General features: G+C 39.0%; 714 protein-coding genes, 27 tRNA genes, 3 rRNA genes, 1 other RNA gene and 9 pseudogenes (1 of these 754 cut by a window edge). 479 read left to right on the forward strand and 275 right to left on the reverse strand.

Features of this window, described 5'->3' with window-relative positions:
- Positions 1–15: 15 nt before the first annotated feature.
- From LOS73_RS06865 to LOS73_RS06885, 5 genes are all read right to left on the reverse strand, one after another.
- Positions 16–1,704, reverse strand: a complete 1,689-nt coding sequence (locus LOS73_RS06865) for a hypothetical protein (protein WP_457934720.1) — start codon at positions 1,702–1,704, stop codon at positions 16–18.
- A 17-nt stretch (positions 1,705–1,721) separates the two neighbouring features.
- The gene (locus LOS73_RS06870; protein ID WP_007376313.1) at positions 1,722–2,099 is read right to left on the reverse strand and encodes a DUF3192 domain-containing protein; all 378 of its coding nucleotides are present in this window, start codon (positions 2,097–2,099) and stop codon (positions 1,722–1,724) included.
- A gap of 69 nt (positions 2,100–2,168) precedes the next feature.
- Positions 2,169–2,942: a flap endonuclease Xni gene (gene xni, locus LOS73_RS06875; RefSeq protein WP_457934721.1), complete on the reverse strand. Its 774-nt coding sequence runs from the start codon at positions 2,940–2,942 to the stop codon at positions 2,169–2,171.
- Positions 2,943–2,952: 10 nt separating this feature from the next.
- Complete coding sequence (gene ppnN / locus LOS73_RS06880; RefSeq protein ID WP_457934722.1) at positions 2,953–4,296, reverse strand: nucleotide 5'-monophosphate nucleosidase PpnN; 1,344 nt, start codon at positions 4,294–4,296, stop codon at positions 2,953–2,955.
- 75 nt (positions 4,297–4,371) lie between these two features.
- The gene (locus LOS73_RS06885) at positions 4,372–5,907 is read right to left on the reverse strand and encodes a GGDEF domain-containing protein (RefSeq protein WP_033030212.1); all 1,536 of its coding nucleotides are present in this window, start codon (positions 5,905–5,907) and stop codon (positions 4,372–4,374) included.
- A gap of 204 nt (positions 5,908–6,111) precedes the next feature.
- Here LOS73_RS06885 and LOS73_RS06890 point away from each other — a divergent pair, with 204 nt between their 5' ends.
- A complete protein-coding gene (locus tag LOS73_RS06890; protein WP_457934723.1) occupies positions 6,112–7,899 on the forward strand; it encodes a M61 family metallopeptidase in 1,788 nt (595 codons plus the stop codon).
- 310 nt (positions 7,900–8,209) lie between these two features.
- Positions 8,210–10,381, forward strand: a complete 2,172-nt coding sequence (locus LOS73_RS06895) for a S46 family peptidase (protein ID WP_008136452.1) — start codon at positions 8,210–8,212, stop codon at positions 10,379–10,381.
- Positions 10,382–10,527: 146 nt separating this feature from the next.
- On the opposite strand, the gene LOS73_RS06900 is transcribed toward LOS73_RS06895, so the two are convergent.
- Entirely contained in the window at positions 10,528–11,481 is a 954-nt protein-coding gene (locus LOS73_RS06900; protein WP_457934724.1) for a restriction endonuclease, read from the reverse strand.
- 137 nt (positions 11,482–11,618) lie between these two features.
- Between LOS73_RS06900 and LOS73_RS06905 the strand changes: the two are divergent.
- Together LOS73_RS06905 and LOS73_RS06910 are read left to right on the forward strand one after the other, a co-directional pair.
- Positions 11,619–12,769, forward strand: a pseudogene (locus tag LOS73_RS06905) (IS110 family RNA-guided transposase).
- A 644-nt stretch (positions 12,770–13,413) separates the two neighbouring features.
- Positions 13,414–13,992: pseudogene (locus LOS73_RS06910) on the forward strand (IS110 family transposase); the annotation flags it as partial.
- A 10-nt stretch (positions 13,993–14,002) separates the two neighbouring features.
- Here LOS73_RS06910 and LOS73_RS06915 read toward each other — a convergent pair.
- Positions 14,003–15,183 (reverse strand): IS3 family transposase gene (locus LOS73_RS06915; RefSeq protein ID WP_096794087.1). Its coding sequence is split into 2 segments (ribosomal slippage): positions 14,003–14,925 and positions 14,925–15,183, totalling 1,182 coding nucleotides; the frame shifts between segments, so codons are not numbered across the junction.
- Between the two features lie 426 nt (positions 15,184–15,609).
- On the opposite strand from LOS73_RS06915, the pseudogene LOS73_RS06920 reads away from it, so the two are divergent.
- From LOS73_RS06920 to LOS73_RS06970, 11 genes and pseudogenes are all read left to right on the forward strand, one after another.
- Positions 15,610–16,649: pseudogene (locus tag LOS73_RS06920) on the forward strand (transposase).
- 173 nt (positions 16,650–16,822) lie between these two features.
- A protein-coding gene (locus LOS73_RS06925) for an IS3 family transposase (protein ID WP_457934725.1) occupies positions 16,823–17,937 on the forward strand; the annotation gives its coding sequence in 2 pieces (ribosomal slippage) (positions 16,823–17,084 and positions 17,084–17,937; 1,116 coding nt in all).
- Between the two features lie 210 nt (positions 17,938–18,147).
- Positions 18,148–18,987, forward strand: a complete 840-nt coding sequence (locus LOS73_RS06930; protein ID WP_008138103.1) for an alpha/beta fold hydrolase — start codon at positions 18,148–18,150, stop codon at positions 18,985–18,987.
- Positions 18,977–20,506: an amino acid adenylation domain-containing protein gene (locus LOS73_RS06935; RefSeq protein WP_457934726.1), complete on the forward strand. Its 1,530-nt coding sequence runs from the start codon at positions 18,977–18,979 to the stop codon at positions 20,504–20,506. The genes LOS73_RS06930 and LOS73_RS06935 overlap by 11 nt, the downstream gene beginning before the upstream one ends.
- Before the next feature lie 27 nt (positions 20,507–20,533).
- Positions 20,534–20,773 (forward strand): acyl carrier protein, encoded by a 240-nt coding sequence (locus tag LOS73_RS06940; RefSeq protein WP_008138106.1) that lies wholly within the window; start codon positions 20,534–20,536, stop codon positions 20,771–20,773.
- Positions 20,774–20,832: 59 nt separating this feature from the next.
- Positions 20,833–21,747, forward strand: a complete 915-nt coding sequence (locus LOS73_RS06945) for a chlorinating enzyme (protein WP_008138108.1) — start codon at positions 20,833–20,835, stop codon at positions 21,745–21,747.
- A 170-nt stretch (positions 21,748–21,917) separates the two neighbouring features.
- Positions 21,918–24,386: a penicillin acylase family protein gene (locus LOS73_RS06950; RefSeq protein WP_457934727.1), complete on the forward strand. Its 2,469-nt coding sequence runs from the start codon at positions 21,918–21,920 to the stop codon at positions 24,384–24,386.
- Positions 24,387–24,398: 12 nt separating this feature from the next.
- A complete protein-coding gene (locus tag LOS73_RS06955) occupies positions 24,399–26,090 on the forward strand; it encodes a cyclic peptide export ABC transporter (RefSeq protein ID WP_008138112.1) in 1,692 nt (563 codons plus the stop codon).
- A gap of 92 nt (positions 26,091–26,182) precedes the next feature.
- Positions 26,183–53,860, forward strand: coding sequence for a non-ribosomal peptide synthase/polyketide synthase (locus tag LOS73_RS06960; RefSeq protein WP_457934728.1), 27,678 nt, complete (start codon positions 26,183–26,185; stop codon positions 53,858–53,860).
- 2 nt (positions 53,861–53,862) lie between these two features.
- Positions 53,863–66,042, forward strand: a complete 12,180-nt coding sequence (locus tag LOS73_RS06965) for an amino acid adenylation domain-containing protein (protein WP_457934729.1) — start codon at positions 53,863–53,865, stop codon at positions 66,040–66,042.
- Between the two features lie 119 nt (positions 66,043–66,161).
- Entirely contained in the window at positions 66,162–67,745 is a 1,584-nt protein-coding gene (locus LOS73_RS06970) for an MBL fold metallo-hydrolase (protein ID WP_457934730.1), read from the forward strand.
- Between the two features lie 482 nt (positions 67,746–68,227).
- Here LOS73_RS06970 and LOS73_RS06975 read toward each other — a convergent pair.
- Positions 68,228–68,400 (reverse strand): annotated as a pseudogene (locus LOS73_RS06975) (transposase); the annotation flags it as partial.
- Between the two features lie 246 nt (positions 68,401–68,646).
- On the opposite strand from LOS73_RS06975, the gene LOS73_RS06980 reads away from it, so the two are divergent.
- A protein-coding gene (locus LOS73_RS06980) for an IS3 family transposase (protein WP_457934731.1) occupies positions 68,647–69,827 on the forward strand; the annotation gives its coding sequence in 2 pieces (ribosomal slippage) (positions 68,647–68,905 and positions 68,905–69,827; 1,182 coding nt in all).
- 453 nt (positions 69,828–70,280) lie between these two features.
- Complete coding sequence (locus LOS73_RS06985) at positions 70,281–71,552, forward strand: O-acetylhomoserine aminocarboxypropyltransferase/cysteine synthase family protein (protein WP_457934732.1); 1,272 nt, start codon at positions 70,281–70,283, stop codon at positions 71,550–71,552.
- 41 nt (positions 71,553–71,593) lie between these two features.
- Here the strand turns inward: LOS73_RS06985 and LOS73_RS06990 are convergent, their stop codons facing one another.
- The 10 genes from LOS73_RS06990 to hisG all read right to left on the reverse strand — a co-directional run bounded on the left by LOS73_RS06990 (position 71,594) and on the right by hisG (position 79,545).
- The gene (locus LOS73_RS06990) at positions 71,594–71,785 is read right to left on the reverse strand and encodes a DUF1289 domain-containing protein (RefSeq protein ID WP_149592920.1); all 192 of its coding nucleotides are present in this window, start codon (positions 71,783–71,785) and stop codon (positions 71,594–71,596) included.
- Position 71,786: 1 nt separating this feature from the next.
- The gene (locus LOS73_RS06995; protein ID WP_457934733.1) at positions 71,787–72,341 is read right to left on the reverse strand and encodes a hypothetical protein; all 555 of its coding nucleotides are present in this window, start codon (positions 72,339–72,341) and stop codon (positions 71,787–71,789) included.
- 119 nt (positions 72,342–72,460) lie between these two features.
- Complete coding sequence (gene hisIE, locus LOS73_RS07000) at positions 72,461–73,075, reverse strand: bifunctional phosphoribosyl-AMP cyclohydrolase/phosphoribosyl-ATP diphosphatase HisIE (RefSeq protein WP_457934734.1); 615 nt, start codon at positions 73,073–73,075, stop codon at positions 72,461–72,463.
- A complete protein-coding gene (hisF, locus tag LOS73_RS07005) occupies positions 73,066–73,845 on the reverse strand; it encodes an imidazole glycerol phosphate synthase subunit HisF (protein WP_007376298.1) in 780 nt (259 codons plus the stop codon). Before hisF ends, hisIE begins: the two co-directional genes overlap by 10 nt.
- Complete coding sequence (locus LOS73_RS07010; protein WP_010552951.1) at positions 73,827–74,561, reverse strand: 1-(5-phosphoribosyl)-5-[(5-phosphoribosylamino)methylideneamino] imidazole-4-carboxamide isomerase; 735 nt, start codon at positions 74,559–74,561, stop codon at positions 73,827–73,829. The genes hisF and LOS73_RS07010 overlap by 19 nt, the downstream gene beginning before the upstream one ends.
- 33 nt (positions 74,562–74,594) lie before the next feature.
- Positions 74,595–75,185, reverse strand: coding sequence for an imidazole glycerol phosphate synthase subunit HisH (hisH, locus tag LOS73_RS07015; protein WP_002960265.1), 591 nt, complete (start codon positions 75,183–75,185; stop codon positions 74,595–74,597).
- On the reverse strand, positions 75,182–76,243 hold the full coding sequence (hisB, locus tag LOS73_RS07020) for a bifunctional histidinol-phosphatase/imidazoleglycerol-phosphate dehydratase HisB (protein ID WP_008138596.1): 1,062 nt from the start codon (positions 76,241–76,243) through the stop codon (positions 75,182–75,184). Before hisB ends, hisH begins: the two co-directional genes overlap by 4 nt.
- A complete protein-coding gene (hisC, locus tag LOS73_RS07025; RefSeq protein ID WP_457934735.1) occupies positions 76,240–77,349 on the reverse strand; it encodes a histidinol-phosphate transaminase in 1,110 nt (369 codons plus the stop codon). The genes hisB and hisC overlap by 4 nt, the downstream gene beginning before the upstream one ends.
- Positions 77,339–78,640: a histidinol dehydrogenase gene (gene hisD / locus LOS73_RS07030; protein ID WP_007376295.1), complete on the reverse strand. Its 1,302-nt coding sequence runs from the start codon at positions 78,638–78,640 to the stop codon at positions 77,339–77,341. The genes hisC and hisD overlap by 11 nt, the downstream gene beginning before the upstream one ends.
- Before the next feature lie 5 nt (positions 78,641–78,645).
- A complete protein-coding gene (gene hisG, locus LOS73_RS07035) occupies positions 78,646–79,545 on the reverse strand; it encodes an ATP phosphoribosyltransferase (protein ID WP_007376294.1) in 900 nt (299 codons plus the stop codon).
- A gap of 419 nt (positions 79,546–79,964) precedes the next feature.
- On the opposite strand from hisG, the gene LOS73_RS07040 reads away from it, so the two are divergent.
- A complete protein-coding gene (locus LOS73_RS07040) occupies positions 79,965–80,201 on the forward strand; it encodes a hypothetical protein (RefSeq protein WP_033029694.1) in 237 nt (78 codons plus the stop codon).
- A 100-nt stretch (positions 80,202–80,301) separates the two neighbouring features.
- Here the strand turns inward: LOS73_RS07040 and LOS73_RS07045 are convergent, their stop codons facing one another.
- Complete coding sequence (locus LOS73_RS07045; RefSeq protein ID WP_081824561.1) at positions 80,302–82,158, reverse strand: cytochrome c/FTR1 family iron permease; 1,857 nt, start codon at positions 82,156–82,158, stop codon at positions 80,302–80,304.
- Positions 82,159–82,441: 283 nt separating this feature from the next.
- Positions 82,442–83,725: a cation:proton antiporter gene (locus LOS73_RS07050; protein WP_008138586.1), complete on the reverse strand. Its 1,284-nt coding sequence runs from the start codon at positions 83,723–83,725 to the stop codon at positions 82,442–82,444.
- A 521-nt stretch (positions 83,726–84,246) separates the two neighbouring features.
- Between LOS73_RS07050 and LOS73_RS07055 the strand changes: the two genes are divergently transcribed.
- From LOS73_RS07055 to LOS73_RS07075, 5 genes are all read left to right on the forward strand, one after another.
- Positions 84,247–86,439, forward strand: a complete 2,193-nt coding sequence (locus LOS73_RS07055; RefSeq protein WP_457934736.1) for a M4 family metallopeptidase — start codon at positions 84,247–84,249, stop codon at positions 86,437–86,439.
- 89 nt (positions 86,440–86,528) lie between these two features.
- Complete coding sequence (locus LOS73_RS07060; RefSeq protein ID WP_457934737.1) at positions 86,529–88,385, forward strand: M28 family metallopeptidase; 1,857 nt, start codon at positions 86,529–86,531, stop codon at positions 88,383–88,385.
- Positions 88,386–88,491: 106 nt separating this feature from the next.
- Positions 88,492–90,408, forward strand: a complete 1,917-nt coding sequence (locus LOS73_RS07065; RefSeq protein ID WP_008138579.1) for an ATP-dependent DNA helicase — start codon at positions 88,492–88,494, stop codon at positions 90,406–90,408.
- A 9-nt stretch (positions 90,409–90,417) separates the two neighbouring features.
- On the forward strand, positions 90,418–91,119 hold the full coding sequence (gene tsaB / locus LOS73_RS07070; RefSeq protein ID WP_008138578.1) for a tRNA (adenosine(37)-N6)-threonylcarbamoyltransferase complex dimerization subunit type 1 TsaB: 702 nt from the start codon (positions 90,418–90,420) through the stop codon (positions 91,117–91,119).
- Between the two features lie 68 nt (positions 91,120–91,187).
- Entirely contained in the window at positions 91,188–91,517 is a 330-nt protein-coding gene (locus tag LOS73_RS07075; protein WP_033029686.1) for a hypothetical protein, read from the forward strand.
- Positions 91,518–91,615: 98 nt separating this feature from the next.
- On the opposite strand, the gene LOS73_RS07080 is transcribed toward LOS73_RS07075, so the two are convergent.
- Positions 91,616–92,905, reverse strand: a complete 1,290-nt coding sequence (locus LOS73_RS07080) for an alkaline phosphatase (protein ID WP_008138575.1) — start codon at positions 92,903–92,905, stop codon at positions 91,616–91,618.
- A gap of 391 nt (positions 92,906–93,296) precedes the next feature.
- Here LOS73_RS07080 and LOS73_RS07085 point away from each other — a divergent pair, with 391 nt between their 5' ends.
- From LOS73_RS07085 to rnd, 3 genes are all read left to right on the forward strand, one after another.
- Positions 93,297–94,148, forward strand: a complete 852-nt coding sequence (locus LOS73_RS07085) for an alpha/beta hydrolase (protein ID WP_457934738.1) — start codon at positions 93,297–93,299, stop codon at positions 94,146–94,148.
- Between the two features lie 115 nt (positions 94,149–94,263).
- Positions 94,264–95,916 carry a long-chain-fatty-acid--CoA ligase FadD gene (gene fadD / locus LOS73_RS07090; RefSeq protein ID WP_457934739.1) on the forward strand — a complete coding sequence of 551 codons (1,653 nt, stop codon included), beginning with the start codon at positions 94,264–94,266 and terminating at the stop codon, positions 95,914–95,916.
- A 51-nt stretch (positions 95,917–95,967) separates the two neighbouring features.
- Positions 95,968–97,098 (forward strand): ribonuclease D, encoded by a 1,131-nt coding sequence (rnd, locus tag LOS73_RS07095; RefSeq protein ID WP_457934740.1) that lies wholly within the window; start codon positions 95,968–95,970, stop codon positions 97,096–97,098.
- A 155-nt stretch (positions 97,099–97,253) separates the two neighbouring features.
- On the opposite strand, the gene minE is transcribed toward rnd, so the two are convergent.
- From minE to minC, 3 genes are read right to left on the reverse strand one after another with little or no spacing between them, the layout of a single operon-like run.
- Positions 97,254–97,517 (reverse strand): cell division topological specificity factor MinE, encoded by a 264-nt coding sequence (gene minE, locus LOS73_RS07100; RefSeq protein WP_007377619.1) that lies wholly within the window; start codon positions 97,515–97,517, stop codon positions 97,254–97,256.
- A 1-nt stretch (position 97,518) separates the two neighbouring features.
- On the reverse strand, positions 97,519–98,328 hold the full coding sequence (minD, locus tag LOS73_RS07105) for a septum site-determining protein MinD (protein ID WP_007377618.1): 810 nt from the start codon (positions 98,326–98,328) through the stop codon (positions 97,519–97,521).
- A 5-nt stretch (positions 98,329–98,333) separates the two neighbouring features.
- Positions 98,334–99,038: a septum site-determining protein MinC gene (minC, locus tag LOS73_RS07110; protein WP_457934741.1), complete on the reverse strand. Its 705-nt coding sequence runs from the start codon at positions 99,036–99,038 to the stop codon at positions 98,334–98,336.
- 155 nt (positions 99,039–99,193) lie between these two features.
- Here minC and LOS73_RS07115 point away from each other — a divergent pair, with 155 nt between their 5' ends.
- Entirely contained in the window at positions 99,194–99,481 is a 288-nt protein-coding gene (locus LOS73_RS07115; protein WP_008134235.1) for a YcgL domain-containing protein, read from the forward strand.
- Positions 99,474–100,490: a lytic murein transglycosylase gene (locus LOS73_RS07120; protein ID WP_007377615.1), complete on the forward strand. Its 1,017-nt coding sequence runs from the start codon at positions 99,474–99,476 to the stop codon at positions 100,488–100,490. The genes LOS73_RS07115 and LOS73_RS07120 overlap by 8 nt, the downstream gene beginning before the upstream one ends.
- A gap of 40 nt (positions 100,491–100,530) precedes the next feature.
- On the opposite strand, the gene LOS73_RS07125 is transcribed toward LOS73_RS07120, so the two are convergent.
- On the reverse strand, positions 100,531–101,076 hold the full coding sequence (locus LOS73_RS07125) for a GbsR/MarR family transcriptional regulator (RefSeq protein WP_033015088.1): 546 nt from the start codon (positions 101,074–101,076) through the stop codon (positions 100,531–100,533).
- 207 nt (positions 101,077–101,283) lie between these two features.
- On the opposite strand from LOS73_RS07125, the gene adhP reads away from it, so the two are divergent.
- Positions 101,284–102,294, forward strand: coding sequence for an alcohol dehydrogenase AdhP (gene adhP, locus LOS73_RS07130; RefSeq protein WP_096794615.1), 1,011 nt, complete (start codon positions 101,284–101,286; stop codon positions 102,292–102,294).
- 130 nt (positions 102,295–102,424) lie between these two features.
- Here the strand turns inward: adhP and LOS73_RS07135 are convergent, their stop codons facing one another.
- Positions 102,425–104,845 carry a TonB-dependent receptor gene (locus LOS73_RS07135; protein ID WP_457934742.1) on the reverse strand — a complete coding sequence of 807 codons (2,421 nt, stop codon included), beginning with the start codon at positions 104,843–104,845 and terminating at the stop codon, positions 102,425–102,427.
- A 319-nt stretch (positions 104,846–105,164) separates the two neighbouring features.
- A complete protein-coding gene (locus LOS73_RS07140) occupies positions 105,165–106,442 on the reverse strand; it encodes a Xaa-Pro dipeptidase (protein ID WP_457934743.1) in 1,278 nt (425 codons plus the stop codon).
- A gap of 154 nt (positions 106,443–106,596) precedes the next feature.
- Between LOS73_RS07140 and LOS73_RS07145 the strand changes: the two genes are divergently transcribed.
- The 15 genes from LOS73_RS07145 (at position 106,597) to LOS73_RS07215 (ending at position 126,178) form a co-directional block, all read left to right on the forward strand.
- Positions 106,597–108,438, forward strand: coding sequence for a DUF885 domain-containing protein (locus LOS73_RS07145; RefSeq protein ID WP_457934744.1), 1,842 nt, complete (start codon positions 106,597–106,599; stop codon positions 108,436–108,438).
- 97 nt (positions 108,439–108,535) lie between these two features.
- A complete protein-coding gene (locus LOS73_RS07150) occupies positions 108,536–109,048 on the forward strand; it encodes a YcgN family cysteine cluster protein (protein ID WP_007377608.1) in 513 nt (170 codons plus the stop codon).
- The gene (locus LOS73_RS07155; RefSeq protein ID WP_457934745.1) at positions 109,048–109,560 is read left to right on the forward strand and encodes an RNA methyltransferase; all 513 of its coding nucleotides are present in this window, start codon (positions 109,048–109,050) and stop codon (positions 109,558–109,560) included. The genes LOS73_RS07150 and LOS73_RS07155 overlap by 1 nt, the downstream gene beginning before the upstream one ends.
- A 364-nt stretch (positions 109,561–109,924) precedes the next feature.
- A complete protein-coding gene (locus LOS73_RS07160) occupies positions 109,925–110,818 on the forward strand; it encodes a substrate-binding periplasmic protein (protein ID WP_007377606.1) in 894 nt (297 codons plus the stop codon).
- A 291-nt stretch (positions 110,819–111,109) separates the two neighbouring features.
- Entirely contained in the window at positions 111,110–112,363 is a 1,254-nt protein-coding gene (locus LOS73_RS07165) for a sugar MFS transporter (RefSeq protein WP_033029662.1), read from the forward strand.
- Positions 112,364–113,295: 932 nt separating this feature from the next.
- Positions 113,296–114,378 carry a GGDEF domain-containing protein gene (locus LOS73_RS07170; RefSeq protein WP_457934746.1) on the forward strand — a complete coding sequence of 361 codons (1,083 nt, stop codon included), beginning with the start codon at positions 113,296–113,298 and terminating at the stop codon, positions 114,376–114,378.
- A gap of 14 nt (positions 114,379–114,392) precedes the next feature.
- The gene (locus LOS73_RS07175; RefSeq protein WP_457934747.1) at positions 114,393–115,007 is read left to right on the forward strand and encodes a DsbA family protein; all 615 of its coding nucleotides are present in this window, start codon (positions 114,393–114,395) and stop codon (positions 115,005–115,007) included.
- A gap of 231 nt (positions 115,008–115,238) precedes the next feature.
- The gene (locus LOS73_RS07180) at positions 115,239–115,991 is read left to right on the forward strand and encodes a DUF3450 domain-containing protein (protein WP_007377602.1); all 753 of its coding nucleotides are present in this window, start codon (positions 115,239–115,241) and stop codon (positions 115,989–115,991) included.
- Positions 115,992–116,001: 10 nt separating this feature from the next.
- The gene (locus LOS73_RS07185) at positions 116,002–117,369 is read left to right on the forward strand and encodes a MotA/TolQ/ExbB proton channel family protein (RefSeq protein ID WP_008139039.1); all 1,368 of its coding nucleotides are present in this window, start codon (positions 116,002–116,004) and stop codon (positions 117,367–117,369) included.
- Between the two features lie 3 nt (positions 117,370–117,372).
- The gene (locus LOS73_RS07190; RefSeq protein ID WP_007377600.1) at positions 117,373–117,900 is read left to right on the forward strand and encodes a MotA/TolQ/ExbB proton channel family protein; all 528 of its coding nucleotides are present in this window, start codon (positions 117,373–117,375) and stop codon (positions 117,898–117,900) included.
- A gap of 51 nt (positions 117,901–117,951) precedes the next feature.
- The gene (locus tag LOS73_RS07195) at positions 117,952–118,362 is read left to right on the forward strand and encodes an ExbD/TolR family protein (RefSeq protein WP_007377599.1); all 411 of its coding nucleotides are present in this window, start codon (positions 117,952–117,954) and stop codon (positions 118,360–118,362) included.
- 9 nt (positions 118,363–118,371) lie between these two features.
- Entirely contained in the window at positions 118,372–118,977 is a 606-nt protein-coding gene (locus tag LOS73_RS07200) for an energy transducer TonB (RefSeq protein WP_457934748.1), read from the forward strand.
- 51 nt (positions 118,978–119,028) lie between these two features.
- Positions 119,029–120,369: a tetratricopeptide repeat protein gene (locus LOS73_RS07205; protein WP_457934749.1), complete on the forward strand. Its 1,341-nt coding sequence runs from the start codon at positions 119,029–119,031 to the stop codon at positions 120,367–120,369.
- 305 nt (positions 120,370–120,674) lie between these two features.
- Positions 120,675–123,470 (forward strand): hypothetical protein, encoded by a 2,796-nt coding sequence (locus tag LOS73_RS07210; protein ID WP_033029654.1) that lies wholly within the window; start codon positions 120,675–120,677, stop codon positions 123,468–123,470.
- 74 nt (positions 123,471–123,544) lie between these two features.
- A complete protein-coding gene (locus LOS73_RS07215; RefSeq protein WP_007377595.1) occupies positions 123,545–126,178 on the forward strand; it encodes a TonB-dependent receptor domain-containing protein in 2,634 nt (877 codons plus the stop codon).
- 92 nt (positions 126,179–126,270) lie between these two features.
- Here the strand turns inward: LOS73_RS07215 and LOS73_RS07220 are convergent, their stop codons facing one another.
- Positions 126,271–126,690 carry a hypothetical protein gene (locus LOS73_RS07220; RefSeq protein WP_415636963.1) on the reverse strand — a complete coding sequence of 140 codons (420 nt, stop codon included), beginning with the start codon at positions 126,688–126,690 and terminating at the stop codon, positions 126,271–126,273.
- Between the two features lie 268 nt (positions 126,691–126,958).
- Between LOS73_RS07220 and asd the strand changes: the two genes are divergently transcribed.
- Positions 126,959–128,098: an aspartate-semialdehyde dehydrogenase gene (asd, locus tag LOS73_RS07225; protein ID WP_457934750.1), complete on the forward strand. Its 1,140-nt coding sequence runs from the start codon at positions 126,959–126,961 to the stop codon at positions 128,096–128,098.
- Between the two features lie 252 nt (positions 128,099–128,350).
- Complete coding sequence (locus LOS73_RS07230; protein ID WP_457934751.1) at positions 128,351–129,475, forward strand: DUF748 domain-containing protein; 1,125 nt, start codon at positions 128,351–128,353, stop codon at positions 129,473–129,475.
- Positions 129,476–129,563: 88 nt separating this feature from the next.
- Here LOS73_RS07230 and LOS73_RS07235 read toward each other — a convergent pair whose 3' ends face one another.
- Positions 129,564–130,373, reverse strand: coding sequence for an ion transporter (locus LOS73_RS07235; RefSeq protein ID WP_007377591.1), 810 nt, complete (start codon positions 130,371–130,373; stop codon positions 129,564–129,566).
- Positions 130,374–130,473: 100 nt separating this feature from the next.
- Here LOS73_RS07235 and LOS73_RS07240 point away from each other — a divergent pair, with 100 nt between their 5' ends.
- The 5 genes from LOS73_RS07240 to LOS73_RS07260 all read left to right on the forward strand — a co-directional run bounded on the left by LOS73_RS07240 (position 130,474) and on the right by LOS73_RS07260 (position 132,669).
- Positions 130,474–130,686 carry a hypothetical protein gene (locus LOS73_RS07240; RefSeq protein ID WP_007377590.1) on the forward strand — a complete coding sequence of 71 codons (213 nt, stop codon included), beginning with the start codon at positions 130,474–130,476 and terminating at the stop codon, positions 130,684–130,686.
- A 17-nt stretch (positions 130,687–130,703) separates the two neighbouring features.
- On the forward strand, positions 130,704–130,985 hold the full coding sequence (locus tag LOS73_RS07245) for a hypothetical protein (protein WP_007377589.1): 282 nt from the start codon (positions 130,704–130,706) through the stop codon (positions 130,983–130,985).
- Between the two features lie 69 nt (positions 130,986–131,054).
- Positions 131,055–131,246, forward strand: coding sequence for a YwbE family protein (locus LOS73_RS07250; RefSeq protein WP_007377588.1), 192 nt, complete (start codon positions 131,055–131,057; stop codon positions 131,244–131,246).
- Positions 131,246–131,764 (forward strand): DUF4240 domain-containing protein, encoded by a 519-nt coding sequence (locus LOS73_RS07255; protein WP_007377587.1) that lies wholly within the window; start codon positions 131,246–131,248, stop codon positions 131,762–131,764. Before LOS73_RS07250 ends, LOS73_RS07255 begins: the two co-directional genes overlap by 1 nt.
- 443 nt (positions 131,765–132,207) lie before the next feature.
- Positions 132,208–132,669 carry a hypothetical protein gene (locus tag LOS73_RS07260; protein WP_457934752.1) on the forward strand — a complete coding sequence of 154 codons (462 nt, stop codon included), beginning with the start codon at positions 132,208–132,210 and terminating at the stop codon, positions 132,667–132,669.
- A gap of 27 nt (positions 132,670–132,696) precedes the next feature.
- Here the strand turns inward: LOS73_RS07260 and LOS73_RS07265 are convergent, their stop codons facing one another.
- The 3 genes from LOS73_RS07265 to LOS73_RS07275 form a co-directional block, all read right to left on the reverse strand.
- Positions 132,697–133,956 carry a Y-family DNA polymerase gene (locus LOS73_RS07265; protein WP_457934753.1) on the reverse strand — a complete coding sequence of 420 codons (1,260 nt, stop codon included), beginning with the start codon at positions 133,954–133,956 and terminating at the stop codon, positions 132,697–132,699.
- Positions 133,944–134,357 carry a S24 family peptidase gene (locus tag LOS73_RS07270; protein WP_007377584.1) on the reverse strand — a complete coding sequence of 138 codons (414 nt, stop codon included), beginning with the start codon at positions 134,355–134,357 and terminating at the stop codon, positions 133,944–133,946. Before LOS73_RS07270 ends, LOS73_RS07265 begins: the two co-directional genes overlap by 13 nt.
- An 80-nt stretch (positions 134,358–134,437) precedes the next feature.
- A complete protein-coding gene (locus LOS73_RS07275; RefSeq protein WP_007377583.1) occupies positions 134,438–134,857 on the reverse strand; it encodes a MarR family winged helix-turn-helix transcriptional regulator in 420 nt (139 codons plus the stop codon).
- Positions 134,858–134,991: 134 nt separating this feature from the next.
- Here LOS73_RS07275 and LOS73_RS07280 point away from each other — a divergent pair, with 134 nt between their 5' ends.
- From LOS73_RS07280 to LOS73_RS07290, 3 genes are all read left to right on the forward strand, one after another.
- A complete protein-coding gene (locus LOS73_RS07280) occupies positions 134,992–135,735 on the forward strand; it encodes a siderophore-interacting protein (protein WP_007377582.1) in 744 nt (247 codons plus the stop codon).
- Positions 135,736–135,876: 141 nt separating this feature from the next.
- Positions 135,877–136,866 carry an LLM class flavin-dependent oxidoreductase gene (locus LOS73_RS07285; protein WP_033030862.1) on the forward strand — a complete coding sequence of 330 codons (990 nt, stop codon included), beginning with the start codon at positions 135,877–135,879 and terminating at the stop codon, positions 136,864–136,866.
- 282 nt (positions 136,867–137,148) lie between these two features.
- Entirely contained in the window at positions 137,149–138,162 is a 1,014-nt protein-coding gene (locus tag LOS73_RS07290; RefSeq protein ID WP_457934754.1) for a patatin-like phospholipase family protein, read from the forward strand.
- Between the two features lie 93 nt (positions 138,163–138,255).
- Here the strand turns inward: LOS73_RS07290 and LOS73_RS07295 are convergent, their stop codons facing one another.
- Positions 138,256–138,687, reverse strand: coding sequence for an Lrp/AsnC family transcriptional regulator (locus LOS73_RS07295; protein ID WP_033030858.1), 432 nt, complete (start codon positions 138,685–138,687; stop codon positions 138,256–138,258).
- Between the two features lie 172 nt (positions 138,688–138,859).
- Here LOS73_RS07295 and LOS73_RS07300 point away from each other — a divergent pair, with 172 nt between their 5' ends.
- From LOS73_RS07300 to LOS73_RS07320, 5 genes are all read left to right on the forward strand, one after another.
- Positions 138,860–139,930, forward strand: coding sequence for an ornithine cyclodeaminase (locus LOS73_RS07300; RefSeq protein ID WP_007377578.1), 1,071 nt, complete (start codon positions 138,860–138,862; stop codon positions 139,928–139,930).
- Entirely contained in the window at positions 139,927–140,838 is a 912-nt protein-coding gene (gene ctlX / locus LOS73_RS07305; protein ID WP_007377577.1) for a citrulline utilization hydrolase CtlX, read from the forward strand. The genes LOS73_RS07300 and ctlX overlap by 4 nt, the downstream gene beginning before the upstream one ends.
- A 121-nt stretch (positions 140,839–140,959) precedes the next feature.
- Positions 140,960–142,366: an alanine/glycine:cation symporter family protein gene (locus LOS73_RS07310; protein WP_007377576.1), complete on the forward strand. Its 1,407-nt coding sequence runs from the start codon at positions 140,960–140,962 to the stop codon at positions 142,364–142,366.
- Positions 142,367–142,504: 138 nt separating this feature from the next.
- Positions 142,505–143,542 carry a patatin-like phospholipase family protein gene (locus LOS73_RS07315; RefSeq protein WP_457934755.1) on the forward strand — a complete coding sequence of 346 codons (1,038 nt, stop codon included), beginning with the start codon at positions 142,505–142,507 and terminating at the stop codon, positions 143,540–143,542.
- Positions 143,543–143,733: 191 nt separating this feature from the next.
- Positions 143,734–144,774: an IS481 family transposase gene (locus LOS73_RS07320; protein WP_337149778.1), complete on the forward strand. Its 1,041-nt coding sequence runs from the start codon at positions 143,734–143,736 to the stop codon at positions 144,772–144,774.
- Positions 144,775–144,966: 192 nt separating this feature from the next.
- Here the strand turns inward: LOS73_RS07320 and LOS73_RS07325 are convergent, their stop codons facing one another.
- From LOS73_RS07325 to LOS73_RS07335, 3 genes are read right to left on the reverse strand one after another with little or no spacing between them, the layout of a single operon-like run.
- Positions 144,967–145,128, reverse strand: coding sequence for a hypothetical protein (locus LOS73_RS07325; RefSeq protein WP_457934756.1), 162 nt, complete (start codon positions 145,126–145,128; stop codon positions 144,967–144,969).
- A 2-nt stretch (positions 145,129–145,130) separates the two neighbouring features.
- Positions 145,131–145,313 (reverse strand): hypothetical protein, encoded by a 183-nt coding sequence (locus tag LOS73_RS07330; RefSeq protein WP_008138997.1) that lies wholly within the window; start codon positions 145,311–145,313, stop codon positions 145,131–145,133.
- 4 nt (positions 145,314–145,317) lie between these two features.
- Positions 145,318–145,602, reverse strand: a complete 285-nt coding sequence (locus tag LOS73_RS07335) for a BrnT family toxin (protein ID WP_342863533.1) — start codon at positions 145,600–145,602, stop codon at positions 145,318–145,320.
- 504 nt (positions 145,603–146,106) lie between these two features.
- Here LOS73_RS07335 and LOS73_RS07340 point away from each other — a divergent pair.
- Positions 146,107–146,370 carry a hypothetical protein gene (locus tag LOS73_RS07340; RefSeq protein WP_457934757.1) on the forward strand — a complete coding sequence of 88 codons (264 nt, stop codon included), beginning with the start codon at positions 146,107–146,109 and terminating at the stop codon, positions 146,368–146,370.
- Positions 146,371–146,598: 228 nt separating this feature from the next.
- Here LOS73_RS07340 and LOS73_RS07345 read toward each other — a convergent pair whose 3' ends face one another.
- Positions 146,599–146,790, reverse strand: a complete 192-nt coding sequence (locus tag LOS73_RS07345) for a hypothetical protein (RefSeq protein WP_457934758.1) — start codon at positions 146,788–146,790, stop codon at positions 146,599–146,601.
- A 144-nt stretch (positions 146,791–146,934) separates the two neighbouring features.
- Here LOS73_RS07345 and LOS73_RS07350 point away from each other — a divergent pair, with 144 nt between their 5' ends.
- The 8 genes from LOS73_RS07350 to LOS73_RS07385 all read left to right on the forward strand — a co-directional run bounded on the left by LOS73_RS07350 (position 146,935) and on the right by LOS73_RS07385 (position 153,183).
- The gene (locus LOS73_RS07350) at positions 146,935–148,245 is read left to right on the forward strand and encodes a phage/plasmid replication protein, II/X family (RefSeq protein ID WP_457934759.1); all 1,311 of its coding nucleotides are present in this window, start codon (positions 146,935–146,937) and stop codon (positions 148,243–148,245) included.
- 205 nt (positions 148,246–148,450) lie between these two features.
- Positions 148,451–148,741: a single-stranded DNA-binding protein gene (locus LOS73_RS07355; protein WP_457934760.1), complete on the forward strand. Its 291-nt coding sequence runs from the start codon at positions 148,451–148,453 to the stop codon at positions 148,739–148,741.
- 2 nt (positions 148,742–148,743) lie between these two features.
- The gene (locus LOS73_RS07360; protein WP_007377565.1) at positions 148,744–148,986 is read left to right on the forward strand and encodes a hypothetical protein; all 243 of its coding nucleotides are present in this window, start codon (positions 148,744–148,746) and stop codon (positions 148,984–148,986) included.
- Between the two features lie 18 nt (positions 148,987–149,004).
- On the forward strand, positions 149,005–149,229 hold the full coding sequence (locus LOS73_RS07365; protein WP_457934761.1) for a hypothetical protein: 225 nt from the start codon (positions 149,005–149,007) through the stop codon (positions 149,227–149,229).
- Between the two features lie 120 nt (positions 149,230–149,349).
- Positions 149,350–150,825, forward strand: a complete 1,476-nt coding sequence (locus tag LOS73_RS07370; RefSeq protein ID WP_457934762.1) for a hypothetical protein — start codon at positions 149,350–149,352, stop codon at positions 150,823–150,825.
- On the forward strand, positions 150,822–151,238 hold the full coding sequence (locus tag LOS73_RS07375) for a DUF2523 family protein (RefSeq protein ID WP_007377568.1): 417 nt from the start codon (positions 150,822–150,824) through the stop codon (positions 151,236–151,238). Before LOS73_RS07370 ends, LOS73_RS07375 begins: the two co-directional genes overlap by 4 nt.
- Positions 151,238–152,536, forward strand: coding sequence for a zonular occludens toxin domain-containing protein (locus tag LOS73_RS07380; protein WP_457934763.1), 1,299 nt, complete (start codon positions 151,238–151,240; stop codon positions 152,534–152,536). Before LOS73_RS07375 ends, LOS73_RS07380 begins: the two co-directional genes overlap by 1 nt.
- A 383-nt stretch (positions 152,537–152,919) precedes the next feature.
- Positions 152,920–153,183, forward strand: coding sequence for a hypothetical protein (locus LOS73_RS07385; RefSeq protein ID WP_457934757.1), 264 nt, complete (start codon positions 152,920–152,922; stop codon positions 153,181–153,183).
- 228 nt (positions 153,184–153,411) lie between these two features.
- Here LOS73_RS07385 and LOS73_RS07390 read toward each other — a convergent pair whose 3' ends face one another.
- Positions 153,412–153,603 carry a hypothetical protein gene (locus LOS73_RS07390; protein ID WP_457934758.1) on the reverse strand — a complete coding sequence of 64 codons (192 nt, stop codon included), beginning with the start codon at positions 153,601–153,603 and terminating at the stop codon, positions 153,412–153,414.
- A 144-nt stretch (positions 153,604–153,747) separates the two neighbouring features.
- On the opposite strand from LOS73_RS07390, the gene LOS73_RS07395 reads away from it, so the two are divergent.
- The 7 genes from LOS73_RS07395 (at position 153,748) to LOS73_RS07425 (ending at position 159,349) form a co-directional block, all read left to right on the forward strand.
- Positions 153,748–155,058 (forward strand): phage/plasmid replication protein, II/X family, encoded by a 1,311-nt coding sequence (locus LOS73_RS07395; protein ID WP_457934759.1) that lies wholly within the window; start codon positions 153,748–153,750, stop codon positions 155,056–155,058.
- A 205-nt stretch (positions 155,059–155,263) separates the two neighbouring features.
- Complete coding sequence (locus tag LOS73_RS07400) at positions 155,264–155,554, forward strand: single-stranded DNA-binding protein (protein ID WP_457934760.1); 291 nt, start codon at positions 155,264–155,266, stop codon at positions 155,552–155,554.
- Positions 155,555–155,556: 2 nt separating this feature from the next.
- Complete coding sequence (locus LOS73_RS07405) at positions 155,557–155,799, forward strand: hypothetical protein (RefSeq protein WP_007377565.1); 243 nt, start codon at positions 155,557–155,559, stop codon at positions 155,797–155,799.
- A gap of 18 nt (positions 155,800–155,817) precedes the next feature.
- Entirely contained in the window at positions 155,818–156,042 is a 225-nt protein-coding gene (locus tag LOS73_RS07410; RefSeq protein ID WP_457934761.1) for a hypothetical protein, read from the forward strand.
- 120 nt (positions 156,043–156,162) lie between these two features.
- Positions 156,163–157,638 carry a hypothetical protein gene (locus LOS73_RS07415; protein ID WP_457934762.1) on the forward strand — a complete coding sequence of 492 codons (1,476 nt, stop codon included), beginning with the start codon at positions 156,163–156,165 and terminating at the stop codon, positions 157,636–157,638.
- Positions 157,635–158,051, forward strand: a complete 417-nt coding sequence (locus tag LOS73_RS07420) for a DUF2523 family protein (RefSeq protein WP_007377568.1) — start codon at positions 157,635–157,637, stop codon at positions 158,049–158,051. Before LOS73_RS07415 ends, LOS73_RS07420 begins: the two co-directional genes overlap by 4 nt.
- Positions 158,051–159,349, forward strand: coding sequence for a zonular occludens toxin domain-containing protein (locus tag LOS73_RS07425; protein WP_457934763.1), 1,299 nt, complete (start codon positions 158,051–158,053; stop codon positions 159,347–159,349). The genes LOS73_RS07420 and LOS73_RS07425 overlap by 1 nt, the downstream gene beginning before the upstream one ends.
- A gap of 171 nt (positions 159,350–159,520) precedes the next feature.
- Here LOS73_RS07425 and LOS73_RS07430 read toward each other — a convergent pair whose 3' ends face one another.
- Entirely contained in the window at positions 159,521–160,084 is a 564-nt protein-coding gene (locus tag LOS73_RS07430; protein WP_033030849.1) for a lipid-binding SYLF domain-containing protein, read from the reverse strand.
- Between the two features lie 150 nt (positions 160,085–160,234).
- Between LOS73_RS07430 and LOS73_RS07435 the strand changes: the two genes are divergently transcribed.
- The gene (locus tag LOS73_RS07435) at positions 160,235–161,446 is read left to right on the forward strand and encodes a tyrosine-type recombinase/integrase (protein WP_457934764.1); all 1,212 of its coding nucleotides are present in this window, start codon (positions 160,235–160,237) and stop codon (positions 161,444–161,446) included.
- Positions 161,446–162,645: a cation:proton antiporter gene (locus tag LOS73_RS07440; protein WP_149614961.1), complete on the forward strand. Its 1,200-nt coding sequence runs from the start codon at positions 161,446–161,448 to the stop codon at positions 162,643–162,645. The genes LOS73_RS07435 and LOS73_RS07440 overlap by 1 nt, the downstream gene beginning before the upstream one ends.
- 141 nt (positions 162,646–162,786) lie before the next feature.
- Here LOS73_RS07440 and ydiJ read toward each other — a convergent pair whose 3' ends face one another.
- Positions 162,787–165,834 carry a D-2-hydroxyglutarate dehydrogenase YdiJ gene (gene ydiJ / locus LOS73_RS07445; protein WP_457934765.1) on the reverse strand — a complete coding sequence of 1,016 codons (3,048 nt, stop codon included), beginning with the start codon at positions 165,832–165,834 and terminating at the stop codon, positions 162,787–162,789.
- A gap of 691 nt (positions 165,835–166,525) precedes the next feature.
- Positions 166,526–168,901 (reverse strand): phosphoenolpyruvate synthase, encoded by a 2,376-nt coding sequence (ppsA, locus tag LOS73_RS07450; RefSeq protein ID WP_033039204.1) that lies wholly within the window; start codon positions 168,899–168,901, stop codon positions 166,526–166,528.
- Between the two features lie 157 nt (positions 168,902–169,058).
- On the opposite strand from ppsA, the gene ppsR reads away from it, so the two are divergent.
- The gene (ppsR, locus tag LOS73_RS07455; RefSeq protein WP_007583184.1) at positions 169,059–169,868 is read left to right on the forward strand and encodes a posphoenolpyruvate synthetase regulatory kinase/phosphorylase PpsR; all 810 of its coding nucleotides are present in this window, start codon (positions 169,059–169,061) and stop codon (positions 169,866–169,868) included.
- A gap of 63 nt (positions 169,869–169,931) precedes the next feature.
- Here the strand turns inward: ppsR and LOS73_RS07460 are convergent, their stop codons facing one another.
- Positions 169,932–171,281 carry a class II 3-deoxy-7-phosphoheptulonate synthase gene (locus LOS73_RS07460; RefSeq protein WP_008134407.1) on the reverse strand — a complete coding sequence of 450 codons (1,350 nt, stop codon included), beginning with the start codon at positions 171,279–171,281 and terminating at the stop codon, positions 169,932–169,934.
- Between the two features lie 860 nt (positions 171,282–172,141).
- Between LOS73_RS07460 and LOS73_RS07465 the strand changes: the two genes are divergently transcribed.
- A complete protein-coding gene (locus LOS73_RS07465; RefSeq protein WP_007378806.1) occupies positions 172,142–173,017 on the forward strand; it encodes a DNA replication terminus site-binding protein in 876 nt (291 codons plus the stop codon).
- A 75-nt stretch (positions 173,018–173,092) separates the two neighbouring features.
- Here the strand turns inward: LOS73_RS07465 and LOS73_RS07470 are convergent, their stop codons facing one another.
- Positions 173,093–174,307, reverse strand: a complete 1,215-nt coding sequence (locus LOS73_RS07470) for a hypothetical protein (protein WP_008134405.1) — start codon at positions 174,305–174,307, stop codon at positions 173,093–173,095.
- 774 nt (positions 174,308–175,081) lie between these two features.
- Here LOS73_RS07470 and LOS73_RS07475 point away from each other — a divergent pair.
- The 5 genes from LOS73_RS07475 to LOS73_RS07495 all read left to right on the forward strand — a co-directional run bounded on the left by LOS73_RS07475 (position 175,082) and on the right by LOS73_RS07495 (position 183,569).
- The gene (locus LOS73_RS07475) at positions 175,082–176,320 is read left to right on the forward strand and encodes an AAA family ATPase (RefSeq protein WP_007378808.1); all 1,239 of its coding nucleotides are present in this window, start codon (positions 175,082–175,084) and stop codon (positions 176,318–176,320) included.
- Between the two features lie 15 nt (positions 176,321–176,335).
- Positions 176,336–177,298, forward strand: a complete 963-nt coding sequence (locus LOS73_RS07480; RefSeq protein ID WP_007378809.1) for a transcriptional regulator — start codon at positions 176,336–176,338, stop codon at positions 177,296–177,298.
- A gap of 423 nt (positions 177,299–177,721) precedes the next feature.
- Positions 177,722–180,868: a DEAD/DEAH box helicase gene (locus LOS73_RS07485; RefSeq protein WP_457934766.1), complete on the forward strand. Its 3,147-nt coding sequence runs from the start codon at positions 177,722–177,724 to the stop codon at positions 180,866–180,868.
- A 939-nt stretch (positions 180,869–181,807) separates the two neighbouring features.
- Positions 181,808–183,274 (forward strand): DNA recombination protein RmuC, encoded by a 1,467-nt coding sequence (gene rmuC, locus LOS73_RS07490; RefSeq protein ID WP_007378811.1) that lies wholly within the window; start codon positions 181,808–181,810, stop codon positions 183,272–183,274.
- A 103-nt stretch (positions 183,275–183,377) separates the two neighbouring features.
- Positions 183,378–183,569 (forward strand): DUF3185 family protein, encoded by a 192-nt coding sequence (locus LOS73_RS07495; protein WP_007378812.1) that lies wholly within the window; start codon positions 183,378–183,380, stop codon positions 183,567–183,569.
- Between the two features lie 36 nt (positions 183,570–183,605).
- Here LOS73_RS07495 and LOS73_RS07500 read toward each other — a convergent pair whose 3' ends face one another.
- Complete coding sequence (locus tag LOS73_RS07500; protein WP_007379075.1) at positions 183,606–184,013, reverse strand: MerR family transcriptional regulator; 408 nt, start codon at positions 184,011–184,013, stop codon at positions 183,606–183,608.
- Between the two features lie 100 nt (positions 184,014–184,113).
- Here LOS73_RS07500 and LOS73_RS07505 point away from each other — a divergent pair, with 100 nt between their 5' ends.
- Positions 184,114–185,364 (forward strand): NADH:flavin oxidoreductase/NADH oxidase family protein, encoded by a 1,251-nt coding sequence (locus LOS73_RS07505; RefSeq protein ID WP_457934767.1) that lies wholly within the window; start codon positions 184,114–184,116, stop codon positions 185,362–185,364.
- Positions 185,365–185,450: 86 nt separating this feature from the next.
- Positions 185,451–186,026: a DJ-1/PfpI family protein gene (locus LOS73_RS07510; RefSeq protein WP_033030093.1), complete on the forward strand. Its 576-nt coding sequence runs from the start codon at positions 185,451–185,453 to the stop codon at positions 186,024–186,026.
- A 45-nt stretch (positions 186,027–186,071) separates the two neighbouring features.
- Here the strand turns inward: LOS73_RS07510 and LOS73_RS07515 are convergent, their stop codons facing one another.
- Positions 186,072–186,977 carry a LysR family transcriptional regulator gene (locus LOS73_RS07515; protein WP_457934768.1) on the reverse strand — a complete coding sequence of 302 codons (906 nt, stop codon included), beginning with the start codon at positions 186,975–186,977 and terminating at the stop codon, positions 186,072–186,074.
- Between the two features lie 106 nt (positions 186,978–187,083).
- Here LOS73_RS07515 and LOS73_RS07520 point away from each other — a divergent pair, with 106 nt between their 5' ends.
- The 10 genes from LOS73_RS07520 to LOS73_RS07565 all read left to right on the forward strand — a co-directional run bounded on the left by LOS73_RS07520 (position 187,084) and on the right by LOS73_RS07565 (position 197,767).
- Positions 187,084–187,860, forward strand: coding sequence for a DODA-type extradiol aromatic ring-opening family dioxygenase (locus tag LOS73_RS07520; RefSeq protein ID WP_457934769.1), 777 nt, complete (start codon positions 187,084–187,086; stop codon positions 187,858–187,860).
- An 80-nt stretch (positions 187,861–187,940) separates the two neighbouring features.
- Positions 187,941–188,618, forward strand: coding sequence for a haloacid dehalogenase type II (locus LOS73_RS07525; RefSeq protein WP_008134396.1), 678 nt, complete (start codon positions 187,941–187,943; stop codon positions 188,616–188,618).
- 526 nt (positions 188,619–189,144) lie between these two features.
- On the forward strand, positions 189,145–190,002 hold the full coding sequence (locus tag LOS73_RS07530) for a hypothetical protein (RefSeq protein WP_007378776.1): 858 nt from the start codon (positions 189,145–189,147) through the stop codon (positions 190,000–190,002).
- 3 nt (positions 190,003–190,005) lie between these two features.
- On the forward strand, positions 190,006–191,514 hold the full coding sequence (locus LOS73_RS07535) for a glycosyltransferase (RefSeq protein WP_007378777.1): 1,509 nt from the start codon (positions 190,006–190,008) through the stop codon (positions 191,512–191,514).
- Between the two features lies 1 nt (position 191,515).
- Positions 191,516–192,910 (forward strand): hypothetical protein, encoded by a 1,395-nt coding sequence (locus tag LOS73_RS07540; RefSeq protein WP_457934770.1) that lies wholly within the window; start codon positions 191,516–191,518, stop codon positions 192,908–192,910.
- 29 nt (positions 192,911–192,939) lie between these two features.
- The gene (locus LOS73_RS07545) at positions 192,940–195,294 is read left to right on the forward strand and encodes an NAD(P)-binding domain-containing protein (RefSeq protein WP_457934771.1); all 2,355 of its coding nucleotides are present in this window, start codon (positions 192,940–192,942) and stop codon (positions 195,292–195,294) included.
- On the forward strand, positions 195,287–196,039 hold the full coding sequence (locus LOS73_RS07550) for a glycosyltransferase family 2 protein (RefSeq protein WP_007378780.1): 753 nt from the start codon (positions 195,287–195,289) through the stop codon (positions 196,037–196,039). Before LOS73_RS07545 ends, LOS73_RS07550 begins: the two co-directional genes overlap by 8 nt.
- A gap of 241 nt (positions 196,040–196,280) precedes the next feature.
- Positions 196,281–197,027 carry a TIGR04282 family arsenosugar biosynthesis glycosyltransferase gene (locus LOS73_RS07555; protein WP_457934772.1) on the forward strand — a complete coding sequence of 249 codons (747 nt, stop codon included), beginning with the start codon at positions 196,281–196,283 and terminating at the stop codon, positions 197,025–197,027.
- Positions 197,028–197,054: 27 nt separating this feature from the next.
- Positions 197,055–197,468 (forward strand): glycosyltransferase, encoded by a 414-nt coding sequence (locus LOS73_RS07560; protein ID WP_457934773.1) that lies wholly within the window; start codon positions 197,055–197,057, stop codon positions 197,466–197,468.
- Positions 197,456–197,767, forward strand: a complete 312-nt coding sequence (locus LOS73_RS07565) for a hypothetical protein (RefSeq protein ID WP_457934774.1) — start codon at positions 197,456–197,458, stop codon at positions 197,765–197,767. Before LOS73_RS07560 ends, LOS73_RS07565 begins: the two co-directional genes overlap by 13 nt.
- Before the next feature lie 10 nt (positions 197,768–197,777).
- Here the strand turns inward: LOS73_RS07565 and LOS73_RS07570 are convergent, their stop codons facing one another.
- Positions 197,778–198,644 (reverse strand): LysR family transcriptional regulator, encoded by an 867-nt coding sequence (locus LOS73_RS07570; RefSeq protein WP_007378783.1) that lies wholly within the window; start codon positions 198,642–198,644, stop codon positions 197,778–197,780.
- 114 nt (positions 198,645–198,758) lie between these two features.
- Here LOS73_RS07570 and LOS73_RS07575 point away from each other — a divergent pair, with 114 nt between their 5' ends.
- Positions 198,759–199,259 carry a lactoylglutathione lyase family protein gene (locus tag LOS73_RS07575; RefSeq protein ID WP_007583656.1) on the forward strand — a complete coding sequence of 167 codons (501 nt, stop codon included), beginning with the start codon at positions 198,759–198,761 and terminating at the stop codon, positions 199,257–199,259.
- Between the two features lie 78 nt (positions 199,260–199,337).
- On the opposite strand, the gene LOS73_RS07580 is transcribed toward LOS73_RS07575, so the two are convergent.
- Both LOS73_RS07580 and LOS73_RS07585 read right to left on the reverse strand, forming a co-directional pair.
- Positions 199,338–200,309: a hypothetical protein gene (locus tag LOS73_RS07580; protein WP_457934775.1), complete on the reverse strand. Its 972-nt coding sequence runs from the start codon at positions 200,307–200,309 to the stop codon at positions 199,338–199,340.
- Positions 200,310–200,495: 186 nt separating this feature from the next.
- Complete coding sequence (locus LOS73_RS07585) at positions 200,496–201,101, reverse strand: RES family NAD+ phosphorylase (RefSeq protein ID WP_204247259.1); 606 nt, start codon at positions 201,099–201,101, stop codon at positions 200,496–200,498.
- 767 nt (positions 201,102–201,868) lie between these two features.
- Between LOS73_RS07585 and LOS73_RS07590 the strand changes: the two genes are divergently transcribed.
- From LOS73_RS07590 to LOS73_RS07610, 5 genes are all read left to right on the forward strand, one after another.
- Positions 201,869–202,492, forward strand: coding sequence for a fused MFS/spermidine synthase (locus tag LOS73_RS07590; RefSeq protein WP_033015969.1), 624 nt, complete (start codon positions 201,869–201,871; stop codon positions 202,490–202,492).
- Positions 202,485–203,369 carry a spermidine synthase gene (locus tag LOS73_RS07595; RefSeq protein WP_008136882.1) on the forward strand — a complete coding sequence of 295 codons (885 nt, stop codon included), beginning with the start codon at positions 202,485–202,487 and terminating at the stop codon, positions 203,367–203,369. The genes LOS73_RS07590 and LOS73_RS07595 overlap by 8 nt, the downstream gene beginning before the upstream one ends.
- A gap of 460 nt (positions 203,370–203,829) precedes the next feature.
- The gene (locus LOS73_RS07600; protein ID WP_149606743.1) at positions 203,830–204,315 is read left to right on the forward strand and encodes a MarR family transcriptional regulator; all 486 of its coding nucleotides are present in this window, start codon (positions 203,830–203,832) and stop codon (positions 204,313–204,315) included.
- Positions 204,305–205,369, forward strand: coding sequence for an HlyD family secretion protein (locus LOS73_RS07605; protein WP_008139130.1), 1,065 nt, complete (start codon positions 204,305–204,307; stop codon positions 205,367–205,369). The genes LOS73_RS07600 and LOS73_RS07605 overlap by 11 nt, the downstream gene beginning before the upstream one ends.
- 10 nt (positions 205,370–205,379) lie before the next feature.
- Positions 205,380–206,429, forward strand: a complete 1,050-nt coding sequence (locus LOS73_RS07610; protein ID WP_457934776.1) for a DUF2955 domain-containing protein — start codon at positions 205,380–205,382, stop codon at positions 206,427–206,429.
- A gap of 784 nt (positions 206,430–207,213) precedes the next feature.
- On the opposite strand, the gene arfB is transcribed toward LOS73_RS07610, so the two are convergent.
- A complete protein-coding gene (gene arfB, locus LOS73_RS07615) occupies positions 207,214–207,627 on the reverse strand; it encodes an alternative ribosome rescue aminoacyl-tRNA hydrolase ArfB (RefSeq protein ID WP_007376712.1) in 414 nt (137 codons plus the stop codon).
- 227 nt (positions 207,628–207,854) lie between these two features.
- On the opposite strand from arfB, the gene LOS73_RS07620 reads away from it, so the two are divergent.
- Together LOS73_RS07620 and LOS73_RS07625 are read left to right on the forward strand one after the other, a co-directional pair.
- Positions 207,855–208,424 carry a hypothetical protein gene (locus LOS73_RS07620; RefSeq protein WP_033040837.1) on the forward strand — a complete coding sequence of 190 codons (570 nt, stop codon included), beginning with the start codon at positions 207,855–207,857 and terminating at the stop codon, positions 208,422–208,424.
- 121 nt (positions 208,425–208,545) lie between these two features.
- The gene (locus LOS73_RS07625) at positions 208,546–208,878 is read left to right on the forward strand and encodes a hypothetical protein (protein WP_033040836.1); all 333 of its coding nucleotides are present in this window, start codon (positions 208,546–208,548) and stop codon (positions 208,876–208,878) included.
- A gap of 58 nt (positions 208,879–208,936) precedes the next feature.
- Here the strand turns inward: LOS73_RS07625 and LOS73_RS07630 are convergent, their stop codons facing one another.
- The 8 genes from LOS73_RS07630 to LOS73_RS07665 all read right to left on the reverse strand — a co-directional run bounded on the left by LOS73_RS07630 (position 208,937) and on the right by LOS73_RS07665 (position 218,433).
- On the reverse strand, positions 208,937–212,125 hold the full coding sequence (locus LOS73_RS07630; protein WP_457934777.1) for an SdrD B-like domain-containing protein: 3,189 nt from the start codon (positions 212,123–212,125) through the stop codon (positions 208,937–208,939).
- A gap of 3 nt (positions 212,126–212,128) precedes the next feature.
- Positions 212,129–212,896: a fimbrial biogenesis chaperone gene (locus tag LOS73_RS07635; RefSeq protein WP_008139447.1), complete on the reverse strand. Its 768-nt coding sequence runs from the start codon at positions 212,894–212,896 to the stop codon at positions 212,129–212,131.
- Between the two features lie 101 nt (positions 212,897–212,997).
- Positions 212,998–213,507, reverse strand: a complete 510-nt coding sequence (locus tag LOS73_RS07640; RefSeq protein WP_008139445.1) for a hypothetical protein — start codon at positions 213,505–213,507, stop codon at positions 212,998–213,000.
- A 324-nt stretch (positions 213,508–213,831) separates the two neighbouring features.
- The gene (locus LOS73_RS07645; protein ID WP_457934778.1) at positions 213,832–214,578 is read right to left on the reverse strand and encodes an SDR family oxidoreductase; all 747 of its coding nucleotides are present in this window, start codon (positions 214,576–214,578) and stop codon (positions 213,832–213,834) included.
- A 12-nt stretch (positions 214,579–214,590) separates the two neighbouring features.
- Entirely contained in the window at positions 214,591–215,295 is a 705-nt protein-coding gene (locus LOS73_RS07650) for a histidine phosphatase family protein (protein WP_306723980.1), read from the reverse strand.
- The gene (locus LOS73_RS07655; RefSeq protein WP_306723981.1) at positions 215,295–216,368 is read right to left on the reverse strand and encodes a phosphotransferase family protein; all 1,074 of its coding nucleotides are present in this window, start codon (positions 216,366–216,368) and stop codon (positions 215,295–215,297) included. Before LOS73_RS07655 ends, LOS73_RS07650 begins: the two co-directional genes overlap by 1 nt.
- Before the next feature lie 13 nt (positions 216,369–216,381).
- Positions 216,382–217,203: an SDR family oxidoreductase gene (locus LOS73_RS07660; RefSeq protein WP_007376702.1), complete on the reverse strand. Its 822-nt coding sequence runs from the start codon at positions 217,201–217,203 to the stop codon at positions 216,382–216,384.
- Between the two features lie 9 nt (positions 217,204–217,212).
- The gene (locus LOS73_RS07665) at positions 217,213–218,433 is read right to left on the reverse strand and encodes an acyl-CoA dehydrogenase family protein (RefSeq protein WP_008139433.1); all 1,221 of its coding nucleotides are present in this window, start codon (positions 218,431–218,433) and stop codon (positions 217,213–217,215) included.
- Between the two features lie 121 nt (positions 218,434–218,554).
- Between LOS73_RS07665 and LOS73_RS07670 the strand changes: the two genes are divergently transcribed.
- Positions 218,555–219,463 carry a LysR family transcriptional regulator gene (locus LOS73_RS07670; RefSeq protein ID WP_337150101.1) on the forward strand — a complete coding sequence of 303 codons (909 nt, stop codon included), beginning with the start codon at positions 218,555–218,557 and terminating at the stop codon, positions 219,461–219,463.
- 401 nt (positions 219,464–219,864) lie between these two features.
- Here the strand turns inward: LOS73_RS07670 and LOS73_RS07675 are convergent, their stop codons facing one another.
- The 3 genes from LOS73_RS07675 to LOS73_RS07685 all read right to left on the reverse strand — a co-directional run bounded on the left by LOS73_RS07675 (position 219,865) and on the right by LOS73_RS07685 (position 222,124).
- The gene (locus LOS73_RS07675; protein WP_457934779.1) at positions 219,865–220,731 is read right to left on the reverse strand and encodes a bile acid:sodium symporter family protein; all 867 of its coding nucleotides are present in this window, start codon (positions 220,729–220,731) and stop codon (positions 219,865–219,867) included.
- A 304-nt stretch (positions 220,732–221,035) separates the two neighbouring features.
- Entirely contained in the window at positions 221,036–221,617 is a 582-nt protein-coding gene (locus LOS73_RS07680) for a uracil-DNA glycosylase family protein (protein ID WP_457934780.1), read from the reverse strand.
- A gap of 150 nt (positions 221,618–221,767) precedes the next feature.
- The gene (locus LOS73_RS07685; RefSeq protein WP_033028633.1) at positions 221,768–222,124 is read right to left on the reverse strand and encodes a VOC family protein; all 357 of its coding nucleotides are present in this window, start codon (positions 222,122–222,124) and stop codon (positions 221,768–221,770) included.
- A gap of 345 nt (positions 222,125–222,469) precedes the next feature.
- On the opposite strand from LOS73_RS07685, the gene LOS73_RS07690 reads away from it, so the two are divergent.
- Genes LOS73_RS07690 through LOS73_RS07700 form a run of 3 tightly spaced genes read left to right on the forward strand, consistent with a single transcriptional unit; the run spans position 222,470 to position 224,756 of the window.
- A complete protein-coding gene (locus LOS73_RS07690; RefSeq protein ID WP_033028634.1) occupies positions 222,470–222,826 on the forward strand; it encodes a hypothetical protein in 357 nt (118 codons plus the stop codon).
- The gene (locus tag LOS73_RS07695; protein WP_007376695.1) at positions 222,823–224,424 is read left to right on the forward strand and encodes a PepSY-associated TM helix domain-containing protein; all 1,602 of its coding nucleotides are present in this window, start codon (positions 222,823–222,825) and stop codon (positions 224,422–224,424) included. Before LOS73_RS07690 ends, LOS73_RS07695 begins: the two co-directional genes overlap by 4 nt.
- Positions 224,421–224,756, forward strand: coding sequence for a DUF3325 domain-containing protein (locus LOS73_RS07700; RefSeq protein WP_007376694.1), 336 nt, complete (start codon positions 224,421–224,423; stop codon positions 224,754–224,756). Before LOS73_RS07695 ends, LOS73_RS07700 begins: the two co-directional genes overlap by 4 nt.
- A gap of 475 nt (positions 224,757–225,231) precedes the next feature.
- Here the strand turns inward: LOS73_RS07700 and LOS73_RS07705 are convergent, their stop codons facing one another.
- On the reverse strand, positions 225,232–225,753 hold the full coding sequence (locus LOS73_RS07705; protein WP_007376693.1) for a lipocalin family protein: 522 nt from the start codon (positions 225,751–225,753) through the stop codon (positions 225,232–225,234).
- A 130-nt stretch (positions 225,754–225,883) separates the two neighbouring features.
- Between LOS73_RS07705 and LOS73_RS07710 the strand changes: the two genes are divergently transcribed.
- Genes LOS73_RS07710 through LOS73_RS07720 form a run of 3 tightly spaced genes read left to right on the forward strand, consistent with a single transcriptional unit; the run spans position 225,884 to position 227,310 of the window.
- Entirely contained in the window at positions 225,884–226,339 is a 456-nt protein-coding gene (locus tag LOS73_RS07710) for a YaiI/YqxD family protein (protein ID WP_002959175.1), read from the forward strand.
- Position 226,340: 1 nt separating this feature from the next.
- Entirely contained in the window at positions 226,341–226,898 is a 558-nt protein-coding gene (locus LOS73_RS07715) for a DUF6942 family protein (protein WP_033041168.1), read from the forward strand.
- A gap of 19 nt (positions 226,899–226,917) precedes the next feature.
- The gene (locus LOS73_RS07720; RefSeq protein WP_033041167.1) at positions 226,918–227,310 is read left to right on the forward strand and encodes an ACT domain-containing protein; all 393 of its coding nucleotides are present in this window, start codon (positions 226,918–226,920) and stop codon (positions 227,308–227,310) included.
- 96 nt (positions 227,311–227,406) lie between these two features.
- Here LOS73_RS07720 and LOS73_RS07725 read toward each other — a convergent pair whose 3' ends face one another.
- The 6 genes from LOS73_RS07725 to LOS73_RS07750 form a co-directional block, all read right to left on the reverse strand.
- The gene (locus tag LOS73_RS07725; protein ID WP_033028639.1) at positions 227,407–227,871 is read right to left on the reverse strand and encodes a hypothetical protein; all 465 of its coding nucleotides are present in this window, start codon (positions 227,869–227,871) and stop codon (positions 227,407–227,409) included.
- 167 nt (positions 227,872–228,038) lie between these two features.
- Positions 228,039–228,698, reverse strand: coding sequence for a class I SAM-dependent methyltransferase (locus tag LOS73_RS07730; protein WP_033041165.1), 660 nt, complete (start codon positions 228,696–228,698; stop codon positions 228,039–228,041).
- 28 nt (positions 228,699–228,726) lie between these two features.
- Positions 228,727–232,377 (reverse strand): SbcC/MukB-like Walker B domain-containing protein, encoded by a 3,651-nt coding sequence (locus LOS73_RS07735; protein ID WP_457934781.1) that lies wholly within the window; start codon positions 232,375–232,377, stop codon positions 228,727–228,729.
- Positions 232,374–233,621, reverse strand: coding sequence for an exonuclease SbcCD subunit D C-terminal domain-containing protein (locus tag LOS73_RS07740; RefSeq protein WP_457934782.1), 1,248 nt, complete (start codon positions 233,619–233,621; stop codon positions 232,374–232,376). The genes LOS73_RS07735 and LOS73_RS07740 overlap by 4 nt, the downstream gene beginning before the upstream one ends.
- 79 nt (positions 233,622–233,700) lie before the next feature.
- Positions 233,701–233,937, reverse strand: a complete 237-nt coding sequence (locus tag LOS73_RS07745; RefSeq protein ID WP_007376681.1) for a hypothetical protein — start codon at positions 233,935–233,937, stop codon at positions 233,701–233,703.
- A 134-nt stretch (positions 233,938–234,071) separates the two neighbouring features.
- Positions 234,072–234,308: a hypothetical protein gene (locus LOS73_RS07750; RefSeq protein WP_008139309.1), complete on the reverse strand. Its 237-nt coding sequence runs from the start codon at positions 234,306–234,308 to the stop codon at positions 234,072–234,074.
- Between the two features lie 322 nt (positions 234,309–234,630).
- Between LOS73_RS07750 and LOS73_RS07755 the strand changes: the two genes are divergently transcribed.
- The 4 genes from LOS73_RS07755 (at position 234,631) to LOS73_RS07770 (ending at position 239,367) form a co-directional block, all read left to right on the forward strand.
- Positions 234,631–237,078 carry a M1 family metallopeptidase gene (locus LOS73_RS07755; RefSeq protein ID WP_457934783.1) on the forward strand — a complete coding sequence of 816 codons (2,448 nt, stop codon included), beginning with the start codon at positions 234,631–234,633 and terminating at the stop codon, positions 237,076–237,078.
- Complete coding sequence (locus LOS73_RS07760) at positions 237,078–237,572, forward strand: DUF6702 family protein (RefSeq protein WP_007376678.1); 495 nt, start codon at positions 237,078–237,080, stop codon at positions 237,570–237,572. Before LOS73_RS07755 ends, LOS73_RS07760 begins: the two co-directional genes overlap by 1 nt.
- A gap of 331 nt (positions 237,573–237,903) precedes the next feature.
- Complete coding sequence (locus LOS73_RS07765) at positions 237,904–238,509, forward strand: HAD family hydrolase (RefSeq protein WP_007376677.1); 606 nt, start codon at positions 237,904–237,906, stop codon at positions 238,507–238,509.
- A 132-nt stretch (positions 238,510–238,641) separates the two neighbouring features.
- The gene (locus LOS73_RS07770; RefSeq protein WP_007376676.1) at positions 238,642–239,367 is read left to right on the forward strand and encodes a YebC/PmpR family DNA-binding transcriptional regulator; all 726 of its coding nucleotides are present in this window, start codon (positions 238,642–238,644) and stop codon (positions 239,365–239,367) included.
- Positions 239,368–239,593: 226 nt separating this feature from the next.
- On the opposite strand, the gene LOS73_RS07775 is transcribed toward LOS73_RS07770, so the two are convergent.
- Positions 239,594–241,774: a malate synthase G gene (locus LOS73_RS07775; RefSeq protein WP_457934784.1), complete on the reverse strand. Its 2,181-nt coding sequence runs from the start codon at positions 241,772–241,774 to the stop codon at positions 239,594–239,596.
- Positions 241,775–242,016: 242 nt separating this feature from the next.
- On the opposite strand from LOS73_RS07775, the gene LOS73_RS07780 reads away from it, so the two are divergent.
- Together LOS73_RS07780 and LOS73_RS07785 are read left to right on the forward strand one after the other, a co-directional pair.
- On the forward strand, positions 242,017–243,618 hold the full coding sequence (locus LOS73_RS07780) for an isocitrate lyase (protein ID WP_007376673.1): 1,602 nt from the start codon (positions 242,017–242,019) through the stop codon (positions 243,616–243,618).
- Between the two features lie 314 nt (positions 243,619–243,932).
- Complete coding sequence (locus tag LOS73_RS07785) at positions 243,933–245,348, forward strand: IS4 family transposase (RefSeq protein ID WP_457934785.1); 1,416 nt, start codon at positions 243,933–243,935, stop codon at positions 245,346–245,348.
- 635 nt (positions 245,349–245,983) lie between these two features.
- On the opposite strand, the gene LOS73_RS07790 is transcribed toward LOS73_RS07785, so the two are convergent.
- The 3 genes from LOS73_RS07790 to LOS73_RS07800 all read right to left on the reverse strand — a co-directional run bounded on the left by LOS73_RS07790 (position 245,984) and on the right by LOS73_RS07800 (position 250,914).
- The gene (locus tag LOS73_RS07790; protein ID WP_457934786.1) at positions 245,984–248,008 is read right to left on the reverse strand and encodes a S9 family peptidase; all 2,025 of its coding nucleotides are present in this window, start codon (positions 248,006–248,008) and stop codon (positions 245,984–245,986) included.
- Positions 248,009–248,135: 127 nt separating this feature from the next.
- Positions 248,136–249,446: a lysine N(6)-hydroxylase/L-ornithine N(5)-oxygenase family protein gene (locus LOS73_RS07795; protein ID WP_007376671.1), complete on the reverse strand. Its 1,311-nt coding sequence runs from the start codon at positions 249,444–249,446 to the stop codon at positions 248,136–248,138.
- Between the two features lie 130 nt (positions 249,447–249,576).
- The gene (locus LOS73_RS07800) at positions 249,577–250,914 is read right to left on the reverse strand and encodes a salicylate synthase (RefSeq protein WP_007376670.1); all 1,338 of its coding nucleotides are present in this window, start codon (positions 250,912–250,914) and stop codon (positions 249,577–249,579) included.
- Positions 250,915–251,044: 130 nt separating this feature from the next.
- Here LOS73_RS07800 and LOS73_RS07805 point away from each other — a divergent pair, with 130 nt between their 5' ends.
- From LOS73_RS07805 to LOS73_RS07845, 9 genes are all read left to right on the forward strand, one after another.
- Positions 251,045–257,251, forward strand: coding sequence for a non-ribosomal peptide synthetase (locus LOS73_RS07805; protein WP_033028647.1), 6,207 nt, complete (start codon positions 251,045–251,047; stop codon positions 257,249–257,251).
- On the forward strand, positions 257,244–257,456 hold the full coding sequence (locus tag LOS73_RS07810) for an MbtH family protein (RefSeq protein WP_008139329.1): 213 nt from the start codon (positions 257,244–257,246) through the stop codon (positions 257,454–257,456). The genes LOS73_RS07805 and LOS73_RS07810 overlap by 8 nt, the downstream gene beginning before the upstream one ends.
- A gap of 1 nt (position 257,457) precedes the next feature.
- Entirely contained in the window at positions 257,458–259,128 is a 1,671-nt protein-coding gene (locus LOS73_RS07815; RefSeq protein WP_157847578.1) for an amino acid adenylation domain-containing protein, read from the forward strand.
- 38 nt (positions 259,129–259,166) lie between these two features.
- The gene (locus tag LOS73_RS07820; protein ID WP_457934787.1) at positions 259,167–261,203 is read left to right on the forward strand and encodes a condensation domain-containing protein; all 2,037 of its coding nucleotides are present in this window, start codon (positions 259,167–259,169) and stop codon (positions 261,201–261,203) included.
- A complete protein-coding gene (locus LOS73_RS07825; RefSeq protein WP_033038226.1) occupies positions 261,200–262,912 on the forward strand; it encodes a (2,3-dihydroxybenzoyl)adenylate synthase in 1,713 nt (570 codons plus the stop codon). Before LOS73_RS07820 ends, LOS73_RS07825 begins: the two co-directional genes overlap by 4 nt.
- Before the next feature lie 195 nt (positions 262,913–263,107).
- Positions 263,108–264,322 (forward strand): succinyl-diaminopimelate desuccinylase, encoded by a 1,215-nt coding sequence (gene dapE / locus LOS73_RS07830; protein WP_033028651.1) that lies wholly within the window; start codon positions 263,108–263,110, stop codon positions 264,320–264,322.
- Between the two features lie 570 nt (positions 264,323–264,892).
- Complete coding sequence (locus LOS73_RS07835; RefSeq protein ID WP_045984468.1) at positions 264,893–265,858, forward strand: heme/hemin ABC transporter substrate-binding protein; 966 nt, start codon at positions 264,893–264,895, stop codon at positions 265,856–265,858.
- Between the two features lie 2 nt (positions 265,859–265,860).
- Positions 265,861–266,913 (forward strand): FecCD family ABC transporter permease, encoded by a 1,053-nt coding sequence (locus LOS73_RS07840; protein ID WP_033023434.1) that lies wholly within the window; start codon positions 265,861–265,863, stop codon positions 266,911–266,913.
- Between the two features lie 3 nt (positions 266,914–266,916).
- On the forward strand, positions 266,917–267,720 hold the full coding sequence (locus LOS73_RS07845; RefSeq protein WP_033028652.1) for a heme ABC transporter ATP-binding protein: 804 nt from the start codon (positions 266,917–266,919) through the stop codon (positions 267,718–267,720).
- Positions 267,721–267,980: 260 nt separating this feature from the next.
- Here LOS73_RS07845 and LOS73_RS07850 read toward each other — a convergent pair whose 3' ends face one another.
- The 5 genes from LOS73_RS07850 to LOS73_RS07870 all read right to left on the reverse strand — a co-directional run bounded on the left by LOS73_RS07850 (position 267,981) and on the right by LOS73_RS07870 (position 274,571).
- Positions 267,981–268,442: a hypothetical protein gene (locus LOS73_RS07850; protein WP_008139338.1), complete on the reverse strand. Its 462-nt coding sequence runs from the start codon at positions 268,440–268,442 to the stop codon at positions 267,981–267,983.
- Positions 268,443–268,520: 78 nt separating this feature from the next.
- Positions 268,521–270,587, reverse strand: a complete 2,067-nt coding sequence (locus LOS73_RS07855) for a TonB-dependent receptor (protein WP_033028653.1) — start codon at positions 270,585–270,587, stop codon at positions 268,521–268,523.
- Between the two features lie 447 nt (positions 270,588–271,034).
- The gene (locus LOS73_RS07860; protein ID WP_149606720.1) at positions 271,035–271,727 is read right to left on the reverse strand and encodes a 4'-phosphopantetheinyl transferase family protein; all 693 of its coding nucleotides are present in this window, start codon (positions 271,725–271,727) and stop codon (positions 271,035–271,037) included.
- Between the two features lie 299 nt (positions 271,728–272,026).
- Entirely contained in the window at positions 272,027–272,758 is a 732-nt protein-coding gene (locus tag LOS73_RS07865; protein WP_007376657.1) for a 5-oxoprolinase subunit PxpA, read from the reverse strand.
- A 1-nt stretch (position 272,759) separates the two neighbouring features.
- On the reverse strand, positions 272,760–274,571 hold the full coding sequence (locus LOS73_RS07870) for a glycoside hydrolase family 3 protein (protein WP_033028654.1): 1,812 nt from the start codon (positions 274,569–274,571) through the stop codon (positions 272,760–272,762).
- A gap of 454 nt (positions 274,572–275,025) precedes the next feature.
- Here LOS73_RS07870 and LOS73_RS07875 point away from each other — a divergent pair, with 454 nt between their 5' ends.
- On the forward strand, positions 275,026–276,468 hold the full coding sequence (locus tag LOS73_RS07875) for a sensor domain-containing diguanylate cyclase (RefSeq protein ID WP_081824537.1): 1,443 nt from the start codon (positions 275,026–275,028) through the stop codon (positions 276,466–276,468).
- 22 nt (positions 276,469–276,490) lie between these two features.
- Here the strand turns inward: LOS73_RS07875 and LOS73_RS07880 are convergent, their stop codons facing one another.
- Complete coding sequence (locus tag LOS73_RS07880; protein WP_007376654.1) at positions 276,491–276,991, reverse strand: hypothetical protein; 501 nt, start codon at positions 276,989–276,991, stop codon at positions 276,491–276,493.
- Between the two features lie 133 nt (positions 276,992–277,124).
- On the opposite strand from LOS73_RS07880, the gene LOS73_RS07885 reads away from it, so the two are divergent.
- The 12 genes from LOS73_RS07885 to LOS73_RS07940 all read left to right on the forward strand — a co-directional run bounded on the left by LOS73_RS07885 (position 277,125) and on the right by LOS73_RS07940 (position 289,925).
- Positions 277,125–281,144 (forward strand): rhombosortase-dependent M36 family metallopeptidase, encoded by a 4,020-nt coding sequence (locus tag LOS73_RS07885; RefSeq protein WP_457934789.1) that lies wholly within the window; start codon positions 277,125–277,127, stop codon positions 281,142–281,144.
- Between the two features lie 293 nt (positions 281,145–281,437).
- Positions 281,438–282,091: a thermostable hemolysin gene (locus LOS73_RS07890; protein ID WP_033028656.1), complete on the forward strand. Its 654-nt coding sequence runs from the start codon at positions 281,438–281,440 to the stop codon at positions 282,089–282,091.
- Positions 282,088–283,557 (forward strand): AMP-binding protein, encoded by a 1,470-nt coding sequence (locus LOS73_RS07895; protein ID WP_457934790.1) that lies wholly within the window; start codon positions 282,088–282,090, stop codon positions 283,555–283,557. The genes LOS73_RS07890 and LOS73_RS07895 overlap by 4 nt, the downstream gene beginning before the upstream one ends.
- The gene (locus LOS73_RS07900; protein WP_457934791.1) at positions 283,550–284,239 is read left to right on the forward strand and encodes a TenA family transcriptional regulator; all 690 of its coding nucleotides are present in this window, start codon (positions 283,550–283,552) and stop codon (positions 284,237–284,239) included. Before LOS73_RS07895 ends, LOS73_RS07900 begins: the two co-directional genes overlap by 8 nt.
- A complete protein-coding gene (locus tag LOS73_RS07905) occupies positions 284,236–285,006 on the forward strand; it encodes an SDR family oxidoreductase (protein WP_007376649.1) in 771 nt (256 codons plus the stop codon). The genes LOS73_RS07900 and LOS73_RS07905 overlap by 4 nt, the downstream gene beginning before the upstream one ends.
- 27 nt (positions 285,007–285,033) lie before the next feature.
- Positions 285,034–285,681, forward strand: a complete 648-nt coding sequence (locus LOS73_RS07910) for a tetratricopeptide repeat protein (protein WP_007376648.1) — start codon at positions 285,034–285,036, stop codon at positions 285,679–285,681.
- A gap of 8 nt (positions 285,682–285,689) precedes the next feature.
- Complete coding sequence (locus LOS73_RS07915; protein WP_033028661.1) at positions 285,690–286,349, forward strand: response regulator; 660 nt, start codon at positions 285,690–285,692, stop codon at positions 286,347–286,349.
- 26 nt (positions 286,350–286,375) lie between these two features.
- Complete coding sequence (locus tag LOS73_RS07920) at positions 286,376–287,689, forward strand: ATP-binding protein (protein WP_033028662.1); 1,314 nt, start codon at positions 286,376–286,378, stop codon at positions 287,687–287,689.
- On the forward strand, positions 287,682–288,035 hold the full coding sequence (locus LOS73_RS07925) for a cupredoxin domain-containing protein (RefSeq protein WP_033028663.1): 354 nt from the start codon (positions 287,682–287,684) through the stop codon (positions 288,033–288,035). The genes LOS73_RS07920 and LOS73_RS07925 overlap by 8 nt, the downstream gene beginning before the upstream one ends.
- Complete coding sequence (locus tag LOS73_RS07930) at positions 288,022–288,762, forward strand: hypothetical protein (protein ID WP_033037956.1); 741 nt, start codon at positions 288,022–288,024, stop codon at positions 288,760–288,762. Before LOS73_RS07925 ends, LOS73_RS07930 begins: the two co-directional genes overlap by 14 nt.
- Complete coding sequence (locus LOS73_RS07935) at positions 288,759–289,475, forward strand: hypothetical protein (protein WP_033028665.1); 717 nt, start codon at positions 288,759–288,761, stop codon at positions 289,473–289,475. Before LOS73_RS07930 ends, LOS73_RS07935 begins: the two co-directional genes overlap by 4 nt.
- 240 nt (positions 289,476–289,715) lie before the next feature.
- Positions 289,716–289,925, forward strand: a complete 210-nt coding sequence (locus LOS73_RS07940; protein WP_002959120.1) for a cold-shock protein — start codon at positions 289,716–289,718, stop codon at positions 289,923–289,925.
- 262 nt (positions 289,926–290,187) lie between these two features.
- On the opposite strand, the gene LOS73_RS07945 is transcribed toward LOS73_RS07940, so the two are convergent.
- From LOS73_RS07945 to udk, 3 genes are all read right to left on the reverse strand, one after another.
- Entirely contained in the window at positions 290,188–290,907 is a 720-nt protein-coding gene (locus LOS73_RS07945; RefSeq protein WP_239462863.1) for a substrate-binding periplasmic protein, read from the reverse strand.
- 396 nt (positions 290,908–291,303) lie between these two features.
- A complete protein-coding gene (locus LOS73_RS07950; protein ID WP_007376641.1) occupies positions 291,304–292,530 on the reverse strand; it encodes a NupC/NupG family nucleoside CNT transporter in 1,227 nt (408 codons plus the stop codon).
- 17 nt (positions 292,531–292,547) lie between these two features.
- Entirely contained in the window at positions 292,548–293,180 is a 633-nt protein-coding gene (gene udk, locus LOS73_RS07955) for a uridine kinase (protein ID WP_007376640.1), read from the reverse strand.
- A gap of 192 nt (positions 293,181–293,372) precedes the next feature.
- Between udk and LOS73_RS07960 the strand changes: the two genes are divergently transcribed.
- The 5 genes from LOS73_RS07960 (at position 293,373) to LOS73_RS07980 (ending at position 298,502) form a co-directional block, all read left to right on the forward strand.
- The gene (locus tag LOS73_RS07960; RefSeq protein WP_033028666.1) at positions 293,373–294,605 is read left to right on the forward strand and encodes a phosphopentomutase; all 1,233 of its coding nucleotides are present in this window, start codon (positions 293,373–293,375) and stop codon (positions 294,603–294,605) included.
- The gene (deoD, locus tag LOS73_RS07965; protein WP_007376638.1) at positions 294,605–295,309 is read left to right on the forward strand and encodes a purine-nucleoside phosphorylase; all 705 of its coding nucleotides are present in this window, start codon (positions 294,605–294,607) and stop codon (positions 295,307–295,309) included. The genes LOS73_RS07960 and deoD overlap by 1 nt, the downstream gene beginning before the upstream one ends.
- Before the next feature lie 1,276 nt (positions 295,310–296,585).
- Positions 296,586–297,329, forward strand: coding sequence for a ferredoxin--NADP reductase (locus LOS73_RS07970; protein WP_007379034.1), 744 nt, complete (start codon positions 296,586–296,588; stop codon positions 297,327–297,329).
- Positions 297,330–297,410: 81 nt separating this feature from the next.
- A complete protein-coding gene (locus tag LOS73_RS07975; RefSeq protein WP_007379035.1) occupies positions 297,411–298,172 on the forward strand; it encodes a nuclear transport factor 2 family protein in 762 nt (253 codons plus the stop codon).
- Positions 298,173–298,181: 9 nt separating this feature from the next.
- The gene (locus tag LOS73_RS07980) at positions 298,182–298,502 is read left to right on the forward strand and encodes a hypothetical protein (protein WP_007379036.1); all 321 of its coding nucleotides are present in this window, start codon (positions 298,182–298,184) and stop codon (positions 298,500–298,502) included.
- A 20-nt stretch (positions 298,503–298,522) separates the two neighbouring features.
- On the opposite strand, the gene LOS73_RS07985 is transcribed toward LOS73_RS07980, so the two are convergent.
- Positions 298,523–299,431 (reverse strand): tetratricopeptide repeat protein, encoded by a 909-nt coding sequence (locus LOS73_RS07985; RefSeq protein WP_033016400.1) that lies wholly within the window; start codon positions 299,429–299,431, stop codon positions 298,523–298,525.
- 657 nt (positions 299,432–300,088) lie between these two features.
- On the opposite strand from LOS73_RS07985, the gene katG reads away from it, so the two are divergent.
- Positions 300,089–302,269, forward strand: coding sequence for a catalase/peroxidase HPI (gene katG / locus LOS73_RS07990; protein WP_457934792.1), 2,181 nt, complete (start codon positions 300,089–300,091; stop codon positions 302,267–302,269).
- Between the two features lie 470 nt (positions 302,270–302,739).
- On the opposite strand, the gene LOS73_RS07995 is transcribed toward katG, so the two are convergent.
- From LOS73_RS07995 to LOS73_RS08010, 4 genes are all read right to left on the reverse strand, one after another.
- The gene (locus LOS73_RS07995) at positions 302,740–303,183 is read right to left on the reverse strand and encodes an REP-associated tyrosine transposase (protein ID WP_083503362.1); all 444 of its coding nucleotides are present in this window, start codon (positions 303,181–303,183) and stop codon (positions 302,740–302,742) included.
- A 603-nt stretch (positions 303,184–303,786) separates the two neighbouring features.
- Positions 303,787–305,385: an ABC-F family ATPase gene (locus LOS73_RS08000; protein ID WP_081824564.1), complete on the reverse strand. Its 1,599-nt coding sequence runs from the start codon at positions 305,383–305,385 to the stop codon at positions 303,787–303,789.
- 184 nt (positions 305,386–305,569) lie between these two features.
- Positions 305,570–306,307: a substrate-binding periplasmic protein gene (locus tag LOS73_RS08005; protein ID WP_008136841.1), complete on the reverse strand. Its 738-nt coding sequence runs from the start codon at positions 306,305–306,307 to the stop codon at positions 305,570–305,572.
- A 46-nt stretch (positions 306,308–306,353) separates the two neighbouring features.
- Positions 306,354–307,091: a substrate-binding periplasmic protein gene (locus LOS73_RS08010; RefSeq protein ID WP_033030064.1), complete on the reverse strand. Its 738-nt coding sequence runs from the start codon at positions 307,089–307,091 to the stop codon at positions 306,354–306,356.
- Between the two features lie 229 nt (positions 307,092–307,320).
- Here LOS73_RS08010 and LOS73_RS08015 point away from each other — a divergent pair, with 229 nt between their 5' ends.
- The 8 genes from LOS73_RS08015 to LOS73_RS08050 all read left to right on the forward strand — a co-directional run bounded on the left by LOS73_RS08015 (position 307,321) and on the right by LOS73_RS08050 (position 317,656).
- Positions 307,321–308,565: a UPF0149 family protein gene (locus tag LOS73_RS08015; RefSeq protein ID WP_033030061.1), complete on the forward strand. Its 1,245-nt coding sequence runs from the start codon at positions 307,321–307,323 to the stop codon at positions 308,563–308,565.
- A 207-nt stretch (positions 308,566–308,772) separates the two neighbouring features.
- A complete protein-coding gene (locus LOS73_RS08020; RefSeq protein ID WP_033030057.1) occupies positions 308,773–309,369 on the forward strand; it encodes a class I SAM-dependent methyltransferase in 597 nt (198 codons plus the stop codon).
- Positions 309,366–310,466 carry an HNH endonuclease gene (locus LOS73_RS08025; RefSeq protein WP_457934793.1) on the forward strand — a complete coding sequence of 367 codons (1,101 nt, stop codon included), beginning with the start codon at positions 309,366–309,368 and terminating at the stop codon, positions 310,464–310,466. Before LOS73_RS08020 ends, LOS73_RS08025 begins: the two co-directional genes overlap by 4 nt.
- A gap of 652 nt (positions 310,467–311,118) precedes the next feature.
- Positions 311,119–313,428, forward strand: a complete 2,310-nt coding sequence (locus tag LOS73_RS08030) for an ATP-binding protein (protein ID WP_457934794.1) — start codon at positions 311,119–311,121, stop codon at positions 313,426–313,428.
- Positions 313,415–313,729, forward strand: coding sequence for a hypothetical protein (locus tag LOS73_RS08035; RefSeq protein ID WP_457934795.1), 315 nt, complete (start codon positions 313,415–313,417; stop codon positions 313,727–313,729). Before LOS73_RS08030 ends, LOS73_RS08035 begins: the two co-directional genes overlap by 14 nt.
- Before the next feature lie 61 nt (positions 313,730–313,790).
- Positions 313,791–314,971, forward strand: a protein-coding gene (locus LOS73_RS08040) for an IS3 family transposase (RefSeq protein WP_096794087.1) whose coding sequence is annotated in 2 segments (ribosomal slippage) — positions 313,791–314,049 and positions 314,049–314,971 — 1,182 coding nt in all. Because the reading frame shifts where the segments join, the coding sequence is not laid out codon by codon here.
- Positions 314,919–315,305, forward strand: coding sequence for an SLATT domain-containing protein (locus LOS73_RS08045; RefSeq protein ID WP_457934796.1), 387 nt, complete (start codon positions 314,919–314,921; stop codon positions 315,303–315,305). The genes LOS73_RS08040 and LOS73_RS08045 overlap by 53 nt, the downstream gene beginning before the upstream one ends.
- Positions 315,306–315,991: 686 nt before the next feature.
- Entirely contained in the window at positions 315,992–317,656 is a 1,665-nt protein-coding gene (locus LOS73_RS08050; protein WP_457934797.1) for an SUMF1/EgtB/PvdO family nonheme iron enzyme, read from the forward strand.
- 73 nt (positions 317,657–317,729) lie between these two features.
- Here the strand turns inward: LOS73_RS08050 and LOS73_RS08055 are convergent, their stop codons facing one another.
- The gene (locus tag LOS73_RS08055) at positions 317,730–319,550 is read right to left on the reverse strand and encodes a winged helix-turn-helix domain-containing protein (protein WP_457934798.1); all 1,821 of its coding nucleotides are present in this window, start codon (positions 319,548–319,550) and stop codon (positions 317,730–317,732) included.
- A gap of 212 nt (positions 319,551–319,762) precedes the next feature.
- Positions 319,763–321,829: a winged helix-turn-helix domain-containing protein gene (locus LOS73_RS08060; protein WP_457934799.1), complete on the reverse strand. Its 2,067-nt coding sequence runs from the start codon at positions 321,827–321,829 to the stop codon at positions 319,763–319,765.
- A gap of 159 nt (positions 321,830–321,988) precedes the next feature.
- Between LOS73_RS08060 and LOS73_RS08065 the strand changes: the two genes are divergently transcribed.
- The 4 genes from LOS73_RS08065 (at position 321,989) to LOS73_RS08080 (ending at position 326,937) form a co-directional block, all read left to right on the forward strand.
- Positions 321,989–323,419, forward strand: coding sequence for a serine hydrolase domain-containing protein (locus LOS73_RS08065; protein ID WP_033038043.1), 1,431 nt, complete (start codon positions 321,989–321,991; stop codon positions 323,417–323,419).
- A gap of 350 nt (positions 323,420–323,769) precedes the next feature.
- A complete protein-coding gene (locus LOS73_RS08070; RefSeq protein ID WP_033038045.1) occupies positions 323,770–324,471 on the forward strand; it encodes a DUF3581 domain-containing protein in 702 nt (233 codons plus the stop codon).
- A 176-nt stretch (positions 324,472–324,647) separates the two neighbouring features.
- Positions 324,648–325,895, forward strand: coding sequence for a DEAD/DEAH box helicase (locus LOS73_RS08075; protein WP_033038047.1), 1,248 nt, complete (start codon positions 324,648–324,650; stop codon positions 325,893–325,895).
- A 58-nt stretch (positions 325,896–325,953) separates the two neighbouring features.
- The gene (locus LOS73_RS08080; RefSeq protein WP_007377824.1) at positions 325,954–326,937 is read left to right on the forward strand and encodes a sensor domain-containing diguanylate cyclase; all 984 of its coding nucleotides are present in this window, start codon (positions 325,954–325,956) and stop codon (positions 326,935–326,937) included.
- 318 nt (positions 326,938–327,255) lie between these two features.
- Here the strand turns inward: LOS73_RS08080 and LOS73_RS08085 are convergent, their stop codons facing one another.
- Positions 327,256–328,212, reverse strand: a complete 957-nt coding sequence (locus LOS73_RS08085) for a methylenetetrahydrofolate reductase (protein WP_033038048.1) — start codon at positions 328,210–328,212, stop codon at positions 327,256–327,258.
- Positions 328,213–328,471: 259 nt separating this feature from the next.
- Between LOS73_RS08085 and LOS73_RS08090 the strand changes: the two genes are divergently transcribed.
- The 3 genes from LOS73_RS08090 (at position 328,472) to LOS73_RS08100 (ending at position 333,184) form a co-directional block, all read left to right on the forward strand.
- Positions 328,472–331,354, forward strand: a complete 2,883-nt coding sequence (locus tag LOS73_RS08090; protein WP_457934800.1) for a M16 family metallopeptidase — start codon at positions 328,472–328,474, stop codon at positions 331,352–331,354.
- A 350-nt stretch (positions 331,355–331,704) separates the two neighbouring features.
- Entirely contained in the window at positions 331,705–332,523 is an 819-nt protein-coding gene (gene cysE / locus LOS73_RS08095; RefSeq protein ID WP_033038052.1) for a serine O-acetyltransferase, read from the forward strand.
- A gap of 16 nt (positions 332,524–332,539) precedes the next feature.
- Positions 332,540–333,184, forward strand: a complete 645-nt coding sequence (locus LOS73_RS08100) for a hypothetical protein (RefSeq protein WP_033038054.1) — start codon at positions 332,540–332,542, stop codon at positions 333,182–333,184.
- Positions 333,185–333,199: 15 nt separating this feature from the next.
- On the opposite strand, the gene xseA is transcribed toward LOS73_RS08100, so the two are convergent.
- Positions 333,200–334,543 carry an exodeoxyribonuclease VII large subunit gene (gene xseA, locus LOS73_RS08105; RefSeq protein WP_033038056.1) on the reverse strand — a complete coding sequence of 448 codons (1,344 nt, stop codon included), beginning with the start codon at positions 334,541–334,543 and terminating at the stop codon, positions 333,200–333,202.
- A 147-nt stretch (positions 334,544–334,690) separates the two neighbouring features.
- On the opposite strand from xseA, the gene guaB reads away from it, so the two are divergent.
- From guaB to rimI, 5 genes are all read left to right on the forward strand, one after another.
- Positions 334,691–336,160 carry an IMP dehydrogenase gene (gene guaB / locus LOS73_RS08110; protein ID WP_007377818.1) on the forward strand — a complete coding sequence of 490 codons (1,470 nt, stop codon included), beginning with the start codon at positions 334,691–334,693 and terminating at the stop codon, positions 336,158–336,160.
- 270 nt (positions 336,161–336,430) lie between these two features.
- Positions 336,431–338,008, forward strand: coding sequence for a glutamine-hydrolyzing GMP synthase (gene guaA / locus LOS73_RS08115; protein WP_008137457.1), 1,578 nt, complete (start codon positions 336,431–336,433; stop codon positions 338,006–338,008).
- Between the two features lie 154 nt (positions 338,009–338,162).
- Positions 338,163–338,239: transfer RNA gene (locus tag LOS73_RS08120), tRNA-Trp, on the forward strand.
- A gap of 65 nt (positions 338,240–338,304) precedes the next feature.
- Positions 338,305–338,670 (forward strand): hypothetical protein, encoded by a 366-nt coding sequence (locus tag LOS73_RS08125; RefSeq protein ID WP_033028924.1) that lies wholly within the window; start codon positions 338,305–338,307, stop codon positions 338,668–338,670.
- Positions 338,657–339,124 (forward strand): ribosomal protein S18-alanine N-acetyltransferase, encoded by a 468-nt coding sequence (rimI, locus tag LOS73_RS08130; protein WP_007377815.1) that lies wholly within the window; start codon positions 338,657–338,659, stop codon positions 339,122–339,124. The genes LOS73_RS08125 and rimI overlap by 14 nt, the downstream gene beginning before the upstream one ends.
- Positions 339,125–339,141: 17 nt before the next feature.
- Here rimI and LOS73_RS08135 read toward each other — a convergent pair whose 3' ends face one another.
- Positions 339,142–341,808: a hybrid sensor histidine kinase/response regulator gene (locus tag LOS73_RS08135; RefSeq protein WP_007377814.1), complete on the reverse strand. Its 2,667-nt coding sequence runs from the start codon at positions 341,806–341,808 to the stop codon at positions 339,142–339,144.
- A gap of 559 nt (positions 341,809–342,367) precedes the next feature.
- On the opposite strand from LOS73_RS08135, the gene prfC reads away from it, so the two are divergent.
- The 4 genes from prfC (at position 342,368) to LOS73_RS08155 (ending at position 347,462) form a co-directional block, all read left to right on the forward strand.
- Positions 342,368–343,957 (forward strand): peptide chain release factor 3, encoded by a 1,590-nt coding sequence (prfC, locus tag LOS73_RS08140; RefSeq protein ID WP_007377813.1) that lies wholly within the window; start codon positions 342,368–342,370, stop codon positions 343,955–343,957.
- Positions 343,958–344,016: 59 nt separating this feature from the next.
- The gene (gene argS / locus LOS73_RS08145; protein ID WP_033028925.1) at positions 344,017–345,759 is read left to right on the forward strand and encodes an arginine--tRNA ligase; all 1,743 of its coding nucleotides are present in this window, start codon (positions 344,017–344,019) and stop codon (positions 345,757–345,759) included.
- A gap of 275 nt (positions 345,760–346,034) precedes the next feature.
- A complete protein-coding gene (pdxH, locus tag LOS73_RS08150; RefSeq protein ID WP_033028926.1) occupies positions 346,035–346,673 on the forward strand; it encodes a pyridoxamine 5'-phosphate oxidase in 639 nt (212 codons plus the stop codon).
- Positions 346,674–346,694: 21 nt separating this feature from the next.
- On the forward strand, positions 346,695–347,462 hold the full coding sequence (locus LOS73_RS08155) for a TatD family hydrolase (RefSeq protein WP_033028927.1): 768 nt from the start codon (positions 346,695–346,697) through the stop codon (positions 347,460–347,462).
- Here LOS73_RS08155 and LOS73_RS08160 read toward each other — a convergent pair.
- Positions 347,429–348,049: an AhpA/YtjB family protein gene (locus LOS73_RS08160; protein WP_008137440.1), complete on the reverse strand. Its 621-nt coding sequence runs from the start codon at positions 348,047–348,049 to the stop codon at positions 347,429–347,431. The genes LOS73_RS08155 and LOS73_RS08160 overlap by 34 nt on opposite strands.
- A 148-nt stretch (positions 348,050–348,197) precedes the next feature.
- On the opposite strand from LOS73_RS08160, the gene serB reads away from it, so the two are divergent.
- Entirely contained in the window at positions 348,198–349,226 is a 1,029-nt protein-coding gene (gene serB, locus LOS73_RS08165) for a phosphoserine phosphatase SerB (protein WP_457934801.1), read from the forward strand.
- Between the two features lie 19 nt (positions 349,227–349,245).
- On the opposite strand, the gene LOS73_RS08170 is transcribed toward serB, so the two are convergent.
- Positions 349,246–351,723: a PilZ domain-containing protein gene (locus LOS73_RS08170; protein ID WP_457934802.1), complete on the reverse strand. Its 2,478-nt coding sequence runs from the start codon at positions 351,721–351,723 to the stop codon at positions 349,246–349,248.
- A gap of 357 nt (positions 351,724–352,080) precedes the next feature.
- On the opposite strand from LOS73_RS08170, the gene radA reads away from it, so the two are divergent.
- Positions 352,081–353,466 (forward strand): DNA repair protein RadA, encoded by a 1,386-nt coding sequence (radA, locus tag LOS73_RS08175; protein WP_457934803.1) that lies wholly within the window; start codon positions 352,081–352,083, stop codon positions 353,464–353,466.
- Positions 353,467–353,553: 87 nt separating this feature from the next.
- Positions 353,554–354,486, forward strand: coding sequence for a YbhB/YbcL family Raf kinase inhibitor-like protein (locus tag LOS73_RS08180; RefSeq protein WP_008137433.1), 933 nt, complete (start codon positions 353,554–353,556; stop codon positions 354,484–354,486).
- A gap of 891 nt (positions 354,487–355,377) precedes the next feature.
- On the opposite strand, the gene serA is transcribed toward LOS73_RS08180, so the two are convergent.
- From serA to metK, 5 genes are all read right to left on the reverse strand, one after another.
- On the reverse strand, positions 355,378–356,607 hold the full coding sequence (serA, locus tag LOS73_RS08185) for a phosphoglycerate dehydrogenase (protein ID WP_457934804.1): 1,230 nt from the start codon (positions 356,605–356,607) through the stop codon (positions 355,378–355,380).
- 9 nt (positions 356,608–356,616) lie between these two features.
- A complete protein-coding gene (gene rpiA, locus LOS73_RS08190) occupies positions 356,617–357,270 on the reverse strand; it encodes a ribose-5-phosphate isomerase RpiA (RefSeq protein ID WP_457934805.1) in 654 nt (217 codons plus the stop codon).
- Positions 357,271–357,323: 53 nt separating this feature from the next.
- Positions 357,324–357,920 carry a 5-formyltetrahydrofolate cyclo-ligase gene (locus LOS73_RS08195; protein WP_457934806.1) on the reverse strand — a complete coding sequence of 199 codons (597 nt, stop codon included), beginning with the start codon at positions 357,918–357,920 and terminating at the stop codon, positions 357,324–357,326.
- 20 nt (positions 357,921–357,940) lie between these two features.
- A complete protein-coding gene (locus tag LOS73_RS08200) occupies positions 357,941–358,492 on the reverse strand; it encodes a hypothetical protein (protein ID WP_007377801.1) in 552 nt (183 codons plus the stop codon).
- Positions 358,493–358,909: 417 nt separating this feature from the next.
- On the reverse strand, positions 358,910–360,061 hold the full coding sequence (gene metK, locus LOS73_RS08205; RefSeq protein WP_007377800.1) for a methionine adenosyltransferase: 1,152 nt from the start codon (positions 360,059–360,061) through the stop codon (positions 358,910–358,912).
- A 304-nt stretch (positions 360,062–360,365) separates the two neighbouring features.
- On the opposite strand from metK, the gene tkt reads away from it, so the two are divergent.
- From tkt to LOS73_RS08260, 11 genes are all read left to right on the forward strand, one after another.
- Entirely contained in the window at positions 360,366–362,357 is a 1,992-nt protein-coding gene (gene tkt / locus LOS73_RS08210) for a transketolase (protein WP_457934807.1), read from the forward strand.
- Between the two features lie 396 nt (positions 362,358–362,753).
- Positions 362,754–363,944 carry a hypothetical protein gene (locus tag LOS73_RS08215; protein ID WP_457934808.1) on the forward strand — a complete coding sequence of 397 codons (1,191 nt, stop codon included), beginning with the start codon at positions 362,754–362,756 and terminating at the stop codon, positions 363,942–363,944.
- On the forward strand, positions 363,941–364,747 hold the full coding sequence (locus LOS73_RS08220) for a hypothetical protein (RefSeq protein WP_058230535.1): 807 nt from the start codon (positions 363,941–363,943) through the stop codon (positions 364,745–364,747). The genes LOS73_RS08215 and LOS73_RS08220 overlap by 4 nt, the downstream gene beginning before the upstream one ends.
- On the forward strand, positions 364,740–365,546 hold the full coding sequence (locus LOS73_RS08225) for a hypothetical protein (protein ID WP_457934809.1): 807 nt from the start codon (positions 364,740–364,742) through the stop codon (positions 365,544–365,546). The genes LOS73_RS08220 and LOS73_RS08225 overlap by 8 nt, the downstream gene beginning before the upstream one ends.
- A gap of 379 nt (positions 365,547–365,925) precedes the next feature.
- The gene (gene ppnP, locus LOS73_RS08230; protein WP_002958974.1) at positions 365,926–366,240 is read left to right on the forward strand and encodes a pyrimidine/purine nucleoside phosphorylase; all 315 of its coding nucleotides are present in this window, start codon (positions 365,926–365,928) and stop codon (positions 366,238–366,240) included.
- A 188-nt stretch (positions 366,241–366,428) separates the two neighbouring features.
- The gene (hpf, locus tag LOS73_RS08235) at positions 366,429–366,785 is read left to right on the forward strand and encodes a ribosome hibernation-promoting factor, HPF/YfiA family (RefSeq protein WP_007376058.1); all 357 of its coding nucleotides are present in this window, start codon (positions 366,429–366,431) and stop codon (positions 366,783–366,785) included.
- Positions 366,786–366,987: 202 nt separating this feature from the next.
- Positions 366,988–368,163, forward strand: coding sequence for an NRAMP family divalent metal transporter (locus tag LOS73_RS08240; RefSeq protein ID WP_342865783.1), 1,176 nt, complete (start codon positions 366,988–366,990; stop codon positions 368,161–368,163).
- Between the two features lie 71 nt (positions 368,164–368,234).
- The gene (locus LOS73_RS08245; protein ID WP_342865771.1) at positions 368,235–368,690 is read left to right on the forward strand and encodes a GNAT family N-acetyltransferase; all 456 of its coding nucleotides are present in this window, start codon (positions 368,235–368,237) and stop codon (positions 368,688–368,690) included.
- A gap of 18 nt (positions 368,691–368,708) precedes the next feature.
- Positions 368,709–369,125: a GNAT family N-acetyltransferase gene (locus LOS73_RS08250; protein WP_457934810.1), complete on the forward strand. Its 417-nt coding sequence runs from the start codon at positions 368,709–368,711 to the stop codon at positions 369,123–369,125.
- A 59-nt stretch (positions 369,126–369,184) separates the two neighbouring features.
- On the forward strand, positions 369,185–369,499 hold the full coding sequence (locus tag LOS73_RS08255) for a helix-turn-helix domain-containing protein (protein ID WP_457934811.1): 315 nt from the start codon (positions 369,185–369,187) through the stop codon (positions 369,497–369,499).
- A gap of 340 nt (positions 369,500–369,839) precedes the next feature.
- On the forward strand, positions 369,840–370,787 hold the full coding sequence (locus LOS73_RS08260; RefSeq protein ID WP_457934812.1) for a hypothetical protein: 948 nt from the start codon (positions 369,840–369,842) through the stop codon (positions 370,785–370,787).
- Between the two features lie 59 nt (positions 370,788–370,846).
- On the opposite strand, the gene LOS73_RS08265 is transcribed toward LOS73_RS08260, so the two are convergent.
- From LOS73_RS08265 to LOS73_RS08275, 3 genes are read right to left on the reverse strand one after another with little or no spacing between them, the layout of a single operon-like run.
- The gene (locus LOS73_RS08265) at positions 370,847–372,034 is read right to left on the reverse strand and encodes a vWA domain-containing protein (protein WP_457934813.1); all 1,188 of its coding nucleotides are present in this window, start codon (positions 372,032–372,034) and stop codon (positions 370,847–370,849) included.
- 1 nt (position 372,035) lies between these two features.
- Positions 372,036–372,884: an AAA family ATPase gene (locus LOS73_RS08270; protein ID WP_457934814.1), complete on the reverse strand. Its 849-nt coding sequence runs from the start codon at positions 372,882–372,884 to the stop codon at positions 372,036–372,038.
- Positions 372,885–372,936: 52 nt separating this feature from the next.
- Entirely contained in the window at positions 372,937–373,176 is a 240-nt protein-coding gene (locus tag LOS73_RS08275; RefSeq protein WP_008135296.1) for a DUF1653 domain-containing protein, read from the reverse strand.
- Between the two features lie 60 nt (positions 373,177–373,236).
- Here LOS73_RS08275 and LOS73_RS08280 point away from each other — a divergent pair, with 60 nt between their 5' ends.
- The 11 genes from LOS73_RS08280 (at position 373,237) to rpoS (ending at position 380,822) form a co-directional block, all read left to right on the forward strand.
- Positions 373,237–373,716: a DUF2947 domain-containing protein gene (locus LOS73_RS08280; RefSeq protein WP_002958965.1), complete on the forward strand. Its 480-nt coding sequence runs from the start codon at positions 373,237–373,239 to the stop codon at positions 373,714–373,716.
- A gap of 75 nt (positions 373,717–373,791) precedes the next feature.
- A complete protein-coding gene (locus tag LOS73_RS08285) occupies positions 373,792–374,424 on the forward strand; it encodes a hypothetical protein (RefSeq protein WP_457934815.1) in 633 nt (210 codons plus the stop codon).
- Positions 374,425–374,464: 40 nt separating this feature from the next.
- Entirely contained in the window at positions 374,465–374,752 is a 288-nt protein-coding gene (gene ftsB, locus LOS73_RS08290; protein WP_007376067.1) for a cell division protein FtsB, read from the forward strand.
- The gene (gene ispD, locus LOS73_RS08295; RefSeq protein WP_457934816.1) at positions 374,742–375,443 is read left to right on the forward strand and encodes a 2-C-methyl-D-erythritol 4-phosphate cytidylyltransferase; all 702 of its coding nucleotides are present in this window, start codon (positions 374,742–374,744) and stop codon (positions 375,441–375,443) included. The genes ftsB and ispD overlap by 11 nt, the downstream gene beginning before the upstream one ends.
- Positions 375,440–375,937, forward strand: a complete 498-nt coding sequence (gene ispF / locus LOS73_RS08300; RefSeq protein WP_007376069.1) for a 2-C-methyl-D-erythritol 2,4-cyclodiphosphate synthase — start codon at positions 375,440–375,442, stop codon at positions 375,935–375,937. Before ispD ends, ispF begins: the two co-directional genes overlap by 4 nt.
- Positions 375,934–376,986 carry a tRNA pseudouridine(13) synthase TruD gene (truD, locus tag LOS73_RS08305; protein ID WP_007376070.1) on the forward strand — a complete coding sequence of 351 codons (1,053 nt, stop codon included), beginning with the start codon at positions 375,934–375,936 and terminating at the stop codon, positions 376,984–376,986. The genes ispF and truD overlap by 4 nt, the downstream gene beginning before the upstream one ends.
- A complete protein-coding gene (gene surE, locus LOS73_RS08310; RefSeq protein ID WP_457934817.1) occupies positions 376,967–377,731 on the forward strand; it encodes a 5'/3'-nucleotidase SurE in 765 nt (254 codons plus the stop codon). Before truD ends, surE begins: the two co-directional genes overlap by 20 nt.
- Positions 377,721–378,359 (forward strand): protein-L-isoaspartate(D-aspartate) O-methyltransferase, encoded by a 639-nt coding sequence (locus LOS73_RS08315; RefSeq protein ID WP_033028946.1) that lies wholly within the window; start codon positions 377,721–377,723, stop codon positions 378,357–378,359. The genes surE and LOS73_RS08315 overlap by 11 nt, the downstream gene beginning before the upstream one ends.
- Before the next feature lie 9 nt (positions 378,360–378,368).
- The gene (locus LOS73_RS08320) at positions 378,369–378,947 is read left to right on the forward strand and encodes a YqaA family protein (RefSeq protein WP_457934818.1); all 579 of its coding nucleotides are present in this window, start codon (positions 378,369–378,371) and stop codon (positions 378,945–378,947) included.
- Between the two features lie 40 nt (positions 378,948–378,987).
- Complete coding sequence (locus LOS73_RS08325) at positions 378,988–379,812, forward strand: peptidoglycan DD-metalloendopeptidase family protein (protein WP_457934819.1); 825 nt, start codon at positions 378,988–378,990, stop codon at positions 379,810–379,812.
- A gap of 35 nt (positions 379,813–379,847) precedes the next feature.
- The gene (rpoS, locus tag LOS73_RS08330; RefSeq protein ID WP_007376075.1) at positions 379,848–380,822 is read left to right on the forward strand and encodes an RNA polymerase sigma factor RpoS; all 975 of its coding nucleotides are present in this window, start codon (positions 379,848–379,850) and stop codon (positions 380,820–380,822) included.
- A 290-nt stretch (positions 380,823–381,112) separates the two neighbouring features.
- On the opposite strand, the gene mutS is transcribed toward rpoS, so the two are convergent.
- Entirely contained in the window at positions 381,113–383,698 is a 2,586-nt protein-coding gene (gene mutS / locus LOS73_RS08335) for a DNA mismatch repair protein MutS (protein ID WP_457934820.1), read from the reverse strand.
- 21 nt (positions 383,699–383,719) lie between these two features.
- Between mutS and LOS73_RS08340 the strand changes: the two genes are divergently transcribed.
- Complete coding sequence (locus tag LOS73_RS08340) at positions 383,720–384,208, forward strand: CinA family protein (RefSeq protein WP_457934821.1); 489 nt, start codon at positions 383,720–383,722, stop codon at positions 384,206–384,208.
- Positions 384,209–384,276: 68 nt separating this feature from the next.
- Positions 384,277–385,320 carry a recombinase RecA gene (recA, locus tag LOS73_RS08345; RefSeq protein ID WP_007376078.1) on the forward strand — a complete coding sequence of 348 codons (1,044 nt, stop codon included), beginning with the start codon at positions 384,277–384,279 and terminating at the stop codon, positions 385,318–385,320.
- Positions 385,321–385,735: 415 nt separating this feature from the next.
- Here recA and LOS73_RS08350 read toward each other — a convergent pair whose 3' ends face one another.
- Positions 385,736–387,844, reverse strand: coding sequence for a TonB-dependent siderophore receptor (locus LOS73_RS08350; protein ID WP_457934822.1), 2,109 nt, complete (start codon positions 387,842–387,844; stop codon positions 385,736–385,738).
- A gap of 574 nt (positions 387,845–388,418) precedes the next feature.
- Positions 388,419–389,588 (reverse strand): DcaP family trimeric outer membrane transporter, encoded by a 1,170-nt coding sequence (locus tag LOS73_RS08355; RefSeq protein WP_457934823.1) that lies wholly within the window; start codon positions 389,586–389,588, stop codon positions 388,419–388,421.
- Positions 389,589–390,031: 443 nt separating this feature from the next.
- Here LOS73_RS08355 and acs point away from each other — a divergent pair, with 443 nt between their 5' ends.
- Entirely contained in the window at positions 390,032–391,972 is a 1,941-nt protein-coding gene (acs, locus tag LOS73_RS08360) for an acetate--CoA ligase (protein ID WP_457934824.1), read from the forward strand.
- A 104-nt stretch (positions 391,973–392,076) separates the two neighbouring features.
- The gene (locus LOS73_RS08365; protein WP_007376082.1) at positions 392,077–392,727 is read left to right on the forward strand and encodes a response regulator transcription factor; all 651 of its coding nucleotides are present in this window, start codon (positions 392,077–392,079) and stop codon (positions 392,725–392,727) included.
- A 100-nt stretch (positions 392,728–392,827) separates the two neighbouring features.
- On the opposite strand, the gene purU is transcribed toward LOS73_RS08365, so the two are convergent.
- On the reverse strand, positions 392,828–393,658 hold the full coding sequence (purU, locus tag LOS73_RS08370; RefSeq protein ID WP_007376083.1) for a formyltetrahydrofolate deformylase: 831 nt from the start codon (positions 393,656–393,658) through the stop codon (positions 392,828–392,830).
- A gap of 206 nt (positions 393,659–393,864) precedes the next feature.
- A complete protein-coding gene (locus tag LOS73_RS08375) occupies positions 393,865–395,751 on the reverse strand; it encodes a hypothetical protein (RefSeq protein ID WP_033028953.1) in 1,887 nt (628 codons plus the stop codon).
- A gap of 311 nt (positions 395,752–396,062) precedes the next feature.
- Here LOS73_RS08375 and LOS73_RS08380 point away from each other — a divergent pair, with 311 nt between their 5' ends.
- The 3 genes from LOS73_RS08380 to LOS73_RS08390 all read left to right on the forward strand — a co-directional run bounded on the left by LOS73_RS08380 (position 396,063) and on the right by LOS73_RS08390 (position 399,589).
- Entirely contained in the window at positions 396,063–397,040 is a 978-nt protein-coding gene (locus LOS73_RS08380; protein ID WP_033028954.1) for a DNA topoisomerase IB, read from the forward strand.
- Positions 397,041–397,250: 210 nt separating this feature from the next.
- Positions 397,251–398,576 carry a L,D-transpeptidase family protein gene (locus tag LOS73_RS08385; protein ID WP_033028955.1) on the forward strand — a complete coding sequence of 442 codons (1,326 nt, stop codon included), beginning with the start codon at positions 397,251–397,253 and terminating at the stop codon, positions 398,574–398,576.
- 11 nt (positions 398,577–398,587) lie between these two features.
- Entirely contained in the window at positions 398,588–399,589 is a 1,002-nt protein-coding gene (locus LOS73_RS08390) for a D-Ala-D-Ala carboxypeptidase family metallohydrolase (RefSeq protein ID WP_033028971.1), read from the forward strand.
- Positions 399,590–399,699: 110 nt separating this feature from the next.
- Here LOS73_RS08390 and LOS73_RS08395 read toward each other — a convergent pair whose 3' ends face one another.
- From LOS73_RS08395 to LOS73_RS08430, 8 genes are all read right to left on the reverse strand, one after another.
- A complete protein-coding gene (locus tag LOS73_RS08395) occupies positions 399,700–400,017 on the reverse strand; it encodes a hypothetical protein (protein WP_033028956.1) in 318 nt (105 codons plus the stop codon).
- Positions 400,018–400,105: 88 nt separating this feature from the next.
- Entirely contained in the window at positions 400,106–401,470 is a 1,365-nt protein-coding gene (gene pelG / locus LOS73_RS08400; RefSeq protein ID WP_033028957.1) for an exopolysaccharide Pel transporter PelG, read from the reverse strand.
- Positions 401,458–402,975, reverse strand: a complete 1,518-nt coding sequence (gene pelF, locus LOS73_RS08405; RefSeq protein WP_007376090.1) for a GT4 family glycosyltransferase PelF — start codon at positions 402,973–402,975, stop codon at positions 401,458–401,460. The genes pelG and pelF overlap by 13 nt, the downstream gene beginning before the upstream one ends.
- On the reverse strand, positions 402,968–403,951 hold the full coding sequence (locus tag LOS73_RS08410; RefSeq protein ID WP_457934825.1) for a protein PelE: 984 nt from the start codon (positions 403,949–403,951) through the stop codon (positions 402,968–402,970). Before LOS73_RS08410 ends, pelF begins: the two co-directional genes overlap by 8 nt.
- Positions 403,944–405,245 (reverse strand): PelD GGDEF domain-containing protein, encoded by a 1,302-nt coding sequence (locus LOS73_RS08415; protein WP_008134576.1) that lies wholly within the window; start codon positions 405,243–405,245, stop codon positions 403,944–403,946. Before LOS73_RS08415 ends, LOS73_RS08410 begins: the two co-directional genes overlap by 8 nt.
- Positions 405,242–405,757 carry a hypothetical protein gene (locus LOS73_RS08420; protein ID WP_008134575.1) on the reverse strand — a complete coding sequence of 172 codons (516 nt, stop codon included), beginning with the start codon at positions 405,755–405,757 and terminating at the stop codon, positions 405,242–405,244. The genes LOS73_RS08415 and LOS73_RS08420 overlap by 4 nt, the downstream gene beginning before the upstream one ends.
- A 14-nt stretch (positions 405,758–405,771) precedes the next feature.
- Entirely contained in the window at positions 405,772–409,056 is a 3,285-nt protein-coding gene (locus LOS73_RS08425) for a tetratricopeptide repeat protein (protein ID WP_457934826.1), read from the reverse strand.
- Positions 409,056–411,764: an endo alpha-1,4 polygalactosaminidase gene (locus tag LOS73_RS08430; protein WP_008134572.1), complete on the reverse strand. Its 2,709-nt coding sequence runs from the start codon at positions 411,762–411,764 to the stop codon at positions 409,056–409,058. The genes LOS73_RS08425 and LOS73_RS08430 overlap by 1 nt, the downstream gene beginning before the upstream one ends.
- 448 nt (positions 411,765–412,212) lie before the next feature.
- Here LOS73_RS08430 and LOS73_RS08435 point away from each other — a divergent pair, with 448 nt between their 5' ends.
- The 5 genes from LOS73_RS08435 to LOS73_RS08455 all read left to right on the forward strand — a co-directional run bounded on the left by LOS73_RS08435 (position 412,213) and on the right by LOS73_RS08455 (position 418,090).
- Positions 412,213–413,880 (forward strand): methyl-accepting chemotaxis protein, encoded by a 1,668-nt coding sequence (locus tag LOS73_RS08435; protein ID WP_457934827.1) that lies wholly within the window; start codon positions 412,213–412,215, stop codon positions 413,878–413,880.
- Positions 413,881–413,989: 109 nt separating this feature from the next.
- Positions 413,990–414,478: a MarR family winged helix-turn-helix transcriptional regulator gene (locus LOS73_RS08440; RefSeq protein ID WP_045984473.1), complete on the forward strand. Its 489-nt coding sequence runs from the start codon at positions 413,990–413,992 to the stop codon at positions 414,476–414,478.
- 133 nt (positions 414,479–414,611) lie between these two features.
- Positions 414,612–415,361, forward strand: a complete 750-nt coding sequence (locus LOS73_RS08445; RefSeq protein WP_033028959.1) for an RIO1 family regulatory kinase/ATPase domain-containing protein — start codon at positions 414,612–414,614, stop codon at positions 415,359–415,361.
- 292 nt (positions 415,362–415,653) lie between these two features.
- The gene (locus LOS73_RS08450; protein ID WP_008134566.1) at positions 415,654–417,006 is read left to right on the forward strand and encodes a magnesium transporter; all 1,353 of its coding nucleotides are present in this window, start codon (positions 415,654–415,656) and stop codon (positions 417,004–417,006) included.
- 22 nt (positions 417,007–417,028) lie between these two features.
- Positions 417,029–418,090 carry a DUF21 domain-containing protein gene (locus tag LOS73_RS08455; RefSeq protein WP_007376101.1) on the forward strand — a complete coding sequence of 354 codons (1,062 nt, stop codon included), beginning with the start codon at positions 417,029–417,031 and terminating at the stop codon, positions 418,088–418,090.
- 32 nt (positions 418,091–418,122) lie between these two features.
- Here the strand turns inward: LOS73_RS08455 and LOS73_RS08460 are convergent, their stop codons facing one another.
- Positions 418,123–418,728 (reverse strand): TIGR04211 family SH3 domain-containing protein, encoded by a 606-nt coding sequence (locus tag LOS73_RS08460; RefSeq protein WP_008134564.1) that lies wholly within the window; start codon positions 418,726–418,728, stop codon positions 418,123–418,125.
- Between the two features lie 213 nt (positions 418,729–418,941).
- On the opposite strand from LOS73_RS08460, the gene LOS73_RS08465 reads away from it, so the two are divergent.
- The 4 genes from LOS73_RS08465 (at position 418,942) to LOS73_RS08480 (ending at position 424,236) form a co-directional block, all read left to right on the forward strand.
- Complete coding sequence (locus LOS73_RS08465; protein ID WP_008134563.1) at positions 418,942–420,465, forward strand: CYTH and CHAD domain-containing protein; 1,524 nt, start codon at positions 418,942–418,944, stop codon at positions 420,463–420,465.
- The gene (locus LOS73_RS08470; RefSeq protein ID WP_081824550.1) at positions 420,462–421,133 is read left to right on the forward strand and encodes an START domain-containing protein; all 672 of its coding nucleotides are present in this window, start codon (positions 420,462–420,464) and stop codon (positions 421,131–421,133) included. The genes LOS73_RS08465 and LOS73_RS08470 overlap by 4 nt, the downstream gene beginning before the upstream one ends.
- A gap of 78 nt (positions 421,134–421,211) precedes the next feature.
- Complete coding sequence (locus LOS73_RS08475; RefSeq protein WP_457934828.1) at positions 421,212–422,021, forward strand: phosphate/phosphite/phosphonate ABC transporter substrate-binding protein; 810 nt, start codon at positions 421,212–421,214, stop codon at positions 422,019–422,021.
- On the forward strand, positions 422,008–424,236 hold the full coding sequence (locus LOS73_RS08480) for an ATP-binding protein (RefSeq protein WP_457934829.1): 2,229 nt from the start codon (positions 422,008–422,010) through the stop codon (positions 424,234–424,236). Before LOS73_RS08475 ends, LOS73_RS08480 begins: the two co-directional genes overlap by 14 nt.
- A 37-nt stretch (positions 424,237–424,273) precedes the next feature.
- Here the strand turns inward: LOS73_RS08480 and LOS73_RS08485 are convergent, their stop codons facing one another.
- Positions 424,274–425,791: a S10 family peptidase gene (locus LOS73_RS08485; RefSeq protein ID WP_008134559.1), complete on the reverse strand. Its 1,518-nt coding sequence runs from the start codon at positions 425,789–425,791 to the stop codon at positions 424,274–424,276.
- Between the two features lie 279 nt (positions 425,792–426,070).
- On the opposite strand from LOS73_RS08485, the gene LOS73_RS08490 reads away from it, so the two are divergent.
- The 4 genes from LOS73_RS08490 to mrcB all read left to right on the forward strand — a co-directional run bounded on the left by LOS73_RS08490 (position 426,071) and on the right by mrcB (position 431,573).
- Positions 426,071–427,294: a response regulator gene (locus LOS73_RS08490; protein ID WP_007376108.1), complete on the forward strand. Its 1,224-nt coding sequence runs from the start codon at positions 426,071–426,073 to the stop codon at positions 427,292–427,294.
- A 208-nt stretch (positions 427,295–427,502) separates the two neighbouring features.
- Positions 427,503–427,841: a P-II family nitrogen regulator gene (locus LOS73_RS08495; RefSeq protein WP_004587162.1), complete on the forward strand. Its 339-nt coding sequence runs from the start codon at positions 427,503–427,505 to the stop codon at positions 427,839–427,841.
- 9 nt (positions 427,842–427,850) lie between these two features.
- Entirely contained in the window at positions 427,851–429,080 is a 1,230-nt protein-coding gene (locus LOS73_RS08500) for an ammonium transporter (RefSeq protein ID WP_033015526.1), read from the forward strand.
- Positions 429,081–429,230: 150 nt separating this feature from the next.
- Positions 429,231–431,573, forward strand: a complete 2,343-nt coding sequence (gene mrcB, locus LOS73_RS08505) for a penicillin-binding protein 1B (protein ID WP_096793565.1) — start codon at positions 429,231–429,233, stop codon at positions 431,571–431,573.
- Between the two features lie 66 nt (positions 431,574–431,639).
- On the opposite strand, the gene LOS73_RS08510 is transcribed toward mrcB, so the two are convergent.
- The 5 genes from LOS73_RS08510 to LOS73_RS08530 form a co-directional block, all read right to left on the reverse strand.
- On the reverse strand, positions 431,640–433,481 hold the full coding sequence (locus LOS73_RS08510; RefSeq protein ID WP_457934830.1) for a methyl-accepting chemotaxis protein: 1,842 nt from the start codon (positions 433,479–433,481) through the stop codon (positions 431,640–431,642).
- Positions 433,482–433,660: 179 nt separating this feature from the next.
- Positions 433,661–434,941, reverse strand: coding sequence for a glutamate-1-semialdehyde 2,1-aminomutase (gene hemL / locus LOS73_RS08515; protein ID WP_008133947.1), 1,281 nt, complete (start codon positions 434,939–434,941; stop codon positions 433,661–433,663).
- Positions 434,942–434,974: 33 nt separating this feature from the next.
- On the reverse strand, positions 434,975–435,991 hold the full coding sequence (locus LOS73_RS08520) for an aspartate carbamoyltransferase (protein ID WP_007376115.1): 1,017 nt from the start codon (positions 435,989–435,991) through the stop codon (positions 434,975–434,977).
- A gap of 171 nt (positions 435,992–436,162) precedes the next feature.
- Complete coding sequence (locus LOS73_RS08525; RefSeq protein ID WP_007376116.1) at positions 436,163–436,597, reverse strand: CopD family protein; 435 nt, start codon at positions 436,595–436,597, stop codon at positions 436,163–436,165.
- Positions 436,598–436,612: 15 nt separating this feature from the next.
- Positions 436,613–438,295, reverse strand: a complete 1,683-nt coding sequence (locus LOS73_RS08530) for a chloride channel protein (protein WP_007376117.1) — start codon at positions 438,293–438,295, stop codon at positions 436,613–436,615.
- Positions 438,296–438,768: 473 nt separating this feature from the next.
- Between LOS73_RS08530 and LOS73_RS08535 the strand changes: the two genes are divergently transcribed.
- Complete coding sequence (locus LOS73_RS08535) at positions 438,769–445,047, forward strand: M4 family metallopeptidase (protein ID WP_457934831.1); 6,279 nt, start codon at positions 438,769–438,771, stop codon at positions 445,045–445,047.
- Between the two features lie 447 nt (positions 445,048–445,494).
- Entirely contained in the window at positions 445,495–445,833 is a 339-nt protein-coding gene (gene erpA, locus LOS73_RS08540) for an iron-sulfur cluster insertion protein ErpA (protein ID WP_007376119.1), read from the forward strand.
- Positions 445,834–445,882: 49 nt separating this feature from the next.
- Here the strand turns inward: erpA and LOS73_RS08545 are convergent, their stop codons facing one another.
- Entirely contained in the window at positions 445,883–446,071 is a 189-nt protein-coding gene (locus LOS73_RS08545) for a hypothetical protein (protein ID WP_033014996.1), read from the reverse strand.
- A 411-nt stretch (positions 446,072–446,482) separates the two neighbouring features.
- Between LOS73_RS08545 and LOS73_RS08550 the strand changes: the two genes are divergently transcribed.
- On the forward strand, positions 446,483–446,722 hold the full coding sequence (locus tag LOS73_RS08550) for a helix-turn-helix domain-containing protein (protein ID WP_007376121.1): 240 nt from the start codon (positions 446,483–446,485) through the stop codon (positions 446,720–446,722).
- 78 nt (positions 446,723–446,800) lie between these two features.
- On the opposite strand, the gene LOS73_RS08555 is transcribed toward LOS73_RS08550, so the two are convergent.
- The 4 genes from LOS73_RS08555 to LOS73_RS08570 are packed head-to-tail and all read right to left on the reverse strand — an operon-like array spanning position 446,801 to position 450,544.
- Complete coding sequence (locus tag LOS73_RS08555; RefSeq protein ID WP_007376122.1) at positions 446,801–448,180, reverse strand: AmpG family muropeptide MFS transporter; 1,380 nt, start codon at positions 448,178–448,180, stop codon at positions 446,801–446,803.
- A gap of 45 nt (positions 448,181–448,225) precedes the next feature.
- Positions 448,226–448,846 (reverse strand): peptidylprolyl isomerase, encoded by a 621-nt coding sequence (locus LOS73_RS08560; protein ID WP_007376123.1) that lies wholly within the window; start codon positions 448,844–448,846, stop codon positions 448,226–448,228.
- A 2-nt stretch (positions 448,847–448,848) separates the two neighbouring features.
- The gene (locus LOS73_RS08565; protein ID WP_457934832.1) at positions 448,849–449,403 is read right to left on the reverse strand and encodes a YajG family lipoprotein; all 555 of its coding nucleotides are present in this window, start codon (positions 449,401–449,403) and stop codon (positions 448,849–448,851) included.
- 7 nt (positions 449,404–449,410) lie between these two features.
- Positions 449,411–450,544 (reverse strand): methyltransferase, encoded by a 1,134-nt coding sequence (locus tag LOS73_RS08570; protein ID WP_007376125.1) that lies wholly within the window; start codon positions 450,542–450,544, stop codon positions 449,411–449,413.
- 41 nt (positions 450,545–450,585) lie between these two features.
- Here LOS73_RS08570 and LOS73_RS08575 point away from each other — a divergent pair, with 41 nt between their 5' ends.
- The 18 genes from LOS73_RS08575 (at position 450,586) to LOS73_RS08660 (ending at position 469,113) form a co-directional block, all read left to right on the forward strand.
- Positions 450,586–451,194: an alpha-ketoglutarate-dependent dioxygenase AlkB family protein gene (locus LOS73_RS08575; protein WP_008133956.1), complete on the forward strand. Its 609-nt coding sequence runs from the start codon at positions 450,586–450,588 to the stop codon at positions 451,192–451,194.
- A 63-nt stretch (positions 451,195–451,257) separates the two neighbouring features.
- Positions 451,258–451,569, forward strand: a complete 312-nt coding sequence (locus LOS73_RS08580; RefSeq protein ID WP_033015006.1) for a BolA family protein — start codon at positions 451,258–451,260, stop codon at positions 451,567–451,569.
- A 107-nt stretch (positions 451,570–451,676) separates the two neighbouring features.
- Positions 451,677–452,870: an enoyl-ACP reductase FabV gene (gene fabV, locus LOS73_RS08585; protein WP_007376129.1), complete on the forward strand. Its 1,194-nt coding sequence runs from the start codon at positions 451,677–451,679 to the stop codon at positions 452,868–452,870.
- A 374-nt stretch (positions 452,871–453,244) separates the two neighbouring features.
- Positions 453,245–454,588 carry a Na(+)-translocating NADH-quinone reductase subunit A gene (locus tag LOS73_RS08590; RefSeq protein ID WP_149606597.1) on the forward strand — a complete coding sequence of 448 codons (1,344 nt, stop codon included), beginning with the start codon at positions 453,245–453,247 and terminating at the stop codon, positions 454,586–454,588.
- 4 nt (positions 454,589–454,592) lie between these two features.
- Positions 454,593–455,795 (forward strand): NADH:ubiquinone reductase (Na(+)-transporting) subunit B, encoded by a 1,203-nt coding sequence (locus LOS73_RS08595; protein ID WP_007376131.1) that lies wholly within the window; start codon positions 454,593–454,595, stop codon positions 455,793–455,795.
- Positions 455,788–456,540 carry a Na(+)-translocating NADH-quinone reductase subunit C gene (locus tag LOS73_RS08600; protein ID WP_007376132.1) on the forward strand — a complete coding sequence of 251 codons (753 nt, stop codon included), beginning with the start codon at positions 455,788–455,790 and terminating at the stop codon, positions 456,538–456,540. The genes LOS73_RS08595 and LOS73_RS08600 overlap by 8 nt, the downstream gene beginning before the upstream one ends.
- Entirely contained in the window at positions 456,540–457,172 is a 633-nt protein-coding gene (locus tag LOS73_RS08605) for an NADH:ubiquinone reductase (Na(+)-transporting) subunit D (protein ID WP_007376133.1), read from the forward strand. The genes LOS73_RS08600 and LOS73_RS08605 overlap by 1 nt, the downstream gene beginning before the upstream one ends.
- Before the next feature lie 10 nt (positions 457,173–457,182).
- Positions 457,183–457,791: an NADH:ubiquinone reductase (Na(+)-transporting) subunit E gene (gene nqrE, locus LOS73_RS08610; protein WP_007376134.1), complete on the forward strand. Its 609-nt coding sequence runs from the start codon at positions 457,183–457,185 to the stop codon at positions 457,789–457,791.
- Positions 457,792–457,809: 18 nt separating this feature from the next.
- On the forward strand, positions 457,810–459,039 hold the full coding sequence (gene nqrF, locus LOS73_RS08615; protein WP_457934833.1) for an NADH:ubiquinone reductase (Na(+)-transporting) subunit F: 1,230 nt from the start codon (positions 457,810–457,812) through the stop codon (positions 459,037–459,039).
- Between the two features lie 108 nt (positions 459,040–459,147).
- Complete coding sequence (locus LOS73_RS08620) at positions 459,148–460,179, forward strand: FAD:protein FMN transferase (protein WP_457934834.1); 1,032 nt, start codon at positions 459,148–459,150, stop codon at positions 460,177–460,179.
- Positions 460,180–460,281: 102 nt separating this feature from the next.
- On the forward strand, positions 460,282–460,494 hold the full coding sequence (nqrM, locus tag LOS73_RS08625) for a (Na+)-NQR maturation NqrM (RefSeq protein ID WP_007376137.1): 213 nt from the start codon (positions 460,282–460,284) through the stop codon (positions 460,492–460,494).
- 1,052 nt (positions 460,495–461,546) lie between these two features.
- The gene (locus LOS73_RS08630) at positions 461,547–461,966 is read left to right on the forward strand and encodes a hypothetical protein (protein ID WP_457934952.1); all 420 of its coding nucleotides are present in this window, start codon (positions 461,547–461,549) and stop codon (positions 461,964–461,966) included.
- 318 nt (positions 461,967–462,284) lie between these two features.
- Entirely contained in the window at positions 462,285–463,244 is a 960-nt protein-coding gene (gene cyoA / locus LOS73_RS08635; RefSeq protein ID WP_033032197.1) for a ubiquinol oxidase subunit II, read from the forward strand.
- A 2-nt stretch (positions 463,245–463,246) separates the two neighbouring features.
- Entirely contained in the window at positions 463,247–465,235 is a 1,989-nt protein-coding gene (gene cyoB / locus LOS73_RS08640; RefSeq protein ID WP_457934835.1) for a cytochrome o ubiquinol oxidase subunit I, read from the forward strand.
- A complete protein-coding gene (gene cyoC / locus LOS73_RS08645; protein WP_457934836.1) occupies positions 465,232–465,858 on the forward strand; it encodes a cytochrome o ubiquinol oxidase subunit III in 627 nt (208 codons plus the stop codon). The genes cyoB and cyoC overlap by 4 nt, the downstream gene beginning before the upstream one ends.
- Positions 465,858–466,214, forward strand: coding sequence for a cytochrome o ubiquinol oxidase subunit IV (gene cyoD, locus LOS73_RS08650; protein ID WP_033032190.1), 357 nt, complete (start codon positions 465,858–465,860; stop codon positions 466,212–466,214). Before cyoC ends, cyoD begins: the two co-directional genes overlap by 1 nt.
- A gap of 9 nt (positions 466,215–466,223) precedes the next feature.
- Complete coding sequence (gene cyoE, locus LOS73_RS08655; RefSeq protein WP_007376142.1) at positions 466,224–467,108, forward strand: heme o synthase; 885 nt, start codon at positions 466,224–466,226, stop codon at positions 467,106–467,108.
- A 421-nt stretch (positions 467,109–467,529) separates the two neighbouring features.
- Positions 467,530–469,113 carry an RICIN domain-containing protein gene (locus LOS73_RS08660; RefSeq protein WP_033032188.1) on the forward strand — a complete coding sequence of 528 codons (1,584 nt, stop codon included), beginning with the start codon at positions 467,530–467,532 and terminating at the stop codon, positions 469,111–469,113.
- Between the two features lie 206 nt (positions 469,114–469,319).
- On the opposite strand, the gene LOS73_RS08665 is transcribed toward LOS73_RS08660, so the two are convergent.
- Both LOS73_RS08665 and LOS73_RS08670 read right to left on the reverse strand, forming a co-directional pair.
- The gene (locus LOS73_RS08665; protein WP_033032186.1) at positions 469,320–469,910 is read right to left on the reverse strand and encodes an FMN-binding negative transcriptional regulator; all 591 of its coding nucleotides are present in this window, start codon (positions 469,908–469,910) and stop codon (positions 469,320–469,322) included.
- Positions 469,910–470,485, reverse strand: a complete 576-nt coding sequence (locus LOS73_RS08670) for a GNAT family N-acetyltransferase (protein ID WP_033032183.1) — start codon at positions 470,483–470,485, stop codon at positions 469,910–469,912. The genes LOS73_RS08665 and LOS73_RS08670 overlap by 1 nt, the downstream gene beginning before the upstream one ends.
- Before the next feature lie 106 nt (positions 470,486–470,591).
- On the opposite strand from LOS73_RS08670, the gene pdxR reads away from it, so the two are divergent.
- A complete protein-coding gene (gene pdxR / locus LOS73_RS08675) occupies positions 470,592–472,049 on the forward strand; it encodes a MocR-like pyridoxine biosynthesis transcription factor PdxR (RefSeq protein ID WP_457934837.1) in 1,458 nt (485 codons plus the stop codon).
- Here pdxR and LOS73_RS08680 read toward each other — a convergent pair whose 3' ends face one another.
- Together LOS73_RS08680 and LOS73_RS08685 are read right to left on the reverse strand one after the other, a co-directional pair.
- Positions 472,050–472,718: a hypothetical protein gene (locus LOS73_RS08680; protein ID WP_007376147.1), complete on the reverse strand. Its 669-nt coding sequence runs from the start codon at positions 472,716–472,718 to the stop codon at positions 472,050–472,052.
- Between the two features lie 121 nt (positions 472,719–472,839).
- Positions 472,840–474,804 (reverse strand): phytase, encoded by a 1,965-nt coding sequence (locus LOS73_RS08685; protein ID WP_457934838.1) that lies wholly within the window; start codon positions 474,802–474,804, stop codon positions 472,840–472,842.
- A 579-nt stretch (positions 474,805–475,383) separates the two neighbouring features.
- Between LOS73_RS08685 and LOS73_RS08690 the strand changes: the two genes are divergently transcribed.
- Entirely contained in the window at positions 475,384–476,304 is a 921-nt protein-coding gene (locus LOS73_RS08690; RefSeq protein WP_033032179.1) for a GGDEF domain-containing protein, read from the forward strand.
- Entirely contained in the window at positions 476,288–477,289 is a 1,002-nt protein-coding gene (locus tag LOS73_RS08695) for a helix-turn-helix transcriptional regulator (protein WP_007376151.1), read from the forward strand. Before LOS73_RS08690 ends, LOS73_RS08695 begins: the two co-directional genes overlap by 17 nt.
- 1 nt (position 477,290) lies before the next feature.
- Here the strand turns inward: LOS73_RS08695 and LOS73_RS08700 are convergent, their stop codons facing one another.
- The 4 genes and pseudogenes from LOS73_RS08700 to ettA form a co-directional block, all read right to left on the reverse strand.
- Positions 477,291–477,794, reverse strand: coding sequence for a TlpA family protein disulfide reductase (locus LOS73_RS08700; protein ID WP_008133972.1), 504 nt, complete (start codon positions 477,792–477,794; stop codon positions 477,291–477,293).
- A 62-nt stretch (positions 477,795–477,856) separates the two neighbouring features.
- Positions 477,857–478,765 (reverse strand): annotated as a pseudogene (locus tag LOS73_RS08705) (histone deacetylase family protein).
- Positions 478,766–478,821: 56 nt separating this feature from the next.
- The gene (locus LOS73_RS08710) at positions 478,822–479,187 is read right to left on the reverse strand and encodes a PilZ domain-containing protein (RefSeq protein ID WP_008133974.1); all 366 of its coding nucleotides are present in this window, start codon (positions 479,185–479,187) and stop codon (positions 478,822–478,824) included.
- Between the two features lie 155 nt (positions 479,188–479,342).
- Positions 479,343–481,016 (reverse strand): energy-dependent translational throttle protein EttA, encoded by a 1,674-nt coding sequence (gene ettA, locus LOS73_RS08715; RefSeq protein ID WP_007376155.1) that lies wholly within the window; start codon positions 481,014–481,016, stop codon positions 479,343–479,345.
- Between the two features lie 377 nt (positions 481,017–481,393).
- Between ettA and LOS73_RS08720 the strand changes: the two genes are divergently transcribed.
- The 6 genes and pseudogenes from LOS73_RS08720 (at position 481,394) to LOS73_RS08745 (ending at position 488,941) form a co-directional block, all read left to right on the forward strand.
- A complete protein-coding gene (locus LOS73_RS08720; protein ID WP_008133978.1) occupies positions 481,394–482,050 on the forward strand; it encodes an outer membrane beta-barrel protein in 657 nt (218 codons plus the stop codon).
- Between the two features lie 193 nt (positions 482,051–482,243).
- The gene (locus LOS73_RS08725; RefSeq protein WP_007376156.1) at positions 482,244–483,191 is read left to right on the forward strand and encodes a homoserine O-succinyltransferase; all 948 of its coding nucleotides are present in this window, start codon (positions 482,244–482,246) and stop codon (positions 483,189–483,191) included.
- Positions 483,181–484,254: a homocysteine S-methyltransferase family protein gene (locus tag LOS73_RS08730; RefSeq protein WP_033032177.1), complete on the forward strand. Its 1,074-nt coding sequence runs from the start codon at positions 483,181–483,183 to the stop codon at positions 484,252–484,254. The genes LOS73_RS08725 and LOS73_RS08730 overlap by 11 nt, the downstream gene beginning before the upstream one ends.
- 9 nt (positions 484,255–484,263) lie before the next feature.
- Complete coding sequence (gene metH, locus LOS73_RS08735; protein WP_457934839.1) at positions 484,264–486,894, forward strand: methionine synthase; 2,631 nt, start codon at positions 484,264–484,266, stop codon at positions 486,892–486,894.
- 160 nt (positions 486,895–487,054) lie between these two features.
- Positions 487,055–488,191 (forward strand): DUF4238 domain-containing protein, encoded by a 1,137-nt coding sequence (locus tag LOS73_RS08740; RefSeq protein WP_457934840.1) that lies wholly within the window; start codon positions 487,055–487,057, stop codon positions 488,189–488,191.
- Positions 488,192–488,240: 49 nt separating this feature from the next.
- Positions 488,241–488,941: pseudogene (locus tag LOS73_RS08745) on the forward strand (hypothetical protein).
- 157 nt (positions 488,942–489,098) lie between these two features.
- On the opposite strand, the gene LOS73_RS08750 reads toward LOS73_RS08745, so the two are convergent.
- The gene (locus LOS73_RS08750) at positions 489,099–489,731 is read right to left on the reverse strand and encodes an RpiB/LacA/LacB family sugar-phosphate isomerase (RefSeq protein WP_457934841.1); all 633 of its coding nucleotides are present in this window, start codon (positions 489,729–489,731) and stop codon (positions 489,099–489,101) included.
- Positions 489,732–490,145: 414 nt separating this feature from the next.
- Between LOS73_RS08750 and LOS73_RS08755 the strand changes: the two genes are divergently transcribed.
- Entirely contained in the window at positions 490,146–490,643 is a 498-nt protein-coding gene (locus LOS73_RS08755) for a (2Fe-2S)-binding protein (RefSeq protein ID WP_007376163.1), read from the forward strand.
- Positions 490,640–492,901 (forward strand): molybdopterin cofactor-binding domain-containing protein, encoded by a 2,262-nt coding sequence (locus LOS73_RS08760; protein ID WP_457934842.1) that lies wholly within the window; start codon positions 490,640–490,642, stop codon positions 492,899–492,901. Before LOS73_RS08755 ends, LOS73_RS08760 begins: the two co-directional genes overlap by 4 nt.
- A gap of 63 nt (positions 492,902–492,964) precedes the next feature.
- On the opposite strand, the gene LOS73_RS08765 is transcribed toward LOS73_RS08760, so the two are convergent.
- The gene (locus LOS73_RS08765) at positions 492,965–493,162 is read right to left on the reverse strand and encodes a CsbD family protein (RefSeq protein WP_002958133.1); all 198 of its coding nucleotides are present in this window, start codon (positions 493,160–493,162) and stop codon (positions 492,965–492,967) included.
- 285 nt (positions 493,163–493,447) lie between these two features.
- Here LOS73_RS08765 and hrpB point away from each other — a divergent pair, with 285 nt between their 5' ends.
- Positions 493,448–495,874, forward strand: coding sequence for an ATP-dependent helicase HrpB (gene hrpB, locus LOS73_RS08770; protein WP_033030799.1), 2,427 nt, complete (start codon positions 493,448–493,450; stop codon positions 495,872–495,874).
- A 91-nt stretch (positions 495,875–495,965) separates the two neighbouring features.
- On the forward strand, positions 495,966–496,430 hold the full coding sequence (locus LOS73_RS08775; protein ID WP_033030797.1) for a nuclear transport factor 2-like protein: 465 nt from the start codon (positions 495,966–495,968) through the stop codon (positions 496,428–496,430).
- Between the two features lie 54 nt (positions 496,431–496,484).
- On the opposite strand, the gene LOS73_RS08780 is transcribed toward LOS73_RS08775, so the two are convergent.
- A complete protein-coding gene (locus LOS73_RS08780; protein ID WP_050484150.1) occupies positions 496,485–496,916 on the reverse strand; it encodes an alpha/beta hydrolase-fold protein in 432 nt (143 codons plus the stop codon).
- Positions 496,917–497,100: 184 nt separating this feature from the next.
- Between LOS73_RS08780 and LOS73_RS08785 the strand changes: the two genes are divergently transcribed.
- The 3 genes from LOS73_RS08785 to LOS73_RS08795 are packed head-to-tail and all read left to right on the forward strand — an operon-like array spanning position 497,101 to position 499,750.
- Positions 497,101–498,216 carry an HDOD domain-containing protein gene (locus LOS73_RS08785; protein WP_033030795.1) on the forward strand — a complete coding sequence of 372 codons (1,116 nt, stop codon included), beginning with the start codon at positions 497,101–497,103 and terminating at the stop codon, positions 498,214–498,216.
- Positions 498,217–498,231: 15 nt separating this feature from the next.
- The gene (locus LOS73_RS08790) at positions 498,232–498,783 is read left to right on the forward strand and encodes a heme NO-binding domain-containing protein (RefSeq protein ID WP_033030793.1); all 552 of its coding nucleotides are present in this window, start codon (positions 498,232–498,234) and stop codon (positions 498,781–498,783) included.
- Positions 498,776–499,750 carry a sensor histidine kinase gene (locus tag LOS73_RS08795; protein ID WP_033023292.1) on the forward strand — a complete coding sequence of 325 codons (975 nt, stop codon included), beginning with the start codon at positions 498,776–498,778 and terminating at the stop codon, positions 499,748–499,750. Before LOS73_RS08790 ends, LOS73_RS08795 begins: the two co-directional genes overlap by 8 nt.
- A gap of 55 nt (positions 499,751–499,805) precedes the next feature.
- Here LOS73_RS08795 and LOS73_RS08800 read toward each other — a convergent pair whose 3' ends face one another.
- Positions 499,806–500,021, reverse strand: a complete 216-nt coding sequence (locus LOS73_RS08800; RefSeq protein ID WP_007376172.1) for a hypothetical protein — start codon at positions 500,019–500,021, stop codon at positions 499,806–499,808.
- 171 nt (positions 500,022–500,192) lie between these two features.
- Here LOS73_RS08800 and LOS73_RS08805 point away from each other — a divergent pair, with 171 nt between their 5' ends.
- The 3 genes from LOS73_RS08805 to LOS73_RS08815 all read left to right on the forward strand — a co-directional run bounded on the left by LOS73_RS08805 (position 500,193) and on the right by LOS73_RS08815 (position 504,272).
- Positions 500,193–502,100, forward strand: a complete 1,908-nt coding sequence (locus tag LOS73_RS08805) for a DUF1800 family protein (protein ID WP_457934843.1) — start codon at positions 500,193–500,195, stop codon at positions 502,098–502,100.
- A gap of 10 nt (positions 502,101–502,110) precedes the next feature.
- Positions 502,111–503,451: a DUF1501 domain-containing protein gene (locus LOS73_RS08810; protein WP_033030791.1), complete on the forward strand. Its 1,341-nt coding sequence runs from the start codon at positions 502,111–502,113 to the stop codon at positions 503,449–503,451.
- Positions 503,452–503,558: 107 nt separating this feature from the next.
- Entirely contained in the window at positions 503,559–504,272 is a 714-nt protein-coding gene (locus tag LOS73_RS08815; protein WP_008136981.1) for a DUF1499 domain-containing protein, read from the forward strand.
- 118 nt (positions 504,273–504,390) lie between these two features.
- Here the strand turns inward: LOS73_RS08815 and LOS73_RS08820 are convergent, their stop codons facing one another.
- A complete protein-coding gene (locus tag LOS73_RS08820; protein WP_081824575.1) occupies positions 504,391–505,674 on the reverse strand; it encodes an MFS transporter in 1,284 nt (427 codons plus the stop codon).
- 931 nt (positions 505,675–506,605) lie between these two features.
- Here LOS73_RS08820 and LOS73_RS08825 point away from each other — a divergent pair.
- The 3 genes from LOS73_RS08825 (at position 506,606) to LOS73_RS08835 (ending at position 511,573) form a co-directional block, all read left to right on the forward strand.
- The gene (locus tag LOS73_RS08825; protein ID WP_033030786.1) at positions 506,606–507,904 is read left to right on the forward strand and encodes a methyl-accepting chemotaxis protein; all 1,299 of its coding nucleotides are present in this window, start codon (positions 506,606–506,608) and stop codon (positions 507,902–507,904) included.
- Between the two features lie 334 nt (positions 507,905–508,238).
- Positions 508,239–510,395 carry a TonB-dependent receptor gene (locus tag LOS73_RS08830; RefSeq protein ID WP_457934844.1) on the forward strand — a complete coding sequence of 719 codons (2,157 nt, stop codon included), beginning with the start codon at positions 508,239–508,241 and terminating at the stop codon, positions 510,393–510,395.
- Positions 510,396–510,610: 215 nt separating this feature from the next.
- Positions 510,611–511,573: a TDT family transporter gene (locus LOS73_RS08835; RefSeq protein WP_457934845.1), complete on the forward strand. Its 963-nt coding sequence runs from the start codon at positions 510,611–510,613 to the stop codon at positions 511,571–511,573.
- A gap of 2 nt (positions 511,574–511,575) precedes the next feature.
- Here the strand turns inward: LOS73_RS08835 and LOS73_RS08840 are convergent, their stop codons facing one another.
- The gene (locus LOS73_RS08840; protein ID WP_033030776.1) at positions 511,576–511,767 is read right to left on the reverse strand and encodes a DUF2986 domain-containing protein; all 192 of its coding nucleotides are present in this window, start codon (positions 511,765–511,767) and stop codon (positions 511,576–511,578) included.
- Between the two features lie 137 nt (positions 511,768–511,904).
- Between LOS73_RS08840 and LOS73_RS08845 the strand changes: the two genes are divergently transcribed.
- Positions 511,905–513,392, forward strand: a complete 1,488-nt coding sequence (locus LOS73_RS08845) for a dipeptidase (protein WP_457934846.1) — start codon at positions 511,905–511,907, stop codon at positions 513,390–513,392.
- Positions 513,393–513,698: 306 nt separating this feature from the next.
- Here LOS73_RS08845 and LOS73_RS08850 read toward each other — a convergent pair whose 3' ends face one another.
- Both LOS73_RS08850 and LOS73_RS08855 read right to left on the reverse strand, forming a co-directional pair.
- Complete coding sequence (locus LOS73_RS08850; RefSeq protein ID WP_342862931.1) at positions 513,699–513,833, reverse strand: DUF2256 domain-containing protein; 135 nt, start codon at positions 513,831–513,833, stop codon at positions 513,699–513,701.
- Between the two features lie 2 nt (positions 513,834–513,835).
- Positions 513,836–515,359 carry an FAD-binding domain-containing protein gene (locus LOS73_RS08855; protein ID WP_457934847.1) on the reverse strand — a complete coding sequence of 508 codons (1,524 nt, stop codon included), beginning with the start codon at positions 515,357–515,359 and terminating at the stop codon, positions 513,836–513,838.
- Positions 515,360–515,479: 120 nt separating this feature from the next.
- Between LOS73_RS08855 and LOS73_RS08860 the strand changes: the two genes are divergently transcribed.
- Genes LOS73_RS08860 through LOS73_RS08880 form a run of 5 tightly spaced genes read left to right on the forward strand, consistent with a single transcriptional unit; the run spans position 515,480 to position 520,472 of the window.
- Complete coding sequence (locus tag LOS73_RS08860; RefSeq protein ID WP_457934848.1) at positions 515,480–516,088, forward strand: flavin reductase family protein; 609 nt, start codon at positions 515,480–515,482, stop codon at positions 516,086–516,088.
- 32 nt (positions 516,089–516,120) lie between these two features.
- Positions 516,121–517,773 (forward strand): YHYH protein, encoded by a 1,653-nt coding sequence (locus LOS73_RS08865; protein WP_457934849.1) that lies wholly within the window; start codon positions 516,121–516,123, stop codon positions 517,771–517,773.
- A gap of 9 nt (positions 517,774–517,782) precedes the next feature.
- Positions 517,783–518,313, forward strand: a complete 531-nt coding sequence (locus tag LOS73_RS08870) for a hypothetical protein (RefSeq protein WP_457934850.1) — start codon at positions 517,783–517,785, stop codon at positions 518,311–518,313.
- Positions 518,313–519,758, forward strand: a complete 1,446-nt coding sequence (locus LOS73_RS08875; RefSeq protein ID WP_457934851.1) for an ATP-binding protein — start codon at positions 518,313–518,315, stop codon at positions 519,756–519,758. Before LOS73_RS08870 ends, LOS73_RS08875 begins: the two co-directional genes overlap by 1 nt.
- 39 nt (positions 519,759–519,797) lie before the next feature.
- Entirely contained in the window at positions 519,798–520,472 is a 675-nt protein-coding gene (locus LOS73_RS08880) for a response regulator (RefSeq protein ID WP_033023590.1), read from the forward strand.
- 28 nt (positions 520,473–520,500) lie between these two features.
- Here the strand turns inward: LOS73_RS08880 and LOS73_RS08885 are convergent, their stop codons facing one another.
- The gene (locus LOS73_RS08885) at positions 520,501–521,358 is read right to left on the reverse strand and encodes a PA4780 family RIO1-like protein kinase (RefSeq protein ID WP_007376869.1); all 858 of its coding nucleotides are present in this window, start codon (positions 521,356–521,358) and stop codon (positions 520,501–520,503) included.
- A 298-nt stretch (positions 521,359–521,656) separates the two neighbouring features.
- Here LOS73_RS08885 and LOS73_RS08890 point away from each other — a divergent pair, with 298 nt between their 5' ends.
- Together LOS73_RS08890 and LOS73_RS08895 are read left to right on the forward strand one after the other, a co-directional pair.
- Complete coding sequence (locus LOS73_RS08890; protein ID WP_007376870.1) at positions 521,657–521,932, forward strand: EF-hand domain-containing protein; 276 nt, start codon at positions 521,657–521,659, stop codon at positions 521,930–521,932.
- Positions 521,933–521,944: 12 nt separating this feature from the next.
- Positions 521,945–522,442: a hypothetical protein gene (locus LOS73_RS08895; RefSeq protein ID WP_457934852.1), complete on the forward strand. Its 498-nt coding sequence runs from the start codon at positions 521,945–521,947 to the stop codon at positions 522,440–522,442.
- A gap of 43 nt (positions 522,443–522,485) precedes the next feature.
- Here the strand turns inward: LOS73_RS08895 and LOS73_RS08900 are convergent, their stop codons facing one another.
- From LOS73_RS08900 to LOS73_RS08925, 6 genes are all read right to left on the reverse strand, one after another.
- Positions 522,486–523,859: an FG-GAP repeat domain-containing protein gene (locus tag LOS73_RS08900; protein ID WP_337150873.1), complete on the reverse strand. Its 1,374-nt coding sequence runs from the start codon at positions 523,857–523,859 to the stop codon at positions 522,486–522,488.
- A gap of 111 nt (positions 523,860–523,970) precedes the next feature.
- Positions 523,971–527,267: a PAS domain S-box protein gene (locus tag LOS73_RS08905; protein ID WP_457934853.1), complete on the reverse strand. Its 3,297-nt coding sequence runs from the start codon at positions 527,265–527,267 to the stop codon at positions 523,971–523,973.
- The gene (locus LOS73_RS08910) at positions 527,267–528,505 is read right to left on the reverse strand and encodes an ABC transporter substrate-binding protein (RefSeq protein ID WP_457934854.1); all 1,239 of its coding nucleotides are present in this window, start codon (positions 528,503–528,505) and stop codon (positions 527,267–527,269) included. Before LOS73_RS08910 ends, LOS73_RS08905 begins: the two co-directional genes overlap by 1 nt.
- Before the next feature lie 213 nt (positions 528,506–528,718).
- The gene (gene yghU, locus LOS73_RS08915) at positions 528,719–529,561 is read right to left on the reverse strand and encodes a glutathione-dependent disulfide-bond oxidoreductase (protein WP_007376875.1); all 843 of its coding nucleotides are present in this window, start codon (positions 529,559–529,561) and stop codon (positions 528,719–528,721) included.
- 90 nt (positions 529,562–529,651) lie between these two features.
- The gene (locus LOS73_RS08920) at positions 529,652–530,233 is read right to left on the reverse strand and encodes a rhomboid family intramembrane serine protease (RefSeq protein ID WP_033031816.1); all 582 of its coding nucleotides are present in this window, start codon (positions 530,231–530,233) and stop codon (positions 529,652–529,654) included.
- Between the two features lie 116 nt (positions 530,234–530,349).
- Entirely contained in the window at positions 530,350–531,033 is a 684-nt protein-coding gene (locus LOS73_RS08925) for a type 1 glutamine amidotransferase domain-containing protein (protein ID WP_457934855.1), read from the reverse strand.
- Between the two features lie 156 nt (positions 531,034–531,189).
- Here LOS73_RS08925 and LOS73_RS08930 point away from each other — a divergent pair, with 156 nt between their 5' ends.
- Positions 531,190–532,113 (forward strand): LysR family transcriptional regulator, encoded by a 924-nt coding sequence (locus LOS73_RS08930; RefSeq protein WP_007376878.1) that lies wholly within the window; start codon positions 531,190–531,192, stop codon positions 532,111–532,113.
- 32 nt (positions 532,114–532,145) lie between these two features.
- Here LOS73_RS08930 and LOS73_RS08935 read toward each other — a convergent pair whose 3' ends face one another.
- From LOS73_RS08935 to LOS73_RS08945, 3 genes are all read right to left on the reverse strand, one after another.
- The gene (locus LOS73_RS08935; protein ID WP_306723763.1) at positions 532,146–532,880 is read right to left on the reverse strand and encodes a dienelactone hydrolase family protein; all 735 of its coding nucleotides are present in this window, start codon (positions 532,878–532,880) and stop codon (positions 532,146–532,148) included.
- A 506-nt stretch (positions 532,881–533,386) separates the two neighbouring features.
- Positions 533,387–534,709: a glycerophosphodiester phosphodiesterase family protein gene (locus LOS73_RS08940; protein ID WP_457934856.1), complete on the reverse strand. Its 1,323-nt coding sequence runs from the start codon at positions 534,707–534,709 to the stop codon at positions 533,387–533,389.
- 441 nt (positions 534,710–535,150) lie between these two features.
- Positions 535,151–535,375, reverse strand: a complete 225-nt coding sequence (locus LOS73_RS08945; RefSeq protein WP_033032352.1) for a hypothetical protein — start codon at positions 535,373–535,375, stop codon at positions 535,151–535,153.
- 94 nt (positions 535,376–535,469) lie between these two features.
- On the opposite strand from LOS73_RS08945, the gene tnpA reads away from it, so the two are divergent.
- Positions 535,470–535,775, forward strand: a complete 306-nt coding sequence (tnpA, locus tag LOS73_RS08950; protein WP_457934953.1) for an IS200/IS605 family transposase — start codon at positions 535,470–535,472, stop codon at positions 535,773–535,775.
- A 122-nt stretch (positions 535,776–535,897) separates the two neighbouring features.
- Here the strand turns inward: tnpA and LOS73_RS08955 are convergent, their stop codons facing one another.
- On the reverse strand, positions 535,898–536,704 hold the full coding sequence (locus tag LOS73_RS08955; RefSeq protein ID WP_457934954.1) for an IS110 family RNA-guided transposase: 807 nt from the start codon (positions 536,702–536,704) through the stop codon (positions 535,898–535,900).
- A gap of 365 nt (positions 536,705–537,069) precedes the next feature.
- On the opposite strand from LOS73_RS08955, the gene LOS73_RS08960 reads away from it, so the two are divergent.
- Both LOS73_RS08960 and LOS73_RS08965 read left to right on the forward strand, forming a co-directional pair.
- The gene (locus tag LOS73_RS08960) at positions 537,070–538,485 is read left to right on the forward strand and encodes an IS4 family transposase (RefSeq protein WP_457934857.1); all 1,416 of its coding nucleotides are present in this window, start codon (positions 537,070–537,072) and stop codon (positions 538,483–538,485) included.
- Between the two features lie 168 nt (positions 538,486–538,653).
- On the forward strand, positions 538,654–539,694 hold the full coding sequence (locus LOS73_RS08965; protein ID WP_337149778.1) for an IS481 family transposase: 1,041 nt from the start codon (positions 538,654–538,656) through the stop codon (positions 539,692–539,694).
- A 58-nt stretch (positions 539,695–539,752) separates the two neighbouring features.
- Here LOS73_RS08965 and LOS73_RS08970 read toward each other — a convergent pair whose 3' ends face one another.
- The 6 genes from LOS73_RS08970 to exbB all read right to left on the reverse strand — a co-directional run bounded on the left by LOS73_RS08970 (position 539,753) and on the right by exbB (position 544,084).
- A complete protein-coding gene (locus LOS73_RS08970; RefSeq protein ID WP_457934858.1) occupies positions 539,753–540,649 on the reverse strand; it encodes an IS4 family transposase in 897 nt (298 codons plus the stop codon).
- Between the two features lie 54 nt (positions 540,650–540,703).
- Positions 540,704–541,111 carry a YbaN family protein gene (locus tag LOS73_RS08975; RefSeq protein ID WP_457934859.1) on the reverse strand — a complete coding sequence of 136 codons (408 nt, stop codon included), beginning with the start codon at positions 541,109–541,111 and terminating at the stop codon, positions 540,704–540,706.
- A gap of 50 nt (positions 541,112–541,161) precedes the next feature.
- Positions 541,162–541,764: a biliverdin-producing heme oxygenase gene (locus tag LOS73_RS08980; RefSeq protein WP_045984463.1), complete on the reverse strand. Its 603-nt coding sequence runs from the start codon at positions 541,762–541,764 to the stop codon at positions 541,162–541,164.
- A 74-nt stretch (positions 541,765–541,838) separates the two neighbouring features.
- The gene (locus LOS73_RS08985) at positions 541,839–542,672 is read right to left on the reverse strand and encodes a TonB family protein (protein WP_050484164.1); all 834 of its coding nucleotides are present in this window, start codon (positions 542,670–542,672) and stop codon (positions 541,839–541,841) included.
- A gap of 2 nt (positions 542,673–542,674) precedes the next feature.
- Positions 542,675–543,109, reverse strand: coding sequence for a biopolymer transporter ExbD (locus LOS73_RS08990; RefSeq protein WP_033031504.1), 435 nt, complete (start codon positions 543,107–543,109; stop codon positions 542,675–542,677).
- A 3-nt stretch (positions 543,110–543,112) separates the two neighbouring features.
- Positions 543,113–544,084, reverse strand: coding sequence for a tonB-system energizer ExbB (gene exbB, locus LOS73_RS08995; protein ID WP_457934860.1), 972 nt, complete (start codon positions 544,082–544,084; stop codon positions 543,113–543,115).
- A 245-nt stretch (positions 544,085–544,329) separates the two neighbouring features.
- Between exbB and LOS73_RS09000 the strand changes: the two genes are divergently transcribed.
- The 4 genes from LOS73_RS09000 (at position 544,330) to LOS73_RS09015 (ending at position 551,121) form a co-directional block, all read left to right on the forward strand.
- Positions 544,330–544,842, forward strand: coding sequence for a sigma-70 family RNA polymerase sigma factor (locus tag LOS73_RS09000; protein WP_033031506.1), 513 nt, complete (start codon positions 544,330–544,332; stop codon positions 544,840–544,842).
- A gap of 9 nt (positions 544,843–544,851) precedes the next feature.
- Positions 544,852–545,841: a FecR domain-containing protein gene (locus LOS73_RS09005; RefSeq protein ID WP_033031508.1), complete on the forward strand. Its 990-nt coding sequence runs from the start codon at positions 544,852–544,854 to the stop codon at positions 545,839–545,841.
- Between the two features lie 117 nt (positions 545,842–545,958).
- Positions 545,959–548,655 carry a TonB-dependent receptor domain-containing protein gene (locus LOS73_RS09010; RefSeq protein WP_457934861.1) on the forward strand — a complete coding sequence of 899 codons (2,697 nt, stop codon included), beginning with the start codon at positions 545,959–545,961 and terminating at the stop codon, positions 548,653–548,655.
- Between the two features lie 33 nt (positions 548,656–548,688).
- Positions 548,689–551,121, forward strand: coding sequence for a hypothetical protein (locus LOS73_RS09015; RefSeq protein WP_457934862.1), 2,433 nt, complete (start codon positions 548,689–548,691; stop codon positions 551,119–551,121).
- Between the two features lie 269 nt (positions 551,122–551,390).
- On the opposite strand, the gene LOS73_RS09020 is transcribed toward LOS73_RS09015, so the two are convergent.
- Together LOS73_RS09020 and LOS73_RS09025 are read right to left on the reverse strand one after the other, a co-directional pair.
- Positions 551,391–552,254 carry a carboxylate/amino acid/amine transporter gene (locus LOS73_RS09020; RefSeq protein WP_204247241.1) on the reverse strand — a complete coding sequence of 288 codons (864 nt, stop codon included), beginning with the start codon at positions 552,252–552,254 and terminating at the stop codon, positions 551,391–551,393.
- A 114-nt stretch (positions 552,255–552,368) separates the two neighbouring features.
- Positions 552,369–554,504 carry a M3 family metallopeptidase gene (locus tag LOS73_RS09025; RefSeq protein WP_457934863.1) on the reverse strand — a complete coding sequence of 712 codons (2,136 nt, stop codon included), beginning with the start codon at positions 554,502–554,504 and terminating at the stop codon, positions 552,369–552,371.
- 698 nt (positions 554,505–555,202) lie between these two features.
- Here LOS73_RS09025 and LOS73_RS09030 point away from each other — a divergent pair.
- The 6 genes from LOS73_RS09030 to yegD all read left to right on the forward strand — a co-directional run bounded on the left by LOS73_RS09030 (position 555,203) and on the right by yegD (position 562,391).
- Entirely contained in the window at positions 555,203–556,066 is an 864-nt protein-coding gene (locus LOS73_RS09030; protein ID WP_008137029.1) for a mechanosensitive ion channel family protein, read from the forward strand.
- A gap of 439 nt (positions 556,067–556,505) precedes the next feature.
- Positions 556,506–558,788 (forward strand): TonB-dependent receptor, encoded by a 2,283-nt coding sequence (locus tag LOS73_RS09035; RefSeq protein WP_457934864.1) that lies wholly within the window; start codon positions 556,506–556,508, stop codon positions 558,786–558,788.
- Positions 558,789–558,893: 105 nt separating this feature from the next.
- Positions 558,894–559,193 carry a hypothetical protein gene (locus tag LOS73_RS09040; RefSeq protein ID WP_007376885.1) on the forward strand — a complete coding sequence of 100 codons (300 nt, stop codon included), beginning with the start codon at positions 558,894–558,896 and terminating at the stop codon, positions 559,191–559,193.
- Positions 559,194–559,431: 238 nt separating this feature from the next.
- Entirely contained in the window at positions 559,432–560,088 is a 657-nt protein-coding gene (locus LOS73_RS09045; RefSeq protein WP_033031522.1) for an HAD family hydrolase, read from the forward strand.
- 33 nt (positions 560,089–560,121) lie between these two features.
- Positions 560,122–560,964 (forward strand): DNA ligase, encoded by an 843-nt coding sequence (locus LOS73_RS09050; protein WP_457934865.1) that lies wholly within the window; start codon positions 560,122–560,124, stop codon positions 560,962–560,964.
- A 62-nt stretch (positions 560,965–561,026) separates the two neighbouring features.
- Positions 561,027–562,391 carry a molecular chaperone gene (gene yegD / locus LOS73_RS09055; RefSeq protein ID WP_007376888.1) on the forward strand — a complete coding sequence of 455 codons (1,365 nt, stop codon included), beginning with the start codon at positions 561,027–561,029 and terminating at the stop codon, positions 562,389–562,391.
- 19 nt (positions 562,392–562,410) lie between these two features.
- Here yegD and LOS73_RS09060 read toward each other — a convergent pair whose 3' ends face one another.
- The 3 genes from LOS73_RS09060 to LOS73_RS09070 form a co-directional block, all read right to left on the reverse strand.
- Entirely contained in the window at positions 562,411–562,875 is a 465-nt protein-coding gene (locus tag LOS73_RS09060; protein ID WP_457934866.1) for a methylglyoxal synthase, read from the reverse strand.
- 66 nt (positions 562,876–562,941) lie between these two features.
- Complete coding sequence (locus LOS73_RS09065; RefSeq protein ID WP_007376889.1) at positions 562,942–563,586, reverse strand: LysE family translocator; 645 nt, start codon at positions 563,584–563,586, stop codon at positions 562,942–562,944.
- Positions 563,583–564,782 (reverse strand): multidrug effflux MFS transporter, encoded by a 1,200-nt coding sequence (locus LOS73_RS09070; protein ID WP_007376890.1) that lies wholly within the window; start codon positions 564,780–564,782, stop codon positions 563,583–563,585. The genes LOS73_RS09065 and LOS73_RS09070 overlap by 4 nt, the downstream gene beginning before the upstream one ends.
- 183 nt (positions 564,783–564,965) lie before the next feature.
- Between LOS73_RS09070 and LOS73_RS09075 the strand changes: the two genes are divergently transcribed.
- On the forward strand, positions 564,966–565,439 hold the full coding sequence (locus LOS73_RS09075; protein WP_007376891.1) for a hotdog fold domain-containing protein: 474 nt from the start codon (positions 564,966–564,968) through the stop codon (positions 565,437–565,439).
- Positions 565,440–565,460: 21 nt separating this feature from the next.
- On the opposite strand, the gene LOS73_RS09080 is transcribed toward LOS73_RS09075, so the two are convergent.
- The 12 genes from LOS73_RS09080 to bcsR all read right to left on the reverse strand — a co-directional run bounded on the left by LOS73_RS09080 (position 565,461) and on the right by bcsR (position 585,432).
- Positions 565,461–565,943, reverse strand: coding sequence for a bactofilin family protein (locus tag LOS73_RS09080; RefSeq protein ID WP_033031527.1), 483 nt, complete (start codon positions 565,941–565,943; stop codon positions 565,461–565,463).
- Positions 565,933–567,096 (reverse strand): M23 family metallopeptidase, encoded by a 1,164-nt coding sequence (locus LOS73_RS09085; RefSeq protein WP_457934867.1) that lies wholly within the window; start codon positions 567,094–567,096, stop codon positions 565,933–565,935. The genes LOS73_RS09080 and LOS73_RS09085 overlap by 11 nt, the downstream gene beginning before the upstream one ends.
- Positions 567,097–567,231: 135 nt before the next feature.
- A complete protein-coding gene (gene fahA, locus LOS73_RS09090) occupies positions 567,232–568,545 on the reverse strand; it encodes a fumarylacetoacetase (RefSeq protein WP_457934868.1) in 1,314 nt (437 codons plus the stop codon).
- 136 nt (positions 568,546–568,681) lie between these two features.
- Entirely contained in the window at positions 568,682–569,728 is a 1,047-nt protein-coding gene (hppD, locus tag LOS73_RS09095) for a 4-hydroxyphenylpyruvate dioxygenase (protein ID WP_149594251.1), read from the reverse strand.
- A 303-nt stretch (positions 569,729–570,031) separates the two neighbouring features.
- Positions 570,032–572,779, reverse strand: coding sequence for a metallophosphoesterase (locus LOS73_RS09100; protein WP_457934869.1), 2,748 nt, complete (start codon positions 572,777–572,779; stop codon positions 570,032–570,034).
- A gap of 138 nt (positions 572,780–572,917) precedes the next feature.
- The gene (locus tag LOS73_RS09105) at positions 572,918–574,411 is read right to left on the reverse strand and encodes a peptide MFS transporter (protein ID WP_033031529.1); all 1,494 of its coding nucleotides are present in this window, start codon (positions 574,409–574,411) and stop codon (positions 572,918–572,920) included.
- A 247-nt stretch (positions 574,412–574,658) separates the two neighbouring features.
- The gene (locus LOS73_RS09110) at positions 574,659–578,477 is read right to left on the reverse strand and encodes a cellulose synthase subunit BcsC-related outer membrane protein (RefSeq protein WP_033031532.1); all 3,819 of its coding nucleotides are present in this window, start codon (positions 578,475–578,477) and stop codon (positions 574,659–574,661) included.
- Complete coding sequence (gene bcsZ / locus LOS73_RS09115) at positions 578,468–579,598, reverse strand: cellulose synthase complex periplasmic endoglucanase BcsZ (protein WP_033031534.1); 1,131 nt, start codon at positions 579,596–579,598, stop codon at positions 578,468–578,470. The genes LOS73_RS09110 and bcsZ overlap by 10 nt, the downstream gene beginning before the upstream one ends.
- Positions 579,598–581,844 carry a cellulose biosynthesis cyclic di-GMP-binding regulatory protein BcsB gene (gene bcsB, locus LOS73_RS09120; protein WP_033031536.1) on the reverse strand — a complete coding sequence of 749 codons (2,247 nt, stop codon included), beginning with the start codon at positions 581,842–581,844 and terminating at the stop codon, positions 579,598–579,600. The genes bcsZ and bcsB overlap by 1 nt, the downstream gene beginning before the upstream one ends.
- Positions 581,837–584,509 carry a UDP-forming cellulose synthase catalytic subunit gene (gene bcsA, locus LOS73_RS09125; protein WP_033031539.1) on the reverse strand — a complete coding sequence of 891 codons (2,673 nt, stop codon included), beginning with the start codon at positions 584,507–584,509 and terminating at the stop codon, positions 581,837–581,839. The genes bcsB and bcsA overlap by 8 nt, the downstream gene beginning before the upstream one ends.
- Positions 584,506–585,219, reverse strand: a complete 714-nt coding sequence (bcsQ, locus tag LOS73_RS09130; RefSeq protein ID WP_033031541.1) for a cellulose biosynthesis protein BcsQ — start codon at positions 585,217–585,219, stop codon at positions 584,506–584,508. Before bcsQ ends, bcsA begins: the two co-directional genes overlap by 4 nt.
- A gap of 21 nt (positions 585,220–585,240) precedes the next feature.
- On the reverse strand, positions 585,241–585,432 hold the full coding sequence (gene bcsR, locus LOS73_RS09135) for a BcsR/BcsP family cellulose biosynthesis protein (protein ID WP_007376902.1): 192 nt from the start codon (positions 585,430–585,432) through the stop codon (positions 585,241–585,243).
- Positions 585,433–585,544: 112 nt separating this feature from the next.
- Here bcsR and bcsE point away from each other — a divergent pair, with 112 nt between their 5' ends.
- The 3 genes from bcsE to tyrR all read left to right on the forward strand — a co-directional run bounded on the left by bcsE (position 585,545) and on the right by tyrR (position 590,671).
- Complete coding sequence (gene bcsE / locus LOS73_RS09140) at positions 585,545–587,164, forward strand: cellulose biosynthesis protein BcsE (RefSeq protein ID WP_033031542.1); 1,620 nt, start codon at positions 585,545–585,547, stop codon at positions 587,162–587,164.
- A 168-nt stretch (positions 587,165–587,332) separates the two neighbouring features.
- Complete coding sequence (gene bcsG, locus LOS73_RS09145; protein ID WP_007376905.1) at positions 587,333–588,913, forward strand: cellulose biosynthesis protein BcsG; 1,581 nt, start codon at positions 587,333–587,335, stop codon at positions 588,911–588,913.
- 201 nt (positions 588,914–589,114) lie between these two features.
- Positions 589,115–590,671 carry a transcriptional regulator TyrR gene (gene tyrR, locus LOS73_RS09150; RefSeq protein WP_007376906.1) on the forward strand — a complete coding sequence of 519 codons (1,557 nt, stop codon included), beginning with the start codon at positions 589,115–589,117 and terminating at the stop codon, positions 590,669–590,671.
- Positions 590,672–590,701: 30 nt separating this feature from the next.
- Here tyrR and LOS73_RS09155 read toward each other — a convergent pair whose 3' ends face one another.
- Positions 590,702–591,196 carry a hypothetical protein gene (locus LOS73_RS09155; protein ID WP_008134718.1) on the reverse strand — a complete coding sequence of 165 codons (495 nt, stop codon included), beginning with the start codon at positions 591,194–591,196 and terminating at the stop codon, positions 590,702–590,704.
- A gap of 105 nt (positions 591,197–591,301) precedes the next feature.
- Here LOS73_RS09155 and LOS73_RS09160 point away from each other — a divergent pair, with 105 nt between their 5' ends.
- Entirely contained in the window at positions 591,302–591,838 is a 537-nt protein-coding gene (locus LOS73_RS09160; protein WP_007376908.1) for a thioesterase family protein, read from the forward strand.
- 61 nt (positions 591,839–591,899) lie between these two features.
- Here the strand turns inward: LOS73_RS09160 and LOS73_RS09165 are convergent, their stop codons facing one another.
- Positions 591,900–592,553: an OmpW/AlkL family protein gene (locus tag LOS73_RS09165; protein ID WP_007376909.1), complete on the reverse strand. Its 654-nt coding sequence runs from the start codon at positions 592,551–592,553 to the stop codon at positions 591,900–591,902.
- Between the two features lie 500 nt (positions 592,554–593,053).
- On the opposite strand from LOS73_RS09165, the gene dapE (LOS73_RS09170) reads away from it, so the two are divergent.
- Positions 593,054–594,238 carry a succinyl-diaminopimelate desuccinylase gene (gene dapE, locus LOS73_RS09170; protein ID WP_457934870.1) on the forward strand — a complete coding sequence of 395 codons (1,185 nt, stop codon included), beginning with the start codon at positions 593,054–593,056 and terminating at the stop codon, positions 594,236–594,238.
- 326 nt (positions 594,239–594,564) lie between these two features.
- On the opposite strand, the gene LOS73_RS09175 is transcribed toward dapE (LOS73_RS09170), so the two are convergent.
- Positions 594,565–596,280, reverse strand: a complete 1,716-nt coding sequence (locus LOS73_RS09175) for a GNAT family N-acyltransferase (RefSeq protein ID WP_457934871.1) — start codon at positions 596,278–596,280, stop codon at positions 594,565–594,567.
- Positions 596,281–596,617: 337 nt separating this feature from the next.
- Entirely contained in the window at positions 596,618–597,586 is a 969-nt protein-coding gene (locus LOS73_RS09180) for an IS30 family transposase (RefSeq protein ID WP_457934872.1), read from the reverse strand.
- A gap of 335 nt (positions 597,587–597,921) precedes the next feature.
- Between LOS73_RS09180 and LOS73_RS09185 the strand changes: the two genes are divergently transcribed.
- Positions 597,922–598,842 (forward strand): 2-hydroxyacid dehydrogenase, encoded by a 921-nt coding sequence (locus LOS73_RS09185; protein ID WP_033032068.1) that lies wholly within the window; start codon positions 597,922–597,924, stop codon positions 598,840–598,842.
- An 872-nt stretch (positions 598,843–599,714) separates the two neighbouring features.
- Here LOS73_RS09185 and LOS73_RS09190 read toward each other — a convergent pair.
- Positions 599,715–599,960 (reverse strand): hypothetical protein, encoded by a 246-nt coding sequence (locus LOS73_RS09190; RefSeq protein ID WP_457934873.1) that lies wholly within the window; start codon positions 599,958–599,960, stop codon positions 599,715–599,717.
- Positions 599,961–600,060: 100 nt separating this feature from the next.
- The gene (locus tag LOS73_RS09195; RefSeq protein WP_007376915.1) at positions 600,061–600,510 is read right to left on the reverse strand and encodes a hypothetical protein; all 450 of its coding nucleotides are present in this window, start codon (positions 600,508–600,510) and stop codon (positions 600,061–600,063) included.
- Positions 600,511–600,614: 104 nt separating this feature from the next.
- On the opposite strand from LOS73_RS09195, the gene LOS73_RS09200 reads away from it, so the two are divergent.
- Positions 600,615–600,998: a response regulator gene (locus LOS73_RS09200; protein WP_007376916.1), complete on the forward strand. Its 384-nt coding sequence runs from the start codon at positions 600,615–600,617 to the stop codon at positions 600,996–600,998.
- Positions 600,999–601,067: 69 nt separating this feature from the next.
- Here LOS73_RS09200 and rpsT read toward each other — a convergent pair whose 3' ends face one another.
- Entirely contained in the window at positions 601,068–601,328 is a 261-nt protein-coding gene (rpsT, locus tag LOS73_RS09205; protein WP_002958225.1) for a 30S ribosomal protein S20, read from the reverse strand.
- Between the two features lie 295 nt (positions 601,329–601,623).
- On the opposite strand from rpsT, the gene murJ reads away from it, so the two are divergent.
- The 13 genes from murJ to LOS73_RS09270 all read left to right on the forward strand — a co-directional run bounded on the left by murJ (position 601,624) and on the right by LOS73_RS09270 (position 616,553).
- Positions 601,624–603,162, forward strand: a complete 1,539-nt coding sequence (murJ, locus tag LOS73_RS09210) for a murein biosynthesis integral membrane protein MurJ (RefSeq protein ID WP_457934874.1) — start codon at positions 601,624–601,626, stop codon at positions 603,160–603,162.
- An 84-nt stretch (positions 603,163–603,246) separates the two neighbouring features.
- A complete protein-coding gene (gene ribF, locus LOS73_RS09215) occupies positions 603,247–604,197 on the forward strand; it encodes a bifunctional riboflavin kinase/FAD synthetase (RefSeq protein ID WP_457934875.1) in 951 nt (316 codons plus the stop codon).
- 5 nt (positions 604,198–604,202) lie between these two features.
- Positions 604,203–607,031 carry an isoleucine--tRNA ligase gene (ileS, locus tag LOS73_RS09220; RefSeq protein WP_033040248.1) on the forward strand — a complete coding sequence of 943 codons (2,829 nt, stop codon included), beginning with the start codon at positions 604,203–604,205 and terminating at the stop codon, positions 607,029–607,031.
- Positions 607,032–607,043: 12 nt separating this feature from the next.
- Complete coding sequence (lspA, locus tag LOS73_RS09225; protein ID WP_007376920.1) at positions 607,044–607,544, forward strand: signal peptidase II; 501 nt, start codon at positions 607,044–607,046, stop codon at positions 607,542–607,544.
- Positions 607,541–607,981 carry an FKBP-type peptidyl-prolyl cis-trans isomerase gene (fkpB, locus tag LOS73_RS09230; protein ID WP_002958231.1) on the forward strand — a complete coding sequence of 147 codons (441 nt, stop codon included), beginning with the start codon at positions 607,541–607,543 and terminating at the stop codon, positions 607,979–607,981. Before lspA ends, fkpB begins: the two co-directional genes overlap by 4 nt.
- Positions 607,981–608,910: a 4-hydroxy-3-methylbut-2-enyl diphosphate reductase gene (ispH, locus tag LOS73_RS09235; protein WP_033040252.1), complete on the forward strand. Its 930-nt coding sequence runs from the start codon at positions 607,981–607,983 to the stop codon at positions 608,908–608,910. Before fkpB ends, ispH begins: the two co-directional genes overlap by 1 nt.
- Positions 608,911–608,939: 29 nt before the next feature.
- Complete coding sequence (locus LOS73_RS09240) at positions 608,940–609,974, forward strand: sensor histidine kinase (protein WP_457934876.1); 1,035 nt, start codon at positions 608,940–608,942, stop codon at positions 609,972–609,974.
- Complete coding sequence (locus LOS73_RS09245; protein WP_033032062.1) at positions 609,971–610,672, forward strand: LytR/AlgR family response regulator transcription factor; 702 nt, start codon at positions 609,971–609,973, stop codon at positions 610,670–610,672. Before LOS73_RS09240 ends, LOS73_RS09245 begins: the two co-directional genes overlap by 4 nt.
- A 127-nt stretch (positions 610,673–610,799) precedes the next feature.
- Positions 610,800–611,360, forward strand: coding sequence for a type IV pilus modification protein PilV (pilV, locus tag LOS73_RS09250; RefSeq protein ID WP_096793488.1), 561 nt, complete (start codon positions 610,800–610,802; stop codon positions 611,358–611,360).
- A 2-nt stretch (positions 611,361–611,362) separates the two neighbouring features.
- On the forward strand, positions 611,363–612,364 hold the full coding sequence (locus tag LOS73_RS09255; RefSeq protein WP_007378374.1) for a PilW family protein: 1,002 nt from the start codon (positions 611,363–611,365) through the stop codon (positions 612,362–612,364).
- Positions 612,352–612,855, forward strand: a complete 504-nt coding sequence (locus tag LOS73_RS09260; protein ID WP_007378373.1) for a hypothetical protein — start codon at positions 612,352–612,354, stop codon at positions 612,853–612,855. Before LOS73_RS09255 ends, LOS73_RS09260 begins: the two co-directional genes overlap by 13 nt.
- A 1-nt stretch (position 612,856) precedes the next feature.
- Entirely contained in the window at positions 612,857–616,123 is a 3,267-nt protein-coding gene (locus tag LOS73_RS09265) for a pilus assembly protein (RefSeq protein WP_007378372.1), read from the forward strand.
- Positions 616,124–616,133: 10 nt separating this feature from the next.
- A complete protein-coding gene (locus tag LOS73_RS09270) occupies positions 616,134–616,553 on the forward strand; it encodes a type IV pilin protein (RefSeq protein ID WP_007378371.1) in 420 nt (139 codons plus the stop codon).
- Between the two features lie 201 nt (positions 616,554–616,754).
- Here the strand turns inward: LOS73_RS09270 and LOS73_RS09275 are convergent, their stop codons facing one another.
- Complete coding sequence (locus tag LOS73_RS09275) at positions 616,755–617,294, reverse strand: GspH/FimT family pseudopilin (RefSeq protein WP_007378370.1); 540 nt, start codon at positions 617,292–617,294, stop codon at positions 616,755–616,757.
- An 81-nt stretch (positions 617,295–617,375) separates the two neighbouring features.
- Positions 617,376–617,924: a GspH/FimT family pseudopilin gene (locus LOS73_RS09280; protein ID WP_007378369.1), complete on the reverse strand. Its 549-nt coding sequence runs from the start codon at positions 617,922–617,924 to the stop codon at positions 617,376–617,378.
- A gap of 160 nt (positions 617,925–618,084) precedes the next feature.
- Here LOS73_RS09280 and LOS73_RS09285 point away from each other — a divergent pair, with 160 nt between their 5' ends.
- Positions 618,085–618,423 carry a P-II family nitrogen regulator gene (locus tag LOS73_RS09285; RefSeq protein ID WP_008135742.1) on the forward strand — a complete coding sequence of 113 codons (339 nt, stop codon included), beginning with the start codon at positions 618,085–618,087 and terminating at the stop codon, positions 618,421–618,423.
- Between the two features lie 464 nt (positions 618,424–618,887).
- Here the strand turns inward: LOS73_RS09285 and LOS73_RS09290 are convergent, their stop codons facing one another.
- Positions 618,888–619,652 carry an outer membrane protein assembly factor BamD gene (locus tag LOS73_RS09290; RefSeq protein WP_007378367.1) on the reverse strand — a complete coding sequence of 255 codons (765 nt, stop codon included), beginning with the start codon at positions 619,650–619,652 and terminating at the stop codon, positions 618,888–618,890.
- A gap of 141 nt (positions 619,653–619,793) precedes the next feature.
- Here LOS73_RS09290 and rluD point away from each other — a divergent pair, with 141 nt between their 5' ends.
- The 3 genes from rluD (at position 619,794) to clpB (ending at position 624,177) form a co-directional block, all read left to right on the forward strand.
- Positions 619,794–620,771, forward strand: coding sequence for a 23S rRNA pseudouridine(1911/1915/1917) synthase RluD (gene rluD, locus LOS73_RS09295; RefSeq protein WP_007378366.1), 978 nt, complete (start codon positions 619,794–619,796; stop codon positions 620,769–620,771).
- On the forward strand, positions 620,771–621,502 hold the full coding sequence (pgeF, locus tag LOS73_RS09300; RefSeq protein ID WP_149615342.1) for a peptidoglycan editing factor PgeF: 732 nt from the start codon (positions 620,771–620,773) through the stop codon (positions 621,500–621,502). Before rluD ends, pgeF begins: the two co-directional genes overlap by 1 nt.
- A gap of 98 nt (positions 621,503–621,600) precedes the next feature.
- Positions 621,601–624,177, forward strand: a complete 2,577-nt coding sequence (gene clpB, locus LOS73_RS09305) for an ATP-dependent chaperone ClpB (protein ID WP_457934878.1) — start codon at positions 621,601–621,603, stop codon at positions 624,175–624,177.
- Between the two features lie 108 nt (positions 624,178–624,285).
- Here clpB and LOS73_RS09310 read toward each other — a convergent pair whose 3' ends face one another.
- The gene (locus tag LOS73_RS09310; RefSeq protein ID WP_033040261.1) at positions 624,286–625,833 is read right to left on the reverse strand and encodes a methyl-accepting chemotaxis protein; all 1,548 of its coding nucleotides are present in this window, start codon (positions 625,831–625,833) and stop codon (positions 624,286–624,288) included.
- A gap of 522 nt (positions 625,834–626,355) precedes the next feature.
- Here LOS73_RS09310 and gshA point away from each other — a divergent pair.
- Both gshA and LOS73_RS09320 read left to right on the forward strand, forming a co-directional pair.
- Positions 626,356–627,933: a glutamate--cysteine ligase gene (gshA, locus tag LOS73_RS09315; RefSeq protein WP_457934879.1), complete on the forward strand. Its 1,578-nt coding sequence runs from the start codon at positions 626,356–626,358 to the stop codon at positions 627,931–627,933.
- A 143-nt stretch (positions 627,934–628,076) separates the two neighbouring features.
- Positions 628,077–628,685, forward strand: a complete 609-nt coding sequence (locus tag LOS73_RS09320; protein WP_007378361.1) for a transglycosylase SLT domain-containing protein — start codon at positions 628,077–628,079, stop codon at positions 628,683–628,685.
- 144 nt (positions 628,686–628,829) lie between these two features.
- On the opposite strand, the gene LOS73_RS09325 is transcribed toward LOS73_RS09320, so the two are convergent.
- Together LOS73_RS09325 and LOS73_RS09330 are read right to left on the reverse strand one after the other, a co-directional pair.
- Positions 628,830–630,098: an HlyC/CorC family transporter gene (locus LOS73_RS09325; protein ID WP_008135726.1), complete on the reverse strand. Its 1,269-nt coding sequence runs from the start codon at positions 630,096–630,098 to the stop codon at positions 628,830–628,832.
- A gap of 61 nt (positions 630,099–630,159) precedes the next feature.
- Complete coding sequence (locus LOS73_RS09330; protein ID WP_007378359.1) at positions 630,160–630,966, reverse strand: cytochrome C assembly family protein; 807 nt, start codon at positions 630,964–630,966, stop codon at positions 630,160–630,162.
- A 250-nt stretch (positions 630,967–631,216) separates the two neighbouring features.
- Between LOS73_RS09330 and ffh the strand changes: the two genes are divergently transcribed.
- The 6 genes from ffh (at position 631,217) to tyrA (ending at position 636,190) form a co-directional block, all read left to right on the forward strand.
- Entirely contained in the window at positions 631,217–632,593 is a 1,377-nt protein-coding gene (gene ffh, locus LOS73_RS09335) for a signal recognition particle protein (protein WP_007378358.1), read from the forward strand.
- A gap of 259 nt (positions 632,594–632,852) precedes the next feature.
- Positions 632,853–633,101, forward strand: a complete 249-nt coding sequence (rpsP, locus tag LOS73_RS09340) for a 30S ribosomal protein S16 (protein WP_002962192.1) — start codon at positions 632,853–632,855, stop codon at positions 633,099–633,101.
- A 17-nt stretch (positions 633,102–633,118) separates the two neighbouring features.
- Positions 633,119–633,655: a ribosome maturation factor RimM gene (gene rimM, locus LOS73_RS09345; RefSeq protein ID WP_008135722.1), complete on the forward strand. Its 537-nt coding sequence runs from the start codon at positions 633,119–633,121 to the stop codon at positions 633,653–633,655.
- Entirely contained in the window at positions 633,655–634,422 is a 768-nt protein-coding gene (gene trmD, locus LOS73_RS09350; RefSeq protein ID WP_008135721.1) for a tRNA (guanosine(37)-N1)-methyltransferase TrmD, read from the forward strand. The genes rimM and trmD overlap by 1 nt, the downstream gene beginning before the upstream one ends.
- A gap of 33 nt (positions 634,423–634,455) precedes the next feature.
- Positions 634,456–634,815: a 50S ribosomal protein L19 gene (gene rplS, locus LOS73_RS09355; protein WP_007581406.1), complete on the forward strand. Its 360-nt coding sequence runs from the start codon at positions 634,456–634,458 to the stop codon at positions 634,813–634,815.
- A gap of 241 nt (positions 634,816–635,056) precedes the next feature.
- On the forward strand, positions 635,057–636,190 hold the full coding sequence (tyrA, locus tag LOS73_RS09360; protein WP_008135719.1) for a bifunctional chorismate mutase/prephenate dehydrogenase: 1,134 nt from the start codon (positions 635,057–635,059) through the stop codon (positions 636,188–636,190).
- 137 nt (positions 636,191–636,327) lie between these two features.
- Here the strand turns inward: tyrA and LOS73_RS09365 are convergent, their stop codons facing one another.
- A complete protein-coding gene (locus LOS73_RS09365) occupies positions 636,328–637,488 on the reverse strand; it encodes a chorismate mutase (protein WP_007378353.1) in 1,161 nt (386 codons plus the stop codon).
- A gap of 361 nt (positions 637,489–637,849) precedes the next feature.
- Here LOS73_RS09365 and LOS73_RS09370 point away from each other — a divergent pair, with 361 nt between their 5' ends.
- A complete protein-coding gene (locus tag LOS73_RS09370; protein WP_007378352.1) occupies positions 637,850–640,870 on the forward strand; it encodes a bifunctional diguanylate cyclase/phosphodiesterase in 3,021 nt (1,006 codons plus the stop codon).
- A gap of 12 nt (positions 640,871–640,882) precedes the next feature.
- Here LOS73_RS09370 and LOS73_RS09375 read toward each other — a convergent pair whose 3' ends face one another.
- Positions 640,883–641,212: a stress response translation initiation inhibitor YciH gene (locus LOS73_RS09375; protein ID WP_457934880.1), complete on the reverse strand. Its 330-nt coding sequence runs from the start codon at positions 641,210–641,212 to the stop codon at positions 640,883–640,885.
- 135 nt (positions 641,213–641,347) lie between these two features.
- Here LOS73_RS09375 and LOS73_RS09380 point away from each other — a divergent pair, with 135 nt between their 5' ends.
- The 4 genes from LOS73_RS09380 (at position 641,348) to LOS73_RS09395 (ending at position 645,289) form a co-directional block, all read left to right on the forward strand.
- Positions 641,348–641,653: an STAS domain-containing protein gene (locus tag LOS73_RS09380; RefSeq protein ID WP_007378350.1), complete on the forward strand. Its 306-nt coding sequence runs from the start codon at positions 641,348–641,350 to the stop codon at positions 641,651–641,653.
- A complete protein-coding gene (locus LOS73_RS09385) occupies positions 641,653–643,302 on the forward strand; it encodes a fused response regulator/phosphatase (RefSeq protein ID WP_007378349.1) in 1,650 nt (549 codons plus the stop codon). Before LOS73_RS09380 ends, LOS73_RS09385 begins: the two co-directional genes overlap by 1 nt.
- Before the next feature lie 56 nt (positions 643,303–643,358).
- Positions 643,359–644,018 (forward strand): GAF domain-containing protein, encoded by a 660-nt coding sequence (locus LOS73_RS09390; RefSeq protein WP_008135709.1) that lies wholly within the window; start codon positions 643,359–643,361, stop codon positions 644,016–644,018.
- Between the two features lie 80 nt (positions 644,019–644,098).
- Entirely contained in the window at positions 644,099–645,289 is a 1,191-nt protein-coding gene (locus LOS73_RS09395) for an amino acid aminotransferase (protein ID WP_033040268.1), read from the forward strand.
- 80 nt (positions 645,290–645,369) lie between these two features.
- Here LOS73_RS09395 and LOS73_RS09400 read toward each other — a convergent pair whose 3' ends face one another.
- The gene (locus LOS73_RS09400; RefSeq protein WP_457934881.1) at positions 645,370–646,575 is read right to left on the reverse strand and encodes an aromatic amino acid transport family protein; all 1,206 of its coding nucleotides are present in this window, start codon (positions 646,573–646,575) and stop codon (positions 645,370–645,372) included.
- A gap of 215 nt (positions 646,576–646,790) precedes the next feature.
- Between LOS73_RS09400 and LOS73_RS09405 the strand changes: the two genes are divergently transcribed.
- Positions 646,791–647,672 (forward strand): DMT family transporter, encoded by an 882-nt coding sequence (locus LOS73_RS09405; RefSeq protein WP_033016020.1) that lies wholly within the window; start codon positions 646,791–646,793, stop codon positions 647,670–647,672.
- Positions 647,673–647,703: 31 nt separating this feature from the next.
- On the opposite strand, the gene LOS73_RS09410 is transcribed toward LOS73_RS09405, so the two are convergent.
- Positions 647,704–648,582 (reverse strand): flagellar protein MotY, encoded by an 879-nt coding sequence (locus tag LOS73_RS09410; protein WP_007379022.1) that lies wholly within the window; start codon positions 648,580–648,582, stop codon positions 647,704–647,706.
- Positions 648,583–648,789: 207 nt separating this feature from the next.
- Here LOS73_RS09410 and rnt point away from each other — a divergent pair, with 207 nt between their 5' ends.
- Positions 648,790–649,482, forward strand: a complete 693-nt coding sequence (rnt, locus tag LOS73_RS09415; RefSeq protein ID WP_008137071.1) for a ribonuclease T — start codon at positions 648,790–648,792, stop codon at positions 649,480–649,482.
- Here rnt and LOS73_RS09420 read toward each other — a convergent pair.
- Positions 649,466–651,091, reverse strand: a complete 1,626-nt coding sequence (locus LOS73_RS09420) for a DUF342 domain-containing protein (protein ID WP_007379024.1) — start codon at positions 651,089–651,091, stop codon at positions 649,466–649,468. The genes rnt and LOS73_RS09420 overlap by 17 nt on opposite strands.
- 555 nt (positions 651,092–651,646) lie before the next feature.
- Between LOS73_RS09420 and ssrA the strand changes: the two genes are divergently transcribed.
- Together ssrA and LOS73_RS09430 are read left to right on the forward strand one after the other, a co-directional pair.
- Positions 651,647–652,003, forward strand: a transfer-messenger RNA (tmRNA) gene (gene ssrA / locus LOS73_RS09425).
- A 324-nt stretch (positions 652,004–652,327) separates the two neighbouring features.
- A pseudogene (locus LOS73_RS09430) lies at positions 652,328–652,573 on the forward strand (tyrosine-type recombinase/integrase); the annotation flags it as partial.
- Here the strand turns inward: LOS73_RS09430 and LOS73_RS09435 are convergent.
- A protein-coding gene (locus tag LOS73_RS09435; RefSeq protein WP_096794087.1) for an IS3 family transposase occupies positions 652,540–653,720 on the reverse strand; the annotation gives its coding sequence in 2 pieces (ribosomal slippage) (positions 652,540–653,462 and positions 653,462–653,720; 1,182 coding nt in all). The pseudogene LOS73_RS09430 and the gene LOS73_RS09435 overlap by 34 nt on opposite strands.
- A gap of 47 nt (positions 653,721–653,767) precedes the next feature.
- Here LOS73_RS09435 and LOS73_RS09440 point away from each other — a divergent pair.
- The 4 genes and pseudogenes from LOS73_RS09440 (at position 653,768) to LOS73_RS09455 (ending at position 658,247) form a co-directional block, all read left to right on the forward strand.
- The gene (locus LOS73_RS09440) at positions 653,768–654,226 is read left to right on the forward strand and encodes a hypothetical protein (protein ID WP_457934882.1); all 459 of its coding nucleotides are present in this window, start codon (positions 653,768–653,770) and stop codon (positions 654,224–654,226) included.
- Between the two features lie 322 nt (positions 654,227–654,548).
- A pseudogene (locus tag LOS73_RS09445) lies at positions 654,549–654,752 on the forward strand (tyrosine-type recombinase/integrase); the annotation flags it as partial.
- 228 nt (positions 654,753–654,980) lie between these two features.
- Positions 654,981–656,021, forward strand: a complete 1,041-nt coding sequence (locus LOS73_RS09450; protein WP_457934883.1) for a hypothetical protein — start codon at positions 654,981–654,983, stop codon at positions 656,019–656,021.
- Positions 656,022–656,709: 688 nt separating this feature from the next.
- A pseudogene (locus LOS73_RS09455) lies at positions 656,710–658,247 on the forward strand (DUF2235 domain-containing protein).
- Positions 658,248–658,258: 11 nt separating this feature from the next.
- Here LOS73_RS09455 and LOS73_RS09460 read toward each other — a convergent pair.
- Together LOS73_RS09460 and LOS73_RS09465 are read right to left on the reverse strand one after the other, a co-directional pair.
- Positions 658,259–658,573 carry a hypothetical protein gene (locus tag LOS73_RS09460; protein ID WP_457934884.1) on the reverse strand — a complete coding sequence of 105 codons (315 nt, stop codon included), beginning with the start codon at positions 658,571–658,573 and terminating at the stop codon, positions 658,259–658,261.
- 13 nt (positions 658,574–658,586) lie between these two features.
- The gene (locus tag LOS73_RS09465) at positions 658,587–659,564 is read right to left on the reverse strand and encodes a YHYH protein (RefSeq protein WP_457934955.1); all 978 of its coding nucleotides are present in this window, start codon (positions 659,562–659,564) and stop codon (positions 658,587–658,589) included.
- Between the two features lie 218 nt (positions 659,565–659,782).
- Between LOS73_RS09465 and LOS73_RS09470 the strand changes: the two genes are divergently transcribed.
- The gene (locus LOS73_RS09470) at positions 659,783–660,544 is read left to right on the forward strand and encodes a sulfite exporter TauE/SafE family protein (protein ID WP_457934885.1); all 762 of its coding nucleotides are present in this window, start codon (positions 659,783–659,785) and stop codon (positions 660,542–660,544) included.
- 205 nt (positions 660,545–660,749) lie between these two features.
- Here LOS73_RS09470 and LOS73_RS09475 read toward each other — a convergent pair whose 3' ends face one another.
- Positions 660,750–661,385, reverse strand: a complete 636-nt coding sequence (locus LOS73_RS09475; protein WP_033028238.1) for an SDR family oxidoreductase — start codon at positions 661,383–661,385, stop codon at positions 660,750–660,752.
- A gap of 534 nt (positions 661,386–661,919) precedes the next feature.
- Positions 661,920–663,929: a bifunctional tRNA (5-methylaminomethyl-2-thiouridine)(34)-methyltransferase MnmD/FAD-dependent 5-carboxymethylaminomethyl-2-thiouridine(34) oxidoreductase MnmC gene (gene mnmC, locus LOS73_RS09480; protein ID WP_457934886.1), complete on the reverse strand. Its 2,010-nt coding sequence runs from the start codon at positions 663,927–663,929 to the stop codon at positions 661,920–661,922.
- A gap of 180 nt (positions 663,930–664,109) precedes the next feature.
- On the opposite strand from mnmC, the gene fabB reads away from it, so the two are divergent.
- Positions 664,110–665,321 carry a beta-ketoacyl-ACP synthase I gene (gene fabB / locus LOS73_RS09485; protein WP_007377718.1) on the forward strand — a complete coding sequence of 404 codons (1,212 nt, stop codon included), beginning with the start codon at positions 664,110–664,112 and terminating at the stop codon, positions 665,319–665,321.
- A 130-nt stretch (positions 665,322–665,451) separates the two neighbouring features.
- Positions 665,452–665,961, forward strand: coding sequence for a GNAT family N-acetyltransferase (locus tag LOS73_RS09490; RefSeq protein WP_457934887.1), 510 nt, complete (start codon positions 665,452–665,454; stop codon positions 665,959–665,961).
- A 189-nt stretch (positions 665,962–666,150) separates the two neighbouring features.
- Here the strand turns inward: LOS73_RS09490 and LOS73_RS09495 are convergent, their stop codons facing one another.
- The 4 genes from LOS73_RS09495 to LOS73_RS09510 all read right to left on the reverse strand — a co-directional run bounded on the left by LOS73_RS09495 (position 666,151) and on the right by LOS73_RS09510 (position 669,493).
- Entirely contained in the window at positions 666,151–666,537 is a 387-nt protein-coding gene (locus tag LOS73_RS09495) for an MmcQ/YjbR family DNA-binding protein (protein WP_007377720.1), read from the reverse strand.
- A gap of 326 nt (positions 666,538–666,863) precedes the next feature.
- Positions 666,864–667,661 carry a hypothetical protein gene (locus LOS73_RS09500; protein WP_457934888.1) on the reverse strand — a complete coding sequence of 266 codons (798 nt, stop codon included), beginning with the start codon at positions 667,659–667,661 and terminating at the stop codon, positions 666,864–666,866.
- 27 nt (positions 667,662–667,688) lie between these two features.
- On the reverse strand, positions 667,689–668,225 hold the full coding sequence (locus LOS73_RS09505; RefSeq protein ID WP_007377722.1) for a hypothetical protein: 537 nt from the start codon (positions 668,223–668,225) through the stop codon (positions 667,689–667,691).
- Positions 668,222–669,493 (reverse strand): class I SAM-dependent methyltransferase, encoded by a 1,272-nt coding sequence (locus LOS73_RS09510; RefSeq protein WP_457934889.1) that lies wholly within the window; start codon positions 669,491–669,493, stop codon positions 668,222–668,224. The genes LOS73_RS09505 and LOS73_RS09510 overlap by 4 nt, the downstream gene beginning before the upstream one ends.
- A 550-nt stretch (positions 669,494–670,043) precedes the next feature.
- On the opposite strand from LOS73_RS09510, the gene LOS73_RS09515 reads away from it, so the two are divergent.
- From LOS73_RS09515 to LOS73_RS09570, 12 genes are all read left to right on the forward strand, one after another.
- A complete protein-coding gene (locus LOS73_RS09515; RefSeq protein WP_457934890.1) occupies positions 670,044–670,697 on the forward strand; it encodes a phytanoyl-CoA dioxygenase family protein in 654 nt (217 codons plus the stop codon).
- A 497-nt stretch (positions 670,698–671,194) separates the two neighbouring features.
- A complete protein-coding gene (locus LOS73_RS09520) occupies positions 671,195–671,875 on the forward strand; it encodes an aspartyl/asparaginyl beta-hydroxylase domain-containing protein (protein WP_007377725.1) in 681 nt (226 codons plus the stop codon).
- Positions 671,872–672,384: a GNAT family N-acetyltransferase gene (locus LOS73_RS09525; protein ID WP_149605909.1), complete on the forward strand. Its 513-nt coding sequence runs from the start codon at positions 671,872–671,874 to the stop codon at positions 672,382–672,384. The genes LOS73_RS09520 and LOS73_RS09525 overlap by 4 nt, the downstream gene beginning before the upstream one ends.
- A 29-nt stretch (positions 672,385–672,413) precedes the next feature.
- Complete coding sequence (locus tag LOS73_RS09530; protein ID WP_007377727.1) at positions 672,414–672,695, forward strand: DUF6916 family protein; 282 nt, start codon at positions 672,414–672,416, stop codon at positions 672,693–672,695.
- 64 nt (positions 672,696–672,759) lie between these two features.
- Positions 672,760–673,308, forward strand: coding sequence for a phage tail protein (locus LOS73_RS09535; protein ID WP_007377728.1), 549 nt, complete (start codon positions 672,760–672,762; stop codon positions 673,306–673,308).
- Positions 673,309–673,320: 12 nt separating this feature from the next.
- Positions 673,321–673,851: a phage tail protein gene (locus tag LOS73_RS09540; RefSeq protein ID WP_457934891.1), complete on the forward strand. Its 531-nt coding sequence runs from the start codon at positions 673,321–673,323 to the stop codon at positions 673,849–673,851.
- A gap of 13 nt (positions 673,852–673,864) precedes the next feature.
- Positions 673,865–674,401, forward strand: a complete 537-nt coding sequence (locus tag LOS73_RS09545; protein ID WP_457934892.1) for a phage tail protein — start codon at positions 673,865–673,867, stop codon at positions 674,399–674,401.
- Between the two features lie 121 nt (positions 674,402–674,522).
- Positions 674,523–675,716, forward strand: coding sequence for a S8 family peptidase (locus LOS73_RS09550; protein WP_457934893.1), 1,194 nt, complete (start codon positions 674,523–674,525; stop codon positions 675,714–675,716).
- Between the two features lie 44 nt (positions 675,717–675,760).
- A complete protein-coding gene (locus LOS73_RS09555; protein WP_081824529.1) occupies positions 675,761–676,909 on the forward strand; it encodes a TIGR03032 family protein in 1,149 nt (382 codons plus the stop codon).
- Between the two features lie 5 nt (positions 676,910–676,914).
- A complete protein-coding gene (locus tag LOS73_RS09560; protein ID WP_457934894.1) occupies positions 676,915–688,122 on the forward strand; it encodes a tandem-95 repeat protein in 11,208 nt (3,735 codons plus the stop codon).
- A 147-nt stretch (positions 688,123–688,269) separates the two neighbouring features.
- Positions 688,270–688,842 (forward strand): elongation factor P-like protein EfpL, encoded by a 573-nt coding sequence (efpL, locus tag LOS73_RS09565; protein WP_007377734.1) that lies wholly within the window; start codon positions 688,270–688,272, stop codon positions 688,840–688,842.
- Between the two features lie 329 nt (positions 688,843–689,171).
- Positions 689,172–689,366, forward strand: a complete 195-nt coding sequence (locus tag LOS73_RS09570) for a hypothetical protein (protein ID WP_033016303.1) — start codon at positions 689,172–689,174, stop codon at positions 689,364–689,366.
- Positions 689,367–689,453: 87 nt separating this feature from the next.
- Here LOS73_RS09570 and LOS73_RS09575 read toward each other — a convergent pair whose 3' ends face one another.
- Both LOS73_RS09575 and LOS73_RS09580 read right to left on the reverse strand, forming a co-directional pair.
- Positions 689,454–691,715 (reverse strand): sensor domain-containing protein, encoded by a 2,262-nt coding sequence (locus tag LOS73_RS09575; RefSeq protein ID WP_007377736.1) that lies wholly within the window; start codon positions 691,713–691,715, stop codon positions 689,454–689,456.
- Between the two features lie 54 nt (positions 691,716–691,769).
- On the reverse strand, positions 691,770–694,493 hold the full coding sequence (locus LOS73_RS09580; RefSeq protein ID WP_033040657.1) for an insulinase family protein: 2,724 nt from the start codon (positions 694,491–694,493) through the stop codon (positions 691,770–691,772).
- Between the two features lie 192 nt (positions 694,494–694,685).
- On the opposite strand from LOS73_RS09580, the gene sixA reads away from it, so the two are divergent.
- The 3 genes from sixA to LOS73_RS09595 are packed head-to-tail and all read left to right on the forward strand — an operon-like array spanning position 694,686 to position 696,282.
- Positions 694,686–695,156, forward strand: a complete 471-nt coding sequence (gene sixA / locus LOS73_RS09585; RefSeq protein WP_007377738.1) for a phosphohistidine phosphatase SixA — start codon at positions 694,686–694,688, stop codon at positions 695,154–695,156.
- 26 nt (positions 695,157–695,182) lie between these two features.
- Positions 695,183–695,539: a RidA family protein gene (locus LOS73_RS09590; protein WP_033040656.1), complete on the forward strand. Its 357-nt coding sequence runs from the start codon at positions 695,183–695,185 to the stop codon at positions 695,537–695,539.
- Positions 695,540–695,544: 5 nt separating this feature from the next.
- The gene (locus LOS73_RS09595; protein WP_457934895.1) at positions 695,545–696,282 is read left to right on the forward strand and encodes an SDR family oxidoreductase; all 738 of its coding nucleotides are present in this window, start codon (positions 695,545–695,547) and stop codon (positions 696,280–696,282) included.
- Position 696,283: 1 nt separating this feature from the next.
- On the opposite strand, the gene LOS73_RS09600 is transcribed toward LOS73_RS09595, so the two are convergent.
- Both LOS73_RS09600 and smrB read right to left on the reverse strand, forming a co-directional pair.
- Complete coding sequence (locus LOS73_RS09600; protein ID WP_457934896.1) at positions 696,284–697,213, reverse strand: AEC family transporter; 930 nt, start codon at positions 697,211–697,213, stop codon at positions 696,284–696,286.
- 27 nt (positions 697,214–697,240) lie between these two features.
- On the reverse strand, positions 697,241–697,798 hold the full coding sequence (gene smrB, locus LOS73_RS09605; RefSeq protein WP_024598396.1) for an endonuclease SmrB: 558 nt from the start codon (positions 697,796–697,798) through the stop codon (positions 697,241–697,243).
- Positions 697,799–697,951: 153 nt separating this feature from the next.
- On the opposite strand from smrB, the gene prmB reads away from it, so the two are divergent.
- Complete coding sequence (gene prmB / locus LOS73_RS09610) at positions 697,952–698,887, forward strand: 50S ribosomal protein L3 N(5)-glutamine methyltransferase (protein WP_033028247.1); 936 nt, start codon at positions 697,952–697,954, stop codon at positions 698,885–698,887.
- A 227-nt stretch (positions 698,888–699,114) separates the two neighbouring features.
- Positions 699,115–700,212: a chorismate synthase gene (gene aroC, locus LOS73_RS09615; RefSeq protein ID WP_008138551.1), complete on the forward strand. Its 1,098-nt coding sequence runs from the start codon at positions 699,115–699,117 to the stop codon at positions 700,210–700,212.
- Between the two features lie 53 nt (positions 700,213–700,265).
- Here the strand turns inward: aroC and LOS73_RS09620 are convergent, their stop codons facing one another.
- The 4 genes from LOS73_RS09620 to LOS73_RS09635 are packed head-to-tail and all read right to left on the reverse strand — an operon-like array spanning position 700,266 to position 703,227.
- On the reverse strand, positions 700,266–700,664 hold the full coding sequence (locus LOS73_RS09620) for a hypothetical protein (RefSeq protein WP_457934897.1): 399 nt from the start codon (positions 700,662–700,664) through the stop codon (positions 700,266–700,268).
- Entirely contained in the window at positions 700,649–701,410 is a 762-nt protein-coding gene (locus LOS73_RS09625) for a lipase family protein (protein WP_457934898.1), read from the reverse strand. The genes LOS73_RS09620 and LOS73_RS09625 overlap by 16 nt, the downstream gene beginning before the upstream one ends.
- A complete protein-coding gene (locus tag LOS73_RS09630) occupies positions 701,407–702,051 on the reverse strand; it encodes a DUF6795 domain-containing protein (protein ID WP_033028249.1) in 645 nt (214 codons plus the stop codon). The genes LOS73_RS09625 and LOS73_RS09630 overlap by 4 nt, the downstream gene beginning before the upstream one ends.
- Positions 702,052–702,108: 57 nt before the next feature.
- Positions 702,109–703,227, reverse strand: a complete 1,119-nt coding sequence (locus LOS73_RS09635; RefSeq protein ID WP_457934899.1) for an ISAs1 family transposase — start codon at positions 703,225–703,227, stop codon at positions 702,109–702,111.
- A gap of 375 nt (positions 703,228–703,602) precedes the next feature.
- Between LOS73_RS09635 and LOS73_RS09640 the strand changes: the two genes are divergently transcribed.
- The 11 genes from LOS73_RS09640 (at position 703,603) to LOS73_RS09690 (ending at position 713,490) form a co-directional block, all read left to right on the forward strand.
- A complete protein-coding gene (locus tag LOS73_RS09640; RefSeq protein ID WP_033028250.1) occupies positions 703,603–703,974 on the forward strand; it encodes a DUF4112 domain-containing protein in 372 nt (123 codons plus the stop codon).
- Between the two features lie 365 nt (positions 703,975–704,339).
- Positions 704,340–705,017 carry a TetR/AcrR family transcriptional regulator gene (locus tag LOS73_RS09645; protein WP_033028251.1) on the forward strand — a complete coding sequence of 226 codons (678 nt, stop codon included), beginning with the start codon at positions 704,340–704,342 and terminating at the stop codon, positions 705,015–705,017.
- The gene (locus LOS73_RS09650; protein WP_045984430.1) at positions 705,014–705,958 is read left to right on the forward strand and encodes an HlyD family secretion protein; all 945 of its coding nucleotides are present in this window, start codon (positions 705,014–705,016) and stop codon (positions 705,956–705,958) included. Before LOS73_RS09645 ends, LOS73_RS09650 begins: the two co-directional genes overlap by 4 nt.
- Entirely contained in the window at positions 705,955–706,905 is a 951-nt protein-coding gene (locus LOS73_RS09655; RefSeq protein ID WP_045984431.1) for an ABC transporter ATP-binding protein, read from the forward strand. Before LOS73_RS09650 ends, LOS73_RS09655 begins: the two co-directional genes overlap by 4 nt.
- Positions 706,895–708,025 (forward strand): ABC transporter permease, encoded by a 1,131-nt coding sequence (locus LOS73_RS09660; RefSeq protein ID WP_033028252.1) that lies wholly within the window; start codon positions 706,895–706,897, stop codon positions 708,023–708,025. The genes LOS73_RS09655 and LOS73_RS09660 overlap by 11 nt, the downstream gene beginning before the upstream one ends.
- 500 nt (positions 708,026–708,525) lie before the next feature.
- Positions 708,526–709,173, forward strand: coding sequence for a glutathione S-transferase family protein (locus LOS73_RS09665; protein WP_033028253.1), 648 nt, complete (start codon positions 708,526–708,528; stop codon positions 709,171–709,173).
- Between the two features lie 62 nt (positions 709,174–709,235).
- Positions 709,236–709,697 carry a zinc-ribbon domain containing protein gene (locus tag LOS73_RS09670; protein WP_033028254.1) on the forward strand — a complete coding sequence of 154 codons (462 nt, stop codon included), beginning with the start codon at positions 709,236–709,238 and terminating at the stop codon, positions 709,695–709,697.
- 118 nt (positions 709,698–709,815) lie between these two features.
- A complete protein-coding gene (locus LOS73_RS09675) occupies positions 709,816–710,370 on the forward strand; it encodes an elongation factor P hydroxylase (RefSeq protein WP_033028255.1) in 555 nt (184 codons plus the stop codon).
- Positions 710,360–711,508 carry an ATP-NAD kinase family protein gene (locus tag LOS73_RS09680; protein WP_033028256.1) on the forward strand — a complete coding sequence of 383 codons (1,149 nt, stop codon included), beginning with the start codon at positions 710,360–710,362 and terminating at the stop codon, positions 711,506–711,508. Before LOS73_RS09675 ends, LOS73_RS09680 begins: the two co-directional genes overlap by 11 nt.
- An 11-nt stretch (positions 711,509–711,519) precedes the next feature.
- On the forward strand, positions 711,520–711,795 hold the full coding sequence (locus LOS73_RS09685; protein ID WP_008138544.1) for a YfcL family protein: 276 nt from the start codon (positions 711,520–711,522) through the stop codon (positions 711,793–711,795).
- 141 nt (positions 711,796–711,936) lie between these two features.
- Entirely contained in the window at positions 711,937–713,490 is a 1,554-nt protein-coding gene (locus LOS73_RS09690; RefSeq protein WP_033028257.1) for an AbgT family transporter, read from the forward strand.
- Positions 713,491–713,566: 76 nt separating this feature from the next.
- Here LOS73_RS09690 and LOS73_RS09695 read toward each other — a convergent pair whose 3' ends face one another.
- The 3 genes from LOS73_RS09695 to LOS73_RS09705 all read right to left on the reverse strand — a co-directional run bounded on the left by LOS73_RS09695 (position 713,567) and on the right by LOS73_RS09705 (position 716,659).
- Positions 713,567–713,902 carry a hypothetical protein gene (locus LOS73_RS09695; RefSeq protein ID WP_239462845.1) on the reverse strand — a complete coding sequence of 112 codons (336 nt, stop codon included), beginning with the start codon at positions 713,900–713,902 and terminating at the stop codon, positions 713,567–713,569.
- A gap of 488 nt (positions 713,903–714,390) precedes the next feature.
- Positions 714,391–716,235 (reverse strand): DEAD/DEAH box helicase, encoded by a 1,845-nt coding sequence (locus LOS73_RS09700; protein ID WP_007378970.1) that lies wholly within the window; start codon positions 716,233–716,235, stop codon positions 714,391–714,393.
- 160 nt (positions 716,236–716,395) lie between these two features.
- Entirely contained in the window at positions 716,396–716,659 is a 264-nt protein-coding gene (locus tag LOS73_RS09705) for a GrxA family glutaredoxin (protein WP_007378969.1), read from the reverse strand.
- Between the two features lie 339 nt (positions 716,660–716,998).
- On the opposite strand from LOS73_RS09705, the gene LOS73_RS09710 reads away from it, so the two are divergent.
- The gene (locus tag LOS73_RS09710) at positions 716,999–717,958 is read left to right on the forward strand and encodes a response regulator (protein ID WP_457934900.1); all 960 of its coding nucleotides are present in this window, start codon (positions 716,999–717,001) and stop codon (positions 717,956–717,958) included.
- Positions 717,959–718,054: 96 nt separating this feature from the next.
- On the opposite strand, the gene LOS73_RS09715 is transcribed toward LOS73_RS09710, so the two are convergent.
- Positions 718,055–719,290 carry a helix-turn-helix domain-containing protein gene (locus tag LOS73_RS09715; protein WP_008138531.1) on the reverse strand — a complete coding sequence of 412 codons (1,236 nt, stop codon included), beginning with the start codon at positions 719,288–719,290 and terminating at the stop codon, positions 718,055–718,057.
- 199 nt (positions 719,291–719,489) lie between these two features.
- On the opposite strand from LOS73_RS09715, the gene LOS73_RS09720 reads away from it, so the two are divergent.
- Positions 719,490–720,050, forward strand: a complete 561-nt coding sequence (locus tag LOS73_RS09720; RefSeq protein WP_237113693.1) for an outer membrane beta-barrel protein — start codon at positions 719,490–719,492, stop codon at positions 720,048–720,050.
- A gap of 54 nt (positions 720,051–720,104) precedes the next feature.
- Here the strand turns inward: LOS73_RS09720 and LOS73_RS09725 are convergent, their stop codons facing one another.
- Positions 720,105–721,529, reverse strand: a complete 1,425-nt coding sequence (locus LOS73_RS09725) for a sugar porter family MFS transporter (RefSeq protein WP_457934901.1) — start codon at positions 721,527–721,529, stop codon at positions 720,105–720,107.
- Positions 721,530–721,899: 370 nt separating this feature from the next.
- Here LOS73_RS09725 and LOS73_RS09730 point away from each other — a divergent pair, with 370 nt between their 5' ends.
- Together LOS73_RS09730 and LOS73_RS09735 are read left to right on the forward strand one after the other, a co-directional pair.
- Positions 721,900–722,355, forward strand: a complete 456-nt coding sequence (locus LOS73_RS09730; RefSeq protein ID WP_182696031.1) for a hypothetical protein — start codon at positions 721,900–721,902, stop codon at positions 722,353–722,355.
- Positions 722,356–722,417: 62 nt separating this feature from the next.
- On the forward strand, positions 722,418–723,161 hold the full coding sequence (locus LOS73_RS09735) for a competence protein CoiA (RefSeq protein WP_076924434.1): 744 nt from the start codon (positions 722,418–722,420) through the stop codon (positions 723,159–723,161).
- Positions 723,162–723,263: 102 nt separating this feature from the next.
- On the opposite strand, the gene LOS73_RS09740 is transcribed toward LOS73_RS09735, so the two are convergent.
- Positions 723,264–723,758, reverse strand: a complete 495-nt coding sequence (locus LOS73_RS09740; RefSeq protein ID WP_457934902.1) for a phosphatase domain-containing protein — start codon at positions 723,756–723,758, stop codon at positions 723,264–723,266.
- Between the two features lie 89 nt (positions 723,759–723,847).
- On the opposite strand from LOS73_RS09740, the gene LOS73_RS09745 reads away from it, so the two are divergent.
- Positions 723,848–726,046, forward strand: a complete 2,199-nt coding sequence (locus LOS73_RS09745) for an exonuclease domain-containing protein (protein WP_457934903.1) — start codon at positions 723,848–723,850, stop codon at positions 726,044–726,046.
- Between the two features lie 53 nt (positions 726,047–726,099).
- Here the strand turns inward: LOS73_RS09745 and LOS73_RS09750 are convergent, their stop codons facing one another.
- The 7 genes from LOS73_RS09750 to dinG all read right to left on the reverse strand — a co-directional run bounded on the left by LOS73_RS09750 (position 726,100) and on the right by dinG (position 731,973).
- A complete protein-coding gene (locus LOS73_RS09750) occupies positions 726,100–726,975 on the reverse strand; it encodes a DMT family transporter (RefSeq protein ID WP_457934904.1) in 876 nt (291 codons plus the stop codon).
- A 174-nt stretch (positions 726,976–727,149) separates the two neighbouring features.
- Positions 727,150–727,302 carry a DUF2496 domain-containing protein gene (locus LOS73_RS09755; RefSeq protein ID WP_007378179.1) on the reverse strand — a complete coding sequence of 51 codons (153 nt, stop codon included), beginning with the start codon at positions 727,300–727,302 and terminating at the stop codon, positions 727,150–727,152.
- Positions 727,286–727,567 (reverse strand): late competence development ComFB family protein, encoded by a 282-nt coding sequence (locus LOS73_RS09760; protein ID WP_007378180.1) that lies wholly within the window; start codon positions 727,565–727,567, stop codon positions 727,286–727,288. Before LOS73_RS09760 ends, LOS73_RS09755 begins: the two co-directional genes overlap by 17 nt.
- 51 nt (positions 727,568–727,618) lie before the next feature.
- Complete coding sequence (locus tag LOS73_RS09765; protein WP_457934905.1) at positions 727,619–728,512, reverse strand: histone deacetylase family protein; 894 nt, start codon at positions 728,510–728,512, stop codon at positions 727,619–727,621.
- A complete protein-coding gene (locus LOS73_RS09770) occupies positions 728,512–729,120 on the reverse strand; it encodes a primosomal replication protein (RefSeq protein WP_007378182.1) in 609 nt (202 codons plus the stop codon). Before LOS73_RS09770 ends, LOS73_RS09765 begins: the two co-directional genes overlap by 1 nt.
- A 1-nt stretch (position 729,121) precedes the next feature.
- Positions 729,122–729,898, reverse strand: a complete 777-nt coding sequence (locus LOS73_RS09775; protein WP_007378183.1) for a sulfite exporter TauE/SafE family protein — start codon at positions 729,896–729,898, stop codon at positions 729,122–729,124.
- The gene (gene dinG, locus LOS73_RS09780; RefSeq protein WP_457934906.1) at positions 729,898–731,973 is read right to left on the reverse strand and encodes an ATP-dependent DNA helicase DinG; all 2,076 of its coding nucleotides are present in this window, start codon (positions 731,971–731,973) and stop codon (positions 729,898–729,900) included. The genes LOS73_RS09775 and dinG overlap by 1 nt, the downstream gene beginning before the upstream one ends.
- 60 nt (positions 731,974–732,033) lie before the next feature.
- Between dinG and LOS73_RS09785 the strand changes: the two genes are divergently transcribed.
- The 4 genes from LOS73_RS09785 (at position 732,034) to LOS73_RS09800 (ending at position 739,968) form a co-directional block, all read left to right on the forward strand.
- Complete coding sequence (locus LOS73_RS09785; protein WP_457934907.1) at positions 732,034–734,388, forward strand: DNA polymerase II; 2,355 nt, start codon at positions 732,034–732,036, stop codon at positions 734,386–734,388.
- Between the two features lie 405 nt (positions 734,389–734,793).
- Positions 734,794–737,619 (forward strand): TonB-dependent receptor domain-containing protein, encoded by a 2,826-nt coding sequence (locus tag LOS73_RS09790; RefSeq protein WP_033028266.1) that lies wholly within the window; start codon positions 734,794–734,796, stop codon positions 737,617–737,619.
- Positions 737,620–737,789: 170 nt separating this feature from the next.
- A complete protein-coding gene (locus LOS73_RS09795) occupies positions 737,790–738,092 on the forward strand; it encodes an H-NS histone family protein (protein ID WP_033028267.1) in 303 nt (100 codons plus the stop codon).
- Between the two features lie 124 nt (positions 738,093–738,216).
- The gene (locus LOS73_RS09800) at positions 738,217–739,968 is read left to right on the forward strand and encodes a DEAD/DEAH box helicase (protein ID WP_033028268.1); all 1,752 of its coding nucleotides are present in this window, start codon (positions 738,217–738,219) and stop codon (positions 739,966–739,968) included.
- Between the two features lie 35 nt (positions 739,969–740,003).
- Here the strand turns inward: LOS73_RS09800 and LOS73_RS09805 are convergent, their stop codons facing one another.
- Entirely contained in the window at positions 740,004–740,339 is a 336-nt protein-coding gene (locus tag LOS73_RS09805; protein ID WP_033028294.1) for a ribonuclease E inhibitor RraB, read from the reverse strand.
- Positions 740,340–740,553: 214 nt separating this feature from the next.
- Between LOS73_RS09805 and LOS73_RS09810 the strand changes: the two genes are divergently transcribed.
- The 3 genes from LOS73_RS09810 to LOS73_RS09820 are packed head-to-tail and all read left to right on the forward strand — an operon-like array spanning position 740,554 to position 746,908.
- On the forward strand, positions 740,554–742,281 hold the full coding sequence (locus LOS73_RS09810; RefSeq protein ID WP_457934908.1) for an autotransporter assembly complex protein TamA: 1,728 nt from the start codon (positions 740,554–740,556) through the stop codon (positions 742,279–742,281).
- Positions 742,281–745,970: an autotransporter assembly complex protein TamB gene (gene tamB, locus LOS73_RS09815; protein WP_457934909.1), complete on the forward strand. Its 3,690-nt coding sequence runs from the start codon at positions 742,281–742,283 to the stop codon at positions 745,968–745,970. The genes LOS73_RS09810 and tamB overlap by 1 nt, the downstream gene beginning before the upstream one ends.
- Positions 745,971–746,002: 32 nt before the next feature.
- Positions 746,003–746,908 carry a peptidylprolyl isomerase gene (locus tag LOS73_RS09820; RefSeq protein WP_457934910.1) on the forward strand — a complete coding sequence of 302 codons (906 nt, stop codon included), beginning with the start codon at positions 746,003–746,005 and terminating at the stop codon, positions 746,906–746,908.
- Positions 746,909–747,112: 204 nt separating this feature from the next.
- On the opposite strand, the gene queF is transcribed toward LOS73_RS09820, so the two are convergent.
- Positions 747,113–747,958 (reverse strand): NADPH-dependent 7-cyano-7-deazaguanine reductase QueF, encoded by an 846-nt coding sequence (gene queF / locus LOS73_RS09825; RefSeq protein WP_024593670.1) that lies wholly within the window; start codon positions 747,956–747,958, stop codon positions 747,113–747,115.
- A gap of 59 nt (positions 747,959–748,017) precedes the next feature.
- Here queF and syd point away from each other — a divergent pair, with 59 nt between their 5' ends.
- Positions 748,018–748,557, forward strand: coding sequence for a SecY-interacting protein (gene syd, locus LOS73_RS09830; RefSeq protein WP_342866285.1), 540 nt, complete (start codon positions 748,018–748,020; stop codon positions 748,555–748,557).
- 65 nt (positions 748,558–748,622) lie between these two features.
- Here the strand turns inward: syd and LOS73_RS09835 are convergent, their stop codons facing one another.
- The 3 genes from LOS73_RS09835 to LOS73_RS09845 all read right to left on the reverse strand — a co-directional run bounded on the left by LOS73_RS09835 (position 748,623) and on the right by LOS73_RS09845 (position 750,009).
- Positions 748,623–749,396, reverse strand: coding sequence for a Zn-ribbon-containing protein (locus tag LOS73_RS09835; RefSeq protein ID WP_457934911.1), 774 nt, complete (start codon positions 749,394–749,396; stop codon positions 748,623–748,625).
- A gap of 13 nt (positions 749,397–749,409) precedes the next feature.
- A complete protein-coding gene (locus LOS73_RS09840; RefSeq protein WP_007378199.1) occupies positions 749,410–749,676 on the reverse strand; it encodes a hypothetical protein in 267 nt (88 codons plus the stop codon).
- A gap of 96 nt (positions 749,677–749,772) precedes the next feature.
- The gene (locus LOS73_RS09845; protein ID WP_033028272.1) at positions 749,773–750,009 is read right to left on the reverse strand and encodes a DUF2789 domain-containing protein; all 237 of its coding nucleotides are present in this window, start codon (positions 750,007–750,009) and stop codon (positions 749,773–749,775) included.
- A 153-nt stretch (positions 750,010–750,162) separates the two neighbouring features.
- Here LOS73_RS09845 and LOS73_RS09850 point away from each other — a divergent pair, with 153 nt between their 5' ends.
- Positions 750,163–750,816: a GNAT family N-acetyltransferase gene (locus LOS73_RS09850; RefSeq protein ID WP_033028273.1), complete on the forward strand. Its 654-nt coding sequence runs from the start codon at positions 750,163–750,165 to the stop codon at positions 750,814–750,816.
- Positions 750,817–751,542: 726 nt separating this feature from the next.
- Here LOS73_RS09850 and LOS73_RS09855 read toward each other — a convergent pair.
- Together LOS73_RS09855 and LOS73_RS09860 are read right to left on the reverse strand one after the other, a co-directional pair.
- The gene (locus LOS73_RS09855; protein ID WP_007378202.1) at positions 751,543–751,842 is read right to left on the reverse strand and encodes a DUF3301 domain-containing protein; all 300 of its coding nucleotides are present in this window, start codon (positions 751,840–751,842) and stop codon (positions 751,543–751,545) included.
- Complete coding sequence (locus tag LOS73_RS09860) at positions 751,843–752,871, reverse strand: DUF3549 family protein (RefSeq protein ID WP_033028274.1); 1,029 nt, start codon at positions 752,869–752,871, stop codon at positions 751,843–751,845.
- 104 nt (positions 752,872–752,975) lie between these two features.
- On the opposite strand from LOS73_RS09860, the gene LOS73_RS09865 reads away from it, so the two are divergent.
- Genes LOS73_RS09865 through LOS73_RS09875 form a run of 3 tightly spaced genes read left to right on the forward strand, consistent with a single transcriptional unit; the run spans position 752,976 to position 754,502 of the window.
- Entirely contained in the window at positions 752,976–753,296 is a 321-nt protein-coding gene (locus LOS73_RS09865) for a YqcC family protein (protein ID WP_007378204.1), read from the forward strand.
- On the forward strand, positions 753,289–754,053 hold the full coding sequence (truC, locus tag LOS73_RS09870; protein WP_007378205.1) for a tRNA pseudouridine(65) synthase TruC: 765 nt from the start codon (positions 753,289–753,291) through the stop codon (positions 754,051–754,053). Before LOS73_RS09865 ends, truC begins: the two co-directional genes overlap by 8 nt.
- The gene (locus LOS73_RS09875) at positions 754,053–754,502 is read left to right on the forward strand and encodes a flavodoxin (protein ID WP_010553680.1); all 450 of its coding nucleotides are present in this window, start codon (positions 754,053–754,055) and stop codon (positions 754,500–754,502) included. Before truC ends, LOS73_RS09875 begins: the two co-directional genes overlap by 1 nt.
- A gap of 65 nt (positions 754,503–754,567) precedes the next feature.
- Here LOS73_RS09875 and LOS73_RS09880 read toward each other — a convergent pair whose 3' ends face one another.
- Positions 754,568–756,148, reverse strand: coding sequence for a LysM peptidoglycan-binding domain-containing protein (locus LOS73_RS09880; protein WP_007378207.1), 1,581 nt, complete (start codon positions 756,146–756,148; stop codon positions 754,568–754,570).
- A gap of 155 nt (positions 756,149–756,303) precedes the next feature.
- A complete protein-coding gene (gene gloB, locus LOS73_RS09885; protein WP_457934912.1) occupies positions 756,304–757,077 on the reverse strand; it encodes a hydroxyacylglutathione hydrolase in 774 nt (257 codons plus the stop codon).
- Between the two features lie 53 nt (positions 757,078–757,130).
- On the opposite strand from gloB, the gene LOS73_RS09890 reads away from it, so the two are divergent.
- A complete protein-coding gene (locus LOS73_RS09890; protein WP_354629247.1) occupies positions 757,131–757,916 on the forward strand; it encodes a methyltransferase domain-containing protein in 786 nt (261 codons plus the stop codon).
- 429 nt (positions 757,917–758,345) lie between these two features.
- Here the strand turns inward: LOS73_RS09890 and rnhA are convergent, their stop codons facing one another.
- Entirely contained in the window at positions 758,346–758,810 is a 465-nt protein-coding gene (gene rnhA / locus LOS73_RS09895; RefSeq protein ID WP_007378210.1) for a ribonuclease HI, read from the reverse strand.
- Between the two features lie 68 nt (positions 758,811–758,878).
- Between rnhA and dnaQ the strand changes: the two genes are divergently transcribed.
- From dnaQ to LOS73_RS09965, 14 genes are all read left to right on the forward strand, one after another.
- On the forward strand, positions 758,879–759,592 hold the full coding sequence (dnaQ, locus tag LOS73_RS09900) for a DNA polymerase III subunit epsilon (RefSeq protein WP_007378211.1): 714 nt from the start codon (positions 758,879–758,881) through the stop codon (positions 759,590–759,592).
- A gap of 9 nt (positions 759,593–759,601) precedes the next feature.
- On the forward strand, positions 759,602–760,972 hold the full coding sequence (locus LOS73_RS09905) for a TIGR03503 family protein (RefSeq protein WP_007378212.1): 1,371 nt from the start codon (positions 759,602–759,604) through the stop codon (positions 760,970–760,972).
- Positions 760,973–761,069: 97 nt separating this feature from the next.
- Positions 761,070–761,146 (forward strand) — tRNA-Asp (locus tag LOS73_RS09910).
- Positions 761,147–761,172: 26 nt separating this feature from the next.
- Positions 761,173–761,249: transfer RNA gene (locus LOS73_RS09915), tRNA-Asp, on the forward strand.
- Positions 761,250–761,290: 41 nt separating this feature from the next.
- A tRNA-Asp gene (locus LOS73_RS09920) sits at positions 761,291–761,367 on the forward strand.
- A 31-nt stretch (positions 761,368–761,398) separates the two neighbouring features.
- A tRNA-Asp gene (locus LOS73_RS09925) sits at positions 761,399–761,475 on the forward strand.
- Between the two features lie 38 nt (positions 761,476–761,513).
- Positions 761,514–761,590: transfer RNA gene (locus tag LOS73_RS09930), tRNA-Asp, on the forward strand.
- A 38-nt stretch (positions 761,591–761,628) separates the two neighbouring features.
- A tRNA-Asp gene (locus tag LOS73_RS09935) sits at positions 761,629–761,705 on the forward strand.
- Positions 761,706–761,742: 37 nt separating this feature from the next.
- Positions 761,743–761,819 (forward strand) — tRNA-Asp (locus LOS73_RS09940).
- A gap of 54 nt (positions 761,820–761,873) precedes the next feature.
- Positions 761,874–761,950, forward strand: a tRNA-Asp gene (locus LOS73_RS09945).
- 210 nt (positions 761,951–762,160) lie between these two features.
- Entirely contained in the window at positions 762,161–762,874 is a 714-nt protein-coding gene (locus tag LOS73_RS09950; protein ID WP_007378009.1) for a response regulator transcription factor, read from the forward strand.
- Positions 762,871–764,229, forward strand: coding sequence for a histidine kinase sensor domain-containing protein (locus tag LOS73_RS09955; protein ID WP_033038131.1), 1,359 nt, complete (start codon positions 762,871–762,873; stop codon positions 764,227–764,229). The genes LOS73_RS09950 and LOS73_RS09955 overlap by 4 nt, the downstream gene beginning before the upstream one ends.
- 192 nt (positions 764,230–764,421) lie before the next feature.
- On the forward strand, positions 764,422–766,458 hold the full coding sequence (locus LOS73_RS09960) for a TonB-dependent receptor domain-containing protein (RefSeq protein ID WP_008139114.1): 2,037 nt from the start codon (positions 764,422–764,424) through the stop codon (positions 766,456–766,458).
- A gap of 18 nt (positions 766,459–766,476) precedes the next feature.
- Positions 766,477–767,598, forward strand: coding sequence for a PepSY-associated TM helix domain-containing protein (locus tag LOS73_RS09965; protein WP_008139112.1), 1,122 nt, complete (start codon positions 766,477–766,479; stop codon positions 767,596–767,598).
- Between the two features lie 121 nt (positions 767,599–767,719).
- Here LOS73_RS09965 and fadE read toward each other — a convergent pair whose 3' ends face one another.
- Positions 767,720–770,176: an acyl-CoA dehydrogenase FadE gene (fadE, locus tag LOS73_RS09970; protein WP_096793414.1), complete on the reverse strand. Its 2,457-nt coding sequence runs from the start codon at positions 770,174–770,176 to the stop codon at positions 767,720–767,722.
- 324 nt (positions 770,177–770,500) lie between these two features.
- On the opposite strand from fadE, the gene LOS73_RS09975 reads away from it, so the two are divergent.
- Entirely contained in the window at positions 770,501–771,265 is a 765-nt protein-coding gene (locus tag LOS73_RS09975) for a class II glutamine amidotransferase (RefSeq protein ID WP_008139108.1), read from the forward strand.
- A gap of 43 nt (positions 771,266–771,308) precedes the next feature.
- Here LOS73_RS09975 and LOS73_RS09980 read toward each other — a convergent pair whose 3' ends face one another.
- The 5 genes from LOS73_RS09980 to cmoA all read right to left on the reverse strand — a co-directional run bounded on the left by LOS73_RS09980 (position 771,309) and on the right by cmoA (position 775,656).
- On the reverse strand, positions 771,309–772,106 hold the full coding sequence (locus tag LOS73_RS09980) for a DUF3108 domain-containing protein (protein WP_457934956.1): 798 nt from the start codon (positions 772,104–772,106) through the stop codon (positions 771,309–771,311).
- On the reverse strand, positions 772,060–772,707 hold the full coding sequence (purN, locus tag LOS73_RS09985) for a phosphoribosylglycinamide formyltransferase (protein ID WP_149615403.1): 648 nt from the start codon (positions 772,705–772,707) through the stop codon (positions 772,060–772,062). The genes LOS73_RS09980 and purN overlap by 47 nt, the downstream gene beginning before the upstream one ends.
- Positions 772,707–773,759: a phosphoribosylformylglycinamidine cyclo-ligase gene (gene purM / locus LOS73_RS09990; protein WP_007378002.1), complete on the reverse strand. Its 1,053-nt coding sequence runs from the start codon at positions 773,757–773,759 to the stop codon at positions 772,707–772,709. Before purM ends, purN begins: the two co-directional genes overlap by 1 nt.
- A gap of 190 nt (positions 773,760–773,949) precedes the next feature.
- Positions 773,950–774,918 carry a tRNA 5-methoxyuridine(34)/uridine 5-oxyacetic acid(34) synthase CmoB gene (gene cmoB / locus LOS73_RS09995; protein ID WP_457934913.1) on the reverse strand — a complete coding sequence of 323 codons (969 nt, stop codon included), beginning with the start codon at positions 774,916–774,918 and terminating at the stop codon, positions 773,950–773,952.
- 12 nt (positions 774,919–774,930) lie between these two features.
- The gene (gene cmoA, locus LOS73_RS10000; RefSeq protein ID WP_007378000.1) at positions 774,931–775,656 is read right to left on the reverse strand and encodes a carboxy-S-adenosyl-L-methionine synthase CmoA; all 726 of its coding nucleotides are present in this window, start codon (positions 775,654–775,656) and stop codon (positions 774,931–774,933) included.
- Positions 775,657–775,773: 117 nt separating this feature from the next.
- Here cmoA and LOS73_RS10005 point away from each other — a divergent pair, with 117 nt between their 5' ends.
- Together LOS73_RS10005 and LOS73_RS10010 are read left to right on the forward strand one after the other, a co-directional pair.
- The gene (locus tag LOS73_RS10005; RefSeq protein ID WP_008139103.1) at positions 775,774–776,460 is read left to right on the forward strand and encodes a DUF3334 family protein; all 687 of its coding nucleotides are present in this window, start codon (positions 775,774–775,776) and stop codon (positions 776,458–776,460) included.
- A gap of 169 nt (positions 776,461–776,629) precedes the next feature.
- On the forward strand, positions 776,630–777,454 hold the full coding sequence (locus tag LOS73_RS10010) for a hypothetical protein (protein WP_165744146.1): 825 nt from the start codon (positions 776,630–776,632) through the stop codon (positions 777,452–777,454).
- On the opposite strand, the gene LOS73_RS10015 is transcribed toward LOS73_RS10010, so the two are convergent.
- Both LOS73_RS10015 and LOS73_RS10020 read right to left on the reverse strand, forming a co-directional pair.
- Positions 777,445–777,942, reverse strand: coding sequence for a M48 metallopeptidase family protein (locus LOS73_RS10015; RefSeq protein ID WP_033040716.1), 498 nt, complete (start codon positions 777,940–777,942; stop codon positions 777,445–777,447). The genes LOS73_RS10010 and LOS73_RS10015 overlap by 10 nt on opposite strands.
- A 24-nt stretch (positions 777,943–777,966) precedes the next feature.
- Positions 777,967–778,815, reverse strand: coding sequence for a DUF72 domain-containing protein (locus tag LOS73_RS10020; RefSeq protein WP_002959975.1), 849 nt, complete (start codon positions 778,813–778,815; stop codon positions 777,967–777,969).
- A gap of 247 nt (positions 778,816–779,062) precedes the next feature.
- Here LOS73_RS10020 and aspS point away from each other — a divergent pair, with 247 nt between their 5' ends.
- From aspS to LOS73_RS10035, 3 genes are all read left to right on the forward strand, one after another.
- On the forward strand, positions 779,063–780,841 hold the full coding sequence (aspS, locus tag LOS73_RS10025; RefSeq protein WP_182675658.1) for an aspartate--tRNA ligase: 1,779 nt from the start codon (positions 779,063–779,065) through the stop codon (positions 780,839–780,841).
- Between the two features lie 119 nt (positions 780,842–780,960).
- Positions 780,961–781,191: a hypothetical protein gene (locus tag LOS73_RS10030; RefSeq protein WP_002959972.1), complete on the forward strand. Its 231-nt coding sequence runs from the start codon at positions 780,961–780,963 to the stop codon at positions 781,189–781,191.
- Positions 781,192–781,205: 14 nt separating this feature from the next.
- A complete protein-coding gene (locus tag LOS73_RS10035) occupies positions 781,206–781,802 on the forward strand; it encodes a pentapeptide repeat-containing protein (RefSeq protein ID WP_138488811.1) in 597 nt (198 codons plus the stop codon).
- A 72-nt stretch (positions 781,803–781,874) separates the two neighbouring features.
- On the opposite strand, the gene LOS73_RS10040 is transcribed toward LOS73_RS10035, so the two are convergent.
- Positions 781,875–782,198: a hypothetical protein gene (locus LOS73_RS10040; RefSeq protein WP_007377991.1), complete on the reverse strand. Its 324-nt coding sequence runs from the start codon at positions 782,196–782,198 to the stop codon at positions 781,875–781,877.
- 129 nt (positions 782,199–782,327) lie between these two features.
- Here LOS73_RS10040 and LOS73_RS10045 point away from each other — a divergent pair, with 129 nt between their 5' ends.
- Positions 782,328–783,083 carry an alpha/beta hydrolase gene (locus LOS73_RS10045; RefSeq protein ID WP_457934914.1) on the forward strand — a complete coding sequence of 252 codons (756 nt, stop codon included), beginning with the start codon at positions 782,328–782,330 and terminating at the stop codon, positions 783,081–783,083.
- A 12-nt stretch (positions 783,084–783,095) separates the two neighbouring features.
- Complete coding sequence (locus LOS73_RS10050; RefSeq protein ID WP_197184202.1) at positions 783,096–783,614, forward strand: hypothetical protein; 519 nt, start codon at positions 783,096–783,098, stop codon at positions 783,612–783,614.
- Between the two features lie 60 nt (positions 783,615–783,674).
- Here the strand turns inward: LOS73_RS10050 and LOS73_RS10055 are convergent, their stop codons facing one another.
- A complete protein-coding gene (locus tag LOS73_RS10055; RefSeq protein WP_457934915.1) occupies positions 783,675–784,877 on the reverse strand; it encodes a bifunctional alpha/beta hydrolase/OsmC family protein in 1,203 nt (400 codons plus the stop codon).
- A gap of 533 nt (positions 784,878–785,410) precedes the next feature.
- Between LOS73_RS10055 and LOS73_RS10060 the strand changes: the two genes are divergently transcribed.
- Together LOS73_RS10060 and LOS73_RS10065 are read left to right on the forward strand one after the other, a co-directional pair.
- Positions 785,411–786,250 carry an isopenicillin N synthase family dioxygenase gene (locus LOS73_RS10060; RefSeq protein WP_008172584.1) on the forward strand — a complete coding sequence of 280 codons (840 nt, stop codon included), beginning with the start codon at positions 785,411–785,413 and terminating at the stop codon, positions 786,248–786,250.
- A gap of 201 nt (positions 786,251–786,451) precedes the next feature.
- Positions 786,452–787,846: a DEAD/DEAH box helicase gene (locus LOS73_RS10065; RefSeq protein ID WP_024595752.1), complete on the forward strand. Its 1,395-nt coding sequence runs from the start codon at positions 786,452–786,454 to the stop codon at positions 787,844–787,846.
- Positions 787,847–788,116: 270 nt separating this feature from the next.
- On the opposite strand, the gene LOS73_RS10070 is transcribed toward LOS73_RS10065, so the two are convergent.
- Together LOS73_RS10070 and LOS73_RS10075 are read right to left on the reverse strand one after the other, a co-directional pair.
- The gene (locus LOS73_RS10070; RefSeq protein ID WP_457934916.1) at positions 788,117–788,884 is read right to left on the reverse strand and encodes a DUF3307 domain-containing protein; all 768 of its coding nucleotides are present in this window, start codon (positions 788,882–788,884) and stop codon (positions 788,117–788,119) included.
- Complete coding sequence (locus tag LOS73_RS10075; protein WP_002962846.1) at positions 788,884–789,507, reverse strand: hypothetical protein; 624 nt, start codon at positions 789,505–789,507, stop codon at positions 788,884–788,886. Before LOS73_RS10075 ends, LOS73_RS10070 begins: the two co-directional genes overlap by 1 nt.
- 150 nt (positions 789,508–789,657) lie before the next feature.
- Between LOS73_RS10075 and LOS73_RS10080 the strand changes: the two genes are divergently transcribed.
- From LOS73_RS10080 to LOS73_RS10115, 8 genes are all read left to right on the forward strand, one after another.
- The gene (locus LOS73_RS10080; RefSeq protein ID WP_002962844.1) at positions 789,658–790,161 is read left to right on the forward strand and encodes a LabA-like NYN domain-containing protein; all 504 of its coding nucleotides are present in this window, start codon (positions 789,658–789,660) and stop codon (positions 790,159–790,161) included.
- A gap of 174 nt (positions 790,162–790,335) precedes the next feature.
- Entirely contained in the window at positions 790,336–791,256 is a 921-nt protein-coding gene (gene nudC, locus LOS73_RS10085; RefSeq protein ID WP_457934917.1) for an NAD(+) diphosphatase, read from the forward strand.
- 9 nt (positions 791,257–791,265) lie between these two features.
- Positions 791,266–792,447, forward strand: coding sequence for a cystathionine beta-lyase (locus LOS73_RS10090; RefSeq protein ID WP_096793400.1), 1,182 nt, complete (start codon positions 791,266–791,268; stop codon positions 792,445–792,447).
- 143 nt (positions 792,448–792,590) lie between these two features.
- Positions 792,591–793,418, forward strand: a complete 828-nt coding sequence (locus LOS73_RS10095) for an ABC transporter permease (protein ID WP_007377981.1) — start codon at positions 792,591–792,593, stop codon at positions 793,416–793,418.
- Positions 793,415–794,323, forward strand: coding sequence for an ABC transporter ATP-binding protein (locus LOS73_RS10100; RefSeq protein WP_007377980.1), 909 nt, complete (start codon positions 793,415–793,417; stop codon positions 794,321–794,323). Before LOS73_RS10095 ends, LOS73_RS10100 begins: the two co-directional genes overlap by 4 nt.
- Positions 794,323–794,697, forward strand: a complete 375-nt coding sequence (locus tag LOS73_RS10105; protein ID WP_007377979.1) for a PH domain-containing protein — start codon at positions 794,323–794,325, stop codon at positions 794,695–794,697. The genes LOS73_RS10100 and LOS73_RS10105 overlap by 1 nt, the downstream gene beginning before the upstream one ends.
- Before the next feature lie 241 nt (positions 794,698–794,938).
- Complete coding sequence (locus LOS73_RS10110) at positions 794,939–795,742, forward strand: putative porin (RefSeq protein ID WP_007377978.1); 804 nt, start codon at positions 794,939–794,941, stop codon at positions 795,740–795,742.
- A 769-nt stretch (positions 795,743–796,511) separates the two neighbouring features.
- Positions 796,512–798,788, forward strand: a complete 2,277-nt coding sequence (locus LOS73_RS10115; RefSeq protein WP_457934918.1) for an acyl-CoA dehydrogenase — start codon at positions 796,512–796,514, stop codon at positions 798,786–798,788.
- A 343-nt stretch (positions 798,789–799,131) separates the two neighbouring features.
- Here the strand turns inward: LOS73_RS10115 and LOS73_RS10120 are convergent, their stop codons facing one another.
- Both LOS73_RS10120 and cysK read right to left on the reverse strand, forming a co-directional pair.
- Positions 799,132–799,566, reverse strand: a complete 435-nt coding sequence (locus LOS73_RS10120) for a hypothetical protein (protein ID WP_033023777.1) — start codon at positions 799,564–799,566, stop codon at positions 799,132–799,134.
- Positions 799,567–799,711: 145 nt separating this feature from the next.
- A complete protein-coding gene (gene cysK, locus LOS73_RS10125) occupies positions 799,712–800,680 on the reverse strand; it encodes a cysteine synthase A (RefSeq protein WP_007377974.1) in 969 nt (322 codons plus the stop codon).
- Positions 800,681–801,041: 361 nt separating this feature from the next.
- Here cysK and LOS73_RS10130 point away from each other — a divergent pair, with 361 nt between their 5' ends.
- The 12 genes from LOS73_RS10130 to LOS73_RS10185 all read left to right on the forward strand — a co-directional run bounded on the left by LOS73_RS10130 (position 801,042) and on the right by LOS73_RS10185 (position 806,499).
- Positions 801,042–802,193, forward strand: coding sequence for a dicarboxylate/amino acid:cation symporter (locus LOS73_RS10130; RefSeq protein ID WP_033040692.1), 1,152 nt, complete (start codon positions 801,042–801,044; stop codon positions 802,191–802,193).
- 107 nt (positions 802,194–802,300) lie between these two features.
- Positions 802,301–802,951, forward strand: a complete 651-nt coding sequence (uvrY, locus tag LOS73_RS10135) for a UvrY/SirA/GacA family response regulator transcription factor (protein WP_007377972.1) — start codon at positions 802,301–802,303, stop codon at positions 802,949–802,951.
- Between the two features lie 10 nt (positions 802,952–802,961).
- Positions 802,962–804,785, forward strand: a complete 1,824-nt coding sequence (gene uvrC / locus LOS73_RS10140) for an excinuclease ABC subunit UvrC (protein WP_457934919.1) — start codon at positions 802,962–802,964, stop codon at positions 804,783–804,785.
- A gap of 42 nt (positions 804,786–804,827) precedes the next feature.
- Positions 804,828–805,373 carry a CDP-diacylglycerol--glycerol-3-phosphate 3-phosphatidyltransferase gene (gene pgsA, locus LOS73_RS10145; RefSeq protein WP_032827134.1) on the forward strand — a complete coding sequence of 182 codons (546 nt, stop codon included), beginning with the start codon at positions 804,828–804,830 and terminating at the stop codon, positions 805,371–805,373.
- A 212-nt stretch (positions 805,374–805,585) separates the two neighbouring features.
- A tRNA-Gly gene (locus LOS73_RS10150) sits at positions 805,586–805,661 on the forward strand.
- Positions 805,662–805,692: 31 nt separating this feature from the next.
- A tRNA-Cys gene (locus LOS73_RS10155) sits at positions 805,693–805,766 on the forward strand.
- A 37-nt stretch (positions 805,767–805,803) separates the two neighbouring features.
- A tRNA-Leu gene (locus tag LOS73_RS10160) sits at positions 805,804–805,890 on the forward strand.
- Positions 805,891–805,954: 64 nt separating this feature from the next.
- A tRNA-Gly gene (locus LOS73_RS10165) sits at positions 805,955–806,030 on the forward strand.
- A 39-nt stretch (positions 806,031–806,069) separates the two neighbouring features.
- Positions 806,070–806,156: transfer RNA gene (locus LOS73_RS10170), tRNA-Leu, on the forward strand.
- A gap of 49 nt (positions 806,157–806,205) precedes the next feature.
- Positions 806,206–806,281 (forward strand) — tRNA-Gly (locus LOS73_RS10175).
- Positions 806,282–806,300: 19 nt separating this feature from the next.
- Positions 806,301–806,374 (forward strand) — tRNA-Cys (locus LOS73_RS10180).
- Between the two features lie 38 nt (positions 806,375–806,412).
- Positions 806,413–806,499, forward strand: a tRNA-Leu gene (locus LOS73_RS10185).
- A gap of 827 nt (positions 806,500–807,326) precedes the next feature.
- Here LOS73_RS10185 and LOS73_RS10190 read toward each other — a convergent pair.
- Positions 807,327–808,742, reverse strand: a complete 1,416-nt coding sequence (locus tag LOS73_RS10190; protein WP_033015470.1) for an alanine/glycine:cation symporter family protein — start codon at positions 808,740–808,742, stop codon at positions 807,327–807,329.
- A 617-nt stretch (positions 808,743–809,359) separates the two neighbouring features.
- Here LOS73_RS10190 and LOS73_RS10195 point away from each other — a divergent pair.
- From LOS73_RS10195 to ihfA, 8 genes are all read left to right on the forward strand, one after another.
- Positions 809,360–810,895, forward strand: a 16S ribosomal RNA gene (locus tag LOS73_RS10195).
- 298 nt (positions 810,896–811,193) lie between these two features.
- A 23S ribosomal RNA gene (locus LOS73_RS10200) occupies positions 811,194–814,084 on the forward strand.
- A gap of 152 nt (positions 814,085–814,236) precedes the next feature.
- Positions 814,237–814,351 (forward strand): 5S ribosomal RNA (gene rrf, locus LOS73_RS10205).
- Together the 16S, 23S and 5S rRNA genes form the textbook arrangement of a ribosomal RNA operon.
- 616 nt (positions 814,352–814,967) lie before the next feature.
- Positions 814,968–816,023 carry a DUF2066 domain-containing protein gene (locus tag LOS73_RS10210; RefSeq protein ID WP_033030978.1) on the forward strand — a complete coding sequence of 352 codons (1,056 nt, stop codon included), beginning with the start codon at positions 814,968–814,970 and terminating at the stop codon, positions 816,021–816,023.
- Positions 816,023–816,733 (forward strand): DnaA regulatory inactivator Hda, encoded by a 711-nt coding sequence (hda, locus tag LOS73_RS10215; RefSeq protein ID WP_007378325.1) that lies wholly within the window; start codon positions 816,023–816,025, stop codon positions 816,731–816,733. The genes LOS73_RS10210 and hda overlap by 1 nt, the downstream gene beginning before the upstream one ends.
- Positions 816,734–816,817: 84 nt before the next feature.
- The gene (gene pheS / locus LOS73_RS10220; protein WP_007378326.1) at positions 816,818–817,798 is read left to right on the forward strand and encodes a phenylalanine--tRNA ligase subunit alpha; all 981 of its coding nucleotides are present in this window, start codon (positions 816,818–816,820) and stop codon (positions 817,796–817,798) included.
- A gap of 15 nt (positions 817,799–817,813) precedes the next feature.
- A complete protein-coding gene (pheT, locus tag LOS73_RS10225) occupies positions 817,814–820,201 on the forward strand; it encodes a phenylalanine--tRNA ligase subunit beta (protein WP_033039153.1) in 2,388 nt (795 codons plus the stop codon).
- Positions 820,202–820,203: 2 nt separating this feature from the next.
- Positions 820,204–820,503 carry an integration host factor subunit alpha gene (ihfA, locus tag LOS73_RS10230; protein WP_002960690.1) on the forward strand — a complete coding sequence of 100 codons (300 nt, stop codon included), beginning with the start codon at positions 820,204–820,206 and terminating at the stop codon, positions 820,501–820,503.
- Positions 820,504–820,581: 78 nt separating this feature from the next.
- Here ihfA and LOS73_RS10235 read toward each other — a convergent pair whose 3' ends face one another.
- On the reverse strand, positions 820,582–821,382 hold the full coding sequence (locus LOS73_RS10235) for a DUF2989 domain-containing protein (RefSeq protein ID WP_007378328.1): 801 nt from the start codon (positions 821,380–821,382) through the stop codon (positions 820,582–820,584).
- A 142-nt stretch (positions 821,383–821,524) separates the two neighbouring features.
- On the opposite strand from LOS73_RS10235, the gene LOS73_RS10240 reads away from it, so the two are divergent.
- The 10 genes from LOS73_RS10240 to ccoG all read left to right on the forward strand — a co-directional run bounded on the left by LOS73_RS10240 (position 821,525) and on the right by ccoG (position 834,945).
- Positions 821,525–822,967, forward strand: coding sequence for a glyceraldehyde-3-phosphate dehydrogenase (locus tag LOS73_RS10240; protein ID WP_007378329.1), 1,443 nt, complete (start codon positions 821,525–821,527; stop codon positions 822,965–822,967).
- Between the two features lie 217 nt (positions 822,968–823,184).
- A complete protein-coding gene (locus tag LOS73_RS10245; RefSeq protein ID WP_008136269.1) occupies positions 823,185–824,312 on the forward strand; it encodes a M14 family metallopeptidase in 1,128 nt (375 codons plus the stop codon).
- 376 nt (positions 824,313–824,688) lie between these two features.
- The gene (locus LOS73_RS10250; protein ID WP_007378331.1) at positions 824,689–826,191 is read left to right on the forward strand and encodes an alanine/glycine:cation symporter family protein; all 1,503 of its coding nucleotides are present in this window, start codon (positions 824,689–824,691) and stop codon (positions 826,189–826,191) included.
- A 139-nt stretch (positions 826,192–826,330) separates the two neighbouring features.
- The gene (locus LOS73_RS10255) at positions 826,331–826,657 is read left to right on the forward strand and encodes a hypothetical protein (protein ID WP_007378332.1); all 327 of its coding nucleotides are present in this window, start codon (positions 826,331–826,333) and stop codon (positions 826,655–826,657) included.
- Position 826,658: 1 nt separating this feature from the next.
- The gene (locus tag LOS73_RS10260) at positions 826,659–826,940 is read left to right on the forward strand and encodes a YeaC family protein (RefSeq protein ID WP_007378333.1); all 282 of its coding nucleotides are present in this window, start codon (positions 826,659–826,661) and stop codon (positions 826,938–826,940) included.
- Entirely contained in the window at positions 826,930–829,611 is a 2,682-nt protein-coding gene (locus LOS73_RS10265; protein WP_457934920.1) for a DUF349 domain-containing protein, read from the forward strand. Before LOS73_RS10260 ends, LOS73_RS10265 begins: the two co-directional genes overlap by 11 nt.
- Before the next feature lie 366 nt (positions 829,612–829,977).
- Positions 829,978–830,532, forward strand: coding sequence for a DUF1439 domain-containing protein (locus tag LOS73_RS10270; protein WP_002960677.1), 555 nt, complete (start codon positions 829,978–829,980; stop codon positions 830,530–830,532).
- A gap of 68 nt (positions 830,533–830,600) precedes the next feature.
- A complete protein-coding gene (locus LOS73_RS10275) occupies positions 830,601–831,905 on the forward strand; it encodes an ABC1 kinase family protein (RefSeq protein ID WP_457934921.1) in 1,305 nt (434 codons plus the stop codon).
- Positions 831,906–831,998: 93 nt separating this feature from the next.
- Positions 831,999–833,417 carry a sigma-54 interaction domain-containing protein gene (locus LOS73_RS10280; protein WP_457934922.1) on the forward strand — a complete coding sequence of 473 codons (1,419 nt, stop codon included), beginning with the start codon at positions 831,999–832,001 and terminating at the stop codon, positions 833,415–833,417.
- 145 nt (positions 833,418–833,562) lie between these two features.
- Positions 833,563–834,945 carry a cytochrome c oxidase accessory protein CcoG gene (gene ccoG / locus LOS73_RS10285; protein WP_457934923.1) on the forward strand — a complete coding sequence of 461 codons (1,383 nt, stop codon included), beginning with the start codon at positions 833,563–833,565 and terminating at the stop codon, positions 834,943–834,945.
- Positions 834,946–835,015: 70 nt separating this feature from the next.
- Here the strand turns inward: ccoG and LOS73_RS10290 are convergent, their stop codons facing one another.
- Positions 835,016–835,933, reverse strand: coding sequence for a M14 family metallopeptidase (locus tag LOS73_RS10290; RefSeq protein ID WP_457934924.1), 918 nt, complete (start codon positions 835,931–835,933; stop codon positions 835,016–835,018).
- A 111-nt stretch (positions 835,934–836,044) separates the two neighbouring features.
- Positions 836,045–836,782 carry a hypothetical protein gene (locus LOS73_RS10295; protein ID WP_149614604.1) on the reverse strand — a complete coding sequence of 246 codons (738 nt, stop codon included), beginning with the start codon at positions 836,780–836,782 and terminating at the stop codon, positions 836,045–836,047.
- A 211-nt stretch (positions 836,783–836,993) separates the two neighbouring features.
- Between LOS73_RS10295 and LOS73_RS10300 the strand changes: the two genes are divergently transcribed.
- The 7 genes from LOS73_RS10300 to LOS73_RS10330 all read left to right on the forward strand — a co-directional run bounded on the left by LOS73_RS10300 (position 836,994) and on the right by LOS73_RS10330 (position 847,525).
- On the forward strand, positions 836,994–839,861 hold the full coding sequence (locus LOS73_RS10300; protein ID WP_457934925.1) for a UvrD-helicase domain-containing protein: 2,868 nt from the start codon (positions 836,994–836,996) through the stop codon (positions 839,859–839,861).
- A gap of 116 nt (positions 839,862–839,977) precedes the next feature.
- On the forward strand, positions 839,978–842,251 hold the full coding sequence (locus LOS73_RS10305; protein ID WP_457934926.1) for a putative bifunctional diguanylate cyclase/phosphodiesterase: 2,274 nt from the start codon (positions 839,978–839,980) through the stop codon (positions 842,249–842,251).
- Positions 842,252–842,594: 343 nt separating this feature from the next.
- A complete protein-coding gene (locus LOS73_RS10310) occupies positions 842,595–844,232 on the forward strand; it encodes a cyanophycinase (protein ID WP_457934927.1) in 1,638 nt (545 codons plus the stop codon).
- A 92-nt stretch (positions 844,233–844,324) separates the two neighbouring features.
- Complete coding sequence (locus tag LOS73_RS10315; RefSeq protein WP_457934928.1) at positions 844,325–844,573, forward strand: hypothetical protein; 249 nt, start codon at positions 844,325–844,327, stop codon at positions 844,571–844,573.
- Between the two features lie 438 nt (positions 844,574–845,011).
- A complete protein-coding gene (locus LOS73_RS10320; RefSeq protein ID WP_232525469.1) occupies positions 845,012–846,148 on the forward strand; it encodes a methyl-accepting chemotaxis protein in 1,137 nt (378 codons plus the stop codon).
- A 23-nt stretch (positions 846,149–846,171) separates the two neighbouring features.
- Positions 846,172–847,008: a nitrate- and nitrite sensing domain-containing protein gene (locus tag LOS73_RS10325; RefSeq protein ID WP_457934929.1), complete on the forward strand. Its 837-nt coding sequence runs from the start codon at positions 846,172–846,174 to the stop codon at positions 847,006–847,008.
- A 277-nt stretch (positions 847,009–847,285) separates the two neighbouring features.
- Positions 847,286–847,525, forward strand: coding sequence for a hypothetical protein (locus tag LOS73_RS10330; protein ID WP_457934930.1), 240 nt, complete (start codon positions 847,286–847,288; stop codon positions 847,523–847,525).
- Between the two features lie 563 nt (positions 847,526–848,088).
- Here the strand turns inward: LOS73_RS10330 and LOS73_RS10335 are convergent.
- The 4 genes from LOS73_RS10335 to LOS73_RS10350 all read right to left on the reverse strand — a co-directional run bounded on the left by LOS73_RS10335 (position 848,089) and on the right by LOS73_RS10350 (position 851,284).
- Positions 848,089–849,459 (reverse strand): serine hydrolase domain-containing protein, encoded by a 1,371-nt coding sequence (locus LOS73_RS10335; RefSeq protein WP_457934931.1) that lies wholly within the window; start codon positions 849,457–849,459, stop codon positions 848,089–848,091.
- A gap of 431 nt (positions 849,460–849,890) precedes the next feature.
- Entirely contained in the window at positions 849,891–850,394 is a 504-nt protein-coding gene (locus tag LOS73_RS10340) for a hypothetical protein (protein WP_457934932.1), read from the reverse strand.
- A gap of 79 nt (positions 850,395–850,473) precedes the next feature.
- Positions 850,474–850,550 (reverse strand) — tRNA-Pro (locus LOS73_RS10345).
- Between the two features lie 110 nt (positions 850,551–850,660).
- Positions 850,661–851,284 carry an arylesterase gene (locus tag LOS73_RS10350; protein WP_457934933.1) on the reverse strand — a complete coding sequence of 208 codons (624 nt, stop codon included), beginning with the start codon at positions 851,282–851,284 and terminating at the stop codon, positions 850,661–850,663.
- Between LOS73_RS10350 and LOS73_RS10355 the strand changes: the two genes are divergently transcribed.
- From LOS73_RS10355 to LOS73_RS10455, 21 genes are all read left to right on the forward strand, one after another.
- Complete coding sequence (locus LOS73_RS10355) at positions 851,285–851,998, forward strand: ABC transporter ATP-binding protein (protein WP_457934957.1); 714 nt, start codon at positions 851,285–851,287, stop codon at positions 851,996–851,998.
- Positions 851,988–854,489: an ABC transporter permease gene (locus LOS73_RS10360; protein WP_457934934.1), complete on the forward strand. Its 2,502-nt coding sequence runs from the start codon at positions 851,988–851,990 to the stop codon at positions 854,487–854,489. Before LOS73_RS10355 ends, LOS73_RS10360 begins: the two co-directional genes overlap by 11 nt.
- Positions 854,490–854,618: 129 nt before the next feature.
- On the forward strand, positions 854,619–855,143 hold the full coding sequence (gene ruvC / locus LOS73_RS10365) for a crossover junction endodeoxyribonuclease RuvC (protein WP_007378888.1): 525 nt from the start codon (positions 854,619–854,621) through the stop codon (positions 855,141–855,143).
- Positions 855,144–855,145: 2 nt separating this feature from the next.
- Complete coding sequence (gene ruvA, locus LOS73_RS10370) at positions 855,146–855,763, forward strand: Holliday junction branch migration protein RuvA (RefSeq protein WP_002960647.1); 618 nt, start codon at positions 855,146–855,148, stop codon at positions 855,761–855,763.
- A gap of 7 nt (positions 855,764–855,770) precedes the next feature.
- Entirely contained in the window at positions 855,771–856,781 is a 1,011-nt protein-coding gene (gene ruvB / locus LOS73_RS10375; protein ID WP_007378887.1) for a Holliday junction branch migration DNA helicase RuvB, read from the forward strand.
- Positions 856,782–857,925: 1,144 nt separating this feature from the next.
- On the forward strand, positions 857,926–858,630 hold the full coding sequence (tolQ, locus tag LOS73_RS10380) for a protein TolQ (protein WP_007378886.1): 705 nt from the start codon (positions 857,926–857,928) through the stop codon (positions 858,628–858,630).
- A complete protein-coding gene (gene tolR, locus LOS73_RS10385; protein ID WP_007378885.1) occupies positions 858,617–859,048 on the forward strand; it encodes a protein TolR in 432 nt (143 codons plus the stop codon). Before tolQ ends, tolR begins: the two co-directional genes overlap by 14 nt.
- Positions 859,049–859,052: 4 nt before the next feature.
- Positions 859,053–859,979 carry a cell envelope integrity protein TolA gene (gene tolA, locus LOS73_RS10390; RefSeq protein WP_033031002.1) on the forward strand — a complete coding sequence of 309 codons (927 nt, stop codon included), beginning with the start codon at positions 859,053–859,055 and terminating at the stop codon, positions 859,977–859,979.
- Between the two features lie 9 nt (positions 859,980–859,988).
- Entirely contained in the window at positions 859,989–861,347 is a 1,359-nt protein-coding gene (tolB, locus tag LOS73_RS10395) for a Tol-Pal system beta propeller repeat protein TolB (RefSeq protein WP_007378883.1), read from the forward strand.
- Positions 861,348–861,381: 34 nt separating this feature from the next.
- Entirely contained in the window at positions 861,382–861,924 is a 543-nt protein-coding gene (gene pal, locus LOS73_RS10400) for a peptidoglycan-associated lipoprotein Pal (RefSeq protein ID WP_007378882.1), read from the forward strand.
- A 13-nt stretch (positions 861,925–861,937) separates the two neighbouring features.
- Positions 861,938–862,687 carry a tol-pal system protein YbgF gene (gene ybgF / locus LOS73_RS10405; RefSeq protein ID WP_457934935.1) on the forward strand — a complete coding sequence of 250 codons (750 nt, stop codon included), beginning with the start codon at positions 861,938–861,940 and terminating at the stop codon, positions 862,685–862,687.
- A gap of 171 nt (positions 862,688–862,858) precedes the next feature.
- A tRNA-Lys gene (locus LOS73_RS10410) sits at positions 862,859–862,934 on the forward strand.
- A 60-nt stretch (positions 862,935–862,994) separates the two neighbouring features.
- Positions 862,995–863,070 (forward strand) — tRNA-Lys (locus LOS73_RS10415).
- Between the two features lie 64 nt (positions 863,071–863,134).
- Positions 863,135–863,210, forward strand: a tRNA-Lys gene (locus LOS73_RS10420).
- Positions 863,211–863,287: 77 nt separating this feature from the next.
- Positions 863,288–863,363, forward strand: a tRNA-Lys gene (locus LOS73_RS10425).
- A gap of 83 nt (positions 863,364–863,446) precedes the next feature.
- A tRNA-Lys gene (locus LOS73_RS10430) sits at positions 863,447–863,522 on the forward strand.
- A gap of 24 nt (positions 863,523–863,546) precedes the next feature.
- A tRNA-Lys gene (locus LOS73_RS10435) sits at positions 863,547–863,622 on the forward strand.
- A gap of 83 nt (positions 863,623–863,705) precedes the next feature.
- A tRNA-Lys gene (locus LOS73_RS10440) sits at positions 863,706–863,781 on the forward strand.
- Between the two features lie 63 nt (positions 863,782–863,844).
- Positions 863,845–863,920: transfer RNA gene (locus LOS73_RS10445), tRNA-Lys, on the forward strand.
- 141 nt (positions 863,921–864,061) lie between these two features.
- Positions 864,062–865,102, forward strand: a complete 1,041-nt coding sequence (gene nadA / locus LOS73_RS10450) for a quinolinate synthase NadA (protein WP_007379081.1) — start codon at positions 864,062–864,064, stop codon at positions 865,100–865,102.
- Positions 865,103–865,363: 261 nt separating this feature from the next.
- Positions 865,364–865,453: transfer RNA gene (locus LOS73_RS10455), tRNA-Ser, on the forward strand.
- Between the two features lie 140 nt (positions 865,454–865,593).
- On the opposite strand, the gene LOS73_RS10460 is transcribed toward LOS73_RS10455, so the two are convergent.
- The 3 genes from LOS73_RS10460 to LOS73_RS10470 all read right to left on the reverse strand — a co-directional run bounded on the left by LOS73_RS10460 (position 865,594) and on the right by LOS73_RS10470 (position 877,854).
- On the reverse strand, positions 865,594–868,275 hold the full coding sequence (locus tag LOS73_RS10460) for a CHASE domain-containing protein (protein WP_457934936.1): 2,682 nt from the start codon (positions 868,273–868,275) through the stop codon (positions 865,594–865,596).
- Between the two features lie 300 nt (positions 868,276–868,575).
- The gene (locus tag LOS73_RS10465) at positions 868,576–874,755 is read right to left on the reverse strand and encodes a pectinesterase family protein (RefSeq protein ID WP_457934937.1); all 6,180 of its coding nucleotides are present in this window, start codon (positions 874,753–874,755) and stop codon (positions 868,576–868,578) included.
- Positions 874,756–874,890: 135 nt separating this feature from the next.
- Positions 874,891–877,854 carry a TonB-dependent receptor gene (locus LOS73_RS10470; RefSeq protein WP_008139139.1) on the reverse strand — a complete coding sequence of 988 codons (2,964 nt, stop codon included), beginning with the start codon at positions 877,852–877,854 and terminating at the stop codon, positions 874,891–874,893.
- Positions 877,855–878,366: 512 nt separating this feature from the next.
- Here LOS73_RS10470 and LOS73_RS10475 point away from each other — a divergent pair.
- Entirely contained in the window at positions 878,367–879,230 is an 864-nt protein-coding gene (locus tag LOS73_RS10475) for an alpha/beta fold hydrolase (RefSeq protein WP_457934938.1), read from the forward strand.
- 13 nt (positions 879,231–879,243) lie between these two features.
- On the opposite strand, the gene LOS73_RS10480 is transcribed toward LOS73_RS10475, so the two are convergent.
- Entirely contained in the window at positions 879,244–880,197 is a 954-nt protein-coding gene (locus LOS73_RS10480; RefSeq protein WP_033028323.1) for a dihydrodipicolinate synthase family protein, read from the reverse strand.
- 52 nt (positions 880,198–880,249) lie between these two features.
- Positions 880,250–881,422 (reverse strand): phytanoyl-CoA dioxygenase family protein, encoded by a 1,173-nt coding sequence (locus LOS73_RS10485; RefSeq protein WP_457934939.1) that lies wholly within the window; start codon positions 881,420–881,422, stop codon positions 880,250–880,252.
- Positions 881,423–881,517: 95 nt separating this feature from the next.
- Between LOS73_RS10485 and LOS73_RS10490 the strand changes: the two genes are divergently transcribed.
- Complete coding sequence (locus LOS73_RS10490) at positions 881,518–882,180, forward strand: TetR/AcrR family transcriptional regulator (RefSeq protein WP_033028321.1); 663 nt, start codon at positions 881,518–881,520, stop codon at positions 882,178–882,180.
- A 57-nt stretch (positions 882,181–882,237) separates the two neighbouring features.
- Here the strand turns inward: LOS73_RS10490 and LOS73_RS10495 are convergent, their stop codons facing one another.
- Positions 882,238–882,627, reverse strand: coding sequence for a DUF2750 domain-containing protein (locus LOS73_RS10495; RefSeq protein WP_024595957.1), 390 nt, complete (start codon positions 882,625–882,627; stop codon positions 882,238–882,240).
- A gap of 224 nt (positions 882,628–882,851) precedes the next feature.
- On the opposite strand from LOS73_RS10495, the gene LOS73_RS10500 reads away from it, so the two are divergent.
- From LOS73_RS10500 to LOS73_RS10545, 10 genes are all read left to right on the forward strand, one after another.
- Positions 882,852–883,895: an alkene reductase gene (locus LOS73_RS10500; protein WP_457934940.1), complete on the forward strand. Its 1,044-nt coding sequence runs from the start codon at positions 882,852–882,854 to the stop codon at positions 883,893–883,895.
- 202 nt (positions 883,896–884,097) lie between these two features.
- Entirely contained in the window at positions 884,098–886,467 is a 2,370-nt protein-coding gene (locus LOS73_RS10505) for a TonB-dependent receptor domain-containing protein (protein WP_039490117.1), read from the forward strand.
- 73 nt (positions 886,468–886,540) lie between these two features.
- Complete coding sequence (locus LOS73_RS10510; RefSeq protein ID WP_039490115.1) at positions 886,541–887,668, forward strand: alkaline phosphatase family protein; 1,128 nt, start codon at positions 886,541–886,543, stop codon at positions 887,666–887,668.
- Positions 887,665–888,726, forward strand: a complete 1,062-nt coding sequence (locus LOS73_RS10515) for an alkaline phosphatase D family protein (RefSeq protein ID WP_457934941.1) — start codon at positions 887,665–887,667, stop codon at positions 888,724–888,726. Before LOS73_RS10510 ends, LOS73_RS10515 begins: the two co-directional genes overlap by 4 nt.
- 160 nt (positions 888,727–888,886) lie before the next feature.
- Positions 888,887–892,186 carry an exodeoxyribonuclease V subunit gamma gene (recC, locus tag LOS73_RS10520; protein WP_457934942.1) on the forward strand — a complete coding sequence of 1,100 codons (3,300 nt, stop codon included), beginning with the start codon at positions 888,887–888,889 and terminating at the stop codon, positions 892,184–892,186.
- Positions 892,173–895,736 carry an exodeoxyribonuclease V subunit beta gene (recB, locus tag LOS73_RS10525; RefSeq protein WP_457934943.1) on the forward strand — a complete coding sequence of 1,188 codons (3,564 nt, stop codon included), beginning with the start codon at positions 892,173–892,175 and terminating at the stop codon, positions 895,734–895,736. The genes recC and recB overlap by 14 nt, the downstream gene beginning before the upstream one ends.
- Entirely contained in the window at positions 895,733–897,781 is a 2,049-nt protein-coding gene (recD, locus tag LOS73_RS10530; protein WP_033028313.1) for an exodeoxyribonuclease V subunit alpha, read from the forward strand. The genes recB and recD overlap by 4 nt, the downstream gene beginning before the upstream one ends.
- A gap of 384 nt (positions 897,782–898,165) precedes the next feature.
- Entirely contained in the window at positions 898,166–899,491 is a 1,326-nt protein-coding gene (locus LOS73_RS10535) for a methyl-accepting chemotaxis protein (protein ID WP_033028312.1), read from the forward strand.
- Positions 899,492–900,053: 562 nt separating this feature from the next.
- Positions 900,054–901,124, forward strand: coding sequence for a hypothetical protein (locus tag LOS73_RS10540; protein WP_007375307.1), 1,071 nt, complete (start codon positions 900,054–900,056; stop codon positions 901,122–901,124).
- 55 nt (positions 901,125–901,179) lie between these two features.
- The gene (locus tag LOS73_RS10545; protein WP_033028311.1) at positions 901,180–902,241 is read left to right on the forward strand and encodes a hypothetical protein; all 1,062 of its coding nucleotides are present in this window, start codon (positions 901,180–901,182) and stop codon (positions 902,239–902,241) included.
- 67 nt (positions 902,242–902,308) lie between these two features.
- On the opposite strand, the gene ttcA is transcribed toward LOS73_RS10545, so the two are convergent.
- From ttcA to ccoN, 11 genes are all read right to left on the reverse strand, one after another.
- On the reverse strand, positions 902,309–903,223 hold the full coding sequence (ttcA, locus tag LOS73_RS10550) for a tRNA 2-thiocytidine(32) synthetase TtcA (protein WP_033028310.1): 915 nt from the start codon (positions 903,221–903,223) through the stop codon (positions 902,309–902,311).
- A 157-nt stretch (positions 903,224–903,380) separates the two neighbouring features.
- Positions 903,381–904,313, reverse strand: a complete 933-nt coding sequence (gene uspE, locus LOS73_RS10555) for a universal stress protein UspE (protein WP_007375304.1) — start codon at positions 904,311–904,313, stop codon at positions 903,381–903,383.
- A gap of 103 nt (positions 904,314–904,416) precedes the next feature.
- Positions 904,417–905,154, reverse strand: coding sequence for an FNR family transcription factor (locus tag LOS73_RS10560; RefSeq protein ID WP_007375303.1), 738 nt, complete (start codon positions 905,152–905,154; stop codon positions 904,417–904,419).
- A gap of 42 nt (positions 905,155–905,196) precedes the next feature.
- Positions 905,197–905,868: a sulfite exporter TauE/SafE family protein gene (locus LOS73_RS10565; RefSeq protein WP_033028309.1), complete on the reverse strand. Its 672-nt coding sequence runs from the start codon at positions 905,866–905,868 to the stop codon at positions 905,197–905,199.
- A complete protein-coding gene (gene ccoS, locus LOS73_RS10570; RefSeq protein ID WP_002963071.1) occupies positions 905,861–906,028 on the reverse strand; it encodes a cbb3-type cytochrome oxidase assembly protein CcoS in 168 nt (55 codons plus the stop codon). Before ccoS ends, LOS73_RS10565 begins: the two co-directional genes overlap by 8 nt.
- Positions 906,025–908,400 carry a heavy metal translocating P-type ATPase gene (locus tag LOS73_RS10575; RefSeq protein WP_457934944.1) on the reverse strand — a complete coding sequence of 792 codons (2,376 nt, stop codon included), beginning with the start codon at positions 908,398–908,400 and terminating at the stop codon, positions 906,025–906,027. The genes ccoS and LOS73_RS10575 overlap by 4 nt, the downstream gene beginning before the upstream one ends.
- 8 nt (positions 908,401–908,408) lie before the next feature.
- Positions 908,409–908,900: a FixH family protein gene (locus LOS73_RS10580; RefSeq protein WP_033028307.1), complete on the reverse strand. Its 492-nt coding sequence runs from the start codon at positions 908,898–908,900 to the stop codon at positions 908,409–908,411.
- 149 nt (positions 908,901–909,049) lie between these two features.
- The gene (gene ccoP / locus LOS73_RS10585) at positions 909,050–910,084 is read right to left on the reverse strand and encodes a cytochrome-c oxidase, cbb3-type subunit III (protein WP_457934945.1); all 1,035 of its coding nucleotides are present in this window, start codon (positions 910,082–910,084) and stop codon (positions 909,050–909,052) included.
- Complete coding sequence (locus LOS73_RS10590) at positions 910,081–910,266, reverse strand: CcoQ/FixQ family Cbb3-type cytochrome c oxidase assembly chaperone (RefSeq protein WP_024597380.1); 186 nt, start codon at positions 910,264–910,266, stop codon at positions 910,081–910,083. The genes ccoP and LOS73_RS10590 overlap by 4 nt, the downstream gene beginning before the upstream one ends.
- Before the next feature lie 6 nt (positions 910,267–910,272).
- A complete protein-coding gene (ccoO, locus tag LOS73_RS10595; protein WP_033016430.1) occupies positions 910,273–910,947 on the reverse strand; it encodes a cytochrome-c oxidase, cbb3-type subunit II in 675 nt (224 codons plus the stop codon).
- Between the two features lie 12 nt (positions 910,948–910,959).
- Positions 910,960–912,393 (reverse strand): cytochrome-c oxidase, cbb3-type subunit I, encoded by a 1,434-nt coding sequence (gene ccoN / locus LOS73_RS10600; protein ID WP_002961515.1) that lies wholly within the window; start codon positions 912,391–912,393, stop codon positions 910,960–910,962.
- 342 nt (positions 912,394–912,735) lie between these two features.
- Here ccoN and LOS73_RS10605 point away from each other — a divergent pair, with 342 nt between their 5' ends.
- The 3 genes from LOS73_RS10605 to LOS73_RS10615 all read left to right on the forward strand — a co-directional run bounded on the left by LOS73_RS10605 (position 912,736) and on the right by LOS73_RS10615 (position 918,460).
- Complete coding sequence (locus LOS73_RS10605) at positions 912,736–913,161, forward strand: hypothetical protein (protein ID WP_033028306.1); 426 nt, start codon at positions 912,736–912,738, stop codon at positions 913,159–913,161.
- A 1,154-nt stretch (positions 913,162–914,315) separates the two neighbouring features.
- Complete coding sequence (locus LOS73_RS10610; RefSeq protein WP_457934946.1) at positions 914,316–917,003, forward strand: TonB-dependent receptor; 2,688 nt, start codon at positions 914,316–914,318, stop codon at positions 917,001–917,003.
- A 104-nt stretch (positions 917,004–917,107) separates the two neighbouring features.
- Positions 917,108–918,460 carry a hypothetical protein gene (locus tag LOS73_RS10615; protein ID WP_457933608.1) on the forward strand — a complete coding sequence of 451 codons (1,353 nt, stop codon included), beginning with the start codon at positions 917,108–917,110 and terminating at the stop codon, positions 918,458–918,460.
- Between the two features lie 119 nt (positions 918,461–918,579).
- Here LOS73_RS10615 and LOS73_RS10620 read toward each other — a convergent pair whose 3' ends face one another.
- The 3 genes in view from LOS73_RS10620 to mfd are tightly spaced (at most 26 nt apart) and all read right to left on the reverse strand, a layout consistent with a single transcriptional unit that may run on beyond the window.
- Positions 918,580–918,831: a hypothetical protein gene (locus LOS73_RS10620; protein WP_007375295.1), complete on the reverse strand. Its 252-nt coding sequence runs from the start codon at positions 918,829–918,831 to the stop codon at positions 918,580–918,582.
- Between the two features lie 26 nt (positions 918,832–918,857).
- Positions 918,858–919,694, reverse strand: a complete 837-nt coding sequence (locus tag LOS73_RS10625) for a peptidoglycan binding protein CsiV (RefSeq protein ID WP_457933609.1) — start codon at positions 919,692–919,694, stop codon at positions 918,858–918,860.
- Positions 919,694–922,746, reverse strand: partial view of a transcription-repair coupling factor gene (mfd, locus tag LOS73_RS10630; RefSeq protein ID WP_457933610.1) — the 3' portion only. Its footprint extends 421 nt past the window's final position; only the last 3,053 of its 3,474 coding nucleotides appear in the window; its start codon lies off the right edge, out of view; it ends in the stop codon at positions 919,694–919,696. The genes LOS73_RS10625 and mfd overlap by 1 nt, the downstream gene beginning before the upstream one ends.

Here is a 922,746-nt window from a genome sequence, read left to right on the forward strand (position 1 = left end):
TATTACGGATTGGTATTAAATAGTATTAGATAAGGCAAGCTCTTGGAGCTGTTCATTAAATAAGTGATGGTTTTCCCATTTTTGAGTAGTTAATTGCTGATCTAATATTTGCTGTTGCCAAGTGCTTAGCTTTAGCTGCGGTTTAAATACGGTTTGTGTAAGCGCCTTTATTGCTACCCATAGTTTACTGCGTTCGTTGAGCTGCTTTTTTGGAAGATGTTCAGCTTCCAATAATGCGATTGCCCAAGGGTTATCACTTAATAGTAATGTAAGTTGTGCTTTTAGCTGCTCAGTGTCTAATGAACTAACACCAAAAAAGGCACTAATAGGCGTATTCAATGTGGTGTTAGGTGTTTCATCAATCATTATTTTTCTAGATATATGTGTACTGCATTGTGTTAATAAAAAATAAGCATAGCCATAAAGAGGAAGTGCGATATGTTCAAATTGAATCATTTTATTTTTACTAACCAATAGAGCAATAATTTCTACTATGCACTCTAGTCGCGTTAAAACAAATTGTTGTAAAGGGTGAGGAGTTACCTTAACCAGTTGCTCAAATATAACTCGCTGAATAATTGCAGGGGCGTTAAAATAACCAACCATAGATAGACTATGTTTCAAACTTTTAGCCGCTTGATGTTCATTATTATAAGGTTTTACAGCCTCACATAGATTTTCTATTACATTAGGATAAGGCGCCATAATTTGGCTTAACGCTTTGTAGCTGTATTCATGCTGCAACTTAAGACGACTAATTAACTCTATCAAAGCTAGCGACCCATTATTTAGTATATTGGCAGTGGAAGTTATATGCTCACTGTCCCATACACTAATTTGGATACGTGAATCATTTGATTGCCACTGGATAGCGTTGCTGTTTAGCAATGCCTTGACTCTATACCACGCTATTTTATTTTTATTCTCGACGTTTATTAGTATATGACGCTGCTGATTGTCGCTGGCCAAATACACCATTAATTGATCATTATATATAACTCGGCTACCCGGTAATAATGGGCCTATATGTGCGATTAAAAATTTTATTAGCTGTTGCGCAAATAGGTTAGGTGTACGTATATATAAATCGCCAAGAGCTTTAAAAAGACTAATATGTTGTTTAGAAGGGCTATAAGTAATGTTCATTGCAATTATATTAGCGATAGCAACAAGCGTAATGCCACCATCATAAAGCATTATTTTTGGTGTAGTGACTAATGCTTGCTTGTACTTACTTAGTTTTGCAAGAACTTGCGTTATTGGTTTTGCTGAATCACCGCCAGTTAAGATTATTTTAGCGGTGAGCTGGTGGCGTAATTGCCATATTTTTTTATCACTATCACTAAACTTTAACTGTTTGGAAAGCTTGTTTAGTTGCTCACCCACGCATAAATGATCAACAAGTGCAGCACAGATATATAATTCACTAAGCTGATTATTGTATTGCTGGCTTTTACACAAAGCAGTGGTTAAAACACATTGATTGATAACCAAATTAACAGAGTAACTATATTTAGGGTTAAATACAGCACACCTAGCTTGTAAAGCTACAGGGTATTGCTCATATAGTTCTCTGTATTGCTCAGAAAGTTTACATACTGCAGGGTAGACTGTCTGCCATTGTTTTTTTACATTATATAAAGTTAAAAATAGTTTTGTATTTTCAAGTAATTGGTTTAGTTTGACAGAAATAGGCTCATTCATTATGCCTTCACCTAGTTTTAATCCTGATATTTTTTATAAGCACTAGGCCCCCACAAAATAAGTTGACCATTTTTAAATAACAGCCCGGTACATTCATCTATGGTTGTTATGCCATCGGACGTTTTATGTTGCGTGCGATAAAAAATGATTTGAAGTACTTCATCACTATTGCGTTTTGCAAAAGTAAGATCTGGGCTGCCTAAGTAGTCAAGTACACTATTAATAGTAGTAGGCTGCTCTAGTGAAAGCTTTTCGATATAACGTTTATTAAATGCTTCGCGGTCTTGCCAAATCATCGCTTGGGGGTCATCTTTATAGAAAGTGATCACCAATGTTGCTATTAGCGCATATAGCCCTAAACCTAGAATTAAATACCTAAAAAACTTTTTCAACATTATTTACTCTGGTCACAGAATCTAATAATAGTATACGTATTGTAATTAGCACACGCTATAAACATGCGACTAACTAAGCCTTAATTGCTTTAAACTAAAACCCAAGTTTATATCCGTGCGTAAACTAACCAGTTGTTTTGAGATTACATACATATCCATATTTGCTTCTAGCTTTTTATGAATACTTGGGCTTAGTAATTTATCTTCTAGCGCTTGCTCAACAGTATTATAATTATTAATAAGTTGTTGAGCCGACTTTATCCCTATGCCTTTTACGCCTGGAATATCATTGGTTTTATCACCAGCGAGTGCCCAAAAGTCTACTAACCGACTTTGTTGAACTCCAAAACGTTCTTTTATACTGTGCTCATCAAGATATTGCTTTTTAAAGTAATCATAAATAGTTATGTATTGACCTAAATGAGGTAAGAAACCTTTGTCAGTAGATACAATTGTGTTGCTTATATTATTCGTTGCAGCTTTGCACGCAAGAGTGGTAATAATGTCGTCAGCTTCGTCATTAATCGGTTCAAATACTACAATACCTGTTTCTTCAATGGCTGTTTTGAAATGTATTAATGCATCCTTCAAAATTTGTGGCATTGGCGAGCGTGAATGTTTGTAATTTTTATAGAAATGGTAACGCCAACTTCTGTCACCATCAAACACAGCAATAGCATGGGTGGCGTTGGTAGTGTTAAGTAGTTTTTTGCATGCATGAGCTACTCTAGCACAACATGCTTCGATCATTTGATCATCACTGTGGTGTTTTTGGTTTACGTCAACCGCGTAAATGCGCCTAATTAGATTAAGCGCATCTATAAGAAGTAAATGTGGTTTCAAATTATAAAACTCATGCTTTTATTTCATAACATGGAGTGTACTTACTACCAGGGAGTTTCATACGTCCTTGGTCAACAAATGCCTGAAGCAGTTTATCCATATCTTTCATCAAAGCGGGCTCACCGCTTAAAATATAACGGCCATTTTGTTTAATCGCTTTTATACCTTCGTCTTTTACATTGCCGGCAACAATTCCTGAAAATGCTCGTCGTAAATTAGCTGCTAATAACTGTTTTGGTTGATTAAGGTGTAAATCAAGACCAGCCATATTTTCATGGGTTGGTGCAAAAGGTCGCTGAAAATCGTTATCAATCTTTAGCGTCCAGTTAAAGTAATACGCATCACCTTCGCTTTTACGATAATTGCGTACATCAGTCATTGCTGACTTTAATGTTTGTCCAACTAATTTAGGGTCATCAATAATTACTTCAAATTTGTTGAGCGCTTCTTTACCTAATGTCATTTCAACAAATTCGCACAGTTCTTTAAAATAAGCTTCGCTTTCTTTTGGGCCCGTTAAAATCACAGGCATGCATTGTTTGGCGTTGTCAGGATGTAACAATATACCTAATAAATACAAAAGCTCTTCTGCGGTGCCAGCTCCACCAGGAAAAATAATTATAGCGTGAGCGGTGCGTATAAATGCCTCTAAACGCTTTTCTATATCAGGTAAAATTACCAGCTCATTTACAATTGGGTTCGGTGGTTCAGCAGCAATAATACTTGGTTCAGTCAAGCCTAAGTAACGATTATCTTTAATGCGTTGTTTCGCGTGGCCAATGGTGGCTCCTTTCATAGGGCCTTTCATTGCGCCAGGTCCACAGCCTGTGCAAATATTTAAACCGCGTAAGCCTAATTCGTATCCCACTTGCTTAGTATATTTGTATTCAACTTCATTAATAGAATGTCCGCCCCAACAAACTACCATGCTAGGTTCGCTATTTACGCGCAATGCATCGGCATTTCTTAGCATGTCAAACACCATATGAGTAATGGCTTTTTGTTCTTTAAGATTTTTTTCGTATTTTTGACATATAAATAAAATATCGCGGATAACAGAGAAAATATGTTCGTGAATACCGGTGATGATCTCACCATCTACAAAAGCAGTTAAGGGTGGATTTTCAAGCTCAATTTTAATCCCGCGTTCACGGCTCAATAGGCGTATATCAAAATCTTGATATTTATCATAAATTTCGTTGCTGGCGTCCGTATGACTCCCCACGTTTAGCACAGCAAGTGCACAATTTCTAAATAGTTTATAGCGCTCGCTAGTGGATGATTGCTCTAATAAATCAACTTCTAGTTGTGACAATAAATCTAAAACCCCAGTTGGGTTTAATTGTATTAGCATCGGCGTTCTCCTTGCTATTCTTTTATGTAAATTACCACTTCGTGATATCTTTTATTTAAAATAAAAAATATGACATTATTTACTTATACAAAGACGATCCCGACCTGTATTTTTCGCTTCATAAAGAGCATCATCTGCTCGGTCAAAAGCGATTATAGGTGTATCGCCTTTCTTTAACTGAGTAACACCTAGAGAAATAGTTATTTCAATTTGTTTATCTTTAAATTTAAAAGGAATACTTTTAATTATCTTCCTCAGTTTATCAAGAGGGGCCGTAGCATTTATGAGCGAAGTACTAGGCATAAGTAAAACAAACTCTTCACCGCCATAACGGGCAATAAAATCTGATTTTCTAACCGATTTTTGTAGTGCTTTGGCTATAACTTGTAGTGTTATATCCCCAGCAGTATGACCAAATCTATCATTAATGGATTTAAAATGGTCAACATCAATCACCGCAAGAGTGACATCCGATGACTGAACATTAAATAGGTGTATTTCATGGTTGTAACGTTCATCAAATGCAGCACGATTAGGCAGTTTTGTTAAACTATCCAATAGACTTTTGAAACGTTGTTCATTTAAGCGTTTTTTATATTTTGTTAGTTTGCTTTCAAGGCTACCAATACGACCATTAATTTCATCAAAGCTAGAAACCAGCATTTCTCTGTCAGTGCGTTCAAGTTTTTCTTTTGCAATAAAGTCTTCACTAAGCGATTTTAATTCGTTATCAACCAACTCTTTTAAAGATGATATAGAAGTTGCATTTTGAGTTTGCACATTAAGATTTTTAATCTTACTTTCAATGCTTTTATTTAAAACATCAAACTCAACTTCCATCGATTTTGAGTGTTTACTTGTTGATACAATTGAATGATGTAAATCTTCAAGTGTTTGGTTTAAAGAAGATAAAAAGCTTTGTGCCGATTTACGCTCTTTATTAATATTCTTTACAATAACACTAATTATATTAATAGAAGCCTTTAACAGTGCATCTAACGTGTCGCTTTCTGTAATACAATTTTTTATGTATTTAATTTCTTCAGTTGCTTCGTCTTCCAACACTAATTCGTTAGCTAATTTTAGTAATTTTTGTGCAAGCTCAGGTGTTGCAGTACATTCATCGTCAGACGCAGCTTCTAGTTTGAGACTTAATGTTTGATGATAAAAAGAAATTAGTTGGTCAAGTAAAGGTATAAAATCATGGGTAGAGTGCACTTGATTAATTTCGTGATCTAATAAATGGCGAAGTGTTCTACGTGTATCCTCTGGTAACCCTTTTGTTTTTTGCAGTTGTTTACCAGCACTCTGTACGCTGTTATACAAATCTCGTTGTTGGGAGAGTTGTACTGATTCTTGGTTTTTTAATAAAACAATTGTTTCACTTATCAATGGCGATAGATCTTCAAAGCTGACACCTTTAATGAGTGCAGCCCTGAACTTAGCAAGCCTATTATCTAATTCAGTATCAAGTCCTTTACAACTCAATGATAATTTAGCTGAGAAATCAGAAAGAGTGTCCACCTGATATTTACGCGCGTCTTCAACAGCCATTCGGGCGTCAATTGCTTGTTTTAGTTTCTTATCTGTAGCGTTAGATTTATCAGACACCTAAGCTTACCGCCATCGTATTAGTTATATTATCTTCAGTTTACAACAAATTTTTGTTATGTGTAGTTATCTAACTAAAAACTTAGTAATTTTAGTAAGCTAATGCGTATAAACTCATGTACAAGACTCTTTATCGTATTTAATTCACATTTAAATCCGAGCTTGTTAATCTAGCTAGTAATTAAGTTTCTATTAAGAGTTTTTATGAAAAAGTTATTAGCTTTATCGATTGTAGCTGCATGTTCTACTTCAGCTTTTGCTGATGTAAATTACGAATTAAAAATATCTGAACCACAGCATCATTTGGGTAATGTAAGTGTTGAATTTCCAAAATCAGCACAATCTCATATCGATGTAAAACTTCCTGCTTGGCGTACCGGGCGATACGAAATTTTAAACTTAGCCAATGGCGTACGTTACTTCAATGCAAAAGATGAAGATGGCAAAGAGTTAACGTGGGAAAAAGTTGATCATAGTACATGGCGTGTACATCTTAATAAGCCAACAGAAGTTAATGTTGATTATCAAGTGTATGCAAATGAACTAGGCAAACGCGCCCGTCATATTGACGACAGCCATGCATTTATTGATGCATCAGGTTTTTTTATGTTTAGCGAGTCGTTTCGTCAAGAGCCAGTAACAGTCAATTTAGATATACCTAAAAAATGGCGTTCTGTATCAGGTATGGATAATTTAGAAGGTAAAAATTCATTCAAAGCAGCTAACTACGATGTGCTTGTTGATTCGCCAATCGAAACAGGTATAAATCAATTACACACATTTGAAGTAGATGACCGGGAATATGACTTAGTTGTATGGGGCGATGGTAACTACGATGTAGATTTAATGCTTACAGATCTGAAAAAGCTAGTAGCGACAGGTAATGTAATTTGGGATGGCTATCCGTATGAGCGTTATGTATTTATGGTACATGCAACGTCGGGAGCGGGTGGTGCAACTGAGCATTTAAACTCTACTATTATACAACGTCCACGCGATCGATTTGGTAGCCGAGAAGATTACTTAGGTTTTATAAGCACAGCCGCACACGAATTTATTCATACATGGAATGTAAAAGCATACCGCCCACAGGGTTTAGTGCCGTACGATTACACGAATATGAATTACTCTAAACTACTTTGGATCGCAGAAGGTTCAACAAGTTACTTTGAAGATCATTTATTAGTGCGCTCAGGCATCCAAACAACAGATGAATTTTTTAAAGTAATGAGTAAAACAATTAATCGTCATTTACAAACACCGGGCCGTGAAGTGCAAAGCGCAAGCGAAACAAGTTTTGATAAATGGATTAATCAAGGTGGTGATCATGCACGTAACTACAGCACCAATATATATTCAGAAGGTTCGTTACTTTCACTCGCTTTAGATATCGACTTACTAGAAAAAAGCCAAGGTACAATAAGCTACCGCGATGTGCACAAAGCACTTTATAACAATCATAAAATGCCAGCAGGGTTTACAGACGTAGATGTGCTTAACATTTTAAAAGATTTAACAGGGCGTGATTACTCAAGCTGGTGGCAAGAAAATGTAGAATCGCCTGCAAGTATCAACTTTGATGAGTTACTTGCTAAAGTGGGCTTAAAATATGAACGACCAGAAAAAGCAAAAGCGCTTGCGAGTATTGACGCCACCGCTAAAAATACCGGTGAGTTACTAACACTAAGTTACGTTCGTCGTGGCGGAAGTGCATGGGAAGCGGGTTTAACTACCAATGATAAAATTGTTGCTATAAATAAGCATCATGTGGGTAAAGATTTAAAAACGAGCCTAGAAACATTTAAAGCAGGCGAGAAAGTAACCGTTGACTATATTCGTCGCGATGCTCTTGATAGCTTAACATTAGTATTATCAGAAGATTTTGATAAACCTAAAAAAGTAGTTGCTAATAAAGACGCTACGCTTGAACAAAAAGCGCTATTTAAAGCGTGGATCGGTGTAGAACACCCTGCAGATGTAAAAAAAGACTAAAAGTGATTTATACCAACCTGCATAAATACTTGAACAATTTAACGAATTAAATTTCACTATAACGTCGTTAAAAATTTTTTATTTAGAACAACTAGATACAAAAATTTTTGCCTAGTTCTAGCGTGATTTTCTTAACGTTAAATAGACTTCATATATAAGCAGATTGGTATTAAATTTAGTTTAAATACATTAATTTAAAGTAAGGGAGTGTGTGCTCCCTTTACTTTGTCATTTATCATTCTTAGTAATGGCTCAATTATTTAATAAGTAAATCGGTTACTATCGAACAAACAATAAAAAGGATTCTATAATGCGTTTAAAACCTCTTGTAGCTACATTAGTCGCCACATTTTCTTTATCACTTTCAAGTAGTGCCATAGCCGATGAAGGCATGTGGCAACCACACCAACTTCCAGAGTTAGAATCAATTTTAAAAGCCAAAGGGCTTGAAATTGATGTTGAATCTATTTCTAAATTAACCGAATTCCCAATGAATGCGGTAATTAGCCTAGGCGGTTGTACAGCATCGTTTGTATCGCCAAAAGGCTTAGTGGTTACAAATCATCACTGTGTTTATGGCTCTGTTCAGTACAATTCAACGCCTGAGAACAATATTTTAGAAAATGGCTTTTTAGCTAAAAGTCCTGCTGAGGATTTACCCGCAGCCCCAGGTTCACGCGTATACGTCACACAAACAGTTACTAATGTGACTGACAAAGTTAATAAAGGTATCGAAAAACTAAGCGCTAAAGCACGCTACGACGCAATAGTAAAAAACGAAAAAGCCCTAGTAGCCCAGTGTGAAGCCGACGAAAGCTATCGTTGTAACGTGTATTCGTTTCATGGTGGTTTAGAGTTTTACCTAATTAAGTCACTTGAAATTAAAGACGTACGTTTATCTTACGCACCGGCAATGGGAGTAGGTAAATACGGTGGCGATATAGATAACTGGATGTGGCCGCGCCACACAGGCGACTTTGGTTTTTACCGCGCTTATGTAGGCAAAGATGGAAAACCTGCAGAGTACAGTGAAGATAACGTACCTTACGTACCTGACTCTTACCTAAAAGTAAGTGCCAAAGGCGTGCAAGAAGGCGACTTTGTAATGGTTACAGGCTACCCAGGGCGTACTAACCGATACCGCATTGCAACAGAGGTAGATAACGTATTTAACGACAGCTACCCTAAAGCACGCGTTCATAACTCAAAATACGTGTCGCTTATTGAAGAAAACTCAGAAGACGGCAGTAAAGCGCGTATTGCTTACGAAAGCACCATTGCAGGTTACAATAACTACATTAAAAACTTTGGTTCGATGATCGAAAGTTTTAAAAAAGGCACTATGCTTGAGCGCAAAAAACAGTTTGAGCAAGAGTTAACACAATGGATCAATAGCGATAGTGAGCGTAAAGAACAATACGGAAGCGTATTAGGTGAGCTATCTGATCTAATTGCACAATCACAAGAGCACAGTGAACGCGACCGAATGTTAGGTTATGTACATCGCTCACAAATGATCAGCACAGCACGACGTTTATACCGCCTAGCTTACGAAAAACAACAGCCAAATAGCGAACGTGAATCTGGTTATCAAGAACGTGACTTACCTCGTATTAAAGCAGGGCTTGAGCGCATGACGCGCCGTTATGATAGCAAAGTAGATAAAGCTATTTTACTGCACTTTTTAGAGCTGTATGCAGCACTTCCAAAAGAAGAGCGTTTTAGCGAGGTTGATAACGTATTTAAAGTACAAAATGGGTTTGATAAAGCAACTCAAAGCGCGTTACTTGATAGCATGTATGAACAGTCAAGACTTGATAATGCCACTGTTCGCAATTCATTATTTGAGCAATCATTTAGCCAGCTAAATCAAAGCCAAGACCCATTTGTGCAGTACGCTAAAGCAATCTTTAAAGTAATGAAAGCACAGGAAGATAAATCAAAAGCACTTGCAGGTAAATTACAAGCAGCTCGGCCAGAGCTAATGAGCGCAATTATTGCGTTTAACAAAGCTAAAAACAAACCGGTATACGCCGATGCCAACAGCACACTACGAGTAACCTATGGCACCGTAGGCGGTTACTCACCTCAAGACGGCTTGGTAGCAACACCCTTTACCTCGCTTGAAGGATTACTCGCTAAAAACACCGATGTTGACCCATTTAATGCACCCAAAAAGTTACAAGAGCAAATTAAAGCCAAGCTTTACGGTGATTACACGGGTGGCATGAATACAGTACCCGTTAACTTTTTATCAAATGTAGACACTACCGGTGGTAACTCAGGTTCGCCAACACTTAATGGTAAAGCAGAGCTTGTAGGCTTACTGTTCGACGGTGTTTACGAAAGTATTATTGGTGACTGGGATTACAACCCTGAGCTTAATCGCTCAATCCACGTTGATTCGCGCTACATGCTGTGGGTAATGGATAAAGTAGATAATGCACAAAACTTGTTAGACGAAATGACAATCGTAAAATAAGTAATTAGTGAGATAAGAGAAGGGCGCTTACCGAAAAGGAAGCGCCTTTTTTATTGATGTTTGATTCGTTTATTTATGACTGCTAAGTGCCAGTGTAGGTCGGATAAGCAATGCGCCATCCGACAACATGCGCTTGTTAGAAGCTTTTAGGCACCTACAATTGCCTGCAAGCCAGATTTAACATCACTCTTTGTAATACCAGAAACAAAATGTGCTTTTGCATCAAAATTGCTCTCATTATGCTGCTGTAGCAATTGTTTGGCACGAATAGTCAATGTTGAATTAGAAACCAACACTCCAGGTTTTCCCGCTTGCCTTAACATATAAAGAAAGCCCCGCATCGTATTAACACCAACTTTCTGACGATATGCTTTTGTTTCCACAAGTAAAGCCCCCTTTGATGAAGTAACTTCAAACTCAGGACCATATACGGGTTGCTGTGGTGTGGCTTTTAGCTCCTTAGTTATTGTCAAATTCAGCTCTTTTAATACTTCGCTGACCATTTGGCTATAATCATACCCTCTACGACTGACAGTACCCTCTTCAAATGAGATATTCTCCTCATCCAACTCTATTTCTAGTTCTGCATCTTTCTTGTTCTTTTGGATGATGCTTAAAAAGCCAAGAAGACCGGAAGCTATAGCCAAGAATACGGATATCCATTTTGAGTAATTGAGCTCAGTCCATTCTTCGCTCTTTTCAGGATCATCCTTTATGCCTTCAATCAACGATTGAACTTTCAGATTTATCTCATTCCTCTTCTCTAAAGGAATGTAAGCATTTTTCGCGAAATCGTTACGAATCAGAAGTAGTGTTTGTTTGGTAGAAAAAGGGAAATCTATTTTGTAGAAAACTTCCTTTTGCTCAATTGATGATTCAATTTCCCCTATTGACATCTCCCCCCCAGCAAACAGCCTTTCACCTACTTCTTCTAGGATTTCACCTTGAGCCAAGGCCGATTTGCTATATAAGTTCTCTTTTGCGTAATCGGGTATATAAAAAAGTCCAAAATAAAAAGTTGCAATTACACCAACTACACTAAACAGATTCCAAAATCGGCTTAATGCCCACTGCCAACCATTTTTTAATTCTTCAAACACCTAATCGAGCTCCTTTTGTGAGCGCTTCTAGACATAATGACTCCCACACGGTGTTAGCCTCCGCTTTTCGTGGGTTAGCTTAATTCAAAGCCAGAGCCATAATTAGTTTGTTAATTAACTAAACAGCAGAGGCTAACATGAATAAACATAACATACTTTTTATCGGTCTTGATACACATAAAGAATTCAATGAAGTCGCCTATATTGAAGAACACAGAGGCGCGCAACCTGTGCACCTTGGTCGATTCTCGTCTTCCAAAGTGGCCGTTCAAAAGCTTGTTCGTCAGTTCGAATCGAAATATCCTCGCGCAACACTTCATTTTGTTTATGAAGCAGGCCCATGTGGGTATTGGATTTACCGATTAATTACCAGCCTTGGCCATTGCTGTTATGTGGTTGCACCCTCTCTTATTCCTAAAAAACCTGGTGAGAAGATTAAAACCGATAAACGTGATGCCCTTAAGCTCGCTAAATTACTTAAATCTGAAGATTTAACACCTATCTATGTCCCCGAGCCTGAAGATGAAGCCGTCCGCGATTTATCTCGTGCACGTGAAGTAGCAATGAAAGATTTAAAAGATGCTAAGTTTCAATTAAAAGCGCTGCTGCTTCGCAATAATATTAATTACAAAGGCACCGCGAATTGGTCACAAAAACATTTACGTTGGCTCACTGAACTTGTGTTGCCACATCCCGCGCAGCACATCGTCTTACAAGAGTTTTTACACACAATTAATGAACGAATAAGCCGACTTGAACGGCTAGACAATGAACTCACCATGTTCACCAGTGGCGTTATTATCCTGTAGTAAAAGCAATACAAGCTATGCGTGGCGTTCGTTTGTTGGTCGCCACCGGCGTTGTTGCTGAGCTTGGCGATTTATCGCGCTTCGACCACCCCCGCAAATTAATGAGTTATCTTGGTCTTGTACCTAGTGAGCACTCGAGTGGTGGCAAACGCCATATTGGCGCCATCACAAAATGCGGAAACGGCCGAGCGAGGCGCCTTCTCGTTGAAGGCGCACACACTTATCGGTATGCGGCAAATATATCGACAGATATGCAAAAACGACAAGAAGGTTTACCAAAGGACATTATTGATATTGCGTGGAAAGCACAACTTAGGCTCTGCAAGCGCTATAAAAAAATGATAGCCAAAGGGAAACATTACAACCTGGTTGTCACCGCCATTGCTCGAGAAATGATTGCATACATATGGGCAATTGCAAAAGAAGTGGTGCTAACGCCAGTAAATACAAAACTTAGATTGGCAAGAGTACCTGCATGATAAACGAATTAGAGTTAATGCATAGGATCAAGCATCGGGAGTGGCACAACCACCGACGGCGTTAGGATGGCAATGTAGCTAACGCTTCATTGAACCACGAACATAGACTGAAGACAGGTGCCACGACGAAATAAGTAAGGTCTGCTCTGTTACTAGAAATAGTAATAACCAACGAATATCAGCAAGATAACCGACGACATTACTTGCTTCATCCTATGTATTAACTCGCTCTAATTCGAGCTAAAGTAATTATGGCTTAAAAAAGTTAGGCAGGGATCAGTGCGTTTAACTTGACAGTGGGAGTCATACCAACGCCCTGTTAACAGGCCAAATATTGTTGGCTAAAATTGGTGACGAAGGAGCAAAAGCCAACTGTTATTTGTCCTGCTTTAACGACTTATAGTTACTCCGTTCCATTAATTAATGTATTTACCTATCTCATTAATACATGGAATATGCTTCTGTTGATCACGAATATTTGAGCGAAAACAATCAATGTTTGTAACAAGACTTTCGGATCAACAGGAGTTATTTGTTTCAATACGCATACTCAGGGATTGTCGTAATGCCGACTATCTATAAGACCTGCGAGAAACACTATTAGCCTCTATTTATTCTTTCACTTTACCTCTAGGAGGCCCAAAATGGAAGCCTTTAACGTCTCAGATTTTGCTGCCCTTATCGGGATCGATTGGACTGACCGTAAACACGATATTTGTGAAATAAATCGCGACACAAATACACAACATTTAAGTGTGATTTCCTCTGAACCTAAGTCAATTAATGCATGGGCGCTTGAGTTAAAACAACGCTACAACGGCAGATCTGTTGCCGTCGCGTGTGAGCTAAAAAAAGGCCCACTTATATATGCACTCAGTAAATTTAAGCACATTGTATTATTTGTGATTAACCCATCAAGTGTTGCTAAATACCGTGCTGCATTTACGCACAGCGGGGCTAAAGATGATCCAACTGATGCAATTATTCAAGTTGAAATCTTACAACTTCACATGGATAAATTAACGGTTATTAGGCCGGATTCAGAGGACGTTAGGTGTCTTGCGCAGCTTGTCGAATACAGACGTAAACTAGTACAAAATCGTGTTAATTTAACCAATAAAATAGCCACAACGCTAAAAAATTATTATCCCCACGTGATTGATTGGTTTAAAGAAAAAGACACTCAAATATTCTGTGACTTCTTGCTGCGCTGGCCCTCTCTTGCTGTAGTGGTCAACTAATTTTGGCCACAGTTTTAGAATCTTGATATCTAACCTCAGATTCATTTGGCGCTAAACCGGCATTATAATGATGCGGCCTAACATTGTTGTAATATCCATTTATGTAATCACTTACGCTATATTTAGCGTCTATAAAGTTTCCATATCCAATCTTTGGCATCCATTCCGTCTTAAAGCTTCTAAAAAACCGCTCCATTGGCGCATTATCCCAACAATTTCCACGTCTACTCATACTTTGTGTGATTTTATAGCGCCATAAACGTTGGCGATATTTTAAACTTGTATAATGGCTACCTTGGTCTGAATGGAACATGAGTCCTGTCGGTTTCCCTCTGCTTTCATATGCGAGTTCAAGCGCTTTTAGCGTTAAATTAGTATCTGGTGACAACGACATTGCCCAGCCAACCACTTTGCGTGCAAATAAATCAATAACCACGGCTAAATAAGCCCAGCGATTGCCTGTCCAAATATACGTCACATCACCGCACCACACGGTATCCGGCTCAACAACATCAAACTGTCTATCAAGCAGGTTTGGGATTTCAAGGTGTTCATTACCACCACGTTTATATGAATGTTGAGGTACTTGGCAGCTTTCGAGCTTTAATTTAACCATTAGCTTAGCTGCACGATAACGGCTCAATTCAAAATCATTGTTCGTTGCTATCGCTGCGATTGTCCGTGCCCCTGCTGAACCACCACTCATCGCATGTATTGCTTTTACTTCAGCCTCTAATCTTGCTTGCTCAGGTGTCGGCGCTGTATCCCGTATGGCCCAGTACTTATAGCTGCTGCGATGCACATTGAATACGCTACACAGCAGACTAATTGGATAACGCTCTCGTTGATTTAACTTCTCGATTAACGAGAATTGTTCAGGGAGTCGGACATCAAGAGAGCGGTAGCCTTTTTTAATATATCCTTTTCTAATTCAATGCGTTGGATTTGTTTTTTAAGTTCGCGGATTTCAATTTGTTCGGGCGTCATTGGTGACGCTGATGGTGACTGACCATTGCGTTCTAGCTTTAATTGAGTAACCCACTTACTTACGGTTGATTTACCCACCCCCATAGCTTTTGCTGCGTCTTCTTGCGTATAACCTTGGTCTACTACAAGCTGAGCCGTTTCTAATTTAATTGCCGCTGAATATGTTGCGCGTTTTAATTTCGTCATTTTTTCACCCAAATTTGTATGCTTATTAGCATAACATTTCTTTCTTAATGGGTGGCCAAAATCACTGTACCACTACATAAATACTCTCCACCAGTAGTGGGAAGAATAGCAGATTTCCATCACGACGCGGCTCGGTGGTGTATTTGCCATGAAGGCGTTGAGTTTAGGTCTGTTTAAGCGTTTATTGCACTCCCTTTTATGGTTAGAATTAAAGCCAGCGACTTGGAATACATTTTTTGCCAAATCAATTGATAATGTGCTAATTTTCATGGTGGACGTTCTCTTTAACTGAGTGTGAGTTATAACCAGTTTGGCGCATTGACGCCGTTTTGGGGAGCGTCCATCTCATCACCCACTCTAATTATTGGACTTTATGGAACGAAGTACTAGGCTTTATTTAGTTCAAAAAACAAGTAGGGGGGTTACATGGCAATCGCAAGAAAGCGTCAAGTAAGTTTGGTTGATACAAAATATTATCACTGTATTTCACGTTGTGTTCGCCGTGCTTTTTTATGTGGCGAAGACCATTTCGCCGGTCAATCTTATGAGCATCGTAGAGGTTGGGTTGAAGATAAGCTGCTTGAATTAGCTAAGGTATTTTGTATTGATGTATGCGCTTATGCAGTGATGAGTAATCACACTCACTTAGTACTGTATGTTGATGATAAAAAAGCAAACAGGCTGAATGATAAAGCGATTGTTATTCGCTGGCATAAACTCTATAAAGGCACATTGTTAACGCAGAAATATGTACAAGGTGAAAAGCTAAGTAAAGCTGAACTTATCTTTTTTAATCAAACAGTAAAGGAATACCGAGAGCGCTTATCAAGTATTAGCTGGTTTATGAGGTTATTAAATGAAGACATTGCGCGCAGAGCAAATAAAGAAGATAACTGTACTGGCCGCTTTTATTCGCAGCCATCCATGGCGCTCACCCTTTGGGCCGCCTAAGGCGTTCAAAGTTGTTCCATACAACTTTGTGGGGAGGAGCGCTTTACGTCTCAAACATTATTAGATGAAGCTGCACTTGCGGCTTGTATGGCCTATGTAGATTTAAACCCTATTAAAGCTAAAATGGCAACACCCCTGAGGAGTCAGAGCATACCAGCATCAAACAACGCATAACAGATGCAAACAAACACCCAAAACAGCTCCTTCGCTTTGCAGGCATGCCACGTCAAATAATGCCAAAAGGATTCCCGTTTGAGCTTAAATCGTATCTTGAACTTGTTGAGTTAACAGGGCGTTGTATGCGAGAAGATAAACGCGGGTATATTGAAAGTACACGCTTACCCTTACTCGAAAGAGTAAATATCTCCCCCGAAAACTGGTTAAAACTCACCACACAATTTACACGCGTATTTCACGGTGCAGTAGGGAGGCCCACTTCACAAGTGAGTTACTGTGAAAACTTAAACCGAAAACGGCGAGCGAATATAAGTAACTGCGAAAAGCTACTCGCATAACGCTTAAACAACTCAATAAAAATTAAAACTGCAATTATGCAGTCATTTTCATGCGCGTAATTTAAGTTTAACAGTGATAATGGCTTATTTAATAAGTGCTTTGGTAATCCCCCCCGAAAAATAATAGATGCCAAACGTAGAGTTTTCTCTTATTGTAAACACAGGGGAAAATTATGAAAAAAGCACATTTTACAGACAGTCAGATCCTCGCCATTTTAAAACAAGCAGAAAGCGGCGTGCCTATTCCTGAGCTATGCCGTGAACATGGTATGGGCAACTCAACCTTTTATAAATGGCGCGCAAAATACGGCGGCATGGATGCGTCTTTAATGACACGAATGAAAGAGCTTGAAGATGAAAATCGCCGTTTAAAGAAAATGTATGCTGAAGAGCGGCTAAAATCTGAGGTCATTCAGGAGGCAATGGCAAAAAAATGGTAAAGGCTTCTGAGCGCAAAGTCTTGGCTCATGAAGTCGTTAGCACAAATAAAATGAGTATTGCCTTAGCCTGTCGTACTTTCATGATAAGTGAAACATGCTATCGCTATACGCCAAAACTGTCTGATGAAAATGAGAAAATTGCAGCGTTGCTATTGGATTTAAGCCAATGTCAGCGTAATTGGGGATTCGGTTTATGTTTTTTATATTTACGCAATGTTAAAGGCTACACATGGAATCATAAGCGCGTTTATCGTATTTACCGTGAGCTTGAGTTGAATCTGCGAATAAAGCCTAGAAAACGTCTAACAAGGAAGAAGCCTGAACCATTGGCTGTCCCTGAGACCATTAACGAATGTTGGTCAATGGATTTCATGCACGACCAATTATCTGATGGCAGAGGGTGTCGCTTGTTCAATGTGATTGATGATTTCAATCGCGAAGGACTCACAATAGATGCTGACTTATCACTCCCCGCTGAGCGTGTTATCCGCTTACTCAATCAAATTATAGAATGGCGTGGTAAGCCAAAAGCTATCAGGTGTGACAATGGGCCTGAATATATTAGCCATAAATTAGCAGAGTGGGCGTTAAATAATAATATTGAATTACGATTTATTCAACCAGGTAACCCGCAACAAAATGCTTATGTAGAGCGGTTTAATCGCACGGTTAGGTATGACTGGCTAAGTCATTATATTTACAGTGATATTAGTGAGTTACAAGATAAAGCAACCGATTGGTTATGGACTTATAATAATGAACGCCCTAACATGGGTATAGGTGGCATAACACCCATACAAAAACTGGAAAAGTTAAACAACGGAAATTCTACAGATAGCCTCCATTAAAAATGGGGGGATTACCACGTCAATGTGACTTTTATGTATAAATTCGCTCATTCATCTATTTACGCTGCAAGTGATGAGAAATAAAACTCTAAGATATTTTATTGGTTGACATTCTTTTATGAATGAATAATATAAATAAGGTGTTAAGAAAATGTAATAAACCAAGGCTTCACGGATAAGAACTTCATCTAATACTTATAGGGATTTAAGTTGTCAAAATATTCTTCTGTTAAAAATAATAAAATTTCTCTTGATTATCGTATATCTTTTTATTCTGAGGATGTTCCTTGGATTTGTCTGATATTACCATTTGGACTTAAATTAGATGTAGCTAACTCATTCTTTGATTATTTTCATAACCAATTTAATATTATTACTTATGAAAGTCGGTTGATACTCGATTCTTCTTCCCTACAGGTAATAGACGGTGAACTCACTGTCGAAAATCATGTTAAAGACTTAATGGTTGTACTAAATCACAAAAATATTGAGGATACTATATTAGTTGGTTATTGTTCTGGCGCTGGGATTGCACTAGCCGCTGCAAATCAAAATCCAAATAGGTTCAGTTATTTAATTCTCGTTAATGGAGAATTTGTCCTATTAAATGATCGTGATTGTGTTACTCAGTACGGAATAGATATTGATAACTTACTACCAATTGCTGCGATTGATAGAAGTAAAGCCGAATTTATTCTTAATCGGCTCCAGCCTAAAAAAAATCCTACAAGGTCAGAAATACCTTCTGGCGTAAATTTACCCTTTTCACAACCACATTTTTTTAATCGGTACGCAATTAATTACTTATCATATCGTGATACCAACTTTGAGAAACTAGCGAGTTCAATAAATACGAAAACATTGATTATTGGTGGAGAAAAAGATCAGCAAACCAATGAGAGTAGTGCCATTAAAATTCATAAAGTAATCAAAGGTTCACAGTTATATATAGATCCTTTAGGGGACCATTATGGGTTAATTCGCCAAAACTCAACAACTTTAGAATATATTTCTAGTTATTTAAGTATGGAATTATCAAATGTTGTATAAAAGTGAAGATGCTTTATTAGTACATGAACTTGTAGAAAAACAATCAAAGATAAGTCCAAATAATACCGCGGTTAAGTTTGAAAAAAAACAGCTAAGCTATGATCAACTCAATATAAAGGCAAATATTTTTGCTAAACATATATTGTCTTGTGGGGCGCAGCAAGGAGATGTTATTGGCTTGTCAATGACTCGATCGTTGGAAGTGATTGTAGCAATGCTGGCTATTTTAAAATGTGGTGCATCATATCTACCTGTTGATCATAATACCCCTATATCCACTAGTATTAAAAACTTAGACACAGCCAATGTAAAGTTAGTTATTTCAAATGGCGAATGTAGTGAGTTACTTGATAATAAGCGGACTGCTATCTATTTGAATGATATTACTCTAATGGATGACTTATCTCAATCCGACGGCATTGATTTAACGTCAACTTGTTTGAGTGAAAATGCATTGGATGACAAATGTTATGTCATGTTCACTTCAGGCTCTACAGGTGAACCAAAAGGTGTTGTTATTCCTCATCGAGCCGTTGTTCGTCTTGTGAAAAATACAAATTATATTGAAATTAAGTCAACAGATAACATTTTTCAATTTGCACCATTGTCCTTTGATGCTTCAACCTTTGAAATATGGGGGGCGCTATGTACAGGAGCAACTTTAGTACTCTATTCAGGCTCAATTCTTGACCCTAAGCTATTTTCCCGTGAAATAAAAGACAATAACGTCACTATTCTCTGGCTGACAGCTGCGTTATTTCATCTTATTGCAAGCCGTTATATCTCTGCTCTTTCTCCAATTAAAACGTTATTAGCAGGAGGAGATGTTCTTTCTTCAAAACTTATTAATACGGTTTTAGATGCATATCCAGAAATTACTGTAATAAATGGGTATGGGCCTACTGAAAATACCACTTTTACGTGTTGCCACCGTATGACTGTTTTAAATAGACCGAATGATGTTGTGCCAATCGGTAGGGCTATTACTGGAACCCAAGTCTATTTACTTGACGGTAATTTAGAAAAAGTTGCTGATGGTGAAGTCGGTGAGTTAGTTACGTCTGGCCTTGGTATTGCAATAGGTTATTTAAATTCTAAAAGTATAAATTTTTTCAAAGAACCAAGTATTGATAAAGGCTTACTTTATCGTACCGGAGATTTAGTACGAAAAAATTTGGACGAAGAATTTGAATTTGTAGGTAGAAAAGATAATCAAATAAAAATACGAGGTTATCGAGTTTCATTAGAAATAATTCAAAGTAGTATTTTAACTTTGGAACATGTCAATGATGCGATAGTTTTATTAGAAGAACATGGTGTTGGTGAACAACTATTAACTGCATATTTGCAAGTGGGTGAAGATACTGAATGGACTGTTAGAGGAGTGAAAAGTTCTCTTTCTACTAAATTAGCCAATTATATGATCCCCGATGTAATTAATTTTAGTTCAAATTTACCCATCAGTAAAAATGGAAAAATTGATAAAAAAGCTTTTCACAATAAATCTATAAGAATGTAATTAAACCAGTAATAAGGAGAAATAATAATGGGTGAAATAAAAATAAATGAAGTTATAAAAGGCATTTTTAAAGAAAAACCAATTTTTGATGGTATTTCACAGGAGCAAGATTTCTTCGATATAGGAGCATCTTCTTTGACAGTTGTTGATTTACAAATTCAAATTGAAGATGCACTAAATATTGAAGTGCCAACGTCTAAATTAATGGAGAACCCAACGTTAAAAGGATGGGTAGCTTCATATTTGTCAGCTTCGGCTAGTGCCTAATTTTATCAATAACGTAAGTTAATATTCAACTAATAATAATATGGATTGAAATAATAATTATGAATAATTCGTATAGTTTAACCTCTGAAGAACTTAAGTCATTCAGAGATAAGGGTTTTGCAGGTCCTTTTGATTTGTATGAAAGGGAAGAAATTCTTACTAAATATAAAAAAATACGGGCTGCGTTATTCGATCGTACAAATGCAGCTTATGATCTTGATAATACTAGTGTTATTTCTGGTTATGATCGTCACCTCGATGTTGATGAGCTTAGTCAACATGTAGTTCGTCCAGAAATTACAGATAAAATAGCAAGTATTCTAGGTCCAGATTTAATTTGCTGGCGCAGTGAAATGTTTCCAAAATATCCTGGAGATGAAGGAACTGATTGGCATCAGGCCGACACTTTTGCTCATGCCTCGGGAAAACCACAAGTCGTTTGGCCGATGGAAGGTGACTTTGGTGGCGCAGTTACTGTGTGGACTGCGTTAACAGATGTTACAGAAGAAAATGGTTGCCTACGTTTCATACCGGGTACACATGAAGAAATGGTATACGATGAAACACTTGAAATGAAGTATTCACCAGAAACAGTTAATAGTATGGAAAAGGATGGTGTTAAGCGAGGTTTTTTTGGTTACGATTATCGCAATCTGCAAAAAGACAAGGCCTTTATTCCTGATGAGTCAAAAGCTGTTTCTTTAGAAATGAAAGCAGGACAATTTGTCATATTTTGGTCAACGCTGATGCACTCATCTTTGCCTAATATTACTAAAAATCAAACTCGCTTAGCGGTTACTGCCCGCTATGTGCCTTCATCAGTGAAAATTTACCCAGATTCCGATTCTATTGATGAATACGGCAGCAAGGTTTCTCTCGACAAATATGGTGTTGTTCTTGTAGCAGGAGAAAACAAAGAGCAAAGCAACCGAGTTGTATCGCAAAACCTTAAAGGTAATCCCTTTACAGCATAAGGTTGATAGCTAAAAGCTGTTGTTGCCAATCTCTTTTATTTAAAGTCGTTAGGGAAAGGGTGGGCAAAATAATAAAAATACCAGACTGGTATCAAGGTGTAATTTTGATAGTTCTGGTTTGTCAAAACGATAGTTAAACTATTTTAAATAACATTTAAGGCTTTGATACTATGGAAGTTTTTAAACTGGCTTATAAAAATTCACCGATACTTTTTTTATTCATCGGCCTGATTGTTGTCCCTGTGATTTTTATACTAGGTAATGGATATTCTTACTTATTAAACACAAAGCCTACAATATCTGGAAATATATCAGTTGCTGGTATACAGGCTCCTGTTCAAATTGAGACAGATGCTCAAGGTGTTAAACACATTATTGCTCAATATGATAATGATGCATTCTTTGCGATGGGTGTTATTCATGCTCAGGACAGATTATGGCAATTGGAATTACAGCGTCGAATGGCTACAGGAACGCTTAGTGAAATTTTTGGTAAAGATGCGGTTAATCTTGATATTTATATGCGTACCATGGGTATTTCTAAAAATACAAATGAGGCTTGGGACTCACTAGGAAGGCCGGCTCAAAATTCTTTGGAGGCATATTCTGCGGGGATCAACAGTTGGTTAGACAGTGCTCAAAGCTTGCCTGTTGAGTTTTCTATAATGGGTATTCAACCTCAACGCTGGCATCCATCTCATTCACTAGCCTGGTATAAAATGTTCGGTTTAGGACTGGCTGGTAACTTTCAAAAAGATATTCAACGCCTTGTTATTTCCAAATTACTTAGTGCTGAAAAAGCACAGTTATTAATGACTAACGAGGAGGTTCAAGAAACTAAGTCCACAGTTAATGCATCAAAATTAGCTACAGATAGCCTGACTGCATTAAATACGTTGAACTCCCAGCTTCAAAATGAGTGGGGCATTGGTGGAAAGAATGTTGGCAGCAACGCATGGGTACTTTCAGGTAAGCATACCAAGAATGACCTTGCTACTTTAGCGAGTGATCCTCATTTGGCTATACAGTTGCCATCGTATTGGTATACGGTTTCACTAAAAGGCGAAAAACTTGATGTAACTGGCGCAAGCTTGGTAGGTCTTCCTATAATCATGCAAGGTAAAAATGCAAATATAGGTTGGAGTAGTACAAACATGATGGCTGATACCATGGACTTGTATTATGAAGAAATTAACCTTGCAAATAATAATCAATATCGACGTGGTGATAGCTGGATTGATTTTGAGACTTCTATCGAAACGATTAACGTTAAAGCTGATTTTCCTTCCATATTACGTGAACCACTGAAGCCTTTAAAAATTAAAGTAAGGTCAACTGAATATGGCCCTATAATTTCTGATGTGGTTGATGTTTTTAAACAGCCAGTATCATTGCGCTGGGCTGGTAACGAAGAAAAAGACACTTCATATGAAGCCTTTTTTGCACTTAATTATGCGCATGATTGGGTGTCTTTCAATAAGGCTATGAACTTGCTTATTACGCCCGTAGTAAATATGTTTTATGTTGATGCTCAACAAAATATTGGTCAATTAGGCGCTGGAAGAGTGCCAATTAGGGGTAAAGGACAGGGTAGTATTCCTGTACCAGGTTGGGATCTGGAATATGCGTGGCAAGGCTATATTCCAATCGATCAGATGCCACAAAGTTTTAACCCACCGCAAGGGTACCTCATCTCAGCAAACAATAAAGTTGTGTCTAATGGAGGTGATCATTTTATATCCCGTGATTGGGCTGGTCCTCATCGGGCAAATAGAATTGAAAATTTGATTAAAGCTAAGTTGGATAAATCAGAAAAGATTTCTCTTGCCGATCAACAGTCAATGCAAATGGATATGTTTGACGAAGAAGTTCTGGTTATATTACCTACCTTAATAAACCTTAAAACCTCAGATGAACATGTTAATCAAATGCTTAATATCTTGCGTGACTGGGATGGTAGTACTGGGCCTGAAAGTATTGGCACTACGGTGTTTTTTACCTTGATGCGTCATTTGCGACCTCTTTTATTGAACGATGAGTTTGAAGATTACTGGGGGAGGCAGAACCTAAAATCAATTCAGCAGGCTTTTATTAATGACATGAGTATCACGCAAATCAACGATTTGCTAAACAGTGAAACTGTTAATTGGTGTGACCGCTTAAGTTCTAATGAAAAAGAAAGTTGCGAAAACATTCAAATTGAGGCAATGCAAGAAACTTATGAAGAGCTAGAAGGTCTGCTTGGTGATGATATATCAGATTGGACATGGGGGGCGGTGCACCATGTGCTTTTTGTTCATCGTCCATTTAGTTCAATCAAAGGTTTGGATATTATATTTGAGCGTGAAATAGCTAAGGGAGGATCACCAAATAGCATCAATATGTCGGAATTTAGTTTCAAACAAGGCAAGGGCTATTACCAAATGGTCGGTTCAAGTTATAGACAAATCATCCAGTTTTCTGACAATAAGCAAGACTATTTCTATCAAAACTCTACTGGGCAGTCAGGCAATTTAGTAAGCGACCATTACGATGATTCTATAGAAACTTTTGCCAACGGTGATTATCACTTGCTGGTTACAGGACAAAATGAAGTAGTGAAAACGTTGAATTTAGTTGTTCCCAAAACGGCTGATTAGGGGTAAATAAGAATGAAAATTTTTAGAATATTAATTGCCACGGCACCGTTTAAGGTCTTTTGTTCTTTGCTGTTAGGTACTTTGGCCGGAATTGGATACGCATTCCTGATCCCTGTTGTACTGAACAGTTTTACGGATAACACAGGTTTTGAGGTAGCACAGCAAACACCAAGCTACTTTATGGGATTTGAATTGAGTAATGCCAAATTTGGCCTGGTGTTTTTAGTGTCCTGTTTGGTAATACTAGCCACCCGTACTTTATCACAATTAACTTTGTTACATGTTGCTATTGATACTGCATCAGCACTACGTCTGAAGTACTATAATGTTATTTTTAAGTCTCGTTTATCCAACCTTGAAAATGTGGGTTCTTCACGTTTGTTGGCTTCGTTTACTTCTGACGTTAAAGCCATTGTAGCGGGTTCAATGATGCTGCCTGAGCTATTAATTAGTATCGTTACCATCATTGGTATGATGGGCTATCTATTGTATGTCAATACAGAGATTTTCGTGTTTATTTGCGGCGCAATTCTATTCGGCAGCATAACTTTTATGATCCCTATTTTACTTGGTATTAAATTTATAGTTAGAACTCGCGATAAAGTTGACGAGTTGCTTGAGGGAATTCGTGGTAATACCCATGGGGTGAAAGAACTCAAGTTATGTCATGCTAAACGTGAAGATTACTTTGAAAACACATTGATAAAGGTAGAAAAAGAATATCGCGGGTTAAATAAAGTTGTGGTTACCTTTGTTCGCTGTGCAACTAATTACGGTGACATGATGAGTTTCTTTATCATCGGGTTTATGGCGTTTATATTCCTCAATTTTAATTCAGTGAGTCAAGCTGAAGTATTCGCTTCTATAATGGTACTTTTGTATATTACTGGTCCTATCAGCGTTGTCATGATGGCAATACCTGAATTAAATACGGCAAACGTGTCTTTGACCAAAGCTGAAAAACTGTTCGATGAAATGCCACTTGAAAATATTTCCCCTGAAGTAAAACCGTTGCCTAGTTGGCAGACATTGCGCTTCAATGCAATTACCTACCAGTACACTGCAAAAGAAGGAAACGAAACCAAAAACTTCTCCATTGGACCCTTGGATTTTGAGATTAATAAAGGTGAAATAACTTTTGTTGTTGGTGGCAACGGGTCGGGTAAATCAACGTTAGCTAAATTGATTTCTTCACACTACCTAGCTGATTCCGGTGAAATTTTCATGGGTAATCAGCTGGTTGACGGAGATTGGGTAAGCAGCTTTCGAAATGAAGTGACAGCTATCTATACTGACTTTTATCTGTTTGATCGCCTATTGGGTACCACTAAAAATGCTGCTCCTGAAGAGGTTGAAAAGTATTTAAAGACACTGAAACTTGATCATGTTGTGAGTTTTTCAGATGGCTGTTTTTCTACCATTAGTTTGTCTGATGGGCAAAGAAAGCGGTTGGCTTTGCTAGTCTCTTTCCTTGAAGATAAGCAAATTTACGTCTTTGATGAATGGGCTGCCGATCAGGATCCTGAATTTAAAAAAATCTTCTATTACGAGATATTGCCTGAGCTTAAAAGCAAGGGAAAAGCGGTTGTTGTAGTCAGTCATGATGACCGATTCTTTGATGTTGCAGACCACATGATCATTATGGAACGAGGACAGAGAATATCTGACGTTCCATCTAGCACAGATGCAGCCCGCAAGGCTTAATACATAACGATAGCCAAATAAGGACCATCAGAATTTTCTGATGGTCCGGAAATAATAATAATAAATTTTATTCCATGAGGAAATCTTCAGCAATGACAACTAAACACTTCCCTTTGTCGCAAACGCAGCAAGATATTTATTTTGACCAGCTGCATTATCCTGATAACCCATTGTACAATATCGGTGGTTATGTTCGCTTTGGTAGGGTTGATGTAGATAAACTAACTAAAGCTCATCAGATACTTGTTATGCGTCATGACGCATTCGGCATCCGTATTATTGCCGACGATGAAGGCATCCGTCAGACCATTAGCAATGAGCGTACGCTAACTTTATCGGTACATGATTTTTCAACCCTGCCTAATCCCTTAGAAAGTGCCGAACAATGGTTAACCGAGTTGTTTGAAGCGCCACTGGAAATAGAAAATAAAGAGTTATTCAAAGCGTTTGTGTTAAAAATTGCCGATGACGAATATCGTTATATTTGTTTCGGTCATCATCTCTGTATGGATGGGTGGGGATTTGCCAACTGGATCAAACAGCTCGGTGGTTTATACAACGACGATGATACAGTTATTACCGAACAGATCCCGTGGGAGACGATTATCGATGAAGACCTGCGTTATTTGGACAGCAAAAAGTTTCAAAAAGACAAAAGTTATTGGGCGGAGTACTGTCGAGAATTACCTGATAGCTTGTTGCAAGCTCAGCATATTTACAAGATTAAAAATCCTAAAAAGGTGCCCAGCGCACGTGAGGTACTTGATCTTACTACCTACCAAATTGCAGCAGTTGCCGGGTTTGCCAAGCAGTATGGCATTGGTGTTAATCAAGTTTATTTGAACATTTTTGTTATTTATTTCAGTCAATTTTACAAAAGCCGTAAACTAGTTTTCGGGGTGCCGGTACATAACCGTAAAGGCCATAGCCAAAAGGAGATGATCGGGGTATTCACCAGTGTCAGCCCATTGCTGCTGGATGTTGATGATCAACGCTCATTTGTCGACATCAGCAGGGAAATCTTCAGTCAGCAAAAGAAAAACTATCGTCATCAACATTACTCAATCGGTCATTTGAACAATGATTTGAAATTGCCACCGGGGTCTGATTCAGTCTACGATGTTGCATTTAACTACCTCCAGCTTGAAAATGATTTGGTGATCGAAGGTCGTCAGACCCAGTTGGCCTATTTGAGCAATAACCATGATACGACCCCAATCAGCATAACGGTGTGGGCATCTGAAACTAATAATACCGCTGAAATTCAATTTGATTACAACTTTGCCTATTTTGACAGTGCCGACATTGCGTTGATTAAAGCCCGTACCAACCATTTAATTGATACGTTGCTCAGCAATGCCGAAACACCTATCCATCAAATTCAACTTTTGCCAGAGTCCGAGCAAAAGCAATTATTAGACTACAGTGTTAATGACAAACAAGTTGACAGCAGTCAAAACCAACAATTTTATCATCAGTTTGAACAGGCGGTTGCCTACAGACCTGACAGCATTGCTATTGTGGCTCAGGACAGGCAAATTAGCTACAGAGAATTGAATCAAAGTGCCAATCAGTTGGCCGCCTATATTAAAGAGCAGGGCTTAACAGCAGGTGACCGTGTTGGCGTTTGCATTAACCGTTCATGGTATGGCGTGCTGGCATTGCTGGCGACGCTTAAAGCGGGTGGTTGTTTTGTGCCACTGGACCCTGATTATCCGGAACAACGCTTGAGCTTTATGCTCAAAGACAGTGCACCTGCATTGTTGATAAGCGAAGCTAAGCTGGTCGATAGCCTAGCTTTCGATCCGAGAAAAATTATTTGTATTGAAAATATTATGGAAGATATTGAGCAATACTCCAGCGCAAATACAGAATTGAAAACGGTAGATTCTGACCCCGCATACATAATCTATACCTCAGGATCTACTGGTCAGCCAAAGGGCGTTGTGGTATCACACCGCGCCATGGCCAATTATTGTGATGTAATTAAAAATGATTATCAGGTTAATAAAGATGATCGCGTATTACAGTTTTCTTCTTTGTCATTTGATATTTTTATCGAAGAAGTTTGCGCTTCATTGGCCGTGGGGGCAGCGTTGGTTGTCAGCAGTGAGGGGATCATGGCCGGGCGCGAACAATTTGTTGGCCAGCTTATCGAAAGCCGCTTGAGCGTGATCACTTTACCCACTGCCTTTTGGCATGGTTTGTGTGCTGACAAAGCCGAGCTTGAAAAGCTTAACAACAGCGATTTGCGACTTGTGATCCTCGGTGGCGAAGCTATGTCTTTCAAAGCGTTGCAGAAATGGAAACAGGTTGTTGACCGCAAAGTTCGACTTCTAAACACCTATGGTCCAACAGAAGCAACCGTTGTTGCCAGTGTATTTGATACGGCAGACTATAAAGGTCAGAACCAACAAGTGCCTATTGGACGGCCTGCCAGTGGTTCACAGCTTTTTGTCCTAGATGACAATCGTGGTGAAATGGCAATAGGTCACGTTGGGGAGCTGTATATCGGAGGTCAAAGACTGGCAGAAGGTTATCATAATCTCGCCGATATGACCGATGAGAAATTCATTACTACTGACGCCGGTGATAGGCTTTACCAAACTGGCGATATGGTACGTTGGTTGCCAGATGGCAACCTTGAATTTGTTGGCCGTGTTGACTACCAGATTAAGCTGCGTGGGTTCCGTATCGAACTCCCTGAAATTGAAGCTGCTATTTTGGCTTGTGAACAGGTCAGTGAATGCCTTGTTTTACTGAACGACGAACCAAAACAATTAGTTGCCTATGTCGTTGCTCAGAATACGGCAGAATTAACGGTACAGTTGCAACAACAACTTGCGCAGAAGCTGCCAGGTTATATGATCCCGTCTGTTTATGTTGTATTGGATGCCATGCCGTTGACAACAGCCGGTAAGGTTGATCGCAAAGCATTACCGCAGCCAGATAAAGCTGACCAATTTGGTCGTTATCTTGCACCACAATCCAATATGGAAAAAACCTTATGCCAAATCTGGCAAGACGTACTGGGTCTTCAGCAGGTTGGTATTAACGATAACTTCTTCAGTATCGGCGGTGACTCTATCATGACATTGCAGGTGATTTCCAGTGCCCGTGCGCAGGGGGTCCAAATTACTGCCAGACAGGTATTTGAATTTAATACGATTGCTGAACTGGCGATGCAGGCAATTACGAAAAAAACTGAAACAGTCTTTCAAGGCGACAGCCTGGGCAAGCAAATTTTGCTGCCAATCATGCAGCAGTGGTTAAATGTGGACCCTACAGACCAGCATCACTTCAATCAGTCGCTATTGTTACAGGTGCCAGTAGAATTTACTGCCGAGCAGCTAAATCCCTTGATGAATGCCTTGTGTCAGCGTCATGACGCACTTCGACTGGTCTTTTCAAAACAAGACAACCAATGGTTGGCCAACTACACCACAGTTACGCCAATGATGATTGACGATGCGATCAGCTATCAGGATTTACGTGGTTTGTCGCATTCAGATTATCAAACCCGTCTGGCCGAAATTGGCCAGCAGGCACAAAGCAGTTTTATATTGGGTGAAGGCGTGTTGTTTAAAGCCGTTTACTTAGAAGCCGATGGCAATGACAGTCGAGTATTACTGGTAATGCATCACATGATTGTTGATGGTGTTTCCTGGCGTGTTTTGTTACAAGATTTGACTCTGGGTTATCAGCAACTTGTCGCGGGCAATGCTGTTAAGCTAGCGGCCAAAACTAATTCATTGCAGCAATGGGGAGAGTTTTTAGTCGATTATGCCCAAACTGAACAGCTTGTAGCTGAGCGAGCAGATTGGTTGGCTCAGCTTAATATTGAAGTGCCGGCATTGTTGGTTGATCATCAGGTTGAAGATAACCGTCACAGTACTACACAAAAAATAACCGTCAAACTTGACCAAAGTCATACACAGGCGTTGTTAACCGGTTGTCATCAGGCTTATCACACAGAAATTAATGACCTATTGTTATCGGCTTTGTTCATCGCAATGAGTCGCTGGACAGGTCAGGATAAAGTTCGCGTTGATTTGGAAGGCCATGGCCGCGAAGCGTTAAGTAACAAGTTGGATCTCAGTCAAACCATCGGCTGGTTCACCAGTGTTTATCCGGTAACGTTAAACGTCACCGAGCCTGATTCAATCACACAAGTGATCAAAGCGGCCAAAGAGCAATTGCGCAATGTGCCAAACCATGGCATTGGTTTTGGTTTGTTACACGATTTAGCAGCCGACGAAGATTTAAAAGCCGCAAGGTTAGCTGCGCCTTCTTCGATTGTATTTAACTACCTGGGTCAGTTTGACCACCACGCCGACAGTGATACCTTGTTCACTATGGCTGAAGGGTTTGCCGGAGACGCCATCAGTAAAAATCGTCAAAGAGAGTATGCGATTGGCTTCAACGGCATGGTAACCAGTGCTAACTTGGCCTTTGAGCTGGACTATAACGGTTTGAGCTTTGACTGTGAAACCATGCAAACACTGGCTGATGCGTTTGAAACTGCGTTAAAAGACATCATCAATCACTGTCAAAATGCTAGTGTCAGCAGCTTTACCCCGAGTGATTTTCCGCTGGCTACCGTAAGTCAGTCACAGCTGGATCAATGGCAGCAGCAATATCCGAAATTTGAAAACCTTTATGCCTCAACACCGATGCAACAAGGCATGTTGTTCCACAGTGCGTTGGAACAGTCTTCTTATTTGACCCAGTTATCGATGGATTTGGGGCAAGATTTAAACGTAGATGCCTTTAAGAGCGCCTGGCAGAAAATGCAACAGCAATATCCTGTATTGCGCACTGTTTTTGTTGGCAAACAAATGGACCAACTGGTGTTGTCAGCATCGGTATTACCATGGTTTGAAGATGACTGGTCAACTGGCTCAGGATCATTTGAAAGCAAATTTGACGAGTATTGTCAGGCCGATAAGCTCAAAGGTTTTGATATCGAGTTTGGGCCTTTGATGCGCTTTGCCCTGATCCGTCAATCGAATGATAAATTTCGTTTTCTGTGGACTAGTCACCACGCCTTGCTTGATGGTTGGTCAGTGGCTAATCTTTTTGCCGAAATATTCCAGACTTATCACAGCTTAAACACGGGTGAGCAGATTCAATCGAGAGCAGTACCTGCTTATGCGAACTACATTAAATGGTTGCAACAAAAAGATAGTGGTGTTGCCGAAAATTACTGGCAGGAAACATTAAAAGACGTTGAGGTCACAACCCGTCTGGGTGTTGAAAAGCCAGTGGTTGGCGAAAATACTACTGCCGCCCCAGTGATGCGCTTGTTGCTGGAAGCATCTCAGACAGAACAACTGCAACAACTGGCGCGACGCAGTAATTCAACCTTAAATACCGTTATTCAGGGCGCATGGGCTTACTTGCTGCATCGTTACAGCGGTGAAGAGCAGGTGGTGTTCGGTGAAACCGTTGCTGGTCGACCTGAAGAATTGAACGGTGTTGAGCAAATGGTTGGTTTGTTTCTTAATACATTACCTGTGTGCGTTGATTTTTCACAAGATCAACCACTTGAATCATGGTTACAGGATCTGTATCAGTCCAGTATTACCCGTAAAGAGCATGGTTATTTGTCTTTGCCTGCGATTCAGGCGACAAGCCCGTTAGGCCATGATGTTGCTTTGTTTGATTCATTGGTGGTTTTTGAAAACTACCCGATAGACGAAGCTATTAAAAATCCGCAATCTGTTTTTGACCTTGATTCACTTAAAAATGACGAGCAAAGCAACTTCGCTTTGACCTTACAGGTTATGCCGGGCGAGCGATTGGAATTGTTGCTCAAGTATAACGCGGAGCAATTTACAGATGTTACCATCACCCGCATTTTGTCTGCGATGCAGGAAATTCTTGTCGGCTTTGCTAATGATATTACTGATGTTAAACAGCTATCTCTGGTATCGAGCAGCGATAAAGCGCAACAGCAGCAATTGATGCAAATGCATGGTGAATATCCAAAAGCTAGTACCATCGTCGAGCTATTTGAACAACAGGTAGAGCAACATGCTGACAATGTTGCCATGTTGTCAGATGATGAAAACATCAACTATGCAACGCTTAACCAACAGGCCAATCAACTGGCCAATTATCTGATAGAGCAGGGCGTAATCCAGGGCAGTTTTGTTGGTCTTTGTATGCATCGGGGCGCAGACATGATTGTCGCCATGCTGGCCATTTTAAAAGCGGGTGCTGCTTATGTGCCAATCGATCCGGATTATCCAGGCGAGCGTGTCGACTACATGCTTAAAGACGCAGATCTTAAAGTGGTGTTGACCCACAGCGAATGTATGTCTGTGTTTTCATCTCATTCAATTGCACCAATTGCGGTAGATGTATTATTTCAGGCCGGGACTTTAGAGCAATTGGGTGTAGATAATCTAACAATAATACCAACCGACCCTGCAAAACAGTTAGCTTATGTCATCTATACATCAGGCTCCACCGGTAAGCCTAAAGGGGTTGTTGTCAATCAGTTGAACGTAGTGCGTTTGGTTAAAAATACCCGCTATGTAGAATTGAACGAAAAAGACGTAATTGCACAGGCGTCTAACTGTTCTTTTGATGCCGCGACCTTTGAAATTTGGGGGGCATTGTTAAACGGTGCCCAACTGCAATTTGTTAGCAAAGAAGTGTTGCTTGACGCTAAGTTGTTGAGTGAAACACTGGTAGATAAAAAGATCACAACCCTGTTCTTGACCACCGCGCTTTTCAATCAAATGTCGTTGATCAACCCCGCTGGTTTCAGCACGCTTAAAAACGTACTGTTTGGTGGTGAGTTAGTCGACAACGATGCTGTCTCGCGTATATTCACAGCAGGTAAGCCGACTAACCTATTACACGTTTACGGCCCTACTGAAAACACCACTTTCAGTACTAGTTACAACATTAAAGAACTGTCACAAAACACCGATTACCCTATAGGTCAAGCCATAGATGGCGGCTTTGCTATGGTCATGGATCCGTCGCAAAACCTCTTGCCTATCGGCATTGTCGGAGAGTTGGTATTGGGTGGTGACGGTATCGCCATGGGTTATCTTAACCAGTCAAAACTGAACGCTGATACTTTTATCGAGCACGCGCAATACCCGGGCCAGAAGTTATATCGTACCGGTGATTTGGTGCGTTTACGTGAAGACGGCGAATTGGTCTTTGTTGGTCGTGTAGACGATCAGGTGAAAATTCGCGGTTTCAGAATCGAGCCGGGTGAAATTGTCCGAACCTTGAATTTAAACGAAGGTGTTGACGAGTCGTTCATTTTGGTCAGCGGTTCAGGCTCAGACAAACAACTGATTGCCTATCTGGTGCCCAGTGCATCTGTAACTGCCAATGCTGAATTTATCAATGAAGTGTGCCAGTGGCTTAAAGGCCGTTTGCCTGAATATATGCAACCAGCCACTTTTATTGCTCTTGATAAACTACCGTTAAGCCAAACAGGTAAAGTCGATCGCAAAGCCTTACCAGCGCCGGACATGAGTCAATGGATGCAGACTGAATTTGTCGCTCCGGTGACTGACACCGAGCAAAAATTATGTGCTGTATGGGCGCGATTGTTAAAGCTTGAAAAAGTCAGTACCAATGCATCGTTCTTCGAATTGGGTGGTCATTCACTTTTGGTGACTCATTTAACCAGTGCTGTTAACAGCGCGTTCTCAGTGAGTTTGAGCTTGCGACAGGTGTTTGATAACAATACCGTTGGAGAACTGGCTAAAGTGATTGAAAACAGCCATGCAACGGTTGTGGTTAAATTACCGGTGGTCTCCAGAGAGCAAGAGCTTCCTGCATCATTTACCCAGCAACGCTTTTGGTTTATCGACCAGCTTGAAGGTGGCAGTCATTACAATTTGCAAAGCATTTTTCAGTTAAGCGGACAGTTTGACCACACTTGTTTTGAGCGTGCATTAAGCGCTTTGGTTGAACGTCATGAAGTACTTAGAACTACCTTTACCGATCGTGGTGGTCAGGCTTATCAATTAATCCAAAGTGCAGTCAGCATTATTCTTGAACAGGCTAGTGTGGTTGACTTGCCCGTCAATGAAAAAGTAACAGAGATTGAAAAACTTGCTCGTGAGCAGGTGCTAAAACCGTTTGATTTGACCTGTGAACTGATGTTGCGTGCCAATGTTGTGGTGCAGGGGCAGGACGATCACGTATTGATCCTAACTGTACCGCATATCGCCTTTGACGGTGTAAGTTTAAGCATATTCACTCGCGAGTTAAGCGAGTTGTATACGGCATTTGTTAACAATAAAGCCAATCCGTTGCCGCCGTTAACAGTACAATATGCCGATTTCGCTTGCTGGCAACGTAATTGGTTCCAGGGGGAGGTACAGTCTCAGCAGCTTGATTACTGGCGTGAGCAACTTACCGAGCTGCCGCTGGTGCACCGCTTGCCCCTTGATAAAAAACGCCCACCAAAGCAGACTTTTGTTGGCTCAGAATACAGCTGTCGCTTAAACCACCGCTTGACAGAACAGGTCAAATCATTGGCCCAAAGCCACAACGTGACCTTGTTTATGTTGCTGCAAACTGCATTCTCGGTATTGCTGGGTCGTTATGCCAATGAGACCGATATTGTGATGGGTACACCCATTGCCAGTCGCAGCCATGAAGATGCCGAGCCACTGATAGGCTTTTTCGTCAATACCCTAGTATTGCGCTCGAAACTGGAGGGTGATCCCCGTTTTACCGACTTGCTCGGTGACAACAAACAAATGGTGCTGGATGCCTTTACCCATCAGCATCTGCCGTTTGACCTGTTGGTGGATGAATTAATTTCACATCGCAGATCCGATCATAACTCACTGTATCAAGTGATCTTTACCGTCGAAAATTATCAGCCGGCGGTGTTTGATTTTGCGGGTTTGACCCTTAAACCGTTTGAAACCCAAACCAAACAGCACAGCCCTGACTATGAGCTGGGTCTGCATGTCACCGATATGGACGACGGCTTGAGTTTGGTATGGGATTTCAATACTAGTGTGTTTACTGAACAGACAGCCAAACGACTGGCAGAAAGCTTTGAGATCATGCTGAGTGCCATCGTTGATATGCCGGAGCAGAATATTCAGTCATTGCCGTTACTCGATACAGCGCAGCAACAGTCAATCCTGACCGAATGGAATAACACCGCCAGCGATTTTGACAGCAATGCCTGTATCGGCCAGCTATTTGAAGCGCAGGTGGCTGCGAATCCCAACAATATTGCCGCGGTTTTTGAAGGTGAGTCATTGACTTATCAAGCACTGAATGAGCAGGCCAATCAAGTCGCAAGATTTCTGGTAGAAAATCAGGTCAAGGCGGATACCTTGGTAGCACTGTGTATTGATCGCTCACTGGATATGTTCATTGGCATGGTGGGCATTGTCAAAGCCGGTGGTGCTTATTTGCCGATTGACCCTAACTTGACCAAAGAGCGCATCGACTTTATGATCGCTGATGGCAGTGTTGAACTGATACTGACCAGCAGCAAAGTGATGTCAAAGCATGATTTTGACAACTTCAAAGTATTGTCACTGGATGAAAGGCTCCGGGCAGGCGCATTGACCGGGTACAGTACCAAAAACCTTGATATCAGCGGTCAAAGTTCTGAACAATTGGCCTACGTGATATATACCTCCGGTTCAACAGGACAGCCAAAAGGTGTAATGGCCAGCCACAAAAACGTGGTTCGTTTAACCAGTGGCGCTGATCAATACATAGGTATTGACCAGCCGCTTAAAGTGTTGCAGGCAGCGCCAATTTCTTTTGACGCTGCCACCTTTGAAATTTGGCTACCGCTGCTCAGTGGTGGCACTGTTTGCTGTTACCCACATGAGCAAATTGATGTTGACCAAATTAACTGCACCATCGAACAAAACGGGATCAATCTGGCATGGTTGACCGCCGGACTGTTTGACGTGTGGGTTGACGGTAAAGATACCGCCCAAACACAGCTGCTTACCATAGTGACCGGTGGTGATGTGGTATCTGCCAAGTCAGTTACCCGTTTGTATGATATGAATCCGAATATTCGGGTTGTGAATGGTTACGGGCCGACAGAATGTGTCACTTTTGCCTGTTGTCATGTTATCAACCGGGATATTGACCCTGCGCAGTCATTGCCTATCGGTCGCCCCATTGCCGACACTTTGGTATATGTATTGTCGGAGCAGGGCCAGCCTGTGCCAGTAGGAGCCGTTGGTGAGCTGCATATCGGTGGTGATGCCGTGTCCCGTGGTTACTTGAATCAGGCTGCTTTGACTCGGGAGAAGTTCATTGCTAACCCATTCAATGACGATGCGGCTGCGCGACTGTACAAAACCGGCGATTTGGTTCGTTGGCTGCCACAAGGCGTGATTGAATATATCGGCCGTATAGATAGCCAAATAAAACTACGTGGTTTCAGAATTGAGCTGGGTGAAATCGAACAACACTTAAGTAGCTGCACTGATGTCAAAGATGCGGTAGTCACTTACCATCAGGGTAATTCCCATCAAGACAGTTATCTGGTGGGTTATGTATTGACTGAGGCAAGCAACGAAGGTGTACAAGCATCACAATTGCGTGCGCAACTACAGGCTAGGCTGCCTGAGTACATGGTACCGTCGGTCTTTATGAACATGGACAAAATGCCGTTGACTAGCAATGGTAAAGTGGATCGTAAAAGGCTGCCTGAGCCTGATTTGAACCAGATGACACAGACACAATATGTCGCACCATCTACCGCTACCGAAGTGCAACTGTGTCAAATTTGGTCAGATTTGTTGTCAGTAGAAACCATTTCAGCCGACCTGCCGTTTTTTGTTTTGGGGGGAAACTCGCTGCTTGTCATGACCCTGACCGCCGCCATTAATGAAACGTTCTCTGTGATTGTGGCGTTGCGTGATGTGTTTGAACACAACACCATTCATGCACTCGGTGCATTGATTGACAGTGTGGTAACGGTTAAACATGTCAACATCAGCAAGGTCTCGCGCGATAGTGTTTTGCCGTTGTCTTTTGCCCAGCAACGATTGTGGCTGGTTGATCAACTTGAAGGCAGTAGCCATTACAATGTGCAAAACAAGTTGCGCCTTAAAGGTGATTTTAATTACGGTGCTTTTGAACAAGCATTATCCAGCCTTATTGAACGTCATGAAGTGTTGCGCACCTGTTATGTTGAGCGTGACGGCCAAACTTGTCAGGTAATTCAACCTATGCCCAGGTTTGTGCTTGAGCAAGTAACGCTGAACTCGGCTGACCAATATAAGCAAGTTAAACAATACGCTATGGATCAGGCAAGTCAGTCGTTTGATTTGAGCTGTGATTTGATGTTACGTGCGCAGATCATCGAGCTTGAAACGTCTGAAAGATTCCTTCTGTTAACCATTCATCACATTGCTTTTGATGGTGTTTCCCTCGGTGCATTCACTCGCGAATTGGGCGCTTTGTATCAAGGATATATCACAGGTCAACTTCCCGAATTAGCACCGATGCCAATTCAGTATGCCGATTTTTCTCATTGGCAGCGTAACTGGTTGCAGGGCGAAGAACTTCAGGGACAGCTCGACTTCTGGGCTCAGTATCTAGCCGATATCCCAACGGTACATAGCTTGCCACTGGACAAACCGCGTCCGGCAAAACAAACCTTTGTCGGAGTCGGCCATGCCACTGTTATCGATAGTGATTTGACCGCACAAATCAAATCTTTATGTCAAGACCACAACTCAACCCTGTTTATGTTTTTGCAAACGACTTTCTCAGTCATGTTGGCTCGTTACTCAAATGAAACCGATATTGTGATTGGTAGCCCGGTTGCGGGCAGAACTCAGGCTGAAGTGGCTTCGATGGTTGGTTTCTTTGTCAACACACTGGTACTTCGCTGTAATCTTGAGGGTAATCCAAGCTTTAGTGATTTGCTGGCCGTACAAAAAACACAGTTGCTTAAAGCCTTTGACCATCAGCATATGCCGTTTGAGGTATTAGTAGACGAACTTAGGCCCCAGCGCAGTTTGGCTCATCACGCCTTATATCAAGTGGTGTTTGCTGTGCAGAACTTTGATCACGGTAATCTTGAGTTTGGCGATCTAAGTCTTGAACCGTTTGAAAGCGATGACATTCAATTGAGTCCAGACTATGAACTGGGTCTGCACGTTACTGAAAAAGACGGTGAACTGGAACTTTACTGGTCATGCAATACCGCAGTATTTGAAGTTGAGACCCTTGAACGTTTTTCCCAAACCATGCAAGTATTGCTTAGAGGCATTGTTGCCGCCCCAGACACCAGCATTCAGGCATTGCCGCTACTTGATACTGCGCAGCAACAGTCAATCCTGATTGACTGGAATAACACCGCCACCGATTTTGACAGCAAAGCCTGTATCGGTCAGATGTTTGAAGCGCAGGTAGCAGCGACCCCCAATAATGTAGCAGCGATTTTTGAAGATAAGTCACTGACTTATCAAGAACTGAATGAGCAGGCTAATCAGGTCGCCGGATTTCTGGTTGAAAATCAGGTTAAAGCGGATTCTTTGGTCGCGCTGTGTGTTGATCGCTCTCTGGATATGTTTATTGGTATGCTGGGCATTGTTAAAGCCGGTGGTGCCTATTTGCCGATTGACCCGAACCTGCCGGAAGACCGCATCGACTTTATGATCGAAGATGCCGGTATTGAATTGGTATTGACTAGTAGCGAATTGATGTCAGAGCTTGATTTTGATGACTTGAAAGTATTGCCGCTGGATGAAAGCATCCGTTCACGCATATTGACCAAATACAGCACAAACAACCTTGATAGTGTGGAGCAACATTCGGATCATCTAGCGTATGTGATCTATACCTCTGGTTCAACAGGACAGCCAAAAGGTGTTATGGCCAGCCACAAAAATGTGGTTCGCTTAACTTGTGGAGCAGCTCAGTACATAGGTATCGATGAGCCGCTTAGAGTGTTGCACGCCGCACCAATCTCTTTTGACGCGGCAACCTTTGAAATTTGGGTGCCGCTGTTAAATGGCGGCACTGTGTGTTGTTACCCGCAAGACAAAATTGATGTTAACCAAATCAACCGTACCATAGTCGAAAATAAGATCAATCTGGCGTGGTTGACGGCAGGGCTGTTTGACGTGTGGGTTGACGCAAAAGATACCGCACATACACCATTGCGCACGATAGTGACCGGTGGTGATGTGGTATCTGCCAAGTCAGTAGCATGCTTGTATGATATGAATCCGAACATCAGGGTAGTTAACGGTTATGGCCCGACAGAATGTGTCACCTTTGCTTGTTGTCATGTTGTCGACCGTGATATCGAATCAGTCCAATCACTTCCTATCGGGCGAGCCATTGCCGATACTTTGGTTTATGTTTTGTCTGATCAGGGTCAGCCTGTGCCGATAGGTGCTGTTGGTGAACTGTACATCGGTGGTGATGGAGTATCCCGTGGTTATTTGAATCAGGCGGCATTGACAGAAGAAAAATTCATTGCCAACCCCTTTAGTGATGATGCGGCTTCGCGACTTTACAAAACTGGTGATTTGGTTCGCTGGTTACCACAGGGTGTGGTTGAATATGTTGGCCGTGTTGATCATCAGATCAAACTGCGTGGTTTCAGGATTGAGCTTGGCGAAATCGAACAACACCTACGCAGTTGCACCGATGTTAAAGATGCGGTAGTTACTTATCATCAGGATAGTTATCTGGTGGGTTATGTCCTGTCTGAGACAGGCAATGAAGATATAAAAACGGCGCAATTGCGTACGCAACTACAGCTCAGATTGCCAGAGCACATGGTACCGTCGATCTTTATGAGCATAAACAAAATGCCGCTGACCACCAATGGTAAAGTAGATCGAAAACGTTTGCCTGAGCCTGATTTAAATCAGATGATGCAGGTACAATATGTCGCACCAACAACCGAAACCGAACAGCGTTTGTGTCAAATCTGGTCTGAATTGTTGCCGGTAGAGACCATTTCAGCCGACGTGCCGTTTTTCGATTTTGGTGGTAACTCATTGCTAGCAATGAGTTTGACCACAGCCATCAATGAAGTGTTCTCTGTTACCGTGGCGCTGCGTGATGTGTTTGAACATAGTACAGTTATTGCACTTTCTGTAGTGATCGATAGTGCTGCAACGGTTGAACATGTCAGCATTAGCAACGTAGCTCGCGACAGTGTATTGCCGTTATCTTTTGCCCAGCAGCGCTTGTGGTTTATCGACCAGTTAGAGGGCAGCAGTCATTATAATATGCCAAGCCCGCTGGTATTCTGCGCCGAACTTGATATTTCCATCCTTGAGCATGCGCTTGGAACCATTATGGAACGTCATGAAATTCTGCGAACTATTTACGTAGAGATTGACGGACAGCCTTGTCAAACCATTCAAAGTAATTCCGAGTTTAAACTTGAACAGACGTCTTTGACTTACTTACCATTTGAACAGCAGCAACAAGAGCTTGAACAAAGAGTACAGGCCGAAACGGCACGAGTGTTCGATTTGAGCGCCGATTTAATGTTGCGAGCGAGCATCGTAACCGTTAACAACGCTGAAGGTGATATCGAACATGTATTGTTGCTGATGCTGCATCACATCGCGTTTGATGGTTGGTCAATGGGGGTTTTTACTGACGAACTTAACCGTTTGTATAGTGCTTTTGTTAACGGCAAAGCAAACCCATTGCCAGCACTTGAGCTGCAATATGTTGATTACGCTAACTGGCAGCGAAAGCGGTTAGTAGGTGATGAACTGGTCAAAGGTCTGGGGTACTGGTCACAACATTTGGCAGGTATGCCACCGGTGCACAGTTTGCCGCTGGATTATCCACGGCCCAAACAGCAATCTTTTGTTGGTATCACTCAAAAGCGTCCATTGAATCCTGAGCTGGGTCGTTCGATTCAGGCTTTGTGCCAGAGCAAAGACGTTACGCTGTTCATGTTGCTGCAAAGTGCATTTTCAGTGTTGATCGGGCGTTATTCCAATGAAACAGATATCGTGATTGGTACGCCGACTGCCGGACGTGATCATCAGGATCTTGAGCAGATGATTGGATTCTTTGTTAATACTTTGGTGCTGCGCAGCGATCTTGAAGGTAATCCTTCCTTCACTGAATTGCTGGCGGAAAACAAAACCCGTTTACTTGATGCCTACACCTATCAGTACATTCCGTTTGAAATGTTGGTAGAAGAGCTAAAACCTGAGCGTAGTATGAGTTATGGTCCGCTTAACCAGATTGTGTTTGCGGTACAAAACTTTGAACATGGCGAGCTGGACATGTCTGGCGTGACAACCCGTGCTTACGAAAACGATGACAAGCAGCTTAGTCCTGATTTTGAACTGGGTCTGCATGTTAACTTTGATGGCGACAATCTGATCTTTGATTGGTCTTGCAATACGGCTGTGTTTAATGAGCAAACCCTTGAACGCTTCGGTAACAGTATGGAAATTCTGTTGCAGGGTATTGTAGCTAACCCAGACACTAACATTCAGTCGTTGCCAGTACTTAGCGAGCAAGAGCGCAATACGCTGATTGATGAGTTGAATGATACCGCAGTTGAATACCCTAAAGAGTTATGTATTCACGAAGTGTTTGAAGCGCAGGTTGTACTGAATCCACAGGCTATAGCCGTGGTGTATGAAAACAACAGCTTAAGCTATGAGCAACTTAACCTTCAAGCCAACCAGTTGGCTCACTATCTCAAGGTGTTAGGGGTTAAATCTGGTCATTTGGTCGGGCTGTGTATTGAGCGTTCACTGGATATGGTGATTGGTCTGTTGGCAATCCTTAAAGCGGGTGGAGCATATGTGCCACTTGATCCTAGTTATCCAGTTGATCGCCTTAACCATATGCTCAGCGATTCCAACGCACAGTTGTTGCTGACCCAACGTAACAGCTTTACCCAGTCATCTTTTGCTGAAACTATGCAGAAAGTTTACATCGATGACCGCAGTGAATGGACTAATGAAGCAATAACCAATATGGATAAAGACGACATTGGTCTGACTTCATCTGATTTGGCGTACATGATTTACACCTCTGGTTCTTCAGGTAAACCCAAAGGAGTTATGATTGAACATCATAACGTGCTTAATTTGTTTACCGGTTTGGATAAGCAGTTTGGAACATCACAAGGTCAGGACCACTGGCTTGCTGTGACCAGTATCAGTTTTGATATCTCGGTGCTGGAATTGTTCTGGACCCTTGGTAACGGCCACAAAGTGGTGGTTCAACCAGACCGTCCGGTGCCGGTTGAAAACACCAAGGCACTTGACTTCAGTTTGTTCTATTTTGCCGCTGAAGAAAGTAATCAGTCGGTTAATAAATACCATTTGTTGTTTGAAGGGGCCAAATTTGCTGATACTCACGACATGGCAGCGATTTGGGTCCCTGAACGTCACTTTGCAAGCTTTGGTGATCCGTTCCCGAACCCATCTGTAGCTGCTGCTGCGGTTGCTGCTATTACTAATAATATTGCTATTCGTTCGGGTAGTGTGGTATTGCCACTGCACGACCCAATACGTGTCGCCGAAGAATGGTCGATGGTAGATAACATCTCCAATGGTCGCGTTGAATTATCCCTGGCTTCCGGTTGGCATCCAAATGATTTTGTTTTAGCCCCTGATGATTATCATACCCGTCATCAGAAGTTACAAACCAATACCGAAGTGCTCAAAGAGTTCTGGAAAGGTGCGCCAATGCTGCGCACCAATGGTATAGGAAAAGAAGTAGAGATTTATCTGCACCCACAACCGGTGCAAAAAACATTGCCGACCTGGATCACTGCCGGTGGCAATCCCGAGACTTTCCGAAATGCAGGATTGACTGGTGCGCACTTGTTGACCCATTTGTTGAGCCAGGGCAAAGAAACCCTTGGAAAAAACATCAAGGTTTATCAGGACGCCTTAGTAGAAGCCGGTTACCGCGTCGAGGACTTCAAGGTTGCCGTGATGCTCCATACCTTTGTCGGCGAGAACATTGACGAGGTTAAAGCGATTGTTGAAAAACCTTTCAAAAACTACCTGCGTCAGTCTATTAATCTGCTTAGACCTCTGGCAGAGCAAGCGGGTCTTGACCTGTACAACGACGTAGATGCCCTGTTGGACATGGGTTTTGAACGTCATTTCCAAACCAGCGGCCTGATGGGCACGCCTCAGAGCTGTATGAGCCAGATTCAAGAGCTACAGGAAATTGGTGTGACAGAGCTTGCCTGTTTGATTGACTTTGGCGTTGATCATCAACTGAGCATAGATCATTTGCCGCAGTTACATCAATTGCAGCAAAATGTCAGGCAGTTGGCAGGACAACAGCAATTGCTGGCCAGGCGTCTTGAGAACCACTGGTCACCTGCGCAACTGATGACTGAACATCAGATCACCCATATGCAGTGTACACCTACATTTGCCCATGAAATGGTAATGGAAACTGATGGTCAATCGGCACTTGGTCAACTTAAACACTTGTGTATTGGTGGTGAAGCATTATCCCCAGAGCTTGCCTCACAAGTACTAAGCCATATGCAAGGTCAGGTGTTTAATATGTACGGCCCTACTGAAACTACGGTGTGGTCGGCCATTTCAGATGTTACGCTGACAAGTGTTGATCTTGGCGCACCCATTGCTAACACTCAATTCTATGTAGTGGATCAATATCAGCAATTAGTGCCAAGAGGTACTGTGGGAGAATTGTTTATCGGCGGTGACGGCGTAACGCGTGGTTATTACCAGCGCGAAGAGCTGACTGCTGACAAGTTTATCAATAACCCGTTCACTGCACATGACGATGTAATAGGTCGGATATACAAAACCGGTGATCTGGTACGCTGGTTGCCTGACGGTGGCCTGCAATACTTTGGTCGTATCGATGAACAGGTTAAAGTACGCGGTTTCCGAATAGAACTTGGCGAGATAGAATCTGCATTGCTGAGTTATAAAAAAGTCACAGAAGCTGTTGTAATTGCATGGGGTGACCCCAAACGTTTGTTAGCCTATGTGGTTACTGAGTCAGGTGTTAATATCGATGAAGATTTGCTGCGCGAGCACATTAAAACCTCTTTACCGGAATATATGATCCCGGCATCTTTTGTCCAGCTCGATGGGTTGCCATTGACGCCAAATGGAAAAATCAACCGTAATGCGTTGCCGGAGCCTGACAGCCAAATATTGAGCGAATCGACTTATGTAGCACCAGTAACTGACATTGAACGTCAGTTGTGTGAAATATGGCAAACCGAGTTGGGTATTGAGCAGGTTGGTGTAACTGACAACTTCTTTTCTATTGGTGGTGACTCAATTCTGTCCATAAGAATGATAGCTTCGTGTAATCGTAATAGTCTTGGTTTGGCGACACGCCAATTGTTTGAACACCAAACCATTCGCGAATTGGCATTGCAGGTGGTAGGCAGCAATATTTCCATTGTAGCACCGCAAACACCAAGCGAAGCAGGACAGGCACTATTACCTGTACAACATTGGTATCTTGAAAGTGGCGATGCGGTTGACCGTTCGCACTATAATCATGCTTTGTTGCTTAAAGCTCCGAAAAAACTTAGTAAGGCGCTGTTAGAGCAATTGGTTACGGCTTTGTATCAGCGTCATGATGCGTTGAGATTGCGCTTTACTCAAGAACAGGACCAATGGCAAGCCAATTACCAGATATTTGACAACGCCATGGTTGCAGCCTCAGTGGTTGTTGAAGATCTTGACGGCCTAAGTGCCGAACAACAAACCCAAGCGCTTGAAACTCGTGGTGAAGCGATTCAGGCAAGTTTGTCCATCACAGACGGGCCTCTGTTTAAAGCGGTATTGTTCACCTCAATGCAGGGTGAGCAACGCCTGTTGCTGGTATTGCATCATTTGGTGGTCGACGGTATTTCATGGCGTATATTACTGACTGATTTAAAGCTTGGTTATGAACAACTTACTAGCGGAAAACCCGTTAAACTGACTGCGAAAACATCGTCCTTACAACAATGGGGCAAATTTCTGCTTGAACATGCTGCCACCGATGCGGTGCAGCAAGAGCGTGATTACTGGTTGGAGCAACTGTCAATTGCAGTAGCACCATTGCCTGTAGGTCATGGTGAAGTGGTAGACAATACTGTTGCAACAACCGGGCAAGTTTCATTCACCCTTGATGCTGCGAAAACCACATCGCTGTTGACTGACAGCAATAAACCATATCGTACCGAGATCAACGACTTACTGCTGACGGCATTGCTGTCAGGCATTAATGACTGGAGTGGTGAATCTGCCGCTCGGGTTGATATGGAAGGGCATGGCCGTGAATCGCTTAATGAAATTATTGATCATAGTGATACCCTGGGTTGGTTTACCAGCATTTATCCATTGACATTGCACAGTGAGAAAGGTGTTGATATTGCACAAAGAATTATGGCTGTTAAAGAGCAAACCCGTCAGGTGCCCAACAAAGGCATCGGATTTGGTTTGCTTAAGTTCCTTGTCCGTGACGAAGGGATCAACAATCAATGCTACGGCAACGAATCGCCGATTATTTTTAACTATATTGGTCAGGTTGACCAAGCCATGGGCACCGACAGTATCTTTAGTATTGCAGATGAGAGCGCCGGTAATATCATCAGCGTTAAACGCCAGCGTGAGCACCAGCTGAGCATTGTCGGCAGTGTGCTTGAAGATCAATTGACTATCGCTATCGGTTATAACTCAAAGCAATACGATCATCAGATGATGACGGATCTGGTTGAGGGCATTAAATCAGGCCTTGAGCAGATTGTCGAACATTGCCAGAGCGATGAAGCGGGTTGTTATACCCCAAGTGATTTCCCACTGGCACAGATAAATGCACAAGAGTTGCAACAATGGCAGGTTGATCACCCTACCCTTGAAGATGTTTATGCCTCTACACCGATGCAGCAGGGTTTGTTGTTCCACAGCCTGATGGATAAATCAGCTTATATAACCCAGCTATTCCTGAACGTTGTCGGTGATCTGGATATTGACGCATTCAGTCGGGCTTGGCAGCAGGTTGTGAATCATTACGATGTGTTCCGTACTGTGTTTGTCGGCGAGCAGATGCATCAATTGGTGGTTGCCAACGGCTCATTAGATGTCACGGTTAAAGACCTGCGTGATATGGATGTAACACAACAGCGAAAATCCTTTGAAAGCTACCGACGGGCTGACAAAAAGCAGGGCTTTGATATTACCCAGCTACCTTTGATGAGACTATCAATGTTTCAGCTGGATGACAAAACTGTACGTTTATTATTGTCTTATCACCATGCTGTAATGGATGCGTGGTCTCAGGCGATTGTGCTTAAAAACGTAATACTGTGTTATGAAGCCATTAAGGCGGGTCGCACTGAGCAATTGCCGACGTTGGTCCCATATCGTGGCTACGTTCAGTGGTTGAACGATCAGGACAAACCGGCAGCACGTGTTTACTGGCAGCAGATGCTAGGTGATTTTGAATCACCGACTGAAATTGGTATTGATCAGTTAAAAATTGAGTCACAGGATACTGGCTCAGGTTATACCGCAGTTTATTTACCTGAAGATAAAACCGCAGCATTACAGCAGCTGGCAAAATCCACTAAAACTACCCTTAACACCATCATTCAGGGTGCCTGGGGTTACTTGCTGCACCGTTACAGTGGTGAGAAAACTGTGGTCTTTGGTGAGACTACCGCAGGAAGACCTGCCAAGTTGGCTGATGTCGAGCAGATAGCTGGTTTGTTTATCAACACCTTGCCAGTACGCATGGACTTTGATACTGAAACCGATATCAATACATGGTTGCAGCAGTTGCACAAACAAGGGGTAGAAAGAGAGTCGTTTAGCTATCTGCAGTTGCTTGACATTCAGCGCCTCAGTGGCGTAGAGAAAAATGTCTCACTGTTTAACTCCCTATTTGCATTTAACCACTTCCCAATCGAAGAGCTTGTGGATGACGGCACTGGTTACAACGGGCTGGCGTTTGATGATTTTGCCGATGACGAACAGACCAACTATGGTTTGTCCTTCAGTGTCGCGGTAGGGCCTGAACTTGAATTTTCAGTGGATTATAAGGGAGCAGATTTTTCCGAAGAAACCATTATGCGTTTGCTTGGCCATATGGAAGTTATCCTTGATGGTATTTTGGCAGGAACCGACGGTAAAATTACTGATTTGCCGATGCTGACCAACGCAGAACATCAGCGATATAACCAGTGGAACGAGACTAAAAGAGGCTTTGATGAAAATGCCTGTATCCATCACTTGTTTGAAGCCCAGGCTTTAAGTAATCCAAATGCCATTGCAGCGGTTTATGAAGATGAAGAGCTGACATATGGAGCGCTTAATGAGCAAGCTAATCAGGTTGCCTATTATCTACTGGACCAACAGGTTAAACCTGACACCTTGGTTGGACTATGTCTGGACCGTTCACTGGATATGCTGGTGGGTATACTGGGTATACTCAAAGCCGGGGGTGCATACGTGCCGATAGATCCAAATCTTCCGGCAGATCGTATTGATTTTATGCTTGAAGACTCAAAGGTCGAACTTATTTTGACCCAGAGCGACTTGATGGGCGAGCTTGATTTTGATGATTTTAAAATTTTGCCGCTCGACGAGAACATCAGAACTAGTTTGTTGGGCAGATACAAAACCGATAATGTTGAAGTAGCACATAAATCGTCGCAACTGGCTTATGTGATTTATACCTCAGGTTCAACCGGACAGCCAAAAGGCGTTATGGTCACTCACCAAAACGTGGTCCGACTGGTTCATGGCAGCGGTGATTATGTGGGTATAAATGAGCCCCTTAAAGTTTTGGTAGCTGCGCCTATATCATTTGACGCTGCGACTTTTGAAATTTGGGTGCCATTGCTAAGTGGTGGTACTGCGGTATGTTATTCACACGAAAAAGTGGATATTGATCTGGTTAATCAAACGATTGCTGAGAATAAAGTCAATCTGGCATGGTTGACTGCACGTTTGTTTGATCTCTGGGTAGACAGCCCTCAAAGCGCCAATACATCACTTGAAACCATTATTACCGGTGGTGATGTGGTCTCCAGTAAGTCAGTGAAAAACTTGTATGACGCTAATCCTGATATCAGGGTAGTTAACGGTTATGGTCCTACAGAATGTGTAACTTTTGCTTGTTGTCATGTTATAGCACGTGATTTTGACCACAGGCAGTCGTTGTCTATCGGTCGCGCCATTGGCGACACTTTAGTGTATGTACTTTCAGATGACTTAAAAGAAATGCCGATCGGTGCGGTTGGCCAATTGTATATAGGTGGTGCCGCTGTAGCTCGAGGTTACCTGAATCAACCGGGCATGACAGAAGACAAGTTTGTAGCTGACCCATATTCTGCTGACCCAACTGGGCGTATGTATAAAACAGGCGACTTAGTGCGCTGGTTGCCAGAGGGGCTGTTGGAATATATTGACCGAGTTGACCATCAGGTGAAACTGAGAGGATTCCGTATTGAACTGGGCGAGATTGAGCACCAGCTGGTGACCTGTGCTGGTGTTAAAGATGCCGTTGTTATGGTGTGTCAGGATGAAGGTACAGAAATCAAACGTTTGGTTGCTTACGTTAACCCTGAGAGCAATGATGACGAGATTGAATATCGTGACTTGATTGCCGCCTATCGTACCTATCTGGATGGTAAACTGCCGGAGCATATGGTGCCGTCGGTGTTTGTAGTGATACCTGTTATGCCGTTGACGGTAAATGGTAAAATTGACCGTAAAGCCTTGCCTAAACCACAAGATTTTGATGTTGAACAGATTGAATACGTCGCGCCTTCTTATGAGGTAGAAGCGGTAATATGTGAAGCCTTCGAGCAAATTATTGGCATCAGCCAGGTTGGCATAGGAGATAACTTTTTTACCCTTGGTGGCGACTCTATTATGTCTATACGGGTGGTTTCCAAAGTCAATCAGGCATTTGAAAGCAGTGATCATGCGAACTTGACTGTTAAAGACATTTTTGTACACCAAACGGCTAAAGCATTGGCTCAGTACATGGTCGACAATGCAACAGATGACAAGCCTGTGCTTAAAGTTGCACCGTTCTCATTGCTTAACGATGCTGAGCGTGAAGAAATTGGAGAAGCCCAATTAGCGCTTTATGATGATGTTTACCCGATGTCTGAATTGCAGCTGGGCATGGTATTTCACACGCAATTGCAAAACAGCGGCGAGGTGTACCATGACATCTTCAGTTATCACATCAAGATGCCCTGGGATCAGAATACCTTCGAACGGGCAGTGCGTCTGATGTTCGAACAGCATCCTGTATTGCGTACCGCTTACTACATGGATGGCGATCGTCCATTGCAGCGTGTAAACAAACTTGAACAATTACCACTTGTCTGTGGTGATATACGTCATTTGTCTGAAAATGAACAGGATCAGTTTGTTTCCGACTGGCTGATTCAGGAAAGAAGTGTAGAGTTTGACTGGGATGGGTCGCTTTTTAAGTTGTTTGTTTACCGTCGCACTGAAGACAGCTTTGAATTCTGCCTGAGCTTCCACCATGCGGTTTATGATGGCTGGAGTAACTCAAGTTTTATCAGCCAGTTATTTATTCATTATCAGAACTCAATGGCAGGCAAAGCATTACCTGCACCGCAGACAGAATATGTGTTTCGTGATTTTGTTGCATTGGAACTGACTGCATTGGCCGATCCTGATGCGAAAAACTACTGGTTGTCGGTACTCGAAGATGCGCCGTTGAAGCAAATTCCGAACAAACTTAAAAGTAACAACCAGCATGAAGACCGCATTGACAAATTATATAATGTTCCAGGATTTTCGGATTTGTCTCAACAACTGTATACCGTAGCCAAGAAACTTGGCGAACCTTTACAGTCGGTATTGCTTAGCGCACATGCTAAGGTATTGACCAGCATGAGTGGTCATTCACAGGCGTTGTCGTCGGTAGTAGTTAATGGTCGACCTGAATATGAAGGTGGTGATCGCGGTCTGGGACTATTTTTGAACGCAATGCCAGTATGTTTTGATTTGGCTCCGGACAGCAGCTGGTCAGAGTTGGTGGCTTCGGTTGCCGAGCGCATGAGTACATCAATGGCTCATCGTCATTATCCATCATCGGCTATCCAAAGGGATACCGGACGTACATTCTCTGAGGTGATATTCAACTACACCCACTTCCACGCCTTTAGTGATATTGAAGTTGATTTGGATGAGCAGGTGCTGGGCTCGCAGGGCTTTGAACAAACCAACTACGATTTTGTGGTTAACTTTTCAAGAACTGCTATGGGCTCAGATAATTTGTCATTGTATATCAACTTTGACATGAATCGTTACGACGAAGCTTTGATCAAACGCATGGGTGGCTATTACATCAATGTATTCAAAGCGTTGCTGGCGGATGTTGACCAGCAGCACAATCCTTGCTATTTGCTTGGTAAAGCAGAACGTCAGACACTGGTTAACGATTGGAACGATACACAGGTCGATTACCCGCAACAAAGTAGTGTGCAACAGTTGTTTGAACAGCACGTAGTGCTTAGTCCCAACGCACCAGCGCTTGCTTTTGGTGAGTATCAGTTAACCTATAGTGAATTGAATGAACAAGCTAATCAGCTTGCCCATTGCCTTAAGGCAGAGGGGGTTGATACTAATACCTTGGTTGGTCTTTGTATGGCACGTTCGCAGCAAATTGTGATTGGTATGTTGGCGGTGCTTAAAGCTGGCGCAGCATACGTACCGATTGACCCGGAATTGCCACAGGAACGGATTGACTACATAGTTGAAGACTCCTCGATACAGTTGGTACTTACCGATGCGGTGTCAAAGTTTGAGACTTCGGTAACCGATTTGTCCATACTGTGTTTAGACGATGCAAAATTGAATGAATTGGTTAACTATCATAGCCATAATGTGGCTAACGATACGTTTAGCGAAAAACAACTGGCTTATGTAATTTATACCTCCGGGTCAACAGGTCAGCCTAAAGGGGTTATGGTCAATCATCAAAATATTGTTGGTTTGATCAGCGATCAGAACTATGTGTCTATCGCTTTGGGTGATGTGGTAGCACAGGCAGCCAGTACTTCTTTTGATGCGGCTACGTTTGAGATATGGGGGGCTTTATGTAATGGCGCAAAAGTCGCTTACATTGACAAAGATACGTTGTTGCAGGTCGACAAACTGGACGAGGCACTACAACGTGAATCTGTTTCAGTGATGTTTGTTACTACAGCATTGCTTAATCAGGCCGCTTTTCAGCGTCCGACATTGTTCAGCAAATTGAGTTGCTTGTTGTTCGGTGGTGAACAGGTTAACTATAGTGCAGTACAGCTTATCATTGACCATGGTAAACCGAAAAAACTGTTACACGTTTACGGTCCAACTGAAGCGACAACTTTCTCTACGTTTGCTGAGTTAAGCGGCAATTACACTGAAGGCAGTCGACAAATTACCATCGGTGCTCCTCTGGCTAATGTACAGGTTTATGTGATGGACCAGCACGCAACATTGTTGCCAGCAGGCGCAGTGGGGGAGTTGTTAATAGGTGGTCGTGGTGTTGCCAGAGGTTATCTCAGCCGTCAAGACTTGACAGACGAGAAGTTTATCATTAATCCGTTTAACGACGATCCGGCTGAGCGACTGTACAAAACAGGTGATCTGGTACGCTGGATGCCGGACGGTACATTAGACTTTATTGGTCGGGTTGACCATCAGGTCAAAGTACGTGGTTTTCGGATTGAACCAGGTGAAATTGAGCATCAATTAACCAGTATCAACGGTGTTAAAGAAGCGTTGGTTCTGGCATTGGAAGATTTGGCAGATATTGAGTCTCTGAATAAACGTCTTGTGGCTTATGTGGTGCCTGAAGCATTTGAACAACAGGGAGAAGGCAGTGGATTGGTCACGCATTACCGTAGTCATTTACAGACTAAACTACCAGAGCACATGATTCCATCGGCATTTGTGGTGCTAGATGTGATGCCACTGACAGTAAACGGAAAAATTGACCGCAAGTCACTGCCGTTACCTGAGTTTGATGATGTTGTAGCGTCTGATTGTGTAGAGCCAGTAACCGAGACTGAACGGAAATTGTGTGAAATATGGACTGAACTCTTGTCACTGAGAAAGGTAAGCACCGATGTATCGTTTTTTGAAATGGGCGGTCACTCGTTGATGATCACCAAGTTGACCTCCGTTATTACCAATGTGTTCTCGGTAAGACTGGAGTTGCGTGATATCTTCGAAAATCAGACCATTGTTATGCTCGCTAAGGTGATAGATGAGGCGGACAAGGTCGAACAGGTCAATATTGACATTGTATCTAGAGAGCAAAACCTGCCGCTGTCGTTTGCCCAGCAACGTATGTGGTTTGTTGACCAACTCGAAGGCAGTGCCCATTACAACCTGCAAAACGTGATGGTAGTTGGTGGTCATTTTGACCATGGCTGTTTCGAACGGGCATTGACCACACTGATTGAACGCCATGAGGTATTGTCTACTCGTTTTGAAGAGCACGAAGGTCAGGCCCGTCAGGTGATTTATCCAGCGGTACCGTTTGTACTTGAACAACAACTGATTAAAGATGAAACCCGCGAAGGCTGTTATGCCCAGGTTAAAACTCTTGCGGCCGTTGAAGCCAGAAGGCCATTTAATTTAAGCACTGATTTGATGCTGCGTGCCCGTATTCTGACATTGTCAGACAATCAAAATGGTGGTGAGGTTGAGCGCATTATGTTGTTGACCACACACCATATTGCTTTTGACGGGGTTTCTACCGCGATATTTACCCGTGAGCTGGGCGTGTTGTACGCCGCTTATCTTACCGGGCAAGATAACACATTGGCACCGTTGCCGGTGCAGTATGCTGATTATGCACAGTGGCAGCGCAACAGGTTAAGTGGTGACGTGTTGGAAGGGCATCTGGATTACTGGCGCAACTATCTTCACAACATACCATCAGTGCACCGTTTACCGCTGGATAATCCAAGACCACAAAAACAGACCTATGTCGGCGCAGAGCATCGTTGCCGTCTGAATGGCGAATTGACAGAGCAGATCAATGATTTTTGTCAACGCCATGACGTAACCCTGTTTATGTTCTTGCAAACGGCGTTCTCGGTTTTGTTGTCCCGTTACAGTAATGAGACCGATATTATTATTGGCACACCGATAGCAGGTCGTACCCAACAGGATACCGCTGAATTGATTGGTTTCTTTGTCAATACTTTGGTGTTGCGCAATAACTTATCGGGTAATCCTACCTTCACCTCGCTGTTGGCTGAAAATAAGCAGAACCTGCTGGATGCCTTTACTCATCAGCATATTCCGTTTGATATGCTGGTTGATGAACTCAGGCCTCAGCGCAGTTTCAGTCACAACGAGCTGTATCAGGTGGTGTTGGCAGTACAAAATTTTGAACAAGCCCCACTTGAACTGTCGGGTTTGACCATTAAACCATTCCAGCATGAAGACAACCAGTTGACGCCGGACTATGAGTTGGGCCTGCACGTTACCGAGCTGGAAAATGAGCTGGAACTGGTCTGGACATGCAGCACGGCCGTATTTGAACAACAAACCTTATTGCGCTTTGCCGATAGTCTGCAAACTTTGATACACGGTATTATACAAGCCCCGGAAACGGAAATAATGGTATTGCCAATTACCCAGGAATATCTACAGGACGAAGAGGTTGATGCGCTTTTACTTGAACCGGATATTAATAACCTAGATGAGGAAGCAATGAACGATTTATTCGCACAGTTAGAAGACATGTCTGAGGCAGATATCGAATCTGCGCTGGCAAATAAGGAAGAATGATAATGAGTGACAAGATTAACACCAACAAAGCCGAACAGTTTAAACAGCAATTGGCAAAACTTAACCCGCAGCAAAGGGCACTGCTACAGAAAAAACTTACAGCCAACACTGCTAAAAGTGAAGCGTCTCTCTGTCTTCATCAGCGTGTTGAAGCCAAGGCACAACAACACGGACAAGAAACAGCCGTCGTGTTTGATGATGACAGTTTAAGTTATGCTGAACTTAACGAACAGGCCAATAAAGTTGCTCATTATTTACTGGAGCAAGGAGTTAAAGCTGACACTGTAGTGGGCATATGTATTGAGTATATTTCAGCCACACTTGGTGATCGGGTTATCGCCATGCTGGGGGTGCTTAAGGCCGGTGGTGCATGGGTGATGATTGACCCTGAGTGGGATGAAGATCGCATTGACCATATCGTTGAGCACAGCGGCATTAACTTGTTATTGACTCAAAGCGAGTTGTTGTCAGACGAGTCGTTTGAAATGCTCAAAATGTTGCCGATGGACAACGATATTAGAACACGCCTGTTGGGTCGTTATTCTGAGCAAAATCCTGACAGCAAAACTTTGGGTCATACTACGGGGCAGCTGGCGTATGTCAGTTATGCCGATGCCTCTACCGCCACTGAAGGAGTAATGACCAGCCATAGAAATATTGCCGCATTGTTAAACGACAGTCAGTTTGTCAGTATTGCTCAAAAAGATGTGGTTGGACAGTTGATCAATCCGGCATTGTCATTGGCCACCTTTGAAATTTTGGCTGCCCTTTGCAGTGGTGCCAAACTGGTTGCTATTCAGAGTAATATCTGCGCATTGGCAAAACAACTTAAAACTGAGTCCGTATCACTGCTTGCTGTTAGCGCAGCGATGTTTAACCGTATCGCCGATGAGCAAGCTGATGCGTTTGCCACTTTGCGTTATTTGCTGGTTAGCGGCGAGCCAAAAGCGCAAGCACTGGCACAGGTTAATGCCAATGGCAAACCGCAAAATCTGCTTGGTATTTATGGCTCGTCGGAAACGTGTGGTATATCTACGTTTGTTAAACTTACAAGTGATATCGGCAAAAATCTTGGTGATGGACTTGCGGGTGTTAAAATTTATGTACTTGATGAGTACGGTGCCCAATCACCGACAGGTGTGGTTGGTGAGTTGCATATCGGTGGCCCTATTGTAGGTCGTGGTTACTGGCAGAACCAGACGCTGACTGATGAGCGTTTTATCAACAATCCGTTTGCCAAAACTGCCGGACAACAGTTGTTCAAAACAGGTGATTTGGTACGTCGAATGGCGGATGCTAGCTTGGTTTTCGTCGGTAAACTGGCCAATCAAATCAAGGTTGACGGGTTGACCTTTAACCTTGCTGAAGTGGCCGATGCCTTGATAGAACATCCACAGTTGACCGATGCCCGAGTTGTGGTCACAGGTGATGAATCAAAAATGGCAGCTTATGTGGTTGCCGAACAAATGCCTGAAGTTGAACAAGATTTCATCAACGAATTAAACCGCTGGTTAAGCGGTCGCATTGAAAAAGCTATGGTACCTGTGGGATACAAAATAATGTCCGCATTGCCGCTCAATGAAAACGATGATGTCAATCACTCAAGCTTGCCAGAGCCTATTTGGTTTGACGAGTGCGAATTTGTGCCGCCGACGACCGAGCTTGAGATCAAACTAGCCACCATATGGCAAGAGCTGTTGAGTGTTGAAAAGGTTAGTTTGAATGATAATTTTTTTAGCCTCGGCGGCAACTCGCTGACCGCAATACGTCTTGAAGTTGAAATAATGGTGCATTTCAATGTCAAAGTGACCATTATGGAGCTGTTTGAAGCGGCAGATATCGTCTCACAGGTTAAGTTGATTGAAACTGGTGAAAAGAAAAACGAAATTCCCCAGATAGTGCCTGTGGCGCGTGATGGTAAACCTTTACCGTTGTCGTTTGCCCAGCAAAGGCTATGGTTTATTGACCAGTTTGAAGGCGCGGGCAACCAATATAATATGCCGCTTGGCCTAAAGCTGTCAGGGCAATTAAATGTCGATGCACTTAAAAAATCACTTAATGACATCATTGTACGTCACGAAGTCTTGCGTACGGTTTATCTGACCAGTGAAGCTGGTGTTGCGCATCAACAAGTGCTGGATGCAGATAATGGTCTTGAACTGGTTGAAGTGGACTTTAGTGCTGTTGAAGCCGGTTTGGCACAGGAACAAGTTCAAGCCTATACCAGGATAGAAGCAGAAAAGCCGTTTGATTTGGCTAATGATTTAATGATCAGGGCTTGTCTGCTCAAAGAAGCGGATGAAGAGCATACGTTGCTGATTACCATGCATCACATTGCTACAGACGGCTGGTCACTAGGAGTATTCATCTATGAATTGGGTGCTATGTATAATGCTCACATTGATGGCAGACACAATATGTTGCAACCGATGGAAATTCAATACGCCGATTTTGCCAGCTGGCAGCGTGAGTGGCAGGGTAAAGATTTTCTTGCCCAGCAAATGGATTTTTGGCAAAAGCGACTTGAAGACTTGCCGCAGGTACACAGTGTACCATTGGATAAAACCAGACCTAAGCAGCAGACCTTTGCTGGTGCCGTTCATTGTCAGCAGCTGGACAAAAATCTCAATGACCAGCTCAATCAGTTGAGTCTTGATAACGACTCAACTTTATTTATGACCTTGCAGTTAGCTTTTGCACTTTTGGTATCGCGTTATTCAAATGAAACCGATATCGTGATGGGCACCCCAGTGGCAAACCGCACCCAGACTGAGGTTTCATCGCTGATTGGCTTTTTTGTTAACACCTTGGTATTACGCAATGACTTATCGGGGGATCCGAGTTTTGTTGAGTGTTTGCAGCGTTCAAAAACGGCCACTCTTGAAGCGTTTGATCATCAACACGTACCTTTTGAAATGCTTGTTGAGAAACACCAACAAGTACGTAACCTCTGCCACAGTCCATTATTCCAGCTGGTATTTATCTTGCAGAACAACCAAATGGAAGAATTGACCCTGTCGGGTTTGAACCTCAAACCAGTTGAACAGCAACACAGTGTTGCCAAGTTTGATTTAAGCTTAAGCATGCAGGAATCTGAGCAGGGTTTGACGGCAAGCTGGGAATACAATACCGACTTGTTTGAAGCAGTTACCATTGAACGCATGGCGCAAAGTTTTGCTCTGTTGCTTGAAGGCATTATCGCTGCGCCTCACAGTAAAATCATTGACCTGCCGTTGCAATCTGATGTCGAGCAACAACAGTTGTTGGCAAGCGGCAATGGTACCATTAGTGATTATCCTACGGATCTGTGTATTCATCAGATGTTTGAGCGTCAAGCTCAAGCAACGCCTTACAATAAGGCGGTGGTTTTTTCCGGTCACTCATTGACATATCGTCAGTTAAACGAGCGAGCCAATCAGGTAGCTCATTATTTGATCGAAAATGGTATCAAACCAGATATGCCTGTAGGTATTTGTGCTGATCGCTCACTTGACACTATGGTTGGTGTATTGGGCATCTTGAAAGCTGGTGGTGCTTATGTGCCACTTGACCCGAATTATCCTGTGGCTCGCATTGAACATATGCTCAGTGACAGTGGTGCAACCATGGTATTGACTCAGCCTGAAGTGTTGAAACGTACGTCTATTGACGCTGATATCTCAGTATTTATTGGCAATACCAGTATCTTGGGCCTGTATCCGACAACATCACCGGATGTGGCTGAGACTATGGTTAAACCGTCCAATCTGGCTTATGTGATTTACACTTCGGGATCTACCGGATTGCCCAAAGGCGTTATGGTTGAACATCAGGGCGCGGTTAGTCTGTCTTGCGATCAACGGGCAAGATTTGGTGTTGACAGTAACAGTCGTGTGATCCAGTTCGCTTCTATGAGTTTCGACGCGGCAACCTGGGAATGGTTGATGGCATTGCTTAACGGTGCCGAGTTGCATATCTGTACAGACTTGCAAAAGCAAACACCTGTGTTATTGCAAGACTACATGGTTGAGTCAAAAATCACTCACGCTACCCTACCACCAGCATTGTTGCCGCATATGGATGTTACTAAGCCATACAGCTTGAAAAGTCTGGTGGTTGCCGGTGAAGCCTGTGATGAGCAACTTGCTCAATTGTGGGGCTCACACTATCCAATGTTTAACGCCTATGGCCCTACTGAAACTACAGTTTGTGCCAGTATTGCACCGGTTGTTGTTAATGCACCACTGACCATTGGAAAGGCAATCAGTAATACCCGTTTGTATGTACTTGACAAAAAACAACGTCCGGTACCAAAAGGTGTTGTAGGGGAATTGTATGTTGCAGGCATAAGTGTTGCGCGTGGTTATATTAACCAGCCTGAAATGATGGGATCGTGCTTTATCGCTGATCCTTATGGAACAAACCCGTCTATCCGCTGTTATCGAACGGGCGATTTGGTTCGTATAGGTGCAGACGGCAATTTGGTATTTATTGGCAGAGTCGATGAACAAATCAAGATCAGGGGGTTCAGGATTGAACCGGGTGAGATCTCCAACGTATTAACTTTGCATGAAAACATCAGCGAGTCTTTGGTCGCTGTCAGCGGCGAAGGTTCAGACAAACAATTGATTGCCTATCTGGTTGCATACAAAAAAGTCGAAGATGAACAAGTCTTGATCAGCGACATGCGTCAATGGCTGGCCAATCGTATCCCAGAATATATGCAGCCTACTTCTTATATAGTGCTTGATACCTTCCCATTGACTGTTAACGGTAAAGTAAACCGTAAAGCATTGCCATTGGCGGTTATTGCAAAAATCGGCTACGTTGCACCTGCTAACGAAATTGAACAACAACTGACGGATATCTGGAGTGAGTTGTTATCAATTGAAAACATTTCAACCAACGCATCGTTTTTTGAACTCGGTGGTCACTCTTTGCTGGTAACCCGTTTGGTCAGTGCCATCAAGCACGCCTTGTCAGTGGAATTAAGTGTTCGTCAGATTTTCGACAATCAGACTATTATAATGCAGGCTAAAGTGATAGCAACCGCTGAAACGGTAAAGAAAAATAACATCTCGGTGGTTTCTCGCGACCAGAATTTGCAATTATCATTTGCCCAGCAGCGCTTGTGGTTTGTTGACAAATTGCAGAGCAGCAGTCATTACAATATGCCAACCCTGTTGTCGTTTGAAGGAGGAGTGGATCATCTTAGCTTCGAACGGGCGCTGGGCACCATTGTGGCCCGTCATGAAGTATTGCGTACCAATTTTTTTGAACAAGACGGGCAGGCTTTTCAACGGATACGAGAGGCACAGGATTTTATCCTTGAACAGACTTCATTGATCTATTTATCGGCGGATGAACAACAGCTTGAAGTAAATCGTTTGGTGCGTCATGAGTCAGAGCATGCGTTTGACTTAGGAAATGATCTGATGCTGCGGGCACAACTGTTGACACTGGATGAGCAACATCATCTGTTGTTGATCACAACCCATCATATTGCCTTTGATGGCTGGTCGATGGGTGTTTTCACCCGGGAGCTTAATGCTTTGTACAGTGCTTATGTTGCAGGTCAAGACAACCCATTGACAATGCCAGCCATCCAGTACGCCGATTTTGCCCAGTGGCAACGCAACTGGTTGCAAGGTGAGGTGCAGCAAAGCCAGCTTGATTACTGGCGTACGCACCTTGGTGGTATCCAGCCAGTGCACAGTTTGCCGCTGGACAAAGCACGTCCTGAGGTTCAGTCCTTCGTTGGTGTTACCTGCGTTAGTCACTTTGATCCGGTATTAACCGAACAGGTCAGGGCAATTTGCAAAGATAACGATGTGACCATGTTCATGTTCCTGCAAACTGCATTCTCGGTATTGATTGCGCGTTACAGCAACGACACCGATGTAGTTATGGGCACACCAATTGCTGGTCGTGCCCAGCAGGAAGTCGAACCTTTAATCGGTTTTTTCCTTAACAACCTGGTACTGCGCTGTAACCTCCACGGTAACCCTGATTTTGAACAACTGCTGGCCAGTAACAAGCAAAGCATTATTGATGCATACAGCCATCAGTATATTCCGTTTGAAATGCTGGTTGATGAACTTAACCCTGAACGTAACTTCAACCACAACGCCTTATATCAAATTGTCTTTGCGCTGCAAAATTTTGAACAGGGTGAACTTGACTTGTCAGGGTTGACGTTTAAGCCTTATCAAACAGAAGATGCAGATATAAGCGTTGATTACGAATTGGGTCTGCATGTGACCGAGCTTGCTGATGAATTGATGCTTGAATGGACTTGCAACACCTCAGTATTCCTGCCGGAAACTTTGCAGCGCTTTGCCGATGGTCTTAAAGAATTGGTCAAAGCTATCGTTGATATGCCAACACAGAAGGTTCAGGCGCTGCCTATCCTCGACCAGTCACAGCGTAAAACCCTGTTGACTGATTGGAATGACACCCAGAGGGATTATCCGTACGATAGTGGCATCCATCAATTGGTTGAGCAGCAGGTCGCTGTAAATCCGCAAAGCACAGCGATAATCTTTGAGGGTGAAACTCTTAGCTATCAAACGCTTAATGAACAGGCTAACCAGGTCGCCCATTACCTTCTTGAACAAGGTGTGAAGCCGGGGACTTTGATTGGTCTTTGCATGGAATCTTCCATTGATCTGGTGGTGGGTATGCTAGCGATACTTAAAGCGGGTGGTGCCTATGTGCCGATTGCCCCGAATTTACCTGAAGAACGAATTGATTACCTTGTCGAAGATGCGGAAATCAGCTGGGTATTGGCCCAGGACGAGCTGATTGAAGATATGCCGTTTGAAGACTTACGTGTTTTGGCACTTGATTCCAGAATCTGGCAGCGCGTTCGCGGCAAATACAGTATCGAAAATCCGGATTGTTTTGCCAATGCGTCCTGTGCAAATGAATTAGCGTATGTAATTTACACATCAGGTTCAACCGGTCAGCCTAAAGGCGTAATGGTTAATCACCATAACGTGGTGGGCTTAGTGCGTGATCAGCATTATGTTGAGATTGGCGTACAAGACGTGGTTGCCCATGCTGCTACACCGGCTTTTGATGCGGCGACCTTTGAGATTTGGGGGGCTTTGTGTAATGGTGCAAGTGTGGCGTACATTGACAAAGATACGCTACTTAACCCCGAGGCGCTGGAGCAAAAACTGATAGATGATTCTGTGTCAGTAATGTTTCTGACCACAGCACTTGTGAATCAGGTGGCTTATGAGCGCCCTGCCTTGCTCAGACATTTAAGCTGTTTATTGTTTGGTGGTGAGCAGGTTAACTACGAGGCTGTACAGCGCATTTTAGATAATGGTAAACCGACTAAATTGCTCCATGTATATGGCCCAACAGAAACTACAACCTTCGCAACTTATGCAGAGCTTACCGGTAATTACAAAGCAGATGGCCGTTTGATCTCAATCGGTGGACCGCTGTCAAACGTTCAAACCTACGTGCTTGATGAGTATGGTCAATTGTCAGCGATGGGTGCGGTTGGTGAGCTGTACATTGGTGGGCGTGGTGTTTCCCGTGGTTACTTGAATCAGGCCGAACTGACGGATGAGCGTTTTATTGCTAACCCGTTTGCTGAGCAGACAGGATCTCTGTACAGAACCGGTGATCAGGTACGCTGGTTACCGACAGGAGAGCTTGAATTTGTAGGCCGTGTTGACCATCAGGTTAAAGTACGCGGATTCCGTATAGAACTGGGCGAGATTGAGCACCAGCTTACCAGCTTTCCAGATGTTAAAGAATCTGTAGTCATTGTGCATGAGCAAAGCAATGACGGCGCATCACCGACCAAGCAATTGGCAGGGTATGTGGCTGGTACAGATTTACCACAAGATGATGAAGGCAAAAAATCATTGATAGAAAGGTTGCGTAACCACTTGCATGCAAAACTGCCTGAGCACATGGTGCCGTCAGTATTTGTTGTGCTTGAAAGCATGCCTTTGACCACTAATGGAAAAATTGACCGTAAAGCCTTACCGGAACCTAAGATAAGCGAAGTGGAGCTGACCAGTTATGTCGCGCCTCGAAACGATATCGAACAGGTTTTGTGTGACGTATGGAAGGATGTTTTGGCCATAGAAAAAGTGGGCATCAATGACAACTTCTTTAACTTAGGCGGTGACTCTATTTTGTCGATTCGTATTGTATCTAAAGTGAACGAGTTGCATAACGGTGATGGCAGTATCAGCGTTAAGGATATTTTCAAATATCAGACGGTAGAAAAGTTGGCTACCTATATTGAAACTGGTGGTGATAACGAAATATCCAATATCCAAGTTGAACCATTCTCAATGCTGAGCAAACAAGAGCGCGAAGCTCTGGGTGATGACAAGGTGCTTTATGAAGATGTTTATCCTATGTCTGAATTGCAAACGGGTATGGTCTTCCATTCGCAATTGCAAAGCGACAGTGAAGATTATCATAATATCTTTAGCATACAGGTTAAAACTAGATGGGATCACGACTGTTTTGTCAAAGCCATGTCTTATTTATTCGCCTGTCACCCGGCACTGCGCACTGGCTTTTATTTAGACGGTGAAAGACCGTTGCAAAGAATCTATAAAACCGTAGATTTACCGCTGACGTTCAAAGATATTAGTGACATGAGCGAAACCGAACAAAATCAACATATTGTTGACTGGGTAGAGCTTGAAAAAACTATTAGCTTTAATTGGACAGGGCCATTGTTCAAGGTGTTTGTTCACAAACGCTCTAAGCAAAGTATCCAATTTGGACTTAAATTCCACCACGGCATGATTGATGGCTGGAGTGATTCAATGTTTGTCAGCCAGTTGTTTATTCATTATCAGACGCTTCTGGCTGGCAATACATTGCCTGAAGCTGTGCAGGAATTTGTGTTTCGTGACTTTGTTGCCCAGGAAATACAAATCCTGAAAAACCCGAAAGCTAAAATTTACTGGCAATCGATGCTTGAAGAAGCGCTGATGCAGCAGATACCGTGCAAATCTGTTGTTGAGCAACATCGCAGCCGAGTGAAAAAGGAATACGGTGTAGATGCCTTTTTTGAGTTGTCAGGCTTGGTGTTGCAACTGGCTAAAGATCAGGGTGTACCGGTACAATCAGTATTGCTGGCGACGCACAGTAAAGTATTGTCTATGCTTAGCGGCGAGTCACATGCACTGACATCCATTGTTGTCAACGGACGTCCTGAGTATGAAGGTGGTGATAAAGGCATTGGTTTGTTTTTGAACTCAATTCCAGTTTGCTTTGAATTGGCCGAGGGAAGCTGGGCTGATCTGATTCAATCGGTAGGAAACCGAATGACAGACACTATGGCCTATCGTCATTATCCGTCATCTGCGATACAGCGTGATACCGGTCGTTCATTTGCTGAGGTTGTGTTTAACTACACTCATTTCCACGCGTATGAAGATTTGGCAGATCAGTCTGATATGGAGTTCAGCGATGGTCAGGGCTTTGGTCAAACCAACTTTGACTTTACGATTAACTTCTCGCGAGCCATTGGTCTGGACAAACTTAAATTGACCATCACCTTTGATGAAGATATGTATGACAGCGCTTTGATTGAACAGATAGGCGAATATTATGTTAATGCATTCAACGCAATGTTGGCTGATATAGAACAGTCACATAATCGTTGTGACATGTTGATTCATAATCAAAGCAGTAAGTTGTTATGTCAATATAACGATACTAAAAAGCAGTATCCTAGTGATTGTGGTATCCATCAGTTGTTTGAAGATCAGGTGAAAAATCATCCGAATACAACAGCGTTAGTGTTTGAACAGTATACGTTGAGCTATGGTGAGCTTAACCAAAAAGCTAACCAAGTTGCGTATTACTTACAGGAACTAGGCATAAAACCAAACACCTTGATTGCATTATGTATGACTCGTTCTTTAGATATGTTCATTGGCATATTGGGTATACTTAAAGCAGGTTGTGCCTATGTGCCTATAGACATGGATTCACCACAGGAACGTATCAACTATTTACTTGAAGACAGTAATGTTAACTGGATATTGACTCAAAATTCACTTGCTAATAAATTGAACACAAGTGTACAAAACGTCTGTATGGACAGTGAGCAAGTGCAACAGGAATTAGCTGCTTGCCCAAGTGACAATATTGATTTGTTAGAATTATCGAATCAATTGGCGTATGTGATATACACCTCAGGTTCAACAGGATTGCCAAAAGGTGTAATGATTGAGCATCAGGGGCTGTGCAATTTTGCTACCAGATTAGTCAATGAATTTGATATCAATACCCAAAGTCGTGTATTGCAGTTTGCTTCAATTGCGTTTGATGCTTCTATTTATGAGTGGACCATGGCGTTATGTGGCGGTGGCCAGTTGTATTTGCCATCGGCTCAAACGACCAAATCGCTCGATGATTTGGGCGCAATGGTTCAAAATAATATATTGACCCATATGATTTTAACTCCAGCATTATTGCCGCAGCTCAATATTAACCAGTTTACCTCGGTGACACATCTGATGGTTGGCGGCGAAGCTTGTTCGCGAGAAACAGCTCAGTTATGGAGTCAGAATCGTAGATTTTACAATGCATATGGCCCTACAGAATGCACGATAATGGCTAGTATTGGCACCTTTGAAACTGGTCAAACGAACCTGCATTTGGGTAAACCAATAGACAATGTTCAAATGTATGTAGTTAATCAGGGGGTGCAATTGTTACCAGAGGGTGTAGTTGGTGAACTGCTTATCGGTGGTGTTGGTTTAGCTAGGGGTTACTTGAACCGAGCTGAATTGACGCAAGAGAAGTTTGTTAATAACCCGTTTACCGATGAGCATTCGACCCGCTTATACAAAACAGGCGACATGGTGCGCTGGTTGCCTGACGGTAACCTGGAGTTTGTCGGCCGTATTGATACCCAGGTAAAATTGCGCGGTTTACGTATAGAACTAGGTGAGATTGAACATCAATTGCACCAGTGTAATGGCATTAAAGATGCCGTTGTTGTAGCTCGTAATGAAGGGATTGACAAACAACTAGTAGCCTATCTTGTACATGAAAAAAACGGTAGCGATGAGGAAAAAGCACTGCTGTTGGCACAATGTCGCAGTAAACTGCAAGTCGAACTGCCACTGTTTATGATGCCCTCTGTGTTTGTCTGGCTGGATTCAATGCCACTGACTTTAAGTTGCAAAATTAACTACAAAGCTTTGCCTGCTCCTGAATTGGCACAGACGTTGGAAAATACTTATGTGGCACCGGAAAACGAAACAGAGCATAAGTTGACTAAAATTTGGCAGGAAACGCTGGATAAAAAGGTTATCAGTGTTGAAGATCAATTCTTCATGATTGGCGGTCATTCGTTGCTGGCAATGAAACTAGTAGCAAAAATTAAAGTTGAGTTTAGTGTCGAGATTGCCCTGTTTGAGTTAATGCACGCCCAAACCATTCGCAGTCAGGCAGAACTGATTTTTCGCGGTGGGGAGGGTAAGGTATTTGATTTGCTTGTCGAAATTCAGTGCGGTGATACGGATAGTAACAATGTGCCAATTTATATGGTGCCGGGCTTTGCAGGATACAGTCATATCTTCTCAGAACTGGCAAGCAATCTTGGTAAGCAGCAAAGTGTTTATGCTTTTAACCCGTCAGGTCTTGACGGAAAAAGTGAGGTTCACTGTAGCGTTGAAGCGGCGGCAGAACATTACGTTGAGCGACTATTGCAACATCAAAATGAAGGGCCTTATGTATTGCTGGGCTATTCAATGGGGGCCGCTGTTGCCTTTGAAATGGTTAAATTGTTGCAAACTAAATTCCATCAACCAGCACAGCTTATTGTCTTAGATGGTTATGCCGAATACAAAAGTATAGACGAGCAGAACATATCGGTACTGGATGACTCGTTGGAGGAAGATTTCGGAGATTCTAGCTGGACCGAGGGTATGGAAGCTGTGATAAAAGCACAGAGTAAATGGTCATACCACAGCGATTCGTATCAGCTTGATGATTTGTTGGTACTTCAATCTGCCGATTGTGATATTCATCTTGGGAATCAATGGCAGAAATACGTAGCTGATACTGTTAATCATCATATGTTAGAAGGCGGGCATCAAAGTATTTTGCAAGCACCGTGTGTCACCGATGTAGCATATAAAATTATTGAACACAGAACATTAACGCAGATTGAGCCCCTGTACATCGAATCGTTATAAATTTAATACCATTCGCATTAAATAAGTGATCAATATGCAATGAGGATGAACACTTATTTAGTGCGATTGGTATAACTATCTAATTTAACAATTAAAATATAATAAAAAAGGTAAAAGCAATGTATTATTTAAAAGAGCAGGTCTATTTCGAACCTTTATTTAACAACTGGTATGCATGGCCATACTTGTTGCCGCCTGTACAGGGCGCAAGACATTTAGTGCATACGCATACTCGAATTATGAAATCGTTTGTTAATAATGCACATTTGCACATTATGGCCAATCAGGAACCAGGCATGTCGGGTTCTGATTTCTTGGCCTGTAGCGAAGACCAAATAGAAGATATTAGAGCGTTGATCGAATTCTCTAAAAACGAATGTTCTGATTTGGTTGCATTGTCTGCGGCAGTTAGCGAGCTTGACGAATTGATCCGGGCGCACAAGACTGGTGAGTCTATTGAATATCTATATGAACAACTTCCGGACGCCCTAAAAGGCTATATAGAACTGTTTTTTGATATGGAACACAATCCGTCTTATCGATTGCTTGAAGGATTGCTGTACAAGAGTGATTACTATAAGCCACAGCTACAAACGGTAGCTTTTGGTTTGGTATCAGATACCAACCAACGGCCATTTGTATTTAGTACACCACGCTTGGTAGATGATGCTCATATTCATATTGATCTCAATTTCACTTCGCCGATACTCGATAGAATATCAAAAGCTCGTCAGCATCCATTAAGTGCGCAAGAATTGGATGAATTATTTGCTCAGTGCAAATGTCGAGGGGGGTTGACCAAAGAAGATTTATTTACTACTGAGTCACCGAAAAATCAATACAAGCCAGTCACCGATGGTATTCGATTAGAATATACGGGCCACGCCGGATTCTTAATTGAAACTAAAGATATTAGTATCCTGATTGACCCTGTAATAGCCTCAGTTCACGAATCTTATATTGGAGATGTGTTTAGTTTCAATCAGCTGCCGGATAAAATAGATTACATATGTTTGACTCATTCACATCAAGATCATGTAAATTTAGAAACCTTATTACAATTACGCCATAAGACAGACACTCTGATCGTTCCAAAAAATAATGGTGGAATGTTAGCTGATCCTTCGCTGAAGTTGATGTTGCAGCAGCTGAACTTCAAAGTGATGGAAGTTGAAGATATGGAAGAAATAGCCTTACCAGGTGGAAAAATTATAGCTTTGCCATTTTTAGGCGAACATGGTGATTTGAACATTAGATCAAAAGCCGCTTGGTTTATTGAGCTGTACGGTAAGAAGTTTTTTTTGGGTGCAGATTCAGCCAACCTTGATCCAAACATGTATCGTCATATTCAAAAAGCGGTCGGCGATGTTGATATACTTGCCATTGGCATGGAATGTGTTGGTGCACCTTATACCTGGATGTATGGCGCATTACATACAAAAAAGGTCAGCAAGCAAATTAAAAACTCACGTCGCCTGAATGGTTGTGACTCTAAGCTTGGTTTCGGCATGGTTGAAATCTTCAAACCAAAAGAAGTTTATATTTATGCGCTGGGTCTTGAACCTTGGTTTAACTACTTTATGGGGCTTGATTATAATGACGACTCCGAACAAATTATTCAGTCAAATAAGATGCTTCAGTTATGTCATGATACCGATATAAAATGTGAAAAAATGTTTGGTAGGAAGACTATAAATTTATAACTCAAATTTCGGAGTTAATTTTTGGCCAATAAAAGTGGACGTTTCTTCATTCTAGGGCTTCTTGTCGTAAGTTGAAGCGATCCATTTTTTGCATACATGTTAAAAAAGCGACAATCGTTTCTTCAATTTTTAACACGCTTGGTTTTTCAATATTTGTTAAGTTTTATCTTTGCTTTATTGGTGCCACCATTTGAAACCCAATAGTCACCGTATATCTTGGTGTGATTCTCTTTTGAAATGGCGTTTTTATATTGCTATTAGGAGGAGAACATCCCACCAGGTTAATTAACCTGAGATCTGCTTAAGAAGACTCTTTTTCTAGATCGACATTAATTCAAACTCACTCGGTGATAATTTAATCTGAGCGAGTTTAATTCCCCGCCGCTTGCGGCGTAAAGTTTTTTGAACTTAACGCTATAAGATACCTCTCTTCGTGTAGCGAATTTGAGCCAAAGCGAAAAGCCTTGGCGTGCGGTAATTCATTACATGGCTTTTGTTTTTAAGCAATAAGCCACTATGCCTGAAATGACATTCAACATAAAACGGCCTCATTACGATGTCGACTATGTTCTATTTGTGAAATGTTTTTGAGATGATCATTTATCATCTTAATAATGTATCTCTTTGATAACATAGCCCTATCAAATACAGACATTGTTTGGTAATTCCCCCATTTTTAATGGAGGCTATCTGTAGAATTTCCGTTGTTTAACTTTTCCAGTTTTTGTATGGGTGTTATGCCACCTATGCGCATATTAGGGCGTTCATTATTATAAGTCCATAACCAATCGGTTGCTTTATCTTGTAACTCACTAATATCATTGTGTAGTGGTACAGTGATTTTGGCCACCCATTAAGAAAGAAATGTTATGCTAATAAGCATACAAATTTGGGTGAAAAAATGACGAAATTAAAACGCGCAACATATTCAGCGGCAATTAAATTAGAAACGGCTCAGCTTGTAGTAGACCAAGGTTATACGCAAGAAGACGCAGCAAAAGCTATGGGGGTGGGTAAATCAACCGTAAGTAAGTGGGTTACTCAATTAAAGCTAGAACGCAATGGTCAGTCACCATCAGCGTCACCAATGACGCCCGAACAAATTGAAATCCGCGAACTTAAAAAGCAAATCCAACGCATTGAATTAGAAAAGGATATATTAAAAAAGGCTACCGCTCTCTTGATGTCCGACTCCCTGAACAATTCTCGTTAATCGAGAAGTTAAATCAACGAGAGCGTTATCCAATTAGTCTGCTGTGTAGCGTATTCAATGTGCATCGCAGCAGCTATAAGTACTGGGCCATACGGGATACAGCGCCGACACCTGAGCAAGCAAGATTAGAGGCTGAAGTAAAAGCAATACATGCGATGAGTGGTGGTTCAGCAGGGGCACGGACAATCGCAGCGATAGCAACGAACAATGATTTTGAATTGAGCCGTTATCGTGCAGCTAAGCTAATGGTTAAATTAAAGCTCGAAAGCTGCCAAGTACCTCAACATTCATATAAACGTGGTGGTAATGAACACCTTGAAATCCCAAACCTGCTTGATAGACAGTTTGATGTTGTTGAGCCGGATACCGTGTGGTGCGGTGATGTGACGTATATTTGGACAGGCAATCGCTGGGCTTATTTAGCCGTGGTTATTGATTTATTTGCACGCAAAGTGGTTGGCTGGGCAATGTCGTTGTCACCAGATACTAATTTAACGCTAAAAGCGCTTGAACTCGCATATGAAAGCAGAGGGAAACCGACAGGACTCATGTTCCATTCAGACCAAGGTAGCCATTATACAAGTTTAAAATATCGCCAACGTTTATGGCGCTATAAAATCACACAAAGTATGAGTAGACGTGGAAATTGTTGGGATAATGCGCCAATGGAGCGGTTTTTTAGAAGCTTTAAGACGGAATGGATGCCAAAGATTGGATATGGAAACTTTATAGACGCTAAATATAGCGTAAGTGATTACATAAATGGATATTACAACAATGTTAGGCCGCATCATTGTAATGCCGGTTTAGCGCCAAATGAATCTGAGGTTAGATATCAAGATTCTAAAACTGTGGCCAAAATTAGTTGACCACTACAGTTTAATACCTTGAAGAAAGTTTTGCGCATCTCCGTCTAAAATATATCGCGATTTATTTCGAACTGAACAGCTAAACTGCATATAGCTATTCCATGAGTCAAAACTCATAACTTTCCCTTATGTATAATATCTTTATCGGAGGACGCTTTTCCTATTTTAGCGTAAAAATATCCTTATTTCATGGGGCTTATATTAATAAAAAATAGTGTAAATTATTGCCAGCTATAAATATTACGCTTACTGTAGCTTACATAAACATGTGGAACAGATGAAAGAATCCACTTATTCTTACTAAGTTAATGATGACAGACCTGAATGACCGGTTATCGCTCTTATTCGCCTTTAACTTAAATCAAATCATTTCAACACCCTTTAATATATTTCATGTGCATTTTATAACCAAGAAGTGCTAGGTTAGTGGTAAATTAATTGAAGGAAATAATTATGAAATTAGAGTCATTAGCACTGCACCACGGTTACGAATCTGAGGCTACGACCAAATCGGCAGCCGTGCCTATTTATCACACTTCTTCTTATACATTTGACAATACGCAGCATGGTGCTGATTTATTCGATTTAAAAGTACCTGGAAATATTTACACCCGCATAATGAACCCAACCAATGCCGTACTTGAACAACGTATTGCCGCGATGGAAGGGGGCATTGGTGGGCTGGCTGTTGCCTCTGGGATGGCTGCTATTACGTATTCTATTCAATGTTTGTGTGAAGTCGGTACTAATATTGTAAGCACCAGCCAAGTATATGGTGGCACGTATAACTTATTTGCACATACCTTACCTAGGCAAGGTATTGAAGCACGCATGATTAAAGCCGATGACTTTACCGCGTTCGAGAATGCAATTGACGAGAACACCCGCGCTGTTTTTTGTGAATCTATTGGTAATCCGGCAGGTAATATTGTTGATATTGAACGTTTAGCACGTATTGCACACAGCAAAGGTGTGCCGCTTATTGTTGATAATACCGTGGCTACGCCGTATTTATGCCGCCCATTTGAGCTGGGCGCCGATATAGTGGTTCACTCACTTACAAAGTATATAAACGGGCACGGTACTGCCATTGGCGGCATGATTGTCGACTCAGGAAAATTTGATTGGAAAGCGAATGCCACGCGTTTTGCAATGATGAACGAGCCTGATCCGTCGTATCATAATGTGGTTTATACCGAAGCCTTTGCTGAAGCTGCATTTATTGGACGTTGTAGAGTAGTGCCACTTAGAAATACTGGCGCAGCGCTTGCGCCTAAAAACGCATCTGACATTTTAATTGGCCTTGAAACCTTAGGCTTAAGAATGGATCGCCACTGCGAAAATGCACAGTATCTGGCTGAGTATTTAGAAAACCATCCAAAAGTGCTTTGGGTTAACTACGCAGGGCTTAAATCAAGCCCGTATAACGCAATGAGTCAAAAAATTACCAGTGGTAAAGCATCGGGTATTTTAAGTTTTGGTATTGCTGGTGGCCTAGAAGCAGGTACTCGTTTTATTGATGCGCTAAACATGATTTTACGCTTAGTTAATATTGGCGATGCCAAGTCCCTTGCGTGTCATCCTGCGTCAACCACACACCGCCAATTAAATGATGAAGAGCTTGCTAATGCGGGCGTAAGTCGCGATTTAATTCGTTTGTCAGTCGGTATTGAAAACATTGCAGACATAATTACTGATGTAAGCCAAGCGCTCGATAAAGCATAACGTTAATTTATAGCCTCGGGATATTGAGGCTTTTAGCTCCATTACGCTTTTGAGATATCGGCTCGTGGTGTTTCTAAAATCGCTTTTTTTTCATCTTCAGATAATATTATCCAATCAAATATTTCCTCGTTGGTACGCCCACAACCGGTGCAGTAACCGCTGCGCCTTTCGCATATTCCTAGGCAATCAGTTTTAAATTTAGACGGTTTTTTGTTTTGATTTAATTGGCGCATATTAAAGTCCTAACGGTGGTGCAATTTCAAAGCGAGTAGTGAACCCATTACCTTCTTGATTAGTTGAGAGTGTAATCACTGGGGTTTTAGTATCAAGTACAAAGGTGCTGTAAATTGAACTTGCTGTTTCTTTTTGACTTTCAAACCAACCTGTTTTGGTTAAGCATTGGCGTAATTGCTTAGCCAGTTTTTGATGAGACTTTACGGTTTGCGTTTGTGTATTAACAGGTGTTTGGCATTGGTAGCTTGCTTGCTCTGACTTATTTAAAGTAACTGTACAGTTTGCTCCAATCATATGAGAATTAGTACGCCATTGATTAGTAAACTGGTTATTTACTTTATCTGTTTTTATTGGATTAAAACCAGACTCAAAACCATTTATTAGGTTATTAATGGTGCTGCATTCATCGAGTATTACTGTGGTTTTTACAGACTGCTTCGTTGTAGTAGTGGTTGCTGTAGTTGTAGTCTGATTAGTTTTGCTGGTACAGCCCGCTAAAATAAATACGACAACTAAAACAAATGCGACGAAGGAAGGAGTAATATAGTTTTTCATAGTTCACAGTAACCGATTAATTGAGCCTCGCACTATACCATACATAATTTACTCAACTAAAAGCGAAAAACAAAAAGGCCCATAAAATATGGGCCTTTTGTAATTTGCTTTAGCAAGTGCTATTTATGGCGACCTTGCAAGCATTTAATTACATCTTCAAGGGCTAAGCCTTGGCGTTGTAGCAATACAGTCAGATGATAAATTAAATCAGCAGATTCGTTTGTTAGCTCATCGTTATCGTGTTTCATAGCGGCAAGGGCAACTTCTACGCCTTCTTCACCTACTTTTTGACAGCTACGGCTTAAGTCTTTAGCAAACAATGAAGCGGTGTAGCTTTTTGATGGGTCGTCGTTTTTACGCTCAACAATCACATCTTCTAATTGCGCTAAAAAGCTCAGGCTTGGTTTTGCATCATCGCCAAAGCAGCTTTGTGTGCCTAAGTGGCACGTTGGGCCTTCTGGGTTAGCAAGTACTAAAATTGAGTCGTAGTCACAATCGGTATGCACAGATACTACGTTTAAGTAGTTTTCTGATGACTCGCCTTTAGTCCATAAACGCGATTTTGAACGCGAGTAAAACGTTACCTTATTAGTATCAAGGGTAACAGCGAGTGCTTCGCTGTTCATAAAGCCTTGCATTAAAATAACACCCGAGCGGGCATCTTGAATAATAGCAGGGATCATGTCACTTTTAGCGAAATCGACTTGAGCTTGGTTTTGTTGTGTTACTTGCATAATCTTGCTGCCACTTGGTTATCTGTTAAAAATTGTTTTAGTTCGCCAATGTTAATCACATTTTTATGAAAAACGCTGGCGGCTAGTGCACCATCTACTTTGCTTTGTTTAAATACATCAACAAAATCTTGCATACTACCTGCACCGCCAGAGGCGATTAAAGGAATGTCACATAGCTCGCGAATTTTACTTAGTTGTTCGTTATCGTAACCGTTACGAACGCCATCTTGGTTCATACAGTTTAATACAATTTCGCCTGCGCCTAAGTCTTGTACGCGTTTAACCCATTCTTGTGTTTTATAGCGCGTACGGCTTGATGCATTAGGATCGCCGGTTAATTGATACACTAAATACTCGCCAGTAATTTCATCAAAAAAGCTGTCAATGCCGACTACAACACATTGCTTACCAAACTCATCGTGTAATTCTTTAATAAGTTCAGGGCGCGCAATAGCAGGGCTGTTGATGCTTATTTTATCAGCACCGCGTTCTAAAACACGCGCTGCATCAGCCACTGATTTAATACCGCCCGCTACACAAAATGGAATATCGATATTTCGTGCAATACTTTCTACCCAATTTACATCAAGTAGGCGTTTTTCAACGCTTGCACTGATTTCGTAAAAAACCAGTTCATCGGCGCCAGCTTCGCTGTAGGCTTTAGCCATTGTTAAAATATCGCCAACAACTTCATGGCCTTTAAACTTAACGCCTTTAACTACTTGGCCGTCTTTAACGTCTAAACACGGGATTATGCGTTTTGATAACATGCCAGTGCCTCCTCAACGCTAAATGCGCCATCAAGCAATGATTTACCTAAAATAACGCCGCCAACACCGAGCTCTTTAAGCTTTTTAATGTCATCTAGTGAGCTTACGCCCCCTGAGGCTTGCACTTTAATTGTGCTGTTATGGCGAGTTAAATCTTCATATAATTCAAACGATGGGCCCGTCATAGTGCCATCTTTACTGATGTCCGTGCATAAAAAATCGATAACACCTAAGCCTACATAAAAATCTACCAGCTCAAGTAAACCAAACTCAGATTCACTTAACCAACCGTGTGTTGCTGGCGCCCAGCCCGTGGCTGTTTTATTTACATCAAGGGCAATTACAAAATGCTCTGCGCCAAATTGCTCAATCCAGGCTTTTACTTGTTCGCGTTTTTCTACTGCCATTGAACCAATAACAACTTGGTTTGCACCGGCTTTTAGCCAATCACTTACATCTTGCTCTGAGCGAATACCGCCGCCCACTTGGTACGGTACGTTAAGTGCTTTGGTTGCAGCTTGAATATGTTTCCACTGTTTTTTACTTGGATCGCGTGCACCTTCTAAATCTACAAGGTGTAGTTTACCTGCGCCACTGTCGGCGTATTCTTTTAAACGCGCGCCAAGTTCGAAAGGGTAAAACTGTGCTGTGTCGTATTTACCTTGGTACAAGCGCACAATTTGATTTTGTAATACGTCTAATGCTGGAATAATCACAAATAATCTCTTTTTTGTTAGTTAATGGGCAGCTTATAACTGCCAATCAACAAAATTTTGTAATAAACGTGCGCCAACTTTTGCGCTGCGCTCTGGGTGAAATTGCATGCCTGCATAATTGTCTTTAGCAACAATGGCTGAAAAGGTTTGACCGTACTCGCCGCTCACTAGTGTGGCGTCGTTTACGGTGTGCGCAAAGCTGTGAACAAAATACACTTGCTCATCAAGCGTTAGCCCTTTAGTTAATGCATGCTCTTTGTTAACGCTTAAGTTATTCCAACCCATATGCGGCGACGTTAAATTGCCTACATCAAGCGCTTTTACTTGCCCTGGTATTTTACCTAGGCACTGTACGTTACCTTCTTCGGTGCTTTCGCACAGTAACTGCATACCTAAGCAAATCCCCATAAGCGGGCGCTGGTATTCATTTATTGCTTGTTGCCAGCCGTTATCTACTAGGCGTTTCATAGCAACCGACGCGTGACCTACACCTGGCAATATAGCGCGCTCAAAACCCGCTAATTGCTCTGGTGAAGTAATTACTGTTGGCGTTTGGCCTAAACGTTCAAACGCAAAACGTACTGAATTTATATTGGCACAACCGGTATTAATTATGGCAATCATAAACATCCCTTAGAGCTGGCTGTTTGTTGGGTCGTGTCTTGTGCTACTGCCATACGAAGAGCACGTGAAAACGCTTTAAATAAGCCTTCTACTTGGTGATGACAGTTACCGTCGCTTACCGATAAAATAAGGCTAATAGCGGCATTATCACTTAAGCTTTTGAAAAAGTGCTCAACCATTTGCACGTCTAAGTCGCCGGCTTTTTCGCGGCTAAAATTAGCGTTTAATACAAATGATGCACGGCCCGATAAATCAATTTGTGCTTCAGCTTTACATTCATCCATCGGCAGCGCAAAACCATAGCGTGCAATTTGCGATTTAGTGCCAAGCGCTTGTTTAAGTGCAACACCTAAGGCAATACCAATGTCTTCAACAAGGTGGTGCTCGTCTATGTGTAAATCGCCTTTGGCTTTAATGTTTAAACCAATGTTTGCGTGCGTGCGAATTTGATCAAGCATGTGATCAAAAAAGCCAAGTCCGGTGTCTATGCTGCCATTTTTAGTTTGATCTAAGTTTATGGCTACATCAATTTGGGTTTCTTTAGTGTTGCGTGTAACACGACCTTCGCGGTTTGCAGTGGTCAATTTAGTTACTATGGCACTCCAATCGCCGTCGTATAAAATACCTTCACAACATAAGTTTTGAGCAAGGCCAATATCGGTCTGGCGATCGCCAATAACAAAAGAGCGCGCTAAGTCTACTTTGCCAGAGCGCATAAGCTCGGTAAGTAAGCCCGTTTTAGGTTTACGGCAGTCACAATTTTGCTCGTCAAAGTGTGGGCAAATTAATACCTCGTCAAAGCTAATGCCTTGGCTTTGCATTATGTCCATCATTTTATCTTGTGCTATATCAAAGTCAGCAGTCGGGAAGCTGTCTGTGCCTAAGCCATCTTGGTTAGACACCATTACTAAACGGTAACCTGCGGCTTGTAATTGTAACAACGCAGGAATAACACCAGGTAAAAATGCTAGCTTTTCAAGGCTATCCACCTGTTTGTCGGTAATTGGCTCTTCAATAATAGTGCCGTCGCGGTCGATAAATAAATAGGGGTTACTCATGATACTTCGTTTCCTGCTAAAGATGCTGCGGTAGCCGGCGTTTGTAAGCCATCTAACCAAATTTTTACTTGTTCAAGTTCTTGTTCACTGCCAATTGAAATTCGTAGCCAGTCGTCTTCACCGTATAGTGTAAAAGCGCGCATAACCAAACCTTGCTCAAGTGCAATTTTAAAGTAGTTTTTATCGGCTAATTTTAAAGTAACAAAGTTACCTTCACCAGTGAGAATTTTTAATGCAGCAGGGGAGGCGTTTAGCCAATCTACCAACTTAGCTTTTAAGCTATTTAAAATAGTAACTTGGCGGCGCATTGATGTAATTGCATCGGGTGCAATTGCTTGCGCTGCAATACTTGCTACTACGCCCGATACCGGATACGGCGCAATGACTTTACGAATTGGCGCAAGAGTTGCTGCTTGTGCAAGCGTAAAGCCCGTTCTGAGCCCTGCTAGCGCAAAGGCTTTAGAAAGCGTGCGCAGAACCACTACATTACTAAACTCATTAATAAGTTTTGTGGCGCTTTGCTTTGGGCAGAACTCTATATAGGCTTCGTCAACAATAACCAGTGCTTTACCCATAAGTGCTGTTGCAATCGCTTTTACTTTATCAAGTGGTGTTAGGCTGCCCGTTGGATTATTTGGGTTACAAATAAATACCAGTTTTGAGCTGCCAACAGCTGCAACTATTTCGTCAGCACTGCCACTTAATAATAATTCTTGGGTAAGCGCGTTAATACCAACGTTGTGTGTATCGGCGGTAACTTTGTACATACCGTAGGTTGGTAAAAATAGCGCAATACTATCTTTAGCTGGCTCACAGTATGTGCGCACTAAAAGCTCAATGCCTTCATCTGCGCCGCGCGTCATTAATACATTTTCGCTTTCAAGCTCTGTATAAGCGGCGTAACGGTCAATAACCAGTTGCGGTTGTGGATCGGGGTAGCGATTTAAATCCTCAATACTCAGTTCAAGGTTTTTAGCATACGGGCTTTCGTTAGCATTGAGCCACGTAGTACCGGTTAGCTTTTCACTTTTTGCAGAGCTGTATGCAGCAAGGGCTGCAATATTCTTAGGTAATAAGCTAGACGCTTGTGCGCTCTCATTGCTCATTTTTAATTGCCTCTAAACGAATTGAAACCGCATTAGCGTGGGCATCAAGGCCTTCTGCATCTGCAAGTGGTAAAATTGCTTTTGAAAGCTGCGTTAAACCACTTTTAGTAATTGTTTGCACTGTGTATGTACGAAAAAAATCAAGCAAGTTTAAACTCGAGTATGTTGCACTGTAACCATATGTTGGTAACACGTGGTTAGTACCCGATGCGTAATCGCCTGCAGATTCTGGTGTGTAGTCACCTACAAATACTGAGCCTGCATTTTTAACTTTATCTAGGTAAGGTGTTGCATCGCCTAGTTGTAAAATTAAGTGCTCTGGGCCGTATTGCGCCGATACATCAAATGCTTGCTCAACTGAATCAACCAAAATAAGTGAAGAATTAGCGAGCGCTTGTTCGGCTGTTTCTTTACGGCTCAAATTAGCTAACTGGCGTGTAAGTGCCTGCTGAGTTTGTTCTATAATTCTTTCGCTGTTACATAGTAAAATAACTTGCGAGTCTGCGCCGTGCTCTGCTTGTGAGAGTAAATCGGCGGCTATAAATTCTGGGTTTGCACGTTCATCTGCAATAACTAATACTTCAGACGGACCTGCTGGCATATCAATTGCCATACCTGGGATAGTTTGCGCAACGAGCTGTTTAGCCATTGTTACGAAGCTATTACCTGGGCCAAAAATTTTGTTTACTTTAGGAACCGATTCGGTGCCATAAGCCATTGCTGCAATTGCGCCTGCGCCACCACTTTCTATCAAAGTAGTAATGCCACATAACTTAGCTGCATATAAAATAGCAGGGTTAATTGCTTTATCACCTTGTACCGGCGTAGCTAGTACAACGGTTTTAGCGCCGCTTAACTGTGCTAATACACCTTGCATAATGACCGACGATGGCAGTGGAGCACTGCCACCGGGTACATAAATACCGACTGCTTCGATGGCTTGATATTTCAGTTCACATACAACGCCTGGTTGGGTTGATAATTTAATATCTTTTGGCAACTGCGCTTCGTGAAAACGTTTAACATTTGCATAAGCGGTGTCAATTGCGTATTTAAGCTCAGCACTTAGTGCTTGCTCAGATGCGTTAATTTCATCTAGCGGTACGCGCAAACGTGGGTTAGCTCTATTATCAAACTCTTTGGCCATGCTAAGTAAGGCCTCATCGCCTTGCTCTTTTACGTTAGCTAAAATAGTTTTGCATATTGCTTCAACCTTTGCGCTTACAGAAACTGCAGGGCGCATTAGCGCCGCTGCTTGTACTTGTGAAGATTCCTCATTCCAACGAAGCATGGTACTTACTCCATCATTTTTTCAATTGGCATAACTAAAATAGAGTTAGCGCCTAGGGCTTTTAACTGCTCCATTGTTTCCCAAAATAATGTTTCGCTGCTTACCATGTGCAGTGCTACGTATTCTTCATTACCCGCAAGGGCAAGTAGAGTCGGTTGACCAGAACCAGGTAAAATTTCACAAATTTCATCAAGTTTGTTTTTTGGTGCGTGTAGCATAATGTATTTGCTTTCTTTAGCTTGTCTAACACCACGTAGGCGCGGCATAAGCTTATTGATTAGTGCTAGTTTGTCAGCATCTTGCAGATCTTTATTTTGAATTAAACATGCGTTTGACTCTAAAATTGTATCACCTTGAATTAAGCCGTTAGCTTCAAGTGTTGCGCCAGTAGATACTAAATCACAAATTGCATCAGATAAACCCGCACGTGGTGCTACTTCAACAGAGCCCGTAAGCATTACTGTACTTGCGTTAATGCCTTCGCGCTTTAACCATTGAGTTAAAATTTCTGGGTAGGTAGTTGCAATACGTTTGCCTTCAAACCAGCTTTTATCGCGAGCGCCTAGCTCTTGTGGCCATGCAAGTGCAAGACGACAGTAACCAAAATCTAGTTTTGAAAGTTTGTTTACTTCGCTGGGAACACCTTGACGTTCACGTTCTGCTTGAACTTCTACTAGTACGTTTTCGCCAACTATACCTAAGTCACATACACCGTCCATTACTAAACCCGGAATATCGTCATCGCGCACACGTAGTACGTCAATTGGCATATTAGTTGAGTGTGCAATTAAGCGTTGTTCACGAAGGTTAAGTTTAACACCTAACTGTTTTAACAGATCTTGACAATCTTTAGATAGGCGGCCGCCTTTTTGGATGGCGATACGTAGACGATTACTGTTGTTCATTATTCATTTTCCTTTAATTTAAAAACTAAAAACCCCGAGGGGAACCTCAGGGCGAAAATGAATCAATGTTATTTGAATCGCCAGAGGTTCCTTTTAGGAATAACCTCTCAGCGAAAGACCTGACAGGTTATTCCGGTGAATGGTGGTGATGATGTACTGTTGTCAGGTTTAAGCGCATTTTTTGTCCTATGTAACTGCCCGTAAGTTCGCAAACGTGCAGTTGTTATTTGTTTAAATAAATTTCGCATTCATAAAAACATAAACGGCCATATTATGGCAAGTTTTTTTTAGCTTAATTAAAGCATATGTTATAACTGTCGATAATATTAAGATAATAAGCGCAATTTTAGCGAATAATTGTTTGTTTATCATTCAAATTTAGCATTTTGATAATCAAACAGTTAAATAAGGAAGTACGTATGGATATCATGATCCCTTATTTAGGAAGAATCACCAGGCTAGAAGTTGAGTCAAAAGGCGCTTTCCATATTGCGGGTGTGCAAAGTGGATCGGCTACTGAAAAAGTTGAACTAGAGAATAAAAAAAGGCGTGAGTTACAAAAAAAGAAACAGCTCAATATGCTTGATGATCAAAATAGTAAAAAAAAGTCTAACGTAGACGATGACGAAAACCCCCATTTAGATACATGGGCTTGATAATACCAACTTTACTAAATACATAAGCAATTAACTCAAAAAGGCCCTTGCGGGCCTTTTTGCTTATGCCAATTAGCTTAAACTCTTAAGCAGATTAGCATTACTCTTGGTTTTTGCTTTTAAATATATAAAAGCTAAATATTGCAAACACACATACCTGAGCCACAATACCTTGCCATGTCGATTTTATACCAAGCCATGCTATATCAAAGCTTATTGGTAGCGACGCAATACCTATTATATCGGCCTCTTGTAATGCAATAACGGCTTTGCCCATAAGTACAAACGAGAGTGCAAATAGTAGGTAAGTGGTAATGTAAAAAAACTTAGCCACCGGTAATTTAATTGAGTATTTAATTAATACCCACGTAATAATAGCCAGTATTGCTATAGCTATCGCAAAACCCGATGCGATAGATGAATATTGAGCAGGCGAGCTTTGCGTTAATAATGACTGATAAAACAGCACGGTTTCGAATACTTCTCGGTATACGGCAATAAAAGAAAGCCCCGCTAATCCCCATAATGTACCCGACTCAAGGCGCTTATCTATATTGTCTTTTATATATTTTTGCCATTGTTGCGCACTTGTTTTACTGTGCATCCATACGCCAACATACAGTAAAATTACAGCGGCAAATAATGCGCCAACACCTTCCATTACTTCGCGGCTCGCACCACTTATTTCTATTAATGTTTGCGCAGCAGCCCACGTTAAACCACCAGCAATAAGTGCTGTTATCCAACCAATATGTACATATTTTAGCGCATCTTTGCGTTTAGTTTTAATAAGCACAGTCATAAGGGCAATAATAACTAAGAGTGCTTCTAAGCCTTCTCGCAGTAATATAACTAAACTTGCTGAAAGTAGCGCGCCGTCAGTTAGCTTAGTTTCGTTTAGCATGCTATCTGCTTTAGCGAGTTGAGTTAGTGCGGCACTTACTTTTTCGGCAACAACGGCCGTATCTTTTTCGTTTTTGAATGTTTGGCGCAGGTTCATCAGTCGTACTTCGATGTTTTTACGCAGTGTTTCATCGTAGGCATTTAAGTTGTTTTCAACAAGCTCAAAGCCATCTAAGTATGCGCTAATTGCTAAATCACTTGCTTGTGAGTAATTGCCTTTAGCATGTGCGGCTTGCGCTGCAAGTAACTGCGTGCGAGTAACTGTTATCGGATTCTTGTTAGCGCTAAATAATTGCTCTGGATTACCACGAAGCCATTTAACGTAATGTGCTTGTGCTTCACTTTGACCTGCCGATAATTGTGCGGGGTTTAGGTTTACAATCTGCGAAGCGGTAATGTTTTGTTCTACAGTTTGTGGTTTTTGAACATCTTTAAATGCCAAGCTACCTACATAAAAAGCTAAAGACCATCGTTGTTGTTCATTAAATTGGGTAAAAGCAACCATAGGTGTGTCGTCAATGCCGTTACTTACAGCGTCAAACAACCCCATTAAAGAGCGGTTTGTTGCGCGTTCTTCATCGGTAAAGTTGGTAGGCTCTGGCGATAAGTTTTTTGCAAGCGGGCCGTCGCCTTGACCATTTGGGCCGTGGCACATTGAGCAGTTAGTAGCAAAAAGCGCTTTAGTTTGCTCAACGGGAAGTAGTGATGTAGGTAACGATAGTTGCGGCATAAAGGTAAGTAGTGACTCACGAAGTGCTGAGCTTGCTGCACGTACATCTACAACACTCGCTTTATTAGCAATCGCTGTATGCAGTGCTTTAGCTTGTGCTTTTACTGTATCAAACTCATTGGTTTGGCCTGATAGCTGTCCAGCTTGCTCAATAATGACGTGCGAAAATTCAGTCATTTCTTGATATTCGTCAGGGTCAAGTATTTCACCATTTCCAACAGCTGCCACGTAATCTACACCTACATACTCTGCAAGCTGTGCAATTTGTTTTATTTTTGTTTGCTCATTAGGTGAGGCCGACACATTAAAGCTTGCCATAGCCATTATAAAAAGCACAAAAAAACAATGAAATTGATGTTTGCCCAGAGATACAAAATTAAAAAACACGTGAGAATTATTTTTGGACATTGAAAAGCCCTACAGAGGAAAAGCCAAAATTATAATTGTTTTCATTTGTATTTCAAGCGGATTAATTTAAACAAAGCAGATAAATAAAAAGGATAACAATTTATAGAACTTTAAAGTGTTTTTGTAACACGAAAGTAACAGTAACCAAGTGATTTATATAATAACTTGGTTACTGATTTGATTGCTCACAAAGCATTTATTACTTTGCTTGCTCAGCTGACTTAATGCTGCTTTGAATAAGCGGCGAGATAGTTAAACCTTGTACAATAATAGAAAATATAACCACAACGTAAGTAACAATAACAATAAGGTTGTGTAAGTCAGAGCCGCCTACAAAAACTTGCTCGCGAGGGATTGCTGCCGCCATTGCAAGTGCAAGTCCGCCACGTAAACCACCCCAAGTTAATATTTTAACACTGTGCTTGTCGTAAGTTCTAAAGCGTTTAAAGATAACAAAGGGTGCGCCTACGCTAATAAAGCGTGCTAGTAATACTGCAGGTACCATTAGTAAGCCTAAGCCAATTTCCCCGATTGTAATAGGCATAGTCACAATTAGCATACCTATTATTAAAAACAGTAGGGCATTTAAAAAGCTATCGGTTGCATGCCAAAAATCTTTTACGTAACGAGTATCTTCAGGCCCCGTGCGCTCTGTTGCTTTAGTACGAGTAATGTTACCCATTAATATGCCGCTGGTTACCATGGCAAGTGCGCCTGATATTTCCCAAATATTTGCAGCAGCAAAACCTGCAGTAGGAATAGTTAAGGTTATCAATAAACGAATATTTACATCGCGGCTGTTAATAATTAAAAAGTGGCCAACCAAAGCGATAACCAAACCAAACGCAATACCGCCTAGGGCGTCTACAAAAAAGAGTTCTGCTATATCGCCAAATTGTGCATCGGTGCCATAAAAAGCAACCGAAAAAATGGTCGTAAATATTACTAAACCAATACCATCGTTAAATAGCGACTCACCTTCTACTTGAACTGAGATACCCTCTGGCGCTCGCATTTGTTTAATAATAGCAAGTACAGCAATAGGGTCGGTTGGGCTAATAAGCGCACCAAATAATAAACAATAAATAAAAGGCACTGGCCAGCCAAGAAAAGCAAATAAGTAAAAGCTTAAGTAGCCAACAATAAAAGTAGAAACAAGAGTGGAAAACAGTACCAACACCGTTATTTCCCAGCGTTGTTTTCTAAGTGCTAACAGGTTTATTTCCAGTGCACCTGCATAAAGCAAGAAACCTAACATACCTTTGAGGAGTAATTCGTTAAAGTTAATACTCGAGACGATTTTTGTCATTTCAAGTGCGTTCTGATCGCCTAATAATTTTACTGCAACAATCAAAAGTAAAGAAATAACAACCGAGCCTGTAGTTATTGCAATAGTAGTTTGCATTTTGAGGATGTACTGATTTGCAAAAGCAATAAAAATAGCAAGTGCAGAGAGAAAACAAATGAGGTACCAAGCATTCATTTAATAACCTTAATTAACGAGAAAAACATATGATTAAGCGGGATCTAAACATGCCTATGTTACTCCCGAGATATAGCTATGTCACAGTGTTTGTTAGACAATTTGTATTTTTTATTTTTAATAAAAATAGTTTTGGTAAATAAGAAATTAAAGATGTTAAAGCTTCAGCCGCGCCTTTAGAAATAGGTTTGTTTTTTAGGCCTTTTGTTAAATTTAATAGTGTTTGTATTGTAAAAATCACTTTATTAAATTTATACACTTAATTGTATTATTTTTATTTCAATATGTTACTCAAAGTAAATAAATGTTTACATTATGTTAATTAAATGTTTTTAATGTTTGGTGGGTTTTTATTAAGTTGTTGAATTAAAGGCTTTTAATTTATTTTTTAATACTTTAATTGTAAATTTTTTGTTTCATTTTCAATTGTATGATTTGTAGCCTAGGATTGCTTTAATCGGGAACAAGATGTACCGATTAATAAAAGTATATTCAAACAAATAAACAAATGGAGCGTAAACGTGAATTTATCAAAAATCACAATAGCAACACTTGCTGCCTTTACTTTGGTACAAGCAACAAGCGCAGTAGCTGCAAATAAAAAATATTTAAATCAACAAGCAAATATAAATAATTCAGCACAAAATGGTGTGTCTTCTGTATTGATGGTTAGCCCTGATCAGTTAGTAGGTTTAGAGGCAGGAAATGAGCTGGTTGTATTAAAAGAAATAAAAAGTAATAACGGTGATACAACTCGTCGTTATCAACAAGTATATAATGGATTACCGGTAATTGGAGATACGGTGAGCTTGACGTTTAACAATAATGGGCAACTTAAACGTGCTCATGGTGCTGCTGTATATGATATATCAAGCGATATTGACACAGTTACTCCAAAGTTAAATCAAAAATTGGCAGTAGCTAAGGGATTGCAAAAATCATCTGCAGCGATAAAGTCTGTTGGCTTAGAAAAACATAATGAAAAATCACAATTAGCCATTTGGGTTGATGAGCAAGGTGAAGCGCATTTGGTTTATGAAGTGTCTTATGTTACATACGGAAGTAACCCATCACGTCCATATCAAATCATAGATGCAAATTCTGGAGATGTACTTTTTAGCTTTGATAACCTTCAACATGCTGATGCGACAGGCCCAGGTGGTAATCTAAAAACCGGGAAATACATTTATGGCACTGATTTTGATAGCTTAAATGTAAGTCAGGCGGGCAATAACTGTTCAATGAATACCACTAATGTAAAAACCATTAACCTAAATGGTGGTACTAGTGGCTCAAGTGCATATTCATTTACATGTCCTGAAAATACCTTTAAAGAAATTAATGGTGCCTATTCGCCACTTAATGATGCACATTATTTTGGTAACGTAATTTTTAATATGTATAACGATTGGATTGGTACGCCGCCGCTTTCATTCCAACTGCAAATGCGAGTTCACTATAGTAGTAACTATGAAAATGCATTTTGGGATGGCAGTGCGATGACCTTTGGTGATGGCCAAAATACGTTTTATCCACTTGTTAGCCTAGACGTATCAGCTCATGAAGTAAGCCACGGCTTTACTGAGCAAAACTCAGGTTTAGTTTACAGTGGAAAGTCAGGTGGTTTAAACGAAGCATTCTCTGATATGGCTGGTGAAGCGGCTGAATTTTACATGAAAGGCACAAACGATTGGTTAGTTGGTAAAGATATATTTAAAGGCAACGGTGCTCTTCGTTACATGAATAATCCAACACAAGATGGTAGATCAATTGATAATCAATCAAGCTACTCTTCAGGAATGGATGTTCATTATAGTTCTGGGGTGTTTAATAAAGCATTTTATAACTTAGCAACTACATCTGGTTGGGATACTGAAAAGGCATTTAAAGTGATGGCACGTGCAAACCAATTATATTGGACTGCAAGCACTAACTGGGATCTTGCTGGTAACGGCGTTATGGATGCAGCTTGTGATTTAAATTACGATCCAAGTGCTGTTAAAGCAGCCCTAAGTGCTGTTGGCGTAAACTCTAATTTAAGTTCGGGTAGTTCATGTGGCACAACCACTCCGCCAGCGGAAGATGAAGCGTTATCTAATGGCGTTACTCGTACTGGTATAAGTGGCTCAGCTAAAGAGCAGTTGTTTTTTACACTTGATGTACCAGCGGGTGCTAGCAATTTAGTATTTAATACTAATGGCGGCTCTGGTGATGCAGATTTATACGTACGATTTGGAAGCAAACCGACACTTAGCACTTATGATTGCAACAGTACAACTTCTACAAGTACTGAAAGCTGCTCTATAGGTAGTGCTCAAGCGGGTACATACTACGTTATGGTAGAGGCATGGAATGCTATTTCAGGGGTTTCATTAACAGGTAGTTATGACGGGTCTACTGGCGGAGGTGTTTCGCCAATTAACCGTACAGAAAGCAATGTGAGCGTTGCTTCAGGTGGTTGGACACGCTTTACGCAAAATTTAGATGCAGGGTATTCTTCACTCGATATTTCAATGGCCGGTGGTTCTGGTGATGCTGATTTATATGTAAATTTTGGTTCAGCATCTAGTACTAGCTCTTATGAGTGCCGCCCATATAAAAATGGAAACGTTGAAACGTGTACGATAGAAAATCCTCAAGCAGGTACATGGTATATAGACTTACAAGGTTATAGCGCGGCAAGCGGTATAACATTAAGTATTTCAGCCAATTAAGTTAATTTCTAGGGAGCATTCGCTCCCTTTTTTATTTTTCAAAACTTCCTCGTCTCAAAGGCACTACTCGACTTAAAAGGTATCAATTAATGAAACACGCGATAAAAATTATGCTATTCAGTGCTAGTACTTTATTACTTACCCAACCCTCATACGCACAAGACACTGAAAGTGTTTGGGTAACGATAGATCCCGTTGCAGCCAAACATTATAAACAGGTTCAAAACTCGCTTAAACCAAATGATGAATTATTGAGTATACAAGATACAACATTACAAACAGTGAATTTGTTAAAAATAAGGCCTGCAAATATTGCTCATTTAAGTGAGTTTATGCATGATAATTATCATCGCTGTGGAGGGTTTGTTGCTCATGATTCGTTAATCGAGGCTAATGAATACACTCAGCAGTTAGCTGCCGTTCAAAATCTAAGTGCGTTAGCTGCTACATATAGCATTGACAATCCGCAAACAACTCAGCAATTAATAAATAGTATTAGTCCAAATAATTTGACGAACACAGTTAATTCGATGAGTAGCTTTTATAATCGCTATTACACGGCTCAAACTGGGGTAGATGCCTCACAATGGCTAAAAGATTACTGGCAACAGTTAGCAGCTACACGTAATGATATAAATGTTGATTACTTTACTCATAGCTGGGCGCAGTCGTCGGTCATTGTTACTATTGAAGGAGATGAAGAGGCTGATGAAATTGTCATTATTGGTGGGCATTTAGACTCAATTAATCAATCAAATCCAAGCAACGGTCGCTCACCAGGGGCTGATGATAATGCATCGGGGATTGCTGTATTATCTGAAGTGTTAAGATCGATTGTTGAAAATGATTATAAACCGCAAAAAACAATTCATATAATGGCTTTTGCTGCAGAGGAAGTTGGTTTAAGAGGTTCAAAAGATATTGCTTCATCTTATAAATCACAAGGAAAAAATGTGATCGGCATGGTGCAATTTGATATGACTGGAAACAATGGCAGTAGCGAAGATATTGTAATGATGACTGATTACACTACAAATGCTCAAAACCAATTTTTAGGTCAGTTAATTGATTCCTACTTACCTAACATTACCTATGGTTTTGACCAATGTGGGTATGGGTGTTCTGATCATGCATCATGGTATCAACAAGGCTTTGCAGCATCAATGCCATTTGAATCTAGGATGGCTGATATTAATCCGTTAATTCATACACAGAATGACGCTAATTTTGATGCTGACCACGCTAGTAAATTTGCAAAACTTGCTGTGAGTTATTTAGCTGAAATGGCAAAAAATGCTGGTGATATAGTGCCACCAGCTAATAATGAGTTACAAAATGGTGTTGCAGTTTCTGGCCTTGCAGGTGATGCTAAAGCGCAGCTTATCTATACGCTACAGGTACCTAATAATGCAAGTAACTTAAACTTTACTACCTCAGGTGGCAGCGGTGATGCAGACTTATATGTTAAATTTAATACAGCGCCTACATTAGAAAATTTTGATTGTAAAAGTACAACATCATCGAGCAATGAAAGTTGTGATATTGCGAGTGCCCAAAACGGTATTTATTACGTTATGGTAGAAGCATGGAACTCTATTGCTAATGTTTCTCTTATTGCCAGTTATAGTGAAATAACAGCGATTGAACCCATTAATCGAACAGAAACTGATATTAGTGTTGCTACGGGAGATTGGGGGCGGTTTACACAAGACTTAGAAGCAGGGTATTCCTCTTTAAATATAACTATGGCTGGTGGCTCAGGCGATGCCGATTTATATGTGAATTTTGCCAGTCAATCAACTGAATCTGTATATCAATGTAGACCATATAAAAATGGTAATGCTGAAACGTGTAGTATTACCAACCCACAAGCGGGCAAGTGGTATATTGACTTAAAGGGGTACAGCGCAGCTAGTGGAATAACCTTAACTATAAATGCGCAATAATAACTAATGGGAGCTCTGCTCCCTTATTTATATACTCAAACCGATTACTTAATTACTTGCCCTTGATGTTTAGCTTACGTAAAATCCCGCTATTATTTATTGTAAAGTGATTGGTATTATCAAACAACTGTTTAGCGCAACCGGGCCTTTGGCGTTGTCTTTAGATGGATACACTCCTCGCCAACCTCAAATAGATATGGCTGTCGCCGTTGCTGATGCATTAAAAAACAGTTCGCAATTGGTCGTTGAAGCCGGTACTGGTACGGGTAAAACGTTTGCATATTTAGCCCCAGCACTTAAATCAAAAGGCCGAACGATAATATCGACAGGCTCTAAAGCCCTACAAGAGCAGCTGTACCATCGCGATTTACCTCAATTAGTTAAAGCGCTCAGCGCCTCTAAAAAAACGGCCCTATTAAAAGGTCGTGCAAACTATCTATGTACATACAGGCTTAATCAGCATGTTGCACATGTACCTACGGACGACTCTGATGTTATGCATCAACTAGCCATGGTTGCTAAATTTGCCAGCGAAACGCAATCAGGCGATTTAGCTGATTGTATTGGTATAGAGGATGATGCCAAAGTACTGCCTTATGTAAATTCAACAGCCGATAATTGTTTAGGTAAAGAATGCCCAGACTTTCAAAGTTGTTATATACGCAAAGCACGTTTAACTGCGGCCGATGCCGATGTTGTCGTGATTAACCATCATTTGTTTTTTGCCGATATGGCCGTAAAAGAAAGCGGCTTTGCTGAGCTTATGCCAAAAGCAGATGCTTACATATTTGATGAAGCCCATCAGTTAAGCGAAATTGCCAGCGATTACTTTGGTGAAAGTGTTAGCACTAAAAAGCTGGTGGACTTAATTAATGACTTACGTGCTATTTATAGAGCCGAAATTCCCGATATGCTGCAGCTCGGTAAAAGCTTAAATAAGCTTGAGACAAGCGTTGCTGATTTACGATTACAGTTTGGCGTTGATGGCAGCCGTGGCGATTGGCGTGAAAAGCTCAGTGATAAACAAATATGCGCAGCACTTCATCGTGTGATCAGTGATTTAGATTTTGTTTACCAAGTACTTAAGCTTTGCCTAGATAGAAGCGACAAAATTGAGCATCCATTTGAACGTGCACTTGCGTTTAAAGGGCAGTTAGAGCGGGTTTTTGATACAGCCCAAACCGGCTTTAGTTATTGGTATGAAACAACGCGCCGTTATTTAACGATTAATATAACGCCATTAAATGTATCAGCTAAGTTTGCTCAAATGATGCAAGACACGGGCGCAGGTTTTGTATTCACTTCAGCAACACTTTCGGTTGACAACAAACTAGCGCATTTTAATGCAAGCCTAGGTTTAAAACCAAAGCAAAGCATGATGGTAGATAGCCCATTTGATTACCCTAATCAGGCGCTGCTGTGTTTACCTCGCTACTTACCCGAATCACACGCCGATAATATGCCCCATGCAATTGTAAAATTAACGCTTGAGCTTATAAAATCAGCACAAGGGCGTTGTTTTGTATTATTTACTAGCTATCGAATGATGCATTTGGTAGCCGAAGGGCTAACTACACAAATAGACTACCCAGTTTATATGCAAGGGCAAATGTCTAAGCGTATTATTTTAGAGAAATTTACCCGTCATGGTAATGCGGTATTACTCGGCACGGCTTCTTTTTGGGAAGGTGTTGATGTACGCGGCAGTACGTTAAGTTGTGTTATTATTGATAAATTGCCATTTGCAGCACCCGATGACCCATTATTACAAGCTAAAATGCAAGATTGCCAAATGCAGGGGAAAGACCCTTTTGCGCATATACAATTGCCACAAGCTGTTATTGCACTTAAACAAGGTGTTGGGCGTTTAATACGCGATAGCAAAGATAAAGGTGTACTTGTCATATGTGATAATCGCTTAGTTACACGACAATATGGCCAAGTATTTTTAAAAAGCTTACCGCCAATGCGCCGAACACGAAGTTTAGAAGATGCCAATAAATTTTTACAACAAATTAATTAGAGTAATAAAATGATAAAAAGTAACATTCTAGCCCTTGATGCTTCTACTGAGGCGCTTTCAATTGTTTTACATTTTCAGGGCCAAACATTTCATCATTTTGAAGAGTGTCCGCAGCAGCACAGCCAAAAAATACTTCCACTCGTGGATGAGCTGTTAACTAAAGCAAACTGCAAATTAAAAGATTTAGATGTAATCGGTTTTGGTCAAGGGCCAGGTAGTTTCACTGGTGTACGTATTAGTGTAGCAATAGCGCAGGGTTTAGCGTACTCAACTAACTTACCGCTAGTAGGTGTTTCTACACTTGCAATTATGGCGCAACAAGCGTTTGAACAAAACGGCAGCCTGAGTGTTTATCCAAGTATAGATGCGCGTATGGGGGAGATATACTTTGCACATTACCAAGCGCAAAATAATCTAATGCTTTTAGCTAACCAAGAATGCGTTATAAAACCTGATTTACTAAACAATGAGTATATAGCAACCACTGAGCCATCTGTAGCAGTGGGCACGGGCTTTAAAACCTATCCTGATGCGCTTAATGACTTTGAAAACGTGACAATTAATACTGATATTACATTGCCTGATGCACGTTATATGTTAGCGCATGTTGAAGCCGCTTTTTTAACGGGTGATGTTGTAAAAGCGAGCGACGCTCAGCCTAAATATGTGCGCGATACGGTGACTTGGAAAAAGCTACCAGGACGTGAGTAATCATATTATTTGCAAATTGGTTGTTTTTAAATCATAATTTTATGCATTATTAAGGATGGAGACGCGTAATGACGCTGCCTATTGGTTCAGGTTTTTTTACCGGAGATATTCCGGGTAGGGTTAGCTCTACCAAAGTTGTTACTAATAAACCACAGAGCTTATTAGACCAACCGGCTGCTAAAAAAACGAATACCGATTATGTAAAAAGCAGTGTCGAGGGTGTTGAACTGGCTAATCAGCTGTTTAAAAGCAGTGCTAAAAGCAATGAATACAGGCAAACAATTTACGACCAACCGACAGCTCAAGTAAGCAAAGCGATTTCTACTTATACTGAATTTGCTAATTTAGAACGCAGAGCAGAAGTACAAAATTTAATAGGCGTTGATATATACGCTTAAAGTGCATTACCGCGCTTTACTTGAATATAGCTATAAGATTTAATAAAAAGCCCGAACATGTGTTCGGGCTTTTTGTCATTCAAAGTGAAATATAATTTTTATTTTTCAATAAAGCCGATTAGTTTATCAGCAATATCGGTATTGTTTTGCGATCCAATAAATTGTTCACTGCCTTTACCATAAGCAAATACCTGCACGTCTACAGCGGTGTGTCCGCCAGTTGTCCAGCCAGTAAAGCTTGCATCGCTAATAATGCTTTTAACAGCTAAATTAAGCGCTTTTTCACCCATTTTTTTAGCTTGCTCAAGTTTTATTTGGTTTTCAGTTGTAAATTCAATATTGGTGTTAGCAGTCCATACTGGTTTTAAATCATCAGAATCCAGTAAAAGTTGAGTTAGTTTACCAGCAGTTGCTTTAACACCTTTTACTACATCAGTTTCCCATTTGTATTGACCATGTGCGCCAAGGGTTAACCCGCCTGTTGAATGATCGGCCGTTATGACTAATATAGTGTCTTTGTTTTTATCAACATACGCTTTTGCTTGTTCTATTGATTTAGCAAAATCATCCATCTCAGCCATTGCACAGGCTATATCGTTTGCGTGACCACACCAATCAATTTGGCTGCCTTCAATCATTACAAAAAAACCATTCTTGTTTTGGTCATCTAGCAAATTGAGCGCTTTAGATGTGAGCTGAGTTAGGCGAGTTGGATTTTCATCAAGTGCGAAAGGCAGCCCTTTAGGTGCGTATAAGCCAATGGCTGGTATTTTTGTTATCTGGCCAAGGTTTTTAATATCGTCACCGTATTGATAACCAGCAGCTTTAAACTCATCAACTAAATTACGATCGTCTCTAATAAAGTATTGAGTACCACCACCGAGCATTAAATCGACAGGTAATTTACCTACAATTTTATTATCAATGTAATCGTTGGCGATATCGTCGTAGTTATTACGCGATTCATTATGTGCAGCAAAGCTTGCTGGAGTGGCATGATTTATTTGTGATGTTGCTACAAGCGCTGTTGTCATACCGCGCTCTTTTGCTATTTCAAGCATGGTTTTAACTGATTTTTTGTCTGTATCTACTGCAATTGCGCCATTGTAACTTTTATGACCGCTACTCAGTGCTGTTGCACCTGCTGCGCTGTCGGTTACATAAGTATGATCGTCAGGATAAGTATGTGCCATACCTTTCAAAATTGTATCGAAAACAGTACCTTCGATCTCTTTAGTGGCAGGGTCATCTTTAAAATAGCGATAAGCAGTGGTGTAAGCCGGACCCATGCCGTCACCAATCATATAAATTACATTTTTAGGTGCTGATTCTGCGTAAACACCCGATGTGGCGCATAAAAGTGCCAATAAGCTGATCTGTTTTTTCATGGTTGTACCTTATGAGTGTACCTTATTTAATAGCCGCTTTTATTGTATAGAGTTAGTATGATAAATAAATGAATATTTGTAAGAAACCATTTCGGTAGGTGGATTATTTAAGCCGATAGGTTATAAATAGTAATTAAAGCTGTCATTCACAGTATTTATACTCGTTATTATTTATAAAAACATGCAATAGATTAAAACGCTGTTTAGTTTTTAGAAAATTGATCTTTTCTTAAATTTAGGGTTTATTTAACTTATTGAAAATTAATGGTTACTTTGTTTTTTATTTATTGAGTGAAAGTCTCATCAAGGCTGAACAAATAGGGAGATGTTAGTGGTCTGACAACTAGTATGCTATAAATGACAATGCATTAAAAACAACAAGAGGTTTGGTGTGCAGCCATTTAATATTCAAACCAACAATTTAAATATTCATGGTCAAAAGAAAGGGTCGGGCGCTGATGTTGTAATTGCACTGCACGGTTGGCTCGATAATAGTAATAGCTTTGCTCCTATGCTTGATGGCGTTGAGCCTGAGCATACTTGGTACTGTATTGACTTTGCAGGCCACGGTTTGTCATCTTGGCGAAGTCAAGATGCTCACTATTATTTTGTTGATTATATTGATGATTTATACCAGTTTATAAATGCGCTTGGTGTAAAAAAAGTACATTTAGTTGGTCACTCGATGGGAGCCATGGTGGCAGGACTTTTTGCTAGCTGTTTTAACGATTATGTTAAGTCGGTTACCTTTATTGAAGGCATTGGCTGCGTTACAACCCCTAGCCAAGATGTATGCGAACAGTTAAAAAATGCGGTATTAAATAGAGCAAGATTAAAAAATAAGAAATCGAGAATTTATAAATCGAAAACGCTAATTTATGAAGCACGCTCACAAACTACCGATTTGAATAATGAACTAATTATGCTTTTAATGAATCGAAACATAAAAGCAATCGATGGAGGGTTTGAATTAACGACTGACCCAAAGCTTAAAAATCACTCAGGTTTTAGGTTTGATGAAGCGCAATGTATTGGTGCAATAAAAGATTTAATTGCACCATGTCAATTAATTATAGGTAATGAAGGTTATACGTTTGTAAAACAGAATTTAGCTAAGTATATTAGTTATTACAGTAACTTAAGTGTAATTAATGTTAGTGGTGGACATCATTGTCATATGCAAAGTAGTAACGAATGTTTTGAATATATTCAAGCATTTATGGTGCAAAGTGGTGCACGTTAATTGTATATTGTCGATAAATGTGGGATTATTCCCGCATTAGAGTATTTGCTCAATTGTTAAAGTGCCTTACTTAGATTAAGGTTAATAAAAATATAATTATAAACAGGGGCTAAGAGTGGAAAAAATCTGGCTTAAGCGCTACCCAGAGGGTATGCCTGAAACAATCGATCCTGAGCATTACAACTCGTTACTCGAAGTGTTCGAAAAAAGTTTTAGTGACTACAAAGATTTACCTGCATTTACTAATATGGGTAAAACACTGTCTTATGACGAAATTGATACAGCAACCAAAAAAGTTGCTTCTTACATTCAAAATAATTTAGGTCTCAAAAAAGGCGACAAAGTCGCTGTTATGATGCCCAATTTATTGCAAACGCCGATATCAATTTTAGGTATTTTACGTGCGGGTTGTGTGGTTGTTAACGTTAATCCACTTTATACCGTGCGTGAGTTAGAGCATCAATTAAAAGACTCTGATACCACCGCAATTTTTATTCTTGCAAACTTTGCAGATACGCTTGAAAAATCACTTGCACATACTGATGTTAAACATATCGTAGTTACGCAAGTAGGCGATTTGGTTGGTGGCCTTAAAAAACACATAGTAAACTTTGTTGTTAAGCACGTTAAAAAAATGGTGCCTACATACAATTTACCTAATACGATTAAGTTTTCTGACTTGTTAGAAGCAGATGCAGATGCATATAAACGCCCGGAAATGAACTTAAGCGATTTAGCTTTTTTGCAATACACTGGTGGTACAACGGGTGTATCTAAAGGAGCAATGCTGAGCCACGGTAATATGGTGGGGAATCTTGAGCAAGTATCGGGCTGTTTAGATAAAGTATTGGAACGAGGTAAAGAAGTTGTTGTTACCGCATTGCCGCTTTATCATATTTTTGCATTAACGGCTAACTGCTTAACCTTTATGAAATATGGTGGTTTAAACTTATTAATTACTAATCCGCGCGATATGCCCGGGTTTGTTAAAGAATTAGGACAAACAAAATTTACTGCCATTACGGGTGTTAATACGTTATTTAATGGCTTGTTAAATACTCCAGGTTTTGCTGAACTTAATTTTAGCCATTTGAAAATGTCATTAGGCGGCGGTATGGCCGTTCAACGTCCAGTCGCTGAAAAATGGCAAAAAGTAACTGGCTCAAAATTAATGGAAGGCTACGGCCTTACTGAATGTGCTCCTTTAGTGACTATCAGTCCTTACGATTTGAAAGCGTACAACGGTTCTATTGGCTTACCAGCGCCAAATACTGATATAAAGTTAATTCTTGATAATGGTGAAGAGGCTGCACAAGGTGAGCCTGGTGAGCTATGCGTTAAGGGGCCTCAGGTAATGCTTGGTTACTACAAGCGACCAGATGCAACCGCTGAATGTTTAAAAGATGGTTGGTTTGCAACAGGTGATATTGCAACCTATGATGAGGAAGGTTTCTTTTTTATCGTCGATCGTAAAAAAGACATGATTATTGTTTCTGGTTTCAATGTTTTCCCAAATGAAATTGAAGAAGTTATCGCTATGCACGAAGGTGTGCTTGAAGTAGCAGCTATTGGTATTCCACATGATGCAAGCGGTGAACAAGTTAAAGTTTTTGTTGTAAAAAAAGACCCTTCTTTGACTGAAAAAGATATAATAAATCACTGTCGTGATAATTTAACTAATTATAAGGTTCCCAAGCTCGTTGAGTTTAGGGATGAATTACCTAAAACTAATGTAGGTAAAATACTCAGAAGAGCCTTGAAAGATTAGCAACCTATAAAAAAGCCGGCAATAGCCGGCTTTTTTATTGTAGGAGACTAAGTGCAATATCAATTAATCGAAACACAAAATCAACTGAACACTTTTGTTGAACAAATAAAAAACAAGCCTATTTTAGCTATTGATACCGAGTTTATGCGTCGTCGCACTTTGTATCCAGAAGTTGCACTTATCCAAGTATTTGATGGCGAGCATTTAGCTTTGATTGATCCACTGGCTGAACTTTCTTTGTTTGATTTTTGGCAAATATTAAAAGACCCCACCGTTTTAAAAGTATTACATTCACCTTCAGAGGATATTGAAGTATTTCAAAAATACGCAGGCTTTGTCCCTGCGCCGTTATTTGATACACAATTTGCACTGCAATTGCTAGGTGAAGGCAACTGTATGGGTTTTGCGCTTATGGTAAAAGAGCTGCTGGGTATTGAAATAGATAAAAGTGAATCGCGTACTAATTGGTTGCAACGTCCGTTAACGACTAAACAACTTGATTATGCAGCAGCTGACACATTTCATTTGCTGCCGTGTTTTAAATTAATTATTGAGCGTATTAAAGCAGCTGATTTATTTGATATTGTTATTAATGAAAGCGAATTAATTGCTAATAAACGTGCGTTTCAAACACCCGATGAGCTTTTATATAAAGATATTAAAAATGCATGGCAACTTAAACCACATGAGCTGGCTGTATTAAAAGAACTTACTGTTTGGCGACGAAATAAAGCAATTAGAAAAAACTTAGCGCTTAATTTTGTTTTAAAAGAACATAACATGACTGAAATTGCAAAACGTGGCCCTTCTAGTCTAAATGCTCTTCGTCAAATTCCTGGTGTTGAAGCTATAGAAGTTAATCGTTCTGGTGTTGAGGTACTAAAATGTATTGAAGCAGCTAAAGCAATACCTGAGAGCGAGCACCCCGAAGTACTTAAGCGCTTAATTGATTTTCCTACTTACAAAAAAGTTGCTAAAGATATAAAGCAAAAAATCACCAAAGTAGCTAAAGAGCACAATATACCAGAAGACGTTATGGCTTCTAAAAAGCAAATTAATCAATTGATCAGTTGGAATTGGAAGCTTACTAATGAGCAAAAAAAGAGTCATATAAAGCCTGACTTACTTAGCTCTTGGCGTTATTCATATGTTCAAGATGCACTAAAAGAGTGGGATACTTAAGATTAAATATACCCTTTAATTGTGTGACATTTATCTGTTGATTTGCATGGTGAAAAACTTTTAGTTCAGCGCAGAGGATCAAAGCATAGGTGTTTAGAGCCGCTATTACAAAGCAGATATAAATAAAATGGGCGCTTTAAGCGCCCATTTTATATTTACTTCTTTTCTTCATCAGGTAACGTAACGTTTAGCTCAAGAACAGCTAGATCATCTTCGTTTTGATCGAATTGAACTTGTACCGCATCGCTACTTACGTTCACGTATTTACGGATCACATCTAAAATATCTTGTTTTAATTGTGGTAAGTAATCCGGCGTTCCTCGTTGAGAACGCTCGTGCGCGACAATGATCTGCAATCGCTCTTTTGCTAATGACGCACTGTTTTTCTTTTCTGAGCGGAAGTAGTCAAGTAAAGACACGTTAACCTCCAAAAATCCGTTTAAATAAGCCTTTTTTCTCTACATCTAAGAAGCGAAAATCGACGGTTTCACCGAGTAAGCGGTTAATAGCATCTGCATAAGCTTGCCCAGCGTCAGATTCACTGTCTAATATAACTGGCTGACCTGAGTTAGATGCACTTAGTACCGCTTGAGATTCTGGAATAACACCTAATAAATCAATAGCTAAAATGTCTTGTACGTCTTCGACTGATAACATTTCACCTTTAGCAACTCGATCAGGATTGTAGCGTGTTAATAGTAAGTGTTCTTTAATGTTTTCTAGGCCTTCTTCAGCACGTTTCGATTTGCTGTGTAAAATACCTAAAATACGATCCGAATCTCGAACTGACGACACTTCTGGATTAGTTGTCACAATTGCTTCGTCAGCAAAATACATTGCCATCATTGCACCGGCTTCAATACCAGCTGGCGAGTCACAAACAATGTAATCAAAGTCTTCTTTTAATTCGTTTAGTACGCGTTCAACACCTTCACGTGTTAATGCGTCTTTATCACGCGTTTGCGATGCAGGGAGTAAAAACAATTTATCAACACGCTTGTCTTTAATAAGCGCCTGATTAAGTTTTGCTTCACCGTTGATTACGTTTACAAAGTCATAAACCACACGGCGTTCACAACCCATAATTAAATCTAGGTTACGTAAACCAATATCAAAATCTATAATAACAGTTTTATAGCCTTTTAGTGCTAAGCCTGTGCCGATTGCAGCACTTGATGTTGTTTTTCCAACACCGCCTTTACCTGAGGTAACGACAATTACTTTTGCCATGAGATTTATCCTTTAACCAAAGCTGAAATTTCTAATGATTCATTTTTTTGTTGTATTTGCACGGCGTTTCCCCAATGCTCACCTTGGAGTGAATCACTGATCCAATAATTACCATTAATGGAAACAAGCTCTGCCTCTAATTTTTGGCAGAATATATGTGCATTTTTTAATCCTTTTGCACCGGCGATAGCCCGCCCGCGAAGAGTTCCGTATATATGCACATTACCATCGGCAATAACTTCGGCGCCATGACTTACAGCACCTAACACAATTAGGTCTCTGTCTTTTGCATAAACTTGCTGTCCCGAACGTACAGCACCATTGATAATTTGTGCTGGTAAAATTACATTTTTTTCAATGATAGACGTATTAGTTTCCTGTTTAACAGGTTCACTCTTAACGTCTTGTGAATAATTTAAAACAGAGAGCCCAGCAGCTTTCGCATCTATGTGTTGTTCATCAGAACCATTACACACACCAACAGCATTAAAACTCATCCGCTCGATTAATGATTTTAAGTGAACAAAATCGAGTGAACTATTTTTTATCTCAATTAAGTTAACAACAATAGGTGCACCCTCAAAAAACTTAGGTGCTTGGGCTATTTTTATATACAGTTGTTCTGCTAAAAGGTTTATATCAGTAGTATAGAGATACAAAACTGATAACGTAAAAAGATTCCCTTTTAACTCAAAAATTTGGTCCGACATACACGCTCAATTGAATTGTCTGATCAGAAATTAATCTTAGATAAACATAGGCTGAATAAGGCCTTTAATGAAATTTCTAATCTAATTTTTCTAACTTATTATTACTCTCATGTTATAGTGTGCGGCATTGTTAAGCAAGAATTTATAGGGCCATAATGCTCACTGCAGTATATAAAAGTAAGAAAAAAGCGGATACGTTCTTATTTGTTGAAAAAAGAGATGATTTTAGTAAAGTTCCGGAACCTTTGATGACTATGTTTGGTCAACCTGTTTATGTGATGATCATCAATTTAGCAAAACGTGAGCATTTAGGTGGGGCAGATTTAGAAACTGTAAAAGCAGCGTTATCAAACCCTGATAAAGGCTACTACTTACAAATTCCACCACCTGAGCAAAATTTGCTAAGCCAATTACGAAAAGACAATGGAGTTGATAGTGATTAAAAAACTTATCGTTATATTATGTGGTGTATGTTTAAGCTCACCTGTGATTGCAAAAACTCAGGCTGATTTTCAAGATTATTTAGCTAATTTAAAGCAAGAAGCTATTGCAAAAGGTTATGAGGCCAAACTTATTGACGATGCGTTTGCAACAGCAACGTATAAAGAAAAAGTGGTTTCGGCTGACAAAAACCAGCCAGAAGTAAAAGAAACCCTTGAAACGTATTTACCAAAACGTGTACCACAATGGAAAATTGACCGCGCACGTAAGCTTTACGCAGAAAACAAAGAGGTACTTGAAAAAGTAGCGAAAGAGTTTGGCGTACAATCACGCTTTATAGTCGCGCTTTGGGGACTTGAAAGTAACTTTGGCACTATACAAGGTGGTCATAACGTTATTTCATCATTAGTGACGCTTGCTTTTGATGGACGCCGAGAAGCACTTTATAAACGCCAGCTTTGGGCTGCACTGGATATTTTAAAATCAGGTCACATAACGCTTGATAAATTTAAAGGCTCATGGGCAGGCGCAATGGGGCAAACACAATTTATGCCTACTTCATTTAATGCCTACGCGGTTGATTACAACAACGATGGCCGCAAAGATATTTGGACTACAAAGGAAGATGCATTTGCTTCAATTGCTAATTATTTAAAGCAAGAGGGTTGGAATGACTCACTTACTTGGGGTCGCCAAGTTCAGTTACCTGAAGATTTTGATAGTAAATATGTTTTAGTTCGTGGAACAAAAACACGCAAGCAGTGGTTAGAATATTGGAACGACTCAGAGCGCTCATTAGCTGATTGGCAAGCACTGGGTGTCCGTAAAGCTGATGGTTCTGATTTACCTAATGTAGACGTACGTGCTGCGCTGGTTATGCCTGATGACATAAATGGTCGTATGTATTTAGCGTACGATAACTACAAAGTGTTTATGCATTGGAATCGCTCGTATTACTTTGCTACTAGCGTAGGTTACTTGTCGGATAGAATTGGTTATCCAAAAATATAATTTTTGAAATATACCTATAAATAAAGCCGCAATTGCGGCTTTATTCTTTTTTGAATATCTTATCTTTTAGGTCAATAACTTTACCAATTCCAGAACCTAGCTTCATCAGCTTATTAAGTTGCTCTGGCGTTAAACGTTGCAGCTCTGATGACCATTTAGTGACGGTTTCAAGTAGGTTGTGAATTTCCCCCATTTGTTTTTGCGCGTAAAGTTCATCGTCATTACTGGCTTCATCTAATAAGTTATCGCGTAGAAGCGTAAGCGTTGGCTCTATTTCTCGTTTTTTTCGTTCTTCGAAAACACGATTAGCCATATCCCAAATCTCACCTGCAGGGGCGTAGTATTCTTTTCGATCTCCAGGTATATGTTGCACCTTAATTAACTGCCACGATTGTAGCTCTTTAATACCCATACTTACATTACCGCGAGAAATACTAAGCGCATCTGCAATCTCATTGGCTGTCATTGGGTTTTTAGTAATAATCAGCAAACCACACATTTGTCCGATGGTACGATTGAATCCCCAGCGGCTGCCCATCTCACCACAATGCATTACAAAGGCAAAATTCTTTTCGGATAAACTCATAGCTTATTAACTTTCAATAATTTCAGAAAGTAAATGCTAGCACGCTGATTTTGGATAGCAAGATCTTACGCAGTGTAAAATTTGTTTTTCGCTACTAAAGTTTGATTTAGATTAACTTGTATCCGCCTATATTAGGTTATGTTATTTAAATAACCTGACGAAAATACTTTTTTTAACTTACGACTTCTTACATACGATGGAATGATTATGAAAGCTGCAATAAATAATGAATATAAAGGTAAATTAGAAATTACTGACCTGCCAATTCCTGAAGTTGGAACTAACGATGTACTAGTAAAAATAGCAGCCTGTGGTGTTTGCCATACTGACTTACATGCCTGTCATGGTGATTGGCCTGTAAAACCCAAAATGCCACTAGTACCAGGGCATGAAGGGGTTGGTGTTATTGAAAAGCTAGGCAGTAACATAAAACACCTTAAAGTTGGCGATAGAGTGGGTATTCCTTGGTTATATAGTGCATGTGGGCATTGTGAGTTTTGTTTAGATGGTAAAGAAACACTGTGTTTATCGCAGCACAATACTGGTTATTCTATTGATGGTAGTTATGCAGAGTATTGCTTGGCCCATGGCGATTACGTTGTAAAAATACCAGAGGGGTTAGGATTTTCTGAGGCCGCTCCATTATTTTGTGCAGGCGTTACAACCTATAAAGCATTAAAAGTATCTGGTGCAAAACCAGGGCAGTGGGTTGCTATTGTTGGCGTCGGTGGTCTTGGGCACCTAGCGGTTCAATACGCCAAAGCAATGGGTTTTAATGTAATAGCTGTTGATACAGGCAAAGAAAAACTCGCGCTTGCTAAAGAGCTTGGCGCAGATATAACACTCGATTTTAAAGACGTGGTTCCGAGTGAAGCTATTTTCGAACAAGTAGGTGGCGCGCATGGTGTTGTGTGTACTGCGGTCTCTAAAGCAGGGTTTGAACAAGCTTATAAAAGTGTACGCCGTGGCGGTAAATGTGTATTAGTGGGATTACCTCCAGAGGATATGCCACTTCCTATTTTTGATACAGTGCTCAATGGCGTGTCAGTAGTGGGCTCTATTGTTGGTACACGTAAAGATTTGCAAGAATGTTTAGAATTTGCTGCTCAAGGTAAAGTAAAAGCAATTATTGAAGAAAAGCGCTTAGAGGACATTAACGAAATTTTTGACGATATGCTCAAAGGTGAAATTAACGGTCGCATAGTGGTTACTATCTGACCTAAATTAAGCGCTCATCAAACAAAAAAGCACGGTTTCTAAAAACCGTGCTTTTTAAGTATTTAACTAACCTGAGCGCTGAAAATAGCTGCTTGAGATAGATTTATTATCCAGAGTTCAGGTTAACTAGTTAAAGTGTGTAACTAAAACTTAGTTTTGCATTACGCTCTTCCCCTGGCATACCACCTAAAAACATCGCTTTTGAGTAATACTTTTTGTTGAACAAGTTATTTAAGTTTAACTGCATATGCCATTTATCGGTGGTGTACGATACCGCTGTATCGTAAATCGTGTAGCTTGGTACATAACCATCAGGAATCGAGAACGAACTTGAATTAGTACTGCGGTTATCTACAAACGTAATACCACCACTTATATTCAAAGCTTCAGGTAAGTTAAACATATCTGCGTAGTAGGTTACCCACGTACTTGCTGTTACGTAAGGCACACCTTTTTGGCGTGTGTCGTAACTGCTGCTGTTAGGATTACTTTTGTCACGTGCATCTTGATAAATACCGTTTACGTTTACTTTCCATTTATCGTTCAAGTAAGCGTTTAAATCAAGCTCAACACCTTTTGTTTGCTCTTTACCATCATAATAGCTTTCAGGTACATCTGAGCTTGATGTTAAAGCGTCATAAAGTGGATTTGCATATTCTAAATTTGTACGAGCGCTTTCAAATATAACAACAGATGCCAGTAGTTGGTCATCAAATGCTTTAAATCTAAATCCTAAGTCGTTACTTATAGACTCTGAATCTTCTCGGTCAGCTTCATTACCCGCCACAGAGCCTAATACACTATACGCTGTACGGCCTTTTGAATGATTTACAAATACAGATAAATCTTCAGATGGCTGATACGTTGCCCCCAGATTATACGTTAAGCCAGAATCTGATGTACTCGCTTCGGGTGTCGGTTCTGCACGGCTTGCCCTATAGCGAGCATCTACACCAAAGTGCTCGTAAGTTTGCTCAATTCGGTTATATGCCACGCCAATACGCGTTGTAAGCTCTTCCGTTAGATAACCTACATGTTGAATACCTAAGCCCCATGCTTGTACTTTTTTATTATAGTTGCTTGTTTTAAGCGGATCGTAATCATCAAAGCTACCCGATGGCCAATTTGGTTCTCTGATGTCGTAAATATATGGCAATGAACCTTGGTACGTTACATCACCATCATTGTTTGTGAGTACGTAATCTTGATCCCATATTGAGAATTGTTTAAAACGAATATCTCTATCTTCGTAGTTTGCGTTAACAAGTAGCTCGTTATCTACGTCGCCTAGCATAAAGTCATAGCGTAAATCTAAAAAGTACTGCCATGATTTTTCATCGGCTTCTACTTGGCGGTATTCTTGGCGGCGTGCTGCATACGGGTAAAGTACGCCGTCTTCAACTAAAGGTGCACGAGGGTCATTATTAATAATGTTACTGCGCGTTGAATAAACGTAGTTATAAGCACCGGTTTGGCGTGCAAAACTTGATGTGTAGTTGCGGTACTGTAGCTGCTGGTTTAAAAACAAATCGTCAGTAATATAATAGTTATGCGTTAATTTAAAACGCAGTTCTTCACCTTCATTAGCATCTGCCATTGGCGAAATTATACCATTTGTGCCAAAGCTGTAAGGTGTTAAACCATCAGATGCCGATAGTGAATTAGCAAGTTGGTCGCGTTGTGCGTCACTTAACTGTACGCCGCTTCCTGTCGGATCGTTTACTAAATCGGCACCAGTTACTTCACCCGCGCTTAAGCCGTTTGCAGTTTCTGCATTGTAAATACGAATAGGGTGACCAATAGAATCAACCGCTATTTCATCTTTTATATAGGCTGCAGAAAGTATGATGTTTTGTCTGTCATTAAGCACGTATTTAAGTGAGGTATAAATTTCATCGCGATCTTCTTTTAAATCACGAAAGCCGTCACTTGACGCTGTTTTAGCCATTACACGATAAGCTAAATCATCTGTTATAGCGTTAGTGCTATCAAATGATAATGAATAGCTATCCCACTGGCCAAGCTCAGCCGCTACTTTGTGTTTTTCTTCAAACTCTGGTTTTTTTTCAATTAGGTTAATTACGCCACCCGCACTGCCAATGCCATATAAACCTGTTGCAGGGCCTTTTAAAACCTCAACAGATTCAACATTTGTAAGTGAACGAGTTGGGTTAAATGTATTGCCTAAACCTGCGCCACCGTACATGCCATCGTAGGTGTAGTTTGCGTCTAAACCACGAATTACTAAATTATCACCAATACCATAGTTATTGCCAGCCTGCGTTAAGCCACTTACGTTCCTTACTAAATTTTGAAGGCTATCAACGCCCTGAGATTCAATTAATTCACGGTCAATAACTACAACCGGTGCGGGTGTTTGCATTAAAGACATGTCTGACTTAGTAGCAAGACCAGAGCTCATTACAACGCGGTTTTGTTTTTCGTATACGCTGATGCGTTCAATATCGTCTTCAACAGAGGTTGTCGCTGCGATTGCTGCGTGCGCGTTAAAGCAAGCTAAGGTAAGTAATGAGTATTTAAATTTTTTCATAAGGTGATAAGCATTCGTATTTAACTATTTGCGCGAATGATAATGGTTATTGTTTTTAAAGTGAATAAAAAGTTCAATAATTTTTATTTAATAGAGTTGATTGCTTTATATTTGAGCTTTAAGTGATTTTTTATAAACATTAATGCAAATTCGTTAACATTTAGTTTGGGAGTAGTTTGGTAAAATAGAAAATGTATATGTTAAAAAATAATTAAGGCTGAGTTTTAATTATTCAGCCTTTTATTAGGTTTTGTGGCCTTTGGTAAGTAAGTTCAACACAGTTAGCGCTGAAAATAGCGGCTTTACCCAAAGCTCGGTATTATTTTTTAGCTCTATACACAACACCTGCTTTCATAACAAAAGGGATTTGCTCTAAAAGGGATATGTTTGTTAATGGATTGCCTTTTACGGCAATTATATCTGCGGCAAAGCCTGCTTTAATTTGTCCTAACTGATCATCCACTTTTAATAGTTTCGCGCTATTAATCGTTGATGCTTGGATTGCTTGCAGCTCTGTCATGCCAAACTTAACCATGCGGCTAAACTGTTTTGCATTATCTCCGTGCGGGTAAATTGCTGCATCGGTACCGAACACCATTTTCACACCCGCTTTTACAGCACGGCTAAAGCTATCACGCTGCCTTTTAGATACTTGGCGTTCTTTATTTAGGTTTTCTTCGTCTACGCCGTTTTGCTCGCCATAAGTTAGCGTGTATTCGGTATTATAAATATCCATAGAAAGCCAAGTACCATGCTTTTTGGCAAGCGCTATGGCCTCGTCATCTAAAAAGCTGGCGTGTTCAACACTATCAACACCTGCTTTAATGGCTGTTTTAATCCCGCTTGTACCGTGTGCATGAGCTGCAACAGGTAAATCTCGCATATGGGCTTCATCAACAATGGCTTTCATTTCTTCAAAAGAATACTGCTGTGCACCTACTTTAGTCCCTTTTGAAAATACTCCACCTGTGGCGCAAAACTTAATAGCGTTTGCCCCGTATTTAATGTTTTCGCGTACTTTTATACGCGCAGCCCATGGACCGTCTGCGACGCCACTTGAAGTATATTTAAGCTCAGGAGGTAATCGGTTGTTATCACAGTGCCCGCCAGTAATGCCGAGTGATGGGCCTGCAGCCCAAATACGAGGGCCAACTATGTCACCCGCATTTATGCCGTCACGCACGGCTATAACGCTGTAACCTTCTGCGCCAACATTACGTACTGTTGTAAATCCAGCTTCTAAGGTTTTTTTGGCAAAATGAGCCGCTTTAATCGCCATTCTAGGAACTGACTGGCCTAAACGTTCACTGCGTGGAACCGTAGGATCGCTCGTTAAATGCACATGCATATCCATTAAACCTGGCATAAGGGTTAAATCAGGTAGTTGAATATGTTTATCATCTTTAGTCAGCGTTGGTTTTTTATTTTGTTCAATATTAGTGATCACGCCATCATCAATAGTAATTAAGGGGGATTTAATGAGCTTGCCATCTTCAACATCAACCATGGCTTTAGCTGATAGGTATGTAACTGCATAGGTATTAAAAGTGGTTAAGCAAAGTAAGGCAATAGAGGTGCTGAGTAGTTGTTTTTTCATTTTATTTTTCTTTTAAATCATATTTGAATTAATAGAAATGTAACAAGTTCAGATAAAAGTGCAAATTTAATACGATGAATGCAATCTATCGTAATTTCTTTATTAAGCACGGTTTAATGCGCATAATTGAACAACGATATTAAAAAGGATTATCATGAAATCAATTAAATTAGCATTAGTTGCCAGCGGCGTTATGTTTGCTTTAAGTGGCTGTATGAATACTGGGTTTAGTACACACACTAATACCAGTGCGCAGTTAAACACCGTTAACGCATCGGCAGGTATTGTTTCAGAGCTTTCGGCAGAGCAACAACTCGATGTACTTGTTGCGCAGTATTACGATGAATCGCTCACATACAGCCCTATCAGCGCAACGTACAATGGTCGTAATGAGTTTAACGACCAATTTACGCCTGCGATTTCAAAAGAAAATAGAGTTAAAAAAGCGGCTTTTTATAAAAAATATCAACAGCACTTAAACTTTATAGATAAAGCACAGTTAACAGGGCAGTCGCTTTTAAGTTTTGAAATATTAGAGCGCGACCTCGCACTTAAATTAGAAGGCATGCAGTTTCCTGATTATTTACTACCAATAAATCAAATGGCGGGTGCGCATAACACCTTTGCAGGTTTTGGTTCAGGCCAAAGTGCTCAGCCGTTTAATACCGCTGAAGATTACACGGCTTTTATCTCGCGTAGCGAAGGTTTTGTAAAGTGGCTTGCCAGTGTAGAGCGTTCAATGGCGCAAGGCATTAAACTAGGTATTACGTTACCAAAACCACTTGCTGAAAAATTGCAGCCACAATTTGCAGCTCATGTAGTTAAAAATGCCGAAGATTCACTATTTTGGGGACCAATTAAAAAATTACCAGAATCATTTAGCGCACAGCAAAAGCAAAAAACTACAGCGCAGTATCGTCAATTGATTATGCAGCACTTAGTACCGGCTTATAAAAGCATGAGTGATTTTTTAGCTAATCAGTATATTCCAAATAGTCGAGAAAGCGTAGGTTACAGTGATTTACCAAACGGTAAAGCGTGGTACGAATACCAAATTAAGAAAAACACAACGCTTAGCTTATCTGCAGACGAAATTCATGACATTGGTTTAAGTGAAGTGTCGCGCATTTTAAGCGAAATGAAAAAAGTAAAAGAAACCGTAGGCTTTAAAGGTGAACTATCTGAATTTTTTGATCATTTACGTGATTCAGATGAATTTTACTACGACACGCCTGAGGAGTTAATTGCGGCATATGAAAACGTTAAGAAAAAAATAGACGCGCGTTTGCCTCTGCTTTTTGACATCGCACCCAAAGCACCTTACGTTGTAAAAGCGGTTGAAGCATACAGAGCACAGTCTGCAGCTGGTGCATCATACGCATCACCGGCACCTGATGGCTCTCGCCCAGGTATTTTTTATATCAATGCTTATAACTTAAAAGCGCAGCCTAAATTTTTACTCGAAACTTTATCGATTCACGAAGCAGCCCCAGGTCATCACTTTCAAATAGCACTTCAGCAAGAAATAGAGGGGTTACCTGATTTTCGTAAATTTGGTGGTTATACCGTGTTTGCAGAAGGTTGGGCGCTTTACGCAGAAAGCTTAGGCAAAGAGCTAGGTTTATTTACCGACCCTTACATGTGGTACGGGCGTTTATCGGATGAGCAATTACGTGCAATGCGTTTAGTGCTTGATACCGGTTTTCATGCAAAAGGGTGGACGCGTCAGCAGGGAATAGATTACATGCTTACAAATTCGTCTATGGCAAAGAGCGATGTAATTGCAGAGGTTGAGCGATATATTGCATGGTCAGGACAAGCGCTTTCTTACAAGTTAGGGCAATTTAAAATTCAAGAGTTACGTGATTTTTCTAAAAAACAACTGGGTGATAAATTTGATATTAAAGCGTTTCACACGCAAATATTAATTGATGGCGCATTACCAATGCCAATCCTAGAGGAAAAAATTAAGCGTTGGGTTAAATCTCAAAGCTAATTTGTAGCGCAAAGCCAGTACTTTGAAAGGGTATTGGCTTTGCGCCATTTACAGCAATACGGTAGAATGCGCGCTCTTTAGGGGGCACGAGTAAACTATGTTTGATCAACAATTAGCAAATACACAATTTTGGCTTAAAAAAAGCTTAAGCGACATGAGTCAAAACGAATGGGAAGCCATTTGTGATGGATGCGGAAAATGTTGTTTAAATACGTTTATTGATAGCGAAGATGAAGACGAATTTACTGCCACCGATCAGTTACGCGAAGGTGAGCAATTAATATTTACCAATATTGTATGTCAGTATCTCGATAACAACACCTGTGGTTGTAGCGAATACGAAAACCGCCAAACGCTTGTTCCTTCTTGTGTAAAACTCACAAAAGAAAACCTTAAAGACATCTTTTTTATGCCACAAAGCTGCAGTTACCGTCGTTTACACGAAGGTCGTGGTTTGGCTTCTTGGCACCCGTTATTAAATAATGGCGATAAAACGAGTATGCATGAGTTAGGTATTTCTGTAAAAGACAAAACAGTTAAAGATTGTGATGTTAAGCTCGACGACTTTGATTTGTACATTGCAGAGTGGCCAACAAAGGACGTAAATTAATGAGTAAGCAACAAGCCGTAATTGGTTTAATCAATCCTAAAAGCCCGACTAATGTTGGCGGTGTATTGCGTGCAGCAGGTTGTTACGACGCCAAACAAGTGTTTTTTACAGGTAATCGTTACTTAAACGCTAAAAAGTTTCATACCGATACAAAAAATGTGGTTGAACGTATCCCTTTAACTGAAACCGACAGTTTAGAGACGGTAAAACCAGAGGGCGCAACCGTTGTTGTTATTGAGCTTATTGAAGGTGCAACACCTTTACCTGAGTTTAAGCATCCTGAAAATGCATTTTATGTATTTGGCCCCGAAGATGGCTCTGTATCAAAAGACGTTCTAAAGTGGTGTGATGAAGTTGTGTATATTCCAACTATTGGCTGTATGAATTTAGCGGCAACCTGTAATGTAGTTTTGTACGACCGCTTAGCTAAATTAGGCGGCGTTGAGAGCAGCGATACAACAATTATAAGCTCACGTGATACCAACAATAAAATGATATGGGTGAAATCTTAGCTCATCTTTCCTCTTGCGTAAATCATTGTAAGCTATTGAATTTATTGGCGATTTAAGCTTTTCTCATCTAAATAGGTTGGTGTTGTTTTTGCCTATTTAAAAATGATAACCCTAATTCAGTATTCCGCAGTTAATATATTTGTACTTAAAAGATTCGGACATAGAGTAAACGAATTACACTTGCTTGCTCTCACTTGCGTAGAAGTTGGCTTCGATGATTTAAGTAAGCTGGTAAGTATTAAGTAAAGTCGTGTTTAACATTATTAACTTTTTAATTAGGCTAATTAAAGAGAATATAAACACACAAGGCTAAATTTTCTCCTACACTTATTGCTATTAATACTATTTTTTTAATAGGTATGCCATGCGATTTTTGTTTATCCTCCTTTTGATCTTTACTGCGGAGACGGCTGCTGAAATACCGATTACTTATCAAAGTAGCGGTAATAATATTATGCTGCACGGTGAACCTTATAAATCAGGGACGCTCTATAAAGCAAATAACAGTAAACAAACGCTTCATATTGCGACATTAGATTGGCCCCCGTACATTGGTGATAAATTATGCAATAAAGGGTGGGTGTACCAATTTGCAGTTTCACTACTTAATAGTCAAGGTTATAGCGTCCATATTGAATTTTTACCTTGGGCACGAGCGGTAAGAAATGTTGAGTTAGGCAAAGCAGATATTTTAATGCCTGAATATTTTATTGAAGACACAGCACCTTCTGATTATGTATTAGGAAAAACTCGCAGCGACTTATTAGGTTTATCAAATTCATTTAAAGGGGGCGAAATTGCGTTTCTAAAAAGAAAGCATGAGGCTGACCGCTTTTCTGGCAATTTGAAATCACTCAAAGGTCAACGGATTGGTGTGGTCCGTGGCTATCAAAATACGCCAGAGTTTGATGCAATGATGGACAATAATGAATTTCAAATAATGCACTCAGTTGATGACTTACAGCTTGTTCAGCTATTAGTGGCGAAAAGAGTTGATTTAATTATTGGCGATCCGACAGTGTTAAAGTTTTCAGTTCAATACTCATCGCTAAGTCATTCACAAAAACAATTTTTATTAAATTCAATCGAAGAAGAAAGTATCCCACTACAAAATAACCCTCTGTATTTTGCAATAAGTAAATTGAGTCATAATTGGCTTGGTGTTTTGGAGGATATTAATAAGGGATTATATAAATTTAATAATAGCGGCGAAACTCAACGTTTAATTGATAGCCTTAATTCTGAGTGTGGATACTAGTTAACCTAAACTGTGAATAATAAATCTATCTCGAGCAGCTATTTTCAGCGCTGTCTGCATTCGGTTACTGCAATAGGTCAGCTATTGACGCGTAAATTCACCTTGTTTCCACTGAAAATCTCCGGTTAGAGAAAATAAATTTAATCATGATTCAATACATTAGTAAATCTCTTGACCAGAGTTTAGGTTAGTTACAATAAACGCTGTAGTGGAACGTTCCTAGTGGGTGGCGTATTATTTACAAATAAACATGTAAAATCGTTTTCAATTTGTTAATGGAGTGAAAACGACGTGAGTGAAATAAATACAAAACAATCATTTTCGGTCAACGAACAGCAAAAGAAAAATTATCTGTTTCCGCTGACTGCAATGACAACCCTATTTTTTTTATGGGGTTTTATAACGGTATTAAATGATGTACTAATACCCCGCTTAAAGAGCGTATTTGATTTAAGCTACTTTGAAGCAATGCTTGTGCAATTTTGCTTTTTTGGTGCTTATTTTATTGTATCGTTACCCGCTGGAATTTTAGTTAAACAACTAGGCTATAAAAAAGGTATTTTAACAGGCTTAGTTGTGGCATCGATTGGGTGCATGTTATTTTATCCTGCTGTGGTTGTGCATGAATATTGGCTTTTTTTAAGTGCGCTATTTGTCCTTGCTTCAGGTATTACAGTTTTACAGGTATCTGCAAACCCTTATGTGGCAGCTCTTGGTCCTGAAAAAACAGCATCGTCGCGCTTAAACTTAGCACAAGCACTTAATGCATTAGGTACCACCGTTGGTCCTTATGTTGGTGGGTTATTGTTTTTTGGCGCTGCAGGTAGCCTTGCTGTTTCAGCAGGTTCTGCAGAATCAGTGAAAATTCCTTATTTACTGCTAGCAGCAGCTCTGTTGTCAATTGCTATTATTTTTGCCTTTATTAAATTACCAGAAATAGAAGCGCATAAAGACAATAACGATCAACAAACTCAAACTCGCTCACTAACTCAAGCGCCTCATTTAACAATGGGTGTGTTAGCTATATTTTGTTATGTAGGAGGAGAGGTCGCTATAGGAAGCTTCTTAGTTAATTACTTTGGCGAGGCACATATTGCAGGTCTTGAAGAACACTCAGCAGCTAAACTCATTAGTTATTACTGGGGAGGTGCCATGGTCGGTCGCTTTATTGGTTCTGCACTTTTACAAAAAATTGCACCATCTAAAGCTATTGCTTTTAATGCATGCAGTGTCATTGTTTTATTATTGATAACAATATTTAGCGACGGCGACATTGCATTATATTCAGTATTAGCAGTTGGTTTATTTAATTCTATTATGTTTCCAACCATCTTTTCTGTTGCAATAGAACGATTAGGCTCATTAACGAGTAAAGGATCTGGTTGGTTATGCCTTGCAATTGTCGGTGGTGCGTTGATCCCTCTGATACAAGGGTACTTTGCTGACACGGTTAATATACAAGCTAGTTTCTTTGTCCCAATGTTGTGTTATGTATTTATTGCTTGGTACGGTTTGAACGTAGTTAAACTAGCGAAAAAATGGTGATTGAGCCGTTGTACTTAATCTTTTTAATTTTATAAGTTTAAGCTTTTATCATATTTGGTTTAAATAATACCAATCTGCTTAGATACGGGGTAATTTAATTTGTTAAGTTGTCCAAATACCTATGCAGATTGGTACAAGTAAACTAGCTCAGCTTGTTGCCTTTATAAAAGGCGATTGAAGATTTTGTTTGGGCTTACTAACTTTTACAATTCGAAAGTTGCTCTAACGAGTAAATTTAATTACCGCGCTGCGCATGTTTGACGTTTACACTGTATTCTCGGTTATTTACGGGAAATAACGACACCACATAGGTCTGCCTGAAAATAAGCCGACCATAGTAAATACTCCTCTGCAATGATTAAGCCTTATTTAGTTAGCGTACATTCATCCCTTAATGCACAATGTTTTTAGTGATTGAATACGTATTCAATTACTAAACAAGCCGTTACTTTATAGAACGTTCCAATTTTATGTTTAACTCATCACACAGAAAATCCACGTTCTGTCAGTTAGTCCTTTACTCTTATTTTTAATGAAATCGCAGCTTACAGGGGTTATTAAGTAAGAAAACTTTCTAAATTTTGCTAAAATTAACAGGCTAACGAATATAAGAATAATGCATTATGTCCGCTAAGCCTGAACTTTATAGCAAGGTGACTATTGCAGCGTTATGCATTTAAGCTTTCGTATTTTAGCCGTATTCGATTAATTACATGTATGTGAATAAATTTAGTCAGTTATTTTTACTAAATGATGAAGCGGTTTTATTTTTGATAGGCTATACGTATAAATAAGTTGAAGAAAAATTAAAAGTGGCTTTCGCTTTACTTTATACCAGTATGATGACGAGTGAAAACCCTCCTTGTCGACGTATTCTTATTGAAATACAAGGCATTTAACAACTCTCATAAAGTATTTAAAGCAATAAAATAATGGTGAATAAAATTTCTAACAAACAAAGCTGGCTAAACTTAATTAACATTGACAGTGTTTATAGCTCTGACAAACAACGTCAAGCGTTTTCTTTATTCACTATGATTGCTATATCTATTGTTGTTATTAGCATTCTAATTTTTTTGAATTATGATGTTTACTCACCAATATTAACAAGTGCATTAATTGCAGTTAATGTAACCATTATTTGTAGTATGTTTTACTTTATAAAAACTGGGAAATTAGAAACTGTCGCATTAATTTGTATGAGTATTGTTTTTATATTGTGTATTGTCCTTACTTATACTGGAGGAAAAGAAAATACTGCATTGTATTGGCTCATGTTTTATCCTGTTGTTACCTTTTCTTCTCTAGGTGTAAGACTGGGCACATGGCTAGGTTTAACTTTATTACTGTGTTGTATCGCCATTTTATATGGTCCAAATTTCGGTCAAGTTGTGTATGGTGATATTGAAAAAACACGATTTATAGCATCGTTTACCTTAGTGTACATATTCTCATTTATTGGTGAGTTTTTTAGGTATCGAAGTCATATGGCTATTGCTGATATTACACTGGAACAAAAACAAGATGCTTATACCGATCAACTTACAGGGATTGCTAACAGACGCTTTATTACTTCTCATTTTTTAAAGCTTGTTGATAGTCGACCGAATGAATACCTTCCATTTTCATTATTATTACTGGATTTAGATCATTTTAAACGACTTAACGATACGTACGGCCATGACTTTGGTGATATTGTGTTAATTGAATTTACCAAAATACTCGAATCACAATTTCCTACATCAGCAGTAAAAGCACGGTACGGCGGTGAAGAATTTGTTGTTATTTTACCAAAAGAAACAAGTGCAAATGCTGTTGATATTGCTAACCGTTTTCGTGAACACGTAGCAGCACAAGTGCTACTAGCTGAAGATAAGCTACAAATATCACTTACCTGTAGTATTGGTGTGGTACAAGTTGATAAAGTAGGCGATTATAATAGTGCTCTAAAACAAGCTGATGAGTATCTTTATAACGCCAAAGCGCTTGGTCGTAACAAGGTTGTTTCTACATAAGATTAAGGATTAATATGAACCAATGTAAACTTATTTATATCCATGACCCAATGTGCAGCTGGTGTTGGGGCTACACACCAACCTGGCTTAAATTAAAAGCTGAGCTTGAAAATAAACTGACGGTTGAATATAAAGTAGGTGGTTTAGCCCCTGATAGCCAAACTGCAATGACGCAAAATATGAAAGAGCGGCTTGAAAGTATATGGCATAAAATAGAGAGCGAATTAGGCACACAATTTAATTTCGATTTTTGGAAGAAAAACCAACCAAGACGTTCAACATACCCAGCATGTAGAGCTGCATTAATTGCACGAAAAAAAAATAAAGAAAGTGAAATGATTGAAGCAATTCAACATGCTTATTATTTAAATGCACAAAACCCGTCAGATGATAGTGTTTTAATTTGTTTAGCTGAACAAATAGGTTTAAATAAAAATGAATTTACCGTCGCTTTACTATCGGATGAAGTTAATTATGAACTCAAAGTTGAATTACAATATACACGGAGTTTACCTATTCATGGATTCCCATCTTTAGTATTTCTTCGTGAGGATAAGCTGTATTCAATTGAGATTAATTATAAAGACTGGCGCCACACGTATAATCAAATTATTAAACTGTTAGATTAATTTATCTCTTTATTGTGAGTGTTTGCTCAATAAATGCTCACTCCTTCCTTTTAAGTCTTAATTATTTCAACTGTCATAAAATAGACTTTTTTGCGCAACATCCCTGTCATGTTTTATCTATAAACTTCTGCTCATTGGAAATCTCAAGCCATAAACTATTTGTCTAACAAAGTTTTTGGCCTTGAAAAATAAACTAGCAAATCTGCTAATTAACGAGTGAAGGTGTATGCGATGAAAGGCGTTAAACCATTAATCTTAGCTGGTATTGTGGCCGCAAGTGCAGCAGTACAGGCAAACGATTTAAATAAGGTTATTGATAAAAGCAGTGAAATTAATATATCCGCTGCGCAATCACAAACAAAAATAGACAAGATTGCAGATTCAATGCAGGGACGTTTACAGCAATTTAAAACCCTAAATAAAGAAATTGACGGCTTAGCTGTTTACAACTCTCAGCTAACTAAGCAATTAAATAATCAAATCGAAGAAATGGAATCATTGAATTTATCAATGGATCAGGTTTCGATTATTGAACGTCAAATAACACCTTTAATGATGCGCATGATCACTGGTCTTGAACAGTTCATATCTCTTGATGTGCCATTTTTACAAGATGAACGTGCAAAACGTTTAACGTCTTTAAAAACGATGATGGATCGTGCTGATATTACTTCAAGCGAAAAGTTTCGTCGTGTTCTCGAAGCGTACCAAGTAGAAGTTGATTACGGCCGTACAATCGAAGCGTACACCGCTTTGTTAGAAGTTAGTGGCAAAGAACGTGAAGTTGATTTCTTACGCATAGGCCGTTTAGAACTTATTTACTTAACACGTGATGGCAAACAAGCAGGTAGCTGGAATATAGAAACGAAATCGTTTGCAGCACTGCCTGATTCGACAATAAGTCAAATTAACAAAGGTTTGCGCATAGCGCGTAAACAACTTGCCCCAGATATGCTAACTCTGCCAGTACATGCAGCAGAATAAGAGGTTGAAAATGAAATTGTTTACTCAAATGACAAAAATGGCTTTATTCGTTGCAAGCCTTAGCTTTACCGGTTCGAGTTTAGCCGCTGAGCCAATGAACCTTGATTCATTACTTAAAACGTTAGAAGAGGGGAAATCAGCCCAAAGCGTACAAAACCAACAACGAGAGCAAGCGTTTGCAACGCGTCAAAATGAACAAGTGCAAATGTTAAAAAACACACAAGCAAAACGTAATCAAATGCTTGTTGAGTCAGAGCGACTGGAAACGCAGTTTGAAGAAAATGAAGTTAAATTAGCCAATTTAACGGATACCTTATCAAAGCGTATGGGCTCACTTAAAGAACTATTTGGTGTATTACAGCAGGTTGCTGGTGATTCGAGTAATAAATTTGCGACATCTGTCGTATCGGCGCAAATCCCTGGTCGCAGCGCATTTATGGATGAGTTAGCACAAAAAATGGGGTCGACGTCTAAACTTGCATCAATCGAAGATATTGAAAAAGTATGGTACGAATTACAACGTGAAATGACTGAGCAGGGCAAAGTAAGTCGCTTTAATACCACCGTCATAGTCGAAGGTGGTAACAAGGCTGAGCAAGAAGTACTTCGTGTTGGTGCATTTAATTTAATCTCAAATGGTAAATACTTAGAGTACAATCCAGGTACAAACACGTTAAGTGAACTTACTCGTCAGCCTGTTTCACGTTTTACCGCAACAGCGAGTGATCTACAAAATGCTAAAAGTGGTGCAGTTCAGTTTGCACTTGACCCAACAGGCGGTTCAATTTTAGGTTTATTAGTACAAGCCCCAGATACTGCCGAGCAAGTACACCAAGGTGGTGCGGTTGGTTATGTTATTTTAGGTGTAGGTTTACTTGCACTGTTGATTGCGATAGAACGCTTTGTATCTTTATTACTTGTTGGTGGCAAAATTCGTCGTCAGCTAAAAGATAATGTAGCGCGAGATGACAATCCTCTGGGTCGTGTTATGAAAGTAAAAGACGACTATCCAAATGTGGCCTACGACACGCTTGAACTAAAATTAAGCGAAGCTATTCTACGTGAAATGCCAAAAATAACACGTAACCTTACTCTCATTAAAATCATCTCTGTTGTTGCACCGTTATTGGGTTTATTAGGTACGGTAACCGGTATGATTAATACTTTCCAAGCAATTACTTTATTTGGCACAGGCGACCCAAAACTCATGGCGGGTGGTATTTCACAAGCTCTAGTAACAACGGTCCTAGGTTTAGTTGTCGCGATTCCTACTGTGTTCATATATACGCTGCTTAATACACGTTCAAAAGGGTTACTGCTTATTTTACAAGAGCAGAGCGCAGGTATTATCGCAGAGCGAAGCGAGAAGGGAGCATAAACCATGGTGCTATTGATTGATTCAATCAATGCTATCCGTGATTTTCTCGACACCGGTGGCCAAGTCCTGTTGGTCATCGGGGTGTTAATCTTCGCGATGTGGTTATTGATACTCGAGCGATTTATTTACTTTTTCAATGGTTTTCGCAGTTATAAAAAAGGTGTTAAAAGCACATGGACTATTCGTGATGAGCGTAATAGCTGGAATGCTGAACAAATACGTCAAGCTATGATCTCGCGAGCAAGTATGCGCCTTAATACCAATTTGCCTTTAATTAATGTGATGGTGGCGTTATGCCCGCTACTCGGTTTATTAGGGACGGTAACCGGAATGATAGAAGTATTTGATGTTATGGCAATTACAGGTACCGGTAGTGCTCGCTCAATGGCGTCAGGTGTATCTAAAGCAACTATTCCAACAATGGCAGGTATGGTAGGTGCGTTATCAGGAGTGTTTGCCTCAACGTACTTACAACGTAAAGCTAAGCGCGAAGTAGAGCTTCTTGAAGACAGCATGGTGTTAGACCATTAAATAAATTTTGATAAGCGCCTTACAAGTTCGCTTATCCTAGGAGAATAAAAAATGAGAGCCCCTTTAGGTAATTTAATGCAAGAAGATGAAGCAGAAGAAATAAACATGACACCTATGTTAGATGTTGTTTTTATAATGCTTATTTTCTTTATTGTGACAGCATCGTTTGTTAAAGAAGCTGGTATTGATGTAAATCGTCCAGAAGCTGCAACAGCTGTAAAAAAGGAACGTGCAAACATATTAGTGGCTATTTCAGACAAAGGTGAGATTTGGATCAATAAACGTCAAATTGATATACGAGCTGTTCAAGCAAACATTGAGCGTTTAAAAGCTGAAAATCCTCAAGGCAGTGTTGTAATTCAGGCAGACAAAAAATCTACAACAGATACATTGATAAAGGTAATGGATGCAGCACGTGCCGCAGGTGTGTTTGATGTGTCGATTGCAGCTCAAGAAGCATAAGGGTTAGCAATGCGTTATTTAGTAGCATTAATTATAGCTGGTGTAGTGACTTTCATGCTTTTTTTAGGCATGCAAGCACTTATAACTGGCGGCGATGGAGCGATGAGTGAACCCGCTAAAGGGAACGTACTTGATTTTGTAAGGCTTAAAAAAGAAGAAAGCGTACAAAAAAAAGAACGTAAACCACAAAAGCCACCCACACCAAAAGAACCGCCTCCACCAATGGAGTCACCGCAAATGCAAAGTAGTGATGCTAATGCAAATGCTAACAACTTTGACTTTGGTGCCAATGTTGATGCGGATGTCAATTTATCAGGTGGCTTATCGCTGGACTCAAGTGATGGCGAATATTTACCGATAGTAAAAGTGGCTCCAGTTTACCCGCGCCGTGCATTGTCACGTGGTATTGAGGGTTACGTTATTGTTGAATTCACTGTAACTAAACAAGGTACTGTGCGTGAGCCCCATGTTTTAAAAGCAGAGCCTGAGTCACTATTTGATAAAGCTGCAATGGATGCAGCCCTTAAATTTAAATACAAACCGCGCGTAGTTAATGGCGAAGCTGTTGAAGTTGCGGGTGTTCAGAACAAAATTTCTTTCCAGATCAATGGTTAATTTAGCGATTAATTAAACCTACGAGTAAATGGTTCGAAAAGCGAGGCGACTATGAAATCAATGACAACATTACGACCTGTGGCAAAACTTTTAAAATTAACACTGTTTTGTACCGCAGCGATAAGTACAAGTATTATTACTCCTAGTGCACTGAGCATTTTACCTAGTGTAGATGTAGCTACAGCCAATGCGGCGCAAGAGCAAAAAACTAAACGTGTGCCAGCTTTACGTGAAAAAGTATACAGCCAGCTGGCACGTGCACAAAAGCTCGCCGATGATGGCGATGTTAAGGCAGGACTTGAAGCACTTGATAGCATAAATGAGCGCTCATCGAGTATGAATTCATACGAAATTGCGATGATGCATAATTTTTATGGTTTCATATATTACAATGAAAATGACTTACCAAAAGCTATTGCAGCGTTTGAAAAAGTAGTTGCTGAGGAAGGTATCCCAGAATCACTGCGTGTGAGCACGACGTTCAGTTTAGCTCAATTGGCAATGGCTAATAGCGACTATGAAAAAGTGATTGCATTTTTAGACCAATGGGATGCTATTAATACTAAACCGATTACTGATGGTTATTATGTATTGCGAGCACAAACCTATTACCAGTTAAAAGATTTTAAGCAAGGCCTTAATTATATTACCCAAGCAATTACTCTAAGCGATAGTGAAGGTAAAACACCTAAAGAAAATTGGCTAGTTTTACAGCGTGCAATGTATTACTCGCTTAACCAAACAGATAAAGTGGTTGATGTATTGGAACGTATGGTAAAGCTTTACAACAAACCTGAATACTGGGTTCAGTTATCGGGTATGTATGGTGAATTAGGGAAAGAAAGGCTACAGCTTAGTGTTATTGAAGCCGCGTATCAGCAAGGTTTTTTAACCTCTAAATCTGATTTACGCCAATTGGCTCAGGTGTATTTATATAATGGCTTAGCGTATAAAGCCGCCACTGTTATGAGTAAAGCTATAGATGCTGGAATTGCAGAGCAAACTGCAAAAAATTATGCTTTTGTTGCTGAGGCGATGATCCAGGCAAAAGAAGATGAAAAATCAATCACGTATTTTGCTAAGGCGGCTGATTTATCGTCAAGTGGTAAGTACGACCAACGTTTAGCCGAAGTGTATGTAAATACTGAGCAGTTTGAAGAAGCTGCCGATGCTGCGCGTAAAGCGCTTGATAAAGGTGACCTTGATTTTGAATCAAACGCTTTTGTTGCTTTGGGAATGGCGCAGTACAATTTACAAAATTTTGATGCATCAATTTTAGCGTTTGAACAAGCCCAAAAGCATAAAAAGTCACAGCGTTTAGCACAGCAATGGATCAAATATGTGAAGCGTGAAAAAGTACATGCAGAAACACTCAGAACAGCGTTACTTTAACTTTTAACTAGCGTGATTATTTGGTAACAGGTATGCACGTCAAGCTATTTCATAATCGCACTATGCAAACCGCCTTAAATTTATTTTTTGGCGGTTTTTTTGTTTTTTTAATTAACCATTTGAAATTTATGAAAATAACTTTGTCATCTTATGTTTATTAAAGTGTAACGGCTCTGTCATACAGCTCCCGTAAGGTAGTCGCAGCTAAGAACTCAAGTGACCTTAATGCATTAAAAAGTGCCTTAAGGTGACTTGAGTTTAATAAAGCGCTAACAAAATAATTAAATACTTTAACGGAGTGAACAATGAAATTATCTGACTTATTCAAGGTCAGCCTTGTGGCTACTGCAATTACATTAGCCGGCTGTGGCGGTGATATAAATCTAAATGTTGAAGAAACGGTTGAACAACCAACTTCACCTACAAATCCAACACCACCAACAGCTGAAGAGTTACCCGGTACATTTAGCCAAAGTTTATCAACTGAGGTATCTACTGCCTTAGGTCGTTCTGTTACTGTTCAGGTTCTCTCTGGTGTCATAACACAAGATACAACACTTTCAACTGATGCAATTTGGGCACTTGATGGCGCTGTTTTTGTTGGTAAAGATAAAGCAGAAAGTGCAACGCTTACTATTGAGCCAGGCGCTGTCGTTTTTGGTAATAATGGAGGCGATTACATTGTTGTTAGTCGCGACTCAAAAATTGAAGCGTCAGGAACTAAAAACGACCCAATTATCTTTACATCTAAGCAAGATGTTTTAGGTGAAACAACTGCTGCAGGTCAATGGGGCGGTATGGTGTTATTAGGCAATGGTATTTCAAATAAATGTCCTGCTGAAGGCGATTGTGCACTTCAAGTAGAAGGTGTTGAGTCTGGTGCTGTGTTTGGCGGTACTGATAACACTGATAGTTCAGGTACTCTTAAATACGTAGTCGTTAAAAATGCGGGTTTTGAACTTTCTGTTGGTAATGAGTTAAACGGCATTACATTTGGTGCGGTAGGCTCTGGTACAACAGTTGATTACTTACAAGTTCATAATAATGCAGATGATGGCGTTGAATTTTTTGGTGGCGCGGTTAATTTAAAACACGTTGTTTTAACAAGTATCGATGATGATAGCATTGACTGGGATAATGGCTTCCAAGGAAAAATGCAGTTTGTTTATGTCGAGCAAGATAAAAACTCTACTGATGCAAACCGAGGAATTGAAGCTGATAACGACGGTAAAATCCCTTCTAAAGATCCAAAATCGCTGCCTATGATTTCTAATCTAACCATTGTTGGTAATAACTTTAATGGTGAAGACGATGCTGAAGGTATTTACTTACGTGAAGGCACCGGTTTACACCTATACAACTCAGTGATCACAGGCTCTGATGAAATGGGTGAGTGTTTAGAGCTTGAAGGTATTGCATTGGCCGATGATGGCACGGCTTTATTTTCTGATAGCGAAACAGTAAATAATGCTAACGATGGCACTATATTAATGCAAAACACTTTTATGTCTTGTACTAATGGTGAAAACTTTAAAGACCCTAAAGGTGCAGATGGTTCAGTACTTTTAGCGTTAGAAGGGTGGTTTACGGCGCAATCTGGTAACGTTATTAATGACAAACCTATGCTAGGTGTTAATGGTCAGCCTATTGCCGGCTCTCCTTTGTTAGGTGCTGGTCAGGATGTTGCTAATACCGTTGACGCATTTTTCGACACAGTTGATTTTGCGGGTGCATTGAATGATTCTGATGATTGGCGTGAAGGCTGGGCATTTGGTTATGGTGGCGGAATTGTTACCGCACCTGAAGCCGTTGCAGGTTGCCCTACAGGAACAACTTCAATTTCACCAGGTGATGGCACAACGACAACGTGTGAAATATCGGGTCGTATTACAGCTGATTTAACACTAACCGCTGGTAACCTTTATGCACTTGACGGCGCTGTATTCGTTGGGGGTGATAAAACAGACTCTGCTACTTTGACAATTGAACCTGGTGTTACCGTTTATGGTAGAAACGGTAAAGATTATTTAGTTGTTGGTCGTGATTCTAAAATAGAAGCTAACGGCACAAAAGATAAGCCTATTTCGTTTACATCTAGTCAAGATGTAGCTGGCGAAGCAACAGCTGCAGGACAATGGGGCGGTTTAGTGCTTCTTGGTAATGCCCCGTCTAACAAATGCCCAGATACTGGTGATTGTGCTCTTCAAGTAGAGGGCGTAGAAAGTGGAGCGGTATTTGGTGGTACAGAGACGACTGATAACTCAGGTACTTTGCGTTATGTTCGTGTAATGAATGGTGGCTACTTACTTTCACCGGGTAATGAAATAAACGGTATTACTTTTGGTGGTGTTGGCTCTGGTACAACCGTTGAATACTTACAGGTTCACCAAAATGCAGATGATGGAATAGAGTTTTTTGGCGGTAACGTTCAAGCAAAATACGTTGTGCTTACAAGTATTCAAGATGACAGTATTGACTGGGATAATGGATTCCAAGGTAAATTACAACATGTACTTGTAAAGCAAGCTGCTGATAATTCGGATGCAAACCGTGGTATTGAATCAGATAACGATGGTAAATCACCGTCAAAATTACCTAAATCAAATCCGACTATTGCTAACTTAACTATCATAGGTAATACCTTTGATGGTGAAGATGATAGTGAAGGTATGTATTTCCGTGAAGGCACAGGCGCTCAAATCTATAACACTATTGTTACCGGTCCAGTAGGGATGGGTGAGTGTTTAGAAATTGAAGGTATTGCAAAAGATGACTCTGGAACCCCGTTATTTACTGAAAGCGAAACAGTGAATAATGCCAACGACGGAACTTTATTGATTAAGTCTTCAGTTATTGCTTGCTCAGAAAACTTTAAAGACCCAAGTGGCGTTACTTTTGATACGCAAAACTGGTGGACGACAACCTTAGGTAATCTAGTTGCAACAGGACAACCTGATGTTGTAAATGGTATTTTTACAATAGATACAACAGTTCCAACAGACGTAAAGGCAATCGATAGCTTCTTTGATACTACTGACCATATAGGTGCAGTTTCAAGTACTAATGATTGGACCGCTGGTTGGACTGTAGGTCTGGAATAACACAGTAAGAACAGGTGTTAAATTTGTTTAACACCTTTTTATAACTTTCTGTTTTATATCAGATAGAGGTAAACATGAAACAATTTTCCAAACATTTTAGTTTATCAGCTTTAAGTACCGCAATTTTATGTAGTCTAAGCATGTCAGTTAATGCTGCTGAAGTTGATGATGAAGCTGTACTCGAAGAAGTTGTGGTGAGTGCTAGTCGTTTAAAAGGCACTGCAACGGCTGTACTTGAAGAGCGTAAGCAACAAGCATTTGTTGCCGATATCATGGGAGCAGAGCAAATATCCCGTAGTGGTGACAGCGATGCTGCGGGCGCTTTGCGCCGTGTAACGGGTCTTACATTAGTTGACGGTAAGTTTATATATGTACGGGGTTTAGGCGAGCGCTATTCGAGTACGCAATTAAATAGTGCTGCTGTGCCAAGTCCTGATCCAACACGTTCAGTTATCCCTTTGGATTTATTTCCTGCAGGTATAATCGAGAGCTTATCAGTACAAAAATCTTATTCACCATCAATGCCTGCTTCATTTGGTGGTGGTAATGTAGATATAAGATTAAAAAGTATTCCGAATCAGTTTGTTTTTGATGTTACAGGTCAGTTAGGTTACAACAGCAACAATTTTGATGATGGCCTTGAATACAATGGCGGTTCTGATGATTGGTATGGTTTTGATGACGGCACACGTGAAATGCCCGATTCTATTAAAGCTATTTATAAATCAGGTCAATCAATTGATGATGTTACACCTGAGCAAAGTCGTGCATTAGCACTTGATTTAAATCGAGATTATGACCCAACTGAAACGAGTTTAGACCCAAATACTAAATTTACTGTAACACTGGGTAATAGCTTTGAGTCAGGTGATTGGCGTTATGGGTTTTTATCTGCTGTAAGTTACGATAATAAATATTTTGTAGGTGAAGAATACCAAGGGCAAGATTTCCGTCTAGGGGAGTCTACTGCTGCGCTTACGCGAGGTTATGACAAAGTGACCTCTAGTGAGCATAACGTAAAGCTTTCTGGGATGTTTAATTTTGGTATTGAGTACGATAAGTCTCATCGTATTGATATTAGTTCGCTGATACTTCGTGATACTGAAGACAAAGTTAGAGACCGGTTAGGTATTGATGAGAACAACAATCAATCGGATAACAAACGCATTCGTTCTTACGATATTAGCTACGAAGAGCGTGAGTTAATTGTAAATCAGATTAAAGGCACGCATACGTTTGATTGGTTAAACTTTGCAGGCTTTGATTGGAAATACTCTAATGGTCGTTCAAATCGTTATGCACCAGGTAACTTAACAACGCGATTTATTGTTACTGATGAAAACGAAGATGGTAATTATGATGTTCAAAATGAAATCGCTTTAACTAATGCAACAACGGCAGCACGCTATACGTATCAAGATTTAAATGATGAAGTAGAGAATTACGGGTTTAACTTCACGTTCCCTATTATGCTTGATGGCGTTGATATTGAATTAAAATCAGGTGCTGATTTTATATCAAAAGAACGCTCAGCGTCTAATCGTCGTTTTGACATTAATACGCGTGCCTTTAGCGGTGTAGATTTAAATGGCAATAAATTAAACAGCATTTTATCTGACGATGTGATTGCTAATGCTCAGCTTAATTTACCTATTTTAAATGATACGACTGTTTCCGGTGATGATTATAGGTCGGCTCAAAAAACGGATGCTTATTATTTTGAAGCAGATTTTTTCTTTAATAATAAATGGCGTATAAGTGGTGGTATTCGTTGGGAAGACTTTAGGCAAGTGTCTGTCCCTTTAGATCCATTTACAGGGGGTCTTGACTCATCAATTGAGTACGACGAGCTTGCAGATTTAGCTTTTCAAGAAGATGATGTTTATGGTGCGTTAGCATTTACATATGTTTATGATGATGAAACCCAATATCGTTTAAGCTATGGTGAAACAGTTGTACGCCCTGATTTACGTGAGATTTCAGAATCAACATATATCGATCCACTTACAGAATATCCAGTAGGGGGAACACCGGGCCTGCGTACAACACAAATCAAAAACTATGATTTCCGATGGGAAAATTACTACGATACAGGTGAAAACTTTTCAGTAGGTTTATTTTATAAAGATATGACTGACCCTATTGAATCAGTGCAATCACCTTCACAAGACGGTCCTCCATTAGTACGTATAGCGAATGCTGAGGAAGGTTATGTAGCAGGCATTGAATTTGATTACCTAAAAGATTTTACTTTTTTAGGTGGTATCGGCCAAGATATCTTTTTAAGTGGTAATGTTACATTAAGTGATTCTGAAATAAAGTTAGATCGACAAGCAATTGTGGATCAAACTGGGGTTTCAGCTGCTGTAACAAATACAAAGAGACGTTTAACCGGACACTCTAAATACGTGGTAAATATGCAGTTAGGCTACGATGCGCCAAGTGGAGAGCATGCTGCGACAATTATTTATAATGTATTTGGTGAACGTATCATTATACCGGGTATTGAAGGTCAAGAGGATTGGATGGAGCAGCCATTTCATTCTGTAGACTTAAACTATACTTACTTCCCTGATTTCAATTCGAGCATTAAGTTTAAAGTGTTGAATATTTTAGGCCAAGATCAAAAAATTGAAGCGGATGGAGTATTAACTCGTTCTAAGGAAAAAGGAACTGAGTTTTCGGTTGAGTATAAGTATCAATTTTAACGCATAGCTTTGCCCAAGGAAGGGAATTATAATAACCATAGTTACCGATTAGCCCCGTTATTTAACGGGGCTTTTTTGTGTCAATATTTTTTCTATTTGCACTTTATAGTTGCATAGAGCTGATAACATTGGTTTTTACTACCAGTACTTTTCATCCCCCATGATTGGTTATACCAATCGAAGTCTCCGTAGGCGCTTTCATCCTCTCCGCAGGTAATTGTGCTTCCAGAAATTTCTTGATTGTGACCACGCTCTTCACAAAATTGATTTCCATTCGTAGAACCCACAAAAAACAGCTCTAAGCGCCCATTTATCCAAACCTGTGGTGCGTAATAGGTTGTTGCAGTATTTACCAATATACCTTGTTGCTGTTCCATATTTATTTCTGCGCGCTCAAAGGATACTTTTTCATTTTCTTTTAGCGTTACTGTGCTTGCTGAAAGCGTAGTATCTGCAAATACATTAAGTGATACTGAACTTAAAGTAAGTAGAGCAAGAGTGAATGTCTTCATTATCTTTTCCTTTAGTTGAATGTAGAATTACACAAAACATCTTTATTCAATGTGTCTATTAAGCGTGGTAAATATAAGTTTCAACAAGGTTAAGCTTTTATTAAAGTTTAAAATAAGCACTGCATGCCTTTGCATTTTTTACACTATGAAAAAAATTTGAGTTCTACTTTATTCACTAGTTTTAGGGGGCTGGTGGTGTTATTTTGACGCTAATGAAAATTAAATCTCACGCAATGAATTTAATTTTTAATGTATTAAGGCATCTTTTATGAACAAAACAGTGGAAAAAACAATGAAAAAAGTAGGATTAGTCGGTTGGCGTGGCATGGTAGGCTCCGTGTTATTAGAACGTATGCAGCAACAAAGTGATTTTGCCCATATCGACACTACCTTCTTCACCACCTCGCAAGCGGGTCAGTTAGGACCGGACATTGCAGGCGATGCAAAACCATTGCTTGATGCAAGTGACATTAGCGAACTTGCTAAAATGGATATTATTGTTACTTGCCAAGGCGGCGATTACACCAATTCCGTATATCCAAAACTTAGAGAATCTGGTTGGGATGGCTACTGGATTGATGCCGCTTCAGCACTTCGAATGAGTGACGATAGCATTATAGTGCTGGATCCTGTAAACAAAGATGTTATTGAACAAGGCTTAGCGCAAGGCGTTAAAACGTTTGTGGGCGGTAACTGTACAGTATCGCTAATGCTACTTGCATTAGGTGGTTTATTTGAGCAAGACCTAATTGAATGGGTAAGCCCAATGACTTACCAAGCGGCGTCGGGCGCCGGTGCACGAAATATGAAAGAGCTTATTGCACAAATGGGCGCTATTCATGCAAGTGTCGCAGATAAACTAGATAACCCAAGCTCTGCTATTTTAGAAATTGATAAGATAGTAAGCGAAAAAATGGCTTCAAGTGATTTGCCACAAGACCAGTTTGGTGTGCCATTAGCAGGCAGTTTAATTCCGTGGATTGACGTACCTATGCCAAGCGGTCAGTCTAAAGAAGAATGGAAAGCGCAGGTTGAAGCCAATAAAATTTTAGGCTCTTCTAAGCAACCAGTGCCAATTGATGGTTTATGTGTACGTATTGGTGCAATGCGCTGTCATAGCCAAGCAATGACCATTAAACTACGTGAAGATATTAGCGTAGAAAAAATTGAAGAAATTTTAGCCTCGCATAATGAATGGGTTAAAGTTATTCCAAATGAGCGCGAAATTAGCGCTACTGACTTAACCCCAGTTAAAGTAACGGGGACATTAAGTATTCCTGTTGGCCGTATTCGTAAATTAGCCATGGGCCCTAAATACATAAGCGCGTTTACAGTGGGAGATCAGCTCTTATGGGGCGCCGCAGAGCCATTGCGCCGCATGTTACGCATTATTATTGATGATGAGTAAACATTGTTAGTAAATTTTATTTTTCAGGGTTAGCAATTTGCTAACCCTTTTTATTTAACCTGCTTTACCAGTTTATAAATCGGGCTTTATAAACTGGTACATCATTTGCTGTAATTCCCATGTTAACCAGCTAACTACAACAAACCTATAGAATACGTATTTTACTCGCATTATATGTACTGCTATTACAAAATTGCGTAGTTTTTACATGTTTAAAATACTGCTTTGTAGGTGGAAATAAAGGAAATTACAATGCGTTCATTTTTAAATTCATTACACCGTAAATGGTTCAGCTTTGTTGTCGTAATTGTATTACTGCTAATTACCCTCAGAATAGCTGCGCCTTATGCAGTGCAGCAGTATGTAAATTACCAGCTAAAACATACGCAAGGTATTACGGGACATATAGGTGATGTAGATTTGTTTTTATATCGTGGCGCTTATGCCATTGACGATGTAGAAATTTACGCTACTAACGCAACCACAGCACCTAGACCTTTACTTGCGGTAAAAACACTTGATTTTTCACTTGCATGGTCGGCGCTTTTAAAAGGGAATCTGGTAACAAATATGGCTTTTATGCTCCCCGAAATTGTTATTTATGATAAAAACCCAAACGCAGCAGAGCAAAATCAACGTGTAAAAGATGAAACAACTTGGATCGGACTCGCCAACGATTTAGTGCTGTTCTCAATCGATACCTTAACTATCGAACAAGGTAAGTTGTCCCTAGTTAATGCAACTAGTCAGGGTGAAAAACCCACTTTTATATCAAATATTAATGCCAGAATTGAAAACATAACGAATGCGCTAAACCTATCAAAAACACTTGTGACTACTCTAAACGTAGAAGGTGCGTTAATGGGGGAGGCGGCATTAAGGCTTAATGGCAAATTAGACCCTTTTAGCAAGCACGCTAATTTTGATTTTAACGCAGAGGTACAGCGCTTCTCAGTTAAAAATCTCGACACTGTATTTAAAGTGTATACACCGTTTGATATTGAAGCGGGGGGCATTGATGGCGCAATGGAACTTGTGGCAAAAGATAATAACTTAAATGGTTATGTAAAAGCGGGTGTTCAAAACCTTAGTGTATTTTCTTGGCGCGAAGATATAGAAAAAGATGATGACGGCATATTTACTGCCATATTTGAAGGCAGTGTTGATTTACTCGGCTCTATACTCGAAAACGATGAATCTAAACTTGTTGCTGCACGCATTCCTATTGAAGGTCAACTAGATAATACGGATGTTTCGACTTTCCAAGCCGTTATTTCTGTACTAAAAAACGCATTTTTTGATGCGTTTAAAATGAAAGTAGATAACATCATTTCTTTTGAAGATACGGATAACAAATCTAATAACGAGGAAAATTAAAGCATTTTGGGAATGCATGTTTTAGTTGAATGCCTAAGCTGCACCCACTTTTTAAACTTTAAGTGGGTGCTTTAGTACTCTTATCAGATTAGTTTTTGCGGTTACTCAATAGCGCTTTAAGCTCAGCAATTTGGGATTGTAGTTCGTTTACTTGTCCTTGCGTTGCAGGTAATGAGCTGTCGTCTGCGAGCTCTTCTCGCGCTTTTCGGTGCTCCTCGCTCATAACTTCTAAAATGGCACCTACCATCATATTTAAAAATACAAATGCGGTTAAAAATATAAATGTAAGGTAGTAAATCCAGCTTAATTCGTACACCGCCATTGTTTCGTACATTATGTCGGTCCAATCTTCAAATGTTGCTACCCTAAACAAGGTAAGCATTGATATTGAGACGTCTTGCCAAAGTACGGGGTTTATTTCAGCAAACATCATGCTGCCCATAGCGGCGTAAATATAAAAAATAACAAACATTAATAAAGCGATATAACCCATTTGCGGAATAGCTTTAAGCAGAGAGTTAACCAATAAGCGCAGCTCTGGGATCATCGAAACCAATCGCAGTACTCTAAATATGCGCAGTAATCGTGCAATTAGCATCGTAGAACCTGCTGCAGGGTATAAGCTACCTAGTACTATAATTGTATCGAATATATTCCATCCCTTAGAAAAGAAGTCTTTTATACCTTTACTTGCAATAAAGCGGATTATTAGTTCAATTAAAAAGAATGCGGTAATGCCAACGTCCATCCAATTTAGAGCAAGCTCTACCGTTGGATGCAGTGAGTAAGTGTGCGCACCTACTGTCAGGGCAGAAACAATAATTACAGCTATAACAAATGATTGAAATATCTTGCTTTTGTCTATACGCTGAAACAACTTTTGTAACTGCGACATCATAATAATGGGTCCTGTGAGTATTAAGGTTTAATGGCGCTAATATACAATAATATTGTAATAATTTAACGCTTTTTCGATATCGAAAGTGTAAGGAAATTTAATGTTTATCAATAAACTAAAAAACAGCGCATTACTTATTATCGGATTTTGTATTTTGGCTGGTTGCAGCTCTGATGCACGTTTTCACGAAGTTCAATCTGCACGTCTTGATGAGTGCAACTATAAAGCGGATAAAGAATATTACGAATGCTTAAATAAACAGGACTCTAATTACGAAGAGTTTAAAAAGCAGCAGCAAGCCCAGACTAAATAAGTAGCGCTAGTACATTTATGACTAAAACTCAAAAACAACGCGATAAGCAAATTCGCTCAGTATTGACTATTGCGTGTGAAACAATAAAAGAAACCGTATTTGGCTTTCACTATTTAACGCATTCAGTGGATTTAAATAACGAAACAAACACGTTAAAAGTGCAGTGCTTTTTTAATGATGATATAGCTCTTGAAAGTGCAAAACCCCAGCTTGACGAATTAAAAGATATTATACTAAATCAGCTAGCAAGTATTAAACTGAATATTAAACCAGCACATATCTTATTTTTCGCCAATTAATAGTGGTTTAGTTGGTTTGACAGCACAGTGATGTTTATAATTACATAAATTACTTTAAAGGTTTCAATTATGGCCGTTCCTACGCGTTCGCAAATTTCACCAGGCATAACAGTAAATATTGTATTAAAAGAAGATCAACGCAGCGGTACATTAACCGAAGGTGTTGTTGAGCGTCTTTTAACAAAATCACCTAATCACCCGCACGGTATTAAAGTACGTTTAGAAGATGGTCAAGTTGGCCGAGTAAAAGAGATTTTATAATGGCAGCGTTAACAGAACAGGCTTTTTGGGAATTAGTAACCACGCCTGATTTAGGGCTCGATCCGCAAAGTGTGAGCGATAACCTAAAAACTAAACTTAATGATTTAAGCGATCAACACCTTATTGATTTTGATAAGCACTTTGGCATACATATGCGCAAATGCTTTACCTGGGATTTGTTTGGCGCTGCCTTTGTGATGGCTGGGTGTAACGACGATTACGGTTTTAGCGAGTTTAGATGTTGGTTAATTTCTCGCGGTAAAACAGTATTTGAAAACGCCTTAGAAAATGCTGACTCGATAGCGCAGTGTACACCTGTTTATTACTTGAACGAGCAGCCTTATCCGTACATTGATGAGTATGATTTAATAGCCGGTTTATTATTTGAAGAACGCAGCGAAGACGAATTGCCGTTTATTCCATCAGGCAGCGATGAACCCAAAGGTAAACGTTTTAAAGACAAACCTAAGTTTTTAAAGCAAAGCTACCCTTTATTATTTGCAAAGTATTGGCAATAAAATAAACAGTAATTTTTGTACTACCTAAACAATTTAATGAGTCCAATGTCTCCTTACAAGTAAGCGCATTGATATAAATCGTTTTGTTGTTTAAGTACGTATTAACTAAAGTACTTAACAGCAAAATGGTTTGTAATGCAGTATCTAGGAGGAATCTTTGTTGATTTAAACGTATTCAATCTAGAGGGATTTAATCGCGGCACGAGGTTTGTAACCTAGTGAGCTCGGTAATTGCTTCTGCGTTACCTTATTGGCTTATACACATGTAAGAATAAGTAATAGTCGAGCAAAGCTTCCGCTAGCTGCTCACGCCTTAGTTCCTGAATACGACTTCTCTCCTTTTATAGTAAATCTCTGTTATAGTTGTTAAAAGTTATAAAAGCTAAGTGATTAGGCATTTTGCTATTATTTAACACGCTGACTCACGAGGATACACCCACGAAATGAAATATTTAACACTCGCTTTATTAACTGTCGCTTTTACAAGTGCAAATGCTTTTTCTGAGCCGAGTAATAAAACACGATTTATACCGCTTTTAAAGTCAAAATTGGGAGCCTACGAAGTTGTGTCGGCTAATTCTGGATTATGTGTTAATAGTAATTTGAGTTTGACAGATGAAAGTGATGCAAGTGCGGGTTTTAAACTAGGTAAGCAAATTATATTTGGATCGCTCCACAATGGTACCCGAACCATTAAAAAACCAAACTTTTGTTTTATAACCAGTACGCTTAAATATAAAAGTGATGGCCTTGAAAACGGTTTAAGAATGAGCCGTTGTGAAAACCCTGTAAACGAAAAAACAATCAGTCAAAGTATCAAATTTTTAGCTGATAACACACTAAAATACACATTGAGCGAACCCAGTGTAGAGTGCACATTTAAAAAAGCAGATGAAAGTAAATAAAGCATCTAGTAAGTAGTAAGTAGCAAATCATTCGCAGTATATTTTAGGGATATCGCGCCAACGCGTGGTGTACTGCGGCGACAAAAAATCACGGTTCATGTGCCACCGGTCATTTAATTTACTACTAGCTAAACTAAGCATTCCTTTCCCATACCGTGTATTTATAGCATCTAGGCAACTCATTAATTGTGGGTTGTCAGTACGTTGGTTAAACAAATCACTTTGTTGAAATTGCTGTGACGTAAGTTCTAAAGCGCCTACACCACACTTGTAAAACCTAACTGCAGGTTGGTATATTTGATCAAATACCTCAGATACAGCATTAGCCATTACGCAGGTGTCGTTAGTGGGTGAGGGGAACTTATACACAAACGACTTTTTATAATATCTATTTTCGTGCGCGCCACTGGCTGCAAAAATATAAAGCTGGTGAGTGAGCGAACGTTGCGCTCTTAGTTTATTAGCCACTGTGGTTACATGGTTAATTAGCGCCGTTTTAAGGGCTGTTGGCTCACATATGCGCTCTCCAAAACTACGGGTCGAATAAATTTCCCGCTTGTCTTGTCGTACATCATCCCAGTTTAAACATGTTATCCCGTTAAGCTCGCTTACTGTACGTTCAACAACCACACTAAATGCACGGCGCATTGCTTTAGGGTTTTGCTGAGCAAGATCCCAGGCGGTGTGTATATTCATTATTTTAAGCTTTTTAGCTAGTCGCCGGCCTATTCCCCATACATCTTCGCAGCTCATTCTCTGTAAAATAGCTTGGCGAGTTTGTTCGCTATTTATGACTGCTACACCATTAAAACCACTGAGTTTTTTAGCGGCGTGGTTAGCGGCTTTTGCTAAAGTAGGGGTTGGGCCAAAACCTACACCTACAGGAAGCTTCGTTTCGCGCCACACTGTGCGCCTTATTGTATGGCCGTATTCGTGCCAGTCTTTAATTAATGATGTGTAGCCATTAAAGTGCAAAAACGATTCATCAATACTGTATATGTGTTGTGTATCGCAAAAGCGGCCAATAATATTCATCATCTTGTCGCTTAAATCAGCATAAAGCTCGTAATTGCTAGAACGAATAACAACGTTGTTTTGCTCAAGTAAATGTTTAACTTTAAAGTACGGGCCAAATTTAGGAATATTTAAGCGCCGAGCAATAGGGCAAATAGCGCATACACAGCCATCGTTATTAGTAAGTACAACCACGGGTTTGGATCGAATAGTAGGGTCGAATACTTTTTCTGCACTGGCATAAAATGACACAGCATCAACTAAGGCATACATTTTAGTAACTCTGGGCTTTGCCTGTGCATTCTTATTGATAGCGTTACTACGCCTTCGAGCTGAAACTCGTCTGCAGAGGTGAGTTGTACAGGCTTATGTAAAGAGGAAGCTGAAAGCAGCCGCGCATTGGTTTTATCAAGCAGTTTGCATACAAAAAGACCATTTAAGTTAGCAACAATAACGTCACCATTTTTTACCGGCTCTGCACGGTCGATAACTAATAAGTCACCTTCAAAAATTCCGACTTCTTGCATAGAGTTACCCGATGCAATACCAATAAACGTAGCATCTGGATGCTTTATTAAAAGCTCATCAAGGGTTACACCTAGCTCGGTGTACTGCGCTGCGGGTGATTCAAAACCACACACGCCTGCTTCTATATAAATGGGAATGACAAACATAACACAACCTAAAACGCATATACTGTATAAGTGTACAGTATATGCGTTTTGTGTAAGTTATGCCAAGAATGTATGGCTGATCAATCCATGTTTTTGATCATTTGTTGTGCGGTATCTAAAAAGTCTTTGATTTGTTGAGGGTTTAAGTTTTTACACATTTGATTATTTATTTTTTGCTCTGAGGCTAATAACTTATCAAAAAGAACTTTACCTTGCTCTGTGAGCGATAAAATAAAGCAGCGTTTATCGTGCTCACTCGCCTGTTTATTAATTAAATTTAAGCTAATAAGATCTTTAATTAAACGTGCTATTTGCGCTTTATCGCGCTGCGTTTTAGTAACAATATCGTTAGCCGTACAGTTATTTACGTTCGCGATAATATGTATGCAGCGTACGTGCATAGCATTAATACCCAGTTCGCCTGCGTTAATTGCTTCACGAATTGTTACACGGTAATTTTGCATTAATTCAAACAGCGTATTTGATAAAGGTGTATTCATAGAACTCTCAATATAGTTGACAAAGTCAATTAACTTGTTATAGTTGATTTTATCAACCAATGGGGCGTTGTGCAATGCCTGCTTTTTATAGCAGGTTGGTATTAAAGTCTAAGTTTTGTAAAACGAGGTAATACATGAGTAAACAAGTTCGCAAAGCCAACGTATTAAGTACAGAGCAAATCACACCGCATTTACAGCGCATTGTTGTAGGCTCTGAAGATTTTAACGACTTAACCTCACAGTACATTGGTAACTATGTAAAAGTACTATTTCCAAAAGATGGTGAAGTAGATTTTAACTTAAAAACAGCCTGTATGCGATCATACACAATAAGGCATGTAGATGCACAAACAGGCGCGCTAACACTTGATTTTGTTATAAATATGCACCAAGGCCCTGCAACTGACTGGGCTAAAATTGCAAAAGTAGGCGACGAGTTAGGTATTGCAGGTCCTGGCCCTAAAAAGCTAGATAATTATGCGCATTCGCATTATGTATTGCTCGGCGATTTAACATCGGTAAATGCAATAAAAGGGTATGTGCAGCAATTACCTTTAATTTCAAAAATTGATGCCTTTGTACATGTACCCACCGAAAAAGATATTATTGATTTAGAAACAAGCCGCGATGTTAATTGGCTTGTTACCGACAACGCTGACGAGGCGCTACTTAGCGCGCTTCAAAATTTGCACATTACAGCAGAGCCTCCCATTGTATTTATGGCATTGGAAGCTGGGCTTGTTCGTAAAGCAAAAGCACTGCTAACAGAGCAATTTAATATACCACGCGGTAATATTTTTTCCTCAGGGTATTGGAAAAAAGGCGTGGATTCAGAAGGCTATAAAAAGCTGCGCCAACGTGATGCACAGCTTGCCTGAATACCTTAGAGCAAAATAACATATACCTATTTTGCTTTAATACCTCTGCGTAACTTGAATTGACCTAATAGCAGACCCATTTAAGTGTTTTATGCTAATGATGTAATCCATTATTAGCATGCATTTTTAGGAGCTGCTATTTTGTTAAATTCCATTCCTTTTTCGTTATTAGAACTTGCCCCCATGATCAAAGGGGACAGCGTTACTAACACTCTTCATAAAAGTACTAAATACGCTCAACGTGCTGATGAGCTTGGCTTTAACCGTTTTTGGCTTGCTGAGCATCATAATATGCCAGGTATAATTTGTGCGGCCACTTCAATTTTGGTTGGTCACATTGCAGGTAATACCAAAAAGATACGCGTTGGATCGGGCGGTATTATGCTGCCAAACCACTCCCCATTAGTTGTTGCTGAGCAATTTGGTACATTAGAGAGCTTATATCCAGGGCGAATAGATTTAGGACTCGGGCGCGCACCAGGTAGCGACCCTGTAACGAGTCGTGCATTAAACAACGATATGAGCCGTGCAGAAAACTTTCCAGGTGAAGTAACTGAACTGCAAACATTGTTAGGTCCTTACAATGGTACACACCCTGTACGTGCTATACCGGGGGAGGACACAAACGTGCCTATTTGGTTATTAGGCTCGAGTTTATTTAGCGCGCAACTAGCGGCGCAAAAAGGGTTACCGTATGTATTTGCAGGACATTTTGCACCGCGTTTTGTGCACGATGCAATAGCGCTGTATAAGCGCGAATTTAAAGCATCAAGCGTACTTGATAAGCCATACGTAATGCTTGCACTGCCTTTAGTGGCTGCAGATACCGACGATGAAGCGCAATACTTGTCGACTACTTCTAAGCAACGTGTACTCGAACTTATACGCGGTAATGAGCTGTGGCTAAAACCACCTGTTGAAAGCATGGACGGGTTATGGAGCGAACAAGAACGCGCTCATGTAGAGAACTTTTTAAGCCTAAGCGTAGTAGGAGGACATGTAAGTATTAAACACAAATTAGAGATGATAGCGAAACAGCTAGAAGTAGATGAGTTTATATTTACCAATGATGTATTCGATAGTGAAAAACGCCACCGTGCACTCGAAATTTTAATGGAAATAAAACACTAATATATAGTTAGTTAAGCAAGCGTACATTCTGGGCTTGTTAACATACAGACATCATCAAAAGTTAAATTAGTTTACTCATTTTATTAACTTTCAGTGATGTCTGTATTTGTTATTTAAATATTCAAAGTAAATTTGATTGCTATTTTTAGTACATATTTTGCTTTATATACCGTTCTGTTTTTTCAATCGAACTGATTTAAACAATCAATTTTAAGATATCACTTTTGTTTTTTATAATGTAGCTATTAAACCAGACATCATAAAATTAAAGGCAGGTACACCGTGAACTCTCTAAACACCGCAACAGCTAATTCAGTTAACAAAACAGCGCAACCAAAAGTTGCACTGGTTGCTGAAGGTGGCGGGCAGCGAGGGATCTTCACAGCGGGCGTACTTGATGCGTGGTTAGAACAAAGCTATGACCCTTTTGATTTATTTATTGGCACTTCAGCGGGTTCGCAAAACTTAACTAGCTACTTAGCGCGTCAAAAAGGCTACGCTAAACGCCTGATCAGAGGGCTTTCGCGTAATAAGCGTTTTTTTCAGCTTGGTCGTGGATTAGTGGGTAAACACATAGTTGATTTAGATTGGTACTTTGACAAAACCACTGAAGTAAACAGAGCTATAGATTTCAAAACAGCGAAAACGAGTTTAGGTGAGCGTGAACTACTTATAACAGCTACAAATGCAAGAGACAGAAAAGCTTATTACTTATCGCCAAATGGTGATAGTGGTCAATGGCGTGATTTGTTAAAGGCTTCTAGCGCACTGCCGTTTTTATACAAACAAGGTGTAAAGTTAACACCTTGGTTAAATGCAAAAGCGGCTAACGAAATACACCTTGCTGAAGAGCAAGCACAGAGCGACTTTTATCTAGACGGCGGTTTAGCAGCACCACTACCCGTGCGTGAAGCTTACAACCGAGGCGCTCGTAAAATTGTGGTAATAAGAACAGTTGATGCTAATTTTCAAGCGCAATCTGCATGGGTGCAAAAGCTAAGAACATTTGCTATTGCATCAGGTTATTGTCCAAAAACATTGGACTACTTAATACAGCACGAAAAAGCGTATTTAGATGAGCTTGAGTTTATTGCAAATCCACCAAGTGATGTGGAAATAATACAAATTTTTGCAGGCGAAAAATTGCATAGCAAATTATTAGGTAGTTCAAATAACGATTTGCGTTTTGATCATAAATTAGGCTTAGCTGCAGGTCGGTCATATTTAGCGCAGCAAAGCCAATTTGAGATCAGCAATACGCATAACTACTCACAAAGCGAGTATCGTTACAATTAAGCCAATCGGATACCCAAATCATGAATAATACTGGAACTTGAAGTTGCGGTATTATTCATTCCAAAATTTTTAAATTGAAATATTAAAAATAACTTAAGTTGATGAAAGCAATATGCTTGTTTCACTATTTAAAATACCGTCAATTTCGCGTACTTGCCTTAACACTCCATCAAACTCACTTAAATTTGCAGCTTGAAGCTCTGCAACTAAATCCCATGCACCATTGGTGGTGTGTAATTTTATAAGCTCGGGTATTCCGCGCATTGTTTTAATTACTTGTGAGGTAGATTTACCAACGACTTCTATCATCATAATTGCGCGCACGGCTTCTGTTTCTATGTGTTCGTGAACGCGTACAGTAAACCCTAATATTGCGCCTGAGCTAACTAATCTGTCTAACCTATTTTGCACTGTCCCGCGTGATACATTTAAAGAACTGGCTAAAGCTGAAATAGAAGCGCGGCCGTCTTTTCGTAATTCAGCTATTAAAGCATTATCAAGAGAGTCATAAATATAGGGAGTCATAAATCAAACCTTTAAAAGAAGTTACTGACCAAAATACATAAATTGTATATAACTGCATAGCAAAATGATAAAAACTAGTACTATTTGTGTAATTAATTACCATATTAAATAGCACGTAGCCTCGCTAAACTTGTTTTAAATTAACTAATACATTTATTCAAGAGGTTTCAGCATGAGTCATTTTATAGCACAGCCAAAACAAGGCGTTCCATTTGTTAGCGTTCAGGCAATGGCTAAGCTTATAAATAGCTTAGGGGTCGAAAACGTTCTGCTAGATCTAACACATAAATTAGAAACCGACTTTGCCCGTTGGACGGAGTTTGATAAGTCACCTCGCTATGCAGCACACTCACCAGAGGGTGTAATAGAGCTAATGCCAGTGAGTGATGGCCAAATGTTCAGCTGTAAATATGTAAATGGTCACCCAAAAAACACCTTTAGAGAACTTCAAACAGTCGCTGCATTTGGTATTTTAGCCGATGTAGATAGTGGCTATCCGGTTATGATAAGCGAAATGTGTTTACTAACAGCACTACGTACAGCCGCAACTTCTGCAATGGTAGCTAAATATTTAGCACCTAAAAACTCAACAACCCTTACTTTAATAGGCAATGGCGCTCAATCAGAGTTTCAGGCACTCGCTTTTAAAGCGGTACTAGGTATTACGCATATTCGTTTATACGATATAGATAAAAGCGCCTCTAAAAAAGCATTTGCTAATTTAAGTGCATGCGGATTAAACGTGGCTATTTGTAATAGTGTACAAGAGGCAGTAAAAGGGGCTGATATTATCACTACCTGTACTGCTGATAAAACTAACGCTACTATTTTAACAAACGACATGATCCCACAAGGTGTGCACATTAATGCCATAGGTGGTGATTGCCCAGGTAAAACAGAGTTAGATGCTAGATTGCTTGAGCGTGCTAATGTATTTGTTGAGTACGAGCCGCAAACTCGAATAGAGGGCGAAATTCAACAAATGAGTCCAAGCTTTACAGTAACTGAGTTTCATAACGTTATTAATAAGCAGTCGCTTGGGCGTACTAGCCAAGATGAATTAACCATTTTTGACGGCGTTGGCTTTGCGAGCGAAGACTTTACCGCACTGGTATTTATACGCGATGAGTTAATTAAAACGGGCGAGTTTGCTTTGCTTGATTTAATTACACAACAAGCGGACCCTCGTAATTTATTTTCAGTGCTTAGTGATCAACCATTAGTAAAAGAGCATGTGGCATGAGCGAAGTAAACCAAGCCCCCAGAGCTGTAGTGATGGTAAGACCGCATCACTTTACATCTAACCCACACACAATGCTCGATAACGCATTTCAAAGTGAATGTTTAGCACAAAATCAAAGTGAACAAGCATTTAAAGAAGTGACTAATGCCGTACAAATATTAAAAAATGAAGGGGTAACAGTTCACCTTTTTGAAGATGAGCAAACACACACTCCCGATTCAGTTTTTCCTAACAATTGGTTTTCAACTCATCAAAGTGGCCAATTAATAATCTATCCAATGTTTGTAGAAAACAGAAGGTTAGAATATCGAAAAGATATTATTGATTTTTTAACGGATCACTATAAAGTGTCTTCAGTGACTGATTATTCATTTTTATCGAAAGAAAATTCATTTCTTGAAGGCACTGGTTCACTGGTTATCGATCATCAAAATAAACTCGCTTACGCGGTAGAATCAAAAAGAACTACCAAGTCGGTGGTTAATACAATATGTGAGCAATTAAAACTATCACCCATAGTGTTTAACGCATATGACGAGCAAGGAACTGCGGTTTATCACACTAATGTTTTAATGTGTATTGCTACAAAATTTGTAATGATCAGTTTAAATATGGTGCCAATTAATCAACGTGCACAGTTAGCTAAACATTTTTTAAAAAGCCATCATCAAGTGATCGATTTAACGCTTGAGCAAATTAATAACTTTTGTGGCAATGCTATTGAGCTACAAGGTAAAAATGGTCGTATTTTAGCCTTATCGCAAACTGCGTTTAATGCACTTACACCGGCACAAATAACAGTTATACAAAAAACGGCTAAGCTTGTGCCATTACCAATACCTACTATTGAGTCGGCTGGTGGCTCAGTTAGGTGCATGATTGCAGGAGTTCATTTGCAAAATAAATAATGTATAGTTTTAAGGCAGCTTAGCTGCCTTATTTGCATTAAATTTTTAGTCGATGTCGTAAGCAAATGCCGTTATACCCAAAAAAGGGTATTAATATAAAAAATATAAGAAGGAATTAGCAATGTTCGATACCGTCGTCAAAAGCGTAAACAACCTTTTATGGGGAGAAGGGCAAGTACTTATTTATATACTCTTGTTTACGGGGGTATGGTTTTCAGTACGACTAAAAGCAATTCAAATACTTAAATTTAAACATATGTTTAGTCTTTTAAAAGGCAGTAGCAAATGTAAAAAAGACGATATTTCATCATTTCAAGCGTTGTGTACAGGGCTTTGCGCACGGGTAGGTACCGGTAATTTAGCTGGTGTAGCGGTTGCAATTTCACTTGGTGGCAGCGGCGCTATATTTTGGATGTGGGTAATAGCCATATTGGGCATGGCTACAGGCTTTGCCGAAAGCGTACTTGGGCAAGTATATAAAGTACGCGATAGTGGTGGCGAGTTTAGAGGCGGGCCTGCGTATTATATTCAACAAGGTTTGGGTAGCCGAGCGTTTGCAATTGTGTTTGCCGCATGTTTATTTTTAGGTTACGGCTTCACGTTTAGTGCAATGCAAACTAACACAATTACCGACGCACTTAATTACGCGTTTGAAGTTCCTACATTTTATTCAGGCCTAGTTATTACAGTACTAGCAGGCTCAATTATACTCGGTGGCTTTAAAGCAATTGCCCGATTTGCAGAGCGTGTTGTGCCAATAATGGGCATTGTGTTTGTACTTGCTGCGGTAATTATTACGATTATAAATTTCACGCAAGTACCTGCCATGCTTAAAGATATATTTTTATCAGCGTTTGGTTTACAAGAAGCCGGAGCGGGTGCAATGGGCGCTGCCATTAAAAACGGTATTCAACGTGGTTTATATTCTAATGAGGCCGGTGCAGGTAGTGTGCCGCATGCTTCAGCAAGTGCCAGCCCAATTCCTAATCACCCAGTAACGCAAGGTTACATACAAATGCTAGGCGTATTTTTCGATACAATAGTACTGTGTAGCTGTACCGCGGTGATCATTTTATTAGCCGATATAGACATAAGCGGTGAAATGGAAGGCATTCGTTTAACACAAAGCGCGATGACCGCTCATTTAGCACAAGGTGGTGTTTATTTTGTCGCAGCTGCTATTACCTTATTTGCTTTTACATCGGTAGTGGCAAACTACGCCTATGCAGAGAGCAACTTGCACTTATTTAAACTCGACAACAAAGTAGGGCGCGGTATTTACACTTTGCTTTATTTATCAATGATGTTGTGGGGCGCGTCGGCCACATTAAAAGAAGTCTGGGATTTAGCCGATATTGCCTTAGGGTTAATGACAGTGGTTAACGTTATCGCTATTATACTGTTAACGCCGACTATTTTGTCTGTTACGAGCGATTACCACGCACAAAGAGACAAAGGTTTAGAGCCCGAATTTAAAGTAAAAGATGTAAAAGTACAGGGTAAATGCGAAGATGGCATTTGGGATTAACTCACGTACTTTAAGCACACTTAACTATAAAAAGCGGTTTTATGGCAACATAAATCCGCTTTTTACTTTGCATAAATATTCACTTTCAGTATTGTAAAAATAACTGAAGCAACCAAAATAAAAGGCATTATTTTTTAGATGATCGAGATTCACGCAGGGAAAACAGCGGCTAAAATTATTAACGAACAGGGCTTTAAACCTGAACTTTTCACCTCTTTTTTAGGTGCAAGTGGCGGTCCTAAATGGTTTACATTATTTGGCTTAGATAAATATATTTTTGGTGAATTTTTTAAAAACCGCACCCAACCACTTAATTTAATTGGCTCATCTGCCGGCGCTTTTCGATCTGCATGTTTTGCACAAAGCGATCCCGTTGCTGCCATTGAGCGATTAGCAAAATCGTATTCGCAAACCCGATATTCAAGTAATAAACCAACACCAAATGAAATAACAATAAAAGCGCGCGCATTACTTGAAGATGTTTTTGGCGATAACGGCGTAACCGAAATTATAAATAACCCAATATTTAAAGCGCACTTTATAGTAGCAAAATCGAATGGCTTTATTGCCAGCGAAAATAAACTTATACAACTACTGGGCTTGTCAAAAAGTTACATGCTTAACCGCGTTAACCGAAAATTATTAGGCTCACAGTATGAGCGTTTTATATTTGGCCCAGCAACAAGTGACTTATCAATTACCGATACCTACAATTTTAAAACGCAAAATATAGCGCTTACTCAAAATAATTTAAAAGACGCGTTACTTGCATCGGGTTCAATACCACTTGTTATGCAAGGCATAAAAAATATTGCAGGCTCGCCGCAAGGAATATATCGCGATGGCGGAATAATTGATTACCACTTTGATTTAAAAATTAATAACCCAGGACTTATTTTATATCCGCATTTTAATTCAGAGCCAAAAGCAGGGTGGTTCGATAAAAATTTAAAACGTAAAGTATCACCACTTAATTACGATAACGTGGTAATGATTACTCCATCAAAAGAATTTATAGCAAGCTTACCGTACGGAAAAATTCCAGACAGAAATGATTTTACCGATCTTGATGCAGATACACGCATTAAATATTGGAATACTGTTTTTAGTGAAACTGAGAAATTGGCTGAGACGTTTGACAAGAAATTAAATAACTTAAAGTTTGATATTAAATAGTATTGGTAATTTACACTGAATGAAAACTTTAGAATTATTGTTCTATAGCAAATTGAGGTGGATATAAAATATGAACTATAACCTGTATTAGTTCAGACAAGATCTGACAATTCAACTTGAAAAAGTGAGAGTTACCCGTTTTGATAAAGGTGTCGAATCTTTAAATCAAAACAAACAAAAAGGTAACTCTCATGTTGCATACTAACAATCCAATCATAAAACACAAAGCTGGTTTACTTAACCTTGCCGAAGAACTAGGCAATGTATCAAGAGCCTGTAAAGTCATGGGCGTATCACGAGATACATTTTATCGTTATCAAGAACTCGTTAATGAAGGTGGTATCGATGCATTAATCGAAAAGAACCGCCGTACACCAAATATAAAGAATCGCGTTGACGAAGAAACAGAGCAAGCCGTCATTAACTATGCAGTTGACTATCCTGCTCACGGTCAACATAGAACCAGCAATGAGCTTCGTAAGTTAGGCGTGTTTGTCTCAGGTAGTGGTGTTCGTTCAATCTGGTTGCGTCACGATTTAGAAAACTTCAAAAAACGATTGAAAGCATTGGAAAACAAAGTCGCTAATGAAGGTATTATTTTATCTGACGCTCAAGTTGCTGCGCTAGAAAAGAAAAAACATGACGATGAAGCCTGTGGTGAAATTGAAACAGCGCATCCCGGTTATCTTGGCTCACAAGACACATTTTATGTTGGTAACCTTAAAGGTGTTGGTCGTATCTATCAACAAACCTTTGTGGATACCTACAGTAAAGTCGCCTTTGCGAAGCTCTACACAACGAAAACGCCAATTACAGCGGCTGACATGCTCAATGATAAAGTATTGCCTTATTTCGAAGGTCACAAATTGCCTATGCTTAGAATATTAACTGACCGAGGAACTGAGTATTGCGGGCGAGTTGAGCATCATGATTATCAGCTATATTTGGCAATTAACGACATCGACCATACAAAAACGAAAGCAATGTCCCCGCAAACAAATGGTATCTGTGAGCGTTTCCATAAGACGATTTTGAACGAGTTCTATCAAATCACATTCCGCAAAAAGTTGTACGATTCAATGGAAAAACTACAAAAAGATCTGGACGAATGGATGGATTACTACAACAATGATCGGACTCATCAAGGAAAAGTATGTTGCGGTCGAACACCACTTGAAACATTACTGGATGGAAAAACGGTTTGGGCAGAAAAGAATTTAGCTCAAATCTAAACTAACAGTCACCATTAGAAAAATGGGTAACTGTCAGATCAAGTCTGAGCTAGTACATATAACCCCATAAATTACGGTCTGCTATTAATAATAAAAGGGCAGAAAGCCCTTTTATTTTAGTGTATTAATTTAGAAATAATATTGTCGAAATGATAACTGTTGTACAAATTAAGCACTTTCATAAAGCGCTCTTTATTTATTTTTTATTACTTTCTTAAATTGTTTTTCACCAACTAATTCGGGATTTTCCTCATCTATTTTCGGCTCGTTAGAACTTACTACTACAGTTGACCAGTTAGTCTTGCCCGTAGATTTATTGCCCTTGATATAATTTTTAGTAATTTTATTTTCCATTATCAATCCTTTGATTTTTTAACTTTTTTGAATTTTTTCAGTTCTTCATCTGTTAAGAGTGGAGCATCGGGATCATCTTTTGCATTTTCCTCGATCTCACCTTCAGTCATTTTTTTTAGGCGCTCGTAGTCAGTCTTTCCATCTACAGAGTCATCTTTGTTTCTTTTAATATGAGTTTCTGACATAAATTTATCTCGCTTTCATACTTAGATACACAACACGTTCTTTTTGACTGGCAGTTCTAGCAGAAATCATTCGCCTTGAAGTACCACTTTTTCTCCATGTATAGACAACCATTAAAACACCGGGCTTAGCTTCTCCAATAACTTGTATCCGCTCTTCACCATAATCATTACGGTCATCTATAGCTTCAATTCTTTCATCATCATCAAATATAGTCACAGCATCATTGAAATCGATACCATGCTTATCTATATTTTTACTATTTTTATTATCATCCCATTCAAATAACACAACTATTTCCTTGTTAGTAAGTAATGATTAAAATCACTAAATATTATTTTTCTAAAACGCATACTGTTTTTGTATATATAATTTAGACATCTTTATAATTTTCCCATTTTTAGTTTCAATACGCAAATAACAAATATGTTTCAGAAAGTAACTTACCAAAAGTATATTTTTTCTGTTTAGGTGTAAATACTTGGATTAAGCCCATAAGTTGGTGAACTTTATGTTGAGAAAACGCCCCGCCAAAATATCTAAATGGCGGGGCGTTTGTGGTTTTTCGTGTGGAAAATAGCGAAGCCCACACGAACTAGAACAAAAGCCCTTTTAAGCGTAGCGGTTCTAGCCCGTAACATAATGTCATTTATGGGGTGTATTTTGATTGCATTCTCTATCATGGAAAGCAACCGGCTTTTACATTAATGATTGCAAAATGCATGTTTTTGCCTGGTTTTGTTATGCTGTTTTGATTGCAAAATGTATTAGTCTGGTTTATCCTGGCTGTTCATTATGATTGCAAATGATACTAAAATGGCTATTACTTACAGACCTAGCAAAGAAATTGAAGCTAAGATTAATAAACTTAAATCTGAGCTTGATATACCTACGACAACAAAGTTAATTGATTTTTTGATTTCTAATTATGAAAAAGACCATGAACATATAGATTCTTTAATTTCTGTCTCTGGTGATGCTGTTAAAGCTTACAATAAACAAAAACTAATTGTTGATACCTTCAATAAAGCATTAAAACTCATGCAAAGTAATGATTAATTTTGTTTGTTTTAACTTGGCGACAGCCGATAGCGAAGCGGAAACCCAACCCATCTAAATCATATCGATATTGTTTTGGCTGCACTGACTAAAGCAATATCACTAAATTAAATCGCCCCTCTGATAAACCCCTCCGAAAATTGAAATAAAAAATCATGTTTCCGTATTGGTACAGGTTGAGAGTCCACATACTTTAATAGTGGACTCTACTGCGGATTTCGCCGATTTTTATATTTTTTTCGTTTCATCCTCTATTAAATCCTGCTTTGCCATTACCTGATAATTCTCGATCATATAATGAATAATATCTGTCCATTTTATAGACTTTCCCGTTTTATAGGATATTTCTATAGCCTTTCTTTCTAACTCCATTTTTTTTGCCATTGGTATTGATACCGTTGTTCTATCTGCTTTTGCCACGTCTTTTCTCCAGCATTTATATAAGTGAATGGTAGCACGCTTGAATTTAATTATTCTCTTATACTTGTATTCACCCATACACTCATGTATAAAGTTTTGTATTGCATAGGTGAATACAATCACTCACTTTATATGGAACTTAAATTGATAGACCTCTTAACCATAAAGATACCTTTCGTTGAATCGATTGTTGCTATGTCTCCAGACGGAACAAGCGGCCTTATCGATTTGCGCGAGTGTCAAAAAAGAGGTTGCAGGTTAGCAGCGGGGGACGTTGATTTTACAACTAACGATTATCGTTTAGATGCTGAAAATATTTGTATTGCTGAGGTATCGGCTTTGCTTCACCCGTTCGAATCATTACCTAGCTCTTGGTCAACTTTGGCGTTTAAAGTTAGGGCAGGCGGTCAAAATTATTACCCGTTCATCGAATTAAAAGCGAGTCCCGCAAAATTACTACAGGGTCATAACGTTTACGGCTCTTGCGACGTTTCATTATGTATAGATTCTTTGCTAACAGCGTTTTGTTATGCAATGCCTGACATGGTTGAAATTTTAGAGTTTAAAAATGCTGAACTTGCTCAAATTGATTGCACGTTTAGCGCTCACTTAAAAACCGAATCAGATAGTCGAAACGTAATTCATGCATTGCGTAACATATCAAACGGCCAAACAAGGGGCGCTAAATCTGCTTTTGATACTACTGCATATTTCGGCAAAGGCTCACGCCATAAACGATTAAAAGCTTATTTAAAGCAATTTGAATTACAAGACCAAATTAATAAAGCACAAGCAAAATACGATAAAACGAAGAACCAAGCGTTTAAAAAACAGCTCGATGCAATGACATCACCCGAAGTACAAGAATTTGCAAAAAATGCATTACGTTTAGAAACTAGTGTTATGCCTCGTATGTTAAAGCGTTTAGGCATACCCACTAATCTCTGGGCTTTTGACACATACAGCAATTCGTTTGATGGGTGTTTAATTCAGCAATTATGGAAACAATCTTGGTCAGACATATTTAAAACATTCGAAGGTGCAACCATGCGTACTTATTCAGATACTGAAATACATGAAAATCTTAAAGAACATTTTGTTAAAACCACTTATTACAGAGATAAAAAAACTCATGTAATGATGGAAAAATACAATTATTCAAAAGCCGATCGTTTATTCCGTTTCTTTAGAATGGTTAAGCATGAAGGTTGGGATGAAGTTAAATCTACAACTCCCGAGCGTACTTTTTACGACAACATTAAATTACTTACCGAAGTTGTACCAAAAGCGTACTTACAAAATTTACAGGCTACTGCATCTAATGTTGTTCCACTTATTCGTTTTGTAAATGTCGATTTTGAAAACCAGCATCCGAGCAATTGGGTAGAACCTGTGCGCTTATCAGACCAATTAAATATCCCTGAAAACCTCGAATTACTGAGGCTAGTATCATGATACTTATTTTTTTAGCTTTTAATATTTTTGGTTTGGCCTTTCTTCTTACGAATGATTTTGAAAATAGCGGCGTCATGTTTTTTTCTAATTTGATTATGATTTTTGGTTATTTACTTCTTGAACGAGTCGAGCGATATACAAACACAAACCAATTCACAGACGGCCAACACGCCGCAATTGAACAATACAACGAGGATACAAAACCATGAGCGTAATTATTGAAGTGATGGACACTAACAATTCACACCTACCAAAACCCAGAACTATCAAAGGACAAAATGGAAAAAGCGACCGTATTATTTATGACCAAACCGCTTTCGCTCATCTGGGCGGTGTTTTTCCTGTTGAAATGCGTTTAAGTCATAACGAAGTATCTGAGGTTTTGGAAGTCGGAAAATATTTACTACATCCATCAAGTTTTAAAGTTGGCCGTTATGGCGGCTTGGAAATTGACAACTTCAATATGGTTTTAGAAAAATATAACCCGAGTAAATAAAAATGTCTCAATGCGTAGCCATCCAACCCGACCAAACATTAAAAGCCGTTACTGGCGTTTGTGATTTTGTGATGGTTACACAAGCTGAGTTCTTAGAGCTACAGCAACACGGATTAGTGAACGTTCTTAATGAATTGTTCGCTTTTAGCTTGGCCGATTTCGGCCTAATAAATACGGCGGCATTAGTCGCTTTTATAACTGCACATTGTATCGGGCGCGTTGTTCGAGTAATGGGCAAAACATAACTTATAAGGAATACCCAAATGGAAAACGTTAAAAATATATTAGTTTCAAAACGCGCAAAAGCTGGTTTATTACTCAGTTCAATCGTTGCCTCTGGTTCGTCTTTCGCAGCTGATTATTCTGCAGAAATTGGTACCGCTGTATCAGATGGCACAACAAACTATTCAGCTGTTATTGCAGGTGTAATTACTGTTGCTGCAATCGGTTTTGCTATTGGCATGATTGTATCAAAGCTAAACAAGTAGATGGTTACCTCAATTGGTCTTGCTTCATTTCTTGTGTGGTGCTTCGTCGAAGGATTCTCAAGTGGCGTAAGAGCCAGTTAATAACGGCGGGTAAAACCGCCCTTTTTTTAAGGCGCTTACATGCGATTACTAATATTTTTATTGGCGCTATTAAGCGCTTTTTCCGTTTCTGCTTTTGAACCTGATTTAAGCCACTTAATTTCGCCAAAGCAAGAGTTAAACTTTTGTGTTACTGCTTTTGGATATGAGGGCTGCTCTGATAAAGAGGACGACGCCTATCTAGCAGCATGTTTAACTTACATTGATAATGCAGATGTACCACCAGACACTTCAGACAGAAAAAATTATTCTCTTGAATGTGGATATAAACCTCAATCAGGCTCTAAACCAGTACGTATAACAAAATTTTGTATTAAACAGGCCTATCCACCTTATGGTTGTACTCCCTCTAGTACATACTCCTCTATTACTTATGGTAATTTAGTAAATGATATTGTTTATTCATGCCCGCCAGACCATGAGCCAGATTATGATATTAATGTTCCCTTAAGCCCAGTGCCAACAGAAGGGCCTACTTTCATGTGTGCTAAACCTCTTGATTCAGAAGAGCCAGAGAAAGACCCCGACTGCCCAGAACCCACCGACAATGACCCCTTTGTTTTTGGTACAGGTGGTAGTGGTTCTGTTTGTTTTCCTGCTCCTAACGGACGTCAATGTGAAATAAAAACGGATTCTAATGGGGGTTATTATATTCCTATTTCTTATGGTTCTACTGAACCCGCTGAATGTGTTCCTGACCCAGAGCCAGAAGAACCGGAAGAACCAGATGAACCCGATGACCCAGACAAACCTGATAACCCTGATGACCCAACCCCAACACCTGCACCAGATGAGCCTGAAGAACCCAAAGAAGCTGATGATTCAGATAAAACTGATATTTTAGATGCCGTCAATCAAGTAAATGATAATTTAAATGTTATTAACGACAATATGAATATTGGGATTGAATCCAATACAGAGCGCTTGGATAGAGTAGCTTTAGAGATACAAAATTCTAATGAATTACTTTCTTCTGTTAAAGCAAATACTTTAAATATTGATGATTCAGCAACCGTAATAAGGGATAGGATAAAAGAGAGCACTGATTTTTTAGATGGCATTAAAGAAGGAACAAAAGAAGGTGTTGATATTCTTGATGGCATTAAAGAAGGTCAAAAAGAAGGCATTGATTTATTAGATGAAATCAAAGAAAACACAGAAAAAGAAGATTTCACTATTACTGCTGGTCGTAAAAAAGGCGGTTTGAATGACTTGTTCAGTGATGCAGATTTGTTATTAGTTAAAACTGAAATAGAAGATAAAAAAACTGAATTAACAGAATATATTGAAACAATTCAATCTGAATCTGAATCAATTTTAGATTTAGACCCTAATATCTCAGGTTCTTATACTGAACATAAGGAAATAATTAAAGGCGTTGAAGTCGATTTGGGTGTTGGTAGATTTTCTAATTTTTATCAGATGATAGCCCCAGCCATTATTTTAATAGCTTCAATTGCAGCTCTTTTTATAATATTAGGTAGTAACAAAGAATGATAAAAAAAACTATATTCTTAATTTTGATTTGTTTACCATTTTTCTTAATGGCCAACGCAACAGCCACAACACTTACAGGTGCTCAAGGTGTTGTAACTTCTGCGGGTAACTTCATGTCTGATTTTTGGGACTTCTTTGATAATGATGTCCCTAATTTTTTTAAACGCGCTTTAGCTTACATAATTGAAAAGGTCGTTTTATTTAAAATCACAGCACAAATTGAAGCTATGAAACTTGCTTGGTCTATTTCAAAAAGTGTTATCGAGAGTTTTCAAGTTGGTTCAAAAATCGCAAGCGCTGCAAGTGGTTTACCACAAGACGTAAAAGCCGCTTTAGTAGATTTGCGTTTATTCGATGGTTTAAACATTATCGTTCAAGCTTTTATAGCTCGTTATGTTATGAGGTTCTTGTAATGGCTAGCTCAATTTTTCATGGTGCACCTGGTTCTTTTAAATCTGCTAGCGCTACGTGGTTTGAAGTGTTACCAGCACTAAGAAAAGGCCGTTTAGTTGTTACCAATATCGAAGGTATTTTACCTTTAGATGAAATCGAAACAGAGCTACAAGAAACTTTCCCTGAGAGCGCTCAGCTTTGGCGTTTGTCTTCACAGAATGAGGAAGGACAATCACTTTGGCGCAATTGGTATCATTGGATGCCTACAGGTGCATTGGTTTTAATTGATGAAGTGCAAGACGTTTACCCAACTGAATCTACTTTTAAACCCGAATCTTGCAACTACAAACATGTAGATAATTACAAAGATTTGATACCCGAGCATTGGTATAAATATCATTATGAGCAACTAGAAAAGTTTAAACCTGAAAATTTAACTAGTGGTGATACTGACGATTTAGGAAAGGAGTTATTTAACGAACATGGCCACATTATTTACCCCAAAACACTTAAAGAGTGTTACATGCGACACCGCAAATACAACTGGGACATTATCGTCTGCACCCCCGACATTACCAGTGTTCACAAATACATTAGAAACGTTAGCCAGTACGCATATTCACACAAATATTTCGATGGCCTCGCGGGAATCCCTTATTACAACAGAAGACCGCGAATCTTTGACCACAACCCAAAGCTTGACGGAAAAACCCCGACCAAAGCAAACACAATTACTTGGAAAAAAATCCCAGTCGAAGTACACAAGTGCTACAAATCAACAGCAACCGGAGGTATTACAAAAGGACAAGGTAAAAATTTCATTTACACTCCTATTTTTGCCTTTCCGCTTGTTGCTGTCATTTTGTGCGTATCTTATTGGCTATGGTATTTTACCAGTAGTGAAACCGTTACTAAAAATGATGAAAAGCCCAATGCAGAAATTGTGGAAGGTGTTAAAAAAGGTTCTGTTGTTACTGGCCCTAATGCTGATATTCAGATTTCTGATGCTAGCCCTGTTTTTCTAAACCTACCTTATGGCGCTACTGATATTTTTGTTACTGGTATTCAAGAAGTTAAACGCCCAGACCGTATGCATAGAGAGTTTATTTTTGAATTCATCACAGAAAAATACGGCAATTTTAGTATCAATTCTTATGAACTAGCCAGCATGGGTTTTAGTATTCAGTATTTCAGTTCATGCAATGTACTTATAAAAAACAGCTCATTTGTCTATCGTGCCCTGTGTAGCCCAAACCCCTATGTACAGCCAGAACAAGAACAATCTGATAATGAAATTTCTTTATTTTCATCTTTATAAATTAAAAATAAGCCGCCAAGCGAAGCCTGAGCGTAGCGGCTTATTTAATTTAATATCTATATACTTCCACCACTAACAACCCATAAGTTGGTGAACTTTATGTTGAGAAAACGCCCCGCCAAAATATCTAAATGGCGGGGCGTTTGTGGTTTTTCGTGTGGAAAATAGCGAAGCCCACACGAACTAGAACAAAAGCCCTTTTAAGCGTAGCGGTTCTAGCCCGTAACATAATGTCATTTATGGGGTGTATTTTGATTGCATTCTCTATCATGGAAAGCAACCGGCTTTTACATTAATGATTGCAAAATGCATGTTTTTGCCTGGTTTTGTTATGCTGTTTTGATTGCAAAATGTATTAGTCTGGTTTATCCTGGCTGTTCATTATGATTGCAAATGATACTAAAATGGCTATTACTTACAGACCTAGCAAAGAAATTGAAGCTAAGATTAATAAACTTAAATCTGAGCTTGATATACCTACGACAACAAAGTTAATTGATTTTTTGATTTCTAATTATGAAAAAGACCATGAACATATAGATTCTTTAATTTCTGTCTCTGGTGATGCTGTTAAAGCTTACAATAAACAAAAACTAATTGTTGATACCTTCAATAAAGCATTAAAACTCATGCAAAGTAATGATTAATTTTGTTTGTTTTAACTTGGCGACAGCCGATAGCGAAGCGGAAACCCAACCCATCTAAATCATATCGATATTGTTTTGGCTGCACTGACTAAAGCAATATCACTAAATTAAATCGCCCCTCTGATAAACCCCTCCGAAAATTGAAATAAAAAATCATGTTTCCGTATTGGTACAGGTTGAGAGTCCACATACTTTAATAGTGGACTCTACTGCGGATTTCGCCGATTTTTATATTTTTTTCGTTTCATCCTCTATTAAATCCTGCTTTGCCATTACCTGATAATTCTCGATCATATAATGAATAATATCTGTCCATTTTATAGACTTTCCCGTTTTATAGGATATTTCTATAGCCTTTCTTTCTAACTCCATTTTTTTTGCCATTGGTATTGATACCGTTGTTCTATCTGCTTTTGCCACGTCTTTTCTCCAGCATTTATATAAGTGAATGGTAGCACGCTTGAATTTAATTATTCTCTTATACTTGTATTCACCCATACACTCATGTATAAAGTTTTGTATTGCATAGGTGAATACAATCACTCACTTTATATGGAACTTAAATTGATAGACCTCTTAACCATAAAGATACCTTTCGTTGAATCGATTGTTGCTATGTCTCCAGACGGAACAAGCGGCCTTATCGATTTGCGCGAGTGTCAAAAAAGAGGTTGCAGGTTAGCAGCGGGGGACGTTGATTTTACAACTAACGATTATCGTTTAGATGCTGAAAATATTTGTATTGCTGAGGTATCGGCTTTGCTTCACCCGTTCGAATCATTACCTAGCTCTTGGTCAACTTTGGCGTTTAAAGTTAGGGCAGGCGGTCAAAATTATTACCCGTTCATCGAATTAAAAGCGAGTCCCGCAAAATTACTACAGGGTCATAACGTTTACGGCTCTTGCGACGTTTCATTATGTATAGATTCTTTGCTAACAGCGTTTTGTTATGCAATGCCTGACATGGTTGAAATTTTAGAGTTTAAAAATGCTGAACTTGCTCAAATTGATTGCACGTTTAGCGCTCACTTAAAAACCGAATCAGATAGTCGAAACGTAATTCATGCATTGCGTAACATATCAAACGGCCAAACAAGGGGCGCTAAATCTGCTTTTGATACTACTGCATATTTCGGCAAAGGCTCACGCCATAAACGATTAAAAGCTTATTTAAAGCAATTTGAATTACAAGACCAAATTAATAAAGCACAAGCAAAATACGATAAAACGAAGAACCAAGCGTTTAAAAAACAGCTCGATGCAATGACATCACCCGAAGTACAAGAATTTGCAAAAAATGCATTACGTTTAGAAACTAGTGTTATGCCTCGTATGTTAAAGCGTTTAGGCATACCCACTAATCTCTGGGCTTTTGACACATACAGCAATTCGTTTGATGGGTGTTTAATTCAGCAATTATGGAAACAATCTTGGTCAGACATATTTAAAACATTCGAAGGTGCAACCATGCGTACTTATTCAGATACTGAAATACATGAAAATCTTAAAGAACATTTTGTTAAAACCACTTATTACAGAGATAAAAAAACTCATGTAATGATGGAAAAATACAATTATTCAAAAGCCGATCGTTTATTCCGTTTCTTTAGAATGGTTAAGCATGAAGGTTGGGATGAAGTTAAATCTACAACTCCCGAGCGTACTTTTTACGACAACATTAAATTACTTACCGAAGTTGTACCAAAAGCGTACTTACAAAATTTACAGGCTACTGCATCTAATGTTGTTCCACTTATTCGTTTTGTAAATGTCGATTTTGAAAACCAGCATCCGAGCAATTGGGTAGAACCTGTGCGCTTATCAGACCAATTAAATATCCCTGAAAACCTCGAATTACTGAGGCTAGTATCATGATACTTATTTTTTTAGCTTTTAATATTTTTGGTTTGGCCTTTCTTCTTACGAATGATTTTGAAAATAGCGGCGTCATGTTTTTTTCTAATTTGATTATGATTTTTGGTTATTTACTTCTTGAACGAGTCGAGCGATATACAAACACAAACCAATTCACAGACGGCCAACACGCCGCAATTGAACAATACAACGAGGATACAAAACCATGAGCGTAATTATTGAAGTGATGGACACTAACAATTCACACCTACCAAAACCCAGAACTATCAAAGGACAAAATGGAAAAAGCGACCGTATTATTTATGACCAAACCGCTTTCGCTCATCTGGGCGGTGTTTTTCCTGTTGAAATGCGTTTAAGTCATAACGAAGTATCTGAGGTTTTGGAAGTCGGAAAATATTTACTACATCCATCAAGTTTTAAAGTTGGCCGTTATGGCGGCTTGGAAATTGACAACTTCAATATGGTTTTAGAAAAATATAACCCGAGTAAATAAAAATGTCTCAATGCGTAGCCATCCAACCCGACCAAACATTAAAAGCCGTTACTGGCGTTTGTGATTTTGTGATGGTTACACAAGCTGAGTTCTTAGAGCTACAGCAACACGGATTAGTGAACGTTCTTAATGAATTGTTCGCTTTTAGCTTGGCCGATTTCGGCCTAATAAATACGGCGGCATTAGTCGCTTTTATAACTGCACATTGTATCGGGCGCGTTGTTCGAGTAATGGGCAAAACATAACTTATAAGGAATACCCAAATGGAAAACGTTAAAAATATATTAGTTTCAAAACGCGCAAAAGCTGGTTTATTACTCAGTTCAATCGTTGCCTCTGGTTCGTCTTTCGCAGCTGATTATTCTGCAGAAATTGGTACCGCTGTATCAGATGGCACAACAAACTATTCAGCTGTTATTGCAGGTGTAATTACTGTTGCTGCAATCGGTTTTGCTATTGGCATGATTGTATCAAAGCTAAACAAGTAGATGGTTACCTCAATTGGTCTTGCTTCATTTCTTGTGTGGTGCTTCGTCGAAGGATTCTCAAGTGGCGTAAGAGCCAGTTAATAACGGCGGGTAAAACCGCCCTTTTTTTAAGGCGCTTACATGCGATTACTAATATTTTTATTGGCGCTATTAAGCGCTTTTTCCGTTTCTGCTTTTGAACCTGATTTAAGCCACTTAATTTCGCCAAAGCAAGAGTTAAACTTTTGTGTTACTGCTTTTGGATATGAGGGCTGCTCTGATAAAGAGGACGACGCCTATCTAGCAGCATGTTTAACTTACATTGATAATGCAGATGTACCACCAGACACTTCAGACAGAAAAAATTATTCTCTTGAATGTGGATATAAACCTCAATCAGGCTCTAAACCAGTACGTATAACAAAATTTTGTATTAAACAGGCCTATCCACCTTATGGTTGTACTCCCTCTAGTACATACTCCTCTATTACTTATGGTAATTTAGTAAATGATATTGTTTATTCATGCCCGCCAGACCATGAGCCAGATTATGATATTAATGTTCCCTTAAGCCCAGTGCCAACAGAAGGGCCTACTTTCATGTGTGCTAAACCTCTTGATTCAGAAGAGCCAGAGAAAGACCCCGACTGCCCAGAACCCACCGACAATGACCCCTTTGTTTTTGGTACAGGTGGTAGTGGTTCTGTTTGTTTTCCTGCTCCTAACGGACGTCAATGTGAAATAAAAACGGATTCTAATGGGGGTTATTATATTCCTATTTCTTATGGTTCTACTGAACCCGCTGAATGTGTTCCTGACCCAGAGCCAGAAGAACCGGAAGAACCAGATGAACCCGATGACCCAGACAAACCTGATAACCCTGATGACCCAACCCCAACACCTGCACCAGATGAGCCTGAAGAACCCAAAGAAGCTGATGATTCAGATAAAACTGATATTTTAGATGCCGTCAATCAAGTAAATGATAATTTAAATGTTATTAACGACAATATGAATATTGGGATTGAATCCAATACAGAGCGCTTGGATAGAGTAGCTTTAGAGATACAAAATTCTAATGAATTACTTTCTTCTGTTAAAGCAAATACTTTAAATATTGATGATTCAGCAACCGTAATAAGGGATAGGATAAAAGAGAGCACTGATTTTTTAGATGGCATTAAAGAAGGAACAAAAGAAGGTGTTGATATTCTTGATGGCATTAAAGAAGGTCAAAAAGAAGGCATTGATTTATTAGATGAAATCAAAGAAAACACAGAAAAAGAAGATTTCACTATTACTGCTGGTCGTAAAAAAGGCGGTTTGAATGACTTGTTCAGTGATGCAGATTTGTTATTAGTTAAAACTGAAATAGAAGATAAAAAAACTGAATTAACAGAATATATTGAAACAATTCAATCTGAATCTGAATCAATTTTAGATTTAGACCCTAATATCTCAGGTTCTTATACTGAACATAAGGAAATAATTAAAGGCGTTGAAGTCGATTTGGGTGTTGGTAGATTTTCTAATTTTTATCAGATGATAGCCCCAGCCATTATTTTAATAGCTTCAATTGCAGCTCTTTTTATAATATTAGGTAGTAACAAAGAATGATAAAAAAAACTATATTCTTAATTTTGATTTGTTTACCATTTTTCTTAATGGCCAACGCAACAGCCACAACACTTACAGGTGCTCAAGGTGTTGTAACTTCTGCGGGTAACTTCATGTCTGATTTTTGGGACTTCTTTGATAATGATGTCCCTAATTTTTTTAAACGCGCTTTAGCTTACATAATTGAAAAGGTCGTTTTATTTAAAATCACAGCACAAATTGAAGCTATGAAACTTGCTTGGTCTATTTCAAAAAGTGTTATCGAGAGTTTTCAAGTTGGTTCAAAAATCGCAAGCGCTGCAAGTGGTTTACCACAAGACGTAAAAGCCGCTTTAGTAGATTTGCGTTTATTCGATGGTTTAAACATTATCGTTCAAGCTTTTATAGCTCGTTATGTTATGAGGTTCTTGTAATGGCTAGCTCAATTTTTCATGGTGCACCTGGTTCTTTTAAATCTGCTAGCGCTACGTGGTTTGAAGTGTTACCAGCACTAAGAAAAGGCCGTTTAGTTGTTACCAATATCGAAGGTATTTTACCTTTAGATGAAATCGAAACAGAGCTACAAGAAACTTTCCCTGAGAGCGCTCAGCTTTGGCGTTTGTCTTCACAGAATGAGGAAGGACAATCACTTTGGCGCAATTGGTATCATTGGATGCCTACAGGTGCATTGGTTTTAATTGATGAAGTGCAAGACGTTTACCCAACTGAATCTACTTTTAAACCCGAATCTTGCAACTACAAACATGTAGATAATTACAAAGATTTGATACCCGAGCATTGGTATAAATATCATTATGAGCAACTAGAAAAGTTTAAACCTGAAAATTTAACTAGTGGTGATACTGACGATTTAGGAAAGGAGTTATTTAACGAACATGGCCACATTATTTACCCCAAAACACTTAAAGAGTGTTACATGCGACACCGCAAATACAACTGGGACATTATCGTCTGCACCCCCGACATTACCAGTGTTCACAAATACATTAGAAACGTTAGCCAGTACGCATATTCACACAAATATTTCGATGGCCTCGCGGGAATCCCTTATTACAACAGAAGACCGCGAATCTTTGACCACAACCCAAAGCTTGACGGAAAAACCCCGACCAAAGCAAACACAATTACTTGGAAAAAAATCCCAGTCGAAGTACACAAGTGCTACAAATCAACAGCAACCGGAGGTATTACAAAAGGACAAGGTAAAAATTTCATTTACACTCCTATTTTTGCCTTTCCGCTTGTTGCTGTCATTTTGTGCGTATCTTATTGGCTATGGTATTTTACCAGTAGTGAAACCGTTACTAAAAATGATGAAAAGCCCAATGCAGAAATTGTGGAAGGTGTTAAAAAAGGTTCTGTTGTTACTGGCCCTAATGCTGATATTCAGATTTCTGATGCTAGCCCTGTTTTTCTAAACCTACCTTATGGCGCTACTGATATTTTTGTTACTGGTATTCAAGAAGTTAAACGCCCAGACCGTATGCATAGAGAGTTTATTTTTGAATTCATCACAGAAAAATACGGCAATTTTAGTATCAATTCTTATGAACTAGCCAGCATGGGTTTTAGTATTCAGTATTTCAGTTCATGCAATGTACTTATAAAAAACAGCTCATTTGTCTATCGTGCCCTGTGTAGCCCAAACCCCTATGTACAGCCAGAACAAGAACAATCTGATAATGAAATTTCTTTATTTTCATCTTTATAAATTAAAAATAAGCCGCCAAGCGAAGCCTGAGCGTAGCGGCTTATTTAATTTAATATCTATATACTTCCACCACTAACAACCCATAAATTACGTTATGTTAAATCGAGTTGGTTTTAATAAAGCGAGCGTGATTATACAAAACAGCTCGCTTTTAGGAGAGTAATTTGGGGGTTAATTAAGCTCTGAATCAACCCAAAACTTAGTACCTTTTAATACAGCTTGTAGTGCAAGGCCGTTTTCGGTTACAGAATATACAGTAACTTGATCTGCAATCGCTTCGGCAACCAGTGCACCACCTTTATCTTCATATTTAGCTGCTGCATCAGCGTTTCCGCCAAAAGCCCAACCATGTTCAATAAATCTATTTAGTGCAGCTTGGTTATGAAAAACCATTACAACGTTAAAATCTTTAACGCCTAAGCCAAGTCCTAAACCGGCTTCACCCATATTCATGTAAGTTGATTTACCTGTAAGGTTATTTTTAACCACGCCGTAACCACCGCCAAAGCTAGCAAGCACTACATTTACATTCGCGTTATCGAATACAGCATAACCAGCAGAGTTAGCAATTTGTTTTTTAACATCAGGTTTTTCAGCGTATAATTTATCTAATGTGTTTGCTTTCATACTTTGTACAAGTGAACGTTTTTCGCTTGGTGATGCACTACCTGTAGTAGCGCACCCAGTTAACGCAACTGTTAAAGCAAGTACGCTTAGTATAATTAGTTTTTTCATAATGTTTTCCTTAATAAGATTATAGCAACCAACAACCATAGAAAAATCACGGTATTAAAATAATTAGAACTTTACTATGTCCAATACTAGACAGTATCGGACTTTAACGTTATTCTGTAAGTCTATTATTTAATTGAATATTTATAAATTATGCTTGTTGCTTTGGTTGATACGTTAAAACAATTAAGATATCAAATTGCCCATCTAGATGACGGTACTCTAAATTCGGAATACCCAGAACTTGCATCCTTTATACAGGAAATTGGCTTGACTGTAACTGAATCAAAAGCCGATCTGACATTCTTGTATCAGTTTTTATATGTTTATGGCCGCAAGTCAGAAGCCACTTATAGTCGTTTTCGAAATGAGCTTGAACGCTTTTATTTATGGTCGTGGTTAATAGCAGAAAAATCAGTATTCGATTTAAAACGTGAAGATATTGAAGCTTACGTTGATTTTATGGTTGAACCCGATAAAGCATGGGCTGCAACTTCAGTGCAATGGCGCTATAAAGATGAGCAAGGAATTCGTCGATTAAATCAAAATTGGCGCCCTTTTATGCTAAAAGAATCAACTGCCAGCCAACAAACTTTATCGGCCATGTTTACTGCCTTAAATGTATTTTATAAGTTTGCCCTACTAGAAGAAAAAACATTTGCAAACTTTGTCCCTGTTGTTAAAAAAAATAGCCCGTACTTAGTTGTTCAATCACAAATTCAAATTCCTGATACATTAAGTGATATTCAATGGGAATACGTTTTTGGTGTAACGCGTGATTTATGCGAACATACCCCTGATTTAGAGCGAAACTTATTTACGCTTGCCTGCTTAAAAGGTCTTTATTTACGAATTTCAGAATTATCTGAGCGCCCACAATGGTCGCCGGTGATGTCTCATTTTTGGCAAGATAATGATGGTTTTTGGTTTTTACGTATAATGGGTAAAGGGAATAAATTACGAGATGTAACCTTAAGTGATGATTTTGTTGAATATTTAAAACGATACAGATTATATCGAGGGCTACCTGCCCTTCCTCGGGTTGATGAATCTGAGCCGTTAGTTCATAAAATTCGCGGGCAAGGTGGTATGACCGTAAGGCAAATTAGGCGTTTAGTTCAACAAAGTTTTGATTATGCACAGCAATCATTACTCGATGATGGTTTTAAAGATGATGCTGAACAACTTGGCGCTGCAACTGCACATTGGCTTCGTCATACTGGTGCCACACATGATGCGCAAACTAGACCGCTTAAACATTTATCAGAAGATTTAGGCCATTCTAAAATTGCGACTACCGATCAAATTTATATTCAAACAAATATTAAAGAGCGAGCAAAATCAGGACTTAAAAGGAAAATTTAATGGAGTATTTAGTAATAGCATTTATAGGCGGACTATTTTTAATTTATTCTTTAACACTTCGCCAGTTAGAAAAAACAGAAGTAACAGGCCCAATGTTTTTTGTTGTTGGCGGAATATGTTTAGCTTTAATGCTACCCAACGAAGGGGATAAAATAAAAGAAGGCGTTGATCTTTTATTACCATTTATAGAGCTTACGCTAAGTATATTTTTATTTTCTGATGCAGCTAAATCAAAGCTAAGTGTATTAAGGCATAGTTTTCAGTATCCTAGTTTACTGTTGTTTGTTGCCCTACCTTTAACTTTATTACTCGGTATTGCTGTTGCTTTATTTTTCTTTGCTGAGCTTTCACTTATTCAAGCGGCGTTGCTCGCTATTATTTTAACACCTACCGATGCGGCATTAAGTAAAGGGTTACTAGCAAGTACACAAGTGCCTGAAAAAATACGCGAAGGAATAAATACTGAAAGTGGTTTGAACGATGGATTATGTGTTCCCATATTTTTAATATTTATATTACTCGCTAAAAATCCGGATTCAGCTATTACCGCAACACAAACATTAAGTGTGTTTGGCCGAGAGCTTGGCTTGGCTTTATTAATAGCTATTACAAGTATTATTGTTTTTATACCGAGCTTAAACTTTGCAATGAAACGTCATTACTTTGCGCAAAATACCAGTCCGTTTTTATTACTCGGTTTTGCTATGGCTGTTTTTTCTGTCACTCAGTATTTTCATGGCAGTGGATTTATTGCGGTGTTTATTGCCGGTTTATTATTTGATAAATTTTCGACTGAAGAAGTTAGAACAGAATTAATTGAAGACTCAGAGCACATTGCAGATTTTACATCGCTAATGATTTGGTGCTTATTCGGGTTTGTTTGTGCTTACTTAGTGATTCCTAAATTAAATACTGAAATTATAATTTACGCTTTGTTAAGTACAACATTGATTAGAATAATTCCTGTTATGTTGTCATTGCAGTTTACGGCATTGAATATTAAAGAGCGTTTTACATTTGCGTGGTTTGGACCAAGAGGATTAGCATCAATTGTTTTTACATTGATGGTGATTGATACGCAAATAGAAAACAAATATCAAATTGCGACAATAGCAATGACGACTATTTTGTTTAGTGTATTTATTCACGGTATAAGTACAAAGCCAATTGCAGACAGTTTCGCTAAAAAATCTAAATAGCTTTTATAAAAATTAGTGAATTTTTTGCCGAGGTATCAAGGCGTTTTTCCAGCCTCAAAAACGATCATTTAATTAAGCGAATGGGTATTAATAAAAAAAGGCGTAACTTATTTTTAAGTTACGCCTTTTTTTTAACTTTTATTAGCTAAGTACCTGTGCGAGTAATTCAATTGGGTGTTTTGGTTTAAATTTCTCAAAACGTTTAACTTGGCTACGACAAGAAAAGCCCGTAGATAAAAGTTGTTCTGGTTTATTTTTATCTACAATTGGTTTCCAACTCATTTCGTAAAGTGCACGTGAGTTATCCTGATTTTGTGCTTCGTGGCCATAAGTTCCCGCCATTCCACAACAACCTGTATTTGTTGTTTTTAATGTTAAACCAATATCATTGAAAATTGTTTGCCAAACATTTGCCGCTTTTGGCAGTGCAGTTGTTTCAGTACAGTGACTCAATAATGTAAATTCGGTATCTGTATTTTGTTTTGCACTGAGTGTTTTAAACGATTGTGTTTCTAACCATTCATGGGCAAGTTGCACGTTAAATTCACCACGGTTATTTTCTAAAATTGTATTATATTCATCGCGGTAACACATAACGAGTGAGGCATCTAAACCGACTAACGGTGCATTGATATCATTTAATTTATTTAAAAACTCGGCTGCATTTTTAGCTGTAACTTTAAATTCATGCAAAAAACCTTTTACGTGTTGCGGTTTACCATTTGGTTTAAAAGGTAATAGCATTGGTTTTTTGCCAAGTTGGGTTATTAAAGTAATAAAACTTTCTACTAGTTCGGCTTCGTAAAAGCTCGTAAATGGGTCTTGTACTATTAATACATATTCACTTTGTTGCTCTGCATTTAATTTATTTAATAAATCAAAATCAAATTTTTGTGTTTTAGTAATACGCTTTGAAAGTGCAGGAATACTTAACTGTGGTGTATCAACATAACCAACTGTTTTTTTAATAACATTGCTTACTAATGATGTTTTAACAATTGGGTTTATAACTTTTGCAAACTTTGCCATTAATGGCGCGCTGTTTTCTATGTTACCAACAAGGTAATCTTTTAGCGGGCGTGCATAGTAACTATGATAATAATTTAAAAAGCGCGAACGAAAAGTAGGAACATCTACTTTAATTGGGCAAGCAGTTGTACATGCTTTACATGCTAAACATTCATCCATTGACGCTTTTACTTCGTGAGAAAAGTCGTAAATACCTTTTCGTTTTTCGCGGCTGTGAACAAAACGTTCCCACCAGGTGATTACTTCACCTTTGTTAAGTTGCTTTTCTACTTCGAGTAAATCTACATTTTTTGACTCTTGTAAACGAAGCCATTCGCGCATTAAACTTGCGCGTCCTTTTGGTGAATTACGACGATCGCCAGTTACTTTATACGATGGACACATAGGTGAATTTTCATCGTAATTAAAGCATATGCCATTACCATTACAGGTCATTGCATTGTTAAAACTGGTTTTAACTTCTATTGATATTTGCTTATCGAAGTGTGATCTCTTTTGTCCATCCACACTAACTAGTGAGTCTTCACTATCGATAGGAGTACATATTTTACCGGGGTTAATACGATTATTAGGATCGAAAGCTGTTTTTATTTTTCGAAGTTGCGTATATAAATGCTCACCAAAAAATTCAGGGCTGTATTCACTTCGGTAACCTTTACCGTGTTCGCCCCACATTAAACCACCGTACTTAGCGGTTAGTTTTACTACTTGATCTGAAATAGTTCTAAGTAGTTTTTCTTGTTCTGGGTCGCACATATCAAGTGCTGGGCGTACGTGTAAAACCCCAGCATCAACATGGCCAAACATACCATATTGTAAATTATGGCTGTCGAGTAATGCTCTAAATTCGACAATATAATCTGCTAAATTTTCAGGGGGTACTGCAGTGTCTTCTGCAAAGGCGAGTGGTTTTTGACTGCCTTTTACATTACCTAATAAACCCACTGATTTTTTACGCATTGCGTAAATTTTTAGTATATCGCTTTTATCACTGGTTAACTGATATCCAATAACGCCATTAGTTTGATTTGCTACGCATTCATCTAGAAGCTTACAAAGTGTGTCTACTTTGTCTTTTATATCATCGTTTGATACTGCATTAAACTCGACCATGTTAAGGCCTTGCATATCTTTATTTGGTACGTCGGTTATTAAGTCCGATACTAAATTCCAAATGATGTCTTCACGCGCTAAGTTTAAAACTTTGCTATCTACGGTTTCTACCGATGTTGCGCGTGCATCAACTAAAAACGGTGAATGACGAAGTGCTGAGTCAAAACTATCGTACTTGATATTTATAAGGGTTTTAAATTCAGCAATCGGTGTTAGGTTTAATTTAGCTTCAGTTACTATACCTAATGAGCCTTCTGAGCCTGTTATTAGCCGGCTCATGTCAAAAGTAAGTAAGTCATCACTTAGCACATGCTCTAAGTCGTAGCCGGTTAAAAACCTATTTAACCGTGGAAACTTAGCTAAAATAGCTGCGCGTTCATTAACTGAAATATCTAAAACTGTTTTATATAAACTACCAATTAATGAGTCTTGATTAGCTATAATTTTTGCTTTGTCGATGTCTATTGGGGAGGTGCACATAGGCGTACCATCGACTAAATAAGTTGTAAGCCCTAAAACATGATCGCTTGTTTTTCCGTAAACTAACGAGCCTTGCCCCGATGCGTCAGTACTTATCATGCCACCAATAGTTGCCCTGTTACTGGTAGATAAATCGGGCGAGAAGAAAAAACCATAAGGTTTTAAAAAGTCATTAAGTTGATCTTTTATTACGCCAGTTTGAACGCGTACCCAGCCTTCTTCTACATTTATTTCGAGGATTTCGCGCATATAGCGAGACAAATCTACAACAATACCTGGTGTTAACGATTGACCGTTAGTACCTGTTCCGCCACCACGAGGCCCAAAAGTTAATGATAAAAATGGGTCGCGAGATGCAGTTTGCAGTGCGAGTTGAATATCTTTTTCATTTTTTGGAAAAATAACACCTTGGGGTATTTCCTGATACACACTGTTATCGGTTGAAGCAGTAATACGCGTTGCATAACTTGCATCGGTATCTCCACTAAAACCTTGGCTTGCAATGGTATTTAGGTAATTTGCGACAAGTTCTGTCGCGGCATCTTGCTGTGTAATTGTTGCTATCATGACGGCGATATCTTAGGGCATTTGACTAATTATATCATGGTGATGGCGAATAGAAATTGAAGATTTTACAGTTTGTAACACTCTTTTAGTCGATTTTAATGCAGCTTAAATTATACTCAAGTTAACGAGTAATGAGGTGTGTTATATGAAAAAATTACTATTACAGATCAGTGGCGTGCTATTTATTTTGCTAGGATTATTTTTTGCGGTTGTACCTAGGGCGTGTTGACCTTTGGTTGTTGAATTTGCAGCAGTATGTTTGGTTTTTAGGCAAGGCAGAGCCTATGTAGTGTGGTTACTCCCCATAAATAGGCGATAACGCAGCATAAATACCAAACATGCGCTGCCCAATGGGTTCTTTCTAGGGACGATTAACTCTTTGTTGCTCGATTCTTACTTAGCCCACTAGGTTACAAACCTCGCGCCGCGATTTAATCGCCCCTAGATTGAACAAATTTCAATCCACAAAGATCAACACGCCCTTAGCCTTCACTTATATTTTTTATGGTGGGTTTATTATGCTTTTCGTTTTACTATCCTAAAGCGCGACATTACTTATCATTTTGTCAAAAGGCGTTAACTAAATCATGTGCCTATTTAGATAAAAAATTAGCCCGTTAACTTACTTTTAATTGGGTATAAAAAAATGCCAGCAATACATTGCTGGCATATTTTATAGCTTACATATTTATTACTTTGCTAATTTTTTAGCTAGGTATAACCATGTTTCTATTACTGTATCTGGATTTAGTGAAACAGAGTCAATGCCCTGCTCTACTAACCATGCTGCAAAGTCTTCGTGATCTGAAGGACCTTGACCACAAATACCTACGTACTTGCCTTTTTCTTTAGCTGTTTTAATTGCCATAGAAAGTAGTTTTTTAATTGCTGGGTTACGCTCATCAAATAAATGTGCGATTAAACCTGAATCACGATCAAGACCAAGCGTTAACTGTGTTAAATCGTTAGAGCCGATAGAAAAACCATCAAACATTTCTAAAAATTCATCAGCAAGTAATGCATTTGAAGGCAGCTCACACATCATGATTACTTTAAGACCATTTTCACCACGTTTAAGGCCATGCTCTTCTAGTAATTCAATTACGCGTTTACCTTCTTCAAGGGTACGTACAAATGGGATCATGATTTCAATGTTTGCCATATCCATGTCGTTTCTTACGCGTTTTATAGCTTCACATTCTAGTGCAAAACAATCGCGGAAGTCTTCAGAGATATAACGTGCGGCGCCACGAAAACCAATCATTGGGTTTTCTTCTTCTGGCTCGTATTGCTGGCCACCAACTAGGTTTGCGTATTCGTTTGATTTAAAATCAGACATACGCACAATTACACGCTCCGGTGCAAAAGCACAACCGAGCGTTGAAATACCTTCAACCAGTTTTGTTATGTAAAACTCTACTGGTGATTCGTAACCGGCAATCATGTCAGTAATTTCTGCTTTTAATGCATCGGTTTGCGCATCAAAATTTAATAACGCTTTAGGGTGAACGCCAATCATACGGTTGATAATAAATTCAACTCGCGCAAGGCCAACACCTGCATGCGGTAAGCGTGCAAAGTCAAAGGCGCGATCGGGGTTACCCACGTTCATCATGACTTTCATTGGTAGTTCTGGCATTTTATCAACGCGTGACGTTAGTATTTCAAAATCTAAAATACCTTCGTAAATAAAGCCGGTATCGCCTTCGGCGCATGATACTGTTACTTCTTGTCCCGCTTTAATTAAATCAGTTGCATTACCACAACCAACAACTGCCGGAATACCAAGTTCGCGTGCAATGATTGCCGCGTGACACGTACGGCCACCACGATTTGTAACAATCGCTGCTGCACGTTTCATGATTGGTTCCCAATCAGGGTCGGTCATATCGGTAACTAAAATGTCGCCTACTTGTACCTGGTCCATTTCTTTGATTGAATCAAGAACACGTACAACACCGCTACCAATTTTGTGACCAATTGCACGGCCTTCAACAAGTACATTACTTGTGCCATTTAATTGAAAACGTTCCATTACGTTTGAGTCTTCGTTTGAGCGGACAGTTTCTGGACGTGCTTGAACTATATATAGTTTGCCGTCGTTTCCGTCTTTTGCCCATTCGATGTCCATAGGACGACCGTAATGTTTTTCAATGATTACAGCTTGCTTGGCAAGTTCTTGCACTTCTTCATCTGTAATCGAAAATTTATTAGAAAGCTCAGGGTCAACATCAACGATGTCTACTTGCTTACCATGTGCTTTGTCTTCTGAGTAAATCATTTGTATGGCTTTAGAGCCAATATTACGACGTACTACTGAAGGTTTATTTTTAAGGAGTGTTGGTTTATGAACATAAAATTCATCAGGGTTAACCGCGCCCTGTACAACCATTTCACCTAAGCCGTAGCTTGATGTAATAAATACAACGTCTTCGAAACCAGATTCAGTATCGATACTAAACATTACGCCAGATGCTGATTTATCTGAACGTACCATGCGCTGTATACCTGCTGATAACGCAACACCACGGTGATCGTAACCTTGGTGAACACGATATGAGATTGCGCGGTCATTAAATAATGAAGCAAATACGTGTTTAATAGCGACCATGACTGAATCGATACCGACAACGTTAAGGAAAGTTTCTTGTTGGCCTGCGAATGATGCATCTGGCATATCTTCAGCGGTAGCTGATGAACGTACTGCAAATGAAACATCTGCTGCAGTATCACCATGGAGTTGGCTATATGCGTCGCGAATGGCTTGATCTAGGTTTGGTTGGAATGGTGTGTCGATTATCCATTGGCGGATATCGGCACCGACTTTAGCGAGTGTATTTACATCATCAACATCAAGTGTATCTAGGATGTCATGAATTTTGGCGGTGAGTCCTGATTGATCTAGAAACTCATTAAAAGCATCTGCGGTAGTTGCAAAACCACCCGGTACTTGTACACCAGCGTTTGCGAGGTTTGAAATCATTTCGCCAAGTGACGCGTTTTTACCGCCAACTCGAGGAACATCTTGCATACCAAGCTTTTGATACCAGAGAACGTATTCTTGCACGGATCTTTCTCCAAAAAAAACAAATTGTAGGTCTAACTGTGAGAGTTAAGAAAGAAAACCTTTTATAAAGGTCGTCATCATTCTACACTGGCAACAGTCCTCACGTAAACCGTGGGAAACCCATTTTAGGGATTTAAACGCAATAAAAAGGTTAATTATGAGAACTGCTTTTTATATATCAGATGGAACAGCAATTACTTCAGAGGTGTTTGGGCATGCGACTTTGTCGTTGTTTCCTATCGATTTTAATCATAAAACAATTCCATTTGTAGAAACTGAAGAAAAAGCGCACGAAATTAAAGCTTTAATTAATGCAACTGCTGCAAAAACAGGTGAAAAGCCTTTCGTGTTTTTTACTTTTGTGAATCACAATTTAAGTGAAATTATAAAATCGGCTGATGCAGTTACGTATGATTTTTTAACTACGTATAGCGAAAAAATAGAAAAAGAACTCAATGTAGCTCCTGTTCCAAAAATGCATCGTACGCATTCTATCCACGAAAAAAGTTATGATTTTAGAATTGATGCGGTTAACTATGCTCTTATGAATGATGATGGCGGAAATATTAAAAACTTTTCCGAGGCAGACATCATTTTAATTGGCGTTAGCAGAAGTGGTAAAACACCGACAAGCTTATACTTAGCACTGCAGTACGGCATTAAGGCGGCTAACTACCCCATTACAGAAGAAGATTTAGATAATGAAGGTTTGCCTAAATGTTTAGTCCCTTATAAACATAAGTTATTTGGACTGACGATTGACCCTGAGAGGCTTGCGGCTATAAGGCATCGACGTATGGCTAACTCTAAGTATGCTTCAATTAAACAGTGCCGTATTGAGGTGCGCGAAGTGGAAATGTTGTATAAGCGTCACAAAATAGCTTACTTTAATTCTACGCATCATTCTGTTGAAGAAATTTCTGCAAAAATACTTATAGAAACAGACTTGGAGCGACGTAAGTACTAACTTACTCATCAAATTTGAAATAAAAAAACCGCAATTAAGCGGTTTTTTTAGTATTAACAAATATTATTTACGTGCGTCTTTTAGTAAATCTGCGACTAAAAAGCCTAACTCTAATACTTGGTCGGCGTTAAGGCGTGGATCACACTGTGTTTTGTAACGCTGCGCTAGATCATCGTCAGATAAACCGTAAGCACCGCCGGTACACTCTGTTACGTGCTGACCTGTCATTTCTAGGTGAACACCACCTGCATATGAACCTTCTGATTTGTGTACAGCGAAGAACTGACTGATCTCACGCATGATATTATCGAAGTTACGCGTTTTGTAACCTGATGTCGCTTTTTCAGTATTGCCGTGCATTGGATCTGAGCTCCAAATTACTTTACGGCCTTCTTGTTGAACTCTTCTTACTAGCGCTGGGAGTTTTTCTGGCAGTACGTCTGCACCCATACGCGTAATTAGCGTTAAACGACCAGGAATGTTATCTGGGTTTAATGCATCAATTAAACGAATTAGGTCATCTGGGTCCATACCTGGGCCAACTTTAACACCAATTGGGTTTTTAATGCCTTTAAAAAATTCAATATGTGCATGGTCTAGTTGACGAGTACGTTCACCAATCCAAACAAAGTGAGCAGAACAATCGTACCAATCACCCGATAAATGGTCGCGACGAGTAAGCGCCTCTTCGTAACCAAGTAATAAAGCTTCGTGAGAAGTGTATAAATCGGTTTCTTTTAAGCTTGGCGCAATTGTAGAGTTAATTCCGCACACTTCCATAAACTCTAGTGCGTCTTGAATTTTATCTGCAAGTTGTTGGTATTTTTCTTTAAGTGGATTTGCAGCAACAAAGCCCATGTTCCAGCGGTTAACCTGGTGAAGATCGGCTAGGCCACCTTGTGCAAATGCACGTAATAAGTTTAACGTAGCGGCACTGTGATGATAAGCCGTCATTAAACGTTGTGGATCCGGTATACGTGCTTCTTCTGTAAACTCAATATTATTAATGATGTCGCCACGGTAAGATGGTAAAGACACGCCATTAATTGTTTCTAAGTCTGCTGAACGAGGTTTAGCGTATTGACCAGCCATACGCGCTATTTTAACTACAGGGCATTTACCGCCGTATGTTAATACAACTGCCATCTGTAAAATTGTTTTGAATGTATCGCGAATGTTAGCTGCATTAAAATCGCTAAACGACTCTGCACAGTCACCACCTTGAAGTAAAAATGCACGGCCTTCGCACACATCTTCAAGTTGTTTAAATAAGCTTCTTGTTTCTTCAGCAAAAACTAAAGGCGGAGCCGTCTTTAATTGGCCTTCTACTGATTTAAGTATTTCTTGATCTGGGTACTGTGGTTGCTGCAGTATTGGCAGCTCTCTCCAGCTATTTGGGTTCCACGATTGCATGTTCTTTCCTCATTCCTACATTACCTGATAAGAAGAAATTACCGTATGCAGGCCCCTATGTTCAAGGACTAAATTCACTATTTACCAATTATTTAGTTATGAGTTAAGTATAATAGTAATCTTATTTAATCCATGTGGTTATATAACATACACTTTAGTTTTATCTTTAATAAACTAAAGTGTTTAAATACAAGCAATTATAGAGCGCTAATTGCAATTTTAGCGCATTGAGAATAAATAGAGCATAAGGGTTTATTATATGTAACTTAATAAAGAACACATCATACTTAAATGGTAAGTAATGTAGCCTTAACTTTACAGTGAAATTTAATTAATAGTTAGCAACTACTATGTGCAGGCCTTAATGTATGATAAGGCGGATGTGTTAATCATTTATTTGCATGGTAAAGTATTCACAAAAAGAACTAGATTCACAAGCGCCAAAACGTAAAAGTGTGGTACGCAATTTACGTTTTCTCTACCAACACGATAGTGTTTATCATGATTAAAAACCCAAATGGTAGAGATATTTTTAGAATGATGCTGAAGTTAAAAACTTTTATATTTACTCTCATTACCGTGTTACTAATTACGATATAAGTTCGTTTAACTCATTTTCCCTACTCTTAGTTAATCAGCCAATTCAGAACTAAGCGCATTAACTGGTTGATGTAATACAAAGATCAAATATGTAAAAGTTTAATTCTTAGTTTAGGGATTTCACTTTAGACAAAGAACACATCATACTAAATCTAATTAATAAATATATGTAGCGCTGAGTGAATTTGATTATTTATTTAGACAAAGCAAAGTGCATGTAATAATATTGACCTAGTAAGATGTGTTCTTTGAGGTGGGTAATGGTAACTAAGGTACAAATTAGAAGTCAGTTTGATTTAATGAACGAGTTAACTTTAAGGTTAATTGAAGAACTGAAAGAGTGTGAATTTTCCAAAGCAGAGTACTATCAGTTACCTGATGTTAGTAGTATAGATGAAAGTAAAGTTCCAGAATCTATAATCGTTTCTAAAATATCGGGCGCTCCGGCTCAAAAAGCAATCCTTCACTCCTTTTCTGACATTTATAAAAAATCGGGCTTAAGCAGTCGTGTTTTAAAAAGGCACCCAGGCTTGCTTGTTATTAAAAATGCAGATAAACATGCTTTAAATAATCGTATAGCCCAAGTGAATAAAGCTAAAGCTACATTTAAAGAATGTATTTTAGCTATTGATAGCAACGATGCGCGATTTGAAGCTGTTCACAATGCTATACCAAATTTAATAACGCTTGCTGCATATCGTAAAATTCATAGTGAGAGTGAATCCCCATTTTCAGTTAGGTTTACCTGGATGCACAAACATGCAACAAAAACACTTACTAAAAAAATGGCACTAGAGATGCTCGATAAATCGGCCGGTTATCGAAACCCAAGAATGATCGATCAGCAAAAGTGGCAATTACTTGTAGCTCAAGAACAAGCACGAGTTGCTAGTTTAGGTGAAAAAGAAAAACTACGAATACGCCGCCCTACTCGCGTAAGTCCCCAAGTAAATGTAAGATACACGGCACAAAATAGGTATCACGTTAGTGCAGCATTGCCATTTATCTTAATTAATCCGGAACCCGATGTAAAACTTGGCATATTACAAAACTATGAAAAACCATTAAGCCATCCACGCAAACGAGATTATGACTTTTTAGTCAACAGACTTTACTTAGAACAAGTAGATAAATGATTATGTTAAAAAGGCCACATTAAGTGGCCTTTTAGGTAGTTATGGTAGTTATTGGATAATAAAATAAATTCGTTGCTATTTTTCTACTATCTCTTCAATTTTATCTTCATCTATCAAAACCGCATTTTCAACAATGCGTTTACCACCTTGAATCTCAATACGTTTGTTATGCTTATTTAATGTCAGTATTTCGTCACAAAACTGATCAGACGGGTGCATTTCGTATGTGTAATCAATAATGTTACCAGTTTTGTCATCTTTGACGTTTGTAATGCTGTATTCTGATATCGCACCTTTTTCAATCAAATCTTTCATTGTTGTTGTCATATCACGGCGTAATGCTTTTAATTTATTCTCAGTAATATTGTCAGTTGAATAAATAGAACCGTACTTTTCCATAATAGAAAGCAATCTAAAATGATATGTTTTACCTGGAGCAGCATATCGCCAAAGATGGTACAAACGAAGCATCATCCAACGCGACAATCCCCGTTTTAATTCTTGTGCGCTATTAAAGTAATACCCTTTGTATTCAAGGTTATCAATCATGTTATGAACAAATGCATTTAAACAAGCTACACATTTAACATTGCCGCCTTGACCTTTTTTCCCACTAAAATGTAGTGACGATAAAAAGTTCATGTTTGATTCGTAAAAGGAATCATCAATGTCAGAGTTTTTTGTATCTGTTGCCGAATATTTAAACGAAAGTTTAGAGCCTTGTAATGCTTCAAGTGATTCTTTAATTGCAGGATACGGCATTGATTGCCCTACCGCTTTGAGTTCTTGCGCTAACTCGTTCATAGAAAAAACCACGGCATATTGAATACCGGACTTAAAATTAATTTTTACTATTTTACCTTTTGAAGCCAAACGAATTAAGGCTCGCTCTACTTTTTCTTCTCTATCTGATGGCCAAACCAAATATTCTACGTCTTCGCCATCTTTACGAGTACTCACAACAGCAGGTGTTATTTTTATTTCGCCATCGTATAAAATACCGTCCACTTTTTCTGATATTTTACGTGTAATGATTGTTTTTTTCGGTGCTTCTTCAAGCGGCAATTTCTTATGGCCAGAACGAACAAAGCGTCCCCATAAATCATAGTGATTAAACGTATTTGAATAAGCACGTAATCCATGAGCAGCATTTTCAATAGAAATGCGAACATCTTTATTATCTGTAAATAGTGCTAAACTCTCGTTATCAATTGCACTTTCCACCCCGTGAATTTGGCCTCTTAGTGTATCAGGCAAGTTATCTACCGAGATGTTGACCTTTCGGCTCATTGTTCTTATTTCCATTTTTATTGCGACAGTTAATAACAACACATAAAACAAGAAAAGTTAAATGTTTAAGTTAGTATAAAAGTGATCTGACTTTAAATAAAACATTCAGATCACTTTTATACTAACTGTTGTCAATTTTTGGTGTTTTCAGATCATTATTATACTAACAAGTGAGTTATAAATCTCTTTTTTACTAACTCAGCTATTATTTTGTCCAGTGTAATTGATATTTTATTAAATTAAACACGACAAATTACGCTTTTAAGTAATTCTCCTGTGGATAAAGCAATATCGAGTTAGAATAGATCTGATCTGTACTTACTACAGATCAGATCTATACTAATTCAATGCCCCTTTTATCTAGTAGACCCGTGCATAACTTTATAATTTACTTAGTAAAAATCGGATCTCAAGAGGTGTTTTTGTTCATAACTTAATGAGTAAGCTGTGCATAACTATATATCTCAATTAGTCCTTAGTAAAAAGCTGATCTGAGTGTTAATAAAGATCTGATCTTAACCAAGTATAAAGGTGATCTGCTTTTTTTAATATTATTCATATTTATCATCAAGTTATATGCTAATTATACACCCTTAACCTTTATTACCTTATATATTTAACCACCTTTAAACTTCTTTATTTATACTAAGCAATATTAATGATGTAAAAATATTATTAGATGTCTTCTTTTTAAAATGCATGTCGCCATAAATAGTTGTTTACAGCAAATTGAATGGACATTATACTTACTGCCTAACTTTGAGGAAGGAAAGTATGTCTATCAACAATAATGCGCTAAATACCTATCGACTCTTAAAAGCGACTGCTGAAGTTGCAGAAAAGTCATTAGAAGGACGTATTCAACATTATCGCGCTCATCTTAAATCCGAAGAAAAAGAGTTAAGAACATACACCCAAAAAGCAGCAGCCGATTTACTAGGTTGTAATAATCGTACCTTAAAAAGACGCCATGATAATGGTGATTTTGATGATTTAAACATAAAACGCGGTGCAAATGGCCATTATGCTTACACACTTGTAAATATTTTTGCAATGGCTGATATTATGGATATCAAGCCTGATCACCGCACTAGCGACGACAAACTTCAAGTTATTGTTATAAACTCCCTCAAAGGCGGTTGTGGTAAAACAACCAGTATGGTTAATATTGCAGCGGCACTTGCCACAACCAATATTAAACGTTATCGCATTGGTATTATTGATTTAGATCCGCAAGGATCATCATCTAGCTTCTTCCCCTCTAGCGAACATGATCCAATTACTGTTGGTGATTTAATGCGCGATTGCATAGATCTAGACGAAGGCGAAACATGGCCTGAATTTGTATCAAACTCATTTTTACCTACGCATATTCCAAATATTCGCGTTTTACCATCAGGTATGGATGACTTTTATTTTGAGCACGAAACTGCCACTTTATTAAAAGATACTTCAAATTATGAGCAAACTCGCCATTATCATAAGTTATTAGAAAAAGTAATCGAGCCGGTTCAAGATGAGTTTGATATTTTACTTATTGATACAGCTCCAACTCTTAACTTTATGTTTTATAATGCATTAATGGCATCTACAGCGATGCTTATTCCTGTTCATCCTGAAGCTGTCGATTTCGATGCAAACAATAAATATCTAAAAAGGTTAGGCGAGATTTATCATACTGTTGCTGCGCTTGGACATGAAGGTTGGGACTTTATGCAGTTTCTTGTGACCAATTATGTAAAAGGTAACCATTCACAACGCGATATTGTTAAAGATGTTCGTAGTGCATTTGGCCGCCAAGTAATGAGTTACCCAATTAACCACAGTTCTGCAATTACAGCGAGCTCTTCATCTTTTAATACTATTTTTGATCAAAAAGCGTCTGATAGTTTAGCCAGTCGTGAATCGCTTATGCGTGCACAAGAAAACATTAAAGATGTTGTTGACGAACTTGAAATGCTAATTCGATCTAATTGGCAATCCACACAATCAAAATTAAATACGCCTAAGTAAGGATGTTAAATAAAAATGGCTAAAAAACGTAAAAATGACACCCGCTTAGATCCATTTGCAACAGCTGTAGGCAGCAGTAGTCTTGATGCATTACTAGAACAAGCGAATGCTGGCGATGTAATTAGAATGCCTGCACCGAGCGACCCTGCTCGTCAAATTACGCTTGTTTGTAAAGTGATCGCACATGCTGATATTGAATCTACCACTGGTGTATATGGCAAAAATCGTCGCGTACAGGCACTTCTTAACGAAAAGTCAGTATCAGATATTCTTCCTGCAATTAGCGATGATGGTCGAAATCAGCACCCTGCTTTGCTTTGGGATCAAGGTGACAAAAGTTTAGTTCTTGCAGGTTCACGTCGTCGTATGGCCTGTATTCTAGGTAACGCTGATTATTTAGTGCTTAGCTCAAGTGACTTTACTGAACAAGATGCAAAAATTTTAGCTGTTTCATCTGATCAATACATAGCACCAAGTTTATGGGAGTTAGGACAAGCTTATCAACAAACTAAAAATGAATTAATTGAACAAGGTAAAAAAGGATCTTACCGAGAAATAGCTGCTCTTGAAGGTGTTTCGCATACTGCCATTGCAGATGCAATTAAAGCCTATGAACAAATACCAGCTGAGGTTATTGCGCTTTATCCTACGGCTAACCATGTTGGCAGAGAAGTTGCTAAAAAGCTTGTTATTGCAAAGGAGCGTGATCCTGAGAGCTTTAATAGGTTGGTTCAAGAGCTAGCAAGTAACAATGACATTAACGCGATTACAAGCGACGACAAGCGTGCAATGGCTGTTACTAAATGCTTAACAGCTGAACCGCAAACTACAGTAAAACGCGAAGCTGTTCTCGAAAATGATTTTGTTTCACTTCAACGAAATCTTAAAAGTGGCGATGTTTCTATAAAAATAAACAACAAAGTGATGACAGACAAGCGCTTAGAGCAACTTACAAAGCTATTAAGTGCTTTTAATTAGTTAGTAAAATAGCGATCTATCCAGTTTGTTTTGTTAGTTAAATATTGATCTGCAATATTATTTAGTTAGTATAAATCTGATCTGTACACGCCGTTAATGTGCTTATTTAGCCTGTTTTATTGCGTAGATCATTTTTTTACTAACTATTCGCCTCTTTTATATCTATTCACCATATGTTTTAAAAAGTGTTAGTAAAATTCTGATCTAAAAGCGCTCTAACTATTGTTTAAGTTGTTTTTATTTTTTGAATCAGCAACATTTTGCAATTTATTCAACAAAATCCATTCTAAATTTAGTTATAAACCGATTTTTTACTAACCAATCAACTCCAACCAGTTTATATTGCGTTAATATAGCTTTAGCTCAGAGCGCATAAGGCATATACTGGCAGAATTATTTTTAAAAACTAATCCTTAGAGTGACATGTCTGCTAACTTATCAAAAAATGATTTACTGGCTATTTTTGAAGAAATTAAAAATGAGCAGGCTACTCAGTTTCCTCTTTCAGAACGCTTTATAAATAAGCTGTTTCGACCCAATGTGCTAGCCAAAGGTAAAGAGTATTACAAAAACGGAAAAATCAGTTGGTTAGAGCATACTCCTAACTTTTCTGTTGTTGATTCAACTGTGCTAGGTGATAACGGTACACCGTTCAATCAGCGTATAGAGATCAGTAAAATACCAACTGGTTATTCGGTTGATACACATTGTACGTGTAATATAAAAACTAAATGCCGTCACCTAGCAGCAATTTTATTAAAACTAAAAATAGAGCACTCTGGTGAATACGGAGAAGATTACTTTATTAATGATTGGTTTAGTGAGTTAAGCGCACTCAAAAGCGCCGAGCAAACAATACCGTCGCAAGTTTTACTCTTTGTATTAGATATTGAAAATAACAAAGTATTTTTATCACCTAAAATAGCTAATTATGATAAAGATCAAAATTACACATTAGGTCGTAACCTTACCGATCAGCAACTTAATAGCTTTATAACCCCGAATGATTTACTCGAAAGTGATTTTAGACTTTATAGTTGGATCCGTTCACAAAATGCTGTAGGTAATATTGAACTCAAAGGTTTATGGGGTTTTAATGCGTTGCAACAACTTATTGCTACAGAACGATTATTTTTACAACGCTCTCGTGTTGCAATTAAGCCACAAAGTGCCCAAGCGCTGAACTTTAATTGGAAACAAGAAAAAGATTTAACGCAGTTGGGTATTAATTTGGAGCAAAGCAAAAATTGGGCACTGATTAAAACAACGCCACCTACATACATAGATTTAGATTATTTAAAAATAGGGCGTATACGTACGCCATTAAGCGCTGATGAAATCGCACATTTGCAAACAATACCCGCTTTACATAGTGCTAACTTCGATCGAATTTATAAGCAGTTAGCAGATAATTTTGGTGCGGGCGTTATACCACATCCAACAAATTCACAAACAACGCTACCTAAAGCAGCTAGTAATGCTGTTTTAAAAGTAACTACGGGTGAACAAGGCTTAACGCTTTCATTGTTATTTAAGTATAAAAACAAGAATTATTTAGCAGGTGCTGCGCCTGCTAGCTTAATAAACAATGCGTTTGAAAATACCGTTAAAAATGAATTAGTGAATTTAGGTTTTGAGTTTTGTAAAGGGGGTTTACAAAGTGAGTTTGTTTTTACCAAGCAGTCCCCTATTCATTTACATTGGCTTACCTATGAAGTATTTCCAAGTTTTAAAGAGCGCGGTTGGAAAGTAGCGATTAGCAAAATGACAGTTGCTAATCCACAAAGCGAAGTTACACTTTATGCGAATAGAGCCGCAGGGCATCAAATGCATTGTAAAGTATTACTTAGTGGTGCAAAAGCTGCGCTACTTTTTAATAATGAAGATTTAACTTATCAATCATTAAATCGTCAAAGTGAGCTATTTCATTACTATCCAATGGGTCGTCAATTTGGCGTTATCAATAAATCAGCTATTAATTTACTAACTGAATTTAAGCAACGCTTTGAGTTTGTAAAAACAAGAGATGAATTTAATATTCCGCTTTCGTACTTGCCTGAGCTTGTAAAACACACCGCAATAAATGTTGAGCTTCATGACGACTCTTTAGAGCTTTACTTACAAGAACTAAATAATACCGACCACGCTATGCCAAAGGTATCTTTACATGGCTTAAATGAGTCGGTAGAGCTTAGAGAATACCAACAACAGGGCGTTGATTGGTTAAGCTTTTTAAAACGTCATAAGCTTGGTGGTATTTTAGCTGACGATATGGGTTTAGGGAAAACACTGCAAGTGATTGCTTTTTTAACTAGCACGTATAATCGTCCGCAAGCTGGCCCTACTTTAATCGTGTGTCCGACAAGTTTGGTAAGTAATTGGGAAAATGAAATAACTAAGTTTGCTAAAGGCTTAAAAGTGACAACTATTTTTGGTTCTCATCGAAACGAGCCACTACAGCACCTTGCTCAATCGCAATGCATACTGACAACTTATCCGCTGTTAAAACGTGATATAGCATATTACTCGCCATTATATTTCGAAAATATAATTCTCGATGAAGCGCAATACATTAAGAATGACACAGCACAAGTATCGCGCTTAGTTAAACGACTTAATGCTGATTTTAAGTTATGTTTAAGTGGTACGCCAATCGAAAATAATTTACTTGAGCTTAAATCTTTACTCGATTTTGCTATGCCATCATTACTTGGTTCACAAGCCCATTTTAAGCAACATTTTCAAACTCCAATTGAACGTGAAGCTGACATGGAACGTGCTGAACAGTTAAAAGCGTTGATTATGCCTTTTATATTGCGCCGTACTAAAGCGCAAGTAGCTCAAGAGTTACCTGAAAAAACAGAGATAACAAAAGAGTTTGAGTTTGAACCTAAACAAAAAGAAATGTATCAGGGGATTACACGCTCTCTTGAAGAAAAGTTAATAGACTTATTTGCAGAGCAAGGTGTTCAAAAAAGTAAACTAGCCTTTTTAGAAGCATTATTAAAGCTTAGGCAAATTTGTTGTCACCCTAAATTAATAGAGCCTGATACGCAAGCTGGCTCTGCTAAATTAGAATGGCTCACGACCCATTTACCATTGATGCTGAGCCTTGGTCGTAAAGTAATTATATTCAGCCAGTTTACTTCGGCACTCGACTTAATTGCTAAGCGCCTAGATGAAATAAATATAGATTTTAGTCTACTTACAGGACAAACTCGCCATCGAGATAAAGTAATTGATGAATTTACTAGCGGTAAAACATCGGTATTTTTAATTAGTTTAAAGGCCGGCGGCACAGGTCTTAACCTTACACAAGCCGATACAGTTATTCACTTTGATCCATGGTGGAACCCTGCTGTAGAAAAACAAGCGACTGATAGAGCTTACCGTATTGGCCAAACTAACCCTGTGTTTGTATATAAACTCATAATGAGTAACTCAATTGAGCAAAAAGTATTTAAAATGCAAGAAGATAAGCAAGCTTTAGTTGATGCATTATTTACTGATAAATCAATGAGTTTTACCCAGTTTGATGAACAGCAAATGTTGTCATTAATAAAAAACTAGAATCTTTTTTGAACTTAATTAATTAAAGTGCGTCTACTACTTTGCTTGTTGTTAAATTGCAGTTTACACAAGCGATAATGTTGATTTCCCTATTTAGTTACTAATTTTAGTAATGATTGAGCCAGCCCATTTTGAGTTGGCTTTTTTTATGTCTAAAATTTAGCGTTAAGCACTTATTTTAAAATTTTTTATTTTTTTATGAACTTAATTTAAAAGCAGGCGTCTACTATTATGCTTGTTGATTAATTGCAGTTAATACAAGTTTTATGTTGATTTCCCCCTATTTAATTACTAACTTTAGTAATAATTAAGCCACTTCATTTTGAACTGGCTTTTTTTATGGTCAAAATTCATCATTTAAATATTATTTAAATTTTTTGAGTTTTTACTGAACTTAATTTAAAAACAGGCGTCTACTATTATGCTTGTTGATTAATTGCAGTTAATACAAGTTTTCATGTTGATTCCCCCTATTTAATTACTAATTTTAGTAATAATTAAGCCACTTCATTTTGAACTGGCTTTTTTTATGCCTAAAATTTGCCAATTCCAATCAACCACTACTCAGATAAACGAATTTGTACCAATCTGCTTTGGTATGAAGTGATTTAATTCGTTCAGTTGTTCAAATACTTATGCTGATTGGTATCACTTAAAGTTATTAAATTATTTTTGAATTAATTACTTCATTTACCGGTCTACTGTTATACCTGTTGTTATACAACTTAGCCAAATAATGTAATTTATTTTGGCAAATGCGTATTTAAGTTGCAGCTTGCTCGGGTACATGTTGATTTTCCCTTTGATTACTTAATTTAGTAATATTTAGCCAGCTTATTTGAGCTGGTTTTTTTATGCCTGTAATTTCTTTGCTCCTCTACTTCTATTGCTTGTTATTGGTTATGATGGCATGTCTCTAAATTTTATAAGTTTATTTTTATGCTCACTCAAATACTCACTAACATCGATTGGTTAAGTGCAGGCGCTGGTGCTATTTTAGGTATTGTATTTTATGGTGTTATATCTGCGCAGCTTAGCAAAAAGCTACACCTAAAAATAAGCGAACAACAACAACAGCTTTCACTCTTACAAAATCAGTTTGATAATAAAGAGCTACAATACAGCACCTTACTTGAGGATCACGAACTACTCGAACATACTCACCAAGAGCAGCGCGATGAGGCGCAGCATTTTAAAACGCGTTTTAGCGAACAAGAAAAACAAAGCATTCAATACAACCATTTTTGGCGCAAAGCCGAAGACGAGCTTACAATGCTTCGTGAGCAATATAATCAACGCGATGTTGAGTATAATAATATGCGCACCACCCTTGAGCAGAAACAGCAAAGCTTTAGCGAGCAACTCGCGCAAATTGAGCAAAGTAAAAATATGCTCAAAAAAGAGTTTGAAAATCTAGCCAATAAAATTCTAGAAGAAAAATCACAAAGCTTTAAAACCTTAAATCAAGAAAGCATTGAGCAATTATTAAAACCAGTTCAAGGCGAGCTAAAAGGCTTTAGAGAAAAAATGGAATCAATACACGTTGAAGATATAAAGCAACGGACCGCGCTAAAAACTGAGCTACTGCATTTACAAGCCAAAAGCCAAGCTATAACAGATCAAGCCGACAAGCTCAGTAACGCGCTACAAGGGCAAAAGAAGACCCAAGGTAATTGGGGGGAACTCATGCTCGAAAACGTGTTAGATAGCGCAGGCTTACGCGCAGGTGTTGATTACAAGCGCGAAGTGTCGTTTAACACTGAAGATGGCCGCTTACGCCCTGATGTAGTTGTGTACTTACCACAAGGCCGCCACTTAGTTATTGATGCTAAAACATCATTAAATGCTTATACACGCTACGTAAATGCTGAAAATGAGTTAGATGCTAATCAAGCGATTAAAGAGCATGTAAATGCGGTTACAGCACGTATTAATGAGCTTGCGAGTAAATCTTACGACCGTTTGCCTGGTATTAACTCGCCAGAAGTGGTGGTTATGTTTGTACCAATAGAATCAGCTTTTGTTGAAGCACTTAAATATCAAAGTGATATTTACCAACAAGCAATCGAAAAAAATATATTAGTAGCCACCCCCACTACCCTGCTGACTAGTTTAAATATTGTTAAACAGCTTTGGCGTTTTGAAGAGCAAACCAAATATTCAAAAGAGTTGGCAAATCGAGCTGAGCGTTTTTATAACAAGCTCAATGGTTTTTTATTAAGTATGGAAGGCGTAGGTAAGCAGCTTGATAAAGCGAAAGAAAGTTACGACAAAGCGTTCTCGCAATTATACCGAGGTAAAGGTAATTTAATTAAACAAGCATCAGAGTTTAAAGAGCTTGGTGTATCGGTACAAAAAGAGTTACCTAGTGAGAGCGTTGAACGTGCGCAGCTAGAGCTCGATTAAATTATTTTAAGTGTTTTGACTTAAAATAAAAACTTACCTTAAGTTTTAAAGCACACTTAAGTAAATATTATTAAATAATGTACGTTAGAGATTAGAGGTGTTTATGAGTAATAAGATTATAGGTATTGTTTTAATCGTTATAGGTATCGCTTTAATTATGTGGGGATATGACGTGTATGATGCGGCGGTTTCGCAGTTAAGCCGTGCATTCAGTGGTGATACACCAATAGAAGCATGGGCGGGTATTATTGGCGGTGCCATCTGTGTATTAATTGGCATTAAAAAGCTTAAGTAATATAAAATACAGCTTATTTTAGTAAGCTGTATTCATTTATTCGTAATCTATCACTTTTAGTAATTCATTCAATTTGCCTTCTGGCAGGCATTCGCCTTTATCCCAATAAGAGTTGAGTAACGTAGTTAAACTGCCAATACGTTGTGACTTTTTCTGCATTTTCTCAATCAAAATTTCAGCTTCTTTTTGTTTTTTTTCTAAACGTTCAATTATTACTGTGTGGTTTAGCTCGTCGTTTTCGTTACGTAATAAAGGTATTTCGTTGAGTGAAAACCCCAAGCTTTGTGAAAATTTAATTAACTGCAATTTTTCTAAGTTTTGTTGGGTGTACAGCCTATAACCATTAGCACTGCGAGTGGTTGGTGTTAATAACCCTTTGCTTTCGTAAAAGCGAATAGTACTGGCGGGTATGTTGGTAAGTTTTGCAAGTTCGCCTATTTTCATAACTAATAATAACTCCACTTTACATAAACTTAGTAGGTTGACCTTCAAGCTAACTTTAAGGTTATAGTCGCTTTAATGTCAATTTAATTAGCCCATAACTATGCGTAACCCTGTATTTACCCCTTTTACCTTGCCAAGTGGTTTAGTATTAAAAAACCGTATTGCCAAAGCCGCTATGGAAGAAAACCTTGCGCAAGAGGATCAAACGCCCTCCCAAATACTCAAAAATGTTTATAGCGCATGGGCAGTGGGGGGAGCTGGGCTAATTATTACTGGCAATGTAATGATTGATCATTTAGCGATGACAGGCCCAGGCGGCCTTGTGCTTGAAAAAAGTACCGATATTACTGCCTTTGCAGAGCTTGCTCGTTTATCGCAGCAAAATAATTGCAAAGTGGTGATGCAAATTAACCACCCTGGTAGGCAAGTATTTAAAAAAATGGGTGGAAAGGCTCTATCAGCGTCAAGTGTTGCACTTAATATGGGTAAGCACTCGCACTTGTTTGGCGTACCAAAAGCGATGACGAAAACTGATATTGACGATGTTATTACCCGCTTTACACAAACTGCGCAGCAAGCTGAAAAAGCAGGTTTTAATGGCGTACAAATACATGCAGCGCATGGTTATTTACTGGCTCAGTTTTTATCGCCACTAACCAATAAGCGCGACGATAAATGGGGAGGGAGTTTACAAAATAGAGCTCGCTTACTTCTCGAAATAACCCGCAGTATTAAAGCCTCTTGCTCACTTACCTTTTCGGTTTCGGTAAAGTTAAACTCTGCTGATTTTCAACGAGGTGGGTTTGAACCCAGTGACGCGCAAGTTGTAGTGGACTTATTGAATAAACTCAATGTTGATTTTGTAGAGCTTTCGGGTGGTAGTTACGAAGCACCTGCCATGCAAGGAAAAACAGCTGATCAGCGCACGCTTGCCCGCGAAGCGTATTTTTTAGAGTTTGCAAAAGCGATTAGCCAACGCTCATCAGTCCCAATAATGACTACAGGCGGTATTAGTCGCTTATCTATTGCCAACAACGTGATTGAAAGTGGCGTTGCCCTCGTGGGTATTGCCACTGCGCTTGCATACCAACCAAATTTACCAAACAAATGGCAAAATGAGCCACTGCAATTAGCCGTGTTACCCAATGTTACTTGGCAAGATAAAACCCTCGCAGGACTTGCCACTATGGCACTGGTTAAAAGACAAATATGCCGTATAGGCCAAGGCAAACCCGTAAAAATAAATGCCTCACCAGTATTTACTTTAATTGGCGACCAACTACGTTCGGTTAAATTAACTAAGCGTTACCGTAAACGCTTTGCTCATGAGCTTAATGTTGAGGCTAAGTAGGGTTTTTTAAATTAAAATAATACACCAATGATGATTTTATAGGCTAAGGTAAAGCTTCATATTAATTTGAGCTTTTTGAGACCTAAATGAATATAGGCATTTATATTTATGATAACGCAGAAGTACTCGACTTTTCAGGCCCTTTTGAAGTTTTCAGTACCGCTAAGCGTTTAGCTGAAAATAACTGGAATGTATTTTTTATTGCAGAGCAAAGTAAGCCTGTAATAGCGCGCGGAGGTTTTAGTGTAAACCCCCATTACAACTTTTTAGATCACCCTCATATTGATTTATTAATTGTGGTAGGTGGCGATCACACCGCCGAATTTAATAAAAAGCAGGTGATTGATTGGATCAGTAAAAGTGCAAAAACAGCTACTCGTGTTGCGTCTGTATGTACGGGCGCGTTTTTGCTCGCAAAAGCCGATTTATTACATGGCTTAAATGTAACAACGCATTGGGAAGATCAAAATGAATTGGCGTTATTATTTCCTGATTTAAATGTAATTAGTGATAAACGTTGGGTGCAGCATAATCAATTTATCACATCAGGGGGGATCTCGGCTGGCATAGATATGAGCCTGCAATTAGTCGCATTGTGCAGCACTGATGAATTTGCTTGCTTAACAGCAAAACAAATGGAATATCAGTGGCATAAAAAATAACAGGTCCAAGTAAAACTACTTATACAACCGTTTGTAATCGACATATCACTCCCCTAAGTCCCAGTATGGGGTATCGCCATAAAAGTCGCTCGCAAAATCAACAAAAGCACGCACTTTGCTCGGTAAAAACTGTCTATTAGCATACACCATGTAGAGTCCCATTGGGTCGGGTTCATAGTCTTGTAAAATGCGCACTACTTTACCTTGAGCCAGCGCTTCGCCTGCAATAAATGTGGGCTGCATAGCAATACCACCTCCCGCAATGGCTGTATTTAGTAGTAAGTCACCATTGTTAGCCACAAAGTTACTTTCAAGCTTTAGCTCGCTTTTTAGCTCATTAACTCCAAATAGGCGTTTTGTGGGCTCGCTAAGGGAATAGCGTAAATAGTTATGTGACTGTAAATCTAAAAGCGTTTGTGGCGTGCCATGGCGTTCTAAATAGTCGGGTGACGCAAATACAGCTAGGTGTATAGGGGCAATTTTTTTAGCTATGAGCGTTGAGTTTTTTAATACGCCAATGCGCAGCGCAATATCAATACCTTGCTCTACTATGTCTACATATTGGTCTGTGAGCCGTAAATCTAACTTTAAATTTGGATACTGCTTTTGAAAATCAACCAGCAAACCTGCTAAATGCTTAGTACCAAATGACATAGGTGCACTAATACTAAGCAGACCCGAAACATTCTCGCTTAAGTTATTTAGTGAGTTTTCCATGTCTTCAATATCAACAAGTACCTGCTGACAACGCTGATAATATTGATTCCCAGCCTCTGTTACACTTACTTTTCGCGTTGTACGGTGTAATAAACGCGTGTGTAGATTATCTTCCAGCGCAGAAATATATTTGCTGACTAACTGCGGGGAAATATCGAGCTTATCGGCCGCTTTTGAAAACGATCCTTCTTGCACAACGGCCAAAAAGGTTTTCATGGTGGTGAGTTTATCCATCTTTAACAATACTTTATTGATAATGTATAAATAAATACCATATTTATCGTCAAAATAAAAACTAATATAGTGCTTAATAACACATCTATTTGTTTAAGGTTTTAGCATGACTCAGCCCGCTTTATTTATATCTCACGGTTCGCCAATGATGGCTGTACAGCAATCTACTACGTCAGATTTTTTTGCATCATTAGGTCAAACGCTTAGTAAACCACGAGCTATTGTGGTGTTTTCTGCCCACTTTGATGAAGCGCACGATATAGTTATTACATCGGGAGATGCGCCGCAGACTATTCACGACTTTTATAACTTTCCTAAGGCCCTGTATGAAATTCAATACCCAGCACCGGGGGACCCTAAGCTCGCTAATACTATTAGTGAGTACTTTTACAAAGCGGGTATTAAAGCCGTGCAAAGTGCCAAGCAAGGTTGGGATCATGGTGTGTGGATCCCGCTGCGCTTAATGTACCCAGCAGCTAATATCCCTATTGTTCAGGTATCTATTAATACACGTCTTGGCACTAAAGCGATGTATAAATACGGACAGTTACTTGCACCACTGCGCAGCGATAACGTATTAATTATTGGCTCAGGCGGTATTAGTCACAATCTACGTGAAATATTTAAAAGCCCCGCTACACCTAACCGTGTTCAAATGGTTAATGAGTTTACCCATTGGGTTGAGCAAAAGTTAATAACGCAAAACACCCAAGCGTTACTTAACTATTTAGATGAAGCACCCCATGCTTTATTTAACCACCCTACTGCAGAGCACTTTTTACCTCTTTTTGCTGCGCTTGGTAGTGGTGACGGTCAAGTTGAAAAAATACATAAAGACATCGAAATGGATATTTTAGCGCTTGATGCATACAAGTTTTATTAAATTGAGCGTTCGTTCAAATTAAGTTAAGCTGTAAGCAAGTACTCTAAAACCAACTTAATTTATTTTATTACGGAGCAAACATGGCAACTACACTTGCATTTGACGTATACGGTACGCTAATAAACACTCACGGCGTACTGTCCTTACTCGACGACATGATTGGCGATAACGCCCAAGCATTTTCAAATACATGGCGCGAAAAGCAATTAGAGTATTCATTTAGACGTGGATTAATGCAAAATTATATTCCCTTTTCGCTATGTACAAAACACGCACTCGATTACGCCTGCTTAGCGCACAAAACCGAGCTAAGTGAAGATCAAAAAGAGCAACTGCTAGAGCTTTATAAAACGCTTCCTGCGTTCGATGATGTAAAAGCAGGTCTTGAGCAACTAAAAGCAAAAGACTACCGTTTGTTTGCATTTTCAAATGGGGCTGCCGACGCAGTTCATACCTTATTAGAAACCGCTGGCATTAGTGAGCTTTTTGAAGGGGTAGTAAGTGCCGACGATGTTAAAACCTTTAAACCAAACCCAGGGGTTTATAGCCACTTTTTACGCGAAACCAATTCGACAGGCGCAAACACGTGGCTTGTATCAAGTAATCCGTTTGATGTAACCGGTGCCATATCGCACGGTATGCGTGCAGCGTGGATTCAACGATCTGAAGAGTCTATTTTCGATCCGTGGGAAATACAGCCAAATACAATCGCAACCGATTTACTCGATTTAAAAGTAAAATTAGAAAGCGTTAACTAATTTTAATCATACCCTTTATACCTTTGGTGTTTGTGCATTTTAGGTGTAAAGGGGGTTTACGTTTGAACCACTATTAATGCTATATTTTTTAGCAAGTGTTTATTTACTCGTCTAGTTTTTTACCCCTACCCTCTTAACTTAATCTCTGTATTAATAAGCGCAATTAATGCTCTATTTCATCTAAATTAGAGCTGATATCAGAGCGCTCATTCCCTATTGATAAAATGTGATAATTTTGTGATTAATTCGTGACACAGTTGCGAAACTTACCTTCCATAATGTTCCTAAATTAAATAACAAACTTTAGGTTTTAGCTTAGAACAACAGCATTACTTGATATCAACAGGTTTAGATTAATTAAAAAAATTATCAGTTTTTGATTTTTTTCATAAATAAGCATTATTTATTTTATAAACGTCTGGTTTTTTAAACTTAAAGCGAAATAAAACATGCTAATTGAAAATCACGATAAAAATTTAGTTAATTACTTCAAAATTTAAATTTAATAAATTAGTGGAAAATAAAAATGAAATTTAAAAAAGATCACAATGAAAAAAGTTACATATTAAAGGGAATATCTTTTTCAGCCATCGCTCTATCTATTAGCTTAGCGTCAGTTAACGTGTCGGCTGGGGCATGGGTTGGTGAAGAAGGAAGTGGTTATATTAAGTTAGGTTACGCTGATTATACGTCGAGCAAATATCGTGGAAACAACCCAACCTTTGAGCGTTTTGAAGGGCAAAATACATCACTTTACTTGGAGCATGGTTTAGGGAATAACTTCTCTATTTATGGCTCATTATTACATCAAAGCTATGAACAAGAAGATTCTGTAACGGGCACAAGTAGCGCCAGCGGTTTTGGTGATACCGAGGTTGGTATTCGATATCAATGGCAGGCAGAACCTTTTGTTCTATCTACTTCTTTTTTAGTTAAAACCCCTTTTTTATATGATGAGGATGATGGGTTAGGAAATAACCAAGAAGACTACGAAGCCAAAATATTGTTAGGCAAAGGGCTGGATAAGTTTGGTTATATTGGGGCTGAAGTTGGTTATCGAGTTCGTACCGCAGAGCCTTCTGACGAATACAGATACTTGCTTGAGTATGGTTTTAACGTTAATAAAAACATTTATATGCGTGCCAAACTTGACGGAATACTAAGTGCAGAAAATGCAGATTCGTCAACTTCAATCAATGCTGCAAATTTATCAAATCCTTTAGAGTTTGACTCAGGAAAATTTGAACTGGCTACAGGTTGGAATTTTGATAAAAACTCGTCATTAGCTGGCTTTGGTATTGAGCTTACTTTTACACGTGAAATTTACGGTAGTAATATCCTGCAAGGTAATAATATTCAATTTGGTATTACTAAGGTTTATTAAATTATGTCGTTAATTGGTTCGTTAGTACTTGTTGTTCATTTTTTATTATTAGCTATTTTATCTTTATTTGGTTTGCACCGTTTGTCTATGGTATTTCGATGGTTTAAATATCGAAATTTTACACCTCAATCACCTAAAATGTTTGAGAAATTACCAAAGATAACAGTTCAAATTCCACTTTATAATGAAAGGTTAGTCGCCAAAAGGATTGTTGATTCAATTGTATTATTGGAGTATCCGGCTGATCGTTTACAAATACAAATTGTTGATGATTCTAATGACGATACAAGTGAGGTTATTGCTGAACGTGTATCGCATTATAAGCTACAAGGCATAAATATTGAGCACGTACAGCGAACCAATCGTCATGGTTTTAAAGCTGGTGCATTAAAAGAGGCAATGACAACGGCCGATGGTGAATTTATTGCTATCTTTGATGCTGACTTTATACCTACTCCGGATACATTATTAAAAAGTATTCATTTTTTCACTCAAACTGATATTGCCATGGTGCAGTTGCGATGGGAGCATTTAAATCGTCGTAGTAGCTTATTAACAAAAACACAGGCTGTAATGCTCGATGCTCATTTTGGGTTAGAACAGCATGTGCGCTGTGCGAGTGATATGCTTTTTAACTTTAATGGGACTGCAGGTATCTGGCGTACTTCAGCCATTATTGATGCAGGCCATTGGAGTGCTGATACATTAACTGAGGATTTAGATTTAAGTTATAGAGCTCAACTAGCTGGTTGGAAAATGCAGTATTTAAATCATATAACATGTCCAGGTGAGCTGCCTGCTGATATGAATGCGTTTAAAACTCAGCAGTACCGTTGGGCTAAAGGTGGCGTACAAGTCATGCTTAAAATGCTAAAAACAGTATGGAAAGCAAAAATACCGCTTGTTAAAAAACTTGAATCAACGTTTCATTTATCAAATAACCTAGCTTATTTAGTCATGATGCTAGATACATTATTTTTCTTATTACCTAGCTTATATTTACGTGCGCAATATGATTACATAAACGTTTGGTGGATTGATATTGCCTTATTATTGATGTCTTCAGGCGGACACATTGCATACCTATATTTTGGTCAAGTAGTTTTAGGTCGCTCAAAAATACGTGCATTAGCAAAATTACCTAACTTAGTCTTGTTAGGTATACAGTTGGCAATTAATAATTCTAAGGCTGGTTTTGAAGCTTTAATGGGCAAAGAAAGTGAATTTGTCCGCACACCTAAAACAGGTGAACTACAAAAAGCAGAACATACTTATAAAAGTGAAAATCAAGCTTCGCAGGGCTTTAAAAATAAGCCGCACTATAAACCTTTACCTCCTAAAGGTGCCATTTTTGAATTTTTAGTTGCAGCTATCTATGTCGTAGTTTTAGTGTGGGCTGTTATTTACCAATATTGGTTTATATTGCCATTTGTATCGTTGTTAGCTCTTGGGTTTGTTATGTCTGCAGTTAATAGCTTTTATAGTCATTATCAGCTATCTAGACACGCTTAAAATGAACCTGCAATTGTTTAAGCCAAGTTTCACAACTAAAAGTAAATCTTGGCTTTATTTTATAAGCTTAGCTAGTTTAATTGCCCTGAGTTTTTCGAGTTATTTTTTAGCAAATACGTCGCAAAGCAATACTGAATTTCCTGTTGGCAGTATTGGAGTTTATACCATTATTCAATATTGTTTAATGGCATTTTTTATGTTGGTAGCTTGGTCTTTATCTCCTAAATCACGTTATTTAAAAAATTATAAGCTGCTACTAATCACCGCTTTTCTAATGCGTATTGTATTGATTGACGTTGAGCCTTATACCTCTAATGACACAAGTCGTTACCTATTTGATGGGCGAATAGCATATGAAGGCTACGACCCTTATAGCATCAGCCATGACGCGATTGAATTAACACAATTGCGAGAACAGTGGCAACCACCTAAAGAGCATGCAGCTTATGTCACTATTTATCCTCCATTAGCGTTGGCTTTATTTACTTTTTCATCATCATTTGGAGTTGAAAAGGCACAGTTGGTATGGCGGTTTTTGCTATTACTTGCAGGGTTATTAACGGTGTACGTGTCGGCTTTAGTATTAAAAAAGGCCAACAAATTAAATAATTTAGCACTTGTTGCGTTGTCGCCACTGTTGATTTTAGAAACTGGTGTTGGGTTACACATAGATGCTTTTTCTGCATTGGCAGTTGTTGTCGCAATTTATTTTTGGCAGCGACAATTACTTTTATATTGCGGTATCGCTATTGGTATTGGTATGTCGCTGAAAATTTTACCCGTTATGTTATTACTGCCATTATTTTTTTTACAAAAATCATTAAAACCCGCTCTAATGTTGGTGCTCAGCTGGGTTACGACTGTCGCGCTAATTTATGGTACTACCATTGCGCTTGGGTACGTACCCGTAGGCAGTATTAGTGTGTTTTTTGAAAAATGGCGTAATGCGTCCCCTATTTTTACTGCACTTGATTCTCTATTAACTAATTCTCAGGTTGTTTTAGCGCTTTTTGTTATGGGAGTTATTGCGGTGTTGTTTATTGCTTATACAAGTTTTAGATACAGTAAAGCCCGCTACATGAGTACATCGGTTATTTATTTTTGTATGCAAGCAGCCTTGGCTTTACCTCTTATGTTAAGCCCTGTGCTTTTTCCTTGGTATTTACTCCCGTTAGTTCCCTTGCTTGCCTTGCGCCCAAATATTTATTTACTTACTTGGTTATTACTTATGCCCATGACATACGAAGTGCTCGGTAATTTCCTTTGCTGTCAACAATGGCAACCTGCGCTTTGGCCTGTTGTACTTTTAGGTGTTTTATACGCGTTAACGTTATTGAGGCTGATTTATCACGGCATCAAAAAGACTTCAAAGCTGAATCACATTGATAATTCATAAACATAAAACTTTATATTGGAATATACAAATTGAATATTATTAATAATTATTATCACTGGTTGCACGGACAATGGCCTGATCGCACTGTAGAAAAGCAACCATTAGTGAATGCCGATGGCACAACCAATATTAAAGGTGTGTATGTTGTTGGTGATTTAACGGGTATTCCTTTACTTAAATTCTCCAGCGATACGGGCGCTAAAGCTATTCGCTCCATTATTGCTGATACTACTTTTAGTACCCGTACGCAAACAGCTGATGTTGTAGATATTATTGTTATTGGTGGTGGTGTTAGTGGGTATTCTGCCGCTATTGAAGGTAAAAAACAGCAGCTTAATGTTACGTTGTTAGAAGGTAATAAACCATTTTCAACGATTGAAAATTTTCCTAATAATAAACCTATTTATACTTACCCCACTGACATGAAGCCTGAAGGCGAATTACAATTTTCAAATAAAGTAAGTCATAAAGAAAACCTGTTGAGCGAACTTAAAGAGCAAATTACTGCCCACAGTATTGAAGCTAAACTGGCGCAAGTTAGCCATGTAAATAAAGAGGGCAACAAACTACGTGTTACTTTAGAGAATGGTGATAGCTTAGTGGCTCACCGTGTGATTGTTGCTATTGGGCGCTCTGGAAATTATCGAAAATTAAATGTTGAAGGTGAAGATTTACCAAAGGTAGCAAATCGTTTTATTGACGCACAATACTATAAAGATAAAGAACTGTTAATCGTTGGCGGAGGTGATAGCGCATTAGAGGCCGCGATTGCAACAGCAGAGGAAGGCGCTAAAGTTACTTTATCTTATCGACAAACTCAGTTTAACCGGGCAAAACCAGAGAATGTCGAACAAGTAACTCAATTAGTAAAAGATGACAAAGTGACGCTTAAAATGGCGACTCAAGTCAGTAAAATTTCACCACGGTCTGTGCAGTTAAAAAATAAAGATGGTACAGATGAAATATTAGATAACGATAGCGTGTTGTTAGCGACTGGTCGTGAAGCCCCGCTAGATTTCTTCAGACGTTCAAAAATCAATATCAGTGGTGAAAGCACATGGTCTGGCTGGGCTTTCTTTGCCCTGTTTTTAGTCGCATTAACTGCATTATACGATTGGAAAGGCTATGGTTTTTTTAATTCATTTTGGAGTGCTTTTTCTTATCCCGATCAAATGCCAACCTTAATAGCAGGCTTTGGCGAATGGTGGCAGTTGCAAGTGAATGATCGCAGTACCTTAATTGGCACAATAGCGGTTTCTTTAAAAAGTCGTTCGTTTTACTACACCGTTCTTTATACCCTCTTAATTGGTATTTTTGGTTGGCAACGAATTAAACGACGCAAAACACCTTATGTAACAGTACAAACGTCAGTTTTGTTTGCGATTCAATTGTTTCCATTATTTTTATTGCCAGAAATAATTTTACCATTACTTGGCTATAACGGTGTATTTGATGCAGGAATAGGCAAAAGCTTTGCCGATGCGTTGTTTCCCAGTTATATCTCAGCGCAAGAACTTGCGACGCATACATGGCCTGAATGGGGACACCCACGCGCTTATTGGCATGCATATAGTTTTATCTTCGCTTGGCCGTTAGGTGTGTATACCGTATTTACCGACACTCCCCAAGTTGCTTGGTTAGTTATTGGGGCTATTCAAACATTCGTTATTATTCCAATTATTGTGATGAAGTGGGGCAAAGGCGCTTATTGTAGTTGGATTTGCTCTTGCGGTGCTATGGCTGAAACTATGGGAGATCTGCAACGCCATAAAATGCCACACGGTTCTAAGTGGAATAAGCTAAATATGCTTGGTCAGTTCATTTTATTAATCGCGGCAGTGTTATTAGTCATTCGTGTTTTAGGGTGGATATATCCTGAGTCATGGATGAACCATATGTTTAATCTGTTTTTAAAAGGCGAGAACAAGGACTACCAATTAGTAAACGCACTTAGTTATAAGTGGGTTGTTGATATTTTATTAGCCGGTATTTTAGGGTTTGGCCTTTATTTTAAATATTCAGGGCGTACATGGTGTCGGTTTGCTTGTCCATTAGCGGCATTAATGCATATATACAGTCGCTTTGGTCGCTTTGCTATTGTTAGTGAAAAATCGAAATGTATTAGTTGTAATCAATGTACAACTGTATGCCATCAAGGCATTGATGTTATGGCTTTTGCAAGTAAAGGCCAACCAATGACCGATCCACAATGCGTTCGTTGCTCCGCCTGTGTACAAACCTGCCCAACAGGCACATTGTCTTTTGCTGAAATAAACCGAAAAACTTCCGCCATTATCAAAAAAGATACACTCGCAGCTAGCCCTGTGCAAATGTCTGAAAAATCACGTGGCGGCGTTAACATTATTGAGATTAAAAATGTATAAAGGTCATAAAGTTGCTGTTGTTATTCCTGCTCTTAACGAAGAGCAAGCTATTTCCATTGTGGTCAGAAATTTGATTACTTTAATGTTTGATGAGCAGGCGGTTATTGATAACGTTATTGTTTGTGACAATGGTTCCACAGACAACACTGCAAAAGTAGCAACCGCTAATGGTGCTCAAGTTGTTCATCAAAGTACACCTGGTTATGGTATTGCCTGCTTAACCGCTATTGCTAAGCTTCCCTCATGCGATATTGTACTTTTTGTAGATGGTGATGATTCTTGCTTTGTAGATCAAGCCCTTTCATTACTAAATGGGATTGTTAATGGTGACGATCTTGCTATTGGATCAAGAACCTTAGGCACCATTGAAAATGGAGCTTTAACTAAACCACAACTCTTTGGTAACTGGCTATCTAGCCACTTAATAACACTATTTTGGCAGCAAAAAATAACTGATTTAGGGCCATTTAGGGCCATTCGCTTCTCGTCGCTGCACACTTTAAATATGGCTGATACCTCGTTTGGCTGGACTGTAGAAATGCAGGTTAAAGCGATCATTCTTGGTATGCAAGTGAGCGAATACGCTGTTGACTCTAAAGTGCGAATAGGACAATCAAAAATTAGCGGCACAGTAATGGGCTCAATTAAAGCTGGTATCGGTATTTTATCCATGATTGCAACGTTATTTATTCGCCAATCCAGTGTTAAAAATACAGCGCAGCTTAAAGGTAGTGAGTATGAATAAGCGTGGGCTAAGTAATAACCGAGCAACAAAGAGTAAGTCGTCTTTAGGACGACCTAAGGGCAGTACATGCTTGGCATTGATGTTGCGTTATTGCCTCTTTATGGGAAATAACAACACCACATAGGCTCAGCCCTACCTAAAAACCAAACATACGGCTGCAAACTCAGCCTAGAAAGATAAACAAGCCCTAGTTATAAATGCGAATTACAAAATTATTAGTGCTACGTGAGCTGTGATTAAAATGAATAAAATAAACCAAAGTAATAAAGCGTCAAAACAAACAATTAGATTAGTTATAAATCAAGCGACGTTAGTTGTTTTTTGTAAACGGCCTAAACTCAACCAAGGTAAGCAGCGGCTTGCTGAAGGCTCGAATGCGCAATGCGCACTTAAAATTGCACATGCATTATTAGCATGCGCGATAGAAGATGCTAATAATTGGCAAGGGCCTGTTGTTATTGCTTGTTCAAGCGAAAGCGATATTCAGTGGGGGCATTCTTTAGTAAGTAATGCCCACGTAATAACGCAATTACCGCTTGGGCAGATAGGCAACTTAGGCGATAGATTAAACTATGTTGATAATCAGCTGCGAGCACAAGGGCATGAGCAACTAGTGTTCATAGGTACTGATGCTCCAATACTTAACCATCAATATTTTGAGGCAACGATTAGTGCATTACAAAGTAATGACGTAGCTTTGCATCATGCTGATGATGGTGGCGTCATCATTATGGCTAACAAAGTAGCTTGGCCAGTACTAACCCATTTACCTTGGAGCACGAATGAATTATCACAATCATTATCACAACAGTGTAGGCAGAATAAATTATCGGTGAAGTATTGCTTACCAGGTTACGATATTGATTATGTCAGCGATCTTAAAAAATTATTTATTGATCTACAGTCAGATACTCGCCCAGCACGTAAAGCTCTATTACATACAATTAATGATCTATTCTCGCTCGCTAAAGTGAGTTTTCATGAGTAATATTCTGAACTATGAGGTTATAAAAGTATGTTAAGTATTATTATTCCTACTTTAAATGAAGAAAAAACAGGGTATTTACAACGGATCCTCAAGGCGTATCAACATTTAAAAAACTGCGAAATAATTTGTGTGGATGGGGGAAGCACCGATAACACCATCGATATAATTAATGCTGCGGGCGTGTGCTTAATTAAAACCGATATAGCATCACGAGCAGGCCGGCTCAATGCGGGTATTGTGCAAGCAAATGCTGACACAATTGTGCTTCATCACCCTCGTAGCATAATTGATATTGCAGGGTTGAATGCGTTAAACAAAAACGCAGATCAGATGTCGTGGGGGCTTTTACCCATAAATTTAATATACGCCATCCATTACTTCAGTTTACCTCTTGGTATTCTAATTATATTCGCGGTGATAAACGGGGAGTGTATTATTTAGACCATTGTTTATTTGCAAAAAAACAACTTCTACTCGACGTAGGTATGTTGCCGCTAATAGATATTTTTGAAGATACAGAGCTATGTTTACGGCTTAAACTCAAATGTAAAGCAAAGCGTCTACCGTTTATTAGCGAAACCTCTGCGATACGCTTTCAAGTTAACGGACTCTATCGACAGGCTTTAACTAATCAGTACATGAAGTGGTTATATTATTTTAACCGTTCAGATACTGCGATGAATCAGCGCTATGAAAAAGGTATTCAGCTTAATACTCAATACGACGAAAGACAAAAATAAGGTATTTACCTTAACTTGACTTAATTAACTCAATCACTGTATTCATCCGTTTTGCCAGTGGCCTATTTCGATGGTGACATGCATAAATAGTCTCATTAACGGGATTGGCTAAATAGTGCGTTTTAATAAGCTCAGGCTTATTAAAAGCACCTACCGCATTGGCAGGTAATACCGTAAAACCTAAGCCTAAACTTACAGGCTCTAGTATTAAGCTAATTTGGTTGGAAAACCCCGTCTGCTTTATTTGCTCAATATGTTCAAATTCATCGTAGTTTTCGCTAAGTAGTAGTTGCGCATGATGGTTTGCATCAGGATGAGCAATAAAACCCAGCTCACACAGTGTTTGCCAATTCGGTGTATTTATACCCGCAGGTGTAATAAGTAATAGCGCTTCTTTATCAATTTTATAACTGATCACTTCGCTAAGTGTAGGGGCTTGGGTTAAAAAGCCAATATCGGCACTGTAATTTGCCACAGCTTGCTCCACACTCACATTTGGCGCAAAGCGGTAATCAATAGTTAGTGCTTTATGCTCACATTGCAGTGCTAATAATTGATTGTAAAACTTTAAACCACAACTGCCCGGCGATTGAATTTTTACTGCTCCGCTAAAAGGTGAATCATCTTTTAATTGCTGCTCTAAAAACTGCCAGTCTTTGATAAGTTGGCTACCCTGCTGATATAAGTTTTGACCCTGTGGCGTGAGTGAAAACTGCTTACCGTGGCGCTCAAGTAAAGCACAATCAACTTGTTGCTCTAGCTTTTTAATATGCTGGCTTACACCAGACTGCGTCATATAAAGGCGCTCAGCTGTTTTGGTAAAATGATTTACCTCAACCAAGGTGCAAAATGTGTTTAACCATGTCGGATTTATCATTACAAAACGTACTCAAAGTTATGATTAATGATAATTTTACTTAATGTTTGTCGATTCGTAAACTAACTCCATCAACGAGTCACAAGATAAGTCACAAGTTAAAGAGGAAGCATTATGAGTCATACATACCCACGTAGTTTTTCGCACATTGGTATTTCGGTTCCCGACGTTGAAAAAGCCGTTGAGTTTTACACTAAGGTTATGGGTTGGTACACCATTATGGAACCCACTTTAATAACCGAAGACAAAAGCCCCATTGGCGAAATGTGTACCGAAGTATTTGGTGAAAAATGGGAAAAATTCAAAATAGCGCACCTTTCAACGGGCGATCGTATTGGTGTAGAAATTTTTGAATTTAAAAACCAAGAAAACCCAAAAGACAACTTTGAATACTGGAAAACAGGGATCTTTCATTTTTGTGTTCAAGACCCTGATGTAGAAGGCTTAGCAGAGCGTATTGTAGAAGCTGGCGGTAAAAAGCGTATGCAAGCCCCGCGCTATTACTACCCTGGCGAAAAGCCATACCGCATGATCTACATGGAAGACCCGTTTGGCAACATCCTTGAGATTTACAGCCACAGCTACGAGCTAATTTACAGCGCAGGCGCTTATTAAAAGCATTGAGCTAAAAACAAAGGCCGCAGTATTTATTAGTGCAGCCTTTTTGTTTCAGCTATAGCGCTTTTATTTTTACTAATCGTGAGGGTATACGGTGCCGTTTTTATTTATGATTGCGCTCCACTGCTCTATTATTTCATTTGCACTGGCAAGTTCACTTTCGCTAAGTTGCGGATACTGTCGCTGCTCAAACCACGCATAGCGATTATAAATATCATTATTATCGGTGATTTCCATAATTAATCGGTTTAGCGCGTAAGACTTTGCAAAACTTTTTTCACCAAGCTGCTGTGAATAATACACATTAGATAAAGAGATTAATGCCTTTTCACTACCATGTTGAGCAGCGTATTCTAAAAATACTATTTTTTGTTTATTAAAATTATCTCTTTTTTTAATGAACTCAGCGCGTTTTAGTGTCGAAAAACCTTGCGACTTCATAAAAAACTCAGCCGTTAGATTAACAAATGACTCTTGTGCGGCGACAAACCCATTTTTCGCTGCATCTTCTAAATACGCATAAAATTGGTGACGCTCAATACTATTAATGCCCTTACAATAATCAAACTTTTCTATTTTTCTATCAGCGGCTTCGCCGACATCACTGTACTGAGAGAGCTCTTCTAACTCAGCCTGTAGAGCGTTGTCATCAATTGGTGCCGACAAACAATACCTTAAGTTTGTAGCGATGATATATTTTGCTTCGTTATCACCATCGTTTGCTGCCGCTTGTAAACGTTTAAAGTGCTCCCTAAACTCCCCTTGCAGTTTCCATTGCGGTCTGGTCATAATAACTCGCTGATACTTACCTTCCCTTGATGAAAGGGCACTGTTAGTCACCTTTTTGTTTGTCAGTAAGTCAGTATTGACTGCTTTTTCAGGAGTTTTTTGAGGTAATACAGTTAAATAATTAGAGGTTTGCTCTGCTGAAGTCGGTGGAGCCGACGCTTTATTGTAAAAATAACCAACAGTACATAACATTAGAAAGACTATTAAAAATATAGATAGATAAACCCACCCTAGCTTATGCATGTTATTGTTTTTCAAATCACTTACCTTATAAAAAGAACATAAGAATGGTAATTAAGACGGGTGTCTTGATTATAGATTATTCATTACGGGAGATGAACCGCCCATTGCACTTCCTGCCAATAAAAAGCGCATGATGGTTGGTATGGGCGCTGGAGGTTAGAGACCTCCGGCTACCCGATTAGGTGTTACCACGCTCAGCTGTCAGGATGAGCTTCCATCCAACTTCTCGAAGTCAAATTTAGCCTTGGATACTACAAATAAGTCACACTGAACAACAGCCGCATCATTTAAATTAAAAAGAACATAATTACGCCCTTTAGTTAAAGAGCTTTTATAAATAATCCCGTCATACCCTTTCGATTTAATAAACTCTGATATTATTTGCGTCGGCACATATTCTGACTTGGAATCAGATCCCATTACAGGCCAAGAAAAAGCAATATCCATTGCAGCCCACACAGCGGCAATTCTCTGATTAATAGAAGGTTCGTCGAAGGAGAAATATGGGTACTGTTCAGCATCAGCCGTCTCCGAAAAATCAATCAACTTCACATCCTTTGTCAAATGCAATTGGGCGATTGTTAAGGTTAATCCAGGCCAAGGTCTCACTTCGTGTATCGCAGTTTCCGCATCTGCTGCTACATATAAACAAGGAATCCCTTTTGAATTCGCCCTCCCCTCAGAGGCGTTATTGGTCAATGGCTTCATTCGTTCGAATGGGAAAGGAATACGCTTATCAACATGGAACTCTTGCTCTACATTATCAGAAGCCTTCTCCTCACCACATCCAGTTTGTGCGCGCCACACCACAGAACCAACTTTTAAGGTTTTAACCCTGTCACTACAAGTGTCATTAATTGAATTTAGAAATTCACTCGACTCATTATCTAAAATGTAGCGCAGCTTAGCTTAGAGCACGCTTTTTCAGAAAAGTCAGAATAGCTTAACCAAGATTTGAAGCTCATTCATATTCCTTAGTTTGTAGTAACACATAACATTTTAGTATTTATGCGACACGCAGTTTGTGTTGCAGTGTCGCTTATTGGACTGAGGCGCCACCTGCTCGGTGTTGTTTATGCTATGAACTTTACATTTAAAGAAAGGCTTTTTGTGACATCAACTACATTAAGCCTATTTAATCGGCGCGCCTGTCGTATCTGAGCTGTCCCTGCATTGAACAGTGTTTATTATGTTGTTATTACACCTAAATTTTGTTTGATAAGCAACTAGGTTATTTAAACACACAGCCGCTACTAGCCTGAACAATTAAGCAGGTTAGCTCATTGAATGTTTGGTTATCGCTTAAGATCATAGTGCTGGGTAGCTCAACATGATCGTACTTTGTTTATTAAGTAACGATTACTCTAAAACATCTACTACGAGTCACCTTTGCCTGCGCTGCGTGTTTCACCACGATAAACTTAGGTTATTACTAAATTACTCTGTTGCGCACCGCTAATATGAAACACGGTTAATTTGCTTTTAAAAGGTTTGCCTTGAGTGATTTTTACACTAGCGGGCATGTTTACATCACGTTAGTATGGAACTCTATTAAGTTACAAAACGATAATTACATGACTTTAAAAACAAACGCATTAATTTATTTTTTAGCCTTTTGCAGTGGTTTTTGCATTATGGGGATTGAGCTTTTAGGAGGGCGAATACTTGCGCCTTTTTTTGGGAGCAGTGTACATATTTGGGGCAGCATAATAACGGTGTTTATGCTCAGCTTATCATTTGGTTATTTACTTGGCGGTAAGCTAAGTACTAAAAATGCATCGCTTACTAAATATGGTTTAATATTTTTAGTCGCCAGCATTATGGTGGTGCCTATTACGTTATTTTCGCAGCCAATAATGGAGTTTATATTCACGCATATTGAAGATAGCCGTTATGGTTCGCTGTTAGCTTCAACTGCATTATTTTTTATTCCAACCGTTATTTTAGGTATGATTTCGCCCTACTCAGTACGTTTATTGGTAACCGATAGCGATAAAAGTGGTCAAGTAGCGGGGCGTTTATACTTTGTAAGTACGCTTGGCAGTGCGCTGGGTACTATTATCACCTCTTTTTACTTTGTGCTCGCGTTTGACGTAAATACAATTATTGGCGCTTTTGCTTTAACGCTTGGGTCACTTGGTTTAGTGGCTATTGTTGTTAATAGCTTGGTGAATAACAAGGAGCTTGCTCATGCTTAAATATTTACTACTGCCGTTAATCGTGTTTTCGGGGGTTGCGTTTAGTAAGGTTATTCATGAAGAGCGCTCGCTTTATCGCAATATTATTGTTGAAGACACTAGCGACTTACGTTGTCTTAAATTTAATACTAAAAGTAGCCAAACAAGCCAAAGCTGCATGTACAAAAATGACCCTGACAAACTTGTTTTTAACTACACTAAACTTACTTTTGCCAGCCTTTTAGTAGCCGATAACCCTAAAAATGTACTTATTATAGGATTAGGTGGCGGTACGCTTTCTAATGTTATTCATGAACTATACCCCACAGCAAAAATTCATAATGTTGAAATAGATCCCGCTGTAACTAAAGTTGCACGCGATTACTTTAACTTTATAGAAAACGACTTAGTGACATCAAGCGTGCAAGATGGCCGTATTTTTATAAAACGCGCCGCTATTAAAAAGCAAATGTACGATTGGATAATTTTAGATGCCTTTAACGGCGACTATATTCCGGAGCATTTACTCACTAAAGAGTTTTTTGAAGAGGTACAAAGCGTATTGGCCGAAGGTGGTGTTATAGCTGCAAATACATTTTCAAGTAGTAAGCTTTATGAGCATGAGTCGGCAACTTACCACGCTGTATTTGGCGACTTTATAAATGTAAGCCGTGAAAATCGTAGTAACCGTATTATTTTAGCGGGACTTAAAGCGCCGCCAACTAACGAGCAAATAAAGGCACAGGTTAAAATACTTGAGCCTCGCTTGGCAAAATACGGCATTGATATAAAAGCAATTAGCGAATTTATGCATTTTACAAAAGACGGTCAAGATTGGCCTGCTGATACGAAAGTGCTTACCGACCAATATTCTCCCGCTAATTTACTTAATTTTTAAGGTGCTTTTATAAAGCGCTAAGTAATAGATAAGTTACTTGAGCGCGAAGTAAATTCGCACCTACAGGCACTGCGTTTATTTATGTAGGTGAGGTTTTATACCTCGCTTATATTTTTATTTGCAGGCAAACGCGAAGTAAATTCGCACCTACAAGTTCGGCTTTTATTTATGTAGGTGAGGTTTTATACCTCGCTTATATTTTTATTTGCAGGCAAGCGCGAAGTAAATTCGCACCTACAAGTTCGGCTTTTATTTTTAGGTAGGTGAGGTTTTATACCTCGCTTATATTTTTATTTGCAGGCAAGCGCGAAGTAAATTCGCACCTACAAATTCGGCTTTTATTTTGAGACACCTCGCTTTATGCCTTACTGCACATCTTTAATTCATTTTTAACTAATATATTTACGTTGTTTATTAAGTAGTGATATTATAGTTAGCCTGCTAACTAATTAAGTGCGCTATGGTTAAAAACATTCCATTTTATGAAACTCTTGATTTAACACTTTGCGGCAATATGGGCCGTGTGCATCGGTTATGCCGTGAAGCGGTAACTGTTGCTGTTGAGCCTTTAGGGTTAACACAGTCGCGCTGGACTGCCTTAATGCATATAAATATGCTCAAAGAGGGCGTTACCCAGTTAGCGCTTTCACAGAGCTTAGGCATAGAGATGCCGTCGCTTACGCGCACGCTCAAACAGTTAGAAGAGCAATCGCTGATTGTGCGCCGCGTAGATGAGCACGATAAACGCAGTAAAAAGCTTTATTTTACCGAGCAAGGTCGCAGCATTTTACACACCTTAAATGAGCGAATAACAGATATTAAAGCGCAGTTATATAATGGTTTTAGTCATGCACAATTAGATGCAATGGCATACGGCTTGGTAAAAATGGAAGAAAACGCACTCAATTGCATTAAATCTCAAACAAAGGCTAAAAATGACACCTGATCAAAAATTTGCCCGCTATGTAAGACTCTCCCTCATTGGGTTTGTTTTAGTGTTTATTTACTATTTAATGGCTGATATTTTTTTACCTGTAACGCCTCAAGCGCGCGTGTATCATCCTGTTGTGCAAATATCGCCACAAATAAGTGGCCGAGTAACTAGTGTATTAGTAAGTAATAACAAACCTGTGAAAGCAGGCGATATTTTGTTTCATATTGACCAAGGACCTTACAACTTAGCGTACGAACAAGCTAAGCTGGCACTTGACGATGCTAAATTACAAAACAAACGACTCGATACAAATGTAAAAGCGCTTGAGGCGCAAATAAGTGCTGCAAAAGCCAAACAACATGAGCAAAAATTATTAAAAAGCCGAGGCGAAAAGCTCTACAAACAAAACTCCATATCAGAGCAAGAGCTTGAAAGTATTCGTGCTAATTATCAAGCAAGCAAAGCAAATGTAGCAGCGTATGAGGCGCAATTATCGGAAGCTATTTTAGCCCGTGGCGAGTCAGGTGATAAAAACTTAGCAATGCGCCATGCTGCAAATCAGTTAGCGCAAGCTGAGTTGAATTTATCGTATACGCAAGTGCGTGCATTGAGTGATGGCATAGTTGCTAACTTACAATTGCTTGATGGTGCATATGCCGTTGCAGGTAAACCGTTATTAGCGATTGTGGCTAAAAAAGCCGACTTAGTTGCCGATTTTAGAGAAAAATCACTGCTGCACATGAAGCGCGGTAGCCTAGCAAAAGTCGTTTTTGATAGTCGCCCTGGAGAGGTTTATGACGCAACACTTGAGGCGTTTGAGGCCGGTGTAAGCAATGGTCAGTTAAGTGCCAATGGTTTGCTCAGTACTACAGAGATCAGTAACCGCTGGGTGCGCGATGCGCAGCGACAACGTATTCATCTAAAATTAGTTAACAACCAAAATTTAATTGAAAATATGCCAAGTGGTGCACGTGCTACAGTGCAATTATTGCCAGAGTCAACTATTGGGCAGTGGTTTGGCGCAGCGCAAATTAGGTTTATTAGTTGGTTACACTACATTTATTAATGGAGGAGGTATGACTCAAGTTGTTAGCCAAGGACCACAATTAGATTCTAATGGCCTTCGCCAAGCACTGCGTATCGCTGGCGGATGTACTATCGGTTTTGCCATTAGTAAATTGATGAATTGGCCAAACGGTATATTTTTTACTGTTTATCCTATGTTGTTACTCGGTATGGTGCCTACATTAAGCCGAGGTGTTATCAATCAATTTATAGCGTCGGCGGCTTTTAGTGCATTTTTAGTGCTTGTAATACAGGGGCTATTTTCTCATTTGCCTGTCGTTATGACGCTACTTGTATTTGGCATATTTTGTTTTTTATTTCATAAAATGAGTAGCGGTAGCGCCTTTTTATTTGGTGCTTTAGGCGTGGTTAGCCTTTCAATTCAACTGCATTTTTCGAGCTATGTTGATCAAGGCAGTAGTATTTATCCGCTGATTTTAAGTAACGGTTTGGCTATCCTACTAACTGTGATTATTGCCGCGATAATGCATGGGGTGTTTCCTGATGTAACCGCAAGGCCCAGTCGAGTAATGCCAGCTAAACCTAAAGAAAGCATTCGCCATGAGGTGCTACTTTGCGCCAGTGTGGCAACGCTTTCGTTTGTGGTTTTTCAGGTGCTTGATTTACAAGATTCAATTTCAGCACAAGCAGCCTCAGTACTTATTTTATTTTCATTGTGTTGGAAAGCAGCAGGTATGGCAGGCTGGCAACGTGCAATTGGTACATTGATTGGTTGCAATGCAGCGCTGTTATCACAGTTGTTTTTGTACAACCATAGCGATTTTTTACTTTTTCCGGTTGCTATATTGTGGATTTTATCCTTTGTGTTTGCACGGTTTCACATTTTAGGCGGCGGTATTCCTGGTATCGGGTTTGGTGTATTAACCACATTTGGTATTTTATTTGGGCAGTCGTTGGGCCCAGGACAAGACTTAATTTACAGTGCGTTGTATCGATTTAGTTCGGTATCGGTGGCGATTATTTTAAGCTTGTGCGCTGTATATGTTATGCATCATTTACTTAATCGCTTTAGTGCAACGCGCCATCATACCTTTGATTAAATAAATTTTAATTATTAAGCCATTTTAAAAACTGCATTTTTACACGCCAGCAAGCTGTGCGTCTACCAGTTAACAAGGTTGCACCGTTTTGTAGACGTAGAGCTTGCTCACGTGAGAAGCAAGGCTTCTAATTATTAAGTTATTTTAAAAACTGCGTTTTTACACGCCAGCAAGCTGCGCGTCTACCAGTTAACAAGGCTGCACGTTTTGTAGACGTAGAGCTTGCTCACGTGAGAAGCAAGGCTTCTAATTATTAAGCAATTTTAAAAACTGCGTTTTTACACGCCAGCAAGCTGTGCGTCTACCAGTTAACAAGGTTACACATTTTGTAGACGTAGAGCTTGCTCACGTGAGAAGCAAGGCTTCTAATCATTAAGTTATTTTAAGAACTGCGTTTTTACACGCCAGCAAGCTGTGCGTCTACCAGTTAACAAGGTTACACCGTTTTGTAGACGTAGAGCTTGCTCACGTGAGAAGCAAGGCTTCTAATTATTAAGTTATTTTAAAACTGCGTTTTTATACGCCAGCAAGCTGTGCGTCTACCAGTTAACAAGGTTGCACGTTTTGTAGACGTAGAGCTTGCTCACGTGAGAAGCAAGGCTTCTGATTATTAAGTTATTTTAAGAACTGCGTTTTTGCACGCCAGCAAGCTGCGCGTCTACCAGTTAACAAGGTTGCACGTTTTGTAGACGTAGAGCTTGCTCACGTGAGAAGCAAGGCTTCTAATTATTAAGTTATTTTAAAAACTGCGTTTTTATACGCCAGCAAGCTGCGCGCCTAGCAGTTAAATTTTCACACTGCCACGCAATGCTTTGTTCTGGCCGTGCTTGGTTTTTTTATCCATGCGTTTGCGCTGAGAATTTCTACTTGGCTTGGTGGCTCTTCGAGCTTTGTTCACCACGGTTGCACTCAAAATAAGATCTTTTAAACGCTTAAGTGCATCATCTCTGTTCAATTCTTGGGTCCGGTGGCTTTGGGCTTTAATTATTAAAACGCCATCTTTAGTGATTCTAGAATCTTTTAAAGCGAGTAAGCGTTCTTTGTAAAAGTCAGGTAATTTAGAGCGATTAATGTCAAAACGTAAGTGTATAGCACTTGCTACTTTGTTAACATTTTGACCACCGGCACCTTGAGAGCGAATAGCTGTAAGCTCTAGTTCCCACTCATCAATTGTGACTGTATTTGAAATTGTTAACATTGTGTTCAGCTCTCGTTGTCAAAAATGCATTATATCATTTGTACATTGACTTAGGGTGAATCAACTAAAATCGTAGTACTTTAGGTCAACTCCCATGAATTGTACTGTAAAATTCGCCAATACATTATTATGTATTGGCATATGCAATTATTTAGTTTCTAATTGCACTGCCCTATCTATTTAGGGCTTCATATAATAATAGCTCCACGATAATAGGAAATGCCTGCATGAAAAAAATACTCGTATCACTTAGTTTGTTAGCAATGAGCTTCTCTGGTGTTGCAAAAGATATCACTGAAGGTGATTTACAAAGCTACATGAAAGCACTACCAGCGGTAACAAGTTGGGCGAGCGCTCAAGATTCTCTAAAAGGGCTGGACCTAGGAAGCATGTTAGGTGCGTCGGCTGACCAAACAACATCAGAGCAAGGTTCACTAGCTAACAGCGCGCTTAGCATGATTAAAGAGCAAGACTTATACAAAAGTTTTGAAGGCGTAACGAGTCGTTACGGTTTTACTCCAGAGCAGTTAATTACTGTCGGTTCTGAAGTGTCTATGGCTTACATCGAAAACCTTAAATCTGGCTTATCTACTGAAAATAAAGAAACAGCAGATAAACTAATGGGTGGTTTTCAAAGTATGAAAAGTGTTAAAGACAAAGGCGCTAGCTCGCTAATGGGCTCATTAGGTAACGCATCAAGTGCCGCTAAATCAAGTGAGCCAGTCGTTAGCGAAAGTAACCTTGAGCTTGTGAGCGAGTACATGCCACAACTTAAAAAGCTTTTTGCACTTCTATAAGTTTTTGTTTTATAAAAAGGTGGCTTTTGCCACCTTTTTAATGCCTAAAATAATTTATAAACAGATGCATAAAGTTTATTTACTTCTACAATTTAATTATCTGTATTTTTAGGTGTAATGTATGAAGCAATGGCATGTGGTTATTGGTTTATTCTTTATTTTTACTGGGTATTTTTCGGTATCCACGTACGCAAAATCAACCCAAGCTTTTAGTGCTGGAGTTATTGCTCAGGAGCAAATATTTCCAATAAAAGTATTGCAGCTTGGTAATTATGCGCGTTGTGCTGTTGTTTCTGCACAAAAAGAAGATGCATTTTATTCTGCTTGTTATATAAAAAAACAGTCTCAATCCAATTGGATTGCAGAATCGGCGGGTGCACGCTGCGAAATAAGGTGTATAACGCATCTTGACAAAAATGGCCTCTCACAAACGACATACTTTACAGCTCAATAATACTAATTTTAATTAATATATGAGTATTTTAAGCGCCAAATAACTCATTAATTTAAGGTTATTTGTATAAGTCGCTCCAGGATTTTTTTATTGGTGTAGAGCCTTCGTTTATTTGCCGACTAGTTAAAGCGCTACATGCGCTCTGTGGTTGCTCAATATGTGGGCCTGAGAGTAATAAAAAATATTTTTTACCATTAATATTTCTGTTGATAGTGAACAGTGGAAAATCAGCTTTTATCAATTGAGGTTTTATTGTTTTTTTAGAGGTATACGCGGCATATTGACAATAATAGAGCTCTTTCGTATCACTTTTTTGCTCTCCCCATGCGTGCATTAGTTGCCAATCTGTAGATGTATAACGTCTAGCGTCGACCATAAAGCTGCCATGTAATGCAGGCGTTGAGTAGACATCGTTAATTGTTTTTTGCGCGTCTTGGGCGTTTGCATAAGGGCCTGTTACTAAATAGTAACTGTTGCGGGTTTGATGTTTATATAATTTTAAAGGATGCGCTTTTGAGTCAATTTCCTTTGCTACTATTACTGCCGATTCAAATTTTTTAAATACACCAAGCTGAACAAAAAAAGACTTTTCTGATAACTTATCAACTAACTCTATTGAGTCTATTGCATTGTTTTTAGGTTGCAGAACGATATCTTTTAGAATAATAGTATCACCTGTTTTTGAGGTAACAACGCGCTCTGGTAAGTTTTTAGTAACGAGGTTTTTTATATTTAATGTATTTGCTTCAACTTCAATTTTGTAGTTTCCTTGACTCACATTAGAAAAATAATAATACCCGTCGTACTCGGTAGTTGTTGTGTATTCTTTGTCGCCATTAATTTGCTTTAAAAAAACGGTTACGCCTGGAACAGGTTTACTTTTATCGTTATTTTCAAAATAAACAGTCCCTTCTACTTCATTAAAAATAACCATTGGTACATCAACTTTAGTCTGACCTCCTCGGTGAGCGTAGGTTTTTATTTTTCCAAGTACAGGTTGCAAATATGGATTAGGTAAAGTGCGTAAATCGACCTCTAAAATTTGCCCGCCGTGACTACTTGGCAGTAGCGCTTTACCTGTATTGTTAGTGAATTTATTTCGCCATAAATAATTACCGGTAAAGCGAACGTCTTCTAATGCTTCATCACCTTGATCAAATACTCGATTTTCGTTCCAGTCAATAAAAGCAGATGCTTCAAGCTGTCCGCCGCTAAGAGCTCGTGGGGTGTCAAATATCATATCTAACTCAAGATGATCAAAGCTAAATGTGCCGTTTAAACCTAATGACACGCGCCAATCACCACGACTATCGTATTGGCCTGAGACTTGAACATTAAAAATATCATAGCGATAAGTATACTGATGGCTTAGTTGCGCGGTCGCTGATGAATCAGGGTTATACGATAACTGGGTTTGGTTAAAGGTCTGTTGTGTTTGCGGCCAACGTAAATTACTACGCAGGCTAACAAGCTTTCCCCCATTTATAGGCAGCCAATCGAGTGTATTTGTCCACTTCCAAGAAGCGATATCAATAGATGAATAAAGTTGATTGGTTAATTCATCTTCTTGCTCATCATAAAAAAGGCGTCCAGCCCATGTACCACCAATGTGATTTTTATTGATACCTAATGAAAATGTATTGTTGTTTGATTTATTTTCACGATTTTCGTTAAGCCATTTCATATTCCAGTTTAAAGAGTCAAACGAATCAGAACGACCATTTAGACTAATCGATAATTTATTTTTAAGCACATTATTTTGTGGTAAAAACAATGCGCTCGAGAAATCATCTAAGGCGGTATATTCTAAATTGACGTTTACGTCGTTATAAAAATCATTAGAGAACAAGCCCCTAAAGCCTGCATAATAAGCGCTGCCAGCATTGAGTTGTTTGCTAGATAAAAATCGATAGCTGCCATGCTCCGTAAGTATATTTAATCCTGATGATATATAGCGAGAGCGCTCATCAGATGCTAGTTGAGTGATTTGTGCATCATAGGTTAAATTTTCACTGATCCCATATGAAACACTGGCTTTAAACGTGTCACTAAATGTATTTTGAGTATTTTGGTTGTTATCAAATACGCTTTTATCTGTTTCAATTAACTCAACTTGATAGCTTATTTTCCCTGGTGATAGGGCATCCTGCCCTATCGTGTATTTTTGAGTGCGTGTAATTTGCTCACCTTGGGGGCCAAAAAGCTTTATTTCAAAAATATTATTGCCATAAAATGTTTCTATATCGATAAACTTAACTAAATTATCGTCATTTGCTTGTGTGGTCGCTAAAAATTGCCCATTGCGATATAGCTCAGCTTGCCAACCGGGTAAAGCGGGTTCTTCAATGGTTATTGACGAAAAATTTTGTGCTGAGCGTGGATCGGCATTCGAGATATAAATACCTCTGCCTTGGCTTGAAGCTGTCGTCAGCTGATCTGATTGAGATTGAATATCACCTAATTGATAATGAATGCGAGCTAATGAATGATCTTCATCGGTTAAGCTAAAGTCTTTGCTAATTTTAAAAAACGTATTATCGCTGTTTTCATTTTTATTAAACCGAACCTCTGCTCGATGGTGAAATAAATCAAAATAGCTGTTGAGCCTAATTAAACCCTTATAACGTGCTTGCTTAGATGTGGCACTTGATGAAACCGTGTACTCAGAAATTGGGTATGTTAGTAAACGGTATTGATCTTCAATAAAGTGATCATATTGCGGGGCTATAACCTGCTTATGTGTGACAGTTATGCTTTTTTTATCATTTGTGGTGCTTAATAAATCGCTCATAAAGGTGACTTGCATGAGCGAGTAATCAAATATTGAGTCGGTTTCTAAAAGCGTATTAATAACGGATAAGTCTACGTAGTAGTCGTAATCATCTTTAGCCCAAAAAGATGCTGTTGGTGTTACCGGTTGTTTTGTTAGCAAAGTTGAACTTAGCGTTAGCTCAGTTGCGTCAACTGTTGCAGTTAAGCTATTTTCGGTAACGCTAAAGTTAATGCCCATCGTTGATTTAAGAACACTTATTGGTAGCAACAGCTTATTTGATGGCGTGTAGTAAGCTTCTAAGTCGGATACCACTGAACGGCCATTTACTTTTACATTTACGATCACGAACGCCTCTTCATCAATAGTCCATTGATGAAGAGGCGTTAGCTCATTAGCGACTAATGTTTGAGGCACAATAACAATGAGCAACAAACTAATTAAAGCGCCATAACGCAATGCGTTTAGCTTAAACACGTGTTATTGAATATTAACGGGTATTGCTAACTCAATATTGCCACCATATTGGGGATTTTCTTTGTATTTAAGTGTAAGCGGACCGACAACGGGCTGTTGCAACGAAATATAGACTTTACGACGCGATAAAGGCGTATAAACGGCTACGTTTGTTACTTCCCCAACAGATAAGTTATTACTGTCTAGCAGTTCAAAATTGCCATATAACGAACGATTTCCCGTTAGCGTTTGCCAAAACGTAACGGTTGGTCGACCATTTTGGCTAATTAGTTGTGGGTTGATTAGTTGCGAATCAGCTTCTAACTGCCCATGGCGCACAATTACCGGAACGCTGTAAGATATTTTAGGGCGTATGGTTATTCCTTCTGCATTAGGGGCTGGTGCTTCTGACGCAACTATTTTAAGTACCGCTCTGTATTCTCCTGCGGGTAATTCTGCTTTTTTTCGTACCGTCATTCTTATAGCTTGCATGCCTTTTGGCGCTATAGAACCACGGCGTGGAGAAAAGCGTAACATGCCAGCAGCAGAACGACCCTCTACTTGCTTAGGTGTTGCATCTATTAGTGACCCTTCTTCGGTCATGTCTTTGTGCGTGATACTAAGTTTAAAGTCGAGGTTTTTATCAGATGTATTTCTGATCATTAATGAATTATTTTTAGTTCGTCCATCAAAATATAAACGATATTCAGATAGAGAAAGATTAGCACTGCAAATTTGAGGTAATAGAAGAGTCAGGCAAAGCGTTGCCCAGCGAAAAAATTTAAAACTCATGAGACAACTCAACAACATGATAAAGCAAAAATGTGGAGCATTAAGCTCCACACAATTTATATTATTAGTAGCCTAGGGCTATAATAATATAAGAAATAATATTACTGAAAAGATACATCGACAGTGTAGTCTACTTCATAAGCAGCGCCAGCAGTAAGATCGGCAGCTACTGTCATATCACCATAAACACCGATTACGATATCAGTTGCGCTTGCATCAGTTGTAAATGCAGAAGCAACAGTATCAGCCGTTGTTACAGTTGAAGTACCATCAGTGGCAGTCGTTACTGGAGCGAAAGTAAGGTTGGCACTTGTACTGCCTGATACAGTGATGTTCATTGCTGAATTTGGAGCCAAACCTGAAACAGTTACGCCACCTAATTGAATGTTTGCGTCTGAAGCATCACAATCGCCCGTTACTGCGCCAGCATTATCCATTGTACAAGTAGAACCTGTAGCTAAACGAATTTTACCAAAATGTACTTTGTTATTTTCTAAAAAAGTTGGTTCGCTCCAACCATTTACACTTGCTTGTAATGTTTCGCTAGATGCAAGTAAAGAAGTCGAAGTCATAGCGAGTAAAGCGGTTGCTGCAAAAATTTTTTTATTCATAATTTTTCCGTATTTAAATAATTATTATTGTATTACGTCCTTGTTTAATCTCATTTTCTAAGAGCTCGTAATCCATTGGCGCCAATTTAAACACAGGAAGTGCATTTTTTAAATGTTTTATTAACAAATGCAACTTTAAGGATGATAAATAAGAAAAAATCATTAGCAATAAAAGTTGGTTAATTTATTTGTGGTTGTTTTTAAAGCAAAAAAAGTATGTTTTTTTACAGATATAAGGCAAGAGGATTTCTTTTTGTTAATATATTGCTAGGTTATTTGCAATGATAAACTTAAGCCCACAACAATTTTTGGGCGTGAGTTTATTTAAGACATTTTACGAAGTGTAGTCAGCGGGGCTATACGTAAAATCCAATGTAAAAATGCCCATGGCCACGTTGGTATAAAGCTGTTGGCTTTTTCTTTATTTATAGCTGTTACAAGTGCTTTACAGCCTGTTTCAGTATCGACAATAAAGGGCACTGTTTTTACTTTTTCGTTTATTTCACTTCTAATAAAACCGGGGTGCACACAACTTACCTTTATTGGTGTATTTATTACGTCTATGCGAATGCCTTCGCTCAGTGATGTTATTGCAGCTTTGGTCGCTGCATATACCGTCATAGCGCGTCTAAAACCACGCACTGCGCTAATTGACGAAATAGTCACTAAGTGCCCGTGGTTTTGCGCTCTAAAAATCTCCATTGCAGCTTCGGCCTGCGCCAATGCTGCTACAAAGTTGGTCTCAGCGGTTTGTTTATTGGCAGTAAAATAGCCTGTACCAATAGATGCGCCCTTACCCATTCCTGCATTTATAATGATGCGGTCAAGCCCGTTAAACTCTTCATTAAAGGCTTTAAACACGCAAAACACTTGCTCGTGGTTGTTTACATCAAGCACTTTGATGCTGACGGCAATGTTAGGATTTACTTGCTCAAGTTCGGCTTTTAACAGCTCTAATAATTCATATCGGCGAGCGCATAGAGCAAGGTTACAGCCTTTTTTAGCAAACTCTTTTGCCATGCCTTTTCCTAAGCCGGAACTTGCACCTGTTATTAGTATATTTTTGCGCATTATATTTGCTCCTTAGGTATAGGTAATTAATTTTTGTTGTGGGTATTGCTCTAAAAAGTGATGCTCGTTTAAGCTGCTTATACCTAACTTACGGCTTGATCCTCTGCCTCGCGCCACAACTTTAGTAACACCTGCGTTAACTAAACCCCAATTAATATCAATAAAGCGCTCAAGCTTTAATCCTATTAAATGACTGGTAATAATACTAATAGGCCCGCCTGACGTATAAATAATGACTTTTTTACCATCATGTTCTTTGGCTATTTTTTCAAGCGCACCCAATACTCGAGCACAAAAAGCATTAAAGCACTCTTTATAGATCGTGCTGTCAGGATTAAACATCCACTGCTCTATGGCGTTAATAAATACTGTTTTAAAATACTCCATTGGGTCGGCTTGCTTACTAAGCACGGCACGTATTTGGCTTGGAGTGGTAAGCTCAGGATTAGAAACCGCTAAAATATGCTCGTGGTCGTACTCATTTAAGCGCGCATCATTAATTACAGCGGACGTATTATTAAGTGAAGCTAAACTGAGTTCTGCGGTTTGATTGTGGCGCTGCATAGTGCCTGTAATTACTACATCGGGTATGAGTTGTTTTTGCGCTAAATACTCGCCCACTAATGTAGCTTGTTGTTGCCCTTTTACCGAAAGGTTATCGTAATCATCTGCGCCAAAGCTTGCCTGCCCATGGCGTACTAAATATAAAATACACATTAGGCGTTTCCTTGATTGTTAATGGCTTTTTTACAGCGCCATAAAAGGTAATGCACAAATACCCAAAAGTTTTTAAATGCCGGATTTGTTGTTTGCCCATGATGATAACGATAATAAATTTGCTGAACTATGCCTGCTAATCTAAACAAGCCGTACACTTCGTAAAAAGTGAAATCGTCGACTGTAATATTCATTTTTTTACAGTAATAAGCCACAACTTCTTTTCGTGTCAGCATGCCTTTTAAATGTGTTGGTTGTCGGCGTGTAGCTTGCGCTAAAAAGTCATCCCCAGGCTCTACCCAATACGCGAGTGTGTTACCCAAATCCATTAATGGATCGCCAAGTGTGGCGAGTTCCCAATCTAAAATACCCCGTACTTTGGTGTAGTCGTTGACATCAAGCACAACGTTATCAAATCTAAAATCGTTATGAGTAATACAAATATGCTCAGTGGCAGGCATATTATTATGAAGCCACTTAATGACTTTTTTACCACTGGGGACATTCCATGTTTTTGCTTTTATAAAGCGCTCACTCCAACCGCTAATTTGGCGTTGTGTATACCCTTCGCCTTTACCTAAGTGACTTAAATTAGCGTGTTTGTAATCAACTTTGTGTAGTTCTATTAAGCAGTCGAGTACATTTTCGCAAAGCTGTTTTGTGCGCTCAGGTGTTGTAGTTAGTTCGCGCGGGAAATTTCTACGCGCAATAATGCCGGTTAGCTTTTCCATTACATAAAAGTCGGTGCCGAGTATGCGCTGATCTTCGCAAAATACTTTCATTGTTGGCACGTAGCTGTAAACCGGTTTTAGTGCTTGTTGTAGTTTAAACTCACGGCCCATATTGTGAGCGCCTTTGGCTTTAGTGCCTTTTGGGGCACGGCGTAAAATAAGCGACTGCTCTGGGTAGTCAAGGCTGTAGGTCCAATTTGACGCGCCACCGGCATATTGCGTAACACTTGGCTCACCGCTTAAATTACTCATGTGCAGCTTAAGCCAGACATTTACTTTTTGTATATCGAGCTCTTCGCCTTGGCGTACGCTTTTGGCTTGATCTAATAATTGTGTGTTCATCGTTGGCCTTTTATTATTTTGATTTTAAGCGCTGCATAGAACGTGTTTTTTTCAGCATGTTTTTAATGTAGCACTCAACAGGTAAGAGCTTTTTCATTAAAAACGCCTGTTTACCTAATTTATGGGTCAAAATTAAAAATGGCCGTTTGAGTGATTGCGTGTAAATAATATCAGCCACTTGCTGGGCATTAATTGGGGAGCGTTCAAATGCACGGTTAAGCATAGTTCGCATAGCAGGCTCGCTTGTGCGCATTGATTCGTTTAAGTTGGTTTTAAAAAAGCTGGGGCACACAACGCTCACATCAATGTTGTCGTGAACTAATTCAAGCTTTAAGGTTTCGCTAAAGCTAACCACGGCAGCTTTTACTGCATTGTAACTACTCATAAACGGAATAGGCGTAAGACCAGCCTGTGAGGCAATGTTAATAAAGTAACCTTTACCTTGTTGTTTAAATACGGGATAAAAGGTTTTACAAACACGCACCACCGAAAGCAGATTAATATCCATTATCCACTGCCATTGCTCAATTGTCTCGCCCTCAAGTGAACCGCCGGTAGCAACGCCGGCGTTATTAATAACGATATCTACGCCTTGCCATTTGGTTTGTATTATATCGCGCAAGCTCTCTATATCAGCTTGCTTAGTTATATCGCAGGCGTAATAAAACGCATCGGCTTTTAATGCTTGCAGCTCGGCAATTGTCGCTGCTGCGCGCTCGGCGTTTATATCGGCAATACAAATTTGTAAGTTGGCGCCTAAGTTATTTGCATAACTTAGTGCTAATGCTTTACCAAGCCCTGTTGCTCCACCTGTTATTATGAGTCTTGTTTTCATGTGGTAGCCTTAGCGGTATTTGTTTATTTCGAGGCGAGAAACCATACCCATATGTACTTCATCGGGGCCATCAGCAAGGCGTAAAATACGCCCCATTGCATTAAACGATGCGATAGGGAAATCGCTCGACACCCCTGCCCCCCCAAATATTTGCATAGCCATATCAGACACCATTTGCAACATGTTTGGTACCACTACTTTTATGCTCGATATTTCGGTCATGGCGTGTTTAACACCAACGGTGTCTATTTTCCATGCTGCATGTAAAGTAAGTAGCCGAGCTTGATCGATTGCCATACGCGCTTGTGCTACTCGCTCTAAGTTACCACCGAGCTTTATAAGCTGCTTACCAAAAGCACTGCGCGACATACCTCGCTTAATCATCATTTCTAAACAGCGCTCTGCTGCGCCAATAGCGCGCATACAATGATGAATACGCCCAGGCCCTAAACGTCCTTGTGCAATAGCAAAGCCTTTACCTAAGCCTAAAATAAGATTTTTTTTTGGTACGCGTACGTTATTAAATTCCATTTCGCCGTGGCCGTATGGAGGGTCAAAATCACCACAAGCACTTAGCATACGTTTAATATTTACACCCGACGTATTTAGCGGCACCAATACCATTGAGTGCTGACTGTGTTTATCGTTTTCTGGATTGGAAAGTCCCATAAAAATAGCCACTTGCGCATTAGGGTGGCCAAGTCCTGTAGTCCACCACTTTTTACCATTTAAAATTAGGTCGTCGCCATCAACATCTATTGTTGCTTGCATATTTGTTGCATCTGAGGAAGCTACCTCGGGTTCGGTCATGGCAAATACAGAGCGTATTTCACCGTTTAATAATGGTGTTAGCCATTGATGTTTTTGCTCATCGTTTGCAAAGTGATATAGCACTTCCATATTGCCGGTGTCGGGGGCGTTGCAATTAAAAACGTCTGATGCAAATAAACAATGCCCCATTTGCTCTGCAATGGGAGCATATTCAAGGCAACTCAAACCTTGTGCTAACGTGCTATCGGGTAAAAATAAATTCCAAAGCCCAGCTTGTTTTGCTCTTGCTTTTAATAGATCAATCTGAGGTGCTAATTGCCAGCTTGTCCAATCGTTTGTGCTATTTTTTGCGTGGTTGTGCGCAACGACTGTTTGCTCAACAGGGAGTACGTGATCTTGCATAAATGCTTTAACACGATTTAAGTAATCTTGGCTCTTTTGGCTTGGCTCAAAGTTCATACGGTTGCTCTGTTTATTTAAAACCTAAATTCAGCATAAAACATTCGATCCAATGAATTAAATGAAATATATTACCAATCAAATGTGAATTATATTCATAAGTTAAAGGGCGTAAACTCGAATGATAGAAGCTAAAAATATTCAGCAGCTCGATTTAAATCTTCTTAAAATATTTGAGAGTTTGTACTTTGAGAAAAACATGAGCGAAACAGCCAAGGTTTTATATATAACCCCTTCAGCGGTAAGCCATGCGATTAAACGCCTGCGCAGCGTATTGAACGATCCTTTATTTGAACGCCAAGGGCAATTAATGCTGCCAACACCTGCGTGTCAACGCATGGCGCCTGCGCTAATAGATTTACTCGAAAAGTTACGCCAAGTATTACAAGCGTGTGGTGAGTTTGATTTAGCCACTACCGCTCAAACTTTTAAAATAGCGCTGCACGATGCTATTGAGCCAATAGTACTGCCTAAACTACAACTAATACTTGCTGAACACGCGCCAAAGGCAACGCTTGCCAGCGTAAAATTGAACCGTGATGATATGCACAAACAATTGGCTAATCATCAAATTGATATAGCAATAGATGTAGCCAGAGCAATTAAATCACCTATTAGCCATGCCGTACTTTCGAGCGATCACTTTTGTGTATTAATGAAAAAAGATCACTCACTTAAAAACCAATTAAATATAGATAATTACTTAACGGCCAAACATGTAGCTGTATCTAACAGACCAACGGGTACGGTTATTGAGGATATAGCATTATTACAGTTAAGCTTAAATCGTGAGGTTGCTATACGTTGTCAAACGTATTTTTCAGCAAAAGAGGTAATAAAAAATTCACCATTTTTACTCACTTTGCCCTCCATGGTGGCAAGTCAGCTACTTGATGAAACTTTAATTGCGCGTCCAGTACCAACTACCATGCCTACTATTTATCAGCACTTATATTGGCACCAAAATACAGATAAAGACGATGCATTAATATGGCTACGCAGCCAAGTAGAAAGTATATTTAAGCGTTAAGTACAGCTTATAACGACACTTAAAAATCATTCTCAAGTGGATTTGTTTTAAGTCTACAGCAAAGTCTAATAATGAATTTATATTTGTAGATGTCTAGGGCATGTTTATACTAATCTGCTTATATAGGCAGATTAGTATAAACATGGCAAATATGCGGCTGCTCTTTGGAGGCGTCCTTGGGGCGACTTACTCTTTATTGCCTATATGGTGGTAAGGGATATCATCAGGACGCAGGAGCAGTTACCGAGTCTCGTGATTAAATAATCCCTAGATAGAGCAAACTTTAATCCGCAAAGGTTAACAGGTCCAAGCGTGGAGAGTGAAATGTGTCCGTGTAAAGTAAATCTTAAGAATAAACAGAGCTTACACAAGCAATAATAAGCCCTGCTTTTTAGCTATAACTACATGGTGCGTTTATTTTTAAGCTTTAATCCGCCAATTAACAGCAGTGGCCCTATAAACATTGCCAGGCCATAAATACCGCCAGTAACTGCGTATTCTGGTTTATTTAAAAAACTAATCGCAATTAAAATAGCCAGTGATGCATTTTGAATCCCAACCTCAATAGAAAGAGTTAGTGAATCGGTTAAATTTAATTTTGAACACATAGCAATTAACCAACCTACAATCATCGAGCCTATATTCAGTGCAATACATGCCCAAAATACATCGTTAAATGAGCTAACTAATAAAGCGCGCTCTTTTATTACCAATGCGGCAATCATAATGAGCATAAAAAACAATGAGAAGCGTCTAAAAAACGGTTCTGTTTTAATAGCAAAATCATTTTTAAAATGGCGTAACCAAATACCTACAGCAACAGGCACTAAGGTAATAAAAAATAACCCAAGTGATGTCGTCAAAATAGAAAAACTAGCGTTATCTGCTGGCGCAAACTGGCTCATAGCAAAGCCGATAATAAACGGTGTGGTTATTATACTAATAGCGGTGGAAGCGGCTGTTAAGCTTACCGAAAGTGCTAAGTTAGCTTTAGCGAGCTGGCTTACTACATTTGACATGGTGCCGCCGGGACAAGCGGCTAATATCATTAAACCAATGGCTATAGGTGTTGATAAGTTAAGTAAATAGCATAGGCCTAATGCCAATAAAGGCATTGCTACAAGTTGGCCAATTAAACCCATAACGATGGCGAGTGGGCTTTTAAATAACCGGGTAAAGTCGTTTGTAGTGAGCCCAAGTCCCATGCCAAACATAATAAGTGCAAGGGCGAGCGGAAGTATTACTTCAGTTAATATAGATGCATTCAAATTAGGTAACCTCGTTTGTTATTGTTTTTAATTAGAGTGTTAATTTTTAAGTTAACTGTATACCAATTCGCTTAATTAAGTGATCTATTTTGAGGATGGAAAAACGTGTTGATAGCTAGGCAAAAAATTCGCTATTTAGTTGTTCTCGGCAATTGCTCCTGCATTGCTCTACCTTCTGCATCCATGCAGTCGTAAATGAGAATTTTTTAACACAGGTAGCGACACGTTTAGCCCCGCAAAATGATTAAGTATTATTGCGGATTGGTATAACGCCCCTTTACAATAAATCCTAATGCTAGAAGTGTTACTTATTTAAAATAGTCGCAATTCGTTCACCCAGTTCTGGAAGTACATCTTGTTCAAACCACGGGTTTTTTTTAAGCCATATATTATTGCGCGGACTGGGATGAGGAAGCACTAAATAGTTTGGCCAATACTCACGCCACGATTTTACTAACTCCGTGAGTGGCATTTTTTTAGTGTCCGGTAAGTGATACGCCTGTGCATATTTACCAAGCACTATTGTCAGCTCAATATTTGGTATTGCAGCCAATAATTGCTCGCGCCATGTAGGTGCGCATTCTTTTCGAGGTGGTAAATCACCCGATTTTCCCCTACCAGGATAACAAAAGCCCATAGGTAAAATGGCTATATTATTGGCATCGTAAAATTCATCTATTGTTAGCCCAAGCCATTCTCGTAGGCGATTACCGCTTGCATCGTTAAATGGCACGCCTGTTTCGTGAACTTTTATTCCAGGTGCTTGGCCTGCAATTAAAATGCGTGCGTTTGGGTTAAATTGTATAACAGGGCGAGCCCCTAAAGGTAAATCAGGTTCACAGATCACGCATTTACTAACTTGCTCTATTAATTGGTGACTATTCATGTTTACTTGGCCTTAAATGCTTAATTTTTATCCTAAATGGCCATTTAGAACAAATGAGTTGGTAAAATATCGGTTTATTTTAATTAAAACGGGCGTTAGTTAGTAAAATCGTGATCTTTAAGCTCATTCGCTCTACAGGCCCTTTAAAACCTAATGTTTCTCTGCCCATACAGCAAATTCATTGCCGCTCGGCTCTGCAAAATGAAACCGGCAACCACCCGGAAATTCAAAAATAGGTTTTAATATTGTGCCACCATGGAGTTGTACTTTTTTATACGTGGCGTGAATGTCGTTACTATAAAAAACCAATAGCGCAGCACCGTTTTGAGTTAGCGATTTAAGCGGCGCATTAAAAAAGCCACCATCAAGCCCTTGGCCACTAAACGCCGTGTATTCTGGGCCGTAGTCTGTAAATTGCCAATTAAATACATTGCTAAAAAAGGTTTTAGTAGCAGGTAAATCATAAGCAGGGAACTCGACATAATTTAGTTTTTCGTGATCGCTCATCGTTATTAAAGCTCTTATTAAAGTGTAATAAACAACCTTAAACCTTAGTTAGTTGCTAATCAAATATACTGATGTTATTTGAGATCACTATTTTACTAAGTAGCCTGAATTTTGGATAATAAATCTATCTCAAGCAGTTACTTTCAACGTTAACTGCGGTGAGTTTAAATATCATTATGGTTCAATATGTTAAAAAATTACTTTATCAGAGAGCAGGTGAGTAATAAATTTTTTGGTTGGATAAACTTAAATATCACGAATGATAATAACTATCTTTTGTATTTGTAGACTATATAATAATGCTTTATTTTTTCACCCGCTGTATTTATAAGAGATTAATTCATTATGCAGGCACACCCGCTGAATGCGCAGCCCACTAAACTACGCGTTATTGAGTTGTTATCGCAATTTTTTAAACTATCACCTATTTTTAGCTATCGTTTTTCAGTGTTTTTACGCTTTTTAATTGCCATTGTTGGCGGCTATTCTTTTACGGCTGCGAGCACTGCTTTGCTGAGTTTTTTATTACCGCTGACCAAATCAGATGCGGTACTGCTGTGTGTATCATTAAGCATTCTAATTTATGCATTAGTTTTTATTTATGCGTTTTATATTAAATCGTTAAAAACAGTTTGGATCAGTATTTTACTAACGACTAGTGCGCAAATTTGTTTATTAGCTGTATTGAAGGGTTGGCTATGAAAGACAGTTTTTTCCGCTCAATGACCTGGCTACATACGTGGGTAGGGTTACTCGTTTGTTGGTTATTATATTTAATATTTTTTGCTGGCACTCTTAGCTTTTTTAGAGACGAAATAACCTTATGGAATCAACCAGCCATACATAATGTGCAAGCCCAAGCACAGCGTATAGAAGCGCAAAAGCAACAAATAATTACCGGATTTGATTACTTAGCTAACCATGGAGCTAACTCATCAAGCTGGCGTATTACATTACCTGAGCCGCGTATTCCTTATTTAATTTATGGTTATGCAAAGCCAAAAGAACCAGGCCAGCGCCGCAGTAAGTTTGAAAACACGCAGCTTAACCCTAATACCATGCAAGAGCTTGAGCCCTTTGTAGATACTAAAGGTGGTAACTTTTTTTATCGGTTGCACTATGATTTACATTACATGGATGCAATAACAGCACGCTGGATTGTATGCTTTGCTAGCTTTTTTATGCTGATTGCCATTATATCGGGCGTGGTTATTCATAAGCGTATTTTTAAAGATATGTTTAGCTTTAGGCGTAACAAAGGTAGCCGTACGTGGTTAGATGCCCATAACTTAAGCTCTGTGCTTGCCCTGCCTTTTCATTTAATGATTACCTACACTGGCATGATTACGCTCATATTTATGTTGTTTCCCTACCCTGCAAAAGTAACTTACGATAACGGCATGCGTGGCTTTTTTAACGATGTAACCCCTCGCAACACCATGACCGATAAAGCTCAAGGCGAATCATCAATGGTGCCGATTCAAAGCATTTTGGATCAGGTTTATACTAAGTGGCCTCATGCAGATATTACTCGCATACAAGTTAACCAACCAAATATGGCAGCTTCAACAATTACCGTATTGGTAAGTGCAGGTAAAACACTACGTGACCAAGCACCACGCTTAATATTTAGTGGTGCTACAGGGCAAATGGTCGCTAAAACTGATGACGAGCTAACTAGCAGCAAAGCGCTTTACGAATCGCTTAATTCTATGCATACAGGGCGTTTAGCTACGTGGTTGTTGCGCTGGTTATACGTATTAGGCGGTATTGCAGGCTGTGTAATGATTGGCTCTGGCTGTATTATGTGGGCAAAACGAATTCGCGAGCGAACTAAAAATAACGTTAAACCTTCGTTTGGTTTAAAACTAGTTGAAGGGTTAAACCTAGCCACTATTATGGGACTACCACTGGCAACGTGTGCATTTTTTATTGCTAACAGACTACTTAGCCCAACTACCGCAGAGCGCGCCGATAAAGAAATACTCGCGTTCTTTTTAACATGGCTAGCGGTTGCTCTTTTAGCACTTATAAAGCGCGACACACTGCAATGGCGAGTTATGGCAGTAATAAATGCTGTTGCATGTTTAAGCGTACCGGTTATTAATGCACTTACAACTAACGGTAATCTAGTTAGCTATTTGATGCACAAACAGTGGGCTTTATTTACTTTTGATGCACTGTTTTTGTTATTTAGTATATTGTTTTTTATACAAACCGAAAAATTACGTACTGCTAAAAACAACTCAAAAATAACCAGCCCTAGTCAATCTAATAACCTTAAAAGGCAAAAACCATGATTGATTTACTCGGTTTTAGCCTATGCCTGCTCAGTTTTAACTGTTTTGCGCTGGCTAAGTATAATCATTTTAAAGACGTATTTAAAAAACGCCCTACAGAATCCCAACGTAAAAAGCTGTTATTAGCTGCTTGGATCAGTATTTTACTAAGCTTAGTGCTTTGTTTAGTTACTCAAGATGGATATGGTGCATTACTATTTTGCGGATTTATGAGCCTAAGTGTCTTAATTATAATGGTTTTTTATAATTTTTTAGTAGACTACGTAAAGTGGTTTAGTGTTTTAAATAGCGTGTTAGTTGTACTAAGTGGGTTGTTTTTAGCATTAAACTAGCCTTAGTTAGTAAAAACGTGATCCGTTATTTTCCTATATATTAGGGCGTGTTGATCTTTGGTGGGTGAATTTGCAGCAGACTGTTTGGTATTTAGGCAAGGCAGAGCCTATGTAGTGTGGTTATTCCCCATAAATAGGCGATAACGCAGCATAAATACCAAACATGCGCTGCCCAAAGGGTTCTTTCTAGGGACGATTAACTCTTTGTTGCTCGGTTTTTACTTAGCCCACTAGGTTACAAACCTCGCGCCGCGATTTAATCGCCCCTAGATTGAACAGATTTCAATCCACAAAGATCAACACGCCCTAGGCAAAAAAAATGGCAAGCTATATAGCTTGCCAACAATAGGGGATATTCAGTGTTTCCAATACTTGCTGTCTCACGGCAAGTACACACAATATAACCATAATATATTTAAGTTACTTTACTGTTAGATGACTCTTTTATGACTACTGTAAAGGGGCTTTACATTGTTTATTGCTCAACCCAAATTATTTCATCGGTAGCAAAGCCCAACTCTTTAGCTTTAGTTAAAAAGTGTTCTTTAAGCTCTTTGCTAACCGTTGGTGTACGCGACAAAAACCACAAGTAATCTTTGTTGTAACTGGTTATAAATGCATATTGATAATCGGGTTGGTCAAGTTCAAAAATCACGTAAGCGCCATAAAATGGACCAAAAAACGAGACTTTAAAATGCCCTGTGTCTGTGCCCTCTACAAACTTGGCTAAGCCTTCGGCGTCATCCCATTTTTTATCATCCGTTAAATACCCTTTGTTAAGGACCTTTACTGTGCCGTCGTCGTTAATTGAATAAGTCGCGGTAACTTGCTCCATACCTTCTTCGAATGAGTGATTAAGACGCGCTATTTCAAACCACTTGCCTTTATATTTTTGTATATCAAAGTTTTTAACGGGTGTTATTCCCTCCGGAGGGCTGGTGCAGGCACTAAGAAAAAATAACCCTGTAATAAGTAAACCGTATTTAATAGCCTTCATGTAAGCTCCTTTTTTAATTACATAAATCGTACGTATTATCTAAATATAGATGGATATAAAGTTTGCTAGCCGATTAAAAAAATTTGCTATAGGATCATATTAATTCTAAAGCAATAAAAATGACCATAGCATGAAAATTTGGGTAGATGCAGACGCGTGTCCTGTTGTTATAAAAGAAATACTTTTTAGAGCTGCAGAGCGTATGAAAATCGAGACTATTTTAGTGGCCAATCACGCAATGCGTATTCCGCCGTCAAAATACATAAGCCGCGTTCAAGTATCGTCGGGATTTGATGTAGCCGACGACGAAATAGTAAAACGTGTTGAAAAAGGTGATTTAGTTATTACAGGCGATATTCCGCTAGCAAGTGAAGTAATTGATAACGGCGGGCAAGCGCTCAATCCACGTGGCGAGCTTTATACCACCGAGAATATCCGCTCAATACTTAACGTGCGCGACTTTATGGATACCATGCGCTCAAGTGGCGTAGAAATGAGTGGTGGGCCGCCGCCACTTAGCCAAACCGATCGCCAAAACTTTGCAAATAACCTCGACCGTATTTTAGCGCAAAACAAGGCTAACTAGTTTGAACACACAATTAGTTGGCTTAGGTGATACGCAATTTAGCGTGGCGGTATACGTAGAAAAAGCGCCGCCAATGCCGTTTTTTGAAACACTCGAATGCCTAGAACCGGTTATAAATGAGCAAATAAATACCATAAACCAGCACTGTGGTAATGGTTGGCGCAAAGTGTTTAACGTGTATGCAAAAGTGCTATTTTCCCTGCCAAGCGAGCATTACTCATTTGCCAAACAAGCCCCTACTTGGCAACAATATCGCGATGAGTATTTACTGCAAAAAAACAGTAAAACCGCCCTGCTATTTAGCGCGCCCAACATTACTATTACGTGTGCAAATAAAGCTACTAGCAATAAAAACCAGCTACACATAATTGCTGGGCGTACGCACGCTAAAAACTTATTACAACAGGGTAAGTTGCATGCACAATTTGATTGGCTCGACGACGAGTTTGCAATAGACACCAGTAACAACATTATTGTGTGCCCATATTTTGATTACAGGCAGCTAAGTAATATAAAAATTGCGAGATTAAGCGAGCTAGTCGCGCAGCTAAAAAAATAACACATTGTAAGGAACGACCATGGCCGGAATTTTAGAGTTAAACGAATTATTAAAATCAATGCAGCCAGCGCTTAAGCAAGGTGAGTATATTTTTTGTTGCTTAGCAGGGAAATTGGCCGATTATGTTCACTTAGAGCCACTTGCCACTTATGTTGAAGAAGAAGGGCTAACCCTTATTTTAAAAGCTGAAACCGCCGATAAAGCAGGTATTACTTACGAGGGTAAATATAATTTAATTACCCTTAACGTACATTCAAGCTTAGAGGCCGTAGGGCTAACTGCTGCGGTATCTGCAAAGCTGACTGAGCATGGCATTAGCGCTAATGTGGTCGCTGCGTTTTATCACGACCATATTTTTGTACAAACAGATAAAGCACAAGCCGCAATGAAAGCACTTGAAGAGATTGGTTAGGGTTGCTGACACAGTAATGATCTGAGTAACGTGGATATTAGTGCGTCGGGTGGCGCTTCGCTTAACCGACCTACAACAATACAAAAGCTGATATTGCTATAGAGCAACATCAGCTTTTTTGTACACATTTGGACTATTTTCGCAGTATTGTTTATCTACTGGCTCAAGCTTAATTTTTTTACCGGCATTTACTACTACGCATTGAGTGTTTTGATCGAGTTTTTGTTTTTGAATTACGGTAAATTCACCTTCGCTGGTAGCGTATAGATTATACTGATATGCATCGTTGCCGCCTTCAAACAATGCGGTAAATAACCCTCCAACTAACCCGCCGATTATTGCCCCACCTATCATTTCTTCTGTATTGCCATCTAAGCTATCTACAAACCCAAAACCAGCTCCTGCGGCTATGCCTGTACCCACTTCTGATGAGAGTGTGACACGTTGCATAGATTCTACCGAGGCGTAATAGCGTTTAATTATTTGATTTTGACCGTTACGGTCAACACCTTGTGATGCGCAACCCGAGAGGAGTAAAACAGCAATTAACGATTTTTTCATGTTGATTCTCTATTTGCTTATGTTGATATAGAAATAGTAAATCTTAAAACATAAAAAATATGTATGTGCTTTGTATGCAGCTGTGAGAAGTTGTAAATGTATGTATAAAATAAAACACCGAGTAAGCATACTCGGTGTTTATGTGGCTATATTACTTAAATTTAAAACTATTTTATTACATACCCACTAAAACCTAGCGCTTTAAAATACAGCTTCGGAATGCCAAATTTGCACTCATTTAGCAATTCGCTAAAGCGCATTCTATCAAGCGGGTAAAACTCATTTTCTAAGTCATGCCCTGTTTGCGTTTTACCTGTTTCAGTTAAACCCAATTGCGCGCACGTTGTAAGCTGGGCTTCGCGCTCAAATGAAGTTTCGGGGCGCATTAAATCTGCAATATAAAGGTTTGCGTCTTTTTTGAGGCTTCCTTTAATTGCTTTTAATAACTCTTTTTTATCGCCGTTATCTTCTAAAAAATGCATTACCAATAAACATAAAACGGCATCGGCTTTAACCGATAATTTATTAACAGGTCCGGTGTGAATATTGACGCGGCTTGCTATGCCTTGCTCATCAAATTGCTGCTGTGCGATAGCAAGCATATCGGCTGATGTATCTTGCGCAGTAAATTGCCATGTAGGGTTTAGTGCAGCCAGTGCAAGCACTTCTTTGCCTGTGCCTGCCCCTACTACCAAAATATGTGCATTGTCGCTTAGCGTTGCTTGTAGTTGCGCATTAGTGAGCTGATGTAATAATTCATAACCAGGAACTACACGGGTTATGCGGCTATCGTATTGTGTTGCTTGCTCGCCTGTAAACGTTGGCATTGTATCTCCTTGTTTTCAGTAATGTTGCTTATAAAACTTCAACTGTGGAATATCCACCTGGCTTTTTGGCTACATGCACTTGAGTGGCTACACGCTCGCTCATTTGTGTTACGTGCGATATAACGCCTACTTTTCTGCCTTGTGCTTGCAAAGAATCCAAAGCGTCCATTGCAATGCTTAGGGTTTCGCTGTCTAACGTACCAAACCCTTCGTCAATAAACAAAGAATTGATTTGTACTTTGTTAGACGAAAGCGATGCTAAACCAAGTGCAAGCGCTAGCGATACTAAAAATGACTCGCCGCCCGAGAGCGTATTAACAGAGCGTTGCTCGTCGGCCATGTCGCGGTCGATAATTGCAATGTCGAGCGTTTGCGCTATGGCGGTTAATTCGTAGCGTTTGTTGAGTGTTTTTAAGTGGCTGTTGGCATAGTGCAGTAATATTCTTAGCGTCTGTGTTTGCGCTAAGTTACGCATTTTTTTACCTTCTTTATCTCCAATTACCTTATTAAGCAAGTGCCACTGATCAACCTGTGTTTTAAGTGTAGTTAACTCAGCCTGCTTACCTTCAAGCGACTTTGCGTTTTGGTTGTGTTGCTCAATAGCGGTATTAGTCGCTAGTAATGCGTTTTGCAGCTGCGTTTGTTGCTCGTTTAAGCTACTTAGTTGAGTATTTGAAGCCTCTACATTTTGTGTTGGTTTATCGCTACTGTTGTGTTTTTCAAGCGTAAGTTGCTGCTGTTTTAATGCGGCATTTGCATCTGTTAACGCTTGAGTTAACTGCTCATGCTGATTTAAATGCGCTTTAATAGTATCGCTACTGAGCGTTAGTAAAATTTTGACCTGTTCGTGCGTTGCATTGCTATATTGCGCTTTAAAGTCAGTAAACCACTGGTTATAACGTGCCTCAAGTGTTGCTAGTTCTTGGCTGTTTTCAAGTAAGCGTTGCTCCACATTTTTAAGCGTTATAGCGTGCTCATCTCGTTGTTTTATAGCGTCGTCATAAGCTTTTTGACTCGCTTGAACCTGCGATTGTTTCTGCTCTTGCTCACTTGTGAGTTTTGCTTGGAAGTCGTCTGCGCTTATTTGCTCATTATTAAATAAAGCTGAGCGCTCACTTTGTACCGCGTTTAATAGCGCTTTAGCTTTTACAAACTCTTCATTAAGTACTTTTAACGATTGCTCGTTGTTACTTATAAGCGGTGTGAGCTGCTTTATTTGCTCATTAGCTGTGTCTTGGCGCTTTTGGCTTTGCTCAAGTTGCGTTTGAGTTTGCTGATACTGCGCAACCCGCTCGTGCAGCTCGCTAAGTTCAAGTGTATTGGCTTGTAGTTGCTGCCAAAAATCACTGTTTTCAAATTGGCTATTGAGCGTTGTACCCAGCTCGTTAATTTGTGCACTTAGCTCGCTACGCTTACTCGTTATTTGGTTTTTCTGGTGTGTAAGCTCAAGGTGTTTATTACTCAGTTGCTGCTGTATTTGCTGCTCTGCTTTAAGTGCTGCTTGTAGCTCATTTACTTTAGTTTGCAGTGTACGTTGACGTTTTTGTTGCTCAAAGTATTGCGCTTTCTGATCGTTTAATTGCTTATAAGTTACTTCAAGCTGATCAGGGGGCAAACTAAAAAGTTCTGTGCGAGCTGCTTGCATAGTGTTGACAATTTCAAGCCGCTTGGTGAGTGCCGTTTGTATTACTTGCTCAAGTTGCCCGTGTTCAGCAGTTAAAACGGCATGTTGAGTTTGGTGCTTATGCAGCTCGCTTTGTGCATGATCAAATTGCTTTTTAGCTGTATTAAAAGCATTTTCAAAATCAGTAATTAAGTTATTTAATTGCTGATTTTGATTTACCGCATACGGGTGCTCAGTTGCGCCGCACACTAAACAAGGCTCATTAGGGCGAAGCTCAGTGCGTAAATGTTCTACGTTTTCGCTCGCTCTTAAGTGCGCTTGGTTAAGTGCGTACTCGGTACCTTTAAGCGCTTGCTCGCTGGTTATTAAATGCTGATTAAGTAAAGCATGGGCTTGCTGGCTTTCATTTAACTGCTGATTAAGTACTTGTTGGCGTTGAGTGCTTTGTTTTAGTTCTGCGTTAAATTGCCCGTAACGCTCTCGCTGCTCTTTTAAGTAATCAATACTTTTTAGCTGAGCGTCGCAGTGCTCTGCATTAAATTCATTAAGCTGAGTATTTAATGCCTGTAAAGTTGATTGCTCGCCACTAAGTGCCACCTCGCATTGCTGCACTTTATTATTTTGCGTATTTAAAAGATCGCTCTGATTTTCAAGCTCGCTATTAAGAGTTTGGCTTTGCGCAGCGTTTGCGGTTAATTGCTGCTGTGCATTTAAGTAGGTATTAAAGCTTTGCTGATAGTAGCTCCAGTCTTTTGCTAAAACGTGCAGCTGTGCATGCTCATTAAGCCATTGCTGGCTTTTAGTTGAGTCGGTATTAGCGAGATCAAGCTCGTTATTGCTTTGTTTAAGCTGCTGTGTGAGCTCATCAAACTGAGATTGCTCTTTGGTTATTTGCGACTCAGTACCTTTTACAGCTTGAGTTTGCAAGGCAATGCTGCTGTCGAGCTCTCGCGCTTTAGCTATAACGGGCGCTGCATTTTGTTTTTGCTCATTGGCGTTATTAAGTAGCTCGGTATGCTTAGCAAGCGCGGTATTACGCTCGTTAATTACCGCTAAATGATCAACACTTTTAAGTGATGTTATTTGCTGATCCAACGCCGTATTTTGATCGGTTAATTGAGTAAAACGGCTGCGGTTATCTTTTATTTCAAGTGCCTGCTTGGCTTGTTTTGCCTGCTCGCTTTGAACAACGATACTTTCAAGCGCTGAGCTTGCTTGTTGCTGAGTTTGCTGTGCTTGCAATAAATTTTGCTCAAGCACTGTAGCTTGCTGATACCAGTTAAGTGCTTTTTCGGTTTTGGTCAGCTCTTTTTTAGTGTGTTCGGTTTGCGCTTTTAAATCGGTTAACTTGGTTTGCTGTAACTCAAGTTCTACTGGTGTTAGCAAAGTATAGCTTTCAAGGCCTGCTTTAAGCGCTTCAAGCTTTGCTACTTGCTCTTTATGGCGCTCAAAAATACGCACGCCAATACGGCTAAATTTATCGGTGCCTGTTAAACACTCTAAAAGTTGTGCTCGCTCATCGCCAGTGGCTTTTAAAAATGCAGCAAACTCATGTTGCGCTAAAAGTACGGCACGGGAGAACTGCTCAAAGTTAAGCCCTATTTTGCTCTCAACTTCTTTTATTGTGTGGCTTTTGTCAGCTATTAAGGTTTCGTCTGGCAGGGTTACTAAGGTGTGCTCTGCTACTTTAAGTTTGCCTGTTACTTTTTTATGGGTCCGTGCAATTGTATAGCGCGCACGATAAAGCTGTTTATCTTGCCCTAAAAAGTCGACCTCGGCGTAGCCTTCCCATGTACCTCTGCGTAGTAGGTTCCGCGCATCATTAAGCTTAATGCTGTCGCCATTAAACTCAATTAAGTTACCTTTATCGCCACGTAGCCTCGCTGTTTTTGTATAAAGGGCTAAACATATCGCATCTAAAAAGGTACTTTTACCAGCGCCGGTATCGCCTGTTATTGCAAATAAGCCTGCATCTTTTAATGGGGCTTGAGTAAAGTCTATTTCAGCATCAACTATTGAGGCTAAATTATGAATACGAACTGCGGTTATTTTCATAGTTGTTCTTGCTCCGTAAGCTCGTTTATCACATCACTTAAAAGTGCTTTTAGCTCATCGGGTACACTTTGCCCTGCCATGTCTTTATCGTTTGCAAATGCTTGTTCTAATAAGTTAAGCGGGTTGAGCATTTCAACTTCGCTTAAATCTTCAAATACGGTGTTGTCGTCATTTTGCGCTGATTGTTCACGTACACGTTCAATACCACAAAATTTAATATGCTTGCCTTCAAGTGCTTGTTCTATTTGTTCTCTGAAGGTGGTGTCGGTATCGCTTGATTTAAGCTTTACACGTAAATAAGGCGCTGTTGTATTTTGTGCGGTGTCGAGCGCTTTAATTTGCTCGCATAGTTCGCTTAATGGCACACACTCCCCTTTTGGTAAAACAATTACATCGGCAGAGCGCGGAATGTAAAGGGGGTTTACAGTTGTACTAATATGTTGTTTTTCATCAATAATAAACTCAACAACATTTACTTGGTGCGTGTAGTTACGTTCTGAAAACGACATAGGTATAGGTGTGCCGCTGTAGCGAATAATATCGCTTTTAGCGACTTGTTGCGCTTTGTGTAAATGACCAAGGGCAACATAGTTGGCTTGTTTACCAAATACATTGGCTGAAATAGACTCCTCACCACCTATCACTAAGTTACGCTCAGAATCACTTGAGATATCCCCGCCTTTTGCGTGTAAATGCCCCATAACTATTAATGGTGAGTTTTGCTCGTTTATATTAGTAGCTTGTTCTAGTGCAAGCTCGTAAGCTTTTGCAACGCCTTGAGCATAACTAGGGCCGCTTTCGGTTTGGCTAAGTAAACTTACATCGCTTGCACGTAAAAATGGCATAGCGACGATTACAGCGCGTTTACCATTGGTATTTATGGTAATAACAGTTTCATCGGGTGTTGCGACATCAAAGCGCCCTACTACGTGTGTATCAAATTGCGCTAGTAATGGCTGAGCTGCCAAAATACGATTCGCAGAGTCGTGATTACCCGCAATAATGACTATGTGTAATTGTGGGCATGCCTTTTTGGCGTCTTTAATAAATTGGTAAAGCTGATTTTCGGCGCTAGCGCTTGGAGTTGCGGTATGATAAATATCGCCAGCAATTAAAAGTAAGTCTATTTGTTGTTCAACAAGAGTGGCTAATAACCATGTAAAAAAGGCTTGGTGTTCAACACGGCGGCCGTGTTCATAAAATTGTTGGCCAAGGTGCCAATCTGAGGTGTGGAGGACTTTCATGTCGCGCTCTTAAAAAACCAGTAAGAGCGCCAATATACCCAAGGTAATTAAAGATGCAAGCCTAAGGACCATTTTAAGATTAGGTTAAACTATACCAGCCTACAAAAATAATCGGTAATGCTAGCAATGCCATAATTAGTGGGTACTTTAGTGTTTTAGTTTGCTTAGTTTGTAGTACTTTTAAAGCATTAACTTCGTTACATGCTGCTACTTTATCAATGTAAAAATAACCAGAATCGAGATACTGTTTACAGTTGTTCTCATTTGCCGGGATAGCAATTAGTTCTTGTTGTTTTTTTAGGATATAAAAATCCATGAGTCCACCGCATTTATTGCTACTAATCTATATTTATTTGAGGATAAATGTGACGAATTTATTTGCCTCAAATAAAAGGGTGGGCGATTTTAAATACAAACAGCATTAAAGATCAATAAAAATATTAACTATTTTTAATTTATCGTATAAATAGCCAATATTATTGAGATTGCAGCAATATTTACGCCAATAATAATGCGTTTCTTATTACTTTTTTGTATGGATGGGAGTCGTTTTAACGCATCCTGTTTGTTACATGCCGACACTATATTTACGTATTTGTAGTTATTATTTTGGTAACTTTCAAGCAATTCTTCTTCAGCTGGAATAGCTTCGAGCTGCTGATCTTTTTTAACAATATAAAATTTCATAGCAGTCTCCGTTTTTACTAATGTAATTTGAAGTTAATGTAAGTTAACAAATATACCTACACTGTAGTTTGTTGTAATGAATTAGGGATGAACTCTATAAATTGAGTTGTTTGTTCCTGTTTTAATACTAAGTAATTGTGTTTTTTGTAAACCCCCTTTACAGTTTTGCTCCCGTTTATTTTAGTCATAGTTTTATACATAATAAAAAGCTGTAAAACGTTAGTGAATACCACCTTATAAAAGCTGCACTTTATCGATAATTTATTGAAGCTAAGCTGTTATTTTGTCAAAGTACCCTTACTAAAATTTATCAGGACTAACAATGAAAAAAATAGGTCTTACGCTGAGTGCTTTTGTATTGCCACTGGCAATGTCGAGTGTTGTTATGGCGTCTTCAGTTGAGCAAACAAAAGGTTCTTATGTTGATAAGTTTCGTCAATTAGACGAAGCTCTGCCAACACCAAATGTTTACCGTAGTGCGGCTGGCGAACCAGGAGAAAAATACTGGCAGCAACGTGTTAATTACGATATTGATGTAAAGCTAGATGAAAAAAAGCACCGTATTACGGGTAGCCAAAGTATTGAATATAAAAATAACTCACCACATACGCTTAAATATTTGTGGTTACAGCTAGATCAAAATATTTTTAAAAGTGACTCTATTGCCGAAACAACAAAAACATTTAAAAGCACTTTAAAAAGCCTACCAGCTCAAAAGCCTGCTAAATTAAGTTTAGGTGAGCTACGTCGTCAGCAATTTATGAGCGACAACGAACTTGGTTACACTATTAGTGGTGTTAAAGACGAAGACGGCAAAGAGCTGCGCGTAACTGTTGTTGATACTTTAATGCGCGTTGATTTAAACGAGCCATTAAAACCAGGTAAAGAAGTAGAATTTAGCATGAACTTCGCCTTCAACATTGTTGAAGAAGATGCTGTAGGTGCACGTTCTGGTTACGAGCATTTTGAAGAAGACGGCAACGACATATTCTTAATTGCTCAGTGGTTCCCTCGCTTAGCCGCTTATACCGATTACGAAGCATGGACAAACAAGGCATTTTTAGGTTCTGGTGAGTTTACGCTTGAGTTTGGTGATTACGATGTTGAGATTACTGTTCCTGCTGATCACATTGTATCGGCAACAGGTAAGCTTGATAACGCGAGCAAAGTACTAACAAGTACGCAGCGCAAACGTTTAAAGCAAGCTGAAACATCTAAGCGTCCTGTATTTATTGTTAACGCAGAAGAAGCGCTAGAAAACGAAAAAGAAGGCACAGACAAAACTAAAACGTGGCACTTTAAAGCACAGAATGTTCGTGACTTTGCTTGGGCGTCGTCTCGTAAGTTTATGTGGGATGCAAAAGGTTATCAGCAAGGTGGTGACGTTCAGCCTTTAGTTATGGCAATGTCGTTCTTCCCTAAAGAAGGTGGTGACTTATGGGAGAAGTACTCAACTGAAGCGGTAGTACACACAATGGAAGTGTACTCTAAGTATTCTTTTGATTACCCGTACCCAACTGCACAGTCGGTTAATGGCCCCGTTGGTGGTATGGAATACCCAATGATCACCTTTAACGGTCCACGTACTAAGTTGCAAGATGATGGTACTCGTACTTATTCTCAAGCTGAAAAGCGCTTTTTACTTGGCGTAGTTATTCATGAAGTTGGCCATATTTACTTTCCGATGATTGTAAATTCGGATGAGCGCCAATGGACGTGGATGGATGAAGGCTTAAACAGCTTTTTAGATGGTGTTGCTGGTCGTGAATGGGATCCTACTATTCCTTGGGGTGTTGAGCCTCGCGATATAGTGAGCTACATGAAGTCACAAAACCAAGTACCTGTTATGACTCAGTCAGACAGCGTATTACGCTTAGGTCCTAATGCTTATACTAAGCCTGCCGCAGCACTTAATATTTTACGTGAAGTGATTTTAGGCCGTGACTTATTCGACTTTGCATTTAAAGAGTATGCTCAGCGCTGGAAATACAAGCGCCCTACCCCAGCTGATTTTTTCCGAACAATGGAAGAAGCCTCTGGTGTTGATTTAGATTGGTTTTGGCGTGGCTGGTTTTACACCACAGACCATGTTGATATCTCTTTAGATAAAGTATATCAACTACGTTTAGACACTAAAAACCCTGATATTGATTACAGCCGTTTACGCGATATTGAAGCAGACAAGCCTACTTCATTATTTGTTGAGCGTAACCGCGCAGAAGGTAAAAAAACATGGGTTGAGAAAAACCCTGATGTTACCGATTTTTATGACGAAAACGACCGTTTTACTGTAACCAATAAAGAACGCAACTCGTACAACAAGTTTTTAAAAGGCTTAGAGCCGTGGGAGCGTAAAACGCTTGAACGCGCTTTAGAAGAAGATAAAAACTATTACGTAATGGAATTTTCAAACCTAGGTGGTTTGGTAATGCCTATATTACTTGAGCTAACATATGAAGATGGCACTAAAGAAGAACGCTATATTCCTGCTGAAATTTGGCGTCGTAATTATAAAAACGTTCAAAAGCTGATTGTTACCGATAAAAACAAGCCGCTTGTATCAGTGACTGTCGATCCAGGTTGGGAAACAGCTGATGTAGATGTTGAAAACAACAATTACCCTCGCCGTATTATTCCTTCACGTATTGAAGTGTTTAAAAAGGAAAAGAGTAAAGCTAAAGTGAGTCGCGATATCATGCAAGATATTAAAACTGAGCTTAAAAGCGATGAGAAAAAAGACGAAAAGGATGACGGTGAGGAGCAGCAATAATGCGCTTTTTGCTTATTATTGTTTGCCTTTTAGTTGCTGCGCCAAGTATAGCGCATCAACTAAAATCGTCAGTTACAACGGTGCTTTTTAACAAACGAACGCATAATGTTGAGTTAATGCATCGCTTTTATTTACATGATACCGAACATGCCGTAGGAACATTATTTGAAGGCAAAATCGATATTATTAGTAATAAAACCGATCAACAACGTTTTGCTAAGTATGTTGAATCGCACGTTGCGCTACAAACACTAAGTGGTGAATCTATACCGCTTAGCTTTGTAGGTGCACAAGTTGATGGAAAGTTTTTTTGGGTTTACCAAGAAGCACCTATACCAAAAGGGATTGAAGGGATTAAAATGAGTAATGGTGCACTGCGTGATTTATGGCCAACTCAGGTGAATATGGTTAATGTTGAGGGGAAAGGTAGGATTAAAACCTTAAACTTTGCCCAAGATGATACATGGCTTGAAGCCCGCTTCGAGCAAAATTAATTATTATTTGAATAAACCTTTCCCAATCTACGCGCACTGTAATTAATGTGCGCGTATTCTCTTCTTTTGTTTAAGATACATTCATAATTGATCTGTACTATGTAAAGTACCGTAAAATTAATCAACTTGTATTGTATATTTACCTTGTTTCGCGCAATCTAAAGGTAATTACTAAGTTTTTATTTTTTCTTTATTATCAGTTGATTGATGTGTTTACGCATTATTAATTTAAATATAGTTGATGTTATTTCCCCATAATTTGGGCATAAGTAGTAGAGCATTTTATGTTTAAAGTACGTTTAGTAAATTATTATTACACCCAAGGAATGATATGACGACTCAGGTAGAGGCTATTCATGGTGTTATTTTTGATTTAGATGGCACATTGGTATCGTCTGAATTAGATTTTTCGCTTATAAAAGCACAAATAGGCTGTCCTTGTGAGCAGGACTTACTCGATTTTATAGCGCAACTCCCATCACCTTACATGCGTGAAGAAGCTATGAATATTGTGCATCAGCATGAGTTACTCGATGCTCAACATGCCACGTTATTACCAGGTGTTAGCGAAGCTATTGCACAGTTAAAAGCTAAAAAAATTCCAATGGCTATAGTTACTCGAAACTTTGATAAAGCAGCATCAATAAAACTTCAGAATAATCCATTACCTATCAGCACGGTTTTAACGCGAAGCGACGCACCCGCAAAACCAGATCCAAGTGCATTAAATGCAATTGCTACGCTTTGGGATATTAGTTCTGCTAATTTGCTCTACGTTGGTGATTACTTATATGACATACAAGCTGCACACAACGCAGATATGCGTGCTTGTTTATATGCTCCTGATGTGACTCCTGGTTATGCAGATCAAGCTGACTACGTTTTACATGACTTTTATGAGCTAGTTGGATTAATTGATAATTACTCAGAAAATTAGAGTTATGTTAAATAGCGTGTTACTTAATTTAATTAGTAATAAGTAGTACACTATTTAAATTACAAAACTAGCCCAATACGTTTTGAATTGGTAAAATACTGCAAAACGTAACGTATTCATTAGAGGCACAAAATGGGCAGAGCATTTGTAGTTCGTCAAAGTTCTATGATCAAAACGGCTAATGCTAAAACGAAAATAAACTCAAGGTATGGTAAAGAGATTTACGTTGCAGCAAAAAGTGGTGAACCCGATCCCGAAGTAAATCAAACATTACGCCGCCTAATCGAAAAAGCTAAAAAAGACCAAGTTCCCGCACACGTTATTGAAAAAGCAATTGAGAAAGCAGCCGGTGGAGCAGGGGAAGACTATTCAGTTGCCCGTTACGAAGGCTATGGCCCTGGTAATTGCATGGTTATTGTTGACTGTTTGACCGATAATCCGAACCGTACTATCAAAGATGTACGTTTGCCATTTACTAAAACAGACTCAAAAATTGGTACTCCTGGCTGTGTAGCGCATATGTTTGATCATTATGCGGTACTTGGCTTTGCAGGCGATGACGATGAGGTCGTATTAGAAGCATTAATGATGGCTGATGTTGATGTAACCGACGTTGAAGCCGAGGACGGTAAAATATCGGTATTTGCACCGCCAACAGAATACTTTAAAGCTAAAACAGCCCTTGAAGACGCATTTGAAGGCATTAACTTTGAAGTAGATGAAATTACGTTTATTCCTCAAGTTAATATTGAAATTGAGGACGAAGAAGTTATCGCTAACTTCGATAAGTTTATAAATATGCTTGAAGATTGTGACGATGTACAAAATATTTATCACAATGCCATTGTAAAAAATTAAACGTAAACGGTTAAAAGCTTTAAAAAGCGTGTTTTGTGTATGCAAAACACGCTTTTTTACGTTTGAATAAATGTTAGATATTCATGTGTATTATGCTTATTTGAATATATATATTTTTAAAATGCCATAAAAGCGCTGCTATTTTAATTCTAGGCGATAAAAAACCAGCCCGAAGGCTGGTTTGACTCAAAAAACAATTCAAGCTCGTGTTAAAAATTTGGAGTGATTAACAATGTTGTGCCTTGTATTTAATACGGTAGCTATGCAGTAATGGTTCAGTGTAACCACTAGGCTGTGTTACGCCTTCTAAAACTAATGCAGTAGCGGCTTGAAACGCAATGCTGTTATTAAGGGTTTCTTCGTCTGTTGCCATGGGTGTATAGGCAGTGTCATGCTCGTTTTGACCATCAACCACTTTGGCCATTTTAGCCATGGTTGATTTTATTTGCGCCTGTGAGCACACGCCATTTAGCAACCAATTAGCCATATGCTGGCTTGAAATACGCAGTGTTGCTCTGTCTTCCATTAGCCCAATATGGTTAATGTCAGGTACTTTTGAACAGCCTACGCCTTGATCAATCCAACGTACAACGTAACCTAAAATACCTTGTGCGTTGTTTTCTAGCTCACTTTGAATATCTTCTTTTGAAAGCGTTTTTGGGTCTGCCATTAGCGGCGGTGTAAGTAGGTTATTAAGGCTAGCAATAGTACGTTTAGCTATGCTTTGCTGCTCATTAAATACGTTTATATCGTGATAATGCATTGCATGCAGGGTAGCAGCTGTAGGGGAGGGCACCCATGCTGTATTAGCGCCTGATTTAGGGTGAGCTTGTTTTTGCTCCATCATTAATGCCATTTTATCTGGCATTGGCCACATGCCTTTACCTATTTGTGCTTTATGACTCAAGCCACAAGCAAGGCCAATATCGACATTGCGATCCTCATAAGCTTGTATCCATGGTTGCTGTTTAATCTGTGCTTTTGGAAGTACAACGCCCGCTTGCATAGAGGTATGAATTTCATCGCCTGTGCGGTCTAAAAATCCAGTATTTATAAATACAACACGCTCTTTGGCTGCACAAATACAGGCTTTTAGGTTTACAGAAGTGCGGCGTTCTTCATCCATAATACCCATTTTAAGCGTGTTTTTAGGTAAGCTTAGCGCTTCCTCTACTAAGCTAAATAAAGTGTTAGTAAACGCTACCTCTTCAGGGCCATGCATTTTTGGTTTAACTATATTAATACTTTGCGCGCTTGAATTTTTTATACCTGTTTTTTTATTTAGGTCGTGCAGGGCTGCGGTCGCAGTAAACATCGCATCCATAATGCCTTCAAATACCGGTTGATTGTACACATCGGTAATAGCAGGGTTCGTCATTAAATGGCCAACGTTTCTTACAAACATCATGCTACGGCCTTTTAAAGTAACTGTGCCACCATCAAGTGCGGTGTATGTTTTATCACTTTGCAGAGTGCGCTCAACAGTTTTATCGCCTTTTTTAAACGATTCAACTAAGCTACCTTGCATCAACCCAAGCCAATTTTTATAAACTTGTACTTTATCTTCTGCATCTACCGCAGCTACTGAATCTTCACAATCCATAATGGTGGTAAGCGCGGCCTCTAGCACTACATCTTTTAAGCCTGCTTTATCAGCTTGGCCAATAATGTGGTGGTGATCGATATGTAGCTCTATATGTAAGCCATTGTTTTTTAATAACACTACAGTTGGATTTTGCGCTTCTCCTTGATAGCCAATAAGCTGAGATGGGTCAGCTAATGTGGTTTGAGAGCTATCACGCAAGGTAATTAAAAGTGCGCCATCTACTACTGAGTAATTCGTGCTTTCTATATGCGAGCCATTAGTCAACGGCAATGCTTTATCTAAAAACTGGCGAGCGTAGGCCATTACCTTAAAGCCACGAACAGGGTTGTAGGTATTACCTTTTTCAGCCCCGTCATCTTCGCTTAGTACATCAGTACCGTATAAAGCGTCGTATAACGAGCCCCAACGCGCGTTAGCGGCATTAAGTGCAAAGCGTGCGTTACTTACAGGCACAACCAATTGAGGGCCTGCTGTAAGGGCCACTTCAGGCTCTACATTTTGGGTTTCAATTGTAAAGTTGGCAGGCTCTTTTACCAAGTAGCCAATATCTTGTAAAAAGGCATGGTACTTGGCGCTATTCCACGTTTTATTAGCTAGATGATAGTCATCTATTTGCTGTTGAAGCAGCTCTCGCTTTTCAAGCAGTGCCTTATTTATAGGGGTAAGCGTTTGAACTATATGTGCAAAGCTTTGCCAAAATTGCAGCTCACTTAAGTGAGTGCCAGGGAGTAATTGGCTTTTAACAAAATCAGCGAGTTGTGTGTCTACGCTGAGTCCTGAGTGTGTGAGAGTGTGGGACATAATTGCCCTCCTTAAACGGTCGCGATGTTGTTGTGCGCTTGTGCGTTAAGGCAACAATAACGCAAAAAAGCAATGTTGAGTGCTTTTTAGTCATTCATAAAATATATAGCCGTAATAACAACTATAAATTTACTAAATCTAAAAAATGAGCCTAATGTTGATTTAAGCGCTACGGAGCATGAGCAACGTAGCCACTCTCACAACACTAAAATTATTTACACACCCGTTCGAAGGATTTTATTATGACAACATATCAACGCGAAACAGACACACTCTCAACTCTTTGCCAATCTCAAGGTAGCGCATGGCACGCAATCAACCCTGAATATGCAAGCCGCATGCGCTTGCAAAACCGTTTCCGTACTGGGATTGAAATTGCACAATACACAGCAGACGTAATGCGTGAAGATATGGCAGCATATGACGCAGATACAAGCCAGTACACACAATCTTTAGGCTGTTGGCATGGTTTTACTGCACAACAAATGATGATGGCTATTAAGCGCCATCAAAAAACAACTAAACGCAGCTATGTATACTTAAGTGGCTGGATGGTTGCAGCGCTTCGCTCTGCATTTGGTCCGCTGCCAGATCAAAGCATGCACGAAAAAACATCGGTACCTGCATTAATTGAAGAAATTTACACATTTTTAAAGCAAGCAGATGCACGTGAACTCGATCACTTGTTTAACGACCTAGATGAAGCAAAAGCGAACGGAGGCGATGTTCAAGCTGTTATTGATAAAATAGACAACTTTGAAACCCATGTTGTGCCAATTATTGCTGATATTGACGCAGGTTTTGGTAACGAAGAAGCAACTTACTTACTGGCTAAAAAAATGATTGAAGCCGGTGCGTGTGCCATTCAAATAGAAAACCAAGTATCTGACGCTAAACAATGTGGTCACCAAGCGGGTAAAGTGACCGTTCCACACGAAGACTTTTTAGCAAAAATTAACGCAGTACGTTACGCCTTTTTAGAGCTAGGTATTGATAACGGTATTATTGTGGCACGTACAGATTCATTGGGTGCCAGCCTTACGCAAAAGGTACCTGTTTCGCAAACGCCAGGTGACTTAGCAAGCCAATACAATGCATTTTTAGAAACCACGCCAATTAACGGTGTTGATGACTTAAATGAAGGCGACACGGCAATGAAAATTAATGGCCAGTTATGTAAACCAACTCGTCTAGATAACGGTTTATTCCAATTCCGTGAAGGCACGGAAAAAGATCGTGTAGTACTAGATTGTATTACTAGCTTGCAGTCGGGCGCTGATTTACTGTGGATTGAAACAGAAAAACCACATGTTAAACAAATTGCAGAACTGGTAAATCGTGTAAAAGAACACGTGCCAAATGCAAAACTGGTATACAACAACTCGCCTTCGTTTAACTGGACGCTTAAGTTTCGTGAGCAAGTGTATCAAGAGTGGGAAGAGGCAGGCCGTGACCTTAGTGCTTACCCAAGTCTTGGCGATAATAAAGGCCTTATGGCACCAGAAATGGATGCAACAGAGCTTGCGCAAGCAGCCGATTTACTAGTGCAAAACTTCCAGCGCGATGGCGCACGTGAAGCCGGTATTTTCCATCACTTAATAACCTTGCCGACATACCATACAGCTGCGCTAAGCACTGATATTTTATCAGAAGGTTACTTTGGCGATATGGGTATGCTGGCTTATGTACGTGACGTACAACGCCAAGAAATTCGCCGTGAGCAAGCATCGGTTAAGCACCAAGATTTAGCAGGGTCTAACATGGGCGATACGCACAAAGAATACTTCTCTGGTGATAATGCGCTAAAAGCCGGTGGTGAAGACAACACCATGAACCAGTTTTAATTCCTAACTAGATAGTGTTACTCAAGGGCCGATAGGCCCTTTTTTATTGCTTTAAATAAAGTTAGAACATTGAAGCACAATTACAGATCAGACTTTAACTAGGGCGTGTTGATCTTTGTGGATTGAAATTTGTTCAATCTAGGGCGATTAAATCGCGGCGCGAGGTTTGTAACCTAGTGGGCTAAGTAAAAACCGAGCAAAGCTTCCGCGTCCTGCTCACGCCCCTTACCTACATCCCTGTCTCTTATACACAAGTCTTTGAATATCGTTAAGTCTGTGATCTAATCGATCATCATCACTCATAGATTTATCATATGCACACAAACACTTCTGAAGAATGGGCTCAATTAATTTTTGGTAATGCTAATTTAGGAGATCCGAGACGCACCCGACGATTAGCTCTACTAGCAAGCGATATGGCTGAGAATGCAGACAGCTCAATTGTTAAGGCTTCTGATACACCCGCAAAAATTGAAGCCGCTTATCGTTTCATTAGAAATGAGAAAATATCCCCTCAAGCGATTGCCGATTCAGGATTCTCACAAACGAGTGAAGCGGTAAAGCAGTTGCCTTTGGTTCTCGCTATCCAAGATACGACAGGATTGACATTTAAACACAGTGTTTGCAAAGAATTAGGCGATGTGAACTGTGCAAATACATTAGGAAAACCATCAAAAACAAGAACGCTATATGCGCATTCAACTTTAGCAATTGATGCAGATACGGAGCACGTTATTGGTTTACTTGACCAGTACTATTGGTTTAGGAAATCAAAGGTTAAAGGGACTAAAGATCAACAACAGCAACGCCCTTACGAAGAGAAAGAAAGCTATCGCTGGCAACAAACATTAATGGATATAAAAAAACGTACAGGTGAATTATCAAATATACTTAACATCTGCGACAGAGAAGCTGACATTTATGAGTACATGACTTACCAAAAAGATGAAGGGCATCGATTTTTAGTCAGAGCAAAAGAAAATAGAAAATTAATAGAGCCTCAATGCAATCTCAATCAGTTAATAGAAACAGCGCAGGGTCAGTGTTGTTACACTATTAATATAGCGCAACGTGCGGGAAGAAAAGCGCGTCAGGCCCGAATTACATTGAGCTATCAACCTATAACACTCGCCAAGCCTAAGCGAGTACAAGGGCAAGAATCACCGACATTGAGCGTCAATGTCATTGTCTGTCAGGAAAAAGAAAGTACGCAAAAAAATCCATTATGTTGGATTTTATATACGACAGAGCCCGTAAACACAGCAGAAGATGCCCAGAAATTAGTAAGATACTATGAACTTCGCTGGCGTGTAGAGGAGTTTCATAAAACATGGAAAACAGATGGAACCGAAGTAGAAGATTTACGTTTGCAGCACAGTGATAATATTTTACGAATTGCGATCATTAAGGCGTTTATTGCTGTCAGGTTATTACAGCTGCAAAATATGGCGCAAAGGAGTGAATTAGACAAAGAGGTGAGATGTACAACGTGTGTTAAAGAGATGACGTGGAAATTACTATGGGCAAAGGTTGAAAAGGATGTGTTGCCGGATAAAGTACCGTCTCTCCATTGGCTATACTATAGTTTAGCGAAATTGGGAGGGTGGTATGACAGTAAAAGAAATGGTCGAGTTGGCGTAAAAGCACTCTGGAAGGGGTGGTTGAAATTAGCAGAAATGGTCGAATCTGCCGAATTGTTAATATCAATTCAGCAGACAGAAAAGTTGTGATCAAGAGACAGACCTACATCCATGTAGGCAACAAAGAGTTTATCGTCCCTAGAAAGAACCCAAAGGGCAGCGCATGTTTGGTATTTATGCTACGTTATCGCCTATTCATGGGGAATAACCACACTACATAAGCTCCGCCTTGCCTAAAAACCAAACATACTGCTGCAAATTCACCAACCAAAGTTCAACACGGCCTTGCCAAATCATTTTGGATCACTATTTAACTACCTGTCTCAATTTACAGATCAGAGTTTAACTAACCTTTCATAAAACGGTATATTTGGGGTGATTTTGCTGTAAAAAGCGTTTACGGCAACTTTAAAAGGCGGGTAAGTGACTGATTTTTGCTTTAATAGGCAAGCTAAACGAATTTATAAACCGATTTTTTACTAACTTCTTTGTGCTATAAAACAAAATTTTACTAACTGAAAGGCTACAAACAGTGACTCAAACCGATTTTTTACCAACTCAAGTTACAAAAAATGTTATAAACCGAAATTTTACTAACTGAAGTTTTAGCTAAGTCCGATATTTAACTGTCACAGAAGTGTAAAGGGGGTTTACAGTTTGAATACTATAGTGGTAAATATAAAAGCCACTTATTTGAAGTGGCTTTTATTTGAGCTATAAATTTATTATTTAGTGTGTTTATCAAACCACCATTGAATATAAGCAACTTTTGTCATTAAGTTTGATGGCCGAGCTGTAATGCCATGTGAAGCATTAGGAATTCGCACCATTGCAGTATCAACACCTTGTAATTTTAATGCCTGATAAAACTGCTCAGTTTCTGAAATTGGTGTACGGTAGTCAGATTCACCAGTGAGCAACATAGTAGGAGTTTTAACGTTTCCAACATAGCTAATAGGCGAGCGTTTCATGTAGTGCTCAATGTGATCCCATGGTTTACCTGGGAACCAATAATCAGCAAAAAACGGGTAAAAATCTGCTGTTAGTACAAAACTGATCCAATTAATAACCGGTTTGGCAACTACAGCCGCAGCAAAGCGATCGGTATGACCTACAATCCAAGCTGTTAGCACACCGCCACCAGAGCCACCGGTTACAAACAATTTAGACTCGTCAATAAAGCCTTTCGCTATTAGCGCATCAACACCTGTCATTAAGTCATCAAAATCGTTACTTGGGTAATTATGATGAATAGTTTGTGCAAACTCTTTACCATAGGAATCACTACCACGTGGGTTCATGTATAAAACGACATTACCTTTGGCTGCAAACAGTTGAATTTCAGCGCTAAAGTGCGGGCCATAATTAGCGACAGGGCCGCCGTGAATTTCTAGTATTAGCGGGTATTTTTTGCTGCTATCAAATTCTGGCGGGTAGGCAACCCACCCCTGAATAGGAAGCTCATCGTGGCTTGATTTAACCCAAATTTCTTCCACTTTAGCCAAAGCTTTGTCGCCCAATGCATCTGCATTAAGGGTAGTTAAACGCTGCGCTTTACCGCGTTTAATTGTTGCTATATCAGCAGGGCGCTGGGTATCTGCAAGGGTAAAGGCTACCTCACCAGTTTCACTTACATCAAAGTCGCCACCAGAATAAGGGCGACCAAAGGCAACGCTGCCAATTTGGGTTGTTATTATTTTACGCTTGCCACTGCGTGGTTGATAGGCGAGGGCGGTTTGGCCTTTATCGGCGTAACTAAAGTACACACCTTTTGAATTGGCACTCCATTTTATTTGCCCAACGCTACGATCAAAATTTGGCGTTAAACTAGTTGTGTTACCTGTTTTTAAATCACGAATATAAAGTTGAGCATTTTCGTAATTAGTGCGTTTATCGTCATAACCTGTGTACGCTAAGTAACGGCCATCGGGCGATACTTTAGGTTGTTCATCAGGGCCATCTCGGTTAGTAATTTCGGTTATAGTTTGCGAGGCCAAATCAAGTTTATAAATTTCATTATTTGTGAATTTTAGCTGGTTGTTTTTATGTCGGTTTGCAGAAAAATAAAGTGATTTACCATCGTTACTAAAGCTTACATCGCCGGCGTTATCAAACTCATCATGAGTGAGTCGCTTGGCATTACCACCATTAGCATCTATGGAAAATAATTGGCTAAAACCTTTTTGTGTGTAACCGCCACCATCTGAACGGTAATACACATCATCAATAAATTTAGCGGGTTCTGCCCACGTTGCCCCTTTTGGTTTACCGGGCAGGTTTACGGGGGCTGAAGTTGCACTTGGTACAAACATGCTAAATATTAATTGGCTAGAATCAGGGCTCCATGTAATTGCACGAGGGCTACTCGTTAAGTTACTGATTTTTGCCATAGCACCTGTTTTAAGCCATTTTATATATATTTGGCTGCTGCCATCACGTGTTGATATAAACGCAAGGCGTTGACCATCAGGAGAGAGTACTGGCGAATAATCCATATGCACGCCAGAGGTTAATGGTTGCATTTGTTTGGTTTTGTAATCAACAAACCAAATATTACCCACTTTGCGATCTGTTTTTATATCCATACGATTACGCACAAAGTAAACGGTTTTACCGTCTTCGGTTATATCTATCTGATTCGCATATTCAAGGTCGAATACGTTTTCAAGTTGTAGCGTTTGCTCTGTTTGACTCGTAAAACCTGAAAAACTGACTGTTGCCAAAAGCGCAAAAGGGGCAATAAACTTCATTTTTATTCCTTGTTATTAAACAGTATCACATCTGTTATAAGGCAATAATGATTGAAAATAAACCCGATTGCGATGAATGCACATTACTTAGATAATGACTTATTTGAGTAATATGCATTTCAAGGGATTAAGCTAAAGCAACTGCTTGCTGAGCTTGTTCTTGCAACTCTGCCTGTAATGAGTGTGCTATTTCTGCTGACCTTACTGAAAGTATTGAGAGTAAGGTGTCGCTTAAACCATGGGATGATTCTGAACGCCCTTGCAAAAATAACGATGGAAGAAAACGTTCGTCCGTTTTAACTTGATAATTTCGATCAATATCAATGTTTCCTAAATAGGCTTTAATCGGTTCTAACATAGGCGCCATTTTAGGTCGTTGATACCCTGTTGCTAAAATTACTAAATCGTAATTATTCGTAGCATGCTGATTTGATTTTCTATCAAGTATAGACAGCGTTATTTTTCCATTTTTTTCAGATGCTTCAGTAACTTCACTGTTAGGGCAATATGTATGTTGCTCCATCATGGCAACTTTTTGTTGATAAAAAATATTATATATTTGCTCAATCATCGATGAGTCAACAGCTGAATAATTAGCGTATTTATATTCTTTTAATAGCTCTTCTCTTTCTTGCTGCGTTTTACTGAATATAGAGTCTGTTGATGATGGGTTAAAAATTTCATTCACATAGGGACTTGAATCTGCTGGCTTCATCGAATTACCACGCATAATTAAATCAACTTTTGCGTGTGGATAATTATCATCAATATCAATAAAAGCTTCCGCAGCACTTTGCCCACCACCGATTATAGCAATGCGTAAATCTTTTGTTTTTACTGGAATAAGTTTAGCCATTTTTGATAGGTAGTGAGTATGATGAAATACAAGCGGGGTTTGTTTTAGCGGTTGAAAAACTTCCGGTATTAAAGGGGTTCCGCCAGTGCCCATAACAAGTGATTTAGTAAAACGGATCTTACTTGTACCACCTGTATCTGCTGTTGTCACTTTGAGTAATTTTACTTTTTGATTATCCATAACCGGCTCAATAGAGGTAACCTCTTCGCCGTATTGACATTGAGAAGAAAAATGACCCGCAACCCAGCGAAGGTAGTCATTAAATTCTAACCTGCTTGGGTAGAAAGTACTTAAATTTATGAAGTCCACTAAACGATTATGTGAATGTAAATAATTTAAGAAAGAGTAAGGGCTGGTTGGATTTCTCAATGTAACAAGATCTTTCAAAAATGAGACTTGTAGCCCACTTTGGTTAGTAATAGTATCACCATGCCATTGATATTCTCGCTGTTTATCAATAAATAAGGCATTTAGTGTGGTGGAATTGCTCTTAATTTCTTCTAAGGCAATCGCCAAAGCTATATTTGATGGGCCAAATCCGACACCAATGATATCGTATGTAGGTATTAGTGGCTGTGCCATGCTTAAACTCCTCGTTTAAAACAACTTTTATCTGCTACATAAATTTACTTTTGTTTATAAAAATGTGTAGCAGTGGGTATTAGCTGAATAAGGATTCATTAAGTATCCTTATTTAATGAATTACGTTAATTTAGCTTTTTTTTTCAACAACCCAAGGTGAAATGCTTGCTAGTTTTTCACTGGTTTCGGTGAGTTCTCTTTCTGGTGTTGAATCAAGTACAATTCCGGCTCCAGCCTGTAACCAGTGCTGATCGCCTTTACTCATAACACTGCGTAAAACTAATGCTGCGTCAATAACGCCTGTGTGATCTAGTTTTAAAATTGCGCCTGCATAAAGCCCTCTGCTACTGCCTTCGTGTCGTCGTATTTCTGAAAAAGCAGCCAGCTTTTGAATACCAGACGCTGTAACAGCAGGGAATAGGCTTTCGAATGCATGCCAAGCGTTATATTCTGTTTTTAGAGTGCCACAGACTCTCGAAGCTAAATGTTGCACAGAACCTCGCTTTTTTTGAACCATGAACTGTGGTACATGTACAGATTCTGGTTCACAAACTTCATTCATTTCGTCAACTGAAAGTCTCACAGATATTGCGTGTTCGTGGGTTTCTTTTGGATCTCTTAGTAACTCATCAAATATTTTTTGATCTGTTTCTGGATTACCTTCTAATCGTCGAGTACCCGCTAACGGCTCTGTTGTAACTTTACGGTTTTCATCAACTGAAAGTACAATTTCAGGACTAAACCCAGTGATTTTCCAACCAGCTAAATTCATTGTAAATGAACGAGCAGGTGTGTTCATCGAACGCCCTTGAAGCCAAGTCGCAGTGTAATCGGGCGAAAAATGTAGGGGAACCTTACGCGAGAGTATGACTTTTTCTAGTAAACCATTTTTAATATTGGCGACAGACTTTTTGACTGCATTTTTATAATTAATATTGTCTGGTATTTCAACATTTTTGTAAGGAACGTGTGCTCGTACAACTGCATTTTCTAGTATTAAGCGTACTTGCTGCTCAAGTTCACTGGATTTAGATTTAATGAGTGTTGGTTTTTTCCCTAGGGATACCGTTATTTTTGGCTCACAAATAAATAATAACGCTTCTTGACCTGCTTTTTCTTCTTCGGTTAATAGTTCTGGTGATTTCAGGGCATACGCGAATTCAAAACTAGACCATCCGCATGCTTGCCACTCACCATCCCAAGTATTTAATTCTTGCTGTAGGACTTGGCAGAGGTTTTCGCTGTTAACTTGGCGCTGAGTTTTTCCTGCAGAGGTATTAGATTCAATGTGAGTTGCAAATACGGTTATAGATCGAACAATACCCCCTGCAAACCAACATTCACCGTTATCTTCGTAAATTAAATATTCTTTAAATATACCACTGTCGGCTAGAGCGGCTGCTCGTGCGAAGATTAAATTTTGCTCATCGCTTTGGGTTGTGCCTTCATTGGAAAAATTAGTTTTCATAATATCTTATGCTCCTTTTCAAAATACATTTTGCATACACACGGGATTAATTTTCAATCAATGTGTTGCAATAATAACTACAGTAAATAATAATGCAAATTATTATTGTTTATATTTTAGGGTCTGTTTTATGGATAATGCACTTAGGCTAAAGCTTGCGAGAAAATTGGCGGCAACTCGAAAAATAATCATGCCGAATAATAATGTGGACTCTTTATCGACATTAAATCAAAGCTTTACAGTTTCAAAAGCAAAAAATGAGACCAGTTATGTACTTTCTAATGCGCAAGAAAGGATGTGGTTACTTAATCAACTGGACCCACTTTCGTCTGCTTACAATGTTTGTGTCTTGTGGCAATTTAAAGGTTGTTTAGATGCGCGTGTTTTACAGCAAAGTTGTTTTGAATTAGTGAACAGGCACAGTATTTTTCGAACTTCCTATTATGCAGACCCTATTGTTGGTGCTCGACAAAAAGTGCTTGATGAGTTTCCTTTGCAGTGGTGTGAATATGATTTACAAGATTTAGATCATCAGACGCGAGAAGTACGTCTTAAAGAAATAGCACAACATGCAAGTACAGAACCTTTCGATCTTGCAACTAAGAGTACACTTCGACTTGCTCTCGTAAAAATGACCGACAGTCATCACACTTTAGTTATGGTAGGGCAACATATTGTTTGGGACGGGGCGTCATTTGGTATTTTTTCTAATGAATTATCAACATACTATAGGCTAATTAAGAGCGGCGAATCTAAACAACGGGCTCCTTTACCCATCCAGTATTTAGATTTTGCTCAATGGCATCGTGAAAAATGGCAACAAGATTCCGAGCAAAGCAAAGAGCAGGTTGCGTTCTGGCAAAAGCAGCTTACACCGCTACCTGAGCCTATTGATTTTCCAACTGACTTTCCTCGGGGAGTGAAGCAAAATGAAAATGGTGGCTGGCACAGTGATAATCTTGATCAAGCAACAACACAAACCCTACTTACGTTAGCACGAGAAGAACAAGTTACAACTTTTGAAGCCATTATTGCGGTGATTGCTTTATTAATGACTCGGCTTTCTAGGGCCTCAGAAGTGACGATAGGGACAGTGGCTTCGCATCGTAATTTACCTGAGCTGAGTGACCTGATAGGTAATTTTGGGAATGTTATTCCACTGCGGATTAAGGTTGATAATAAACTTTGTTTTCGTGAACTGATCCGTGATTGTGCGACACAATGTCGTGCTGCTTTTTCACATGCAGATTTACCCTTTGAATTATTACTTGAAAAATTACAAATAAAACGAGGGGAATCGCAAAACCCATTATTAGACACTATGGTGACTTTCTTAAGCCATGGGATGTCTCCACCCATAATAGATGACTTAGATGTACATTGGGAAAAGTATTTTAATGGTACAACGCAAACAGATCTCTCTTTTGACGCATTATTAAAAGATAACTGCCTTCAGTTTCAAGCCACTTGGCGTGCTTCATTATATCGACCAAAAACCATACCAAATCATTTGAAACGGTTGCTACAGTTACTTAAACATTGTGTCCAAGAACCAGATATAGCACTAGCTAACATTACCACTGTATTACCCGATGAAAATCAATTAATAAAATGGGGTCAACGCGATGCTTTTGCAAGCCCAATAACAACGCTCGTTGCTTGGTTTGAGAATACCGTGAGTAAATACCCAAATCGAACTGCCGTTGAGTTAGTTGGCAGTGAAACGATAAAGAGTGTTTTGCAACAACAAAACGTGCTGCATGACCTCAGTTTTTTAACGCTCAATGCAAGAGCAAATAGAGTCGCAAGGTGGCTAGTATCGCAAGGGATTGGGCCAGAAGATCGGGTTGCCATAATAATGCCTCGCCAGTTGGAATGGTTCGTTGTGATGCTTGGTACACTCAAGGCAGGTGCCGCTATTGTACCTATAGATCCAAATTATCCAGAGGATTACATTAACCGAGTACTTACATTGGCGGCGCCAAATATAGTAATTAATAATGGTGATGCACATTCATTTGAATCAGCTAAAGCGGCTGAATTACAAACTAAAACAGTCAGTCTGTTAGTTATTGAGAATGAAGCATTAAGTATAAAAAATAGTGATCTTAATCTTACAAACGAAGAGAGATGCCGGCCATTGCGCCCATCTCATCCAGCCTGTATTACGTTTACATCCGGCTCAACAGGGCAGCCAAAAGGTGTGGTTGTAAAACATGCTTCGCTGGTTAACCTTATTGCTAGTCATAAACACGATCTCTATAGCGAAGCTTCTGCGCTTGTAGAACATAATCAGCTAAAAGTTGGCCATGCTTGGTCTTTGGCTTTTGATGCCTCATGGCAACCTACACTGTGGATGTTTGAAGGCCATAAAGTCTATTTATTTGATGCAAATACGATGCAAGACGCGGTCACTCTTGCCAAAGAGATAATGCTTAAAAAAATGGATTTTATTGAGTTAACTCCCAGTATGCTAGATGAAGTATTACCGTGGTTACAGTCAGGACTTACAGATACAAATGGGCAATTTATTGAACCTCACACACCTGCAATATTGGGTTTTGGTGGTGAATCGGTAAAACAAGAGCTTTGGCAACGTATAAAGAGCCTTCCTGGTACGTTGGGCTTTAATTTATATGGCCCGACAGAGGCAACAGTGGATGCGATGATTGCTAAAACCAATGCCGCTGAAAAGCCGGTAATAGGTGGGCCGGTTGCAGGAGGGCAAGTTTATGTTTTAGATAGTTGCTTGCAATTAGCGCCTTTAGGGGTGCCTGGTGAGCTTGCAATTGCTGGTGCTGGATTAGCAAGAGGGTACCTTGATCGTAGTGATTTAACAGCAAGCAAGTTTATTGCTAATCCTTTTGCTGAACAAGGTGAAAGACTTTATCTAAGTGGTGATAGAGTAAAATGGACAACTCAAGGAAATATTGAATACATTGGCCGTATAGACGAGCAAGTGAAAATTAGAGGTTTTCGTGTTGAGCCGCTCGAAGTTGAGTCAACCATTGAGCTGTTAATTAAATGTCCTTGCGCTGTCATTGCCAGAGCAGTTACTCAAAGTGCGATGGAGTTAATTTGTTATATTGAAAATGAAATAGAGCAACTAAGCGATAATCAAGAGGCTAATTTAAACTTAATAGCTCGCTTTCGCTATGTATGTGAGCAAGCTCTACCCCCTCACTTAGTCCCCAAGTATTTTGTAATTAATAAAAAACTACCTAAGTTACCTAATGGAAAAATTAATCGTAAAGCGCTGTCGATACCTGAAGATTTAGGTGTTATTGCCAAAAGAGCCCCTCGCAATGAACTGGAGAAAAAGCTATGTAATTTAGTGTGTGACGTTTTAGGGATTGAGACAATAGGCATTGACGATGGATTTTTTGCAGTGGGTGGCGATAGTATTTCAGTTGTAAAATTAGTCAGTCGCGCTCGTCGAGAAGGGATCCACCTTACTCCTCGTCAAGTATTTAATGCAAAATGCATTGCGAATTTGGTTAAAGAATTACACGAAGTTGATCCCCTCGGAGACAGTCAAAATAGTAAAACGGTTAACCACGATAGTAATGATAAAGGTCAGCTTACTTCAACTTTATTAATGCAGCGCTACCTTAATGCAGCGACACCGCTTGATCGATTTGCACAACTAGCAAGTGTAGTAGTGCCTGAAAGTATGACGGCTGGTGAACTAAAAAAGCTTGTGTATGCTTTACTTAATCGCCATGGGTTGTTGCGAGCTCAATTGGTGCAATCGGGTACGGGGGAGTTATCCCTAAATGTTCCGGTTGAAAATACCCAAACTATTTATTGTGAGCAAACTTATCAACAGTGTGATGATGATAAGTATAGAGTGTATTCTGAAAATGCTGATTTACCCACTTTAGAAAACTCAGGTGTATTATCAGCAGCTGAGTTGGCAAAACAACTATGCAGTAATTTAAGTCCTGAAAATGGTGTTATGGTTGCCGTATTGTTAGTTAAAGAAAATGAAAATAATAACCAAAGGGCTTGGTTTGCCATAAACCATTTAGTCATAGATGCCTCATCATGGCATATTTTGGCTGAAGACCTTGCGATTGTCCGAAATCAGCAAGTGAGTAATGAAAAACTTGAATTACCTCCTGTACCAACATCATGGCGTAGTTGGTCCAATCATATAAATAAATTAAGCCAGCAGTATATACCTGCGCCAAATTCAACCAATTTGGGAACGTTGGCAAGTGCTCACACATTAACTTGGAGCTTGGAACCTTATAATAAAACATGTCCTGCATTAACTGTCGCTCGTAGGTTAGGGCTTCCACTGGCTAGTTTATTACCTGCTATAAGTTGCTTAGCTGCTATTACATCAAAATTAAAACCAGCGCTAGATAATCGCTGCCCTACCTTGGTACTAGAGCGGCATGGTCGAGAAGTACAGGAACCAACACAAGATTTAAGCAGGACCATTGGCTGGTTTGCCCGTGAAGTTTATGTGGCTCTCAATAGTGATGTTTTAAAGACTAAATCGGACGAAATGTCGAGCCAGTTGATAGAAACAGTGTTGCGTAAATGGTGTGGTCAAATTATTCAGCAAGACTCTCCTTTTGTATCATCAAGTGGTGTCGCGCCTGCTCAACAAGGTGTAAATGGATGGTTAGTCGGTTTTAATTTTCTTGGTGATTTAAATTTATCCTCCAATTCAGATTTATGGTCAGTAACTCCGCTTCTTGAGCAGCTCACTGAAGCTTGCTCCGATCACTGGCCGTTACTAAATTCTTTAGATTTAACAGCCTATTACAGCCAACAAAAAGGGATAAAAACACTTCACTTTAATGCGATAGCACCTAGTAGCGAATTGCACCATAGTGATCTACTACGATTTAAAGCTGAGTTAAATAAGCTTTTTCATCAACTACACGACTGTTTTATTGAAGAACAACAACAGCTACAAGCGCAAGGTCTTGTTGATAGTAATAATTTGACAATTAAGCCAGCTACGCCACTGCAAGTTGAAATGCTTCGCCACTGTCATGGACTAGCAGATCCATGGACAACACAAATGGAAATAACTCTTTCTAATCAACACAACCCAGAAATATCTGAAAGTGCTTTAAAAGCAGGGGCCGCGGATCTTCTGCGCCGTCATGACGCGCTAAGATCAGGCTTTTTTGTGAAAACATTTTCTACCTTTACTGCCGATATACTCGAGCCTGTATGGGAAACTTTAGATTTACGTGGTGAACCAAGTGAGCAATATGAAGCACTGTTAGCGCAGCATCGCACAGCATGGTACCAATATCGCTTTGAATTTGATGCTCCGCCACTCATGCGATTTTTATCTATACGTATAAGTGATAGTCAGTGGCTAATTTTGATTCATTGTCATCACTTACTGCTTGATGGTTGGTCAGCCCCTCGAATTTTGCAAGAGTGGCTTGGAGGAATGAGTGCTGAAGCCACTTTAGCTTATCCAAATTTACATTGGGGTCAATATCTTGATTGGTTACAAAAACAAGATCCGACAATAGCTTGTCAATATTGGAATAAAGCGCTGAATGGTTTCAAAGCCCCTTCATTATTGTGCCCGACAAGACAGCAACGATTTCCTTCACAAGAATTATCTAGTGTGCTTTGTGCTGCTGTAAACACAGATGTTAAAGCATTAGCTGCAAAGATTAATGTATCTACGGCCATGCTATTTCAATTGGCATGGGCTAAAACAGTGGGTAATGCACTTAATCAGGACGATGTCGTATTTGGTTTATTTGATTCTGGTCGTGCAGCGTCGTTAGCAGGTATTGAAACGCTTGTTGGATTGGTTACTCAGTTAGTACCAATACGGATTAAGACCGATCCTTTGAGTAGTCCAATTGCGTTGTTGCAGCAGTTGCAAACTGAGCAATTTGAATGGCAAGCGTTAGCTCCGGTTAGGTTGGATAATTTGGAGGCGACTCATCGTTTTGGTGAATTTTTTGATACTTTATTAGTTATTGAAAATGCCCTTGATGCGGATACACAAACCGCAGAGCCAATTAAACAAGTCGATTCATCTCAAGGGCTTACATTACCAGTTGCATTGGCAGGATTGAAGGATGTTAAGTGGCAAGATTCGGTTGGCCAAGCCGCTGCTTTATTTATCTACCCTGGTGCAACAACCAAGATCCGTTTGAGCTTTGACCCGCATGCAGTGGGTCAAAAACGTAGCGCTCAGCTATTAACTGATTTTGAGTTCTATTTGCAAGAAGTTGTCGATAGTTGTAACAAATTCAGTCATGAAGCCGCAAATTCTGCGCAACTTAATAACAGCGAATTAAACCCCCTATCAACAGTCTCTTTGGAGTTAAATCATGAGTGAAAATATTTTCGATGATGAATCAATGGCATTTGTAGTTCTTATCAATCATGAAAAACAGTATTCGTTATGGCCTGAAGTATTAACTATTCCTTCTGGTTGGGAGCAGGTTTTTGGCCCTCAAACACGTGATACTTGTTTGAGTTGGCTAAATGATAATTGGACAGATTTACGTCCTAAATCACTCATAGAGATGGATGGGAATTAATATGGAGCAGATTAACAAAGGGATGCCAGCAGGTACAGCATGCCTGTATCAATCCTTTGCTGAACAAGTCGTTATGCACCCTAATCGCATCGCCGTTAGTGATGAACATAGCTCCTTGACATATAAAGCGCTTAAACAAAAAGCTGATTTGGCATCACATCGACTTTATGCAAGTGGTGTTCGTACAGGAAACTGCGTGGCTTTAATACTGCCTAGAAACTGTGAGCAAATTATTCACGTGTTAGCAATATTGCAACTTGGAGCGTGCTATGTGCCGATTGATCCCGATTACCCTAAAGAAAGGATCGATTGGATAATTGCTTGTAGTCAGCCTAGCGCAATTGTTACTCAGCGAGAGTTGAGCAAGACACTTTGGGGTAACGATTCACTTACTAAAGCTATGAGTCATTTGTTGTTTGTCGAGGACCAATTTAACTTTGTTCCAGATGAGCACGAGAAACCTGTTTACAGAGCCGCAGGTGCTTTCGCTTATATTATTTTTACTTCAGGGTCGACGGGAAACCCTAAGGGAGTTGTTGTAGGGCATCAGCAAGTTCTGGCCTTAATTAATGCGGCAATGCCTTTATTAGATGCAACACATACTGATGTTTGGGCTTTGTTTCATTCACTGGCTTTTGATTTTTCGGTGTGGGAAGTGTGGGGAGCTTTGACCACAGGAGCCAAGCTAACGATTATTCCAAAAAGTGTAATTTGGTCACCAGACGCCTTAGTGCAATATTTGAGAGCAGAAAAGGTCACTATTCTGAATCAAACGCCTTCAGCATTTTATGCCTTAATTGACGCAGAAAGTAAGGCTCTAAAAATGAGTGAGCAACCACTATGCTTGCGCAAAGTGGTCTTTGGTGGTGAAGCACTTAATTTGGATAAAGTAAAAAAATGGTGGCAGCTTTACCCTTGCGAAATATTGCAATTGATAAACATGTACGGGATCACAGAGACAACGGTGCACGTAACATGGCTAACACTAAGTGATTCACTTTGTGGCACTGAAAATAGTCCAATAGGTGAAGGGCTATCTAGTTTGGAGGTGCTTTTACTTGATGAAAATTTAGAAAAAGTGGCTGATGGTGAAATTGGTGAAATTTATGTAGCAGGAGATCAAGTGGCATTCGGTTACATCAATCGCCCTGATCTAACCGCGATGCGATTTGTTGCCAGTCCTTTTCACACTGGGAAGCGGATGTATCGTTCGGGTGACTTAGCGAAGCAAATTGATGGTCAACTCTTTTATTTTGGTCGCGCAGACAGGCAATTGAAAGTAAGGGGATTTCGTATTGAGCCGAGTGAAATAGAAGTTGTTTTAGAATCTCATGCAAAGATACAAAGAGCAGCCGTGATAGCAAAACCATGCCTCGACAGTGGTTTATCAGATGGCTTAATTGCTATTTTAATCGCGACAGAGGAATCATTTACGGCACAACCAATAGCAACATTGAGAAATTATCTATCTCAGCTTCTCCCTGTTCACTATTTACCTTCAGACTTTCTATTTGTTAAAAAATTCCCGCTAACAGTAAATGGAAAACTGGATGAGAAAGCGTTACTTATGCAGTGGCAAGCAAATCAAAAAAGTACTTCTTCTTTGCATCAACAGCGGCTAGAGCTGCTGCGTTTGAAGCAACAAGACATCCTCGCCAAGTCAACAACATGATTTGGTAAAGACAAACATTAAGAATGGAAACTACCCAAATGAATAAAAATAGTAATTCAGCCTCGCTATTAGAAGATGTACTTGCTGTCGTTAGTAATACGTTAAATTTACAGCCTGGCGCTGTCTCAGCAGAATGTAACCTAATTGAAGCAGGACTTGATTCGATCACATTAATGAACTTAGTGTCAACTTGGCGAGCGGCTGGTTATGATATTAACTTTGCAGATTTAGCTAAAAAACCATTCGTGGGGGCATGGGTTGAGTATCTTAGGGTATCGGCTGCCAGCCTCGCTGATAATACACAAGACACTATCTTTGGGGTCCCAAAAATAAAAATCGGGAAACTTCCTCATGCGCCTTTTTCACTTGCGCCTATGCAGTATGCCTATTGGTTAGGACGTGATGTTAATCAACCGCTTGGGGGTGTATCAGCGCATCTGTATTGTGAATTTGAGTTGTCGGCAATCAATGATAAGTCACAGCCATTAGACTTAGCCCGTTTGACGCTAGCAATAGAGAAACTTGTTCAACGTAATAGCTCGTTGCGTTTACAAGTATGTTCCAGCGGACAGCAAATACATAATCCAAGTAATAATACAGTGCATGTCATCTTTAATGATTTACGAGATAAACCTACTGATGTTGCGCAGCAGTTATTAGAGCAGTATCGCTCGACCTATTCATCACAAATGTTAGATATTGAGTCAGGAGAAGTATTTGCGGTCGCTTTAAGCTTATTAGAAAATGGTAACAGTCGCCTGCATTTAGACATTGATATGATAGCTGCAGACGCCGTTAGTTATCGCACGCTACTGCGTGATCTTGCACTGTTATACGATGACCCCGATGTAGAACTTGCTGATTTAGCAATGAGTTATAAAGATTGCCGAATGGCCATTGAGCATAATTGGGAGTCAATAAAAGAAAGCTCAGGAATGTGGTGGCAAACACAGCTAGCTTCTTTACCCAATGGTCCATTACTGCCTTTAAAAGCAGCTTCATCGCAGCATCCTATTACAACACGACGCCATTTTAATATTGATCCGCAGCGTAAAGCACAATTATATGCGCAATGTCGTCAGTACGGATTAACCCCATCAGTGGTGTTAGCAACCGTGCTGGCAGAAACCCTGGCTGGATGGAGCAAAGATCCGCGTTTTATTCTTAATGTTCCTTTATTTCAACGTCCACTCGCAGGCCCTAATATTAAAGAGGTGGTAGGCGACTTTAGTAGTTCAATACTCCTCGATGTTGATACTGGCCCGACTGCAACTTTTGTGACACGAGCGCGTGATGTTCAATCTAGTATGCACGAGGGAGCAGCGCGCGCAGACTACGGTGGAGTTCATGTTTTAAGAGATTTAGGGCGTGCACGTGGGCAGCAAGTAACAGCGCCTGTTGTATTTACAAGCGCATTAAATTTAGGTGAGTTATTTGATGCAAATGTGCGCCGAGTATTTGGGGATCCTATTTGGATTATTTCTCAAGGGCCACAGGTATTACTTGATGCGCAAGTAACTGAACTTGATGGTGGTATTTTAATTAACTGGGATTGTCGAGAGGATGCTTTTGTAGATGGTGTGCTCGATGCAATGTTTAATTTTTTCAGTAATACCGTGGTGAACCTTGTTACTGAGCCGGATTATTGGGATACGCATATTGGTGATACGTTACCCAAAAATAGAGCCGTTGCTGAGGTCCAAGAGCCAGTAATTACTAAAAATGTGGAACATGATGAAACCTCGTTAAGTATGCCAATAGTTCGTGTGGTAGCTTCTATTTGGCATGAAGTGATCGGGGGGGATGGTAGTAATATTCATCAAAACTTATTTGCTGCGGGTGGGGATTCTGTTTTAGCAAGTTCGTTAATCGCGCAAATTAGGGAAATCTTCGGATCCAATTCGATAGACATGAAAAGCTTATTTAGTTCACCTTCTATTGCAGGCATTGCCGCTTCAATTACTGACTCGAGCGATGCTGAAGAAGTATTACAAATTGCTCAAGTGTATTGTGAAATCTTAGATTTAGATGATGACGCACTCAGTGCTGAATTGGAAATGGAGGGGTCACTGTGACTGAGTTTGTGCCTACCGAAGCCGGGTTATATGCTTGGCCAGAAGAAATAAGCAGAAAGTACAAAGAGCAGGGGGTGTGGAGAAATGAAAACTTTGCAAATTGGTTAACTGCAAAACTTAAGCAATATGCTGATGTTATTTTGCTCAGCGGCCCCGACCTTCAATCTGGTGAATGGCAACAGATGACAGGCCAAGAAATAAGCGCTGTCGTGAATAATATAGTAGAGCATTGTCACAGTATTGGTCTTGGACGAGGTGATAAAGTGGTGATGCAAATGGGTAATAATAATGCATTTGTATTAACCTTTTTCGCTTTACTCCAGCTAGGCGTTATTCCTGTCATGGCGTTACCTGGACATGGACAACGTGAAATTTTGCATTTTGTGAAATTAACACAAGCACGTGCTTGGTTTGTTAGTGAACAATCGATTAGCTTCGATTGTCATGCATTTGCCAATGAGCTACTTAATACAGTCCCAACACTTAAACATGTTGTTGTGGATGGCCTAGATTTAAAACCGCATCCGTCAATATTATCTTTACTAGGGTTTACTAAGGCAACTGAAGCTCAAATGACAGCACTTGAGTTTCCTGGTCTCGCAGCGGATCCTGCTGAAATGGCTTTATTATTATGCTCAGGCGGTACAACAGGAATACCGAAGTTAATTCCAAGAACACATAGAGATTACCTCTACAATATAAAAGCCAGTGCTAAGCTTTGTGAATTGAGTTCACAAGACCGCTATCTTGTTGCATTACCAGCGGCGCATAATTTTCCATTAGCTTGCCCAGGTATTTTAGGTGCGATTGAAGTGGGAGCTGGTGTCGTTATGTGTCCAGTGCCGAGTCCTGAAATTGCATTTGAGTATATTGAAAAAGCAGGGGTTACGGTGACAGCGTTAGTGCCGACTTTAGTGAAAACTTGGCTTAATTATGCTGCATTAGTAACACCTCCAGCGGCATGTCTTGATTTATTACAAGTTGGCGGTGCTAAACTTGATGAAGCTACAGCTCGCAGAATCGGTAATGAACTTAATTGTAATTTACAACAAGTGTTTGGCATGGCTGAAGGACTTCTTAATTTCACTCGTAATTCAGATCCTAGTGTTTTAAAACTCAAGACTCAAGGACGTCCATTATCTGATTTGGATGAAGTTAGGGTGGTGGACGAACAAGGCCAGGATGTTGCAAAGGGAAAGTGTGGCGAGCTGTTGACCAGAGGTCCATATACAATCCGTGGTTATTATAAAGACGAGCAAGCCAATCAAAAATCATTTACTACTGAAGGTTATTACCGTACTGGGGATCAGGTAAGGCGGCTAAGCAGTGGTCATCTTATTGTTGAAGGCCGAATCCAAGAGGTTCTTCGCCGAGGTGGAGAAACTATTTCGGTTGAAACATTAGAGGCTCATTTAGCCTGCCATCATGGCATAAAAGATGTTGCTGTTGTGGGACTACCTTGCGAACAACTCGGTGAACGAACATGCGCAGTTATTGTTTCGCAAGACCCAAATTCGCCTAAGTTAGCACTCAAAGACGTAAGGCAATACTTAGCGGCACAAGGTGTTGCACGCTATATGTTGCCAGATACAGTGGCGTACGTTGAACATATCCCATTAACCGTTATAGGTAAAATTGCTCGTAAAAAATTATCTGCACAAATTCACCTTGAGCTTAATAAGCAACACCAAGCAATACAAACAGTGTGAATTAAATTAATGATGCGCAATCACCACCAGAGGATGTACCGCAATGGCTGGCTGCTGAATATAAGCAAGCTAATGATGTTGATTGTGGCTAATAGTGGATTGGTAGTGCGTTTAAAGTATTAGTTATTACTGGGAGTTTGTTGTTTAACTTGTTGATGAAACAAACTCCCTCAATACCCTTTATTTAATTATGAGGTGAGCCTTATCATCGATGAACAATTTACTTTAACGGCTGAGTTAAAGAGCGAATACCAAAGTCGAGTAATTGAGTATGCACGTGAATTACTGCAATTTGAATCGGTAACACCTGATGACGCAGGTTGCCAAGCATGGATTGCAAAAAAGTTATCAATGCTGGGAGCAAAAATCGATACATTTGAAAGTCATGGGGTGAGTAACCTAATTGCTGTTATATCTAATGGTGATGGACCCGATTTAGGTTTTTGTGGGCACACGGATGTTGTGCCCGCAGGTAATCTTAATAAATGGCAAGCCCCACCTTTTGCAGGTGAAATTAAAAATGATTACCTGATCGGTCGAGGCATCGCAGATATGAAAGGCGGTATTGCCGCAGCCTTAGTTGCAGCTGAGATGCTAGTACTCGAAGGGAGCTTTGTTGGGCGACTATGGTTTTTAATTACCAGCGATGAAGAGGGCGATGCTTTATTCGGCTCATGTGAAATTGTAAAACATTTTAAAGATGCAAAACAGGACTTGGATTATTGTATTGTTGGAGAACCGACATCAATAAAGCAGTGCGGTGACATGCTAAAAATTGGACGCAGAGGGGCGTTGAGTTTTGCCATTCAAGTTAATGGAAAAAGTGCGCACGTTGCTTATCCGACTCAAGGCATTAATGCTATCCATCATGCCTGTAGCATTGTAAAAGATTTAATGAAATTTGATTGGGATAATAGAGATAGCAATCAGCTTGGTACAACAATGCAAGTCACTCATATCGATTCAGGCTTGTGCAGCGATAATGTCATACCTGACGCTGTAATAATTAATTTAAATATTCGTTATACCACGGCTTACAGTGAAGATGATCTAATTCATTTAGTCACTCATATTGTAACGCGAACTACTAATGATTTCTCACTAACAACATCGCATGCTTGCAACCCTTATTACTCTGCAGAGAATAGTAAAAATAAACTTTCGCTAATAAAAGAGTGTAAAACAGCCATTAATCAATGTACTGGTTTGCTTCCTCAAACCTCAACTGCAGGAGGAACTTCTGATGGCCGTTTTTTTAGCGATATTTGTCCGCAAGTAGTTGAACTTGGTTTAACTAACGGCACTATCCATCAAGAAAATGAACGAGTTCATATTAGCGAGCTTGGAAATTTAACAAATATATATTTTACGGTGTTTAAAAAGTTACTAAGTAACCTGAACACGGGTTAAGAGATTTACTAACATATTGAATCATGGTGATATTTAAATTTATTTTCTCTAGCCAGAGATTTTCAGTGAAAACAAGGCGAATTTACGCGTCAATAGCTGGCCTATTGCAAGTAAATTCAACGCAGTTAGCGCTGAAAATAGCTGCTCGAGATAGATTTATTATCCAGAGTTCAGGTTAAATAAATAGGGGAAAAATAAGCTTTAATTTACTTCTCGATGTTGAATTTGCAGCCGAGTGTTTGATTTTTAGGCAAGGTAGCGCCTATGTAGTGTGGTTATTTACCATAAGTAGGCGATGACAAACATGGATGACACTCGCTGCTATTTAGGTTTGACTCGGTGATGAAACCCTTTTGTCATCCACTATTTTAATTATTCTCACAAGGATACAGCTATTAGAGTAACGCGGGCCGTTATGGGGCGACTTGGTTACACATTTTACGCCGTGATTAAATGGCCTTTAAATTGAAATAATTTAACTCTGAAAAGCTAACATACCTTATTACCTAAGAGGCTAAACTAAATTTTATAGGTCATTAAAACAATCATAATAAAAACTACAAGTTGTAAATGAAAACTGTTAGTATTTTTGTTTTCAAATTAAATTTAACATCAATGAAACCCTTATCTATTTTATTTATTATGTTTGTTACTTTACTTGCTAATAGCTATGTACATGCAAGTCCGCAGCCTGTTAATCCACAGCGAATAGTGGTTGCAGGGGGCTCAATAACAGAAGTTATTTACGCCCTTGGTGAACAACAACGCATTGTTGGCGTTGATAGCACCAGTGTTTATCCAGCCGCTGCAACTCAGAAGCCACAAATTGGCTATGTTCGCAAAATAAGCGTTGAAGGTGTGTTGTCATTAAATCCAGATCTTATCCTCGCTGAATCAGATATTGGTCCTAAAAAAATGGTTGAGCAATTAAAGCTCACTGGCGCTAACTTGGTTATCTTGCATGAAAACGACAACTTTTGGCGTATTGAAAATAAAATAGAGCAAATAGCCAAACAATTAAATGTTGTGAGTAAGGGCAATATGCTCGCAGACTCTTTGCAAGCGGACCGCAAGGCCTTGTCATATATTTTAGAGCAAACAAGTACTAAACCTAAGGTTTTGGTTATCCGCAGTAGTAAACTTATGGTTGCAGGGGCAGAGACGACTGCTGATGAGTTGGTAACTATTGCCGGTGGAGTGAATATGATGGCTCAAACAATGGTTAACTGGCAGACGATTTCAAGCGAGGCTGCATTGGCACTAAATCCTGATGTGATTATTAGTATGGGAATTGGCGCCAATGATCAGCAACCAAGCGCTGAAATATTATCTGTTTTTAAATATTCAAATGCGATAAAAAATGCACGTATTTACAATTTTGATGCGCTCTATTTGTTAAGTATGGGGCCTAGAACGCCTCAAGCGGCCGTAGAACTAGCGCATGCATTTTATCCTAAAACACGCTTGCCAGATGGCTATCAATATAGATTTTTAAAATTAGCTGAAAACAGCACAAAACAACAGGACGAGCGATAGTTATGCTGGCGTTAGGAAATAGGTTATTAGCGCAACAACGGATACGGGTTTTATCTATTCCTGTTTTGTTTATTATTTGTATATTGGTATTTTTTATTGCTCTAAGTCAGGGAGGGGTCGTGATAACGCTGCGCGAGACGATGCTAATGCTAACCCAACCGGTAGATGATCAGCTTAAACACGCTATAATTTGGCAGATCCGCCTTCCTCGTATTCTACTTTCGATGGTTGTTGGAGCTGGTTTAGCAACCTGCGGTGCTGCAATGCAAGCTTTATTTAGAAATCCATTAGCAGATCCTGGCTTGATTGGCATTGCCAGTGGTGCAGCGTTAGGTGCAGTAGCAACTATTGTATTAGGAACAAGCTTGTTTGCTAATTTTAGCGACAACTTAGGCTACTATGCGGTGCCTGTAGGGGCATTTTTGAGTTGTATAGCGGTATGCATGTTTATCTATCGGTTGGGCGCGCAAAATGGGCGTTTTACTATCGTTAGTCTACTACTGGCAGGGATTGCCGTAAATGCGATTGTAAACGCTATTATCGGTATCTTAACACTGGTAAGTAATGAGCAACAATTGCGTGATTTAACATTTTGGAGTATGGGCTCTTTGGCGGGGAATCACCTTGCGATGATAATGCCAACACTCGGTATTATTATTGGTTGTTGTATTGGTTTATTACGTTTATCTAAACCTCTTAACGTGTATTTATTAGGAGAGGCTCAAGCGAAGCATGTCGGCATTAATGTGACTAAATTGAAAAAGCAGGTTTTTATATATACGGCACTTTGCACTGCCGCAGCCGTCGCAATTACGGGCGTTATTGGTTTTGTTGGCTTAATAGTGCCGCATATTATGCGCTTAATATTAGGCCCAGATCACCGTTATTTATTACCAGCTTGTATGTTAGGGGGAGCATTAATGCTTAGCCTTGCTGATTTATTTGCCCGTACCATAATGCTACCAGCAGAAGTGCCCATTGGTCTAATAACCAGTGCTATTGGCGGTCCATTCTTTTTGATTATGCTGCTAAAAACTTACCAAGGAGCAAAGTGAACTATGTTAATTGGCAATCAACTTAGCGTAAAAATTAAACATAAAACGTTGCTGGATAATATTGATTTTTATGTAAAACCACATGAAATTGTAGTTATCATTGGTCCCAATGGCGCAGGTAAATCATCATTAATGAAAGCATTATCAGGAGATTTGCCGTTAAGTGGCGGAACGATAAATATTAATCAACGAGAGTTAAATGAGTATAGTTTGCTAGAGCTTGCTAAATTAAGGGCGGTATTAACCCAGAGCTACGAGTTAGATTTTCCTTTCACCGTTAATGAAGTTGTTGATATGGCGCATTTTAGTCATCAAGAACAGTGTACGCAGGCTACTTTGAAACAGTGCTCTAATGATGCAATGAAAGCCGTAGGGATTACTCACCTAGCACAGCAATGCTTTACTCAGCTTTCTGGTGGTGAAAAGCAACGTACTCAATTAGCGCGTGTATTGTGCCAATTACAGCCAAGTTTAACTCAGCAAAAAAATGCTTATTTATTAATTGATGAGCCAACTGCTAGCTTAGATTTATATCATCAATATGAAGTTATGAACCAAGCCGTTACAACGGCAAAACAAGGCGCGGGAGTTGTTGCTGTTCTTCATGATTTATCACTTGCTGCGAGCTTTGCAGATCGAATTTACATGCTTGATAAAGGAAAAGTTGTTGCTCATGGCTCGCCTGAAGAAGTACTAACACAGCGCCATTTAAGTAATGTTTATAATATTAATGCAAAGCTGCAAACAGATATTGAAGATGTACTTCCCCACATTATGGTGGCGGAAAAAACACTCACAAATATATGATTTTAAGTTGTATCGATTACATATTATTGAGTGTTTTTATAAAGGGGTAACTAGGGCCTGTTTATCTTTCGAGGTTAAATTTGCAGCAGTATGTTTGGTATTTAGGCAAGGCTGAGCCTATGTAGTGTGGTCACTGCCCATAAATAGGCGATAATGCAGTATAAAGACCAAACATGCGCTTCCCTTTGAGGGACGATTAACTCTTTGTTGCCTTGTTATCGACACGATTTTCTTACCTAAAAATAGATCACTTAATTAAGCTAATTGGTATTACCGCAATGAGAGTGGACAAGTGTAGCTACATCTTGTAATTCAATATTTTCAGGTATCGCTATCTCTTTGGCTGATGCCTGTAGCCATGTTTTAGCATCATCAAGTGATTTAAATACGGCTCCAGGTATACCAAAGGCTTTTTGAACGCTCATATTCTGCAATTTTTGATATTGCTCCTCAGGAACAACGATAAGCATCGCTTGAACAAGTTGTTGCATTTTCTCTGCCGCACCATTTTTAAGCCATTCTTGTGTTGCAGGACCCGCCCCTTTAGGGTGTTGTAAGGATGCTTCATCTGTATAAACACGCACTACAATAAATGCTTCAGCTCTATCAAACCAACGATCCCATGATATTAAAGAGTCTAAGTGCATTGCTAGCGTGCACTCCCCCTTTGCTACTGTTACAGCTAATGGCCAGAGGCTGCTATCGTATTTAATTGTTGTCATACTTAATAACCTTTGTTATTGATTTTATAGATTTTCCACAGCAAATAATTTAGCTTTGCCGTGGAAAAATCTGATTGATTAGAATGTATACTGTATGCCCGCACTAATCGTTCTTGGTTGGGTCAATACTGCTGTATCAAAGTTAGTATCAGGTTCATTGCTATCAGCAGGTGCTGTACCTGGATACAATGCAACAGGAGCATCTTCATCAAAAATATTACGTACTGAAAGATACACTTTAGCTTGCTCAGAGATAACGTAGTTCAAACTTGTATCAAAGGTCGCAAAAGCGTCTGTTTTACCGCCTTCATCGTTTGAAATACTGGTATACCAGCCATCAGTGTACTGGCCACTAACGTTAACAACCCAATTATTTGATTGCCATGTGGTCCCTAATTTCATAGAAGCAGAAGGAACCGTAAGTAATGAGTTCCCTTCTAGGCCTGAGTTTGGATAATCAGTGATCTCTGAATCTAACAGTGCAAAACCACCATAAAGATTGAACTGATCATTAATCTGCCAATCGGCATTAAATTCAAAACCAATAGTAGTTACTTCGTCTGCATTTCTAACTACATAAGCTTCATCACGTGAGTTTTCAGGTGTTAAATCAAAAGGTAGTTGCATGTCTGTATATTGCGAATAAAACAGGTTTTGAGATGTGCTTATACTGTTATTAGCCCATTGCTGACGACCATAGATTTCTAAAGAGTTTACGTACTCTTCATCATATTCATAGTTAACAATTGGTGCGCCAAAGGAAATGCCGCCGCCGCCTGCATTATACCCGCGAGATAATTGTAAACCGACAATATGCGTATCACTTACTTGGTAGCTGAGCCCAAGCTTAGGTAATAAGGCACTGTAGTCGTTATCGGATTCTATTTTTGCAATCGCTCTATCAGGATCACCGCCTTCACGTTTGCGGTTTTCTTTTTCGTAGCGTAAACCTGCCGTTAGCTCAAATTTGTCACTAAATGGGAGGGCACCCTCAGAGTAGATTGCAAAATTATCTGAATCATCAGTAAAGCTTTGTTTTACAATGAATTGGATCCAATCATCTTGTTTTGAAGTGTAGTAGCGACTACCAATAACCCATTGTTCGCCGTTATCACCTTGATAGCGTAAACGAGGTTCTATCACAAACTCTTTGTTATCAATATTCGCTTTAGAACCATCTGGCGTAGATTTACGTTCAAAATTAAAGTCTGTTGCTGAAGCCGTTACTTCTAACTGTAGTTGTTGAGTTAATGATGCGCTGTATTCAATGCCTAAGCTTTTAGTATGCGTAACATGAACGGGTTGTTGCGGAAAGTTAGAACGACGCTGATCAAATGGATAATCAATGATTTCACTATTTGGACCACTGTATTTGTTATCGGTTAGTGTGACAACCACGCGTGTACCGTATTTGTCATCGCCCTCATAAAGTAATTTCCCTCTAATTGCACGGCCTTCCATGTCAGCAGGGTCTTTAACACCAGGGTAAGATTCATAATCAACAGATGAACTACGTTCAAATTGATCTGCTGCAATTCGTAAGGAAAACTGCTCCGAAAGAGGTTGATTATAAATAGCTGAAAGTCGTTTTTGGTCTAAATTCCCGCCTTCAGCACGAATTGTGAACTCTTGTTCAAACGTCGGATCTTGTGTTTCTACGCGTATTGTACCTGCTATTGCATTACGCCCAGCTAAAGTACTTTGTGGCCCTCTGAGAACTTCAATTTGTTCTAGATCCCAAATACCTAAATCGCCAAAAACTATTTCGTTATAAGTCGCTGAACGACCATCAATTTGCCAGTTTAAGCGTGCTCTGCTGCCTGCAAAAAATGCATTCGCGTTTTCTGCGGCTCCAGTACCATCAATACCCCTTACTGTTGGAGCTTTACCAGTACCAGTGACCATTGTGATGTTTGGAATTTCGCTTAATACGTCTCTTACTGTTCTTAACTCGGGGCGGCTTTCAAGTTCTTTACTATCGAAAACAACAACGCTATTACCACTTTGTAGTAGACTTCTTGATAATAACTCTCCAGTAACTTCAATAACGGTCATTTGATCCACTGCGTCATTGTTATCAGAATTAGCTAAAGCTGTAGTAGATGTAAGTGCTGCGAGGGGGATTAAAACATCCTTAAATTTCACAGGTATTCCTTTTTGTAAATGTAAATGATAATTGTTTTCAATACTACATTTGGTTGTATTAAAATACAACACTAAAGTTAATTAATGTTGTATTTTTAACTTAATTGTTAATCAGTAAAGAGGTGGTTTGGCTGTTATTTCAATCTAGGGGCGATTTAATCGCGGCGTGAGGTTTGTAACCTAGTGGGCTTGGTAAGGGCTCCTGCGTTACCCTACTGGTAGCGCATGTTTGGCATTTATTCAACGTTATCGCCTATTTATGGGAAATAACCACACTACATAGGCTCTGCCTTGCCTAAATACCAAGCATACAGCTGAAATTTAACCTCGAAAGATAAACAGGTCCCAGACAAATTTTTTATCTAGTTGTTTCAAATAAAAATTTTAACGACGTATAGTGCAATTTAATTCGTTAAATTGCTCAAAGATTTATGCAGGTTGGTATAACTAGGAATTTTTGAATTCGCACTCTGTGAGCACTATATTTTTGTCACATTGGTAAAATACGGTTAAGTAAGTGTCTTTAGGCACTTGCGGTGAAAGTGCTTGGGTTATTTTAAATTGCAGTTGTTGTTCATTAAAGGCAATGAGCGTAGCCGCTTCAAAGCCAAAAAATTGTTTCACACTTGCGTACAAAGCTTTAAAAATACTTTCTTTTGCTGAGAAGATAATGGTTAACGGGTGTGATACCTGCTCTGCGAACAATCTAAACTGAGGATAGTCATTAGGGTGTAAAATTTGTTCTTGTAGCTCTCGCTCTTGTTTTGCGCTCATTAGCTGTTCGATATCAATACCAATGCCAGCGATATCTGTGCGCTGAGAGGCCATTGCCATTGCCATTGCAATCCCTTGAGTGTGGGTAATACTACCGATAACTTTATCAGGCCATATCGGCGCGCGATCATTGCCAGAAAGAATATCAAAAGAGAAAATACCGAGTGCGTTTAGTACTTTTTTCGCACAAAATCGGCCAGCCAAATACTCGGCCTTTCGTTTTGTGACTGCTTTTTGAAGTTGCAGCGGTGAAAAAATCTGATAACTCGAAAAGTCACTATCAATAAAGTGGTTACTATCAAATTTACAACAAAAAGTGCTGTGGCTAAGGTAGGGTGTAAACTGCGTATAAGGGGAAAGTTCCATATGCTATTTGCATTTTTCCTAAAATTAAGAGTAGCGCTTCAATGGTACGTTAAAAATATAATAAATAAAGTAAAGTTTATGACCTTTGTTGAGCTTAAGCTCATTGCGTAATGTACAATATGCATGATTAATTAACCTGAACTCTGGATAATAAATCTATATCGAGTAGCTATTGACGCGTAAATTCGCCTTGTTTTCACTGAGAATCTCTGGCTAGAGAAAATAAAGTTAAATATCACCATGATTCAATACGTAGTAAATCTCTTAACCAGAGTTCAGGTTACTTAGTTTTTGAGTGTTTAACGAGTTTGGCACAGAGCTTTGATCTCCTGAATAAGGGCAATGCTTGCTTCGTTATCGCTATGCACACATAAACTATCAGCATGTAAAGGTAATACCTTTCCCGATTGAGTTGTTACACAGCCTGTAGTTAACAGTTGTTTTACTTGCGCAATCAGTGCCGATTTATTATGCACGCTACCAGGAATATTTCGCGACACTAACAGTCCTGCATCGGTATATTGACGGTCCGCGAAGGCTTCTAAAATTAATGTTAATTGGTATGTTTTGGCAAGTTGCTGATGGCTATGTGCTTTAGCCGTTGCAAGTAGCATGAGCTTTAATGGGGTTGGGTAGATGGCAATGGCATGCATGACAGTGTTTAATATTGTTTCATCAGCCATCATGTCGTTATAAAGCGCACCATGTGGCTTTACGTAGCTAAGTGTTAATCCCTGCACTTTTGCCATACCTTCAACCGCTGCAATTTGATAATGTAGGCAGTTTATTAGCTCGCTTGCACTAAGATTCATTGAGCGCCTACCAAAACCTTGCAGATCTGGGTAGCTCGGGTGAGCGCCAATTTGTACGTTATATTGTTTTGCAAGAGTGAGCGTGCTTGCCATTACATCGGCATCGCCGGCATGAAAACCACAGGCAATGTTAGCCATATCAATATGTGGCATTACGCTGCTATCAAGGCCCATTTTCCATGCGCCAAAGCTTTCGCCTAAATCACAGTTAAGTTTCATATTAGTGCGCCTTTTGCTGCTTTATAGTGACAGGTAATACACCATTGGCGGGTGACTGCCCAAGTAGTACTTTTGCAAGCGCGGTAAAAGCAGGGCCAGATACAACATCGTTTTTATCGACATCAATATTATATGCGTAGGATGCAAGTACAGCTTGTGCGTAGTTGCCAAATTCAGCAATATCGTAAGGGGCTCTTAAGCTTATAAATACGGTATTTTTATTATTGGCTTTAGCAAAACTGAGTAATGATTTAAGTGCTTTTGGCTGCTGTGCATTATTGAGTGCAAAATTAGCGTCGTCTTTTAAATCATCCATGCCGCCAATTTCTACCGCACTTTGGTTTGGTGTCGCATTACCTGCAATTATTATATCGGCAGTGGTTATATCGATATGTGCTTGCTGCGGGTTAAAACCTTGCAGGCTGCTACAAGTATAGTTAAGCACTTGAGTGCTTATAGCTTCAATGGCTTGTTGCATTGCCATACACTTACGTGTGTCAGGCATAATAATATGAATATGCTGATCTGTTTTAAGGCTAAGCGGTAAAGTGTCTTTATTATTTTTAACTAGCGTTATAGCCTCCACAGCTAGTTGCGCTTCTATTTCACGATGTGCTGCACTGCCAATTGTTTGTTTTGCATTTATAAGTGCGCTGATAGGGTCCAAATGAGTGTTTAATCTAAACTTATTTTTAAGTGATATTATACGTTGCGCTGATTTAGCTATTTCTTGCTCATCAAGTTGCCCTGATTTAACCGCTGCGGCAAGTGATTTTATAAGTTCATCCAACGTTATTAAATCGTCTGGCGTTCTAATTTCAATTGGCATTAGTGCAATATCAACACCAGCTAAAAATGTATTAATTACCGCTTGAGTGGGTGTAAAGAAATGGCTAATACCAGCCATGTCAAGCGCATCAGTTATTACAACACCTTGGTAATTTAGTTCTCCTCGTAAAATGTCGGTTACTATTTTACGAGACATCGTTGCAGGTTTTATCATGGTTTTTCCATCAACGCTTACAAACGTTGTACTATCTAGCGCAGGATACTGAATATGCGCCGTCATGATCATACCGGGATTTTGCTTTGCAATAATGTATTTAAATGGTGCTAAATCTTGAGCGTAAATAACCTCTTTTTCATGACTTACCATAGGTAAACCAGTGTGACTATCGACGCTGGTATCGCCGTGCCCAGGATAGTGCTTTAACGACGTAATAACCCCATTGCTTTCAAATCCTGCAACTTGTTCAGCACCAAGCTTGGCAACTAAAACAGGGTCTTCTCCAAAAGAGCGTACGTTTATTACCGGATTATCTGGGTTCATATTTACATCGATAGTAGGCGCGTAGTTTACATTAATACCCAAAGAACTTAGCTCTTTAGCAATAACCGTTGCCGTTTTTGTAGCGAAGCTTGTTCCGTGCTTTTTATATGTTGCACCAATCGACATGTTGCCAGTAAATGAAGTAGCTAGATCACGCGGTAACCTAGCTACTCGTCCACCTTCTTGATCTATGGATATAAATAACGGTAGTTTACTACTCGATTTACTTGCTGCATTTTGCAGTTGAGCATTCAGTGTAATAGTTTGCTCTATTGATTGGATATTTTCAGAAAACAAGATAACCCCCCCAATGTTATGCTTTGCAATTATGTGTGCAAGCTTATCTGGTAATTGAGTTAATGGTGTTCTGCATTGTTTATTCGTACCTTGTTCGCAAAAATAGCGAAAATCAAGCATGAGCTTTTGACCAAGCTGTTGTTCAAGAGAAAGTACAGGTTGTGCGAACGAGGATTGTATTGGCATGAAGCACCCAGATAAAAAAACGATAGACGACACAATATACTTATTTAGCAAAACACACTCCAAAGCTAAATAAAATAGATAAGTGTGTGCAGCTTATCTACTTTTTAGTGCAACTGCAAAACATGGTTTTTCTTTACTAAAGCCATTAACGTATTGTAACGAATAGATAAAATTTATATCGTTAAATTTAATGAAAATCAGTACTTACATATATTTTTTCTGTCTTTGTAAACATTAGATTATAAGTTTTCAAGAGGGTATAATTGTAGGCTTTATATACAATAATAAGTGCAAGCTTTAACTGCCTTGTACTGTGGACGATATACATTTGCTGTACAAATTACTACCTGCACTTAATCTAAGGTTACTCATTCTGCTTTTAGCATTTTCTGCTTCGTTGAGCACTCTAGTAAGTAGTTTTTATTCTACTTATCAAGTGCAAAAAGAGCAGTTAATGAATTACACACTAAAAAGCAATTATGCTTATGCAAATAAGTTGGCTTCGGCAACCGATAATTTTTTAGAAGCTGCAATGCAGCAACTTACTTATTCAGCAAAAATAATAGAGCAAGAAATAAATAATGAAAAATTATTGAAAGAAGAAGTAACCAGATTAAATTTACAAACAAATAGTTTTAATTCTGTAGTGATAAACAAGAACGGTATTATTGCAGCGACGTCTCCTGTTTTACCGCAAATAATGGAGCAAACAATTTCTTCTCCAGGCGCAATACAAGCATTGAAAGAAAAGCGCCCGCTCATTAGTAAACCTTATATGTCAGCCGCAGGTAATTTGATAATTTTTATTTCCCATCCGTTATTTGACAATGCAGGGAATTATTTAGGCTATCTTGGTGGATCTCTTTATTTAAAAGAGCGCAGCATTTTGAATGATTTACTGGATCAACATTATTACGATGAAGGGACACATATATATGTGGTCGATTCTTATAAACGCATACTTTATCATCCGGATCATATTCGTATCGGCACCTATGTAAATAATAACGCAATTATAGATGATGTTATTAATGGAAAAGGAGGGATTGCGAATGTTAAAAGCAGCCAAAATGTTGAGATGCTAGCAGGCTACGCCCCAGTAAAAAAAGCACATTGGGGAGTTATTGCGCAACGTCCAGTTAAAAATACCTTAGCCTCACTTGATACATTGATTATAGAAGTTATCAAACGTACGTTACCAATGGCGGTTATTACTTTTATACTTATAGGCTTTTTTGCTCATTTTATTTCTAGGCCGCTTAAACAACTCGCAAACAAAGTAAATACACTTGATAACCCGGCTAGTTTTGAAAATTTTGAGAATATAAAAGCATGGTATTTTGAAAGCCAGAGGTTAAAGCTTGCCATGTTAAAAGGTGTGAGTATTTTACAAACTCAAATAGGCCAATTACGCCATGATGCACAAACAGACCCACTTACAGGGGCGCATAACCGCAGAAGTTTAAACGGATTACTTAATCAACTTATGCTTAAGCAAATTCCATTTGCAATATTGGAAATTGATATCGATTTTTTCAAGCGTGTAAATGATACCTTTGGCCACCATAAAGGTGATGAAGCACTAAAAACACTCACCGATATTATAAAAAAACTATCCAGAAAGGATGATGTTGTAGCGCGTATTGGTGGTGAAGAGTTTGTACTCATATTACCAAATGAAGACAGCGAAAGTGCTTTTAAAATAGCGGAACGACTACGAACAACCGTTGCCTCAACAAACATGGACATTATTGGATTTATTACTATTTCTATAGGTATTGCAACCTGGCCTGAGCACAGTAACGATATAGACCAAGTGTACAAATATGCGGATAAAGCACTTTATTACGCTAAAGATCACGGCCGAAACTGCTGTGTAATAGCTGATAAAAATTAACGACTTATAGAACCATCAGTATTTAAAATTGGGTTTCTATAGGTGAGTAATTTACGGATACTTCGACATTTTTTACATCAGAATAAGCACTCAATGATTTAGCAACGGCTTTTATATTATCGTCTTGAGTGACTAGTAACATATAGTTATGCGCAGTCGAGCGTATTAAATTAAAGTTGTTGGCTAAATCCTTTGGTACAAAATCAGATGCAAGCGTAAGAACAAGTGTTCCTGTAACGACCCCTTTTTGTTGCATCGTTTGGTTAAAAACAATATCCCCCTTTTTCAATACCTCTGAGTTAAAAATCAATTTATCGCCTGATGACATAATGCTATTTGCTTGCAGATGTATTTTTTGGCTAACATCTTCTACTGCCGTTTTATTTTTTATGCTGACCTGTGTTGGAGTTTGAGGCTCAGACTGTTGTACGGCTGCAGCAGCTGGCTCTTTGCTGTTATTACAGGCAGTCAAAGTGCCTGAAGCAGTTAATATTAATGCAATTATTAAATACGGCGGTTTCATATTTTTACCTTTTTATTATACAAGATAGAGTTTTTTAGCTTTTTTTTTACACGACTTATTGCTACTGTCATTTGGTATTACATTTAAAATACATTTAATAAACAAAAATTACAAAATATAAACAGGGTGTTTTATGTCTAATTTCAAACTAACCACAGTAGCAACAATTGTTGCAGCTACTTTATCCGCAGGACAACTAACCGCAGCTGAATCAGCGCAATACTTTGATGTAACTGCAAACTCTCAAACTCAAGCAATAACACCAGCGGCAATGCAGCAACGCGCACTAGCTGAGCGAACGACAGTATCTGGTCATCGTTCTATTTATGACAAACAATTGGGTAAAGCCACATTTTTATGGCAAGCGGTGGGGCAAAAGGCGCCAAATATGTCGCTTATTGAGCCTGCAAAACGAAACCAATATGCAGCGGATCTTTATTTAGAATCTCTAACTGGTATTAGCAGTCAGAAAAGCACAATATCATCAGCAGTAATGACTGATTTGCATGAGCAAAAGCGAGGCTCAATAGTCGCAAAGTATAAACAGCAGGTTCATGGTATTGATGTTTTTAATCGTGAATTCAACTTAATAATGGATAAAGAGTTTAACCTTGTGGCTGGCTCTGGTTATTTTGCGGATACGTCGTCAGCTGAAAAATCATTTGCGGCTCTGAGTGGCTTTGTAAATGCTGAGCAAAGCATTCAATCTGCACTTTTGGAATTGGCTGGTATTAATGCATCGCTTCGTAAGATTGGCGAAGAAGGTGGATATGCTAAATATCAGGCCACCTCAGGTGATGATTCTAAAATTATATTAGGTGAACCCCGCGCGAAGAAAGTATTTTTTGAAGTCGCAGGACAATTAGAGTCAGCATATTATGTTGAAGTCGAAGTTGCGGATAAAAATGCGCTTGAAAGCGACTATTATAGCTATGTAATTGGCACTCAAAATAACAAAGTTTATTTTAAGAAAGACTTGAAATCACATGCAGCCGACTTTAATTATCGCGTGTATGCTAATCAAGATGGCTACCCAATGGAAAGCCCTCATGGTGATGTAATTCCAGCTGATGGGCCTGATCAAGTTGATGAAACTGAAATTTTAGACGCGCCAATGGTTGCGTTATCTTATTACAGTAAATTAAGCACAATGGATCCATGGTTAGCTGATGATGCTACGACTACATCGGGCAACAATGTATTTGCTTATGCTGATGTTGTTGCGCCACAAGATTTTAGTGAAGGCGACTTTACAGCTGACACCACAGCCGATCTGACATTTGATTATCCGTACCAAGTAGATCAAGTTGCTAATAGTTACGCTAATCGAAAAGCCGCAATTGTTAATTTATTTTATATGAATAACTTTTTACATGATTTTTTCTACGATCACGGCTTTGATGAAACATCAAATGTTGCGCAGCTATCTAATTTTGAACGTGGAGGCATAGAAGGCGATCCAATTGAAGCACAAGCGCAGGATAATTCAGGACGTAACAATGCCAATATGTCGACACCTGCAGATGGTGCAAGCCCTCGTATGCAAATGTATTTATACAATAGTAAAGATGCACAAGTCGGTGTTGATTTTGGTATTACAGTTACTTCGCATGCGACTTTAGGTTTATTAGATTCAACACAAGAGTCAGGCTTTGGTCAATATCAATTTAGTGATATTAAAGGGGATGTTGTTCGCTTAGACGATGGTAATACAGCCGATTCAACAAGTATTAATGATGGGTGTGAGCCTGCTATAAATGCCGCAGATCTTGCAGGTAAAATAGCGTTAGTCGATCGCGGCTCATGTTCTTTCACAATTAAAGTAAAAAATGCACAAAATGCGGGCGCAATAGCAGCAATTGTTGTGAATAATGACCCAGACACAGATGAGCCAGCGCCAATGGGCGGTGAAGATGATGCAGTTACTATTCCAAATATGGGATTAAATTACGCTGATGGTCATGCTATGTATGACTTAATGGCTGCGGGCGATACTGTTTCTGTAGATATGTTTACTAAAGCAACATTAAAAGATGGTACGTTTGATAATGGTATTATTGCTCATGAGTGGGGACACTATATCAGTAACCGTTTAGTGGGTAACTCATCTGGTTTAATTAACTTCCAAGGTCGCGCAATGGGCGAGGGTTGGGGGGACTTCCATTCACTCATGTTTATTGCTAAAGCTGATGATATTAACATTACAGGCAATGATAAATTCCAAAAGGCATATGGTAGCGGTACATTTGTAGAGGACTTTTATTACGGTATTCGTCGCGTACCTTACTCAACTGATACCGAAGTAAATGCATTATCATTCCGCCATATTACAGAAAATGCAGGCGCTGATATTGGAATTACACCAACAAGCGTAGCTTCGCCACATGCCGCAGGCGAAATTTGGGCAACGATGTTATGGGAAAGTTATGTAGCATTAATTAACGAGCATGGTTTTGAGGAAGCTCAAAACCGCATGGCTGACTACCTTGTTGCTGGCTATAAATTAACGCCAGTAGCTCCGCTTTACACTGAAGCGCGTGATGCCATCTTAGCTGCTGCTTATGCTGTTGAACCTGCCGATTATAAATTAATTTTAGGAGCATTTGCTAAGCGTGGCATGGGATTAGGAGCTGAATCGCCAGAGCGTTTCAGTGATGATTTAACGGGGGTTGTTGAATCTGATAAATCTGAGCTTGCTACATTCGCGTTAAGCGACGTGATAGTTAATAACGCATATAACGGTGCTGAGCTTGGTTATTGTACTAACGATAATATTCTAGATAAAGGTGAAACAGGTTCTATTAGTGTAAGCATTGTTAACCGTGGTAGTGAAACCTTAACAGGGACTAAAGCGCAGTTAACGGTAATCAGCGATCATGATGTAACACTTGAAAATGATGGGTTAGTTACCTTTGCTGAAACAGCACCATTTGCAATATCAACAAGTGACGCTATCACTATTACTTTAAATGATGCAGGCACCGCTGAAACATTAGAAATAGCAGTAACCTTCCCTGAGCTTGAAACGGATGATGATATTGTTGAAGCACTAGAAGATTCAATTTCATTCACTGTAAATATAGATTTTGAAGATGAAGCACCTGTCAGTGCTACTGTTTCAGATGATATGGAAGTGTCGGCTGCCTCATTATTTGATTTAAACGAAAATGTAATGTTTGGTGGGGATGCTGCTATCGGTACGCAGAGCATGGATAACAGTGGCAATATAACCACTTTTGATGCTGCGGGCTTTGCCTTAGGCGCTCAGGCAATGTTTTTAAATAACAATAGCTTCCAAACTGATGTGGCGGTTGAGTCTAAATCGTTTGAAATAGGTTACTCAGGTGATTTTGAAATATCATTTTGGCACCTTTACCTCATTGAAGAGAATTGGGATGGTGGTGTTGTAGAAATTAGTGTTAATGATGGCGAGTGGACGGATGTAACGCAAGTGGGTGGGGAATTTAGTGTTGGTTATAACGGCCCACTAATTGAAAATACCTCTCAAGCACTCCAAGAGCGAAATACATTTACAGGACGTAATATTCAAGACGATGGGGCTTTTGGCAACTACGAAACAATTAATTTTGGCGATGCTTTAAATGGCAACCAAGCTAAAATTCGTTTCCGTATTTCATCTGATTCGGCTGTTGCTGATTTTGGTTGGTGGATTGATAATCTAACAATGTCTAACGTGTTATCGCCTGTATTCTCCAAAGTAGTCGCAGGAGACGCTGCAACATCATGTGATAACGCGATGCCATTGTTACTTGTTGAGAGTGATTCAGCAGAAATAACTGAATCTGGCACTGGCACTATTACAGCGACTGCCACAGATAGAAATGGTGATGCATTAACTTATGCTTGGACGCAAGTTAGTGGTACAGCGGCAACACTGTCGGGTATAGATACAGCAATATTGACTTTCACACCTGGCTCTATAAATGCAGATGAAGAACTTGTATTTGAGGTTGCGGTAAGTGATGGGACGACAACTGTAGCTCAGCAAAGTACAGTAATGGTAAAAAATGAAGCTGTTCCTGTAGTACCTGTAACCGAGAAGAAATCTAGCGGTGGTAGTGTTGGCTTTATTGCTTTATTACTTACCCCATTAGTGTGGTTTAACAGACGTCGTAAAAACGTTAGTAAATAAGTTTAAATAAACGTTATTTAAAAGCCCCTGAATTTATTCAGGGGCTTTTTTATTTGATTAATACCAATCTGCTTATATATGGGGACTATTTAACGTTAAGAAAATTACGCTAGAACTAGGCAAAAGTTTTTGTATCTATGTTCTAAATAAAAATTTTTAACGACGTTATAGTGCAATTTAATTCGTTAAATTGATCAAAGATTTATGTAGGTTGGTATAATATTTATTTTCTTAAGTTTTCTTTAAGTTTCGCTCGCTAAGTTACAAACATACACTTTATATGAGCGATGTTTATGCAATTAGCACACCTACCTTCATCACCCGTTTATATTGAAAATAACTCACGCTTTGTTAGTGCTCGCATTAATGATGAGCATAGAAGTGCGTTAGAAAACACAGTTAAAGAAGGGTTTTTAGTCGCTTATAACGCCACGCTTACCTCTTTTATGCCATTACTTTGCCAATACACGACAAACGAAGGGCAGTGCACATTGGGTTTAAGGCAAGCAACAGCACCTCTATTTATAGAGCAATACTTAGCACAGCCCATTGAGTATTTTTTACCTGAGCCTACACAGCGTAATAAAGTATTTGAGCTTGGCAATCTATGCTCTACACATCGCAAAGCAACGCTTGGGCATTTTATTGTTGTTAATGAAGCCCTGCAAAGTGTAGGAGCAAAACATTTAGTATTTTGCGCCACTAAAAAAGTACGTGCGCTGCTACGCTTATTAGGCGTTAATTGTACTGAAATTGCTGTGGCAAACAGTTTTGTTGTTGAGCATCCGCTGAGTTGGGGAAGTTACTACGCTAATCAGCCTACCGTATGCGTTGTGAGTTTAGATCAAGCTCACCAACAAGTATTAAATACCCCAATGCTTTTTAGTTTGATGCAGCAAAACCACTCAAATATCAATTCTTTGGTAAATGCGTTGGTGAATGTATGAATTACTATAATACCCATGCAATATCGCCATTAATTATTGCCCACAATAAAGAGCAAACACTTGAAATTAACGGTGGTGAGTTTAACCAGCAAATACAAAAAGTAGTAAAAATACTACATAGCTTTAACGGCAAATGTATCGCTTATAAGCTCGATAATACGCCAGCTTGGTTTGTTATTGATGCCGCTACTGCGGTTTCTAATAAAGTGGCTGTGCCAATAGCTCACTTTTTTAGTGAGCAACAAACTCAATATGTACTAGCGCAATGCGGCGCTAATATATTTATGAGCGACACACCAAACCCTTTACTCGGGGAGCCGACTGCATCAATTACTTTATTTGAGTGTTACACATTATATATTTACGAAATCGTTGTAGCTAACCCCGTCAGTTATTTTCCAGATACTCAAAAAGTAACGTTTACGTCAGGATCGACTGGGCAACCAAAGGGCGTGTGTTTATCTGCAAATAGCCAAATGCAGGTAGCTCAATCTCTGTGCGATAAAATTAATATTAAAAAGCCTGTTCATTTATGTTTATTGCCGCTTGCTGTATTGCTTGAAAATATAGCCGGTGTGTATGCCCCTTTAAAAAGTGGCGGTACAGTGCATTTAATGCCGTTAAATGAATTAGGCTTTGTTGGTACTGCATTAAAACAGCCCGCACAGTTTATAGCTGCGATTGATAAAGTTAAGCCAAATACGCTTATTTTAGTGCCTGAACTATTAGCATGCTTAGTTACTTTTGCAGAAGATGGGTGGCAACCGCCTAGTTCGTTACAGTTTATTGCAGTAGGTGGTGCGCTTGTCAGCGAAATGCTAATAGTAAAAGCGCGTAGCTTAAACTTACCGGTGTACCAAGGGTATGGTCTATCTGAAGCCGCATCGGTTGTCAGCTTAAACACGCCAACAAACGATAATCTTCACAGTGCAGGAACAGTGCTTCCACACCTTCAAACCAAAATTGAAGACGGCCAGCTGTTCATAAAAGGTGAGATATTTTTAGGTTATTTGAATCACCCACCGCATGATAAAAACCAGTGGTATGCAACCGGCGATCTAGTCGAGCAGCGTCAAAATACTTTATTTATAAAAGGCCGATTAAAAAATCTAATTATTACCAGCATGGGGCGCAACATCAGTGCCGAGTGGCCTGAATCACTATTACTCAGTCAAAGCGGTATTTTACAAGCGGTTGTGTTTGGTGAGGGGCGACCTTTTCTCAGTGCCATTATTTACGCCGATTCAAAGCTATGTAACCCCGAGTTAGCTCAATACATTAACGCAATTAATAAACAACTACCCGACTATGCTCGAATTCAAAAGTGGCATCGTTTAACTGCCCCATTAAGTGTGCAACAAGGATTATTAACCACAAATAATCGCCCAAAACGAGATGCCATAAGTAAGCAATACCATGCTGTATTTGATCAATTTTACCGACTTGGAGAAGTAATTAATGAGTGATTTTTTTAACACCCTTAAAGAGCAAACTAAACAAGAGCAAAACTACCTGCTTGCAGCGCCTATTATTCAGCGTGTTTTTAAAGGCGAAGCATCACTTGAAGAATACGCCTCGTTTTTAGCACAAGCGTATCACCATGTTAAGCACACCGTGCCATTAATGATGTCGGTTGGTGCGCGATTAACCGACGTTCAAGAATGGCTGCGCGAAGCGATCGCAGAATACATTGAAGAAGAAATTGGCCACCAAGAGTGGGTACTTAACGATATTGCAGCCTGCGGTTTTGATAAAGAAACCGTACGGTGTAGTCAGCCACAATTTGCCACTGAAATGATGGTGTCTTATGCGTACGACTCTATTGCTCGTAAAAACCCATTGAGCTTTTTTGGTATGGTACATGTGCTTGAAGGGACGTCCATTGCACTTGCAGATGGTGCCGCTTCAAATATTGCAAACGCTGTGGGCTTACATCAAAAAGCATTTAGTTATTTAACGTCCCATGGTGCGCTTGATATAGAGCACGTAAAGTTTTTTGAAAACCTAATGAATCAAATAACAGACGAGGCAGATCAACAAGCCATACTCCATGGGGCAAAGCGCTTTTATCGTTTATATGGCGATATATTTCGTGGTTTGGATGATGAGCCTTTTTTTAAAGCCAATATACAAGGCAAGCAGGCATGAGTAGCTCTTTGTGTTTATTAACTGGCGCTACCGGTGGAATAGGACAAGCAATTGCTAAAGCCCTATATGCAAAAGGGTGGAAGTTACTCCTTGTTGGGCGAAATGCTCAAGCTCTTGAAAAACTCAGTGCTACATGCCCAGACAGTGAAATATTTATTGGCGATTTAACCGACGATACAACACGCATTCATTTAGCTGTAAAAGCAAAGCAATTAGGCGGCGTTAAATTGCTAATTAACAATGCCGGTGTTAATGCAATGCAAAGTCTTGAGCACACAAGCTCTGAGCAAATAGACAATATGCTAAGTACCAATTTGTCGGTGCCTATTAAATTATGTCAGCTATTTTTGGGGCAGTTGCAGTATACCAAAGGCACCATTGTTAACGTGGGATCATCGTTTGGCAGTATCGGATATCCGTATCAAACGCTTTATTGCGCGAGTAAATTTGGTTTACGTGGTTTTACAGAGGCGCTTTCGCGCGAACTAAACGGTTCGGGTGTTAAAGTCGCTTACCTAGCGCCAAGAGCCACTGACACCACCATTAATAACAGCAAAATCCGTGCGCTGAATAAAGAGCTCGGTAATAAAATGGACTCGCCAGAATTAGTTGCCAGAGAGTTGCTTGCGCTTCTTGATTCTAATCAGACACGGCGTTTTATCGGCTTTCCTGAAAAATTATTTGTACGCATTAATGGCGCTTTCCCACGTATTGTAGATAACGCCATTGCAAAACAACTACCTAAAATAAAACGTTTTTTAAGTTAAAAATAGATGAACAACGAGGATAAAATTATGTATAAAATGACCTTAGCATTATATTTAGTATTCACGAGTATATTTCCTGCATCGGCCTATGCTGGCGAATCGCAAGATTTAGTCGCTATTCAACAGAAGTGGGCTATCGCTAATTATGAACTTAAAGATGACGCGCAAATAGATGCGTTCACGCAATTAAGTGAGCAAAGTGCGTTATTTGTTAAAAACTACCCAAATTTGGCACAAACGCATATTTGGAATGGCATTGTGTTAGCTAGTTTTGCAGGTGCAAAAGGCGGGTTGGGAGCACTTGGTTTAGCAAAAGAGGCAAAAACGTCACTCGAACAGGCGCTCTCAATTGACGGTACAGCACTCGATGGCTCAGCATACGCAAGCCTTGCAACGCTTTACAGTAAAGTACCTGGTTGGCCAATTGGTTTTGGTGATGATGACAAAGCTGAAAAATTATTTAAACAAGCACTCGCTTTTAATCTCGAAGGCATTGATACTAACTACTTATATGGTGAATACTTGTACGATGAAGGCGATTACAAAGAAGCGAAAGCACGTTTGCTAGCAGCCCAAGCTGCGGGTATCCGTGATACTCGCGCTAAAGCAGACAAATATCGTCAACAAGCAATAAGCCAGCTATTGGCAAAAGTAGACAAAAAACTTAAAAGATAAACGACACAATGCATTTATTACTCGTTGAAGACGATCATTTAGTGGCGCAAGGGCTTATTCGCTCTTTGCGCCAAGAGGGCTATAGCGTAGAGCATAGTGGCACAGTAAAACACGCCCTAGAATGCCTTTCTAGTGGTGAAATTGAACTCGTTATTCTCGATTTAGGGTTGCCAGATGGTGACGGTTCACTGGTTTTAAAGCATATTAAAGCACAAAAAAAAGTAATTCCAGTGGTCATTTTAACCGCTCGCGGCAGTATAGACGACAAAGTGCAAGGTCTTGATATGGGCGCTGATGATTACCTTGCAAAGCCGTTCGACCCTGCAGAGTTATTTGCTCGACTACGTGTGGCAAGTCGACGCGTTAATCAAACTCAATCGAGTTTACTGCAATGCGGGGAGGTGGTCATAGACAGCTCTGCTCATACGGTGACACTCAATGGAGAGTCACTGACATTACCGCGTAAAGAATACATGCTTTTAAAAGCGTTAATGGAAAACCAAGGTCGTGTGCAGTCAAAACAACAACTCGAAAACAAACTTTACCAATGGGGTGAAGAAGTCGGCTCTAACGCGATAGAAGTACACATTCACCACCTTAGAAAAAAATTCCCTAGCGACTTTATTAAAACCTTACGTGGCATTGGCTACGTGGTTGGCAAGCGCTAGAGCGTGTTTATCTTTCGAGGTTGAAAATGTCTATTCGTAAACGTCTGACCTTAATTTTACTTTCAATGATGGTGCTAACTTGCTTTTTAGCATTAGTAAAAGGCTATCAAAAAAGTATGCACCACGGCGAAAGTTTGCTTGATGATGAACTTAAAATAGTAGCTGGCGTTTTAATTGAGCAACCATTGGCACTAAGCACAGATGCAGTACAAGTAAGTAATAATAGCGCTCAGTTGTTGTATCAAATTTGGCAAAATAATAATTTACTTAGTGGCTCATCGAGTTTAACGAATAACCAAATTAGTTTTAGCGAGGGCTTTCAAACGGCCAATGTAGCAGGGCAGCGTATGCGGGTATTTGTGATGAGTAAAAACACCCGTAAAATCATCGTTGCTGAACCTATGGCAAAGCGTTTTGAATTAGCTGAAGCCGTTATTTTATCTGCAATGTTACCTATGCTATGGGCAGTCCCTCTGCTTGCTATTTTTATTAGCTTTTTTGTTAAATACGCATTAGCCCCTCTTACTCGATTATCTAAGCAGTTAGCGTCTCGCCAAGCTAACGACTTTACGCCAATTAACTGGCAAGTAACCGACGAGGAAATTAAACCGGTTATTAATCGTTTAAACGACTTATTTAAGCGTGTAGAAACAGCCTACTTACGGGAGAGATTTTTTGCCTCTGATGCAGCCCATGAGTTACGTACCCCGCTTAGTAGTTTAAAAATTAACGTACATAATTTGGCTAATAAACAAAGTAATCTGCAAGACCATCAAGAATTACAAGCTATGTCGCAGGGCATTAATCGCTTAAGTAATATTGTCGAGCAAATGCTAATTTTAGGGCGCACTCAGCCTGAACAATGGCAGAGGCAGTTTAGCGAGCAATCATTGCTAGCGATTACTCAGCAAGTCGTATCGGAGCAATACGACAAAATAGATGAAAAAAACCAAACCATTAGTCTTGAAGGCGATGACTTTATTCTTAATGGTGATGAGTTTACATTAACCACACTCATCGCTAATTTACTTAGCAACGCCATAAAGTACACCCCCAATAATGGTCAAATTATAATTAAATTAGTATCAAGTAATGACGACTTTAGTTGGCAAATTGATGATTCCGGTGCGGGTATGACTGAAGAGCAAAAAGAGCGAATATTCAATCGTTTTTATCGCGTAGGTGGCGATCAGCATCCATCAGGCGAGCAAGGTGCCGGTTTAGGTATGGCGATTGTTCAACACATAATTGCTATTTATGGCGCAACTATTCATTTAGCGAATAGCCCTTTAGGCGGACTAACCGTTAAGGTTACTTTTACGGGAGTAAAAAGTGACTAAACGTTTATTTAATCGGTGCCTTTGTTGTTTGCTATTCTTGTCGTTTAACGCGGCGAGTAAAGAGTACCTTATTATTTTAAAAGATCATTTGTTTTATCCCTCGCAAATTACCATTCCCGCGAATAAAAAAGTCAAACTATTGATAGAAAACCAAGATAGCACACCAGAAGAGTTTGATAGCTTTGATCTAAACAGAGAAAAAGTACTCTACCCAAACCGTAAAAGCATTATTTATATAGGGCCGCTTAGTAAAGGGCATTACGAATTTTTTGGTGAGTTTTCGCCCAATACAGCAAGGGGCGTTGTAATAGTTGGTGATGAGGAGGCGCAGCATGCTAATAACTAGTTTAGTCATGAGCCTTAATCAATTGCTACCTGTGGCTATTTTATTAGTGCTACTACAAGTAGTTAAAAAACAAAGCGCTTTAAAAATAGGATCTGCTTTATTAATTGGCGCGCTCATGTCGTTTTTGTACATGCAAAGTGCATCATGGGTGAGCCAGTGGTTTGAACACCAAGGGCTAGAGTACTCACAAATAGGGCTATGTATTACTATATTTATAGCTGTATTAGTATTTGCAATAAAGCAAAAATCAGCGGCTTTTTATATTGCGGTTATAAGCACAATAACAATGTATTTAAGCCACTATATTATTTACCTCACCAGCTTTTGGCAAAGTAATGATGCAGGGCAAAGCTTATTTATTGGCACTTTATTAGGTGTTGGAATTTGTTTAAGTTTTAGCGTATTGCTGTACTTTTTAATGAATGCAATTAAGCACCGTTTTGGTATGTATCCGCTTTTTACTTTGCTTGCTTTTAACAGCGCGGCTAAGTTATTAGTTGCACTGGATTTGGCAAGCCAAATAGATTTAATTACCAACACCGCAACCGTGTGGGATTTACGTGATTTGTTAAACGAAAACTCTGAGCTAGGCCGCGTACTGCGTGCTCTTGTTGGTTACGAGGCTACCCCTGATCTAATGAGTGTACTTATATATAGTACAAGTAGCGTGATATTTTTATCACTTTGTTATGTTATTTCAGCTTCAATATCTAAGGAACGTGTATGAAAGCACTCAACCTATATTTAGCGCTTAGCTTTACCGTTTTTTGTTTGTTGGTATTCTCAATCCCAGTTAAGGCCGATGGTATTGTTGTTGATAAGGTATATCACCCCTATGTTTTACCTTTTGAGCGAGAGTTTGAATGGCGGTTGGTGTCGCACCAAACAGATAGTGGCAACATACTAGCGCAGCGTTTGGGTGGTGGCGGTGCTATTAACGATACAATGGCACTAGAAGGTTATATAGTTGGTGAGCGAGACGATAACGGCGACTTTGGTTTAGAAGCTTATGAGCTTGAACTACGCTGGCAATTGATTGAGCAAGGTAAATTATGGGCCGATTGGGGGGCATTATTTGAGCTTGAAAAAAAACATAATGAAGATGTGTATGAAGCAACGTCGGGTTTTGTGATAGAAAAAGAGTTTGGTAAAACAAGCTTAACTATGAATGCCTTTTTAGTGTACGAGTGGGGGCAGGATATTCAAAATGAATGGGAAAGTGAGTTTAGAGCGCAATATCGCTATCGATATCGTTCTGCTTTTCAGCCATCTCTTGAAGTTTACGTAGGTGAAGACTTTGTGGGTATAGGTCCAGGGTTTATAGGTTTGCAGCGTTTTGATGGACAAAAGCAGTTAAAATGGGAAGCGGGTTTTATCACTGAGATAAGCCAATCAGAAAAAAATCATAGTTTTAGGCTCGCATTAGAATTTGAATTTTAATAACCAATGATAGCGGTTTTGGTTGTTTATCACTCTGATTATAGATGGGTACTTGACATGTTTTAAAAAATCTATATAGTGGGCTGCAGCTAGAAAGAAAGCATGTAAGCTATAAATCTCCATTTCGATGTTGTATAAGTAATACTTGTAGTACCGTCCTGAAGTTTTTAAAGTACCATCTCATTTTTTGCTACACCCGCTCTTATGAGCATATTTTTTATTTTATATCAGGATATTACAATGTCTAACATCGTATCAGGTACAGTTAAGTGGTTCAACGAGTCTAAAGGTTTTGGTTTCATCGAGCAAGAAAATGGCCCAGACGTTTTTGCACATTTCTCAGCAATCAAAAGCGAAGGTTTCAAAACTTTAGCTGAAGGCCAACGTGTAGAGTTCACTCTTTCACAAGGTCAAAAAGGTCCACAAGCTGATAACATCACAGCTGTATAATTTTACTTTTTAAGTAAAATGAAAAAAAGCGCTTAAGGCGCTTTTTTTGTGTCTAAATTTTGATGAAAGTTACCTGCGTTTATTAGATAAGATCAACTCCACTTATTTACTCACTATACCAACCTGTATAAATCTTTGAGCAATTTAACGAATTAAACTGCATTATAACGTCGTTAAATTTTTATTTAGAGCAACTAGATACAAAAATTTTTGCCCAGTTCTAGCGTAATTTTCTTAACGTTAAATAGATCCCATATAGAAATTAATTATCCTGAATTCCATAAGGTAACGCACTTGTTTTTTCCATTTCAGTGAACGCCTTCTGAAGTGCATTAACAACATTAACGTCTGTTTTTTTATTCGCTGCTAAGTAAGCACCTACAGTGAGTTCGTTTATTCTATATACAAACTTTAAATGGTTGGGTTCAAGTTTTAAATAATCACTTAGCTGTTGCATATAAAGTGGATCGTCTACAACTAAGTCTACTTTTTTAGCGAGCAATAAATCATATGACTTTTGAATGTCGCTAGTGAATACTGCTTCAAAACCTAGTTTTAAAAGAGTCTGTGTAGAGAAGTCATTGCGTTGCATCGCTATTTTGTAGTTTTTAGCTTGCTCGGTACCTTCAATAACTATATCAGTGCGCTCTGAGAGAGCTATAAACCCCAAATCAAATCGTCCCACTTGTGCAATCCAATAAAATTGTTCTTCTCGCTCTGGTGTTCTTGCTAGGCTGTAAATAAAAACGTTGCTTTGCTCGGTTGCTAACTTATAAGCACGCGCCCACGGATACATTTGTATATTAGGTGTTAGCTTAGCCTCTGCAAATATATCTCGAATTAATTGAGTGCCTTCTCCTGTTACTTCACCATCAACCAATACCTGATTCGGTGGTGCTAATTCTGTAACAACAAGCAGTGTTTCTGTTGCTTGAATATGCACAGAGTAAATAAAAAAAAGAAAATAAATAATATATTTCACAATAGCGAATCGTCATTCAGTTAAATATAGTGATATAAGTGTGGCTTAAAATATTGAAAATACAAAAAATTAATCATGAAAATTAGTGACTAAGATATTGGTTTATTTAAATTTGAGTGTAAATATGAATTGTGTGCTGAGTTATGTTTTCACGTTGTAGTAATCAGCCTAGGAGGCTGTGTAACGACGTTCTAAAATGATTTAACCCGCATAATTTTTATGCCAATTAAACTTGGTATGAAGTATTAAAGGATTGATAACTTGAAATATAAAGTACTAAAACGATAAAAGGGCCTTGCGGCCCTTGGTGAAGTATCGTTCAAGTTAGATAGTACTTTAACCCCTTAAAGCAGCTATCTTCTTGTTTTGCAACACCGGTTTCATCTCAATAAGTTTCTAAGCTAGCGAGAGGAAAAACCCAGCAATTGCTGCGCTCATAAGGTTAGCCATAGATCCTGCTAACACTGCTCTGAGCCCTAAGCGCGCGATATCCTTTCGCCGACTAGGCGCCATACCGCCTAATCCACCTAGTAAAATGGCTATCGATGATAAGTTAGCAAACCCACATAAAGCAAAAGTAACAATTGCTTGTGTGTGTGCGCTTAACGTATCGCGATAATTTATAAAGTCTAAGTAAGCAACAAACTCGTTCACTACTATCTTTTGACCAATAAAGCTGCCGGCTATAATTGCTTCATCCCATGGCACACCTAGTAACCATGCAACAGGAGCAAATACATAACCTAATATTTCTTGAAGCGTTAATGTTGGGTAATCAAACCACCCGCCAATACCACCTAATAAACCGTTTAATAGTGCAATTAGCGCTACAAAAGCAAGTAACATTGCACCCACATTAAGTGCTAAATGCATGCCGTTTGCCGCACCTGATGCAGCTGCATCAATTACATTTACAGGCTTATCTTCGTCATCTAAATCTAAATCAGCTAAGTTATCTTTAGGCGTTTCAGTTTCTGGCACAATCATCTTGGCCATTAAAAAACCACCTGGAGCAGCCATAAAGCTCGCTGCTATTAAATACTTAAGCTCAATACCAATAATAACGTAACCGGCCATGACAGAGCCTGCTACAGTGGCTAAGCCACCTACCATCACTGCAAACAATTCCGATTTAGTCATCGTTGCAATAAACGGTTTAACAATAAGAGGGGCTTCAGTTTGGCCAACAAAAATATTCGCCGTTGCTGAAAGTGATTCAGTACGTGAGGTTTTCAATAATTTTTGTAAACCACCGCCTAATATCTTAATAATCCAATCCATAATGCCAAGGTGATATAGCACAGCAACTAATGCTGAGAAAAACACGATAACGGGCAAAACTTGAATTGCAAAAATAAAACCTAATGTATCTTGTGAGGCAAGTGGACCAAATAAAAATCCAATACCATCATTCGCATAACCAATTACCGATGAAACGGCCGCTGACATGCTCGTTAATACATTTTTTCCTGCTTCAAAAAACAGAACAAAACCGCCAATAACAATTTGCATCGCAAATGCTATGCCAACGGTTCTTAAATTAATTGCCTTGCGATTAGTTGACGCAGCAAAGGCAATGCTTAGCAGCACGCACATGCCAACTAAGCTCATAAATGTTGTCATACAAATGTTTCCCGTTGTTATTCTTGTAGTAAATATTTTATCTTACTTTTAATAATATCAATCGCAACACGGTTCATACCGCCTCGAGTCACAACTAAATCGGCGTTATGTTTCGAAGGCTCAATAAATTGATAAAACATCGGTCTAACAGTTGCTTGATATTGCTCAACAACAGATTGTAAAGTTCTGCCTCGTTGTTCCATATCACGCTGCATACGGCGCATTAAGCAAATATCTAAAGGTGTATCTATAAACACCTTAATATCAAATTCTTTATTAAGCGCTTTGTCACTCAATAATAAAATACCTTCAACAATGAGTATTTTTGCAGCAGGCACTCGGCGAGTTTTTTCGCTGCGTGTATGCTGTGCATAGTCATAGGTTGGTACTTCAACTGAGTTACCACAACGAAGTTGCGTTAAATGCTCAAGCATCAACGCATGTTCAAATGCATCAGGATGGTCGTAGTTCGTTTGCGTACGATGAGCCATCGGCAAATGCGACTGATCCTTGTAATAAGCATCTTCTTCAATAATGGCGATAGCGCCTGGTTCAAGCTCGTTAACCAATTCATTGTATATAGTTTGGCTAAAAAGAGATTTGCCCGACGCAGACGCGCCTGCAATAGCTATAATAGTAGTTCGTGTCACTAAAGTTCTCACCCACACAGAAGGATATATTGTTGGTAGATCACAATAGCAAAAAAGACACGATTAATCTCTTTTGCTTCGCTCAAGAATGCAAATTTATAATGTTTAGGTTTTATGAAACAGGACTTTTGTCCTGTACGGAAAATTCAAAGAGCGGATAAAGTAACCACCTAGAAACAAAGTGAGGTCAAAATGGCAAAAGCAATTATCTTAATGGCAGATAGCCTAGGAATCGGTGCAGCACCAGATGCAGATAAATTTGGTGATCTTGGCGCTAACACATTTGCTCACTTACTAAAAGCATATTACGACGAAACTGGCAGTGCACTGTCGCTTCCTAATTTATCTAAATTAGGATTAATAGACGCATGTGAAGCTGCAGGTGGAGAAACCTGTTTAATATCTGATCGCCAAACACCACAAGGTGCATGGGGTTACGCTAAAGAACTTTCTAGCGGAAAAGATACACCATCAGGTCATTGGGAAATGGCAGGCGTACCTGTGTTGTTTGATTGGGGATATTTTCCAAAAACACAGCCGAGTTTTCCACAAGAGTTTATTGACGAGTTTATAGCTCGCACAGGTATTCCTGGTATTTTAGGCAACTGCCATGCATCGGGAACGACCATTTTAGAACAGCTAGGTGAAGAACACGTAAAAACAGGTAAACCAATCTGTTACACCTCAGCTGATAGCGTGTTTCAAATAGCCGCGCATGAAAAATCATTCGGCCTAGAGAAGCTTTATCAAGTTTGCGAAATCGCACGGGCGCTACTTGATGAAATGAATATAGGACGAGTGATTGCGCGGCCATTTTTGGGTTCAAATAGCCAAGACTTTGCTCGAACGGGTAATCGTCGTGACTACTCAGTACTTCCGCCAGCACCCACATTGCTAGACGTATTAGCAAAAGACGGCGGCGAAGTAATTAGTATTGGTAAAATTTCAGATATTTACGCGCATCAGGGCATAACCCAAAAGCATAAAGCACCTGGGCTTATGAACTTGCTAGAAAAAACCAGCGAAGTAATGAAAAGCGCGCCAGATCGCAGCTTAATTTTTACTAACCTAGTTGATTTTGATGAAAAATTTGGTCATCGCCGTAACCCAGTAGGTTACGCAAAAGCATTAAAAGAGTTTGATGACTATTTACCAACTATACTAAATCAGTTAGACGCAGATGACATATTAATGATCACTGCAGATCACGGTTGTGACCCAACCTTTCCAGGTTCTGAGCATACTCGTGAATACGTACCTGTTATTGCATATAAACCAGGTATGATTAATACACCGTTAGGTGAACGCAACAGTTTTGCAGATATAGGCCAAACCCTAGCACAGTGGTTTAGTTTACCTGCACTTGATTACGGCGACAGCTTTTTAAATGAGCTAACAATGCCAAATAAAAAGGAAAACAATTAATGAGTACTCCGCATATCAGTGCAAACGTTGGTGATTTCGCCGAAACAGTATTAATGCCAGGCGATCCGCTACGTGCGCAATATATTGCTGAAAACTTTTTAGATGATGCAGTACAAGTTACAGGCGTTCGTAACATGTACGGTTTCACTGGTACTTACAAAGGTAAGCCAGTAAGCATCATGGGTTCAGGTATGGGCATTCCATCAATGTCTATTTATGCTCGTGAGCTAATTGTAAGCTTTGGCGTTAAAAATATTATACGTATTGGTACGTGTGGCGGTATTGGCACAGATATCAAAATCCGTGACGTAATTTTTGCACAAGGTGCAAGCACAGATTCTAACGTAAATCGTGCACGTGTACGTGGCTACGATTTTTCTGCAATTGCTAACTTTGATTTACTTTTAAACGGCGTAAACGCTGCAAAAGAGCTAGGAATTGAAGCAAAAGTAGGTAACGTATTTACAACCGACACTTTCTATCAAGCAGACGACTCGTTCTATAAAGATTTAGACAAGTTAGGCATGCTAGCAGTAGATATGGAAACGGCGGGTTTATATGGCGTTGCAGCTGAATACGGCGCAAACGCAATGGCATTATTTACAGTAAGCGACCACGTAATCACCGGTGAAGCAACACCTGCTGATGAGCGTCAAAGCACGTTTAACGAAATGGTTAAAATTGCATTAGAGTCAATAGCTTAAATAATACATAACAGTTCCTTGGTAACGTATTCACTAAGTTTTGGAGACACGCCCAAAGTGAAGTGAGACTAACCTCCAAAGCCGCATCTAATGCGGCTTTTTTTATGCGCGTCTACAAGGCAAAACCTAACTTGTTGTAGACGTAGAGCTTGCTCACGTTAGAAGCGCAGCTTCTCATTACTTAACATACTCAAGCGATCACTCTAAAAGCGTTGCTTTAAACGCCAGCAAGCTGCGCGCTACAAGGTAAACTTGGCTTATTGTTGTAGACGTAGAGCTTGCTCACGTTAGAAGCGCAGCTTCTCATTACTTAATATACTCAAGCTATCACTCTAAAAGCGTTGCTTTTAAACGCCAGCAAGCTGCACGTCTACAAGGTGAACTTGGCTTATTGTTGTAGACGTAGAGCTTGCTCACGTTAGAAGCGCAGCTTCTCATGACTTAATATACTCAAGCTATCACTCTAAAAGCCTTGCTTTTAAACGCCAGCAACCTGCGCGTCTACAAGGTGCAACTTGGCTTATTGTTGTAGACGTAGAGCTTGCTCACGTTAGAAGCGCAGCTTCTCATTACTTAATATACTCAAGCTATCACTCTAAAAGCCTTGCTTTTAAACGCCAGCAAGCTGCGCGTCTACAAGGTAAACTTGGCTTATTGTTGTAGACGTAGAGCTTGCTCACGTTAGAAGCGCAGCTTCTCATTACTTAATATACTCAATAAAAGAGTTGCTTTTAAACGCCAGCAAGCTGCGCGTCTACATAGGAAGCTTGGCTTTTTGTGGTAGACGTAGAGCTTGCTCACGTTAGAAGCGTAGCTTCTCATTACTTAATATACTCAAGCTATCACATTAAAAGCTTTGCTTTAAACGCCAGCAAGCTGCGCGTCTACAAGGTGCAACTTGGCTTGTTGTTGTAGACGTAGAGCTTGCTCACGTTAGAAGCGCAGCTTCTCATGACTTAATATACTTAAACTATCACTCTAAAAGCCTTGCTTTAAACGCCAGCAAGCTGCGCGCTACAAGGTAAACTTGGCTTATTGTTGTAGACGTAGAGCTTGCTCACGTTAGAAGCGCAGCTTCTCATGACTTAATATACTCAAGCTATCACTCTAAAAGCCTTGCTTTTAAACGCCAGCAAGCTGCGCGTCTACAAGGTGCATATTGTTTTGTATAAAAATCATCAGCGCTTTGTATAACTATTACCTAGTTAATGCTAGTGTTTAAAGCACATACATTTTTATAATTTACTGGATTAACCGCTAAATTGTGGAGTTAAATATGTCTAATTGGGTTGATGCAACTGTAAAAAAAGTAACATGGTGGAACGAAACGCTTTTTAGCTTAACGGTTAATGCCGATGTAGAGCCATTTAAAGCAGGGCAGTTTACTAAGCTTTCAATAATTGAGGATGATAAACGCATTGCGCGTGCATATTCATACGTTAATTCACCCGATAGCTCAGCTCTAGAGTTTTATCTTATCAACGTAGCTGACGGGCTTTTATCACCGCGCTTAGCAAAACTACAGCCAGGCGACAACGTACTAATTGAGCGCCGTGCAACAGGTTTTTTTACACTTGACGAAATTCCACAAAGTGAGCAGCTGTGGATGTTAGGCACTGGCACAGCAATCGGACCATTTTTATCAATATTGCAACAATCTGAGGTATGGCAAAAGTATCAGCATATAAACTTAGTGCATGGCGTACGTTTTAATAGTGATTTAAGTTACCAGCCGCTTATAAATGAGCTTTTAAAAGCTTACCCAGCACAACTTAATTATATACCTGTTGTGAGCCGAGAAGAGCCGTTAGAGGGCTTACATGGGCGTATTACTGATGCAATTCAAAGTAGTCGCCTATTTGATAAAGTAAAATTAGATCCAGCACCAAATAATGCCCAATTTATGATTTGTGGCAATCCACAAATGGTAAAAGACACAACCGAACTTCTTATAGGGAAAAGCTTTAAGCGTAACAGGCGCAGAGAGCCTGGACATATAACAGTCGAACAGTACTGGTAAGTGGCTGAATGACTACCCGCAAACTCTAAAATTTGTTATGTTGCACCACATTACGCGTTTAGTGTTCATATTAGGAAAGTTATGAAACCGTTATCAATTATTTTAGCTTCATTAATCACCACAGTTGCATTGATTAGTTATGCCTCAGATCAACAACCTGAAGTAACCGAGCCAAAACTCAAAAGTGCAGAGCAAGTTGTTACAAATAAAGGTGACTCAGTCTCAAAAAATACCAACACAGATAACTTTGCAACTGAAATAGATGCTAACGATAAAATTAATACTCTTGAATACAAAGCGCCCGAACTTAAAAAACCGGTAATCGACACCGCTAAAACAGATGATTCAAAAGTATTCGGTAACGAAGCACCACAGCCAGTAGAAAAGCCAAAAAATAAAGTAGAGAAAGCAGTGGCTGTTGCTGAGGCCGAAAAAGCAGTTACGCAAGCTAAAGAGGCACTTACTACTAAGCAGCAAACTAAGGCAAAGCAGTCACGTGAGTCACTTGCCGTGGTTGAGCAATTGGTCAACGCTTACAACGCACGTAACATTGAAGAGTTTATTCGCGTGTACTCTGAAGATGTAGAGTTTTATATTTTCCCAAATGAGCTATTATTTAAAGGTAAAGAAAAACTAATCGCACGTTATGGGCTAATGTTTAAAAAACTCAAATGTATTCACTCATCGCCAATTAAGCGCATAGTGCATGGTGACATAGTAATAGATCATGAGTTATCAGAAACATGCTCCACTGATAAAAACGTTGTAGATAAACGTTCAGAGTTAATTTCGAGCTATCAAATTAAAGACGGGAAAATAATACGCGTCTTATTTTTCCGTTAAAGGACTGTTATGCAAATAAGTGACGAAAGAAAAATTCGCTTAATGTACCGAGTTGAACCAGGCTGCTTAGGGCCTGATGGTGCTAACCATATAGAAGATTTTTGCCGTTTTGCTAACAAGCATATTAAATCGCCTTATTACGGCTTGTTTGTCTTTTTACCTCGTTACGATAAACAAAAAGATGAGCGTCAATACAGTGTAAATAGCCGTAACTTATCGCAAGTACAAGCTAAGGCGTACTTAAATCATTTTGATATTGATATAGATAATTTTGAAGAGCAGCTCGACGAGCTGCTCGCTAAAGCAATAGATTTATATTTTAAACGTTAAAATGCACTGCATGCAGCATACTATAAATTTAATTGTATTCCAGACGCTTCACCAGCCACAATTGTATTAAAGCTCTCGTTATCGTGTAAGCTTGCAAATGCACTTTCGTGTAATAGTTCATTACGTAAATTAGGCGAGTAATCTAGTGCCATTTTAATATCTGCTAGGGCATCTGCATGCTCATGTATTAGGGCAAAAGCACAGGCTCTTTGCCAGTATGCGTAGCCATAATCACTATCTATATCAATGGCTTGATTGCATAGTTCAATTGCTTGCGCTGTTTCGTTAATTTCCAGTAGTGCGTCAGCTTTATAAGCTATTGCTTCTACATCTTCTGGTTTACGTTTTAAAATTTCATCAAATATTTCAATTTTATTTGCAAAATCACTTTCTAAATTGGCGCGCATCCATAGCGAATGAACCTCGTTGGTAACCGATATACGTTCTTGGTTACTGAGTATTTCTTCAGAGCGTACACGCAGTTTTTCTTCAAGAATTTTTAATCTGTCTTCGTATTCATCCGTAATTACACTTACGCGTGTATTTACAATATCTTCTACTTTATTTTTAACATCACGTAGCGAGTTCCAACCCACTAAAACCAAAATAGATGCCGTGGCAGTAATAATAAAAAACACATTATTAATGGTATCGGTTGTGTATGTGAGCGCACGATCAGCGGTATCTAGTTGGGCGTGGGTAACTTGTTTAGTTACATCTTCACGTAGCTTTTGTTGATCTTGTCGTACTGCTTTTAGTTCATCTAAAACGTAGCGTTCTAAAAGTGGTTTATACATAGGCTCCTTTAGTTGGCTAAGGGCATGTTGTTGTTCTTGCGCAGTGAGCACTTCTGGCCTTTGTTCTGCTGCGTTCACAGTAGCCAAAAAAAATGTAAAACAAACAAAAAGTAAGGATATGTAATAACGCATTGGTATGCCTAGTTAAATTAATTACGAGTGTAACTTTAACACGCACAGCTAAAAGGCACAAAGCTAGTGAAGCCAAAAATTTTACAAAAAAAAGCCAGTTCAAGGTGAACTGGCCAAAACTGCTAAAACAACAAAAGTTGCAGGGAAATACAGGAGATAAATTGCATACTAACTGAATTTAGCTGAACAATTACTTAACTCAATTCAGTTAGTTAAAATAAGAAGATACACAAGGTATCTGGTTTATAAAGTAAAGGTGTATTGGGCTTAAGTAATACACCTTTATCGTTATAACTATAATTTCATGGTGAAGGGGGATATTCCAATGTGCGCTTAAGTAAATCAAAGCCACTTTTGAGCCCTTCACTTATCAATACGCCGAAATTTTTCAGTGCGATCACAGGTCTTCTAAAAAAGTTAAGATAAATATTTTAATCTCGTATTTTAAATACAGTTAGAAAGTGCAGTAAAAAGTATGCACAACTAACTATCCATCAAAATTATAAATGACAGCAATCGTTTTAAACAGCCGTTCGGTGCTGGTATAGCATAATTTATAAGCCTATATTAAATACACATAAGTATTTAGGCCGGTGTACTAAGTTATAAACCAACTAAATAAAATAACCGTTACTTTTGTACTATAAGGATTTCAGAATGAGCAACCCTAAAGCAGGCCAATGTCCGGTCATGCATGGTAGTAATACTAAAACGTCTAATCCAAATACCGATTGGTGGCCAAACGCCCTTAACTTAGACATACTTCATCAACACGATACAAAAACGACTCCATATGACAGCGATTTCAACTACGCTGAAGCATTTAAAACACTAGATTTAGAAGCCTTAAAAACCGATTTAAAACACTTAATGACGCAAAGCCAGCAGTGGTGGCCAGCCGATTGGGGCCATTACGGTGGTTTAATGATTCGCATGGCATGGCACTCAGCAGGATCATACAGACTAGCTGACGGGCGTGGTGGTGGCAGTACAGCTAATCAGCGTTTTGCTCCGCTAAATTCATGGCCTGATAATGGCAATCTCGATAAAGCGCGTCGTTTATTATGGCCAATTAAGAAAAAATACGGCAATAAACTCTCGTGGGCCGACTTAATTATTTTAGCGGGCAACATGGCATACGAATCAATGGGTTTAAAAACCTTTGGGTTTGCAGGCGGGCGCGAAGATATTTGGCATCCTGAAAAAGACGTATATTGGGGAGCCGAAAAAGAATGGCTCGCACCAAGCGACGGACGCTACGCCAATGTAGACAAGCCAGACACAATGGAAAACCCGTTAGCCGCAGTACAAATGGGCTTAATTTACGTTAACCCAGAAGGTGTTAATGGTGTACCCGATCCACTTAAAACAGCAGCACAAGTTCGCGAAACGTTTGCGCGTATGGCAATGGACGATGAAGAAACAGCAGCACTTACCGTAGGTGGGCATACCGTAGGTAAAACGCATGGTAACGGTAAAGCCGAAAACCTAGGGCCAGAGCCAGAGGCTGCTGATGTACACGAGCAAGGTCTTGGTTGGAACAACACCACAACACGTGGTATTGGTCGCGATACAGTAACTTCTGGTATTGAAGGGGCATGGACTACCCATCCAACTAAATGGGATAACGACTACTGTAAACTACTGTTAAGCTACGAATGGGAATTAACAAAAAGCCCAGCAGGCGCTCATCAGTGGGAACCGGTTAATATTAAAGAAGAAGACAAGCCTGTTGATGTAGAAGATCCATCAATTCGTTTAAACCCAATAATGACTGATGCCGATATGGCCATGAAAATGGATCCAGCGTATCGTAAAATTATTGAGCGTTTTTATAACGATTTTGATTACTTCTCAGATGTGTTTGCTCGTGCTTGGTTTAAATTAACTCACCGCGATTTAGGTCCTAAATCACGTTATTTAGGTGCCGATGTGCCAAGCGAGGATCTTATTTGGCAAGACCCAGTACCTACCGTTGACTACACACTCACAAACGCCGAAATTAGTGATTTAAAAGCAACATTACTTAGTTGCGGCGTTAGCGCTGCTGATTTAATTAGCACGGCATGGGACAGTGCTCGTACTTATCGTGGTTCTGATCACCGTGGTGGCGCAAATGGCGCACGTATTCGCTTAGCACCGCAAAAAGATTGGCAAGGTAACGAACCAACACGTTTAGCAAATGTACTAGCTGCACTTGAAAAAGTACAAGCAGGTTTAAACAAGCAAGTTAGCATCGCCGACTTAATTGTTTTAGGCGGAACAGCCGCAGTAGAACAAGCAGCTAAAAGCGCTGGTGTTGATGTAACCGTACCGTTCGCGCCAGGACGAGGGGACGCAACAGACGAAATGACCGATGCCGAATCGTTTGATGTGCTTGAACCCATTCATGACGGCTTTAGAAACTGGCTGAAAAAAGACTATGTAGTATCCGCGGAAGAGCTTTTACTAGAGCGTAGCCAGTTGATGGGTTTAAGTGCACCAGAAATGTCAGTATTACTTGGTGGCATGCGCGTGTTAGGCACTAACCACAATGGCAGTCAGCATGGCGTATTTACAAGTAATGTCGGCACCTTAAGTAATGACTTTTTTGTAAACTTAACGGATATGGCGTACCGCTGGGAGCCTACTGAAAAAGGGTTGTACAATCTTGTAGAGCGTACAAGCGGCGTAACTAAATGGACTGCAACACGTGTTGATTTAGTATTTGGCTCAAACTCGGTTTTACGTGCACTTGCTGAGTTCTATGCGCAAGACGACAACAAAGAACGCTTTGTTCACGACTTCGTAAATGCATGGGTAAAAGTAATGAATACCGACAGGTTTGATATTAAATAATCTGTGCGATGAACATAAAAAAGGGGAAGTAATTAATTACTCCCCCTTTTTTATTTATAACGCAGTGGCAAACATATATTTGTAGACGTCGAGCTTGCTCACGTGAGAAGCGAGAGCTTCTAATCATTGAATCACACAACCTAAAAACTACGTTTTACACGCCAGCAAGCTGTGCTTATACCCAAGTTTCAGAATATGATTTGTAGACGTTGAGCTTGCTCACGTTAGAAGCAAGGCTTCTAATTACTTAATATCCTAAAAACCGCATTTTTACACGTCAGCAAGCTGTGCGTCTACAGGGTTTATACCCAAGTTTTAGAATATGATTTGTAGACGTCGAGCTTGCTCACGTGAGAAGCAAGGCTTCTCATTGCTTTGTATATAGGAGTAAATGTATGTGTGGTTTGAATTTTGTAGACGTCGAGCTTGCTCACGTTAGAAGCAAAGCTTCTCATTACTTAAATATGCCATTATAAATATACGCAGTCCCAAAATGGATATTCTCCAACCTCATTTACAAGCTTAGCACGTAAAGGGTTTGCAACAATATAACGTGCCTGGTTAATTAAATCCTCTTCAGTTCTAAGTTGATGCTCAAAATAGTTTTGCTGCCAAATTGACCCATTAGAATAATTAAACTTATTAATATTCACTGTGGTAATACTTTTATATTGCCTCACAACATCATTAAGAGGTAAATCTTTTAATTGAAACAACCAATGTAAATGATCTGGCATTAACGTATAGCAAATAGTATTTACCTTGTTTTGCATATAAACCAATCCTCTTATTGCTATACATGCACTTTCAAAATTTTTGAATATCTGAGTTCTTTTTTTAGTACATATTGTGACAGAGTAAAATTGGTTTTCGCAGGTGTAGCGCCCAGTTAATAGTTTTTTAGATGAATACATAAAGATTTTAATTTATTGGGTTTTTATAAATATAGATAAAACGCACTGTTCAACAAGTTATATGGTGTACCTTGAAGTAAACGTGAGCTTGCTCACTACGTTTTTATACGCCAGCAAGCTGTGCGTCTACAGGGCTTATACCCAAGTTTCAGAATATGACTTGTAGACGTCGAGCTTGCTCACGTGAGAAGCAAAGCTTCTCATTACTTAATACCCTAAAAACTACGTTTTACTCGCTAGCAAGCTGTGCGTCTACAGGGTTTATACCCAAGTTTCAGAATATGACTTGTAGACGTCGAGCTTGCTCACGTGAGAAGCAAAGCTTCTCATTGCTTAATACCCTAAAAACTGCGTTTTTACACGCCAGCAAGCTGTGCGTCTACAGGGTTTATACCCAAGTTTCAGAATATGATTTGTAGACGTAGAGCTTGCTCACGTGAGAAGCAAGGCTTCTCATTGCTTAATACCCTAAAAACTGCGTTTTTACACGCCAGCAAGCTGTGCGTCTACAGGGGTTATGCAAAAATCCCCAAATTCACTATTTACCACCCATAAAAAAACGGCGCTAAATTTAGCACCGTTTTTAAAAGTAATGAGAAAAATTTACGCTTTTTTCTCTTCACAACTTGAAAGGTATTCGTCAAACGTACCCTGGAAGTCGATTACTTTTTTATCTTTAATATCAATGATACGCGTCGCTAATGACGATACGAACTCACGGTCATGGCTTACAAAAATTAGCGTGCCTTCAAAGTCTTTAAGCGCATTGTTAAGCGCTTCAATGGCTTCCATATCCATGTGGTTAGTTGGTTCGTCCATAACAAGAACGTTAACGTCTTGCATCATTAACTTACCGAATAACAAACGGTTTTTTTCACCACCCGAACAGTTGCGCGCTTTTTTATTTGAATCGTCAGCTGTAAACAACAAACGACCCAGCATGCCGCGTACCATTAAATCGTTATGATTAACTGTGCGCCACTGCGACATCCAATCAAACAAGGTTAAATCGTTATCAAAATCTTTAGTGCTGTCTTGCGGGCAATAACCAAAGGTCGCATTTTCAGACCATTTAATTTCGCCCTCTAAACTTTTAAGCTCGTTAACTAAACAACGTAAAAAAGTAGTTTTACCTACCCCGTTTTCGCCAATAACAGCAAGCTTAGCGCCAGCTTCTAGTAGTAGGTCGCCGCCAGTGAATAACTTTTCGCCATCAAAACCATGGCCAAGCTTGTTAACTTCAAGCGCTTGACGATACATTTTTTTACCTTCGTCAAACGAAAGCGATGGACTCATACGACTCGACGATTTAACTTCATCAAGTTTAATTTTATCCATTTTTTTAGCGCGTGAACTTGCTTGTTTTGCTTTTGAAGCATTAGCACCAAAACGGTTAACAAAGTCTTGTAGCTCGTCAATTTCAGCGCTCTTTTTAGCATTTTCAGCTAAAAGTTGCTCGCGCTGCAGCCCTGCTGCTTCTAAAAACTTCTCGTAGTTACCAGGATAAATACGCAGCTCGCCATAATCTATATCGGCCATATGTGTACATACAGAGTTTAAAAAGTGACGGTCATGCGAAATAATAATCATCGTACATTTACGCTTGTTAAGCTCGTTGGCAAGCCACGTAATTGTATGAATATCCAAGTTATTGGTAGGCTCATCGAGTAGCAGTATGTCTGGGTTTGCAAATAACGCTTGTGCTAAAAGCACACGTAACTTCCAACCAGGTGCAACGTTTGCCATTAATCCATAATGAAATTCTTTATCGATACCCGCTTCTAGCAAAATTTCTTCAGCGCGGCTTTCTGCCGTGTAACCGTCCATTTCAGCAAATACGCTTTCAAGTTCAGCTACTTTCATACCATCGTCTTCGCTCATTTCTGGCAAAGAGTAAATACGTTCGCGTTCTTGCTTTACTTTCCAAAGCTCAACGTCACCCATAATTACAGCGTCTACAACGCTATACTCTTCAAAGGCAAACTGGTCTTGGCTTAGGTTACCTACTTTTAACCCTGGAGTAATAGATACATTACCCGCGCTTGGCACAAGCGCCCCGCTTAAAATCTTCATGAAAGTCGACTTGCCGCAACCGTTAGCGCCAATTAAACCGTAACGGTTGCCGTTACCAAATTTAGCTGAAATGTTTTCAAACAACGGCTCTGCGCCAAACTGCATCGTAATATTTGCGGTGGAGATCAAAAAAGGTAATCCTAGATAAGTACTGACAGGAGTACGCTGCAGCAACACGCCACAAACAAGAACCAGACAATAGGGTAAATTAGCTGGCGAATTATACAGATCAGCCAAGAGGAAGGGAAGATAAAAGGCGCTTTAAATTAAAGCAAAAACAGATAGCGATAAGTGATTTTACAGCTCAAAACAGTTAATAAGTTTGGTAAATACGTTCTGTGGCCTTTTTATTTTTTTGAATTAATTGATTAATAACCGATAGTTCATCAAGCGTAACCGTTTTTTTACTCAGCATTAAATGCACAGGGGCTTTATTAAAAAATGCCATATTAGTAACCGGTTCAATATTTAATGATTGTTTCAAAAAAAATAGCCCCGACAAAGCGTCTTCAATCACAAAATCTACCCGCTGTTTATTAAGCATTTCAAAGCGCTTATCGGCGGTCGAAATAAGCACAACTTGCTTAGGATATGCTTTTTTAAGTTGCTCGAACTGCGCGCCATAATAACTACCTCGATTAACGGCAATACTAAAGCCTTGGCTAAATAGTTGTTCAATTGAACTTAAATTAGGGGAAAGCGTATTTTTATAAAGCAGCATAACCTCGTCACGGTAGCTTTGGCTAAAATACGCAAATTCGCTTCGTTTTTTAGTTTTAGTTGCCGCAAACATAATATCTATACGGCCTTGCTTTAACTCTTCTTGTGCGCGTAAAGAGCTAGGTAATACGCTAAATTTCAAGCAAAAAGGGGAGCCTTTAAACAACGTTTTTATAACGTTAATTTCAATACCCGACAACACCCCGTTTTTTAGCTCAACATAAGGTGGCCAGTAATTTTCATTTGTGCCAACTTCAAAAGTTTTATTACATGCGTGCGTATTAAAGGTACTTAACAGTAATACAGCAAAAACGACTATTATAGTTTTCATTACACTCCAATTAATTGCGCTTGCGGTTATAGCTGGCAATTAAACATTACTCAAATAGCGCCTTAAGTGCCGTTTGATTGTTTTTTATGTGTTTATTTATTACTTCAAGCTCTTCAACCGACACCGTATCTTTGCTTAGCATTAAATGTATTGCGTCTTTATTTATAAATTTGATATTTTTAACCGGTGCTAAGTTTGAGCTTCGTTTAATAAAATAAGCACTCGCTAGCTCATCTTCAATTGCAAAATCAATACGTTGCTTATTAAGCATTTCGAAGCGCTTGCTCACTGCGCTGGTGTACTCAATTTGTTTTTTATACGTTGTTTTATATTGTTCAAATTCTTCACCGTAATAACTACCAAAGTTAGCGCCTACAGTAAGGCCTTGCTTAAAAATATCTTCTAAGCTATCAACATTGTGCTGGTTGTTTTTGTTTTCGTATAAACGCATTACCTCCGTACGGTAACTTTCACTAAAATGAACATATTTAGCACGATTATCGGTATAGCTAGCCGCCCAGCCTAAATCAATTCGGCCATGTTTAAGCTCAACAAAAGCGCGCTTTGAATTAGGCAGTAATTCAACCTTAAAACAAAAAGGCGAGCCGGCAAATATAATGTTAAGTGCATCTACCTCTGCGCCTTGTAATTCACCATTAATACCTAACACATATGGCGGCCAAAATGCATCGTGCGATGCAACACTTAAAGTTCTTTCGCAAGCAAACACAGTAGGCGACACGTTAAAAATTAAGCAAATAAATAGGGTTATTAGTTTATTCATTACGCCTCTAATACAATTAATTATTGTTTGTTTTTAATACAGTATAAACTAGCTTGAGCATTTTAGTGCTGGGGTTGTGTAAAAATGTAAATAGCTCACTAAGCAGAGAAAGGTAGCTGAGCGTTTAAGTTTAACAATTGCACTTATTTTATAAACTTAAGAAAAAATATTGTTGCTAACTTTATCAATCGGTACACTACAAATAAATTTATGAATAGTAGAGCAAGTTATGTCGCCAACCAAAATACGTAACGATGTTGTAAAACTCAGTGAATTGAGCACTAAAAAACCAGATTATTACTTTATTCAGGGTTATTTAATGGGGTTGGGTGTATTACCACAAATGCTTAACCCTAGTGAGTGGCAACCAGATCTATTTGGAGATCTTAATGTTCAAAATGCGACTGAACTAAAATACTTAGAAAGCTTAATGGCTCTGTATAACCAGTGCATGGAAAAAGTAATTCAAAACGAATTAAAAATGCCTGCTAAGTGTAGCCTATCTAAACAAGATTACCGTGATTCACTAAAACCTAATATGCCCCTACCAAGTTACTGTAAAGGGGTTTTACAGGCGCTTAAACATATAAATAAACGCATGCTCGATGCAGAGCAAAAACAGGCCCTTAATAACCTAAACAGCGTTTTAAAAGCATTTTCTAGTGAAAAAGCAGCAGCAAAAGAATTTGGTGAATTTGCCCAATATAACGCCCAAGAATATAAACGTAATTATGTTTATTTTATGGCCGACGCTATTTTTGAACTTCGATTTAGTAACGACCTAACTTTAAGTGACGAAGATGAGGCTGTATTTAACAACAGCTTTTTAGACGAAGAACCAAATGAGTTAGATGAGCTTGATGAATTACTTGGACTTGTACTCGCCGATACAGAGCTAAAAGCGCTTGAGCCAATGCAAATGTTGCTAGAAATCATGGAAGGTGGGCTTATAACTAAGCAATTTATTAAAGACAATGCTGGGCATTTTTGGGGACTACAAGAAACTCGCCCCTATATGATGCTTCGCGCGCATCGAGCAAAAATACACGCACTGCATGGTTATACCGTAAAAGCACAATCAGAACTCGAAGAGTTACTAAAGCTAAACCCAAACGATAATCAAGCAAACCGCTTTTTATTAATGAACTGCCTAATTATAAATAAAGAGTGGGAGAAGTTAGAGGCTTTATTAGCCGACTTTGACTTTCAAGAACTACACGCAACAGCAAGCCGTGCGCTAAGTGCTTTTGTAATGCATGGCGATTCAAAACCCGCAAACGATTACAAAAAAATGCTCCAGCAGCAAAATAAACACTTTACCAAAATACTCACCGGGCAAGAAAAACTAAAAGAACAACAGCCACCATATTACAGCCCAGGCAGTAAAGAAGAGGTGGGTGTTTACCTTGAGTCGTTAGGTAAACAGGCATGGATTTCGGTTCCCGCGAGTCTTTTTTGGCTAAGAAAAAAGTAATAACTAAACGCGTAAAAAGTACTAAGCGTGATTTATATCGCGCTTAGTACTCACATCAGCGCTTAATAATAACAGCGTATTAATTTAAAAATTTCTACTTATTAAACCTGTATTTAATGCACTTGTTCCTGTAGATTGAACAAATAATGAATGCAGTATTAACAGTGCCTTAGCTGTTAGACGATTAGCCAAGGAGCGGTGAGTCTCGTGTCAAACGCCACACTTACTTATTACAATCAAAATGCCAAAGCCTTTAGCGACTCAACACTAAACGTTGATATGTCGGCGCTTTATGCTGAGTTTTTACCGCACGTAGCACAACACGGGAGTATTTTAGATGCCGGTTGTGGCAGTGCACGCGATGCCGCATTTTTTAAAGCGCAGGGTTTCACTGTAAGTGCGTTTGATGCAAGCCCAGAGCTGGCAGAGTTGGCAAGCAGTTATTTACAACAACTTGTAGCGGTTAAAACATTCCAACAGCTAAATTGTGTAAATCAATACGACGGTATTTGGTGCTGCGCTAGTTTATTGCACGTTCCAAAAGCTGAGTTACCGCAGGTGTTTTTAAACCTACAAAATGCGCTTAAACCCAATGGTGTTTTGTATGTATCGTTTAAATATGGCGAGTCAGAGCGTGTGCATAATGGTCGTGAATTTACCGATTTAAACGAAAATGCTTTAACGCATTTACTTAGTCATACGCAGTTAAAAGCGATTAAACAATGGCAAAGCGTTGACAAGCGCCCAGAGCGCGAAAGTGAAGTGTGGCTAAATGCGCTTATAAAAGTAGTGCACGTTTTATGATTGGAGCAATGCAGCAACAGCTCGACTTTATTGCTTATATTCAGCGCTTATTAGTTGAAGGTGATTTTAGTGCTACTTATAAGTTTGCACTTTTACATGCACTGGCTGATATTAGTATCGAAAAACATCACGCTGATCCACAAGCACAGTTACAAATAAAATTTGATGAATTAGTCGATAAATTTATTACCTTATATTGGCACCAAGCATCGCCATTTGGCGCAACTGGTAACAATACAGAGCAACTACTTTTACAAAATACCGACTCCAGTAAACAAGCCAAAATTATAACTACGCTTCATGATGCAAAATTAAATAATATAAATTCAATTAGCCAATTAAAAAAGAGCCAAGGTTGGAAAAATATACGCAGCTCAACATTAAAAACCATTAAAGAGGGCCCGCTATGGTTATTACAAAAATTAAATGGCAAAGAAGAGTGTTTTTTGTATCCCCATATAAAAGGCCAATCATACATCACGTTAAATGCAGGTATTGCTAGCTGCTTTAGGCGTTTTTACGACCTAGTTGTTTATTTAGCAAAAAACGCATGGCTGCAAAAAATTCAAAGTATAAAACACAACCAAGCGCTTATTGGCCCGCAAAGCCAACTACACGAATTTTTATTTGGCGTAGACCGTAACGCACTCACTAAAGCCAAACCTATTTTAGTAGAGTTGCAATCAAACACCTGTTTTTATTGCCAAAAGCTAATGAAAAACGCTATTGAGGTTGATCACTTTATACCGTTTTCCCGCTACGCAAATGATTTAGGTCATAACTTTGTGGCAGCACATAGCACCTGTAATAACAGTAAAAGCGATTTTTTAGCCGCCCAACTGTACCGCGAACGCTGGCAAGAACAAAATTTAGTGACTAATAGCCAGCATTTAACAAATGAACTTAGTGATTTCTTTAATTGTGATTCAGATAAGTCACTTGCAGTAAGTAATTGGGCATATCAGGTTGCACAGGTTAACAGTGCAAAGTTATGGATAAAAAAAGGTTATTTTGAAGAAGCGGCTAGTTTTAAATATAAGCAACCAAGTACAGGGCTTGATTTAGTAGCGGAAGAAAAGCCAAGGTATGACGTGTAAGGCAGAATTTGTAGTTCGTGCTGTAGGCGGGAGTTTATCACGCGCTTTAACTTGTAGGCGCTGAGCTTGCTCGCGCGAAAAGCGAAGCTTTTAAACTTCGGTGTAATTAATGTGTAGGTGCGATTTTATATCGCGCTCATAAATTGGTGTTTTGATGTGGGTTTAAAGGATTAAAAAAACCTCTATTCGAGGTTATATCGCGTTGGCGATGGCAACCAAAGGGCGGCATTTGAGAAATATTTTGACATTGTATGAGGTAATTCGTCCATGAAGCTGGGTTCCTGTCAGCATCCATGCTTCCACTTCCTCGTGCTGCGAAGCTTCGCTTCGGTCACTCGTCACCCACGGCGCACCCGAGGATCACACTTTATCTTCAACTTACGTTAATGATGTGAACGTAATCAGCGTAGATAGGCCATCCATGGCCAAGCTACGCTTTGTACAGCATCCATGCTGTAAATTACTCATCATTAACTAAGTTTCAGGTGTGATCACGGGGAGTTGGAGTGTGTTGGTAGATTGGTGTTTATAATCAACCGAGTTTATTATTTAAAATTGAAAAATTAATATTAGATAATGGCATTCTAAATGTCATTCAAATTAAAATAAGATTAGTAACAACTACTCTTATATGAATCAATAAGAGGTTTACATGGCAAAGTTTAAACCAAGAGCTAGATTAATAAGATCTATTGGGGATAAGTTAATTAGTGGTCCAGTAGCGGCAATTTTGGAATTAGTTAAGAATTCTTATGATGCTGATGCTGAACAAGTTGATATCAAAATAGAGCCAGGTAAATACAAAAAAGAAGCTCTAGAATATGGTGGAAAAATCACTATTAAAGATAATGGTCATGGAATGAGTTTAGATGATATTACAGGAATTTGGTTAGAGCCAGCAACCGATATAAAATCAAAAAATTCAAAATCTAGATCTGGTAAAAGAAGTGTATTAGGAGCCAAAGGTGTTGGTAGGTTTGCTACTTCCAGAATTGGTCACACTGTTGAGCTAACCTCACTTGCTGAAGTTAATGGTAACTTACAGAAAAGTAGACTTTTTATTAATTGGGAGATATTCGAGCAGGCCAATTACTTGGAAGATATAGATATTATAGTTGAGGATCTAGAAGTATTAGACTCTGATATATCTCCAGGTCTCACAATTGAAGTCAAAAACTTAAAAGATATCTGGGATAAAACACAGATTAGTGATCTAATTCAAGAATTAAGGAGGCTAGCTAAACATGATAAATATTGCATCGACTCATTTAATATAAAGCTTGATTTATCTAGCTTTAAACTTTCTGAAGAAAGGGCTAAATATTTAAAATTGAAGAATAAAAAATCAAAAGAAGTTGATTTTTCGCCTTATGATTTTGACGGAGCAGAGCTTTTTGATCAGTGCAATCGTACTTTAGATAGTTTATTAGACGATGAAGAGTTATCGGACAAAGATCAGTTTATTATCAATCCTTATACCTTAGGAGAGCATTCTGATTATTATGTAAAAGGATCGTTTGATAGTGATGGTCATTTTACAGGTTATTATCAAATAGTAAGAGGTGATAACGAAAAAAAAGATATCACGCTAGAAGCTCCGAGTTACAAAATTAATGAAACTTCGTGTGGTGTTACTGAAGTAACTTTAAAGTTATTCGACTTGGAACCCGAGTCACTTAAACGCTTATTTACACAAATGGGGTTGAATACAAATAGCTTTTCTGTAAAAGAAAAAAGAGAGTTTATAGCTCAAAATACAGGTATCGGTATTTATAGGAACAATTTTAGGGTACGGCCATATGGCCATCACGACCACGATTGGCTTAACCTGGAGAAACGAAGAGTACAAAACCCGTCCTTTCGTGTTGGCCATGGCCAAATTGGTGGTGAAGTAATTATACAAGATGAAGCACAGTCTAGCTTAGTTGAAAGAAGTAGCCGTGAGGGCTTAGAAGAGAACGGCTCATTCAAAAGGCTCAAGAGGTTGTTAAATGAACTGCTTAAGCATATAGAAGCAGAACGCCATACATTTAGAGAAAAAGCTGGCATAAGCCGAAAACCAAAGAAAGACTTTGACTCAGCTTTTGAAATTGCAAAGTTTAATAAAGTTAATGCTGCCATAGATTCAATTGCAAATTTATCAAAAGAGGATAAAAAAGCTATCCAGGCTGAAGTGAGTAAAACTTCGAATGAAATGGAAAAAGTTTTAACAGGGATGAAGGAATATTTACAACTTCTTGAAACGAGGGCAGCATTAGGTAATGTCGTAGCTGAGCTATTGCATGAAGGAAGAGCCTACCTAAGTTCAATTAATGAAACTAAAGAGTTTTTAAATCAATTTGGTTCATATTTTATTGAAGATAATGAATTAGGTGATATTGCAAGAACAGATTTACCAAATGCACTACAGGTACTAGACGGTGGCACACAAGGTATTACTAAATTATTTAAAGATATAGATCCTATATCTGGTAGAAAACGAGGAAAGCCATCTTTTTTTAACGTTTTGGAAGTTATAGAGAATACCCAAAGATTAACTAATTATATTCGCAAAGAAAATGATGTTGTTTTAGAGATTAGCTGCCCTGATGACATTTTTTGTTACGGTTTTAATGCTGACTTACAAGCAGCTTTAATGAATGTAATTATAAATGCAGCTCATTGGCTTGGTATTATTGAATTGGCAGATAAAGTTATAACGGTTCAAGCTCGTGTAGAAGCTAATAAAGTTATACTTATCATTGAAAATAATGGGCCAATAATAAATGAAATGCATCATGAAAAGTTATTTGAGGCTGGTTTTTCTCTTAAAACACATGGGCACGGATTGGGACTTGTAATAGCAAGAGAGGCTATTAGAAATAGTGATGGCGATATGTATTTTGATAAAGAAGCAGAAATGACTAAATTTGTAATTGAGTTCCCAAGTGTGAGTAAGGAAAGTAGCAATGAAAAAAATTAATCTTTTAATCATTGAAGATAAAAATGAGGAAATTACATCTTGGCAAACTTCAATAAAGCAATTTAACGCATTAGCAACTAATGCAGGTAATAAGTATATTTTCTATGCTGAGTATGCAAAGTCATTTTCTGAGGCAGAAGGTAAGTTAGAGACATTCTCTTTTAGCGCTGCTGTTGTAGACATTCGTTTAGAGGAGGAAGGTGATGCCTCGAATCATGGGAATACGGATGGTTTAAAAGTTATCAAGTCAATAATGACTCGAAAAAAAGCTATAGTCGCTATATATGTAGTGGTACAGTGATTTTGGCCACCCATTAAGAAAGAAATGTTATGCTAATAAGCATACAAATTTGGGTGAAAAAATGACGAAATTAAAACGCGCAACATATTCAGCGGCAATTAAATTAGAAACGGCTCAGCTTGTAGTAGACCAAGGTTATACGCAAGAAGACGCAGCAAAAGCTATGGGGGTGGGTAAATCAACCGTAAGTAAGTGGGTTACTCAATTAAAGCTAGAACGCAATGGTCAGTCACCATCAGCGTCACCAATGACGCCCGAACAAATTGAAATCCGCGAACTTAAAAAACAAATCCAACGCATTGAATTAGAAAAGGATATATTAAAAAAGGCTACCGCTCTCTTGATGTCCGACTCCCTGAACAATTCTCGTTAATCGAGAAGTTAAATCAACGAGAGCGTTATCCAATTAGTCTGCTGTGTAGCGTATTCAATGTGCATCGCAGCAGCTATAAGTACTGGGCCATACGGGATACAGCGCCGACACCTGAGCAAGCAAGATTAGAGGCTGAAGTAAAAGCAATACATGCGATGAGTGGTGGTTCAGCAGGGGCACGGACAATCGCAGCGATAGCAACGAACAATGATTTTGAATTGAGCCGTTATCGTGCAGCTAAGCTAATGGTTAAATTAAAGCTCGAAAGCTGCCAAGTACCTCAACATTCATATAAACGTGGTGGTAATGAACACCTTGAAATCCCAAACCTGCTTGATAGACAGTTTGATGTTGTTGAGCCGGATACCGTGTGGTGCGGTGATGTGACGTATATTTGGACAGGCAATCGCTGGGCTTATTTAGCCGTGGTTATTGATTTATTTGCACGCAAAGTGGTTGGCTGGGCAATGTCGTTGTCACCAGATACTAATTTAACGCTAAAAGCGCTTGAACTCGCATATGAAAGCAGAGGGAAACCGACAGGACTCATGTTCCATTCAGACCAAGGTAGCCATTATACAAGTTTAAAATATCGCCAACGTTTATGGCGCTATAAAATCACACAAAGTATGAGTAGACGTGGAAATTGTTGGGATAATGCGCCAATGGAGCGGTTTTTTAGAAGCTTTAAGACGGAATGGATGCCAAAGATTGGATATGGAAACTTTATAGACGCTAAATATAGCGTAAGTGATTACATAAATGGATATTACAACAATGTTAGGCCGCATCATTATAATGCCGGTTTAGCGCCAAATGAATCTGAGGTTAGATATCAAGATTCTAAAACTGTGGCCAAAATTAGTTGACCACTACAACCTGGCTTCAGCAAGACTAAAGCACTTAGGAGAAGTCGCATCCCATACAACAACCTTATTATCTATGCTTCTAATTTTTATGCCTCTAATGCAGATTGCGGGATTAGAGTTTTCTTTTCCTACGGTTTTGATGAATGTAATTCAAGTCTTTTTGGCTGTTTCTGTTTTAGTGTTTTCTGTAATAAACACCAAAGCACAGTATAGTTTGAGAGCTGAGAAGTTAAATCAATGTGGAGATAAAATTAAAGAATTACAAAGACAGCTAAGCTTTGATCTAAATAATAATAATCACCATGTTATCAAGACTTTCATAACCGTTATTTAGATATTGAAGTCGACTCAGAAAATCATGCTCGAGTTGATTATTGTTTTGCGCGTTTGCACCTTTCCACTATTTATAATTTGAATGGAGTTAAGAGGTTAGTTGTCATTATTAATGCGTACCTGAGAAAGTGGTTTACATTTATTGGCCCTGTTTTTATGTTTTTAATGGCTTCGTTAATAATCTTAGATATGCTAAAAATCATATCTGTTCTTAGTGATATATTGGTTCCGCTATTACCAAAAGGCTAACAACACGGCCTGAGGTGGACGGCAAGCGCTAAAGCTCACTTTCCATCGCAAATTTTAACAGCGGTGATCCCTTACTTTTCAATGCAGTTAAGTAAGTTGATTCATCGTAAAATAATTAAACTAGACACCTACTCTAACTCGTTTACGTGTAGCACTTACTCATTTAGGTATTTCTAAAAAAGCAGGCTAAAAATATAGAGCGCGCATACCGCGAATACCCAAGCGTATAATATTTAATAATAACGGCTCAATAGTCTGTTTTTAAAGGTATTAAAAGCCGAACTTAGTAAAATAAGCTCGACTTTTTTGTGTCAGGTTGTTTTGTGATTAGGGTTTGTTTATCTATATTTTTTCTATTTTTATAAGTGTTTAGGTTTTTCATAAGATTTATTTTGCTTATTTTTTCATGATGGCACTTTCATTAAGAAGGAAAGGTAAATGAAACTAAACAAACTAATAATCCCCCTATTTTTATCAGTAAATAGCGCTGTACTTTATGCTAATCAAAATGCCAGTGAGCTAATTGAGCCCATTATGGTAACTATCCCTGCTGGTAGTTTTCAAATGGGTAACACCGAAGACGAAGATGCTCAACCTATTCATAAAGTGACACTAACTGAGTTTAGTTTAGGGAAATATGAAGTAACCGTAAGAGAGTTTCGGCAGTTTGTTGAAGAAACTGATTATGAAATGCCAACCAAGTGCATTCATCAGTTAAATGGTTGGTTTAATTATGGAGAAACCAATGGTTCATGGGAGAATAACTCTCTCAATACTAGTGATTTTCAACCAGTAAATTGCATTGGTTGGCTCGCAGCCAACGCGTATACTCAGTGGCTAGCAAAAAAAACTGGCCGTCCTTATCGTTTACCGAGTGAAGCAGAGTGGGAATATGCGGCGAGGGCTGGTACAACTAGTAAGTATTACTTTGGTGACGATCTTGAACAAGCCTTAGTTTGTGAATACGAAAACACCGCCGACTTAACCGGTGAGAATATTTTACAACGGGACTCGAGTACGAGTTATGTCAATTTTTTTAATGGCAAATCGAACTGTGTTGATCACGCGGCTTATGCAAGCATCGTTGGAATGTACAAACCTAATCCTTTTGGATTGCACGATATCGTTAGTAATGTGGTTGAGTTCATTACTGATTGTTATAAAGATAATTATAAAAACGCGCACAATAATGGTCAGGCTTGGATAGATAATGATTGTAAATACAGGGTAGCACGAGGAGGTAGTTGGCATTGGAATACTTTTCCCGTAAGCCAGAGGGGCGTTGTGGGTGAGGATTTTGTAGGGGCGGTAGAGGGGTTTCGAATTGCACTAGATGGAGCTGCTCCAGCTATACCTAGCAACACTGTAAAATTTATCAAAGCGCTCAAAACAGCTCAACGCAGTGAACAATTAAGGCGTGATGCTGTTTTACCTTACCCTGCCACTGTAACAAACTTAAAACTAGATAAAGAAGCGGGTATTATTACCTTAAAGTGGGATAAAAGTTCCCAAAGTGATATTGAAAGTTATCGAATCTATAGAAATGCAGCTACTGGCGGCGTGTTTAAACTATTGGCTGCAAATATAATTGAAACTACATTTAAAGATGCCAATATAGATAACCATCAATATGAATATACTGTTGTTGCGGTAAGGCATAACCAACAAGGTGATTACAGTAATGTCGTAAAAACGCCGACATCATGGGTGCATGCACCTGGCAGAGTGGAAGCAGAATCTGCCATTAAGTTCAGTAACGCTAGCATAGGAAGAACCTCTGATATTGATGGTAAATTTAATTTAACTGGAGGGGAGGGAATTAGTGATAATGCGATAATAAACTATCAGCTTGAAGTTGCACACTCAGGAAATTATAACCTTAGCTACCGTGTAGCGGCTCCTAGAGATACAAAAGGTTTTGCAGTTGTAATCAATGGTAAGGAATTAGCAGTAGAAAAAATAACGAGTACAGGTGGTTATAAAAAATGGCAAACACAAAGAGGATCCACTTATTTTTATCTGAAACAAGGTGAAAATAAGCTGACCCTAAAATCACTTGATAAAAACTGGAAATTAAATTGGGTAAGCTTTAACCCAAATTAGTTTCTGTAAAGTATAAAATAAGAGGCCGTGGTATTGCTGTCTCTTACTATTTTAAATCCAGTTTTGGATAACATTATAAATTTAATGCTAACAGTTTTTTTTCATTATTACGTCGCCAGTAGTCAGTCCCTTTTTTATCAATATATTGAGAATAAAAATCATAATTATCTTGCATACTTTGGGAGCTACAAATTAGTAACGCCATATCTAAGCTGAGATAAAGATCACCCGCCAACTCAGCTTGCTCAAAAGTGCGCTGTGCATGAGTTGTAAATGCATCATCATTTTTCAGTGCTTGAGCTAACAATGTTTTTAAGTAGGAGTTCTTGGCATTATCCGTAGTAATACCATTAATAAGATTTTGTGCTTCTGCCAGATTATTTTGATTTATATAATATTCCATCAATTGCTGACGACTGCTTTGTGCAGCCCAAAAATCAGGTGTTAATGTAGCAAGCTCTAGTACTTGTTTTAAATGAGGCTCTTTATCTTGTGGGCTTTTAGCAAAAATAGCATAGTGATACGGTACTATAGCAAAGTGATAGTTAGGTATTTGATAATCCTTAATTTTATTTTCTGCTTGTTGTAAATAAAGGTATTTATCATCCTCTTGCTGATGCTTATGGGCTAATACAGATAGATAAGTTAAGGCGCTTAGCTCTCGTCGTTTATCTTGTGCATCAAAAGCTAATTGCACTGAATTAAGTAGGCTTTGTTTAATTGCTTGGTAATTGCCTTGGTTATGGTCTATCCAAGATTGCGTAAACCACGCGTCTGCTTGTCTGTGTAAATCATTAATACTTTGATACTGCTTAATAGCATTACTGAGCTTATATTTACTTAAATCAAATAGCTCTTTACGGATTAATACCTCACTTTGAAAGAGCAAAGCATTACCTACATGGTGTGTCTTATTTTGTGAAATAGCTATTTTTTCTAGTTTATTTGCCATCACCATCGCTTTATCAAGTTCTCCCATCATTATATAAGTATTAGCTAGATGACCAAGGATAATGAGATCATGTGGTGCTTGCTGATGAGCAATGGATAAATTTGCTTGCTTGAGTTCGAGTGTTTGGGCTTTATTAAGTAATTTTAAAATAACTGGCTGCTGTAAATGTTGTTGTAACTGATTTAAAGCGGCTTGTTGATTTACTCCAGATAATTGCCCTTGCCAATCTGCAAACGGGCCTTTTAATATAAAATCAATATATGTCAAATTATGATGTGTGCGAATAGTGCCAGATAAAATCAATGGGTGTTCTTTTGCTAAAAGCGGGTATTCAAACTCCGCTGAAACCTGAAAATGCGCCGTATTTAGCTGAGGTAATTCGGTAAAGTTAAAGAGTTCAGTATCATTGAGTTTAAAGGTTTCCGTCCCTCGTTGATTGCTTATTGCTATATAAGAAATATTAATAACTGAGCTCTCATCTGTTTGAGGTTGGTCAGTACTGTTATTAATGATAGTAAATACAAGAAGGGCAATACCGGTAAGTGCAATGGTTATCCAATGGTTTCGGTTTTTTGGTTTTGATAAAGTATTTGCATGCTGCAGTGGTTTATTTTGACTGATGTTGCAGTGTGCCTCAATATCAGAATGTTTAGAATCAATTTGGAGTTGCCACTGATAACCTCGTTTTGAAAAGGTTTTAATTGCGTGGTTACCCAACAGTCTCCTTAGATTGCTAATACTTTGAAAAACAGCTTGTTCCGATACAACTTTATTTTGCCAGACATGAGATAAAATATCTTCTTTGCTAAAGACTTGATTCGAATGCTCTAGCAATAGTTTTAGTACTTTGGCTTCATTGTGTCGAATGGCTAAGTCATCACCATTTTTTTTTAGTACACAGCTTGTACTATCAAATTCAAAATTATTAAATTTATAACGCATTGTTTTTATAAAAATGGATCATTTGGTTATTTATTTCACTCATCTTAACTTATTAGCTGATAAAGAGTATAAGTTTGTTAATCATATATTAAAAATACTATGGCCCTGTATCCTGTGCAGCTAAAGGGGGCCATCCATGCTTGTCGCAAATAATTGTGAGTCCAGTGGGCGAGGGCAACGCAATCCCCGATTGAGGATTGGTTGCTATGAAACTATAAACTCCCCCTCACTTTTGTGCTTTTTGAAGTAATATCTAAAACCAAAATGTCTGCCGATTTATGTTTGCTTTTGAGTAAGATTATATTGTCACTTACTGCGGTTATTTGATCACAAAATTTCGCACAAAACTCTTCGGTTTTACTACTTAAATTTTGTACACCTAACTCGTAATCATAATAGTTTATTAATGGCTTGCCATTTTGTGTGTATTGATAATAAAAACCATTTTTTTCGGGATATATTTGAGTAAATAAATAGGGACTTTTGAGTAAAGTGTTATCTGAATCATGAGGTATAACTTGACCTTTTACAAAGCTCAGTAGTTCGTCTTTATGGTTTAAAAAGAATGTATCATGTGCTCGTTTTATTTTTAATGTCGTTCTTTCATCAGTTGTAAAATTAAACTTTACTAGTTCATCATTGTGAGTTTTTTTATCAACATACAATATAGCGTCAGATTTGTTGTACCAAGCTATAGGCTCACCAATAATCACGTTTAGCCATTTTATCGAGAATAGGTTTGACTCCAACTCAATAATAAACGGTTTGTTATTTACACTGCTCGCTATACGCTTTCCTGACCAGTGCCAAACTGGTTTGGTTAAAGCAAGTTCTTGCTTTAAATTTTCGAATAACATTCGTTCTTTGCCTGTCTCAAGATGTTTGACAAAAATCTGAGGATAGCCATTTTTTGTTGATATATAGGCTATGTGTTTTTCATCTGCTGAAAGCGCTGCAGCTTTATCAATTGTATTTGAGTTTATTATTTTTTGGGGAGGTGAAAGCTGTTTTAATTTACTCAGTAAAATGTCTTGATCTGATTTAGCTTCAATAAAGTACACTTTATCTTTAATAATTTGCGGATAAACTAAAAAGTTATAACTTTTGTAGTTAAGCGTTGTGAGGTCACCATTTAATGAGAGTTGCTTTAATTCACTGCCATTACTAAGCAATAAAGATTCACTGTTTTCAAACCAAGTTAAGAAGTACCAGTTATGATCTATTTGTCTGATTGAGACAACATCATTACTATCTAAGTTTAACAACTTTACTTCTGATAATGCTTGTTTATTAAAACCGACTAACGCTAATTGTGTTTGAGACGGAGACAAAGCAAGCTTATAAGGCTTAAAGTAGTCATTTGGTTTAAGTAGTTTTTCAGTTTGTCCTGACTCCAAATTATGCCGATATAAACTAACGTTTCGGCTATGCTCAGAACTGTTTTGATTGGCCAAATAATAAAGTTGTTGGCGCTTATCTATAAAAAATAAACTATTCCAAGTTATATCGCTACGCGAAAAAAGTAGCTCTTCACTTACTACTTTTAATTGTGCGTCGAGTAGCAAGCGATTAAATGAAATACCTTTCTCACCTTGGCATGAATACACCAAGGCATTTTTGTGAGAATCCCATGCAAGGTAGGTATATGCGTTTAAAGTATCCTTTAAGGGCCAACTTGAGCCAGTTACTAGATCTTTAATTAATATTTTTCTCTTGTTTGGTTGATTGGAATTTTGAATATACGCCATAAATCGTCCATCAGGACTGATTTGCATATAGCGCTCTTGTTCATTGCTTGCAGTTATTGGTTTTAGGTTTAACAAAGAAACCTGTTTGCTTGTATCTGATAAATTAAAAAATACGCTAATTAGGATGAAAACAGGAATGAGGAGTAAAGATAATTTTAAATACTTTATAAGGGGGCTTTTTCTTGATGATGCTTTTGCTTTTTTTTCTGGAAAGCTAACTTCGGAGTCTAGGCTGTAGCCTCGTTTAGGATGTGTTTTAATAATGCGTTTGTTGTCATCAGATAACGCTTGCCTTAACAAGGCTATATTTCTACGAACTGAGTTTGGACTGTAAATTGCCTGAGGCCAAACAATTTCAAAAAGCGTTTCAGCTGCAATAACTTTTTTGGGGTTTTGTGCCAACGCCTTCAAAAGCGCCATTACTTTTGGTTCAATTACCTGAGATTTTTCTTTATATATAATCTCACCGGTTTTGATATTAATTAAAAAATCATCAATATAAAATTTATTTGGTAGTTCGTTTACGCTCAAACCTTTCCCATCCCACTGTTATTAATAGATATATATCCCTTAAGCTTTTCTTAACGTTTTCTTAATTACTAATTCATCGCTTTCTCTTGGTAACAACAGTTAAAAAGGAATCGAAAGGTCAGCGCCATATTAATAAATAAATTACAAAAGGAATACATTATGAAGCGATATTTAGTAACACTATTATTTTTAATAACAATTATCTGCAATCAAGCGCTAGCAGCAGATAAGCTAAACTACAATAAGCTAGCTGATGAGTTTATATCTGTTTTAAACAGCAAAGATTTAAAACAGGTCGAAGATTTTATTGTAAAAAACTTTTCGCCGGATGCACTTTCTCGCTGGGATAATACAGGAAAAGATCGTTATGTTGGTTATTCGATGAACGTAGCACTTTTTCATGGGTCATTAAGCCTACTTTCAACGGAGCTTGATACTTCCAATAACCGCATACAGCACATTAGTAAAGTGTATTCAAAAAATACCGACATGCAGTACGAAATAGTTATCGATTTTAACGAAGAACAAGCCGTTACGGGCTGGTTTGTTGGAGAAAATCCCAAAAGCCTTGATATGATTTCTTTAACTGAGTCACAATTAGTTAATGAGGTAAAAAATTATAGCAATCTACTTGCTATAAATGGCATTTTTTCAGGAACAATACTGCTTGCCAAAGGTAACAAAGTTTTATTTACTAAAGCGCATGGCTTAGCCTCTCGACGCTATGACGTTAAAAATAATTTAGATACTAAATTTCAAATAGGTTCGATGAATAAGATGTTTACTAGCGTCGCTATTTTGCAACTTGTTGAAGCAGGAAAAGTATTGCTTGATGATCCGATTACTAAGTTCATTGATAAAACCCTTTTAGGTAAGGGAGACTTTGATAAAATCCAGATTCACCACTTACTAAGTCATACATCAGGTATTAGTAATATAGCTGGGTTTGACGAAATACAGCATAAAGTACGTTCACTTGAAGATATTCAACACTTATACAGCTCCATTGAAACAACGTTTAAACCAGGCTCTCAATGGCGATATAGTAATACAGGTATGTTATTACTTGGTCAGGTGATTGAATCTGTTACTAAGGAAAGTTATTTTAAATACATTGATAAAAACATCTATCAGAAAGCTAATATGCAACATAGTGGTAGTTTTGATTTGGATGTGCCTATAAAGAACACTGCGCGTAACTATTGGTTTTCAGTAGAAACTGGAGAAATTACTGAAAACTTAATGTTTCAATCAGTTAAAGGGGGTCCCGCTGGAGGTGGGTATTCGACAGTAGGCGATTTACATAAGTTCGCTTTAGCAATGCAAAATGGAACTTTAATTAGTCGTAAACTTTCCCAAGAAGCTCTTACTTCTAAGCCCGAACTTGGTGCAGAAAACTGGGGGTATGGATTTTCAGTGAGAGGCGCTGATAATAACAAAATAGTGGGTCATAATGGTGCTCATTTAGGTATGACTGCCAGACTAAATATGTATCAAGACAAAGGTTACATTTTAGTGGTATTAGGTAACTTTCAATCTTCAGCATGGCCTATTGTAGCAAAAGTAGATCAGTTGATAGAGCGTTTGTAATAAATACGTTCTAAGGAAATAAGTTGACGGGATTGGTCTTTTCTCCAGTCCCTTTTTAAATATTAGCAGGTGCCTACTTTTATATTTTTCGCACAATCGTTAGGCATTACTCGATTGACTCAGATTGGTAGCAAGGCGATTATCAAATTGATTGAATAGTAATTGAGCCCGACTTGCCTAGTTTGTGTTTATTCAAATAGGCAAAAAATCACTAAAAGTGATCTATTAAACGCAGTGCTTTAAAAGTGGAATATAGCATTGGTTGTAACTAATCTAACAGATTCGACCTCTCAGTATTTTTTTTCTGGTAGTATGGACAGGTTATAAGCAGTTTAAGCAGTGAACACACTATGTTAAGTCCTTTTTTTCAGCAGCACGCTGATTATGTTTCTATCTCTCGTGAGCAAGGTTGTCGCTTCGCTAAATGCGTTGCTGATGATTACAATCCACTTCATGACAAAGATGCCAAAAAGTTTTGCGCGCCAGGAGACTTACTTTTTTCATTGGTACTAGACCGCTACGGTATTAGTGAACAAATGGAATTTACTTTTGCCGGTATGGTTGATGAAAACACCAAACTACATTTCCCTGAGGGAGCCGATGAGTTTGATGTTACCAATGGCGAAAAAGTTATTTTAAAGGTAAAGCGCAGCGGTAAAACCAGCCAATGCCCAGCACTAACTAATAGTCTAATAAAAAATTATGTTGAGTTTTCTGGTACTACCTTTCCGCATGTAATTATCCCATTAATGGGCAAGCAAGAGGTAATGATAAACCCTGCTCGTCCGATGGTAATTTACGAATCAATGCTTATCAATCTTGATAATCTTGATATAACAGCACCAGAACTTGAGTTTGCAGAGCCTAGTTTTGAGTATGCCGGTAAGCGCGGAAAAATTACACTACGTTTTAACCTGTTAGAAAACGGCGTTAAAGTGGGCAGTGGTGAAAAGCACATGGTGGTTTCGGGTATTCGCGAATACTGCCAAGCAACAGTTGACGATTTAATCGCGTTTTACAACGAACGTAAAGCGACACTAAAGCCAGCTTAAAGCTACAGCAAATTATAAAAGGCGCTAAATACAGCTGTTATTTAGCGCCTTTTTTATTGTTTTAGCGCTAAAGCGAAAGTGAGCAATCACGATTAAATACTTTTCTGGACTGGTTAATTTACGCAGTACAGTAATATGCGTACAATAGCGCTCTTTGTTATTTTAAAGCTAAGCCTATGTCTGCCACTACGTTCTCATCACTTAATCTCGACCCGTTATTATTAACAGCGATTGAGCAAAATAATTACACTCAACCTACCGCAATTCAGATTAAAACTATTCCGCCTATTTTAGCCGGAAGTGATGTAATGGGCAGCGCGCAAACAGGTACGGGTAAAACTGCCGCCTTTGTTTTACCTTTATTGCACAAGCTTTTAAATACCCCTAAAAAAGATGAGCAAGGCCTTGCCCGGATTGTAATTTTAACGCCAACACGAGAGCTTGCTCAGCAAGTATTTGCCAGCTTTGAAAAGTACGCACAAGGCACTCATATCAATGGCGCTTTAGCCTATGGTGGCGCAAGTATTGGCCCTCAAATAAAAGCACTTAAAACAGCACAAGTTATCGTGGCCACACCAGGGCGTTTGCTTGATCATATAGTTAAAGGCAGTGTGGTACTTTCAAGTGTAGATTCGCTCGTATTTGATGAAGCAGACCGTATGCTTGATATGGGCTTTATTGATGAAATAAGACGTATATTGCGACATATTCCAGGCGATCGCCAAACTCTACTTTTTTCTGCTACGTTTGATGACAGCGTGTTTGAACTCAGTAAAAAACTACTTAAAAATCCAGAACTAATTGAAGTTGATAAGCGCAACTCAGCCGCAGTTGAAGTAGAGCAAGTTATTTACGCTGTAGATGAAGACCGCAAGCGCGAACTTGTATCGCACATGATTGGCATGAAAAACTGGCGCCAAGTGCTTATTTTTACTCGCACAAAACAAATGGCTGATCAGCTTTCTAAAGAAATGTGTAAAGACGGTTTAAAAACCGAATCAATCCATGGCGACAAATCGCAAGGCGCACGCGACCGTGCATTGCAAAACTTTAAAGAAGGTATTACGCGCGTACTTGTTGCAACCGATGTAGCTGCGCGTGGTTTAGATATTTCTACACTTAGATACGTAATTAACTTTGAACTACCTTACATTGCCGAGGATTACGTGCACCGTATTGGCCGCACAGGTCGTGCTGGTGAACAAGGACTTGCTATGTCGCTGGTAAGTCTTGATGAGCAATGGCTGCTAGAAGAAATTGAAGTACTACTCGATACGCGTTTAACGCCGCAGTGGTTAGAAGGTTACGAGCCAGATCCTAATAAAAAGCCAAAAGATAATCGTAAAAACACCAACAAGTCGCGAAAAGATCGCGATAAAAAACGCATCACAGGAAAAAGAGAGCCAAGTAGGCGTCGTAAATAATAGCTTTTCCTTTGCTTTTTTGCCTATACTGAAGCTAATAAGTAGCTGAGGTAAAGCAATGTTTGAAATTGATAAGTGGGCATTTTCTGGTATTGATGGCCAAATATCTTTGCATAAATGGCAAAAAACAATTGATCTTATCACGGGGCTATTTTCGGCCCCGTCAGGTTATATAGTTCAGGCAACAAGCAAAGGCTATCGCGTTGTTATTAGAAATAACGAAGGTGGCTCTAACTTTGAGACCAATCCTATCCTTCCTCCCCAAACACCTCTTTTTTGTAAGTACGTAGCAGAGAATAACAATACCTTATACGTTAATAATGCAAGTAATAATGATGCATGGAACACTCTACCGGAGGTTGTTGAAGATGGTGTTGAATCCTACTTAGGTTTACCAATCCATTGGCCAGAAGGCGAAGTATTTGGCACGCTATGCTTAAAAGACACTAAAAAAACAACTTATACCAATGAATATTTTGAGCTTATAGAACAACTACGCGATTTAATTGAAGACGACTTAGCGCTTATTTATAGTTATGAACAAATGCGCGAAATAGCCATGCTCGATGCGCTAACTAATATCTATAACCGCCGAGCACTTAGTTTACTCGCTCAGCAAAAGCTTAATTTAGCGCTACGCTTAGGTTTTGATGTATGTTGTTTATTTATTGATATAAACGACTTTAAAAAATTAAATGACACCTTTGGTCATGAAGTGGGTGACAAAGCCTTAATTATATTGGCAGATACGCTAAAAACCCATTTAAGAGATGCTGATATAGTCGGGCGTATCGGAGGTGATGAGTTTGTTGTGGTAATGCAAGTAAGCGATAAAAGTAAGATTGGCTACATTATGGATAAAATTTCGACTGAGTATTCAAAAGCCTTACTCAAAGAAGACGTTTGCGATTTATCGCTCAGTATTGGTTATAGCTTTACTGACAAACAAAGGCAGTCATTTGAAAAACTATTAAATGATGCAGACCAGGCAATGTATAAAAATAAACAAGCGTATAAGCTCGCTAAAAAAGCACAATTATAAAAGGAGGTTCATGCCACACAAACTTGGCTAGTTTTTTCTGCGATAGGTTTTATTTTTTCCTTAGCAATAATAAGCTTATTTGAAACGTTCCCTAGCATTAGATTTATATCTAATGAGGGAATAATTTTTGGTGTTATGTGCTCATCGATGGGGGTTGCCTTAAAAAGGCTTGAGAGTAATAACCAAAAATAGCTTTCATTGATAGCTTAAGCTGCAAATCTTTACTTGTATTTATTAATTAATTTTTCAAAGAACGGACATAAAAAAGCAAGCCATGAGGCTTGCCAAGAAGGGTGTTAATTAGCTCTTACCTAGCCTTTAAGCTATTAGCTTTTCCGCAAGGTTTAATTCCATAATGGCTTTTAATAAACGGTATAAGTTAATTGACGCGTCAATTTCTTCTTTACGGTTTGTTAAGCTTTCAATATTTAAGCCCAGCGGTACATCTAAATGCGCACAGCTTTTAAGTATTAAGTCGAGGTTTTCGCGGCAAATACGGACGGATTCGCTTAATGTATTGTCTGCATCAAGCATGCGCCATTTAGTTGCCTCTGGCACTGAGATACCCAACCATTGCATAAACTCTAAGGTTTTTTCGCCGCCGCACGGGGTAAACGTTAATATAATACGTTGAGGTGTAATACCCTGTGCTTTACACGTACGTGCGTAGCTAGTGATTAGCTCTATAGTAGCTTGTGCATCGTAAACAGCTTGCGATATAAAAAACTGACAACCTTGTGCTGTTTTTTCTATTAATCGTTCGTGCTCATTTCGTTTACTTGAATGGCGCTCGGCAATCGTAACGCCACCTAAAAAGAAATCATCTGATTGCTCAGCCATCGCTTTATACGCATCTGGCAGGCTTAGCTTTATATCGCCTATCGATGATGGGCTACCTACTAAAACAACATTTCGTAAATCGTAGTCGTTTTTAGTTTCACTTAGCCAATCTTTAAATTCGCCTACGCCACGCTGCGCCACACTTTTATAAGTAATCACATCTTGTGCAGATAAATTACGAAGTAAATGGCTGTATTCACGCGGATCAACGGTTTGTTTAAACGCAAATGGGCGGTCTTGGTTAGTTCGGCTGCTTTCGTCTTGAATGTCGTAAATTATCACGCCGTCGTATTCAATTTCGTGTAAGCGACCTAATAGCTTTTCTGCAATGGTTTTTAATTGCGCTTTATCGGTGCCAATTTTAGGCGGGGTAGTACCAATAAGATAAACACCTTGATTGGTGTCCACTATCTTCTCTTTTAGTGATAAAGCCATAATCCTCATTCCAGCTAAGTTTGTTTTGATGGATTTAATATAGCAGCCATTTAGACGTCTAGATAGATTTATTTAATGAAAGTTTTTCAACTAACATGATGTTTATTCATAGGGCTTGTTCCCATAATTTATAATTGACACAGTTGTTTACATAATAAATCCCCTTGGGGGTCTTATATTTATTGGCTTTGGGGCATAATCGAGGGTGAGTTAGTAATACATCTGACAACAAATTTGCTCAATTTAAAAAGGGACAACAATGAAATTTAAATTATTAGCAACCAACTTAGCGGTATCGCTGGCGTTAACAGGTTGCGCCATGCAACAAAACCAAAGCACGCAAACAACAGCACAACAAGAACAAGTAAATAAAGCTGATGATCGTGTTTTTTCGCAAGATTACTTAATTGAAGAACTAGAAAACGGCTTACGTGTCATGGTTGTTAAAACCGATTACCCTGATGTAGTGTCGCTGCAAATTCCGGTATCGGTTGGGTCGCGTAACGAAGTTGAAGAGGGCAAAACAGGTTTTGCTCATTTTTTTGAACACATGATGTTTAAAGGCTCACAAAAATACCCTGAAGATGTTTACTCAGACATATTAAAAAATTCAGGTGTTGATAACCGCGCTTATACAACAAACGATTACACAAATTACCATTTAAACTTTTCAAAGCAGCATCTTGATAAAGTACTTGAGCTTGAAGCTGATATTTTTCAAAACTTAACCTACACCGAAGAGCAATTTAGAACAGAAGCACAAACGGTAAAAGGTGAGTACTTAAAAAACAACGCGAGCCCAATTCGTAAATTATTAAGCGCTGTACGCGAAAAAGCGTTTGATAAGCACACGTATAAACACACCACTATGGGCTTTTTTAAAGACATAGAAGCCATGCCTGATCAAATGGCCTATGGTAAAGAATTTTTTGCTAAATTTTATAAACCTGAGTATGTGTCACTTGTCATTGTGGGCGATGTAGACCCACAAGCAACAATGGCAATGGTTAAAAAGCATTGGGGCAGCTGGAAAAAGGGTAACTATGTTGCTGACATTAAAGCAGAACCTGTTCAACAAGCACCAAAATATTTGCACCAGCAAGATGAAGCGCTACCAGGGCATTGGTTACTCGTATCGTACAAAGGCGCTGCGTGGGAGCCTGCTAAAAAAGACAGAGCGGCACTTGATTTAATCTCACAGCTTTATTTTTCTAGTAATTCAGATTTATATCAAGAGCTAGTGGTCGACAAACAAATTGCCAGCCAAATGTTTACCTATAACCCAGAGACTAAAGATCCGGGTTTATTACACGTATTTGTTAAAGTAGAAAACGCAGACGATTTAGCCACTGCACGCGATGCCATTAACCGAACTTATGCAAAAGCACGCACTGAGCTTGTTGATGAGCAAAAGCTCAGTGATTTAAAATCGAATCTTAAATACAGCTTTATTAATGGCTTAGATTCGTCGCAAGCGATTGCATCAACCCTTGCCAGCTACATGCATTTTGAGCGCGATCCTGAGGTTATAAACCAGCTGTATAAATCGGCAGATAACATCACCAGCGCAGGTATTAAAGCCGTTGCTAATAAATACTTTACTGATAACGCACGTACCACATTAACAATGTCGGCACTTGATAAAGCGCTTGGGTTTGAGCAAGAAGTTGATTTAAATGCGCTTACTGCAAAGCTTGAACAAGCACCTGCGAAGCCTGCATTTAAAGTACTTGATAAAACCAATGGCTCGCCATTAATCGATGTTAACTTTTTATTCAATACCGGTGCGGCTGCCGACCCACAAGGCAAAAAAGGTGTTGCTGCGTTAACTGCGGCTATGCTTGCACAAGGTGGCTCAGAGGCGACAAGCTATAAAGATATTCAAAAAGCACTTTATCCGCTTGCGGGTAGCTTTGGCTATCAAATAGATAAAGAAATGCTGTCATTTCAAGGGCGTATTCATAAAGACAATGCAGCGCAGTGGTATACACTTGTGAGCGATCAATTATTAAATCCAGGCTTTAGAGATGACGACTTTAAACGCCTTAAAAAAGAAATGATCGATGGCATTAAGTCAGGCTTAAAAGCATCTAACGATGAAGAGCTAGGCAAAGAAGTGCTATACAGTGCGCTTTACAAAAATCACCCTTACGAAAGCTACAACTATGGTGATATTTCGGATTTAGAAGCGTTGACGCTAGATGATGTTAAAGCGTTTTATAACAGCGAGCTTACGCAATCTAAACTCACGGTTGGCTTAATTGGGGCTGTGCCTGCAAAACTTAAAGCTAAAATGATGAGCGACTTTGCAACGCTACCAAAAGGTGAGCAAAGCCGTTTAAGTATTCCTGATGCGCCAGCGCTTAAAGGTCATCATGCAACTATTGTAGAAAAGTCAGCGCAATCGACTGCGGTATCATTTGGTTTCCCTATTGATACAATAAGAAGTAGCGAAGACTGGACAACCCTTTGGCTTGTGCGTTCGTACTTTGGTGAGCACCGTAGTTCTAACAGCTTTTTATATGAGCGCATTCGTGAAACTCGCGGCATGAACTATGGCGATTACGCATACATTGAATACTTTCCACGTGGTATGTTTCAAACCAAGCCAGATGCAAACCTAGGGCGCTCAGAGCAAATATTTCAAGTGTGGTTACGCCCGCTTCGCTCTAATAACGATGCGCACTTTGCAACACGTACCGCCTTGTTTGAACTAGATAAGCTCATTAAAAATGGTATGAGCGAAGACGACTTTGAAGCAACGCGTAACTTTTTAATTAACTTTGTGCCGCAAATGGTGGCAAGTCAAAACCGCCAATTAGGTTACGCGCTTGATAGCGAATTTTACAACACAGATAGCTTTGTAAGTTACGTAACTAACAAACTTAAAACGCTAACGCTTGCTGATGTTAATCGCGTTATTAAAGAAAACTTACAAACAGACAATGTTCACTATGTATTTATTACTGGTGACGGCGCTGATATGCAAAAACGTTTAGCATCGCAGCAAACATCGCCAATGATTTACAACACGAATAAACCTGCCGAATTAGTGGCTGAAGATAAAGTGATTGCTGATTACAAATTAGCAATTCCTGCTAAAAATATTGAAGTGATGAAAGTCGATAAAGTATTTCAATAATTTAAGTGGTTTTTAAGTGTTAGAAAAAGCCTCAATGCTTAAAGTATTGGGGCTTTTTTATTATTTAATCTGAACTCTGGTTGAGAGATTTACTAACGTATTGAATCATGGTGGTATTTAAATTTATTTTCTCTAGCCAGAGGTTTTCAGTAAATTCAACGCAGTTAGCGCTGAAAATAGCTGCTCCAGATAGATTTATTATCCACAGTTCAGGTTATTTAATAATGAAACTTAATAAACGGTTATACCTAATAACCAGAACAAATAACTAAGGGGTTAACACCTTAGGCTTTAAATCCGTTAGACTTGGCAAAAGGCTCTTTTATATCAATTTAAGGCAGTGCAGTATTATGCGTCATGAAATTTGGCAACAGCTTCGTACTGAAGCAAATGAAGTCGTAACCCGTGAACCTCTTTTAGCGAGTCATGTGTATTCATGTATTTTGAATCATGAGTGTTTGGGTTCAGCATTGAGCTTTATTGTTGCTAATAAATTGGCGGACGCGGTGGTATCTGCGTTTACTATTCGTGAGTTGTTCGATCAAGCATTTGTAAAGTGCGATCGTATGCTTACTTATGTAGCTGAGGATATTAAAGCGGTAAAAGACAGAGATCCCGCAGCCGAAACTTACCTTACGGTGATATTAAACTTAAAGGGTTTTCATGCTATTCAAGCGCACCGTTTAGCAAATTGCTTATGGCAACAAAACCGTAAAGAGTTAGCGCGCTTTGTGCAAAGCCGAACATCTGAAGTGTTTGGGGTTGATATTCACCCAGCATGTAAAGTGGGTAAAGGTATTATGTTTGACCATGCAACCGGTATTGTTATTGGTGAAACAGCGGTAATAGAAGATAACGTATCAATTTTGCAATCTGTAACGCTTGGCGGCACGGGTAATGAGCAGGGGGATCGTCATCCTAAAATTAGAGCCGGTGTGTTAATAGGCGCTGGTGCTAAAGTACTTGGTAATATTGAAGTGGGCGAGGGCGCACGAATTGGTGCAGGCTCTGTTGTACTTAGCAATGTTCCAGCACACACAACCGCTGTTGGCGTACCCGCTAAAATTATTGGTCGACCGGATTGTGAGTGTCCGGCGCAAAGTATGAACCAAAACTTTTTAGCAAATCCTGAGCCTGAAAATGCTTCACATACAAGTGCAATGCTATAAAAGTAGGCGAAAATAAATGCCATATAAAAGTAACTTATTTGCAATGATACTCAGCTTTTTTGTGGGGGTAGGATTAACAAGTGGTTACTTTTTGCATTTGTATGAACCGTTTAACGATAAAACGGCTCAATTTATACATGCTAGCCAAGATGTTATTATTGAAGTAAGCGGTAATAAATCAGTTCAAAAATCACCTATAAACACTACAACTAAAGCACTTCAACAACCGCTGGAAAAAGAGTACATTACGAAAATAAGTGCGCTAAATAACGAATTGTCAGTAGCTACAAAACAGCTGAAAGTTGCTCAGCAGCAGTTAAAGCGAACTCGCTTAGAAGGCACTAATTTTGCTAAGCAGCTTGATGAAAAATTTGATAGTGAAAGTGAAAATACGCAGTGGAGCTTCGAAATAGAAACGGCACTTACTGACTTTTTAATCATCAGTGATTTAAGTAATACGGCGCAGCTAAGCTATTTAACTTGTAAACAAACTATCTGTAAATTTGAATTACTAGCCGATAAGAATAATGAACAAGGCCATGCACAGTGGCGTGAACTTAATGATAAGTTGGCAACGACACCTTGGTGGCAACAGTTTAAAATCACCTCATCAAGCTCAAACGACGAGCGAATAGAATTTATAGTGAGCACCAAAGAGTAAGTGCTCCTATTTTAGTTAAGCGTGCTTGCTCACTACTTTAGAATGTACAACACCATCAACAAGTTCGGTAATAAGTGCATCACCGGTTTTCACATCACTTACTGACTTAACCACTTTATTTTTTTCATTTTTTGTAATGCTGTAACCGCGTGCTAAAACATTTAGCGGACTTACCGAGTCTAATTTACTTGCCTGTAGTGCCAAGTTGTTATTTGCTTGCTGCAATTGATGCTGTATAGCTTGGTTTAGTCTTGCGTGTAATTGCGTGAGTATATGGTTTGCTGTAGCGAGTTTTTTGTCTGGTGATTGGCGTATTAAACGCGGTGTTAAGTTATTAAGTGTGCGTTCTTGCTCGTATAAGCGATTACGCATAGCTTGTTGCAATGCAATGCTTAGCTCATCCAAACGTTGCGTTTTTTGATTAAGCTGATTACGTGGGTGGCACAAATTAAGGCGATGCTGTAGGTGCGTGGCAAGCGCGCGTTTATCGGCAATGCCGTGCTTAAACGCGTTAGATAAACGATTAACTAATTGCGTTACTTTGTTGTGTAACTCTTGCGTATTTGGGCTTACAAGCTCAGCTGCGGCTGATGGGGTTGCTGCACGAACATCAGCCACGTAGTCGCTAATGGTAGTATCTATTTCGTGGCCTACCGCACTTACTATGGGTAATTCACTTTTAAAAATAGCGCGGGCGAGCTGTTCGTGATTAAAGCACCATAAATCTTCAAGTGATCCGCCGCCTCGTCCTAAAATAAGTACGTCTACTTCATCACGAGCATTAGCTAATTCAATTTGATTAATTAAATGTGCATGTGCTTCTTTGCCTTGCACCATCGCAGGGTAAATAATGACTTCTAATTGCGGCGCACGGCGTTTAAGTACCGTTAAAATATCTTTTATAGCAGCGCCGGTTGCTGAGGTAATAACACCAATACGATTAATATTTTGCGGTAATGGCTGCTTGTGAGCAGAGCTAAATAATCCTTCGGCGGCCAAACGCATTTTAAGCGCATCAAACTCTTGCTTTAGCTGACCTTCGCCTGCGGGCTCCATATGCTCAACAATAAGCTGGTAGTCACCGCGAGGTTCATAAAGTGATACACGCGCTTTTACTGTGACTTGTGCTCCATTTACAGGGCGGTAGCTTTGGTTGCGGTTGTTGCCGCGCCACATTGCGGCTTTAATTTGTGCTTTATCGTCTTTTAGCGAAAAATACCAATGACCGGATGCAGGGGTAATGAAATTAGAAATTTCGCCTGTTAATACTAATGAGGCAAAGCCTTGCTCAAGTAATGTGCGAATTTCTCTATTAAGGCGTGACACGGTGTAAACCGTCTGCGAAGGCTTCGAAAACATAAAAAACAACCTAAAACTATTTATGAGGCAAGTTATAAGGTAAGTTTATCATAAATATTTACGAAATATTATTTACTCATGCCAACAACGCTGTTAAAATTTGGCCGCAATTCCTTATCGTAGTTCCACATGTGAGAAGTTGCCAAAATGCTTAGAATCGCTAAAGAAGCTCTTACCTTTGATGACGTACTTTTAGTACCTGGTCATTCTACTGTTTTGCCACACACGGCAAACATTTCAACTCGCTTAACGCGTGGTATCAAACTTAACTTGCCGCTTATTTCAGCATCTATGGATACTGTTACAGAAGCTCGTTTAGCTATTGCCCTTGCGCAAGAGGGGGGTCTTGGTTTTATTCATAAAAACATGACTATCGAAGAACAAGCGAAAAACGTACGTAAAGTTAAAACCTACGAAGCAGGTATTGTTTCTTACCCTGTAACGGTGACTGCCGATTTAACAATTGCTGATGCAGTTGAGCTTTCGCACGAAAAAGGTTTTTCAGGCTTTCCGGTTACCGACAGCAATAATGTACTTGTAGGCATTGTTACTAGCCGTGATATGCGTTTTGAAACTAAGCTTGAACAGCCTGTTTCTACCGTTATGACTAAAAAAGAAAAGCTTGTTACCGTTAAAGAAGGCGCAGCACGCGAAGAAATTTTAGGCTTAATGCACGAACACCGCATTGAAAAAATCCTTGTTGTTGATGATGAATTTAAACTCAAAGGCATGATCACAGTAAAAGATTACCAAAAAGCCCAAGACAAACCTGACGCATGTAAAGACGACCAAGGTCGTTTACGTGTAGGTGCTGCTGTAAGTGTTGGCGCGGGTACTGATGAGCGTATTGCTGCATTAGTTGAAGCGGGTATTGATGTTTTACTTATCGATACATCACATGGTCACTCTCAAGGTGTTATTGACCGTGTAACTAAAACGCGTAAAGAGTACCCAGACTTACAAATTATTGCAGGTAACATTGCAACAGCAGAAGGTGCGATTGCACTAGCTGATGCGGGAGCGGATGCAGTTAAAGTAGGTATCGGCCCAGGTTCTATCTGTACTACACGTATTGTTACCGGTTGTGGCGTTCCACAAATTACAGCTATTTCAGATGCTGTTGAAGGCTTAAAAGGTCGCGACATTCCTGTTATTGCTGATGGCGGCATTCGTTTTTCTGGTGATATTGTTAAAGCACTTGTTGCTGGTGCATCGTGTGTAATGGTGGGTTCTCTTCTTGCTGGTACTGAAGAAGCACCAGGTGAAGTTGAATTGTACCAAGGCCGTTATTACAAATCTTACCGTGGTATGGGCTCATTGGGCGCGATGGATCAAAAAGAAGGTTCATCAGATCGTTACTTCCAAAAATCAAACGAAGCAGACAAGTTAGTACCTGAAGGTATTGAAGGTCGCGTAGCTTACAAAGGCCCTATTGCAACAATTATTCATCAGCAAGTGGGCGGCCTACGAAGCGCTATGGGCTTAACGGGTTGTGCAACAATTGAAGAGCTAAATACAAAACCACAATTTGTACGTGTTACTTCAGCAGGTATGGGTGAGTCGCACGTTCATGATGTGCAAATCACTAAAGAAGCACCAAATTACCGCTTAGGTTAAGCAGCGTAATTAATTTAATATACTGGGCTTGCTTTGCAAGCCCTCTTTTTAGTCGTTTATATAAATACCAATTGCATTAATAAAGTGGTCAATTATTGCAACAGATAAATGGCTCAATAACGAGGCAAAAACTTCGACTTTTAGTTTCTTCTAAATAAGAAGTTTTTAACGTGGTTAGAGAGTTATTTAGCCTGCAAGAATTAGTAATGTTTAATAAAATTGGTATTCAAAACGGCATTTAGCATTAGCATCTACTTTACGAGATACTCCATGAGCAAAGATATTCACGATTCACGAATTCTCATTTTAGACTTTGGTTCACAATACACTCAACTAATCGCGCGCCGTATACGCGAAATTGGTGTTTACTGTGAACTGTGGGCATGGGATGTGACTGAAGAGCAAATCCGCGAGTTTAACCCACAAGGTATCATTCTTTCTGGTGGCCCAGAATCAACAACACTTGAAAACAGCCCGCGCGCTCCTGAGTATGTATTTAATGCAGGCGTGCCTGTGCTAGGTATTTGCTACGGTATGCAAACAATGGCAGCTCAACTTGGCGGAAGTGTACACAGCTCTGATAAAAAAGAGTTTGGTTACGCACAAGTAGAAAAAGTAGGCAGCTGTGCATTATTTGATGCAATTGAAGACAGCATTACCGATGGCGGCAACGGCATACTCGACGTATGGATGAGCCATGGCGACAAAGTAATGGATATTCCAGCTGGTTTTGCAACAACAGCTAAAACATCTACTTGTCCACATGCTGCAATGTCTAACGAAGAAAAACGTTTCTACGGCGTACAGTTTCACCCAGAAGTAACACATACACATCAAGGTCAGCGCTTATTAGAACGTTTTGCTATTGATATTTGTGGCTGTGAAAAATTATGGACTGCTGCAAAAATTATCGATGATGCTATCGAACGAATTAAAGAAACAGTTGGCGATGACGAAGTTATTCTAGGCTTATCTGGTGGTGTTGATTCATCGGTTGTGGCTATGCTTATTCACCGTGCAATTGGCGAAAGGTTAACATGTGTATTTGTTGATAATGGGTTACTTCGTTTAAACGAAGGCCAACAAGTAATGGACATGTTTGGTAATAAATTTGGCTTAAATATTGTTAAAGTTGAAGCTGAAGAGCAGTTTTTAAATGATCTAGCGGGTAAGTCAGACCCAGAAGATAAACGTAAAGCCATTGGTCATACGTTTATTAATGTATTTGATGAGCAAGCCAAAAAGCTTAAAAATGCAAAATGGTTAGCGCAAGGTACAATTTATCCTGATGTAATTGAATCAGCGGCATCTGCTACAGGCAAAGCGCATGTTATTAAATCTCACCACAATGTGGGCGGATTACCAGATGACATGAAAATGGGCCTTGTTGAGCCATTACGTGAATTATTCAAAGATGAAGTGCGTAAAATTGGCCTAGAACTAGGTTTACCGTACGACATGCTTTACCGTCATCCTTTCCCTGGACCAGGTTTAGGTGTGCGTGTACTTGGCGAAATCAAAAAAGAATACTGTGATTTATTACGCCGCGCTGATGCGATTTTCATCGAAGAGCTTCACAAAGCAGAGCTTTACCATAAAGTAAGCCAAGCGTTTACTGTATTCTTACCTGTTAAATCGGTAGGGGTTATGGGCGATGCACGTAAGTACGATTGGGTTGTATCACTTCGTTGTGTTGAAACAATCGACTTTATGACAGCGCGCTGGTCACATTTACCTTATGAGTTTTTAGGTGTGGTATCAAACCGTATCATTAATGAAATAGACGGTATTTCTCGTGTTGTTTACGATATTTCAGGTAAACCACCTGCAACTATCGAATGGGAATAATTAATTTTAGTTTTAGTCAGATAAAATAAAGTGATTAAAAACGGCGGATTAGCATGCTAATTCGCCGTTTTGTTTATTTAAAAAGCAGTTGAACTAAAAGTGTGATTTTTCTCTTTACCTTTGGCGAAACTTCTCTATAATTCGTCGTCATTGCAGGGGCGTAGTTCCAATTGGTAGAACAGCGGTCTCCAAAACCGATGGTTGGGAGTTCGAGTCTCTCCGCCCCTGCCATTTCTTCTTTACATCGTATTTATTAATTCTTATATTACCTTACTTACTAATTTCATCGAGTCGTTATGCATTCACGGTACGCAGCTGTTTTTGGTATTGAAAACCTCGAATTAAATAAACACTTTAAACCAGCCGATAAATTTCCAGCGGATAGCCCTCCTGCAGATAATCTTTTAATAGATAGTGTTGCGGCAAGTAGTCATGCACCTGATACTGCACCAAAAAACAATGTACTTGAGCCTATAGTGCTTTGTGAACAATTATTTGCAGATATTAAACGTGCAGCATTACCAATTGCTATTAACAGCGTTGTACAAAGCGCTGAGATGCAATTAAATGACGATCAGCTAGTACTTACAACACCACAGCTCAGCACGGCCGATAAGCGCGCTTTATGGGCTTTAATGAGTGAACACCTTGATAAACTTTAAACCAGTAGACGAAACCGCAATACCTCAATTAATGGCAATAGAAACAGCATGCCATAGCCATCCGTGGACGTTAAATACAATGAGTTCGTGTTTAGGTGGGCGCTATTTTAATGTAGCCGCGTTTGAAAATGAGACTATGGTTGGTTTTTATATTGGTGAAAAAGCAGGTCCTGATTTTACGCTTATGGATATTTGCGTAACACCAAGTTATCAAGGCAAGGGCATTGCTAAGCAGTTGTTAGCTCAGTTTATTGAATACGGTGAGCAACAAAACGCTGAAAACTTATTTTTAGAGGTACGCGAATCTAACACGCGAGCAATTGCGCTGTATGAGTACGCTGGCTTTATAGAAATGTCAGTGCGTAAAAACTACTACCCAAGCGACAACCCAGCTAAAAATGGCTTTGAAGATGCCATTTTAATGGGGATGGCATTAAGTTTAGGTTTCCAATAACAGCGAGCATGTGTTGTTTATACTTGCTTATTATTTATAGAGTTTTCAATAGCGGTAATTAAGTCGGCTATAAGATCATCGCGAACTATTTTGTTATCACTTTTTAATGAATCTTCGAGTGCGCCTGCGCTGTGATAAATATCGTCAAAGTTAAAGCACCCAGCACTTCCTTTAATACTGTGGGCAACATTTCGTAGTGCTTCCCAGTCATCAGAACGTTGATATGTTTTTACTTCATCTAAGTAAGTCGGCAAATTAGCTAAGTAGTTGTCTGCAATTTGTTGGAATTTTTCACTTTTTAATAAGTTATCCCATTTATTTTGGTTATCTTTTTCAAGGTGTAAATAACTCACGAGTACGTTTTCTAATGCGTCTTTATCAATCGGCTTACCAAGTGCTTTATCACAACCAGCCTCCAAATAAGTGCCTATATCATGGTTCATTACGTTTGCGGTTAATGCGATGATAGGGCCGTCGTACGCAGCGTGGCGTAGCATTTTAGTTGCTTCTAACCCGCCCATAACCGGCATTTGCATATCCATAATAATTAACTGATAGTCGTTAACTAGCGCCATTTCTACTGCTTGTGCGCCATTACTTGCTATATCGGGTTCTAGGCCCCACGTTTGCAGAAGCAGTTTTATTAGTAATTGATTATCAGGGTTGTCTTCAGCCACTAAAATATTGGCATCAAAGTGGTTGGTTGCAAACGATAGTAGTGGATCTCTTTCTGGCGTTAGTTGGCTTTTATCTGTAAGTAATTGTAGTGCGGGTTTTCTGCCTGTTAAATGACACGACACGCTAATAGAAAACTTACTTCCTTTACCTATTTCACTTTTTAGTACTACATCACCACCGAGTAGTTGCGCCAAGTTTTTGGAAATACATAAACCAAGCCCTGTACCGCCAAATCGACGGGTAGTCGTTGCATCAGCTTGCTCAAATGGTTTAAATACACGCTTTATTTGATTTTCAGACATTCCGATGCCGGTGTCTGTGACAACAAATTCAAGCATTTTTCTTTTTTGATGAAAATGTACGCAAATAGAAACGCTGCCTTGCTCTGTAAATTTAACTGCATTATTCGCAACGTTAATTAATATTTGTTTTAAACGCGTAATATCACTGTATATGGTACGAGGCAGTGGTAATTCATAGTTTATATTTAAAGTAAGCTGTTTCTCTTTTGCTAAGGGTTCAATAATAGATTCAATATCATGTACGAGCTGTACTACATTGATAGGCGCTTGATCTACTGCAAGCTTTTCGGCCTCAATTTTAGATAAGTCCAAAATGTTATTGATTAGTTCTAGCAAGTGTTTTGAATTTCGTAAAATAGTACTGAGGTGCTGTTTATCGTTCGCTATTTTATCGTTGTGTAGTAATTGTTCTGTAAAGCCCATAATAGCAGTGAGCGGTGTACGTATTTCGTGACTCATATTTGCTAAAAAACGACTTTTAAGTTGATTCGCTTGTTCAGCTTGAGCAATCGCCAGCTCTAGTTGGCTGTTCATTGCTTCAAGTGCTTTGGTACGGCTTTCTACTTTATCTTCTAAGTGATGTTTATAATCTTCTAGCTGTTGTTGGTAGTGTCTTATCTGGTTAACCATGTGATTAAAATCGTTAAATAAAATGCCTACTTCATCATTTGTATGCGCAGGTAAATTCACCGATAAATCACCATCCCCAACGCGGTGGCTTGCTGCACCTAATAACTCGATAGGGTTGAGTAGTAAGTTACGCACAACCACAAAAATTAATATAGGCAGGGTGATCACCGAAATAAGAACAATTAAGCCTGTTATTAAACTAATAGCCTTACCAGATTGATAAAGTACAGCTTTAGGAATAGTAGAAACATAATAATAACCGCCACTCATTTGTACCGCAAAAATCATGCGCTCTATTTTATCTATACTTGATAGTTCGATAGTCGACAAGGTGCCAATATCAGCTAAATCATGTATTCGGTTTAGTTCGTATTCGCTAATGTATTGGCCGCGCATACTGTAATCGGAACTAAATAAAATTTTACCATCTTTGGTGAGTAGTAAATTAAGTGTATTGTTATAAGGCGCCTCTAAAATACTGGTATTGAGTATTGAAGGCTCAACATGGACAACGATAAAGCCTAACTGTTGAGGGCGTTTTAAATAGTAGTCAACACTATAAATTCGCTGAATAAAATACAAACTGGTTGTTCCGTCTGATTTTTGATCCATGAACTGTTGCTGGCTTAAATTACTTTGCAGTACTTTATTTAAAAAGGGATAACTTTTAGGGGCTGTAGTCAGATTGTTTGAATAATAAGCGTCGCTTTTTCCGCTTGCAGAGACTAAATTAATACTAACTATATCTGGATAGGCTTCGCTATAACTGGCAAATACATCCATTAAGGCACCTAGTTGGCGTGTATAACTGCCATTAGCTCGTACATCATTTGCTAAAAAGTCACTCAGTACGGGAGAAGTCGAGAGCAGCTTTGTAGTTGAGTGAAAAGAGTCTATATAGTTAAATACTTTTTGTTGTTGTTGCTCAACAAAACGACTCATTATTAGATCGGCTTGTTTTTGAGTGGAGTTAGTTACATTCGTGAGCGTGAAGCCCCCTAAAAATAATAGAGGCAATATAACAAGCGGCGTTATATACCATAATAATCGAATGCTTAACTTACTGGTTTTCATGACCAAACTACTTATCCTCCATGCAATTTATCAATAATATGCGTAACCGCTATATTACACAAGCCTGTAGGTGTCTTGATGGCTAATTTCTGTAACCAACCAAAGAAACTTACGTAAAATAATAAGGGGATGGGGAGGCGAGCTTTGCATTTTATTTTAGAACTCAACGGCCTTTAATAAAAAGATCAGTTAATAACTAACCATTGATTGTTTATAAGGCCAAGATCAGCGAAAATAGTCTTCAATTACGATTAACATAACGGATCGCATGTGAAGAGCCAATTTAGGGCTTTTCTGATGGTGTGTTGAGCTTTCGAGGTTGCTTTATACCAATTTTATTAAAAATATGATCATTCTAGCGTATTGAATAACTCACTAACTACGTTAAAAAATTATTCATAGAGAACAACTCTATGTGATAATTTTCGCCTTGTTATTACACTATTTACTTATCGCTATAATAGATCACTAATTTAATGCAATTGTTATTATTTAAGCCTTGAAAGCTCAGCATACTTAAAGTGGATAATATCCGTATACAAACTAAAAGAACTTTTTAATGGCAGATCAAAATCTCCTTAGCGAAATTAATAAACGACGAACCTTTGCTATCATCTCTCACCCAGATGCTGGTAAAACAACCATCACCGAAAAAGTATTGTTATTCGGACAAGCTATTCAACGAGCTGGTACTGTAAAAGGCCGTGGTTCTAACCAGCATGCTAAGTCTGACTGGATGGAAATGGAAAAAGAGCGTGGTATATCTGTTACTACCTCTGTAATGCAGTTTCCATATAACAACGCACTTGTTAACTTACTTGATACTCCAGGGCACGAAGACTTCTCTGAAGATACTTACCGCACATTAACAGCGGTAGATTCGTGTTTAATGGTTATTGATGCAGCAAAAGGTGTAGAAGACCGTACCCGCAAGTTAATGGAAGTTACACGCCTGCGTACCACACCTATTGTTACCTTTATGAACAAATGTGATCGTGATATTCGCGACCCAATGGAAGTGCTGGACGAAGTTGAAACAGAGCTAAATATTGCTTGTGCCCCCATCACTTGGCCAATTGGCTGTGGTAAAGAGTTCAAAGGTGTTTACCACATTCATAATGACGAAGCTGTTTTATACAAAACAGGTCAGGGTCATAAGATTCAAGAAGTTCGTACCATTAAAGGTCTTGATAACCCAGAGCTTGATATTGCCATTGGTGAAGATTTAGCTGCGCAATTACGCGATGAGCTTGAGCTTGTTATTGGCGCATCAAACGAATTTGATTTAGATCTGTTTTTAGCCGGTGAACTTTCGCCAGTTTATTACGGTACAGCACTTGGTAACTTTGGTGTTGACCACGTGTTAGATGGTTTAACTAAATGGGCGCCAACGCCATTACCACGCGAAACCGAAGACAGACTTATTGTTGCAACTGAAGAAAACTTTACTGGTTTTGTATTTAAAATTCAGGCCAACATGGATCCAAAGCACCGTGACCGTATTGCATTTATGCGTATTGTATCGGGTAAGTACAGCCAAGGCATGAAAATGAATCACGTGCGAATTGGCAAGCAAGTGAGCATTTCTGATGCGGTAACCTTTATGGCGGGCGACCGCGAGCGCGCAGCTGACGCTTACGCCGGCGACATTATTGGTTTGCATAACCACGGAACTATTCAAATTGGTGATACATTCACGCAAGGCGAAAAACTTAAATTTAGTGGTATCCCTAACTTTGCGCCTGAATTATTCCGCCGTATTCGTCTTCGCGATCCGCTTAAGCAAAAGCAATTATTAAAAGGCTTAGTGCAGCTTTCTGAAGAAGGTGCTGTGCAAGTATTTAGACCGCTTATAAACAACGATTTAATTGTGGGCGCGGTAGGTGTACTTCAGTTTGATGTAGTTGTAGCGCGCTTAAAAGCCGAATATAACGTAGATGCTATTTACGAAGGTGTAAACGTAAATACAGCGCGTTGGGTAAGTAGCGATGATGTGAAAAAGTTTGAAGACTTTAAGCGCAAGTGCGAAAGTAATTTAGCACTCGATGGCGGTGATAACTTAACTTACATTGCGCCTAGCCGTGTAAATCTTAACTTATCGGTAGAGCGCTACCCTGAAGTAACGTTTAGCCATACACGCGAAAACTAGAATCGACTGACTACAGTTAACTGAAAGCCTGCTTTGGCGGGCTTACAAAGGTAAAAAATATGAATATTCGTACTATTTTAATCGAAAAAGCCGTTGCAGCTATGGTTGGTGCAGGCTTACCTGAAGATACAAACCCAGCAGTAACGCAAAGCACACGTCCACAATTTGGTGATTACCAAATTAATGCAGCCATGGGCGCGGCTAAAAAAATGAAAAGCAACCCACGTGAGCTTGCGCAAAAAATTATAGATAACCTTGATGTAAGCGATATTGCTCAAAAGACTGAAATTGCAGGCCCAGGTTTTATTAATATTCATTTAAAGCCTGAGTTTTTAGCGCAAAGCGTACAAGCCGCTAACAGTGATGCAAAGCTTGCTGTAAATGAGCATGCTAAGCCACAAAAAGTGGTTGTTGATTATTCATCACCAAACCTTGCTAAAGAAATGCACGTAGGCCATTTACGTTCAACCATTATTGGTGACTCAATTGTGCGTGCGCTTGAATTTAGAGGCGATACGGTTGTACGTCAAAATCACATGGGTGATTGGGGCACGCAATTTGGTATGTTAATCGCGCATTTAGAAGATCAAATTAGCCAAGGTGTTGATTTAGATTCTGTAGCACTTGCTGATTTAGAAACCTTTTATCGCGATGCTAAAAAACGTTTTGACGATGAAGAAGGCTTTGCAGATAAAGCACGTGACTATGTTGTTAAACTACAAGGCGGCGATACGCACTGTGAAAAGCTTTGGAAACTATTTATAGCCACCTCAGTTAAACACTCTGAAGAAGTATACAAGCGTTTAAATGTAACGCTTACTCAAGCCGATATCATGGCTGAAAGCGCATACAACGCAGAGCTTAACGATATTATTAGCCTACTTAAAGATAAAAATATTGCCGTTGAGTCGCAAGGCGCGCAAGTGGTATTTTTAGATGAGCTTGCCAACAAAGATGGCGAGCCATCAGCGTTCATCGTACAAAAATCTGGCGGTGGCTTTTTATATGCAACAACCGATTTAGCAGCATGTGATTACCGTTCAAATAAATTAGGTGCCGATCGTATCTTAATTTTTGTAGATGCACGTCAAAATCTACACTTTAACCAAGTAGAGCTAACAGCGCGTAAAGCTGGTTTATTACGAGACGAAACAAGCTACGAGTTTTGCCCGTTTGGCACCATGATGGGCGCCGATAATAAACCATTTAAAACACGTACTGGTGGCACAGTAAAACTTGCTGATTTATTAGAAGAGTCAATTAACCGTGCAGCCGCAAAACTAGCTGAACGTGAGTCTGATTTAAGTGATTCTGAGCGCAGCGAGATTGCCCGTAAAGTAGGTATTGGTGCAGTTAAATATGCCGATCTTTCTAAGCATCGCACCAGCGATTACATTTTTAACTGGGACAGCATGCTAAGCTTTGAAGGTGCAACCGCTCCTTACTTACAATATGCTTATACACGTATACGCAGTATTTTCCGTAAATCAGGCGTTGATGCAACTACATTAAATTCAGATGTTGTAATTGTTGAGCCTCAAGAAAAAGCACTAGCACTTAAGCTACTACAGCTTGAAGAAGTCCTTGATTTAATGATCAACGAAGCAACACCGCACGTACTATGTGGTTACTTATATGAGCTTGCAAGCTTATACATGACATTTTACGAAGCTTGCCCAGTACTTAAAGAAGGCGTAGAGCCAAGCGTACGCGATAGCCGTTTAGTGTTGTGTAATTTGGTTTCTAAAACACTAGAAACGGGATTAGATTTGCTAGGTATTGAAGTTATGGAGCAAATGTAATCTGCTGCGTGTAGTTCGCTTTAGCTGCGTTGGTAAAACTATTTAGCCTAAGTCACATACAAACCGTATGCTCCTTGGCATAAATAGTTTTACCGCCTTGCTAGCACTCCTACACTTGCAGATATCTGAGTTGTGTAGTTTACGTTGTAGGTTGGGTTGAGTGAAACGAAACCCAACGATACACCTGAATCTTAATATTTGTTACTGCTCAACATCTAATGTTTTAAGCTCGCTACTCTAAGCTCTTTTCTAAGGCTTTATTTAAAGGATTTGTTATGAAACTCGAAGATATCCGCCGTGAATACCTGCAAGACGCGTTAAGCGAAGATAACTTGCAAGATGACCCATTCAAGCAGTTTGAAACATGGCTTGAGCATGCGGTAGCAAGCAAACTACCCGACCCAACTGCGATGGTTGTAGCAACTGTTGATGAAACCGGTCAACCTTCACAGCGCATAGTGCTTTTAAAGCATCTGGATGATAACGGTTTTGTATTTTTTACCAATACAGGTTCGCGTAAAGCGCAAGAGCTTAAAGGTAATAACAAAATTTCCTTGCATTTTCCGTGGCATCACATGGAACGCCAAGTTATTGTTTATGGCGAGGCTAAACCATTACCAACTTCTGCTGTGGCAAAGTACTTTTTATCTCGTCCTAAAGAAAGCCAATTAGCCGCCTGGGCATCAGCGCAAAGTCGTCCGGTGTCATCACGTAAAGTACTAATGGAAACCTTTGCCAATATGAAAAACAAGTTTGCTAAAGGTGAAATTCCACTTCCCGATTTTTGGGGCGGATATTGTGTAGTGCCCACTAAAATTGAGTTTTGGCAAGGTGGAGCGCATCGTTTACATGACCGCTTTATATATCAGCGCCAAGCAGATAATAGCTGGCAAATTACGCGCTTAAATCCTTAATAAATAGATGAGTAAGTAACTGTGCAATTTATTGACTCTCATTGCCATCTCGATTTTAGTGAGTTTGATTCAAATCGTGAATCTCTCATAAGAGAGTGTGTAGCAAAGGGAGTTAATCAGTTTATTGTGCCAGGCATTACCCTTGCTCAATCGCATGCCCTCATAGAGCTCAAAGCAACCTATCCAAGTATAAAAATAGCGGCAGGGCTACACCCTTATTTTTTAGAGCAACATAAAGAATCGCACATTGAAGCGTTATTTGAGTTTGCAACTACAAATACGCATCAGCTGGTGGCCATTGGTGAGTGTGGGCTTGATAGAAGTATTGAAAACCTCTGCAAACAAACTTATTTATTTGAACAGCAAATAGAGCTATCAAACGAGCTTAACTTGCCGCTCATTGTGCATCATAGGCAAAGCCATGACTTAATTGCGCAATCGTTTAAACGTTGTAAGCCAAAAAATGGGGGAGTGATTCATGCATTTTCAGGTTCAATCCAACAAGCGCAGTACTATATCAAACAGGGCTTTAAGCTAGGAGTAGGCGGTGTTATTACCTATGAGCGCGCAGTTAAAACACGCGCTGTTATTGCTGCTATCGAGCCAGAGAATTTAGTGCTAGAAACAGATTCTCCCTCAATGCCCTTAAGCGGCTATCAAGGTGAAGTTAACACGCCATTGCATATACCCGATGTGTTTAATGCATTGTGTGATTTAAAGCCACACAGTAAGAGAGAGACGCTTGCTAAGCTGCTTTATGATTCTTGCTCAGATGTTTTTTGCATGTAGCGATTAACCTGCCAACGTTTTAAGCCTCGCCCTAATTGCCACGTGAAAATGCAGGCAATCACTAGCATTAAAAGTACTTGGCGACCTAAATCATGAAAATGATTATGACTGTCGGCAATTGCTGCTCGTGTTAAATACGTAACTGACACAAACCCAAGTGGACGATCATCATCACTTATCACAGGCTCTACAAAGGGGGTTTTTAATTTGCTAATACCTGGTGTTGAATCAGGAAGTTGGCCAAAAATATGATGCGATTGCCAGTTATCGCTACTGGCTATTAAAATACCTTGTTGATCGTAAATAGTGGCCGAAAGTACAAATTCATCTTTGCTTATATCGTTACAAATTGTATTTAGCTGTGGTTTGTTTTTTTCGATTAAAGGTGTTTTTACATTCAAAGCCATAAACTTAGTTAAACTTTTTGCAGTGCTATCGGCACTATCATAAAGCAGTTGGTGGCTTTGGAAACTGCTACTGACAGCAACCCAACTTAGCAACACAAAACAGGCAGCCGCAAGTAACAGGCGCACAAGCCGCTTTCTTTGAGAAGCCGATATAGGATTTTTAAGATGGTTATTTTTCATAGTCACCGTATATGCTGCTGACAGGATTTTGATTTGATGTTACAACTAGCACTATAACCTTAAACCTCACCTGATGGCGAATTTAGCGCTAATAATACCTACATCAATTAGTTTATATCAGGAAAATAAAAATAAATACGGAGATCTCATGGCGCAAACGAGCATGGCACAGCTCAATACTGAGCAATCATTATCAATGTTAACTTTAAATCAATGGTTTAGTTATCAGGATTGTACTTTTTTACCGCTTAATAATGTTCCAAATAAACAGCTGGGATTATTTAGTATCGCATTTGCAGGTGACTTTAACACAAGCCATGTGACTAGCATTATTGATTTTTTAGCTAAGCATAACCAAATAGTTACAGCTATATGCCAGTATCAACCTGATTTAGGGCTAGCCCCCGCACTGTGCTTTTATACGCAAAATGCAGAGCAAGCTATAAACCCGTTAGAGCTTCAAACGTTTTCAAGTACGCTTGATTGCCAGTTAGTACAAGTAGCCACACCTCCTAACCTTTATGAGCCTGGTTTGTTGGTTATGGATATGGACTCAACGGCGATTACCATTGAATGTATTGATGAAATAGCGCGTTTGGCCAATGTGTATGACGAAGTAGCGTCGGTTACAGCACTCGCGATGGCAGGTAAACTCGACTTTAGCGAAAGCTTAAATCAACGTGTCGCTAAACTGGCTGGTATTGAAAAAAGCTTGATTGAAGAGCTTAAAAATACATTACCACTCATGCCAGGTATTAAAGTGCTTTGCCAAATTTTAAAACAACATAACTGGTACTTAGCTATCGCATCAGGTGGTTTTGTACCGTTTGCAGAACGTGTACAAGCGCTTATTCATTTAGATGAAGTTCATGCTAATGTACTTGAATTTGAAGGCGATAAACTAACGGGTAAAGTACTGGGTACAATTGTCGATGCACAGCAAAAAGCGGTTGTTTTAGAGATGCTTCAACAAAAGCTAGGACTTGAAAAAATACAAACGGTTGCTATCGGTGATGGTGCAAATGATTTAGTCATGATGGCTAAAGCAGGCCTAGGTGTTGCCGTACATGGTAAACCTAAAGTAGTTGAGCAGGCACAAGCTGCTATTTGCCAAGGATCATTATTGCAATTGTTGTATATGTTGGCTATTCCGTTAGGAGAAGAGCCTACTTTTTAAATAGATTAGGTTAAACCGGTTAACGTAAGCGGTTTAACCAAATAAGTTTACGACGTCCCATTTGCTCAATTTGTTGTTGATTGAGGTCTAGGTGGCTAAGCGCTTCTTCAGTAATATCTACTACGTCACCTACGCCTGCTACAGACCATAATGCTTTTTCCAAATCTTTTGCTTTATGCATAGCGTATTGGCTTACATATTTTAATTCGTTAGATAAGTAATCGGTATCAGGACGTCCCGTACGTGATAAATATAAACGCATCACAAAAATTAGATCCGATTTAATACCTTGGCTAATTTGTTTCTCAAAGCCGCTGTAGTCTTCACCTAGTACACATTGGCTTGTAATAGCCTCTTTGATATCTCCTTTGCGGGGATCAAAGTTAATAGCGATTGTAAATGCCAGAGGAGGATCTTGGCGGCTTCTATCTTTAATATGCGGCGAAATTACATTAATTATTTGCTCATCGGTCAATATACTAGATAAGTCTGTTTTATTACTCAGCAGCCCAAAGTTTTGTAAAATCACATGTAACGGGCTAGCGTATAAACCAAAACCAATGGCTCCCGTTTTAAAATGAGCTGCTTCTTTATGTAAGTATAATGGAAATTGACATACGCTTTTTGTAACCATATTTCTAAGCGCGGTAGATAAGCCTTCCACTTTAGGTGCTTCTTCAGATACTTTAAGTTTGTCTTTGTTGTTTTCAATTAACTGAGTGAAAAAGGTAACGCCAGCATGAGGGAAGTCAGATACCCGACTTGCTTTTAAGTTAATGGTAGTAAACGATTTACCAATTGCCATTACTTCATATTTTAATTCACTAAGTTGGTGCTTTTTAGTTATTTTTTGCAAGTCAGGAAATGATAATAAAATAATGTCACCTTTTTTAAAGGTGATGGGTTGCTCGCACTCAAGTTGTAAGCCCATTACAGAAAAGTCACGCGTGTAGCCACTAAAGGTAATGTCACCTAAGGTTACTTTTGCTGCTGTTTTATATAGATAGCGCTTATGCGAACGTAAATTTACATATTCAAGTGCAACAATATCTAAATAAGGTGGTGTTTGATGTTTAGCATGACCAAAATGTTTAAGCTGATTAACAAGTGCTTTATCATAATTTAATTTTTTATACTGCTCTTGTTCTACAGCATTACCAATACTTGTTAAAACAACAATGTACTTTACATCTTTTACTAGCCCTTCAACGCGAGGCGAAGGCGGCTTATTAAGCTTTTCAATGTTTTCACCCGCACTATTAGGTAAAGAAAGTGGAATGTACGAATCGTCTGGGTGAGTAGGCATGATTTGAAGTTTAAAACATTGCCAACTTTCTTTTTGACTGCCAAAACTTAAAAATAAACTGCTCAACTCAGGCGTTTTTTCAAGTTCACTACGTGTTGCAGAATAATAGTAAATTTTACCTGAGGATACATGCGTAAAAGTATAGAGATAATCTTCTTTAACGGCCGTTGTTTGCGTTAGCAATTGGGTTATACGCTGGTGATTGAGTACATTGTACAAACAAGGGATTGCTCTTTCGTCAGTAAAATAGCGCTGAATAAAAATATTATTTTCTGTTGTTAAGCTCAAGCTTGGGTAATAGTGATCATCTTTTTTGCTTAAAAATACATATAAAGAAGTTACTCGCGGAATGTAATATTGCTCATAGCCTTTTGAAACGACAGCATCAAGAGTGTTATCAAGGTTGACTTTATAACGGCGTTTATTGCCATGAATAAAGCTCTTTAAAAAGCGATCAAATGCTTCATTATTTTCTACATAAGTACGCTTTAAACGAATGTGGTTGTATTCACGAGATATATTTTCCACAGCCACTACTTCGTATTGAATACCGTTTTTTAAGCCTAGCTCAAAGTCTTGCTCAAGCCCGACTAAACGCATTGCGATGAGTTGACCTTTCTTTAAAATATGGCGGGTAACGAGCTTTACTTTACAGCCACTAAGAGAAATGTCAGAGGTACTTGCCGCAATGTTTTTCTTGTCATCGTAGGTAATAGTGACTTTTATTGAGTAGTTCATCCGCTCTTCACGGCGACTCTCATAAGAGGCAAATTTAATGACATCGGTATCTAACGAGTCATCTAGTCCTGGTAATTCAGCCTTTTCTATAGCCTTTTTTTGTAACACACGATGATTATTCTCAGTATTCATTACTGCTTCGTAAACGGCTAACGTGTACTCACCATGTTGTTCTAAAGCTTTTTCAAAAACCTCAATGGCAGTATCATCCATAAAGTGCTGTTTGCCATTGTGCTCATAGGGCTTTACATGTCCGGTAACTAAACCGCGTAAATCAACAAATCGGGCAACAGGCTGAGATAAGCGTGACATCTCCATTTTCATCAAAAATTGTTCAGGCTTTGTAAGCTCTGCCGTTTTTGATTTGAAAATCATGTCAAACTTGGTGTTACCTAAATATTGTTTTAGCTCATTCACGAGGTCTTCGTGTTTGAGCATTATGTCATCAGCCATTTATAAAACCATCACCGTCTAATTGAAAAAGTAGGTATACTGTTGAGTCTATTTATTAGAAAAAAATAAACGTTAAACCATTCTATGTTATTAATATAGGTACGGTTATTTGAGTAACTACAGTTTAGCTCTTGTTATTATGTGTTAAATGCCATTTTGTTGGCAAGTTACTTTAAATTATTTCAAAGCAAAAAGTATGCCCTAAATTACAGGGAATAAAAACAGAATTGTATTTAATGATTGTGATGCTAGGTTTTTCACAGGTAAAAATCGTTGCTGAGAAAAAGCGTGGAATGGCAAGATAATCATTTAATAGTAAGCATTTTAAAAATTAAAGAATAGTAGGTAAGGTTATTAATGGCAAAAGCGGCAAAAGTAGAGTTTGTTTGTACTGAATGTGGCATGAACTACCAACGTTGGCAAGGTCAATGCCGCTGCGGTGCATGGAACACATTAGCAGAATTTAAACCTTCAGCAGGGCAAAGTAAAAAAGCGGCAGTGCGAGCAAGTGTAGGCGGTTATGCTGGTGGTATTGGTGGCGGCTCTAAAAAAATTAATGACATTACTACAACAGAGGCTGAAAAACAGCTAACTGAAATCGGCGAACTCGATCGTGTGCTAAGCGGTGGTGTCACAACTGGGTCGGTTAATATAATCTCTGGCGACCCCGGCGCTGGTAAAACTACATTACTGTCTGATTTAGTGGCTAGGATGTCACAGCGTATGCCATCACTTTACTGTACGGCAGAGGAGTCTTTATCACAGTTTAAAAACAGGGTTAACCGTTTAAAGTTAAACTACAACCCGGACGAGCTTTATTTACTTTCAGAAACAAGCGTTGAAACAATTATTGATGAGCTTGAGAAGAATAAAATTAAGTTTGCTGTAATCGACTCTATTCAAGCTGTTGTAACCGATACCGCTAATGGTAGCCCAGGCTCGCCTTCGCAAGTAAAGAGTGCCGCACAAGCATTGACTCAATATTGTAAGCAAAATGATGTCACCATGTTCATTATTGCTCATGTAAATAAGAATAACGAAATAGCTGGCCCGCAGACTTTGGTGCATATAGTGGATGCGCTTTTACATATTGACACCAACGATGGGCAAATTCGTACTTTGCGAGCCAATAAAAATCGCTTTGGTGATATTGATACTGTGGGCATTTTTAAAATGTGCGAACGCGGTATGTTAAGTGTTGATAACCCAAGCGAAATATTTTTATCGGGTTCAACCACCGATTCACCTGGGTCTACAATTACTTGTATTCGTAAAGGAAATCGTAATTTATTACTCGAAATTCAATGTTTAACCACCGAAACTGAGGCGGAATTTCCGCAGCGTGTTTGCGTTGGTTTAAATATGAATCGTATAAAAATGCTGACCGGTATATTGCGCAAGCACACTAAAACTAAAATATTTCACGATACGTTTTTCAATATAGTAGGTGGTTTAAGAATTGATGAATCAGAAACCTGTATTGATTTGGCGTTAGTTACCGCATTACTTAGTAGTTTAAATGAATTTGTTGTACCTCGTACCACGTGTATTATGGGGGAACTTAGCTTGAACGGCGATGTACGCCCAATTGATAGTGGTGTACCGCGCGTTAAAGAAGCAGCACAACATGGTTTTACTGAAATATTTATTCCATTTCGTAATTATCATAAATCCATGGAAGGGTTGGGTGCTAAAATTACCCCAGTAAAAACAGTGCATGAGTTACTTAGTTTAATTAACTAGCCAGCAAAAACGCTTAACCGGTAATGTTCATCAGTGTTACTCTTGAGTTAAGACCATTTTATATTAAGAATTAAATAAGGAGATAACATGAAAAAATTAGTTATAGTTGCCGCTATTGTTGCAGCCGGTGTTGGTGGTGTAAGTTATGCAAATTATGTAGCAACACAAGAAGTACGTGCAGAAGTAGATAAGCAACTTGCTTTAGTAAGTGAGCAAACGGGCGCTATATTTAAATATGCTGGTTTATCAGCAAGTGTTATTTCAAAAAGCGTAGAAATAACAAATATGGAAGTAATAAGCCCAGAGGGTGACAATGTTGCTAAGATTCAAAGTATTGAAATAACGGGTTACGATCCGGATAATATTTCGCCTCATACATCGTTTGATGTAAAAAGCTTCCAGTTTGATAAAGACTTTGCCGCAAAATTACCAGCAGATACGAACGAAATGTTAGCATCGGCAAGCTATGACTTACACTCATCGCTTGATTACGACGAACAGTCGGGCAACAGTGATGTGGTTGTTAAATTAGATGCAAAAGATATTGTTAGTTTTAATATGGATATGGGCTTAGCTAATTCAAAAGCATTAATGGATGCGTCATTGGCTATTAGTAAGGCGCAACAAGAAGCCGGTAATCAACCTCTGACTTACGAACAAGAGTTACAGCAGCAAACACTTGTTATGCAAGCAATGAGCAAACTGGAGCCGCGCAATGTTAGTTTTGCCTTAAATAATCAAGGTAAGCTAAAAGATTTATTATCAAGTGAGCTTGAAAAGCAAGGTATGACGTTAGAGAAAATGGAACTTATGCTACAGCAGCAGTTACAACAAGCTCCCGTAACGCAAGACATAGCTGAGGCTTTAACTAGCTTTGCTAAAGGTTTGAATTCATTTAGCGTATCTGCAAAATTACCTGAAGGTAAAACCATGATGGAAGTTAATCAACACATTATGATGCTAGTAGGGCAACCTGAAGAGCTCGTTAAGTTTATTAATTTAGAAGTAAAAGGTGATTAATAATCGCGTTGAGCTGTCAGTGAAGCGAAAAGGTGTTGATAGTTCAATTTAAATGATTTAAGCGTGAGTTTTACTCGCGCTTTTTTGTGCCTTGAGGTTTTTATTTTAAACGGTGTTATTTAATATATTTAGATATGTAAAGCGAGGTATAAAACCTCACCTACAACAGCACAAACACCGAACCTGTAGGTGCGAATTTATTTCGCGCTTGTGCAATATCGCTTTAATGTTTAAAAAGCGAGGTATAAAACCTCACCTACAAATTATATACACTCAAACAGTAGGTGCGATTTTACATCGCGCACATGTAACGTGTTTTTAATATGTAAAAGCGAGGTGTAAAACCTCACCTACAAAATTATATATACCCAAGCAGTAGGTGCGATTTCACATCGCGCACATGTAACGCGTGTTTTTAATATGTAAAAGCGAGGTATAAAACCTCACCTACAAAATTATATATATCCAAGCGGTAGGTGTTATGTTACATCGCGCTCATGTAACGCGTGTTTTTAATATGTACAAGCGAGGTATAAAACCTCACCTACAAAATTATATATACCCAAACAGTAGGTGCGATTTTACATCGCGCTCATGTAACGTGTTTTTAATATGTAAAAGCGAGGTGTAAAACCTCACCTACAAAATTATATATACCCAAGCGGTAGGTGTGATGTTACATCGCGCTCATGTAACGCGTGTATTTAATATGTAAAAGCGAGGTATAAAACCTCACCTACAAAATTATATATACCCAAGCGGTAGGTGCGATTTTACATCGCGAACATGTAACTTATGAGAAATACACAGCTTATAAAAAAACACCGCGCTTAAATTAAGTGCGGTGTTTTTATAAAACTGTAGTTATTGCTCAAAGAGCCAATTTCATTATTAATGAAGAATACGTGCTCTAATTGTACCCTCAACAGCGCTTAGCTCTTTAAGTGCAACTTCAGAGTGATCAGTATCTACATCAATAACAACATAACCAATTGCTGAATCTGTTTGCAGATATTGCGCGGCAATATTAATACCGTGCTGTGCAAACGCTTGGTTAATTTGTGTTAGTACGCCAGGACGATTGTGGTGCACGTGTAATAAACGGCTACGATTAGCAAGCTCTGGTAGCGATACTTCAGGGAAGTTAACCGCAGTAATAGTTGAGCCGTTATCTGAGTATTTAGCCAATTTACCCGCTACTTCAATACCAATGTTTTCTTGCGCTTCTTGTGTAGAACCACCAATGTGCGGCGTTAAAATAACATTGTCGAATTGGCGCAGTGGCGATACAAATTCTTCATCGTTAGATTTTGGCTCAGTAGGGAACACATCGATTGCTGCACCACTTAGTTTTTTCTCTGTAAGCGCTTCTGCAAGAGCATCAATATCAACAACAGTTCCGCGTGAGGCATTGATCAAAATAGACCCCTGCTTCATAACTGCAAGTTCTGCTGTACCAATAAGGTTTTTAGTTTGCGGTGTTTCTGGTACATGTAAGCTAATAATATCAGAGCGTTGTAACAGCTGAGTTAGGTTATGAACTTGTGTTGCATTACCCAGTGATAACTTATCTTCGATATCGTAAAACTCCACGTTCATACCGATATTTTCAGCCATAATACCTAGCTGAGTACCAATGTGACCGTAGCCAATAATACCTAATGTTTTACCACGTGCTTCAAACGAACCATTTGCTGTTTTTAACCAGCCACCACGATGAGCCGCTGCATTACGCTCTGGAATACCACGTAATAAAAGTAGTATTTCGCCAAGTACAAGTTCAGCAACTGAACGAGTATTAGAAAATGGAGCGTTAAATACAGCAATACCACGTTCGCGTGCTGCATCTAAATCAACTTGGTTTGTACCAATACAAAAACAACCAACTGCAACGAGCTTTTCAGCGGCATCTAATACCGCTTCGCTTATATGAGTGCGAGAACGAAGGCCTACAAAGTGTACATCTTTAATGCGTTCTTTTAGTTCGTCCTCAGGTAAGGATGTTTTAACGTAATCGATGTTGCTGTAACCGTTACGTTTTAGCGTTTCAACAGCGCTTTGGTGAACACCTTCAAGCAAGAGAATTTTAATTTTGTCTTTTGCTAACGATACCTTACTCATAACCTCATCCTATTTAATTTGAGGCCCATTTTTAGTGCCGATAATCACTTTATCAGCACCACGCATCGCAAATAGGCCGTTGGTAACTACGCCAACAATTGAATTTATTTGTGTTTCAAGTTGTTTGGCATTGGTAATTTTTAAGTTAAATACATCTAATATAACGTTACCATTATCGGTAACTACACCTTGACGGTAAACAGGGTCACCACCAAGTTTTAATAATTCTCGTGCAACGTAGCTGCGCGCCATAGGGATAACTTCTACCGGAAGCGGAAAGTCACCTAACGTTTCTACTAATTTGGTGTCATCTACAATACACACAAACTGTTTTGCAACTGCCGCTACTATTTTTTCGCGAGTAAGGGCTGCACCGCCACCTTTAATCATTTCGTTTTGAGCGTTAATTTCATCAGCGCCGTCAACGTATACATCTAAAGCATCAATGTTATTGAGCTCAAATACTTCAATACCTAATTCTTTTAAACGAACGGTAGAGGCTTCAGAGCTTGATACAGCGCCTACAATAGTGTCTTTTACTGAGCCAAGTGCATCAATAAAATGGTTAACCGTTGAGCCTGTACCCACGCCTACTATGGTGTCTTTTTTTACAAACTCGAGTGCAGCCCAGGCAGCTGCTTTTTTTAATTCATCTTGTGTCATTAATGTGTGCTCATCTATATCAAAAGTATGCTGCTAGTATACAAGTTAACGTGTTACCAGCAGTAGGTTTTATCTGGAGTGATAATAGTTTTAAGTGGTACATCCCACGACTCAATGGGTAAAACGTCTACTTTTTGACATTCATGTGCTAAGCCAATAAGTTGCGGTTTTTGCCAATTTTGTTCGTGTAAACGCGCCAGTGTTCTATCATAAAACCCGCCTCCCATTCCTAGGCGATTACCTTGTTTATCAAATGCAACTAATGGCATAAGGAGGTAATCAAGCGCTGGTAATGGGCATATTTGAGAGCAGTTCAGCTTAGGCTCCAAGATACCATAGCGATTTGCCCTCATGGGTGAGTTTTTCTCATAGCGCTGAAAGAGTAAATTAGCGCCATTGAATGGGTGTATTATAGGTAGATAAACAACGTGGTTTAAGTTCCATAATTCTTTAATTAACAATGAAGTGTTTAGTTCTCCGTCGTTGCTTAAGTAGATTGCTATATGCTCTGTTTTATTCGTTTTTTTACTTTTTAAATGTTGAATAAAATTCATATATAGCGATTGCGCCGCTAAATTTTGTTGATTTTTTGACAAGTTATTACGTATTTCACGGATAGATTTTCTTATCTGCGCACGGTTATTATTCATTTGATGCTTTCACTATGCAATTATAAAGAAAATAAGCTAGGAAATGCCAAATATACAGCCAATATAATAAGTAACGTCACGGCTGTTGCTATTAAAGAATATAAAAGCACATTACTGCGTTTTTTAGGTGTGCTTACTAACTCTTCATCAAGCAATAAATCGTCGTCTTGCCAATCGTCATCCTCATCTATTTCAGGGTTTTTTGATTGCTCTTCTGGTAAGCGTTGTTCAAGTTCTTCGAGTTTTTCTTCAAGGCGAATTAAGCTACTGGTGATGTAATCAAGGGCATCAAAAATACGTTCATCACGTTGACTGCTTTGAGGCTGCTCAGTTGAGGTATTAGCTGCATTTGAAACTGCCTGCAACTTACTTTTAATGCCCAAACTAGCTAATAGTTTGGCTTGTTTTAGTGCTTTGTCTTTATGGCTCGGTGCAAACAGTGGCTTTCCTTTAAAAAAAAGAGCTACTTTTTCTTCTGAGGTTTTTAGTTTATCTGCAAGGTTGATAGATGCAGCGTTACTGTCTATTCCATCAGCAAGTCCAGCAAATATAACGCGAAAATTGTCGGCCATTTAAGTACCCCTAAAGCTTTTTAATAAAAAGAGTATAAACCGAACTCCTTTATAAAGGCATCCATATGTAAAATTAAATTATTTTAACTTATGAGCTACTTTCTGTGCGATCACAAAATAAAGTCTGTGGATTAGGGCTTGTTGGCCTTTCAGGATTAAAATTTGTTCAATCTAGGGGCTGTTTAATTGCGGCGTGAGGTTTGTAACCTAGTGGGCTCGGTAACGGCTCCTGCGCTGCGCTACTGGCTTACATCCATGTAAGAATAAGTAAAAACCGAGCAACAAAGAGTAAATTGCCTTAATATTTTTATTAATGTACCGTTATTTTAATTAAGTTTGAATTTATTCTGCTATTTATAATACATAAAAAAAGCGCCAATTGGCGCTTTTTTTGTATTTAGATAGTTACCTAACCAATTAAAGGCCAGCAGCTGCGCGAAGTGCTTCAGCTTTATCTGTACGTTCCCAAGGGAATTCGTCACGACCAAAGTGGCCGTAAGCCGCTGTAGGAAGGTAGATAGGGCGTTCTAAATCAAGCATTTGAATTAAGCCGTAAGGGCGCAGGTCAAAATGTTCACGAATAAGCTCGATTAAACGGCTTTCTTCTAGCTTGCTTGTACCAAACGTTTCAACGCTGATAGAAGTAGGCTCTGCAACACCAATTGCGTAAGAAACTTGTAGCTCACATTTGTCAGCAAGGCCAGCAGCAACAATGTTTTTAGCAACATAACGTGCAGCGTATGCAGCACTACGGTCAACTTTTGATGGATCTTTACCAGAGAAAGCACCACCACCGTGACGAGCCATACCACCGTATGTATCTACAATGATTTTACGACCTGTTAAACCACAATCGCCCATTGGTCCGCCAATTACAAAGCGACCTGTTGGGTTAATGAAAAACTTAGTCGCGCTTGTAATAAGTTCTGCCGGAAGTACCGGCTTGATGATTGTTTCCATCACCGCTTCTACTAAATCTTTTTGCGAAATGTCTTCGCTGTGCTGAGTAGAAAGCACTACAGCATCAATACCTACTGGCTTGCCGTTTTCGTATGCAAAAGTAACTTGAGATTTTGCATCTGGACGTAACCAGTTAAGCTCGCCGCTTTTACGAACTTGCGCTTGGCGCTGTACTAAACGGTGTGAGTAAGTAATTGGAGCAGGCATTAGTACTTCTGTTTCGTTACATGCGTAACCAAACATTAAGCCTTGGTCGCCAGCGCCTTGTTCTTCAGGGCTAGTACGGTCAACACCTTGGTTAATGTCTGGAGACTGTTTACCAATTGTGTTTAAAATTGCACATGAATCGGCATCAAAGCCCATGTCTGAATTTGTGTAGCCAATGTCACGAATTGTTTTACGTGTAATTTCTTCGATATCAACCCATGCGCTAGTCGTGATTTCACCACCAACCATAACCATACCGGTTTTCACGTACGTTTCACACGCTACGCGAGCATGAGAGTCTTGCTCTAGGATAGCATCAAGTACCGCATCAGAGATTTGATCGGCGATTTTATCCGGATGACCTTCAGAAACTGATTCAGAAGTAAATAAATGTTTTGCCATTGTATTTCTGCTCACAAATATTGCGCTTCACAAACGTCGGTATTAGCGCTAAAAAATTAAGGGGCGTATTTTATCGAAAACAAAACACCTTGCATAGTGTTTTTACGCCTAGACGTCTAAATAAAATTACGAATGTCGTTCTGGTCTTAAAAAATATTCATAATGCTCCCTTTTATGGGGTTTTTAATTGCACACCGCCCCCACAATAAGTAAGAATGGTCGGTATAACAGTATTCAATAAACTTGGATACATAAACGAATAATAAATACCCGTGCAAATACACATATAAAGGTAGGAGAATTCATGCCATCTCGCAAAGAACTTGCAAATGCTATTCGCGTCTTGTCAATGGACGCAGTACAAAAGGCCAAATCTGGTCACCCTGGAGCCCCTATGGGCATGGCTGATATCGCAGAAGTATTATGGCGCGATTATCTAAAACACAACCCAACAAATCCAGAGTGGGCTGACCGTGACAGATTTATTCTTTCAAACGGCCACGGTTCAATGCTTATCTATTCTCTATTGCACCTAAGTGGTTACGACTTACCACTGGACGAAATTAAAAACTTCCGTCAAATGCATTCTAAAACACCAGGTCACCCTGAATACGGCTATGCACCAGGAATCGAAACTACTACGGGTCCATTAGGTCAAGGGATCACAAATGCCGTAGGTATGGCCATTGCTGAAAAAGCGCTAGCTGCACAGTTTAACCGTGAAGGTCACGATATTGTTGATCACTTTACCTATGCATTTATGGGCGATGGCTGCCTTATGGAAGGTATTTCTCATGAAGCAGGTTCACTTGCAGGCACATTAGGTCTGGGTAAACTTGTTGCATTTTGGGATGACAACGGCATTTCAATCGATGGTGAAGTAGAAGGTTGGTTTACAGATGACACGCCAGCTCGCTTTAAAGCATACGGTTGGCATGTAATTAGTGGTGTTGATGGCCACGACAGCGATGCTATAAGTTCTGCAATTGCAGAAGCTAAAAGTGTTACCGATAAACCATCACTAATTTGTTGTAAAACAATTATTGGTTACGGCTCACCTAATAAATCTGGTAGCCACGATTGTCATGGTGCACCACTAGGTGATGACGAAATTAAAGCGTCTCGCGAATTCTTAGGTTGGACCGGCGATGCGTTCGAAATTCCTGATGATATTTACGCACAATGGGATAGCAAAGAAAAAGGTCAGCAGCTTGAATCAAGCTGGGACGAAAAATTTGCAGCATACGCAAAAGCATACCCAGAGCTTGCGGCTGAATACAAACGTCGTATTAATAATGAACTGCCTGGCGATTGGGCTGAAAAATCTCAAGCGTACATTGAGCAATTACAAGCAAACCCTGCAAACCCAGCGTCTCGTAAAGCATCGCAAAATGCATTAAACGCATTTGGTCCGTTATTACCAGAATTTATGGGTGGTTCAGCCGATTTAGCAGGCTCAAACTTAACAATTTGGGATGGTTCTAAAGGCTTAACACACGACGATGCAAGCGGTAACTACATTTACTACGGTGTACGTGAGTTTGGTATGTCTGCAATTATGAATGGTATTGCCCTTCATAAAGGCTTTATTCCTTACGGTGCTACGTTCTTAATGTTTGTTGAATATGCAAAAAATGCCGTACGTATGGCTGCATTAATGAAGCAACCAAGCATTTTTGTATACACGCACGATTCAATTGGTTTAGGTGAAGATGGTCCAACTCACCAACCAGTAGAGCAAATTGCAAGCATGCGTTTAACGCCTAACTTATACAACTGGCGTCCATGTGACCAAGTTGAGTCGGCAATTGCATGGCAACAAGCTATTGAGCGTAAAGACGGTCCTACATCGTTAATCTTTACTCGCCAAGGTCTTGAGCAACAAGCGCGTGACGCACAGCAATTAAGCGATGTTAAAAAGGGTGGTTACATCCTTAGCTGTGACGGCAACCCAGAAATTATTTTCATTGCGACGGGCTCTGAAGTGCAACTAGCACAAGATTCAGCAACTGAGCTACGCAGCCAAGGTAAAAAGGTACGTGTTGTATCTATGCCATGTACTGATGCCTTTGAAGATCAAAGCGCAGAGTATAAAGAAAGCGTATTACCGGCATCTGTTACACGCCGCGTAGCAGTAGAAGCGGGTATTGCTGATTACTGGTACAAGTACGTAGGCCTAAACGGCGCAGTAGTAGGTATGACTACCTTTGGTGAGTCAGCACCAGCTAATGAGTTGTTTGAGCACTTTGGTTTTACAGTGGCAAACATTGTAAGCAAAGCAAACGAGCTTTTTTAATCGATTGCTTTAAAGATTAAAAGCCCGCTCTGTTTAAAACAGGGCGGGCTTTTTTGTTTATAGGTCGTGCTTTAGCGCGTTATACCAATCTGCTTATATATGGGGTCTATTTAACATTAAGAAAATTACGCTAGAACTAGGCAAAATTTTTTGTATCTAGTTGTTCTAAATAAAAAATTTTTAACGACGTAATAGTGCAATTTAATTCGTTAAATTGATCAAAGATTTATGCAGGTTGGTGTTAAAGGTAAATCAAAAATATGACGCCATAAATGACGACCTACAATGGAGCCAGAAAGATGTAATTCAACATTAAAATACTGCGTTAAATTATTTTTGCTCTAATAAATAATTTAACGTAGTATTTTAACCCAGACTCATTTACAAGGAAGAAATATGTCTTGGTCTAAACTCAATAAAACTATCAATGCTCATTCTGTTATCCCACTTGACGCGCTTAGCTGTCGAGATTTTGGTGTTAAGCTCCCCGTTAACTTCCCATTTAGTAAAGCTAAATTTACTTGCCAAGCACTTGCTATGCTATCGCAGCTCAATGACTATGATTTAAAAATGGTATGCGCCGATATTATTCAAATATGCGCGAACCCTAATGCTACAAACTCAATTAAGCATAGCCGTAACCCGCTGCGCCGTTTATGGCGAACAAAGTACCCATTTCGTAATTATCATTTTTTAATTGAATACTCACTTAAAAATAATTTTATCAATTTGGAAGATATACTTTTCGATAGGCAATTGCAGGGAGCTAAAAGTAACTTTGCTGCAGAGCGTACGATGCTTTATGAAGTAAAAAGGCTTAGTAATCATACTTATAATAAAGCCATGAAGAGGGAAGAGATAGAAGAAATACAAGGAGCGTGGGATGAAGACGTTACTCCAACGACTCGAGTCAATACACAACACGCAGCAGTCAATGGTATGCAAAATGAGCTTACCAAAGCTACATGGTTAATGGGCACCCACCTTGATAGAGCTTATGAGGGAGACGGTATTAAAGCTTATACGCTGTTTCATAACCCAACAGATCGACCAAAGCTAGATTTGGTGGAATGTGCGTTTGATAAACGCTTAGGTACTAAATCCCATAACGCTCAACATTTAGCAGCGGTGTTGGCACAAAATAACCAGCAAGGTAAGCAGGTTAAATGGTTAGCGCACAGCCAAGGCGCGATAATTTTTTGCGCAGCCCTGGAGCACTATCGTATATATTATGGTAAGTCACTTACAGGCCAACAATTAGCCGTGCATGGCTCAGGCTCAAATATCGAGCGTTTAAAACGCATTGCCCATAGTACCGGATTAAAAGTTGTTGCGGTGCGTAATAACCCCTATGATTTAGTACCTAATCTAGCTGGCCGTAATGACTTATCGTCAAGCAGTCTTGTCCGTTCGATGAAATTTAAAGGCTTAGTTACAGGTGATGATGCTGGTGCCAGCCCTCATACTTTACCATTTTTAGGTCTAGTCACTTACGCTGACCAACTTCAAATGCTTGGTTATAATGATAAGGCCGATGTAGTAAGAAAGTTTATTAAAACTCTACCGACTACGGATGCACGGTTATGATCAAATTAGCTAAGGCGTTTTATCGTGGTTTTATTGGTGGGCCCAATTTTGAAAATTGTGTTCACCATCGTCTTATTTTAGAAGACAGACTACTCACTCTCGATGTACCGGATAGCAATGTCGCAGCTGTACCGTCTACTATTGATATATCGTTTCCCTATAATTCGACCAGCTGGTTTAAACAACATAAAAAAAACTATTTACACCATGAATACGTACATATGCTCACTGAAAATTGGATGTATTTACCACCAGTTAGTTATTTGCCCAGTAGTGAGTATGGCATGCTCAGTTGTCAGTTACGGATTAAACAAACCAATAAAATCAATGTGCTTGATATCAGCCAATTAAAACATTTTGTAATTGATGAGTACGATGACTTTCATTGGGCCCCAGATGGAAAAAACACTAAAATCAAAAATGATACCACCTTAGAATCGAGTAAAAGAGCAAATCCTTGGCAGGGGGAAGCTTTAAAAGAAGAAATTATAGGTCGTATTGAATCTTATGGAAAGCCGCCATTACCTGCCGCTAAAGAGGTTATGATTAATAATCGCCAATGGGTATTTTACCAAGTAAAAAAAAGTAATAGGCGCTCTCGTCACGATTTTTATTGTTTGCCATTAAGTGAGCATGCTTTTTTAGAAGTAAAGTTTAACCATCGTGTTGATCGCTCTGACAAGCATAAAAAATGGGCTAAGCATGCACTTGAATCACAACAGCGGATTATGGAATCAATAAAGCTCAGTGATTTACCTCCAGATCACGATAATTTAATTGCTGATAATTCTAAAAGTGTTTAATTTAGCCAAGGCGTTTTATCGTGGTTTTATTGAGGGGCCTAATTTTGAAAATTGCATCTACTATCGCTTTATTTTAGAAGGTAAGCTATTAACCCTTGATATGCCTAGTAGTAATGTTGCTGCTGTACCTTCTACAATTGATGTCTCATTTCCCTATAATTCAACAAGTTGGTTTAATCAGCACAAGGAAGATTATTTCCACCACGTATATGTACATATGCTTACTAAAAACTGGATGTACTTGCCACCAGTAAGCTATTTACCAAGTAGTGAGTATGGCATGCTTAGTTGCCAACTAAGGATTAAACAAACTAATGAAATCAATGTACTGGATACCGTGCAATTAAAGCGTTTTGTGATTGAATCATACGATAACTTCCATTGGGGACCTGATGGCAGAAATACCGAAGTTAAAAATGATACCACGTTAGAATCCAGTAAAAGAGCAAACCCTTGGGAAGGTGAGGCACTGAAAGAAGAAATTTTAGGGCGTATTGAGACTCGAGGATATCCACCACTACCAGCAGCCAAAGAAGTTATATTTAACAATTGCCAGTGGGTGTTCTACCAAGTAAAAAGAAATAATAGCCTCTCTTGTCAAGATTTTTATTGTTTGCCATTAAGTGAACATGCTTTTTTAGAGGTTGAATTTAATCATCGTATTGATCGCTCTGATAAGCATAAAAAATGGGCTAAGCATGCACTTGAGTCACAACAGCGGATTATGGAATCAATAAAGCTTACTGAGTTACCCCCCGACCACGATAATTTAATAACAGATAACTCGCAGGGCGTTTAACTTTGTCAGAGCCTTATCTCTTTTTTTGAAAGCGCAGTGTCTCTTATTCCTCCTTGTAATAAATTATAAGTTCTGTTGCGCGATCTCGCTGGTTTAAAATTTTGTAAAAGAGTTACTTTTAAAACAAGAAAAGCTAGCTTTACAAAAAGTTGCACCAAAAGTTAAGGAGCGTTATTTGTAGACGTAGAGCTTGCTCACGTGAGAAGCGTAGCTTCTAATTATTTAACATATCCTCTAAAAGCTAATATTCAATAAAAATAAGTTGTTGTTTGCCGTTATGATATTTTGACTTAATGTTTTTCGCTCCACTTCCTTGCAAGCTCATTATGTATCAGGCAATGTGACTGCAATTAAATATAAAAATTAGCAGGAGCTAAAAATGCCAAAGTTCGATAACGTAAGTGTAGTAAAAAAAGCCAATGTATATTTTGACGGAAAAGTATCGAGCCGCACCGTTATTTTAGGTGATGGTGAAGCGAAAACGTTAGGCTTTATGCAACCAGGTGAGTTTGTTTTTGATACAAACCAAAAAGAATGCATGGAGCTTTTAGCTGGCCAATGGGATATTTTATTACCAGGTGCAAGTGAGTGGAAAACATTTAACGCGGGTGAGTCGTTTAATGTTGATGCAAATGTAAGCTTTAAAGTAAAAGTATCTGATTTTGCTGACTACTGTTGTTCGTACACAGATTAACCAATCTTAGTTTAAGTTAAGTAGACGTCTGAAAGCCCATGTACAATGGGCTTTGCATAAACTTTGCACAACGCATGATTTAAATCACCAAAAGCCGCAAATAAACCTCAAATATCTCTCTTTTTTCCTTGTGTTAATCTAAATAGCCCCCAATACTATTTATGAGGTAACAAATAAAAGGATACCCTATGAAAATTAATCTTTCTGGTCACCATGTTGAAGTTACTGACTCTATTAGAGAGCACATCAACGAAAAATTTTCAAAAATCGAGAGCCACTTTCCATCGCTTATTGCACTCGATATTATATTGTCTAAAGAGCATCATAAAATCCAAGCTGAAATTAGCACTAATTACGAAGGCACGCGCATATCGGTAAAAGGGGAAAACGAAGTTATGTACCCTGCCATTGCAAGTGCAGCTAAAAAACTCGATGCGGCACTAAAACATCGAAAAGGGCAGATAAAAGCAAACCTACACGAAAAGCCTGTTAGCACGACACCTGAAATCGCACACGAGATCATCCAAGAGATGGATCTTAAATAAAATTTAGTTCCAAAGTATTATAAAAAAGAGCCGTATGGCTCTTTTTTATTGCCTGTAATTTAGGTAAGTTATGCGTTCTTGCAGTTTATTAATCAAAAGAATTAATAAAAGCAGCGTACAACACACATATTTTGAGAAATTAATGCACACAACAAAAGCAGTATGGAAGTATCGACTAGGTGCGCTTGGACCTGGAATACTCATGGCAACAGCCGCTATTGGCGGTTCTCACTTAGTTGCCTCTACGCAAGCTGGAGCAATATTTGGTTGGCAACTATTTTGGCTAATCCTTGTTGTTAATGTTTTAAAGTACCCGTTTTTTCGCTTTGGTATGGAATACACACTCGCGACTAAAAATAGCCTAGTGGAGGGCTATAAGAGTCAAGGCCCGTTTTATTTTTACAGCTTTATCGGTTTAAACATTGTAGCCGCCGTCGTTAACACCGCCGGCGTACTACTACTTACCGCAAGCTTACTGCATTACGCGCTGCCTGTAGTGATAGAGGTAACACTGCTATGTTGGATATTATTAGGAGTGTGCTTAGCCATATTATTGTTAGGGCACTTTAAAGCGCTCGACAGTGTGGCCAAAGGCATAATGGGATTATTAACACTGGCTACCGTTATTGCGTTAGTTATCGCGTTTAGTAACGGCCCAGTGGCGCCTGCTGACTATGTAGGGCCTTCACCATATGAACTTGCCATGCTTAGCTTTATGGTGGCTTTAATGGGCTGGATGCCAGCACCCATAGAAATATCAGCTCTTAGCTCTTTATGGCTAAAAGAAAAACAAGCCCAGCAAACGGTAACTAAAAGCCAAGGCCTGTTCGACTTTAACGTAGGTTACTGGCTTACAGCTGGCTTAGCACTGGTGTTTTTTAGCTTAGGTGTATTAGTGCAGTACGGGCAAACCAGCAGTATAGAACTCGGCGGTGTCGCGTTTGCCAAGCAGCTTATTGATATGTATGCATTAACAATAGGCGAGTGGGCAAGGCCGCTTGTATCAGCAATCGCCTTTTTATGTATGTTTGGCACCACACTCACCGTGCTAGACGGCTACGCCCGTACGCTTAACGAATCTCATAAACTACTTGGCTTTGGGCAATCAAAACACAGTCTAAATATTTGGTTAATACTACAAGCACTTGCCGGCATGGCGGTTATTTTATTTTTTAAATCAGCCCTTGGCCCCATGCTTACCTTTGCGATGACACTTTCATTTGTTACAACGCCTGTATTTGCATGGCTTAACTTTAGCCTCGTGCGATCAGAGCCTGCTATAAAGCATAGCGTTTTACTACGTAGTTTAACGTGGTTAGGTTTGGTGTACTTAGTTGGGTTTGCTGTCGCTTTTGTAGTATGGAAACTAGCAGCCTAAATAGAGCCACTTACTTTAGGGTTTTAATTAAAGCTCTAAAGCATTAAATTCTAGGGTTAAACGAGGTATAAATGGATATTAGAACAGGTGAGCTTTCAAACCCACACGTTATAAAGTTACTACAAGCGCATCATAACGATATGTTAAAACACTCACCTGTTGAGAGCGTACATGCACTTGATGTGAGTAAACTCACTCAGCCCGATATAACCTTTTATAGCTTATGGATTGATAATAATTTAGCGGGTGTTGGCGCTTTAAAAGCACTAAATACAACGCATGGCGAAATTAAAGCAATGCGCACATCAAGCAACTATTTACGCCAAGGCATCGCTGCTAAATTGCTCACGCATATTATTGAGCAAGCAACTTTGCGAGGTTATAAAAAGTTAAGCTTAGAGACCGGCACGGCAAAGGTATTTTTGCCCGCACAAAAGCTTTACACTCAATTTGGTTTTAAAGAATGCGAACCATTTGGTGATTATGAGTTAGATCCGTACAGCTTGTTTATGAGTAAAGCGCTTTAAAAGTGAGTAAGGGAGATTATGAAATACAAAATTGAACATACAGCTCCAGGATTAGATGCATTTACTAATTTACGCGCACAAGCAAAGTGGCAAAACCCTGACGATAAAACATTAAAAGCAAGCATTGAAAACTCACTTTTTTGGGTTGCCGTATACGATACTGATAAGTTAATAGGCACTGGTAGAATAATCGGTGATGGCGCAATGTATTTTTATATTCAAGATGTAATTGTTGCGCCAAGTTATCAAAAACAAGGCATAGGTCATTTAGTTATGACTCACATTGAAAACTACCTAAACAACACCTGCTCTAATGGCGCTACTATAGGTTTATTAAGTGCTCACGGTAAAGAAAGCTTTTATACACAATATGGTTATTTAAAACGTGATGGCGATGGTTTAGGGCTCGGAATGTGTAAGTTTATTAGCAAGTAATAATAAATATTGCTGCATGATATAAAGATTATTTAGATAGCTTTCAAAAGTATGGCGCAATGAGCAAACGTGATTTATTTTCAGAATTAACTACAGCACTTATGGACGCTAAAGCGCATTCACAAGGAAAGCTTACGTTACGTTCTCATAAGGTAAATGATATCAACGACCTTGCTATCTCATCGGATGAAATAGTAAATATTCGAGAAACATTTAATATGTCGCGTGGTGTGTTTGCTAACATTCTACATACCTCAGCAAGAACGCTTGAAAACTGGGAACAAGGACGCAGTGCACCTAATGGGCAAGCGATAATATTGCTAAAACTTGTGCAGCGTCATCCTGAGACGCTAAATCATATAGCTGAGTTGTAAGTTCCTTTGGATTATTTATTATTTTAAAAGACAAAAAGAAAGACGCGATCTATTACTTTCTTGCGGCAGCTAAGAGCGATAACCAGTCATTCAGCTGAGTTGTAATTAGATTAGTAATCATAAGAGAAAACTTTTCTTTTTCACATGTTTAAATAACCTACAGTAAGCCTAATATTTATAGCTGGCAATAGCTTACACTATTTGCTATTAATGTAATTTCACAAAATAAGGATGTTTTCACGCTAAGATAGGTAAAGTGTCCTCTGATAAAGTTGTTATATGAATCCTTATAAATCGGTGCATCATTCTGAAACTAATATCTGACTATCTTAAATTTTGGTTGATAAACTATTTCTCAAAATATATTTGCCCAGACCGTTTTTCATTAAGTTCTGATGAAACGAAAAAATACAACTTCTTTGAAGTGCATATTTTTGTCCCTGAAGGGGAAATCAAAGAACTTGCTAATATTCCATCTAAAAACCGCGGGGCGCTAAGAATTAATTTTGAATTCATGCCTTCGAAAAATTCAGCTAGATGGGGAGGTATTCTAGCAGGACGTATGAAGAGAAGGCACGATTCTGAATTTTCAGACTGTTTAATGTCCATTGATCACCTCCGATATGCTCGAATTGATGTGAATTACTATTTTAAAGGTTGGGATGTTCGTGAACAGAAATGTTCACTTTATATGCTTATAAAGTTATTTTTGTTAAGGGCTACCGGAGCAATATATTTAAGTATACTCAAACACAAAATCTTTACTTATTTTCGTAAAGTAACCGTTTTTAGACGCCTTAGAACACCACTCAGAAGTAAATTCGAAATTTATGAAGCTCTGATGAATAATGATGATTTTCTTCAGAGAGGTACATTTAGGAAAAGTGAGTTATCAAAATCATTATTTGGTAACCACTATGTAGGTGAATTTAAAGTTTATCAGCAAGTATCTCAATCTTTAGATTGGATTCTTGAGTCCTGCGTTGAGGATGGAGAAGTTCAAAAAATCTCGCATCAGAATGAACATGACCCATTGTATAAAATGAAAGGAAAGGGCATACATTACTTTACCCTTACAAAAGAAAGCATAAAAAACAATGAATCTGCAAACATTATTCAAAAGCGACAGGTGGCAATTCAGAGACGAATGGCTTGGCTTACATTTTTACTTGTAATAGGTACCTTTCTTACGACTATTGATAAATGGGAAAAAGCCAAAGAGCTATTTATATCAATCGTGGAACCTATTTTTCCATATATTGAAATGGTTCACAGTACATTCACATAACAAGGAGCTAAGGTTACGACCGTCCGCCACTGGCACTGGGCTGTCATTGATATTAACTATCAACTCAGCTCTTTTATCGCTCTACTTATTCCATCTAAACTCAGCGCATACATGCGGTTGTTCATTAGCTCTTTTATAAAGCCAATCGATTGATAGTACGGCCAGTGTTCAACGGGTTGTGGGTTGAGCCAAGCGACTTTATCAAAGTGGTTTGTTATACGTTGCAACCATGCACTGCCGGGCTCTTCGTTGTAGTGTTCTACCGAGCCTCCCGCATAAGCTATTTCGTAAGGGCCCATAGTGGCATCGCCAACAAATATTACTTTGTAGTCGCTGGTAAATTTATTAATCAGCGTCATGGTGTCGATTACGTTTGAGTGGCGGCGTGCGTTGTCTTGCCAGACGTGCTCGTATAAACAGTTATGAAAGTAGTAAAACTCTAGGTGTTTAAATTCGCTGTGGGCGGCGCTAAATAGCTCTTCGCAGGTATGAATGTAGTCATCCATTGAGCCGCCAATATCAAACAGCATGAGTACTTTTACTGCATTGTGGCGCTCGGGCGCCATTTTTACATCAAGCATGCCGCCTTGTTTAGCTGTCGCGCGAATAGTCTCGTTTAAATCAAGCATGTCGCTTGCGCCAGTGCGGGCAAATTTACGTAGTTTTTTAAGGGCGAGTTTAATAGTACGCGAGCCAATTTCGCGATCCGTGTCGAGGTTTTTGTATTCTCGTTTGTCCCACACTTTTACCGCTTGGCGGTTACGGTTGCCGTCTTGCCCTATACTCACACCTTCTGGGTTATAGCCGTATGCCCCAAAAGGTGATGTGCCGCCAGTGCCCACCCATTTATTGCCGCCAGCGTGGCGTTTTTGTTGCTCTTCTAAACGCTCTTTTAGGGTTTTCATAAGCTCGTCGAGCCCGCCCATAGCTTTAAGTTGGGCTTTTTCTTCATCGCTTAGGTTTTTTTCGAATTCTTTACGTAGCCAGTCTTCAGGTAAGTTGTGCTGTTGCTTTAAGCTCTCGAGCAAATCGAGGTCAGCAATACCACTAAAATAGTCGCTAAAGGCTTTGTCGAACCGGTCAAAGTGCGTTTCGTCTTTTACCATTATAGTGCGTGCTAAATGGTAAAAGGCGTCTACGTCGGCAAATATAACGCCTTTTTTTAAGGCGTTAATTAAATCGAGCAGTTCGCGCAGGCTTACAGGTAGGCGGTATTCACGCAGTTTGAAGAAAAACGCAATCAACATCTTAACGGCGGCTCATAAAGGCTAATTTTTCGATTAGGCTTATGTCTTGCTCATTTTTAAGTAATGCGCCAAACATGGGCATTAAACCGCCTTTTTGTGCTTTGTCGTGCAGTGTTTTAGCGTCTATGTCTTCTGCCATAAGTAGTTTAAGCCAGTCGAGTAATTCACTGGTGGAAGGCTTCTTTTTAAGGCCGCTTGCTTCGCGCAGGTTAAAAAACACCTCGAGTGCTTGGCGTACTAAATCTTGTTTAACGTTAGGGTAGTGCACGTCAATAATTTGCTGCATTTCATCGCTGCTAGGAAAATCAATGTAATGAAAAAAGCAGCGGCGTAAAAATGCGTCCGGTAATTCTTTTTCGTTATTTGATGTGATGATCACAATAGGGCGCTCTTTTGCGACAATGCGTTCATTAGTTTCGTAAACATGAAACTCCATTTTATCAAGCTCAAGTAGTAAGTCGTTTGGGAACTCTATGTCGGCTTTGTCTATTTCATCAATTAATAGTACTGGGCGTTTGCCGTTAAGCTCTGCATACGTAAATGCCTGCCAAAGCTTACCTTTAACGATGTAGTTACTAATGTTGTGTACGCGCTCGTCACCTAATTGGCTGTCGCGCAGGCGCGAAACTGCGTCGTACTCATATAAGCCTTGCTGCGCTTTAGTAGTCGATTTTATATGCCACTGAATAAGCGTGGTATCTAAGCTTTTAGCCAACTCCTCAGCCAGCATAGTTTTACCTGTGCCAGGTTCGCCTTTAATTAAAAGTGGTTTTTCGAGCATAATGGCAGCATTTACAGCTTGTTTAAGCGCGCTACTCGCTATGTAATTGTCAGTTGAATTAAATTGCACGGTGTACCCTTGTCTGGTCTGAGCAGTAAGTTATTTTGTTATAATGCCATAGTTAAGCAGCAGGTCCAATATAAGCAAAACGCGGTATAGTTTTACTGTCTTTTTCAACAGTTTCTAAAAACATGCTTAATGGGCGCGCCCATATACCAAATTCACCATAAAGTGCTTGGTAAATCACAAGTTGTTCCTCGGTTTCGCTATGGGTGGCAACATGAATAACTTTATATTGCGGGCCTTTGTAGTGTTGGTATATGCCTGGTTTTAGGGAAAGTGGTTTTATTGCTGTAGTCATGTTTTGATCTCTTGTATAATTTGGCTTTGCACTTTTAATGTTAACTAATTTGCCAATACTATGAACTATATTTCTTTAGATGATTACAAAAAGGCGTGGGTTTTTCGCCACAAAGATTTACCTGTATCTGATGAAGACGCAGCAAAAATAAAGCCTATGAGCGACGAGCGCGCAGCCGTACTTTGGACAACCATGGTGAGCCGTGAGTTTGATCACCCTGATTTTTTTGAAGACACCGATTGGTGTGGTCAAGAAAAAAGCTTTAGCCAAGAAGTAGATTGGCAAGATGCGTGGGAAAATGGTGATGCGCTACCACCAGAAGCAATCTTAACGTTTTTAGATTGGGAAGCTAACACCACGGTTTACTTTTGTATGGCACGCGATAATATTATCGAAACGACGTTTGATGTATTTAAACGCAATTGGCAAAACTTTATGTTTTTAGCTGATGGCAGTTTATTAATTGGTAAAAAGCGTAATACGGTTGTGCAATTTTTAGAATCAGGTAAAGCTAAATTAGGTGAAAAGCCAAGCGCTTAAATTAGTATGTAATGCTTAAAAAGCATTCAGTACTGTGCTATAAAACATTTACCTAAATGTTTTTGAGTAGAGCTATTGGTAGCGAAAAATCAGTCACTTGGTGCTCTGCAACAAGTTGAAATTTGGCAAACTGATGCGCAAAAAGTGTTATATGCACAATTGTGCAATGCATTTTATCAGCGTGAGGTTTTGCGTTTAGTCGCAGAGCCTAATGCTGATAAGCTACGTCGGCAGTTAAAAAGCCTACCCTATTATATTGAGCGAGCGGCAACGTTAGTTGCCAATGGTGACACACCTTTTACGTTGGACTCGCAAAATGGGTCTTGGCTTGAAAAACAAAAACCGACACCACCCGATGTGAATGTTCAAGCTAATGAACTTTTTTATCAAACACATGCCAAAGTGGGGTTAATAGTGCCTGCTATATTGCATGGCTACGATCAGGTGCGCCTGAGAATAGACAGTATTGATCAGTTAGATGAAAATAAGCTGCATTGTAACGAGCTAGGTTGGTTTGATTTTTTAGGTAATGGGCTTGAGCAGCAAAACGCTCAGTTAATAAAGCCAAGTAAGGTAAGTTTTACCGCAGCTTGTTGTGGGCATCAATGGCAGTTTTCAAAGCGCTGCTCACCACGGCTCTTATCACTACGCGAAATGCTTTTAGCGGGTAGTATTAATTGGCGCAATTTAAAGCGCCCTTTAGCTTAATAAAGTTAAGGTATTCGGGATTTAAAATAAGGAGTGTTAAATGCGATTTTTTCAAGCTTGCTTATTGTGCTTAGCACTGTTTGTGCAATATAGATTATGGTTTGGTCATAATGGCGTACAAGACTACACGCGATTAAAAGGTGCTGTCGCATCACACCAACACACTAACGAAAAGCTTATTAAACGAAATAAAGTGCTTACAGCTGATATAGAAGATTTAAAGCTTGGCCAAGAAGGTATTGAAGAGCGTGCACGCAACGAATTGGGAATGATTAAACCGGACGAAACATTTATTCGTGTTTTACCGGGCAAACAATATGACAAATAAACAGACTATTGCAGCAATTGTACCTGCTGCAGGTGTTGGCAGTAGAATGCAGCACAATGCGCCTAAGCAATACATACAATTAGCGGGTAAAACCATTTTAGAACACACCTTAGCTAAACTTTCTCAATTACCTAAATTAAGCACTATTGTTGTTGCTCTTAGCGACAGCGACCCCTATTTTGACGAACTTTCATTCGCTGATAAGCGCATTGTTCGCGCCAGTGGCGGAAATGAACGTGCCGATTCAGTGCTCAATAGCTTACTTTTTTTAGCGCCCAATCCTCCAGCATGGGTGCTGGTACATGATGCTGCACGCCCGTTAGTTAATATTAGTGATATAGAACGCTTAATTGATGAATGCATGTGTGCTGACGAAGGTGGTATTTTAGCTAGCAAAGTAAAAGACACCATAAAACGTGGCCGCACACATGCCCTACAAACTGTGCCACGAGACGATTTATGGCAAGCACTTACCCCACAATTTTTTAAATATGACGAGCTTAAAAATGCACTTCAAAACGCATTAGCAAGTGGGGCAACTATTACCGATGAAGCCAGTGCTATTGAATGGGCGGGCAAACCGGTAAAGCTTGTGGCAGGGCGCAGCGACAATATTAAAATAACCACACCAGAGGATTTAGATTTGGCTGGGTTTTTATTACATAAACAACAAAACGAGAGTGCATTATGATACGAATTGGCCATGGTTTTGACGTACATAAATTTGGCGGCGAAGGCCCGTTAACTATTTGTGGTGAAAAAATTGATTACCCACAGGGCTTTTTAGCGCACTCCGATGGCGATGTTGCTATTCATGCATTATGTGATGCTATTTTAGGCTCCCTTGCTATGGGTGATATTGGTAAGCACTTTCCCGATACAGCTAGTGAGTATGAAAATATCGACAGTCGTATTTTACTTCGCCATGTGGTGGGCTTAGCTAAAGAGCAAGGTTACGTACTTGGCAATGGCGATGTGACTATTGTTGCGCAAGCGCCAAAAATGCTGCCACATATTCAAGCTATGCGTGCTAATTTAGCCAGTGATTTAAATTGTGACCTTTGCCAAATTAACGTTAAAGCCACTACTACCGAAAAGCTAGGCTTTGAAGGGCGCAAAGAAGGTATTTCGAGCCATGCGGTGGTTATTATGAGTAAAGAGCTTGCGAGTACAAAAAACGCATGAGCGATTTAAATTATTTATACGGTGCACCGCTTTCTAAAGCTGATTTTAAAACCACTGCTGAAGACTTTATGGTTGATGAAGACTTAGGTATAGAATTTACCGGCAGTGGCGAACACGTGTGTTTGCAGGTGGTTAAAAAAGGCGAAAACACGCAATACGTTGCAAAGCTAATTGCGCAGCGTGCGGGTGTTTCACCGCGAGACGTAAGTTACGCAGGCATGAAAGATCGCCACGGTGTGTGCTCGCAGTGGTTTAGTGTAAAAGTACCGATTAAAAAGCCTATCGATTTTAGCGACTTGAATAGCGAGAGTATTTTTATTGTTTCGCAACAGCGCCACGACCGTAAGTTACGTACGGGCTGCCACAAAGGTAATAAATTTACTATTACGCTTCGTAATGTAACCAAGCCTCTTGATATTCTATGCCGTATTAACGCAGTACGCGCAGGCGTGCCTAATTACTTTGGCGAGCAGCGCTTTGGTCATGGTGGTCATAACTTAGTTATGGCTGAAAAAATGTTTGCCGGTGAGCGTATTCGCGATAAAAAGTTGCGAGGTATTATTATTTCAGCAGCACGATCGCATGTATTTAATCAGTTAGTGAGCCTGCGTGTAAAAGAGCATGGTTTAGCTAAAACAATGCACCGTGAAGTATTTATGCTCAGCGGCAGTAATGCATTTTTTGAAGATGCGATTAACGATGAAAACATTGAGCGATTAGCCACTGGCGATATTATGATGTCGGCACCTATGGTGGGTAAAAGTGAAAAAGGCTTAACCGAGCAAGAAAAAGTATGGCTTGCACCTTACCAAGCATGGTGCGATGGCTTGGGTGAACTCGGCCTTAAAAATGAGCGCAGAATGCTGCGTTTAATTCCGCAAAACTTAACGGTTGAGACCATAGATGAAACGAGTTTAAAGCTGAGTTTTGGTTTGCCTAAAGGGTGTTTTGCAACCGCATTATTACGCGAGCTGGTGGATTATACAGATGCAAGCCCACGAGAGCGCAAAGAAAAGGATAATGGCATAAATGAAGATACTGTTAAGTAACGATGATGGCGTAAATGCCAAAGGTATTGCGGTTTTATATCAGGCGCTTATACAAATTGCAGAGGTAACTCTTGTTGCGCCCGATCGCAACTGTAGTGGCGCGAGTAATTCTTTAACATTAATGAACCCGCTACGAGCGACGACACTCGAAAATGGTTTTATGTCGGTTAATGGCACGCCTACAGATTGTGTACATTTAGGTGTGAATCAGTTGGTTGATGAAAAACCAGATCTAGTTGTTGCTGGTATTAATCATGGTGCCAACTTAGGTGACGACACGCTGTATTCTGGCACAGTTGCTGCCGCGACTGAAGGACGTCATTTGGGCTTACCTGCAATTGCGGTATCGCTTTGCTCACATAAAGGCGTGCATTTTGAAACAGCTGCTGCTGTTACCGTCAATATTATTAAGGGCTTGGCTTCGCATCCGCTTCCAAAAGATCAAATAATAAATATTAATGTGCCAGATATTCCACTAAGTGAATTAAAAGGGGTGCAAGTAACACGTTTAGGCGCTCGTCATAAAGCCGAAACCATGACCAAACAAACGGATCCCTGGGGTCGTGATATTTATTGGTATGGATCGCTTGGCACCGAAAGTGATGCAGGTGAAGGCACCGACTTTTACGCAATCAATAATGGCTATGCCTCAGTTACGCCATTAAGTGTTGATATGACCGCTAAAGATAGCTTAGAAGCGGTAGGAGACTGGCTTGCCGATTTGGAGATAAACCGTGCTCGCTAATTATACGCGCAGCGCCAAAGCGTTATCTGATTTACTACAGCGCGAAGGCGTAGAAGATACCCAAGTACTGAGTGCTATTGCGAATATTCCGCGCCATGTTTTTATTGATGACGTGTTGCAACATAAAGCGTATGAGAATACAGCGTTACCCATCGGGCAAGGGCAAACTATATCGCAACCTTATATTGTTGCCCGTATGACTGAGCTACTTCGCCTTGCGGGTGTTCGCAATAAAGTACTGGAAATTGGTACTGGGTCTGGTTACCAAACTGCAATTTTAGCTAAAACGTTCACTAAAATTTATTCAGTTGAGCGTATTAAAGCCTTGCAATGGCAAGCCAAACGTCGGTTACATCAACTCGATTTATATAATGTGTCGATGAAGCATGGTGATGGCTGGCAAGGTTGGCAGTCACAAGCGCCGTTTGACGGTATTATAGTGACGGCTGCGGCCTCTAAAGTGCCAAAAGATTTACTTGCTCAATTGGCTGATGGTGGCGTGTTATTAGCCCCTATTGGTGAAAGTGATCAAAAATTAATAATGGTTATTCGCAACGGCGACGATTACACAGAACATGTTATTGCACCAGTTAGGTTTGTACCACTGGTACCTGGCGATATTGAATAGGAATTCATTTTGAAGTTGTTTACTAAGTTATATGATATGGCTCTTGTATGGGCCAAGCATCGCCATGCCGAGCGTTATTTGGCTGTAATGAGCTTTGCTGAGTCTGTTTTTTTTCCAATCCCACCTGATGTTATGCTTGCGCCTATGTCGCTTGCTCAACCTAAAAAAGCATGGCGCTTTGCAAGTTTTGCCACAATCGCATCGGTTGTTGGCGGAATAATTGGGTATTTACTCGGCTTTTGGTTATTTGAACCCGTTGTTGAGCCATTAATTGCACAAATGCACTGGCAAGAAAAGTTTGATGTCGCATTAAACTGGTTTAAAGATTACGGTGTTTGGGTTGTTTTTTTAGCTGGTTTTTCACCTATACCTTATAAAGTATTTACGATTGGCGCGGGTGTTTTACAAATGGCCTTTTTGCCTTTTTTAATTGCATCTGCCATCGGGCGCGGTGCGCGATTCTTTTTAGTTTCAGCTTTAATGAAGTGGGGCGGAGCTAAGATGGAGCAAAAATTACGTCAATATATTGAAATACTTGGTTGGGGATTAGTAGTATTAATTGCAGTAGCGTACTTTTTGTTGCGTTAAGCTTTATAAAATAACTTTTTTACATAAGGAGCTAAATACAATGAATAAACAATTTATGCGTTATGTTGCTTTATTTATTAGTATTTTGCTTTTTGGCTGCTCGTCTCGTCATGTTCCAGCACCAGTCAGCAGCCTAAATAATAATGTTAACTATTTAGATCATAAAATTAACATTAGTGGTAATAAGTATAAAGTTCAAAAAGGAGATACTTTATATTCAATTGCTTTTAGTGCAGGTCAAGATTTTCGTAAATTAGCAAAAAACAATTCTATTTCATCACCTTATGTAATATATCCTGGACAAGATATCTCTTTAATACCATTGCAGTCAGAAAATAAAAAGTCGAAAAAATATACGAATTCGAGTAAAAAGTCTAGAAAAAGAACACAAAAAAATAACAAAAAATTAAAGAAAGAGCTTGATCAGCCAAAACAACGAGAGTATGTTCAAAAACAAGCCAGTAACAAAGTTAGTAATAAAAAGTATTTGTCGAGTAGTAAGGTGAAGTGGTTTTGGCCAGCAAAAGGTAAAATTACTAAACGCTTTTCTAATAAGGAAAACGGATACAAAGGCTTACAGATTACTAATAAAAAAGGGGCTTCAGTATTAGCCGCGGCACAAGGAACGGTGGTGTACGCGGGTAACGCACTTCGAGGTTATGGTAGTTTAATCATATTGAAACATAATGATGATTACCTAAGTGCTTATGCACATAACTCGAAATTACTTGTTAAAGAAAAGCAGAAAATTAAGGCTGGACAAAAAATAGCAGAAATTGGTAATTCAGAATCTTCGGTTACGGCACTTCGTTTTGAAATTCGCTACCGAGGGCAAGCTGTCAATCCTGCTAAATACCTACCCTAATTTTAAGGTATTGATAATTGCTCGGGAGAAGGCTTATGGCTAACGCAGCAAAATTTGACAAAAACATCACGAATGATGACAAGTTCGATGATACCACCGTTGAAGAAAACACATCGTTACTTGAAAAAGTAGATGACGAAGATATATTTGCCAAAGAAGAAGTAACAAAAAACCTTGACGCCACTCAGCTTTATCTTGGTGAAATAGGTTTCTCTCCATTACTGAGTGCAGAAGAAGAAGTCTTTTTTGCACGAAAATCACTTAAAGGTTGTGACGCCTCTCGTAAACGCATGATTGAAAGCAATTTACGCTTGGTTGTTAAAATAGCTCGCCGATATAATAACCGTGGACTTGCTTTACTTGATTTAATTGAAGAGGGTAATTTAGGTTTAATCCGCGCTGTTGAAAAATTTGATCCTGAACGTGGCTTTAGATTCTCAACTTACGCGACATGGTGGATACGCCAAACAATTGAACGTGCCATTATGAATCAAACACGTACGATACGTTTGCCTATTCATGTGGTTAAAGAGCTTAATGTTTATTTACGTACCGCTCGTGAATTAACTCAAAAGTTGGACCATGAACCCACTGCTGAAGAAATTGCAGAGAGCTTAGATAGACCCGTTGAAGATGTAACAAAAATGCTACGTCTTAACGAAAAAATAGCCTCTGTTGATATGCCAATCGGCGGCGAAAATGACAGTGTGTTATTAGATATTATTCCTGATGAAAAAAGTGCAGGCCCTGAAGGCCAAGTACAAACGAATGATATAAATAAACACATTGTAGATTGGTTAGGTGAGTTAAATCCTAAACAACGCGAAGTGTTAGCACGTCGATTTGGATTACTTGGCTATGAGCCATCTACACTTGAAGATGTAGGCCGCGAAATAGGCTTAACACGTGAACGTGTAAGACAAATTCAGGTAGAAGCATTACGTCGTTTAAAAGACATTTTGCAACAAGAAGGTTTAAGTACAGACAGCTTATTTAATCAGTTTTCGTAGCTAGTTAACCTGCGCTCTGGTTAAGAGATTTACCAATGTATTGAATTATAGTGATAGTTAAATTTATTTTCTCTAGCCAAAGATTTTCAGTGAAAACAAGGCGAATTTACGCGTCAATAGCTGGCCTATTGCAAGTAAATTCAACGCAGTGAGCGCTGAAAATAGCTGCTTGAGATAGATTTATTATCCAGAGTTCAGGTTAGTTAAATAATTTAAAAGACTATGTGTGTTAAAAAGCCGAAGAATTTATTCTTCGGCTTTTTTTATGCTTGTAAATTAGATGACATAAATTACAACAATGCTTTTAGTTTATATAACAAATCGTGTGCTTGGCGTGGCGATAAGTTATCAGGGTCGATTGCGCTTAACTGCTCTTCAACTTCTGAAGGTGTACTTTGTGCAATTTCGTTATTAAAAGTAAAGGCTTGTTGTTCTGTATTTGGTGCAGTAACGCTTTGATGATTTTCAAGTAACTTAAGTTTTTGCTTTGCTTGTGCAATCACAGCTTTTGGCACACCCGCAAGAGCAGCTACCTGTAAGCCAAAGCTCTTACTTGCTGCGCCATCAAGTACTGTATGCATAAAGGCGATTGTATCGTTGTGCTCTATTGCATCAAGGTGCACGTTTACCAGACCTGTTGTTTGTTCAGCAAGTTCTGTTAACTCAAAGTAGTGTGTAGCAAATAAGGTTTTAGCTGATATTTTTGACGCTAAATGATTCGCTGTTGCATACGCAAGCGACAGCCCATCGTAAGTGCTTGTACCGCGACCAATTTCATCCATTAATACCAAAGACTGCGCCGTGGCATTATTTAAAATAGTCGCTGTTTCGGTCATTTCTACCATGAAGGTTGAGCGACCTGATGCTAAATCATCGCTTGCACCAATACGTGTAAATATGCGATCAATATTACCAATTTTAGCGCTGTCAGCGGGTACATAACTGCCAATGTGGGCCATTAGCACAATAAGTGCTGTTTGGCGCATATAGGTTGATTTACCGCCCATGTTTGGACCGGTAATAATTAACATTTTACGTTGGCTGTTTAATTCAACAGGGTTGGCAATAAACGGTTCTTTCATTACTTGTTCAACAACAGGGTGACGACCTTGTTTAATGCTAATGTTGTCGTTATCGCACAGTTCTGGTTTTGCATAATTGAGTGCAAATGCACGTTCGGCCAGATTATTTAATACGTCTAAATCAGCCAGTGCCGCGGCCATCACTTGCAGTTGTTCTATGTGTGGAGCGATAAATCTGAACAGCTCTTCGTATAGTTGCTTTTCAAGTGCGAGTGCTTTTGATTGGCTACCGAGTACTTTATCTTCGTGCTCTTTTAGCTCAGGAATAATATAGCGTTCGTTATTTTTAAGCGTTTGACGACGAATGTAGTCGGCTGGTACTAAGTGCGCGTTAGCGCGGCTTACTTCAATAAAAAAGCCATGTACGCGGTTATAACCAATTTTAAGCGTACTAATACCCGTACGTTCGCGTTCTCGCAGTTCTAGTTGATCAAGAACATCGGTTGCACCTTTACTTAAGTTACGCCATTCATCAAGTTCACTGTTGTAACCCGGGGCAATAACGCCACCATCACGAATAAGTACTGGTGGGTTTTCTATTACAGCTTGCTCTAACAATGCTTGTAAATCAGGGAGTTCAGGCGAGTGCTTGATAATATCTGTTATACGAGGATCGTTAGTATCACCTAACAAAGTATGCAGTGGTGCAAGTGCTTGTAGTGCACTGCGCAGACGCGTTAAATCGCGTGGGCGAGCAGTACATAAAGCTAGGCGGGCAATAACACGCTCTACATCACCAATCTCTTTTAATGATTCGTGCAATTCACCACACAGTTGTACATCTAAAATAGCGCTAATTGCATTTAAACGTGAATTGAGCTCATCTTTATTACGAATTGGTGTATGAATACGACGCTTTAGTAAGCGAGAACCCATTGGGGTGGCTGTTTTATCAAGTATTTGAGCAAGTGTATTTTCAAACCCGCCCGATAGATTAACGGTAAGCTCTAAATTTTTACGTGTTGCAGCATCTAAAATAACTGCGTGCTCGTTGTGCTCAAGCGTAATTGCACGAATATGCGGCAATGCAATACGTTGTGTATCTTTTACGTATTGCATTAGGCAACCTGCAGCAACAAGTGCGCTGTGGGCTTTATCAACACCAAAGCCGACTAAATCTTTAGTACCAAACTGATCGCATAATAAGTGTTGGGCCGTATCTAAGTCGAATTCCCACTCTGGGCGACGACGAGCGCCTTTTATATGCTCAATTAAATGAACGTTTTCAAAGCTTTCGCTATACAGAAGTTCTGCTGGTGATAGGCGCTGAATAGTTGAGCTAAAGGCTTCGTCGGTGTTTACTTCAACTATGTTGAAACGACCTGAATTAATATCAAGGTAGGCAATACCGTATAAGCCTTTTTTACTTTGCCAAACGCTGGTAAGGAGGTTGTCTTGTCGTTCTTGTAAAAGCGCTTCGTCAGAAATTGTACCGGGTGTAACTATGCGTACAACTTTACGATCAACGGGACCTTTACTGGTTGCAGGGTCGCCAACTTGTTCGCAAATAGCGACTGATTCGCCCATTTGGACTAGGCGTGCTAAGTAGTTTTCAACCGCATGATAAGGCACGCCCGCCATAGGGATAGGATCGCCACCGGCTTTGCCGCGATGCGTTTGTGAAATATCAAGTAATTGAGCGGCGCGTTTTGCGTCGTCAAAAAAGAGTTCGTAAAAATCGCCCATGCGATAAAACAATAAAATATCGCGATGCTCTGATTTTATTTTTAGATACTGCTGCATCATAGGGGTTTGTTGTTTTATAGTGTGTGGTGCATAAAGATCAAACGACATGTATTTACCCAAAGGCTGAATATGGAATTACATCAAGAGATTAAAACACTTGCTGCGCAATTAGGCGCTATTTTAACGGATAAATGCTTATGGATCACTACTGCTGAGTCATGTACTGGTGGCGGAGTGAGTTATGCGCTTACCGACACCCCTGGGAGCTCGGCTTATATTGACCGTGCATTTGTCACTTATAGCAATCAAGCAAAGCAAGATTTGCTCAATGTAAGTGCAAGTACATTAGCAAAGTATGGTGCTGTAAGCGAACAAACAGTGCGAGAAATGGCAGTAGGTGCTATTAAAGCAACAAACGCTAATATTGCGATAGCTGTATCGGGCATTGCCGGGCCTGGTGGTGCAACTGAAGGTAAACCTGTTGGACTTGTGTGGTTTGGCATACAAATTAATGATAAGTTGCTTACATTTAAACAAGTATTTATTGGTGATAGAGCTCAGGTTAGGTTACAAGCTATTGTATTTGCATTAAAAAATGTAATAGATGAGATAAAATAAAAAAATTAGCTTGATACTGTGATTTCATACAGTATACTTGGTTCCATTAGCTGGATTTGGAGAACAAAATGAACGATAACAAACAAAAAGCGTTAGACGCAGCACTATCACAAATTGAACGTCAATTTGGTAAAGGCTCAATTATGAAATTGGGTGATAACAAAGCGTTAAACATTGAATCTGTATCTACAGGCTCATTAGGTATTGATATTGCCTTAGGCATAGGTGGTTTACCTATGGGACGTATTGTTGAAGTGTACGGTCCTGAATCATCTGGTAAAACAACGCTTACTTTACAAGTTATCGCAGAAGCTCAAAAAGAAGGCAAAACATGTGCCTTTATCGATGCTGAGCATGCTCTAGATCCAATTTATGCACAAAAACTTGGTGTTAACATTGACGATCTTTTTGTATCGCAACCAGATACAGGTGAGCAAGCGCTAGAGATTTGTGACATGTTAGTACGTTCAAGCGCGGTAGACGTTGTTATTATTGACTCGGTTGCTGCACTTACACCAAAAGCTGAGATTGAAGGCGACATGGGCGACTCGCACATGGGCCTACAAGCACGTTTAATGTCACAAGCATTACGTAAGCTTACTGGTAATATTAAACGCTCTAACACGTTATGTATCTTCATTAACCAAATCCGTATGAAGATTGGTGTTATGTTTGGTAACCCAGAAACAACAACGGGTGGTAATGCACTTAAGTTTTACGCATCGGTACGTATTGATATTCGTCGTATTGGTTCTGTGAAAGAAGGTGATGAAGTTGTTGGTAACGAAACCCGCGTTAAAATTGTTAAAAACAAAGTAGCGCCGCCATTTAAACAAGCTGAATTTATCATCATGTACGGTGAAGGTATTTCTAAGCAAGGCGAGTTAATTGACTTAGGTGTTAAGCACAAAATTGTTGAAAAAGCAGGTGCTTGGTATAGTTACTGTGGCAACAAAGTAGGCCAAGGTAAATCTAACTCAATTAAATTTTTGAAAGAAAATCCAGAAATTGCAGATGAGATTGAAGGTAAGTTACGCGAAATGCTTTTACTAAAAGCAACTATTGAACCAGAAGATGGTGAAGATAAGTTAGGCGATGACGCAGACCTTTAAGCTATATCAAAATGAGTTTCTTAGCTTGATTTGACCCGAGCTTTAAAAAAGCGCTAACCAGTAATGGTTGGCGCTTTTTATTGTTAAAAACTTAAAGTAGATAAGATAAAAACGACACATAGAAATGTGTCGTTTTTAATTTAACCTATAAAAATCTACGGTTAAATCGCGGCGTGAGATTTGTAACCTAGTGGACTAAGCAAAAATCGAGCAACAAAGAGTTAATCGTCCCTAGAAAGAACCCAAAGGGTAGCGCATATTTGGTATTTATGCTGCGTTATCGCCTATTTATGGGGAATAACCACACTATATAGGCTCTGCCTTGCCTGAAAACCAAATATGCTGCTGCAAATTCAACCACCAAAGATAAACACGCCCTAATAGTTAAAGAATGGGCCTTAATTAAAATAGAACTTTAGAAGCGATAAGTTAAGCTAACTTTTCCGCTAATAGGGGAGCCATAAAAACCAACATTGGCTAAGCTAGTAATATGTTTTTCATCTGTGATGTTATCAATGTTAGCTTGAATTGATAAGTCTTCGCTCGCATCCCATCGAGCAAATGCGTTCATAAGTAAATAAGAATCCTGCTTAACATTACTGGCTATATTTGCTGTTTTTGATTGCCATTTTCCGGCTAAGCCAAACTGAAACTCAGGTAGTTGAGGCAGCGTATAATCCAATGAAAAATTAACAACATTTTCAGGCTCCCATTCGTGAGAACTATCGCCTGCGTCATCATTGATATCTAAGTATGTATATGCAAATACAGCATTTAGATCATCAGTTATATGTCCGGTTAATTCTAATTCAAAGCCTTGGGTATCTTGATCAGCTCCTTTATAGTAAGTAAATCCAGATGCGTTTAGCCCTGCATAAGTTGCAATATTATCTTGTTTGGCACTAAATACTGCAAAGGTTGCAAGTAGTTGATCATCAAACCATTGAGTTTTTACTCCAACTTCGTAATTAACACCTTTGCTTGGATCTAAAAAGTTACCATCGTAATCATACTGCTCTTGTGGCTGATAAATATCGGAATAGCTCACATATACATTAACATCATCATTAATTGCATACGTTGTTGCAAGGTAAGGGCTTATCTCACTTTCATCATTATTTATATCAACGCCTTGGCTAAAGCCTGTACGCTCATAATCGATAGCGTTAAAGCCTGCAATAACAAATAAGTCACTTGTTAGGTTTAATTTAGTAGAACCAAAAAAACGCTTCAAAGTAACATCAATATCAGCATACTTGGTTTGTTCACCCCAAATAGGTTCAGCTATCGCATCTAATGCGTATGGAAAAGCAGGCGCCAAGCCATAAGCTTCAGTTGTTGCTGCATCGTAAGAGTTGGTAAAAGAGTAAGATGTACTTTGCGAAATACTTCCACCAAGCATTAACTCATGTTCTTGACCAAACAAGCTGTACTCACCCTTAGCTGTTATATCAAATAAATCAGCAGAGAATTCTGTATCATATCGTCCTGGAAGGCTAACTAAACCTAAATTAGTTTCACTATCAAACATTCCATAAGGGTCATAAAGATAAAGTAATTTACTTTGATCTTCTGAGTCTTGGTAATTATAAGTTGTTTTAATTTCCCAGTTATTATCAAATACATAAGTATATTCAATAAAAGCAGTGGTATTAAGAGTGTCCCATTTAGTCCATTCTTGAGTTGGGCTCGCACTTACGTCCCACTCTGCTTGTGTACCATCGGCATATGAAAGCGGTAATCCTCCCCACATTGTTCCATCTGTATTTGCATTTTGATGTGAAGCACCAAATGAAAGTGTCGAATTACCAGTAAGTTGCCCATCAATTACTGCAGAGAAGTAAGTGCGATCGTTTTCTAAACCATCAAGGTATGAATCTGATCCTTCTACAGCACCAATAGCACGTGCAGCCCAGCTACCAGAATCTGTTAACAAAAATGAATAATCAGCTTGTAAGCGCTTTAAACCATAAGTACCTACAGAGATACCTACTTCACCTTCATTTTCATTTGTTGGGCGCTTTCGAACATAGTTAATAGTGCCCGCAGCATTACCTACACCTGTTAATTGCCCATTAGCACCACGAATAACTTCTATTTTTTCATAACCATAGCTTTCCATAGCACCAGTAACAAGACCCCAATTATTAGGTAGACCAACACCATCAACTTGAGTACTTTTAATATCAAAACCGCGAGAAGTATAGCGTGTGCGGTTAGTTTCACCTTGTTCAACAGTAATACCCGTGGCCATTTTCAATGCATCATTAATACTATTTGCTGCAAAGTTTTGAAGTTGCTCTGCGCCAATTACACTAATCGATTGTGGTGTTTCGTTAAGCTCCATCGTTAAACCGGTAGCACCTTTGCTAACGCGATCTTGGCGTACACCTACTATTAATATTTCTTCCATTTTTTCATTATTATTTTCAACTGTATTCTTAGTTGATGTTTCTTGCGCTTGAGCTGAAAAACCCATGGCTAAAACTAAAGAAGAAAGTGCAAAAGTGCGATTGAGTTTCATGTTTTCCCTTAATTAATATTTAATATTATTTGAGTTTATTTAAATAATAGCCATATTCTACTATTTAGAATTAACAAACTCAAACAAAAACTATTATCATTTGCAGGCGTGTTTATATCTAACTAATGGGGATAGAATAATCTGTTAATAGTATTATTCGATATTGTTTATAAAGTGGGCTATGGGTTGCTGGGCTTTATTTGAATTTTTTATGGTGTTGGCGATGCATTACTATTTTTAATCGCTATTAATTTTCTTTTAATTTTTCTGTAAATAGACAATTAGACAATTAGACAAGATTAGAGACTTAGATTAAATAAGTATAAAATTTTAGGTAACGGTAAGATTTTTCAATGGACTTGAATGAAGTGTATAACTCAATTTAAATTGTATTTATTTGCAATTTTGCTTTACCGCTATTACTCATAATCATGCTGTTTTATGGGATTTTAGCGACTTACAATAAATTTATAGGTGTAAAATTAAGATCTTTATTAAGCAAATAGCAAAATTTAAATAGAGCTATAAAAAAAGCGGCCAAGGCCGCTTAAGGAAGTAATTAGATTTTTAGCTATTAAAAAGAGTATTTAACAGAAAATTGTAAACGGTCTAAATCACCATCAACGCCGCTTTCAGTTTCTCGCTCAGCATGCTTTAGTTCAGCGCCAAATGTTAAGCGTTTAACGGGTGAGTATAAGATATTTGCGCTGTAGCTTTGGCTTGATTCTGTAGGATCACCAGAGATAGCGAGTAAATCGGTATTGTTATCAGCAGAGAAGAAAGAGTATAAGAACGTTGAACGCCACTGACTGTTCCATTTATGCTGGAAAGCTACAAAACCTGATGTAGAATCAATAGCATCAAGATCATCACCATCAAGAACAGCGCCATGTGCTACGTTTAAGCCTACATAACGGCCTAAACCTTGCCCTTGGGTAAGCATAAATTTAAGGTTGTCTTCACCTAACTTAACCATACCTGATGCGCTAATGCCAAATGATGTTTCATCAGCGTCAATTTCACCGGCTTTATAAGTAAGTTGACGTGCAAGTGCTGCAACAACGATGTTACCCCAATCAGCTTTGTGCGTATAACGTGCTGTAAAATCAGGTAGTGATGCATCATCAGTGGCAACACGTGTGCCGCCCGCTGTCGTAATTGTACTTTCTGGATTTTCTAATGAAAAAGACCATGCGCCAGTTGTGTATTTAATTTGAGATTGACGAACAAACACAGTGCCTTCAGCTGGGCCTACAAAGTCGAGTGTTTCTGCAAGAGCACCTACGTTTTGAAAGTTTGACCAAGTTTGACCAAATAACCAACCGTCATAAGTGATGAATGCATGTCTAATGCGTGGTGCGTATGAATTTGAAACGCGCTCGTTTCCACCGGCTGCAGACGCTAAAAAGTCAATTTCAATTTTAGTTTTTACCGTTTTACCGTTATCTAATAACGTGGCTGTACCAAAATTAAAACGAGATTGACGTGCATGCATATCAAAAACTGCATCAGAGCTATTATCATCGCCAACTGTAAGTGTACTTGGTACGTAAAAATCACGACCAACACTTGTGCCTGCTGGTGCACCGGCTGAATAATCACTCCACATAGAGTCAAGTTTAATGTATCCGCCGTAAGTAAATTCGGTATCACCAACCTTTGCAACAGTTGCTGCGTATGTTGTGCTTGAAAGCGCGCAAAGAACAGCACTTGCTGCGAGTGTTTTTAATGGAGTAAATTTCATTTTGGTGTCCTTTATAGGCTACTTGTTTATTACTTTTTATTCATTTATTTTGTATTACTTGCTAAAGGTATTACTTACGAATAAAAAGTGCTTTTTTGCGTGACTTGTCATTACTAATACACATTCTATTTTTATTTGTTAAATAATAGATTAGTTAAGTTTTAGCAAAATTGTTTTATTATTGTACGGCAACACTGTTAAATATGTACGAGATATACTCAATTACCTATTGGTCTATAAGACTAAGGTTTAAGGCATGAGTAGTTTGTATTTACTTACATTTAACATCTTGTATTATTTATGTAAAATAATTAAACCAAGCCAATTATAAACTACAACTGAAGAATTTAAAGGTGTGTACAACTAAGGTCTAATACTTAATAAAGCACTGCTGAGTAATCCTTGATAAGAGCCCAAGGCAAGTAATTTTAATGGAGACTAAGATGTCACAAAGTATCTATCCAGTTCCTGCGCACATTAAAGACGCAACACTCATTGATAAAAATAAATATAATACGCTTTATAAGCAATCTATTGACGATCCAGAAAGTTTTTGGGATGAGCACGGCAAACGCCTCGATTGGTCTACTCCTTACACTAAAGTTAAAAACACCTCATTTGATAAAGGCCATATCAGCATTAAATGGTATGAAGATGGCTACCTTAACGCTTCTTATAACTGTATTGACCGCCACTTAAAAACGAAAGCAGACAAAATTGCGCTTATTTGGGAAGGTGATGATCCTTCTCAAAGTGAGCACATTACTTATCAAAAACTTCATGACGAAGTGGCTAAATTTGCCAATGGTTTAAAAAAGTTAGGTGTTCAAAAAGGTGACCGTGTAGCTATTTATATGCCAATGACGCCTCAGGCCATTTACGCAATGCAAGCTTGTGCACGAATTGGTGCTATTCACTCAGTTGTATTTGGTGGCTTTTCACCATCAGCGATTGCCGACCGTATAAGGGATTCGGGCGCTAAAGTCGTTATTACTTCAGATGAAGGTCGACGTGCAGGTAATTGCGTACCATTAAAAGCAAACGTTGATGAAGCGGTAGCGCAAGATTCTGTAACCACAATTGAACACGTTATTGTGCACCAATTAACCGGTGGTGAAGTTGATTGGAATAAGCACGATATATGGTGGCACGAGCTAGTTGCTGACTTACCAGCACAGTGTGAGCCAGAACCAATGAATGCTGAAGATCCTTTGTTTATATTGTATACATCAGGTTCTACTGGTCAGCCTAAAGGTGTTGTGCATACCACCGGTGGTTACTTAGTTTACTCATCAATGACACATGAATACGTATTTGATTTAAAAGAAGATGATGTGTATTGGTGTAGTGCCGATGTAGGTTGGATCACAGGCCACAGTTACATAGCGTACGGGCCATTAGTAAACGGTTGTACTCAAGTTGTATTTGAAGGTGTACCTACCTATCCAACAGCTGGGCGTATGGGCGAAGTAGTTGATAAACACGGTGTGACTATTTTATATACCGCTCCTACAGCAATTAGAGCACTAATGGCCAAAGGTGATGAGCCAACAGCTTCGTCAAATCGCGATAGTTTACGTATTTTAGGTTCAGTAGGTGAGCCAATTAATCCAGAAGCGTGGACATGGTATTTCGAGAGTATTGGTAAATCTAATTGCCCGATTGTTGATACATGGTGGCAAACAGAAACCGGTGGCATAATGATCACACCACTTCCAGGCGCTACTGATACAAAACCAGGTTCTGCAACACATCCATTTTTTGGTATTGCGCCTGCATTATTTGATGCCGAAGGTAATACACTCGAAGGTGCTGTAGATGGTAATTTAGTTATTTTAGATAGCTGGCCATCGCAAGCGCGAACTGTTTATGGCGACCATGAACGTTTTGAACAAACTTATTTTAGCGCCTACCCAGGAGTGTACTTTACAGGCGATGGTTGTCGTCGTGATGAAGATGGTTATTACTGGATCACAGGTCGTGTGGACGATGTATTAAACGTATCGGGTCATCGCTTAGGCACTGCCGAAATTGAAAGTGCGCTTGTATCGCATGAAGCTGTAGCTGAAGCAGCTGTAGTGGGTTACCCGCATGATATTAAAGGCCAAGGTATTTATGTATATATTACGCCTAACGAAGGTGTAACTGTAAGCGATGAGTTAACCAAAGAGGTACGTAACTGGGTTCGTAAAGAGCTAAGCCCAATAGCATCTCCAGATATGATTCAATGGTCACCGGGTTTGCCAAAAACACGCTCAGGCAAGATTATGCGTCGTATTTTACGTAAAATCGCTGCAAATGAGCACCAACAACTCGGTGATACGTCAACGCTTGCGGATCCTTCAGTTGTCGATGAACTAATCGAGAACAGATTAAATCGTTAAATGTGCGTTAAAAACTTGATTACAAGTTGATTCTAAACGTAGTATATCGGCTGTCAGTAAGGGTTTTAAACCTAACTGGCAGCCGAATTTATTAGGAGTGAACCATGAGTCAGTTTTTAATAGCGGACGACCATCCGTTATTTCGTGAAGCACTAAAAGGCGCACTGAGCGCAAAATTTGAAGGTTTAGCCGTTTTTGAATCATCCGATTTTGACAGCACATTGCAAGTGTTAAGCGAGCAAGAGGATCTTGATATATTACTGCTAGACCTTCACATGCCAGGTAATGGTGATTTATATGGCCTTATTCGTATTCGAGAAGAATACCCAAGCTTACCTATAGCCGTTGTTTCGGGTAGTGAAGACGTGAATATCGTTTCAAAAGTAATGGGTTACGGCGCTATGGGTTTTATTCCTAAATCGTCATCGTCTGATGATATTGCCAGTGCAATTAACCAAATACTTGAAGGCGATACATGGCTACCAAAAGAGTTAAAAAACAAAGTAGCTGAAATTGAAGGTGAAGATAGAGAAATAGCAGCGCAAGTTGCCTCATTAACGCCCCAACAATACCGAGTGCTGCAATATCTGCACGAAGGTTTACTTAATAAGCAAATTGCTTATGAACTACACATATCAGAAGCGACAGTAAAAGCACACATTACAGCCATATTTAGAAAACTTGGTGTGTACAATCGTACCCAAGCCGTTTTAATTGCCGCTAAATTAAAGCTCGAACCAATAGAGCAGGCATAATTTACATTTAAAAAGTTATTAGCTTATTTATGAGCAAAAAAATGCCAGCAACAATGCTGGCATTTTTTATATGTAGAATAATTAAGCAGTTGGAATAATGCTAAGAAAACACCACGGTTTTATTACCATTAATAAATAGCTTATGTTCTGAGGCAAGTTGAAGTGCTTTACAAAACACAGTCTTTTCAACATCTTTGCCCATTTTAGCCATCATTTCAGCGGTATTCGCATGTGTAACGCTGGTTACATCTTGCAAAATAATAGGACCTTCATCAAGCTCATTATTAACAAAGTGAGCGGTAGCACCAATAATTTTTACGCCACGCTCAAATGCTTGATGATAAGGTTTAGCACCTATAAATGCTGGCAAAAATGAGTGATGAATATTAATTATTTTACCTTCAAATCGACCCACAAATTCAGGACTTAAAATACGCATGTATTTGGCAAGGCCAATAATGTCAGGGTTGTAGCTGGCAATTAAATCGCCTACCTTTTCATCATGCTCGCTACGGGTTAACCCTTCGTGCGATACAACATGAAATGGCACACCAAACCCTTTAGCTAGCGGCTCTAAATCAGCATAGTTAGCAATTACAGCGAGTACTTCAATATTAAGAGTTTGTTCAAATTGCTTTAACAGCATACCACCTAAACAATGAGCTTCTTTAGTTGCCAATAAAACTACTTTAGTTTTTGCGCCGCAATGTAGCGCAAGTTTAGCCCCATCTGGCAACAATGCGCGTAGTTGATCTAAAAAGTCGCTTTGTGGCTCGCCTGTAAGCTCTGTACGCATAAAAAATCGCTGCGCGTCTTTATCTACAAATTCGTTGTTACGCGTAATGTTTAAATTATTTTTATGGCAAAGCCCTGTGATTTTAGCTATTAAGCCTACATCATCAGCACATTGGGTGGTTAGTATATAGCTCATTGTCCTCATTCTTACCCTGTAATTAATCCTTTCATTATTTGTGTTTTGGCACATAAAGCAAGGGCTTTGTGAACTAATCCAATATTAATCATGTTGTTGAGTGCAAAAGAGGTAATAAAGTTAAAAAGTATTGAATAGAGGGTAAAAAAAATGCCACCTAAGTTACCAAGGTGGCATTAATAAAAATTATCTAGGTTTCAGGTTAATTAACTCTTGGGCTCGGGAGATAAGTTTTTTTCTTGTCTTAAATACCCGGCAGCTTCTTCATCATCTTTCGCTATCGCTTGCTGAGTAGGTATAGCGCGCGTTTGTTGGTTTAGTTGATGTATTTGTGACGCATTACCTAAATCGCGCTCACTGGTGATTGAAGCGATAGATTCGCGGTCTTTTAAGAACGCAATAACGTCTTTTTTGATTGCTTGCAATTGTCCTTCGTCTTTATGCATTTCCATAATATGGCGAGGATGCTCAAGGTTTTTCATACCTGTTGCAGCAAACGTAGTAGAAATAACACGAGAAACAATAATCCAAGGCGTTATGCTACTGCGTACTAAAGTATTTTCTGAGCGGGTGCTATCGTGAATACCAGTACCTGTTGATATTTTAGACTCAGTAAAGGTACCTTCGCATTTAAAGTACACAAGCAGTGATTCAAATTGCATTTCGGCAAAAAACAGATGAGCCGTGTTTGTTAGCAATTGTGCAAATGCTTTAATAAGTATACCTATTAGCAATAAGTGAAAGCTTGTCATTAATAGTTCACTAAATTGAATAACATGTTGGTTATTAAATGCTTGTTTAAAGCTATTGATATTTGCCGCATCAATGTAATGGTAAATATTAATAAACGAATACGCTAAAAACACAGTAAATGCTAACGCTACAATATAAAGTAAGTTACCGCTCACCAAAGCAAGTAATCTCGCGAGTGTAAAGTTTTTACCTAAGTCCATTGAGTGCAGTTTAGGCTGAATCTCTTGGATCATTTCACCTTTAAAACCGCCTTTACCTTCTATTTGTTCTTGAAGCTTAGGGTCTAATTCTCTGTAAACTCTGTTAGGTACTTCTTTATAGCGACGATTAGCCATTACTAGGTTATCGAGGTTTATGAAAATCTCGTCTGGATGAACAGACTCTTGCCAGTTTTCACGTAGTTCAGATACTTCAGCTGAAGGGGTAACTGAATTTAAACGCGCTTTGATCATGATAAAAGCAAGCGCACAGCTTAGAGTCGCTAATATAATAATTACAATTAAGTACATTCCAGCATGAAGACTAGGCAGTTGCTCAAGCCAGCTATCTATTTCTTGTTTACTAATACGTTGCTCTTTCATCAACCATGACATAGAAAGACCAATAGCGATGGGTAAAATAAAAGATAACGAAATAATTTTTGCAAGCGCACCAGTTCCAAGTGATTCAATATTCTTTTCTGCATTTCGAGAGATAGGTTTACCTGTAGAACGCCACGAAAAAAGCACGTAAAACATTAATATTGCACTATAAACCGGAAATGCTAATTCCCCAGCTTCACCGGTAAAGCCCGACAAAGACACAAATGCAACAAGGCCATAAGCAATAAGGGCGACAAAGGTGCTTACCCATGAGCCAAATAATCGCTGGGCAACATTACGAATAGGATATGGTAGAAACAATAACTTAGGGATTAAGCTGTGAAGTAAGCGTGATAAAAAACCATTAGGCTCTTTAAATGTACTGTTTTTACGACCAACCAGCATTTCTTCAAGTGATTGCGCTGTATAGGCTACTTCTTTTTGTTCTTCTTGAGCGGTTGATGCTTGCGATTTGCTGTAATTATAAGCAAGTGAAGTTGGGTGGTTTCTACCTACAAAGTATTTAAGTGTTGCATAAATACCTGCCGATAGTGAGCGAATGCCGAATGCTAAAATAAGCATGCCAAACACCATTAAAATCCAACCTGCGGTTGTATCTTCTTTCACAGAGCCTGCAGCAATAACAAGTAAACTAATACCAGCTATAGACTCAATGAGTCCTCTTAATGCTGTTACTTTACCTTCCAGTTTGAAGGGGTTTTTTAGTCCAAGATCAATCGATCCATAATCAAAAGCCATTGAATTCTCCATTTAAACAGCACCCCAATTGCAGGGGACAAAGTGTAATTAATCTGAACTTAGGATAATAAATCTACCTCAAGTAGCTATTTTTAGCGCTAGGTGCATTGAGTTTAATCGTAATAGACTTGTTGCTGGCGCGTAAGTTAGACCTACTTTACGAAAACCTAAATAGAATTATTAATATATATTAAGTATTTATAATTGTTGTTGGTTTTTTATTATATATCAATAATCTTGTTCAGTTTAAGGTTATTTTAAAGTGATACATTTTATATTTCGACACATGCTTAAATATAACTGGAGGGTTAGTGAAGCTAATTTATGTAGACGATAATTTACCAGGGATCACTCGTAAACTTAAACATAAAAGTTGGCTTTACTTTGATCCAATCGGTAAGCAAATAAAAGAGCAAAATGTGATTGATCGTTTGAATGGATTGGCGTTTCCGCCTGCCTATAAAAACGCCTGGTTTTGCTCAGAAGAAAACGGGCATATTTTAGCGACAGGATTTGATAGTAAGGGGCGAAAGCAATACCGCTACCATCCTGAATTTAGGGCACAGCAAGAAGCAAAAAAATACCAAGCATGTGGAGTATTTGGTAATAAACTCCCTTTGTTAAGAGCGCGTTTAGAAACAGACTTACAAGGCGATGAGCTTAATATTGAACGTACTTTAGCGGCAGTTGTAAGACTTATGGATTTAGGTGCGTTGAGGGTAGGTAACGAGCGTAACGTAAAGCAAAATAAAAGTTTTGGCGCTACAACACTACGCACACGCCATGCAAAACTCACGGGTAAAAATATTCAGCTAAAGTACCGTGCTAAATCAGGCAAGGAACGTGAAGTAAATATAACCGATAGGGTGCTTAGCCATGTAATAAAAGACTTACAAGATTTACCCGGGCAGCATTTATTTCAGTATATAAATGAAGGTGAGCGCACAAATGTTACATCAAGTGAAATAAATCAATACATTCAGCAAATAATGGGCGAGGAGTTTAGTGCAAAGCACTTTAGAACTTGGCGAGCAAGCGTTATTGCATTCAAACAATTAGCTAAAGCTAAAGGGGCGCTTACTTTAAAAAACATGCTTGATAGTGTCTCCCAGCAACTCGGTAATACTCCAGCTATAGCACGTAAATCGTATGTGCATCCCGATTTAATTACGCTGTGTAAAGAAGATGAAGATACTCAAACTGCGTGGAGGGAGTCCCTTTCATTACCACGAAAAACGAAGTACTTGAGTCGTTATGAACGTGGTTTTTTAGCTTTTTTAAACGATTAATTGCCATAGCAACTTTACACACTTGGGCATATTAATTACATATTCTCTAATTTTATTTATTAACGTTTAGAATAAGTTATTTTAAAAAGTCATTAAATTTCAATTGTTTAATTTAAAAGTTTAATTTGGCATTACCGTTGCACCTTCAAAGCACTACTTAGTGATAAGTACATAAGCATTTATCAACGATATTTAGCGAGGAGGTACACAGTGAAGGGGTCATTTTCAAATCAAGCGCTTACTAAAGCAAAGGGTATTACTTTAAAAACAGCATTGTTTATTGGCATGGGCGGCTTACGCTCAGCACCAACACTCGCTGCTAATGAGCTTGAAAGTGTGGTACTCGCTAACTCTTCACTAACTACTTACAACTCACAAAAGTACATGCAAGCTGATGACACCTACTACTTTGACCAATATTCAGCGCAGTTAATTGAACGTACAGAAAAAGCAATTAATTGGTATCAAGAAATAGTTAACAAAGGTGGTTTTACACACTTATATAACGACGAATTGCTTGAACTAGGCAGTAATAATAATCAGGTGAGCTTACTTGCACAGCGTTTATATCAAGAGCGTGACTTAAAAACTAATGTGTGCGACGAAGCTATATGCACGTTTGATAAAGATTTAGAGCAAGCTGTTAAGCAATTTCAAAGTCGCCATGGTTTAAAAGTTGATGGCCGAGTGGGTAAGCGTACTTTTGCATCGCTTAATGTGCCTGCACAGCAAAAACTCGATAAATTAAAACTTAACTTTTATAGAATAACTAACTTTGCAGGCGCAAGTGATGAGCAATATGTGTATGTAAATATTCCAGAATACAGCTTACGATTTGTAAAAGCGGGCGATGTAAAATTAAAAAACAACGTAATTGTAGGTAAACCAAGTTGGGAAACACCTGCATTTAGCGACGAAATAGAAAAGTTTGTAGTTAACCCTGAATGGCGTATACCCACCTCAATTGCCACTAAAGAAATTGCACCAAAGGTAGCCGAAGATCCTGACTACCTTGTAAAAAATAATATTGAAATTAGAAAAAACAGTTACCTAGATTCACAAACTGTTAATCCAAGCAACATTGATTGGGATTCTATTAAGCCGTACCAATTTGATCACTTTTTAGTAAAACGAGCAGGGAGCCAAAACCCTCTAGGGGAGGTTAAGTATTTATTCCCCAATCCCGAAGCAATTTATGTTCACGATACACCAGCAAAGCACCGTTTTAGCCAAGCAAACCGAGCCTTATCGCATGGTTGTATAAGAATAGAAAAGCCTTTTTCGTTAGCGCGTGAGATTATTAAGCACGAAGGAGAAGCGCAAACACTCAGTCATATCGATAGCGCTCGTGACCAAAATAATACTCAAACGTTTCATTTAGATGAGCCTCTTCCTATTCATTTAGTCTATTGGACTGCATGGGTTGATGAAAACAAACTGGTTAACTTTAGAGATGACATATATCAACGTGATAAAAAAGCACTTTTAAACAATAGTAAGCAGTCGGTAATTGCTGCTTTGTTAAAAAATAAATAATGAGAGGGTTTATGCAATTTATTCATTATATTTCTATCGCCATATTCACACTTATATTTAGTAATAGTGTATTTGCTGCCGCGCCTACAAAGCCTGCGCATCAGGTAGTTGATATAAAAAACAAAGCCAACTTTGAAGATGCAGAATTTAGCCTAAAAATTAACGATATAGTTATGCCATATTCGGTGTTTTCAGTATTTGTAATGCCCAAAGAGCAAGTTGAGTTTGAAGTGCTTTTTACGCAATCAAAAAATGCTTACACACTAATTAACACTCAAGGGAAATCTAAGCTTACAGATACCAACCGTTGGCAATGGCAAGCCCCCAAAGAGCCTGGTTTAACAACGGTAATTATTGAGTCGCCCGATAAAAAACAGCGTATGAAAATCAACGTATTTGTAAAAGTACCGGCGGACAATGTTGAAGGAGGAAAGCTCAAGTATTACCACATTGGGCACTATCCTAAACCTTCACAGATTAAAGACGTTTCACACTACATAGTGCCCGATGGCTTTGTTAAGGTAACGCCTGAAAATGAAAACGTAAAAATATCACCTCACTTTTCACTAAAAGAATTTGTTAGTAAGCAGCGAAGTAAGCACCCAAAGTATTTATTTTTACAAAATAAGTTGTTACTTAAACTAGAAAAAATACGCAAAGAACTGATTTTAGAAGGGATACCGGTTAGTAATATGGTGGTTATGAGCGGTTATAGAACTCCGTACTACAACAAATCAATCGGCAATGTAAAACTTAGTCGACATGTATTTGGTGATGCAGCCGATATTTTTATAGATAACGATGGCAACTACCGTATGGATGATATAAATAATGACGGTAAGCATTCAATGGGTGACGCTAAAGCTATGGCCGATATAGTGGAGTCGTTAGCTAGACGTGAATCATTTAAAGGTTTATTAGGTGGTTTAGGTATTTATGGGCCTAAGTCGCACAGAGGCGCATTTATACATGTTGATACGCGTGGCTTTAAAGCGCGTTGGGTGAGTAAATAGTTATATTAATAAATATATTAGCGCAATTACCACCTAGCATATTTAAAAAGTGCTGGTAAAACTCATATTACCAACACTTTTTGAGACAAGCTTATCAAAAGCTAATAGAATTAAGATAACAACGCCCATGTCATTAAGATGCTAAATGCGTACGATTCGCTAAAGTTAATTTGGCGAACATTAAAAATATCTGAAAATAAACGATTCCAAATTTCGTTAAATAACTTTGATAAAACTAACGCACTAGCGATCCATGTTGCTAAAAGTAATATCGTTTTTACAATCAAAGAGTCAATATACATATCTATAAGGGCATTTGACTCGTGTGTACTTCCTACTTTATAATTAGTTAATGCAAAGACAAAGCTTATAGCCCATAAGGCTATTGTGGCTAAGATATTAAAACGTGTTGTAATTCCTTTTTCCATTTAAATACTTCCTTTTCATTATTATGTTTAAGCTATAAGTGCTTGTGCTGATTTAGTCTATCCTCGCTCTTATTAAGTATATAATATATTACTGCAGCATGAAAGTTTCGTATTCTAAGTTTTCAAATTGTCTAGACAACCAAAATAAACCAATAACGGAGCTAATTATGGTCGCTAAAGCAAAACCATAACCGTAAAATTGTGGCCCAAATGCAATTGATAAGTAAGTTAAAACAATATTAGTGAATAAAAACAGACCCGCCAGTATCATTACCGTAATACGTTTATCTAAATAAAATAAAATGTTTAAAATAGATAAAAATATAACTTGTACGCCTACACCAACTACATCAATAAATAAGAGGATTTTATAGTTTGGATCAATACCAATAAAAGTTAGTATTTGCTCTCCCCATAATAATAAGCAAGCGACAGTAATTCCTTGAATTTTAAATATGTCGTAAAGACCACTGCGCGCAGTGCGGATCATATTATCTTTCAAATGATAAATTTCTTGTAACGTTGAGCCGTCGCGAATTGCAGAGTAAAAACGGTCATATTCTTCAACAAAGTCAGTTTCCATCCTTACTAAAAATACGGCCATACCTGGGATAATAGATAGGTAGGCTAAAAATATAGGTAAATCATAAATAGGGCTGGCTCTGAGGGTTCCAATAATTTGGATTGATGTACTTGGTGAATACCAAAAAATGATTTTATCGGCCCATACAGCGATGTTATAAAACAGGCCGCATAAAAATAGGCTGTAATACACTTTTTTATTGCTTAAAAAGTCAAAGCTTATAAGTTTTTCACCTGGGTAGCGGCGAATAATCATAAATAGAAAACTGAAAAATAATAAGGCTTCACCAGCAAAAAAGGCAAAAAACAACCCGTCTAACTGCCAGTCCCTAAGCAAGTATGCCAGTAATACCATGAAAGCATAGCCGCTCAGCATCGTGACTAAAATAACCCTGTATTCTTTCATACCTGATAAAAATATTGCGCCAAGCCACTGATTACATAAGCTAATAAAGGCACCTAAAATAATCACTTTAGTCATAATGGGTAAAGGTAAAAATGGCCAAACAGCAAGACCGACCAATAGGGCGCCAATTGTAGTAATTAGTTGTGCGCCAAGTAGGTTTGGTAGCACTAATCCATCATCTTTTGTAAAAAATAAATCGGCAATAAAACGGGTTAGCATCAATTGCAGACCACCCGTTAAAATAAGCGATGCGGCCATCATATAGGTTACAAGCGTTAAGAACTGAATGATCAACACTTTCGGTAGCACAATACCTAAACTTAAAATGCCAATCAGCATAAGCGCGATAATTGACAGTAGCCACGGGCCAGAACCAATTAATCCAGCGTAACTATAAGCTTCAAATACTGAAAGTAGGGTGTTTTTTTTGAGAATTTTTCGTATCTCAAAACCTATTCCGGCCATGACATTGCATCCTTATAAAGTGTGTCGTATTGCGCAAACATATGGCTTTCGTCATAAAACGCTTTTACGCGCTTAAGACCACTCGATTGATACTCATGCCACTTTTCGTCGTTATTTAAGATATTTGATATTTGCTTTGCTGTTTCGCTAGGAGAGGCGATTGATACCACTTCTCCGGCTTTGCCAAGTGCTTTGTCTTCGTCAGTTGCGCCTTCAATAATCTCTCGGCACGAACCAACATCACTTGCAAGGACTGGTACGCCAGCTGCCATCGCTTCTAGTAGTACTAAAGGTTGTGCTTCAGAAATAGAGGTTAGTGCAACGATACCTAATTTAGGCAGTATTTCAGCTATATTTTGCATACCTAAAAACGTAACGTTATTTTCTAAATCTAAACTGCTGACAAGTAATTGACATTCTTTGTAATATTGAGGGTCTTCTTCGTATGGGCCAATAACCCAGCCTTCAATTGTAGGTATACTAGACTGAACCTCTTTGATTGCACGGATAAAAGTTTTAATATCTTTTATAGGCACTACACGACCAATTAAGCCTACCGTGAGTGGAATCGTTTTTGGACGCTGTGCAAGTGCTTCAATAAAACGCGATGTTTTAATACCATTTGGCACTACGCGTGTTTTTTCTGGTGCGGCGCCATCTTTTATTTGTCGTTGTCTATTACCATCGTACAAAGAAATTATTTTATCGGCTTCTTGATAAGATGTTCTGCCGATCTGCTCAAAGAAACTAATCCACATTCTGCGAATAAAGCCCATTTCGGTATTTAAATTTTTACCTAATACCTGCTCTGACTCTTTGATCCAGCTGGCTTGAATAAGGTCTATTTTACGCTCTTTGGTATAAATACCATGTTCGGTTAGTAAATACGCAGTGTTGCTAATTGCGCTTGCACCAGAACCTAGGAATCCCGCATAGCCTGTTGATATTGAATGTATAAGTTTAACATTAGGTAATTCGCGAGCTATCTCTGCTATTTTAAACAGCGGTTTGTATAAGTTACGATACGACCAAAAGAAATCGATAAATGATGATTCATCACAGTAGGTTAAATAATATTTTGCGAGAACTTGCCATGAGGATTCACTATACAAAAAGTCGGCTTCGTTTATGCCGTCTTTTTGGGCAAGCTTTTTAAAAGCAAACTTTAGTAACTCGCTAGGGATCGGTTCTTTAGAGTCACGGAAATAGTTTTGCAGTTGTTGCCAAAATTCGAACAACTCTTTTTTATACTTTACGCCATGTTTTGCTTTTATCTCAGAGGCGTTGTTTTCAACTAAATAATGAACATGTAATTTGGTTACATTTTTAGGTAATGTATATTGAATTTCACCATAATGCTCAGGTGCACCGCCCAAAAAAACCAGCTCAAAGTTATAGTGTGGTAAGCCTTCAATAATTTGATGGACCCAGCTTGATACGCCGCCTCGGACATAGGGGTAAGTGCCTTCTAAAAGCAGTAATACATCAGCGTTTGGTTTAGGCATTCCAATACTCCTGTAAATGGCGTAACTCGCTACCCTTTGGTTGCTCTGGTAGTTCTTTTAAATAACGTTTACAGTCATCGAATTTATTCATACAAAAAGCAACTTCAGCTTTATAGGGCAAAACATGACGACGTGCCATACCAAGGTCTGTGGCTTGTGCTAAATGACTAAGTGCAAGTTCATATTTACCAAGAGCTAAACAAAGCCGGCCCAAAAATACAAAGGTTGCAGGCTTTTTCACATATTCGATGCTTTGCAAGGAAAGTGTTTCTGCTTTTTTTAACACGTATTCTCGCAATGCACCTTGTGCCAATCCTAAGTAACTAAGTTCCCAATATATTTCAGCTAATTGTTGTTGCAAGTTACTCAGTTTTGGTTGCTGAGTCGTTAACAATATCTCTTGCTGATATAGGCCTATTTTTGCGTTTAACTTAGTTTCTTTAGCATCGAGAGTGGAGTAAGCAAGCAGACGAATATCATCTTCTAAGTCTTTAAGGGCGAGTTTTAAAATAGGAATTGCCTGCGTATCACTCATGTGACGTGCAGCCATTACTGCACTAAGACGTTTGTTTGGCTCACTTGCATACTTGAGGATCGCTTTTAATCCACCCATCGAATAGGTTGGATTAGCTGAAATACTACGAACTTCAAAAGGGAGACCTGGGATTTTGTGTTCTTGTATTTCAATATCATTATTTTTAAGCGGTTTACACAAAGCAAACGTGAGTGCGAACATAACGCCTAAAACACCAAATAGAGGAAGCGTAAACAGTAGTGAAAATAACAGTAATAGGGCACCAAATAATGTACTTTTGTATTTAGCTGGAATGACAATATAGCTTACAAAAGTAAAAAGCATACTTGCTATAGCATGTAATAAAATAGCGATAAGCCAATTGGGTGTATCAAGTGTTTCTATTAAAGCAAAATATTCACATATAAATCCCACTATTACAGCAATGACAATTCTAATCATGAAGTGTTACCAGTGGTTTAATCGCATCTTTACTAATTGGCAAAGCAATTTGTTGTTCAATAACGATATCTAATTCAGCTAAATTTTTACCTGTACGTTCTTTACTCCACCCATTTATACGCGTTATAAAACCGTCTTTTTCTAATTCATCAGTAAGTGGCATAAGTATTAACAGAGTTTGCTTCTCATCATCATATAAGTAAATATCTAAGCCTCGACGGGCTTCCGTTAAATACTCCATAAGTCGACGGGATTCGTTGGTAATATTTAATGTTTTAACTTTTAATAAATGTGCAGGAATTTTGTAACGTTTAGCTTCTTTGTTAGCTCGTTTTACTTGGCGAACAAAGTACGGAGATTCTTCGCTAGTCATTATCGGGTTGGTTATCTCATGTCGAAGTAAGTCTCCAACGTGTCCGGCCATTACGGCAAGTAAAGTAAGCGTGTTTTCTTTGAGCGCAAAAAACTGTACTTTTTCGACTAAAATAGCGCCATAAATGGTATCGTTTACATCAATAAGTGGAATTGCGATATGGTATTTACTGCTGCCTAAATAAACTTTAGAGCTTTTAACCGACACCAGTTCTTTTTCTTCAAACATAGCAAGGATTAGTGGGTCAGATGTTATTGGCGAAGTCATTTTACCAATAACAGCAAGAGGGGGCTCCACTATATTATTGTTTTCCACTTTATATAGCCCGGCTTTTTCTAATGCTCCATACTCTACAAATAAATTGATAATCACTTGCGCTGCACTATCTAAACGTCTTTCTTTAAGTTGGCCTATAGATGCTCTTACAGCTTGCAATGACTCCCTTAAACTCAATGTATGCCCAGCTAACATTTGTTCTATTCGATCGTGTGAAGAGCTAATTAAATGATATTGACGAGTGAATTTTTCAAGCCGATCAGACACATACTCTAGTTGAATAGTCTGTTGTTGATTAGTACGCTCCCAAACATCCCTAAATTCACCCGCGATCATAATTACAATAGTATAGCCAATCATGGCGTTGATATTGAATTCGCTTTGAGGTGCCAAAATATCGCTTTGCAACAACAGTAATTGGCCTACGAGTAAAGTTAAAATGCTGATAAAACCTTTAGAGAACCCATAACGCAAAGCAACCAGTAAAGGCCCTAATACAGGCCAAGAAAACCCTCCTTGCGTCCAAAAAGGATCCTCGGCATTAAACAGAACAGGCAGGCCTAAAGCCAATGTGGTAAATATAATTACCTCAGCCCATGTCTGTAGCTCAGGGACTTCTCTTGGGCGAAAGAAATGTGTTTTCACTCACTAACCTCTATATAAGAAATTAAGTCGGCAATTACATCTTGTGCCGTTGCTGCAATGCTATCGCGTCCCCAACCACTTTTTGCAATTGTTCCTGTCCATATCGGTGTGGTTTGGCCGTTCGCAGTTAACGATAAAGTAAGAGCAACAACGGGTTCGCCATCAAGACCAGCTTTGTAGCGCCACTCTTCAATGCTACCGGTGAGTAGATAATCCGCTTGTTGAGTGCTTAGCCATTGCATGGCGTTATCTAAACGATATTGATCGTCAAGTGGTGGTAGCTCCTTATTGCTATTTCTGGGTGCGCGAAGAAGCGTTGGTAATTTATTTTGTTGCCAAATACTTGTTAAAATGTCTTCAGCACGCTCACCAGCGAGAGGTGTTTGAGCATGATTTACTAGCGGTAATAAGGCAACTGTTGTTGATGGGTTTATTTCTACATCATCAGCAACTCTACTCGTTGTACAGGCTGATAGTAATAAAACTAGACATGGTATAACTAAGCGAAACATATTTTCTCCTAACATTAAAAATGTACGTAATATCCTAATTGTAACTGTGTATCTGAATTACCAACCTTATTACTACTTTGGTAACCCAGCTGTAATTTAAATAAATCATCACCTAAAATAGACCAACCAGCGCCACTTGAAACAGACACATCAATATCATCGTTGATAGTTTGGTAACCGGTGCTTATATCAAATAGCCATGATGGGCTAGTACCTAAATAGGGCGGTTCTAGTGAGCTGGTTGAGGAAAATGAGGTACCGAGCGCAAAGCGTCTAAATGGCTGAAGTTCTATATTTAATGGGGCATCGTTACCTGTATTTATAAGCGTGTTCACTTGTTCAAAATCTTGCCATTGCGCGCTAAAATAAGCAGTCCAAATTGGCCTATCTTTTAAAATACGGTATTGGTATCGGGCGTTATACTCTTGCCCGTTGATGAGTGAACTTCCACTATTTCGTCGTAAAAAAGACATTATAGCGGCCGATAATTGCATGTTTTGTCGACCATCAATATTATAGTTTACATAGGCCGTAGCTTTGTTAAGTTGCGCAAAACTAAGTAAGGCCTCTGACTGGCGATTTTCAACATTGTGTTCAAGCTTTAAACCAACTTGTGTACGAGAATCCCATTGATAGCGAGAATCTAAGCTAATACCCTGACGATTTGCTAAACGACCTTGGTGGGAATCAATTTTTGCATCGAAATACCAGCGACCCCATGTCATTTTATTTTCTACAGCAAACAGTAATCCATTATTATTAAAGTTTTTCTGATTACTTAGGCTTAGTTTCCACTGGCCATTGGCATAAGGAAAATAAACATTTACATCGTATTGGCTACTGTTTAATCCGGCCTCAGGCGATAAATTAATTTCAAGTGCTCTAAAGTATGAGCCTCGGGCATTACGAACTAAACTTAATTGTGATTCGCTCGGCTCAGTTGTTAGTTCTTCGTACCAACGCTGCATTGTTGCGTAGGGTTGTCTGAGGTAGAGAAGTGCATTTAACTTATCTTCCTCGGTTAGTGCATTTTGCGTTATGAGCTGTTTAATTTTATTAAACTCGCCATTAGTCATGTAAAGTTGTAGTTTTTGCCAAGGAGCTAACTTTTGTGCTGCTCGTCGTGCTAACCACCAGTTTGTTTGAGGCTCGCCAATTGTCTCGGGTGCTAGTTCATCCATTGAATTAAGTTGCATTAAATGTGGAATAGCCATCGCACCTGCCCAGCGGTACATTAAGCCTCGGTAGGCGTATTTATCTTTAGGTAAATGTTGTAATAAATAATGATTAAGTTCGGTGGCATTTGCGTAATAACCAAGCTGTTTCATTACATCAGCTAAGTTAACCAGGGTTGTTAAGTCGTTTGGATCAGCCAGCGCTAACTTTCGTAAGTAAAAGTAAGCGCTATTATATGATTTTTCATGAATCGATAAGCTAGCTAACAGTTGCGTCCAGCCGTGAGTAGTCTCATCTTCTGAATGATTATCTATAATACGTTTTATCATTACTGTATCGTGCATTTGCAGTGCTAACCAACCTTGTGCAAGCACCACGTCTGGATTGTACTCACTTAGTTTTGCTGCGCGGTTTAAAGTGGTATAGGCTGAATTTAAATCGCTTTTGTTTTGATACCAGTTTGAGAGTATTAACCAAGCAGGATAAAGTGCTTTATTATAGCGCTGCTTTTCGAGTTCTTGGTGGATACGTTTTATCGATTCTTCATCATCAACGTGTGAACTCAATAATGCAACTTGGATTAATTGTCTAATTGTAAGCGATGGTTGCTGCCATAGGTAATCGAGAAGGCCTTGAGGATTATTCTCAAAGCGCAGTTGTTGATAGTGCAACATATCACCTACACTGAGCTCACTAATGGTCATTAATTGTTCGAACGCATAAAGCTCTTCTTTTTTATTTTGAACTCGCAATGCCATATCAACGCGTGCAGTCCAAAATTCAGTGTCTGTACTTTGTTGTTTTTGCTTTAAAATGGTAAGTGCGGTTGAAAAATCATCGATAAGCCAAAATGATCGGGCAAGCCATAATAGATCTTCTTCATTTTTTGGACCTTGGTATGTTGGCCATAGTGACCTTAAGCCTTTTAAGTTACCAGTATCGTGCAGTACTTTAGCTTTCCAGTATTGTGATAACACACTTTTACCACTAATTTGTTCAAATCGTTCAATATGATTTAGCTCTTTTTTTGCATTGCCGATGAACTCATTGGTTTGCATCCATTTAGCAAAACCATTGCCTTTTAACTGCCTATTTTGCGCTTTGTATTCGTAAATATCATTTGCATCTTGATACAAATAAAGAGAGGTTGCATCGTTTATGCTATCACTGAGCATGGCTGGTGTTACTGCATGATTTGCCATTAACCACTTAAATTCATTAAGTGCTTCGCTGGGTTTATTTTGCCAACGTTTTACTTTCCAATTTAGTAAATGGAGTTCTTTGTTATTTGGACTTTTTATTAGCAATTTTTCGAGTAATTGTTCGGCACCTTTTGCATTACCATTGGCTAAGCGTAAATACATTGCCTTAGTTAAATAGTGTGTATTATTAGGGGTAGCTTTTAGTAGAGCTTCTACCGCATCTGCAGCATCTTCTGTATTGCCGGCTAAGTCAGCTAAATAAAGAGTACGTTCAGTGTTAGCTTGGTCGCCATACTTTTTCCACCACATATAGGCTTGCACAGGGTCATTTGCGCCAAGCGCTGTTTCAATTGCTTTTTCAGCTATATTTGCGTGTATACCTGCTTTATAAATGACTAATGCTTTAACTGGTTCGCCTGCACTTAACCAGTAATCAGCGGCGAGTAATGGCTTGTTTTTTAGCTGGTAGTACTGTGCAACACTTACATTTAAGCCAAGCGCTTTAGCTATGCTCAGCACTTGTTCATTCCAATTTTTATGGGCCTTTATTTTTAAAGATAACTCTTCAAATCTATCATCTATATTTGCACCACTTGCTAACCATAATGAGTAAAGTAGTTTGATTTCAAGTGTCGCTTTGCGCTCACTTTTAGGTAACTTTGCAAGCTCAATTTTCGCTTGTGCGTATTCGCTTAGCTCTATGTGTAGCTCAATTAGCTTAGCGCGTAGTTTTTCATTGTCAGGGTCAGTATTAAGCGCTGCATTTAGGTACGATGTTTCAAAAGTATAATCTTGTGAAAGCGTATCATCTTCAAAAAATAAGGTATGCGGAAATAACGCATAAAGTGCAAAGCAACTTACGGCTAATATCGTTAATATTGTTTTTATAGATACTAACTGAGGGCGTTTATTAGAATTCATTATGGGGCAGTCCCAGCACAGTTAAGGTAGCCATAAAAGTCACCCATAGGTATTTTGAAATGCGTTAATTTACCGTGAGTGATACCTTTAAAGTGCTCTCCCAAATGAGATGTAAATTGACATTTACGTCCATTCATTAAATCAAGTGAAGCGGGCACCCAAGCTTTAAAGCTTACTGCGCCATTTACCTGCCAATTATCGATAACCACATTAGCAGAAGCTAAATAAGGCTTACTATTATTTTGGCTGTGATCAAAGCTAAGGCGGGCAATATTATTGATAATATGTACGTAGTCGCCTTTTTGAGTTACACCAGATACCCCTTCACTTTGGGCTATATTTGGTATATCAAAATCGCTAGGTATTCGTAAAGTACGAATATATTTTGAGCTAAATAGCCATTCATCGTCATTATTTTTTGCTAATGCAGAGAAATAAAAATCTTTTGCAATTTTTGCAAAATGACTCAAATGTACAGGTGTATTTGGCCGTGCTAAAACATAGTCTATATTGTGTTTTAAGGCATCGAGACCAGCAGGTATTTCCCCCGAATAAAAGTGATAATAAATAGTGTAAGGCTTTAATCTGTATGGTTTTTCTGTTATTTCAAATGTTTCGGTTAAACGTTTAAACCCATAATAAGGCCCGTGCCATAAATTAGTGAATACATTTTCATTCAAGATAGGAGCATAAATTTGATATAACAGGTCGCGCTCAGGTCGCCCAATTGGCGATATATGAGACAGGCTAGGGTTATCGGCATTTGCATCGGTGTTGCCGCCATTAATGTTTAATACACCCGCGTCACGGGCAAGTTCAAGTGCTTTTGGCCCAGGTGTTGCGTCACCAGACCACAGCATTAATACTGTTTTTTTATTTTTTGGTGCCAGCTTTTCGTCAATGTATTTTATAGAGCCCGTAATTTCTTTTTTTAAACTTATAGTGTCGTATCCTGGCACATCAAGATGAAAACCATAGTCGGTGTCATCCTCATCTATTTTTTTCCGACCAGAGAGTGCGGTCCAAAAATAAGGGTGACTATAAGTATGAGATGCAATTTCAACATAGGGTAAATCGAAAATACTGCGCGCAATACGTTCTAATTTAGGACTCGCTTTTGAGTGAAGTCCAGTAGCTTCAATATCTGCTTGAATAATTGATGATGTTAAAGGGAGTTTATAGCGTTTAATTATTTCATCGCGGATCACTTCTGCCGAATAAGGTCTACCTGTAAAATTTGCAATACTTGAAAAACCATCACCATCAATATGTAGAGTAAGCATGCGCCTACCACTTTCAGTTGTTGTATCGGGGACTAAGATAGGCGGGAGCTCCATCGCCTTTGTCAGCAATGTACGAGGGTCGATAACCCACTTACTACCTTCCATCGGAAAAGTATCAATTAGCCAAGGGGCAACCACCACAGCACCATATTTTGTTTTTGCACTTTGCACAACAATGCTGCCATCAGCCGCTTTTATATTAATAAGCGCAGTGGCATTTGGCGCTAGTTTCAGTAAATATGGTTTTACTATTGGTGGTGGTGTCGCGGCTTCACCTTTGAACCATGGGGCAAAGTAATTTAATTCATAAGGAGCAGGAGGTAATACATTGAGTGCTTCTACACCTAGTTTGATTAGTAGTGTAGTCGAAAGCGGTAATTCTCCCATAACTAACAAAGGGACAGCGCCTAAATTTGTTTCTAGCCAATTAGTTATCGCCGGGGTATAAAAAGCATCACTGGTAGTCCACGAAATAACGCCAGCATGTAAACTTGGATCTATGAGAGGAAGCGCTCTTTTTGCTACATCAATGTAATCAGGGATATACCCCAAATACTCAATCATGGTTGCAAGTTTTAAGTGCACCGTAGTATAGATAAGTGGCTTAATATCACTATTGTAAGGAATTAGAATACGCCTAGCTATTGGTGTGATATTTGACGTTCCCCATGTTTGTAGGTGTCCGTCAGTTATCCAAGGTGCATAACCGTTTTTTATTATTTTTTGAGCCATAGCAAGGCGATTTTTGGGCTTTGCATAATCAATCACTTGTACATTAAAGCCCAAGTTTTTTGCTGTATTTAATTGTGCAATTAGCCATATTTGATCACTTTCGGCAGTGAGTTTGTAGCTATTATCAAGAGGATTGTAATGGCTATATAACCCCTCCGCTACTAAATCAGTTGCGAACCCTTTTAACTTGGGAAGTAGTTCAAACCCACGATTGAGTATTAAATGTTTATCAAATGAGCTTGAGAGGTCCTCAATAATTGAAATTAGCCCAGCTTGTTGGTCTGCTTTATTGCTTGTTGTATCTAATAGCTGATAGCTATCTAGTGTATCTAAGAATAAGCCAGTGAAACCACGGTCTTTTAAATCATTAGCGCTGTTTTTTATGCGTTTATGCCAATACGTAGAAGTTAAATCGGAAATATGACTATTCCAATTGGGATTAACAACAAGTGATGACGTGTTTTTTTCGAATGACTCACCCACACTAAGATAAGCATAAACAGCAATGTTACGCTGCGTAAGCCAATTAAGCTCATGCTCTGTGATTAATTCTGGTTGCACTACCACACGAGAATAAAATGTCATTTCAGCAAGAGGCATCGGTGCTGAATAATAAAAAGCAGTGCTGTTGTTTATTGGCTTGGCGAATACATGAGCAGAAATTAAAAGCGTAAAATATAGAATGTACTTCATTGATGATTCATTTTGGTTGGGATTAAGCAGAGATAAGAAATGACGTGCGTTCCGATTTTATGCTAGGTAATTCGTATTAGTAAGATAGGGTGATTATATGTTAATAAAAATAAAAAAACTACATGATTGTTCCTAAGTTTCATCTTTGTTTTTCGTTGTTTTACTTATTGGTGGGAGTAATTGGTTAGGTTCATTATTTTGCTTACTACTAAGGTCGCAATGTTTTAAGTATTAAAATGTATGCCTTACAACTATAATATGGACAAAATCGCCAAGGTTGGTTTGGCTCTTACCTCGACATTTACCTTTAATATTTACACGCTTCGTAAATATTAAGTGGTATGTAAATAAACTAATTTACCTTTATCAGTGAGCATAAAATAAAAAGTATCTTTTGTTATTTTATGTTGTTGCTGTTTAAATTTACTGCCTTAGATTTGGAGAAATAATGAGTAATTTAAGCTTAAAAAACAAATTGTTGTTATTAGCTATTTTGCCACTGATGTTACTTTTAACTAGCTTAATGCTGAGTTCTTATTATTTAGAGTCTAAAAATCAGCAGCAAAATTTTGATTCATTTAAGACTAAATTGATCAAAGATAAACAGAACTTATTAAGTACAGAAATCGAAATTTCGAGCAAAATTGTTCGTCACCAATTAGATACTGGCTCTGCCCAAGATGCTAAAAATGCGCTTAGAAACTTAACCTTTGGTCAAGGGGGTTACTTTTTCATCTACGATACAAACGGTGTTAGTGTTTTTCATGCGTTATTAGGTGATGCCATTGAAGGGCAAAATAAAATAGGGATGACAGACCCCAATGGTAAAAAAATTATAGTCGGGTTACTCGAACAGGCTCAAAAAGGTGGTGGCGCATTTAACTACCACTTTCAAAAACCTAATACGACAGGCCTAGTAGAGAAAATGGGCTATGCTGCCATGATCCCAGGAACTAATTGGATGGTTGGCACTGGCGCATATATGGATGATATAGAAGCAGAGCTAATTAAATACGAAGTAACGATGCAAGAGCATATGAATGATAAAGTAATTACCTTATTGCTAATTGCTTTATTTTGGGTTGTTTTAACGATTGCATGTGCATTGGTTGCGGCGAATACCATGGTTAAGCCAATTCAAAGAATGGTGCAGAGCCTTGACGACATAGCAAAAGGTGAAGGTGACTTAACTAAGCGCCTAGAGATAGACACGAATGATGAAATTGGTCAATTAGGTGAAGCATTTAATGTTTTTGTCAGTAAGCTACACGGTATTATTGCGAATGTGGTTGATGTTACACATGATGTGAAATCAGCATCCAGTGATATAAATAAACAAACACGACTAATTGAGGGCAAGCTACTCAATCATAATCATGAAACAGAGTTAGTTGCGACCGCCATTACTGAAATGTCTGCCACATCACATGAAGTTGCACAAAATACTACGCAAGTTGCTGTATCAACTCAGGCTGCAACACAGGAAGTTGCTAAAGCACAAGAGTGTGTTGATATTTCACTCAGCGAAGTATCAAAATTAATGGATGAAATAAACGTCGCTGCTGAACAGGTTGATTCACTGAGCGAGCAGTCTAAAAAAATTAATAGTGTGCTGAGTGTTATCGGCGGTATTGCAGAACAGACAAACCTATTAGCACTTAATGCCGCAATAGAGGCCGCTCGTGCTGGTGAATATGGTAGAGGGTTTGCTGTTGTTGCAGATGAAGTAAGAAGCTTGGCGAGTCGTACGCAAGTGAGCACACTAGAAATTAATGAAATGCTGAGTGAACTACATAATCTAGTGTCCTCAGCGGTAGGTGCAATGCAAGCAAGCCAACAAAGCTGTAATCGTTCAGTTGAGTCATCACGAGCTATATCCGATAGTTTAGGATCGGTTACCAATTCAGTGACATCAATTAACGATATGAGTACGCAAATTGCGACAGCCGCTACGGAACAAAGTAGTGTAACAGAAGAAATAAATCGCAATGTATATGCTATCCAAGAAATAGTTAATGAGCTTACAGTGTCGAGTAAAACAACGTCATCAGTTAGTGAACACTTAGCCGGAAGAGGTGAAAGTTTAGGGCAATTAGTTGGGCAGTTTAAAATTTAGTACTTATGTATTTACCGTTATTAAAGCCGCTAACTGCGGCTTAACCTTATTGGTAAGTTTTACAATTTTTTAAAGTAGATCGTAAATAGACTAAATTGAGTGGATTTTAATGCAAAGTATGACATCAATTAAACGCTGTACTCGCGATGAATTGGTCCCTGAAAAAGACCTAGGACGTTTGGTATCTTTTTTACGCTCAACGCTGGTTACGCATATTGATACCAAATTACTTCCTATGGATTTAACTTCGGCGCAGTACATAGTTGTTGTGTTGCTAGCTAAAGAGTCTGTTAATACGCTTGCTGGGCTTTGTGAGCATATGGTTTATGACCGAGGTGCAATGAGTCGACTATTAAGCCGTCTTGAAGAAAAAGACTTAATAGCTAAAACACAATGTGAGTTTGATAAACGCTCAACCATTTTATGTTTAAGTGAAAAAGGAAAAGTACTTTACCCAGAAATAATGCCAGTAGTAAACGAAGTCTATACTCAGGCATTAACTGGTTTTTTAGAATCTGAAAAAAAACAGTTAATGGATTTGCTGTTCAAAGCAATAAATAACCTAGAATCACTGCCTCAAACAGCCTCTAAAAAATAGATTATCAATAAAATAGCGATACTGTTTCAATAGAAAATCAAGACCCTAAACATGTGATTCCGTTGTAGGTAAAATCGAACTTTGATAATATAGTTGCCTAGGCAATCAAGGTTATTATCTTGTGAGGTTTGTTATGATTGAAAATGATTTGTTAGCGCAATTACAGCAACAATTTCCAGAGCACACTTTTGTGCAACATCGTTTAAGTGTTGTTCATAAAGGACGTTTTGCTAATGCTATTGTTTATCGATATAAAGATGATGGATTTGATTTAATAATAAAAGACTTTAGCCAAAGTCCTTGGTTTATTCGTAAATCGTTTGCACGTATTTCGGTTAACCAAGAATATAAAGGTTTGAGTCGATTATCTGAGTTGGACGCGGTAGCAAATCGTTTTTGCTGTTTATCGCCGATTGCAGTGGCTTATAACTATATAGAGGGCACCTCACTTCGTTCTTTAATTCATCAAGGTAAAAAGCTTCCAGTTGATTTTTTTAGTGAGCTTGAGCGTCAAGTCGCAAAAATGCATCGCAAAGGGATAGTGCATTTAGATTTACGTAATATGGGTAATATTTTATGTGGTGCTGACGGTAAACCTTATTTTATCGACTTTCAGTCAACTATTAGCTTCGCTCGTTTTCCTCGATGGCTACAGCGCTTTATGCGAGGCTCAGATATGTCGGGTGTCTACAAGGCGTGGAGTAAACTTGCTGAACACCCTATGCCCCAAGCTAAGCAAGATTATCTGGAGCATTTTAATCATGTACGTAAACGCTGGATTTTTAAAGGTTACCCAATTCAACGGACGTATGCCTGGGGAGCTGCCTTGGTAACTCAATTCTTAGATTCTGAACTTGTACGCAGCATTACCGACCGCCTTTAAATGTACGCACCTATTTCATTCTTGTTTGCCTATATTAGTTTTTAATATGAGCCTTTTTTTGTAGCAAAAGCAATCTATTTGGATTGCTTATTGTGTTGACTCTCTCCTCAAAAATAATCCCTTTTACTGTTTTTTTAATTTTTTAAAATAAACATTAGTACCGTTTTTATTTTGCCCATACAATGCGCAAAAATAGCCTGTACATGCTTAATAAACTCAAGTTTTCTCAGCAAATTTTTGTTGTCAGGATAAACTGTAAGTAACGTGCATTTTTAAATTTTAAGGTTTTAAAATGATTGAGTATCCGGTTGATCAACTTCCACAACTAATAAATGATTTACTTCAATGCGATACAACAGAACGCAAAAATAAATTATTAGCTGATGCGCAGGTAACACTCTCTACTGAGCATTTATCTTTACTCTTTGAGGCGATACCAAAAGAGCAACGCCTTGAAATTTGGCTATTGCTTGATGAAGACACGCAACATGAAATTTTTGTAAATTTAAGTGAGGATAGCTGTCTATGGTTACTGCAAACGTTAGATGATAACGATGCATTTAAATTATTAGATGAAGTTAATGTAGAAGAGCTGCTTGAACTAGAAGAAGTTATTCCAGAACGCTTTGTTGAGTATGCTAAAAAACAACTCGACGAAGCGCAAATTAAACAATACGAATTAGCACAGCAATATCCACCTGAACAACTAGGTCATTGGTTGGGGTTTGATTTCTTAAAAGTATCAGAGAAATTAACCGCTGGTGGGGCTAAAAAGCTGTTGCATAAAGGTTTGCCACAATACAGTGAAGTTATCTATTTAGTCAGTAGAAAAGGGAGCTTAATAGGTGAGGTTGCTGTTAACGATTTAATAAAAGCGAGTGACACTGACAGTTTAATAGCTTTGGCTAATCATGATTTCTCATCATTACATGCAGATGATGATTTATATGAAGCGGCAGAAGTCGTTATTCACTCAGAGAAAATGGCAATGCCAGTCGTAAACGCAGATAACAAGTTACTTGGCAGATTAACGATTGCCTCAGCGTACGAATTGCGCCAAGAAATTACCGATGAAGCGGCAGCTAAAGCGGGTGGTTTAAGAGAAGACGAAGATTTGTTCGCAAGTGTGCGAAAAAGTGCTAAAAACCGAGGTATTTGGTTAGGCATTAATCTAGCAACGGCGTTTTTAGCATCGTGGTTTATAGGATTATTTGGGGCAACGATAGAGCAAGTGGTTGCGTTAGCGGTGTTAATGCCAGTAGTGGCTTCTATGGGAGGGATTGCAGGAAGTCAAACATTGACCGTTATTGTTCGCGGCTTGGCACTGGGCCAGGTTACCGACTCCAACCGTAAAGCGTTACTTAAAAAAGAGCTGCGCGTGGGGGCTGTAAATGGGTTGGTGTGGGCGTTTGTTATTGGTGCACTTACTTATTTATGGTTTAGCGACATTATGCTAAGTATTACGATTACAGTCGCAATATTATTAAACTTAGTTGCAGCGTCGTTAGCGGGTGTTGTTATTCCGTCTATTTTAGACAAAATGAAAATAGATCCAGCATTGTCGGGGTCGGTAATTTTAACAACCGTTACTGATATTGTAGGGTTTGTAACCTTTTTAGGTTTAGGCAGCTTGTTGTTGCTATAAGCTTTTTTAATAGGAAAATACAATGACTTTTGATGTCATGATTTGGTGTGCAATTGGACTGTGTATTTCACAGTCCGCAATGTTTTCTGGTTTGAATTTGGCGTTTTTTTCGCTAAGCCGATTACAACTTGAAATGGAAAGTACGAAAGGTAACGAAGCCGCTATAAAAGTAATGGCGCTGCGTAATGATTCAAATTTTTTATTGTCGACTATTTTGTGGGGTAACGTAGGTATAAACGTATTACTTACTTTGCTTTCTGATTCGGTATTAATGGGGGCAAGCTCATTTTTGTTCTCAACTATCGCAATTACTATCATTGGTGAAATTACGCCCCAAGCTTATTTTTCGCGTAATGCGCTTAAAATGGCGAGTATGTTGTCACCACTTATAAAATTTTACCAGATACTGTTTTACGTTGTAGCTAAACCAACTGCTTTGGTGCTTGATGCATGGCTTGGAAAAGAAGGTATTACGTACTTTGCTGAAAGCGAATTAAGAGGCATTATTCGTAAACACATTGAAGCTGAAGAGGCTGATGTTCAGCATGTGGAAGGGATTGGCGCACTTAACTTTTTTAGTTTAGATGAGATCAGTGTAACCAAAGAAGGTGAGGTGATTGACCCTGATTCTATAATTGCATTGCCAACAAAACTAGATTTACCGATATTTCCTGATCTTACGTTGACTGCCGATAACGAATTTTTACGTAAGTTACATAAATCAGGTTATAACTGGGTGATCATTACTAATGAAGATGGTTGGCCGTTATTGGTGGTTGATGCAGATGGCTTTTTACGTTCAGCATTGTTTGAATCAGAGGCTTTTGACCCATATCACTATTGCCACAGGCCAATCATTGTTACAGATGAAACCATGCGTTTGAGTGAAGTTATTTTAAAAATAAGAGCAAACCATTCACTTGATAAATCGTTTGACGGTGCCATTGATCACGACGTTGTATTAGTGTGGAGTGATGAAAAGCGTATTATTACTGGCGCAGATATATTTGGTCGATTACTCAAAGGTATGAGCGCACCTAAGCTTGAACTGCATGAAAATACAGAGAACAAAAAGCCGCTATAAAGCGGCTTTTTTGTATACATTCAGCTGTGAGTTTATGCCCAACCTTCGTAGCGTTTACGACGCGACAGCACAATAGTTAAAATAATACCAAAAAACAGTCCTAAAAATGCAATTGCGCCACCATAAGTAAGTAGCTGGCGTTTTTCTTTAGAGCTGGCAGCTTCTTTTTGAGTCCGCTCTATCTCCAGTGTGCTCTTTAATTTAGTTATTTGCTCAGAAAGTTGTTGGTTTTGATCTGTTAATTTTTGATTCTGCTCTTGCAGCTGCGGTAATTCTATTTGAGCTAGGCGTAACTTTTCTTGCATTGTGCCCATTTCACTACTCAGTGTTTGGTATTGTTGATGTAAACCAGCAGTTTGGGTAACAAACTTGGTTTCTATCCAGCCTTCGCGATCTTTATCGTCTTTAATTTTGATAAAACCATTTTCTTCAGCTGATAATAAAGTTAACTTTGTTCCTGCATCTACAGAGCCAAGAAGGCGATAATTTGTACTCGCTCCAGAGCGCATAAAAGTATATAAATTATCGATGATATAAGCGGTTTTTGCATCAGTGGAATTTGCCGCTTGGGCTTCTTCTGCATGGCTCATAAATGTGGTGGCTGTTAAAAGTAGCCCTAATAAGCAGTGTTTTAGCATTTATCTACCTTGTTAATCTAACTGCGTCCATGATGAACGTGATTTTTATTTCACATAAGTAGCCAGATAGTATGGATTTAAGCGCTTAATAGCAAGACTGATATTGTAACCCAGTCATGATTTTAGGCATAAATAAGACTAAAAAATTTGCATTGTGGATGCGCTTTGTTTATTTTGAGCACTTATTTATTTTAAAGGTAATCCGCAGACCAAATGGATACTGAGATAGAACTGAAGTTTTTGGTATCAGATGCCGTAGTTCCACTGATCCCCTCTTTAATTACTCAATTTGCAAAAACGGTTATAAACAAGCCTTCACGCAGTTTGCAAAACTCATACTATGATACACCGAACCGTGAACTTAGAGCGCTTGATATCGGGTTTAGAACGCGTTGTGCGGATACCCAATGTGAGCAAACTATAAAACTTGCAGGTGAAGTTGTTGGTGGGCTGCATCAACGCCCTGAATATAATTTACCACTTGAATCAAATCGACCTAATTTGATGGCATTTAACGCCAACATCTGGCCCCATGGTATGCAAGTTGATTCAATTTCACAAAATTTATACCCCATTTTCAGTACTAACTTTATTCGCCGTACTTGGTTAATAGAGACTGAAACAGGGGCCAAAATTGAAGTCGTACTTGATAAAGGCGAAATTGCAGCGGCTGGTAAAATAGAGATTATTAGCGAACTTGAGATTGAGCTGGTTGAAGGCAGTCGCAACGAACTCTTTGCTTTAGCTGATAAGTTGGTGAGTCAAAACTGTATTCGTTTAGGTTTATATTCTAAAGCGGCACGTGGCTATCGTCTGGCTGATGAAAAACCATTAAAACCAAGTAAATCCATTGGCTTTGTGCAATTGTCTAGTTCACCAAGTCAAGAAAGTGCATTAGTTGCAGCAATGAATTTTGGTATCCGGTTTGTACAAAAACATGAGCAATGTTATTTCGATAAACCAAGTTTAAAAACACTGAAAAGAGTAACAGATGGTATTAGTTTAATTCGGCATACTTTTTGGTTGTATGACGATATTGTATCTAAAGAAAGCACAGACCATCTTCGCACTGAACTTAAATGGCTATTAAGTGAGTTAGCATGGGTTGAAAATGCAATTCAGCTTAAAACCTATACCTCTAAACGCCATGCTTTTTATAGAAAAATAAATGCAGCGCCGGCACTTGCACAAGTTATTAATGACTTAAAAGAGCTTCAACCCAGTATTGATGATATCAATGCGCTGTTTCATAGTGCGCGCTATAATCGATTACTATTATCGTTAACAACTTGGTTAATTGATAAGCACTGGCGTAAAGATTGGGGGCAGGTTGAACTTCAAGCTGCAGAAAAGCCAGTTTCATCGATTGCTAATCGTCTGTTTAATAAAGATTGGAAAAACTTGCATCATATGCTCCCAAAAGAGCAAACTCTCAGTATTACTGATTATTTAAGCTTGCGTACACAGCTTGAAAATAGCCTACTAAGTGGCAATTGCTTAGGTGCTCTATTTGATAAAGAGGAGCGATTGGAATTTAGGTTGCCTTGGTTGGATATTTCCCATGGAATGTATGAGTTAAGTACATTGGAGTATTTAAAGCAGTTATGTGCTGGGCAAGAAGATGAGCAACTCGCTAAAATTCAGTTGTGGCTTGAGCAAAAATCTGAGTATTTGGTAAATGCGATGGAGCAAAGCCGACTCGCGTCATTTGATATAGAACCGTATTGGCAAAAATGATAACAAGGCACTTTTGTAAGCCAAACTTTATTCAAAAGTGCACTTGCTTCTTTTTTTTAATGCAAGCCTTTAATGCGTATGCTAATCCGATTTGGCATTTGTACAAAAATGAGAAAGGGGTAAGCGTATATTATCAAATTCATGATGATGATACGTTTGAAGTTAAAGGCGAGCTAGTTGTAAATGGTGTCACCACTGAGGATTTTTTAGCGTTACTTAGTGATACGCAAGTGGCGCAAAAGTGGATAGAGAACGCCTCGAAAGTTAGTGTTATTAAAATACTGAGCCCCTCAGAAAACCTCGTTTACAGCTATTTTGACTCCCCTTGGCCTGTTGCAAATAGAGACGCAGTCACGTATTCGTGTTATTCACAATTAACACCAAATCAAAGCCAGCTAGTTATTAAAGCGCGCCCAAAAGAGCTGCCACTTTATAAAAATGTGGTCAGAATTAAAACTTTAAATGCAAAGTGGTTATTAACTCAGCAAGGCAACAATTTAAGCATTGCTTATCAAGTTTATGCTTTATCCGCAGGCATGATCCCTACTTGGCTTAATAATAAAGTAGGTCTGAAAAGTACCTACAAAACCCTGCTCAATCTACATGACATTCTTATTCATCAGAGGTATCAAGTAAAAGCGCCTCTGATTAAAGCTGGTAAATGCTGAACAGATAAGAATTTTATGGTGACTTACTCAGTCTTTAACTAAGCTAATAGTAATAACACACTCATATTAGGAGAGCTGATGAAGTATGTCGTTGCTATGTTATGTTTATTGCAAAGTTCATGGTTGTTTTCTCAAGAATATACTTTTGGTGTTGTACCTCAGTATGAATCGCAAAAATTGAATGCTATTTGGCAGCCTTTACTCAAACAAGTGAGTGAGCAAACAGGTGTAAAAATTGAGTTAATTACGGTTAAGTCTATACCTGTTTTTGAACAGGCTTTTGCTAATGGAGAATATGATTTTGCTTATATGAACCCTTGGCACAGTGTTGTAGCACATGAAAAACAAGGTTATTTACCCTTAATAAAAGATGCAGGGCGATCACTCCAAGGTGTTTTAGTTGTTAATAAAAAAAGTGGTATAGATAATTTAAGCCAGTTAGAGGGAGCTGAAATTGCGTTTCCTGCACCAAATGCACTAGGTGCTTCATTGTTAATGCGCGCCGATTTAGCCTTACTGTATGGACTAAAAATTAAGCCCGTTTATGTACAAACACACTCTTCGGTGTACTTAAACGTAGCACTGAACTCGACTAAAGCAGGAGGTGGAGTTTTAGGTACATTAAAACAGCAACCTAAAAATTTACAACAAAAGCTCAAAGTTATTTATAAAACTCGTGAAGTTAGCCGCCATCCAATTGTTGCTCACCCGAGAGTTGCAAGTGAAATACAGCTTAAGGTACAGCGTGCTTTTTTAAATATAGGCGAAAGTGATGAGCATAAACATTTATTTGCAGGGATCCCAATTATAGAGCCCAGTATTGCGACCTTAGCGGAGTATCAACAATTAACTGAATGGGGGCTAAGCGCATTTTATGTTGAGAATTAATTGGTGGCGTAGTCTGCGAGTACAAAGCTTTGTTGCTGTAATAACATTTGGTTTTTTATTGGTTTGTCTTTTTATTTTTTACGCACTACCAGAGCAAGCTCGTTGGGTTAACGAAGGACTTTCTAAAACCGCACAACGGTCACTGCAACAACTGTCTACTTCAGTAACAACTCCTTTGCTTACTCGCCAATATGCCGAACTTTACGAGCAGATTGATAGCCAGCTAGAAATTCAACCGAATTGGAAAAGAATCCAAGTTATAGATGAGGTAACAAAAAACCAATTGTATCCATTGGACACTTGGCAGGGCACAATTGAGCGTAGTGATGTTGTACTAAGTCAGCAGGTTTTATTTTTAGATAAACCTCTAGCAAAAATTATTTTAGTCGCTAATTTCACTAACGAAATAAATGAATCCTCAAAGCTGCATTACACACTAATATACAGTCAATTTACCATACTCGTTATTTTTTTCATGGCACTTGCTTGGTTAGTTGATTATCGAATCACAACGCCTTTGCGCAGACTGGAATTTGCTTTTTCAAAGCTCGCAAAAGGCGATTTTAATTGTCATGTTGATAGGCAACAAAAGAATGAAATTGGCAGTGTTATCAATGCATTTAATAAAATGGCTATTGAAGTTCAAAGTAATCATCAAAAATTGAATAGGCTGCGCATTGAGGCTGAATCGGCAAGTAAAGCAAAGTCTGATTTTATGGCAAGTATGAGCCATGAATTACGCACTCCGTTAAATGCTATTTTAGGTTTCGCTCAGTTATATGAATATGACGAATTTGCTAATAATATACAAAAAGGTAACGCCAAAAGTATTTACCGAGCTGGTGAACACTTACTATTATTGATTAATGATGTGCTTGATTTAACGGCTATCGAGTCTGGAAATATGCAATTTAATTTTGATTATGTGCCTATCAAACCACTTATCGAAGATTCTGTGGAGCTTGTAAGTGAATTAGCAAAAGCACAGTCAATGACTCTGTATACTGAAGGGTTCGATTTACTTAAAGGACTAAATTTTTATATTGATAAACGTCGCTTTAAACAAGTAATGTTAAATTTACTCTCTAATGCGATTAAATATAATAAACAAAATGGTGAGATTTACATAAGTTGTAAAATTTTAAATAATCAGCAGTGTGAAATTAGCGTTGCTGACACAGGGTGTGGCTTTGCAAATGATGATATTTCTCGATTGTTTAAACCTTTCGATCGATTAGGTGCAGAAACGAGTAAGGTCCATGGCACAGGTATTGGACTGGTCATTACCAAGGAGTTGGTTGAGCGCATGCAAGGAAAAATGTCAGTACAAAGTGAATTAAATAAAGGATCGTGCTTCAGTTTGACGTTTAATACTTTTGAACAGGCTGGTTTTTCTTCTAATTCAGATGCTTGCGTAATCAAAGAGAAAAACTTTTCAGCAAACTCTTTGCCTATTTTAGATGTATTAGTTGCTGAGGATCAGGTTACCAATCAACAAGTATTAAAGCAGCAATTAACAATACTCGGTGTGCGCTCAACTTTTGTAAGTAATGGAGAGCAGGCTTGGCAAACATTACAAAACAAGCACTTTGATGTTTTACTTACGGATATCCAAATGCCTCTTTTAGATGGTTTTGAGCTAACGACAAGAATACGAAAAGATAGCCGTTTCAAACCTTTGATCATTATTGCCATTACAGCCAATATTGTTAAAAAGAATTTAGACGATTGCCATAAAGTAGGTATGAATGGTTTTTTAACTAAGCCTGTTGAGTTAGTGAAACTTAAATCACTTTTAATTAAGCACACAAAAACAGTGGTTAATTCTGAGGTTAAAACCAATCAAAAGCCTGAAACAGAGACCCATTCGTTTGATCAACTCGACTTATCCGTGTTGCGTGCAATGCTCGGAGATGATCCCGCAGTACATTGCATGGTATTTAATGCATTTTTGCAAACAGCAGGGGAGCAAGTTAAGTTGATACGTGAGTATGCAAGCTGCGATAACTTTACTGGCATAGCATTTCAGGCCCATGGCTTAAAATCATCATCAAAATCAGTGGCGACGATACGACTTGCAGATATATGTCAGGAAGTTGAAACTTTGGCAGAAAATAAAAGTGTCCAAAGCAACTTAATTGAAGAGTTAGAGTTATGTTTTAACGCTGTGATAGCTCAGTTAAGTCGTTATTGTCAGCAATATGAAAATAAATAGGTGGCTCAATAAGAGCCACCTCTAGTAAATTTAGAGATTAGTATTTTGCGGCTTGGCCTTCTTTAGGCAAGGCATTTTTAATAAAGTTACGCAGGTCATTATTAGAGCTTTCTAGATCAGCATGGCGAAGGTACATCATGTGCCCGCTTCTATAGCCCTTAAAACTCAAACGTTCCCTCATTTTTCCGCTAGGATCTAACTGCCATAACGTGTATTTAGCATCAAAGTAATTGGTTGCGCCATCAAAGTACCCTGATTGGATCATGACGTTTAAATAAGGGTTTTGCGCCATTGCCAAACGAAGGTTTTCGCCAGTATTGTTACCCGTTCTATCCCAAGGGTGAACATTACCGAATAAGTTATATTTTACATCTGTTTTATAGTTTAACTCTTCACGTAAGTAGTAATTAATTGCAGGGGTAAAAGAGTGTAACCATGACGTAAGTTCAGCCCAGTAATCAGGAGACTCACCTGCGCCTCGTTTATCCATCCCCAAATAGCGAGAGTCTAGACGCCCTAAAGTTTGACCACGTTCACGTAGTAATTCTTTCCAGAAAAACTGGGTTGGAATATCTAAGTTATTTTGCTCAACAAATTTTTCTGACAAGCCAGCATAGTGCGCCATTTTTGTAATTATACGACGTTTTTCATCTGCATTAATAAAGCCACCTTTAGCAAGAGCTGGGATTAACTCATTTACAGTAAACAGCTCAACTTCTGGTAATAGCTCGTCTAAGTCTTTAGCTTGTAAATCGGCTTTAAGTGCTTTGTGATACCAAGCAGTTGCAGCGAAGTAAGGTAGGCGGTTGGCAGCTTTTATTGGGCCATCGCGCTTAATACCAATATCGGTAGGTGATACGAGTACAACACCGTTAATATACATCCACTGACTGTTTTGAAGCTCATGAGCTAAACCCGATACACGTGTTGTGCCATAGCTTTCGCCAATTAAAAATTTAGGCGAGCGCCAGCGCTCTGCTCTATTTACAAAAGTATTTAACCATTCAGCAAGGTATTTAATATCGGCATTTACACCAAAAAATAGCTCTTTTTGCTTTGCTTTAGAAAGGAGTTCGCCTTTCTCATTTTCAAGTACGCGAGAATAACCGGTATTTACCGGGTTTACATAAACAATATCGGCAATATCAAGCACTGAGTAAGGATTATCTTTTACGCCATAAGGCTGAATAGGGTAACCTTCGTCATCAATTTTTAATACTCTAGGTCCAGTATAGGCAAGGTGCATCCATACTGATGCAGAGCCGGGCCCACCATTAAAAGAAATGAGTAGTGGGCGAGTTGTTCTGTCGTCTACTTTGTCACGGGTATAGTAGGTATATTGAAGCGTTGCAATCGCATCGCCTTTATCATCCCACACAGGTTGCGTACCTGTGGCAACTGTATAGCCAAAACGTTGGCCGTTAATTTTGGCTTTGTGTTGAGTAATTACTTTACTGTCGACATCTATACGGCGTTGGTTATCTGCAAGTGAGGCAGTACTGAGGACTAAGGTGATAATAGCGATTGGTAAACTGATAATCCGACAAAGCGTCATGAGGTATCCTTATTATTGTTGATAGGCTATTAAAAGCAATTACTAGCTAAATAACAAAAATATTGAGACTAGTGACCGATATTTTTGGTTGAATAAGTAATAATGTGCTTTTAGGTTAATTTATAATTTATTTATTTAGCTACTTATAAAAATCCGGTATATTTACGTGCCAGCTTATCATTGACTCTTTTGTATGATTTTATACCGTGAGAATGAAGTGGTGATATTTTGTACTTGCGGCTATACCGCAAAATTAATCAGAAGTTAAGAGAAGGGTCTATGCAAAGAGTATTAGTGGTCGAAGACAGTAAAGTAGTACAGCAGGTTCTACGCCACTTAACTGCACATTATTTAGATGTTACTGTCGATTTCGCTTGGTCTTTAGCTGAATGTGAAGCGAATGTTGAAAAACATAAATACTCACTTGCTCTTGTAGACTTAACGTTGCCTGATGCACCGAACGGGGAAGTTGCAAAATATACCTTATCTAAAAAAATCCCAACCGTTGTACTGACTTCAAAAATTGATGAATATAAACGCCAGCAAATGCTTGAGTTAGGGGTTGTCGATTACGTAATAAAAGATAATCGCGATTCATACCACTACGCGGTGAAGTTGGTAGCACAGCTTCTGCGAAACCAAGGGTGTAAAGCATTAATCGCAGATGATTCTGTATTGAGTCGTTCCTTGATGAAGCAAATGCTCGAAAAGCAATTATTTGATGTAACAGCGGCACACGATGGCCAACAAGCGCTTGATATATTAAAGGCAGACCCTGACATTAAGTTACTGATGACTGACTATGCAATGCCTACAATGGATGGTTTTGAACTAGTTAAAGCGGTGCGAAATTTTAGAGGCCGTGATGATTTAGCGATTATAGGATTATCGGGGGCTGGAAAACATGGTTTATCAGCCCGCTTTATCAAATATGGCGCGAACGATTTTTTAACAAAACCGTTTATGAATGAAGAGTTTCATTGTCGGGTGTTACAAACAATGGAACAGCTTTCGTTAATTGCAGATATCAAAGAGAGTGCTTTTAGAGATCATTTAACGGGTCTTTATAATCGACGTTATTTTTATCAATATGCAGAAAAATTATTAAAAACTAAAAATCAAAATAACACCTTAGCTTTACTCGATATCGATCTTTTCAAAAACATAAACGATACATTAGGACACGAAGGTGGTGATCAAGCGTTAAAGCAAGTAGGAGCACTGATTCGTTCTGCATTTGCTAACTTTACTGTTGCGAGAGTTGGGGGGGAGGAATTTGCCATTATTTTACCTGATATAGGGCTAGCTAGAGGGCGCGAATATCTCGAAGCATTTAGAAAGAAAATGGCAATGTATGATTTTTCTATCAGCGATCGGTCATTCACTATTACTACTAGTATTGGTTTAGCCGAATTTCAAAACACCAGCTTAAGCGATGCAATGCGCGTTGCAGACACTGCTTTATACGAAGCTAAAAATAGAGGACGCAACTGTATTGTATAAATGCATTATTGCTTTTAATTGGTGCAGAATCATCTAATGCACCAATGTAGCTGGCTTGTTAAAAAAACGCACCTAAATGGTGCGTTTTTTTTGTCTTTTTTTTTGGTTTTTTAGTTAAGTTATTGTTTAATAATACTATAAAATAGTGGCACAAAGGTTGGATTGTATTGGCTAACAGGATAACAATAAAGAGTCCGAGGGGGCCGCTATGAAAATGATTAGTGCAATCATAAAACCATTTAAATTAGACGACGTGCGTGAAGCACTCGCTGATTTAGGAATTGAGGGGATGACAGTAGTTGATGTTAAAGGTTTTGGACGTCAACGAGGTCATACAGAATTGTATCGTGGAGCTGAATACCAAGTAGATTTTATTCCTAAGATCAAACTTGAAATTGCAACTCGTACTGAAAATTGTCAACGCGTTGTTGAAGCAATTACTAAAATTGCATCAACAGGTAAAATCGGTGATGGTAAGATTTTTGTGTACGACCTAGATCAAATTGTCCGTATCCGTACTGGCGAACTTGACGAAGAAGCGATTTAAGGGGGAATCATGGAAAATACAATAATAGAACTAAAATTTTCACTCGATACCTTCTATTTTTTAATATCAGGTATATTAGTAATGTGGATGGCAGCAGGTTTTGCCATGTTAGAAGCGGGTTTAGTTCGCTCTAAAAACACAGCTGAAATTTTAACTAAAAATGTCGCGCTATATTCAATTGCATGTACGATGTTTTTATTAGTTGGCTACAACATTATGTATGTAGACAATGCCGAAGGTGGTTTTATTCCTTCAATAGGCGCTTTAATTGGCACACAAGCTGCTGATGCTGACCATTCTTTAGAATCTGACTTTTTCTTCCAAGTAGTATTTGTTGCAACGGCTATGTCGATTGTATCGGGTGCAGTTGCTGAGCGTATGAAGCTATGGGCTTTCCTTGGCTTTGCTGTAGTACTTACTGGCTTTATCTACCCTGTTGAAGGTTACTGGACATGGGGTGGTGGTTTCTTATCTGAAATGGGCTTTGTAGATTTTGCAGGTTCTGCAATTGTACATGGCGCAGGTGCAGCTGCTGCACTAGCTGGTGTATTAATCCTAGGTGCTCGTAAAGGCAAATATGGTAAAAACGGTGAAATATACCCAATTCCAGGTTCAAACTTACCACTTGCTACACTCGGTACATTTATTTTATGGATGGGCTGGTTTGGCTTTAACGGTGGTTCTCAATTACTACTTTCGGATAAAGAAAACGCAACTGCGGTAGGTCAAATATTACTTAATACTAATGCAGCTGCTGCAATGGGTGCTATTGCTGCACTGTTTGTATGTAAGATACTTTGGGGCAAATCAGATTTAACCATGGTATTAAACGGTGCATTAGCAGGTTTAGTTGTAATTACTGCTGACCCACTTTCACCTTCTCCATTAATGGCATGTTTACTAGGTTTACTTGGTGGCTCATTAGTTGTGTTTAGCATTATAGCACTTGATAAAGTTAAGATTGACGATCCAGTTGGTGCTATCTCTGTACACGGTGTGTGTGGTGCATTAGGTATTATGTTAGTACCGCTAACTAATGGTGATGCAAGCTTTGTTAATCAGTTAATTGGTCTAGTGTGTATTCTTGCCTTTGTATTTGTAGCATCATTTATTGTTTGGACTGTGCTTAACAAAACGATGGGTATACGTGTAACAGAAGAAGAAGAGTTAAATGGTATGGATCAACACGATTGTGGTATTGAAGCCTACCCAGAATTTGTTTCTGTTCGAAATAGCTAATAGTTTATTTAAATAATAGTGTGTTTACACAAAGCCCTACTTCGGTAGGGCTTTTTTTGTTTCAGGGGGGGTTAACTTTTCGGATGTTAGGGTATGCCCAATATGCTAAGCTCACACTCGTGAATAACCCTTGGAATAAATTATACTTAAATGGCCGACAATAACAAAACACCTACCAGCAAACCTGCAGCTAAACGTGCAAGAAAATCATCAAGCACAACAAAAAAAAGCACCTCAAAGGGGCGTAAAAAAACAGTTAAATCCACTGTTAAACGCTCTTTTATGCGAAAAACATGGTCAGTGTTTTGGAAATTAAGCTTGGCTGTTTTCATTGCTATGGCAATGTATTTAATTTATTTAGATTCAAAAACAACACGTATATTTGAAGGTAATAAATGGCAGTTACCAGCGCAGGTTTATGCTCGTTCAATGGCGTTTTATCCGGGGCAGTTTTTATCAAGTCAGGAAGTAGTGTTTGAGCTAGAGCGTTTAAATTACTCATCAGTTAATAGGCTGAGTCGAACAGGGCAGTTTGTTAAGACTGCAAATAGCATCAAAATTTATCGTCGTGATTTTGAATTTTATGATGGCCTTGAAGAGTCCCATATTATTGAACTTCGTTTTTCAGGGCAAAAAGTGGCTACTATTAAAGATAAGTTTGGTAGGCGTTTAAATAGTGCTCGCTTAGAACCGGTGCAAATAGCCCGCATTGGTAACGATTCTAAACAAGATAGAGAATTTGTGCCATTGGATAAGTTTCCGGCAATGTTAAAAGATACTTTACTCGTTGTTGAAGATCGTAATTTTTATGAACACCATGGTGTATCTGTTTTTTCTATTTTACGTGCACTTTATACTAATATTAGAGCTGGGCGTACAGTGCAAGGAGGTAGCACACTTACCCAGCAGTTAGCTAAAAATATTTACCTAACGCGTGAGCGTTCTTTAATGCGAAAAATAAATGAGGCATTCATTGCACTTATTTTAGATTATCGTTATTCAAAAGATCAGATTCTTGAAGCTTATTTAAATGAAGTCTATTTAGGGCAGTCATACAACCAAGGTGTTCATGGGATGGGGCTTGCCTCTGACTTTTACTTTTCAAAGCCTGTAGACGAGCTTGAGTACGATCAAATTGCTCTGCTGGTGGCAATGGTTAAAGGCCCTTCTTATTACAATCCTCGTCGTTACAAAGAGCGCACAATGGAGCGCCGTGATTTAGTACTTCGCCTTATGGTTGAAAGTAAACTGCTTAGTACAAAAGAATATCGCGCATCACTTAAACGTCCAATTGATATTGCACCAATGAAAGCTAGTTTGCAAAAATCCTATCCGGGCTATTTAGAGTTAGTAAACAGGGAGCTAAATAAATTGTTGCCAGATCAACAAACACTAGATGCAGGTGTTAGGGTGTTTACCTATTTTGATCTACAAAAACAAACAGCAATGGAAGAATCTATTGAAAAGAGCTTACCGTATTTAGAAAAACGCCCAAAAACTGAAAAATTAGAAGCCGCCATGATTTCAGTTAATGTCGAAAAAGGCGGTGTATCGGCACTTGTTGCTGGGCGCGATGTACGTTACTCAGGGTTTAATCGTGTTTTAGATACAAAACGTAATATAGGCTCGCTGGTAAAACCTGCCGTGTATTTAACGGCGCTTCAGTTACCACATTATAATTTATCAACACTGCTTGATGATTCACCGTTGCAAGTAACAAATGAGCAAGGGAAAGTGTGGCAGCCTGAGAACTTTGATCATCAATACCGTGGTGCAATGCCTCTTTACAAAGCATTTAGTAACAGTATTAATATTCCTGCAGTAAATTTAGGGCTTGATGTAGGTGTTGATCAAGTGGCAAAAACATTAAAAGGGTTAGGTGCTACCGGGTCTATAGACGAATACCCGTCTCTGCTTTTAGGAGCTGTTGAAATGTCGAGTCTTGAAGTCGCTCAGCTTTATACAACAATTGCTGCTGATGGCGAATATAAAAAGCTCACTGCAATTTCGGCATTAACTGACTCGGTTGGTAAAGTACTTTATAAGCATAAAGTAAATGCAGAGCCTCGTTTTGATAAATCAGCAATGTATATGACTAAGTACGCAATGAAGCGCGTAACGAAAGACGGCACAGCTAAACGCTTAAATTTACACTTCCCGTCAATTCAACTAGCAGGTAAAACTGGAACCAGTAATGATTTACGTGATAGCTGGTTTGCAGGCTTTGATCAAAATACAGTGACTGTTGCGTGGCTTGGTCGAGACGACAACAAAAGTACGGGGTTAACAGGCAGTGTGGGAGCGCTTGAAGCCTATATACGTTACTTAAAGCCACTTAACCCACAAGCAATCGCTGATACTCGTCCGCCATCAATACGCTGGGCATTTGTAAATGAGCAAACGGGTAAGCAAGCGCCACCAGGATGTGGCAAGGTAATTCAGCTACCGCTTAGAGCGAGTGAGTTTGAGCCAAGACCACAATGTATTCGTTAATCTAAGACTACCTTAAACAACAAAGCCGCTTATTTAGCGGCTTTGTTGTGAATTAAAGTCAATTAATTATGATTTAAAAAAGCTCATAGACTTAGTTAGGTCATTAGATAAACGACTTAACTGCTGGGCATCCTGAAGTGTTGATTGTGCCGAGATCAAGGTTTGATCCGCTAAGTTACTGACCGCTTGCGAGTCATTTAATGCTTGTGTTGTAGCATTTGATTGCTGTTTAACTCGTTCTGCAATAACTTCGCCCTGGTGTTTAATATCACCCATGCTTTGTTCTGCACTTTGCAATACTTCATTGGTTTGGTTGGCTGCTTTCACTGATTGTTCCATCTTCTCAACACTTGAACGCATTTTCTGTTGTGTGTCGTCAGAAGCTTGTTGCAATGAGCTAATAATTTGATGAATTTCTTGGGTTTGTGTTTGTGTGCGCTGCGCTAAGGTTCTTACTTCATCAGCTACAACAGCAAATCCTCGACCATGTTCACCAGCTCTAGCTGCTTCAATAGCGGCATTAAGGGCTAATAAATTAGTTTGATCGGCGATTTCACTAATCCCTTTACTTACTTTACTTATTTCTTGGCTATCTTGCGCTAATCTGTCGAGTGCTTGCTGGCTTTCTGCAAATTCAATTTGCAAGTCTTGCATATATTTAGCCAGCTCCATTGTATTGTCTGAGCCTTGTTTTACATGTGAAGCGGCATCTTGAGCTGTCAGTGTCGCTTGGTGAGCTGACTCTTCAACAGTATGTGCAGTTTGTGCCATATCACTTAAAGCATTATGGATAGCATTTACACGTGTTTGTTGTTTAGTAACATCGTCACTTGTTTGGCTACTTGCATGCGATAGTGATTTTGTGGCATCACACAGTTCTACCGTACTTGCCTTTACATCTGACAATAAATGCGAGAATGCATTTAACAAAGCATTATATCTCGAAGCAATAATACTCATTTCATCACTACCAGTTGAGTGAAGAATTGCTTTTAAATCCCCATTAGCAGCTTTATTTGCGGCTTCAGCGAAGCGGTTTATAGTATCAACCACAGCAAAGTAGAAGCCGACCATTAAATAAAAGGCAAAAATTAAGCTACAAACTGAAGCAGCTAATACAATGTTACGTGTCCATTGTTGCGTTTTCAGTTTATTTTCAACTAAAGATTCTAGAGTTGGAATACTCTTATTTATCAATGTACTGATACTGTTATTAACATCATTTGTTAGCTGTTCAAATTTACTTTTACTTAGTTCTATATCATCTGGCTCAAGTAACTTTTTGTCTATCGCATTTTTGAATGCATACACAGTTTCTTGTAGTTGCTGTAGAGCAGGGGTAAGTATTTTACTAACTGATTTGTCTGCTGCAGTTGCTACGGTTAAAGTTTTTTCTAATTGCTTTTCATACAGAGGCAATGACTTACTAAGATTGGAGAGAGCAATAAATGTATCGGGTGTAAATCGGTTACTGGTTAGTACTGTATTTGCGCTTTCGGTCGTTAAATTTATTTGCATTATAAGTGCAGGGATCGGGGTGACTAATGCGCGATTTACATAAGCACTGGCAAGTTGGCTATCAAGTGCTAAATTAGACTCAATTGAAACAAGTTCTAGCACATCATCAGCTTGACCATCTTTTATTGTGAAGCCTAGTTCGCGAGCAACTTTTATATTTTTACTGCTTGTTCCAAGCATTTGATTATTAAGTATGGCTTGATAACCTTTTAAGCCTTGCTGCTGCATTTTAGATACGTTAATGCTATCACTTAATCGCGACACTAGAAAAAACAAACTAATAGCAAGAGGAACTAACAATATACCAAATGTAAGGCTAATTTTTGTTTTGTACTTTAAATTAGCCATTAGCCTGGTGGCAGGTGCTGTGAATTGTCGTAATCCTGACATAAGACTCTCTTGTATTATTGAATAGGGAATTAATGCTAACTAGACCTTGTTAAGGTTAATTATCATTCATTTAAATTACTTTACAAATAAAAAAAGCCCTTTTGGGCTTTTTTTAATCATTTATATTAATTATACGTATTAAAAACAGGCGTTTAATTAATACAAAAGTAATTTTTAAGTTACAGTTTGGCAAATGAGCGTTCGGCAGCTGCGATGGTCTCTTTTACTTCCTGAACAGAGTGTGCAGCACATACAAAACCGGCCTCAAACGCAGATGGTGCTAAGTAAACACCTTCTTCAAGCATAAGGTGGAAAAAACGTTTAAAACGCTCTAAGTCACATTCAGTTGCTTGTTTGTAGGTTGTTACTTTTTCCGCATCGGTAAAAAAGAATCCATACATCCCGCCTGCGTAATTAGTCGTTAACGCAATACCTGCTTTTTTAGCGCCTGCTTCAAATCCTTCACAAATTGCTTTTGAAATTGCTTCTAGCTTATCGTGCAGGCCTGGCTCACTTAATAGCTCCAGTGATTTTAAACCAGCAGCCATTGCGATAGGGTTACCAGAAAGAGTGCCCGCTTGATATACAGGGCCAACAGGTGCAATGTAATCCATTATTTCGGTTTTACCACCAAACGCGCCAACGGGCATGCCGCCGCCAATAACTTTACCTAGACATGTAAGATCTGGTTTAATGTTGTAATAAGCTTGTGCGCCGCCAAGTGCCACTCGAAAACCCGTCATTACTTCATCAAAAATAAGTACTGATTTATATTCGTCACACACATCGCGTAAACCTTCTAAAAAGCCTGGCACAGGTGGTATGCAGTTCATGTTACCGGCTACTGGCTCTACAATAATACAAGCAATTTCGTCTGCGTATTTTGCAAAAATAGCCTTTACTTCATCTAAGTTATTAAACGATACCGTAAGCGTATGCTTTGCAAAGTCTTCTGGAATACCTGGAGAGTTCGGTACGCCCATTGTTAGTGCACCAGAGCCTGCTTTAACTAATAACGAATCTGCATGGCCGTGGTAACACCCTTCAAACTTTAATATTTTATCGCGACCCGTAAAACCACGTGCCAAACGAATTGCACTCATAGTTGCTTCAGTACCTGAGCTGACCATACGCACTTTTTCGATTGATGGGACTAGCTCTTTTACTTTTTCAGCCATTAAAATTTCGGCTTCAGTTGGCGCGCCATAACTGAGGCCGTTTTCTACTGCTTCGTGAACGGCTTGTTTAATCGCAGGGTGGTTATGCCCCATAATCATTGGCCCCCAAGAGCCAACGTAATCAATGTAACGATTACCATCAGCGTCAAATGTAAACGCACCTTCTGCTTTTGTAATAAATAGCGGCGTACCGCCTACACCATTAAAAGCACGAACTGGCGAATTTACGCCACCTGGAATAGAGGCTTGAGCGCGTTCAAATAAGTCTTGGCTAATTGTCATGAAAAATCCTATAAATTGTTACTTAAAAGTGGCTTAGCTATCGCGTTTGCGGCTAAACCAAGGTACGTCTACTTCATACTTCTCAACTTTGTTTTCTACGCCGAGTGTTAAAGCAAACAGTGCCATACGAATTAATACACCATTTTGTACTTGGCGAAATATAGCTAAATTGTCGTTAGCGTTTAAGTCATTATCGAGCTCGTTGGCCTCAATACGACTGTCACGCGGAAGTGGATGCATAAGAACAGAGTTAGGTTTACAGTGTGCACTGTAAATTGATTGGCTAATTCTAAATCCACCTCGGTATTTATTTGCTTCTTCTTGTGAAGGAAAGCGTTCTTCTTGAATACGTGTTTGATAAACGATGTCGGCTGCTAAATTGCCTTCCATCTTGTCTACCAATTCAATTTTATGACCCGCGTTATCTACTGCGTCTAAGATGTAGTCAGGCATTTGTAAGCCATCGGGAGCAACCATCGAAAATTTTACATTTTTATAATGGCACAATAGTTTTGAAAGCGAGTGTACGGTGCGACCATATTTTAAATCGCCCACTAAGGCTATATGCATACCATCAATATTTTGATCAAAACGGCTGAGTTCACGTTCAATAGTGAGTAAGTCAAGTAAGGCTTGAGTGGGGTGCTCATTTGGGCCATCGCCACCATTAATTACTGGTACGCTACAGCCCGTAGCAAACTCACTGACCGAACCTGAATCTGGGTGACGCATAGCGACAGCATCAGCATAAGCTGAAATAACACGTGCGGTATCGTAAAGTGATTCCCCTTTTGCAAGGGCCGAGCTTTGCATACCGGTTGTTTCACGAACTAAACCACCGAGTAAGTTAAAGGCTGTACCAAAGCTTACACGTGTTCGTGTGCTTGGCTCAAAAAACAAGTTAGCTAAAATAGCGCCTTCAAGTACGTTGGTACGTTTTTGTTTTTTAGCATAAGGCTCCATTTTTTTAGCAACTGCAAAAATGCGTTCAATACAGTCCCTGTCTAGTTGACTAACAGACAGTATATTTTCACCTTGGAAACTTAACATGGGGTTATTCCTAGTTTTTCAAAAGGGCGCGATAATCCAAAAAATGGGGCACGCAATCGCGCGTATTAAAACAAAATTAAAATGTGACTTAACCTGAATTCTGATTGGGTTGCTCACTAATACATTGATAAATAATAATATTTAAATTTATTCATCTCTAGCCAGAGGTTTTCACAAGCTAGGCTTTATTACTGCTAATGCCACAATTATGAGTAGCGCAATAACAGGTAGCTCGTTAAAAATTCGGTAAAAACGATCCGTTTTAGTATTTCGGTCATGCTTAAAGTCGCTCAATAATTTAAAACAGTAGCCGTGGTATATATACAAAATAATAACGAGTACAAGTTTGTAATGTAGCCACATGCTGTATCTAAACCAATCACGACCATACTCAACAATGGTTAGTACTCCAAATACAGCCGTTAAAACAGCAAATGGGGTGACAAAATAAAGTAGTCTGCGCTCCATAACTTTAAGCATAGAGTTACACGACTTTTCTTCGCTCATGGCGTGATATACAAATAATCGAGGTAAGTAAAAAATACCGGCAAACCACGCAATCATAAAAAATATGTGGAGTGTTTTATAAATCAATAATGCGCTCATAATAATCCTTATTGTTTAAAGTAAGCTGTTACGAATGGTCAAAATATGATGAATTTGGTCCCAACGTAAAAGCCCCATAATTTGTTGATTATCTAAAAGGTTGTAAACGTACAGTGCGCCACTTCTTTTGTCTTTTAACATATCGAATGCATCGGCTAGTGTTGCTTGGCTACTAATTCCCTGCAGGCTAATGTAGTTTAAATTGATGGCCTGATCAGACATTAGACTTAAATCGTATTCAGCAAGCCTGTAGCCATTCTCCTCATCAAATACAATAAGTGGTGTTTGGCTATCCATAGCATCAAGGGTATTTTTTATTTGCTCTTTATCATCTGAATATAGCAATTTGAAATTTTCGTCCATGTCATCCATTATCCCTACTTTTTGTAGCGCTTCTGTGGCTGGAGATACATGATAGGGAAGTCCCTGAAAATCTAATTGCTGTAAAAATATGGAGCGATTTCCAAAAAATTGTAATGCAGTTACATAGGCTGTCGTTATAACAAGCATGGCAGGCACAATAATCTCAGGCGATGATGTTAGCTCCATAACGGTTGTTAAAGCAGCTAATGGGGCATGCAACGTTGCAGCCATTAATCCCGCCATTCCTAAAACCCCATAAGTACCTGCTATATCAGTTCCAGGACTAATAAATTGTGCGCAAAAGGCCATAAGAGTACCAATTAATACGCCAAGTCCGATCACTGGGCCAATTAACCCACCAGGAATACCCAAACCAATCGCAAATAAAGTGGCAAGTAATTTGGCAATTAAAATGGTGGTAAGTAATTTTACGTTCTCAGGGGATTCTACCGCAATGGTAATTGCACTCATACCTGACCCCATTGCTTGTGGTACTGCGTATGCAATTAAACTGGCAATACAGCCTGCAATCAATAGGCGAGGGAACATACTCAAAGGCTTAAATGTTTTAATAATTAACATTAAATTTTGATTAAAGCTAAATGCAATTGCACCGAGTGCCATGCCGCACAATATTAAATATGGGTAGTGCCAACCGCTAAGTGGCGCTATTGTAATAAGAGCAAGTTCAGAGCCTTCACCAAAAACAAATTGAGTAGCGAGTGCACCTGTAACCGCAGCAAGCATAATGGGCACAAATATATGTACTTTATATTCCCTAAGTACTACTTCCATTACGAAGATAACAGCTGCCAGTGGGGTATTAAATGAAGCAGCAATCCCAGCTGCAACACCACAACCCGTTAATGTACGCATCGCGTTATGAGGTAAGTGGAGCTTGTCGGCTAAAATGCTTGCACCAGTGGCGCCCATATGAACAGAAGGGCCTTCGCGGCCGACCGAAAAACCACTTATAAGTGCTAATGCACCACCAACAAACTGATTTACCGTATTATAAAGAGGCATTTGTCCGTAATGGCGCTTAATACGGTGAATAACAAAAGGAATGCCTAAACGATAATGTTTAAAGCCAGTAAACGCAGCAAAACACGCAATTAATAGTGCGGCTATTAGCGGCATTAAAACACGTTCAAGTGTTGGTAGGGTAGTAAAGTCGTCAGGTGTTTCTAAAAATAAGCTTTGGAAAAATAAAATAGTTAAACGAAATAAAATAATAAAAAATGCAGCAATCAATCCGGCAACTACGCCTAATAAGCATAATTGTACAGATGTTTTAGGTTTTGCCAGCCGACGCCTGAGTTGCTCAAGCCACATGCATTATTTCCTCGTCATATTTTTCAGCGAGCAGTTTAGCAAATGCTAACCACTAAGTCCTTGTGATTTTGTAAAATTAATAACATAAATAGATTCACATAACTGATAAGGAAGTTGCTACTAAATTAACTTTATTTCCTTCAAAAATTTGCCTGAAAAAATATTTTGACATGTAAATTAACCTGAACTTTGGATAATAAATCTATCTAAAGCGGTTACTTTTAGCGCTAACTGCGTAGAATCTACTCGCAATAAAAGTCTCTGGCTAGGGAAAAAACTAAAATATCATATAATTCAATTTTTTAGTGTGTCACTTGAACAGTGCTCAGGTTAAATTAGTTTTAATATTTATGGTGGTGTTCGTTGATACTATTCGTAAACTTAAAATGAGTCGTTTTTATTTTTTAAATGGTTTACTTTTGTTAATATAAGGTATTAAAAACTAATTATAATGCGTTAAGCATAGGAAATTTATGTATAAAGGATTAACTGCAGGGATTACTGCGTTATGTGTTTTTAACTCGATGGTAGCCCATGGCGCTGTTGTTGAAAGAATTACACCTGTAAATAAAGTGGAATTGACGGCACTTCTTAATAATTCATCTACAAGCAATTCAAAAAATATAAATCCAGTTTATTTCTCTGAAATATCAAAAAATAACAGTATGTTATCTAAAGGGATTAATGGATCTAAAAAATCTAAAAAGATGCAACAGTATTACGCTGGGGTTCCTATTTGGGGGCAGCAGATTAGTGTACAAAATAAAACAAACCATATCAGTGGTTTTTTTGCCAAGAACATCAGCGATGAACAGCTTAAAAAAACAAAAAATAATCAGTTCAAGCCTGAAGATGCTGCTAAAGCAATATTAGCAAAGTCAAAACTAAATATAGCTTCGCGTTTTGATATCACGAGTAATGATCGTTACATCTACATAAATAATGGTAAAGCGCGCTATGTTCGACTTATAGAATTGTTTGTTAATGATCAGTCATTGGAGAGCCAACCAGCAGCGTTAATTGATGAGTCAGATTATTCTCTAATTAAAGTATGGAATAATATTCAACAAGCGCAAGCTTCAGGACCTGGTGGTAATACGAAGACTGGCCAGTATGAATATGGGACAGATTTCCCTGCGCTAGAAGTTACTCAAAATGGCACAACATGCTTTTTAGAAAACGACAAAGTAAAGACGGTGACAATGGAGTCAGGCCAAGAACCTGTCGATGCATTTTCGTTCCTTTGTGATAGAAATACTCATAAAGAAATAAATGGTGCATATTCTCCTTTGAATGATGCGCACGCGTTTGGTACCGCTGTTTTTGATATGTATGAGCAATGGTATAATACGGCCCCATTAACATTTAAATTGTTAATGCGTGTTCATCAAGATAATAGCTGGGAAAATGCCACTTGGAATGGCTATGCGATGACATTTGGCGATGGGGCAGATCGATTTCACCCTTTAGTGTCATTAGATATTGTTTCTCATGAAGTAAGCCATGGTTTCACAAATCAAAATTCAGACTTGATGTATTTTGATCAGTCGGGTGGTATTAATGAGTCATTTTCTGATATGGCAGGAGAAACAGCTGAGTTTTTTGTTCGAGGCGAGACTGATTGGTTATCTGGCGCAGATATAACGAAACAAGCGACTGCTTTACGTTACTTTGAAACACCTTCTAATGATGGTGTCTCTATTGATCATGCTAATGATTTTTACTACGGAATGGATGTGCACTTTAGTAGTGGCGTATTTAATCGTGCTTTTTTCTTACTAGCGACAAGTGAAGGTTGGGATCCAAAAAAAGCATTTGAAATTATGCTTAAAGCCAATCAAAACTATTGGATTTCTTCATCGGATTATATTGATGCCGCATGTGGTGCAATAAATACAGCAATAGACCTTCGCTACAATGCAGGTGATGTTGTTAATGCATTTAATGCTGTTGGTGTGATCTGTAATAACATTCAGTTCATCGATAGTGATTTAGATGGAATGGATGATAACTGGGAGCGTGTTTACAATTTAGACCCCAGCTCAGCAGGTGATGCAGATCTAGATTTAGATAATGATGGTCTAACTAATTTGGAAGAATACAATGCAAATACTCTTCCTAACAACGAAGATTCCGATGGGGATACGTTAACTGATTTTGCTGAATTAAATGAACACAATACTAATCCTATAAGTTCAGATTCAGATTTAGATACGATGCCTGACAACTGGGAGCTTACATATCAGCTTAATCCGTTAGATGGGAGTGATAGCCAACTAGATTTAGATGGGGATGGAATAAGCAACCTGATTGAATATTTAGCCGGTTCTGACCCATCTGATGCTAGCTCAACACCAGATGTTCCATCCACTACCACGATAAATTTTGATGACGGACTTGTACCAGAAAACTTTATTTCATCTGTACCTATTACTCCTTGGTTAGTAATGCAGGATGTTGAGACCAATAGTTTTGTGTTAACTAATAATGATATAAGCGACTCCCAGCAAACGAGTGTTGAATATTCAGTACTTATTGATAGTGACAAATTTTTAAACTTTAACTACAACATTAATTCAGAAGAAAACTTTGATTTTTTCACTGTTTATATTAACGATGAATTGGTTTTAAATAAATCAGGTGTTTCACTGCAATGGGAAACATTTACTCATGCAATTTCTGCTGGTTTGAATAAGTTAACTTTTGTTTACAGTAAAGATATGTCCGTATCAACTGATTCAGATGCCGTATTTATAGATAATATTTATATTGGCGACGAGTTTTCTGACATTGACGCAGACGGTATCGCTGATTATTGGGAATTGCAACACGGTTTAAATATTAATGACTCAAGTGATGCACTACTCGATAATGATGAAGACGGGCTGTCAAATTTACAGGAATTTGAAAACCAAGGCTTACCTAATAACGCAGATACTGATGGCGATAAAATGCCGGACGGTTGGGAGTTTTACAACGATTTATCTCTAACAGATCCTAGTGATGCGACGAGTGATCACGATGGCGATGGTTTTAGTAATTTAATCGAATTCATAAGTGGTACAAACCCACAAGATATAAGCTCTTTCCCTTTGCATTTAGATATTACGGATTCATTTGAAGGCAGCGAACTACCATCATGGCTAGTGGATAATGAACAGAGTAATTCACCATGGTATATTGATACAACTTTTGCGACTGATGGTGCGCAAAGTATTCGATCAGGAGTATTATCTGATAATGAAATTAGCCAATTTGATGTGACGGGGTTATTTAAGTCGGGTTACTTACTGTTTGATTTTAAAATAGAATCTGAAAGTTGCTGTGATAATTTACATGTGTATGTAAATGAACAACGAATATTTGCATCAGACTCCTCTTTAAAAGAAGGCCCACTGCTGTTAGAGATTGAAGAGGGGGTTCAAAATATTAGTTTCAAATATAGTAAAGACGGCTCTGCTAGTTATGGTCAGGATACTGTATGGATTGATAATTTTGTATATTTACCATTAGATGATATGCGTGATTCAGACGGTGATCTGTTACCCGATGTTTGGGAGGTCAAATATGCTTTAGATCGCCTTGACAGTACTGATGCGCAATTAGATTTAGATAACGATGGTTTAAGTGCTTTGCAAGAGTATGAATTAGGCACAAACCCTAATCTTGGTGATACAGATAACGATGAGCTAAGTGATGGTTACGAAGTAGATAATGGATTATTACCTCTAGATTCAACGGATGCATTACTCGACACCGATAATGATGATTACTCAAATTACCAAGAGTTTTATGCACAAAGTCGAGCAGATAGTTCACAATCAATTCCTTCGACATTCTCTAATTTAAGTGAAAGTTTTGAAGGTAATTCATTACCAAGTTATTTAACACCCCTTGCGAATAGTCAAAAGGAGTGGAGTGCTTATCAAAATTGGTTTACTGACGGCGCTCAAAGCATTTCAATCATAGACGTAAAACAAGGTGAGCAAGTTGGGTTTGCACTCGCTGGTGTGTTTGAACAAGGCTATTTGAATTTAGATTATTCTTACTCTTACTCTGGCGTCTTTGCAGTTATTGTCAATGGTAATAAGCTCGATTTATTCACTAATGAATCAAGACTTCTAATTCCGATTAATGCCGGTTTCAATATAATTAAAGTCTCATTTATTCCAAACCACGATATACAATTCGCTTTAGCTGTAGACCAATTGCAATGGATTTCTGAAGTTGATCCGACGCTAGACACCGATAATGATGGCATTCCCGATTACTGGGAGTTTGAGCATGGTTTAAATGTACTTGATAGCTATGATGCATCCAATGATAACGATTACGACGGCTTAACTAATTTAATCGAGTTTGAGTTAAATACAAACCCTCAATCAAATGACACAGACAGCGATGGTGTTATTGATAATGAAGATAGTGCCCCAACAGACCCTACTCAGGGTGAGAACCAAGCTCCTACTTTTACAGATTTATCCGCTGTTACGATTGAGGCTGAACGTGAATACACATATTTGCTTGATCTCTATAGACCCGATGTAGTGGACAATGGCTATTTTACGCCAGAGGTTTACATTTCGAATGGAAGCAGGTTTGATGTAGGTGAACATCAAGTTACATGGATTGCGCGTGATAGGGCTGGGAATGAAACTCAAGCTGTGCAAACCGTCTTCATTGTTGACACCGTTGCACCGACTTTTGAAGCAAATAGTACACTTCATTTTTATGGTAATACAATTGATGGAATTAAAAATGAGCTACTAAACGGTTATGTCATTCGTGAGAATGTATCTGGTCTGAGTTCAGTAACAATAGATAATGATTTTGTTTTTCGTACTGGTTTAGTTAACGTTGCTGTTACGGCTGAAGATGGAGCTGGAAATAAAGCATCCGGGGTTGTGAATGTGCAAATATACCCAGAGATCGCGATTCAACCATTTACGCTTTCTGATTCGATTCATAAAATAGTTGTTAAACTTTACATATCAGGCGAAAGCCCCACAGGCTATGCTCGCTTTCAGTTACGAGCAGGTAATAATTATAAATCATTTAGTATAGATGAATCTGGCTCTATTGAAGTTGAACTAGATCCTAGCTTCATTGGTAATTCAACCCTGCTAGAGCTTGAGCCTAATTATAGCGTTTTTGTTACCGACAAAGCTCAAAGCAAAATTTTATTTCATGACGAGTTGATTGAGCCTTATATTTCTTTACTTTATAAACAAAATAATAAAGTAGTAACATCGATAGAGCGAAGTAACTCGCCTACTTCAGTTGTTGTAAAGTTAATGGGGAGTACACCTGAATATGCGCAGCTGAACGAAAACACTGGCAGTGACTTAGATTTTTATAGGCTGAGTGATACGAGTTGGGAAATGACTTTTGATTCAAAAAGTATTAGCTCGGATGTATTTGAGTTGTCATTTTCAGCGACGATAAACGATGATGTTGTTGCGACAACTACACAGACAATCCCTGTTATTGATGAAGTAGTATTTAATGATCCACTAATAGATACTGATGGTGATGGTATTCCCGATATAGAAGAGGGTATGAGTGACGCTGACAGAGATGGGATCCCTGATTATTTAGATAATTCATCAATAATGAATATCGGTATTTTAGAATCGGGTAAAGTACTCCATAGCGTCAATGAGTTCAATTCAATTCGTGTTGGCACTATTGCTCGTTTGAGCAACAGTGATGTTATCCATAGTTTGACAATTGATGAGCAACAACTTGAAAATCACTTATCTGATTTAGATATTTTTGAGCCACATTTTCAAGCTAAAAGTGACTTAGTTAATCTAAACGTAGAATTAGCAAATGAAGCCGATTATGTTGAAATTGCTCTACCACAGTTAGATAACGCGTTATTGAGCTCGGATTTACAAGTTAGGTTACTTTCAATCTCAGGTTGGAAAACGGTGCCTAAGTTAACAGGGAATGTTTATCAAGAAATATGCTCGCAATGCACAGCTTTTGAAGTACTTGATGGTGGCGAATTTGATTTAGATGGTCAAAAGAATGGATTTGTGGAATTAGTTGCAAAACTTGCACAAGAAAGTTTGAATCAGGCACCTGTTTTAGCGCTTGAATTACCGGATCAAATGAATGAACTCGAAACGTTTAATTTAGATGCATCAAACACAATTGACCCTGACGGAGATATACTTAGCTACAGTTGGTCTGTTGCAAACGAAGCCGTGACAATTAATACACCGGAACTCGATATAGCGACACTTACGGTAGGTGAATTAACGCAAAGTGTTGATAGTGTAATTACTCTTATTATTGATGATGGCTATGAAGAGTTTACGTATACGCACAATGTTAAGTTTTTACATATCAACCAATTGCCAGAGATTACACTCGCGAGTACATATTCTGTAAATGAAGGTGATAACGTTGTTATTATCGCTGAAGCCACAGACAAAGAGTCTAGCGACTTAAGCTACTCATGGGTACAAGTTCAGGGAGCTCTTACTCAACTAGACTCGGTAACTACAAATACGCTTAACTTTACAGCACCAGACGTAGCTCAAGATACTACTTTGGTGTTTAAACTTATTGTTTCTGATGGTGAAGATCAAGCTGAACAGCTGGTGGAAGTTAATGTAAAAGCTATCATTACTCCAGCAAAAGCTAATTCAGATAGCGGTAGTGGTGGCGGTTCATTAGCGATGCTACTTATCTTGCTAGGTATGTTTATAGCTTATAAAAGATCATACTATTTCAATAAGTAGCACACAGGCATTAGCATTGAAAATACGGAGTCGATCATAGCAGCTGTTATGATCGACTTTTTAGCAGTATGTTTGATTTTTAGGCTGAGTAGAATACATGTAGTGTGGTTATTTCCATAAATAGGAGATCATGACGCATAAATATCAAATATGTGCAGCCCTTTCTAAGCAGTATTGACTAACAGAAGTTTTAAGTTGTAATTGAATTGTTCGTAAATTGAACTAATTATAATTCGGAAAGGTCAAAATGCTCCTAAAATCCAAATCAATCAGTCTATTAGATCTTTTTAGAGCTCAGTTTTGTATCAATTTTTTTAGCTTGGTTAAAGCTACGCCAAGTTCATAATACATGCGACATTAGATTAGGGTAAAGAGTTGTTTTACTATACTTGATTAAAACACTCGGGTATTAGATAATCACGTCATTACGATATTGAGGGTTTTAAAATGTCAGAAGAATTACCAATTAAGTTCAGCGATGCAGCAGCTGTTCGCGTTAAACAGTTAATCGACGAAGAAGAAAATCCAGAGCTAAAACTGCGTGTTTATGTCACAGGCGGTGGTTGTTCAGGTTTTCAATATGGTTTTACTTTTGATGAAAAAGCAAACCCCGGCGATTTAGAAATAGTAAAAAATGGTGTAACCCTAGTTGTTGATCCTATGAGTATTCAATATTTGGTTGATGGTGAGGTTGATTACACTGAAGGATTAGAAGGCGCACGCTTTTTTGTATCTAATCCAAATGCAACAACAACCTGTGGTTGTGGTGCAAGCTTTAGCGTTTAACAGCCAAACGCTAAATAGATTAAAGCCGCTTTTGCGGCTTTTTTAATGCCTATAAATCAGTTGGTGCGTATTCGGTTATTTGCATAATAAATATAAAAAAGCCGAGCACAAACGCAGAAAAAGCTAAAATATACATAAAGCCTTTTTTACCTTGTTTAATTGGAACCCCGTTATTGCGCAAAAAAAGATACCAACCTAAGCACAGTAAAATTGGCAATAAAAATAGTATCCTGAACATGACTCAACCTTTTAAAATTAATAAGACTCAATAATAAACATGTCGCATTAAAATGAAACAAAATCATAAAAAATTCAATTTTTGATGAAAATGGATGGATATTCAGTGTTTATAAACATTCGCTCAAGTTAATTTTGTACCGAACAACGCAATTAATCATTCAACCAAAGTATTAATAGTATATAATGTATCCAAGAATGAGACGGGCAAAATTTCATTCTCAATAAAAACAAACTTATACCACATTTTTAGCGTAGCTTTTAGCTAAGTGGGTAGAAGTAAGTGGCAACAGTGCTTAACTGCAACACCTTGCTATTGAAGTGAAATTAAGTAGCGCTGCTTACTTACCTACAGCTATTGATAGGCTACTGCTTTAATGGGTATGTCAAATCATCGAGTAGGAGATGTAAAATGATGGGCAAAACCGTTTCTTCAGAAGAAAACGCAAAGCTAACAAAGTGGCTTAAGAGTAAGCGCCATGAAAAAGGGCATACAATGCGCAGCCTTGCACAAGTGCTAGGTACACCTCATTCGTTTATCGGTAAAATTGAAAATCAAGAGCGCCGTTTAGATGTTATTGAATTTGTTCGCTATTGTACTGCACTAGACGTTGATCCACATGAAGCATTAAATTTGCTGAAAGTAGATTAATTATGTGATTGTTTAGTTCATTTATGAGTTATATAAATGTTCTAGGCAGTAAATTAATGCAGGGATGCATTATATTTCTTAATTTTTTTGATGATAATTTCGCTCAAGTTCATACAGCTTGTGCCTAATTAAGTACAAAAATAGTAACGATGGTAAAACCATTAACGCTGTAAGAATAAAAAATAGCGACCAATTACCTGCCAACCAATCATCTATTACTACACCACTATAACTTGAAAGCAACGTTCTTCCTAAGTTCCCTAATGATGCTAGCAACGCATAGTGAGTTGCGCTAAATGCCCTATCACAAAGCATTGATATAAACGCGACCATTGCCACTAACGACCACGCTTGTGTAAATCCATCAATAACAATAGCAAAGGCATACAGCCTTAAGTCAGGTCCAACTAAAGCAATCCATGAAAATGCTAAGTTTGATGCTGCCATTGCAATACCACTTATAAATAAACCTTTAACAATGCCATATTTTTGATTAAATAAGCTGCCAACAAAGGTAAATATAATGGTAAGTACGGCAGTGCCTACTTTTGAAAATGTAGCAATATCGCTATTACTAAAACCAATTTCTTTATAAAACACAATAGACATGCGGCCCAAAAACGCTTCACCTATCTTAAATAAGAAAATAAATGCAAGTAACGCAAGTGCAGTTTTAACGCCGTTTTTAGTGAAAAAGGCTCTAAAGGGATCAATAACGGTTACCGCGAGCCACGCAACTGTTTTTGTAAGTGGGGTTTGTTTTGTTGATGAAAGTTTTTCAAGGTATACACGCTCAAGCTCAGCATGCACGGCTTCTCTGTTTGACTTAGGCTCTTTTGCGAACAAAGCTCCACCCATTAACAGCAAAATTATAGCGGCTAAAAAATAATATATTTGGGGCCAGTCAAGCGAGGGGATATCAGCCATATAAAATGGAATAGCACCTAAAAGCGCATAACCTGTCCACCAACCAGATGTTGCCATTGCGGCGGCTGCCGTAGCTTTATGAGATTCGTTTTCACTGAGAGTGTCAATTCTAAATGCGTCAATTGCAATATCTTGCGTAGCAGAAGCAATGGCGATTAATAAGCAAATTACGGCAACAAGCGCTAAGTTAGTTTTTAAATCAAGTCCAGCTAATAGTAACGTGCCAATTAAGATAAAGCTTTGGCATAATAGTATCCAGCTACGACGTTGGCCAAGCCATTTATATAAAATAGGGAGCTTGGTCCGGTCAATGAGTGGCGACCATAAAAAGTTTATACTGTAAGCCCCAAATACAATGCCAAATAGGCCAATCATACTGCGACTTAGGCCTTCATCCTTTAACCAAGCCGACAGCACTGAGCCAATTAAAACCCAAGGAAAACCACTGCTCATACCAAATATAAAAATATTGATTAAGCGTTTGTCTTTAAAGTAAGAAAAATATTCGCTAATAGAGAGAGTTTTGCTCATAGGGCCTCATTGGCGATTGGGTGTAGTTAAACTACAGCTCATTAATTATAATGGTACTTGCTCAAGGACTTTTATATTTAAGATAACAACAGGTACTTTTGGCACGAAATCGTAACCAATTTTTTCGTTAAAGCCTGTTTCGACAACCATTATTTTATCAAGTGTGTCGTAGCCATCCATTACATTACCAAATACGGCAAATCCCCAGTCTTTATCTGGATTTAAATGGTCGTTATTGTCCATATTAAAAAAGAACTGACGAGTACCAGAATGCGGCTCTCTGTCCTGATATGCCATGGCTATACTGTACATGTCATTTTTTAAGCCATTACCACTTTCGTTAAAAATAGGATCGTTTTCATGTAAACCATCGTAGTCTTTGTCGTACCCGCCACCTTGAATAACAAAATCGCGATCATTTTCTACATCACGCTCAATACGGTGGAAAACACTCCCCTGGTAACTTTTATCTGACACGTACGTTAAAAAGTTATTGACTGTAATAGGGGCTCTTGAGCGATCAAGCTCGACTACGATACTGCCCATTGAGGTTACGATTTCGACGCGCGGAAAAATATTATCTTTTTGCACAAAGCGGCCTTCTTGGGCTGCTAAGCTACTTGCGCTAAAAAATAGGCCGAAACAGATTAAAAAAAGTCGTTTCATGTTTAACCTTCTAAAAATTCTATTAATTCAGGATCTGATACAATGCGGGTAATCATTTGCTCAGTCAACTTATTGAGCTGGCCTTCTACTTTTGCTCGCTCATGACTAAATGGGCCTTCTAAATTAGCACTACCTCGGTACACCTTACTAAAATTGCTTGAAGCGCGAATAACACGAACACCAAGCTCTATCTGAGCTTCACTGGTGTGGCTTACTAGTTTTTCTGTTACCACAGCTTGCAGTGCATGAATATCTACTTCAAAACGCACAGTCGCTAGGTTTGAAATACTTGCTCCGTTTCGACTCAGCGCGCTATCTAAAACGCTTTTAACTGACTCTGTAATACCTTGACTTGCAAACGTTTTAGTTTTATCAGATTCAATCAGCTTAAGCGTTGCAGTGTCACCACGTAAATCAATCACGCTGGTACTTAAACTGCTGTTAATTGTACTAATCTGGCCATTTTTATAAACCGGGTTAAGGATCACTTGATTAGGCTGACTAGTACAGCCAGCTAGTACAAGTAACGCACATAGGCTAAAAGTAATTTTAATCATTAAATTCCTAATAATTTTTAGTGGCACTAAGTACTACAAATTTCTTGTTGGAGCCAAGTAGTTTACAGTTCCCAAACATACGGTTTAGTTTGTCGTGATAATCTAAATGACGGTTACCAATAATACGTAATTCGCCACCTTGTTTTAAGGTTTCTTTTGCTTGTTTAAACATTTGCCACGCTATGTGGTCTGTTACAGCTTGCGCTTGATGAAATGGTGGGTTACATAGCACCATATCCACACTGTCTTGATCAAAGTCGGTCAAGCAATCGTTTTCAATAAATTGGCAATTATCAAACTGCTCAGGCATGTTTTGTTCTACATTTAAACGTGCAGATTCAACCGCCATGTATGATTCATCAACAAATGTGACAGATGCTTTAGGGCAACGAGCAAGCGCCATAACACCTACAACACCATTACCACAACCTAAATCGATTATGCTAGTTTCTTTCTTGGTTTCTGGTAAATAGTTGAAAAAGAATCGAGCACCTATATCTAACGAATCACGTGAAAACACATTTGCATGATTTGTTATATTAAATTCAGTGCCTTCAAGTGGCCAAGTAATAGGGAAATCAGCTGCTTTATACCCACCTTTTGCAGTGCTTAATATAAGACGTGATTTTTTAACCGCTAAACTTGTTTTTGTTTCACCAATAAATTGCTCAAACGATTTTATTGTTGAATTATGAATTTCTTTTGTTTTACCGGCTGCAATTACGGGTGTACCAGGTGCAAGTATTTCGCTTAATTCACTTAGTTGAAATTGCAAAAAACCTACGTTACGCGGTATTTTTATTAGCACTAAATCTATGTCTTCAGGCAATGCAGACAGGCTATCTATTTGGCTAAATTGCGCCGTGGATAGTTTGTTTATTTGTAAGTTATATGCCACTGCTTGATGGCTAATATAAGAATCATTAACTGAACAAACCGTTAATTGATTAAAACTACAAGCAAGTGCACCAAAGCTATCGTTTAAAATAAGCAGTGAGCGACAATCAGGGTGATGTTCGTTAACATAATTGATAAGGTACTCATCGGCTGAATCCCACGCTTGTAAACTGCGGTTTTTTTGATCCAAAGGAAAGCGTTCAAGAGTAAAGGTTTTATCGCCTAGCTGGGCTTGCGTCGTCATAATGGTATTTGATCAGTAAACTAATGTAGGTAAATTCTAACATGCAACGGCAAAACGCCAACCCCCAACAGTTACCAAATGGCTTTTCTTATCAAAGTAGGGCACTTAGCGCGCAAAAAAGCCTCGATTTATTTTATTATTTACAAAAAAACCTAGTTTGGCAGCAACCCGACGTCACCGTTTATTCTAAAACAGGCCCAATTCCCCGACTTCAATGCTTTATTAGCGAGCATAATTTTGAATATGGTTATTCGCATAGTAAGCTAATAGTAGAGCCTTGGCCTGATATTTTATTAGCAATGCGTAAGCGCTTAGAAAAACATTTAAATCAGCCATTAAATTCTTTATTAGTTAATTATTACCGAGATGGTAACGATACTATGGGCTGGCACAGTGATGACGAAATAGAGCTGGGCCATCAACCTACTATTGTGTGTGTATCACTTGGAGCAGAGCGTGTTTTAAAGCTTAAACAAAAATCGACAAATAAAGTAACCGATTTAAAGCTGCAAAGTGGTAGCTGTTTAGTCATGAGTGGCGACAGTCAGCGTGATTATCAACATGCAATCCCAAAGCAAACTACATTGGCTCACCCACGAATTAGCTTAACGTTTAGATGCATAAAGCAAATCAAGCAAGCTCAATTTTAGTTAGCCAATAGGCTTGGCTAGTTGTTATGATAACAACATAACTTAACTACAAAAATGGTTTTTATGTCAATGCAGCAACAAATTCAAGAAAAAATCAGCAGCGCAATTGCCTGTAAGCATTTAAATGTAATTAACGAAAGTCACATGCACAGCAAAGGCACCGAGTCACATTTTAAAGTTATTGTGGTAAGTGAAGAATTTGCCGGCAAACGCCTATTACAACGCCATCGTGAAATTAATGAAATATTAAAAGATGAGTTAGCAAATCATATTCACGCACTCGCTATCCATACTTATACACCGGATGAGTATACCGAGCAGGGCGGAGAAGCACCTGATTCGCCTAATTGTATGGGCGGCTCTAAAATTAGCTAAGTATTTTTTTGAAGTATCTGATTAGTGATTAACTGATCAGATCAGTGTTTTTAGTATTAGCCTTTAAACTAGCGCTAATTTTTATTGTAAAAGATATAGGATCATCAATGGTCATTAAGCCTAAAATTCGTGGATTTATCTGTACCAACGCACACCCAACGGGATGTAGCGAGCATGTTCAAGAACAAATTAACTATGTAAAACAACAAGGCGTGTTAAAAAACGCACCAAAAAATGTATTAGTTATTGGCGCATCTACAGGCTACGGCTTGGCGTCGCGTATCACAGCTGCATTTGGTGGCGGCGCTAAAACACTCGGTATTTTCTTTGAAAAAGAAGGCACTGAACGTAAAACAGGTTCTGCTGGTTGGTACAATACTGCAGCATTCCAAGAAGCAGCTGACGAAGCGGGTCTTTGGTCTAAAAATATTAATGGTGATGCGTTTTCTAACGAAATCAAACAAAAAGCAATCGACACTATTAAAGCAGATTTGGGCAAAGTAGATTGTATTATTTATAGCTTGGCGTCTCCTCGTCGTACTGATCCAAATACGGGTGAAGTGTTCTCCTCTACACTTAAGCCGATTGGTAACGCAGTTACAACTAAAAACCTTAATACGTCAAAGCGTGAAATTGATGAAATTACTGTTGAAGCGGCAAACCAGGACGATATCGACAACACCATTAAAGTAATGGGCGGTGAAGATTGGGAAATGTGGATTGACGCATTAAAAGAAGCCGACGTATTAGCTGATAACTTTAAAACTACGGCCTACACTTATATTGGTAAAGAGCTAACATGGCCAATATACGGACACGCTACTATTGGTAAGGCTAAAGAAGATTTAGACCGAGCAACTGCTGCAATTAAAGAATCTACAAAAGATTTAAATGGCGAAGCCTATGTATCGTCTCTTAATGCTGTGGTAACACAAGCAAGCTCGGCTATTCCTATTATGCCTTTATACATTTCAGCATTATTTAAAGTAATGAAAGCAGATGGTACTTATGAAGGTACAATTGAGCAAATTCAGGCTTTATTTAGTGAGAACTTATATGGTGATAACCCACGCTTTGATGAAGGTGGCCACTTATTTCAAAACTACAAAGAATTAGAAGACGATGTGCAAGCACGTGTTCAAGCTGTTTGGGATAGCGTAGATACAAGCTCAATTGATGAGTTAACCGATTATGTTGGTTACCATAACGAATTTTTACGTTTATTTGGCTTTGGTATTGACGGAGTTGATTACGATCAAGATGTGGATTCGGTCAAACCAATTGCAAATATGATTGATTAACCATATTTGCAAATATGTAATTAAAAAGTCGCTGAGTGCGACTTTTTTGTTTTGCGGGCTTTTTTGAACAATTGTGATTAAAAAATGTCATTCTTTGCTTAAGCTACCACTTTGGTCTAACTTAAATTTTATTAAATACACATAACAAAACTAAATAAGTGTTTCTGTCGTATAATTTTCATAATTAGACTCGCATAGTCGCCCACAATGATGTTAAAATTAAGGCAATATGTGAAGAGTTTTTACCGCGTTGCTTGTTTAGTATTCATAGCAAGTTGTTCTTTGTATACATAGATATAACTTGGGATAGCTCAAATGGCGACGTGGTTGGTACGATTTTTCAGTTTCTTTCCGTTAATGTAGTGCAAGTGCGTATGATCAACATAAAAAAAGGTCTGGATTTACCCATAGAGGGCGCACCTCAGCAAGTTATTCACGACGGTTCTCCCGTCAAACGTGTAGCTGTGCTAGGTGAAGAGTTTATTGGTATGCGTCCAACCATGCATATCCGTATGGATGACCAAGTTAAAAAAGGCCAGGTACTTTTTGAAGATAAAAAGAACCCCGGCGTCCTATTTACCGCACCAGCTTCTGGTGTTGTAAAAGAAATAAATCGTGGTGCTAAACGTGTGCTGCAATCTGTTGTTATTGAAGTAGACGGCAGTGAGCAAATCACCTTTGACTCTTTCTCTGACACTGAGCTTACGAGCTTAGATCGTGAAAAAGCTAAAGAAGTACTTATCCAGTCTGGTCAGTGGACGGCACTTCGTGCTCGCCCATTCAGCAAAGTTGCGGCTGTGGATGCAAATCCTAGCTCTATCTTTGTGACCGCTATCGACACTAATCCTCTTGCTGCAGATCCTGCGGTAGTTATTGCTGATAATGCGCAAGCATTCGAAGCGGGTTTAGCCGTTATATCGCGTTTGACTGATGGAAAAGTATTTGTTTGTAAGCAAGTTGGCAGTCAAGTTCCTAGCTCATCTATCGCTCAAGTAGAAGTACATGAGTTTGGTGGTGTGCACCCTGCTGGCCTTGTAGGCACTCATATCCATAATCTTGACCCTGTATCTGCTAGTAAACAAGTTTGGCATATTGGTTACCAAGACGTTATTGCGTATGGTCACTTATTCCTTACGGGTGAAATTTACACAAACCGTGTTGTTTCGCTTGCAGGTCCTCGTGTTAAAAACCCACGTTTAGTGAAAACACAATTAGGTGCTTCATTGGATGATTTAGTTGCTGGAGAATTAGAAGACGGTGATAACCGTGTTATTTCTGGTTCTGTTTTATCTGGCGCTACTTCAAACGGTGTTAATGCGTTCTTAGGTCGTTACCACGTTCAAGTATCTGTATTACTTGAAGGTCGCGAAAAAGAACTATTTGGCTGGATTGCACCAGGTAGTGATAAATTCTCTGTAACGCGTACATTCCTTTCTCACCTTACACCGAGTCGTTTATTTAAAATGACAACGTCTACAGGTGGTTCAAAACGTGCCATGGTTCCAATTGGTAGCTACGAGCGCGTGATGCCGTTAGATATTTTGCCTACACTATTATTACGTGACTTAATTGCACGCGATTTAGATAGTGCAATTTCACTGGGCGCGCTTGAACTTGATGAAGAAGATTTAGCGTTATGTACCTTCGTTTGTCCTGGCAAATACGAGTATGGTTCTATCCTGCGCGATTGCTTAACTACGATCGAGAAGGAAGGCTAGAGAGATGGGTTTAAAAAAATATCTAGAAGATATCGAGCCGAATTTTGAAGCCGGTGGAAAATATGAAAAATTTTATGCACTGTATGAAGCAGCTGCAACTATTTTTTATACACCAGGCTATGTAAATAAAGGCAAGACACACGTACGCGATAATATCGACCTAAAACGTATGATGATTTTAGTGTGGATGGCGACGTTCCCTGCTATGTTTTTTGGTATGTTCAACATCGGTCACCAGGCCGCAGGTGCTTTAGCACAAGGTTTTGAACTAGCAAATTCGTGGCAGGTTGGTCTGTTTCAGTTCTTTGGTGGTGAATTAACCGCTAATGCAGGCTGGGGCGCTAAAATGTTCTACGGAGCATGTTTCTTCCTACCAATTTACGCAGTCACGTTTGCTGTAGGTGGTTTTTGGGAAGTGATTTTTGCTTCTGTGCGTAAGCATGAAATTAATGAAGGTTTCTTCGTTACTTCTGTATTATTTGCACTTATTTTACCTGCAACAATTCCTTTATGGCAAGTTGCACTAGGTATCACGTTTGGTGTAGTAATCGCTAAAGAAATTTTTGGTGGTACTGGTCGTAACTTCTTAAACCCTGCTTTGGCTGGCCGTGCGTTCTTATTCTTCGCATACCCGGCGCAAATTTCGGGTGACACAGTATGGACTGCAGTAGATTCTTTCTCTGGTGCGACTATGCTAGGCCAAGCTTTTGTTGGCACACTTGATTTTTCAAACATGGAATTATGGTGGAATGCATTTTACGGTTTCATTCAAGGTTCTGTTGGTGAAACATCGACACTTGCATTACTTGTAGGTGGTTTATTCTTAATTTACGTTCGCATCGCTTCTTGGCGTATCGTACTAGGTGTATTCCTTGGTATGGTAGCAACGGCATTCTTACTAAATGCTGTTGGCTCAGAAACTAACCCTGTATTTGCAATGCCTTGGTATTGGCATTTAGTGCTTGGTGGTTTTGCGTTTGGTATGTTCTTTATGGCTACAGACCCTGTATCGGCTGCATTTACTAATAAAGGTAAATTTGCATACGGTTTACTAATTGGTCTTATGGTGGTTCTTATCCGTGTTGTGAATCCTGCTTTCCCAGAAGGTATGATGCTAGCAATTTTATTTGCTAACTTATTTGCTCCACTGTTCGATCACTTTGTAGTGCAAGCTAATATCAAGCGGAGGTTGGCACGTAATGTCTAGTAATAACGAATCAATCGGTAAAACGTTAGCAGTTGTTGTAGCACTATGTTTAGTGTGTGCAATCATTGTATCGTTTGCTTCTGTACAGCTTCGTCCTTTACAGCAAGCTAATAAAAATAAAGATATTCAAAGCAATATCTTAGCAGCGGCAGGCATCGATAAAGTTGAAAATGTATCTGATACATTTAATGCTAAAATTGAAGCGCGCGTTGTAAATATGACCACAGGTGAGTTTGTAGACACAGACCCAACAATCTTTGATTTTGAAAAAAGCAAATACGATGCAGCGCTAAGTGTTTCTCTTCAAGAGAAAGGCGTTAAAGACATTGCTGGTATTCAACGTGTGACTAAAGAGTCACCGGTGTATATCTCGAAAAAAGAAGATGGCTCTATTGATGCAATCATTCTTCCTATTCAGGGCTACGGCTTATGGGGCTTAATGTACGGTTTTATCTCGCTTGAAAGCGATGGCGAAACAGTTAAAAACATTATTTTCTACAAGCATAATGAAACGCCTGGCTTAGGTGGTGAAATTCAAAATCCACAGTGGACTGCTACGTGGCAAGGTAAAGAGCTACCAATTCAAATTGTTAAAGGTACTGCGGGCGATAATGAGCATAAGATCGATGGTCTTTCAGGTGCTACATTAACGTCTAACGGTGTTGAACATGCAGTTGACTTTTGGACTGGCGAAAACGGCTTTGGCCCTTTCCTTGCGAAAGTACGTAAAGGAGCATTGAAATAATGGCTGATACTAAAGAAATGAAGGCGGTCCTATTTGGTCCGGTTTTAGCTAACAACCCAATCGCACTACAAGTACTGGGTATTTGTTCTGCGTTAGCGGTAACGTCTAGCTTAAAAAATGCGTTAATCATGTCAATAGCATTGACCTTGGTAACTGCGTTTTCGAGCTTCTTTATCTCGACTATTCGTAACCAGATCCCATCGTCAGTACGTATCATTGTACAAATGACGATTATTGCATCATTAGTTATTGTTGTTGACCAAGTACTGCAAGCGTTTTCTTATGCTACGGCTAAAGAGCTTTCAGTCTTCGTTGGTCTAATTATTACTAACTGTATTGTAATGGGTCGTGCTGAAGCATATGCGATGAAGTCGCCACCACTAATGTCATTCCTTGACGGTATTGGTAATGGTTTAGGCTATTCTGTTGTTTTACTTACTGTTGGTTTCATTCGTGAGCTATTCGGTAAAGGAACACTATTCGGTGTTGATATTATCCCATTAGTACAAGATGGCGGTTGGTATCAACCTATGGGTCTATTGATATTACCACCGAGTGCATTCTTCATCATTGGTTTATTCATATGGGTACTTCGTACTTATAAGAAAGACCAAGTAGAAGCTAAAGCGTAAGGGGCACACAGTGGAACATTATATTAGTTTATTTGTAAAAGCCGTTTTTATTGAAAACTTAGCGTTATCATTTTTCTTAGGCATGTGTACTTTTTTAGCAGTATCAAAAAAAGTGACTACTTCAATTGGCCTAGGTGTAGCGGTTATCGTTGTTTTAGGTATTTCAGTACCTGTTAATAACTTAGTTTACCATGCTGTATTAGCACCAGGTTCACTTACGTGGCTTGGTTATCCTGATGCAGACCTTAGCTTTTTACGTTTCTTAACTTTCATTGGCGTTATAGCAGCGCTAGTGCAAATTCTTGAAATGGTATTAGATAAGTTCTTCCCAGTACTTTACAACGCATTAGGTATCTTTTTACCATTGATCACAGTTAACTGTGCAATCTTTGGTGCGGTATCTTTCATGGTTGAGCGTAACTATAACTTCGGTGAGTCTGTTGTTTATGGTATTGGCGCTGGTGTTGGTTGGGCACTTGCAATTACATTACTTGCAGGTATCCGTGAGAAAATGAAGTATTCAGACGTGCCAGACGGCTTACGTGGTTTAGGTATTACCTTCATCACTGTTGGTTTAATGGGACTTGGCTTTATGTCATTCTCTGGTATTTCACTGTAAAGGTAGCGAGGATAAATCATGGATTATCAGATTTTCTTAGGCGTTGGTGTTTTTATCGCTATCGTTGTACTACTGGTTTTAGTCATCATTGGTGCTAAATCTCAGTTAGTTGCAAGTGGTGATATTATCATTAGCATTAATGGCGACCCAGATAAAGCCATTAAAACATCAGCAGGTAGTAAGCTTTTAGGCGCGCTATCTGAGTCAGGTATATTTGTATCATCTGCATGTGGTGGCGGTGGCTCTTGTGGCCAGTGTCGTGTACACATTAAAGAAGGTGGTGGCGATATTCTGCCAACTGAGCTTGATCACATATCTAAAGGCGAAGCCCGTGAAGGCTGTCGTTTAGCGTGTCAGGTAAATGTTAAAAACGACATGGAAATTGAGCTTGAAGAGTCAATTTTCGGTGTTAAGAAGTGGGATTGTGAAGTTATCTCTAACGATAACAAAGCAACGTTCATTAAAGAACTTAAGCTGCAAATTCCAGATGGCGAGTCAGTGCCGTTCCGTGCGGGTGGTTACATCCAAATCGAAGCGCCACCTCATCACGTTAAATATGCAGATTTCGATGTTCCTGAAGAATATCGTGGCGACTGGAACCACTTTGGTTTCTTCGATCTGGAGTCAAAAGTAGACGAAGAGACTATTCGTGCTTACTCAATGGCTAACTACCCAGAAGAAGAAGGCATCATTATGCTTAACGTGCGTATTGCTGCTCCGCCGCCAAGAAACCTTAGCTTGCCGTGTGGTAAAATGTCTTCGTACATTTGGTCACTTGCAGCTGGCGATAAAGTAACTATTTCGGGTCCATTTGGTGAGTTCTTTGCTAAAGACACCGATGCAGAGATGGTATTTGTTGGTGGTGGTGCTGGTATGGCGCCAATGCGTTCTCATATCTTTGACCAACTTAAACGTTTGAACTCTAAACGTAAGATGAGCTTTTGGTATGGTGCACGTTCTGAGCGTGAAATGTTCTACGTAGAAGATTTTGACGGCTTAGCCGCTGAAAACCCTAACTTCGTATGGCATACAGCACTTTCAGATCCACAACCTGAAGATAACTGGGAAGGCTACACTGGCTTTATCCATAACGTGTTATTTGAGAATTATCTTAAAGATCACGAAGCGCCTGAAGATTGTGAGTACTACATGTGTGGTCCTCCAATGATGAACGCGGCAGTTATTACTATGCTTAAAGATTTAGGTGTTGAAGACGAAAATATCTTACTAGATGACTTCGGTGGCTAACACTAATACCAAAACAGTTTAGTTTTGGTTAAAATACCAGCCTCGTAGCACTTGTGTTACGAGGCTTTTTTATTCTTTAATTTTATCAATCTATTAAGTAGAACAGTTATGAATCGAGTAAGTACTTCACAAGGCATAATGGCCTTTTTGCTAATTACGCTGACTTTATTATTGTCTGGTTGTGGTGAAAAGCCAGAGTCAAAAGAGACCTTTTTAGAAGGTAAGACTATGGGCACTACTTATCATATTAAGTACTATGATGAGCAAGTTCAGCTGTCTGCCTCACAGTTACAGTCGCAAATAGACGCTGTTTTAAAAGATGTTAATCAGTCTATGTCTACTTACATAGATGACTCTGAGATAAATACATTCAACAGATTACCAGCAAATCAGGTTATGCCGATTAGTGAAGATTTTAGGGCTGTTATATCTGAGTCTATTCGGTTAGGTGAGTCAACCAAAACACTTGATGTCACTATGGGGCCTTTAATTGATTTATGGGGGTTTGGCCCAGATAAAAAGCCAACTAATCGTCCTAGCGATGAAGAGCTTGTAAGTATGATTAAAAATATAGGCGTTGATAAGCTTACGCTAACAGCTCAAGGTTTGGCTAAAAAAGTGGCAGGCTTAGAGTTATCGTTTTCGGCAACGGCTAAAGGCTACGGTATTGATAAGGTGGCGCAGTTATTAGAAAGCCACAATATTACCAACTACATGGTTGAAATTGGCGGTGAGCTACGAATTGCAGGCGAGAAGCCAAATAATAAAGATTGGAAGATTGCAATAGAGCAACCAGATGCACAGCCCGGGGAGCGTAAGGTACACCGTGTTTTGTCGCCAGGTACAAATGGTATTGCTACATCGGGTGATTATCGTATTTTTTATGAAATGGATGGTGAAATTTATACTCACTTAATTGATCCCGTGACCGGCATGCCGATTAAGCACGACTTAGTGTCGGTAACCGTGCTTCATTCAAGTGCTATGACTGCCGATGGTCTTGCGACAGCATTAACTGTTATGGGTATGGATAAAGCGCAAGCTTATGCTGAGCAGCATGATTTACCCGTGTACTTAATAGGTAAATCGAAAGACGGTTTAATAACCTACTCAAGCCCTGCATTTAAACCTTATTTATAGTATGGTGCGGGTTTGTTTATTTCCACGTTATTTGAGTATATAATAGCAGTCGCTCAACAATGTTTTGAGCTTAATTTATTGCTGATCAATAGGGGCTAAGCAATGTCACTTTTTCTTCTTACTTTTGGCTTACTAATTTTGATAGTTTCGGCTATGGCCGTTGGTATGATCGTGCAAAAAAAATCTATGGCAAGCAGCTGTGGTGGTTTAGGTTCGGTTGGTATTGATAAAGCCTGTGATTGCGATGATCCATGTGATAAACGCAAAAACCGTTTAGCAAAAGAGCAAGCCTGGAAAGAAAACCAAATTATTTAAGTCTGTCTTAAATATTAAAAAGCGCTTTATAGCGCTTTTTTTGTGTCTGTAAAACGCCTCAACATCATAGCTTCCAAAGCAATCCAATCTAAATGTATTAGACAAAGGTATATAGTTTAGTTTTTTTCACCTATTAGGTTTATTTTTCTCGTTTGTCAAATTGGAGCTAACACTCTAAAGTTTAATCATAGACACAGAGCAAGGCTCTAGTCATAAGCTTGAGGCAACTTAGCCTCGCTTAAAAGAATCTTTATATTGTGTGTGAAGATGTTGTCAGTGTGAAAGGCAACTCAAGTTCGGTGGTGACTTAGCTTGAGTTGTTTTTATTCCCTACAATTGCCACGTAATGTAAACCAAAAATCTTTATATTGTGTGTGAAGATGTTGTCAGTGTGAAAGGCAACTCAAGTTCGGTGGTGACTGAATTTGAGTTGTTTTTATTTACTTTCAATTGCCACGTAATGTAAACCAAAAATCTTTATATTGTGTGTGAAGATGTTGTCAGTGTGAAAGGCAACTCAAGTTCGGTGGTGACTGAATTTGGGTTGTTTTTATTTCCTTTCAATTGCCACGTAATGTAAACCAAGAATCTTTATATTGTGTGTGAAGATGTTGTCAGTGTGAAAGGCGGCTCAAGTTCGGTGGTGACTGAATTTGGGCTGTTTTTATTTGTGCGACATAATTATTACTCCCTCCTGAAAACCTATAATCCTATTAAATATTTCTCTTTAAATCGTTTTTTATTTGAGCTAACCAAATGTTTTTTATCGTGTTATTTTTTATTAACAAAATAGCTTCGAAAGCTTAACTCAAATTAATTGATTTTTAGTTGAACAGAAAATTCTCTTTGTTATACTCACGTTCGAACTTTCAGTAAGTTTTGAAAGTTTGGTTGATACGGATCAATTTTCGCTAGGTAAATATGTGCTAGCTGGATTTGATTGTATTTAGCACTTGGTTTTAGGGTTTACAACAGCAATGTTTTTTTAAATTTTTCCATTGCAAACTGTATTACTCTAATTTTGTTATAGTCATTTTAGTAGGTTAATGTCTTTGAACACACTTTCTTTGCATCATACAGCTACGGAACTTGCCTCTGGCGAGCCGCAGACGTGTGAACGCTTGAATAAAGCAGGCAAGGGCGTGTGTGTAGCTATAACTTTATTAGTGTTTAATACTGTAATGTTGCTAAGCGGTGCATTAGAGGATGTCTTCAAGCTTGAAGCGCTATTAAGTGATGGGCTTATTGTAGAGCCACTGTTACTTAATCTTGCGCAATTTTTAGCTCATCCGATCATATCAAGTCAGTTACTTATTGGCCTTTGTTGGTTATTGTTCCATATTTGTCCAGCACGTCGTGCTGGCATAATCCTCCGTAAAGCAGCCTTTGCTTTTAGCGAGGCTAAAGTTCTTCAGCCTGTGATCTCTTCACATGGTTGTCGTGCTCCACCTAGCTTTACAGGTTGCCTGTAACGCTGCATCTTGTTGCTGGTTTTAATTATTTGTTCTTGCTGTAAATAATTAAGGTTAGCTAAAACAAAGTAGCTCCGTGTTTTTTAAACACATTTCAGCCAACCACCACTCACCCAAGTTAATTTTTATTACGTTATATAAATGCGTTTAGAAAGCTGGGTTTGTTGCTAGGTCATTAATGGCATGAGCTCTAGGTTTTGAATAGCCCCCTTATTTTTATAATTTAATTCTAGTTAACTTGGGTTTTTATTGAAAAATCGTTGCTTTGGTTTTTATTTTAAGCAGCAAATTGAAACTCTAGGTTTGTAGGATACTCCCTTGTTAATTCGTAACCTTTGTAATATTGCTTTAGCTAGTACAGTGCTGGCGTTGTCAGGCTGTAAAGGCGGGATACTCGATCCAAAAGGGCAGATAGGCATAGATGAGAAAAATTTAATCATCATTGCAACCGTGCTTATGTTGCTTGTAGTCGTTCCCGTTATTGTGATGACTTTGTATTTCGCATGGAAATATAGAGACACGCAAACTCATGAAATTTACGCGCCAAAATGGGCTCATTCAAATAAAATTGAAGCCGCAGTTTGGGCTGTTCCTATTGTTATTGTAATCATTTTAGGTGTTATTACCTGGCAGTCTACCCAAGAGCTAGACCCTTACAAACCAATTGAAGGTAAAGGTGAACATCTTACTGTTGAAGTGGTTTCATTAAATTGGAAATGGCTATTTATATATCCTGAGCAAGGTATTGCTACGGTTAATGAATTAGTGTTCCCAGCAAATGTACCTGTTGAATATAAAATCACCTCAGAGAGCACAATGAATTCATTTTTTATTCCGCAATTGGGTAGTCAAATATACTCAATGGCTGGGATGGAAACCAAGCTTCACTTAATTGCAAATGAGCCAGGTACGTTTAAAGGCTTTTCAGCAAATTACAGCGGCGCAGGTTTCACTGGCATGAAATTTAATGCCATTGCTACACCTACACAAGCAGACTTTGATAAGTGGGTGAGTGATGTGAAAGCGAATTCAAGCGCTAATAACCTGACTCATGCAAATTATGTTGAGCTTGCAAAAGCAAGCGAAAATAACCCAGTAGCATATTACGGAAAAGTTGATGACGCCTTATTTCATACCATCGTGATGAAATACATGCAGGCGCATGGCGATATGAACAAAAAACACCATGCAATGGGTGAACATGGGCAAATGAGTAAAAAGCATCATGAAATGAGTGAGCACTCAATGCCTTCATCTCACAGCCAAGGCGAGGAATAATAATGTCGTTATTAGGTAATCTTTCACTCGACGCAATTCCGTTTCATGAGCCAATTCTTGTGTTCACGATGTCGGTTATTGCGATAGCTGGGCTTATTATTGCCGGGCTTATTACAAAGTATAAAAAATGGGGCGTGCTTTGGCGCGACTGGATCACGTCTGTTGATCACAAACGCTTAGGCGTAATGTATATTCTTTTAGCACTAATAATGCTATTTCGTGGTTTTTCTGATGCAATAATGATGCGTGCGCAGTTGGCACTTGCTACCAGTGGTGCGCCAGGTTATTTACCACCAGAACACTACGACCAAATATTTACTGCCCACGGCGTAATCATGATCATATTTATGGCAATGCCATTTATGATTGGTCTAATGAACATCGTATTACCACTTCAAATTGGTGCTCGCGATGTTGCTTTTCCATTTTTAAATAATTTAAGTTTTTGGTTTACAGCCAGTGGTGCAATTTTAATTAACTTATCACTTGTGTTTGGTGAGTTTGCAAAAACAGGTTGGGTGGCATATCCGCCGCTTTCGGAGCTGACCTTTAGCCCTGGGGTGGGGGTCGATTATTATATTTGGGCCTTGCAAATATCCGGGCTCGGTACACTTCTAACAGCCGTAAACTTTTTAGCAACCGTGTTTAAAATGCGTGCACCAGGTATGACCCTAATGAAAATGCCAATTTTCACATGGACATGTACATGGGCAAACATCTTAATTGCAGCATCATTCCCAATTTTAACGGCTGTACTTGCAATGCTAACGCTTGATCGTTATCTCGACTTTCACTTCTTTACCAATGAATTGGGCGGTAACGCCATGATGTACATCAACCTGTTTTGGGCATGGGGTCATCCTGAGGTATACATATTAGTATTACCAGCGTTTGGTATTTTTTCTGAAATTATTTCGACCTTTGCAGGTAAGCGTCTATTTGGTTACAAGTCGATGGTTTACGCCAGCGCTGCAATCTCAATTTTAGGCTTTATTGTTTGGTTACATCACTTCTTTACCATGGGGTCGAGTGCTAACGTTAACGCGTTCTTTGGGGTAATGACCATGGTTATTGCCGTACCAACTGGGGTTAAGTTGTTTAACTGGTTATTTACTATTTACCGAGGTCGTTTACGTATTAGCGTACCGGTACTTTGGACACTTGGCTTTATGGTTACCTTTACCGTAGGCGGTATGACCGGTGTATTACTTGCCATTCCTGGTGCTGATTACGTACTGCATAACAGCTTATTCTTAATTGCACATTTTCATAACACCATTATTGGTGGTGCTGTATTTGGCTACCTTGCTGGTTTTGTATTTTGGTTCCCTAAAGCAATGGGTTTTAAACTTAACGAAAAATGGGGTAAAGCATCATTTTGGTGTTGGATTATCGGTTTCTTCGTTGCATTTATGCCGTTGTACGTACTTGGTTTCTTAGGTATGACACGTCGTTTAAACCACACTAACAACCCAGATTGGAACATGTGGTTATACATTGCCGCAGGCGGTGCTGTAATTATTATGTTTGGTATTATTAGCCAAGTTATTCAACTATATGTGAGCTTTAGAGACCGTGAAGCGCTTGACGATACAACAGGCGATCCGTGGAACGGCCACACACTTGAGTGGGCTACAAGTTCACCTCCGCAAATTTATAACTTTGCAACAGTTCCACATATTGATGATATTGATGCATGGACCGACATGAAAGAAAAAGGCCAAGCATATCAAGATAAAGCAAACTACAGCCCTATTCATATGCCTAAAAACACATCAGCTGGCGTGTTCATGGCAGCAAGCTTAACAGTATTTTGTTTTGCAATGATTTGGCATATTTGGTGGTTAGCTGTTGTTGGTCTAGTGGGCGGGATTGCCATATTTATCAAACGTTGTTACACCAGCGATGTTGATTACTATATACAACCTGATGAAATTGCACGCATTGAAGCTGCATATAATTCAAGTGGCATTAAGGAGTTAAAAGCGTGAGTACACTTTCTGCAAATTTAGACTCTGTATCACACGATGCTCATGCCCACGCGCATGATCATCACGACACATCTGGCGATACGATATTTGGCTTTTGGTTATACCTAATGACCGATTGCCTACTGTTTGCCTCATTTTTTGCCACTTACGCTGTGTTATTTATGAACACAGCCGGTGGTGTATCGGGTAAAGATATTTTTGAACTCGACTTTGTAGCAGTAGAAACTGCAGCACTACTGATTAGTAGTATTACCTTTGGTTTTGCCATGATTGCCGCTCAAGGGCAAAAAAAGGCACTAACACTGACTTGGTTATTTGTTACGTTTTGTTTAGGTGCAGTGTTTATTGGTATGGAAGTATACGAATTTCATCACCTAATTGTGCATGGTAATGGCCCACAACAAAGTGCCTTTTTAACATCGTTTTTCTCATTGGTCGGCTTACATGGATTACATGTAACTGCTGGGCTGATTTGGATGACCATAATGATGATAGAAGTTGCTAAACGTGGTTTAGGTAAAGCAACCGTAACGCGTTTAAGCTGCTTAAGCCTATTTTGGCACTTCTTAGACATTGTTTGGATTTGTGTATTTACCGTTGTTTATTTGATGGGAGCAATGTAATGAGCCACAGCGAAACGCATGCGTTTAAGCAAACGCAAAGTGATCATCATGATGAATCTCATGGGAGTGTTAAAACTTACTTAATTGGCTTTGTACTATCGGTAATTTTAACTGCTATACCGTTTTATATGGTTATGGAAGGTGACTTCTCAAAAGCAACAACGCTTTGGAGCATTGTTACTTTAGCAATCGTACAAATTTGGGTGCATTTAAAGTACTTTTTACACCTTAATTTTACCACCGAAGATGGTCGTGCAAGTACATTCTCATTCCTATTCAGTGCCCTGATCATCGTAATGGTTGTTGGGTTATCTGTTTGGATCATTTATGAATCTAACGCAATGATGATGTACTAGGAGTTGAAGATGTTTCGTCGTTATTTATCAGTGACAAAGCCGGGTATTATTATGGGCAATTTGATCAGCGTAGCGGGTGGGTTTTTACTTGCCTCGCGCGGTGATATAGACCCATGGTTAATGATTGCCACATTAATTGGTTTGTCACTAGTGGTTGCATCAGGTTGTGCTATCAACAATGTTATAGATAGAGATATAGATGTAGCCATGGCGCGTACTCGTACGCGAGTAACAGTAACAGGCGAAATGTCGGCCTTTGCTGCACTTAGTCACGGTATTTTATTGGGTGTTGTGGGCTTTGGTTTACTTATCGCCTACACCACTCAAGCCGCAGTATTTTTTGCAGCCTTTGGCTACGTAATTTATGTAGGGGTTTATAGCCTCTACATGAAACGTAACTCAGTATATGGCACATTTGTAGGTAGCCTTTCAGGCGCTGTACCGCCAGTAGTAGGTTACTGCGCCGTAACAGGGCAGTTCGATATGGGCGCATTAATACTGCTTGTTATGTTTAGCTTGTGGCAAATGCCGCACTCTTACGCTATCGCTATTTTTCGCTTTAAAGATTACCAAGCTGCAGGTATTCCTGTATTACCCGTTGCGCAAGGTATTGATAAAGCAAAGCGCCACATTGTGCTTTATATTGCTGTATACGCCTTAGTGGTGATGTTACTGCCTATTAGTGGATACACCGGCGTGGCCTTTATGGCTGTTGCGTGCATCACCAGCTTTTGGTGGTTGCTAATGGCGCTACGTGGTTATCGTCGTAATATTGATATGAGCAGTTGGGCACGTAAAGTGTTCGCATTTTCAATTATTAATATTACAGCGTTAAGTATTGCTATGGCTGTTGACTATCATAGCGTTGCTCCACAGCTATTAACGCTTACCTAATTTAAAAATTTTTAACTATTCCAAAGTTAATCCAAAGGCTCGAAAGGGCCTTTTTTTATATTTATAGCATGTTTTTATAGGCGTAATTAGTAATAAACTTGCTAGAACTTTATTTCAATCATTTCAATTTAAGAGCAAGTATCACCTTAAGTCGATTTCAAGACCATTTTAAATAATACGACCCTCGTAGTTTGAATAAATAAAACACACGTTCGGAAGAACTCGCATTTAAGAAGAGCGTTTAAAATAGTTGGGTACAGATTGACTATTTAAACCTAACTTTAAAAAGATATAATGACAGTTAATGTTAATAAAATGTTGACGTTTGGTTTTATTGTGCAAACATGCTACCGGTGGCATTGTTTTTTATTTTCTTGCTTTGCCTAAGTTTTCGTTTATATCAAAAAGTATGAGGAAAATTATGAAATTCTTGAATATAAAAAATGTAAGTAAAATTGCACTTTCGATGATGTTGTTAAATTTAATATCAACACAGGTAAAAGCAGAAAACTGTAAAGCTCTACCAAAAAATAATCAACGGTATCAAATTGTTAACTTTAGTTCAGATAAAGCGATTGATGTTGATAAAAAATCAAGAGAGTCTGGTGCTAATATCATCTCTTATGCAAAAAATAGCGGAACAAATCAGCAATTTATCTTTAATGATTTAGGGAATGGTTTTTGGACAATTAAAGCTTCACATAGTGATTTGTTTTTGGATGTATCAGAGCGATCTCAAGCTAATGGTGGCAATATTATTCAGTGGGCAGCGTCTGGGCAATCAAATCAACAATGGCGATTGTTACAAGATTCTACGGGGGCATTTAGTATTCGTTCCGCTTTTAGTGATAAGGCAATTACGGTTGCGGGGAGTGATAATGGGGCAAATATTTATCAAAATGATGATTTAAATGTTAGTTCACAACGTTGGTACTTAAACCCAGTCAATGGAAGCTGCGATAGCGCGAACGATTCAAATATTGATGTAACGGGCTTTGCATCACTTCCTGGCAGTGATGGTTTAGCAACAACGACAGGAGGCGCAGGAGGGTCTTCAATAACGGTAACAAGCTGTAGTGCATTAAAATCAGCATTGGTATCGTCAAACACAACAATTATCCAAATTCCAAATAATACACACATTGATTGTCGTACCGGAGGTTCAACCGTAGCAGCATGTGCTATTGAGTGTCCTGAGTATCAGGATCCAGGAGAAATATTTTATCGTATACCTAATTCGGGGCAAAGTTGTACATCATTAGGTGGTACAACAAATACGACCGTAAACAAGGTACGTAATGATATTTCCATTAGTGTTAAATCAAATAAAACCCTAATCGGTTTAGGTGACAATGCTAAAATTATTGGCGCGACATTAGATCTAAGCAATAGCAAAAACATTATTGTTAAAAACCTCAATATTGACAATATCAATCCTCATTTGGTTGAGGGGGGAGACGGCATCAGTTTGAATAGTTCAAGCCATATAGTTATTGACCATGTTAATTTTTCTAATATTTCTGATGGTTATGTCGATATCAAAAACAGTAAAAATATTACGCTAAGTCACAATGAATTTGACGGCTATAACCCATTCGTATGTGGTAACCAGCATTGGTATACTAATGCGGTCACTGATTCAGAAGTTACATTTCATCATAACTTTTGGAATTACACTGCAGGGCGAAATCCTAAATTAGATGGCAGTAAAACACGTGCCCATTTATATAATAATTATTGGCTCGAAATTACTTATTTCGCGATTAATACGACAAATGAGGCGCAAGCACTTATTGAATCTAATTATTTTGATGATAGCAGAAGACCACATTGGAATGTGTCAGGCTATATGAAAGCGAGCAACAATGTTTACGCTGCACAGTCTGCAACTGATCCTCAAAGAGATACTGGAAATAGTGTGTTTACTGATGTGAGTATGTATATTTATCAATTGGATGATGCTTATCAAATGCCACTATTGAATGGAGAGTCTGGCCCTAAGTAATAAATGCTATTGCTAATAATTGGGTTATTTAACTATTCATTGTTTAGATTAAGTTCGGGTTTAAAGGTTAATTGATATGTAAATTATAATTTTAAGTTAACCTTATTTCAGCTGAGATTACTTGAATTTTCTGAGTTTGATTTTTAATTAAGGGGCTCTTTAATGGCCCCTAACAAGAATTATTAGAATGCGAGCAAGGTTTTTTGCTAGTTAAATAACGCTGCAATACTACCTTTATTTTCACGTGCTAAGCTGTTTTTTATAGCTGCTCTTACATCGACTGGTTTGTTTTGATTTAATTTAAAGTTTCCTTGCCAGTGAATAGGAGTAAACGTTATAAAACTAAGTTGTTGATACATAGCTTCACGGTGATTTTTTGGCACCTCATCAATACTCCACATTGGTGTAAAGCCTTGCTCAAAATAGCTCGTTAATTGCCGCATTATTTTTTCTTTCTCAATGTCGCTTTTAATAATATCTACTTTTGCGGTTACTTGTACTGATGAGTAAAGCCAGCTCGGCAGTGTTTTATTATTACTATACGAGGGAGATAGATAACAGTTATCGCCACTAAATAGTAATTTTACTGACTGTTTATCACATTGCGTTAGCGGGTTATGTTTTGCTACGTGAGCAATAAATACATTACGTGAGAGCTCATATAGTACAGGTACTTGGCATATATTATTTAAGTCACTTTGCGAGCAGGGCATTAAAATAGTTGCAAGTGGAAATTGCTTTACTAAAGCCTGCAAACGTTCAATATTATGTTCTTGAAAATGTATTGGTGGGTACATTAAAGCTTCTCCTCTAACTGTAATTTAATACTCTGCCAATGCTCGTCAATAATGCTAAATTTTGCAGTGCTTCTGTAACTCCCATCACTAAGGAGTCTGTCTTTATAAGCTACGCCCTCAAATCGGGCGCCTAGTCTAGTAATTGCATTTCGAGATTTTTGATTTTGTTCGTGAGTATTAAATGTTATTCGCACTAAATTCAACGCGTCAAAAGCATAGCTAAGCAGTAAATATTTCGTGTGAGTATTAATATAAGTTTGCTGCCAGTGATGGCTTATAAATGTATGACCAATTTCAGCACTTAAGTTATGTGTATCTAATCTAAATAGTCGTGTAGTGCCTACAACCTCTTTGCTGGCTATGTCTATTATGGCAAATACAATTTGTTCTTTTTTATTAAATTGTGCACTAGTAGTAAACCATTCCTTTAACAGTTCAGGTGTTTTTGTATAGTTGCTTAATACCCATTCCCATATTTTTGGATGTTGCCCAGCTTTATATAAGCCTTTTAAATGCTCATAATTTAATGGCTCTAGTATGACCTTATTTGTTTTATGCATCTGTTGAGTAAACATATTGCCTCTAAGCTTTGCTATTTGCGAGCAATAAATGTACGCTAATTTGGTTTGGTAAAAACAACCAGAATTGGCTTTTTAGCTATACCAGTTATAAAGGGGTAACATGCAACCGCTTAATATTGAATTTAATAACTCAAACAAAGCTAAGTACTTACAAGTTGCAGATGCTCTGCGCGGTTCTATCGTAAAGGGAGATATTGCACCTGGTGCAAAACTTAGTTCTGCTCGATTTATGGCGCAAACGTATCAGTTAAATCGCCATACAATAATGAACGCATTGCAGTTACTAGTAGCCGAAGGATGGCTAGAGTCCCATGAACGATCTGGGTATAGCGTCACTCAAACACTGCCAATTCAAAGCAGTGCTAACTGTGAGCACACGCCAGTTTTAACACCAAAACCTTATAAATTTGCTACAGAGTTAGCCGTGCCTATTCCGGCAATGAATTTAAAAGACTACGTATATAATTTCGCAGGTGGACTTCCTGATTTAAATAGCTTTCCCTATAAAGAATTTAAACGCTCTATGAGCCATGTATTTAATCATTTAGACACCAGTAAACTTCATTATGGCAATATAAGTGGAGTGAGTGAGCTAAAAACTCAGATAAGCAATTATCTACATAAAACTAGAAGTTTAAAAGTATCAGACTTACTTGTATGTAATGGCTCACAAGAAGCTTTATTTTTAATTTCAAAGGCGTTTATAAATAAAAGCGATTTTGTCGCTGCCGAAACCTTAGGTTATCCGCCAGCACGTAAAGCGTTTGCAGCTTGTGGTGCGCAATTAATAGATATAAAACAAGACGAATATGGGTTGTGTGTAGATGATTTAAAAGCGCAACTTAAACGATATCCAATAAAAATGTTGTACTTAACGCCGCTGCATCAATATCCAACCACCGTTACGCTTTCGCCTACACGGCGCATGCAAATATATCAATTATGTTATGAGTATGGCGTACTGATTATAGAGGATGATTACGATCACGAATTTCACTATCGCTGTCAGCCATTACAACCTATGGCTGGGAACGATCCCGCTGGGATTATTATTTACTTATCTACATTTTCTAAAATTATGTTCTCAGGTGCTAGAATTGGCTACATTTGCGCAGCCCCTGAAGTATTAACACAGTTAATCGCATGGAAGCAGTTAGTAAATCATAAAAATGATGTTGTTATGCAGTTAGCTGTAGCGCATTTTATGCAAGAGGGCGGGTTTGAACGCCATTTAAAACGCATGACTAAGCACTATAAACAACGTTATGAAGCAATGGGCAATACGTTAACGTTACTGCAATCACAGGGTTTACCAATAGAGTATAAAAAGCCTGATGGCGGCATGGCAATGTGGGTTAACTTAAATAAAAATACGAGTAATATAAAACAAGCAATGCAAAGTAAAGGCGTGTATTTACAAGCAGAATTTGAATTTTATTTTGCTAATTCAGTAAGAAGTTTAATGCCCGAGCAACCTAGCCATGTTCGTTTAGGTTTTGCAGGGCAATCAATCGATGCTATGCAGCAGGGGCTTAAGCTTATAACTGATTATAAGTAACTATTTTTTAAAATCATTTGCATTGTAGTAAAGTGGTTTGAGTGTCCCGCAATTAACAAATTTATAGGTAAGCTCATTTACAGGTGGAACTCGTTTTGAGGTGCGGAACTTTTGCATACACGCATTAACTAAATCGACGAAAATAAGATGGTTATAGCTCGGCGCTTGTTGAATTTTATGAATATAAATACGCTCAGTGCCGCCTAGGTTAATTATGTCGTAGTCTTGCCATTGTGATGATTCACTTAACCCCTTTAGTTCTCTGGCATACAACTGTTTACCTAGTACAAGTTCTTTTTGTGAGTAAATTAAACTACCACCTTGTTGGTAATCGCCTTCAAAAATATCGGCAATAATCGTAATTTCTTCACCACGCATTAAATGTTGAATATTAAATGCTTGTGGTTTTACGGTGATTAATTCAGCATTTCTGACAAAGCCTAAAAACGCCACATCGGGGTTACCTATTTTATAAACAACTTGTACATCATGAGGTGAATTATAGGTAGGCAAATTCATCGCGATGATAGACGAGCCTTTATTAACTAACACCATTGGATGTTTAGCTTTATAAGCAGGATCGACAGGGGGGAGTTCTACTTTTTTCTCTTCTTCCGCTGTTACAAAGCCACTTATAGTAATTAGTAATAAAGTAAGTAGTAGGCGCATAATAATCTCAATTAATTTATGAGTTTAAATTGTAGTATAAAAATGTATGTAATATTTATCTAATTACAAGATCAATTTAAAGGCTCAAGTGAGCCTTTATAAAATGATTAGGTAGCGCGTATTATCTGATGGCTTTTTTAACTTCTCGCCAATCAATTATTTTAAAGTTTTGTGGTTGCTGCGGCATTCGATTATAACCATCTTGTACTATTAAAATACCCTCAGGGTAACCTGGTAAAGGTTTTGCTGTAACAGTTAGTCCATCGGTTTCTGATGTGCCATCAATACCTGAGTTTAAATCAGCAATAACGCTAAATTTACCACTAAATTTGAGTGATGGCACTTCAGTGTTTTGAGTTATATTACCTATTTCGTATAACACATAGCTATTATTGCCTTGACTTGAAACAACTAAATAACGTGCGTTATCTGCATGATAAATTTCCATCCCTTCTACATCATCAACTAATTGCTTATTAATGTGTTGTAGCATGATAGGTGTTGTTCCGGTGCTTGGCTCAGCACCTATATACCAAATACCGGCATCTTCTTCGCCTACAAATAATTGTCCTAGTTCATCATCTGCACTACAGCCTTCTGGCTGGCTTGGAAGGTTAAACTCGCGTACAAGTTTGCCTGTTATTTTTTCGTTATTCTCACTGATTTTATATTGCTGATACAGCCCCGATTTATCATTTACAAAAACATAGTTCCCCGTATTTGACGAGTACATACATAAGCCATAAATTTCATCAAGATTGGTAGGAATATCAGCAATGTACTTCACATTATTATTAGCTTGTACTGTAAATACACTAATACCGTTAAGTGTTCGATTACTGGCTGTTATTAATGTATTGGTACTGTTTTTAATGGTGCTATTTTGTCGTAGGTCCACGTTATTTAAACGACCAACTTCAAGTGACTGTTCAAGCTTGCCATTTAGGCTATATACCATTAGTCCACGACGTTTATCAGTGCCTAAAATAAGGCTGTTTTCAGCATCACTAGGGTTTACCCAAATAGCAGGATCGTCGGCGGCATCACCAAATGCGTTTACAGGTGTAGTTTGTGCATTTGCATGTATTTGCGTTATGTTTTGCCTATTTTTTTGAACCGCTATTTTTTTCACGGATAGTTGGCTTTGCATATAAGCCCCAGTCGTATCATTATAAATAACCGCAGTCGCTGTATTATTACTGGTGTACTTGATAGCGGCTGATTCAGGGTTTAAATTAGTATTTAACCTCCAGTGTTTTAATTTATTACTAATTGGGTTATAAGCATATAGGAGGCTATTTTCAGTGCTTGTAAACCATATCATGCCATCACTTGAGGCAAAGAGAGCGCCAAGTTCATTTTTTAGTTCGCCAAAGGGTGCAACAAGCGCAATTGGTTTTTTATCAGCTTGCGATTCAGCATTTGCATTTATAGCCCAAATCCCCACGTTGGATTCGCTAATAAACAACGTGCTTGTAATATCACTTACAGCACAACCCGCAGCTTCACTTACGCCAGGGAATTCTCGTATACTGACATTGACGGGCTGATTTTTAGCTGTATCAAAAATAGCCGTTTCGGTAATTAAGCCGCGAACATCGGCTATAAATGCAGTAACTGTCTGCGTGATATTATTAGCAAATAAACAAACTGTGTCGGGCTGAGCCTGTGGTGATATGATTCGGGTTAGCTCAGATAACTGCCATGTTTTATTTACATGTTGAAGTTTAAAAATAGCTACATTGTCTTGGTTGTTATCAATACTCGCCACTAAAAAAGCGTTGCTTGATAAAGCCCTAACTGAAAGAGATTCAAAATTTCCGGGCGCAATTATTTGGTTTGTATCTGTTTGGCTATTTACAAGTACTAGCCCTTTGCTTTCACTTGCTAATAACCAATTATTATTGCTTAGCCACGCGCCTTGTGAGCCTTGCATATTTTGATTTGGACCAAGCTCTACAGTGCTAACTATTTGCTTCTCAATGCTTATATTCTCACTTACAGCACCGTTACTACAGGCGGTTATGGCACTAATCATTAAACAGCTAGCAAGTAAGCTAAGTGTTTTATTTAATCTAAAATTCATAATGGTTCCTTTACTGAACACAGCGTTATATTTTCTCAGTCTCTTCTAAAAAATCATGAAGCGAGTGTTGTAATAAATAGCTTTTCTTTATTAAAAATCATGCTTTATAGATTTTGGGCCAGCTGACCTTTTTGATTGAAATTTATTCTATCTATGGTCAATTTAATCGCGGTGCGAGGCTTGTAACCTAGAAGGTTTAGTAAAAGCTGAGCAAAGCTGCTTCGCCCCTAGTCTAAATCCGTCTTTCAAGTTGCTTCTGATTCTAATATAGAAATATCTAATTTATTGTTAACGTTAAAATCTGCATTGATTTTTGGCATGACGAGCAAACTAAAGTTATTTTATGACGTAAATGTGACAGGTGTTACTTTAAACATATACTGTGAGCTGTGTTTTACTGTTATGAAAGGCTTTATGAGCTACTAGCACTCCTTATAAAGTGAGGTTTTTTGTGTGGTGTAAGATGGTTTTGAAAATGGTGATCATCTTGCTGTCATATAGTTGAGCTAATATGACCCTGCTGGCAAATATAGATATGAGTTAGCATAAAAATAGACTCTACAAAGAGAAGATTAATTAATGCGATTTAACCCATTTACCAGCCACCGATTATTAGTTAATTGTATTATTGCGATGTTTTTTAGTGCCTGCTTTTTAAGCGCTTACCTAGGTGTACTTAAAACGTATGTTGATATTCAATGGCTAGATATTATGGGCGAGGGCGGTATTGTACTCATGGCTCTGGTGTGGATCACGGTGTTATTAATTTCAAGGCCCCCCAGTAAAGTAACAACTTATTTAGTGATTGGCGTAGGGTTGTTTATGTTCTCAGCTACTTTAGATTTACTCGATGAGTGGTTAATGCACCCAGCACACAAATGGCTAAGTTGGATTGAGTCATTACCAGCCCCTGTAGGCATGCTACTAACTAGCTTGGGGTTGTATTATTGGCATCAAGAGCAATATGTATTAAATCGCCAATTACGCCGCCGTGAAGCTAACTTGCGTGAACACAGTAAAGTTTGTTCTGTAACAGGGCTTTATAAAGCGCAGTACTTAGATTTAGCCATAAAAAATCAGCTTTTAAGCACACAGCCTTTGTGGCTCGGTGCTATTGATATACGCGACTTCTCGCATTTTAATAGCGAATTTGGTTTTAAAGAAGGCGATAGGTTACTGCGTGAGGTGAGCGAGTTATTGCTAATGAACTGCCGGCTAAGTGATGTTGTGTGCAGGTATGCAGGAGACTGCTTTATGGTGTTAATGCCAGAAACCACAGAACAACAAGCAAAAGAGCTTATGATGCAAATTAAAGGGGCATTGAGATATTGCGCATTTAAAGTGGAAGGCTCAAAAAAAGCAAAGTTTCAGCATGTAACAACTGCTCTAATTCAAGGTAATGAACGTAATTATACAGGTACATTAACAAGCCAATTGCATAGCCAGTTACAACAAAAAAAGCACCAACAAAAAGTAGCGCAACGTGCACACCTTTGTTAATCAAGATGATAAGTTTGTAAGTGCACAAGGACTTATAATTGCGATTGTTGAATTAACACAAAGTCGAGGTATTGAACTTCATAAACTATTGCGTGGTACGGGAATATTTGAGCAAGATTTATTTAACTTTCAACATGCGTTTAGTTTATCTCAGCAGGTGCGTTTACTAGCACAATTTAAACTGTTAATGAAAAGTACCGACAGTGGCTTTTTACTTGGTAGCCAGCTAATAAATGATACGCGAGTTGAAGTACAAGCGCTTATGTACAGTGCTGATTTAGGGCAAGTACTAAAGCAATTAGCGCATTTAAGAATGCAGTTAGCGCCTTTATTATTTAGCCAAACATACATTAAAAGCGGGCAATATTATATTTATTTACAACCTGCTCATGGACTCAATGAAGAGCTGCACCACTACGTATTAGAAATATACAGCACCGCTTTTTATAGTTTACTCAAACGAGTAAGCGAAAGTTACCCGCATTGTCAGTTTGACTTTGCTTTTAAGCGCCCTCGGCATATTCAAGAGTACGAACAAAATTTAGGGCTAAAGATAAGTTTTGATAGGCCATGTACTCGCTGGGTATTAAATAAAGCCATGTTAAGGGCTAAGAACCCGTGCGCTAGTCAATTACGATTTATGCAAGCGCAGTCTCAATTACATAATAAAAATTTAGTTAGCATGACTTTTATTGAAGCTGTTTGTAGGTATTTATACTCTCACCCAAGTGCTAATTTAGAGTGTACCGCAAAGCACTTTGCTATGAGTTCAGCTACATTTAAACGAAAACTGAAAATTAACGGAGTAGGCTTTTCAGCGCTAATTGACGAGCAAAACAAACACAAAGCAATTTACCTACTTACCTTACGTGCTAAATGTAATGAACAAGTTGCTGAGCGTCTAGCATTTTATGACATCCCAAATTTTCGGCGTGCTTTTAAGCGTTGGACAGGTTTAACGCCAAGTCAGCTAAAAACGCAGTAAATTACTCTGTTTTTAGTTCCATAGAGTGAAGTAACGTACGTGCATTTAAATGCAAGTTTGCATCTTCTGAATTTGAGGTGTTAGTGAGCCAAATCACATCGCCCTGTTTATTTATAAATAATGTAGTAGGCGTACCTCTGATCCCTAACTTTTTAGCTATCGCATCAGCCTTTATTGCTGTTTTAAAAGTATAACCTCTGTCGCTAAGAGCTTTGGCGGGAGCAGCATCTTCATCTTCTTTAAAACTAACTGCAATGACCTTTAAGCCCATATCATCAATTTTTTGAAGTGCCGGTTGCAGCTTTTTACAGTATGGGCACCAAGTGGCCCAAAAATGTAAAATATAAGGCTGGCCTAGTAAATCGTGGGTATTAATTATAGAACCGTCGGCCATTTGTAAATTTAATGTAGGTAATTTAGGGTGGATGGTATTTGTTATTTCCTGTTGCGCATGTGCTGTAAAGCTTAACAAAATGAGTGTGATGGCGATAAATAACTGTTTCATAGTATTTTCGTTTTTATTGTATGTATTAAATAAGAACGAGAATTTAACATTTTTATTTCACACTAAAAGCGAGCGGCTTGCTCAACAACAATAGCGTGGCGTTTAGCAAGACGAAGATGGTCTTTATCATAACCTCCACCTATTACTGTAGCAACGGGTATGCTGTGTTCAAGGCAGCGTTTTAACACTAAATGGTCGCGTTTAATTATACCATCTCAGCTAATGTCTAATTTACCCAAACCATCGCCTTGCCAAATATCAACGCCAGCATCGTAAAGTACCAAGCTCGGATTTAACTCTTTGAGTAAGTAACTTAAGGTTTCATCCACTATAGCGAGGTATTCGTCGTCTTTCATATTGTCGGTTAAGCCAATGTCTAAATCGCTAGCAGATTTTCTAAACGGAAAATTTTTTTCACAATGTATAGAGCAGGTATAAGCGTATGCCTGATGCTGTAACATGGCCGCAGTGCCATCACCTTGGTGCACGTCTAAATCAAAAATAAGTACGTTAGTTACTTCACCCGATTCAATTAAAGTTTGCGTGGTAAAGGCAAGGTCGTTAACCATGCAGTAGCCTGAGCCAAAATCGGTATGTGCGTGGTGTGTCCCACCAGCAAGGTGACATGCTATGCCATGTTTTAGCGCTAAACGAGCCGTTTGTAATGTGCCTTGAGGGGCTGTAAATGTGCGCGCCATGAGCTTTTTTGACCAAGGTAGGCCAATGCGGCGCATGGCTTTTTCATCTAAGCGGTTGTTCCACAAATCGTGTATGTAATTTTCGCAGTGTATTAGCTCAAGTGGTGCTGGCGTGCCTAATATTGGCTCAACTAGGTTATCGCCAATCAAACCAAGCTCTTCAACATGCTGATATAAATGTGCAAACTTACTCATTGCAAAACGATGCTTTGGATCAAAGCTAAACGAATAGTTAGGATGATACACCAAAGGTAAATGTGGATTTAAAGTCATGTATTCACACGTTGAAAAATTTGCTCTATGGTAATCAACTAATCTAAATGAGTCTATTATTGTGCGTCGTGAATCAGCATAGTGAGTTCGCGATGCAGCAGCTCGTCATCGGCTAAATTTAATTCAATTAATCGCTTTAGATAAGTAATGCTATCTATATCAATATGACGGCACTTTAAACCGATGTGATCTGCTTCTATATGACACACAACTACTTCCATTTTTATTTCTATGTCGCTTTGAGGGAGTGTAAAACGCAGTATTGCATCGTTATTGGTGCAGCCTGTCAAAGCATCGCATTTGTTAATCAATGCGCCATGTAGAGATATATCAAGCAATTTACATGGGTATTGATGATCATTAAAAATTACCTGTGCATCGGTTGAAAATAATACACGAGAAAACTGACGACGATTTTGCATATCCTAATTTAGCCTTATTGTTTTTATAATAAATTAATCATAGCGGGTAATTCTCTACATGCTAGAAAATAAGTGCTTAGAATGCTGGTGGCATAAAAAAGCCCCGCATAAATGCAGGGCTTAGTGTTACTGTAATAAGTCAGCTACAGTGAAGATTAGCCAATTTTTTTGTACTTAATACGTTTAGGTTGAGCTGCTGCTGCACCGAGTGTCTTTTTAAGCCACTCTTCGTATTCAGTATAGTTACCATCAAAGAAGTTAATTACACCTTCGTCGCGGTAATCTAAAATGTGCGTTGCAATACGGTCAAGGAACCAACGGTCATGCGAGATACACATTACACAACCAGGGAACTCTAAAATAGCATTCTCAAGTGCACGTAGGGTTTCAACGTCCAAATCATTGGTTGGCTCATCCAGAAGTAACACATTGCCGCCCGCTTTTAATAACTTAGCAAGATGCAAGCGGTTACGCTCACCACCAGATAGGTCTTTAACAAACTTTTGCTGATCGTTACCTTTAAAGTTAAAGCGACTTACATACGCTCGGCTTGGGAACTCAAAGTTACCAATTTTTAGTACGTCTTGACCGTCTGATATTTCTTGGAAAACAGTTTTGCTTTCATCCATACCGTCACGGAACTGATCAACAGTAGCTAGGTGTACTGTTTCACCAACGCTGATACTACCGCTGTCTTGTTCTTGCTCACCGCTTATCATTTTAAACAGTGTTGATTTACCCGCGCCATTCGCACCAATAATGCCCACAATGGCACCTTTTGGCATGCTAAAGCTTAAATCGTCAATTAAAACGCGATCGCCAAAACTCTTACGAAGATTAGTTACTTCAAGCACTTGGTCGCCTAAACGCGGACCAGGTGGAATAAACATCTCGTTAGTTTCGTTACGCTTTTGGTAATCAGACTGCTGCATTTCAGTAAACTGAGCCATACGTGCTTTTGACTTAGCTTGACGACCTTTAGGGTTTGAACGAACCCATTCAAGTTCTTGCGCAATTGATTTTTGACGTGCTTTTTCAGATTTTTGTTCTTGCTGTAAGCGCGCATCTTTTTGTTCAAGCCAAGAAGAGTAGTTACCTTCCCATGGAATACCTTCACCACGGTCAAGCTCTAATATCCAGCCAGCTACATTATCAAGGAAGTAACGGTCATGCGTTACCGCCACAACAGTGCCTTCGTAATCGTGTAAGAAGCGCTCTAACCATGCAACCGACTCAGCATCCAAGTGGTTAGTAGGTTCATCGAGAATAAGCATGTCTGGTTTCTCAAGCAATAATCGACATATAGCAACACGACGACGCTCACCACCTGAAAGGTGCTCAATTTTAGCATCCCATTCTGGTAGGCGAAGTGCATCAGCAGCCCGTTCTAAAACGTTATCGATGTTGTGACCATCGTGCGCCTGAATAACCGCTTCAAGCTCGCCTTGCTCTTTTGCAAGTGCATCAAAGTCAGCACCTTCCATTGCGTACTCGTTATACACTTCGTCAAGACGGCTAAGCGCATGTTTAACTTCGCCAACGGCTTCTTCGACAATTTCGCGCACTGTTTTGCTTTCGTCTAGTACTGGCTCTTGCGGTAAATAACCAATTTTTGTACCAGGCTGAGGATGTGCTTCACCTTCAAAATCTTGGTCAACACCGGCCATAATGCGTAGTAACGTAGATTTACCAGAACCGTTTAAACCAAGCACACCAATTTTAGCGCCAGGAAAAAAGTGCAACGAAATATCTTTTAAGATAGTGCGCTTAGGTGGCACAACCTTAGATACTCGACTCATCGAGAATATAAATTTATCAGGTAAAACCATTAAAGGAGCCTTCAAATAATAATAAAAATTTCAATGTTGTATTGTAGTGGCTCTCAGGTGAAACAGTCAACGAATGGCGTAGTTTTTCAAAAATAAGTAGGCTGTAAGAAAGTGTAGTAAATTGTTTTATATTGTATTGATCAATTGTATGGGTATTTAAATAACTGCATAGTGTTAACAGTTGTTTAGAAGAAAAATATAATGAATAAGTTTAACTCTAACTTGATTTGCGTTTTCTTGAAAGCGCACATCTTAATTTTAGAGCTGCAATTTGGTTTCACTTTTGTCGTAACACAACTTGAATTTTTATATTGAGCGTTTAGGCGTTTATAGAAGGTATTTAAAATATCACCAGATACTAAACTAAAGGAATAATTATGAAATTAAAATGGCTTGTATCCCTAAGCGTAAGCGCAATAATTTTGGGAGGGTACTCAGTTGCGAGTAACGCTGAGATAATGCGAGTGAATGGACCTTATCAAGGGCTCGGTTTAGGCTCTACCGAATTCGATGTTTACGAAGGGTATAGCCTGCAGTTTACAACGATTTATACTCAAGTAGGTTATCAGTTTTCACCATATTTTGCACTAGAAGGGCGTTTGGGTATTGGTTTAAATGAGGAGCCAACGCCATTAAATGGGGATGTTTATACTCAAGAACCATTAACAGGAAAAATTACTTCCGAACCTGTACATACTCAAGTTGGTTCCGGCTTACAATTACAAACAAGCATATTTTTAAAAGCTAATTACCCAGTTTCTTCCCGAGTTGGTGTATTTTTATTTGCAGGATACGCTAGAAATAAGTTGAGCTATAACGATGATTACAGCCGTTTTGCAAAAGAAGTTATTGGCTCAAACACAAATCAGTTTCTCATTACAGAGGAAAACTACGATAAAGATGGCAAAACATTTGGGGCGGGGGTTGATTACATGTTAAACCAACGCTGGCAGGCAAGTGCAGAATACCAGTATTTTGATGCAATTGAAGGTAATATCTATGCTCTTAACTTTTCTATAAATTATCGTTTTTAAAACCGCATGCGCTACTGACTCTGGTAGCGCAACTCAAAAAGTATTACTTAATAATTTTAAGTGCTTCTATAAATTTCGTTTACTATCTTAAAGTTCATTTAGACATCTATACATCTAGAGGTTGATATTTTTGGCATTCTGTTCATAATAAGGGCGAATTAACTCTCGGTTTTTATGAGCAGGAGCTTTAAGAATGCCAATTACAGTAAAAGACGAGTTGCCGGCAATTGCACGTTTACGTCAAGAAAACGTATTTGTAATGCCAAAAACACGTGCAAAAACGCAAGAAATACGCCCAATGCGTTTGGCTATTTTAAACTTAATGCCTAATAAAGTAGAAACCGAAGTTCAGTTTATTCGTTTGCTTGCCAACTCGCCTTTGCAAGTAAACGTAGAACTACTGCGCCTCGACACTCACCGCAGTAGCAGCAATTCAGAAGAGCACCTTGATACCTTTTATCGTTATTTTTCTGAGGTTAAAGACAATAATTACGATGCATTAATAGTAACCGGTGCGCCACTTGCGCATTTAGAATACGACGATGTAGCGTATTGGGATGAGCTAAAAGTCATTATTGATTGGGCTGAGCAACACGTTACCTCTACGTTATTTTCGTGTTGGGCAGCGCATGCAGCGTTATATCACCGTTACAATTTAAAGCGCGATTTAAAAGACGATAAACTGTGTGGCGTATTTACTCACCAATGTTACTTTGATCACGGCGCACTGACTCGCGGATTCGACGACACCTTTTTAGTACCGCACTCACGTTATGGCCACATTGATATAAATAAAATAAACGCCTGTGATGAGCTAGTTGTACTGGCAGGTTCTGAGCGAGTAGGGGCTTACTTACTTAAAAATAAATCAGGTAGCCAAGTGTTTATAACCGGCCACCCAGAGTACGACGCCGACTCGCTAAAAGCAGAATACGAGCGCGATTGTAAAAAAAGCCCTAATGCACCAAAACCCGAAAATTACTTTCCGGATGACGATGCAACTAAACAACCTTCAAAAACGTGGCAAAGCCATGCTTTTTTACTTTTTTCGAACTGGTTAAATTACTACGTGTACCAAACCACACCGTATGATATTAATTTAGTTAGCCAAGACGTGAGGACTAACAACTATGCCGAATAACGCTCCTACAAATAATAAGCAAGCCGAAATAAGCGCCGCATTAAAAGAACGCATTTTAATTTTAGATGGCGCTATGGGCACCATGATCCAAGATCATAAGCTAGAAGAAGAAGACTATCGCGCAGAGCGTTTTAAAGACTGGCATGTATTAATTAAAGGCAATAACGATTTATTAAGCCTAACCAAGCCCGACTTAATCACTGATATTCATCGTGGTTTTTTATCAGCGGGCGCCGATATTATTGAAACCAACACGTTTAACTCGACCACTATTTCGATGGAAGATTACGACATGGCAAACCTAAGCCGTGAAATAAACGTAGAGTCGGCTAAATTAGCACGCGCAATTTGTGATGAATTTACGGCTAAAACGCCAGAAAAACCGCGCTATGTAGCCGGGGTTTTAGGGCCGACATCTAAAACGTGTTCAATTTCGCCAGACGTAAACGATCCGGGTTACCGAAACGTTACCTTTGATAAGCTAGTTACTGCGTATGTAGAATCAACCCTTGCATTAATGGAAGGCGGCGCCGATTTAATACTAATCGAAACTATATTCGACACGCTTAATGCAAAAGCCGCCTCGTTTGGCGTAGAAGAAGCCTTTGAGCAAGCAGGGCGTAAATTACCAGTTATGATTTCGGGTACTATTACCGATGCCTCTGGCCGTACGCTTTCGGGGCAAACAACCGAAGCATTTTATAACTCTATTCGCCATATTAAGCCTATTTCGATTGGTTTAAACTGTGCGCTTGGTCCTGATTTACTGCGCCAATATGTAGAAGAGTTGTCGCGCGTGTGCGAAACCTTTACATCGGTACACCCTAATGCGGGCTTACCAAATGAGTTTGGTGAATACGACTTAGAAGCGCCTGAAATGGCAACCGAAATTATCGATTGGGGTAAATCGGGCTTTATTAATATAGTAGGCGGATGCTGTGGCACCACGCCTGCGCATATTCGCGCTTTTGCAAAAGGTTTAGCGGGCGTTAAACCACGCCAACTACCAGAGCTTGAAGTACGCATGCGTTTATCAGGCCTTGAAGCCTGTAACTTAAATTAAGGAGCCAGCATGACCCAACAAATAGCAGTATTTACTAATGTCGGCGAACGTACCAATGTAACCGGTTCTGCCATGTTTAAACGTTTAATCATGGAAGAAGACTTTGAAGCCGCGCTAACAGTGGCCCGCGAACAAGTAGAAAATGGCGCACAGGTTATTGATATAAACATGGACGAAGCCATGTTGGACTCAAAAGCCGCTATGGTTAAGTTTTTAAACTTAATAGCCTCAGAGCCTGATATTTCACGCGTACCCATTATGGTCGACTCCTCTAAATGGGAAGTAATAGAAGCAGGCCTAAAGTGTATTCAAGGTAAGGCTATTGTTAATTCTATATCGCTAAAAGAGGGCGAAGAGCCATTTATTCGCCAAGCTAAAATAATAAAGCGCTTTGGTGCAGCCGCTGTTGTAATGGCGTTTGATACCGACGGGCAAGCCGACACTGCAGACCGTAAGTTCGCAATATGTGCGCGCAGTTATAAAATATTGGTAGAAGACATTGGCTTTGCGCCAGAAGATATTATATTCGACCCTAATATATTTGCCGTAGCCACCGGTATTGAAGAGCACGATAACTACGCCGTAGAATTTATTGAAGGCACACGCCGCATTAAACAAAATTTGCCGCACTGTAAAGTGTCTGGTGGTGTATCAAATGTATCGTTTTCGTTTAGGGGTAATAACCCCGTACGTGAAGCCATTCACTCGGTGTTTTTATATCACGCTATTCAAGCTGGTATGGACATGGGTATTGTAAATGCGGGGCAACTAGCCGTTTACGACGACATACCAGAAGAACTACGTAAAGCCGTTACAGACGTAATACTTAACACCGACTCAGGCGCAGGCGAGCGTTTAGTAGAGCTTGCACCAAAATACTCGGGTATGGCGCAAGCCGAGCGAGTAGAAGATTTAGAATGGCGCACATGGCCTGTTGCAAAACGCCTTGAGCACGCGCTTGTAAAAGGCATTACCACCTTTATAGATGAAGATACCGAAGAGTGCCGCGCTGCTGCCGATAAGCCTATTCACGTAATTGAAGGGCCGTTAATGGATGGCATGAACGTGGTAGGTGATTTATTTGGCGCAGGTAAAATGTTTTTACCACAAGTGGTTAAATCGGCGCGCGTAATGAAACGAGCCGTAGCCTACCTAGACCCATTTATTGAAGCCGAAAAAGAAGAAGGTTCAACCAATGGTAAAATAGTGATGGCGACCGTAAAAGGCGACGTACACGACATAGGTAAAAATATTGTAGGCGTGGTACTACAGTGTAATAACTATGAAGTAATCGATTTAGGCGTAATGGTACCTGCCGATAAAATACTGCAAACCGCCATCGACGAAAAAGCCGATATTATTGGTTTATCGGGCTTAATTACCCCATCGCTTGACGAAATGGTACACGTAGCAAAAGAAATGAAACGCCGTGGTTTTGAACTGCCGCTACTCATTGGTGGTGCAACTACCTCTAAAGCGCACACCGCAGTAAAAATTGAGCCGCAATATGACAAAGGCGTTGTGTATGTAAATAACGCAAGCCGTGCAGTTGGTGTGGTTTCAAATTTATTATCAAAAGACATTAAACCTGACTTTTTAGCTAAAACACAAGCTGAATATGTAAAAGTACGCGAGCAACAAGCGCGTAAAAAACCACGTTCTAAGCCTGTTACAATCCAGCGCGCACGCGATAACGCAGCAAAGCTTGATTGGGATAACTACACACCACCAGTGCCTAAAAAGCTGGGCGTGACCGAGTTTAAAAATGTATCAATTGCGACTTTACGTAAATATATAGACTGGACGCCATACTTTATGACGTGGTCAATTGCCGGTAAATACCCGCGCATAATGACCGACGAAGTAGTTGGCGAGCAAGCGCAAAGCTTATTTAAAGACGCTAACGATATGTTAGACGACCTTGAAAAAGCAGGCAGTTTGCAACCACTTGGCGTAATTGGTTTATTCCCTGCAAACCGCGTGGGTGATGACATAGAAATATACACCGACGAAACACGCAAAGAAGTCTTAACTACCTCATGTCATTTACGTCAGCAAACCGAAAAAATCGACTTTGCTAACTACTGCCTAGCCGACTACATAGCACCAAAAGGCATGCCTGATTACTTTGGCGCGTTTGCAGTAACGGGCGGCCTAGAAGAAGACGATTTAGCAAATGCGTTTGACGCACAGCAAGATGACTACAACAAAATAATGGTTAAAGCCGTTGCCGATAGGCTCGCTGAAGCGTTTGCAGAATACTTACACGAAAAAGTACGTAAAGAGTATTGGGGTTTTGCACCAGACGAAAACCTAGCAAACGATGAGCTAATACGCGAAAACTACCAAGGTATTCGCCCAGCGCCAGGTTACCCAGCGTGCCCAGAGCACACTGAGAAAAAGAAAATTTGGCAATTACTCGATACCGAAAAACGCATTGGCATGCAGCTAACCAGCTCATACGCAATGTGGCCAGGTGCTGCTGTTTCAGGTTGGTACTTCTCACACCCAGAGGCAAAATACTACGCCGTAGCAGCTGTGCAAAAGGATCAGGTAGAAGACTACGCTAAACGAACCAATATGACGCTTGAAGAAGCTGAAAGGTGGCTATCGCCTAATTTGGGGTATGATCCGGAGTAAGAAAGCAGCGATCAGTAAAACAAAAACGAGCCGAGTTAGGCTCGTTTTTTTATATTACTTTTAATAGCCTATTTTTTGTAATTTCTAATATAATTGTATTAATTTTTTCTATTCTCAGTAAAGGTTAAAAAAACAGCATGCATATAAGGTATATTTTTTAATGCCAGAGAAAAAGAAACAGCATCTCGTTCCAGCTTGTTATCTAAAAAACTTTATAGCTCCTTTATTAGAAGGGCAGGAATTGAAAGAAAACTTTGAGGCTGGAATATATATAAATGACAAAACTTTATCGTCTGGTTGGAAATTGAGATCAGTTAGGCATAGTACTTTCACAAAGTCGTATTTTTATAATTTACCTGAAGATAATCCTAAACAACCGGTCATTGAAAGTTATTTATCAACAGTTGAAGGTAAGTACCCTAAAGTATTTAAAGAGGTAATAAAAGGCAACCTTACTAATGAAAATATGTCATTTCTATCCTATTTCGTCACTTTACAACATATGAGGGTTGAGCCTTTCATTGAACAACTTCAAGAAAGTGAGGATAAGATTTCTGGTTGGATGGACTCTTTTGAAGGTGGTGGCAATTATAAATTAGCATCCCAAAACATAGCTAAAAAACACTTGCTTACGACAGACTTAGGAGACTTAGTACATCAGCATGCGGCAATTATTTATAACTCCACACCATTTCCATTTGTTACCTCTGACAACCCTGTTGTTAAACGTCAAATAAACATCTCTGATGCATTAAAAATTTTACCCAAAAAATATCTGATAGATCTTAAAGATGAAAGCCGAGAAGTTGTATTCTTTTTTTTGCCGTTAAATCACAATACTGCGTATGTGTCGTGTGAAATGTTAGATGCTAAAAAGAGCATAGTTTTTAATAAAGCAGATTTAGAAAATATTTTTTATTTGAATTATTTTTCAATACTAAATTCTCATAGAAATGTATATTCGTCAGTTATAGAGCCGATTAAAGGTGAAGCCCTACTTTCAAAGTTATTAAGCGCAGAGCCGAGTGGTTTAGTAAAAATATATACATTGTCCAAAAGAATAATATCTAAGTGTGTAATTTTGAGTGATACAAGAACACCTGTTTCTACGAAGCATAAGACTAAATCACAAGTTACTTTAAAAATCGATGACTTGAGCCAATTAAGATTATTGACGGTTGATGAAAGTATAAAGCTTATTGAGGTATTTGATAATTTGATTAGTAAAGGAATACGGGACTGTAGAATATCGAGAATTGACTATAGCACTGGGTTAATTGTTATTGAATCAATATGATATCTAATTTAAACCTAGCTTAGGTTATTAAAGGTTGAAAGGACTATTCATGAAGTATCTAAATTACATCTTCTTTTGCTTATCACTACTTTTTACATCACACATATTTGCGCTTGAGCAAAAGTATAACGAGAGTGTTTTACCTGTTATTGCTGCTTTTAAAACGCAGGATAATACTGCGATTGCTGCGCATATTCGCTACCCCTAAAAAGGCAATATCCATTGCCCGACATTAAAAATGAAGCTGAGTTTATTAACCGCTTTGATGAGGTTTTTAATGATGAGTTAGTAGCCGTTATTGTCAGTTCAAACATTAAAACTGATTGGGAGAAAGTAGGTTGGCGCGGCATTATGCTAAATAACGGCGTTATGTGGGTAGATACCGAAGGTAAAATTATTGCTGTAAATACACAAAATACTAAAGAGCAGGCACTTGCTAAAAGCTTAATCGAACAAGGTAAGCAATCCTTGCACGCAAATATTAATACTTTTGAAAAACCAGTACTCGATTGGAAAACAGCTAAATACCATATTCGTGTTGATGATTTAGGCGAACATAATTTTCGGTATGCAGTTTGGGGTATTAATAAAAAGCTTAGCGATAAGCCCAGCATGGTTTTATTAAATGGCGATATTACGTTTGAGGGTAGCGGTGGGAATTACCATTATACTTTCAAAAATTGTCGCTATAGTTATGTGCTACCAGTAGCCATTATTGGCTGCTATTACATCACAGCCGGTTGGCTTTAGGTCTTAAAGACGTGAGTAGGTGTTATCGCAAGATGATGCAGAAGCTGCTATTAGAGGTATGTAACCTGAACTCTGGATAATAAATCTAAATATCATTATGGTTCAATATATTAGTAAATCTCTTAACCAGAACTCAGGCTATGTGACAATTTTATTATTAAGCTCTAGCTTTAACAAATGCTGCTATTGCTTCGTCTTTACAATGCTTAAAGAAACAATCTTGAAACCGTGAGCCGCCAATAGCTTGTTTAATAAGGTCGGGGTCTATCGATTCAAGTGCCTTGAGATAATCTTTAGCTATATCTACCTTTAATTGACTTAAAATACCAGCGTTAGTCACTTGAGATTCTTTACGATCAGCTGGATAACCTTGACCTTTTTCACCTGTAAATGCTTTTTCGAAAATGTATTTTATATTTAGCTCAGAACCCCACCCAAAACCTTTTGCATACGGTAAAGCCAGTGCATTACCATTGTTTATTTGTGCAAATAGATATGCATCAGAAGGGTCAATACAATAACCACATGCAACACCCGGAAAAGCATTGCTAGCCATAAGTGCACCTTGGCCTGTGCCACAACCTGTTACAACAAAGTCCACAGCTTTAGAGTTAAGCAATAGGCTGGCGATAATTCCTAGGTGGATATATGTTAATCTATGGTCGTTGTCACCATCCATGCCAACATTAAATACCTGATGATCTTGGGCTTTGGCCACAGTATTAAGTTGCTCAAGTACAATAGGGTTTTTTGCTGCTTGACTAAATTCATTCATTAATGCGATTTTCATAGATTTTACCAAATTAATTAATATTAAATTTATTCTACATTCAATTGCCACCGGTGGCAATTGTGGGTTGTCAGAACAGTAATTTATCCATTATAAAGTTTTGGATAGCTACAGTGATGCACTACTTTAGTTAAAATGCTTATAAATTAATAATCTTTCTCAACTCATTTACTTTTCTTGGTTTAGCGTATTGTTGCTCAATTTTACCAACAAGCTGTTTACGGCTACCTAAATTTTATCTAAATTGTGGTTAGTTGGTTGTCCTATTTTTACTAACGTTCTAATAATTAGTATTTTTATAAAATAGATCTAAGTGATAGGCTAAAAGTAGTAAGTATAAAATAGTAAGTAATTAAAAATAGTTCTCGCGCAACAAGGGACCCTCCTGTAAAGCGCTTTGCCAAGGAGTTTAGTATGATCACGCTTACCATTAATGGTAATAAACATGAGTTTTCTGGCGATCCGTCAACGCCAGTATTATGGTATCTCCGAGACGAATTGAATTTAACTGGGCCTAAATTTGGCTGTGGTATGGCGCAGTGTGGTGCGTGTACCGTGCATATTGATGGGGTAGCTCAGCGCTCGTGTGTATTACCTGTTGCGGCAGCAGCAGGGCGTTCAATTACGACAATTGAAGGGTTAAGCGAGCAGGGCGACCATCCAGTACAACAAGCATGGGTTGAGCATAAAGTACCGCAGTGTGGTTTTTGCCAGTGCGGTCAAATGATGCAAGCTGCAAGCTTATTAGCAGCAAACCCAACCCCTACCGACGATGAAATAGTAAGTAATATGTCGGGAAATATTTGCCGTTGTGGTACATACCCGCGTATTCATAAAGCAATTAAATCAGCTGCTAAAACAATGGCGAGTGTTCAATATTTTGACCCAAATGAACAAGGGGAAGAAGTATGAACCAAGATAACAAATACTTTGATTTAAACCGCCGTAAGTTTTTAAAAACTAGCGCAATAGGTGCATTGGTACTTGGTACTTATTTTGTAGGCAGTGCGCCAAGAGCATTTTCGGGTGTGTTAGAACAGCCATCTGAGCAAGCAAAGCGCGCAAACTTATTTATTGCACTGCGCCCAGACGGCATGGTTGAAATAACCTGCCATCGCTCTGAAATGGGTCAGCAAATTCGCACCGCGATTGCACAAATAGTTGCCGATGAAATGGAAGCCGCGTGGGATAAGGTTATTGTTATTCAGGGTAAGGGCGACCCTAAATACGGCGATCAAAATACCGATGGCTCGCGCAGTATTCGCTACAACATGCAGCGCCTGCGTGAAATGGGCGCAAGTGTGCGTTACATGATGCAGCACGCTGCCGCTAAGTATTGGAAAGTTGACCCGCAGACCTGTACAGCCAATCAACACGTTGTTACACACAGCTCAGGTAAATCGCTTACTTATAAAGATTTAATCGACTTAGCGCTTACAATAACGCCACCAGAAGCTGACAAACTAACACTTAAAACACGCAAAGAATGGCGCTACATTAATACTGGCATGGCGCACATAGATTTAGCCGATTTAGTAACAGGTAAAGCAATATTTGCAGCCGATGTACGCGAACCACAAGCGCTGGTGGCTATAATTGAACGCCCGCCGGTAGTAGGCGGTGTTGTTAAGTCATTTGATGCCAGTGCTACAAAAGCGATAAACGGCGTTGTAGATGTTATTGAAATACCTGCACCAAAAGGCGCGCCGCAGTTTCAGCCAAAAGGTGGCATTGCGATTATAGCTAAAAACACATGGGCTGCATGGCAAGGGCGTAAAGCATTAAAAGTCGTGTGGGATGATGGCAAAAATGGCGATTACAATTCAAAAGAATTTAAAAAGTCATTATTACAAACAGTACAAACTCCACAGGCAAACATACGTGATAAAGGCGATGCCATGGGCGTGTTGGCTAAATCGAGCAATAAACTCGTAGCTGATTATTACGCGCCGCATCTTGCTCAAGCACCAATGGAGCCGCCTTGTGCAACAGCTATGTACAACAAAGACAGTGTTGATATATGGGCTGCCACGCAAAATCCACAAGCCGATATGAAAACAGTGGCGGCAATGCTTGGCATGGATGAGAGCAAAATTAATGTTCACGTTACCATGTTAGGAGGCGGCTTTGGGCGTAAGTCAAAACCTGACTTTTCAGCAGAAGCAGCTTACCTTTCAATGAAAGTAGGCAAACCTATTCGTGTGCAATGGACGCGTGAAGACGACATACAACATGGTTTTTACCATGCGGTTTCGGCTCAGCACATTGACGCATCGCTAGATAAAAATGGCGCAATAGAATCGTATTTACACCGCACCGCGTTTTCACCAATTACCTCTACCTTTTCAGAAGGGGCGACTAGGCCAGGGAGCTTTGAACTGCGCTTAGGATTTACCGATAATCCTATTAACACACCTAATATGAAGTTAGAAAACGGTGATGCGCAAGCCAAAGCACGAATTGGTTGGATGCGCTCTGTATCAAATATTTTTCATGCCTTTGCTATTCAGTCATTTATTGGCGAAGCAGCGCACAAAGCCGGTCGCGACCAAAAAGACTATTTACTAGACACTATAGGTCCGAGTCGTATTGTTGATGTAACTGAGCAAAATGCCACATACGATAATTACGGTGGCGATAAAGCGGTTTATCCTCTAGATATTGGCAGACTGCGCCATGTTATTGAAAAAGTAGCTGACATGAGTAAATGGGGGCGAGAGCTTCCTAAAGGTCGAGGTTTAGGAATAGCAGCACACAGAAGCTTTTTAACTTACGTAGCTACGGTAGTTGAAGTAGAAGTATCGGATGCTGGCGATTTAAACGTAATTAAATCGTGGGTTGCCATTGATGCGGGTACGGTTGTAAATACCGACACCGTTAAAAACCAAACCCAAGGAGGCTCTATCTACGGAATTACAACAGCAATCAGCGATGGTATTACCTTTGATAAAGGCCGTGTACAGCAAAGTAACTTTCATGATTATCGCGTACCGCGTATGAGTGACTCACCTCTTGAGATTGACGTTGAAATAGTACAAAGTGACGCACCTCCAGCGGGGGTAGGCGAGCCATCTACACCGGTTTATGCGCCAGCATTATGTAATGCTATTTTTGCCGCGTGCGGAAAGCGTATTAGACAGTTACCGATTGGTAACCAATTAAAAGCGTAACTAAATAACCTACAGCTTAAACAAAAAAACCGCCAAATGGCGGTTTTTTTTAGAAGTTAGCGATTAGTGAGTTTTTTCAAACTCATCAACTTCACGCTCTGCTTCTTCTTTAGATTTACCATACTGCTGCTGGATTTTACCCACTAGCTCTGTACGGCTACCTTCAATTTTGTCTAAATCGTCGTCAGTAAGATCGCCCCATTTCTGTTGAGCCTTACCTTTAAGTTCGTTCCAATTACCTTTCATACGATCGCTGTTCATAAGTTTCTCCTTACTTAGATTTAATTAACGTTCAGTATAAAAGGAGCAAAGCGTGTACCAACAAGTTAAATCTTTATTTTATATTAATAATCAGTGTGTTATGTTTTTATTGAGGCAGTAATAATTAATGCTGTGAGCACATCCTTAAAAAATGTACAGAGCAGTCTGTAATTATTTCTGATTATGTAACCCTTAATTAAATCCTTTATAACCACACAGCTTTAGCGGCGCGTTTATTTTTGGTTTTTGTTACAATGCACACAAAGCAATTTTGGGTAAATAGCTGTGCTGCCGGTTCAAGACATATATCAACAACTCGTTACTACATTACAAAGTAATCCTATTACGTTATTACAAGCGCCGCCTGGTGCGGGTAAGTCTACGTGGTTGCCGCTGCAACTAATGCGCGATGGGCATTTTAAACGTATTGTAATGCTAGAGCCTCGCCGTTTAGCTGCACGTAATATTGCCAGTTATTTAGCAAAGTGCCAAAACGAGAGTGTTGGGCAAAGTGTGGGCTTGCGGATTAGGGGCGAGAGTAAAGTAAGCGCTAATACGCGCCTCGAAATAGTCACCGAAGGCATGTTAACGCGCATGTTGCAAAACGACCCCGAATTAAGCGATATTGATTTACTGATATTTGATGAATTTCATGAGCGTTCAATTGCAGCCGATACCTCACTTGCCTTTGCGCTCGAGACCCAAAGTGCGCTGCGTGAAGATTTAACCATTATGCTTATGTCGGCAACTCTTGATACTGAGCGTTATACAGCGTTTTTTGACTGCCCTGTAATTCAATCAAGCGGTCGCAGCTACCCAATAGGCGAAATATACATACCCATAAAAGATGAAAGCCGCTGGCTTGATGCAATTCCTAACATAATAAAACAAGCACTTAATGAGCAAACAGGTAGCGTATTGGTGTTTTTACCTGGGCAGTTTGAGATACTACGCGTGCAACAAGCACTGAGCGATTTACCAAGTAACTGCCAAGTTGCAACGCTATTTGGCGAGCAAGATAAAGCTAATCAGCAAGCTGCTATTGCTCCTGCACCAAACGGCATGCGCAAAGTAGTGCTAACCACCAATGTAGCCGAAACCAGTTTAACTATTGAAGGCATACGCATTGTAATTGACAGCGGCAAGCGCCGTGCAGCCACCTTTAATTTAAAAACAGGGGTTACAGAGCTCACAACACAAAGTATATCGCGCTCATCTGCTGTGCAGCGTGCAGGGCGTGCAGGACGTATAGAGCCGGGCATTGTTTATCGAATTGGCTCAAAGCAAACCTTTGAGCGACGTAATAGCCACGACAATCCCGAAATACTCACATCAGACATAAGCCAGCTTATGCTTGAGGCAAAGCAGTGGGGAGCCAGTATTGATGAGCTAACCTTGCTCGATAAGCCCACTGAGCAGCAATGCGAACAAGCAAGTAACCTGCTTAATATGCTTGAAGCTATTGATAGCAAAGGTAAGCTCACACCGCTTGGCAGTAAAATGTTAGGTTTTGGTGCTGATATTCGTTTGGCGCATATGCTATTAAAAGCACAAATACTTGATGACCAACTCCCTGGTATTTTTAGGCTCGCTATTTATTTAGTGGCATTACTTGAGAGCCGAGTAAATAGCGCAAACGAGTTGAGTTTAGCGCTGCATAGCCAGCAGCAACGTCCGCATCCGGTATTTAAACAACAGTTAAAATATTGGCAAAGCCGCTTAAAAGTAAAAGACGAAAACAGCGAATTAAATACGCATTATATTAGTTTGCTAGTGGCATTGGCATACCCCGATCGCATCGCTAAAAAACGCGGTAATGGTTACCTACTTGCCAATGGTGCAGGTGCTGAGTTAAATGCAGATTACTGGCACAACGACGATTACTTAGCTATAGCAACCATGGGCGGGCACAAAGGCGGGCGTATATTTACAGCCACCGCGCTTAACCCATTTGAGTTACAAGAATTTTTACCGCATTTATTTAGTGAACTTACTCGTTGTGAGTTTGATGAAAAATCAGCGCGCTTTATTCATCAAGATGAAGTAAAGCTCGGGGCTATAACGCTCAGCAGCCAGCCTAGTAAACAAAAACTAGATAAGGGCGAGCGCGCTAAAGCGTGGCTTAACTTATTTGCTAAACACGGTTTTGCATTATTTAACGAGCAACCTGATGCGCAACAATTGCTGATACGTATGAGCCTAGCAAGTAATTTAATGCCCGATAAATTCCCGCAAATAAACGAGCAACAACTTATTCAAAATGCAGCGCAGTGGCTAGGCGTGTTTTTAGAAGATATTAAAACGCTCACGCAGCTTAAAAAGTTTAACTACTTTGAAGCATTACAAAACTGCTTTGATTGGCAACAACAAACTACGTTAAAAGCTTTATTACCTCTGCGCTTAACGGTGCCCAGTGGCTCAAATATAAAGATAGAATACCAACTTGATGGCCCCGCAAAGCTAAGTGTGCGTATGCAAGAAGTTTATGGCTTGACCAGTACGCCTAAGCTTGCCAACGGTAAATTGCCACTGCTTATGGACCTGCTATCGCCAGGTAAACGCTCATTGCAACTTACTCAAGATTTAGCCCACTTTTGGGCTAGCAGTTACCGCGATGTGCAAAAGGAAATGAAAGGTCGCTACCCTAAACATTTTTGGCCAGACGACCCCGCTAATAGCGTTGCAACCAACAGAGTGAAAAGCAAAATGTAGGTGTTAATTCACTTAAAACTGATTTTGTTTGATTATTGAACTTACTAAGGTAATGTACCTATAAAATATTTTTAGCTACAGAGAATAGTCAATGAGGTTACTTTTAACATTAGGTTTGGCTTTAGTAACTGCTTTTTCGGCGAATGCTGAAAAGCCACTCGACTTAAATGCGTTTGCGCAGCAGTATTATAAAACAATGACCGCCACACAAGCACCTAACGCAGGTGCTAAAGAGCTTGAGGCTTATCTTGCATTGTTAACCGATGATATTGGTAATCAGCATATTCCGTATCAACCGGATGACTCACGTACTCCTGATGGCAAAGAGCAGATGCGCAAAGGTATGAGTTTTTACTTAGGTGCACACACGTTGTTTGAAAGCACACTGCTTAATACATTTGTGTTTAACGATACAGGCTTTGCTATTCGTTATAAGAATTTTGCAAAAGGTATTCACCCACAAAGTAAGCAGCCAATAGAATACACCTCCACAATGATGGAAGTAATCGAAATTGAAAACGGCAAAGTGGCGATGATCCGCAAATACCATGAATAATACTTAAAGTCTTATAAGCATTTTTATTAATTACTTTTTTGGATGGTAGTTAATCTATGTAAAAGCGTCGTATACAGCTAAATGCAGAGTATCGGCGTGATCTAGGTTTTTAAAATAGCCTAATTTCACTTGGCTTTTATTACCAAAAATAGGCGCTGTTTCCTTATTCAATCGCCTTGCTAAGCCTTCCATTAATTCACCTTCTTTACCAATGCCAATATAAACCGATTGAGGAAACGATTGTGGATCAAAAGGGCTATTTAGTAATTCATTATCGGCCCACCATAAGCTTGAGCTAATTATTACGTAATAATTAAAAGTTGCAGAGTGATTAAATAAAATATCGCTTGAAAGCAGACCAGCTAATGATTGACCAATTAAAGTATTTGTTGAGTTGGAACGGTATGTTTTATTAATCAGTGGGCGAAGCTTGTCGTTTATAAAACTAATAAAAAAGGTGCTATTAAAAATATCTTTTTCATTCAATCTATTTAACCGGCTGGTTTAACATTAATTGTGCAGTAATTAAGTATATCCTATCAGAGCTCAATGGCTTTATCTTAATCCTATGAATCTCTAATACGATTAGGCCCTTTTCGTTTTATGTCTATTTGTGAATTTATACTACGCTTTGATTAGAAATTAATACGTTATAGCGAAGGTATAGTGAATGCATGAGCAAAAAATAAATATACTTTTAATTGATGATGACGAATTACTATTACGTGCACTAGCAAAAACGTTGAGCCGCTTATGTGCAAATGTAACTGTAGCCTGCTTACAGTTACCTAATGAATTTGAACGCTACATAGGAAGTAATAAAACACCCGACATTATTTTTTGTGATTCTATGATGCCACTTTCTTCAGGGCTTAAAGTACTAGAGCACGCTAAAGCGATCTGTCCTACAGCCTTAAGGTGTTTATTTACCAGTGATTTAAGTAGTAACTATCAACTACAAGTTAACAACACAATCCACTTTCATCTTGTAAAACCTTTTACACAGAAACATTTAGTAGCGGTGCTAGACAGCGCTAAGTTATTAAAATTACTTCCTATTCATGCTCCTCATCGCGTTATTTTAGGGCAGCTTTCAGACTTGCCATTTTTAGGTGTTGTGACTCAAAACTTATTAAGTGAGTTAAACAAAAATGAGCCAAACATTTCTATTTTAGAAAATAATATTAGCCACGACCCTGTATTAACGGGAAAAGTTTTGCAGGTAGCCAACTCCGCATTTATGGGGTTTGATAGTCAAACTACAAACTTAAAAGAGGCGATTATAAGAATTGGTTTAGTTAGTTTAAAGGCGATTGTGGTTTTTTCTGAATTGTCTCAACAATTACTTAATAAGGCTAAGCAAGAGACGCTTAATGAGTTAATTAATAAAGGATATAAAAAAGCAAGTATGGCGCAATCGCTCGCTAAGTATTTAAAGCAAGATAGGCAAACACAGTTGTTTGCATTTGCAGTTGGTTTGCTTAGTGTTATTGGTGAATTAGCTGCTATGTGTATTGTGCAAGATAACGAAGATGAAAACGTGCCTAAGTACGCTCTTAGTGCCTACTTATTAGCGCTTTGGGGGTTTGAAAAGTCAATTGTTAGGGCGCAGTTACTGGATGATTTACCTGTGGATGAGGGGATATCATTAACTGTTATTCATATGATTGTTGAGCATGCTTATTGCCAGCAAGTAATTGAGTTTAATCAAACTGAATATGACTTTATTGATGATTTGAAAATACTAGAAGATGTACAACAATGGTTTTTAAGTTTTAAAAAGTGATACACGAGGGGATGTATGAAAGGTGTTATTTTTAGAGGACTTGAAGCCCTCGTTATTGAAAAGTGCGGCATGGCTGCGTGGGATGATTTACTTGAAAAAAATGCACCTAGTGATCGTATTTATATTTCAGCAGAAAGCTATCCAGATGAAGAAATAGTGGGGTTGGCGCAAGATGTAGCTGATGCTTTATCTATGTCTATGCCTGATGTTTTAAAGGCATTTGGTGAGTATTTATTTGGCCACTTAAGGGGCCGGCACCCTACAATAGTTGAAAACTTTAATGGGTTTGCGGACTTAATTATGGGTATCGATAAGGTGATTCATGTTGAAGTTGCAAAACTATATCAAGAGCCAAATTTACCAGAAATTAAAGCAGAGCTTATTGAAGATGGATTTATTTTGATGCATTACTATTCCAAAAGGCAGCTGTGCATGTGCGCTGAAGGGCTTATTTTTGGTGCAGCATCTCATTACGGTATTGAGGTGGCGCTAAATCATGTTGAATGTATGCATAATGGTTTTGATAAATGTGTAATTGAAGTTAAATATGAGATTGGCAATGAGTGAAGATACCCACAACTACAAAAAAGCATACCTTCGTGAAAAAGCAGCAAGAGATGAACTAGAGATGCTACTTGAGGATAAAACACGCGCATTATTTTGTGCAAACCAAGATCTTGAAGAAAAGCTTAACATGTTAAAAAATCAGCAGGTTACTCTTATGCAAAGTGAAAAAATGGCTACTTTAGGGACGCTATCGGCAGGTGTTGCCCATGAAATAAATAATCCACTGGCATATGTAACAAGTAACCTTGAAAGTATTAAATTTTTTAAACCTACGCTGATAGCATTAATGACTGTTGCAAAACAATATATTAATAAATCAATATCTGCTGCAGAGATGGAAACATTACTAATAAAACTTGATAAAGAAAGTGATATTGATTTTATTTTAGATGATCTAGATGAACTATTAAATGATACGCATGAGGGATTACAGCGAATTGCGGCAATTGTTAATAACTTACTTAATTTTGCTAGACCTAAAAATAATTCCATGGCTATGGCTAATATTAGAGAGTCGCTAGAGGGGGCTATTAAGTTACTCGCTAATCAATTAAAAACATGCAACATAACGTGTTCGGATGATGAATTACCATTAAGTTATTGTAATTTGTCGGCAATTAATCAAATCTTCGTAAACCTTTTACTAAACGCTAAATATGCCTGTGATTTAGTACAAGACCAGCAAGGAGAAATTCTTGTTAATTTATTCTCAGACGAGAAAAATATCTACATTGAAGTGTCCGATAATGGCTGCGGAATGGATGAAAAAACAGTCAATCATATTTTTGAACCATTTTACACTACAAAGCCTGTAGGTGAGGGAACTGGAATGGGAATGGCTATTGTATATAACGTATTAAAGGAACATAAGGGATCTATAGAAATTGAGAGTGAGCTTAATAAGGGCACTCTAATGCGTTGTATATTACCCATAATAACACTGCCAGACTCATCTCTAGCGTGTTAAAAGTAATTAACGTATTTATATTTAATAAATTACGTATGAGAGGGGTTTTGTTTACTTATATTTCTTTACCTGCGTGTCGCTCAGCTAGGTCATCAAGTTCTGCAATAGTGTAATCAAACCCATTTTCGTCATACTCATAGCTTACTTTTACACTGTCGCCACCATTAAAAAGACGAGTTTTTACATCGTTAACAGACCAATTTTTTAGTTCATGTGAAAATCGGTTGGCAACTTGTGAAGATTCAAAACGATAGCTAATTTCTGTTTTCATAAATAATAAAGCCCAGGCTAATTTAAACCACCGTATTTTTTGTGTTTTTGAGGGTTAGTCAAGTTTCGGTTACAAAAAATAAAGGGTTAAATTGTAAATTTTGTGTTTCAATAAATGCATCAAACTCGGTACATGGTAATGTACCTTTATTAAAAGACGATGACGACTTTCATGCATTATAAATATTTTTTGATGGCAAGCTCAGTTTTGCTACTAAGTGCTTGCGGTGGTTCAGGCTCAGATGATACGCCAACTATTAACGGAAATGAAATTCCTATTTTATCTGTGGCTAATATTCCAAGCGATATAACCAAAAGCCAAACTATTGAATTAACTGCAACAGCGAGCGATAACGACGGCACAATAACAAGTGTGATCTGGGAGCAAACTGCTGGTCTTAAGGTACTTGATGAGCCAATAGCTGCTAACTCTGTGATAATAAATATTCCTTCAGCATTGAGTTATTCACCAAAAGAGTATGCCTTTAATGTAACTGCAACGGACAACGAAGGTGCTATTGCAGTTAAAACGGTAAGTTTTATTGCCAGAAACGCGATGGATGAATTTGCTGCTGCACGTTTGCTACACCAAGGTAGTATGGGGCCAACACTTAATGAAATACGCAAAGCCCAAGGGTTAAGTGAGCAGCAATGGCTTGAAAGCCAAATAGCATTGCCAATTGAATACCACCGAAGTTATTTAGTCAAAAGTCCGGATCAAGATGACTTTAGATATATCAACCGTATTGATGGTTGGTGGAAGGCGACCTTGCGCAGTGACGATCAGCTTCGCCAGCGCGTTGCATTTGCATTGAGCGAGATATTAGTGGTGTCGGATGCCAACAGCAGCTTAAGCTCTCAACCAGAAGGAATGGTTACCTACTACGATTTACTGCTTAAAAATGCATTTGGTAATTACCGGGAGTTACTAGAGGATGTCACGCTTTCGCCAATTATGGGGACTTATTTAAGCCATTTAGGTAACGAAAAAGCAGATGATGCACTTAACATTCGTCCAGACGAAAATTACGCACGTGAAGTAATGCAGTTATTTACCATTGGGCTTGAAGAGCTAAATAAAGATGGCAGCGCAAAGCTTGATGCCCAAGGGAATACCATTGCCACTTACGGGCAGTCTCAAATTGAAGGCTTTGCACGGGTATTTACTGGTTGGACGTTTGCCGATAGTGAAACGTTTAAACGCAAAAGCCGTGATTATATTAAACCAATGCAAGCATTTAGCAAATACCATTCAAGTAAACAAAAAGTACTTTTAAATAATGAAGTAATCCCTGAGGGCTATGGGCCAGAGGAATCACTGCAAATAGCACTCGATAATTTATTTAATCACGCCAATGTAGCACCATTTATTACTAAGCAACTAATTCAACGATTAATTACATCAAATCCAACCCCTCAATATATTGAGCGAGTGGCTAATGTGTTTAACGATAATGGCGATGGTGTGCGTGGGGATTTAGCGGCTGTCATTAAAGCTATTTACTTGGATGACGAGGCTCGTCATTTTGGCAGTGTTTTAAGCTATCAAGGAAAAGTTAAGGAGCCCTTACTAAAAACAGTACAATTTTGGCGAAACCTTGATGCAAGGTCTTTAGAAGGGGAGTATAGAACATGGAATTTAATAAATAATTATGGGCAGGGGCCAATGCGTTCGCCATCTGTATTTAACTTTTTTAGACCCGATTATCAGCCAGCTCAATTACGCAGTGATGAGTTAGTCGCACCGGAATTACAAATAGCGGGTGATACTACATTAATTGGCACTATGAACGAGCATTTCTCAGGTTTAGTATGGGGAACTGCAGAAGCACGTGATGATTTAAATCCCAAAGAGTTATATGTTTATATCAAGAGCGATATGAGCTTTTTAAAAAGTAACGGGGTAGGTGCCTTACTTGAACAGTATAATGTTTTATATTTTGCAGGTTCAATGAGTGCTGATACGCGCCAAGCATTGCTTGATTTAGATGCATACTTTAATGATGCCGAATATCGAGAACGGGTATCGTATTTACTTTACATAATTGCTATTTCACCTGAATTTAATTTGCAGTATTAGGAGAGACATAATGAGCATAAATAGAAGACAGTTTTTGTCGTTATGTTTAAAAGGCGGTGTGTCGGCGGCCGCGCTAACAAGTTTACAACTGCAAGCATTAACGGGGTCAGTAAATGCGATTGAGCTGGGGGATTACAAAGCGTTGGTGTGTGTGTTTTTATATGGCGGTAATGATTCACTTAATATGCTAGTACCATTAGAAGGTGAGCAACGTAGCTTGTATGAACAAAGTCGTCAAAACCTTGCTGTTTCGACGCCTATAGCACTTAATAGTGCAACTAATTTTGCTGGTGGAGTTGGGCTGCATCCTTCGCTTGCGCCTATTAAAAGGGTGTTTGATTCGTCTAATCTAGCGTTTGTTGGCGGCCTTGGAACTTTACTCTCACCTACTACTCTCGATGATTATAAAAATAAAACAGTGACGATCCCCAAACATTTGTTCTCGCATAATGATCAGCAGGCATCATGGATGTATGGGCGTGAAAAACAGTCGTTAAATAGTGGGTGGGGCGCACGTTTACTTGAGCGCTTAGAGCAGCAAGATCAGTTTGCCGCTAATATATCGCTTGATGGTACAAACCTTTGGCAAACGGGTAATCAAACAAAAGCATTTGCACTTAATAAAAGCGGTATAAGTAAAATTAATGCATTTAGTGATTATAAGCCGCGCATGGAACATGTAACTACTATAATGAACCGGATTATGAGTAATACAGTTCATCCCCTCAGTAGTGCTTACGCTGATAGCTTCAAGTCGGCGATTAATAACACCCAAGCGATGAATAATGCGCTAGAAACAGCGCCAGCGTTAATTACTTCATTTAGTGATACAAGTTTATCGGAGCAGTTAGCAGCAGTTGCTAAAACAATTAGCGTGCAGTCAAAATTAAGTACTCAGCGCCAAGTGTTTTTTGTGTCTATGGGCGGGTTTGATACCCATGATAATCAGCTAGATACTCACCCTGCATTGCTAAGCACATTAGCCCAAGGGCTTAGTGAGTTTGATAGTGCGATGAAAGAGCTTGATATGGCAGATAAAGTGACTGCGTTTACTATGTCTGATTTTGGTCGTACGTTGACCTCAAATGGCGATGGTACTGATCATGGTTGGGCAGGGAATCAAATAGTAATGGGCGGCGCAGTAAAGGGTGGCGATATATATGGTGAGCTTTTAACTCAGCATTTAGATGGCCCACAAGATACCAGTGGCGGGCGTTTAATTCCAAGCGTTGCAAATGAGCAGTACTTTGCCACATTGGCTCAGTGGTTTGGTGTGCCGAGCTCTGAGCTTGTTGATATTTTTCCTAATTTAAGTAACTTTGATCACACAACATTGGACTTTTTTGTGTAATTAGTCGCTAATAGTAATCTAAAAGCACTTATAGGCAGTATAAGCTACTCGTTAATAGCGTTTATCTGTTTAATAATAAAAATCACACATAATAAAGGAATCATAAAATGAAAATTTTAGTGAGCTTAGTTAGTTTAATTGCCTTTTTGCTGGTCGTTCTGCCTGGGCCTTTGTACAAATTTGGTATTGTAGAACTAGGAACTGCATTTACAGGCTTTCGATTTGGCGTTTATGCAGGTGGCGCTGCACTTGTGCTACTTTTAATACAGATAATCTTTATGCGCAAAACCGTGACATTTGGTAGTGCAGCTATTGCGGTTGTATTTTCAGCAGTGGCTATAGCAATGCCTTTAAATATGATGAACACAGCTAAAAGTGTGCCGCCAATACATGATATTTCTACCGACTTAGTTAACCCCCCTCAGTTTGTAGCTATTGCACCACTTCGTGTTGATGCGCCAAACCCAGTTGCCTATGCAGGCGAAGAAACCGCAATTGAACAACGCAAAGCTTACCCAGAACTTGCAACGCTTAGTTTTGCTCAATCTAAAACTGATTTGCTTGAAGCTACAGAGCAAGCAGTGAAAAACTTGGGTTGGGAACTTGTTAACACAGATACAAGTTTAGGTCTTGTAGAAGCGACTGATACAACAACATGGTTTGGTTTTAAAGATGATGTCGTTGTCCGCATTAACGATGAAGGCAGTGAACGTTTTGTCGATATTCGTAGTAAGTCGCGAGTAGGACGTAGTGATTTAGGCAAAAATGCACAGCGCATTCATACATTAATTAATGAGATAAATACTGAGCTAACAAAATAACGCAGTTTAGTTAAAATATAAAATTAAGCCCAAACGTTGTTTGGGCTTTTTTGTGTTTATTATTTAAAACTCAGCTTAATATCAATTCGCCTAATTAATCCCTCAAATTGATTAAGTATTATTGTGGATTGCTATAACTGGCGGCTTGCGCTGTTGGTTGCTGTTTATTTAGTTGTAAGTAACTTAGTAGCCACATCCCCAAACCACCTAAAAATAATGCAGCTGCTACGTAACCTGTTTGATTAGGTGCAGCACCCTGTGCTATTGCAATTCCACCGACCCAAGGGCCTATAGCATTGGCAGTATTAAATGCGCACTGTACTAAGGCGCCAATCATAGCGTGGCCTTCGGGGGCGACGTCCATTAAAAGCGTTTGAATCAGCGTAGCCAAGCCCACACTGCAACCAATAAAGAAGATCACAGCATAAAGAGCCCAAATATTATGGCTTGCCGTTACATAAGCAAAGGCAAATACAATGGTACATACAAGTGCAAGACCAGTGGTTTTAATTGCAGATTTATCGGCTGCTTTACCCAGTACATAGTTACCGAGCGTACAACCGATACCAAACATTACCATTGCGATAGAAATAGTATACGGGGCTGTTTTTGTTACCACTAATATGGTGTCGGCAATGTAAGTATAAATACAAAACACCCCACCAAAGCCAATAATTACAATACCTAAAATAGACCAAACCAGTTTATTTTTAAGTACGCCAAACTCGTTTAGTAAGTTAGAGGGTTTAGCGTTATCGATATTTGGCACTACTTTATAAACAAAAATAAAAGCAATAAATGCAAGCACTGCAGCGCCGGCTAAACAATACCGCCAACTTAAATTTTGACCTACAAGTGTAACTACGGGCACACCAACAATAGTAGCCACAGTTAAACCCATAAACACCTTAGACATAAAGCTAGCACGCTTACCTTTTGGGGCAATATCCGATGCTAATAAAATAGCTGCGCCAAAATATGCACCATGAGGTAAACCACTTAAAAATCTGAATATTACAAGTTGCTCAAGCGACGTTGCCATCGCGCTTAACCCGTTTGATATAAACATTAAGCTTATAAAAATGAGCAATGCTTTGCGCTTTCTCATATTAGCAGTTGTTAGCATTAAAATAGGCGCGCCCACTACAACACCAATGGCGTAAGCACTAATTGCATAACCACTTTGTGATGGCGTTGAACCAAATGTTTCGCTAATCAGTGGCAGCATAGGCATCATCGAAAATTCAGATAATCCTAAAATAAATGTACCGAGCGCTAATACAAGTAAAATAGCGGTTCTGTTAAGTTGACTAGATGCCGACGTTACATCTGATGTCATAAAAAATCCTTTGAAATTGATGTGAAATACATAGATAAAAGCAACAGTAAAATATGTAAAAATATTATATAGGCTAGATTCTGTTTATCTTTCGAGATTGAATTTAACTGCAGTATATTTTTTAGGCAAGACAGAGCTTTTTAGTGTGATTATTCCCTCATGGATGTAGGTAAAAGGTGTGAGCAGAACGCTGAAGCTTTGCTCTGTTTTTACTTAGCCCACTAGGTTACACAACTCGCGCCGCGATTAAATCGAACCTAGATAGAACGAATTTTAATCTATAAACAGACCCTAGAAAAAATGACGTGATTTAGAGATAAACAGGTGGTTATATTAAGTTAAAAAGTGCGCGGCGTCATGTGCCAAACTGAAATTAAATAAGATATATACGATTTATGCATTTAATAGTGATATTTTTATACATATAAAATTAGATTATTATTGAGCCCGTTTATCTTTGGAAATTGAATTTACAGGAACTTGTTTACTTTTAAGCACAGTGGCCTTATGTACCCTGGTTAACTCCTATAAGCGTTTGATAACGTAGCGTAAATGCAAAGCATGCGCTGTCTTTACTCACTCTTATGTCAATGTAAATCAGTAGAGTAAGCAGGATCAGTTACCTAACCTACGCCGCGATTTAATCGGCCAAGATAGAATAAATTTTAATTTTTGAAGATCAACAGGCTCTAGATAATTAACTTAAACTCAGATTGAGGTTTTTTCTCTAGCCAGAGATTTTCTGTGAAAAAAGGCGAGTTTACGCGTTAATAGCTGGCCTATTGCAAGTAAATTAAACGCAGTTAGCGCTGAAAGTAACCACTTGAGATAGATTGATTATCCAGAGTTTCGGTCAATTAGTGTGATGCGGCGCATAAAGTCTAATTTATTAGATTAAATTTGTATTTTTGCCTATATTTAAATTTTATAGTTGTAGTATAGAGCTTAAAGAAACAGCTCATTCAGATTAAACATTTACCCTAAGGCAGCTTATATGTTTGGTATAAATAAAAGTAACTCGAAAATAGAAGCACTTGAGTTACAAGTCGCTCAAAAAGAATCAGTATTAAATGCAATAACGAAGCATGTTGCTTATATTGAGTTTACGGCTGAAGGGATTATTTTAGACGCTAATTTATTATTTTTGAACACAGTAGATTATACCAAGGATGATGTTGTTGGTCATCATCACCGCATGTTTTGTGAAAAATCATATGCGGAATCGAAAGAGTATACTCAATTTTGGAAAAATCTCAGAGACGGTAAGTCAGTAAGTGGGTCTTTTTTAAGATATAACTCCCAAGGCGAAAAAATATGGTTAGAAGCAACATACTTTCCAGTTGAAATAGATGGGGTTGTCGTTAAGGTAATTAAAATAGCCTCTGATATTACGGCTAATTACACGCAAAGAAAAGCACAAGAAGCAGTTGCAGAAGCATTAAGCAAAGCGTTGGCAACGATTGAATTTACCCCTCAAGGTGAAATATTAACAGCTAATAACAACTTTCTGTCTGCTACCGGTTATAAGCTAAATGAAATAACAGGTGAGCATCATAGGATGTTTTGCACCGACGAGTTTTACGATAAAAACCCGCATTTTTGGGATGAGTTAGGGAAAGGGCAATTCAAATCAGGACAGTTTAAACGAGTAAAAGCAAATGGAGACATAATTTGGCTTGAGGCAACATATAACCCTATTTTAGATAACAAGGGAAACGTGATAAAGGTTATTAAATTTGCTTCGGATATAACTGAGCGCATGTCGCGTAATAGAGCCGTTACAGAAGCCGCAGCGATTGCACACGAATCAGCCGTTTCTACGGTTAAAACCGCCGTACTAGGCTCTGGTATTTTAAACGATTCGATCGCAAATTCCGATGCCATCGTAAATCAGGTCCTTAAATCAGTTGAGTTAATTAAAAATCTAAATGAACAATCTGCGGTCATAGGCTCCATTGTTTCTACTATAAGTAGTATTGCCGATCAAACTAATTTACTAGCTTTAAATGCAGCTATTGAAGCCGCTAGAGCAGGTGAATATGGACGAGGTTTTGCAGTAGTAGCTGATGAAGTTAGACAATTGGCAGCAAGAACGAGTAGTTCTACAAATGAAATTGCAACGGTTGTAAAAAACAATCAAGAGCTGACCAATGATATTTCAAAGCAAATAACATCTGTTTCTGATTCCTCGGTTAAAGGGCGAGAGTTAATTTCAGAAGTATCTGACGTTATAAAAGACATTGAAGCTGGGGCGGAGAAGGTTTCGGAAATTGTGTCGCAACTAAATGTATAAAATTTAAAGAATACATTCTTATATAAGGGCCACAGTTTTACTGTTGGCTCTTTTTTGTAATTAAAACCATCCTTTATTTATGGCCTGCTTATCTTTTGAGGTTGAATTTTCAGCAGTATGTTTGGTATTTAAGTAAGGCAGAGCCTATGTAGTGTTTATTCCTCATAAATAGGCGATAACGTAGAATAAATGCCAAACACGCGCTGCACGAAGGGTTCTGTCTAGGGGCAATTTAACAACATTCTTAATTGATAAAGTGCGACAATATGTCGCGCTTTTGCTTTTGCAGTTCACACTATAATTACGCCAATTATTACAGTGGCATAAATTCACAATGGTTTATAAAAGCAAAACTCAAAAAACTTACTTACTTTCCCCTGTCGCACTTTTTATTAGCGGTGTGCTATCTCCGTTTGCATTTGCCGACGATACACCTTTAGAAGTAATTGAAGTACACGGACATGCTCAAAATAAGCATTTAGCACTTGGTTCGTCAGAATCGTTATTAAGTGATTTAGGTGTCGACTTTTCAGCTGCGGGCGGCGTATCTAACCTCCCTATTTTAAATGGTTTAATGGGCGACAGAGTTAAAGTGTTAATTGATGGCGCAGATGTTACCGCTGCATGCGCTAATCACATGAACCCGCCACTTTCGTATATTTCGGCTAATCAAATTACGTCTTACAATGTGGTTGCAGGCGTGTCGCCTGTGAGCTCGGGCGGCGATAATATTGCAGGCGTAATAAGCGTTAATTCTATTTCACCAGAGTATAGCAATAGCAGTGAATTAGATTGGCACTCAGGTTATGTGTCAGCAAAGTACAGTAGCGTTGATAACGGACGTAAACTTGGCGTTGGTACACGTTTAGCAAGTGACACGTTTAGCCTTAATTATCAGGGCTCGTTTAGTGACGCAGATAGTTATGAAGACGGTAACGACGATGTAGTGCTTGATACATTGTATCGAGCGCAAAATCATAGCTTAACCGCAGCTATGCGCGATGATAAACAGCAATTAGTTATAAAGCTAACGCATCAAAAAATCCCGTATCAGGGGTTTGCAAATCAGTACATGGATATGACCGATAACACCAGTTACGGTGCAATAGCTCAATACAAACGCTCCTTTGAAAACAGCGAGCTTGAAGGGCAAGTTAATTGGCACAGTGTAAAGCACGAAATGGGTTTTTTTAGCCAAGAAAAAACAGGCATCATGCCAATGAAAACCGATGCACAAGATATAAGTACGCAGCTTAAATGGCGTATTGCGCTTGATAAAAACAGCAGTATCTTACTCGCTCAAGAATATTACAATTACAGCATTGATGATTGGTGGCCAGGTATTGAAAGCTCAACCATGATGGGACCAGACGATTACGTAAATATAAATAACGGTAAACGAGAGCGCATAGCGGCATTTGCTGAATTTGAGAGCCAAATAAATACAAAGTTATGGTTAAACGCAGGCGTACGTATTGAAAGTATTAATACCCACGTTGGAGAAGTTCAATCTTACAACGATGGTATGAGTATGATGGATATGAGCGACATGAGTAGTATGAAAAGTATGTCCATGAGCGATACATCTACAGATAATACCATTGCCGCTGAGAATTTTAATGCTGGCGACAGAGATAAAACCGATACTGTAGTTGACGCTAGTTTATTAATTAACTACCAAATAACAAATTATGATGAGCTGCAATTTGGCCTTACCCGTAAAAACCGCGCCCCTAATTTATATGAGCGATACAGTTGGGGTGTAAGTACTATGGCAACCACCATGATTGGTTGGTATGGCGATGGTAACGGTTATATTGGTAACCCCGATTTAGATGTTGAAACAGCGCATACAATAAGTGCTACTTATATTAAGCGGGCTAAAGATGATGGTTGGCGATTAAGCACCAATGTTTGGTATACAGATGTGAGTGACTACATTGATGCTGATATTGTAAGAAGCTTCAATAGTTATGACTTGGACAATACTGCGCGTAACATTTTTCAGTTTACTAATGTAGATGCGACTTTGTATGGTGCAAAAATAGATTTAACAGCCAATATTTATGAATCTAAAAATTTAGGCAACTGGCAGTTACACGCTAATGTTACTAATACGAGAGGTAAGCGCGACGATACTAACCAACCGCTTTACCAAATTAAACCACTGCAAACCCAGCTAGGTATTAGCCAGCAAATTAATCGATTTGAAAATGCGTTATCTTGGCAGTGGGTAGATGCAAAAAGCCGTGTAGATAATAATCGTTTTGAAAACCAAACAGACAGCTACAGCTTGGTTAATTTAAGCTCTAAAGCCACATGGGATGCATTAACGCTAAGCGCAGAAGTGAGTAACGTGTTTGATGAATATTACCAGCTCCCCCTTGGCGGTGTAAGTACTGCAGCGCTTAAACAAGATAGCGGCAACGGGTTTGAGCAATTAGCAGGGCAAGGTCGTTCATTTAATGTAAGCGTTAGTTACGCGTTTTAATTAACCTCATATTCAAATTTAAAATAAAGCAAAAGCCATAACCATGTTATGGCTTTTTTGCGCTTTAATAATTAAGCCGTAAGCTTATTTTTTATGAAATATTTGTATGCAAAAAGGGTTCTATTAAGCACGCTTGGATTAATTTTACAGCGTTATTTTAAGGTAATGCAGTAAAAAGTAGTAACTTGTTCATCACCCAATGATTAGGAAATACAGTGTTTAAGCAATTTAAAAATAAAGTGATGGGTGCGCCAACAGCTATGGCCGGTTTAGCTTTGGGTATTGCTAGTATGGGGTGGACATGGGAAAACGTTTTTAATTTAAACTCTCAAGGGCAATTTTTGGGATCGGTATTAGCTGGCGTATTAGTTTTACTTTTGGCTGCTAAGTTTTTACTACACCCTCATTTATTAAAAGCCGATTTAGCACACCCAGTTGCAGGAAGTGTGATCCCTACATTTGCAATGGCTAATCTTGTTATTTCAAACTCAATTGGGCAATTTAACCCATTGGCTGGTGATATTATGTGGGTTTTAGCTTTTGTGCTGCATCTCACATTTTTGGTGAGTTTTTTATACCAGCGAGCAAAAAAGTTTAACTTTGAGGATATGGCGCCCAGCTGGTTTGTGCCACCAGTAGGGATAATTATTGCAGATATTACTTTTTCGGGAAATCCGACATTAGCGTGGTTAGCTTATAGCGCGCTGGTTATTGGTATATCAACGTACGCGATAATGCTGCCCATTATGTTTTATCGTTTTTTATTAGCATTAAAAAGTGACTACGAAATACAGCCAACACTTGCCATTTTAGCTGCGCCTGCCAGTTTAACATTAGCGGGGTATTTTCATATTGTAGCTAATCCATCACTTGTTATAGTGGGGGCATTATTTATATTAGCGATAATAAAAACACTGATTGTTTATGTGTTATTTATAAAGTTATTACGTAGACCTTTTACGCCGAGCTACGCTGCTTTTACATTTCCAATGGTTATTGGGGCAACTGCATTATTTAAAATGAAAGACTGGATGCAAAGTATAAACCTCGCAATATCATATGTAGATACAGTTAATTACTTAGCTACGTTTGAGCTTATAGTTGCCACGGGAGTGATATGTTATGTAAGTGGTCGCTACTTTTGCCACTTTAAATTATCAAAGCAACGGGTAACGTAAAGTTACTCTTGGGTTACCTGTGGCTCATTACTTTCTTGTTCAGCTAGTTTTTCGCGCTCAGCTTTTGATACATAAGACGGTTTGTTGCTTTTGTGTAGTTTAGCGTTAGTGCGTTTATCTTTCTTTTGAAATTTAGTGACGATTTTTTTACGACGGTTCACAATTAAAGACCCTGTTAATTTTAAGTCGCGCATTATACATTCATCCTCATAAAAGCTGCTATATAAATATTTACCTTAAGTTACCTGTGTGCCTGCCACAAATTGCTATATGTAAGCCTCCCATAGCGTTATAATTAATGCTCTTAGTTATTAATTAAATGGGAATTGTTTTGAAAAAGTTAGCTTTAGCCAGTATTGCTTTATTTGCATTTGGTGCTCATGCGCAGTTAAATAAAAATATTGATAGCGTTGCCGATTACGCAGTAAATACCTACCAAAATGCTCAAATACACACACTAACTAACTTAGTGGCTTTTCCGACGGTTAATAAAAACGACATTAGCGCTCCTCAAAATCCCGATTTTATTGGCTTTAAAGCACTTTTAAAAATGAAAGCCGCAGAGCTTGGTTTTGACTATCAAGATTTAGGCTACACCGTATTAATTGGTATGGGCGAGCAAAGCGAAAAAGTAACGGTAGTAACCCACGGCGATGTGCAACCTGCTAATGCTAGCAAATGGAAACAAAGTCCTTTTATTATTGATACATCTGAACCGGGTAAATTAGTTGGTCGTGGTACGGAAGACGATAAAGGTGCAATAGCAACAGCGCTTTACGCCATGAAAGCAATTAAAGATAAAGGCATAACGCTTAATAACCGAATTGAGCTGATGATTTACCTTGCAGAGGAGTCTGATTGGGGTCCGCTTACTAAATTTATGAAAACGTATGAACAACCAAAATATGCAGTAACGATTGATGCATCATACCCTGTAGTGGTTGCCGAGAAAGGCTGGAGCTTAATTGCACCTACTTTCAATGCAACATCACCACAGACGGGTTTATATGTAAAGGATGTAACTGGCGGTGCGTTTAGAAGCCAAATTCCAGAAGACGCAAGCTTAGTACTTCACAATGCAGACGCTGCACTTATTAATACATTAAAAGCAAAAGCCAAAACATTAAATAAAGTTGAGTTTAACTTTAGTGAGCAAAATGATGCCTTAGCAATAAGTGTTAAAGGTATGTCGGCGCATTCATCAGAGCCGGAGTCGGGTATAAATGCCATTGCTTATTTAGCTGAGTTATTTAAAGGCGTGGAGCTTGAAAATAACAGTGACGGTGAGCTAATCGACTTTGTGAATCAGTTAATTGGTTTAGATATTCATGGTAAACAGTTTGGCGAAATAGCTTACAAGCACGACTTTATGGGCCCAATGACAGTGGCACCAACAGTTATTGAACGCGATGGTAATGTGCTAACACTCGCTGTAAATGCACGTCGCCCAATGGGTAAAGACGAAGCTGTATTACAAAAGCAAATTGATGATGCACTCGCTAATTGGCAAGCCACTAACAATGTAACGCTTGCCAACATAGAAACAATTATTGGCACACCTATGCTACTTGATAGCGCGCCGCATGCGCAAAAGCTGCTTGATATTTTCAAGCATTTTACGGGCGACGAAAAAGCTGACTTTGTATCAATAGGTGGTGGCACTAACGCAAAGCTGTTTGATAATGCGGTATCGTTTGGCCCTTCAATGCCAGGTAAGCGCTACACAGGTCACTCAGAGCATGAATTTATGACACTTGAGCAACTTGAACTGAATTTACGTATGTACACAGCAATGATGATAGAGCTAGGTAATATGTAAGTTATAGTTGTTTAGTAAAAGCCGCCTTGGTTAACTGGGCAGACCCAGCAAGGCGGCTTTTTTGTGTTTATTAAAACTGGGCTACAAAGCTAAGATTGTATCTATCGTAGTTATCATAGTCAGTGTAATTACACCAATTTGCATAAAGATTAAATCAATTTTATCCAGTCACTAGAGTATATGTTTTTAACTGCTTCAGGAGCTAAGATAAATTTATTCCACGGTTGCGATATCTGTTCGACTATTTCTTCATAACCACTAAATATTTGATTATATTGAAAAATAGATGCCAGTTAATTATTACTCTTATTTATTACGCCTACAGTGCTCTGAACAGTAAATAACGTTATCCCAGTCGCGCTGCCATTTTTTACGCCATGTAAAAGGTTTATTACAAATAGGGCATATTTTTTGAGGTAAGTTTAGTTTTTTGTGCGCCATGCTTACTTAGCCTTACTGTTAGTTTTAGTGTTGTTTTTATTTTTTGCTTGGCTTGTTTTTGGTGTAATTGCTACGTGCCTTCTAAGAATTTTCCCTATGGCGCGTTTAACATCGGCTCGCTCACGGTACTGCCATAAGCGCTCGCGTGCTTCTTTTGAGGCAGTGGTTAAATCAAGCATGGGTTCAGGGTAATCCTCCCCTAACTTAAAGTCGTTAAAGAGTGCTTCCATCGGAGTTTGCTCCCAAGGCTGATGTAAATATTCAATAGGGAGTTTTTCAAGCTCGGGGCACCACTTTTTAATAAACGAACCTGTTGGGTCTTGATCTTCTGATTGTTTAATTGGGTTGTAGTGCCTAATGGTATTAATACCTGTGACCGAGGCTTGCATTTGAATTTGCGGATAATGAATCCCTGGCTCAAAATCTAAAAAGTAATTAGCAAGAGGAAAGCTTGCTTGCTGCCAGCTAATATTTAAATGATGCGTTACGAAGCTTACAAGCATGGCACGCATTCTAAAATTTATATAACCGGTGGCTTTTAAGCAGCGCATGCAAGCGTCAATAATTGGAATACCAGTTTGACCTTGCGCCCAGCGTTCAATATCGTTTTTCACACGTTCATCATCACGATACGGAAATACGTGATAACCCGGATTAAGGGCTAAAAACTCCATGGAGCACTCGCTTTCAAACTTTTGCATAAAGTGGCAGTGCCAATGCAAGCGAGATACAAACGCAGCAAGCGGGCGCTTCCAGCCTCTTTTGTCAGGGTGTTTTGAATGATATTCATCAATGGCCATTTGATACACTTGCCTAAGGCTAATGTTCCCCCACGCTAAATACGGCGAAAGCCGAGAGCAGTGGGTTTGGCTTAAACTTGGGCTCGATATTCCTTTTTGATAACCTTTACCACGCTCGGCAAAAAAGCTCTGCATTACAGTGCGCGCATGCAGCGGGCCGCCTTGTTGAAAGCTGTCGTGATCTTGCGTGTAAGCGCTTGGCAGAACAGGTGCTTGATAGTTATTAAGGGTAATTGTTTTTATGCTCCTCCAATTAGGAACAGCAATAGGTGCTTGCATTGTTTGCTGCCAGCGTTCATTCCAATTATTACGATTTTTTTTGCCGCGAATCACCGCGCCTGTTTGCGACTCTTGCCAATTAATGTGGTTATGCTGGCACCAAGTTTTAATAGCTTTATCGCGCTCAAAGGTATTGTTTAAGCCTATTTCTTGATGGCTAAATATATTTACTATTTCAAACTGCGTCTTTAACGATTCAAGTAAATCGCTCATATTTAAATTAAATACATAAACACAGGCGTTAAAACGCGCTAGCTGATTATTTAACTCAACTATTGATTGATACACAAAGCGCCAGTGCCGCTCATTGTAGTGTGCATCTTCGAGCAGTAATGGCTCAAAGTTATAAAGTAACAGGGTCGGTAAGCCATTACTAAATGCATTTTTTAATGGTTGATGATCGCTAAGACGTAAATCACGTTTAAACCACACGATGTTTATTTTCATATAATTGGTTTATTGCTTTAAATAGAAATAAAAATTAACTTGTTATTTAATTGAGTTAGCCAAAGTTATACGTAACTACCTTGAATTAAGATTTAGTTTTAATGTATTAAAAGGAAATGTATGTTTTTAGATCTCACCGAAAATACCAACCAAAATGTGTACTCTTACTTAGTCGGTGGTATAAGCCCACGGCCTATCGCATGGATAAGTACATTAAATAGTGAAGGTATTGCGAATATTGCGCCTTATTCATTTTTTACTGTGGCTAGTTGCAAGCCACCTGTTTTAAGTGTTACGCAAGTAAACCCTAGTGATAAAACGAATAAAGATACGCTCAATAATCTAATGGCAACTAAAGAATGTGTGGTTAATATTGTCAGCCAAGAGCTAGTTGAAAAAATGAATCAAAGTTGTGCAAATTATCCTAGTGATATAAGCGAATTTGATGCAGCAAACATCGCCCAAGCTCCAAGTAAGTTAGTTAATGCGCCAAGCGTTGCCGATTCAAAAGTACGGTTTGAATGTAAGTTACGCGAAGTTATTAGTATTTCAAATGAGCCTGGCGGCGGAAAAATGATGTTGTTGGATGTAGTGGGTATTTGTATAGACGATGAAGTAATGAGTGGTGACTATATTGACCCTGAATTATTAAATGCAGTGGGCAAAATGGGCGGCGATTACTTTAGTACAACCAAAGATAAGTTTTTGCTTAAAAGACCACAGTTGTAATTTTATGTAGATTCTTCCTTTGTTTGTGCACATTGTTTGCACTTTTACTTGTTAACTTTGCTTTATTAAACGTTAAAGTAAAGGTTCAAACATTGAAAACACTTCTTAAAATAAAAGCCTCTAATGTAACTAAATTATTTGCCTTAAGTGTGCTTTGTATCGCTTTAAGCGCATGTAATAGCGATTCAACAAGCACAACAACAGGCGGCGAAACAGTCAGTAATAGTGCTCCAACGGTTGATGCCGGTATTGACCAAACTGTTAATGCGGGTGATACCGTTTATTTAAGTTCAACGGTTGAAGATGACGGCGAAGTATCTGTTAGTTGGTCACAAACATCAGGCACTACCGTTAGTTTATCTTCAAGTACCGCAACGTCTACTGAGTTTGTTGCACCTGAGGTATTAACCGATGAAGCACTTGTATTTGAAATCAGTGCAGATGACGGTACTAATGATGTTGTTATTGATACCGTTACTATTACGGTAATTGCATCATCAGATTATGATGGTGATACCAGTGTAAAGCTCTCTAGTTGGTTAATTAATAATGATACAACCTCTACTTATATACAAAACAATGGCGCAGTGGTTGAAGATGTTCAATCAGTTGAGGTTGTTACTGTTACAGAGGAAGATGCTGACGTTGAATACATGTACGTGCAAACAACTGACATTCCTAAATATGACGTAACGCTTACACAAGACCAAGTAGACGCGTTAAATAATCGCCCGCGTGCAGCTACTGATTTTTATAACGGTGTAACCTCAGCAGCAGTAGGTCAAACTATTTCGTTTGGTGAAGATATTGGCTATAACAGCAGCACTGAAAACTGTGATGACACGGGCGGTGCAGGTTATTGGCCTCCAGGACCAGGCTGCCCAACAGAACAAGCGGTTGAGGCGTATTTTCCGCTAACACCGACCGACTTATCAGGCACTGAAACCTGCGAAACAGGTTTAGGTACAGTTGGCTTAATGGTTAATGGCACCAGTATATTTAACTGGGGCGATGGTATGAGCTACGGTAATAATATTTGGTATACATTAGCGCCCATTGCTGAGCAGTACGATGTTGATGTGTGTGGCGGACATGCTGCTAACGGGGAATATCATCATCACTTTTATACGAGTTGCTTAGCTGATTTACTTGAAGATGATGGCGATGCGCATTCACCTATTTATGGGTTTGCAGCTGATGGTTATCCACTTTACGGTCCTTATGAAAGTAACGGCCAACTAGCATTAAGTGGCTGGGAAATGCGTGATTATGGCGCATCAGAAAGTGAGGGTGGTTGTGGTACTGAGGGCGAGCGAAGCTGTACCTTAGTTGATCAATACGATGTTAGCCAAGGTACACAAACAAGTGATGCAGGTCCTGCTATTGGCGCACAAGTAACGACGCTCTCTGGTAATACATTAAATGCCGACGATGGGTATTACTTTGAAGATTATTACTACGCACAAAAAACAGTAACCGGTACTCAATTAGATGAGCATAACGGCCACGATATTAATGATGGCAAGGGTTATCACTACCATATAACACTAACGTTAGACAGTGATGGTAAATTACAGCCTTCTTTTCCTTATCAAATAGGGCCTCGTTTTAAAGGTCAATTAGCCGATAATTCGATTGGTCGCTGTGACACTGGCGAAACAATGGGTCCACCACCGGGAATGTAAGGAGTAACTATGCGTTATTTTAAATACGCATTGATCCTAACTACTGCTGTGCTATTGAGTTTTAAGCTCTTTGCGCAGCAGGAAATGATGGATCATAGCCATATGCCTATAGCTGTGCCAAATGATACGCCAATCCCGGCATTAAGCCTTAAGTTATTAAAAGATAGTATGTTGGGTTATAACTTAATTTTAGATACACAGCGTTATGATTTGTCTGTGCCGCCAGAGGGCACGATGAACATGCAACAAATGATGGTTGCGACAACAAACCAAGGCACCGGTTTTTTACAAGGTCATGCTCATTTATACATTAATGGGGTTAAAATACAGCGAATTTACGGACAAGCGTTGCATTTACCTGCTAACTTATTTAAAACTGGTATAAATACCGTATCGGTTACTTTAAATAATCATGGTCATATGTATTGGACCGTTCAAGGCAAAAAAATAGTTGCTACGTTGTATGTTAGCGATCAAAGCAAAGAGTTTATAACATACCGATTTGAAAGCTTTCCTAGCAAGGTTGAAAACACGAATTAATGAAAATTCATAATAAACTTTTTTTAATACTATTTAGTTTTACCTTTAGTGTTATTGCAGGGCTAGTAGTACTTATACAATGGAGTATAGGCCAAGGCGTAATTGATTTTGTTAATGCAAAAGAGGTGAAAGCGCTTGAACCACTTGTTGTACAACTTGCAAAACAATACGAACAAACACCCTCATGGCAACGCGTTGTTGGCGATGGCGAAAATTTTAGAAAGCTTGTTGAATCGCAGCTAGAAAATAGCCAGTTTTTACCTAGACCACCAAAAGGTCCGGGTCACAGGGGAGGGATGATGCGACGACCGCCGCCAGATCATGTTCGTTTAGGGATGGATCGCCGCCCACCACCGGACAATATTGCTCACTACGCATTACTTGATGAAAATAAACAGCGAGTAGTGGGTAAATATCTCAGTGATTTAAAATATATAACAACCCCAATTACAGTGGGCGATAAAACAGTGGGTTACTTAGCTGTTTCCAAAAGAGATAACTTGGTTGATGGTTATGAGCTTGATTTTTTACAGCAGCAAACTAACTACTTATGGTTTATTGCTTTAGCTGCGGTATTGCTTACATTACTGGTTACCTTTTTATTGTCTCGCCACTTAGTTAGCCCAGTAAAGCAAATTGCTAACGGTATGCATCGCTTAACGCAAGGTAACTATGAGACCAAACTTACGCTTGAGCGAAAAGACGAATTAGGCCAATTAAGCGAAGATTTTAATATCCTTGCATTTACACTCGCTAAAGATGAGCAAGTACGTAAGCGATGGCTTGCTAATATTTCTCATGAGCTTAGGACGCCAATGAGCATTTTACTCGGTGAACTTGAAGCTATGCTACTTGGTATACGAGAACCGAACACAAAAAATATAAGTTCGGCTAACGATGAAGCTTTGCATTTAAAACGCTTAATACACGACTTGCATATGCTCAATAGCGCAGAGTTAGGTGGTATGCACTACACTATGCAACCTACTGATATGGCGTTATTATTAAATACTATTGAGCAAAAATATCAGGTTGTGCTTGAACAAAATAATATAAAAATTCATTTACTAAATAGCGCTAAACACATAACTGTACAAGCAGATAAAACACGCCTTTTGCAGCTACTCGATAATATTTTAATGAACGCAGTACACTATGCACAATGCTCAACTATTTCATTAACGGCTAGCAATATAAGTATTAAAGGGCAAACCTACTTAGAGCTAATAATTGAAGATAATGGCGTAGGTGTAGAGCAGTCGCATTTATCGCATTTGTTTGAGTATTTATATCGAGTAGATAGTTCGCGTAATCGCCAAGAGGGGGGTTCTGGTTTAGGCTTATCTATTTGCCAGCATATAGTTAAAGGCCATAATGGTGAAATAGCTGCTAAAAAAGCCAGTTTAGGTGGTCTTGCCATTATTATTAGATTGCCTACTATTTAGTTTATAAAAATAAAGTTGAGGTTACTTACAGAGATGCCTATGAGTGAACAAATTCTGATTGTGGAAGATGAAGTAAAGCTAGCTAACTTAATGAGTGACTTTTTAAGCAGCCACCACTTTATCACTCATCAAATACATCACGGGAATGAAGTATTACCTTGGCTTGAAATTAACAGCCCGAGTGTAATCTTACTCGACATAATGTTACCTGGCCAAAGTGGCATTGAATTGTGTAAAGCAATCAGGCGCTTTTCAAACGTGCCTATTATTATGGTATCGGCAAGAGTAGAAGAAATAGATAGATTACTTGGACTAGAGTTAGGTGCTGATGATTATATTTGTAAGCCGTTTAGTTATGCTGAGCTGGTGGCACGCGTAAAAGCTATATTAAGGCGATTAAATAACGCAAGTGATGTTACAGAGTCAACAATGAAGCTTGATGAGAGCACCTACAACGTAAAATACAAATCAAGCAGCATAGAGCTAACGAACTTTGAATTTCAGCTATTTAAACCTTTGTTTAACAACCCAAATCGTATTTATTCGCGCGATAGTTTAATGGACACTATGTACGCCGATCAGCGTATTGTGAGCCACCGTACTATTGATAGCCATATTAAAAAGTTGCGTAAAAAACTAGATGAAGTGACACAAACTGAAAGTGTTATTCAGTCTGTTTATGGGGTTGGCTACCGATTTGTGCACCCGCAGTAAGGGGGGATTAGTGAGCTATGACGATGAGCTACTCATCATCGTCAGCATTTTTAATTCGCTCTAAACGGTCAAACTCTTCATATTCTGCCGCTTGGATTTCATCAAGAATAGAATCTACATCGGCAAGTTCGTCGCTGTCTTCAAATTCACCTGTAAGCGTTGAATTAGGCGTTAAATTGGCCTCTTCAAATAATGCCCACATTTCTTTAGCGTATTGAGTTTTTAGTATGCTTGGCGCAAATTCACCATAGTAGCGGCGTATGTTATTGACATCGCGTGCAAACATAGCTTGTGCACTGTTATTTGCTGAAGCGTTAACTGCTTGCGGTAAATCTATAATTACAGGGCCGTTGTTATCTACAAGTACATTAAATTCAGATAAATCGCCGTGTATTATACCTGCGCAAAGCATAAGCTTAATATAATGCATCATGAGTTTATGCTGCTCAATCGCTTGCTCTTCACTAAAAACGACATGTCCAAGTTGAGGAGCTACGTTACCATCCTCGTCCGACACGAGCTCCATAAGCAGCACGCCATCAATACAAAAGTAAGTATCAGGTACACGTACACCCACACCGGCTAAACGAGATAGCGCATCCACTTCGGCATTTTGCCAAATCTCTTCTTCTAATTGACGGCCATAGCTAGAGCGTTTGCCCATAGCACGGGCTTGGCGTCCACCACGTACTTTTCGGCCTTCTTGGTATTGTGCCGCTTTTTTAAAGCTACGTTTAACGGCATCTTTATACACTTTTGCACAGCGTATGTGTTCACCACAACGCACAATAAATACATCGGCTTCTTTGCCGCTCATTAGTCGGCTTATAACTTCGTCAATAAGGCCATCATCAACAAGAGGTTGTAGGCGTTTAGGTATTTTCACAGATTGCCTGCTAAGTAGGGTTGGTTATTAATCATTATTTATGAAAGTGCTCTGTATTTGTTTGTTTAATTGGCTCAAGCAGTATATCAGCTTTGAGAATTAAGGGCAGTAACGCAACTGCTCGTCAGTTATTAATCGTATTATTTTATTAGCTTATATATTGATTGCAATGCAATCAACCATAACTTTTTAAATTAATTTTTTTATCAAAATAATTTACTACTTCCCTATTGTTTGCACATTGTTTGCGTTTTTAAAGCGTAATCTTAATTTAATTCTTAAATACGAGGTTATTACTATGAAGCATTTTTCAACACTTGCCACTGTGGCAATATTATCTATTGCTTTTTCAGCTAATGTAGCTGCACGAGGCGGTGACAATCCTCCTGAAAGACCTGATTTTTCAACTATTGATACTGATGGCGATGGTGTAATTAGCTTTGAAGAGTTTAGTGCTAAAAAACCACCGCACGGCGATGCACAAACAATTTTTGATTCTATAGATGCCGATGGTAATGGCGAAATTAGTGAACAAGAGCTTAGCGATCATAAACCACCTCGTCGTGAACGTTGAAAGGGTCCTAAAATGATTAATAGTATTAACAGCAGTTCTGCCAGTTTTATGTCGCAACAAAGCAGCCAAACAGCAAAGCTAACAACAGAGCAAAGCGATTTTATTAAAGAAACGCTTGCACAGTTTGATGCAGAAAACTTAACTAGCGACGATGCGCAAAGTATTCAAGCGGCGTTTAAAGAGCAAGATATTGCACCCACTAAAGAGCTTGCTGATTTAATGGGCGAACTTGAATTTGATGCTAAAAGTATTGGTGATGCAGGACGGGCAGAAGGCCAGCGTCCGCCACCGTCGCAAAACTCATTAGAATCAGTCGATACAGACGAAGTAGTCAGCTATTTAGATGAGCTCTTAACTGAGTATTCAAACCAGTTGTCAGGTGAAGATAAAGAATCAATCCTTGCATCAGTGCAAGAGAAATTTGGTTTAAGTGAAGGCGATTCGCTGCTAAATGTAACTGCTGAGGTATTATTACTTAGAGTAAAGCTGACTGTTACTCGAAAGTCTTAAGTCCAAAGCCCAACGGTTAATTCTGTTGGGCTTTTTTATTGGCTTAATTTAACCGTGTTTCTATTTTGCTGGTGCCATCTTCTTCGGTAAATTTAAATACAAAATCTTTTTTACCATCTTGGTTTATATCAACTAACAGAATATCTTTGTTATTTTTAGGCAGCGTTAATTTTAATTTCTTACGTTTTTTATTTAGCAGTGAATCTTGCTCTCCGTAATAAATATACAGTGTTTTTTTACTGTATTTGTATACCGCGTCAATATAGCTGTCGCCGTTAATATCGCCTAAATAGAGCGCTGGTTTGGAATCATTGCCGTTCATTCCCACTTCCATTTCTAAATCAAGTTCGATACTCGATTTATTGGCAAATGAGCCGTCGGGTTGCTGTTTATAAAGATTCATTTCTACATCTACATCAGTACTGCCACCGCCCAATGCCATAGACGCGATAGTACCTAAGCCAATATCTAAGTCCATTTTTTGTAAATCAATTAAGCCATCATTATTAAAATCAGTTTTGAGCAATAGTTCACTAGGGCCCTGTGTTTCAAATAAGGTAATGGGCGTATTAGTAAAACCTTTAGCGCTCCCTAGGTATAAAGTATGTGCTATTTTTATATCTAACGAATCCATACCTTGCGTAGGCTTAAACTGCCTGGTTGTAAAATCTAGAAATCCGTCGTTATTAATATCAATAATTTGCTTTATTTTGCGAGTTTCACCATTACTTAGTTCGCCTAACTCGATGTCAAAGTCAATTGAGGTAAGCTTTTGCTCAAAGCCCTCTGAATTAGCAAGGAGTACATCTGCTCCAAAGTCGTTTGAAAATACTAGGTCGTTTAAGCCGTCGTGGTTAAAATCAATAACGACGGGTTTATTGCTAATATTAACTTCCAGCGAAAGTCCTTTACTTGAAAAACGACCTTCATACAAAGGTGTTTGCATAAATTGGTTGGGCTTAAAGCTGCCGTCTTTGTTTTGAACATATAAGGTGCTGCTTGTTAAATTAGGGATAAAAATATCACTTAAGCCATCGTTATTGGCATCAAAAACAAAATCAATTTTCTCAAACTCATCTACTTTTAATGTATTAAGCACTGATTCATAAGTAAACAATAATGTTGTTTTATCGCTATTGGTTTTATAAACCCCGTCGTTTGCTAAAATTAGTGCTTGTTTGGTATCGGCATTGGCAAGTGTTGCTACATCAAAACCAATCGCATTATTGGGTAGGGTAAGTTGAATGCTTTTTGCGCTTAGTAAATTGATGCTCTCAAGCTGCTTTAGGGTCTTGTTATATGCAAATACAGTTGCGGAGTCGGTCGTAATTAATGCTTGTGTTGTTTGTATTGCTAGTTTTTGTGCTGATACAAGGCAAGGAGCTAAAGCGCATAGCGTTATTATTATTTTATTCATTCGTTAATCCTTTAAATTAACGAGCAATATAGTATTGCTCAAGATTAATTTATAGTACCAACGACTAATTTTAGAACAACTAAATATATGTAAGAAAATGTGGCTGAATATCTATTTTACAGAGTGAGGAAGCCACTTTAAAAGCTTTTCAAATAAAATATCTTGGGCAATTGGTTTTGATATATAGTCATCCATTCCGGAATCTAAACATTTAGTTTTATCACCCGTCATAGCATTCGCTGTCATTGCTATGATTGTAATGGCGTTTGCTTTATCTCTTGCTTCATTATTTCTAATTAAAGTTGTTGCCTGATATCCGTCCATAACAGGCATCTGGCAATCCATTAAAATAAGAGAGTATGGCTCAATAGTATTTTTTTGATCTAAGTAATCAAGTACCTCTTTACCATTGGTCGCAATATCTACAACACTAATTCCCATCTTTTTCAATGTTGTTGCGGCGACAATCTGATTAATTTGATTATCTTCAGCTAATAAAATACGTATATCTTCACGCCATACAATATCATTCGGCCCAAGTGGTTTTTCGGTTATGGTACAAGTTTGGGTATTTTCACTATGTAAAGTGTTTCTCTCGGGTAAGCATTTTGTAAGAAGGTTAAAAATATCTTTAGTTGTCATCGGTTTTGGAAAGTAAGCAGTAAAACCATTTTGTTTATAGTGTTCATTAGTTTCAAACTGATCTATTGTGGTCATCAATACAAGGTTTGCTGTACTGAGAAGATTTAGATCATTAATCGTTTTACCGAGTGTTAATCCGTTACTGTCGCTAAGTTTTGTATCAATAATTACAATGTCGAAAGGATGAGCATGTTGGGTATAAAATTGCTCGTAAGTATTTAGCGCAATTTTTGCTGATGAGCTTATTGTTACGATTGCTCCCCATTGTGTAAGCTGCTTTTGAAGTACGTTAGCTTGGTTTTTGTTACTGCACGCTATTTGTATGTTAATTCCAGTAATATCTATAGGAGGCATTACTTTTTCTGTTTTTTTACCTTTCTTTAAAGTGATATCAAAAATAAAGTTACTCCCTTTATTTTCGTCCGACTTTACCTCTACTTCACCTTGCATCAAATTGCAGAGTTTCTTAACGATGGCTAACCCTAATCCTGTCCCGCCGTATTTCCGTGTTGTTGAAGAATCTACTTGTGAAAATGATTTAAATAACTTGGCTTGTTGCTCTACTGGAATGCCTATTCCGGTATCCTTCACTTGGCAGTTAAAGCGTATTTCATTCCCATTAGTGGGGATTAATTTAGCAATAATTTGCACTTCTCCTACATGGGTAAATTTAAGAGCGTTATTAACAAGATTTGTTAATATTTGTCTGAGTCGTCCAGGATCTCCAATAACGAAAGGGTATTTGATATCTGTAATATCTAAAATAAGTTCAATACCTTTACTATATGCTTGAGCTGCGACTGTTTCTAAAAAATCTCCTAGCATGGCATGCAAGTTAAACTCTAACTCTTCTAGCTCAAGCTTACCTGCATCTACTTTTGAAAAATCTAAAATATCATTAATTATATTGAGTAAAGAGTTTGCACTGTTAAGTGCAATACGTGTTTGATATTGCTGCTTTTCGTTTAGAGGGCTATCTAAAATAAAGTTAAGCATACCGAGTACTCCATTCATAGGCGTACGTATTTCATGACTCATTGAGGCTAAAAACTCACTTTTTGCTATATTCGCTTGTTCTGCTAATGCTTTTGCTTCAATTAATGAATGATTGGCAGCAATCCGTTTAGTGATATCTTGCTGAATTCCTACAAAGGCGGTGAGTTTAGAGTGTTCGTCAAAAACAGGGGAGATTTGTAAACTATTCCAAAATGCGGTGCCATCCTTTTTGTAGTTTACTATTTCTACACGCTGAGTTTTTAATGTTTTTATTGCGTTTTTAATGACCGATATTGATTTTTTATCTGTGTTGGGGCCTTGTAAAACACGGCAATTTTTACCGATCATATCTTCTTTTTTGTAACCGGTTATTTTTTCAAACTCGCTATTTAAAAATACTAAAGGTAGACCAGGAACTTTAGCATCTGCGATCGATATTCCTACATTACAAGACTCTATAGCATGGGCTAATAAATCATTTTGTTCTTTGGCTTTTTTTAATGCCTCTTGTGATTTTTTTTGTTCAGTGATGTCAGTAATTGAGCCCGCCATTCTGATGGCAATATTATTGCTGTCTCGTAATGCCATGCCTTTCGCTCTAAAGTGACGGTATACACCTGATTTATTCTTTAAGCGGTATTCAATATTATATGGTTTATTTTGCGTTAAATGCGCTTTTAATTGTTTTTGGTTTTCATCTATATCATCAATATGAATTAGGTTATTAAATGTTTCAATTGTATTAGGTAAAAACTCTATATCGTTTTCATTGTATCCAAGTAATACTCTAATCCGTGGGGAAAAATATATTGTATTAGAGAGGATATCCCAATCCCAAATACCATCATTGCTGCCTTCAACTGCTAACTCATAACGGGCTTCACTTAATTTGATCGCTTTTTTTGAAATCTCAAGCTGCTTAAATGGGTTTAATAGTAAATGCCTACCAAAAATTAATAACACAACAGATGAAAGGAGTAGGCTTAAAATAAGAGCTACTGCTATATCTAGCATAAAGGCGGTTACTTTTTCAGCTAACAAGCTGTTTTTTATTAAATAATTTAACTCAATGCCTGTGGAGCCAACCGGTTTTTTACTGATTGAAATATACTGCTGTGTTTCATCTAAATTTGAAAAAGAGACCCAAGGGCCACTGAGTATGATGTTGTGATTATTTAATACAAATTTTGCAGGTAATAACTCCCTAAGCGGTGTGCTAAATTGTACTGTTAGCACCCCTTCACTGAGGTTGTTATATTTTATAGGTACTGCAATGGTAAAAAAATATTGCGATTGTGATGACCGTAAAATAACAGCGCTTTCTATTTGATTGTTAATTATACTATTTAGCCAAGTAGGTTCTGTCGCAATTACCTCAGCTAATGATGAGTCACTGCTATACACAACTTCTTGGAGAATATTTGTAATAACAAGCTTTTCGGTTTTTCCTAAAATTTTATATTCATCAAGGTAATCTAATAGCGCAGCTTTAGATGTCTCTGAGCCCATGATTGCATTTGACAAAATTGGCTGGCGAGCAATATCTTTGAGGATCTGTTCTCGGGTTTCTATAAAAAGCATTAAGTAGCTAGTGGTTAACTCCGATTCAATTTCTATACTTTTACTCTGTAAATCATAAATAGCATCATTAGCTCTGCTCCCAACAAGTAAAAGGCTTATTGTTACTGAAAGTATTAAACTCAATGCTAAAAAAGTATAAAATGCATTGTTTGTTGTCAGTTTAAATTTATTACTCAGTGAGTTTGGCATTATTCTGGACTGCCTTCTAAATTATTTAATATATGAATACTCCCATCAGGTTTATAATTTGCCATGCATAAATCATCTAACCCAAGTGCTTCATGTGCATCTGCATCATCACTAGACCACTGAGTAAAAGGCTGCTTATATTGTTTAATTAATCCATCGATTGGTTGATTTAAATTCTCTAGTGCGAGCCTAATATTCGCCCTGTTTTTTTGTATATCGTCGGTTAATGTTGTTTGCGAAATAGCTTGTAATAGAATTTTAGTAAGATCATATGCATGAATAAACCCAGCCGGAGAATCCAGCTTTTCTGGTGCTATAGAAGGGGGGGAAAGCGATAGCGCTTGATTTACCACGTTTTTGGTAAGCTTTGTTTGGGGTTTAGTTAAAAAAGAAAAACAGCTTTGTATGAAATGCAGGTTGAGGTTTGATTTTATTGCGTGCTCAACATTTGTGAAAAAATCCCCCCCAGTGATCCCCCAGTGACTAATTATAGGTACTCGCTTATTCTCTACAAAACTTGCCATAGCGTTAATTATTTCAGCTCCTTCAAGTGCGTTACCCACAAACAAAATACAATCGGCTTGGTCGCTTATGATTTCACGTAGAATTATTTTTGCACTATTCGCTTTTATGTTCCAATTAAACCAATTTACTTTAGTTTTAATATTCCCCAATGCTTTGCTCATCGCAATATTGTTAGACTTACCCCAAGGGGTATTTTCTAATAACAGTTGGGGTTTTTGACAACCAAGAGTCTGCGTTGCAAATTGGGCCATTCTATGGCCTGCTTTTGTATCGTCTACAGAGAGTCTAAATACCCAGTTTTTCTCGTCAGGGTAGCGGGTAATTGGCCCACCAGCAGCCCAAGGAACTAAAAGTAATAGTTTATTTTTATTTATAAAATCACTATTTTTAATATAGGGAGGAGAGTGTAGACCCCCCAAAAAAACTAACGCGTTTGAATCTTTTAAAAACTGCTGCATATGCAGCAAGCTGCGATTAGAGTTTCCTCTATTATCTTTTTCAATAAAATTTATTTGGTAACCTTGTACATTATTATTAATTTCGGCGAGTGCTGTAAGTGCTCCCATTTTCATTGCATAGGCGGATTCGTTATGATTAGAGTAGTCAGAATCGTGATAAATAGTCAGTGTTTTAATATTTTCAGCGTAGGTACTAAAGGAAAAAGAGGCCGTATAAAAGAGGCTTATGATGATGAGATAAATAGTTATACGCATAAAAACACTTAGTTTTAATAATTTATATTAAAGTTAGCTTATTTTGGAGCGTTTTCATATTTTAAAAGAAAATAATTTTATAATAAATTATTTAAATAGTTAATTTGTATTAAGCTGTTGCTTTAATTGATTTATTGGCAATAAATGGCGTGTTTTTTGAAGTATAAAAGCCAGCAAATATTACTGGTTTTTATACAAAGATGCGTGGCTATTTTATTTAAAATCACTGCCTTTATGGCGCTCTGCCATTTGCTCTTCTTCAGGGCCCCATGTGCGATTAACACGACGACCGCGTTTTACAGCTGGACGCTCTGAAACCTGTGTAGCCCAGCGTACAACGTGAGTGTATGAAGCAACATCTAAAAACTCAGCTGCATCATACAAAGCACCTAGAACTAGCGAGCCGTACCACGGCCAAATGGCGATATCGGCAATTGAATATTCATCACCCGCCATGTATTCGTTTTCGCTTAAATGACGGTTTAACACATCAAGTTGGCGTTTAGTTTCCATTGTAAAACGGTCAATAGGGTATTGCATTTTACTTGGCGCATAGCTATAAAAGTGACCAAATCCGCCACCTAAGTATGGCGCTGAGCCCATTTGCCAAAACAGCCAGTTACGACACTGCGTTTTAGCTTTTAAGTCTTTAGGGATGAGTACATCAAATTTTTCAGCCAAATACTGTAAAATAGAACCTGATTCAAAAATACGAGTCGGTGGCGTGGTTGAATGATCCATTAGTGCTGGGATTTTCGAATTTGGATTAATATCAACAAAGTCAGAACCGAACTGATCGCCATCACCTATATTTATTAAATATGCGTCGTAGTCTGCACCAGTTAAGCCAAGCTCTAAAAGCTCTTCAAACATAATAGTGGCTTTTTGACCATTAGGTGTCGCAAGAGAATAAAGCTGAAATGCGTGCTCACCAATAGGTAGAGTTTTGTCATGAGTCGCGCCGGCAACGGGGCGATTAATACTAGCAAACTTACCGCCACTTTCACTTTCCCACGTCCATACTTTTGGTGGTGTATACTCGTTTTCATCACTCATAAATAACCTCAATGTTAAATAGAATTGTTTAATACTTACTCATAAATGGGGACATAAAAAATTAATTAAAGGTTTCGTTTAATATTTAACTCATCGACCTTTTAGCTTATCGTTTTTTGCTAATCTATAACCTAAAAACAACCCGCTTAGCGCTCCAAATAGATGGCTTTCAAACGATACATGGTAGCGCTGAGGTAAAACACCCCATATAAAACCGCTATAAAGTATGGCAACAGCAATAGCAATGATAATGGATTTTAACGAACGCCTGACCACGCCATAGCAAAGTATAAATCCCCACAAACCATATATAACACCGCTTAAACCAACATGTATGTTACTGCGCCCAAATGCCCAAACTAACAGTCCACCAACTAAAGCGGTAAAAATAAATACATTATAAAAACGCTTAACGCTGTATTGGCAAATTAGCCAACTTAATACTACAAATGGGATCATGTTACTGGCAAAATGCCACCAGCTACCATGCAAAAAAGGCGCGCATAGTATGCCAATTAAGCCTTGGATACTGCGTGGGTATATTCCTAAACCATTTAAGCTTATACCAGGGAGGCTATTAATTACTTGTAGTACAAAGCAAATAACAACAATACTAAAAATTGCGAAACGGGTACTGGTTAGTAATGACAGTGTGGTTGGCTTGGTTGCCATATAATTGCCCTAATTGACTTTAAGAGTTGCCAGTATAGGAATTGTACTTGCTAATGAAAAGCAATTAAAAAAGCACAGCATAAAATACTGTGCTTAATTTTAATTATTACTCGCTATTAACCTAACTTAGTTAGTAGCTTTTTAGCAGCTAGTTCAGAGCTTGCTGGATTTTGACCGGTAATTACTAAACCATCTACTAGTGCTAATACTCCCCAGTCGTCAGTTTTTTGATAATCGCCGCCTTTTTTAATTAGCTCGTCTTCAACTAAAAATGGCACGATATCGGTAAGTTGTACTGCAGCTTCTTCTGAGTTAGTAAAACCAGTTACTTTTTTACCCGCTACTAATGCATTGCCATCAGCATCTTTAACATTTAAAAATGCCGCGCTTGCATGACATACCGCAGCAACCGGTTTTTGCTCTTTTACAAAGCTTTCGATAAGTGAAATTGAATCTGTGTTGTCAACCAAGTCCCATAATGGGCCGTGGCCACCTGGGTAAAATACAGCGTCAAAATCGCTTGAATTCACTTCACTCAACACTTTAGTGTTTGCCATTAATGTTTGTGCTGCGCTATCTGCGTCATAACGTTTTGTTGCATCTGTTTGAAAATCAGCAAGTGTACTTGTCGGATCAATGGGTGGTTGGCCGCCAGCTGGAGACGCTAACGTTACTTCAACGCCGGCATCAACAAAGGCGTAATAAGGGGTTGCAAATTCTTCTACCCAAAAACCTGTTTTTTCGCCAGTGTTACCAAGTTCTGCGTGAGATGTAAGAACCATAAGTATTTTTTTAGACATTGAATATATTCCTTCTGATGATTTAAATTAGTAATCTTGCTTACCGATTACTATATGCACTAACACTCCTTTAAACAACGATGATAAATTTGACTTTATTGATTTAATAATTGATACAATTAAAGAGTTGAATTTGAAACACATTGTGGAGCGTTTATGAAAGTGTCGTTTGAGCAGTTAAAAAGTATGGTGGTATTTGCACAAATTGTAGAGCAGGGTAGCTTAACCGCTGCTGCTAAACAGCTAGGGCTTACGCGAGCCGTGGCAAGTTATCATTTAAAAAAATTAGAAACCCAACTTGAAATCACTTTACTAAATCGTTCAACCCGCACCATGGCGCTCACTGAAGCCGGCATTGCTTATTATGAGCGTTGTAGAATAATTACCGAACAAGCCAATGCCGCTAATCAACAAATAGAAAATATAAAAAGTGAGCCACAAGGTTTGCTTAAAATTAGTTGCCCCGTAAATGTAGGAATGCAATTAATTGTGCCTGCAATAAATACCTTTAAACGGCAATATCCTAAAATAAAAATTGATTTACAACTTACGGATGACGTTATCGATATTATTAAAAATGGGTTTGATTTTGCAATTAGGGGTGTGGCGCTGAGTGACTCCAACTTGCAGGCAACCAAGCTGACTACAATGAGCACCTGTATTTGTGGCGCGCCGGAATACTTTGCACATTTTGGAAAACCTAAAACGCCCTTAGAGCTAGCAGAGCACCAATGGGTCGTTTACCAGCTCGGGAGTAAAACATTAACACTTCAAAAAGATGGCAAAAAACACGATATTACAATGCAAGGCGGGCTAAGTACTAATAACGCAGCCGCACGTACTGCCTTTGTAGAAGCGGGGCATGGCATCGGGCGTATTCCGCTTTACGATGCGTGGCCAAAAGTACAAGCTGGGTTGCTTGAAATAATATTAGATGATTATAAAAGCAAAGATATTGAACTGTACGGAGTATTTCCGCCAGGGGCTGCGGGATCTAAAAAGTTACGATTGTTTATTGATTACTTAAAAGCATACTTTGTAAAGCAGCATACCGCTTTAGGTATGCTGAAAGGCGTTTAATTATTTTCGCTTTTAAAATATCTATAAAGCACTTATAAAGTACGGCTAAATAATGCAACCGCTTGTTGATACATATTAATAGCAAGGGCAGCGTCATATCGCTCACCTTCATCACGCATAAAGGCATGCTGTGCGTTAACTTCTTGCCATTGGTAATTAATGCCAGTGCTTACGCATTGCTGGTATATTTTAGTGCGGCCTTCCTTTGGTACATGCGGGTCTTGTTTTCCCCATATAAAGTGAATTTCACCTTGTATATCAGCCATACGCTCGAATGAGTTGTTGCCTAGTTTTGCCGGTAATGTATTGCTGTGAATATCAGTAGCGTATAAACAAAAAGCCGCTTTAATTTCAGGGTTAAGTGCTGCTCTATAAGCTAAATGTCCGCCAATGCATACGCCCATTGCGCCTACGGTGCTTGTGCAGTAAGTTTGTTGCTTTATAAAGTCGATAATGGCTTGCGTGTCGCTATCATGATGCTCAAGTGGTTTTGCCCATTTGTCGGCATTGCCTTTGTCTTTACCTGCATCGTCGTAAGCAAGCACAGTGCCTATAGGGTTTAACTCGTGAAATACTTCCGGGACTAACACCACAAAGCCATGGCTTGCTAAAATAGCTGCGCTGCGTGCAATCGGGGCGGTTTGCTGAAATATTTCAGAATAAAAAATGATAGCAGGGAACTGTCCTTGCGCTTGAGGGCGATATACAGTTGTTCGCATTAAACCTGTAGGTGTTGGCAAGTCAGCATTATGTTGTTGGATTATCATAAAAGCGCTCAGTTAAATAAAATTATATAATGATATGGTAACTGAGCGCGATAAAATAAACGACTTTTGTTGTCGAGTATTTATACCAACCTGCATAAATCTTTGATCAATTTAACGAATTAAATTTCACTATAACGTCGTTAAAAATTTTTATTTAGAACAACTAGATAAAAAAAATTTTGCCTAGTTCTAGGGCCTATTGACCTTTCAGGATTAAAATTTGTTCAATCTAGGGGCATTTAATCGCGGCGCGAGGTTTGTAACCTAGTGGGCTAAGTAAAAACCGAGTAAAAAAGAGTAAATAGCCCCGAGGCAGAACCCTTTGGGCAGCGCCTGTTTGGCATTTATGCTACGTTATCGCCTATTTATGGGGAATAACCACACTACATAGGCTCTGCCTTGCCTAAATACCAAACAGTCTGATGCAAATTTAACCTCGAAAGATAAACAGGCCCTAGCGTAATTTTCTTAACGTTAAATAGACCCCATATATAAGCAGATTGGTATTAAATACTTGCAGGCATTTTATTACAACTAGCGTAATAACTTACCGTAGCAGGCCAATCTGAAAATATAGCCATAACCCCCACGTCTTTTGCAAGTACATCAACAACCGTCATCATATCGCCATCGTTATCTATAACATCAGCAATTGATTGATAGTAATAGCCGCCGCCTTCATTTAGCGGGCCTGATCGCTCAAGGCTCCATGCAATAAGCGCTAAACCTGCCGCTTTAGCGTCAATTGCATATTGCGAGGGGACGATATTGTTTTCGCTATCTATTGTTAGCATCATCCAAATAGGAGGGGCTAAAATTTTAACGCCATCGGCAACAAGTTCATCCATGCTCGGTTGCCATGTTTGTGGGTTACTTGGATCAAAACCGGCTTCACTGTCGCGACCATCTAGGTATACGCTTTTGTCTGCAAAGTCAGGGTTGTTGTTAATCCAGTATTTTACGTCATCAAGGTTAAATGATTGCGGGTAAACTTTTGAGGCTGGCACATCCAATTGTGTGTACTCGTCTAGCATTTTTTGCGCATATTGCTCTTGTGTCATTCCATCAAATGGCATACTTACTTGTGGCGATTTTAGTTCTGGGGTCATTTTTACACCCAGCTCATTAAACAGTGCAATGCTTTGTTTATGGGTCATCAATGTGCCGTTGGTGGCATATAAATCAGTGCGCCAACTTGGTGTACCATCCATGTAATCGGCAACGGTAGTTGCATTAGTGTTTGCACCATCCATTTTACCTTCAAGTGTTAAAAACTCCGCTAAGCTTATGTCGCTGGTACAACATTTAGCTGATGCAGCAATACCATTAGCAGGATCGGCTGGTGTAAATGGCACACTGCATTTCGCTGCAAGTTCAGGAATGGCTAAAATATTAGTCGTGGTGTGTAAATCACATTGAGAGTGGCGACAAACAAGCTCTTTGTCGTTTGTAAATGTAACATCGCATTCAACAATGCCTGCGCCCATTCTGGCTGCAGCAATGTAGGCTTCTTTAGTATGCTCAGGGTATTGCATTGGCGCACCGCGATGACCAATGGAAAAATCAGTACGATAAAATGGCCCTTCGCTGCATGACTCTAATTTTGTTTTTAGTGTGCTTTGCGCCATATCATCAATTAAATAGTCGGGGCGAGTGCCTAGCTGAATATTTGCGCCTTCAGCAACCTCTACAACAATGGGCGTAGGTACTTCAACAATTTCCACTTCGGTGTTGGTAACAACCACTTCTTTTTCTACTATTTCTACATCGTCATCACAGCCTGACAATACAATTAATGCCAAGCCAATTAAAGGGACTGCATGTTTCATTTTTTATTCCACTAATTTATAAATTAACTTTAATTTTGTTTAATAAATGAACTTAGTGACGGTTCCGACCTTTTGACCAATAGTGATTGGATAGATAAGGAACAGGCATAATTTAAAAATACCAGCTTGGTTATGTTGAATTTAGTGCGAGTATTTTTTACTGTTAGTAAAGCTTATAACAAGATAATATCTCACAATATTTGCAGTTATATTACAAAAGCCAGCTAGGGCCTATATGGACTCCCCGTAAATGTCAAAAAGAAAAAGTTAAAATAAATTTAGATGCTAGCTTATATACGGACTCAAATTGAGGTGCTACCTCTGGCCTCTTATGTATTCGCACCTTCATGACTTTTCTGTTGAGCAGTTTATGAAACTTCAGGCCCTAACAGTCTATTGAAGGTTGGTCTTACCTATTTTAAGCGCTCTTATTGACAAATTTTAAGCCGCAAGTAATTGTGGCTGGTATTCTTTATCATGCTTTTGCATTGCAAAAGCCGTTCTTATCGTTTTATTCGCTAAAGCAATGGCTGCTACTTTCTTTCCTCGACGCGCGGTTAATGCTTTCAACCATACATCTTTTTCACTGCGACTTTCTCTTTTTTCTAGTTGGGAAACAACCGCTAATGCACCTTTAACAGAGCGTAGCGAAAATCTCGGGGGCAAGCCCCCGTGCTGGATAGTGTAGACTGGGCTTGTCCCAGTCTATACTATCGAACACATGGAACTTCAAAGAAATACGCATCACGTTTTTAGGATCATGTACCATTTTGTGTGGATACCTAAATATCGACATAAAGTGTTCTCAGAGCCTTATAGAACAGAGATGAAAGCAATTATTCAAAAGATTGGTTACGACTATGACATTGATATAATTGAGTTAGAAATACCAGAAGATCATATTCATATCGTAGTTCGAAGTGAACCGAAAATGTCACCTAGTAAAATAATGCAGATAGTAAAGAGTATTTCGGCGAGAGAATTTTTTCGACTTTATCCAGATGTAAAGAGGCGATACTTTTGGGGGGTAAGCTGTGGACTCAGAGTTATTTTGTCGAAACGATAGGAAATGCAAACGAAGATACGATCAGAGCGTATGTGCAAAACCAGCTAACCGAATTAGACAATAAAGAAAAACACGGGGCTCAGTTAGGACTCCTTTAAACTCGGTCGCTTGCGGCCGATTCTTTAATACAAAGCACTTCGCAGCTTCTTATTTCCTATCACTTTAGATATCCAGCCTATTTTCTCTTTACCACCACTGCTATGTTGCACTGGTGCTAGACCAAAGCATGCAGCGGCTTCTCGACCACTTTTGAAATGTGTCGCATTACCTAGCGCTATTTTTATCAAGATTGCACAGACTGGACCAACTCCCTCTAAGGCTTGTAAGCGATTACAGGTTTTATCTTCTTTTATTATTTCATGCAATTGTTTTTCAATCAGCTTTGCTTCTTCACTTGTCTCCTTAAAGCGTTGAAAAAGGAGGTGAATTGAAAAGCGAAAGGAGGCTGTTAAACTATTTTCGGCCTCTTCTAGTATCTCTGGTATAGCGTGAATTAACGGGGTATCACCTTGAGCTATTGGATACCCTAACTCCAAAAGTAAGCCTCTGAGTTGATTACTTAAACTTACTTTTTGTTTGACCAATAAATCACGCATACATTCAATGCCTTGCAGGCATTGCTCCTGCACTGAAAGTAATCGGCTTTCTTTGATATGAGGTTGCCGAGCGGCAACAGAAATAGCCAGCGCATCATTAGCATCTGTTTTTTGCCCTTGACGAAATGCTTTTACTTGTCGTGCATTAATTGCTTTTACTTGATGACCAGCCTGTTTAGCAAAGCGTGCCCAATAATGTGTTCCGCCACACGACTCCATAGAAACTAGAGATTTTTTCTCCTTAATTAACAATTCTTTAAGTTTAGCTCTTGTGATTGCTTTGTTATAAATAACATTTCCATTCTTATCATGTTTTACAAACTTGGAATAAATTTTTTGCTAAATCAATTGCGATTACATTACAATCAAACATGTATGGGCTCCTTGGTAAAAGTTTAGTCGCTTATTACGTAACTCCTGAGGGAAGTGGGAGTCCATACATCTGTTTACCTTTCAAGGTTAAATTTGTAGCAGTCTGTTTGGTATTTAGGCAAGGCAAAGCCTAAGTAGTTTGGTTGTTCCCCATAAATAGGCGATAACGTAGCATTAATGCCAAACGGACACTGCCCGAAGGGTTCTGCCCTGGGACTATTTATTCTTTGTTGCCTACATGGATGTCATCTGTCTCTTATACACAAGTCTTTGAATATCGTTAAGTCTGTGATCTAATCGATCATCATCACTCATAGATTTATCATATGCACACAAACACTTCTGAAGAATGGGCTCAATTAATTTTTGGTAATGCTAATTTAGGAGATCCGAGACGCACCCGACGATTAGCTCTACTAGCAAGCGATATGGCTGAGAATGCAGACAGCTCAATTGTTAAGGTTTCTGATACACCCGCAAAAATTGAAGCCGCTTATCGTTTCATTAGAAATGAGAAAATATCCCCTCAAGCGATTGCCGATTCAGGATTTTCACAAACGAGTGAAGCGGTAAAGCAGTTGCCTTTGGTTCTCGCTATCCAAGATACGACAGGATTGACATTTAAACACAGTGTTTGCAAAGGGTTAGGCGATGTGAACTGTGCAAATACATTAGGAAAACCATCAAAAACAAGAACGCTATATGCGCATTCAACTTTAGCAATTGATGCAGATACGGAGCACGTTATTGGTTTACTCGACCAGTACTATTGGTTTAGGAAATCAAAGGTTAAAGGGACTAAAGATCAACAACAGCAACGCCCTTACGAAAAGAAAGAAAGCTATCGCTGGCAACAAACATTAATGGATATAAAAAAACGTACAGGTGAATTATCAAATATACTTAACATCTGCGACAGAGAAGCTGACATTTATGAGTACATGACTTACCAAAAAGATGAAGGGCATCGATTTTTAGTCAGAGCAAAAGAAAATAGAAAATTAATAGAGCCTCAATGCAATCTCAATCAGTTAATAGAAACAGCGCAGGGTCAGTGTTGTTACACTATTAATATAGCGCAACGTGCGGGAAGAAAAGCGCGTCAGGCCCGAATTACATTGAGCTATCAACCTATAACACTCGCCAAGCCTAAGCGAGTACAAGGGCAAGAATCACCGACATTGAGCGTCAATGTCATTGTCTGTCAGGAAAAAGAAAGTACGCAAAAAAATCCATTATGTTGGATTTTATATACGACAGAGCCCGTAAACACAGCAGAAGATGCCCAGAAATTAGTAAGATACTATGAACTTCGCTGGCGTGTAGAGGAGTTTCATAAAACATGGAAAACAGATGGAACCGAAGTAGAAGATTTACGTTTGCAGCACAGTGATAATATTTTACGAATTGCGATCATTAAAGCGTTTATTGCTGTCAGGTTATTACAGCTGCAAAATATGGCGCAAAGGAGTGAATTAGACAAAGAAGTGAGATGTACAACTTGTGTTAAAGAGATGACGTGGAAATTACTATGGGCAAAGGTTGAAAAGGATGTGTTGCCGGATAAAGTACCGTCTCTCCATTGGCTATACTATAGTTTAGCGAAATTGGGAGGGTGGTATGACAGTAAAAGAAATGGTCGAGTTGGCGTAAAAGCACTCTGGAAGGGGTGGTTGAAATTAGCAGAAATGGTCGAATCTGCCGAATTGTTAATATCAATTCAGCAGACAGAAAAGTTGTGATCAAGAGACAGGGATGTCATAGGTAGGTACTTAAGAAAAATATTAAGTACAGCCTTAAAATGTATTAGTTCAGACAAGATCTGACAATTCAACTTGAAAAAGTGAGAGTTACCCGTTTTGATAAAGGTGTCGAATCTTTAAATCAAAACAAACAAAAAGGTAACTCTCATGTTGCATACTAACAATCCAATCATAAAACACAAAGCTGGTTTACTTAACCTTGCCGAAGAACTAGGCAATGTATCAAGAGCCTGTAAAGTCATGGGCGTATCACGAGATACATTTTATCGTTATCAAGAACTCGTTAATGAAGGTGGTATCGATGCATTAATCGAAAAGAACCGCCGTACACCAAATATAAAGAATCGCGTTGACGAAGAAACAGAGCAAGCCGTCATTAACTATGCAGTTGACTATCCTGCTCACGGTCAACATAGAACCAGCAATGAGCTTCGTAAGTTAGGCGTGTTTGTCTCAGGTAGTGGTGTTCGTTCAATCTGGTTGCGTCACGATTTAGAAAACTTCAAAAAACGATTGAAAGCATTGGAAAACAAAGTCGCTAATGAAGGTATTATTTTATCTGACGCTCAAGTTGCTGCGCTAGAAAAGAAAAAACATGACGATGAAGCCTGTGGTGAAATTGAAACAGCGCATCCCGGTTATCTTGGCTCACAAGACACATTTTATGTTGGTAACCTTAAAGGTGTTGGTCGTATCTATCAACAAACCTTTGTGGATACCTACAGTAAAGTCGCCTTTGCGAAGCTCTACACAACGAAAACGCCAATTACAGCGGCTGACATGCTCAATGATAAAGTATTGCCTTATTTCGAAGGTCACAAATTGCCTATGCTTAGAATATTAACTGACCGAGGAACTGAGTATTGCGGGCGAGTTGAGCATCATGATTATCAGCTATATTTGGCAATTAACGACATCGACCATACAAAAACGAAAGCAATGTCCCCGCAAACAAATGGTATCTGTGAGCGTTTCCATAAGACGATTTTGAACGAGTTCTATCAAATCACATTCCGCAAAAAGTTGTACGATTCAATGGAAAAACTACAAAAAGATCTGGACGAATGGATGGATTACTACAACAATGATCGGACTCATCAAGGAAAAGTATGTTGCGGTCGAACACCACTTGAAACATTACTGGATGGAAAAACGGTTTGGGCAGAAAAGAATTTAGCTCAAATCTAAACTAACAGTCACCATTAGAAAAATGGGTAACTGTCAGATCAAGTCTGAGCTAGTACACTTAAAACTTTGGCTCTACCCCATACTGAAATACTCCTGTTTTTCGATCGCGTTTGGGGGGCGCCCTAGCTGCATTTTTCCTCAGAAAGTCAAATGCTCCATTAACTGCATTTAACAATCCTTTCCTATGCTTCCTAATAATCGCTGTTAATATGCCAATCCACCAAACACCCGTTGTTTTTGCTACTGTCATTGTAGACATTTCAGTTTTGAATATCTTTTCAATACAGCCAATTAAAAACCTTTTAAGCGTGGTTACTATTAAACTTACATAAATTAGCGCCTCTTGTAAGGTTGCGTTTGATGTTTGAAAGCCGCGTAAATTATTATAAGACTTACACTCCTTAAAAAGTAATTCAACCTGCCAGCGTAACCTATATAATTTGCCTATTTCAGTCGCTGTAAATTCATCAATAGATAAATTAGTGACTAAAAATGTATATTGTTTTTCTTTTTTTGACCAATACCCAACGACTCTTGTTAGCTTGTTTTTTATGCTAACATTCATATCAATAATATCATTTTTAGGTAATTTGGGGAGCAATTCACATAACTTTGGGGAATGACTTCCTGTTAATTCCTGTCCATTTTGCTTAAAAGCATTATGTACTCTGACTGCTTTTAATCCCTTCGCTCTTAATACGTAAAATCCTCCTGCTTTATCTAATTCATGAATATAACTACCTGAATAATATCCTCTATCAGCAAGTAACAACTGTCCTTTCAACTCTTTAAATGTTGGAAGTTCTTCACGTTCAGAGTAACTGTCTGGTGTTATACCTGCTTTTTCAAAGCAACCTTGCGTTAAATTTAAAGTAGCATGCAATTCAATAGCTGCTGGACACGTATTTGAAAATCGCCCAGGAAAAACATCTTTTAGCAGAGATAATATGTTCACCTCACAATTTAAATTGATGACTTAAAAAATGAGGTGAATTTGAAATTAGCATCCCTATTTCGGCAAAGGCCGTGAAACAACATAATACGCGCACGCAGCCATAAATAGCGCTACAGCACAGGCTAATAATAAAGAGGGTTGCGCGCCTAAGTAAAATAATCCATAGCCTATGACCATACCAAGGCTTGCCATGATCTTTACTGGCTTAGAAATTGCACCGTACGTTTGCCAATTCCTCAGTGTTTTACCAAAGCGAGGGTGATTAAGTAGCCAATACTCAAATCGTTGTGATGAGCGGCTAAAACAAAAAACAGCACCAATAAGAAACACAGTTGTTGGCATGACAGGCAAAAAAGCACCAATAATACCCAGCCCAGTAAGTAAAAAACCACTGAGCAAATAAGCTATTTTCTTTAAGTTTTCTGTAACTAATTTAGGGTTAGTCTTATTAATAAACTTCATAATTTACCATTTCGTTTTTTGCCAGATCATATAAATAATTACATTACTTGTTATTCAAATACACTATCAACGGCACTACGTACTAGGCTAAAAGCATCTCGGGCTCCATCAATAGCAAGGATTTGCTTTTCATGCGTGAGCTCAATAGCGTTTAAAGCTGTTGTAAAGGCTTTCCATGATTGTCCACGACCGATTGCGGCAGGAGCTAAATGGGTCGCGCCAAACTTTTCAGACAAACCAATACGTTTTGCCGCTTTCAATAAATACTCCGCGCCTAAATTAGAGCCTTCACAGACATAAAGCCAGCCAAGAGAAGCAGGGTAGCCAATGTCTGGCAAACGGATCTGCGCTTTCATATCATTAAGGTCAACATTGAGATCTAGAAGATCTTTTTCAAGATGGCTAAGACGCGCTCGTTCAGGTAAATCTGCAAATAAACATAATAGCCCAGGATTACAATACAGTGGCGCTATGGCTAAATGAAAACGATACTGTACCGCTAAAAATAAAGCGTAACGGTCTAAGTCTGCAAAAGGCCGCTTTGTCATAATTGTCTTATCTAGGCTGTCATGTGTGGTTGTGGTGTCTAGTTTTAGCTTTTGGGCTAAAGTGAGTATTTTAACTTCTTCGTTAACGTATAACTGTTCAATCATGAGCGATCCTTAAATATTAGCTAACTACTTGTCATGTAGTTAGTAATGGTTATATAAACACAGCGGTATCGCTGTTAATGAATAAAAAATGCAACAGGAACGGCCATGCTTATTGGGTTTCCTGTTACTGTTTTTGGTGGTGCAGGCAAAGGCTCTGCACGCCTAACTAATTCGATGACTTCTTGATCTAATGCTGCTATTCCACTGGGCTTAAATAAAGCAATATCGAGTACATTACCTTCTCTGTCCATGGTAAAACTTACCCATGGAATACCTTGTTGCCCACGTAATTTAGCCATTCGTGGGTAACGTTTTTTCCTTTCTAAATGCACCTGCAACGCACTTTGCCAAAGCTGTTTAGCTGAGCTTTCTTGTTCGCTCAAAGCACCTTTTACAGGCCCAGATGCCACTTTGGCTTCTTTTACTGGTAACGCTGCAGGTGCACTCGTTTGCTCTACGTATTGTTCACTCGCTCCAGTTGCCGCTGTGTTATTAGGTTGAGACTTTGGTGCAACGTCTGTTTTTTTCTCAGCGGTTTTTTTTAATGGTTTACTTAGCGCAGGCTTAATTGGTTTGTCTTTGATGGTAAAGTCAGATTTACTTTCTATAATTGGCTTTACTAAAGGCTCTATTTTTGTAGTCTCAGGTTCACTGCGTTGCTGCTTCATTGGCGCTGATTCTTGTTGCTTTGGCCCAACTGGTAGCGCTGATTGTTCAGATTTTGGGGCAGCAACAACGCTTACCTCAAAGACCTGTGGCGATGCTTGAATAGGCACATTGTTATTGCGTTCTTTTGGTAATAAAAAATAACTGGCAATAGCAAGGTGTAAAATAACAGCCCCTAAAATAGCGGTAATTACTTGCCACGATACTAAGCGAGAAGCTTTTTTAGTGGTGCCTGCAAACATACTCACTGGGCAACGTCCGTTTCGTGTTTTAAGCCCACTAGCGCAACTTGTGAATAGCCTGCTTTGGTTAATTGATTCATTAATGTCATAAACTGCCCATATTCAACTTTGCTATCAGCACGCAATAAAATACGTTGCTCAGTTTCAATTCCACGTTGATTTAGCTCTTGAGCCAAATTTTGTTGTTGAATGACATCGCCCTCACCGAGTATTAAGGTTAAGTCTTTTTGTAACGTTAGATAGGTAGGATCATCACTCTCTGGTTGCGCAGGGGCTGCAACAGCAGGAAGCTTAACGGGCACGCTCACTGTAGCAAGCGGTGTTGCGACCATAAAAATAATCAGCAATACCAGCATCACATCAATAAAGGGGGTAACGTTAATTTCATGCTGTTCATCTAAACCATCGTTATCGGTATTTTTAGTGCTAAACGCCATGATTTAAGACTCTTTAGATATGATGTTAACAGGTTTTTTATCATCATTAAGTAAGTTAGCTAAAGGCTTTGCCTGAGGGTTTTTCCTATCAAGATCACGACTAATTAATATCATGGTGGCAGTAAGAATATCAGTCAGTATGGCTTTATAACTGCCAATTGATCGAGAAAAATGATTATACATAACAACAGCTGGAATTGCCGCCACTAAACCCAAAGCGGTAGCTAGTAATGCTTCGGCAATACCTGGTGCGACTACAGCAAGGTTCGTTGTTTGCGTTTTAGCAATGCCAATAAAGCTGTTCATAATACCCCAAACGGTACCAAACAAACCTACAAATGGTGCTACAGATCCAATCGTTGCCAGCACGCCAGTCCCTCTATTCATATTTGCAGAAAGAGAGGTCTGTACTCGTTCTAAACGAGCAATTAAGCGCTCTTTTAACGCTTCGTCTGTAGCCGGTCCTGCCGCACTAAGGCATAACTCATGTTGAGTTGCAGTTAAAAGTATTAACGCTTCGCTTTTTTGCTGTGTTAGGTCATGGCTCGCCTTTGCAAAGCTTGTGCTTTGGATCAAATGAGCAAGTAATTTTTTAGCATGTCGTTTGGCAACATTGAGCTGTACAGATTTAAATATGCAAATAGCCCATGACACTAACGAGGCAATAAGCAGCCCTATAATTACACTTTTCACTACAACATCAGCTGCTTTGTACATTCCCCAAGGCGATAAGTCATGAGCATCAAAAGCGGCCTCGGTAAATCCATGCTCTGTATCAGTGGCGTTAATGGCGTCAGAACTAGGTGTTACGATTACGGGTTGCTCAACAATTGTATCTACAACTGGTGTAAGTTCAGGTGTTACTTCACTAGTACTCACCATCGAGAGGGGTTGCTCTGTGGCGTGTACTGTCATAGATAGCTGCACAATCCCACCGCTAAGCAAGCACAACAACAGCATGGCTCTTGTAAACATTTTTATTCCTAATCTTTAAATATGATCCATAAATTCAACGGTGTATCACCATTAAACTATGTCAATGTGTGCATCTTTTTGATGAACAATTTATTGGTTCTATAACTAATGCCGAACGAGAATCTATTTCCATCAATGAATAACAAATTTTTTATTATTAAACTAAACAGAATATCGCAATATACTTGAATGGGAATGAAAATCATTTATACTCTCGGGAAATATGCTACAGGAATATCTAAATTTTGACTAGCAATACCGCTAACTCAGTAGGGTTTAATACGCTTTATCAGGAACACCATGAGTGGCTTGTTCGGTGGATTGCGCGGCGTACCTACAGCACTGATAGTGCACAAGATCTTGCTCAAGATACGTTTATGCGTTTATTAAATAAACCCTCTTTATATAGCGAAATACGTAGCCCAAGAGCGTGGCTTACAAAAGTTGCTGGTAACTTAGTAACTGATGACATACGGCGCAAGATTTTAGAAAAGAACTATGTCGCTTTTTTAGAAAGCATGCCAGAAACAGCTTATTTCTCACCGGAAGAGCAATTTCAGTTGTTGAGGTTATTAGAACAAATAGACCGACTATTAAGTGGTTTAAGGCCAATTGAAAAAACGGCATTTTTAATGGTTAGACTCGATGGGCTCAGTTATAAAGAAGTGGCAAAACAACTCGATGTAAGCTTATCATCTATTGAAAAGTACATCGCTAAAGCTATGTTTGGGTGTTATACCCTCACTTATTCGGATTAAAAGTAATAGATGGATACCACTGTTGTGCAAAAATCAAAACACACGCCTTTAACTGATCAAATTGTGCAACAAGCGATTGCTTGGCGTATTTGTTTCGAGTCAGGCAACGCACAATCTAAAGATCTTGATGAGTACCAACGTTGGCGCTTAGCTGATCCTTTGCACGAACTGGCATGGCAGCGGATTGAGTTATTAGAATCAACATTTTCAAACGCGACACAAAAAAGCGCCAGCATAGTTCATTCAACGTTACAAAAAACAGATCGTGACATACAGAGCATGAGCCGCCGCCAAGCATTAAAGAAAATAGCAGGTACCACGCTTAGTTTAGCAAGTGTTAGTTGGTTAGCTGATGAACAAGGCGCTTGGCAATATCTTAATGCAGATTATGCAACCACTAATCAACGTGAACTTTTTACGTTAGCCGATAATAGTCAGCTTTGGCTTAATAGTGGCAGTACCGTTGAGCTTAATTTTAACAACCAAAATAAACGCATTCATTTAACGCGTGGAGAAATGCAATATACCGGCTCAGTGAGCACACAGCCGCTCCAAATAAAACTTAATCATGGAGTGCTAATAAGTGATAGTAAACAGTTTTTTGTGCGTCATGAAGATGACCATGCGCTAGTTAAAGTTATGCAGGGCAATATTGTTGTACAGCAGCCAAATTCTTTACGTACTAACCAAGTAATGAATGCAGGAGCCCTTTATAAAATAACCTCAAATTCAGTGCAGCAGTTAGATAATCATATATTTGATTACAGTAGTTGGACCGAAGGGCTTCTTTCTGTGCGGAACATGCCCATAAAGCATTTTTTAGCGGAGTTATCACGTTATCACCGTGGGTTTGTAAAATGTGCGCCAAGTTTAGATGATTACTTAATATCTGGGGTGTTTCAATTAAATGATACCAACCTCATTTTAACAACTCTTGCTCGCACTGCTCGCGCTAAAGTGCATTACATGACTCGTTGGTGGGCTGAAATACGTCCTTAATTATTCAATTAGTTACCCAGTTTAATAGAGTTATATAAAATAATTATCATTTAACCTTACGGGGTTTCTATTTTCATGCGTCATATAAGTATGCATTAAAGAAATAGGAAATCATTCATGCCCCGCGCTGCACTACACTTATTATCTGTTGTAACTTGTTTGTTGGTTATCACATCCACTGCAAGTTTAGCTGAACAAGCAACAACGACATCACAAATAAAAATGATCAAATTTGATCTACCTGCGGGTGAACTAGGGGATGTACTTAGATTATTTTCGCGCCAAGCAGGTGTAACGTTGTCATTTGAAGAGCGGACTGTACGTGGTTTTTCAGTTACTGCAATGTCAGGTCAATACAGCACCGAATCAGCATTGTTGACGCTATTACAAAATACTGACTTACAGGCCTTACCAATTAGTAGTAGTGCATGGTTAGTACAAGAAAAAAACCAACAAGATTTAATAACCCTAAATACTATTAATGTGCAAAGCCGTAACGTTGATCTAAAAGATCAAACCTACACCGAAGCTGGCTCAGTAAACTTGATCACTCAGCAAGATATTCAACGTTTTAGAGGAACCAGTGTTGGCGATATTTTTCAGGGCACGCCGGGTGTATTGATCAGTGAAAATCGCAACTCTGGTGGCCTCGATATAAATATTAGAGGTATGCAAGGACAGGGCAGAGTACCTGTGGTGATCGACGGCAGTCGCCAAGAAACCACGGTTTATCGCGGTTACTCTGGGGTGTCAAGTCGTAGCTACATTGACCCTGACTTAATCGGATCACTTAAAATTAGTAAAGGCCCGGTAATGAGTGCTGATGGCACTGGCGCGACTGGTGGCTTGGTGAGTGTAAGTACATTAAACGCCGATGATATTGTAAAAGAAGGCGAGTTAACAGGCTATCGGTTGCGTGTTAGCGCCATTGGAAATAGCTCAAATGCACCCGATCCTGGGACTTATGCGGGTTATTATTTAGCACGTAATGCGTACCGCTCTGAATGTCGGTTTTCGATCTACTGTAGCGATCAATATTTAATGCCCGAGCGCTTTGCACCTGATGAAGGCATGGAGAGACCAAGCTTACTTGAATTTGGTAGTTATGCCAGTAGTTTAGCAGCAGCTAAACATTTCGAATGGGGCGACCTTATTGGCGCCTATGCAAGAAGAGAGCAAGGTAACTACTACGCAGGTAGTAATGGCCCTACACCAGAGGTCATTTACGGCGAACCAGACAAGCTTGCTTGGTACACTGAAACGCAAGTATCAATGCAAGGCGCGTCACGTTTTCGTGCTAATGAGCGTATCCCCAATACTAACTTTTCGAGTGAATCTTGGCTGTTAAAAAGTAACGTACTGCTGCCCGATGATCAAAGTCTAGAAATGAGCTATATACGTTATAACAGCGCTTATGGCGAAATGATGCCTTCACAAATACGTTCTTTTGGTCAAGCAAGACAATGGCTTGATAGCGAAGTAACCAATCAAACTTACACATTGCGATACCGTTGGCAGCCAATTAAATATGACTGGGCTGATTTTAAAGCCAATGTTTGGCATACCGATGCACTTACTCAGTTAAATACCCCAGGTGTTGGCTCAGTAGATATTGCTGATAATGTCGCTCGCAGTGATGACTATCAACGTTTTGGAACTGATATAAGTAATAGCATGATGTTTTACTCAGCAGGCGAATTAGAACTAAGCTATGGCTTTGCTGGACAGTATGAAAATATGGACACTAACACCCCTGAAACCGAAGGCTTTTATGTGGGTTCACGCAGCGGGTGGCGTAAAGAGTTCAGCGCTTTTAGTGCAATAGATTGGCAATTTTCATCAGCATGGTCACTAGAAGCAGGTTTACGTTTTACTCATTTTTCTTCTAAAGACAACAATCCCCTTGTTATAAACACGAATGATCCCGCCTGTATATCTGACGATGCAGGTGGCTGCTTAGAAGTGCAATATGAAAATAGTCATTCAGGTACTGCGCCGTTAGTTGCTATAAAATGGCAAGCATTTAAAGGATTACAATTTTACCTTCGCCATAGCGAAGCACTGCGCATGCCGAGCTTATTTGAAAGCACCTCAGGTTGGTCTGTAAGCCCTGTATTAGATATCCCTTTAGAACCTGAACATGCAACGAATCAAGAAGTTGGCTTAAATTATTTAAACGACTCATTACTGACCAATGATTATAAAGTAGGTTTCAAGCTCGCGTATTTCCAAAACCACGTTGATGACTACTTAACCCGCACCCAGCCAAATGCATGGGAGCAAAAGCAAGGTGGTCTCGACTTCTTCCGAATGCGAAATATCGACAGTCTTGATCTAAATGGCTGGGAACTTAATTTTAGCTACGACACAAAATACTGGCTTGTAGAATTAAGCGGTACGCATTACACCCATATTGAAGTGTGCAATGTGGGGAGTTACGTACGTTACTACTGTAATTATTGGGGCCTACCTGAGAGTTATATAAACAACATGATCCCGCCAAATTGGCATGCAAGTGCTCACTTTGGTGTGCGTTTATTTGAACAGCGGTTAGAAGCGGGACTCAGAGGCACTTTCATGGGGCAACGTAACTCAATCCCTCGCTACAACGCTCCAGCAGGGTTTAATGAACCCGTCCTTTGGCACGGTTATAACCTTCTGGATATCTATGCCAGTTATAAATTTAGCGATGATACGACACTCGACTTCACCGTAGACAATGTCACAGATCGTTATTACCTCGATGCCTTGAGCTTGGGTTTATTACCTGCACCAGGAAGAACAGCACGACTGAGCTTAACTTTACAATTTTAACTGATAACACCTATCAGACAGGAGAATAAAAGCATGAAAAAAATATTTTGCGTAATCGCCATCATCGGACTTTCACTCACTATGTCGGCCTGTGGCGGCAGTAGTGATAAAAAAGCCGACACCGAAGTACAAGTCCCGCAGCAAAAGCCAATCGCTGTCATTGAGTTACAATCGCCCACGGAACAAACATTTTCACTAGAAGCTGGCGCAGTACAAGTAACACTCAATGCTGATACAAGTACCAGTGCCGAAGGTACTAGCTTAACTTACACGTGGCAGCTTATTGAGCGACCAGCTGCAAGTAAGTCAGATATTACCAGTGCAGACAGTGTAATAACTGAATTTACAGCTGATTTCCCCGGTGAATATGTAGTGAACTTAATCGTAAACGATGGCACCAACAACAGCGAAGCTGTTCGTTTTACGCTCACTGCAACCAGCCCTTATCCAATTGCAATTACTGAGTCAATTTATAGTGTAAATTTGGGCACTGATAGCATTGGTCTTGATGGTAGTCAAAGTGTAACACCGACTGGTGAAACCGGCTCATTAGCATACCAATGGGAGCTTATTGAAAAGCCAATAGATAGTACTGGCTATTTAAACAATGCAGATCAAAGTCAAAGTACTTTATTTGTTGATTTGGCCGGTGATTACAAACTGCAATTTATAGTGACTTATAATGGCATTGCCAGTGAATCCGTTAATGTTACGGTTAGTGTAGCTGAGGGTAATGCACCACCAGTTGCTAAAGCAGATGACATTACTATTATCTTAGGTGAAGAAGCCGTACTTGATGCCTCATCGAGTATTGATCCAGAAGGTGAGAAACTGCAATATCGCTGGCAATGGGGTTATAGCCCAACGGAACCTGATAATGCACCCTTGCCAAAACTTGACGGTGCAACAACCGCCAAAGTGCGTTTTACTCCACAAGCTGTAGCAAGTTATAAAGTCATGCTATTTGTATTTGATGGTACTCGAAAAAGTGAAGAAAAAGAAATAACTGTCACAGTCAATAAAAACCCTGAAGCGACAACCAATGCGGCACCTATTGGTGAGTTATCAGCAACTGGTTATTATCCGTCTTACAGTATTGGTGAGCAAGAAGTTGGTCTTCGCGCTGAGTTTAACTTTACCGGTTATGATCCAGAAGGCGAAGCACTGCAAATTATCGACGCGACACTTGTTGAAAAACCTGAAGGTAGTGTTGCTGAGCTTGTTGATATTGGCTCTTGGAAACCGATGGGTAAAAAAATCCAAAAGTTAGATATAGCCGGTACTTATTTAGTTCGAATGGTGATTTCTGACGGCGAAAATCAAATTTCACTTGATGCTACGATGGAAGCAAAAGTAGGTAACGTTAATGGTCAGCCTTCAACAAGTGGTGTTAGTGCACAATCAAAATCAGTGTTGGTTGGTGATGCGTTAGTATTTGATGCTTCAAGTAGTGATCCTAATGATGACCCAATTACCTTTCATTGGGAGCTAACAGACAAACCAGATGGTAGTAATGCCACAATTGAAGCAGTGATCGAGCCAGAAAGTCAAGAGTATCGCCGTGCAAAAGTGATCACCGATGTGCCAGGCTCTTATACCGCACGTTTGATTGTAGAAGATGACCGTGGTTTATTTGCCAAAACATATGCGCAAGATAATGGTTTAGCTAAATTAACCAATACAACACCAGAGATCCGCTCGGTTGTGTGGGCACGTAACTGGGGACGCTTAAGCCCAGGTGAAGACTATTATCAAATTCTTACATGTATGTCGTTATTGCATCGCCCTGTGACAATTGATGCCGATGGTGATGAAGTCTTCACGCATGAAGAGCTGATCAGTGCACCTGAAGGCGGCGAGTTTACCAGCAGCCCAAGTGAGGCCGACTGTCCTAACACCCGAGGCCAAGTATTTACTAAACCAGGAACGTACACATTTAGATACTCTGCAACAGACTTAATTGATGATGCTCCACAGTATGATTTTGTAGTAAAAGTTGACCCAATAGCTGAGGCGAAAGGTGTTCGTTTACGTAGTTTAAATGACAATGATGAAAGCTTATGGCAGCCATTACCATATGAAAATATCCCTCCATTTGCGAATGACTTTTATGCAAGCTCTAAGCCTTTTCTTGAAGAAGGTTATGTAAGATGGTCGTTAACTGCAACTGATGCAGATTACACCATCGAAAACCTACATGTTAGTCATATCAATGGTGATTTAGAAAGCTTAACACCTCGCTTTGAAAACTTAATGCAAGGACAAGTTATTGCCAAAGGTGAGTCTGTTGAGTTTAAAACGTTACTACCAGTGGTAACGTGTGTTCGTAACGAAGAGGCATCAGAAGGATTTCATTTCTCATTCAGAATTAAAGAAATTCCTGAAATCACTTTTGTATATGAAACATGGCGTACAGCTAACCAATCAAGCTTATTTTATGAGTGGACTGAGTGTGAAGAGGATTAGTTGACCACAACAGATCAATGACTCTAGGGTATGTTGAGCTCGAAACATCACACGCCCTAGAGTAATATAAATCTATCTTGAGCAGCTATTTTCAGCGCTAACTGCGTTGAATTTACTTGCAATAGAGCAGCGATTGACGCGTAAATTCGACTTGTTTTCACTGAAAATCTCTGGCTAGAGAAAATAAATTTAAATATCACCATGATTCAATATGTTAGTAAATCTCTTAACCAGAGTTCAGGTTAATTACCTTTAGTGACAGTTTCAGGTCAGTGCTTAGGTGTTGCCGACTTTTTATCTAGATACTGATTAAGCACGAGTGCCAATAAGATGATCGTACCACCTAGACTGAGTTTTATAATATCAGCGTCTCGGTTCCAAATAAGTATATTGATTATAATACCTGCCGGAATGAGTAAATTATTCATAACTGCCAGTGCTCCAACATTGACAAGGGTTGCGCCTTTGTTCCATGCAAAATAGCCAAGGCCAGAGGCGATAGTACCTAAATAAATAAGTACCCCCCACTGGGTTGATGTGCTTGGCAGTTTGTTTGCATCGCCAAATGAAACGTAGCATACAATGGCGACAATTAGTGCCCCGATAAAAAACCACCCAAATAGAGCCTTATCATCAAGAGTATTGTTTGCCATTAAACGCTTGTAAGTTACTTGCCCAGTTGCGAAGCAAATATTGGCTGCTTGTACAAGTAATAAGCCAATCAAAAAGTGGCTATTTAAGTTCTTGTAACGAATAGCAACCGCGCCGCAAACAGCGATAAGTGCGACTACAAAAAATCGAGGGTTGAATTTTTTTTCAATTGCATCGTTTAATAGGGTGATGTAGATAGGGGTCATTACAGTAAATAGCAGTACTTCAGGAACGGTTAAAAATAAAAATGAGTGGTAGTAAAAGCTATACATAACACCAAGTTGTATAGCGCCAATCAGCATAAGCTTTAAGGCTAAAGGTTTAGGCGTTTGTTTAAGCTTTAAAAAAGGTAAAAAAATCAGTGTTGCCAGTGCTATGCGTATTAATACGCTAAACCAAGCGTCAACTTGTCCTGCTAAGTACACACCAATTAAACTAAACGAAAACGCCCATAGCAAAGTGACTGTAAATAAGTACTGCATAACCATCATCTTTTAATAAATATTGGGCTAAGTTTATCTGTTATATGTGAGGGTATAAACAATAAAAGCCCGCAAGCGGGCTTTTATAAAAGTGAGCTTAATAAATTAAGTTATTTACTCAACTAAACCACGGCGCTTAAGTAATGCGTCGGTAGTTGGTTTTTGACCTCTAAACTCAATGTAGCTTTGCATTAAGTCGCGGCTGTTACCTTTTGATAGGATTTCTTTACGGAACTTGTCACCATTTTTACGTGTTAAGCCGCCGTTGTTTTCCATATGTGCAAAGGCATCTGCTGCAAACACTTCAGTCCATAGGTACGCGTAGTAACCTGCTGAATAACCACCTGCAAATGTGTGGCTAAAGAAGTTTGATTTGTAACGCGGTGGAACAGGGTAGTAAGCAATACCGTGTTTTTCTAGCGCGTCTTGTTCAAACTTTTGAACATCAGTAATTTTTTCATCAGAACCAAATGAATGCCATTCCATATCAAGTAGTGCAGCGGCTAAATATTCAGTAGTGCCGTAACCTTGGTTGAATTTTTGCGATTCAAGTACTTTATCAAGTAGGGCTTGTGGAATTGGCTCACCTGTTTTGTAATGCTTAGCGTAGTTAGCAAGTACCGTTGGTTCAATCATCCAATCTTCGTTTGCTTGCGACGGAAATTCAACAAAGTCACGCGCCGTTGCAGTACCCGCTAAGCTTGGGTACTTAACATCTGAGAATAAACCGTGTGCAGCATGACCAAATTCATGGAACATAGTAGACACTTCGTCAAACGTCATTAGCGTAGGTTCGCCTGCAGCAGGTTTTGGAATGTTCTGCGCATTGTAAATAACTGGTTTAGTACCTTTTAAGCCACTTTCGCTTACGTATGCACTCATCCATGCACCGCCACGTTTACCTTCACGTGCATATGGGTCTAAGTAAAATAAACCGATAGCACTGTTATCAGCGTTAAATACTTCGTATACAGTTACATCTTCATGATAAACGGGAAGATCTTTACGTTCTTTAAACGTAATGCCATATAGTTTATTCATCGCGAAGAATAAACCGTCGTGAATTACCGACTGCATTTCAAAGTATGGCTTAACAAGTACTGGGTCTAAGTTGTATTTTTCTGCACGTACTTTTTCAGCATAAAAAGTCCAATCCCATGGTTTAAGCTCAAAGCTTTCGCCTGAATCGTTAATCACTTTTTGAATAGCGGCTGCTTCTATTTTGGCTTTTTCAACTGCTTTTGGCGCAAGGTCGTCTAGAATGCCATATACATTGTCAGTTGTTTGCGCCATACGCGATGTCATTACATAAGAAGCCCAATCCTTATAACCTAAAAGCTCTGCTTTTTGAGCGCGTAGGTTGGTTTCTTTAATTATAATAGGGCCGTTAGTTTTTGCAGCACGATTTGCAGAAGCTTTAAAAATTTGCTCACGCAGGTCGCGGTTTTCAAGGCTGCTTAAAATAGGCTGTTGCGTTGTATTTACTAACGTGATCATGTAACCGTCTTTACCCGCCTTTTTAGCCGAAGCTGCAAGACCTGCAATTTCACCTTCAGAAAGACCGGCTAATTTGCTTTTATCAGTAACGACAATGACGTCTTCTTTATATGATTTTAAAATGTTTTGTGAAAACGCGGTCGACAGTTGAGCTAGCTCTGAGTTAATTTCACGCATTTTAGCTTTTTCAGCGTCATTTAATTTAGCACCTGCTTTTACAAACTGCTTGTAGTAAAAGTCAACTAGACGTTGATCTTCAGCATTTAATTTATCTTGCTTGTCATAAATTGTTTGTACGCGCTTAAATAATGCACCGTTTAAGTAAATGTCGTCTGAGTGAGCTGATAATACCGGCGCCATTTTTTCATCAATGCGCTGGTATTCGTCATCTGAAATTAAACCCGATAAGTTGTAAAAAGCAGCCGATACGCGGTTCAATAACTCGCCTGATAGCTCCATTTTAACTAATGTATTTTCAAATGTTGCAGGTTTTGGGTTATTAGCAATAGCTTCAATTTGCGCTGTGTGCTGTGCAATACCAGCATCAAACGCTGCTTCGTAGTCTTTTGTGCCAAATTTATCAAATTCTGGCGCCATATATTGCAATGGGCTTGGTTTAAATAAAATATTGTTTGCGTTCATGTCTTGCACTTGTGCTGCGCCTTCTTCTGCCGTTTTTGTTGTTTCATCTGATGAACAGGCCGATAGTATTAGGGCACTAGCAATAGTAGTGGCGATCAGTGTCTTACGCATAATAACTCCATAGAAAGATTAGCCGGAATAGGCTTTATGAGTTTAAAAACCCAGTTAACTTACCAAATTCTGATTTATATACAATAAAGTTTATCGATATTAAGCGGGATTTGAACGCAAATTAGCTAATAACAGGCATTTAGGTAGGTAAATACAGCTCTAAAACATCGTTTTAACTACAGTGAGTATCAAAAGAGGCGCTGTTTATACATTTACTCTTGCTATGCAAGTAGACACCCTATTTTATTGCGATGCTCTAAAATGTAGGTTAGGGCGTGTGAACTTTGGTGGTTGAACTTGCATCAGTATGTTTGGTTTTTAGGCAAGGCAGAGCCTATGAAGTGCGGTTATTCCCCATAAATAGGCGATAACGTAGCACAAAGACCAAGCATGCGCTGCCCGTCGGGTTATTTCTAAGGACGATTAACTCTTTGTTGCTTACAGGATGTAGATAAGGGGCGTGAGCAGGATGTGGAAGCTTTGCTCGGTTTTTACTGAGCCCACTAGGTTACAAACCTCGCGCCACTTTTTAATAACTAGAGGGGACTTGCTGCAGTAAGAGTTAAATCAGTGCATATTGAACTTATTAACAGTGTGTTTAAGTTATATTATGACGTGCTAAACTTACCCAACACTGAATCACTTTCACTCTATAGCGATTTAACTTTAAAGCGCTCCTTGCTTGTATTGGAAAATAAATGACGTTAGAACACATAAACCAAATTCTTGCCTTTGTTGTATTTAGTTACAGCGATGTACATATTACCGTTGCAAAAATCATTAAAGTACCTTTAATACTTTTCGCTATTTGGTTTGTTGTTACGCGTATTGGTAAGTTGATAAAAAAAACCTTACTAGCAAAAAAGTTAAGCCAAGACGCGGTGCATTTATTCACTCGTATCTACTTTATTATAAGCATTGCGATTTTAGTTTTTACGTCCTTAGAAGTACTTAGTATCCCCGTTACTGCATTTGCATTCGTATCGGGCGCTATTGCTATTGGCGTTGGTTTTGGTGCACAAAATATTATCAACAACTTTATAAGTGGTTGGATACTTATGTGGGAGCGACCAATTCGTATTGGTGATTTTTTAGAAGTGGGTGATGCAAAAGGGGTTGTAGAGACAATAAATACACGTTCAACACGTATACGCCGAAACGATGGTGTGCATATGCTGATACCCAATAGCCAGCTATTAGAAAATACAGTAACTAACTGGACACTAATTGATGGTAATGCGCGTTCAGCGGTGAGCGTTGGTGTTGCATACGGATCGGACGTACTGCTGGTTAAAAAGCTAATTCAGCAAGTACTTGATGACCATGAAGCTATATTGGCTAATCCAAAGTCGTCAGTACTATTTGATGACTTTGCAGATAGCTCACTTGTATTTAACGCTATTTTTTGGGTGTGCGCAGAGTCGGAGACTATGCTTAGAAAAGTACGCAGTGATATTCGCTTTAGTATTTACGCTGTATTTGAAGAGCATGATGTAGTGATTGCTTTCCCGCAGCGTGATATTCATATAGATGGTGAAATTGCACTTAAGCGTATCAAATAAAAACATTCAGTTATCTGAATCCATAAAAAATAAAGCTGCCGTGTGCAGCTTTTTTATTTTCAAACTATGTTCGTGTTTTTTCATTTTTGTTTAAAAAGTGCAAATGGCTACTTTGTTTGGTGTTTTTTTATAAGGACATATGTCCTTATTTGTTGTGTTTTATGCCTTTAAATGTATAAAAATGGCATAACGTGTAGTTAAATGTTGCAAAAGAGTTTACTTTTTTGCTCATCTTTTTGCAGTAAAATTATTACGTGGTGGTATAATATCGATCGTTCGTTCAGCCTTATAACATCGTTTTTGTACTCTCGATAATAAGGTCCGCGCAGCCTATAGCAAGACGCGAAAAATTGGTCGAACCCGCAATCTACCTCCATGGTATAAATTGCGCAACACATAAACCGTTGAATAAGAGTGCACACAAAAGGTTAAACCCAACATGAAAGCAATGAAACGATCTACGTTAGCAACCCTAATTAACGCAACGTTGTTCTCTGCAGTAGCAGGTACTTCATTTTCTTCTTTAGCTGCGCAAGAAACAGCTAAAAAAAGCAACCAATTAGAAGTTATTCAAGTAACCGCTCGTAAACGTGTCGAAAACGCTCAAGAAGTACCCGTGGCAGTATCTGCATTACAAGGTGATAACCTTGATGTGTATAGCTCTGCTGGTATGGATATTCGCTTTATGAATGCGAAAATTCCAAGTTTAGCGATTGAGTCTTCTTATGGCCGTACATTTCCACGTTTTTATGTTCGTGGTTTAGGCAATACCGACTTTGATTTAAATGCATCACAACCTGTGTCACTGGTTGTTGACGATATCGTTCAAGAAAATGCGATTCTAAAAGGTTTCCCTGTATTTGATGTTGAGCGTGTAGAGGTTTTACGTGGTCCGCAAGGTACATTGTTTGGCCGTAATACACCGGCTGGTCTTGTAAAATTTGATTCGGTTAAACCTAGCCAAGAATTTGAAGGTTTTAGCTCAGTATCATATGGCACAGACAGTGCCGTTGATTTTAGAGGCGCGGTGGGTGGTGGTTTAACTGATAATCTTTCAGCACGTGTTTCTGTTCTTTGGCAAGACAAAGATAATTTTATTGATAACCGTGCGCCAGGTTTTGAGCAAGATGATGTACTAGGTGGTTACACCGATAGAGCTGCACGTATCCAATTTTTATATGAAAAAGATGATTTTTCAGCCTTACTTAATTATCACGTACGTAATATGGATGGCACACCTATTCCATTTCGTGCGAATGCAATTAAAAGTGGCACTAACGATCTAGTTGATGACTTTGATTATAAAGTTGTTTACCACGATGCAGCAGCACGTGAAAAGCAAACTGTTGATGCACAAGGTTTAAGCTTAAAGCTAGAATATGATTTTAATGATTATACAATTACTTCAATTTCAGGTTGGGAAAGCGCAGAAGTAAACTCGCGTGGCGATATTGATGGTGGTTATGGTGCTGACTTTTTAGGTGAGTTTCATGGTCCAGGTTCAATTCCATTCCCATCAGAAAGTGAAAGTGGTTTACCAGATCACGACCAATACACGCAAGAATTACGTTTAGCGAGTAACTTTGACGGCGATGTTAATTTTCAAACCGGTTTATTTTATTTTGATGAATCAGTAACGATTGAAAACTTCGGCTACAATACGTTAGCTGGGGGCGCGTTAAACGGTTACGTTAATCAACAGCAAGATACTAAAGCTTGGGCTGTATTTGGTTCTGTAGATTACACTGTTTCTGATGATTTAAAACTAACGGCTGGCCTTCGTTACTCTGACGATGAAAAAGACTTTGAAGCAGTACGTAAAATAGTTAGCGATGACTGCCTAAATAACTTGATACAATGTAAAAACGATATCACCCGTACAACTGATGTAAGTGATGATCATGTAAGTTGGGATATTTCAGCGTCTTATAAATTAAATGATGATGTTAATTTATATGCACGAGTTGCAAATACATTCCGCGCTCCTAGTATTCAAGGTCGTATCACGTTCTCTGACGAGGTTACTACAGCTGACTCTGAAACTGTTACTTCATATGAGACAGGTTTCAAATCAGACGTACTTGATGGTCGCGGGCGTGTAAATGCGAGTATTTATTATTTTACTATGGATGATCAGCAATTAACTGCTGTAGGTGGGACTGCAAATACCACAAGTTTGCTCAATGCAGATAAGACAACAGGTTATGGTTTTGAACTTGATACCGAGTGGGTATTAACTGATGAGCTTAATGCCACGTTTAACTTTAGTTATAACAAAACAGAGTTAAAAGATAACAGCATTACCATTCCTGTACCAGATCGTGACACATTGCATATTACTGATACGACAGTGAATGGCAGAGCAATCATTGATGGTAATAGCTTACCTAATGCACCTGAGTTTATTTCTAACATAACACTTCGTTATTCAAAAGAACTAGCCGATGGTAACTTTTACGCTTACACCGATGTATCGTACCGCAGTAAAGTTAACTTCTTCTTATATGAAGCGGTTGAGTTTGAAGGTAAACCGTTAACAGAAGTAGGTGTGCGCGCCGGTTATACTTGGGCTCAGGATGATAATGAATACGAAGTAGCTGTTTTTGCTCGTAACTTATTTGATGAGCAAGTTGCTATTGGTGCAATCGACTTTAATAACAACACAGCAATGGTTAATGAAGAACGCTATGTTGGCGCTGAGTTTAAAGTTAACTTCTTCTAAAGATAACCTTAAATTATATTAATTTTTAAAAGCCTGCCTTGTGCAGGCTTTTATGTTTTTATAAAGCTGGTAAAGTAGCGTTAATTAATTTAAAGAGATAAAAAGATGGCTGGATTTTGGAATTACCGTGTAATTTTTTGTGAAGCAACGAAAGATGAAGCAGCGCAATATCAAATACACGAAGTGGAATATAACTTGAACGGCAAAGTAACTAACTGGTCAGAAACAGGCGCAGCCCCTTTTGGTACAACATTAGATGAATTAAAAGATGACTCAGAGCGTTTAAAAACAGCATTTGAAAAACCTGTACTTAAAGTTATGCGCAAAACGCGTGGCTATGAGCTTGTTGATGTTGATACGGGTGAGGAAGCAACGGGTGAGCCGCCAGCAGGCTTAACGCAATAACTGTATTTATATAAAAGGTGCTTAAGGCGCCTTTTTTTATTGTCAAAATTTAGCTTAGGTTAAATAATACCAATCTGCTTATATATGGGTTCTATTTAACGTTAAGAAAATTACGCTAGAACTAGGCAAAAATTTTTGTATCTAGTTGTTCTAAATAAAAAATTTTTAACGACGTTATAGTGCAATTTAATTCGTTAAATTGATCAAAGATCTATGCAGGTTGGTATAAGGAATGAGGATGACTTTACAAGCAATATTATTTGATATGGATGGCACATTAGTTGATTCAGAAAGTATGCACTTTGTATGCTGGAGTAAACTACTTAAGCCTTACGGTGTTAGTTATTTAGAAAATGATTTTTGTCAGCGCTTTTCGGGACGGCCCACTTTAGAAGCCGCAATCGAAATTAAGCAAGAGCATAACTTATCGGTAAGTGCACAATTTTTAGCAGATGAAAAATACCGTTTATTTGGTGGATATGTAGTAACACATTTACCGCCACTGATGCCATTTACAGAGCAAACGTTGAAAGCTGTAAAAGAGAGTGGCTTAAAAATGGCGCTAGTAACAGGCAGTGCTAAAAGTGAAGCTATGCCAATACTTAAAGGTTTAGGGTTTTATGAGCTGTTTGATACGGTGGTTACAAAAGATGACGTAAGTAATCCTAAACCTGCTGGGGACCCATATTTACTGGCACTTGAGCAGATAAATATACAGGCAGGCAATGCAATTGCTGTTGAGGATACATTTACCGGCGTTACGGCGGCCAACAATGCTTTGTTACGTGTGGTAGCCATTGCCAATAGCCATACTAAAGATCACGATTTTAGCCAAGCTACCTATCAAATGAGCAACTTAGATGAGTTTTGGCAATGGGCGCAATCTCAACTATAGTTTAAGCCAACTTTTACATGCTTGGATGCGCCAATGTTTACTATTAAACACCTGCTTTTAATTGTTATTGTACTTTTTACGCAATGCATAAGTGCAGCACAGCCGTCTGTTTTACTGGCTAAAGTATATGACAAAACTAAGCATTATGATGTAAGTAAGTATTTAGTCAGTGAAAAATATGATGGCGTAAGAGCTATCTGGACCGGCACGGAGTTTTTAACTCGTAAGGGTAATATTATCAATGCGCCAAGTTGGTTTACAGCGCCATTGCCAAATGTATGGCTTGATGGTGAGCTGTGGACTAAACGTGAGCACTTTTCTGCGCTGAGTGGCATAGTCAGAACTAAAAAACCTAATAATCATGATTGGCAAACTATTACTTATAAAGTATTTGATATGCCAGATAAAAATCTGCCTTTTAGCACTCGCTATAAAAACTATAATGAGCTAATTACTAGCCTAAACTTGCCGCACATTAGTGCAGTAGGTCAATATAGCTTTACAAATAATGAGCAGCTTACAGAGTATTTTGACAGCATAACTAAGCAGGGCGGCGAGGGTGTAATGCTTCATTTGGCCAGCGCGAAGCACAGCAATGGAAGAAGTAATGCATTACTAAAATTAAAACCTTATTTAGATGCAGAAGCGGTTGTAATTGCACACTTACCAGGCAAAGGTAAATATCAAGGAATGTTAGGGGCATTAAGGGTAAAAACAGCGCAGGGGCAGGTATTTTCTATTGGTACTGGGTTTAATGATGCACAGCGCTCCATTCCACCGGAAATTGGTAGTACTGTAACGTACCGATTTCATGGCTTAACAAAAAATGGGTTACCGCGTTTTGCTAGTTTTTTACGGGTCAGAGATAGTTTATAACATTTATAAATTTTACAAAGTGTGCTAAATTGCGCGGCCTTTTTGGTAATGTGTGGTGAAGTATGTTTGTAGGTTTTGATTACGGTAGTTCTAATTGTGCTATGGGTGTAATGAGCGAGGGTAATGTTCAATTAGTACCGCTAGAGCAAGGAAAACATTACTTACCGTCTACACTTTACACTCATCACAGTGCGTTGGTTGTTGATTTTGTTGCTAAGCATTTACATGGCACAGCCCATGAGCATGACTTTTTAACGCAGCGCCAAGCATTATTAAATACCTTACCTCGTATTAAGTCAGACCTTGATTTACAACCTTCAGATGAAACCCTATTTATTGGTCGTGAAGCGATTAGCGAGTACGTGCAGTTTCCTGAAGAAGGCTATTTTGTTAAGTCCCCTAAATCATTTTTTGGTGCAACAGGTTTAAAGCAAGGTCAAATTAACTTTTTTGAAGATATCGCAACCGCGATGATCTTAAAAATTAAGCAACGCGCTGAGCGCTCTTTAGGTAAAACACTTACACAAACAGTGATTGGTCGCCCAGTAAACTTCCAAGCTGTGGGTGGCGATCAATCAAATCAACAAGCGGTCGGTATTTTAGAGCGTGCTGCTAAACGTGCTGGTTTTAAAGACGTAGAGTTTTTATATGAGCCACTTGCTGCGGGTATCGATTACGAGAGTGATTTAACTCAGGATCAAAAAGTACTCGTTATTGATATTGGTGGTGGTACAAGTGACTGCTCATTTGTACAAATGGGCCCAAGCTTTAGAGGAAATAGCCAGCGCGATAGCGATTTTTTATCTCACAGTGGTAAACGTGTTGGCGGAAATGATTTAGATATTGCTTTGAGCTTTCATGGTTTAATGCCGTTATTGGGTTTAGGCAGTACGTTTAAATCGGGTTTGCCTTTGCCTAATCAAGCGTTTTGGCAAGCGTGTAAAATTAACGATGTAAACTTACAAAGCCAATTTTATAGTGAAAGCCATACCCGAGAGCTAAATGCACAATTACGTGATGTAAGTGCGCCTGAGCTTTATAAGCGTTTAATACATTTACAGCAAAACAAGCAAGGCCATCAATTAGTGCAACAAGGTGAAGCGGCTAAAATAGCACTTTCATCAGCTAGTGCGTTTGATTGTGATTTAAGCTTTTTAGATAGTGGACTGAATAAAAATGTATCTGTAAGCGATTTAGCTGTTGCCGTTGAGAGTAGTATTAGCCAAATAGTTACTTTAGCAAAACAAGCAATCAGCGACGCTGCGACCACGCCAGACATTATTTACTTAACAGGCGGTAGTGCACAATCACCATTGATTAAAGCGGCTTTAAGTGAGCACTTAGGCGATATAAAAATGGTTAACGGGGATCACTTTGGTAGTGTAACCGCTGGCCTGACTAAATGGGCCAGCATGCTTTATAAATAACCTAGATTACAATTGAGGTTTAAAGATCTATTTGTCGGGTTGCGAGGTATTTTTCGTAATCTGGCAATGTACGTTCAAGCTCTACGTCCATAAGCGGTGAGCTTAATAACATATCTGCACTCACTTCATTACACGCCACCGGAATATTCCAAACAGCTGCTAAACGCAGTAGTGCTTTAACATCAGGGTCATGAGGCTGTGATGCTAATGGGTCCCAAAAAAATATTAAAACATGTATCTCATATTCTGCTATTTTAGCGCCAAGTTGTTGATCGCCGCCCATAGGACCACTTAAAAGCTGAACTACATCAAGCCCCGTCGTTTTTTGAATTAAATGCCCCGTAGTACCTGTGCCATATAAAGTGTGCTTACTTAGTATTTCTTTGTGTTTTTCACACCATAATTTTAATGCTGCTTTTTTACCGTCGTGCGCCACTAAAGCAATATTTTTTTGTGCGGGAAGAGATTGTGTTTTTTGTTCCATGCTAATTCTTTTTATTGATGAACCTAAACTCGGAAGAATGAACCTCTTAACCAAAGTGCAGGTTAGTTAAAATAATAGATTGATAGCAAGGGCAATAAATACAATGCCAGTGATCCTATCAATCCAAAGTTGGCTATTTGGGTTACGTCTAAAAAACTGTGCAATTTTGTCGCCAAAATAAATATACGTGCAGTCAATTGGAAAAGCAAAAAGAGGGTAAAGTAAGCCAAAAAAAGCGAGCTGAAAAGTAGCCGATGAAAGCGTTGGATCTACAAATTGCGGAATAAATGCAATAAAGAATAATGCTACTTTAGGGTTTAGTACTTCAGTCATCATCGCCTGAAACATGACATTACTTTTTTTACTGGTACTTATATGCGGTTTATCGGTTTGCTTGCCCTCAGGTGTCTGCTCTGGCTGCTTTAGCGTGCCTTTAATCATCATAAACCCTAAATAGCATAAGTATGCTGCGCCTGCGTATTGCACTGCGGCATAAGCACTAGGAGAGGCTTTTAGTACTGCGCTTAGGCCTACAACAGCAAATAGCGTATGAATAACTCCACCTAATGCAAAACCAAATGCACTTTGCATACCAGCGCCTCGACCATTAGCAAATGTTTGCGCCATCAAAAATGCATTTGATGGCCCTGGCGCTACTGCCATTAAAAAGCTGGCTAATAAAAATGAGATTAGAAAGTCAGGATTGATCATTGAGTACTTTTAGCTGGGTGTAAAGTATGGGCTTTTTTGCTCATTAAAATAAACCAAAGCGGAGCTAGTAATAATAAGTGAAAAGCAATTAGCCATGGTGTGCTTAGCCCTAAATACTGGGTCAATACTACCAATATGCTAGCGCCACTCATTTGCATAGCACCGAGTAATGCAGAGGCTGTGCCTGCTTGTTTAGGAAAGCTAGACAGAGACATTCCTGCTGCAGAGCCTAAACTTAAAGCAAACCCTAATGCAGCAATTAAGATAGGTAACATAAGCGCAAATGCTGTTTCTATACCGCTAAGGGCTAACATTAAAATGCCTGAAAAAACCAGTACACTCACACCGACACGCAAAGCACGTTGGCTATTTCGTTTAATGTAGGTTGGTAAAATAAAACTTGCGACAATACTTATTACGGCATTTAACGTAAACCAAAAAGTAAAGTCGGCTACGGTGCCGCCTAAATGTGTAATAAGCCAGCCTGGAGCGAGCGTTACATACACTAATATGGCCGACATTGAGACCATACAAATTAGGCTATTAAACAAAAATACCGGTGTTTTAATAATCGGTGTAAAGCGACGTAAATCTAAAATATGCCCTTGATAATGACTATCAGCAGGGCGAGTTTCTCTAAAAAAGAATAGCGTAACAATAAGGCCCAAAATGGCAAACGCGGTTAAAAACATAAAGTTCATACGCCAGCCAAACTGTACGGTAAGCCAAGCCCCTAAAATAGGTGCCATTGCCGGAATGAAACACACAATCCCGTTAAGGTAGGTGATCATCTGACCGCTTCGTTCACTACCATATTTATCACGCACTATCGCAAATGCGACAACAAACGTGGCACAGGCTCCAATTCCCTGAAAAGCACGTGCTATCAGCAATATCTCAAAAGAAGGCGAGTAGTATGCGAGTAATGCAGAGCTTGCATACAAACTAATACCCACTACTGCCACTGGTTTTCGGCCAAATCTATCAGCCAAAGGGCCCGCAATTAATTGGCCTAGACCTACTGTTAGCATAAAAATAGCAACGGTTTGCTGTACTTGTTGTTCAGTAACTGCAAATTGTTCTGCAATAGTTGGAAAAGCAGGTAGGTAAATATCGATTGCCATAGGGCAAAATATAACGAGTAACGCTAAGATAAGTAACAAGGTCATATTAGGTTTAGCGGGCTGTGTTTGCATTGAGTCTCCTTTTGTCGAGTATTTTAGGTGGGCACTCATAAAAAAGAAAGGGCTTATGACCCCTGCATAGGCTGTCATTCTTACTTTTTGATTGGATTAAGCTAAAAAGCCAGCATAAATGCACTTTTTAAAACTGGTCTGATGTGTTAATTTTAAAAAAGTAACTGTTGATGGAAAATAATAATGAGTAATAAATCTGCACTTGTACAAATATGGCATAAATTTAAGCGCCTACCTTTTGGGAATTGGCTTTTTACTAAAGCTGTTTGCTTTAAAGCGCCATATTTTGGTTCGATGAAACCTTACGTACTCGATTTGAGAGAGGGCCATTGTAGTGCGGTGGTTAAAAATCGTCGCAGCGTTCATAATCATATTGGAACTATTCATGCTATTGCGCAGTGTAATTTAGCTGAACTGTGTGCAGGTGTAATGGTTGATGCAACAGTGCCAGTTAAAACGCATCGTTGGATCCCAAAAGGAATGACAGTGCAGTATTTAGCTAAAGTAGACACAGATGTACGAGCTGTCGCTGAAATTGATTTACCACATAAGTGGACTGATAAAGAGGACCTAGTAGTACCGGTTAAACTTTATAATACCCGCGATGAACTCGTATTCACCGCTGATATTACTATGTATATCACTGAAAAAAAATAATGGACAGTCAACTGAGTTGATTTAGTTTTTATCTGTGGCTTGTTTATTTACAAACGACAAGCCGCTGTCGTCTTCCTCTAACAACATTTTAACTTCACTGACTGGTTTTAATTCTTCACTAATAAGCTCAATTGCATCTTTTTCAAAACGTTGCTTTAAACTACCTTCAATAATCGCACCGGCATCTATGCTTAAGGTATCGTGGAATACATCGCCATGAACATGTGCGCCGCTTTTAACATTTACTTCACTGGCGTTTATTGAGCCAATAACTTTGCCTTTTACAATTACATTTTGTGCTTCAACCATGCCTTCAATAATACCTGTTGAGCCAATAACTAAATGTTTTACTTTAATATCACCATCAATACGACCATCTAATTGTACTTCACCTTGGCTAACTAAGGTGCCTGTGAGACGAACATCTTGTGAAATAATAGAGGGAGTGTTATTTACTCTTTTTAAACTAGAGCTTCCTGGTTTTTGTTTCTTTCTACCGAACATGAGAAAGCGCCTTTGTTATTTTTAGAGGATTAACATGTTTGCCATCAAGTAATACTTCATAATGCAAGTGAGTACTGGTACTTCTACCGGTGCTCCCCATTAAACCTATTACATCATTTTTAGTAATTAGTTGACCTTTCTTCACTTTAATCTTATTTAAGTGGCCAAAACGAGTCACGAGGCCATTTTTATGTTCAAGCTCAATAAAGTTACCGTAACCACCGTTGCGGCCGGCTCTGAGAACTATAGCGTCAGCAGGGGCAAAAATTTCGGTTTTATGCCAACCAGCTAAATCGACTCCTTTATGAAAGGCTCGACGATTATTCATCGGATCTTTACGAAGACCAAAACTACTTGAAATGTAATATTTTGCAGCAGGCAAAGGTAAAGAATTCGGAAGCTCTGTTAAAAAGTTCTCAAGGTTATTTAATAAGAGTAGTTTATCGGCAATAAGTAAAAATTGGGTCGGAATTTTTGTTTCATCAAAAACATCAAGTGGGCCACCTTGTGCTGTTTTTTGTTCGCTTAGTGACAAATGTTGTTTAAGTGCCGATTCAAGCCCTGCGCCTTTAAGCATTGCTAAAATATCGTCGTGTCGTTTATTTATTTGGCTATCAAGTAATGCAAAGTTTTTTTGATAAGCTTGTGCTAAATGTTGGTATCTTGCTGAAAAAGTAAGCGGGGTAACTAAGTTCACTTGCTTATTGTTTGGCTCTTCATCAAGTAGTGGAGCATGAAATTCTTCTTTTCGTTCACTAATTGGTGACTCGAGATTACTATCAAGCTGTATTGAATCTTTGCTAATCGAGGCTGGTAATGACTCTATCATGCTTTGCAATAAAGCCTGTTTTTGTTCAAGAATAGCCAGCTGTTCTAACTGATTTGTATAAAGTGCATTTTGTTCGCTGACTTTTTTCTGCCAAAGTAGTTGTTTATTCAATTGGTTTTGCTTGATGTTGGAAATTTTGTTCGTTTGTGAATAAACACGTAATGTAGAAATACTGATCCAAGCTAAAGTAGCAAAAACAAGTACTGCAACAGTAAGCTGAACCCAAGACGCCAAAACAACATGCTTAACTTCACCATTTTGGCGAATAAGCAACTGACGGGCTGGAAATGTTTTTTGATAAAAAGACTTTATAAATACTGACATGGCATATAAACATTGGCTATTAACCGAATTAAGATAGCAATTTGAGTTAAAAAAGCCAGAGAAAAATTGTAACTGTTCAAAAATTAATAAAAAAGGGCTGCTTTTAGTAAGCAGCCCTTTTATTTAATACTCGTATTATTTTGTAGGCAGAACTGTACTCTCTACAGAGCCAAAACCTATACGTGCATAGCCTTCTTTTTCACACCAGCCACGCATAATAATGTTATCGCCATCTTCTAAAAAGCTGCGTTGTTCGCCATTACTTAGCGTAATTTTTTCTTTACCGCCACGAGAAAGCTCAAGTAATGAACCTGCTTCTTCGTGCGTTGGACCCGACTGAGTGCCCGAACCTAGCATGTCACCTGGCATAAAGTTACAGCCATTTACTGTGTGGTGAGTAACCATTTGTGCCACAGTCCAGTAAGAGTGCTTAAAGCTAGATGTTGATACGCGCGTTGGGTTATGGCCTTCGCTACGCATTTTTTGCGTTTGAATTTTAACATCCATTTGAATATCAAAAGCACCTTGGTCGCGATTCGCTTTTGATTCTAAATAGTCCATAGGCTGTGGATCGTTTTCATCACGTGTCCAGCTTGTTCTGTAAGGCGCTAATGCTTCGGTTGTTACAATCCAAGGCGATACCGTTGAGGCAAAGTTTTTAGCTAAAAATGGACCAAGCGGTTGGTATTCCCACGCTTGCAAGTCACGTGCTGACCAATCGTTAAATACACAAAAGCCAAATACGTGGTTTTCAGCATTTTCGATAGCGATTGCATCGCCCAGTGCATTGCCTTTACCTAAGTAAATACCCAGCTCTAGTTCGTAATCAAGGCGTTTACACGGACCGAATGATGGCACTTCTGCGTCTGGCGCTTTGGTTTGACCTTTAGGGCGATGAAATGTTTGACCCGATACGTCAATAGATGAAGAGCGACCATGATAACCAATAGGTACCCATTTATAGTTAGGTAGTAATGGGTTATCAGGGCGAAACAAACTACCCACAGCAGTAGCATGATAAATAGAAGTGTAAAAGTCGGTGTAATCACCGATGCGACAAGGCAAAGAAAACTCTATATCAGACTGTGCAACCAATGTATCGCTAAGCGCTTTTTGGTGCTCAGAGCCTGCTCTTAGTGCTTTTGAAAGGGCCAAACGAAGGGCTGACCAATACTGCCCCCCTAAACCCATAAATGTATTTAGAGTTGTTTCACTTGCTGCATCAGCGGCTGTTTTAGCGTCACCTGTTAAAACGTTTAATTTACTTAGTTTTGCTAAATCGATTACTTGGTCACCAATTGCAACACCACCACGAAAGGCCTCATCAGACCCTTTACGACGAAATTCTGCAAACGGTAAGTTTTGAATTGGAAAGTCGCAATTATCAACATTAGCTGATTCTACCCAGCTGGTTAAATTAATATCGTGGGTTTCGTTAATTAGGCTCATTACATTTCCTTTGGATTTTACTGTATGGCGACAAGGTATAGTTTATTTAATCATACTTGTACTTGGCGCCATACTTTTTAAATATTAAAACGACAAAAAGCAGCGAAGTTCGCTGCTTTTAATTTACTCAAATATTTTATAAAACGCCGCGACGCTCTTGGTCACGTTCGATTGATTCAAATAATGCTTGGAAGTTACCTTCACCAAAGCCACCATCATCAACGCGTTGGATCATTTCTATAAAGATTGGACCAAATAAGTTTTTAGAGAAAATTTGTAATAAATAACAATTTTCACTTTGGCTATCTACGAGTATCTGATGCTGACGAATTTTTTCTTTATCTTCAGCAACCCAAGGTACACGGTCAAAAATAGTATCGTAGTACTCTGGGATAATATCCAACGTTGCAATTGTTGATTTATCAAGCTTATCGAGAGAGCTTACTAAGTCATCTGTTAAAAACGCTAAATGTTGAACGCCTGGGCCGTTGTACTCACCAAGGTATTCATCAATTTGGTTGTTATCGTTACCTTTACCTTCGTTTATTGGAATAGAGAAGGTGCCACAAGGGGACTTAAGTGCATACGAGATAAGCGCTGTTTTTTGACCTTTAATGTCAAAGTAGCGTACTTCAGTAAAACCAAATACGTCTTTATAAAAGTTAGCCCATTTTTCCATGGTGCCTTTATAAACGTTATTGGTTAAATGATCGATTCGGATAAAGCCTTTATCTTCTACAACATTTTGCGTTTCTAAGTCTTCAAAATCACTTTCATAAATAGTGCCTTTGTCGCCAAATTGTTCAATAAAGTAAATTAGGCTGTCGCCAATGCCATAAATTGCAGGGTAGGGCATGTTTTTATGCGTTGAGTCGGTCGCTGGTTTTGCACCACGCTCTACTGCTGTTTCAAATGCTTTTTGCGCATTCTCAACACGCCAACCCATTGAACAAATAGCAGGACCATGGCTTTTAGCAAATTCTGCAGAAAAACCTTCACGCTCGTTATTCAGTAAAAAGTGAATATCGTTTTGGTTGTAATAAACAATGTCTTTACCTTTGAATTTTTTAAGCTTAGAGAAGCCAAAATCAGTAAATACTTTATCCATATAATCAGCATCAGGTGTTGCGTACTCGGTAAATTCAATACCGACTAAACCTAAATAGTTATTTACTTCACTCATTATTATTACTCCCGCAATTAAGCACTGCGATTATGTGTTGTTGTCATATTGCAGTAGATAATCAACCAGATTTTTAATTTGGGGAAGAGGAGGGCGCTATTTAGTGTCTAGTGCATGTGTAAATTTTATAGGACGGTTATTATAAAGTTACGTGTTTGTAATACAGTTAAGTAAAATGAAGTTATATGGTATAAATTCAAGTGGGAGTGCTTGTTTTTAAGTTATTGTATTTAAATACTAAAAAGGAGGTTTAACCTGCGTTAAACCCCCTTTTATAATTAATAAGTAAAAGCTTTTTCGTACTTAATTGTTTACACTTTGAGAGGCGTTGCCAAAAAACTTGTTTCGCTGCTCTAGCCATGGGTTAGTTTTTATTGCTGGAGCTGCTTTGTAGTGACGTTCAATTGTTTGGTTTAAAGTACGTGTAGATTGCTCAAATGTTAATTTTTGTTGTGCAGCGCCCATACGCTTAATTTCATCTTGGGTCATAGCACGGCCAGCATAAAGCAATGCATTCAAGTAACCCGCTACGGTTTCAAAATTATTATCGGTAAATAAAAGCACCGTTTTATTGAGTGCCCATTGGCGGTCAATTTCGCCGTCTTCTTTAACGCCAGCTAATTCACCATCAATGTATACTTCAAATACCCCATTTGTAGGTGCTGTGTAGAAAACAAATGCGACACGGTGCCATGCTTCTGCCTGAGTATTACCAAAGTAGCCACTGTCGCTTGTTGATTTACCATAACCACCACTTGGGTCTATAAATATGTCAGCATCGTCATCCAGATAACTGTTTGTTTCTGCTTGCATTATTGCACGATAAATATCTTTGCCTTCTGAAGGCCAATATAAATCCATAACAAGTGTGTAGTCAGATACCATTCCTTCGTTTGCAAAATCACCATTTGCAGGGGTGTTTAATTCAATTAATAAGCCTTCTGTCGGGGAGTGGCGCGAAAATGCCATTACACCCGAAGGGCCGTCAGTTAAATCATCAATATTTAACTGAGTGGTGGTGTTATATTGGGTTTCATCAGTGCCCCAATTGGTTTCATTTGGATCGAAATAGTTAAGTACTGAAGGCCCAAAATCAGCCGCTAACGGATTGTTAGCATCCTCAAAATTCCATATAGTTACATTTGCTACGTTACTGCACGAGTAAAGCTCAGTGTCGGTATCCAAATGTAGGCATTGGCTTGTTCTAAATCGAGCATATTTATCAAGTAGCCACCAAGCTTCGGCTATTGGCTCTATGTTTGAGAATGTCACACTATTAAAAAATAAATCAGGATTTAAAGCCGCGCCTTTAAATAGCGCAACTTCGTAATTATTTGTGGGTTGTATATCTTCAGGTTTAAGTAAAAACCAATCAGGTTGACTGGCAAACATCGCTGCTAAGTCTCTTCCCGATACTGTTACTTTATAGATAGAATTAAACCCAGGCGTATTTGATGGCTGCCTTTCTACATAAAAAGCTTTATGGAAGTCTTCTTGAGTCAGTGTGCCGGGTGTCCAGCGCTTTTGTACTAGTTCAGGGTTAAGTAATGCTGCGCTAATTGTGCTTGAATGTTTTGCGGCTAAGGCAGTTATTTCAGCTAATTGTAAAGTAGTTGGATAATTTTCTGAAATAGTTATTTCTGTTTCAGCGTCAGGAGCATAACGACCCATAATTTCATCAATAGCTTGTTTAGTCGTTTCATCTCGTTCATTAATAGAGTCGGTTTCAATTGTTTTGTAATCAACAACCGGAGATGATTTATCCGCTAAATCAAAATCAAGCGTTAAATCAGTAATCCCTTTAGCATAAAAATCTGGCTGAATAACAATCGCGCCGTTGTCTAGTGTCTCGAAACTTTCACCACCATGCGTGTGGCCGCCAAGCACTAAATCAATGCCTGCGACGTTAGTTGCCATATCAGTATCAAGACCGACACCTAAATGGCTCAGCATGATCATATAATCTACGTCGTCACGATATTGACTAACAATGCTTTGCGCCACTTGTTGCCATTGCCAGCTCATTTTAAATTGTTTTATGAAATCAGGGATTGGTTCATCTTCAATTGGTTCATCAAGTTCATTCCATGGCACAGAAGTCATACCAAACAAACCTAAAGTGACACACCCTACTTGTATTTTTGCAAATCCAACGCCTGCAAAATCTTGTAGTTGCTCACCTTCATACCGTGTATTACTCGCCAGTACGATGGCATTCTCGTCTTGTGAATAACTTAATAGTTTTTCTGGGCCCCATGCGTAATCATGGTTTCCAACAACACGAACATCAAATTGCATCGCTTTAATTGCTTCTTCTGTTGCAGTACCTTGTGATAGTTGCTCTGCGACGGTGCCTTTTTCATAGTCGTCACCACCATTTGTAAATAAGGTATGAGGAGTTTGGCTTGCTACTTGGTTGTAGTAGGCTTTAATACGGCTGAAATATTGCTCTTGGTAGCCAAAGCGAGCATGTAAATCGGCAACATGCACAAACCTCACTGATTGTTTAGTGGCATTCGCATCACAAGTTGGGCCTATATTGGCAAAAGTTTCATTACGCTGCATTTGTATTGCGTAGGTGCCTAATGTGTTCACTTGCGCGCTAACGAAGCCATCTAACACGGTTGAGTTTTCGATTATGTCCCATGTATTGGTTGATAGTTTTGCTATAAAGAGTTGCCCGCCTAATGCATAGTCCACAGGGATTTTTATTGTAATAGTGATGGGGGTAATTAAAGTCAGCGAGTTTGGTGTAAGACTATGTAAATCTGAAACTATATTTTGTTGCTCATTTGCTTCATCTAATAGTGTTTTCTCGTAAGTAAGCTCTGTATTACTAGAAGTCGCACCAGCAGGAGCGGTTAGTATAAAATTACCTTCATCTAATGTCGTGTCTAAACCAGTCGAGCTTGATAATGTGAGTGTACTTGGCTCTGGTTCAACTGGGTTGTTTGGATTGAGTGTAACCTCGTCACTGGAGCCGCCACAAGCTGATAAAAGCATAATTAAAAATGCTAAAATTGTGGCATGTAATATCGTTAACGATTGCATATACAGCTGTTCCCTGAGTCTATTCTCTAATCAATCAGGCTATAATATCAGTTAACAGTGGTGCGGCAAAGTTGAATAAAAAAATCCCTCATAGCGGTTATGAGGGATTGGTTTTTAGCTATATTATTTAAAAAACAATTAAGAAGCTTTTTCTTCTAACCCTTGTTTTTCCCATACTTTAGCTTTAAATGTCATGAGTACTAAAACAACACCAACACCAATGCTAAATAATGCAATTTGTAGGTATAGGTTAGGGATTTCTTGGACATTATTCGGATCGAAATTACCAGCAAGTAAACCTGCGATGATGTTACCGATTGAGTAAGTTAATACAAATACACCCATCATTTGACCAGTGTAACGTTTAGGCGATAGTTTACTTACCGCACTTAATGCTACAGGGCTTAAACAAAGCTCACCTACTGTATGTAAAAAATAGGTAGTAACAAGCCAGTAAGGCGCTACTTTTAAGCCTTCAGCAGCGTAATGAGCCGCCATAAACATAACTAAAAAGCCTGACGCCATGATAATTAAACCAAGCGCACACTTAACGCTGTAGCTAGGTGATACTAGACTTTTAGATAAATTAATCCAAAGCGCTGCAAAAAATGGTGATAGGGCAATAATAAACAGCGAGTTTAACGATTGAAACCACGTTGTAGGGATTTCAAAAGTACCAATAAGGCGGTCAGTATAATCGCGTGCAAATAAGTTTAATGATGAACCTGCTTGTTCAAAACCAGACCAAAAACATGCTGATGCAATACATACTAAAAATAGCGCCCACATTCTTTGTTTTTCAGCATCAGTTAATTTACCTGTAAAGTAAATAACACCAAAATAAACAAAAAAGATAATAGTGAATACAACAGCTACGTATCCTGCAACCACTGTTGGATTGATTACAATTGCGCCGGTCATTGCAGCTGTAGTCACTGCTGCAGCTATAATTACAAACGCAGCAATACCACCCCATGCGCGGGAAGTACCTTTAGGGCCTAATGGGTTGGCTGGTAAAACGCTATGCTCTGGCAAGTTATTAAGTGAGCGCTTATATTGCACTAAACCAATAGCCATACCAACAGCTGCTGCGCCAAACGCCCAGTGCCAGCCTACGTTTTCCATAAAGTAACCACAAACGTAGTAACCAATCAAAGAACCTAGGTTAATACCCATGTAGTAAATAGCGTAACCACCATCACGACGTTCGTCGGCATCACTGTATAACTGGCCAACCATTGCGCTGATATTTGGTTTTAATAAACCAGTACCCGTCGCTACAAATATTAAGCCAATAAAAAATGAATAATCATGTGGAACTGCCAAAATAATATGGCCACACATAATAATAATACCGCCATACCAAACCGCTTTTTGACCACCGAATAGTCTATCGGCTAGCCAACCGCCAGGTAAACCTAAAAAGTATACTGCGCCTGTGTATAAACCATATATTGCAGCAGCTGATGCAACGGTAAAGCCAAGGCCTTCTTGTTGTAAGCTTGCCGTCATAAACAATACGAGCATAGCTCGCATACCGTAATAACTCATTCGTTCCCACATTTCAGTGAAGAACAATGTCGAAAGTCCTTTAGGGTGGCCAAACCAGCCACTATCTGGAGCTGAACTCATATTTACTTCCTAACTTTAAGAATTGTTGTAATGGCCTTATAATTTTTTGCTTTAGCTATTTTAGTATTTGTATTTACTAGAATGCTCGACCATCAGTATAGTATTTGTAGCTAAGATAATGATTTGCTATAGGGTAATAACACCACAAGGTAAGAGGCACACCCTTATCCTAGTTACAATTGGGCACAAGTATACATATACCTTAGTGCTAGGGGAAGTATTGCGCGGTGTATCACCTTATGCCGAGTTAGAACTCGGCATAAGGTACAATTGGAGTGCCAGGAAATTCAAGAGTGCCATATACAGGGTTGAAGTAGTATCGCATATACAATTGGCCAAAGTTAGGCTCGTAAAAGTCTGAACGATCTATTGCCAGGTAACCACCAAAAAACCAGTGTGGCGTTATTCTATATTCAAAGCTGCCCTCTAGGTTATAAGAGATACTTGAACTTGTGTCGCCCTCAAACGCTGGATTTGCTCCTGTTTCAAGCTGACGAATAAACGCTTCTGCTTGTAAGTCTGGATCGTTAGGGAAAAAGTCAATTGCTTGGGTTTTAGTTTGTGAATATGAAACGCCCGTTTTCAAACGATAAACAAAATCATTGCCCCAACGTGCGTCATAACTAAGCGGTACTGATAAACCAACATAATTTTGTGGACTATAGTAACCACCATGCCCCCAAGTTTCTTCACTTAAATTATATTGGTATGCCCAATGTAATAAGCTTGCTCCTACAGTGAATTCGCGTTCTTGATTGCTAATTACGCGATAATAACTGCCACCCATAATACGATATCGCTGATTGTCTTTTACATTTTGGCCCTTATATGAGGTAAAGTCAGCACTAGACCAAAATCCCCAATTACCACCTAAATCGTGTGATATATTTGCAGTAAGGCCTGTAGAACGTACGCCGCCCCATATTTTACCGGTGTTTATATCTTCAAGACCCGCATAAGAAAGTACTGAGCTGGTAACAGGACGCTTCTCTAATTCAAGGCTGTATCCAAAGTCGCCAATATCATCGGCGTAATTTACGCCCCAGACAATATCCTCAATTAAAAACCCTAAAGGGGTTGTACCTATATCTAAACGCCAGTTTTCATTCTGCCAGCCTAATCCAATATCTACGCCGCTTTCTTTCGGGCTTACTTCATCAAGAGAACACGTAAATATACATAAAGCACCTTGGCCATAACGGCTTCCCGCAAATTGCTCATCAAAACGTGTTGTTTGCGCACTAATTGTTGTCGGGTCTATTTTTACAAAGCCTTGACCTTGCCAAAGTGGGAAATAAGCTTCAATAGGCACTAAACCAGCCCCAAGGGTTGCTTCACTTTCAGTGCTTGTCTGGCCACTAAAGTTAACACCAATAGCGATGTAAGCTTGGTTTTTGTTTTGTTCATTAATAAGCTCACGCTTTGCGCCGTTTATATACCACTCATCGCTTTCATTTATTAGCGAAAGCGAGTTATAAAGCTCTTTTTCAGTTAATGTGCGGTTAGGCGAGAGTGTTTGTGTGTACCAAAGTTGAGCTTGTTCTGTTTCATTGAAATTGCTGGCCACTTGGGCGCCCAAATAACGTAACTCTGTATCATTTGGCGATTTAGTAATGAGTTCTGTAGCTAAACCAAGTGCGTCACCTGAGTAGTTAAAATCATTAAGAGATGCCATAATTTGACGTTGTAAATAGCTTTCCTGTGATGAAGTTTGCGTTATAGCTTGTTGTGTTACTTCTTTGGCTTGAAAATCATCACCTTGCTCTCTGTACGCTTTAGCAATCGCTAGTAAAGCTTGTGGCTCAATAATTTGCTTATTTTGTACTTTTTGCTGATATAAGATAATCGCTGCTTGGCGTTGTTCAAGCGCTAAATTTGCGTTAATTAATGCTGTGGTTATTGCTGCGTTATTTTTATATTTTTGGTCTAGTTGATTTAGTTTCGCAATTAAATCGCTGCCGCTGTAATACTGGTTAATATAGTTGTTTTGTAACTGTACATATTGATTAACATCATTTTTAGATGCATTTTCTGAAAGAGCATAACTGGTGAACCATTGTTTAGTTTGTTGCTCATTTCCTTGTTCTAATAGCCATTCGCCATAAAGCATATGCCAATAAGCAGAAAGTGTAGGTTGTGCCGTTAATGCTTTATTTATAAGTTTAACAGCGTATAGCTTTTCATTAATTCGATACCAATTACGTGCTAATTCGGCTTGCATTACGGGAGTTAAGTTTTGTGCTTCTAAGGCGCTTAAATGATAGATGGCCGTTGCTTTATTTTTAGCATCAAGATGGCGCTCGCTTTGAGTTAAAGATTCGTTAAGTTGTAGCTGTTGTTCTAGCGTAACAATATCTGCATTTCTGGCTCTAAAGGGAATATATTGCAAGGTTGCAATAGCGCCTTGGTAGTCATCAATAGATCGTAGAAAAAGCGCGTGGCTATAGCGCAGCTGAGGGTTTAAAGGGAACTGCCACAATACGTTATTAAACAACGTACGAGCTTTATCAGTAAGCCCTTTTTGTTGGTATATAAAAGCTAAGTCGTAATATAGCCAAGATTGCTCTGGTGCAATATCTATTGCCTCACGCAACACTTTTTCAGCCTGCTCTAAATCACCTGCTTGCGCTAGGGTATTTGCTTTTGCTCGATATTGGCTACTAAGCGATATTGAATAGGATTGCTTAATTTGCTCCTTTTGAGCAAATGTTAAACGGCTATAAAAAGACGTTAAAGCTTGTTCACTTTGTTCAAGTTCAGCTATTTCAAGCAAACCTAATAAGGCGCTGTTATTGAGAGGGGCATTCTTTAAAACAATTTGATAGGTTCGTGCTGCTTGAGAGTATTGCCCTTGAGCAAATTGTAACAAGCCTCTGTTATATAAAACTGCATTAGGGTTTTGCTCCAATGCATCAGCTAAGTCTAATTTTAGCTTTGCTATTTTAAATTCATTCTTATTAATTGCATCTTTGGCTTGGCGTATATAAAGCCAAAACTTTGCTGTTTTAGCTAATCCTTTTAAGGTTTCTCTTTGTGCAAAATCGGCGGTGTGCTGTTGCGCTCGTGTAAAGTACTCATAGGATTTTTGATTGTCACCTAAGCGTAAATAAAGAATACCCAGACTTCGCATTATTGCACCGTCTTGAGGTCGCCCACTTATCGCTTTTAACAGTAACGGTTCAGCCGCTTTTAATTTGTTTTTTTCAAGGAGTTTATCGCCTCTAACCCAGAGCTGATAGGCTGGATCTGCAATTAAGGTTTGACGTGCTGTTAAATCTTTTTTGAAATCCTGATACTGTAACTCACCTTTAGTACTAAACGGGTAAAGCATAAAGTAGGTTTGAAACTCTTTATCAGTGGCACCACTAATTGGCATGTTTGCTAGCGAACCGAGCCAAATCTCTTCTACTTCATTACTAAAGCTAGAAGTTGAGCCGTATTTACTTAGAATACGAATAGCGTGCTTGTCACTTGGGTTACGTCTGAGTAAATGCCTCGCGTAAGCAATCTCAACTTGGCCTATATTAGAGTAACTTTGCAATAATGTTTCGTAACCATTTTTAACACTTTGCCATTGAGAGCTGTCTTGTGCGTACCAGCTTAAATGTTCTAGTTCATAATTGAGTGTTGGGTATACATTATTAAATATTTTATTATAAATTTGACGTGCAGGTTCGTACCGACCTGCGCGAGCTAGTAATTTAGCTTCTTGAATAGCCGATTTATCTTTGCCTTCAATTCGAGACATGACTTTGAGTTTTTCAATGCAAGGGGGTTGCTTAACAAGTCCGTTATTTAATTTGCTTAGTAATTGATTTGCTCCATCTAAATCACCGTTAACAAAGTTGTAATGCGCTTGAGCACACTGTGTTTCTATGCGGGTTGGAGCAATCGCGACCAGCTTTTTCAAGCTATCTTCAATAAGCCTTTTATTTTTTTGTGCTTCACCAATATTTATTTGGCTTAGTAACCACTCAACAGATCGCGTATCAATATCATTTACTGTTTTTGCGTTTAGCATTGGGCTCAGTATTAATACGCAGAGTAGGGCAACCTTTAGCTGCATTCAGTACTCCATTTAGGTTGTAATGTTCCATCCGCTGTAATTGCAAAACGTTTATTTAAAGTACTTGTACCAAATAAATTTAATACACTGTCGTAGTAACGAGTTTGAGTGAATGACTTATCAACCATTAATTTTTGCTGAATTGTCATCGCTAAGGAATCATCGTCTTGTATTGCAAGTAAAGGTAGTAAAGCTGCATTAAAGCCTAATGGGCCTCTTTTTTCTGATTTACCTGATTTCGAAAACGTATTTAATGGCACATAACCACGGTCATTAATTGTTTTTAAAAATGGATTAAATTGTGCTAACAATTCTTTTTTATAAGGTGCATCGTTTGCCATCATACTGGCCCATAAATAAACCCTAATAGCGTTGTAGCTTCCTACGTCACTTGTTTTTTTATCGTAATAAAAACCATTATTAGTGTCGTACATTACCCAGTCAGGGCTAACACCTTGTTTGGCCGTATCTAGAATTAACTTTGCTGAGCTTTCATGTAGTTGTTCCCAAGGAGAATGAGGATATAGTTTTTTAAATTGTTGATATATAAATAAAGGTGAGTAACTAGGGTTTAATTTATATTGTTCGTCTTTAAAGTCAAAGCCAGCTGGGGCCGGTAGTAATGACAAACCAAGACCGGAAATATAGGCTGTTTCTTCTCGTATTATACGCTGAGCTAGCACGGCCGCTAATATACTATAACGACGGTCATCCCAGAGAATAGCAGCTTGTGATAAGCTATAAGCTATCCATAAATCAGAGTCAGAGGCAGGGTTTGAATCTAAAATTGCTCCTGCATTTTTTTCATTTATACCCCATTGCCATGCTGGTAAACGCGTACTTAAATCACCTTCGGATAAATGATTTTCGGTCCAATCAAGTACTAAATCAAACATTGCTTTATCGTTTGCTATTACAGCAAAAAATAACGCGTAAGACTGACCTTCAGATGTTGTAATACTCTGCTTACTACCTAAATCAATAACACGACCATCTGGGCTTATAAAGTGGCTTTTAAATACTTGCCATGCTTGCCACGGTTGACACTGTTCTATCTGTGCTTTCGTATTAAAAGCAAATAATGCCACAGCAATGCAGATTACCTTTATAAGTGACTTCATTATTTATCTCCTTCAGCTAAACGCTTGTATGTAAGTGCTTGTAATAATCGCCATAGAATAAATGAGATCATCAGTAGCGTTAAAATAGATAATAACGCTAATATAAATGGGTGATCTGATAAGTGAAACCAAATTAAGGTATGAACAGGGATCTGACCAACAAAATACTGTTTATCTGTTTTAATTGTTTCGATCCCTTGTGTTGTAATTATTGTTGCACTGCCCTTAATTTGTTCTCGACTTTGCGAGTTCATCAGTGCGTTATCTAATAGGCCAAACGCTTCATTTGTTGTTGCCGTTAACGATACTATAGAACGTTGCGAGCTAAAGGGGGACTGATAGCCTGTAATCACCGCCATATTGCCGCTACTCTTTACGTTTATTTGTATTTTTTCAGCTTTATTATCGTCATAAGCACCGTTATAAATAGCGAGTTTAATTGCACGTTGATTGTTGTTAAGCAAAATGTTTTTTGGTTCATCTTCTTTTAGCTTGTCACTGCGCGTACTTGGTTTGGTTATAAACAGTATGTCTTTATCGTTGTAGTTTATATCATCACTTAAATATTTTACTGTTAAACGGTGACCAGGGTAGCCTGTTATAGCGCCAAAATGACCGGTTAAATTAAAGAGCATTGAAAGTGCTTTAGGTGTTGGGTTTTCATTCAAAATAACTAATGTTTGTTGTAAATCGGCGTATTTTGTAAACGGGAATCCACTATTAGCAAATACATTTAAATCTGGTAGTGCGATATAGTGATTAAAATTACTTACATCAATATGAGAGTTACCGTCTATAACACCATATTCGCCGCCAAGAGGAGCTCCAGTACATGTTGCATTTTTTAGTACGTCAAATCGAAAATCAAAATTAAGCTCATTACGTTTAGCCAAGCTAATACCATTAAGCGAAAAGTTTTCAGTACTTTGAGTTGAATCTGTATTAGCAATTAACGGTAACAGTGTTTTTGTTGTACTTACAGTAGAGTCATTTTTTTCTAATAAAAAGCCACTAATAAACTCTTGGTTTATCAGCATATTCAGCCTAGAACTTAGTGTGTCATCTTCTGGCGTATTACGATATTGCAACGTTATCGGGATCCCTTTTTCACGCCACGTAAATAAATCAGGCGCAAAGCGAATATTCAACTTAACAGGACCGCTATTGAGCCCTGTAGTTTGTAACTGAGTTGGGTAGTCAATTAACTCATCAAAATGTACAGGGCGATCGCTTCTCAGCCATCGAGGTGCATCGTAAGCTTTGCGAAGTGGAATCTTATTCATGCCTTCAATACTTACACTTCGGCCAGTCATTACTTTATGGCCAAACACTAAACCGTTTACTGCGGTTTTTAAATCTTTTTCATCACGTCCTAATATAAGGAGTATTTTTTTATAACGGTGTATTGGATTGGAAATAATCTCGATTGTTGGTTTTTCTACATCAGGGTAGTCGGCTAAAAAAGCAGGTTTAGATGCGTTTGTAATAAATACAACACTGTGTTGATTAGGTGATTGATTAAGTACAACAGGGAAGTTAGCGCCACGCCAATCAGCTTGAGCACCAAACCAGCTCGAAAGTGTTGCAGCGGCTTCTATTGCTTCTTTATTTGGTGTGCCGGAAAAAATAAACGGAAGAGTTAGTTTACTGTAATCTTTGCTATCAAAAAATGGTTCAGGTAAATACTCAATTTTACTATCAATAGCCAGTGAAGTTTGGTCGAGAGTTATATTACTTGATTTGTTTATTTCTACCCAAATAGCACGGCTAAAATAGTCTTGACATGACGTACTATAATAACCAACAAGCTCAAAGCGAATTTGATTGAAGTCTTGAATGTATTTTGCGTTGAGCGCTATATTATGTTCAGCGGTATTTTTAATAATATTTGAAGGTTCATTTATAGGTAAAACTGTCACCAAATTTTCATTAAAATACACTTTTAAATGCGATACGTTGGCAATTAATGAAGGGGAGTTTGTGTATGAGAAATTCAACATCAAATTTTTACTCAACTTATCAATGCGATTAGTGAAGTCGACATTTGAATCGTTATTTATAGCGTCTAGCTTATAATTATTAAAACCGAGAGCTTCAAAATCAAGACGTAAGCTAGTAACTTGAGCACTCTCAGGGTAGCCATTGTTGAATATGGTCTTATCACTCATGGGCTCAATAGCATTAGCTTGCCAAGCAATGTTCATGAGTAAAAATATAACGAGTGTACTAAGTAGCTTATTAATCATAATTATTTTGCACTATAGGTTTTTTTGGAATGAATGAGTTTATATACATAACTAAACGAGTTAACAGTTTAATAGTCGGTTGTAATGGCCTAGGCGCATGAAATAGTAAATTACTAAAGCCTCTTAAACTAGTCTTTTGTACTTCTTTGAAGCTGTATGACGGGCGATCATGCCTAAAGTTATTTTGCCAATCAAGCCAAGCATCTGCTCTAGAAAAAGTACACTGTATAAATGCACGTTGTTTTTCGAGCGACAAATCTTTAAGTGTCAGACCTATCTGTTTATTACGGGTATTACACACATGAGTTGTAAACGAAAATTGTTTGTCTCCTCGACTCATTAACAACTCAATTTTATCGTTTACTCTACATAGGTGGGCATGCTCTGTCTCAATACCGACACCATTATCTGAGTAATCAGTGATTCTAACTTTTAATGTGTGCCCATTCGCTAAGCGAATACCCGCTGGAAAGTTGGCTTTTATTCGGTGTGAGTGCCTTACTTGACGCGCTTCTGCTGCAACAGCAACAGCGGCTCCTAGAATAATCATGTTGTAGAGCGCCCAGCCCATACTAATCACTAACACACCTATTTGAGAAGGGTCACCAAAGATCAAACGCAGTACCCCAAACACGATGCCCAGAAGGTTAATTGCTAATAGTATGAGATAGGGTTTCGAAATTCCCCAGTCGTAATGCTCTTCATCATTTAGCCCACCTTTTTCTGTTACATTAAACTTACCTTTATTAGGATTAAATAAGGCAACAGTGGTTGGTTTCAATATGTACCAAGCCAACACCGACTCATACACTTCGCCCCAAAATGAGTACCTGTATTTACCTTGAATACGTGAATTAGTCGCTTTAATTTGAATAAGCGTAGGTACTACATAAATAAAAATAGCTAAAAAAGGCGCATAAATAATATAGGCATTAAAGTAGATCAGTGCTAAAGGGGCTGTTAAAAATACAATACGAGGTATTCCCGATAAAAAATGTAACATTGCGTTTATATAGCACAAGCGTTGAGGAATACTTAACCCTTTGCCCATTAAAGGGTTATCAAGTCTGAAAATTTGCGCCATACCGCGTGCCCAACGAATTCGTTGCCCAATATGCGCCGATAAACTATCCGTAGCGAGTCCTGCGGCTTGTGGAATGTTGATATAAGCTGTTTTATAGCCTGCGCGTTGCATGCGCAGTGCTGTGTGAGCATCTTCGGTTACAGTTTCAAATGCAAAACCACCAATATTATCCAGCGCTTCTCGTTTTAATACCGCACAAGAACCACAAAAGAAAGTCGCATCCCACATGTCGTTACCGTCTTGAATAAGCCCGTAAAATAACATGTTTTCATTTGGGATTTGGCTGTGATTGTTAAGGTTTCTTTCGAACGGATCAGCAGAGAAAAAATGATGTGGTGTTTGCACTAAACAGACTTTACTGTCTTTTAAAAATTGGCCCATGGTTGTTTGCAAAAAAGAACGCGCGGGAACATGGTCACAGTCAAATATAGCAATGTACTCACCGTGGGTATAGCGCATAGCGCTGTTCATATTGCCAGCTTTGGCATGATTGTTATCCGGACGCGTTAAATACCCTACGCCAACTTCTTTTGCAAAATCGGCAAATTCAGGACGTTTACCATCATCGAGAATATACACATTTAACTTGTCCTCAGGCCAATCGATACTTAGCGCTGCTAATGTAGTTGGTTTTACAACACTCAATGGCTCATTGTAAGTTGGGATATACACATCAACCGTAGGCCATAAGTCAGTGTTTCTAGGTAATGGTATGGGCTTGCGTTCGAGTGGATTAATAGTTTGGAAAAAACCAAGTATTAAAACAAGCCAAGCATATGTTTCAGCAAGTAGTAGTCCGGCTCCTAAGGCTAAAGCAAGAGGATCATCCCAATTGAGTGTTTCAGTGTAACGCCACCACAAGTAACGTGAGGACGTTGTTACCGATAAAGTGATCATTACAATCGTTGCCATCTGGCCTTTTATTCGCTTAAGTGAATAGGCGACTAATAAAATGAAGCTTATAAAAATGGCTTGCGCTTCTAGACTGAAAGGAATAGTGATAAAAATCGTTAATAAAAACAATATGAATGCAATCACAATGTATTTTACATATTTATTTTGCCAAACACGCGCATCGGCAATAGAGTAAAAAGCACTTTGTTTAGGTTTTTTTTTGCTTTTTGACAGTATACGCCTTAGTAACTTACCTAATTTTAAATCAAACCACCTAAACTGCCTAAAGAGACGATTCACTGAGTCATAGAAATGGTGTGATATTTTTTCTTTCGTCGCCCTTTTTTTTGTCGTTTTTTTAACGAACGTCAAAAAAACGCTTTGTAAAATAAAGCGTATTGAATTTGAATAAGGATGGTTTCTATACGGTTGTCTTAAATGCGGATAATTCACGCTTATCGATTCACGAATATTACGCTTATGAACGCTAATTTTTACAAATAGAGAACTTACTATAATCAGAAATGGCATCAGCAATGCTTCAATCGCATTCATTCTGTGTTGATTGAAGTAGCCGTGAAACTTAAACAGAATCAAACGGACTAATTTTTCGCTAAACAATAAACTCAGCACCAGTCGAAAGGTGTTTTGAAAAGGGTGTTTATGAAGTGCCTTAAATGAGATCATAATGCTGTTTTACTTACCAACCAGCCAGCCAGCGTTTCGAAATCGTCGTTAGCAATGCTATAAGGTGCACAGTTTAGTGCCACATTACGATAAGCCGTTGACTCTTTAATCACTTCGTCACTATTTATAAAAAAAGGTGCCATAAGTGGGAGTGTTGACTGCCAAAGTGAGAATAAATCGAATTCTAATTCAGAGGATGAATTGTATCGGTTAACTAAAAAAAAGTGATGCCACGAATTTTCTGTCTTTTTTAGTTTTTGCAAACGTCTATAAATAAGACTGTGGCATACCGCATCGCAATTGACTAACTCAATGACAATATCGTCTTTATGTAAGGTGTAGTTACTGATATCTATATGACTTGGACAATCGAAGAGTACCCAAGCGTTTTGAACATTGTCCAGTTTATTGCAATTATCAATCAGTTCGTTTAATGCGGTATTAGAAGGTGTTTTTTCGCCATGGGGTAAAAAAATGATGCCGTCACTATCTTGGTAAAAACATGTCAGGATATCGTTGAAATTTTCAGCGTCGCTCCAGCCTTGTGTATTTTTCCAAGGCAAACCAAAATGCAGCCCTAAATCACTTTTTGGGTCTAAATCAACCGCAATTACGTGTACACCGGATTTTTTCAGCACGCAGGCAAGATTAGCCACAATTGCGGTACAACCTGTACCACCTTTTATACCTTTTAAAAAAATTCTTTGCACGTGATGGGGTTACCTATAGTTTCAACGGCTAGTAATAGACGCAAGTTCGTTATCAATTTCTTTTAATAACGCATATTTATTTATAGTTTGCATGTTTTTTTGCGTATTCACTATTTCAATGTAATCTTCACTTTTACCGCCAAAGCGATGAGCTAAGTTTGCTATATCGTTAGATGTGAGTGTTTGAGGATTTTTTGAAATTAAGTTTTGCATTACTACCTGTATCAGTATGTTTTATTTTATAATATATGGACATTATTTGACTATTATATATAGAATAGCGGCTAAAACTAGTAAAAAAGTATTTTTTTGAAAGGTGTTTTGTGTGCATAAGTTTAACATTTTGGGATTAGACCCCGCAGCTGAAGAAATAAAACCTGCTGCAATTTATGCTGTTTTAGCGCCTTTAGACAATTTTTCTATTGAGTTTATATTGCATTCAATAAGCCCCAATGATGTGAAAGAAAATATTTTTATAGTCTCTTCTCAGATAGAGTCATTCTTTGAATCTTCTTGTTCGAATTTACTACTTGATGCTAGTGAGCAAGGCCGAGTACATTCTTTTTCATTTACAAAAGAAATTAGTGAGTGGAATGCAAAACGCATAAATAAAGGGATTATTAAAGAGTTAAGTGCGTATGAAAATATAAAAAATGCTCTAATCGTTGTTCATTTTAGTACTCAGCAATTACGTGATACCACTGAACAGCAATTTGAAACGCTTATTGAGCAATATAAATCATTTTTAATTGATACAAATACTAGTCTTCTATTTTTAATCTCAGGTCCTGAAGTTGCTAATTATCGATTTTTAGTAAGGCGCTTAAATCAACTCTTTAGCGGCGTTGTGTTTGTCGATAATGATTCGGCTGCACGAGTACTTGAGTACGACTATTGGAGACACAGCACAGGGGTATTATCAAATACTCACTATCAGTTAATTTTGCAAAATGATCGGTTAGTTGTAGAAGAAGGGAAAATAGAAACCCAAACACTTAGCAATAAACATTTTAATGATGAAGATGTTGTGTGGTTAGTACAAAACTCAGTACCAGAGGGAACAAAGCTGCCTGCAAATTATCATGTTGTAAAAAGTAACAGCGATTTATTTGAAAAAGGTCCTCAGCTAGAAGCCGCAACATTAGTATTTTCGGTTACACGCTATACCGACTTATCTGAGTTGGGTAAACAATGTTTTGAATTGAGAAAAAATTGTGGTCGTTGGTTAAAACTCGTGATTCAAAATGTAGATGGGATTATCAGGCACCAAGACGAGTGCTTATTTTTAACGCTGGGTGTTAATCTTATTTTGTATAGCTTTTCCGAACCTTCTCGGTTGTTATCGCAAATTCAGTCGATCCAAGGCTTTCAATTTTCTCGACCATTGCCTCCATCTGTTGAGCATGTATTACGATATACTGAAAACACGTTTTCAAAAGGTTACTTACCATTTATTGATTTTACTCGCCAAGTTGAAGTGCACAGTGACTCGGCGGTTAATTTAGGTGTCAGTGGGGTACTGGTTGTACTTGAGTTATTACCAAGAATAGATCCTATTCACCCACTTCATCTATTTCACATAAAACGTGAAGGTGATGTATTTAGTGTTGCTGAAAACAAAGTTTACTTGTATCTACATGCTTGTAGAGAAAATGATGTAATGAATGCGATTAAACATTTATTCAAATTAGAAACCAGTGATTTTTTTGCTCAACAGAGCATTATTTCGGACCACTTCTATATTCAGCAAGAATGTAAACAATTACGCCGATATTATAGAGATAAAGATGTGAGTGATTTTACAAATCAACTAAAAGAAAATGACAGTTACAAGTTCGATCCTGCTTTAGCAAAAAATCCCAGTATTGATATTGCTACGCCTGAATTTTTCACTCAGGAACGCCCTGATGCAAAAGCTTTTACAATGAAAGTTAAAGAGCTGTGATATGAGTATTAATCAACTTTTAATTACAGCATTAATCTCGGGGTTATTTGGTGTTTTATTGTGCCTAATTGGCTCTTACATAGTATCTAAATTAAAAAAGTATTATTACAAAATGACATTTAAGCACGAAGTGTTAGAACCCTATACACCTAAAAATAAGGAACGTAAGTGAAATTGTCTGGTCTAGGGGTTTGGAATCTCTATTTTTTAGTTAAATTTGCCCTGTATTATTACGGCGTAATCGATTTTAGTTTTTTGAGCAATGCTGCGTTGGCCGCTTTGTTAGTAATACAATTTAAAAATGCGCGAGTTGAGAAGGTTAAACACATTATCGCACTGATTATAGCTGTGATTTTACTGTATAAAGATTCGTGGTTACCTCCCATTAATCGTTTAATTAAACAGGCTGGTAACGTTCAAGATTTTAGCTTTGATTATTTTATCGAACTAGTTGGGCGGGTAGTTAATGTCGATATGCTACTCGGCTTATTCATTATTGTTGTTTTATTTTGGTACAGCTCTCAATGGATTCGGTTTACTACAGTGACTATTATTGGCTTGGCGTTTATTGGCTGGCAAGGTCAAAGTAACTCATTAGATATTAATGAAAGCCCTACAGTGGTTAATAACAGTAGTATTGCAACTCAAAGTAAGGCGCCTGTTGTAACAACCCAATACCAATCGCCCGACCAAAAGCTTAGTGATTTTTATCAACAACAAAGCTTATTAACAAGTCACTTTCCAAAGGAATACAATGGCGAGTTGTTTGACGTTATTATTTTAAATATTTGTTCTATGGCAGTTGCTGACTTAAATTTTTTAGGTATTAGCGTTACAGACATGTATAAAGATTTTGATGTGGTGTTTCCTGATTTCAACTCAGCCACATCATATAGTGGTCCAGCAGCCATTCGATTATTAAGAGCAAGCTGTGGACAAACAAACCAAGCGTCTTTGTTCAAGGATGCGCCAGAACAGTGTTATTTATTTAAGAACTTAGAAAAACTAGGCTATCAAAACAACGTAGTGATGAATCACGATGGGCATTTTGATGAATTTAAAGGCCTAATAAATAGATATGGTGGCTTAGACAGCAAGCCATTTAATATTGATTCTATGCCTATTGCTCAGTATGGGTTTGATAATAGCCCTATTTATTCAGATGGTGCGGTTCTAAACGGCTGGCTTGACCAACAAGCTAAAGACTGTAAGCCTTGTGCAATGTACTACAATACCACGAGTTTACACGATGGTAATCAACTTGCTAATAGAGCCCGCATGAATAGCCAGCAAAGTTATCCTCTTAGGCATGCAAACTTATTTTCTGATATTAATGGCTTTATTAAAAACCTAGAAAAACGTGGTAGAAATGTAATGCTGATGGTAGTACCTGAGCATGGTGCTGCACTAAAAGGAGACAAAGTACAATTTGCTGGTTTGCGAGAAATACCAAGCCCAGCTATTGTATCAGTTCCAGTTGCAATTAAATTTATTGGCCCTGATGTGCAAAACTATTCCCAAATTGTAATTGATGATTCAATCAGTTATTTTTCATTGTCAGAATTAGTGAGTAAAACATTGAAAACTAATGTTTTTGGTGGGAAAAATAGTATAGCAAATTTGTTAGATAATTTACCGAAAGCTCCAAAAGTTGCTGAAAATGCAGATACTATAATGATGTATGTTAATCAACGACCATACATACAATTAGATGGCGGTGATTGGTCTGAATACCCACAAGGTGATTAATTTTTATTAAGAACTGCAATAGCAGTAGTGGCATATTTCATGGAGTAAATATGTTATTGCTGTTATTGCGTGAATAAATCCATGTATCTACTCATTTATTATAAACACTAGTATTGTCCAAAAATGTTTACAATAAACTACCTTCTCATAGCCACTTAGCGTATTATTCAATTAATATAGTTTTCCTTCCTTAGAGGATGTATGCGTTTAGATATTCATTGTGCTGACAGAATCGGTATCGCCCAAGAAATTCTCAATATTTTAGTTAATTACAGTGTTGATCTAAAAGGAATAGAGGTTGATTCAGTTAATTGTCGTATGTATGTAAGTTTCCCTGAAATTGAGTTTGAACAGTTCCAGAAAATAATGCCATCAATTCGTTTAATTGATGGTGTTCATGATGTACGTACAACCGCTTTTTTACCCTCTGAGCGTGAGCATAATGAGCTAAACACATTGCTTCGAGCATTGCCCGATGGTGTTATTTCTATTGATGCCAAGGGTTGGGTACGCTTATGTAACGATGCGGCTTGTAAAGACTTACAATTGAGTGAAAAAGAGGTTATTGGTGCAAATATCAATAATTTGCTGAAAGGCTTTAATTTTACTCGCTGGTTAGAAAGTAAAGAAGTATTAGGGCAAACCACCAGAGTGGAAGTCGCTGGTGAAGACTTTATAGCCGATATTTTACCTATTGCTGTGCCGCAAGGTGGTGAAGGTGATGTACTTGCCGGTGCTGTTATTAATATAAAATCACAAAGCCGATTAGGTCAACAAGTTAGTGCATTTAGACGTTACGGACAAGAAAGCTTTGCAACTATTCATAACTTTAGTACTGCTATGCGTCGTGTTGTTCGCGAAGCGCGTAAAATGTCTCAGTTAGAAGCACCAATACTAATTACGGGTGAAACAGGAACCGGTAAAGAGCTATTAGCACGGGCGTGTCATTACGCATCTAATCGCTCAGTGAAGCCTTTTATTGCGCTGTCGTGTGCTTCACTTCCTGATGATGTTGCTGAATCTGAGTTATTTGGCTACGCAGGCTATGAAGAAAATGCAGCACCTAAACGCGGCGTACTTGAGCAAGCCGATGGTGGGACTGTGTTTTTAGATGAAGTGGGCGAAATGTCGACTCAACTGCAAACTAAGTTATTGCGCTTCTTACAAGATGGCACATTTAGGAAAGTGGGTGATGAGAACGAAGTTAAAGTTAATGTTCGTATAGTCGCAGCTACTCAAAAAGACTTACCTGCTATGGTGCAAGAGGGCGTGTTCAGAGAGGATTTATACTATCGAATCAACGTATTAACATTAGATATTGCACCACTTAGAGATCGCAAAGCCGATGTTGGGCCACTCGCAGAGCATTTTATTCAAAAATATGCACAGCAAAATGGTCACGCGGTGCCACTGTTATCTCAAGAGTGCTTAAGCTTTTTACAACAGTATCCTTGGCCTGGAAATGTACGCCAATTAGAAAATGCAATTTATCGTGCGGTATCTTTATTAGATGATAGTGAGTTACGAGTAGAGCATTTACAGTTACCTACGTTTACGCATGACTTAGGGTATTTAGAATCTGATTTTGAAGGTTCACTGGATCAAGCGGTAAAACGTTTTGAAGCAACATTATTACGCAAACTTTATCCAGCTTATCCAAGCTCACGACAGCTCGCTAAACGTTTAGGTCTTAGCCATACAGCAGTTGCAAATAAACTACGAGATTACGGTATTAACCGTAAAACAGTTAAAGTTTAAAATACGGCAATATTTAAAATAGGGCGCTAATTAATTTTTAGTGCCCATATTTTTTTTGACACCATCAATGGCAATCGTCTTTATACCATCTTCATCAAATTTCATAACAATACTGGCATTATTACGAGCAAAAAAGTAACTTCGGCCATCTAACTCAATAACATAATTCCCTTTCACTTGATCACTAAACTGTTGTTTTTTTAGAGTGATGGTGTGCTTGCCTATTGTCCAATCAAACGCTTCTATAAATCCATTATTAAATTCTTGAACCCATACTTGGCTGCCGTCTTTTGCAAGCGTGATGGCGACTGAGTAGGAACTAGGAATTTGATCCATTTCATAACTCTTTGAGCCAATAGTAAACTTCTTAAATTTTTGTTGCCAAGCAAAACCAAATTCAAACGATTTTTCTACCCCTGTAGAGTAAGTAATAGAGCCATTACCGGGGAAATTAAAATCGGCTAACGCGTGGTGGCTCACTGTTAAGAATATACTAGCAATAAGGATGTTTAATTTTGAATTCATAAGTAAATTTTTAGTTGTATTTATAACTTCAGATTAAAGCAGAATATTCGTCTTAGCAAGTGCCTGTGTTACACTCAGGTAAATTGAACTGGTAAGACCTTTGCTGTGAACTTATATATTCGACTTCTTTTATTATTTTTTAAAATTAAGCGTAATCATCAATATCAAGACTTACTTGATACAGTAGATATTGATTACAAAGCACTACCAACTGATTGCGATATAAATCTGCATTTAACAAACTCACGTTATTTAGCCATGATGGATTTGTCACGTACATGGATGACGGAACGAGTGGGTTTGCTTAAGCAAATTTTGAAACGCCGTTGGTTTCCTATTGTTAATGCTACCGCTATCACGTATATCCGTGATATTAAACCAATGCAACGCTACACTATTAGTACAAAACTAGTTGGTTGGGATCATAAGTATTTTTATATAGAACAAAAATTTCATTCAGCACGAGGCTTACATGCTATTGCTTATGTACGCGGTGTGTTTAAAAGTAAAAAAGGCATTGTAAGTATCGAAGAAATGCTTGAAGTCGCTAGTTTTAAAGGTAAAACACCGATACTACCGAGTGAAGTTATGCATTGGAAAGAAATGCTTGAACAGAAAAAAGCAAATAACTTACCCAAATGATTAGTTAATTAAAATAAAAAAGGCCTTTCGGCCTTTTGCACACACATGCATTAAAGCATTTTTAAAAATTATACCTAACCCCAAACATGGCGACTACTGGGTCCAGTTCAACGGTTGAAGTGAGAGCTTTTGCGCCATTAGCATATACTGTTGCATCAGTATCAATATCCATAATTGATACCATTGCATGTAAACCCCATTTTTCATCAATTTTATAATTAGCACCTACTTGTGCTACAAATCCAAATGAGTCGTCTAACTTTACTTCTACATCATTTGTACCAAGCGTTGTTTTAAGCGCTTGCGACGGTTGCTCATCAAAGAATGTTGTATAATTAACTCCAATACCCACAAATGGTCTTAATGCATAACTTGTATCTAAAAAGTGATACTGAGCAATAAGTGAAGGGGGGAGTTGTTTTATATTCGCGATTTTATTACCCGCTAGCCCACCAGTACCATTAACATCATGCGAAAATGGCGTTGCTGCAATAAGCTCTAGCACCCATTGGTCGTTAAATGCGTAGTCAAGCGTAATACCTAGTTGCGTATCAGAATCACCTTTTAGACCTAAAGTCGGTGCTTCGTTAATTTTTGAGCTGCTGTTATCAGGGTTAATGTTAATAGCACCCACATTTACGCTAAAATTGGCGTGTGCAGCAGGAGAAAGTGCTAATAAAGAAGTCAGTAATGCAATACTAATAGTGGTTTTCATGTTGTTCTCCAAGAACTACTTTTTGATTGACGCTATTATTGCAGTTTTAAAATGTTCAAAACCTGTCCTAGATCAAAGTTTCAAAAATGTTTGAACGTTGTGAAGTGTTTTATTGATTTAGATTAATTTTGATGTTGATTAGCGACAGAGATACTTGACTCTTGATTTCTTAAATAGCTAAAAGCGCTGTTCTGAATGTGTTTAGTGCGTGCAAGTTCAGGTTTTTAGGTAGCAAAAGTTATAAATCCCCCTTAACCAGAATCGAGAAAACGACGTCTCTTTTTTTCATGATTAGGCTCTGCCTTACCTGATTGCCACACAGTTTGCTGTAAATTTAACCTCAAAAGTTAAACCGCTCATAATAATAAAATATAAAAAATAGTCACAGCTGTGTATTAATACTGACATCGCTTAGTCATAAATTCAGGCTTTAATAATAACTCAATATTTTCGTGAGTCTCTTAACTAAAGTTAGGGCTAAGCAATAAAGGGCGTTTGATATGGCTATCACTATTTTTGATAAAGCAATCAGTGAAAGAGAGTTCCAACGCGACGTTGTTGCATATTTACAAACGCTTATTCGATTTGAATCTGTTACACCTAATCAGGCTGGAGCAATTGATTGGCTTACTAGAGAATTGAGTGACTTGGGATTCCAGTGTGAGCATATTAATGTAAACGGCGTGAGTAATTTAATCGCTTCAATTAGTTTTGGAACCGGACCATGCGTCGGCTTTTCAGGACATATAGATGTAGTACCAGCAGCAACAGGGCAATGGTTAAGCCCACCTTTTGCAGGGAATATTGTATGTGATTCAGTGTATGGTCGAGGCGCTGCAGATATGAAAGGTGGTGTGGCTGCAATGCTTAGCGCAACAAATAATCTGATTAATAATAGCGAGAATAAGCAAGGAACATTGTATTGGCTTATTACATCTGATGAAGAAGGCGAGGCTGAATTTGGCTCTCAAGTAATCGTTAATAAACTGGCCGAGCAAGGTGTTGTACTTGATGGCTGTATTGTTGGAGAGCCAACCAGCCATATGTGCGTAGGTGACACTATCAAGAATGGGCGAAGAGGTGCACTCTCTGCACGTATTAAGGTAACAGGTAAGGCTGGGCACGTGGCTTATCCTGATAATACGATCAATGCAGCTTTTATAGCTGCTAAAATAGTTAATTACTTGAGTGAACAAACGTGGCAACTTGATGAACAAAGCTCAAAAACCACATTGCAAGTAACGGGTATTAATATTGATAACGTTATTGATAATCTTGTGCCAGCTTATTGTGAGGTTACTTTTAACGTGCGTTATAGTCATGCATATAGCAGCGAGGCGATTAAAGCGTTATTGACGCAATCGCTTAGTGAGTTTGCCCATTACTTTACAATAGAGTGGGAGCGTCCGTGTGAGCCATATTATACAGCAGACACTCATGACTGGAGTTTACTTTCTCATGTTGAGCAGGCTATTTACAAGCAAACAGGCAGTTATCCACTGCTCAGTACCAGCGGTGGAACATCCGATGGGCGTTTTTTTGCAAATAACCACACTCAAGTTATAGAGTGCGGTGTGCGTAATAATACGATACATCAAGTAAACGAACATGTACCTATAAGTGATTTAGTAAAAATAGAAGAAATTTATAGCTCTTTGCTCGAGCAGGTTTTTTTAAATAGCTAGGGCGTGTTGATCTTTGTGGATTGAAATTTGTTCAATCTAGGGTCGATTAATCGCGGCGCGAGGTTTGTAACCTAGCGGGCTCGGTAACTGCTCCTGCGTTACCCTAGTGGCTTACATCCGTGTAAGAATAAGTAAAAACCGAGCAACAAAGAGTTAATTGTCCCTAGAAAGAACCCTTTAGCCTGAACTCTACTTGAGATAGATTTATCCAGAGTTCAGGTTATTTAATCGGCCACGTCTATGCAATGCCGTTACTGTGCATAAATAGGCAATGAGATAACATGAATGCCAAACACATGTTGTAATAAATTTTTCTAGTTTTTGCACTAGTTATTATTTTTTAAGTAACGTTTTGCTTTGTTCTCTTTTACGCTTTCCAGGTCGACTAAAACCAAGCCGTCTATACAATTGTTAAAGTCGGGATCAATACTAAAACTTAAAAACTGTACGCCACCGGGCATACAGAGCTCAGTGTATTGTTTAAATAACGTGGGGACTTGCGCTCCCATATTGGCTAGTACGTGCTTAAGCTCTACAAAATCTTCTTTCACATTGTTGCCACTGAACACTGTTTGGCATTGTGTTAGTTGTTGATCGCTTAGTCTAAATTCATTGTTAGGCATTGCTAGTTGCACATTGTTTTTGTAGTAATGTTGATAATAATAAACAAGCATGGCTTTTGCCTGCTCTGGTAGGGTATTAGGTACGGTTACAGCGCCAAATAAGTAACGGTATTGTGGGTAGTTTTTAATAAAGGCGCCGATACCATACCAAAGATAGTCTAAGCTTTTACGTCCCCAATACTTTGGTTGTACAAAGCTGCGACCAAGCTCAATACCTTGGTGTAAGTAGGGGGTCATGGCCTCTGTATAGGAAAATAAGCTATCAGTGTAGAGCCCTTTTCGTCCGTGTTTTTTTATTATATCTTGCGCACAAGCTAATCGGTATGCACCAACGAGTTCTAATTGAGTAGGATCCCATAATACAAGATGTTGATAATCCATATCATATTTATCTATATCTCGACGCTTACCGCTGCCTTCTCCCACTGCTCTAAATGCAATTTCCCTTAATCGACCTAGCTCTCTAAACACCGCAGAGCTACCGGTATATTGATAAAGGTGAATATGCATATCGTCGATTGTTTTACCCAGCAACTGGCATTGATCAATCGCTTTTTTTAGCTCTTTTCTGCATTCAGGTATAGCAAGAGGCATTTGTGTTTTTAGTGGTAACGGCTTTTTAGACGTTAGCCTATAAAGCTGCTTACGAATAAGGTTTACAACTTCTTTATCTTTTAGATTTTCTATCAAATAAGACTCAGGCGGAATTGAAGCTCCAATTTCAAACTCCAATGACTTTTGACGTTGCTTAAACATTTCTTTGACCAGTAGTAAACTCGCTAGAGGCTTATAAATCATTGATGTGCCATAAAATAAAGGGCTGTTTTTAGCTTTTATAAAAACAGGTAAAATGGGGCAGTTGGCTTTTTTTGCCATACGTAAAAAACCGCTATTCCACTTGCAATCTTTTATGCCTGTGGGGCTCAAACGAGAGACTTCACCGGCAGGGAATATAAGTAGTGCACCTTCGTTTTTTAAGTGTTGGTGGATATTATTGAGTTCTTGTTTTTTACTTGTTCCAGATAAGTTATCAACGGGTAGTAACAGTTCATGCATGGGGGTAACCGACATCAGCATACGGTTAGCTACAACCTTTAAATCTTGTCTAACAGTTGAGAGTACTTTAATAAGTGCAAGTGCATCCAAAGAGCCGATAGGGTGGTTTGCAACAATAACCAGCTTACCTTCATTGGGGATATGTTCAATTTGTTTAGGTTTGTAGCGTGTATCAAAATCAAGCTCATCTAATACCTGTTCAACAAACTCTAAACCTTGCAAGTGAGGGTAAGCATCACCAAAGGCAACAAACTCCTGTTCATGTAACAGATACCCTAGCCCTTTTTTTACAAGGCCTTTTACTTTTGGTGATTTTTCTAATTGTGGTAAATTTGCTGCAATCACTTTATCAATACTAATCATATAAACCTCTTTCACGCATTGGCATGTTTACCATTTACTTAGAATAAAAAAAGGGTGTGACAGTTACTTTGCAGTTGTGTGACTTTTTAAAGTGCGAATTGAGCCAAGGCATGTTTATCTTTTGAGGTTAAACATCCGCAGCCCGTAGGACTCTGCCTAGGGGCAATTTACTCTTTGTTGCTCGGTTTTTATACCAATCAGCTTATATATGGGGTCTATTTAACGTTAAGAAAATTACGCTAGGACTAGGCAAAAATTTTTGTATCTAGTTGTTCTAAATAAAAAATTTTAACGACGTTATAGTGCAACGCGGATTCAAATCTGAAGTGCATAACGTTTAGGCGGCTTTAGCCGCCAAGTGATCCTGCATCAATTTTGTAGGCGTTTCAAATCCAAGTGTCTTTCTCGGACGATTATTAAGTTGCTCAAGTACTGGTATAACTTGCGCTGGTGTTACCGCCTTAAAATCTGTGCTCTTCGGCCAATACTGGCGTAGTAATCCATTCGTGTTTTCATTCAATCCGCGCTCCCATGAGTGATAAGGGTGAGCAAAATAAACAGGAACACTTAATGCCTTTGTGATTTGCTCATGATAAGCGAACTCTTTTCCATTGTCAGCCGTTATGGTATGAAGCGCTGACCTATATGGCCTTAATAGTTCTATCGTCGCCGCAGTGACGGCTTGTGCTGTTTTTCCTGCCACCTGAGTTGATACAATGAATTGGGTGACCCGCTCTACAATGGTAACAAGGGCGCCTCGATGGCCTTTACCTATGACGGTATCTATTTCCCAATCTCCGATACGGCCTTTCTCATCAACTATTTGTGGACGTTCTTCAATGCTAACGCGATTTTTTATTTGTCCTCGGTTTGTCTTACCATGACTGCGCTTGTGATATTTCTTACCGTGTCGGCGTAGATGTAGGTATAACTCACCACCTGCTTTTTTATTTTCCCAGATATATAGATAAATGCATTCATGACTGACAGATTGTTTATTTTCCTTGCGCAACCATCCCGTTATTTGTTCAGGACTCCACCTCTCATTAAGCTTCTGGGTAATTAAAGCCATCATTTCAAGTGTCATCTTAAGTGGTTTTCTTGCACTTCTTCGGCGAGACAAAGCCCGCTCATGAGCTTGTTTGTATCTGTAACCTCGCTTGCCTGTATTTCTAGAAAGCTCTCTTGAAATCGTAGATTGCGATAAATTAGTTAGCTCAGCAATACTTTGTTGCGTAAAACCGCTTTTCTTTAGAACAGCGATCTGGCATCTTTGCTCATAGGTCAGTTGTTTGTAATGTCTCATTGTAAAATCTCTTGCCGGAGAAAAAGCAGTTAGCTTATGAGCAACTGACCACTTAATCTAGTCAAAACAAGTTATGCACTTACAATTTGAATCTAGGCAATTTAATTCGTTAAATTGATCAAAGATTTATGCAGGTTGGTATTACTTATTCTTACATGGATGTAAGCCACTAGGGTAACGCAGGAGCAGTTACCGAGCCCGCTAGGTTACAAACCTCGCGCCGCGATTAAATACCCTAGATTGAACGAATTTTAATCTAAAAGGTCAGTAGGCCCTAGGCAAAGATATCTCGATTAGTATAATTAGTTAAACTCGAAACTTATTTGGAAATAAAGATGTCTGTATTAGTTGCTATCACAGGGCGAGATAACAAAAAATTAATGGCGCAATTAAAAATACGGTTACCTAATGTATGCATAGAAGAGTGGCCAAATTGCCAGAGTTTGGATAAAGTCGACTTTGTACTTGCTTGGAAAGCCCCGCAAACAATGTGGTCACAACTTCCTAATTTAAAAGTTGTCTCGTCTTTTGGTGCTGGAGTTGACAGTATCGATTTAGCATTATTACCTAGTAATGTTGAGGTTGTGCGCATTGTTGATACTCAGTTGGCAGAGGATATGGCTGAATATGTACTTGCTCATGTATTAGCGCAAAAGTTACGTTTTAAAGAGTATTTTATTAAACAAAACCAGCAAAGTTGGCAGCCAAAGCGTGCTTATAGCTATAAAAATGTTGGTATTTTAGGATTTGGTGAGTTGGGCAAGGCGTGTGCAAAAAAGCTTGTTAGTAATGGCTTTCTTGTAAGTGCATGGGCGCAAAGAGAGAAAAAGGCAGTTAATGTTGAAATGTTTTATGCTAAACAAGGCCTTAATAAAATGCTTCCTAATATAGATTATCTAATTTGTTTATTGCCACTTACACAAGAAACTACCGGTATAATTGATCGCATATTATTATCAAAGCTTCCAGTCCATGCAGGACTCATTAATGTTGCCCGTGGGGAGCATGTTATTGAGCAAGATTTATTAGATGCTTTAAATACAGATAGCTTACGAGTAGCTACTTTAGATGTTTTTGAGCAAGAGCCACTCGCAATCGACCACCCATATTGGCAGCACCCAAAAATAACACTGACGCCTCACTGTGCCGCATTATCTGATTTAAGAAGTGTTATTGAGCAAATAGCAGAAAATATTGAATGTTTAAGGCAAGGTAGTAAACTTAATAATCTAATAGATAGAACGAAAGGTTATTAATGGATAGTTAAATAATTTAACAAACTACTTGTTAACACTTGTAATTTTTATTATTGTTGTTAGGTATTCTCATTAATAAAAACAATAAAGAGGGTGTTATGAAGACTAATCAAGGTGGTGTGAAGTTAAGTTTAATAGTTATTTCGATTATTGTATTGGGTGTATCTGCTTGGTTTAATCAACCGACTGTTCTGTAATTACACAATGCCACAGTAAATTATTTAATCTTGCTGTGGTTATTTCTAAATTTTTGCTTTTTTATCGTTTCCATAAATACTATTTAACCTAAACTTTGGTTAAGAGATTACTTAACCGACTGAAACCTTCGGGCCTATTCCAAGTCAATCCAATGCAGTTAGCGCTGAAAATAGCTGCCTGAGATCGATTTATTATCCAGAGCCAAGTTATTTAGGTCACGTTATTTCCTTAGAATTACCCACTCACATCTAGGTAGTACCAATCCGCAATAATACTTAATCAATTTTAGGGATTAAATCTGAGGCTAACTGCGTTAAATATTTCTGATATACGACTGCACGGATGCAGGAGCAATTAGTGATAACAACTAAGTAACGAAATTATTGCCTTGTCATTGGCACGATTTTCTTACCTCAAAATAGATCACTTAATTAAGCTAATAGGTATAAGAATAAAAAATTTATCGTCTAATTTTTGAATCGAGCGTTGGATGTGGGCGAGCAAGCAATCCAATATACAAATTCAGCCTTAAAAGAGTAAACACGGCCTTACTCACCCAAAATTTCGCTAATGACAATAATTTTTCTAAATTTATGATGTTTCCGAGAACCTTTCTATTTTTGCAATAAAAAGCCCAGCAATGCTGGGCTATAAAATAATCTAAGGGAAAGTTGTTAACTTTGAGTTACATTGAACTGTTCAAATGTATAAACTTTGAACAAGTAAAAAGTATTTATCAGCACCAAACTCATATTTGAAATAACACTCGACGACATAAGATCTAAGCTAAAAGATAAAAATAACAAACCACATGCACTAATCGCGGCAACGCGTAGCAGTGTTATCTGGTTAATAAAGAATGCACCTAAACCTAGTGCAAGTAGTATCGTGTTTAAAAGCCAATCTAGCTCGTTTAGCATGGTCGTTTCAATAGTTCAGTTGTAGAAAAAAGGAGCGCCATTATGTTGATATTTTGCGCACCTTTCAACCAAGTAATTTTAAATTTTCAGATTAGTTTTTTTAATGCTTAAAATAACTTCCAATCGCTGCAAATAAACCATGATCTGCTATGACTTGATACTTTTGACAGTTATTTAAACTTTCTGGATTAGTACATAAATAAAGGGATTTTCGTCTAGAATCTAATTGTGGGTGCAAGTTTGAATCTATAATGGTAGCTCCGTAGCCAAATACACCAGGCCAATAAATGCTTTCGCTTACCATCCCTAATTTTTTATAGGTGAGTAATGTCGGCTTTGGAAACGTTATTATTATTAATAGAGCAATGCTTAAAGTTATTATTAAACCTTTTTTTGACTTAGTTTCTTTGCCACCTTGGCTAGAAATAGTCGGACCTTGAGTTTCACTTATTGCGCCTTGCGATGCTGTACGAGGCCTACGTTGTTGTACTTGCTTTTTTTTGGCAGGCGTTTTTCCAAGTAGTGTTTGTTTTTTTTGTGTTTTTGACATAAAGCAGATCTGGCCTTTTTGGTGTAGGTCTCTATAATTAAATGAATAAATTTATATACCAATATAATAACGTAAACTTGGCTTGTAGCCTATGAGGAATGAAGATGAATACGCAGCTATCAATTTTAATTGTAGATGACGTTAGCACTGTACGCAGCTTTTTAAGTCAAACGCTGATGCATTTAGGGATAGATAACGTAAAGGAAGCATCTACCGCCTCACAGTGTATTAGCGAGTGCCGCGCTGCAAAATATAATATCATCTTTTTAGATATTGAATTACCTGATGGTGATGGCAAAGAATTAATTGCACAAATAAATGAATTAAGCCCTGAAACTAATGTTGTTATGGTATCGGCTCATTCGGGTATAGAGAATGTAAAAGATGCGATAGATAAAGGCGCTAAAGGTTTTGTGGTTAAGCCATTCACTCCTAAAAAAATAGCGGCAATGCTTAAGAAGTTCTATCCAGATTTAGAAAACGTGTAATTATATAATTAAATTTTAAATAAAAAAAAACCGGCAAAAGCCGGTTTTTTATATTCTATCAAAAACAAATTATAGAGCTTTAATCTTAGCTGCTATACGGCTCTTATGACGAGCTGCTTTGTTTTTGTGAATTAGACCCTTAGTTGCGTAACGGTCTAGGATAGGTGTAGCAACAGAAAAAGCTTGCTGTGCAGCTTCTTTATCGCCCGCTTCAATAGCAACAATTACTTTTTTGAAGTAAGTGCGCATCATTGAACGACGGCTTGCGTTGTGCTGACGGTTTTTTTCGCTTGTGATAGCGCGTTTTTTTGCAGACTTGATGTTAGCCAAGGTTTGCTCCTAACAATCTTAAAATAAAGCTTAAATTAAAGGCCGTGGAATATGCCTGTTTCAATCATGAATGTCAATTTAAATTTAACAATCCAAGAAAAACTGCACCATATAACGAGCATCAATTTGCCGCTTTAGCAGTTAATACCGACATTGTAACAAAGCACAGACCCCCAGCCTAGTGCTTTAAAGCGATTTATAAAAAAGACTGTGGCATAATCGCCTCTCTTAGGGATTTTTGAGTAGGTTTAAGGTGTCAAAAGGTTTATTTCGCTCCGGTATGATAGTTAGTTGTATGACTATGATATCGCGTATTTTAGGGCTCGTTCGAGATGCAGTCGTTGCTAACTTGTTAGGCGCAAGTGCAGCGGCTGATGTTTTTTTATTTGCTAACCGTATTCCTAATTTTCTACGTCGTTTATTTGCAGAAGGGGCGTTTGCACAAGCATTTGTACCCGTGTTGAGTGAAATTAAAGAGCAACAAGGTGACGACAAGGTCAGGCTTTTTGTTGCACAAGCGGCGGGTACATTAGGAACCATTTTATTGATTGTCACCATTATAGGTGTTGTTGCCTCCCCTGTTATTGCAGCATTATTTGGTACTGGTTGGTTTATAGATTGGTGGCAGGGCAGGCCTAATGCCGAAAAATTTGAACTTGCAAGTTCATTACTTAAATTTACATTCCCCTATTTATTTTTTGTAAGTTTAGTGGCGCTTAGTGGTGCAGTCATGAATGTGTATAACCGTTTTGCTGTTGCTGCATTTACACCTGTTCTACTCAATGTTTCTATTATTACATGTGCAATTTTTTTACATGATAAATTTAGCGTCGGGGCTTATTCTCTCGCAATTGGCGTATTTATTGGTGGCGTTGTACAGCTTTTGTTTCAACTTCCATTTTTATACCGTGCAAAAATGTTGGCGCGTCCGCGTTGGGCATGGCAAGACGAAAACGTAAAAAAAGTACGAAAACTTATGCTACCGGCTTTGTTTGGTGTCTCTATTAGTCAAATTAATCTGTTGCTAGATACCATGATTGCGTCATTACTGATGACGGGCTCAATTGCATGGCTTTATTATTCAGACCGCTTAATTGAATTTCCGCTGGGTTTATTTGGTATTGGTATTGCGACAGTTATTTTACCGGCGCTTTCTAAACTACATAGCAGTAAAAAAAGTAGCGACTTTCAGCAGACTCTCGATTGGGGAGTGCGTTTTGTTATATTTTTAGGCCTACCAGCAATGATAGGCTTAATGATCATCAGTCCACTTATTATTACCGTATTGTTCGACCACGGTGCGTTTAAAGAAGACAGTATTGATCATGTCAAAGCAGTAAGCCTAGGCGTAGTAGCATATTCAGTAGGGCTTGTAAGTTTTATGCTAATTAAAGTACTGGCTCCTGGCTTTTACGCTCGCCAAGACACTAAAACGCCGGTGCGTATTGGTATTATCACCTTAGTACTTAATATGGTGTTTAACATTATGCTGGCTCCTTTCATTGGTTATTTAGGGTTAGCACTTGCTACTTCGTTATCGGCTAGCTGCAATGCATTTTTATTATACAGGCAGCTTAAAAAAGAAAATGTATACCAGTTCTCATCAATGAGTATACGTTTTACACTTAAATGTGTTGTTGCAAGTGCGGTTATGGGAGCTGTTACATGGTTTGTGAGCAGTTACTATTATTGGGCTGTATGGAGCTTTACACATCAGGTAATGTTATTGATAGCATTAGTGGCTTTGGCAGGTATTAGTTACTTTGCAATGCTATTTTTAATGGGCGTTAGACTAAATACGATAAAAAGTGTAGCAATTACTGAATCAAATTAAAAAAAAGATTATAATCGGCAACTCTGCGACTTTAATTAATTTTTAGTCGTAATTAATAACTCGCTAAACAAGGCATTAGGTGGCATGGAGTTAATTAGAGGTATACACAATATTCGCCCGCACCATTTTGGTTGTGTGTTAACTATTGGTAATTTTGACGGTGTTCATTTAGGCCACGCAGAAGTATTAAAAGGTTTACTTATTGATGCTAAAGCACATAGTTTGCCTAGCACTGTAATGCTGTTTGAGCCTCAGCCACAAGAGTTTTTTGCTAAAAATAATGCCCCAGCACGGCTAACGCGCTTGCGAGATAAGCTACGTTTGTTAAGTGATTTAGGTATTGAGCGAGTTATTTGCATTAGCTTTAATCAGCAATTTGCAAACATGCATGCTGAGCAATTCGTTAATGAGATTTTAATTAAAAAGTTAGGTGTTAAAGCACTTACTGTTGGTGATGATTTTAAGTTTGGAAAGCAACGCCAAGGTAACTTTCACTTACTTGCTAGCATGGGTAAGCAAGCGGGCATGGATGTAAAAAGCACCGCGAGCTTTCGTCAATTAAATGCTAGAGTAAGCAGCACTTTAATACGAGATGCTTTAGCATCCGGTGACTTAGCGAGTGCTAAAATAATGCTTGGTCACGATTATGCTATTTCTGGGCGTGTTATACATGGCTGGAAAAGAGGACGCGAACTCGGTTTTAGAACGGCAAATATTGCCCTAAAACGCCAAGTGTGTCCTGTTAACGGAGTGTTTGCAGTGCAAGCAACGATTGCAGGAAAACAGATTTTTGGAGTTGCAAATGTAGGTAATAAGCCGACATTCAATGGAACTCGTGCATTATTAGAAGTTCACCTTTTTGATTTTGCACAGGATATTTACGGACAATTTATGCATGTGGAGTTAATAAAAAAACTTCGCGATGAGAAAAAATTCGAGACATTAACACAATTAACGGCGCAAATAGCAACTGATGTTGCTGCCGCTAAGCAGTGTTTTGGTTTAAATCAGGTAGCCGATAGAGACGGAATGTAGGATAAATGAGCGACTATAAACATACTTTGAACTTACCGGAAACACCGTTTCCAATGCGTGGCAATTTGGCACAACGTGAACCAAAAATGCTTAAAGCATGGTATGAGGACGACCTTTACGGTCAAATTCGCAGCGCTAAGAAAGGTAAAAAAACCTTTATTTTGCATGACGGCCCTCCGTATGCAAATGGCGATATCCATTTAGGCCACTCAGTTAATAAAATATTAAAAGATATTATTGTTAAGTCTAAAACATTATCTGACTTTGATTCACCATTAGTTCCAGGTTGGGATTGTCATGGTTTACCAATCGAGTTAATGGTTGAGAAAAAAGTAGGCAAGCCGGGCGTAAAAGTAACCGCGAGCGAGTTTCGTGAAAAATGCCGTGCATACGCTAAAAAACAAGTTGAAGGTCAAAAAGTTGATTTTAAACGTTTAGGCGTATTTGCAGATTGGGATAAGCCTTACTTAACAATGAACTTTGACTTTGAAGCGAATGCAATTCGTGTACTTGGTCGTATTATTGAAAAAGGTCATTTGCATAAAGGTGCTAAGCCTGTGCATTGGTGTACAGATTGTGGTTCTGCATTAGCAGAAGCAGAAGTTGAATACCAAGATAAGCAATCTCCAGCGATTGATGTGCGTTTTACATTTGTTGATCAAGATGCTGTTGTGAGTGCATTTGATTTGGCTGATGGTCATAAAGGTGAAGGCAGTGTTGGTACTGTTATTTGGACAACAACACCGTGGACGCTTCCTGCAAACCGCGCTGTGGCTGTGCATGCCGATTTAGAGTATGCGTTGGTACAGGTTGAAGATGAAGGCGTACAACAACGTCTAATTTTAGGCTCTGAGCTCGTTAAAGATGCTATGGACCGCTTTGGTTTTAATCACTTTCACGTACTAGGGTATGTAAAAGGTGCTGCGCTTGAAAACTTGCAAGTAGCCCATCCTTTTTATGATTTTAATGTACCAGTGATTGTTGCTGAACACGTAACGACTGATTCAGGTACTGGTGTTGTACATACCGCACCTGGGCATGGTCAAGAAGATTTCGTGGCTGGTTTAAATTACAACCTTGAAGTGGCTAACCCTGTTGGTGCAAATGGTGTTTATTTACCAGATACCGAACTTTTTGCAGGTCAGCACGTATTTAAGGCGAATGCGAGCGTAATTGAAGTATTAAAAGAGCACGGTGCGCTTATGCATCATCATGCGCTTACGCATAGTTACCCACACTGTTGGCGTCATAAAACACCAATCATTTTCCGTGCTACACCACAATGGTTTGTAAGCATGGATCAGGCTAACTTACGTCAAGATTCTTTAAAAGAAATTAAAAACACGCAATGGTTACCAGAGTGGGGCGAAAGCCGTATTTCTAACATGGTTGAAAGCCGCCCAGATTGGTGTATTTCTCGCCAGCGTACTTGGGGCGTGCCAATCGCGTTGTTCGTTGACAAAGACACTGGGGCACTTCACCCAAATACACAAGAGCTAATTGCTCAAGCAGCAGCGCTTGTTGAAAAGTCTGGTATTCAAGCATGGTACGATTTAGAACCAGCTACATTACTTGGTGAAGAAGACGCCAAGCAATACATGAAAGTGCAAGATACGCTAGATGTATGGTTTGACTCAGGTGTATCGCACGCTTGTGTTGTAGACGCACGTGAAGACCTAGTTGGTCCAGCTGATTTATACCTTGAGGGGTCTGATCAGCATCGTGGTTGGTTTATGTCATCAATGATGACATCTGTTGCTATTAATGGTCATGCGCCATACCGCCAAGTATTGACTCATGGTTTTACTGTTGATGAAAATGGCCGCAAAATGTCTAAGTCACTAGGCAATGTTATTTCACCACAAAATGTGATGAATAAACTAGGTGCCGACATTCTACGTTTATGGGTTGCCTCTACCGATTACACGGCAGAAATGACTGTGTCGGATGAAATATTTAAACGTTCAGCCGATCGTTACCGTCGCATTCGTAACACCAGCCGTTACTTGCTTGCTAACCTAAATGGTTTTGATCCAAAAACTGATCAAGTAGCTGTTGATGATATGGTTGAGCTTGATAAGTGGATTGTTGGCCGTGCTGCTCAGTTACAAGACGAGATTTTAGCCGCGTACGACAGCTACCAAATGCTATTAGTAACGCAAAAGCTAATGAACTTCTGTACGGGTGAACTTGGTTCGTTCTATTTAGATGTTATTAAAGATCGTCAATACACAGCTAAGAGCGACAGCCATGCACGTCGTTCTTGTCAAACAGCGCTTTATCATATAGCAGAAGCAATGACGCGTTGGATGGCCCCTATTATGAGCTTTACCGCACAAGAAATTTGGGAAGCTTTACCGGGTGAGCGTAGTGACTACGTATTTACATCAGTTTGGTATGATGGCTTACAAGCACCAACAAATAGCCAATTTAGTAACGATGACTGGTTAGAAATTCTAACAGTACGTGACGAAGTAAACCGCTTATTAGAAGCTGCACGTAAAGAAGAAGTCATTGGTGCAACACTTCAAGCAACGGTTAATTTATTTACGAGTAAAGAGCTTGCCGCTAAGTTAAATGCGCTTGGTGATGAACTGCGTTTTGTATTGTTAACATCAGCGGTAAATGTTACTGAAGTTGATAGCCAGCCTGCTGATACACAAGCTACCGAAATTGAAGGTTTGTTCATTAGTGTTGCTGCAACAGATGCTGCTAAATGTGAGCGTTGTTGGCATTACAGTGAAGATGTAGGTGTTGAGCCTGCTCATCCTGAAATTTGTGGTCGCTGTGTAAGTAATGTTGATGGCGAAGGTGAAAAGCGTCAATTCGCTTAGGAGTTATTCTTAGTGAGCAAACTAGCCCAAAAAAGTGGTTTAGTGTGGCTTTGGTTGAGTCTATTACTTTTAGTAATAGACTTTGCCAGTAAAACACTTGTTGTAGGGACAATGGCTTATCAAGAGTCGATAAATTTACTCCCTGTTTTTAGTATTACTTATGTGCATAATTATGGTGCTGCTTATAGCTTTTTAAGTGAAGCGGGTGGTTGGCAGCGTTGGTTTTTAAGTGCAATTGCCATTGCTATTAGTGCTTTGCTTGTGTGGTGGCTAAAACGTTTACCTGCAACAAACAAAGTACTATGCGGTGCCTATGCGTTGGTACTTGCAGGCGCTATTGGTAATTTATACGATCGTATTGCGTATGGTTATGTAATCGACTTTATTCACGTATTTTATAAAGACTCACATTTTCCTGTATTCAATATTGCTGATTGCGCTATTTGTATTGGCGCAGCATTATTGTTATTTGACGCCTTTACCGGTGAGAGTCCGAAGGAGCATAAAGCATGAGCCAAGCTGTAATTGGTGAAAACTCGCAAGTTATTTTCCATTTTTCTATTAAATTAGAAGATGGCTCTGCCGCCGACTCTACCAAGGTGCACAATAAACCTGCTAAGTTAACAATGGGCGATGGCAGCTTAACGGCAAACTTCGAAAAGTGTTTATTAGGGCTAACTGCAGGCGAAAGTAAAACGTTTGAATTAGAACCTGAAGATGCGTTTGGCCAGCCAAACCCTGATAATATTTACTACGTTGATCGCAGTAAGTTTGGCCCAGAAACACCAGCTAAGGTAGGTGCAATTATTGCGTTTACTCAACCTGATGGGACTGAACTTCCAGGTTTAGTACGTGAAGTGCAAGGCGAGTCGGTAACGATTGATTTTAATCACCCTTTATCTGGTCAGCGTTTAACGTTTGAAGTTGATATTATTGAGGTAGAAGGTTAATGGAAATATTATTAGCTAATCCACGCGGCTTTTGCGCTGGTGTTGACCGTGCTATTAGTATTGTTGAGCGCGCTCTCGATATTTTTGAAAAGCCAATTTATGTTCGCCACGAAGTAGTTCATAACCGCTATGTAGTTGATGGGTTAAAAAGCCGTGGTGCGGTTTTTGTTGAAGAGCTTGATCAAGTACCTGACGACAGCATTGTTATTTTTAGCGCACATGGCGTATCGCAAGCTGTTCGCAGCGAGGCTAAACGCCGTGACTTAAAAGTATTTGATGCAACGTGTCCGCTTGTAACTAAAGTACATATGGAAGTTACACGTGCCAGTCGAAAAGGTATTGAGTGTATTTTAATTGGACACCATGGTCACCCTGAAGTAGAGGGAACAATGGGACAATATGATAACTCAGCCGGTGGTATTTACCTTGTTGAAACTGTTGACGATGTAATTGCGCTTAATGTAAAAAATGCTGAAAACCTTTTTTATTGCAGCCAAACGACGCTTTCTGTTGATGATACCGCTGATGTTATTGATGCACTACGCAATAAGTTTCCATCAATTGACGGACCTCGTAAAGATGATATTTGCTATGCAACGCAAAATCGTCAGGATGCTGTTCGTGACTTAGCAGACAAAGTTGATGTGCTATTAGTTGTTGGCGCTAAAAACAGCTCTAACTCTAATCGCTTACGTGAACTTGCAGATAAAATGGGCACAGTTGCTTATTTAATTGATGATGCAACTGATGTGCAAGAACAGTGGGTTTCGGGTTCTAAATCAGTTGGTGTTACTGCGGGAGCCTCTGCGCCAGAAGTACTTGTACAACAAGTTATAAGCCGATTAAAAGATCTTGGTGGTACGCAGGTTGTTGAAAATCCAGGCGAAGAAGAGAATATTGTATTTGCTGTTCCTGTAGAGCTACGTTAATTTAAAATTTAGATTATAGGAGAGTCGTTATGAGCAAGTCACTAAAAAATGATGGTTTGCTTTTTTCGGCTCTTTTTAATGAGCGAGGCGTACTAGCTTCGCTTATTGTTTCTCAAGTTATTGCTATTGTTTTAGCCTTTGCACCCAATGTAGAAGGCGATATTTGGCTTCGACTTGGGATCATTAGTTTATTTTTACATTTAATTGTTTTAGTCGGCACTTCTTCTTTATATTTTTGTCGTTTTTTTTTACAGAACCGTACTCAAGCTTTTCAGTTAAGTCTATTTTTTGCCTCTTTTTTATTATCTACATGCATTTTTAGTATCTTATTTTCCCATTTTGCTTTTGATATAGATGATACAAAGAACCTAATTTATTTTACACTTCGCAATTGCATTATAGTGGCTTTGCTGGCGGCTTTATTCGTCCAATTTTTATTAATTCATTTTGAAAAAGCGCAACAAACTAAGGCGCTCTCTCGTGCTGAGCTTGATGCCTTACAAGCTAGAATACGTCCTCATTTTTTATATAATAGTTTAAACACTGCTGCAGAGCTTACCCATCATGATGCCGATGCGGCAGAGCAAGCCATTTTAGCATTAGCCGCCTTATCGCAGGCTGCAATGCACTCAGGAAAAAATGTATCTCTTGACGATGAAATAACACTGAGTAAGCAATATATAGCACTTGAAACATGGCGTTTTGGTAACCGCTTAAGAGTTGATTGGCAAATACCCAATGAACTACCTGCATTGAGTATTCCTTGTTTAACACTGCAGCCATTAATTGAAAATGCGGTATGCCACGGCGTTGAAACAAGTGAGCATGGTGCAGAAATAAAAGTAGAGCTGCATATTACTACCGGCTATATAACCATGATTGTATCTAACCCCATAATAATTTCTAATGCTCAAACTAGGCCTAATAACGGCATGGCGCTTGAAAATATTCGCCAGCGGTTAAATATTTATTATAAAAATAAAGCGCAGCTAACAATTACTAGTAAAAATGATGTGTTTAGGGTCAAGGTCGTGATCCCTAAGCTAATTGAGGGCAGTGTATGAATGTACTCATTGTTGATGATGAACCTCTTGCGAGATCGCGCTTAATTCGTTTGTTAGCACACGATAAAAGTATAGTTGTACAAGGTGAGGCAAGTAATGGTAATGAAGCCCTAATACTTGCTAAAAAGCAAACGCCAGATTTAATTTTTTTAGATGTTGATATGCCTGGAATGAATGGTTTACAAGTTGCTAATGAGCTCAATAGTTTAATTCTACCTCCAGCAATTGTTTTTATAACTGCTCACCCTGAGCATGCCTTTGATGCTTTACAATTAAGCGCAGCGGGTTATTTAGTTAAACCTATTTCAGAGCAATCATTGCAAAAGGTGCTTAAGCAAGTCGGGCGTTTAAACAAAGTGCATATTCAAAAACAGCAAAATGTAAAAATTTCTTATCAGCTAGCTGGTACTCTACGTAGCGTTGATATAAAAGATGTTTTGTACTTTAGTGCAGAAGAAAAATACACCAAAATGGTATTTTTAACTGGAGAAGCTTTACTAGAACAAAGTTTAAAGCAGTTAGAATTACTCTATCCAGCGTATGTTTTACGAATTCATCGTAATACATTAGTTAATAAAAAAAGGGTTATTGCTTTGCATTCGCAAGGGAGTAGTCATCACATGATTGAACTTAAAGGGAGTCGCGAGTTACTGCCTGTTAGTCGTCGTGAGCTCAAGGCTGTCAAAAGCGCGCTTTGATTTTATACCTCTTAAATATATTCTGTTAACCGCTTATCAACAAATTTAACCGCCTATCGTAGTATTGATTGAACATTACCATTTAGCAGATAAACTAATAATTAGATAATTTTCATTTGGTTTTTTTATGCAATCTTACTCTCCTTCTTCCAAAAAAGGTTTCACACTGATAGAAGTGCTTATTGCATTTATTATTCTTAGCTTTGGTTTGTTAGGTGCTATCGCACTACAAGCTAAAGCAAAGCAAGCAAGTTTTGATTCAATGCAGCGCGCTGCGGCTGTAGCGCTTGGCAACGATATTATTCAACGTATTCGTGCTAATGATACGTCTCAATTAGGCACACTCTATAAACAAACGTTTAATAGCCAAACCGCTATGAAATCGACAACTACTTGTTTTAGTAATTCATGCAGTTCAGCACAAATTGCGCTGTTGGATATTGAACAGTGGAAACGAGCTATACGCGCTCGCGAAAATACAGGAACGCTGGATGGGGCCACAGTATGTATAAACCCTTCAGCTATTGGTGGCTCAGGCGGTAAAGCATTCAACTTAGAGGTTGTTGTCTCGTGGCAAGGCAGGCAAGAATTTACCGCTAATAAAGCGACGGGCGATATTGAATGCGGGACAGCAGATAAACGACGCCGTCTAGTTGTTTTGACCAGCTATATTTATCTTAGGAGCTAAGCATGAAACAAAAAGGGTTTACACTTATAGAAGTCATGATCTCTCTTTTTATTGGTGGTCTTGTACTTGGTGGTGTCATGTTTACCTACATAGGTATGAAAGTAACAACTCGAGATACTATGACAATAGGCGAGCTGCAAGAGTCAGGTCGCTTAGCTATAAATATAATGCAACGAGATATTGAGCAAATTGGGTTTTGGGGAACGTTTTATGATGATTCATTTTCATCAGCGAACACGACGACATTAGCAACACCTAATGCAGCAAACGATTGCCTTGAAGGCTTAAATAACGGCAGTTTCCCAGATCTTTCCAGTACCACTAACTTTCGCACTATTTATGCCAAAACAGCGGGAGCCGTAAAAGAGCTTAATTGCGTAACTAATCCAATAGGTGGAACGGATATCCTGCAGCTTAAGTTTTTACAGGGTGATCCAATTACAGTTAAAGCGGGCAGTAATGAAACACAAAATAAAGAAAATTACTTTATAGCAGAGCAAGAGCGTGCACAATTTGTGCGAAATATTGTTGATCCAGCGACGCTAAATGTTAATGCGACAGTGTGGCCGTATAGTCACCATGTTTATTATATTTCTAATCAAACCTATACGGTAAATAATAATAAGTTAACGGTTCCTGCATTAATGCGTAAACGTTTGGTTGACGATGCTATGAAAACCGAAACAATAATGGAAGGGGTCGAAAACATGCGTTTTGTTTTTGGCTTAGACACAACAAATGATAGTCGAATAGATATGTATAAGAGCATTGATAATATGGCTCCAGCCGATTGGGAAAATCGCAAAGGAATTTTAACTGTGCAAGTATTTTTATTGATACGGGCCCTGCAACCTGATGCAGACCTTAGCATTAAAAATCAAACATACACGTTAGGCGAAGATGCAGATAATAGAGAATTACAATTTACAGATAATTTTAGGCGAACTGTTTTTACAACGACTATTCGATTAAATAACGTTGGGGAAAATTTATGGCGCATTTAATGAAATCACAAATCAAGCAACAAGGTGTTGTACTGATTACTGCTTTGATAATGGTAATTGCTGTCACGGGTATTGCGGTAACATTAATGAGCAGTAGCAGTATTGATATTAAAATTACGAATGCAGCACAAGAGCGCGAAGTAGCTGAAAATGAATTGATAGGCGAAGTACTTCGCGTGATTGCTGAGGAAGCAAATAAAGGTGCGGCTAATCAGTTCTTCTTGTCACCCGAGGAAGTCACTAAAATAGCTGACGAAAGCACCGACGGAATGCTTATTGCTGAACATAATGGTATGCCAAGTAAAATGATTAACTTAAATAAAGGCGCACTTAATCTGGAGTGTCCGAGGTGCTATAGCTGCACAAAAGGGGTTGCTTGCAATATGATGCAAGTATCAACAACAATAGAGTATGGCTCTAAAAGCAAACATCAGTTAACCATTGTTACCGGTATTGCTCAACAAATGGCTAGTACAGGCAAAGGAATTTAAAATGAGACTTAAATTAAATAAATTATTTGCTGCATCTCTAGGGTTAACAATGAGTGTACCGGCTACCGCTGAGGATATAGAGCTCTACGTGAATCATAATATTAACGTGGATGAAAAACCACGTGTGCTGCTTATATTTGATACATCGGGAAGTATGGCGTTTTCATCAAGTTCGGGTAATGATTGTGGGTACAGTAATAATCTAAGACGCTATATATTATGCTCGGATAGTCGCCTAGGTGCGGCACAATATGCGATGAATAAAGTTATAGAAGATAACGATAATATTGACTTTGGTTTAATGCGTTTTAAAGAGACTGATGGCGGTTATATTATAAATGGCTTGGGGAAAGACCCCTCTGTGGTTAAATCGTCAATCGCAAATTTACCAGCGGATGGTGGAACGCCGCTAACAGAGACACTCTGGGAAGCCTATTTATATATTACAGGGCAAAGTGTGAGCTATGGTTTGGGAGCAAGCGAAGTTGAAAGAGATACCAGTGTTGAAGATATTGTAACGACTCAGATAGAAAAAGAGCATTGCTATTGGACTGGTTGGGGGCGAAATCGCAGAGAGGTTTGTTATAACTATTATGATACACAAACTACTTATACGTATGTTTCTCCATTTAATGACAGCGTAGAGGAAGCGAAGCGTTGTGATAACTCAGTAAATATTATTTATATGACTGATGGTGATCCGTCAGGAGATAATGATAGTGATAGCGTAATTAGTGATGAGCATAAGAAGTACTTTGGGCAAGGCCTAAATTGGAGTACTGATAGTTATTACAGTAGCTATTTACATCAGTTGGCTAAAGTTATTCATGGTACGAGTAATGTAAAAGTAGATTTGTATCCAGCGACTCCTGATATTCACGAGACAGGGCGTCTATACACAATAGGTTTTGGTTCTGGAATGAGTGCTAAGGGGCAAGAGCTTTTAGTTAAAGCTTCGTCATTAGGTGGTGGCGAAAACTTTCCAGCCAGTACCCCAGATGAATTATCTAAGTCACTAAATAAAGCAATTTCTAAAATTCGAGAAGTAAATGATAGCTTTTCATCGCCATCTGTAGCGAGTAATAACGTCGATCAAACTCGTAGTCGAAATGCTATTTATTTCGCTATGTTTTATCCTGAAATAGGTACTAGGTGGAAAGGAAACTTAAAAAAATTAAAAGTTTCTGGTAGCCGTATTATTGATTCAACGAATAAAGCGGCGCTTGATTCGGATGGTTTGATTGATGATGATGCAAAAACCTATTGGTTACCAAGTGATCAGTCAGCTGATGGAAGTTTGGTTGCAGAAGGTGGTGTAAATTATCACTTAAGCTCACTCACTGGCAGTGATGCTTTAAAAAGGCGGAATCTTTATACAAATAAGCAAGGAAGTATTGTTGAATTTAACACCACGATTGTAAGCGAGATACTTGATTCATTAGATGACAATCCGATTACTTTAAGTAGCTCTGATATTAAATGGTCTATGGGCATTGATGTTGATGATGAAAACGGTGATGGCGATAGAACAGATCAAAGAGGTAATATTTTTGGTGACCCCCTGCATTCTAAACCGATAGCGATAGATTACGGCAATGATGATATTCGTATTCTAATAGGCACTAATGCTGGATTTCTGCATATGTTCAAAGATGATGATGTTAATAATGAAGTGAGCGAAAGTTGGGCATTTATACCTTCTGATCTATATGACATTATTAAACCTCTTCGCAATAATGAAACCGGTAAACTGTATGGTATGGATGGGCCGATTAGTGTTTATTTTAATAATAAAAACCTAAATGATAATGGCTTAAATGATGGTGTTATTGATGCAAGTCAAGGTGATCAAGTCTGGGCTGTAGCAGGTATGCGACGTGGTGGTAAAAACTATTATGCACTTGATATTTCAGACCCTAGTGAGCCAAAAAAGTTGTGGGCACAGCCAATCGAAGGTGGTAAAGGCGATTTTAAAGAATTAGCTCAAACGTGGTCAAAGCCACAGATTGCTTACATAAAAGCATTTGGTGATAAGCCGTTACTTGTGTTTGGTGCAGGGTATGATACGAATAAGGATGCGGCTATTCGAAGTAAAGATAATATAGGTAGAGGTATTTATATTGTTGAAGCTGAAACAGGAAAAAGAGTATGGGCGCTCACCCCTGATATTAATGGATTTGAGGGCGAACACAGTATTGCTGCTAATGTTTCTTTACTTGATTCTGATTACGATGGATACATTGATAGAATTTACGCATCTGATACTGGAGGAGATATATGGCGTATTGATATGCCAGGAGACGATGTAAATAAATTTAGTCACTTTAAGTTTGCTGAATTGGGAAGTAGTCAAGCAACAGAAGATAGACGCTTTTTTTATAACCCATTAATAGTAAGAACGATGTTTAGCAAAGTTTCTGAAGTGACTGTAAATGGTAAAAAAGTTATAACTCGGCTAGATACACCCTTTGATGCTGTGGTATTAGGGAGCGGTAATCGTTCGAAACCGAATGATACCAATGAAAAAGATCAATTGTTAATGATTCGAGATGAAAACACGGTAACACGAACGTTTACAACAAATACACCAGATGCGATTAAACTAGCTGATTTAATGCCGATGAATTTAGACCCTTTTGGTAATGCATTAAATGATGTTGATAAATTTGTCGACTTAGAAGTAGATTTAGCTGGATTCAAGGGCTGGCACTATGAATTAGGCACAGGTGAAAAGTCGTTAGCTGCAGCTGCCGTTGTAGGTGGTGTTGCTTATTTTTCATCATTTAAGCCAGCTTCAGATACGTCAACTGAAAACCAATGCTCGCTTAGTGGGGGAGGAGGTTCTTTATATGCATTCCATTTACACTACGGGACGAAAGTGTATGACGAATTAAAATTTTCCACGAGTTATGATGTACCCGATACAGCACAGCTTTATTTTGGCGAAGGAGAATCTTGTGTGGATGCAAATAACAATGGTAAATGTGATGCAGAGCCTATTCTGGATGAAAATGACCCTACACCACCAGATATCATTGATACAGACATAGATGTTAAAATGGAAAGTCAGTTCTATTTAATTGGCCCTGGCATCAAAGGCGAAAATGCTGAAAATCCAATGAAACCAGTCGAGATTGTAGGGCCTGGGTTAAATGTTGTTGATGGTAAGATTAAGTTAGTTAATGATGTTCAACCTATCGGCTTTGGCTTCAAAACGCAGCAAACTTATATTTATAAGCGTGAAGAAAATGACGAAATCAAAAATTAAGGAAAAATAGATGAGCAATAAACAAGGTGGATTTACGTTAATTGAGCTAATGATAGCTGTTGCTATCGTTGGTATATTAGCTTCAATAGCATTACCTAATTACACTGAGTATGTTAAGCGCACTTCGCGTGCTGAAGCCGCTGCGGCATTATTGGATGCGGCAAATAAAGAAGAGCAGTTTTTTGTTGATAATAGGGAATACACAGAATCGTTTGATAACCTTGGTATTAATAATAAAACAGAAAGTAAACATTTTGAACTCAGTATCGAAGTGAAACAAACGAATACGTTTACCATTAAAGCAAAGCCCATAGGTGGCGCAGTAAAAGGTGATGGTGATTGTACTGAACTATCTATTACTGATATTGGCTTAAAGGGTGCAAAAGGTACTAAAGGAGCTACTGACGTTGACTATTGTTGGGGTCGGTAATTATTAGTTAACCTGAACTTTGGATAATAAATCTATCTCAAGCAGCTATTTTCAGTACTGACTGCGTTGAATTTACTTGCAATAGGCCAGCTATTGCAAGTAAATTAGCCTTGTTTTCACTGAAAATCTCTGGCTAGAGAAAATAAATTTAAACATCACTATGATTAAATACGTTAGTAAACCTCTTAACCAGAGTTCAGGTTAGTTACTTTTTTGACATATATCGGTTGATTTAATTCGTATTCGACCCGTTTGACTTACTGACAAGGCAAGCCCTTCAAGATTTGCCTTGTCGCTATTTGGACAATAGATAAAAGTGCCATTTTGAAAGCCATTTAGTGAACCGTCAGGCCTAAAAGTTATTGCATCACGAGGGTATTTTAAGCTATCTGCATCATGAGTATGTTCAAATGTACTCAAAAGTAGTTCATCGTTATTTAGTGTAGTGGATTTATCATTATCGATAAATAAAGAGATTCGACCGTCCCAATCATCTTTCACACATTCCTTTTCTTTTAACGTACATAGCGTAACGTAGGTGCTATTTTCGATTGCATACAGCCGTGCGTAGTTAATATTACGATGTAATAGGTTAACTTGATTGTCGGCACGATTTAAGGCTAAAAAATCTGAAAAGAACCATATTGAAAGCTGACTGATGATAGCAATGATTGATAAAGCCACCATTAACTCTATGAGAATTATCCCTAATATTTTGTTTGAACGTGTTTTAAACCTCATCCCTGAAGCCTTAAATCAATCTAAATGATTAATTTAGTCTAGTAAATAATCAGAATATGACAAATTTAATTAGTGTGTTTTTTAATCACATTTTTCTGTGGTATCTCCTAGATAAAAGGCTGTTCCTGATTGAGAAACTCTGAGCGCTTTATTGTTTTCAGTACCGTTATTGGGGCAAAAGATAAAGTCGCCTGGATTAGTCGTGATACGACCGCTGGTATTAAAGCGCAGCATTTTTTCATTTCCAGTGTATTTTAATTTATCTGTAGAACTAATTTTTTCCATTGCTCTAAAAATAGTGTCTGTTTTTCTATTAAATTTACCATTGTTATTTTTATCAACAAATAATGCTATTACCGAATCGCCTTGCCATGTGTTTTGACAATTAAAGAATTTATTTTCGCTTATCTTATTTAATGGTCCAGGGCATAGCACCATTATTTCATCAGTACTTGCTGCTTGAGAACGTGCATAGCTAATATTTCTTTTCAACTCTAACAAAAAATTTTCAGCCCTATTTTCTTCAAGCATGTCGCTACTGTTCCAAAAGGCAATAGAAGCAATAATACCCACAATAGAAACAGTGACCATTAATTCTAGAAGGGTGAATCCGTTTTGTTTATTGTTCATATTAATCTCATTACTGCGAGTTGTTTAAGTATAGCTATTTTTATTTGGTAAATTATACCATGGTTGATTGTTTTATCACCGTCATTCAATTGCTTTGTTTGCTATGAACTCTATGATTGTCTAAAATCGAAGCATCTGAAGCTTTAAAAAAGTAGTTAACATGAAAAAAATAGAAGCAATTATTAAGCCTTTTAAACTTGATGATGTACGTGAAGCATTGTCTGAAGTAGGTATCAATGGAATGACCGTAAGTGAAGTTAAAGGTTTTGGTCGCCAAAAAGGGCACACTGAGCTGTATCGTGGTGCGGAGTATATGGTTGATTTTTTGCCAAAAGTAAAATTAGACATCGTACTTGGTGATGATGATGTTGAACGTGCTATAGAAGTTATCGTTAAAACAGCGCAAACAGGAAAAATAGGTGACGGTAAAATATTTGTCACTGATGTTGAGCGTGTCGTACGGATCCGAACAGCAGAAGAAGATGAAGACGCGATTTAACGTTTTAATTAATACAGGGCCTGTTTATACCAACCTGCATAAATATTTGATCAATTTAACGAATTAAATTGCACTATAACGTCGTTAAAAATTTTTATTTACGACTGCATGGATGCAGGAGGTAGAGCAATGCAGGGAGCAATTGCCGAGAACAACTAGATACAAAAATTTTTGCCTTGTTCTAGCGTAATTTTCTTAACGTTAAATAGACCCCATATATAAGCAGATTGGTATTACCTTTCAGGTTTAAAATTTGTTCTATTTAGGGGGTTTAATCGCGGCGCGAGGTTTGTAACTTAGTGGGCTTGGTAACTGCCCCTGTTTGATGCTATTGGCTTACATCCGTGAGAAAACAAGTCAAAATTGAGCAAAGATCCCGTGTCCTGCACACACCCCTAATAAAAAACCCCAGCTAATTACTTAGCAGGGGTTTGTGTATAAGAGGCAGCTTACAAGCGCTTTTTCTATTTGGTTCTATTATTCAGTTTTCGCGTTTGCTTTGCATGTTTGCTAAGTTCAGTTAACCCTAGTTTGTCGTAACTTTTTTCCATCATTTCAAGTGCAGGGTCTAAATAGCTGCTTTGTGAATAATGCTCAACAACAAATTTACCACGATTAGCTGCTGCTAAATAAGCTTCACGTTCGTAATAGTAAGTCGCTACTTTTAATTCGTAACGTGCCATGCGGTTTAACAGCCACACCAAACGACGTTTAGCTTCTGGTGCATAATCACTATCTGGAAAACGTTTAACCAATGTTGATAAATCGGTAAATGCAACACGTGTTCGGTTTGCATCACGGTCAGCTCTATCTACACCAAAGTATTCTTGAAATGCATTTTTGTCTGCTTTGATGTTTACCAAACCACGCATGTAATACATGTAATCTAAATCTTTATGATTTGGGTTGAGGCGTATAAAGCGATCGACTGTTGCTAATGCTTGCTCTGTATTACCCGATTGATAATGCGCATACACTAAATCCATTTGTACTTGCTTAGAAAACGGGCCAAATGGATAACGAGAATCTATTGCACTTAGAAGCTCAATTGCACGTGCATATAAACCAGAATCTAGTGTTTCTTTTGCATCTTCATACAAAGCTTGTGCTGATCTGTTTGGTACACGTTGAATATCTTCTTGGTCAGGCGCAGACGAACAAGCGCCTAAACTAAGTACAGAAACTGAAAAAACAATGGCAAATGCACGTTTCCCTATTTTATTTATCATTTTATTTGTTACCTTCGATGTCTTCGGCTAGGCCAAGTCGGTAAAACCGAGTAAACTATACGTATTATATTATGCTTTTATTAAAAGCGATTCTAACCCAGTCGAGCAAAGCTTGCACTGGTAAATTGGGTAAAGTTACTAATGACAGAGCAAATTTCTCTTCAAGCCGAGGTTCCAACTGACTTAGGTGGTAAACGTCTAGACCAAGTATTAGCGCAATTGTTCCCTGATTATTCACGTTCACGTATAAAAACATGGATTTTGGATGATAAAATTACTGTTGATGGCGAAATATTAAACACACCACGTACTAAGTTATTAGGTGGTGAGCTTCTTAATGTTGAAACAACTATTGAAGCACCGCGAGAATACCTTGCACAAAACATCGATTTGAACATAGTTTATGAAGACGATCATATTTTGGTAATTAATAAACCAATGGGGCTTGTGGTTCACCCTGGGGCGGGTAATCCTGATGGCACAGTATTAAATGCGCTATTACATCACTACCCGGAAATTATCAATGTTCCGCGAGCTGGTATTGTGCACAGGTTAGATAAGGATACGACAGGATTAATGGTTGTAGCTAAAACTATCCCTGCACAAACGCATTTAGTGACAGCATTGCAAAAACGTGAAAACTTCACGCGTGAATATGAAGCGCTTTGTAATGGAACCATGACCGCTGGTGGCATGATTGAAAAGCCTATTGGTCGCCATGCGACACAGCGTACACACATGGCTGTTCATGAAATGGGCAAGCCTGCTATTACGCATTACCGTGTGGCTGAAAAGTTTCGCGCACATACACGCTTGCGTTTGCGCTTAGAAACCGGTCGTACACACCAAATTCGTGTTCATATGGCTTACTTAAATCACCCATTAATAGGTGATCAGTCTTATGGCGGCCGTCCGCGTCCACCAAAAGGTGCAACTCCTGAGTTATTTGAGTTACTTCGTAGTTTTAGACGCCAAGCTCTCCACGCGGTTAAATTAAGCATTGCTCATCCTATTACGGGTGAAATGATGACATGGCAAGCGCCTATACCTGATGATATGGTTGCTATGACGCTAGCACTACGCGAAGACACCAAAGCTAATCCTGATATAGATAGATAGTGAATTTATTATCAGCGACATGGCAAAACCTTCATAATGTAGGTACGTTAAGTACTACATGTGAAGGTGGTGTTTCTCAAGTCCCATTTAAAAGTTTAAACCTTGGACTTCATGTTGGTGATAATAAAGAGTACGTATTAAAAAATCGCGCATTGTTAAATACGCATATTCCAAAACCAGCGGTATGGCTAAATCAAGTTCACAGTAACAATGTTGTTATTGTTGATGAGCATTTTGACTTCACTGAGTTACATAATGCTGATGCTCTTTATACACAACTAATCGATCAACCACTTGCTATTATGACTGCTGATTGCCTTCCCATATTATTAAGTAGTAATGATGGCAATGAAGTTGCGGCCATTCACGGAGGGTGGCGAGGGTTAGAGCAGGGTATAATTAAAAGTACTCTTGATTGTTTTGATGCAAAGCATGAGGATATCAATGCATGGTTAGGTCCTGCTATTGGTCCAAATAAATTCGAAGTTGGCTCAGACGTTTTTGAGCTATTTCAAGCACAATCATCTCTTTTTGTTGAAGCGTTTAAACTACAAACTAACCACAAATACCTTGCCGATATTTATAATATTGCTCGTATATTACTAAATAAATCAGGTATAAAAAAAATTACAGGGGGAGAGTACTGCACTGTTTCTCGCAAAGACCTGTTTTTTTCTTATCGTCGTGATGGCCAAACTGGACGCATGGCAAGTTTGATCTGGCGCAAGTAATTTATCATTGTTGTGATTATATTTTCTGCTACACCTTGAACAAACGCCTAAACATACCCATTAATTAAGCAATTAGATTATTTGATAGGTAAACCCTTATGCGTTTAGATCGATTTACAAGTAAATTTCAATCTGCGCTCTCTGATGCGCAATCGCTGGCACTTGGCCGCGATCATCAATTTATTGAACCTGTACACTTAATGTACTCATTGCTTCAGCAAAGCGGGTCAAGTGTTCGAGCGCTATTTGCCCAAATAGGCATAAGTGCAGACGAACTCAATACCAAGCTCTCCCAAGAAATAGAAAAGCTATTTAAAATAGAAGGGGTCGGCGGTGATGTTCAACTGTCCAATAACATGGTGTCGCTTATCAACTTATGCGATAAATATGCGCAAAAGCGTAAAGATAAATACATCTCTAGTGAATTATTTGTACTTGTTGCATGTGATGATAAAGGCCCGCTTGGGACTATTTTTAAAGCGTTAAATATAACTGCCACCAAAGTTGAGAGTGCGATTAAGGCGATTCGTGGAGGTCAAAAAGTTGATGATCCAAATGCAGAAGAAACACGCCAAGCATTAGAAAAGTTCACCATTGATTTAACTGAACGCGCTGAGCAGGGTAAGCTTGACCCTGTTATAGGCCGTGATGATGAGATTCGCCGTACGATTCAGGTTCTGCAGCGCAGGACTAAAAACAACCCTGTACTAATAGGTGAGCCTGGCGTTGGTAAAACAGCAATCGCTGAGGGCTTAGCGCAGCGTATTATTAATGGTGAAGTACCAGAAGGATTAAAAAATAAACGCGTACTATCACTTGATTTAGGCGCGTTAGTTGCGGGTGCTAAATACCGTGGCGAATTTGAAGAACGTTTAAAATCAGTATTAAACGAATTGGCTAAAGAAGAAGGCCAAGTCATTTTATTTATTGATGAAATACACACCATTGTGGGGGCAGGTAAAAGTGACGGCGCAATGGATGCGGGCAATATGCTAAAACCAGCATTAGCGCGAGGTGAATTACACTGTGTTGGCGCAACCACGCTTGATGAATACCGTAAATACATAGAGAAAGACGCAGCACTTGAGCGTCGCTTCCAAAAAGTACTCATTGAAGAGCCTTCAGTCGAGGATACCATTGCTATATTACGCGGCTTAAAAGAGCGATATGAGTTACATCATTCAGTAGAAATTACAGATCCCGCGATTGTTGCTGCGGCGCAGTTATCTCACCGCTATATTAGTGATCGTCAATTACCAGATAAAGCGATTGATTTAATAGATGAAGCGGGTTCTTCAATTCGTTTGCAAATTGATTCAAAACCAGAGTCATTAGATAAACTCGAACGTCGTATTATCCAACTAAAGTTAGAAGATAATGCACTAGCGAAAGAAAAAGACGAAGCAAGCCAAAAACGCCGAGCTGAAATGCAAGAGTTGATCACCGACCTTGATGGGCAATATCGTGAGCTAGACGAGATATGGAATGCTGAAAAAGCATCACTTCAAGGCACGCAAGTAATTAAAGCAGAGCTTGAACAAGCGAGATTAGATTTAGACGTAGCGCGAAGGGCAAGTGACTTACAGCGTATGTCAGAGCTGCAATACGGGCGTATCCCTGAACTTGAACGAAAACTTGATTTAGCCTCACAAGCCGAAATGCAAGAAATGACTCTGCTTAAAAACCAAGTCGGTGAGGATGAAATAGCAGAAATACTCTCTCGCTGGACCGGTATACCGGTATCGAGAATGCTACAAGGTGAGCGTGAAAAGCTACTGCAAATGGAAGATAAGTTACACAGTAAGGTAATAGGCCAAGATGAAGCTGTTGTTGCTGTTTCTAACGCAATACGCCGCTCTCGTGCCGGACTTGCTGATCCTAACCGTCCGATTGGCTCATTTTTATTTTTAGGCCCAACGGGGGTTGGTAAAACAGAGCTAACTAAAGCACTGGCTGGTTTTATGTTTGATACTGAAGATGCCATGGTGCGTATCGATATGTCTGAGTTTATGGAAAAACATTCAGTTGCGCGTTTAGTTGGAGCACCTCCTGGTTACGTGGGTTACGAAGAGGGCGGTTATTTAACAGAAGCTGTTCGTCGTAAACCTTACTCAGTTATATTGCTTGATGAAATAGAAAAAGCACACCCTGATGTATTTAATATCTTACTGCAAGTATTAGATGATGGTCGTCTAACCGACGGACAAGGTAGAACCGTTGATTTTAAAAATACCGTTATTATTATGACTTCAAACCTAGGCTCAGATATTATTCAAGAGCAGGCTGGAAATAATGATTACACAACACTTAAAGCTAAAGTGATGGATGTATTAATAAATGAATTTAGGCCTGAATTTATAAACCGTATAGACGAGACGGTGGTATTTCATCCATTAGCTAACGAACATATCAAAGAGATTGCTGATATTCAGTTAATGAAATTACGTGAGCGTTTAACTGAAATGGGTTACTTACTGGAAATAACAGACACTGCGCTTGAACGCATTGCAGCAAGTGGTTTTGATCCCGTTTATGGCGCGCGTCCACTTAAACGTGCGATTCAACAAACCATTGAAAATCCACTCGCGCAAAAGTTACTCAGTGGTGATTATCTACCTGGCAGTGTTATCATTATTGATGCAACCGATGAAGGTCTAGTATTTACAAATCGCTAATCAATAGAAGTTAAATATATAAAGCCGCTACCTAAAGTGACACCCAATAGTTGGACATTCCAATTATTGTGGGCCACTTCAATCAGCGGCTTTTTTATAGGTGCTAATTTAAACTTTAAACGTAAGTAAAAGGTCATTTACTTTACGAGAACCTTCAACCAGCTCTGCTGCACCTTTTGCGACATTAAAACTTAAATTGAGATTTTCGTCACCAAACCCCTTAATCTGCGATACATTATTACCAATATCATTACTAACTACCTGTTGCTCTTCTGCTGCAGTCGATATTTGAATTGCTAGCTGAGAAATCTCACTTATTTGAACAAAAATACCATCAAGTTCGATCTGAGTTTTAGCGGTTGTATCTACGCAAGTATCGGCTTGAGTTTTAGTGCTCTGCATTACTTTAGACCAGCTAAATAAGGTATCTTGTATTTCTTTAATTGAGCTATGGATTTGTGTTGTTGCATTTTGAGTCCTTGACGACAGGGTTCTTACTTCATCTGCTACAACGGCAAAGCCTCGGCCATGTTCGCCTGCTCTTGCTGCCTCTATTGCTGCATTTAATGCCAGTAAGTTTGTTTGATCCGCAATCCCTTCAATTTCACTCATCACTTGACCTATTTTATCAGCCTCAGAAGCTAAGCTGCTTGCGGTTGTCGCGGCTTGTTCCACCTGTGTTGCTAAATCAGACACCATGATACTGTTTTCGGCAATATGATTTTTAATATCAGAGCAGCTTTGGTGAGTGAGGTTTACTTTATCTGCTGTTTCTGTGGTGCTATTTGATATTTCACCAATTGTTGAGCTCATTTGTGCCATAGCTGATGCTATTTGTTCTAAACGCTCACCTTGTGCCGCAATACCTTTTTCAGTCATCGCGGATTGTTTATCTAAGTCGGTCGCAATGTTATTAAAGCTTAATGTTGAATCTTTCATACGACCCAATACAGTACGTAATTTTGCACTGATCATTTGTTCTCTGTAATCACTTATACTATGCGGGTTATAGCCGCTATAAATATAACGAGATACCGAATCAGACTTAGCTTTTTGATCACGTAATATTTTAGGTGTCACAATTAGCTCTTCATAATTAAGAGCAATGACTAAACAGCAAATAAATAAGTTTATTAAGGCAATGCTTAGCGAACCAAATAGAGCAATATAAATTAGCCATAGTAATACGCATACAAAGCTGATGCTTTGTCTTCTTGTTGTTTGTTCTTTGAGGCTAAATAGTGACTTACCCGCATTTATTTTATTATATAAGTCTTGTGCTTGTTGTTTTAGTTGTTGGCTTGGTTTTGTTCTTACAGATTGATAGCCAATAAGCTGACCATGTTCAAAAATAGGCGTTACAAATGCATCAACCCAATAGTAGCGGCCATCTTTACAGCGATTTTTTACCATACCTCGCCAAGAATGGCCTTGTTTTAAGATCTCCCACATTTCTTTAAATGCTGCTTTAGGCATATCAGGATGACGTACTATATTATGATTTTTTCCTATGAGTTCTTCTGAGGTGTATCCAGCGATGATACAAAATTCTTGATTAACATAAGTTATTACTCCCCTTAGGTCAGTCGTAGAAACAAGTTCTTGTGACTCATCAAAATGGACTTCTTCATTTTTTAAGCTTTTATTATTGCGCATTGTATTTTTTATCATCCTTTATCGTTGGCGTCATTATATTGCTTGTTAACTACAAAGCAAAAAAACAAAGTATTTCTTTAGTACTTATAATTTAAATTTCATATTTTTATGATCTACATCAAGTAATTGAATTGTTAGGCTGATTATTAAAAGTTAGGTGAGCCAATATCGTGTAAGTGCCGGTCTATTTATTGATGAAATTTAATCTTTACTCTGAACGCAGATTAAAATGAATCGACTGCAAGTAGATTCAACACCGTAAGTACTGCAATGAGAGATTTTGAGTCGTGTGAGTCTTCCGTTTTTTAGGTTAAATACCCATGCAAAAAAATTGTATAATACTAAGAGCGGTGGCAATATTAGGGTTTACTGTATGATGCCTGCCATATCAAACGCATATCCAAATTGGATAAATGATAATTAATTTTGAGAAATTGTTTTGTTCTTAGCAATTTAATCTTGAGTCTAGGTAATTAGCCCCCATAACCCTATGATTAAGCCACGTGGCCCGAGGAAGCATTTTTGACAACACATGATTTAACAAATACGCTAAACGCGTTATCAGCAAATGAGCATAAACACGCAGTTAAAGGCATTAAGCGTGGTATTGAGCGAGAGTCGTTAAGAATAAAAAACGATGGTGTTATATCAGCTCAAGGGCATCCTAAAGGGGTTGGAAGTGCATTAACTAATGGGCATATCACCACTGATTTTTCTGAGTCTTTGCTTGAGTTCATTACCCCTGTTAGCGAATCGTCTATACAGACACTTAAGCAATTAAAAGATTTGCAAAAATTCACTTTAGAAAAAATGGGCGATGAATTACTGTGGCCTATTAGCATGCCGTGCTTTATTGAACATCAAGATGATATTGTATTAGCACAATTTGGCAGCTCAAATACTGGTCAAATGAAAACATTATACCGTGAAGGGTTAAAAAATCGTTACGGTAGTATGATGCAAGCAATTGCAGGCGTACATTTTAATATTTCTTTTCCTGACACACTTTGGCAATCAATTCATTCACTAAAACAAAGTAACGCCAGTTTACAAGATTTTATCTCTGATGGTTATTTAGCACTGATCCGTAATTTTAAACGCGAGCTGTGGTTAATAAGTTATATGTTCGGTGCATCTCCGGCGCTATGTAATTCATTTTTACAAGGTCGCAAAACCGACTTGCCATTTAAAAAATTAGGGAAAGGTACACTTTATTTAGAAGTCGGTACTGCACTTCGTTTAGGTAATCTGGGGTATACAAATAGCGCACAGTCATCATTGCGCGTAATGTATAATTCACTAGATGAATATGTAGCGGGTTTGAAAAAAGCGATCAATACCCCATCTGAAATCTATAGCGATATTGACGATTATACGAGTGAAGCTCCTAAACAGCTTAATAAAAATATTTTGCAAATAGAAAATGAATTTTACTCACCAATTCGCCCTAAACGAAATGCTAAAAATGGTGAAACGCCGACAGACTCGCTGCTTAGAGCTGGCATTGAGTATGTAGAAATTCGCGCATTAGACGTCAACCCTTTTAGCGAAGTGGGTATTGATATAGAGCAAATTCACTTTTTAGATGTATTTTTAACATATTGTTTATTAAAAGATTCAGCTCCAATGGATTGGAAAGAACAAGCGCGTAGTACTGAAAACCTCGACACAGTAGTAAATCAAGGTCGAGAAGAAGGACTAATGCTTAACTTTAATAACGAAGAACGAAGCCTGCAGTCGTGGGGCGGCGAAATATTTACCCAGCTAACGGATGTTGCTAAATGGATGGATAATGCTTACGGTGTTAATTATTACTCAGATACTATAAAGCGTATGGCAAAGTGGATTGATAACCCCGCACTGACTTACTCGGGGCGTTACGTTTCACAACTAAAAGAATCTGGTTTAGATAACGGGCACTTCGCATTAGCATTAGCTAATAAGTATAAAAAAAATCATGCTGAAACTGACTATAGTGAGTTTTTAAAGCCTTGGCTGGAACAACAAGTTATAGAGTCTAATGAGGCACAAGTGGCAATTGAGCAAGCGGATACGCAATCGTTCAAAGCATTCTTAGATGCATATTTTGCCAGTAAGTAAGTTTAATGCCCACTATTTTTAAACAAAAAAAACGCAGCCCAAGTTGGCTGCGTAAATACTTTTCAGGGATGAAACAATGCTGTACTGCTGCATTATAAAATCAGACCCACACTTTTTATAAAAGTTCAGTGAGATCTAAAAACATGAAAAAAAATGCACTAATGTTATCTCTAGCTATTACTCTTGCGGGGTGCGCTACAGCCCCACCAAAGCAACCGAATGATATTTGTAAGATTTTTAAGGAAAAATCCGATTGGTATTTCGATGCAAGAGACGCTCAAGAAAAGTGGGGTTCACCTAAGCATGTATTAATGAGCATGATGTATCAAGAAAGCTCATTTAAACACGATGCAGCGCCACCAATGGAATACTTTTTGTGGATAATTCCAACTGGGCGTGCCAGTGACGCTTATGGTTACTCGCAAGCTAAGACTCCTACATGGGCAGATTATATTCGCGAAACAGGTAATAATGGTGCTGATAGAGATGATTTTGATGATGCAATAGATTTTATGGCATGGTTTGTTTATAAAACGCATAAAGTGAATGGTATTTCTAAATGGGATGCTTATGCGCAATATCTTAATTATCACGAAGGCTGGGGCGGATATAAGCGTGGTACTTATAAAAAGAAAAAATGGCTAATGGGCGTCGCAAATAAAGTTAAACACCGAGCTAGTCGCTATGGCGCGCAATTAAAGCGTTGTGAAGAAGAGCTTGATAAAGGGTGGTTAGAGCGATTATTTAGCTAATTAATCTGAATTCTGGATAATAAATCTATCTCGAGTAGCTATTTTCAGCGTTAACTGCATTGAATTTACTGAAAATCCCCTAACCAGAGTTTAGGTTAATTATTTTCATTACTAAAAAAGGAGCCAATTCGGCTCCTTTTTACTTTAACGAGTTCGTTTATTGGGATGTATTTTTACCTGTTTAATCATGTTCTCTTTTACTTCAAGTACTTCAACAGGGTATCCCGCAATACGTAAACTAATATTTGCATCAGGAATATCTTCTAAATATTCAACAATTAAACCACTCAATGTTTTAGGACCGTCAAGTGGGAAATCCCAACCCATTTCTTTATTTAAATCGCGTACGTTAGCACCGCCATCCACAATACAAGAACCATCAGTTTGGGTTGTTACTTCTTCGCTCGGAGTGCGTGTTTGTGTTGTTGTAAAATCGCCAACCACTTCTTCTAAAATATCTTCAAGGGTTACTAGGCCTTGAATATCACCGTACTCATCAACGACGAGGCCAATACGTTCTTTAGATAATTGGAATTTTAAAAGTTGAGTATTAAGGGACGTACCTTCAGGAATAAAGTAAATTTCACGTACAGCACGTAGCAGCGAAGGTTTATCAAACTGCTCTTTTGTAAGAAGCCTAAGCGCATCGCGTGAGTGAATAAAACCGACGGCATCATCTATGTTATCTCTGTATAACAACACACGGGTATGTTGTGCATGAGTTAACTGGCGGCTAATTAGTTTCCAATCATCATTTATATCTATCGCCACAATTTCGTTACGTGGGATCATGATATCTTCAACGGTTACTTGTTCTAAGTCTAAAATTGAGGTGAGCATGCTTTGGTGGCGTGCAGGAATAAGTGCGCCTGACTCATTGAGTACGGTTTTTAATTCTTCTTTACTCATACTGTGTTCGTCTATTTGAGCGGCGCTAATACCAAATAATCGCAGTATTCCGTTGGTCATCCAGTTAATAACAACGACAAAAGGGAATAGAATTTTTAGTAACCCTTTAAGTATTATTGAGCTTGGAAAGGCCACTTTTTCAGGATAGAGGGCAGCAAGGGTTTTCGGAGTTACTTCGGCAAATATAAGCACGACTAAAGTTAACACACCCGTTGCTATAGCAATACCAAGGTCACCGTAAAGGCGAATGCCTATAATCGTAGCCACTTGGGCTGCTGCTATATTAACAAGATTGTTACCGATTAAGATTAAACCGATGAGCCTATCTGGACGGCTAAGTAATTTACTGACTCGTTTAGCTGCACGATGATCCTCTTTAGCGAGGTGTCGCAAGCGTATACGATTGATTGACATAATTCCGGTTTCTGAGCCGGAAAAGTAAGCAGAAAAAAGCACCAAAAAACCTAAAATGATAAATAGGGTACTTGTCGATATGTCGTCCAACGATGGATCCTTTTCTTATAAATCAATGCGTATTAAGCTAGAGTGAGCAAGCAGAGTCAAGTTAAAACTTATTTAGTATTACTTCTTGTATGAAACGGCTGCCAAAATAAGCAAGTGTGAGGATAAATGCAGCAATCATAATTGTAATAACGACCGGTTTTCCTCGCCAACCTTTTTTCATATGACCTAATGCAACAACAGCAAAAATTACCCACGCGATTAACGACAGTATCGTTTTATGGATAAACTCTTTAGCAAACATCCCATCAAGAAATAAAAACCCTGACAGCAATGCAAAAGTAAGAAGGATTGTCCCTAAGTTTAAAAGTTGGTAGAGCTGGCGCTCAACAACCATCAGAGGGGGTAAATGACTGTGTACAATTGCTAAATCTTTTCGTTTTAATCGCTTATCGATAAAGTAAAACTGTACGCCATATAGGGTAGCAATAATCAAAATACAGTATGCGAGTAAAGAAATAGAGATATGTGTCACTAAACCTATTTCAACATTTATACTTTGCAACAAAAGATGGTGCGGTATAAATAAACTAGCGATAGTTAGAAGTGCTGCGAAACCGTAAACAACCGGAAGTAATAGGGTCGCCGGAAACTTTAATGACACGGCTGTGACAGATACAACAATAACCCAACAGGTAAGTAAAGAGACATTAACGATACTTAAATCTTGACCATCGGATCGAAACACTGAATTCACTAACAGCAGCATGTGCGCCAATATAGCAACCGTACTTAATATTACAGTTACTTTCTGGCTAGGGCCTTGTTGATGAAACAGTCGTGATAGCACGTGAGACGTTGCTAACACATAAAATAAACTGGCAATAATAGTTAAACTAATAATCAGCATTGTGCTTGGGCCACTTAATTTGAGTCAAAAAATCCTTGTTGTTATATTGGCATTGTATTTTATAGCAAAGCAAATGGATAGACCTTAAAAAAAGAAACTCAACTAGCGGCACTTGAACACTGTATTGTCCGGCACCATTTACGGTATACTGTTTTTAATTCAAATTTAATAATATCAATATCCTTAATTGGATGGCTAAATAAAAAAGCTGTGTAATTAGATTGATATAACGTCTTATCGGAACCGATACATGTTTGAGAACCTCCAAGAACGATTAGGTAAAACCTTAAAAAATATCAGTGGTCGTGGCCGCCTAACTGAAGACAACATTAAAGACACTCTTCGTGAAGTGCGTATGGCTTTTTTAGAAGCCGATGTGGCGTTGCCAGTTGTTCGTGACTTTGTAAAGCAAGTAAAGGAACGTGCAGTCGGTGTTGAAGTTACAAAAAGCTTAAGCCCAGGCCAAGTATTTGTAAAAATAGTACGCGAAGAGCTTGAAAAAGCGATGGGTGAAGCAAACGAAGAGCTAAGCTTAAACGCGCAACCGCCTGCGGTTGTAATGATGGCTGGTCTTCAAGGTGCAGGTAAAACAACCAGTGTCGCAAAGCTTGCAAAATTTTTAAAAGAGCGTAAGAAAAAATCTGTACTAGTAGTGAGTGCCGACGTATACCGTCCTGCGGCAATTAAGCAGTTAGAAACGCTTGCTGCTGAAGTTGATGTTGATTTTTTCCCAAGTGATATCTCGCAAAAACCTGTAGATATTGCAACAGCAGCTATTTCTCATGCAAAAAAGAAATTCATTGATGTAGTACTTGTTGATACCGCAGGGCGTTTACATGTCGATAGTGACATGATGGACGAAATTAAAGACCTTCATAAAGCAATCAACCCAATTGAAACATTATTTGTTGTTGATGCAATGACAGGTCAAGATGCGGCAAATACAGCTAAAGCATTTGACGAGGCATTACCACTTACCGGTGTTATATTAACAAAGACTGATGGTGATGCACGTGGTGGTGCGGCTTTATCTATTCGTCATATCACAGGTAAGCCTATTAAGTTTATGGGTGTTGGTGAGCGCACTGACGCACTTGAACCTTTTCATCCTGACCGTATAGCGTCACGTATTTTAGGCATGGGTGATGTACTTTCATTAATCGAAGAAGTCGAGATGAAAGTAGATAAAGAGCAAGCAGCCAGAGTTGCTGAAAAAGTATTTAAAGGCGCAGGCTTTACCCTTGATGATTTTGCGGATCAACTAAAGCAAATGAAAAATATGGGTGGCATGATGTCGATGCTCGATAAGCTCCCTGGTATGTCTAACTTACCAGATGCAGTTAAAGGTCAAATGGGTGATAAAACATTTATCCAAATGGAAGCTATTATTAGCTCGATGACTAAAAAAGAGCGTGCACGCCCAGAAATTATTAAAGGTTCGCGTAAAAAACGTATTGCAGCTGGCTCAGGTACACAGGTACAAGAAATTAATAAGTTGCTTAAGCAATTTACGCAAATGCAAAAAATGATGAAAAAAATGAAAGGCAAAGGCGGCATGACCAAAATGATGCGCGGTATGAAAGGCATGTTACCTCCTGGAATGATGGGCGGCGGCCCTAAATTTTAAATATTAGCCTTTAGCTATTTTTGAAAGAATAAATAAACGACAAAAAAGGAGCAAATAGCTCCTTTTTTATTGAATAAATTATGCGCGTAATACCTCATAAGCTCTAATTTTCAGTTGAGATCACGGTTTAACCTACTAAACTGCCTTTTTGCTGCACTTCTTACTTGCGTTATTGCCAAAAACTCGTACAATTCCCCAGCTCCCCATTCTGGGGAGTAAATCTTATTAATGAAAACAGTCAATCTTTATAGAGGACGGTATGGTAACTATTCGTTTGCAACGTGGTGGCGCTAAAAAACGCCCTTTCTATCAAATTGTGGTTGCGGATAGCCGTTTCTCGCGTGACGGTCGCTTCATCGAGAAAGTAGGCTTTTTTAACCCAATTGCTTCAGGTCAAGAAGAAAAAATTCGTTTAGATTTACCACGTGTTGAACACTGGGTAGGTCAGGGCGCATCTCTTTCAGATCGCGTAGCTAAGTTAGTAAAAGACGCTCGTAAAGCGGCTTAATAGGCGTAAGTGTAACCATGAGTCAAGAGAACACCTCATCAATAATTGTCGTAGGAAAGCTCGGTGCCCCATATGGTATAAAGGGCTGGCTTAAGGTACATTCATTTACTGATGATCCCATAGGGATCTTCGATTTCAGCCCGTGGTTGATAGGGCAGCAAGGTAAATGGCAGTCCTTAGAAGTGGTCGACTGGCGTCGCCACAACAAAGGCTTTATCGCTAAATTTGCGCAAATAAACGATCGAGACGAAGCAATGGCTTATACTCATGCAGAAATTTCGATGGATTCAGCGCAATTACCTGAACTCCCGCAAGGTGAGTTCTATTGGCGAGATCTCATTGGCATGTCGGTTGTAACTGATAAAGGTTATAGCTTAGGCATTGTTGATGACCTGATGGAGACAGGATCAAATGATGTACTAGTTGTGAAAGCAAATAGTAAAGATGCATTTGGTCAAGCTGAGCGTTTGATTCCTTTTTTAACTGATTCAGTTATTAAAGAAGTTAAATACGACGCAAGAGAAATTACCGTAGACTGGGATCCTGGGTTTTAATGACGCAAACTAGTTCATTATGGGTAGGGGTGATAAGCCTTTTTCCAGACATGTTTGACGCTATTACAGACCAAGGTGTTACCGGTCGCGCAGTAAAAAATGGCTTAATTGATTTTAACTGCTGGAATCCGCGAGACTACGCTTTAGATAAGCATAGAACCGTAGATGACCGTCCTTACGGGGGCGGACCGGGTATGTTAATGATGGTTGAACCATTAAAAAAAGCGATTGCCGAAGCTAAAAAAGCTGCTGGTGATGGTGCTAAAGTAATTTATATGTCCCCGCAAGGGCGCAAACTTGATCAGCAAGGCGCTAGCGAACTCGCTAACGCTAAAAAACTGATTTTGATTGCCGGTCGCTATGAAGGTATAGATGAGAGAATAATAGAATCATATGTTGACGAAGAATGGTCGATTGGTGATTTTATTTTGAGTGGAGGTGAACTACCTGCCATGACATTAATTGACGCAGTAGCGCGATTAGTGCCGGGTGTGTTAGGTCATAACCAGTCAGCGGAACAAGATTCATTTTCGGATGGCTTGTTAGATTGTCCACACTATACACGACCAGAAACATTGGACGACAAACAGGTTCCTGCTGTATTACTCAGTGGTAACCACCAAGAGATAGCAAAATGGCGGCTTATGCAGTCATTAGGCAGAACTTGGTTACGACGTCCTGACTTGTTGCATAACCTAGCTCTGACTGAGGAGCAAGCGGTATTACTCGCGAAATTTCAGCAAGAGTACCAAAAAGCTTGTGGCTAGAAGACAGTTACACCTAGGAAAGTGAGAAACATAATGGCAAAAGTAAACCAAAATATTATTAAAGCGCTTGAAGATGAGCAGCTTAAAACAGACGTACCTGCATTTGGCCCTGGTGATACAGTGGTTGTACAGGTAAAAGTAAAAGAAGGTGCTAAAGAGCGTCTACAGGCCTTTGAAGGTGTTGTAATCGCTAAGCGTAATCGTGGTCTTCACTCAGCATTCACAGTTCGTAAAATCTCGAACGGTGAAGGCGTTGAGCGTGTATTCCAAACGCACAGCCCTCTTATTGATAGCGTAACAGTTAAGCGTCGCGGTGCAGTTCGCCGTGCTAAGCTTTACTATCTACGTGAGCGTTCTGGTAAATCTGCACGTATTAGAGAAAAACTTAACTAATACGCGCTGTTTATCAACGCAAAAAAACGGGTTGCATCCTTCGGGTTGCAACCCGTTTTGGTTTTAGAATATTATTTTCTCAATTCTCAATTCTCAATTCTCAATTCTCAATTCTTCATTAGTAAAATTTCCGCTTTAGCCTTTTCTCAGTTACCTGATCCTGTTAGTATTTATCGTATTGATTAGTTTACTTTTATGTAAATTTATATTTACGTTATTTGTTTTTTAAGGTGGGATGAACGTGGCTGACATAAGTGATTTAGCACAGCTAAGAGAGGGTATAGATGAATGCGACGCACAACTTGTTGCCTTACTTGCTAAACGTAACGGTATTACGCAAAAGATTGGTGAGATAAAACAACAAACAGGCGCGCCTTTACATGCACCTGAACGTGAAGCAGAGCTATTAGCAGCAAGACGACAAGAAGCGATCAATCAAAGTGTAAGCCCAGATCTTGTTGAAGATATACTAAGACGCATGATGCGAGAAGCCTATCAAAACCAACAAGCAAAACTTGCATGTGCTGCGCCAGAGCTTTCACCTATTGTTATTGTGGGCGGCCAAGGTGCCATGGGTCAGTTATTTGCTCAGCAGTTTATTCGCTCAGGTTACAACGTTAAAATTTTAGATAAAGATCAGCAAAACGAAGCGCAAGATATTTTAAAGGGTGCCAAGCTAGTAATGATCAGTGTGCCAATTAACGCATTGGGCGCTGTAGTAGCTAAGTTACCTAAACTAGATGATGATTGCTTACTTGTTGATATTACATCGGTAAAGCAATCGCCTATTAAAGCACTAAAAGCCGCGCACAGTGGCCCTGTAGTTGGCTTGCATCCTATGTTTGGCCCCGACATATCACACTGGGTAAAACAAACAGTCGTTGTATGTGAAGGGCGAGACCACCAAGCCGCAAAAGGATTATTAGAGCAATTACAGGTTTGGGGTTGTCAGCTTGTTGAGCTTGACGCAAAAAAACACGATGAAGCAATGCAAATTATTCAAGTAATGCGTCATTTAACAACCTTTGTCTACGGACAGTTTTTAGCAAAACAAAGCCATACACTTGAGGAACTACGTAGTTGTTCATCACCTATTTATCAACTTGAATTAATGATGGTAGGGCGTTTATTTGCTCAATCACCTGAGCTTTACTCTGATATTATGTTAGCGCAGTTTGATGATGTAGAGACTTTACTCGCGCAGTATCAAGATACCTTTGCTAACACATTAGCAAAATTAAAGGCGGGAGATAAAGCAGGACTTATTGATTCTTTTGCGCAGGCTAAAGTTTACTTTTCTGACTCGACAGAACACTTTTTAACGCAAAGCAGAAGCTTATTAAATAAAGCGAATGATTCAAAAGTGCTAGATTAATATTTGTTATACCGTTTGCTTAGATATGGGGGGGAATCCCTCAAATTGATTAAGTATTATTGCGGGTTGGTATTATACAGATTAGCACTGGTTAACTAAAAGGGCCTATATCGGCCCTTTTTGATTTATAAAATTGCTTATTGAGTATTCACGCTTACTGCCTGCAATGACTCGCTTTGGTAGCATCCTAAAATACGTACATATTGGGTGTGCTCTTTAAGTTCTTCTAGCGCTTCTTTTACTTGGCTATCCGCTAAATTTGCTTCTAAATCGACATAAAACACCTCTTCCCATGGGTTACCAGGCATTGGGCGAGACTCCAGTTTAACTAAATTAATCTTATGCTGTTTAAAAATCATTAACGCGTCAGCAAGCGACCCCGCTTGTTGTTTTGTAGACATGATCAAACTGGTCTTAGTTGGAATTTGATTCGAAACTTGCAGTGGTTTGCGAGCAACGACAATAAAGCGGCTATGGTTTTCACTTTGATTAGCAAGATTAGTTTTAATAACTTCTAACCCTACGTTTTTCCCTGCTTGCGCTGAACCAATTGCAGCACTCATTGGCGTATTTAGTGCCGACTGCAGCGCGCTTGACGTTGAGTCACAGGTTTCGTGTTGTAACTCACCTAAGCCTTGTAAAAAACGACTGCACTGCGCAAATGGTTGAGGGTGGGCGAATATTTTTGTTAATTGGCTTAGTTCTGTATTAGGTGTCGCTAATAAACAATGTTCAACGCTGTGTGTTACTTCACCAACAATAGATACTTGTGCGTGTTGGAGTAAATCAAACACCTCATTTATACTACCCGAACTGGTATTTTCAATAGGTAATAAACCAAAATCAGCTTGGCCGTTTTCTACTTTACCTGTTATTTCGTCAAACGATGTACAACCAATTTCAACTAATTTACCAGGGCGGCGGCTAAAGTATTTATGACATGCTAGCTGGCTATAAGAACCCTGACCACCTAAGTAAGTTACACGATGTGTTTCACTAAGGGCATCTGGATTAAGGTTTTTTTGTAGCATAGCTTGTTGGTGTAAAACAGAATCTTCCAAAATAGTTTGAAAAACATTATTTACGTAATAAGCATCTAAACCTAGTGATTTACCATAACCAATCAGTTTCTCTAAAAGTGCGAGTTCACGTGCTTCATCGCGAATTGGTTTATTATTAGCAATTTTGTATTCAACCACACCATGGCTAATGCGGCGGCGCTTGGCGAGCAACACAAGTAAATCTGAATCTATTTCATTTATGTCGTGTCTTAATGTATTTAATACATCATTGGTCATTTTGGTTTCCTCATTCCAAAAAACAAGCTGTTATTATGCAGCAGAAATAAAAAAGCCTCCCGGTTGGGAGGCTTTACTATTCGATTGATTTTATCTCACAAACAGGTCAGCCTCTTTTATATAAAGAAGCTAAAAAACGAAAAGGTAGTGTGAGAACAAATAATATTCATCATTACAATGTATGGAGAGTTACCATTAATGTCAACAGACAGTTATGCGAAATAATGAGTTAACTATAAATTTAATATTTATCGTTCTATTTTTTTAGAGATAAACTATAAAAAATTTATAATTACGAAGCGGATCTGGTATATTTCGGCTACTGGTTAAAAATAATAACAATTACTAATAAGGTTGACCTGTGGTGTATCGACGCCCTCCATCGCGTTTTGGTGTTAACTCACTAAGTGTAAAATTATCATTGCTAATATCTGCAATTTGTTTAATTGCGGGCGTGTGTGCGGCTGCCTTAATGCTCAAGTCAGAAGAAAAGCAACTTGTTTTTGAAGAGCACGAAGTACTTAAAGGTTCAACAGAGTTACTTGTTAAGCAATTTGATGGATTGATTAAAAGCAAAGTTAATACCGCAGAGCAGGCCAATAAAGTTGTTGCAGAGCAGCTGTTCTCTACACAAGTTTCAATTGATCTTAAAAACAGGTCTCAGTTACAGTTTAACAGTGATGGTACAATCCGAAGTGCGTCTGCTGATGGTTTATCAGCAGCTTATTTACCGCAAGAGAGTTACTCACCTTTTTATAAGCAATTAATTAACGACTCAGAATCATTATGGCGAATTATCTCCCCAACAATTATTAATGATTTTTTTAATTTTTACTTAATTACTAAAGATAACTTTATACGGATATCTCCGCCTAATTGGGCACTAAATGCACCCGCCGGATTTAAGTTCACTAAAGGGCCTACATTTAATTATGTTCAAGGAAAAACTAACCCAAGCCGTGAACCAACGTGGTCAAATGTTTACTACGATAAAGTTTGGCATAAATGGGTTATTAGTTTATTAGTTCCGATTTATGTCGATAATGAGTTTTTAGGTGTAACAGGCAATGATATTGCGCTTGATACGCTTATATTTCAGTTGCCTGTGGGCGACAAAGAAAAACATTTATTAGTATTTGATAGCAAAGGGCAGTTGTTAGCGCACCCAGAAGTAAGTTCGAGCTTATTAGCCAGTTACGGGAGTAAAGGTAAAGTACTTAAAACCTACGACTTTGTTAACCAAGAACTACAATCGATTATTAGTGATGCAACTAAAAGGAAGTTACCTGAATACGCGAATTCATTTAAGCAAAATGGTGAAGCGCATATTATTAATATCCGTAAAGTAGAAGGTTTAGATTGGTATATTGGTGTCTATAAAAAACGTTCATCGACGCTCTCAGCTCTTCAAGAACTGAAGCTTAAGTTTTTTGGGTTATTCATTCTATATGCGATTTTAGTTGCTTTATTGCTACATCAAGCACTTTATCAGCTTGTTCTTCGTCGCCTTCATACTTTAGTTTATGCAGTGACAAACTTTGGCCAAGGGAAGTTAACAACTGAATTTCCTGAAGAAAATAAAGATGAAATTGGCACATTGAACGGCTCATTTAGAGATATGGCAGTAGAAATACGCAAACTCATTGATGGCCTCAATATGCGTATTACAGAAAAAGAAATAGCAGAAAAAGCAGCTAATCGTTTATCCAAAGCGGTTGCATTTTCTGGGACTGGTGTTGTGATCACCGATGAAAACTTCTTTATAGAATATGTAAACCCTAAAATGCTTGAGATGACAGGGTATCAAGAAAGCCACTTTAGTAGAGCGCCATTGTTAAGTATTATTGCCTCCGAAATGGCCATTTTGGTTGAAGACATAGACATTGATCTGAGAAGTCGTAACTATTGGCGTGGTGATACACTTATTCAAGCTTTAGATAAACAACCCATTTGGGTTTCGCTAAGTGTTTCTCCAATTCGCGAGGACGGTGGAAAAATAACAAGTTATGTTGCGTCTGCGCAAGATATTTCATTTGTAAAAGAAAGTCAGCGTAAAATGGAGCAGTTAGCTTATTTTGACACGTTGACTGGCTTAGCAAATAGAACGTTTTTTAGAATGCAGTTACGCAAATCGATGGCACTTGCAGAAAGAGGGCATTATGCCTTTGCACTATTTTACTTCGATTTAGATGAGTTTAAACGTATTAACGACACACTAGGGCACGATGCTGGGGATCAGTTGTTAATAGAGGTGGCAAATAGGCTCAAAAAACGTTTAAGAGCAGAAGATACCATTGCTCGATTAGGCGGAGATGAGTTTGCGGTTTTACTCAGTGGTATTGAGCATCAAGAGCATGCTACCGATGTTGCGAATACGATTCAAAAAACGTTAAATGTGCCTATAAAACTTGGCAGTAATGAAGTTATTATTAGTGCCAGTATAGGTATTACAATGGCCCCTTACGACAGCCTTGAAGAAGATCAGTTGTTAAAACATGCCGACTTGGCCATGTATGAAGCCAAAGCAAAAGGGCGTAATACATTTCACTTTTATAGCCAAGAATTGGACTCTGCGGCAAATGAGCGATTATTTATAGAAAACGAACTACGACAAGCATTGAAAGAAAAACAATTTGCTGTTTACTATCAACCACAAGTCGATAGCCGAAATCAGCATGTTGTTGGCTATGAAGCTTTGCTAAGGTGGTTTCACCCAACAGAGGGGCTTATTCCTCCTACCAAGTTTATACCAATTGCCGAGGCAACAGGTTTAATTGTTGAGTTGGGTGCTTGGGTACTTCAAGAAGCATGCGATTTTGCAGTTAGATTACAAGAGAAAGGCCGAAGTAATAATATTTCGATTAACTTATCTGCTCGTCAATTTAAAGATGCTAGCTTAGTACCAATGCTTAGTAAAATGATTATTAAATCAGGGGTGTCTGCTAAGCATCTGCATTTAGAATTAACCGAAAGCATGCTAATGGGAAATGTCGAAGCAGCAATAACGCAGTTGCATGAGCTTAAGGCATTAGGTGTTTCGATTTCTATAGATGATTTTGGTACAGGTTACTCGTCTTTAAGTTATTTAAAACGATTCCCGGTCGACATATTAAAAATTGATCGTTCATTCGTAAAAGACATTCCAGAGGATAGCAATGATATGGAAATCACGGCTGCAATTATTGCAATGGCGCAAAAGTTAAAACTTAATGTGGTTGCTGAAGGTGTCGAGACGATAGAACAAATACAATTTTTGCAAAATAATAATTGTTTTATAGTGCAAGGGTATTATTTTAGCCCACCAATTACTGAGGCTGAGTTACCAAAATTGTTTGATAGGTTAAAGGATATACCTGACTTTGAAGCGTTACAAAGTGAGTAGTAAAATGCGGGTTTAGCCACCCGCAATTTTCACTTTAAATTTTAAGCCTTCGAGAATCGCTTTTAGCTTGTCTCGATCATCACCTTGAACTTCAATAGTGCCATCTTTAACTGCCCCACCTTGGCCCATTTTGCTTTTAATTGTTTTGGCCAGCTTTTTTAAATCATGATCTTTTGCATCTATTCCAACAACCAGCATAACTCCTTTGCCTTTACGTCTTTTTGTTTGACGTTCAATACGCAAAAAACCATCTTTAAAAATTTTTCCGGTACTTTCTTTTTCTGGTTTAGGCTGACTAATGCGCCCAGAATCCGTCGAATATACTAAGTGATTATCACTCATACCTAACCTACATAGATAAAATGAATTAAACAATGGCTCAAATGATAACAAATTTGCGCTAGTGTGTTTTTCTTTTTGCTAATTAGTTTTAACAGGTTATATTTAGTTTAAAGGAAATATTATTGGAACCCATATATGAACTTAACTAAGAGCACATCAGCAGATGGAACGACCTTAACAATACAAATTAAGGGTAAGTTTGACTTTAATTTAGTGCAATCTTTTCGACAAGCTTACGCTCAAATAAATGCAAATATAGTAAAAGTAATTGTTGATTTAAGAGAAACAGAGTACATGGATAGCTCGGCATTAGGCATGTTACTTAATATGAAAAAAACAATAGAAAGCCAAGTAGGTACAATTGAGATAAGTAATTGTCAGCCACAGTTACGAAAAATATTACAAATTTCGCGCTTTGATAAAAAGTTTGATATTTGCTGATGATCCATGTGCTTATTGTTGATGATCAGGCGCTTAACCGAATCTTATTAAGTAAGATGCTTGAGGAGGACGGCTACAAAATATCGATGGCGTATAACGGTCTTGAAGCATTAAAAGTGCTTGAAACACAAGATATAGATATTATTTTACTTGATGTAATAATGCCTGTAATGGATGGCTTTGAAGCAGCTCAAAAAATAAAACAACGCTTTGATGAAGTTTACCTACCGATTATTTTTATTACTTCTTTGGATGATCAAGGTAGTTTTGAGCGCTGTTTAGAAGTTGGCGGAGATGACTTTATTCAAAAGCCTTTTGAAAAAGTTATTTTGCATGCAAAAATTAAAGCGCACAGCCGCACTCGCCAATTAAGTAAAAAAGCCAATCAACAAAAAGAACTTCTTCAATATCATCACAACCAAAACGAAAGAGAGCATGAGATTATTGAACATATTTTTAATAACTCACTCGAAAATCAAGATAAATTTAAAGACCACCTCGATTTCAACCTATCACCTGCATCTATGTTTAATGGAGACATGTTTTTAGTTGCACAAAGCCCCATTGGTAACCTTTACTGTATGCTTGGCGATTTTACGGGGCATGGTTTAGCTGCTGCTATTGGTGCATTACCTGCCTCGCGTGCCTTTTATAGAATGGTAAGTAAAGGTATGGCTGTGAACGACGTCGCCTCTGAAATTAATACGTTACTTTATAACTTACTACCTGGTCATATGTTTTGTGCGGCAACAATTATAGAGCTTAGTTCTTCTGGGAAAAGCATATCGGCATGGTTAGGCGGATTACCAGATGCGTATTTAATTGATCAAAATGGTGATGTTAAGCAAGTTCTTGAATCTCAACATATGGCATTAGGTATTTTAGATGAAGATGAGTTTGAGCACGAAGTTATTCATTTTGAAACAGATCATGAAACTCGTTTAGCATTTGCAACAGATGGGATTATAGAAACAACTAATAAAAATGATGTTTTTTTTGGTGAAGAACGCTTTTTAGAAACGTTAAAAAGCAAACCCATGGTTAGCTGTGAAAACATAGTTGGATATGTGAGTGAGTTTGCGGATGGGAGCGAGCAACAAGATGATGTCAGTATTGTTTTACTTAATTGTTTGCCTCTTGCTTCGCAAGAGCAGGTTAGAGAGACGTTTTCAACGTTAGCATTTAATTTGTCGCTAAGTTTAAATGCTAAGCAAATAAAGCAAACCGATCCCGTATACGATTTAGTTAATATTTTAAGCGGGGTAGGCGGATTAAAAGATCATCGTTCAAATATATTTTTATTACTTTCTGAAGCTTATAATAATTCACTTGACCATGGCGTATTGGGTTTAGACTCAAACATTAAACTACAAGAAGATGGTTTTTTTAAATACTATGAGATGAGAGAAAAAGCCCTCGCAGCGTTGTCAGATGCGATGATTATTATAGATATGCGTTATTGCCCAGATACATTAAGTTTATATTTTATTATTTGCGACTCGGGTCGAGGTTTTAATCGTGGTGAAAGTGCACTTTCTGCGACGAATAGTGAATTTGGCCGAGGTTTGTCATTACTTAAAGAGATAGCCGAGAAAGTAACTTACAATGCCAGTGGTAATCAGGTAGAAATGTGTTACAAGTTGAGCTAGCTCTGTAAAAATATCCATGCTATTATCCTGAAAACTTTAGATGTATGGATGGCTAAATGATTTCTTCTTACCTAAAACAAGCACAACTAAGTGCAAATCCTACTTTGATTTCAACAGAGCTTGAAAAGCTTGAGTTGCATCTTACAAACACAATTTTGCCTGATGTGCGTTGGGAGTATCAAATACCTGAGCTTGGCGAGGGCGGTGCGTGTAGTTTATTTGGTTACCTACAAGATGAGCCATTCAAATTAACTGACTACCTTAAAAGTGATGAGCAAACACAGTTTAAGCTAGCTAGTCTACAAAGTATTGTAAGCTATATTGAGCAGCAAACAGGTGTCGACTGGTATGGTATTTATCAATCAACCAATACCAGTGAAGGTAAGCAATTACTCAAATTGGCTTATCATGGGGTGCCAAGTCGTCCGTTGTTTCCATTAACAGAAGCTTTTGCTGCTGGTAGCAACAATGTACAGGTAGCGTTATCTCACCATGGTCGTATTATCAATAACGTCGAGGCGTATTTATCACAAGGTGGTGAATACTACACATGCGACCCTAAAGTTAAATCAGAAACCTGCTTACCTCTATTTAACGCGCAAAATGAATGCGTTGGGATTATAGATGCAGAAGCCTTTAAAAATGACTTTTTTGATGACAAGACACTTGCCGTTTTAATTGCGTGTTGTATTAAAATTCCTCACTTTCTAGTGTAAATAACACTAGTCAATGTGATGTGCTTTTATGTTAAGCTTAGGCTAACAGCTAACCCCTAAATAACGATAAGAGATAGCCAATGTTCTCAGTATTAAAACCATTACCAACAGATCCTATTCTTGGCCTTATGGCGGCCTATAAACAAGATACAAACCCTAATAAAATTGATTTAGGGGTAGGTGTCTACAAAGATGAGCAAGGCAATACACCGGTTCTTAAAGCGGTTAAAAAAGCTGAAGCGTTTCGTCTTGAAAACGAAATGAGCAAATCTTACATTGGTTTAGCGGGTAACTTAGATTACTGCCAAAAAATGGAGCAGTTACTATTAGGTGAGCATCAAGTATTACTAGCTAACCGCGTACGTACCGCGCAAGCTCCTGGTGGTACGGGTGCACTTCGTGTTGCAGCTGAATTTATTAAGCGTTGTAATACAGACGCGACTGTTTGGGTAACTAATCCAACATGGGCTAACCATATTAGCTTGTTTGAAGCGGCAGGCTTAACAGTAAAAGAATACCCGTATTACGATTACGAAAATAAAGACTTACTGTTTGATGAAATGATCAACACACTTAAACAAGTGCCTAAAGGTGATGTGGTTTTAGTGCATGCATGTTGTCATAACCCAAGCGGTATGGACTTAAACGAAACACAGTGGAACACAGTTGCTGAACTTGCAAAAGAAGTTGGCTTTACACCACTTGTTGATATTGCATATCAAGGCTTTGGTGCTTCACTTGAAGAAGATGCACGTGGCTTACGTATTTTAGCTGATGCAGTAGAAGAGCTAATTATTTGTTCTTCATGTTCTAAAAACTTTGGCTTATACCGCGAGCGTATTGGTGCATGTTCACTAGTTGCAAAAGACAGCGCAACAGCAGATATTTCCAACTCTGTAATGCTAAGCGTTGTGCGTAGTATTTACTCAATGCCGCCAGCACACGGTGCTGATATTGTTAATACTATTTTAAGCAGTACAGAGCTTACACAATTATGGCACTCTGAGCTTGATGAAATGCGTAGCCGCATAAACGGTTTACGTAGCTTAATTAAACAAAGCTTAGCAACTAAAGATATTGCGCAAGACTTCTCATTTATTGAACGTCAAAACGGTATGTTTTCTTTCTTAGGTATTAATAAAGAGCAAATTGCTCGCCTACAAAAAGAATACGGTATTTACATTGTTGGTTCAAGCCGCGTAAATGTTGCGGGTATTAGCCAGTCAAATATTGAATACTTTTCAAATGCTGTAGCTGACGTTTGTAAATAAACGCAGTTAATATAAAAAACCGCACATCATAATGATGTGCGGTTTTTTATTATCTAAATTTAAACAAAAAGCAGTAACCTTTAACCGATAGCAGGAATTAGCCCCGCCATTTGCATAAACTGCGCAGTAATAATAGTAACTCCGCACACTGCTGCAATTCCAAGTCCTACATTTCCGCTACGGACTTTATAACCCGCTTTGACTGAAGAAGAACGGCGCTGTTTATAAACCATTGCCACGGGTAAAAATACAGCAAGAACAACAAGTGCTATTGCTGCATAACCTAAAGCCATAATAAAGCCTTGAGGATAAAATAATGCAAAGCCAAGTGGCGGCATAAACGTAATTAAGGCTGTTTTAATTCGGTCTGTTTTATTGTCACCTTTTTTAAATGCATCGGCAAAAAAGTCGAATAAACCTAAACTCACCCCTAAAAATGATGTTGCAAGGGCTAAATCAGCAAATAACTTAACGGCGGTGGCTACGCTTGGATTATGCGCAATACCTGCCACGCTAGATACAAACCCATTAAGGCCTTGGCTGTTGAGTAAATCAGTTTGGCTCATAATACCTTGGCTCAGTAATTGCCAAAAAATATAAATCACTAAAGGCAGAGCAGCACCCGCGATCATTACTTTGCGCAGTACTTTTATTTCAAGGCCTACGTATTTAACAATAGAAGGAATAGAGCCATGAAAGCCAAATGAGGTAAATATAACGGGGATCGCTGACAATATTAAGCCTTGCTCTACTGGCATCTCTAATAAGTGCTTACCTTGAACGTAGGGCGTTAACATATAGAACAAGCTAGCAAGTACAATGATTTTTATTGTAAATAACACCCTGTTTAATTTATCTACTTTACTGGTGCCTAGTGTTACAACGCTCGCAATTATGACCGCCAATACAATTGAACCAAGTTGTGGTGCTATATTCACACTTAAACCTATATTTATACGCTCTTGGAGCTGTGCTCCGCCACCTGCAATATAAGCGGCACAAAGTGCATAAAATAAGAAAATCATCGAAAAATTAGCCACATACTGCCCGCATTTTCCAAGCCAAAGTTTAGCTAAAGTATTTAAAGTAGCATCACGTGGTGCGTACTGATGAAGCTCTAACATAAGCAACGCTGTGTAAGTCATTAACATCCAGCTCGCGACTATTAGCACTAATGCGGTATTAAAACCAAGACCGGCAGAAGCAATCGGTAATGCTAGCATTCCGGCACCAATAGTGGTTCCTGCAACAATTAACATGCTCCCTATTGTTTTATTTTTAAGCACTTAATTACCTTAATTATTATTAATATACATGCACGATATAACTAGTTACCTAAAACTTAAATAGTTTTATAATAAAACGCTGCAATTAAAATGTAACTTACAATTTACAGCTGTATTTATTAAGGCATTTAGTGTTTAAAAAGTACTAAAATACAGTAGTGAGCGTATAATTTATTCTTTAATATATTCATTTATAAAAAGCATAGGGATGGCACGTGCCTGTTAAAGCTTCGTATTTTTTAATGGTTCTCATATGGTCTACAACGCCGCTAGGGATAGTGTGGAGCAGCGAAAGCGTATCGCCAACACTTGCAGTCCTCATGCGTATGCTTGTGGGATTGTTTATAGGCGGCTTAATAGTTGCTATTACGAATATTAGAGTACCTTGGAGTAAAAATGCGTGCTTGCTTTATTTTTATTCGAGCATTGGTATTTTTGGTGGCATGTTACTTAGCTATATGGCTGCCAAAACGGTTCCCTCAGGAATTATCTCACTCATGTTTGGTCTAGCGCCGATTTTGTCGGGATTACTCGCTCAGCAACTACTAAACGAACCCAAATTTAGCCCAATTAAGTTAACGGCACTGGCATGTGCATTAATCGGTTTATATTTTGTTAGTTACAATCAAGTGCAGCACTCACAAACCCAAGGTATAGGCCTACTTTATGTGTTTATGGCTGTGTGTTTTTTTAGCTTAAGTGGGGTAATGATAAAGCGAGTACAAATAGCAATTCACCCAATGGCGACCACCTTTGGTGCTTTAGTTTTTGTAACGCCACTATTTTTTATAGCGTGGTGGTTACTCGATGGAGAGTTGAATACTGCAAATTGGAGCGCAAAATCACTTTGGGCTATTGGGTATTTAGGCGTGTTTGGATCACTGATCGGTGCGCTTGCCTACTTTCATGTTTTACAAAACTTAAATGCAAGTACAGTAGCACTTACTACCTTAATTACCCCCAGTTTTGCTTTAGGGTTAGGTGCATGGCTAAATAATGAAATGCTTAGTCGAGAGTTGCTGATAGGCGCTGTTATTATTTTGATTAGTTTAGGTTTTTTTCAATTTGGAGACAAATTTTTGAAATCGACAAATTAAAAACCCAAGACTAAAAGCGCCCTCAGTGTGATCACATTTTAGCTATTTGGATAACTAAACGACGGTTTTTATTACGCCCTAAAATATTTTCGTTTGTATCCACAAAGCGTTTTTCACCTAAACCAGTTGTTTGCACTTTTGCTTCATCAACACCTAAACTAACCATGTAATCTTTAATTGATTTTGCACGTTTGCGTGAAAGGTCAAGGTTATTCCAACGTCCACCATAGCTATCGGTATACGAATCAATGCTAATGGATTCAATACTCGGATCGTTTTTTAAATACTCGGCAATCTTATCTAAACGCTGCTGCGAAGATTTAGTTAACTTACTGCTATTTGATTGATAATTCATAATGGTAAATGAAATGTCTTCAAAGCTATAAGGGAGTAATTCATCTCGACACTGTAAAAATGCCCAATACGCCTGTTTAAAATTAACACTTGAAATACCAACGGCAATTTTATCGGCACTGTTTTGCCAGTCTTGATAGTAAAAGGTAGGGTAAAAGCCCTTTTCAAGTTCGGTTAGCATTTCCCATGATGTTTTATTGTCTAGCTCACCGTCAAACTTTTTGAGTAACTTCATATTGGCAATATCGCGTGTAGGTAAGCCCGCACGCCAAGTAGGGGGGACTGCTTTTAAACCCGCTATGTCATAATTTTCAGGCCTGACAACCATATCTAAATGAAAGCTGAGATTTTTGTTTTTACTTGCTGAAGCTTTAAAAATAGCCTCTCCATAGTAAGGAACTTCATGATTTAATTGGCATTGTAGCCTTGTTGTTTTAACCACTTCCCAGTTAGAGTTATCTTGATTAGCTGTATATTGGCGCATAGCAGCATAGGCACTACTGTGGCATAGTGCGCTGGTGATACTCAGGCTAATTAATAGCAACTTAAACTTCATGGGGCATGCTCCAACACATCTTTCATGCCAATAATTTGGCAAAATACAGAGTAATTATATTTCAAGGTCAATAACACCTAGCTAGCTTAAACTTTAAAGCAAATTACATGCCTACAATTTAAGGCGCAATTAATCTAGCAATGCACTAGCCGAAAGGTACTCACTTTTGACATAATAGTGGGCTTATACCTATAAACCAAGAATACTATGGCAAATACTGAGCAAACACTTTTCGCAAAACGCTTTCGTGGCTTTTTTCCGGTTGTAATTGATGTTGAAACAGCGGGCTTCAATAAAAATACAGACGCTTTACTAGAAATTGCCGTTTCAGTTTTAAAAATGGATGACGAAGGATTGCTCAGCATAGATCATACCGTACACTTTCATGTAGAGCCATTTGAAGGCGCAAACATAGAGCAAGCTGCAATTGAGTTTAATGGTATCGATCCCTTTTCGCCATTACGCGGCGCAGTGCCAGAAGAAGACGTTATTAAAGAAGTTTGCAAAGTGGTACGCAAAGCTCAAAAAGCAGCAGGGTGTCAACGCTCTGTTATTGTGGCGCACAACGCAGCGTTTGATCATGGCTTTTTAAATGCAGCTATAGAGCGTAATAATATAAAACGAACACCATTTCATCCCTTTGTAAGTTTTGATACAACCACTCTTGCAGGACTTGCGTTAGGGCAAACTGTATTGGCTAAAGCATGCCGCGCTGCCGGTATTGAATTTGATAACAGCCAAGCACATTCAGCACTTTATGATACCGAGCGTACCGCTGAGCTGTATTGTTTAATTGTAAATCGTTGGCAGCAACTAGGTGGTTGGCCGTTAGCGCCACTAGATGATAGTGACGCCGAAGTGGATACACAAGATGGCACCGAAACTAAAATGACTGAGTAATTTTTCCTTCATTTAGTTTTAATAAATGGGGTGGATAAATACGCGAAAACTGTTTTGAATCTTTTGCTATTTTAAGTTCTACCCCTGGGTGCATTAACTCATTCACTTTTAAGCGGCAACTTGAAAGCAATTGCGTGATTTTTCGCTTAATCAACAATTTTTGACGATTAACATGCTCTGTACGTGCTTTTATATGTTGTTCATTTTCGGTTATTTTATTCAATAACTGCTGACGCTGAGTGGGCTCTGCAACTTGTCCCGCTTTTTTACGAGCTTGTTTTAAAGCAGTTACTTTAGTTGCAAGCACTTTTTCAAAATCAGCAATTTGGATCTGCTTGTCACGAAGTTCAAACCAGTTTTGTGCTAAAAGCACACGAGTTTTTGTTCCCGCTGGTGCACCGAGTTCGCCGGTTTCAATACGCATAGCGTCTAAAATATTGCCACCAATAATTTTACCGCGAGGTTTATCTGCTTTACCAACGCGTATTAACCGCCTTGCACTCATATCACAATGCAGTGCTTGGCGTTCAATAAATAAATCTTGTTCTGTTTTTATATTACAATATTGAGCGTAGCCAATTGAAATAGTACGCAAAGCTGTAATATGACATGTAAATGCTTCATTGTTTTCGCGTTTTCGACCAATAGCCCCCTGCATAATTGTTACAGCACTTTTGCTCTCAACAATACCTGATTCTACAAACCCTATAACGGTAATATCGCCGTTTGCTTTAACATGCATACCGTCTTTTATATCACCGCTGATTATTACGCTACCGTCAAAATCGACATGGCCAGTACTTACATCAATGTTATCAAAGCATAAAACATCATCTACACGCATACCGCGAGGCAAAGCAACGGGTACACCTTTACAATCTGCAATAAGTATATCTGGGTTGTTGGGGTCTATTTTAGTCCCTTCGAAAGGTTGTAATTGGTGCTCTTTTCCTGGTGTTGCAGGAATAATTTCACCAAATATAGTGTAGCCATCTTCACCGCGAGTGGCGGGTATGCGCTGCATAAGAGGTGTACCAGGTTTTACCGTGATGATTGCGCCAAGGTTTTTCATATCAACCTTACCCCCTTGAGTTGCTTGAGGGCTAAGCACACGATCTTGGGCTGTTGAGCATAAACGGACAAATCTAGCATCTTTGCCATCTTTAGGGTTACGTCCGTGAGCAATTATTGCACTGTAAGAGCTTCCAGCTGGTTGTTCAAACTGTTGACCTAAAAAGGAATCAAGCGCGCGAGGGCTTATTCCTTTTTTAACACCGGCATCAGCCAGTGCTTTTTGCGCACCTTCCATCGATAATAATAAACCACCTTTTGTAGTGGTAATGGTTGCTTCTGCTACCATGCCTTTTTCATCGATATTAATAACAACAGTTGCATTTACAGCCTGAGCAATAATTAACGACTCTTCTTTATAATCTTTGCTTTGAGAAAAAAGTTTACCAATGTTGGCCGAAATAACGTCAAAATCACAGTAGTCAGATTGTTCTAGCAGTTCAATTAACTGCGTTGCAGTTATTGGAAAACCACTATCAACAGGGTGTGCTATTAAAGATAAGTACCCCGTTTCTTCATTAAATGAAAAAACCGACATTTATTTATTCCCTACTTAATGTGCCTGTTATTATAATTGTTATATTTTTTATTGCTTTAAGGTGCATTTTTAATCCGATCAAAAAAGCCAGCACTCTATTGGAGCACAACTAGAGTCTCGTGTTAAGTAAATGTTGTTTAACTATGCAGCTATTTATAAAAATATGATTATTTAATAGGCAGTTAGTATGAGGGGCTGTTTATTTTTTGAAGTTAAATTTGCCGAAGTGTATTTGGTTTTTATGCAAGGCAAAGCCTATGCTGTGCGGTTGTTCCCCATAGATAGGCGATAACGTAGCATAAATGCCAAACATACGCTGTCCTTTGGGCTCGCTCCAAGGGCTATTTACTCATTGTTGCTCGATTTTTACTTAGCCTACTACCTACTGCTAGGCTACAAACCTCGCGCCGCAATTAAATCACCTCTATATAGAACAAATTTCAACCTAAAAGGTCAACGAGTCCTAACAGATAAAATAAAAGCGAGTTAGTTCTTGAGTATCAGCGCCTTACTCAGTTATACTGCTCGCACGCTCTGAATGAGTTTACTGATTCAGGGGCTGATTAGGATTCGACGGAATTCAAGACGCCCAAGGTGCATGTCGAGGTGCGGTTTGCCTCGTTAAACAGCCGCAACCTAAAGTAATCGCAAACGACGATAACTACTCTCTAGCAGCTTAGGCTAGCTAGCGCTCCTTCCATGTATTCTTGTGGACTGGATTTTGGAGTGTCACCCTAACACCTGATCGCGACGGAAACCCTGGCCGGGGTTGAAGCGTTAAAACTAAGCGGCCTCGCCTTTATCTATCGTGTTCGTCCGAGATTTAAAGGTTAATTAAATGACGATACTAAACATGTAGTACCGACGGTTGAGGCTTTTCGGACGGGGGTTCAAATCCCCCCAGCTCCACCAATAAAGGTTTTTGAACTCGTTATTCGAAAACCATAAAAAACCCGCAAATTTGTTAATCCAAATTTGCGGGTTTTTTTATGCTTATAATTTAATTATTAATGATTGTTTAACGTTTGTAGTTTGTAATAACTAAGACCAATTTGCTTATATATGGGGTCTATTTAACATTAAGAAAATTACGCTAGAACTAGACAAAGATTTTTGTATCTAGTTGTTCTAAATAAAAAATTTTAACGACGTTATAGTGCAATTTAATTCGTTAAATTGATCAAAGATTTATGTAGGTTGGTATAAGCCTTAGCTGCTATTTCAGCGTTGTACAGTGCAGTAAATAAAACGGATATTAATTTGCCAAAAGGGCAGTGTAGCCATGTTTTAAGGCATACTTTCGCGAGTCATTTTATGATGAACGGAGGGAATATTTTACTGTTACAACAAATACTTGGTTATGCAAAGATTGAGCAAACAATGGTTTACGCGCACTTTGCACCAAGTCATTTAGAGGATGCTATTAAGTTAGGTCCGAGATGTAGTGGTCAACTAATTTTGGCCACAGTTTTAGAATCTTGATATCTAACCTCAGATTCATTTGGCGCTAAACCGGCATTATAATGATGCGGCCTAACATTGTTGTAATATCCATTTATGTAATCACTTACGCTATATTTAGCGTCTATAAAGTTTCCATATCCAATCTTTGGCATCCATTCCGTCTTAAAGCTTCTAAAAAACCGCTCCATTGGCGCATTATCCCAACAATTTCCACGTCTACTCATACTTTGTGTGATTTTATAGCGCCATAAACGTTGGCGATATTTTAAACTTGTATAATGGCTACCTTGGTCTGAATGGAACATGAGTCCTGTCGGTTTCCCTCTGCTTTCATATGCGAGTTCAAGCGCTTTTAGCGTTAAATTAGTATCTGGTGACAACGACATTGCCCAGCCAACCACTTTGCGTGCAAATAAATCAATAACCACGGCTAAATAAGCCCAGCGATTGCCTGTCCAAATATACGTCACATCACCGCACCACACGGTATCCGGCTCAACAACATCAAACTGTCTATCAAGCAGGTTTGGGATTTCAAGGTGTTCATTACCACCACGTTTATATGAATGTTGAGGTACTTGGCAGCTTTCGAGCTTTAATTTAACCATTAGCTTAGCTGCACGATAACGGCTCAATTCAAAATCATTGTTCGTTGCTATCGCTGCGATTGTCCGTGCCCCTGCTGAACCACCACTCATCGCATGTATTGCTTTTACTTCAGCCTCTAATCTTGCTTGCTCAGGTGTCGGCGCTGTATCCCGTATGGCCCAGTACTTATAGCTGCTGCGATGCACATTGAATACGCTACACAGCAGACTAATTGGATAACGCTCTCGTTGATTTAACTTCTCGATTAACGAGAATTGTTCAGGGAGTCGGACATCAAGAGAGCGGTAGCCTTTTTTAATATATCCTTTTCTAATTCAATGCGTTGGATTTGTTTTTTAAGTTCGCGGATTTCAATTTGTTCGGGCGTCATTGGTGACGCTGATGGTGACTGACCATTGCGTTCTAGCTTTAATTGAGTAACCCACTTACTTACGGTTGATTTACCCACCCCCATAGCTTTTGCTGCGTCTTCTTGCGTATAACCTTGGTCTACTACAAGCTGAGCCGTTTCTAATTTAATTGCCGCTGAATATGTTGCGCGTTTTAATTTCGTCATTTTTTCACCCAAATTTGTATGCTTATTAGCATAACATTTCTTTCTTAATGGGTGGCCAAAATCACTGTACCACTACAACCTCAAAGTCAGAGCAATTAATAAAAATATTACTAGAATCAACAGATGAAAATGCTTCTTCAAAAATAAATAATGTTGAAATGCTTCCTCAAGCGAAGCATTTTGGCCATTTGTTTGAAAGTGCAGCTGAGGGGGCACAGCGGTGCCTAATCCACTTTAATGATATGAATATTGTGGAAAATATTGAAGAAATGCTTAATAAATCAGATGATTGGTTAGAGTTTATGAAATTAATATTCGGAGGGGATATACATGAGTTCGAAGGTGAAGGCAGAGTTATTCATAATAGACGGGAAGCACATCTTTTCAATGTTGAAAAGTTCTTCAAGTACCAGAATGATTTGGATAAATCTTTTAGGGCCTTTAAAGAAATAACAGCAGAAGAAAGAAGAGAAATAATATCTGATACTTTCGATATACCTTTTTAATGTCCACATAACGCCCAAACTTAATAGATTACACAAGACTTTAGAGGACACCATAAGAAGCTAAATTTTTGATTTTAAAATAAGTACTTTTTTTATTGGTAGCCTGTAACAATTGAGGATTTTCGGACGGGGGTTCACACCCCCCCCCAGCCCAATAAAGGTTTTTGAACTCGTTATTCGAAAACCATAAGAAACCCGCAAATTGGTTAATCCAAATTTGCGGGTTTTTTTATGCTTATAATTTAATTATTAATGATTGTTCAACGTTTGTAATAACTAAGCCTTAGCTGCTATTTCAGCTTTGTACAGCGCAGTAAGTAAAACCAATATTAACTTGCCAAAGGGGCAATGTAGCCATGCTTTAAGGCATACTTTCACGAGTCATTTTATGATGAACGGAGGGAATATTTTACTGTTACAACAAATATTTGGTTATGCAAAGATTGAGCAAACAATGGTTTACGCGCACTTTGCACTAAGTCATTTGGAAGATGCAATTAGGCTAGGGCCGAAAATTGGCTTCTAAAAACATTTATCAGTAAGTAAATTCTAATTTCAAATGTAGCTTGTTATTCAAAAGTGAGGTCTATTTTAGGCCGTCTATTTGTAATTCCCGTGGTAAATAGTGGCGGTCTTATATGCTGTTTAGCTCATTTTTCGGGAGGGTGTAAAGCTTATTCACACGAAATCGTACACTTGCATAAACTTCTATGCTACGGCAAACTGATACTGTTAATAAATACAGTGGTGACATATGAAAATTAAAGCTCATGCTAAATGTTCAGAAGGGAATTTGATATTAAATAGCCATACAGGTAGGCCTGAGGTTCACTATGTATGGGACGTCTTAGACAAGCGTGACAATTTTCCTCTTGAGTTTAAAAAAGAAAATCTAACTTACGTGAGCATATTTGATTCTAAGGTTGAAATGACTGCTAGGTTGCCAGGTTCATTTGCTTACAAGTCCAAAGCAACTTCTGCTGGTGTAACCAATAAAGATAGTGAACTTGTTTCACATGAGATGTTTATTCAGGTTCTTGAAGAGTTAGGAGTCGTAAATTTTAAAATTGGCAATAAAATATATCCATTTGAATTTGAAGAAATTTCATCGAATAATTTAAAGGTTCAATTTGGAGAGGGTCGCTATTATTATCCAGACCTTGTTGGACGTTTTAAAGCTCGTGATGATAACCCTTATCACGAAAAATGGGGAGGTAAAGTAGCTATCGAAGTCACCGTAACCCATCAATGTGAAAAAGTAAAACTTGTTGAATTTAAAGACCATAATATAGCTATCCTTGAAGTTAAAGTGCGGGATAGTATGCGTTTCTACAGAGAGGGAAAGGGGCAAAGTAGAAGTAGAAAGTTGACTTATACGTCAAAAGATTTGAAAAGTTACTATGACTATCTTCATAAAAAGCTTAGTAGTGAAGTATTTGCATCAATTCTGTCAGATCCTATTTCTATAGGGCATCATAAAAGTTTAATGAGTAACTTGAGGTTAAATTACAAAAAACTAAATGATGATTGTAAGAAGCTAAAAACCTCTTATGATGAATTAAGAGAGGAGAATGGTTGCCTTGTAAATAGACATAACTCAAAATTAGAATTGACAAAGAAAGATAAGGAAGCACTTCAAACTAAAGTAAGGGAGCTTGAGGGTCAGTTAATTTATCTAAAAGAAAAAAATAAGAATAAGGCGTTAGATGCAAGGAAAGCAGGAGCTGAAGCAGAGCAAATAAATGTTAAAGCTATGGGCTTTTGGGAGCTTATTTCTTTTTGGCGAGCCAAGTAACAAAAGCCGGTTAATAAAAAATGCTCACTGTGTTGGTTTCTCTTAACATGAGAGTAGATAATAGCTCAATCAGCCATTATTTTAAAATTAAATAAATGTCCATATGATGCCCAAATCCAATAAATTAGACAAGACTGTATAAGCTACTAAGAGTAAATAACATTCCATCTTCAAGCTAAGTTATTGTTTTTATTGTGGATGTGTGGTTGGTGAGGCTTTCGGGCGAGGGTAAACTTCCTACGCTATCAATTTGGTTTTATCATATCAAAACAGATACTATCAACCCGCAAATTATAAAAATCAGCTGCTTTTTATTGTCTGTAATATTTCAAAATACCTGCCAATTTTAGAGCATCATTAACAATGTGTTTTTAGACTACAGATCTTCGTTTTTAGGATTTTATTTTTGACTAATTAACGTTTGTCACTTAATACTTGAATTCAAGTAACAATAAGTAATACCAATTCGCAATAATACTTAATCAATTTGAGGGATTAAATCTGGCGTTAACGGCGTAAAAATTTCTGATATACGACTACATCTCGATGCTGGATGCAGAGCAATGAGTGATAACAACTAAATAACGAAATTTTTGCCTTATTATCGATACGATTTTCTTAGCTCAAAATAATCTCTTAATTAAGCGAATTGATATAATAAACATTAATTGATGCAAGGAAGTTAATTATGGCTAACTTAGTAATTTGCTGTGACGGCACATGGAATAATCCTCAACAAGAAGACAATGGTGCTCCCGCACCAACCAATGTCGTCAAGCTCTACCACGCGCTAGCGAAAAAAGATAATTCAGAAGCCACACAAAAGTTGTACTACCACCCAGGTCTTGGGGGCGAAGAAACGGGGCTAAAAGATTCTATAATTGATGGAGCTTTAGGTAAAAGTATAAAAAGGCATATTTGTAGTGCTTATCATTGGTTAGCGAGTAACTACAACGAAGGCGACAAAGTATTTATTTTTGGGTTTAGCCGAGGAGCATTTACGGCGAGGAGTTTAGGTGGGCTGTTAGGGCTTGGGCTACTTGATTTTAATAAGCTTGAAAATAACAAAGCGCGGTGGGAAAAGACCCACGGACATTTTGAAAACTATAAGTCAAAACTAGAGAGGATCCCTAAGAGTTTATATATTAACAATAAAAAAAGCTTACCTATTCATTTTATAGGCGTATGGGAAACGGTGGGGCATTGGGTATACCAAATGACATGGAGCTATTTAACTTGTTGGATAACCCTGCGTCATGGCGTTTTCACGATACTAGTTTGGGAAAACATATAAGTATTGCTAGGCACGCAATGGCAATGGATGAGAAGCGAAGTAGTTTTTGTGTTACTCGCTGGAGTGAAAATTTAGTTGATCGAGACGTTAAAGAAATGTGGTTTCCGGGCGTACATTCCGATGTCGGTGGCGGGTATTATGATACAGATTTATCAGATATTGCACTTGAGTGGATGATAAAGGAAGCGCAGGAGAGCGGTTTATTTTTTCGGGATAACATTTTAAATCAGCTTAATCCAAATCCTTGTGGCGTACTTCATAATTCATTTAAAGGAATATTTGCTAAGTTTAGATCTCGTCCGCGCAATGTGGATTGTGTGATTACAGCAAATAATGAAAATTTCCACGAGAGTGTATTTAAGCGTCAAGAAATATCGCCTATTGAACATCCTGAATATTGGCCAACAATAAAATTAGAGGTTGGGGAATCGACGGTTGTTAATGTATTTGCTAAGCAACATTGGACTCCAACGTATATTTACATGAATAAGGGTGAGCGGTATATTTTTGACTCTGAAGGCGAGTGGCAAGATAGTAAAGATGAATGTGATTGGCTTGGTACAGAGGATGGAAAATTAACGGCGGGCGACATTATTCGATTTGCATCGTCTATGTTGGGAATGACTGAACGAAAATTTAAACAAGCAACGCAGAATCGCTCTACCGATTTTTGGGGAACTAAACGGGTAGAGCATATGCGATGGTTTATTGCTGTTGGGTGTATCGCAAACGATTCTGGTAAAGCGCAGGCGGTTACAAACGATGGTAGTCCGCACCCTCATCAGTATGAACCTCTCTCGCATTATCAAAAAAACTCGAAGACGTTACAGATTAGCTCCTCGGGCTATTTTTATGCTTTCCCAAATGATGTGTGGTCTTTGTACCATAATAATCAAGGCTGCATTCAACTCAGGGTAACTCGAAAGTCATAGTGGCTAAAATATTAATGTGTAGCCTGTTTACTTAACTTATAAGCAGAGCTTTGAGGAGTCACTTCATTTTTCGTCTTTTTAGTGGCTTTTTCTATTATGTTTTCGAGAGGTTGAGTACGTACACACATAAGTACATTATTCATTGCTTGGCAAGTACCGGTTGCTTTTTGATTATGTGTTGTATAGGTGCACGTTTGGTTAAGGTTTTTGTTTTCACATGCATGCCAAGGTGCGGTATTACCATGGCCTGCGTGGCTAAACGCATAAAATGAGTTGCCTAATGTAAAAATCACAATAACCATTTTTGATATAGTTAACATTTTCATGTTGTTGTCCTTTTTATTGTGCGGTTTCGCCTTTGTAACAACCAATAAACATATTTTCTGAGACGCTTGCTGCATGGTAATGATAGCCGCGTGTGTCGTCGTAATGTCCTCTGCATTCATCTAAATCAGTTGGTTCTGTATTATTGCTCCCTAGCATGGCAAAGATCCCAAAACCATCAAATGCATAACCTACCATTGCAGCATGTCCGTCTGATTGAGCTTGCGTTTGGCTACAACCTGCTTCGCCATGATAGTGGTAGCCTTCATTAAGGTTTATGTGGCCTGCACAATCATCAAATGCGGCTATGGTATAGGCACTTAAAATGGCATCTACAGGGGCAGGAGCAGCTAACACAACTCCATTAAGCGCGATGCCTATATTTGATCTACCAACACTATTTGCTTGGTTTGCGGTTACGGGGGTTATAGGTATTAAAAATGATTGCGAGATACCACCATTTACATACTCTATTGAACATTCTACGCAGTGGTTTTGGTATTGTTCTTCTACATTGGGCCTTGCCGCACCATCGCATGATGCATACGTATTTGTGATATTTACTTGTCCTGTGCTTTCGTCATAAAGTTGCCAGTGGCTATCATTATATAGTGCGGGTAAATTTAAAATAAAATCACCGGTAATGTCATATACCTCGCCATTGCCATCAAACCAAATACCCGCTTCATCAGCATTTGAGGTAATCGTGTTTGGGCAAAAAGTACCTATTTCATGATTTGCAGGTGCACCTGCAATCTCAATTTTATAGCATGATGTTTCATCGCCATTACTCAATGTACACAATTGAGTTGTTATAGCTGATACCAATGCACCACCTTCGAAATTAAAAGGGTCTACTTCTATTACTGTAGTCGTTGTTGTATTGGGTGAAGTATTATCAATAATAATCGCTTCTGTTTCAGTTGTGTCTTTGTCGTTATTGCTACCACTACCACTACCACATGCTGATAACCCAATGGCTGTTACACTCATGAAAACAAGCTTTAAAAACTCTGATTTTAGTTTTATCACGTGATTAATCCAAATAATGAAGTGGGGTATAGGGTATTTGTTAAATGTGCAAATAAAGCGCAAAAATTAAGTAACATTACACGCAGGTAAAATGGCTGTTCAGGTTGATGAAAAATAGCAGTAGACCTTGGTATATTTAATCGCCATTATTATGGCTCTATTAAAAGCATGGTTTACAGATGGATTTATTTACCACCGATCTTATTTCGCCTCTGTTGGCGAGCGTTTTTATTGTGTTAGCGGGCTTTACTTCATTTTTTTCAGCTGCATTCGGTGCTGGCGGCGGGTTGATGTTGCTTGTTGTAATGGCATCATTTATGCCAATGACGTTGGTTGTGCCTGTACATGGGCTTGTGCAATTAGGTTCGAACACAAATCGGTTATTACTCACTTTTAAGCATATAGACAAAAAAATGTTTATTTATTTTACGCTTGGAGGGAGTGCAGGGGCTATATTATCGAGTTTTGTTATTGTCGATATTCAACTTGATGCTATGAAATTAATAGCGGGGCTTTTTGTAATTTATTTATTGTGGGGAAAAATCCCCACTGCGTTACAAAGCAGTTCGGTCGTGTGGCGTTTTTTTTCCGGCTTTGTTACCACGTTTATTTCTATGTTTGTTGGGGCAAGTGGGCCACTCGTTGGAAGTTGCTTGCACATGAGCAATTACAGCAAGCTGCGATTTACGGCGACGTTTTCTGGCATTATGTCGGTTCAACATTTATTTAAAGCGGGTGTGTATGCAGCGGTTGGTTTTAGCTTTTGGCAATGGCTGCCTTTGGTTGGAGCAATGATTTTAAGTGGTGCATTAGGTACATGGTTGGGTGTTCGATTACTGCATCGTATACCGACAGAAAAATTTAAGTGTATTTTTAAATGCATATTAACATTACTGGCATTACAGCTAGCTTGGCAGGGCTTTGAGGTAATATTTAATTAACTTGAACTCTGGGCAATAAATCTATCTCAAGTAGTTATTTTAAGCGCTAACTGCGTTAAATTTACTTTGTTCTCACTGAAAGCTCTGGCTAGAGATAAATAAATTTAAATATTATTATGGTTCAATATGTTAGTAAATCCCTTAACCAGAATTCTGGTTAAGGGATTGGTATTACATTGTACTAATTTTGTGGTTTTGTTGGCGTTTATTTAACAGCGGATTTGATAGGTTTGTCACCATCGAACAGTTCAAAAATACGGTTGCTATTTGGGCTGTTAGTTGCAATATGAAGTAATGCATTAGCAACATTTTCTCGGCTGATTTTAGCTTTGTCACTATCTTTAGGGCGTTCGGTTGTTACTGCTAACGATGCTTTTTCGTCGGTTAATGTAGCAGGGCGAATAATTGTGTAATTTAAGCCACTGTTAATTAAATGCTCATCAGCCATATGCTTAGCTACAAGGTATGGTTTCAAGTCGCCATCTATTGAGTCGGGATCGTCTGCGCCAATAGAGCTAACCATTATGAAGTGTTTTGTTGAATGTTCACGGGCGTAGTTTGCGGCTTTAGTTGCTGCCCATAAATCAATTAAAACGGTTTTGTCGTCGCCAGTACTACCGCCCGAACCTGCAGCAAATATAACTTGATCGCAGCCTTTTAGCGCGTTGCTAAAGTCGCCTTCGAGATCTTGCTCTACAATACTTAAAAAAGGGCTTTTTAAATCACTTAGCTTGTTTTTATCACGCACTAGGGCAACCACATTTTGTTCATTTTTTAATAATAACTCAGTGGTCATTTTACCAATTTTACCGCTTGCGCCAATAATTAAGGTCTTGCTCATAATTAATTCCTTCTTAACTAGTACCAATTTTATTAAAAAGTGAATATTCTGGCGAAGATAGTAACTTACTAACGTTGTTAAAATTATTTATACAGATCACTCTATGTCATAATTTTTACTTTGTTATTAAGCTATTTTTCATCGTTATAATAAATCACTAATTTAATGCTGTTGGTATAAATAAATTGAAAAGTAATGTGCTGTGTAAACAGACCTTGGGGTAGGCGTTTATTTTTAAAGGGTAAATTTGAGTTTAATTAGTAATATTAAATAAAATAACGTGGTTTAAATTGGATACTTAACAGAGCATGATAAAAATGACTATTTTACGTTTATTTTTCAATAATAATACTGATTTCTGGTCACATAATCACGTTGGTACAAACTTATTCTTACACTGTGTTTTTGGTAGTTATAGAAAAGGGTTCGATTGGTATTGTTTCCTTTATTATGTAATGGCGCTTTGGCTAGGGCTGCTAAATATTGCAAAAATTAAAAATAATATACTCAGTGATAATACTTTCATAAATGCCTTTATATTTTATTACGTATTAAATCACGAACTATAAAGCGGGCAGGATGAATAGCTTGGCTAACACGCTCGCTTAACGGGCGAGGCTCATTGTTTAAACAGCTAATAAGGTGCTCTGCACTGAGTGGGGCACTACATAAAGCGCGGGCGCCAAAGCCGGTAAAAATATGTAGGCCTTGTTGTGGCTTATTAAGTTGCTCGTACTGATAGCGTTTACCTAAACGTAGGTTAGCAAAAGCCATAGTGTAATCACTTTGTTCACACCATTGTCCTGCCATTGGCAGGTGGTCGATAAATGTGCAGCGCACAGCTGCTTTTGCAGAAGTTATAGTGCCAAGCGTTGTTGCAAATTCACTTTGCTGATAAAAGCTAAGTAGTTGCTCTTGGTTTAACTGATTGTCGAGCGCGGTAACTTGACGGCTTTTGGTGTTTTTTTCAAATGTGGCACCCATACAGTGATGATCTAAATAAGCAGGGGTAAAATAGCCTTTATGGCATAGTACTGTTTTTAGTTTGTTTGATTGCTTACTTGCCTGAACATGCGAAACTTGACCTCTTACGCCTACAATAGGCAACGCTTTTGTTTGCTCAAATGAATCACTGTGTTCACCCGCACATATAATTACGTCACTAAAAGGACCTAATTGCTCACTATTAGTTAATAAAAACCAGCCGTCTTCGGTTTTTTTAAGCTGTTCAATATTACAGTTAAATAGGCTTTTAAATGGGTTTATGCTATTTGCAGCGCTTAACATGGCGTTTACTAATTGCGGAGGGTTAACCCAGCCGCCTTGTTCAAAAAATACGCCCGAATAACCTGTTTTTACACCCGCTATTTCATCACCTTCCTCGGCTGTTACATTACGCATTAGCTGGGTTGGCCACAGCTGTTTTTGTGCTAAGTTTTCATGTTTATCGGCCAGAGGCTTTTTTACTGCGTGTTGTAATACGCCGCACCAATCGTAATCAAAGCTAAAGCCGCTACCGAGTAACTGGTTATACAAACGTTTTGCGTATAAAAAGCTATGTGCGAATAATTCACTGTGCGGTGAATTTTTAGCTTGTAGGTGAGGGTAAATAGCACCTTGTACATTATGCGAAGCGCCCATTGCGGGCTTTTCATCTTGGCAGAATAATTGGCTTGCAATACCACGCTTAGCTAAGCTGTATAAAATGCAGCTACTGGCTATACCGCCGCCAATGACCGCTACATTTTTTAAAGCGCTGCTATCTTGATGAAAATATGCAGGAGCTGATTGAGCATCATTTACGCACTCTAGTTGGCCAACAAGCATATCTCTTTTTTGGCCAAAGCCTTTGGCTTTTTTAGTATTAAAGCCTGCATCAATTAATCCACGGCGAACAAAACCTGCTGAAGTAAATGTTGATAAGGTTGCACTTGCCCTTGATATATTGACCATAGAATTAAATAAACTTTGCTGCCACATTTCGGGGTTTTTACTTGGCGCAAAACCATCTAAATACCAAGCGTCAACAATTCCTGTTTGCGGATAGCTCATAGCTTGTATTGATTCAAGTGCATCACCAAAGTATAAATCGAGAACAACCAGTCCATTGTCAAATTCGAGTCTGTGGCATCCTTCTAAATTAATTGGGTATTGTTTAGATAATTTGTTACTAAAGGCGCTTAATGATGGCCATGCCTGTAGTGCTTTGTTTAAATCGTCTATGTGCAGTGGATATTTTTCAAATGAAATAAAGTGTAAGCGTTTAACACCATTATCTAATTGATTTTGAACTTGTTGACGTGCAAGGTGGTCAGTAAAGCGTTGCCATGTATTTAAAAAGTTTAAACCTGTACCAAAGCCGGTTTCGGCAATAACAAAATGTGGTTGGTCATGATTTTGTAATCGTGTATCTATATTGTTTTGATCATAAAATACATAATGGGATTCGGCCAAGCCATTGCCATCAGAAAAATAAATATCATTGAAGTCGCTGGCAACAGGAGTACCTGAGTGATTAAAGTGTATTTGCGCGTTTTTGATCATGACTTATTAAGGTTTACAAATAATATTTTTAATTATTTTACGTGTTTTCTTTGTAATAGTCTGGCGTTATTTATAAGCTAGCGGTTCAGAGTACAAGTGTACGCTAGAAAGCTGACCACTTAGGTGATTAAATTCGCGTAAAATAGAACACAATTGAGTATTAAGCTAAGGGAATTACCCATGAGAAGAGCTGTAATTACAGGTATCGGTGTTGTATCAAGTATCGGTAACAACAAAGAAGAAGTATTAGAATCGCTAAAAACAGGTAAGAGCGGTATCGCTTTTAACCAAGAATTTGCTGATTATAAGTTACGTAGTAACGTATCGGGTAAAATTGATATTGATGTTAAAGCCCATGTTGATCGCAAAGCAATGCGCTTTATGGGTGATGCTGCTGCTTATTCTTATATTTCGATGACACAAGCAATCGAAGACTCAGGTTTGTCTGACGAACAAGTATCTAATGAGCGCACGGGTATTATTGTTGGCTCTGGTGGCGGTTCGTCTAAATGGCAAGTAGAAGCCGCTGATATTTTACGTGAAAAAGGCGTAAAACGTGTGGGGCCTTATATGGTGCCACGTACTATGGCAAGTACAACTTCTGCTTGTTTAGCAACCCCTTTTAAAATTAAAGGTGTTAACTATTCAATTAGCTCAGCATGTGCAACATCTGCGCACTGTATTGGCAACGCGGTAGAACAAATTCAACTTGGTAAACAAGACGTTGTATTTGCTGGTGGCGGTGAAGAATTACACTGGACATTAGCAATGGAATTTGACGCTATGGGCGCACTTTCTACTAAATACAACGAAACACCCGAAAAAGCATCTCGTACATATGATGCAAACCGTGATGGTTTTGTTATTTCTGGCGGTGGCGGTATTGTTGTAGTTGAAGAACTTGAACATGCCCTTGCGCGTGGCGCACACATTTACGCTGAAATTGTTGGCTACGGTGCAACATCAGATGGCTACGACATGGTTGCGCCATCTGGCGAAGGTGCGGCACGTTGTATGCGCCAAGCTATGCAAGATGTAGACAGTATTGATTACTTAAATACTCACGGTACATCTACACCTGTAGGCGACGTTAAAGAGCTTGGTGCAATTCAAGAAGTGTTTGGTGGTAAGTCACCAATGATCAGTGCCACTAAAGCTATGACAGGCCATGCTCTAGGTGCTGCGGGTGTTCACGAAGCAATCTTTTCATTATTAATGCTAGAGCACAGCTTTGTAGCGCCTTCAATTAATATTGATGACCTAGATGAGCAAGCGGCTGGTTTAGATATTATTACTGAACGTCGTGATGTTGAACTCAATACGGTTATGTCAAATAGCTTTGGCTTTGGTGGCACAAACGCGACTTTAGTAATGAGCAAATATAAAGGCTAATTGGTTCTACTTAGTTTTTATATAATTTATAGCCGCTCACTTTATAAGTGAGCGGCTTTTTACTTAAGAATTTATAAGTTATTGCGATTGTTTTTCGTGCTTTTTATTAATAATCATTTGTAGAGGGCCTATGCAGTTATTGACAGAACGATTAAAAATGCGGCAATTGAGTGATGCTGATTGGTCTGTTTTTTTGCAGCTCCATCGTGAACCCGACGTGCTTGAATATTGCTTTGACATGCCAAAAGAAGTATTTGTGAGACAGCGGTTTGAGCAGCGCTTACCTATTTGGGGTCCAGACTCTCGCCATCCATTATGCTTTGCTGTTATAAACAATGAAACACAGGAGGTTATAGGTGTTACTGGTTTTACTTATGATGGAATAACTGCTGAACTAGGGTATTTATTTTTACCAAAACACTTCTCTAAAGGGTACGCAACTGAGTCGTTAAGAACCGTAATCGAATGGGCGTGGCAAGAATGTGGTATCAAACAGTTTAAAGCTGTGGTGACACGGGGTAATACAAGCTCAGAAAATGTATTGAGCAAATGCGGATTAACACAGACAGATGCTATACCTCAATCACATATTATTGCTGGTACGCGTTATGATGATTTAATTTACACACTCAAAGTCTAATACCAATGCGCAATAATACATAATCAATTTGAGGGATTAAATCTGGCGCTAACAGCGTTAAACATTCTAAGTTATAAATTTATCAAGGCTATTAAACAGCCCAAGACTGGAAGATTCTAATCTTGAAAGGTTAACAACGTTAGGTGGGTTTATTGGGCTAGAAAGCTAGCCCCTAATAGAAGTAGACGTTTACAAATGCTGCTCTATTGTTTTGCGATCTTTTTCTGGCATGTTTTCCACGACTAAATTAAATGAATTGTCGATCATTCGTTCTATTTCGCCTTGTGGAATCGAACCATCTAAAATAACAGTATTCCATAACCGTTTATTCATATGATAGCCTGGGATCACTGCAGGGAAAATGTCGCGTAACGAAAGTGCTTCATCGGGATCGCACTTTAAATTAAGCCACCAAATAATTTCTCCATCGTCATTTGTTTCACCATCATTGCCAACGGCAAGAGTAGCAAACATTTTATGATTAACTTTATAAACATCAACCTCTTGAGCAAACGGTTTTGTAACTTGAACAAGTGGCTTTTTAATTAAATACTCATGCACTCTTATTTGGTCCATGATCCATTCCTTGAAGTCATACTCGGTACACATACCATAGCATTATTTTATTAGTTTTGTGATACGAAATATCGATTGTCTTCATTTTTTTTAGCATTAATACACTGAAGTATTGGAAGTTATTTATACTGATACAGAGATAAACCTTCTAAATACAAAAATCAGCCTATGGGATATTATACCAACCCGCAATAATACTTAATCAATGTGTGGTATTAAATCTGGCGTTAACGGCGTTAAAAACTTCTGACAAAGAGCAACTAAATAATGAATCTTTGCCTTGTTACCAACAAGGCTTGCTTACCTAAAGTAAACCACTTAATAGGCTAAACTGACTTAGGTAAAGACGAATAGGCAATGACAGCGGCATCACGTTGAGCGAGATCTGGTTTAGTTGTATTGTTACCATAAAGAAGGCAAAACTCTGTGGGATCCCCTTTGGCTGTTAAGTAATATTCATGAGTGAATTGTAATAGAACTTCTTTCCAACGCTTTGTAATTGAATCGGGGGCGCTTGGTAAAGAATTTAAAATGCGTTTCGATTCTTCAAAATTACTATTAATTGCTACATTCAGCATGTCATCGTTAGCAGCCGCCAACCAACTAGATCCATTATTACCTACGCAAAGCAATGGCATATAAGGTGCTAGAGCTGGGCACACATCATTTTTGTATATTTCGACTTGCCAGTATGGACGGGCTATTTTTATAAACTGAGTAAAACTTTCAATTGTTGTAAATTTGGATGTTGCCAAAGGTAAAATTTCGACTCTTGGCTTATTTGCATTAACGGTGTCATTGGCAACATCGATATACCATGGCCCGAATATGAGTGCGTTTTGAAAGTATTCATCTCGTAATGACCCCCATGCTTTTTTTAAATCGGTACCTTGGTTAATACGCTTTTTTAATAAGCACAGACCCGGTTTATCTGTTTGTGGTAGTTGTGTTTGCAATAATGAAAACACTTCATCGCGAATTTCTCTACAACGCCCTATTGGGTAGGGTTTATTGGCAAAATAAGGCATTTTAGGCGCAAGTGTTAAATCGGCAATTAATCTAAGTTGTGCTAAATCGTTGCACAACATAGTTAGCTGCTTTGGCGTAAGGCTGTTATTAAGCACTCATATTCCTTATAAAATCTACTGCGACTATTTTAGCTGAGCTTGTGTATAAGCGTCATTTCTTAGCCACCTTAACATGTTTGGATAACCGTTTGGGTGATTGGGCTGTTCACACATAAACCATGAATATAAAAGAGGGTAACCAAAACCAGTGCTGTTGGTAAAGGCCTCGATTAAGTTATCAGATGCCCCTTTATAACCCTGTTCATGAAATAAAATATCCGGGGCGATATTTAAATAGCAAGCTGCTGCCCACGACCAAGCTATTGCAGTCATTTCTTCGGCCGCTTGATGATCATGGTTTTTCATATCCCCTGTTAAACAAGTTCTTGTCGCTTCTGAAGTAACTGCAATATGACCTGCTTCATGAAGAATATCACCTGGGTATAACAGTTTTTCTAAATCAAGTAATAAAGTGCCTTGTTCTATTTTAAGGCCGGGTAAAAAAGTCTTTTCGTGTAACGTTTCATACCGGTGGTTTATACCTATATCAGTAAGAAAGGCTAAAATATTTTCAACCTCAGTTAACTGCTTATCTGTATTGTGTTCAGTGCTAATAGTCATAATGATTTGAGATTACTGTTAGTGACTAGCCAATGTTCAAATTCTTCAATACTTTGGCTTTGATAAAGTGCTGCAGTTGTTTCATGGTATGGCAGCGTTAATGAATCTAATAGCTCTGTCCATAATGCCCATTCATCGTCGGTAATACTAAATGAGTGACCGGATTTAGTTGCTTGTGCACGCTCAAACATACGCTTTACACCAGGCAATCCCAAGTTATTGAGATCTGTAAATCTTGCCAATTCAGTTACCGTCTTAATGATACTTTTTATTGGGAATGTAAATATAAAGTCTGCACTGTTAGGTGTTATGTATTCATAATGAATAGCTTCACCACCACGAAGCTGCGCATCATGAGGTAAAAAAATAAGCGGTATATTTAAACTACATTGATTTTCCGTTAGTTTATGGTGTTTGTATGCTTGAATGTCGGTTGTTAGCTTGAGTCTGTAATTAGTATCAACGCCATTTGGGATCAGCATACTGCCTTTAAAGGTGGATGTATCCCCTGCATTTAAACGCCTTGCTTCGTCGATGTTTAAGCAATAAAACTCTTTTAGGAGTATGTCAGTGGTAGTACTCCCTTCTATAGACATTAAAGATTTAAAAGGTGTTAGCCATGCCTTTAAAGAAATACTTTGTGGGATCAAGGTGCCAGAATTATGCAAGTATTGGCATAAATGAGAGAAAATGAACACTTGAGGTTCTCGCTTTAATAGCGCCGTCATAGTTTCTGAAATAATGATGTCAAATTGCTGAGAGGGGGGCGCTTGCCAACAAGTTGCGTCATCACACGTAATTGCAACAATGTTTTGGGTGATTGTAAAGTGCTTTACTAGCTTTTTAATTGCACTGATGTTTTCTGGATGAATGTCAATGAGTGTGACTTTTATACGTGAGTTTGTGGCAAGGCTTAAGTAAGGAATAAGTAACGTGCCATAAGGCCCCGTACCAGCATAAAGAATATGAATATCATCAGTCTTTGCCTTTAAACGTTCTTCAATGGCGAGCTTAATACCTTGCATAAATATTTGTGTGCGAAGAGTCTCTTCAGTGCATTTAGCTGCTTGTACAGGAGAAATTGCAACGCCTTGGGACGTATTTTCATCATTCCAGTCATTCATATCTAAGTCAGTTGAAATAGACGTAATATTCCCTAAGTAATTTTTTAAATCGTTGATAAAAGGCTTCATCAACCCCGCATCGGCTGGCTCATTTAGCAAATGTGTAACCGCATTACGGTATCTGTTCAGTAACTCAGTATCCATATCGCTCCCTGTATTTAGCTAAAAAAATCGTTGCTCGCAATAATATAGCACTCTATTCTAATAAAGTTTAGATTGTGTTAATAAATCAATTTAAGGAGTTTTACTTGCCTAAAATCAGGTAAGGAAAAGGAGTTATTATGCAAAATGAGTTGATAGTAAAAGTGCCACCTCCGCACACAATAACGCAGAGTACACTTCCTTGTTATAAAGAAACTGGGCGCTTAGGTCTATTTCAATTAAAGCGAATGTGGCACAAAGTACAGTTACAAAAAAAGGCTGTGCGGATAAAAAAATAATAGAAGATGAATGGTCGCTTGATGTCATGATTATGGACACTTTAGGCTTAGGGCCACACCGACTATAGAGTCTATTTTTGCGAGTGATAGTTTTTTCGAATTTGAAAGTTGGGTAAAAAAAAACGCATGGTAGAGCTATTTCAAACGCAAAAATAAATCAGCTTAATAAAAACATTGTTTCATTTTTTGAGAAAACAGACATAAAAAATGAAACAGTATTAGTAGAGACGCCTCGTCACTATATTTTAACGCCAGTGCATTGGCAAAGCTGGGATGATAATGGTTATGTTATTATTCCAGAGTTGGTGTCAAAAAAATTATGTGAAGACGTTTGTAATATGCTTTATGAACGTTTGAAAATGGATAAAAACAACCCCGCTTCATGGTATAGCTGTCATGCGCTTAAACAGGGGGTTATGGTACAAATATTTAATGATATAACCATGCAAGTTATACGTTCTCTTCCTCAAGTTCGAGATGTTTTTGAGCAACTTTGGGGGAGAAAAAACTTAATAGTAAGCACTGATAGGGTTAGTTTTAATCCACCGCAGACAGAAAGTTGGCAGTTTCCTGGGCCAAATCTTCACTGGGATATAGACTTTAATAAACCACTCACCTTTGCAACGCAAGGGTTACTGTACCTTACTGACGTTGCCGCTGAGCAAGGTGCGTTTAGTTGTGTACCTGGCTTTCATAAAAAAATAGATGACTGGCTAGCTAACCTACCTAAAAATACTAATCCACACTCTTTTAATTTCGATAAATGCAACAGCACTCCATTAGCGGCAAAAGCAGGTAGCTTAATTGTTTGGCGAAATACATTACCTCACGGTAGCTGTCCAAATAAGGGAAGTAGGCCTCGTATTGTACAATATATAAACATGAAGCCATTAAAAATAAGTAGCTAAAGACTCGCTATGAGTAATAAATAATGCAGTGTAATAGAGTGTAATATTTTTTATCTTTAACTTGTGCCAAACTTATAGGTAGTTTGTTAAAAATAAATTGATTGGCTTTAGGTTTTTACCGCAAGGCATTGATTTTTAAAGAAATATAGCCGTAAAAGTTGCGTTCTATACCTTATGGACTATTATGTTGTCTGAATCTAGTGTTAATTAATGACATAATTTTATATTGTAATAAAAGCTCAAAGGAATGTTTAAGTATGAAAAAACATAGTCTACAGCTTACGCCGTGCTCACGGCGTACAAAACCAAAAATCAATCATTTAAAGCCTTTATTTAAAATGCAATTAGAGTCATGTGCTAGAGCCGTTATAGCAAGTGAAAATAGATCAACATACGGCAACAATATAAATACAGAAATCGATTTCATACCCACCCTGTACACACTTTTTTTAAGATTAAATACTTGTTCATTCTCTTTGTTTGGGAAGAAATAAATAATGAATGATGACATATTTATTTCTGAAGTTGTTAATGCCGATGAAAATATAACCTCTCCAGTCATTTTGTTTGCCCAGCTTGATATATTTTATAATATAAAAAATATGGCAGACGATTTAGTTGTAGCAAAAAAATTGGAATGGGTTGAACATGTTAACACTCAATGTTATCAGGGCAGTTGGGATGTATTGCCTTTAAGAGTCCCTGTAGAGCACGCTGATAAACATGTGATTCTGCAATCTTTCGCAATTGAACCTAGCTCAGATTTTATCGATGGCGACCACCTTCAATATTTACCTTATGTTCGTGAATTATTGTCACAATTTAAATGTGATATTTTATCTGCACGGCTTATGCGTCTTTCCCCTAACTCTTTGATTAAACCCCATCGAGACCTTGGATTGAGTATTGACCTATCTGCTCAAGCACGTATTCACATTTCTCTAGAGGCATCCGAACATGTTGAGTTTTTAGTAGATTGTTTAGAAGTTCCAATGAGTCAGAACAGCTGTTGGTATATAAATGCCGATGCAGAACATTCTGTAGTAAATAACGGCGATACACCAAGAATCAACCTTGTAATAGATTGCAATGTCAATGAGTGGCTATTGAGTTTAATCATAGAATCTAAAAACAAAGAATATTGCTGTACAAATCAAGCTAAGGAGATAAATAGATGATGAAGCTTAATATCCCAAAAGGCCTAAACATAAGACCGTCAAATGCAGCAGATAAACCATTTTTAGAAAAACTGCATAGTTCAATGCGACAAGATTTACAGTTAATTGACGGTGAGAAAGATTTTGTAGAGTCAATTGTAGAAATGCAGTTTAAAGCACAAACCCAAGGGTATGGAGATAAGTTCCCCAATGCAATGTACTTCGTTATTGAAAAGCATCATGAGGCGATAGGTAAAGCAACAATTGATTTTGGCCCAAATGAAATTCGAATCGTCGATATTGGCTTTTTACCAAGTGCGAGAGGGCATGGTTTTGGCTCAGCGATAATCCAATCGTTTCAAAGTGCTGCACTACAATCTGGTGCACCTTTAACATTGACCGTTGAGCAGCGTAATTTTGCTGCTAAGCAGTTGTATGCGCGTTTAGGGTTTCAAGTTGAATCAATTAGCCCGCCATATGAGTTTATGGCGTGGTACCCGCACCCAGTGAAATTAATGAGCGGTGTGTAACTAAGTAAAAGTAAGCATAGGGGTTTAATATGGAAAAATTTACGTTTGAAAATGTTGAAAGTGCACAAGGGTCAGTTGTCAAAGTTGTAGGCCAAAATGGTGAAGTAGAGTTAGAAGTTTCATCGGTTACAAAATCAAAACTTGATGGTGACGAATGGAATGCATTTAGTGTGTTGTTAAACGGCAAGGCCAATGAGCCTCTAAGCCAAGGTACCTATAAGCTCGAGAATGAGGCCTTTGGTGAAGCTGAATTGTTTTTATCGCCAAATAGTGAAACTGAGTATGAGATACACATTGCTCAAAAGAGATAGTTGGCGTGTTAAGTCAATTAATTAAGTAAATTATCCGTTTAAAAAAGTGAGTAAGGAGATTTATATGGCTGATCCGTTTACGTCAGAAATACGGCCTTTTGCGTTTAATTTTGCGCCTGAAAATTGGGCATTTTGCAATGGGCAAGAGATACAGGCTACCCAAAATGCCGCTTTATTTGCATTACTAGGCACCCAGTTTGGTGGTAATGGGGTGAGTAATTTTAAATTACCGGACCTACGAGGGCGAACGCCAATCGGGCAAGGAATTATGAAAAGTGAGCCAAGTAGACTATTCACGGCAGGTGATCAGTATGGCGTGGAAAATGTCACGATCAGTGTCGCTGAAATGGCTGGCCATTCTCACAGTGTGCAAGCGACCAGTACCGAGGCAGTAAGTATCCCAGCTTTTACAGATAGAGTGTTTGCAAGTTCTAAAGATCTCAAAGGTACTGCTACTGAACCATTTACGTATAACTCAGCGGTAAATCTGACTGGGCTGGCGCAAGACGTTGTTTCTAGCGCGGGTGGTGGTCAGTCGCACACTAATATTCAGCCTTTGTTAGCACTGAATTTTTGTATTGCGCTTGACGGTATTTTCCCAGCAAGAAATTAATAAGGAGAAAGCATGTCTGAATCATTTATTGGTGAAATAAAAATGATGGCCACGACCTTTGCACCGCGGAAATGGGCAATGTGTAATGGCACCATTATGGCGGTAAATCAAAACCAGCCTTTGTTTGCGCTTATAGGTGCGCAATACGGGGGAGATGGACGCTCATCGTTTGCGCTACCTGATATGAGAGGGCGTATCCCCGTTCATTTTGGTCAAGGGCCGGGCTTACAAAACTATCCACTCACAGCTAAAGTGGGTGTAGAGGACGTTACCTTACAAACGAGTCAAATCCCTTCGCATACTCATAGCTTACAGGCAAGCAAGAACAGTGCAAACGCATCTACTGCGATTAGTAATGTGCTTGCAAAAAGCCCTCAAGGTGAATTGGCGTACTTAAATGGAGCAGTAACAGGTGAAGTACAAAAAATGAGCGAGTCAACTGTTAGAACTGCCGGAGGTAATGCGTCGCATAATAATATGATGCCTTATCTGGCCATTCACTTTGTTATTTGCCTCCAAGGCATTTTTCCATCAAGAAACTAGAGGAGAATAAGAGATGGCAGACTCATTTATTGGAGAAATTCGTATTTTTGGCACAACGTTCAGTCCTCGATATTGGTCAATTTGTAATGGCCAAATTGTAAGCATTGGACAGATGTCAGCAGTCTTTAGTTTATTAGGGACTAATTTTGGAGGTGATGGTAGAGCAACATTTGGCCTTCCCGATTTAGCTGGCCGTGCACCTATGCATGCAGGGCAAGCCCCTGGCCTATCTTTGCGTCCATTCTCTTATTTTGGCGGGTCAACTAAAGAGACATTGGTCGCATCTCAGCTACCTGAGCACACACACAGTATTTCAGGAGTACGTCAGTCAGGTGACACCGCAGAGCCAACTAACAATAAGCTGTCAATTGACACTGGGGCAACAGGCGGCACACTGAGATATACCGCACCCCTTGATAGTGATATAGGCTTAATGGATGACTCAAGTTTTGCTACCGCTGGTGCTGGGCAGCCACATGAGAATATGCAACCTAGCTTAGCGCTAAACTTTTGTATTGCGCTGGACGGGATTTATCCACCAAGAAATTGATGTATGAGAATACAGGTTTTAGTTTGCAATCTGTATTCTACATATGATGAAAAAACGATTATGTTTGTGCAGGGAAAAGTTATATGTTGTTTGAAAGAGCTCTGTTGGTTGTAATTTACTTATGTTGAAATACCTTAATTGGCATATTGTTTTCAGTTGTTTAATTATAGCTGTGTGCTTATTTGCAAAAGATGTATCTGCTCAGGCGAATTTAGACAAGCTGCAATTTAAAAGCTCTAAAGGTAGTGTTGTATTTGCCAAGTATGACAGTGATTTTTTGATTGATGATAGAGGTATAAAGTACGCATTTAACAAAAAAATAATAATACTCTCTTTGCTATCAGTAGATGAAATTTCACAGCTACATGATGAAATAAAACAAGTTCAAGTAATCGCTAGTATAGGAAATAGATTGGTTTATTGGGTAACACCTAGAACCGAATCTTTTTTTGATGTTTATTTAGCGTTAAGCAAACATCAAGATGTGTTAGAAATCGAACCTGATATCGCACCTGTTACAAAGTTAATCACTTCAGGTACAAGAGTACCGACTAGCAATACACTTACACCACAAAATGCCCCTTTGTGCGATAAACCAAAGAATACCGTTCGGGTTGCAATTATTGATGATGGCTTTGACTTCACTCACCCAGAGTTTGATGATTTAACAGTATTGTTCGAATATGACCCTGATAAACAAACATTAGCAGCCAGTGCTAAAAATCCAATTGATTACCATGGTACACGCGTTGTTGGAGTTATCGCGGCAAAGCAAGATAATGTAGGGGTTGACGGCTTTGCACCGACCAGTGAAATAATTGCTATAAGGCAGGTTTCGACATGGTCATCTTCTTTAATATTGGCATTTCAGGTCGCTAAGTTGATGAAAGCGGATGTTATCAATTGTAGTTGGGTTTTACCGTTTTTATCTAGTATTACGTCACTGGTTATTGAGGATGTAGCTTCAGCATCAAATGCACCTATTATTGTTTTTTCTGCGGGAAATTCTGGTAAAGAAGCCTGTGAAATTAATCAGTTGTCTGCATTAGGTTCAGTGGTTGTGGTAGGGTCAATAAATAAAAATGGAGGGATTGCACCGTTTTCTAATTATGGACAATGTGTTGATTATTATGCTCCTTCTTCAATTGCATCAACGTCACGGAACGGGTATGCAAATTTCGGCGGGACCTCGTCATCTGCCGCTATTGTTTCAGGTATCGTGGCACAGCTAAAAGCATGCGGAGTTGAACACCCGTTAACAAAATTAACAATGGTTGAAAATATTTATGCAGCTCATAAAATTAAGAAAAAATAATATAAAGAGTGTAATTTTGGCTAGATTAGAAGGTAGTGAGATTAATGAGTTCTGAAACGGAACAGTTAGATTTTAGCAGCACGCATAGTGACAATTTCCCCAAAATATTGGCTCAGTTGGGGATATCGTTGATTGTGACAAGTTATCAATCACAACGTGTCATTTTAGTGCGCTCTAATAATGGCAATCTAGAAACAAAATTAAAAGCATTTCCAAGACCTATGGGGCTTTATGCTGACGAAAATAGGATCACGCTTGGAACACTAAATCAAGTAATCGACTTTCAAAGAACACCAAATGGTTATGCAGATGTCATTAATGGCGACCTTGATAGTTATGAAGAGTTACCAAAAAAATTACAAGATAATGAACTGCGAGATATAGCCAAATTTCGTGAAGAGTGGGATGAACAAGTCCAAAGTGTAAAGGCAGCCGACAGTTTGTTTATTGAAAGAGCGACGTTATCAACCGGTATGATTAACATCCATGATATTTGTTGGGGTAATGATGGCTTGTGGGTAGTTAACTCGATGTTCTCTTGTTTAAGTAAGTTAAGCCCTGACCATAGTTTTATCGCTGCTTGGGTGCCGTCGTTTATTTCAGATCTGAAACCAGAAAATAGATGCCATTTAAATGGTATGGCGTTGTTAGATGGTGTGCCTCGTTATGCTACGGCCTTTAGTGAATCCGATACAGCGGAGGGCTGGCGTGAAGAACTAGGAGAGAAAGGGGTACTTATTGATGTCGTTGAAAATAAGGTCATCAAATCAGGTATCTCAATGCCGCATTCGCCAAGGTGCCACGCAGGTAAAGTGTATTATTGTGCATCTGGAGATGGCGATATTCATGTCTACGATCCAAAATTAGGTACTAGTCGAGTTTTATGTGAGTTGCAAGGCTTTACAAGAGGGATGACGTTTTTTGGTGACTTGATGCTTGTCGGTACGAGTACATTACGTAAGTCAGAAGAGCATATTCGCTTTAAAGCAAACCCAAGATTATTGGATGGGAAAAGTGTGTGCGCAATATGGTTAGTGAATGTAAATACAGGTGAGGTGATTGGTAATTTAACTTTTTCGGGTGAAGTAAAGCAAATTTACGATATTGCGGTTGTACCGAATAGCATAAAGCCAGAGCTATTTCAAAGCTCAGACGCGTTGTCTAGCCATATTTTTGAATTTTGTCGAGGGTAAGTATTATGAAACATTTGAGCTTAAATAAAACTTTTTTAGGCGTTGCAATCTCTGCCGTAATTGCTAGCGGAGCTTATGCAGAAACAGTAACTGAAGCTGTAGATTTAAAACAATTTTCAAAAAAATCAGCATTAGAAACAGAGGGTGAAATAGTTGTTGATGTAGAGTCAAAAAATCCCTTTTCGGCATTTAGTCGAGGGGAAAAAGCACAATCACACTTAGTAAACTCAGATATAAATAATACATTAAACTTTTTAAAAGAGCAGGGGTTACTCGAAACTAATGAACAAAAAGTAAGTATTGTTACGGGCGATAATACACAGGTAAAAAGTGACTTACTAATAAGAAAGGTGTTTGCAAGTGCAAACTGTACACTACCTGGCGGAGCATGTACCACTGTAAGTTCTTCTAGCTGTACCTTGAGAGGTGGCAGTGTTGGTGCTTGTGGGTCATCTCCAGAAATAGATGTTGAAGAAAGTGGAGCGACAACTGTAAGTGAAGATTTTGGCAGTGTAGCAGCAGATGGAGTAGCAACTACAACAAAAACCTTTACGGTAAAAAATGAAGGCACTGGTAATTTAACGACTACGGCTGTTTCTATAACAAGTGGTAGTAGCGACTTTTCAATTACAGGCGGTACATGTGCTACGAATGGTCAAACATTAAGCTCAGGTATGCAATGTACGATACTTGTTACTGTACAAACGACAACGGTTGGTGGGATATCAGGTAATTTAAGAATTAGCAACACTGATGCAAATGAGAGTATGTATAATGTGTCTTTGAGTGCCACAGGTACTTCTACAAACTCAGCGCCTGTTGTTGATTTAAATGGCACAATGACTCCAGGTACAGGGAGTTTTTCGGCGTTTTCTGAAGGCAGTGGTGCTGTAAATATTGCGCCCGATGCTAGTGCCGCTGATAGTGATGGCGATACAATAACAACAATAACCGTTGCATTAACAAACGATCAAGATGGCACCTCAGAAGGGCTTAATGCTTCAGCGGCTGCGCAAAATGCACTTGGTGGTATATCAGGTGCCTCAGACATTACTCTGCAAGATACAATTTCGATAACGGGTGCATCTGCAACCGTTGCTGAAGTGACGACCTTTTTACAAGCAATAACGTATAATAATACCAGTGCAACACCCAACACAACTTCGCGTACAGTGTCAGTTGTTATCAATGATGGCACTGAAAACAGTATTAGCCGTACAGCGACAACTTCAGTGGCTAACCTTACAGCGGCTAGTTCTACAGCGGCGGGTTTTAGTACCTTAGATGGTACAAATTTAAATCCGGCAATTACGTTTAGTAGTGATAACGAAACATTAACGATAAGTAATCCATCACATATTACAGGTTCAGTGGCTGACGGTGGTACTGGTACAGATACCATTCACGTTCCGACTGGATCCGATTTAACGGCTTTTACTACATTAACAGGCTTTGAAACATTATCAGTGCCTAGCAGCGTCACTTTAACGTTAAGTGAAGCGCAGCATGAGCAATTTACAACGATTTCGGGGAGCGGGGCTCCTGTCTTTACGATTACAGCAGGCAGTGGGGGCGATGCAAATTTAACGGCAAATAGCACCATCGCAACATACGTTTTAAATACACCAGTTTCATTAACGCTTGTAGACAGAGACCAGTCTGTTACAGGCAGTAATTTAGCTGATTCAGTCGATATTTCCAACTTTTCGTACCGAGGAACTCTCGATGGTGGGGATGGCACAGATACACTTACGCTAGCTAATGGCGCGAGTTTAGCGGCGGCAACGATTTCGAACTTTGAAACACTTAATTTGAGCGGCGGCGTATCTGTCACGATGAAAGAAGCGCAGCATGATGCGTTTTCTACAATTTCAGGCGCAGGTACAGATCAAATTACCATTTCAGACGCAACTAATGGTTTAATTGCTGCGAATGATATTGAAACGTATGTGCTCGGTAGTGCAAACACAATTACCTTATCAAATGGCTCACAAAATATAACAGGCAGCACGGGCAATGATACGGTAAATATTGCAGGTTTAACGGTTACAGGTACACTCAATGCAAATGGTGGTACCGATACATTAAGCATGGCAACAGGTGCCGACACCACAAGTGCTACAGTGTCTAGTTTTGAAAACTTAACCCTTGCAACAAACTCATCGGTGGCTTTATCTGCAGCGCAAGTGAGTACATTTACAGGCACTATTACAGCGTCTGGCGCTGAGACGATTACGGTTTCGGGTGATGGTAACTTTACAACACTTAGCAATATTGAAACGTTTAACGTTGGTGATGATTCAACAAATACACGAACAATTACGTTAGGTTCTTCGTCTGTCAATGTGACAAGCGCATCAACAACCGATGCAAATACGTTTGATGTCAGTGGATTAACGTTTACTGGAACAATAACAGGTGAAGCAAGCGTTAATGATACGCTATCTATCAGTAATACGGGGGATATTACTGGAGCAACAGTTTCCAATATTGAAAACCTAACACTTAGCAGTGGTGCACGGGTTTCAATGACGCGTTCGCAACACGCCGGTTTTACAGGCACTATATCTGCAATAGGTTCTGAAACAATTGATGTTTATGGCGATGGTGATTTTTCTACTTTCAGTGATGTTGAAACTTACAACGTATTTGATGATTCTTCAAACAGTAGAACAATTACGATAGTCTCAGCGACTCAAAGTATAATAGATAGATCTAGTAATACAGCAATGACCTTTGCACTTGGTGGCGCTGGGTTTAGTGGCTCATTAACCTCAGAGCTAAATGCTGCAGATAAGGTGAGTGTTACTGACGGTGCTGACGTGACTTCTGGCTCATTCTTTAATATTGGTACATTAAGCTTAGCCTCTGCAGCAACAGTAGCAATTGATGTTAATAATATTAATGATTTTAATACTGCAATTACAGGCTCTGCTGGCGCTGATACACTAAAACTGATGGATGGTGGTATTTTTAATTTTTCCAGCACCACGGTATCGGGTATTGAAAACCTGGCAATCGGCACTAATAACAACACGACTATCACCTTAACCGATAATTTTAATACTGATGCTGGCGTTGTGTCTTTTTCTAATGTTAGTGGCAGTGCAATTACAGCCGCAGTGACCCTGGATGCAAGTGCATTTAGCGCCGACATTTTAACCATGACCTCATCAGATTTTAATGGTGATGATGTACTTAAAGGTGGCTCTGGCGCCGATACTTTGCGCCCAGGTGCTGGTATAGATACGCTAACAGGCAATGCAGGTAATGATAATTTTGTAGGTAGCTCATCACAATTATCAGGGGACACAATTACCGATTTAGCCGTAGGTGATCGCATTACAATTACTGGTATCACAGGGCTTTCAGCCAGTAACGTGCGTTTTAATGGCACAAGTACATTAGAAGTAGATACCAACGCCACTGATTTTAATATTTCTGAACTTACTCTTTCTCTTACTAATGCGCCAGGCAATGATTTAGCTTTTACGGTTGCTGATAGCGGATCAGATTCCGTTATTACATTTGTTTCAGCAAATTCTGCGCCTACATTTAGCTCGCTTAATGGCGGTGCTACGTTTATCGAAGGTTTAAGTGCTGTGAGCATTGATAGCGATATGACAATTGCAGATGCTGAACTTGATGCACTTAACAGCAACGCAGGGGATTACAACAATGCTAGCTTAACTATTCGCCGACGTGGCGGTGCGAGTGCCGAAGATCGATTTGGTCATTCGGGGCTATTAGGGACGTTAACTGAAGGTAATACATTTAGTTATAACGGTAATAATGTAGGGACTGTTACCACAAACTCGGCAGGTACTTTAACGCTAACATTTAATAGCAATGCTACTTCTGCAATTGTAGACTCTGTTGCGCAAGCAATTACCTACGCCAATAACTCAGATATTCCTCTAAATGCAACTGTGCTTGACTATACCTTTAATGATGGTGTCGTAGATAGTACAGGTACTAATCAGGCATCAGTTACAATTACCTCGGTTAACGATGCGCCTACTGTATCAGCAGTCGGGGCTAATCCAACATTTACAGAAAATGGCTCACAAGTTGGTATTTTCTCTTCAGCCTCTATTAATGCTATTGAAAGCGGACAAAATATTGAGCAAATATTACTGACGGTAAGTAATGTAAAAGATATTGGCAATGAGTTCCTTCAATTTGGCACTGATGTTATTAGGCTAGAAAATAATGCATCCGGTACATATTCGGGGTCAGTTAATTTTAGTTATGTTGTCACTCTTAGCGGTTCAAAGGCAACGGTAACGATTGTCGCCTCAGACACTGCGGCCGTATGGCAGAACTATGTTCCTTTCTTAGCTTATAAAAATACGAGTGAATCACCGACAGAAGGAGATAGAGTTGTAACGCTAACGTCTATAAAAGATAGCGGTGGTACATCTAATGGTGGTGTTGATAGATCTACAGGTAGTTTTGGTTCTTCTACGGTTAAAGTAGTGGGTGTAAATGATGATCCAACAGACATTACTTTATCGGCAACAAACATTAATCAATCTTTAGTGTCTTTGGGCGCTGATGTTGGGACTTTAAGTACAACGGATCTTGATGATAGTACGCATACTTACACATTGGTAGCTCCTAGTTCATCAGCCAGTGGTTCGTGTTCATCAAATAGTGGTAACAGTAGCTTTCAAATTAATGGGAGCGTGCTAGAAACTCAAGCCGCCATTTCAGCAGGCACCTATATAGTATGTGTGCAAGCGGATGATGCTTCGTCATCGTTTAAAAAATCATTCACAGTAACGGTGACTGATAATATTGCACCGACAGGGCACAGCGTTTTAATAACTCAAGATACGATTACTCGAGATAATGAAGCCGCGTTAGGTTTTACTCTAAATGGGCTTGAAAGCAGCGGTTCATTTACTTACAAAGTGACTGATGGCTCTAATGAAATTATAGGTAATTCTAGAGCAATAACGGGAGCTTCAGCTCAGGTTACGGGTGTTAATGTAACCACTTTAAATGAAGGTACACTTACACTTTCGGTGACAGTATCAGATACCGCTGGGAATGAAGCCAGCGATGTAACGGCAACAATTGTTAAAAGCTACAACATTAAACCGGTACTATCAGGTACGCCATTGGCGACAATAGATGAAGATTCTCAATACAGCTTTACCGCAACGCTCACTGATCCGGATACAAGCGACATACATACGTTTAGTATTACTAATAAGCCAAGTTGGGCAACATTTGATACGGCCACAGGTTTACTGTCAGGAACACCCACCGATCAAGATGTAGGTACCTCAGCGAATGTCAGTATAAAGGTATCCGATGGTACTGAAGATAGCGCAGCGATGATATTTGATATTGAAGTAAAAAATACCAATGATGCGCCTGTAGGTCAAAACTTTGTATTTAGTTTAGATGAAGGGGCATTATTTGCAGCCATCCCTGTTAATGGTGTATTAAGCAATGCCACTGATGATGACCTTGATAGCGGTGATACATTCACTGCAGTGAAAGTGACAAACCCGTCATCGGGTACGGTTACGCTTAATAGCGACGGTAGCTTTAGTTATCAACATGATGGCAGTGAAAGCACGTCTGATAGTTTCACCTACCAGGTAGAAGATGCCGCAGGAGACAAGTCAGCAGTTCAGACGGTAAGCTTTACCGTTACGCCAGTAGAAGATGCCCCTATTGTGGTTGCCGACTCTATAACAACTGATGAAGATACTCCTGTTACTTTTAGTGTTGTTAGTAATGACAGTGACGCTGAAGATAATATGGTTGTATCTTCTGCTGCGATAGTGGACGCACCGACTAAAGGGCAAGCTAGTATTGCAAATGGAATCGTAACTTATACACCATTGAGTAATGTATCTGGTACAGATTCATTTACATATACAGTAAAAGACAGCACGGGTTTAATATCTGAAAAAGCGACTGTATCGATTACTATAACCCCAGTGAATGATGCGCCGATTGCTATTAACTTTAATGAGATGGTCGATGAAGATACACCAACTTCTGCACTTTCAATTAGAAGCAACGCTACCGATATAGAAGATACTATTCCAACGGGTGATATTAGTGTTGTAGCACAACCATCCAAAGGGTCAGTGAGTGTTGATCAAAATGACGGTACTTTAATTTATACACCTACAGGCAATGAAAACGGAAGCGATACATTTACTTATACGATAGCCGACAGCAATGGTTTGGCATCAAATACAGCCTCTGTGACTGTAACTATAGGTGCGGTGAATGACCGTCCGGTTGTCGTTAATGATGCAGTGACGACCGATGAAGATACTGCAACCAGTGTGGCTATTTTAGCGAATGATTCAGATGTAGAAGACCAAGGTTTTAATGGCGCAAATGTGCTGTTAGAAAATAAAGGCGATGGTGCAGGTGAATATGATTTTGCCAGCGTAAGCGTGAACCTTGATGGTAGTTTAGCAATTACCCCTAAAGCAAATATAAATGGGGTTCACAGTTTTACTTACACCGTTACTGACAGTGAAGGACTTACTTCGCTACCAGCTACAGTTACACTGAGTATTACGGCGATAAATGATGCCCCAGTTGCCGTTGATAACACTGCACAGTTACAAGAAGAAGGGCAGTTTGAGGTCAATGTTCTGGGTAATGATAGTGATGTTGATATTGGTGATAGCCTTAACGCGAGCTCTGTAACGATTGTTACTAACCCTGCAAATGGATCCGTGAGCGTATCAGTAACTGGTGCAATTGTTTACACGCCTCAAGCGAACTTTTTTGGCGATGATAGCTTTACCTATACGGTTGAAGATAGCAACGCAGCTGTATCAAATATAGCGACAGTGACTATGAGTGTCGCTCCCGTGAATGATAAACCGATTGCCGTTGCGCAATCGCAATCACTGGATGAAGATGGCTCAATACTACTGACGTTAGTTGCAACAGATATAGATCAAGACACGTTAAGTTACCGGATAGTCAATACGCCAAGCAAAGGAACTTTGGTACAGCAAAGTAACGATAGTTGGCTTTATACGACGAATGAAAACATTAATGGTACAGACAGCTTTACGTTTGTGGCCAACGATGGTGAAATTGATTCTGATGAAGTCACTGTATCGTTAATTATCAATGCAATTAATGATGCACCTACGGTCGCTGGGCAAGTACTTTCAACAAATGAAGATACAGCGCTAACGGTTACTCTATCGGGTAATGATATTGAAGAGCAGTCTCTAAGCTATCGAGTGGTAACTGAGCCTGCTAATGGCAGTACGACCTTAACCGGTAACATACTTATTTATACACCAAACAGTAACTTTAATGGCAGTGACTCTGTGAGCATTGTGGCTAATGATGGTGAGCTTGATTCAGAGTTTGCACGTATTTCGATTTCGGTCGACAGTGTTAATGATGCACCGTTGATAAGTGGGATACCTGCGGCATCAGTGAACGAAGACAGTGAGTATTTATTTATCCCGATAGCAAGCGATATGGATAATGATACGCTGACATTTAGTATTAGTAATAAACCTAGTTGGGCGAGCTTTAATAGCGAAACCGGAAAATTAAGTGGTACGCCACTCAATGCGCAGGTAGGTAGCTACAGTAACATCGTTATAAGTGTTAATGATGCAACAGTGACTCAAAGTTTAGCGCCATTTAATATTACGGTTATTAATACTAATGACGCACCAACAATCACGGGTACGCCGACAGCACAGGTTAATGAAGAAGAGTCGTACAGCTTTACACCAAGTGCACAAGATATGGATGGGGATGCATTAACCTTCAGTATCAGTAATAAGCCAAGTTGGGCTAGCTTTAATAGCGCAACAGGGCAACTTAGTGGCACACCAGTAAGAGAAAATGCAGGTCAATTTACTAATATTGTTATTGCAGTAACTGACGGACAACTTGAAGCACGCTTACCTGCATTTACAGTAACAGTAAATAACACAAATAAAGCCCCAGTGTCGCAAAGTATGATGTTAGATGTTCTTGAAGACGCTTCCATTACTTTTGCTCCAGATGTCTCAGATCTTGATGACGATATACTTACGGTAACAGCCATATCGCAGCCTCAATTTGGTACTTTAAGTAAGCAAGGCAATGTGTTTACGTACTCACCAAATGCGAATTACTTTGGTATTGACAGTTTTACGTACATTGTAAGCGATGGTACAGAACAATCTGCAATCGCTACTGTAAGCTTGAATGTTATTTCAGTGAATGACAGACCGGTTGCAAATCCTGATGTATTCTCATTAGATATAAATGAGGAAAACACGTATTTATTGGATGTATTAGCCAATGATACCGATGCTGATGAACAACCATTGAGTATTATCGGTGCAAGCGCGAGCGTGGGTAGTGTAACAATTGAAAATGGTGTGATTGCATATAAATCGCAAGCGAGTACACAAGGGATTATTCAGATTAGTTACCTGATTGAAGATCCAGATAAAGCAAGAAGTAGAACGACTGCTAAATTAACGTTGAATAAACAAACAGATGATGTGCCAACGATTGAAACACCGGTTGATTTGGATATTAATGCTAAAGGATTGTTCACTAAGGTGGATTTAGGTGTACCGCTTGCTACTGACAATCAAGGTAACCGATTGGCAGTATCACTCGTTGATTCAACGTCACTGTTTACTCCTGGAAGTCATTTGGTCTATTGGCAGGCTTTTGACAGTAATGGGCTTGAAGCAATTGCTACACAGAGCATTAATGTTAATCCGCTTATTTCTTTAAGTAAAGATAGCCAAGTAGCAGAGGATCAAACATATCGCTTTAATGTATTTTTAAATGGCGAGTCACCGACCTATCCAGTAACAATTCCTTATACTGTTTCAGGTACGGCCAACAGTGCTGACCACGATTTAACATCAAGTGAATTAGTTATTGAAAGTGGCGTCCAGGGGCAAGTAAGCTTTACTGTTTTTGCTGACTCAGAAATTGAAGGCAACGAAACAATTATTGTTTCATTAGCGAATACGTTAAATCTGGGTGCGAGATCAACGGTTAATATTACGATTGTTGAAGATAATGTAGCACCTACAATCTCTACATCGATTAAGCAAAATGAGGAAGCTAGATCGCTTGTCGCGATAGGCGAGGAGTTAGTCACTATTACTGGGGTCGCAGAGGATATAAACCCAAGTGATAACGTAACACTAAATTGGTTATCACAAGATGATCAGTTAACTAATACCAGTACAAATGAGGGGGAATTTGTTTTTTCAACACAATCACTTGCTCCGGGTATTTATAAAGTGTCAGTGACGGCTGAAGATGACGGTGAACCAAACTTATCAACAACAAAAGAAATCTATGTTGAAGTAGTGCAGTCTCTTGCTACCCTCGATTCGGGTGATTCTGATGGCGATCTAATACCGGATGATCAAGAAGGCTTTACTGATACTGATAATGACGGCATACCAGATTACCTAGATGCTATTAGTCAATGTAATGTGGTACAAGGTCAAGTCAAAGACAGTGACAAGTTTTTAGTTGAAGGCGAGCCAGGTGTCTGTGTTAGAAAGGGCGTGACTGTTGTACAAAATGTGACAGGAGGGGTTCAATTATTAGAGAGTGAATTACCAGCCGACGCTAACGCATTAAATATTGGTGGAGTATTTGACTTTATTGCGACAGGGCTTCCAAACCCTGGAGATACCTACAGTATTGTATTTCCACAAAGAAAGCCAATCTCACAAAATTCCACTTATAGGAAGTTTAAAGAAGGCCAATGGGTTGATTTTGTATCTACAGCACAGGACCAAATATTATCTGCTGCGGGTGAACCAGGTTATTGCCCACCACCAAGAAGCAGTGAATGGACGCAAGGCCTAGCGGAAGGCGCATGGTGTGTGCAACTACAAATTGTTGACGGTGGTCCAAATGATGATGATGGAAAAGCAAATGGCTCTATTGTAGATCCTGGCGGTGTTGCTGTTGTGCGTACAACGAACCAGTTACCACAAGCAAATCAAGATGAAGTAACGATAGGTGCAGGTGAATCTATTACTATTGATGTGCTAGAAAATGACACAGACATAGATGGAGATGCATTAACACTGACGGGTGCGACGGTTGATTTTGGGCAAGTAAGTATTATTGATAATCAGATACTTTATACTCCGCCTACATCATTTATCGGTATTGCGACCATTGAATACAGCATTACTGATGGACAAGGAGGAACATCTAACAATAATGCTAAGGTTAACTTGGTGGCAAATAATGCACCAACAGCAATATTTGATACAGCTAGCACCACCGATCGCGTATCAATAGAAATTGATGTACTTGGTAATGATACTGATATTGATATGGATGAATTATTTATTATTAGTGCAGCGGCAACTTATGGCACTGTATCAATTAATATTAATGGCACTTTACAATACATGCCAAAGGTAGGTTTTGAAGGTGTTGATACTGTCGACTATACAATTAAAGACAGTAAAGGAGCTAAATCTTCGGCACAAGTTGAAATTACCGTTAGTGCAGTAAAATCAGTTTCTATTAGTAATAAGTCATCGGGAGGAAGTATGGGAGGCGTTGGGTTGTTGCTGATTTCAATGTTGGTATTTAGCCGTCGAAAGTCATTGTTTCCAAGTTTTGCGATAATTACTACAAGTTGCTTAATAAGTGGCAGTGCACTCGCTGATGCATGGTCTTTTGAGGGAACTGTAGGTCAAGCTAAAGCTAAGCATTCTTTGGCAATAACGGACAGTGATGTTAAGACCATTTCAGTTGATGATAAAGATACTAGTTGGTCAGTGGGCGCTTACTATGAGCTAGCTCCTAATTGGGAAGTTGCAATACGGTATATTGATTTAGGGCAAGGACGTGTTGAATTAACAGCGGATACAACAACACCAAATGACCTTCATAATGACTACGCGCGTTATGCTCCAATCTTACCAAAAGGTGTTGCCACGGAAGTCGGTTATTTATTTATGCCTGCTGAATCATTTAGTACTAAGTTGTTTTTGGGGGCTTATCGCCATCAATATAAAATACAAAGTGATATAACCAATGGTGCAACGCTAGAGTCTAAAAAGCATACGACCAAGCTTTATGCGGGTGGTTCAGTTGGGTATTCGATTTATAAAAATACCGAGTTACTACTCAAGTATAGCTACTATAAAGTGTCAAAAAACGATGTAAGTGAGCTATCTGCTGGCGTTAAAGTCCGCTTTTAAAGTCACTCTTAATAAATCAGCGCGCCATTAAGGGGCGCTGATTTTAAGTATTATTCAAAAAGTATCACTAAGTTGTTTTGTTTCTATTGAAGAATCCTGAGTTCGTGGTATGTTTCTCGCAATCAAAAAAATAATAGGAATTCACACATGCCAAAGGCGAGTGATGTTAAAAAAGGTACTGCTATTGATTTTAATGGCCGAGTGCTAGTTGTAAAAGATATTGTGCGCTCTGTGCCGCAAGGCCGTGCTGGTGGCAGTTTATATCGAATGCGTTTATACGATGTAGTAACTGGCAGCAAAGTGGATGAAACATTTAAAGACAGCGATATGCTAACGCTTGCTGATTTAACACGTCGCGAAGCAATGTTGTCGTATATTGATGGCGACGAGTATGTTTTCATGGATAACGAAGATTACACGCCATATAACTTAAATAAAGATGCTATTAGCGAAGAGATTCAATTTGTAAATGAAGAAACCCAAGGTGTGCATGTTATTGTCATTGACGGTGCACCAGTAGGCCTTGATTTACCATCAAGTGTTGAGCTTGTTGTTGAAGAAACCGACCCTTCAATTAAAGGGGCTTCTGCAAGCGCTCGTTCAAAACCTGCACGTATGTCTACAGGCTTAAATATTTCTGTGCCTGAGCATATTTCAACAGGTGACCGTATTCGTATAAATACTGTTGAACATAAATTCATGGGCCGTGCTGAAAAGTAAGTTATAAACTTTAAAAAAGCCGAGCCTTAATTTAGATGGCTCGGCTTTTTTGTATGTAAGAGGTTTATTGCTGTAAATTCAACCAAAATAACGCTAGAATACACGCCTTATTTTTAGGCTATTTAATACCAATCCGTAATAATACTTAATCAATTTGAGTGATTAAATCTGACGTTAACAGCGTTAAAAATTCTGATACATGACTGCATGACTGCATGGATGCGGGGTAATGCAGGAGTTAAATAACGAAATTTTTGCCTTGTTATCGACACGATTTTCTTACTTCAAAATAGATCACTTAATTAAGCGAATTGGTATAGGGTGTAGATTTGTTTATTGTTTTACTAAGTTGTGTGTTTATAGCCGTGATGTATTTGGAAACGATTAAAAAAGGCATGCCAATTAAGCGATGGCTTATTTTGGCTGGTTTACTTGGGCCGGTAGCATGGTGCTTGTTTAACTTACATTATCGCCGCGCATTGGTACGAAATGTAGGGATCAAAGCATGTATATGGCGCCCTTAATTTATACCGTTCTGAATAAGTGTTGGGACAATTTAACGAATTAAATCACCCCATACCTAAGCAGATTGGTATTAACTGGAAGTCTGGTTAGCTTATTGATGCCATATTTTCAGTATCCGTTCTAATTAGACTAGGCGCAGCTTTAGTTTGTTGTTGTTTCAAAAAATCAGTAAACTCGTCTTTAGAGAGTGGCTTAGAATAAAAGTAACCTTGTACTGTTTCACAATTCAATTTTTTTAGTATTTCAATTTGTTCAGCCTGTTCAACCCCTTCGGCAACGACATGTAAATCAAGGTTATGTGCAATCGTCACAATTGAGTCGACCATATTACGACCACGTTCATTTTTCATATCATCTATAAATGCCTTGTCTACTTTTAACGTGTTAAGCGGAAATTGTTTTAAGTACGCCAAGGAAGAGTAACCGGTGCCAAAGTCATCCATTGCTAAGTGAATCCCTCGGGCACTTAATGAGCGCATAATCGCAATGGCTTCTTTGGGATCATCCATTACAGTACCTTCGGTAATTTCAAGCTCTAAGAAATATGAAGGTAGTTCATTTTTTTGTAAAATAACGTCAATGCGAGATGTTAAATCGGGTAGGCTGAATTGTTTAGCTGATAAATTAACGGCGACTCGACCACTAAATAGACCGCTATCAAGCCATTGTTTAACATCTCTGCAAGCTTTGTTTAATACCACTTCACCAATTTCAATTATTTGACCTGTTTCTTCAGCTATAGGTATAAATACACCAGGGCTAATAATGCCTTTTTTAGGGGTTATAAAGCGAACCAACGCCTCCATCCCTGTTAACTTTCCGGTGCGAATATTCATTTTTGGTTGATAGTAAACCTCAAAATGATCTTCTTTTAGGCCAAAACGCATAAGGTTTTCTATTTGCAAGCGTTTAACTGCTTGGCGGTTCATCGTGTCGTTAAAAAACAGATAACTATTACCTTTCTTTTTAGCGTGATACATGGCCGTATCTGCATTTTTCAAAAGTAGTTCTGGTGTATTACCATCTTCAGGAAAGAGTACAATGCCAACGCTTGAAGTAATCGCGAGCTCATGACCAGCCATTTTAAAAGGTGTAGCAATAGCGGCTAAAAACTGTTTAGCCGTGCGGGTGATCACATGAATATCATTGGTATCAGACATTACTAGAGCAAACTCATCGCCCCCTAAACGGTAAAATACATCGTTCTCTCGGGTTAGTTTATTTAAGCGCATAGCGAGCTTTGCAAGCAGGCTATCGCCTAACTGGTGTCCTAATGAGTCGTTTATCTTTTTAAAGTTATCTAAATCGAATACAAGCAGCGCATGGTGTGAATTTTGTTTAACTAACTTATGTAAATCGGTAAAAAATAAATTTCGGTTAGGCAGGCTTGTTGTACGGTCGCGATTTGATAAATTATGCAGCTGTGATTCTGCTTTTTTACGTTCAGTTAAGTCAGAGTAAACAATCACGTAATTTGTAATTTGGTTTTGATCATTTTTAATTTCATCAATTGAAATTTCAAATGGTAGTAAAACGCGTTCGCTATTACGTAGCTTTACCTCTCGTTGAATATGTTCATTCTCACGTACAATTTCGATAATTGTATCAATGAAGCCTTGTTCATAACCCGGTAAGGTAAAGTCTTTTTTAAGGTATTGTTCTCGCACACCGCCAAAGAGGGTTAAAAAACTAGGGTTTATATCAACTAACTTAAAGTTTTTGTCGTAAATAGCCAGCGCATCAGTTAGCGACTCAACACATTTTGCAAAGAGATTCAAACGCTCTTCGGTTGATTTTAACTGTGATATATCTCGTACAGTACCCGTCATTCTTAGTGGTGATAGGTTGGTATCTTTTTCTATAATTTTGCCGCGATCAAGTACCCAATGCCAACGGCCAAAGGTATCTTTAATACGATAAGTCGCTTCGAAAAAAACGGTTTTTTCTGCAAAGTGTTTTTTAAGTAAGTGTTCAACGTTTGTAATATCGAGTGGGTGAATGAGACTTTTATTTGGAGGGAAACCTATTAACGTAGTTGAGTTCATCATATATTTGTCGTTTATTCGAATAACTTCCCCCGTTTTTATGTTCCAATCCCATAAAGTATCACCACTGCCTTCAACAGTACTTTTAAGGCGCCTTTCGGATAAACGAAGTTGTCGACGTGAGCGCTTAAGTTTGTGGATGACAAACAACAGATAAGGCAAAGCAAGCGCTATAATGGCGCTTGCTAAAATAAGGATGGTATCTGAATTGTAATTAAATGATGACTCAAAAGCATAAAGCTTAAATGAGTAAGCAAGTAATACAACTGACAAGCTTAATTTTGTTATTATTTTGATTATCATTTTTTTATTACTTCAAATTTACAAATGATAATCTAAAACAAGCTAAACCAAGAGTCAAAGAGAATGCGAATAAACAGGCATATTTTGAGGTTTATTGTCTTTAGCTGAGCTTAAAAGCTCATATCTTGGTCGATTTTCATCAAATAGGATGACGGCATACTCTTTTATATCTTTGAGTGTTAATGCGTTTAATGCATTAAGTAACTTTTGCTGCATATTAAATTCATGATCTCTGTTGCCTATTGCAAGCCAAAAACGTTGCGAGCGTAACCGAAGGTTTTTATCTTTTTCAGCAATATGGGTCGTTAAGCCATGTTTCTGTTGCTGCCAATTTTCTTCATTAAGCTCATCGATGTTGGTTAAATATTTATTAACAAAGCTGTTATGTCTATGCATTAATGTTTTTGCGATAAACTTTGGCGATTGTATATAAAAAGCAATACCCGCACGAGTGTTAAAAGGAGCATAACCAGCCCCAACTAAATAACCTAGCTGTTGTGTGGTTCGTAACTCGTTAAAGTAGTCTTGATTCATTAAATGATTAAGTGCCATTAATTTAACTTTTTCGATTACACAATCAGTTTTTGCTTGATAATACACAACCATTGCATGGTCACTGCAAGGCAGCTCTAGTTCGTAGCGTGTTACTTTTTCAATTTCAAATAGCGGACGTCTTAAATCATCTATTATGGCTGCGTTTTTTAAGTGTTCGGCGACCTTTTTTTGAAAGGCTATTGCATCACTTTGCTGCCAGTTACCATGTAAAAATGATTCAACATGTAGTGCTTTAAAAAAGTCTTGTCTGAATTCATTAAATTGCTGAAAACTTGTGTTTTTTAATGCTGATGCAAGTTGGTCTGGTTGTGGATTCCAAGGCATTACTTTAGCACCTAAAATACTAAACAGTTCACTAACTGGTTTGTTTTGGTTGCTATTTCGCCAGTGCCTGACAAGTTGTTTTTTGTACTCAGCAAAACGTTTTGCACAAATGTCGACATTAAATAGGGCGTCAAGAAGCTCATCAACTAATTCTAATTGGCTAGACGATAATCCGGCTGTATGCAGTGTTAAACCGCCTTGGTGAGATGTTAAATGGTAACTTAGCCCTGCCAGCTCCGCTGGGTAAAATTGTTCACCTACGCTATCCATAAATAAATCAGTAAATAAGCGAGTCAGTGCCATGTGTTTTACGTCTTTTACTGCAAAGTCAGAGTCCAAGGCTAAATAAAAATGGCCTTTTGCTACTCTAAAAGTATTGTCTTGCTTAAACCAAAAGTCAAAACCGGGCTCTTTTACTAAAAGTTCAGGTTTTATTTGTGGTTTTTCTACATCATATAGCACCACATTTTTTGTTAAGTAAGGGTTTGCCGTTGGCAGTAGCATATCTTTCAGTGGTTTATTTATATCACTTAAAGCATCGAGCCAGCTGGGTGATATTTTTTCAACTTTATAAGGGGTGTTATACCATGCAGTTTTGTGCTCTGCTTCTACATCAGGGTGGATAAGAACAATACGCATATTATGCGGCGTTAACCATTGCATTGCGATTTCGTGGGTGGCTTTTTTAAAGCCCTCCATCAAGTAGTCGCCTTGTACATAATTGACTTCATCGTAATGTTGCATATTTATACTTAAATTACTGACCCAATCGATTAGACGTGACTTTTCTTGATTATCGAAAGCAATTTGTAATAGGTTTTTTTTATCTTGATAAAGACGAGGTAACTTCTCTGTATTGGCATTAATTAAGCAAATATATTCAAACACCATTTCAATAATGTCTTCAAAATATTCAATACCTTCGTCAGTGAGCGCCATGCTTATATTAAAATCTTTAAAGTTACTGCCGTTAATACCGCCGCCAGCTGAGAGCGCATTTATCCAACCTTGTTCTTTTAAAATAGAATAAAGAGAACCCGCGCCTTCATAGCCAAGTAAGTGGGCAATAAAACTCACCGTTTTATGGCGATAAAAGTCGTCAATATTTGGCATCGCAAAACTGACAATCAGTTTTTGCATATGTTTGTGCGGCTCAATATGCAGCACTTTCCCTATATCTTGTTTACGGTAAAGTGGCTCACTGATCTCTGGTTTTTTAAGGTTTTTATTACCGTTAATTTCGTTAAAATATGTATTAGTCCAGCTTTGTAAGGTGTCGAGCTCTTCATTGGCGCAAATAACTAACGTCATCCACTGGGCTTGATAAAAAGCATTAAAAAAATCCCGAAGTTCGTCACTTATACAGCGCTCCCTGTCTGCCAACGTTTGTAGATTACCAACTGAAAACTTAGCAAAAGGGTGGGCTGGATTTACCGTTTCTTTATGTGCTTGATAAATACGGCGGCCATCGTCTTTAATTTTTAGTTTAAATTCGGCTTCAATTGCGTTACGTTCTTTTTCGGTTTCGGCTGAATTTAAAAGTGGCGCAATAAAAAAGCGGCTAAATTGCTCTAATGCATTTTTAAATTCTTGATTATTAATATCAAAAAAATAGCAGGTATGCTCTGTGCCAGTCCACGCATTAGTGTTTCCACCGGCTTGAGATACATAATTATTAAAACTACCAGAGTCTGGAAATTGGTCAGTACCTAAAAAAAGCATATGTTCTAAAAAGTGTGCGAGGCCTTGTCTATCAAGAGGATCGTCAAAATGACCAGCATTTACTGCCATAGATGCAGCCGCTTTTGTTGAATCTTTATCTTGCACAAGTAGTACTTTTAGACCATTGTCCAGTGTAAGAGCTTTATATGCTCTGTTATCATTGCGACTGATATTCAAATGATGCTCCTGAAATTAAACGTTTACTTGTTAACAACAGATGATAACTTCAGGAAAGTGGAATACGACTAAAAGGTTTACCTGAATATCACGAAAGAACTATTTTAGAAAAAAATAGGTTTATGTTTTTAATATAGCGGACAAATGGGCAAATTGGCTACTGTTTTATATTCTTTAATCGGTTGATTTTTTATGAAAACAATCCTAATAATGCGCCACGGCGAAGCAACACCGATGCAGGCTGATGATGCGGCTAGAAATTTGACTCAAACGGGTCATACTGAAGCCGAGAAAATGGGCCTATGGCTTGCTAAACACTACCCACCTGATGCCTTGTTAGTTAGCCCTTACATTCGTGCTCAGCAAACTGCAGAAAACGTTGCTAAAAATGCAGAGTTTAAATTTAGCGAAACATGCAGTGATATTGTACCTGAAGGAAAACCGCAAATAGCAGCGGATTATCTCGAAACGCTTATAGCAGCACACCCCCAATGCAACACTTGGCTTGTGGTAGCACATATGCCAATTGTGAGTTATTTAGTTGATCAATTATGCCCTGGTAACATGCCTATTTTTAATACGGGTGCCATTGCTGTAATAAGTTACGATGAAAGAACTCAACGCAGCCAGTATATGAGTATCAATGCTCCCGATAATGTATAAATTTAATTAATAATATGAGTGAAGAAATGACTATTGAACGCCTTCAAACCGGTGCGCGCATGAGCCGCATTGTAAAACATAACGGCACTGTGTATTTATGTGGGCAGGTATGCGCCGACGCGCAAAAAGATATCAAAGAACAAACTCAAACTATGCTTGATAAAGTAGAGGCGCTGCTTGATGAAGCGGGAAGTTCAAAAGAACATATGCTTAGCGCGACTATTTATGTAAAGAGCATGGAATACTTTGCTGATATGAATGCAGTATGGGATGCATGGGTAACCGAGGGTTATGCACCAGCACGTGCCTGCGTTGAAGCTAAAATGGCACGTGATGCACTGCTTGTTGAGATTTCAGTAGTTGCAGCTTTAAAAGAATACTAGCTTTAATGAATCGCTCCCCCGTTGTACTTATCACAGGCTCTAGCCGAGGTATTGGCGCAGCCACCGCACTATATTTTGCAAAGCAAGGTTATAATGTTTGCATTAACTATAAAGCTGATTTAGCTAGTGCAATGTTGGTGGCAGAAAAAGTAAAGCGATTAGGCGTTGAGGCTGAAGTAATTCAAGGTGACGTATCACTAGAGGCTGACGTTTTAGCTTTATTTATGCATATAGATAAAGTCTTTGGTCGGCTTGATGTACTAATAAATAACGCTGGTATTTTAAAGCCACAAATGCCTTTGTTAGAAATGAGTTCTGAGCGCATAAACGTAGTTTTGACTACAAATATTACCAGTGCTTTTTTATGTAGCCGTGAGGCTATAAAGCGAATGGGAAATGGCGGCAGTATTGTTAATGTATCATCTAGGGCTGCTAAAACGGGCTCTCCTAATGAGTACATTGATTATGCAGCATCTAAAGGTGCAATGGACACATTTACTATTGGCTTGGCAAAAGAGGTGGCAAGTAAAGGTATTCGTGTTAACTCGGTTAGACCAGGGCTTATTTACACTGATATGCATAGCGATGGTGGTGAAAAAAACCGAGTCGATCGCCTTAAAAGTAAATTACCCCTTGGCAGAGGCGGTACACCCGAGGAAGTTGCTGCAGCAATTTACTTTTTAGCTTCGGAGCACGCTTCTTTTACAACGGGTAGCTTTGTTGATGTAGCCGGCGGTTTGTAAGCTAAAGTAATAAAGCTAGCCAAAACGTAAAGCTAATAACACTTAAGATAGTAGAAAGTACGACTGCCCCAGCAAGAGTAGCTTCATGCTGCTTTATTTGACTTGCAATAAGATAAGCATTTACGCCAACAGGGGACGCACTTAAAAGTACCAATACATTAAGTATTTGCGTGTCTAGCTCAAATACATAAGTACCTACCAATAAAACTAACGCAGGCAATAAAAATATTTTTAAAATTGATGCTATTAACGCCGGTTGCCAATTTGCAGCTATTTTATAAAAAGCTAAATTTGCACCAAGTACAAATAGCGCACAGGCAATTGCTGGTTTAGCTAATAGCTCTAAACTATTTGCTAAGTCGGTAAACAGTGTTACTCCTAATATGTTTAATATAAGCCCGCATCCAATACTCAGTACTATTGGGTTTAACACCATACTTTTTCCAAAGTGCGACCACGAAAATTTATCGCTACTACCTTTAGCGCCTATTAAAAAAGTAAGTGCAAATAACAAAGTGCTATGAAAAGTAATGATCATAAACGCAATGGCTATCATCTCTTTGCCAAGCGATGCAATAACAATAGGAATACCCACTAACACCATATTTGAATAGCTAGAAGCAAGTCCAAATACACCGTGTTGTTGGTAATTTTTTAAATGTTTTTTACTTAAATGAAAGCGGTCAATTAAAATACCCACCCCAAATACACTCAGAACAGGTATGTAAAAGCTCAAAAATGCAAAAAGGCTAATGCTTTGCTGTAAGTTAATTTGCGACATATTTAATAATAAAAAAGCAGGCAAACTAATATAAAAGGTAAACTTACTCAGGCCTGCGATATGCTGCTTGTCGAAAAATTTTAATCGGCAACAGCTATAACCAAACGCAACAATAAAAATGAGCGGAAAAATAATTGAAAAAATATGCACGTAGTTACATCCTAGTAATGGCTAAAGTTAGCGTCTAAATTCATCACTTTGCGGTAAATTAATTAAAATAAGTACAGCGCCTCTTCCACCATATTCGAGAGGGGCTTGGTGCATCGCTATTACGTCAGGATGCTGTACTAAGTACTGCGGTACTTTGTGCTTTAGTACACCGCCGCCAATACCGTGCACTACACATGCGCAATAATAATGCTGCTTTTTACACTCGTGAATGAGTCCAGCGAGTTCATCTTTAGCAAGTTCTTTATTTAAGCCATGTAAATCTAGCGTCAAATCGGGTGCAAAGTCACCACGGCGAAGCTGTTTAGCTAGGAAGCTATCTTGGCCAGGTTTTACATATTTAACCGTACCGTGGGTGTCTATATCGGGAATATAAACGTCTGAGAAAAAAAATTCAGACTGAGCCTGCTTTTTTTGCTGGGCAAATTGCTTAGCTTGTGACACCTTAGGTTTTGTATCAAAACGATGAGTATCTTGTTTAAATACTTTAGCGCCTGTGATCGTTTGACGAAATAAGCTTATGTCGTCATTGCTTAGGGACGAATGTGATGGAGTGTCTTTTTTCATAACTATTACCTAAACAAAAAAACGTAAAAACGCAGCGCAAAAGGCGGTACAATACTTAAATGAGGGGGCAATTGTAATTTGCCCAGCGCAGATAGGCAATGCAATCGTCTTAAAGACTCAAAACAGTCAGTAAGCTAATACAGGTAAAAATATATGAGCGATTTACAAATAGAAGAAGCAACACTCGAAGAAGCCGTTGCAGAACTGTCAACTTTACATGACTGGTTACGTTGGACTACAAGCCAATTTGCAAGTAGTAGTATATTTTTTGGACACGGTACAGATAACGCATGGGATGAAGCTGTAAGCTTATTACTGCCTGCGCTTAGCTTGCCTGTTGATGCGCCAAAAGAATTAATGCACGCGCGTTTAACAAGCACAGAAAAAAACCGACTTGCGGGTCTTATTGCAGAACGTATTAACGACTGCACGCCAGTACCTTACTTAACAAACATTGCATGGTTTGCGGGTATGCCATTTTATGTTGATGAACGGGTACTTATACCTCGCTCACCATTTGCTGAGCTTATCAGTAACCGTTTTACACCCTGGCTTGAAGAGCCACAATCGGTTAACCGTATATTAGATTTATGTACGGGTTCGGGTTGTATCGCAATCGCACTTGCGCAAGCTTTTGAGCAGGCACAAGTTGATGCGGTAGATATATCGTATGAAGCGCTTGAAGTGACAGACATAAACATTAACGATTACATGTTAACTGAGCGCGTGTTACCGATTCAATCTGATGTATTTAGCGGTGTACCAGGTCAAAAATACGACCTAATAGTAGCAAACCCACCGTATGTTGATGCAGAAGATATGGCTGACCTGCCACGTGAGTTTCATCATGAACCAGAGCTTGGGCTTGCATCAGGCCACGATGGTTTAGATGTAACCCGTACTATATTAAGCGAAGCGAGTGATCATCTAACAGATAACGGTTTGTTATTTGTAGAAGTTGGTAACTCTATGGTACATATGGATGCACTGTATCCGGGCGCGCCGTTTGAATGGATTGAATTTGAACAAGGCGGCTTAGGTGTATTTGTAATTAGCAAAAAGCAGCTAGATGAGTATTTTGCAAAATAATACCAACTCCATTAAGTATGTGATCTAAATTTTACGCCGAAAAAACAATTCAGTTCTAGGCGTAAATTGATGTAAATGGTTGTTCCCTTTGCGAAATTTACAACAAAGAAATGGGTTGTTTTAGCAAGTAAAATAGATCAGCTATTTATTTGAATTGGTATAAGTAAAAAATGAATAGCCAAGCCCTGTGCTTGGCTATTGGTAGTCATTAGGAATGAGGAAAGTTAATGGCAGGTAATAGCATTGGGCAGTTATTTAAAGTGTCCACCTTTGGTGAGAGCCACGGCGTTGCATTAGGCGGCGTTGTTGATGGTACTCCCGCAGGTCTTGAAATCACAGAGGCCGACTTACAAATTGATTTAGATCGCCGAAAACCAGGCCAAAGCCGTTACACAACGCAGCGCCGTGAAAGCGATCAAATAAAAATATTAGCAGGCGTTTTTGAAGGTAAAACCACAGGTACCAGCATTGGTTTATTGATTGAAAATACCGATCAACGCTCGCAAGATTACGGCAAAATTAAAGATGTATTTCGCCCAGGTCATGGCGATTACACGTATTGGCATAAGTACGGCTTGCGCGATTATCGCGGTGGCGGTCGTTCATCTGCACGCGAAACCGCGATACGTGTAGCGGCAGGTGCTATTGCTAAAAAATACTTAAAGCAATTTCATGGTATTGAAGTTAAAGCATGTTTAAGTCAGCTTGGCCCTATTAAGGCGGAAACGTTTGACTGGGATGAAGTGGAAAATAACTTATTCTTCTTCCCTGATGCAAGTAAGCTTGAAGCGCTTGACGAATATATGCGTGACCTTAAAAAGCAAGGTGACTCAGTTGGCGCTAAAGTAAAAGTAGTGGCAAGCAATGTACCTGTTGGTCTTGGAGAGCCAGTATTTGACCGTCTTGACGCCGAACTTGCACATTCATTAATGAGTATTAACGCTGTTAAAGGCGTTGAGATTGGTGATGGCTTTGACGTAGTTGAGCAAAAAGGCTCTGAGCATCGTGATGAACTAACCCCTGAAGGTTTTACATCAAATCATGCAGGTGGCGTACTTGCGGGTATTTCGACAGGGCAAGACATTATTGCTTCTATTGCGCTAAAGCCAACCTCGAGCATTACCATCCCAGGTAACAGCATTAATACAAGCAATGAAGCGGTTGAGATGATCACTAAAGGTCGTCACGATCCGTGTGTTGGCATTCGTGCAATCCCGATTGCTGAGGCAATGATGGCTATTACATTAATGGACCATTTACTGCGTCAACGCGGACAAAATCCACATGTAAACCACGAACACGGGCCAATTAACGGCTCAGTGTAAGTGTTTATTATGAGCGCGGTTAAACCTTATGAGGCGGCCGCGCTCCTTTTAATTTAAATAAGATCAATAGCTTGTTTTGCAACCATGTAAAGCTTTTTGATCATCAAACCGAGCACCCATCTGATGAATTGCTTACTTAGCTCCTTAACTTCGTAAGTTTTTTTCCCCACAAACGCAAGCATATGACCAATTAAGCCTTTTAATTCTTCAGTTAATTCTACAAATTTGACTACAGAATCAAATAAACATCGGGCAAGGGTGTCATAGAAAGTTAGTCCGAGACCTAATCCTGCTTGGACTGAAATAAAAGCGTACTGTCCTGTTTTCTTTAAAAAAGTTATTAGGCCGTCTGTAATTATTCGTTGCCATTTGAGTGAAAAGGTTACGTTGTAACGAGATGAATACTTTAAAACAGTATGATTATGATGTAGGGTCTTCAAAGAATTTTCCATACTTGCATAATCACTGTATGCAGCAACTGTATTAACGTAACCAGGTTGACTTTTTCCATAGAGTGTGCGGCAAGACTGAAAAAGGATCCTTCATTCATAGCTGTTTGATATTCATTAGAGGTATGGCTGAATGGCCAGGCTGGTACACAAGGTACAGGATCGGCGCCATGAGTAACTCGATATTGACCGATATTAGTTGCTGCTGAGTGTATTGAATTATTTAATACTACTCTAGGCGCACCAAAAGTATACAAATTCGTAGGTATACCTTTTTTACTAGCCCAGATAGCCGTAAGCTGAGCAATAGCACCACCTAAACTGTGCCCCACAATATGCAAAAATTCTGGTTTATGTTTTTTTATATAAGAATTAAACATAGGCTCCATACTAATGAAAGCTTTCTCAAAACCTGAATGTACCTCCAAGTTTTTAGGGCCAAGGGTTGTTGCAACATTTAAGTTGGTTAGCCAATCTGCACAAGATGAGAAAACAGTACCACGAATAGCAATAATATGGTGATTTTTGAATTGTGGTGAAGCACCTTCAGCAGTCAGAGCGAAGCCTGTCGTACGGTTTATAAGTTGGTTTATTAACCCACCACTAACGCCCTGAATTTGATTGTTAGTCACTTTAAAGTTTCTGACAAAGTCATTATGAAACTCCCCGCTGAAGTCATAGCTTTTTCTTATGTCATAAACTCTATTTGCGACAGAAGCTGCCGTACTTGGTGATATTGTTTTATTCATAGCTCAACCTTCTTCCCTGTGAAACGTTCTGTTAAATCATTCAAATCGCCATTATGGACTTCGTACTTTTCTTCACCGTTTTCCATAACCCACGTTGGGTTGTAATCTTCATCCCATCTGCAAATACTTGTCGCGGTTCTATTGAGAAATTTGTTGGTATTATTTTTAAATTCAAATCTGACTAATTGATTAGTTATTTCACACTTTAAAAACTTAAGCTTTTCGGTGAATTCAGGTAGCTCTGAAATGCCTGGTTGTGTAGCCCCCCACAAACCAATAATTAAGTTGTTACCTTTCCTAATAAAAATCTTCTGGTGGACGCGATCTTCGGAAATTAATTTATTAGGGATAGAAGAAAGTATAGTTTTTCGTGGTAAATGAAAGCGCCCGTCATCACTTGTTATTACGGAATCAAGTCGTTCAACGCCATCAATGTATGTTAATGAGCGTATTATTTCTAAGTCAGCAATTGGCATGCCATTTTCTGTAACGATGCCGTTGACATCAGGACTTAAAAATACTTCTTTCTTTTTTCTGAACCAGCTAAACATATCTTCTCCTTGACTAAGGGCTGGAAAAACAATAGCACAAATAAGAATTAACAAGATGGCGAATCGAGGTAAATAAATAGATTTATTCATAGGCAATCCTTGCATAATTTCCTAGATTTTAACTCAGGGCAAGAGCATGAAAAAAGTCTATGCGTTCAGTACCGTTTCAAGGTAGGCTGTACTGCGCATAGCTTTTTTCTGTTTTGCGGGCATGCCTTTACTAAAACTTTTTTCTGCTTTTAGCTGATTAAATGCGATGTGTCTCAGCCCCGCAAATACAGGTGCTGCACCTTCGCGCCTAATTCGACACTCATCTTTTTTAAATCCTACATCTAAACGCCAATGTAATCCATTTTCTATTTGCCAATGTTGTCGTGCTCCTCTCGCGAGTTCTTCCGCTGTTAAATTCGCTGAACTAATATAGTATCTATAGCATAACTCATTGCTTAATTTACCTTTTTCTTTTCTATAAGAAACAATAACACCCACTGTTTTTACACCTTCCCAGTGTATCGTTTCTGATAAACCGCTCACGTTATGGCTCACTGCACAGCACCTAAATTCTTCTCTATTTTTTTGATAATCGGCTTCGTTAAACAAGAGCCCATCAGATGCTTGTCGTGCTACCTCAGGTAATAACACATCTTCTATTTGTGACAGTAGCCTTTTATGGTTTGCTTTTACCGCAAGTAAGTAATCGGCTTCTTTACCAACTATTTTTTTTGCAATTGATTTTTGACACCCCATAGCGTCAATCGTTACTAAGCAGCCTTTTATCTCTAATAATTCAAGCAGCTCTGGCAACGCTTTTATTTCATTCGACTTTTTATCAACAGGGCATTGTGCCAAAACAACACCATTTTCGCATGCAAATGCACTGATCATATAAAGCGCATCGCGTCTATCTGACTGATTAAATGAACCTTTCAATCGTTTACCGTCAATAGCAACTACACCGCCTTGAGTTAATTTGGAGCAGGCTTTCATCCAAGAAGAAAAGGAATCTTGGAATTGCGTCATGTCAATACGGCTCATTACACGAGCAATTGTGTCATGGCGAGGGATCCCTTGTTCAAGAAGAACATATTTTCTGAGCCAATCTAGTCTATCATGACCAAAATCTTCAATCTCTTCCCAGCCCTGACAGCCTGAAACAACAGCGCTAACAGCTAAGAATATGATATCAAATAGTTTATGAACAACTTTACCTTGTTGGCGAGGGTCGTCGATTGATTCGAAATATTTAAATAGCTGAATGTTAGACATGGGGATGCTCCTTAAAAAAGGAGTATAAGATCATACTTTTAAGTCAAGGTAAAGTTCGTGATCTTGCCCTGGATTTTAACTAAGAAAAAAATGTATGTAAAGCGAGGGGGACTTGTTTTTATAAAGTGCTTTGATAGCTATTGCAAATAAGTAATCTCTCTCAAAGTTTCCATTTATATGCATAGTTTGTATTGATTATTGATCTCGAGGTTGTTTTATTTGTTGGATCGATTTTCATGTACTTATCATGCGGGCTTGCTAACGATTTTGATCTTAAAGCCAACTTTAAGTACCAATTTATTAGTTTTGTAATTCATTTAGTATTAACACTCCCTAGTGTTTATATATAACAACATTAAATAAAAAGTAGCTATTATGAGTAAAAATATTCAACCTACGCTCACATCCGCTGAATATGAATCAACACTGAAACGTTTGGAAAGGTTTAGTCATTTTACAGATAGCAGCATTGGCATTCCTTTTACTAAATTTAATATAGGTTTGGAGGCTGTGATTGGCTTAGTCCCTGTTATAGGTGATGCCGCAGGGCTAATTTTATCAAGCTATGTGCTTATAGAAGCGCAGCGTTTAGGTGTGAGTAAACGTATAAAGACTAAGATGATCATTAATATGCTCATTGATTTTGTGGGCGGCTTAGTGCCATTTTTTGGCGATATATTTGATGCGTTTTTTAAAGCAAATACGCGTAACACCTGCTTGTTAAAAAATCATATCAAAAAAATATGAAATTAACTTAATATAGTATTCAGAATATGAGCTTCGCGTTGAAGCTGTTTATATTAAAAATTTAAATAAAATTGATAACTTTTCTTACGTATTGTCCATTCACTTGCCTGTAACATATTGGCAGCAAAATGTAGCGGCTATTCCTAAGACGTAATCATAAACGATTAGTTTTTTACAAAAAAATATACACAACTTATAGAATAAATCGTCAATGTTTAGAAGTTTTTCTCATTAATGAGTTTATTTTTTCGCAATTGATTTATTAAACTCTTCAACAAGGGTTATTTTGAGGAATTATCTTCATATCAAGCAATGCTAAAGTGGTTTATATTCATCAATAGATGAATTAATAAGCAGAGAGCATTATGACAGCCAAAGCAGGCAGACCCAAACAAGATGACCCTAACCAAGAATCAGCCAGACAAAGCCTGATTGACGCCGCCAAAATTTGTTTTTCAGAAAAAGGGTTTGATAGCGTTTCAACGCGAAAGATAGCTAAAGAAGCGAATGTAGACGCTGCAATGATTCGCTATTATTTTGGTTCAAAAGCAGGTTTGTTTGAAGCCGTAATGCAAGATACATTAGCGCCCGTGATAGCGCAATTTCAGCAAGATTTGACTCCAGATGCACAGCTCAACCCATTACGACTAATGCAGACCTATTACCGGATGATAGCAGCAACTCCGATGCTACCAAAACTGATTTTACATGTACTAGGGCAAAAGGATAATCCGCAAACTTTCGCTATTTTAACTAGTGTTTTTGATAACATTTTACGGTGTTCCGAAAGCTGGATAAAAGCATTTGAGCAGCAGGGTCACCTTAATCCAAACCTTAATACAGATTTTATACGTTTAAGCTTTATGAGTTTAATGGTGTTTCCGTTACTAGCTCCTGAATATGTACAAAAGCAACTAGGTGTTGAGATAAGAGAACGCTGGTTAATGGGACTGGCGGAACATAATCAGACTCTTTTAGAACAGGGGTTGTTTAACTTTCCAAATAACCAAAGTGATGACAATGAGGAGGGCGGATCATTATGAAAATGTGCTTGTTATTGTTATTTATAGGTCAACTTTTTCTATCTGGTTGCGATACGCAAGATATTGATTATGCAATGGGAACTGTAGAGCGCGACAGAATTAAGCTTTCATCCCCTGCGTCAGAGCAGATTGTTGATATAAAGGTACACGAAGGGCTTGTTGTTCATCAAGGAGATATTTTATTACAGCTTGATACAGTGCGTGCGAATGCACTGGTTTCTCAACGAAATGCCGAACTAGCACAAGTAAGTGCGGCATTGAGTTTACTAAATGCTGGTACTCGTGTTGAGCAATTAAATGCGGCAAAAGCAGCCCTAGATGCTACACGTTCAGACAGTAAAGAAGCTCTGGATCAGTATCAACGTATTATTAAACTTTATAAAAACCATGCTGTTGGTACTGCTGATATGGATGTAGCAAAAGCAAAGAGAAATAGTACCAAAGCTAAACAAAATCTTGCTCATGCGCAGTGGTTAGAGTTAAAAAATGGCGCGCGTCAGCAAGATTTGTCACAAGCTCAGGCTCGAGTGGACGCTGCAAAATCGGCTTTATTATGGCAACAAAAAACAGCAGAAGACCTAACTATTAAAGCACCTGTCGATGGCATTATTGACAGCCTACCTTGGTATAAAGGTGACCGTGTAATTACAGGGACGGAACTAATGAGTGTTTTAGCTATTGCTAAGCCTTATGCCAGAGTTTACTTACCTGCATCAGCATTGATGAAGGTTAAGGTAGGTGATCCAATTGATGTATTTGCTGATGGAATTAATACACCTATTAAAGGACGAGTACGCAATATTCGTTCACAACCTGCCTACACTCCATTTTATGCTTTAAATGAACGCGATAGAGCGCGATTAATGTACTTGACTGATATTGATCTTTTGCAAGCAGAAAGCTTACCCACAGGGCTTGCTGTTGAGGTGCATATACCATGAGTAACTATGGAAATATTGTGTCTGAAACAGTTGAGCATGCAATACAAGCTAAAGGTTTAAGTAAACGTTTTGGTGATAAACTAGCTGTGAATAAGCTCGATTTAAATATTCCAAAAGGAAGTATATATGGTTTTTTAGGACCTAATGGGTGTGGTAAGTCGACCAGTATTCGTCTATTAACCGGTTTATTAACGCCGACAGAGGGAGACGTTACTATTCTAGGAAAGCCATTATTAGGTAATGAAGAGTTGTTTAAAAAGCGTATAGGTTATATGACGCAAAAATTTTCCTTATATGACACTTTAACAGTAGAAGAAAACTTAAATTTCGTTGGTTCAATTTACAGCTTTTCAAGACAGCGTAAGAAAGTTCGGGTTCAAGAGTTACTCCACTTATATGGCTTAGAACAACAGAAAAATCAATTTGCAGGCTCTATGAGTGGCGGACAGAAGCAACGTTTAGCACTTGCTTGTGCAACTTTACATTCCCCTGAACTCTTATTTCTTGATGAACCAACTTCTGCTGTCGATCCTCAAAATCGACGTGAGTTCTGGGAGCGGTTATTTGATTTGTGTGATGTAGGAACCACTATTTTGGTATCTACGCATTACATGGATGAGGCCGAACGTTGTCATGCACTGGCTATCTTAGAACAAGGTAAAAAGCGCGCTGATGGTTCCCCTCAAACATTAATGGATGCAATGCCAGCGCATGTTGTCGAAGTAAGTGGAGACAAATTAAGAGAGTTAAAGCATACACTCATTATAAACTCTAACGTCTTGTCAGCGGCTCAAATTGGTGCACACCTTAGAGTATTAGTAAAACATTGTGTACAAGACCCATTAACGTTTATAGCAAAATTTAGCAACAATCGAAAAGCACTAATCGTTCGCCCAAGTCTTGAGGATGTTTTTGTCGCCTGTACTGGAGGTAGAAATGTGGACTAGAATTTATGCGATTTTTATTAAAGAATTAAAACAACTATCTAGAGACCGAATGACTTTTGCTATGATTTTGATGATCCCATTAGTACAACTAATGCTATTTGGTTATGCAATTAATACTGATGCAAGGCATATCCCGGTTGCGCTCGTGGATTTTAGCCAAACATCACAAAGTAGAGCCATTGAACAAGCAATTACGGCTACTCAATCGGTTAACTTTGTTGCACGATATAATTCAATCGAAGAAGCTGAGCAAGCAATTATACAAGGCAAAATTAAAGCGGTATTATATTTACCAAGTGATTTGACTCGGCGGCTATTTGATCATTCTCTTTATAATCATCAACAAATTAATTCGTCAATGACTAGACCTATTGGGCAATGGATAGTGGATGGTTCTGATACGGTTATTTCATCTGCAATTAGAGGGCTACGTAATATGCCGTTGGATGAGATAAGTAATCGGCCTATTATTCAAAAGGCTCCCAGTTTTGCTGTGGTTCAGTATTTTAATCCAGAGCAAAGAACAGTAGTTAATATTGTTCCAGGTTTAGTGGCTGTTATTTTGACAATGACAATGATTTTGTTTACTTCATCGGCAATCGTTCGTGAACAAGAACAGGGAAATATGGAGTTTTTAATAACTACTCCGGTGCGGCCGATTGAGTTAATGGTTGGTAAAATAACTCCTTATGTGTTCGTTGGGTTGATACAAGTTGTTATTATTTTAAGCGTTGGTTTTTGGGTTTTTTCTGTCCCAATTCATGGAGGGATACTTTCTTTGCTAGTAGGATCTATTTTATTTATTGCAGCAAGTTTAACATTAGGGTTAATGATTTCAACGATAGCAAAAACGCAATTGCAAGCTATGCAAATGACTATATTTATTTTACTACCCTCTATTCTGCTATCAGGGTTTATGTTTCCTTATGAGGCGATGCCTATTGTTGCACAATGGATTGCTGAGGCGCTTCCTGCAACTCACTTCATGCGAATTATCCGTGCTATTGTATTGAGAGATGCAAGTATTTTAATATTAGAATATGATGCTATTTGGTTAGGGGTATTTGTCTTCGTTGGGTTAATTATTGCTTCATTGCGCTTTAATAAAACATTAGAATAGGGAAGTTTCTCCAGTACAATTATATGGATTCACATAATTAATCAATTCGTTCTACACAATAGAGTTTAGATGAGCACTTATGTATAGCTCTAATTGCTTTTTATGTCCCTGGTCCAGCTGTTTTGTAGTCATAATTATTTTTTATTAGTGCGTAAGCTCTCCTGACCGTTTTGTTAGTAAACGTAGTTAGTGCTGAAAATAGCTGCTCGAGATAGATTTATTACCCAGAGTTCAGGTTAACTATTATGTTGTCAGGAAAAGGTGCTTTACATACTTGAAAAACATCTTTGCTAAATCAATAGCCAGTACATTATGATATTTTAATTTACTTTTCTCTAGCTATGCACTTTTAATAGTAACTAGTCAGATTTATGCGTAAATAGCTAGTTCATTGCAAGTAAATTCAATGCAGTTAGTCGAAAATAGTTGCTTGAGATAGATCTTTCCAGTGTTCAGGTTATTCATTTTCCCAAATATGTATTACTTAGTGAGAAATTTAAATGCATTTATTTATTGGAAACAAAAATTACTCTAGTTGGTCGCTCCGAGCTTGGTATTTGATGAGTAAATTTAATATACCGTTTGAAGAAACCCAGCTGGTACTCGACACCCCCGACTTTTACAATGAACTAAAAAAGACCTTTGCTTTGCAAAAAGTTCCAGCGTTAATCGATGGTGATTTACAGGTTTGGGATTCACTAGCAATTTGTGAATATATTAACGATGCTTACTTATCTGGCGCTGCATGGCCAAAATATATTACCCAAAGAGCTAAAGCGCGTGCGCTAAGCGCTGAAATGCATTCAGGCTTTATGGCGTTGCGCAGCGAAATGCCAATGAATATAAGAGCTACCCGTAAAGTAGACCTATCGAGCGAAGCACTAAAAGACATAGCCCGTATAGACGAGATATTTGCACAGCAACAAGATGTGTTTCCAAATGAGTGGTTTTTTGGTGACTTTAGTATTGCTGATGCCATGTATGTGCCTGTTGTACTGCGCTTAAAAACCTATCAAATTACGTTATCGCCAGAGGCGCAACAATATTGTGACTTTGTTATGCGCTGCCCAGTATTGCAAGTATGGATCACTCAGGCATTAACCGAAACCGATATTGTAGAGTGTGATGAAGCAGGAACGCCTGTATAATTATTATTTTTCATATGGCATGTTCTATGCCTTAAAATCATAAGTTTTAAACTAGGCAGCTCATGTATCTAAATCACCTAAGGTATGGCAATAAACCGATATCTACCAATACCTCAGTGACAATAGAGGCGATAGAGAATGCGCACTGGCGTTACTCGAGGCTTAAATACTTCCCTAATACGGTAATATTGGCTGATATAAAAAAGCAAAACTATGCCATTGACCCTCGGGCACTTTATGTTGATATTGAAGAGAAGTGCGAAAGTTGCTCTAAGGCATTTATTTTTTTTGCTCAAGAGCAGCAATATTGGTTTGAGGTACTTGATTTTTGGGTCGATTCACACTGTACACGTTGTTTTGAATGCCGTAAGCATGCCAGATATATACTAACTTTACGTAAACGGTACGATATGTTAACTAGCTTAGCCAATAAAACCTCAAGCGAAAAAGCACAGCGTAAAGAACTTGCCAATACGCTTTACTGTTTTGGTATTATTAAAAATATCAATAAAGTGAAAGATTAATCCGCTTATATTTTACTATCACGCCTTATTTTTACTTTAGTTGTAAAAGCCCGTACAATTCGTCTCGTTTTTAGTGCGCTAATATGGCGCTGTAACCGAGACGAATTAATCAATTTTTATGCATCAAATAGCTGATCTAATTTCAATTTTTGAGCGCACTTTTTATCAAAGTCACAATACACGACTGATAAAAGGCGATTGTGAGCCTGTGTATTTACCAGCAACAGAGCAGGTGCCATATCACCAAGTTGTATTTGCGCATGGTTTTTATGCCAGTGCATTACATGAAATAGCACACTGGCTGGTGGCCGGTGATGCACGTCGGTTATTAGAAGATTACGGCTACTGGTACTGCCCAGACGGGCGCGACAAACAAAAACAAGCTGAGTTTGAAAAGGTAGAAATAAAGCCCCAAGCTATAGAGTGGTTATTAAGCACCGCAGCAGGGTTTAATTTTAATGTGTCGGTGGATAACTTAAACGGCGAGCAAACATGTCGGTTTGATTTTCAGCAGCGAGTACATGCACGGGTATTATCGCTAATCGAAAATGGCTTTAACTCTCGTACAGAGTCACTTTTAAAAGCACTGTGTGATTTTTACAATACAACGTGGCCCTTAACAGCGCAGCAATTTAATTGGCAACATCCAAAGGAGCTTTGTAATGGCGTTTAAATTAGGCTTAATTGTAAACCCTGTAGCAGGTTTAGGCGGCACAGTTGCCTTAAAAGGCAGTGATGGCGCGCACACAGCCGCTAAAGCAATTGAATTAGGTGCAGAGCCAAAAGCAAATAGCCGTACAAAAGCAGCGCTTGAGGTGCTATTACCTTATAAAGAACGCTTAACTATTTACACTGTTAACGGTGACATGGGTGAGCAAACAGCAAAAGCTTTGGGCTTTAATGTAGAGGTTGTATATAACACTGCAGCAATAACAACCGCAAATGACACAGAACAAGCAGCAAAAATACTTAAAAACTCTGGTGTTGATTTAGTCTTATTTGCCGGAGGCGACGGTACAGCACGTAACATTTGCCATGCAATAGAGGATACCATTCCTGTACTTGGTATCCCCGCAGGTTGTAAAATTCATTCTGGTGTTTACGCTATTACGCCAAAGGCTGCAGGGCGCGTAGTCGAAATGTTGGTTAAGGGTGAGTTAGTTACCTTAGCCGATGCAGATGTAATGGATATAGATGAAGATGCTTTCAGGCAAGGCACAGTAAAAGCCAAACGCTACGGCGAAATGCAAACACCTAGCGAAGTACGCTATATGCAAGCGGTTAAAAATGGCGGTAAAGAAACCGACGAACTCGTACTTGCCGACATTGCAGCGCATGTTGTATCGCAAATGGATGAAGACACATTTTATATTATGGGTAGCGGCTCAACGGTTGAAGCCATAATGGAAGAAATGGGTCTTGAAAATACGTTACTTGGCGTTGATTTAATAAAAGATCAAACCTTAGTTGCCCAAGATTTAACGGCTAAGCAATTGCTTGAGCTTACACATGATCAAAGTACTAAGTTAGTCATTACGCTCATTGGCGGGCAAGGGCATATATTTGGCCGTGGTAACCAGCAATTGAGTCCTGTGCTTATACGCGCAATTGGCAAAGAAAATATTATTGTAGTAGCAACAAAAACAAAACTACAAGCGCTTAATGGCCGCCCCCTTATTTGTGATACAGGCGATGGCGAATTAGATGATGAATTAACGGGTTATATTAAAGTAACCACCGGATTTAACGACCATATTATGTATGCAGTAGGGCACCACAACATTGAAAATACAGGTGCTTTGCAAAACTAGGAGATTAATAAATGAGTTTAGTGAACTATATCGATGCAGCCCAGCAGTACTTCGATGATTTAGTAATAAAAGCAACTGACGATGAGTTATTTGCAGGCGGCTATTTACGAGGACACTATGATCTTGCAGTAGGCTATGCCGAAGTAGAAAAGCTAACAATTAGTATCGATGAGCTAAACGAAACAGTAGAGCAAAGCTTAGTAAAAGCATATCGCAACGGCGAGCTTAACGAAGAAGACAAAACATTAGTTGCACGCTTGTGGGAAGAAGTTAAGGCCCTCGCTTAACCCTAAGTGGCAAAAAACACGATTTGTTTATCACTATCGTGTTTTTTTGTGCCCAAAACTTTTAAAGTAAATTTCAATGTTAATTTACTGTTTCATTTTTGTGGGGTATTGTTACTGAAATAAATTTTAGGAACAATAAGAATGAATAATAATCAAGATGCTTTACCTTCAGGGGTTGTAGCGCGTTTTTTAAATTTTGTTGAGCGAGTAGGAAATAAGCTTCCAGATCCAGCAGTAATATTTCTATTTGCAATGTTATTAATTTGGTTTTTGTCGTGGTGGTTTTCAAGCGTGAGTTTTGATGCAATAGACCCACGTACCGGTGAAGCGATTATTATTAATAATATGCTGGCAAGTGATTCGCTTGCTACCTTTTTATCCTCTATGGTAAAAACCTTTACTGGCTTCGCTCCCTTAGGTGTTGTTTTAGTAGCTATGTTAGGTGTCGGTGTTGCAGAGCATTCGGGCTTTATTAATACTGGTCTTAAGTTAATGCTTAAAGTTACTCCTAAAAAGCTATTAACGCCTTCAATCATTTTAGTGGCCATTGTGAGCCATACCGCTACTGACGCAGGTTATGTATTAGTTATTCCACTTGCAGGTGTTATATTTTATGCTGCAGGACGCCATCCGCTTGCGGGTATTGCAGCTGCATTTGCAGGAGTCAGTGGTGGTTTTGGGGCTAACTTTATTCCATCGGGTATCGACCCATTACTACAAAGCTTTACCCAAAGTGCGGCGCAAATAATTAATCCTGCAATAGCAATTAACCCATTAAATAACTGGGCATTTGCTTCAGCATCTAGCTTATTTATTGTGGCATTAGGCTGGTACATTACCGATAAAATTATTGAACCACGTTTACAAAAAACAGCGGTTGATGGTGCTAAAGAGGATTTACCTGTATTTGAAGATGCACGTAGTGATGAAAAACGTGCCTTTTATATAGCCAGTACCGTGATGATTGCAGGACTTGCGTTATTAGCATTTGTCTCTGCTCCAGACGATTCTGCAATGCGCAGTAGTGACGGATCCCTTACTAATTTTAGCTCTCCTTTAATGCAATCAATTGTACCATTAATATTTTTACTTTTTTGGATTCCAGGCACTGTATATGGTTTTACGGTAGGTACCTTTAAAACTTCAAAAGATATGATTGATGCAATGAGTAAAGCGATGAGCGGCATGGCGTATTATATCGTTATGGCGTTTTTCTGTTCGCTATTTATTGCTGCATTTAGTAAATCAAATTTAGGTGCACTGCTCGCAATTGAAGGTGCGCAGTTATTAAAGGCGATGGAATTGCCAAGTGCAGTAACGGTTGTGGGCATTATCTTTTTAACTGGCTTTGTTAACTTGTTTGTAGGTTCAAGTTCAGCAAAATGGGCGTTACTTGGCCCCATTTTTGTACCGATGTTAATGCAACTTGGTATTTCGCCAGACTTAACTCAAGCCGCTTATCGTGTAGGTGACTCAAGCTCTAATATTATTACACCGTTAATGCCATACTTCCCATTGGTGGTTGTGTACTGTCAAAAGTATGTCAAAGGTACCGGTATAGGCACTTTAATTGCTATTATGCTGCCGTACTCAATCGCCTTTATGATTGGCTGGAGTATCTTTTTATTAGGTTATTGGGCACTTGGTATTCCTTTAGGTTTAGATGCAAGCTACATTTATCCAGCATTGCCTTAACCTAAACCTTTAAAAACCTCACTCACTTGAGTGAGGTTTTTAAATAAAAGTCCTGTAATGTAAAAATGAGTCTAAGTTACCTTTCTAAATCTCTCACTATATAGCCAAATAAGCTGGCCTCTCCAACAATATACACATAATCATTTTTGTTGTTCATTATTGTAGACTTATTGTCATACCACCTAAAATCATGAATCTTATTCGTTTTAGGGTCTTTGAAGTATAAACGAGTACAGCTATTTTCATACTCAGTGCCACACTCTTGTACATCGGTCAGGATGTATTCTTTATACCAATAGTCGCCTTGCGTGTAGTAAGCCCATAATTTAATAGGATCAGAGATAAAAACATAGAGTATTCCAAAGATTAATAAAGGGGATAATGGGTACATGAAAATGAATGCTAATTTCATTTTAGTATCTGAGAAATTGTATTTAAGTGATTCTCTATATTTACTGCAGCGTTTATATTTATTGAATATAAGTATATTTAAATAGATAAATAGTGCACAACAGATAATAGGGAGGGTTATAAAGAAAACAACGTCGTATAGTTCATTTGAGATGAATGGTGGATCTGTAAAGTCCATTAAAATAGGAAGAGTGATGCATAATAAAATGGGGAGTATTATTGCTACAAGGAGCAAGTTGTCGTAAATCTTTTTCAATTTTTAATTCGTCCGTGAACTATAGCCTTTGTCTAGTTTACAGAATTTTTGTTATTTTAAAAATCAGAGAAATGTATTTATAGGCATTAAGTAACCCGAACTCAGGCTAAAAAAACTATCTCAAGCCGCTATTGAATTGACGCGGAAGTTTACTTTTTTTTCACTGTAGCAGCTTAAAAACAAAAAAACCTTGTCACTTTCGTGGCAAGGTTTTTTTATTAAAGAGTCGTTGCTTATTTAGCTGTGAAGCTTACAGGGCGACGTTCTTTACGAGGACCGCTGCGCTTATCACCGCGTGCGCCGTCATCTTTATTAAAGCTGCGTTTCTTATCACCAGCTGGACGCTCAGAGCGTTCGCCACGTGGTTCAGCAGGGCCTTGATCAGTGGTAATTGTTAAGCCCATAGGGCGTTTACAAATAAACACTTTTTGGAAATGATCAAGTACATCTTTAGGCATGTTTTGCGGTAATTGAACCGTGCTGTGATTGTCGTGTAGACGAATATCACCAATAAACTTGCTTGAGATGTCAGCTTCGTTAGCGATAGCGCCAACAATGTTTTTAACCTGAACACCATGTTCACGACCTACTTCGATACGGTAAGTATCCATAGGACCTGCATCACGGCTGTTACGTTCGCGAGGTTTACGCTCAGCGCGTTCACCACCACGTTCGCCGCCACGTTCGTTACGACGTCCACGGTCACCACGGTCGTTGCGTGAATTACGGTCGTTACGCTCGTTACGTTCACGAGGTTGAATCTTAACTTCTTCAACTTTAATTGGCGACTGTTGCTGTGCTAAACACAGTAACGCACCCGCTAAGCTTTCAAGAGGAAGGTCAAGTTTTTCAGCCATGTTAGTCGCTACTTCATTGAAGAACGTGATGTCTTTGTTTTCAAGCGCAATAGTTAATTTTGCTTGTAACGCTTCAATACGTTTTTCTTCAACAATTTTTGCTGTTGGTAATTCAACTTGAGCAATTTCAGACTTCGTATGACGAATGATATTTTTAAGTAAATAACGTTCGTTATGTTTTACGAATAAGATTGCTTTACCAGTACGACCAGCACGACCTGTACGGCCGATACGGTGAACGTAGGCTTCAGAATCTTGTGGGATATCGTAGTTGATAACTAAGCTTAAACGGTCAACATCTAGACCACGAGCCGCTACATCTGTTGCAATAACAATGTTTAGCATGCCACTTTTTAAGCGATCTACAGTGCGTTCACGTGCTTGCTGGTTCATGTCACCGTTAAGTGGAGCAGCAGAGAAACCTTCGCGCTCTAATAACTCAGCAAGTTGTACTGTATCGTTACGTGTACGAACGAAAACAATAGCACCTTCATATTGCTCAGCTTCTAAGAAGCGAACAATTGCTTTATTTTTATGTACGCTTGCATTCCAAAACACTTGCTCAACAGATGATACTGTCGAGTTACGCGCAGAGATATGAACCTGTTCAGGATTGTTCATATATTTGCTGCTGATGTTTTGAATTTGCTTAGGCATAGTCGCAGAGAAAAGACATGTTTGCTTTTCGCGCGGTGTTTTTTCCATGATGTTTTCTACATCATCGATAAAGCCCATACGTAACATTTCATCGGCTTCATCAAGTACAAGTGCTTGTAGAGCATCAAACTTGATAGTGCCACGGTTAATGTGATCGATTAAACGACCTGGAGTTGCAACAATAACCTGAGCGCCACGACGAAGTGCGCTTAATTGGATACTGTAGCTTTGGCCACCATAGAGTGCCAATACTTCAATACCACGAACATGTTTAGCATATTGTTCGAATGCCTCAGCAACTTGGATCGCAAGCTCACGTGTTGGTGTGAGTACAAGGATCTGTGGCTGTTTCACAGACGGGTCAATATTATTTAGTAATGGCAGTGCAAATGCTGCGGTTTTACCTGTACCCGTTTGAGCTAGTCCCAGTACGTCCTTTCTTTCTAGCAATAACGGTATACATTGAGCTTGGATTTCAGATGGTGTCTTGTAACCCAACTCTTCAACTGCCTTCAAAATTGCAGGAGAAAGATTTAGAGATTCAAACGTGACTGGTTCTGACATTAATACGCCTCAACGAATTTAAAGAGGCGCGCATTATATAGGATTCGCGAGGCAAATGCTTGTATAAATTGAAACTAATTTCTATGTGTTTGATGTTGGTCGAAATTTAACCAGCTCAATATTGGGTTTATTGATCTGGTTAACATATTTAATACAAAGCTTATTTATACAAGCCTAGGTTTTCTTTTGCGTAAGCTTCAAATTCGGTAAATCCACCAATGTGATTTTGATCCACAAAAATTTGCGGCACTGTTGGGCAAGGTTTGCCTGCTGACTTTTCAAGATCGGCCTTACTAATGCCTTCTTTAATTATATCGATGTAACGAAATTTAAAGTCATCACGTTCATTTGTTAATTGCTCTGCTACGTCTTTGGCGCGTACACAAAATGGGCAGCCTTCACGGCCAAAAATTACTGTTAGCATAATGCTCTCCTTTATTTGATTGATATCAGTTTAAATGATTAAAAAATATTTTAAAGCGCAAAAAATCGATTGGACTGTTCTAATAAAGCATAAATACAGGAAGTCACCCCAATATGCTTCGCATTATGATTTTTAAAATGCGAATGCGGCTAAAGTGTTTTTAATATTAATTTTTAAGTTATTGAATATAGTCAATAAAGAATGTTTATAAATGTGGCATGTAACTTGATTTAAGCTAAGTATACAAAGTTACATAAGATATATATGAATACTCAAAGCCATATTTTAAAGATTATCCAAGGGGTAATAGGTAAATACTGCGAAACACAAGAGCGGTATATGTCAATTACTTTAATCAATGAGCTGCAATGCAGTTACGTATGTTTACATGCGCCTTATGAACACGTTTTAGCGCAATGCGAAAAATTTATTATTCCTGCTTTGAAGTCAGTAAATGATAATTTTGTGCTAAAAGTTAGAGCGAATACCTTAGGAGTTAATGTTTGCTATTGGATAGATGATGCTAACCAAGAAAATACATTTGATGTGCATGGTCTGTTAGTTACCAAACAACCTATTGATTTAGCACTTAAGCTTAATCAAAATGTTGGTGTTTTAACTGATTGCGAAACATTATTTAAAAGCTGTTCAATAATGTCAGCGCACACTCATGAGCTGTATGCTTTTAATTTTAGATTATACGAAAATACTTGTAATGAATTTCTACAACTCGAGGACTTACGACACTTAAATAGTCATTCTCTAATGCGAAAGCTGGATACTAACTTTTTAAAAAACAGTATAAAACTTTATGCTATTGGTAAAGTTGATGAACTAAATAAAGACATAGAATTATCAGGCAATGTGCTTGGATGGCCCTTTTTTGATACAGACTTGGTCGCTATTCGAACTTCATTGTTTGCCCAAAAACGCTTGTCTGTATTAGTTGCTGACGATAGCTTACCAAGTCAAGTAGCGACTAAAGTGATGCTTGAAATGCTCGGTTGTTCGGTAACATGTGCAGATAACGGTGCTAGTGCATTAACGCTAGCTTTAAATAATCAATTTGATTTACTGCTTTTAGATGAATGTATGCCAGAAATATTTGGCAGTGATGTAGCGCAGCAGTTAGTAAGCAAAAGTACTTTAAATACTGATACACCAAAAGCTATCTTGTCGGGTCTCACAGATGATGTTCAAATAGCAAAATTATTTAAAAAAGGCATTACGCATTATTTACAAAAACCAGTCACAAAAGCGGATCTGGAAAAATTTATTAAGCCTTGGCAGCTTAATTAAATTAGCTAGCTAATAAGTGAGTTTTTACAAATGAGTGCAATAAAACTACATAACCTGAACTCTGGTTAAGAGATTTACTATCATATTGAAAATATACTAGCTTAGCTTAGTTAACCATGGCTGCCAAAGCGGGAGTGAGAGCTGAGTTAGTGTGTTTTCGATATGAGTTAATTTTTCAGATGCCTTGTGCATCTCACCTTGCTCTATATTTATTAAATAAAGTTGATATATAGCAAAGGTGTTAGGGACTGTAGCGGTGTTACAAATTTTGTTTAGTGCGTTTAAAGAAACCGCGAATTTTGAACTGTTCCCAGTTTTTCGGTAAATAAATAATGAGATACACAACAAGCTCGGTAGTGCAATATCTTCGTCACTTACTAAGGCAATACTCTGGGCTATAAGTTGCTCTGCAAGTACATAGTTTGCGTTTGTGCAATGAATAGCGGCTAAGTATCCTTTTGATACCGCAACACAGCGATTATACCCAGATAGATTGGCTACGTTTAGTGATTCAGCGCAAAGTGTATACGCTAATTCAATATCGCCTTGTAACAAATAACACGCGCCGAGCAGCTGTAAAGCGGTACTCTTAAATAGATTCTTTTCTATTGAATCGGTTGTTATATCACATTCGTTTAAGCATAAATTAGCTGATTGGATTGCAGCGTTTATATCACCAGAATATAAATAGAAAAGTGCATTTGTGCTGTAATAGTGAGCCTTTTCTTGGTTCGCGTGTTGTAATGTGGCATTACATATTACTAAATAATGGTGTGATCTTTTAAACTCACAAGAGAATAGTAAAGTAATTGCAGTGCCTAAATTAGCAGAAAACACTAACGGAAGATCATTCACTTTAATTGCTTTATTAAGGCCTTTATCAAAATATTGTAGTGCTTTTTCATATTGACGATGAATAAGCGCGGCATAACCAAGTTTAATATAGAAGTTGGCCACAATAGCGCTTGGTAATGCGGAGTGAAATGTTGATTTAATTAAAGAAATAGCGAGCTTAATTTTACTGCTCATCATTAGTTCATACAAAAGCCCATCGTTATGCAATTCATTTACTAAAATATCTCGGTTCTCTTCACTCGGGTAAATATCCACTTCTGAACGGGCAATCAAGCTTCCTTTTTCACAATTTAAAGCACTCGCAAGCTTATTTAAATTACTCAGACGTATTCTTGTAACTGAGCCATTAAGCCATCGGGTAAGGGTTTTTTCGCTTACACCTATTTGATTGGCAAGCCATAAATGTTTTATCGATTGCTCTATTATATATTGCTGTAATTGCCCTCGATTTAGAAGGGCAGTTTTTGAATTGTTCAATTTTCACTCTTGTAAGTCGGTATTAAATATTTTACGGCTTAGGAGGGATTTCAATTTTGACAAAAGGTTTCCTAACGCAATACATAAAATGTCCGGTTATGTCCGTGGATTAATTTGGGTACGCTTAATATCATATATTGAACACACCCTTGGAGCAACAAAGTGTCGTTTTAAGGTCAACTCAATATTGGATAATAAAATGAAAAAAATAATCACACTTAGTGCATTTACATTGTTAATGAGTAGTTTTACTACACATGCCAATGAGGCTCAAGTAAGAATGGGCGTTGAGCTTGGTACAGGAAAAATAAAAGTAGATAAAGATTTTGCAATTTTAAAAGAAGATTTTGACACCGACGGGTTTTCGCTTGGTTATATACTCGGTTATAAGTTTGAAAACAATGTAGTCACAGAGGCTAATTTAGCCTATACATCAAGTGATGTATTATTTGGTACTTTTGATAGTTACGAAACGTATGAATTTAAGGCAATGATAGGGTATTCATTTGATTTAGCAACACACTTTAGGGTTGTGCCAATGGTTGGGTTATCGCGCTGGGAATTAGACACTAAACAAGGGTTTTTTTTAAACCCAGGTCCTGAGGCAAAAGAGGAATTTTCAGGAACTGATTTTACTTATAAAGTAAGATTTGAAGTACCGCTGGGTGATCTGGTTTTACTTTCACTTTCGTATGCGAGTACTGAAGTTGAGTTCGGCCGCAATGAAACAACTCAATTGGGTGTATTATTTGAGTTTTAAAGCTCGTAGCTAAATGGCGAGTAGCCTCGCCATTACTGACTATGTAGATTGATATTACATAGATTCGAGCGTTTTACCGCGTGTTTCTTTTATGTATTTAACAACAAAAAATATACTTATAAGTGCCGATAACGCATAAAAGCCATAAGCGCCAGCAAGGCCAATATTGGCCAGCATAATAGGGAAGGTCATGGTAATGGCAAAGTTAGCAATCCACTGCGCACTAGCCGCAACAGCAAGCGCTGCCCCACGAATACGGTTATTAAACATTTCGCCTAATAATACCCACACAATTGGGCCCCAACTTAAGCCAAAAAATACCACAAATAAGTTAGCCATAATAAGCGCAAACGTACCCATGTTATCGCTAAGTGCAAGTTTGCCTGCTTCATCAAGGCCTGCACTGCCAAATATATAAGTAAGCGCGCTTAAGCTGATAAACATACCAATACTGCCTACTAATAGCAGTGGTTTACGGCCAATCTTGTCAACTAGGGCAATGGCAATAAAGGTTGATACAATATTAGTAGTGCCTGCGAGTACATTTATAAATAACGATTGCGACTCGTCAAACCCAGCGGCTTGCCAAAGCTCAGAGCCGTAATAAAATACCACGTTAATACCCACAAATTGCTGAAATACACTCAGCGCAACACCCACCCAAACAATTGGGTGTACTTTTTTACTGTTATCAATAAATAAATCGCGAATGCTTGGCTTTGTATCGCTATGCAAAGAGCCTTTAACATCGCTTATTTGCGCATCAAGGTTGTCGTTCGAAATTTTACTAAATACCGCTTTTGCATCATCCACTTTACCTTGCGCCACTAAATAACGAGGCGACTCCGGAATAAACAAAACACCCACTAAAAATAACACAGCAGGCACAAGCTCAGCCCAAAACATCCAGCGCCAAGCGGCTATATCAAGCATTAAAATATTTTGCGCACTACCTGCTGCATCAGCTATTAAATAGTTACTTAAAAACGCAGCAAACAAACCCAGTACAATAGCGAGTTGTTGTAGTGTAGCTAAACGACCACGTAGTGCTGGTGGCGCAACTTCTGCAATGTAAGCTGGCGCTAATACCGATGCCGCACCAATACCTAAACCACCAAATAAACGGTAAAAAATAAACTCCGCAGAGCTTTCGCTAATGCCCGACCCAAATGCACTAATGGCAAAAATAATCGCGGTGATGATCATAATTGCACGGCGACCAAACTTATCAGCCAGCGGCCCCGCAGCAAGCGCACCTAAGGCGCAGCCAAGTAACACAGACGCTACATTAAAGCCCGTAGCTACACTGCTAGAATTAAATGCATTACCGAGTGCCGACACTGTGCCGTTAATAACGCCCGAGTCAAAACCAAATAAAAAGCCACCAATAGCAGCCACAGCCGATATAAATATTACGTAAAAAAGAGAGGTGTGTTCAACTGTGTTGGCTGAGTGGGAAGGCGGTGTGTGCGTTGTCATTATATGCCCTGAAAGTTAATTTAAATTTAAAAGAGCATGATATCGTAAAGCGCTATGGCTGAATACGCTTGTGCGGGTGTAAATTGAGCCATTTTTAAAGGCTTTAAAATTAAGTAACCGCCTTTTTTGAATAACACCGATTGATTTTCAAAAAAATAATATGTTTTGTATGGGGAGTATTTGTTGGACCAATATTACTGTTCTCACCCATTTGGGTGTGTTTTTGCAATTGCGTAGCCTGTTCTGAAGTTAGGTAATTGTTTACAAGTGATTATTTGGTGGTTAAGGTAAATGCATTGAATATAGGAACATTGTCGGTTTACAAAACGACAAATGTCGTCGATTAAATTGTCATATTTATAGAGATACCATGTCTGTAATTCGTAGCTCAGTTTTTCAAATCATTTTTAAATCAATTTTTTTACTATCATTTAACTGTATCGGATTCTTTGCAATATATGCTGGCGCTATTTTATTCCTTAGCGAGAGCAATACTTCGTTATCGCCAAATGAACAACTTTTGGCGTTAATTCTCGCTTTGGTTACAACATCTATTTTTGCTTGGTGGATGGTACTCAGCTTTCGGCAATACGAAATCAAAATAGACAGTGAAGTAATCCTACTTAAAGGATTATCTGGCTGGAAAAAAATTGACAAAACTTTTCCACTCTCCGATCTTGATGGTGCAGAATTAGGAACGGATTTAGCTCTATTTAAGGGGGAAAAATTGGTGGCGAAACTTTCAATGGTTTCTATAGCATTTGACAATCATTCGCTAAATAAAAGTATTACAAAAACTTTACCCGCTCCTGAATTGGTTAAATAAATATAACAAGCCAATCCAGCAGCGGCTGATTGAGGCATTATACAACCGAGTGTTATGTACTTATGAAATTTTCATTAGTTGACGGATTTAAGCAAGCTCCTCTGCCTAAGATGAAAGGAGTTTGTATATATTGTGGTAGCCCAACCGTAGCAAAGTGTGGTTCAAAAATTAGATGGCATTGGGCGCACAAGGTAAAATGTAGTTGTGATCCTTGGTGGGATAATGAATCCCAATGGCATCGAGATTGGAAAAATCATTGGGAAGATCATAATCAAGAAATAGTATACTTTGATAAAAGTGGTGAAAAGCATATTGCAGATGTTGTTAATGAGCAGAATATTGTAATTGAATTTCAAAACTCCCCAATGTCTGAAGCTGAGTTGAAATCAAGAGAGGATTTCTACGGAGATATGATTTGGGTAATAAATGGTCGTAATCTAGCGAAAAACATAAAATTAAGTGCGATGCTTCCTGATCCTCTGCATGAATCAATGGAAGATATATCTATTCATTCAAGTAATCATAAAACTCATTTCGTTTATTCTTTTATTTCTGAGTATCGAGGTCCGAATGAGTTAGTAGAAATACATAGCTCAGATAAAATAGATGGAATAATTAAATCCACGCATGTAGGACACTTCCTCTTTGAGTGGAAAAGGCCTAGATATGTTTGGTTTAAAGCAACAAAACCAGTTTATTTGGACTTTGGACAAGGTGTCATCTGGCAATTAATGCGTTTTAACAATTATAGTAGTTTCTGTATTAAGGCATGTATTAAAAATGATTTCTTGGCAAAGTTTAAATGAGTTGCATAACAAGTGATCAATCTTATCAGTGCTAATTCATTACAGGCTATAAATAGAATTATTAGCACTATTTATAGTGCTAAATCCTCCCCAATTTCTGTCTTACACCTCAAAATTCTCAAAGTACTCTTTTTGCAATTCTATAGTGAGTGCTTTAGGGCGAATGCCTTGTACTAGGCTGTATACTTCTTCTTTTGTGTAACCTGCCGAATTTAAAATAAGCGCAGCGACCAACCCTGTGCGGCCAGTGCCGCCTTTACAATGTATGGCAATGGTTTGTTTGTGTTGTATGGCCTGTAATATGTCGGTTTTGTGGGTGTTCCAGCTTGATGTAAAAGGTTGTTTTGGTGCTTCGTCGTCATTTATAGGTAAATGAAACCAGGTTATATCGTGCTTATTGCACTCACTATTAATTGTTTGTACGTTGTTTTTTTCAATTTCTTTTTGCGGCATAAGCGAAAGCAGCATGTGAGTGCCAGCGGCTTTTAATGTGGCGATTGAATCCGCTAAGTTTTGTGTTTTTGTGCCAGGGCAAGGCGTAAAAATAATATTTGCGCCGTTGTTGAGTGATAAAACATCGTACGGGTGTGCGCTCATGGTAAGTCCTTTCTTTTTAATGAATTTACTTTTATACGCTCACTATAGCGTGTTTTAGTTACAAGTTTAAGATTGAATAATAAGCACAAATGCTAGATACTGTTTTTATATACAGTTATGGCGATATTATGAAAAAAGAATTACCAGCAAAATACTATTTAGCGCATTTTAGAGAGCTTATTGAGTTTGTAACAAGTAAATGTATGCATTTACTTGAGCCTAAACATAGTGAATTTATTAGTAAAATTAATCAGCTAGATGAGCAAAGCCAATGCATGTTGGCGCGTGTGTACTCGCGAAAGCCTTATTTAGTGCAGGCGCAATCGCTTAATTATGAAGAAATAACCTCGCCGCATCAGGCTATTTATACGCTAAAAAAAGCGGGTATTTTATTTGAGCCAAACGAGCAGCATTATTCGCAGCTTTTAGCGCACTTAACTAAGCCTTCTTTGGTTGAGTTGCTAAGTAATTACAGTGAGCAAATAAGCTTTAAAAAGAGCGCCGCTAAAGGCGCGCTGGTGGATATTGCACGTGAGTTTTTTAAAGCGTGCCCACAAGAGCTTGCGCCACTTTATAGCCAGTATGTAATTAATAACCGCAGTGATTACTACGAGTATTTTGAGTTTTTATTTGCAGGCAAACTAAGCAGTGGAGATGTGAATCATCAAAACCGTTTTGTAATGCGAGACTTAGGCTTAACCGCTACACGCGAAGGACATAGCGAGAGCTTGTCACGCTTTGAAGCACTTGACGAAGCGCAATCAAACTATTTACTAAACCGTTACCGGTTAGCATTTAAAAATATAACAGATGAGAGCGACTATGTTGCTTTAGCGTCGCAGGTTTTAGTGCAAGCTGCACATGGTGCAATAGCCGTTACATTAAAAAATAAATTATTAGTTAGGCTTTATAGGCAGCTAAAAACAGTTCATAGCGAACTTGCTTTTAGTTTACTTGAAGGGTGCGTGGATGATAGCGAAGCACAAGAAATTCAAATAAGAGAGCAATACAGGCTTGGTAATAAAGAGTGGGTAAAAGCTCGATTAGAAGCCATTATTGAAAACCCGCTCACCGACGATTTACTGTATTTTGCTGACGATTTTTTAATGCGTAAGTTTAATAAAAAAACACGTTCGCGTTTAAGTGCCATGCTTGCCGATACTCAGTGCGTGCTAGAAATAGATGAACTGTACCGAGGTGAAGTAGAGCAGGGCGTAAACGATTATTATACTCGCCAAGGTATGGCTGTATTTAATACCGAAAACACGCTTTGGCAAAGTTTGTTTGGTTTAGTATTTTGGCACGAGTTATTTGTGGAGTCGCCTTATCCGCCATGTAATGAGTTTGATATTTATCCGCAAGTATTAAGGCTTGGTAATTTTTATGAAGCGCAGCAAACACAGATAAATGAGCGCTTAGCGCAGTGCCAAACGTCGCAAGCATTACTTAATCTAGTATGCAAACATGCAGCGCAATACTTTGAGCAACCTAACGGTTTGTTCAGATGGCGCAGCAATTTATTAGAGCCACTAGAGGCGCTTATTTTAAACAGCCCTATTAAGGCGCTAATTGCGCACTTAACAGCCATGAGCAAACATTATTTACAGCTGAAAGACGGCTATCCCGACTTAATGGTCATTAATAATGGCCAAGTACATTTTGAAGAGGTAAAAGCCCCTGGCGATAAGCTTAGGCGCAACCAACTTACAACTATTGATAATTTAAAAAATGTGGGCTTTACAGTACATATTGCTGCGGTTAAATGGTTTGTAGATCCAAACCGTGTTTACAGCATCGTTGATATAGAAACCACAGGCGGCTTAAAAGGCGGTAACCGTATTACCGAAATAGGCCTTGTAAAAGTGCAATACGGTAAAGTAATTGATAATTGGACGAGCTTAGTTAACCCCGAGCGCCATATACCTGGCTTTATTACGTCATTAACCGGTATTAGCGACAGTATGGTTTACAACGCGCCTGTATTTGCCGATATAGTTAAGCCGCTATTAGATAAACTCGCAGGCAGTATTTTTGTAGCCCATAACGTGAACTTTGACTACGGCTTTATTAAAAAAGAATGCGAGGTTGCAGGGCACTTTTTTAAAATGCCAAAAATGTGCACCGTGGTTGAATCGCGCAAAGCGTTTAAAGGCTTAAAGTCGTATTCGCTTGGCAATCTCTCATCGCATTTTAATTTAAATTTAACGAGCCATCACCGCGCATTGGCCGATGCAACCGCTACTGCTGAGTTGTTGTTACTTATTCAGCAATCCCAAATTAGTGAATAAGCAGTAAATCTTGACGCAAGAAGTAGTATGCAATTTTAAGCACTTAGCTTACTTTAGCTAAGTGCTTTTTTTCGTGGTAAAAATCCAGTTACAAGCATCGTACCTATAATTACAAATAATGCGCCGAGTAACGTATTTGGCCCAATTTGCTCATCTAAAATTAAATGTCCCCAAAAAATGCCAAATAGTGGAATTAAAAACGTGACTGTTAACGCCGATGTAGGGCCTATATCGTCGATTAATTTAAAAAATAAAATATAAGCAAGTGCGGTACACACTACTCCTAATACGAGTACACCTAGCATAACGTTGGTGCTTGGTATTTCTCGTATTGGCATAAATAAGATAAGCGGTAATACCATAAAGCTTGAAGCCCACATTGAGCCATGGGCGTTATCAAATGGGGCCAGTTTAGGCGCGTTTTTAGTGAAATGCGATGCAATGGCATAGCAAAGTGATGCGCTTAATGCTGCTACTATGGCTAAAATTGATTGGCTATTTAATACAAAATGATTTTGCCCAACAAGTATTGCAACACCTATCAAACCAAGCAGTAAACCAAGCACCATACTTTTTGTGGGCTTTGTTTTTGTCCATAAAATTCCAACTACAACACCCCATATTGGTGTTGTAGAATTTAAAATAGAGAGTGTGGATGCACTAATAGTTTGGGCTGCGTAGGCAAAAAATAAAAACGGCAGAGCAGAATTAAACGCGCCTATAATAAAAAAGTGTTTTTTATGCTGGATAAACGCTAAACGGCGTTTTAAATACAAAGCAACAATAAATAAAGTAACTGCAGCAAAGCCTACTCTAAACTCAATTAATACTGCAGGCCCCAAGCTGTTAGCTGCCATTCGCATAAATAAAAAAGAAGCGCCCCAAATAGCGGCCAAAAAAAACAATCGTAGTAAGCTTGCTAAGGTCATGATAGTACTTTAATTATACTGGTTAGCTTTTAGAGTAACAGGGTTTATAAATGGTGTAAGCCATATTCGGAACTGACACATAAAAATAATAAACCAAGGTTAATAAAGAAAAGTTAATTGTGAGAAATACGAAGAGACTGTAACTACCTATCCAATTGAGCATGCTAAATAAAGTTAACTTTCGGTTCGCTTCTTTTCAAAGTCGCTTTTAACTATTTCAAGTGCTTTTAGTACTTCTTCTGGAGCAACATCGTGTTGCTCTAATATCATAATTAAATCTACTGCAAGTTTAATATATGTTGGAGCTTGATCAAGTGGGTTGGTCATGGTGCTTTTTCTTTTTAGAAATTTGACTAATAGCCACATCAATCGCAGTTTGTACGCGTTCTTCCATATGTGTACGTTCGGCTTGTGGTAAGTAAAATGCCATGTCTACGTCATAGCGAATATATCTTGGTGGCAGTTGGTTTAGTACAGTACAGCAAAAGTCAGCCATTACATCTTCGTTGTATTGTCTATCAAGTTTTCTTTTAATTATTTCTTCTAGAACAATTTTTTCGTAAAAGTTGTGTATATCGTCATGTAATCGCATATTCCTATCACTCTTTGTTAATCCATTTAATTGAGTTTATACCAAGGCTTACTATAAATCGATAGCGGCTTTAAATAGTTGTTTATGTACATTAACTAATGAGGTTAAATTACGTTGATAACCACCGCCAAGGCTGCACATGATTGGTATTTTCTGTTGTTTACAAAAATTGAGAACAAAAAAGTCACGTTTATATACGCCATTGAGCGATACATTTAATAACCCTAACTCATCTTTTTCGTAAATATCTGCGCCAGCATTATATAAAATAATATCGGGGTTATGAATACGCACGCAAAAATCGAGTGCTTGTTTTAATGTAGTGAGGTACTCAGCGTCGGTTGTTTTAGCGGGTAATGCAAAATCGTAAGTGGATTGCTGTTTATTACGAGGGAAATTTTGCTCACAATGAATTGAGCAGGTAATAATTTGGTCATGATTTTGAGTGATTTGTGCTGTGCCATCGCCTTGGTGTACGTCGCAATCAAAAATTAAAACAGTGTCGGCTTGCTCTGTATTTATTAAATGTGCTGCTGCAATAGCTAGATCGTTAAAAATACAAAAACCGCTACCGTAATCACTGTATGCATGATGATAGCCACCACTTAAATTAGCCGAAAAACCATGTTTTAGCGCGTGTTCACTACTTTGGATGCTTGCCCCAACTGATAGTAATGTGCGCTCTACCAATTCATTTGAATAAGGAAAGCCCATTTTTTTTATGGCTTTATTGCTAAGCGTGCCGTTTAAAAAGTTATTTATATAAGTTTGATTATGGCAAAGCGAAAGCTGAGCAGGCGTTGCTTTTATAGGTGAAGTAAAATTATTGGGAGTTAAGCCTAGTCCTTCAATTTCTGCTTTAAGCTTTTGGTATTTTTGTATTGGAAAACGATGGCGCTCAGGAAGCGTTAAAGCAGAATATAGCGGGTGGTAAAAAAGCTGCATTAGCGTAATTGTTGTTTTTCGACTTGTTGAATTTTATCTTCGGTGGCAGAAATTGCTTTTCTGCAGCGGCCTAATCGAGCGTGTGTGCTTAATATTTCAAGGTTAAGCTTTTGTGCTTTAGCAGGCGAGGCTTTATCCATTTGCATTTTTCGCTCTTCAATCATGAGCACTAAACGGCGTTCAAACTCATGGTTTTGTTTTAATTCGTCGTAAAGCTCATGCGACGATTGCATTATTTTTTGCACAGCTTGCTTGTAAACGGTTTGCTTAGGGCGAGGTTTATAATGGCTTTTATTTTCTTTAACCCAAATAGGCGTTGATTTAATAACGTTGAATACGGCTTGTACTTGAGCTGCAATACGTTCAAGTGCGTAGGTGTATGCATGACGATGTTCGCTTGGCGGTAACCTTGACACTTCGTCTTCTATTTCTATTACGTAATCGACTAGGTTCATGCTCTTTGTGCTAAAAACTGCGCGGTCAAACAAGCTAGGTTGCGCTTGCATGTAACGATTTTTAGAAAAAAGTTTAGCTTTATCAAATTGCTCAGCTTGTTGTTTTAGCGTTGCAACTTGTTGGCGTAGTTTATCTAAAGCCATTGAATGCATATTAAAAGTAAGCCTCGTAAATTAGTTTTAATGCTAAAAGTATAACCATAGTATTAAAGACTGGACGAATAAATTTGCTACCAAAACGTATTGCTGAATGCGCCCCAAACCATGCGCCTAGCATAATAAAAAAGCCCATTGTTATGCCAAGTAAAAAGTTTACATGGCCGAGTGCAACAAAGGTTATCAACGATATAAAGTTAGACACAAAGTTCATTGAACGCGCTAAGCCACAATTGAGTAGCAGGTTCATTTTGTAAAGCATGCCATTAGAAGCAGTCCAAAAAGTACCCGTACCTGGGCCTGCTAAACCATCAAAAAAGCCTAATGCTAAACCTTGTAGCCATTGTTTTATTTTCATCGCTTTGTTTAGTTTAGGAAGTTTATTACCTTCGGTGGTACTTAAATTACCAAATAAACTATAGCCAGCAACTAAAATAATAATAATTGGAAGTAGTTTGTTTAAAAAGTCGATACTTAAATGATCAACAATAACAGTACCTATCAATGCACCTATTGCGGTAGCAATAATAGAGGCAGCCCAAAACTTAGGACTAAATAAGTTCTTTTTATAGTATGTATAGCTTGCCGTTAACGAGCCAAAACTTGCTGCTAGTTTATTGGTGCCTAATGTTAAATGTGGAGGTAAACCAGCAGTTAATAAAGCGGGTACAGTTAACATGCCACCGCCACCGGCGATAGCGTCTATAAAACCTGCGGCAAGTGCAACAGCACATAAAACAGCCCAGGTTGTTGGATCGAGTGCGAGTTCAAACATTAATAATCTATTTGTCTTTTAAAAGGTGGTAGGGTGTCGAGCATGGCTTTACCGTATCGCTTAGTAACTAAGCGCCTATCGAGAATAGTAATACAGCCTTCATCACTCTCTTTTCGCAGCAGTCTACCACAGCTTTGTACCAATTTCTTTGCGGCGTCTGGCACGGTAATCGTTAAAAACGGGTTACCGCCTTTGCTTTGTACAAATTCTGCTTGCGCTTCTTCTATTGGCGAAGTAGGTACAGCAAATGGAATTTTAGTAATTATTAAGTTCTCTAAATATTTACCAGGTAAATCAAGACCTTCTGAAAGGCTCTGGGTTCCAAATAAAATACTGCCTTTGCCTTCGTCTACACTTTTGGTGTGTAATTTAAGCAACGCTTCTCGCGACATCTCACCTTGTACTAATAAGTTAAAACCTTTTGTTCTAAGAAACTTTGTTACATGGTCCATTTGCCAGTAAGAAGCGAATAGTACAAGGTTCGCTTTTTTATCATTTAGGTACTCTGGTAAAGTTTTAGCTAAGTGATCACTAAAGTCTTTGTCGGTTGGTTCTACCTTAGATACCGGAATACGTAAAGTCGCTTGTTTGGGGTAATCAAAAGGAGAAGGTACTTTAATAAATTTAACGCCTTCTTCTTTGGCAAGCCCTGTTTCGTAAGCAAAGTGATCAAACGAGCCCAGTGCACTTAATGTAGCAGAGCACAAAACAGCGCCTGCGCATTCGCGCCATAATTTATCTTTTAAATAATAACCGACCTCGATAGGGCAGTCGCTTAATAAGTGATCGTGATGGCTTTTATATTCAAGGCGTTTTATCCACCGTGCATGAGGAGCACCTTCCCCCTTTTTTGCGTAACTAAACCATAGTTTGTTTAGTTGTTCTAACCGGTTTATGTATTGGCCACTTTCGCCTAGTATTGGGTCGGCAACGTAAGGTTTTATGTCGCCGTCGCTTACATCTTGGGTAAGGGTGTCGTGCATTTTGTTTAAACAGCGCAGCGCATCTTGCGTGGCTTCGCTTATGTCTTTTGCTTTACTGTGCAGCGATTCTGGAATTTCACCGTGTTCAAAGCGGTAAGTATCGTCTTTTGAGTATTCAAAGTCGGCATTATCAAGAATATCGCGAACTACTTTTAAATCTTTATTCGCGTCGTTAATACTGTCGCAAAGTTTAAAGTTTTGGCCAATAGCTCTTTGCCCCACTAAAACCTTCGCCATTTTCCCGCTAAACTTGGTGAGCTTATCAAGCCATTCTATTGTACCTTTTATTGTGGCAGCAGCAGATGAAAAATCGCGTGTTATATGTGCTAAATGGTGCGCTTCATCAATAACGTAAATGGTGTTGTCGGGCTCTGGTAAAATTTTACCGCCGCCTAAGTCTAAATCGGCAAGTAGTAATGAGTGATTAATTACCAGTACGTCCATTTGCATCAATTGATTACGAGCAAGCTGAAACGGACACGTTTGATGGGCCTTCATTTGGCGCTGACACGAATGTTTATCGCACGCTATTAAGTTCCACACTCTATCGGGTACAGTATCGGCCCAGCTGTCTCTATCGCCTTGCCACTTTTTATTCACATAGGCGTTATATAGCTCATTTAAACACTTGGTTTCCATTGCGCTCAATGGTGAAGTAAGTGTTGGCATAAAGTCCATTTGTGTTTGGCTATCGCCGTTTACAGCATTATGCAATTTGTGAGCGCAAATATAACGATGACGACCTTTTACCAAATCAAATTTAAAGTCGAGGCCTGAATGCTTTTTAAAAAACGGGAGCTCTTTTGCTATTAATTGTTCTTGCAGTGCAACGGTAGCAGTCGAAATAACCAGTTTCTTTTTTTGTGCCAAGGCCAGTGGTAATGCACCTAAACAATAGGCAAGAGACTTACCTGTACCGGTGCCTGCTTCAATAACGCATATACGTTGTTTTTTGTGATAGTCGCCTGCGAGTGTTTTTGCTATTTCGGCAACAAGGTAGTTTTGGCTGCTGCGCGGACGGTAATCAGTTAGGTTATTAGCCACATGCTGGTGTACTTGCCTAATTGTTTTTTTTAGTGAGTCAGAAAGCATGGGATGATTTACCTAAAGTATGTATATAATTACAGTGTATATATTAAGTGGGATCGTACGTTGACACAAGCAATCTATCAGGGCTTTATTTTATCAAGGCAACAATACTCGCCTAAGAGTAAGCGTGGGATCACGCTTTGCTACTGGCTCGTATCTGACAATGGCCCAATTAAAGTACTAATTGAAAACCAGCAAGCTGTTTTTTTTATCCCACAAGATGAACACAATTTTGCACAAAGCATATTAAATAAAGAAAATATAAGTGTTAATTTTAAAACGGTAGAAATGCGCCATTTTAGTGGTGTTGTGTGCATAGGCTGTTATTTTAATGATGTAAGTAACCTTTACAAAGCACGCACATTACTTGAAAAGCACATAAGTATATACGAAGCGGATATACGCCACAGCGATCGCTTTTTAATGGAACGTTTTATTAAAGGTGGGGTATGGGTTACGGGTGAAGTATCTCAAAAAAATGGCTTTATTTTAATTAGCAATGCTAAATTAAAAGCGAGCCCTGAATATACACCCTCGCTGAAATCGCTTTCATTAGATATTGAGTGTAATGGTGAGGGCGTATTGTTTTCGGTTGGGCTGGTAGGAAATGGCCTTGATACTGTATTAATGATTGGTGAGCCTCAACAGCATAATCAGCCATTTAATATTGATTGGTGCTTTGACGAGATTAATCTACTACAAAAGCTACGGCAGTATATCAATAATAATGATCCTGACATTATTGTGGGTTGGAATGTCATTGAATTTGATTTTACAGTGTTAAACTCTCGGGCAGAGGCGCTAGGGATAACGCTTAATTTTGGCCGGGATCAGCAGCCTTTAAATATAAAAGCAGGGCATTACACTCGCCTCACCTTACCTGGGCGAAGCGTTATAGATGGCATTGATACCTTAAAAAATGCCACTTATCACTTTGATAACTATTCGCTTGCGAACATTTCTTATAAAGTCCTTGGTGAATCCAAACTAATTCAGGCGGATAATCGTTTAAGTGAAATTGTTCGTCAATTTAATGAAGATAAGCTCAACTTAGCAGCTTATAACCGACAAGATTGTATACTCGTTAAGAGGATTTTTGCAGAGTTACAACTCTTTGAATTTGCAATAGTGAGGACTCAGTTAACCGGTCTTGAGCTTGAGCGAATGGGCGGCTCGGTTGCAGCATTTACTAACTTATATTTGCCATTACTACATCGCAGCGGGTATGTTGCGCCAAATTTAGGCGATCACGGTTTATCTTTTGAAAGCCCCGGTGGTTATGTAATGGAGTCAGTGCCTGGGCTTTATAAGAATATACTTGTTTTAGATTTTAAAAGCCTATATCCCTCAATTATGCGAACTTTTTGTATTGACCCTCTTGGGCTTATTAAAGGGTTAGACTCACCTGAAAATGCAATTGAAGGGTTTAATGAAGCCGTTTTTTCACGAAATGAACACCACTTACCGTCGTTAATTAAGCATTTAACACATACACGGCAAAGGGCAAAAGACACAAATCAGCCAATGTTATCGCAAGCTATAAAAATAATAATGAACAGCTTATACGGCGTACTTGGCTCTAAAGGGTGTCGATTTTATGATCCAAGATTATCGAGTTCAATAACATTACGTGGGCATGAAATTATGCAAACAACCCGTAAATGGATTGAAACGTTAGGTTATGAAGTAATTTATGGCGATACAGACTCTATTTTTGTAAAAGCTGACGATCAGCTAAGTGCTCTGAGTTGCAATCAAATAGGCAAAGATTTAACGATCTATATTAATAATAAATGGAGCTGCGATATTAAAGACCGTTTTGGGCTTACTAGTTATTTAGAAATAGAGTTTGAAACCCACTATAGCCCATTTTTTATGCCAACAATAAGAGGTAAAAAAACAGGTTCAAAAAAACGCTATGTAGGACAAATTATAAAAAATGGGATGCCTGAACTTATATTTAAAGGAATGGAAACCGTACGCAGCGATTGGACCGAATTTGCACAAGAGTTTCAAAAAGAGTTATTCAAAACTTTATTTAATGAAAAATTTGAAATAAAACAACTTCACGAGATTATAAGTGACTACACCAAAAGATTGTTCGCAGGTGAATTCGATGAAAAGTTAATATACCGTAAAAAGTTAGGACAAAATCTAAATGATTACGTAAAAAATGTTCCTCCCCAAGTGCAAGCGATTAAAAAGTATAAAGCTAGTAATCCTGATTTTGAAATTAAACGAGGTCAAATTATTGAATATGTTTATTCTGATGATGGGGCGCAATTATACAATGGTTCAAATAATTTTAATTATTCGGTTTACATACAAAAACAGCTAACTCCTATCGCCGAAATGGTACTTGATGCCTTGAATTTGAAAGAAATTGAATATCAAGGGGCTCAACTTTCATTTTTATAATTACTTTACAGTTTTCGTATTTAAATAGTCATATTTTTTGTATGAAATTCAATCTGATTTAGTGTGGGATGAAGTGTTTTTCTCTTTTTTTGTTAAAATTTATGATTCCCTCATGTTGTTTTGTTAATAATTTCCTGTTTTATGTAATTTAAATTGAACCTTTTTACTTATTTTTTTCTTCTTTTAAAACAGTTGGTTATGCCTTTGTGTTTTTCTAAGTGATTGATATTTAATTGTGTATCTAAGCTTTTTTTGTAATTTAAAAGGGTTTAAGGTTAATTGATTGTTGACGTTGTTGTTTCACTGGTATTATCATTCATCACACAATTGTAGCGTTTGGTAACACTTTGCCACCACGCTAGATTGAAAATTATAATTAATAAAATGTATTCTTGGGAGAATCAAATGTTAAATAATCAAGTAACAAAAGCTGTTCGCTTAGCGATTGCTTTTGGTGCAGCATCAACAGCTGCATTTTCAGCAAGTACAATCGCTGCTGAAGAAGGCGTAGAAAAAGTAGAACGTATTCAAGTTACAGGCTCACGTATTAAACGTACTGACATTGAAACCACAGTTCCAATTACTACTATTGGACGTGCTGATATCGTAGCTATGGGCGCAATTAATGTTTCTGATATTTTAAACCAGTCTCCTGTAACAATTGCTGGTGCAGACCAATCTAATTCATCATTTAGCACTTCAGGCGTTGGTCTTAATACAACATCACTTCGCAACCTGGGCGAATCAAGAACTCTAGTACTAGTTAACGGTCGTCGTTTTGTATCTGGCCGGTCACCTTCGAGCGGTTACGCAGTTGACTTAAACTCTATTCCAGCATCAATGATTGAGCGTATCGACATACTTAAAAGCGCATCTTCTGCTGTTTATGGTACAGATGCTGTTGCAGGTGTAGTTAATATCATTACTCGAAATAACGTGGAGGGTGTTGAAGTTAATGCTCAAACAGGTATTTCATCTGAAGGCGACCGTGAAAAATATTCATTAAGTTTAACTGCTGGTAATAGCTGGAACACAGGTAATGTAACTGCATCATTTGGTTACGATGATGACAAAGGTTTAAAGCCAGCTGACCGTGATTTCTCTGAGTTTGATGAAGCAATTTTATTAGATGATAATGGTAACGAATATGTAGATAAAGTATTTTCATCTTACCCACCACAAGGGCGTATTGGTGCTTTTAATGGTGACGGTACAGCTTATCAAGGTTTAGCTGGGGGTGAAGCTTTCAACCGTGCTGCTTTTCGTCAACTTGTTACACCTCTAGAAAGAAAATATGCAGCTTTAAATATAAAGCAAGACATTAATGATGAGGTTCGCTTTTTTGCTGAAATGAACTGGAACTCGTCAAAAACTTACGGTTCAACAATTGAACCAACACCGTTCGCGACTAACGATGTGTTTATCCCAGAGCGAGGTGGGGTAGGCGGTATAAAACTAAGCAACCCTATGATTCCTGATTTGCTACGTCAAAACTTAATGGCTGCTGACCCTGATCTAACAATGGATAGTAATATTCCAAATATGGTTCGTCGTATGGTTGAGTTTGGTGCTCGTTCGACAGATTTAGAACGAGATACTATCCGTATTGCAACTGGCTTTGACTGGTTTATAAATGACGATTGGTCTTTGAATACTTATGTTTCTTGGGGTAAAACAGATCAACGTCAAGACAGTGGTGGTCAAGTAAATATTGAAAGAGCTGCGAAAGCATTTGATGTGGTAGAGAATGCAGACGGTACACTTCAATGTGCTGACGACCTTGCTATTCTACAAGGTTGTGTGCCGCTTAACCTGTTTGGTGCAGGCACTGTGACTCAGGAAGCTGTTGATTATATTAAAGTTCCTGCAAAAATCGCTGGTCAAACTGAACAGTTCATTGTTTCAGCATCATTAGTTGGTCAATTACCAATAGAACTACCAGGTGGTTTTGTAGGTGTTGCATTTGGTGCAGAGCATCGTTTAGAAAGTGGTTTCTTCAACCCAGGTGATTTAGCTCAAACAGGTGCTTCTAGTACTAATAAGTCACTACCAACAGATGGTAGCTATTATTCAAACGATTACTACGCTGAAACTATTCTACCAATACTTGACAATCTTGAGGTTGATTTAGCCGCTCGCTACTCAGATCATGAAATTGTTGGCGGTCAAACAACATGGAATGCAGGTATCCAGTATTCTCCGTTAGAGACATTAAAATTCCGTGCTTCAGCAGCAACAGCTATCCGTACTCCAAATATTGCAGATTTATTTGGTGGACGTGGTGAAACATTTGCTGGTGTTACGGACCCTTGTAGCGGTGTAACTGCTTCTGATGTTGGTAATGCAGCCCAAAACTGTCTGTCTATTCCTGAAGTTGCTGCGCGTGTTGCAGCTGATGGTAAATTTGAGCTTACGCAAATAGAAGCGCAAAGCGCAGGTGGTTTTGTTGGTGGTAACGAGAATGTTAAAGAAGAAACCGCTGATACATACAGCGTGGGTGTAATCTGGCAGATGACAGAAGAGCTTTCTTTAACTGTCGATTACTACGATATATCTGTTGAGGATGCAATATCTACCACTAGCCGTACTACTGTACTAAATCGTTGTTTTGATGTTAGTTCAGCTAACTTTGACCCATCTTGTGGTGGTAATGCATTACGTGATGCGAAAGGTGCATTAGTAGAAGTTAATTCAGGTACTGGTAATGAAAATAATATCGAAACTTCAGGTGTTGATATTGAATTAGCATATAAAATAGACACAGAGTATGGTGCTTTTGGTGCTAACTTAATTTGGAACCACTTAAGTAAATACGATACAACTGGTATCGAAAGCGGGGAAACAGTTGAATACGCTGGTGAAGTACTCACACCAGATAACAGAGCTAACTTAAACCTAACTTATGGTATGGAAGACTTAAACGTTTCATGGCGTATGCGCTACTGGGATCGTTCTGTAGATAGTGTTGAAGGTGCTAACTTTAACTACACTGATTTTACACCGTTAGAGAAGTATAATAACTTCCCATCAGTTGTTTATCATGATGTATCAGCAGGTTATAACTTTACAGATAGTACAAGTGTTACATTAACAGTACGTAACTTGTTCGATAAGCAACCACCAGTTGCTAACCAAAGTTCATCAAATGGTGGTACAGGTATTAACACAGTATCAGAAGCTTATGATGTAACAGGTCGTTACTTACAGTTAAATTTAACTACTAAATTTTAATTAATTGTTAAAATTTGAAACCGCGATATCTATCGCGGTTTTTTTATTTTCTTCTTTTGTGTATATTGTTGATAGCAAATAATTTATACCATAGTCATTTCAAAAGAATCCGCCTATACTAAAACAGAATATTAAAGTAAATCTAACCAAATAAATTTAGCGAGATATAGATGAAAGAAGTCCGATCTTTTATTAAAACTGCATCATTAGCTGAGCTTGAGAAAGCACAGCAGTTGATTGGTGATGCAATTTCAAAATATACCCAGCAACAAAAAGCAAAACAGGAAGTTTTGGAACTTTTAAAAGAAAAAGGACTTACGCTAGAAGATTTACAAGATGGAGCATCTGACAAACGCACCAAAGTTAAGCCTAAGTACCGCATGGAACTGAATGGTGAGACTATTGAATGGACTGGCCGTGGCCGTCGTCCTAAAGCGTTTGAAGGTGTTGAGCTTGAAAAGTTTTTAGCTTAAAGCTAAATATAAGAGAAGCTTCGGCTTCTCTTTTTTGTTTACCCCTCAATAAAATATAATTAAAGTTTAAAACTCCTAGCTATTATTTGCTAAAATCTCCTCACTCAAACCTATTTGTTTTCCCATGAGCTATAAACTAAGACCTTACCAGCAAGAAGCCGTAGAACGCACCGTTTTACACTTTAGAAAGAGCAATGATCCTGCCGTTATTGTACTACCAACCGGTGCAGGTAAGAGTTTGGTTATTGCTGAACTTGCCCGTATTGCTAAGCAAAAAATATTAGTGCTTGCTCATGTAAAAGAGCTTGTAGAGCAAAATTCGCAAAAATATAAAAGTTTTGGTTTAGAGGCGAGTATATTTTCAGCGGGCTTAAAAGAAAAATCATTAAGCCATCAAGTAACCTTTGCCAGTGTGCAATCACTTTCCCGTAATTTAAATAAATTAAATGAGCATTATTCATTACTTATTATTGATGAATGCCACAGGGTAAATGGGGATAAAAAAAGCCAGTACGGAAAAGTAATAAGCAGTTTAAAAGAGTATAACCCTCAGTTAAAAGTATTGGGTTTAACAGCAACACCTTATCGGTTAGGAATGGGTTGGATATACCACCACCATTATCATGGTTTTGTTAAAGGGACTAAAGAAAGTCCGTTTAAAAGTTGTATTTTTGAATTGCCGCTCAGGTATATGATCAAACATAATTATTTAACGCCGCCAAACGAAGTTGATGCAGCAATTAGCCATTATGATTTTTCGTCCTTAGATAGCAATGCATTTGGGCAATATACGACTGATGATATGAATGCGCTTTTAAAAAACAGTGAGCGCGCAACGAAAGCTATATTACAGCAAGTAATTCAATACAGTGAAGAGCGCGAAGGTGTTATGGTTTTTGCCGCTACGGTAATGCATGCTCAGGAAATATTAAGCTACCTACCAGCTCATCAAAGTGCACTTATAACAGGTGATACGCCAAACACTGAGCGCGATAAAATCATTAAGCAATTTAAAGCTAAGCAATTAAAGTATTTAGTTAATATTTCGGTATTAACTACAGGATTTGATGCGCCACATGTCGACTTTATAGCTATTTTAAGACCTACAGAATCGGTTAGTTTATATCAACAAATTGTGGGGCGAGGTTTAAGGTTATCTGAATCGAAAACGGATTGCTTAGTAATAGATTATGCCGGCAATGGTTTTAATTTATTTCACCCTGAAGTAGGTGACAAAAAAGGCGATAGTGATAACGAGCCTGTACAAGTGCTTTGCCCAGGTTGTGGGTTTGCGAATATATTTTGGGGTAAAACAGACTCCACTGGCAAAGTAATAGAGCACTTTGGCAGGCGTTGCCAAGGCCTATTAGAAGATGATGATGGACATAAAGAGCAGTGCGATTATCGTTTTAGGTTTAAAGAGTGTGAGCAGTGCGGTGCCCAAAATGATATTGCTGCACGTAAATGCCATGATTGCGGCGCGGTAATGGCCGACCCTGATGATAAGTTACGTAATGCATTAAACTTAAAAGACGCACTTGTGCTTCGATGTAGTGGGTTATCGGTAACTCAAATTAAAGATGAGCTTATTAAAGTAACGTATTTTGATGAAGATGGTGCAAGTTGCGATGAAGTATATAATCTCGCAAATAAAGGCGGGCAATTTATATTTAATAAGCAATTTGGTCAACGTGTGGGGCTTGGGCAAACACCTATTAATTTTAAAACTGCAGAGCAAGTAGTAAACGCACAATTTGAATTAGTACCACCGGATTTTGTTATTGCACGAAAAAGCAAAAAATATGGTTGGAAAGTAGCTGATAAGCTATTTGACTATAAAGGGGGTTTTAGAAAGGCAAATCAGTTAAGCCGCTAAGCTTAACTGATAGAGTACATTGAACTAAAAGGCAATTAAGCTTCTTCACCGTCCATTAGTCCCCAGCCGTCACCGTATCCATTAAAGCTATTAGCAATGCTTTCAATGTATTGCTCTGCTTGTCCTAAAAGAGTGTGCTCTGGCACCATTTGTACTTGAGTGATTACTTCCCAAACGCCAGTGTCTTTACATTTTTCAAGTTCAGTCTTTTGAACTAATGCATCAGAGACTATTTCTTTAGCAAATTTTTCAGCATCGGCTTCTTGTTCAAATAAAATAAAAAAATCGACTTGGTGCATTTTATTTAAATCAATGCCAGCAGCGGCTATTTCGGCTAAAAGTTGGCCGTTATCATCATCAGGGAATTGCATTAAAAACTCATTTAAAATTAATTTTTTATTCGTAGGCACTATTGTAACTAAAATATTGCCTTAACGCGTACTAATTTTAATTATGCTGATATTTATTCAAAGTTAAATTTACGCGTTAGATTGTTATTAAGTTAATGTGTTGCTCATTATGGCTATGCTAACATGCGTGTAATTAGCCAGTTTTTTGTAAGATATTAAAAGTAAGGATATTTACTTGTTTATTAAGTTTTTACGTTGCATGTGTGTTGTGAGTGCTTTTATTGCGACAAATAGCTATGCGGCAGAAAAAGTCATAGAAGATTACGAAATTGAAGGGTTAAGTGGCGATTTAGAAAATAACGTAGCTCTTTACCTTAAGCAGTTAATTGGCGAGAAACCAACCCGTACACTTCGCCGTTATGCTCAAAAACAAGTACAAAATAGCATCAAAGCACTTGGCTATTATAGCCCGACCGTCGAGGTTATTTATGATAAAGACGACAGCGAACTAATTGTTAAAGTTGAACGGGGGCCTGCAACTCGCATAGAAGCAATTAATATTACGCTAAACGGTGATGGTCAAAGTGATACTCAATTACAGGCATTGATTAAAAGCAATCACTTAAAGCAAGGTGATGTTTTAAATCATGGTAAATATGACTCTGCTCATAAAAAAATAGAATCTATGCTATTGGAGCTTGGCTATTTTGATGCTAAGTGGCCAGCGCGTAAATTAGAAGTATCGCTTAAAAAAAATAGTGCTGTTATTACTTTCATAATTGATACCGGAGTTAGGTATGAGTTTGGCGATATACAAATTGCCAGTAGTACACCCGCTGAAAAATACATACGCTCTATAGCGCCTTTCTCGCAGGGCCAACCTTATAAATCAACACATATTGCTGACTATAACTTGGATTTATCAAGTACCCCTTACTTTGCCAGTGTACGTGTTTATGCTGACATTGCAGCGCGCAAAAACAGCCAAGTACCGATTAAAGTTGAAGTATTACCCAAGCCAGCTAACAGCTATGAAATTGGCGGTGGTTTTAGTACTGACTTAGGGCCTAAGGTGCGTTTTAAATGGAGTAAACCGTGGATCACAGAAGACGGCCATTACCTCGAAACTAATTTAAATGTGGCACAAAAGCAGCAAGATATTTCCATGGCTTATACAATTCCGGTTGATAATCCTAATGATGATTTATGGCGATTCTCTGTCGGTTATAAGCTAGAAGATGAGCTCACAAACGACACTTACAGTGAAATATTAACAGGGCAAGTTCAGCGCCAATGGTTGACCGAAAATAAGTGGGTGCGTACTGCATTTTTACGCCGCGACCAAGAAACCTACCGTATTGGTGATGAAGACGAAGAAAGTACCGAAATGTTAATGCCTGGCATTAGCTACGCGCGCAAAAAATCAAAAGGCGGCACGACTCCTTATTGGGGAGAGCAGTGGCTTATATCTGCTGAGTTTGGCTTAGATGATGTGCTTTCGAGTACTAATCTGATTAGGGTGCAAATGCAACATGCATGGCTACGCACTTATTTTGACCGCCACTTGGTGTTTTTAAAAGCGAATGTGGGGGCAATGCTTGTTGATGATATTAACAACGTGCCATTTTCACTTCGGTTTTACGCAGGTGGCGATCAAAGTGTTCGTGGTTTTGCGTACCAATCAATTTCGCCTGAGAACGATGACGGCGAGCTAATAGGTGGTAAGTATTTACTATCGGGCACGATGGAATATAACTACCAGTTTGCTAAAAATTGGCGAGCAGCTTTATTTGTTGATGGTGGTACTGCGACGAATGATTTTTCTGATGATTTTGAAGTAGGTGCTGGTTTTGGTTTTCGCTATTTAACACCCGTTGGCCCAGTGCGTATAGACCACGCTTGGGGATTAACAAAAGAAAGTAAAAGCACACGTTTAAGTATTACCATAGGGCCAGAAATTTAATGTCAGTATTAAAAAAGATAACAGCCGCCGTAAGTGCTATTTTTGTCACGTTAGTTGTTGCACTATTTTGTTTGTTATTTACCGCACCCGGTAATCAATTTATTGCTTATAGTGCAAACAAAGCGGTAGATGGACTACATATTGAAATTAAAGATGGTCGTTTTATTTATAATGATGCCTTTAATGTACGCTTTGCTAGCAACGGATTGGACTTTAATGCACAACAATTGAAAATTGATTTGTTTTGGTGGCAGTGCGATGGAATTTGTATAGATAACTTAAGTGCTAAATCTATAAATTTAACATTACCAAAAACTGCAGAGTCACAAGAAGAAGCCCCGACAGAGCCGCTTGAAAAAATCAGCTTACCTTTTAATATTGCTGTAAAAAACATTGCGATCAATAAATTTACTCTAGAGCATCCAAGTGCAAACGTAAGCGTTAATAATTTTAAACTCTCAGCAAAAGCAGAGGGTTCAAAGCTGACGGTTAAAAGCCTGAACATTCCCACCATACTTGTTGCCTTAAAAGAGCAAGAACAAGATGCGAAAACACAAACGGCGCAAAATACTCAAGCGCCTTTAACGCACCTACCCGCATTGCCTAATATAGAATTTACTTCGCCACTTGATTTAGTTGTTGAAGACTTTGAAATTGCTAAAATTACGATTGAGCAAAACGAAGCCCAACATGTTATTGAAAACATCTCGCTGCAATTAAGTGTGGAAGATGCGGTTATTAATTTAGAGTCATTCTCAGCAAAGTATGAACAGTGGCAGCTTAATACGCATCTTAACGCTGAGCTTGCAGGGAATTTGCCCGTGAAAGGGGATGTTGTTTTACAAAGTGATGAGCACCAAGCCAATTTACAGTTGAATGGTGACTTATCAAATCTAAACTTAAATTTAGAAACACAGGGGCAATATCCGCTTAGTTTAACGGCAACGGCAAATTTTAAGCAAAAAAACTATCCGTTTGAGTTAAATGGAAAAATTAAGCAATGGCTTATTGATGCACAAAGTAATGAGCTTAAAGTGCGAAATGTAAGCCTTAACGCACAAGGTAATGCCGACGATTATCAGCTTAGCCTACAGGGGAGTAGCCAATTAGGCGCGTACCCAGCTGTTGACTTAAATACCCAATTAAAAGGCAGTCTCACCAAAGCAACTTTACAAGCGCTAAGCATTAAAGCAAACGAAAGCAGTGCAACTATAAAAGCCAATGTTGATTGGCAAAAAGGCATACAGGCTAACTTTAATGGCACGCTTGCTAACTTAAAAGCGCAGTATTTAACTGATGCCGCTACCAGTGATATTTCAGGACAGTTTAAAGGCTCGTTTAATGCAGCTGACGACAAGTGGCAGCTACAAATGAATAATACAAAGCTAAACGGGTTACTTAACAATGTGCCACTAGAATTTGCCTCAAATTTTAAGCTCGACAACACGTTAAAAGCTAATATTGATAGCTTTTATTTAAGTAGCGGCACCAATAAATTAGCACTAAGCGGGCAAGTTGATGATACTTGGCAAGTTGATGGCAAAGTAACGCTAAAAAGTGATGAAAAAGCTAATATTCCATTTACTGCCGACGGCAACGCAAATTTAAAAGTGAGAGGGGAAAGGTTAACGCCCTCTGTTGATTTAGCACTAATACTAGATCGCTTTATTTTTGATGAAATAAATATTAATAAATTATCAGTAAAAGGGCAGTTAGATACCGCAGCCGATTGGCAAACCGATGTTTCGGTAAGTGTTGGTTCGGCGCTTGTAGCCGAACAGCAAATTAATAGCGTTAAAATTGATATTAGCGGCGACAAAACAGATCACCAACTTACGGCATCTATAGATGCCGAGCAAGGCAGTGTAGAGCTTGAAGTTAATGGCAAAATTAATAATACGACTTGGAATGGCGAGCTTAGTAATGTAACGCTCAGCGATAAAAAGCTTAGTTTTAGTAACACTAGAAATATTGCCATTATGGTTAATACGCAAAGTGGCGACTTTGATATAAGTGCACATTGTTGGGCATCTAAGCAAAGTGAATTATGTATAGACACCTTAGCGCAATCAAAAAACCTCGGTCAGCTAAATGCTAAACTAAGCAACTTAGCACTTGAGGAGCTTAAGCACTTTTTACCTAATAGCATTCGTACTCGCGGTAATATAGCTGGCGATGTAGCACTTAATTGGCAAAGCGGTGCGCTTAAAACATTACGCGCAAATATCGATTCTAGCGACTTAGAAGCAGTGCTAACCTCGGAAGAAGATCGTTTTAAATTACCAATCGAAACTCTAACTATTAGTGCGTTTTCGGATTCTCAAATTGGCAAGCTTGAAGCTAATTTAGAATCAAGTGTGCTTGGTAAAATAAACACACACATTAATATCGATGATATACAAAATACGCAAGCGCTCAACGGCACTATTAATATTGATAAAATACTCCTTTCAGACTTACAACCATTTCTTGAAACCCTTGAGCAGTTAAAAGGTGATATTAGCGGAAAAGTCGCGTTAGCAGGTACGTTAAAAGATCCGTTATTAAATGGCGAGCTTAATGTGAGCGATATTAGTTTAGAGGGCGAGCAACTACCTATAGCGCTGCAAAAATCAAATATAAACGTATTGTTTGATAAAACAACGGCCACAATAAAAGGCAACTTAAACGACAATCAGGGCGGTAAAATAAATCTAACCGGTGACGTTGATTGGCAAGGTGCACAACCTGCTGTAAATGTTGCGGTAGTTGGTGAGCAGTTTTATGTACGCGCGCAGCAAGGGGTCACTTTTAAAGTATCGCCGGATTTAAAAATAGGCTTGGCTAATAATGCACTCAAGCTTGCTGGTGAGGTAGTTGTGCCTTACGGTCGTATAATGATTGAAGAGCTTCCTGAGGGCGCGGTGCAAGTTAGCGATGATGAAATTATTGTTGATCAAAAAACTGAGGCCACCGAAACAGTCCCGTTTGATTTCGACATAGATTTAAAAGTGATTGTTAAAAACGATGTAAAAGTAGAATCGTTTGGCTTGGAATCAAAAGTTGCGGGTGATTTAGCGATAAAAATGAGTCAAGGTGCACCAATTATAGCCACAGGTGAGCTTAACTTGATTGAAGGTACTTACTTAGCCTTTGGGCAAGATTTAATAATCAGCACCGGGCAAGTCGGTTTTAGCGGTTCAATTGAACAACCATTTTTAAATATTAAAGCAATACGTAACCCCGATACGACTGCAAATGGTGTCATTGCAGGGGTTACGCTCACGGGTAATGTTGAACAACCAACACTTAAAATATTTTCTGAGCCTGCGATGGATCAAGCTCAAGCACTCGCATATTTACTTAATGGCCAACCTTTAGGTGATGGAGAAAGTTCGTCAAGCGATGCTATGCTCACACAGTTATTACTCTCTCAAGGTGTTAGTCGCAGCGAAGGGGTTGTTTCTAAGGTAGGTGAAACCTTTGGGTTGTCAGATGTAAGTTTAAGCTCATCAGGTAGTGGTGATAGCACCAAAGTAGAAATATCAGGTTATGTAGCACCCAGCTTACAAGTTAAATATAGCGTGGGTGTATTTGATTCGCTCAGTGAAGTGGCTGTGCGATATCAGTTACTTTCACAGCTATACATAGAAATAACAAGCGGCCTATATCAAAATGTTGATGTGCTATATAAGTTTGATTGGGAATAACCAAAACTATAATAATTATAAGGATATAAGCGATGAAAAAAATTATATTGCCGGCTCTGCTTAGTGTTTTATTAAGCGGTTGCGCTCAACAACTCGGTGATGATGTTGCTAATCAAGAGCTACCTTTATTGAGCGCGAGTGAGGTAATTGCTAGTGCAACAGATAATGACTGGCGAGTAGTGGACGCTCAAAATGTTTTAAAGATAACACTGCCAACGGGCGATGCGTATATTGAGCTTAATGAACTGCTTGCCCCAAAGCACGCTCAAAACATTAAAAAGTTAGCGCGAGAAGGGTTTTATAAAAATACCAGCGTTTATCGGTTTGTTGAGGGTTTTGTGGCGCAAGGTGGCGACAGCTCAGGTAGTAAAAAAATACAGATAGCGGATAAAACAGTCCCTGCTGAGTTTTATTTAACAACAAACAAACCACTTTTAATTACTGAGCTAAATGGCGACGGGTATGCACCAGTTACCGGCTTTTTAAACGGCTTTGCAGTAGCTCAAAACTCAGCCCATACGCAAACATGGCAAGTGCATTGTAGTGGCGTGTTTGCAATGGCGCGCGACAACGATATAAATAGTGCGAGCACGGAGTTTTTTGTAACGATAGGGCAAGGCCCGCGCTACCTTGATAAAAACATTACGGTGTTTGGTCGATTGCTTGAAGGTATAGAGCATTTTAACCGTTTAGCGCGCACACCAACTGAAGGAAAAGCATTTAACCCAATTACAAATATACAAGTGCTTGGCGATGTACAAAGCGATAAAAGTATATTTAAAGTGATGAAAACAAACTCATCGGTGTTTAAAAACTTAATCAATGCTCGTAAAAACCGTGTTGAACCATGGTTTGTTAAAGCACATAACTACGTTGATGTGTGTGGTATGCCCATACCCACTAAGCGCGAAGTTATACCAATTCCAATAAATAGCTGATCTATTTTACTTGCTAAAACAACCCATTTCTTTGTTGTAAATTTCGCAAAGGGAACAACCATTTACATCAATTTACGCCTAAAACTGAATTATTTTTTCGGCGTAAAATTTAGATCACATACTTAATGGAATTGGTATTAATTAAAGAATGAAAAAAGGAGCCTAGGCTCCTTTTTTAATACTCATGTTCCAGTTAAAAATAACCTACTGACGATTAATTTTAACTGCAAATGGCGTATCGTTATAATGCGTAGAGCGATACGGGTTTATATCAAGCCCACCGCGACGAGTATAACGCGCGTAAACCTCTAACTCTTTAATATTAAGTTGTGTTGTTAAATCGCTATAAATACGCTCAACACACTGCTCATGAAATTCGTTATGTGTTCTGAATGAAATTAAATAACGCAATAACGACTCACGGCATATTTGCTCGCCTGTGTATCGTATAATTACACTTGCCCAGTCAGGCTGAGAGGTAATTAAACAGTTCGACTTAAGTAAGTGGCTATAGAGCGTTTCTGTAACTACGTTATCACTTTTTGCTTTAAGTGAATTAGCATCAATATCGTAATTATTAATCTCAATATCTAAATCATCAATACATTCACCTGGCAGCGCCGTACACGGTAAGCAATTGTAATCGTCAGGATTGTATAAAGTCACTTTGACAGGGCTGTTAACCGCGTTTGATAAATCATCAATTAAATGCTGTTTTACTATATCAATGCTTTCAAATCGGGTTTGGTTAAAGCTATTCAAGTAAAGCTTAAACGACTTTGACTCAATAATATGGCTGCTTTGGCATTCAAAGGTAAATAAGGCTACGGCAACTTGCGGTTTACCTTTATTGTTTAGCCATGAAAGCTCGTAACCTGTCCAAATATCTTGGCCTTTAAATGGAAGCTCTGCTTCGTCAATATTTAAAGCATCACGATTTAGTTTGCGCGCAATAGGGAAAAGCAAGCTTGGCGTGTACACATCTACATACTCAGTAGATTGGCCTAATACGCTACCTTTAAGGTCTGGAGAATTGCTGTAATCTGTCATGTTTGCTCTTAAATAGTTACAATAGGGACATTATATCTAATTTAAATGAGTTTCACAGTATGTCTGTTGCATTGCTTATAGAACAACTTCATCAAACATTTAGCGAAAATACCCTTAAAAACACTACAAAGTACCCACTTATTGCGCACGACGAACAATGGCCAAGCCCATGTGAAGTTGGTGAGGTTGACGAGCAAGGAAACATTCAATGGCAGGGGATGCGTCAGCAACCTGCAGGTTCGCTTAATGATTTAGCCAGTGCACTAGAACTTGAGTTTCCAAAAGCGCTTAGCGAGCTATACGGACATATGTACGGTGGAAGTATTTTAGCAAGTATTGATGGGCATCAGGTTGAATTACTACAAGCATGGAACGAAGAAGACTTTAATTTGCTACAGCAAAATATAACGGGCCACGTTTTAATGAAACGCAAGCTCAAGCAACCAGAAACAGTATTTATTGGTTTAACTGATCAAGATGATTTACTAGTAAGTGTATTGGTGCACACTGGTGAAGTATGTTTAGAGCACGTAGGCAAAAAAACACACCATGTACTTGCACCTAACATTAATGCTTTTTTAAAGGCATTAGAGGTTTAAAATGCATTTAATAAATCAGCTTAGCGTCATCACTAAGCTGATTTATTAAACACTCATTGAAGTGGTTATTGAAAATCCCACGATATATTAGACACTAAGCCACATGGCTCACACCTAAAGTCGAATAACCCAAACCACGATTCAGGTAATTTCCAGTCGCCATTACAACTAGGGCATTTTCGTTCAAGTTCAGACGCTTTATCTACGCCGCCTACACGGTATAAATAATAATAGGTTGGCTTTTTAGTTAAAAAACTAATTCGCTTTGTTATGTCTTTTCCGCGTCTATATAGGTCGCTTTGGACACTCGATATTTCTTCAAGCGCCGGAAACTCACAACGGGTTGCGCCATTAATTTGAATTTGATCGCAGGCTTGCCAATCTTCTTGCCATCTTATAAGCGTTTTATAGTCACCATTAGCAATTGCCGGAATACGAAATAGCGGCACAGGCAAAAAGTCATCACCACAATAAAGCGGGCTGCACGTATGCACATAGGTTGTATATAAAATATAACTTGATGGTTCTTTGCAGCAATCAGCGCCGTTGGAGTGAATATCTTGTCCAATCACTTTTACTTTTGGCGCAAGTAGCCCAGCACTATGTAACTTTTCGATACTGTGCTTAACAAACGGGCTGTTATTTAGCGGGTGCATTGCATCTTCAGTAGGGCACATTACGCGGGTAATAAAAAACCCGTCTTTTAAAACGGTTGGAAATTCTTCCCCCATTATTTGACCATTAAAACGCAGTGCATTTACTAAGCGATTTATTGCTTGTTCGGCTTGTTCTAGGGTGGTGTCTTGGTAGCAATCAAAAGTTAAATCAACAACGAACATTTATAGTCTCAAATTATTTTTGTTCTAGCAGCGCAAGAAGTTTATCGAGTTTTTGCTCAATTCTATCTAATTGACTTGTTTTAAGCTCAGTATTATCTGACTGCTGTGGGTTTCTCATGAAGTTATTAATTGAATCAGGATTGTTTTTATATTGGCTTACTGCTGCAATAATCATCGGCATTGGAACCGGTTGCGCCAAACGGCTTTTAGTTAGTGCTACAGTAGGGGTTTTGCCTTCATCGAGAAGGGCTTTGATTGCATCAAATACAACTGAATTCATTAGATATATAACTCTTTAATAAAATAAATACGCAGCATATAAATGCTGCGCAAATGCTATGTTAGCAATAAATAAGGGAGGGTACATTAAATAAAATTACTTACTTTGACGAATGCGTACATCTAACTCGTCAATTACTTCACTCCAATCTCCATCTTCTGCAAGGGATTCAGCTAAAAAGTGCTGTTGTGCTTCATCCCAAAAAGAAGCTTCTTGGAGTCGTGTTGTGTCTTCTAATTCATGTGAGGCAATAAACGCATCTATTTGCTCATTACTATTTGGTAATCCAAGCTGTGCAAAAAGTGTGTTAATGTCGTGTTTTGTCGTATCCATGATATTGCTCCTTTAAATGAATGAAAACTCATACTAGTGCCTAACTGTACCTCTTGCTAGTTAAACTCTCGCTGAATTTACGGTTAATAATTTTAGGTATATAGTTAGGTTTAAAGTTAAACAGCCTATAGCTAAAATAATAAAGGAAATACAATGAGTGTAACCACACCAGCTGATACGTTCAGCGTACAGTATTTAGCTGCAGAAGATATTAGTACTGCAGCGAGCCTAATTTATCAGGCTTATCATGACGATCCTGTATTACTAAACATGCTTAGCTACAGTGATGAAAATAAATCAGTTTACGAAAAAAAACTACGATCATTAATTCGCGAAGAACTCAGTAGTTTTTGGCAAGAAAAACAGCCACTAATTGGCCTATACCGCAACGATAAATTAAAAGCAGTAGCGTGTGTATTTGAATCTAATAGCCAATTACAAGCGCAGCGTTATTGGCACTGGCGTTTAAAATTAATGCTGAGTGCGGGCTACTTGCAAACAAATCAATTAATAGATAAAGAACAAACAATTAGAGACGCCCTTAAACAGAAAGGTAATTACTATTTTTTAGCTTTTATTGCCGTAGATCCGCATTTTCATGGGCAAGGATTTGGCCGTTACTTACTACGTGGGCTGGATGACTTAGTTAAATGTAACGCTGAGTCAACAGGGATGGCTGTATTTGTAACACGTAAGGAGCACATTGAATTTTTTAAAACTGAAAAGTTTGAAGCATTTAAACACCTTACTTTTAACCAAGTAGAGGGCGAATTACTGTTTAAATCAATAATTGAGCCAGCTATTTAAAATTATAATGTAAGCCAATGCGCCCAAACGGACATAAGGCCGTGAGACATCTCTTACATTGTTGTGAGCATAATCAGTTTAAGGCTACTATTAAGTGGCTTTTTTAAATTTAAGTTGCTGTTATTAAATGTTTATTTTGTTTTTTCATTTTTGTGACGCTTATTTATTTAATGTTAAGTCCTATTACTCACACTCGTTTGCTTTAAACTTTACTTTGTCAAGAAGACATAGCTCAATGATTGAGTTACTGCCAAGGATATGGAATAGGCAACGTAGCGGACGCTAGCAGGAAGCAAAAAGGACAAGTTAACAAGGAAAGCAAGGACGAATAGGAAGTGCAAGGTGCGCTAAAGTAGCAGGAGCTACTTAAAGGATTACCACGGATGATGCTAAAGGATATAGCCAAGCGTTAGATTACGCATAGGCCAAGGTGGCGAGAGGACATGGCAGGATGCAAAAGTGGCAGGAGCTACTTCAAAGGATTACCAGGGATGATGCTACAGGATGTAGCTAAGCGTTAGTTTGCGTGGATTTGCCAAGATGGTTATGGATATTGCAGGATGCAATGTGAGGGTAAATAAGGCTGTTTACTCGTTCAGGGGATGATAATACGGATTAATAGATAACGGATATCTAGCAGGATGCAGTCCAATTGGGGCGTAACTTTAGTTACGCCTTAGTTTTTTGTGTTTGAGTAAATTTAATTTAGCCCTAAATTTAATCCATTTATATTTTATGTGGTGGAACAACCACACTTTTCAAAAACTCATTTTCCATAATTAACACACCTTGATAAGCATTTTCACCATCGCTTGAAAATTCAAATATAAATTCACTTTTGATGCCAGGCTTGCCGCTCTTTAAAAAACCAAAGCGGCGTTTTGTGCAAGCAACACTCATCAACTGCACCTGCAGTTGCTCACTTTGGCGTTTAGCATGAACGTTCGCAGCTTCTGCCACCTTTCGGTTAAGCCAAAATAAGTAAATTACACTACCAATAAGTATGAACGTCCATAAACTTGCCATTTAAGAGAATAACCTTCCAATTGCACGCGCGAGGGTTTCGCTGCGATTTTCTTTACGTAATAAGCCTAATAAATGCGGGCGAATAGTCGGTATTGCAACTAAATCAGCAAAAATACTTGGAAACAATTCTTCAATTTTTTGATGATGCGCGCAATTATCCATAAATACATGCAAGCGTTCAGGGTTTTCTAATTGCTTAAAACAACGCCCAGCTACCGTTAATAACACATCTGAATCTTGCCCTGCAGGTGAGCTTAGTACAGTATCAACTAATTGAGCGCATAACCCTTGAGCTTGACCTTTTGAAACTGATCTTAGTGCTGCGGTTATAGCCACTGTATCGTTGTTGCTAATTGCACCCTGCGTGTAATCAACAAGTAACTCACTCATTGATGTTGGTATTTCAACGTGTTCAAGCATGGCACTGAGTGGTTGCAGTACTTCAATAGGTATATGCGCCCATGCTTTTTGCAGATTACATAAGTTTGTATCGCTGCCCAAGCGTAGTGCAAAATCGGCAATACCCTGCAGTGCAACACTTTGCCAATTATCAAAACCAATTTTACCGCTAAAGTACAGCTGTGCATGCTCGTAATACTGTGACGCAGGCTGTTTTAATAGTACTTTTACTTGGGCGTTAAATGCCGCTAATTTATTTGCGTTTGGCGTAAAAACATAAGGATTATTATCAAGTTTTCCATCGGCTTGTTCGCCTGTAATTTCAGTGCCTAGCGCTTGAATAACCATATCAGCAAAGTGATCGCGACTAGCACTTACCAGCATACTTTGCTCATCAAGTGGAAACTTTAAAAACCATACGTAAGGTTCTTTACTGGCTTTAGTATCCCAAAATTGAATAGCGAGCCATGCATGACCAGCAAGTGGGTAAGGGTAAGGCACTTGAGCTTGTTCAATAGCTAAAAATTGTTTTTTATCAAGCTTAGTAATGTGCCTGCCAATATCAAAAGCACGCCACTGAGTACCCGCACCATCTAAAAGCTGACCTAATGTAGCTATTTGATCACTCATTGTTTTCTCAACTGTTTTTACTGCAAAATTACATTAATTATACGTCATAGCCGCCTATGAGGGAACAGGGTATAATTGCATTACATATATAAAAGAGGGTGGTTATGTACCAGCAAACCCAAACTTATTTAGTGCAGCTAACGGCACTTTTACAAAAACACGCGCTTTGGCAAAGTGGGCCAATAGACGCTGAGGCACTGCTTTCAAAGACTCCTTTTTGTCACGATACAATGGCATTTGAGCAGTGGTTACAGTTTGTATTTATTGAAAAAATACAGCAATTAATAACACATAGGCAACCACTGCCGCGTAACTTTGCTATTGCCCCTATGGCGCAAATGACACTTGTGAATAAAGCCGGAAGCGATGAAATAATTGAATTACTAACAGCCCTTGATACCTTTTTAGGAGAACCAAATGAGTGAGCGTCCAGCGCCTATTGAATATGGCGAGCTGACTATTTTGTATCAAGATGAAAACTATGTGGCTATAAATAAGCCTTCAGGTTTATTAGTGCATCGCTCGTTTTTAGATAAACACGAAACCCAGTTTGCTATGCAAATGTTGCGCGACCAGCTAGGGCAACATGTATTTCCAGTACATAGGCTCGATAGACCTACGTCGGGCGTATTACTGTTTGCATTGAGCTCGGAAGCAGCTCGCGATATGAACCAGCTATTTATTGAAGGTACTATTGCTAAGCGCTATTTAGCCTTAGTGCGCGGTTTTGCGCCAGAGTCAGTATTTTTAGATAAACCGCTTAAAGAAGAACTTGATAAAATAGCCGATAAGTTTGCAGATCAAGATAAAGCACCGCAAGAAGCGCAAACCCAGTTTAATTGCTTGCACCAAGCTGCATTGCCTATTCCTATAGGTAAGTATCCAACAGTGCGTTACTCGTTAGTTGAGTGTTTTCCAAAAACCGGGCGCAAGCATCAAATTCGCAGACACTTAAAGCACTTATCACTGCCTATTATTGGTGATGTAAATCACGGTGATAATCAGCATAATCAATTTTTTAGAGAGCATTTTGAACTAAGACGCTTAATGTTATTTGCAACAGAGCTTAGTTTTGTGCACCCTTATAGTAATGAATCAATAAAAATTAAAGCGCCACTAGGTGAAGACATGCTTGAAATATGTAAGCAGCTAGGTTGGCCAGAGCAAGAAAAGGATTATTAATGGCACATATTAGTATTTTTGTAGGCAGCGTTAATGGCGGTGCTGAGCGTTTAAGCGATGAAGTTGCAGCCACAATTGAGCAAGCGGGTCATACTGCTACAGTAATTACTGAAGCATCACTTGATGATATAAAAAATGCATCGCATATTTTAATTGTCACCTCCACAACAGGGCAAGGTGATGTACCGAGTAATTTGGCAGGATTGTACTTTGCAATGAATAGCACTTTCCCAATGCTTACCGATAAACCGTTTGGTGTAATTGCAATGGGTGACAGATGCTACGGCGATACATTTTGTGGCGCAGGGCGAAGCTTTGACGAGCTACTACGCGATTTACAAGCAAAGCCTGTGGGCAACCGCCTAGAAATAGATGCATGTGAAGATTTTGAACCATGGCCAGTAACTGAGCCTTGGTTAAAAGTATGGCTAGAAAAACTACCTGCTTAATCCTTAACTTTAAGGTATTAAAAAAGGAGCGCATGCGCTCCTTTTTGCTTTTATAGCTTTATAAATTAACTACTTCTAACATCTACTTTAAGTTTTAGCTTTTGGCCAGGTTGTAAGTATTTTTGACCGGCTAAATTATTCCACTTAATAATTTCGTTAACGCTTAGATTAAACTTAGACGCAATACGTGCAAGTGAATCACCTCGGCGTACTTTGTATGTAATAGTACGGTTGGTGCTTGCCGTTGCTTGTGGTTTATTAGCTGACTTATAAACAGTTAGTTTTTGATTTAGGCGCAATACAGAGTTTTTCTTTAGTTTATTCCATTTAGCCAACTCATCCATAGTTACGTCATATTCGCGGCTAATGTCCCATAACGTGTCGCCACTTTTAACTGTGTGCGAAAGCTTTGTGCGAGTTGCTTTATTAGCAGCTAAACGCATCTGCTTTGGTAAATGCTCACTATTTATAGCGCCATCAGTAAGCGGGACTAATAATTCTTGGCCTACTTTAATCGTATTTGATTTGAGTTTATTAAGCGATCGGATTGCGCTTGAGCTTGTTGTAAACTTTTTGGCAATTACCGATAAGCTGTCGCCTCGAGCCACAATATAACGCTGCCAGCGTAATCTGTTTTTAACATCAGTGTTTGCTAGTTTTTGGCTAAATTCCTCTGCTTTATCAACAGGCAATAATAAAGAATGTGGGCCATTGGGATCAGTTGCCCAGCGATTAAAACCGGGGTTTAATCTGTATAGCTCAGTAAGCGTCATATCAGCCATATCAGCAGCAAGTGCTAAATCTATTTGCGAGCCAACATCAACCACTTCAACCACTTGTGCATTAATTACTGGTTGCCATGTAACGTTAAAATCATCTGAGCGTTTTAATAAATCGGCAAGTGCTAATAACTTTGGTACGTAGGCTGTTGTTTCGCTTGGTAAATCAAGAGACCAAAAATCGGTAGGTAAATGCTTTTTACGATTCTTTTTAATCGCGCGCATTAAACGCCCTTCACCTGAATTATAAGCAGCAATCGCATTTAGCCAATCGCCTTCAAGTGTTTTATGTAAATACGATAAGTAATCAAGTGCTGCGCGAGTCGACTGCACTATGTCGCGACGACCGTCGTACCACCAGTTTTGTTTTAAATCGAATCGCTCACCGGTTGCAGGCATAAACTGCCAAATGCCCGATGCGCTGCGATTAGAATAACCAAACGGGTCAAATGCACTTTCTACAATAGGCAGTAGTGCAATTTCGATTGGCATTTCGCGCTTTTCTACTTCTTCAACAATAAAGTGTAAGTAAGGCTCTGCACGTTTAGAAATACGATCTAAATAGGCTTGGTGGCGAGCATAATAATTACGTTCAGTAACAACAGGGCGGTTTTGCGGTATTTCGATAGAAAGTTGGTAGCGAATTCGCTCCCACACATCATCAAACACGGGAGCTTCTTGCTCATCAGGGTCGACTTGCTGATATTGTGCGTTTACCATCAATGCATTGTTAATGTCGTTAGGACTTGCGCCTTCGAGTTGTTGGTTTGTTTGCGTGGCGACTTGAGAGTCTGAGTCTAAAGTTGTCACAGTTTGACAACCACTTAGCGCTAACGCCAAGGCTATTAATAGGGGAGATTTATTCATAAATACCAATACATCGGGTAAAAAACTCGGCGAATACTACCTGTTATGAGTTAACATTGCCACTGAATGACTTTTTAAAACGCAGAAATAGAATCATCACTATATCTTAAGTTAATGATTCTAATAAAATAAATGTTAAAGTATTAGTTTGTGCATTAAAAATTGTCTTTGAACTGCCTCAGACTAGCAAAGTTCCCCCAAGGTTCATTGTTTTTTGTAACCGAGGTAAACTCTTCTGGCACTAACTCTGTAATGGTTGGCAAATCGCTACGCATAAATGGATTTATTTTTAGCTCCTGTCCAATAGAAGTGGGTAGGGAGATTTGGTTATTACTGCGTAATTCATCTACTTTTTTACTGTACGCAAGGAGTTCTGGGTTACGTGGTTCAACGGCTTTGGCAAAGGCAAGGTTAGCTTGCGTGTATTCGTGCGTGCAATACACACTGCAGCTTGCAGGCAGCTCTCTTAGTTTATTAAAAGACTCCCACATTTGCTCTGGCGTGCCTTCAAATAAGCGCCCACATCCACCGCTAAACAATGTATCGCCGGTAAAAGCAAGTTCATCATTTGTGTAACAAAGATGATCAAGCGTGTGCCCGGGAGTTGCTAAAATAGTAAAGTTAATATTAAGCACACTGATGCTTTGTCCATCAGTGAGTGCGTGAGTGACGCCTTTAAATGGACTATTTGCAGGGCCATAAACCGATATATCTGGATAGGCGTCAACTAACTCAGTTACGCCATCGGTGTGGTCGTAGTGATGATGCGTAATTAAAATGCCACCAAGCGTTAGTTTATGCTCAGCTAAGTACGTTAATACGGGATGTGCTTGGCCTGGATCGACTACCCATGCTTGGTTACTGTTATCGGTAGTTAAACACCAAATGTAATTATCAGAAAAGGCTTTAATTGCTTTGACTTGCACCATGGTAAATTGCTCTATAAAGTGACACTTATCGCATAGTATAACGAGCTCAAAAAATGAAACCAGCCCTTAGTTTTCAAGAAGGACCCAAACCACTGTCGTGGCAGCAGTTTCCTCATGGGGATTATTTGCGTGCAGATATTGAACGCAAAATGGAGCAATGGCTGCCGCGTATGTTTGGCTATCATATGCTTAAGTTGGGTAATTTAAGTGGCGAATTAAACACAAGTATAAGTACGATTAAACATCAAGTGTGTGTTGCAGAGCCAGGACCTTACACCGGGGTAGTTGCTGACATAGATGAACTGCCATTTTACGAGCACAGTATTGATGCTTGCATACTAAGCCATTGCTTAGAGTATCATTCAGACCCGCATCATATTTTACGAGAAGCACATCGCACGCTTATTCCAGGCGGTTATATACTCGTGACTGGTTTTAATCCGTTTAGTTTGTGCGGGCTTGCACAAATGCTGCCTTTTAGTGGTCAGAAATTACCATGGACAGGGCGCTTTTTTACCCCTGCGAGGGTTAAAGATTGGCTAAATTTATTGGGTTTTGAAATTGTAAGTGACGAACGTTTTATTTATTCATCACTGGCAAGAGGTAACAGGTTATCAAGATTTGAGTTTTGGCGGACTTTTGCAAAACAGTATTTAAAACCAATGGGCAGTGTTTATATGCTGGTGGCACGAAAAAGAGTTGCGCCACTTACGCCAATAAAACCTAAGTGGCATGCTAGGCCGCAATTTGCACCAGTAAAAGGGGCAGGGCTTAGACAAACGTCAAAGCAACACTTTAAATCGTGCGAGCAAAAAAATAATACCAATTGCATTAAATAAGTGAGCTATTATAGCGCTAAGAAAATAGCACATTAACAAGGCGAAAATTGTGACATATTGTTGTTCTATATGAATAATTTTTAACGCAGTTAGTGAGTTATTTAATGCGATAGAATGAACATGTTTTTAATAAAATTGGTATAACAACTAGGGTCTGTTGATCTTTGCGGATTAAAATTTGTTCAAACTAGGGGCTATTTAATCGCGGCGCGAGGTTTGTAACCTAGTGGGCTAAGTAAAAACCGAGCAACAAAGAGTAAATAGCCCCTAGAAAGAACCCTTTGGGCTGCGCCTGTTTGGCATTAATGCTACGTTATCGCCCATTTATGGGGAATAACCACACTACATAGGCTCTGCCTTGCCTAAATACCAAACAGACTGCTGCAAATTTAACCTTGAAAGATCAACAGACCCTAGCTTAGAATAAATTTAAGGCTGGTAGCCTACATCTTCTAGTAAATCTTTACTGCCTGCGGCATCGCGCGCTAAATCGTCAACTATTTCGTTGTACTTATGGCCGCTATGCCCTTTAACCCATTTCCAGGTTACATTGTGCTCGCTACAGGCTTTATCTAGGCGTTTCCATAAATCGACGTTTTTAACCGGCTTTTTAGCTGATGTTAACCAGCCACGTTTTTTCCAGTTAGTGATCCACGATTCAATACCTTGCTTAACATATTGGCTATCGGTTGTTAGATTTACTTCGCATTCTCGAGTGAGTGATTCTAGGGCTACAATAGCCGCGAGCATTTCCATTCGGTTATTCGTTGTGAGTTTATAACCTTGGCTCATTTCTTTTTCGTGACCGTTATAAATCATAAAAATACCATAACCGCCGGGGCCTGGATTACCTAAACATGAGCCATCGGTGTAAATCTCTACGGTTTTTTGCACTGTTTTACCTTGATCTTATGTACAATAAAGTGATTATAGAAAGATACCAGAATCAGGCTAAATTCGATATGGCACGTAGACAAATAGTTTTAGATACAGAAACCACCGGCATCGACCCTAAACAAGGGCACCGTATTATAGAAATTGGGTGTGTAGAGTTAGTAAATCGCCGTTTAACAGGCAATAACTTTCACGTTTATATAAACCCACAACGCCCAAGCGAAGAAGAAGCAATCGACGTTCACGGTATCACTAACGAATTTTTACGTGATAAACCACTGTTTCATCAAATCGCGCAAGAGTTTTTCGACTATATTGAAGGGGCTGAACTAGTTATTCATAATGCGCCGTTCGATGTTGGTCATATGGATAACGAATTTGCGTTGCTTAATCAGGGTTATCCTAAAACGAGTACGTTTTGTGAAGTTCTTGACACGCTTAAAATGGCGCGTGACTTGCATCCAGGTCAAAAGAACAATCTTGATGCTTTATGTCGTCGTTACGATGTAGATAACGCCAAGCGAACGCTTCACGGTGCGTTACTGGATTCTGAGATTTTAGCTGATGTTTACCTTGCCATGACGGGCGGTCAAACAAAACTAAATTTGAATCAAAACAAAGATGACGGCAGCGAGCAGCGAAAGGGGGGTATAAAGCGTTTAAATAGTGACAGAGCCCCACTAGTTGTATTGCGAGCAAGCGATGCTGAGCAAAGCGCACACGAAGCCCGATTAGATCTTGTAAATAAAGAAGGCGGCCAATGTTTATGGCGCGCTGAATAAGGCCATAATATGAAAACGATGTGTTTTGTAACTGTGCTAATAGCGGTTAGCTGTTTTACAAATAATGCTTATAGCGCTAAGCAAGTGGAAGTACTTAAACGCGATGGCCAACAAAATGAAATACCTTTATTAGAAAATCGTTTTCGTATAGATAGTCAAATTGATGAAATAACGTTACTTTTTTTTAGAAAGGCAGGTACACCTGCTGTTATTTTAGTAAGGCCAGATGGCAGTAAATACTTTGCTCCCGACTCAGTTAAAGATCCTAACATTGAATGGTTTGATGAACTTAACTACGATCTCGTTACAATTAAAAAGCCAACGCCTGGGCCTTGGCAAGTTATAGGCAGCATATTACCAGATAGTCGAATCGTGGTATTAGGTGAGGTGTCGTTGCAGGCAGAGTCGTTACCATCGGTGTTATTTAGAGGCGAATCTGTAAAGGTTACGGGTAGAGTATTAAATGATGGCGAACCAATTAATGCTAACTTATTTAAAGATGTGGTTAGTTTACATGTCGATTTTGTCAGTACTAACAACGAGAGTTTTGCGAATTTCGGTGCTGGTATACAAGAAGTTGCTGAGTTTAAAGATGATGGTCGTGGGTTTGATGAACGACCAAAAGATGGTGTATTTACCGGTGAATTTAAATTAGATTTCCCTGCAGGAGAGTGGACACCAGAACTTTACATTGCGACTCCTTTGCTACAAAGGCGTATAACCCAAAAAGCACTTATTATTCATGAGCCGCCTTTTGAGTTTGATATAGCTTTAGCTAAAGAGGATTTTGATGATCATATTTTAGCTATAACTATTGATGCAAACATTGTTAAACCTGAAACCGTGATAATTCAGGGCAAAATATATTATCCCAATAATGAAGAACAAATGTTTACGATTGATGCAATGGCAAATGTATCACGCCAGCTTACGATAAAAAATTATGACTGGGGTCGGTATAGTGTTGAACTGTCTGTTTTTGGCACTAATATAAATGATCGTGAATTTATGGCAACGCTACCCACATATAAATTTGAGATAGAACGACCCATAGAAGCGGTGCCCGAAATTGACCCTGCAACGATTATTACGCCTGATGAAATGATTAAAAGCGATCCTGATGAAGGAAAAATGACCACATCAACAATAATTAGTTTGATTGTCGGCTGTAATATATTCATATTATTGGTTGGTTGGCTGTTAATTCGTATATTTGTTCAGAAAAAGTCGATTAAATTTAACGTCAGGCTGCCTTTTTTAAAGAAAAAGAAAGCAAGTGAAGATGACGTTACTGACTCAGAAAAAAATCAAGTCGGTAAAAATGGCTCAAAAAGTGACAAATCAGGTGAAATTTTAAACCTTTCGATGACAGATGACTAAAAAACCTATAAAAAAACAAAAAAGCCCTTGACGAAATAGGGGTTGGTTCGTATTATTCACGCCGCTGTCAGGGAGACCTAAACAGCAACGAAAATATGGAGTGGTAGTTCAGTTGGTTAGAATACCGGCCTGTCACGCCGGGGGTCGCGGGTTCGAGTCCCGTCCACTCCGCCATTTTCGAAAAATTGTAAGTAAAAGCTGGAGTGGTAGTTCAGTTGGTTAGAATACCGGCCTGTCACGCCGGGGGTCGCGGGTTCGAGTCCCGTCCACTCCGCCAACACTTACACAACGTATGGTTGTAAAACATATTCTTATTATGGAGTGGTAGTTCAGTTGGTTAGAATACCGGCCTGTCACGCCGGGGGTCGCGGGTTCGAGTCCCGTCCACTCCGCCAATAAGAAAAAATAACAGTTTAAATATGCGCTGGAGTGGTAGTTCAGTTGGTTAGAATACCGGCCTGTCACGCCGGGGGTCGCGGGTTCGAGTCCCGTCCACTCCGCCAACTATTTAAACAATGTTATATTACAAAATTTGTATGCTGGAGTGGTAGTTCAGTTGGTTAGAATACCGGCCTGTCACGCCGGGGGTCGCGGGTTCGAGTCCCGTCCACTCCGCCAACTATTTAAACAATGTTATATTACAAAATTTGTATGCTGGAGTGGTAGTTCAGTTGGTTAGAATACCGGCCTGTCACGCCGGGGGTCGCGGGTTCGAGTCCCGTCCACTCCGCCAACAAATTAAGTAATAACAAGTATAATGATATCTCTGCGGAGTGGTAGTTCAGTTGGTTAGAATACCGGCCTGTCACGCCGGGGGTCGCGGGTTCGAGTCCCGTCCACTCCGCCATTTGATATCATGATTAAAATTAGTAAGTGCATTACCCCATGCACATACCACTGCGGAGTGGTAGTTCAGTTGGTTAGAATACCGGCCTGTCACGCCGGGGGTCGCGGGTTCGAGTCCCGTCCACTCCGCCACTTGTTATTTCCTCAATAACAAGTTTATGATTTCAAACACTCAAAACACTCAACACACTCAACACACTCAACACACTCAACACACTCAAAACACTCAAAACACTCAAAACACTCAAATAGTTAACTTTTTTCCTGCGCACCATTTTTGATATTGATTTGTATTACCATTTGCTTTAATTTGTTTTAATACTATAAAAATTATGGCTTTCTATGTCTGCACCACAGGCCTATCAACGCAACAAATTTGATTTTGATATTTTAGTTGTTGAAGACGATACATTACTTAATGATCAAATTACTGAATTACTAGCTAACCAAGGGTACTCTGTTACACAGTGTTTTGATGGTAATCATGCACTTGATTTAGCAGTTGCTCAGCGCTTTAGCCTTATTTTATTAGATGTTATGTTGCCGGGAAAAGACGGCTTGGCAGTGCTCAATATTTTACGTAGTTGTAATAGCACCCCTGTCATAATTGTATCGGCAAAACATGCTGAAGAAGAGCGCATTCTAGGTCTATCAGCCGGTGCGGATGATTATTTAGCGAAACCCTTTAATAGCCAAGAATTATTATTACGCGTAGATTCAGTACTAAGACGTGTTTTTAAACAAGACACTAATACTCCTTATATTGCTAATATTGATGGACTTGAGATAGATAGCTTACATCAACAGGTTTTTCTACATTGTGAGCTATTAACTTTTACGCCTATTGAGTTTGGCTTACTGCAAATTTTAATGAAAAACCAAGCACAAATACTGTTAAAACCTTTCTTATATCAAGTGGTGCTAAACAAACGTTTTAGCCAGTACGATCGTAGTTTAGATATGCATATGAGTCGTATTCGAAAAAAGTTAAATAATGCTGGCTGGGATGGCAGTCGTTTACACACAGTGCATGGCCAAGGATACTGTATTAAATGACACGACGTCTATTTTGGAAGCTGTGCTTAATTATTGGTACCGGTGTTGTTGCGATGTTCTATTTAATTAATGTCGCGGTTAATCACTTTGAAAATGATATGAGTATGTTAAGTGATTCAAGCCGAACAGAATTAACTGATTGGCAAACAAAGGCTGAGATTATATTTGATCAAGGCGATATGAGCGAGCTTGAGCGTTGGGTCGATAACTTGCAGCAACAAGAAAATATTTGGGCTGTAATTGCCAAAGCGAATGTGGTTGAGTTAGCTGGTAATCGCTCTCATCGTTATGAGTATACCGGGTATAATTTAGGGCGTAGCATTGATTGGAAAATCCATCTGTACTTCGACCGTGCACCGGCTATGCAGTTACCTTTTAAAGATGGTACAACTAGCCTTGTTGTGCAGTTGCCGCAAAGAATGCGTCCGGGGTCGCTTTGGAATTTAACACGCTTGTCGTTACAAGTTTTATTACCAATGTCTATATTGGTATGTTTATCTATTGTGTTATATCGTCATATCATGCATCCAATTAAAGAACTCGACTTAGCAAGTAGGGCATTTAGTAAAGGAGACTTTAGCGTCAGGGTTCGGGAGCAGTTGGGCTCACGTAACGACGAACTGTCTCAATTAGCTGAAACATTTGATTTAATGGCTGAGCGGATCAGTGAGCAAATTATGCACCAACGTGTATTATTAACGGATCTCTCCCACGAGTTGAGAACACCTTTAACACGCTTAGATATCGCAACGGATAACTTACTCTCTCACAGGGAGGAGGGCGTAGAGGACACACAAATTAAATTAGAACGTATTCATAAAGAGTCACAGCACATTCGTAAGTTAGTGGATGACACGCTAACTTTGTCTTGGTTAGATAATGAATCACCTCAGTTACGTATTGAACCTTTGGACTTAGTCGATTTACTCGAAATCCTCATTGAAGATGGACGTTTTGAGTACCCAGATAAACTGATTTCTGCTGACTTACCTAATCAAGCTCATATTGAAAACAGTAATCATAGGGCATTAGGTCAAGCACTTGAGAATATACTTAGAAATGCACTACGTTACACACCCATTAATAAACAAGTGCGCGTTAGTCTCATTGATCATGAATATGAATATCAAATTATTATTTCAGATCAAGGCCCTGGAGTGCCTAAAGAGCATTTAAATACTATTTTTAGGCCTTTCTTTCGGATTGATTCAGCCCGTTCGTGCAACAGTGATAGTTTTGGTTTAGGGCTTGCTTTAGCACAGCGACAATTAAACGCGATCGCAGCAACAGTATTTGCTACAAATAGCATTGCCGGTGGCTTAATCATGACGGTAACAGTACCTAAAGGTGTATAAAATTATATTTATTATTGTTAATACATCCAATTAATGAATAATTAAATCAGCATCTTAATTAATCCTATAGCTTAAGTAGGTTTCATTTCTGTGTTTTATTCACGCTAAATGTAACAAATGTAAAGTTGCTATGCTTTTTCTTAAAAGAAAATGATAATCCTTCTTATTTACCATTAAGAAGGAACGTTCCCCTTGAAAAAGTTAGCCTTAGTGAGTGCCATTTGTACATCATTCAGTTCACCTATATCCGCGCAAGAACTTGCTAAAAGTAAAGCATCTGTTGAAAAAATATCTGTAGTTGGCTCTGCAACTAATTTGAGTATTACAGCTGAAGAAATAGAACAATATCAAGCAAGTGATCTGGCTGATATTTTTCGACATTCACCTTCTGTTAGCGTGGGTGGCTCGGTAGGCGTTGCGCAAAAGATCTATATTCGTGGTGTTGAAGATTCTTTATTAAATATAACGGTTGATGGTGCACAACAAACATCAACGTTATTTCATCATATTGGCCGTGTAACAATAGATCCAGACCTACTGCAACAAATAGATGTACAAGCGGGGGCCGGTGAAGCAACAAGTGGTCCTGGTGCGATTGGTGGCTCTATACGCTTTAAAACTAAAGACGCACAAGACCTACTTAACCAAGGTGAACAATTTGGTGGGCGTGTTAAAGCAAGTTATTTTTCAAATGACGGCACGCGTTTCAGTACCAGTGTATACGGTAAATTAAGTGATACATGGGGGTTATTAGGATATTTCAGTACTGTGGATCGCGATAACATGGAAGATGGTGATGGCGATACTATTTATGGTACAGCTGCTGATCAAGATATGATGTTTATTAAAGTCAGTGGTGAGTTAGCAGATAATCATCATTTATCGTTAAGTATTGAAAAACGCGACGAAGAAGGGGATTTTTCGGCACGTCCTAACTGGGCGGTGCAAGAAGGTGATGCTTTGTACCCAAGCGAAGCAAAACGAGATACTTACGTTGCTAATTATATATTTTCTCACAATAACTTATTGTATTTAGAGGCGACAGCATACAAAACCGAATCATCTTTTAATGGTGGTCGTTTTGCTTGGCTTGCTGACATTGATACATATGGCTTAGATATTCGTAATACAAGTATTATTGATGAACATAAATTTATTTATGGTGTTGATTATAGAAACGATGAGGTGTCGAGCGGATCTGCAGCAGGTACAAAAGAAAATGCAGAACAAGGCAGTGTACTTGGGATTTATGCGCAAGGTTATAGTGATATTACCCCACAACTTTTACTGAGCTATGGGGTGCGTTTTGATAGTTATAAGTTTAAACAAGACATCTTATTAGATGAATATTATGGCACTGCAATTACAGAAAGTGCATCGAGTTTAGACGATAGTGAAGTAAGTTTTAATATAGGTTTAGCATACGACATAAATGATGCTTGGACAGTAGGGCTTGGGTATGCTGAAGCTGCGCGTGGAAAACAAATAGGCGATGGCTTTACCATCGATGGATATTTATATGATGGCTCAGATATTCCCGTGGCGGATGAAAGTTTAGTACCTGAGACAGTCGCCAATATTGAGGCATCCATAACGTACACAAGTGAAAATTTATCCGCTAAGGCCAGTATTTACAATTCTTCTTTAGATGATGTGATATTTGAAGGATATGAAGGAGACTCGGTTTATAACAATATAGGCACGTTAGATACTAAAGGGTTTGAGTTTGACCTAGCATATCGCTTAAATTCATTTGATTTCTTCATTGGATTTTCAGCTACTGATACAGAGCTTGACCCTCGTAATGGTCTATATACTGTAAGCTATGATGCAATTGATATTAATGGTTATGAGTTTGTCGGTTTAGGTAATAGCAGAGGTAATACATGGGTTGCCGGCGTTGATTACGATGTTAACACCGATGCAAAGGTTGGTTTTAGTGTAACTAAAGTCGATTCGCTTGATATTGATACTCTTCATCAAGCCGTTGATCTTGGTTGGACCGATTCTTTATATACCCTAAATAAACCAAGCTATACCACTTTTGATCTATATGGACAGTGGAATGTGACGAATTCATTATTATTGAATGTTGCTGTTACTAATTTATTTAATGAGTTATATATCGATCATTCAAGTGTGGGTGATTACAGTGAAGTATTTGGTACTGTTGTTGGTCCATACGAATCTGGGCGCGATATTCGCTTATCGATTTCCTACCAGTTTTAAGAATAAGTAACTTATTTTATGTTCTTAAAACTATTTAAAAAGTGGGTCTTTTGGGCCCACTTAATTATAGGTCTAATCGCCGGTTTATTTATTTTTAGCATGTCGTTCACGGGTTTTCTATTAACCTATGAACGACAGATTGTTGAGCTAGATGAAATGCGATTTACTGTAAATAACACCTATGTTCAACAGCGACTATCGGCTGATGATGTTGTGGATATTTTGCGAAAATCGCATCCGAGTCAATCACATATTTATATTCGTTGGGTTAATCGAGAAGGGGCTGCCATTCCTGCCTGGGCTGGAAAGCATAGCTACTTATTACACCCTTATACAGGAGACGTGCTTCGTGAAGGAGAGGGGTTGGCGGCTGACTTTTTTCACGTTGTAACTGATATACATCGTTATTTATTACTGCATGGCGCTTCGCAGGTGATTGGTAAAAATATAAATGGCTACGCTAATCTATTTTTTATCTTTTTATTACTATCGGGTGCTTACCTGTGGTTCCCAAAGCGATTTAACCGCTCTGCGTTAAAAGGATACTTATTACTAGCAAAGAGTTACAAATCATCACATCATCGAAATAGGCAGTGGCATTTAGTTTTTGGGATTTGGTGTTTACCGGTTTTACTCGTTTTGTCATTAACGGCTACTTTGTTTCATTTTGACTGGGCGAATAAAGCGTTATATGGCGCGTTTGGGCAAAACGTACCCGAGCGAGAAAAGCATCTACCAGTATTCGATTTATCGGCAGATGAAGTACTGTACGATACTTTATTTCAACAAGCTAAAGTACATGCAATTAACAATGGTGCCGCTGATTGGTATTCAATGTGGTTAGAATTAGGTGACAAAAAACACGAAGCACGTTTTTATATTGATACCAGTATAGGGAATCGTCAAGAATATGCGTATTCATTATTTTTAGATACTCGCACGGGGGATGTAACTAAAACGCTAAAAAAATCGGATTGGACGCGAGGTGATCAAGCATGGGGAACATCTCGATTTTTACATACCGGTGAATACTTTGGTTTTTTAGGGCAAACATTAGCTGGTTTGGCATCATTGCTCGCATGTTTTTTAGTGTATACAGGCATAGTTTTAGCATGGAAGCGATTGATAACTAAGCGCTAATTTACACTTTTCGTCGAGTATTTGATTGCTTGAAATGTGCGATTTGATATATAAGAATTTATTTTACACAAAAAAGCCAGCGTATTAGGCGCTGGCTTTTAGTATTCAAATGCTTACTTAGTTAAGCCGCATCAGCTTCTTTTTTAACGCTATTTCGTGCTGCTTTGCCTGCAAGTAAATCAGCAGGGTCAAAGTCATCAACGTTAATAACATCTAAACGAGATTGCTCAACGGCAGCTAGTTTATCAGCCTCTGCTTGGCTTAATATACCGGCTTCAAGTCCCATTTGCGCTACTTTATCAAGCTGGAAGAATGGCAGTTTAAGGCCTTTCTCTTTGCATACTCTTTCAAATAATGGCTCAACGTCTAGGATGTCTTTAAGCGTTTGCTCTTGACGACCCACAAGGTTAAGCGGCTCATTTTTTAAGTATACATAGCTTGCTAAGCGGTTACGCGTTTCGCTAGGTACTTGTAGCAGTTGTGCAAGTTTATGCTCAAGCTGGTCAGTTGGTTTACGAACAGGGCGACCAAACGGGAATAACAATACTTTTAACACGGCACGTAGTGGAGCCGAAGGCATGTTATTAATTAAATCAGCAAGTGCACGTTGGCAATGGTAAAGATGATCTTGGCAACTCCATTTTACTAGAGCAAAATCTTCTTTTTTACGGCCTTCGTCGTTGTAACGCTTAAGCGTTGCAGACACTAAGTATAAGTAACTAAGTAAGTCACCTAAACGTGCTGAAATACGTTCTTTACGTTTAAGTGAGCCACCAAATACTGCCATGCTAATGTCAGACATAAGAGCAAGTGATGCACTAAAGCGCGACGCTATACGGTAAAATTCAGCTGTTTCGTCGTTGTACGGCACACTTGTAAAACGAGCGCCGGTAAGTGCAAGCCATTTAGTACGTACAAGGTTCGACATAGTAAAACCAATGTGACCCATTAGCGCTTTATCAAATACGTTAAGCGCTTCTTCGCGGTCTTCAATTTCGCACGCACCTAGTTCGGTAAGTACAAATGGATGACAGCGAATTGCACCTTGACCGTAAATAATCATATTACGGGTCAAGATATTTGCACCTTCAACGGTAATGGCAATAGGTGCACCTTGATAGCCACGACCTAAATAGTTATTTGGCCCAAGCATGATGCCCTTACCGCCAAGTACATCCATTGCATGAATAGTTGCATCACGCATTTGCTCTGTCAGGTGGTATTTAATAATGGCAGAAACAACTGATGGCTTTTCGCCTAAATCAACCGCACCTGTAGACATACTAACCGCAGCATCAGAGCTGTAAGCGTAACCAGCAAGTTTTGCTAGTGACTCTTCAACACCTTCCATTTTACCAATAGGTAAGCGGAACTGGCGACGAATGCGGCTATACGCACCCGTTGCAACGGCAATCATTTTAATGCCGCCAGCAGAATTTGACGGCAATGTAATTGCACGACCAACCGATAAACACTCAACCAGCATGCGCCAGCCTTGACCAGCCATATCTGGACCACCAATAATATAATCAAGTGGTACGAAAATGTCTTTACCGCGAGTAGGACCATTTTGAAATGGTACGTTTAGCGGGAAATGTCGACGACCAATTTCAACTCCAGGAGTATCCGTTGGAATAAGTGCACAGGTGATGCCTGGCTCTTTATTGTCGCCAATTAGGCCGTCTGGATCTTGTAATTTAAACGCAAGTCCAAGCACGGTAGCCACTGGAGCAAGTGTAATGTAACGCTTATTCCACGTTAAACTAACACCCACAACCTCTTCACCATTCCATTGCCCTTTACATACCACACCGTAGTCTGGAATTGAGCTTGCATCAGAACCCGCTTCTGGCGAAGTTAACGCAAAACATGGAATTTCTTGACCGCTCGCTAGGCGCGGTAAGTAATGATCTTTTTGCTCTTTTGTACCATAGTGTTGTAATAATTCACCTGGGCCTAAAGAATTCGGTACACCCACAATTGACGAAAGTAATGTTGATTTACTTGTTAGTTTTTGAAGTACACAAGACTGTGCAAATGCAGAAAACTCTAAACCGCCGTATTCTTTTTTGATGATCATGGCAAAGAATTTATTATCTTTTAGATATTGCCATACATCTTGAGGAAGGTCGGTTAGTTCGTGCGTTGCTTCCCAATCGTCCAACATGCCACATACTACTTCAACAGGGCCATCAACAAAGGCTTGCTCTTCAATAGTAAGTTTAGGAACTGGGTATTGGTGAAGTTTTTTCCAATCTGGGTTACCGCAAAATAAGTCAGCTTCCCACCAAGTTGTACCGGCATCAATAGCTGATTTTTCAGTATCAGACATGCTTGGCGTTACTTTTTTGAACACAGCAAAAATAGGCTTGATGATATATTGCTGACGAAGGCCAGTAACAGAAAGAGGAACCGCGATGATCAAAAAGATCAACCAGCTAATTAAACCAAAAGCACCGGCGAAGGTACCTATAAGTAGGGTTGCGGCAGAAACACCAAGTGCTGTGTTCCAACTCGCTCTGTGGTAAATCGCTGTGCAAAGCAGCACGATTAAACCGAGTGTAAATATGAGTGTCATTTTTATTCCTTAATAGAGGTCAGACCACCTCACTTAGAGTAGCGCTAGTCACAGTAATTTTCAAGTACATAACGATGTTAAATTGTAGTAGAAAGTAACTTAAATACGATATTTATTTACCCGATAGAGGAAGGCTTAATAACTATCGTATAGTCAAAGCATTAGCCGTAAGCAGTGTTAACGTAAAAATAAATAAATCTAATAGTAAAATGACACTTTTTAAGTAAATATAGCCGTTATAGTGGGCTGCAAATTAGTGTACGCTTAATACACAAATATAACGCTATTTATTTTAATGTATGGTTTTTGAGGGTTATTTTATTAATGTGTGAATTACTTGGCATGTCAGCCAATGTGCCTACTGATATCTGTTTTAGTTTTTCAGGTCTTTTAGAGCGTGGCGGAAACACCGGCCCGCATAAAGATGGTTGGGGTATTACGTTTTACGAAGGTAAAGGCTGTAGAACCTTTAAAGATCCGCAGCCGAGTTATCAATCTGAAATTGCAAAGCTCGTTAAAGCATACCCCATTAAAAGTGTCTCGGTTATTAGCCATATACGCCAAGGTAACCGCGGGAGAGTGTGCCTTGAAAATACTCATCCTTTTACGCGAGAGTTATGGGGGCGTGAAATTACTTACGCTCATAACGGGCAGCTATCTAATTATCATGATTTAAAACCGCAGTACTATCGCCCAGTGGGTAACACCGATAGCGAACTAGCTTTTTGTTGGTTGCTTGATAAAATTCGCGAAAAATACCCAAAGCGTCCAAGTAATATGGCGTCGGTTTTTAGATACGCGGCCAAGCTTTCGCAAACTCTGCGTGAAAAAGGGGTGTTTAATATGTTATTGACCGACGGGGTGTTTGTTTTAGCGTATTGCACTAATAACTTACATTACATAACGCGCCGTGCGCCATTTGGTAAAGCAACATTGATTGATGCCGACATGGTGGTTGATTTTCAACAAGAGACCACACCAAACGATGTAGTAACAGTTATAGCTACAAGGCCTTTGACGAATGATGAGCGCTGGCAAAAAATGGAGCCGGGGGAATTTGCATTATTTAAAATGGGTGAGCTAATTTAGCCCACCTATTTTAAATATTAGCTTAACTTTGGTTTAATTAAATTTAGTTAGCTTCTTGAGGTTGTTGTGCTGTTGCAGGCGCAATAGCTGTAGGTGATGTAACAGTAAATGAATTCATTTGAACTTCAAACTGCTCCATACCTTTTTCGCCTTTCCACATACGCACCAGCATGTAATCCATTTCTGGCGCAAACCATGCAATTGCTTGGCGTTTATCGTTATCGTATAAACGTTTTACTTTAATGGCTTCTATATTACCGATAGGTAGGGAGATCATCTCTTTTTCAACAACTTCAAAGTTGTAGTCGCGGCGGCTACCTTTTTTGTCTATAAGCGGGAATGAAAAGCTCGTTTCGCCTTTTTTCAAACCTTCGCGCACTTGCACTTGGTATGAAATAGCATCCTGAAATTCATCAGTCCATTCGCACTTAAGTGGGTATTCGCTAGCGCTGCTAGTCACTACTTTATTTGTAGTATCAAAATCAATTTTATAATCTTTATCTGGGCCGGTACCGGTGCGGATCATATTGTAATGATGCGGAGTAACTTTGCCATCTTTAAAGGTAAACTGTGATGTTTCTTCACGAGAGTCAGAGAAAATCATCCACTCAATATTACTGTGGTATGTGAGTTGATAAGTGTCGTCACTTATTTTTTTGAGCTCACGAACAGCCTCGCCATGATTTTTACCTTTGCGTAAAATATCGTAGTTAGCTTGATACTGAGTCAATTCACCTGCAACTAGGCTAGTTGGAAGTAAAGCGCCCGCACATAATAACAGGGCACTTATTTTTTTATTGTGAGTAGTGCGCGCCGTGTGCAGGAAGTTGTTTTTTGTCAAGAACTGCATAATCTGCTTCCATAGTAAGTCTGTGTTCACTGAACCACTTGACCACCAAAGGATAAATTACATGCTCTTGCTCATGCACGCGTTTTGCTAATGTTTCTGCTGTATCATCCTTGAGTACAGGTATTTGCGCCTGAAGAATAACGGGACCGCCGTCTAACTCTTCAGTAACAAAGTGAACACTTACGCCATGAACATTATCTTTTGCATCAATTGCTCTTTGGTGGGTATTCAGCCCCTGATACTTAGGCAACAAAGATGGATGAATGTTCAACATTTTTCCAACATATTTTTGCACTAAGCTAGGAGTAAGAATACGCATAAATCCAGCTAATACAACTAGATTTGGCATAAAAGAGTCGATAACGTTCATTAATTGCGCATCGTATGCTTCGCGCGAGTCAAAATCTTTATGACTGAGCACTTTTGTAGCAATACCTGCTTGTTTTGCACGCTCTAGGCCATAAGCGTCTGCTTTATTACTAATAACAGCCGCTATATGCCCGTTTATCTCGCCACGTTCGCAGGCATCTATAATGGCTTGTAAATTAGAGCCACTACCTGAGATTAAAACTACCAGACGAGTCGGTGCCATTACTTAGCACCACCTACAATTTCAACTTGCTCTTCGCCAGCTGCTGCATCTTGAATTTCACCAAGGTGCCATGCATTTTCGCCCAAGTCTTTTAACATTGTTAAGCTTTGCTCAAGTTTGTCTGCAGGGACGACTAAAACCATGCCTACACCACAGTTAAATGTACGGTACATTTCATGTGTAGTAATGTTGCCGTTTTCTTGTAACCAATTAAAAATTGGTGGCCACTGCCAGCTATCACCTTTAACTACAGCTTTTGCTGAAGTGGGTAATACGCGTGGAATGTTTTCCCAAAAACCGCCGCCAGTAATATGCGAAAGCGCATGTACGTCAACGTTTTTGAATAACTCAAGTAAAGGTTTTACGTAAATACGCGTAGGCTCAAGTAGAGTTTCGCCTAATGTTTTACCTTCAAAGTCAGCGCTGGTATCAGCGTTTGACACTTCAAGTACTTTACGAATTAAAGAGAAGCCATTTGAATGAGGACCGCTTGAAGCAAGTGCAATAAGCTGATCGCCTGCTGCTACTTTTGTGCCATCAATAATTTTTGATTTTTCTACAACGCCTGTACAAAAGCCTGCCATGTCGTAGTCTTCACCATCATACATACCTGGCATTTCAGCTGTTTCGCCACCAATTAGGGCACAACCTGAAATTTCACAACCTTTGCCAATGCCTGTCACTACGTCAGCTGCTGTGTCTACATCTAGTTTACCCGTTGCATAGTAATCTAGAAAAAACAGGGGTTCAGCACCTTGAACAATTAAGTCGTTTACACACATTGCAACTAAATCAATACCAACCGTATCGTGTTTTTTTAAGTCGATTGCTAAACGTAGTTTAGTACCAACGCCATCTGTGCCTGCAACTAATACTGGTTGCTTGTAACCTTCAGGAATTTCACAAAGTGCGCCAAAACCACCAATTCCGCCCATTACTTCAGGACGACGAGTTTTTTTAACTACGCCTTTAATACGCTCAACAAGTGCATTACCAGCGTCGATATCTACGCCCGCGTCTTTATAGCTTAGAGACTGTTTTTGTTCGCTCACAGGTTTTCCTCAAAATAGTTGTTTTGGGTTGCTTAGAAACGCGCGTATTTTACAACAATTGCAAGGTCGCGGCTAGCGCAAATGTAATTTTGAAATAATAAACAAGGACACTTGTCCGCTGCTTGTTGTTTAAATAAACAAAAAAACGCCCGCAGGCGTTTTTTTAGTATTTAAGGCGTTAAATTAACCGCTATGCTTTTGCAGTTAATATTGCTCTAAGTGGAGCAGGGTAACCTTCAATTGTTTTACTTGTGTCGTTTGGATCTAAAAAGTCGATTAACGATTCGTTTTCCATCCAATCGGTTTTGCGTTGTTCTTCAAGCGTGGTAATAGCGCAATCTTTTATTTGCACATCTTTAAAGCCAACGCGTTCCATCCACAGTTTTAATGCTGCAGTACTTGGAATAAACCAAACGTTGCGCATTTTAGCGTAGCGATCAGTTGGGACTAATACTGTGTTTTCGTCACCTTCAATTACTAGCGTTTCAAGCACAAGTTCGCCGCCTGGGCGTAGCTGCGCTTTTAATTGCGCTAAAAAGTCGATAGGTGAGCGACGATGATAAAGTACGCCCATCGAAAAAACCGTATCAAACGCTTTAAGCTCGGGTAATGCTTCAACACCAAGTGGTAGTAAATGTACGTTTTCATCTGGGTTGTAGTGTTTAATTGCCTGAAACTGACATAAAAATAAATCAGATGGATCAATACCCACGACAAACTCTGCGCCTTCACCGCGCATACGCCATAAATGATAACCTGAGCCACAACCAATATCTAAAACAGTGCGGCCTTTTAATGGCTCAATATTAGGCAGGAGTCTGTCCCACTTCCAATCACTGCGCCACTCTGTATCTATTTCAATACCGTGCACATTAAACGGGCCTTTGCGCCATGGCATCATGCGTTTTAATAAATGCATGGCTTGCTTTTGCTCGCCATCACTCATCTCCCCTGGTGCGCCAATTTCTACCTTAGTAGAAATATCAACATGGCTTGTTGAAACCTCAGGCAAGTTTTTAAGTACTTTTTGCCATTTAGGTAAATCACCGTGGCTAGCCTCGTTTTGCCAATGTTTTAATTGTGCAGGCAGTGTTTCTAGCCAGTGACTAAGTGGGCTTTGTGCAATAGATGCGTAAAATTGGTTAAACCATTGAGACATGGATGACTCTCTTTATTTAATTGCTACCATTGAGCAAAAATTAAAACATTGATACCACACTTGAGTTTGGCTAAAACCAATATCTTGTAAGCGAGTAAAGTGAGCGCTTAGTGTATCTGGGCGCATAACGTTTTCGATGGCGGTACGCTTTTGGCTTATTTCAAGCTCAGAGTAACCATTGTGTCGTTTAAAGTCGTGGTGCAAATCAATCAATAAATTGTCGCATTGCTCATTTTCAGCTTTAATTTTTTCGCTTAGCAGCAATACACCACCAGGTTTTAAATTAGCATATATTTTTTCAAGCACAGCTTGGCGCTGCGCGTGTGGAATAAACTGCAACGTAAAATTCATTGCTACTACCGAGGCGTTTTGAATTTCAAGCTCGTTAATATCGCCTAAAGTAACAGTAACAGGCACATCTGATTTAAAACCTTGTAAATGTACCTTACAACGTTCAACCATTGCTTGAGAGTTATCTACCGCTATTATATGGCAGTTATCGGTACGAATATTACGGCGCATACTAAGTGTTACGGCGCCCAGTGAGCAGCCTAAATCATAAAGATTTGAGTTACTTTGCGCGTATTCACCGGCGAGTTTACCCATTGTACTGACAATAGTTGCGTAGCCCGGTACTGAGCGTTGAATCATATCGGGAAATACTTCGACTACATTTTGGTCAAAGCTAAAATCTTTTACTTGTTGCTCAGAGGCATAAATACTGTCTTTTATGGTCACGAAAGCAGTCTCTTTTAAAATAATAGTGTTATTTTAACATTTTATACTGGATAGTCAGTGATAAATTCAGTAGCTTGACTAGAATTATGAATAATAAGCACAAAAAGAGATTATTAAATGAGTAAAAGTAAGGTGATTAGTACCGACGATATTTTAGCAACCCTGTGTCATTCTGTAACAGGCGTACTTACCTCAGCCAGCGGCAACAGCATTAGCTATTCTGCAATGGTACAAAAAATAACGCGAACATGTATGCGCCCAGATATTGGTTGCTTTGTTTTGTTTGATGGTGGTTTTACCGGATTGGTAATTACTAACTTCACCTCGCAAGCAGCAATGGAAATTTATGGCGATTATATGCGTAATATGGGGATGCCAGAAGAAGAAATAGCGCATAGCCATTTATCAGACGATGTGTCTAACGTATTAGGTGAGTTAATGAACCAAATTGTTGGCGACTTTACATCTAAAGTACGCGAACAATTACACACTTCTATTACGCAAAACCAGCCGAAAATGATGGCAATTAACAAACAAGTGCAAATATCGGTAGATACCACGATGGATCGCCCACAAGCACGTCGCGTGACATTTACTACCAGTAAGCAAAATATCTTTTACCTAGAACTTGCTATGGATAAAACTGAGTTTATTAAACTACATGATTTTGACATTGTAGAAGCTATAGACCCTGATGACATTATCGAAAATGAAGCCAAACAACAAGCTGAAAAATCTAAAGCAGCTGCGTCTTCTGGACAAGATGACGACGATGACGACTTCATGGCAGGCTTAGGGCTTTAAGTTTATTTATGTAGGTTGGGTTGAGTGAAACGAAACCCAACGTTTGCTCTATCAACTCTTCGCTATCAGCTTTTAGTAGGTTGATACGACCCATAAAAACGCGATTTGATATCGCGTTTTTTATTAACCAAAATATAAATTCTCTTTAGTATTAGTAAGGATATTTTAAATGACTGATACGGAAAACGGTGATTGCAAGCTTACAAAAGAAGTTGGGAGGTTTGTAAAGTCGCACATAATACCGAAATCCCTAACTAGGCCAAACATTTCAGGGAATAAATTTATTGAAAAGAAAGTGACTAATCGCGGACCCTTTTATGGCAAAGCAAGTGATAGCTGGTATGACCCAAATATAGTGACCCAAAAAGGTGAAGATATTTTAGCGTATTTAGATACCTTAGCTATTGAGGAGCTTCGAGGTTTAGGTTTGGTTTGGTCTAGTCATTTATTTAAAGCAAACTCTGCCAAACAGCTAAATAGCCTCAGACTAGTAAAATTTCAAAGACCCAAATTAATTAGAAAATACTTTCTTAGCCTTTTGTGGAGAGCTGCAGTAACAAAAATTTCGGCATTTAGTGAAGTTAATTTAAATGCAAAAAACATTGAACTTCTTAGACAGATTATAGTTGGTGAGAAGGAAGATAATAGAGCTATTTTTCCAATTAGCTTGGTTCAGTTATCTACAAAAGGTCATACAGTCAATTTAGCACCATTTAAGCACAAGATGGATATTAATGGAGGTGAGAATATATATCGCTTCTATCATGATGGACTTGTTATTCATATGTATATTGATGATCCGCGGTTGTCTGTTTTAAAATCTTCGGTTGATTATAATCACCCTATGTTCGTTGGATTGGATATAACTATTATTAACCAAATCAATTATGAAAATTCATTTCAATATCAAAATACTTTGAAACATACAAAAGAATATTTCAATCACTTTCCTAGCCAACGTCCAGCTAAAGCATCTAAGAGTACTCATAAATAAGGATTCTCTCCCATCGCCACAACCACACAAAATATCCTTAAATCTAATTCCAATTGGTGGTAACTCGGCTCCATGTGGCAGCAAAGTTGGTAAAAGCCTTTGTTATGGTCTTTTTCTTTAAAGTGGGCGAGCTCATGTACCACTAACGCTTTTAATAATGGCTCGGGGGCGCGCAGCAAGTCGCTATTTATGGCTAAATCGTGCTTTCGGGTTTTGCCTTGCATTCGATACGTATGTGTACCCAGTGCGTTGGTGACCATATCGCCTTGCTTTTTAAATGCTGCGCGCCCAAACGGTGGTGCATTTTTTAAATACTGTTTTTTAAGCTCGGTTGCATAGCTATAAAGTAGTTTATCGCTGGTAATAGTATGTGCTTGCGGATACTTTTTAAGTAAGTAGTCACATACCTTTTTGTTATTTATAAGGCTTAATACTTGCTCAACAATGTTAGCTGGGTAGCCGGTAAAGTAACGTGCGTATTCACTCATTATTGTTTCTCTGTCGTTTTACTTTTAAAAAAGTGCTTGCTGGTGGGCTTCTTTTTCGCCAGTAAATGGGTTTAATGCTTTGTGATCATAACCAAGGTCTTTGCAAAACTGCCTTGCTAATAATGGCGCTTCTCGGTTATCTGCCGTATGAAAAAACACATAGGGCGTTTTTCCTTCATCAAGCCATTGTTTTACTTTACTTAGCCACGGTTTATAAAAGGGTTTATAGTCGTTTTGTAAATCGGCTATTACAAAGCGCGCCATAGGCTCTGAGCCAGTAGCTATTGCATGTACCGGTAAGTGGGGCTTTTTTTGCTGTGCATCTATTAGCGCTTCGGTTGTTGGTTTTACCGCAAATAGGGCGCGAGTATCCATCGATATACGATTTATGTTGTTTGCCATTAATAATTGGTTAAGCGCTATTTCGGCTTCACCCTTTTGAAAAAACGCAGTATGACGTACCTCTACACCGTAATTAACCTCTTTTGGTAACAGGCTAATAAATTGGGCGAGTTTGGGTAAGTCACCAGGGCCAAATGCTTTAGGTAATTGCAGCATGATTTGCCCGGTTTTTTCTAAAATAGGGGAGAACAAGTTAAGCCAATCAGTGAGCTCGGTTTGAACATTAGTTAGGTGCAGCTCGTGGCTAAAGCGACGATTAAACTTAAAAGTAAATTTAAAATCGTCGGGTACGCTGTTTGCCCAGCGCAATACGGTGCTTGGCGAAGGGTCAGCGTAAAAGCTGGTATTGCCTTCAACAGAATTAAAGTGTTGGGCGTATTGGCTAAGCATATCGGCGTTTTTACATTGGCTTGAAAATAAATTGCCTTTCCATGCATTACTCGACCACTGCGGGCATCCAATATATAACATACAAACTAGCGCCTTATTATAAAGTGGCGATAGTGTAGCAAATAACAAAACGAGCTGCTGTAAATTCAGGGGCAAAAGCGGCACACGCCCTAGCATCTTAATACTACTTGGGTATAATGCAGGGCTTAATTTGATTATTTTTAGATTGCTAGCGGCTTTATTTGTATTGTGGTGACCTGTTTTTTAAATCACACGCCTTAAAACAAATAAATATAACCGTTTAAGCCTTTTATCTGACAGGAAAACTATGCGCTCTATATATTGCGGACAGCTAAATAAAACTCACGTAGATCAAGAAGTTGAACTATGTGGCTGGATCAACAAACGACGTGACCTTGGTGGACTTATCTTTGTCGATTTACGCGATAGAGAAGGTTTAGTACAAGTTGTATTCGACTCTGACATTGAAGAGTTAATGAGTTCAGCTAACACACTTCGCCAAGAATTTTGTGTTCAGCTAAAAGGTACTGTACGTGCACGCCCTGATAGCCAAGTAAATAAAGACATGGCAACAGGTGAAATTGAAGTTTTAGGTACTGAGCTTACAATTATTAACCGCTCTGAGCCATTACCGCTTGATTTTAACCAAGTAAACTCAGAAGAGCGTCGTTTAAAATACCGCTACCTAGACCTACGTCGTCTCGAAATGAGTGACCGTATTAAATTACGTGCTAAAGCAAGCAGCTTTGTTCGTCGCTTTTTAGATGAAAACGGCTTTTTAGACATCGAAACACCTGTACTTACTAAAGCAACGCCAGAAGGCGCACGCGATTACTTAGTGCCAAGCCGCGTTCATAAAGGTAGTTTTTACGCTTTACCACAGTCTCCACAGTTATTTAAGCAATTGTTGATGATGTCGGGTTTTGACCGTTACTACCAAATTGTTAAATGTTTCCGTGATGAAGATTTACGTGCCGATCGTCAACCAGAATTTACCCAAATAGATATAGAAACCTCGTTCATGAGCTCTGATCAAGTACGTGGTATGACTGAAAAAATGATCCGCGAGATGTGGCAAACATTGTTAAACGTTGATTTAGGCGATTTTCCAATCATGCCTTACAGCGAGGCAATGAGCCTTTACGGTTCTGATAAGCCAGATTTACGTAACCCAATGAAATTAGTTGATGTTGCAGATTTAGTTAAAGACGTAGAGTTTAATGTTTTCTCAGGTCCGGCTAACGACGAAAAAGGTCGTGTTGCTGTATTAACTGTACCGGGTGGCGCTAAGCTTTCTCGTAAACAGCTTGACGATTACACTAAGTTTATTGGTATTTACGGCGCTAAAGGCATGGCGTGGATGAAAGTAAACGACCACACTGCAGGCGCTGAGGGTGTTCAATCACCAGTGGCTAAGTTTTTAAGCGAAGACGTAATCACAAAATTACTTGAGCGTACTAATGCACAGTCTGGCGATATTATTTTATTCGGTGCCGATAAGCGCAATACAGTAAATGAAGCAATGGGCGCACTGCGCGTTAAGATTGGTGTTGACTTAGAAATCACTAACCTTAATAGTTGGGCACCACTTTGGGTTGTAGACTTCCCAATGTTTGAAGAAGATGACGAAGGCACATTACATGCTGTGCATCATCCATTCACTGCACCAAAAGATATTACTGCAAGTGAGCTTGAAGCAAACCCTGCTGCGGCTATTTCAGATGCCTACGACATGGTATTGAACGGCTACGAAGTGGGTGGCGGTTCGGTACGTATTCATAATGCAGATATGCAAGAAACTGCATTTAGAATTTTAGGTATTAACGAGCAAGAGCAACAAGACAAGTTTGGCTTTTTACTTGATGCACTTAAATACGGCACACCACCACATGCTGGTTTAGCATTTGGTCTTGACCGTTTAGCAATGCTTTTATGTGGTACCGATAACATTCGTGACGTTATTGCTTTCCCTAAAACAACACAAGCGTCGTGTTTATTAACTAACGCGCCTAGTAAGCCTAATATGGATTCGTTAGCTGAGCTTGCAATTAGTGTTGTGGAAAAAGCGATACCTAGCGAAGAGTAATTTTTATTTAGCTTATTGAGCTAAATTTAAAAACCCTTAAGTTATATGCTTAAGGGTTTTTTTGTGGTTAAATTTGCAGCAGAGTGTATTTTAACCGAACAGACGAAAAAGGAATTATTATGTCGATCAATGCAACCTTATTTGGTGAGTTCTTAGTTTTTTTTATTGTGCTGAGTATTCCTATTTTTGCTGTAATTAGCTACAAAATAGGTAAGCGTAAAAGTACTATGCCGGGGGTTTTAGCTTTTGTGGGTGGCTGTTTAGCGCTATTTCCACTATTTGCTTTGATTTTTATTGCAGTGCTTGCGCTTAAAAAAGATTTACCTAAAAATAGCGTCTATGCCCATTAAAAACTAGGTTAATAGTGTCAATTTCAAATAATAATCACTACTTCGACGAGCAATTTAATGCTTTGCTGCACGAAGAGCAACTAACTGAAAATTCTGAGTTTGAAGAGTGCACATTTACCGATTGCGACTTTTCAGGCGGGCAGTTTAAAAATTGCCGATTTATACAGTGCAACTTTAAAAACTGTAATTTATCGTCACTTAAATGGAACTACAGCTCGCTTGAAGATGTAAGTTTTAGCCACTGTAAATTAAATAGTCTGCAATGGACTGACGTAGATTGGCCAGCGCTTAGTATTAACGCACCGGTGAGTTTTAATTATTGCGAGCTCAGTAATAGTTCTTTTTTTGAATTAACCCTCAAAGCCCTCAAACTAACACACTGCTTTGCCAAAAATGTTGATTTTAGACATGCAGATTTAAGCGGTAGTGAATTTACAGGAACAGATTTTCGCGATAGTGAGTTTTTTCAAACTAACTTAACAAAATGTGATTTTGTAGGTGCTACAGCATTTAATATAGATTTAAATAATAATATTTTAGCGAATGCTAAGTTTGATCGCTTCGAAGCACTAAATTTGCTTACCAGCCTTAATATAGAACTATGTGATTAATTTAGTTTAATATGATTACATATCTAGAAGCGACAGCTTGGCTGGGCTTCTAGATACTGCGCGACTGCGTAATTAACGGCTAGGGCCATTTTTATTACGTGCACTGGCAAGCTGTCTTGCGATTGCTAATAACGCTGGTGAAATATCTTCAGCGCCATCTTTAATTAGTTTTGTAACGTCACCTGACGAAAACAAACCGTCACGTGGTGATTTAATACCTAACTCACGAACAAAATCCTTCGTTTTACCTGTGCTGCCTGTTTCAATAAACTTAAAAATAATACGTTCATTGTTGTTTTTAGCAGGGGTTTTTAGTGTTTCGATTTCGTCATGTATTGCAGTTAGTTTGTCTTCTAAAATTTCTATACGTTCTTGAATGCTATTGTATGATTTCATTTATTGGATCTTTTACTAAATATATTTAAACAATGGCAGCTATTATCGCATAGTTTGACAATAGAGAATGCAAACCTATGAAGTAAAAGTTATTTTTAATTAAAAACAATAATTTATATAAATTTAAATATGCAAAAAACACTTAAAAAGCTTTTTATATTAAGCGCACTAGCTCTAAGTACATCAGTAATAGGCGCAACAAGCTATGCAAACGATGGTGTTATAACTGATGAAAGCCGTAATCGCACTATTCCTATCAATATCACACTACCAAGTAACAATGCTAAGTGCACTGAACAAGTAAAATGCCCTGTAGCGTTTATTAACGCAGGTTACGGGATTAGCCATAACGGGTATACGTTTGCCAGTAATGCGTTTAGTCAGCGCGGATACTTAACAGTAGCAGTTGCACATGAATTAAAAACCGACCCTGACCTTAATCGTGAGCAGCCTTACTTAACAACTCGCATGGAAAACTGGCATCGTGGCGTAGTAACGCTTAAGTTTTTAGTTAATGAGCTATCGAGTAAATACCCAGCATACGACTTTACAAAACTCACCTTATTTGGGCACTCAAACGGCGGGGATATTTCCGCATTATATGGCTCTATTTATCCAAACGAAGTTAGCCAAATTATTACGCTTGATCATCGCCGCATGTTGATCCCGCGCAATAAAAACATTCGCGTACTTACTCTACGCGGTAGTGATTACCCAGCTGATGCGGATGTGCTGTTAAATGATTCAGAGCTGGATAAGTTTCCTGTTACACAAACACTAATAGAAAAATCGCGCCATAACGATATGTACGATGGTGGACCAAAATGGCTGGTGGATAGAATGAGTAAAGAAGTAGAGGCGTTTTTAGATACTAATAAGCTTTAGGAGCGAGTAACAATGGAATTATATGAGCAAGTAGGCCGTAAATTTGTAACTGGCATTTATACTTGTGATCTCAAAGGTTCAATTTGGACAGAAGCTTTTAAATTTATATTAAGATCATATGACGAGTTACATATTAAAAAAGATAAAGTTCATCTTATTTGGACTGAGAACGGAGGGCAATTAAGGCGTAAGCTTTCAAATGATAAACTCTTACTCAGTGTCTTAAAGTTGACTCTTCCAAAATACACCGGGAAAGCATTGGTACTATATCGTGGTGAGTGCCAATTTTTATATGATCAAAATAAGATTGGTTTCTGTTGGACTCCTTTGCAAAGTGTTGCAGAGATGTTTGGTAGTGGTCTAAACGCAATTGAATCAGGAGGTGTTCTCTTAAAAGCTTATGCCCCAGAGTCCGCAATTCTCTCATCACCGAATAAGCACAGTACTGAGCAGATGGAAGAATTTGAGTATACGTGTGATCCTACAGCTTTGGTTAATATTGAAGCTATACAATTCTTTAATAAATTTTAATCAATCTTATATTTAAAAGCATAGCGCAGTGTTACCTGCGCTATATTAATTTCACGGCAGTTATTCTACCAGTTCACTTACAATAACTGGGTTATTGTGTAGTGTTTTATGCACTGGGCATTTGTCGGCTATTTCGAGTAAACGCTGACGCTCTGGCTCAGTTAAGTCGCCACGTAAGGTGATTTTACGGGTAATGGCTTCAAGGTTACCTGTTTGCTCACAATCGTCGCAATCTTTGTTGTAATCGCGAGTGTGATCAAGCTCTACTTTAACATGCTCCAGTGGTAATTTTTTACGTGTAGCGTACATGCGCAATGTCATTGCCGTACAGGCACCAAGCCCCGCTAATAAGTGATGATACGGATCGGGACCTAAGTTTTTACCGCCTACTTTTATTGGCTCATCTGCAAGCCAAGTATGATCTTTTGTACTTACGTGCTGAGTAAATACATGGTCTTTTTCTTCAACAAGTACATTACCACCCGTTAAACTTGCCGTGTATTTAGTTTTGTCGTACTTAACATAACGGTTTGCCCACGTTGCAATTATTTGTGCAGCGTAGTCGGCATCGTTTTTATTTGTTAAAAGGTGATCGGCGTTATCTAGGCTAATAAAGCTTTTAGGATGCTTAGCTGATGCATAAATTTTTTCAGCTTCACTAATATTTACAGTCGCATCAATAGGGGAGTGCATTACTAATAATGCGCGCTTAAGTTTACTTATGTGGCTTTTATCGTACTTGGCTATATCGTCAATAAATTGCTTTTTAATGGTAAATTCACGACCAGCTAAGTTAACTTTAGCTTCACCTGCTGCGTTAATTTCATCAAGGTGTGCTTCAAAGTTATGCGCTACGTGCTGCGCATCTGACGGTGCGCCAATGGTTGTAATAGCCGATACTTCAGGAATATGCTCAGCAGCAGCAAGTACCGCAGCGCCGCCTAAACTGTGGCCAATGAGTAGTTGCGGCGGAGCAAAATGCTCACGTAAATGATTTGCCGCAGATACTAAATCTTGAATGTTTGATGAAAAGTTACTGTTAGCAAAGTCGCCATCACTATTACCTAAACCGGTAAAGTCGAAACGTAGTACGGCGATACCTTGTTGTGTGAGTGCACGGCTAATCCGTGTAGCTGCTGCAATGTCTTTACTGCATGTAAAGCAGTGTGCGAATAGCGCGTAAAACTTAACGTCACCAGAGGGAAGTTCAAGTTGGCCGGCAAGTTCTAAATCGCCGCTTTTAAAAGATACTTTTTGTCGCATGGGGAGCCTTATTTACACAAATAAAATATATTATATTAGGGCGTGTTGACCGTTGTGGATTGAAATTTGTTCAATCTAGGGGCGATTAAATCGCGGCGCGAGGTTTGTAACCTAGTGGACTAAGTAAAAACCGAGCAACAAAGAGTTAATCGTCCCTAGAAAGAACCCAAAGGGTAGCGCATGTTTGGCATTTATGCTGCGTTATCGCCTATTTATGGGGAACAACCACACATCATAGGCTCTGCCTTGCTTAAATACCAAACAGTCTGCTGCAAATTCACCCACCAAAGGTCAGCACGCCCTAGTAGATCAGAGATAGTTACTAAACCTTGCAAATTCAACGTTTTTTTATTAGTTGATCTTGATCAAGCAAAGTGACAGTGACTATGCCTTGCGGACATATGTCCTTATGTTTTTGAGGTCATTTGTCTATCCTCACATAGCGCTATAATGAAGGCTTTGCTACTTTATATAAGTAATTTAGCACTATTAAAAGCAACTCACTTCACACAACCTATTCACTGGAACGTACAATGCAATTACCTACTGTTGATTATAAAGCTCCCGATGCGGCTGCACAATTTGTTGAATCGTTAAGAAATACTGGATTTGGCGTTTTAAAAAACCACCCAATCCCACAGTCTTTAGTTGAGTCTATTTACAAAAATTGGCAAGACTTTTTTAACTCAGAGCAAAAGCACGACTTTTTATTCTCTAAAGAAACTCAAGACGGTTACTTTCCGCCTTCAGTATCAGAAGTAGCGAAAGGCTTTACAATAAAAGACATTAAAGAGTACTTTCATGTGTACCCTAAAGGTCGCGTTCCTGCCCAGCTTGAAGCTGATGTACGTGAATACTACCGTTTAGCAAGTGAATTTGCTGGCACATTATTAAGCTGGGTTCAGGCTGAAGCACCAGCTGATGTACGTGCTAAGTTTTCGATTGATTTAAAAGACATGATTGCCGATTCTGAGCAAACATTGTTACGTATCCTACATTACCCACCAATGACGGGTGATGAAGAGCCTGGTGCTATTCGCGCAGCAGCCCATGGCGATATTAATTTATTAACTGTATTACCAGCTTCTAATGAGCCTGGTTTACAAGTTCAAAAAACAGATGGCGGTTGGTTAGACGTGCCATGTGATTTTGGCAGCTTAATTATTAATATCGGCGACATGCTACAAGAAGCGTCGGGCGGGTATTTCCCATCGACAATTCACCGTGTAATTAACCCAACGGGTAAAGCATCTACTAAATCGCGTATTTCATTACCGTTATTTTTACACCCGCATCCAGATGTTGTGCTTTCAGAGCGCTACACGGCAGATAGCTACTTGCAAGAACGCTTGCGCGAGCTCGGTGTTAAGTAACTCTTATACTTAGAGTAATTAAGTATAAACAAAAAAACGGCCTATGGCCGTTTTTTGCATTTTTAAGCAACTTAATCACAGGTTTAATTTTAATAAACTATGCTCAATTGCCTGCAACGTAAATAATGGCATGCATTCTTAGCTACTACAGGTATAATGCGCGCAACTGGCTAATGTAGCCTTATTTAAAAGAGAGTTTATATGAGTTTTGAAGGTTTAGGTTTATCACAGTCTTTGGTTAATGCGGTTTTAGAAAAGGGCTATGAAACGCCAACGCCGATTCAGGCTCAAGCAATTCCTGCAATTATTGAACGCCGTGACGTTATGGCAGCAGCGCAAACAGGTACAGGTAAAACAGCGGGTTTTACATTGCCACTTATTGAGCGTTTGTCGTCGGGCCCTAAAGCTAAAAGTAATCACGTACGTGCGCTTATTTTAACGCCTACGCGTGAGCTTGCTTTGCAAGTAAGCGAAAACGTTGAAGAGTACGCTAAGCATTCGGATGTGAGCTCATTTGTAGTTTACGGTGGCGTTAAAATTAACCCACAAATGCAGCGTCTTCGTAAAGGTGTTGATATTTTAGTAGCAACGCCGGGTCGTTTAATCGACTTACATAATCAAAATGCAGTTAAATTTGATAGCGTTGAAGTGCTTGTACTCGATGAAGCTGACCGCATGTTAGACATGGGCTTTATTCATGACATTAAACGCTTAATTGCTAAAATGCCTGCTAAACGTCAAAACTTGATGTTTTCGGCTACATTTTCAGATGAAATTCGTGCACTAGCAAAAGGGTTAATTAATGATCCTGTTGAAATTTCAGTTGCTGCAAAAAATACTACAGCTAAAAGTGTTACTCAGTGCGTTTACGCGGTAGATAAAACACGTAAAACAGCATTGCTAAGCCACTTGATTCGCACTAACGATTGGCAACAAGTATTAGTGTTTAGCCGTACAAAGCACGGTGCTAACCGCTTAGTTAAACAACTAGAGCGCGATGACATTGTAGGCGCGGCTATCCATGGTAATAAATCACAAGGCGCACGTGTTAAAGCACTTGATGGTTTTAAAAGTGGTGAAGTACGCGTACTAGTAGCAACAGACATTGTTGCACGTGGTTTAGACATTGTTGAATTACCGCATGTTGTTAACTACGACTTACCAAATGTATATGAAGATTACGTTCACCGTATTGGCCGTACAGGCCGTGCTGGAGCGTCGGGTCATGCGATTTCGTTTGTAACGGTTGATGATGCTGTTGATTTATACGGTATTGAACGCTTTATTGGTGAGCTTATTCCACGTGCTGAAGAAGATGGTTTTGAGCCTATTAACCCAGTAGCAGAGCGCGCATTAGATGCTCGCCCTCTACCGGCTAAAAAGCCTAAGAAAAAGCAGCCTTTTAATAAACCTAAATCTGATAGCAGCAAGCCTAACAGCAAAAAGCCGAACAATGGTGGAAATGGTACCGGCCCACGCCGTGGTGGTTCTAAAAAGCCAGCAGCTAAAACAGATGACAGCGCGCAAAACCCATGGGCAAAGCGTGAATCTGTTGGCGGTAATGGCCAACGCCGTCGTCGCACAAATAACGATTAATGATCATATTGGCGTTTATACCAATCCGCAATAATACTTAATCATTTTGCGGGGCTAAACGTGTCGCTACCTGCGTTAAAAAATTCTCATTTAGAACAACTAAATAGCGATTTTTTTGCCTAGCTATCAACACGTTTTTCCACCCTCAAAATAGATCACTTAATTAAGCGAATTGGTATAATTAATTTAGTTAAATGCTGATACAAAAAACGCGCTCTCTTCTTTTGAATAAATAGAAGCAGCGCGTTTTTTATTGCCTGTAATTTGTCATTAGCTGATTAAATAGTTAATGCCCAAGCCTACAAATAAAGTAACACTTACGCTAAGTAGTGTGCCAAGCATAACGTACTCGGTAAGTTTTTTATCTTTGCTTGCACTTAAATCGCCAAACCTAAATACCGACTTTGCCGCAAGTAAAAAACCAAGCCCTGCAAATTGGTCAAGCAATATAAAGCTCAGCATAAGTACGCGCTCAAGCATACCTATGCTTTGCCCTGCAAGCGGTAAGCTACCAGTACTTGAAAAGTTACTTGTTAAACGCTCTAACATCATTCTTATAAATACGGCGCTAGGACTTAAAATAATTAAATAACCGCATACCACCCACAGTATTTTGGGATCAGTGAGCATATTATTAATTGCAGCCATAAAGCTATTGTTATCAGTTAGCCAAATACTGAGCGCAATAATAACGAGTATGTGCGCTATTTGATCTAGTAAAAAAGGCACCACGCCTTTATTAGAATACGATTTAGCTATATCAATAAAGTAATGGCTCAGCATAATGCTCGCCGTGGCAATTAAAACACTGCTTAGTTGCTGCCACCCGAATGTGTATTCCCACACGGTAATAATGAGTGCACTTGTTACACCATGTACTAGTGCACTTGTTACACCATGCACTAGTACATGAAAATAAAGCTTACTGGCTTTAAAGTGACGGGTATTTCTGTCGTTTACCCAACTCATAGGTTGCCAGTAAAAATCAGCGAGTAAGTGGCCAATAATAAGCGCGACCAGTAAAAGTGAAAATTCCATTATTCACCTCCTTTAATTATATTTTTTATAACGTGTTGTGTGTGCTTAATAAAGCGCTCTATAAGTTGGTAGTGCGCTAAATTGAGTAGTTTGGTTACATTTTCGCGACTTGTTTTAAGCTCTTTAGCCAATGCCGCGTGGCTGTTGTCTGGTGATGTTAAATAGACATACAGGGCATTTGCTTGTTTTTGTGTGATTTTAGTGAGCAATACGTCGGCAAAAGCTAAATTAAGATTTAAGCTTTCATCGAGCTGCTGCTCGTTAATATTAAAAACAAAGCGTTGATTGCCTATTTTATCAAGGCCTTGCCCCGAAAGAGTAAAAGCAGAACCGGTTGCTGTTTTTATATCGCTGCGTGGGTTATCTATTTGCCCAAGCGCTAAGCTTTGTCGTAGTTCATAACCTGACGATTTAAGGTGTAAATATACAAGTAAGGCATTTTTAAAAAGGAGCTGAGGATTATTAACTTGTAACTGAAAGGCATCGCCTCGGTATATATTCCAAAGTGTTTGCTCCCCCGAAATATTTCGTAAACTTTGCTCTAGTTGGTAAAGCATGGCATCGTATTGCTGCTTAGGGATTGTTTGCGATTTAATAATATCGCCGCTGATCACACCAATCATAAAAATCTCAAAATGGTTACTTTTTAATATGTAACCAATATTGGTTACATAAGGGTATGTGACTAATTTAGGTTACTTAAATATAAATTGCAAGGTACACTTATTTTATAACGTTACTTCTATTGCTATTAATCCTCACTAGGACACTAAATGACTTTACAAAACGAGCAGCAAAGCACGAAACCACGGGTCGGTATTTTTGTTGATGTGCAAAATATTTATTACACGTGCCGTGAGAGTTACGGGAAAAATTTTGACTACAATGCGTTTTGGCGAATGATGGAGGCGCAATACAATATTGAGTGTGCTTTTGCGTATGCAATTTATCGAGGAGATGAAAAGCAAAATCAGTTTCAAAATATTTTGCGTGCGATTGGTTTTGAGGTAAAGCTAAAGCCATTTATTCAACGCCGTGATGGAAGTGCTAAAGGCGATTGGGATGTAGGCATAACAATAGACATGTTAGAGCAGGGTAAAAATCTTGATAAAGTTATTTTGCTCTCTGGCGATGGTGACTTTGCTTTGTTACTTGGGCATTTAAAAAATCAATATAATGTACCGTGCGATGTATACGGTGCTGACAGGTTAACTGCTGAGGTATTAAAACAAAGCGCAGAGCAATTTCATTTAATTGATAATACTTTGCTACTTTAACAGTAAAAAATAGTTAAAAAAGTGCAAGCTAAGTGCCTGCAACATGAGAGATTTTAATACAAAGCCGTAATAGATGAATTAAGCCTTATATAGGCTTTTTTTATTACTGTAATCAATTGGGTTTGCTAGATGATTATGGTAATTTTAAAGCATAACGAGTTACCAAGGACTTACATGCTTCATTATAGCAACATGCCACTAGATAGAGGCTCAAATTTTCGTAAAGACCCATCGTGGCTTAAAGCGCAAATGTCGGCGCAAAGTAAATGGGTTTTAGTTAAAAATAATCAAACCCTATTTATTAAAGATACCCCTAAAGTAAGCTATTTAACGTATCAGCAAGTGGCGCATTTAGATTTAACGAGTGCTATTTTTGTTGGTTTAAACAATGCTAAACATGGTGTGTTTGCATTGGATGTTTCTGATCTGGATGAAAGCGTACTTTCGCCTTTAATAGAGGGCGCTCAGTTTTTTGATATTCGCCAATATGGGCCTCAAGTAACCATTAAATATGCCTCAATAGCAGCCCTTGCGAGAGGGTTATGTTATTGGCATGCCACGCACCGCTTTTGTGGGCGCTGCGGTAGTAAAAACCGTTCAGTGGAAGCAGGGCATTCTCGTATATGTGAAAACGAAAACTGTAAGCATCCTACATTCCCGCGTACCGATCCTGCGGTAATTATGGTCGTTACTAAAGTCTTTGCTGACGGAGTAGAACGCTGTTTATTAGGTCGCCAAGCTGCGTGGCCCACTGGTATGTATTCGTCGCTTGCTGGATTTGTAGACCCAGGGGAGACACTGGAACAAGCTGTTGCGCGTGAAGTTAAAGAAGAGGCAGGCATAGAGGTTGATAACGTAAGGTATGTTGCATCTCAGCCATGGCCGTTCCCATCGTCAATTATGCTTGGCTTTTTTGCAGAGGCGACATCTGAGCAAATTAACGTAGATAAAGAAGAGCTAGACGATGCAAAATGGTTTAGCCGTGAAGACTTAGAGCAATTTGGTAATTGGCACGAAGAAGGCGAGCATTTAAAGCTGCCTAGAACCGATTCTATCTCTCGTTATTTAATTGAGCATTGGCGCACAAACCCTTAAGGATTAACAATGTCGAGTAAAAGTAATAAAAACACTCAGCTAGTATCATCAGGGCGAAAAAAAGCCTATACACATGGCGTAGTAAATCCCGTTGTACAGCGTGCATCTACCATTGTATTTGATACCGTAGCAGATTTAAAAGAAGCAGCTAAAACCCGTGGCGATAAAACGTTATTTTATGGGCGCCGAGGAACAACAACACACTTTGCGCTACAAGAAGCGATTACAGAACTTGAAGGCGGCGAAGGGTGTGCATTGTACCCTTGTGGCGCTGCGGCGATCAGCCAAGTATTTTTATCGTTTTTAAAAACCGGTGATCATATTTTAATGGTTGATAACGTGTACGAACCAACTCGCGATTTTTGCGATAAAATTTTAGTGGGGCTGGGCATTACAACAACCTATTACCCGCCAACCATTGGCGCAGGTATTAAAGATTACATTCAGCCAAATACTAAAGTGTTGTTTTTAGAATCTCCAGGTTCTATTACGATGGAAGTGCAAGATGTGCCCGCTATGGTAAAAGTAGCCAATGAGCACAACGTAATGACCATGCTTGATAATACCTACGGTAACGGTTTGCATTATCGCCCGTTAGAGCACGGTGTTGATATTAGTATTCAAGCTGCAACAAAGTATATTGTTGGCCATTCAGACGTGATGATGGGGGTGGCTGTTGCTAATAAAAAGTATTGGCCAACCTTACGCGAAAACTCATACTTACTAGGGCAATGTACCAGTGCCGATGATGCGTATTTAGCACTTAGAGGCCTGCGTACAATGGCTGTGCGTTTAAATCAACATGAAAAAGCAGCAATAGAAGTAGCTAAATGGCTTGAGAAACATGAGCTTGTTGATCATATTCGACACCCTGCATTTGAAAGCTGCCCAGGGTATGAGTTCTTTAAACGTGACTTTGATGGCAGTAATGGGTTGTTTTCATTTGTTATGAAAACCGGCAATCAAAAAGCGATTGATGCATTTTTAGATAGCCTTGAGCATATTAAAATGGGCTTTTCGTGGGGCGGTTTTGAAAGCTTAGTAACGGCTAATTTAACTATGAAAGGGTTGCGCTCAAATACAGGTTGGGATTTAGGCCCCGTTATTCGCCTGCATATTGGCCTTGAAGATGTTGAAGATTTAATTAGCGATTTAAGCCAAGCACTTGAGGTTTATAAGCAGTATTTATAATTTATATCGCAATTTATGTTGTTACATTTAAATGTATTGTTACAAAGCTCACCACAGGTGAGCTTTTTTTTGCTGGTAATTCAAGGTGTTTACACTTAGTGTGGATAAATACACAGAAAATAAAAAGTCATTAAGGATAGTCAATGGCAACACCATTACCGATAAACGTAGGGCGATTAACGCAAATAGCGGGATTTGAGCTTGTACGTATGTTTTTAACTAAACGTGGACTTATTGCATTAGCTGCCTTTGCATTGGTGTGGCTAATAATACTGCGCTACCCAATAGGGCAGGCAGTAGGCATTGTAAGTGCGCCCGATTTTGAGCAAATAGCCCGTGATATATCAGGTTCTATTGGTTTAAGTAAATTATTGGATTGGCCTGAGGCCGAATTTGCTATGTACTGGTTAATAGCCCTGTATAGCTTTCCTGTTTTTGGTTTATTTATTTGTAGCGACCAAACGGTAGGCGACAGAGAGCGCGGCACACTAAGGTTTTTATCACTGCGCTCCACTCGCTTTGAAATACTGTTTGGCCGTTTTTTAGGGCAGCTAGGAGTATTAGCCTGCTTGGTGGGTATAACGCTTGTGGCTACGCTCGCGGTACTAGGGTTTAGAGATCCAAGTTTACTGGCTGGTGGTTTTGCTCGTGCGCTTTCTATATTTTTAATATTAGTGATTACTCTGTGCCCATTTGTAGCACTTATGACGTTAATTAATACCTTTGCTCGCTCATCGCGTTTATCTATTGTATTGGCAATTTTATATTTTGCAGCAGGCGGTATTGTTGTGGGAATACTACAATGGCAAATACCCGCATTAGGCTTGCTTGATTATTTATTTCCGGGTGTGCAATTAGAGCTATTAGCGGGGCAAAATTTACCATTATTGAGCGCTGTGGCTATTCCCCTTGTGCAAACTGCAGTGCTACTAAGCGTTGCTCAACGTATTTTTGCAAGGAGCTCACTATGAGACCATTAATTACAGCTAGCGGTTTGAGTAAATCGTATGGTGCAAAACTTGCGCTTAATAATGTGGACTTTGAAATTAACAAAGGCGCGCCAGTGGCGCTTGTTGGGCCAAATGGTGCGGGTAAAACTACCTTATTTAGTTTGTTGTGCGGCTATATAGCACCAAGTAAAGGCAGCCTTGAAATATTAGGGCATAAACCTGGTAGTGCTGCTTTATTTAATAAAGTAAGTGCATTACCGCAAGACGCACAACTTGACCCCCGCTTTAACATAGACAAGCAACTCGCCTTTTATGCAAAGCTACAAGGTATGGGGGCAAAGCAAAGCCAAACTGAGGCGCTACGTGTACTTGATTTGGTTGGCTTAAAAGAAATTGCAAAGCAGCGTGCAGGGGACTTATCGCACGGTATGCGCAAGCGCGTTACGATAGCGCAAGCACTTATTGGCGCGCCACAAATTGTAATGCTTGATGAAGCAACCGCAGGGCTTGATCCGATTCATGCCAGAGAAGTACGTGAGCTTGTATCTGAATTAAGTGAGCAGGCTACATTTATTTTAAGCTCTCACGATTTAACAGAGCTTGAGCGACTATGCTCACAGGTACTTCATTTAGATAAAGGCGTACTAAGCGAGCATCAAACAAAAACTAATAATACAGATAAACACTTTTATACATTAATGCTAAGCGAGGCTTATCAAAATGTTGAGCAACAGCTTCAAGCAATTGCAGGTGTGAGTCGTGTGTATATGAGCCAACATAAAGAATATGTAGTTGAGTATCAGCCAACGAGCGATCCACTTGATATTGCACTACTGAATTTTTGTCATCAACAACACTGGCAGTACAGGCAGTTAGTTAATGGTCATACATTAGAGAATCAAATATTTAAACAGGAGAAAGTATAATGGGTTTACTTAGCGGACTTATGGGTAATGCAAGTGAAGTTGACGATTCTGATTTAGAAAAAATCCTCGCCAATACATTAATTGACGGCGAGCAAGTAGAAAAAGCATATAAAGTAGTACGTGATATGTTTATTTTTACTAATAAGCGCTTAATTTTAATTGATAAGCAAGGTATGACCGGCTCTAAAATGGAAATGGTGAGCATTGCTTACTCTAAAATAACGAAGTTTAGTAAAGAAAGTGCAGGCCATTTTGACTTAGATGCCGAGCTAAAAATATGGGTTGGCTCTGATCCTACACCAATTAGTAAAGAATTTAAGTCTGGCGATAACATTAATGATGTTTATCGAATTATTAGTCAACATGCACTTTAGGTACAAATTGCATTGTATTTATTGGCTTTTTCATTGATGCATATTTTAAGTAGTTGTTGACTAAATGTAGCAACTACTCTAAGTTAACATTTAGTAACAATAATTTATAATTTATCTAATAAATACAGGTGGTTAGTTGAGCTGCCGTTCAGTTTTGATTCAGTTTTTAGGCGCTAGGATGTGCCCCGACTTTAGCAACACAGCTAGAGCGTAAAAAGTAATATACATAGGGAAATTAAAAATGAAAAAGTTAGCCGTTATTATTTCGAGCATTTTATTATCAAGCGCTGCAACCACTGCAATGGCCGCAGATACTTACCAATCAATCAGCCATGTAGGATACATGGACACTGATGGTAATGACACGGTGAGCGTTGACTCAACTTATTATTTTTCTCCAAAAGCGACTTTAGGTCCTTACGATCAATTTGAGTACATCAATAAGCAAACAAATGTTTATGGTGCATACAGTGATAATGACTTTGGAGATGTTACTCGCGTTGGCGGTGAGTATTTTGTAGAAGATTTTGTATTAGGTGCACAGTACAATAATATCGATAGTGATTTTGGCTCAAGCACGGATGTAATTGAACTTTCTGCTGGTTACTTCTTTAATCCAAACCTTGTACTAAAAGCAACGTTTGTAGATTTCGAAGATGCTGACAATCATTTTATGTTTGACTTAGCATATAACCACGAATTAAACAGCACTGATTACATCGGCTTTACAGTAACATCAGATGATGAGTTTGATTACCGTGCAGTAGCAGCAAAGTACTTTGTTGATTTACAACAAGGTAACTACTTAACTGTTGAAGGTAAATTTGAAGATGTTGATGGCGGTTCAAGTAACTGGGAATTAGCATCTAACTACTATTTCAGCAAAGCAACATCGGTTTTTGTTACAGTTAATAAAAATGATGATTACACTCTTGGTGCTCAACACTTTTTCAACAACAATGTTGGTTTAGAAGTAGGTTATGGCAATAACTGGGATGATTCTGATTATGATGCTTACTTTGCAAATGTAAGCTTACAGTTCTAATTCAGCTGTAAATTAGTAATATAATACTAAAAGCCCGCTCAATTGAGCGGGCTTTTGCGTTTAGCACTATTTATCAGCGGCAGTTACGGCCTTCATTTTGCTTCGCGTGTACTTCTTTTGAGTTTTTCAAGTTTGCGTATATTCATACCAATTCCAATAAATAGCTGATCTATTTTACTTGCTAAAAACAACCCATTTCTTTGTTGTAAATTTCGCAAAGGGAACAACCATTTACATCAATTTACGCCTAGAACTGAATTATTTTTCGGCGTAAAATTTAGATCACATACTTAATGGAATTGGTATCGCACTGCACGGTTCAGTTCTTTTTCTGTTTTTTATTATAAATGCATTTGCATCTTAAGCAGTTACGGCTTTTTAATTTGTGTTGAATCTCTCGTATCTATGATATTCCTTAATTTATTATTTAACCTGAACTCTGGTTAAGAGATTTAGTAACGTATTGAATCATGGTGATATTTAAATTTATTTTCTCTAGCCAGAGGTTTTCAGTGAAAACAAGGCGAATTTACGCGTCAACAGCGGGCCTATTGCAAGTAAATTCAACACAGTTAGCGCTGAAAATAGCTGCTTGAGATAGATTTATTATCCATAACCCAGCTTATTTAGATCAAAGATAATAGTAGTGAATTTTTAAATAATAGAATGAATGCGTTGAGGCAATAGAGTCACTGCGCAAGGATTGTATTTAAACTAAGATGGGTCATAATTGAGCTACTATTTAATTCAATGTGTAAGGAATGTGCGCATGTCAGTATTTATTATTTTACTGGTTGTGGTGGTGGTTATTTTTGCAGTTAAAGATATACGCCTTAATCTGATCAGTAGACCCACGTTTAAAATGTTCAAAAAGGTACTTCCGCCGCTATCGCAAACAGAGCGAGAGGCGATGGAAGCAGGTGATGTTTGGTGGGATGGTGAGTTATTTAGTGGTAACCCAGACTGGCAAAAACTGCACCGCTTTCCTAAACCAGAGCTTAGCGATAAAGAAAACACATTTATGGCTAACCAAGTAGAAACCTTATTGGCGATGCTTGATGATTATCAAATTGTACAAAAAGACAAAGACTTACCAAAAGAAGTGTGGGATTACCTAAAAACAGAAGGTTTTTTTGCACTGATCATTCCTGAAAAATTTGGGGGGCGTGAGTTCTCCGCAATTGCTAATTCAACGATAGTGTCAAAAATTTCGACTAAAAGTCTAACTGCCGCCGTCACTGTTATGGTGCCTAATAGCTTAGGTCCAGGCGAATTGCTTCTTCATTATGGTACTAAAGAGCAGCAAGATCGTTGGCTGCCAAGTTTAGCTAATGGCACAGATGTGCCTTGTTTTGCATTAACGGGCCCAGAGGCGGGTTCTGATGCTGGCAGCATTCCTGATTCAGGCGTGGTGTGTATGGGGGAGCACAATGGCGAGCAAGTAATAGGCCTGCGTTTAAATTGGTCAAAGCGCTACATTACACTTGCACCAGTGGCTACTGTACTAGGCTTAGCGTTTAAAATGTATGATCCAGATGCTTTATTAGGTGATAAAAAAGAGCTGGGTATTACGTGTGCGCTTATACCAACCGATCATCCGGGTGTTGAAACGGGTGAGCGTCATTATCCGCTTAATATGGCCTTTATGAATGGCACAACGTACGGTAAAGATGTATTTATACCACTCGATTGGATTATTGGTGGACAAGAGTGCGCAGGACGTGGTTGGAGAATGCTTGTTGAGTGTTTAAGTGCAGGGCGTGGTATATCGCTACCAGCATTAAGTGCAGCAACCGGGCACTTAGCTTCAAAAATGACATCGGCATACGCCATGGTACGCCAGCAGTTTGGTGTATCTATAGGGCAATTTGAAGGTGTGCAAGAGGCACTTGCGCGTATTGGTGGTTTAACTTACACACTGGAGTCGTGCAGATTAATGACCGCAGGTGCGATTGATTTAAAATTAAGTCCGTCGGTTGTAACAGCGATTGCTAAATACCATATGACTGAAATGGGTCGTACGGTAATGAACGATGCAATGGATATTCATTCAGGTAAAGGAATTCAAGTAGGGCCTAATAACTATTTGGCGCATGGTTATATGGGGATTCCGGTATCAATTACGGTAGAAGGCGCGAATATTTTAACGCGTAATTTAATGATATTTGGCCAAGGTGCAACACGCTGTCATCCATTTGTTTTAAAAGAAATGGAAGCCGCTGCAATGGAAGATGACGACGCAGCACTTGAACAATTTGATGGTTTATTAATGAACCATATAATATTTGCAGCAAGTAATGCAGGTATGGCATTTGTGCATGGCTTAACACGTAGTTATTTTGCTAAAGCGCCTGTAGGTGGTGAAACGGCTGTTTATTATAAGCAACTGAGCAGAATGAGCCGAGGCTTAGCTATTTGCACAGACGTGGCTATGTTAATGCTTGGCGGTGAGCTTAAACGAAAAGAAATGATATCGGCACGTTTGGGTGATGTATTAAGTCATTTGTACTTAGCATCAACTGTTTTAAAACGTTATGAAGACGAAGGGCGCCAACAAGCTGATTTACCATTTGTAAAATATGCAATTGAGAACTCATTATTTGAAATTGGCCAAGCGTTTAATGGCTTCTTTAAAAACTTTTCAAATCCGGTTGTTAATTTTACCCTTAAACGTATCGTGTTCCCGCTTGGAAATCATTACCACAGACCAAGTGATGAAATAGCGCAAAGTATTTGCGAGCGTATGACTCAACCTGGAGTATTTAGAAACCGCTTAACGCATTTATGTTATGTAGATGAAAATGCAGGTACAGGGGTAATGGAAAGTGCATTTTTAGCTATGCATGATATGCAAGCGCAGTTTAAAGACCTAAAACAATGGCAGCGTAAGGGCAGTGTACCTGCAACGCTTGATATTGAAGGCGCTATAAATTATGCACTTGAAAATAAGTTGTTAGAGCAAACGGATGCTGATGCTATGCATCATGCTAATAAGTTACGAATGAAAGCCATTGCAGTTGATAACTTTCAACCAGGTGAGCTGTAGCGCAGTACTTTAAATACTAGGGCGTGTTGACCCTTCGTGGTTGAATTTGCAGCAGGCTGTTTGGTTTTTAGGCAAGGCAGAGCCTATGTAGTGTGGTTATTCCCCATAAATGGGCGATAACGCAGCATAAATGCCAAACATGCGCTGCCCTTTGGGTTCTTTCTAGGGACGATTAACTCTTTGTTGCTCGGTTTTTACTTAGCCCACTAGGTTACAAACCTCGCGCCGCGATTAAATCGCCCCTAGATTGAACAAACTTCAATCCACAAAGATCAACACGCCCTAGCTAAAGCGAAAAAGGCCTTACAAATGTAAGGCCTTTTTTATGTGTAATACATTTATTTTAACGAGCGTACGGGTCGGCAACTATTTTATCTACGTACCATTTTCCTTTTTTACGAAGCATTTTAACACTGCGCATTTCATCAATTTTCCCGCCATTTAGGGTGCCAGTAAAAATCAAATTTATTTTAGCTTTATCACCATATTGTTCTCGTAAACTCATATTTGACATGTCGACTTCAATAACTACCTCATCATATTGCATGTTTATCAAGTTACGAGAGAATTGTTTAGCTGTTCCGTAAGATTTCATTATGCGAGTTAGGTTAGGTGTTGCCATTTTGCTGGCTTTTTGAAGGTCTTTTTGGTTATAAAGTGCATCAAAATAAGCGGTTGCTGTATCACCTGGACTATCGCTAGATATTTTGGCATCGTCGCCGCAACCTACAATAAATAGGCAAGTTATGACACTTAGAATAGTTAGTAGTTTTTTCATTGTTATCATTATTGTTGTTGATTAAGCTTTTTAAAGTGTGTGGCTAAATTATGAATATGTAAAGAGGGAGGCAATATTTAAGGGCTGATCTTTCGATAAATAATAAAAAAGGATGCCATAAGCATCCTTTTTAAACATGTGTAGATTACTGTACTAGCTCTTGTTCACTAAACTCTTCATCAAACATTGGGCTTGATAAGTAACGCTCAGTTGCACTAGGTAGGATAACAACAATATTTTTATCTGCGTTTTCAGGTTTTTCTGCGATACGTTTAGCTGCAACAACGGCTGCACCTGATGAAATACCCACCAAAATACCTTCTTTTTTCATTAATTGATGCGCCATAGCTATTGCGTCTTCGTTAGATACAAGCTCTGCACCATCAATTAAATCCATATCTAAGTTGCCAGGAATAAAGCCTGCACCAATCCCTTGGATTTTATGAGGGCCTGGTTTGATTTCTTCACCGGCAAGCGTTTGGCTAATAACAGGAGAGTTAGTTGGCTCAACAGCAATAGACTTAACGTTTACACCTTTTTCTGTTTTAAGGAAGCGGCTAACACCTGTAATAGTACCACCAGTGCCTACACCCGCTACAAAAAAGTCTACTTTGCCGTCAAGCGCATCATAAATCTCAGGACCTGTTGTTTCAAAGTGAATTTTAGGGTTTGCAGGGTTTTCGAATTGCTGTAATAAAATATATTTATCAGGTGCCGTTGCTTGAATTTCTTTTGCTTTTTCAATTGCGCCATTCATACCTTTAGCACCGTCGGTAAGCACTAGATTTGCACCTAATGCTTTTAATAGCTTGCGACGTTCTAGGCTCATAGTATTAGGCATAGTAAGCGTTAACTTATAACCGCGTGCTGCTGCAACAAATGCAAGTGCAATACCGGTGTTACCCGATGTTGGTTCAATAAGCTCCTTACCTTCAACAAGCTGACCTGATTTTTCAGCTTCCCAAATCATTGATGCACCAATACGGCATTTGATGCTAAAGCTAGGATTACGAGATTCAACTTTAGCGTATACATTCCCACCTGTAACACGGTTAAGTTTTACTAGCGGCGTATTACCAATACTTAGTGAGTTATCTTCAAAAATAGTAGACATAATGTTCCTTTGGATACAATCTGATCAACGTGTTAATAGCCTTTGCCACTAACTATATAGACACACTTTACTGAGAGTTTAAAAAAACTAAAGTAAAGTTTGGCTATAACATATATCTATTGAGCTTATAACTAAGTGAAATTAAAATCCACAATAGCTGATACTTTAGTTATTAAAGGTGTGTACTAAATTTTTAAAGTAAGTGAGAGATGATTAGTTGAGCAATTTAAGTTAAAAATTAACTTAAAATAAGTGCAATTGATGTTTATTTGTGCAAATGAACTTCACTTGAACAGTTTTATGACACAAGCTAGGTAAAACATGATAAAAACACGTATCTAAATTCAATTAAGCAATCACAATGAAGTTAATCTTAAAATTAATTGCCGGTATTGTGGCCGGTATTTTAGTCGGACTTTACGTACCTATAACGGGTGTTGAACTTTTATTCACAGTAAAAGAGCTGATTGGTCAAATTATCTCCTTTACCATTCCACTTATTATTTTATTTTTTATTGCATCGGGTATTGCAGGCCTACCAAAAGGGTCAGGGCACTTACTTGGCAAAACCGTCGGCTTTGCTTATAGCTCTACAATTATTGCCGGTACACTTGCATTTTTATTAGTGAGTGCCGTTATTCCTTTTTTAAGTGGAAGCATTACGTTTGAAGCAGAAGTTGCTACTGAAATAGGTAGCTTTATTGATTTAGAAATTCCACCATTGATGGGGGTAATGACCGCGTTGGTAACTGCTTTTGTATTTGGTATTGGCATGAGCCAATTAGAGCTAGGTACACTGAAAAAAGTGTCTGATCAGGGGCGTGATGTTATTGATGGGCTTCTATCAAAGGTAATTATTCCTGCTTTACCATTTTACATTGCAGGTGTATTTGCCGAAATGACGGTGGCAGGCACAGTGGTAGATACATTGCAAACATTTGGTGTAGTACTAATTGCAGCGCTTGTTATGCATTGGTTATGGTTAAGCGTTTTATATATAGCGACAGGTATATTGTTAAAACGTAATCCAATCGAATTAGTTAAAAATATGCTACCTGCCTACTTTACTGCACTGGGGACAATGTCGAGTGCGGCAACAATTCCAGTTTCGCTACAATCAAGTAAAGCAAACAACGTAAAAGAAGATGTAGCAAACTTTACCGTACCACTGTGTGCAACCATTCATTTATCTGGCTCAACTATTACTATTGTAACGTGTGCAATGGCTGTTATGTTTTTATCGCCAAACATGGAAGTACCTTCATTAATGGGGATATTGCCATTTATTATGATGCTCGGTGTCGTTATGATAGCAGCACCGGGTGCTCCAGGTGGTGCAGTTATGTCGGCGCTTGGTTTATTAACAAGCATGCTTGGGTTTAATGAAGGAGCTGTTGCATTAATGATTGCTCTTTATTTAGCACAAGATAGCTTTGGTACTGCATGTAATGTAACCGGTGATGGTATCATTGCATTATGGGTTGATCGTTTTAGCGATAAAAAATCATATTAAACTATTAGATTGAGACAATAATATTAGTTATTGTCTCGCTTTATATATGTTACTGTGGCAAATTAATTTATTAAATTGCATGTTGTTAGGTAAATGAGGATGTTCCATTGATTAATGTACTTTTAGTTGATGACCATGAACTTGTACGAACAGGCATCAAGCGCATTCTTGATGACGTACGAGGGTTTAAAGTAATTGGCGAAGCTAAAACCGGCGAAGAGGCTGTACAGTTTTGCCGTCAGCATGCGCCAAACATCGTATTAATGGATATGAACATGCCAGGTATGGGCGGATTAGAAGCGACTAAAAAGATTTGTCGTTACTGTCCCGATGTAAAAATTATTGTGCTCACTGTTAATTGCGAAGACCCATTTCCTAGTAAAGTAATGCAAATTGGCGCGCATGGCTTTTTAACTAAAGGTGCAGGTTCTGACGAAATGGTGCGTGCTATTCGCTGTGTTCATGCAGGTCAGCGATACATAGCTCCTGAAATAGCGCAGCAAATAGCGCTAGCGCAAGTGACCGGCCGTACAGATGAAAACCCTTTTCAGAGCTTATCTGAACGTGAGCTGCAAATTATGCTTATGATCACCAAAGGTGAAAAAGCACAAGATATAGCTGAACGTTTGAACCTAAGTTCTAAAACAGTAAATAGCTATCGTTACCGTATGTTTGAAAAGCTTAATGTAGGTGGTGATGTTGAGCTTACCCACTTAGCTATTCGTCATAAAATGATTGATATAGACGTGTCGTACTAACCTATAATTTATGTCTGAATTTGATCACGTACATTTCCTCAAAACGCTATCAAGCGAGCCTGGTGTTTACCGTATGCTTGATAGTGATAGCCAAGTTATTTATGTTGGTAAAGCCAAGCATTTAAAAAAGCGTGTCAGCAGTTACTTTAGAAGTAACATTACCGACAGTAAAACACGCGTTTTAGTGAGTAATATTTGTGATATTGACGTCACACTTACTAATACTGAAACCGAAGCGCTGCTGCTTGAAAATAATCTAATAAAAAAATATCAGCCTCGCTATAACATATTATTACGCGACGATAAGTCGTATCCCTATATTTTACTAACGAGCCATAAACACCCTCGTTTAGCGTTTCATCGTGGTAGTCGTAAAATTAAAGGCGAATACTTTGGGCCATTCCCTAGTGCAGGAGCTGTATCTGAAAGCTTGCGCTTAATGCAAAAAATATTTCCTGTTCGTCAATGTGAAGATGCTTATTACCGCGCAAGAAGCCGCCCATGCCTGCAATATCAGCTTAAGCGTTGCTCAGCTCCGTGTGTAAATAAAGTCACGGATGATGATTACAGCGAGCAAGTTGACTATGTCCGTAAGTTTTTAACGGGTAAATCTCACGAAGTTATTGCTGATTTAATAAAAAAAATGGAAGCAGCCAGCCTACAATTAAATTTTGAACTGGCGGCAAAAGTTCGCGACCAAATAATGCTACTTCGTAAAATGCAGGAGCAACAGTCTATATCAGGTAATTTTGCTGAAATGGACGTAGTTGGTTTTGCTCATTTAAATGGTTTAAATGGTATTCATTTATTAATGATCCGCGATCACAAAGTATTGGGTAGTAAAACGTATTTTCCAAAAGTACCTAAAGATTCAAGCGAGCAAGAAATATTGACCTCATTTTTAGGACAGTACTATTTAGCGCCTGGAGCAACAGGGCGTATTGCAAAAGAAATCATATTACCGTTTGAAATAGAAGAGAGCGGGGCACTCGGTGAAGCACTCACACAAATAAGTGAGCGCAAAGTAACACTTAAAGTAGTTACCCGTGGTGAGCGTGCTCAATACTTACAACTGGCCAATAAAAATGCATTAAACAGTATTGCAGTTAAGCAAAGTACCCAAGACTCTATTAATAAACGTTATGCACAATTAAAAGCAACATTGCGACTTGATGATATTACCCGAATGGAGTGTTTTGATATAAGCCACACTATGGGGGAGAACACTGTTGCAAGTTGTGTTGTATTTGACTCACAAGGCCCAAATACAAAAGAGTATAGGCGCTATAATGTAACGGGTATAACCGGTGGTGATGATTATGCTGCAATGGAGTTTGCACTTAATAAGCGTTACAACAAATTAGTAGATGAAGACAAAATTCCAGACGTTATCTTTATTGATGGTGGTAAGGGGCAACTGGGGCGCGCGGAGCAGTACTTTTCTAACTGGCCACATACAAAAATGCCTTTATTAGTAGGTGTCGCTAAAGGTACTAGCCGTAAACCCGGTCTTGAAACACTACTAATTGACGGTGGTCGAAAAACCATTCCTATGGATTCAGATGCACCTGCGCTACATTTAATACAGCATATACGTGATGAATCTCATCGTTTTGCAATTGCAGGGCATCGTAATAAACGCCAAAAACAACGTACGCAATCACTACTAGAAGAAATAAATGGAGTCGGTTCTAAGCGTCGGCAAACATTATTAAAATATTTAGGGGGCATGCAGGGAGTAAAAGCTGCTAATATAGAACAGTTAAAGAAAGTTCCTGGGATCAGCCCTGACATGGCTGAGAAGATATTTAACCATTTGCATGACAAGGGCTAGCCCTACATGCGAATATAGCAAAAAAGACATATCCAAGTAGTTATGTGGAATATTCCAAACACACTCACAACATTTAGACTTTTTCTTATCCCCGTTTTTTTGGTGATATTTTATTTGCCTTATAGCTGGGCTTTTTTTGCTGCCGCCTTTATTTTTTGGCTTGCATCAATCACCGATATACTAGACGGTTATTTAGCAAGAAAGCTTGAGCAATCAACCCCTTTTGGTGCTTTTTTAGATCCCGTTGCTGATAAAGTAATGGTATGTGCCGCACTTGTAGCGTTATCTGATCAGTACCAGTCAATGTACATGACTATACCTGCTCTTATTATAATAAGCCGTGAAATTATCATATCTGCACTTCGTGAATGGATGGCAGAGCAGGGTAAGCGTGGTAATGTCGCTGTATCAAACATGGGTAAAATCAAGACGGCTGCACAAATGTTAGCCATTATCGGTTTGATTTGGCAATATGATACATGGATGAACTATTTAAGTTTTGGACTACTGTACATTGCGACCTTTTTAACCTTGAGTTCTATGATGCAATATTTACGTGCAGCATGGGGTGAATTGACTAAAAATTAACTCTAAATGTATAATAACGCACCGTTTTAGATAAAAAACAAGCAAACAGTTCAAAACTAGCATTTTTTGTATTGACGCGTTTAATAATCTCTGTAGAATGCGTCCGTGTTGAGAGGGCATAGCCCCCGAGATAAACGAAACGGTAATTAATCAGTTACCTGAATTTTCACATAAATCATCATGTGCTAATTCAAATAACTGATAAATAAAATGCGGTACTAGCTCAGTTGGTAGAGCGCGACCTTGCCAAGGTCGAGGTCACGAGTTCGAGCCTCGTGTACCGCTCCAAGTTTATCTTAAGGTTAATACCCCGTACTGGGGCGGAATGGCAGAGTGGCCATGCACCGGATTGCAAATCCGTCTACCTCGGTTCGACTCCGGGTTCCGCCTCCATTTCAACACTCCACACGCTTTAATTAGCAAACTCGATGCCCGAGTGGTGGAATTGGTAGACACAAGGGATTTAAAATCCCTCGACTAACAAGTCGTGCCGGTTCAAGTCCGGCCTCGGGCACCACTTTGTGGTTTAATTGCATTACCAAGTGTAATTTATAAAATGGTTAATTTAGAATTAATATGATGCGGTACTAGCTCAGTTGGTAGAGCGCGACCTTGCCAAGGTCGAGGTCACGAGTTCGAGCCTCGTGTACCGCTCCATATTAGTTTTATCCACTTGCTTTAAATAGCAAACTCGATGCCCGAGTGGTGGAATTGGTAGACACAAGGGATTTAAAATCCCTCGACTAACAAGTCGTGCCGGTTCAAGTCCGGCCTCGGGCACCACTTTAAATTTTTTAACCAAGATAATTTAAAGTTGATAAAATAGTATTTTGCGGTACTAGCTCAGTTGGTAGAGCGCGACCTTGCCAAGGTCGAGGTCACGAGTTCGAGCCTCGTGTACCGCTCCAAATTATTTGGAAACATTTAGGCGGAATGGCAGAGTGGCCATGCACCGGATTGCAAATCCGTTTACCCCGGTTCGACTCCGGGTTCCGCCTCCATATAATTTACTCCACACGCTTTAATTAGCAAACTCGATGCCCGAGTGGTGGAATTGGTAGACACAAGGGATTTAAAATCCCTCGACTAACAAGTCGTGCCGGTTCAAGTCCGGCCTCGGGCACCATCTTTATATTAAGAACTCCGCTTAAAAACCATTTAATACACCTTCTAATATATAAAAAATATCCAGCAAGAACCTGATTTACTATTTTTATGTTTTCTATGATTTATATTATCTTGATATGCATAATGTAATATCTCTAAACCCAATCTTATAACGTCTCAAATAAACCAGCCACACAACCCTTAGTGACGCGTGGCACCTAATACTAATTGTGCACTTTGAATTGGGCTAATCGTCATAGGCTTATGATGTCAACCCATAAAATAGACCGTGAGCTTTAGATAATTTAAAACAGTAAAGCAATTTACATATCTAGAGCAAACAGCCTTGAAAGCAAAGATCACGCACTCATGTACTGATAGCATAAAGTAATACCAATCCGCTTATATATAGGATCTATTTAACGTTAAGAAAATTACGCTAGAACTAGGCAAAAGTTTTTGTATCTGGTTGTTCTAAATAAAAATTTTTTAACGACGTTATAGTGCAATTTAATTTGTTAAATTGCTCAAAGATTTATGCAGGTTGGTATAATTATCGAATTGGTTAGTAATACATGTTCATTGGAAGTTAAAAATCACGGGTAATAGTAAGTCTAGAGTTATGGTGAAAACTCAAAATAGGCAATCAATAAAGCACTTATGCAGAATTATTGGCATTGAACACCTATTTTTTGTAGGTTGTCTTATCTAAGCTGATAATTAGATAATATCTATATAGTACATATCGTCCGTAACTGCTTTTCATTTATAAAGGGTAGAGTGACTTAATGTAAGTGCTTTTTATTTTAGAACTAAAAAAGCGAGCCGTAGCTCGCTGGTTGTTGTTTATTTCCAGGCCTCAGGATCGACCTCTTTAGCAAGTTTAGGATGCTTACTTTTGTCAAAGGTGGGTATTAAGCCCTTTTTGTGTTGTTCGTTATAGTCTTTTGAAAGCCATACAACAACACCTGAAAGCATAAATAGCGCTATAACGTTGACAATGGCCATTAAGCCCATTGATATATCTGCCAGCGTCCAAATTAAACCAAGCTCACCAACAGCACCAAACATCACCATACCTAAAACCACCAGTCTAAAGATAAACATACCTTTATTAGAGTTGTGCTCTAAAAACATTAAATTTGTTTCAGCGTAAGAGTAATTAGCCACAATAGAAGTAAAAGCAAAAAACAATATAGCAATAGCAATAAAGTAAGTACCCCAGTCGCCGACGTGTTCTTGTAATGCTGCTTGTGTAAGTTCAATCCCCATAACACCAGATTCAGGTACTAATTGCTGCGATAGTAAAATAAGAGAAGCAGTCGCTGTACAAATAACAATAGTATCGATAAATACACCTAACATTTGCACATAACCTTGTGATGCAGGATGAGGAGGGTAAGGCGTCGCAGTAGCTGCGGCGTTAGCTGCACTACCCATACCGGCTTCGTTTGAGAATAAGCCACGCTTTATACCTTGGATCATCGCTTGTGTGACACCGTATCCAATAGCACCAGCACCAGCTTGTTCAATACCAAAAGCACTTTTTATGATAAGCACTAGCACATCTGGTAGAGCAGTAAAGTTAGTGGCGCATACATAAAGAGCAACCAGCAGGTAAGCTAATGCCATAAATGGCACAACCATTTCAGCAAAACGTGAAATGGTTTTTAGGCCACCAAAAATAATGATGCCAGAACCAATAACCAAGAAAATGCCTACTATATACTTAGGTACATCAAACGCGACTTCAAATGCTGCAGCAATAGAGTTCGACTGTACGGCGTTAAATACTAAACCAAAGGCTAAAATTAAACATAACGAAAATAAAACGCCCATCCAGCGTTTACCTAAACCATTTTGCATATAATAAGCAGGGCCACCTCTAAAATTGCCTTCGGCGTCTTTTGTTTTATAAGCTTGTGCTAAGGTACTCTCGGCAAAGCTTGTAGCCATACCAATTAAGGCTATAGTCCACATCCAAAAAATAGCACCTGGGCCACCCAAATATAAAGCAACAGCAACGCCAGCCATGTTACCCGTGCCAACACGTGCAGCTAATGAAGTACAAAAAGCCTGAAAAGATGAAATTTCGTTGTCGGCACATTTACGAGAGCCAAACATAACTTTGAACATATGTGGGAATTGCACAAATTGAATAAAGCCTAGTCGAAAAGTAAAGAAGAGGCCCGCTGCTATTAATAAGTAGACGAGAACTTGCCCCCATAGAAGGGCACTTATACTATTTATTATGTCTGTCATGGATACTGCCTAAATACATGAGTTAAAAAAAGTGACCGCAACTTATCACATCAAGATAAAAGTGTTTAGTTTTAAAGTTCAAAAACAGAGTTATCAACAGGGTTTTATGGGTAACTTGTGTTTATCATGTGCGCTTACTTGGGGCTTAATTTTAATTACTATTTTATGCAAATAACGCTTGCGTAAAATCCGCCGCTCCCTATAATGCGACCCCACTGAGACGGGAAACGCCAACGCATAGCGAGGCACGAACTTCTCAGAGAGTTAAATAAAACTTCGGTTTTAAATCTTCTAAAAAGAAAGTTTAAAACTAAGTATTGACTCGAAAAATAAAGGGTGTATTATTCGCATCCCTTGAGTCGCTAAAGCGACTCAAAACGTTCTTTAACAATATAAAGCAATCATCTGTGTGGGCACTCGTACAGATTGAGTTCTAACAGCCAAACTACTTCGTTCTTTATTGAGCAAGTAACGAGGCAAACAAATTAGAGTCTCAATTGAAAACTGAGTGACCAACAGAATAGTTATTTCGGTAATTATTCGGCACAGTCAATTCAATATCGAAAGATATTAAAAAATTCAGAATTCATTGAGCTGTCGAAAGACATAAAACTTTTTAATTGAAGAGTTTGATCATGGCTCAGATTGAACGCTGGCGGCAGGCCTAACACATGCAAGTCGAGCGGTAACAGAGAGTAGCTTGCTACTTTGCTGACGAGCGGCGGACGGGTGAGTAATGCTTGGGAACATGCCTTGAGGTGGGGGACAACAGTTGGAAACGACTGCTAATACCGCATAATGTCTACGGACCAAAGGGGGCTTCGGCTCTCGCCTTTAGATTGGCCCAAGTGGGATTAGCTAGTTGGTGAGGTAATGGCTCACCAAGGCGACGATCCCTAGCTGGTTTGAGAGGATGATCAGCCACACTGGGACTGAGACACGGCCCAGACTCCTACGGGAGGCAGCAGTGGGGAATATTGCACAATGGGCGCAAGCCTGATGCAGCCATGCCGCGTGTGTGAAGAAGGCCTTCGGGTTGTAAAGCACTTTCAGTCAGGAGGAAAGGTTAGTAGTTAATACCTGCTAGCTGTGACGTTACTGACAGAAGAAGCACCGGCTAACTCCGTGCCAGCAGCCGCGGTAATACGGAGGGTGCGAGCGTTAATCGGAATTACTGGGCGTAAAGCGTACGCAGGCGGTTTGTTAAGCGAGATGTGAAAGCCCCGGGCTCAACCTGGGAACTGCATTTCGAACTGGCAAACTAGAGTGTGATAGAGGGTGGTAGAATTTCAGGTGTAGCGGTGAAATGCGTAGAGATCTGAAGGAATACCGATGGCGAAGGCAGCCACCTGGGTCAACACTGACGCTCATGTACGAAAGCGTGGGGAGCAAACGGGATTAGATACCCCGGTAGTCCACGCCGTAAACGATGTCTACTAGAAGCTCGGAGCCTCGGTTCTGTTTTTCAAAGCTAACGCATTAAGTAGACCGCCTGGGGAGTACGGCCGCAAGGTTAAAACTCAAATGAATTGACGGGGGCCCGCACAAGCGGTGGAGCATGTGGTTTAATTCGATGCAACGCGAAGAACCTTACCTACACTTGACATACAGAGAACTTACCAGAGATGGTTTGGTGCCTTCGGGAACTCTGATACAGGTGCTGCATGGCTGTCGTCAGCTCGTGTTGTGAGATGTTGGGTTAAGTCCCGCAACGAGCGCAACCCCTATCCTTAGTTGCTAGCAGGTAATGCTGAGAACTCTAAGGAGACTGCCGGTGATAAACCGGAGGAAGGTGGGGACGACGTCAAGTCATCATGGCCCTTACGTGTAGGGCTACACACGTGCTACAATGGCGCATACAGAGTGCTGCGAACCTGCGAAGGTAAGCGAATCACTTAAAGTGCGTCGTAGTCCGGATTGGAGTCTGCAACTCGACTCCATGAAGTCGGAATCGCTAGTAATCGCGTATCAGAATGACGCGGTGAATACGTTCCCGGGCCTTGTACACACCGCCCGTCACACCATGGGAGTGGGTTGCTCCAGAAGTAGATAGTCTAACCCTCGGGAGGACGTTTACCACGGAGTGATTCATGACTGGGGTGAAGTCGTAACAAGGTAGCCCTAGGGGAACCTGGGGCTGGATCACCTCCTTATACGATTTAGAACTTATTTGTTCGTAGTGTCCACACAGATGATTGTTAATTAGTGCTTGTTCTTCGGGATAACTAATTAATATGCTCTTTAAAAATTTGGAAAAGCTGATAATAAAATTCTGATGAATACATTGTATTTATCAAGAGTTTTCAAAAGTAAAAAAACAATGGTAGCAGTACCATTGAGTGCCATTTAATTAACTCTTATGAGTTGATTGATTGGTATCTACTTTAGTATTCAATATTGACTTCTGGCGAAGTTAAACTGTCACAAAACAAAGACCCGTTTGGGTTGTATGGTTAAGTGACTAAGCGTACACGGTGGATGCCTTGGCAGTTGGAGGCGATGAAGGACGTATTAACTTGCGATAAGCCTAGTCAAGCTAGTAAAAAGCGCTTGAGACTAGGATTTCCGAATGGGGAAACCCACCTGCTTGCAGGTATCGTTAACTGAATACATAGGTTAACGAGGCGAACGCGGAGAACTGAAACATCTAAGTACCCGTAGGAAAAGAAATCAACCGAGATTCCGAAAGTAGCGGCGAGCGAAATCGGAACAGCCCTTAAGCTTATTATGTGTTAATGGAAGGCTGCTGGAAAGCGCCACGATACAGGGTGATAGTCCCGTACATGAAAAGACATTTTAAGTGAAATCGAGTAGGTCGGAGCACGTGAAACTTTGACTGAATATAGGTGGACCATCATCTAAGGCTAAATACTCCCAACTGACCGATAGTGAACCAGTACCGTGAGGGAAAGGCGAAAAGAACCCCTGTGAGGGGAGTGAAATAGAACCTGAAACCGTGTACGTACAAGCAGTAGGAGCCCACTTGTTGGGTGACTGCGTACCTTTTGTATAATGGGTCAGCGACTTATATTTTGTAGCGAGGTTAACCGAATAGGGTAGCCGTAGGGAAACCGAGTCTTAACTGGGCGACTAGTTGCAAGGTATAGACCCGAAACCCGGTGATCTAGCCATGGGCAGGTTGAAGGTTGAGTAACATCAACTGGAGGACCGAACCCACTAACGTTGAAAAGTTAGGGGATGACCTGTGGCTAGGAGTGAAAGGCTAATCAAACCGGGAGATAGCTGGTTCTCCCCGAAATCTATTTAGGTAGAGCCTCGGACGAATACTTACGGGGGTAGAGCACTGTTAAGGCTAGGGGGTCATCCCGACTTACCAACCCTTTGCAAACTCCGAATACCGTAAAGTAATATCCGGGAGACACACGGCGGGTGCTAACGTCCGTCGTGAAGAGGGAAACAACCCAGACCGCCAGCTAAGGTCCCAAAGTCATAGTTAAGTGGGAAACGATGTGGAAAGGCCCAGACAGCCAGGAGGTTGGCTTAGAAGCAGCCATCCTTTAAAGAAAGCGTAATAGCTCACTGGTCGAGTCGGTCTGCGCGGAAGATGTAACGGGGCTAAACTATGCACCGAAGCTGCGGATTCAGAATTTATTCTGAGTGGTAGGGGAGCGTTCTGTAAGCGGTTGAAGGTGTACCGGGAGGTATGCTGGACGTATCAGAAGTGCGAATGCTGACATGAGTAACGATAATGGGAGTGAAAAACTCCCACGCCGGAAGACCAAGGGTTCCTATCCCATGTTAATCAGGGTAGGGTAAGTCGACCCCTAAGGCGAGGCCGAAAGGCGTAGTCGATGGGAAACAGATTAATATTTCTGTACTCGATATAATTGCGATGGGGGGACGGAGCAGGCTAAGCAAGCATAGCGTTGGTAGTCTATGTGAAAGTGAGTAGGGCGTTTGTTTAGGTAAATCCGGACGAACACTAAACCTGAGACACGAGACGAGTCACTACGGTGATGAAGTTGCTGATGCCATACTTCCAGGAAAAGCCTCTAAGCTTCAGATTATATGGAATCGTACCCCAAACCGACACAGGTGGTCAGGTAGAGAATACTAAGGCGCTTGAGAGAACTCGGGTGAAGGAACTAGGCAAAATCGTACCGTAACTTCGGGAGAAGGTACGCTCCTATCTGTGATGAGACTTGCTCTCTAAGCGGACGGGAGCCGCAGTGACCAGGTGGCTGGGACTGTTTATTAAAAACACAGCACTGTGCAAAATCGCAAGATGACGTATACGGTGTGACACCTGCCCGGTGCCGGAAGGTTAATTGATGGGGTTATCCTTAGGGAGAAGCTCTTGATCGAAGCCCCGGTAAACGGCGGCCGTAACTATAACGGTCCTAAGGTAGCGAAATTCCTTGTCGGGTAAGTTCCGACCTGCACGAATGGTGTAACCATGGCCACGCTGTCTCCACCCGAGACTCAGTGAAATTGAAATCGCAGTGAAGATGCTGTGTACCCGCGGCTAGACGGAAAGACCCCGTGAACCTTTACTACAGCTTGGCACTGAACATTGAACCTACATGTGTAGGATAGGTGGGAGACTTTGAAGCAGCGACGCTAGTTGTTGTGGAGTCAACCTTGAAATACCACCCTTGTAGTTTTGATGTTCTAACGTTGGCCCCTGAATCGGGGTTACGGACAGTGCCTGGTGGGTAGTTTGACTGGGGCGGTCTCCTCCTAAAGAGTAACGGAGGAGCACGAAGGTTGGCTAAGTACGGTCGGACATCGTACGGTTAGTGTAATGGTAGAAGCCAGCTTAACTGCGAGACAGACACGTCGAGCAGGTACGAAAGTAGGTCATAGTGATCCGGTGGTTCTGAATGGAAGGGCCATCGCTCAACGGATAAAAGGTACTCCGGGGATAACAGGCTGATACCGCCCAAGAGTTCATATCGACGGCGGTGTTTGGCACCTCGATGTCGGCTCATCACATCCTGGGGCTGAAGTCGGTCCCAAGGGTATGGCTGTTCGCCATTTAAAGTGGTACGCGAGCTGGGTTTAGAACGTCGTGAGACAGTTCGGTCCCTATCTGCCGTGGGCGTTTGAGAATTGAGAGGGGTTGCTCCTAGTACGAGAGGACCGGAGTGAACGAACCGCTGGTGTTCGGGTTGTCATGCCAATGGCATTGCCCGGTAGCTACGTTCGGAACTGATAAGCGCTGAAAGCATCTAAGCGCGAAGCAGGCCTCGAGATGAGTTCTCACTAGACTTTTAAAGTCTCTGAAGGGCCGTTGAAGACTACAACGTTGATAGGCAAGATGTGGAAGTGGTGTGAGCCATTAAGCTAACTTGTACTAATTACCCGTGAGGCTTAACCATACAACGCCAAACGCGTTTTATGTGATAGTGAAACACGCGAAGAAGTTAATATAACTAAAGTAGATATTACTTAAAGAAAGACTTAAAAAATATTATCAGATATTTTCCAAATTCAGTTAGTGCGCAGAAATACGTATTAACGCCCAAATTTGCTTGGTGACAATAGCGTTTTGGACCCACCTGACTCCATGCCGAACTCAGTAGTGAAACGAAACAGCGCCGATGATAGTGTAGCATTTGCTATGTGAAAGTAGGACATTACCAGGCTTCAAATTAAAGAAACCCGTTACAGCAATGTGACGGGTTTTTTGCTGTTTGGGATTTAACAAATAGCCAAGAGCTCATGCCGAACTCAGTAGTGAAACAAAACAGCTCGAAGGCGAGCCCCGGCCAACGATAGTGTAGCATTTGCTATGTGAAAGTAGGACATTACCAGGCTTCAAATTGTAGAGAGCCCGACTAGAAATAGTCGGGCTTTTTTACGTCTGCAGAAAAGTGAAATGTGCACACTTAACACACACTTAACACACACTCACACCACCTCCCATCACGTAAGTCGGGCGAGCGTAGCGACTCCCGACGCACAAAGATAGTGTAGCATTTGTTATGTGGCTCTCCACCGCTGTGGGCACTACGACATCCTACTGCGTAGCGCACCGACCTCAAATTGTAGAAAGCCCGAATCTAACGATTCGGGCTTTTTTACGTCTGCAATAAAGTTAAGGGTAGGTGAATAGCGTACTACGCACTTATTTATATTTAATCTTTTTTACTTTCTACAAAAGCCAATTACTTTCATTTCCTTAGATAACAAATTTAATTTTGCTTTGTTACTGTCTTTGATTTAGGATCAAATCAGTTTAAAACCAAGAACTAATAGCCTGTGTATAGATTATTAATTAGTGCCATATCCATTTTATTTTGTTTTTCTGTAACGGCAGTTGAAGTAACTGATCTATATCAAGATATTTTAAAAGTGGATGACAAAACACGAGACACTCGATTAGCGGCGAGTCGTAAAGCTTTGCTCAATGTCTTAGTGAAAGTAAGCGGTGATGAAACTGCGGATCAAAATAAATTAGCACAGCAACGCACTAAAGATATTTCTGATTATATGCTTAAGTTTGAATATGACGAGAGAGCAAATGGACAATTGAAACTCGTTGTTAAATTTGAAGCTCGAAAGATCAACGCGCTAATCAAAGAATTAAACTTACCTTTATGGGGAGTGCAGCGCCCATTAGTTGCAATATGGTTAGGTATTGAAGACAACTGGCGCAGAGAATTAGTAACACAAGAAAGTTACCCGCAGCTAGAGCAGTTAATTTATGACAAGGCAGGACGCCGGGGGCTACCCGTTGTAGTGCCATTACTTGATTTACAAGATAGACGTTTAGTAGGTATCCCTGAAGTATGGGGTAACTTTTCAGAACCAGTAGAAGAGGCTTCTAAACGCTACAGTGCTGAGCGAAGTATTACGGCAAGAATGTATAAAGAAGCGGATAGCGAAAATTGGATTTTAGATTGGCGTTTTACAAATGATGATTTATTTGATTCAAATAGATTAACGGGTGATAAGCAGCAAATAGTGAGCCAGATGATTGACACCTTAGCACAAGGTCTTGCAAGCGAGTACGCTATTGATCCAAATGCTTATTATGAACAAGCTACTGCTATGCTTACGCTAAAGGGCACGCAAAGTTTTATTGATGTTGAATTAGCAAAACGAAGGTTATTGAGTTTAAGCGTTGTTACTCAAGTTAAAATTGTGCGTAAAACACCGGAGTTTGTAGAGTTTAAGCTAAACCATACTGGTAACCTAAGCGATCTTAAAAAAGGATTAGGGTTAGACTCCTCATTTAAAGATTATGAGGATCCACGCGCTTTTTATCATGTTGTTGATAAAAATAGCTTAGAGTATCAATGGATAACGCCATAATGCTAACTTCTGAGCCGATGCAAATGGCATTACCGGTTACTTTACCGGATGACGAAACATTTGCATCGTACTTTGGTGGAGAAGATTCGTTAGAAGTTAATCATTTGAAAGATAGTTTTTCGAAGTTAGCAAAAACGTTTCAGTATACCTATTTATGTGGATTAGGTGACTCGGGTAAGTCTCACCTTTTGTATGCGACCTGCATTAAAGCTCAAGAGCGTGGCCTGTCTAATATGCTACTGTCTATGCGCGAAGTGATTGATTTTGGACCTATGGTACTAGACGGTTTAGAAGCGCTTGATGTTTTATGTATTGATGACGTGCATTTAGTCGCAGGGAATGATGCATGGGAAAAAGCACTATTTAACTTTTTTAACCGGTTTAACGAACCCGGTAAAATGTTAGTAGTAACTGCCGATTTACTTCCTAGCATGCTTAATATTACGTTGCCAGATTTAGAGTCTCGCTTAACGTGGGGAACAACCTTTCAAATTCGCTCTATGAGTGATGACGATAAAGCACAAGCACTTGTTAAGCGCGCCCATATGCGCGGCCTTGAATTAAGTGATGAATGTGCACGTTTTTTATTAACGCGTTTAAGCCGTGATATGCGTGCTTTGCTCGATGTACTCGACAAATTAGATCATGCGTCAATGGCTGCACAGAGAAAATTAACAATTCCTTTTATAAAATCAACGTTAAAGCTGTAGTAGGTCTAGAATCTAGACCCTGCTTTCAGTTATCATAAGCTATTACTTAACAGCAATCACCTTCTGTGAAAGATCAGGTATCGAATGAACTTAGAAAACATATTAGCGCAAGCACTTGAGGCGGTAGCCAGTGCCAGTGAAATCGCGCAGTTAGAAGAAATCAGGGTTAATTACCTTGGCAAAAAAGGCGAAATCACAAGCTTGCTTAAAACGCTAGGCAAAATAGCACCTGAAGAACGTAAAGAAGCAGGCCAAGTTATAAACCAAGCTAAACAAGATGTACAAGCTGCTATCAACGAAAAGCGTGAATTGCTAGCAAGTAAAGCACTTGAAGAAAAGCTAGCTGCTGAAACTATAGATGTAACTCTACCTGGGCGTGCTATGCCTACTGGCGGTTTACACCCAGTTACGCGCACTATTGAGCGCATAGAAAGCTTTTTCGGTGAGTTAGGTTTTGAAGTTAAATCTGGTCCAGAAATCGAAGACGATTTTCATAACTTTGATGCGCTAAATATTCCAGAGCACCATCCAGCACGTGCTGATCATGATACCTTTTATTTCAATCCTAAATTAGTACTACGTACACAGACAAGTGGCGTGCAAATTCGTACTATGGAAACTGAGCAGCCACCACTGCGCATCATTTCACCTGGACGTGTATACCGTAACGATTACGATCAAACACATACACCTATGTTTCATCAGGTTGAAGGTTTAATGGTTGATACCGATGTTAGCTTTACTGAGCTAAAAGGTATTTTGCATGATTTTTTACGTAACTTTTTTGAAGAAGATATGGAAATTCGTTTCCGTCCTTCATTCTTCCCATTTACAGAACCTTCAGCTGAAGTAGATGTTATGGGTAAAGACGGTAAGTGGTTAGAAGTACTAGGCTGCGGCATGGTACATCCAAATGTACTTAAGTCTGTGGGCATTGACCCAGAAAAATACACCGGCTTTGCTTTTGGTATGGGTGTAGAGCGTTTAACTATGTTGCGCTATGGCGTAAACGATTTACGTGCATTTTTCGAAAATGACTTAAAATTCCTGAACCAGTTCCGTTAAGAGTGAAATAATAAAATGAAATTTAGTGAAAAGTGGTTAAGAGAGTGGGTAAATCCTGCTATTGATACGCAAGCTCTTTCGGAACAGCTTTCAATGGCTGGTCTAGAAGTTGATGGCGTTGAGCCTGCTGCGGCCAAATTTAATGGCGTAGTTGTGGGTGAAGTTGTTGAATGTGGGCAACACCCTGATGCAGATAAACTACGTGTTACCAAAATTAACGTAGGTGGCGATGAGCTACTTGATATCGTATGTGGTGCAGCAAATTGTCGTTTAGGTATTAAAGTTGCTGTTGCAACTGTGGGCGCTGTACTTCCTGGTGACTTTAAAATTAAAAAAGCTAAACTACGCGGTCAACCTTCAAACGGAATGCTATGTGCTTTTGTTGAGCTAGGTATTAGCGAAGAAGGCGACGGCATTATGGAATTGCCAAGCGATGCACCAGTAGGGACTGATTTACGTGACTACCTAGGTCTTGATGACAACATTATAGATGTTGATTTAACGCCAAACCGTGGTGACTGCTTAGGTATAAAAGGTCTAGCACGTGAAGTAGGTGTTTTAAACAGCATTGACGTAAGTGTATTAGATATTCCTGCGGTTACGCCAACAATTGATGACAAAGTATCAATTGAGCTAGTTAACGAAGATGCATGTCCTCGTTACCTTGGCCGTGTGATCAAAGGCATTAACCTTGATGCAGAAACACCACTTTGGATGGTTGAAAAGCTACGTCGTAGTGGTGTACGTTCAATTGATCCTGTAGTTGATGTGACTAACTATGTATTACTTGAGCTTGGTCATCCAATGCACGCGTTTGATTTAAATGCGATTGAAGGTGGTATTAAAGTTCGTAGTGCAAATGCAGGTGAAGAACTTGTTTTATTAGATGGTAATACCGCTAAATTAAACGACACAACACTTGTGATAGCCGATCATAACAAAGCACTTGCAATTGCGGGTGTTTTTGGTGGTGAGCAATCAGGCGTTACAGATAAAACATCTGATATTTTACTCGAAAGTGCATTTTTTAATCCTGTTGCAATTGCAGGCCAAGCACGTAGCTACGGTTTGCACACTGATGCTTCACACCGTTATGAACGCGGTGTTGATTTTGCTCTGCAACACGATGCAATGGAACGTGCGACAGCACTTCTTCTTGAAATAGTAGGCGGTCAAGCAGGTCCTGTTGTCGAAGCTGTCGCAGCTGACAAACTACCAAAAGTGACTGAAGTACGTCTTCGTCGTGCACGTTTAGACCGTGTTATTGGCCATCATATTGAAGATGCTAAAGTAACCGATATTCTTACGCGTTTAGGACTTGATGTAAAAGTAGAAAATGATAGCTGGAGTGCTGATGTACCAAGCTACCGTTTTGATATTCGCATTGAAGAAGACTTAATTGAAGAAGTAGCACGTGTTTACGGTTACAACAGCATTCCTAATGTTGCGCCTACAGCAAAACTTAAAATGACGACACATAACGAAGCAACGATTGCGCTTAGCAAGTTCCGCAATACGTTAGTGACTCGTGGTTACCAAGAAGCAATTACATACAGTTTTGTAGACCCTAAGGCACAAGCTATTTTGCATCCAGAATGTAAAGCAATGGTATTACCGCACCCTATTTCAATTGAAATGTCGGCAATGCGCGTAAGTTTAATGCCGGGTTTATTAGCGTCTGTAGCGTATAACCAAAATCGCCAACAACCTCGTATTCGTTTATTCGAACATGGTCTTAAATTTATAAGCGACGAAAGTGCAGAAAACGGTGTTTACCAAGTACCGGTTATTGGTGGTGTTATTACTGGTCTTGTAAATGGTGAACATTGGGTTGAAGAGAAACGTAATGTTGATTTTTATGACCTAAAAGGTGATGTTGAAGCCTTACTTGCAATTACCAATGACGTTACTCGTTTTGAAATTAAAGCAGAGCAGTCAGATGGGCTTCACCCTGGTCAATCAGCAGTAATATATGTTGATGGTAAAAAGGTTGGCTTTTTTGGCGCTTTACATCCACAAGCTCAAAAGTTGTTAGATATCAACAACGCAACTTTTGTTTTTGAAATTGAAATGTCAGCAATAGAAAAAAGAAATTTACCGCAAGCAGAAGGGGTGTCTAAATTCCCTTCAAATCGCCGCGACATCGCGATTTTAGTGGCAGACAGCGTTAAATCGGGTGACATTTTAAGCGTGATCGAAAAAGTTGGCGGAAATCAATTGGTTGACCTAAACTTATTCGATGTGTATAAGGGCAAAGGTATTGAGCCAAATTATAAGAGTTTGGCGATTGCTCTAACACTGCAAGCGGTTGATAGAACACTCGAAGAGAAAGATATCAATCTAGTAGTTGATAACGTGGTGGCCGAATTGGCCGAACAGTTTAATGCATCGTTGAGGGACTAGATATGGCGCTTACTAAAGCCGACATAGCTGAACACCTATTTGAAAAGCTCGGGATCAATAAAAAAGATGCCAAAGATTTAGTTGAAGCGTTTTTTGAAGAAATCCGCTCAGCGCTAGAAAAAGGCGAGCAGGTTAAGCTCTCTGGATTTGGTAACTTTGATCTTCGAGACAAAAAAGAAAGACCAGGCCGCAACCCGAAAACAGGCGAAGATATTCCTATTTCGGCGCGTCGTGTGGTGACCTTTCGACCAGGTCAAAAGCTTAAAACCCGCGTAGAAGTGGGCACAAGTAAAGCAAAATAAAAAAAGGCAGCGTAAGCTGCCTTTTTATTTTACATAAATAAGCTAACTAAAAAGTTAGCTTATTTTTATACTAATAAATTAAAACTCTCTAGGTGATACAAACTCACCGTTTTGTATTTGCAAATATGTTTGCTCTGCAAGTATATCTAAGCTGTCTAAGCTTTTACCGCTACTAATTAGTTGATGTTCTATTGGCAGCAGTTCAATATTTTCAATACCGAACATTTGGCCCACTTTAGAAAATATATATGCATGCTTAAATTTATCATGTTTATAAAACAGGCTAATTAATGAGGTAAGGACTTCGGGGTTAGGTACGGTGTCTTTTTTATTTAACTCTAATGTTTTGTAGAGTAAATCAATGGTTTTTTCATCATCGAATTTAATGTAATACGACGCTAAGAAAAATTGCATTTCAGCACTTTGTGTCACACTCGTTTCGTTTTCTAGCGAAAGAAGTTTAGTTAGTGCACTTTGATTATTATTGCGCGACCAATGGTAATAAAGTAAACCTGGGTGGTTAGTATTTTTAGTATCTTGATATAAGCGTGTTATTTCTTTAATACTAGTTAGTTGCCCATCAATACGAGAGGTTGTTTTTTCTTTGAGTTTTACGTGCTCGATTTTTGCAGCCAATGTTATGCATTGATTGTAATCTTCAAATCCTTTAAGTAATTGGTATTTATTTTCATCTGTCGGGTCTTTATATTCTGTGTAGCGTTTTATAATAACCTCTGCGCGAGGCTCCTTACAGTGGCTATCTTTATTTAGATCGGCACAAAACCCTGGTGTTTCTTTGCATACCTTTGAGAGTGTCAACTGATCTCCACACCCAGTTAGGGCTACCAACCCTAGTAAAACACTTGCTTTTAGAAACATCCCTTAACCCCAAATGAATATATACCCTCCTATTCTAGCTCAATCATTTAACTCCTAACAGTAGAGAATAACGTCAGATTAAATTAGAATGGCAGTGCCCATTTGGGCTATCCGTTCAAAATGTTTAACTTAGGTAAATAAAATGACCTCATCTCACGAGTTAGAATACACAAATAGTTGGCAAGAGCGCCAAGATTACGCAGAAAGTATGCAACCAATCATTGGTAAGCTTTACCGTAATCGTGGTATTGAAATTGCGGTATATGGCCGTCCTCTCGTAAATGCCAGTACTATCGATATTATCAAATCTCACAAAACCGTTGCTCAGTTTGAAGGCACTAAATTACGTTTGCGCGAAAGCTTCCCATTTTTAGAAGCTATCAGCAAAATGGAATTAAACTCTGCACGTATTGATATTGGTAAGCTTGCATATAGTTATTTATTCACTGAAGCCGCAAATGGTCGTTCAGTCGAAGAGTTTGTTAAAGACGAACTTGCAGAAATAGCTGATTTACCAGCGAAAGAACCACGCGATGTTGTGTTGTATGGTTTTGGTCGTATTGGTCGTTTACTCGCGCGTTTATTAATTGAAAAATCAGGTCCATATTCAGATTTACGTTTGCGCGCTATTGTTGTGCGTGGTGGTAAAGATGGTGATCTTGAAAAACGTGCAAGCTTATTGCGTCGCGATTCAATTCACGGTCCATTCAATGGCTCAATCACGATTGATAAAGAACGTAATGCAATTAAAGCTAACGGTAGCTACATTCAAGTTATTTACGCTAACTCTCCTAGCGAAATTGATTACACCCAATACGGTATCGACAATGCATTAATCGTTGATAACACCGGTATTTGGAAAGACGAAGCGGGCCTTGGCCAACACCTAGAGTGTCAGGGCGCTGCAAAAGTATTATTAACAGCACCAGCAAAAGGTAATATCAAAAACATCGTATATGGTGTGAATAACAAAGATATTTTACCTGAAGATAAAATTGTTTGTGCAGCAAGCTGTACAACCAATGCAATTACACCAACGCTTAAAGCATTAAACGATAAGTTTGGTATTAATAATGGCCATGTTGAAACTGTACACTCGTACACGAACGATCAAAACCTTATTGATAACTACCACAAAGCAGAGCGCCGAGGCCGCGCCGCAGCACTTAACATGGTAATTACTGAAACGGGAGCTGCAAAAGCGGTTTCAAAAGCATTACCAGAGCTTGAAGGTAAGTTAACAGGTAATGCTATCCGCGTACCTACGCCTAACGTATCGTTAGCTATTTTAAACCTTAATTTAGCAACAAGTACTTCTGTTGAAGAGCTAAACGCATTTTTACGCGATACAGCACTTCATTCAGACTTACGTGATCAAATTGATTACACTGCATCAACGGAAATTGTATCTACCGATTTAGTCGGTAGCCGTTACGCAGGTGTTGTTGATTCACAAGCAACAATTGTTGAAGATAACCGTATTGTTTTATATGTATGGTACGACAATGAGTTTGGTTACAGCTGCCAAGTAGTACGTTGTATGCGCGATATGGCCGAAGTGTCATTCCCAAGCTTACCTCGTTAATTTGTTTGCAGTGACGTAAAAGCCAGCATGTTGCTGGCTTTTTTGGTCGTGTATTATTTTTAAAGCGTATGCCTTGTGATAGGCTTTAATTATTCAAATGTTAGCAATGCTCAGTTTTTATTAGTATTGCAATATTTTACTACGTGTATTTAATACCAGTAGTGTTAGTTCTGCAGAGTAAAAAGCAGATAAACTTATTCAACCTAAAGGTTTTTCCATGAAAATCAGCAGCAATTTCGACAGTGGTAATATTAAAGTTATTGAAGCCACCGATCCTTTAAATATTCAATTAGAAATTAATAAAGATCATCAGTCTGAATTTTATCAGTGGTTTCACTTTCGTCTTGAAACAACACCTTACCAATTGCATAAGTTAAATATTAATGAGCTTGATAAATCAGCTTACCCCGATGGTTGGGAAGGGTATCAAGCCGTTGCATCATATGACCGCCAAACATGGTTTCGTGTACCATCAAGCTATGAAAATGGCACATTAAGCTTTGAAATTGAACCAGAGTGCGGCAGTGTGTATTTTGCTTACTTTGCACCATATAGTTACGACCGCCATTTAGATTTATTATCTTGGGCACAAAGCCAAGGCGCTTGCCAATTAATAACGCTTGGTGAAACACTCGATGGCCGTGATATGAGTGTGCTTAAAATTGGTGAACCAAGTGAAGACAAGAAAAACATCTGGATCACAGCACGCCAACATCCAGGTGAAACAATGGCGCAGTGGTATGTAGAAGGTCTATTGCACAAACTTCTTGATGACGAAGACCCACATGCAGCTGCGCTTCTATCAAAAGCAGTATTTTACGTTGTGCCAAATATGAATCCAGACGGTAGCGCACGCGGACATCTTCGTACTAATGCTAAAGGCGTTAACTTAAACCGTGAATGGCAAACACCAAGCATGGAAAATAGCCCTGAGGTTTACCTAGTGCTAAATAAAATGCGCGAAGCTGGCTTAGATATGCACCTAGACATACACGGCGATGAAGCGATTCCGTATAACTTTGTGGCAGGCAGTGAAGGTATTCCAAGTTACGATGCACGCCTAAAAGGCCTTGAAGATAGCTTTAAAGCCGCGCTTTTAACGATTACTCCAGAGTTTCAAGATGAGCATGGCTATCCAAAAGATGAGCCAGGCCAAGCTAACCTAACGGTAGGTTCAGCAGCAACCGCTGAAGAATTTAAAGCATTAACGTACACAATTGAAATGCCATTTAAAGATAATAACGATTTACCTGATCCAGACTATGGCTGGTCAGACCGTCGTTCGTATCAATTTGGTCAAGATACGTTAGCGGCAATTGTTAATGTTGTTGATAATTTAAGATAAAACATTTATTTGAAGGGTATCAATAGTTTTGATGCCTTTTTTGTTTTTAGTAAAACCCCTTTTACAAAAAATAATAATCATATAGCAACTTCATTCCAAAACGTTTTTAACGTTTCTTCGCTGCGTATCATCACCGTATCGGTACAAATCAATCTACTTTCCTTTAAATACTGCAGATGTAGTGCCTTGCAATAGCTACGTAATTAGATATTTTGAAAATTAAGTGTTAACAAAGTTGGGTTACTTAAGTTAAGATTAATTAAATCATGAGTCGGGACGGGAGAGGCAAAACCTTATTTCGTAAAGCTTATGTTGCGTAGTAGCTAAAGCAGAGTCTCGTAACTAAAAATAATAAATATAACTATAGAGGATATCCATGGAAGCTATTGTAAGCGCTGTTAATGATGTTGTTTGGAGTAATGCACTCATTTATTTATGCCTAGGCGCAGGCTTGTTTTATTCAGTATTAACTCGATTTGCTCAAGTTAGACATTTTAAAGAAATGTGTAAGTTATTATTTAGTCCTAACACGTCTGATAAAGGTATCTCATCTTTTCAAGCCCTTGCAGTCTCGTTGTCTGGACGAGTAGGCGTCGGTAATATCGCTGGCGTTGCAGCGGCTATTGGTTTTGGCGGACCAGGCGCTATTTTCTGGATGTGGGTTGTTGCTTTTCTAGGCGCAAGTACCGCATATGCAGAATCTACTTTAGGTCAAATTTATAAAACAGAAGAAGACGGGCAATACCGTGGTGGCCCAGCGTATTATTTTGACCGTTGTTTAGGACAAAAATGGTTGGCTATTTTATTCGCTGTTTCGGCAATTATAGCATGTGGTGTCTTTCTGCCTGGCGTACAAGCAAATGCGGTAGGTAATGCGTTTACCCAAGTGTTTGGCAATGGCAACATGGTTTCTACTAGCTTTGGTGATGTAGGCAGCTTTAAATTAGTCGCTTTAGCAATTATCCTTATTGTTTTGGCATTTATTATTTTCGGCGGTATAAAACGTATTGCGAACTTTACGCAAATTGTAGTGCCATTTATGGCGCTTGGTTACATAGTACTGGCACTAATCGTGGTATTTTTAAATTTAGATAAAGTGGGCGATATATTTTATTTAATTATTAGTGATGCATTTACTGCGCAGGCAGGTTTTGGTGCTGCTATTGGTTGGGGCGTTAAACGTGGTATATATTCTAATGAAGCTGGCCAAGGTACTGGGCCTCATGCAGCAGCTGCAGCAGAAGTTGATCACCCTGCTCAACAGGGCTTAGTACAAGCTTTTTCTGTTTATGTTGATACCCTCTTTGTGTGTACTGCAACTGCATTAATGATTTTAATAACGCAGCAATACAACATTGTGGGTGAGCTACCAGCAGGGCAATTTATTGTACAAAATGTTGATGCAGCCACTGAAGTGGGATCAGCAGCCTTTACTCAAATGGCTCTATTTAGTGTATTTGGTAGCTTTGGACAAGCATTTGTCGGTATTGCATTATTCTTCTTTGCCTTTACCACAATACTTGCTTATTACTTTATTGCAGAGACTAATATTGCTTACTTAAATCGTTATTTTAAGGGCAGTATTCCGCTTGTTCTTGTGAAGTTTGTAATTATGTTTATGGTTGCATACGGCATGGTAAATAATTCAGGTTATATTTGGACTATTGGTGATATTGGCGTTGGCTTAATGGCTTGGATTAACATACTCGGTATTTTAGCCATTTTCTTTGTCGCTAAGCCTGCTTTGCTATGTTTGAGCGATTATGAAGAACAAAAGAAAAAAGGCGGAAAAGTCATATTTGATCCAGTTAAATTGGGTATAAAAAACGCCACATTCTGGGAAAAACGCTTAGAAAAGCAGTCAAAAGACGCAGAGTAATTAAACTTAGTGGGCAACTTGGAAAATTATCGCCCCTAAATTAGTTATTGGTTTGAATTCAAAAAAGACAACGAGAAATAAAACACGTACAATAAAGGCGCCGAAAGGCGCTTTTTTTATGCGTAGTATGGAGAGAAGTATGGCGATTATTCGTTGCCCAAAATGTGCAAAATCAATTTCAGATAAACATAAGCAATGTCCGCATTGCGAAAGCAACATTGCAGAGCTAAACGACGAGCAAGTTTTACAACTTCAGCGCGAACAGCGAATTAAAAAAAAGCAGATGTTTATAAATCACTCCTTTTTGGCGCTTATCTTATTTTTAGGTGGTTTTTTCTGTTTGTACTTTCTACAACCGCAAGAAGAAACACTGCAGTGGTACGCTTACACCGCCGCAATTGGCGTAGGGTGTATTTGGTATCTTATAAACCGTATTGTTTTAGTGACTCTAAAAAAGAAAAAATGACATGAACATCGACAATCTTGTACAAAATATTACTCCCGAATTATTCGAACGCTTACAATACGGTGCCTCTACTGGTAAATGGCCAGACGGTACCGTTTTATCAGATGAGCAAAAGCAACAAACAGTGCAGTTGGTTATGTTGTATCAAGCAAAAGTGGCTCAATCAAACGAGCAATTTACGATTGGTGCTAATGGTGAGATGATCCAAAAGACAAAAGCTCAACTACAAAAAGAATTTAAATCAGACAACGAAATAGCTAGGTTTAGTGAACATGATCTTTAAGCACCTTTTTACACCAAAATGGAAACACCCTAAGCAACAAGTACGTCTTGATGCTATCGAAAAATTAGACATTGAACGTGATGCAACCATATTAAACACGTTAGCACTTGAAGATAGCTCCGCTGAAATACGCCGTAAAGCGCTCCAAAAAGTGAACGACTTACCACTTTGGTGGAAAGCGTATAAACAAGATCAAGCATTAAAAGATATAGCCGAGCTACAAATATCTAATGCTGTTTTAAATAGCGAAAGTACGCTAACAGCAAAAATTAAAAACGAATACATAGAGCGTTTTGCACCCGTTAAAACACTTGAAAAGTTAGCGTTTGCAGAAAAAGAGCTGCAAGTACGCGTTAAATTACTGAAACGTTTAGCAAATCCAAAACTAGTAGAAAAAGCATTTAAAGAAGGTAGCGAAGAGCTACAAACTCAATTAGTTGAACTTGTTATTACTCATCAATTAATTAAATCATTAGTAAAGCATGCAAAGGGTGGTGCAAAAGCAGCACTTGAAACGCATATTGAAAATGAACGTTTAGCAATTGAAATGCCACTTGAAGTTGAAAATGCAACACGTGTTATTTTAGCTAAGTTAAATGCTTTACGTGAAAAAACAGATTTTGGTATTGTTAATCCACAAGCGAGCGATTTAATCGCTCAGTGGCAAGCACTTGAGCTTAAATGGTTAAGTGATGAGCGCGTTAAGCTGCTTGACGAAAAATATACTTCTATCACCACTAAGTTAGATGCACACATTGAACAGCTAAAAGCGGTACATGACAAAGAGCAGCAGCAATTAGCGCAACAACAGCGTCAATTATTAGCACTTGCAACACTTGAAGCTTTGGGTGAAGAAATTGAAAATGCCTTACAGCTTGGTCTTGAAACGCCAGAGCAAATTCAACAAGATTGGCTTGATGCAAAAGTAGCGCAAGCTAAGCAAGCTATTAGCGAAACAGAACTTGCTAATAACGCACAATCAAAACTCGCTGTAAGCAAGTTAGAAAAACTATTTACTCAAGTTGCTAAGTTACCTGAGTTAACAACGGCTATTAAAGAGTACAAACTCGCTTTTGCAGCGCTATGCGAAATTACGCCAGCAGAAGATTTAGCACAATACGATGCAACTTTAACTGAATTTAATAATGGCTTTAAAGCAGCGCGTAATCATTTAAATATTTTAGATGGCGCACTACAAAGTACCTTTAAAACACAGTTAAATGCGCATAAAAAGCAATTTTTAGCACCAATGAATGAGCTAGTTAAGCCACTTGAAAAAAACCAAAGCCAAGCAAAGCGCAAAGCGCGTGATGTTAAACGCCTAATTGAAGAAGGTCGTTTTAATGTTGCTTTTGGTGTGTTTAAAGGCTTTGAAGAGTTATTTAATACACTTACTGAGCAATATCAACAGCCGCTTGTAAACATAAAAGCGGAACTTGAAGCGCAACTTGCAGATGCTAAAGATTGGCAAAAATACGCAGCAGCACCAAAGCGTGAAGCCTTATTAGAAGAAGTAAGTGCATTAGTAAGCGAAGAATGCACCGACCCACAACAACGCGCAGAGCAAGTAAAAGCGCTACGTAAACGTTGGAATGAGTTAGGTCGTTTAGATACAGATGAAGAAAAGCAACAAGGCGTGCAGTTTGATGAACAAATCGAGCTGTTATTTGCGCCTTGCCGTAGTTACTTCGCAGAGCAAGAAGTACAACGAGAAGCATCAAAAGCACAACGTGAAAGTATTATTAACGACATGCATGCGCTCCATTTACAGCCAACTGCTGAGGATGACTTTGATTGGAAGCAATATGAAAGCCAATACAATCGTTTAAATAAAGCGTGGCGCAGTGTGGGTAAAGTTGACCCTAAAACATACCGTACACTAAACGATCGTTATAAAAATGAGCAACAACAAGTACTGACTTTGTTAAATGCATTTCATAAAACTAATGCCACACTTAAAAACGAACTAATAGAAAAAGCGCAGCAATTGTCACAAAGTGATGATTTAGCGGCTGCATGCCAAGAGTTGAAGCAAATGCAACAACAATGGCAAGCTATCGGTTTTGCAGGTTTGAAAGCTGAAAATGCGTTATGGCAAAAGTTTCGTCAGTTTAACGATGAAACATTTACCAAGCGTAGCAGTGAGTTCGAGCAGCAAAAACTTGAGCAAAACGAGTCAGATAAGCAAGCAGTTGCAGAACTTGCTGAGCTTGAAGCAGCATTGAGTGATGTTAATCAAAGAGCGCAGTTGCACGACCTTGAAACAAAAGTGAAAGGGTACACGCAATTTAGATCGTTAGCGCCAAAGGTTACTAAGCTACTAGCCGCTATTGACGATAAACTTGCATTGCTAACAAGTAAATCAGAGCAAGCTAATTTAGATGCATTAATTACTGCACTTGAGAACAATGAAGCATTACCAAGTCAGTATCAAGCACCGCTTAAAACAGCATTAAATACCGAGCAGCTTATTACGCGCATGGAAATACTAGCGAACGTAAGTTCAATCGATAAGTCACTTAGAATGGCAGAACAAGTAGCCATGCTAGATGACAAACATCGTGGCGATCATGCTGATTTAAACTATTATTTAAAACAGTTATTAGCGCTCAGTGACGGTTCAGTTGAACCTGACACACTAACGCGACTTAAAGCGACACTTGCAGCTTAATACACTAGGGCGTGTTGACCTTTCGTGGTTGAATTTGCAGCAGACTGTTTGGTATTTAGGCAAGGCAGAGTCTATGTAGTGTGGTTATTCCCCATAAATAGGCGATAACGCAGCATAAATGCCAAACATGCGCTGCCCTTTGGGTTCTTTTTAGGGACGATTAACTCTTTGTTGCTCGGTTTTGACTTAGGCCGCTAGGTTACAAACCTCACGCCGCGATTAAATCGACCCTAGATTGAACAAATTTCAATCCACAAAGGTCAACACGCCCTAGAACCAGCATAATATGTGCTGGTTACTATTTTACTAAGCCGCTTTAATAGCGGCTTTTTTATGTATCACTAATTCATAAACAAAAGGGTTCTCATGAGAATTTTAGTTATTATTGCAGCGTTATTTTTAACTGCCTGTAATACCACGCAAGGCATATCAGTATATTCATTTACTAACTCTGAGGTTGAATCTGTACTGGGTAAGCAATTACCAAAGTTAAGTGAAAAAGTAAGCTTAATGGGTTTACCCGTTCAGTTTGATGTAAACGACTTAAGTGTCAACATTGGACCTGATAACCGCGATGTTGTTGTGCTTGGTGCGGATTCGAGCGCTGAAATTAATGCATTCGCACTTAAATACCCAGTGCGTTTAAAGCTACAAATTGAAGGAAGCCCATTTTACGACAGTGAGAAAAAAGCGGTGTTTTTACGTAATATTAAATTACTTGATTCGAGTGTAGATGCCGGTGGTTTTAAAGGTAATTTAGGTGCACTTGATAGCCAAGCAATGGATGTTATTAATGCTTTTTTAGCGGTTAACCCAGTTTATACTCTAAACATGGATGACCCTAAAATGATGCTACTTAGTAAACTTCCACTTGATATGAAAGTGGTTGAAGGCGCAATTAAGCTAGTACCTCGTCTATAAGTAGATCGACCTACTTACAATATACGTATTGATTAGCCTGACTTTCAGGCTAATTAGGTTTTAATATTATGGCGGCTCCTCGCACTGTTCCCACTTCTCGGCTTTCTCGATTTGCAAAATTAGGCTCACTCGCAACAGGTGTTGCTACCAACATGTTAGTTGATGGCGCTAAGAGTGCGTTAACGGGTAAAGGTTGGGATAATAAAAGCTTACTACTACAACCTAAAAATATTGAAAAGCTAGCCACACAGCTATCACATTTACGTGGTGCAGCAATGAAACTGGGGCAATTGCTTTCAATGGATGCCGGTGATCTACTTAGTCCTGAATTAGCTCAGTTACTTGCTTTACTGCGCTCAGACGCGAACCCAATGCCTCATAAGCAGCTTGTTGAAGTGTTAAAAGAGCAATGGGGGGATGAGTGGCTAGCGCGTTTTTCTCACATTGAGCTAAGACCTTTTGCAGCGGCTTCTATAGGGCAAGTTCATTTAGCTTATAAAGAAAATGGCGATCAGCTTGCTGTTAAAATTCAATACCCTGGTATTGCAAAAAGTGTAGTAAGTGATGTCGATAACGTTATTTCTTTATTAACGATTTCTCGATTATTGCCAAAAGATCTTAATATTAAACCACTTATTAGTGAGGCTAAAGCGCAGCTATTAGCCGAGGCTGATTATAAACGGGAGGCTCAGTACTTAATACGTTATAAAAATGCACTAGCAGAGAACGAACACTTTAAAGTGCCTAACGTATATCCAGAGCACAGCACACAACACGTGCTAACTATGGAATATATAAAAGCAGAGCCCATTGAGAGCATTACAGAGCTACCTGATAGTCAAAAAAGCTTTGTTGCAGAGCAGCTCATTGATTTATTTTTTAAAGAAATGTTTGAATTTAAATTAATTCAAACCGACCCTAACTTTGCCAACTTTCATTATCAGCTTGATACACAAAAAATTGTTTTATTTGATTTTGGTGCAACGCGAGAAATATCAACCGAGCTTAGCTTAGCGTACTTAGCCTTATTTAAAGCGGGTAGTGAAAACAACCGAGAAGGTGTACTTAAAGCGGCATCACACATAGGTTATTTTAAAAATGACTTAGTTGATGAGTATAAAAACAACGTCATTGATTTATTTTTAATGGCGTGCGAGCCACTAAGAGCAGAAGGGGAATTTGATTTTAAAAATAGCGAACTCGCGCTCAAAATTAAAAATGCAGGGCTTGCTCTTAGTGGGCAATCTCAGCAATGGCATACACCGCCCGTTGATGCGCTATTTATTCACCGAAAACTTGCAGGACTTTACTTAATAGCCGCAAGGCTAGGTGCAAAAATAGATGTAAAAACGTTATTTAAGCACTATTTATAGCTTTTTAATTTACGCGTAAGTGCGCTTTAAGTAATAAGTGCACTTAGCGTATAAAATTGCCATAATACTCGCGATATTTCGCGAGGTGTATTTATGATAAAACAATTTTTAAACGATCCTAAATTATTGCTAAACGCAGTCGGTGAGGGTATATACGGTTTTGACCTGTCGGGTAATGCGGTGTTTGTTAATCCTGCCGCTGAGCGCATGACAGGTTGGTGCGCTGAGGAACTATTAGGTAAAAAAATACATCAATATCATCACCATACTCATGCTGATGGCACACCTTATCCCGCTGATGAATGCCAAATTTACTGCACCATGTTTGACGGAAAACGTCGTGAAGTTAAAAATGAAGTTTTTTGGCGCAAAGACGGTAGCTCATTTGCAGTTCAATACACCTCAACACCGGTTTATCAAAATGATAAGTTAATTGGTGCTGTAGCGGTATTTCGCGATATATCACTGCAACAGCAAACACAAAATGCACTGCAAGAGGCACTTACTCAAGTAAAGCACTTAAGTGAGCAGCTAAAAGATGAAAACAACTACTTAATTGCAGAGCTCAACGAAGACTGGCAAGACTCAGGGCTAGTTGGACAAAGCCATATATTTCAAACCATGTTAGATCAAATAAAACTGGTAAGTGAAACCGACAGCACAGTGCTTATACTTGGCGAAAATGGCACGGGTAAAGAGTTGGTAGCCCGTAACTTGTATAGGCTGAGCAAACGTAGCGAACAGGCCTTTATAAAAGTTAATTGCGCTGCATTTACCCCGAGCTTGCTAGAGTCGGAATTGTTTGGCCATGAAAAGGGCGCGTTTACAGGTGCCAATGAACGTCGTAAAGGGCGCTTTGAACTTGCTGATAAAGGCACCTTGTTTTTAGATGAGATAGCAGAGCTTCCACTTGAGGCGCAAAGTAAATTACTGAGAGTCTTGCAAGAACAAGAGTTTGAACGTGTGGGTGGCAGTAATACGCTAAAAGTAAACATTAGAGTGATTGCAGCGACTAATCGCGACCTGTGGGAAATGGTACAAAAAGGCACGTTTAGAATTGATTTGTATTATCGGCTCAATGTATTTCCTATAAAAGTACCCGCCCTTAAAGATCGAAAAGAAGATATTCCTTATTTATGCGCTAATTTAATTGCGCAGCTAAATAAGCGGCTCGGGAAAAACTTAAAAGGGCTAAGTAAAAAAGCAATTACGCAGCTGCAAGCCTACAATTGGCCAGGCAATATTAGAGAGCTGCAAAATGTACTTGAACGCGAAGCTATTTTATCTAATCAAGCGGTACTTCAGCTAAGCCAGCCTTTGCAAGCGGGTGGTGAAGTCGTTATTAATCCTTCACTTACGCTCGATGAAGCGCAAAAGCAGCATATAACCTCTGTTCTTGTGTTATCGCACTGGCAAATATCGGGTGATAAAGGGGCGGCAGTTAAATTGGGCTTACCTGAGAGTACACTACGCTCAAAAATGCGAAAGTTAGGGATTGCTAAGGATTCGTGATATATCGCGAAATACGCTTTATATCGCGAGGTTGGTTTTTTGTTTTTAAAATAATCTGTTTAATATCAATGAAGTAATTAAAGTTTCAGCTTGGTCTGAAAGTTGCAAGTACTTGCTTAATACCCGTCATTATGAAGCAAGTACTATGAAGTTTGATATTAAAGAAGAAGACATGATCATTAAGCCCTATAACACCGAAGGGCCAATTTATATCCGCGAGCAAAAAGGATTTTTTCAGCGCATACGCCGTAATTTAGGTTGGCTGCTAATGCTAACTTTTATTGCAATACCGTGGATCCAATATAACGGTCAACAAGCTGTGCTGCTTGATGTGGCAACGCAAACTTTTACTATTTTTGGTCTAACACTCCTTCCTCAAGATTTTATGATTTTAGCCCTGCTATTTATGGTGGGGGCTTTTGCATTATTTTTTGTAACTAACTGGCTTGGTCGGGTTTGGTGTGGATATACGTGCCCGCAAACAATATGGATGCTCATGTTTTCGTGGGTAGAACAACGCATAGAAGGCACTCGAAATCAGCGTATTAAATTAGATAAATCGCAGTGGACGCTGAGCACTTGGCGCAAAAAAATTACTAAGCACAGTGCGTGGATTGTTATTTCAGTTTTAACCGCCACCTCGTTTATGGCGTATTTTATCCCAGCAAAAAGTTTGTATATGGAAATACTTACGTTTGAATGGTCAGGTATTACGAGCTTTTGGGTGTTTTTATTCGCTTTTTGCACCTACGGTAATGCAGGGTTTTTACGCGAAAAAATGTGCACAATTGCTTGCCCGTATTCTCGTTTTCAGGCTGTTATGTTTGATAAAGATACGTTGCTTGTTACCTATGATAGCAAGCGCGGTGAAAGCCGAGGACCACGTAAACGCAAAGCCGATCCAAAAGAGCTTAACCTAGGTGACTGTGTAGACTGTAACTTATGTGTAGAGGTATGCCCTGCAGGAATAGATATTCGAAATGGCTTACAATATGAATGTATAAACTGTGGCTTATGTATTGATGCTTGCGACGATACCATGGAGAAATTTGGTTATCAAAAAGGCTTAATTAAATACGCCAGCGAAAAACAAATGGAGGGTAAAAAAACCAATCCATTTAGATTAAAACTAATAGGATACGGCGCATTAACGGCTTTGTTAATAATTTCTATGTTTGCATGGATGCTACAACGCACACCAATAGAAGTCTCAGTACTACGAGATAGGAATGCGCTTTATAGAGTGAACTACGAGGGCCTGGTAGAAAACCCTTATACACTTACTATTATTAATAAAACGCAGCAAGCACTGCATTACACCATTGCCATAGAGGGCTTGCCAGAAGCAACACTCTCAAGTCCAAGTTCTACACTTATACAGCCAGGTGTGATGAAAAGAGTCCCCGTTACTGTAACTGCAGATGGTTACGATATTGAGCGTAAAGTTAGCAAGTTACAATTTGTAGTAACAGCGCAAGAAGACGCCAGTATAACCATAACTAAAGATAGCCAGTTTTATAAAAACTAAGATTGATAAAATTTCATAAACAACATGCCCAAGTAGATATTCCTCTTGGGCATTTTATCTGTAGTTTTTATTATGTGTTTGCATTTATATATTTGAGTGCGCTTGTTATAACGGCCACTTGAGCTAATATACATTCTTCATCTGTGGCTGTTGGGCTATCTGGGTACACTTCGGTTGTGGTTACATAGGGCGCGTCAGTAAAGCCCATACACAAACCTAACTCACGTGCCGCATAGTTAATAACGCCAAATTGCTCTTGAGGGATGCCTATTAGCTGGTTGTTTTCATCGCTCGGGGCAATGTGCGTGACCTTTGCCACATCTTTGATAATTACTTTTTGAAATTCAGGCTCAGGCTTATTGGTATCGGCCACTAAATAAAACCCATCAGGTATGTTCCAATTAGTGTTTGTAGTGCCTTCACGGGCAGCAAGTGCGGGTCTAAATTCACTGTTATCGCTATCTGTTGTTTCGTGTAAATCAATATGAGCAACTAAGTCTATATCGAGTGATTTTACAAACGCCATAATGGCTGCTGATTCTTGAGCTGGGCTGCCTTCGTAAAATGAGCGGTTAGGATCAATAGCATCAGGGTTCCAGCGGTTTATAGTCTCATATCCCCAAGGGCTAATGCAGGGCGCAACAATAATATTAAACTGCTTTGAGTGTTGCATAGCCGATGTTTTAGCAAACCTAAGTGCGCCATGTACGCCACTGGTTTCGTAGCCATGCACACCTCCGGTGATTAAAACTGTTGGTTTATTAGCATTAAAGTTAGGCGTTTTTAATATATATAATGGGTAAGTGCCAGCGGCGTAATTAAGCTGACCGTATTGCTCTATATCTAAGGTGCTTTTAAGGTCATTAATTAGCGTTACCACTTCGTTTTGGTAACTGCGTTTAATGTTTTGGCGTGCTAACCACAAGGCTTTATCGTTGTTATTCCATTTTTTGCCAGGTGTGCCAATAGGGTATGTGCTGTTAGTCATAATAAACCTTTATATCAATTGTTATTAGCCCATATAAAAAAGTAAGCAATTACAATTGTTAGAATTACTTAATAAAGGCGTAGCTTAACGCTGAGTAAATTAGCGTGCAAATTAAAACGTTAAAGTCATATTATTTATTGTGCGCTGTTGTTTAGCTTGAATATAACTTTGACTAGCAAACTCCCCTGAAATAGCGCCAGAGCGAACCCGCTCAACCAAAATAGTTAAATTGCATGCCTTACTTTTATCTATTTGCGTATCATTAAACATTATCAAATTATTTAGATTAAATGAATAACTCGACGATGTAATAGATGAAGACGTAGATTGTATTAATGTAGAGTTGTTATTTGTGGTGCAATGACTGCTTAACTCAATTGTGCTGGCGCTATTGGTATCTATACCATCAAGTTGTACTGTTATTGTGTTTGTTATGCTAAAGTTTTGCTCGCTACTTGGTGTTAAAATAATAAAGTTATGAGGAAGTTCAACAGTTGAGCGTGTGCTTATTTCATCATCACGGTTAAACAATATATCAAACGGCTCGTTATCATCAGTTATGTTGATGTAGGCTTGGTAATCTACATCTAAAAAATCTGTATCTTTACTAAGTTCAACAGCTGTGCCTCGCACGATTACTTGTAATGTGTCGCTATCGCTTAATACGATGTTAGACCCATTCATATCACCTGCATTTAGCTCTGCATTAATACGAGTACGACTTCCGTCAGACACAAGCTCAAAACCCGCCCAAATACCTTTCGTTTTAATTAGATCTGATGCTGTTTCTGATGTGCAAGCACACAGCATTAATATGATGCCCACGAGGGAAAAGCTTTTTTTAAACATGTTAGCTCCTTTATTTGTGAGCGTATTGTTACACAAGAAAGTACTTTTAGATGTTTAAAATTGTTAACAACTGTAAAATAAATTTTAAATAAAAGATCTTGGTAGGCAGTGTTGTTTTATTTTTAGTAAAATAACGGCCAGTATTGTGAGTAAATTTATTATAAAAGAGTATGTTACAATTAGTTTATAGTCTGCTTTTGTATTGAGTATTATGGTGCAGTATGTTGCCACACCAAGTTGGTTAGGTCGTTTTTTTACCCGTATTAAGTGGGTAAGTATTGAGCAAGACGTGCTTGTTGTCCACTTTAGAGATATGACTAAACAGCAATTTTTATTAAGTGATTTCAGTAACTTTTCTGTGCTGAAAAATAGCTTGTTTAGCGCAAAAATTTATTTATGTGATCCTAATAACACATGCGTTAGTTTTTTAAAAAAAGCCGAAGCAGATGTGCTTAATAAAGCGTTAAATAAATATTTTTCAAATACGTTAGAACAAAAAGTGAACAATGCGAAAACGCTTTTAAAGCGTTATGCCCTTGATGAATTTTTACGCGACAGTTCCATTGAAATCTTAAATAAAGCTGTTTTTTCTTTAAGTAAAAATTACGCACATAATCAAACCGTGTGGCAACAGCATTTATCGCCTATTAGCGTAAAATTTTTAAGTATTTTAAGTAGTACACCAAAAACAGCAGACGCTGTAGCGCAATTACGCCATAAATATGAACAAAAGCAGCTTACCCTAAGAGATAACTTTTATAATAATGTTGAGTCTAACCCGCTCACTACAGAGCAGCGTTTAGCGGTTATACGCGATAACGATAAAAATCTAGTACTTGCAGCAGCCGGCACAGGAAAAACCTCAGTTATGGTTGCCAAATCGCTTGATTTAATCGCACGTGGAATAGCACTGCCAGAGCAGGTATTGGTACTTGCTTACAATAAAACGGCTGCACAGGAATTAAAAGAGCGCTTTATTAAACGTGCAGCACACGCCAATTTAAGTATTAAACCACCTGCCATTTTAACGTTTCATGCACTAGGATTAAAGCTATTACAAGACGCGAAAAAATCAACGAAGCTTTCTACATTTGCAACCGATGAAATACAGCAAAAAACATGGTTAACCGCATGGCTTTATAAGCAAATGCAGACCGACTCTACATTTTTGAAAAACGTTGTTGATTTACTTCACGAACCAGTCGATATTTTTAGTTTTAAAAGCAGTGCTGAGTATGAGCGCTACCTCAGAGATAACGAATATAGAAGCCTTGCAGGGCTTAAAGTTAAAAGTTATCAAGAGCTACTTATTTCAAACTGGTTATATTTACATTCGGTTGATCACAAGTACGAGCCTCACTACAAAAATAAGCTAGAGATTTCAGCAGAAGACATAACCCTAAACGCACAATATAATCCCAATTTTCACTTATCAAAATACAATATTTATCTAGAGCACTTTGACATTGATAGGCAAGGTAATACACGCGCCGATATAAATAAAAAACGCTATAACGAGCAAATAGCTTTTAAGCGAAAACTGCATAAAAATAATAACACTATTTTACTTGAGACTTTTCACTACAATTGGTTCGAAGGCAAGTTAGAGCAGCGCTTAAGTAAACTTTTAAAGCAACATAGTGTGGCGCTTGTACCTTTAAATGACGATGAAGTATTTAGCACGTTAAATAACTCAGGGCTGTTACAACAAGGGGTTGAAAAATACTTAAAGTGCTTGCAAGCCATAAGAGCTGAGCAGCTCACTAATACGCAAATAAAACAACGTATAAAACAAAGTGGACTCAAAAACCATCAACGTTATGCCGCAATGCTTATAGCTATACATAATGCTTATATGCAAGAGCTACATACGCAAAACGCCATTGATTTTGACGATATGATTATTCATGCAACAAAGGCTGTAAAAAAAGGTGAATTTAGTGTGCCTTGGAGCCATATTTTAGTTGATGAGTTTCAAGATATATCAGGTGCGCGTATGGCCTTTTTAAACACACTTATTAACAAGGGCAAAAGTGTACGTTTTACTGCCGTAGGTGATGATTGGCAGGCAATTTATCGTTTTTCGGGTGGTAATTTAGCGTTTACAACGCGTTTTAATGAGCTGGTGGGTGGCCACTCACTTACTATGTTGCAAAAAACATTTAGATATAACAACAGTATTAGCGATGTAGCAGGGCGTTTTGTAATGCAAAACCCTGAGCAATATAAAAAGCTGATCAGCACACATACACAAGTAACCACACCACACGTTATTTTATTAGACGATTTATACCAAGGTACTAAATCGATAGAAATAAAAGTGCAGCAGAGCATAAGCACGATTCAAAAAAACGATGTATCAGCGAGTATTGCCATACTTAGTCGATATCGATACATGTTAAATAGCGTACAGCAGCATTTAAAAGATAAAAAGCATACAAACTCTCTTTATTTTTGGACATTACATAGTGCTAAAGGGCTTGAAGCCGATTACTGTATTATTATTGGTTTTGAACAAGGTAAATTAGGCTTTCCTAGCAATAATCAAAATAGCGTGCTGGTGGAGTCGTTATTACCAGAGCAAGATGAATTCACTCACTCAGAGGAAAGGCGTTTGCTTTATGTAGGCATTACACGTGCTAAACATAAAGCGTACTTAATTGCAGACCCTTATGCATGCTCAGCGTTTGTAAAAGAACTAGTAAATGACGATTATCCTATTCAAATCGCTTCAACGTTGTTTAACAAGTCGCAACTAAAGCAAAGAGAGTGTAATACATGCAGCGACGGATTAATTGTGCCAAAAACGGGTCAGTATGGTAATTATTATAGCTGTACTAACACGCAAATTTGCGAAACTAAACTACGAGTGTGTAAAAGCTGTAGTAGCCCATCGGTTGATAAAAGCACGTATTCACAATGTGTAAATATAGAATGTAAAACACAGCATCCAATTTGTGAAAAATGTGGGCGTGAAATGCGGAAACGCAAATCTAAGCATGGTGAATTTTTAGGATGCAGTGGCTTTGAGCTCAAAGAAGACAGCTGTAAAAACACTCGAAAGCTAACTGTTACATGAATAGCCTATTTAAATTAATCTTAAAGTAGTACTTAAATTGTAATTAGTCGTATTTTATTGCTTTTATTTAGTATCAATGTTTAATTGATGCTACCTGAGTCTCATTATTGATTACCATGCACTTTTTCAGTCGATTTTTTTTGCTTGAAGACCATCATTTACCAACAGGGCAAATACCTAATTGGCGTGTGAGTGCTTTACGTATTATTTTTGCAACCGGTATTTTATTATGCCTAGCTATATCGCTTCATAAATCTAAACAAGCTGCTGAATTTAATATTTTATACTTTGTAGGACTAAGCGTTAGTTTCTTTTTTATAACGACCTTATTATTAGCAGCAAGCAAAAGGTATTATATATTTTGTGCGCATGCACTGCTGCTCTCTATAGTTGCAGCAAGTCTGTGTATTAACTTATTCGTGACCGATTTAGAGCTGGCAAAAATTGGCTCGATATATATGTTTTCGTGCCCTTTAATCGCACTAATGTTAATAGGGTGCAGAACGGCCATTTTTTATGCTGTGTTAAATATAATTCCTTTTTATATTATAGTTAACGACATAAATCTATCTTCTTTATCTGGTGTCTCAACTAAACTTTCTGATGAAAAGCTGTATATTACAAGCCTTATATTTTTATCTTTAAATGTTTGTATTCCACTTGCTTTTGCTCGCACTATTGTTGCGGCAAAACGCTTAAATAAAAGTATGAAGAGCGCTAATACTTACCTCAAAGATAAAAACGATCTTTATAGGGCTCTTTTTACTGAATCAAACAAAGCGAAGATTATTGTAGATGAAAATTTTGTGATTACAGATTTTAATCAACATGCTATTGATATGTTTGATATTAAAAAACATTTAAAAGAACATGGCGTTAAACTATTCAATTTATTACCTTCGCTTGATGTTGATGAGCTTGATGCTCAAGATCAAATTGTTAAACACAAAAACAGTTTTTTTCGGACTAACTACCAGCACGTAATGAGTGCTAATTATCGTGTTTATGATTTTTATGATTGTACTCAAGAACAGTTAATCAAACAAAACTTAACTATAATGGAGCAAGAAAACAAGCGCTTACGCTTTAGAGATCCACAAACAAAGCTACCAAATAGAGGATGGTTTGAAACACAGTGCAACAGATTAACCATTAAATATCACAAAGGCTTTTATATTGTGGTTACACAAACGGCTAATAGTGAGTATTTAAATTTAAAGTTTACTAAAATTGATTCACAAGCTTTGCTAATTAGTGCATTTAAGCGTTTAAAAAAGATGCCAGAAGGTCCTTTGTTGTGTGCGCATGTAGGAGTGGGGAAACTGGCTTTTATTGTTGGAACACATTCGGCAAACGAACTAAAAGATAAACTTTTGGTAAATATAAAAAACACGTTAGACGAAGCATATAATGTACTTGGAAATAAGTGTCAGCAAACTTTTTTATTTGGTTTTGCGCGCTACCCAAATCATGGGAAAAGTAGTGCTGAAGTGTTAACAAATGCCTGCGAAGCACTTAAATTAGCAAACAGTAATTCTCCTATTTGCAGCTATAGTGAAGAACAATCACAAGCGTTTATAGAAAAATACGAAATATCAATGTTGCTCGATGAAGCGCTTCAACAAGGTGATTTATCGGTGTACTACCAACCAAAAGTGAATGCTAAAGGAGAGTGCATAGGGCTCGAAGCACTCACGAGGTGGCATAGTTCAATACTTGGCAACGTATCACCAGTTGTATTTATACCTATTGCAGAAGAGTACAGAATGATCAGTAGGTTAACTGATTTGATTATTCAAAAAGTGTGTGCTCAAATTGCTCAGTGGTCTACAGTAGATATGCCAAGTGTGCCTATAGCAATAAATATATCTTTAATTGATTTCAGCCAGCCTGACTTTATTTCAAAACTAGTAAAATCTTTAGCTGATTTTAACGTAAAGCCGCAGCAAATAGAGTTAGAGCTTACTGAGACCTCACTTGAAGCAAATCAAGGCCATTCATTAAAGCTAATGCAAACATTGCAATCGTGGGGTTTTATAATATCAGTTGACGATTTTGGGGTCGGATACTCAAATATTGCTCGTCTTGCCCATTATCCTATAAATAAGCTCAAACTCGACCGTTCTCTTATCAGTCAAATTACTCATTCTTCACGTCAAAAGAGTTTAGTGAAAGCGATACTCGTTATGTGCGAAGAATTAGATATAAAATGTGTTGCCGAAGGTGTTGAAACGCAAGAACAAGTTGCTATTATGGCGGAAATGGGTTGTAAAGAGTTCCAAGGTTTTTATTTTGCACAACCTATTACGGTTAAAAATTATGAGGCTCATATAAATAAACACGGAACAAAATTTATAGCTGCTAAAAATAATGAAAAACAAGTCTTTTAATTCCGGTAGTAATTGGCGACTACTTTATTGAGTTGATGTTTTAGATTTAACTGAACGGCTCAATTTACTAACCATTACTATATAAATTAACCTAAAATCTGGTTAAGAAATTTACTAACGTATTGAATGATTTTGATATTTTAATTTATTTTCTCTAGCCAGAGACTTTTAGCAAATTCAACGCAGCTAGCGCTGAAAATAGCTGCTCGAGATAGATTTATTATCCAGAGTTCAGGTTAAGTACTTACTCCTACGAGGCTAAAAATATCGTACTGCGATTAAACCGCCCCTAGATAGAACAAATTTTAATCCTGAAAGGTCAGCAGGCCTTAGAGTTTATATTATGAAATACGTATTTTTGTTTTGCCAAAAACTGCAATTAACACAATCTTTTGCCATATTTTTAATGGTTGTATTTTCAACAAACTTAGCTTGTAAAGAGCAAAGCCAAACGTTGGTTTTAGCCGGTAGCACATTTTCGGTATGCTCTAGTTCGAATTTAAAAAGTTGTAAAAATAACACGAAAGTTCTAGGTAAAAAGCATCGTTTATTTACAATCACAAGCGCTAAAATTAATCAAATTAACTCACGCTGGCCCAATAATAACAGCGTAACTAAGTTGGAAACGTTTAACTCGTTGACCGCATTACATCCTAAAAGTACTTCACCAATGACTAAAGCTGAATTGCTTTGGCTATGGCGTGATATAAATAACGAAGAGCTAAGTCGTTTGACAGATCAAGAGTTCGATTTTTTGTTTGATATGTTAGAAACACATCAATTAGATAATGATGGCGAGCGTTTAAAAGAACAAGTAAACACTGAACTCAATAACGAGAGCGCGACTAATAATATTTTACAATTTGTGTCGGGCAGTTTAAAAGTTAATAACGCAAAACCTACAATGCTTGCTATTACGGCATCGAGCCGCGACCCTTATGAGTCGGCAGATGTAGCGCAAAGTCTTTTGGCACAATCAAATATAAACACTCAATGGTTAGCACTAACGCCCGCGCTTGCTAAAGCGATTACGAGTAACTCGTGCGATAAATTACCAGCGCTCAGAAATACATTAATGAATGTGTATAACCGTGAAGTGATTTATCCCGATCGCACAAAGGCCGAATACGCTTTATGTAAAAATGGCACTAATGCACTTGTATCACTTATTAAAAATAGTACCGGTGTGATGTTTAATAGCGGTAATGCAGCATTAACTCATAAGGTATTATTTGATCAAAACAATAACCCATACCCGTGGACGCAAGCATTGCAAACTCGCCCAGTAATTGTAGGTGAAGGAGCCGGTGCTGCAATCCAAAGTAAAGTGACGGGCATGCTTACAAATACGACAAGCCTTGAGGCACTTCGTAAAAGTGAAACTAACGCTAATGCTGGTGGGCTGGGCAGTTTTAACTTTGGTGTACTAGATACTCAATTTAGCGAACAAAACCGTACATTTAGGCTTGCAGCAGTACTAAATAAAAACGAAGTCAAAAATATTAAAACAGAGATTCAACATGGTTTTGGTATTGATGAAAATACGGCTTTGGTTGTTATTAAATCACCAGAAGGTAGTTTAATAACCGTAATAGGCAAAAGTGGTGTAGTGCATTTAGCTAACCAAGGTAAAGCCCAACCAAATAGTAAAAGTTATAGCTACTCCTACTGGCCTACAGGCAGTGTAATTGATATTACCAATAACACGTTTACTCTAAGTGATCGCACTATAAGCCAAGCGTTACCGGCTATAAAAATACCTCCACTGCCTGTGCAGCGTTTTGGTGCAATTTTAACAAATTCAAAACTGCGCTCACTAACTCAAGCTATGTGCCTAAGCCAAGAGCAAAGTGCGGTAGCCCAACAAGACGAGTTTATAATTAGCCTCACAGCAACGAATGACACACAGTATCATCGCATCAATGCAAAAGAGTTTGGTTGTGCGCTAAGCAATTTAGAGTTAGCTATAAAGTCGATTTAGTGACTAACCTGAGCCAAGGGTTTAAGTTTTTGGCTCTTCTCTATAAAATAGCCACCATAATGATTTAAAAGCCTTACTAAAAGAGTATTAAAATGAATAAAGAAAATGATGTAATTTCTAGTCTAGCCGAACTAGAAAGCTTTTTAATAGATGTCGAAAACGGTGGTTTTGGACTTAAAGGTGTTGCCGGTGTTGGTATGGCTACTAATAACAAAGATGGCAGCCGTTTTGTTGCTGTGTTTGACGATAATCAAAAGCTACTTTTAGCACGCATGATTACAGAAGACGTGTTCCAAACAGGGCAAGACATGGTACGAAATGGTGTAGGTCGTAAGCACTAAAGTAGCACCTTTTAAATATTATAGATGCGCCTTTAGGCGCTTTTATAACTTAGTTTTTATAAAATAAATGCTTAGCTTGTCATCTTAGCTTAAAGTTAAACTATCAAAAAATTCCTTTCATAAAATAACCAATGTGAACTCTGATATAAATATTTAATAACATAGATTTATTATCGATTTGCTCGGTTTTTACTTAGCCCACAAGGGTACTAAAGCATGTCTGTCATACCGTTTTAAAAGTAAGAATATTTCTTTTAAAGGGAATTAATAAAATATAGAAGTAAATGCACCAAAAGAGAGCATTATTTTTCGTTATCATCATAATAGTTAATTACTTATAAATTAAAAAATAAAATACTGTTTAAAATCAGGTTATTAAATATTGGTTCGTATCTTGCAATTAAAAATCATCCGCATTCTTAATTGGGCCACACTATTTTGATAATATTTTTACCTATAACTTTATTAATAAAAAATTTAGGATTAAAAATTTATTTTTGGATAACATTAACTATCTTCTTTGGCTTTTTTGTAAGTTTATTTTATTTTCCAATAGTGAAGTTAATCTTTGTTTTTGTCGTTCTTTTATATCTTCTATCGGGCATTGCTTGTATTGCAAGTTCACAATTAAAACAAATAAAGAGTGTTATTGAACACATTAATACTAAAAATTTCGATCACCGCGATATTCATTTTAACAGTTTGGCAAACTCAGAATTTATTGAGGAGTTACTAGTAAAATATCGTGAGTTAGGTCGAGTTATTACCCATCATAATGAAAAAAATAAAGAGGTTGAGTATTCCGCGATTCAGGTTATTGAAATTTCATCGGAAGTAAAAAATAATGTTTTGCTTCAATCCGACGCTATAAATTCAACAGCATCAGCAGTGACACAAATGAGCCATTCACTAAGCGAGATCAATAACGAAATATCTAAAACACATCACTCTTCATGTTTAGCTTCAGAAATAGCTAATCAGGGTAGAGACACTTTAGTGTCACTAAGTAATGCGGTAACCAACGTAAATAAAAGGGCCAAAATAACCCAGCAGCGTATGGTTTCGTTGAATGAATTAGTTATAAATGTTGAAAAGATCACTGAATCGATACAACAAATTTCTCAACAAATAAATCTACTAGCGCTTAATGCTTCAATTGAAGCGGCTCGAGCAGGAGAGTTTGGTTTAGGTTTTGCTGTTGTTGCAGAAGAAGTTCGAGCTTTAGCTAAACGTACACATAATTCTACGGACAGTATTGTGGCCAATATTGATGATGTATTGAAAGAAAGCAGTGAGATTGTTAGCACGATGAGTGAGGTCGTTATACAAACTGATGTTTGCCTTCAAAAAGTTAATGAGGTCGATATTTCATTTAACGATATCGAAAAAGCAACTGAGCAGGTTAAGCATCAAATGGAAATAGTGAGTAATGTGTCAACCGAGCAGGCAGCTGCAACCCATGAGATTTCTGAACATATTGCGCAAGTTGTTCTTGGTGCACAAGCTAATTCAGATATAGCGGTTCAATCTCAATTAGTTGCAAATCATTTACGTAAATTAACCCAAAGGCAATAGTCGTTCTTATTAAGGAGTGTAATATGCAATGGATAACCTTAACTACAGCTACTTTTTGTATCCTTATTATTTTTTTGATAAAAAAAATGAAAATAAGCAACAATAAAAAAATACAAAAAGACGGACTTGTACATATTTGCCAGATCAAAAGGATAATTATTTTCGCTCAACAACACCGAGGACTCACTGCTGCTTGGTTAAATGGCGATACTAACGCAGAGGCTAAATTGACTGGTATTAAAAAATTAATTTCTCAAGAAATTAACTCTTTAATGCTTTCACCTGTTGCTAAAAATGAGCGTTGGGCAGCCTTTACTGATCATTGGGGTAGACTTCTTAGTTTTAACAATAAATCATCGGTCAGCAATAGTTTTGAACAGCATACGATGATGATTAAAAACTTAGCCTATTTATTAGAGGATACCGCTGAAAGCTCGCATTTAACGGCCGATTTTTTACCAAAAATAAATAATATAGGGTATGTTTGGCGCGAGTTAATATTAACGACAGAAAATATAGGCCAGTCACGAGCCATCGGAGTTAGCGTTGCTGTTCAACAATGCTGTTCAAGTGTTGATAAAATCAGGTTAAATTTTTTAATTCAAACAATGGCAAAAACCACTATTGATACTTTACAACGATTATCACACCTACCAGAAGAGCAACATACTCACACTAATCTAGTGAAAAAAGCGACTGAAAGTATGAATAAATTAATAGAAGTGATGACGTCAGAATTAGTTGGTGCAGCTAAAGTTGCGATAGATAGTAATCAGTACTTTGAACTCGCAACTGAGACTATGTCAAAGATGAATGATATTTTTGATCACCAAGTGAAGCAATTAAATAAAGTTATATAAGATTTAAAATTAATTACATATAGCTCTGCGGCCTCCGTTAGAAATGGAGATTACCAACGCTCAACCCAAGAAAGTAAATTTAGTGCATAGGTTTGCTTAATTAATGAGGCTGTCTAATTTAGTTAATGATAGTAAAACTCATTTACCTCACCTCTTAATGGTTATATGCTTTGATACCATTAAAAAAATAACCCTTAAGACACTTAGTTTTCTAAATGGCTGCCTTAAATCTTGATAATTTAAATCTCATTTACAAATCATGCAAAGGAATACAGAAGTGCGTCTTTATAAATTAGCAGTGCTCTCAGTACTAGCTTCAGGCTGTCTTTCAGCAAATGAATCAACCATCCCACTAAATGAAATTGCCCTAATGGATCGTCAATCTTTAATTGAAATCTTCAAAGAATCTCCGACGGTTGAAATCGAAGTTAATCTTACCTTCAATGAGATTGGGAGTGATAAAGAGGATTTATTAAAAAAATCACAGTTAAACCATTACCTAATTTTGAAGGTTTAACCTTTTCCGTACCCAATAAGCAACAATATTTATCGAAAAAGAACAATCTCATTTCCACACAACCTATTTGCAAAGTAGGACTAGTATCTGCGGGTAAAACTGTTTATAAAAAATCTAAAACGAGTGCATTACCGAGTTAATTCATAGTTGTGGTACGAGTGGTTGTGGGTATGACTTCAAACTCCACCTTTTACCTGCTAAGGAGGTTTGCAAAGTGCTGTAGTGGTCAAAAGTTAATTCATTGAGTGATGAAATTAAGGGGAGGCAGAAAAAAGCAGCTACAGACACTGCGATTAAAAAGCGAAGTAATTCGCAGCAGCTTGTTAAAAAGCAGTTAAAAAAACCAAAGAAACGGGCGACAAACCAACTCAACAGGCTGCTGTACTTTATACCAGTCTTAGTTTAAGAACATAAAAGGTATTGGATAGCATAATGTGACAGGGCACTTAGATTAAAATTAAACAGCAAAATATGAAACTGAGACAATAAGGTTTAGAACTTTCAGGACTAGTTCCCCGACCGCTTAGTGCCAAGAGCAGCCGTTGATAACCTTAGCCTATTTTTCATAATTCTAATTTAACAAGTGCATCTTGCTCACCTTGATATAAATGCACTGGGACGATTTCATGCTTCCCATTATTTTCTCTAAGCTGAAAGTAATTTTCAGTACACTCATAAGAGTACGAGTTGTTTTCCCTGGGTATGATTTTTAGTTTACTCTCACCTTCATATTGAGAATGAAGTGTACCTTTTTCGAACGAAATATTTAAAATTTTCGAATCGGAAGAACGATAACTTCCAACTAAAGATGCTGCTAGGGCCTTTGCTTTTTGACTATTTACTTGCTTAGGAGATAAATTTAGTTGTAGCGCTATCATGTCTAATAGAGCAGGGCCTGGGTGTTTTGTGTCGATGTTGGTTAAAGCTGTAGCGGTTAAACCTTCATTCGGGAAATAGACATGCCAAGCAAAAAATCCGGGAACCTGACCTTGGTGGCTAAAGCTATCTAATCCACTTATTTTGTATATATCTAAGCCATATCCATAACCCACATGCGAATTATTATTTAATAATGCCTTGGTGGTCATTAGTTTATAGTTTTCTTTTGAAATTACATGCCCTGACTTTAATGCATTTTGCCAAAGGTGCATATCAGCAAGTGTAGAAGCAATAGCGCCCGCAGAATAGATCCAACTACGGTCAACATTCCATTGCCTTTCAGTTGAATCTTCAGGGTTAATATACTTTTTAGGCTCATTACGATTAGTAGTGTAGCCGTTTACTTTCCCAGCAGATGTTCCTTTCGTAATAACAAAAGTATTATCCATTTTCAGAGGTTTAAAAAATGTGTTTAACATGAACTGGTCATACGGAGTATTAGAAGCAACTTCAATTACTTTTCCCAGAAAGACGTAACCCAAATTTGAATAACTATATTTTTTACCAGGCTCAGAGTTAAGGGGTTGTTTACTTATACTTTGTATAACTTGATCAATAGAAGCATATTTATCATAAATTTTACTGACTGAAGGATCCCCTAAGTAATCTGGCAGACCAGAAGTATGGTTTAAAATTCTATCAATCGTTAAATACCTAAACTCAGGGTTAATATCAGGAATAAATCGCGCTAATGTATCTTGTAATGATAGCTTTTTTTCTTCCGATAGTTTCAAGATCGCTGCAGCCGTAAATGTTTTCGTGACAGAACCTATTTGAAATATATCATCTACATTGAGGGGTCTCTCAGTATCAATATTTGCCAAACCAACCGCACCACTATAAATATGTTTACCTGAATGTTCTAATCTAACAACCATGCCAGGAGCTTCTGAAGAGTTATGGCACTGCATTAATTCAGCAAAGTTGTGTTGTTGAGCAACTGCTTTTATTCCATACAATCCTACAAAAAGACAAAAAAATATATTTTTTCCCATAAACTATGTTCCCTTAATCATTAAATAAATCTGTAAATAAAAAACATACAGAGATTACACGTGTAATCAATGGTATTACATATAACAGCTGCTTGCAATTTAATAAAGAAAACCAATATTATTCAATAGCTTATTTAATTTTTTCAATGAAGGTATATTTGCTTATAAAGGCCAAGTGAATGTAACAGCTTTATCAGAGGTCATTCTTTACCTTAACGTGGTAGCGTTCTTATTTTAGTATTTTCTATTAATAGTAAAAGGGTAAGTTATTGCTAATTAAGAGTATTATTAGAAGCGGAGATTGTTTTTATATAAAAACTAAAAAACTTCTTTTATCATATTACTTAGATGGTACGAGTTAAATCAACTAGCTACTCAATGTCTACTTTATCGGGTCAGGTCAACCCGCTGCTTAGTCCCAATTGCGGACATTAGTCACGCCTCGTTAACGGGACGATTTTAAAAATGTGATTTTTCTGACCGTCTCTGACATAACTGATTTCCATACACTGGCCTTCAGTGATGAAGTTATCGGTATGATCATCGCCAGTAAAATATAAACTTTGAGTGTAATTGCTAAATTGGAATTTTGTATTTTCGATTACGAACGTTTCCGTACGGTAGTTTGTTGGTGAAGTCTCAGAATTGTAATGTTTCACGCATCCAACTACCATCTGATACTTTTTCTCATCAATGATTTGGCGTAAATGTGAAACTTTAAAGTAACCAAAGATACTATCCGATACCAAAACGCAAGATAAAAAACCAAAACCCAAAAGAAATTTGTTGCTACTTATTTTTAAAATCTCTGAAATATATTGAGTAACGTCAGAAAATTTAAATAATATAAATAAAAGCAGTGCTATCAGGAAAATAGGCAAAAGCTGAACTAAAGCAAAACCTATCTGAGTTTCAAAATATGCACCTGAGTTCAATTTAGTCCTGCTAATAATTTAATAGTGCGATAAAGAAGAGAGTTTAATTTATAACAAGTTGAAATAAATAGAATTTAAATGGTCGGTATGGAGAGATTCGAACTCTCGACCCCTGCCACCCCATGACAGTGCGCTACCAAGCTGCGCCACATACCGATTTGTATGCAATAGTACGTGTATTTTTTTAAAAATCAATAAACGATTGTTTGTTTGGATGTTTATTGCGCAAGAACGCTAAAATAGCACTCTTGCGATGTACTAATTGGCTAGTCTTTATTTAACCACTTTTTGATCGAGTCATACATCTCATCGCGTATTAATAGCTGAGCTTTTTTGTTAGGGTGTAAACTATCGTTTTGCATTAATTCAGGTTGGCCGGCAATGTTTAGCATAAAAAAGTTCATTAAATGCGCATTTGTCTCTTCGCTAACGCGCGAAAAAGTGTCAGTAAACATTTTACTGTAACGCGGGCCGTAATTAGGGGGAATGTAAACCTCCATTAAGGCGGTCATCGCATTAGCTGCTTGGCTTTTTTGAATAAGAGACGTTAAGTTAGTTTGCATTTTTTTAACTGGGAAACCACGTAAACCGTCATTAGCACCTAGCTCAATAAGTACATGAGTGGGTTCGTATTGCTCAAGCAATGCATCTAAACGGCGTAGGGCTCCACCAGATGTTTCGCCACTAATACTGGCGTTGATAAGTTCAATGTCGGCGTGTTCGTCATCGTATTTATCTTGTAACAATTTTACCCAGCCTTCTTCTTGTTGAAGTCCGTAGGCTGCGCTTAAACTGTCACCGAGTATTAAAATCGTGTTGTCGGCTGCTGCGCTCAGCGGTTTGATAACTAAAAATAAAATGAATACTAAACGAAGGATTGAATGAGTCATATGTCAGCGCTTTCTCAATTAAATATAATTCAGGTTAATGGTTTATCTAAAATAGTCTCTACCTTTGAAGGTGAGCTGCCCATCCTCAGCGACATCAGCTTTAATGTCAAGCATGGTGAGTCTGTTGCTATAGTTGGCACGTCAGGCTCTGGTAAATCTACGTTACTCAGTTTATTAGCAGGGCTGGATACCGCCAGCAGCGGAGAGGTGTTTTTAGATGGTGAGCCATTACACAATTTAGATGAAGAAGAGCGTGCTGCACTGCGCGCGGCTAAAATTGGATTTGTGTTTCAATCGTTCATGTTAGTACAAAGCTTAACGGCGCTTGAAAACGTTATGCTGCCAGCAGAGCTTGCTGGCGAAAGTGATGCAAAAGAGCAAGCAATTGCTTTGCTTGAAAAAGTAGGCTTGAGCCATCGAATTGATCATTACCCGTCGCAACTCTCTGGCGGTGAACAGCAACGTGTTGCTATTGCGCGAGCATTTATTGGTACACCTAAAATACTATTTGCTGATGAGCCTTCGGCTAACTTAGACAGCAAAAACGGTAAAATGATTGAATCCTTATTATTTGATTTAAATACTCAACATGGCACTACGCTTATTTTAGTTACTCACGATGAAGGGCTTGCACAAAAATGTGAGCATATTATTCAAATAGAAGCGGGTTTACTGGTAAAAAGCCAAGTAGAGGACGTTGCCGATGTGGGTTAAGTTAGCGCTTAAGTTATTTTCGCGAGAATTTCGCCGTGGTGAGCTAACAGTTATAAGCGCAGCTATCGCTCTTGCTGTGTTAACCGTGCTTACATTGTCGATGGTTACTGAGCGAATAGGGCAAAGTATTGCGCAAAAAAGCAGTGCTTTTATTGCAGCAGACCGTGTACTTGCCAGCGATCATGTTCTGGACACCGCTTTTATTACTCAAGCACAGAGCCAAAATTTAAAAACAGCGCAAATGGTGTATTTCGACACTATGTTGTTTGCCGATGATGAAATGCAGTTTAGCTCAGTAAAAGCGGCATCTAATGCGTACCCGCTAAAAGGGCAGTTAAAAGTTAAAGATACCCTAACCGGTGAAACTAAAGTTGCTAATAGCGGACCAACGCCGGGTAATGTGTGGCTAAGTGAATCGGTATTTTACAGTTTAAATATTGATATAGGCGCGCAAGTAGAGCTTGGCGCTGCATTATTTAATGTTTCAAAAGTTATTGTAGAAGAGCCAGACGCGCCATTTAATGTATTTTCAAGCAGCCGTCGTGTGCTTATTAATATTGACGATGTGGCAAAAACCGAAGTTGTGCAGCCAGGTAGTCGTGTTTATTACCGCCAACTTTATGCAGGTAGTGAGGCCGACATAAATAGCTTTTACGAGTGGCTTAAACCACAAATGAAAGAAAACCAACAATGGTATGGCGTTAAAGACCGCCAATCACCCATTTCAAACAGTTTAAACCGCGCAGAGAGCTTTTTATTACTTGCCGGCCTATTAGGTATTATTTTGGCTGCAGTGGCTATAGCTGTTTCAGCAAAACGTTATTGTGAACGCCAATACGACCCAGTAGCGATGATGAAAACGCTCGGCGGTAGCCGCTCAATGATCCGCAAAATATACATGCTGCATTTATTGCTTGTATGTGCAATGGCGGTAAGTATAGGGCTGTTAATTGGTTATGGTTTGCAAGAAATAGCAACAAGTTACTTATCAAAAAGTATGGGCACAGAGTTACCCTTAGGTGGCTTTAAACCTTGGCTGGTGGCTATAAGCACCGGCGTAATTTGTGCTGTTATGTTTTCTATTAAACCATTATTTGATTTATTTGATATTCCGCCGCTTAGAGTACTGCGCCGTAACTTAGGTGACAAGTTGGTAGTAAGTCGTGTGCATTTAGGTATGAGTGCGCTAACCGTGTTTTTATTAATGTGGTTATTTAGTAACAACATAAAAATAACGCTTATTTTGTTTATATCAACACTTGCGCTAATTGGTGTGCTGTTTTTAGTATCTAAATTAATATTTGGTGGTGGTCGAAAACTAGGATTAAAGCCAGGTAATAGTTGGTCGCTTGCAATTGCGTCTATTCAAAAGCGTGCAAATGTGAACGCGGTACAGTTAATTAGTTTTTCGTTAGCGATTAAATTACTGCTGTTTTTGGTGGTACTTAAAAACGACATGATATCTGATTGGCAGTCGCAACTTCCAAGCGACGCGCCTAATGCGTTTTTGGTTAATATTACGCAAAATGAGCTTGAGCCAATTAATGAGTATTTAGCTCAAAAAGATATTCAGGTCTCAGAGTTTTATCCAACTATTCGTGGGCGCGTAAATGCGGTAAACGGCGAGTTGGTAGCACGTTCTGTATCGCTGCAAGACAACGAGAAAAAAGACGAAGAAGCACGTGCAGGTATTGGTCGTGAGCTAAATCTAACATGGCTTAAAGATGTGCCTGACCAAAATGAAGTAACACAAGGCACGTGGTTTGGTGAAAATGCGATGGCTGAAGCTTCAGTAGAGGAGTCGATGCTTGAGCGTTTAGATGTTGAGATAGGCGATACGCTTACATTTTTAATTGGTTCGCAGTCGTTCGACGCTAAAATCACTAGTGTGCGCAAAGTAAATTGGGCCACGCTTAAACCTAACTTTTTTATTATTTTAAGCCCAGATGTACTTGCAGATTTTCCCGCAACGTATATTTCGTCGGTACGTATAAACCCAGATCAAAAACGTGACTTTAGCGAGTTGCTACGTACTTACCCTACTATTACAGCCATTGATATTGATAACTTTGTTAAGCAAATACAAACAACTATTTCGCAAGTCTCTCTCGCAATTGGTTTTGTACTTGCAATTGTAGTGCTGTGTGGCGCGCTTGTACTTATATCGCAAGTTCAAGCTAGTTTAGGTGAGCGTATGCAAGAAATTGTAATACTCAGAACGCTTGGCGCTAAAAGCCGATTAATTAAAAACGCGACCTTGTATGAGTTTTTATTACTAGGTGGCTTAGCTGGTTTAGTTGCCGCATTTTTTAGCGATATAGCGCTTTTGATTGTGCAGCAACAAATGTTTGACCTAGCAGGTAAGTTGCATCCGCATATATGGGTTATTGGGCCGGTAGCTGGTGGCGTATTTGTGGCAGGTTTAGGTTATTTAATGATTGCCCGAACACTTAAACAAAACACCCAAGGATTAGTGCGTGCCCTAGGGTAAGCTAAACTAACATGCTCCTGTAAATGCCCACCTAGTTTGTGGGCATTTTTGTTTTTCTTTGTACTGGTAATTTATACAGTGCTCTGGCATTATTAGCGTAATTTAAAAATAATAACAATGGAGCGCTGTTTGGCCATTATTTTAGGGATCGATCCTGGTTCACGTTTGACCGGATATGGTGTTGTTGCCCATCAAGGTTCTAAATTTACATACTTAGGCAGTGGCTGTATTAAGTTAGCGGATCATCCTTTTCCGATTAGGCTTAAAATGATCTACCAAGGCATTACACAGCTTATTGAGCAGTTTTCGCCAGAAACCTTTGCCATTGAAAAAGTATTTATGGCGCACAACCCCGATTCAGCTTTAAAGCTAGGCCAAGCTAGAGGCGCTGCGATTGTTGGCGCTGCAATGGCCGACTTACCCGTATTTGAATACTCAGCTAGGCAAATTAAGCAAGCAGTAGTAGGTAACGGTGGCGCAGATAAAACACAAGTGCAACACATGGTAAAAAATATTTTAAAACTACCCGGTACGCCACAGGCCGATGCAGCTGATGCACTCGCTATTGCGATTTGCCACGCCCACTCAGAACAAAATTTAATTAAACTAGCGGGCAGCGCAAGCAAAACCGTTAGAGGACGTTTAAGGAAATAATTATGATAGGCCGCTTAAATGGTATTTTAGTTGAAAAACAGCCACCAGAAATATTACTCGAAGTAAGTGGTGTAGGTTACGAAGTACAAATGCCAATGACCTGTTTTTACGATTTACCAAAAATTGGTGAAAATGCGATTGTTTATACGCACTTTGTAGTGCGTGAAGATGCTCAACTATTATTTGGTTTTAATAATAAAGTTGAACGTGCCTTGTTTAGAGAGCTATTAAAAGCAAATGGCGTAGGGCCAAAGCTTGGCTTAGCTATTTTATCGGGCATGTCGGCAAAACAATTTGTAAGTTGTGTAAATAACGAAGACTCAACATCGCTTGTTAAATTACCCGGTGTAGGTAAAAAAACAGCGGAGCGTTTAGTACTCGAAATGAAAGACAGACTAAAAGATTGGGGTAATGATTTATTTACGCCATTTAGCGACAGCGCAGTAATAGAGCCAATGAGCGATGCGACAATTGCTAATAATGCAGCGGATGATGCCGTATCGGCACTGCTTGCATTAGGTTATAAATTGCCACAAGCTCAAAAAGCCGTAAAATCGATAAGTAAACCCGATATGTCTACTGAGGTTCTTATTAGAGAATCTTTAAAATCTATGTTGTGAGTAACCCATGATTGAAGCGGATCGCTTAATTGATGCGACTGAAAAAACAAATGAAGACTCTATAGATCGTGCAATAAGACCAAAACTTTTAGCCGACTACAGAGGCCAGCCTCATGTTAAGCAGCAAATGGAAATTTTTATTGAAGCTGCCCGAACCCGTGGTGAAGCGCTCGATCATTTATTAATATTTGGCCCACCTGGGCTTGGTAAAACCACGCTTGCAAATATTGTAGCCAACGAATTACACGTAAGCATTAAAACAACATCAGGCCCTGTACTTGAAAAAGCAGGCGATTTAGCTGCGTTACTGACTAATTTAGAAGAAGGCGACGTTCTGTTTATAGATGAAATACACAGGCTAAGCCCGCAAGTTGAAGAAATACTGTATCCCGCAATGGAAGACTACCAGCTTGATATAATGATTGGTGAAGGCCCAGCTGCGCGTTCTATTAAATTAGACTTACCTGCATTTACACTTATTGGTGCAACCACACGAGCAGGCTCACTTACATCGCCACTGCGTGACCGTTTTGGAATTGTGCAGCGATTAGAGTTTTATTCTGTAGAAGATTTATCGCACATAGTAGGACGTTCAGCACATTACCTTGATTTAGAAATGTGTGATGATGGCGCTACCGAAATCGCGCAGCGCTCGCGGGGTACACCACGTATTGCAAACCGCTTATTGCGCCGTGTACGCGATTACACTCAAGTAAAATCTGACGGCACAGTAAACGCCGATGTAGCTAAGCAAGCCCTTGATATGATTGACGTAGATAAAAGTGGTTTTGATTATATGGACCGTAAATATTTACTCGCTATAATTGAAAAATTTATGGGCGGCCCAGTAGGGCTCGACAATGTAGCGGCTGCTATTGGCGAAGAGCGCGAAACAATAGAAGATGTGATAGAACCATTTTTGATCCAACAAGGATTTATTCAGCGCACACCTCGCGGGCGAATAGTCTCTGACAGTGCATACCATCACTTTGGATTAATGCCAAAAAAGACGACTTAATCTAAATTTCAATTAATCACTTGCGCTTGCATAAGTAAATGTACAGCAAGCGCGTATACCTAATTTTATAATGTTACCCACCATATTTTCACATAGTTACTCTAAACCAAGTTATTACAATTTTACCCACTATATAATCAGTTAACGCTTAATTCACAGAGCGTTAAGACTTGCGTGGCTATGCTGCGGGCTATTAGATAGATAGAGTATATTGCATAGCCGTTATCGTATTAGGCTGTTACAGTGTTGTTTAGTTTGCAATAATACTTAATCAATTAGAGGGATTAAATCTGACGTTAACCGTGTCAAAAATTTCTGATATACGACTGCATGGATGCAGAGCAATGAGTGATAACAACTAAATAACGAAATTTTTGCCTTGTTATAGATACGATTTTCTTATCTCAAAATAGATCGCTCAATTAAGCAAATTGGTATTAAATGATTTCAATTTTTTTGGCAAAAAAAACCCGCAAAAAATGCGGGTAAACAACAAGTTGAAGGAAGTAATCTTGGGGAACTACATTTTACACAACTAGGTTTTATCCTAAAAATGTAAAACAATGTAATACGATAAAATATCCTATTACTAAGAACTTTGCTTAATGAAGCTATTTCACTCAGTGCCAGCTCGGTATGGGGAGATAATACGCAATATATATTTATTATTCAAACTAGAAAATTTATAATTTCGGATTATAAAAACTAATGCAATGAAATTTCTGGTTGTTTAAAACTTGTTCATTAATGTTTTTTTCTGTTTGTAAGTTAATGAAAATTAGTGATTAAGTTTGAGTTTGCACTGCTTGTCGCTATTAGTTTTACTATTACCTTTAGATTTTGTTTAAGTTTTTTGAGTGTTTATGCAGTGATTTTGAATAAATGAGGCGTTTTATGATGTTTTGCTTGTATATTTAAGCATATCTTGAGCACATTATTAAATAGCGGAAATGGCTTTAAATTCTTTTGCTAGATAATTGCGAAATAAAGGTTATTTCAACGTTTTTTGTTGCTTATTCATAGCAATATCGTTGTCAGTTTGAAATGGACTCGATACACTATGTGCAACTTTTGGCTGCACGAGCGGTCATATTTACACAAATCAATCAATTTGACGTATTTTGATACTATTTAGGAGTTTCACGTGGGATCAGGGCTTAATTTTTTGGATTTAATATTAGAAGCCAGTTTGCTTGTTCAACTAGTAATGTTAGGGCTAGTTGCTATGTCTGTAATGTCATGGGCAATTATTTTTCAGCGTAAAAAAGCAATATCAGATGCGTTAGCAAGTGCTAAAAAGTTTGAACAAAAATTTTGGTCTGGTATTGATTTAAGTAAACTATATAACGAAATTTCATCACGTAACGGTCAATCTGAAGGTATTGAAGCTCTATTTACAGCCGGTTTTAAAGAGTTTGCACGACATAAGAAAAACACCTTTCAAAGTGCGAGTATTGTAATGGAAGGTACACACCGCTCTATGCGCGTGGCACTCTCTCGAGAAATAGAGAAAATAGAGTCAAGCTTATCATTTTTAGCGACAGTGGGTTCAATTAGCCCATATATAGGCTTGTTTGGTACTGTATGGGGCATTATGAATGCTTTTATAGCATTAGGTGAAGTTAAACAAGCTACGTTGCAGATGGTAGCACCTGGTATAGCAGAAGCACTTATTGCCACAGCAATGGGTTTGTTTGCAGCTATTCCTGCTGTTATTGCTTACAACCGTTTTTCTAATAAAGTTGAAAAGCTAGAATCTCACTACATTAATTTTATGGAAGAGTTCGCTAATATTTTACACCGTCAAGCAGCTACACAAATAGAGGCCCAAGCGAATGTATCAGCGTAAGAAGCGCCGTCCGGTCGCAGAAATTAATGTAGTTCCTTACATTGATGTAATGTTGGTGCTACTGATTATATTTATGGCAACAGCGCCACTTATTACACATGGTGTAAAAGTCGACTTGCCTAAAATGACGGAGTCAGATTTAGTTGATACTAAAGATGCGCCACCAATTATTGCTTCGATTGACGCACAAGGTAAATATTACGTTAGTGTAGGGACTGATCCAGAGGCTCCGATGGAGGCGCTTGATGTAGCGGCTGTGATTAAGTTACAGCTAATGAAAAATCCTGATGTACCTGTAATGATAAAGGGATCTGGAAAAGTATCATACCAAGAGGTATTGCTCTTAATGGACTTTTTAAAAAGTGCCGGTGTACCGTCAGTTGGATTAATGACAGAATCCTTCGAAGGGACAAAATAACGGTATGAGTAGTTCATTAATTAAATCAGTAGTTTTGCATGTGGCGCTGGGTGGTTTTTTATATGCATCGGCAAACATTCACCCGCCAGCACCAAAGGTTATGGAAGTAACGCTTAATAAAGCTATACCTGATGTTGATAAAGCGGTGTCAGCTGTGACAGTTGACCAAAAAATGGTTGAGCAGAAAATAGCTGAACTCCAAAAGCAAGAAAAAGACAAAAAAAAGGCAGAAGACAAACGCATCCGTGATTTAGAGCGCAGAGCTGCAAATGCGCGCAAACAGCGCGAGTCAGAAACCCGTCATATTAAGAAATTAGAGCAAGAACGTAAGGCTAAAGAAAAAGAAACAGCCGAGGCGCAAGCACAAGCTAAAAAAGCACGCGCAATAGAACAAAAGGAACGTGCTAAAGCAAAACAAGCCGAAAAACAAAAGCAAGAGTCTGAAAGTGCAGCAAAAGCAGCTGCCGATAAGCGTAAAGCTGAGGAAGAAGCACTTAAAAAAGCTGAAGATGAACGTAAAAAGCGTGATGAAGAGGCTAAAGAACGTGCTAAAAAGGCTGAACAACAGCGTCAACAGGCCCTACAAGAACAAATGTTACAAGAACAACTTGCTAAAGAGCAGGCTGCGCGTAGTAAAATACGTCAACAACAGGTCGTGGGTGAAGTTGATAAATATCGCGCTCTAATTATGGCGCGTATTCAGCAGAACTTACTGATCGACGAGAAAATGAAAAATCAGCAGTGCCGAGTAAATATTCGTTTAGGCTTTAATGGTTTAGTAACACAAGTTAAATCATTAGGCGGCGATAAACTAGTTTGTGAGGCTGCACTTAGGGCTGTTCGTATGGCTGACACATTACCGGTATCTAAAGACAAAGACGTATTCGAACAACTTAAGAATATTAATTTAACAATCAAGCCAGAATTCTAAAGGAATGATATGTTCAACAAAGTAAAAATTGCCTGTTTAGTGCTGTTATTTGGTTTTCAGGGCATTGCTAACGCAGCCCTTGAAATTGTAATAACAGAAGGTGTAGATGGTGCAAGACCTATTGCAATTGTGCCGTTTAAATACAATGGTGTTGGTCCAATTCCTGAAAAAATAAGTGATGTTATTGCTGCAGATCTCATGCGTAGTGGTAAGTTTAAGCCTGTAGATGTTATGCAAATGCCGCAACAACCAAACAAAGATGCTGACATTGATTATGCATCTTGGGTTAATAAAGGTGTTGAAGCGATACTTGTTGGCGAGGTTGAGCAACAGACTGATGGACGTTATTTAGTACGTTATGAGTTAGTCGATGTTATTCGTGGTCAAATCACGGGTGGTGAAACGCAAATGATGAGTAATGGTAAGTTACTTAAAAGCCAAGATCATATTTTAGAAGCACGAGATAGTGTTATTGGCATAAGTGGTTTCCGTCGTTATTCACATCGTATTAGTGATGTCATTTATGAGAAATTAACGGGTGAGAAAGGTGCTTTTTTAACCAAGATTGCGTACGTAATTGTACGAGATGGTGATGATAAGCCTTATCAGCTTGTTGTATCAGATTATGACGGGTTTAACGAACAGGTGTTACTACGTTCGAAAGAGCCACTAATGTCACCGGCTTGGTCACCTGATGGCACAAAATTAGCGTATGTGACATTTGAGAACCGTCAAAGCCAAATTTATATTCAAGATTTGTATACCGGTAAGCGTGAAGTTATTGCAAGTTATCGCGGTATTAACGGTGCTCCGCAGTTTTCGCCAGATGGTAAAAAGCTTCTTTTAGTGCTTTCTAAAGACAAAACGGGTGCTACAGAAGTTTACTTATTAGACTTGGCAACACGCAAAGAAACACGTCTTACGCGACATCGTAGTATAGATACTGAGCCATCTTGGTATCCAAATGGTCAAGATATAGTGTTTACCTCTGAAAGGGGTGGTAATGCTCAGATTTATAAGTTAAATTTAAAAACTGGTAGGTCACAGCGATTGACCTTTGATGGTGATATGAACCTTGCGGGTTCGATAACACCAGACGGTAAAGAATTAGTGATGGTTAACCGTACCAACGGGCAGTACCATCTTGCTAAGAAAGAGCTTGCTACGGGCGCGTTTCAAGTATTAACGCGAACTCGCCTAGATGAATCACCGAGCATAGCACCAAATGGTTCGATGATTATTTATAGCACGCTTCATAATAATAAACAGGTACTCGCGCTGGTATCAATGGACGGTCGCTTTAAAGCTCGTTTACCTGTGCTTGACGGACAAGTAAAGGCGCCAGCTTGGTCGCCATATTTACAGTAATATTACTGGTTTACTCAAAATAGGAATCTACTTAATGCAACTTAACAAAATACTTAAAGGCCTGCTAATTGCTGTGCCAGTAATGACATTAGCAGCTTGTAGCTCATCTTCGGATATTGATGAAGGTGCTGCAAATCAAACAAATGAAGCTGTTGTTGAGCAATCGACAAATACAGACACAGTTGAAGTGGCTACAATTTCTCCTGAGCAACAAGCAGAAGAGCAACTTCGTCAAAAATACGAAGCACTACGCCAAGAGCAAGTAATCTACTTTGATTTTGATAAAGCGACAGTTGAAGGCAAATACGCTGACTTACTTCGTGCTCATGCTGAATTTTTAGTTCAAAATTCATCAGTTAAAGTACTAATTGAAGGCCACGCAGATGAGCGCGGTACGCCAGAGTACAATATTGCACTAGGTGAGCACCGTGGCCAAGCGGTTGAGAAATACTTACAAAGTTTAGGTGTTTCAGCTAGCCAAATGTCAGTAGTAAGCTACGGTGAAGAGAAGCCAATGGTTAAATCTCGCACTGAATCAGCTTTCGCTAAAAACCGCCGTGCGGTACTCGTTTACTAAGATAAGAGATATTATGAAGCCGAAACTTATTTTGGCAGCCATGATATTGAGCGGGAGCACCCAGTTAATGGCTGCTCCCGCTCCTGTTTCAGAAGCTGCAGGTTCACAATCAAGTATTGAGAAGCGTTTAGCATCATTAGAGAGCATGATGCAGTCGCGTAATTTTTTACAAGTAGAGTTACAGCAACAACTTAATCTATTACAAGATGAAGTAAGTCAAATCCGTGGCGTAACTGAAGAACAAAGCTATAAGCTTGAAAAAGTACTACAGCGTCAACGCGAACTTTATCAAGAAATTGAAAATCGCGTAAGCCAAGCATATGCACAACCTGCTGTAGCGCCTGCAGCTGATTATACGCAACCAAGTGATGCACAGACATACAGTAACGATTTATCTGAAAACGAAGCATACGAGCGTGCTGTAGCGCTTATAATGAAGGATAAGCGTTATGATCAAGCAATTCCTGAGTTTCAAACTTTTTTAACGTCATACCCAAACTCAGTTTATGCATCTAATGCACATTATTGGCTTGGACAATTGCTGACGATTAAAAATACGCCAGTAAAAGCAATAGAGCACTTTAGCGTGGTCGTTAATGAATTTCCTAATTCAAATAAACGACCAGATGCAATGTTAAAGCTAGGAACACTTTTGCAAGAGCAAGGTTTAGCAGAGGAAGCTCTAAAAACTCTGAATGATCTTGTTAATCAGTATCCAAGTACAACTGCTGCAAAATTGGCCACAGATCGCTTATCAAAATAATTGAATCGGCTTGATTAGACTGCTTTTTGTCATAAGCGGTCTAAAATTGGTCAACTAGACATAAAAACTTAAAAAAAGAGACAATTTCGGTTGCACTCATTTTATAAATAAGTATTATAAGCGCCCGCAGCAAACGAATGGTTACCCCACTCGAAATGCGGCAAAAAGAGCGGGTTATTAGCTCAGTTGGTAGAGCAGTTGACTTTTAATCAATTGGTCGATGGTTCAAATCCATCATAACCCACCATTTTTAAAATGGTCTTTTATCGGCGGATTTACGTAGTATTTAAAGTTGTTAAGTTAGAGCGGGTCATTAGCTCAGTTGGTAGAGCAGTTGACTTTTAATCAATTGGTCGATGGTTCAAATCCATCATGACCCACCATTTTATATTTATAAATAATATAATGGTTTAACTTAGACTTTAGTACAGACAATTATATCAGAGCGGGTCATTAGCTCAGTTGGTAGAGCAGTTGACTTTTAATCAATTGGTCGATGGTTCAAATCCATCATGACCCACCATTCTTTATTACATGTAATAAGATTGGTTCAATCGGCGGATTTACGTAAGCTTGTTTATTTTAAATAGGCGCATGAGCGGGTCATTAGCTCAGTTGGTAGAGCAGTTGACTTTTAATCAATTGGTCGATGGTTCAAATCCATCATGACCCACCATTCTTTATTCCTTGTGAATACGGTTTGGTATCAATCGGCGGATTTACGTAAGCTTCATTCATAATTGAATAAGTGCATAGAGCGGGTTATTAGCTCAGTTGGTAGAGCAGTTGACTTTTAATCAATTGGTCGATGGTTCAAATCCATCATAACCCACCATTCTATGAAAATTTATATAAGAGCGGGTCATTAGCTCAGTTGGTAGAGCAGTTGACTTTTAATCAATTGGTCGATGGTTCAAATCCATCATGACCCACCATTCTTTATTCCTTGTGAATACTGTTTGGCATCAGTCGGCGGATTTACGTAAACTTAATTCTTAACTGAATAAGTACATAGAGCGGGTTATTAGCTCAGTTGGTAGAGCAGTTGACTTTTAATCAATTGGTCGATGGTTCAAATCCATCATAACCCACCATTCTATGAAAGTTTTAATCGGCGGATTTACGCAGCTTTTTACAAAGCAGATTTATATTAGAGCGGGTCATTAGCTCAGTTGGTAGAGCAGTTGACTTTTAATCAATTGGTCGATGGTTCAAATCCATCATGACCCACCACTCTCTAATACTTTCCTTTATATTCTTTTTTAAATTCCCACTTTCTTTTTTATAAACAGCCTCGCTAGTTTGCTGTTATTTGCTTTGATATTCTCGTATAATTCGCCCTAATTAATGCACTGTAGATAAGTGGTCGAGAACATGAGTCTAGCTCAAACTATTATGCCTGAAGGTTATATCTTTCCCCCTAAGCCAGCACCGTTAACACAAGACGAGCAAGGCGAATATAAAGCGCGTATAAAGCAATTACTAAAAGATAAAAATGCAGTACTTGTTGCCCATTATTATACCGATCCTGAAATTCAAGCACTTGCTGAAGAAACTGGCGGCTGCGTTGCCGATTCGCTAGAAATGGCACGTTTTGGCGCACGTCACGATGCAGATATGATTATCGTCGCGGGCGTAAAATTTATGGGCGAAACAGCTAAAATATTAACACCTAATAAAACGGTTGTTATGCCAACGCTTGAAGCAACATGTTCGTTAGATATTGGTTGCCCGATAGACGATTTCTCTGCGTTTTGTGATGAGCACCCAGATCGTAAAGTTGTTGTATATGCAAATACCTCTACTGCGGTCAAAGCGCGTGCCGATTGGATTGTAACGTCATCGTGTGCACTTGAAATTGTAGAGCACCTAGATGAGCAAGGCGAAAAAATCATTTGGGGACCAGATAAGCACCTTGGTAGTTATATTCAAAAAAATACCGGTGCTGATATGCTTATGTGGAATGGTGCATGTATTGTACATGACGAATTTAAAACTAAAGCTTTAAAAGATATGAAGGCGCTACACCCAGATGCAGGCGTATTAGTTCATCCAGAATCGCCAGCAGAGATTGTTGCACTTGCCGATGCTGTAGGATCAACGAGCCAACTCATAAAAGCTGCGCAAACAATGCCCAACAATAAATTTATTGTTGCAACCGATCGCGGTATTTTTTATAAAATGCAGCAACTATGCCCAGATAAAGAGTTTTTCGCGGCTCCAACGGCAGGTGAGGGCGCTTCATGTAAAAGTTGCGCTCATTGCCCTTGGATGGCAATGAATGGCTTAAAAGCGATTGAGGAAGCCCTAATTGACCCGAAAGGCAAAGAAGTATTTGTTGATATGGATTTACGCGAAGGCGCACTTAAGTCACTTAATCGCATGCTTGAATTTACCGCGAGTATGGCTAAGTAACCTGAGCTCTGGCTAGAGAAAATAAATTTAAATATCATCATATTCAATACGTAGTTAATCTCTTAATCAGAGTTCAGGTTAAGTCATTTTAAAGTTTAAATTAAAAACGGTTAAATCTTGAATTTAGCCGTTTTTTATACTTAAACGTAAGTTATTGCTTGATAAGTAAGCACTTGAAGGTTGATATTTAAAAATGCCTTGCACCTTGTGGGCCTATTTCATACTATAGCGTGCCGTTGCATTATACAATTGCAACACTGTGGAGGGATGGCTGAGTGGCTGAAGGCGCACGCCTGGAAAGTGTGTTTAGGTTTATCCCTAACGAGGGTTCGAATCCCTCTCCCTCCACCATTATTCTTAAGGCCCAGTTATTAATTTAACTGGGCTTTTTAATGTAAAGTAAACTCTGCTCAACTATTGTTTAGGCGCGACAAAGTAATTTGGAGTATATTGTTAATTCAATCTACTTAAACTTGATTTGTTGAGGCATATCAAATGTTTTCCTCTGTATTATTCATATGTAGTGCTTTTATTAATTCTTGTTTTTCAATAGGCTTAGAAATATAGCCATCAAAAAGTTGTTTATACAATTCTTTTTGTTCAGTAAAAACATTGGCCGTTAGGGCTATAATGACTTGTTTACTATTTATTTTTTTTATTTTTTTACAGGCCTCAAAACCATCCATTTTCGGCATCTGAATATCCATAAGAATAATGTCAGGTAACAACGATTCATATAATGCAATTGCTTCAAGCCCATTATTAGCTATTACAATATTGGCTTTAGTCGGCTCTAACATTGCAGTTGCAACCAGTTGATTAATTTTGTTGTCTTCTGCGATTAAAATTGTTTTGTTTGATAAATCAGGAAATTCTAAATACTTTGTATTTAGATCTATTGCTTTTATATTTGCTTTCTTCAGTGGTAAATAAACACAAAATTGGCTTCCAGAGTTTAATGTGCTGGTCACTTTAATTTCACCTTTCATGAGGCTAATTAACGATTTTGTTATTGGTAAGCCAAGCCCTGTTCCACCATATTCTCTGGTAGTAGACGTTTCTGCTTGCTCAAAGCGTTCAAATAATCGATCAATTGCATTTTGTGATATACCAATGCCTGTATCTGAAACAATGCCGTATATTTTATTATCGTCAGTTAACTTAAACTCAACGGTTACACCACCTTCGTGGGTGAATTTAATGGCATTAGAGATTAAGTTAATGAAAATCTGTCTCAGCCTAACCGGATCACCTATCCAATAGTTGTGATCAATATTAGATATGAAACGTAAGTAAATGCCTTTCTCATTAGCAAAAAGTGCGAGATCCGACTCTAAATGGTTTATCAACTCATTCAGTTCAAAGTGCATGCTTTCTAATGATAATTTACCGGCTTCGATTTTAGAAAAGTCGAGAATATCGTTGATGATGGTTGTTAATGCTCTTGTTGAGTATAATGATTTTTTTAAATATTCTTGTGATTTTTCATTATGTGGCTGCTCTTGTAGTAGTTGCAAAGTACCTAAAATACCATTCATTGGAGTACGAATTTCGTGACTCATATTTGCTAAAAACTCTGATTTAGCCTTAGAGCTTTGCTCTGCTAATTCTTTTGCTTGTGCAAGTGCTTCTTCATGTTTTATTTGCTGTGTTAAATCAAATGCGATACCTAAAAAACCAACTACTTGACCTCTATTATTAAGCAATGAGGTAATGCTTAAATTAATTTGGATATGCTTACCGTTAGAATCTATGTATGTCCATTGGTTTATATCAGGTTCGGTGGGGGTTGCTTTAACGACAAATACTTCAAAGCCAGGTTTAACAGGTTTGTTTAATTCTTTTGTTAATTGCTGCGCTTTTTTAACTACTTCATCTTCTACATGAAAAATACTCGGGTTTTTAATACCAATAATTTCGCTGGCTTTGTAGCCAAGTAGTTTCTCTGCAGCAGGATTAAATTCAGTAATTAAGCCGTCTTTGTCTGTAGCAATAATAGAGTAACTCGCACTGTCTAAAATACTGCGTTGTAAAGTACTTATATCGGCTATTTGTTGGGTGCGTAACTTTACTTCAATTTCTAGTTTTGAATTTGCTTGTTCAAGTATTTGTTCGTGCTTTTTAGCGGCTTCTACTTTGAGTTTTATTCTTTGTGACCTGCGATAAAAAAATAGCTGTAGAGCGAATATAAAAAACATTGAGAAGACGGTTAAAAAGACTCCATCAACGAGTGCTTGATATTTATTAGCTAAATGGAGGTTGGCGATAAAAGAGTGAGAACCATACAGTGTTACTTTCCAGCTTCGTCCCATAATATTGATAGTATTAGAAGTTTGAAACGCGGTGTTATTATTCTTATAACCGTAATTAAAAAAGGTAAATTCAGTACTGTTATTTAAATCACTGATGCTTAAACTATTTTCGTCTACTTGAGAAAGTGACTCTAAAATATTGTTAATTAATAAAGGGGCATAAGCCCAACCTACCAATTTGTCTAGGCGATGTTGTGTATTTTTTGGCACGATATTTTTTTGATATACAGGGAGTAAAATCAAAAAACCTTGCTGTGGTTTTTTGTCAGCCTGTACTAAGGTAATTGGCGCCGATAATTGGGTGCTATTGTTTATTGCTGAGTTGAGTGCTGCTTGTCGGCGTATGTTCTCAGAGCCAATATCAAGACCAAGTGCTTTTGAATTATTTTTTTCAGGAAAAATATACTGAATAATAAAATGCTCATCGTTGTCGTCTTTGAGTGACTTTAAACTAAAGGTATTATCGGGCCGCTCGTTTTTAGCGTGTTCTAAAAATTGAGCTAAATGCGCTGGTGATACTCTTTTAATAAAACCTATACCATCTGCACCAGGGAATTCTAAAGCATAATTTCGGCTATTTGAGTAGTTTTGCATCGCTTGATAATTTAAATTATCAATGCCAATACCGTGTATAAATCCTTTTAAGCCGAATAGCCCATATTGATATAAATTAACCCTATTGATGATACCTGTGGATAATGAGGAAAGTCGGTTGTTTAGAGCCGTTGAAATAACAGCATTACGTTCGCGTTGATATTGAATATGCTGAGAATAAGTGAAAGTAGCACCTATAATGAGGATAATAATTTGGATGATTACTTGTAGTAAAAGCCCATTATTAATCCTGCTTTTTGCAAGCATTCATTCGTCCTTTTATATGTACTTATATAAGCGTTTAGTATCTTATGCTCGGACTAAATATAGCACTTATTTTGAATGTTACAACTTAGGCTTTTTTTGTAATTTATATAATGGACAATACCTTATAGAGTTGTATCGACTTGAATTCGAGGTAATATGTTAATCTTAAGTTGTTACTTATTGTGTTATTTGAGCTGGACTTATGTGTAATAAGAAATAACTAAAAATGTAGTTTTATATTAAAGATATAAAAATGAAAGCCCCATAGAATCAACATAAAGGGCTTTTTACTTGGGAAGGTTACTGAATTGTTAGTTCATCTATCGTAATAGTTGCCTCACTCTCTGTACGGATAGTTATAAAAGAGGTTGGTGTGGCAACAAAACCATCAACAGTATAGGTTTGCCCCAGTACTAGCTCTTCCAGCTTTATAGAGTAAAACTTAGAACTACCGTTATGTATTGAATTAGCACTTCCTGAGGTATTGTTGTCTACGTATATCTGAAAGCTTTTAGCTGTATTACCGCTTACAGCATCCACCTTGAACGTTACTTGGTAGTTATTTGATAGGTCTAATAATCCGCTTGTTTGCGTATCGTCACCCGTGGTGTTAATGGTCGGTGTTGTATTTGCAATACTAATACGTGTACCGGTCATGGTTAGTTTTCCGTTACTTACCTGAACACTGCCTGTAACACGGTGAAATAGGGGGGTGTTGCTCCCTGCAAGGCCTGATAAGTCACGGTAACGATTACTGAAAAATTCATCAGCGTTGTTTGCAGAAAAATTTTCAGTAAATGGTAGCCCTAACGGCTCTTGAATCGGCGGCTCTGTAGGCTCTTCAATCGCTGGGATATCTAAATCACTTTGATCTATTTTACCAATACCTGCATGCGCAATAACATGATCTTTAATAGCCATAACAGGGGTTAGTGTGTACTCATAAGGCACTTGGTAGCTACTTGTTGGTGTAATTCCATTTTCGGTTACTTCACCCGCTACGTCACCGTCTGGTACTTCACCCCAGGTAACGGTATCACTGAGGTAGTTACCCGATGTATTCCAATAGCCAATAGTATCTGAATAAAACGAGATCACTGGGTTTTTGGTGTTTTCAAAGTAGTTACCTTCTACTTGAAGCTCCGCCCCCATACGTGAATTTATGGCACTAGAGGTAATGTTGTTGTAGTAGTTATTAAATACATGGCCGCGACCGAATCTAAATAAGGGTACTCGCGATACAATATTTTCAAATCGGTTATGGTGAAAAGTAATAAAGCGATTTTTGTTGGTACTGGTGTCATCATCACTATGACCGTGTAATGAGGTTTTCCAGCTATCGTGTAAGTAGTTATAAGAAATTGTGATGTTTTGCGCGCCAGATTTAGAATCAATTAGGCCATCATAAAAATCTTGATCTGAGTCTAGCGATGAATATAACTCATTGTGGTCAATCCAGATATTAGAGGTACTTCCGTTTTCATCACCTTCAATTGAAATACCATCCTTACCACCGGTAAGCACTTGATTAATTTTTAAATTTTGAATTATGATATTATTCGCTCTGCGAATTTCGATGCCAATACCATCCAAATGACCACGATCTGCTACGCCCACAATAGACACATTATCCATATCTTTTATCTGAATTGATAAGCCATCACCGCCACTGTTCGCATCAGTAATAACACCATCAACATAAATGATAATAGGTGTACTGGTTGCTTTTGCTTCACTTAATGCTGCTTTTAATGATGAGCCATTATCTACAGTTACCACAGTGCCATTAGTACCACCGGTCACATCAAAGTTATAACCAGCAAATCCTAAATTCACGTTAACAGGTATTACTTTTACAGGTTCGTCAGGTAACACTGGCACTGGTAAAGGGGTTGGGGTCCACCCTGCGCCATCGCCATAACTTGCAAAAATACTATCACGTTCAAGCAGTTGAGCTACTTCACTTGTTTGTAAAATATAACCACCATTACGGGTGCTTAAATCTAGTGCGTTACCTTGCATATCCATGCTGCCGTATTCACGCCAGCCGCTTGTTACTGAAGGTGCTTCTGGATTTGGAGCTGGTTGATTTTCAACACCTTGAACAGCCCAGCCAACAGTTGCAATGTGGGTATCAAACTTGTTATTGATAAGGGTTACATTATCAAAGTATGAAGAGCTACCACTACTGCGGGCAAGATATGTTGAATTGTCTAGTACGCCATTACCAATAGGGCCAGGACCATTGGTAAACTCATTGTTTAAGAAAATAAAGCCAGGATCGGTTTCTACCGGTACACGCGCTTGTAAAACGTAGCCACCTTTGGTGTCTTGGGTTGGATCACCATTTTTAGAATCACCTAGGGTACGTATTTCGCTATTTTCAAATAACGAAGTAACTGGGTATCCCCATATGAAGTCTACGTTACCGGCAACTAGCGTGTTGTAAAACCAAGTATAGCCTTTTAGTAGTAGGGTATCTTGCTCACTAATAAAGTTTGCGTTGTTGGCAACTAAACGATATTGGCTATTGAAATAAATAGTTTCAGCTTGATTTGATACGCTGTTACTACGAATGTGCGTGTTTTTTAACGTTAGATTGTTAATAACCAGCATATCTGTGCCTTCAACCAAAAATACACTACGGCCACCGTTTGGAGTACCACTGCCAAGTGCTGCGCTACCACCTGAACCGCTATTAAGTGTTTCGTAGTTTTCGTACTGAATAATAGTGTTGTTTTGGCTTTCACCTTGTAGCGTTATATTATTTTTATTGCGCAGAAATAGCAGCTCATTGTAAGTCCCGTCTTTTATTGAAACCGTTGTTTGCTCATCTTTATCAAGATGCTGCATTGCAAAATTAAGTGCGCCTTGCACGGTTCTAAAGTCAGCAACGTCATTATCGTCAACGAGTAGCTCATTTCCTGCTGGGATATTTACTTTGGTTGTAAATGTCCACTGACTGTTATTGCCAAGTCCAGCGAAATCCATGTCATTTAATTTAGCACCAGTAACAACGTCGTCACCGATAACTACACGATAAGTTTGGCCGTACTCAAGCACACTGTTGCGAGGCTTAATGATTAATGTATTGTCCTCTAAGCTAATAGGGAAGTAATTTACAGCACGTATGCGATCTTGCCCAGGGTAACCAATTACATCGATGTTCTTACCTACTTTTAGGGTATCAACTAAAGTGTCATCACTTTGTTTATAAATCCTAACTTCGCCAAGACTACCTAAGGTTGGTGTTACACCGGTAGTATCAAAATCAATTGAAATTAACGTATCAACAAATTGATTGTCTGCTGATTTTTCAGGCATTAGCTTACCGCTTAGGTCACCATAATCGGTGCTTGGCATCACAAAGCCTTCGACAACATTTACTTCAATCGTTCTGATTATTGTTTCATCAGAACCTGATACAAACTTAATCGTTGCTTCACCAGCACTGAGCGGGCTTAACATAACTACATCGCCTGAGACATCAGCAGACACTACGTCTTTGTTACTCGATGTAACGCTGAAGGTATCGGGTGTAACACCATCGTCTTTAATTGCTGTCACATTAATTATGAGCGGATCAGTTGTTGTACTGGCATCCCATGCAGGATCTTTATAATCAAGGGTTAATTGAATTGGCTTAATACTTGGATCGCCGACTTTAACGTTATCAAGTTCAAATGAGCGGTTGTTAGTAAACAAACCAATTAGGCCACGAGCGCTATACGTGCTGTCGCTAATTGTGCCCATTTTTTCACCATTCAGGTATGCGGTAAGTTCTGAGTCTATCATTTCAAAGCGGGTGGTATACCAAACGCCATCAGTTGTACCGCCTTTTTCACCTAATAAGATAGGAGACTTAGCTTGTACAGGTCGAGAAATAGAACCGTCAACAGTCACAGCCACTTCTACTTGTGTGCTACTTGTTGAGTTTTGTACATTTAAGCCACCAGCAAGCCAGTTGCCTTCACTTTCATAACGAGCCATTAAGTAGAGCTGTTTGCTCGCTGTTGTACTGTTTTGACGTGGTCGAATATCAGCTTCAAAAAAGTAGTTACCGGTATCTGGCACATTTTGTAATGCGTCTTCAGTGGCTAAAATGAGTTCACCACCAACACCACCGGCGGTGTAACGCATAACGTTGTTACCACTTAAATCTAAAATATCAAATTCACCCACGGCGCCCGCTGTGTTATCTGGTTTTGCAATAATTTTCCAGTTAGACAAATCGCCTGCTGAAAAGTCATCACAAAAATACAGCTCAGGAGAGCTATTACATTTAAACACGCTCGGATCGTCTAAGTATTCGATACGTAGATTTTTAATAACAACCGTCCCGCCATTTTCAGTACGCAGCTGTAAAAATGAAGTTGCTGTTGCAACTTTACCTTCAACAACTAGCGTAGTGTCAGGTACTAAGGTGTTAATTAATTCATTGTAAAATTTTGAGCTAGAGCCATGAATTGACTTTGAGCTGCTAGAGGTATTGTTATCCACGTAAATTTGGAAGTTATTATCACCATCAGGATCGCTCACACTCACGATATCTATCAAAATTTGATAGGGGCGCGATAAATCAAAGCTACCAGTTGTACTTTGATCTGTTTCGGTCGTCTCTACATTTGGCGTTGTATTACCCATTGTAAAGCGGCCACTATTAATTTCTAAACCGGTATCAATAACAGAAACCGATCCACCTGTCTTTTTAAACATAGGGACGATAGAGCCGTCAGCTGCTGTAATCGCGGAAAAATCAGTTGAAAATAAATCACCTGTTACCGTTGTAAAATCAGTAACAAATGGGAATGGCGTTGTCGTGTCTCCCCCTGTTGGTGGTGTGGTTGGATCAGTAGGCTCTTCAATTTCAGGTACATCTGTGGCAACCGTAATTAACTCTAAATTATCTAACGTAATTGATGCCGCGCTATCAGTTCGAATCTGTAAAAATGAGTTTTTAATCTCTGCATTTAATACGCCTTGCGCGCTTTCGCTGTCCAGATCAGGGCCTGTTACTACGTCTTCACCTGGTTTATAGGTATATGTAAAGCGTTGACCTTGAGGTAAATTTTCAGCTGTAATAGCTTTTGAATAAAATTTAGATGCTTTGCCATGTACTGAGTTGTCTTGGCCAGTCGTATTATTGTCAACATACAATGACAGAGTACCCGCATCATTATGGGCAATAACATCAAAGCTAATTGTAAAGCCTTCACTTAAGTTATAAATACCTTTACCCAATGTGTCACTTGGGCTTGTTTCTTTGCCTGGCAGTGTGTTACCAATACTAAAGCGGTCGCCTTCAAGCACTATATTGCCATTTTCAGCATCAAGTTCTAAGCTACCACCGGTTTTGAAGTAAAGAGCAGCACTGCCAATCTCATCACTTACGCTTTTATAGGTAGACTTAAAGAAGTCTTCAGTGGTGGTGTTAAAATCTTCAATAAGTGCTTTGCTGTTCTGTTCTGCTAAATTGTTGAGGTTTTCAAGCTCAATGGCAGCTTGCTCTTCACTAAATACGATAACGTTATTTTTAGCATCGTCGTTACTATCGCATTTTGCAATCATGTCGCTAAGCGATGCGTCATCAGATTGGTGGCACAAACTATACACACTATCAACCGTATTAAATGAACGTGAAATTAGGTATTGTGTATTTGACTCACCATTAACAGCAGTTGTAAAAGCGAGTACGCGATCACCAAATATAAATTTATAATTGCCGTTGCCAATAATTTCACCATCAGCTGTTCTAGTATATGTGCCCGTGGAGTTAGTATCATCAGCGGGGCTAAAATTAAGTATTTCAATACCGGCAGTACTGCCTTTTACCAAAGGGTTGTATACATCACCGGTAAATAGTGACAAGTTAAATGCATTAGGCTGTGTACTGTTGTATTGCTTATACACAAAATCAACAAAATGTAATATAGCCTGATCAGCATCAATGAGTTCCGTTGTTGGTGTGCCTGCATTTGCTAGCCAAACGTTTACATCTGCCGCAAATTCATCTTCACTACGACTAAAATAATCGGTAATTGTTTGGCCTTCTGATAAGTTGATCGTTGCTGCATCGGCTGTTGTGGCACTAATGGTAATACCGTTACTCACATCGCCATCACTATCAAGTGATTGAAATAATCGCAAGCTGTTTACAACAGCAGGATGAAATACAGTATCGGTTGAAAATAAATTTAAAGGTGACAAGATATTACTTGCCGCAATAGATGGAAACGCAATATCTCCTATTGCAAACGTAATCGCTTCGCCGCGAAAATAGTTAAATTGACCGTTGGCATCGGTTACACCATCAGGTACTGATAAACTTGTGTAACTTAAGCCTGCAACAGGGCTATCTACAAAGGTTCCTTGAATAGCAGGGGCGGGTGCTTCTTTAACGTTAATTGAACTTTCTTCCTGGCATCCCGTTAATATTGTACTGAGTAATAATGTGGTGATTACACTTATTTTTGTTTTCATACATCCCTCCAAGGATGAACTTTTTAGCGTCTGTGTTGGCAGTGTGTGATGCACACGTAGAGTGTGCTAATTTTTAGTTTTGTGTATTTAATCTGTACTCTGGTTAAGAGATTTATTATTTAGAGTTCAGATTATTTAGTAGAATTTATAATTCATACCAAGTTGAAAGGTTCGTCCATAGTTCTCACGCTGATACAGGACAGCACCACCAGATAGCTCATTACCTGCGAAATAGCGAAGATCAGATTGATCGGTTATGTTAATTGCATCAAAGTAAGCGCTTAGGTTTTTGCTAAAGTCATACTTGAGTTTAAAATCTACGGTAGTAATTGCGTCTTGATATATATCCGCCCATTTTTTACATTCGTGGGGATCAGATATATTTGCAGAAGCAGGGCAAGCACCAACTTCTTCAAGGATTTTTGAACGGTAATTACTGATTAAACGAAGTGACAAATCGTCATCTTCCCAACCGAAAGAGATGTTAGCAGTAATATCTGCTTGTCCAGGTAGTGGCATTTTATCTACACGTATAGAATCGTCTAGCGTTGCTTCACTGCTTACTACCGTCATATTACTTTGCCAAAACAAACCATTTTCAAAAAATTGATTAAAGCTCAATTCCATACCATATACATTGGCAGTGTCACCATTGAGTGTGATATCTACTTGATTTAGTTGTAAGTCTTGTAAAATTGCAAACTCAGAAACTTGATTAACGGGCAATGTTAAAGGCAATTCATCCAAGCGCATTTGAATACCTGAAACATCAACGATAAAATTATCAATATCCTTATAAAAAACAGCAAGTTCCATAAAGAGTTCTTTTGAAGGATACCAACCAATTGATGCATCGAAGTTAGTTGAGCTCATTGCAACTAAGTTTGGATTACCTACTTGTAATGCGTTATCAGGGCCTAAAACATAGTTTTGTAAATCAAGTGCGCTTTGGCCATCCTGCGAGTTAAAACAGTCATCGGTGGCTGGATCACACAAGCTAATGTCATTATCAAATTTCGCATAACCACGTGCTTGTTTAAACGAAGGTCGGGTATAACTAGTCCAAAGTGATGAACGTACTAATACCGTATCAGATGGCTCATACCGTATATGCATACTCGGAAAATATTCACTGTAAGTGATACTACTTTCGGGAAGGGGGACAGCTAGATCGAGTGTGTTTATACCATCGAACTTCCAATCATCATTCTCAAGTGACATAAAACCAGTGGATGAGAATTCAGTGTGCGCATAGCGTACCCCAGTGATTACTTTTAAGTTATCCGCTAGACGTAGCTCAGTCATTACGTAGGCGGCATAAGTATCTTCGTTTAATGTATAATCTTCTTTAGTACTATCAATTGACGTTTCACCACCGGTGGCACTTTCGCGCGTAATTGATGTTGCATCAACCATGTACTCCATTTGCGAGCGAGATACAAACGGATAAGAGAAATCACTATTATTAGGTATTGCGTAGTCATAGTTAGTTATATTAGAGTTCGCAACAGTAATACAAGTTTCATCCCCATTGCAGTCACTATCATCAATGCTATAACTCCAGCGATCTTTGTTGTTATAGTGCTCGCGTTCATTATAGGTACCACCAAACTTGATATAATTTATATACTCCGAGTCAAACTGTTTGGTTAAATCTAATTTTAAGCTACTAATTTCGTCAGTACGAGTGCTGTCCTCCATAAACAAGTTATCGTATTCCATGTTGGAAAGATTGCTTAAATCTCCATCAGCTTCACCGTTGAATACATCGCCTTCGTCACTTAATGCAAACCCGCCTAACTCAGCGGCTTCTGCGGGAGTAAGTACACGTGCCACAATACTGTTTTTAGACGCTTTGCCGTAGACAATATTTTCTCTTTCACGAAATTGCACACGACGGTCACCTACAGACTCATCATCTGTTTTTGAATATGCATACTCATAATTTATTTTCCAGTCATCACCTACGTAATTTTCACCCCCAATACTCATATTAATAGTGGTTTTTTCGCCTTCTTGAACAAAATATTGGTTCATTACATCAATGTCAGACAGTGCAAATTCTTTAGTTTCTGAATTTACATAAATAACTTCGTCATCTTGGTCGCCATTATAAAAATTATAGAATTCACGTAGTGCTATATCTTCATCTGTATAGTTTGAGTAATTGGCACGTAAATAGTAGAAACCAGAGTCTGTTGGTTTAAATTCGATATTAACCGTTGCGGTAGTTCTTTCCCTATTTGCTATTTCACGGCGGTTTTCTAATTGCGCAGGAGCTAAAATTTCAGGTGCGCTTTCAATGTCTTCCGCAGTTAGGCCTATTCCACCTTTTAAAAAATTTAAATCACGGGTACTGTGATGCCTATTTTCATCCACTTGTGTTTTACGATCTTCGTAAGATAAGGCAAACCCAATACCAATGGTGTCATCAAGAAACAATTGAGTCCCATCAATACTAAATTTAGGAGAGTGTTTTTCGCGCAGCTCATTGTAAGCGTCTTGAATTTTTATTTTTAGGGTATTCTCACCTCGATCATAAGCAGAGATCGATTTAACATTTACAGCACCACCAATTGAATTTAGGTTCATGTCAGGAGTCAGTGTTTTAAAAACTTCAATGGAACCAAGAGAATCACTCGTTATACCGTCCAAACCTACTTTTCGGTCATCTCCTGCGCCAGATAACTCAGCACCGTTCATATTTATTGCTACAAACTTAGGTCCTAAACCACGAACAGCTACGTATTTCCCTTCTCCTTCACTTCTTTCCAGTGTTACACCTGGCATTCTTCTTAATGACTCTGCTACATTTTGATCAACAAAGTTGCCCATGTCATCAGTTGCAATAACTGAACTAAATGCATTACTGTCTCGCTCAAGTGCACGTGCTTTTAAATCAGCTTGGTAAATACCGGTAACACTAATAATTTCAATATCATCTTCTGGTGTTTGAGGTTTACCTTCTTGTTTCGATAATGCACTAGAGATCGGCTTTTCTTTATTGTTAAGCTCATCAGCGGTTGAAGAGCTTTGCCCATAAGAGGGAAGGGCTAATAATAATGCAGCTGCTATTGTGCTGAGTCTCATGCTTTTCATGATTTTTCCTTTATATAAGAGCGTTGTGTGTAACAAAAATGATACTTAGATGCCTGTTGCCACCGGTGGCATTTGTGTTTTATGACGTTAACACTTCATTAATAAATATGTCAATCGTTTAATATTCGGGCAGTTGATTTGTGACTACGTAGTTGAATATAGTTATAAAGTATTATTTGAAGTTTTAGTATGTGTTATTTAAGGCGCTGTAATCGTGGTTTGTTCATACTTTTAGATGTGTTCTAATTAAAAAAGAAAATAAATCAGCTTGGGTCGTTAATCTACTTATTTAAAAATTTATTATAAATACGAAAAGAGTATAAGGTTTTGTGCTAATAAACTTTTTATAGTTAAAAAAAGCGACTGACTGTTTAGTTAGCCGCTTTTTAAATTTATTTAGGAGCTGTTGATTTTTTCGGATTAAAATTTTTCCTAAATATCAATTTTATTACCTCTTCATATCACTCTTATGATAGAACTACACAAATAAATAATAAAAATTAAGCTAATACATGGTTTCCCTACAGCAGTGGCAGTCTCAGGGTTCATTTACCCAAATTAATGGTCATCAAATATTTACAAAAGTAGCCGGCGATGTAACAAAACCTGCGCTGCTTTTAATACATGGCTTTCCAAGTGCTAGTTGGGACTGGGAAGGTATGTGGCAAGCGCTTAGTGAACATTATTTTGTAATTACACTCGATATGCTAGGTTTTGGTTTGTCAGATAAACCTAAAAATGCAGGCTATAAAATTACTGAACAAGCCGACTTATATACTCAATTTTTAAAAACGTTAAATATTAATGATATACATATTTTAGCTCATGACTATGGCGATACTGTGGCTCAAGAGTTATTAGCAAAGCAAGTAGTTAGCCAAAGTGACTTTAAAATAAACAGTGTCTGCTTTTTAAATGGTGGACTGTTTCCTGAAGTGCATAAACCCTTATTTATACAAAAATTATTATTATCTAAGTTTGGTTGGCTAGTGCCAAAATTAATGAATAAACAAAAATTTGCCAATAATTTAGTGACTATTTTTAGTAAAAGTACACGGCCTTCAAAACAAGTGGTAGACACACTTTGGGAGTTGCTAATTTATAAAGATGGTTTAGCCGTTATGCCTAAACTTATCAGTTATATAAAGCAGAGGCAGCAAAACAGAGAGCGTTGGGTTGGTGCCATCATAAATAGCAATATACCACTTACGTTTATAGCAGGCGCAGAAGATCCCATCTCTGGTAAGCACATGATTGAACATTATAAAAAGCTGGTCCCCAATGCGCGCGTACAAGAGTTTGTAGAGCTTGGGCATTATCCGCAAGTAGAAAATCCAGATGCAATTACGCAGGCTTACTTGGCATTTAGAAATTAACTATTAGTACAATTTAGATTTTTATAGAAGCTAAAATTTTAGCTATTTTTTCTTTTGATTCATAACTGATAGGCGCTAAAGGGCTTCTTACCGTTGCGTGTATTGGTAATCCCAAAAGGCTGAGTGCTTCTTTAATATTTGCATGAGGGCTGGTTACTGACTTTATTAGTGGTTTAGGACTACGAATTAAAATATTAAGCAGTGAGTTTTGCACACTTACTGAAATATTCAAATTATTAGCAATCGGTAATACAGATTTTAATACTGTACGATGTTTATTTATCTCTTTAGTGTTATTTAGATTTAAATCTTCAAAAAATGCAGCAGCCTGCATGGGTAAAATAGTTGCTATAGGACAAATTGCACCCGCAGCACCATGGGCAGCTATATGTTCGTACACCAAAGTTAATCCGCTAAAGTAACGAGTATCAGGCAATTTATTTAAAACGGTGCGCGCTGTTGCTAGATGTAATGAGCTATCTTTAATACCTATAATATTTTTAATACTTAGCAGTTTTATTAATTGTTGGTTTGAAAAATAATGCCCTGTAATCTGAGGGAAATAATAAAAAAGGATAGGTGAAGTTGAATGCTGCGCTATGTTCTTAATCGCTTTTAAGTAGTTTTCAAAGCTTGATTTATAGTAAGGAGTTAATAACAGTAATATATAACTCGAGTAATCTTTATAAGCAGTAATTTTTTCAATTGCTTGCGCGCTACTGTATGCGTTTACGCCTATGATAAGTGGCTTTTTATTTTGCACTTTATTGTAAGTGTACTGAACAATTTTAAGTTGTTCTTGATCAGAAAAATAAGGGAGTTCACCACCACTACCTAAAATTGTTAAGCCGTGTATATCTGTATCTAGGTAATAACCTAAACATTTATCAAACCCTTTAAAATCGATACTCTCATCTTCTAAAAGGGGAGTGTGGATCACTGGGTATATTCCATTTTTTATAGTCATATTGATATCCAACTAAATATTAGCTCCTAAAATTATTAGGAGCTAAGTGATTTTATATACTTAAATCAAGTAAGTTATAATCTTTAATCTCTTGTTTTGCCAGATCATCCCAATCAAAGGTTTTATTGGCTTCAGCAAAAGGTTGATATTGATAAGGTGTTTCGTCAGGGAAGTGCTGTTTTCTAGCATCTATTGCATAGCCAAGTACTTTTGATCTCTGCTCAATAAGTGACTCATCGTAAACTTTAGCTTCACAGTGCATTCCAGAGCCCATGACACCTAATACAGATGAACGTTTATGGAACCCAAAGTTAATAGTAACGCGAGGCTCAAATCCAGAGTTAGCGAATGAACCATGCAAAAGCTGTCTATTACAAATAACAACATCACCGGGATTACAAATTAAAGGCACCATTCCAATTAAGCGCTCACTGCCTGCTTCGGCAACCATTTTTTTAATATCAACCCTACCAACCTTATGACTTTTAGGTAAAACCCACACACCATTTACAGCAGTACTGCCAAAAACTTGCGCCATAAAGTTAAAGCCGTGTATGTCTTGATCAAAATTTCCATTTTCCCAATGAGTATCACCATCTTGGTGCCATGAAACGGCAGCGCCTACGCCAGGATCTTTAATAAAAAGACATTCATGAAATGGTGCAAAATCTTTACCATTTATTGCCTCGGCCACTTTTAATAATTGAGGGTGCGCGTACGTTCTTAAGCATGACTCAGAAAACTGCAGTGAGCCAAGCAATACAAAAGGCGAAAACGCAGGCAGATCGTCAGCAGCTTCAGGTTCAAATAATTTTACTTGGTGTCGGCCATTAGCGATTGCGGTTCCGCCAAGTGGATCTCCAAGTGATTTTGACCAAATTAAATTAGGTGCTTGATTATCAGCACCTAACGCTGGTTTTCCATCTGCGGTTGTTTTTCCATACGGTTCTAAAGGGAAGGTTTTTTTTAATTGGGCTAGTTCTATTTCTATCTCGGCGAGCTCTTTTTTATCAATTACGTTTTCGAATATATAAAAGCCGTATTCTTGGTATTGGCTTTTAATGTTTTGTGCTAAATCACCATATTCATCAAACTCAATAGGGCCTCTATTATTCATAGCTAAAGCATTTTTTTCGCCATTAAGTAAATATTCTCGCATTTCATTGGCATTTTCACCGTAATGTGAGGCGCATGCATCAATCGATCTTGTTATACTTTTAGTCATAATGTGTCCTTAACGTATTTCACAGTTTTTATCGCAAGTAAAACTTAACCTACAATAAAAACTGTGGTCAAGCTGTTTTTCTATGGAGAAAATAAATGGAGCAACTAAATATCGCTCGGGGTAATAAAAAAAGACAAGAAAACAAAGAGTTGAGAAAGGTTGATATACTAAAGCATGCCCGAAATCTTATTGCCTCTAAAGGCTTTGATGCGTTTACATTAAGCGAATTAGCCACTGTTGCAGGTGTTTCAATACCAACTATTCATAATTTATTTGGTAAAAAGCATGATATCTTCAAAGTGCTGGTCGAAGAAATGGTCATTCGCATTGAAAAAGTTATACTACAGCCCGACATGACAAACCCAATAGAAGCCGCTATTGCGTTTATAGATAACTTACTCGAATTATTTAAAAAAGATGAAGCGTTTTACCGAGCTGCGTTTGTTGCTGGTGAGCGTAGTAATTTATTTGAACATAAACAACCGACAGGCATTTTTAGTCAATCGCTAAAAATAGCAGAGCAGCTATGTATTTCAGCTAAAGAAAAAGGCTTTTTGAATGGTCTTGTTGATAGTAAATGGTTAGCAAAGCAGCTGTTTGGTTGTCAGCGACTAGCTCGCCAAGATTGGGTTAACGGGTATATTGATTTACAGCAGTACAAAAACCAAGTGCTGATAGGTATGTTTATTACTTTTAGTGCTGATGCAACAGATGAGTATAAAGTTGAATTGTTAAATAAAATTGATTCACTGACATAAACGTATAAAAATGCGGCCTACTTTACAGTGGCCGCGTTTTAAATTTAGTAATTAGGTTTAATATTTTTTCTTCGGTGCTCTTAATTGTTTTTCAAACTCATCTGAAAACAATATCGTGCCGTCGTCTTCCTCAGTAGGAAAGGCAGCAATAAGTAAATCATCCTCTTCAAGGCCTGGTGTCCAGCGACTAAACCAGTCTGCAAGTGGAATTGCTTTAGCGCTGCAGCCAGCCCATTCGCCAGTTGCCCATGCTTCTGCAAATTCACGAGTTGGCCAAACTGGCACGCAGTCGTCATCTTCGTTGGCAAGCATAACGCAGCCATCATCGTCGTTTAAAATCCATACTTGTTTAAATTGTTGTACGGTTTCGAACATATAGGCTAGGCGTTTTTTTGCCCCAAGCCCTAAAATTACTGCTTGTTCTTCGCTTAAATTTGGCGTTGTCATAATTAGCTCACTCTTAATTACTATATCTAAATTATATGCACACAAGTATATCGAGTTATATGACAGAGTGTTGAAAAGTTGCTATTTAATTTCAGCAATGCAGATCTAATTTGTATATTGAACAGTATAAGTCACAACTAATTTGAGCGATCATTCAAAATAAGCTTGAATGTTTGTAAAAAGGCCACATTGTAGTAAGCATATACTTAATGAAGGATTGAAAAATGACTACTGATCTACTTGCTCCGTTTAAACTAAATAATACGATTGAGCTTAAAAATCGCGTACTTATGGCACCATTAACGCGTTGTATGGCTGACGATAACTTAGTGCCAACACAAGATATGGTTGAATATTATGCTCGCCGTGCCGAAACCGGTTTAATTATTAGCGAAGCAACTATTATTCGTCCAGATGCGCAAGGTTACCCAAATACACCGGGTTTATTTACCAGTGAGCAAATTCAAGGTTGGAAAAAAGTAACAGACGCAGTGCACGCTAATGGCGGCAAAATGTTTGCACAGCTTTGGCATGTTGGCCGTGTTGCACATCCTCACTTTTTTGATGGCGATGTACTGGCACCATCGGCAATTGGCGTTGAAGGCTCTGTACCTCGTATGCGTGAGCTTACATACATCACACCAAAAGCAGCGACTATAGATGACATTAAGGGCCTTGTAGCTGATTACGCAAAAGCGGCAGAAAATGCGATTAAAGCGGGTTTTGATGGGGTAGAAATTCACGGTGCTAACGGGTATTTGATTGACCAGTTTTTACATTACGCTGCAAATACACGCAACGACGAATACGGTCAAACGCCTGAAAATATGTCGCGTTTTGCACTAGAAGTAACCGATGCAGTTATCGCCGCTGTAGGTAATGAGCGTACTGCTTTACGTGTTACACCGGGTGCTTATTTTAATATGAGCGAAGATAACCGTGATAAAGCGGTATTTGATTACTTATTACCAGAGCTTGAGAAGAGAGATTTAGCATACTTACACGGTGGTATTTTTGACGACAGTACAACGTTTGAATCGCTTGAAGGTAAAACAACGTCTGAATTTTTACGTGCAGGCTACAAAGGTACATTAGTAGGCGTAGGCAGCTATAGTTTTGAGTCAGCAAAAGAGGCAATTAACGATGCTAAGTTTGATTTAATCGCTATTGGTCGCCCACTTATCGCAAACCCAGATTACATTAGCAAAATTGCAAACGGTGAAGAGTTAGTACCTTACAGCGATGAAATGCTAGCTGAATTGAAATAAATTACTATTTGTAATAAGTTCTAGAAAATAATTAAGGCACCCAAAGCTAAACCTTTGGGCGTCTTTTTTTGTACATATTCCCGCCATAAATCTTCCATATTTGTTTAACCTTTATGTAAATAAAGTTCATCCTCGTTGTCATATTTAAAATTCATACTGTCCGCGTTTTCATATTTCATAATTAAAACTAAACGGGACAACAATGTACGCTTTAAAAAACAAATCGCTATTGAGCATGGCAGTTGCCATGGCTGTATCAACATCTACTTATGCTAACGACAGCACCATAGAAGAAGTAACCGTTGTAGCTAAACCAACGAGCTACGCTAACAATGTTATTGAGCCTGCAATGCTTGAGCAGCAAAGTTCGGTATCGAGTATATTATCGGTTATTGATAACTTACCAGGTATTAGCATAAACGAAGGTGATGCATTTGGTGGCGACGATTGGTCTACTACAATCACTATGCGTGGTTTTAGTATTGATGGAAACCAACAACAATTAGGTATGACCGTTGATGGCATTCCCAATGGTGGCTCTAATTACGGCGGTGGTGCTAAAGCTAACCGTTACTTGGAGAGTGAAAATTTAGCAACAGTAGAAGTAGGTCAAGGTACCTCTGATATTAAGTCGGCTTCACTTGAAGCACTAGGCGGGACATTTAACTTTGTAAGTAAAGACCCAAGCCTTGAAAAAGGCACTACCTTTGCTTATACATCAGGCAGTCACGATGCCACGCGTTATTATATTAAACACGAAACAGGCACTGTTTTTAATAACACACAAGCGTACGTAAGTTACTCGCAAACAGATACAAGCCGCTGGATTGGTTCAGGCAGTAATGGGGGCAAAGACAACCAACACGCTGAGCTTAAGTTTGTATCTAATTTTGACGATTTAACGCTCACTGGTCGTTTATCTTACGATGATGTAAGCGAGACAAACTATAACAGCGTAAGCCTTGAGCAGTTTGAACAAACACCCGATTGGGATCAGCTAACATGGAATTGGACGGGAGTTCCGCACTTTGACCAAATGTTTGCAGAAGGTTGGGGAACGCTTCGTGAAAATACCTTAGGCTATTTAAAATTTGAATACGCGATTTCAGCAACTTCATTATTAACTGTTAGCCCTTATTATCATAAAAATTCAGGTCGCGGCGATTGGATCCCACCTTATTTAACAACGCCGGTTGATGAAAATGGCGACCCAACAACCGAGGGTGGCACTAATGCAGGCTCTTATGGTTTTGCTGATAGTGAAGGCAACCCGCTTGCACCCAATGCCGATTGTACGCAAAGTTTGAGCTGGCCATGGGAGTCGGGTCCTGGTTTAAATCCTGCGTGTTACGATGCAACAGCAACGCCGGTTATGTCTTACCGCCATACGCATTACAACAAAGATCGTTTAGGTGTAACGGCAAATTACCAAGCTACATTTGGTGATCACGATATAGAAGCGGGCTTTTGGTATGAGCAAAGCGAGCGTGACGAGTCGCGTGATTGGCACAAAGTAATTGACGCGCGTATTTATCATCACTTTGATAGCACGCCTTACTGGACACAATACAAAAACACTTTTGATACCGATACATTCAAATGGTACTTACAAGACTCGATTAATTTTGGTGACTTAACATTAAATATTGGTGCAAAACAGTATTTAGTTGAATTACAAAAATACGACCACTTTGCTAACGAAAGATCAGATAAAGTAGATAGCGACTCAGACGTGTTATTTAGTGGTGGTGTATTGTATCAGCTAAATAACAGCACAGAATTATTTGCTAGTTACAGCGAGAATTTTTCAGCAATAAAAGACGGTGTACTTGAGCGAGATAGCTCAACACTTACAAACATAGAGCCAGAAACTGCCGACAACATCGACTTTGGTGTACGTTACCAAGCCGACAGATTAACCCTTACAGCAACGGCTTACAGTGTTAAGTTTGATAACCGCATTACCTTTATTGCCCCTGGTAGTGGCACAGATGGGATTGATTACACCATTGGTACAAATGGCTCGTACGTAAATGTAGGGGGTATTGACTCAAATGGGCTTGAGCTTGCAGCAAGCTATATGTTAACACCAAGCTGGAGCGTGTACTCGTCGTATACTAATAGCAGTTCTGAGTATTCGTCGGATGATCCAAATGCATACGATTCACAGGGTGTAATATTAAGAGATGAAAGTGGTAATGAGGTAGCACCGAGCTTTAGAAAAGGCGACAGCATAATCGATTCATCAGAAGATTTATTTGTGGTATCTACCGATTACTTTAGCGATGGCTTTCGTGTTGGTTTATCGGCTAAATACACCGGTGAGCGCTTAGGTGCATGGCAAGACGAAGACACTCGCACGCGTAATAAAGTAGACGGCTACACCGTACTTGATTTTAATGCAGGTTATTCAACTGACGTAGATGCAGGTCCGTTTAAAGCCATTGACGTATCGTTTGTTGTTTATAACGTTACTGACAAAAGCTACTTAGCAGGTGGTACTGGTAACGGCGCTACTTATTACATTGGTGCGCCTCGCACTGCAGCAGTTACATTTACCGCTGACTTTTAATTAAGTTTTAGTAATTGAATTAAAATAAAGCCCATCATTGATGGGCTTTATTATATGAAAGGGCGCAAACGCGATGAAAACAATTATAAAAGTAACACTATTTAGCTTAAGTGTATTAGCGAGTAACTTTGCAACAGCAGCGCAAAATGTAGTGCTGGTAACGCTTGATGGAGTACGCTGGCAAGAAGTATTTTATGGGGCTGATAATAGCTTAATTAATAATACTGATTTTGTTAAAAAGCCAGAGCAATTAAAGACCCAGTTTTGGGCAAAAACAGCAAATGAGCGCCAGCAATTACTAATGCCTTTTTTAACGCAAGTAGTGGCTAAAAAAGGGATTATTATTGGCGATAGAGCTAACGGCTCTACTATGTCGGTAAGTAACCCGTGGTATTTTTCATACCCTGGTTATAACGAAATACTCACCGGTGAAGTTGACGAAAATATAAATAGTAATAACAAAGTGCTCAACCCAAATAAAACTATTTTAGAGCGTTTAGATAAGTTACCTGAGTTTAAAGATAGCACAGCCTTATTTGGTAGTTGGGATGTGTTCCCATACATTGTAAATACTAAGCGCAGTAACGTGTATGTAAATGCAGGTTTTATGTCAATTGAAGAGAATTTATTCACAGATGCGCCACTATTAAATGCGCTACAAAACGAAATCCCCAGTCCTTGGTATAACGTACGACTAGACAGTTTTACATACCGCTTTGCTAAAGCGTATATGTTGGCTAAAAAGCCTAAGTTGTTAGTGATAAGCTTAGGCGAAACCGATGACTTTGCGCATGATGGTCATTACGATCAATACCTTAAATCGGCAAGGCAAAGTGACGCGTTTATAAAAGACTTATGGGCAACCATTCAAACTACAGCGGGTTATAAAAATAACACCACACTAATTATTACTACTGATCACGGCCGTGGCAATAATGCCAACGATTGGCAACATCACAGCTCTAAACGTGCACTTGCTGAGCTAGAGTTAGGTGAAAATACCTACCCAGAAGGAATTATCGGCTCTGAACATATTTGGCTTGCAGCCATTGGCCCCGCAATAAAAGGTAGTGGCTTAATTAAAACCAAAAATGAGCTTAAACAAGCGCAAATAGCGGCGACCGTTTTAAAGGCGCTTGGGCAGAATCCAAATGAAATAAATTCAAATATGGCGCCTGCTATTAGCGAGATTTTAAAATGAAGAACCTATTAAAACCATTAACCCTAACTGCCTTGGCGTTGAGTTTGGTTATTAGCGCGAGTGTTACTGCCGCGCCATCTAAAATCCTATTTGGTTCGTGTGGGCATCAAGATAAAAAGATACCCATATTTAATGCAATTAACAAAGAGAAAGGCGATTTGTTTATATTTTTGGGTGACAATATCTACGGCGATACCAACGATATGGATGTACTTGCCGATAAGTACCAACGTTTAGGGGCAAAGCCTGGTTTTAAAACGTTAAAAGCGCAAACGCCTATCATTGCTATGTGGGATGACCACGATTATGGCCAAAACGATGCAGGTAGAGAGTATCCGCATAAAGAGCAATCACGCCAAATTATGCTTAATTTTTGGGATGAACCTGTAAACTCAGCGCGTCGCACTCGCCCTGATGGAATTTATACCTCGTACATGTATGGTGAAAATGAGCAAACCATACAAGTAATAATGCCTGATTTACGTTGGAATCGTGATGCGCTAAACCATGTAGGTGAGCTTGAATACTACACTAAACGTAAGTTAAATAACCAAGGCCCGTATAGTCCCAGTGAAGTGAAGGGTGCATCCATGTTAGGTGAAGCCCAGTGGCAATGGCTTGAACAAGAGCTTAAAAAGCCTGCTGCAATTAAATTGATTGCCTCAAGCTTACAGCTTTTACCCGATTTTACAGGTTGGGAGTCATGGGCAAACTTTCCTGAAGATAGAAACCGTTTATTTGCATTGATTAAAAAGCATAAAGTAAATGGGGTCGTGATCATCAGCGGCGATACGCACTGGGGTGAAATATCAAAGTATCAGCAAAACCTTGATTACCCATTGATTGAGATGACCAGCTCTGGCTTAACTGAAAAATGGAAAGACGTAAGCCCTAACAAGCACCGAGTAGGGAATTTTACTCATAACGTAAATTACGGTGATTTAAGCATAGACTGGCAGCAAACTGATCCCACTATTTCACTTAAATTAAAAGGCATTGATGGCCAAGTAATAATGCAAAGTGACTTTAGTTTATCAAGTATTAGCCCTTATAAATAACATTATTCTATAAACAAAAACGCACAGTGATCAAAATTAATGCTGTGCGTTTAAATTACTTGCTAACTCTCTGATTTATTAATATCAATTACCTGTTTGCGCTACCCCTAATATTGAAAATATCTTACACTGGTTTTATCTCAAGCAAGGTCAGTGTTATATGCTAAATATTATTCAATCAAACCGGATGGAAGCCCTGCAAGCGCAGTTCCACCAGCTGTTAAAAGTAAACCCATTGCAAAGCCCGTTCGATAAAGAAGTAGTGCTAGTGCAATCGCCGGGTATGTCGCAGTGGTTAAAAATAGGTTTGAGCGAAAATTTAGGGGTTGCAGCGCAGGTAGATTTTCCGCTGCCGTCGAGCTTTATTTGGCAGTTGTATCAGCAATTACTGCCAAATGTCCCTAAAGAGTCGGCATTTAATAAGCCCAACCTTGCTTGGAAACTGTTTGCAATTTTACCAACCTGCATTGATGAACCGCTTTATTTGCCGCTAAAAACCTATTTAGAGGGCGATATTGACGGGCAAAAAACCTTTGCGCTGTGCGAAAAAATAGCCGATGTGTACGACCAATATTTAATGTACCGACCGCACTGGATAGCCACATGGGATAGCGGCAAAGATGAGCTTGATGACGTAGATGTAGCCATTGCCCCATGGCAACCTGATTTATGGCGACGCATTGTAAAGCTAAGCCAAGAACTTGGGCAAAGCCAATTTCATCGCGCTAACATGCAAGGGCAATTACTTGCAGCACTTGAGACCATGGACAATAGCTTACTGCCACAACGCATTAGTTTATTTGGTATATCGGCGATTGCCAGCTCCCAGCTTGAGGTGTTTGAAGCGCTGAGTAAAAAAACTGAGGTTATATTATTCTTTTTTAACCCGAGTGAGCATTACTGGGGCGATATTATTGATGAAAAAACAGCAGCTAAAATAAGCGCTAAATACGCCAAAATGCCGCTGGTGGAAGCGCAACAAAAAAAACACACCAACCCAGATGAAGAATACTACTTTATAGGTAATCCGTTGTTATCGTCGTGGGGTAAATTAGGTCGCGACTATTTTGAACAACTTGTACAGCTAGATGCCCGTTGGATTGATGGCTTTATTGATGTGTTTGACGACACCTTACTAGGGCAAGTACAAAGCGAGATTTATCAGCTTGCGTTTAAAGGCGAATCACTGACCGATAACAAAGAGTGGTTTATAAACGACGAAGGTAAGTTACCAATCAGTGCAAACGACACCAGCATTACGCTCAGCGATTGCCATACACCGCTCAGAGAAGTTGAGCGCTTGCACGACTACTTACTTAACTTATTTAATCAAAACCCAACGCTTACTCCCAAAGACATAATTGTCATGATGCCCGATGTAGGTACTTACAGCCCCTACATTGAAGCCGTATTTGGCGGGGCACAAGGCAGCCGCTTTATTCCTTATGCATTGGCCGATTTAGCCATAGAGCAAGAAAAGCCCGTACTTAGCTCATTTGCGAGTTTAGCTAACTTACCGTTTTCGCGCTTTGGTGTGTCGGATATTCTCGATTTATTACAAGTGACGCAAATAGCCGAAAAGTTTGGGCTTGAAGCACACGAATACGAGCAAATTCAATACTGGCTTGAACGTGTAGGGGTAAAATGGGGTATAAACGCAGCGCATAAAAGCAGCTTTGATTTACCCGCTATCGATTTAAATACCTGGCAACATGGGCTCAACCGTTTACTGCTTGGTATAGTCATGCGCAACGAACAATGCCCGTTTAACGGTATTTACAGCGCTGATGAAGTAGAAGGCATGGCGCTTGATACACTCAACAAGCTCGTGCATTTTATTGATGTACTGCAAAGCTTTAAAGAGCAGCTAACGCCGGATGACACGCTCACTAATAAAGCGCATATTTTAAGCGAGCTATTAAACGCTATATACGAAAGTGAAAGCGACGACAGCTGGGATTTATTAGTACTTCAAAACGTGCTCGAAGAGTTACAAAAACACCATGACAACGGCGATTACAGTAAAGCGGTTTCGCAGCGTATTGTTAGTTATTTAGTTAAACAAGGCATTCAAGAAAAAGGCGTAGGGCAGCGGTTTTTAGTTGGGCAAGTAAACTTTTGTACGCTTATGCCCATGCGCGCCGTACCATTTAAAGTGGTATGCATGCTGGGGTTAAACGATGCCGACTACCCGCGTAACGTACAGCCCATTGGTTTTGACTTAGTGCCTTACTCTAAAAAGCAAAAAGGTGACCGATCACGTAAATTAGATGACCGCTACTTATTTTTAGAAGCACTACTGAGTGCCCGCGACAACTTATACATGAGTTACATTGGTCGCTCGTGTTTTGATAACCAACCGCGCATGCCATCAACCCTTGTAAGCGAGCTGTTAGAATATATTGGGCGTAGTTTTGTATTAAGCGAAAAGAGTGAAAAAACGCTGCCCGCATGTCTAATTAATCAACAGCATTTACAGCCCTTTAATAGCCATTACTATTTAGCCGATGAGCAAGCAAATACTGTACTGAGCAACCACAGTTACAATCCAATTTGGCTGCCAAGTGAGTCAATAAAACCACAGCCGGTTATTGCGCTTGATGTGATTGTGCCAGATCAGCTAGATCTCGATGTGTTTATTAGAAGCGTGTGCAGCGCACAAGAGAGCTTTTATCAACAAACATTAGGTTTGCGCCTGCCACAATTTAACGAAGTAGCAAAAGACGAAGAACCCTTTAGTTTAGATGCGCTGCGCCGTTATTTTTACCTTGATGAAATACTCGAAGCAAACATAAACGAGCAACCACTGAGTACCGAGCAAATACTGCAGCGAGGTGAGTTACCTCAAGCCAATGTAGGCAGCCTCATATTTGAGAGTATGGAGCACCGAGTTGATGCGCTTGCAGGGCAAGTAAAAGAGCAGATTAAAGGCGGAAAAAGTGAGCCGATAGAAGTTTTGCTTACCATTGAAGGCACTAAAATAGAGGGCTGGCTCAATCATGTGTATTTGCAAAAACAAGTGTTTTACCGCAGTGCGAGTATTAAAGCGAAAGATTTAATTAAAGGCTTTATTTATCACCTCGCAGCGCAAAGTATGGATCAACAAGTAGAAACATTGTTACTTGGGCTTGATAAGCAAATTACCTTTGCGCCAATTAATAAAGCTGATGCCGATGCATTGTTACTTGATTGGTTTGAGTTATACAAAGCGCTGCGCGCGGAGCCTGTGCCGTTTTTTCCGGTAAGTGGTTATGAATACGTTAAAAGCGGCGGCGATATAACAAAAGCAATGAGCAAATTTAGCCCGCAATACATAGGGCGAGGCGAGGGCGAAAATCCGTATATTCGCTTAACGGTGCAATCGCTAAACGACTGCCAAGAAGAATTTATAAAATGGAGTGATAAATTGCTCACGCCTTTATTTGAACACGCAAAGGAGAGTGACCATGCAAGCGCTTAATCCTCTTACTATGCCGCTCATTGGTCAAAGTTTAATAGAAGCCAGTGCGGGTACTGGTAAAACTTATACCATTACAGGGCTGTATTTACGTTACTTACTAGGTATGCAAATAGAAGGTGAGTTAAATACGCCGCTCAGTGTTGAGCAAATTTTGGTTGTAACCTTTACCGACGCCGCCACCCAAGAAATTAAAGACCGCGTACGCAGCCGAATTATTGCTGCACGCGACGCACTGCTTGGGCAAGACCCAAATGACGAACTTATTGAAGGCGTAATTGCCAAAATTGATGATAAGCACCGCGCGTTTGATTTGCTCGATGCAGCTGCTAAATCAATGGACGAAGCCGCTATTTTTACTATTCATGGCTTTTGTCAGCGGATGCTAAAGCAACATGCGTTTGAGTCGGGTGTGGCGTTTAATCTCGAATTTATTTTAGATGAGCGCGACATATTACTCGAAACTATTAAAGATTTTTGGCGGGCATTTGTATACCCACTTAATAAAGAACGCACCGATGCTATTTTAGATGTATTTGCCGCACCAGAGGCTTTATTCGCTCAAGTGGCGAGCATTTTAAACAAAGCTAATGCGCACATTACGCCACAAATAAATTTAGATGATGTATGGAAAGCCCGTGACGAGTACATAACACGTGTACCTGCATTTAAAAAAGCGGTGTTAGAGCAAGAGTTTATCGGTGCTATTAAAAGCTCGGGTTTAAGCGGGTCTAAAACGCCAGCACGAAAAGGCAGCCTTGGTGCGCTTGAGGCATTTTGTTTAGGCGGCGATTTGTTTTTTGAATTTGGCACTAACAAGTATTCGTTTGAAGTGTGGAGTACAGAAAACCTAAGCGATGCAGGCAATTATAAAAAAAATCAGCCATTATTTGTGCATCCATTACTGAGTCAGTTTGACGAGCTTGCCGCACTTAATAACACCATAAACCAAGGGCTCAAAATAGCGGTTGTACAACATGCAGCACGCTGGGTAAAAGCCGCAATAGTTAAGCGCAAGCAAGAGCAAAGCGTGATCACCCCAGATGACTTATTGACCAATTTACACAGTGCGCTTAATAACGAGCAAGGCGACGTACTGGCGCAAAAAATTGCGCAGTTGTTTCCGGTTGCCATGATTGATGAATTCCAAGATACCGATCCGATTCAGTACGGTATTTTTAGTAAAATTTATGGGCAAAAAAATACCACGCTTGCCATGATAGGCGACCCCAAACAGGCTATTTATGGCTTTAGGGGCGCAGATATTTTTACGTATATTGGCGCAAAAGAGGCAGTACAGACTGATCAGCAATTTACGCTGGGTACTAACTTTCGCTCAAGCACCGATATAGTAAATAGCGTTAATAGTTTATTTGGCAAACACGCTAACAGCTTTATTTATAACGACGCTATACCGTTTAACGCAGTAGCTGCTAAAGGTAAAAAAGCGGAAGACTCTTTTTTAATTGATGGCAAACCCGCGACCGCATTCGAATTTAATGTATTTGTGGATGAAGCCGCAGACGAAAAAAACAAACCAACCAATAAAGGTATAGGGCAAGCGCATTTAGCCACTCACTTTGCTAATAAAATAGTCACCCTGCTTGAAAAAGCAAAACAAGGGGATGCGTGTATTGGCAGTACCCCTGTAAGCGCTGCCGATATTTGTATATTAGTGCGCGACCGTGTTGAAGCGCAAATAATGAAAAAAGCGCTAGATGATGCCAAAATAGCCAGCGTGTATTTATCGCGAGAAAGCGTTTTTAGCCAAGAGCTTAGCCATCACCTACTTAACTTTTTAACAGCGCTGCATGGTCAATATGACGAGTCATTGCTGCGCGGTGTTTTAGCAGGTCCGCTATTTTGTTTAAGTTATAACGAAATACATGCACTCGCTGATGATGAAAATAAATGGCAAGACTACTTAAACTTTTTTGCACAACTTAGCCACATTTGGAACAAGCAAGGCGCTATGGCCATGCTTGAGCGCTTAATGAGCCACAACCAGCTTAGCGCTAAATGGCAAGGGTTAGGGTATAACGTAGAGCGTTGGCTGACAGACTTTAGGCACTTGGGCGAAATACTTCAGCAAAAACAAATAGAGCTTGAAGGTACGCTGCGTTTGCTGCGCTGGTTTGCACAAAAGATAAGCCAACAAGATGGTGAAACAGTACAGGTACGCCTAGAAAGTGACGCCAACTTAGTTAAAATTGTCACTATGCATGCTTCAAAAGGGCTTGAATACCCTCTGGTATTTATGCCGTTTGCCAGTGGCTATCGCGAAACAAAAGAAGCGCTTTATCATAATAATGGCAAGCTAATTTACGATTTAAGTAAAGACGAAGATGCCCTTCAAAAAGCAGAGCAAGAGCGCCTTGCTGAAGATTTACGCCTGCTGTATGTAGCACTTACTCGCGCTGTGCATTTTTGTGCGCTTGGTGTTTATAACATAGGGCAAGGACAAAGTAGCCGCTTGGCTATGCAAAGTAGTGCACTTGGGCATGTTTTATTTGCAGGGCTTGAACTTGCCAGTAGCCAAACATGGCGCACGCATTTAAGTGAGTTTTGCGACGCTAACAGCGCGATGAGCTATCAGCAGTTTACCTCACAAACGTTATTAGAGCAGGGAACACTTTGTTTTAATAACAGTGAAAGTGCGCAGCAAACGTTAAGTGTTAATAAAGTAACGGCAAATATTGAGCGTAACTGGCGAGCAACCAGCTTTAGTGCGTTGAGCTTTAAAAAGCACAGCGACCAATTAGCCCCAGGGCGAAGTGATGAAGATCACGAAAAAGACGAGTTTGCAGTGCAAGAGGACGAACTACCATCACCTTATAGTTTTCCTAAAGGGGCAAAGCCTGGTAGTTGTTTACACGAAATATTTGAACAAATAGATTTTACTAGCCCAATAGTTCACCCAACTAATACTGAGCAAAACTTATCTGAGGTAGTTAAGCGCAGCCTTGAAAAGTACCACATAGGTGAGCAATGGCGAGAAGTGGCTGAAAAATGGGTGCTTGATGTTCTTGCGTGTCCCCTAGATAACAGCCTTCTTTCATTGGGTGTGCTTACACCCAATGATTGCCTAGTCGAAATGGAGTTTAATTTACCCCTTGAGAGCTTAAGTGCACCTAGGCTAAACGAAATGCTAATTAAACATTTTGGTTTTGCACAAAGTAAGCTTGAATTTTCGCAAGTAAAGGGCTTGTTAAAAGGCTTTGTCGATTTAATATTTTGCTACCAAGGCAAATATTATATTTTAGATTATAAGTCTAATTATTTAGGTAGCACGCCAGCGGATTACGAGAGCGACATGCTTGAGCAAGCGATGAGCAGTCATCAGTATCATTTACAGTATTTAATCTACACGGTAGCGCTGCATCGTTTATTAAAACAACGTATAGCTGATTACTCGGTAGAAACCCATTTAGGCGGCGTGTATTACACGTTTTTACGTGGGATGCCCGCAGGGCAAGGCGTGTACTTTAAAAAGCTAACTGAAGAACAAGTGATTATTTTAGATGGCTTATTTAGCCAAGGAGCCATGCTATGAGCGATTTAAATGAGCAACCTGGCTTGTTTGACGATATAGACGAGACACTTAATAATGAAGCCGTAGAGCCTCTTACTTCAAAAAATGTAGCACAAGATGCTTCATTAGAGGACATTGTGTTAAATAATACGATTATCGAAGTCCCGTTACTTGAATATTTATTAGCGCAAAATCGACTACGTGTGGTTGATGTTAAACTCGCAGAATTACTGTGTGCTAATGACATTGAGCAAACTCATAATGAGCTGTTTTATATTATTTTATTACTTTGCTTATCGCAGCAAAGTCAGCATAGCTGCCTAACTTTAAATGAGGTTGATTGGAATAATCCTTTTAACTTGCGCAATAGTGACTTTAATAAACTCGATGGCAATGTACCCAGTACGCTAAGCCCGTTTGGTGATGACTTTAACGTACACACAGCGCTTAGTTATTTACAAAGCCATGAAAGCGTAGGCGAAAATAAACCACTGCAACTGTTTAACGAGCGACTTTATTTTGCGCGCCTTGCCGGTTATGAGCAAACACTCGCGGATAGATTACTAAGTATGAGCGAGCGAAAGCTCAATATTAACAATGAAGTATTGGCTGAACTTTTAAATACCTATTTTCCTGCAGATTCTGCAATTGAAACTGATTGGCAAAAAGTGGCATGTGCGATTGCCGCCACCAAAGGCTTTAGCGTGATCACGGGTGGTCCTGGGACAGGTAAAACTACCACAGTGACTAAGTTACTGGCTATTTTACAGTCACTTTATAAAACCGCGCCGCTTAGCATTAAGCTGGTGGCACCGACTGGTAAAGCCGCTGCACGTTTAAGTGAGTCTATTTTGGGCGCTAAAAATATGCTCACAACGATTCCTGATGATATAAAAACGCTGATACCGCAAAGCGCCCAAACTATTCATCGCTTATTAGGCGTAAAACCGTTTACTAATAAATTCAGACATAACAAAAGCAATCCGTTGCATTTAGATGTACTAATTATTGATGAAGCCAGTATGGTCGATTTATCGCTGATGGCTAAATTAATAGAAGCACTTCCTGCGCACGCGCGATTAATACTCCTAGGTGATAAAGATCAGCTTGCCTCGGTAGATACCGGCAGCGTAATGAGCGATTTATGCCAAGGTTTAATACTTGAGCAAACGCCAAGCTACTCGCAAGCACGTTGTGATGAGCTAAATAGCTTATGTTTTAATAATGAGCCTAAGCTCGTAGCGCAAAGCGTGAGTGAATTTAAACTCGCAGATTGCGTTGCCTTTTTACAGCACAGTTATCGATTTGATGCACAAAGCGGCATTGGTCAACTCGCACTTGCGGTAAACACCAATAACACCGGTATTTTAAATTACGTTGAGCAAGAAAGTACTGAAGGGCGTTTTAACGATGTAATTTTAGATTACGACTTTGTAGCAAAACCGATTGAAAAGCTTGTTAAAAGTGCAGCAAGTCATTATGCAAAATACCTTAACTTAATTGCCCAAGGTGCAGATGTTGCACAGGTGCATGCTGCTTTTGCTAGTTATCAGCTTTTAGCTGCGGTACGAGAGGGCGATTACGGCGTGCATAGCTTAAATCAGCGAATAGAGCGCGTATTGCAACAGCAAGGTTTAATAACAGTTAGCCCTAATACTCACCACTATACGGGTATGCCTATTATGGTGAGCCAAAACGATTACCAGCTTAAGTTATTTAACGGTGATATTGGTATTTTAATGCCTGATGAAAGTAATCAACTCAAAGCCATATTTATTGATGAGCAAGGTAATCAACGAGCATTTTCACCTGCACGACTCCCTGCGCACGATAAAGTATACGTAATGACTATTCATAAATCACAAGGCTCAGAGTTTAGTTACACCGCTATGGTATTGCCACCGCTAAAACAAGCGCGTATGGGTATTAACCGGCAATTGGTGTATACGGGGATAACCCGCGCTAAAAATAAGTTTGAACTGGTGGCTGACAAAAAAGTACTGCAACTTGCAATGAATAAGAGCGTATCAAGAGCATCTGGTTTATATGAAAGGTTACAATTTTAAGCTTAGTTTGTATTTTTGATTAATAATTTAGCTTCAAACTACTTGTTATTTATCGCGTTATTATAAATGTCTTCTATACTAAAATTAATTTTATATTGAATGTATTCGGGCGTGTTGATCTTTGGTGGGTGAATTTGCAGCAGTGTGTTTGGTTTTTAGGCAAGGCAGAGCCTATGTAGTGTGGTATTCCCCATAAATAGGCGATAACGTAGTATAAATACCAAACATACGCTGCCCTTTGGGTTCTTTCTAGGGACGATTAACTCTTTGTTGCTCGGTTTTTACTTAGCCCACTAGGTTACAAACCTCGCGCCGTGATTTAATCGCCCCTAGATTGAACAAATTTCAATCCACAAAGGTCAACACGCCCTAGTAAGGATATTAATGTTTTTTTCTAAAAATAAGCAAAATGAAATAGCCTCTTTAAAAGCAGAACTCTATCCGTTACGACAAGTGTGGGAAGGGCTTTACCGAGAGATGTTAGTACTAAACATTCTTTATGATGGTAGAATTTCGCACGCTAATGATAGGTTTTTAGAAAACTTAGGCTACAACGAAGACGATCTTACTAATAACTCTTTTGATGATTTTATTACTGAGTCGTCTCGTCAATCTTCAGAATTTAAAAGCCTACAGCAAGCTATAAAAAAAGAAGGACATTGGGGAGGTGCATTACAAATTGCGCGCGGTGATGGTAAAGCTGAATGGTTACGTTTAATAGTACACCCAGTAAAAGGTGAGCAAGACCAGCTGCTCTATTTTTCTATATTCGGGAGTGTACTTACAAAAACAATTACAGCTTCTCGCGAGCAAAGCGACACTATTAAAGCAATATATCGCTCTATGGCTGTAATCGAATTTGATTTAGAAGGACATGTTTTAAAAGCTAATGATCAATTTTTGGTAGCTATGGGCTATAAAGAAAGTGAAATTATAGGCAAGCACCACCGTACATTTTGTGAGGGATCAGAAGCAAACTCTCAAGAGTACTTGCAATTTTGGACTAAGTTGCGGGAAGGAAAATTTATTGCGGAACGTTTTAAGCGCGTAGATAAACATGGCAATATTGTATGGTTAGAAGCGTCATACAATCCAATCTCAAATGATGCAAATGAACTTTATAAAGTAATGAAATTCGCGACAGTTATTACAGAGCAAGTAAATCAAGAAATAGCAATATCACAAGCGGCCGAAATTGCTCATGGCACCTCAACCCAAACCGATAAAAAAGCAGAGCAAGGTGCGCTTGTTATACAAGATACAGTCGCTGTTATGACTGAGTTGGCCGTTAACATGGAGCAAGCTGCTAGTGAAATATCAGCGCTCGATCAGCAGTCACAACAAATTGCGAGCATTGTACAAAGTATCAGCAGTATTGCCGAACAAACAAATTTATTAGCGTTGAATGCCGCAATTGAAGCAGCTAGGGCTGGAGAGCAAGGTCGAGGTTTTGCTGTTGTTGCAGACGAAGTAAGGTTGCTTGCATCGCGTACCTCAAAAGCAACAGAAGAAATTGTTGAAGTTGTGCAGCGTAATCAATCACAGACACAAAATACGGTGGCTGTAATCGAGAAAGGTAAAGAGAAAGCAGAGCAAGGTTTAGCATTATCTAAAGAGTCAGGTGATGTGATGCAGGAAATTCAGCAAGGTGCGCAAGAAGTTGTGAATGCTATAGGGCAATTTACTAATGAACTTAAAGCCAATGGTTAGCCTAATTGTCTCCTCATTTTAAAGCCGGCCTTCCTAAAGCACTTAAACATTAAAGGTTTAAATGCTTTAGAAAAACTTAGCCACATTTGCATTCATAAACACGAAGCTAACCGAATTAGTTTAATTTTAATACTCCTCAGTGTAATCTTTTAAATCAGTCCAATAATTTCAAATTTAACAATTATCGTTTTGTTAACCCATTAATAAATGTGAAATAAATTATTTTCCAACACAAATGATAATAAAATGTTGCATTTTAGTGGTTTGTTCCTAATACTGTTGAATGCCTGAGCTGACAAGCTCAAGTACATTGAACATGAATACCTTAAATATAAATAACCTGAGCTTTAGATAGTAAATCTATCTCAAACTGCTACTTCAGCGCCAACTGCGATTACAACAGATCCACTACTGACGAGTGAATTAGCCTTGTTTTCACTGAAAATCGCTGGCTTAGAGAAAAACAAATTTGACTATCATTGTGGTTCAATATGTTAGTAAATCTATTAGTTAGAGTTGAGGTTAAATAGTAAATATAAAACACACCACATTAAGGAATTGTATGAACAACAACAAACGCACACACAAACTAATAAAACCAAGCCATTTACTTGGTGCGGGACTCGCTATGTTAATGAGTTTTTCCGCTGCGAGTAAAGATTACAAAATTATATTAATTCATGGCTTACAAGTGTCGCAAATAACAAATAAATCAGGCAGTGATGTTGTCAATGATGGTGAAACATATTGGCAATCGTACTGGAATAATCGCGCTGACGAACGCATTGATTGGCCTTCATACGAGCGTGTAGAGGGTAAAATAGCCACTGATTGGGTTTGGCCTAAGTTGAAACAAATTTCGCGTTCTAATTTGTGTAACGATGGCTGTGTGCTTGTAACTCATTCTACAGGTGACTTAGTTGCACGCCATATTATTGATAATCAAGAAAACTGGTTAGAAAACGCGGGGCTACAACCGCTTAATATTGTTGCTACGTTTGATTTGGCAGGGGCTGGCGGTGGAAGTGAGCTCGCTGATATTGCAGTGAGTGCATTAACCGGTGCTTCATGGAACTTTGCGATAGATGCTGCACTCAAATGGTGGTTAGGCAGCGATGTAACGCAAGCAATTGGTGTATTACACGATTTAAAAGTAAATAATGCACGTAAAATTTCACCATTTCCTGACGCACGCACACCACGCTTACGTTTTGTTGCTGATGGTAATGCATACTTAGGCCTAACGGGTGGTTTTTTAAGAGGTAACGATGACTCCGTTGTAGCATCACACTCATCATGTGGGGCAAGTTCTGTAGGATCGTTTGGAAGCTGTAGCCGCAGTATCGATACAGATGGACAGTTAGATTCACAAGGCGATGCAGTAACAAGCTTTATGCCAAACCATTATCCTATGATGATGAGTGATAGCTATAGCCACAATGAAATTCATAATGCACAACGCAAAGGTAATGTAACTATTGCGATGAATAATGTGAATGTTGATGGCCAAAACGTAGGTTTTAATACGTTTGATGAATCAACAGGTACTTGGTTTTGGAAAAAACAATACCGGTACATAAAGGATTCTAATAATTTAAGTGCATCGGCGCTTATTTATAATGTGATTCCATAATATAAAAGCGTGCAGTTACTAACTGCACGCTTTATGCAGGATATGAATATAGCCTATGAAAAAATTTTATCTGATCACTTTAATCATTAGCGTTGCTTTATTTGTGCTGTGGTTTACAAATAATAATGACTCAAAAAAACTGGATGAGACAGAAAAAAAACCAATATCAAAGTCTCTTAGCGCCCCAAATACAGATCCTGTAAAAGTAATAGCCATTGATGTACCTAAAGTAAAAAAAACACCATCTAAACAACAAATTGCTTTTAATGAAGATTTAACAAAAGCAGCTGAACAAATAGTTATGCAATACGAAAGTGCACTTAAATTTCCTCCTTATTCTCAACCGTTGAGCACATTAGATGAGGATCGTCTAAAGCCAAACCAGTTTTATCCGGTATCGAGCCCAATTGACGAAACTGGCTCTGCGCTTACGTTAAGCCTTGAGCAGTATCGTTTTGTATACCCAGAAGAAATAAGGTTAAATGTAAGCGCGCAGGGGCTCGGTAAAGTGGTGGTTGAGCTGGCAAATACAGACACAAAAGAGGTATTAAATACTCATACTGGCAGTGCACACGAAGGAGAGGCGAGTATAACGTTTAAAGCTAAAGAAGATTATCCTCGTAGTTTACAATTGTTTGTAGAGGCTGATGTGGCAGGTAAAAAAGTACCCGTAGTTGCGCAAATTCAATATATGCCACCAAGTGCAACCTTAATTGGCTTTAATACAGCTTATGCACAAAATGAAAATATGCTTATACCAGCAAATCTAACCGTCATAAAAAGCGGTTTATATCGGGTGAGAGCTAATTTATATAATGGTGATACACCACTAGCTCATTTAGTATCAAAGAAGAGGTTAACGCAGGGGAATCAAACACTTAATCTAAAAGCTCACTGGTCTGTATTACCACAAGGTATTACAGAAATGCGCTTAAGTGACTTTGTTGTTGAGAGAATGTCACCAAGCCCAGGTGAGCGAAACAGCTTTGGAAATAGTGAAATAAGTCAATTTGATATTAACGATTTTTCGTACGATAGCTTGCAGCAATTACCCTATCAGGCTAATGCACAAGAAAAGCTGAGCTTGGAGTTTTTACAAGGCTTAGCTGAAAGTTGAAAATAGAGCGTAATACTAAGTTGTTAAATTTTAAGGGTTTGTATATAAATACAAACCCTTAAATTAGTTAGCTTAGATTTATAGTAACAACACTTGGCGTTTCTTGTTCATCAAGTTCATTAGTAACAGGCACTTTAGGAATGTCGGGTTTATCAAGGGCGATATCACCACCATTAATTACTTCACCGGTTTGTAAATTTTTAAAATCAAATAGATCAGCATCGGCCAAATGCGAAGGAACTATATTTTGCATTGCAGTAAAAATGCTTTCTATACGTCCTGGGTGCTCAGCATCCCATTTAGCAAGCATCGCTTTTGTATGTTTACGTTGTAAGTTTTCTTGCGAGCCACATAAATTACAAGGAATAATAGGGTAACCTTGTGCAAATGCGTATTGGGCTATATCGGTTTCTCTGCAATATGCAAGCGGGCGAATAACCATGTGCTCACCGTTATCACTCATTAATTTAGCGGGCATACTCTTTAGTTTACCGCCGTAAAACATATTTAAAAACAAGGTTTCAATCATGTCGTCGCGATGATGGCCAAGCGCAATTTTTGTAGCACCTAGCTCTTTTGCTGTGCGGTATAAAATACCACGACGTAAACGAGAGCAAAGTGAACAGGTTGTTTTCCCTTCAGGAATAATATCAGTCACAATACTGTAAGTATCTTCTTCTACAATTTTGTATTCAACATTTAATTTATCAAGGTATTGGGGCAATACATGCTCAGGAAAATCTGGTTGTTTTTGATCAAGGTTTACAACAACTAGATCAAACTTTATTGGTGCAACACGTTTTAAATGCTGAAGCATTTCAAGCATTGTATAGCTGTCTTTGCCACCTGATAAACACACCATTATACGGTCACCTTCTTCAATCATATTGAAGTCCATAACGGCTTGACCAGTTTGGCGACGTAAACGCTTTTGCAGCTTATTTAAGTTAAATTGAGCTTTAGCTTGATCTGAGTGTGACAATTACGCCCCCTAGTAAAACAATGCAGCAAAGTTATTTGCTAAAAATAAAGGGGCGTATTATACCCAAACCACCTGAATATGCGAGTTTAGGATGTAATTAAACGCGGTATTTTTAGCAAGTAAGGTACGTGCTGTTATTTGCTAAAATATTTTTTGGTTAATCTAGCTTTTTTGCCAACGGGCTTACGTAACCATCGGGTTTAAGTGCCAATACATCGCAGTCAAGGCTATCAATTACATGCTCTGCAGTATTACCTACAAGTGCTGCACTTAAACCTGTACGACCTACAGTACCAATAACAACCAATTCACTATTTAATCGCTTAGCCACATCAGGAATTACATCCTCTGGTAAGCCTTCTTCAATAAAACATTGTTCTTGGCTTAAATTAAATTCAGCGGCAAGTTCATTGGTTGATTCGTGGTGATGTTTTTTAACTGATTCGTTATAAAGTCCAGGGTTAAACTCAGGGATTTCGATAGCGATATTAACGGGGGTTGCAGGGTAGGCATTAACTAAATTGAGTGTTGCATTGGCGAGTCCACATAAAAATTGTGCATCTTTGATAACTCGTTTATTAAGTGCTACATGTTCTTCGTTTTCACTAACTGCATTTACAGCAGCTAAAATATTTCCGTTTGCTGGCCATGCCATTTCTTTTACAAACAATACCGGAGCTGGGCATTTACGTACTAAGTGCCAATCTGTAGGGGTGAAAATAACGGATTTAAGTGCACCATGTTGATGTGTGCCTTTAATTACTAAATCGTACTTTTCATCAATTACGGCATCAATAATAGCTTCATAAGGGCGGTTATGCCATACAACTTGAGTTTCAATACTTATATCTTTGTAGGGAGAAACCAAATCACTTAGCCATAGTTCGCGGTCTTTAACAACAGCGTCGCGCATAGCTTCTCGTTCATCGCCAGAGAGCATTGTGGTCATTTCATAAGAGAAGTCATAAACCGTCATAAAGGCGGTAATACTTGCGCCAGATTTCTTAGCTAAATCTATTGAACGTGCTAAACCGTGTTGATCGTCTTTGGTAGGGTCAATAACTGCAATAATGCGTTTAATAGTGTCCATGTGCTACTCCATTTACTTAACGGGTGTATTTTTAGTGTAACGTAAATACAAAACAGTTAAAGGGGTAGCACATAAATTGTTGTTCTAAATCAAACTATTTTATTTAGCAAGATTTAACAATTGCTGCGGCTTTAGCTAATGCATTGTTATCTAAAATAGTAATAAATTTACCTTCTACTTTAATTAAGTCAGCTTTTTGAAAACGGCTTAATAAGCGGCTAATAGTTTCTACGGTAAGGCCTAAGTAGTTACCTATTTCACCACGAGTCATGGTAAATCTAAATTCTTTACGCGAAAAACCACGCTCACCAAAACGCTCTGACAGGTTATAAATAAAACTAGCTAAGCGTTCTTCTGCTGATTTTTTATTAAGTAATAACAGCATTTCTTGATCGTATGTAATCTCACTGCTCATTAAACGCATAATTTGTTGACGAAGTTTTGGTAATTTACCAGCAAGTTCATCAAGTGTATCAAATGGAATTTCGCATACCATTGACGTTTCGAGTGCTTGCGAAAAGCTCTGATGCGCCATTTTGCTTATCGCGTCAAAGCCCACCAAATCGCCCGCTAAATGAAATCCGGTTATTTGCTCATCGCCTTGTTCTGATAGTGTATAAGATTTAAATGAACCTGAACGTACTGCATAAATAGCTTGTAAAGGGGCACCTGATTCAAATAAGTAGTCGCCTTTATGGAGTGGTTTTTTTCGCTCAATAATTTCGTCAAGCTTATCCATTTCTTGGCCATTGAGTGAAAATGGCAAACACAATTGACTGATACTGCAGTTATTACAGCTAATAGCACAATTGCTTTTAGCGCGACTTTGAGAGAAATCCATATTTTAATCCGTTTTTAATTTTTATGCACGACGTTGTCTAGATTAGTGTACCAGCTTGTCGGTTGCAATAATCAATAAGTAGATACCATACCAAATTATAACACTGCCTAATACAATGCGAGTCCATGGATGGTTAATAATACTATTTAGCTTTTGTGCGGTGATACCTAGAGTGATCATTGCCGGAAAAGTACCTAAAGCAAAACAAAGCATCACTAAAGCGCCATCTAAAGCACTTGGACTAGTCATCGCCCATGTAAGCGCTGAGTATACAAGTCCACAAGGCAGCCAGCCCCACAATGCACCGTAACCTAGGGCTTTAAAAGGAGAGTTAATAGGCATTAAATATTTATTTAGCTTAACAATGTGTTGCCATACCAAGGTTTTACCTATTTTCTCTAACCACTGCAGCGTAGGGCCCAAGCGCATTATATATACGCCGACTAGGAGCATAAAAATAGCTGCAATGAATGAAAGGGCTAAAGAAAAAGACGTATTTTGCCTAGCAAATTGACTGCTAATACCAGCAACAAGCGCGCCTGCTGCCATGTAGCTAAGTGCGCGTCCAATATTATAAGCAAATGAATAGGTAAATGTTTTACGTTTATCGCTTGCCAGTTGTAATGAGCTTGCAATACCGCCGCACATAGCAATGCAATGGCCGCTACCTATTAGCCCCATTAAAAATGCACTGGTATAAAGAGGATCAATCATTACTTTTGTTGTGTTGCTCTTTGTCGTCTTCAAACAAAATACTATGACCTTGTTTGTTTAAATCAGAAAACTGCTCACTTTTTACGGCCCAAAAAAACACGCCAATAGCAATAATGACAAACAAAATGGCAATGGGGATCAAAATGTAAATTATGCTCATAACTTTAATAGCCTTAGTGAATTACTAATCACAATAATGGAGCTGGCAGACATGCCAATAACAGCCATCCACGGAGCAACTAAGCCTAATGCCGCCAATGGTAATATGGACGCATTATACAATAAAGACAGTGCAAGGTTTTGCTTAATAATACGTCTTGTTTGTTTTGCCACATTGAGTAAATGATCGATTGAAGCTAAATCGCTATTAAGAAGCACTACATCGGCGCTATTTTTTGATATGTCAGCACCTGTTTCCATTGCAATGGATAAGTGTGCACTGGCAAATACAGGACTGTCGTTTACGCCATCGCCGACCATTGCAACTACTTCGTTTTGTGACGCCCATTGTTCAACGGCTGTTTGTTTATCTTGTGGCGAACATCCAGATTGCACACTTTCAAGGTTGAGTTGTTTAGCTACTTTTTGCCCAGCATCTGATGCGTCACCAGTTAACATATGACACGTTAAATTTTGCGATTGAAGTGAGCCTATAAGCTTTTGAGCATCGTTTTTCACTTTATCAATAAAGTAAAAACGTGCAACAACTTGCTTATTAATATACAAGCTTGCTTGTGCATTTGATTTTTTGCTATCAAACCAACCACTTTTACCAATTGCGTAATGATTGTTTGCATCTTGTGCGCTAATTCCCAGACCTGGGTGTACTTCAACGTTATCAAGGTTGTGGTGAGCAGGGGTAATTTCATCAAAAGCACTGGCGATAGGGTGTTCAGAATAACGCTCTAACATAGCTGCCATATCTAGCACTTGCGCTTTTGTGTATTGCTTATCGATTATATCCACTTCATCAAGGCTAAATTTACCTTGGGTGAGCGTGCCTGTTTTATCAAACGCAAATAACGTAATTTGTGAGAGTGTTTCGAGCACATGCGCTTGTTTTATCAACACGCCTTTACGAGTAAGTGTTGCAACCGCGCATGTAAGTGCGGTTGGTATCGCTAAACTCAGGGCACATGGGCAGGTAGCAACTAAAACCGAAATGGTGATCCAAAATGCGTGTTCAGGGTCAATTTGGTACCAGCCAATAGCTGTAAGTGAAGCAAATATAAGTAAAGACGCAATAAACCATTGCGCAACTTTATCTGTAATTTCAACCAGTTTAGGGCGCTTGGTTAAAGCGTTATGTTGCAGGCGTATAATTTGGTTTAAAAGCGTATTTTGACCAATTTTATTAATTTTTATTTCAATAACGCCGTCGTGGTTAACGCAACCGGCGTAGACATTGTGACCAATAAATTTAGTGACAGGCTGGTGTTCTCCCGTCATCATTGATTCATCAACCGTAGTTTTACCTTTAATAAGTTCGCCGTCGGCCGGAATTGTTTCACCGGCTTTAATAAGCACTACATCATTAAGCTTTAGTTTTTTTGCTGCAATTATAAGTTCTTCGCCACTTTCGTTAATGGTGCGGGCTGTTAATGGCAATAATTTTTGTAAGTTGGCAGTAAATTCGCTCGCTTTTAAACGCGCTCTAAATTCAAGGTACTTACCTAATAAAAGTAAAAAGGTAAACATGCACACAGATTCAAAATACACTTCGCCGACTTGCATAAATGTGGCGTAACAACTTGCACCAAACGCACCAAAAATAGCCAGTGATACGGGTAAATCCATATTGAGCTGTCTTGCTTTTAGTCCATTTATAGCATTGGTTAAAAAGGGCAGTGCACTGTATAAAATAACCGGAGAGGCTAGTACTAAGCTGATCCATCTAAAATACTGCTCAAAATTGCTGTCCATGCCGGAGAACATGCCAAAGTACATGGCAAACGCAAACATCATAACTTGCATGGTCATTAAGCCTGCAACACCTAAGCGGCGAATATAGGCTTTTGCAGTTTGCTGTTTTTGTTGTGCTTCAATATCTGATTGAAACGGGTAGGCTTTATAACCAATTTTAGCTAAGGAAGTAATAACTTCACTTAATGGGGTGCTAGTTTTGTCCCATTGGATCATCGCGCGATTGGTAGATGTGTTTACATCAACACGTTTTACTGAGGTTAAATTTAAAAGTTGTTTTTCGATTAGCCATGCACATGCTGCGCAGGTTATACCTTCAACGCTCAACAATACTTCTGAGATATTATCGTTAGTGGCTATAAATTCGTCTTGAATGTCTTCGTTGTCGTAACTTTTTATAAATGCGAGTTGCTCAGGTACTAGCTGTTCGACTTTTCCAGCGCGAACGGTTCGGTATTTATAATAATCAGTCATGCCTTGATCAACAATATTTTGCGCAACTGCTTGGCAGCCAATGCAACACATCGGCTGGGCTTTATCGTCAATGATAACGTTTGCGCTAAATCCGTTTGGCACACTTTCAAGGCAATGAAAGCAAAAGTTAGACATAGTAATGACTACTTATAGTTAGGATTAACTAAAACGGTTTCAGCCGTCGGTAGAACAATGTTCTCTTTTAGTTTCCAACTACCATCAATTGGCTCAATAAATACAGAATATGCACCCGATGTGTACTCATTAAGTAATGCAGTAAACTCTTGATTGGCATTAGGCGTAAGTGTTGCCTCAAAGTCATGCGCTTTAATAGTACGGTGGTAAAACGAAAGTTTTAAAACATGTACGTTGCTGCTATCGCCTTTTGTAAATTTAAAGCTTACACGTTCATTAGTAACATTTAATTCGCCGTGTAAATAAAGTGCTTTTGCTTTTTCAAACTTGGTTAATTCTAAGTTTATTGCTTTCCCTTTTTTGTAGTAGTCGTCAACAACCATATCTGGGCCGTTACCTATCGCCGTAATAAACAAGCTAATACAGCCAATAATGGCAACTAACGGAAAAAAGATTAAAAACCAAGGCCAAAAATTTTTATACCACGGAGTAGGTTGCATAGTGTCTCTAAAATTAGTTTAGGAAGCGTTATTTTATAGGAATTATACGTAAAAGACTAAAAAAAAGCCTCACGGTGGAGGCTTTTTTGATCTGGATTAATCTATTGAATTAAATAAATTAATTTATAAACATTTTATTAACCGCGTGCTTATTTATCTTGCGATAAACTGTAAACGTAGGCTGTTAATAAGTGAATCTTATCTTCACCTAAAATGTCTTTCCAAGCAGGCATTACACCAGCACGGCCGTGGTTAAGCGTTTCTTCAACAGCGCGTTGAGAGCCACCGTATAACCAAATGTTATCAGTCAGGTTAGGTGCGCCAAATGGTAGGTTATGTGCAACCGACCCTTTACCATCAGCACCGTGACATGCGGCGCACATTGCAAACTTAGCGGCGCCTGCTGCTGCATCTTTTTGGTTAACAGTACGGCCAGAAAGGCTCAGCACATGTGCTGTCATTTCTTTAACGCCTTGCTCGCCAAGAGCTGGGCCCCAAGCAGGCATCGCTGCAATACGACCATTAAGCAGAGTTTCTCTAATTTTGTCTGGTGTACCGCCATATAACCAATCTTTATCAGTTAGGTTAGGGAAGCCAGTTCCACCACGCGCATCAGAGCCGTGACATTGCGCACAGTTTTGTGAGAATAAACGCTGACCAATTTCGATGGCTAATTGGCCATCTGTTTGCTCATGTTTGTCGCCATTTTTTAGAGCAACTTGCTGCGCTGCGTCACCTTCAAACTTAGAATCAACTAAATCTAAAACCGGCACTTGTGCAAGTCGGTTAAAAATAGGACCAAAGCGTTCTTCTGCGGCTTCGTACTCTTTATCGAGTTTAACAAAACGACCTTCAGCTTTGGCCTCTGCAACTGCTTTTTTAGACTCAGCTAAAGACGTAATACCTTGATTAGAACTAGTCCATTTACCTAAACCTTCCCAGTTACCTAAACCTGGGTAAGCTGCAAGGTAATATACTGACCAAATAAAAGTTGCGAAAAACATGTAAGTCCACCATTTTGGTAGTGGATTATTTAGCTCTTCAATGCCGTCAAATTCATGTCCACAGCTTTCACCTTCTTTTACGCCAGCATAGTTTTTTAAGTTCCAAACTAATAAGCCAAAGATGATGCATAAGCATGCAAGGGTTAATACAATAACCCAAATACTCCAAAAGCTAGTCATTTTTCAGACTCCTTTTCCTCGTTAGAGAGTGTGTTGTTATGTTTTTTTTCATCTTCGAAAATGGCATTAGCAGCGCTATCAAAACGATTTTTGCTACGCTTGCTGTATGCCCATACAACAATCACAATAAACAATACTAAAATTACCAGAGTCAAAATGCCTCTGTATGTTCCGTAATCCATAATAATTTACTTCAAGTGGGTACCAAGTTGCTGTAAATACGCGATTAGAGCTTGCATCTCTGTTGCGCCTTCGCCGTTATTCATAGCGTTAACTTTTTCAACATCAGCTTTAAGTTCTTCGTCGCTGCCATAACCTAGGCCCGGGTGTTTAGGGTTTTCTGGGTTAATAGCAAAAGTATCACGGAAAATTTGTAGTTTTTTCAGAGTCAGGCTTGTATCTACCTTATCCTCTGCTAACCAAGGAAAACCTGGCATATTCGACTCAGGAACCACGGCACGTGGGTCAACTAAGTGAGCATAATGCCAATCGTCCGAGTAACGTTTACCAACGCGAGCAAGGTCAGGACCAGTACGTTTAGAACCCCATTGGAAAGGGTGATCCCATACTGATTCGCCTGCAACAGAGTAGTGACCGTAACGCTCAACTTCATCACGAAAAGGGCGGATCATTTGTGAGTGACAGTTATAACAACCTTCACGTACATATATATCACGGCCTTCCATTTCTAAAGCGTTAAGAGGGCGTAGGCCTTCTACTGGTTTAGTTGTGTCGTCTTGGAACATTAGCGGAGTAATTTCAACTAATGCACCAAAGCTGATAGCAAAAACAGTCAGAATAGCCATAAGGCCAACGTTTTTTTCTACTATCTCATGTTTATTTTGTGAATTTTTATTGCTCATCATCTCACTCCGTTATGCTAATTGTGCTTGCGCGTCTAACTTCAGAGATTCTTTCTCAGCTGAAATTGTACGGAAAACGTTATAAGCCATAACTAACATGCCTGTTACGATGAATACACCGCCTACAAAACGCATGATGTAGAAAGGATGCGACGCTTCTAAAGACTGCACAAAGCTGTACATTAATGTACCGTCAGCATTCACTGCACGCCACATTAGACCTTGCATTACACCAGAGATCCACATTGCAACAATGTATAAAACAACACCTACAGTGTGTAACCAGAAGTGGGTATTAACCAATTTAACGCTATACATACGACCTTGCGCAAATAACGCAGGAATTAAGTGGTAAATAGCACCAATTGAAATCATAGCAACCCAACCTAGCGCACCTGAGTGTACGTGGCCGATTGTCCAATCTGTGTAGTGAGATAACGCATTTACAGATTTAATTGCCATCATAGGACCTTCAAACGTAGACATACCGTAGAAAGACAATGAAACAACTAAGAAGCGTAATACTGGGTCAGTGCGTAGTTTATGCCACGCGCCTGATAGGGTCATAATACCGTTAATCATACCACCCCAAGACGGCACGAATAGGATAATAGACATAACCATACCTAAACTTTGCGTCCAATCAGGAAGCGCAGTGTAGTGAAGGTGGTGAGGACCTGCCCAGATATATAATGAAATTAGTGCCCAAAAGTGAACTACCGATAAGCGGTATGAGTAAACTGGGCGACCTGCTTGTTTTGGTACAAAGTAATACATCATACCTAAGAAACCAGCAGTTAATAGGAAACCTACAGCGTTATGACCGTACCACCACTGGACCATCGCATCTACCGCACCTGCATAGATTGAGTATGATTTAGTTAACGACACAGGCACAGCCATGCTGTTTACAATATGAAGCACTGCAACAGTAATTATAAAGCCAGCATAGAACCAGTTAGCAACATAAATGTGCGACACTTTACGCTTGATTAAAGTACCAAAGAATACAATGGCGTAAACAATCCAAACCACAGCGATTAAAATATCGATTGGCCACTCAAGTTCTGCATATTCTTTTGAGCTAGTAATACCTAAAGGAAGCGTTATTACTGCTAATACTATAACCAGCTGCCAGCCCCAAAATGAAAAGGCGGCGAGTTTGTCTGAGAAAAGACGCGTTTGACAAGTACGTTGTACGACGTAATAAGACGTCGCAAAAAGTGCACTAGTACCAAATGCGAAAATTACTGCGTTCGTGTGTAACGGACGTAGTCGAGAGTATGTTAACCATGGTGTATCAAAGTTAAGTGCTGGCCAAGCTAATTGGGCAGCAATCAGAACCCCAATACTCATGCCAACGATGCCCCAAATCACTGTCATAATAGCGAATTGGCGTACAACTTTATAGTTATACTCAGTTTGTGATGCTACTGTTTGGCTCATTTTCTGGCTTCCGCTGCAATAAATGCGTTTAGAAATGAATTACCCACTTTTAAAAAGTGGGGCCTACTATTACTTCACAAGCATGTTACCTAAAACGTTCAAAGCATGAATGCTTCAGAAAACAAACTCGAGAAACCCTTAATTTTTGCGGGTGAAATGATAAATTTTTTGACCTAAAAAAGATAGGTCAATTACGTAATATTATGACATCAATCAAACTTTGTGAGCTTGTTGTTTATTTTTTGATACAGTTTGTGCCATATTTCGACTAATAGTAACACTCCCACTTGTTATTTATAGACCCGATTATTAGTATTCGCTTTTATTTACAGCGAGATTGTTATGCTTATATATAGATTACCCATATTTTTTGTAGCGTTTTTTTTATTAATAGCATGTGATTTTTCTGAAAAAAATGAAGCCCAGCTTCTAAAAACAACGCAATGTGATGCCAATTTACCATGTACTTTCCCAAGTGGTGTTAAAGTATGGTTAAGTAATTCTACACTTTCCCCCGAAACTCCATTTACAATTTTTAGTGAGCTACCAAACGGATTGCACATTACAGACGCAAAATTAAAAGGCGTTACTATGTATATGGGGTACATACCTCAACAGTTCATAAAAAAGGGTGAACTTTGGCAAAGCAACACTATGGTCGGTATTTGCTCTGAAAAGAATATGCTTTGGCGCTTGGAGCTCACAATACTTAATCAAACATCTTCGGTAGAACAAGTAATTAACTATAATTTTTATGTAACGTACTAACATATAAAGTTACGATATTTAAATTAATTAGATCACCCAGAAGCGGTTTATCTTTCGAGATTGAATTTTCAGCAGAATGCACCGTTTTTAGGCAGCGTACGCCTGTGCAGTATTTTAATTTCAACCAAGCGGTGATAACGCAGTATAAATGCCAAACATGTGCCGCCCTATGAATTAGACCTTGGGGCGATTTCCCTTTGTAGCTCGCTTTTTTAGCCTGCATGGTTACAAATCTCGCGCCGTGATCAAATTCCATTACGTAGAACAAACTTAATTCTGCAAGGTCAACAGTCCTTAAAGCTTTTACATAAATTAGCACGTATTAAGTTTTTATTGATTGGGTAGGAACTTATTAAAGTGATGACGCAATTTATGACCTAACCTCGTTGATAGCCATTCCTAGTTTATATCCACAGTCCTACACTAAAGAATAAGTAATCCGATTTCAGGTTAAGCAAAGCCCAGTTCTGATCACTTGTAACTACTAGGCCAGCAAAAAACATTTTAAAGAGATATTTTGAACAGCGAGTATTTAGTGTTTAATAATTATTGTCAGCTATCTATAAAGTAACGGTACGAAACAGGCTTTTACTTAAGCTAAAAAGTAAATGTATGCTTTTTAAAATAAATATCTAAAAGTAAGCCATGGCTAAAATTATATTTACTTTTGATGTGATTTTAAAAAGTTCAATTTTTAATGTTTCCTGAATAAAAAATTTCTCCTTAAACGCCTCCTAAGCAGCTAAATAAGACTAATTAATCGCTCATTCTGCATAAATATGGTTAGTAATTAACATTTAGTTTTGCGGTTTTAATAATGCGCTGTGATTAACTTGTTAATTAATCAAATATCGGGATATTTTTCTACTAATTACATTTGATTACAAAGTGAATCACTTTGATTTCAGGTGTTTTTTGAATGTATCATAGATCATATAAACAACTGATTTTTATGTGTATTTATTAATTAACAATGAAACAATCTGTAACGTGTGTACCTTTACTGGTTATTCTATTTTTACGGAAATTAAAATCTGACCGCTCGTTAAGTTTTCGTTCAGTTAAAAGCGCCTAAGTTGCCGACCTGACTCACTATTCTTATAACAAGTGAGCATTACCAATCACGGTAAATTTCCAACAAGTAGGGTTCTTTCATGAAAAAATCAACTCTTGGTTTAGCTGTAATCGCAGCAATCCCGATGTTCTCAAGTGTGCAAGTTTTAGCGGCTGACGAAGCAGCAAAATCAATCGAAAAGATTCAAATTACGGGTTCTCGCATTAAGCGTTCTGACATGGAAACCGCTAGCCCAGTAACGCTAATTGGCGCAGATGAAATCAGAGCTTCTGGCGCAACATCTGTAGACAGTGTGCTTCAACAAATGACAGCCACTGGCGGTGCAATGACTAATCCTGGCGTGAACAATGGTTCAGGCGGTAATGCATCTATTGATCTTCGTGGCTTAGGTTCACAGCGTACTTTAGTGCTTGTAAATGGTCGTCGTATGATCAACTCAGGTACTGGCGCTTCATCAACTGTTGATTTGAACACTATTCCGGTATCAATGATCAAACAAATTGAAGTGCTTAAAGACGGTGCTTCAGCTGTATACGGCACAGATGCGGTTGCAGGTGTAGTAAATATCATTCTTAAAAATGATTTTGAAGGGTTAGATTTAAACGTTAATTCAGCAATGACATCTAAACATGATGCATCTGAAACGTCGATTGACTTTACTGTAGGTACTTCATTCGATAAAGGTAATATCGTTTTTGGTGCGCAGTACACTAATCGTGGAGAAGCAAGCCAAGCTGATCGTGGTTTTTCAAATTGCCCATTATTTGAAGGCGACAACGGTCTTTACTGTGGTGGTTCTTCGTTCAGCGAAGGCGGACACATTTACAACGTAAACACTGCTGGCATAGTAAACAGTGATGGCGAAATAGAACAACAAGGCGTTGCAAATGATAGCGGCTTAAGCGGACTTGGTGGTAGCTTACATCGCTTTACCGATGCAGCTGATGCATATAACTATGCAGCAAAGAGCTACTTATACACACCTATGGAACGTTTAAACATTACAGGTGTTGGTAAATATGAAATAAGTGATGATACTAGGCTTTTCAGTGAATTTACTTATACCAAGCGTTGGTCTGAGCAACAATTAGCACCGCAACCTATTAATTTTGGTTTTACTTATGCTGATAGCATGGGTGATAGTTTATTAAGCCAAACTTATGATAAACGTCAAGTTGCTAATAATGCATTTGTAAAAGATGCAGATGATAATTACGTAACTACAGCAACTAACTACGCTTACAATGACAAGATTAGCTACCGTCGTCGTATGGCTGAAAGTGGTACGCGTGATTTATCTCAAACGGTTGATACCGTTCGTATCGTGCTAGGCGCTGAAGGTGAAATTAGCGATTACTCTTGGGATTTTTCTGCAAACTTTGGTCGTAACGACTCTGTAGATAAAATGAGTAACTTACACAATGTTTCTGCAATTAATTCTGCAATTGTAGCCGGTACATTTAATCCGTTAGATGAAGCAGCTTGGGCTCAGTCAAATGTACAAGAGTATATTTACACAGAACAAAACTCAGGTGGCAGCCAGTTATTTATTCTAGCGGCATCGCTTTCAGGTGAACTATTTGAAATGCCTGCTGGCTATGCAGCATTCGCAGCCGGTGTTGAACACCGTCAAGAAAAAGCTTGGTACACACCTGATTCAATTGCAGCACAAGGTTTAGGTAATGACCCTCGTGTAGATCCAACAAGCGGTGGCTTTGATGTAAATGAAGCGTTTGTTGAATTTGCAATTCCTTTATTAGCTGATGCATCTTTTGCTGATTCTATCGAACTAAGTGCAGCGATTCGTGCGTTTGATTACAGCACATTCGGTTCAGATGAAACTTGGAAACTAGGCTTAACTTGGCGTGTAAATGATGAACTAATGCTACGTGGTGTTCGTTCCACAGCATTCCGTGCACCAACTGTAGATGAGCTTTATTCAGGTAAAGAGCCATCTTATGAACAAGTAAGCTACCCTGGTGCTGATAGCCAAGCAGAAGTAACTGTTGGTGGTAACCAAAACCTAACACCTGAAGAAGCTGATACACTTACATTTGGTGTTGTATATGAGCCAGAATGGTTTGAAGGTTTTTCAATGACAGTAGATTACTACGACATTGAAATCGAAAATGCTATTTCTACTTACAACAACCAATTTGTAGTTGACCAATGTATTGGTAATGCAAATAGTAGCTCTAATGATGTATGTACTAGTACTTCAGCCGTATTCCAAGCTGATGGCCGTATTGTTTTCAATAACCAACTACGTAACATTGGTTCAGAGAAAACGTCTGGTATCGATTTAAACCTTAACTACTCATTTGATGCGTTAGGTTTAGCGTGGAAAGCAGGCCTAGATACAACTTACTTAGATGAGTATGTTGTTGATACTGGTGCTATCGTAGATTATTCAGGATTAATTACGAGTGGTTCAGGTGGTTACGCAGACATTAAGTCAAACTTTAGCTTAAAAGTTAAAGGCGATAACTGGGATGCTACTTATGAAGCTCGTTACATAGCGGGTATGGATAGCTTTGCATGTGTTAGCGATGATAGCTGTTATGCACCAACTACACCATCAGTTGTATACCACGACATTAGCGCATCTTACATGATCAATGATGTATTGACCGTTTCTGCTGGTGTTAATAACATGTTTGACAAAGAGCCACCGTATTACTCAGGTAACAATGACTCAAACACTGACCCATTTACATACGATGTACTAGGTCGCCGTTTATTTGCTGGTGTTAATATTAAACTTTAATTAGCAATATAAATTCATTAAGGCTCAGTATTTACTGGGCCTTTTTTATTGAACAAAACGAAGGAGGCAAGTACACTTAAAGAGTAAATTAGAAGGAGAGCTGATTGTTAAAACAAGACGAAAACTTATCTTTTGTCATTGAACCAGAACTGAACCCCCGTTCTGAGCAGCGTATTGATCTGTACTTTTCGATTCCGAACGAAATGGGGATTAATCCGCAAACCCTCACTGAAGAATCCTACTTTAATAACCATTTTAAATCGCACTTAGCGTATAACGCTAATAATATTCATTTGCCCTTGGTGCGAAGTCGTTTCGTTAGTAAAAACAAAGGCGAACAGCAAGATTACCGGCAAAATCTTAATTTATTCTCTTACCAAGTACGTTTAGCACTCGACGCCGATATAAAAGATGCGTTAAAAATTAGCGAGGCTGATGATTTTTATAAACGCGCCAATGAAGTGTACGAACAAAGTGAAGGACTTTTAAAAAAGCTGCGTCGATATACGCCTGATGATGAAAAGTTACTGCCATTTTTTACCAATGCCGATAATTACTTGAGTTGGCATGTTGAGCAATCTTTTTTAAAGCTTTTAGATGAAGGTCCACGTAGCAGCGATTATGCAAAAGAACGTAATGAGTTACTGCAATTTTGTAAAAATGAAAATACGTACCGCGCTGATAAAAATTATAATTCTGAAACCACCATGCAAGATGCTAATCGAATAACGAATAAGATGCGCTTGCTACAACGCTTAATTGAGCATGGCGTTATATTACAGCGGCAAACGCGATTTTTGAATAGCTATCTAAAACGTTTGGTTAAAGGCACAGTGACGGCCGTTATAATGGCTTTTGTGATGGTGGTAATATTAAACGCGCGCTCAAGTTTTACAGAAGTAACTGCAACCCTTATTTTGATTTTAGGGCTGATCTATGGCTTACGAGAAATATTTAAAGAAGACATAACACGTGTAATCTGGCGGGCTATTGTGCAGGGTAGACCTAAATGGCGATTTAGTTTTAAAAATAGCATTACTAAAGATAAAATAGCGAGTCAGTTTATTTGGCTCGAATACACACGTTTTAAAAAAATCCCTAAAGAAGTTAAATCTATCTTTTCAAAACGTCGTCAGCAAAATAAACAAGCGGCTCAGTGGTTGCATTTTGCAAGTGAAACGCGTGTAAGCGCAAAAGAATTTTTACCAGGTTACGATACGCTACAGCAAACATTACATTTTAACCTTGCACCGTTTGCACGTTACTTAAAGCGGGGAGAGGGCAAGTTATATCATTTAGACAGTAATAAAATTTCTAAGCAGGCAGTAGAAAGGCGCTATCAATTAAACATGGTGCTGGTGTTAACTGAAGAGGATAAAAAGCTTTACCAACGTTATAAAATCACCCTTAATCGCAGTAAAATAGTTAATATAGAACTTATTTATTCTACAAAATAATACGCCTTTTATTAAAAACATGATCATTCTAGCGAATTAAATAACTCACTAATTCAATGCAATTAGTATAAAAAAGGAGGGCAGATTTAAATCTGCCCTCCTTTTTTATAAGTATACGTCTATTTAGTTAAACCGTGCTTACTGTATAAAGTTACTTTATCTGATACTAATGTGATTTCTATATTTTTAGTCTCATCACCCCAAACGCAATTAGTATGAAGTGTTTTTTCTACACAGTTATCCGCACTACCTAATAGTGTTTCTACTTCAGTTTTATCCATTCCGATTTCTATTTTTTCGTAATTCTCTAAGCTTACTTTTGAACAAGCTGCAAGGCTAAGTGTAGCCACAATAATGAGGAGTTTTTTCATTGTTATTTCCTATTTGGTAAATACGATTAATGATTAAATTTTCTTATTTGTACAATCATTCCCATACGAGGATGATCAAAGTAATGAATCTCGCTGCTTATCACACGTCTAAACTGTGAAAAGCGGGCTGATTCTATGTCGCCATTTTCTAGCTTTTGACTGATATCAAAATCGGCTGTTATGTAGAGATAATGACGTAGATGGATTTTAAATAAGCCCTCTAATTCCCAATTAACGTTTAGTTTATCTGGATCGTTAAATAGCTTAGGTTGGGAGTTTAGTAAGCTGATAAAATCGGGGTTTGAGTAGCTAGGAATGGTGTTTATGTTATTTCTTATATGTTTACCTGCAATTAAGCGCACGCTTGGTGCACGGGACTTACTCGCTTCTTCAAAGCGCCAACCAGTATGCAGAATAGGTGTTAATCCTTTTCGTACAAGCTCTGTGTATTGAGTTTTAAACTGTAATTGTTCAGGTGATAAGAGATAGGTTTGTTCCATAGTTTCTTGCGTTTCAGCAATTGGCGTTACCGGGAGTTCATCGTAGCTTTGTATATAGTCAATACTATCGTCACACACATTCGACTGTGGATTTAGATTAACTAAAGAGTCGGTAAATGAGCGTTTTTGAAAACGCTCATCGCCATCTATGCAGGCCTGCATTGCTTGCTCTTTATAAAGAGGCGTTAGTAAGTCTAGGGTGTTCTTATCTTCAATAGCTTTGTGTTTAAGGCTAAAGTCTTCTTGTAAGTAAGGGGAGGGGAGTTGTTTAAAAACGAGTACTTCAACCTCAAACCAACGCTCTGCAAATGCAGTGCTGCTAAATAAGCAGCATAAAACAACAAGCGATTTTTTTAGCAACATTAATGGCTAACCTTTTTTTCGAAATCTGCAATCATTGCAGTGACCATTTTTAAGCGTTCGCGGGCATTTGCCTCACTAATTGCAAAGCGCAGTTTATTTGCGCCATCCATTTTGTACACCTTAGGCGCACTTTGTATCAAGCCAATGATGAAGCTAGGGTTAACCTTAGTATCTTGGCTAAACTCAAAGTAACCGCCTTTAGGGTTCGCTTCAATTTTTGTAATGCCTAAATTACTGGCTTGCATTTTAAGTTGCTGCAGGCTAAATAAGTTTTTAGCAGCATCAGGCAGCAAACCAAAACGGTCTATCAACTCGACCTGTAGTTCATCCATATCATCAAGGTTAGCACAACTAGCAACGCGCTTGTACATACCTAAGCGTGCATTTACATCGTGTATGTAGTCATCAGGTAATAATGCAGCCAGTTTTAAATCTACTTCGGTTTGTTTTTGAAGTAAGTTTTCAAGCGTTGGCTCTTTACCTTCGCGCAGCGCATTTACTGCTTGTTCGAGCATTTCCATATACAAACTAAAGCCGATGGTTTGCATTTGACCTGATTGATCATCGCCAAGTAACTCACCAGCGCCTCGAATTTCTAAATCGTGTGTAGCGAGGGCAAAACCTGCACCTAAATCTTCTAACGATTCGATTGCTTGTAAGCGTTTGCTCGCATCTTTAGAAAGCGATTTAGGGTCACCTGTTAGAAGGTAGGCATACGCTTGATGGTGGCTTCGACCAACTCGCCCACGTAATTGGTGCAATTGCGCAAGGCCGAGTTTATCTGCTCTATCCATAATAATGGTATTGGCCGTAGGCACATCAATACCGGTTTCGATAATTGTGGTACATACTAGCACGTTGTATTTTTGATGATAAAAGTCAGTCATTATTTGCTCAAGCTCTTGCTCGCGCATTTGGCCATGAGCTGTGGTCACACTTGCTTCAGGTACCCATTCACTAATTTCTTGTGCAACACGCTCAATAGTTTCTACGTTGTTATGTAAAAAGTAAACTTGGCCACCGCGTTTAATTTCTCGCAGTACTGCTTCGCGTATTAGTTCTACATCGCGTTGACGCACAAAGGTTTTTACTGCTAAACGTTTAGCAGGCGGCGTTGCGATTATTGATAAATCGCGCATGCCGCTCATGGCCATGTTAAGTGTACGAGGTATTGGCGTTGCAGTCAGTGTGAGTATGTCTACATCAGCGCGCAGTGCTTTAATTTTCTCTTTTTGGCGAACACCAAAGCGATGCTCTTCATCAACAATAAGTAAGCCTAAATCGTTAAATTTAATGTCTTGTTGAATAAGTTTATGTGTGCCAATAACTATGTCGAGCTTACCGTTGGCCATTTTTTCAAGTGTGTCTTTTTGCTCTTTAGTGGAGTTAAAGCGCGAAAGTACACCTACTTCAATAGGAAAATCAGCAAAGCGGTCTTTAAAGTTTTCATAATGCTGCTGAGCCAGCAGGGTAGTTGGTACTAAAATGGCCACTTGTTTATCATCGTTAACCGCTACAAAAGCAGCGCGCATGGCCACTTCTGTTTTACCAAAGCCTACATCACCACACACTAAGCGGTCCATGGCTTGCTTTGATTGCATATCACCTAATACGGCTTCTATGGCGTTGCGCTGATCGTCTGTTTCTTCAAACGGGAAGCTATCGCTAAATTGGCGATATGCAGGGGCGTCTAGGGTAAATTTATTACCAGGTTTTGCTTGGCGCTGTGCATAAATGTCGAGTAATTCTGCTGCTACATCACGAACTTTTTCAGCCGCACGTTTTTTTGCTTTTTCCCATGCATCTGAGCCAAGCTTATGTAGCGGGGCGCTAGCTTCTTCACCGCCAGAGTAACGACTAAGCATATGCAATGCAGATACTGGCACGTAAAGTTTAGCTTCACTTGCGTAAGTAATTGTTACAAATTCAGTAACTACACCTGCAGCATCAATTGTTTGCAAACCCTGATAACGGCCAACACCATGATCGAGATGCACAACAGGTTGGCCTTCCTTAAGCTCAGCTAAATTACGGATTAGCGCATCTTGGCTGGCTTCGTACTTGTGCTTGCGGCGTCTGCGCTGAGATACTTTTATACCAAGCAGTTCTTGCTCGGTAATAATAGAAAGGCTTGGTTTAGTACCAAGTACTACACTTTGCTCAAGCGGACTTACTATTAAGCCTACGTCACTCGCGCTTTTTGTAAATTGTTCGAGTGTTTCAAATTCTTTAAATTTTAAACCGCTTGGTTTTAAAATGCTCAGCAATGATTCACGACGACCATCTGATTCAACACTGAGTAATATACGGCCTTTTTTCTTTTTTTGTTCTGCTACATAATTTATAAACGCGCCATAAGGTTCATGCTGTTTATGGTCGATTCGAATAGTAGGCAGCTCGCTAACGCTTAAGTTTTTATTGCCTGCTTTAGTACCAAGCTTTGCAAGGGATAATCTAATACGTGCAAAATTGCCTAAATTAGAAAACAGCTCTTCAATAGGCTGATAAAGTGCATTGGGTTCAAGTAATGGACGAAGTGGGTCAACTCTGCGGTTTTCATAGCGTACATTTACATCGTGCCAAAAGTTATCTGCCGCATGCTCTAAATCACCCAGCTGCATAACGGTTGTTGTATCTGGCAGGTAGTCAAAAATAGTCGCTAGCTTTTCAAAAAACAACGGCATGTAGTATTCAATACCTGCAGGCCAGTTACCTTTGCTTACTTGCATGTATACTGAATCTTGCTGCGAGCTTGCGCCAAATTTTTCACGGTAGCTTATTCTAAAACGTTCAATATCAGCGTCGTTAGTAGGAAATTCATGCGCTGGGAGTAGCTCAATTTTATCTACTTTTTCATCAGAGCGCTGTGTTTCTACATCAAATAAGCGAATGGTATCGAGTTCGTCATCAAAAAAGTCGAGTCTAAATGGGTGTGGGCTACCCATTGGGTATAAGTCAACGATTGAGCCGCGTATAGCGTATTCGCCGTGCTCCATTACTTGTTGAACATTTAAATAACCGGCTTGCTCTAAATTGTCACGAAAGTTATGAG

Source organism: Pseudoalteromonas sp. SCSIO 43210 (genome assembly GCF_054133285.1).

What these genes read in the sequence shown, in the direction of transcription:
- LOS73_RS06865 (WP_457934720.1), bottom strand. Translation starts at nt 1,704, where the DNA reads ATGAATGAGCCTATTTCTGTCAAACTAAACCAATTACTTGAAAATACA.
- LOS73_RS06870 (WP_007376313.1), bottom strand. Translation starts at nt 2,099, where the DNA reads ATGTTGAAAAAGTTTTTTAGGTATTTAATTCTAGGTTTAGGGCTATAT.
- ppnN (WP_457934722.1), bottom strand. Translation starts at nt 4,296, where the DNA reads ATGCTAATACAATTAAACCCAACTGGGGTTTTAGATTTATTGTCACAA.
- LOS73_RS06890 (WP_457934723.1), top strand. Translation starts at nt 6,112, where the DNA reads ATGAAAAAGTTATTAGCTTTATCGATTGTAGCTGCATGTTCTACTTCA.
- LOS73_RS06895 (WP_008136452.1), top strand. Translation starts at nt 8,210, where the DNA reads ATGCGTTTAAAACCTCTTGTAGCTACATTAGTCGCCACATTTTCTTTA.
- LOS73_RS06935 (WP_457934726.1), top strand. Translation starts at nt 18,977, where the DNA reads ATGTTGTATAAAAGTGAAGATGCTTTATTAGTACATGAACTTGTAGAA.
- LOS73_RS06940 (WP_008138106.1), top strand. Translation starts at nt 20,534, where the DNA reads ATGGGTGAAATAAAAATAAATGAAGTTATAAAAGGCATTTTTAAAGAA.
- LOS73_RS06945 (WP_008138108.1), top strand. Translation starts at nt 20,833, where the DNA reads ATGAATAATTCGTATAGTTTAACCTCTGAAGAACTTAAGTCATTCAGA.
- LOS73_RS06950 (WP_457934727.1), top strand. Translation starts at nt 21,918, where the DNA reads ATGGAAGTTTTTAAACTGGCTTATAAAAATTCACCGATACTTTTTTTA.
- LOS73_RS06955 (WP_008138112.1), top strand. Translation starts at nt 24,399, where the DNA reads ATGAAAATTTTTAGAATATTAATTGCCACGGCACCGTTTAAGGTCTTT.
- LOS73_RS06960 (WP_457934728.1), top strand. Translation starts at nt 26,183, where the DNA reads ATGACAACTAAACACTTCCCTTTGTCGCAAACGCAGCAAGATATTTAT.
- LOS73_RS06965 (WP_457934729.1), top strand. Translation starts at nt 53,863, where the DNA reads ATGAGTGACAAGATTAACACCAACAAAGCCGAACAGTTTAAACAGCAA.
- LOS73_RS06970 (WP_457934730.1), top strand. Translation starts at nt 66,162, where the DNA reads ATGTATTATTTAAAAGAGCAGGTCTATTTCGAACCTTTATTTAACAAC.
- LOS73_RS06985 (WP_457934732.1), top strand. Translation starts at nt 70,281, where the DNA reads ATGAAATTAGAGTCATTAGCACTGCACCACGGTTACGAATCTGAGGCT.
- LOS73_RS06990 (WP_149592920.1), bottom strand. Translation starts at nt 71,785, where the DNA reads ATGCGCCAATTAAATCAAAACAAAAAACCGTCTAAATTTAAAACTGAT.
- LOS73_RS06995 (WP_457934733.1), bottom strand. Translation starts at nt 72,341, where the DNA reads ATGAAAAACTATATTACTCCTTCCTTCGTCGCATTTGTTTTAGTTGTC.
- hisIE (WP_457934734.1), bottom strand. Translation starts at nt 73,075, where the DNA reads ATGCAAGTAACACAACAAAACCAAGCTCAAGTCGATTTCGCTAAAAGT.
- hisF (WP_007376298.1), bottom strand. Translation starts at nt 73,845, where the DNA reads ATGTTATCAAAACGCATAATCCCGTGTTTAGACGTTAAAGACGGCCAA.
- hisH (WP_002960265.1), bottom strand. Translation starts at nt 75,185, where the DNA reads ATGATTGCCATAATTAATACCGGTTGTGCCAATATAAATTCAGTACGT.
- hisB (WP_008138596.1), bottom strand. Translation starts at nt 76,243, where the DNA reads ATGAGTAACCCCTATTTATTTATCGACCGCGACGGCACTATTATTGAA.
- hisC (WP_457934735.1), bottom strand. Translation starts at nt 77,349, where the DNA reads ATGAGCAATGAGAGCGCACAAGCGTCTAGCTTATTACCTAAGAATATT.
- hisD (WP_007376295.1), bottom strand. Translation starts at nt 78,640, where the DNA reads ATGCTTCGTTGGAATGAGGAATCTTCACAAGTACAAGCAGCGGCGCTA.
- hisG (WP_007376294.1), bottom strand. Translation starts at nt 79,545, where the DNA reads ATGAACAACAGTAATCGTCTACGTATCGCCATCCAAAAAGGCGGCCGC.
- LOS73_RS07040 (WP_033029694.1), top strand. Translation starts at nt 79,965, where the DNA reads ATGGATATCATGATCCCTTATTTAGGAAGAATCACCAGGCTAGAAGTT.
- LOS73_RS07045 (WP_081824561.1), bottom strand. Translation starts at nt 82,158, where the DNA reads ATGGCTATGGCAAGCTTTAATGTGTCGGCCTCACCTAATGAGCAAACA.
- LOS73_RS07050 (WP_008138586.1), bottom strand. Translation starts at nt 83,725, where the DNA reads ATGAATGCTTGGTACCTCATTTGTTTTCTCTCTGCACTTGCTATTTTT.
- LOS73_RS07060 (WP_457934737.1), top strand. Translation starts at nt 86,529, where the DNA reads ATGAAACACGCGATAAAAATTATGCTATTCAGTGCTAGTACTTTATTA.
- tsaB (WP_008138578.1), top strand. Translation starts at nt 90,418, where the DNA reads ATGATAAAAAGTAACATTCTAGCCCTTGATGCTTCTACTGAGGCGCTT.
- LOS73_RS07075 (WP_033029686.1), top strand. Translation starts at nt 91,188, where the DNA reads ATGACGCTGCCTATTGGTTCAGGTTTTTTTACCGGAGATATTCCGGGT.
- LOS73_RS07080 (WP_008138575.1), bottom strand. Translation starts at nt 92,905, where the DNA reads ATGAAAAAACAGATCAGCTTATTGGCACTTTTATGCGCCACATCGGGT.
- minD (WP_007377618.1), bottom strand. Translation starts at nt 98,328, where the DNA reads ATGGCAAAAGTAATTGTCGTTACCTCAGGTAAAGGCGGTGTTGGAAAA.
- minC (WP_457934741.1), bottom strand. Translation starts at nt 99,038, where the DNA reads ATGTCGGACCAAATTTTTGAGTTAAAAGGGAATCTTTTTACGTTATCA.
- LOS73_RS07115 (WP_008134235.1), top strand. Translation starts at nt 99,194, where the DNA reads ATGCTCACTGCAGTATATAAAAGTAAGAAAAAAGCGGATACGTTCTTA.
- LOS73_RS07125 (WP_033015088.1), bottom strand. Translation starts at nt 101,076, where the DNA reads ATGAGTTTATCCGAAAAGAATTTTGCCTTTGTAATGCATTGTGGTGAG.
- adhP (WP_096794615.1), top strand. Translation starts at nt 101,284, where the DNA reads ATGAAAGCTGCAATAAATAATGAATATAAAGGTAAATTAGAAATTACT.
- LOS73_RS07135 (WP_457934742.1), bottom strand. Translation starts at nt 104,845, where the DNA reads ATGAAAAAATTTAAATACTCATTACTTACCTTAGCTTGCTTTAACGCG.
- LOS73_RS07140 (WP_457934743.1), bottom strand. Translation starts at nt 106,442, where the DNA reads ATGAAAAAACAACTACTCAGCACCTCTATTGCCTTACTTTGCTTAACC.
- LOS73_RS07145 (WP_457934744.1), top strand. Translation starts at nt 106,597, where the DNA reads ATGAAATCAATTAAATTAGCATTAGTTGCCAGCGGCGTTATGTTTGCT.
- LOS73_RS07150 (WP_007377608.1), top strand. Translation starts at nt 108,536, where the DNA reads ATGTTTGATCAACAATTAGCAAATACACAATTTTGGCTTAAAAAAAGC.
- LOS73_RS07155 (WP_457934745.1), top strand. Translation starts at nt 109,048, where the DNA reads ATGAGTAAGCAACAAGCCGTAATTGGTTTAATCAATCCTAAAAGCCCG.
- LOS73_RS07160 (WP_007377606.1), top strand. Translation starts at nt 109,925, where the DNA reads ATGCGATTTTTGTTTATCCTCCTTTTGATCTTTACTGCGGAGACGGCT.
- LOS73_RS07170 (WP_457934746.1), top strand. Translation starts at nt 113,296, where the DNA reads ATGGTGAATAAAATTTCTAACAAACAAAGCTGGCTAAACTTAATTAAC.
- LOS73_RS07175 (WP_457934747.1), top strand. Translation starts at nt 114,393, where the DNA reads ATGAACCAATGTAAACTTATTTATATCCATGACCCAATGTGCAGCTGG.
- LOS73_RS07180 (WP_007377602.1), top strand. Translation starts at nt 115,239, where the DNA reads ATGAAAGGCGTTAAACCATTAATCTTAGCTGGTATTGTGGCCGCAAGT.
- LOS73_RS07185 (WP_008139039.1), top strand. Translation starts at nt 116,002, where the DNA reads ATGAAATTGTTTACTCAAATGACAAAAATGGCTTTATTCGTTGCAAGC.
- LOS73_RS07190 (WP_007377600.1), top strand. Translation starts at nt 117,373, where the DNA reads ATGGTGCTATTGATTGATTCAATCAATGCTATCCGTGATTTTCTCGAC.
- LOS73_RS07195 (WP_007377599.1), top strand. Translation starts at nt 117,952, where the DNA reads ATGAGAGCCCCTTTAGGTAATTTAATGCAAGAAGATGAAGCAGAAGAA.
- LOS73_RS07200 (WP_457934748.1), top strand. Translation starts at nt 118,372, where the DNA reads ATGCGTTATTTAGTAGCATTAATTATAGCTGGTGTAGTGACTTTCATG.
- LOS73_RS07205 (WP_457934749.1), top strand. Translation starts at nt 119,029, where the DNA reads ATGAAATCAATGACAACATTACGACCTGTGGCAAAACTTTTAAAATTA.
- LOS73_RS07210 (WP_033029654.1), top strand. Translation starts at nt 120,675, where the DNA reads ATGAAATTATCTGACTTATTCAAGGTCAGCCTTGTGGCTACTGCAATT.
- LOS73_RS07215 (WP_007377595.1), top strand. Translation starts at nt 123,545, where the DNA reads ATGAAACAATTTTCCAAACATTTTAGTTTATCAGCTTTAAGTACCGCA.
- LOS73_RS07220 (WP_415636963.1), bottom strand. Translation starts at nt 126,690, where the DNA reads ATGAAGACATTCACTCTTGCTCTACTTACTTTAAGTTCAGTATCACTT.
- asd (WP_457934750.1), top strand. Translation starts at nt 126,959, where the DNA reads ATGAACAAAACAGTGGAAAAAACAATGAAAAAAGTAGGATTAGTCGGT.
- LOS73_RS07230 (WP_457934751.1), top strand. Translation starts at nt 128,351, where the DNA reads ATGCGTTCATTTTTAAATTCATTACACCGTAAATGGTTCAGCTTTGTT.
- LOS73_RS07235 (WP_007377591.1), bottom strand. Translation starts at nt 130,373, where the DNA reads ATGATGTCGCAGTTACAAAAGTTGTTTCAGCGTATAGACAAAAGCAAG.
- LOS73_RS07240 (WP_007377590.1), top strand. Translation starts at nt 130,474, where the DNA reads ATGTTTATCAATAAACTAAAAAACAGCGCATTACTTATTATCGGATTT.
- LOS73_RS07245 (WP_007377589.1), top strand. Translation starts at nt 130,704, where the DNA reads ATGACTAAAACTCAAAAACAACGCGATAAGCAAATTCGCTCAGTATTG.
- LOS73_RS07250 (WP_007377588.1), top strand. Translation starts at nt 131,055, where the DNA reads ATGGCCGTTCCTACGCGTTCGCAAATTTCACCAGGCATAACAGTAAAT.
- LOS73_RS07255 (WP_007377587.1), top strand. Translation starts at nt 131,246, where the DNA reads ATGGCAGCGTTAACAGAACAGGCTTTTTGGGAATTAGTAACCACGCCT.
- LOS73_RS07260 (WP_457934752.1), top strand. Translation starts at nt 132,208, where the DNA reads ATGAAATATTTAACACTCGCTTTATTAACTGTCGCTTTTACAAGTGCA.
- LOS73_RS07265 (WP_457934753.1), bottom strand. Translation starts at nt 133,956, where the DNA reads ATGTATGCCTTAGTTGATGCTGTGTCATTTTATGCCAGTGCAGAAAAA.
- LOS73_RS07270 (WP_007377584.1), bottom strand. Translation starts at nt 134,357, where the DNA reads ATGTTTGTCATTCCCATTTATATAGAAGCAGGCGTGTGTGGTTTTGAA.
- LOS73_RS07275 (WP_007377583.1), bottom strand. Translation starts at nt 134,857, where the DNA reads ATGAATACACCTTTATCAAATACGCTGTTTGAATTAATGCAAAATTAC.
- LOS73_RS07280 (WP_007377582.1), top strand. Translation starts at nt 134,992, where the DNA reads ATGAGTAAACAAGTTCGCAAAGCCAACGTATTAAGTACAGAGCAAATC.
- LOS73_RS07295 (WP_033030858.1), bottom strand. Translation starts at nt 138,687, where the DNA reads ATGACTCCCTATATTTATGACTCTCTTGATAATGCTTTAATAGCTGAA.
- LOS73_RS07300 (WP_007377578.1), top strand. Translation starts at nt 138,860, where the DNA reads ATGAGTCATTTTATAGCACAGCCAAAACAAGGCGTTCCATTTGTTAGC.
- ctlX (WP_007377577.1), top strand. Translation starts at nt 139,927, where the DNA reads ATGAGCGAAGTAAACCAAGCCCCCAGAGCTGTAGTGATGGTAAGACCG.
- LOS73_RS07310 (WP_007377576.1), top strand. Translation starts at nt 140,960, where the DNA reads ATGTTCGATACCGTCGTCAAAAGCGTAAACAACCTTTTATGGGGAGAA.
- LOS73_RS07315 (WP_457934755.1), top strand. Translation starts at nt 142,505, where the DNA reads ATGATCGAGATTCACGCAGGGAAAACAGCGGCTAAAATTATTAACGAA.
- LOS73_RS07320 (WP_337149778.1), top strand. Translation starts at nt 143,734, where the DNA reads ATGTTGCATACTAACAATCCAATCATAAAACACAAAGCTGGTTTACTT.
- LOS73_RS07325 (WP_457934756.1), bottom strand. Translation starts at nt 145,128, where the DNA reads ATGGAAAATAAAATTACTAAAAATTATATCAAGGGCAATAAATCTACG.
- LOS73_RS07330 (WP_008138997.1), bottom strand. Translation starts at nt 145,313, where the DNA reads ATGTCAGAAACTCATATTAAAAGAAACAAAGATGACTCTGTAGATGGA.
- LOS73_RS07340 (WP_457934757.1), top strand. Translation starts at nt 146,107, where the DNA reads ATGATTGCAAATGATACTAAAATGGCTATTACTTACAGACCTAGCAAA.
- LOS73_RS07355 (WP_457934760.1), top strand. Translation starts at nt 148,451, where the DNA reads ATGAGCGTAATTATTGAAGTGATGGACACTAACAATTCACACCTACCA.
- LOS73_RS07360 (WP_007377565.1), top strand. Translation starts at nt 148,744, where the DNA reads ATGTCTCAATGCGTAGCCATCCAACCCGACCAAACATTAAAAGCCGTT.
- LOS73_RS07365 (WP_457934761.1), top strand. Translation starts at nt 149,005, where the DNA reads ATGGAAAACGTTAAAAATATATTAGTTTCAAAACGCGCAAAAGCTGGT.
- LOS73_RS07370 (WP_457934762.1), top strand. Translation starts at nt 149,350, where the DNA reads ATGCGATTACTAATATTTTTATTGGCGCTATTAAGCGCTTTTTCCGTT.
- LOS73_RS07375 (WP_007377568.1), top strand. Translation starts at nt 150,822, where the DNA reads ATGATAAAAAAAACTATATTCTTAATTTTGATTTGTTTACCATTTTTC.
- LOS73_RS07380 (WP_457934763.1), top strand. Translation starts at nt 151,238, where the DNA reads ATGGCTAGCTCAATTTTTCATGGTGCACCTGGTTCTTTTAAATCTGCT.
- LOS73_RS07385 (WP_457934757.1), top strand. Translation starts at nt 152,920, where the DNA reads ATGATTGCAAATGATACTAAAATGGCTATTACTTACAGACCTAGCAAA.
- LOS73_RS07400 (WP_457934760.1), top strand. Translation starts at nt 155,264, where the DNA reads ATGAGCGTAATTATTGAAGTGATGGACACTAACAATTCACACCTACCA.
- LOS73_RS07405 (WP_007377565.1), top strand. Translation starts at nt 155,557, where the DNA reads ATGTCTCAATGCGTAGCCATCCAACCCGACCAAACATTAAAAGCCGTT.
- LOS73_RS07410 (WP_457934761.1), top strand. Translation starts at nt 155,818, where the DNA reads ATGGAAAACGTTAAAAATATATTAGTTTCAAAACGCGCAAAAGCTGGT.
- LOS73_RS07415 (WP_457934762.1), top strand. Translation starts at nt 156,163, where the DNA reads ATGCGATTACTAATATTTTTATTGGCGCTATTAAGCGCTTTTTCCGTT.
- LOS73_RS07420 (WP_007377568.1), top strand. Translation starts at nt 157,635, where the DNA reads ATGATAAAAAAAACTATATTCTTAATTTTGATTTGTTTACCATTTTTC.
- LOS73_RS07425 (WP_457934763.1), top strand. Translation starts at nt 158,051, where the DNA reads ATGGCTAGCTCAATTTTTCATGGTGCACCTGGTTCTTTTAAATCTGCT.
- LOS73_RS07430 (WP_033030849.1), bottom strand. Translation starts at nt 160,084, where the DNA reads ATGAAAAAACTAATTATACTAAGCGTACTTGCTTTAACAGTTGCGTTA.
- LOS73_RS07435 (WP_457934764.1), top strand. Translation starts at nt 160,235, where the DNA reads ATGCTTGTTGCTTTGGTTGATACGTTAAAACAATTAAGATATCAAATT.
- LOS73_RS07440 (WP_149614961.1), top strand. Translation starts at nt 161,446, where the DNA reads ATGGAGTATTTAGTAATAGCATTTATAGGCGGACTATTTTTAATTTAT.
- ydiJ (WP_457934765.1), bottom strand. Translation starts at nt 165,834, where the DNA reads ATGATAGCAACAATTACACAGCAAGATGCCGCGACAGAACTTGTCGCA.
- ppsR (WP_007583184.1), top strand. Translation starts at nt 169,059, where the DNA reads ATGAGAACTGCTTTTTATATATCAGATGGAACAGCAATTACTTCAGAG.
- LOS73_RS07460 (WP_008134407.1), bottom strand. Translation starts at nt 171,281, where the DNA reads ATGCAATCGTGGAACCCAAATAGCTGGAGAGAGCTGCCAATACTGCAG.
- LOS73_RS07465 (WP_007378806.1), top strand. Translation starts at nt 172,142, where the DNA reads ATGGTAACTAAGGTACAAATTAGAAGTCAGTTTGATTTAATGAACGAG.
- LOS73_RS07470 (WP_008134405.1), bottom strand. Translation starts at nt 174,307, where the DNA reads ATGAGCCGAAAGGTCAACATCTCGGTAGATAACTTGCCTGATACACTA.
- LOS73_RS07475 (WP_007378808.1), top strand. Translation starts at nt 175,082, where the DNA reads ATGTCTATCAACAATAATGCGCTAAATACCTATCGACTCTTAAAAGCG.
- LOS73_RS07480 (WP_007378809.1), top strand. Translation starts at nt 176,336, where the DNA reads ATGGCTAAAAAACGTAAAAATGACACCCGCTTAGATCCATTTGCAACA.
- LOS73_RS07485 (WP_457934766.1), top strand. Translation starts at nt 177,722, where the DNA reads ATGTCTGCTAACTTATCAAAAAATGATTTACTGGCTATTTTTGAAGAA.
- rmuC (WP_007378811.1), top strand. Translation starts at nt 181,808, where the DNA reads ATGCTCACTCAAATACTCACTAACATCGATTGGTTAAGTGCAGGCGCT.
- LOS73_RS07495 (WP_007378812.1), top strand. Translation starts at nt 183,378, where the DNA reads ATGAGTAATAAGATTATAGGTATTGTTTTAATCGTTATAGGTATCGCT.
- LOS73_RS07500 (WP_007379075.1), bottom strand. Translation starts at nt 184,013, where the DNA reads ATGAAAATAGGCGAACTTGCAAAACTTACCAACATACCCGCCAGTACT.
- LOS73_RS07505 (WP_457934767.1), top strand. Translation starts at nt 184,114, where the DNA reads ATGCGTAACCCTGTATTTACCCCTTTTACCTTGCCAAGTGGTTTAGTA.
- LOS73_RS07510 (WP_033030093.1), top strand. Translation starts at nt 185,451, where the DNA reads ATGAATATAGGCATTTATATTTATGATAACGCAGAAGTACTCGACTTT.
- LOS73_RS07515 (WP_457934768.1), bottom strand. Translation starts at nt 186,977, where the DNA reads ATGGATAAACTCACCACCATGAAAACCTTTTTGGCCGTTGTGCAAGAA.
- LOS73_RS07520 (WP_457934769.1), top strand. Translation starts at nt 187,084, where the DNA reads ATGACTCAGCCCGCTTTATTTATATCTCACGGTTCGCCAATGATGGCT.
- LOS73_RS07525 (WP_008134396.1), top strand. Translation starts at nt 187,941, where the DNA reads ATGGCAACTACACTTGCATTTGACGTATACGGTACGCTAATAAACACT.
- LOS73_RS07530 (WP_007378776.1), top strand. Translation starts at nt 189,145, where the DNA reads ATGAAATTTAAAAAAGATCACAATGAAAAAAGTTACATATTAAAGGGA.
- LOS73_RS07535 (WP_007378777.1), top strand. Translation starts at nt 190,006, where the DNA reads ATGTCGTTAATTGGTTCGTTAGTACTTGTTGTTCATTTTTTATTATTA.
- LOS73_RS07540 (WP_457934770.1), top strand. Translation starts at nt 191,516, where the DNA reads ATGAACCTGCAATTGTTTAAGCCAAGTTTCACAACTAAAAGTAAATCT.
- LOS73_RS07550 (WP_007378780.1), top strand. Translation starts at nt 195,287, where the DNA reads ATGTATAAAGGTCATAAAGTTGCTGTTGTTATTCCTGCTCTTAACGAA.
- LOS73_RS07555 (WP_457934772.1), top strand. Translation starts at nt 196,281, where the DNA reads ATGAATAAAATAAACCAAAGTAATAAAGCGTCAAAACAAACAATTAGA.
- LOS73_RS07560 (WP_457934773.1), top strand. Translation starts at nt 197,055, where the DNA reads ATGTTAAGTATTATTATTCCTACTTTAAATGAAGAAAAAACAGGGTAT.
- LOS73_RS07570 (WP_007378783.1), bottom strand. Translation starts at nt 198,644, where the DNA reads ATGATAAATCCGACATGGTTAAACACATTTTGCACCTTGGTTGAGGTA.
- LOS73_RS07575 (WP_007583656.1), top strand. Translation starts at nt 198,759, where the DNA reads ATGAGTCATACATACCCACGTAGTTTTTCGCACATTGGTATTTCGGTT.
- LOS73_RS07590 (WP_033015969.1), top strand. Translation starts at nt 201,869, where the DNA reads ATGACTTTAAAAACAAACGCATTAATTTATTTTTTAGCCTTTTGCAGT.
- LOS73_RS07595 (WP_008136882.1), top strand. Translation starts at nt 202,485, where the DNA reads ATGCTTAAATATTTACTACTGCCGTTAATCGTGTTTTCGGGGGTTGCG.
- LOS73_RS07600 (WP_149606743.1), top strand. Translation starts at nt 203,830, where the DNA reads ATGGTTAAAAACATTCCATTTTATGAAACTCTTGATTTAACACTTTGC.
- LOS73_RS07605 (WP_008139130.1), top strand. Translation starts at nt 204,305, where the DNA reads ATGACACCTGATCAAAAATTTGCCCGCTATGTAAGACTCTCCCTCATT.
- LOS73_RS07610 (WP_457934776.1), top strand. Translation starts at nt 205,380, where the DNA reads ATGACTCAAGTTGTTAGCCAAGGACCACAATTAGATTCTAATGGCCTT.
- arfB (WP_007376712.1), bottom strand. Translation starts at nt 207,627, where the DNA reads ATGTTAACAATTTCAAATACAGTCACAATTGATGAGTGGGAACTAGAG.
- LOS73_RS07620 (WP_033040837.1), top strand. Translation starts at nt 207,855, where the DNA reads ATGAAAAAAATACTCGTATCACTTAGTTTGTTAGCAATGAGCTTCTCT.
- LOS73_RS07625 (WP_033040836.1), top strand. Translation starts at nt 208,546, where the DNA reads ATGAAGCAATGGCATGTGGTTATTGGTTTATTCTTTATTTTTACTGGG.
- LOS73_RS07635 (WP_008139447.1), bottom strand. Translation starts at nt 212,896, where the DNA reads ATGAGTTTTAAATTTTTTCGCTGGGCAACGCTTTGCCTGACTCTTCTA.
- LOS73_RS07640 (WP_008139445.1), bottom strand. Translation starts at nt 213,507, where the DNA reads ATGAATAAAAAAATTTTTGCAGCAACCGCTTTACTCGCTATGACTTCG.
- LOS73_RS07645 (WP_457934778.1), bottom strand. Translation starts at nt 214,578, where the DNA reads ATGCGCAAAAATATACTAATAACAGGTGCAAGTTCCGGCTTAGGAAAA.
- LOS73_RS07650 (WP_306723980.1), bottom strand. Translation starts at nt 215,295, where the DNA reads ATGTGTATTTTATATTTAGTACGCCATGGGCAGGCAAGCTTTGGCGCA.
- LOS73_RS07655 (WP_306723981.1), bottom strand. Translation starts at nt 216,368, where the DNA reads ATGAACACACAATTATTAGATCAAGCCAAAAGCGTACGCCAAGGCGAA.
- LOS73_RS07660 (WP_007376702.1), bottom strand. Translation starts at nt 217,203, where the DNA reads ATGAAAACAAGACTCATAATAACAGGTGGAGCAACAGGGCTTGGTAAA.
- LOS73_RS07665 (WP_008139433.1), bottom strand. Translation starts at nt 218,433, where the DNA reads ATGAACTTTGAGCCAAGCCAAAAGAGCCAAGATTACTTAAATCGTGTT.
- LOS73_RS07670 (WP_337150101.1), top strand. Translation starts at nt 218,555, where the DNA reads ATGATAGAAGCTAAAAATATTCAGCAGCTCGATTTAAATCTTCTTAAA.
- LOS73_RS07680 (WP_457934780.1), bottom strand. Translation starts at nt 221,617, where the DNA reads ATGAATAGTCACCAATTAATAGAGCAAGTTAGTAAATGCGTGATCTGT.
- LOS73_RS07685 (WP_033028633.1), bottom strand. Translation starts at nt 222,124, where the DNA reads ATGAGCGATCACGAAAAACTAAATTATGTCGAGTTCCCTGCTTATGAT.
- LOS73_RS07690 (WP_033028634.1), top strand. Translation starts at nt 222,470, where the DNA reads ATGCAGGCACACCCGCTGAATGCGCAGCCCACTAAACTACGCGTTATT.
- LOS73_RS07695 (WP_007376695.1), top strand. Translation starts at nt 222,823, where the DNA reads ATGAAAGACAGTTTTTTCCGCTCAATGACCTGGCTACATACGTGGGTA.
- LOS73_RS07700 (WP_007376694.1), top strand. Translation starts at nt 224,421, where the DNA reads ATGATTGATTTACTCGGTTTTAGCCTATGCCTGCTCAGTTTTAACTGT.
- LOS73_RS07705 (WP_007376693.1), bottom strand. Translation starts at nt 225,753, where the DNA reads ATGAAGGCTATTAAATACGGTTTACTTATTACAGGGTTATTTTTTCTT.
- LOS73_RS07710 (WP_002959175.1), top strand. Translation starts at nt 225,884, where the DNA reads ATGAAAATTTGGGTAGATGCAGACGCGTGTCCTGTTGTTATAAAAGAA.
- LOS73_RS07720 (WP_033041167.1), top strand. Translation starts at nt 226,918, where the DNA reads ATGGCCGGAATTTTAGAGTTAAACGAATTATTAAAATCAATGCAGCCA.
- LOS73_RS07725 (WP_033028639.1), bottom strand. Translation starts at nt 227,871, where the DNA reads ATGAAAAAATCGTTAATTGCTGTTTTACTCCTCTCGGGTTGCGCATCA.
- LOS73_RS07730 (WP_033041165.1), bottom strand. Translation starts at nt 228,698, where the DNA reads ATGCCAACGTTTACAGGCGAGCAAGCAACACAATACGATAGCCGCATA.
- LOS73_RS07735 (WP_457934781.1), bottom strand. Translation starts at nt 232,377, where the DNA reads ATGAAAATAACCGCAGTTCGTATTCATAATTTAGCCTCAATAGTTGAT.
- LOS73_RS07740 (WP_457934782.1), bottom strand. Translation starts at nt 233,621, where the DNA reads ATGAAAGTCCTCCACACCTCAGATTGGCACCTTGGCCAACAATTTTAT.
- LOS73_RS07745 (WP_007376681.1), bottom strand. Translation starts at nt 233,937, where the DNA reads ATGGATTTTTATATCCTAAAAAAACAACAAGAACTAATTGCTATCCCG.
- LOS73_RS07750 (WP_008139309.1), bottom strand. Translation starts at nt 234,308, where the DNA reads ATGAAATTTTATATTGTTAAAAAAGATCAGCAGCTCGAAGCTATTCCA.
- LOS73_RS07755 (WP_457934783.1), top strand. Translation starts at nt 234,631, where the DNA reads ATGAAAAAAATAGGTCTTACGCTGAGTGCTTTTGTATTGCCACTGGCA.
- LOS73_RS07760 (WP_007376678.1), top strand. Translation starts at nt 237,078, where the DNA reads ATGCGCTTTTTGCTTATTATTGTTTGCCTTTTAGTTGCTGCGCCAAGT.
- LOS73_RS07765 (WP_007376677.1), top strand. Translation starts at nt 237,904, where the DNA reads ATGACGACTCAGGTAGAGGCTATTCATGGTGTTATTTTTGATTTAGAT.
- LOS73_RS07770 (WP_007376676.1), top strand. Translation starts at nt 238,642, where the DNA reads ATGGGCAGAGCATTTGTAGTTCGTCAAAGTTCTATGATCAAAACGGCT.
- LOS73_RS07775 (WP_457934784.1), bottom strand. Translation starts at nt 241,774, where the DNA reads ATGTCCCACACTCTCACACACTCAGGACTCAGCGTAGACACACAACTC.
- LOS73_RS07780 (WP_007376673.1), top strand. Translation starts at nt 242,017, where the DNA reads ATGACAACATATCAACGCGAAACAGACACACTCTCAACTCTTTGCCAA.
- LOS73_RS07785 (WP_457934785.1), top strand. Translation starts at nt 243,933, where the DNA reads ATGCACACAAACACTTCTGAAGAATGGGCTCAATTAATTTTTGGTAAT.
- LOS73_RS07790 (WP_457934786.1), bottom strand. Translation starts at nt 248,008, where the DNA reads ATGAAGTTTATTGCCCCTTTTGCGCTTTTGGCAACAGTCAGTTTTTCA.
- LOS73_RS07795 (WP_007376671.1), bottom strand. Translation starts at nt 249,446, where the DNA reads ATGGCACAGCCACTAATACCTACATACGATATCATTGGTGTCGGATTT.
- LOS73_RS07800 (WP_007376670.1), bottom strand. Translation starts at nt 250,914, where the DNA reads ATGAAAACTAATTTTTCCAATGAAGGCACAACCCAAAGCGATGAGCAA.
- LOS73_RS07805 (WP_033028647.1), top strand. Translation starts at nt 251,045, where the DNA reads ATGGATAATGCACTTAGGCTAAAGCTTGCGAGAAAATTGGCGGCAACT.
- LOS73_RS07810 (WP_008139329.1), top strand. Translation starts at nt 257,244, where the DNA reads ATGAGTGAAAATATTTTCGATGATGAATCAATGGCATTTGTAGTTCTT.
- LOS73_RS07815 (WP_157847578.1), top strand. Translation starts at nt 257,458, where the DNA reads ATGGAGCAGATTAACAAAGGGATGCCAGCAGGTACAGCATGCCTGTAT.
- LOS73_RS07820 (WP_457934787.1), top strand. Translation starts at nt 259,167, where the DNA reads ATGAATAAAAATAGTAATTCAGCCTCGCTATTAGAAGATGTACTTGCT.
- LOS73_RS07835 (WP_045984468.1), top strand. Translation starts at nt 264,893, where the DNA reads ATGAAAACTGTTAGTATTTTTGTTTTCAAATTAAATTTAACATCAATG.
- LOS73_RS07840 (WP_033023434.1), top strand. Translation starts at nt 265,861, where the DNA reads ATGCTGGCGTTAGGAAATAGGTTATTAGCGCAACAACGGATACGGGTT.
- LOS73_RS07845 (WP_033028652.1), top strand. Translation starts at nt 266,917, where the DNA reads ATGTTAATTGGCAATCAACTTAGCGTAAAAATTAAACATAAAACGTTG.
- LOS73_RS07850 (WP_008139338.1), bottom strand. Translation starts at nt 268,442, where the DNA reads ATGACAACAATTAAATACGATAGCAGCCTCTGGCCATTAGCTGTAACA.
- LOS73_RS07860 (WP_149606720.1), bottom strand. Translation starts at nt 271,727, where the DNA reads ATGGAACTTTCCCCTTATACGCAGTTTACACCCTACCTTAGCCACAGC.
- LOS73_RS07865 (WP_007376657.1), bottom strand. Translation starts at nt 272,758, where the DNA reads ATGAAACTTAACTGTGATTTAGGCGAAAGCTTTGGCGCATGGAAAATG.
- LOS73_RS07870 (WP_033028654.1), bottom strand. Translation starts at nt 274,571, where the DNA reads ATGCCAATACAATCCTCGTTCGCACAACCTGTACTTTCTCTTGAACAA.
- LOS73_RS07875 (WP_081824537.1), top strand. Translation starts at nt 275,026, where the DNA reads ATGAATTACACACTAAAAAGCAATTATGCTTATGCAAATAAGTTGGCT.
- LOS73_RS07880 (WP_007376654.1), bottom strand. Translation starts at nt 276,991, where the DNA reads ATGAAACCGCCGTATTTAATAATTGCATTAATATTAACTGCTTCAGGC.
- LOS73_RS07885 (WP_457934789.1), top strand. Translation starts at nt 277,125, where the DNA reads ATGTCTAATTTCAAACTAACCACAGTAGCAACAATTGTTGCAGCTACT.
- LOS73_RS07890 (WP_033028656.1), top strand. Translation starts at nt 281,438, where the DNA reads ATGCAATTAGCACACCTACCTTCATCACCCGTTTATATTGAAAATAAC.
- LOS73_RS07895 (WP_457934790.1), top strand. Translation starts at nt 282,088, where the DNA reads ATGAATTACTATAATACCCATGCAATATCGCCATTAATTATTGCCCAC.
- LOS73_RS07900 (WP_457934791.1), top strand. Translation starts at nt 283,550, where the DNA reads ATGAGTGATTTTTTTAACACCCTTAAAGAGCAAACTAAACAAGAGCAA.
- LOS73_RS07905 (WP_007376649.1), top strand. Translation starts at nt 284,236, where the DNA reads ATGAGTAGCTCTTTGTGTTTATTAACTGGCGCTACCGGTGGAATAGGA.
- LOS73_RS07910 (WP_007376648.1), top strand. Translation starts at nt 285,034, where the DNA reads ATGTATAAAATGACCTTAGCATTATATTTAGTATTCACGAGTATATTT.
- LOS73_RS07915 (WP_033028661.1), top strand. Translation starts at nt 285,690, where the DNA reads ATGCATTTATTACTCGTTGAAGACGATCATTTAGTGGCGCAAGGGCTT.
- LOS73_RS07920 (WP_033028662.1), top strand. Translation starts at nt 286,376, where the DNA reads ATGTCTATTCGTAAACGTCTGACCTTAATTTTACTTTCAATGATGGTG.
- LOS73_RS07930 (WP_033037956.1), top strand. Translation starts at nt 288,022, where the DNA reads ATGCTAATAACTAGTTTAGTCATGAGCCTTAATCAATTGCTACCTGTG.
- LOS73_RS07935 (WP_033028665.1), top strand. Translation starts at nt 288,759, where the DNA reads ATGAAAGCACTCAACCTATATTTAGCGCTTAGCTTTACCGTTTTTTGT.
- LOS73_RS07940 (WP_002959120.1), top strand. Translation starts at nt 289,716, where the DNA reads ATGTCTAACATCGTATCAGGTACAGTTAAGTGGTTCAACGAGTCTAAA.
- LOS73_RS07950 (WP_007376641.1), bottom strand. Translation starts at nt 292,530, where the DNA reads ATGACAACATTTATGAGCTTAGTTGGCATGTGCGTGCTGCTAAGCATT.
- LOS73_RS07960 (WP_033028666.1), top strand. Translation starts at nt 293,373, where the DNA reads ATGGCAAAAGCAATTATCTTAATGGCAGATAGCCTAGGAATCGGTGCA.
- deoD (WP_007376638.1), top strand. Translation starts at nt 294,605, where the DNA reads ATGAGTACTCCGCATATCAGTGCAAACGTTGGTGATTTCGCCGAAACA.
- LOS73_RS07970 (WP_007379034.1), top strand. Translation starts at nt 296,586, where the DNA reads ATGTCTAATTGGGTTGATGCAACTGTAAAAAAAGTAACATGGTGGAAC.
- LOS73_RS07975 (WP_007379035.1), top strand. Translation starts at nt 297,411, where the DNA reads ATGAAACCGTTATCAATTATTTTAGCTTCATTAATCACCACAGTTGCA.
- LOS73_RS07980 (WP_007379036.1), top strand. Translation starts at nt 298,182, where the DNA reads ATGCAAATAAGTGACGAAAGAAAAATTCGCTTAATGTACCGAGTTGAA.
- LOS73_RS07985 (WP_033016400.1), bottom strand. Translation starts at nt 299,431, where the DNA reads ATGCGTTATTACATATCCTTACTTTTTGTTTGTTTTACATTTTTTTTG.
- katG (WP_457934792.1), top strand. Translation starts at nt 300,089, where the DNA reads ATGAGCAACCCTAAAGCAGGCCAATGTCCGGTCATGCATGGTAGTAAT.
- LOS73_RS07995 (WP_083503362.1), bottom strand. Translation starts at nt 303,183, where the DNA reads ATGTATTCATCTAAAAAACTATTAACTGGGCGCTACACCTGCGAAAAC.
- LOS73_RS08005 (WP_008136841.1), bottom strand. Translation starts at nt 306,307, where the DNA reads ATGAAAACTATAATAGTCGTTTTTGCTGTATTACTGTTAAGTACCTTT.
- LOS73_RS08010 (WP_033030064.1), bottom strand. Translation starts at nt 307,091, where the DNA reads ATGAATAAACTAATAACCCTATTTATTTGCTTAATTTTTAACGTGTCG.
- LOS73_RS08015 (WP_033030061.1), top strand. Translation starts at nt 307,321, where the DNA reads ATGTCGCCAACCAAAATACGTAACGATGTTGTAAAACTCAGTGAATTG.
- LOS73_RS08025 (WP_457934793.1), top strand. Translation starts at nt 309,366, where the DNA reads ATGATTGGAGCAATGCAGCAACAGCTCGACTTTATTGCTTATATTCAG.
- LOS73_RS08030 (WP_457934794.1), top strand. Translation starts at nt 311,119, where the DNA reads ATGGCAAAGTTTAAACCAAGAGCTAGATTAATAAGATCTATTGGGGAT.
- LOS73_RS08035 (WP_457934795.1), top strand. Translation starts at nt 313,415, where the DNA reads ATGAAAAAAATTAATCTTTTAATCATTGAAGATAAAAATGAGGAAATT.
- LOS73_RS08045 (WP_457934796.1), top strand. Translation starts at nt 314,919, where the DNA reads ATGAATCTGAGGTTAGATATCAAGATTCTAAAACTGTGGCCAAAATTA.
- LOS73_RS08050 (WP_457934797.1), top strand. Translation starts at nt 315,992, where the DNA reads ATGAAACTAAACAAACTAATAATCCCCCTATTTTTATCAGTAAATAGC.
- LOS73_RS08055 (WP_457934798.1), bottom strand. Translation starts at nt 319,550, where the DNA reads ATGCGTTATAAATTTAATAATTTTGAATTTGATAGTACAAGCTGTGTA.
- LOS73_RS08065 (WP_033038043.1), top strand. Translation starts at nt 321,989, where the DNA reads ATGAAGCGATATTTAGTAACACTATTATTTTTAATAACAATTATCTGC.
- LOS73_RS08070 (WP_033038045.1), top strand. Translation starts at nt 323,770, where the DNA reads ATGTTAAGTCCTTTTTTTCAGCAGCACGCTGATTATGTTTCTATCTCT.
- LOS73_RS08075 (WP_033038047.1), top strand. Translation starts at nt 324,648, where the DNA reads ATGTCTGCCACTACGTTCTCATCACTTAATCTCGACCCGTTATTATTA.
- LOS73_RS08080 (WP_007377824.1), top strand. Translation starts at nt 325,954, where the DNA reads ATGTTTGAAATTGATAAGTGGGCATTTTCTGGTATTGATGGCCAAATA.
- LOS73_RS08085 (WP_033038048.1), bottom strand. Translation starts at nt 328,212, where the DNA reads ATGGCTTTATCACTAAAAGAGAAGATAGTGGACACCAATCAAGGTGTT.
- LOS73_RS08090 (WP_457934800.1), top strand. Translation starts at nt 328,472, where the DNA reads ATGAAATTTAAATTATTAGCAACCAACTTAGCGGTATCGCTGGCGTTA.
- cysE (WP_033038052.1), top strand. Translation starts at nt 331,705, where the DNA reads ATGCGTCATGAAATTTGGCAACAGCTTCGTACTGAAGCAAATGAAGTC.
- LOS73_RS08100 (WP_033038054.1), top strand. Translation starts at nt 332,540, where the DNA reads ATGCCATATAAAAGTAACTTATTTGCAATGATACTCAGCTTTTTTGTG.
- xseA (WP_033038056.1), bottom strand. Translation starts at nt 334,543, where the DNA reads ATGTTTTCGAAGCCTTCGCAGACGGTTTACACCGTGTCACGCCTTAAT.
- guaB (WP_007377818.1), top strand. Translation starts at nt 334,691, where the DNA reads ATGCTTAGAATCGCTAAAGAAGCTCTTACCTTTGATGACGTACTTTTA.
- guaA (WP_008137457.1), top strand. Translation starts at nt 336,431, where the DNA reads ATGAGCAAAGATATTCACGATTCACGAATTCTCATTTTAGACTTTGGT.
- LOS73_RS08125 (WP_033028924.1), top strand. Translation starts at nt 338,305, where the DNA reads ATGCATTCACGGTACGCAGCTGTTTTTGGTATTGAAAACCTCGAATTA.
- LOS73_RS08135 (WP_007377814.1), bottom strand. Translation starts at nt 341,808, where the DNA reads ATGAAAACCAGTAAGTTAAGCATTCGATTATTATGGTATATAACGCCG.
- prfC (WP_007377813.1), top strand. Translation starts at nt 342,368, where the DNA reads ATGGCAGATCAAAATCTCCTTAGCGAAATTAATAAACGACGAACCTTT.
- argS (WP_033028925.1), top strand. Translation starts at nt 344,017, where the DNA reads ATGAATATTCGTACTATTTTAATCGAAAAAGCCGTTGCAGCTATGGTT.
- pdxH (WP_033028926.1), top strand. Translation starts at nt 346,035, where the DNA reads ATGAAACTCGAAGATATCCGCCGTGAATACCTGCAAGACGCGTTAAGC.
- LOS73_RS08160 (WP_008137440.1), bottom strand. Translation starts at nt 348,049, where the DNA reads ATGAAAAATAACCATCTTAAAAATCCTATATCGGCTTCTCAAAGAAAG.
- serB (WP_457934801.1), top strand. Translation starts at nt 348,198, where the DNA reads ATGGCGCAAACGAGCATGGCACAGCTCAATACTGAGCAATCATTATCA.
- LOS73_RS08170 (WP_457934802.1), bottom strand. Translation starts at nt 351,723, where the DNA reads ATGGCTGATGACATAATGCTCAAACACGAAGACCTCGTGAATGAGCTA.
- radA (WP_457934803.1), top strand. Translation starts at nt 352,081, where the DNA reads ATGGCAAAAGCGGCAAAAGTAGAGTTTGTTTGTACTGAATGTGGCATG.
- LOS73_RS08180 (WP_008137433.1), top strand. Translation starts at nt 353,554, where the DNA reads ATGAAAAAATTAGTTATAGTTGCCGCTATTGTTGCAGCCGGTGTTGGT.
- serA (WP_457934804.1), bottom strand. Translation starts at nt 356,607, where the DNA reads ATGAGTAAGGTATCGTTAGCAAAAGACAAAATTAAAATTCTCTTGCTT.
- rpiA (WP_457934805.1), bottom strand. Translation starts at nt 357,270, where the DNA reads ATGACACAAGATGAATTAAAAAAAGCAGCTGCCTGGGCTGCACTCGAG.
- LOS73_RS08195 (WP_457934806.1), bottom strand. Translation starts at nt 357,920, where the DNA reads ATGAATAATAACCGTGCGCAGATAAGAAAATCTATCCGTGAAATACGT.
- LOS73_RS08200 (WP_007377801.1), bottom strand. Translation starts at nt 358,492, where the DNA reads ATGGCCGACAATTTTCGCGTTATATTTGCTGGACTTGCTGATGGAATA.
- metK (WP_007377800.1), bottom strand. Translation starts at nt 360,061, where the DNA reads ATGGCAAAACATTTATTTACTTCTGAATCAGTTTCTGAAGGTCATCCG.
- tkt (WP_457934807.1), top strand. Translation starts at nt 360,366, where the DNA reads ATGCCATCTCGCAAAGAACTTGCAAATGCTATTCGCGTCTTGTCAATG.
- LOS73_RS08215 (WP_457934808.1), top strand. Translation starts at nt 362,754, where the DNA reads ATGTCTTGGTCTAAACTCAATAAAACTATCAATGCTCATTCTGTTATC.
- LOS73_RS08220 (WP_058230535.1), top strand. Translation starts at nt 363,941, where the DNA reads ATGATCAAATTAGCTAAGGCGTTTTATCGTGGTTTTATTGGTGGGCCC.
- ppnP (WP_002958974.1), top strand. Translation starts at nt 365,926, where the DNA reads ATGCCAAAGTTCGATAACGTAAGTGTAGTAAAAAAAGCCAATGTATAT.
- hpf (WP_007376058.1), top strand. Translation starts at nt 366,429, where the DNA reads ATGAAAATTAATCTTTCTGGTCACCATGTTGAAGTTACTGACTCTATT.
- LOS73_RS08240 (WP_342865783.1), top strand. Translation starts at nt 366,988, where the DNA reads ATGGCAACAGCCGCTATTGGCGGTTCTCACTTAGTTGCCTCTACGCAA.
- LOS73_RS08245 (WP_342865771.1), top strand. Translation starts at nt 368,235, where the DNA reads ATGGATATTAGAACAGGTGAGCTTTCAAACCCACACGTTATAAAGTTA.
- LOS73_RS08250 (WP_457934810.1), top strand. Translation starts at nt 368,709, where the DNA reads ATGAAATACAAAATTGAACATACAGCTCCAGGATTAGATGCATTTACT.
- LOS73_RS08255 (WP_457934811.1), top strand. Translation starts at nt 369,185, where the DNA reads ATGAGCAAACGTGATTTATTTTCAGAATTAACTACAGCACTTATGGAC.
- LOS73_RS08265 (WP_457934813.1), bottom strand. Translation starts at nt 372,034, where the DNA reads ATGTTGATTGCGTTTTTCTTCAAACTGCGTGAATACCGCCTACCTGTA.
- LOS73_RS08275 (WP_008135296.1), bottom strand. Translation starts at nt 373,176, where the DNA reads ATGACTACAGCAATAAAACCACTTTCCCTAAAACCAGGCATATACCAA.
- LOS73_RS08280 (WP_002958965.1), top strand. Translation starts at nt 373,237, where the DNA reads ATGAACTATATTTCTTTAGATGATTACAAAAAGGCGTGGGTTTTTCGC.
- ftsB (WP_007376067.1), top strand. Translation starts at nt 374,465, where the DNA reads ATGCGATTTTTTCAAGCTTGCTTATTGTGCTTAGCACTGTTTGTGCAA.
- ispD (WP_457934816.1), top strand. Translation starts at nt 374,742, where the DNA reads ATGACAAATAAACAGACTATTGCAGCAATTGTACCTGCTGCAGGTGTT.
- ispF (WP_007376069.1), top strand. Translation starts at nt 375,440, where the DNA reads ATGATACGAATTGGCCATGGTTTTGACGTACATAAATTTGGCGGCGAA.
- truD (WP_007376070.1), top strand. Translation starts at nt 375,934, where the DNA reads ATGAGCGATTTAAATTATTTATACGGTGCACCGCTTTCTAAAGCTGAT.
- surE (WP_457934817.1), top strand. Translation starts at nt 376,967, where the DNA reads ATGAAGATACTGTTAAGTAACGATGATGGCGTAAATGCCAAAGGTATT.
- LOS73_RS08325 (WP_457934819.1), top strand. Translation starts at nt 378,988, where the DNA reads ATGAATAAACAATTTATGCGTTATGTTGCTTTATTTATTAGTATTTTG.
- rpoS (WP_007376075.1), top strand. Translation starts at nt 379,848, where the DNA reads ATGGCTAACGCAGCAAAATTTGACAAAAACATCACGAATGATGACAAG.
- mutS (WP_457934820.1), bottom strand. Translation starts at nt 383,698, where the DNA reads ATGTCGTTTGATCTTTATGCACCACACACTATAAAACAACAAACCCCT.
- LOS73_RS08340 (WP_457934821.1), top strand. Translation starts at nt 383,720, where the DNA reads ATGGAATTACATCAAGAGATTAAAACACTTGCTGCGCAATTAGGCGCT.
- recA (WP_007376078.1), top strand. Translation starts at nt 384,277, where the DNA reads ATGAACGATAACAAACAAAAAGCGTTAGACGCAGCACTATCACAAATT.
- LOS73_RS08350 (WP_457934822.1), bottom strand. Translation starts at nt 387,844, where the DNA reads ATGAAACTCAATCGCACTTTTGCACTTTCTTCTTTAGTTTTAGCCATG.
- LOS73_RS08355 (WP_457934823.1), bottom strand. Translation starts at nt 389,588, where the DNA reads ATGAAATTTACTCCATTAAAAACACTCGCAGCAAGTGCTGTTCTTTGC.
- acs (WP_457934824.1), top strand. Translation starts at nt 390,032, where the DNA reads ATGTCACAAAGTATCTATCCAGTTCCTGCGCACATTAAAGACGCAACA.
- LOS73_RS08365 (WP_007376082.1), top strand. Translation starts at nt 392,077, where the DNA reads ATGAGTCAGTTTTTAATAGCGGACGACCATCCGTTATTTCGTGAAGCA.
- purU (WP_007376083.1), bottom strand. Translation starts at nt 393,658, where the DNA reads ATGAGCTATATACTAACCACCCAATGTGCTGATGATGTAGGCTTAATA.
- LOS73_RS08375 (WP_033028953.1), bottom strand. Translation starts at nt 395,751, where the DNA reads ATGGCTTTTGATTATGGATCGATTGATCTTGGACTAAAAAACCCCTTC.
- LOS73_RS08390 (WP_033028971.1), top strand. Translation starts at nt 398,588, where the DNA reads ATGCAATTTATTCATTATATTTCTATCGCCATATTCACACTTATATTT.
- LOS73_RS08395 (WP_033028956.1), bottom strand. Translation starts at nt 400,017, where the DNA reads ATGGAAAAAGGAATTACAACACGTTTTAATATCTTAGCCACAATAGCC.
- pelG (WP_033028957.1), bottom strand. Translation starts at nt 401,470, where the DNA reads ATGGCCGGAATAGGTTTTGAGATACGAAAAATTCTCAAAAAAAACACC.
- pelF (WP_007376090.1), bottom strand. Translation starts at nt 402,975, where the DNA reads ATGCCTAAACCAAACGCTGATGTATTACTGCTTTTAGAAGGCACTTAC.
- LOS73_RS08410 (WP_457934825.1), bottom strand. Translation starts at nt 403,951, where the DNA reads ATGATTAGAATTGTCATTGCTGTAATAGTGGGATTTATATGTGAATAT.
- LOS73_RS08420 (WP_008134575.1), bottom strand. Translation starts at nt 405,757, where the DNA reads ATGTTTCGCTTAGTTATACCATGTCTAGTTTTATTACTATCAGCCTGT.
- LOS73_RS08425 (WP_457934826.1), bottom strand. Translation starts at nt 409,056, where the DNA reads ATGAATTCTAATAAACGCCCTCAGTTAGTATCTATAAAAACAATATTA.
- LOS73_RS08430 (WP_008134572.1), bottom strand. Translation starts at nt 411,764, where the DNA reads ATGAAGTACATTCTATATTTTACGCTTTTAATTTCTGCTCATGTATTC.
- LOS73_RS08435 (WP_457934827.1), top strand. Translation starts at nt 412,213, where the DNA reads ATGAGTAATTTAAGCTTAAAAAACAAATTGTTGTTATTAGCTATTTTG.
- LOS73_RS08440 (WP_045984473.1), top strand. Translation starts at nt 413,990, where the DNA reads ATGCAAAGTATGACATCAATTAAACGCTGTACTCGCGATGAATTGGTC.
- LOS73_RS08445 (WP_033028959.1), top strand. Translation starts at nt 414,612, where the DNA reads ATGATTGAAAATGATTTGTTAGCGCAATTACAGCAACAATTTCCAGAG.
- LOS73_RS08450 (WP_008134566.1), top strand. Translation starts at nt 415,654, where the DNA reads ATGATTGAGTATCCGGTTGATCAACTTCCACAACTAATAAATGATTTA.
- LOS73_RS08455 (WP_007376101.1), top strand. Translation starts at nt 417,029, where the DNA reads ATGACTTTTGATGTCATGATTTGGTGTGCAATTGGACTGTGTATTTCA.
- LOS73_RS08460 (WP_008134564.1), bottom strand. Translation starts at nt 418,728, where the DNA reads ATGCTAAAACACTGCTTATTAGGGCTACTTTTAACAGCCACCACATTT.
- LOS73_RS08465 (WP_008134563.1), top strand. Translation starts at nt 418,942, where the DNA reads ATGGATACTGAGATAGAACTGAAGTTTTTGGTATCAGATGCCGTAGTT.
- LOS73_RS08470 (WP_081824550.1), top strand. Translation starts at nt 420,462, where the DNA reads ATGATAACAAGGCACTTTTGTAAGCCAAACTTTATTCAAAAGTGCACT.
- LOS73_RS08475 (WP_457934828.1), top strand. Translation starts at nt 421,212, where the DNA reads ATGAAGTATGTCGTTGCTATGTTATGTTTATTGCAAAGTTCATGGTTG.
- LOS73_RS08480 (WP_457934829.1), top strand. Translation starts at nt 422,008, where the DNA reads ATGTTGAGAATTAATTGGTGGCGTAGTCTGCGAGTACAAAGCTTTGTT.
- LOS73_RS08485 (WP_008134559.1), bottom strand. Translation starts at nt 425,791, where the DNA reads ATGACGCTTTGTCGGATTATCAGTTTACCAATCGCTATTATCACCTTA.
- LOS73_RS08490 (WP_007376108.1), top strand. Translation starts at nt 426,071, where the DNA reads ATGCAAAGAGTATTAGTGGTCGAAGACAGTAAAGTAGTACAGCAGGTT.
- LOS73_RS08495 (WP_004587162.1), top strand. Translation starts at nt 427,503, where the DNA reads ATGAAAATGATTAGTGCAATCATAAAACCATTTAAATTAGACGACGTG.
- LOS73_RS08500 (WP_033015526.1), top strand. Translation starts at nt 427,851, where the DNA reads ATGGAAAATACAATAATAGAACTAAAATTTTCACTCGATACCTTCTAT.
- mrcB (WP_096793565.1), top strand. Translation starts at nt 429,231, where the DNA reads ATGGCCGACAATAACAAAACACCTACCAGCAAACCTGCAGCTAAACGT.
- LOS73_RS08510 (WP_457934830.1), bottom strand. Translation starts at nt 433,481, where the DNA reads ATGTCAGGATTACGACAATTCACAGCACCTGCCACCAGGCTAATGGCT.
- hemL (WP_008133947.1), bottom strand. Translation starts at nt 434,941, where the DNA reads ATGACAATTAGCCAAGACTTATTTGAACGCGCTCAAGCCTCTATTCCA.
- LOS73_RS08520 (WP_007376115.1), bottom strand. Translation starts at nt 435,991, where the DNA reads ATGTTAAGTTTCCAAGGTGAAAATATACTGTCTGTTAGTCAACTAGAC.
- LOS73_RS08525 (WP_007376116.1), bottom strand. Translation starts at nt 436,597, where the DNA reads ATGAGCGCATTATTGATTTATAAAACACTCCACATATTTTTTATGATT.
- LOS73_RS08530 (WP_007376117.1), bottom strand. Translation starts at nt 438,295, where the DNA reads ATGTGGCTTGAGCAACTCAGGCGTCGGCTGGCAAAACCTAAAACATCT.
- LOS73_RS08535 (WP_457934831.1), top strand. Translation starts at nt 438,769, where the DNA reads ATGTATAAAGGATTAACTGCAGGGATTACTGCGTTATGTGTTTTTAAC.
- erpA (WP_007376119.1), top strand. Translation starts at nt 445,495, where the DNA reads ATGTCAGAAGAATTACCAATTAAGTTCAGCGATGCAGCAGCTGTTCGC.
- LOS73_RS08545 (WP_033014996.1), bottom strand. Translation starts at nt 446,071, where the DNA reads ATGTTCAGGATACTATTTTTATTGCCAATTTTACTGTGCTTAGGTTGG.
- LOS73_RS08550 (WP_007376121.1), top strand. Translation starts at nt 446,483, where the DNA reads ATGATGGGCAAAACCGTTTCTTCAGAAGAAAACGCAAAGCTAACAAAG.
- LOS73_RS08555 (WP_007376122.1), bottom strand. Translation starts at nt 448,180, where the DNA reads ATGAGCAAAACTCTCTCTATTAGCGAATATTTTTCTTACTTTAAAGAC.
- LOS73_RS08560 (WP_007376123.1), bottom strand. Translation starts at nt 448,846, where the DNA reads ATGAAACGACTTTTTTTAATCTGTTTCGGCCTATTTTTTAGCGCAAGT.
- LOS73_RS08565 (WP_457934832.1), bottom strand. Translation starts at nt 449,403, where the DNA reads ATGATTAAAATTACTTTTAGCCTATGTGCGTTACTTGTACTAGCTGGC.
- LOS73_RS08570 (WP_007376125.1), bottom strand. Translation starts at nt 450,544, where the DNA reads ATGACGACGCAAGCCCAGCTAGGCGATAAAACCTTTACTCTTGAACGC.
- LOS73_RS08575 (WP_008133956.1), top strand. Translation starts at nt 450,586, where the DNA reads ATGCAACGGCAAAACGCCAACCCCCAACAGTTACCAAATGGCTTTTCT.
- LOS73_RS08580 (WP_033015006.1), top strand. Translation starts at nt 451,258, where the DNA reads ATGTCAATGCAGCAACAAATTCAAGAAAAAATCAGCAGCGCAATTGCC.
- fabV (WP_007376129.1), top strand. Translation starts at nt 451,677, where the DNA reads ATGGTCATTAAGCCTAAAATTCGTGGATTTATCTGTACCAACGCACAC.
- LOS73_RS08590 (WP_149606597.1), top strand. Translation starts at nt 453,245, where the DNA reads ATGATCAACATAAAAAAAGGTCTGGATTTACCCATAGAGGGCGCACCT.
- LOS73_RS08595 (WP_007376131.1), top strand. Translation starts at nt 454,593, where the DNA reads ATGGGTTTAAAAAAATATCTAGAAGATATCGAGCCGAATTTTGAAGCC.
- LOS73_RS08600 (WP_007376132.1), top strand. Translation starts at nt 455,788, where the DNA reads ATGTCTAGTAATAACGAATCAATCGGTAAAACGTTAGCAGTTGTTGTA.
- LOS73_RS08605 (WP_007376133.1), top strand. Translation starts at nt 456,540, where the DNA reads ATGGCTGATACTAAAGAAATGAAGGCGGTCCTATTTGGTCCGGTTTTA.
- nqrF (WP_457934833.1), top strand. Translation starts at nt 457,810, where the DNA reads ATGGATTATCAGATTTTCTTAGGCGTTGGTGTTTTTATCGCTATCGTT.
- LOS73_RS08620 (WP_457934834.1), top strand. Translation starts at nt 459,148, where the DNA reads ATGAATCGAGTAAGTACTTCACAAGGCATAATGGCCTTTTTGCTAATT.
- nqrM (WP_007376137.1), top strand. Translation starts at nt 460,282, where the DNA reads ATGTCACTTTTTCTTCTTACTTTTGGCTTACTAATTTTGATAGTTTCG.
- cyoB (WP_457934835.1), top strand. Translation starts at nt 463,247, where the DNA reads ATGTCGTTATTAGGTAATCTTTCACTCGACGCAATTCCGTTTCATGAG.
- cyoD (WP_033032190.1), top strand. Translation starts at nt 465,858, where the DNA reads ATGAGCCACAGCGAAACGCATGCGTTTAAGCAAACGCAAAGTGATCAT.
- cyoE (WP_007376142.1), top strand. Translation starts at nt 466,224, where the DNA reads ATGTTTCGTCGTTATTTATCAGTGACAAAGCCGGGTATTATTATGGGC.
- LOS73_RS08660 (WP_033032188.1), top strand. Translation starts at nt 467,530, where the DNA reads ATGAAATTCTTGAATATAAAAAATGTAAGTAAAATTGCACTTTCGATG.
- LOS73_RS08665 (WP_033032186.1), bottom strand. Translation starts at nt 469,910, where the DNA reads ATGTACCCACCAATACATTTTCAAGAACATAATATTGAACGTTTGCAG.
- LOS73_RS08670 (WP_033032183.1), bottom strand. Translation starts at nt 470,485, where the DNA reads ATGTTTACTCAACAGATGCATAAAACAAATAAGGTCATACTAGAGCCA.
- pdxR (WP_457934837.1), top strand. Translation starts at nt 470,592, where the DNA reads ATGCAACCGCTTAATATTGAATTTAATAACTCAAACAAAGCTAAGTAC.
- LOS73_RS08680 (WP_007376147.1), bottom strand. Translation starts at nt 472,718, where the DNA reads ATGCGCCTACTACTTACTTTATTACTAATTACTATAAGTGGCTTTGTA.
- LOS73_RS08685 (WP_457934838.1), bottom strand. Translation starts at nt 474,804, where the DNA reads ATGAATTTTAGATTAAATAAAACACTTAGCTTACTTGCTAGCTGTTTA.
- LOS73_RS08690 (WP_033032179.1), top strand. Translation starts at nt 475,384, where the DNA reads ATGCGATTTAACCCATTTACCAGCCACCGATTATTAGTTAATTGTATT.
- LOS73_RS08700 (WP_008133972.1), bottom strand. Translation starts at nt 477,794, where the DNA reads ATGAAACAGTTATTTATCGCCATCACACTCATTTTGTTAAGCTTTACA.
- LOS73_RS08710 (WP_008133974.1), bottom strand. Translation starts at nt 479,187, where the DNA reads ATGCAAAATCGTCGTCAGTTTTCTCGTGTATTATTTTCAACCGATGCA.
- ettA (WP_007376155.1), bottom strand. Translation starts at nt 481,016, where the DNA reads ATGGTTTTACCTGATAAATTTATATTCTCGATGAGTCGAGTATCTAAG.
- LOS73_RS08720 (WP_008133978.1), top strand. Translation starts at nt 481,394, where the DNA reads ATGAAATTAAAATGGCTTGTATCCCTAAGCGTAAGCGCAATAATTTTG.
- LOS73_RS08725 (WP_007376156.1), top strand. Translation starts at nt 482,244, where the DNA reads ATGCCAATTACAGTAAAAGACGAGTTGCCGGCAATTGCACGTTTACGT.
- LOS73_RS08730 (WP_033032177.1), top strand. Translation starts at nt 483,181, where the DNA reads ATGCCGAATAACGCTCCTACAAATAATAAGCAAGCCGAAATAAGCGCC.
- metH (WP_457934839.1), top strand. Translation starts at nt 484,264, where the DNA reads ATGACCCAACAAATAGCAGTATTTACTAATGTCGGCGAACGTACCAAT.
- LOS73_RS08740 (WP_457934840.1), top strand. Translation starts at nt 487,055, where the DNA reads ATGCCAGAGAAAAAGAAACAGCATCTCGTTCCAGCTTGTTATCTAAAA.
- LOS73_RS08750 (WP_457934841.1), bottom strand. Translation starts at nt 489,731, where the DNA reads ATGAAAATCGCATTAATGAATGAATTTAGTCAAGCAGCAAAAAACCCT.
- LOS73_RS08755 (WP_007376163.1), top strand. Translation starts at nt 490,146, where the DNA reads ATGATCACGCTTACCATTAATGGTAATAAACATGAGTTTTCTGGCGAT.
- LOS73_RS08760 (WP_457934842.1), top strand. Translation starts at nt 490,640, where the DNA reads ATGAACCAAGATAACAAATACTTTGATTTAAACCGCCGTAAGTTTTTA.
- LOS73_RS08765 (WP_002958133.1), bottom strand. Translation starts at nt 493,162, where the DNA reads ATGAACAGCGATCGTATGAAAGGTAATTGGAACGAACTTAAAGGTAAG.
- LOS73_RS08775 (WP_033030797.1), top strand. Translation starts at nt 495,966, where the DNA reads ATGAGGTTACTTTTAACATTAGGTTTGGCTTTAGTAACTGCTTTTTCG.
- LOS73_RS08785 (WP_033030795.1), top strand. Translation starts at nt 497,101, where the DNA reads ATGCATGAGCAAAAAATAAATATACTTTTAATTGATGATGACGAATTA.
- LOS73_RS08790 (WP_033030793.1), top strand. Translation starts at nt 498,232, where the DNA reads ATGAAAGGTGTTATTTTTAGAGGACTTGAAGCCCTCGTTATTGAAAAG.
- LOS73_RS08795 (WP_033023292.1), top strand. Translation starts at nt 498,776, where the DNA reads ATGAGTGAAGATACCCACAACTACAAAAAAGCATACCTTCGTGAAAAA.
- LOS73_RS08800 (WP_007376172.1), bottom strand. Translation starts at nt 500,021, where the DNA reads ATGAAAACAGAAATTAGCTATCGTTTTGAATCTTCACAAGTTGCCAAC.
- LOS73_RS08805 (WP_457934843.1), top strand. Translation starts at nt 500,193, where the DNA reads ATGCATTATAAATATTTTTTGATGGCAAGCTCAGTTTTGCTACTAAGT.
- LOS73_RS08810 (WP_033030791.1), top strand. Translation starts at nt 502,111, where the DNA reads ATGAGCATAAATAGAAGACAGTTTTTGTCGTTATGTTTAAAAGGCGGT.
- LOS73_RS08815 (WP_008136981.1), top strand. Translation starts at nt 503,559, where the DNA reads ATGAAAATTTTAGTGAGCTTAGTTAGTTTAATTGCCTTTTTGCTGGTC.
- LOS73_RS08825 (WP_033030786.1), top strand. Translation starts at nt 506,606, where the DNA reads ATGTTTGGTATAAATAAAAGTAACTCGAAAATAGAAGCACTTGAGTTA.
- LOS73_RS08830 (WP_457934844.1), top strand. Translation starts at nt 508,239, where the DNA reads ATGGTTTATAAAAGCAAAACTCAAAAAACTTACTTACTTTCCCCTGTC.
- LOS73_RS08840 (WP_033030776.1), bottom strand. Translation starts at nt 511,767, where the DNA reads ATGCGCGACTTAAAATTAACAGGGTCTTTAATTGTGAACCGTCGTAAA.
- LOS73_RS08850 (WP_342862931.1), bottom strand. Translation starts at nt 513,833, where the DNA reads ATGGCGCACAAAAAACTAAACTTACCTCAAAAAATATGCCCTATTTGT.
- LOS73_RS08855 (WP_457934847.1), bottom strand. Translation starts at nt 515,359, where the DNA reads ATGAAAATAAACATCGTGTGGTTTAAACGTGATTTACGTCTTAGCGAT.
- LOS73_RS08860 (WP_457934848.1), top strand. Translation starts at nt 515,480, where the DNA reads ATGTTTTTAGATCTCACCGAAAATACCAACCAAAATGTGTACTCTTAC.
- LOS73_RS08870 (WP_457934850.1), top strand. Translation starts at nt 517,783, where the DNA reads ATGCGTTATTTTAAATACGCATTGATCCTAACTACTGCTGTGCTATTG.
- LOS73_RS08875 (WP_457934851.1), top strand. Translation starts at nt 518,313, where the DNA reads ATGAAAATTCATAATAAACTTTTTTTAATACTATTTAGTTTTACCTTT.
- LOS73_RS08880 (WP_033023590.1), top strand. Translation starts at nt 519,798, where the DNA reads ATGAGTGAACAAATTCTGATTGTGGAAGATGAAGTAAAGCTAGCTAAC.
- LOS73_RS08890 (WP_007376870.1), top strand. Translation starts at nt 521,657, where the DNA reads ATGAAGCATTTTTCAACACTTGCCACTGTGGCAATATTATCTATTGCT.
- LOS73_RS08895 (WP_457934852.1), top strand. Translation starts at nt 521,945, where the DNA reads ATGATTAATAGTATTAACAGCAGTTCTGCCAGTTTTATGTCGCAACAA.
- LOS73_RS08900 (WP_337150873.1), bottom strand. Translation starts at nt 523,859, where the DNA reads ATGAATAAAATAATAATAACGCTATGCGCTTTAGCTCCTTGCCTTGTA.
- LOS73_RS08905 (WP_457934853.1), bottom strand. Translation starts at nt 527,267, where the DNA reads ATGCCAAACTCACTGAGTAATAAATTTAAACTGACAACAAACAATGCA.
- LOS73_RS08910 (WP_457934854.1), bottom strand. Translation starts at nt 528,505, where the DNA reads ATGCGTATAACTATTTATCTCATCATCATAAGCCTCTTTTATACGGCC.
- yghU (WP_007376875.1), bottom strand. Translation starts at nt 529,561, where the DNA reads ATGAGTGATGAAAACGAGTATACACCACCAAAAGTATGGACGTGGGAA.
- LOS73_RS08920 (WP_033031816.1), bottom strand. Translation starts at nt 530,233, where the DNA reads ATGGCAACCAAGCCAACCACACTGTCATTACTAACCAGTACCCGTTTC.
- LOS73_RS08925 (WP_457934855.1), bottom strand. Translation starts at nt 531,033, where the DNA reads ATGTCTAAAAAAATACTTATGGTTCTTACATCTCACGCAGAACTTGGT.
- LOS73_RS08930 (WP_007376878.1), top strand. Translation starts at nt 531,190, where the DNA reads ATGAAAGTGTCGTTTGAGCAGTTAAAAAGTATGGTGGTATTTGCACAA.
- LOS73_RS08935 (WP_306723763.1), bottom strand. Translation starts at nt 532,880, where the DNA reads ATGATAATCCAACAACATAATGCTGACTTGCCAACACCTACAGGTTTA.
- LOS73_RS08940 (WP_457934856.1), bottom strand. Translation starts at nt 534,709, where the DNA reads ATGAAACATGCAGTCCCTTTAATTGGCTTGGCATTAATTGTATTGTCA.
- tnpA (WP_457934953.1), top strand. Translation starts at nt 535,470, where the DNA reads ATGTACCATTTTGTGTGGATACCTAAATATCGACATAAAGTGTTCTCA.
- LOS73_RS08960 (WP_457934857.1), top strand. Translation starts at nt 537,070, where the DNA reads ATGCACACAAACACTTCTGAAGAATGGGCTCAATTAATTTTTGGTAAT.
- LOS73_RS08965 (WP_337149778.1), top strand. Translation starts at nt 538,654, where the DNA reads ATGTTGCATACTAACAATCCAATCATAAAACACAAAGCTGGTTTACTT.
- LOS73_RS08975 (WP_457934859.1), bottom strand. Translation starts at nt 541,111, where the DNA reads ATGAAGTTTATTAATAAGACTAACCCTAAATTAGTTACAGAAAACTTA.
- LOS73_RS08980 (WP_045984463.1), bottom strand. Translation starts at nt 541,764, where the DNA reads ATGATTGAACAGTTATACGTTAACGAAGAAGTTAAAATACTCACTTTA.
- LOS73_RS08985 (WP_050484164.1), bottom strand. Translation starts at nt 542,672, where the DNA reads ATGTTTGCAGGCACCACTAAAAAAGCTTCTCGCTTAGTATCGTGGCAA.
- LOS73_RS08990 (WP_033031504.1), bottom strand. Translation starts at nt 543,109, where the DNA reads ATGGCGTTTAGCACTAAAAATACCGATAACGATGGTTTAGATGAACAG.
- exbB (WP_457934860.1), bottom strand. Translation starts at nt 544,084, where the DNA reads ATGTTTACAAGAGCCATGCTGTTGTTGTGCTTGCTTAGCGGTGGGATT.
- LOS73_RS09005 (WP_033031508.1), top strand. Translation starts at nt 544,852, where the DNA reads ATGGATACCACTGTTGTGCAAAAATCAAAACACACGCCTTTAACTGAT.
- LOS73_RS09010 (WP_457934861.1), top strand. Translation starts at nt 545,959, where the DNA reads ATGCCCCGCGCTGCACTACACTTATTATCTGTTGTAACTTGTTTGTTG.
- LOS73_RS09015 (WP_457934862.1), top strand. Translation starts at nt 548,689, where the DNA reads ATGAAAAAAATATTTTGCGTAATCGCCATCATCGGACTTTCACTCACT.
- LOS73_RS09020 (WP_204247241.1), bottom strand. Translation starts at nt 552,254, where the DNA reads ATGCAGTACTTATTTACAGTCACTTTGCTATGGGCGTTTTCGTTTAGT.
- LOS73_RS09025 (WP_457934863.1), bottom strand. Translation starts at nt 554,504, where the DNA reads ATGCGTAAGACACTGATCGCCACTACTATTGCTAGTGCCCTAATACTA.
- LOS73_RS09030 (WP_008137029.1), top strand. Translation starts at nt 555,203, where the DNA reads ATGACGTTAGAACACATAAACCAAATTCTTGCCTTTGTTGTATTTAGT.
- LOS73_RS09035 (WP_457934864.1), top strand. Translation starts at nt 556,506, where the DNA reads ATGAAAGCAATGAAACGATCTACGTTAGCAACCCTAATTAACGCAACG.
- LOS73_RS09040 (WP_007376885.1), top strand. Translation starts at nt 558,894, where the DNA reads ATGGCTGGATTTTGGAATTACCGTGTAATTTTTTGTGAAGCAACGAAA.
- LOS73_RS09045 (WP_033031522.1), top strand. Translation starts at nt 559,432, where the DNA reads ATGACTTTACAAGCAATATTATTTGATATGGATGGCACATTAGTTGAT.
- LOS73_RS09050 (WP_457934865.1), top strand. Translation starts at nt 560,122, where the DNA reads ATGTTTACTATTAAACACCTGCTTTTAATTGTTATTGTACTTTTTACG.
- yegD (WP_007376888.1), top strand. Translation starts at nt 561,027, where the DNA reads ATGTTTGTAGGTTTTGATTACGGTAGTTCTAATTGTGCTATGGGTGTA.
- LOS73_RS09060 (WP_457934866.1), bottom strand. Translation starts at nt 562,875, where the DNA reads ATGGAACAAAAAACACAATCTCTTCCCGCACAAAAAAATATTGCTTTA.
- LOS73_RS09065 (WP_007376889.1), bottom strand. Translation starts at nt 563,586, where the DNA reads ATGATCAATCCTGACTTTCTAATCTCATTTTTATTAGCCAGCTTTTTA.
- LOS73_RS09070 (WP_007376890.1), bottom strand. Translation starts at nt 564,782, where the DNA reads ATGCAAACACAGCCCGCTAAACCTAATATGACCTTGTTACTTATCTTA.
- LOS73_RS09075 (WP_007376891.1), top strand. Translation starts at nt 564,966, where the DNA reads ATGAGTAATAAATCTGCACTTGTACAAATATGGCATAAATTTAAGCGC.
- LOS73_RS09080 (WP_033031527.1), bottom strand. Translation starts at nt 565,943, where the DNA reads ATGTTCGGTAGAAAGAAACAAAAACCAGGAAGCTCTAGTTTAAAAAGA.
- LOS73_RS09085 (WP_457934867.1), bottom strand. Translation starts at nt 567,096, where the DNA reads ATGTCAGTATTTATAAAGTCTTTTTATCAAAAAACATTTCCAGCCCGT.
- fahA (WP_457934868.1), bottom strand. Translation starts at nt 568,545, where the DNA reads ATGAGCCTAATTAACGAAACCCACGATATTAATTTAACCAGCTGGGTA.
- hppD (WP_149594251.1), bottom strand. Translation starts at nt 569,728, where the DNA reads ATGAGTGAAGTAAATAACTATTTAGGTTTAGTCGGTATTGAATTTACC.
- LOS73_RS09100 (WP_457934869.1), bottom strand. Translation starts at nt 572,779, where the DNA reads ATGCAATCGTTAACGATATTACATGCCACAATTTTAGCATTTTTAATT.
- LOS73_RS09105 (WP_033031529.1), bottom strand. Translation starts at nt 574,411, where the DNA reads ATGAGTTCAGCTCCAGATAGTGGCTGGTTTGGCCACCCTAAAGGACTT.
- LOS73_RS09110 (WP_033031532.1), bottom strand. Translation starts at nt 578,477, where the DNA reads ATGCAGCTAAAGGTTGCCCTACTCTGCGTATTAATACTGAGCCCAATG.
- bcsZ (WP_033031534.1), bottom strand. Translation starts at nt 579,598, where the DNA reads ATGAAGTCACTTATAAAGGTAATCTGCATTGCTGTGGCATTATTTGCT.
- bcsB (WP_033031536.1), bottom strand. Translation starts at nt 581,844, where the DNA reads ATGATTAATAAGCTACTTAGTACACTCGTTATATTTTTACTCATGAAC.
- bcsA (WP_033031539.1), bottom strand. Translation starts at nt 584,509, where the DNA reads ATGATCTCATTTAAGGCACTTCATAAACACCCTTTTCAAAACACCTTT.
- bcsR (WP_007376902.1), bottom strand. Translation starts at nt 585,432, where the DNA reads ATGCAAAACTTAATTTCAAAAAATCCTCAAACACTCACATCTAACGAT.
- tyrR (WP_007376906.1), top strand. Translation starts at nt 589,115, where the DNA reads ATGCGTTTAGATATTCATTGTGCTGACAGAATCGGTATCGCCCAAGAA.
- LOS73_RS09155 (WP_008134718.1), bottom strand. Translation starts at nt 591,196, where the DNA reads ATGAATTCAAAATTAAACATCCTTATTGCTAGTATATTCTTAACAGTG.
- LOS73_RS09165 (WP_007376909.1), bottom strand. Translation starts at nt 592,553, where the DNA reads ATGAAAACCACTATTAGTATTGCATTACTGACTTCTTTATTAGCACTT.
- dapE (WP_457934870.1), top strand. Translation starts at nt 593,054, where the DNA reads ATGGCTATCACTATTTTTGATAAAGCAATCAGTGAAAGAGAGTTCCAA.
- LOS73_RS09175 (WP_457934871.1), bottom strand. Translation starts at nt 596,280, where the DNA reads ATGATTAGTATTGATAAAGTGATTGCAGCAAATTTACCACAATTAGAA.
- LOS73_RS09180 (WP_457934872.1), bottom strand. Translation starts at nt 597,586, where the DNA reads ATGAGACATTACAAACAACTGACCTATGAGCAAAGATGCCAGATCGCT.
- LOS73_RS09185 (WP_033032068.1), top strand. Translation starts at nt 597,922, where the DNA reads ATGTCTGTATTAGTTGCTATCACAGGGCGAGATAACAAAAAATTAATG.
- LOS73_RS09190 (WP_457934873.1), bottom strand. Translation starts at nt 599,960, where the DNA reads ATGCTAAACGAGCTAGATTGGCTTTTAAACACGATACTACTTGCACTA.
- LOS73_RS09195 (WP_007376915.1), bottom strand. Translation starts at nt 600,510, where the DNA reads ATGTCAAAAACACAAAAAAAACAAACACTACTTGGAAAAACGCCTGCC.
- LOS73_RS09200 (WP_007376916.1), top strand. Translation starts at nt 600,615, where the DNA reads ATGAATACGCAGCTATCAATTTTAATTGTAGATGACGTTAGCACTGTA.
- murJ (WP_457934874.1), top strand. Translation starts at nt 601,624, where the DNA reads ATGACTATGATATCGCGTATTTTAGGGCTCGTTCGAGATGCAGTCGTT.
- ribF (WP_457934875.1), top strand. Translation starts at nt 603,247, where the DNA reads ATGGAGTTAATTAGAGGTATACACAATATTCGCCCGCACCATTTTGGT.
- ileS (WP_033040248.1), top strand. Translation starts at nt 604,203, where the DNA reads ATGAGCGACTATAAACATACTTTGAACTTACCGGAAACACCGTTTCCA.
- fkpB (WP_002958231.1), top strand. Translation starts at nt 607,541, where the DNA reads ATGAGCCAAGCTGTAATTGGTGAAAACTCGCAAGTTATTTTCCATTTT.
- ispH (WP_033040252.1), top strand. Translation starts at nt 607,981, where the DNA reads ATGGAAATATTATTAGCTAATCCACGCGGCTTTTGCGCTGGTGTTGAC.
- LOS73_RS09240 (WP_457934876.1), top strand. Translation starts at nt 608,940, where the DNA reads ATGAGCAAGTCACTAAAAAATGATGGTTTGCTTTTTTCGGCTCTTTTT.
- LOS73_RS09245 (WP_033032062.1), top strand. Translation starts at nt 609,971, where the DNA reads ATGAATGTACTCATTGTTGATGATGAACCTCTTGCGAGATCGCGCTTA.
- pilV (WP_096793488.1), top strand. Translation starts at nt 610,800, where the DNA reads ATGCAATCTTACTCTCCTTCTTCCAAAAAAGGTTTCACACTGATAGAA.
- LOS73_RS09255 (WP_007378374.1), top strand. Translation starts at nt 611,363, where the DNA reads ATGAAACAAAAAGGGTTTACACTTATAGAAGTCATGATCTCTCTTTTT.
- LOS73_RS09260 (WP_007378373.1), top strand. Translation starts at nt 612,352, where the DNA reads ATGGCGCATTTAATGAAATCACAAATCAAGCAACAAGGTGTTGTACTG.
- LOS73_RS09265 (WP_007378372.1), top strand. Translation starts at nt 612,857, where the DNA reads ATGAGACTTAAATTAAATAAATTATTTGCTGCATCTCTAGGGTTAACA.
- LOS73_RS09270 (WP_007378371.1), top strand. Translation starts at nt 616,134, where the DNA reads ATGAGCAATAAACAAGGTGGATTTACGTTAATTGAGCTAATGATAGCT.
- LOS73_RS09275 (WP_007378370.1), bottom strand. Translation starts at nt 617,294, where the DNA reads ATGAGGTTTAAAACACGTTCAAACAAAATATTAGGGATAATTCTCATA.
- LOS73_RS09280 (WP_007378369.1), bottom strand. Translation starts at nt 617,924, where the DNA reads ATGAACAATAAACAAAACGGATTCACCCTTCTAGAATTAATGGTCACT.
- LOS73_RS09285 (WP_008135742.1), top strand. Translation starts at nt 618,085, where the DNA reads ATGAAAAAAATAGAAGCAATTATTAAGCCTTTTAAACTTGATGATGTA.
- LOS73_RS09290 (WP_007378367.1), bottom strand. Translation starts at nt 619,652, where the DNA reads ATGATAAATAAAATAGGGAAACGTGCATTTGCCATTGTTTTTTCAGTT.
- rluD (WP_007378366.1), top strand. Translation starts at nt 619,794, where the DNA reads ATGACAGAGCAAATTTCTCTTCAAGCCGAGGTTCCAACTGACTTAGGT.
- clpB (WP_457934878.1), top strand. Translation starts at nt 621,601, where the DNA reads ATGCGTTTAGATCGATTTACAAGTAAATTTCAATCTGCGCTCTCTGAT.
- LOS73_RS09310 (WP_033040261.1), bottom strand. Translation starts at nt 625,833, where the DNA reads ATGCGCAATAATAAAAGCTTAAAAAATGAAGAAGTCCATTTTGATGAG.
- LOS73_RS09320 (WP_007378361.1), top strand. Translation starts at nt 628,077, where the DNA reads ATGAAAAAAAATGCACTAATGTTATCTCTAGCTATTACTCTTGCGGGG.
- LOS73_RS09330 (WP_007378359.1), bottom strand. Translation starts at nt 630,966, where the DNA reads ATGCTGATTATTAGTTTAACTATTATTGCCAGTTTATTTTATGTGTTA.
- ffh (WP_007378358.1), top strand. Translation starts at nt 631,217, where the DNA reads ATGTTTGAGAACCTCCAAGAACGATTAGGTAAAACCTTAAAAAATATC.
- rpsP (WP_002962192.1), top strand. Translation starts at nt 632,853, where the DNA reads ATGGTAACTATTCGTTTGCAACGTGGTGGCGCTAAAAAACGCCCTTTC.
- rimM (WP_008135722.1), top strand. Translation starts at nt 633,119, where the DNA reads ATGAGTCAAGAGAACACCTCATCAATAATTGTCGTAGGAAAGCTCGGT.
- trmD (WP_008135721.1), top strand. Translation starts at nt 633,655, where the DNA reads ATGACGCAAACTAGTTCATTATGGGTAGGGGTGATAAGCCTTTTTCCA.
- rplS (WP_007581406.1), top strand. Translation starts at nt 634,456, where the DNA reads ATGGCAAAAGTAAACCAAAATATTATTAAAGCGCTTGAAGATGAGCAG.
- LOS73_RS09365 (WP_007378353.1), bottom strand. Translation starts at nt 637,488, where the DNA reads ATGACCAATGATGTATTAAATACATTAAGACACGACATAAATGAAATA.
- LOS73_RS09375 (WP_457934880.1), bottom strand. Translation starts at nt 641,212, where the DNA reads ATGAGTGATAATCACTTAGTATATTCGACGGATTCTGGGCGCATTAGT.
- LOS73_RS09380 (WP_007378350.1), top strand. Translation starts at nt 641,348, where the DNA reads ATGAACTTAACTAAGAGCACATCAGCAGATGGAACGACCTTAACAATA.
- LOS73_RS09385 (WP_007378349.1), top strand. Translation starts at nt 641,653, where the DNA reads ATGATCCATGTGCTTATTGTTGATGATCAGGCGCTTAACCGAATCTTA.
- LOS73_RS09390 (WP_008135709.1), top strand. Translation starts at nt 643,359, where the DNA reads ATGATTTCTTCTTACCTAAAACAAGCACAACTAAGTGCAAATCCTACT.
- LOS73_RS09395 (WP_033040268.1), top strand. Translation starts at nt 644,099, where the DNA reads ATGTTCTCAGTATTAAAACCATTACCAACAGATCCTATTCTTGGCCTT.
- LOS73_RS09410 (WP_007379022.1), bottom strand. Translation starts at nt 648,582, where the DNA reads ATGAAGTTTAAGTTGCTATTAATTAGCCTGAGTATCACCAGCGCACTA.
- rnt (WP_008137071.1), top strand. Translation starts at nt 648,790, where the DNA reads ATGGCAAATACTGAGCAAACACTTTTCGCAAAACGCTTTCGTGGCTTT.
- LOS73_RS09420 (WP_007379024.1), bottom strand. Translation starts at nt 651,091, where the DNA reads ATGTCGGTTTTTTCATTTAATGAAGAAACGGGGTACTTATCTTTAATA.
- LOS73_RS09440 (WP_457934882.1), top strand. Translation starts at nt 653,768, where the DNA reads ATGGGTGGCCAAAATCACTGTACCACTACAACCTCAAAGTCAGAGCAA.
- LOS73_RS09450 (WP_457934883.1), top strand. Translation starts at nt 654,981, where the DNA reads ATGAAAATTAAAGCTCATGCTAAATGTTCAGAAGGGAATTTGATATTA.
- LOS73_RS09460 (WP_457934884.1), bottom strand. Translation starts at nt 658,573, where the DNA reads ATGAAAATGTTAACTATATCAAAAATGGTTATTGTGATTTTTACATTA.
- LOS73_RS09465 (WP_457934955.1), bottom strand. Translation starts at nt 659,564, where the DNA reads ATGAGTGTAACAGCCATTGGGTTATCAGCATGTGGTAGTGGTAGTGGT.
- LOS73_RS09470 (WP_457934885.1), top strand. Translation starts at nt 659,783, where the DNA reads ATGGATTTATTTACCACCGATCTTATTTCGCCTCTGTTGGCGAGCGTT.
- LOS73_RS09475 (WP_033028238.1), bottom strand. Translation starts at nt 661,385, where the DNA reads ATGAGCAAGACCTTAATTATTGGCGCAAGCGGTAAAATTGGTAAAATG.
- mnmC (WP_457934886.1), bottom strand. Translation starts at nt 663,929, where the DNA reads ATGATCAAAAACGCGCAAATACACTTTAATCACTCAGGTACTCCTGTT.
- fabB (WP_007377718.1), top strand. Translation starts at nt 664,110, where the DNA reads ATGAGAAGAGCTGTAATTACAGGTATCGGTGTTGTATCAAGTATCGGT.
- LOS73_RS09490 (WP_457934887.1), top strand. Translation starts at nt 665,452, where the DNA reads ATGCAGTTATTGACAGAACGATTAAAAATGCGGCAATTGAGTGATGCT.
- LOS73_RS09495 (WP_007377720.1), bottom strand. Translation starts at nt 666,537, where the DNA reads ATGGACCAAATAAGAGTGCATGAGTATTTAATTAAAAAGCCACTTGTT.
- LOS73_RS09505 (WP_007377722.1), bottom strand. Translation starts at nt 668,225, where the DNA reads ATGACTATTAGCACTGAACACAATACAGATAAGCAGTTAACTGAGGTT.
- LOS73_RS09510 (WP_457934889.1), bottom strand. Translation starts at nt 669,493, where the DNA reads ATGGATACTGAGTTACTGAACAGATACCGTAATGCGGTTACACATTTG.
- LOS73_RS09520 (WP_007377725.1), top strand. Translation starts at nt 671,195, where the DNA reads ATGAATGATGACATATTTATTTCTGAAGTTGTTAATGCCGATGAAAAT.
- LOS73_RS09525 (WP_149605909.1), top strand. Translation starts at nt 671,872, where the DNA reads ATGATGAAGCTTAATATCCCAAAAGGCCTAAACATAAGACCGTCAAAT.
- LOS73_RS09530 (WP_007377727.1), top strand. Translation starts at nt 672,414, where the DNA reads ATGGAAAAATTTACGTTTGAAAATGTTGAAAGTGCACAAGGGTCAGTT.
- LOS73_RS09535 (WP_007377728.1), top strand. Translation starts at nt 672,760, where the DNA reads ATGGCTGATCCGTTTACGTCAGAAATACGGCCTTTTGCGTTTAATTTT.
- LOS73_RS09540 (WP_457934891.1), top strand. Translation starts at nt 673,321, where the DNA reads ATGTCTGAATCATTTATTGGTGAAATAAAAATGATGGCCACGACCTTT.
- LOS73_RS09545 (WP_457934892.1), top strand. Translation starts at nt 673,865, where the DNA reads ATGGCAGACTCATTTATTGGAGAAATTCGTATTTTTGGCACAACGTTC.
- LOS73_RS09550 (WP_457934893.1), top strand. Translation starts at nt 674,523, where the DNA reads ATGTTGAAATACCTTAATTGGCATATTGTTTTCAGTTGTTTAATTATA.
- LOS73_RS09555 (WP_081824529.1), top strand. Translation starts at nt 675,761, where the DNA reads ATGAGTTCTGAAACGGAACAGTTAGATTTTAGCAGCACGCATAGTGAC.
- LOS73_RS09560 (WP_457934894.1), top strand. Translation starts at nt 676,915, where the DNA reads ATGAAACATTTGAGCTTAAATAAAACTTTTTTAGGCGTTGCAATCTCT.
- efpL (WP_007377734.1), top strand. Translation starts at nt 688,270, where the DNA reads ATGCCAAAGGCGAGTGATGTTAAAAAAGGTACTGCTATTGATTTTAAT.
- LOS73_RS09575 (WP_007377736.1), bottom strand. Translation starts at nt 691,715, where the DNA reads ATGATAATCAAAATAATAACAAAATTAAGCTTGTCAGTTGTATTACTT.
- sixA (WP_007377738.1), top strand. Translation starts at nt 694,686, where the DNA reads ATGAAAACAATCCTAATAATGCGCCACGGCGAAGCAACACCGATGCAG.
- LOS73_RS09590 (WP_033040656.1), top strand. Translation starts at nt 695,183, where the DNA reads ATGACTATTGAACGCCTTCAAACCGGTGCGCGCATGAGCCGCATTGTA.
- LOS73_RS09595 (WP_457934895.1), top strand. Translation starts at nt 695,545, where the DNA reads ATGAATCGCTCCCCCGTTGTACTTATCACAGGCTCTAGCCGAGGTATT.
- smrB (WP_024598396.1), bottom strand. Translation starts at nt 697,798, where the DNA reads ATGAAAAAAGACACTCCATCACATTCGTCCCTAAGCAATGACGACATA.
- prmB (WP_033028247.1), top strand. Translation starts at nt 697,952, where the DNA reads ATGAGCGATTTACAAATAGAAGAAGCAACACTCGAAGAAGCCGTTGCA.
- aroC (WP_008138551.1), top strand. Translation starts at nt 699,115, where the DNA reads ATGGCAGGTAATAGCATTGGGCAGTTATTTAAAGTGTCCACCTTTGGT.
- LOS73_RS09620 (WP_457934897.1), bottom strand. Translation starts at nt 700,664, where the DNA reads ATGGAAAATTCTTTGAAGACCCTACATCATAATCATACTGTTTTAAAG.
- LOS73_RS09625 (WP_457934898.1), bottom strand. Translation starts at nt 701,410, where the DNA reads ATGAATAAAACAATATCACCAAGTACGGCAGCTTCTGTCGCAAATAGA.
- LOS73_RS09630 (WP_033028249.1), bottom strand. Translation starts at nt 702,051, where the DNA reads ATGAATAAATCTATTTATTTACCTCGATTCGCCATCTTGTTAATTCTT.
- LOS73_RS09635 (WP_457934899.1), bottom strand. Translation starts at nt 703,227, where the DNA reads ATGTCTAACATTCAGCTATTTAAATATTTCGAATCAATCGACGACCCT.
- LOS73_RS09640 (WP_033028250.1), top strand. Translation starts at nt 703,603, where the DNA reads ATGAGTAAAAATATTCAACCTACGCTCACATCCGCTGAATATGAATCA.
- LOS73_RS09645 (WP_033028251.1), top strand. Translation starts at nt 704,340, where the DNA reads ATGACAGCCAAAGCAGGCAGACCCAAACAAGATGACCCTAACCAAGAA.
- LOS73_RS09650 (WP_045984430.1), top strand. Translation starts at nt 705,014, where the DNA reads ATGAAAATGTGCTTGTTATTGTTATTTATAGGTCAACTTTTTCTATCT.
- LOS73_RS09655 (WP_045984431.1), top strand. Translation starts at nt 705,955, where the DNA reads ATGAGTAACTATGGAAATATTGTGTCTGAAACAGTTGAGCATGCAATA.
- LOS73_RS09660 (WP_033028252.1), top strand. Translation starts at nt 706,895, where the DNA reads ATGTGGACTAGAATTTATGCGATTTTTATTAAAGAATTAAAACAACTA.
- LOS73_RS09665 (WP_033028253.1), top strand. Translation starts at nt 708,526, where the DNA reads ATGCATTTATTTATTGGAAACAAAAATTACTCTAGTTGGTCGCTCCGA.
- LOS73_RS09670 (WP_033028254.1), top strand. Translation starts at nt 709,236, where the DNA reads ATGTATCTAAATCACCTAAGGTATGGCAATAAACCGATATCTACCAAT.
- LOS73_RS09675 (WP_033028255.1), top strand. Translation starts at nt 709,816, where the DNA reads ATGCATCAAATAGCTGATCTAATTTCAATTTTTGAGCGCACTTTTTAT.
- LOS73_RS09680 (WP_033028256.1), top strand. Translation starts at nt 710,360, where the DNA reads ATGGCGTTTAAATTAGGCTTAATTGTAAACCCTGTAGCAGGTTTAGGC.
- LOS73_RS09685 (WP_008138544.1), top strand. Translation starts at nt 711,520, where the DNA reads ATGAGTTTAGTGAACTATATCGATGCAGCCCAGCAGTACTTCGATGAT.
- LOS73_RS09690 (WP_033028257.1), top strand. Translation starts at nt 711,937, where the DNA reads ATGAATAATAATCAAGATGCTTTACCTTCAGGGGTTGTAGCGCGTTTT.
- LOS73_RS09695 (WP_239462845.1), bottom strand. Translation starts at nt 713,902, where the DNA reads ATGAAATTAGCATTCATTTTCATGTACCCATTATCCCCTTTATTAATC.
- LOS73_RS09700 (WP_007378970.1), bottom strand. Translation starts at nt 716,235, where the DNA reads ATGTCAGAACCAGTCACGTTTGAATCTCTAAATCTTTCTCCTGCAATT.
- LOS73_RS09705 (WP_007378969.1), bottom strand. Translation starts at nt 716,659, where the DNA reads ATGCTAACAGTAATTTTTGGCCGTGAAGGCTGCCCATTTTGTGTACGC.
- LOS73_RS09710 (WP_457934900.1), top strand. Translation starts at nt 716,999, where the DNA reads ATGTCAATTACTTTAATCAATGAGCTGCAATGCAGTTACGTATGTTTA.
- LOS73_RS09720 (WP_237113693.1), top strand. Translation starts at nt 719,490, where the DNA reads ATGAAAAAAATAATCACACTTAGTGCATTTACATTGTTAATGAGTAGT.
- LOS73_RS09725 (WP_457934901.1), bottom strand. Translation starts at nt 721,529, where the DNA reads ATGACAACGCACACACCGCCTTCCCACTCAGCCAACACAGTTGAACAC.
- LOS73_RS09730 (WP_182696031.1), top strand. Translation starts at nt 721,900, where the DNA reads ATGTCTGTAATTCGTAGCTCAGTTTTTCAAATCATTTTTAAATCAATT.
- LOS73_RS09735 (WP_076924434.1), top strand. Translation starts at nt 722,418, where the DNA reads ATGAAATTTTCATTAGTTGACGGATTTAAGCAAGCTCCTCTGCCTAAG.
- LOS73_RS09740 (WP_457934902.1), bottom strand. Translation starts at nt 723,758, where the DNA reads ATGAGCGCACACCCGTACGATGTTTTATCACTCAACAACGGCGCAAAT.
- LOS73_RS09745 (WP_457934903.1), top strand. Translation starts at nt 723,848, where the DNA reads ATGCTAGATACTGTTTTTATATACAGTTATGGCGATATTATGAAAAAA.
- LOS73_RS09750 (WP_457934904.1), bottom strand. Translation starts at nt 726,975, where the DNA reads ATGACCTTAGCAAGCTTACTACGATTGTTTTTTTTGGCCGCTATTTGG.
- LOS73_RS09755 (WP_007378179.1), bottom strand. Translation starts at nt 727,302, where the DNA reads ATGACCAACCCACTTGATCAAGCTCCAACATATATTAAACTTGCAGTA.
- LOS73_RS09760 (WP_007378180.1), bottom strand. Translation starts at nt 727,567, where the DNA reads ATGCGATTACATGACGATATACACAACTTTTACGAAAAAATTGTTCTA.
- LOS73_RS09765 (WP_457934905.1), bottom strand. Translation starts at nt 728,512, where the DNA reads ATGCAGCTTTTTTACCACCCGCTATATTCTGCTTTAACGCTTCCTGAG.
- LOS73_RS09770 (WP_007378182.1), bottom strand. Translation starts at nt 729,120, where the DNA reads ATGCATTCAATGGCTTTAGATAAACTACGCCAACAAGTTGCAACGCTA.
- LOS73_RS09775 (WP_007378183.1), bottom strand. Translation starts at nt 729,898, where the DNA reads ATGTTTGAACTCGCACTCGATCCAACAACCTGGGCTGTTTTATGTGCT.
- dinG (WP_457934906.1), bottom strand. Translation starts at nt 731,973, where the DNA reads ATGCTTTCTGACTCACTAAAAAAAACAATTAGGCAAGTACACCAGCAT.
- LOS73_RS09790 (WP_033028266.1), top strand. Translation starts at nt 734,794, where the DNA reads ATGTTAAATAATCAAGTAACAAAAGCTGTTCGCTTAGCGATTGCTTTT.
- LOS73_RS09795 (WP_033028267.1), top strand. Translation starts at nt 737,790, where the DNA reads ATGAAAGAAGTCCGATCTTTTATTAAAACTGCATCATTAGCTGAGCTT.
- LOS73_RS09800 (WP_033028268.1), top strand. Translation starts at nt 738,217, where the DNA reads ATGAGCTATAAACTAAGACCTTACCAGCAAGAAGCCGTAGAACGCACC.
- LOS73_RS09805 (WP_033028294.1), bottom strand. Translation starts at nt 740,339, where the DNA reads ATGCAATTCCCTGATGATGATAACGGCCAACTTTTAGCCGAAATAGCC.
- tamB (WP_457934909.1), top strand. Translation starts at nt 742,281, where the DNA reads ATGTCAGTATTAAAAAAGATAACAGCCGCCGTAAGTGCTATTTTTGTC.
- LOS73_RS09820 (WP_457934910.1), top strand. Translation starts at nt 746,003, where the DNA reads ATGAAAAAAATTATATTGCCGGCTCTGCTTAGTGTTTTATTAAGCGGT.
- queF (WP_024593670.1), bottom strand. Translation starts at nt 747,958, where the DNA reads ATGACAGATTACAGCAATTCTCCAGACCTTAAAGGTAGCGTATTAGGC.
- syd (WP_342866285.1), top strand. Translation starts at nt 748,018, where the DNA reads ATGTCTGTTGCATTGCTTATAGAACAACTTCATCAAACATTTAGCGAA.
- LOS73_RS09835 (WP_457934911.1), bottom strand. Translation starts at nt 749,396, where the DNA reads ATGTTCGTTGTTGATTTAACTTTTGATTGCTACCAAGACACCACCCTA.
- LOS73_RS09840 (WP_007378199.1), bottom strand. Translation starts at nt 749,676, where the DNA reads ATGAATTCAGTTGTATTTGATGCAATCAAAGCCCTTCTCGATGAAGGC.
- LOS73_RS09845 (WP_033028272.1), bottom strand. Translation starts at nt 750,009, where the DNA reads ATGGATACGACAAAACACGACATTAACACACTTTTTGCACAGCTTGGA.
- LOS73_RS09850 (WP_033028273.1), top strand. Translation starts at nt 750,163, where the DNA reads ATGAGTGTAACCACACCAGCTGATACGTTCAGCGTACAGTATTTAGCT.
- LOS73_RS09855 (WP_007378202.1), bottom strand. Translation starts at nt 751,842, where the DNA reads ATGGCAAGTTTATGGACGTTCATACTTATTGGTAGTGTAATTTACTTA.
- LOS73_RS09860 (WP_033028274.1), bottom strand. Translation starts at nt 752,871, where the DNA reads ATGAGTGATCAAATAGCTACATTAGGTCAGCTTTTAGATGGTGCGGGT.
- LOS73_RS09865 (WP_007378204.1), top strand. Translation starts at nt 752,976, where the DNA reads ATGTACCAGCAAACCCAAACTTATTTAGTGCAGCTAACGGCACTTTTA.
- truC (WP_007378205.1), top strand. Translation starts at nt 753,289, where the DNA reads ATGAGTGAGCGTCCAGCGCCTATTGAATATGGCGAGCTGACTATTTTG.
- LOS73_RS09875 (WP_010553680.1), top strand. Translation starts at nt 754,053, where the DNA reads ATGGCACATATTAGTATTTTTGTAGGCAGCGTTAATGGCGGTGCTGAG.
- LOS73_RS09880 (WP_007378207.1), bottom strand. Translation starts at nt 756,148, where the DNA reads ATGAATAAATCTCCCCTATTAATAGCCTTGGCGTTAGCGCTAAGTGGT.
- gloB (WP_457934912.1), bottom strand. Translation starts at nt 757,077, where the DNA reads ATGGTGCAAGTCAAAGCAATTAAAGCCTTTTCTGATAATTACATTTGG.
- LOS73_RS09890 (WP_354629247.1), top strand. Translation starts at nt 757,131, where the DNA reads ATGAAACCAGCCCTTAGTTTTCAAGAAGGACCCAAACCACTGTCGTGG.
- dnaQ (WP_007378211.1), top strand. Translation starts at nt 758,879, where the DNA reads ATGGCACGTAGACAAATAGTTTTAGATACAGAAACCACCGGCATCGAC.
- LOS73_RS09905 (WP_007378212.1), top strand. Translation starts at nt 759,602, where the DNA reads ATGAAAACGATGTGTTTTGTAACTGTGCTAATAGCGGTTAGCTGTTTT.
- LOS73_RS09950 (WP_007378009.1), top strand. Translation starts at nt 762,161, where the DNA reads ATGTCTGCACCACAGGCCTATCAACGCAACAAATTTGATTTTGATATT.
- LOS73_RS09955 (WP_033038131.1), top strand. Translation starts at nt 762,871, where the DNA reads ATGACACGACGTCTATTTTGGAAGCTGTGCTTAATTATTGGTACCGGT.
- LOS73_RS09965 (WP_008139112.1), top strand. Translation starts at nt 766,477, where the DNA reads ATGTTCTTAAAACTATTTAAAAAGTGGGTCTTTTGGGCCCACTTAATT.
- fadE (WP_096793414.1), bottom strand. Translation starts at nt 770,176, where the DNA reads ATGACACTCATATTTACACTCGGTTTAATCGTGCTGCTTTGCACAGCG.
- LOS73_RS09975 (WP_008139108.1), top strand. Translation starts at nt 770,501, where the DNA reads ATGTGTGAATTACTTGGCATGTCAGCCAATGTGCCTACTGATATCTGT.
- purN (WP_149615403.1), bottom strand. Translation starts at nt 772,707, where the DNA reads ATGGCACCGACTCGTCTGGTAGTTTTAATCTCAGGTAGTGGCTCTAAT.
- cmoB (WP_457934913.1), bottom strand. Translation starts at nt 774,918, where the DNA reads ATGTCTCAATGGTTTAACCAATTTTACGCATCTATTGCACAAAGCCCA.
- LOS73_RS10005 (WP_008139103.1), top strand. Translation starts at nt 775,774, where the DNA reads ATGAGTAAAAGTAAGGTGATTAGTACCGACGATATTTTAGCAACCCTG.
- LOS73_RS10010 (WP_165744146.1), top strand. Translation starts at nt 776,630, where the DNA reads ATGACTGATACGGAAAACGGTGATTGCAAGCTTACAAAAGAAGTTGGG.
- LOS73_RS10015 (WP_033040716.1), bottom strand. Translation starts at nt 777,942, where the DNA reads ATGAGTGAATACGCACGTTACTTTACCGGCTACCCAGCTAACATTGTT.
- LOS73_RS10020 (WP_002959975.1), bottom strand. Translation starts at nt 778,815, where the DNA reads ATGTTATATATTGGATGCCCGCAGTGGTCGAGTAATGCATGGAAAGGC.
- aspS (WP_182675658.1), top strand. Translation starts at nt 779,063, where the DNA reads ATGCGCTCTATATATTGCGGACAGCTAAATAAAACTCACGTAGATCAA.
- LOS73_RS10030 (WP_002959972.1), top strand. Translation starts at nt 780,961, where the DNA reads ATGTCGATCAATGCAACCTTATTTGGTGAGTTCTTAGTTTTTTTTATT.
- LOS73_RS10040 (WP_007377991.1), bottom strand. Translation starts at nt 782,198, where the DNA reads ATGAAATCATACAATAGCATTCAAGAACGTATAGAAATTTTAGAAGAC.
- LOS73_RS10045 (WP_457934914.1), top strand. Translation starts at nt 782,328, where the DNA reads ATGCAAAAAACACTTAAAAAGCTTTTTATATTAAGCGCACTAGCTCTA.
- LOS73_RS10050 (WP_197184202.1), top strand. Translation starts at nt 783,096, where the DNA reads ATGGAATTATATGAGCAAGTAGGCCGTAAATTTGTAACTGGCATTTAT.
- LOS73_RS10055 (WP_457934915.1), bottom strand. Translation starts at nt 784,877, where the DNA reads ATGCGACAAAAAGTATCTTTTAAAAGCGGCGATTTAGAACTTGCCGGC.
- LOS73_RS10060 (WP_008172584.1), top strand. Translation starts at nt 785,411, where the DNA reads ATGCAATTACCTACTGTTGATTATAAAGCTCCCGATGCGGCTGCACAA.
- LOS73_RS10065 (WP_024595752.1), top strand. Translation starts at nt 786,452, where the DNA reads ATGAGTTTTGAAGGTTTAGGTTTATCACAGTCTTTGGTTAATGCGGTT.
- LOS73_RS10070 (WP_457934916.1), bottom strand. Translation starts at nt 788,884, where the DNA reads ATGGAATTTTCACTTTTACTGGTCGCGCTTATTATTGGCCACTTACTC.
- LOS73_RS10075 (WP_002962846.1), bottom strand. Translation starts at nt 789,507, where the DNA reads ATGATTGGTGTGATCAGCGGCGATATTATTAAATCGCAAACAATCCCT.
- LOS73_RS10080 (WP_002962844.1), top strand. Translation starts at nt 789,658, where the DNA reads ATGACTTTACAAAACGAGCAGCAAAGCACGAAACCACGGGTCGGTATT.
- nudC (WP_457934917.1), top strand. Translation starts at nt 790,336, where the DNA reads ATGCTTCATTATAGCAACATGCCACTAGATAGAGGCTCAAATTTTCGT.
- LOS73_RS10090 (WP_096793400.1), top strand. Translation starts at nt 791,266, where the DNA reads ATGTCGAGTAAAAGTAATAAAAACACTCAGCTAGTATCATCAGGGCGA.
- LOS73_RS10095 (WP_007377981.1), top strand. Translation starts at nt 792,591, where the DNA reads ATGGCAACACCATTACCGATAAACGTAGGGCGATTAACGCAAATAGCG.
- LOS73_RS10100 (WP_007377980.1), top strand. Translation starts at nt 793,415, where the DNA reads ATGAGACCATTAATTACAGCTAGCGGTTTGAGTAAATCGTATGGTGCA.
- LOS73_RS10105 (WP_007377979.1), top strand. Translation starts at nt 794,323, where the DNA reads ATGGGTTTACTTAGCGGACTTATGGGTAATGCAAGTGAAGTTGACGAT.
- LOS73_RS10110 (WP_007377978.1), top strand. Translation starts at nt 794,939, where the DNA reads ATGAAAAAGTTAGCCGTTATTATTTCGAGCATTTTATTATCAAGCGCT.
- LOS73_RS10115 (WP_457934918.1), top strand. Translation starts at nt 796,512, where the DNA reads ATGTCAGTATTTATTATTTTACTGGTTGTGGTGGTGGTTATTTTTGCA.
- LOS73_RS10120 (WP_033023777.1), bottom strand. Translation starts at nt 799,566, where the DNA reads ATGAAAAAACTACTAACTATTCTAAGTGTCATAACTTGCCTATTTATT.
- cysK (WP_007377974.1), bottom strand. Translation starts at nt 800,680, where the DNA reads ATGTCTACTATTTTTGAAGATAACTCACTAAGTATTGGTAATACGCCG.
- LOS73_RS10130 (WP_033040692.1), top strand. Translation starts at nt 801,042, where the DNA reads ATGAAGTTAATCTTAAAATTAATTGCCGGTATTGTGGCCGGTATTTTA.
- uvrC (WP_457934919.1), top strand. Translation starts at nt 802,962, where the DNA reads ATGTCTGAATTTGATCACGTACATTTCCTCAAAACGCTATCAAGCGAG.
- pgsA (WP_032827134.1), top strand. Translation starts at nt 804,828, where the DNA reads ATGTGGAATATTCCAAACACACTCACAACATTTAGACTTTTTCTTATC.
- LOS73_RS10190 (WP_033015470.1), bottom strand. Translation starts at nt 808,742, where the DNA reads ATGACAGACATAATAAATAGTATAAGTGCCCTTCTATGGGGGCAAGTT.
- hda (WP_007378325.1), top strand. Translation starts at nt 816,023, where the DNA reads ATGCTAACTTCTGAGCCGATGCAAATGGCATTACCGGTTACTTTACCG.
- pheS (WP_007378326.1), top strand. Translation starts at nt 816,818, where the DNA reads ATGAACTTAGAAAACATATTAGCGCAAGCACTTGAGGCGGTAGCCAGT.
- pheT (WP_033039153.1), top strand. Translation starts at nt 817,814, where the DNA reads ATGAAATTTAGTGAAAAGTGGTTAAGAGAGTGGGTAAATCCTGCTATT.
- ihfA (WP_002960690.1), top strand. Translation starts at nt 820,204, where the DNA reads ATGGCGCTTACTAAAGCCGACATAGCTGAACACCTATTTGAAAAGCTC.
- LOS73_RS10235 (WP_007378328.1), bottom strand. Translation starts at nt 821,382, where the DNA reads ATGTTTCTAAAAGCAAGTGTTTTACTAGGGTTGGTAGCCCTAACTGGG.
- LOS73_RS10240 (WP_007378329.1), top strand. Translation starts at nt 821,525, where the DNA reads ATGACCTCATCTCACGAGTTAGAATACACAAATAGTTGGCAAGAGCGC.
- LOS73_RS10245 (WP_008136269.1), top strand. Translation starts at nt 823,185, where the DNA reads ATGAAAATCAGCAGCAATTTCGACAGTGGTAATATTAAAGTTATTGAA.
- LOS73_RS10250 (WP_007378331.1), top strand. Translation starts at nt 824,689, where the DNA reads ATGGAAGCTATTGTAAGCGCTGTTAATGATGTTGTTTGGAGTAATGCA.
- LOS73_RS10255 (WP_007378332.1), top strand. Translation starts at nt 826,331, where the DNA reads ATGGCGATTATTCGTTGCCCAAAATGTGCAAAATCAATTTCAGATAAA.
- LOS73_RS10260 (WP_007378333.1), top strand. Translation starts at nt 826,659, where the DNA reads ATGAACATCGACAATCTTGTACAAAATATTACTCCCGAATTATTCGAA.
- LOS73_RS10265 (WP_457934920.1), top strand. Translation starts at nt 826,930, where the DNA reads ATGATCTTTAAGCACCTTTTTACACCAAAATGGAAACACCCTAAGCAA.
- LOS73_RS10270 (WP_002960677.1), top strand. Translation starts at nt 829,978, where the DNA reads ATGAGAATTTTAGTTATTATTGCAGCGTTATTTTTAACTGCCTGTAAT.
- LOS73_RS10275 (WP_457934921.1), top strand. Translation starts at nt 830,601, where the DNA reads ATGGCGGCTCCTCGCACTGTTCCCACTTCTCGGCTTTCTCGATTTGCA.
- LOS73_RS10280 (WP_457934922.1), top strand. Translation starts at nt 831,999, where the DNA reads ATGATAAAACAATTTTTAAACGATCCTAAATTATTGCTAAACGCAGTC.
- ccoG (WP_457934923.1), top strand. Translation starts at nt 833,563, where the DNA reads ATGAAGTTTGATATTAAAGAAGAAGACATGATCATTAAGCCCTATAAC.
- LOS73_RS10290 (WP_457934924.1), bottom strand. Translation starts at nt 835,933, where the DNA reads ATGACTAACAGCACATACCCTATTGGCACACCTGGCAAAAAATGGAAT.
- LOS73_RS10295 (WP_149614604.1), bottom strand. Translation starts at nt 836,782, where the DNA reads ATGTTTAAAAAAAGCTTTTCCCTCGTGGGCATCATATTAATGCTGTGT.
- LOS73_RS10300 (WP_457934925.1), top strand. Translation starts at nt 836,994, where the DNA reads ATGGTGCAGTATGTTGCCACACCAAGTTGGTTAGGTCGTTTTTTTACC.
- LOS73_RS10305 (WP_457934926.1), top strand. Translation starts at nt 839,978, where the DNA reads ATGCACTTTTTCAGTCGATTTTTTTTGCTTGAAGACCATCATTTACCA.
- LOS73_RS10310 (WP_457934927.1), top strand. Translation starts at nt 842,595, where the DNA reads ATGAAATACGTATTTTTGTTTTGCCAAAAACTGCAATTAACACAATCT.
- LOS73_RS10315 (WP_457934928.1), top strand. Translation starts at nt 844,325, where the DNA reads ATGAATAAAGAAAATGATGTAATTTCTAGTCTAGCCGAACTAGAAAGC.
- LOS73_RS10325 (WP_457934929.1), top strand. Translation starts at nt 846,172, where the DNA reads ATGCAATGGATAACCTTAACTACAGCTACTTTTTGTATCCTTATTATT.
- LOS73_RS10335 (WP_457934931.1), bottom strand. Translation starts at nt 849,459, where the DNA reads ATGGGAAAAAATATATTTTTTTGTCTTTTTGTAGGATTGTATGGAATA.
- LOS73_RS10350 (WP_457934933.1), bottom strand. Translation starts at nt 851,284, where the DNA reads ATGACTCATTCAATCCTTCGTTTAGTATTCATTTTATTTTTAGTTATC.
- LOS73_RS10355 (WP_457934957.1), top strand. Translation starts at nt 851,285, where the DNA reads ATGTCAGCGCTTTCTCAATTAAATATAATTCAGGTTAATGGTTTATCT.
- LOS73_RS10360 (WP_457934934.1), top strand. Translation starts at nt 851,988, where the DNA reads ATGTGGGTTAAGTTAGCGCTTAAGTTATTTTCGCGAGAATTTCGCCGT.
- ruvA (WP_002960647.1), top strand. Translation starts at nt 855,146, where the DNA reads ATGATAGGCCGCTTAAATGGTATTTTAGTTGAAAAACAGCCACCAGAA.
- ruvB (WP_007378887.1), top strand. Translation starts at nt 855,771, where the DNA reads ATGATTGAAGCGGATCGCTTAATTGATGCGACTGAAAAAACAAATGAA.
- tolR (WP_007378885.1), top strand. Translation starts at nt 858,617, where the DNA reads ATGTATCAGCGTAAGAAGCGCCGTCCGGTCGCAGAAATTAATGTAGTT.
- tolA (WP_033031002.1), top strand. Translation starts at nt 859,053, where the DNA reads ATGAGTAGTTCATTAATTAAATCAGTAGTTTTGCATGTGGCGCTGGGT.
- tolB (WP_007378883.1), top strand. Translation starts at nt 859,989, where the DNA reads ATGTTCAACAAAGTAAAAATTGCCTGTTTAGTGCTGTTATTTGGTTTT.
- pal (WP_007378882.1), top strand. Translation starts at nt 861,382, where the DNA reads ATGCAACTTAACAAAATACTTAAAGGCCTGCTAATTGCTGTGCCAGTA.
- ybgF (WP_457934935.1), top strand. Translation starts at nt 861,938, where the DNA reads ATGAAGCCGAAACTTATTTTGGCAGCCATGATATTGAGCGGGAGCACC.
- nadA (WP_007379081.1), top strand. Translation starts at nt 864,062, where the DNA reads ATGAGTCTAGCTCAAACTATTATGCCTGAAGGTTATATCTTTCCCCCT.
- LOS73_RS10460 (WP_457934936.1), bottom strand. Translation starts at nt 868,275, where the DNA reads ATGCTTGCAAAAAGCAGGATTAATAATGGGCTTTTACTACAAGTAATC.
- LOS73_RS10465 (WP_457934937.1), bottom strand. Translation starts at nt 874,755, where the DNA reads ATGAAAACAAAAATAAGTGTAATCACCACATTATTACTCAGTACAATA.
- LOS73_RS10470 (WP_008139139.1), bottom strand. Translation starts at nt 877,854, where the DNA reads ATGAAAAGCATGAGACTCAGCACAATAGCAGCTGCATTATTATTAGCC.
- LOS73_RS10475 (WP_457934938.1), top strand. Translation starts at nt 878,367, where the DNA reads ATGGTTTCCCTACAGCAGTGGCAGTCTCAGGGTTCATTTACCCAAATT.
- LOS73_RS10480 (WP_033028323.1), bottom strand. Translation starts at nt 880,197, where the DNA reads ATGACTATAAAAAATGGAATATACCCAGTGATCCACACTCCCCTTTTA.
- LOS73_RS10485 (WP_457934939.1), bottom strand. Translation starts at nt 881,422, where the DNA reads ATGACTAAAAGTATAACAAGATCGATTGATGCATGCGCCTCACATTAC.
- LOS73_RS10490 (WP_033028321.1), top strand. Translation starts at nt 881,518, where the DNA reads ATGGAGCAACTAAATATCGCTCGGGGTAATAAAAAAAGACAAGAAAAC.
- LOS73_RS10495 (WP_024595957.1), bottom strand. Translation starts at nt 882,627, where the DNA reads ATGACAACGCCAAATTTAAGCGAAGAACAAGCAGTAATTTTAGGGCTT.
- LOS73_RS10500 (WP_457934940.1), top strand. Translation starts at nt 882,852, where the DNA reads ATGACTACTGATCTACTTGCTCCGTTTAAACTAAATAATACGATTGAG.
- LOS73_RS10505 (WP_039490117.1), top strand. Translation starts at nt 884,098, where the DNA reads ATGTACGCTTTAAAAAACAAATCGCTATTGAGCATGGCAGTTGCCATG.
- LOS73_RS10510 (WP_039490115.1), top strand. Translation starts at nt 886,541, where the DNA reads ATGAAAACAATTATAAAAGTAACACTATTTAGCTTAAGTGTATTAGCG.
- LOS73_RS10515 (WP_457934941.1), top strand. Translation starts at nt 887,665, where the DNA reads ATGAAGAACCTATTAAAACCATTAACCCTAACTGCCTTGGCGTTGAGT.
- recC (WP_457934942.1), top strand. Translation starts at nt 888,887, where the DNA reads ATGCTAAATATTATTCAATCAAACCGGATGGAAGCCCTGCAAGCGCAG.
- recB (WP_457934943.1), top strand. Translation starts at nt 892,173, where the DNA reads ATGCAAGCGCTTAATCCTCTTACTATGCCGCTCATTGGTCAAAGTTTA.
- recD (WP_033028313.1), top strand. Translation starts at nt 895,733, where the DNA reads ATGAGCGATTTAAATGAGCAACCTGGCTTGTTTGACGATATAGACGAG.
- LOS73_RS10535 (WP_033028312.1), top strand. Translation starts at nt 898,166, where the DNA reads ATGTTTTTTTCTAAAAATAAGCAAAATGAAATAGCCTCTTTAAAAGCA.
- LOS73_RS10540 (WP_007375307.1), top strand. Translation starts at nt 900,054, where the DNA reads ATGAACAACAACAAACGCACACACAAACTAATAAAACCAAGCCATTTA.
- LOS73_RS10545 (WP_033028311.1), top strand. Translation starts at nt 901,180, where the DNA reads ATGAAAAAATTTTATCTGATCACTTTAATCATTAGCGTTGCTTTATTT.
- uspE (WP_007375304.1), bottom strand. Translation starts at nt 904,313, where the DNA reads ATGGACACTATTAAACGCATTATTGCAGTTATTGACCCTACCAAAGAC.
- LOS73_RS10560 (WP_007375303.1), bottom strand. Translation starts at nt 905,154, where the DNA reads ATGGATTTCTCTCAAAGTCGCGCTAAAAGCAATTGTGCTATTAGCTGT.
- LOS73_RS10565 (WP_033028309.1), bottom strand. Translation starts at nt 905,868, where the DNA reads ATGATTGATCCTCTTTATACCAGTGCATTTTTAATGGGGCTAATAGGT.
- ccoS (WP_002963071.1), bottom strand. Translation starts at nt 906,028, where the DNA reads ATGAGCATAATTTACATTTTGATCCCCATTGCCATTTTGTTTGTCATT.
- LOS73_RS10575 (WP_457934944.1), bottom strand. Translation starts at nt 908,400, where the DNA reads ATGTCTAACTTTTGCTTTCATTGCCTTGAAAGTGTGCCAAACGGATTT.
- LOS73_RS10580 (WP_033028307.1), bottom strand. Translation starts at nt 908,900, where the DNA reads ATGCAACCTACTCCGTGGTATAAAAATTTTTGGCCTTGGTTTTTAATC.
- ccoP (WP_457934945.1), bottom strand. Translation starts at nt 910,084, where the DNA reads ATGACTAGCTTTTGGAGTATTTGGGTTATTGTATTAACCCTTGCATGC.
- LOS73_RS10590 (WP_024597380.1), bottom strand. Translation starts at nt 910,266, where the DNA reads ATGGATTACGGAACATACAGAGGCATTTTGACTCTGGTAATTTTAGTA.
- ccoO (WP_033016430.1), bottom strand. Translation starts at nt 910,947, where the DNA reads ATGAGCAATAAAAATTCACAAAATAAACATGAGATAGTAGAAAAAAAC.
- ccoN (WP_002961515.1), bottom strand. Translation starts at nt 912,393, where the DNA reads ATGAGCCAAACAGTAGCATCACAAACTGAGTATAACTATAAAGTTGTA.
- LOS73_RS10605 (WP_033028306.1), top strand. Translation starts at nt 912,736, where the DNA reads ATGCTTATATATAGATTACCCATATTTTTTGTAGCGTTTTTTTTATTA.
- LOS73_RS10610 (WP_457934946.1), top strand. Translation starts at nt 914,316, where the DNA reads ATGAAAAAATCAACTCTTGGTTTAGCTGTAATCGCAGCAATCCCGATG.
- LOS73_RS10620 (WP_007375295.1), bottom strand. Translation starts at nt 918,831, where the DNA reads ATGAAAAAACTCCTCATTATTGTGGCTACACTTAGCCTTGCAGCTTGT.
- LOS73_RS10625 (WP_457933609.1), bottom strand. Translation starts at nt 919,694, where the DNA reads ATGTTGCTAAAAAAATCGCTTGTTGTTTTATGCTGCTTATTTAGCAGC.